Here is a 685,229-nt window from a genome sequence, read left to right as displayed (position 1 = left end):
ACTACCAGCACTGCCTGGATTAAGTAACTCGTTGAATCTCAAGGAGTTTCTCGTTCCGATCACGCTGGAAGTGGGGCGCATTATAAGGGGATTCGAAACCCCGTCAAGGCTTAATTTCAATAAACCTTCATATGGCTGAAAAACAAAGCGGGGAGGCCTGTCGGCCTCCCCGCTTCTATATATAGCTACACCAACCCGGCGATCACTCAGCCTTGAGGGTAACCCGGCCAAATGCCTTTTTACCCGCCTGGCACACATGGGTCGCGCCCAGTGCAAACATGAAGTCGCGATCGACCACCGCACCGTCGACCTTCACTGCACCGCCAGCAAGCAGGTCCCGCGCCTGAGCCGAGTTCTTCACCAGCCCTGCTCTGTTCAGCACGGCAGCAATCGGCAAGTCTTCAACCGCAGCCACTTCGATTTCAGGCAAGTCTTCCGGCAACTCGCCCTCTTTCATGCGGTTACCCGCAGCGCGATGAGCATTGGCAGCAGCCTCTTCACCATGGAAGCGCGCAACGATCTCTTCTGCCAGCTTGATCTTGATGTCGCGCGGGTTAGCGCCATTGGCGACATCGGCACGGAACTGCTCGATCTCGTCCATCGAACGGAAACTCAGCAGTTCGAAGTAGCGCCACATCAGCGTGTCCGGTATCGACACCAGCTTGCTGTACATCACACCCGGGGCTTCCTGGATGCCGACATAGTTACCCAGTGACTTGGACATTTTCTTCACGCCGTCGAGCCCTTCGAGCAACGGCATGGTCACGATGTTCTGTGCTTCCTGGCCGTAGGCGCGCTGCAGCTCGCGCCCCATCAGCAGGTTGAACTTCTGGTCGGTACCCCCTAGTTCCACATCCGCATTCAGTGCCACCGAATCGTAACCCTGCACCAGCGGGTAGAGGAACTCGTGGATGGCGATCGGCTGATGGGCGGTGTAACGCTTGTCGAAGTCATCGCGCTCGAGCATACGTGCCACGGTGTACTGCGATGCCAGGCGAATGAAATCGGCCGGGGTCAGCGTGTCCATCCAGGTGGAGTTGAACGCAACCTCGGTCTTGGCCGGGTCGAGAATCTTGAACACCTGCTGTTTATAGGTCTCGGCGTTATCCAGGACCTGCTCGCGGGTCAGCGGCGGGCGTGTGGCGCTCTTGCCGCTCGGGTCACCGATCATCCCGGTGAAGTCACCGATCAGGAAGATCACCTGGTGGCCCAGCTCCTGGAACTGGCGCAGCTTGTTGATCAGCACGGTGTGACCCAGGTGCAGGTCAGGCGCGGTAGGGTCGAAACCTGCCTTGATACGCAGAGGCTGGCCGCGCTTGAGCTTCTCAACCAGTTCCGACTCGACCAACACTTCTTCCGCACCGCGCTTGATAAGCGCCAGCTGCTCTTCAACCGACTTCATAGACAGACCCGCAAGGCTCAGATTCAAGGGGAGCCAACCATACAAGATCGGCCATCAAATACAAGTTTCGCAATGGAATGTGACCTGACCGCAGCCTTGCGGCGTCTACGCGCCCTTGCGTGAAAATGGATTTGGTTATATTTTATACAGTTATTTCATCTTCATCATGTCATTCATCTTTTCCATATTCACTTTTCTTCAAAAGTCACCTACCTATGACCAACGAAACGCCTAAAGCGCCCCCGCTTTATCCGAAAAGCCATCTGTTGGCCGCCAGCGGCATCGCCGCCCTGCTCAGCCTGGCCCTGCTGGTATTTCCTTCCAGCGAAGTCGAAGCCAAGAAGACGACCCTGAGCCTGGAGCTGGAAAGCCCGGCCGAGCAGTTGAAGGACGAATCCAAGGCCGCACCCCTGGTGCAGGCCGAAGCCGATCAGGGCTCGCCTTTCGCGCAGATCGAAGGCGCCGAATCGAAAACCGAGCAAGCCGCACAGCAAGCGCCCACTCCCGAACAGAAGCCGGAGGCCAAGGAGCCTGGCCACCGCGAAGTCACCGTGGCGCGTGGCGACACCCTGTCGACGCTGTTCGCCAAGGTCGGCCTGCCAGCCAATGCCGTGCACGACCTGCTGGCCAGCAACAAGCAAGCCAAGCAGTTCAGCCAGCTCAAGCATGGCCAAGTGCTGCAGTTCGAACTCGACAAGGATGGCCAACTGGCCAGCCTGCATAGCAAGGTCAGCAACCTCGAAACCATTCGCCTGACCAAGACCGCCAAGGGCTACACCTTCGACCGTGAAATCAGCAAGCCGGTGGTACGTACCGCTTACGCCCATGGTGTGATCAAGAGTTCGCTGTCGGCATCGGCCCAGCGTGCCGGGCTGTCGCACAGCATGACCATGGACATGGCCAAGGTGCTTGGCTACGACATCGACTTTGCCCAGGACATCCGCCCAGGCGACGAATTCGACGTGGTCTACGAGCAGAAGGTCATGGATGGCAAGGTGGTCGGCACCGGCAATATCCTGTCCGCCCGCTTCACCAACCGCAGCAAGACCTACACCGCCGTGCGCTACACCAACAAGCAGGGCAACACCAGCTACTACACTGCCGACGGCAACAGCCTGCGCAAGGCGTTTATCCGCACCCCAGTGGACTTCGCCCGTATCAGCTCGCGCTTCTCCGCCGGCCGCAAGCACCCGATCCTGAACAAGATACGCGCACACAAGGGCGTCGACTACGCCGCGCCACGTGGCACGCCGATCAAGGCGGCCGGCGACGGCCGCATCGAACTGGCTGGCCGCCGCGGCGGCTATGGCAACACCGTGATCATTGCCCACGGCAACCGCTACAAGACGCTCTACGGGCACATGCAGGGCTTCGCCAAGGGCATCAAGACCGGCAGCAACGTGAAACAGGGGCAGATCATCGGCTACATCGGCACTACCGGCCTCTCCACCGGCCCGCATCTGCACTACGAGTTCCAGGTCAACGGTGTACACGTCGATCCATTGAGCCAGAAAGTGCCGATGTCCGACCCGATCGCCAAAGCCGAACGCCAGCGTTTCCTGCAGCAGAGCCAGCCCCTGATCGCACGTATGGATCAGGAGAAGGCCACCATGCTCGCAGCGAACAAGCGCTGATCGTATGGCGCTCTACCTGGGGGTGATGTCCGGTACCAGCCTCGATGGCCTGGACATCGCCTTGATCGAACAAGGCAAGCAGCTCGAACTGCTCGCCACCCATTACCTGCCCATGCCCAGCGACCTGCGTCAGCAGCTGCTTGCCCTGTGCGCCAGCGGGCCCGACGAGATCGCCCGCACCGCATTGGCGGAGAACCGCTGGGCCAGCCTGGCCGGCGAAGGCATCAACGCGCTATTGAACAAGCAGGGACTGTCGGCGGGAGCCATCCGCGCCATCGGCAGCCACGGCCAGACCATCCGCCATGAGCCCGCCCGCGGCTTCACCGTACAGATCGGTAACCCGGCACTGCTCGCCGAGCTCACCGGGATCAGCGTGGTAGCCGACTTCCGCCGTCGCGATGTGGCAGCCGGAGGCCAGGGCGCGCCGTTGGTGCCAGCCTTCCATGAGACCCTGTTCAGCCACCTGGGCCAGCGCCTGGCAGTGCTCAACGTCGGCGGTTTCAGCAACCTCAGCCTGATCGAACACGAAAAGCCCGTACACGGCTTCGACTGCGGCCCGGGCAATGTGTTGCTGGACGCCTGGATCGAGCGCAAGCGTGGCCAACCTTATGATGCCGATGGCGCGTGGGCAGCCAGCGGCGTTGTCCAGCCCGACTTGCTCAGCGCCCTGCTGAGCGACCCGTTCTTTGCCGGCAGCGGCCCGAAAAGCACCGGCCGCGAAGTGTTCAACCTGCCTTGGCTGGATGGCCATCTGGCCCGCCTGCCGCACTACCGCGACGAAGATGTGCAGGCCACCCTTCTGGAATTGACCGCACGCAGCATCATCGAGTCCCTGCACAACGCCCAGCAAGATACCGAAGCGCTGCTGGTATGCGGTGGCGGCGCGCGCAATGGTGCCTTGATGGCTCGCCTTGGCGCGCTGTTGCCCACTGCCCAGGTCGCGAGCACCGGGGCACATGGCGTAGACCCGGACTGGGTCGAGGCCATGGCCTTTGCCTGGCTCGCCCATTGCTGCCTTGAAGGCATCGCCGCCAACCGCCCCAGTGTAACGGCTGCCAAGGGGCTGCGCGTTCTCGGCGCAATCTACCCGGCCTGACCCCACCGCCGCACAACGCGCCACAATGCAAAACGCCGCGCAATTGCGCGGCGTTTTCGTTCAACCTGGGCTCAGATAGAGAACGACGAACCGCAGCCACAGGTGGTGGCGGCATTCGGGTTCTTGATGACGAAACGCGAACCTTCCAGGCCTTCCTGATAGTCCACCTCGGCGCCGGCCAGGTACTGGTAGCTCATCGGGTCGACCACCAGCGACACGCCTTCGCGCTCGACGATGGTATCGTCTTCGGCCACATCTTCATCGAAGGTAAAGCCGTACTGGAAGCCCGAGCAGCCGCCGCCGGTCACGAAAACCCGCAGTTTCAGGCGATCATTGCCTTCTTCTGAAACCAGAGTCTTCACCTTTTGCGCGGCGCCGTGAGTGAATTCCAAAGCCGTGGGGGTGAAGGTTTCGACGCTCATGTTGATTCTCCCGGCGCGGTAGCCGCCATATAACTCGATGACGCGCATTATCCGCTTCTCCGAGAAAATCGGTCAACAATTGTGCGGCTTTAGTCGCGCCAAACAAAAGGCCCGCACACGGCGGGCCTTTTCGACGGGCAATGCCTTACGGCAGCAGGCCGGCGTGGGACAGGCCCATGCGCTCGTCCAGGCCGAACAGGATGTTCAGGTTCTGCACCGCCTGGCCGGACGCGCCCTTGACCAGGTTGTCGATGACCGACAGCACCACCACCAAGTCACCCCCCTGCGGGCGATGAACGGCAATGCGGCAGACGTTGGCACCGCGCACACTGCGGGTTTCCGGGTGGCTACCGGCTGGCATCACGTCGACGAACGGTTCATCCGCATAGCGTTTTTCGAACAGTGCCTGCAGGTCGACCGATTTATCGGCAACCGTTGCGTACAGGGTCGAGTGAATACCCCGGATCATTGGCGTGAGGTGCGGCACGAACGTCAGGCCGATGTCCGTGCCCGCTGCCAGGCGCAGGCCCTGGCTGATTTCCGGCAGGTGGCGGTGGCCCTTGACCGCGTAGGCCTTCATGCTCTCGCCTGCTTCACAGAACAGCGAGCCGACGGCAGCCCCACGGCCAGCACCGCTGACACCCGACTTGCAGTCGGCGATCAGGCGCGACGGGTCGGCCAGGCCTGCTTCGAGCAGCGGCAGGAAGCCCAACTGGGTCGCCGTCGGGTAACAGCCAGGTACGGCAATCAGGCGTGCCTGGCGAATCTTCTCGCGGTTGACTTCAGGCAGGCCGTAGACCGCATCTTCAAGCAGTTCCGGGGCACCATGCGGCTGGCCGTACCATTTGGCCCACTCGGCAGCATCCTGCAGGCGGAAGTCGGCGGACAAGTCGATGACCTTGGTGCCGGCCGCCAGCAGCTCGCCAGCCAGGGCGTGGGCGACACCGTGCGGGGTGGCGAAGAACACCACATCACAGGCGGCCAGGGCCTTGCTGTCCGGCACGCTGAAAGCGAGGCCGTCATAGTGGCCACGCAGGTTCGGATACATGTCGGCGACCGCCACGCCCGCCTCGGAACGCGAAGTGATGACCGCCACTTCGGCCTGTGGATGCTGTGCCAGCAGACGCAACAGTTCGACGCCGGTGTAACCCGTGCCGCCGACAATACCGACCTTGATCATAACGCTTGCCCCTTATCAACGAGCCGTCTGGAAAGCGCACGATAATAGGGGCGCAAGGCGCCTGTAACAACTCTTCGGGTGACCCTTCGGGCGCTTGGCCTCTACTATCTGACGACCGTGAATACCTGAAGGAACTCTCTCAATGCTTTACCTATGGATCAAAGCGCTGCACATCGTCAGCGTGGTCTGCTGGTTTGCCGGCCTGTTTTATCTGCCCCGGCTGTTCGTCTACCATGCCCAGAGCCAGGACAGCATCAGCCAGGACCGCTTCGTGACCATGGAGCGCAAGCTGTACCGCGGCATCATGAACCCAGCGATGATCGCCACCTACGTGTTCGGCGCCTGGATGCTCTACCTCAACCCTGGCTTGCTCAGCGGCGCCTGGTTGCATGCCAAGCTCACACTGGTAATCCTGCTCACCGGCTACCATCACATCTGCGGCGCCCAGCGCAAACGCTTTGCCAATGGCACCAACACCCGCAGCCATGTGTACTACCGCTGGTTCAACGAGGTGCCGGTGCTGTTCCTGCTGGGCATCGTAATTCTCGTGGTGGTCAAACCGTTCTGACGATAACCGTCCTGCACCGGAGCCTCGCCCATGTCCCTGCCCGCCTCGCTTGAACAACGCCTGCGCCTGCCCGTGGTGGCAGCGCCGATGTTCCTGATCTCCAACCCCCAGCTGGTCCTGGCTTGCTGCGGCAGCGGCGTGGTCGGCAGCTTCCCGGCCCTGAACCAGCGCGACAGCGCCGGCTTCAAGGCCTGGCTCATAGAGATCGAGGCGGGCCTGGCGCTGCTCGAGGCGCCGGCCCCCTATGCGGTCAACCTGATCGTCCACCCCAGCAACCCTCGGCTGCAGGCCGACCTCGCGCTGTGCGTCGAGCATCGCGTGCCCATCGTCATCACCAGCCTCGGCGCGGTGAAGGAAGTGGTGGATGCCGTGCACAGCTACGGCGGCCTGGTGTTCCATGACGTGACGACACGGCGGCATGCCGAGAAAGCCGCCGAGGCCGGCGTCGATGGGTTGATTGCCGTGGCGGCGGGTGCCGGCGGGCATGCCGGCACCTGGAGCCCGTTCGCCCTGGCGGCTGAAATTCGCCAGTTCTTCGACAAGACCCTGCTACTGGCCGGATGCATTAACCACGGCCACGAAATTCTTGCTGCTCAGTTGCTCGGCGCCGACCTGGCCTACATGGGCACCCGCTTCATCGCTACCCGCGAGAGCCACGCGCAGGATGCGTATAAACAGATGCTGCTCGACGCCCATGCCGCCGACATCGTCCACACCCCCGCAGTGTCCGGCATCCCGGCGAGCTTCCTGCGCCCAAGCCTGGAAAAGGCCGGCTATGATTTTTCTGCTCTTAACAGCAGCCACGCACAGGGCAAGCTCAAGCCCATCGATGACGAGGCCAAGGCCTGGAAGACAGTCTGGTCCGCGGGCCAAGGTGTAGGCGAGATCCACGACCTGCCCGCCGCCGCCGCACTGATCGAACGCCTGCACGGCGAGTACCGGGCAGCGTTGGAACACAGCCAATTATTGTGCGCCAAGGCCTTGTAGCAAAAGGCAACACCTTGTCTGGCCAAGCTGTACACTAGCCGCCCTCTTCAGCCCCCAGGAGCCTTGCATGACCCGTTACGCCATGATCACTGGTGCTTCCAGCGGCCTGGGCCTGGCCCTTGCGGAAGCCCTGGCGCGGCGCGGGCGCAACCTGATCCTGGTGGCACGCCACCGTGAAACGCTCGAACCCGTGGCCATCGAGCTGACCCAGCGCTTTGGCGTCGAAGTGCTGTTCCGTGCCTGCGACCTCAGCCAGCCGCTGCGCTTGTCCGGGTTCGTGCTCGAACTGGAAGAAGGCGAGCGGCGCATCGACCTGCTGGTGAACTGCGCCGGCCAGCGCACCTACGGCCCGTTCCTGGCCCATGAGTGGGCGGACGAACAGGACCTGCTGGAAGTGAACATCCTCGCGTTGAGCCGGCTTTGCCATGCCATCGGCAACCTGATGGCCGTCCAGGGCGGCGGGCAGATCCTCAATGTCGCCGGGCTGGCAGCCGTCGCGCCGGGCCCGTCGATGGCCACCTATGCCGCCAGCAAGGCCTATGTGCTGAACTTTACCGAGGCCCTGCGCGAAGAGCTCAAGCCCACCGGCATCAAGGTCTCGGTACTGTGCCCCGGCCCGGTGCGCTCGGCACGCCGGCGCATTCCCAGGCTCGAAGGCAGCAGCCGCTGCCTGAGCCCCGAGGAAGTGGCGCTGTACACCGTGCGCGCGTTGGCCAAGAACCGAGCAGTGATCATGCCGGTACGGCGCAACCGCTGGCTGGCCTTCGCCCCGCGCCTGCTACCACGCTGGCTCACACGCAAGCTCGCAGGCTTCATCCTCCGCCGCTACTGCCCCGTCGGAATGGAATAGCCACTGGGCGAGTGGCGCCTGGCTCAGTACACTCGGCCGGGACCCTCACCATGGAGCAAGTGCTGTGGACGATTTATTCCTCAAAATCATCAACCGGGAAATCCCGGCGGATATCATCTACGAAGATGACCAGGTCCTGGCCTTCAAGGACATAGCCCCAGCGGCGCCGGTACACTTTCTCGTCATTCCGAAGAAACACATCCGCACCCTCAATGACCTGACCGAAGAAGACAAAGCCCTGGCCGGCCATATCCTGTTCACCGCCCAGCGCCTGGCAGTCGAACAAGGTTGCGAAGAAGGTTTCCGCGTGGTGATGAACTGCAACCCGAAAGGTGGCCAGACCGTGTACCACATCCACATGCACGTGCTCGGCCAGCGTCAGATGAACTGGCCACCGGGCTGACCCAAGGCAAGCCCGCCCCGGGCGATTGAGGTAAACTGTCGGGCATCACTTCAGCGGAGGTGCCCGATGGCTACCGAACGTCACTATTCGCCGCTCGACCGCTTGTTGCTGCAGGCCGATACCGCCATGCGCACCTTGCTGCCCTTCAGCGGCCAACCGTCCCGGCCGTCACCGGCCATCGTCCAGCCGGACGTCGAACTGGACGACAACCAGACCCGCCACATCGCCGGGCTCATGCGCATCAACCATACCGGCGAAGTCTGCGCGCAAGCGCTGTACCAGGGCCAGGCCCTGACCGCCAAGCTGCCGCAGGTGCGCAAGGCGATGGAACATGCCGCCGAGGAAGAAATCGACCACCTGGCCTGGTGCGAACAGCGCATTCGCCAGCTGGGCAGCCACCCGAGCGTGCTCAACCCGTTGTTCTACGGTATGTCGTTCGGCATCGGCGCACTCGCCGGCTTGGTCAGCGACAAGGTCAGCCTGGGTTTCGTCGCCGCCACCGAGCATCAGGTGTGCAAACACCTGGACGAGCACCTGGAGCAAATCCCCGACGAGGACGAAAAGTCCCGCGCCATTCTCGAACAGATGCGCGTGGATGAAGAGCAGCACGCTGAATCGGCCCTCGAGGCCGGCGGCTATCGCTTCCCCGCGCCTGTACGTTTCGGCATGAGCCTGCTGGCCAAGGTCATGACCAAGAGCACCTACCGCATCTAAGGGCACACCCATGACGGACCGTTTCGACGCCAAGGACCTGGCGCGCGCCGTGCAAGCCGGCATTCTGCAGCAGGGCCAGGACCAGGCCCTGCTGGCATTCCTGCGCCAGCAGCCAACGGCACGGGGCAGCTTCCAGCTGGCACACATAGCCTTCTATTTCGGCGCGCTGCTGATCATGGCGGCGATGGGCTGGTTGCTGACCGTAGCCTGGATGGGTATCGGCGATTGGGCATTGCTGGCCATTGCCATGCTCTACATCGCGCTGCTCACCCTGTTCGCCCTCAACTTGCAACGGCGCCAGCAGCCTATTGCCGCCGGCGTGCTGGCGGCGGTCGCGGTCAGTATCGTGCCATTGGCGGTGTTCGCCATCGAGCGCTTGACCGGATGGTGGCCGCTGGACGATCGGCAAACGGCTTATCATCAGTACTACACCTATGTGCAGGGCGGCTGGCTGGTGATGGAAGCAGCCACGGTGGTCGCCGGTCTGCTGATGCTGCGCGTGATCCCCTACCCGTTCATCGTGATGCCGATTGCCGTCGCGCTGTGGTTCATGTCCATGGACCTCAGCGAGTGGGTGTACGGCTCACCGTTCAGCTGGGAACAGCGGCGCACCGTTTCACTGTGGTTCGGGCTTGGCCTGCTGCTGGTGTTTCTGCTCGTCGATGGCCGCACCCGAGAGGATTATGCCCACTGGGGTTACCTGGCCGGGCTGGCGGCATTCTGGGGCGGGCTGACGATGATGGAGAGCGACAGCGAGCTGGGCAAGGCGCTGTACTGCTTAATCAACCTGGGCCTGATGGGCTTTGCGGTATTGCTGCGCCGGCCGGTGTTCATGGTGTTCGGGGCGCTGGGGGTGGCGGCTTACCTGGGGTACCTGTCTTACGAGGTGTTTGCCGAGTCGCTGCTGTTCCCGGTGGTGGTAACGCTGATCGGGCTGGGGATCATCGGCCTGGGGCTGGGGTATCAGAAGCGCCGGGAGCGGCTGAGCCAAGCTGTCCGAGGCTGTTTACCTGAATGGTTGCGGGTTGCCCTGCCGGCACTGCGCAACTGAAGATCGCTGGGGCCGCCTCGCGGCCCCAGAACGTCTCAGCCCAGCTCTACGATCTCGTAGCCATGGGTGATTTCCACGCCGGCGCGCTCCAGCATGATCGACGCCGAGCAATACTTCTCCGCCGACAGTTCCACTGCGCGTTTGACCTGCGCCTCTTTAAGCGCACGGCCTTTGACCACGAAGTTCATGTGGATCTTGGTGAACACCTTCGGGTCTTCGCTGGCACGCTCGGCCTCCAGAAAGGCTTCGCAGCTTTCCACTGCCTGGCGCGACTTCTTCAGGATGCTCACCACGTCGAAGCTGCTGCAGCCCCCCAGACCGAGCAGGAGCATTTCCATCGGGCGCACGCCCAGGTTGCGGCCACCGGCCTCGGGCGGGCCGTCCATGACCACGACGTGGCCGCTCCCCGATTCGCCGAGGAACATCGCTTCACCGGCCCACTGGATGCGTGCCTTCATCTGTCGTACTCCTGAATTTCGCAAAAGGGTGTCAGCTTAAGGCTTGTGTGCCTGTCGGAAAAGCTCAACACGCGTCGCATTAGTGCCGAAACATCCTGCAGTGTCTGATAAGCTGGCGCCAATTGACTGGCGCGTCATGCCAGACATCTCTAACAAGAGCCTATGCGTCGCATCGAACAGGATTTCGTGATGGTTGCCTCAGCCCTACCCGCCAAGATCAAGAACATCGACAAGCTGCTGGTGCACTGCCAGCGCCGCCGCTACACCGCCAAGAGCAACATCATCTGCGCAGGTGACCGAGCCGAAACGCTGTCGTTCATCATCAAGGGTTCGGTCACCATCATCATCGAAGATGACGAAGGCCACGAGATGATCATCGCCTACCTCAACAGTGGCGACTTCTTCGGCGAACTGGGATTGTTCGAACCTGCCGGAAGCGATCAGCAACGCAGCGCCTGGGTGCGTGCCAAGACCGAATGCGAAGTGGCGGAGATCAGCTACGACAAGTTCCGCGAGCTGGCCCGCCAAGACCCGGACATCCTCTACGCGCTTGGCAGCCAGATGGCCCAGCGCTTGCGCAACACCACACGTAAAGTCGGCGACCTGGCCTTCTTCGACGTTACCGGTCGCGTTGCCCGTTGCCTGCTCGACCTGTGCAAGCAGCCGGATGCCATGACCCACCCGGATGGCATGCAGATCAAGATCACCCGTCAGGAAATTGGCCGCATCGTCGGTTGCTCGCGGGAAATGGTCGGCCGCGTCCTCAAGGACCTCGAAGAGCGCAGCCTGGTCCAGGTCAAAGGCAAGACCATGGTGGTCTACGGCACCCGTTAATCTTTTGGCAGGGCGGCCAACACTTCGTCATAAGCCCGCGACAGGCGCTCGAACCAGGGCGCCGCGGGCGCCACTTCATGCAGGGCAATATGGCTGTCGGCCCGGCAACGCTGCTCCAGCTCGCAGCATTCGTTGAAGCGGTTGACCGCCGCGACCATCGACTCGCGTTCGTTATCCAGCAACAAAGCACCGTGCACCAGCACCACCGGGCGCTTGCCACCCAGGCCCTGGCGCCAGCGCTGGGCGGTGCCGACCAGTTTGCGACCGTTGAGGTTGACGTTGTAGCGGCCATCGCAGAACGCGCCGTCAATTTCGCCCACAGAAGCCACGCCCCCCCACTCACGCAACACCTCGCACAGTGGCAGGCACAAGCGCTCGTAGGCGTTCTCGATACGGCCATGGTCGCCTTCGCTGCGCGGCGCCACGTACACCAGCGCCACATTCACCGTCGAATGCGACTGCGGCACCGGCTCGCCACCGGTTTCGCGCAGCAGCACCGGCCAACCGGCGATCGCCAGTTCCGAGCAGGCCGCTTCGAAGTTGTCGAGGCGGCTCATGCGCCTGGGCATGACCAGGGCATGGTCGGTGGGGCGCCAGAACAACACGCCGGCGTCGCGCTCACCGCGGCACACCGCAGCAAGCAGATCCTGTTCGGCATGCAGGCCTTGTTCGACGGTCAGCGCCAGGGGTTGGTCAGTCATTGGCCACCTTTGATTCAGGCAAACAAAAAAGCCGGCAAAAGCCGGCTTCGTTTTGATCAGTCCAGTTGCTGAACAGTCTTCTTCACCTGTTCGGGGAAGAATAACCGCTGCAATTCGAGCCCAGGCTGATCGGCGCGCATGAACGCCTCACCGACCAGGAACGAGTAGACCTCGTTGATTTCCATCAGCTCGACATCCGCACGGTTGAGAATGCCGCTCTCGGTGATCGCCAGGCGGTCACGCGGAATGCGTGGCAGCAGGTCGAGGGTGGTGTCCAGGCTGACTTCGAAAGTATGCAGGTTGCGGTTATTGACGCCGACCAATGGCGTGTCGAGGGTTTTCAACGCACGTTCCAGTTCGTCGCCATCGTGCACTTCGACCAGCACATCGAGGCCGACATCCTTGGCGGTGGCGGCCAGTTCGGCCATCTTCACATCGTCCAGCGCCGACACGATCAGCAGCACACAGTCGGCGCCCAATGCCCGCGCTTCAACGATCTGATACGGGTCGACCATGAAGTCCTTGCGGATCACCGGCAGCGAAACCGCGGCGCGCGCCTGCTGCAGGTATTCGTCAGCACCCTGGAAGTAGTCCACGTCGGTCAGCACCGACAGGCAGGTCGCCCCACCCTTCTCGTAGCTGACGGCGATTTCCGACGGCACGAAGTTTTCGCGGATGACCCCTTTGCTGGGTGAGGCCTTCTTGATTTCGGCGATCACCGCAGGCTGCTTGCGCTTGGCCTGCTCGATCAGCGCATTGGCAAAGCCGCGCGGGGCATCGGCAGCCTTGGCCAGGCGCTCTAGCTCGGCGAGGCTGACGCGCGCGCTGCGCTCGGCCACTTCCTGGAACTTGCGGGCAATGATCCTTTCCAGCACCGTCGGGACACTCATGCTTCGTTCTCCACCTTGAATACCGCCGTAAAGGCACCCAGCTCCTGCAGTTTTTCCCAGGCCAGCCCGGTATGCAGGACGTCGTGGGCCAGTTCCACGCCCTGTGCCAGGGTCATGGCGTGATCAGCTGCATACAGCGCCGCCCCCGCGTTGAGCACGATCATTTCGGCAGCCTTCTGGCCATTCTCGGTCTTGCGCCGGCCCAGTGCGTCCCGGATCAGCTCCAGCGAGGCCTGCGGGTTCTCGACCGCCAGGCCGTGCAGGCTCTGACTCTTGATGCCGAGGTCTTCCGGCTCGACCCAGTATTCGCTGACCTGGTCATTCTTCAGTTCAGCGACGAAGGTCGGGGCGGCCAGGCTGAACTCGTCCAGGCCATCCTTCGAATGCACCACCAGCACATGCTTGCTGCCCAAGCGCTGCAACACTTCGGCCAGCGGGCGGCACAGCGCCTGGCTGAACACACCGACCACCTGGTGTTTCACGCCGGCCGGATTCGTAAGCGGGCCAAGCATGTTGAACAGGGTACGCAGCCCCAGATCGCGACGCGGGCCAGCACAATGCTTCATGGCGGAGTGGTGGCTTTGCGCGAACATGAAGCCGATGCCCAGGCTGTCGATGCAGCGGGCAACCTGCGTAGGCGTCAGATTCAGGTAGATGCCGGCCGCTTCCAGCAAGTCGGCACTGCCGCTCTTGCCCGACACCGCGCGGTTACCATGCTTGGCCACGGTGCAGCCTGCCGCCGCCAGAACGAATGACGAGGCGGTGGAGACGTTGAAGATGTTGGCGCCATCACCGCCGGTACCGACGATATCGACGACGCCATCGAGGCTTTTCAGTTCGACCTTGTCGGCCAGCTCGCGCATCACCGAAACCGCACCGACGATTTCGTCGATGCTCTCGCTTTTCATGCGCATGCCCATCAGGAAGGCGCCGATCTGCGCCTCGCTGCACTGGCCCGTCATGATCTGGCGCATGACGTCACGCATTTCTTCGGTGGAAAGGTCCAGGTGGCCGACAATACGGCTCAACGCGCTCTTGATATCCATGCTCGGTCCTTAGCGGCGGCCGCCGGTCTGCTTGAGGAAGTTGGCGAACAGCTCGTGCCCCTGCTCGGTCAGGATGGACTCGGGATGGAACTGCACCCCTTCGATGTTCAGCGTCTTGTGGCGCAGGCCCATGATCTCGTCGACCGAGCCATCGTCATGGGCGGTCCAGGCGGTCACTTCCAGGCAATCGGGCAGCGTTTCGCGCTTGACCACCAGGGAATGGTAGCGGGTTACCGTGAGCGGGTTGTTCAGGCCGGCGAACACGCCCAGGTCTCGGTGATACACCGGGCTGGTCTTGCCATGCATGACCTGGCGGGCACGCACCACATCACCGCCATAGGCCTGGCCGATGGACTGGTGGCCGAGGCATACGCCAAGGATCGGCAGCTTGCCGGCGAAATGCAAAATGGCCTCGATGGACACGCCCGCTTCGCTCGGCGTGCATGGGCCAGGGGAAACGACGATGCGCTCAGGGTTGAGGGCTTCGATCTCGGCAACGGTGATTTCGTCGTTGCGGATGACCTTGACCTCGGCACCCAGCTCGCCAAGGTATTGAACGACGTTGTAAGTGAATGAGTCGTAATTGTCGATCATCAGTAACATCAGGCTAAACCTCTAGAATCTACTGACTTTAAAAGTCGAACCTTCCTACACCGAAAAGAGACACGGCGCTGCCACTAAGGGCGCTCGGATACGGACAGGAAGGCAAACAGGGACGGGCCGGGCGGGCCGGCAAAAGATAAAGTCAGGCGCGCCAACGCCAACGGGCGTGGGCCTTGATAACGCGCATCAAGAGTTTGCTGACGATCAACACGGGATAGGTCTCGCTCATACTTGCAGGCACAGTAGCTTACCGGGGCGGCGGGCGCAATATGCCGGTAAACACCGGGAAACGAATGGACTTGGAAGGCATGCCCAGCGATTTGCTATGGTCGATCGGGTAGTCTCGATAAAAACAATGAAAAGGATGTTCATCGATGCAAAAAGCACCGTTATTGCGCTTTGCCCTGGCAACATTGACGCTGGCTTGCAGCCAGGCATTCGCCGCGCCCTCCCCTTACTCGACCATGATCGTGTTCGGTGACAGCCTGGCCGATGCCGGGCAGTTTCCCGACCTGACCGGCGGTACGGCGGGCATGCGTTTTACCAACCGTGATGAAAATGGCAACTTTGCGCCTGTCTCGCCGATGATTCTGGGCAGCAAGCTGGGTTTCGGTGCCACCGAACTCGGCCCCTCGACCTCGTTGGGCAACCTTGTGCAAGGCCTCCCGGATGGCAACAACTGGGCTGTGGGCGGCTATACGACGCAGCAGATCCTCGATTCGATCACGCAAACCTCCGAAGTTGTCGTGCCACCAGGCAGTGCAGCCTCAGGCTTCGTTTTCCGTGAGCGCCCTGGCTACCTGGCGAACGGCCTGCGCGCCGACCCCAACGCGCTCTACTACCTGACCGGCGGTGGCAACGACTTCCTGCAGGGCCTGGTAAACAGCCCTGCCGATGCCGTGGCTGCCGGCTCACGCCTGGCTGCCAGCGCCCAGGCCCTGCAACAAGGCGGTGCGCGCTACATTATGGTCTGGCTGCTCCCCGACCTTGGCCAGACGCCGAACTTCAGCGGCACCCCGCAGCAAAACCCGCTGTCGCAACTGTCCAGCGTGTTCAACCAGGCACTGGTCAACCAGCTCGGGCAGATCGACGCCGAGATCATTCCGCTGAACATTCCAGTACTGCTGAGCGAGGCACTGGCCAGCCCCACGCAGTTCGGCCTGGCCAGCGACCAGAACCTGGTCGGCACCTGCTACAGCGGCAACAGTTGTGTGGAAAACCCGGTGTACGGCATCAGCGGCAGCAATCCCGACCCGACCAAGCTGCTGTTCAATGACTCGGTGCACCCGACCATCGCCGGCCAGCAACTGATCGCCGACTATGGCTACTCGATCCTGTCTGCCCCCTGGGAGCTCACGCTGCTGCCGGAAATGGCCCATGCCAGCCTGCGTGCGCACCAGGACGAACTGCGCAACCAGTGGCAGACACCCTGGCAAGCGGTCGGCCAGTGGCAAGCCTTCGTCGCCACCGGCGCCCAAGACCTGGACTTCGACGACCAGCGCAGTGCGGCCAGCGCGGACGGGCGCGGCTACAACCTGACCTTGGGCGGCAGTTACCGGCTGAACGACGCCTGGCGCCTCGGGCTTGCCGGCGGTGTCTACCGACAGAAACTGGAAGCAGGTGAACAAGACTCGGACTACAAGCTCGACAGCTACCTGGCCAGCGCCTTCGCCCAGTTCCGCCAGGAGCGCTGGTGGGCCGATGCCGCAGTCAGCGCCGGGCACCTGGACTACCGCGACCTCAAGCGCACCTTCGCCCTGGGCGTGAACGACCGCAGCGAAAAGGGCGACACCGATGGCGAAGCCTGGGCAGTTACCGGCCGGCTGGGTTACAACTTGGCGGCAGAGAGCAGCCGCTGGCAACTGGCGCCGTTCATCAGCGCTGACTATGCACGGGTCAAGGTCGATGGGTATGACGAGAAGAGTGGGCGTTCGACAGCGCTGGGCTTCGACGACCAGGAGCGCACTTCGCGGCGCCTGGGCGTAGGCCTGCTAGGCAACGTGCAGGTGCTGCCTAGCACGCGGATGTTCGCCGAGGTGGCGCGGGAGCATGAATTCGAGGATGACCAGCAGGATGTGACCCTGCACCTGACGACACTGGCGGCCAATGATTTCACGCTGACAGGATACACGCCGCACAGCAACCTGACCCGCGCCAGCCTGGGGTTGAGCCACGAACTGGTGGCCGGGGTGCATCTACGGGGGAACTACAACTGGCGCAAGAGTGATGAGTTGACCCAGCAAGGCGTAAGCCTGGGGCTCAGCGTCGACTTCTGAGGCACCGGGGCCGCAGTGCGGCCCCAACACCCTTCTGTTACTCGGCGGGCGTCTGCTCAGCCAGCGCTACCGCACGGAACATCGCCCGGCGCTTGTTGATGGTTTCTTCCCACTCCAGCGCCGGTACCGAGTCGGCGACGATGCCACCACCAGCCTGCACATGCAGCTCGCCGTCCTTGATTACCGCCGTACGGATGGCAATCGCGGTGTCCATGTTGCCGTTCCAGGCGAAGTAGCCCACCGCACCGCCGTAAACTCCGCGCTTGACCGGTTCCAGCTCGTCAATGATCTCCATCGCACGGATCTTCGGCGCACCCGACAAGGTACCCGCCGGCAGGATCGCCCGCAGTGCATCCATGGCGGTCAGGCCCTCGGCCAGCTGGCCGGTGACATTGGAGACGATGTGCATCACGTTCGAGTAGCGCTCGATCACCATCTTCTCGGTCAGGCGCACGCTGCCGGTGGAGGACACACGGCCGACATCGTTGCGGCCCAGGTCGATCAGCATCAGGTGCTCGGCGATTTCCTTGTCGTCCGACAGCAGGTCGTCTTCCAGCGCACGGTCCGCTTCTTCGGTGGCGCCGCGCGGGCGGGTGCCGGCAATCGGGCGCACGGTGACCAGGTTGTCTTCCACCCGCACCAGCACTTCAGGCGAGCTGCCAACCACGTGGAAGTCGCCGAAGTTGAAGAAGTACATGTACGGGGTGGGGTTGAAGCAACGCAGGGCGCGGTACAAGTCGATGGGCGCTGCCTTGAAGTCGATCGACATGCGCTGCGACGGCACCACCTGCATGCAGTCACCGGCCAGGATGTATTCCTTGACCGTGTCCACCGCGCGCTCGTAGTCATCCTGGGTAAAGCTGGAACGGAACGCCGGCTCTGCCGCCATCGGGCGGCTCAGGTCCAGGCCGCGGCGTGGGGTGATCGGCTCACGCAGCTTGGCCAGCAGGCCTTGCAAGCGCGCCTGGCCGTGTTCGAAGGCCTGTTCCTCGGACGGGTCGACCAGCACGATCGCGTGCATCTTGCCAGCCAGGTTGTCGAACACCACCACGGCATCGGAGACCATCAGCAGGATGTCCGGCACGCCCAGTGGATCAGGGTTCGGGCAGGCGCCCAGGCGCTTTTCCACATAGCGCACACAGTCGTAGCCGAAGTAGCCGACCAGGCCGCCATTGAAGCGCGGCAAGCCCGCGATGTCGGCGACCTTGTAGCGGTCCTTGAAGGTTTCGACGAAGGCCAGCGGGTCTTCCACCTCATGGCTTTCGACCTGCTCGCCATCCTGCAGGATGCTCACGTGGTAGCCATGCACACGCATCACGGTGCGCGATGGCAGGCCGATCATCGAGTAACGGCCCCACTTCTCGCCGCCCTGCACCGATTCGAGCAGGTACGAGTTGGCCTGGTCGGCCAGCTTCAGGTAGATCGACAGCGGGGTATCGAAGTCGGCCAGGGTTTCGCAGGCCAGGGGAATGCGGTTGTAGCCGGCAGCGGCCAGGCGCAGGAATTCTTCGCGGGTCATGAGTAGCCTCGGAGCAACAATGAGAGTCAGGCAAACGGACGGGCCGGCAGGCGCCGGCGGGCAGAAGTCAGGCGCGCCAACGCCAACGGGCCAGGGCCTTGATGACTTTCATCCAGAATTTGCCAGTAACCACCACGGTGGGCTCTCTGTCTTGTGAGGCTTGAAGGTCCGCCAACGTTATCCCAGTGTCGGTGACGACGCAACCGGGCAACAGCAGGCGCAGGTCGCCGACCACCAGGCTGGGCGATTCCTCGTCGATCGGCCTGCCGTGGTTGTAGCCATAGCTCAGGCCAACGCACTGCACCCCGGCAGCCTTGGCCGCCAGCACGTCGCTGCGCGAGTCGCCGACAAACAGCGCCTGGCCAGGTTCGACGCCGGCCATTTTCATGACGAACAGCAGTGCGGCCGGGTCGGGTTTTTTCTGTGGCAGCGTGTCGCCGCCGATGATCCAGCGAAAGTAGCGGCCGATCTTCATCTGGTCGAGCAGCGGTGCAACAAAGCGCTCGGGCTTGTTGGTGATCAGCGCCATCTCCACGCCCTGCTTGCGCAGCCAGCGCAGGGTGTCGTGCACACCGGGGTATACCACCGTCAGTTCATGACTTTCGGCGTAGGCCTCCATGAACAGCGCCAGGCCGCGCTCGGCCAGCTCATCGTCTACCGCCGCGTGGTCCAGGCCACCGGCCAGCGCACGGCGCACCAGTACCGGTGCACCGTTGCCAACCCAGTGCCGCACGGCGTCGAGCCCTGCGGCAGGTCGGCCAAGTTCGAGCAGCATGCGGTCGACGGCTGCAGCCAGGTCGGGGACCGAGTCGATCAGGGTACCGTCCAGATCGAACATCACCAGCCTGGGCAGCGTCCCCGGGAACAGCTGCTCGAAGCCGCTCATGGGCGGGCCTGAGCCAGTTCGGCGCGCATCTTGGCGATGACTTCCTGGTAGTCCGGCGCATTGAAGATCGCCGAGCCTGCAACGAAGGTATCGGCGCCAGCGGCAGCGATTTCGCGGATGTTGTTGACGTTGACACCGCCGTCGATTTCCAGGCGGATGTCACGGCCGCTAGCGTCGATCAGCGCACGGGCCTCGCGCAGCTTGTCGAGGGTGCCGGGAATGAACTTCTGCCCGCCGAAGCCTGGGTTGACGCTCATCAGCAGGACCATGTCGACCTTGTCCATCACGTACTTCAGCGCATCCAGGCTGGTGGCCGGGTTGAACACCAGGCCGGCCTTGCAGCCGCCGTCGCGGATCAACTGCAGCGAGCGGTCAATGTGCTGCGAGGCTTCAGGGTGGAAGGTGATGTAGCTGGCACCGGCTTCGATGAAGTCGCCAATGATGCGGTCGACCGGGCTGACCATCAGGTGCACGTCGATGGGTGCGGTCACGCCGTACTTGCGCAGGGCGGTGCAGACCATCGGACCGATGGTCAGGTTGGGTACGTAGTGGTTGTCCATGACATCGAAGTGGACGATGTCGGCACCCGCTTCCAGCACGGCATCGACATCGGCACCCAGGCGGGCGAAGTCGGCGGACAGAATGGAGGGGGCAATAGCGTAGGGCTGCATGGCGCACCTGTTGGCAGAATCACGGTGGCGCGCATTGTAACTCAGGGAAGCGGATCGGGGCTGATTGGTATCAGCCCCGATCACTACGTTTCATCAGCCAGGTTGTTGGGTGCGCAACTTCTCGCTACGCCCGCGCAGCCACTCCAGGGTCAGCAACAGCACGACCGAGAAGGCGATCAACAGCGTCGCCGCCGCTGCAATCGTCGGGCTCAGGTTCTCGCGGATGCCGCTGAACATCTGCCGTGGGAGGGTAGCCTGCTCAGGCCCGGCAAGGAACAGCGTCACCACCACCTCATCGAACGAGGTGGCAAACGCGAACAGCGCACCGGAGATCACCCCAGGGGCGATCAGCGGCAGGGTCACCTTGCGGAACGCCAGCAACGGCGAGGCGCCCAGGCTGGCCGCCGCACGCACCAGGTTGTAGTTGAAGCCCTGCAGGGTCGCCGACACGGTGATGATGACGAACGGCACACCCAGCACCGCATGCACCAGGATCAGCGAGATGAAGCTGTTGCCCATGCCCAGTGGGGCGAAGAACAGGTAGCTGGCGACCCCGATGATCACCACCGGCACCACCATCGGCGAAATCACCAGCGCCATCACCAGTGACTTGCCGGGGAAATCACCGCGGGTAAGGCCGATCGACGCCAGGGTGCCGAACACCATGGCCAGGACCGTGGCCGCCGGGGCGACGATGATGCTGTTCTTCAGCGCGCGCATCCATTCGGCCGAGGCGAAGAAGTCCTGGTACCACTGCAGCGAGAAGCCTTGCAGTGGGTACACCAGGAAGCTACCGCTGTTGAACGACAACGGCACAATCACCAGCACCGGCAACACCAGGAACAGCAAGATGAGGCCGCACAGAATACGCAGGCTGTAGAACCACACCCGCTCCACGGGCGACATGTATGGGCTAAGCATCACAAGGCTCCTCAGCTCAGGCGCAGGCGGCTGGCGCCGACCAGCCAGCTATAGATCAAGTACAGCAGCACGGTTGCCAGCAGCAGAAGCCCACCCAGTGCGGTGGCCATGCCCCAGTTGATGCTGGTGTTGGTATAGAAGGCAACGAAGTAGCTGACCATCTGGTCGTTCGGGCTGCCGAGCAGCGCCGGGGTGATGTAGTAACCGATGGCCAGGATGAACACCAGCAGGCAACCGGCGCCCACGCCTGCGTAGGTCTGCGGGAAGTACACGCGCCAGAAGCTCGCGAACGGGTGGCAACCCAGCGAAATCGCGGCGCGCATGTAGCTTGGCGAAATGCCCTTCATCACGCTGTACAGCGGCAGGATCATGAACGGCAACAGAATGTGCACCATCGAGATGTACACGCCGGTACGGTTGAACACCAGTTCCAGCGGCTGATCGATGATGCCCATGGCCATCAGTGCGCTGTTGATCAGGCCGCCCGACTGCAGCAGCACGATCCACGCCGCCACCCGTACCAGGATCGAGGTCCAGAACGGCAGCAGCACCAGGATCATCAGCAGGTTGCTCTGGCGCGTCGGCAGGTTGGCCAGCAGGTAGGCCAGTGGGTATGCCAGCAGCAGGCAGATGACGGTAATCACCACACCCATCCACAGGGTGCGGGCAAAGATGTCCAGGTAAATGGCCTGGTCGGGGGTGGCCTTGGCCAGTTCGCCGAGGTCGTCGATACGGTGATCGACCGACGCCAGCAGGTAATAGGAGGTAACGCTGCTGGTATTGCGGCGCACCGCTTGCCAGTAGGCGGGGTCGCCCCAGCGCTCATCGAGGGCCTGCAGCGCTTCCTTGTAAGAAGCAGGCTCAGCCTTGAACGGCAATGCCCGGGCAGTCTTCGACAGCAGGCTGCGATAACCGGCCAGTTCCATGTTCAGGCGCTTGGACAGGTCGCCCAGCGACTGGTTTTTGCGCGCCTCGGGCAGGTCCAGGCTTAACGCTTTGTATACGTCCTCGCCGGGCAGGCCCTTGCCATCCCACTGCTTGACCGCTTCGACGGTGCGAGGCAGGCCGGCGACCACTTCGGGGTTGCCGACGCTCTTGTACAGCAGCGCCGCAATCGGCACCAGGAACACCAGCAGAAGAAACAGCGCCAGCGGCGCGATCAACGCCTGCGCCTTCCAGCGGTTGATCCGCTCGGCGTGCTTGAGGCGCTGTTTCAGATTTGGACCTGCGCCTTCATTGAGGGGCACTGCAATGGCCATGGCGAACTCCGCAAAACAGGCTGTAATTGGGGCTGCTGCGCAGCCCATCGCCGGCAAGCCGGCTCCCACACACTCAGGCTGTCACCTCACCTGTGGGAGCCGACTTGCCGGCGATGAGCCGCGTAGCGGCTCCCTGTGTTTACTTCTTCGCCGCCCAGGCGTTGAAGCGTTGCTCCAGTTGCTCGCTGTTGTCGGCCCAGAAAGCCACGTCGATCTGCACCTGGTTGGCAATGTTCTCAGGCGTGGTCGGCATGTCCTTCTTCACCGCATCCGTCAGCAGCGCAACGGCTTTGGAGTTGGCCGGGCCGTAGGCGATGTTCTCGGAGTAGGTCTTCTGCTGCTCGGGCTGGACGGTGTAGGCGATGAACTTCTTCGCTTCTTCCACATCCTTGGCGCCTTTCGGGATAGCCCAGGCATCGAAGTCGTAGATGCCACCGTTCCATACCACCTTGAGGTTGCTCTCTTTCTGCACGGCGGCGATGCGGCCGTTGTAGGCCGAGCTCATGACCACGTCACCCGAGGCCAGGTACTGCGGCGGCTGGGCGCCCGCTTCCCACCACTGGATGCTGGGCTTGAGTTCGTCGAGTTTCTTGAAGGCGCGGTCCTGCCCTTCTTTGGTGGCCAGCACTTTGTAGACTTCCTTCGGCGCGACGCCGTCGGCCATCAATGCGAACTCCAGGGTGTACTTGGCGCCCTTGCGCAGGCCACGCTTGCCTGGGAACTGCTTGGTATCCCAGAAATCGGCCCAACTGGTGGGCGCAGTCTTGAGCTTGTCGGCGTTGTAGGCCAGCACCGTGGACCAGACGAAGAAGCCAACACCGCAGGGCTGGATTGCACCCGGTACATAGTCGCTTTCGCTACCGAACAGCGCCGGGTCGAGTTCCTCGAACATGCCCTCGTCGCAACCGCGCGCCAGCTCTGGCGACTCTACCTCGACCAGGTTCCAGGACACGCTCTTGGTGTCGACCATGGCTTTGACCTTGGCCATTTCACCGTTGTACTCACCGGCGACGATCTTGCCTTTGCCAGCCTTCTCCCAAGGCTCGTAAAACGCCTTGACCTGGGCTGCCTTGTTGGCGCCACCGAAGGAAACCACGGTCAGGTCCGCTGCCATGGCCTGGCCGGCGGCGAACAGGCCGAGGGCCAGGGCGGTCAGTTTCAACTGCTTGCGCATTATTATTCTCTCCACAGTACAGGGTTGGTGAAGCAATCCATCAGTGGGCTTCGGCAATCGGATCGAGCGCGCGCGCGTGCTCCACCTCCCAGCCCAGCGGTACCACATCGCCCACGGCCAGGGCCGGGTCGAGTTCGGCAATCGGCTGCTTCACGAAGAAGTCGGCCTTGCCGCAGACTTCCAGGCGCACCCGCACGTGGTCGCCCAGGTAGATGAACTCGGCCACACGGCCGGAGAAGCGGTTGACGCAACGTTCGCTGTGGCCGTTGAGGCGCACGCGCTCGGGGCGCACGGACAGGGTCACCGGCTCACCAGCCTGGCCGACGTTCACCGCCAGCGCCTCGACCCGTTCCCCACGGGCCAATTGCACCTGGCAACGGTTGCCATCGCTGGCCAGCAGGATGCCGTTGATGCGGTTGTTCTCACCAATGAAGTTGGCGACGAAGGTGTTACGCGGCTCTTCGTAGAGGGTGCGCGGGTCGGCGATCTGCTGAATCTCGCCCTGGTGGAATACCGCCACGCGGTCGGACATGGTCAGCGCCTCGCCCTGGTCGTGGGTCACGTAGACCACGGTCACGCCCAGGCGCTGGTGGATGTGCTTGATCTCCATCTGCATGTGTTCACGCAGCTGCTTGTCGAGGGCTCCGAGCGGTTCGTCCATCAGCACCAGCTGGGGCTCGAACACCAGTGCCCGGGCGAGCGCCACGCGCTGTTGCTGGCCACCGGACAGCTGGCCGGGGTAGCGCTTGGCGAACGCATCCAGTTGGACCATGTTCAGCACACGCTTCACCCGCTCGCTGATGTCGGTCTTGCTCAGGTTGCGCACGCTCAGTGGGAAGGCCAGGTTCTCGGCGACCGTCATGTGCGGGAACAGCGCGTAGTTCTGGAACACCATGCCGATGTCGCGCTTGTGCGGCGGCACGTTGTTGATCGAGCGCCCGGCCAGCTGGATTTCGCCGGCGGTGGGGGTCTCAAAGCCGGCCAGCATCATCAGGCTGGTGGTCTTGCCCGAGCCAGATGGGCCGAGCAGGGTGAGGAATTCACCCTTGCGAATGTCCAGGTTGAGGTCTTTGACGATCAGCGATTCGCCGTCGTAGCTCTTCTGCACACCACGGAAGCTGACCAGCGTCTCACCGGTGACAGCGTTCGAATTCGCCTCGCTCATGCCTGCACCTTCTTGTTGGAATGACTGCGTAGGCAAAGACTAGAGAAGGCGCAAGCGGCCGCAAATCGGGGGCGCTGAGAGAATGCCATCATCCGGATGGAAGATTTGTTGTAGGGATTGCCCTACACGCTTGTCGCTTTCAGACCAGCTTGTGCTCCATGGCGTACTTCACCAGCTCTGCCAGCGAATTGACCTTGAGCTTCTGCATCAGCCGCGCCTTGTGGGTGCTGATGGTCTTGCTCGACAGCGCCAGCTGCTGGGCAATGTCGTTGACGTTGGCGCCCTGGGCCAGGCGCTCGAACACCGAGAACTCACGCTCCGACAGCAAGGTATGCAACGGGCGCGTCTCGGTCAGGCCAACTTCAAAGACCATGCGGTCGGCCAACGCCGGGTCGATGTAGCGCCCGCCGCCCGCCACCCGGCGGATCGCCGTCAGCAGCAACGCCGGGTCACTGTCCTTGGTGGCGTAACCGGCAGCGCCGGCTTTCAAGGCACGTGCGGCCATCTGCGCTTCGTCGTGCATCGACAGCATCAGGATGGCCGGCGGGTTGTGCAACGCGCGGATCCGCGGGATCGCCTCCAGGCCATTCACGCCGGGCATGGAGATATCCAGCAACACCACTTCGCAGGGGGTGTGGCGCAGGGCCTCGAGCAACTGCTCGCCGTTACCGGCCTCCCCTGCTACCTGCATGTCCTTGGCCAAGCCGATCAACTGCTTGATGCCTTCGCGGACAATGGTGTGGTCTTCGGCCACCAGCACTCGTATCACGATCGTTCTCCTACTCCAACGCAATGGTCACGCTCAGGCTGGTGCCCTCGCCCGGCTCGCTGTGCAACGCCATGCTGCCACCGAGCATCAACACCCGTTCCCGCACACCAACCAGGCCGAACGAAGTCGGCCGGGCCTGTTCAAGGCAAAACCCGCTGCCGTCGTCACTGACGGTCATGCGCAGTTTTTCGCCCTCGCGCACCAGCTCGATCTCCACGCTGTGCGCCTGGGCGTGGCGCATGACGTTGGTCAGCGCCTCCTGGAGGATGCGGAACAAGCCGGTGGCCTTGGCGTCACTCAATGCTGGCAGATTATCCGGCACCTGTACCAGACAGGGGATCTGCGTGCGGGCCTCGAAGCGCCGGGCCTGCCATTCGATAGCCGAGGCAATGCCGGCGTCGAGGATCGGCGGGCGCAACGCGGTAGCCACATCGCGCACCAGCTGGAACAGCTGCGCTATCAGGCGCTTCATGCTGGTCAGGCGTTCGTTGAGGCCCGGGTCCAGCTCGGCAAAGGCCAGTTCGCACATCGACAGTTCCAGTTTGAGCACGGTGAGCATCTGCCCGAGTTCATCATGCACTTCACGGGCGATGCGGGCCTTTTCTTCTTCGCGCACGCTCTCCAGGTGCGCCGACAGTTCGCGCAGCTGCTCTTGAGACTTCGCCAGCGCCAGCTCTGCGCGCTTGCTCTGGGTGATGTCCCAGACAATACCGTCCCAGACCACCCGGCCATTGGCCAGGCGCCGGGTACTGGCCTTGATGTCCGCCCAGCGCTGCTCACCTTCGCGGGTCAGGATGCGCCCCTGCCATGACCAGTCCTGGTCGCTGGCAATGGCCAGGTCCTGGACCTGGTGATAGTCCGCGCGGTCCTCGGGGTGTACCAGGTTGCGCAAGCCCATCTGCGGGTGCTGGATCTGCGCCGGCGTATAGCCAACCAGCGCCTCGCTGCCCTCGCTGATGTAGGGAAATTCCGGGTCACCCTCGGCGGGCGTGGGCTCCAGGCGGAACACCAGCCCCGGCACGTTACCGGCGATACCCTTGAGCCGCGCTTCGCTTTCGCGCAGCGCCGCCAGGGCGCGGTGGCGCTCGGTGACATCGGCGAGGTACACCACCAGGTACTCGGCATCGCGAAAGCGCAAAAAACTCAACGACAACTCCACCGGCAACAGGCTGCCATCGGCGCGCAGGCATTGTGTTTCGAACTGCCGCACCCCAACCTCGCCGGCACGTGCGCCCTTCCACAGCTGCAGCCAGCGGTCCATGCTCAGGTTCGGCTCGAAATCGATCAGCGGGCGCTCCAGCAACGCCGCCTCGGCGTACCCCAGCATGCGCTCCACCGCGTGGTTGGCGTAGCGCACATGGCTGTCCCAGTTGACCCAGAGAATGCCCACCGTGCTCTGGTCGATGGCGAACTGGCTCAGGCGCAGTGCCTCTTCGCGCACTTGCCGCTCGGTGAGGCTCTCACGCGCGGTCAGCAGGCTGCGCTCGACGCGGCGCTGCTCGCGGCGCTGCCAAACCAGCGTGGCCAAAGCGCACAACAACAGCATGCCGAACAGCAAGGCCAGGTTCTGCCAGAAGCCGGTCGACTCGCTCAGGCGCGGGTATTGGGGCTGCAACCAACGCTGGTGAAGTTGTTCCAGCGCCTTGGCCGGCATGGCCTGCAGGCCACGTTCGAGCACCTCGGCCAGCACCGGCCAGTCACGCCGCGAGCCTACCCGCAGCAACTGCGGCAGGCCGATATCGCCGACCACAGCCAATTCACCGAACTCGCTCTCGCGCGACAACCGACTCAGCTGGGCTTCATCCATGACCGCATAGCTGGCCTGCCCCCCCGCGACCAGTTGCAGGGCCTCGCGCTCGTTGGGTGCGCCCTGCAGGTTGAGGTTGGTGTAGTTGCCGCGCAGGTAGTCGGCCAGCACGCTGGGCATGCGCACCGCCACACGCTCGTCGGCCCCGAGCTTTTCCAGCTCCACGGCCAGCGCGCCGGTGCGCGGCCCGACCACCAGCTGCGGCACACGCATGTAGGGGTCGCTGAACAACCACAGGCGCAAACTGGCCGGTGTTTGGGTAAGGCCTGGGGCAAAGTCGATTTCGCCCGCCTTGAGGGCATGTTCGAGGCTGGCCTGGTCGGCGAAGTTGCGCCAGGTCAAGTCCAGCTTGAGCGCCTGCGCCAGCCCGCTCACCAACTCGACGTTGGCCCCGTAGAGCTGCTGCAAGCGGCGGTCGAACTGGGCATAGGGCGCCTGCAACACCAGGCCGACCCGCAGGCTGCGGTGGGTGTCCAGCCATTGCTGCTGGGCAGGATCGAGCGCCACCGCCGGCGCCACCTCGGGCCTTGCCAGGGCGATCAAGGGTAGCCACAAGCAGCCGATAACCAACAGGCGACGCAATCGCTTCATCTACACGCTCGTCCTCGCAAGGGCGGCCATGCAGCATGGCCGTCACGGGCAAATACTATTAGGCTGCCGGTATCATTCTGGCCTTGGGTTGATTCATGTCCACACTTTATCGCACGACGCTGGCAATGTGCTGCCTGGCCTCACTCCTTCCACTCGGCGCCCTGGCCGCCGATGCCCAACCACCAGCAGCCGCTGCAGCGGCGCCCGCCACCCCCGCGCCGCGCCCGCCGCTGCTGGAGCGCAGCCAGGAAGACGCACAGGCCCTTGAACGCCTGGTGCCGAAGGCCGAACAGCAGAGCTTGCAGGCCGGCGCCGACAGTTTTCTGGCCCTGTGGAAACCGGCCAACGACAGTGACCCGCAAGGCGCGGTGATCATCGTCCCCGGTGCCGGCGAGAGCGCCGACTGGCCCAACGCGGTCGGCCCGCTGCGGCGCAAGTTTCCCGATGTCGGCTGGCACAGCCTGAGCGTCAGCCTGCCCGACCTGCTCGCCGATGGGCCGCAAGCACGGGTCGAGGCCACGCCTGCGGCCGAAGCGGAGAAAAACCAGGGCGAGAGTGCCCCGGCCAAGGATACCCCCGCCGATGCCAACGCCAATGTGGCCCAGGCCACTGCGGCTGATGCCGATACCGCGCAAGGTACGGATGCCGAGCAGGCCAGTGAACAGAATGACCAGGCCGATGCCGAACGCATCTTCGCGCGCCTGGACGCAGCGGTGGCCTACGCCCAACAGCACAATTCGCGCAGCATCGTGCTGATCGGCCACGGCAGCGGTGCTTATTGGGCGGCCCGCTACCTGAGCGAGAAACAGCCGCCGCAAGTGCAAAAACTGGTGATGATTGCCGCGCAGACACCAGCACGGGTCGAGCAGGACCTGGAAAGCCTGACGCCGACCCTCAAAGTGCCGACTGCCGATGTGTACTACGCCACCCGAACCGGCGATCGCAATGCCGCCGAGCAACGCCTGCAGGCCAGCAAGCGGCAGAAGGACAGCCAGTACAAGCAGCTGTCCTTGATTGCCATGCCTGGCAACAAGGCCGCCGAGCAGGAGCAGTTGTTCCGCCGGGTGCGTGGCTGGATGGCGCCGCAGGAATAAGTTGCGAGGCTTTCAGAGCCCCCGGCGCTTACGGATCAGTGCGTAGGCCTGATGCAGCTCCCGGGTCCGTTCTGTCGCTTCACGCACCTGCGCCTCGCTTGCCCCGGTACCCGCCAGCTTGTCCGGATGGTGCCGGCTGACCAGGCGCCGGTACGCCTGCTTGACCTGGCCGCCTTCGGTGTCGGCCTCGACGCCCAGCAAGCGCAGCGCGCCCGCGTACGTCATCACAGCGCTGGCCGCGTTCATCTTGCGCGGCTCGTACTCCAACGACATGGCCTGCACCTGGCGCCGGCTCAGCCCAAGCTTCTGCCCCCAATCCAGCAGCAGTTCACGCTCGTGGTGCCCGGCCTTGCCATCGGCCCATGCCATGCGCCAGCAGGCGCGCAAAGTGCCTTCGGCCGCATGGGGCTGCAGGCGGATGCGGCGCAGGTGATGGGCCAGGCGCTCCTTGCCCGCCTTGCCGCGGTTGAAGGCGGCAATCGCACGCAGCCGTGAAGCTTCAGCCAAGTCCAGGCGGACCATCTCTTGGCGCGCCTGTTGAATATGCTGCTCGGCCACCCGCCCATCGCTCTTGGCCAGCCGACCGAGCAGCACGAACAACAGCTCATCGTCCCGCAGGGCCGGGCGGCCACCCAGCCGTTCGCGCATGTCGTCCCAGCCCTGCACGCGCAAGCGCCGGTCCATGGCCTGGCCCAGCAACGCGCCCAGCAGCGCACCCGGAATGCTGGCGACAGCGAAGCCTGCGCCCAGCCCGATCACCGTGCCTGGCCACCACATGTCAGGCGCGCTCGCCAATCAGGCGCTCGGCCTCGGCCAGGCGCTCCTGGGTGCCGACATCGACCCAGTGACCGCGGTAGTGCTCGCCACTCACCTGGCCTGCCGCCATGGCCTGGCGCAGCAGCGGCGCCAGCTTGAAGGCACCGGGCTGGCAGCCGTCGAACAATGCCGGGTGCAACACCGACAGGCCGCTGAAGGTCAACGTGCCGGGGGCATCGTCACCGTCCACCACCTGATCGCCCTGCAGGCGGAAATCGCCACGGCCATGATGGCCTGGGTTATCGACCAGCACCAGGTGCGCCAGGCCCTGCAGCGGTGCACGCAGAAGCGCAAGCGGGTAGTCGGTCCAGACATCGCCGTTGATCAACAGGAACGGAGCGTCGCCCAGTAAAGGCAATGCCTTCAAGATCCCGCCCCCCGTTTCCAGCGGCTCGCCTTCGGGCGAATAGCGGATGCTCAGGCCAAAACGGCCGCCGTCGCCCAGGTGGTCCTCGATCTGCTGGCCAAGCCAGGCATGGTTGATGACCACTTGCGTAACACCGGCGGCCGCGAGGGCACGCAGGTGATACTCGATCAACGGCTGCCCAGCCACCGGCAGCAAGGGCTTGGGGGTATGCAGGGTCAGCGGGCGCATGCGCTCGCCTTTGCCCGCAGCGAGGATCATCGCCTTCATGCCTGCGCTCCGGCTTTCAGTTCGGCGATCAGCTGGCCCAGCTCGGCCAGTTCCGGACGGCGGCTGATCACCTCATCTATATAGGCGAAGAAGCGCGGCACGTCGGCCAGGTAGCGGGGTTTGCCGTCGCGGTGGCAGATACGGGCAAAGATGCCGATCACCTTGAGGTGGCGCTGCACGCCCATCAGGTCGCTGGCACGCTGGAAGTCCTCGAACGTTGGCTGCACCGGAATGCCGGCGGCTTGCGCCTTGCCCCAGTAAGTGCGCAACCAGCCTTCGACACGCGGCTGCGGCCAGCTGAGGAAGGCGTCCTTGAACAGGCAGGTGATGTCGTAGGTGACCGGGCCGTAGACCGCATCCTGGAAGTCCAGCACGCCGGGGTTGGGGGTGCTCTGCATCAGGTTGCGCGGCATGTAGTCGCGGTGCACCAGTACCTTGGGCTGCGCCAGGGCGCTGTCGATCAGCAACTGGCTGATGCGCTGCCAGGTGATTTTCTGTTCATCGGTAAAAGACTTGCCGAGTTCACGGCCCACGTACCATTCAGGGAACAGCTCGACCTCGCGGCGCAGCAAGGCGTCGTCATAGCTCGGCAGCGGCGCCTCCATCGGCAGGCGCTGAAAGGCCAGCAATGCGTCAATGGCATCGGCAAACAGTGCATCGGCATTACTTTCATCAATGACGTCGAGATAGGTCTGACGCCCCAGGTCCCCCAACAAGAGGAACCCACGCTCCAGATCTTCGGCATGAATCAGCGGCACATGCACGCCAGCACTGGCCAGCAGGTGGTCGATGGCGACGAATGGTCGGCAGTTTTCCTGCGGCGGCGGTGCGTCCATTACCACGAAACTGTGGCCTGCGCCCTCCCAGCGGAAGTAGCGGCGGAAGCTGGCATCGCTGCTGGCGGCGGTCAGGTTGCCCTCGGGCACCTCGCCCCAGGCGTTGTCGCGAAAGCATGTATCGAGCTGTTCGGCGAGCCAGACAGTCAGTTGTTGCAAGCGTACATCGTGTTCAGGCATTACAAGGGTCTCCGACGGCCCTAGCCGTCAAGCGGGTCATGCTTTATTATCCAGCATCTTTTTCAGACCATCGAGAGGCGTGCGGCCCCACACGCGGGCAGATGGCACGCAGGAAGCCCGGACTAATAAGATGGCATTGAAATCCCCCGCGTTTCGTAGAAAGTTTCCGTTGCTGGTCACCGGCGGTCTGCTGGCCCTGCAACCTTTTGCCACCTCGTACGTGGTCGCAGCCGAGCAGTTCGACTGCCAAGTGTCCGCCTCCGGTGGTTGGGACTGCAAGCCCAAGAGCCCAGTCAACAACTTGCCACCGCGCCCCGTGCACGAAGGCGCTGCAGCCACTTCCGGCACCGAGGCCTCGTCGGCCGAGGCCGAAAGCGCTGACAAGCCGGTGCTGGTCACCGAGAGCAAGGGCCGTGGCCTGAAGTCGCGCAGCGAAGATTACAGCCATCTCGACTGGGTTCCACGCGACAAGCTCACCGCAGCCCAGCTGGCCGAAACCGGTCCGTACTGCGGCGGTGCGTACGTCGAGCCGACCCGCCCGGGCATGGCCGACACCACGCCCAAGGACGAGTCGCCGACCTACATCAACGCCAAGGTCTCCAAGTACCAGCAGGAGCAGCAGATCGCTACCCTCGCCGGTGACGTGGTCATGCGCCAGGGCAGCATGCAGGTCGAAGCCGACGAGGCCAACCTCTACCAGGCCGAGAACCGTGGCGAGCTCAAGGGCAACGTCAAGATTCGCGACAACGGCTCGCTGGTCGTCGGTGACGAGGCGCAGATCCAGCTCGACACGGGCGAAGCCCAGGTCGACAACGCCGAATATGTGATGCACAAGTCGCACATCCGCGGCAACGCCCTGTACGCCAAGCGTGGCGAAAACGCCATCATCCGCCTCAAGGATGGTACGTACACCACGTGCGAACCGGGCAGCAACGCCTGGCAGCTCAAGGGCAACAACATCACCCTGAACCCGGCCACCGGCTTCGGCACCGCGACCAACGTCACCCTTCGGGTCAAGGATTTCCCGGTGTTCTACACACCGTACATCTACTTCCCGATCGATGACCGTCGCCAGTCCGGCTTCCTGCCGCCATCGTTCAGCAGCACCAGCGACACCGGCTTCATGCTGGTCACGCCGTACTACTTCAACCTGGCGCCGAACTATGACGCCACGTTGTACCCGCGCTACATGACCAAGCGTGGCTTGCTGATGGAAGGCGAATTCCGCTACCTGACCAAGTCCAGCGAAGGCCAGTTCGGCGGCGCGTACCTGAACGACAAGAACGACGATCGCAAAGACCAGACTGACTACAAAGAACAGCGCTGGATGATCAACTGGCAGCACAAAGGCGGCCTGGACGAGCGCTTGATGACTGAAGTCGATTACACCGACATCAGCGATCCGTTCTACTTCCAGGACCTGGAAAGCGACCAGATCGGGATTGAAACCCACGATGTGGTGAACCAGCAGGGTGCCCTGACCTGGCGTGGCGATACCTACACTGCTCGATTGAATGCGCAAGCGTACGAGATGGCGACCCTGTCGCAGATCACCCCGTACAACAAGCTGCCGCAGATCACCATCGACGGCATGCTGCCGTACCATCCGGGCGGTTTCGACTTCAGCTACCAGACCGAGGCGGTACGCTTCGATCGTGACCTGAAAGACGACTTTGTCACGGATAAAGATGGCAACCCGGACTTCAGCGCCGGCGCCGCCGGCCGGCGCCTGGACGAAAACGTGAGCGGCATCGCCCGCGCCAACGGCAACCGCCTGAACTTCGCACCGGCCATCAGCCTGCCGATGCAAGCCAGCTATGGTTACGTCACGCCGAAGCTGAAGTACCTCTACACCAACTACGACCTCGATCTCGACAGCCAGGGCAAACAGCAGGCTGTCGCACAATCGGCGTCGCCGGCATACGGCAGCTACAGCAGCTCCATCAACCGCGACATTCCAGTATTCAGCGTCGACAGTGGCCTGTACTTCGACCGCAATACCTCGATGTTCGGCAACAACTATCGCCAGACCCTCGAACCGCGCCTGTTCTACCTCTATGTCCCATACAAGGACCAGAAGGACATCCCGCTGTTCGACTCGGGTGAAACACTGTTCAACTACGACTCGCTGTTCCGCGACAACCGTTTCAGCGGCGTGGACCGTATCGGCGACGAGAACAAGCTGTCGCTCGGTGTGACCACCCGCTGGATCGAAGACAACGGCTTCGAGCGCCAGAACTTCAGCATCGGCCAGGCGTACTACTTCAAGGATCGCAAGGTTCAGCTGCCCGGCATCGATTATCGTACTCGTCAGGACGCGCAGTCGGACGTTTCGCCGTACGCGTTGGTGTACAACTACTACTTCAACCGCGACTGGCGCTTCAATTCGGACTTCAACTGGGACCCGGACAGCCGCAGCACCCGCTCGGGCAGCGCGATGTTCCACTACCAGCCTGAAGACAACCCGAACAAGGTGGTCAACCTCGGTTATCGCTACCGCAATGACACCATCGCCTACGACTCGGCAACGGGTACCTGGAAAGTGGGCGGCGGCGACTACGGCACGCCGGGTGATCCGAACTACATCAAGGATTACTACAAGATCCAGCAGCACGACTTCTCGGTCATCTGGCCGATCGTGCCGCAATGGAGCGTGATCGCCCGCTGGCAGCACGACTACAACCGCAACCGCACCCTGGAAGCCATGGGTGGTTTCGAGTACGACAACTGCTGCTGGAAGCTGCGCCTGATCAACCGTTACTGGATCGACTACGACGATTTCAGCCAGGCCCTCCCGCAAAACGAAAAAGGCGACCATGGCATCTTCCTGCAGATCGTGCTGAAAGGCCTCGGTGGCGTGGTAGGCAACAAGGTCGAATCTTTCCTCGACGAAGGCATTCAAGGTTACCGTGAACGTGAAGACCAAGCTTATTGATCGTCTGCGCCCAGTGTTGCTGGGCGCTGTATTGCTGAGTGGCGCGGTGCATGCCGCGGTACAACCCCTGGACCGCGTGGTGGCCATCGTCGATAACGACGTGGTCATGCAAAGCCAACTCGACCAGCGTGTCCACGAGGTGCAGCAAACCATCGCCAAGCGTGGCGGCGGCGTACCGCCGACCAGCGCGCTGGAGCAGCAGGTACTGGAGCGTCTGATCGTCGAGAACCTGCAGCTGCAGATCGGCGAACGTTCGGGCATCCGCATCACCGACGAAGAACTGAACCAGGCCATCGGCACCATTGCACAGCGCAATGGCATGACGCCAGAGCAGTTCCGCGCGGCACTGGCCCGTGATGGCCTGTCGTTCGACGACGCTCGCGAGCAGGTCAAGCGCGAGATGATCATCAGCCGTGTGCGCCAACGCCGCGTGGCCGAACGCATTCAGGTGTCCGAGCAGGAAGTGAAGAACTTCCTCAACTCGGACCTGGGCAAGCTGCAGATGTCCGAAGAGTACCGCCTGGCCAACATCCTCATCCCAACCCCGGAAGGCGCCAACTCGGAGGCCATCCAGGCCGCCGCGCGTCAGGTCGGCGATGTCTACCAGCAGCTCAAGCAGGGCGCGGACTTCGGCCAGATGGCCATTGCCCGTTCTGCCAGCGAGAACGCCCTGGAAGGCGGCGAGATGGGCTGGCGTAAAGCCGGCCAGCTGCCACCGGACTTCGCCAAGATGCTCAGCAGCATGGCCACCGGCGATATCACCCAGCCGATTCGCATCCCCAACGGCTTTATCATCCTCAAGCTGGAGGAGAAGCGCGGTGGCAGCGAAAACGTACTGCGTGACGAAGTGCATGTGCGCCACATCCTGATCAAGCCTAGCGAAGTCCGCAGCGAAGCGGCTACCCAGCAACTGGCCGAGAAGCTCTACGAGCGGATCAACAACGGCGAAGATTTCGCCACCCTGGCCAAGAGCTTCTCGGAAGACCCGGGCTCGGCGCTCAACGGCGGCGACCTCAACTGGGTCGACCCGAACAGCCTGGTACCTGAGTTCCGCGAGCAGATGGCCGACGCCCAGCAAGGGGTGGTGACCAAACCGTTCAAGACCCAGTACGGCTGGCATGTCCTGGAAGTGCTGGGCCGCCGTGCCACCGACAGCACCGAGCAGGCCCGCGAGCAACAGGCCCTGAGCGTGCTGCGTAACCGCAAATACGACGAAGAGCTGCAGACCTGGCTGCGCCAGATCCGCGACGAAGCCTACGTTGAAATCAAGCTGCCTGGCGCTGACCAGGCCGCACAGTGAAGCCCCTGCGCTTCGCCGTCACCCCCGGCGAACCAGCCGGCATAGGCCCCGACCTGTGCCTGCTGCTCGCCGCCGACGCCCAGCCACACCCCCTGATCGCCATCACCAGCCGTGACCTGCTCGCCGAGCGGGCCACGCAGCTGGGGCTGGCCATCAGCCTGCTGCCGGTAGCGCCGGGCCAGTGGCCCGACCAGCCGGCGCCAGCAGGCAGCCTCTATGTCTGGGATACCCCCCTTGCCGCTGCCGTGGTTCCGGGCCAGCTGGACAAAGCCAATGCGGCGTTCGTCCTGCAAACCCTGACCCGCGCCGGGCAAGGCTGCCTGGATGGGGATTTCGCCGGGATGATCACCGCCCCTGTGCACAAGGGCGTGATCAATGAAAGCGGTATCGCCTTCTCCGGCCATACCGAATTCCTGGCGGAGCTGACCCACACCGCCCAGGTGGTGATGATGCTGGCGACCCATGGCCTGCGCGTGGCCCTGGTGACTACACACCTGCCACTGCGGGACATCGCCGACGCCATCACCCCCGAGCGCCTGGCGCGTGTCACGCGCATCCTGCACGCCGACATGCGCGACAAGTTCGGCATTGCCAACCCACGCATCCTGGTCTGCGGGCTCAACCCGCATGCCGGCGAAGGCGGCCACCTGGGCCGCGAAGAAATCGACATCATCGAACCGACACTGGCCCGCCTGCGCACCGAAGGCATGGACCTGCGCGGCCCGCTGCCGGCCGATACCCTGTTTACCCCCAAATATCTGGAGCACTGCGACGCGGTGCTGGCGATGTACCACGACCAGGGCCTGCCTGTACTCAAGTACAAAGGCTTTGGCGCCGCGGTCAACGTGACCCTGGGCCTGCCGATCATTCGCACCTCGGTCGATCACGGCACCGCCCTGGACCTTGCCGGTACCGGCAAGGTCGACACCGGCAGCCTGCGCGTCGCACTGGAAACCGCCTACCAGATGGCCGAGAACCGACCATGAACGAGCAATACCAACACCGGGCGCGCAAGCGCTTCGGCCAGAACTTCCTGCACGACGCCGGCATCATCGACCGCATCCTGCGCGCCATCAATGCCAAGGCAGGCGAACACCTGCTGGAGATCGGCCCGGGCCAGGGTGCCCTGACCGAGGGCCTGCTAGGCAGTGGCGCACAGCTGGACGTGGTCGAGCTGGACAAGGACCTGGTGCCGATCCTGCAGCACAAGTTCGCTGGTCGCGACAACTTCCGCCTGCACCAGGGCGACGCCCTGAAATTCGACTTCAACCAACTGGGCGTGCCTGCACGCAGCCTGAAGGTAGTCGGCAACCTGCCCTACAACATCTCCACCCCGCTGATCTTCCACCTGCTCAGCCATGCTGGGCTGATCCGCGACATGCACTTCATGCTGCAAAAGGAAGTGGTCGAGCGCATGGCCGCAGGCCCAGGCGGTGGCGACTGGGGCCGGCTGTCGATCATGGTGCAGTACCACTGCCGGGTCGAGCACCTGTTCAACGTCGGCCCTGGCGCGTTCAACCCACCGCCGAAGGTCGATTCGGCCATCGTGCGCCTGGTACCGCATGAGGTGCTGCCGCACCCCGCCAAAGACCATCTGCTGCTGGAAAAAGTGGTTCGCGAAGCCTTCAACCAGCGTCGCAAGACCCTGCGCAACACGCTCAAAGGCCTGCTCGACAGCCAGGCCATCGAAGCCGCTGGCGTCGATGGTAGCCTGCGGCCTGAGCAGCTGGACCTGGCCGCCTTCGTGCGCCTGGCCGACCAGTTGGCTGGGCAGCAAGCCTGACCCTGCCCTTTCCGGCCCGTCAGCGGGCCGGAAATGGCCCCGCTCCCCGCTGGCCCTTCCCCCCGTCAATGACCTAGACTGCATAGACCGCCGTATTCGCTTGTTTGCCCAAGGCCCTTGCATGTCCGATCCCCGCTATCAGATCGACGTCAGCGTCGTGACCCGTTACCTGAAAGACCAATCCGACCCCGAAAGCGATCGCTTTGCCTTCGCCTACACCATCACCGTGCTGAACAACGGCTTGGTCACCGCCAAGCTGATGTCCCGCCACTGGCTGATCACCAACGGTGATGGCGAAGTCGAGGAAGTGCGCGGCGCTGGCGTGATCGGCCAGCAACCGACCATCGAGCCGGGCCAGAGCCACACCTACAGCAGTGGCGCCGTCATCAGCACCCGCGTGGGCACGATGCAGGGCAGCTACCAGATGTTCGCCGAGGACGGTAAACGCTTCGATGCGAACATCGCCCCCTTCCGCCTGGCGGTACCGGGGGCCCTGCACTGATGGCCACCTATGCCGTCGGTGACCTGCAAGGCTGCCTGCAACCGCTCCAGTGCCTGCTCGACCGCGTCAAGTTCAACCCCGCCGTGGACCGCCTGTGGCTGGTCGGCGACCTGGTGAACCGCGGCCCCGAGTCGCTGGAGACCCTGCGTTACCTCTATTCGATCCGCCAATCGCTGGTCTGCGTGCTGGGTAACCATGACCTGCACCTGCTGGCCGCCTGGCACAACGTCGAGCGGCTGAAGAAAAGCGACACCCTGCGCGAAATCATCGAAGCCCCCGATGCCGATCAGCTGTTCGACTGGCTGCGCCGGCAGAAGCTGCTGCATTACGACGAGCCCCGTGGTATCGCCCTGGTGCATGCCGGCATTCCGCCGCAATGGACGTTGGGCCGGGCCCTGGAACTGGCCGCCGAAGTCGAGGAGGTGTTGCGCGATGACGGGCGCCTGAAGCTGTACCTCGATGGCATGTACGGCAACGAGCCGAACAAGTGGAGCAAGAACCTCAGTGGCATCGAACGCTTGCGGGTAATCACCAATTACCTGACCCGCATGCGCTTCTGCACTGCCGAAGGCAAGCTTGACCTCAAGAGCAAGGAAGGCCTGGGCACCGCACCGAAAGGCTACAAGCCCTGGTTCGCGCACAAGGACCGCCGCTCACGGCACGTGAAGATCATCTTCGGCCACTGGGCGGCCTTGGAAGGCCGCGTCGACGAACCCGGCATCATCGCCCTGGACACCGGCTGCGTGTGGGGCGGTGCCATGACCCTGTACAACGTCGACAGCGGTGAATACCACCGCTGCGACTGCGCCGACGACGGTACCGTACGGCCGCCCGCACAACCGACTAAACTCAATGATCACCCCTGAAGGAAAGCCCTACCCATGAGCGAATTCAAGCGCATCCCTCCCGAGCAGGCCCTGGCCCTGCGCGCGCAAGGTGCGGTCGTCGTCGACATTCGCGACCCGCAGGCGTTTGCCGCCGGCCACATCACCGGCGCCACGCATCTGGACAACCACTCGGTTGCCGACTTCATCCGTACCGCCGACCTGGATGCGCCGACCCTGGTGGTCTGCTACCACGGCAACTCCAGCCAGAGCGCGGCCGCGTACCTCGTCGGCCAAGGCTTCTCCGAGGTCTACAGCGTCGACGGCGGCTTCGAACTGTGGCGCGCCACGTACCCGGCCGAGACCGCCCAAGGCTCCGCTGAATAATTTTTTAATTTTTACTGCAGCCCGCGCCCCACGCGGGCTTGCGCCACACCTGACGAACGGTCGTTCGCAACTTCTCCGCCGCTTGCCCTTGACCTTGCGGATAACCAACTATTCTTAAGCGCAGGCCATCCAAAAAAAGGGGAGAGCCGGTACACCGGCGTGCGGGTCATCGGTAGCGTTACAGGGTGTTCTGGGGGGTATACAGCAGTCGGCGAACCCGATTGCATGCCAGCATCAGCTGACTGATCCGGCGTCGTCTCCACGTATCGAGCGAGGTGACGTCATGAGTATTTTTAGCCACTTCCAACAACGTTTCGAGTCCACGCGCCAGGAAGAACTCTCGCTGCAGGAGTACCTCGAGCTGTGCAAAGAGGATCGCAGTGCCTACGCCTCGGCGGCTGAACGGCTGTTGCTGGCCATCGGCGAGCCAGAACTGATCGACACCTCAAGCAACTCCAGACTGTCGCGCATCTTCTCCAACAAGGTGATCCGCCGGTATCCGGCCTTTGCCGACTTCCATGGCATGGAAGAGTGCATCGACCAGATCGTTTCGTACTTCCGCCATGCCGCCCAAGGCCTGGAAGAGAAGAAACAGATCCTCTATCTGCTGGGCCCGGTGGGTGGCGGTAAATCGTCGCTGGCCGAAAAACTCAAGCAGCTGATGGAAAAAGTGCCCTTCTATGCGATCAAGGACTCGCCCGTATTCGAATCGCCGCTGGGCCTGTTCAACGCCACCGAAGATGGCGCCATTCTCGAAGAAGAGTACGGCATCTCACGGCGCTACCTGAACACCATCATGTCGCCATGGGCCACCAAGCGCCTGCAGGAATACGGTGGCGACATCAGCAAGTTCAGGGTGGTCAAACTGTACCCATCGATCCTCAATCAGGTCGCCATTGCCAAGACCGAACCGGGCGACGAGAACAACCAGGACATCTCTGCCCTGGTCGGCAAGGTGGATATCCGCAAACTCGAAGAATTCCCGCAGAACGACGCCGACGCCTACAGCTATTCGGGCGCACTGTGCCGGGCCAACCAGGGCCTGATGGAATTCGTCGAGATGTTCAAGGCCCCGATCAAGGTCCTGCACCCGCTGCTCACGGCGACCCAGGAAGGCAACTACAACAGTACCGAAGGGCTGGGGGCGATCCCCTACACCGGTATTCTGCTGGCCCACTCCAACGAATCGGAGTGGCACACCTTCCGCAACAACAAGAATAACGAAGCGTTCATCGACCGGATCTACATCGTCAAGGTGCCGTACTGCCTGCGCGTCAGCGACGAGATCAAGATCTACGACAAACTGCTGGTCAACAGCTCGCTGGCCAAGGCTCACTGCGCGCCCGACACGCTCAAGATGCTCGCCCAGTTCACCGTGCTCTCGCGCCTGAAGGAGCCGGAAAACTCCAACATCTATTCGAAGATGCGCGTGTACGACGGTGAAAACCTCAAGGACACCGACCCGAAAGCCAAGTCGATCCAGGAATACCGCGATTCGGCGGGTGTCGATGAAGGCATGAACGGCCTGTCGACCCGCTTTGCTTTCAAGATCTTGTCCAAGGTCTTCAACTTCGACCCACACGAAATTGCAGCCAACCCGGTGCACCTGCTGTATGTGCTGGAACAGCAGATCGAGCAGGAACAGTTCCCGGCGGAAGTGCGCGAACGCTACCTGCGCTACCTGAAGGAATACCTGGCACCGCGCTACATCGAGTTCATCGGCAAGGAAATCCAGACCGCCTACCTCGAGTCCTACAGCGAATACGGCCAGAACATCTTCGACCGCTACGTGCTGTACGCCGACTTCTGGATCCAGGACCAGGAATACCGCGACCCGGAAACCGGCGAGATCCTCAACCGCATCGCCCTCAACGAAGAGCTGGAGAAGATCGAGAAACCGGCAGGCATCAGCAATCCGAAGGATTTCCGCAACGAGATCGTCAACTTCGTACTGCGTGCCCGGGCCAACAACAACGGCAAAAACCCGAGCTGGCTCAGCTACGAGAAACTGCGGGTGGTGATCGAGAAGAAAATGTTCTCCAACACCGAAGACCTGCTGCCGGTCATCAGCTTCAACGCCAAGGCCAGCAAGGAGGATCAACAGAAGCACAACGACTTCGTCACGCGGATGGTGGAGCGTGGCTACACCGACAAACAGGTGCGCCTGCTGTCGGAATGGTACCTGCGGGTCAGGAAATCGCAATAAAGCGGCAAGCTACACGCCGCGCGCCCGTGGCTGGCCTGTCAGCCACGGGCGGCGGTGGCTGCTTCGAATTGCAGCTCGTAGCTTGAAGCGTGCAGCTGTTCCCAGCTACCGGAGGGACCATGAGCTACGTTATCGACCGACGCCTGAACGGCAAGAACAAGAGCACGGTCAACCGCCAGCGTTTTCTGCGGCGCTACCGTGAGCACATCAAGAAAGCCGTCGAAGAGGCCGTGAGCCGCCGCTCCATCATGGACATGGAACATGGCGAGCAGATCAGCATTCCGGGACGGGACATCGATGAACCGGTGCTGCACCATGGCCGCGGCGGCAAGCAGACCATCGTGCATCCGGGCAACAAGGAGTTCACCGCCGGCGAACATATCCCCCGGCCGCAAGGCGGCGGGGGCGGCAGCGGCCGCGGCAAGGCAGGTAATTCCGGGGATGGCATGGATGACTTCGTCTTCCAGATCACCCAGGAAGAGTTCCTTGAATTCATGTTCGAAGACCTCGAACTGCCCAACCTGGTCAAACGTCACCTGACCGGCACCGATACCTTCAAGACTGTGCGCGCCGGTATCGCCAACGAAGGCAACCCGTCACGCATCAATATCGTCCGTACCCTGCGTTCGGCCCATGCCCGGCGTATTGCCCTGACCGGCAGCAGCCGGGCGCTCCTGCGCGAGGCGCAGAAGGAACTGGCCCGGCTGAAAGTCGAAGAGCCAGACAACTTCACCGACATCCAGGAGGTCGAGCAAGAGATAGAGCGACTCAAGGCACGTATCAACCGCCTGCCCTTCCTCGACACCTTCGACCTCAAGTACAACTTGCTGGTCAAACAACCCAACCCCAGTTCCAAGGCCGTGATGTTCTGCCTGATGGACGTGTCCGGTTCGATGACCCAGGCCACCAAGGACATCGCCAAGCGCTTTTTCATCCTGTTGTACCTGTTCCTCAAGCGCAATTACGACCGCATCGAGGTGGTATTCATCCGCCACCACACCAGCGCCCGCGAAGTGGACGAGGAAGAGTTCTTCTACTCCCGCGAGACCGGCGGCACCATCGTTTCGAGCGCGCTGAAGATGATGCAGGAGATCATGGCCGAACGTTACCCGGCCAGTGACTGGAACATCTACGCCGCCCAGGCTTCCGACGGCGACAACTGGAACGACGACTCGCCCATCTGCCGCGAGATCCTCTCCAAACAGATCATGCCGCACGTGCAGTACTACACTTACGTTGAAATCACGCCCCGTGAGCATCAGGCCCTGTGGTACGAGTACGAACGTATCGGCGAGGCTTTCCCCGACACATTCGCCCAGCAGCAGTTGGTATCGGCCGGCGACATCTACCCGGTCTTCCGTGAACTCTTCCAGCGCAGGTTAGCCACATGACCGCCAGAGCACAGAGGCGCCAACCCATTTCCACCGGGTCCGAGTGGACGTTCGAGCTGATCCAGACCTACGATCGGGAAATCAGCCGCCTGGCCGAACGTTATGCCCTGGACACCTACCCTAACCAGATCGAAGTGATCACCGCCGAGCAGATGATGGACGCCTACGCCTCTGTCGGCATGCCGCTGGGTTATCACCACTGGTCCTACGGCAAGCAGTTCCTCAGCACCGAGAAGTCCTACAGCCGTGGCCAGATGGGCCTGGCCTATGAAATCGTCATCAACTCCGATCCGTGCATCGCCTACCTGATGGAAGAGAACACCATGTGCATGCAGGCACTGGTGATCGCCCATGCCTGCTATGGCCACAACAGCTTCTTCAAGGGTAATTACCTGTTCCGTACCTGGACCGATGCCAGTTCGATCATCGACTACCTGGTGTTCGCCAAGCAGTACATTGCCCAGTGCGAAGAGCGCCACGGTATCGACGCGGTCGAAGACCTGATCGACTCCTGCCACGCCTTGATGAACTACGGCGTGGACCGCTACAAGCGCCCCTACCCCATCTCCGCCGAAGAGGAACGGCGCCGACAGAAGGAGCGCGAGGAACACTTGCAGCGCCAGATCAATGACCTGTGGCGTACCATCCCCAAGAGCGCCGAAAAGGGCGGTGATCGCGACGATGCGCGGTTCCCCGCCGAACCTCAGGAAAACATCCTCTATTTCATCGAAAAGAACGCGCCGCTGCTCGAGCCCTGGCAGCGTGAAGTGGTGCGCATCGTGCGCAAGATTGCGCAGTACTTCTACCCGCAGCGCCAGACCCAGGTCATGAACGAGGGCTGGGCTACCTTCTGGCACTACACGCTGATGAACGACCTGTACGACGAGGGCCTGATTACCGAAGGCTTCATGATGGAATTCCTGCAGTCGCACACCAGCGTGGTGTTCCAGCCAGGCTTCGACAGCCCGTACTACAGCGGTATCAACCCCTATGCCCTTGGCTTTGCCATGTACACCGACATCCGCCGCATATGCGAAAACCCGACCGAGGAGGATCGCCGCTGGTTCCCCGATATTGCCGGCAGCGACTGGCTGTCGACCATCAAGTTCGCCATGAGCAGCTTCAAGGATGAGAGTTTCATCCTGCAGTACCTGTCACCCAAGGTGATCCGCGACCTCAAGCTGTTCAGCATCCTCGACGATGACCAGCGCGACGACCTGCTGGTACCGGCCATCCATGACGAGGCCGGCTACCGGGTCATCCGCGAACTGCTTGCGGCCCAGTACAACCTCGGCAACCGTGAACCCAACGTGCAGATCTGGAGTATCGACCGCCGCGGCGACCGCTCCCTGACCTTGCGCCACCAGCAGCACAACCGCAAACCGCTGGGCGATTCCACCGAGGAAGTGCTCAAGCACCTGCACCGCTTGTGGGGTTTCGATATCCACCTGGAAACCGTACAGGGCGACCAGGTGGTCAAGACCCACCACATGCCACCGCGTGGCGAGCATGGCGACAGCGGCGACTATGGCCGCATGGACCTTGCCGTCATCCATCACCTCTAGCCCGCACCCCAACCTTACTGCCGACAGGGTATCCTGTGGGCAGTAAGGGAGGTTGCACATGCACATCTACAAAGTCGGCGGCGCGGTACGTGACCGCCTGCTCGGGCGCCCGGTCAGTGATATCGACTGGCTGGTGGTCGGCGCCACTGTCGAAGAAATGCACGCCAAGGGCTTCCGCCCGGTCGGCACGGATTTTCCGGTTTTCCTCCACCCCAAGACGGGCGAGGAATATGCCCTGGCGCGCACCGAGCGCAAGAGCGGGCGCGGCTACGGCGGGTTTACCTTCCACGCCAGCCCCGAGGTCACGCTCGAAGAAGACCTGATTCGTCGCGACCTCAGGGTCAATGCGATGGCTGAGGATGAGCAGGGCAACATCCTGGACCCTTACGAGGGCCAAGCCGACCTCGAAAACCGCATTCTTCGCCATGTTTCTCCGGCGTTCGCCGAAGATCCATTGCGCGTGCTGCGTGTCGCCCGCTTTGCAGCACGCTATGCACCGCTGGGTTTCAAGGTGGCTGACGAAACACTGGAACTGATGCGCCAGATCAGCGCCTCGGGCGAGCTGCAGGCCCTGACCGCCGAACGTAGCTGGAAAGAGATCGAGCGGGCGCTGATGGAAGACGAACCTCAGGTGTTCATCGAGGTGCTGCGCGACTGCGGGGCCTTGCAGGAGCTGATGCCCGAACTCGAAAGCGACCTGGCCTCGCTGGCGGCGCTCAGGCAGGCTGCGAAGCACCAACAGCCCCTGCATGTACGCTGGGCTTGCTTGCTGCACGGCCTGGATACCGGCTCGATCAAAGCGCTCAACCAACGCTTCAAGGCCCCGCGCGAATGCCAGGAGCTGGCCATGCTGGTGGGTGAGTTCAGCGCGCAGGGAGACGAAGCGTTCGGACTTGAACCAGAGGGATTGCTGGCGTTGCTGCAGGCGTTCGACGTGTACCGGCGGCCACAGCGGTTCGAGGATTTTATTGCCGCCTGCGAAATGGCGTCGCAGGGGGATGGGAAGCCTGATCATCCACAGGGTGGCTATCTGCGTGGAGCGGCAGCAGCGGCCAGAGCGGTCGATGTGAAACCGCTGGTGGAAGCAGGATTCAAGGGCCAGGGCCTGGGTGACGCACTCAAGGAAAAGCGCCTGGAAGCACTCAAGGCTTACAAGGGCAGCGCACAGCACTGAGTTCCGGGTTGCCTATGCTGACGCCTTCGCGGGCTTACCCGCGAAGGCGCCGGGGTGAACAGCGCAAGGCTCAAGTCAGGCCGGTGTCAGCTGCAAGCCCCGCCATTCAAAGGCCACTGGTGCCAGTACCTGCTCGATACGCGCCTCCTGCCACAGCTGCGCCATGCGCTTGCCTGCCTCAGGATGCACCAGCTCAGGCGCCAGCAAGGACAGCGGCCAGAGCACAAACGCGTTTTTCAGAATCTCCGCCCTGGGCAGCACCAGCCCATCGAAGGTGCCGTGCAGATCGTCATACATCAGCACATCGATATCCAGCGGCAAGCCCTTGCGCTCCGGTGCATAGCGGCCATTGTCGGCCTCGATGAACTTCAGCCGGCGGTCCAGCTCCAGCAAGGGCAGGTCCGTCTTGCCAGTCACCACGAAGTTGATGAACGGGCCACTCTTGATGCCCACTGCCTGGCTCTCGAACACCGGAGAGCAGCGCATATCGGTGAGTATCGCCGCCAATGCATCGAGCCCGGCACACAGATGCGTGTGGCGATCGATGTTGCTGCCTAGGCCCAGGTAAACCGTGCTCAGAGACATCCGCGCTCGATCTCCACGCCAACACCGCCACGGGCCGCAGGGACGGCGCCCGGCTTGGTCAGCTTGAGCCGTACCCAGGGAATGTGGAATTCCTCCATCAGGGCAGCGACCAAGCGCTCGGCAAAGGTTTCCACCAGTTCAAAGCGCGCCTGCTCGGCAAAGGCCTGGATACGCGCCGAAACGCTGGCATAGTCCAGCGCCAGGTTAAGATCATCGCCGGCCGCTGCCGGGCGATTGTCCCAGGCGAAACTCAGGTCCAGGCGCAGGCACTGGCGAATATCCCGTTCCCAGTCATAGGCACCGATGACGGTATCGACTTCCAGGCCTTCGATGAACACTCTGTCCAAGCACTTCTCTCCACAGCACGACAAGGGCGACTGGCGCCGTTAGAATCAGGGCTTCCTCGCCCGGAATAGTTAGCATGTTTTGGTTACTGGCGCTGCTCGCCTACCTGCTCGGCTCGCTGTCCTTCGCCATCGTCCTCAGCCGCCTCACGGGCAACCCGGACCCGCGTTCCAGCGGTTCGGGCAATGCCGGCGCCACCAACATGCTACGCCTGGCGGGCCGTAAACTGGCGATCCTGACCCTGCTTGGCGACCTGTGCAAGGGCTTATTGCCGGTGTTGCTCGCACGGCTGGCCGGCCTCGACCTGCAGGAACAGGGCTGGGTCGGCGTTTGCGCAGTGCTCGGCCACCTGTTCCCGGTGTACTTCCGCTTCCAGGGCGGCAAGGGCGTTGCCACTGCCGCAGGCATGCTCATGGGCCTGTACTTCCCCGCCGCGCTACTGGCCGTCGCCGCCTGGTTGCTGACCTTCTACTTGACCCGTACCAGTTCGCTGGCAGCGCTGGTAGCGACACCGCTGACCCTGCCATTGCTGGCCTGGCGCGAGCCTGAGGCGCTGCTGCCGATCAGCGTTCTGACGCTGATGATCGTCTGGCGGCACCGGAATAATCTGCGCGACCTGTTCGCCGGCCGCGAACGCCACTTCTGACGTTCGCGCAGGCCTTTTACAACGGTGGCAACTGCTCCATCGGCCAGCGTGCCTGCACGCTGATCGCCAGGTCCTGCTGCTGCCCGGCCAACAGCCGCTGGCAACCGGCATAGGCAATCATCGCGCCGTTGTCGGTGCAGAACTGTGGGCGCGCGTAATACACGTTGCCCTTGATGCTGGCGAGCATATCCTCGAGGGATGCACGCAATGCCTTGTTGGCGCTCACGCCGCCTGCAATCACCAGGCGCTTGAGGCCCGTCTGCTTCAAGGCGCGCTTGCACTTGATGGTCAGAGTCTCCACCACTGCCTGCTGGAACGCCAGGGACACGTCGCAACGGGTTTGCTCGTTGTCGTCGCCAGCCTCGCGGCACTGCTGCCAGGTGTTCAAAGCGAACGTCTTGAGGCCACTGAAGCTGAAGGCCAGGCCCGGACGGTCGGTCATTGGCCGCGGGAACACGAAGCGCCCCGGCACACCCTGCTCGGCCAGGCGCGCGATTTCCGGGCCACCTGGGTAATTAAGGCCAATCAACTTGGCGGTCTTGTCGAACGCCTCGCCTGCCGCGTCGTCCAGGCTCTCGCCCAGCAGCTCGTATTGGCCGATACCATCGACCTGCACCAGCTGGGTATGGCCGCCTGAGACCAACAAAGCGACGAACGGGAACTGCGGAGGGTTTTCTTCCAGCATCGGCGCCAGCAGATGGCCCTCCATATGGTGCACACCGATCGCCGGGATATCCCAGGCGAACGCCAGCGCCTGGGCGCACGAAGCGCCGACCAGCAGCGCACCGACCAGGCCAGGGCCCGCGGTGTAGGCGATGGCGTCAATCTCGGTGGCCACACAGCCGGCCTCGTCCAGCACCTGGCGAATGAGCGGCAGCATGCGTTTGACGTGGTCACGCGAGGCAAGCTCGGGCACCACCCCGCCAAATACGCGATGCAGGTCGATCTGGCTGAACAAAGCGTCGGCTAACAAACCGCGCTCACTGTCGTATAATGCGACGCCGGTTTCGTCGCAGGATGTTTCCAATCCCAGTACTAGCATGGGCTCGTCCCTTGTGGGGGCTGAATTCGAAGCCGCGCATGATAGTCCCCGTGCCGGGTGCCGACCAGCGGTTTTCGATCAGAGGCTTTGCATTCCGGCGTACTAAGGGTTAACATCCGCAACCCTTGAAAACCGACGTACTCCAGCACACCTTTGTTTTGCCAGGAGCACGTCTACCCCGGTAATGAATTAAGGTAGCCCTGGATGCCAGCCGTCAAAGTTAAAGAGAACGAACCCTTCGACGTCGCTCTGCGTCGTTTCAAGCGCTCCTGCGAAAAAGCCGGTGTACTGGCTGAAGTTCGTAGCCGCGAGTTTTACGAGAAGCCGACCGCCGAGCGTAAGCGTAAAGCAGCTGCAGCTGTTAAGCGTCACGCCAAGAAAGTTCAGCGCGAACAGCGCCGCGCCGTTCGCCTGTACTAATTCAGTACAAGCGTTCTACGCAAAGCTTCTGCCCTGCCCGGCTCACCGCCGGGCCGTTGGCAGCAGTTAGCTTAAACCTTGAGCAGCTAGCCCAAGGCGTTCGTTGCAACCTGCAGCGGGCAACATCGCTATACACGTCAGAGCTGGTTTCGACCAGTCGTGCACGTCCTATCTGACGAGCCGTGGCTAACCCCAAGGCTACCGACGAGCACATACTCCCTCGCACTTCCCCTAGCAGCTCTTGCCCCAACCGGCACGCTAGCGATTAGACTTGCCAGTTGCCAGATGACGAGACTGCCATGGCCGGGCTGATTCCCCAAAGCTTCATCGACGACCTGATCAACCGCCTCGACATCGTCGACGTGGTGAGCTCGCGCGTCCAGCTGAAAAAGACCGGCAAAAACTATTCCGCCTGCTGCCCGTTCCACAAGGAGAAGACCCCCTCCTTCACGGTCAGCCCCGACAAGCAGTTCTATTACTGCTTCGGCTGCGGCGCCGGCGGCAACGCCCTCGGCTTCGTCATGGACCACGACAACCTGGACTTCCCCCAGGCCGTCGAGGAATTGGCCCGCGCCGCCGGCATGGAAGTCCCCCGCGAGGAGGGCCGACGCGGGCAGAAACCGCGCCAGCCAACCGATTCACCGCTGTATCCGCTGCTGGACGCCGCCTCGGAGTTCTATCGCCAGGCCTTGCGCAGCCACCCGACCCGCAAGGCAGCGGTGGATTACCTCAAGGGCCGCGGCCTGTCCGGAGAGATAGCCCGCGACTTCGGCCTGGGCTTCGCGCCGCCGGGCTGGGACAACCTGCTCAAGCACCTGGGTGCCGACACCCTGCAGCAGAAGGTCATGATCGATGCCGGCCTGCTGATCGAAAATGCCGAAAGCGGCAAGCGCTACGACCGCTTCCGCGATCGGGTGATGTTCCCCATCCGCGACAGCCGTGGGCGCATCATTGCCTTTGGCGGCCGCGTGCTGGGCGACGACAAACCCAAGTACCTTAACTCCCCGGAAACCCCGGTCTTCCACAAGGGGCAGGAACTCTACGGGCTGTACGAGGCACGCAAGCACAACCGCAACCTCGACGAGATCATCGTCGTCGAAGGCTACATGGATGTCATTGCCCTGGCCCAGCAAGGCCTGCGCAATGCCGTGGCCACCCTCGGCACCGCCACCAGCGAAGAACACCTCAAGCGCCTGTTCCGCGTGGTGCCCAGCGTATTGTTCTGCTTCGACGGCGACCAGGCAGGGCGCAAGGCTGCCTGGCGCGCCCTGGAGTCGGCCCTGTCTGCCCTGCAGGACGGGCGCCGCGCACGCTTCCTGTTCCTGCCCGAGGGCGAGGACCCGGACAGCCTGGTGCGCGCCGAAGGCACCGACGCTTTCATGGCCCGCATCAACCAGCATGCCCAGCCGCTGGCCGACTATTTCTTCGAGCAACTGAGCAATGAGGCCGACCCGCGATCGCTGGAAGGCAAGGCGCACATGGCGACCCTGGCAGCACCGTTGATCGAAAAGATCCCCGGAGCCAACCTGCGCCAGCTGATGCGCAACCGCCTGAAGGAAATCACTGGCCTCGATCCGCAGCAGGTCGAGCAACTGGCCCAGCAGGCCCCAGCGGCCACCAGCGTACCGGACTACGACCCTGGCTATGACTACGACGCCATGGCCAGCTACACCCCGGACTACGGCGACATGCCGCAACACGACTATGCGCCGGCGCACCAGGAGCAGCAGTGGAAGCCGAACAAGCCTGGCGGCAAGAAGCCGTGGAGCGACAAGCCCTGGGACAAGAACCGCAAGGGTGGCAAGCCCTGGCAGCAACGTGATGAGGCCCCACCACGCACCCCGGCACCGGTGGAGCCCCCGACCTTGGCGGCCCTGCGCACACTGCTGCACCACCCGCTGTTGGCCGGCAAGGTCGAGGACGCCAGCCACTTCGCCGACGAAGAACACCTCTACAGCCAGTTGCTGGTAGCCCTGATCGAAGCCGCGCAGAAAAATCCTGGGCTAAGCTCAATGCAGCTGATCGCACGCTGGCACGGCACCGAACAGGGCCGCCTGCTGCGGGCCCTGGCGGAAAAGGAATGGCTGATCGTGGCCGACAACCTTGAACAACAGTTTTTCGACACTATAACTAGCTTGTCCGCCCGCCAACGCGAGCGCAGCCTGGAACAACTGCTCAGGAAATCACGTCAAAGCGAATTGACCAGCGAGGAAAAAACCCAGCTTCTCGCCCTGCTGAGCCGTAATGTTCCCGCACAAACGCCGACCTCATCTGGCGCGTGAGGCCCATGCTCGGGTATAATCCTCGGCTTGTTTTTTGCCCGCCAAGACCTTCAGTGGATAGGGTGTTATGTCCGGAAAAGCGCAACAGCAGTCTCGTATCAAAGAGTTGATCACCCGCGGTCGTGAGCAGGGCTACCTGACTTACGCGGAGGTCAACGACCACCTGCCTGAGGATATTTCAGATCCTGAACAGGTGGAAGACATCATCCGCATGATCAACGACATGGGGATCAACGTATTCGAGAGTGCTCCGGATGCGGATGCCCTTCTGTTGGCGGAAGCCGACACCGACGAAGCCGCGGCCGAAGAAGCCGCAGCTGCGTTGGCGGCCGTTGAAACCGATATCGGCCGCACGACCGACCCAGTGCGCATGTATATGCGCGAAATGGGTACCGTCGAGCTGCTGACCCGCGAAGGCGAGATCGAAATCGCCAAGCGTATCGAGGAAGGCATCCGTGAAGTCATGGGCGCCATCGCTCACTTCCCGGGTACTGTCGGCTACATCCTCAGCGAGTACGACCGCGTCACCACCGAAGGTGGCCGTCTGTCCGATGTCCTCAGTGGTTACATCGACCCTGACGACAACATCGCCGCTCCGACCGAAGAGGTGCCGATCCCTGGCGCCAAGGCCGCAGTCGCGAAGGAAGAGTCTGACGAAGAAGAAGAAAACGCCGAAAGCAGTGACGATGAAGAAGAGACCGAAAGCGGTCCCGACCCCGTCGTTGCGGCCCAGCGTTTCGGTGCGGTAGCCGAGCAGCTCGGTGCAACCCTCAAGGTGCTGAAAAAGCATGGTCGCAGCCACAAGGAAAGCATCGATGCGATGCAAGCCCTGGCTGATCTGTTCATGCCCATCAAGCTGGTACCGAAGCAGTTCGACGTACTGGTCGAGCGCGTTCGCGACGCCCTGAGCCGTCTGCGTCAGCAAGAGCGTGCGATCATGCAGCTCTGCGTACGTGATGCGCGCATGCCGCGTGCCGACTTCCTGCGCCTGTTCCCGAGCAACGAAACCGACCAGACCTGGAGCGGTGACCTGGCCAAGCGCAACACCAAGTGGGCTGCCGCCCTGGGTGAAAAGGACGCCGCCATCGTCGCTTGCCAGCAAAAGCTGATCGACCTTGAGACCGAGACCGGCCTGACCGTGGTCGAAATCAAGGACATCAACCGTCGCATGTCCATCGGTGAGGCCAAGGCCCGCCGCGCCAAGAAAGAAATGGTCGAGGCGAACCTGCGTCTGGTGATTTCCATCGCCAAGAAGTACACCAACCGTGGCCTGCAGTTCCTCGACCTGATCCAGGAAGGCAATATCGGTTTGATGAAGGCGGTGGACAAGTTCGAATACCGTCGCGGCTACAAGTTCTCGACCTACGCCACCTGGTGGATTCGCCAGGCGATCACCCGTTCGATCGCCGACCAGGCACGCACCATTCGTATCCCGGTGCACATGATCGAGACGATCAACAAACTCAACCGTATTTCCCGCCAGATGCTGCAGGAAATGGGTCGCGAACCGACCCCGGAAGAGCTTGGTGAGCGCATGGAAATGCCTGAGGACAAGATCCGCAAGGTCTTGAAGATCGCCAAAGAGCCAATCTCCATGGAGACGCCGATCGGCGACGACGAGGACTCGCACCTGGGCGACTTCATCGAGGACTCGACCATGCAGTCCCCGATCGATGTAGCCACGGTCGAAAGCCTCAAGGAAGCGACCCGCGACGTGCTCTCGGGCCTGACCGCACGCGAAGCCAAAGTGCTGCGCATGCGTTTCGGCATCGACATGAACACCGACCACACCCTCGAAGAAGTGGGCAAGCAGTTCGACGTGACCCGTGAACGGATCCGTCAGATCGAAGCCAAGGCGTTGCGCAAATTGCGCCACCCGACACGCAGCGAGCATCTGCGCTCCTTCCTCGACGAGTGATGACAAACCCCGGCCCAGGCCGGGGTTTTTCTTATGTGACAAATGGTCGTGGCAAGTAGCTATCCAGCGGGCTGAATGCCCGTCTACACTCGAGTTCAGACTATCTGAATGCGAGGCTGCCATGCCGCCAATGCCGGCCATTCTGTTGCTGCTCCTGATCCTGTGGAACACAACGGCCGGCGCCCTGACCCTGACAGACGAGGAAAAAACCTGGCTGACTGCCCACCCGCAGTTGAAGCTGGGCGTCGACGCTTCCTGGCCACCGTTCGAGTTTCGTGACCAGGAAGGCCGGTACCAGGGATTGGCCGCCGATTACATCGCCTTGCTCCAGGAACGCCTGGGCGTGACGCTCAAGCCGATCGAGCCCAGCAGCTGGACCGAAGTGCTTGAACAGGCGCGCGAAAGCCGCATCGACTTGCTGCCCGGCATCATGTCGACGCCGGAGCGCCAGGGTTATCTGGCTTTCACCCGCCCGTACCTGGACTTCCCCATTGTCATCCTCGCCCACGAAGGCGGCCCGCAACCGCGCACCCTCAAAGACCTGTACGGCCTGAAAATCGCCGTGGTAGAGAATTATGCCCCCCACGAGCTGCTGCGTACCCATCACCCAGACCTCAACCTGGTCGGCTTGCCCAACGTCAGCTCGGCCTTGCAGGCGCTGGCCACCGACGAGGTGGACGCCGTGGTCGGCGACCTTGCTTCGAGCATCTGGAGCCTGCGCCAGCTCAAGCTCGACGGTTTGTACGTCAGCGGTGAAACGCCCTACCGCTACCAGCTGGCCATGGCCGCGCCGCGCGACAAGAAGGTCCTCATCGGCATCCTCGACAAGGTCATGGCCGACATGTCCAGCGAGGAGATCAGCCAGATCCAGCAACGTTGGGTGGGCAATGTAGTGGACCAGCGCACCTTCTGGCACGACATGCTGATCTACGGCCTGCCCGCCGTCCTGCTGCTGGTCGCAATCCTCGCGGTGGTGATCCGCATCAACCGCCGCCTCAGCTCGGAGATTTCCAGGCGTATCGCCCTGGAACAAGAACTGCGAAGTAGCGAGTACCACTACCGTGGCCTGATCGAAAGCCTCTCGGCGATCGCCTGGGAAGCCGACGCCAACGATTTCACCTACAGCTACGTCTCGCCCCATGCCGAAGACCTGCTGGGCTACCCCTTGCACGATTGGCTCAAGCCTGGTTTCTGGCGCAGCATCCTGCACCCGGAGGACGCGCTATGGGCCCAGGCCTACTGCGAAAGCGAAACCGCTGCCGGGCGCGATCACAGCCTCGATTACCGGGTGATGGGCGCCAACGGCCAGGCACTGTGGGTGCGCAACATCGTCAGCATGATCGAGCATGGCCACCGGCCGGTGATGCGCGGGCTGATGATCGACATCAGCGAGACCAAGCGCACCGAGGACGCCCTTCGCCTGTCGGAGCAGAAGTTTGCCTCGGTGTTCCAGCAATGCCCCGACATCCTGCTGATAGCCCGTCACAGCGACGGCAGCCTGCTGGAGGTCAATGAAGCGTTCGAAGAGCAGATCGGCCTGACCCCAGGCCAGGTGATCGGCCGTACCGCCACAGAGCTCAACCTCTGGGGCACGCAGGGCTCTGGCCCACAGCTGCTCGAGCGCCTGCACCAAGGCGGCATCCGCAACCTGGAAATGAGCTTCCGGCGCAGCAACGGCCAATTGTTCACCGGCCTGACCTCCGCCGAGACATTCGAGCTGGATGGCACCCTGGCCTTCGTCGTGGCGGTGCGCGATATCAGCCAGTTGAAGGAAACCCAGCAGCAACTGCAAACCTCGGAGGAGAAGTTTGCCAAGGCCTTCCATGCCTCTCCCGACGGCCTGCTGCTGTCGCGCCAGAGCGATGGCCTGCTGATCGAGGTGAACGAGGGCTTCTGCCGCCTGACCGGCTACGACCTCAACCCAACCATCGACCAGACCTCGTTCGACCTGGGCATCTGGGTCGACCTCAACGAACGCAAGCGCCTGATCGACCAGCTTGCCCGCGATAGCTTCGTGCGTGATTTCAGCTGCCATATCCGCCGCAGCGACGGGCAGATCCGCCTTTGCGAATTGTCCGCACGGCCGCTGCCGATCGCCGGTGTCGACTGCATGCTGACCATCGCCCGCGACATCACCGAACGCCACCTGATGCAGGAAAAACTGCAACTGGCCGCCACCGTGTTCGAGAACACCGCCGAAGGGGTGCTGATCACCGACATCGACCAACGCATCAGCGCGGTCAACCGCGCCTTCAGCGAAATCACCGGTTACAGCGAAATCGAAGCGCTCGGCCAGACGCCGCGCCTGCTCGCCTCTGGCCAGCACGACAGCGCCTTCTATGCGGCCATGTGGCACCAGCTCACCGCAGAGGGGCACTGGCAGGGCGAGATCTACAACAAGCGCAAGAACGGTGAACTCTACCCCGGCTGGCTGACCATCAGTGCCGTGCGCAACAGCGACCGTGAGATCACGCATTTTGTCGCGGTGTTCGCCGACATCTCCAGCCTCAAGCATGCCCAGGCCAAGCTCGATTACCAAGCCCACCACGACCCGCTCACCGGCCTGCCCAACCGCGCCTTGTTCGAAAACCGCCTGCAGGCCGTACTCACCTGCGCGCAGGTATCCAACCGCCAGGGCGCGGTGCTATTCCTCGACCTCGACCGTTTCAAGCACATCAACGACAGCCTTGGCCACCCCGTCGGCGACCTGCTGCTCAAAGGCATCGCCCAGCGCCTGAAGGAGCAGGTGCGCGACGTCGACACCGTGGCCCGCCTGGGCGGCGACGAGTTCATCATCCTGCTGCCCGGCCTGCACAAACCCAGCGATGCCAGCGCCATCGCCAACAAGCTGCTGGCCTGCTTCAGCGCCCCGTTCCAGGCTGGCGAACACGAGTTCTTCACCAGCGCCAGTATCGGCATCAGCCTCTACCCACAGGATGGCATCGACGTCGCCACGCTGATCCGCAACGCCGACGCTGCCATGTACCGCTCCAAGGCCAAAGGCCGCAACCGCGTCGAAGCCTACACCCGCGACCTCACCGCCCAGGCCAGCGAACGTATCGCCCTGGAGCACGAACTGCGCCGCGCCGTGGAACGTAACGAGATGAGCCTGTGCTACCAGCCCAAGTTCAGCCTCAAGACCCAGACCCTGGTAGGTGCCGAAGCGCTGATCCGCTGGAACCACCCGACTTTCGGCGAAGTGCCGCCAGAGCACTTCATTCACCTCGCCGAAGAAAACGGCACCATCCTTCAGCTTGGCGACTGGGTGCTGGAGCAGGCCTGCCGGCAGATGCACCACTGGAAAATGAACTACCAGGCCTTCGGCCCGTTGTCGATCAACCTCGCCGGTGCGCAGCTGCGCCACCATGGCCTGGCCAAACGCATCGAGCAGTTGCTCAAGACCTACCAGCTAAAGGCCGGCGACCTGCAGCTGGAGATCACCGAGAACTTCATCATGAGCCAGGCCGAAGAAGCCCTGGCCGTGCTGCACCAGCTAAAGCAGCTGGGCGTGCAGTTGGCGATCGACGACTTCGGTACCGGCTACTCGTCACTGAGTTACCTCAAGCGCCTGCCGCTGGACATCCTCAAGATCGACAAGTCGTTCATCCGCGGTTTGCCAGACGACCCGCACGATGCCGCCATCGCCCGCGCGATCATCGCGCTGGGGCGCAGCATGCAGCTGACGATCATTGCCGAAGGGGTGGAAAACCAGGCACAGCAACGGTTCCTGGCTGCGGAGGGGTGTGAACAGATCCAGGGCTACATCGTGAGCCTGCCGCTGGCACCGGACGAATTCGCAGCGACGTTTCTTCGTATAGCACTAACTGATCTTTCGGATGGCACCGTTTCAAAACCCTCGTTATAATCCGGGCACTTACTGAGGGCCTATAGCTCAGTTGGTTAGAGCAGAGGACTCATAATCCTTTGGTCCACGGTTCGAGTCCGTGTGGGCCCACCAGACACGAAAAAGCCGCGCATATTGCGCGGCTTTTTCGTTTCAACGGCTCAAAAATCCACACGCAACGCCGTACGCCACAGGTTCTTCAGCGGCGAGCGCCAGTGCTTGCGCCAGTTCTTCTCCCACCAGGCATCTTCATTGCACACGACCGTTTCCAGGTCGCTGCCGGTCACCTGCGCCGCATGCTGGCGGAACATCATCGGGAATACACAGTGCTGCTTGATCCGGCGCTTGAACATCACATCGACAGGCTCGCCTGCGTAAGGCGTTTCGGCCAGTATCCGGCAGCCCTCGCGCGACAGCACGTAGGCATGCAAGGCCACCACACGGCCGCGAGCAATGAACGGGAACCAGGTCAGCCAGGTTCGGCCCATCGAGTACCCCAGGTGCAAGGCCTCGAAGCGGTGTGAACGCATGAAACGGTTGACCCAACGGACCTGCGAAGCTTTGAGCTGATAAGCTTTCACGTCGTCCTCGAACACCAGGACTCGCTCCAACCCCTCATCCAGAGCACGCTGGGCGAGTTGCTGATGCGACTCGTAGCAGCCTCTTTTCGGGTCACTGGCTTTCTGCACGACGTGGAACGTCACCGGGTTATCCAGCAGCGTGGCAATGCTTTGCTGAAACAACTCGCGTCGATCAGCGCGTGTGTCCAGCGAAATGCAAAAGACGGCATTTACGTCAAAATGAACCCTGCTCACCCATCAATCCCTTCAATCGTGCCTGTCTTGCACCTGGACAAGTGCGAATCATAGCGGGCAGCGGATGACATCACAAAGCTATCAAGTAAGAAGGTATTAAACCTGACCGATATCCATCATTGTCTGACGCGGGTTGTAAAAAGTGGCGTTAGCCGGGATGTCACGGGTGACCAGCGACATGGCGCCGATCACCACGTTGTCGCCGATAGTGACCTGGTCGGCGATGATGCAGCTGTTGGCACCCAGGCTGACGTTGTCGCCAATACGCAACGCATAGCGTTCCAGGCCAAGGGTCTTGATACCGATCGAGCAATTCTGACGGATGAAGAAATTGCGCCCGATGCTCACATGACGGGTGATCACCACGCCCGGCAGGTGGGCGATACGCAGGCCGGGGGCGATCTGCGCGCCGATGTCGATATCCACGGCGTACGTGCGGTTCAGCCGCTGCTGCATGCCCCGCGCATATCGCCTGCCCAGGCCGCCGCGGGCATCAAGGTACTGCGCCAGGCGGTAGGCGAAGAGAAAGCGCAGCTTGTTGTCCTTGCGCGCGCGGCGCAAGACGTTGAACAACAGGCTGCTGCGCCGCCCGGGCTTGTTCTTGTTGGAGACTTCCTGCCGCCAGCATTCCAGCAAGGTTTCGAGGTTCACGCCATGGCTCCAGTGGAGTCGGCAGATCATCATGCCGCAATAACGCCAGCGGCGCAGCAACGCAGTTGGCCTTGCTCTGCCTGCCGATGGCTGGCTAGGCTAGCAAGCCCACTGTAGAGACTTGCCATGCCGGACTCCCGCGCCATCACCCTCGACGAAATCGACCGCCAGCTGATCGCCATGCTGCAGATCAACGCCCGCGAAAGCGTCGCCACCCTCGCCCGCCAGCTGGGCATCGCCCGCACCACGGTCAACTCGCGCCTGGCCCGGCTGGAAAAAGCCAAGGTCATTACCGGCTATGGCGTGCGCCTGGGCCAGCGCCTGATCGGCGGCGGCCTGCAGGCCTACGTCGGGATCAAGGTCCAGCCACGCTCCGGTAAGGAGGTGGTGCGGCGCTTGAGTGCCATGGGGCAAGTGCAGCAGCTGTGCGCGGTGAGTGGCGAGTTCGACTACGTGGCCTGGCTGCGCAGCGATTCGCCAGAGCAACTGGACGAGTTGCTTGACCAGATTGGCAGTGTCGAAGGGGTGGAGAAGACCACAACCTCGATCATCCTCAGCAGCAAGGTGGATCGCGGGCAGCCGGCATGAGGAGTACGCCACAAGGTTACAGCCGTCGTAATGAATCATAAGCCCGTCATTTCGACCGATAAAGCTTCAGTTCGCCAGCAATCTGCTTCTTATTTACGATCACCCCACCTCCTAAAATGACCACCAGGCATCCTCTATACTCAGGCTCCGCTCCCGCGCAGCCGCTCTGGCAAGGTCACTTCATGAACAAGAACAACCGCCACCCCGCCGACGGCAAGCAACCCATCACCGTCTTCGGCCCGGACTTCCCCTTCGCGTTCGACAGCTGGCTGGAGCACCCCGCGGGCCTGGGCAGCATCCCGGCAGCGCGCCACGGTGAAGAGGTGGCCATCGTCGGTGCCGGTATCGCGGGGCTCGTGGCGGCCTACGAGCTGATGAAGCTGGGGCTCAAGCCGGTGGTGTACGAAGCCTCGAAACTCGGTGGCCGCCTGCGTTCGCAAGCCTTCAATGGCACCGACGGCGTCATCGCCGAACTGGGTGGCATGCGCTTTCCGGTGTCCTCCACCGCCTTCTATCACTATGTGGACAAGCTGGGCCTGGAGACCAAGCCCTTCCCCAACCCGCTGACCCCGGCGTCGGGCAGCACGGTGATCGACCTCGAAGGCCAGACTTACTACGCCGAGAAATCCAGCGACCTGCCCAAGCTGTTCCACGAAGTGGCCGACGCCTGGGCCGATGCGCTGGAAAGCGGCGCGCAATTCGCCGATATCCAGCAGGCGATCCGCGACCGCGATGTACCGCGCCTGAAAGCACTGTGGAACAAGCTGGTACCACTGTGGGACGACCGCACCTTTTATGACTTCGTCGCCACTTCGCGCTCGTTCGCCAAGCTCAGCTTCCAGCACCGCGAAGTATTCGGCCAGGTCGGTTTCGGCACCGGTGGATGGGACTCGGACTTCCCCAATTCGATGCTGGAAATCTTCCGCGTGGTGATGACCAACTGCGACGACCACCAGCACCTGGTGGTCGGCGGCGTGGAGCAGGTGCCGCAGGGCATCTGGCGCCATGTGCCGGAGCGCTGCGCGCACTGGCCCGCAGGTACCAGCCTGAGCGCGCTGCACGGCGGCGCACCGCGCACCGGGGTCAAGCGCATTGCCCGGGCAGCCGACGGGCGCTTGGCGGTCACCGACAACTGGGGCGACACACGTCACTACGGTGCAGTGCTCGCCACCTGCCAAAGCTGGCTGCTGACCACCCAGATCGACTGCGAGGAGTCGCTGTTCTCGCAGAAGATGTGGATGGCCCTGGACCGCACCCGCTACATGCAGTCGTCGAAGACCTTTGTCATGGTCGACCGGCCCTTCTGGAAGGACAAGGACCCACAGACCGGGCGCGACCTGATGAGCATGACCCTCACCGATCGCCTGACCCGGGGCACCTACCTGTTCGACAACGGCGACGACAAGCCGGGGGTGATCTGCCTGTCCTACGCGTGGATGAGCGATGCCCTGAAGATGCTCCCACACCCGGTGGAAAAGCGCGTGCAGCTGGCCCTGGATGCACTGAAGAAGATCTACCCGAAAACCGACATCGCGGGGCATATCATCGGCGACCCGATCACCATTTCCTGGGAGGCCGACCCTCACTTCCTCGGCGCTTTCAAGGGCGCGCTGCCGGGCCACTACCGCTATAACCAACGGATGTACGCGCACTTCATGCAGCAGGACATGCCCGCTGAACAACGCGGCATGTTCATCGCCGGCGACGACGTGTCGTGGACCCCCGCCTGGGTCGAAGGCGCGGTGCAGACCTCGCTGAATGCAGTGTGGGGTATCATGAACCACTTCGGTGGCCAGACCCACCCGGACAACCCGGGGCCGGGCGACGTGTTCGACCAGATCGGGCCTATTGCCCTGGCCGACTGAGACAAGGAGGCAGCATGCGCATCGCTCTGTTCCAGGGCGCACCCAACCCGCTGGACGTGCCCGGCAACCTGCAACGGCTGCGCCACCAGGCGCAGCTGGCAGCCGAACGCGGCGCGCAGCTGCTGGTGTGCCCGGAGATGTTCCTGAGTGGCTACAACATCGGCCTTGAGCAGGTCGAACGCCTGGCCGAGGCCGACGATGGCCCGTCGGCCATGGACGTGGTTGAGATCGCCCAGGCGCACCGCATTGCCATCGTCTATGGCTACCCGGAGCGCGCCGACGATGGGGCGATCTACAACAGTGTGCAGTTGATCGATGCCCACGGCCGCAGCCTGTGCAATTACCGCAAGACGCACCTGTTCGGCGAACTGGACCGCACCATGTTCAGCGCCGGCGCCGACCACTTCCCGGTGGTCGAGCTGGAGGGCTGGAAGGTCGGGCTGCTGATCTGCTACGACATCGAGTTTCCGGAAAATGCCCGGCGCCTGGCACTCAATGGTGCCGAGCTGATCCTGGTGCCGACGGCGAACATGACGCCCTACGATTTTGTCTGCCAGGTAACCGTGCGCTCGCGGGCACAGGAAAACCAGTGCTACCTGGTGTACGCCAACTATTGCGGGGCCGAGGGGCAGATTCAGTATTGCGGGCAGAGCAGCATCATCGGGCCGGATGGCAGCTTGCTTGCCATGGCCGGGCACGATGAATGTCAGTTGCTGGCGGACCTGGAACATGGGCGGGTGGTGAAGGGGCGCGAAGCGTTCCCGTATCTGGCTGACTTGCGCCAGGAACTGCACCTGCGCAGGGGCTGAGCGTAGCCCCATGCCTGACGCCACCCGCCGCCTCATCCTGGCCAACGGACTGCAGCTGACCCTGCGCCATGCCCCGCGGCTCAAGCGCTCGGCAGCAGCGCTGCGGGTGCAGGCCGGCAGCCACGACGCCCCGGCAAGATGGCCAGGGCTGGCGCACTTCCTCGAACACCTGTTTTTCCTGGGCACCGCTCGTTTTCCGCTGGAGGACGGGCTGATGCGCTACGTCCAGGCCCTTGGCGGCCAGGTCAACGCCAGCACCCGCGAACGCACCACCGACTTTTTCTTCGAAGTCCCGCCCGCCGCTTTGGCCGGGGGGCTGGAGCGGTTGTGCCAGATGCTCGCCGAGCCGGATCTGGGTATCGAACGCCAGCGCCGCGAGCGGGAAGTGATCCACGCCGAATTCATCGCCTGGTCGCGCGACCCTCAAGCGCAGCAGGCGTTTGCCCTGCTGCAGTCGGTGGCGGCAGGCCATCCATTGGGCGGCTTTCATGCAGGTAACCGGCATACCCTGGCCTTGCAGGACCCCGCCTTCCAGCAGGCACTCACAGGTTTCCATCAGCATTTCTATCAAGGTGGCCAGATCACCTTGAGCGTGTGCGGCCCGCAGCCGCTTGAAGAGCTGGAGCAACTCGGCAGGCAGTATGCTGATGCGTTTGCCACGGGTACGCGTGCTACCCAGCACCTGCCCCCAGCCCTGTCGGCCACGTGTATGGACGGGGTGTTCAAACACGAAAACCTGCCTACCGGGGCCGAACCCGCATTGGAGCTGTTGATTGCCTGCCTGAGCGACAGCCGGCCAGGCACCTGGCTGGATGGCTTGCGCCAGCGCGGCTGGCTGCAAGGGTTGAAGGCCGAAAAGCTGTATGCCTTCGCCGGGCAGATGCTCTGGCACATTGACCTGAAGCTCACTGCAGACGCGTGTGCAGACGACGCCCTGGCCCTGCTGCACGGCTGGTTCGGCTACATCCGCCAGCTTGACCTGGGGCAACTCAACACCGAGTTCGGCCTGCTGCAACAGCGCCGCGAACGCAGCGCCAGCCCACTTGAGCTGGCTCGGCGCGACAGTGCAGGGCAGCCCTTCGCGGCACTGGATGCACAAGGGCTGGTGGCGCTAGCGGCACTGCTCGACGACCTGCCCTGCCGTGAGCACGGGCACTGGCAGCTGCCCGCGCCCGACCCCCTGCTGCGCGCTGAGCTGGCCATCACCCAGGCGCGACCGTTGCCTGCGGCGCTGTCGATCAGTGACCTACTCCCGTCGGCACGCCAATACGCGGCCGTTTACCTGCGCTGGCAGGTACCCGCAGCGCTGAGCCAACACCTGTATGACGTGCTCGATCGAGCCTTGCGCCCGCTTCAGGAACGCTGCGAGCGCGCGTCGCTGCAGCTGCAATTCAGCGCTGCGGGCGAACACTGGCAACTTCGCTGCACCGGCCTGCCAGCAGCTGTGCTGAGCGCTGTCGAACACGCCTTGGCGCTGCTGCGCTCGCCCGGCAACTGGCGGCCATCGTCAGCACAACACGCCGCGCTGATTCCGATCAGGGCCCTGCTTAAGCAATTACCCGATGCGCTAAGCGGCACTGCGCCAATGCCACAGCCTGCCTCCACGGCCGATCAACAGGCGCTCGACGACGCCTGGCAACACAGCCGATGGCACGGCCTGGCCATTGGCTTCGCCCCCGCCGCCCTGCCATCGCTCGGCGCAGCGCTGCAAGGTTGCCCCGGCCAACTCGGCGCCCCTGCTGCGCTGCCAGGCTGGCGTGGCCGCCGCTGGCACCATGCCGAGGTGCCGGGCAGTGAACATGCCCTGTTGCTGTTCTGCCCTTTGCCTGCCGAGCACCAGGCCTGCGGCCGGTTGCTCGCCCAGTTATTGCAGGGGCCGGTGTACCAGCGCCTGCGGGTGGAGTTGCAGCTCGGCTACGCGGTATTCAGTACCTTTCGTCAGATCGAGGGCGTCGGCGGCCTGCTGTTCGGCGTGCAATCGCCCCATGCCACCCAGGCCGAGATCCTCGGCCACCTGGTCACCCTTCTGCGCCAGGGCATCACCCTCGACCCCGCAGCCCGCCAGGCATTGACCGAGCAATTCGAAGAGCCGGCAATGGCCAATGCCGAGGTCGCCGAGTGGGCATGGCAGACACACCTGGCCACACAACCCGGCGATCTATCCGCGCTGCGCAGGTCTATTCTGATGACGCAACAAGCCGATCTGGACGACCTTTTGTGCGGCCTGCTCAAACCCGACGCCTGCTGGTTCTGCCTGGCCAACGGCCCTGCTCCAGCAGGTAACGGGTACTGATCACGCAGCGATTGTTACGTTTACCGCAAGGGCGCTTTTCGAAGAATTAACCTTTCGGTACAAAATTTTCTTGTAAGATAACGCTATCTCAGCCGACGGAACCTCCAGCGCGGGGCGACGCCAAATCTAGTAGCTGAACCACCCAACCCTCATCCGGAAGGAGCAAACCATGTGGACCAAACCTGCATACACTGACCTGCGTATCGGCTTCGAAGTGACCATGTACTTCGCCAGCCGCTAAGCCTTGCTTGCGCTACGACGCCTCGGCCCGCCGGGGCGTTGTCGTTTTTTGCACAGGGTTTTCGCACAGTTCGGATAGAGAACAGCCATGTACATCCAGATTCTCGGCTCCGCCGCCGGCGGCGGCTTCCCGCAGTGGAACTGCAACTGCGTCAACTGCAAAGGCTTTCGTGATGGCAGCCTGCGCGCCACGGCGCGCACCCAGTCATCGATCGCCCTGTCCGATGACGGCGTGCACTGGATCCTGTGCAACGCTTCACCGGACATCCGCGCCCAGCTCCAGGCTTTCGCGCCCATGCAGCCAGGCCGTGCCCTGCGCGACACCGGTATCAACGCCATCGTCCTGCTCGACAGCCAGATCGACCACACCACCGGCCTGCTCAGCCTGCGCGAAGGCTGCCCGCACCAGGTCTGGTGCACTGACATGGTCCACCAGGACCTGAGCACCGGCTTCCCGCTGTTCAACATGCTCAGCCACTGGAACGGCGGCCTGCAGTGGAACCGCATCGAACTCGAAGGCAGCTTCGTCATCGACGCCTGCCCCAACCTCAGGTTCACCCCCTTCCCCCTGCGCAGCGCCGCGCCACCGTACTCGCCGCACCGCTTCGACCCGCACCCGGGCGACAACCTGGGCCTGCTGGTCGAAGACACGCGCACCGGCGGCAAGCTGTTCTATGCCCCCGGCCTCGGCCAGGTGGACGAGCAGCTGCTGGCGATGATGCACGGCGCCGACTGCCTGCTGGTCGACGGCACGCTGTGGGAGGATGATGAAATGCAACGCCGTGGTGTCGGCACGCGCACCGGCCGCGAAATGGGCCACCTGGCACAGAACGGCCCCGGCGGCATGCTCGAGGTGCTGGACGGCTTCCCGCGCCAGCGCAAGGTGCTTATCCACATCAACAATACCAACCCGATCCTCGATGAAGACTCCCCAGAGCGCGCTGAAGTGGTGCGACGTGGCGTGGAAGTCGCCTTCGATGGCATGAGCATCGAGTTGTAAGGAGGCCTGATGAGCGATGCACTGCCACTGTCGCCCGCCGAATTCGAGCAGGCCCTGCGCGCCAAGGGCGCCTACTACCACATCCATCACCCGTACCACGTGGCGATGTACGAAGGGCGCGCCACCCGCGAGCAGATCCAGGGCTGGGTGGCCAACCGCTTCTACTACCAGGTGAACATCCCGATGAAGGATGCCGCGATCCTGGCCAACTGCCCGGACCGCGAGGTGCGCCGTGAGTGGATCCAGCGCCTGCTCGACCACGATGGCGCCCCCGGCGAGGACGGCGGCATCGAAGCCTGGCTGCGCCTGGGCCAGGCAGTGGGCCTCGACCCGGACCAGCTGCGCTCCCAGGAACTGGTGCTGCCCGGCGTGCGCTTCGCCGTCGATGCCTACGTCAACTTCGCCCGCCGCGCCAGTTGGCAGGAAGCCGCCAGTAGCTCGCTGACCGAGCTGTTCGCCCCGCAGATCCACCAGTCGCGCCTGGACAGCTGGCCGCAGCACTACCCCTGGATCGACCCGGCCGGGTATGAATACTTCCGCACCCGCCTGGGCCAGGCCCGGCGTGATGTGGAGCACGGCCTGGCGATCACCTTGCAGCACTACACCACCCGCGACGGCCAGGAGCGTATGCTGGAAATCCTGCAGTTCAAGCTGGATATCCTCTGGAGCATGCTCGATGCCATGAGCATGGCCTACGAGCTGAACCGCCCGCCGTATCACACCGTCACCCAGCAACGGGTATGGCACAAGGGGATCGCCCTATGAGTTTCGACCGCAAGCAAGTGCCGAACTGGCGCCCCGGCTACCGTTTCCAATACGAGCCGGCGCAGAAGGGCCACGTGCTGCTGTACCCTGAAGGCATGATCAAGCTCAACGACAGCGCTGGCTTCATCGGCGGCCTGATCGATGGCAAGCGCGATGTGTCGGCGATCATCGCCGCGCTCGAAGCGCAGTTCCCTGGTGTGCCCGAGGTCGCCGACGACATCGAGCAATTCATGGAGGTGGCCCGTGGCGAACACTGGATCACCCTCGCCTGAGGTACCGGTCGGCCTGCCCCTGTGGCTGCTGGCCGAGCTGACCTACCGCTGCCCGCTGCAGTGCCCGTACTGCTCCAACCCGCTGGACTTCGCCCAGCAGGGCAAGGAATTGAGCACCGCGCAGTGGTTCAAGGTGATGGCCGAAGCCCGTGAAATGGGCGCGGCGCAGATCGGCTTTTCCGGCGGTGAACCATTGGTGCGCCAGGACCTCGCCGAGCTGATCGGCGAAGCCCGGCGCCTGGGTTACTACACCAACCTGATCACCTCCGGCATCGGCCTGACCGAAGCGCGCATTGCCGCCTTCAAGGAAGCCGGCCTGGACCACATCCAGATCAGCTTCCAGGCCAGCGACGAGCAGGTCAACAACCTGCTGGCCGGTTCAAAGAAGGCCTTCGCGCAGAAGCTGGAAATGGCCCGGGCAGTGAAAGCCCACGGCTACCCGATGGTGCTCAACTTCGTCACCCACCGGCACAACATCGACAAGATCGACCGCATCATCGAGCTGTGTATCGCGCTGGAAGCCGACTTCGTCGAGCTTGCCACCTGCCAGTTCTATGGCTGGGCACACCTCAACCGCCTGGGCCTGCTGCCCACCCGCGAGCAGCTGGAACGCGCCGAACGCATCACCAACGAGTACCGCGCCAAGCTCAAGGCCGACGGCAGCCCGTGCAAGCTGATCTTCGTCACCCCTGACTACTACGAAGAACGCCCCAAGGCCTGCATGAACGGCTGGGGCAGCCTGTTCCTCACCATCACCCCGGACGGCACCGCCCTGCCCTGCCATGGCGCGCGCCAGCTGCCCGTACAGTTCCCCAACGTGCGTGACCACGACCTGCACCACATCTGGTACGACTCGTTCGGCTTCAACCGTTTCCGCGGTTATGAATGGATGCCCGAGCCCTGCCGCTCGTGCGACGAAAAAGAGAAGGACTTCGGCGGCTGCCGCTGCCAGGCGTTCATGCTCACTGGCGATGCCAGCAACGCCGACCCGGTGTGCGCCAAGTCGGCCGACCACGGCATCATCCTCAAGGCCCGCGAGGAAGCAGAAACTGCAACCCTCGCCATCGAAGAGATGACCTTCCGCAATGAGCGCAACTCTCGTGTCATCGTCCGCGGCTGAACTCACTGCCGCCCAGGCCGTCGCCGCCGGTACCGACTTTTCCGACCTCAAGGCCAGCGCCCAGGGCCTGTTCTGGAATGAGTTCCGCCCCGCCGACGGCGCCTGCCGCGTGTGGCACTGGCGTGACCGGCAAGCCCGTTGCCTGACGCCAGATGGCTTCAGCGTGCGCAGCCGGGTCTATGAATACGGCGGTGGCAGCTTCTGCCTGGGTGACGATGCGGTCTGGTTCGTCAACGAGACGGACCAGCAGGTCTACCGCCAAGGGCTGGAGGCTGCAGAACCGGTTGCCTGGACCGGCAATGAACAGTGCCGCTACGGCGACCTGCAATGGCACGACGGCCAGGTGCTGGCGGTCGAGGAGCGCCATGGCGAGTGTGTCGAGCATCGCCTGGTGGCCTTGGCCGATGGCAGCGTCGAAGTGCTCGCCGAAGGGGCCGACTTCTATGCCTCACCCACGCTCAGTGCCGACGGCAAACGCCTGGCCTGGGTTGAATGGGATCGCCCGGCTCAGCCCTGGACGGTGACCCGCCTGATGCATCGCGCACGGCGTGGCGACGGTAGCTGGGGCGCGGCACGCTGCATCGCGGCGGATGACGAATCATTGCAGCAACCGCGCTTCGACACCGAGGGGCGCTTGTACTGCCTGTCCGACCGCAATGGCTTCTGGCAGCCCTGGGGCGAACTCGACGGCCAATGGCAGGCCTTGCCCGCAGAACCTGCGGACCACGCTGCCGCCCCTTGGCAACTGGGCACCTGCACCTGGCTGGCACTTGGGCCGCAAAGCTACCTGGCCAGCTGGTTCGAAGGCGGCTTCGGCAAATTGGGGCTGTATACTGCCGACGGCCCGGTCGAGCGTTTCGCCAGCGCTTACAGCCGCTTTCGCAACCTGGCCATGGATGACCATTACCTCTACGCCATCGCCGCCTCGCCGATCAGCCCCCCAACCGTCATCGCCATTGACCGGTCAAACCACGAGGTCCGCATCCTGGCGGGGGGCGCCGAACTGCTCCCGGCCGAGCACATCAGCCTGCCGCAATCGATGCTCTACGAGAGCGGCGGCGAGTTTGCCCATGGCTTCTTCTACCCGGCGGCCGGCGCTGAAGCCCCCACGCCACTGGTGGTGTTCATCCATGGCGGGCCGACCTCGGCCTGCTATCCGGTGCTCGACCCACGTATCCAGTTCTGGACCCAACGCGGCTTTGCCGTCGCCGACCTGAACTACAGGGGCAGTACCGGCTACGGCCGCGAATATCGCCAGGCGCTGCACCTGCGCTGGGGTGAAAGCGATGTGCAGGACGCGTGCGCCGCAGTAGAACACTTGGCAAGGCGCGGCCTGATCGACGCCGATAAAGCCTTCATTCGCGGCGGCAGTGCCGGCGGCTATACCACCCTGTGCGCCCTGGCTTTCCATGATGTGTTCCGTGCCGGGGCCAGCCTTTACGGGGTGAGTGACCCGGTTGCACTGGGCCATGCCACGCACAAGTTCGAAGGCGATTACCTGGACTGGTTGATTGGTGACCCGCAGTGGGATGCAGAGCGCTATCGGCAACGCACACCGCTGTTGCATGCCGCGCAGATCAAGGTGCCGGTGATTTTCTTCCAGGGTGAGCTGGATGCGGTGGTGGTGCCCGAGCAGACGCGCTCGATGCTCGAAGCGTTGCAAGTGAATGGCATCGAGGCCGAGGGGCATTTCTATGCCGGCGAGCGCCATGGTTTGCGCAAGGCCGAGAACCTGGCGCATGCGTTGGAGGAAGAGTGGAAGTTTTATTGCCGGGTGCTGGTTCAGTGAAGCGTGGGGCCGCGCGGCGGCCCCAACGTATTCAACGTTTGGCGATGATGTACACCGCGTGCACGATCCCCGGAATGTACCCCAGCAAGGTCAGCAAGATATTCAGCCAGAATGCCCCGCCGAAGCCCACCTGCAGGAACACACCCAGCGGCGGCAGAAGGATGGCGATGATGATGCGAATGAAGTCCATGCGAGTCTCTCCTCAAGGGGTCTAAACAGAGACTAGCTGGGCATCGCAGAGGTTCCACAGGTAAACGCCGGGCAAAAAAAACGCCCCGGGCCAAATGAATCAGGCCAGGGGCGATGCGCAGAAACGCCAGACGGTTCGTTGAATTCGTGTTACGCCGAGGCTTCGCGGCGGGCATGCTGTTGTGCATGCAGGCGGGCAAAGGCCCGGGCCAGGCGCAGGAGCATTTCATCGATGTTGCCTTTGCTCACGGTCAGTGCCGGCGAAAAGCGCACCACATCTGCCTGTGGCGCGTTGAGCAAGAGGCCTTCATGCAAGGCTGCCTGCACCAGGTCCTTGGCCCGGTGTTCCTGTAACTGCAGGGCCCAGAGCAAGCCTTGGCCACGCACTTCGCCTTGGCCATAGCGGCCAGCCAGGCGGCTCAGGCCGTCGCGCAGGTGGCGCCCGCTGTCCTCAACCTGCTCGAAAAAGCCCGGCTCCAGTACGGTATCCAGCACGGCCAGGCCCGCAGCGCTCATCAGCGCATTGCCGTGGTGGCTGCCTTCCAGCTCGCCCGGCTCGGCGCAGCAGGCCGTGCCACGGGCCAGCAGGGCCGCCAGCGGCACGCCACCCCCCAGGCCTTTGCCCAGGGTGATGATGTCGGCGCGCACACCATAGGTTTGTTCCGCCAGCAGCGCGCCGCAGCGGCCGATACCGGTCTGCACTTCGTCGAGGATCAGCAGGATGCCCAGTTCACGGCACAGCTTCTCGACGCCTTGCAGGTATTCCTTAGTCGCCGGAATGACGCCTGCCTCACCTTGGATGGGCTCCAGCATGATCGCCACGGTGCGCGAGTCCACCTCAGCGTGCAGCGCCGCCAGGTCATTGAACGGCACCTTGCTGAAACCCGGCAGCCCCGGTTCGCAGCGGTTGCACGGCAACGGGTCGGACGCCGACAAGGTGCCCAGGCTGCGGCCATGGCAGCCCTGGCTGGCGGTGATGATGTGATAGGCGCCGTTGCGGTGCAGTTGGCCCCATTTGCGCGCCAGCTTGATCGCCCCTTCGCACGCTTCGGCACCGCTGTTGAGCAGGTACGCCTGCTCGCTGCCGGTGCTCTGGCACAGGCGGTTGACCAGCGAAAGCAAGCCACGGTTATGAAAGCCTGCACCCGGGTTGATCAGCGCCTGGGCCTGGTTGCCCAGTGCCTTGACCAATACGCTGGGGCTATGGCCCAGGCTGTTGACCGCGCAGCCCTGGGTGAAATCCAGGTAGGCGTGCCCTTCATCGTCCCAAAGCCAGGAACCTTGGCCCCGCACGAACACTTGCGCTGCACGTTCGGTGCTTGGCATCAGCCGCTCGCGGGACAACGGCGGCGCATCCGCCACGATTACCGGCACACGCTTGGGCTCGGCAACTGCGGCAGGGGCCGAGCGGCGCAGGTTGAACAGGTTCATCGGGGCTCCAGCCAGGCACGGAAAAGGGGGGCCAGCGTCCGGTCTTTGTGCCGGCGCTTGATATTTTGTCTTACCTATCAAAAGTGTTTTTCAAACGGGGTAACAATACGTTGATTGATTGCTGTAACCCGCTGTAATACGGCGATAGACTAGGCCTCGGCGGCGTCCGCGGCCATTCCGTTTTTCCAGCTTTTTCGATAAGTGTTACTTATGGATTTTCGCCAACTGCGTTATTTCGTCGCGGTGTATGAAGAGGGTCATGTCGGCCGTGCCGCCGAGCGCCTTTCACTGTCCCAGCCAGCGCTGTCGCAGCAGATCCGCCAGCTCGAACACAGCCTCGACCTGAGCCTGTTCGAACGCAGCAACAAGCGCCTGCTGCCGACCCTGGCCGCGCACACCCTGTACAACCATGCCCTGCCCCTGCTTGATGGCCTGCAACGTGCCCATGAGGCGATGCGCAACTTCAAGGGCCAGTCGTTGCGTACGCTGGCCATCGGCGTGCTGCAGACCGTGCGCCCAAGCCTGGTGCCGCAGCTGCTGGAACGGGTGCGCAAGGCCCAGCCACACCTGGTGGTGCAGATCTATGAGTTGTCAGGCCTGGAAATCGAACGGCGCCTGCTCAATGGCAACCTGGATATCGGCATCAGCTACCTGCCACCACGCCAACCCGGGCTGCATGGCATGCTGCTGTACGAAGATGAACTGCAGCTGGTCATCCCCGACACCCATCCCTTGAAGGACTTCAAGAAGGTGTCGATCAGGCAGGCCGCAGAGTTGCCAATGCTGATGCTCGGCGAGGAATTCCAGATTCGCCAGATCTGGAAGGAACAGCTGGCCAGCCAAGGCCGGCGGCCGCAGGTTCAGGCAGAGATGAACAACATGGGCGGCATTCTCGACAGCCTGGCCCACACCGCGCTGGCCACTATCCTGCCCGGCCGGGCCAAAGATGCCACCGAGGATGATCAGGGTTTGTTGTGGAAGCCGTTGAGCGAGCCACGCGTGCCGCTGAAGGTCGGCCTGGTATTCCGCGATGCCCAGCGCCAGCAGGCATCGGTGGAACTGCTGCGCACGCTGCTCGAGGAGGAGACTGACGCCCGACAACTGGGCGCCTCGCCACTGGACGTGCGCGGCTGAAAACACGCGCACAAAGAAAACCCCGCCGAAGCGGGGTTTTCCAGACTGTTTCCCTGTGACATCCCTATCGCCCCGCCGTCCTGGCAGGAAATCCTTCGTTGTCCCTGTTCTGTCCTTTGCGCTTCCTGCGCAACGTCCATGTACAAAGATTAACCGTGGATCCAATGTGGCACCAGTGGAGAAAAGTCACCACGTCATGTGCGAGAAAGCTTACAAAAAGGACTCATTCAGAAACACGTGTGGCGCTTAGAACTGCTCGGCACCCAGCAAATACAGCGTCTCGCTCCCCGCCATTACCGAAGCTACCAGTGAGTCCACCCGTGGCAACAGGCGCGCGAAGTAGAAGCGAGCGGTGCCCAGCTTGGCCGAGTAGAACGCCTCATCACCCTCGCCGGCCTTGGCCGCGCGCGCCATCAACGCCCACATGTAGGCATAGGCCACATAGCCAAAGGCATGCAGGTACTCCACCGAGGCTGCACCGATCTCGTTCGGGTTGCCCTTGGCCTGTTCAAGCACCCACTCGGTCAGCCCGTCGAGCTTGTCGAGGTAAGTACCCAGCGGCTTGGCAAATTCATCCAGTCCGCCATCAGCGCTGGTAATGAACTGGCGAATCTCGTCAGAGAACACCTTGTAGTAAGCACCGCCACTGGCCACCACCTTGCGCCCCATCAAGTCCAGGGCCTGGATACCGTTGGTGCCTTCATAGATCTGGGTAATGCGCACATCGCGCACCAGTTGCTCCTGGCCCCACTCGCGAATGTAGCCGTGGCCACCGAACACTTGCTGGCCGTGCACCGCACACTCCAGGCCCAGGTCGGTCAGGAATGCCTTGGCCACCGGGGTCAGCAAGGCCACCAGCTCCTCACTGCGCTTGCGCGTGGTGGGGTCTTCGCTGAACTTGGCGCTGTCCAGCTGCATCGCCACATAGGTGGAGAATGCTCGGCCACCTTCGATCAGCGCTTTCATGGTCAGCAGCATGCGGCGCACATCAGGGTGCACGATGATCGGGTCGGCCGCCTTGTCCTTGGCTTGTGGCCCAGTGGGGGCGCGGCTCTGCAGGCGGTCTCGGGCGTAGTCGACGGCGTTCTGGTAGGAACGCTCGGCCGTGGCCAGGCCCTGGATACCCACGCCCAGGCGCTCGTAGTTCATCATGGTGAACATCGCCGCCAGGCCCTTGTTCGGCTCGCCGACGATATAGCCGACGGCTTCGTCGAAGTTCATCACGCAGGTGGCCGAGGCCTGGATGCCCATCTTGTGTTCGATCGAACCACACGTCGCCGGGTTGCGCGCACCCAGGCTGCCGTCTGGGTTGACCAGGAACTTCGGCACCAGGAAGAGCGAGATACCCTTGGGCCCAGCCGGTGCGTCCGGCAGCTTGGCCAGCACCAGGTGGATGATGTTCTCGGTCAGGTCGTGCTCACCGCCGGTGATGAAAATCTTGGTGCCGCTGACCTTGTAGCTGCCATCGGCCTGGGGCTCTGCCTTGGTGCGGATGATCCCCAGGTCGGTACCGGCATGCGGCTCGGTCAGGCACATGGAACCGGCCCACACGCCGGCATACATGTTCGGCAGGTATTGTTCCTTCAGCGCTTCGCTGGCGTGGGCATTGATCGACAGGCAGGCACCGGCAGTCAGCATCGGGTACAGGCCGAAAGCCAGGCTCGAGGCGTTGACCATTTCTTCGACTTGGGCCGAGATCGCCTTGGGCATGCCCATGCCGCCGAACTGCGGGTCGCCGCCCACGCCCACCCAGCCGCCTTCGGCGTAAGTGTTGTAGGCGCCGATGAAACCCGCCGGGGTGCGGACGGCACCGTTTTCCCAGTGGCAGCCCTCTTCGTCAGCGGCGCGGCTGAGCGGCGCGATGGACTTGCTGGTGACCTTGCCGGCTTCTTCCAGCACGGCAATGGCGGTTTCGGCATCGACCGCCTCGGCAAGCTCAGGCAGTTGAGCCCACTGCTCTGCCACGTTGAAGACTTCATTCAGAACGAAGCGCATGTCGCGCAGCGGCGCTTTATAGTCAGCCATGACAACCTCTCGCTAGTCGGGTCGGGGGCGGTCTCTGCGGACCGCGGCACGGGGTTGAATCCAGTGTAACCGAACAACTTTTGCGAGACATAGGGTCATCACGCGACCAAATAGTCACACATGGTCACGCAGTGCGAACCGCCCCGCGCCGTGATTGTTGCCCATGAACCATGACGCAGTTACGCCCCGCGCCCTTGGCGCTGTACAGCGCCTGGTCGGCACTTTTGAGCACCTCCTCCGGGTTGCGGTGCTCAGCCAGGCGTTCGGCCACACCGATGCTGATGGTGACCGAGACGGTGCCACTGGCACTGCCGTGGCGCCGCTGACGCCCGGCGGAATCATCCTGCGGGCGATTGTTCTGGTCGCGCAGGTGCATGGTGTAGTTGGCAATCATCTCGCGTACCGCCTCCACGTGCGGCACGCACTCTTCTGCCGTCTTGCCGGCGAACACCAGGGCGAACTCCTCACCACCATAGCGGTAGGCGCGGCCACCGCCGGTGACCTTGGACAGGCGGCTGGCGACCAGCCGCAGCACCTGGTCGCCGACGTCGTGGCCGTGGGTGTCGTTGAATTTCTTGAAGTGGTCGACATCGGTCATGGCGATCACATAGTTGCGCCCCAGGCGCTGCATGCGTTCGTTCAGCGCGCGGCGCCCCGGCAAGCCGGTGAGCTCATCGCGGAAGGCCATCTGGTAGGCCTCGTGGGACACTGCCGCAGCAATCATCAGCATCACCTGGCTGCACATGATGTTCAGGGTGAACGGCAGGATGAAGGTCTTGGGCAGCATCCAGAAGATACCGATCAAACCGATGATCTGCGCTGCGTGCAACGGCCTTGGCTCACGCAGGTATTGCACTACCAGCAAAATGAACACGCCCATAAACAGTGGGTAAACCATCTGGATCAGGCTCATCCACTGGCCATGCAGCGACGGCCAGCGGATTTCCGCCAGCCAGGCCAGCAGCGCCTCCGGGAAACTCTGCTCCAGCGCCACCGCCACGCTGCCGACGGCGAACAGCACGGCAAAGCGCGCGAGCAGGTCCTGGGCCAGGTGGGTGCGCTCCTGCCAGGCGCCGAACAGCCCGTACAAAGCCGGCAACAGCAGGCACACCAAGTGGAAGATCACCGCCGCGTCCTCGCGCACGCGGCCGTTGTCACGGTAGTAGTCGGTCTGGGTGTCGAGCAGGAAGTAGGCGATGTACACAGCGACCATCAGGAACAGTTCGCGCTGGCGGCGGTACACCGCGCAGTAGGCGCCGCCCAGCAGCAGGACCAAGGTGGGCAGGACGTTGAACAGCGATGTGAAGAAGACGCTGAGGTCTCTCACGTAAGCCGCCGCAAGCCCCGCCAGCAACAGAATCAGCGAAGGCAGGAAGTGGCTCGCGCGTACAGCGTTTAAACGAAACAAGGGTAATCTCCGACCCGGCAGATCAATAATGGCATTGTGCCTTTAGTTCATCGGCAGCGCACATGAATTGATGAATACACCGGTGTGTTAACGGCAGCGAGGGCGGAGGGCTTGAGCTTTTCTTGTAACCGGGTCTTGGGGCGCGCAGCGGCCCGCAAAAATGCAAAAACCCGCCTGCCGGTAAAGGCAGGCGGGTTTCTGTAAAGCCTAGCGGCTTAGTAGGACAGGCCGAAGTGCTCTTCGTCCATCGCCATCAGGTTGTTGGCACCGGACAGCATGGTGGCCACGTGAGTGCGGGTACGCGGCAGGATGCGCTGGAAGTAGAAGCGCGCCGTCTGCAGCTTGGCGGTGTAGAACGCCTCTTCCGACGTGCCGGCAGCCAGCTTCTCGGCGGCCAGGCGAGCGATGTCAGCCCAGAAGTAGGCAAGGCAGGCGTAACCGGAATACATCAGGTAGTCCACCGAAGCCGCGCCCACTTCCTCACGGTCCTTCATGGCGGCCATGCCCACTTTCATGGTCAGCTCGCCCCATTCCTTGTTGATCGCGGCCAGCGGCTCGACGAACTCCTTGACCGCTTCGACGCCTTCTTGCGCCTGGCAGAACTTGTGCACGATCTTGGTGAAGCCCTTGAGCGCCTCGCCCTGGGTCATCAGCACTTTACGGCCGAGCAGGTCGAGCGCCTGGATGCCGGTGGTGCCTTCGTACAGCATGGAGATACGGCTGTCGCGCACGTTCTGCTCCATGCCCCACTCGGCGATGAAGCCGTGGCCGCCGTAGATCTGCACACCGTGGTTGGCCGACTCGAAGCCGACTTCGGTCATGAAGGCCTTGGCGATCGGGGTGAGGAAAGCCAGCAGGGCGTCGGCCTTCTTGCGCTCTTCCTCGTCCTGGCTGTACTTGACGATGTCCACTTGCTTGGCGGTGAAATAGACCATGGCGCGGTTGCCTTCGGCGAAGGCCTTCATGGTCAGCAGCATGCGGCGCACGTCCGGGTGCACGATGATCGGGTCGGCCGCCTTGTCGGGTGCTTTCGGGCCGGTCAGCGAACGCATCTGCAGGCGGTCACGGGCGTACTTCAGGCCGCCCTGGAAGGCCACCTCGGCATGCGCCAGGCCTTGCAGCGCTGTGCCCAGGCGAGCGGTGTTCATAAAGGTGAACATGCAGTTCAGGCCCTTGTTGGCTGGGCCAATCAGGTAGCCGGTGGCGCTGTCGAAGTTCATTACGCAGGTGGCGTTGCCGTGGATGCCCATCTTGTGTTCGAGGGAACCGCAGCTCACACCGTTGCGCTCACCTACGCCGCCTTCGGCATTGGGCAGGAACTTCGGCACGATGAACAGCGAGATGCCTTTGGTGCCAGCAGGGGCATCGGGCAGGCGGGCCAGAACGATATGGACGATGTTGCCGGCCATGTCGTGTTCGCCGGCAGAGATGAAGATCTTGGTGCCAGACACTTTGTACGAACCGTCGGCCTGCGGTTCGGCCTTGGTGCGCAGCATGCCCAGGTCGGTGCCGCAATGTGGCTCGGTCAAGCACATGGTGCCGGTCCACTCGCCGCTGACCAGCTTGGTCAGGTAGGTGTGCTGCTGCTCTTCGGTGCCGTGCGCAGAGATGGTGTTCATCGCGCCATGGGACAGGCCTGGGTACATGCCCCACGACCAGTTCGATTCACCCACCATTTCGCTCAGCGCCAGGCCCAGCGACTCGGGCAGGCCTTGGCCGCCATGGGCAACGTCATGCGCAAGGCTTGGCCAGCCGCCTTCGACGAACTGCTCGTAGGCTTCCTTGAAGCCGGTCGGGGTCTTCACACCGGACTCGCTCCAGGTGCAGCCTTCCAGGTCGCCGACACGGTTCAGCGGGGCCAGCACCTGCTCACAGAATTTCGCGCCTTCTTCGAGGATCGCGTCGACCATGTCGGGCGTGGCGTCCTGGCAACCCGGCAGGCTCTGATAATGCGCCTCATAGCCGAGCAGCTCGTCGCGAACGAAGCGAATATCACGCAAGGGGGCTTTGTAATCAGGCATTGCGATGAACCTCTGTGATGAGTCCGGTGGGGAGACCGCTGATACCGACCAGCTCTTGCCGGCTTTCGGTCAAACAGTTGTTTGAAACTTACGTTTAGGACTGACCGATGTCAAGGAGGGACTATGGTTCCATTTGTGCCGCGAAAGATGGCGTTTATGCCATTGCACGAAATCGCGCCCACAACCGTGGGGGCAGGCGTGCACGCGAACGCGTCAGCCCAGACAAAAAAGCCTGTCTGATCAAACGCATTCGCGGGCAAGCCAGCCCCCACAGGAGGCTGCGCAATGCTTTGGAGAGGGTGCCGAATCAGGCGTAGGTGTCGATGAACCGACCGAGCATTTCGTCGGAAGCCTTGGCGACCTTTGCGCCCAGTTCGACTTCGGTTTTGCCCAGTGCCAGTTGCACGGTGCTGGTGGCAAGGTCCATCTGCTGGCTGCGGTCGACGGCCCGCAGACGCTCGGCCTGGAAGTCGCTGGACTGGCTGGTGGCGGCGCGTTCGACGGTGGTATTGGCGATCTGGCTGGCCGCCTGGTCGACGCGGCTCTGCCCGCTCTGGATAGCGCTGAGGCCCGCGTAGTACGCGGAGCTACCGGTGATTTCCATGTCAAAACTCCAATGACGCTGGATGCGATCAGTGGCAATTAAAGCAGGCCAGGGCCGAAAAGGCCCGTTTAAATCCCTAATAGCTCAGTGCCAGCCAATAGACGTGAGGTATGCAGGCTCAGTCCAGCAGGTCGAGTTGCAGATGCTCCGCTACCGCATCGGCGCTCGCTTGCTTGAGCTTGGGCACCCGCCCCAGGCACGGTGCTGGCAAGCGCTCGGCCAGGCTGGCGAGGTTCTCTTCCAGGCGCGATGTGCGGGGTTCGATGATATTGGCCACCCACCCCGCCAACTGCAGCCCATCACGGGCAATTGCTTCAGCGCTGAGCAAGGCGTGGTTGATGCACCCGAGGCGCACTCCAACCACCAGAATGACCGGCAGCTTCAGGGCAATCGCCAGGTCGGACAGATAGGCGTGATCGGACAGCGGCACCCGCCAGCCACCCGCGCCTTCGACCAAGGTGAAGTCCGCACCCTGGCCCAGCACATGGTGCATGGCCTTCAACAAGGCCGGCACCTCCAGCGCAACACCCGCCTCACGCGCGGCCACATGCGGCGCGATGGCGGGTTCGAAGGCGAACGGGTTGACCTCTTCATACGCCAACTTGACCGAGCTTTCGTCGATCAGCGCCTGGGCATCGGCATTGCGCAGCCCTTTAGCGGTGGCTGTGCAACCGGACGCCACCGGCTTCGCACCCAGCGTACTCAGGCCTTGCAGCCGCGCGGCATGCAGCAGCCCGGCGGCAATGGTGGTCTTGCCGACATCGGTATCGGTCCCCGCGATGAAATAGGCCTGGCTCATGTCGCTCCTCTCACGCCTGTGGCTTGCGCAACACACCATAGACCACCTGATAGGTGGCTGGCAGCCCTTGCGGTTGACGGAATGCTTCGTACGCCTGCAGCAACCCCTGCATACGGGCGCGGCCGGTCAGGCCTGACGGGCGGCCAGGGTTGAGGTTGTGGGCGCCAAGCGCCTTGAGTTCATGGGTAAGGCCGCGCACATGCGGGTAGTGGAGCACGTGCGCCTGCCGCTGCAGGCCAAGCTGTTCCAGGCCACTGGCCGCGCACAGCCGCTGGTAGTCCTCGAAGCGGCGAAAGCGGTTGACGTGCACCATGCCATCCACGGCTTGCCAACTGGCGCGCAACTCATCGAGGGTGCCGACACACAGGCTGCTGAAGGCCAGTACCCCCCCCGGGCGCAATACCCGGCGTGCTTCGTCCAGCACGCTGGCGAACTGCCCGCACCACTGAACGGCCAGGCTGGAGAACACCAGGTCGACGCTCTCATCGCGCAGCGGCAGGCGCTCGGCATCGCCCGCCACGTGATATTGCGCCCCACCCTGCTCGCCACGCGCGTGTCGCAACATGCCCTCGGCGATGTCCACGGCCACGCCATTTGCAGGCGCAAAGCGCTCGGCCAGCACCCGGCTGAAGTATCCAGTGCCACTGCCCAGGTCGAGCCAGCGCGCTGGCAGCAGTTCGTCCGGCAACTGCTCCAGCAGGCTCACGCCCACCGCGCGCTGCAGGGCCGCCACGCTGTCGTAGCTGGCCGCCGCACGGGAAAACGAAGCCGCCACTTGGCGCTTGTCCGGCAGCACGCCGGGCAGGGTTGGACGGGAAAGGTCAGTCATCGCCACTCTCATGCAGGAATATCTTGATGCCCGCCGCCAGCTCCTGTGGGTATTCCAGCAGGAAGGCGTGGGAACTGTCTTCAACCAGCCCGACCTCCACGTCAGGCATCAACTCGCTCAGCGCTTTGGCCGCCTCGGCCGGGACCAATGCATCGCCGCCGGCGAACACGTGCAATTGCGGACCTCCGTAGGCCTGCAGTGCCTCACGGGTATCCAGCTGGGCCAATACTTCCAGCCCGGTGGCGAGGTACAACGGGTCGGTGTCCGGCACACCAACGCCCAGCTGGCGTAGCAGGGTGCGCGGCTGCAGGGCGCCGTCGCTGCACAAGCTGCGGAAACGCTTGAGGGTCACGGAGGTATGGCTGCGGCAGCCATCAAGGAAGGTCCCGAAGGTGTCATCGGCCATGCCGTATGGCCAATCGGCACGGGCCACGAAGCTTGGGTTGCTGGCCAAGGTCAACAGCCCGCAACAATGGTCGCCGCGCTTGCGCGCAAGTTCGCTGGCGAGCATGCCGCCCAGCGACCAGCCGCCCAGCCAGGTATCACTGGGCAACTTGCGGTCAAGGTGGTCGACCCACGCCTGTACATCGGCGTCGGCCAGCTCCGGCAGGGGCATCAGTTCGACCTGCAGGCGGGCGTCCTGGGCACGCAGGCTAGCTGCCAACGGCTCCAGCGCCGCAGTACCCAGCCCCCAGCCAGGTAGAAGGATCAGTCGGTTACGCATCGGCGGCCTCCAGCTGTGGATAACACTCGGCCAATGCATTCAACAATAGCTGCACCTGCGCCTCGCTGTGCGCGGCACTCAAGGTTACCCGCAAGCGTGCGCTTCCCGCAGGCACGGTGGGCGGGCGAATGGCGGTGACCAGCAGGCCACGTTCGCGCAACATCTGCGACAGCCGCAGCGCTTGTGCGCTGTCGCCAATGAGGATGGGCTGGATCGGCGTCGGGCTGTCCATCAGTGTCAGGCCGATGTCTTCGGCACCCAGGCGGAACTGGCGGATCAACGCGCCCAGGTGCTCACGGCGCCAGGTTTCGCGGCGCAGCAGCTCCAGGCTTTTGAGTGTCGCGCAGGCGAGGGCCGGTGGCTGGCTGGTGGTGTAGATGTAGGGCCGGGCAAACTGCACCAACGCTTCGATCAACGCCTCGCTGCCGGCAACAAACGCACCTGCTGTTCCGCAGGCCTTGCCCAGTGTGCCGATCAGCACAGGCACATCGTCGATGCCCAGGCCGAAGTGCTCGACGATACCGCCGCCCTGCACACCCAAGGTGCCGAGGCCGTGCGCGTCGTCGACCATCAACCAGGCGCCGCGTGCACGTGCGACCTCAGCCAATGCCGGCAAGTCGGCAAGGTCGCCGTCCATGCTGAACACCCCGTCGGTCACCACTAGAGTATTGCCGGTGGCTTTGTCCAGGCGTTTGGCCAGGCTGGCCGCATCGTTATGCAGGTAACGGTTGAAGCGGGCGCCGCTAAGCAAGCCCCCGTCCAGCAACGAGGCGTGATTCAGGCGGTCCTGCAGCACCGTGTCGCCCTGCCCCACCAGCGCAGTGATGGCGCCAAGGTTGGCCATGTAGCCGGTGGAAAACAACAGCGCGCGCGGGCGGCCGGTCAACTCGGCCAACGCCTCCTCGACCTGATGGTGCGGGGTGCTGTGGCCGATGACCAGATGCGAGGCGCCGCCACCGACGCCCCAGCGCTCGGCGCCAGCCTGCCAGGCGGCGATCACCTCTGGGTGGTTGGCCAGGCCAAGGTAATCATTGCTGCAGAAGGCCAGCAAGGGCTGGCCATCGACCACCACGTGCGGCCCTTGTGGGCTCTGGAGCAGTGGCCGCTGCCGATACAGGTCTGCGGCGCGCCGTTCGGCCAGGCGCCCCGCCAGATCGAAGGCCATGTCAGGCCGTTGCTGCGTTATAGAACAGCTCGCTGCTGCGTTGCTCGACCAGCGCCTGCTCGATGGCGGCCTGGTGCACTTCGTCGGCATGCTCTTCGCGCGCTTCGGGCTTGATGCCCAGGCGAGCGAACAGCTGCATGTCCTTGTCGGCCTGCGGGTTGGCGGTGGTCAGCAGTTTTTCGCCGTAGAAGATCGAGTTGGCGCCGGCCATGAAGGCCAGGGCCTGCATCTGCTCGTTCATCTGCTCGCGGCCAGCGGACAGGCGCACGTGCGACTTGGGCATCAGCAACCGCGCGACCGCCAGCATGCGGATGAAGTCGAACGGATCGACGTCCTCTTCCTCGGCCAGCGGCGTACCGGCCACTTTCACCAGCATGTTGATCGGCACCGACTCCGGGTGCTCGGGCAGGTTGGCCAACTGGATCAGCAGGCCCGCACGGTCGTCCAGCGACTCGCCCATGCCCAGGATGCCACCGGAGCAAATCTTCATCCCGGCATCGCGCACATACGCCAAGGTCTGCAGGCGCTCGCTGTAGGTGCGGGTGGTGATGATGCTGCTGTAGAACTCCGGCGAGGTGTCGAGGTTGTGGTTGTAGTAGTCAAGGCCGGCCTGGGCCAGGGCCTGGGTCTGATCCTGGTCGAGCTTGCCGAGGGTCATGCAGGTTTCCAGGCCCATGGCCTTCACCCCTTTGACCATCTCCAGCACGTAGGGCATGTCCTTGGCCGACGGGTGTTTCCAGGCCGCGCCCATGCAGAAGCGGGTCGAACCGATGGCCTTGGCCCGCGCGGCTTCTTCCAGCACCTTCTGCACTTCCATCAGCTTCTGTTTTTCAAGCCCGGTGTTGTAGTGGCCGGACTGAGGACAATATTTGCAATCTTCCGGGCAGGCGCCGGTCTTGATCGACAGCAGCGTCGAGACCTGCACGCGGTTAGGGTCGAAATGCGCGCGGTGCACGGTTTGCGCCTGGAACAGCAAGTCATTGAACGGTTGCTGGAACAGGGCCTTGACCTCGGCCAGGGACCAGTCGTGACGTGTTGTTGCAGTTGTGCTGGCGCTCATCGGCGTTTCCTTGTTTAGGCTGTAGCTGGCGCCGGGACAGGAATGCCCGCTAGCGCATCACGGATAGCTCGCATAGTCATGGATGGCCTATGAACTGTCAACCTTGGTTAAAAACACTGGTTTACAAGTGTATAAATATTGATCACGCCTGCTTGTTGTGCGATGAGGCTGCCGAACAGCCCTACCCTTTATGCGTGGCATGCGAGCAGGAGCTGCCCTGGCTAAGTGAATATTGCCTGCGCTGCGCGCTGCCGCTGCCAATGGCCGGTTTGACCTGCGCCCAGTGCAGCCGCCGCGCGCCGGCATTCGAACAGGTCATCGCGCTGTGGCACTACGGTTATCCCGTGGATGCGTTGATCAGCCGTTTCAAGCACAACCGGCAGTGGCCACTGGGGCGGTTGATGGCCGAAATGTTCAGCCATGGTCTGCAGCATCGGTATGCCGAGGGCCTGAGCACACCTGACCTGTTGTTGCCGGTGCCGCTGGCCAGGCGTCGACAGCGCGAACGTGGCTTCAACCAGGCCGGCATGTTGGCGCGCTGGTTGTCGAACGCGCTGGCAATCGACTGCGACGAGCGACAACTGCTGCGCACACGCGAAACACCCGCGCAACAAAGCCTGGATGCCAAGGCGCGTCGGCGTAATTTGCAGCAGGCCTTTGCCCTGTTCGACGAAGGCGCACTCAAGGGCCTGCACGTGGCCGTGGTCGATGACGTGCTGACCACCGGCGCCACCGCGCAAGCCATCGCTGCCCTGCTGCGCAGCGCCGGTGCGCGCCGGGTCGATGTGTATTGCCTGGCACGCACGGCAAAACCGGGGCAAGCTTGACGGGTCAGTCTCAGATAGGCGCCATCATGTCCCTGCCCGCTCTCCTCACCCAGCACATCGCCCGCCGCCCGCAACGCATCGCCTTGCTCCAGCACATTGCCGAACAAGGCTCGATCACCCGCGCTGCCAAGGCGGCTGGCATCAGCTACAAAGCCGCCTGGGACGCCATCGACGAACTCAATAACCTGGCCAGCCAGCCGCTGGTCGAGCGCAGCACCGGCGGGCGCGGCGGCGGTGGTGCACGGCTGTCGGCCGAAGGCGAGCGGGTGCTGCGCCTGTACCAACGCTTGCAGGCCTTGCAGGCACAGATCCTGGAAGCCGCCGAAGAGTCCAGCGACCTCGACCTGCTCGGGCGCCTGATGCTGCGCACCAGCGCCCGCAACCAGTTGCAAGGCCAGGTCAGTGGCCTGCGCCGTGAAGGCCGGCATGACCGGGTGAGCCTGGCACTGGGCGGCGGGCTGGAAATCGAGGCGCTGATCACCCACGACAGTACCGCGCGCCTGGAGCTGACGCTGGGCACCATGGTGGTGGCCCTGCTCAAGGCCGGGTGGGTGCAACTGCTGGGTGCCGCAGAGGTACCCGAGGCCAGCGGTAATGTGTTGAAAGCGACCGTCGAAGAGGTGTTGGCAGACGGTCATGATCCCAGCGAAGTGCGGCTGGCGCTGGGTAATGGGCAGACTTTGTGCGGTTTTGCCGAAGCGCAATGGCTGGTGCGCGAAGCGGTGGCGGCAGGCAGCGAAGTCCGGGTGCAGTTCCATCCCTCCAACGTATTGCTCGGGGTGCCGGTGTAGGTTGCCCGCACGGCCCCGCGAGGGGGCCGGCACTGATACCATTGGCCCTTGCAGCCCACCCCGGAGCACTCATGTCGCACCCCTTCGCTACCCTCACCCCCGACCTGGTCCTCGATGCCGTGGAAAGCCTTGGCTTTCTCAGCGACGCCCGCGTACTGGCCCTGAACAGCTACGAAAACCGTGTCTATCAGGTAGGTATCGAAGACCAGCAGCCACTGATCGCCAAGTTCTATCGGCCTGGCCGCTGGAGCAACGAGGCGATTCTTGAGGAACACCGCTTCAGCGCCGAACTCGCCGACTGCGAAGTCCCCGTGGTTGCCCCGCTGCAGCACGAGGGCCAGACCCTGTTCGAACACCAAGGTTTCCGCTTCACTCTGTTCCCGCGCCGCGGCGGCCATGCACCGGAGCCTGGCAACCTCGACCAGCTCTATCGCCTGGGCCAGTTGCTGGGCCGCATGCACGCCGTTGCAGCAACCCGCCCATTCGAGCACCGCGAAGCGCTGACTGTGGATAACTTCGGCCACGCCTCGCTGAAAACCCTGCTTGAGGGTGACTTCGTACCCCGCGAGTTGCTGCCCGCGTTCGAGTCCGTGGCCCGCGAGTTGCTGAAACGGGTCGAAGACATCTATGCACGTACTCCTCATCAGGTGATGCGCCTGCATGGCGACCTGCACCCGGGCAACCTGATGCATCGCGACGACGTCTATCACGTTGTCGACCTGGACGACTGTCGCATGGGCCCTGCCGTGCAAGACCTGTGGATGATGCTGGCGGGCAGCCGCGAGGAGCGCCTCGGCCAACTGGCAGAGCTGATCGACGGCTACAACGAGTTCCACGACTTCGACCCGCGTGAGCTGCCCCTGATCGAGCCCCTGCGCGCCTTGCGTCAGTTGCACCACAGCGCCTGGCTGGCACGGCGTTGGGATGACCCGGCATTCCCCCGCAGCTTCCCCTGGTTTGGCCAGCCGCGTTACTGGGGCGACCAGATCCTGGCCCTGCGCGAGCAAACGGCGGCGCTCGACGAGCAACCACTCAAATTGTTCTAGATGCCCGTGAGGGTCTGTCTACAATAGGCGTCGCTGTATTTAGCTACCTAAGCAAGGATTCTGCATGCACGCCGCAAACCCGCGTCGCGGGTACATTCTTGGCCTTTCGGCCTACATCATCTGGGGCTTGTTCCCGCTGTACTTCAAAGCCATCCAGAGCGTTCCGGCAGTGGAGATCATCGTCCACCGGGTGCTCTGGTCGGCACTGTTCGGCTCACTGCTGTTGCTGGTGTGGAAACACCCAGGCTGGTGGCGCGAGCTGCGTGAAAACCCGCGACGGCTGGCCGTCCTTGCCCTGAGCGGCACGCTGATCGCCGGCAACTGGCTGACTTACGTCTGGTCGGTGAATAATGGACGGATGCTCGAAGCCAGCCTGGGCTACTACATCAACCCGCTGGTGAATGTGCTGCTGGGCATGCTGTTGCTCGGTGAGCGTCTTCGCCGCCTGCAATGGCTGGCGGTAGGGTTGGCCGCCCTGGGTGTGGCGCAGCAGGTGTGGCAGGTCGGCAGCCTGCCGTGGGTGTCTCTGGTGCTGGCCCTGACGTTCGGCTTCTATGGTTTGATCCGCAAACAGGCCCCGGTGGCCGCGCTGCCTGGCCTGGTGGTGGAAACTTGGATGCTGGTGCCGCTGGCGCTTGGCTGGCTGCTGCTACACCCCGCCGCGATGAGCGCACAAGGCGCCTTCTACACCAGCAGCGAGGCCTTGTGGCTGATGGCCGCAGGGCCGGTGACCCTGGTACCGCTGGTGTGCTTCAACGCCGCCGCGCGGCACTTGCCGTATACCACGCTGGGCTTCCTTCAGTACCTGGCGCCCACCCTGGTGTTGCTGCAGGCCGTGCTGCTGTTTGACGAGCATTTGTCGTCGAGCAGCCTAGTGGCTTTCATATGCATCTGGGCGGGATTGGCGTTGTACAGCGTCGATGCTTGGCTGAATCTGCGCAAGGGCGCCTGATCAAAAAATAATCAAAACTCTGCAGGCCGCGCAGTGCGTGGCCTGGCAGAACATCTCCAGAGGTTATCCACACCCTCGTCCCCGTGGTTTGTGCACAAGCGCCTGATGAGTGGACGTTTTTTGCTCAAAGCGCTAGAGGGCACGCAACTATTGGGCTGGCGAGCTGAGCCCCCAGCTTATCCACAGGCCCTTCCCCGTAAAACCGGGATAACCCGCAGCGGGGCTTTCAACCCTCCGGCCGCAGCGTCAGCTCCACCATCAAGTCATCTGCCAGGCTCTCCAGCTTGTGCTGCAGGTCATCCAGCGACAAGGTCAACGGCAGCGCCAGCAAGGCATCGGCATGGAACAACGGCTCGCTGCTCATCGCCGCCGGGCGCACTTCGGTGGTAAAGCGCTCCAGGTTCACGCCCTGATCAGCCAGCAGACGGGTGATGTCGCGCACGATCCCCGGCCGGTCATTGCCCACCAGCTCCATGGCGATCGGCTTCCAGGTGCACGAAGGTTCGATTCCGCTCTGGGCAATCAGCACGCGGATTTCATATTTACCCAACGCCTGCAGCGCCTTCACCAGCTCGTCGTAGTTTTCTGCAGGCACCGCCACCCGCAGAATCCCGGCAAACTGCCCGGCCATGCGCGACATGCGGCTCTCCAACCAGTTACCGTTGTGGTCGGCGATGCACTGGGCAATGCGTTCGACCTGGCCGGCCTTGTCAGGGGCGATCACGGTCAGTACAAGATGATCCACAGCGGCTTCCTCTGCGTCGGGCCGCCCAAAGCGGCACAAATAGGGGGATCGACTCAGTATAGGCAAGGCGCGGCAACCTGCCGCAGGGCAGTCCGCCGAACTAATCGTGTACTGTTTCAAGATTTATCTGGAACAATCCACCGGTTTTTTGCGAACATACCCACTCCCAGCGTGACCCGACGCGACCACCCGGTCGCAGAGCGACGCTTTTAGTCTGATGTTTACCTGCCTACTGCTTCATGTAGTATGCGCTGGCGCGGACTACAAAACGTCGTTTCGATGTCTGCCAAGGCGCCTGTGAAAATACGCCAACCGCCCGCCAGCCTGTCTGGCGAGCCGCACCCAGCCGCTCTCGTGAGTGGCGAGAGCATGTACTGGTGCCGTGTTTAGAGAAGCGCTACAGGCTTAATACAGAAGAGCGAAAGCGAAATAGCTGAGCAGAGGTGAGGCAAGCAATGACTGGATACGTTCAAGTCGGTGGCCTTCAGGTCGCCAAGGCCCTGTATGACTTCGTCAACGACGAAGCGATCCCTGGAACCGGCATCGAAGCCGACACGTTCTGGGCCGGGGCGGCAGAGATCATTAAAGACCTCGCTCCAAAGAACAAAGCCCTGCTCGCCAAGCGCGACGAGCTGCAAGCCAAGATTGACGCCTGGCACCAGGCACGCAAAGGCCAGGCACATGACGCCATAGCCTACAAAAGCTTCCTCCAGGAAATCGGCTACCTGCTGCCACAAGCCGACGATTTCCAGGCCACCACCCAGAACGTTGACGAAGAAATCGCCCACATGGCCGGCCCGCAGCTGGTCGTGCCGGTGATGAACGCCCGCTTCGCCCTGAACGCCGCCAACGCCCGCTGGGGCTCGCTATACGACGCGCTGTACGGCACCGACGCCATCAGCGATGAAGGCGGCGCGGAAAAAGGCCAGGGCTACAACAAGGTGCGTGGCAACAAGGTCATCGCCTTCGCTCGCGCCTTCCTCGACGAAGCCGCGCCGTTGGCTGCAGGCACCCACGTCGACTCCACCGCCTACCGCATCGAAGCCGGCAAGCTGGTCGTCGCCCTCAAAGGCGGCAGCAACAGCGGCCTGCGTGACGACGCCCAGCTGATCGGCTACCACGGCGACGCTGCCGCGCCGACCGCCGTGCTGCTCAAGCACAACGGCCTGCACTTCGAAATCCAGGTCGATGCCACCACCCCGGTCGGCAGCACTGACGCCGCCGGCGTCAAAGACATCCTGATGGAATCGGCGCTGACCACCATCATGGACTGTGAAGACTCGGTCGCCGCCGTCGATGCCGACGACAAGGTCATCGTCTACCGCAACTGGCTGGGCCTGATGAAAGGCGACCTGGCCGAAAGCGTGAGCAAAGGTGGCAAGACCTTCACCCGCACCATGAACCCGGACCGCGAGTACGCCGCGCCCAATGGCGGCAGCGTCACCCTGCACGGTCGTTCGCTGCTGTTCGTGCGCAACGTTGGTCACCTGATGACCAACCCGGCGATCCTCGATGCCCAAGGCAACGAAATCCCCGAAGGCATCCAGGACGGCCTGTTCACCAACCTGATCGCCCTGCACAACCTCAACGGCAACACCAGCCGCAAGAACACCCGCACCGGCAGCGTGTACATCGTCAAGCCGAAGATGCACGGCCCGGAAGAAGTAGCGTTCGCCGCCGAGATCTTCAGCCGCGTCGAAGACCTGCTGGGCATGCAGCGCAACACCGTCAAGGTCGGCATCATGGACGAGGAGCGCCGTACCACGGTCAACCTCAAGGCCTGCATCAAATCGGCCGCCGAGCGCGTGGTGTTCATCAACACCGGCTTCCTCGACCGCACGGGTGACGAAATCCACACCTCGATGGAAGCCGGCGCCGTGGTGCGCAAGGGCGCCATGAAGAACGAGAAGTGGATCGGTGCCTATGAGAACAACAACGTCGACGTCGGCCTTGCAACCGGCCTGCAAGGCCGCGCGCAGATCGGCAAGGGCATGTGGGCCATGCCCGACCTGATGGCCGCCATGCTCGAGCAGAAAATCGCCCACCCGCTGGCCGGTGCCAACACCGCCTGGGTACCGTCGCCGACTGCTGCCACCCTGCACGCGCTGCATTACCACAAAGTGGACGTGCAAGCGCGTCAGCGTGAACTCGCTTCGCGTACGCCGGCTTCGGTGGACGATATCCTGGCCATCCCGCTGGCTGCCGACACCAACTGGTCTGCTGAAGAGATCCGCAACGAGCTGGATAACAACGCCCAGGGTATCCTCGGCTACGTGGTGCGCTGGATCGACCACGGCGTGGGCTGCTCGAAAGTGCCGGACATCAACAACGTCGGCCTGATGGAAGACCGCGCCACCCTGCGTATCTCGGCCCAGCTGCTGGCCAACTGGCTGCGCCATGGCATCGTCAGCCAGGAGCAGGTGCTGGAAAGCCTCAAGCGCATGGCTGCAGTGGTCGACAAGCAGAACGCCAGCGACGCCCAGTACCGCCCGATGGCGGCGAACTTCGACGACAACGTCGCGTTCCAGGCAGCGGTGGAGTTGGTGCTCGAAGGTGCCAAGCAACCAAACGGCTATACCGAGCCGGTACTGCACCGTCGCCGTCGCGAGTTCAAGGCGCGTAACGGCCTCTGATCCGCAAAGGGCCGCGTTGCGGCCCCATCGCCGGCAAGCCGGCGATGGGGCCCGCATTGAAGGCACCGCTATTAGATCTGCAATTCTTTTTTCACCAACTCAAGCAACCCCGCAAGCTTCTTTGCGTGAAGCGGCTTCTCCAAAAAATCCACCACCCCCAGATGCATCGCCCTCACCGCCTCCGACACCTCAGATTCGCCAGATACCACCACAATGGGTAAATCAGCGCGTGGAGAGGTTCTAACCTGCTTGATCAGCTCAAGACCGTCTTCTGGCACCATGCGCAAGTCCGTGATCATCAGGGCGATCCGGGGCTCATAATGCAATTTGAACATCGCCTCCTGCGCACCGTCCGCCTCCATGCAGTCTATGCCCCAGCTTTTTAGGTACATACATAGCGACTGCCTGTTTACAGCGTTGTCATCGACAACCAGCACCACCGGCTTGGGCGCAATAGGTGCACTCAACCCAGCCAATGCCTCGCGTTCTGCGTCACTCAGGATGTCGTCATGCTCGACCATGTTCATCTCATCAAATAGATCTTGCTCACCGGTAAGACCGCGGCATGCGAAATTGATCACACCACGCTCATAGACTTACGTCCAATGGGCACCACACGGCCGTCAGCCGACCATGGGGGCCGAGAACAACAAGGCCGCACCTATATATAGATATATATAGTTCGGCGTAGCGATACGGTCAGTTTCATGAGCAAAAAGGACGCCTACAGCCAGGCGGGCAGGACTGCGGTGCTGCAGAACATTCAAGGCACCCTGCAGTTCTTGCAGCGCTTCCCGCCGTTCAACCAGATGGAGCACAGCCACCTGGCGTTTCTGGTGGAACAGTGCCAGCTGCGCTTCCATGCGCGTGGGGAAAGCATCATCAAGCCCGCCGACGGGCCGGTGGAGCACTTCTACATCGTCAAGCAGGGCCGCGTGATCGGTGAGCGCCAGCACCTGGTCAAGCCGGGCGTGGAAACCACCTTCGAAATCACCAGCGGCGAATGCTTCCCGCTGGCCGCGCTACTCGGCGAGCGCGCCACCCGTACCGAGCACCTGGCCGGCGAAGACACGTTTTGCCTGCAGCTGAACAAAGCCGCGTTCATCCGCGTGTTCTCGATGTCGGATGTGTTTCGCGATTTTGCCCTGCGTGGCGTCAGCAGCCTGCTCGACCAGGTCAACCAGCAGGTGCGCCAGCGCGCTGTGGAAACCCTCGGCACCCAGTACTCCCTGAACACTCCGCTGGGTGAGCTGGCCATGCGTCACCCGGTGGTCTGCGCCCCGGACATGCCGCTGCGTGACGCCGTGCGGCTGATGCACGAGCAACAAGTCGGCAGCATCGTGGTGGTCGACCCGCAGCGTTACCCGGTGGGTATCTTCACCCTGCGCGACCTGCGCCAGGTGGTCGCTGCCGCCGATGCCGAACTGGGCGCGCCGATCGACCGGCACATGACCGCCAACCCCTTCTACCTCAGCCCCCAGGCCAGCGCCTTCGATGCCGCCATGGCGATGACCGAGCGGCACATTGCCCACGTCTGCCTGGTGGACAACCAGCGCCTGTGCGGTGTGGTATCCGAACGCGATCTGTTTTCCCTGCAACGGGTCGACCTGGTGCACCTGGCGCGCACCATTCGCCACGCACCGCGCCTGGACTCACTGGTGTCGCTGCGCGGCGAGATCGGCCAGCTGGTCGAACGCATGCTCGCCCACGGCGCGTCGTCGACGCAGATCACCCAGATCATCACCCTGCTCAACGACCACACCGTGTGCCGTGTGATCGAACTGGCCCTGGCCGAGCGCGGCGACCCTGGCGTGCCATTCAGCTGGCTGTGCTTCGGCAGCGAAGGGCGCCGTGAGCAGACGTTGTACACCGACCAGGACAACGGCATCCTCTTCGATGCGGCCGACGCCGCCGAAGCCGAGGCCATTCGCGCCCGCCTGCTGCCACTGGCCCAGTACATCAACCAGTGCCTGGCCCAATGCGGCTTTACCTTGTGCAAGGGCAACGTCATGGCAGGCAACCCCAAGCTGTGCCTGTCGCGCACGGAATGGGCACGGCGCTTCGCCGGCTTCATCCGCGAAGCCAGCCCCGAGAACCTGCTGGGTTCGAGCATCTACTTCGACCTGCGGGTGGTCTGGGGCGACGAACAAGGGTGCGAACAGCTGCGCCAGAGCGTGCTCGAGCAAGTGGCCGACAACCGCATCTTCCAGCGCATGATGGCCGAGAATGCCCTGCGCCAGCGGCCACCCGTGGGCCGCCTGCGCGAATTCGTGCTGACACGCCAGGGCAACGACAAGGCGGCGACCCTCGACCTGAAGGTCCAGGGCCTGACGCCCTTCGTCGACGGTGCTCGGCTGCTGGCCCTGGCCCATGGCATCGCTGCCTGCAATACCCTTGAGCGCCTGCGCCAGCTGGTCGATCAGGGCATCATCGAAGCACTCGATGGCGCAGCCTATGAAGAGGCCTACCACTTCATCCAGCAAACCCGCATGCAACAGCACCAGCGCCAGACCCGCGACAACCTGCCGTATTCCAACCGGCTCGACCCGGACAGCCTCAACCACCTGGACCGGCGCATCCTGCGCGAGTCCCTGCGTCAGGCCCAGCGCCTGCAAAGCAGCCTGGCCCTGCGGTACCAGTTATGAGCCTGTTCGCCTGGCTACGCCCTGCCGCTCCGGCCCTGGACGACGCATTGCATCAGCGCCTGGCCAACCTGGCCAAGCCCACGCCGCTGGGTGTGTGTTCGCTACGCGAGCAACGCTGGGTCGTGCTTGACCTGGAGACCAGCGGCCTGAACCCCAGCCGCGACCAGGTGCTGTCGGTCGGTGCCGTGGCCATCGCCGATGGCGCCATCGACTTTTCCCAGCAGTTCGAACGCACCTTGCGCCGCCCTGCCCAGAAGACCAACGCCAGCGTGCTGATCCATGGCCTTGGCCCGAGCGCCCTGGCCGCTGGCAGCGACCCAGCCGAGGCGTTGCTGGAGCTGCTGGAGTTCATCGGCGACAGCCCGGTACTGGCGTTTCATGCGCCCTTCGATCAGCGCATGCTGGCCCGGGCTATGAAAGAAAGCCTTGGCTATCGCCTGCAACAGCCCTTCCTCGATGTGGCCGAGCTGGCCCCCATGCTCAACCCTGATACCGTGCTGCGCGAGGCCGGGCTGGATGACTGGGTTGCGCGCTTCGGCCTGCAGGTGGACGAACGCCACCACGCCAGTGCCGATGCCCAGGTGACCGCCGAACTGGCCCTGATCCTGCTCAGCCAGGCCCGCCGGCAGCAGCTCGACAGCCCGTTGCAGCTCGAACAGCGCCTGCGCACCTGGCGGCGGCGCAACGTGCACAACCACGGCCTGTAGTGGCAATCCGATAAGCGTCCATTGCGCCCAGCCCCCCGCCTCTGCAACAATCGCGAATAGTTATCGTTAGTTAATGCATTCGTTCCGGGGGGAACACTGCTTGTCTTCTGCTCAGAGCCCACACGCCGAACGGGTCGGTGCGCTTTACCGCGACCATCGCGGTTGGCTGCTTGCCTGGCTGCAACGCAGCATGGCCTGCCGCCAGCGTGCCGAAGACCTGAGCCAGGACACCTTCGTGCGCCTGCTTGGCCGCGAGCAGCTGGATACCCCCCGCGAGCCACGCGCCTTCCTCGCCGCCGTGGCCAAGGGGCTGATGTTCGACCACTTCCGCCGTGCGGCGCTGGAGCAGGCCTACCTGGCCGAGCTTGCCCGCCTGCCGGAAGCCGAGCAACCCTCCCCGGAAACCCAGCACCTGATCCTCGAAGACCTCAAGGCCATCGACCGCCTGCTTGGCAAGCTGTCGAGCAAGGCCCGCGCGGCCTTCCTGCACAACCGCCTGGACGGCATGGGCCACGCCGAGATCGCCGAGCGCCTGGGCGTGTCGGTATCGCGCGTGCGCCAGTACATCGCCCAGGGCATGCGCCAGTGCTACGTGGCCCTGTACGGGGAGCCAACGTGAACCCTGCACCGGTGTCCGCCGGGGTCCTCGAAGCAGCCATCGCCTGGAAACTGAGCCTGGACGATGCCTGTGGCACGCCTGACGAGCGCAATGCATTCATGCGCTGGCATGCCGCCAACGAAGAACATGCCCGCGCCTGGCGCCAGCTGGGCGCCCTCGACCAGCGTGTAAGTGCAGCCGCAGGTCCCGCACGCCAAGCCCTGCAACAATCGCGCGTCGGCCTGCGTCGCCGGGTGGCCAAGGTCGGCGGCGGTCTGGCCGGCATGTTCCTGCTCGGTTCGTTGCTGGCCTGGGTGGGCGCGCCATCACTGTCGGCCAGCTACTGGCTGGCCGATCAGCGTACCGCCACCGGGGAGCTGCGCACCCTGCGCCTGGAAGACGGCACGCTGCTCAGCCTGAACACCCACACCGCAGTGGATATCGACTACGAAGGCGACCAGCGCGTGCTGGTGCTGCACCAGGGCGAAATCTCGGTCGAAACCGGCCACGACGACCCACGCCCGTTGCTGGTGCGCACCGACGATGGCCGCCTGCGCCCGCTCGGCACGCGCTTTCTGGTGCGCCGCGAGGCCAACGGCACGCGCCTGGAAGTGATGCAAGCTTCGGTAGCCGCCATGCCGCTCAACAGCGGCGACGAACGGGTGCTGCGCCAAGGCCAGCAGGTGCTGATGAACGCCAACGGCCTGGGCCAGGTCGGCCCGGTCGAAGCCGGCGCGGATGCCTGGACCCGCGGCATGCTGGTGGTCGACAACGTGCGCCTGGCCGACCTGCTGGCCCAGCTGGGCGAGTACCGCAGCGGTCACTTGGGCGTGGCTGACGAAGTCGCCGACCTGCGCGTGACGGGGAGCTTCCCGTTGACCAATACCGACCTGGCCCTGGCCTCGCTGGTACCGGCATTGCCGGTGAAAATCGAGCGGCATACCCAGTGGTGGGTGAGCGTGGTTCCCAAATAAAACCGCATTGGCCTCATCGCCGGCAAGCCGGCTCCCCCAAGTACAGCGCAGCCCTTGGGGGGCGGTAGAGAACCTGTGGGAGCCGGCTTGCCGGCGAAAGGGCCAGTGCTGACTGCAAACAGATTTAACTAATTCTCAATATTTTTCAGATTACCCCTGTCACTTCTGAAATCTCGCTCGGCAAGGAAGCAGTTAGCACTTATCCGTCGAGGAGCCGCTGCATGTCCCGTGCTGTTGATCGTATTCTGCGCCCCAGCCTGATGGCCCTGGCCATCGCCCTGGCCGCGCCATTGGCCAGCCCTGCCCTGTTCGCCGCCGAGCAATCCGCCCCGCGTGCCTACGACCTGCCAGTGCCCCGCTGGCCTCCACCTTGAACCAGATCGCCAGCCAGTCGGGCATTGCCCTGGCCATCGACCCGGCACTGGTCAGCGGCCGCAACTCGGCGCCGGTCAGCGGCCAGTTCGACGGCCTGGGTGCCTTGCAGGCAGCCCTGCGCGGCACTGGCCTGCAATTGCAGCAGAGCAGCGTCGGCAGCTACAGCCTGGTCGCCGCACCTGAAGGCGCACTGGCCCTGCCGGAAACCGCGATCAATGCCAATGCTTCGTATGAAAGCGCCTGGGGCCCGGTCGACGGCTACACCGCCACCCGCACTGCGGCTGGCACCAAGACCGACACCGCCATCGCCGAGCTGCCTCGCTCGGTGACCGTGATCACGCGCCAGCAGATGGAAGACCGCCCGGTCCTCAACCTCAATGACGCCCTGCGCTACACCGCTGGTGTGCAGAGCAGCGGCTACGGGTCCGACTCGCGCAGCGACTGGCTGCTGGTGCGTGGTTTCGTGCCCACCCAATTCCTCGATGGCCTGCCATTGCCCAAGGGCAACTACGCCTCGCCGAAAATCGAACCGTGGAACCTCGAGCGTATTGCCGTGTTGCGTGGCCCGGCGTCGTCCGTCTACGGCCAAACACCACCAGGCGGCTTGCTGGACATGACCAGCCGGCGCCCGGAGCTGGAAAGCAGCCACGAAGTCGAAGCGCAAGTGGGCAGTAACAACCACCGGCAGATCAACTTCGACAGCACCGGCAAGGTCGATGACGCGGGGCAGTTCCTGTACCGCATGAGCGGCACAGTGCGTGACAGCGGCACCCCGATCGACCACATTCCGGACAAGCGCTACAACATTGCCCCAAGCCTGACCTGGAATATCAACGACGACACCAAGCTGACGTTCATTTCCCAGTACACCCGCGACGATACCGGTATCACCGGCCAGTTCCTGCCGCTGCAGGGCACTAAGCTGGATAGCCCGGCAGGCAAGATTTCCCACCACAAGAACCTGGGCGACCCGGACTGGGAATCCTACGACCGCACCTACTATCACCTGGGCTATGCGTTCGAGACCCGCCTGAACGACACCTGGCAGTTCCGTCAGAACCTGCGCTATGCGCGTAACGAACTGGACTTCAAGGGCATCACCGCCGGCGGCTCGATCTGGCCAGCTGGCCCGGACGAAGCGGTCAGCGCCGATGGCACCGTGCAACGCACCGCCGGTATCGTCGAGGAAGACATTTCGCAATTCGCCGTGGACAACAACTTCCAGGCCGACTTCCAGACCGGCAAGGTTGCCCATACCCTGCTGCTGGGCCTCGACCACCAGCGCTCGGACAGCAATGCCCGCTGGCGCTGGGGCTCGGCCGGCGTACCACCCAGCAATATCCACAACCCGATCTACGGCCAGGATTTCTCGAACGTCCAGTACTTCGACATGTACGACTACGATCAGAGAACCCAGCAGACCGGCCTGTACCTGCAGGACCAGATGGCCCTGGACAACTGGCGCCTGACCCTCGGCGGTCGTGAAGACTGGGTGCACACCGGCACCACCTTCCACAACCAGGGCGACGCCACCAATACTCAGCGCGACAAGAAATTCAGCGGCAACGCTGCGCTGAGCTATGTGTTCGACAATGGCATTACGCCGTACTTCTCCTATGCCGAGTCGTTCCAGGCGGCCACCGGCGCTTCGGTGAACAGCACCGATGCGTTCAAGCCCACCGAAGGCAAGCAGTACGAACTGGGCATCAAGTACCAGCCGCCGGGTAGCAAGACACTGCTCAGCGCGGCCGTGTTCGACCTGACCCAGGAAAACATGTCGGTGACCGAAGGCAGCGTCACCCGCCAGGTCGGTGAAGTCCGGGTCAAGGGCCTGGAACTGGAAGCCACCTCGGATGTAACCCGCAACCTCAAGTTGATCGGTTCGTATACCTACAACGACAGCGAGATCACCAAAGGCAACGAAGGCGAAAAAGGCAAGCGCATGGCCCAGGTGCCGCGCAACCAGGCCACCGCCTGGGCCGACTACACCTGGCACGAAGGCCCGCTTGATGGCTTTGGTGTGGGCGTCGGCGTGCGCTATGTGGGTGACACTTACGGCAACACGACCAATACCGATTGGGGCCATGTAGGCTCATACACCGTCTACGATGCTTCGGTGCACTACGACCTGGGCCGCCTCAACGGCACCCTCAAGGGCGTGACCGTTGCCGTGGATGCGAAGAACCTGTTCAACAAGGACTACCTGTCGACCTGTGATGGTTACTACTGCTACTACGGCGACGAGCGCAACGTAGTGGCCAGCGTCAATTACAAGTTCTGAGTGATGCAGGGGCCGCTATGCGGCCCCTCTGCTTCTCAGGCATAAGAACGGTACCGTGATGAAAAGCCAGACCATCCGCCGCTGGTCCATGATCCACACCTGGAGCAGCCTGGTCTGCACCTTGTTCCTGCTGTTGCTGGCCCTTACCGGCCTGCCGCTGATTTTCCACCACGAACTCGAACACCTCCTCGGCGACGCCCCCGAACTGCGTGAAATGCCCGCAGGCACCCCGCACCTTGACCTGCATCAACTGGTGCTCAAGGCCGAGCAGCACCGCCCGGGCGAAGTGATGCAGTACTTCGGCTTTGATGAGGACGAACCCAATGGCGTGGTGGCGATCACCGCCGCCACCGCCGGTACCGAGCCCAACTTGTCGCACACCTTCATGCTCGACGCCCGCACCGGTGAAGCCGTGCCCATGCCGGCGGCCAACGGTGGGTTCATGATGATCATGCTGCGCCTGCACGTGGACATGTTCGCCGGGTTGCCCGGCAAGCTGCTGCTGGCCTTCATGGGCGTGCTGTTCGTCGTCGCCATCGTCTCGGGCACCGTGCTCTATGCGCCGTTCATGCGTCGCCTGGGCTTCGCCACCGTGCGCCACGACAAATCGCGGCGGCTGCGCTGGCTCGACCTGCACAACCTGATCGGCATCGTCACCCTGACCTGGGCCATGACGGTCGGCATCACGGGCGTGATCAGCGCGCTGTCCGACCTGGTCATCGCCGCCTGGCGCAACGACAGCCTGGCGACCATGGTCGCGCCTTACCGCGATGCTCCGCCACTCACTCAACGTGCGCCAGCAACGCACTTGTTGGAGATCGCCGAACAGGCAGCGCCCGGCATGCGTCCCGACTTTATCGCCTTCCCCGGCACCCGGTTCTCCAGCGAGCATCACTACGCCGTGTTCATGAAAGGCAACACGCACCTGACCTCACACCTGCTCACACCGGTCCTGATCGATGCACAGACCCTGCACGTCACCGCCGTTGGCGAACGGCCGTGGTACATGGACGCCATGGGCCTTTCCCAACCCCTGCATTTCGGCGACTACGGCGGGCGGCCCATGCAGATCCTCTGGGCAGTGCTCGACGTGCTGACCCTCATCGTCCTCGGCAGCGGCCTGTACCTGTGGTGGGGCAAACAGCGTAAGCCTCGGGAGGCCAGGGCATGAGCCACAAGTCGCAACCGACCAGGCGTATCTTCGCCTGGCCAGCACTGATTGCCGTGCTGGGTGCAACAGGGCTGTTTGCGGCGTTGCTTGGCGACGGTTGGTGGGACAGCTTGGCCTGGGCCGGGCTGGGTGTGCCGGCATGGCTGGCACTGCGGGGCCTGTGGCGGCGCTGAGGTACTCCGCTAATACCGGCATCTGACAGCAGCGTTGCAGCATGGTCGCCCCCTTAGCAGGAGATGAACCATGACACCGCTGCTGCAACTGCAGGCCCTGGACAAGCAACTGCAAACACTGCTGCCTCCACTACAGGGTGTGGAACATAGCCTCGACCTCTGCCTGACGAGCCTTTTCCCGGGCCAAGCCATCACCGCCCGCACCCTGCGCATCGGGCGCTTCAGCCTGTTGGACCTGGTCGGCTTTCACCTCTTCGACGGCGGCACGTTCCGCTTGCCGATCAACAGCCAGCCCGCCCATGACCACTACCCGTCATTGAGCGTACCCCCAGGCTTCAGTGAGCGCATCGGTAGTTTCTGCCAAAACCTGCGCCAGGCCCTGCATGCGCAGCTGGCTGCCTACTGGCAGGCGCGCGACAACCGGGGCCTGACCCGCGTAGCCCGCCTGGCCTCGCTGCGCCGCGAACAACTGGATATGGAAGTGCGATTACGCACCAGCGACCAGACGCTGACAGCAGGGCACGCACAGTTGCTCAGAACCTGCATTGAGCACCCCTACCCCTGGCAACGCCGCCACTTGCCCGTGGCTGCTCGCCCGCAGGTTTATCGGCCACTGTTATCCGCCACCCTGCCCAGCTGGCGCAGCCACTTGCCCGGTGTTCTGGTGCTCACCGAGTTGGGCCCCGAGGGGCGTGTGCTCGAACCCCACGAGCCGGTGGGGAAGGTGCTTTTGTATACCGCGGTGCACGGCATCGAAGCGTTTGCCAGCCTGGCCGAGCTACATCTGGAGTTGTGTCAGCGCCTTGAAGACCCCCAGGAAGCCGCCCCGCTGCTCACGCTGCTGGTCACGCCTGATGACAAACGACGCATGCACGACGCCGAACGCCTGCGCTATGACTGGTACCCCGAAGACATTACCGAAGCGCAGGCACGTGCCATCCGCGATGCCAACATCAAGTCCCTGACTTACGCCTGGCAGGATGCCTGGCAACGTGGCCAGCAGCGCTCTGTCGAACAGCTCGACGCCACACTGGCCAAAGCACTGGACCTTCATACGGTGCTCTCCAGCAAAGGCCCCTTGGCTACCCGCTTTGGCCTGCTGCTGGAAAAGCACCTGCCCAACTGGTTGCGCTCCACCACGCAGCAGGGTGTGGCGCACATCATGCAAGCGCTGCAGGAGCAGATGGCGGCCGTTGAGGCGGCCGCGGCACCGGGCATTCTCACCCTCGAGCAATTCAACCAGCAGCAGGCGTTATTGCCCTGGGTACGCGAGCGCCTGCGTGAGTTTCTGCAACGCGACCCCGGCATCGACACCGACCCGCAAGCGATCTCGATCACCGTGACCCTGGCCCGCCAGGTCGGCCCCTTGATCAACCCACTCGACACCTCGGGCTACATTCCAGCGGCCAGCCGCCCGCAAGCGGGCGACACCCTCGAACTGGTCAAACAGACCTATCGGCTTGAGGAACTGGCGCTGCTCAACATCAACTGGTTCGACGTCGATTACTGGCTGACGGCACGCGTGCACCTTGATGACAACCAGCCACTGCCCGCGCTGACACCACTGCGGGTCAAGCAGATCGTCCGCCGCTTGAACGCCGGCAGTGGGTACCCGGCCTACCTGCGCACGCACCTGCTCGACTCACCCCATGGCCAGTGGCGTCAACGGGCCCATGCACGCCTGAACCGTACCCGCATGAACGCCGAGGCGGTCAAGGCACGCTATGCCGGGCATTTTCCCAAAGACACGTTCGAAAAAGGCTATGGCTGGGCCAGCACCGTCATCAAGGCACCTGACAGCCACACCCGCCCGTTCTACAACGAACAACCGGTGATCGTGCGTCAGCTGCTGGTGCAAGGGCAGACACTGCACGGGGTGCTTCTGCTCGTCTCGCCAGAGCACTCCAACCGGATTGTCACCTACTGCCCCGACGCCCCCGACCGCCGGCCCTGGCGTGAATACCTCAATGCCAGGGCGCTGATCCGAGCAGTGCGCACCGATGACGACCTGCGCAACTACGTGCTGCAGCGCTTGCCGCTGGGCAATGGCAAAGCGCTGGAGCACCTGCTGCGCAAAGGCCGCCTGGGTTCACACATTACCCTGCAGACCATCACTGGCAATGTGTACGAAGCGCTCTATCGTGCCGAGGTCAACAGCCTGATAGCGCAGACGGATGCGGTGACCCGCAGTAACGAGGAGTTGCTGGGCGAGTATTCAGTCAACGTGCTTCGGCTGCTGCTCGACATGGTGACCCTGGTGCTGCCGCAGGCTGGCGCGATCACGCTGGCGTTCGGCCGCATGGCCATCTCCATCTGGGATGGCCTGGAAGCGTTCGACGAGGGCGACGACAGCCGCGCGCTGCATCACGCCATCGCGGCGCTCGGGCATGCCACCGCCGGAATCAACGACATGGCCGGCTCAGGGCTGATGCGCCGGGCCATGCGCGGCTTGCCGAAACCTCCGCCCGTACCGTTGCCGCAGCATTACGAAACGACCCCCGAGGTTGCCAAGCTGCGTTACCGGATCGACGCGGCCCACGGGGAGGCTGTATACGAAAAGCAGACGGCGAGCACCGGCCTGTCCCAGTACTACGTGCAGGACAATCTTGGGCGCTATTTCAATATCACCTTTGACGGCAGCCGCTGGCGCGCCACCGATCCAGACCTTCCCAATGCCTATTTGAAACTGCCCATCAAGCGCTGCATGGATGGCCGCTGGGTGGTCGACTCACCCCTGCTCTGGTACGACGGGTTGCCCGATATAGAGAAATTGCTGGAAGACTGCCGCTTGGCTTCGCCGCTGCATGGCGACCCTGTCGAAAACGATGCCAACCTGTTCATGGACAACGCCCAGGTGTATCTGCAACTGGGCGAGCATCAGCTGCCCGTGCGCCGCCACCTGCTGCCTGACCATTACCACCTGGTGCTGCCTGCAGCACTGCGCGGCCGTGTGATCGCCTGGGCGGTGCTGCGCCACCAGGGCGGCGAATGGCGCATTCGCGTACGCCAGGCCGGTCGCAGCAGCAACTGGTTGGCGCTACCCGCGGGCTATTCGGCCAACCGCGGCAGCAGCCGGTCCAGCCGCTGATGCAAGGCACTGCCGCTCGGCCAATTGCGCAGCAGCCGTGCGCGGTCACGGGCATAGGCGGGGGCGAAGCTGAGCTGGGTGGCGTGCTGGCACATGGCGTCGAGGTCGATCAGCGACCACTGGCCGTTCTGCCAGAACAGGTTGTGGCCCTTGAAGTCACCGTGGCTGATGCGCTCGCGAATCAGCTGCTGCATCAGGTGCACCAGGGCATCGACCTGCTCCTCGGGCGCATCGCCGTTTTCCACGTAGGGCGCGAAGCACGCGGTCAGGTCTGGGCCATCCGCGTATTCAGTCACCAGGAAGGCACGGCTGCGCAAGCCCATCACTCGCTGTTCCAGCACCGCCAGCGGTTTTGGCGTGGCGATATCGAGGAACTCCAGGCGATGGCCTTCGATCCATGAGTGCCACGCGCGGCTCGGGCGCCAGAAGCGCTTGAGCCAATGGGCGGTGTTCTTGATGTTATAGCGCTTGAGCACCAGCTTACGGCCATTGACGTCGATGCGTGCCACGCTGGCGGCGCCGCCGGTCTTGTACAGGTGGCCCTGCTCGATCAGCACATCGGCCTGCTCCAGCACCGGCTGCATCGCCTCGACTTCACTGCGGCGGATCGCCCTCAGGCCGGAAAGGCTGCGTTCGACGCTGAACAACGAGCACTCGCGGCCGGCCTTTTCCAGGTAATCCTTCTGGCGCCAGCTGCGTACCTTGTCCACCTGCTTCTGCAGCGCTTCCATCGGCAACGCATGCTCGGCATTGGCCAACAGGTAATGCACCAGCAGTTCTTCGATGAACGGCTCCAGGCGCTTGGGCAACTGGGCGAAGAACACCCCGAGGTTTTCCAGCACACGCGGGCGCGACAGCGGCTGGCCCAGGGTTTCGGCCTTGATGCCGGCGCCATCGATCAGGTACAGCTTGCCGCCGTGACGCAGCAGGTTGTCCAGGTGCAGGTCTTCCTGCCACAGGCCCTTGGCATGCATCTGCGCCACCGCAGTCAGCGCTTCGCCCAGCACCAGGTGCTGCTCGTCGGCCAGCACCGGCAGGTTTTCCACCGCGGCCCAGGCATCGGCCAGGCTTTCGGCGCCGTCGAGGAACTCGAACAGCAGCCAGCCGCCCTCGCCTTCCTCCAGGCCATCGGCCAAGAGTTTCGGCGTGGTCAGGCCTTGCTCGGCCAGCAGCTTCACACCTTCCAGCTCACGCTGGAAATGGCGCGCGGCATTGCCGCCCACCAGCAACTTGGCCAGCACTGGCGTACCGCGCCACACACCGGCACCGACATAACGCTGGCCCGGCAATACGCGCAACAGGCTCAGCAGCTGCAACTCGCCGCTGCCAGCAGCATCGGCCAGGGTTACCGAGAGCGGCACCGCAGGGCTGCGGCCAGCCCCTTTCAATTCAGATAAACGCATCAGCGGGCCTCTTTCTCACGACGGCGTAGCGTCAGGCGTTGCAGCCAGGTGTCGACCAGCGCACTGTCGGCCGGCTGGGCAAGGTAGGCGGCCAACAGCTTGCGCACGTCCGCCTCGCCCCAGGCACGAGCACGTCGCAGCAACGGCTCCAGGTCCTTCAGGCGATCACGCGCACCGAACAGCAGCGGCCGGGTTTTCTCCAGGTCGATCAGTTGCGCGTCCCAGCCTTCGCGGCGCTGGCGCAAAAAGATGTGCTTAGGGTAGAAGCAGCCATGCACCTGGCCGGCACTGTGCAGCGTACGCGCCAGCTGGCCACAGGCCTGGAGGATGCCATCGCGCGCAGCATCGCCAAGCTGTGGCCACTGGGCCAGCAGGCTTTCCAGGTCGCTCCAGTCGTCCAGGGCACGGGTCAGCAGGATCGCCCGGTGCTGGCCAGCCTGCTTGCGCTCGCCGTAGAACACCGCCTGCAAAGCCGGGATGTGCAGCTTCTGGTAACGGCTGATGTTGCGGAACTCGCGGGCGAAGGTCGGCTCGCCGAACGGGCGGTGCAAGGTGCGGGTCAGGTAGTCGCTCTGGCGCTTGAGGTAATAACCTTTGCCCTCGAGTTCCAGGCGGTAGACGCTGCTCCAGCCGCCACGGCCGGTGTTGGGTTCGTCCACGGCGTCGAGCTGCAGCGCCCACAGCGCCTCGAAATCGTTCAGGCCATGGCGTTTGAGCAGCGCGAGGTCCGCGCTGGCCAGGTAATCGGTCATTCCCTTCCCTCGAAGAAGCTCAGCACCTGGCGAATGCGCCGCTTGTCGCGCACATTCAGGCGCTGGCGCCCGCGGTACTGCAGGTAGAAGCGCAGGCGCTGGGTCGCCGTCAGGTGGTATTTGGCGACCTTGTCCAGGCACGCCAGGTCCTTGATCAACCGGTGGCGCCACATGAAGCCGCGCCAGAAGTCGCCGGTCGGGCAGTCGATGAAGAATAGCGTGCCCAGGTCATCGACCAGCAGGTTGCGCCATTTCAGGTCGTTGTGGGCAAAGCGGTGTTCGTGCATGACCCGGGTATGCCGCGCCAGCTGTTGGCTGATGTGGTCCACCCAGGCACGGTCTGCCAGGCGCGGGTCGTTGCGCTCGGCCAGCACCGACAGGTCTTCGGTGCGCGGCAGTTCGCGGGTGATCATCGCGCCACGGCCAAAGGCCAGGCCATGGCGCTCCAGGCCCCAGGCCACCACTTCGGCGGTGGGGATGCCCCATTTGGCGAACTGCTTGAGGTTCTGCCATTCGGCCTTGATGCGCGGCCGGCCCAGGTAACGGCGCATATGCTTGCCGGCGCCGGTGTAGCGTTTGACGTAATAGTTAACCCCGTCGCGCTCTATACGGATGACCTCGCTCAATGGGTCGCGGGTCAGGCGTTCGCCCTGCAGGGCAAACACCGCATCGATACTGCCGAAGTCTGCCGCCAGCTGCTCGTAGCCGGGCGCCAGTGTCCAACCCGCCATCAGAGTGCGTCCCCATAGCGTTGCTTGCGGTCGTAAAGTTTTTGCGCCTTGCGATCGAGCCAGGCCAGCAGCGTGGCCTCCTCGGCGAGGATCTGGCGCAAGGGGCGCTGGAAGTAGCCACGCAGGAAACGCAGCTTGTCGCGCCGGGTCAGGCCGATGTCCAGCGCCGAGAAGTACAGCGCGGCCAGATCCTTGTCGCGCCAGCGGCGGCTGATGGTCGCCCGGGTCTGCGCGCGGTGCAGGTCGATCACCGACAGTTTGAAGTCATCCGGCGTCACCGGGCGGTCGGTGTGCAGCAGGAAGTGGCAGATGTAGCAGTCGCGGTGGTTGACCCCTGCGCGGTGCATGCCGCCGGTCATCTTCGCCACTTCGGCGATCAGCGCGCGTTTGAGCCGTGGCTCGGGCGGCTGCTTGAGCCAATCGAGGCTGAAGTCTTCCAGGCTGATGGTCGGGGCCAGCTCTTCGGTGACGATGAACGAGTGCTGGTTGGCCGGGTTGCTGCCGCGCTCACCGTAGGCGACTGCGGTCATGGTCGGCACGCCGACTTCATGCAGGCGCTGGATGGCCCGCCATTCCTGGCCGGCACCGAGCACCGGCAGCTTGGCGGTGAACAAGTTCTTGAAGATCTCGCCCCAGCCGATGCCACGGTGAATCTTGACGAAAAAGCCTTCGCCATCGACCTCGGTGCGCAGCGTGCGACGCCCCTCCAGCTCGCGGTACACCTCGCCTTGCAGCGCTTCCACAGCATCGAAGGCATCACGCCCTGCCCACAGGCGCTTGAACGGTTCGGCCAGTATCAGCTTCATGCGGTCTCCTGCCCCAGGATCACGTCGGCGGCATGCTGCGGCATGCTGTACAGGTCGGCCGTGTCGGCAAAGGCCAGGCCATTGCGCGCCCAGTCGGCACGCGCCTTGGGGTCTTCGAGCATGCGTTGCAGGTAGCCATCGAGCTGTTCCTGCTCGAACGGCTCGTCCAGCACCAGGCCGCTGTTGGCCTCGGCGATGTAATGGGCGTAGCCGCAGACCTTGGACACCAGCACCGGCAACCCGGCCACCAAGGCTTCGAGCAGCACCGTGCCGGTGTTTTCGTTATACGCCGGGTGGATCAGCAGGTCGGCCCCCAGCAGGAAGCGCGGGATATCGCTGCGGCCCTTGAGGAACTGCACCTGATCGCCCAGCCCCAGGGTGGCGCTCTGCAGTTGGAACACCTTGGGGTCGTCCTGGCCGATGACCATCAGCCGGGTGCGCTTGCGCAGGGCCGACGGCAGTGAGGCCAGCGCCTTGAGGCTGCGGTCGACGCCCTTGGTCTTGAAGCCGGAACCGATCTGCACCAGCAACAGGTCGTCTTCGCCCAGGTTGAATTCCTTGCGGAACTCGGCGCGGATCTCGGCGGCATTGGCCGGCGCGCGGCGGTCCTGGGAGATGCCAGGCGGCAGCAGGTGGAAGCGTTCCACGGGGGTACCGTAGTGCTTGATGAACAGCGGTTGCTGCACCTCGGAAATCATCAGCACCTCGGTGCGTGCATCCTTGGCAAACACGGCCCGCTCGTACTCGGCAAAGTGCCGGTAGCGGCCCCAGCGGCGGTACAGGCCGCCGCGCAGGGTCTGCGCCTTGTCCTCGAAGCAGCCGTCGGCGGCGTAGTACACGTCCAGCCCCGGCATCTTGTTGAAGCCGATCAAGCGGTCGACCGGGCGCTTGGCCAGGTCCGCTTCCATCCAGGCGGTGAGCTTCTCGTTGCGGCGGTGGTTGAACAACGCCTTGACCGGCGCCACCAGCACTTCGAAACCGGGTGGTATGTCACCTTCCCAGATCAGCGTGTACACGCGGATCTGGTGGCCCCGCTTCTGGCATTCCAGGGCAATGCGCATGAAGTCGCGCTGCAGCCCGCCGAAGGGGAAATATTTGTAAAGCACGAAAGCCAGTTGCATCAACGGACATCCTCAGCCAGCAGCAACGCGCTCAAGCGGCTCGCCACATGCTCGGGATTCAGGCGAGTGAAGCACAGCGGCCACTCGCGTTTGAGATCGAACCGGCGCAGGTCGTCGGCGCTCGGTTTGTAAGTGCACTTTTTTTGCAGGCATGGTGCGCAGGGGAAATCGCTGGCCTGGTGTACCTGAACGCGGCCATAGGCGCCGGTCAGGCCCGGATTGGTGGGGCCGAACAGCGAGATGGTCGGTACGTCCAGCGCTGCGGCCAAATGGCCCAGGCCGGTATCTACCGCCACGCAGGCCTTGGCTGCTGCCAGCACACGGGCGACGCCGGCAAGGTTCAATTTGGGGAGTACCTGGCAGTTGTTCAAGCCCTGGGCAATGCGCTCGGCCCGCGCCTTCTCGGCCGGGTTGCCCCACGGCAGGCGCACCTGCAGCTTGCGTCGGCCCAGGCGCTCGGCCAGCTCGCGCCAGTAGGCTTCCGGCCAGTGCTTGGTCGCCCAGGTGGTGCCATGCAAAAACACCACGTAAGGCGCGGCCGGCGGCAGTTGCAGGCGATCGAGGTCGAGGCCGTAGTTGCCAATGCCTTCGGGCAGGTCGTAGGCCAGGGCCAGGGCGAACAGCTGGCGCACACGCTCTACCGCGTGCTGGCCGGTGGCAACCGACAGACGCCGGTCATAGAAACGGCTGGCCCAGCCTTCGCGGGCCGAATAACGGTCGAGCCCAGCCACCGGCGCCTTCACATAGCGGGTCAGCCAGGCCGACTTGACCAGGCCCTGGGCATCGATCACCAGGTCGTACTTGTGCTCGCGCACGCGCTGCTTGAACGCCTTCCACTCGCCGCTCTTGAGGGTCTGCCAGATATTCTTGCGCCAGCGGCGGATGGCCACCGGGATGACCTGGTCGACCGCCGGGTGCCAGCTGGGGATTTCGGCGAAGCCTTCTTCCACCACCCAGTCGAAACGGATGCCCGGGATCGCGTGGGCGGCATCGGTGAGCGCCGGCAGGGTGTGAATCACATCACCCAGCGACGAAGTCTTGATGATCAGTACCCGCACTTAGTCGACCTCGGCCACGGTATCGATCAGGTTCGGCCCACCCAGGCTGTGCAGGGCGGCGATGACTTTGCCGGGCTCCAGCAGGCGCAGGCAGTTGTAGTGGCCGAAACGGCAGGTACGGTCGAAGCATGGGCTGCATTCGATGCCGGTACGCACGATTTCCACCTGCTCAGCCAGCGGCGGGGTGAAGCCTGGCGACGTAGAGCCATAAACGGCCACCAAGGGGCGGTTCAGCGCGGCTGCCACGTGCATCAGGCCGGAGTCGTTGGACACCACAGCATCGGCGCAGGACATCAGGTCGATGGCCTCGGCGAGCGAGGTTTCGCCCGCCAGGTTGTACGATTCTTCACGCAAACCCGGGATCAGCCGGTCGCGGATCTGTTCGCCGACCGGGTGATCATTCTTCGAGCCGAACAGCCACACCTGCCAGCCCTGGCGGATCATGGCGTCGGCCACTTCAGCGTAGTGCTCGGCCGGCCAGCGCTTGGCCTCGCCGAACTCGGCACCCGGGCACAGCGCCAGCACCGGGCGATCCAGCGCCAGGTCGAATTTGGCCAGGGCGGCTTCGCGGCTTGGCGCTTCGATCTGCAGGCTCGGTCGTGGGTAGGGCTGCGGCAGCTCGGCACCCGGCGCGTAGGCCAGGGCCATGAAGCGCTCGATCATCAGCGGGTAGCGAGCCTTGTCCAGCTTGCGCACGTCGTTGAGCAGGCCGAAACGCATTTCGCCGCGCCAGCCGGTGCGTTTGGGGATGCCGGCAAAAAACGGCACCAGCGCCGACTTCAAGGAGTTGGGCAGCAGAATCGCCTGGTCGTACTGGCCGGCCAAGGACTTGCCGATGCGCCGACGCGTGGCCAGCTCCAGCGCGCCGTGGCCGAGCGGGAAGCTCAAGGCCTGGCGCACTTCGGGCATGCGTTCGAGGATCGGCCGGCTCCACTCGGGCGCCAGCACGTCGATCACGCAGTCGGGGTGCTGCAGTTTCAGGCACTGGAACAGGGTCTGCGCCATCACCATGTCGCCGACCCAGCTGGGGCCAATGATCAGTATTCTCATGCTTAGTCCAGAAACGCTCGGGGAGGCTGCAGACTGCGGTACAGCCTGGCCTCCCCTCTTTATATTCAGGCTATGTGGCGGACAGTGTACCACTGGGGCCCTGTCACTGCCCTGAACGGTCAGGTCAAACCGAGCTGCCCCCAGATCCGCCGCACTTCGCGGCGCTCATCGGCAAACTGCGCCGCGTCGATCACCCCGGCCTGCTTCTGCAGGGCCTGGCGGTGCGAGGCAGAGCGGAACGCCTTGTACACCTCACGCAACAGAACCGCATCACTGGCCGGCATCAAGCCTGCCTGCTCCAGCTCTTCGAGAATGCGAATGTTATCGGTCCAGCGCAGTATGGCCGGATGGTCGTGTGACCAGGCCAAAGCGGCGTATTGCACCATAAATTCGATATCGACGATACCGCCGGCATCCTGCTTGATATCGAACGCCACACCGGCATCGAAGGCATTGGCCGCGGTACCCGCCGCGGTGGCCTTGGTGCCCAGGTTGTCGCGCATCTTGGCGCGCATCTCACTGACCTCGCTGCGCAGCTTGTCGAGGTCGCGGGGCTGGCCCAACACCTTGGCGCGCACGCCCTCGAACGCTGAAGCCACCTGCTTGCAGCCCACCAGCACGCGGGCCCGCACCAGGGCCTGGTGCTCCCAGGTCCAGGCTTCGTTCTGCTGGTAACGCTCGAACGCCCCCAGCGAGCTGACCAGCAGCCCCGAGGCACCGGACGGGCGCAGGCGCATGTCGACGTCATAGAGCTGGCCGGAGTTGGTCTGGGTGGTCAGCAAGTGGATGATGCGCTGGCCCAGGCGGGTGAAGAACTGCGCGCTGTCGATCGGCTTGGCGCCATCGGTTTCGGCCTGCGGGTCGCCGTCGTGGATGAACACCAGATCCAGGTCCGAACCATGCCCCAGCTCCAGGCCACCGACCTTGCCATACCCGATGATGATGAAGCCTGGGTCGCACAGGCTGCCGTCGCTGCGCTTGGGCTGCCCGTGGCGGGTCACGGTCTGGCGCCAGGCCAGGGCCAGCACCTGGTCGAGAATGGCCTCGGCCAGCCAGGTGAGGTAGTCGCTCACTTTCATCAACGGCAGGTTGCCGCTGATCTCGGAAGCCGCCACGCGCAGACTGTGCGCCAGCTTGAAGTGGCGCAAGGCCTCCATCTGCTGTTCGAGGTCGTCCTCGGGGATGCGTGTCAGCCGTTCGCGCAGTTCGGCGGCCAGCTCCGGCGCCAGCGGCGGGCTGAACAGCCGGCCTTCATTGAGCAGCTCGTCGAGCAGCAGCGGGTAACGGGCCATCTGTTCGGCGATCCACGGGCTGGCCGCGCACAGTGTCAGCAGGCGGCGCAAGGCGCCGGGGTTTTCGGTGAGCAGCACCAGGTAGGCCGAGCGCCGCGCCACCGCCTCGACCAGTGGCAGCACACGCTCCAGCACCAGGTCCGGGTTGTCATGCTCCACGGCCTGGGCCAACAGGCGCGGGATAAAGGCGTCCAGGCGCTCGCGGCCGATACGTTGCATCGAGCGCAATTGCGGGCTGGCACGCAACCCGGCCAGGCGCCGCAGGGCGTCGCCGGGCTGCTTGAAGCCGGCTTCTTCCAGCTGACGGCCGGCGGCCTCCTCATCCTGGGCCTGCTCCCACAGCGGCGACCACTCGCCGCCCACCACCAGTTCGCCCTCGCCGTCTTCGTCATCCGGGTCGGCAATGACCTGGCGGAAGTGCCAGTCGACCCGGCCGCGCCAGTGCATCAACTGCTCGTGAAAACCCTGCCAGCCGGCAAAGCCGAGGATGTAGGCCACCCGCTCACGGTCGGTTTCATCATCCGGCAGCATCTGCGTCTGGCGGTCGGCAATGGCCTGGATGGCATGTTCGGTGTAACGCAGGAATTCATAGCCTTCACGCAGCTCGGCCACCACCGCAGGCGGCAGGTACCCCTGGCCTTCCAGGGTCGCCAGCACCTTGAGCAACGGCCGCTGCTGCAGGCTCAGGTCACGCCCGCCGTGGATCAGCTGGAAGGCCTGGGCGATGAACTCCACTTCACGGATACCACCGGCGCCCAGCTTGATGTTGTCGGCCATGCCCTTGCGCCGCACTTCCTGCTGGATCAGCTGTTTCATGGTGCGCAGCGCTTCGATTGCCGAAAAGTCCAGGTAACGCCGGTAGACGAACGGGCGCAGCATGTCCTGCAACTGCGCGCCAGCAGCCTGGTCGCCGGCCACCACCCGCGCCTTGATCATCGCGTAGCGTTCCCAGTCGCGGCCCTGGTCCTGGTAGTACTGCTCCAGGGCATTGAAGCTGAGCACCAGCGCACCGGCCGAACCATAAGGGCGCAGGCGCATGTCGACGCGGAACACGAAGCCATCGACGGTAACCGGGTCTAGCGCCTTGATCAGGCGCTGGCCCAGGCGGGTGAAAAACTCCTGGTTGTCCAGCGAGCGCTTGACCCCTTCGGTCTCACCGCCTTCGGGGAAGGCGAAGATCAGGTCGATGTCCGACGACAGGTTCAGCTCCACCGCACCGAGCTTGCCCATGCCCAGCACCACCATGTGCTGCGGTTCGCCGCTGCGGTTGCCGATCGGCGTGCCGAACTGCTGGCAATGGCGCGGGTACAGCCATTGATAGGCTTCATCGATGGCCGCGTCGGCAAGGTCCGACAAGTCGCGGCAGGTCTCGCCCAGCTCGGCCTGGCGGCTGATGTCGCGCCAGATGATGCGCAGCTGCTGGCGGTTGCGCTCGCGGCGCAGGTTGCGCGCCAGTTCGTCCTCACTTTGCGCAGCCTGGGCCGCTGCCGCGATGTGCCCACGCAGCTCGCCCGGTGCATAGCGGCGCTCCAGCTCACCACTGGCCAGCAATGCAAACAGCATGGCCGGCTCGCGTTGGGCCAGGCCGAGGACGAAGTCACTGGCGGCGGCCACCTGGTCGAACTGCTGGCGCTGGGCCGGGCTCCAGGCGTTCAGGTCGAGTTCAGGGTGGCTGGCCAGCGCATCGAGCAGAAACTGCTGGTTACGCACGACCAGCGGTTGCAGGGTGGCAGGCAGTTCGAGCGGCAAAGGCAGGCGCATGGTCTATCCTTGATCGGCGTGAAAGTGAGAGGAAAAAGCGGCCACGGCGCAGCTGGGCCACGGTTGGACTGTCGTACAAAAGTTGGAAATAGCTGAAAAAAACGAATCATTGGCAAGAAACATCAAGAATCACCCGCTCGCGACACAACGCCAACCAACATGAACGTTTTTCCTCACAAGCCAAGGTGCGACCAAACGTCGCATTTGTGTAGTTTTACTACTACCCCGACCGTGCAAAAGCATGAAATGCGAAAGCAAATGTAGTAAAACTACACGCCGCCGGTTCACACCCCGGTAATCCAAGAATTCACGACGTCTGCCCATAAGGCCAGTCGCAAACTCAGGCCCCCGATTCTGGTGGCCTTTCCGCCCTGGAGCAAGCCATGCAAGACCTCGATCCAATCGAAACCCAGGAATGGCTGGATGCCCTGGAGTCGGTCCTCGACAAAGAAGGCGAAGACCGCGCTCATTACCTGATGACCCGCATGGGCGAGCTGGCCACCCGCAGTGGCTCCCAGCTGCCGTACGCGATCACCACGCCATACCGCAACACCATCCCTGTCACCCACGAAGCACGCATGCCTGGCGACCTGTTCATGGAACGCCGCATTCGCTCGATGGTGCGTTGGAACGCGCTGGCCATGGTGATGCGCACCAACCTGAAGGACTCGGACCTGGGCGGCCACATCTCCAGCTTCGCTTCCAGTGCCACCCTGTACGACATCGGCTTCAACTACTTCTTCCAGGCCCCGACCGAAGAACACGGCGGCGACCTGGTGTTCTTCCAGGGCCACGCTTCGCCAGGCGTCTACGCCCGTGCCTTCATGGAAGGCCGCATCAGCGAAGACCAGATGAACAACTTCCGTCAGGAAGTGGACGGCAACGGCCTGTCTTCGTACCCGCACCCTTGGCTGATGCCTGACTTCTGGCAGTTCCCGACCGTTTCGATGGGCTTGGGCCCGATCCAGGCGATCTACCAGGCACGCTTCATGAAGTACCTGGAAGCCCGCGGCTTCATCCCGGCCGGCAAGCAGAAAGTCTGGTGCTTCATGGGCGACGGCGAGTGCGACGAGCCGGAATCCCTGGGCGCAATCGCCCTGGCCGGCCGCGAGAAGCTGGACAACCTGATCTTCGTCATCAACTGCAACCTGCAGCGCCTCGACGGCCCGGTTCGCGGCAACGGCAAGATCATCCAGGAACTCGAAGGCGTGTTCCGTGGCGGTGGCTGGAACGTCAACAAAGTGGTCTGGGGCCGTTTCTGGGACCCACTGCTGGCCAAGGACACCAACGGTGCCCTGCAGCGCCGCATGGACGAAGTCATCGACGGCGAGTACCAGAACTACAAAGCCAAAGATGGCGCGTACGTTCGTGAGAACTTCTTCAACACCCCAGAACTCAAGGCCATGGTCGAAGACCTGTCCGACGACGAGATCTGGAAGCTCAACCGTGGCGGCCACGACCCGTATAAGGTCTACGCGGCGTACCACCAGGCTGTGAACCACAAAGAGCAGCCGACCGTCATCCTGGCCAAGACCATCAAGGGTTACGGCACCGGTGCTGGCGAAGCCAAGAACACCGCGCACAACACCAAGAAGGTCGACGTCGACAGCCTGCGCCACTTCCGTGACCGCTTCGACATCCCGGTCAAGGATGCCGACCTTGAGAACCTGCCGTTCTTCAAGCCAGAAGAAGGTTCCGCCGAAGCCAAGTACCTGGCCGAGCGTCGCGCCGCCCTGGGTGGCTTCGTGCCGCAGCGCCGTGCCAAGAGCTTCAGCGTGCCGACCCCGCCACTGGAAACGCTGAAAGCGATCCTGGACGGTTCGGGCGACCGCGAAATCTCCACCACCATGGCCTTCGTGCGTATTCTGGCGCAGCTGGTCAAGGACAAGGAAATCGGCCAGCGCATCGTCCCGATCATCCCGGACGAAGCCCGTACCTTCGGTATGGAAGGCATGTTCCGCCAGCTGGGCATCTACTCGTCGGTCGGTCAGCTCTACGAGCCAGTCGATAAAGACCAGGTGATGTTCTACCGCGAAGACAAGAAGGGCCAGATCCTCGAGGAAGGCATCAACGAAGCCGGCGCCATGTCGTCGTTCATCGCTGCCGGTACCTCGTACAGCTGCCACAACCAGCCGATGCTGCCGTTCTACATCTTCTACTCGATGTTCGGCTTCCAGCGTATCGGCGACCTGGCCTGGGCCGCTGGCGACAGCCGCACCCGTGGCTTCCTGATCGGCGGTACCGCCGGCCGTACCACCCTCAACGGGGAAGGCCTGCAGCACGAAGACGGTCACAGCCACATGATGGCGGGCACCATCCCGAACTGCCGCACCTATGATCCGACCTACGGCTACGAGCTGGCGGTGATCATCCAGGACGGCATGAAGAAGATGACCGAAGAGCAACAGGACATCTTCTACTACATCACCGTGATGAACGAATCCTACCAGCAGCCAGCCATGCCGGCCGGTGTCGAGGAAGGCATCATCAAGGGCATGTACCTGCTGGAAGAAGACACCCGCGAAGCCGCGCACCACGTACAGCTGATGGGCTCCGGCACCATCCTGCGCGAAGTCCGCGAAGCCGCGAAGATCCTGCGTGAAGAGTTCAACGTCGGTGCCGACGTATGGAGCGTCACCAGCTTCAACGAACTGCGCCGTGACGGCCTGGCCGTGGAACGTGCCAACCGCCTCAAGCCTGGCCAGAAGCCTCAGCAGACCTACGTCGAAGAGTGCCTGAACGGTCGCAAAGGCCCGGTCATCGCCTCTACCGACTACATGAAGCTGTTCGCTGAGCAGATTCGCCAGTGGGTGCCGAGCAAAGAGTTCAAAGTCCTGGGTACCGATGGTTACGGTCGCAGCGACAGCCGCAAGAAGCTGCGTCACTTCTTCGAAGTCGACCGTCACTTCGTGGTGCTGGCTGCCCTGGAAGCCTTGGCTGACCGTGGCGAGATCGAACCGAAAGTGGTGGCTGACGCTATCGTCAAGTTCGGCATCGACCCGGACAAGCGCAACCCACTGGACTGCTGAGGAGTATTTTTAAGTGAGCGAACTCATTCGCGTACCTGACATCGGCAGCGGTGAAGGTGAAATCATCGAGCTGTTCGTCAAGGTCGGTGACCGTATCGAGGCGGACCAGAGCCTGCTGACCCTGGAGTCCGACAAGGCCTCCATGGAGATCCCGGCCCCCAAGGCCGGCATCGTCAAGGAACTGAAGGTCAAGCTGGGCGACCGCCTGAAAGAAGGCGACGAGCTGCTGGTACTGGAAGCCGAGGGCGCCGCTGCGGCGCCTGAGGCTCCGGCCGCCGCCGCTGCCCCTGCTGCGGCCCCGGCCGCCGCTGAGAAGCCGGCTGCCCAAGCGGCTCCTGCACCGGCTGCTGCCCCTGCTGCTGCCAGTGTGCAGGACATCCACGTGCCGGACATCGGCTCGTCGGGCAAGGCCAAGATCATCGAAGTGCTGGTCAAGGTCGGCGACACCGTCGAAGCTGACCAGTCGCTGATCACCCTGGAGTCCGACAAGGCCTCCATGGAGATTCCATCGCCTGCTGCTGGCGTCGTCGAAGAAGTCCTGTGCAAGCTGGAAGATGAAGTCGGCACGGGCGACCTGATCTTCAAGCTGAAAGTGGCTGGCGCCGCACCGGCTGCCGCGCCGGCTCCGGCCGCTGCTGCACCGGCCAAGGCTGAGGCCGCGCCTGCTGCCGCACCTGCCGCTGCCGCCCCGGCTGCTGCCCCGGCTCCGGTTGCTACCGCACCGGCCGCTGGCAACAACGCCAAGGTGCACGCCGGCCCGGCCGTTCGTCAGCTGGCCCGTGAATTCGGTGTCGAGCTGGGCGCTGTTGCGGCCACCGGCCCGCACGGCCGCATCCTGAAAGAAGACGTGCAGGTCTACGTCAAAGCCATGATGCAAAAGGCCAAGGAAGCACCGGCAGCCGCCGGCGCGACCGGCGGCGCTGGCATCCCGCCGATCCCTGCCGTCGACTTCAGCAAGTTCGGTGAAGTGGAAGAAGTGGCCCTGACCCGCCTGATGCAGGTCGGTGCCGCCAACCTGCACCGCAGCTGGCTGAACGTGCCGCACGTGACCCAGTTCGATTCCGCCGACATCACCGAGCTGGAAGCCTTCCGCGTTGCGCAGAAAGCCGTGGCCGAAAAGGCTGGCGTCAAGCTGACCGTGCTGCCACTGCTGCTGAAAGCCAGCGCCTTCCTGCTCAAGGAAATGCCGGACTTCAACAGCTCGCTGGCGCCAAGCGGCAAGGCCATCATCCGCAAGAAGTACGTGAACATCGGCTTTGCCGTGGACACCCCGGACGGCCTGCTGGTCCCTGTGATCAAGAACGTCGACCAGAAGAGCCTGCTGCAACTGGCTGCCGAAGCCGCTGCACTGGCCGAGAAGGCGCGCACCAAAAAGCTGTCGGCCGACGACATGCAAGGCGCCTGCTTCACCATCTCCAGCCTCGGCCACATTGGCGGCACCGGCTTCACGCCGATCGTCAACGCGCCTGAAGTGGCGATCCTCGGCGTGTCCAAGGCAACCATGCAGCCGGTCTGGGATGGCAAAGCCTTCCAACCGAAGCTGATGCTGCCGCTGTCGCTTTCCTACGATCACCGTGTGATCAACGGCGCTGCCGCCGCGCGCTTCACCAAGCGCCTGGGCGATGTGCTGGCGGATATCCGCACCCTGCTGCTGTAACACGCAGCCAACCTGCCCTCCTTCGGGGGGCAGGTCCCTTTTTCGAGCTGCCACGCTCGTACCTCAACCCCGTCATTTGGCGGGGCTTTTTTTGTCCGATTGTCGGGCAAACTACAGTTTCCGGCGCCGCGGCCGAAAACATATACATGACACCCCTCATGGCCGCTTGCCAGCCTTCGGGACATGATGCAACCTTGCCAGATGCGCCGCCGTCCAGGCCGCGTCACCCTCTTCAAGCGAGTCTTCGATGAAAAGCCAACCCGATGCCGCCAGCCGTGTGGCGGCCGAGGTCGTCACGCAGCTTCCCGTGCCCTCGCGGCTCGGCATGCTGCGTTTCGAAAGGCTCAACGAAGCCACCTGGGCAATGCTCTACATCGACCCGGCCTGCGAGCGGCAAATCGGCTTGCAGGCCTCCGAGCTCTGCGCCCTGATCGACTCGCCGTATGCCAGCCTCATGGAGCCCGAGGCACGCTACAGGCTGCACGACGAGATCCAGCGGCAACTGCACGCACGCGGTTATTACCGCGTGCGCTACACCCTGCATGCGCAGCCGCGCTCGCTGTGCCTGCTGGAAGCCGGCGAGGCCTACAAGCAGCACAACCGCCAGCTGCTGCGCGGGTTCCTGACGGTGCTCGACGCCCAGGACGAAGACGATGCAGAGCTGGACGCCACCGAACTCGAATCGCGCAACAACCGCCTGCAGCTGGCCTTGCAGCTCAACCAGCGCGCCCAGCAGGAACAGCTCGAACACCTGGAGCGCGTGCGCGGCCAGCAGGACCTTATCCTGCGCCTCGCCCGGCAACGCTACAGCGCAGAAAACTCGCTGCTCGAAGCCGCCCAGCTGATCACCCGCAGCGCGTGTGAAATCTACAAGGTCGACAGCGCCAGCATCTGGCACCTGGAAGACCAGCGACTGGAGCCGATCAGCGCCTGGTTGCGCAACGAGCAGGTGCATCGCCTGCCCGAACCGATCGATGCCAGCCGCTTCCCCGACTACCTCGACGCCCTGCACGCCAGCCGCGCTATCGACGCACACAACGCCAATCACGACCCGCGCACCCGTGAGCTGGCCGAAACCCTGTACGCCGACAACAACGCCATGCTCGATGCCAGCATCCGTGTCGACGGCCAGGTGGTCGGCGTGCTGTGCCTGGAACAGACCGGCCAGCCGCGGGCCTGGCAATCGGACGAAATCGCCTTTGCCGGTGAACTGGCCGACCAGTTCGCCCAGGTCATCACCAACCACAACCGGCGCACCGCCGCCAGCGCCCTGCACCTGTTCCAGCGCGCCGTGGAGCAGAGTGCCAGCGCGTTCCTGCTGGTCAACCGCGACGGCGTGGTGGAATACGTCAACCCCAGCTTCACCGCGATCACCCAGTACAGCACCGACGAGGTCCAGGGCCACCACCTGGCCGAGCTGCCGGCGCTGGAGAACCTCAGCGAGCTGCTGTTCGATACGCCCTCGAGCCTGGCCATGGGCAACAGCTGGCAAGGCGAGTTCAAGAGCCGGCGCAAGAACCTGGAGCCCTACTGGGGCCAGCTGTCGATCTCCAAGGTGTATGGCGACAACCGCGAACTGACCCACTACATCGGCATCTACGAAGACGTCACCCAGACCAAGCTGGCCCAGCAACGCATCGAGCGCCTGGCGTACACCGACAACCTGACCAACCTGGGTAACCGCCCGGCGTTCATCCGCAGCCTCGACGAGCGCTTCGCCCGCGATGGCGACAGCCCGATCTGCCTGCTGCTGGTGGACATCGATAACTTCAAGCGGATCAACGACAGCCTCGGCCACCAGACCGGCGACAAGCTGCTGATCAGCCTGGCCCGGCGCCTGCGCAACAGCCTGAGCGTGGGCGGCGTACTGGCCCGCTTTGCCAGTAATGAATTCGCCGTGCTGCTGGACGACACCAGCCTGGAAGACGGCCAGAGGGTCGCCCAGCAACTGTTGCGCACCCTCGACAAGCCGATGTTCGTCGACAACCAGCTGATCAACGTCACCGCTTCCGTGGGCCTTGCCAGCGCGCCACTGCATGGCAGCGACCCGACCACGCTGATGAAGAACGCAGGCCTTGCCCTGCACAAGGCCAAGGCCAACGGCAAGCACCAGGTGCAGGTGTTCACCGAGGTGCTCAATGCCGAGGCCAGCTACAAGCTGTTCGTCGAGAACAACCTGCGCCGCGCGCTGACCCAGAACGAGCTGGAGGTGTTCTACCAGCCCAAGCTGTGCCTGCGCAGCGGTCGCCTGCTGGGCCTGGAGGCGCTGCTGCGCTGGAACCACCCCGAGCGCGGCATGATCCGCCCGGACCAGTTCATCAGCGTGGCCGAAGAAACCGGCCTGATCATCCCCATCGGCAAGTGGGTGGTGCGCCAGTCGTGCCGCATGAGCCAGCAACTGCGCGAAGCCGGCATGGGCAACCTGCACGTGGCCATCAACCTCTCGCCCAAGCAGTTTTCCGACCCCGACCTGGTGGCTTCGATCGGCTCGATCCTCAAGGAGGAAGACCTGCCTGCGCACCTGCTGGAGCTGGAGCTGACCGAAGGCTTGCTGCTGGAGGCGACCGAAGACACCCACCGCCAGCTCGACGAGCTCAAGGCCCTGGGCCTGACCCTGGCCATGGACGACTTCGGCACCGGCTATTCGTCGCTGAGCTACCTGAAGAAATTCCCGATCGACATCATCAAGATCGACCGCAGCTTCATCAACGAAATCCCCGACAACCAGGACGACATGGAAATCACCTCGGCGGTGGTGGCCATGGCCCACAACCTCAAGCTCAAGGTGGTGGCCGAGGGGATCGAGACACCGGAGCAGCTGGCATTCCTGCGCCGGCACCGCTGCGACGTGGGCCAGGGCTACCTGTTCGACCGGCCGATTCCAGGGCGCGAGCTTGCGGAAAAACTCAAGCGCTACCCGCGCGGTCCAATGGACTGACAGCTGCTGCAAGCTCGGGCACTATAGAGCCCATTCGGGCCTCATCGCCGGCAAGCCGGCTCCCACAGGAGCGGATTCATCCGCGATGAGGCCAACACCTATCCAACTGAAAAAGCACAGAGGAACGGCCATGGTCCTGCGTTCGGAAATCCTGGTGAACAAAAACGTCATGCCTACTGCGGAGCAGGCCCTGCCTGGCCGCGAAACGCCAATGACACTGCCCGAGTTCCACTATGTGTTCGAAGGCACCCCGCTGCTCGGCCCGTTCTTCGAAGGCAGCATCGACTTCGCGATCTTCGGCCTGGGCTGTTTCTGGGGCGCTGAACGCCGCTTCTGGCAGCGTGAAGGCGTGGTCAGCACGGTGGTCGGCTACGCGGGCGGCTTCACCCCCAACCCGACCTACGAAGAAGTCTGCTCGGGCCTGACCGGCCACACCGAAGTGGTGTTGGTGGTGTTCGACAAGGACAAGGTCAGCTACCGCGAGTTGCTGGCGATGTTCTGGGAATTGCATAACCCGACCCAGGGCATGCGCCAGGGCAACGACGTCGGCACCCAGTACCGTTCGGCGATCTTCTGCACCAGCCCCGAGCAACTCGACCAGGCCAAGGCCAGCCGCGATGCCTTCCAGGCCGAACTGAACAAGGCCGGCTTCGGCGAGATCACCACCGAGATCGACCAGGCGCCGACCGTGTACTTCGCCGAGGCCTACCACCAGCAGTACCTGGCCAAGAACCCGGAGGGCTATTGCGGCATCGGCGGCACCGGCGTGTGCCTGCCACCTAGCCTGCAGGGCAACTGAGCCATGAGCACGATGACCCTGTTCCACTCGCCGCTGTCGCCGTTCGTGCGCAAGGTCATGGTGGTGCTGCACGAGACCGGCCAGCTCGAACGGGTGGCGCTGCAGCCAGTCAACGTCAGCCCGGTCACCGGTGACGAACACCTGAACCAGGGCAACCCGATCGGCAAGATCCCGGCCCTGCGCCTGGAAGACGGCACGGTGCTGCATGACAGCCGGGTCATCTGCGAATACCTCGACCTGCAGCATGTCGGCCTGCCGCTGCTGCCGCGCGAGGGCTCGGCGCGCTGGCGGCGCCTGACCCTGGCGTCGCAGGCGGATGCGATCATGGATGCGGCAGTGTCGAGCCGTTATGAGAGCTTCCTGCGACCGGAGGACAAGCGCTGGGATGGCTGGCTGGTGGCGCAAGGCGAGAAGATCCGCCGCAGCCTGGCCAACCTGGAGCAGGAACATCTGGCGGAGCTGATTTCAGGCTTTGACCTGGCCGCGATCGGTGTGGCCTGTGCGCTGGGGTACCTGGACTTGCGCCAGCCGGATTTTGGCTGGCGTGAGCGCCAACCTGGGTTGGCCGCGTGGTATGCCGAGGTGGCCAAGCGGCCTTCGATGCTCGCTACGGCACCGGTGGCCTGACCGGCCTCTTTGCGGGACAAGGGCGCGAGTGGCTGCACAGCAGCCCCAAGCCTTACCTCGGTACCGCAGGAAACAACTCCCCAATTCTGCGCGCCAACCACCGCCCGATCGCTCGATCCTCCCTCATGCCGCCCTCCCCACCCGGGCCCAGTCCAGCCGGCGGGTCAGCACCATGAATACACCCAGCAAGCCAAAGCACAGCAGCGAGCCCATCAGCAGTGCATAGTCCTCGGCGCTCAACAGCCCGTAGAGCATCGCGTAAAGCGCCGCCAACCCCGCCGCAAAGCCCACTCCCCGCCCAAGGCTACGCAACACATGGCTCAGGTAGAAGCCGATCAGCAGCACGCAAGCCGATGCCGACAGCCCATACGCCAGGCCAAAACCGATGTGCTCGGACAGCGACAGCAGCAGCAAGTAGAAGAACGCCAGGGCCACGCCGACCAGGATGTACTGCACAGGGTGCACGCTAAGGTGCTTCAGCACCTCGAACAGGAAGAAACCAGCAAAGGTCAGGGCGATGAACAGCAAGGCGTACTTGATCGCCCGCTCGCTCTTGAGGTACTGGTCCACCGGGTCGACAAAGCTCACGCCAAACGTGCGCTCGCTGAAGTCCGCGCACTGGCCACCGACGGCGCACTGGCGCAGGGCGTCTTCCAGGTTGGTGGCGAAGAACGACGTCTGCCAGTGGGCGCTGAAGCCCTTGTCGTCGATTTCGCGGCGGTTGGGCAAGTAGCTGCCGACAAAGCTTGGGTGCGGCCAGTTGGCGCGCATGTCGACGCTGCTGGTGCGGCCCACCGGCAGCAGATGCAGTTGCCCGGTGCCCTGCAGCGCCAGGTCGAAGCCATAGCTGAACTCGCGGGCCTGCTGGCCATCCAGCTGCGGCAGGGCAACATGCACGCCGCTGCGCAGCCAGTCCAGCCCAGTGCCCGCCTCGAATGCCAGACGCTGGTCGTCGAGGTTGAGCTCCAAGGCATTTTCGATGCCGCGGATATCGCTGATACCTACCACCAGAAACGGCTTGTCAAAGCGGTAGTCGTCGAAGTCCTTGTCGATGCCCCAGCGTTCCGGCAGCTTGAAGCGGCCCGAGAGGCGCCCTTTGGCGTGGAACAGCCGTGCCTGGTAGATGCCCCGGGCACGCAGTTCGGTGTCCACGCCCAGGTCGGCGTCGAAGGTTTCCGGGAGGAAGTACAGGTGGCCGGCCAGGGTGCTGGTTTCCTGCACGCTCTGGCCGTCCTTGTCGATCCAGCGGCGCTGGATTTTACGGTACGGCACCACCAGCAGCGGGCCGCTGATCTGCTGGTCGAAGCTGGCGCTCTGGGCGATATCGCGCAGCACGCTGTCGCGCAGGTTCTGGCGCTCGTCGATGAGGTTGTTGATCATCAGCAAGGGGATCAACAGCAGCACAATCAGCAGGGCGATTGTGCCGAGCTTGAAACCGAGGGTCTTGTTCATGGGGCCTCCTGTGGCAATGGGCGCAGTGTCTGCGCCTTGCGTGGAGGCCTTGGGGAGGTTGTGTGGAGATTCGGTGTTTTTCAGCCGATACGCCGCTCCGGCAACCACAAACGCACCCGCACACCGCCATCGACGTTGTTCACCGTCAGCGCACCGCCATGCAGTTGCATCACTTCATCCACGAAATTGAGCCCCAACCCGGTGCTCTTGCGCCCACTGCCCGGGCGCGGCAGCGAATAGAAGCGCTCGGCAACCCGCCCGATGGCATAGGCGGGTATCGCTTCGCCCTGGTTGAACACACTCAGCGCCATCCGCTCGCCATCGCGCTCCAACTCGAACAGCAGCGCCCCGCCTGGCGGTGTGAAGTCCAGCGCATTGTCCAGCAGGTTGGCCAGCGCCTGGCGCATCAGGAACGGGTCACACAGCAGCCACAGCCCCGCTGGCACCCGCTGGCGCACCTGCAAGCCACCCGCCTCGATCCGCGTCGCATGCGCCAGCAGCAGTTCGTCGACCAGCGCCGCCAGGGGCACCTGCTGCTCATCTTCCAACGCCTGCAATTGCTCGACCCGGGCCAGGTTGAGCAAGCGCTCGATCATCTGCTGCAACCGCTCGCTTTCCCGCTCGATGTTGCCGGCAAACCGTGCACGCTGCTCGGCGGGCATGTCGCCCTGGAGCAGCTCGGAAGCACCGCGAATCGCCGCCAACGGGCTTTTCAGCTCATGGGTCAGGGTGTGCACGTAGCGCTCGACATATGCCTTGCCCTCAAGCTGTGTGCGCATGCGCTCCACCGCATTGGCCAAGTGCGCCAGCTCCCCCCCCTTGTAGTGCGGCAGCGCTGCGCGCTCACCTTCACTGACCGCCTGTGCGTACCGCGCCAGCTTGCGCAGGGAACGGGCCAGCCACCAGGACAGCGCCGCGCCAATCAACAGGCCCATGCCGATCAACCCAAGGCCCAGGCCAAGCAGGCGCCGCTCGGAACGGTCGATATACGGCTGCAACGAACTGTTGGGTTTGGCCACGGTCACCACACCGATGATCGTGCCATCGTCGAGAATGGGCGCGGCCACATGCATCACCGAGGTGCTTTCGTCCGCTTCGACACTGCGCGTGGAGCGGGCACCGTATTCGCCGCGCAAGGTCAGGTAAACGTCATTCCAGCGTGAGTAATCCTTGCCCAGGTCCTGGCCGCTGGAATCGAGCAGTACGGTGCCCTTGGCATCGGTGACGTAGATGCGGTGGCTGACCTGGTTCTTCGCCAGGCCCCAGATCTGCGCGCCCGGGCTGCGCAGGCCATAGGCCTTGAGCACTTCGGGCAACCGGCTCTGCGCCAGGGTGCCGGCCTTGACGTCGTCGTGCAGGATTTCCGCCAGCAGGTTGGCGGTATCCACCAGGGTTTCTTCGGAAGACTGGCGCACCACCGGGCGGATCTGTTCGCGCACCGTGTTGAGCAGGAAATAGCCCGCCAGCCCGACGAACAGGAAGTACACCAGGAAAATCCGTATGCCCAGGCGCATCAGGCCTGTTCCGGGCTGTAGCTGTAGCCCAGGCCACGGTGGGTCTGGATCGGTTCGGCGTCGGCGGCCACCTGGCGCAGCTTGGCGCGCAGGCTCTTGATATGGCTGTCGATGGTGCGGTCGTAGCCGACGTCGGAGGCCACGCCCAGGGCGTCGAGCAATTGCTCGCGGCTGAATACCCGCTGCGGTTGCTCAAGCAGGCATTGCAGCAGGCGGAACTCATGGCGGGTCAGGGCCAGCGGCTGGCTGCGGTAGCTGATCTGCATGCGCAGGGTATCGAGCTGGAACACTGCCGGTTCGCCTGCGGGCTCGGCACGTGGCGCCATGCGCTTGAGGATCGCCCGTACCCGGGCCGCTACTTCACGGGGGCTGAAGGGTTTGACCACGTAGTCGTCGGCACCGATCTCCAGGCCCACTACGCGGTCGATTTCACCGTCGCGGGCGCTCAGGAACATGACCGGGACTTCAGTGAAGCGGCGCAGTTGCCGGCAGGTTTCGAAACCGCTGATATCGGGCAGGCCGATGTCGAGGATCACCAGGTCGGCCGGGCGCTGGCGCTGCTGGTCGAGGGCCGCGCTGCCCAGGGTCACCCATTCGGTGCTGTGGCCGTCGGCTTGCAGCGCGTAGATCAGGGTGTCGGCGATGGCGGCTTCGTCTTCGACGATGAGAATGTGGGGCATGGCAGTCCAGCCTTGCAGGAGCAAAGCTGGAGTGTAATCGCAAGATCAATCAGCAGTCAGGCTTGCCTGCGGTAAAGCGCTTGGCCGGGTTCACCGCGGCCTTGAATTCGCGCAGCGCCTTGGCCCCGATCAGCAGCGGGTAGTTGAAGCTGCTGCGGTCGACCAGGTTCACCTCCACGGTGCGTTTCTCGTCGCCCAGGCATAGCTCGAGGTCGACCACGGGCCTGCGTGAAAGCTCCGGCGCATCGCCCTCGTCTTCTTCATCGGAGCGGTTCTTGATCTTGCTGATGCGCGAAACCTTGTGCTCGTAGACCTTGCCGTCCGAGTCCTTGGTCGCCAGGCGGAAGCGCACCCAGTCCTCGCCGTCACGGGTGAAGCGTTCGATGTCCTTGGCCGACAGCGACGCGGTGTAGGCGCCGGTGTCCATCTTGGCCTTCAGGGTTTCGCCCAGCTCCGGCAGGGCAATGTTCTCGTAGCGGCCGTAGAGCGTGGGTTCTGCGGCCATGACCGGCAGCGCCAACAGCGACAACAGGGCAAGCAGTGGTTTCACAGGCAGGCTTCCTTGAGAGGGGACAGTGCTTAGACTGTGCTGGCAGGATAGGTTCGCTATCATCAGGCTAAACAACATAACGTGAAACATTTGTCTGCGCCGCTGGGCATTCGACATTTGGCGTAGGCCATCGCCCTGCTTATCATTGCGCCCCGCAAACATCCCACAACAAGAGTTTCTTTATGCGTCACCTGCTTACCGGCATTCTCACGACCACTCTGCTGCTGATCAACACCGTGGTGATGATCTGCCCGCTGCTGGTCTTCGCCCTGCTCAAACTGGTGGTGCCGGGCCGCTGGCGTGACTATGCCTCCGCCGCCGTGATGTGGGTCGCCGAAGCCTGGTCGGAAATCGACAAGGCCATCTTCGCCCTGTGCATCCCCACCCAGTGGGACATCCGCGGCGTCGAAAACCTGCGCAGGGACACCTCATACCTGGCCGTAAGCAATCACCAGACCTGGGTCGACATCCCGGCCCTGATCGAAAGCCTTAACCGCCGCACGCCGTTCTTCAAGTTCTTCCTCAAGAAAGAGCTGATCTGGGTACCGCTGCTGGGCCTGGCCTGGTGGGGCCTGGATTACCCGTTCATGAAGCGCTACAGCAAGGCCTTCCTGGACAAGCACCCCGAACTCAAGGGCAAGGACCTGGAAATCACCAAGGCGGCCTGCGAGCTGTTCAAGCGCCAGCCGGTGACGGTGGTCAATTACCTTGAAGGCACCCGCTTCACCGAAGCCAAGCGCCTGGAACAGCAATCGCCGTATCGCTACCTGCTCAAGCCCAAGGCCGGCGGCGTGGCCTTTGTACTGGCGGCTTTGGGTGAACAGCTGGATGCGCTGCTGGACGTGACCATCGTCTACCCCGGCAACAAGGCACCGGGGTTCTGGGCCCTGCTCAATGGCAGCATCAACCGGGTGATTATCGACATTCAAGTGCGCGAGCTGGACCCTGCCTTGTGGGCTGGGGATTACGAGAGTGACCCCGTATTCCGGCAGACGGTGCAGGCTTGGGTGAATCAGCTGTGGGTGGAGAAGGACAAGCGGATCGAGCAATTGCGCGGGGAGATGCGCTAAGCGATCGTTCCTATCGGCCACTTCGCGGGGCAAGCCCGCGAAGTGGCCGATAGGAATTCTGGTAAAGGCCATTAAAACCCTGGCTAATAATCCGAATAAGTAATACTTCTTTGTCACATTCCACCTAAGTGGATAAAAATCGACCAAAGCACAATTACAAAAATTTGCCTGGATCGATCAATGGCTAATCAAGCTTGCTCCGCCCCCGCCCAACTCCGCCGCGTCCTGGGCTTACCCGCGCTGGTCTTCTTCGGGCTGGTGTACATGGTCCCGCTGACCCTCTTCACCACCTACGGCATCGTGACCGAAATGACCGGTGGCCGCACCGCCGGGGCCTATCTGGTCACCCTGCTGGCGATGTCGTTCACCGCCACGTCTTACAGCTTCATGGTCAAGCGCTACCCGGTCGCGGGTTCGGCGTATTCCTACACGAACATGGCCTTCGGCCCTAACGTTGGTTTCCTGGCTGGCTGGTCGCTGCTGCTCGATTACCTGTTTATCCCGATGATCAACTACCTGCTCATCGGCCTGTTCCTCAACATCGCCTTCCCGGCCATCCCCGCCTGGACCCTCGTGCTAGCCTCGATCGCCCTCGTGACCGTGCTCAACGTGATCGGCATCCACTCGGTGGCCAAGGCCAGCAACCTGATCGTCGGGGCACAGATTGTCTTCATCGGTGTGTTCGTCGCACTGTCTTGCCAGTCGCTGGCTGGCCAACCGGTGGACCTGCTGTCGCCGCTGCTGGGCGACGGTAGCCAGCCTGGCTTCGGCCCGCTCATGGCCGGTGCTGCCGTGCTGTGCCTGTCATTCCTGGGCTTCGATGCCGTCTCGACTCTGGCCGAGGAATGCCGTGATGCCCGTCGCGACGTGCCACGGGCAATCATCCTCACTACGCTGTTTGCCGGGGTGCTGTTTACCGCGCTGGCTTATGTCAGCCAACTGGTGCTGCCGGGCAGCCGCTTCGTCAATGTCGACGCGGCGGCCAACGAGGTGATGTTAAAGGCGGGCGGCCAGTTCTTGGCCAACTTCTTCACAGCAGCCTTCGTTGCGGGCAGCCTGGGCTCGGCGCTGGCATCGCAGGCCGCCGTGTCGCGCATCCTGTTTACGATGGGCCGCGACCGGGTACTGCCGCAGCGCAGCTTCGGTTACCTGTCGCCCCGCTTCGGCACCCCGGTGTTCGCCATCCTGCTGGTGTCGGCATTCTCGCTGCTGGCGCTGGTGATCGACCTGGCCACCCTTGCCTCGCTGATCAGCTTCGGTGCGCTGGTGGCGTTCTCGGCGGTGAACCTGGCGGTGGTCAAGACCCACCTGATGAACGACACCCACCAGCGCAACTTCAAAGGGCTGCTGCAGTACGGCTTGGTACCGCTGGTCGGCCTGGGCCTGACCTTGTGGCTGTGGACCAGCCTGTCGACGCTGACGATGGTCATCGGCTTGTGCTGGTTCGCCCTGGGCCTGGCATACCTGGCGGTTCTCACCGCCGGTTTCCGCCGGCCAGTGCGCCTGGTGGACTTCACCGAAGCAGCCTGAACAACACGCTCGCGCAGGGCTCGCGTCAGGCCTCAGACCGATGGCTGGGTCAGCGGCGCCGGGGTGGTCCACAGGCTGCCCAGATTCTGCAACAACGACCCGGCAATGCCCTGCTGCCCCAGGTACTGGAGGATCAGCGGGGCGAATTGCCCGATCATGCCGGTATCCATCCCCAGCGCCTTGAACGCGGTGTCCAGGTCAGTGCGGTTTTCCACGTCGTTGCCCAGCGCCTTGCTCAGGGCTGACTGGTTTTCGCTGTTGTTGCCAAGCAATTCGCCCAGGCCGCTGAGGCCGCCCAGGGCGTTGGCGCCGGAGAGCAGGTCGAGACCGGGCACAGCCTTGGTCAGTTGGCCGTAATCGTCACTGCTGAGGTTGTTGCGCGCCAGCCCCAGCATCGCTCCGGCACCACCTACGGCCTGTTCGGGGGTGATATTCAATTCGCTGCCCAGGGTATTGAGCAGGTTGGCCTGCGCTTCGGGTGCCTGTACCTGGCCCTGCTGCTTCTGCGTCTGCATGGCGGAAACGGCATTGGCTGCATCGCCGAGGTTGAAGGCGAACACCGGGCTTGCGGCCAGCGTCATCAGGGTTGCCAGGGTGAATGCTTTCATCGGAGGGACCTCGTCGGCCGGGATGGCCGGGGAAACGAGGCATTGGACTGGAACCGGGAAGGTTTGTTCCGGGCCGGTGATCGGCCTGCTCCCGGCGCGCTTGCAGCACAACGCCCCCGGGCGGGGGCGTTGTTTCCAGCGGTTAGGCCGCGCCCCACATCTTGTGCGGGTCGATCACGAATTTCTTCGGTACGCCGGCATCGAACTCGCCGTAGCCTTCCGGCGCCTGGTCGAGGTTGATGACCTGCACGCCCACCACTTCGGCGATGTTGATGCGGTCCCACATGATCGCCTGCATCAACTGGCGGTTGTACTTCATGGTCGGGGTCTGGCCGGTGTGGAAGCTGTGCGACTTCGCCCAGCCCAGGCCGAAGCGGATGCTCAGCGCGCCGATCTTGGCAGCGGCATCGACCGCGCCTGGGTCTTCGGTCACGTAGAGGCCCGGGATACCGATGCTGCCGGCCACGCGGGTCACCTGCATCAGCGAGTTCAAGACGGTTGCCGGTGCTTCATGCTTGGCACCCTCGTGGCCATGGCCACGCGCCTCAAAGCCTACGGCATCGACGGCGCAATCCACTTCCGGCTCGCCGAGGATGTCGATGATCTGCTCGTGCAGCGGGGTGTCCTTGGACAGGTCGACCACTTCGAAGCCCTGGGACTTGGCGTGGGCCAGGCGAGCCGGGTTGAGGTCACCGACGATCACGCAAGCGGCGCCCAGCAAGCGCGCCGAGGCAGCAGCAGCCAGGCCGACCGGGCCGGCACCGGCCACGTAGACGGTGCTGCCGGGGCCAACGCCGGCCGTCACAGCACCGTGGTAGCCGGTCGGCAGGATATCGGACAGGCAGGTCAGGTCACGGATCTTCTCCATGGCCTTGTCGCGGTCTGGCAGTTTCAGCAGGTTGAAGTCGGCGTACGGCACCAGCACGTATTCGGCCTGGCCGCCGGTCCAGTCGCCCATGTCGACGTAGCCGTAAGCACCACCGGCGCGGGCCGGGTTGACGGTGAGGCAGACGCCGGTGTGCATCTCTTTGCACGAGCGGCAGCGGCCGCAGGCAACGTTGAACGGTACCGACACCAGGTCGCCGATCTTCAGGCGCTCGACGTCACGCCCCAGCTCGACGATTTCACCGGTGATTTCGTGGCCCAGGACCAGGCCGACCTGGGCAGTGGTGCGGCCGCGGACCATGTGCTGGTCGGAGCCGCAGATGTTGGTGGAGACTACCTTGAGGATGACGCCGTGTTCGATCTTCTTGCCGCGCGGGTCCTGCATTTTCGGGTAGTCGATGTGTTGCACTTCGACCTTGCCGGCGCCGAGATATACCACTCCACGATTGCCAGACATTGCTTTTACCTCGCTTGATTTTTATTTATGCAGCGTTGGTTGAAGCGCCGCCATCCATGGGCGGCATGTGTTACTGGAATGCAGGGAATTGTGGGCCTGATGGGGCGCGATGCGCTGACTGAAAACGACAGGGGGATGCCTTTTTACGGCAGGGGAATTGGGGAGGCCCAATCGCCGGCAAGCCGGCTCCAACAGGAACACCACAGGCTTGAAGCCTGGCGCAATACGTGTGGGAGCCGGCTTGCCGGCGATGAGGCCCGAGAGGTCACTACAAAACGACAGTCCGGTTGGCGTTAAGGAAAACCCGCCGCTCAATGTGATACCCCACTGCCCGTGCCAACGTCAGGCACTCGATATCACGCCCCTTGGCAATCAGGTCCTCGGGGTAATGGCTGTGGTCCACCACCTCGACGCCCTGGGCAATGATCGGCCCTTCATCGAGGTCGTTGTTGATGTAATGTGCCGTCGCGCCGACCATCTTCACACCCTTGTTGTACGCCTGGTGATAAGGCTTGGCGCCCTTGAACCCTGGCAACAACGAGTGGTGGATGTTGATCGCCCAACCATCCAGGCGCCGGCACAGCTCGGGCGACAGCACCTGCATGTAGCGGGCAAGAATGACCAGCTCGGCGCCGGTCTCCTCGATCACCTGCAGCACCTTGCGCTCTTGCCCGGCCTTGTCGTTGGGGTCGAGCGCAAAGTGGTAATAGGGGATCTTGTGCCAATGTGCCAACGGTTCCAGGTCGGGGTGGTTGGACACCACCGCGACCACGTCCATGCCCAACTGGCCGATGCGCTGGCGGTACAGCAGGTCGTTCAGGCAATGGTCGGCCTTGGACACCATGATCACCACCTTGGGGCGGTGATTGGGCGCGGTCAGCTCAAAGGCCATGCCGAATGCTTCACCGCGCTCGGCGAGGCCGGCACGCAGGCCCGCCTCGTCGAAATCGTCCGGCTGGCGGAATTCGACGCGAATGAAGAAACGCCCCGACTGCCGGTCATCGAAGGAGTGGTGCTCCGTCACGTAGCAGCGCTGCTCGAAGAGGAAACGCGTCACCACGTCGACGGTGCCGAGCATGCTCGGGCAGTCGGCGGTGAGAATCCAGGTATCCGGTGCCCGACTCATGTTCTGCTCTCCTTAGGCCTCGATGCTCAGGCCGTATTCGGCCGAAGCGTCCTGCAGCCACAGCCACCAGTAGTCGGCAAAGCTGCGGCGAATCACCAGCTCCCAGGTGTCTTCGGCGGTGCGGCGGATCACCAGTTGCGACTTGGCGAACACGGTGCCCACGGCCTTGCCCACCGGGAAGTTGTTCGGGTGAACATCATAGCTGGTGGACTTCATCAGCACGTCGCGCACGTTAGGGCCGCGCAGTTCCAGCAGGCTCTGCCCGCCGCTGACGTTGACCACCTGGATGTGCTGGCCTTCGAGGGCCGCGCGCAGTTTTTGCTCGACGGCGAACTCCTGGCCGCCGGGGACGATCAGCAGCCACTCATCCGGGCCCAGCCATTGCAGCGACATCTCGCTGTTGGCAACCACGGTCAGGGCCACCGGCAGCTCCAGGCCCAAGGCCTTGTGCACGCCTGCGGCGAAGGCCGGGTTGTGACCGTCGCCACGCAGGGTCAGGTGGCCGAGGAATTTTTTCTCGCGCAGGGTCACGCCTGCGTTCTTGCGGCCCTTGCCAACCAGGCTGGCCAGGTCGGCGTGGTGCAGCGGCGACTGAGCCTTGGCCTCGGCGCCGGGGTTTTGCTGGAAGACGTTGATAGCGCTCATTTCTTACCTGCCTTGAATTCTTGGTCGTCGATACGACGCAGCTTGCAGGGTGTGTTTACCGGCCTCATCGCCGGCAAGCCGGCTCCCACAGGGACCGCACCTACCTTGAGAACTGCATCGAACCTGTGGGAGCCGGCTGGCCAGCGATAAGGCCAGCCGGCTCACCACAGGGCCCGGAGTCAAACGTTCTGCCGCTCACCCTTCGGATCGAAGAACACCGAAGACACGATCTCGGCCTCGATCACGCTGCCATCGGCCTGCGGCGAGTAGACACGCTCGCCCATGCGCTTGAGGCCGCCCTTGACCACACCCATGGCGAACGAATAGCCCAGGGAGTTGGCCGCGTAGCTGGAGGTGACGTGGCCGACCATGTCCATCGGGATCGGCTGTTTCGGGTCGAACACCAGCTGGGCGCCCTCCGGCAGCCACTGGGTCGGGTCCACCGGCTTGAGGCCCACCAGCTGCTTGCGGTTGTCGCGCAGGCAGTCTTCGCGGTTCATGCCACGCAGGCCGATCCACGAGAACGGCTTGTTGCGGCCTACGCACCAGCTCATGTTCAGGTCGTCCGGGTTCATCGAGCCGTCGGTGTCCTGGCCCACGATGATGAAGCCCTTCTCGGCACGCAGGACGTGCATGGTCTCGGTGCCGTACGGGGTCAGGTTGTACTGCTTGCCCGCCTCGATGATCTTTTCCAGCACGCCCATGGCGTAGTTGGCCTGCACGTTCACTTCGTACGACAGCTCACCGGTGAACGAGATACGGAACACACGGGCCGGCACGCCGCCGACAGTGCCCTCCTTCCAGGTCATGAACGGGAAGGCTTCCTTGTCCAGGTCGATGTCGTCGGTCAGCTCGCTGAGCAGCTTGCGGCTGTTGGGGCCGGACAGGGTCAAGGTGGCCCAGTGGTCGGTAACCGAGGTGAAGTACACCTTCATTTCCGGCCATTCGGTCTGGTGGTACAGCTCCAGCCACTGCAGTACGCGCGCGGCGCCGCCGGTGGTGGTGGTCATGTAGAAGTGGTTGTCGCCGACGCAGGCGGTCACGCCGTCGTCGAAGACCATGCCGTCTTCCTTGCACATCAGGCCGTAGCGGGCCTTGCCCACGTCGAGCTTGGTCCAGGCGTTGCTGTAGATGCGGTTGAGGAACTCGCGCGCGTCCGGGCCCTGGATGTCGATCTTGCCCAGGGTCGAGGCGTCGAGCAGGCCCACGCTGTCGCGCACGGCCTTGCACTCGCGGGCCACGGCGGTGTGGATGTCCTCACCGGCTTTCGGGAAGTACCACGGGCGCTTCCACTGGCCGACGTCTTCGAACTCGGCGCCATTCTTCACGTGCCAGCCATGCAGGGCAGTGAAGCGTACGGGCTCGAACAGGTGGCCACAGTGGCGACCGGCAACTGCACCGAAGGTCACAGGGGTGTAGTTCGGGCGGAACATCGTGGTGCCCATTTCCGGGATGGTGATACCGATCGAACGGGCAGCAATGGCCAGGCCGTTGATATTGCCCAGCTTGCCCTGGTCGGTACCGAAGCCCAGCGCGGTGTAGCGCTTGACGTGTTCGACCGACTCGAAGCCTTCACGGGTGGCCAGTTCGATACCGGCAGCGGTCACGTCGTTCTGCTGGTCGACGAACTGCTTCGGCCCCTTGCTGCCCTTGTCGTGCGGCACCTGGAACAGCGCCACGGTGGCCTCTTCCTTGCGCGCCACGGTTTTTGGCAGGGTACCGGTGGTGGCCTTGAAGCCGGCTTCGGTGGCTGCGCGCACGCCGCCTTCGAAACCATCAGCAATCACGTCACCCAAGGCATACACGCCGTTGATGCCGCCCACGCACTCGCGCTTCTGCGGTGCATCGCCCGGCACGAAGCCGAGGATGTCGTCACGCCATACCGGGCGACCGCCCAGGTGCGAAGCCAGGTGGACGATCGGGCTGTAGCCGCCCGAGGTGGCGATCAGGTCGCACTCGAGGGTTTCGCCGGGGCTGGTGACTTTGTGCGCCTGTACATCGATGGCGGCCACACGGGCGCCGGTGACGTGCTTGCTGCCCTTGGCCTCGATCACCGCGCTGGAGGTGAGGATGCGGATGCCTTTGGCTCGGGCTTCTTCAACCAGCGAGCCGCGCGGGTTGTGGCGGGCGTCGGCGATGGCGACGACCTGCAGGCCAGCGTCGTGCCAGTCCAGCGCCGCGCGGTAGGCGTGGTCGTTGTTGGTCGACAGCACCAGCTTGCGGCCTGGGGCCACGCCATAGCGGCGAACGTAGGTGGAAACAGCGCCGGCCAGCATGTTGCCCGGCACGTCGTTGTTGCCGTACACCAGCGGGCGCTCGTGGGCGCCGGCAGCCAGCACCACACGCTTGGCGCGTACGCGGTGCACACGGTGGCGCACCTGGCCGATCGGCGCGCGGTCGCCGAGGTGGTCGGTGAGGCGCTCGTGAATGGTCAGGAAGTTGTGGTCGTGGTAGCCGTTGACCGTGGCGCGTGGCAGCAGGGTCACGTCAGGCAGGCTTTCCAGCTCCTTGACCACTGCGTTGACCCAATCAGCGGCAGGCTTGCCGTCGAGGGTCTCGCGGGAGTCGAGCAGGGTGCCACCGAACTCTTCCTGCTCGTCGGCGATGATCACCCGGGCGCCGCTGCGTGCTGCGGCCAGGGCAGCAGCCAGGCCAGCAGGGCCGGCGCCGACGATCAGCACGTCGCAGTGCTGGTTCATGTAGTCGTAGCTGTCCGGGTCGTTCTGCAGCGGCGCACGGCCCAGGCCGGCTGCCTTGCGGATGTACTTCTCGTACGTCATCCAGAACGATTTCGGGTACATGAAGGTTTTGTAGTAGAAACCCGGCGGCATCATGCTGCCGCCGACCTTGCCGAGGATGCCCATGACGTCGTTGTTGACGTTCGGCCAGCCGTTGGTGCTGGTGGCGACCAGGCCTGCGTACAGCGCTTGTTGAGTGGCGCGCACGTTCGGGATCTGGGTGGCTTCGCTGGAGCCGATCTGCAGGATGGCGTTCGGCTCTTCGGTACCGGCGGCGATGATGCCGCGGGGACGCGAGTACTTGAAGCTGCGGCCGACGATGTCGACGCCGTTGGCCAGCAGCGCGGCGGCCAGGCTGTCACCGGCATAACCCTGGTAGGTCTTGCCGTTGAAGGTGAAGTTCAGGACCTTGCTGCGGTCGATGCGGCCGCCGCTGGCGAGGCGATAGGTCTGGCTCATACTTTTTCCCCTTGGCCTTTGACGGTCGACGGTGCGCTGTTCTGCTTGCCGTTGGCGGTCACCTGCGGCTTCTCGCCAATTTTGTAGGTTTCCAGAATCTCGTAGGTCACGGTGTCGCGGGTGACGTTGAAGTACTGACGGCAGCCGGCAACGTGGTCCCACAGCTCATGGTGAATACCGCGCGGGTTGTCGCGGAAGAACATGTAGGTGCCCCACTCCTCGTCGGAGCAGGCGGCAGGGTCCAGCGGGCGGGCGATGTGCGCCTGGCCAGAGGCGTGGAACTCTTCTTCGGAGCGCAGCTCGCCGCAGTGGGGACAGAAAATATGCAACATGACGGTGTCTCCGGTTAGTGGGCGACGGCGGCGGCGCCGTGTTCGTCGATCAGTGCGCCGTTGTAGAAACGGTCCATGGAGAACGGCGCAGCCAGCGGGTGCATCTCGCCTTTGGCCAGGCTGGCGGCAAAGACGTTGCCCGAGCCCGGGGTCGCCTTGAAGCCACCGGTGCCCCAGCCGCAGTTGAAGAACATGTTCTTGACCGGGGTCTTGGAGATGATCGGGCAAGCGTCCGGCGAGGTGTCGACGATCCCGCCCCACTGGCGGTTCATGCGTACGCGCGAGAGGTTGGGGAACATCTCGACGATCGCCTGCAGGGTGTGCTCGATCACCGGGTACGAACCGCGCTGGCCATAGCCGACCCAGCCGTCGATACCGGCGCCGATCACCAGGTCGCCCTTGTCGGACTGGCTGATGTAGCCGTGCACGGCGTTGGACATGATCACGCTGTCGATGATCGGCTTGATCGGCTCGGACACCAGTGCCTGCAGCGGGTGCGATTCCAGCGGCAAGCGGAAGCCCGCCAGCTTGGCCATGTGCCCGGAGTTACCGGCGGTGACCACGCCGACGCGCTTGGCGCCGATGAAGCCTTTGTTGGTTTCCACGCCGATGACCGCGCCGTTTTCCTTGCGGAAACCGATCACTTCGGTCTGCTGGATCAGGTCCACGCCCAGGGCGTCGGCAGCACGGGCGTAACCCCAGGCCACGGCGTCGTGACGGGCCACGCCACCACGGCGCTGAACGGTAGCGCCGAGGATCGGGTAACGGGTGTTCTTCGAGCAGTCCAGGTACGGGATTTCGGCCGCGACCTGGGCGGTGTTGAGCAGCTCGCCATCCACGCCATTGAGGCGGTTGGCGCTGACGCGGCGCTCGGAGTCACGGATGTCCTGCAGGGTGTGGCACAGGTTGTAGACGCCGCGCTGGGAGAACATCACGTTGTAGTTGATATCCTGGGACAGGCCTTCCCACAGTTTCATGGCGTGCTCGTACAGCTGCGCCGACTCGTCCCACAGGTAGTTGGAACGCACGATGGTGGTGTTACGGGCGGTGTTGCCGCCACCCAGGTAACCCTTTTCGACCACCGCGACATTGGTGATGCCGTGCTCCTTGGCCAGGTAGTAGGCAGTGGCCAGGCCATGGCCGCCACCGCCAACGATGACCACGTCGTAGACCTTTTTAGGGGTCGGCGTGCGCCACATGCGCTGCCAGTTTTCGTGGTGGCTGAGGGAGTGTTTGAAGAGGCCGAAGCCCGAGTAGCGTTGCATGGTCGTTTACTCCACTCAGCGGTAAACAGGGAAGTCTGCGCACAGCGCGGCGACGTTCTTCGCCACATCGGCTTCAACGTCGGCGTCACCGAGGTTGTCGAGGATGTCGCAGATCCAGCCGGCCAGGGCCACGCACTGGGCGACCTTGAAGCCGCGGGTAGTGACGGCCGGGGTGCCGATGCGCAGGCCCGAAGTGACGAACGGCGACTGCGGGTCGTTCGGCACGGCATTCTTGTTGACGGTAATGTGCGCGCGGCCCAGGGCGGCGTCGGCATCTTTACCCGTCAGGCCCTGGCGGATCAGGCTGACCAGGAACAGGTGGTTGTCGGTGCCGCCGGAGACCACGTCGTAGCCACGGTCGACGAACACCTGGGCCATGGCCTGGGCGTTTTCGATGACCTGCTTCTGGTAGCTCTTGAATTCAGGCTCCAGCGCTTCCTTGAAGCACACGGCCTTGGCGGCGATGACGTGCATCAGCGGGCCACCCTGGGCGCCCGGGAAGACGGCGGCGTTGAGTTTCTTCTCGATCTCTTCGTTGGACTTGGCCAGGATCAGGCCGCCACGTGGGCCGCGCAGGGTCTTGTGGGTCGTGGTGGTGACCACATCGGCGAACGGGATCGGGTTCGGGTACAGGCCAGCGGCAACCAGGCCGGCAACGTGGGCCATGTCGACGAACAGCAGCGCACCGACCTTGTCGGCGATTGCGCGGAAACGTGGGAAGTCGAGGGTCTTGGAGTAGGCCGAGAAGCCGGCAACGATCATTTTCGGCTTGTGCTCGACGGCCAGGCGCTCGACTTCGTCGTAGTCGATCAGGCCGGTGTCGGTGTTGATGCCGTACTGCACAGCGTTGTAGAGCTTGCCCGAGGACGACACTTTTGCACCGTGGGTCAGGTGGCCGCCGTGTGCCAGGCTCATGCCCAGGATGGTGTCACCGGCCTGCAGCAGGGCCAGGTAGACCGCGCCATTGGCCGAGGAGCCCGAGTGCGGCTGGACGTTGGCGTAGTCGGCGCCGAACAGCTGCTTGGCGCGCTCGATGGCCAGCGCCTCGACCTTGTCGACGTGCTCGCAGCCACCGTAGTAACGCTTGCCCGGGTAGCCTTCGGCGTATTTGTTGGTCAGGCCGCTGCCTTGGGCCTGCATCACGCGCTTGCTGGTGTAGTTCTCCGAGGCGATCAGCTCGATGTGATCTTCCTGGCGCTGTTCTTCGGCATTCATCGCCGCCAGCAGTGCGTCGTCATAACCCTGGATCTGGTCTTGCTTGCTGAACATCATGTTTCTCCCGGCAGCGATCGTTTCTTGTCTGTAAGGCACTGTGGCCCTTTGTGGCGATGGTATGACTGGCCGGGGTGGGTCAGATGCCTGCGCACGCCTTGCAATGGCGCGTTTACGACATTGGCTTTGGTGTTGTTCACACCGGCCCTATCGCCGGCAAGCCGGCTCCCACGCCCGGCCCACTGTTCTCAAGGCCAGTGACGTACCTGCAGAAGCCGGCTTGCCGGCGATGGGCCGGAATGACGAGTAGATAAATCAACAGTTGCAGAGCTTGTATAGGCAACCGCGGAATCGATGGTTTAGAGTGCTGTTCTGCGTCGTTCACAGGACCGTGTCATGACAGATAAGAGCCAACAATTCGCCAGCGACAACTATTCCGGCATCTGCCCCGAAGCCTGGGCGGCGATGGAGAAGGCCAACCACGGCCACGACCGCGCCTACGGCGACGACCAGTGGACCGAGCGCGCCTCGGAATACTTTCGCAAGTTGTTCGAAACCGACTGCGAAGTGTTCTTCGCCTTCAACGGCACCGCGGCCAACTCCCTGGCCCTGGCCTCGCTGTGCCAGAGCTACCACAGCGTGATCTGCTCCGAGACCGCCCACGTCGAAACCGACGAATGCGGCGCACCGGAGTTCTTCTCCAACGGTTCCAAGCTGCTCACCGCCCCCAGCGTCAACGGCAAACTGACGCCGCAATCGATCCGTGAGGTCGCCCTCAAGCGCCAGGACATCCACTACCCCAAGCCACGCGTGGTAACCCTTACCCAGGCCACCGAAGTGGGCACCGTGTACCGCCCCGACGAGCTCAAGGCGATCAGCGCCACCTGCAAGGAGCTGGGCCTGAACCTGCACATGGACGGCGCGCGCTTTACCAATGCCTGCGCCTTCCTCGGCTGCAGCCCAGCCGAGCTGACCTGGAAGGCCGGCGTCGATGTGCTGTGCTTTGGCGGCACCAAGAACGGCATGGCGGTTGGTGAAGCAATCCTGTTCTTCAACCGCGACCTCGCCGAAGACTTCGACTACCGCTGCAAGCAGGCCGGGCAGTTGGCCTCGAAGATGCGTTTCCTGTCTGCGCCCTGGGTCGGGCTGCTCGAAGACGGCGCCTGGCTGCGCCATGGCAACCACGCCAACCATTGCGCGCAGTTGCTGGCGTCGTTAGTGAGCGACTTGCCGGGGGTGGAGTTGATGTTCCCGGTGGAGGCCAACGGGGTGTTCCTGCAGATGCCGGAGCATGCGCTTGAAGCGCTGCGCGGCAGGGGCTGGCGGTTCTATACCTTTATTGGCAGTGGTGGGGCGCGATTCATGTGTTCCTGGGACACCGAGCAAGCGCGGGTGCGTGAGTTGGCGGCGGATATCCGCAGCATCATTACCGCCTGATCGGCCGCATTCGCGGGCAAGCCCGCTCTCACAGGTGAGGCGTCAACCTCAAGGCCGCGCGGCACCTGTGGGAGCGGGCTTGCCCGCGAAGAATCCAGCACCGGACTAAAGCCTGAACCCACCCATCTGCCGCGCCAGGTCATCGGCCAAGCCACGCAACGCCTGGCACTCCTCCCGGCCCCCCTGCACCTCCGCCGCGGTTTCCCTGGCCAGGTCGGAAATCCCCTGCACCGTCCGGTTGATCTCTTCGGTCACCGCCGACTGCTCTTCGGTTGCCGTCGCCACCTGATGGTTCATGTCGCTGATGTGCTCGACCTGGTCGGTAATCGCCCCCAGCGAGGCCCCGGTACGCTGGCTCGATGCCACACCACTGCCCGTCGCCTGCTGCCCCGCCTGCATCGAAGCCACCGCTGATCCCGCCCCCTGCTTCAGGCGCTGAATCATCTGCTGCACTTCGTCCGTAGACAGCTGGGTGCGCCGTGCCAGGGTACGGACTTCATCGGCCACCACGGCAAAACCACGCCCCATCTCCCCTGCCCGCGCCGCCTCAATGGCGGCATTCAGCGCCAGCAGGTTGGTCTGTTCGGAAATACTGCGGATCACCGCGAGAACTTCGTCGATCGAGGCGACTTCGTCAGCCAGCTGGGTTACCGCCTCTGCCGCCTTGCCAATATCGCCCGACATTCCCTCGATACCTTGAATCGACCGGCGCACCACCTCACGCGCCTGCATGGCTTCATCCCGCGCCGACTGCGAGGCCTGGGCCGCATCGCCGGCGTTGCGGGCAATGTCCTGCACCGTGAGCCCCATTTCGTGCACGGCGGTGGCCACCATCTCGGTCATCTCCTGCTGACGGCCTGAACGCTCGGCGGTGTTATCGACAACCTGGGTCACCTGCTCAACGGCCCGGTGCAAGCGCTCGGTAGTGCGCAGCACCTCGCCGATCAGGCCACGCTGGCTGTCGAGGAACCGGTTGAAGCCGCGTGCCAGGTCACCCAATTCGTCCTGACGCGAATCATCCAGGCGATGGCTGAGATCCCCGCCGCCACTGCCAATCTGCACCAGCGCGGCGGTCACACGGCGGATGGGCCGCACCAGCCCACGCGCCAGCAACACCACCAGCAGCAGCGAGAGCAGCGCCACGCCACCGCCGATCAGGGTGGTCAGCCAGAGCGCCTGGCGCATCTGCGCATAGATCTGCGCCTCGGGCACTTCGGCGACCAACGTCCAGTTCAGGTCGCGCAGCGGCAGGCCCAACGCCAGGTAATTCTCACCATCGCGCTGGAAGCGGCTGGTGCGCAAGCCCGGGTCGCCCGTCATCAGCGCCTTGGCCGCATTGGCATCCAGCTGCTCGACGAGCTGGCGCTTGCCGCTGAAAGCGTTGTCCGGGTGCACCTGGATCAGGCCATCGTTGCGTACCAGAAATACCTTGCCGTGCTCGCCGAAACTGAAGTCGTGGATCAACTTCGACAGCTCGGTCATGCGCAGGCCCATGCCGGCCACGCCCACCAGCTTGCCGTCCTTTTCCACGCGGTAATCGATGAACAGCGCCAGCTCACCCGTGGCACCGTCGATGTCGATATTGATCAGGCGCTCGGCCCCGCTGTCGATGTAGCCGTAAAACCACTTGTCCTTGGGGTTGTCGCGGCTGAGAGTACGGTCCAGGCCATTCTCGTTGTAGTAATGGCCGGTCTCGGTCGAGACGAACAACGTGGTGAAGGCATGGTTGCGCTGCTTGGCAGCCTGCAGGTATTCGAGGAAGCGCGGCGCTTCGGCAGGCGCCTCGCCGGCCGCCAGCCAGTCACGCAGCAGCGTATTGCCGGCAATATCCGCCGCCGCCACCAGTGGCTGGCCGAGCATGCGCTCGATGTCGTTGCGGATGGCTTCGATGCTGGCCGGCAGCGCCGTGTCGACCAGGTAGCGTTCGGTCAGGCGGTTGAGCGCCACCGTGAAGATGATCACCACCACCAGGATGCTCGCCAGCAGGGCTGCGCCCATGCTCGCGGTCAACTGCCACTGGATGCTTTTACGCCAGATACGCATGCCCCACTCCCCGTTAATTATTGTTTTACGGAAAGTGTATACACTCGCGTATTCAGTTATTCCAGTGACTTGGGACAACTGTAAACAACTGTGGGAGCGGGCTTGCCCGCGAATGCATCGGTGAATTCACCATCGCCTTCGCGGGCAAGCCCGCTCCCACAAGGGTTCGCAGGGTGCGTTTTACTGTTCGGCAATGGTCCGAACGATCGCGTCCACCGTGGCGTCGATTTGCGCCTGGGTACGCTGAAGTGTCTGCTGGTGTTCCTTCTGCAGTTCGACCTGCTTGGAACACAGGTTCAGGGCAGCCAGCACCAGCAGCTTGTCGCCGATCAGGGTCGGGTACGAACGCTTGGTCTCGGCCAGGGCGGTGTTGAGCATCCGCACCGCCTGCGCCAGGGTTTCTTCCTGGCCTTCGGGCGCCTTGATCGAATAGTCGTTGCCGAGGATCGACACGACATTGACCGGCTGCGCGTGCAGGCTCATGCGTTGACGACACCCGCATTGGCACGGTCAAGCAGCGCCTGGATACGCGCGGCGGTGGCGCCGTTCTTTTCTTCCTGCTCCATCAGCGACAGCTGCAGGGTCTCGTTTTCTTCCTTGGCCTGGGCCAGTTCCTGGCCGAGGGCGGTGTTCTGCTCGGTGAGTTGAGCGTTTTTCTGCATCAGGTCGCTGACCAGTTGCTCGATTTGATTCAGGGAGGCTTCCAGCATGGGGATATCTCAGGTTGTTGCAAAGGGCGCACACGATAAAGAAAAGCGTGAGCCATCGCCATTAAATAACGGATTCTTAAGGTTTCTTGCCCCGCAGATTGACAGGGTATCCGGCCCCTTGTTCCGGCCTGGGTCAACCGCCGGTCAGGTAAATAGATAGCTGGCTCACAAAATGGGCCGTTCACACTCAAGACTGGCCGGTCACGACCGATAGCCAGGCAAGTCTTATTTTGTCGCACGGACTGCGCCTTCCTCCCTTGCCTGGATTCCTCCCCCCATGTCTCTACGCAACATGAACATCGCCCCGCGCGCATTGCTCGGGTTTGCCCTGATCGGCCTGCTCATGCTCGGCCTTGGTATCTTCTCGCTGATGCAGATGGGCAACATCCGCCAGGCGGGCGTTGCCATCGAGAACATCAGCGTGCCTAGCATCAAGACCCTCGATGAGCTGACCTCGCTCAACCTGCGCCTGCGCACCCTGTCCTACCGCCTACTGCTCAACCGCGAGCCGGAAACCCAGCGCGACACGCTCAACCTGCTGGACCAGCGCAACGCGCAAATCGACCGCGCCCGCCAGGCCTACCTGCCGATGATCGGCGCGGCCGACGAGCAGGCCGCCTTCGACCAATACACCCAGTTGCTCAACCAGTACCGCCAGCTGGAGTCGCGCATGCGCAGCCTGAGCCAGGCCGACCGCACGGACGAACTGCGTGACCTGCTCAACCGCGACCTGTTGGCCAACTCCGAGCAGATCAACAAGGTCATGGACACCCTGGTGAAGATCAACACCGACCAGACCCGCGCGACCAACCAAACCGCCGCCAGCCAGTACGCGGCCGCCTTTGCCCTGGTCATCGGCCTGCTGATCGCCGCCGCCGTGCTGACCTTCCTTTGCGCGTTGCTGCTGACCCGCAGCATCGTCAAACCCATCGACGAAGCCCTCCAGGCCGCCGAGCAGATTGCCGACGGTGACCTCACCCATGTCATCCGCGCCGAAGGCACCGATGAGGCCGCACGGCTGCTGCGCGCGATGGCGCGCATGCAAGACAAACTGCGCGACACCCTGCAACTGATCGCCGGCTCCGCCACCCAGTTGGCGTCGGCCGCCGAAGAGTTGAACGCCGTCACCGACGAGAGCGCGCGTGGCCTGCAACAGCAGAACAATGAAATCGAGCAGGCCGCCACGGCGGTGACCGAAATGACCAGCGCCGTCGAGGAAGTGGCGCGTAATGCCGTGAGCACCTCGGAAGCCTCCAGCGAAGCCAGCCGCTCGACCGGCGATGGCCGTGACCTGGTCATGGAAACCGTCGGCGCCATCGAGCGCATGAGCGGCGACGTGCAGGCCACCGCCAAGCTGATCACTCACCTGGCCGAACAATCGCGCGACATCGGCAAGGTCCTGGATGTCATCCGTGGCCTGGCCGACCAGACCAACCTGTTGGCACTCAACGCTGCGATCGAGGCGGCCCGGGCCGGTGAAGCCGGCCGTGGCTTTGCCGTGGTGGCGGACGAGGTGCGGGCACTGGCGCACCGCACCCAGCAGTCGACCAGCGAAATCGAGCGGATGATCGGCAGTATCCAGGGCGGCACCGAAGAGGCGGTCGAATCGATGCGCACGAGCACCGAGCGCGCCGAGTCGACACTGAACATCGCCAAGGGCGCCGGCATGGCGCTGGACACCATTGCCGGTGCGGTAGCGCAGATCAACGAACGCAACCTGGTGATCGCCAGCGCGGCAGAAGAGCAAGCCCAGGTGGCCCGTGAAGTGGACCGCAACCTGGTGAACATCAACGACCTGTCGGTGCAGAGCGCGACCGGTGCACATCAAACCAGCGCGGCGAGTGCCGAGCTGTCGCGCTTGGCGGTGGACCTGAATGGTCTGGTGGCCCGCTTCCGTACCTGACCTGAAACCCCGGGGCCGCTCTGCGGCCCATTCGCGGGCGGTCCGACGCCTCGGCAAGCCTGCTCCCACGGGTTCTGCGCAAGCCTAAAGTGTACGGTGAACCTGTGGGAGCGGGCTTGCCCCGCGAATGGGCCGGCACTGCCGCCAACATCCAGCAACCATTCCCCGACTCATGCCACTACCACCTAACCTAGTGTCTCACCTGAATCTTATTTCAGGGAGCATCACATGGACCGTGCCCAATCCCACCTGCTGCGCCGTGGCCGTTTCTCTCAGCCAGGCGGGCTATACCTGCTGACCACGGTAACTCATGAACGCAGGCGGATCTTCTCTCAACTACAGTTCGCCCGAGGCGTGATCCAGCAACTGAGGCAGGCGGAGCTCGATGGGCATTGCCAATCCTTGGCCTGGGTGGTCATGCCTGACCATGTGCATTGGCTGATCGAATTGCGAAGTGGCACGTTGTGCTGCTTGATGCGCAGGTTCAAGTCACGCAGCAGTCATGCGCTTTATCAGCGAGGAATGCGGCGCGAAAAGGTATGGCAGCCGGGCTATCAGGACCGGGCCTTGCGCCGGGAGGACAGTGTGCTGCAAGTGGCGCGGTACATCGTTGCCAACCCCATAAGAGCAGGGCTGGTTGATCGTGCGGGCGATTATCCTCATTGGGATGCTGTCTGGATTTGATGGCCCTTTCGCGGGGCAAGCCCGCTCCCACAGGTTTACTCGCCACCTTCAGGTTTGCGGCAAGCCTTTGGGAGCGGGCTTGCCGAGGCATCGGACCAGCCGCGAATGGGCCGCAGAGCAGCCCCTTTGGTCCTCGCATCAATAATCGATCCGCACATCCCCTTTAGGCACACTGCAGCACGACAGGATGTAACCCTCGGCCTCGTCATCCTCGGTAATGCCACCGTTGTGCTCCATCTCCACCTCGCCACCCAGCTTGAGCACCTTGCAGGTGCCGCAGATGCCCATGCCGCAGGCCTTGGGGATCATGAGGCCAACCTTCGCTGCCGCCGCGTGCACAGTCTCGCCCGGGGCGATGCGGATGCTCTTCTCGCTGCCGATGAACTCCACCAGGTTCAGGTCCGATACATCCACTTCCGGTGCATCGGCCGCCTGCTCGGCGTGCTCCACGGCATCGGCCTTGGCTTCGGCCGGCGTCGCGCCGAACGACTCCTCGTGGTAGTTCTTCATGTCGAAGCCGACCGCTTCGAGCATGCGCTTGACGGCGGTCATGTACGGCGTCGGGCCGCAGCAGAACACCGTGCGCTCCATGTAGTCGGGCGCGATCAGCTCCATCAGCCGCTGGTTCAGGTAACCCCGGTACCCGGCCCACGGCTCGCCCAGGCCATGCTTCTCACAAATGATGTGCAGGCTGAAGTTGGGGATGCGCGAGGCCATCTGCTCCAGCTCGCGGTGGTAGATGATGTCCTTGGGTGAACGGGCACTGTGCACGAAGACCATGTCGACGTTGGCGTTGGTGTCGTAGAACCAGCGCGCCATCGACATCACCGGGGTAATGCCGACACCGCCCGACAGGTACAACGTCTTGCCCGCCGGGAAGTCGATGGCGTTGAACAGCCCCACCGGCCCATGCACGGGCAGCTCGGCGCCTTCGTGCATGGTGTCGTGCAGGTGATTGGAAACCAGCCCGCCCGGCACACGCTTGACAGTGATCGAGAAGCTGTAGGGTACCGACGGCGAACTGGAGATGGTGTACGAACGCATCACCGGCTTGCCTTCGATCTCCAGCTCCAGGGTGACGAACTGCCCGGGCTTGAAGAAGAACATGATCGGCTGGTCGGCCATGAAGCAGAAGGTGCGCACGTCCCAGGTCTCCTGGATGACCTTGACGCAGCGCACGATGTGGCGGCCGTTGGCCCAGGTCTGGGTGGTGACCGGATTGAGGAAGGTATCGGACATGTTCATCTCCAGCGGCCGACTATGGCCCTTTTTATGGCTGCGATAATGCGCAAGCTGAACGCGACGTACATTCCTGCCTGCGACATCGGCGTGCTTATCGCGACCAGCCCCGTGTTACAAGGGCTGGCGCGTCGTAATTCAAATCGGCCATGTCGCCCATGGATACGGTTCGCGCCGCCTTCGGACGCACACTCCACGGCAAAAGAAGCTGCCTTTTTTCGGCAGCCAGTCTTGCGGCACCACAACAACGATTAGCCACCTTTTGCCGGCCGCACACGGCCCCGAGGAATACACGATGGACGTCACCGCAACCCTGAGCCTGGGCGATCCACTTGAACCTGCACGCAAGGCCACCGCCGAGATGCTGCAGACCCGCGAGCGCACCTACTCGCTGCCCCAGCCGTTCTACACCGACGAGCGTCTGTTCCAGATCGACATGCAGGAGATCTTCCAGAAAGAGTGGTTGATCGCCGGCATGACCTGCGAAATCCCGGCAAAGGGCAACTACATCACCCTGCAGATCGGCAAAAACCCGATCCTGGTGGTGCGTGGCGCCGAGGGCAAGGTGCACGCCTTCCATAACGTCTGCCGCCACCGCGGTTCGCGTCTGTGCGTCAGCGACAAGGGCAAGGTGGCCAAGCTGGTCTGCCACTACCACCAGTGGACCTATGAACTGGACGGCCGCCTGCTGTTTGCCGGCACCGAGATGGGCGCCGACTTCGACATGAAGGAATACGGCCTCAAGCCTGTGAACGTAAAGGTTGCCGGCGGCTACATCTTCATCAGCCTGTCGGAAAACCCACCGGCCATCGACGAGTTCCTGACCACCCTGGAACACTACATGGAACCGTACGACATGGAGAACACCAAGGTGGCGGTGCACACCACCTTGATGGAAAAGGCCAACTGGAAGCTGGTGCTGGAAAACAACCGCGAGTGCTACCACTGCAGCGGTTCGCACCCGGAACTGCTGCAAACCTTGTTGGAATGGGACGACACCAACGACCCGCGCGCCAGCCAGGAATTCAAGGACCACGTGGCCGCCTCCGCCGCCGCCTGGGAAGCCGAAAAAATCCCTTACCTGCACAAGAGCCATGGCCTGCGTAACCGCATCGTGCGCATGCCGCTGCTCAAGGGCACCGTGTCGATGACCATGGACGGCAAGCAGGCCTGCCAGAAGCTGATGGGCCGCATCAAGAACCCGGACCTGGGCTCGATGCGCATCCTGCACCTGCCGCACTCGTGGAACCATTGCATGGGCGACCACCTGATCGTCTTCACCGTGTGGCCGATCAGCGCCCAGGAGACCATGGTCACCACCAAGTGGCTGGTGCACAAGGATGCCGTGGAAGGGGTGGACTACGACCCTGAGCGCATGCGCAAGGTGTGGGACGCCACCAACGACCAGGACCGCCGCCTGGCGGAAGAAAACCAGCGTGGGATCAACTCCACCGCTTACCAGCCGGGGCCTTACTCGAAGACTTATGAGTTTGGCGTGGTGAACTTTATTGATTGGTACAGCCAGCGGGTGCTGGAGAACCTGGGGGCGGAGCCGGCGCCGTACTTGAAGGAGGTGAAGGCGCAATAATTGTCACTGCTAGGCCTGCCGGCAGACAGCAGGCCTAGCTGTGATTTGCGATCGCTGGTCAAAGAGTGCTTACTTCTATTTGGCCAGACCTGATGCTTGAACTAGTACTCTCAACTGCCAGCATGCTGGGTGCCTCGAAACGCGATAATTGCGGTGAAGCCGAAGCTGACTGCAGGTAGCTTGCAACCTGCGGGCTTTGAACCCTTTCTAGCTGCCTGAGATCGGGCCCCAGCTCCCACGGTCTTCTCTGGTTTTGTTGGTAGATCTCATACCCCGTTGTAGCAAGGGTGATCGCTGTTGCCCCTAAACTAAGGTAACTTGCCGCCTCACCTAAGTTGGGGTCTACCATCCTCATGATTGTCGTACCGCCACCAATTGCTGCAGTAACAGCGCTCAACGATGAGACGCCTATGTCCCTGCGCCTTGTAGTGGTGGCAGCAGCATCGGCGAGGTTCGCATCTGAAGCTCTTCGCGCTGGTCGCTCCGCTCTATGCGTCCTAGTAAGGTTGCGAAGCGAGAAATACGAACTCACTCCACTAAGGATATTACTAAGCAAGCCAGTAATTGGCGAAAGGTAATAGGGCACCCGCCCGGTGGGGTCGAGCATGTTTACCGGATCGCATCCGCAGTAGGCATAACTGTTGATGTCACCATCGCCAAAAGGGCTCAACCGATCAGGCGAATGAAAGCGCATCAAAATCGGATTATAGGCCCGGTGACCGTTGCCCAGCATATACCAGCCTGTCTCAGGCTCCCGCAATTGGCCGGTGAACCCGGTGCGGCTGTGCATGCCTTGTGGGCCGCCAGGGCGATAACCGTAGGGCGTGTAGGCGGCTCTTGCCGTTGGCTCAGCGGCGCCAGCTTCTAGCAAAGGGCTGGCGAGGCGGTCCGTTGCAAGCAACAGGCTGGTCAGGGATTGTCTCTGCACGATGCTTATCACTCCATGCCCGAGGGAAGTCAGGGTTCGGTATCAAACTAACCACGGAGTTGATCCGCTGACTACTGGCAGAAATGTCAGGTAGAACATGAATTGATGTTTTATCCACAGGTAATTCAATCTTGGAAGCGATTCAAATCCAAATCGAGCGATAGCTGCTTAGAAAATAACCAGATCAAAAATTGATCAGCTTAACGCAGGCCTTTAAAATCAGGGCCTGAGGGCGAGACCAAACATCTTTTCCACAGAATCGCCAACAGACTTTGTGAGCAACTCTGCCAGGGCGCTCAGCCGCCTTGTGGATAACGCAACTAATCCTTGAATTTCAGGGGTTTTACCACTCAGACAGGCGAAATGATCATTTTTCGATCAAAGCCCCGCACGCCAATAGAACCGGGCTCTGCAGATCTATCCGAACATGTTACCCACAGGGTCACCAACAGTGATTGTGGGCAACCCGTGATCGCCCGCTCATCGACTGCCTGCTGACTGCGCTCATGTCACTGATCATTTTTTGAACAATTCGATGCAGCCACTGCCAGGCAAGGCTCACAGCGAAGCGCAAACACTTTATCCACACAGTGGCGAACAGATTCCGTGGGCAAAATGTGAAGCGCCTGAAATTTTGCCAATTCCGCTGGATCGGCATCTGATTTTCAGGACTGGTCGGTACTTTGGCATTATTCAGGAGGAACTTATGCACAGCCGCCTGAGCGGCACTGTGAAGTGGTGCGATGAAGGCCACGGGATGGGGATGGGGGATTGTCGGAAGGGGAAAGGGTATGGTTCGAGCCGGTGACCGAAGGCTTGGCGAACTGGGCGTTCAACGTGATCCGGCAATGACCGCTTTTGTAGGAGTGGCCTTGTGTCGCGAAAGGGCTGTTATGCCGCTCTTTCGCGACACAAGGCCGCCCCTGCAAGCATGCGCAGCCAGGCTCAGCGCAGCACGCCCTCCTCCACCAACAGCTTGAGAATCGCCTCGGCGCCTTCCTGTGGAGAAACATCCTTCAGTACCTTGCCGCCACCGCCGCTGGCCTTGGCCGTGGCCGCCTTCATCCGGTCGGCGCCGCTCTTGGCCTTGATCACCTTGAGCCGCTTGGGCCGCGGGCGCGCTGGTTGCAGTTCTGCTTCGGCCAGCAGTTCATCCTCGACGATCGCCACGTTGCGCGCCGCCAATACACCGCGACGGGCTGGCCCGAAGGCGCTCTGGCGCGGCTTGGGTGCTGCGTTATCCACAGTCGCCAGCAATGGCAGGCGTACCTTCAGCCTGCGCCGTTGACCGCGTGGCAGCGCCTGCAGCACCTGCGCAGTACCGTTTTCGATCGATTCCACCTCGGCCAGCCCCACCACCAGCGGCCAGCCCAGCTTCTCGGCCAGCAAGAACGGCAACATGCCCGAGCCTTCACCGGTTTCGGCCTGGCTACCGGTCAGCACCAGCTGGGCGCCAGCGTCGCGCAAATAGTCACCGAGCACGCCCAGCACGTCGGCCCCGGCCGGCTGCTCCAGCACGTCCAGGTGTTCCAGGCCCATGCCCAGGTAGGCACGCAGCGCCTCTTCACCTGGGTTGCCGGCATGCACCACCTGCAAGTTATCCCCAGCCAGCTGCAAACCCAGCTCCACCGCACGCGCATCCTGCTCGGCGCGGCGCGCGCGGCCGGAGCTTGGGTGGGCACCGATGGAAACCAGGCTGATCACTTTCGTAGTCATGCTCGTGCCCTTATGCCGCGTCGCGCTGGGCGCCGCTGCGGAAGTTTTCCACAGCCTCGATCAGCGCCTTGAGAATCGCTGAGCTGTCGCCAATTACCGACAAGTCAGCCCGTTTGATCATGTCGCAGCCCGGGTCCATATTGATCGCCACCACTTTGTCGCAGGCGCCGATGCCCTGCAGGTGCTGGATCGCGCCAGAGATACCCACAGCCACGTAAACCCGTGCCGTGACCCAGGTACCGGTGGCGCCCACCTGGCGGTTGCGCGGCATGAAGCCGTCGTCCACCGCCACCCGCGAGGCACCTTCGGTGGCGCCGAGGGCCGCGGTTGCCTTGTGGTACAGGTCCCAGTCCTTGACGCCGTTACCGCCCGAGACAATGAACTCGGACTCGGCCATGGCGATGGTGGCCGGGTCGACGGCTACCGAGCCGAGGTCTTCGATACGCGACAGGCTGCGCGCAACGCTTGTGGACAACTCCACCGCCAGCGCTTCGTGACGGGTTTCGCTGACAGGTTCGGCACATTCCGCCGCAGCCAGGATCAACCGTGGCACGGCGCGCTGCAGGTCTTGCTGACCCGCGCCAGCACGGCCGATGCACTGGCCGTCCTTGACCTGCCAGGCCCGCGTCGCCGGCCGTTCGCCCAGGGCGGCAGCGAAGCGCCGGCCCAGTTCGCCGCCACCGGTGCGGCTATCGGGCAGCAACCAGTGACGCGGTGTGAACTGGTTATCCACAGCCCGCAAGCCCTGAACGAGTTGCTCGGGTACATAACCCACGAACGCCTCGCCCTCGATGACCAGCAGGCGGTCGACCCCGGCTGTGGAAAAGTTGCTTTCCTTGTGTTCGCCAAACACCACCGCCAGGACCGCGCCGTCGCTGCCGGCCAGGCTATGGGCCAGGCCCAGCAAGTCGCGGTCGTGGCTGCTCAAGCGGCCACCGACCATGTCCGGCACCACGGCAATGTAGAACGCCGGGGCCGGCACCTGGTGCAGCGGCAACTGCACGGCTGCCGCTGACGTGCGCCGCCCACCAACAGCGGTGCCCTGCTGGGCGCCACTGCGGTCGATGCGCTTGATGCCACTGGGGCCGATGAAGCCGGCGGCGATGGCATGCGGGTTCTTGCGGATGATGCCATTGGGCCCCATCCAGCTGGTTTGTTGCGTCTGCATGGCCGCGTGCAGCGGGTGCAGGCGGTTACGGGCGATCCACTCGGCGCGTGGGTCACGGCGGATGATGTCGCTCATCAGTGCACCTCCGCAGGTTCACGTTTAACCGTTGGCGACTTTGGGGCCGCCGGGGTTTCCTCTTCGATCAGCACGTCGGCTACCAGCTCGGCGAGGTCCTTGATTTGTGGGCGCGGTTCGACCACACCTTCGAGCATGGCGGTGCACTGTGGGCAACCCACTGCCACCAGCTCGGCCTGGGTCTCGCGGATGTCGTCCATGCGCATGTCGGGGATACGTTGCTTGCCCGGGATGTCGGTGATCGGCGCACCGCCGCCACCGCCGCAGCAGCGGGAACGGAAGCCCGAACGCTCCATCTCGCGCACTTCGATCCCCAGCGCCTTGAGCACTTCACGCGGCGCCTCGTATTCACCGTTGTAACGGCCCAGGTAGCACGGGTCGTGATACGTGACGCTGCCGCCTTTGTGCTGGCCAAGGTTGAGCTTTTTCGCTGCGATCAGTTCGGCGATGTAGGTGCTGTGGTGCTGCACCTGGTAATTGCCGCCCAGGGCGCCGTACTCGTTCTTCAGCACATGGAAGCTGTGCGGGTCGCAGGTGACGATGCGCTGGAACTTGTATTTGGCCAGGGTCTGGATATTGCGCTTGGCCAGCTGCTGGAAGGTCGCTTCGTCACCCAGGCGGCGCGCCACGTCGCCGCTGTCGCGCTCCTCCAGGCCGAGCACGGCGAAGTCCACGCCCGAGGCCTTGAGCACTTTGACGAACGAACGCAGGGTGCGCTGGTTGCGCATATCAAAGGCGCCATCACCGACCCAGAACAGCACTTCGGTGGTTTTCACCTCCGACAGCAGTTGCAGGTTGAGGTCGGCAGCCCAGTTCATACGGCCACCGGGGGCGAAACCGCCCGGGTTGTCGGTGGCGATCAGGTTTTCCAGCACTTCGGCGCCCTTGTTCGGGGTCGCGCCCTTCTCCAGGGTGAGGTGGCGGCGCATGTCGACGATGGCATCGACGTGCTCGATCATCATCGGGCATTCCTCGACGCAGGCGCGGCAGGTGGTGCACGACCACAGCGTCTCGGCATCGACCAGGCCGTTGACGATCGGCTGGTGCGGATTACCGCCGTGCTCGCCGATCGGCTTGCCTGGGTACGGGCTGCCCGCGAACTGCGCGTCGGTACCACCGGCCAGGCCGATGACCATGTCCTGGATGAGTTTTTTCGGGTTCAGCGGCTGGCCGGCGGCGTACGCCGGGCACATGGCTTCACATTTGCCGCACTGCACGCAGGCGTCGAAGCCGAGCAGCTGGTTCCAGGTGAAGTCCACCGGTTTTTCCACGCCCAGTGGCGCGTGGCGGTCTTCCAGATCCAGCGGCTTGAGGCCGGTGGAGCGGCCGCCGCCGAAGCGCTCGGCGCGGCGGTGCCAGGCCAGATGCAGGGCACCGGCGAAGGCGTGCTTCATCGGGCCGCCCCAGGTCATGCCGAAGAACAGCTCCGACACGCCCCACAGCACGCCCAGGCCGAGCACCGCGACCATCACCCAGCCGCCGGTGTTGGCAGGCAGGATGCCGGCCACCGGCAAGGTGGCGATGAAGAAGCTGGCGGCGAACACCAGCAGGCTTTTCGGCAGGCGCATCCACGGGCCTTTGGACAGGCGCGAAGGCGGATTGAGCCGGCGTTTGAAGACGAAGATGGCACCGCTGAACATGATCACCGTGGCCACCAGCAGGGCGTAGCCGAGGATCTTGCTCTGCAGGCCGAAGCCGTGCACCAGGATGGCAAGCACCGCCGACAGCACAAAGCCGCCCGCCGTGGCCACGTGGGTCTTGGACATGTACTTGTCGCGCTCGACCACGTGGTGCAAGTCCACCAGGTAGCGCCGCGGCATGGCCAGCAGGCCGCCGATCAGGTCGACCTTTGACGGTCGGCCGCGCCGCCACATGCGCACCCGGCGCAGGGCGCCGAGCACCGCCAGGCCAAGGGCAGCGAACAGCAGGATGGGTAGAAGGGTGTTCAACATGGGAGGCTCCCACAAACAGCTGAATTCGTGCGCCGCTATCAAGGGCGTCGCGGACCCTGTGGGAGCGGGCTTGCCCGCTCCCACAGGGGGCCAGTCCCGCCCCGAAAGGGGCGGTGTTCATGCCACCAGGATCAAAAGTCCTTGCACAGCCGCAAGGCGTCGTAGATCGCCGCATGCACGTTACGCTGGGCCACGCAGTCGCCGATGCGGTACAACAGGTAGCCCTCGCCCGGCTGGCTGAGGATCGGCTGCGGCTTGATGGCGAACAGCGCCTCCACATCGATCTGGCCCTTGTTGCGCGAGCCGTCCTTCAGCGCGTAGTACAGTTCTTCATCCGGCCGCACGCCGTTCTCGACCACCACCTGGTCGACCACGCGTTCTTCCTTGGCACCGGTGTACTCGTTCTCCAGCACCGCCACCAGCTTGTCGCCTTCGCGGTAGACCTTTTCCAGCATCATGTCGCCGGTCATGATCACTTCTTTGGGGTACATGCTGCGGTAGTAGGTCGGGAAGGTCGTGCCGCCCATCGCCACGCCCGGCTTGATGTCATCGGTGACGATCTCGACCTGGCTGCCTTTGTCGGCGATGAAGTCTGCCGTCGACATGCCGGTGAATTCGCAGATGGTGTCGTACACCAGCACGTTCTTGCCCGGCGCAACCTTGCCGTCGAGCACATCCCAGCTGCTGACCACCAACCCTTCGGCGGCGCCCCAGTGCTCGTTCTGCTCGACGAACGGGTGGCCGCCCACCGCCAGCACGATGACGTCCGGGCGCAGGTCCTGGATGGCGTCCACGCTGGCAGCGGTGCCCAGGCGCAGGTCGACTTTCAGGCGCGCCAGCTCCAGCTGGTACCAGCGGGTGATGCCGGCGATCTGGTCACGTTGCGGGGCCTTGGCGGCGATGGTGATCTGGCCGCCGATCTGGTCTTTCTTCTCGAACAGGGTCACGTCGTGGCCACGCTCGGCAGCCACACGCGCCGCTTCCATGCCGGCTGGGCCGGCACCCACCACCACCACCTTGCGCTTGACGCCGGTGGTCTTCTCGATGATATGCGGCACACCCATGTATTCACGGGAGGTCGCGGCGTTCTGGATGCACAGTACATCCAGGCCCTGGTACTGGCGGTCGATGCAATAGTTGGCACCGACGCACTGTTTGATCTGGTCGATCTGGCCCATCTTGATCTTGGCGATCAGGTGCGGGTCAGCCATGTGCGCGCGGGTCATGCCGACCATGTCCACATAACCGCCTTCGAGGATGCGCGTGGCCTGGTTCGGGTCCTTGATGTTCTGCGCGTGCAGCACCGGCACCTTGACCACTTCCTTGATGCCGGCCGCCAGGTGCAGGAAGGGCTCCGGCGGGTAGCTCATGTTGGGGATGACGTTGGCCAGGGTGTTGTGGGTGTCGCAACCCGAGCCGACCACGCCGATGAAGTCGAGCATGCCGGTGCCGTCGTAGTACGCGGCGATCTGCTTCATGTCCTCGTGGCTGAGGCCATCAGGGTGGAACTCGTCACCACAGATACGCATGCCCACGCAGAAGTCGTCGCCGACTTCGGCACGCACCGCCTTGAGCACTTCCAGGCCGAATTTCATTCGGCCTTCGAAGGTGCCGCCCCATTCGTCGGTACGCTTGTTGACCCGCGGGCTCCAGAACTGGTCGATCATGTGCTGGTGCACGGCCGACAGTTCCACGCCGTCCAGGCCGCCCTCTTTGGCACGCCGCGCAGCCTGCGCGTAGTTGCCGATGACGCGCCAGATCTCTTCCACCTCGATGGTCTTGCAGGTGGCACGGTGCACCGGCTCACGGATGCCCGACGGCGACATCAGGGTCGGCCAGTTGAAGCCGTCCCAGCGCGAGCGGCGGCCCATGTGGGTAATTTGGATCATGATCTTGGCGCCATGCTTGTGCATGGCGTCGGCCAGGTTCTGGAAGTGCGGGATGATGCGGTCGGTCGACAGGTTGACCGACGCCCACCATTCCTGCGGGCTGTCGATGGCGACGACGGACGAGCCGCCGCAGATTGCCAGGCCGATGCCGCCCTTGGCCTTTTCTTCGTAATACTTCACATAGCGGTCGGTAGTCATGCCGCCGTCAGTGGCGTAGACCTCGGCGTGCGCAGTGCTGAGCACGCGGTTGCGGATGGTCAGTTTGCCGATCTGGATCGGCTGGAACATTGCTTCGAATGCCATGACGCTCTCTCCGGCTTACAACGGCTTTGTAACGAACAGGCCATCTTCGTGGCCTTCTTCCGACCCGCCATAGACCTGCTCGGCCACAGTGCGGATCTTGCTGCCGCGGGCAGCGAGAATCTGGTCCATTGCGCCGGCGAACCAGCCGGTGAACATGTAATCGACCTTGCGCCCAACCTTGCCGTACACGTACACGAACGCCGAGTGTTTCAGCTTCACGCTGCAAGTGCCTTTGTCCAGGTCGATATCCTGGATCTCGAACAGGCCCCAGCCGCGCTGGGACAGGCGTTTCATGTAGTGCTCGAACACCGCCACGCCTTCCAGGCCATGGCATTCGGCTTCTTTTTCACACCAGTGCCAGGCCGACTTGTAGCCCGCCTTGTAAAGGATCTCGGCGTAGGCGTCGGCACCCAGCACTTCTTCGATGCCGATGTGGTTGTTGACGAAGAAATGGCGCGGTACATACAGCATCGGCAGGGCGTCGCTGGTCCAGACACCGGTCTCGCTGTCGACTTCGATTGGCAATTGCGGGGCGATCTTGGCCATGGAAACTCAACTCCATAAAAATTTTTATGTGGGTGCCCCGGCGTTGCTGGCAGGGGCTATCAGGCTTGGAGAGCGGCTTACTCGCCCCAGACGTCCTTGAGGACGTTGACCCAGTTCTCGCCCATGATCTTGCGCACCACACGCTCGGAGTGGCCGCGCTTGAGCAAGGTCTCGGTGAGGTTGGGGAATTCGCCGACGGTGCGAATGCCCAGCGGGTTGATGATCTTGCCGAAGTTGGTCAGGCGACGGGCGTAGCCCTTGTCGTGGGTCAGGTACTCGAAGAAGTCCTGGCCGTGGCCCTGGGTGAAGTCGGTGCCGATGCCGATGGCGTCTTCACCGACGATGTTCATGGTGTATTCGATGGCTTCGGCGTAGTCGTCGATGGTCGAGTCGATGCCCTTGGCCAGGAACGGCGCGAACATGGTCACGCCGACGAAGCCGCCGTGGTCGGCGATGAACTTCAGTTCTTCGTCCGACTTGTTGCGCGGGTGCTCTTTCAGGCCCGACGGCAGGCAGTGCGAGTAGCACACCGGCTTTTTCGATTCGAGGATGACTTCTTCGGAGGTCTTGGAGCCGACGTGGGACAGGTCGCACATGATGCCGACGCGGTTCATTTCGGCGACGATCTCGCGGCCGAAACCAGACAGCCCGCCGTCACGCTCGTAGCAGCCGGTGCCGACCAGGTTCTGGGTGTTGTAGCACATCTGCACGATGCCCACGCCCAGCTGCTTGAACACGTCGACGTAGGCAATCTGGTCTTCGAATGCATGGGCGTTCTGGAAGCCGAAGAGGATGCCGGTCTTGCCCAGCTCCTTGGCCTTGCGGATGTCTGCGGTGGTACGCACCGGCATCACCAGGTCGCCGTTGTCGCGGATCAGCTTCTGGCTGGCGGCGATGTTGTCGACGGTGGCCTTGAACCCTTCCCAGACCGACACCGTGCAGTTGGCTGCGGTCAGGCCGCCTTTGCGCATGTCTTCGAACAGCTCGCGGTTCCATTTGGCAATGATCAAACCGTCGATGACGATGCTGTCGGCGTGTAATTCGGCTGGGCTCATCAGGCTGTCCCCTTTTATTGAGTTGGGTCGCACCGAACGTTGTGCCGGCGCTTTGGGGCCAGCATATGCCTGTGCCCCGAGGCGCCCCGATGCAAAAACGACAGGGGGTTTGCCGAAAGCGTCAATGCGCGACATGAGCGCGTCTGGCGCGCCGTTCGGCGATGAGAGACAGTCTCGATAACGACCTTTTCCTGACTTTCATGAACAATTCGTCAGGGAGCTATCGCCGTGCCCCCGGCTGAGCGAGAATCCCTGCGATTCGTCAGCCTGTTGAGGAGATAAGGGATGAAATCAATGGCATGGCTGGTACTGCTGGCCGTCGTGAGCGGGGCCCAGGCCGGCGAGGAAGAAAGCACGCCTTGCGACAACGTCGACAGCGACCAGCAAACATACGCCTGCGCGGCGTTCAACAAGCAGACTGCCGAGCGTGAGCTGAAGTCGGCTTACGATGACTTGATCCAGCGTATTCGCGACCAGTATGCCGACGAAGCGGACAAGGCCAATGCGTTGAGCGGGCGAATGGACGCGGCAGAGAAGCTGTGGACACAGCTGCGTGATGCCGACTGCAAGGTCGAGACGTATGCCGAACAGCCTGGCAGCAAGGCGTTCGAGGCTGCGTGGAATACCTGCGTGGCGCAGCGTAGCGACGACCGCTCGGAATACCTGCAGTCCATTGGGCAGCAGTAAGTCTGTTTCGGCATCTTCGCGGGGGCAAGCCCGTGAAGAGGCCGGCGCTGACAACCATCAAACCGCCCTGGCCAGCCGATCTTCCCGGGGGCAGCGCTCATACCGCACCCGGTAGCACCGGGTGAAATACGACGCCGACTCGAACCCGCAGGCCACCGCCACCTCCAGCACGCTCATGTCGGTCTGACGCAACAGCTGCCGCGCCTTGTCCAGCCGCAGCCGCAGGTAAAAGCCGCTGGGCGTGTCGTCCAGATGCAAGCGGAACAGCCGCTCCAGCTGCCGCCGGGTCACCTGCACCGCATCGGCCAGCACCTGGGTATTGAGCGGCTGCTCGATATTGCGCTCCATCTCGCCGATCACCTTCACCAGCTTCTTGTTGCTGATGCCATAGCGGCTGGCAATCTGCATGCGCTGGTGGTCCTGCCGCGGGCGGATACGCCCGAGCACGAACTGCTCGGACACCTGCACCGCCAGCTCACTGCCATGCGCCTGGGCAATCAGGTCGAGCATCAGGTCGATGGATGCGGTGCCGCCCGCGCAAGTGATGCGCCGTCGGTCGATCTCGAACAGCTCCTGGGTCGCCTGCAGGCGCGGGTAGCGCTCCTTGAAGGCGTCCAGCGCTTCCCAGTGCAAAGTGGCGCGGTGGCCGTCGAGCAGGCCCGCCTCGGCGAGCACCACAGGGCCGGTGTCGATGCCGCCAAGGATCACCCCTTCGTGATCGAGCCGGCGCAACACCTGCTGCAACGCCGGGCCGTAGCACGCCAGCGGCTCGAAACCGGCGACGATCAACAGGATGCCGCCGGCCTCGCCCTCGCCCACTGCGCCGTCGGCATTCACCGACATGCCATTGCTGGCCTCGACCGCGCCGCCATCCAGGCTCAGCACCCGCCAGCGGTACGACGGCCCCTTGAACCGGTTGGCCACCCGCAGCGGCTCCAGGGCACTGATGAAGCCCATGGCCGAGAACCCCGGCAACAGCAGGAAATGAATCAGTTGCGGCATTGCGTGCTCCACATCGCAGGTGGTCGCTTCCGTGCAAGTGTTGGTCGCCAGGGTGCGATTTTCCACCCTGGCGCCAGCGTAGCGTATTCACACGGCCCGCAGAGGCCGCCCTCAATAACAATATGCACTGCCGATGGAGAGCCACCATGCACAGCTTGATCCGCCGCAGCCTGTTGTCCGTAGCCTTGAGCAGCATCGTTGCAACCCCGCTTTTCGCCGCCGAGCCTGCGGCCTGCAAGAACGTGCGCCTGGGCGTGGTCAACTGGACCGACGTCATCGCCACCAGCGCCATGGCCCAGGTACTGCTCGACGGCCTGGGCTACCAGACCAAACAGACCAGCGCCTCGCAGCAGATCATCTTTGCCGGCATCCGCGACAAGCGCCTGGACATGTTCCTGGGTTACTGGAACCCGATCATGACCCAGACCATCACCCCGTTCGTCGATGCCCAGCAGGTCAAGGTGCTCGACAAGCCGAGCCTGGAAGATGCCCGGGCGACCCTGGCGGTGCCGAAGTACCTGGCCGACAAGGGTTTGAAGAGCTTCGCCGATATCCACAAGTTCGAGAAGGAACTGGGCGGCAAGATTTATGGCATCGAGCCGGGCTCCGGCGCCAACACCCAGATCAAGGCGATGATCGCCAAGAACCAGTTCGGCCTGGGCAAGTTCCAGTTGGTCGAGTCCAGCGAGGCCGGCATGCTCGCCGCCGTCGACCGCGCCGTGCGGCGCAAGGAGGCCGTGGTGTTCTTCGGCTGGGCACCGCACCCGATGAACGTGAACATCGACATGGCCTACCTGGGCGACAGCCAGGACGCCCTCGGCCCAGACGAAGGCCGCGCCACGGTATGGACGGTGACCGCGCCGGACTACGCCGAGCGCTGCCCCAACGCCCACCGCCTGCTGGCCAACCTGAGCTTCAGCGCCGAGGACGAGAGCCGCATGATGCAGCCGCTGCTCGACCACAAGGACGCGCTGGCGTCGGCCCGCCAGTGGCTCAAGGACCACCCCGAGGACAAGGCCCGCTGGCTTGAAGGCGTGACCACCTTCGACGGCAAGCCTGCGGCCGAGAACCTCAAGCTCACCGCCAACTGACAGGGCCTCTTCGCGGGTGAACCCGCTCCCAAAGGATCTCCACCGAACCAGGGCACTGCGCGAACCCTGTGGGAGCGGGCTTGCCCGCGAAAAGGCCATCACCGACAGCACAAGGAACCACCATGAACCACGACGTCATCATCACCTGCGCCCTCACCGGCGCCGGCGACACGGTCGCCAAGAGCCACTTGGTCCCGGTCACCCCCAAGCAGATCGCCGAAGCCGCCGTTGAAGCCGCCAAGGCCGGCGCCACCGTGGTCCACTGCCACGTCCGCGACCCGCAAACCGGCCGTTTCAGCCGCGACGTCAACCTCTACCGCGAAGTCATGGAGCGCATCCGCGAAGCCGACGTGGACATCATCGTCAACCTTACCGCCGGCATGGGCGGCGACCTGGAAATCGGCCCGGGCGAAGCGCCCATGGAATTCGGCCCGGGCACCGACCTGATCGGTCCGCTGGAGCGCCTGGCCCACATCGAAGCGCTGCTGCCGGAAATCTGCACCCTCGACTGCGGCACCCTCAACTTTGGCGACGGCAACGCCATCTATGTCTCCACGCCTGCGCAGTTGCGCGCTGGCGCCAAGCGCATCTCCGAGCTGGGCGTAAAGGCCGAGCTGGAAATCTTCGACACCGGCCACCTGTGGTTCGCCAAGCAGATGATGAAAGAAGGCCTGCTCGAGGACCCACTGTTCCAGCTGTGCCTGGGCATCCCGTGGGGCGCGCCGGCCGATACCACCACCATGAAAGCCATGGTCGACAACCTGCCCGCCAACGTCACCTGGGCCGGGTTCGGCATCGGCCGCATGCAGATGCCCATGGCAGCGCAAGCCATGCTGCTGGGCGGCAACGTGCGGGTCGGCCTGGAAGACAACCTGTACCTGGACCGCGGCGTGCTGGCCAGCAACGGCCAACTGGTTGAGCGCGCGAGCGAGATCATCACGCGCCTGGGTGGCCGCGTGCTCACTCCGGCAGAAGGCCGGGAAAAAATGAACCTCAAGCGCCGCTGATCCTTTCAGGAGACCGATATGCCCTTCATCACCAAAATCAACACCTTCGCCGCCCTGGGTAGCGGCGTGATCGGCAGCGGCTGGGTCGCCCGCGCCCTGGCACATGGCCTGGACGTGGTCGCCTGGGACCCGGCGCCGGGCGCCGAGCAGGCCCTGCGCCAACGTATCGCCAACGCCTGGCCGGCGCTTGAAAAACAAGGCCTGGCACCCGGTGCCGCGCAGGGCCGGCTGACCTTCGTCAGCACCATCGAAGCCTGCGTGCGCGACGCCGACTTCATCCAGGAGAGCGCCCCAGAGCGCCTGGACCTCAAGCTCGACCTGCACGCCAAGATCAGCGCCGCTGCCAAGCCTGACGCGATCATCGCTTCGAGCACCTCGGGCCTGCTGCCCAGCGAATTCTACGAGTCGTCCACGCACCCGGAGCGCTGCGTGGTCGGCCACCCGTTCAACCCGGTGTATTTGCTGCCACTGGTCGAAATTGTCGGCGGCAGCCGCACGTCCCCTGACGCCATCGAAGCCGCGAAAACCATCTACACCGCGCTGGGCATGCGCCCGCTGCACGTGCGCAAGGAAGTCCCAGGCTTCATCGCCGACCGCCTGCTCGAAGCGCTGTGGCGCGAGGCGCTGCACCTGGTCAATGACGGCGTGGCGACCACTGGCGAGATCGACGACGCCATCCGCTTTGGCGCCGGCCTGCGCTGGTCGTTCATGGGCACCTTCCTCACGTACACCCTGGCCGGTGGCGATGCCGGCATGCGCCACTTCATGTCGCAGTTCGGCCCCGCCTTGAAACTGCCCTGGACCTACCTGCCGGCACCGGAGCTGACCGACAAGCTGATCGACGATGTGGTGGACGGCACCGCCGAACAACTGGGCGAACGCAGTATCGCTGCGCTGGAGCGCTACCGTGATGACACGCTGCTGGCGGTGCTGGAAGCGGTGAAGGCCAGCAAAGCCAACCATGGCCTGTCGTTCAGCGATTGAGGAGGCCACGATGCCTGCATTGATCACCTACCGCACCCCGGTCCCGGAGGACTGGGTCGATTACAACGGGCACCTGCGCGATGCCTTCTACCTGCTGATCTTCAGCTACGCCACCGATGCGCTGATGGCGCGCATCGGCCTGGATGCCGACAGCCGTGGGCAGAGTGGCCACTCATTGTTCACCCTGGAGGCGCACATCAATTACCTGCACGAGGTGAAGCTGGGAACCGAGGTGTGGGTGCAGACGCAGATCGTCGGCTTCGACAGCAAGCGCCTGCAGGTCTACCACAGCCTGCACCGGGCAGGGTTCGACGAGGCGCTGGCGGCCAGCGAGCAGATGCTGCTGCATGTGGACCTGGCAGGGCCGAAGGCGGCGCCGTTCAGCGAGCGCAGTGTGGGGTTGCTGCAAGGCCTGGTGGACGAACAACGTCATCTACCAGCGCCCATCTATGTGGGGCGTGTCATTGGGCTGCCCAAAAAATAACCCCGCAAAGCCGTGAGCTAGCGGGGCCAAGAGCGAGCAACATCCACTGTGCATGAATAAGGGTGACCAAACCCTCGGGTACCGTGAATGGGGCCAGTGTGCTGAGTTCCCGGCACGAAGAATTAGCCGGGAACGACCTGTTCTTAGCCAAAGCAGTCATTGCGACATACAACCCTTGCGGGCATGTCGCCGTGGACACAGAATCGGTCGTAAATCACAGCAGCACTCTCTTAGCGATAAAAGGGACAACAGCCATGATGCATGCGGATTTGATTGATCAGGACGACCTCGCCGGCCACCTGCGCGCGCGCGGTTTCGATATCCCCGCCGGGGCCAGTGCCGAACAGGCGTGCGAGGCGGTGGTGCGCGGGCTGACCGAGCCCAATGCGCGGGCGCTGAAGGGCATGGTCGAGCAGATGTATACCGGTAGCGCGACGATTTTGCCGGCGGTGCGCCAGGCGATCGACAAGCAGCTGTTGCCGGCGTTGGCGAGCTTCAGCAAGCGGGCTTGAATGATTATTCCTGCACCGGCCCCATCGCCGGCAAGCCGGCTCCCACAAGTACCTCGCTGTTCTTGAGCGCAGTGCTATTTCTGTGGGAGCCGGCTTGCCGGCGATGGGGCCAGCACTGATTCACAGAGCCTCCAGTTCCACTGTTTTCCCGAACACCGTGGCCACCCCCTCCTGGTGCGTCACCGCCACCACCGTACACCCCGGCAACTCACGCTTGAGCATCTCCAGCAAACTCCGCGCACTGCCGATATCCAACTGGCTGGTCGCCTCATCCAGGTACAAGGTATCCGGCTGGTACAACAACGCCCGCGCCAGGCTCACCCGCTGCTGCTCGCCGCCGGAAAGCACGCGTTCCCACTCGGCCTGCTTGTCCAGTTGCCCGATCAGCCCGCCTAACCCCACCTTGCCCAGCACATCGACCAGCAGCACATCGTCGATCGGCCGCTCCTGTGGATACGCCAGCAACCCGCGCAAGCTCATGTGCGGCATATAAGGCTTCTGCGGCAACAACAGGCTGCGCCCCGGTGGTAACTGCCAGTCGCCCTGGCAGTATGGCCACAGCCCTTGCAGGGTGCGCAGCAAGGTCGACTTGCCCAGCCCGCTGCGCCCGCCCAGGCGCACCCACTGCCCCTGCCCCACTTGCACGTCGAGATCACTCAGGATCGCACTGCCATCCGGCCGGCAAAGCGTCAGCCCGCACATGCGCAGGCAGTCACCGCGTGCTGCCGGGGTGGCCTGCTCGCGGCTGGCGGCAATCGCCTGCTCGAACTGCTCCAGCCGCTGCAACGCCGCACTCCAGCGCACCAGCTTGTTGTACAGCTTGATGAACCAGCTGAGCGAACCGTGCACGGCGTTGAAGGCACTGCGGATCTGCATCAGGCCACCCAGGGTGATGGTCTTGGCCATGAATGCCGGCAAGGCGGCAAACACCGGAATGATCAGGCTCAAGCGTTCGTAGGACACGGTGAACAAGCTGAGGTTACGCTCGCGCCCCATCAACTGCCGCCAGTTGTCGGCAATAGCACGAAAGCGCTCGGCCAGGTGCGCACGCTCCACGGCCTCGCCCCGGTACAGCGCAATCTGCTCGGCATGGTCGCGCTTGCGCAGCAGGCTGGCACGAAAGTCCGCCTCACGGTGCTCGCGCTCGTAGTTGAGCGCATGCAGCGGCTTGCCGATCAGGTGGGTGAACAGGCTGCCGAGCAAGGTGTAGGCCAGCACGATCCACACCAGGTAGCCATGCACCGTGAAGGTCTCGCCGAACAGGCTGAAGGTCTGCACCCCCGACAGGTTCCACAGGATCACTACAAAGGCGCCGACCTGCGCCAGGTTGATCACCAGCGAAGCCACCAGCTCGATGCTCAGGCCGACCATCAGGTCGACGTCCTGGGCGATGCGCTGGTCCGGGTTGTCCGGCTCGCCGGTCAGCCCCAGGCGGTAGAAGGCCTGATCGGCCAGCCAGGCATCGGTCAGGCGCCTAGTCATCGCCTGGCGCCAGCGCAGCTCCAGGCCTTTGCGGATGTAGTCCATGGCCACGACGATCAGCACATAGCTGCCCAGGTAGAGCGCGTATTCGACCACCAGACCGTACAGCCCCGAAGTGTCGAAGGCGGCCAGCGTGTCGTAGAACGTCTTGCTCCAGCTGTTGATCAGCACATTGATCTGCACCACCAGCAGCCCCAGCCCGATCACTGCCGCCATCATCAGCCAGGCCCGCCATTGCCGGCGGTCGCGCCAGAACGGGCGGCTCAGGCGGTAGAACGTGCGCAAGGTGTTCACAGGGCCTGCTCCAGCGTGGCGGGCGATGGCAGCAGGCGCAATTGCACCTGGTTGGCGGCGGGGAACAGCTGCCGCGCCAGTTGCTGCATGGCCGGCAAGGTCAGCGCCTCGGGCAGTTGCGCCTGTTGGCTGAGGTAACGCGGGTCCTGCCACTGCCGTTCGCTGAGGATCAAGCGCTTGAACTGGGTTTGCGGGTCTTCGCGGCGTTTGGCTTCCTGGCGCGCCAGTTCGCGACGCTGCGACTGCAGCCACTGTTCATCCACGCTCAGCCCGGCCAGGGTCTTTTGCGCCAGTGCCCATAGCTCATCCACGCGTGCCGGGTCACAGGTGAAGCTCAGGGTGCTTTCGATGCGCTGCGCATCGGGGTCGAGCTGCGCGTCGAAACTCAGGCGATACACCCCCGAAGCCTCGCCGCGCAGCTGCTGTTTGAGCCGTTGGTTGGCGAGGTCGCGCAGCAGCGCCACGCGCATGGCCGCCTGTGGTTGCCAGGCTTGGGGGTGGTAGCTGCTGGCCTGCAGAACGGCCCGCGGCTCTAGCGCGATGGCCAGGTCACTGCGGCGCTGGCCTGGCTGCTGCACGGCCGCTTGCGCCTTTGGCGCGGCACCGCGCGGCAGGTTGGCCAGGTAGCCGCGCACCAGCGGTTCGAGCTGCTCTGCGGCCACATCGGCCATCAGGTAATACGTCACGGGCGCACTGGCAAGGCGCTGCCAGTCGGCCTGCAACTGCTCGCGATCCAGCTGTTGCAACGCTGACTGATCAGGGGTTTGCCAATGATCAGCGCCGTACTTGAGTACCCGCTGCTCGCTTTCCTGGCGTGAACGCACATCTGCGGGGCTGCTGCGTACCCGCTGCAGCAGGTCGCTGCGCGCCTCGTCGAACAAGGTTGGGTCGATGCCCGCCAACTGGCTCAGGCGATAACTGTGCAGCAAGGCCGGCAGTTGCGCGGGAACACCGTTGAGGTTCAACTGCAGGCGCTGCGGCTGATGCTCCAGGCCGAGCGTGGCCCGTTGTGCCTGGCGCCACGCTTGAGCGCCGTGCGGCCCGCTGCGCACCGCCAGTTGCGCAGCCATCTGCAGGCGCCAGGCTGGCGCATCGGCAAGGCGGTAGCCTGCGGATGATTCGGCCTGTAGCAGCCAATTGCCGTCCGGGCCGTTACGGCGCAGCCATACCAGCTTGTCACCGTTGCCCAGGGCCCAGTGTTCTACGTGCTCAGCAGCGAAGGCCTTGCGGCCGACGATTCGCCCGGCTGGGCCTGGTGCATCGGGTTTGTAGGTGGCCACAGCGGGGGCTTCAGTTGGCTGCTGCGCAGGTGCGGACAGGGCCTGGCCGGCAATCTGCGCCTGCAATGCCTCGACCGCTGCAACGCTTGGCACTTCGACCTCAGACTGCCTGGGCACGGTGAATTGCAGCACGCGGTCGGCACTGCCGAGCCAATGCCTCAGCCTGTCGTTGAGGTCGTCAAGGTCGATGCCTGGCAACACCTGCAGATAACGACGCGCTGCAGCATGGCGCTCGACCACGCTGCCTTCTGGCGCCGTGGCGTTAGTGAGCTGCTCGACCCACTGCTGGAATGTGCGTGGCGTGTGGTTGGCCAAGGTCTTGTCGCCCAGGGCGCGGATATGGGCACGCTCGTGTTCGAAGTCCTGCTCGCTGAAGCCGTGCTGGCGCAGGCGCTCGACCTCGGTCAGCAACTGGCGCAGCGCTTGTTGGTGCTGCAGGCCTTCTACGCCAGCCGCGATACCCAGCACCGTCGATTGGCTGCCGATCAGGGTTTTCTGCGCGGTCAAACTGCGCACACCGGCCTGCCTGGGCTGGCGACGCAAATTGTCGACCAGCGCCGCCAGGGCCATGCGGTCGATCAACCGCTCGCGCATGGCCGCGCGGGTGGTGCCGCGGCTGTCCGGTTCGTGCAGGCGCAGCAGCAGCGATACCTGGCTGCTGCCGGACTGTGGGTCCTGCAGGCGGAAGACCTTCAGCTGGTCATCCAACGGCAGGTCGCGATGCCCGCGCGGCGGTATCGCGCTGCCTCGCGCGTTGCCAAAGGCAGTTTCGATCTGCGCCAGCATCGCATCAGGCTCGAAATCGCCCACGGCTGAGATGACCATGTTGGACGGCTGGTACCAGGTGGCCTGGAACGCCTGCAGGTTGGCCAGGCTGGCCTCTCGGATAGCCGTTTCGTTGCCGATGGTGCGGTGCAGCGGGTAGCGCGAGCCGACCCGTTGCGAGGCCGCGCGCTGATCGTTCATGCGCTGCGCCACACCCAGCCCACCCCGCCATTCTTCGATGACGATCGGCCGCTCGCGCTCGAGATCCGCCGCGCTGTAGTCACGGGCGAAGGCCATGTCGGCGAGCACCTGCAGGGCCTGCGGTGCCTGGCGCATGCCTGACGGCGGGCTGAGCATGTACTGGGTGCGCTCGTAGTTGGTCATGGCGTTGAAGTGCCGGCCTTGCACCCAGCCCAGGCCGACCATGCGTGCGCGCACGTTTTCCGCCTGCCCGGCGCGGCTGTGGAACACCAGGTGTTCGACCAGGTGGGCGACGCCGACCTGGTCGTCGGCCTCGTCCACAGCGCCTGCATTGACGGTCATGCGCAGGTCGAGCCTGCCGGGTTGGGCAGCCTCGCGCACCAGGCGGTATTGCACGCCGTTGGCCAGGGTGCCCTGGGTCACCTGGGCATCCCAGGGCAACGGTGAGTCAGGTTCGGGCAGCGACGCGCAGGCGCCGAGCAGCAGCGGGCCGAGCAGGCCCGCGAGGAGCTTTTTCATCAGGGTGTCCACGGTTTTTATAAGGGGTCAGAAGCGGTAACCGACTTCGAGCCAGTACTGGCGGCCGACTTCGTATGTGGTGCGGGCGGTGCTGCTGTTGCTGACGATGGGGTTGACCTTGTCGGTGACGTTGGTCACATCCACGGCCACGAACAGCGACTGCTCCCGGGCTGTGGGGATCTCCCACTTGACGCGCATGTCCCAGGTCGGCGCGGCGGCCACCGAGGCCGTGTCGTAGATACGCAGGGCTTCGCCATCGACGTCCTGGTAGAGACCGGTATCGATGATCTGCTCGTAGGCGCCGCGGTAGCGGAAGAAATTGCTGATGCTCAGGTGCCAGCTGGGGATTTCGGTGATGGTGGTCAGCCGCGCTGTCCATGGGCGGTTGAAGTCGCTGGCCGGCAGCTCGCTGTAGGCCAGGCGCTTACCGTCGTAGATCACGTCGTCGTCGGCGTACTCCTCTTCGCTGAAGCCGCTTTCGTAAGTGCTGTAGGCGTTCTTGCTACGCGACCAGTCCAGCGCCAGCTGCAGGCTGGTGATGCTGCCTAGCACACGGAACGACTGGTTTGGGGTGATCGTCAGGGAGACGTTGTCGCTTTCGCTGGAACCGGCGTTGACGTAGGTGTAGTAGAGGCTCTGGTAGCCATCGACAGGGTCAAGGCCGAGCGTGCGCGACGAGGTGCGTACCACCTGGTCGTTGCCCTTGCGGTGCACGTACTTCAGGCGGAAGTCGGTGTTCAGCCAGCGCTGCTCCAGGCCCAGCATCAATTCGTCGTCGTAGGGGATGTTCATGTCCGAAAAGCGGTTGGTGTTGAGCACCTGGCGCCCCACCCACTCGCTATCCTGGGTGCTGCGGGTGTAGGTGGTGTTCAGGCCCTGGCGGCCGTCGGCAAGTCGGTACTTGAACAGGTTGCGCCCGTAGTAGCGGTTGGCGCCGAATACCAGCACGGTGCTGCGGTCGCCGAAGAAGTCGTAGTCACCGGCAAAGCGCGGCGAAACGGTTTTCTGCTTCATGTAGTCGTCGCCCTCGAAGCGCAGGCCGGGGCGCAGGCTGAGCTTGCCGATCTGCATCTGGTCGTCGATGAAGAAGGCGTAGGCGTTTTCGGTCAGGTCGATCTTGCCGGCGTTGTACTGGGTGCGGGTTTTACCCCACTGACGAGTGTTGCCGTTGAGCAACGGGCTGACCGAACACCAGGGGTCGCTGCCGGCGCAGCGGGTGCCATTGTCGCGGGTGAACGTGGTGACACCCTGCCCGGTTTCCTCACGTTCCCATACGGCGTGTTGCTGGGACAACTCCAGGCCGGTGGTAAAACCGTGGCTGATGCCAGCGAAGTCGAAGGTCTGCCACTCGCCCTTGAGGGTGTAGTCGACGCCACGCTGGGTCTGGTCGAGGTTGCCGAACGCGCCCTCACCGCTGCGGGCGGTGTTGCTGCTGGGGTTGCCCCAGTTCTTGGCTTCGGAGTAGTACCAGAACACGGTGTCTTTTTCTTCGGACTCGCGCGAGCTGTACAGGTTGGTCAGCGCCAGGGTGTGGGTCCAGCGCGCCTGGTCGCCTTCCCAGATCGCCTTCAGCGAGCCCTGCCAGCCACCGTTCTTGTTGGTGAACTCGGAGTTTAGGAAGTTTTGGCGGAAGAACACGTTCTCCTGGGGCGCCTGGATGAACGAGCTTTCCACGGTCAGCCGATCGTTGACGTCCCAGTAAGTCTTGAGCATGTAGTTGTCGAGCTGCCGGGTCTGGTCTTCGCGGCTGTCGGCATTGGGGCTGGTGTACCCGTTCTCGTAGCGGTTGAGCGGGATCACCGAACGGCGCTGGGAAAAGCTCAGGATCGCGCCGAAGTTGTCGGTGAGGTGGCCTTCGAGCATGCCGCGCAGGGTGGTTTTCTCGAACTCGGGCTGATACTGCTCGGAGGACGAGTTGGCGAAGCTTTCCTGGTCCTGCTCGGTGATGTGGTAGCGCGTCCATTCAGAGCGGCTGATCCCGTACGAGAACTTGCCGTGCAAGCCCTTGCTCGGACGGCGGGTGATGGCATCGATCACACCACCGTTGAAGCCGCCGTATTCGGCCGGTACGTTGCTGTCATAGACCTTCACTTCCTGCAGCAGGTCGGCGTCCAGGGCGATGCCGTGGGGGTTGCTGGGTGCGGCGTCGAACTGGCGGTTCTCGCTGTAGCCGTGGGCGCCGGGGTCGAGGTCGTTGTTGATCGAGATGCCGTCGATCATGAAGTTGTTCTGGTAAAACTTGGCGCCGTTGATGCTGATGTCGGCGGGGTCGATCTCGCCAGGGGTATTGGAGCTTTTCTGCGCGCCGGAGAACTGCACGCTGGGGTGCATTTGCAACAGCGTGGTGATATCGCCGTTGGCACCGGGGAAGGCACGGATGGCTTTGCCGCTGATGACCGTGGCGCCCATGTAGCCGTTGCCTTCGGTGTCTCCCAGCACCAGGGTGTCATGCAGCTCCAGCGGGCCGGCATCGGCTTCGCTGTGCAGCAAGCGCAGGCTGATCACATCACCGTCCGCGTCCCAGGTCAGGCCGCTACCTGAAAGCAGGCGCGACAGTGCGGCCTCGCTGCTGAAACTGCCTTGCACCGGGTTGCCTTGAGCGCCTTCGAGCAATTGCGCATCGGCGCTAACCTGCAACCCGCTCTGCTGGCCGAACGCGATCAGCGCGGCAGCCAGGTGCTGCGCGGGGATGGCGAAGGCATGCACCTGCGACAGTTGCGCGGGAGCTTCGGTGGCCCACAGCAGCGGCGCCGGCAGCATGCAGCCCAGGCCCACCAGGCTGCTGCCCAACACGCATTTCAGGCGCAACGACCAACCCCGCGCGCTGCGCGGCTTCCGGCTTGTTGTTTGAGTCATGCCACATCCCCGCCCCGGACCGTTGCCGGGTAGCAAAATTGAATACGAATCGATATCAGTTGTTGCGCGCGGGGGAGAAGACGGGGCAGTTCAGGGAATTTTCAGAAAAATGTGAAATTATTTTTGCGAGGGTGTTTGGGGGGCTGCTGGGCAGCGCCCCCTGGCATATCAAGGCGTGCTCAGTACCAGAAGCCAAGGCCCATAGCTGCGCACTTCACCACCATGGGGCCGGATCACAGCCCGCAAGGCAGCCTCAGGCTTGCGCAGGTCATAAACACCGGTAACACGCTTGTCACCCAACGCATCATCGCGCAGCAGCACCTTGCCTGGCAGGTACCGCGCCAGCTCCTGCACCAGCTCGGTGACACGCTGGTCATCGGCGATCAACTGCCCCTGGCGCCAGGCTGCGGCCTGCGAAGGTACGAAGGTCTCCACGTGCGCGATGCCATCGGCATACCGCAGCCGCTGCCCGGCTGTAAGTGCGCCAGACAGCACATGAGCACTCCCGGCCTCTTCGACCCGCACCGAGCCATGCTGCACATCCACACCCACCCTGCCCGGCCTTAGCTGGACGTTGAACGCAGTGCCGGTGACCGTCACCCGTACGTCGTCGGCACGCACATGGAACGGCTTGGCCTTGTTGGGCGTGACTTCGAAGAAGGCCTGGCCAGCGAGCAGGCGCACGTCACGGTGATCGCCTGAGTAATCCACGCTGATGGCCGTGTCGCTGTCCAGCTGCACCACGCTGCCATCAGCTAGCGTCACATCCCGCGTCTCGCCTTGGGCGGTGCGGTAGTCAGCCTGCAGGCGCAAGCTCAGCGATGGCGCCACGGCTACCAGCAGGCAGGCTGCCACCGCAGCGCCCAGCCACCAGCGGCGGGTTGGCGCTCTTTTGGGCAGCGGCACCACCGTGGCTGTCGCAGGTTGCGCGGGCCACTGCTCGGCAGTGGCAGGCGCCAGGTGCCCCGTCAGGCGCCAGACCCGCTCGGCCTGGCCGTAGGCTTGGGCATTGGCCACATCGCTGGCACACCACTGCGCCAGCTCGGCACGCAGCTGGGCGTCGTGCGGGGCCTGCTGGATGCGCAGGAGCCAGTCCAGGGCTTGGTCGCGGCGGCTGGATACGCGGTCTGCTGACGTCATGTCCGGCAAGTCTCCAGGGGGCTCGGGGGCGCGAAGGGTCGCACAGAGTCGGCCCGTTGAGCAAAGGACGCGCCAGCCGCAGGTTTTTTCACAGTTCGCCCTCCAGCTGTTCCATGCAATGGCGCAAGGCGTCGTGGACCAACTGGTGCACCAGGCTCACCGAAATGTTCAAGTGGGCCGCCACCTGCTGCAGGGTGAAGCCACCCAGGCGATGCATTTCGAAGGCCAGCCGGGTGCGCTCGGGCAGCGCTTCGAGGGCGCGGCTGATGGCAGCGAGTTCGTCCTGCTGGGTGATGGTCTGCTCGGGCGAGGCGCTGCTGGACGGCAGTTCGGCCAGCATCTCGTCGCCACCGGGCTGGGCCTTTTCAGTGGCCATGCGCCGGATTTGATCAAGCGCCAGGTTGCGCACGATGCGGTAGAGGTAACTGGCCGGGTGGCGGATATCGGCGTCGCTGGCCTGGCGGTTGAAGCGCAGCCAGGCTTCCTGCACCACATCTTCTGCACGGGCACGGCAACCCACGATTGGCGAGGCGTAGTCGACCAATGCTGCCCGGTGGGCCAGGTAGAGCTGCAGTTTGTCGTCCGCCACGGGGTGGTATGCCAAGCGATTTCGGGGGCGGGGATGTTACCTGTAGTCGAGAATCATTATCAACCAATCATCTAGTGTTGCCTTCTTGGCCCTCATCGCCGACGAGCCGGCACCCACAGCTACCGCACCGATAAGAGGCCTGGCGGTGAATCTGTAGGAGCCGGCTTGCCGGCGATTGGGCTGCAAAGCAGCCCCGAGGCCTTAGAGCCTCACACTGGCGAACGTCGACTCATTACGCGCCTGGCTCAGCGCCGCCATCGGCCCGCTGTGCGGCGACAGGGTCATGGCCTGAGGAATCGGCATCATTGCCACCTGCTGCGCAGTATTGGAGCCTACCCGCTCATCGCGCGGCGGAATGCCGAAATACTCGCGGTAACACTTGGAGAAGTGCGGAGTAGAGACGAAGCCGCACACCGAAGCCACTTCGATGATCGACATCGGCGTCTGCTTGAGCAGCTGCCGCGCACGGATCAGGCGCAGCTTCAGGTAGTAGCGTGACGGCGAGCAATGCAGGTACTTCTGGAACAGTCGCTCGAGCTGGCGCCGCGATACCGCCACATACACCGCCAGTTCGTCGAGGTCGATCGGCTCTTCGAGGTTGGCCTCCATCAGCGCAACGATTTCCTGCAGCTTCGGCTGGTTGGTGCCGAGCATGTGCTTGAGCGGCACGCGCTGGTGGTCCTGTTCGTTACGGATACGCTCGTAGACGAACATTTCGGAGATCGCCGCCGACAGCTCACGGCCGTGATCGCGGCTGATCAGGTGCAGCATCATGTCCAGCGGCGCAGTGCCGCCGGAGCTGGTGAAGCGGTTGCGGTCGAGGGTGAACAGGCGCGTGCTCATGTTCACCCGCGGGAAGGCCTCCTGCATGGCGGCCAGGCATTCCCAATGCACACTGCAATCGAAGCCATCGAGCAGGCCGGCGCAGGCCAGCGCCCAGCTGCCGGTGCACACCGCACCCAGGCGGCGCGACTGGCGGGCCTGGGCCTGCAGCCAGGTGACATGTTCGCGGGTGACGGTGCGCTGAATGCCCACGCCGCCGCAGACGATCACGGTATCGATGGGCGGCGCGCTGTGCATGGCGGCGTCGGGGGTGATCTGCAGGCCGTCGCTGGCCCATACCTGGCCGCCATCAACGGTCAGGGTGTGCCAGCGGTACAGCTCACGGCCGGACAACTGGTTGGCCATGCGCAGCGGCTCGACGGCCGACGCCAGGGAAATCAGGGTGAAATTGTCCAGTAGGAGAAAACCGATGGACTGGGGTGCTGTGCGGTTCTGGGTTGGGTTCCCGGAGGTGTACGACGTCATCGCGATTTCTCCTCACACAAATGCAGGGTGTGCCTCAGGCGGGCACTGATTTTTTGTTATGACCCCCTGGTCATGTTCCGGGGGGTAGGTTGCCAATCTGAACGCAAACGCCGTGCCGGTTATTGAACGGCCATCCAAAAAATCCTGAAAACGACGCCTTTGTTGAGCTATTCAGGGGGTTGCGTAAAGTTGCCTGCCCTTCGCAAAGCGGCGTACTAGCGCGCTGCATGTAACGGTTGAGCAAATTGGTGACACGCGCCTTGCAGGTTTCCCAGAAACGACACTCTTGAGTGTCACCGACAATGCGCACACTGATCACGACATCCGACAATCGGTAGATGCGCAGACGCCCCATAATGGGGCGCCGTGACGAGAATAGCGCGTGATCAGCGCATCAGCATTCGATGGCGCTGACCGCCAGGCCACCGCGCGAAGTCTCTTTATATTTGTCGTGCATGTCGGCACCGGTGTCGCGCATCGTGCGGATGACCTGGTCGAGTGAAATGAAGTGTTCACCGTCACCCCGCAGGGCCATCTGTACCGCATTGATCGCCTTTACCGCAGCAATCGCGTTGCGCTCGATACACGGCACCTGCACCAGGCCACCCACCGGGTCGCAGGTCAGGCCAAGGTTGTGCTCAAGGGCGATTTCGGCAGCGTTCTCCACTTGCCCTGGTGTACCGCCCAGCACTTCGGCAAGGCCCGCCGCAGCCATGGCGCACGCTGAGCCGACTTCCCCCTGGCAACCGACTTCGGCACCGGAAATTGAAGCGTTCTTCTTGCACAGGATGCCAACGGCAGCGGCACCGAGGAAGAAGTCGACCACGCTGGACTCATCGACCTCATCACTGAAGCGCATGTAGTAGTGCAGCACTGCCGGGATGATGCCGGCCGCGCCGTTGGTGGGCGCGGTGACCATGCGCCCGCCCGCGGCGTTTTCTTCGTTGACCGCCAGGGCGAACAGGTTGACCCACTCCATGGCGCTCATGGTCGAGCCGATCACGTTGGGCTTGCCGATCTCCTGCAGGCTGCGGTGCAGCTTGGCGGCCCGGCGGCGCACGTTCAGCCCGCCGGGCAGTGTGCCTTCGTACTTGAGGCCATTGTTGACGCAGTCCTGCATGGCCTCCCAGAGCTTGTGCAGGCCGGCGCGGATCTCGTCCTCGCTGCGCCAGACCTTCTCGTTGGCCATCATCAATTGCGACACGCTGAGGTCGTTTTGCTTGCACAGGCGCAGCAGTTCGGCGGCGCTGTTGAAGTCGTAGGGCAGCACCGTCTGGTCGGCGTCCAGCACGCCACTGGCGGCCTGTGCGGCATCGACCACAAAACCGCCGCCCACCGAGTAGTAGGTGTCGCGGTGCAGCTCGCCCTGCTCGCCTTCGGCGATCAGGGTCATGGCGTTGGGGTGGTACGGCAGGTTCTCGTCCAGCAACAGCATGTCGCGGGCCCAAACGAACTCGATGGGCAGGCGGTTATCCAGCTTCAGGGTATTGGTTTCGCGCAGGTCGGCGATACGCGGGACGATCTGGGTCGGGTCGATGGCGTCCGGCCATTCGCCCATCAGGCCCATGATGGTGGCGTTGTCGGTGCCGTGACCAATGCCGGTGGCCGACAGTGAACCGTACAGCCGTACCTCGATCCTTTTCACCCGTTCCAGCTCGCCGCGTTCACGCAGGCCCTGGACGAACAAGGCACCCGCACGCATGGGGCCGACGGTATGCGAGCTGGAGGGCCCGACACCGATCTTGAACAGGTCGAACACGCTGATGGCCATTGTCGCTTCACCTCTTGCTGGGCTTGTCTCTGCGCGCCATGCGCAGGGCGGGGCAACTGCTAGGCTGAAGCTGCGAGCCGCCACGAATGCACGCATCATCGGGCTTTTACGCACCCCCTCGCCGTCTGCAACCGACGTACTTTTGTCCAGCAGCGCCGTGCTGTTTTGGCCATTTGTGCGCCGCTTTCCGGCGCTTGGATGACGGAAAAATGCGCCGACGAGGGTGGATAAACCCATAAGCGACATCGCCCGTACTGGATACGACCCGTTGCGTACTGGATACGACCCCACCAGTAGGCGATTGCCCGGCGCTGGAGGATTATCGAAAGCGACTCGTATTGCACGGCCTCGCATCCTGCCCTCTGCAGGCCTGGTCGACCGGACCCTGAGAAAGCCCGGCGGCCCTCGCGAACCCGAAGATAAAATCACAGGAGTCCATCCATGAAAGGTTCACCCTCGCTGTTGCTGGTCGCGTTGCTGTCCGCACCGTTACTGGCCCAGGCTGCAGAACCCGAGCAGTGTCAGACGGTGCGTTTCTCCGATGTCGGCTGGACCGACATCACGGTGACCACCGCGACCACCAGCGTTGTGCTCGAAGCACTGGGCTACAAGACCAAAACCACTATGATCTCGGTACCGGTGACCTACAAGTCGCTGGCCGCCGGCAAGGACCTGGACGTGTTTCTCGGCAACTGGATGCCGACCATGGAGAACGACATCAAGCAGTACCGCGATGCCGGTACGGTAGAAACCGTGCGCGCCAACCTGGAAAACGCCAAGTACACCTTGGCGGTGCCACAGGCGTTGTACGACAAGGGCCTCAAGGACTTTGCCGATATTCCCAAGTTCAAGCAGGAGCTGGACGGCAAGATCTACGGCATCGAGCCCGGCAACGATGGCAACCGCACCATCCAGAGCATGATCGACAAGAACGCCTTCGGCCTCAAGGACGCCGGTTTCAAGATCGTGCAGTCGAGCGAGGCCGGCATGCTGTCGCAGGTCGACCGGGCACAGAAGCGCGGTGAACCGATCGTGTTCCTGGGCTGGGAACCGCACCCGATGAACACCCGCTTCAAGATGCAGTACCTGACTGGCGGGGATGAGTTTTTCGGCCCCGACTTCGGCAAGGCGACCGTGCTGACCAACACCCGCAAAGGCTATGCACAGGAGTGCAGCAACGTTGGCCAGCTGCTGAAGAACCTGTCGTTCGAGCTCAAGGATGAAAGCACCATGATGGGCTATGTCCTGGACGACAAGATGAAGCCCGAGGCGGCCGCACAGAAGTGGCTCAAGGACAACCCAGGCAAGCTGGACGCCTGGCTGGCCGGGGTGACCACCGTGGATGGCAAACCCGGCCTCGAGGCGGCCAAAGCCAAACTGACGCAATAACGCAAGACGCTCAAGCAACACCGCGGGGCGGGACCGTGTTCGCCCCGGACTGATTTCAATCTTTGCAGGTGGAAGCTCGCTATCATGCTTATCGATCAGAAAATACCCCTGGGCCAGTACATCGCGTCGTTCGTCGAATGGCTGACCCAGAATGGCGCCGCTTACTTCGACGCCATCGCCCAAGGCCTGGAATTCATGATCCATGGGGTTACCAGCACCCTGACCTGGTTCAACCCATTCGTCCTCATCGCCCTGTTCGCAGGCTTGGCGCACTTGATCCAGCGCAAATGGGCGCTGACCGTGTTCGTCGCGTTGTCGTTCCTGCTGATCCTCAACCTGGGGTACTGGCAGGAAACCATGGAAACCCTGGCGCAGGTCACCTTCGCCACGGTGGTGTGCGTGGCCATCGGCGTGCCGCTGGGCATCGTCGCCGCGCACAAGCCGATGTTCTATACCGCCATGCGGCCGGTCCTCGACCTGATGCAGACGGTGCCGACCTTCGTTTACCTGATCCCTACCCTGACCCTGTTCGGCCTGGGCGTGGTACCGGGGCTGATCTCGACGGTGGTGTTCGCCATCGCCGCGCCGATTCGCCTGACTTACCTGGGCATCTGCGACGTGCCGCAAGAGCTGCTCGACGCCGGCAAGGCCTTTGGCTGCTCGCGCCGCCAGCTGCTGACGCGCATCGAACTGCCGCACGCCATGCCGAGCATCGCCGCCGGCGTCACCCAGTGCATCATGCTGTCGCTGTCGATGGTGGTGATCGCCGCGCTGGTGGGCGCCGATGGCCTGGGCAAACCCGTGGTCAACGCACTGAACACCGCCGATATCTCCCTGGGCTTCGAAGCGGGCCTGGCGATCGTGCTGCTGGCGATCATGCTCGACCGTATCTGCAAGCAACCGGAAGTCACGGTAAGGGGTGAAGCATGAGCATCATTCGGTTCGAAGACGTCGACGTCATCTTCTCCAACAAGCCGCGCGAGGCCTTGTCGCTGCTCGACCAGGGCAAGACCCGCGAGCAGATCCTCAAGCAGACGGGCCTGGTGGTCGGCGTCGAAAAAGCCAACCTGGACATCAACAAGGGCGAGATCTGCGTGCTGATGGGCTTGTCCGGTTCGGGCAAGTCGAGCCTGCTGCGCTGCATCAACGGCCTCAACACCGTCAGCCGCGGCAAGCTGTTCGTCGAGCACGAAGGCAAGCACATCGACATCGCCCACTGCACCCCGGCCGAGCTGAAGATGATGCGCACCAAGCGTATCGCCATGGTGTTCCAGAAATTCGCCCTGATGCCCTGGCTGACAGTGCGCGAGAACATCAGCTTTGGCCTGGAGATGCAGGGCCGGCCTGAAAAGGAACGGCGCAAGCTGGTCGACGAGAAGCTTGAGCTGGTGGGCCTGACTCAATGGCGTAACAAGAAGCCGGACGAACTGTCCGGTGGCATGCAGCAGCGCGTGGGCCTGGCCCGGGCGCTGGCGATGGATGCCGACATCCTGCTGATGGACGAACCCTTCTCGGCGCTTGACCCACTGATCCGCCAGGGCCTGCAGGACGAGTTGCTGGAGCTGCAGCGCAAGCTGAGCAAGACCATCGTGTTCGTCAGCCATGACCTGGACGAGGCGCTCAAGCTGGGCAGCCGCATTGCAATCATGAAAGACGGCCGGATCATCCAGTACAGCAAGCCCGAAGAGATCGTGCTGAACCCGGCGGATGAATACGTGCGCACCTTCGTCGCCCACACCAACCCGTTGAACGTGCTGTGCGGCCGCAGCCTGATGCGTACCCTGGACAACTGCAAGCGGATCAATGGTTCGGTGTGCCTGGACCCGAGCATCGACTCGTGGCTGGACCTGGGCGAAGGCGGTTCGCTCAAGCGCGCACGCCAGGGGCAGAATGGGCTCGACCTGCAGAACTGGGCGCCGGGGGAGGATGTGGATTTGCTGGAGCGTCGGCCTACATTGGTGAATGCCGACATCGGTATGCGCGAGGCGCTGCGGATTCGTTATCAAACCGGCAACAAGCTGGTGCTGCAGGATAACGACAAGGTGGTGGGGATTCTTGGGGATACCGAGCTTTACCACGCATTGCTGGGCAAGAACCACGGGTGAAACAACTGGGGCCGCTTTGCGGCCCCAAATAGTGAATCAGCGAACCACAATCCCGCGCGAAGCCATGTAGGCCTTGGCCTCAGGCACCGTGTACTCACCGAAGTGGAAGATGCTCGCCGCCAGCACCGCGCTGGCGTGCCCTTCGAGAATCCCGTCCGCCAGGTGCTGCAGGTTACCCACACCACCCGAAGCGATCACCGGAATGCCCAGCGCATCGCTGATGGCGCGGGTCACACCCAGGTCGAAACCGTTCTTCATGCCGTCCTGGTCCATGCTGGTCAGCAGGATTTCGCCGGCACCCAGGCCTTCCATTTTCTTCGCCCACTCCACGGCATCCAGCCCGGTCGGTTTGCGCCCGCCGTGGGTGAAGATTTCCCAACGCGGCTCTTCACCGGGTGCGGAAACCTTCTTGGCGTCGATGGCCACCACGATGCACTGCGAACCGAAACGGTCGGCCGCCTCGCCCACGAACTCCGGGTTGAACACTGCGGCGGTGTTGATCGAAACCTTGTCGGCACCGGCGTTGAGCAGGTTGCGGATGTCCTGCACGGTACGCACGCCACCGCCCACGGTCAGCGGGATGAACACCTGGCTGGCCATGCGCTCGACGGTATGCAGGGTGGTATCGCGGCCATCGACGCTGGCGGTGATGTCGAGGAAGGTGATTTCGTCGGCACCCTGCTCGTTGTAGCGACGGGCGATTTCCACCGGGTCACCGGCGTCACGGATGTTCTCGAACTTGACGCCCTTGACCACCCGGCCGTTGTCCACGTCCAGGCAAGGGATGATGCGCTTGGCCAGTGCCATGGTTCAGTCCTCAGCCTTGGTAGTTGTCGCAGAAGGCCTGGGCCTCGGCGACATCGAGGGTGCCTTCGTAGATGGCACGGCCGGTGATGGCGCCGACGATGCCTGGCGCCTTGGCGTCCAGCAGGGCCTTGATGTCACCCAGGTTGTGGATGCCGCCGGAGGCGATCACCGGAATACGCGTGGCTTCGGCCAGGGCCTTGGTGAAGGGCACGTTGCAGCCTTGCATCATGCCGTCCTTGGCGATGTCGGTGTAGACGATCGCCGAGACGCCATCGGCCTCGAAACGCTTGGCCAGGTCGATGACCTGCACCGAGCTCACTTCGGCCCAGCCGTCGGTGGCGACGAAACCGTCCTTGGCATCCAGGCCGACGATGACCTTGCCCGGGAACGCCTTGCACGCTTCAGCGACGAACTCCGGCTGCTTGACCGCCTTGGTGCCGATGATCACGTAGCTGACGCCAGCCTTGACGTAGTGCTCGATGGTTTCCAGCGAGCGGATGCCGCCACCGATCTGGATCGGCAGGGTCGGGTAGCGCTTGGCGATGGCGGTAACCACTTCACCGTTGACCGGCTGGCCTTCGAAGGCGCCGTTGAGGTCGACCAGGTGCAGGCGGCGGCAGCCACCCTCGACCCACTTGGCGGCCATGCTCACCGGGTCGTCGGAAAATACCGTGGAGTCTTCCATGCGGCCCTGGCGCAGGCGCACGCAAGCACCGTCCTTCAGATCGATAGCGGGGATAATCAGCATCTTGGGAACCTGTCTATTTGTTGGGTTTCAGGGCTTCTCGAGTGCCCACAGGTCGCTTTCGATGCTCTCGAACCGCTCCTTGAGGTGCAGCTGAACATCGGCAATCGCCCTGTTGTAGTAATGGGGTGCAATTTCTTTGCTGAACAGGTCGAGGACCTCGGCCACCTCGAACGACCCCAGCTGCAGCTCGAAGCGGTCTTCGAGAAAACGCTTCAAGGTATCGAGCGCCTCGCGCTCCTGCTCGGCGGCCAGCGTGATGATCGGGGCCTTGGTCTTCGACCTGCTCATTTACCAGCGCCCGTCCCAGGCAACGAAGTTCTGCAGCAACTGCAGGCCATGGGTATGGCTCTTCTCCGGGTGGAACTGCACGGCAAAGCGCGAGCCATCGGCCAGCGCGGCGGCGAAGTCGACGCCATAGTGGCCGCGGCCGACCACCTGGCCCGGCTTGCCGGCATTGATGTAGTAGCTGTGCACGAAATAGAAGCGCGCGCGGTCAGGGATGTCGTGCCACAGCGGGTGGTCGATGGTCTGGCCGACTTCGTTCCAGCCCATGTGCGGCACTTTCAGGTGCTCGCCGCCTTCCTGCAGGTCTTTGCCGAAAAAACGCACCTGGCCAGGGAACAGGCCGATGCAATCGACGCCGTTGTTCTCTTCGCTGTGCTCGAGCAGCGCTTGCATGCCGACACAGATGCCGAGGAATGGGCGGTCCTGGCTTACTTCGTGAACCAGGCTGTCGAAGCCCAGGCGACGGATTTCGGCCATGCAGTCGCGAATCGCGCCCACGCCCGGGAACACAACGCGGTCAGCCTCGCGAATAACCGCGGCGTCGCTGGTGACCAGCACCTTGCCGGCGCCGACGTGTTCCAGCGCCTTGGCCACCGAGTGCAAGTTGCCCATGCCATAGTCGATTACGGCTACCGTCTGCATTTACAGGCATCCCTTGGTGGATGGCATCTGCCCGGCCATGCGCTCGTCCAGGGTCACGGCCATGCGCAGCGCGCGGCCGAATGCCTTGAACACGGTTTCGATCTGGTGGTGGGTGTTGTGGCCACGCAGGTTGTCGATGTGCAGGCTGACCAGGGCGTGGTTGACGAAGCCCTGGAAGAATTCCTGGAACAGGTCGACATCGAAGCCACCGACCGTGGCGCGGGTGTAGGGCACGTGCATCTGCAGGCCTGGGCGGCCCGAGAAGTCGATGACCACGCGCGACAGCGCTTCATCCAGCGGCACATAGGCATGGCCGTAGCGGAAGATGCCTTTCTTGTCGCCGATGGCCTGGGCGAATGCCTGGCCCAGCGTGATACCGACGTCTTCGACGGTATGGTGATCGTCGATATGCAGGTCACCCTTGCACTCGATATCCAGATCGATCAGCCCATGTCGGGCGATCTGGTCGAGCATGTGTTCAAGGAAAGGCACGCCGATATCGAATCGGGCCTTGCCACTGCCATCGAGGTTGATCGAGCACTTGACCTGGGTTTCCAGGGTATTGCGCTCGACGGAAGCCTTACGTTCGACCATCACCAGCTCCGCAAAATCATTGGGCGAAAAGGGCTCCATTATAGGCCCAGAACGCTCAAGCTTGAAACGCGGATGACATATGGCAATGCGAAGGGCTGCTTTGCAGCCCAATCGCCGGCAAGCCGGCCCCCACAGAGCCCCCACAAAACGCAAGCACAGTAAGAAACCTGTAGGAGCGGCCTTGCGTCGCGAAAGGGGCGCACCGCGCCCCCAGCTTTTAGCGCTTAATGGAACAACACCGCCGTCTTTTGCAGGGTAATCCACACCCCCCAGGCCAGCGGAATCACCACCACCGCCCAGGCAACCAGCACCAGCGGCAGGCTACCCGGTGCGGCATGCCACTCCAGCGAACGGGCGCCATCGGCACCTTTGTCGTGGCTCAGCGCACGCTCGGCGGCCAGCTCGGCATCGCTCATGAAGTGCTTGTCGGCCACCGGGCGCACCAGCAGGTTGCAGATAAAGCCCAGCACCAGCAGCCCGGCGAGGATGTACAGGGTCATGTCATAGGCAGCAGCACGCTCCACCCCCGCCGCCAGTTGATACTCGCGCAGGTAGGTGATCAGCACCGGGCCAAGCACACCGGCGGCAGCCCAGGCCGTCAGCAGGCGGCCGTGAATAGCGCCGACCATCTGCGTGCCGAACAGGTCGGCCAGGTAAGCCGGCACCGTGGCGAAACCACCGCCGTACATCGACAGGATGATGCAGAACGCCGCCACGAACAGCGCCACGTTGCCCAGGTGGCCCATGTTCGGCACCAGGCTGTAGAGGCCCACGCCCAGGGCGAAGAAGGCGAAGTAGGTGTTCTTGCGGCCGATGTAGTCCGAGAACGACGCCCAGAAGAACCGCCCACCGATGTTGAACAGGCTCAGAAGGCCGGTGAAGCCGGCGGCGATCGCTGCAATCTGCGCCAGTTGCGCGGCGTTCAACTCGCTGAAGGTCAGTTCGTTGCCCAGCAGCTTGCCGGCAAACACTTCCTGCAGCAGCGGCGAAGCCATGCCGAGGATGCCGATGCCCGCCGACACGTTGAGGCACAGTACCAGCCAGATCAGCGCAAACTGTGGGGTTTTCCACGCCACACTGACATGCACATGGCGGTCGGTGACCATCGCGTTGGCTTTTTTCACCGGCGCGGTCCAGCCTTCCGGTTTCCAGCCAGTGGGCGGCACGCGGTACGCCAAGGCGCCTGCGGTCATGAACACGAAGTAGATGGCGGCCATGGCGACGAAGCTCTGCCACACGCCAACTTCATGCTCGTTGCCAAAGTGCCCCATCAGCGCGGTGGCCAAGGGTGCACCCACCATCGCGCCGCCGCCGAAGCCCATGATCGCCATGCCGGTGGCCATGCCGCGTTTGTCCGGGAACCACTTGATCAAGGTCGAAACCGGCGAGATGTAGCCCAGGCCCAGGCCGATACCGCCGATCACACCAGAGCCCAGCCACATCAGCCACAGCTGATGGGTCTTCACCCCAATCGCCGAAATCAGCATGCCGCCACACCAGCACAGGGCCGACACCAAGCCTGCCTTGCGCGGGCCGGCGTGTTCCAGCCAGCCGCCCAGCACGGCTGCCGAGCAACCGAGGAAGACGAAGAACAGGGTGTAGATCCAGCTCAGCATGGAAATCGGCCAGTCGCATTCGGCGCTGAACATACGGGCGATGAAGCCCATGTCCGCCGAACAGGCGACCGGCGCGGTGATGCCGATGGCCTGCGACAGCGGCAGCCAGAATACGGAGAAACCGTAGGCCATGCCGATGCACAGGTGAATAGCCAGCGCAGCCGGGGGTACCAGCCAGCGGTTGAAGCCCGGGCGGGCGATGATGCGCTCCTTCGACAGGAAGCCCGGCGCGCTGGCCACCGCTCCTGCCGTGATACTGCTGTTCATGGATTCGATCCTTTTGTAGGTAGACAGTGCTTGCGGATTGAATGCCGGCTCTTCTGAATGCACGTGAGGCGTGGCCGTTGCATGGCAACGCACCGCGACAATGGGTCGCGGGCGCTTCGAAAGCGGCGCAAGAGTACCAGTTCGCTCATGACATGGAAGCAATCTGATATCGTTATTTTTCGCCCGGCTGAATCGGTATTGCTCACAGGCAAATGGAAGGAACTGCCCGAACCGCAACTGTCGAATCCCACAACACGTGGTCAATTAGTAGGAAATGCTCTGTATCTCTTGTCTGATACGCAGGGCCTACCACTGCGGCGCTATACTCTGCCGCTTGAAATTCAAAAACGGACTACAAGGACTCGCCCATGAAAGCGTTCGGCAAAATCCTGGGACTGGGGCTTCTCGGGTTGCTGCTGATCATCGTGGCGCTGGGCTTCGCCCTGACCCACCTCTTCGATCCCAACGACTATAAAGACGAGATCCGCCAGTTGGCGCGCGACAAGGCCCACGTCGAGCTGACCCTCAACGGCGACATCGGCTGGAGCCTGTTCCCCTGGCTGGGCCTGGAGCTGCACGAAGCCAGCATCGCCACGCTGAACAAGCCCAAGGAACCCTTCGCCGACCTGCAGATGCTCGGCCTGTCGGTACGCGTGCTGCCCTTGCTGCGCCGCGAAGTGCAGATGAGCGATGTGCGCGTCGAAGGCCTGAACCTGACCTTGGCCCGCGATGAGCAAGGCCATGGCAACTGGGAAGACATCGGCAAACCGCTGCCGGCACAGGATGGCGCTACCGCCAGCACGCCAGCGCCGGCCGAGCAGCCAGGCGCACCGGTAGAAAGCAGCAGCGAACGCGCAGTCAAGCTCGACATCGACAGCCTCACCGTGAACAACGCCCGCGTGCAGTACACCGATGCCAAGACCGGCCAGAGCTACAGCGCCGAAAGCATCCAGCTGAGCACCGGCCCGGTCCACGAAGGCGCGAACATCCCGCTCAAGGCCAGCGCCTTCCTCAGCGCCAGCCAGCCGAGCCTCAAGGCCCGCATCGAGCTTGCCGGCGAGTTGCGTTTCGACCGCAAGCTCAAGCGCTACAACTTCGAAGACATGCGCCTGGCTGGCGAAACCTCGGGCGAGCCCTTTGCCGGCAAGACCATGACGTTCGCCGCCCAAGGCCAGTTGCTGGTCGACATGGCGGCCAATGTCGCCTCGTGGAACGGCCTTAAAATCTCCGCCAACCAGCTGCGCGCCCTGGGCGAGCTGAACCTGCGCGACCTGGACAAGGCGCCGCAGCTCAGCGGCGGCCTGTCCATCGCCCAGTTCGACCTGCGCACCTTCCTCGACGGCATCGGCCACCCGCTGCCGGCCACCAACGACCCTGCCGCCTTCAACAAGCTGGAGCTGGTCAGCCGCCTGCAGGGCACGCCGAACAGCCTGGCCCTGGAAGACCTGGCAGTGAAACTGGACGACAGCACCTTCAGCGGCCGAGTAGCCATCGAAGACTTCGCCAAGCAGGCCCTGCGCGTGCAGCTCAAAGGCGACAAGTTCGACGCCGACCGCTATCTGCCGGCCAAGAGCGAAGAAGCCAAGGGCGCCACTGCGGCGCGCCAGAATGAGGTCAAGCAACAAGAGGCCAGCGCCGTGGCCGGTGCCGGCAGCTCACCGCTGCCAAACGCCCCGACCCAGGTGGCCTGGAGCAATGACAAACTGCTGCCGGTGGACCGCCTGCGTGCCCTCGACCTGCAGGCGGACCTTGCCTTTGGCTCGCTGACCCTGGACAAGCTGCCGATCAGCGACGCCCAGCTGCAGGCCACCGGCCAAGGCGGCCTGGTCACCCTGCAAACCCTGCGCGGCGGCCTCTACAACGGCAGCTTCGAAGCCAAGGGCACCGTCGACGTGCGCCCAGCCGTACCGCAGCTCGGCATCATCACCAAGATCACCCGGGTGCCGGTCGAGCACTTCATCAAGGCCGAAGACAACGGCCAGGCCCCGCCGGTCAAAGGCCTGCTGACCCTGACCAGTGATCTGACCGCCACCGGTAACAGCCAGAAGGCAGTGGTCGACACCCTCAACGGCAGCGCAAACTTCACCATCAACGACGGCGTGCTGGTCAATGCCAACCTGGAACAGCAACTCTGCCAGGCCATCGCCACCCTCAACCGCAAGTCGCTCAGCGGTGAACCGCGCGGCAAGGACACCCCGTTCGAAGAACTGCGCGGCAGCCTGGTGGTGCGCAACGGCGTGGCCAGCAACCCGGACCTCAAGGCGCGCATCCCGGGCCTGACCGTCAACGGCCATGGCGACCTCGACCTGCGTGTGCTGGGCATGGACTACAACGTTGGCGTGGTCGTCGAAGGCGACCAGCGCGCGATGCCCGACCCGGCCTGCCAGGTGAATGAACGCTTCGTCGGCGTCGAAGTGCCGCTGCGCTGCCGCGGCCCGCTGGAGCTGGGCGCCAAGGCTTGCCGCCTGGACCAGGACGGCCTGGGCAAGGTTGCGGCCAAGCTGGCCGGCAACCGCCTGAAAGACAAGATCGATGAAAAGCTCGATGAAAAACTCGGAGACAAAGTGAGCCCAGAATTGAAAGACGCGCTCAAGGGGCTGTTCAAGCGATGAGCCCTGCGCAGTTCTCCAGCGCCGTGCTGGATTGGTACGACCAGCACGGCCGGCACGACCTGCCCTGGCAACAGGGCATCAACCCTTACCGGGTGTGGGTGTCGGAAATCATGCTGCAACAGACCCAGGTCAGCACTGTGCTGAACTACTTCGACCGCTTCATGCAGGCCCTGCCCACCGTACAGGCCCTGGCCGAGGCGCCGGAAGACGAAGTGCTGCACCTGTGGACCGGGCTGGGTTACTACACCCGCGCGCGCAACCTGCAGAAGGCCGCGAAGATCGTTGTCGAGCAGCATGGCGGCGAGTTCCCACGCAGTGTCGAACAGCTCACCGAGCTGCCTGGCATCGGCCGCTCCACCGCCGGTGCCATTGCCAGTATCAGCATGGGCATCCGCGCGCCGATCCTCGACGGCAACGTCAAACGCGTGCTGGCCCGCTACACCGCGCAGGCTGGTTACCCGGGCGAGCCTAAGGTGGCCAACCAGCTGTGGGCCACCGCCGAGCGCTTTACCCCGCAACACCGCGCCAACCACTACACCCAAGCGATGATGGACATGGGCGCGACGCTGTGTACCCGCAGCAAGCCCAGCTGCCTGATCTGCCCGCTGCAACGGGGCTGCGAAGCGCACCTGCACGGTGAAGAAACCCGCTACCCCGAGCCCAAGCCGCGCAAGGCCCTGCCACAACGCCGCACATTGATGCCGCTGCTGGCCAACCACGAAGGCGCCATCCTGCTTTACCGCCGCCCATCCACTGGCCTGTGGGGTGGCCTGTGGAGCCTGCCCGAACTGGACGACATCGAACAGCTCGACGACCTCGCCTATCAACATGGCCTGCGCTTGGCCGAAAGCCGCGCGCTGGACGGCCTGACCCACACTTTCAGCCATTTCCAGCTGGCGATCGAGCCGTGGCTGGTGCGTGTCGACCCTGTCGGCCAGCACGTGGCCGAGGCCGACTGGCTCTGGTATAACCTCGCCACCCCGCCGCGCCTGGGCCTCGCCGCCCCGGTCAAGAAGCTGCTCAAACGCGCGGCCGACGAACTGATTGCAGGAGACGCCCGATGACCCGCACCGTGATGTGCCGCAAGTACAACGAACAACTGCCAGGCCTGGAACGCCCGCCCTACCCCGGCGCCAAGGGCCAGGACATCTACGAACACATCTCGCAGCAAGCCTGGGCAGAGTGGCAGAAACACCAGACGCTGCTGATCAACGAAAAGCGCCTGAACATGATGAACGCAGAGGACCGCAAGTTCATCCAGGGCGAGATGGACAAGTTTTTCGCCGGCGAAGACTACGCCCAGGCGGATGGCTACGTTCCACCGGCCGAATGACCCCAAAAAACGTAAGCGACGGAATTAATTTAAAATTTTTTCAAAAAGTCGTTGACGAGCGGTCTGGAAATCTATTTAATTCACCTCGTCGCCCAGATAGCTCAGTCGGTAGAGCAGAGGATTGAAAATCCTCGTGTCGGCGGTTCGACTCCGTCTCTGGGCACCACCTTCAAGCTTCTGGTGGTTGCAAAGTTACCCGAAGCGACAACAAGAAACCCGCCTAGTGCGGGTTTTTTGTTGCCTGGGTTTTTTCGCGCCCTTCTGCCTCACTTCTCATTGTTGACCAACATCAACAAGCGCCTTCTCGCTCAAACCCACAATTGCAGACGGACACACGACCCGACCCTGCAAGGACCTCCATGAGCGAAGAAACTCCCCTGCTGCTCCCCGCCACCGACAGCCCCACGCCAAGCCCCTCGCCAAAACCGCGCCCACGCCGCCCCCGTCAGCGCAAACCCGAGCCGGCCATCACCCAGATCAGCCAGGCACCGGCCGCGCTGGAAGTGGCCAGCGCACCGAAGGGCAGCAACGAGGACAGCACCTCTGCGCGCCTGCCGGCCAGCTACCCCTACCCCACGCGCATGCGCCGCCAGGAATACGAAAAGGCCAAGCACGCGCTGCAGATCGAGCTGCTCAAGGTGCAAAGCTGGGCCAAGGAAACCGGCCAACGCGTGGTGGTGCTGTTCGAAGGGCGAGATGCAGCGGGCAAGGGTGGCACCATCAAGCGCTTCATGGAGCACCTGAACCCGCGGGGCGCGCGGATCGTGGCACTGGAGAAGCCTTCCGAACAGGAAAAGGGCCAGTGGTATTTCCAGCGCTACATCCAGCACCTGCCGACGGCAGGCGAAATGGTGTTCTTTGACCGCTCCTGGTACAACCGCGCCGGCGTCGAGAAGGTGATGGAGTTTTGCTCGCCCCTGCAATACCTGGAGTTCATGCGCCAGGCGCCAGACCTTGAGCGCATGCTGTGCAACAGCGGCATCCTGCTGTTCAAGTACTGGTTCTCGGTGAACCGCGAGGAGCAGCTGCGCCGCTTCATCTCGCGCCGGGACGACCCGCTCAAGCACTGGAAGCTCTCCCCCATCGACATCAAGTCGCTGGATAAATGGGAGGACTATACCGCCGCCAAGGAGGCAATGTTCTTCCACACCGACACCGCCGATGCGCCGTGGACGGTAATCAAGTCCGACGACAAGAAGCGCGCCCGGATCAACTGCATCCGCCACTTCCTGCATTCGCTGGACTACCCGGGCAAGGACCTCAGCGTGGCGTACGCGCCTGACGAACTGCTGGTCGGCCGGGCCTCGCGGGGGTTCGAGGAGGATGAACCGGCTGTGGTAGCGCGTTAGATAGCCGGGGCTGCTGTGCAGCCCCCCCTCAGCAACACTTGGGTTTCCTGGGCAACTACGCTTCAATACGCGCACTTTTCAGCCACACCCCAAGGATTTCCCATGGCCACGTCTACCAAGCAACAAAAACGCGCCAAACGCGCCGCCTCCAAGGCCAAGCAGAACCGCATGGTGCGCAGCGGCCAGGCCGTGAAGGCCAGCGCCGGCGACAGCGCCAGCATCGAACAGGTGTTCAACAAGGCCATGGAGTCGGACAGCTACAAAGAGCTGTTCGAGAAGATGAAAGCAGCGCAGGAAACCGGCCTGGTGGCGATGATCTCGGTGTTCCTGGTCGACCCGCTGCTGGCCCTGGTGCTCAAAGGGCACAAGGAAGAGCACGCCACCGACTACATCGTGCTGGTGTTCAACGCCTACCGCACCTGGCTCGATGGCGCTGACGAAGACACCACCATGGCCTGGCTTGAGAGCGACGAGTTCCAGGAAGCCTACATCGCCGCTTCCGAACTGGTGGCCAAGCAGCAGCAACAGCAGAAGCAGTTCGGCTGATCATCGGCGTGACATTGCAAACAAAAAGGCCGCGCCCCTTACAGGGCGCGGCCTTTTCATTGCAGCCAGCGCAGGTCAGTTATCCAGCGCCACCCGCCCAGAAGCCTGGCGCTTGCGGTGCACCAGCAAGCCTGCCGCCACCACACCAATGCTCAGCAGCGCAGTGGCAATGATCTCGGCACGTTGATCCTCACCCAGCGCCATCACCACCAGCACGGCAACGATGAAGGCAATGGTCGCCCAAGTCAGGCCCGGGAACAGCCACATCTTGAAGGCGATCTTCTCGCCACGTGCTTCACGCTGGCTGCGCATGCGCAGCTGCGAAATAGCGATCACCAGGTACACCAGCAGCGCAATGGCACCCGAGCTGGCCAGCAGGAACTCGAACACCTGGGCCGGCGCCACGTAGTTGGCGAATACGCAGAGGAACGCGGCTGCAGTCGACAGCAGAACCGCCACATGCGGGGTAGCCGCCTTGGTGGTGCGCTGGGCGATAGCCGGGGCGTCGCCACGCTTGCTCAGCGAGAACAGCATGCGCGAGGAGGTGTACAGCGCCGAGTTGAGGCAGCTGGTCACGGCAATCAGCACGACGATGTCGACGATCAGCTTGGCATTCGGCACGCCGATACGGCTCAGCACGGTCTGGTAAGAGCCGACTTCGGCCAGTGCCGGGTCGTTCCACGGCACCAGGGCCACGACCAGGAAGATCGACACCAGGTAGAACAGGCAGATACGCCAGATCACCGAGTTGGTCGCGCGGCTGATCTGCTTGCCCGGGTCTTTCGATTCGGCAGCGGCGATGGTGACGATTTCGGTACCCATGAACGAGAACATGGTGGTCAGCATGGCAGCCAGCACGGCGCCCAGGCCGTTAGGCATGAAGCCTTGGGTATCGAACAGGTGGCTGGCACCGCTCACCTGGCTGTTGGGGACGAAGCCGAACATGGCGACGCAGCCGACCACAATGAAGCCGATGATTGCCAGCACCTTGAGCAGGGCGAACCAGAACTCGAACTCGCCGTAGTTCTTCACGCTGCACAGGTTGGTCAGGGTCAGCGCCAGGGTGATCAGCAGGGAGAAGGCCCAGAGGTCGACGGCGGGGAACCAGGCATGCAGGATTGCCGCGGCGGCGTTGGCTTCCAGCGGAATCACCAGCACCCAGAACCACCAGTACAGCCAGCCAATGGTGAAACCGGCCCAGCGGCCAATGGCGCGGTCGGCGTAGGTGGAGAACGAGCCGGTGTCCGGCGAGGCGATCGCCATTTCACCGAGCATGCGCATCACCAGCACCACCAGGGTACCGGCAGCGGCATAGGCCAGCAGCACGGCGGGGCCGGCGGCGGCAATGGCGTGGCCGGAGCCGACGAACAGACCGGCGCCGATGACGCCAGCAATGGACAGCATGGTCACATGCCGTTGTTTGAGCCCCTGAGCGAGGTCATTGGAATTGTTACCGCTCATAAAACTACCTTTGTAAGGAGTGGACCACTCCGACTGCTTACCAAGCGCGCCTGGGGTTGGGGTAGGCGTCGCTGCAATCGGCGCTTTCGATAGGGCAATAAGCGGGCCACTTGCTGAATGCATTCGTCAGATAGCGCTGGCGGCTGTAAAGGGCGCGGCTTGCAGGGCATTCGGCCAAGCCCTGACCGAAAGGCCGCCAAATTCACAGATTACGGAAATACCCACTTACAAACGCACCACAGGTGCTCCTCGGTAACACCTATGCACCGTCGCAATGCAAAAAAAGTGCAACCCTGGGTACAACCTATGATCCCGCTGGGGCCTTCGCTGCTGAAGCCGCTTCTATGGGGGTTAGCGGTGCCTGTTGGGGCGGCTTTGGCCGCGAAGGGGGTCAAAAGCGCTTCCCAGCCTTGCCCAAAGCTGGCACCATCGCGCCTTTTTTCATCAAGGCTCTGGCGCTGGGCGAACCCATTGCGGACATCTGCGCGACGTTGCGCTGCAACGATGCGACAAATCCCCCGGCATTGCCCCGAGCCCCCTGCGACCCTGTTGGCCGCCATAATGCCGCTATGCTAGCTTGGCGCACGCCAGGAAGGCCGCCAACAGCTGGGAACGCACCCGAACACATGAGGACCGCACATGGCCCAGGCCACGCCCGCGCTGGAAATCCGCAACCTGCACAAACGCTACGGCGACCAGGAAATTCTCAAGGGCATTTCGCTGACCGCGCGTGACGGTGACGTGATCTCCATTCTGGGATCGTCCGGCTCCGGCAAGTCCACCCTGCTGCGCTGCATCAACCTGCTGGAAAACCCGCACCAAGGCGAAATCCTGGTGGCCGGTGAAGCACTCAAGCTCAAGGCCGCCAAAAACGGCGACCTGATCGCTGCCGACAACCGCCAGATCAACCGCCTGCGCAGCGAGATCGGCTTTGTCTTCCAGAATTTCAACCTGTGGCCGCACATGTCGATCCTCGACAACATCATCGAGGCGCCACGCCGCGTGCTCGGCCAGAGCAAGGCCGAGGCCATCGAAGCCGCCGAAGCGCTGCTGAACAAGGTCGGCATCTTTGACAAGCGCCACAGTTACCCTGCCCAGCTTTCCGGTGGCCAGCAGCAACGTGCTGCCATCGCCCGCACCCTGGCCATGAAGCCCAAGGTCATCCTGTTCGACGAGCCGACCTCGGCGCTCGATCCGGAAATGGTCCAGGAAGTGCTTAACGTTATCCGCGCACTGGCTGAAGAAGGCCGTACCATGCTGCTGGTGACGCACGAGATGAACTTTGCCCGCCAGGTGTCCAGTGAAGTGGTCTTCCTGCACCAGGGCCTGGTTGAAGAGCAAGGATCGCCGCAGCAGGTCTTCGAGAACCCAACCTCGGCGCGTTGCAAGCAATTCATGTCCAGCCACCGTTAACGGAGCACTACATGCAGACTTACAAGAAGTTTCTCCTGGCAGCCGCCGCCACACTGGTGATGTCGGCCAACGCCATGGCTGCAGAAAAACTGCGCATGGGTATCGAAGCGGCCTACCCGCCGTTCAACAACAAGGACGCCAGCGGCCAGGTCGTCGGCTTTGACAAGGACATCGGCGACGCCCTGTGTGCCAAGCTGAAGGCCGAGTGCTCGGTCGTCACCTCCGACTGGGACGGCATCATTCCGGCCCTGAACGCCAAGAAGTTCGACTTCCTGGTGTCGTCGCTGTCGATCACCGACGAGCGCAAGCAGGCTGTCGACTTCACCGACCCGTACTACTCCAACAAGCTGCAGTTCATCGCGCCGAAGAACGTCGACTTCAAGACCGACAAAGAGTCGCTGAAGGGCAAGACAATCGGCACCCAGCGCGCAACCCTGGCCGGCACCTACCTTGAGGACAACTTCCCGGGCGTCGACGTCAAGCTGTACGACACCCAGGAAAACGCCTACCTGGACCTGGTGTCCGGCCGCATCGACGGCATCCTGGCCGACAAGTACGTGCAGTACGAGTGGCTGAAGAGCAAAGATGGCTCGAACTTCGAGTTCAAGGGCGAGCCGGTGATGGACAGCGACAAGATCGGCATTGCCGTGCGCAAAGGTGACACCAAGCTGCGCGACGACCTGAACAAAGCCCTGGCAGAAATCAAGGCCGACGGAACGTACAAGAAGATCAACGACAAGTACTTCCCATTCAGCATCGAATGATTCGCCCCGACCGGTACGCCCCTGCGGCGTGCCGGTCCCTAGAACGACCCTGCCCATGAATATCGACCTGCACGGATTCGGTCCGGCCCTGGCGGCCGGCACCCTGATGACCGTTAAACTCGCCCTTTGCGCCTTGGTGCTGGGGCTGGTCCTGGGCCTGCTCGGCGCCCTGGCCAAGACTTCCTCGGCCAAGCCACTGCAATGGCTTGGCGGTTTTTACTCGACCCTGGTTCGTGGCGTGCCCGAACTGCTCTGGGTACTGCTGATCTACGTCGGCACCGTCGGGCTGATGAACAGCCTTGGCGAAGCCCTCAACCTACCTGGCCTGGAACTCAGCGCCTTCGCCGCCGGTGTGATTGCCCTTGGCCTGTGCTTCGGCGCCTATGCCACCGAGGTGTTCCGCGGTGCCATCCTGGCAATCCCCAAGGGCCACCGCGAGGCTGGCCTGGCGCTGGGCCTGTCGAAGGGCCGCATCCTGTCGCGGATCATCCTGCCGCAGATGTGGCGCATCGCCCTGCCCGGCCTTGGCAACCTGTTCATGATCCTGATGAAGGACACCGCGCTGGTGTCGGTGATCGGCCTTGAAGAAATCATGCGCCACGCGCAGATCGGCGTGACCGTGACCAAAGAGCCCTTCACCTTCTACATGGTCGCCGCCTGCATCTACCTGAGCCTGACCATCGTCGCCATGACCGGCATGCACTTCATGGAAAAACGCGCCGCTCGCGGCTTTGCGAGGGCCGAACAATGAATTGGGAAGTGATCATCAAGTGGCTGCCCCGCCTGGCCCAGGGTGCCACCCTGACCCTGGAGCTGGTGGCCATCGCAGTCGTCGCCGGGTTGATCCTGGCCATCCCGCTAGGCATCGCGCGGTCGTCGCGGCACTGGTACGTGCGCGCCCTGCCCTTTAGCTACATCTTCTTCTTCCGTGGCACTCCGCTGCTGGTGCAGCTGTTCCTGGTCTACTACGGCCTGGCGCAGTTCGATGCAGTGCGTTCGAGCAGCCTATGGCCGTACCTGCGCGACCCGTTCTGGTGCACGGTGCTGACCATGACCCTGCACACCGCCGCCTACATCGCCGAGATTTTGCGCGGCGCGCTGCAATCGATCCCCAAGGGTGAGATCGAAGCGGCCCGGGCGCTGGGCATGTCGCGCGGCAAGACGCTGTTCTACATCATGCTGCCGCGCGCCGCGCGCATCGGCCTGCCGGCCTACAGCAACGAAGTGATCCTGATGCTCAAGGCCAGTGCGCTGGCCAGTACCGTGACCTTGCTGGAACTGATCGGCATGGCGCGCACGATCATTGCCCGGACCTACCTGCCGGTTGAGATCTTCTTTGCTGCAGGCCTGTTCTACCTTCTGATCTCGTTCATTCTGGTACAGGGCTTCAAGCTGCTGGAGCGCTGGTTGCGCGTAGACGCCTGCCAGGGGCGCTAGTCATCACGACAAACCGGCCCCCACAAGCACACCACGGCCTTAAGCCCTGTGCTGTACTTGTGGGAGCCGGCTTGCCGGCGTTAGGGCCCACCCACTCACCCATAGCCTGAAGCCATGCCCTCTTTCCTCCACAGCCACCACCTGAACGACCGGTTCCAGGCCCTCGACCAGTTCCTGATCGAGCACCAACCGCTGTGGAAACCCAGGCCCTTCACCACCCTGCGCCTGGATTGGGAAGCCGAATACCCCGAACTCGCCGCCCACCTGCGCCACTGCAGCCTGAGCGACGCCGAAGCCGACCGAGCCCCGCAAACCCTGCCCGCGCCTTATCCACAACTTGCGGATGCAGCGCAGCAGCTCTGCACCCTCGGCGACCTCCCCGACACCGGCCTGCCCCCCGCCGCCCACCGCCTCGACGTTAACGTCCCCGGCCGCAAATGGCAGCAGATCGAAGCCTTCAGCCGCCGCCTGGGCTTCCTTGCGCAGACCCACCACTGGCTGGACTGGTGCTCGGGCAAAGGCTTCCTCGGCCGCCGCCTGCTGCAGCCAGGCCAGCAGCTGACCTGCCTGGAGTACGACGCCGAGCTGGTCGCCGCAGGCCAGGCCTTGAGCGACCATCACCACTTGCCGGCCACCCACGTCCATCAGGACGTGATGGCTGCCGACAGCCGCCGCCACCTGGACAGCGACAAGAGCGTGGTGGCCCTGCACGCCTGCGGTGACCTGCACGTGCACCTGCTGCGCGTGGCCAGCCAGCAAGGCTGTCGCCACCTGGCCGTGGCGCCGTGCTGCTACAACCGCATCCAGGGCGAGCAGTACCAGCCGTTATCCACAGCTGCGCAAAATTCGCCACTGCAGCTGTCCCTGCTGGACCTGGGGCTGCCACTGAGCGAAACCGTCACCGCCGGCGCACGCGTGCGCCATCAACGTGACAGCTCGATGGCCAGGCGCCTGGGCTTCGACCTGCTGCAGCGCCAGCAGCGCCAAACCGACGAATACCTGCCCACCCCGTCGCTGCCGGTTGCATGGCTGAGCAAACCCTTCGAGCAGTACTGCCGCGACCTGGCCGAACTGCGGCAGTTGGAACTGACCCTTTCCCCCGACTGGGAGGCACTCGAAGCTGCCGGCTGGCAGCGCCTTGCCGAAGTCCGCAACCTTGAACGGGTACGCAACCTGTTCCGCAGGCCGCTGGAGCTGTGGCTGGTACTCGACCGCGCGCTGTTCCTCGAGGAGCAAGGTTACGCAGTACGCCTGGGCACCTTCTGCGATTACCCGCTCACCCCGCGCAACCTGCTTCTGCTTGCTGAACGCGACAGTTAGCCACAGCACAACCTGTGGATAAGTCTGTGAACAAGCTTGTGATGAATGGTTGGTTCAAAGCGCTATTTCAACGGCTTCGCTTATTCCGACTCGCTCGTCAAGCCCAATAAAAACAGGCATTTGCGCAAAGACCGGCGGTGTATTGACTGGGCATGCCTTTCGCGCAAGCGGTTGATGCCTCTTGTGCATAAACAAAAATTCGATTAGGCAAGCCCCGCCATTTCTGAGGCAAGCTCCACCCGCGAAAAGCGCGCCGAATTCAATGCAGCCTGTTCTTGGCCAGCTCGATATCGTCCATCAACGCCTTGGCCAAGGCACTCAGGTAATCCGCAGCACCCAACAGCTTGTGGTCATCCTCCATGTCGCCTTCGCGTACGAGGTGTTTGATGTAGCCCAGCAGGATTGAAACCTGTTCATAAACAGCATCGACAGGAATGCCAGGCTGCACGCGCAGCAGGTGCAAGGCCGGGTTGCCGACGTCGAGAAAGGTTGCCACACCGGCAGTGGTGACGGGTTTGGCTTGATCGCTCATGACAACGCCTCCTGAATCTGCACTTCACTTAGCCGCCGCTTTGCATGCGCAACCAGTACGCACGCCGAGTCGGCCGCATGGGTGGCGTTAGCCAGCAAGTTCAGGCCGGGGCTTCCAGCGTGTTCACGGCAATGGTTATCGAGGGTTTGCGCTACGACACGCATGAGCTCCAAGGCGTGGGCAAGGGCGTCGGTTGGGGATATGTCGCTGTGGATGGAGAAGTAAGGCGTGGTGATGAGGGGGCGGGGTGGGTCGGGAACAATTTTCTTCATGGCAGCAGCTCCATTGGACTGGACCGCCACATGGACCTTTCTCACGGGTCAAGGTGGCAGTCGTACGCGGGGTGAGAAAACCGAGGGAGCTACAAAGCTCGGCCAGACCGAAGTCTGCCCGCGTACGAACCGCCATTACAGGCAGCCATGCAGCTCCAAAACGGGTTCTCACACCCGGTCACCAGGAAACTGGCGACCTAGGAACGGTATGCCTGGGCCACTTCCCCGCCAACAGTGAAGCTTCATCAGCGCGCGTAGGATAATTCGCAAGCACGCCGATCCTGAAGCATTTGGTTTCAGCTTCAGAAATCCCTTACAGCTGCGCCCCGAATCACGAGCACTACCGCAGCCCTCTGTGGGAGCGGGCTTGCCCGCGAAGAGGCCTGTACATTCAGCACAATGCCACACCGCAATCCCAAGCCAACGGTGTATCATCCCCACCCCAAATCATTAAAAAGCTACGTCGCGCGCTGCCCGCCAGCCCCGCGACCGTCTGGCGTTGCGCCAGAAGCGACAATGGACTAACGGACTTAGACATCGTGACCCAAGCCAAACCCCTTGCCTTGCTGACGTTCGCCCTGACCCTGACCGCCTGCGCCAGCAGCCCCGAGCCACAGCACACCAGCAACCTGGACTGGAACACCCCCGGCATGCAGCTGGGCGGCGACAACGGCCTGCCCCTGCGCACCGAAAGCCCCTGCCGCAAGCGCGGCTGCGACAACCACAAGCTGTTCTTCAACCCCGGCAAGACCGAGCCAAACGTCAATACCATCCACCGCGGCTGGTAGGAAAATTCTCCTTTCAAGCCGGTGACTTAGGTCATTTTCGCGTAAACGAAAGGAAGTGGTTTACAGGCGCCAAACGATCGTTATAATGACGCCCCATTGCCGGTATAGCTCAGATGGTAGAGCAACTGACTTGTAATCAGTAGGTCCCGGGTTCGATTCCTGGTGCCGGCACCATTCAAGGTTCCATAGAAAGCTTTCAAAATCTCTGGAACCCCCGAAAAACCCGCCTTCTGGCGGGTTTTTTCGTTTTGGCGTTCCGTCGGATTCCGAGGGTAGCCACCGCTAATAAGGGTAGTTTTAAGGATAGAGGTCCGTTTCGATATCGGAGACTACCCTTATGGCCCGCACCACTGCCCCGCTTACCGACACCGCCTGTCGCACGGCAAAGCCCAGAGAGCGCGAGTACAAGCTCTTCGACGGCGACGGTCTTTACCTGCTTGTGCAACCCAACGGCCGCAAAGGCTGGCGGCTCAGGTACGTGAAACCCGATGGCCGCGAAGGCCTGACCGCCCTCGGCAGCTATCCGGTGGTCGGGCTGGGCGACGCACGCCGCAAGCGCTTCGAGATCAAGCAGCAGCTCGCCAACGGCATAGATCCCATCCAGTACAAGCAACAAACCAAGACCCAAGCCGTGATCAACGGCCGCACCTTCGAAAGCGTTGCGCTCGACTGGCACGCCAGCATGGTGCCGAAGTGGGCGCCCGGCCACGCCAAGACTGTGCTCAGCCGGTTGAAGACTCACGTCTTCCCTTTGCTTGGTGCCAGGGCAATCGTTGAGTTGGACACCCACGACCTCATGCAGCCACTGGAAGCCGTGACGAAGCGCGGCACCATCGACGTGGCGCTCAGGATAAAGAACTACCTGCAAAGCATCATGCGTGAAGCCAAACGGCTACGACTGATTACGGCGAACCCGGCTCACGACCTCGATGGCTCGATCAAGACACCACGAGTAACTCATCGGCCCGCACTACCCCTATCGCGACTCCCAGAACTATTGGCTTGCATCGAGGACTACAGAGGTCGCCCGCTCACGCGCCTCACGGTGATGCTGTCGTTGCATGTATTCGTACGCTCCAGCGAACTGCGCTTCGCCCGTTGGAGCGAGTTCGACCTCAAGCGCGGAATCTGGGAAATCCCCGACACCCGCCCGGCGCTGGACGGCGTGCCGTTTTCCACAAGGGGTACGAAGATGGCCGGGGACATCCACGTTGTACCCTTATCGCCGCAGGCTGTGGCCTTGCTTGAGCAGATCCACGCGATCACAGGCAAGTTCGATCTGGTGTTCGCGGGGGATGCCAAGCCGTGGAAACCGATGTCCGAGAACACGGTGAACGCCGCGCTCAGGACGATGGGCTACGACACCAAGGTGGATATATGCGGCCACGGGTTCCGAGCCATGGCGTGCAGTGCGCTGGTTGAGTCCGGGTTGTGGTCAGAGACGGCCATCGAACGGCAGATGAGCCACAAAGAACGCAACAACGTGCGCGCCGCCTATACCCACAAGGCCGAGTTCCTCGAAGAGCGCCGGATGATCATGACCTGGTGGAGCCGGTTTCTGGAGGCAAACCGCGAGGACCATGTGACGCCGCATGAATTTGCCAAGCAGACGGGCGAGAACGTCACGCGGCTTCGCAGTGCCAAGAGGACCGAGTAGCCCGCCGCACCACCTCCCCAAACTCGCTGTGGAGTTACCCACAGCTCCGCATGAAGCTCCTCCGCGCGGGTCCATTGAAATGAGGCGGCAAAGCCGCCTCGTTTCAATGGACCTAACCTTATTAAAATCGACTGGCACAGTGATCGTCTGTGGAAAACCACTGATGTCCACCGGGGGATAGTTTTATCCACAGGTGCTAACCACCTGAAATCGCTTTGCTTGACTAATATTGTCCACAAGCGTAGACCGGTAGGTGCAAGCGCTGCCGATGCAGCCGAATGTGGCCAGAAACCTGAAAGGTCACGCCGCAACCGCGGTGGTTCAACCCCCAAGTACGATTCGCGTCCGGTAGCTCGTACGGTCACTACCCATGTGATGGATGCCAACTAAATATCGTTGCCTCTGCGGCAGCCACCCTACCTTCCTGCCCAGCAGCAACCTATCCGCTTGGCCATTTCGTATGCGCCAACCTGCGCCCGTCTCTTTCTCTGGAAAGAGACGGGCGCTCCTACCACTGCAGCAGCCCTCATCGCACAGGGCTTTGCGGCAATTCCCCTCGTGACAATTGGCGTGACAAACGCCGATGTCACCAGCAACAGCCATGCAGATGATGGTGCCGCAGCCCAAGGAATGGACTGCACCTGACTGACAGTCAGGCATGCCCCGGTCATCGCATTGCTGCTTGCACCTGGCTCAGGATCTTTAGGTACTGGTCTCGTCAGCCAATGCTGCCTCCACCCGCCCACCGGTAACGGTGCTCAGGAGGCCAGATCATGAGATGCCCTCGCTCCCGGACGTAAGGAGCCGCCAGTCCCGCGAAGAGGACATTCCCCACAGGTCGCAGGGGCCTTGATCCCTGATAACACTCAACATTCTTGGCGGGATGACGTGGGGCGGCTCAAGGTTCTGCACTGAGAGTGCACGTGATTATGGCGCAGGCCGGGAGACGGATTAGAAGAAATTCTTTTGATCGGGCCTGCAGCTGAGATACGCCGCCTACCTCATATGAGGTACGGACGCTTCACCTGACGCGGCTTAGGATGGGCCAGAAAGGTCAGATGAGTAACGTCAGGTGCATCATCCCTAGGCCCTAAACTGACTCAGTGTCCATACCGAGCAGGAGGCGCAGCGCATTGATTATTTTGTGCAAGAAGTACCATCTCTGCCTACATCGGGACATAATGGCATTTTGACCTCGGCTTTAGTATTAAGGGCCACCGACAGTGGGTCGATATATATGGAGATACTCTAGTGGGAAAAAAAATAGGATCTGGCATTATCATATCCATTGGGATATTTTCCGTCCTGAGCTTTTACATCATATATTACGTTTTTTTGTATTCTGGATACGCAGATTCACTGGATGTCTCAGAATTGAAAGGTGTTCGCAGCGGTACCTTTGGCGATGCCTTTGGAACACTCAACGCGTTTTTCTCGGCACTCGCATTTTCAGGTGTACTACTTTCGCTTCACTTTCAAAGAAAGGATATCAAGTCGAGCCACGCTCAGACTCATAGGCAGCAGGTTGAATCGCAATTTTACAACTTGCTCAGTTTGCAACAGCAAATTATCCAAGGATTTGATCTGCACTTAACAAGGGATAATCATGCCGTTGTGATTCAGGGAAGAGACTGCTTTCGGAGTTGGCGCAGGAAGCTTAAATTACGATTCGTTCGATTTCACAAAGATGGCACTATAACGAGCGAGGCCTCAAAGCGTGCATATAACTCTGTACTTGAGTCACATCGTGGCGACTTAGGGCTATATTTCAGAAGTTTATATTCGATTTTCAGGTTTATTGAAAACTCTGATGGAGTAGACAAAAAACACCTGGGAACTATTGTGCGTTCCATGCTATCGGATTACGAACTGGTTTTTATTTTCTATAACTGCTTGAGCAAGAAAGGAGGGAAGTTCATGAGGTTCGCTGAAGACTACGCGTTGTTTGACAACCTAAATGTAAAACTGTTACTGCATCATTCCGACTTAAAACTGATGAAGGCTAAAGTTTTCGGCGAAAATTTGGAAGCGCTTGAAATCCAAGAAAGCCTCAGCACTGAGTAGCACTTATCACCGATCAAGCTTTATCTTTAGGATTGACAAGAACGCCGAAATAAATCCACTAGAAGCTCGACGGCATCGAGATTGACGTTAATAGCACTATGCCGTCGCGACAGGTAATACTTCTTTAACCACAGTATCGCGATGAGATGCAGAGATGAAATTTGAAAACGGGAAAATAGTATTTGAACCTCATGATTTAAGAGAAATGCGAGAGCGGCTAATTGAACCTAAAAATGTAAAAAAATACAACATACAATGTCAAGGATGTAGAAGCGTAATAGTATTTACGCAAGCTTTCACATCTAATGTTACGCTACCAAATGGCATACTAATCCCCAAATTCGATGAAGACGGAATTGTAACTTTTGAGTGCACCAAATGTCAAAAACTGTCTAAACTAAAGGTAGTTAATCCCGACATTTGCTATACTTATGAAGGTGCTGATAAAATTGAGTATACTTTTCTTGAGGGTATGCCTGAGCCCTTAAACTTAGAAACTGGTGAGATTGCCACATGCGATGACTATCTTGCGCAAGACATCGGACTTCATGAACTTGACCATAACTATAGCCCGGCCGGGGAACCACTTTACGCATGTCATAAATGCGGTACTGGCTTAGATGAAAAAGCGTATGAAATACTTATCGGGCAAATCAACAATATATCAAATGGATTTGATCGATATCTAAACTGGTATCTGGCAAACGGCGGGGGGCCTAGGCCGGAATATCAGATTGTTAGGCTTCCCTGTAAATGTGAGTGCGGACTGGAGACCGTATCATACTTCAGCAAGCCCTATAGCGAATCGGTAAACATTAAAGAAACTGACTTCGCGCTAATCAATATAGTAGGCGCAAAAAATCTGCAAGAACACTTAACACCAGGGAGCTTCTCCAAAACTCAAATCATGCAGTGGTTGAGAAAACTACAGCACAGATGGGCAATTCTGTTTGACGATATATATTTAATAACTCCATTCATCGGTCATCAGTATCTTAAAAGCGAGCAGAGAGTAGAAAACTGGCTAAACGTGGTGCGTAAGATATCACCAGAAAAGACAAAAATTGTAACCCGCTCCTCTGAGATAAAGCTTTTTGAGAAAGCTTACAGCAGCATATCAGGAATTGACTATAACAAGCTGCAAGAGCTTGGGCTGAGCTCACAAGCGATTGACGGCGCAGTAAAGAAAAACAAGTTCCACATCAAACTATATTGCGCTATTTCGAAATCCGGCTTTGAGGCACTTAGTGGCTCAGCAAATATTGTTGAAGGCCCATCAATCGAATCAATGATATTTATGTCCGGAGCCGGCGCCCACGAGTTTAATGATAAATTCTTGAAACCACTCGGACTTGATTGCGATTTATCTCACAAACATGAATCAAAAAATCACAGACACTCGTTACTTTTGAGGGAAAGTGAATACTTCAACCCACTTCATGCACCAACATTATACGCTCACCATTATCGCTCTCTTATCTTGCAGGACTCCCAGCCAGTGGACAATTGGTAATTAATTCGATTTTAATCTCTGATTAAAATTTCGCAGACTGAACCATCAGACGGCGCAAACTGGAAAGGCGCCGTGTCGGGTAATCCGTCGTGTGCTTCTTGATGAAGGCATACCTCAGCCGCACTCCTTGGCAACGCTTACGACTGATGACACCACCAAGCCTCATTATGAGGCCTAGTGGTGTCTAGGAAACCAGGGGCGATTCACTTAGATATAGAAATATTCACAGAAAAATAACGTCAGACACCGAACCGGGTAGAAATAAACTTTTTCAACCGATCCTCCCTACACTTAATAAACTCCTTTATCGAGCCAAGGCTATCCCAATCGCAGCAAAAGTCATTCAATTCATTTTGTGAAATTAGCGGAGCCAAACTATAATGGGCAAGCTTCTCATGACCATCCTTTCGCCCCTTACTGGAGTTGGAAGCAGCATGATCTATGACCAAGTTCCCAAGGGCATTCAGATATTGCTCCTTGAATTCATCATCAAACTCAACAGACTTGACCCTTTTTGCAGTGATATGCTCAATACTGAGTTTCTCACGAGAGTCTTTTGATAAGTAATCCTTGCTCGATAGCAGAGGAAACCCTTTCTTATCACGAAGATTGTTCTCATAAGAAAACAAGATATAGCGCACTACGTTCTTCTCAAGCCAATCGTAGTAGTTTTCATAATCCAAAGCCTCACGGGCTCGACCATTAATATTCCACCAGTTTTCCTGAACAAACCTTTCGATCAGCTCAACTACGTCATCGCCATTTCGCATGCACGTATATTGGTAGCTCTCGCCATTGCTACGCAATCGAGCCAAAGACGAACGAAATGTAAAGGCATTAATGGCCGCAACTAACCGGTGGAAATCCGATGCCTTTTCACTGCACACCTTCATCAAGGCTGGATAGAAAGGCGCTACACGCCCAATCATATAGGTCTGTGCCAATTCTTGATCAGCTAAACGGAGATCTCGAATTTTCGCAAAGAGCTGGAAGCTTCTCTTCAGGCGCGCGGGATACTCTCGAATCTGCTCTCGCGCCTCATCACGCTTCCCTGGGTCACTCACCAAACGAAGAATTCTTTCCTTAATGTAGACCTTTGGCTTATCGGTGTAGTCGCTTGGGTAAGGCTCAAACGCTAGCATGTGATACCGTAGCACATCCCGGTCATTAATTTTGTGAGACTCAATCAAACGATAGATTTCAGAAAAGTCTTCCTGGATTTTTCCGATCACCTGCTCGGGATAGTCAAAGGCTACTCCAGCGTTGTACATTAGGAAGCTCTTGATCGACTCCAAATCGGTCAGGCGCCTTCCGCGATCATTCAACAGCTCGAATATCTGGGTAGCCATGCTGATCTTGTCCACTACATAAAGGAGCACATCAGCATTCACAGCAGTCGTATAAATCTTTTCAAGCTTGGTCAGATCATGACGAGCCAGCTGCTCCTCGAAATACTGCCGTGCGTCCAGCAGCAAACGCTGCGAATGAGTTACAAGCGTCACCTCTTCCTGGCTATACAGGTGATCACCAAGCACTAAATCGTGAAGAAAGGTATTTCCCTCGTTGCCTGATTCCAGCTTGAAGATATCTCCATCACGCACAAAAATGCGCCGTGTCCGCTCAGAGACGAGGGTGGATCCCTGCGCGATCAACCGCCCCAACAATACGTGCATGAAGATAACCAAAGTGGTCAGCCGCTGCTGGCCATCGACGATATCAATCAGAGCAAAGTCACTCTTGTTTCCGTTCAAGTGGAATAGAAAAGATCCTAAGAAATAAGGTCTTTCAGGGTGCTGACTGCAAAGGTCATTGAGGAAATCTTCAAGGTTACCCTCACGCTCCCAAGAGTAGGCCCGTTGATAGGTAGGGACGTTGAAAATACGAGTGCCATCGAAAATATCTTTGACTGTCGACTTACCTGTTTGCATAAACGATTCCTTTGCTAGATAGAGCGACTCCCCGCGTGAGCCGCTGATCAGTCAGTCTTCTTTGCAACCTGTGATGGCCTTCACCTAAGCCAACAAGTCACCGAACTTGCCGTAATTGACGAACATAGCGCCTCCTTATACAGGAGCCATGGTAGCCCCAAAGCTTCCAGGCATCGACCATTGCTAGAACATCGATGCTAATTAAGCGGTGCAACTAGCGATGGCGTGCAGTGCGCTGGTCGAGTCCGGCCTGTGGTCAGGGACGGCTATCGAGCGGCAGATGAGCCACAGGGAACGCAACAACGTGCGCGCCGCGAATACCCACATGGCCGATTTCCAATCGCTGAGCTGCAAACTGACCTAGCGCGGCCAACCCAGAGCACTCTCCATTTCCCCCGACCGCGGAAATGAACCGGCGTAAAAGATGCACGCTGGTTAAACCTGCGACCTCTAAGAAATTAAGAAGCATTCAACTTTTCAAATCTGACAATGGATTCTGACCACTGCATAAATTAACAAACTTATTATCCACCAAACCAACCTGACTTAACACTCACAAAACTCACCCGTGCCAATTCATAGAGCCGAAAACAGGATCTCACCAGTCAGAGTTTTGATGAGAACTGATCCACTATCATAGATTTCTACAGTGTGCCCAAACGCTCCCCACCTGTGTACACCCTTGTCATAATGCCAAGCGCCTTCAATGTCGAATGACGGTATCAACATTCGCCGCGTATAGTCCTTGTGATACCTTACATCCAGCATCGCCTCTTCAACCTCGTCGAGATGCTTTCGCAAGAAGGCATTGGCTGATTCTGCATCGCTAGGCGACCATACTGCTTCGTTTAAAGCCCTGACAAACTCGACAAGCCTTTCACTTTTAGGAGTTGTATTCAAGCAGACCTCTAAATTAAGATTTATTTCCGTAATTTTCGCATACAACAGCAATATATTGCCATTATATTTTTTACTCTGTTTTTTGTCGTCTCGTGCGCCTGTCGCTTATGGCACAGCTTTAAATCAGGAATACATATACATCAAATAACCTTTCTATGCATTTACTCTAAAACCTGATCACGACGCCTCAAATTTCCTCTTATCATAAATAAGCTGGGGCAATTAAGAGGTGTAAGGGCCATGAATCGAATGCAGTGCAAAACGATCCATACAGCTCTGAGCGTCCTGACGCACCCCAGTTCGATTCCAAAAAGAACCAAAAAATTTATAGCTACTCTATGGGGTACGCTCGAAAATCCACCAAATTCCAGCACCGCGAATCCCCTATCCTCACAGCAAGAAACCGTTCGTCTGGTGCCGGCACCATACGTAGTACTCAAAAGGCTCACCGTAAGGTGGGCCTTTTTTGTTTTCAAACGCTGCTGCCCACTCAGCTTTACAATCGCTCAGCCGCCTTGCGATATGCCTGCCCACGCTCACGCTTATCGACCGCTACTACAAACACCTCGACTTCCTTATCCACCACCTGATAAATCAGACGGTAGCCGCTGCTGCGCAGCTTGATCTTGTAGCAATCAGGCAGGCTTCTTCTTGAACTGAACACGTACAGTGTCGCCAAGCTTGTGCCATTCCTTGAGCGCCCGCGCATCGAATTCAAGGCTATAGGTAGCCAAGCTGACAGGCAGCGCAAGCGCGCACGATGTATTGCCGGCAAGCGCACGTGGATATCCAGAGCAGATGCAAGCTAGCTTGATTTCAATCAAGCCTGCCAAGGATGACAGGCATAGTCTGGCTGCAGACGGCGATTGCTGGAGGCATGCCATGGCCAAGAAATTCCCTCACCACCCCAGCCACCCGGAACGTATCTGCTGGGGTTGCGACCTGTACTGCCCAGCCAAGGCGCTGGCCTGCGGCAATGGTGCGGACCGCACCATGCACCCGGTGGAGTTGTTTGGGGAGGATTGGGATCGTTTCGAAAACGAGCTGGAAGAGCCCTTACATCAGGAACAACAGGCTGGGTGATTCAGCGAGCACTTGTGGGGGTGGCCCCCCACAAGGCTCATGATCGCCTTTAAGCGTTCAGGTCAGAACGCCGTACTCACGGTCAACGACATGTTCCGCGGGTCCCCATAAATCGCCCCCGCATAGAACCCGTACTGGGTGTAGTAGTGCTTGTCGAACAGGTTGTCGACATTGAGGCTGACCGAGGTGTCGTCGGTCACCTGGTACTTGGCCATGGCATTCCAGATCGCATAGCCGGACCAGTTCACGTCGCTCGAGCCCGCACTCACGCCGTTCACCGGCTGGCCTGCGGGGCTGGAGATCGCGCGGATGTTGGTCTGCGCCTTGACGCCAGCGCCCAGGGTCAGGCGGTCGAGCGGGCCGGACAGGCGGTAGGTGGTCGAGGCCTTGAACAGGTGCGACGGGTCGCTGCGCCCGTCACTGTCGACGCGGAGGAAGTGCAGGTAGGTATAGCCTGCGTACACGTTCCAGTTCGGGGTCAGGGCGCCGGCGATTTCCAGGTCGATGCCGTCGGTTTCCTGGCCGGTACCGGCCTTGTAGGCATCGCCACCGGTCGGGGTGGTCAGGCCGTTGTCGAGCACGGCCTTGTTTTCCTGCTGGGTGCGGAAGTACGCGGCCGATGCGTTCAGGCGGCCCTCCAGCCACTCACCTTTGATACCCGTCTCATAGCTTTTGCCGCGGATCGGCTCGACCTTGGTGCCGCTCTCGGTCTCGGCTGTCTGTGGGTTGAAGATGTCGGTGTAGCTGGCGTACAGCGAGTAGGTGTCGTTGAGGTCGTATACCGCGCCCAGGTACGGCGTGACGATGCCGCTGTTCTGCTGGTTGCTGCGCACGCCGCTGACGTTGCGGGTGGTGGCCGAGTAGTTGGTGGTGCGCATGCCGACGATCACCGACAGTGGGTCGGTGATGCTCAGGCGGGTGGCTGCGTACATGCCCTGCAGGCGCGTGGTGATCTTGCTGTGGCGGCCGGTGCGCGAGGCGAGCATGTCGTAGTCGCTGTCCACGCCGTTGTGCCAATCGGTGACCGGAAAGCCGTTGTTGGCGCGGAACTGGCAGCCCAGCGAGGGCGCGCTGACGCGGTCAGTACTGACCATGGTGCAGCTGTACTCCGGCGACCAGGCCACGGTGCGGCTGTCGTTGTAGCCGACCATTGCCTGGTGGGTGCGGCCGAACAGCTGGAACGGGCCGGACAGGTCGACCTGCGCGGACTGTTGGGTGGTGTCGCTGGAGCTGTGCAGGCCGTTGAGCACCGCGCCGCTGCCGTCCTGGTCCCAGTAGCCGCCGTAGCTGCCGCGCCCGGCCGAGTTGACCTTGGCCAGGCCGCGGTGGTTGAGCACTTCGGCGGTGCTCTGCGCGGCCTTCAGGTCAAGCGTCCAGTCGTTGTCGAAGCGGTGTTGCAGGGAGCCGAAAGCGGTGCGGGTGGTGTACTCGCCGAAGCTCCAGCTGGGTACCACGTTGGTGCTGCGCGGCAGGTTAGTGGTGCTGCCGTCGCGGTACCAGATGGGGATGTTGGCACCCCAGCCACCGCCAACCACCTTGTTGTATTCGTACTGGTAACCGGCGCCCAGGGTGGTGGCGTCGTCGAGGTCGAATTCAAAGTTGGCCAGGGCCGCGCGGGAGCGCTCGGACTGGTTGTCGCGGAACGAGTTGGCGTCTTGCTGGGTCATCACGAAGCGCGAGCGCAGGCGGCCATCTTCGGACAGCGGCAGGTTGAGGTCGGCACCCAGGCGGCGTTTGTCCCAGCTGCCGTAGGTGGCGTAGGCGCTGCCGCCAAAGCTCTTGGTCGGGGCCTTGCGGATCAGGTTGACGGTGGCCGACGGGTCGCCGGTGCCGCCGAGCAGGCCGTTGGCACCGCGGACGATGTCGATGCGCTGGTACAGGTCCATGTTCAACGCGTTGCCGCCGCCGCTGAAATCGGAGCCGCCCTGGAACTGCAAGCCATCGACCTTCCAGTTGCTGATCGAGTAACCGCGGGCACGGAAGTCGGTGCGCCCGCCGACTTCGGACTTATTGGTGCTCACGCCCGGGGTGGTGTCCAGTGCCTGTTCGATGGTGTGGATGTCGCGGTCGTCCATCTGCTGGCGGGTGATGCTGGTAACCGACTGCGGCGTCTGCCGGGGCGTCAGTTTCAGGCCGGTGGAACTGCGCGTGCTTTCAACCGTGTACCCTAGCTGGCCAGCCTCGTCGGCGGGCAGCAGCGCGCTGTCTTCGATCTGTGTGGCGTCCAGTTCCAACGGTTGGCTTTCGGCGGCCAAGGCATGGCCACTGGCGGCCAGCGCAATGAAGAAGGCAAGCGGATGAAGCGTGAGACTTTGAGGTTTCATTTGGGAAGACTTCGTATTTGCAGATGATTTTTTGTTACGATTCTAGGGATCCGCCCTCCGGGCTCCATGCTCGGCTTGTACGGGCATGTAATCGAACGTAACGAGCGCTGCAGGCCCTCCCCGAACAGGTGTTTTTAGCAATGAGCACGACCTTGCTGGTTGTCGATGATGACGACGAGATCCGCGAACTTCTCTGCGATTACCTGACCGATGCCGGCTACACGGTTTTGGCAGCAGCGGACGGTGAACAGATGCGCGCGCAACTGGCCGGGCACAAGGTCGAGCTGGTGGTGCTGGACCTGATGCTGCCGGGTGAGGATGGCCTCAGCCTGTGCCGCCAACTGCAGGCAACCCCGGGGCTGGCGGTGATCATGCTGTCGGCCAAGGGCAGCACGCTGGACCGCATCATCGGCCTGGAAGTCGGTGCCGATGACTACCTGGCAAAGCCGTTCGAGCCTCGTGAACTGATTGCCCGCATCAAGGCTGTGCTGCGCCGCCCGCAACGCCTCGGTGCTGCCGGCGAAGAAGCGCCCGCCGAGACACTCGGCTTTGCCGGCTTCAGCCTCGAACCCGTGAAACGCCTGCTCACCCGCCCCGATGGCGAAGTGCTGACCCTGCCGCGCTCCGATCACCGGGTGCTGCGCGAGCTGCTGGAGGCCAACAACCGGGTGGTCTCGCGCGATCAGTTGACGCGCAGTGCGTTCGGCCGCGACCACCACCCCGACGACCGTTCGGTGGACATGTGCATCAGCCGCCTGCGCCAGCAGCTGCGCCACGCGCCCGGTGGCGCGGTACAGATCCTCACCATCCGCAACGAAGGCTACCTGCTGAGCATTGCCCGCGCCGAAGCGGCCAGCTGAGATGCGCTGGCTCCGCCGGCTGTGGCCGCGCACCTTGTTTGGCCAGTTGCTGCTGATCATGGTCAGCGGCACGCTGCTGATCCAGTTGATGTCCAGCAGCATCTGGTTCGACGTGCGTTTTGCCCAGGTGCTCGAAGCCCCCGTCAGGCTGATGGCGGCGCGCAGTGCGCCGCTGATCGCCCAGGCCGACTGCCACGCCGCGCCGTTGCAGGTGCCGGCCAACTACCAATTGCGCTGCGCGGACGCCGTGCCTGCGGCGCAGGAAGACCAGCGCCGCGGAAGGCGCCGCGTCGAACTGTTGCTGCAACAGGCGCTCACGTACGAGCTGGGGCATGCCCAGGCGGTGCGCCTGCTCAAGGTGCAACTGACCGATGAGCTGGGCCAGCCGCTCGTCTGGCGCAGCCTATTCGGGCTGCGCACGGCCCAGGCGCATATCCAGTTCGCCGTGCCCTTGGCAGACGGCCACTGGCTGACCATCGACGGCCAGGAGTTGCAGGGCTGGAGCGGTGAGTCGGCCTGGGTGCTGATCAGCGATTACCTGCTGCGGGTCTATGCGCTGCGCATCGTTGCGGTGCTGCTGGTGTGCCTGATCGCGGTACGCCTTTGCCTTCGCCCATTAAGGCGCCTGGCTGACGCCGCGCGCGGCCTGGGCGGCAACCTGGAACAGCCGCCGCTGGCCCTGGATGGCCCCGAAGAAGTGCGCCAGGCCGCCCAGGCCTTCAACGCCATGCAGCAGCGGCTGATCGCCATGGTCAACGACAAGGCCTACTTCCTCGCCGCGGTTTCCCACGACCTGCGCACCCCGCTGACACGCATGCGCCTGCGCCTGGAGCGCCTGCCCGACGACGACCACCGTGAGCGCCTGCGCCAGAACATCACGCAGATGGACGACATGATCGGCCAGGTGCTGGATTACCTGCGCGCAGGCGAGCAACAGAACCTGCAGCAGGTCGATATCGACCGCCTGGTGGCACGCCTGTGCGCCGACCTGGCCAGCAGCGATGAACCCTTGCCGGTGCAAGGCAAGGTTGGCAGCCTGCGCGTCGATGCCTTGCTGTTGCAGCGCTGCCTGCAGAACTTGCTGGTCAATGCACTGCGCTATGGCAAAGACGTTTGCGTCACGCTGGAGCGCGCTACTACGGGCGTATTGATCCATATTGATGACCGTGGGCCTGGCATTGCACCCGAGCTGCTGGCCACCGTCACCGATCCCTTTGTGCGCGGGGAAGGGTCGCGCAACCAGGCATCCGGAGGGTACGGACTGGGCTTGAGCATTGCCCAGCGAATTGCTGCCAGCCATGGGGGTGAGCTGATGCTGATGAACCGGGAGGGTGGCGGGTTACGCGTCAGCATTTTGTTGCCTGATTAGGGCTGCTTTGCAGCCCATCGCCACAAGACAACCCATCATCAGGTAACAGTGTTTTACCGATTCCCCAGGTTTTCCGCGCGGCCCGTTTGCCTATGCTTGCCCCGGTCATCCTGCCTGCGATGGACCCATGAAACGCTCTCTACCCAGCCGCTATGCCTGCTTGGCGATCTGCCTGTTGTTCACCTTCGCCAGCCTGCCCTTGCTTGCCACGCACACCTGGCTCTGGCCGCTGACCGTGGCCACCGCCCTGCTCAGCCTGGTCGGCCTCAATGACCTGCGCCAGAGCCACCACGCGGTACGCCGCAACTACCCGATCCTGGGCAACATCCGCTATTTGATCGAGACCATCCGCCCGGAGATCCGCCAGTACCTGATCGAAGGCGACGACGACAAGCTGCCCTTCTCCCGCTCGCAACGCTCGCTGGTGTATGCCCGGGCCAAGAACGAAAGCGCCGAAAAGGCCTTCGGCACGCTCAACGACGCCTACAAGCCCGGCTTCGAATTCATCAGCCATTCGATGCTGCCGGTGGCCACCCCCGACCCGGCCTCGTTCCGCATCGCCATCGGCGGGCCGCAGTGCCGCCTGCCCTACTCCGCTTCGACCTTCAACATCTCGGCCATGAGCTTCGGCGCACTCAGCGCCAATGCCATTGCCGCGCTCAACCAGGGCGCGCGTTTGGGCCGCTTCGCCCATGACACCGGTGAAGGCAGCATCAGCCCCTACCACCGCGAGCATGGTGGCGACCTGATCTGGGAAATCGGCAGCGGCTATTTTGGTTGCCGCACCGAGCAAGGCCGCTTCGACCCGCAGCGCTTCGCCGCCCAGGCCCGCGACCCGCAGGTGAAAATGATCGAGATCAAGCTCAGCCAAGGCGCCAAACCGGGCCACGGCGGCATCCTGCCGGGGCACAAGGTCAGCGCGGAAATCGCCGCCACCCGCGGCGTGCGTGCCGGCGAGGACTGCATCTCGCCGGCCGCGCACAGTGCCTTCCGCACGCCCCTGGAGCTGCTGCAATTCGTCGCTCAGCTGCGTGAGCTGTCGGGCGGCAAGCCGGTGGGTTTCAAATTTTGCCTGGGCCACCCGTGGGAGTTCATGGGCATTGCCAAGGCCATGTTGGCCACCGGCATCACCCCGGACTTCATCGTCGTCGATGGCAAGGAGGGTGGCACGGGCGCGGCGCCGCGCGAGTTCAGCGACAACATGGGCGTGCCCATGCGCGAAGGCCTGATGTTCGTGCACAACACCCTGGTCGGCCTGAACTTGCGTTCGAGCATCCGCATCGGCGCGGCGGGCAAGATCGTCAGCGCTTTCGATATCGCCAGCGTGCTGGCCATCGGCGCCGACTGGGTCAACTCGGCGCGTGGCTTCATGTTCGCCATTGGTTGCATCCAGTCGCAGAGTTGCCACACCAACAAGTGCCCAACCGGCGTGGCCACCCAGGACCCATTGCGCCAGCGTGCGCTGGTGGTACCGGACAAGGCCGAGCGGGTTGCCAGCTTCCACCGCAACACCCTGCATGCCCTGGCCGAGATGCTCGCGGCCGCCGGCCTTGAGCACCCCTCGGAGCTCAAACCCAAGCATCTGGCGCGGCGCATCAGCACCAGCGAAATCAGCCTGTTTTCGGACCTGCACCCGTTTCTCAAGCCCGGCGAATTGCTCAGTGGCTCGATCGAAAGCGAGTTTTATGCGCGGATGTGGCGGATGGCGCGCAGCGACAGCTTTGCACCGGAGACGAGGGAAACAGCGGTGGCGCCGATGACACCGGTGCGCCGAAAAGAAACAACCCCGGCATAGGCCGGGGCTGTTGGGTACACGGCGTCAGTATCAGAAGATGCTGATCGGGTACTCGACGAATACGCGGACTTCGTTGCCGTCGTCGTTGTAGGTGTTTTGCTGTACAGCGTTGTTGGTGCGAAGGAACGAGCTGCGCAGCTTGATCGACAGGTCCTTGGCCGGGCCTTCCTGAACCACGTAGCGGATCTGGTTGAAGATCTCGCGCTCTTTACCTTCGCCGAAGCCTTGCGGGTTGGCGTTGGTGCGGGTGTTGATGTTGTCACCCACCACGTAGGCCAGCTTGTAGGTCAGGCCCGGGATGCCGTAGGCACCGAAGTCCAGGCCGTAGCCCAGCTGCCAGGAACGCTCGTCTTCGGCGTTGAAGTCGGACCAGTACGAGTTGGCCAGGTAGATGGTCGAACCACCGTCACCCACGCCGCCCACGTTCTGGTAGCCGCTGTAGTTGTAACCAGTGCTGCCGGTGCTGCGCTGGTGGGCGATGGTGAACGAGTGCGCGCCGTAGGCGTAGGTCGCGGCCAGGCTCCAGATGGTGTTGGAGTCGCCGTTCAGGTCGGCGGCCTGCACATATTTCTTGTCGATATCCGACTTGTAGCCGTTGAAGTCCAGGGTCAGCGACTGGTCATTGGCGATCGGGAAGACGTAGTTCAAGCCCAGGTAGTGCTTCTTCATCACGTCTTCGTTGTCTGCGGTGTACAGCGAAGCGGTGAAGTTGTCGGTGAACTTGTAGCTACCGCCGAAGACGTTGATCGACTTCAGGCCGCCACCGTCACGACGCTCGGCGCTCTTGCGCGCTTCCTGGGTGAAGCGGCCGGCGTTCAGTTCCAGGCCTTCGATCTCCTTGGAGGTGATCATGGTACCGGTGAAGCTTTCTGGCAGCAGTCGACCGTCGTCGTAATTCAGCACCGGCAGTGTCGGCATCTGGTCACCGTACTTGAGCACGGTGTTGGAGATGCGGAACTTCACGGCTGCGCCGGCGCGGGCCAGGTCATGCGGGCCGCTGGCATTGCCGTCGGCGTTCTTGGTGTTGCCTGGCTTGAAGAAGTCGACACCGGCGCCACCGTTGTGGCCCTTGCCGCCGTCCAGACGCACGGCGTACAGGCCGAATGCGTCGACGCCGACACCGACGGTGCCCTGGGTGAAGCCAGAGGAGAAGTTGGCGATGGCCGCCTGGCCCCATTCGATCTGGTCATCGGTACCGTGTTTCTTGTCACGGTTGATGTAAGCGTTACGCAGGAGAACGTTTGCGTGGCTGTCTTCGATAAAGCCCTTGCTGTCGGCCTGCTCGTTGGCCTGGGCCTGGGTCGCGGCGATCATCGCCAGGGCGACCAGGCTGATCCTGGTTTTCAACATGTTGTTTTCCTTATTTCTTAATCAAAAACGCTGCGCAATATGACGCCAGGAACCAACACCCCTTCGTAGGTTCGACGCTATGCGGATCCAAACTGCAAGGCCGCCGAAGTTACGTGGCGGGCCTTGTACAGCTGCATGGCCAGATCATGGCCATCAGGCGCTGGCCGAATCCTAGCCGTGTGCGATTACAAATGTCAAAAAGTCGTGAAAAGCAGGTCGATATAACCAAATTAACCGGGATGAACAGTGCATTTCCGTGCACGTTCCCACCAGCAGTGGGCAATTTGTCTTCTGTCAGATGAGTCGTTATGACGCACCCCACCACCCTCGGGCACCAACAGTACGCACAAGGGACTAGTTACAAAGCGATACATATGTAAAGACAAGCCTTTACAAACACCCAAGCAACAGCAAATGGCAAGCATTATCATTCGCGCCTTGTTTATTACCAGCCTTAGGTCCGGATGCCTCCATGCCTGCCCCCTGCCGCCTTTCACCGCTGACGCTTGGCCTGTCGCTGCTGTTCAACGCCAGCCTGGCCAGTGCCGCCACCACCACCCTGCCCGAGTTATCGGTTACCGCCGACAGCGAGCGCGAAGAAGACAACCCACGGGTCAAGGAGGTAAGCACCGCAACGCGCACCTCCACCCCTGTGCGTTACGTGCCCCAGGCCATCGACACGGTGAAGACCCGCAATGTGCTCGACTACGGCAGCGATTCGCTGGGCAAGGCCCTCGAGGGCATCCCCAACGTCAGCAGCGGTGCCGACACGCGCTTCGACAGCGTGCGCATCCGCGGCTTCGAAGCCAGCAACGACTTCTACCTGGACGGTATCCGCGACGACAGCCAGTACCTGCGCGACCTGCACAACATCGAACGGGTCGAGGTGCTCAAGGGGCCGGCCGCAGTGCTGTATGGCCGTGGCAGCCAGGGTGGCATCGTCAACCGCGTGAGCAAGGCGCCAGAGCATGGCCGGCGCTCGTCCATCGAGGCCCAGGGCGGCAGCCAGGACCTGCGCAGCCTGTATGCCGACCTCAGTGCCGACCCCAGCGACACCCTCAGCCTGCGCCTGAACATGGGCAACCAGGACAACAACAGCTTCCGCGATGGCGTCGATGGAAGCCGCCAGCTGTTCGCCCCGTCGATGAGCTGGCAGCTCACGCCCGACCTGAACTGGCTGGTGCAGTACGAGTACAGCCGCTACAACCGCACCCCCGACCGCGGTATCCCCGGGGTCAACGGGCGCCCGGCCGATGTCAGCCGCAGCACCACCTATGGCGATACACAGCGCGACTTCATCGACGACCGCGCGCAGTCGCTGCGCTCGCGCCTCAACTACCAGCTGAACGACACCTGGCAACTGCGCCACACCCTCGGGCTGTTCAAGCTCGACAGCGAGTTCGACAACACCTACCTGACCGGCTACAACGCCAGCAACAACACGGTGACCCGCCAACGCTGGCAGCAGGACCTGAACACCCGCAACCTGTTCAACAACCTCGAAGCCGAGGGCGACTTCGCCACCTGGGGCCTGGAACACACACTGCTATTGGGCCTGGAGTTCGGCAACCAGCGCCGCGACCCGACCCTGTACACCGCTGCCGCCGTCTCGGCCGGTGGCCAGGCAGTACCGAGCCTGGACCTGAACAACCCGAACCGCGACTTGCAGCACAACGGCCGCATGGTGGTGTCGAGTGACAACCACACCGTGGTCGACAGCCGTGGCCTGTACCTGCAGGACCAGATCCGTCTCAACGATCAGTGGCAGATTCTGGCTGGCGTGCGCTTCGACCAGTTCGAGGTGGAAACCACCAACAAGGTGCGCAACCTGGCCGAAAAGCAGGATAGCAACAGCACCAGCCCGCGCCTGGGCGTGGTCTATACGCCATGGCGTGATCACTCGTTCTATGCCTCGTGGAGCAAGACCTTCTCGCCTGTCGGCGGTGGCCTGATCGGTATCACCCCAGGCGCAGCCGGCAACACCAACGACACCAGCCCAGAGCTGACCCGGCAGAAAGAGATCGGGGTCAAGAGCGACTGGTTCGACGAGCGCCTGACCACCACCTTCGCCCTTTATGAGCTGGAGCTGTACAACCGCCGCACGCGTGACCCGAACAACCCGGAAATCACCCTGATGAGCGGCCTGCAGCGTTCACGCGGCATCGAGCTGACCGCAGCCGGCAACATTGTTGGCAACTGGTACGTACGCGGGGGTATCGGCTTGCAGGATGCGACCATCGTCAAGGACAACAACGGCCAGGAAGGTAACCGCATCAACGATGTCGCCAAGCGCAACGCCAGCCTGTTCGTGACCTGGAAGCCGGAGCTTGGCTGGTACGCCGAAACCGGGCTCACACTGGTGGGCGAGCGCTATGCCGACAACCAGAACACCACGGTGATGCCGGGTTACGGGCGTTGGGATGCGCTGGCAGGGTTCCGTACGCATGACTGGGATGTGCGTGCGGCGCTCAGCAACATCACCGACAAGACCTATTACAGCTCGGCGACCAGTGCGGCGCAGATCCAGCTCGGCGACCCGCGCAGCCTGGTGGTGACCGGCACTTACAGCTTCTGACCTGCTGGGGCAGTACCGACCCGATCGCCGGCACTGACACCCCGCAAACAAAAACGCCACCGCAATCGCGGTGGCGTTTTGCATGGCGCGGGCTCCTGCCCTTTCAGTGCCAGACACCCAGCAGCGCTTCCAGCTCCGCATCGCTGATCAGCCCTTGGGGATAACGGCCGTCAAGCAGACGTCGGGGGTCGGTCGTCCTGACCCGCGTGCTTCCTGGGTGTTTCAGCCACTGCGCCAAGGTTCTGAGCGAAGGGTGATTCACTGCCAATGGGCGCAAAGCCGACTCACTTGCTGCGTTCATGTCTACACGTACTCCTGGGCCCGTGAGCGGCTAATCTACGTCGTGATTGTTACAGAACGGAGTGACCGTACTGTCCGGGTTAACTCCCTGAAAACAATACAAAACATATGCCATTTCGACAGGCCGGAAGCCGCCGCAAAAAAAGGCCCGTCATATGACGGGCCTTTTTGCACAGCGTTGTATCAGCGCTTGACCGGTGCCGGTTGCTGTTGGGTCAGGCAGTGGATGTTGCCACCGCCGAGCAGCAGCTCACGGCCCGGGATCATCACCACTTCGTGGTCGGGGAAGACCTTGGCCAGGATCGCTCTAGCCTGGGCATCCGCCGGGTCGTCGAAGCTCGGCGCAATGATGCCGCCGTTGACGATCAGGAAGTTCACATAGGAACCGGCCAGGCGTACCGACGGGTCACGTTCCTGGCTGCCGGCCACCTGGTCGACACCGGCGCACTCTTCTTCGGTGGCGAACAGCGGGCCCGGGATCGGCATCTTGTGCACCACAAACTCGCGGCCCTTGGCGTCACGGCTGCTTTTCAGCACATCGTAGGCGGCGTGGCAGCGTGCGTAGTTGGGGTCGTTGGAATCATCGGTCCAGGCCAGTAACACTTCGCCTGGGCTGACGTAACAGCAGAAGTTGTCGACGTGGCCGTCGGTTTCGTCGTTGTACAGGCCATCCGGCAGCCAGACGATGGTCTCGACGGCCAGGTGTTCACGCAGGACCTCTTCGATCTGCTTGCGGTTCAGGTGCGGGTTGCGGTTGCGGTTGAGCAGGCACTCTTCGGTGGTGATCAGGGTACCCTCACCGTCCACATGGATCGAGCCGCCTTCGAGCACGAAACCTTCTGTGTGGTAACGCTGGCAGCGCTCCATTTCCATGACCTTGGCCGCCAGTTCCTCGTCGCGGTTCCACGGCGCGTACAGGCCGCCATCGAAACCACCCCAGGCGTTGAACCCCCAGTCCACACCGCGCACTTCGCCGGCATCGTTGATCACGAAGGTAGGGCCGGTGTCGCGCACCCAGGCGTCATCGTTGCTGATTTCCACCACACGGATGTTCGGCGTGTCGAGCTGGCGACGGGCGTTTTCGTACTGGCCGGCGGAAACCGCCACAGTGACCGGCTCGAAACGGGCGATGGCCTTGGCCAGGGTCACGTGGGCAGCCTGGGCAGGCTTGCCACCCAGGCGCCAGTTGTCCGAACGCTCTGGCCAGACCATCCACACCTGGCTCTGCGGGGCCCATTCGGCGGGCATGTGGAAACCGTCGGCGCGGGGGGTGGAGTTGAGGGTTTTCATGGCTAACCTCTGCAAAGGCCCTAGGCCGATGGTCAATGGAAGAGGGCGATTTTATAACCGATATATATCGGCATTAAAAGCCTGATAATCTCGAACGGTTAATAAAAATGCCACCGAGGCCGATAACAATCGGCTTGAGTGGCATCCTGGGCTTATAGGTCTTCGGAAAGAACCCGTTCCACACTGTCCACAAAGTAGTCCACGCTGGCCCGCGTGGTGCACATGGGCGGCTTGATCTTGAGGATGTTCAGGTAATCGCCGGTGGGCTGCATGAAGATGCCCAGGTCACGCAGGCGGTTGCACAACGCCATGGTTTCCTCGGTGGCCGGCTCCAGCGTGTCGCGGTTGCGCACCAGTTCCAGCCCCAGATAAAAGCCCGAACCATGCGCGGCACCGGCCAGCGGATGTTTATCGACCAACGCCTGCAGGCGTGCCTTGAAGTAACGCCCGGTGTCGCGGGTGTTTTGCCACAGCCCCTCCTCGTCCATCACATCCAGCACCGCCATGCCGATACGGCAGCTGACCGGGCTGCCGCCGGCAGACGAAAAGAAATAACCCTGCGCCTCCAGTGCCTCGGCGATGTCGCGGCGGGTGATCACCGCGCCCAGTGGCTGGCCGTTGCCCATGCCCTTGGCCATGGTGATGATGTCGGGCACCACGCCCTGCTCTTCGAAGCCCCAGAAGTACTCGCCCAGGCGGCCGTAACCCACCTGAACTTCATCGGCGATGCACACACCGCCGCGGGCACGGACTTTGGCGTAGGCGTCTTGCAAGTAGCCTGCTGGCAGCGAAATACCGCCGGCATTGCCGTACACCGGTTCGCAGATCATGCCGGCCAGCTGGCGGCCACGGGCATCGAGGTCGGCGAGCTTGGCATCGACATCGCGCAAATAGTCGCCAGCACTGTCGGCGCCCCGGTAGCGGCCGCGGAAGGTATTCGGTGCCTCGACCGGGTGCACCCAGTCCGGTCGGGTTTCCAGGGCCTGCGGGTTGTCGGCGATCGAGGTGGAAATGGCATCGGTGGCCACCGACCAGCCATGGTAGGCCTCCAGCACGCTGAGCAGGTCGCGCCCACCGCTGTAGGCCCAGGCCAGGCGGATTGCCAGGTCGTTGGCTTCGGTACCACTGTTGACCAGGAACACCCGGTCGAAGCCGGGCGGCGCCAGCGTGAGCAGGCGTTCGGAGAACTCGGCGATGGCGGCGTAATGGAAGCGCGAGTTGGTATTGAGCAACGACCACTGCCGCGCCGACTCGGCCACCATGCGCGGGTGACCGTGGCCGAGCACCGCCACGTTGTTGAGCATGTCCAGGTAGGAGCGGCCCTGCATGTCGATCAGGTAGTTGCGCCAGCCACGCTCGATATGCGGCGGCTGTGCATAGTAGTGTTTCTGCGAACGGGCGAAGCTGGCATCGCGACGGGCCAGCAGGGCCTGCGGGTCGGCCAGCGGCTCGGCATCACAGTCGAAGCCCAGCAGCGCTGCTGGCGACGGGCACAGCGCCAGCCAGGCGGCGGCCTGGGAGGGCGTGGCGAAGAACGGTGGCTGGAGGGCGCCGTCCAGGCACAACTGAACGCTGAGGAAGCCGCAACTGCTGCCCAGTGCCTGCCCCTTGGCCACGGCCTGGCCGTCTGCCGGGGTATCTTCCAGGCCACTCAGCCACAAGGCCCACTGCGGCGTGCGCAGGCAGCCACGGCCATCGCCATGGCGTTGCCAGGTACCTGCTTGCGGCGCCTGGACCACACTGCCGTTGGGCACATGCAGTTCGACGCCCAGGGCGCAGGTGGCGGGCTCTTCGGGGCGGTCGATGTGTGTTTGCGACAGGCGGTACTGGCCGTGCAGGCTGCAAGCTGGTGCGGGCTGCGTGGTCAGCAGGCGCTGGTCGAAACCAGGCTGTTCCCAGTTACCCGCCTCGCAATGGGTGCTGAGCACACCCAGATCGACACGGCTAACCGCTTGTCCAGCCAGGTCCGGGAGCAACGGTGCGCAATCTGCCAGGTTCAGCGCGGGCAGCTTGATACCGGCAGCCTGCAGAATGGCCGCCTCCATCAAGGCGAAAGGCACGGCGGTAGCGGTGTCGAAGATTTCCCACTCGTGGGCGATATTGTCACGGGTGTACTGGTTGCCAGGGTCCACCGCCAGTTGCTGCTCGCTGCTCAGTACCAACACGGCGGCACGGTTCAGCACCAGCGGCCACAAGGCACGCAGTTCGGCTTCGCTCAGCGGGTTGATGGCTTGGTAGGCGCTGACAGCCGGCAGAATGCGCAGTGGGTCGCCTTCGGCATGGTGCAGCAGCGCCGCGCAGGTCACCGACAGGTCGGCGATACGCCAGGTACGCAGCAAGTCGCCGAAATCGATCACGCCCTGCAGTTGCCATTGCCGCTCGCCGTCGCGGGCCCAGACGGCGTTATCGTCGGTGATGTCCAGGTGCACGGCCTGGCTCGGCAATTGCCCGACCAACGGTGCCAGCTGTTCGGCGGCCAAGCGTGTGGCCTGCTCGACGCGCGCGCGCTGCCCGGCATCCTGCAACACCGGCAGCAGATGCTCGATCAGCGCCTGGGCGTGCTGCGGGTCCCATTGCAGGGTGCGCGCCAGGCCTGGGTGGTCGAAATCGGCCAGGGCCTGGTCGATGCGCGCGCACAGCGTGCCCAGTTCGGCCATCAGCCGCGGCGCCATGTGCTTGAGGCGTGTCAGCGGCTGCCCGTCGATATAATCGAGCAGGCGTGCACGCAGCGGTTGCCCGTCGATGTCCAGCGCCAGCAAGGCCTGGCCATCGCGCGCCGGGCGCACGGCAGGTACCGGCAAGCCTTGCTCACGCAGGTACGCCAGCGCGGCATGCTGCGCTTGCAGCTCGGCCTGGGCATAACTGCCGTGGCAGACCTTGAGCACGAACCGCGCCTGCCCCGTGTCCAGCCGGAAGTTCAGGTCCTGCTGGCTGCCCAGCGCCGACAGGCTGCCGGCCAGGTCGTAATGCGCCTGAAGCAAGGCATGCGCCTGGGCTTCGCTGAGCGAAGGGCTGGGCAGGCTGGAACGCTGGATCAGGGTGCTGAGGGGCATGAAGATGAAACCTCTTTTACTTTTTGCTTATCTCGCCACTGCCAAGGCCGATACACAAGTGGCAAAGATGAAATGATGATCGTGCGCCCGTGCGCGGTCATGAGGGCAATCTAGGCTGCAACAAGCCAAGGCGGGCTACAGTGAACGAGGCCGGTACGGTCCATCCCCTGAGTACACGGGTCAGATAATCGCCATGAACATAATCGCTACCGACATACCTGACGTACTGATCATCGAACCAAAAATCTTCGGTGACAGTCGCGGTTTCTTCTTTGAAAGCTTCAACGCCCGTGAATTCGCCGGGCTGACGGGTGTCGACGCCCGTTTCGTCCAGGACAACCATTCACGGTCGCAGCGCGGTGTGCTGCGCGGGCTGCACTACCAGATCGACAACCCCCAGGGGAAACTGGTCCGCGTGACCCAGGGTGAAGTGCTCGACGTTGCCGTGGACATCCGCCGCAGCTCGCCAACCTTCGGCCGCTGGGTGGCCACCCGTCTGTGCGCCGCCGACCACCGCCAGTTCTGGATCCCGCCAGGGTTCGCCCATGGGTTCCTGGTGCTGAGCGAGTCGGCCGACTTCCTCTACAAGACCACCGAGTACTACAACCCTGCCGCCGAGCGCTGCATCCGCTGGGACGACCCGCAACTGGCCATCGACTGGGGCGTGCAAGCGCCGCTGCTGTCGGCCAAGGACCAGGCGGGCGCCCTGCTGAAGGACGCCGACCTGTTCCCATGAGGAATGGCTGCCTCAAGTAGCGCATAATTGCGCCAGTCTCCCCTGGCGCATTTACGCGATGATTGCAAAACCCACGCACCCACGCCGTCCCCGCTGGCGCAGCCTGGCCCTGCTGGCCCTGTGCCTGGCCCCCTTGCTGTGGCCCCTGCATCACCTTGCCGAACGCTATTACCAGGACGAACTGGCCTCGCAGAATCGCCAGACCCTCGACCTGTACGTGGCCAACCTCCTCGGCACCCTGCACCGCTACGAAACCTTGCCGCAGATCCTCGGCGACCTGCCGGCGCTGCGCAGTGTGCTGGCCGACCCGTTCAAACTCGAAGCGGTGACCAACGCCAACCGCCTGCTCAAGGACATCGTCCACCAGACGGGCGCCGAGGTGATGTACCTGATGGATGTCAGCGGCAATACCCTCGCCGCTTCCAACTGGGACAAGCACGACAGCTTCGTCGGCCGTAATTTTGCCTTCCGCCCGTACTTCAACGAAGCCATGGCTGGGCACCTTGGGCGCTTCTTCGGCCAAGGCACCACCTCGGCCAAGCGCGGTTACTTCTTCGCTGCCGCCGTGCGCGACCGCGAGCGCATCGTCGGAGTGCTAGTGGTCAAGGTCGACCTCGACCACACCGAAACCCTTTGGGGCCGCACCCCGGAGCAACTGCTGCTGACCGACCACAACGGTGTGGTGATCCTCACCTCGCGGCCCGACTGGCGGTTCCGCGCCACCCGCGCGCTGACCGAGGCCGAGCGCCAGGCGATCATCGCCATCCAGCCCTACCCGACCCAGGCACCTCAGCCGCTGGTGCTCAACCAGGATGCCTGGCTGGCCCAGACCCGCGACATCAAGGAGACCGGCTGGCAGGTCAGCATCCTCGCCCCGCGCACGCTGGTCGACCGCTCGGTGCAGACGGTCATGGCCATCGGCGCCGGGGCGCTGCTGGTGCTGATGCTGCTGGCCGGCCTGGTGATGCAACGGCGCCGCCACTACATCGACCGCATCGGCTTCGAAGCCCATGCCCGCCAGGAGCTGGAAAACCGTGTAGTGCAGCGCACCGCCGACCTCGAGGGCCTCAATACCCGGCTCAAAAGTGCGGTACTGGAGCGCGAGAACGCCCAGCAGGAGCTGGTACGCGCCCAGGACGAGCTGGTACAGGCCGGCAAATTGTCGGTGCTCGGCACCATGTCGGCCAGCATCAGCCACGAGCTCAATCAACCCTTGGCGGCGATCCGCAGCTATGCCGAAAACGCCGAGATACTGCTCGATCACTCACGCACCGAGGACGCCCGCGGCAACCTCAAGCTGATCGGCGAGCTGACCGGGCGCATGGCCTCGATCATCGCCCACTTACGCGCCTTCGCCCGCCGCGACCGCCACGCCCCGGAAAGCGTGGCGCTGCAGCCGGCGCTGGACGACGCCCTGGCCTTGCTGGCCAAGCGCCGCCGAGCGATGGCTGTGGAACTGATCCGCGACCTGCCGGATGCCACCCTGTGGGTACAGGCCGGTGAAACCCGCCTGCGCCAGGTACTCGGCAACCTGCTGGCCAACGCCCTCGATGCCTTGACCGAAAAAGCCAACCCACGCCGCCTGTGGCTGAGTGCCGAAAAGCGCGATGACTGCGTCTACCTGTTCATCCGCGACAACGGCCCAGGCTTCAGCCGCCAGGCGCTGGAGCACGCCAAGGAGCCGTTCTTCACCACCAAGACCCGCACCCAGGGCCTGGGCCTGGGCCTGGCCATCTGCGAAAGCCTGATGCGTGCCTTGGGCGGCGAACTGCTGCTGGCCAACCACCCGGAAGGTGGCGCCTTGCTCACCTTGCAACTGCGCGTGGCCGCCCCCGGCGCTACCTTGCCCAATTCGGAGGACCTCTCGGCATGACGACCGAGCCTTGCATCGACAACCAGGCCCAGGTGCTGCTGGTCGACGACGACCCGCACCTGCGCCAGGCCCTGAGCCAGACCCTCGACCTGGCCGGGCTCAAGGTGGTCACCCTGGCCGACGCCCAAGGCGTGGCCGAACGCATCGAGCCCGACTGGCCGGGCGTGGTGGTCAGCGATATCCGCATGCCCGGTATCGACGGCCTGCAACTGCTGGAGCAACTGCACGGCCGCGACAGCGAACTGCCGGTGCTGCTGATCACCGGCCACGGCGATGTGCCGCTGGCAGTGCAGGCCATGCGCGCAGGCGCCTACGACTTCCTTGAGAAGCCGTTCGCCAGCGATGCGCTGCTCGACAGCGTGCGCCGCGCCCTGGCCTTGCGCCGGTTGGTGCTGGACAACCGCAGCCTGCGCCTGGCCCTGAGCGATCGCCAGCAGCTGGCCACCCGCCTGGTCGGCCATTCGCCGTCCATGCAGCGCTTGCGCGAGCAGATCGGCGCCCTCGCCGGCACCCGCGCCGACGTGCTGATCCTCGGCGAAACCGGCGCCGGCAAAGAAGTGGTGGCCCGGGCCCTGCACGACCTGTCCAGCCGCCGCGACGGGCCCTTCGTGGCCATCAATGCCGGCGCACTGGCCGAATCGGTGGTCGAAAGCGAACTGTTCGGCCACGAACCTGGCGCCTTCACCGGCGCGCAGAAGCGCCGCATCGGCAAGTTCGAGTTCGCCAATGGCGGCACGCTGTTCCTCGACGAAATCGAGAGCATGAGCCTGGACGTGCAGGTCAAGCTGCTGCGCCTGCTGCAGGAACGGGTGGTCGAACGCCTGGGTGGCAACCAGCTGATCCCGCTGGATATCCGCATCATCGCCGCGACCAAGGAAGACCTGCGCCAGTCTGCCGACCAAGGGCGTTTTCGCGCCGACCTTTATTACCGCCTGAACGTGGCGCCGCTGCGCATCCCGCCGCTGCGCGAGCGCGGCGACGACATCCTGGTGCTGTTCCAGCACTTCGCCGACACCGCCAGCCAGCGCCACGGCCTTGCCCCGCACAGCCTGCAGCCAGCGCAACGGGCGATGCTGCTGCGCCATGGCTGGCCCGGCAACGTGCGTGAACTGCAAAACGCCGCCGAGCGCTTCGCCCTCGGCCTGGAACTGGCCCTGGATAGCCAGGCACCCGCTGCTGCAGCGCCCTCGGCGCCCATACCGCTGGGCAACCTCAGTGAACAGGTGGAGCAGTTCGAGCGCTCGCTGATCGCCGCCGAGTTGGCCCAGCCGCACAGCTCGATGCGCAGCCTGGCCGAAGCCCTGGGCATCCCGCGCAAGACCCTGCACGACAAGCTGCGCAAGCACGGCCTCAATTTTGACGGCGGCAACAGCGGGCCAGACGACCATGAGGACAACCGCCATGAACAACGATAGCCAGTACCTGCAATCGGTACTGCACAGCGATATTCCCCTGACCCGCGAAATGGGCCTGGAGGTCATCGACTGGCAGCACCACACCCTCAGCCTGCAACTGCCGCTGGCGGCCAACGTCAACCACAAGAGCACCATGTTCGGTGGCAGCCTGTATTGCGCCGCGGTGCTGGTGGGCTGGGGTTGGTTGCACCTGCGCCTGCGCGAACTGGGCATCGATGACGGGCACATCGTCATCCAGGAAGGCCAGATCAGCTACCCGTTGCCGGTGAACGGCACGGCAGTGGCACGCTGCGCGGCGCCAGATGCCAAGACGTGGGAACGTTTCGTGACGATGTACCAGCGCCGGGGCCGTGCGCGGCTGACGCTGCAGACCACGGTGAGCAACGCCGGCAGCGATGAGCCCGCGGTAAAGTTCAGCGGCCAGTACGTCCTGCACCGCTGACACGGGCGAGGCCCGTGCCATACGCCGCGGAGCCTGTTTCGCGGGTGAGCCCGCGCCCACCGGGCGCGTGCATAGGCTTTTAGATCAGGCTCAGGAACGCCCGTCGCCATGCAGCATGTGCCGGCAACGCCAGGAAATACGGGTTGAGCAGGGACTCCCGTGGCGGATACCGGAACGGCGAGCCATCGAGCTCGATGACCTCGCCACCGGCGCCCTCCACCACGCCCTGGGCGGCGGCAGTATCCCACTGCGAGGTCGGCGCCAGGCGCGGGTAGCAGTCGGCGCTGCCTTCGGCCAGCAGGCAGAATTTCAGCGAGCTGCCGATATTGGCCAGTTCCAGTTCGCCAACCGCATCACCGAGGCCAGCCAACAGCGCTTCCTGTTCCGGGCTTGAATGCCGACGGCTTGCAACTACGGTGAAACGCCCACCCGCCGGCGGCGCGTTACGCACCTGAATAGGCTCGGCAACCTCACCCGCCTCTGCACGCCAGGCACCCAAACCACGGCCACCGAAATAGCAGCGCCCGCAGGTGGGCATCGACACCACGCCGAACACCACTTCACCCTTTTCGATCAGCGCGATGTTGACGGTGAACTCCTCGCTGCCGGCGATGAATTCCTTGGTCCCGTCCAGCGGGTCGACCAGCCACCAGCGCTGCCAGCCCTGGCGCTCGGCCAGCGGGATATTGCAGTCTTCCTCGGACAGGACCGGGATGTGCGGCGCCAGGGCCTGCAGGCCATCGGCAATGACCCGGTGCGCAGCCAGGTCGGCGGCGGTCACCGGCGAGTCGTCGGCCTTGTTGGTCACGGCCACATCGGCGCGCCAGAACGGCAGGATTGCCTCGCCCGCCAGGCCGGCCAGCTGCACCACTTCATGCATCAGTTGCTGGTCGTTCATACGTCGAGCAGCCCCCGCTGGGTCAACAGGTCGCGGGCCAGGTACAGCGCCGCCAGCGCCCGGCCTTCGGTGAACTGCGGGTGCATGGCCAGGGCCGCGAGCTCGCGCAGGTTGACCTTGTCGACCCGCATCGGCTCCGGTTCGTCACCTTCCAGGCGCTCCTCGTAGAGGTCGGTGGCCAGCACCACCTGGATCTTCTGGCTCATGTAGCCCGGCGACAGCGACAGCTCGGTCAGGTGCTCCAGCTGACGGGCGCCAAAGCCGGCTTCTTCCTTGAGCTCCCGGTCGGCTGCCGCCAGCACGTCCTCACCCGGCTCGATCAGGCCCTTTGGCAACGAGAGCTCGTACTCGTCGGTGCCGCCGCAGTATTCCTCGACCAGCACCGCGTGTTCGGCATCGAGCATGGCCACGATCATCACCGCGCCATAACCGTTACCACGGCCGACCAGGCGCTCGTAGGTACGCTCGGTGCCATTGCTGAAGCGCAACTGCACGGCCTCGACGCGGAACAAGCGGCTGCTGGCGACAATCTCGCGGCTGAGTACGGTGGGTTTCTGGCGCATGGGGCGGCTCCTTGGCGTGAACGGGTTACTATACCGTGGCTTGCCGACTGAACGAGAGTTTCCCATGCCTGTTCTTCCCTGGTCCGCCATCGATACTGTCCTGCTGGACATGGACGGTACCCTGCTCGACCTGCACTATGACAACCGCTTCTGGCTCGAGCACCTGCCCCAGCGCTACGCCGAGGTGCATGGCGTGAGCCGGGCCATGGCGGAAATGGAGCTGCAGCCGCTGTTCGAGCGCAATGCCGGCACCCTCAACTGGTACTGCCTGGACTTCTGGAGCCGCGAGCTGAACCTGCCGATCCGCGAACTGAAACGCGAGATCGCCGACCTGATCGCCCTGCGGCCCGACGCCGATACGTTCCTGGCGGCGATCCGCCAGGCGGGCAAGCGCGTGGTGATGATCACCAATGCGCATCGCGATTCGCTGTCGCTGAAGCTGGAGCGGGTGGAACTGGCGCCGTATTTCGAGCGGCTGATCAGTTCGCATGATTATGGCTACCCGAAAGAAAGCCCGCAGTTCTGGGATGCGTTGCAGGCGGATATCGGCTTTGAGCCTGCGCGCAGCCTGTTCATCGACGACACGCTGGCCATTTTGCGCAGTGCCCGGGCGTATGGTGTTGGGCACTTGCTGGCGGTGCGCCAGCCGGACAGCCAGGCGGCGCCTCGGGATACCCAGGAATTTGCAGCGGTCGAGGATTACCGGGAATTGTTGGCAGGTCTTTGAGGCCCAATCGCCGGCAAGCCGGCTCCCACAAGTTCCCCACACCTCTTGAGCGCTGTGGTTATTCCGTGGGGGCCGGCTTGCCGGCGATTGGCCGGCGCACATGATAGAAATCTGTCAGTCCGGAATGCGCAGCACCTGCCCCGGATAGATCTTGTCCGGGTGCTTGAGCATCGGTTTGTTGGCCTCGAAGATCTTGTTGTACTGGTTGGCGTTGCCGTACACGACTACGGCAATCGCTGACAGCGTGTCACCCTTTTTCACCGTAACGAACCGCGCAGCCTGAACCACCGGCCCTGTTACGGTGATCTGGTCATCGACGCTGGCCACACCATTGATGTTGCCGGCAGCGAGGATGATCTTCTCTTTCTCCTCCTGGCTGGCCACCTCGCCCTTGAGGATGATCTTGTCACCCTCTACAGTGGCGGTGATGTTCGGGTTGCCCAAGCCGACACTTTCCACGTGTTTCTTCAGCTGCTCCTCGGCATTGGCATTGCCAGGGGTCAGCAGGTCGATCAACTTCTCGCCGGCTTCCTTTACGAAACTGAACAGGCTCATTGCGTTCTCCTAGTTGATTGAAACCTCGAACACACGAGTCTAGGCCAGGTTTCCAAGACCTGCCCCACTGCGACCAATCGACGCGGTCTATCAAGGCATAGACCCTAGCGATTAGACGTGACCGGCGCACAAGCCTAGGCTGAGTGCTATCAAATAGCCGCCGGTAGTCAGCCCCGATGAACAGCAAGCCTCCGGTCTGCGCGGCCTCGACGCCACTGGCCTTGCCTGCCGCCAGCAACACCTACGATTACGTCCAGCTCGACGACGCCGCACGTGCCAGCACGCCACTGGCCGAGGAAGTCGCCCTGGCGATTGCCTTCAATGGCCTCAACCAGGCCGTGATGCTGGTCAGCCCCACCGACCTCGAAGACTTTGCGGTCGGTTTCAGCGTGGGCAGCGGCATTGTCGAGGGCACCGCAGAAATCTATGACCTGAAACTGTCCGGCAGCGGCTCGGCGATGTATGCCGACCTGGACATTTCCAGCCGTGCGTTCTGGAACCTGAAAAACCAGCGCCGCCAGCTGGCCGGTACCAGCGGCTGCGGCCTGTGCGGTGTCGAAGCCCTGGAGCAGGCGCTGCCGGAACTGGCCGAACTGCCCGGCGCGCCGCTACCACCGGCGCAGTGGCTGGCTGGCCTGCGCCAACGCATCGATGCCTTCCAGCCCCTGGGCCAGCACTGCGGTGCCGTGCACGCGGCGCTGTTCATGAATGCCCAGGGCGAACTGCTGCTCGGCCGCGAAGACATCGGCCGGCACAACGCCCTGGACAAGCTGATCGGCGCCCTGCTGCGCCAGGGCATCGCCACAGAAGGCGGGCTGGCCATCGTCACCAGCCGCTGCAGCCTGGAACTGATCCAGAAAGTCCTGCGCGCCGGCATCCAGACCCTGGTCAGCCTTTCGGCGCCCACGGGCCTCGCCCTGCAATGGGCGCGCAAGCACAACCTCAACCTCATTCATCTGCCCAAACACAGTGCACCGCGGGTCTACAGCCCAGCGGCGGAGTCGTAACAGCCGTGACCTCGTACCAGCCTCTTCCAGATAACGCCCCAGCCTCCACCCCTCGCTACAAGCCCTACCACGGCCCCGCCGGTGGCTGGGGCGCGCTGCGCAGCGTGGCCAAGGCCTGGGTCGGCAGCGACAATGCGCTGAAGAACCTGCGCGCCTTGCTCAAGACCAACCAGAACGGCGGCTTCGACTGCCCGGGCTGCGCCTGGGGCGACTCGCCCGAGAGCGGCATGGTCAAGTTCTGCGAGAACGGCGCCAAGGCGGTTAACTGGGAGGCGACCAAGCGCCGGGTCGATGCCGCCTTCTTCGCCCGCTACAGCGTCAGCGCGCTGCTCCAGCAGAGCGACTACTGGCTCGAATACCAGGGCCGCCTGACCGAGCCGATGGTTTACGACCCGGCCAGCGACCGCTACCAGCCGATCGCCTGGGATGCTGCCTTCGCCTTGATCGCGGGTGAGCTGAACAAGCTGGCCAGCCCGGACCAGGCCGAGTTCTACACCTCGGGGCGGGCCAGCAATGAAGCGGCGTACTTGTACCAGCTGTTCGTACGCGCCTACGGCACCAACAACTTCCCCGACTGCTCGAACATGTGCCACGAAGCCAGCGGTGTAGCCCTGGGGCAAAGCGTGGGCGTGGGCAAGGGCACCGTCACCTTCGACGATTTCGAGCATGCCGATGCGATCTTCGTCTGGGGCCAGAACCCGGGCACCAACCACCCGCGCATGCTCGACCCACTGCGCGACGCGGTGAAGCGCGGCGCCCAGGTGGTGTGCGTCAACCCGCTCAAGGAGCGTGGCCTGGAGCGCTTCCAGCACCCGCAGAACCCGCTGGAGATGTTGACCAACAGCGACCGGCCGACCAACACCGCATTCTTCCGCCCGGCCCTGGGCGGCGACATGGCCATGCTGCGTGGCATGGCCAAGTTCCTGCTGCAGTGGGAGCGCGAGGCGCAGGCCAACGGCGAACCGGCCGTGTTCGACCATGTCTTCATCGCCGAGCATGGCCACGGCGTCGATGCGTACCTGGCGGCAGTCGATGCCACCTCGTGGCAGCACATCCAGGAGCAGTCCGGCCTGACGCTGGCCGATATCGAACTTGCCGCACGCATGTACTGCCGCGGCAAGCGGGTGATCATGTGCTGGGCGATGGGCATCACCCAGCACCGCCACTCGGTGCCGACCATCCAGGAAATCGTCAACCTGCAGATGCTGCGCGGCAACATCGGCGCGCCCGGCGCAGGCCTGTGCCCGGTGCGCGGCCATAGCAACGTGCAGGGCGACCGCACCATGGGCATCAACGAACGCCCACCGGTGGCGCTGCTCGATGCCCTCGAAAAACGCTTCGGCTTCCCGGTACCACGGCACAACGGCCACAACACCGTCGAGGCGATCCATGCCATGCTCGACGGCCGCGCCAAGGTGTTCATCGGGCTGGGTGGCAACTTCGCCCAAGCCACCCCGGATACCGAGCGTACCGCCCAAGCCCTGCGCAACTGCGCACTGACCGTACACATCAGCACCAAGCTCAACCGCAGCCACCTGATCCACGGCAAGCAGGCGCTGATCCTGCCCTGCCTAGGCCGCACCGACATCGACCTGCAGGCCGACGGGCCGCAAGCGGTCACCGTGGAAGACTCGTTCAGCATGGTCCATGCCTCCAACGGCCAGCTCAAGCCGCTGTCGAACCAGATGCGCTCGGAACCGGCCGTGGTAGCCGGCATCGCCGCCGCCACGCTGGGTTCGCGCCCGGTGGACTGGCACTGGCTGGTGGCCGACTACAGCCGCATTCGCGACCTGATCGGCGACACCATTGCCGGCTTCACCGACTTCAACCAGCGCCTGCAGCATCCGGGCGGCTTTTACCTGGGCAACAGCGCCGGCAGCCGCCAATGGAAGACCACCACCGGCCGCGCCAACTTCAAGGCCAACCTGCTGCCGGACAGCCTGCTCGATGAGCGCGTGCGCGCCAGTGGCCAGCTGCCGGACCTGATCATGCAATCGATGCGCTCGCACGATCAGTACAACACCACCATCTACGGCCTGGACGACCGCTACCGTGGCGTGCGCGGCCAGCGCGACGTGTTGTTCGCCAACGAGGCCGACATCATTCGCCTGGGCTTCCAGCCGGGGCAGAAGGTCGACATCGTTTCGCTGTGGGGGGATGAGCATGTGCGCCGCGTGCACGGTTTCACCCTGTTGGCCTTCGATATCCCGGCAGGGCAGGCGGCGGCGTATTACCCGGAAGTGAACCCGCTGATTCCGCTGGAAAGCATCGGCGAGGGCAGCCATACACCGACGTCCAAATTCGTCGCCATCAAGCTGGAGCGGGCACGCGACGACGGGCGAATCGTGTAACGACGGGTTGGCCGGCAAAAACGAAAAAGCCCCGTTCCACAAGGGTCCGGGGCTTCGTCACAATAACCTCAGACACGCGAAAATCGATAAAGTTTCACAGCAAATACAGCAACTTAGACAATTGTGTACAACTCGTGCTACTCGTCGGATTTTCGTTGCCAGCCGCCTCAAGGAGCCTCAAATTCGCCCTCGTCATCCCTATGAGGCTCTCTTGATGAAGAAGTACTCCTCGATTCTGTTGTTGTCTTTCAGCTTGCTCAGCGGCGTTGCCATGGCCGGTGGCAATACCGAGGCCGGCATTGGCGGCGCATTGGGTGGGGTACTCGGCTCCGTAGTGGGCAACTCCATCGGTGGTAGCACCGGCGGCGCCATTGGTGCCGGTCTGGGTGGTGCGGCCGGCGGTGCCCTGGGTGCCGACAAGCGCCAGCGTGGTGAGGCCGCTATCGGCGGTGCCCTGGGCGCAGCAGGCGGTAACGTGGTCGGTCGATCGGTCGGTGGTACCACTGGCAGCTACATTGGTGCAGCCGCAGGCGGCGGTGCCGGTGGCGCACTGGGTAACTACCTGGGTAACAAGGCCGATGACGACGATCGCCATGACGATCGCCGCTACCGTCGTGGCTACGACGACCGTCGTCACTACGACCGTGGCCGCCACTATGGCCACCGCAAGCATAAGCGCCACTGGCGCGACTGATACCTCGGGCCAACGCCCTGGTAGCCAAAAGCCCCGCCCTCACCGGCGGGGCTTTTTCATGCCTGCGGGTCGAGTTGCAGCCCGGCAAGAATGGCCTGCAGCGCTTCCGGCAACGGCACCGGCCGGCCGCTGGCACGCTCGATGAACACCTGCACCACCACCCCCGCCGCGCAGGCATCCGCCTCCCCTGGGCGATACAGGGCCAGGCGGTACTCCACCGTGCTGCCCGCCAGGCGCGTCACGCCAAGGCCCACCTCAAGCACATCGGGGAAGCCCGGCAGCGCAAAGAAATCCGCCGCCGAACTGACCACGAACGCCGCCAGCGTGCCTTCACGCAGGTCGAACTCGGCTTGCTCGACGAGAAAGGCCTGGATGGCCGTCTCGAAGAAGCCGTGCACGGTGGTGCCGGCAATGTGGCCGTTGTGGTCGTTGTCCTGAGGGCGAGTGAGGATGGGGTGGAAGTGGGAGAAAGCGTTGCGGTTGGGGGATTCAGTCATCTGTCTCTCTCGCAAGGTCGCAATGAATGCTATCAGTGAAACAGAAATTCCAGGCTTGTTGAGTATTTGCTGGCCTCTTAACGGGTAAATCCACGAAGCGCCCAGCAAGAACAATACAAACCATCAGGCGCAAAAAAACCGCCCCGGGGGGCGGTTTTCCTCAGACGCTGGCGTCAGCTTAAAGCTGAGGGCCAGCAGCCTTGATGGCGTCGGACACGTCGAACTTCTTGAAGTTCTCGCTGAACAGCTTGGCCAGGCCTTTGGCCGCTTCGTCGTAGGCCGCTTGGTCAGCCCAGGTGTTGCGCGGGTTGAGCAGCTCGGTTTCGACGCCCGGAACGGCCTTCGGCACGTCCAGGTTGATGATGTCCAGGTGCTCGGTCTCGGCACCGATCAGCGCGCCGCTCTGGATGGCAGCGATCACGCCACGGGTGGTCGGGATGCTGAAGCGCTTGCCGACGCCGTAGCCACCGCCGGTCCAGCCGGTGTTGACCAGGTAGACCTTGGAGCCGAAGCCGTTGATACGCTTGATCAGCAGCTCGGCGTACTCGCCAGCCGGGCGCGGGAAGAACGGGGCACCGAAGCAGGTGGAGAAGGTCGACTTGATGCCGCCGCCCGAACCCATTTCGGTGGAACCGACCAGCGCGGTGTAACCGGACAGGAAGTGGTAGGCCGCCTGCTCATTGTTCAGGATCGAAACTGGCGGCAGAACGCCAGTCAGGTCGCAGGTCAGGAAGATGACTGCGTTAGGCTCGCCACCCAGGTTGGCTTCGGCGCGCTTGGCGACGTGCTCCAGCGGGTAGGCGGCGCGGCTGTTCTGGGTCAGGCTGACATCGGCGTAGTCGGCGTGCTTGTTGGCGTCGAGGACGACGTTTTCCAGCACGGCGCCATGCTTGATGGCTTTCCAGATGACCGGCTCGTTCTTCTCGGAAAGGTCGATGCACTTGGCGTAGCAGCCGCCTTCCATGTTGAAGACAACGCCTTCGCCCCAACCGTGCTCGTCGTCACCGATCAGGTAACGGCTTTCGTCGGCCGACAGGGTGGTCTTGCCGGTGCCGGACAGACCGAAGAACAGGGTCACATCGCCTTCTTCGCCGATGTTGGCAGCGCAGTGCATCGGTAGCACGTCGGCAGCCGGCAGCAGGAAGTTCTGCACCGAGAACATGGCTTTTTTCATTTCGCCGGCGTAACGCATGCCTGCGATCAGCACCTTCTTGGCGGCGAAGTTGATGATGACGCAACCGTCGGAGTTGGTGCCGTCACGCTCAGGTTCGCACACGAAGTTGGCGACGTTGAGGACCTGCCACTGGTCGCGGCCAGCCGGGTTGAACTGCTCAGGATTGATGAACAGGCAACGGCCGAACAGGTTCTGCCAGGCAGTCTGGGTGGTCATCTTCACCGGCAGGTAGTGCTCGGCGGCAGCCCCTACGTGAACGTAGGAAACGAAGTGATCCTGGGCGTTGTTGAACGCCTCGACGCGGTCCCACAGGGCATCGAACTTATCGGCCGGGAACTTGCGGTTGATCGGGCCCCAGGCGATGGCGGCCTGGGTGGAAGGTTCTTCGACGATGAAACGGTCAGCCGGCGAACGGCCAGTACGGTGCCCAGTCTCGACGACCAGTGCGCCGGTATCGGCTAGCACGCCTTCACCGCGTTGCAGCGCTTCTTTTACCAGCTCATCGACGCTCAGGTCGGTGTACACGGTGTTGTTGGCTTGCGTCATGAGATACCCCATCCGGCCCGAGGCCGAGTGCTCCAAACGTTTTGTAGTTGTCTGTAAAAAACTACTACAGCGAAAAAAGTGGCCGGATTATGCCAGAAACGCCCAAAAAAAGTAGGCCCCTCCTGTCGTAACCGCGCTTTTGCGCAATTCGACAGGAGATTTCCCTGCAATTAAACGTTTCAGTGGCGAGTTTCTGACGCGGTGTCCGTACCGCCACCGGCAAACAGTTGTGCAACATCGCTGGCATCGAAGAAATAGCGCTCGTTGCAGAACTGGCAATCGATCTCCACCTTGCCGCCACATTCGTCTACCAGTTGCTTGGCGTCATGCTCGCCAAGACTGACCAGCGCATTGCCGGAACGTTCGCGCGAGCAGCTGCATTGGAAGCGCAGCGGCTGAATATCGAACAGGCGCACGGCGTCTTCGTGGTACAGGCGATGCAGCAGGGTTTCGTTGTCCTCGGCCCACTCTTCTGCCTTGAGCGTCTTGGCCAGGGCGATCACGTGCTGCCAGCTGTCTTCGCGCTCTTCTTCGTCACGCTGGCGATCGACCGGCAGCTGTTGCAACAGCAGGCCGCGAGCCTTGCCACCTTCGGCATTGAGCCAGAAGCGGGTGTTGGTCTGCTGCGACTGAATGAAGTAATTGGTGAAGCACTCCGACAGGTTGGCGCCGTCGAGCTCGACGGTCCCCTGGTAGCGCTGGCCCTTGACCGGGTCGATGGTCAGGGTCAGGTGGCCGTCGGGCATCAGCTGGGCCAGCGTCGCATCGGCAGGGATCTGATCCGCTTCATAGCGCGCCATGCCGCGAATATCGCGCTCGCTGGAGCACTCCACCATCAGCAAGGGGATCGGGCCAGCCGAACGCGCCTGCAAAATCAGCAGGCCGTCGAACTTCATCGCGCCGACCAGCAGCGAGGTCGCGGCCATCAGTTCGCCGAGCAGCGTCGCCACCGGCTGTGGGTAGGCGTGACGCGCCAACACTGCGGCGTAGCTGTCATCGAGTGCCACCCACTCGCCGCGGATGTCGCGGTCGTCGAAGATGAAACGTTGGGTGAAATCGGTATCAGGCAAATCGCTCATAGGTTTTGGCTATCTAAAAATGATGACAAAATGGTTACACGGGATGTCGAAAACAAGCGAGAACCCGTGGCAGAGCGCTCACAAGGCGCTCCGATTCCTGTTTGCAATAGAGGTATTTTATGGACAATCGACCACTGTTCCAAGCAAGGTGGTCCTGGGGCCCTCTGGCAGCCTGCACCGTGCTGCCGATCGCTCTACTGTGTTTCTGGTTATGGCCTTTTGGCCAGATCCTGTGCCTGACTTTCGACGAGTGGCTGTTCCACAGCCTCAATGCGCCGTTGGCCGACAACACCACCTGGCGCTATATCTGGACCGTCGGCAGCCTGCGGCCCTTCGACATCGTCGTCGGCCTGGTCCTGCTGACCGTTCTGATTCGCGGTGATTGGGTGTTCAAGGCCAGCCAGGTACGTGAAGCCTTCTTTGGCTTTCTCGTCACCCTGATCCTCTTAGTGGTGATTCGCGCGCTGTTTTCCAAGTGGGTCGATGCAATGGGCTGGCAACACGATAGCCCATCGATGGTGTTCGACAGCGTTGTGCACCTCAGCGACTACTACCCGAACCTGGAAAAAGCCTGGGAACTCAAGGACCGTTCGAGCAACAGCTTCCCGGGTGACCACGCCTCGGTACTGCTGATCTGGGCACTGTTCATGAGCCTGTTCAGCCGGCGCCTGTGGCAGCACCTGGTGACCTGGGGCCTAGCGCTCCTGTTCATGCTGCCGCGCCTGGTGGCGGGCGCGCACTGGGGCCAGGACGACTATATCGGCGGTTTGCTGATGGCGGTGCTGGCGTTGGGCTGGAGTTGCCATACGCCATTGGCGGCGAAGGGCAGCGCATGGCTGCTGCGCTGTACCGCGCCGTTGTTTGCCATTGCCGGCAAGCTACCGTTGGTCGGGCGATTGGCGGTAATCCGCTGAACTGATGGGGGCTGCTTTGCAGCCCCGCTCACTCAAAATTGCCATGCAGCTGATGAATCTGCCGCCGCTGCTTCTTGTTCGGCCGGCCATCGGTGGTCACACCCATCGCTCCCGCCTTGCGCATCTCTGCAGCCTGCTCACGGCGGCGCACGCTTTCTTCGGTTTCTTCATACAACGCCTGGGCTTGCGGTGCTCCACGACGCACCACCGACAGTGCCTTGACCACCACCGTGCGCTCATCGAAGCCTGTGCGCAGCACGAACGCATCGCCCACCCGCGGCTCCTTGCCCGGCTTGCAGCGCTCGCCCCGGCAGTGCACCTTGCCGCTCTCGATCGCGGCCTTGGCCAAAGCACGGGTCTTGTAGAAGCGTGCCGCCCATAGCCATTTGTCCAGGCGGACCTTGTCGTCGTCTTCGGCTTTTTGTGCCATTGCGTTACCTCGAATTCTGTCTTTAACCGAACTGTACTACCGTAACTGACGGATGCAAAAAGTCCCCGCCGTGCTTACAGTTCACCACCTTATCCACTGGGTGTGCTTCGTGAAGACATTTGACCATCTGACTGTGATCGGCCTGCGCGAGTGGGTCGCACTGCCCGACCTCGGTGTGGCCGGCCTGCGCGCCAAGATCGATACCGGCGCCAGCACCTCCAGCCTGCACGCCACCGAGGTGGAGACATTCGAGCGCGACGGCCAGCCGTGGGTGCGGTTTACAGCGCACCTGGGCTCGATCGTGCAATTGCGCCACCGTCGTTGCGAAGCCCCACTGGTCACCATGAAAACCATCAAGAGCTCCAATGGCCACGCCCAGACCCGTTATGTGATCCGCACACCGTTGGCGCTGGGTGACCGCGTGTGGCAAGTCGAATTCACCTTGGCCTGCCGCAAGAGCATGCGCTATCGGCTGCTGCTCGGCTCCAAGGCGCTTATCCATGGCCAACTGGTGGTCAACCCCGGGCTCAAGTACGTGCAAGACAAACCGGCCTTTGCGGCCACCCTTTCCCCTGTCACAGGTGCTGCATGAAGATCGCTGTGCTGTCGCGCAATCCGCGTCTGTATTCCACCCGCCGCCTGGTTGAAGCCGGTACCCAGCGTGGCCACGAAATGGTGGTGATCGATACCCTGCGGGCCTACATGAATATCGCCAGCCACAAGCCGCAGATCCATTACCGTGGCAAGCCGCTGGAAGGTTTCGATGCAGTCATTCCGCGCATCGGCGCTTCGGTGACCTTCTATGGCTGCGCGGTGCTGCGCCAGTTCGAGATGATGGGCGTGTACCCGCTCAACGAATCGGTAGCCATCGCCCGCTCCCGTGACAAGCTGCGTTCATTGCAGCTGCTGTCGCGGCGCGGCATCGGCCTGCCGATTACCGGTTTCGCCCACTCGCCGGACGACATCCCCGATCTGATCCAGATGGTCAATGGGGCGCCACTCGTGATCAAGGTGCTCGAAGGCACTCAAGGCATCGGTGTGGTGCTATGCGAAACCACCCAGGCGGCCGAGTCGGTGATCGAGGCGTTCATGGGCCTGAAGCAAAACATCATGGTTCAGGAGTACATCAAGGAGGCCGGTGGCGCCGACATTCGCTGCTTCGTGGTGGGTGACAAGGTGATTGCTTCGATGAAGCGCCAGGCCAAGCCGGGCGAGTTCCGCTCCAACCTGCACCGCGGCGGTGTGGCCAGCCTGATCAAGATCACCCCTGAGGAGCGCATCACCGCCATCCGTGCGGCCAAGGTGATGGGTTTGAGCGTGGCGGGTGTGGATATCCTGCGCTCCAACCACGGGCCACTGGTGATGGAGGTGAACTCTTCACCGGGCCTGGAAGGCATCGAAGTGACTACCAGCAAGAACGTGGCCGGGATGATCATCGAGCACCTGGAGAAGAATGGCGGGCCGAATCAGACCCGAACCAAGGGTAAAGGCTGAGGTTAATGTGCCGGCCTTTTCTCGGCTAAAGCCGCTCCCACCGTGAATGCGCTGAACTCGAACACAGCGCTATCCCTGTAGAAGCGGCCTTAGCCGCGAAGAGGCCGCAGACCGATCACACCGCATTGCGCGGTAGCAGCAACCCCAATGGCAACCTCACCCGCGCCTCGATCCCACCACCGGAGCGATTGCGCAGCTCTACATTCCCGCCATGCTGGGCCGCAATCCGCTTGACGATCGCCAACCCCAGCCCGGTGCCCTTGCCTCCGCGGGCACGGTCACCGCGAATGAACGGGTTGAAGATGGTCTCCAGCTCCGACTCGTCGATCCCCGCGCCACGGTCCAGTACGCTGAGCACCACGTAAGGCGCACTCTCGTCGCCCGATACATAAGCGGCCACCTCGACGCCCTTGCCGGCGTGATGCAAGGCATTGCCAATCAGGTTGCCGAGCATGCGCTTGAGCGATACCCGGCGCAGCGGGAATGGTGGAATCGGCTCCAGGCACAGGCGCACCCGTTCCTGAGGCTGGTTATATGGCGCCACCACCTCACGCACCAGGTCGGACAGGTCAACCTCCTCCACCGGTTCGTCGCGGCCATCACGGATAAAGGCCAGGAACTGGTCGAGAATCGCGTCCATGTCTTCGATGTCGCGGACCATGTCGTCGCTCAGCTCGTTGTCGCTGTCGAGCAATGACAAGGAAAGGCGCAGGCGTGTCAGCGGTGTGCGCAGGTCATGGGAAACCCCTGCAAGCATCAGTTCGCGCTCACGCCCGGCCTGTTCGACATCTTCGGCCATCTGGTTGAACGCGCGGTACACCTCGGTCATCTCGCTGGGCGTATCACTGATCGGCAGGCGCACGCTGCGCCCCTGGCCCAACTGGCGGGCAGCGAACACCAGGCGCTTGAGCGGCTGGTTGAGCTGGCGCACGAAAATCCAGGCCGACGCGGTGGACAACAGGCCGATGGCCAGGAACCAACCCAGCACGTTCCAGATCTTCTGGCCGCGCAGCGGGTGCGGATACAACGGTACTTTCAGCCAACCAGGGCCAAGGCTGGGCGCATTGACCCACAACGCAGGCGGCGCGTGAATGCGCAAGCGCACTTCGGTGTCCTCGCCCAGTTCAGCCTGCATCTGCCGCTGATAGATTTCACTGTAGGGCCAGTGCTGCTCGCCTTCCGGCACGCCAGAACCGGTCACGCGGATCAGGCCTGCGGCTTCGGCAATCTTGTCGCGGTTTTCTTCATCGGCTGCCCAGTAGGCACGCAGCGTCAACGCCACACCGTGGCTGTACTGCCGATCGACCAGCACATCCTCGTTCATCAGCAGATAGACCAGGGTCAGTGCCTTGGAGAACAGGACGACGATCAGCACCAGCCACAACGTGCGGGCGAAGAAGCTTTGCGGGAACCAGAGCGGCGTTTTCATCGACGGTGAGGCTTCATTTTCCGGCGTTTCCGTCCGGCACGAAGACGTAACCTACGCCCCACACAGTCTGGATATACCGTGGCTTGGATGGGTCCGGTTCGATCATGCGGCGCAGGCGCGAAATCTGTACGTCAATGGAGCGCTCGAGGGCATCCCACTCACGGCCACGGGCCAGGTTCATCAGTTTGTCGCGGGTCAGCGGTTCACGCGCATGCATGACCAGCGCCTTGAGCACGGCGAACTCGCCGGTGGTCAGCATGTGCACCTCTTCACCGCGCTTGAGTTCACGGGTGGCCAGCGACAGCTCGTAGTCACCGAAGGTAACCGATTCGTCCTCGCTCCCTGGTGCGCCCGGTACACTCGGCGCCTGGCGGCGCAGCACGGCCTTGACCCGCGCCATCAGCTCATCGGGGTTGAACGGCTTGCCCAGGTAATCGTCCGCGCCCAGCTCCAGCCCCTTGATGCGGCTGAGTTCGTCGCCCTTGGCGGTGAGCATGATGATCGGGATCTGGTTGTTGGACTGGCGCAGGCGCTTGCACGCGGACAGGCCATCTTCGCCCGGCAGCATCAGGTCGAGCACCACCAGGTTGAACACCTCACGCTGCAGCAGGCGGTCCATCTGTTCGGTGTTGGGCACCGCGCGGGCACGGTAGCCCTTGCTGGTGAAGAAACGTTCCAGCAGGCTGCTGAGCCCGGGATCGTCGTCGACGATGAGAATCTTGTCACCTTCAGCGGTGTTCGGGGTGCCGGTCATGAATAACTCCTCTGATATCGCCGCGCATTATGGCGTAGCCATTGCCACGCGTGCCGTGAGCATTGTTAGCAGATTTTTCCCCCGGCGCCAGTTCCGGGGCTGCGCCACTGGCCTGGCGCCATCACCGCAACCTGTCTCCGATGGGTATAATGCGCGGCTTTCATCCAGCGCCGCCGGGCGGAACAAGCGCCTCGCAGCCCCCGTATTCACAAATGTCAGGTGGTTTACATGGACAGCATCAACAGCCGTATCGCCGAGGAACTGGGCGTACGCCCTCAGCAGGTCGAGGCGGCCGTGGGCCTGTTGGACGAAGGCTCGACCGTGCCCTTCATCGCCCGTTACCGCAAGGAAGTGACCGGCAGCCTGGACGACACCCAGCTGCGCCACCTGGAAGAACGTCTGCGCTACCTGCGCGAACTCGACGATCGCCGCGCGAGCATCCTTTCCAGCATCGAGGAGCAAGGCAAGCTGACCCCTGAGCTGGCCCGCGAGATCAAGCTGGCCGACACCAAGACCCGCCTCGAAGACCTTTACCTGCCGTACAAGCAGAAACGCCGCACCAAGGGCCAGATCGCCCTGGAAGCCGGCCTCGGCGAGCTGGCCGACGCGCTGTTCAACGACCCGCAACTGACGCCGGAAAGCGAAGCCGCGCGCTTCGTCGATGCCGAAAAAGGCGTGGCCGACGTCAAGGCCGCGCTGGAAGGCGCCAAGTACATCCTCATGGAACGCTTCGCCGAAGACGCCGCGCTGCTCGACAAGTTGCGCAACTTCCTCAAGCAGGAAGCCGTGCTCAGCGCCCGCGTGGTGGCCGGCAAGGAAGAAGAAGGCGCCAAGTTCCGCGACTACTTCGCCCATGACGAGCTGCTGCGCAACGCCCCCTCGCACCGCGCCCTGGCGATCTTCCGCGGGCGCAACGAAGGCGTGCTGAGCGCTTCGCTGAAGGTTGGCGAAGAGCTGCCGGGCACCCTGCACCCCTGCGAGCTGATGATCGGCCAACACGTTGCCATCGAAAACCGCAACCGCCCGGCCGACAAATGGCTCGGCGAGGTGGTGCGCTGGACCTGGAAGGTCAAGCTGTACACCCACCTGGAAACCGACCTGTTCGGCGAGCTGCGCGACAACGCCGAAGGCGAGGCGATCAACGTGTTCGCCCACAACCTGCACGACCTGTTGCTGGCCGCCCCGGCCGGCCCGCGTGCCACCCTGGGCTTCGACCCGGGCCTGCGTACCGGCTGCAAGGTTGCGGTGGTCGATGCCACTGGCAAGCTGCTGGACTACACCACGGTCTACCCGCACGCGCCGAAAAACGACTGGGACCGTACGATTTCCATTCTTGCCGCCCTGTGCGCCAAGCACTCGGTGGAACTGATCGCCATCGGCAACGGCACCGCCAGCCGCGAAAGCGACAAGCTGGTGGCAGAGCTGGTGAAAAAGTACCCCGCACTGCAGATCACCAAGATCATGGTCTCCGAAGCCGGCGCATCGGTGTACTCGGCGTCGGAGCTGGCGGCGCGCGAGTTCCCGGACCTGGACGTGTCGATCCGGGGTGCGGTTTCGATCGCCCGCCGCCTGCAGGACCCGCTGGCCGAGCTGGTGAAGATCGACCCGAAATCCATCGGTGTCGGCCAATACCAGCACGACGTGTCCCAGCTCAAGCTGGCACGCGGCCTGGACGCCGTGGTCGAGGACTGCGTGAACGCCGTAGGTGTTGACGTCAACACCGCCTCGGTGGCGCTGCTGACGCGCATCTCCGGCCTCAACGCGACCCTGGCGCAGAATATCGTCGCCCACCGCGACGCCAACGGCCCGTTCGCCACCCGTGCCGCGCTGAAGAAAGTCAGCCGCCTGGGCGAAAAAACCTTCGAGCAGGCTGCCGGCTTCCTGCGCGTGATGAACGGTGACAACCCACTGGACGCCTCGGCCGTTCACCCTGAGGCCTACCCGCTGGTGCAGCGCATTGCCGCCGACACCGACCGCGACATCCGTTCGCTGATCGGCGACAGTGGCTTCCTCAAGCGCCTCGACCCGAAGCAGTTCACCGACGAGAGCTTCGGCCTGCCGACCGTCACCGACATCCTGCAAGAGCTGGACAAACCCGGCCGTGACCCACGCCCCGAGTTCAAGACGGCCACCTTCCAGGACGGCGTCGAGGACCTCAAGGACCTGGAACCGGGCATGATCCTCGAAGGCGTGGTTACCAACGTGACCAACTTCGGTGCTTTCGTCGACATCGGCGTCCACCAGGACGGCTTGGTGCACATTTCGGCGCTGTCGGAGAAGTTCATCAAAGACCCGCGCGAAGCGGTCAAGGCCGGTGACGTGGTCAAGGTCAAGGTCATGGAAGTGGACATCCCGCGCAAGCGCGTCGGCCTGTCCATGCGCATGAGCGACACCCCGGGCGAAAAGGTCGAAGGCAACCGTGGCGGCAACCGTGGCAACGGTGGCAACCGCCAGCAGCAGGCACCGCGCCAGCGTGAAACTGCCACCGCCGCCCCGGCCAACAACGCCATGGCCTCGCTGTTCGCCAACGCCAAGCAGTTGAAGAAGAAGTGATGGAAATCCCCAGCGAGCAGGTACAAAGCGCCTACAGCCAGCTCCTCGGCTGCCGCGTGCAACGCCTGGACACAGGTGTTGCCGAGGTAGCCCTGGCGCTCGAGCCGCACCTGCGCAACCGCGGCCAGAAGCTGCACGGCGGGGCCATCTTCAGCCTGGTGGACATCGCCATGGGCCTGGCCTGCTCGGCCAGCCATGGTTTCGACCAGCAGAGCGTGACCATCGAATGCAAGATCAACTACATGCGTGCGGTCAGTGACGGCGAGGTGCTGTGCACCGCCCGTGTGCTGCACGCCGGGCGCCGCACCCTGGTGGTCGACGCCGACGTAGTCCAAGGCGACAAGCTGGTGGCGAAAGCGCAAGGAACCTTCGCGGTTCTCTAGCTCACCAAGCAGTATCTGCGGTATTTTCAGCAGTGCGCTGGCACTGCTGGATCCGCGTAAACCAGGCGACAACGCCAGTTCCTTTCTTCCTACCCTTGTAGACCGTTATCTCTACCCCCATATTGGGGCGACTGACGCGTGAAGGAATACATCTTGAGCGAACTCCTCAACCGCCGCCTGAGCCTGCTCGGCGCCAATCTTCCCCTGCTCAAGCAGTGCCTGCACGGTATTGAGCGCGAATGCCTGCGCGTGACCGACGCAGGCCGCCTGGCCCAGACCCCGCATCCTGAGGCCTTGGGTTCGGCGCTGACCAACGAGCAGATCACCACCGATTATTCCGAGTCGCTGCTGGAGTTCATCACTCCGGCCCTGCCCGACCCGGCCAAGGTGCTCGAAAGCCTCGAGGAAACCCACCGTTTCGTCTATAGCAAGCTCGCCGACGAATACCTGTGGAGCCCGTCGATGCCGTGCACGCTGCCGGCCGAGGAGGACATCCCGATCGCCGAGTACGGCACCTCGAACATCGGCAAGCTCAAGCATGTCTACCGCAAGGGCCTGGCCCTGCGTTACGGCCGCACGATGCAGTGCATCGCCGGTATCCATTACAACTTCTCGCTGCCCGAAGCGCTGTGGCCCCTGCTGCGCGCAGCCGAAGGCAGCACGGAAGACGACCGCGACTTCCAGTCCTCGGCCTACATTGCGCTGATCCGCAACTTCCGCCGCTACAGCTGGCTGTTGATGTACCTGTTCGGGGCCTCGCCGGCGCTGGACAAGGGCTTCCTGCGTGGCCGCCCGCACCAGCTCGAAGAACTGGACCCCGACACCCTGTACCTGCCCTACGCCACCAGCCTGCGCATGAGCGACCTGGGTTACCAGAGCAACGCCCAGGCTGGCCTCACGCCGTGCTACAACAACCTGGCCAGCTACACCGACAGCCTGCGCAAGGCGGTGGGCACGCCCTACCCGCCTTACGTCGAAGTCGGCACGCACGTGGACGGCGAATGGGTGCAGTTGAACACCAACATCCTGCAGATCGAGAACGAGTACTACTCGAACATCCGTCCCAAGCGCGTTACCTATACCGGCGAACGGCCGATCCAGGCCCTGACCTCGCGTGGCGTGCAGTATGTCGAGGTGCGCTGCCTGGACATCAACCCGTTCCTGCCGGTGGGCGTCGACCTGACCGAAGCGCGTTTCCTCGACGCCTTCCTGCTGCTCTGTGCGCTGGACGACAGCCCGCAACTGGACAACGGCGAGTGCGGCCAGTGCACCGACAACTTCCTGACCGTGGTCAAGGAAGGCCGCCGCCCTGGCCTCAAGCTGCACCGTAACGGCGAGCCGATCGAGTTGAAAGCCTGGGCCACCGAGCTGATCGGCCGCATCGGCCAATTGGCCGAGTTGCTTGACCGCGCCCAGGGCGGTGATGAACACGCCAAGGCCCTGGAAGCGCAACAGGCCAAGATCGACGACGCCTCGCTCACGCCATCGGCCCAGGTGCTGGCACGCATGGCCGAGCACGACGAAAGCTTCATCGCGTTCTCCCTGCGCCAGAGCCGCCTGCACGCCGAAACCTTCCGCGAGCAGCCACTGCCCGCTGAGCGCCAGCAGGCCTATGAGACCCTCGCCCGCAATTCGCTGGCCGAGCAGTCGCGCCTGGAACAGCAAGAGGTCGGCGACTTCGACCTGTTCGTCGGTGCCTATCAGGCCAGCATCCTGGCGATCAGCAACTGATGAGCCGCACCGCCTCCCCGCGCAAGCCCCGCGCCAGCAGCCAGGCCAGGATCGAAGCGATCCTGGCGGCTGCGCGCGAGCTGTTGGCCGAGCAAGGGGTGGCGGCGCTGTCGATCTACAGCGTGGCCGAGCGGGCGCAGATACCGCCGTCATCGGTGTACCACTTCTTCGCCAGCGTGCCAGCATTGCTCGAAGCGCTGACCGCCGATGTGCACCGGGCGTTTCGCGAGGCCCTCAGCGCCCCGATAGACAGCAGTACGCTGACCACCTGGCACGAGCTTTCGCGATTGATCGAGCAGCGCATGCTCGACATCTACAACGGCGATGCTGCGGCGCGACAGTTGATTTTGGCGCAGCATGGCCTGAGCGAAGTGGTGCAGGCCGACCGGCAGCACGACATGGAACTGGGCGACCTGATGCACAAGCTGTTCGACCAGCACTTCAGGTTACCGGTGATGCCTGCGGATGTGGATGTGTTCGCATTGGCCATGGAACTGAGCGACCGGGTGTATGCACGTTCGGTGCAGCTGCACGAGGCGATCACCCCGCGCATGGCCGAGGAAGGCAAGCGGGTGTTCGAGGCGTATCTGGGGTTGTACCTGCCGCCGTTTTTAGCCAAGCGTCAGACTTGAAGGCCTCATCGCCGGCAAGCCAGCGCCCACAGATACGACACAAGGCTTGAAACCTGCGCAGTACCTGTGCGAGCTGGCTTGCCGGCGATTGGGCTGCAAAGCAGCCCCATGGGCCACGTTCATCACAGCTTGGCGATAGACACTTCAGTCGACTTCACGAAGGCAATCACTTCGCTGCCCACTTGCAGCTCCAGCTCTTTCACAGAGCGGGTGGTGATCACCGAAGTGACGATACCGGAGGCGGTCTGCACGTCGATTTCCGACAGTACCGGGCCTTCGAGGATTTCTTTCACAGTGCCTTTGAACTGGTTGCGGACGTTGATCGCTTTGATAGTCATGGCTTGATTCCCTTTGGCTTCAGTCTGGTAAGTGAGTGTTTCAGTGCGCCCAACGCAGTTGCGTGGGCAAAGGGGCTACAGGATCCGGCTCGGGCGCAGTGCCCGGGGCCGACAGAACACGGTTGAGCACTTCGCTTTCCAGCGAAGCCAGGCGGTGTGAACCACGCGCCCTTGGACGCGCGAGGTCGACGTTGAGGTCCAGGCCGACTTCGCCGTCCTCGATCAGGATCACCCGGTCGGCCACGGCGACGGCTTCACTGACGTCGTGGGTCACCAGCAACACGGTAAAACCGTGCTGACGCCACAGGCGCTCGATCAGTTGCTGCATTTCGATACGCGTCAGGGCATCCAGGGCGCCGAGCGGCTCGTCCAGCAGCAGCAGGCGCGGCTGGTGGATCAAGGCCCGGGCAAGGGCTACCCGTTGCTTCTGGCCACCGGACAAAGCCGCAGGCCATTCATGGGCACGATCAGCCAGGCCAACCGCTTCCAGGGCGTCCAGTGCCTTTGCCCGCCAGTCTCCCGACAGGCCCAGGCCGACGTTGTCGATCACCTTCTTCCAGGGCAGCAGCCGTGCATCCTGGAACATCAGGCGGGTTTCCTCGCGGGCCTCGGCCAGCGGCGCGGCACCGGCCAGCAGTTCACCGGCAGTGGGCTGGTCGAGCCCGGCCAGCAAGCGCAGCAAGGTGCTCTTGCCGCAGCCGCTACGGCCAACGATGGCGACGAACTGGCCCGCCGGGATATGCAGGTCGATGCCTTTCAGCACTTCGCGCTGGCCAAAGGTCTTGCGCAGGCCGTTGGAGGCCAGCGGGATGCCACGCAGCAGGCGCGGCGGTTGTTCCTTGAGCACGGTCATGCGCCCTCCTTCTTGGCCACTTGATAGGCCGGGTGCCAGCGCAGCCACACACGTTCCAGGCCGCGGGCGGCGAGGTCGGCGAGCTTGCCGAGCACGGCATACAGGACGATGGCCAGGACCACCACGTCGGTCTGCAGGAATTCACGGGCGTTCATCGCCAGGTAACCGATGCCGGCGTTGGCCGAAATGGTCTCGGCAACGATCAGGGTCAGCCACATGAAGCCCAGGGCAAAACGCACACCGACCAGGATCGAAGGCAGCGCACCCGGCAGGATCACCTGACGGAACAGGCCGAAGCCGGACAGGCCATAGCTGCGGGCCATTTCCACCAGTGCCGGGTCGACGTTACGAATACCGTGGTAGGTGTTCAGGTAGATCGGGAACAACGTGCCCAGGGCGACCAGGAAGATCTTCGCCGACTCGTCGATGCCGAACCACAGGATCACCAGCGGGATCAGCGCCAGGTGCGGCACGTTGCGGATCATCTGCACCGAGCTGTCGAGCAGGCGTTCGCCCCAGTTCGACAGGCCGGTGATGAAGCCCAGCACCAGGCCGATGCTGCCGCCGATCACGAAGCCCAGGCCGGCACGCCAGCCACTGATGGCCAGGTGGGTCCAGATTTCGCCGCTGCGCACCAGCTCGACACCGGCGCTGACCACTGCGCTGGGTGCCGGCAGGATGCGCGTCGACAGCCAGCCCGCGCTGACCGCCAGTTGCCAGACGGCCAACAGCAGCACCGGCAGCGCCCACGGCGCCAGGCGCTGGGTCAGGTTGGAGGAAGTTGCACGACTCATGGTCCGGCCCTCAGCTCTGCGACACGGACTTGGGCAGGATGTCGTTGGCCACCATCTCGCCGAACGGGCTCACGTAGCCGCCGGTTTTCGGTTGCTCCGGGCGTTGCACGTCAAGGTGCGGGAACAGCAGTTCGGCCACCCGGTACGACTCTTCCAGGTGTGGATAACCCGAGAATATGAAGGTATCGATACCCAAATCGGCGTATTCCTTGACCCGTGCGGCCACGGTCGGGCTATCGCCGACCAGCGCGGTACCGGCGCCGCCACGCACCAGGCCGACACCTGCCCACAGGTTGGGGCTGACTTCCAGGTTGTCGCGGTTGCCGCCGTGCAGGGCAGCCATGCGCTGCTGGCCCACCGAGTCGAAACGTGCCAGCGAAGCCTGGGCACGGGCGATGGTGTCATCGTCCAGGTGCGAGATCAGGCGGTCGGCGGCGGCCCAGGCTTCTTCATTGGTTTCCCGCACGATCACGTGCAGGCGGATGCCGAAGCGCACTTCACGGCCTTGCGCAGCCGCTTTTTCGCGTACCTGGGCGATCTTCTCGGCGACGGCCGCAGGTGGCTCGCCCCAGGTCAGGTACAGCTCGACCTGCTCGGCGGCCAGGTCCTGAGCGGCTTCGGACGAACCGCCGAAATAGAGGGGCGGACGGGGTTGCTGAATCGGCGGGTAGAGTAGCTTGGCGCCCTTCACCTGGATGTGCTTGCCGTCGTAATCGACGTTCTCGCCTTCCAGCACCTTGCGCCAGATACGGGTGAACTCGACCGAGGCTTCGTAGCGCTCCTGGTGGTTCAGGTGCAGGCCGTCACCGGCCAGTTCGTCCGGGTCGCCACCGGTCACCAGGTTGAACAGCGCACGGCCGTTGGACAGGCGGTCCAGGGTGGCGGCCTGGCGGGCGGCCACGGTCGGCGAAATGATGCCGGGGCGCAGGGCGACCAGGAACTTCAGGTGCTGGGTCACCGGGATCAGCGACGCTGCCACCAGCCAGGAATCCTCGCAGGAGCGCCCGGTCGGGATCAGCACCCCACCAAACCCAAGGCGGTCGGCAGCCTGAGCGATCTGCTGCAAGTAGCCATGGTCGACCGCACGGGCGCCATCGGAAGTGCCCAGGTACTTGCCGTCACCGTGGGTGGGGAGGAACCAGAAAATGTTAAGGCTCATTGGAGTTGTCTCCTCAAGGGTGGCGAGGGCCAGGGCGGCGCCCCGGCACTGGCGAATCAATCAAGGCGCGCTAGCGACCTTGGCCGGGGGTGTCCAGATCACGTCCTTGATGCTCAGCGGCTTGGGTATCAGCTTGAGCGCCTGGAAGGTGTCGGCGATTTTCTGTTGTGCAGCCACCACCTCAGGGGTCAGCGGCGCGGCACCGTAGCCTTGGCGCTTGACCGAGGTGAGGGTGATATCGGCAGGCAGCCCAAGCAGCGGCGCGACCTGGTCGGTGACTTCCTGCGGGTTGGCCTGGGACCACTCGCCCACGGCGCGCACTTCGTCGATCAGGGCTGTGATCACCGCCGGGTGCTGGGTCGCGTAGTTGCGGGTGGCCAGGTAGAACTGGTGGTTGTCGACCAGGTCCTTGCCATCACGCAGGGTGCGTGCCTGCAGCTGCTGCTCGGCGGCTGCCTGGTACGGGTCCCAGATCACCCAGGCATCGACGCTGCCACGCTCGAAGGCGGCGCGGGCATCGGCAGGCGGCAGGTACACCGGCTGGATGTCGCTGTACTTCAGGCCAGCGTCTTCCAGGGCGCGGACCAGCAGGTAGTGAACGTTCGAGCCTTTGTTGAGGGCGACTTTCTTGCCTTTGAGCTCCTTCACCGACTGGATCGTCGAGCCCTTCGGCACGAGGATCGCTTCGCTGTGCGGCGCTGGCGGCTCATAGGCCACGTAAAGCAGGTCGGCACCGGCAGCCTGGGCAAACACGGGCGGGGTTTCGCCGGTAACGCCAAAGTCGATGGAGCCGACGTTCAAGCCTTCGAGCAGTTGCGGGCCACCGGGAAACTCGGTCCACTGCACCTGAATGCCCTGATCGGCCAGGCGCTTCTCCAGCGTCCCCTTGGCCTTGAGCAGCACCAGGGTGCCGTATTTCTGGTAACCGATCCGCAGGCTCTCGGCCTGGGCTTGGGTAATGGCGCCGAAGGACACAGCCGCCGCAAACAGGGCGACCAGACCGCGACGCAAGAAGACTGTGCGCATGGCGCTCTCCTGTGCGAATGAGGTTCGGGTTGCACCTGCTTGCCTCGTTGACGGGCGAGTAAGGTGGATGACGCGATAAAGCCGTGTACCGGGTCAGATGCTCCAGCGAGCACTGATCAGGCGTTCGTTGAGTACGCCGGGGGCCACGGGGCGCGGCCGACGGGCCAGGGCAACGTGGAAGGTTTCCAGCGAGTCCTGCAGGCGCTCTTCCAGAGCGGGTACCAACTGTGCCGGCCTGGCGCCTTCTCCGTAGGCGATCTGGCTGTCGTCGGCGAAGATCCCTTGCAGGGTCTCTTGCGCCTTGAGTGCCGACAGCACCGGTTTTAACGCGTAATCCACCGCCAGCATGTGGGCGATGCTGCCGCCGGTGGCGATGGGCAGCACGATCTTGTGAGCCAGGGCGCGTTCGGGCAGCAGGTCGAGCAACGTCTTGAGGGCACCGGCGAACGATGCCTTGTACACCGGGGTGGAAACGATCAGGCCATCGGCCTGGGCCACCAGTTGCTGGAAATGCTGCACCTGCGGGCTGTCGAAGCGCGCATGGAGCAGGTCCTCGGCCGGAAAGTCTCGTACCTGGAAGGTCACCACCTCGACGCCACGGTCCTGCAGCCACTGGCGCGAGCGCTCGAGCAGCACGCCGGAGCGTGAACGGTTACTGGGGCTACCACCGATTGAGACGACCAGCATTGGAGCGCTTCCTTGTGTTCTGTTGGGGTGACATTACCAGTCTGTTCATATATCTAGAAATCATATTTTTTCATTTGTTTATTCCATTTTTATCTTTAGCCTTCCAAGGCCTTATCCCGGGCAAGCCCGCTCCCATACCGACCGCGCCGTGTGCCAAATCTGTGGGCGCCGGCTTGCCCGCGAAGAAGGCCACGCAATGCGGCAGGCATAAAAAAGGGCCGTCGAAACGGCCCGAATATCCCTGCTATGGCTAAGAGCAATGCAACGAGAATTCTTCAGCGATTGGGTTGCGGGGTCAGCCGCAGATAGGGTTTGACCGCGCGGTAACCTTTCGGGAAACGCTGCTTGATTTCTTCCTCGTCCTTGAGCGAAGGCACGATCACCACCTCGTCACCGTCCTGCCAGTTACCTGGCGTGGCGACCTTGTGATTGTCGGTCAGCTGCAGCGAGTCGATCACCCGCAGGATTTCGTTGAAGTTGCGCCCGGTACTGGCCGGGTAGGTGATGGTCAGGCGCACCTTCTTGTTCGGGTCGATGACGAACAGCGAGCGCACGGTCAGGGTGTCGCTGGCGTTCGGGTGAATCAGGTCGTACAGGTCGGACACCTTGCGGTCGGCATCGGCGATGATCGGGAAGTTGACCACGGTGTTCTGGGTCTCGTTGATGTCATCGATCCAACGGTGATGCGAGTCGACCGGGTCCACCGACAGGGCGATGGCCTTGACGCCGCGCTTGGCGAAATCGTCCTTGAGCTTGGCGGTCAGGCCCAGTTCGGTGGTGCACACCGGGGTGAAGTCCGCCGGGTGGGAAAACAGCACACCCCAGCTGTTGCCGAGCCATTCGTGGAAGCGGATTTTGCCTTCGCTGGAATCCTGTTCGAAATCGGGGGCGATGTCGCCGAGTTTGAGGCTCATGGGGTGCGGCTCCTGTGCTGTGTTCTGGCCTTGTGGAGTTCAATGTGCCTGCATCTGATGCGAAACAAAAAGAATAAATAATGATTTATTTATAACCATTTGGCATGTCAAATCGCAGGCACAAAAAAGCCTCACACTAGGCGAGGCTTTCTGTGGGGCTACGGCTTACAGGAAGTTGTAAGTGTAGTTCACGATGAAGCGAGCCTGATCCTGGTCTTTGGTGAACTCGTTGGTCGAACCACCGCTACCACGGTAGACACCTTGACGCAGGCTGAAGCCCAGGCCTTTGAGCGTGCCTTCCTGAATGGTGTAGTCGATACGGGCATCACGCTCCCACTCGTTATAGGTGCCGTGACCAGAGCGGTAGCGAATGTCGTCACCACGCAGGTAGGAAACCGAGGCCTTCAGACCTGGAACACCCAGGCCGGCGAAGTCGTAGGAATACTGACCGAAGTTGGTGTTCTCACCCGCGCGAGCGAACTGGTTGATCATGCTGTCGGTGAACAGGTAGAAGCTGGAGCCGCCGGCCCCTTCCGAGCTACCGTTGTCATTGACCAGACTACCCTGGCCCAGCCAAACGAAGCCACCGTCATCACCTACCTGCTGGCGACCCACCAGGAACGAGTGACCGCCCAAGGTATAAGTGAACATTGCCGACCAGGTCTTGTTGTCGATCTCGCCGGTGTTCTTGGCGTAGCCATTGTTGTTGCTGAAGTTGTAGGTGCTGTCATTACCGTTCTTGCCGTCGCTGCTGCTGTCGAAGTAGCGCAGGTCGGTCTTGAACGATTGGTTGTCAGCAATCTTGAAGACGTGGGTCGCACCCAGGAAGTGCTGCTTGTAGAAGTCTTCCAGGTTTGAGTAGTAGTACTGCAGAGTCAGGTCTGGAGTGAGCTTGTAGTCCAGGCCGCCGTAACGGAACTTGTTGCTCTCAGCAGTGGCGCCAGCGACCGACAGACCAGTACGGTTGCTAGAGGCACGACCCATGGCGTGGGTCAGCTGACCGGCGTTGATGGTCAGGTTGTCGATTTCCTTCGACTGGATGGTGCCACCCTCGAAGGTCTGCGGCAGCAGACGACCATCGTTGGAGACCAGAATCGGCAGGTTGGGCGCCAGGGCGCTACCGTAGTGGACTTCAGTCTTCGAGAAGCGTGCTTTGGCGTTGGCACCAAAGCGAGCCCATTGGCTCTCAGCCGAGCCGTCGTGAGCGCTTGGGAAGAAGCTGCTGTTATCAGGGTGCTTGCCTTTTCCGCCATCGAGGTGGATACCCCACAGCGCCTGGGCGTCAACGCCGAAACCGACAGTACCTTGGGTGAAGCCGGAGATGTAGTCGAGCTTGAAGCCCTGACCCGATTCACGGTTGTCGTTCACACCACCTTCACGGGTGTCGTTGTTGAAGTACATGGTGCGCGAGCTGAGCGACAGCTTGCTGTCTTCCACGAAACCGGCAGCGCCTGCTTGTTGGGCGAGAACCCCCAGTGCCACGGCCAGAGCCAGGCTGGACTTGTACATGTTTTGCTCCTCTACGTTCTAATTTTTGTGTATCTCTGGCGGTGGGATCTTTTGCCCCGCTCACCGTGGATTGGCGATTTAGTCCCAAAGCGTGACCAGTAAGTCAATCGTTACCGAACGTTTCACGACTTTGGTCTAAGGCCACCTGCGCTACAGGATAATGACAATCCTATAAATCCAAAATGACCGTTTTATGAATTTGTAAGATTATTACGGAATATGGTCGGAACCATTACTGCCAAAAGCTGTATCGGCCTACCTCTTTGATAGCTTTAGGTTATTTGCAAACGTTTGCTCATAACCTTATTCCTGGGCGTTCTGTAAAGCGAAAAAAGGTTAGCAGGCTTCTCGGCTTCCGCCATCGAGCGCTCTCGACTTGGCCAGCCTTAAAGCATTTGGCTCCTAAGCTAAGTCTAAAAAGTTATTTATTTTTGATTTCTTAGATCATCTAGTCTTCTCGCCATCCATCACATCGATTGCCTGACGAGAGGTTCAACCATGATCCCGCACGCTCCGCTGCGCCTGTTCGCTGCCCTGACCCTCGCTGGCACCAGCTGGTTCGCCCAGGCCGCCGACCTGACCGTCGCTTACCAGACCACCGTCGACCCGGCCAAGGTGGCCCAGGTCGATGGTGACTACGAAAAAGCCAGCAAGGCCAGCATCGACTGGCGCAAGTTCGATAACGGCGCCGACGTGATCACCGCCGTGGCCAGCGGCGACGTGCAGATCGGTTACCTCGGTTCCAGCCCACTGGCCGCTGCCGCCACCCGCAAGCTGCCGGTCGAAACCTTCCTGATCGCCACCCAGATCGGCGCCGGTGAGGCGCTGGTGGCCCGCGACAGCATCAAGAGCCCACAAGACCTGATCGGCAAGAAAGTCGCCGTGCCGTTCGTTTCCACCGGCCACTACAGCCTGCTCGCCGCGCTGAAGAGCTGGAACATCGACCCCTCGAAGGTACAGATCCTCAACCTCGCGCCACCGGCGATCATCGCCGCCTGGAAGCGCGGTGACATCGACGCCACCTACGTCTGGGACCCGGCCCTGGGCGTGGCCAAAGAGAACGGCAAGGTGCTGATCACCTCCGGCGAGCTGGCCAAGAAAGGTGCACCGACCTTCGACGCCTGGATCGTGCGCAAGGACTTCGCCGACAAGCACCCGGACGTGGTCAAGGCTTTTGCCAAGGTCACCCTCGACGCCTACGCCGACTACCGCAAGGACCCGAAAGCCTGGCTGGCCGACAAGGGCAACGTCGACAAACTGGTCAAGCTGTCGGGTGCCAAGGCCAGCGACATCCCGGTGCTGCTGGAGGGCAACGTCTATCCACTGGCCGCCGACCAGGCCAGCGCCCTGGGCGCCCCGACCACCCAGGCACTGACTGACACCGCCAACTTCCTCAAGCAGCAAGGCAAGGTCGAAGCCGTCCTGCCGGACTACTCGCCGTACGTCAGCGACAAGTTCCTCCCCAACTGATCCGGAGCCCGTCATGGCCTTGCTTGAACTGGAGCGCATCAGCGCACAGTACCCCGGCGCCAGCACCCCGGTGCTGGCCGACATCAACCTGAGCCTGGGGCCACGCCAGCTGCTGGTGGCCCTCGGGCCATCGGGCAGCGGCAAGACGTCACTGCTCAACCTGATCGCCGGCTTCGTCGCCCCCAGCGGCGGGCGCATCACCCTCGACGGCGTGCCGGTGCAAGGCCCTGGTGCCGAGCGCGGCGTGGTATTCCAGGACGATGCCCTGTTGCCCTGGCAGAACGTGCTGGGCAATGTCGCCTTCGGCCTCGAACTGGCCGGCGTGCCGCGCGCGCAGCGTGAAGCCAAGGCCCGCGAGATGCTGGCGCTGGTCGACCTGGAGGGTTTTGGCGAGCGGCGTATCTGGCAACTGTCGGGTGGCCAGAAGCAGCGCGTGGGCCTGGCCCGAGCGCTGGCAGCCGACCCACGGGTACTGCTGATGGACGAGCCGTTCGGCGCCCTGGACGCGTTCACCCGCGAGCAGATGCAAGAGCTGTTGCTGCAGGTCTGGCAGCGCACCGCCAAGCCGGTGTTCCTGATCACCCACGACATCGAGGAAGCCGTGTTCCTTGCCAGCGAGCTGGTGCTGCTGGCACCCAACCCAGGCCGCGTGGTCGAGCGCCTGCAACTGGACTTCGGCCAGCGCTATGCCGCGGGAGAATCGGCCCGGGCAATCAAGTCCGACCCACGCTTCATCGAAACCCGCGAGCATGTGCTGGCGCGGGTGTTCTCTCAACGTCAAAGCCTGCAGGAGCGCGCATGAGCAGCCTGGACCTGCCGGTCGCCGGCAAGCAAACCGCCCAAAACCGGGCCGTGGAAAAACCACGCCGTCAGCTGTCCACCCGCTGGATCAGCACCTTGACCCTGGCCAGCCTGCTGCTGGTCTGGTGGCTGGTGACGGCTGCCGGCTGGATCGAGCCCCTGTTCCTGCCCTCACCTGGCGACATCCTGGCCCGGGCCTGGACCCTGCTCACCCAGGGCTACATGGACGCCAGCCTGTGGCAGCACCTGGGTGCGAGCCTGGGCCGCATCGGCCTGGCGCTGGTCGCCGCGACCCTGACCGCCATCCCGGTCGGTATCGCCATCGGTTACAACCGGGTAGCGCGCGGCATCCTCGACCCGCTGATCGAGTTCTACCGGCCGATCCCGCCACTGGCGTACCTGCCGCTGATCGTCATCTGGTGCGGCATCGGCGAGCTGTCCAAGGTGCTGCTGATCTTTCTCGCGATCTTCGCCCCGATCGCCATCGCCACCGCCACCGGCGTGCGCACCGTCGACCCGACCAAGCTGCGCGCTGCGCAGTCGCTGGGTGCTACCCGGCTGCAGCTGATCCGCCACGTGATCCTGCCCAGCGCCCTGCCCGACATTCTCACCGGCATCCGCATTGGGCTGGGGGTCGGCTGGTCGACCCTGGTGGCCGCCGAGCTGATCGCTGCCACCAGCGGCCTGGGCTTCATGGTGCAGTCGGCAGCGCAGTTCCTGGTTACCGACGTGGTGGTGCTGGGCATCCTGCTGATCGCGCTGATCGCTTTCGCCCTGGAAATGGGCCTGCGCGCCCTGCAACGCAAGCTGGTGCCCTGGCACGGGCAAAGCCACTGATTGCCGACTGACCACGCCGGCAGCCCGGCGCCTAGAACGAGAAAAGACATGAGCCTGACCGTGACCCCACTCAGCCCCGCCCTCGGCGCACAGATCAGCGGCGTGGACATCAGCCGCGAAATCACTGCCGAGCAGCGCGACGCCATCGAGCAGGCGCTGCTCGAACACCAGGTGCTGTTCTTCCGTGACCAGCCGATCACGCCTGAGCAGCAAGCGCGCTTTGCCGCGCGCTTCGGCGACCTGCACATCCACCCGATCTACCCCAACGTGCCGGACACCCCGCAGGTGCTGGTCCTCGACACGGCGGTCACCGACGTGCGCGACAACGCCGTGTGGCACACCGACGTGACCTTCCTGCCGACCCCGGCACTGGGCGCGGTACTCAGTGCCAAGCAGTTGCCGGCCTACGGCGGCGACACGTTGTGGGCCAGCGGTATTGCCGCCTTTGAAGCCCTGTCGGCGCCGCTGCGCGAGCTGCTGGACGGCCTGACCGCCACCCACGATTTCACCAAGTCGTTCCCGCTGGAGCGCTTCGGCACCACGCCAGAAGACCTGGCGCGCTGGGAAGCCACTCGGCGCAACAACCCGCCGCTGTCGCACCCGGTAGTGCGCACCCACCCGGTGAGCGGGCGCAAGGCACTGTTCGTCAACGAGGGGTTCACCACGCGGATCAACGAGCTGAGCGAGCTGGAAAGCGAAGCACTGCTCAAGCTGCTGTTCGCCCATGCGACGCGGCCGGAGTTCAGCATTCGCTGGCGGTGGCAGGAGAATGACGTGGCGTTCTGGGACAACCGCGTGACCCAGCATTTTGCGGTGGATGATTACCGGCCGAACCGGCGGGTGATGCACCGCGCGACCATCCTGGGGGATGCGCCGTTCTGAGGTTCCCTGTTCCGGCCTCTTCGCGGGCAAGCCCGCTCCCACAAGCATTGCGCACTACCTGTGGGAGCGGGCTTGCCCGCGAAGAACCCAACGACGCGCTAGCGGACCAGATGCAAGAACTGCATATGCCGCTCGTACTGGTCGAGGATGTCGTTGATGATCTGCTCCTTGCTGTAGCCCACCAGGTCGTAATTCTGGCTGCCCTCGCTCAGGTGCACTTCCGCCCGGTAGTAGCGGCGGTTCTTCAACTCCTGCGTCCCCAAGCCACCCAGCGCGAACGACGGTGTGAAGTAGCCGCGCATCTGCACCTGGTAAATGAACGGCTGCTCTTCGCCATGGCCGACCTTCAGGCTGACGTTGTCATGGCTCGGGTCGTCCTGGGTGACCAGCACCAGGCCCTTTTGCTCGAACACTTCGCGTACGTCGGCAATCGCCGGGCGCACCACATCGTCCATGAAGCGGTACACCTCATCGCGTGACGGGAAGTGCACGGCCTGGCTCAGGCGCTGGCGCCAGCCACCGCGGCCACGCCGCGATTGCGCGAACGGTGCCAACGAATGCATCTGCGCGATCTGCCGCTGCGATTCCAGGTAGAACGCCTTGTGCAGCCCCCACATCATGCACAGCAGGATCAGCGAGAACGGCAGCGACGTCAGCACCACCGCCGACTTGAGCGAATCGATGCTGCCGGCGAACAGCAACGCACTGGTAATCAGCGCAGTCATCGCGCCCCAGAAGATGCGCAGCCAATTCGGGCCGTCTTCGTCAGCGCCGCCATCCTTGGCGGATAAGGTCGACAGCACCACCGTGCCCGAGTCGGCCGACGTGACGAAGAACACGAAACTGATGAACACCGTCACCGCGATTACCGTCTTGCTCCACGGGTAGGTTTCCAGCAGCAGGTACAGGCTCATCGACGGGTCGTCCAAGGCCGACTGGCCAAGGGCAGTCATGCCGTGGTTGATCACCTGGTCCAGCGCGCTGTTGCCGAAAATCGACATCCACGCCAGGGTGAAGCCCAGCGGGATGAGCAGCACGCCGAAGACGAATTCGCGGATGGTACGGCCACGTGAGATACGGGCGATGAACAGGCCCACGAACGGCGCCCAGGCAATCCACCAGGCCCAGTAGAACACCGTCCAGCCACCCAGCCAATCGCGGTTTTCGCCATAGGCGTACACGTCGAAACTCTTGCGCGGCAAGGAACCCAAGTAGTCGCCCAGGTTCTGGATCAAGGTGTTGAACAGGTGCTGGGTTGGCCCGGCGAACAGCACGAACAGCAGCAGCGCACAGGCCAGGAACAGGTTGATGTCGCTCATCACCCGCACGCCTTTTTCCACCCCGGCGACCGCCACCGCCACTGCCGCGCCCATCATCAGGGCAATGAGGATGACCTGCACCCACTGGCTATGGCTGATGCCGAACAGGTAGTCCAGGCCGGCATTCAGGTGCAGCACACCGAAGCCCATGTCGGCGCCCAGGCCGAACACCGTGGCGATGATGCCGAAGCCATCCACCGCATAGCCGATAGGCCCATTGATGCGCTTGCCGATCAGCGGGTACAGCGCCGAACGCAGGGCCAGCGGCAGGTTGTGGCGGTAGGCGAAATACGCCAGCGCCATGCCGACGAAGGCGAACACGCCCCAGCCATGCAAGCCCCAGTGCAGGAACAGGATCTGCATTGCCTGGCGCCCGGCCTCGGCCGTGCCTGCCTCGCCCTGCGGGGGCTGCAGCATATGGGTCAGGGGTTCGGAAACGCAGAAGAAGAACAGCGTGATGCTGATACCGGCGGCAAACAGCATGCCCGCCCACGACAGGTAGCTGAACTCGGGTTCGTCGTGGTCGGCACCGAGCTTGATCTTGCCGTAGCCGGACAAGGCGGTGACCACCACGAAGACCAGGTACAGGGTCATGGCCAGCATGTAGTACCAGCCGACCGTGTTGGCCGCCCAGTTCTGCGCTGCCAGCAACCATTCGCCCGCTGCTTGCGGTTGGGCGATGACCACCAGGCCGAAGATGAGGATGAAGCTTGCCGCAAAATAGAACACCGGGGGGTTCATGCGGATCGTGCTGTTGGCAGGGGTTGGTGCACTCATGGGGCATGCACCTCGTCGAATGACGTGAGGCTCGGATTGAACGGGTTCAGCAAAGGAATCCTCCTGTTGAACACCGGCAGCGGACCAGCGTTTTTTCGTTGAACAAGCGTTCAAGTTAAACATGGATCGAATTTCAATGCGAACCGGGGTGCTGATCGGCAGGCCCCTGTCGCGGGCTACAGAAACCCCGCAGCCCTTGTGGCAGAGGGCTTGCCCACGACAGGGTAGGAAAACACCACAAAACTCTCAGCTCAGTTCTTGTCCTGGCAATCCAACTGTAGATTGGCCTGGGTGATATTGCTCTCGGCCGGCACGCTGCGGGTCAGCCAGACATTGCCGCCAATGGTCGAGCCCTTGCCGATGGTGATCCGCCCCAAAATGGTCGCGCCGGCGTAGATCACCACGTCGTCCTCGACGATCGGGTGCCGCGCCAGGCCTTTGTGCAACGTGCCCGACTCGTCGCTCGGGAAGCGCTTGGCCCCCAGCGTCACAGCCTGGTAGATACGCACGCGCTCGCCGATGATCGCGGTTTCGCCAATCACCACACCGGTCCCGTGGTCGATGAAGAAACTCTGGCCAATGTGCGCCCCCGGGTGGATGTCGATGCCGGTGGCCGAATGCGCCAGCTCCGAACTGATACGCGCCAGCAATGGCAAGCCGGCTTGGTACAGGTGGTGGGCCAGGCGGTGGTGGATGATCGCCAGGATGCCCGGGTAGCACAACAGCACCTCATCCACGCTGCGTGCCGCCGGGTCACCGTGGTAGGCGGCCAGCACGTCGGTATCGAGCAGCACCCGCAGGCCTGGCAACGCGGCTGCAAAGTCCTGGATCAGGCGCAGCGCCTGGGCGTCGACGGCGGCCAGGTCGGCCTTGCTCTGGCGTGCGGCATAGCGCAGTTCCAGGCGCGCCTGGGCGAGCAGTGCGGTCAGCGCGGCATCCAGGGTGTGGCCCACATAAAAGTCTTCGCTCTCCTCGCGCAGGTCGACCGGGCCCAGGCGCATTGGGAACAACGCACCGCACAATTGCTCAAGGATGTGCCGCATGGCCTCGCGCGAAGGCAACTCGCGCCCGCCCTGCTCGCCAATGCTCCGGCCATTGCGGCTGCGCCATTGTTCACGGGCGCCGCGCAGGCCGCTGACGATACTGTGTAATTGCCAATGCGCGGATGAGGGTTGTTCGCTCACGATGATCTCCTGCCAGGGCCAATCAAATAATTTGCAATCCACTGTACGGCAAATCCACCCCTTGGAAAAAACAACGCTTTATTCCATCCTGCGCTAAGTCGGGCATAAGCCGCGATGACGGCGAAAGCTTCCTGGCCTACCCTCAATGCAGCCTGTGCATGACAAAAAGCAAAATATGCATAAGAAAATAAGTTTTTATTATTTCCTGGCCTATCAAGCCAACTCTATAGTCGCCACCCACCACTTCCACAACAAGCGCGGGGCCTGACATGTCGAAATTCGCCAAACCGCTACTCAACGCCAGCCTGGCCATCCTGCTGGGCACCGGCCTGTTCAGCCAGGCATTCGCCGGCGAGCAACTGAAGACCATCCAGGAAAAAGGCGTGATCAACGTCGGCCTCGAAGGCACCTACCCACCGTTCAGCTTCCAGGACGAAAACGGCAAGCTGGCCGGCTTCGAAGTGGAGCTTTCGGAACTGCTGGCCAAGGAGCTGGGGGTCAAAGCCAAGATCCAGCCGACCAAATGGGACGGCATCCTGGCCGCACTGGAGTCCAAACGTCTGGACGTGGTGGTCAACCAGGTGACCATTTCCGAGGAGCGCAAGAAGAAGTACGACTTCTCCGAGCCCTACACCGTTTCCGGCATCCAGGCGCTGATCCTGAAGAAGAAAGCCGAGCAACTGAATATCAAGACTGCGCAAGACCTGGCCGGCAAGAAGGTTGGCGTGGGCCTGGGCACCAACTACGAGCAGTGGGTGAAGCAGGACGTTCCGAAAGCCGAAGTACGCACCTATGAAGACGACCCGAGCAAATTCGCCGACCTGCGCAACGGCCGCATCGACGCGATCCTGATCGACCGCCTGGCCGCGCTGGAGTACGCGCAAAAAGCCAAGGACACCGCGCTTGCCGGCGACGCCTTCTCGCGCCTGGAAAGCGGCGTGGCCCTGCGCAAGGGCGAACCTGAGCTGCTGGCCGCCATCAACAAGGCCATCGACAAGCTCAAGGCCGATGGCTCGCTGGCCAAGCTGTCCGAGAAATACTTCGGTGCCGATGTCACTAAATGATCGCTGAAAGCCTGCAACTCGTTGTCGATTCCGCGCCCTTCCTGCTCAAGGGCGCGGGTTACACAGTGCTGCTGAGTGTCGGCGGCATGTTCTTCGGCCTGGTGCTGGGCTTTGCCCTGGCATTGATGCGGCTGTCGAAGATCCTGCCGCTGAACTGGCTGGCACGTATCTATGTGTCGTTCTTCCGCGGCACGCCGCTGCTGGTGCAGCTGTTCGTGATCTACTTCGGCATGCCGCAGATCGGTATCGAGCTCGACCCGATCCCGGCCTCGCTGATCGGCCTGTCGCTGAACATGGCGGCGTACATCTGCGAAATCCTGCGTGCGGCGATCTCCTCGATCGACCGTGGCCAGTGGGAAGCTGCCGCCAGCATCGGCATGACACGCACCCAGGCGATGCGCCGGGCGATCTTGCCGCAGGCCTTGCGCACCGCGCTGCCGCCGCTGGGCAACAGCTTCATCTCGTTGGTCAAAGACACCGCTCTGGCGGCGACCATCCAGGTGCCCGAGCTGTTCCGCCAGGCGCAGCTGATTACCGCGCGCACCTTTGAAGTGTTCACCATGTACCTGGCCGTTGCGGTGGTCTACTGGGTGCTCTGCAGCATCCTCGCGCACTTCCAGAACCGCATGGAAGCGCGGGTCAACCAGCATGACCAGGAGCACTGAAGATGATCGTAGTAGAAGGCCTGACCAAGCAGTTCAAGGGCCAGACCGTGCTCAACGGCATCGACCTGACCGTGCAACCCGGCGAAGTGGTGGCCATTATCGGGCCTAGCGGCTCGGGCAAGACCACCTTCCTGCGCTGCCTCAACCTGCTGGAAACGCCCGATGCCGGGCGTATTCAGATCGGCGATATCAGCATTGATGCCAACCGGCCCCTCGGCAGCCAGCAGAGTGCTATTCGCCGTTTGCGCCAGCAGGCCGGGTTCGTGTTCCAGAGCTTCAACCTGTTCCCCCACCGCACCGCGCTGGACAACGTCATCGAAGGGCCGGTGATCGTCAAGAAGACGCCCCGCGCCCAGGCGATCGAACTGGGCCGCAAGCTGCTGGCCAAGGTCGGCCTGGCGGGCAAGGAAGACGCCTACCCCCGGCGCCTCTCCGGCGGCCAGCAGCAACGCGTGGCCATCGCCCGGGCACTGGCCATGGAGCCCGAGGTGATCCTGTTCGACGAACCCACCTCGGCACTCGACCCGGAGCTGGTTGGCGAAGTGCTGGCGACCATCCGCGGCCTGGCCGAGGAGAAGCGCACCATGATCATCGTCACCCACGAGATGAGCTTTGCGCGTGATGTGGCGAACCGGGTGATCTTCTTCGACAAGGGGGTGATCGTGGAGCAAGGTGATGCCAAGACGCTGTTTGCCAGCCCCAAGGAAGAGCGGACCCGGCAGTTCTTGCGCAAGTTCCTCGGGACTGCGGCGTCCGAATAATCTCTATTGGATTCACTGGCCCTATCGCCGGCAAGCCGGCTCCCACAGAAACGCTGTAGGAGCCGGCTTGCCGGCGATTGGGCCCGCACATCCAGCACCAATCCCACTTCTATATATATTCCAAAAGGTTAGTTCATAATCTTTTAATAAGCCTTTAGGGTATATGAACCGGACCACCGGACCAGCAAACGTTTGTCGCCATCAGCTGAAGCGACGCATCCACTTTGTGAGGTTCGGTTCTGATGACCACCCAGCCAAATACCCCATTCCACAGCGACCTCGACAGTTCGCCCCTGCTGCTGCCGGCCAAGGTACTGCGCAACGATGCCGAAGCCCTGCAAGCGGCCCGCGAACTTGCCGACAGTGCCCGCGAGCAGGCCGCCCGCCGCGACCAGCAACGCAAGCTGCCCTGGGCAGAAATCGAACAATTCACCCGCAGTGGCCTGGGCAGCATCAGCGTGCCCAAGGCCCATGGCGGCCCTGACGTCTCGTTTGAAACCATCGCCGAAGTGTTCCGCCTGATCAGCGCCGCCGACCCGGCCCTGGGGCAAATCCCGCAGAACCAGTTCGGCATGCTGCAACTGCTGCGCCTGACCGCCACCGAAGCGCAACAGGCGCTGATCTTCCGTAGCGTGCTCGACGGCTGGCGCATCGGCAATGCCGGCCCCGAGCGCGGCACCAAGGACACGCTGACGCTGAAGGCCAGGATCACCCGCGAGGGCGACAGCTATCGCATCAGCGGCGAGAAGTTCTACTCCACCGGTGCGCTGTTCGCCCACTGGGTCGCGGTCAAGGCGCTGGACGACGAAGGCCGCCAGCGCCTGGCGTTCGTGCGCCGCGGTTCGCCTGGGCTGCGCATCGTCGATGACTGGTCGGGTTTTGGCCAGCGCACCACCGCCAGCGGCACCGTGCTGCTCGACCAGGTGCCGGTCGATGCGGACCTGGTGATCGACAACTGGCGCCAGCGCGACACGCCGAATATCCAGGGCGCCGGCTCGCAGTTGATCCAGGCGGCCATCGATGCCGGTATCGCCGAGGCGGCCATCGAAGACGCCATCCGTTTCGTGCGCGAAAAGTCGCGACCGTGGATCGAGGCCAACGTCGAGCGTGCCAGCGATGACCCTTACGTGATTGCCGACATCGGCCGCCTGAAGCTCGAGCTGCATGCCGCTGAAGCGCTGCTGCGCAAGGCTGCACGGGTGCTCGACGAGGTCAATGCCGCGCCGATCGATGCCGCCGCCGCCGCGCGGGCTTCGATTGCGGTGGCCGAGGCCAAGGTGCTGACCACCGAGGTTTCGCTGCAGGCCAGCGAGAAGCTGTTCGAGCTGGCCGGCAGCCGCGCCACGCTTGCCGAGTTCAACCTCGACCGCCACTGGCGCAACGCCCGGGTGCACACGCTGCATGACCCGGTGCGCTGGAAGTACCACGCGGTCGGCGCATACCACCTGAACGGCACCCTGCCTGCGCGGCATTCCTGGATCTGATTTTTAGCCTCTGGGGCTGCTTTGCAGCCTAATCGCCGGCAAGCGGACCCTAGGGGCCCGGAGAACACCATGACAACATCTGTTATCACCAGCGATACCCAAGCCTTGGCCGTCGCCGAAGAAATTGCCCAGCAACTGCGCCGCGACAGCGCCCTGCGCGACCGCGAACGCCGCCTGCCAGACGCCGAGCTGGAACTGTTCACCCGCGCAGGCCTGTGGGCCATCAGCGTGCCCAAGGCCTTCGGCGGCGCCGGTGTGTCCAACGTCACCCTGGCCAAGGTCATCGCCCGCATCGCCCAGGCCGACGCCTCCCTCGGGCAAATCCCGCAAAACCACTTCTATGCCCTGGAGGTGCTGCGGGTAAACGGCAGCCCCGAGCAACAGCAACGTTTTTACGCCGAAGTTCTGGCCGGCCAACGCTTCGGCAATGCTCTGGCCGAACTGGGAACCAAGACCGCCCACGATCGCACCACCCGCCTGAACCGTGACGGCGCCGGCTACCGCATCAACGGCCGCAAGTTCTACGCCACGGGTGCGCTGTACGCCCAGCGCATCCCGACCTCGGTGGTCGATGAAGACGGCGTGCAGCAACTGGCCTTCGTCCCGGCCGACAGCCAAGGCCTGCAGGTGATCGACGACTGGAGCGGGTTCGGCCAGCGCACCACCGGCAGCGGCTCGGTGGTGTTCGACAACGTGTTCGTGCGCAGCGAAGACGTGGTGCCGTTCCAGTCGGCCTTCGAGCGCCCCACCCCGGTCGGCCCTCTGGCGCAGATCCTCCACGCTGCCATCGACACCGGCATCGCCCGCGCGGCCTATGAAGATGCCTTGCACTTCGTGCGCACGCGCAGCCGCCCGTGGGTCGACTCCGGCCTGGACAAGGCCAGCGAAGACCCGCTGACCCTGAAAAGCTTCGGCCACCTGGCGATCCGCCTGCACGCCGCCGAAGCGCTGCTCGAACGCGCAGGTGAGTACCTCGACCGCGCCCAGGCCGACAGCAACGCCGATAGCGTCGCCGCCGCCTCCATCGCCGTCGCCGAAGCCCGGGCCATCAGCACCGAGATTGCCCTCGCCGCCGGCACCACGCTGTTCGAGCTGGCCGGCAGCCAGGCCACCCTGGCCGAGCACAATCTCGACCGCCACTGGCGCAACGCCCGAGTGCACACCCTGCACGACCCGGTACGCTGGAAGTACCACGCCATCGGCAACTACTACCTCAACGCCGAGAACCCACCGCGCCGGGGGACCATCTGATGGCCAAGCAGATCCTGCTCAATGCCTTCAACATGAACTGCATCGGGCATATCAACCACGGCCTGTGGACACATCCACGGGACACCTCGACGCAGTACAAATCCCTCGCCTACTGGACCGACCTGGCGCAACTGCTGGAGCGCGGGCTGTTCGACGGCCTGTTCATCGCCGACATCGTCGGCACCTACGACATCTATGGCCAGTCGCTGGACGTGACGTTGAAAGAGTCGATCCAGCTGCCGGTCAACGACCCGCTGCTGCTGGTCTCGGCCATGGCCGCCGTCACCCGCAACCTGGGTTTCGGCCTTACCGCCAACCTTACCTACGAGGCGCCGTACCTGTTCGCCCGGCGCCTGTCCACGCTCGACCACCTGAGCAACGGCCGGGTCGGCTGGAACATCGTCACCGGCTACCTCGACAGCGCCGCCCGCGCCATGGGCCTGGAGCAGCAGCCGGAGCACGACCGCCGCTACGACCAGGCCGATGAGTACCTGCAGGTGTTGTACAAGTTGCTTGAAGGCAGCTGGGCCGACGATGCGGTGGTTGAAGACCGCAAACGCCGGGTGTACGCCGAGCCCGATAAAGTGCGCAAGGTTCATCACCACGGCGAGTTCTACAAGGTCGAGGGCTATCACCTGTGCGAGCCCTCGCCGCAGCGCACCCCGGTACTGTTCCAGGCCGGCAGCTCGCCACGCGGCCTGGCCTTCGCCGGCAACCATGCCGAATGTGTGTTCATCAGCGGCCAGGACAAAGCCGCCACTCGCACGCAGGTCGACAAGGTACGCGCGGCCGCCCAGGCGGCCGGCCGCGATCCCCAGGCGGTGAAGGTGTTCATGGGCATCACGGTGATCGTCGCGCCCACCGAGCAGCAGGCCCAGGCCAAGTACGCCGAATACCTGCGCCATGCCAGCCCGGAGGCTGGCGTGGCGCACTTCGCCGCCTCCACCGGCATCGACTTTGCCGCCTTTGAGCTGGACGAGCCCATCGGCGCCAGCACGGGCAACGCCATCCAGTCGGCCACCCGCCAGCTGCAGGAAAACGCCTGGACCCGCCGCCGCCTGCTGGAGCAACACGCCTTGGGCGGGCGCTACGTGACCCTGGTCGGCGCGCCCGAGCAGGTCGCCGACCAGCTGATCGCCTGGATCGACGAAACCGGCCTGGACGGCTTCAACCTGACCCGCACCGTCACCCCGGAAAGCTTTGAAGACTTCATCGACCTGGTGGTCCCGCAACTGCAACAGCGTGGCCGCTACAAGACCGCCTACGCCGAAGGCACGCTGCGCGAGAAGCTGTTCAACAGTGACCAACCGCACCTGCCGGCCGAGCACCCCGGCTCTGCCTACCGCCACACCTCGACCCCTGCCACGACTGGAGTGCCACACCATGCTTGAGAAACTGTTCCGGCCCGTCGCGGCCATCGCGCTCACCTTCGGCCTGACCAGCGCCGCGTTCGCTGCCGAACCGCTGAAGATCGGCACCACCGCCGCCTTCGCCATCCCGCTGGAAGCCGCCGTGGAAGAGGCTCACAAGCAAGGCCTGGAAGTGAAGCTGATCGAGTTCAGCGACTGGATCGCACCCAACGTCAGCCTCAACAGCGGCGACATCGATGTGAACTACTTCCAGCACATCCCCTTCCTGGAGAACGCCAAGGCCGCCGCCGGCTTCAACCTGGTGCCCTTCGCCCCCGGCATCATCAACAACGTCGGCCTCTATTCCAAAAAGTACAAAAGCTTCGCCGAACTGCCCAAAGGCGCCAGCGTGGCCATCGCCAACGACCCGATCAACAGTGGCCGTGGCCTGCAACTGCTGGCCAAGGCCGGCCTGATCACGCTCAAGCCGGGCGTCGGCTACAAGGCCACCGAGGACGACATTGTCGCCAACCCGAAACAGTTGAAGATCCTGCAAGTCGAGGCCGTGCAGCTGGTGCGCGCCTATGACGATGCCGACCTGGTGCAGGGCTACCCGGCCTATATCCGCCTGGCCAAGACCTTCGACGCCACCTCGGCGCTGCTGTTCGATGGCCTGGAAAACAAGGAGTACGTGATCCAGTTCGTCATCCGCCCGCAGAGCAAGGACGACCCGCGCCTGGCCAAGTTCGTCGACATCTACCAGCATTCGCCCGCTGTGCGCGAAGCGCTGAACAAGGCCCATGGCAGCCTCTACCAAGCCGGTTGGGAAGGCTGACATGAGCCAGGCCAGCGCCTTCAAGGCGCCCACCGCTCAAACCGCGCCGCCACCGGCTCGGGAGCAGGCCTTGCGCCCGGAGGTCAATGAAGCCCATGTGCGCTTCGTCGGCCTCGGCAAGACCTACCCGGGCCAGGAGCAGCCGGCACTGCAAGGCATCGACCTGAACATCCGCCGCGGCGAGATCTTCGGCATTATCGGCCGCAGCGGCGCAGGCAAGTCGTCGCTGCTGCGCACCATCAACCGCCTGGAACAGCCCAGCCAGGGCCGGGTGCTGATCGACCAGGTGGACATCGCGCCGTTCGATGAAGACCGCCTGGTGGCGCTACGCCGGCGCATCGGCATGATCTTCCAGCACTTCAACTTGATGTCGGCCAAGACCGTGTGGCAGAACGTCGAACTGCCGCTGAAGGTGGCCGGCGTGCCCAAGGCCGAACGCCAGCGCAAAGTTCGCGAGCTGCTGGAGCTGGTTGGCCTGCAGGAAAAACACCACGTCTATCCGGCGCAACTGTCAGGCGGGCAAAAGCAGCGCGTCGGCATCGCCCGAGCGTTGGTGCATGCCCCTGAAATTCTTTTGTGCGACGAAGCCACCTCGGCGCTGGACCCGGAAACCACCGCGTCGATCCTCGAACTGCTGCGCGACATCAACCAGCGCCTGGGCCTGACGGTGGTGCTGATCACCCACGAGATGGCGGTGATCCGCGACATCTGCCACCGGGTGGTGGTGCTGGAGCGCGGCGAAGTGGTCGAACAGGGCGAAGTCTGGCGGGTGTTCGGTTCGCCACGGCATGAGGTCACCCGCACCCTGCTGGCGCCGTTGCAGGCCAAGCTGCCCGCGGCCTTGCAGGCAAGCCTGCGGGCCAGCCCGGCGGGCCGTGACAGCGCGGTGGTGCTGAAGCTGACGGTGCTCGGCGAACCGGCGCTGTCTGACCTGTTCACCGACCTCGGCGGGCGCGTGCGCCTGCTGCAGGGCGGTGTGGAAACCATCGGCGAACATGCCCTTGGGCAGTTGATCCTGTCGGTACAGGGTTCACCGCACGACACCCATCAACTGCTGGAACGCGCCCGCCGCTGGGCCGAAGACGTGGAGGTACTGGGCCATGTGGTTTGATCGCTTGCTCGAAGGTTTGCTCGACACCCTGCTCATGGTCGGCGTGTCGTCGCTGATCGCCCTGCTGGTGGGCGTGCCGATGGCGGTGCTGCTGGTGACCAGCGACAAGGGCGGCATCTTCGAGGCGCCCGTGTTGAACCGGGTGCTCGGCGCCTTCGTCAACCTGTTCCGTTCGATCCCGTTCCTGATCCTGATGGTCGCGCTGATCCCCTTCACCCGCCTGGTGGTCGGCACCACCTATGGCGTATGGGCTGCCGTGGTACCGCTGACCATCGCCGCCACGCCGTTTTTTGCCCGCATTGCCGAGGTGAGCCTGCGCGAGGTCGACCACGGCCTGGTGGAAGCCGCACAGGCCATGGGCTGCCGGCGCTGGCACATCGTCTGGCATGTGCTGCTGCCTGAAGCGCTGCCGGGGATCGTCGGTGGTTTCACCATTACCCTGGTGACCCTGATCAACTCCTCGGCCATGGCTGGGGCGATCGGTGCCGGTGGGCTTGGGGACATTGCCTACCGGTATGGGTACCAGCGCTTCGACAGCCAGATCATGCTGACCGTGATTGCCATGCTGGTGGCCTTGGTGGCGGTGATCCAGGTGGGAGGGGATCGCTTGGCGAAGGGCTTGAACAAGCGCTGAATGCTTCGCGGTTGAACCCGCTCACACAGGGCTCATCACTGCCATCAGGTCGAGTGACGTACCTGTGTGAGGGGTTTACCCGCGAATAGGCCTTCAGCCCCAGCGCAGTTCCTGAGCCGGCACCGGCCGCCCGAACCAATACCCCTGCCCCAACTCACACTGCTGTTCCAGCAGGAACCTGGCCTGTTCCGCCTGCTCGATGCCCTCGGCATGAACCTGCATGCCCATGCTCCGCGCCAGCGCGATGATCACCCGCACGATCGCGACGTCATCGTCATCCATTGGCAACCCGGCGACGAAGCCCTGGTCGATCTTCAGCTTCTGCACCGGCAGGCGCTTGAGCCGCAACAGTGACGAATAACCCGTGCCAAAGTCATCGATCGCCAGGTTAAGGCCCAGCTCGCGCAAGCGGTGCAACTGCTCCAGCGCCACTTCCGGGTCTTCCATCACCGCACTTTCGGTCACCTCCAGCTCCAGCAACGCGGGGTCCAGGCCGGTTTCGTGCAGCACCTCGGCCACCTGCCGGTACAGCTCCCGCTGGCCGAACAACCGGCTGGAGATGTTGACCGCAACGAAGGCCAGCTTGCGCCCGTCAGCCTGCCAGCGGACCATCTGCCGGCACGCCTCGCGCAGCACCCAGGCATCGATCTCGGCGATCAGCCCGGTACGCTCGGCGATAGGGATGAACTCGCTCGGCGGCACCAGGCCACGCTGCGGATGTTGCCAGCGCACCAGCGCCTCCACCCCAACCATTTTCGAGGTGAACAGGTCATACACCGGCTGGAAGAACACCCGCAGCTCATCCTGGGCCAGCGCATGGCGCAGCTCACCGGCCGTCTCCACCCGATGCTGGGCGTGGGCCGTCAGCTCTTCGGTATACAGTGCGTAGCACGCGCGGCCATTGTGCTTGGCCTTGAACAGCGCCGAGTCGGCGTTGCGCAGCAGCTGCTCGGCGCTCAGCGCATCGCTGGGGAACAAGCTGATGCCAACGCTGACACTGATGAACAGCCGATGCCCGTCGAACTCGAACGGTTCACGCATGCGTTCGATGATCGCCTGCGCCAACTTACCGGCCTGGCCAACTTGCTGGCAGTTCTCCGCCAGCACGCCAAACTCGTCGCCGCCCTGGCGCGCCAGGGTCACGCCATTGCCCAGTAATTCCCCCAGGCGCTCGCCCACCAGCTTGAGCAGTTGATCACCGATGGGGTGACCCAACCCGTCATTGATGCTTTGGAAATGGTCCAGGTCGAGCAGCAGCAAGGCGCAGCCACGCTTGTGAGCCTGTGCCGAGGCCAGCGCCTGCTCGACGCGGTCGTTGAACAGCAGGCGGTTGGGCAGCCCGGTGAGCGGGTCGTGGTGGGCCAGGTAGGCCAGTTCCTGCTCGGTATGCTTGATCGCGCTGATGTCGCTGAACACCGCCACGTAGTGGGTCAGCTCGCCGCTGTCGTCGCGAATGGCGCAAATGGTTTGCCATTGCGGGTAGATTTCGCCGCTTTTGCGCCGGTTCCAGATTTCCCCGCTCCACTCACCCTTCTCGGCGAGCGTGGCGTAGATCTGCTGATAGAACGGCACACCGTGACGGCCGGACTTGAACTTGCTCGGGCGCTGCCCGAGCACTTCGTCCTGCTGGTAACCGGTGATGCGCATGAAGGCGCGGTTGACGTGCACGATCAGGCCTTGGCGGTCGGTAACCAGCACGCCCTCCAGGGTACTGTCGAACACTGCTGCAGCCATGCGCAGGCGCTCGCGGTCCTCGCTGCGCAGGCGCGCGCCGATACCGATGAAATTGAGCAGGCGCGCGCGGGATACGAAGATCAGCACCGCACTGACCAGTACCCATAGCACCACATTGATCTGCCGACCCACGGTCAGCGCCAGGGGATCGTCGGACATACTGCGCAACACCCCCTCCGACAGCACCAGCCAGAGGATCGAGAGCACCACGTACAGCGCGGCCATGCGCAAGGCGTCGCGAACGGAAACAGACATGTCGGTGGGGATAGTCCATTAAAAAGAAAGGGGGATTATAAATGCTGAAACATGCCGTGACTGCCTAACTGAAAGGGTGACTGGTTTTATTTCCCCACCAAGGGATAATCATGCCCTTCCCCTGAATCTTCGAGGGTTCCAACACCTATGTGGTACAACGGTCTGCTCGACTTGTCGGCCTGGCAACTGGTTGGCGTCACCCTGCTGATGACTCACGTGACCATCGTCAGCGTCACCATCTACCTGCACCGCTACTCCGCCCACCGTGCGCTGGAGCTCAACGGCGCGCTCAAGCATTTTTTCCGCTTCTGGCTGTGGCTGACCACGGCGCAGAACACCCGCGAGTGGACGGCCGTACACCGCAAGCACCACGCCAAGTGCGAAACCCCGGACGACCCGCACAGCCCGGTACACAAGGGCTTGAGCACCGTGCTGCGTAAAGGTGCCGAGCTTTACCGTGAAGAGGCGCGCAACCCCGAGACCTTGCGTATCTACGGCAAGAACTGCCCCGATGACTGGATCGAGCGCAACCTCTATTCGCGCTACAAGCTGGGCGGTATCGTGCTGATGGCGGTGCTCGACCTGCTGCTGTTCGGCACCCTCGGCATCACCGTCTGGGCGGTGCAGATGATGTGGATTCCGTTCTGGGCCGCCGGTGTGGTCAACGGCCTGGGCCATGCGGTGGGCTACCGCAACTTCGAATGCCGCGACGCCGCCACCAACCTGGTGCCATGGGGCATCGTCATCGGTGGCGAAGAGCTGCACAACAACCACCACACCTACCCCAACTCGGCCAAGCTGTCGGTCAAGCGCTGGGAGTTCGACATGGGCTGGGCCTGGATACGCCTGTTGTGCCTGCTGCGCCTGGCCAAGGTGCAACGCGTGGCGCCCATCGCCCACCGCGTCGAAGGCAAGGCCAACCTGGACATGGACACCGCCATGGCCATCCTCAACAACCGTTTCCAGATCATGGCCCAGTACCGCAAGCTGGTGATCGGCCCATTGGTCAAGCAAGAGCTGGACAAGGTCGATGCCTCGGTACGCTACCGCTTCCGCCGCGCCAAGCGCCTGCTGTCGCGGGAAACCAGCCTGCTCGAAGACCGCCACCAGGTCCGCATCGAGTCGATGCTCGCCCACAGCCAGGCGCTGAAGACCATCTACGAGAAACGCCTTGCATTGCAGCAGATCTGGGCCCGTACCAGCGCCAATGGTCACGACATGCTCGCCGCCATGAAAGAGTGGGTGCACGAAGCCGAGGCCAGCGGTATTCATGCCCTTCACGACTTCGCCGCACAGCTGAAAACCTACTCCCTGCGCCCCACCAGCGCCTGACCACCGTTGATCGGCACGCCCTGCAATGGGGCGTGCCTGCTGGAACTTCCCTCCTGAAAATCGACTCTAAGCGGGCACATCGCATGCGTGGCGGGCCGGTCTGTGGCCGCACGCTCACTTGTCGAGATCCGCTCCGTGCACATGGCCAAGAACACCTATTCATCGCTGCCCGGCAACTCACCTCCCGAAGCCGCCCAGACCTTGCTGGCCTTGCTGCATGCCCAAGGCGAAGTGGCGCGCCTGAGCGAGCGTGAACAGCTCTACAGCTCGTTGCTCGACAGCGTCAATGCGGTGCTTTGGGCGTTCGACTGGGAAACCCGCCAGGTTCTTTATGTCAGCCCCGCCTACGAGCGCATCTTCGGCCGCCCGGCCAGCCTGGTGCTGGCCGACTTCAACGAATGGCGCGACAGCATCTACCCGGACGACCTGGAGTACGCCGAACACAGCCTGGCGCAGGTGCTGATCAAAGGCGCGGTCGAAGACCGTGAGTACCGCATCATCAATGCCAGCGGCGAGGTCCGCTGGCTGAGTGACAAGTGCTACATCAACCAGCAGCGCGAAGGCGATCGGGTGATCATCGTCGGCATTGCCGAGGACATCACTGAGAAGAAGCAGCTTGAAGGCGAGCTTCAGCGTTTGGCCACCACCGACGTGCTGACCCAAAGCAGCAACCGCCGGCACTTCTTCGAATGCGCCCAACAGGCCTTCGACAGCGCCCGCGAAGACGGCACCCCGCTGGCCTTCCTGCTGCTGGACATCGATGACTTCAAGCTGATCAACGACAGCTATGGCCACCAGGAAGGCGACCAGGTGCTGCAACGCATCGCCGACAGCGGCAAGGCCGTGCTACGGCGCGGTGATTTGTTCGGTCGCATTGGCGGCGAGGAATTCGCGGCCGTGTTCCCAGGCTGTAACGCGCAGGTTGCCGAGCAGATTGCCGAACGCCTACAACGTGAGATCCAGCGGCTGAGCTTCAGCCATGGGGCGCAGGTGTATGGCGTGACGGTAAGCCAGGGGCTGACGGGCCTGACTGACGAAGATGAATCGCTGGACAGCTTGTTCGCGCGGGCTGATGCGGCCATGTACCGGGCCAAGCGGCAGGGGAAGAATCAGATAGTCCGCGGCTGAACATGGGCTGCTAGGCAGCCCAAAAGCTCAAGTCGGGAGCTCTTCTTCAGGCGCCGGCGGCTCTTCATCCTTGATCTCGACGACTGCAGCTTTTGCCTCCTCCTTCGGCTTGACCTCGGGGTTCTCCACCTTGCGCAGCCGGCTCAACTCCGGCAGCCCTACCTTCAACAAGCGCGCAGTCTTGCTATTGGCGACCTTCTCCAACCCCTGATCCGCAGGTAAGCGCGCCAGCTGCCCCGCCAGGTTCATGGCCAGGATCTCCCGCGAGTACACCCCGCCCCCCAGCTGGTAGATGGCCGCGATGAGCTCGCGCAGGTTCAATGGCAAGCGCCAGCGGGTACGCAACGCCGAGCCGAATGCCGCACCGAACTCCTGGAGCGACGATTGCACCAGGCTTTCGTCCAGCTCCCCGCCGGCCAGCCGCCACTCCTGCAGGCTGCGCAACACCGCCAGGTCTCCCAGGCAGTGCAGCAACCCCGCGCAGTAACAACGCTCGGCATCCAGTTCGAGCATGCGCGCCAGGTTGCGGGCGTACTCGGCCGAGTGCAGCGACAGGTTCCAGAAATGCGCCGCTGGCTGTGCCAGCAGCGGGTCGCTCAGGCGCGCGCTGCGCTTGAGGGTCAAGCCGAGCATCAGGTTCATGCTCTGGGTGCTGCCGAGCTTGTTCAGCGCCTGCAGCAGCGTCTGCACCGGGGCCTCGCGGTGCAAGGACGCGCTGTTGGCAGCCGCAATCAGCACGGCGGTGACTTGCGGGTCGTTGCGCACTTCCTCTTCGAGCACCTTGAGGTTCAACCCTTGTGGGTTGAGGGCGCGCTTGATCGCCAGCTGCACATCGGCGAACAGTGGGCCACCGTCGGCGGTGGCCCGACGCTGCTCGAGAAAGGCCGGCAGGCTGGCACCTGGCTTCAGCGGCGGCACAGGGCAGGCTATCTGCTCACCGACGGCCAGCAGCAGCTCTTCCAGGCTCTTGCGCAGCTTGTCCATGTTCAGCGGCTTGCTCAGGTAAGCCGTGGGGCGCAACGGCAGTGCCTCGCGCACACTGGCGCTGTCACTGTGGGTACTGATGAGGATGAACGGAATGCCCGGGCCTTTGGCCCGCACCTTGCGCAACAGGTCGAGGCCATCGACGCCGGACAGCTCGCGGGCAGCGATGATCAGGTCAGGCTTGCTGGCCAATGCCGAGAGCGCCTGCGAGCCATCGGCGCACACCTGCAACCGCGCATCGCAGCGCACGCTGAGCAGCATTTCACGCAGCATGTCGCGTACCCAAGGGTCGCCTTCGGCAATCAGTACGCACGGTGGGGCGGGGTCTGCAGCGTTCATGGCCAACTCCTGAATATTCCTGACACGCAAATCCGTTGCAGCTTCCAAGGTAAGTCCTGCCACAACCATAGCGCCACAGGCCTTTGTTGGGCACAAAAAAAACCCGCCTAGGCGGGTTTTTTTATGAAGCGCGTCACATCAAGCGAGTTCAGCGAAGCACTCTTCGATGATGGCCAGGCCTTTGTCCAGCAGCGCGTCTTCGGCAGTCAGCGGTACCAGGATACGCAGGACGTTGCCGTAGGTGCCGCAGGACAGCAGGATCAGACCCTTGTCGCGCGCCTTCGCCACTACCTGGGCAACGGCGGCAGCGTTCGGGGTGTGGGTGCCTTTTTCGAAGACTTCCACAGCGATCATCGAGCCCATGCCGCGCACGTCGCCGATGATCGAGTGCTTTTCCTGGATCTGGCGCAGGCCAGCGGTCAGGCGCTCACCGACAGCCTTGCTGCGGTCCAGCAGTTTCTCTTCCTCGAACACCTGGATGACGGCCAGGGCCGCGGCGCAGGCGATCGGCGAACCGGCGTAGGTGCCGCCCAGGCCGCCAGGGGCGATGGCGTCCATGTACTCGGCCTTGCCGCATACACCGGCCAGTGGGAAGCCACCAGCGATGGATTTGGCGAAGGTGGTCAGGTCAGGCGCGACGCCCATCTGCTCCATGGCGAAGAAGGTGCCGGTACGGCCAGCGCCGGTCTGCACTTCGTCGGCGATCAGCAGGATGCCATGCTTGTCGCACAGCTCGCGCAGGCGCTTCATCAGCTCTTTCGGTGCTGGCAGGAAGCCGCCTTCGCCTTGTACTGGCTCGAGGATGATCGCGGCGATGTCACGCGGCTCGGCGTCGTTCTTGAAGATGCGCTCGATCGACGCGATGGCGTCGTCAACGCTGACACCGTGCAGTTCGCTCGGGAACAGGGCGCGGAAGATGCCGCCTGGCATCAGGCCCATGCCAGCGGAGTACGGCACGACCTTGCCGGTCAGGCCCAGGGTCATCATGGTACGGCCGTGGTAGCCGCCGGTGAAGGCGATCACGCCAGCGCGGCCAGTGGCGGCACGGGCGATCTTGATGGCGTTTTCAACGGCTTCGGAGCCGGAGGTGACCAGCAGGGTTTTCTTGTCGAAGTCGCCTGGGACCAGCTTGTTGATTTTTTCGCACAGCTCTACGTAGGGCTCGTAGGCCAGCACCTGGAAGCAGGTGTGGCTGACTTTGGTCAGCTGCTCTTGCACGGCTGCAACCACTTTCGGGTGCAGGTGGCCGGTGTTCAGTACTGCGATGCCGCCAGCGAAGTCGATCAGTTCGCGGCCTTCAACGTCGATCACGGTCGAGTTCTTCGCGCTTTCAACGAAGATCGGGTGGATCTGGCCAACGCCACGTGGGACGGCGGCGATACGACGTTGCATCAAGGATTCGTTGGTCTTGCTCATAATGCCCTCATTTGCGCCGATCAGCGGCGCTTTTATTCGGGGGTGGCTGGGTGCATTCGCGAACAGTATTCGTTGATCGACTGCCGTGAACGCCCTGGCCACCAGGTACTGCGATGTCAAAAAGGCCAGCGAGACGTCGCTCTCGCGCCCCGCTGGCAGAGGTAAAACCGTTACCGTGCGATCAGACGCTGATGCACAGGTATTTGATCTCGAGGTAGTCCTCGATACCGTACTTGGAACCTTCGCGACCCAAGCCCGAAGCCTTGATGCCGCCGAACGGCGCGACTTCGTTGGAGATCAGGCCGGTGTTGATGCCGACCATGCCGTATTCCAGGGCCTCGGCAACACGGAATACGCGGCTCATGTCACGGGCATAGAAGTACGAGGCCAGGCCGAACTCGGTGTCGTTGGACATGGCGATGACTTCGGCTTCGTCTTTGAAGCGGAACAGCGGCGCCAGTGGGCCGAAGGTCTCTTCCTTGGCGACAGCGGCGGTTTTCGGCACGTCGACCAGGATGGTGGGCTCGAAGAAGTTGCCTTCGATCACCTTGCCACCGGACAGCACCTTGGCGCCTTTGGAGACGGCGTCTTCGATGTGTTCCTGAACCTTGGCGACGGCTTTACCGTCGATCAGCGGGCCAGTGGTGGTGCCATCTTCCAGGCCGTTACCGATTTTCAGCTTGGCAACTGCAGCGGCCAGCTTCTCGGCGAACGCGTCGTAGACGCCGTCCTGCACGTAGATACGGTTGGCGCAGACGCAGGTCTGCCCGTTGTTGCGGTACTTGGAGATGATCGCGCCTTCGACCGCCTTGTCCAGGTCGGCATCGTCGAACACGATGAACGGGGCGTTACCACCCAGCTCCAGGGAAACCTTCTTGATGTCCTTGGCGCATTCCTGCATCAGCTGGCGACCGATTTCGGTCGAACCGGTGAAGGACAGTTTGCGTACCAGGGAGTTGCCGGTCAGCTCGCCGCCGACTTCGCCAGCGCTGCCGGTAACCACGCTCAGCACGCCCGCCGGGATGCCGGCACGGGTAGCCAGCTCGACCAGGGCCAGGGCGGAGTACGGGGTCTGCGAAGCAGGCTTGAGCACCATGGTGCAGCCAGCGGCCAGGGCCGGGCCGGCTTTACGGGTGATCATCGCGGCCGGGAAGTTCCACGGGGTGATGGCCGCAGTAACGCCGATCGGCTGCTTGATGACGATCAGGCGCTTGTCCGGCTGGTGGCCCGGAATGGTGTCACCATAAACGCGCTTGGCTTCTTCGGCGAACCACTCGATGAACGAGGCAGCGTAGGCGATTTCGCCTTTGGCTTCAGCCAGTGGCTTGCCTTGCTCGGTGGTCATCAGGCGAGCCAGGTCGTCCTGGTTTTCGATCATCAGTTCGAACCAGCGACGCAGCTTGTTCGAGCGCTCTTTGGCGGTCAGTGCACGCCAGGCCGGCAGGGCCTTGTCGGCAGCTTCGATGGCGCGGCGGGTTTCCGCGGTGCCCATTTTCGGCACGGTACCGATGACTTCACCTGTGGCCGGGTTGGTCACATTGATGGTCTGACCGTTGTCCGCATCCAGCCACTCACCGTTGATGAAGGCTTGCTGGCGGAACAACTGAGCGTCTTTGAGCTGCATGTCGGCTTCCCGAATTGTTGATTGTTGAAAAGCGCCCAAGGCAGGGCATCGAGCGTTTGAAATCTCAAACGAATGCTAAGCGGCTGCTGGGGTATAGGACAATAGGCTGTTCGAAAAAAAGAACGAATGGTTGAACACCCTGTCCGAAATCGCGCTGCTCACTTCGCGGGCTTGCCCGCGAAAGGCCCGGTACAGGTTAGACGAATGAACTGAAAGAAATGTGAAGGGAGGACCGACGGCCCTCCCGAAGGGAAACGCTCAGAAGGCCTTGGCCAGGTCGATCACCAGCGCCCGGTAGCCGACACTGCCTGGCTGGCGGCTATGCACCTTCAGTTCCACCAGTACCTCCTGGGTACCACGGCGCACTTCATTGAGCACCGTGGTAGTGAGTTTCTCGGGGGTGAGGAAATTCACTGAAGCGGAATAGATGAACTGGGTATCGGTTTCCGGGCGGTAGGCCACCACCGACGTCACCGGGCTGTACCACTCATCGCCGCGCGCCTTGCCGTATTCCCACACCTGCTCGACCGTGCCCTTTGCCTCGTCGATCTTGTACTCCACTGCACGGCTATAGTTGCCGCTGAGCTTGGTCGGTGCAAAATCACGCCCCCAGCCATTGTCGAACACGGTCAGCGTGCCTTTGCCGGTCAGCCAGGCAGTGTGCTGGGTCCAGGACCAGTCAAAGCCCGCGCCGGCAACGGGTGTGAGCACTTTGTCCTGCAGCCGCTGCGGCCACCCCTGCGGCGAGGCGAGAATCCACTTGACCGCCTTGTCACGGCCAATCTTCACAACGCCTTGATGGCGAGCTGAAACGATAATGCTGTCGTCATCGGCGTCGTAGTCGATCGCATTCACGTGCGCCCAGTTGCGCCCGGTGCCCACGCCCGGGGTGTCGCCGAACGGCAGGTTGCCTTCGGCCAACTCGTTGGCCAGCCGATCGTCCTGCTTCTGTACGCCAGCCGGCAGCGGGATAGCGGCCTTGCCCAGGGTTTCCAGCAGGTCGCCGCGATATGGGTCGAGGATCTGGTTCAAGTCCCAGAAGTCCAGCACGTCACCGGCCTCGTTGACCTCGATGATGTGGTCGCGGATCGAACGCACGCGCTTGCCATCCGGGCGGCGATAGTCGCTGGTGCCGACACGCAGCAGGTAGGTACCGTTGGCCGTCTCGCGGATCTCGTGGGAGAAGTCGGCGAACTTGTCCGGCAGGCTGCGCTGCCAGATACGCCGGCCCAGCAGGTCGTACTTGGAATAGGTCTGGCCTTGGCCCCAGATCAGCTTGCCGTCGCGGGTCTGCTGGAAGCCCATGGTGCCGCCCAGGCCGTCGCGGCGGTTGGAGTCGTGGATCTGCTCGATATCCAGGTACCAGCGCACGTCGCCGTTGCTGTCGGCAATCCAGTTGTTGCCAACTTGGTCCCACTCCGCCGCACCGCCCAGGCCATTCCATTTGAAGGCACGGCCACCGGGGATGTCACCCTGCAAATGGTTGAACAGGTACAGGCGATTTTCGAAGCCCGCCGCGACCTTGATCGGCTCCACCTCCGGCAACGCTGCAGTCTGTTTCGCCACCACCGGCAGGCGAACGGCCGGGGCATAGATCTGGTAGCGCTCGCGAATGCGCTCGCCGTCCAGCTTGTAGGTGACTTCCACCTGGTTGACGTAGTCCGGGTACAGCCCGAATACCGGGATGCCACCGTAGGTCCACAGCGAACGGTCGGATACGTCGTAGGCAATATCCACCCCGCGCTCACCGCGGCCCAGTACGCGCACATGGGCTGCACTTAAGGTGCGCCCTCCGTCGCGGATGATCGCGGTCAGCGGCGCCAGGCGGTACGGGTTGACCACGACATCGCCGAGCAACGCTTCATCACGCTCGGGGACCCTGGCAGTCAGGCAGGCGCCTTCAGGCAGTGCGGGGGTTTCGGTCTTGGCATTCATGGCAAAGCTCCTTGTGCTCAGAAGTCGTAACGGGCGGTGGCACCGAAGGTACGCGGGGTGCCGAGTACACCGGCATAACCACCATTGGCGGAATTCCACAGGCTGGTGAAATAGGTCTTGTCGCCGGCGTTCTTCACCCACAGCGACAGGTCAACAACGCCATCGCCCTGATCGAGGCGCACGCCAGCGGAAAGGTTGACCAGCGCATAACTGGGGATCTGGCCGAAATCGGAATCGTCGATGGTGCCGACCGCCTTGGAACGGAAGGCGTAGCTGGCAGTGACGTACGGCTCGACGTGCTCGGTCAGTTGCCACTGGTACTGGCCGTTGAGGTTGGCGATGTACTTGGAGGCGCCGACCACCTGGTGGCCGGACAAGTCGCAGGTGGCGGTGGCATTGGCCAGGCTCACTTCCGGCGGGCACGGTGCGTCGTCGTACTCGGTGTAGCGCACGTCGTTCCACGAGCCGTTGAAGTTGACGGTGAGGCCACGAAGCGGCAGCGCCGTCGCTTCGAATTCCAGGCCCCGTGAGCGCACGCGCCCGGCGTTGGCCAGGTACTGCACGCGGTTGACCTGGTCGTACACGTTGGCCTGGTAGCCATGCACCTCGGCCCAGAACAGGTTGGCGTTGAGCTGCAGGCGCTCGTCGAACAAGGTGCTCTTGAGGCCGACTTCGGCGTTATTGACCCGCTCGGTACCGACCAGCAGCGAATCGGTGCCCAGCCGTGGCGCCGCGCCGACGGTAAGGTTGACGCCGCCGGACTTCTCGCCATGGGTCAGGGTGGCATAGCCCAGCAGCTGTTCGTTGAAGCGGTAGCTCAAGCCGAGCAGGCCCGAGGGGCTGAAGCTGTACTGGTTGAGGTCACCCGAATCGTAGGCGCCCACCCTGCCCTGGCGCGCCGTGGCCGCAGCGCCAGTCACGGCCGCGCCGCCGCTTGGCGCATCACGGGTCACCCAGGCGCTCTTCTCTTCATAGGTGCCGCGGATGCCGGCGGTGAAGTCGAGGCGGTCGGTGACGTGCCAGGTGCCCTGGGCGAACAGCGCATAGCTGTCGGTATCGATGTGGCCGTCACCCAGGGTGTTGACGTTGTTCAGCGCGCCGGCCGGGGTGAGGTTCCAGATGTCAGCCTGTGGGCCGTAATAGGTGAAGGATTTATTGTCCAGGTCCTGCTTGAAGTAGTACGCACCCAGCACGTAGTCGAAGGCACCACCGGTGGGCGAGGCCAAGCGGATTTCCTGCGAGTACTGCTTGTCGCGCACCGACACCCCGGCACTGTGGAACACCGGCACGTCGAGGCCATCGTCGTTGCGCGGGGTGAAGTCCCACCAGCGGTAGGCGGTGATGGACGTCAGGGTGAAGTCGTTGGGCAGGGTCCAGTTGGCTTCTACCGAAGTACCGCCCTGGAACACCGTCACCTGCTGGTCGGCGTCGAAATTGACCTTGCGGTCCTTGCCCGATACCAGCGTGGCACCGGCCTGGGCGGCCAGGCTTTCATAGCGGTTGACGCCGTTGATGGTCGGCCCGGTGCTGTACAGGCTGAGGATGCCGTTGTTGGAGTCCTCTTCGTTGTACTCGCCGATCCAACGCAGGTTGAAGGTTTCGCTGGGCTGGAACAGCAGCTGGGTGCGAAAGCCCTGGCGTTTGCCACCGTTGAGGTCATCGCCGTTGTGAATGTTCTTCACATAGCCATCGTCCTCGGTGCGGTAGGCGCTGATGCGCCCGGCCAGGGTCTCGCTGATCGGCCCGGAGAAACTGCCTTGCGTCTGCAGGTAGCCGTCTTCGCCGATGGACTGCTGGATGCTGCCCTCGCGGTGGAAGGTCGGTTTGCGCGAGGTGATGTTCAGCACGCCGGCCGTGGTGTTCTTGCCGAACAGCGTGCCTTGCGGCCCGCGCAGCACTTCCAGTTGCTCGACATCGAGCAGGTCGAACACCGCCATGCCGGGGCGGCCGAGGTAGACGTTGTCGAGGTAGATACCGACGCTACCCTCCAGGCCATCGCTGGCCGGGTTGTTGCCCAGGCCACGAATCGAGATGCTCGACTGGCGGGCATGCACATAGGCCACGTTGGTGCTGGGCACCAGCTGTTGCAGGTCCTGCACGCGGTAGATGCGCTGGGTTTCCAGGGTCTCGCTGTTCAGCACGCTGATCGGCGTGGGCACGCTCTGCGCGGTTTCTTCCCGGCGGCGGGCATTGACGGTGACGGTGCCGAGCTTGGCCTCCTGCTCCACAGCAGGGCTGGTACTGACCGGCTCTTCGGCAAAGCTGCCATTGGCGGCTGCCAGCAGGACGCCAGCGGCCAAGGGTTGCAAGGTGAAACGCGACGCGCGCGCGGGCCAACGGGAAAGTCGGGACATGCAAATGCTCCTTGAGGCATTGGCCCTGGCGAGCATTTCCGTTAGCGGAACCGAATCGCGGTCAATCGGGCTTATATTCTTTTAAGTGATATAAATATGTTTAATTCATATTTTGTGGAATAAGTAACACCCTTTATAAGGGGGCTCACCCTCTTCATCAATTGCAATCGACCGAAAGTTTTCATGTAGAAAATGCATATCGACCTCCGCCAGCTCCGCCACTTCATCGCCCTTGTCGAGCACCGCAGTTTTGTCGCTGCGGCGGCTGCGGTGAACCTGTCGCAATCGGCCTTCAGCCGTAGCATCCAGACGCTGGAGCACAACATCGGTTGCCGCCTGGTCGATCGCGCCAGCAAGGAGCTCGCACCTACCCGCCAGGGCCTGATGGTGCTGGAGCATTCACGGCGGCTGGTGCATGGCGCGCATAACCTGGTCAACGAAATCCACCAGTTCAACGGCGCGACCACGGGCGTCGTGCGCTTCGGTTCCGGCCCTGCACCCGCAGGCGGTCTGGTGCCGCGGGCCGTGGCGCGCTTCGTTGCCGAGTACCCGGCGGCGCGCACGTGTTTTCAGGTGGATAACTGGCAAGCCTTGAACCGCAAGCTGGTTGCCGAGGAGATCGAGTTCTTCGTTGCCGACACCCGCCAGTTCGAGTCCGATCCGGATTACCACGTGCACAAGCTGGCACCGCAGCGTTGGCATTTTTGCTGCCGAGCCGGGCATCCGCTGACTGAACGCGCGCAGGTGAATGCACGGGATGTGTTCGATTACCCGCTGGCGACCACTTTCCGCCCACCGAACATCCGCAAGATCCTCAGCGACCTCAGCGGCAGGCAGGACTTTCTGCCGACGGTGGAATGCGAGCACGGCTATGCGCTGCTCAACGTGGTGATGCACTCGGACACCATCGGCATTGCCTGCAGCGCCAATCTGCGGCCGTATCAATCAGGCCTCGTGGCGCTGCAATTGGCAGACCTGGCACCGGAGCAGGAGGAGTCGTTCTATACCCGCTATGGGGTGGTGAGCCGCGTGGGGTATGGGTTGTCGCCGTTGGCGCAGGGGATGGTCAGGCAGTTGGTTGCCTGTGATGCCGATACCTGAGGGGCAAGCAAGGCTCTGGAAGCTGATCACACACCCTGTGGGAGCGGGCAAGCCCGACCCCACAGGGTTCTCCCTTAGCCTCAGCCTTTACGGGTTGTCCGGCTCAGTTGGCCATCCACGCCAACCGGCACCTCGCCAGCCAGTGTCACCCGGCGCACGATGCGCGGCTGGGTGCCGTAATCATCCACCGCATAATGCTGCGTCGCCCGGTTATCCCAGATCGCCACATCGCCCGCCTCCCAGCGCCAGCGTACGGTGTTTTCCAGGCGTGTCACATGCCCTTGCAGCACCGCGAAGAGGTGCTGCGAGTCGGACAGCGAATAGCCTTTGATGCGTTTGACGAAATGCCCCAGCTGCAACGCCCGCTCGCCGCTGATCGGGTGTACCCGCACCACAGGGTGCTCGGTCTCGTACACCGTCGAAGTGAACACCTTGCGGTAACGCTCGAGCTTGGCCGGGTCGACATCCGGCTTGAGGCTCGCGTAGTCGTATTCGTTGCTGTGCACCGCCCACAGTTTGTCGGCCAGCTCGCGCAAGGGCTCGGGCAGTTCCTGGTAAGCCGCGGCAGTATTGGCCCAAACGGTATCGCCACCCGAGGTCGGGGCGACCACACTGCGCAGGATCGAAGCCTTGGGGTAGGCATCGACGAAGGTCACGTCGGTGTGCCAGGAGTTGGCCCGCTGGCCTTCGGCGCCGTCGAGCTGCAGCAGGTAGCTGGTGCCGTCGACCACCGGCACGGTGGGGTGCGCGACCGGCTCACCCAGCAGCTTGGCGAAGCCTTCCTGGCTTTGGTCGTCCAGGTGGGCCTGGCCACGGAAGAAGATCACCTTGTGCTGCACCAGGGCAGCCTGGATCGCTTCGACCGTGGCGCCATCGAGGTCGGCGGACAGTTTAACCCCGCGAATTTCCGCACCGATGCGGCCGGCGACAGGGTGGATATCGAGTTCAAGGGCTTGCGGCGCGGTGGCCAGTGCGGCGTTGCTCATGGTCGTGGTCCTTGCGGTCATTGTCGGGGGTGGGGTTCAGCGAGCGGCTTGTACCGCGTGTTCCTGCTGCAGCGCGGCATCGAGGAAGCGCGGCTCGATCCAGTCGGCAACCTGGAAGCCGCGGCGGATCAGGCGCTCCCGTGCGGCCAGGTCGACACCTTGCTGCAACTGGGCCACGAAGTCGGCGTCCAGGCGTGGGTCGAAGTAATGGGCAAGGTCTTCCTTGGCCAGGTCGTCGCTAAGGATGCTGCGCGGCCAGTTGGCGTTGTTCGCCACCAGGTCGACGAAAGCATCGCGGTTGTGTTCGTCGCGCAGCCAGTCGGTGGCCTGCTGCTGGGCATTGACCACGCGCTGGACCAGTTCGGGGTACTTGCGGATGAACTCGCCGGTGCCCAGCAACACCGCCTGGGTGCTGCCAGCGCCTTCCAGGTCGCGCGAGTTGACCGGCAACTCGACCAGCCCTCGCTCACGCAGTGACAGCAGGTTGGACAGGCCCCAGGTGGCGTCGATCTGCTTGGCGGCCAGTGCGGCGTTGGCCGCGTTGAAGTCCAGGTTGATCACTTTCAGGTCGCGCTCGGACAGCCCCTGGCTGGCCAGGGCGCTGGCAAACGACAGCTGGTTGGCAGTGCCGCGGAACACCGCCACGCGCTTGCCCTTGAGGTCGTGCAGGGTCTTGATGCCAGAGCCCGGCACCACGCCCAAGTAGCTTTTCACGCCACGCACCCCGGCAGACAGCACACGGGTGTCGAGGCCATTGGCCTTGCCGACGATGGCCGCCAGGTCGCCGAGGTAGGCGAAATCGGCCTGCCCGTTGGCCAGGGCTTCGTTGACCACCGGCCCTGCGCCCTTGAAGAAGTGCCAGTCGATGCGGATGCCATCCTTGGCGAATTCTTTCTCCAGCAATTGCTGATCGCGCAGCACATCGACCACGCCGCCGGCACTGTGCTTGCTGCCAGCGCTCAGGTCGGGCACGGCAATACGGATGCTTTCGGGCTTGGCCGATTCCGCCGCCTGGGCGCTGAGGGCAAAGAAACTGAACAACCCGAGGGCGGTAATCAGGTGGCGTAGTGGGGTTTTCATGGCAAGGCTCCTTGGCAGGCTGCCACCGACGATGGCCGGCGCTTTGGCCAGAAGCTAGTCAGGTCTGGTTAGAACCTACAAAGATCAAAACTTCATTTTTTAGTAACCAGAAGACATAAACCACTGAGTACGCGGCCCGCCGGCCAACTTGCGGGAAACGCATGGAAAATATGAGGAAAACGCAACGGGGTTAGGCTTCCGTATGCATCGTGTGCATGCTCTTATCTCTTGAAAGCCACGTATGAGAATTTTTTATTCCATAAGTGCATAACTTTGAAACGCTTCGAGAGATGGCCGATGAATGGAATTCTGAGCAAGGGAGCGTGGCGTCTGATAGGGCCGCTGCGCGGCCCGTTCGCGGCACAAGGCCGTTCACTCCTCCTGCCGTGGTTGCTGCCGACGCTGATTGTGCTGTTGTGGGTTGTGGCTAGCCGACAGCACTGGATGAGCGAGCAGATTCTGCCGGCGCCTTCGCTGGTCTGGCAGAGCGCGGTGGAATTCGGCTCCGGCGAACTCTGGGGGCACTTGTGGATAAGTTTGCAGCGCCTGTGGTGGGGGTTGCTGGTGGGGGTTGCCAGCGGCTTGCTGCTGGGTACCTGGCTGGGTACCTCGCGTAATGCGCAGACGCTGGTGCTGCCGACCTTCGTGGCGCTGGCGCAAATCCCCACCCTGGCGTGGATTCCATTGTTCATGCTGTTTTTCGGCATTGGTGAGCTGCTCAAGCTGGTGGTGCTGGTGAAGGCAGTGGTGGTACCGGTCACCCTGCACACCTTGGTCGGTGTACGTGATGCCCAGCCCAAGCTGCGCGAAGCCGCCGCCGCATTGCGCCTGCCGCGCCACCTGCTGTTCCTGCGCCTGTTGTTGCCGGCAGCCCTGCCCGCCTTCCTGACCGGCGTGCGCCTGGCCCTGGCCACCGGCTGGACCTCGCTGCTGGCGGTGGAACTGTTGGCTTCCAGCGAAGGGATCGGTTACCTGATGGTGTGGGGGCGGCAGCTGTTCATGCTCGACCTGGTGTTGCTGTGCATCCTGGTAATCGGCTTGGTTGGCGCACTGCTGGAGCGCGGCTTTTCAGCCCTGGAAACGCGCCTGCTGTACTGGCCGCAACCGGCCACCGGCGAACAACAGCGCGGGCCGGTGCCCAAGGGCTGGCAAAGCCTGTTGCTGCCAGCGGCCCTGCTGGCGCTGTGGCAGGCCAGCAGCAGCCTGGGCTGGGTCGACCAGAACATCCTCACCTCGCCGCTGGGGGTCGTGCACACGCTGCTCGCCGGCCTGGCCGATGGCTCGCTGCCCGAAGCCCTGTTGCTGAGCCTGCAACGCACCCTGACCGGCCTGGTGCTGGGCGGCGGCGCAGGCTTGCTGACGGGCCTGCTACTGGGCCTGTCCCAGCCTGCCGAGCGGGTGTTCGGGCCGAGCCTGTCGGCATTGCGCCAGGTGGCGCTGTTCGCCTGGGTACCTTTGCTCACCGCCTGGTTTGGCTTGGGCGAAGGCGCCAAGCACGTGTTTGTCGCCCTGGCCGCCTTCTTCCCGCTGCTGATCGCCACCCAGCGCGGTATCGCCAGCCTTTCGCCGCAACTGGGCGAAGCCGCCCGCACGCTGCGCTTGAACCTGTGGCAACGCCTGCGCCTGCTGGTGCTGCCTGGTGCGGCCCCGGCGATTTTTGCCGGCCTGCGCCTGTCGCTGATCTATGCCTGGCTGGGCACCATCGGTGCGGAATACTTCATGCCATCGGATGGCGGCATCGCCAGCCTGATGATTGGCGCACAGCAACTGTTTCGCATGGACCAGGTCATGGCCGCCATGCTCCTGATCGGCCTGGTCGGCGCCCTGCTCGGCACCCTCGGACAACGCCTCGAATCGCGCGCCACGCGCTGGAGAACCGCATGAACGCTTTCAACACTTCGCACCTGCTTGCGGCCAACCAAGCCGACACCACGCCCGCGCTGGTGAGCTTTGAGGGCGTCAGCAAGGTATTCAGCGTCGATGGCCAACCTTTCGAAGCCATCCGCCACTTCAACCTGGCAATCAACGAAGGCGAATTCATCGCCATCGTCGGCGCCTCCGGCTGCGGCAAGTCAACGCTGCTGCGCCTGCTGGTCGGGCTGGATACCGAATACAGCGGTAGCATCCTTGTCGACGGTCAGCCCGTGAGCGGTATCGGTGGCGAGCGCGGCATCGTGTTCCAGGAGCACCGCCTGTTCCCGTGGCTGACAGTGGAGCAGAATATCGCGCTGGGCCTGGTCAACGAGCCGCTGAGCCAGGGCGAACGTGCCCGCCGCGTGCATGAGTTCGTGCTGCTGGTGGGCCTGGTGGGGTTCGAATCGGCTTACCCTCATCAGCTTTCCGGCGGCATGGCGCAGCGTGTGGCGATCGCCCGTGGGTTGGTGGCCAGCCCGCGTATTCTGCTGCTGGACGAGCCATTCGGCGCACTCGATGCGTTGACCCGCCAGCAACTGCAGGATGAACTGCTGGCGATTCGCGAACGCGCCGGCATCACCACCTTGCTGGTGACCCACGATGCCGAGGAAGCGACCTACCTGGCTGACCGGGTGGTGGTGCTGGAGCCACGCCCGGGGCGGATCAAGTCGGTGGTCGAGATCGACCTGCCGCACCCAAGGTTGCGCACGGGTGTGGCGCTGCACGGATTGCGCGAGAAGGTGCTGCACCAGATCACCGGTGACGGTGGTTACCTGCCGCCGCCGACGCGGCGGGTGGAAGGTCTGCGGCCGGAGCTGATTGCTCTGTGAGGGCTGCTGGCCCTATCGCCGGCAAGCCGGCGATAGGGCCAGCAGAGTCAACCAAGCTCGCGCAGGTACGCCCAGGGGTAGATCCCCCGCTCATGCCCATCGCTGAACACCAATTGCACGCCATAACCTTGCGCTTCGATTCGTTCCACCCGCACATCGTCACGCACCACACTGATGCTCCCCAACAGCCTCGCTGCGCGGCACTGCGAGCAAGGGCAGGCACCGCGCAAACGAACATGGCTGATGCTGTGCTCGCCATCTTCCCACTGCAGCAGCAACTGCCCAGGCCCGCGCAGGTTGCGGATCGCCCCCGGCGCATTCATCAGGCCGCACCGCGCAATTGCGCCAAGGCAATGCGCACCGCCTTGCGCACTTCAGGGTCGCTATCGGCTTCGGCAGCCTGCAGCACCGGCAAGGCGCGTGCCTGGCCCAGCTCACCCAAGGCCAGGGCCGCCTCCTTACGCAGGTTGGCAATGCCATGCCCGAGCAACTCGCCAAGCGCGTCCAGGGCAGCGGCGTAACGCAGGCGGCCCAGTGAACGCGCCGCACGCAAACGGACCTGCCAGAAGCCATCGGCAAGCGCCGCCACCAGCGCCGGGCCGGCTTGGTCCTGGCCCACTTTGCCCAGGGTGGTCGCGGCCTCTTCGCGCACTTGCCAGGCCTCATCGCCCAACGCCGCCACCAACGCCGGCAGCACCGCACCGTCACGCGCCAGCCCCAGGGCGCCAATCGCCGCGCGGCGAACTTCAGTGTCCGGCTCGACCTCAGCCAGTCTGGCCAGCGCCGGCAACGCAGGCTGGTGCTTGAGCCAGCCAAGAATACCCACCGCCTCACGCCGCACGGCCGCATCCTCATCCGCCAGAGCCAGCAGCGCAGGCGCGGCGGCATCTTCAAGGCGCAGCTCGCGCAAGGCCCGCAGGGCACTGGCGCGCACGAAGGCATCGGCGTGCTTGGCCCACGGCAAGATCAGCTGGCCGGCTTCCAGGCTCTTGAGCTCGCTGAGGCTCTGCGCGGCGGCCTGGCGAACCGCCTCGGCGGCATCGGCCAGCGCAGCGCACAGGGCCTGCACCACCTCGGGTTCCTCCCAGGCTTCAAGCAGCCGTGCGGCTTCAGTGCGCACGTCGTCGGCCGTATCCACCAGCAATGCATCGGTGAGCCACGGCAAGCCTTCCGGGTCTTCCAGGTCGGCCAGCGCGATGAGGGCAATGCGCCGCACGCCTGCGTCGGCGGCCTCAAGGCGAGGCAGCAGGGCTTGGATGTCGGGGTTGTCGGTGTATCGTTCAGTCATAGCGCGATCCGTAGCGGTGGGTGGTCAGCGTCCGGCAGGCCCAGCGGGGTCAGGCGCGGCAGTTCGCGGCCCTCTTCGTGGCGTAGCAGGGCCAGGCAGTGACGCTTGAAGTGGATGAATGCTGGGCTGGTCAGCAAGCTGGCGCGGCGCGGGCGTGGGAAGTCCAGGTGCAGGTCTTCGATGAAGCGCCCGGGGCGCGGGCTCATCACCAGGATGCGGTCGGCCAGGAACAAGGCTTCATCGATGTCGTGGGTGACGAACACCACGGTGGTGTGGATGCGTGCCCAGATATCCAGCAGCAATTCCTGCATCCGCGCGCGGGTCTGCGCATCGAGGGCGCCGAAGGGTTCGTCCATGAGCAACAGGCGCGGGCGGTTGATCAGCACTCGGGCAATTTCGGCACGTTGTTGCATACCGCCGGAAAGCTGGATCGGCCAGCGCCCGGCAACGTCGGCCAGGCCCACCAGTTGCAGCATTTCACGCGCCTGGCGCTGCCGTTCAGCCTTGCCCACGCCTTGCATCTTCAGGCCGAAGGCGACGTTGTCGAGCACGCTGCGCCAAGGCAGCAGGGTGTGATGCTGGAACACCATGCCACGCTGCGGCGACGGCCCGTCGATCGTCTGGTCGTCCACCGTCAGCTGGCCCGCGCAGGGGATCAGGTGCCCGGCCAACGCACCGAGCAAGGTGGACTTGCCGCAACCGGACGGCCCGAGGATACAGACGAACTCACCCGGGGCGACGGTAAAGTCCAGGCGCTGTACTGCTTCAAAGGCTTCGGCGCCCTCCCCCAGGCGTATCGACAAGCCACGCCCTTCGATGCGCCCAGGTTCCGGCGCCGGTTGATAACTGCTCATCAGCCAGCCCTCTGCGTGCGGTACCAAGGCGTAGCCAGCGCGCCGAGGCGCTTGACCAGGGCGCTGCTGCCCATGCCCAGCACGCCGATCAGCAGCATGCCGACAATGATGTCCGGGTAGTTCTGCAAGGTGTACGACTCCCAGGTGTAATAGCCGATGCCAAACTGCCCGGCGATCATCTCGGCGGTGACCAGGCAGAACCACGAGGTACCCATGCCGATGGCAAGGCCGGTGACGATGCTCGGCAACGCGCCCGGTAGTACCACTTCACCGAGGATCGCCCAGCGCCCGGCACCCAGGCTGCGCGCCGAGGCCACCAGGCGCGGGTCGACCGCTTCCGCGCCATGCACGGTGTTGAGCAAGATCGGGAACAGCGCGCCGGTGAAGGTGATGAACACCATCGACAACTCCGACGACGGGAACATCAGGATCGCCAACGGTATCCAGGCCACTGCGGGGATCGGCCGCAGCACTTCCAGCGGCGGCAGCAGCGTGTCTTCGGCCCATTTCGAGCGGCCGATCAGCAGCCCCAGGCTCACGCCCAGCAGCGCCGCCACGGCATAACCGGCAAACACCCGCGACAGGCTGCTGCCCAGGTGCGCCAGCACGGCACTGGAGGTCAGCAACTGCCAGGCTGCATCCAGCACCGCCCTGGGCGTAGGCACGTAGGTGAAGGTAAACAGCCCCAGGTCCAGCCTGGCGCTGGCGGCCACATGCCAGAAGAGCAGGCAGGCCAGCAAGGACGCCAGGCGCACGGGCCAGCGTTTGAGGTCGCGGGTCATCACGGTTTCTCCCGATCAGCGCTGGGCCACCAGCTTCTGGTTGGCGCTGACGAAGTCCAGCGCTTCACCGCCATGGGCCTTGGCGTACTGTTCGGCCTGGTCCTTGAGCAGGAACGCGGCCAGTTCGCCCTTGCCGTTGCGCACGAACCAGGCCTGGTTGGCCAGCAGTTTGATGCCGCTGTCAGCTGCCTGGGCGTAGATGGCGCGGATGTCCTTGCCCTCTTGCTCCAGTTGCGCCAAGGCACCGAGGGCAGCTTCTGGGGAGGCGTAGTGGCGCACCTTGTCCTCACCGCGCACCCAGATCTGCGCCAGGCGGCCGAAATCGGTGATCGGTTTGCCGGTCAGCGCATCAACCGCCTTGAGCGGCAGCGGTTTGTAGTTGTTCAGCGCCTTGTCGTAGTCCTCGCCGGCCTGCTTGAAGGCGGCGCGGATGTATTGGTCATCGATGAACTGCTGGGTGTCGAGGCCACGGTCGGTCTTCTTCAGCAGCTTTAGGGTATCGATGGACGTGGCGACGGCCTTGCGGTACTCGGGCTTCCAGGTCAGGTCGCGGGTCTGCAGGCCCAGCGGGCCGTGGAACAGGTAGTTGACCTCGGCTTCGATGCCGGTGACCTTCTCGATCAGCTCGCTGTACTTCTCGGGCTCGGCGGCAATCAGGCGGTCAGCTTCAAGGCTGGCACGCAGGTAGGCGGTGACCACTTCGGGGTATTGCTTCGCGTAGTCGGCATCGACCAGGGCGCCGTGGAAGGTCGGTGCGTTGGCCTGGGCGCCATCGTAGATCTTGCGGGCGAACCCACGGTTGGGGAACAACTCGGCGAACGGCACGAAGTCGGCGTGCGCTTCGATGCGGTTACTGCGCAAGGCGGAGCCGGCAATTTCAGGGGCCTGGGCGATGATCCGCACGTCTTTCTGCGGGTCCCAGCCTTGTGCGGCCACGGCGCGCAACAGCATGCCGTGTGCGGTGGAGGCGAACGGCACGGAAATGGTCTTGCCCTTGAGTTCGCTCAGCGACTGCACGGCAGAGGCCGCCGGTACCACGATGCCGTTGCCGCTGCCCTGCACGCTGCCGGACAGCACACTGATGAACAGGCTGCGCTTGCCAGCGTCCAGGTGGGCGACGCCGTTGAACGAACCGGGGAAGTCGGCCATGGCGCCGAAGTCGAGCTTGCCGGCGACCATCTCGTTGGTCAGCGGCGCGCCGCTGGTGAAGTTCTTCCACTCGATCTGGTAGTGCGCGTCTTTGTACTTGCCGTCATGCGGCAGGTACTTTTCCAACAGGCCCAGTTCGCGAATCAGCAGGCCGCCGGTGGCGCAGTTGATGGTGGTGTCCTGGGTGCCGATGGCGACCCGGATGGTTTCGGCGCTGGCATTCAGGCCAGCGAGCGCCAGCGCGAGGCCGGCCACGGTTGCTACAAGGCGCATGGGTATTTCCCCTCGAATCGTTTTAGCTATTGGAGTCGTCTCCGCCACCAGGCTTGGGTGGTGGGAAACGAGGGGCATTGCAGGAGGGCGTCCGGTGGTTCGCCGGATGGCAGGTGGTTCAGCGCAGCAGGTACGGGATGTCGACTTTCACCGCACCGGTGGGGCAATCCTTTTCGCAGGGCATGCAGTACCAGCACTCGTCGAAGGCCATGTAGGCCTTCTGCGTGGCCGGGTTGATGGCCAGCAAGTCCATGGGGCAGACCTCGACACACACGGTGCAGCCCTTTTCGGCGATGCACTTGTCTTCGTCGATGGTTACCGGGGCGCTGCTGCGGAAGAAGATCTCTTGCGGCTGGTAGGCCATGTCACGGTTTCCTTGGGGCCTTTGGCCCTCGGTTTATGATCAGGCGGCATCCGCCTTGACCCGTAGCCGGTCGTAAGCGGTCTGCTCCTCGGCATCCAGGGCAATCAGGTAGGGTTCGACGGCTTTCTTGAAGCTGGTCATCTCGCCGTCCTCGCCCTTCTTCAGGTGGCAATGGCAGAACCACTCGCCATCGTTGCGTTCGGGGAAGTCGACCCGGTGGTGGTACAGGCCCCAACGGCTTTCTTCGCGGAACAGCGAAGCACGCGCAGCCATTTCGGCGCAGTCACGGATCACCGCCACCTCCATCGCGCGCATCAACTCATGGGGGTTGTTGGCTTTCATCTGATCAAGATCACGCTCGATCTCGGCAAAGCGCGTCAGGCCGATCTGCATTTTCTTGGTCACCTTGGGTGGCTGCAGGTAGTCGTTGACCATGCGCCGCAGCTTGTACTCGACCTGCGCCGGCGCAAGGCCGTGCTCGCGGTGCAACGGCGCGAACACGCGCTCACGCTCGCGCTCGACCTGGGCGACATCGACTTCGGCCAGCTCGCGCCCGGCCACATACTGCGCAGCGTTCACACCGGCGAACCAGCCGTAGGCGAAGGCACCCAGCATGTAATTGTGCGGCACCGCGGCCATGTCGCCCGCGGCATACAGGCCTTTGACGCTGGTCTCGGCCTTCTCGTTGACCCACACCCCCGACGCCGAGTGCCCCGAGCAGAAACCGATTTCGGAGATGTGCATCTCGACCATGTGCTGACGGTAGTCGGTGCCGCGCCCGGCATGGAACTGGCCACGGCTAGGGCGTTCGTTGCTGTGCAGGATCTCTTCGATGTTCTGGATGGTCTCCTCGGCCAGGTGGTCGAGTTTGAGAAACACCGGGCCATTGCCGCCCTCGAGTTCCTGGTGGAACTCCCACATCATCTGCCCGCTCCAGTAGTCGCATTCGATGAAGCGCTCGCCCTTGCTGTTGGCGGTATACCCGCCCAGCGGGCCGGTCACGTAGGCACAGGCCGGGCCGTTGTAGTCCTTGATCAGCGGGTTGATCTGGAAGCACTCGAGGTTGGCCAGCTCGGCACCTGCATGGTAAGCCATGGCATAACCGTCGCCGGCGTTGGTGGGGTTCTCGTAGGTACCCATCAAATAGCCCGACGACGGCAGGCCCAGGCGCCCGGCGGCACCGCAGGCCAAGATCACCGCCTTGGCGCGGACCACGCGAAACTCGCCGCTGCGGCAATCGAAGCCAAGCACGCCGGCGGCGGCGCCTTCACCATCGAGCAGTACACGGGTGCAGACCATGCGGTTGCTGATCTCGACCCGGGCACGCTTGAGCTGGCGGTAGAGCACCTTCTTGATGTCGTGACCTTCGGGCATGGGCAGCACGTAAGCGCCCATGTGGTGGACCTTCTTTACCGCATAGTCGCCGGTCTCGTCCTTCTCGAACTTCACGCCCCAACGGTCGAGCTGCTCGATGGTTTCGAAACTGTGGGTGGCGTAGGCATACACGGCGGCCTGGTTGACGATGCCGTCGTTGGCCACGGTGATTTCCTTGGTGTACTGCTCGGGCGTGGCGTGGCCGGGGATGATGGCATTGTTCAGGCCGTCCATGCCCATGCTGATGGCGCCGCTGCGCTTGACGTTGGCCTTGTCCAGCAGCAGGACGCGCAGGCTTTTGTCCTGCTCCTTGGCCTTGATCGCCGCCATCGGGCCGGCGGTGCCGCCGCCGATGACGATGATGTCGTAATCCTGGGTCTCGATGCTCATGCCTTGCCCCCCTTCTGGCGGTCGATACGCAGGCGATACTGGAACGCATCGCCGCGGTAGTACAGGTGTTCGAAGTCCAGCGGTGTGCCGTCGGCGGCATGGGTCAGGCGCTCGATGCGCATGATCGGCGAGCCCTCCTCCACGCCCAGCGCCTGGGTCAGGTCGCTGTCGGCCAGCACCGCATCGATGGCCAGGTCGGCGTGGCCGAGGGCGATGCCACAGTCGTTTTCCAGCAGCAGGAAGATGTCGCGGGTGACCAGGTCGGCCTTTTCCAGTTTTTCGCCCACGGCTTTAGGCAACCAGGTGATTTCCAGTGACACCGGTTCACGGTTGATCAGGCGCACCCGGCGAATCTCGGTGACCAGGCTGCCCTCTTCAACCTGCAACCGCGCCGCCACCAGCGCATTGGCCGGCACATGGCGCAAGCTGCGCAGGCGGTTGATCACCTCGTAACCCATCTGCGTCATCGATTCGCCCAGGCCCTGAAGCGTGCTGACGTTCTGAAACGCCTTGGGCTTGGCGACGAAGGTGCCCTTGCCATGGATCTTGAAGATCAGCCCTTCTTTCTGCAGGTCGCCCAAGGCCTGACGCACGGTGATTCGGCTGACGTCGAACGCCTTGCCCAGTTCGCTTTCCGAAGGCATGCGGCTGTGCGGCGCGTAAGTGCCGTCGAGGATCCGCTCGCGCAGCAGTTCCTTGAGCTGGGTGTAGAGCGGTACCGGAGAAAGGGGGAGCAGTTCGGCCATGAGTCTCTTCACTGAATGATGACTTGTTATAACAAGTTGTGACCAGAGAATAGCCAGCATAAGAAACGGCAGTGAAATACTGTTATTGCATATGGATAGACAGGTTTGCGTGGGCCGCCCCGAGCTCTTCGCGAGTAACCCCGCCCCTACAGGACCAGTGGAGCCCCTGTGGAAGCCGGTTCACCCACAAAGAGCCCCACCCGGACAACCCGGAAAAATGTCCGAAGATCAAGGCGATGGACGCCACCGAAACAGATGGGTATCATGCGTTCGCGTTGCACTCGTAGCTCAGCTGGATAGAGTACTGCCCTCCGAAGGCAGGGGTCGTGGGTTCGAATCCCGCCGAGTGCGCCATATCAAAAAGCCCTGGGCCTGTGCCCGGGGCTTTTTCGTTTGTGCGGTGCATCGCGTTTCTGGCACTCCCGTGCCATGGGTCATTGGTGTTAGCGTGGGCACCTTCCCGTTTTTCGACGGGTACCCCTTAACCATGATTCGCGAAGGAATGCGCGCCCCATGCATTTGAAGAAACTCACCGCCACTACTCTGCTGCTGGCCAGCATCGGCCTGTTCATCCAGCCGGCCCAGGCCAACCTCACCCAGCAGCAATCCGCTAGCATCGTCAAAGCCTTCGACGGCTCCAATCCAAGCGATTTCAAACAGTTCCTCGGCACGCTCAAAGGCAGCGAACAGGCCAAGGTCGACAACCTTGGCGCGACCCTCGACGCCTACCTGGCTGGCAAGACGCTCGACGCCGAGCAGCAGAACGAAATCAACCGCCTGCTCGGCCTGTACACCCGTATCAAATATGGCAAGGCGGCGACCGAAACCCTGCGCGAACTGGTGGCCATCCCCACCTTCAGCGTCGACGGCGTGCCACAGCACGAGAACCCCGAGTTCCTGAAGATCGCCGACAAGATCAAAGCGCTGGCCGAAGGCTTCGGCCTGGCCTTCCGCAACGTCGACAACCGTGTCTATGAAATCTCGCTGGGGGCCGGCCAGGAAGTGGTCGGCATCCATGCCCACGCCGACGTCGTGCCGGTCAATCCGGACAACTGGAAGCTGGCCGATGGCACCAAGCTCGACCCGTTCAAGGTCACCCTGGTGGGCGACCGCATGTATGGCCGCGGCACCGAGGACGACAAGAACGGCATCGTCGTCGCGCTGTACGCGCTGAAGGTGGCGAAAGACGAAAACCTGCCGCTGGCCCGGCAGTTCAAGCTGCTGATCGACACCACCGAAGAAACCAGCGGCGACGCCATTCCCTACTACTTCGAACGCAACCCCACGCCTGCCTACAACCTGGCGCTCGACGGCGGCTACCCGGTGGTGATCGCGGAAAAAGGTTACGGCACGGTCATGGCCAGCTTCAGCAAGCGCCCGGGCAGCGGAAAGGGCGCAGAGATCCTCAACCTTACCGGCGGCTTGGCCACCAACCAGATTCCCACCACCTCGGTGGCGACCCTGGTCGGCGACAACCCGGCGCAACTGGCCAAGCAGCTTGAAAAGGCCGGCGCCGCGTATGTGAAGGCCAATGGCGGCGACTTCAGCATCGCGGCCAAGGTCAACGGCAAGCAGGTGCTGCTCACCGTCACCGGCGTCTCGGCCCACTCGTCCGAACCCGAGTCCGGGGTCAACCCGGTGGCGCGCATGCTCGGCTTCATCAATGGCCTCGGCCAGCAGGTGCCGCTCAAGCACAACCACTTCACCGATGCCGCCCGTTATGCCGCCGACAACTGGGGCCTGGACTACCTGGGCAAGAAGCTCGGGGTGGATTTCAAGGATGCGTTCATGGGCCCGCTGACCGCATCGCTGACTTTTGTCGGCGTGGATGAAAAAGGCCTGAAGCTGGCGGTCAACCTGCGCATCCCCAAAGGCAAGCCGCTGGCGACGATCAAGGACGAGTTGGCCGACAAGTTGGGTAAGTGGACCCACCAGAGCCACACTTCGGTCGCCTTCGACTACAGCCTGGACGAACCGATGTACCGCAACCCCGAAGGCGAGTGGGTCAAGGCGCTGCTCGATGTGGCCAGCGAAAACCTGGGCATGAAGCACGCGTTCGGCACGTCGGCCGGCGCCACCTCGGTGCATGACTTGCCCAACGGCGTACAGTTCGGCCTGGCCATGCCGGACGTGAAGTACACCGGGCACAACGATAACGAGTTCAAGACCGTGGAGCAGTTCATGCTGGACCTGCAGGTGGTGAGCGAGATGGTCGCGCGGATCGGGCAGATGCCAAAACTGTAGGGAACATCGTCCTCCTCGCCAGAAGCTTCCCACGCGCTGAGAAGCTCTCTGGCACCTGTTTTCGCAGGCCCGAGGGATATGCAGTGGCAACCACTGCCTGCAGTGCCTAGCGCAGGTCGGTACTCAAGCTCGGTGTGCCAAAGCCTTCCAACGTTGCATTGGAGGCTTTCAGGTATTGCGCCCAGAAGTCGTTGAGCGCATCCATGGTCTTGCCGGAACGATAGGCATGCTTCACCGCATCGGTGACCAGGCCTGCGCCGGAGACATACACCCTGGCGCCTTGCAGGTCGGCGTACAGCCCCTTGCTCTGCGCAAGCTTGAGCTCGTTGCCGACATTGAGCTGCTTGATCTGGTTGGCGGCGTAGAAACTGGTGTAGTCGGAATGCTCGAGCATGTCCGAAATCAGGTACACCACCCGCTCATCAACCCCCTGCTCCTTGCTCATGTCTTCACCCACGCGGCGCAGGGTGTTCATGATCTCGCTCTTGGGGATGTCCTGGCGGGCCTCACGCAGGCCCTTGACGAACTGGCCGCCAAAACCGCTCTGGAAGGCTTTTTTCTGGGTCGCCAGGCACTGGTCCAGGCCACGCAGCTTGCGCATGTTCACATCGTCGCGAACCTCGCCTTGCAGTGGCATGTCCAGCTCGCCGGCATACACCAGGCGCTGATATTCCCCCGGCAGGAACGCCGAGAAGGTATACAGCCGGACGCGATCGCCGGGCTGCACGAACCGGTCGATCTGGCCCCAGCTGTTGCGCTGCAGGTCTTCAGGCATGGGAATGGTCTGGTCGATGATCACCACCAGCTCGCGGCCGGAAGCTGCGGGTTTGATGTCGGCCAGGCCGTTGCGCGTGTAGCAGCTCTGCAGGTCATTGCGTTCGGCGGCCAGCGCTGCACAAGGCAGCGCCAGCGCAAGGATCAGGGCCTTGGCAAGCCTCATGACAGCATGCCCTCCTTCTTCACCGGGAACAGGCCAAGCGCCTTGAGCGCCTGCTGTTGTTCGCGGATGTCGCGCAGTTGTGCCTCGCTGACATTCAGCGCACGGCTGGCGGCGGCCAGGCTTTCTTCTGGCAGCCCGGTCACATCATGGAAGTCCGACGCCTTGATTTCGGCCGGGGCGGCGGCCTCGACCACTGGCGCTGCAGCCGGTTCGACCACAGCAGGTTGCGGCACCACCGGAGCGACCTGGGCAACCGGCTCTGGCGCCGTAACCGCAGGCTTGGGTTTGACCGCCTGTGGCGAAACCTTGCCGGCCTTGTACTCGGCGTAGGCAAGGAAATTACGGTGCGCGGTGTTCTCACCTTCCAGCGCATGCAGCACTGCGGAGTCGGTGTGGTCGCGGCTCGACAACGCGGTCTGCAGGCGGCGCAGCTTGTCATCGGCGTGGCTGGCAATGGCGTTGCGCTTCTGGTCCATCGCGTCGAGCATTTCTTCTGCGGTGGCATACTCGTGGGTCAGGCGCCAGGCGGTTGGCGAGTGAGTGCCGGCAAAGTAGTAGCGGCTGGCGAGCCAGATGCTGATGCCCTGGATGGCAATGTAGATCAGCGACAACATGATGTAGGTGGTCAGGCTGGCCTGGCGGATGGCGTGCATCTTGTCGTCGATGGTGGCGTTGTCAGCCTCATCGTTGATGGCCTGGGACTCTTGCGGCAAGTCGAACGGGGAGCCTGCGCTGGTGCTTTGCGCTGCGGACTCGGCGCGCATACCGTTGACCATTTCGGTCTCGATGCTGTCGAGGGTCGCCGAACGCACGACGAACGCACCCACGGCCATGGCCGCCACGAACACGCCGCAGACGACCAGCCAGACAAACTTGCGCGAGACGTTGGAGTTGACGTCCTTGACCCGGGCCAGCAATTGCTCGTAGTCCGGCTTGTCCGAGTCGGTGAAGGAGTCTTCCAGGTTGATCGCCTTGTTGGCTTTCAGCGAACGCGAACGCTTGGAAGGCTCTTCGCCTTGCCACCAGTGGCGCGCACGGGCGATCAGGCTGTTGTGGTGCAGCGTGTGGCCGGCGGCTTCGGCGAAGAACGCCGAGGCGACGGCCAGCAGGATCGCGGTACCTGCGGTCAGCCAATGGCGGTCATTGGTCGATGCATCCATGTTCATCCAGCCTGCCAGCACGTAGGCAAAACCCATGGCCTCGATCAGCACCAGCATCAACACCAGCACCAGCACCCAGGCCGGGCGCGGCGAGCGCCCGGCTTCACCGGCCTTGGCCAGATAGTCGAGCGAGGCGTTGTAGGTGTTGACGCCCTTCATGTACTTCTTGAACTGGCCATAGTACGGCTTGGACAAGGTCACCTCGTGGTTGATCCAGCCATCGCTGTCAACCGACGCGCGCTTGCGCGATAGGCGCGCCACCGTACCGATCAACGGGAAGCTATGCCACACACGGATCAGGAAGTAGGACACCGCTTCCCAGTAGTAACGCACGATCAGCACAGTGACCAGTAGGGTCAACAGGCCAGCGGTGAACAACTGGTTGGCAAGCACCAGTGATTTGAGTGCAGCAAGCGAAAAGTCTTCCATCAGGACGTCCTTGACTGGGTTTATTTGGTGGCCGGGATCGGCTTGTAGGAAGCGACGAAAGCGTCACTGCCGGCGGCATAGAACAAGGCACCTTGGTTGACCTCGGCGTTGCCTTTGCTGAATACGATATCCATGCAGGAAATCGACGCCTGGGCATCGCTGGCGAAGACCCGGTAAAGCACTTCGCTTTCGCCTTCATAGGTGTTGGCCACGGCTTTCATCGTCCGTGGCTTGTGCTGCGTGGGCAGCTTGTAATCTTCAACCAGCTGCAGGATCGGCTGGCGGTCGACCTGGGCGTTCTCGCGCAGGATCGAAACCGGCGACACCGTCACCAAGTGCCCGTTGACCAGGTTGGCCCAGACCCGGTTGTTGTAGCCCGGCAGGTAATCCTTGGTGGCGCGGCGCTGCAAGGGTTGGTCGTTGGCCATGCTCAGGACTTCGCCGGCATTGCGTGGCCGGTCGGCTTCGCAACTGGACATCGGCATCTGTGCGGCATAGGCGCTGCTGATCAGGGCGAAACCGCTCTGCTTCGGCTTGATGCTCTGCGCCATGGTCCAGTTGTAGCTGGCGACTGGCGTGCCGGCGAAATCGACTTGCGGGCGGGCAGCAGCGACCGCTTTCGCACTGCTGGTGCTGGTGCTGGTGCTGGTGCTGGTGCTGGTGCTGGTGCTGGTGCTGGTCGCGGCGGGCATACGCTGTGCCGTGGTGGTTTTGCTCTGCGCAGGCTTGCTGCCCGCTTGCGCGGTGGTGGTCGCCGGCCGAGGCTTGGCGGCGGTCGAGGTGCCGTAGTGCAGGTAACGCGGGTTGCCCGCTTCGGCCTGGGCGCGCATCACCAAGGCCTGTTCGTTGGCCAGCTCGACGATTTCCACGCGCCGGTTCTGGCCACGCAGCAGCGGGTCGCTGTTATCGGCAATCGGGCGCGATGCCCCGGCGCCCTGATAGTAGATTGCGTTGGCGGGAATCCCCGCCTGCAGCATGACCTTGCCGACCGTCCTGGCGCGGCGCTCGGACAGTTTCTGGTTGAACCCGGCATTACCGACTGCATCACTGTGGCCGACGATCAGCAAGCGGCGCAGCTGCGACTCTTTGGCGGCGGCCTGCTGGTTGGTGGCGGCCGGCTTGGCATACATCTGTGCCAGCTTGGCCACGGCGCGCTGGCCACTGGTGGTCAGCTGATCGGAGCCGGTGGCGAACATGCCAGTGTCTTCGATCTGGGTCACCAGGCCTGCCTGCTCCGGCACGGCAGTCACGACCGCCGCAGAAGCGACTGTCAGCTTCTCGGTGGTGATCTTCAGGTTTTCTTCCTTCGCGATGCGGTCAAGCTCCTGCAAGCGAGACTGCCAGACATAGCCGACCACACAGCCCACCGCACCGCCGACTGCGGCGCCCGGCAAGATACCGTCCTTGCCCTTGATGGCGTATCCGGCAGCCCCCCCGGCCACCACGCCGACACCACAGAGCACCGGCATGCCGTAGTCCCTGCCAATGTCTTTGACGGTCTTGGAAATATTGTCCATCTGCTGAGTGCTGCAACCGGCAGCGGTGAGGAAGGCGCAGCTTAGCGCTGTAAGGCGAAACAAACGTTGCATTGCGGCTCCTTGCCGAAAGAGATCAAAGTGATGGCAACTTGACATGCATTGTCACAGATTACCGGGGATTTTGCCCCACTCAGCTAAGCACCTCCAGCCCGACGCGCGCACTTTGCCTTTGCGCAGGGGCGCAAGCGGTTCAACCATGACGTTTTTCAATCGACTCCATGCCGTTTCCTGCATTGCCGTGCAGGCTGGCGTGCCGGATGCTTTATTTACTCCAAGAGCCCGTCTTTTCCACCTGCAGAGGCCTGTATGAAGAACGTCGAACAAATCCTCAAGACCAAGCTGCACCATCAGACCGTGCACACCATAGGCCCTGATGATTCGGTATTGGAGGCCCTGAAGAAGCTGGCAGAAGAAAACATCGGCGCCCTGCCCGTGGTGGAGAATGGCCAGGTGGTCGGCATCGTCAGTGAACGCGACTACGCCCGCAAGCTGGTGCTCAAGGGCCGCTCGTCGGCGGCAACACCCGTGCGCGAGATCATGAGCGCCCCGGTGGTTACCGTGGAACCCAAGCAAAACCTTGAGTACTGCATGAACCTGATGACCAACCGCCACCTGCGCCACCTGCCGGTGGTCAGCAACGGCGAACTGCTTGGCCTGCTGTCGATCGGTGACCTGGTCAAGGAAACCATCGCCGAACAGGCCAGCCTGATCCAGCAGCTGGAGCAGTACATCCGCGGCGAGTGATTGCCCTCAGTGGTAGGCGCGCTCCAGCTCGTCCAGTTGATGGTCGAAGCTGCGCAGGCGCGCCGACCAGGTGTACACCAGCACTTCCAGGTCCCGGTTGAGCACGGCCGTGTTGCCATGGCCGCTGCTGGAAGGTTCGCACAGGTCGAGCTGGTAACGCTCACGCGCCATGGCGGTGGCCACGCTGGACAGGTCGCGGGCATTGGCCAGCCAGTGGTGGTGATGGTCGTGGATCTCGCGGTCCAGTGCCCGGCACTGGCGTTTCAGGGCATCCAGGCTCTGCTCCAGTGGCGTGCCCTTGAGCTCGCCCATGACTTCCTCGAAGGTACGCCCGGAGTGCCAGTAACTGCCCCAGAAATAACGGTCGAACACCGTCTCCACCCGGCGCAGCGCGACCTTGGTGTTCCAGATAGTGAGCAACGTTCGCCCCTGGATCACTTCGCGCTTGTTCAGGTGCAATTGCTGCCAGGCGATCCAGGTCAGCCCCAGCAACGCGACCGCCGCGGTAACCGCGGCAGCGGCGTAGAGGAACTGCACAGCCTGGTTCATCTGGTGCGTGTGGCGGATACCGTAGAAGTAACCGGCCGTCAGCGTGCCCAGGATCGTCACGGAACACCAGAAACCTGGTGCATAGGGATCTTTCATGGCGCCTATCCCCTTATTGTTTTCCTGAGCATAGCAACGGCCAAACACTCGTCAGGTGCCGCTCGGCGCTTTATTTTCGGGGGCGGCGAAGCGCTTCGTTGAGTTGATCGAAGGGCACTGCCCAATCGGAATCTTCAATGATGCTTTCCTTGAGAAAAGTGCGCTGGGAATCGGTCCAGAACGGCGCATCAACCAGCTTGATTTCGTTTTTCAGCGGCGAATGGCTGGTGATGAACTGGTCGATGCTTTGCGGATCGTCGGGCATGCCCAACTGCTTGAACAGCTCGGAAAATTGATGGGTCGGTGCTTCCATGATTCCTCCTGTTTGCCGGGCCGGCCGTCCACGACGCCAACCCGGCATTGGTTTGAGAACATCAGCACAGCTCGCGTACTTCGGCTTGCGGTACCAGTTTCAGGTACTGCTCCATGCTCATGTGGATCAGGTGATCGTGGTCACCCGCCTCCAGGTAGACATCGCCCTGGCGGGTAAGGCTCGAATCGAGCAGCATCTTTATCTGGTAGGCATCGCCCATTGCCGGGATGGCGCCACGCTCGCAATCGCCGAACAGGCTGGGCAGGCCGCTTTCGCGGGTCAGTTGCCAGGCGCCGGACATGCGCACCTTGCTCATGTCCAGGTGCCGGTTGGCCGGCAGCACCGCCATGATGTAGTTGCCATGGCGGTCGTCGAGCATGACCGACTTGGCGACCCGCTCGGCAGGAACACCGGCCGTGCGCGCAGACTCAAGGCTGGTCGCCGAGTGTGGATGGGGAATGATGTCGTAATCGCAGTTGGCCTGGTCCAGGCGCTGCTGCAGGGTCTTGGCCATACGCATGATGCACCTCCGGTTTCGCCCCCATCTCCAATTTTAGGCCGTGCCCGGGCAGGCATGGCTAAACTTGGGTTATAGAGGCGAACAAGGTGACGACAGGTGATCGCTCGCTGCTGGCGCTGGTGGTTGCTGGTGCTGATGCTTGGCCTCGCCCCAGGCAGCCAGGCCGCGCCCGGAGCAGTCTGGGTGCTGAGCATCGACGATGCCATCGGGCCAGCGAGTGCCGACTACGTACTGCGCGGCCTGGAGCAAGCCAGGGAACAGGGCGCGCAACTGGTGGTGATCCGCATGGACACCCCGGGCGGCCTGGACAGCGCCATGCGACAGATCATCAAGGCAATCCTCGCCAGCCCCGTGCCGGTCGCCAGTTTCGTTGCCCCCAGCGGCGCACGCGCCGCCAGCGCCGGTACTTACATCCTGTATGCCAGCCACGTGGCGGCCATGGCCCCCGGGACCAACCTCGGCGCTGCCACACCGGTGCAGATTGGCGGCCCGCCAGGCACGCCCAAGGATGACAAGGCCAAACCCGGCAGCGATGAGGACACCCTCGCACGCAAGCAGGTCAACGATGCTGCCGCGTACATCCGTGGCCTGGCGCAATTGCGTGGGCGCAATGCCGACTGGGCGGAAAAGGCCGTGCGCGAGGCGGTCAGCCTGCCGGCCAGCGAAGCCCTCAAGCAGAAGGTGATCGACCAGCTAGCCAACGACGTACCTGACTTGCTGCGCCAGCTCGACGGCAAGACGCTGGTCGCCGCTGACCAGCCGCGCATGCTGCAAACCCGTGACGCCAGCCTGGTGGAACACTTGCCGGACTGGCGCACGCGCCTGCTGGCGGTGATCACCAACCCCAGCGTGGCGCTGATCCTGATCATGATCGGCGTCTACGGCCTGCTGTTCGAGTTCATGAACCCAGGCTCCGGAGTCGGCGGCGTAGTCGGCGGCATCTGCCTGCTACTGGCGCTGTATGCCTTGCAGCTGTTGCCGGTGAGCTTCGCCGGCATGGCGCTGATCCTGCTCGGCATTGCCTTCATGATCGCCGAAGCGTTTCTGCCCAGCTTTGGCGTGGTCGGCTTTGGCGGCATCGTCGCGTTCATGGTGGGCGCGGTGATCCTGATGGACACCGACGCCCCCGGCTTCGGCATCCCCCTGGCGCTGATCGCCAGCCTGGCGGTGCTCTCGGCGCTGCTCATCGCTGGCGTACTGGGCATGGCCCTGAAGACGCGAAGGCGGGCCTTGGTCAGCGGCGACGCCGGCCTGGTCGGCAGCTTGGTCAGCGTCACGCAGGTGATGGCAGACAACCCGTTCTGCGGCTCGGTACAGGCCCAGGGCGAACAATGGCAGGTGCAGTGCACCACGCCGCTGCAGCTTGGCCAGAACGTGCGGGTTACCGCGCGACACGGCGTGATGCTGGAAGTGAGCGCTGCCGCCCCTACCGCGCAAGGAGACTGATGATGTTCGTGCAATTGGGTTTCGGCGCCCTGCTGATGCTGCTGGGCGTGCTGTTGCTGTCGGCGTTTCGCATCCTGCGCGAGTACGAGCGCGGCGTGGTGTTCCAGCTGGGGCGCTTCTGGCAGGTCAAGGGGCCGGGGCTGATCCTGCTGATCCCGGTAATCCAGCAGATGGTCAGGGTCGATTTGCGCACCGTGGTGCTGGATGTGCCGCCGCAGGATGTGATCACCCGCGACAACGTCTCGGTGAAGGTCAATGCGGTACTGTACTTTCGCGTGCTCGACCCGCAGAAGGCGATCATCCAGGTCGAGGATTTCCTCGTCGCCACCAGTCAGCTGGCCCAGACCACCCTGCGCGCGGTGTTGGGCAAGCACGAACTGGACGAGCTGCTGGCCGAACGCGAACAGCTGAACCTGGATATCCGCCAGGTGCTGGACGCGCAGACCGATGCCTGGGGCATCAAGGTGGCCAACGTCGAGATCAAGCACGTCGACCTCAACGAGTCGATGGTCCGCGCCATCGCCCGCCAGGCCGAGGCCGAACGCGAACGCCGGGCCAAGGTGATCCATGCCGAAGGCGAATTGCAGGCGTCGGAGAAACTGATGCAGGCCGCGCAGATGCTCAGCAAGGAGCCGGGGGCCATGCAGTTGCGCTACATGCAGACGCTGGGGTCGATTGCCGGGGACAAGAGCTCGACCATCGTGTTTCCGATGCCGCTGGATCTGCTCAAGGGGATGGTGGAAAGGCCGAAATGACAGGGGCCTCGTGGAGGCCCCTGCAATTGATCAGATTGGCGCCCGGCGCAGGGTCGCCAGGAAGGTTGCCGCACCAATGAACAGCCCGGCAAAGGTGCGGTTCAAGCGCTTCTGCTGCTTGGGCGTACGCAGCAGGCGCAGTACCCGCGAAGCCAGGCCGGTGTAACCGGCCATCACCAGCAAATCCACGCTGATCATGGTCACGGTAATCGCTACATACTGCGGCAGCAGCGGCGCATGCGGGTTGATGAACTGCGGCAGCACCGCCAGCATGAACACCAGTGCCTTGGGGTTGCTGACATTGACCAGGAAACCACGGAACACCAGGCTCAGCGGCTTACCGATCGGGCGCACGCCAGACTCATCGGTCATGTCCATCGGCAAGGCGCGCCATTGCTTGTAGGCCAGGTAGACCAGGTAGCCAACACCGAACCATTTGATAAGGGTGAAGGCGGTGGCGGAAGCAGCGAGGATGGCGCCGACACCGGCAGCGATGATGGCGATCTGCACAATCAGGCCAATCTGCAGGCCTAGCGCGTTCCAGTAACCCCGCCAGAAACCATACTGCAGGCCGCTGGACATCGAGGCAATCGCCCCGGCCCCGGGTGAAAGGCTGATCACCCAACACGCGGCAAAGAAGCCCAACCACACTTCCATCGACATCACACACCTCGCTCGAACAAATGTTGCAAAACGTTAAGCTAAGGTGTTGGCGAAAAAATGACCAGCTTTTTTGAAGCGACCGTGTGGCTTGTCCCGCCAAGAGGCCGGCAATAACAGCCGGAGCCTATCAGTCAGACTCGCTCGACAAGTCTCTGCCTAGCCCTTGCACCTCAGCCCCCCGCCAGCGCCTGACCGACTTCTGGAAGAACTGGCTGTTCGGCACCTGCACCAACGCCCCACCCGCCTCGGGCACTTCCAGCAGCGTGGTGAACAGCAGGTTGATGGCAATCACCCGGCCTTTGACGCCCGGTTTGTCCAGGGTATCGACCAGTTCCACCACATCACCGATACGAAACGGCCCGACGGTGAAGATCAGCACGGCGCACAGCAGGTTGGACAACACGCTCCACATGGCGAAGAACGCGACCGCAGCCACCGCCACGAACCCGGACAGGGCGGTCCACAGCACGGTGGCGGAAACCCCCATGCGCTCCAGCACGAACAACAGCGCGCTGCCCATGATCAACCAGCGCAAACCGCCGCGCACCGGCACCAGCAGCTCCGGCGGCAACGGGTAGCGCTGGCCCAGGCGGCTGAGGCCGCGGGCGATGACGCGCTGCAGGACGAAGGCGAGGGCCAGGATCAGCAGAATCTGCAGGCCCAGCCAGAAGGTATCCATCCATTGCCCCGGCAACAGCGAGCGCAGTTCCTCCATCAGGACAGCGCCTCAAGCTCTGCCTGCATGCTTTCCAGGGTTTCCAGCGCCTCCATCCAGCCTTCTTCAAGCTCGCCTTCACGCTGCTTGAGCTTGGTCTGGCGGGCCAGCAGGTCGCGCAGTTCATCCTTGCGCGCCGCCTCGTACAGGCCGCTGTCAGCCAACGCGGTCTCGATCTCGGCCAGCTGTGCATGCACCAGGTTGAGTTCGGCCTCCAGCTTGTCGGCAGTCTTCTTGTGCGGTGCCAACTGCTGACGCAAGGCCGCAGCAGCCTGGCGCTGGGCCTTCTTGTCGGTCTTGTCCGGGTTGACCGGGGCGTTGCTGGCCGGTGCACTGCGCTGGCGGTACTCGACCAGCCAGCGGCTGTAGTCGTCCAGGTCGCCATCGAAGGGCTCAACCTTGCCATCGGCTACCAGCAGGAAGTCGTCGGTGGTGCTCTTGAGCAGGTGACGGTCGTGGGAGACCACCACAACGGCACCGGCAAACTCCTGCAAGGCCATGGTCAGCGCCAGGCGCATTTCCAGGTCGAGGTGGTTGGTCGGTTCGTCGAGCAGCAGCAGGTTAGGCCGCTCCCAGGCGATCAGCGCCAAGGCCAGGCGGGCCTTTTCGCCGCCGGAGAAATTCACCACCGGCTCATCGACGCGATTGCCATGGAAGTCAAAGCCGCCCAGGAAGTCACGCAGGGTCTGCTCACGCTCGGTCGGCGCAATACGCTGCAGGTGCAGCAACGGGCTGGCCTTGTCGTCCAGCGAATCGAGCTGGTGTTGGGCGAAGTAACCAACGGCCAGGTTTTCACCCAGCACCAGGCGGCCCGACAACGGCGCGAGTTCACCGGCGAGGTTCTTGATCAGGGTCGACTTGCCGGCGCCGTTGGGGCCGAGCAGGCCGATCCGCGCACCTGGCACCAGCTGCAGCTTGACCTTGTCGAGGATGGCCTTGTCGCCATAGCCCAGGCAGCCTTCGGACAGGCTCAGCAGTGGGCTGGAAATTTTCTGCGACTCGCGGAAGACGAAGTCGAACGGCGAATCGACATGCGCCGCCGACAGCTCTTCCATGCGTTCCAGGGCCTTGATTCGGCTTTGCGCCTGGCGCGCCTTGGTGGCCTGGGCCTTGAAGCGGGCGATGTACTTTTCCATGTGCGCGCGCTGGGCCTGCTGCTTCTCGTAGGCTTGCTGCTGCTGCGCCAGGCGCTCGGCGCGGGTGCGCTCGAAGGCACTGTAGCCGCCCTTGTACAGGTTGAGCTTGCGCTGCTCGACGTGCAGCACATGGTCGACCACGGCATCGAGGAAATCCCGGTCGTGGGAAATCAGCAACAGCGTGCCCGGGTAGCCTTTAAGCCAGTCTTCAAGCCACAGGATCGCATCGAGGTCCAGGTGGTTGGTGGGCTCGTCGAGCAGCAGCAGGTCGGACGGGCACATCAGCGCCTGGGCCAGGTTCAGGCGCATCCGCCAGCCACCGGAGAAATCGCCGACGCGGCGGTCCATCTGCGCGTTGGTGAAGCCCAGGCCGGCCAGCAACTTGCGCGCGCGGGCGTCGGCGGTGTAGCCGTCGGCGCTCTCCAGCTCACTGTGCAGGCGCGCCAGGGCGGTGCCGTCGTGGGCCGTTTCGGCCACGGCCAATTCGGCCTGGACCTTGCGCAGGCGCGCATCGCCATCGAGCACATAGTCCACGGCCAGGCGATCGAGGGTGTCGACCTCCTGGCGCATGTGGGCAATGCGCCAGTCGCCGGGCAGCTGGCAGTCGCCGGAGTCAGGCGACAGCTCACCGCGCAGCAAGGCGAACAGGCTGGATTTTCCGGCGCCGTTAGCGCCGATCAGGCCGGCCTTGTGACCGGCGTGCAGGGTCATCTCGGCGCCTTCTAGCAAGCGCTGCGGACCACGCTGTAAAGTGAGGTTGGATAGTCTGATCATGATGGTCGCGGAGTCTACCAGCTTCCTCGACCCGGAGCGTAAGAGGAATCATGCACACCGACCTGTGGAATCACGCCCTAGCCCTGTATGCCCGGCCGGGCATCGAACCGGCCTGCCTCAGCCTGCAGACGCTGGGCGGCGATGTTTGCCTGCTGCTGTGCGCGACCTGGCTGCAACGCCGCGGGGTTGCGGTGAATGCCGAGCGCGCCCAGGCCTTGCGCGCGATTGCCGAACCTTGGCAAGCGCAGGTGGTAACGCCCCTGCGCAGCCTGCGCCAGCAATGGCGAACGGCAGCGCAGCAAGACCCGCAGCTGGCGGCCTTGCGTGAGCAAGTCAAGGGGGCGGAACTGGAGGCGGAAAAGCAATTGCTGCAACGGCTTGAGGCCTGCGCGCTGCAATGGCCCACAGGCTCGCATGAGCCCGCAGACGATTGGCTGGCCTGGCTAGCGCCCGACCAGGCCCGTGGCCACGACGCGCTGAAAAAACTGCGCGTCGCGGCCGCAGGGCTTCAGGAGGCCGAAGACGGCGCCTGAGCCGGGGTGCTTGCCGGTGCTGGGGAGGCTGTCGGGGTAGCCGCGCCTGCCGAGTGCGTCGCGGCTGCGTTGGCAGCAGGCGTGGCCGGCTTGGTTTCAGCAGGTTTGCTGGCCACCGGTTTGGCGGCAGCGGGCTTGGCGGGGGCTTTGGCTGCTGGCTTGGCGGCGGGTTTAGCTGCCGGTTTGGCCGGTGCCTTGGCAGCGGCAGGCTTGGCGGCGGGCTTCGCAGCTACTGGCTTGGCTGGCGCCTTGGCAGCGGCCGGTTTAGCTGCAGGCTTGGCGGCAGCAGCGCGTGCCGGTGCTTTGGCGGCTGGCTTGGCGGCTGGCTTGGCGGCTGCGGTTTTGGCCGGCGCCTTGGCGGCAGCGGGCTTGGCCACAGCAGCTTTGGCAGGTGCTTTTGCAGCAGCAGGCTTGGCAGCGGCAGTTCTAGCAGGTGCCTTGGTGGTGGCTGGCTTGGCGGCAGCGGCTTTGGCCGGAGCCTTGGCAGCAGCAGGCTTGGCGGCAGCGGCTTTGGCCGGCGCTTTGGCTGCAGCAGGCTTGGCCGCTGCTGCACGCGCTGGAGCCTTGGCGGCGGCAGTCTTCGCAGGGGCTTTGGCCGGCGCTTTGGCTGCGGGTTTGGCTGCTGGCTTGGCCGTAGCTTTGGCAGGTGCTTTTGCAGCAGCCGGTTTAGCCGATTTGGCGGTTACCGCACGCTGGTCCAGTGCCTTGCCAGCGGCCTCGCGCACTTTGCCAACACCCTGGGCCAATTTCAGGCTTTCCTGGGCATCGCGCTTGAGTTGCTGAATATAAGTACGGGTCTGCGTCTGGCGATCTTTGAGCGAATCGAGCAACGACTCAAGTTCACCGACGGCTTTTTGCGCTTTACCTTGCGCCTTGGCCTTGCCTGCCTTGGCCGCGTCTTGCAACTTCAGGCGACCGTTGTGCAGTTTTTCCTGGGCTTTGCCACGCTGCTTTTCCAACTTGGCCAGCAGTTTTTCCGCATCAGCCAGCGCTTGCGAGCAGGCATCTTCCAAGTGTTCGAGCAGGCTGCCCGAAAGTTGCTGGAGCAGGTGTAACGGCGTACTTACTGGCTTCTTCTTAGCCGACATGGTTTACCTCCTGGCTGACGAGATTGCGGCTCATACTATGCTTCTGCTGCTACCGCCGCTAGGGCATGTTGACAGTCTCATTAGCGCCGCGTTGCATGCCTGGGCAAAGTTGTTATCTTGCAGCTCCGTGCAAGTGTAGTTGCTTAACAAATCGTTGCCGATATTTACGCAAATTACTGCAACAAGGCTGGCATACTTCGCAGCTCTTCAGCTCGGAGTTGAGCATGCCTCGTTATCTTGTTTTCGGCTTGTGCCTGGTGGCGCCTTTCGCGCTGGCCGCCAGCGAAACGGCGCCCGTCAGCGATCACGACCTGGCCTACAGCCTGGGCGCCAGCCTGGGCGAGCGCCTGCGCCAGGAAGTACCTGGCCTGCAGCTGGACGCGCTGATCGAAGGCCTGCGCCAGTCTTATCAAGGCCAGCCGCTGAAGCTAGACAAGGCGCGCATGCAGGTCATTCTCCAGCAGCACGATGAGCAGGCGAACAACGCCACCGAACAAGCCGAAGTGGCCAAACTGCAGGCCGTGGAAACGCGCTTCATGGCCAACGAACGCGCACGCGCGGGTGTGCATGAGCTGCCTGAAGGCGTGCTCTACAGTGAACTGCAAAGGGGTGACGGTGCGCAGCCCAAAGCCAATGGCAAGGTCCAGGTGCGCTATGTGGGCAGGCTGCCGGATGGTTCGGTGTTCGATCAGAACCAGCAGCCACAGTGGTTCAGCCTGGGCTCGGTGATCGAAGGCTGGCAGGTGGCGCTGCCGCACATGAAAGCGGGGGCCAAATGGCGCCTGGTGATCCCTTCGGCAAAAGCCTACGGTGCCGAGGGCGCGGGTGACCTGATCGCGCCCTACACGCCACTGGTATTCGATATCGAGCTGCTGGCGGTGGGCGACTGACGCCGACCTTCAGGCCTCGACGGTGCCCTCTTCCTTGTGCGCGTTATGCAGCACCTCGATCAGGCAGTCTTCGAGCTCGAAGCGCTCGTGCAACAAGCTTCCCAGCTTGCCCAGTTTTTCGGCGAAGCGCTCGGTGTCGGTGCATTCGCCTTTCTCGCAGTGGTCATTGAAGGCCAATGCAATCTGGGTAATGTCGTTGATCCGAGGGTTTATTTCTTCAGCCAGTTTCAGCGCCTTCTGATCACCGAATGCCTTGGCCTCTGTGACCAGTTGCTCACTGACTTCGAAATGCCAGGCCGACACGTAGTCGACCAGCACCGCACAAAAGTCGTGGTTCTTGTCCTTGTCCGCAAACGCCGGTTTGGCATCGCGCAAGGCACGGAAAGCCTGGACCAGTTCCTCTCGCTCCTTGAGCCAGCGGTCGATCAGCTTATGAACCCCACCCCAGCGTTCCTGGGCGTTCTGACAACTATCGAGCATGGCAATCTCTTCCCTTCTGGGTAGATGCCGCTGCACCTCGCACCACGACCGTGCGGCACAAAGGTGACATCAGCAGGACGGCATCGAGCAGTTGTGTTTTGTGTATGCGTGCTGGGAGATTATTCCCGCACGTGCTGACCATCAAGGTACGCAGCAGACAAAGTTCATACAAGTGTTTAATACCCCGGTGCGTTGCCGCTGGTCGCGATCTGCCACGCGTTTGCGCCAGGTCAAGCGTTGCCAAGCGTGCGGAAACGATACGCCACCAGGCAACTTAAGGGCAGTGCTGCCAGTAGCAGGAAGGCCAGCAGGCTCCATTCGGGCAAGGTGAGGTCGAGGAAGCTCCAGTTCAACGCGCTGCAATCGGGGCCGCCCAGCAAGAGTTGACGAGCAGCTTCGCGCCAGGCGCCTGCCAGCACTTGCCCGATCGACGCCGGGCACGCATGGCTGCCACCACCCGCGCCTTGCAACCAGACATGCCGGGCCGCCAGCAAGGCGCCGGCAGCCGAGCAGGCCAGGGTGGCTCGCGCGTACCGGCGAACACCCCAAAGCCCCGGCCTGTGAACGACCGCGCACAGGCAGATCACGGCATAGGCACCCAACACAAAGCGCTGGCTCAAGCACAGTGGGCAAGGCAGCAACCCCAAGGCTTGTTCCAGGTAGAAGGACCCGCCCAGCGCCGCCAGCGAGGCAAGGCAGGCAGGTAGAAAAAAGGTGCGCAGACGGGCCGGCAACATGGGCGGTGGGAGTCCGGGGAAAAGAATTGGCTTGAAACGGTAGAGGAAATACGTGCTTTGTTTCAAGGCGCGACAGGGGTGAGAAGTCACTGAGAGGTAAAAGAAAATTCTACTTGGGCAGTAGGAAATTTCTTAAGAAATCCACTGCAGGAGAAACGTGTATCGCTGGAAAAATTACCCACCCCATAAGCCCGCACCCCGTGCGGGCATAAGGTTCGTTCAGGCGCGCACACCCTCGTCGGGCAGTGGCAGCGCCAACAATCGTTCGTCGAGCAGCCCAAGCCCCTCCTGGAACAGCTGGTTGCTGCGCTCGGTCTCGCCCAAACCGGCCAGCAACCGGGCCAGCTCGGCGCAGGCTTCCGGGTTGCGCTCCATGCGCAAGCTGCTTTCGAGGTAGTCGCGGGCCTTGCCCCACAGGCGGTTCTGCAAGCTCAGGCGGCCAAGCGTGAGCAGCAGGCTCGGGTCCTGGGGGTGTGCCTTGAGCCAGCCTTCGGCCGTTTGCAGCTGGCGTGCCGGGTCATCACCGCGCACCAGGCCATACAGGCGTGCCAAGTGGCTTTCGTACTCACGCTTGAGCGCCGTGCGCAGGACCTGCTCGGCTTCACCCTGCGCACCTACCTGGCGCAGTTGCTCGGCATAGGCCAGCACCAGCCGCGGCTCCTGGCGCTGGGCCGACGTCAACTGTTGCCAGGCCCGCTCCAGCGCCTGACGCGCACTTTGCTCATCACCGCCGCGGGTCGCCGCGAGCCCCAGGTTCTGGCCCCACGCGCGCTGCTCCAGCGCGGCAAGCTCCTCGGCCGGCAGCACCTTGCCCTTGCGCAGGTCGGGCAACAGGCGGATCAATGCCGACCAGTCGCCGCGCTCCAGGTGCAGGCGCTGCAGCAGGCGCAGCACCTGATTGTTGTGCGGGTGGCGCTCCTGCATGGCCAGCAGGGTTTCCAGGGCACCCTCGCTTTCGCCGCGGTCCATCTGCAACTGCGCGTGGGTCAAGGCGATCGCCAGTTCAGCCTGCGGCTGGCGCTCCAGTGCACGTTCCAGCAAGTTGTCACTGTCTTCCTTGCGCCCCTGCTCATTGGCTGCGCGGGCAGCGCCGAGGTAATACAGCAGCGGCTGGCGCTCGGCCTCGGCGGCACGGTGCAGGTGGCGCTGGGCGCTGGCCCAGCGCCCTTCGGCGAGGTCCAGCTGGCCCTGTTCGATGGCGATACGGATGCGCCGGCTGCGGTTGCGCCGCGACCACGGGTTGACCACACCGCTGGAAGTCAGCACCAGGCCGACCAAGTACCGCAGCAGCCACACCAGGGCAACCACGGCGACCAGCGCCGCGAGCGCCGCCCACAACCCGGACTGGTAGCGGAAGCTGCCATAGGAGATCAACACGTAGCCACTGTGCTTGGCCACCGCGATGCCCAGCGCCGCGGCGACCACGATCGCGAGCACGGCCAGCAGGTAGACGCGCTTCATGGCTTGCCCCCTTCACCCTCGGCAGGCAGATGGCGACGCTGGATATAGGCCTGCACCGCGGCCAGGCTTTCGCTCAGGTCCGGGGTCACCACCGAGACCGGTTGTTCGGCCAGCGCATTGAGGCTGTCGAGCATGGCCTTGCTCTGCGGATTGTCCGCGTTGAAGTTGGCCAGCAGCACGCTGCGCGCATCATCCAGCGCCTGGCTGTAGACCTTGGCCTCGCCATTGAGCGCCGCCCACTGGGCTTGCTCGATGGTCAGGCTCAGGGCCAGGCGCAGCTGGTTGAGCGACTGCCCGGCCAGCAACGGCCGGACGTTGTCATCGGCATTGAAATCGATCTGGAAGTACTTGGAAATCTCTGCCCACCACTGCGACAGGCGGCTGGCGCCATCACCCTCGGCGGTCAGCGCTCCGAGTGCGTCGGCGTTGCTGTCGAACTCCGGCGACTGGGCGCTCAGCTGCTGTACCAGCTCACGCTGGGCGGCCAGCTTCAGGTACAAGCCAGTACGGTCCGGTTGCTGGGTGCTGTTGAGCGTCGCCAGGCTGCGCGCCAACTGCTCGCGGGCAGCGAAAGACCCAGGGTCGCTCTGCTCGCGCAAGATCTCGTCGGCCCCCTCTACCAGGGCCTTGGCGCTGGTGATGTCCTGCAAGGCCGAAAGCCGCAGGGTGGCCAGGCGCAACAGGTGCTCGGCCTCGGCCAGGCGCCACTCCTTGCGGCTTTCGCCCAGCACCGTCTCCAGGCGCTGACTGAGGCGCTGCTGATCACCTTGCAGCTGCGCCACCAGGCGGCGGCGGTCTTCCAGTTCGCTCGCCGCCGGCAGGCTGGCCAGCTGGGCACTGATCTGCTGCTCGCGCTGCTGCAAGGCAGCGGCACGCTGGTTCAGTGCCTCGAGGTGCTCGCCTTGGCTCAGTTCACTGCCTTGCAGATGCCGCACCTGCCAGACACCCCAGCCGCCCACGGCGACCCCGGCCGCGCCCACCAGCAGCGCCAGCAAGGCCAGGCCGGTGCCGGAACGTTTGGCGGGTGGAGGGGTGACGGGTTGCGTCGGCTCCTGCGCCGACGGCTGATCATTGTGGGACAAGACAGTTTCGCTCACGTATCCATCCTTTGCATGGGGGCGCATCGCTCTGAGCTTAGCGCCTTAAGAGGCAGGTGCAGCGCTACGCTGCACGGCTGCCAGCAAGGCCGCGGCACTCGCGCCACGGCAATCCACAACCTGTTGGGCCCCTGCGGCCCTGGCCTGCTCGGCGACCCGTGGGCTCGGCACGAACAACGGCAGGCGCGCCACAGACGGCCAGTCGGCAGCGGCCATCTGCTGCAAGTGTTCAAGACCCTGCCCACTGCTGACCACCAGGCCGTTGAGGCGTTCCGCTTGAATGCGGCGCATCAGCGTACCTGCCGGGTACGCCGGCAGGCAGCGACGATACAGTTCCAGATAATCGACACTAGCACCTTGCTCTGCAAGACGCTCGGCCAGCAGTTCGCGACCTCCTACACCACGGATGATCAGGACGCGTGGCGTAGGAACCGCGATAGCCTCGCGCAAGATCGGCAGCGCGAGCAAGGCCTCGCTGTCGTCACCTTGCGTAGGGAAAGTCACTTGCAGACCGGCGGACTGCAGCACCGCCGCCGTGGCCTCACCTACCGTGAACCAGCCGCTAGGCGGGGGCTGCAGCCCTGCCCGCGCCTGCTGGTCGAGCAGCAACCTGGCGGCCGGCTTGCTGACCACGATCAGCGCCTGATACTGCCCCAAGGCGCCAACGCGCTGGCGCTGCGCGTCATCCAACTGCACCGGCTCGATGGCCAGCAAGGGTAGGCAACTGCTGGCCACGCCAGCCTCTGCCAGGCGCTGCGCCAGTGCCGCGCAGTCCTCTTCAGGCCGGGTCAGCAACAGGCGCCAGGGGCTCACGGATGCCCGGCCTCGCCATAGACTTCCTTGAGGATGGCCTCGGCACCTTGGCTCAGCAGGTCTTCGGCCACTTGCACGCCCAGTGCCTCGGCGCGGGCACGAGGGGCACGGGCATCGGCCACCAGCAGGGTGCCGCCACTCGGCTGGCCAACCAGGCCACGCAGCCACAGCTGCTCGCCTTCAAGCACGGCGTAGCAGGCGATCGGCACTTGGCAACCGCCATTCAGGCGCTTGTTCAGGGCCCGCTCGGCCACCACGCGGTCGGCGGTATCGGCATGGTGCAGTGGCGCCAGCAGCGCGTGGATCTGGCTGTCTGCGCTGCGGCACTCGATGCCCACCGCGCCCTGGCCACCGGCAGGAAGGCTGTCGTCGACACTGATGCTGGAGGTGATGCGGTCTTCGAAGCCCAAGCGGATCAGCCCCGCCGCGGCGAGGATGATGGCGTCGTATTCGCCGGCATCGAGCTTGGCCAGGCGGGTGTTGACGTTACCGCGCAGGAAGCGGATCTCGAGGTCCGGGCGGCGCGCCAGCAACTGGGCCTGGCGGCGCAGGCTGGAGGTGCCGACGATGCTGCCGGCGGGCAGCGCATCGAGGCTGGCGAAACGGTTGGAAACGAATGCATCACGCGGGTCTTCGCGCTCGCAGATGCAGTACAGGCCCAAACCTTCGGGGAAGTCCATGGGCACATCCTTCATCGAATGCACGGCGATGTCGGCTTCGTTGTTCAGCAGGGCGGTTTCCAGCTCTTTGACGAACAGGCCCTTGCCACCGATCTTCGCCAGTGGCGCGTCGAGCAGCTTGTCACCGCGGCTGACCATGGGCACCAGGGTCACCAGCAGACCAGGGTGCGCCTGCTCGAGGCGGGCTTTGACGTATTCGGCCTGCCACAGGGCCAAGGCACTTTTACGGGTGGCAATGCGGATTTCGCGAGTGGACATGGAACGCCCCGATGCTTAGGAATACCGCCGATGATAACAGCTCCGTCGGTACCGCTAGCAGATGTGGGTCATGATCCAGTTTTGCCTGTTGTGCCCTCATCGCCGGCACGCCGGCTTCCACAATGTCCGCAGCGCTGCCGAACCCTGTGCGAGCCGGCTTGCCGGTGATTGGGCCTTGCAAGGCTCAGAGCGTCTGCATCATCTTGCGCACGCCAGCCACATGCCGCCGGCTGACGGTCAGGGCATCGCCGTCCAAGCCTTTGAGGAACAGCTGGAAATGCCCCAGCGGCGTGCGTTGCAAGCGTTCGATGCGTTCACGCGCGACCAGGGCGTTACGGTGAATACGCACGAAGCGCTCGCCAAACTCGTCTTCCAGGGCCTTGAGCGGCTCATCGAGCAGGACTTCCCCGGCTTCGTGGCGCAAGGTCACATATTTATGGTCGGCAATGAAATAGATGACCTGGGGTAAAGGGATCAGCTCGATGCCCTTGCGCGTCCGCGCGCTGATATGGCTGCGCGGGCCACCGCCCTCACTGCCTGGCCGGGTCAGTGCGGCCAGTTGGGCGCGGTTGGGTTTCTCGGCCTTGCGCAGGGCATCGCGCAGGGTATGCGGCTGGATCGGCTTGGTTACGTGGCTGAGGGTACTGTCCCTGAAAGCCTCGGCACCATATTCATCGTCACCGGTGCAGAACACCACCGACGGCGGCGCCTCGCGTTCGCACAGGCGAGCCGCGACCTGCAGGCCATCGAGGCCCGGCATGCCGATGTCCAGCAGGACCACATCGGGTTTGAGGCTTTCGATCAATGCCAGGGCCTCCTCGCCGTTGGTGGCGCTGGGCTCCAGCACGTTGTACCCCTCCAGTTCCCCGAATAGCCGTGTGAGGCGTTCACGCGCTTGGGGTTCGTCATCAACGATCAGGACATTCATAATTGCTCTGGATTCCTGAGTGAGTCTCGCACAGGTATAGCGTAGACAGATGCAGGTCGAGCGACACTGCGGTCACGCTCTAGACCGATACGAAGGCCAAAGATTCACTGAGCCGGCAGAATCACTGCCAGTCCTTTGTCCAACTGTAGACGGTCCGTGGAACACTGCCGTTCAATCGTTGAATATCGTCATCGCCTGCCCTGGCCCGTGTTTTCTGCCGATTTCTCTCGACCGGCGTCCTTCGAGGAGAAGCGCAACCCTGCTATTATCGGCGCCTCTTTTTCGTTCACGCCTTCAACGAGTGAATCCATGAGCACCGACAAGACCAATCAGTCCTGGGGCGGCCGCTTCAGTGAACCCGTCGACGCCTTCGTCGCCCGCTTCACCGCCTCGGTCGATTTCGACAAGCGCCTGTACCGCCACGACATCATGGGTTCGATCGCCCACGCCACCATGCTGGCGCAGGTCGGCGTACTCAGCGACGCCGAGCGCGACACCATCATCGATGGCCTGAACACCATCCAGGGTGAGATCGAGGCCGGCAACTTCGACTGGCGCGTCGACCTCGAAGACGTGCACATGAATATCGAAGCACGCCTGACCGACCGCATCGGCATCACCGGCAAGAAGCTGCACACCGGCCGCAGCCGCAACGACCAGGTCGCCACCGACATCCGCCTGTGGCTGCGCGACGAGATCGACCTGATCCTGGCCGAGATCACCCGCCTGCAGCAGGGCCTGCTGGAACAGGCCGAGCGTGAAGCCGAGACCATCATGCCGGGCTTCACCCACCTGCAGACCGCCCAACCGGTTACGTTCGGCCACCACCTGCTGGCCTGGTTCGAAATGCTCAGCCGCGATTACGAACGCCTGGTCGACTGCCGCAAGCGCGCCAATCGCATGCCACTGGGCAGCGCCGCGCTGGCCGGCACCACCTACCCGATCGACCGCGAACTGACCTGCAAGCTGCTGGGCTTCGAGGCCGTAGGCGGCAACTCGCTGGACGGCGTTTCCGACCGCGACTTCGCCATCGAATTCTGCGCTGCCGCGAGCATCGCGATGATGCACCTGTCGCGCTTTTCCGAAGAGCTGGTGCTGTGGACCAGCGCCCAGTTCCAGTTCATCGACCTGCCTGACCGTTTCTGCACCGGCAGCTCGATCATGCCGCAGAAGAAGAACCCGGACGTGCCAGAGCTGGTGCGTGGCAAGACCGGCCGCGTGTTCGGCGCCCTGACCGGCCTGCTGACCCTGATGAAAGGCCAGCCGCTGGCCTACAACAAGGACAACCAGGAAGACAAGGAGCCGCTGTTCGACGCCGCCGACACCCTGCGCGATTCGCTGCGTGCCTTCGCCGACATGATCCCGGCCATCAAGCCCAAGCACGCCATCATGCGTGAAGCGGCGCTGCGCGGTTTCTCCACCGCCACCGACCTTGCCGACTACCTGGTGCGCCGCGGCCTGCCGTTCCGTGATTGCCACGAAATCGTCGGCCACGCCGTGAAGTATGGCGTCGACACCGGCAAGGACCTGGCCGAGATGAGCCTGGACGAACTGCGCCAGTTCAGCGACCAGATTGAGCAGGACGTGTTTGCCGTGCTGACCCTGGAAGGCTCGGTGAATGCCCGTAACCACATAGGTGGTACTGCGCCGGCTCAGGTACGCGCTGCCGTTGTGCGCGGCAAGGCGCTGCTGGCTTCACGCTAAGCGCTATTGCGAGGGCTTCGCCGGCAAGCCGGCTCCCACATGGGCCTACGTGGGAGCCGGCTTGCTGGCGATTGGGCTGCAACGCAGCCCCTTGCAAACCTCAGCGCTTGCCGCTGCGAATCATCTCCATGAAGGCCGGCATCGCCGCCTCCTTGTCCCCCACGATCCGCGCCATGTGCGGGTTCTCGCGCATTTTCTCCAGCAACGCCCGGGCCTCGGGGAAGTCCGCGAGGAAGTCGATGTTCAGCACCTTCTTGCCCACCGCGTAAGCCAGGTCGACCGAGAAACAGAACATCAGGTCGGCAATCGTCAACGCCTCACCCGCGACATAAGGCTCAAAACGGCCATTGCGCTTGAGCGTGGCGAAGCCCGCCAGCAGCTCGGCACGTGCCCGCTCCTTGATCAACGGCTCGACCGCCGCGCCGAAGAACGGCTCGGCATAGCAGGTTCGCGCCGGCAGTTCGATATACAGCTCGATCTCCTTGAGCAGCTCACGCACTTTCGCCTGTTCGAATGGATCGGCCGGCAACAGCGCCTTGCCGCCCTGCGTCTGTTCGATGTAATCGAGGATCACGCTGGTTTCGCTGAGGAAACCGTGCTCGGTCTCCAACACCGGCACCTTGCCGCGTGGGCTGACCTCCAGCGCCTGCGGCGCCTGGCCACCGTAGAAGGTGACCTCTTCGAACGGCAGGCCTTTTTCCAGCAGGGCCAGCTTGACCATGTTGTAGTAGTTGCTGACCGAAAATCCGTGAAGCTTGAGCATGGGGTAACAGCCTCCAGGCCGTATGGGGATGGCCGGGCTGTTATAGCCCCTGCGCCAGCGCCTGGCCAGCGTCATGCACCCGGTCGATGACCGGGCATTGCCGGCGCGGGCATGGCAAACTGTGCGCCCCACCACAGGAGTAACGCCATGAGCGAGCACGACGAAATCGACAATGACGACGAAGCCTTCGCCGAGGCGACGCTGACCCAGGCCATCGAGAACCAGATCGAAAGCGGCGAGCCGCCGGCAGCCAAGGCCACCTTCAACAAGTTGAGCCTGGTTGGCTACGAGCGCGAAGACATTCTCAATCTGATGGCCCACGTGCTGGCCATCGAGATCGACAACATGCTCGACGAAGACCGCCCGTTCAACACCGAGTGGTACGAAACCGCCCTGCGCGCGCTGCCCGAACTGCCACCTGAGGCAGATCAAGGCGAGGACGAATAACCCGACTACACTCCAGGGTCAGGCACCGCTGGCGGTGCCGCCATCCTTGTCTGGAAGTCAGGAGTCGCCATGTCCTTCACCCCCGAACTGATCGCCGAACTGGAAGTCCTTGCCCTGTTCAACCTCGACAGCAGCCAGGAAGGCATCAAGATCCACGCGAACGCCTCCCCCGCCCTTGTTGCCGCGGCTCAACGCTTGCATGAAAAGCAACTGACCGATCAGCCTGATGGCGGGTACCTCACCAGCCTTGGGCATGACGCAGCAGAAAGCGTCCAGTTGTTGTTGAACGTACTCAAAACGCCGCAACCGGCGTAAGCCTGCCGCCGCCCTATCGCCGGCAAGCCAGCGATAGGGCCAGCACAGCCGATAGAAAAATGACGCCAAAAATTCATTTGCCGCTTATCCGAGCGCAATACTCAGGCTAAACTCGCCACAGCTGAACCGGCCCGCCCTGAGTACGCAATGAACCACCCCCACGAAATCCGCCCAGACCTCGACGAAGGCATCGATCGCAAGGTGCTGGCGAAATTGCGTGCGCGGTTCCTGCTGCTGAACAAAGGCCGCCTGCAGCGCGCCATGGACGGGCTTTCGACCCGCCAACAACAGGTGCTCACGCTTCTGCCGCTGCTGTTCCACGTCAACCACCCGTTGCTGCCTGGCTATGTTTCCGGCAGTACCCCGGCCGGTATCTCAGGCTTCGAGCCCGGCCCCGAACTGGTCGCCGAAGGCCAACGGCTGGCCCGTTCGTTTACGTACAAGACGCGCCTGGGCAACCCCAATCGCCCCATCCACGGCCTGTTCCTGATGGGCAGCCTGGGCTCACTGGCCCAGGCCGAGCAGAGCGACATGGACCTGTGGGTCTGCCACGCTCCAGGCCTGGGTGGCGATCAGCTGGAAGAGCTGCGGCGCAAGTGCCAGCTTCTGGAAACCTGGGCGGCAAGCCTGGGCGCCGAAGCGCACTGCTTCCTGATCGACCCGCACAGCTTCGCCCAGGGCCTGCGCGACAGCCAGCTCAGCTCCGACGATTGCGGCACCACCCAGCATTACCTGCTGCTCGACGAGTTCTACCGCACCGCCATCTGGCTGGCCGGGCGCACGCCGCTGTGGTGGTTGGTGCCGGTGTATGAAGAGCGCGATTACCAGCGCTATACCGAAACCCTGCTGTCCAAACGCTTTATCCGCAGCACCGACGCCCTCGACCTCGGCAACCTGGCGCACATCCCGCCCGGTGAGTTTGTCGGTGCTGGGCTGTGGCAATTGTTCAAGGGTATCGACTCGCCGTACAAGTCATTGCTCAAGCTACTGCTGACCGAAGTCTACGCCAGCGAGCACCCGGCCGTGCGCTGCCTGAGCCTGGATTACAAGCAGGCGGTGTTCGCCAACCATCTCGACCTCGACGAGCTTGACCCCTATGTAATGGTCTACCGGCGCATCGAACGCTACCTGCAACAGCGCGGCGAAACAGCGCGTCTGGAGCTGGTGCGGCGCAGCCTGTACCTGAAGGTCAACAAGAAGCTGGTCGGCCTCGACCGCACCCGCAACAACGGCTGGCAGCGCCAGTTGCTGCAGCGCCTGGCCGATGAATGGGGCTGGGACGAGCGCCAGCTGGCGCTGCTCGACAGCCGCAGCCAGTGGAAGGTGCGCCAGGTCGCCGTCGAGCGCCGTGAACTGGTGGCCGAGCTTAACCACAGCTACCGCTTCCTCAGCCAGTTCGCGCAAAACCAGAACGCCAGCAGCCGCGCCGACCAGCGCGACCTGAATGTGCTGGGCCGGCGCCTGTATGCGGCCTTCGAGCGCCGCGCCGGCAAGATCGAAGTGATCAACCCAGGCATTGCCCCAGACCTTGCCGAAGACACCCTGACGCTGGTCCAGTCGCCGAACCGCAAGGAACCCGGCAGCCACCACTGGGGCCTTTATAACGGCAACCTGGGCGTCCACGAGTGGGAACACTTCAACCCGATCAAGCGTTGCCGCGAGCTGCTCGAACTGTTGACCTGGGCTCACCGCAACGGCGTCATCGACAGCACCACGCGCCTGGCGTTGCATCCCGGCGCCAGCGACCTCAGCGAATTCGAGCTCTTCAACCTGCTCGGCAGCCTGCAGCAAAGCATTCCCCTGCCGCTGGAAGCCGTCGGTGAAGTGCGCCTGCTGCAGCCGAGCGTGGCCGACGAGATACTGCTGCTGGTCAATGTGGGCGTCGACCCGCTGCGCCATCACCGCGACCTGAACATCCTCATGACCACCGAGCGCACCGATTCGCTGAGCTATGCAGGCGTGCGCGAAAACCTGGTGCTGACCCTCGACCAGGTCACCCTCAACAGCTGGAACGAAGTGCTGGTCCAGCGCTATGACGGTGAGCATGCGCTGCTGCGCTGTGTGCGCGACTTCCTCAACAGCCTCGGCCAGCGCAATCACCGCCCCCGGGTGCGGGTGCGTTGCTTCTGCCACAACCGCGCCCAGGCCATCAGCCAGCGGGTCGAAGAGGTTTTCGACACCGTGCAGCTGCTGCTCGACCAAGGCCAGAACCACCGTTACCTGCTGCAGGTGGCGCAGCACACCCACGTGCTGGAACTGCTGCCCGGCCAGGTCAGCCTGGCCACCCTGACAGGGCATGACGCCGTGCTCGATTACCTGAGCGAGGAGCGCAGCGTCTACAGCCCGCTGCACCTGGACGCCAACGCACTGCAGGACCACGACCTGCCACTGCTGCTGGAACAGGGCCGTCCCGGCTGCATCCAGGTGTTCTACCGCCTGCTCGACGGCTGGGCCGACCTGTATGTGCTGGATGAGTACAACGCGCTGTGGCAGCAACGCCTGCCCTTGCACGACGAAAACCACCTGCTGCTGCCCCTCCAGCGTTTCCTGCGCTCGGTGGTGATGCGCCACGACGCCCGCGTGCCGCTCGATAACCTGCAGCAAGCGTCATTGCAGATCCACTATGCGCAATTACTGCCCTCGGGGCCGGGCAAGGCCCGCAGCCTGGAGCCTCGGCCAACACCCAGCGACGGCAGCGATCAGCCCTATTACGAGGTGCAGGCTATTCTCCAGGCGGGCACCGGCGATGGCGTGCATGTCACGCTCTATTGCAACCAGCAGGAGTTCTCTGAGCTGGAACACGGCGACGAGCTGTACACCGTGGTCGCCCGGCAGATCCTCAGCCAGCGCCGCAGCGCCGGGCATTACCGCTGCTACATCACCGATCTGGACCTGTCCGAGTTGCTCGCTGAAGAGCAGGGCTCGACCCTCCTCTACCTGCGCTACAAGCGCGAGTTGGAGCAAGCCCTGAACAACGGCCTGGAGCAATTGCAGGCGACGCTGGAGCCTTGAACAGGCACCTGTCGATCAGAGGTCGAAATCCCCCGCCGCTTCCGGCTGGTACTCCACCGCCAGCAGCTTGAGCTTGAGGGTCTTGCCCCCAGGCGCCGGCCAGTCGATCTGCTCGCCCACCGACAAGCCCAGCAGCGCGCAGCCGATCGGGGCCAGGATCGAGACCTTGCCTTCGCCGCCGGCATCCTTCGGGTATACCAGGGTCAGGTGGTAATCCTTGCCACTGGCCTCTTCGCGGCAGTGCACGCGCGAGTTCATGGTCACCACGCCGGCCGGCACATCCTCGTGACCGACCACCTGCTCGGCGCGGTCCAGCTCGTCCTGCAGGGCGAGCACACCCGGGGTACTTTCGTCGAGGCTGTCGATCAGGCGCTCGAGACGCTGTACGTCCAATCGAGTGAGGATGAGGGAAGGCTTGGTGCTCATGATCCAGTCAGGCTCCTTTGAACAGGCGATTTGCTATGGGCAGATAAAGCAAAACCCCGCCCAAGGGCGGGGTTTGTGAATGCTTAGGCGTCACCGACGCATAACCCGACACTACCACAGCCGGGTAAATACTCAAGCCCGTGCGCGCAGGGCCTCGGCTTCGCGGCAGATCTGCCGGCGGCGCTCGTCGTCGGCCGAGCGCCACTCGCGGATGTGCTCGACGTGACGGTGGCAACCGGTGCACACCCGTTGTTCGTCCAGCCGGCAAACGCTGATGCAAGGTGATTGCACGGCGGGGCTGACGTTGCTGTAGAGCGGCTTGGGCGGCCGGGCCTGGGCAGTCATGTCAGATCTCGTCGAAGTCCAGCTTCTCGCCGGCCCGCTCCCAGACGATACGCTCAAGCATTTCGCCGAGCAGCTCTTCGCTCTTCTCGCATACCCACTTGCCACTCTCCTGGTCGTAGTCGAAGTGGAAGCCACCGGAACGGTCCGCCAGCCACAGCTGACGCAGGGGCTCCTGGCGGCTGAAGATCAGCTGGCTGCCGTTATCGAACTTGATGGTCAGGACGCCGGCGGAATTCTCCATGTCCAGGTCCATGCCGCTTTCGTCGAACAGGTCTTCCAGGGCCTGTTGGGTCGCGTCGACCAGATCATGGAAACGCGCTTCGCTCAAACTCATTGCAGGAACCTCGAAAATGGCTGCATTACAGGCAAGCCGGGCAAGATACGGGCGCTTGGCGCCGAATGCAAAGGTTAGCCGCCAGCACATCAGCATAGCCCGCCCGACGGACCGGCTCTTGCATAGGCAATCCGGCGGTCGCTCGGTATACTCGGGCGCAATACTGCATATTTCAAAGGATTTCACCCATGAAGCGCCTGATTTCCTCGCTCGCGGCGCTGGTCGCGGTTGCCTGCCTCGTTTCGGCCTGCGGTCAGAAAGGCCCCCTGTACCTGCCGGAAGACGGCAAGGACGGCAAGGCCAGCCACAAGTCGCATCAGCACCAGCACGCTCAACCTGTTCAACCACAAGAAGAGCAGCCCCTCGAGCCCGAGCAAACGCCAGAGCAGTAAGGAAATCAGATGAACGCTTTCAATTACCGCGAGGGTGAACTATTCGCGGAAGGTGTAGCCCTGTCGGCCATCGCCGAACGTTTCGGCACCCCGACCTACGTGTACTCGCGTGCCCACATCGAGGCTCAGTACCGCAGCTACACCGATGCCCTGCAAGGCGTCGAGCACCTGGTGTGTTTCGCCGTCAAGGCCAACTCCAACCTCGGCGTGCTGAACGTGCTGGCGCGCATGGGCGCAGGCTTCGACATCGTTTCCGGTGGCGAGCTTGAGCGTGTGCTGGCGGCTGGCGGCCGTGCCGACCGCGTGGTGTTCTCCGGCGTCGGCAAGACCCGCGAAGACATGCGCCGCGCCCTGGACGTCGGCGTGCACTGCTTCAACGTCGAATCCACCGACGAACTCGAGCGCCTGCAAGTGGTGGCAGCCGAAATGGGCAAAGTGGCCCCGGTCTCGCTGCGAGTCAACCCGGACGTCGATGCCGGCACCCACCCGTACATCTCCACCGGCCTCAAAGAGAACAAGTTCGGCATCGCCATCGCCGACGCCGAAGCCATCTACGTGCGCGCCGCGCAGTTGCCGAACCTGGAAGTGGTCGGTGTCGACTGCCATATCGGCTCGCAGCTGACCACCGTCGAGCCGTTCCTCGACGCCCTCGACCGCCTGCTGGACCTGGTCGACCGCCTGGCCGACTGCGGCATCCACCTGCGCCACCTGGACCTGGGCGGCGGTGTGGGCGTGCGCTACCGCGACGAAGAGCCGCCGCTGGTGGCCGATTACATCAAGGCCATCCGCGAGCGCGTCGGCGACCGTGACCTGGCCCTGGTGTTCGAGCCGGGCCGCTACATCGTGGCCAACGCCGGTGCCCTGCTGACCCGCGTGGAATACCTCAAGCACACCGAACACAAAGACTTCGCCATCATCGATGCGGCGATGAACGACCTGATCCGCCCAGCGCTGTACCAGGCCTGGATGGGCGTCAGTGCGGTCACCCCACGCGAAGGCGAAGGCCGTGCCTACGACCTGGTCGGGCCGATCTGCGAAACCGGCGACTTCCTTGCCAAGGACCGCACGTTGAACCTGGCCGAAGGTGACCTGCTGGCCGTGCAGTCGGCGGGCGCCTATGGTTTCGTCATGAGCTCGAACTACAACACCCGTGGCCGTTGCGCGGAAATCCTGGTCGACGGTGACCAAGCTTTCGAAGTTCGCCGTCGCGAGACCATCGCCGAACTGTACGCTGGCGAAAGCCTGCTGCCGGAGTAACCCCATGCTGCTGCGCTTTACCAAGATGCACGGCCTGGGCAACGACTTCATGGTCCTCGACCTGGTCAGCCAGCACGCGCATATCCAGCCCAAGCACGCCAAGCAATGGGGCGACCGCCACACCGGTATCGGCTTTGACCAGCTGCTGATCGTCGAGGCGCCGAACAATCCGGAAGTGGACTTCCGCTACCGGATCTTCAATGCCGACGGTTCCGAAGTCGAGCAGTGCGGCAACGGCGCGCGCTGCTTCGCCCGTTTCGTGCTGGACAAGCGCCTGACGGCCAAAAAGCGCATCCGTGTGGAAACCAAGGGTGGCGTCATCGAACTGGACGTGCAGAACGACGGCCAGGTGTGCGTCGACATGGGCCCGCCACGCTTCATCCCGGCCGAGATTCCCTTCGTCGCCGATGAACAGGCGCTGAACTACCCACTGGAAGTCGATGGCGATGTGCATTCGATCGCCGCCGTGTCCATGGGCAACCCGCACGCCGTGCTGCGTGTGGACGACGTGCAGACGGCGCCCGTGCACGCGCTGGGCCCGAAGATCGAAAACCACCCACGCTTCCCGCAGCGGGTGAATGCCGGCTTCCTCCAGGTCATTGACCGCCATCGCGCCAACCTGCGGGTCTGGGAGCGTGGCGCCGGCGAAACCCAGGCCTGCGGTACCGGCGCCTGCGCCGCGGCCGTGGCCGCCATCAGCCAGGGCTGGATGGACTCTCCGGTGTCCCTCGACCTGCCGGGCGGCCGCCTGCACATCGAATGGGCCGGCCCCGGCAAGTCTGTGTTGATGACCGGCCCGGCCGTACGTGTCTATGAAGGACAGGTTCGTCTCTAAGCGAGTAACCGCCATGACCGATCAGCCCAAGGTTGTACCCCAGCAGTCCACTGAGCTCGATGCCGAAGCGGTGGTCGCCTACCTGCGCGCCCACCCCACCTTCTTCGCCGAGCACGACGAACTGCTGGTCGAGCAACGCATCCCCCACCAGCGTGGCGACAGCGTGTCGCTGGTGGAGCGCCAGCTCAAGCTGCTGCGCGACCGCAACATCGAGATGCGCCACCGCCTGTCGCAGCTGATGGACGTAGCCCGGGACAACGACCGCCTATTCGACAAGACCCGGCGGCTGATCCTTGACCTGCTCGATGCCGGCAGCCTGGAAGAAGTGGTGATGGCCGTTGAAGACAGCCTGCGCCAGGAATTTCAGGTACCGTTCGTCAGCCTGATCCTGTTCGGCGACAACGCCGCGCCGGTCGGCCGCTGGGTCAGCAATGCAGAAGCCCAACAGGCCATCGGCGGCCTGCTTGGCGGCGGCAAGACGGTCAGCGGCAACTTGCGTGAGAAAGAGCTGGCCTTCCTGTTCGGTGAAGAACAGCGCCTCGAAGTGGGCTCCAGCGCCGTCGCCGCGTTGGAATACCAAGGGCTGCACGGTGTGCTGGCGATCGGCAGCCGTGACCCGCAGCACTACAAGAGCAGCGTCGGCACCCTGTTTCTCGGCTACATCGCCGAAGTGCTTGGCCGCGTGGTGCCGCGCGTTACCCAGACCCTGCGTCCGGTGCGCTGATGGAACGCCAGCTGGAGGCTTATTGCGCACACCTGCGCAACGAGCGCCAGGTGTCCGAACATACCCTGCTGGCCTACCGCCGCGACCTCGACAAGGTCATCGCCTATTGCAATGCCCACGGCATCGCCGGCTGGGGCGCGCTGCAGATCCAGCAGCTGCGCCAGCTGATCGCCCGCCAGCACCATCAGGGCCAGTCCTCACGCAGCCTGGCGCGGCTGCTGTCGGCGGTGCGCGGCCTGTATCGCTACCTTAACCGTGAAGGCCTGTGCCAGCACGACCCGGCCAGCGGCCTGAGTGCGCCCAAAGGCGAGCGCCGGCTGCCCAAGGTGCTCGACACCGACCGCGCCCTGCAGCTGCTCGATGGTGGCGTGGACGACGACTTCATAGCCCGCCGCGACCAGGCCATCCTTGAACTGTTCTACTCCTCCGGCCTGCGCCTGTCCGAACTGACCAACCTCGACCTGGAACACCTCGACCTCGCCGCCGGGCTGGTCCAGGTGCTTGGCAAAGGCGGCAAGGCACGCGTGCTGCCCGTCGGCCGCAAGGCCCGCGAGGCGCTGCAGCAATGGCTGCGCCTGCGCGGCATCGGCGGCCCGCGTGACGGCGCCGTGTTCATCAGCCGCCAAGGCAACCGCCTGGGGCCGCGGGCCATCCAGCTGCGCGTCAAGGTGGCCGGCGAGCGCGAACTGGGCCAGCACTTGCACCCGCACATGCTCCGCCATTCATTCGCCAGCCATGTGCTGGAATCGTCCCAGGACCTGCGCGCGGTGCAGGAAATGCTCGGCCATGCCGACATCAGCACCACACAAATCTATACCCACCTGGACTTCCAGCACCTGGCCACGGTGTACGACAGCGCCCACCCTCGGGCCAAACGCAGCAAAGGCACAGACTCATGAGCATCAAGCTGATCACCTTCGACCTCGACGACACCCTGTGGGACACCGCGCCAGTGATTGCCAGCGCCGAGGTCGTGCTGCGCGACTGGCTGCAGGCCAACGCACCGATCCTCGGTGGCGTCCCGGTGGAGCACTTGTTCGCCATCCGCGAACGCCTGGTGCAGGCTGAGCCGGGCCTCAAGCACCGCATCAGCGCCCTGCGCCGGCGCGTGCTGTTCCATGCCCTGGAAGCGGTCGGTTACAGCGAGAAGCACGCCCAGGAGCTCGCCAACGAAGGGTTTGAAGTGTTCTTGCATGCCCGGCACCAGGTCGAGGTATTCCCCGAGGTGCAGCCGGTGCTGGAAATCCTGCGCCATCACTACACCCTGGGCGTGGTCACCAACGGCAATGCCGATGTGCGCCGCCTGGGGCTGGCGGATTACTTCAAGTTCGCCTTGTGCGCGGAGGATTTGGGGATCGGCAAGCCGGACCCGGCACCGTTCATGGAGGCGTTGAAGCGTGGCGAGGTCGAGGCCAGCGCCGCAGTGCATGTGGGTGATCACCCCGGCGATGACATCGGCGGCGCCCAGCGTGCCGGGTTGCGCGCGGTGTGGTTCAACCCGCAGGGCAAGCCCTGGGCGGGCGAGCAGGCACCGGATGCCGAAATCCAGCGGCTGTCGCAGCTGCCCGAAGTGATTGCGCGCTGGCGCTGACAGGGGCCGCTTTGCGGCCCATTCGCCAGCACCGGCAGTGCAAAAACCAATAGCCACAAAAAAGCCCGCAGCGACGGCGGGCTTTTTGTTTTCAGCCACTCAGATAGGGCGGCTGCCGTACTTGTTGTCCGGCTTCTTGGGCGGGTCGGCGACCACGTTGGCCTCGACTTCCTGCACCTTGCCACCGCGCGAAAGAAACTCTTCCATCGCCTTGGCCAGGGCATCACGCTCTTTCTGCTTGGCTTCCATGCTCGGCATCTCGTCTACCGAGACAGCCGCCTTGGATTTGCCCTTGGCAGCCGGTGCCGGGCTGCTGTCGTCATCGCCAGCATCTTCTGCACCATCGTCAGCCGCCGCTTCGAGGCCGTCATCAGCCTCGTCTTCGTCGCCTACTTCGAGGTCATCATTTTCCAGATCGTCGTCGCTCATGTTCTACCTCATGACTTGCGAAAAGCAGGTTAGTTATAGACCAGTGCAGCCGTAGACCGGCAGCCACCAGTGAAAATTCAACTGGCCGTGGGTTAGGCCACTGCCCTTGGGTCGGCGCTCCTGATGGGAGGCGGCACCCAGCAGGCCCTGCTCCTGGCAGGGCCTGACAAATCCTTTAGCCCCTGCTGGCCACACGCTATTGGCAAGCCTAGCAAAGGCTGAGCGAGCGTGCGGACATCTCGTCCTACACCCCTCGGCGCGCATTCTAGCGCGCCCGTAGAAAAAGCAAAGCTCCATAAACGCCTTGCTTGTTGTAAGTTTTTGTCCTGCGTCGCGAACGTGAGTGATAAACCGTTTGCTCTGCGGGAAATCGCAAAAAACAGGCAAAAAAATGCCCGGCAAGCCGGGCAAATTTTTCCAGCGTCGCAGTTACAGGTTGTAGCCGCGTTCGTTGTGTTGAGCCAGGTCGAGGCCGACCGACTCTTCTTCTTCGTTGACCCGCAGGCCCATCACCACATCCAGCACCTTGAGGATCACGTAGGTGACGATGGCGGTGTAGACCACGGTGAAAATCACGCCCTTGGCCTGGATCCAGACCTGCGCACCGATATCGGTGACCGCGCCGAACCCGCCCAGCGCCGGTGCCGCGAACACACCGGTGAGGATGGCGCCGATGATGCCGCCGATGCCGTGCACGCCGAAGGCATCCAGGGAGTCGTCATAACCCAGCTTGCGCTTGAGGGTAGTGGCGCAGAAGTAGCAGATCACACCCGAGGCCAGGCCGATCACCAGGGCGCCCATCGGGCCCACGGTGCCCGCGGCCGGGGTGATGGCCACCAGGCCGGCGACCACACCCGAGGCGATGCCCAGGGCGCTCGGCTTGCCGTGGCCGATCCACTCGGCGAACATCCAGCCCAGCGCAGCGGCGGCGGTGGCGATCTGGGTCACCAGCATGGCCATGCCTGCGGTGCCGTTGGCAGCTGCGGCGGAGCCTGCGTTGAAGCCGAACCAGCCGATCCACAGCATGGCCGCACCCATCAGGGTGTAACCCAGGTTGTGCGGGGCCATTGGCGTGGTCGGGTAGCCCTTGCGCTTGCCCAGCACCAGGCAGCAGACCAGGCCTGCGATACCGGCGTTGATGTGCACCACGGTGCCGCCAGCGAAGTCGAGCACGCCCCAGTCCCACATCAGCGCGCCGTCACCGCTCCAGACCATGTGCGCGATCGGTGCGTAGACCAGGGTGAACCAGATGCCCATGAACACCAGCATCGCGGAGAACTTCATGCGCTCGGCGAAGGCACCGACGATCAGCGCCGGGGTGATGATGGCGAAGGTCATCTGGAAGGTAATGAAGACCGCTTCAGGGAACAGTGCGGTGGCCGAGGTCAGGCCCTCTGGCGTGACGCCGCTGAGGAAGGCCTTGGAGAAGCCGCCAACGAAGGAATTGAAGTTGAGCACGCCCTTTTCCATACCGGTGGTATCGAAGGCCATGCTATAGCCGTAAACGACCCACAGGATGCTCATCAAGCCAGTGATGGCGAAGCACTGCATCATCACCGAAAGCACGTTCTTGGAACGCACCATGCCGCCGTAGAACAGGGCCAGGCCCGGGATGGTCATGAACAGCACCAGCGCCGTTGCGGTCAGCATCCAGGCGGTGTCACCGGAGTTCAGCGCTGGGGCAGCCTCCTCTGCCAGGGCAAGGCCCGGCATTACGAGGGACAATAGGGCTCCTAGCCCTGCGATCTTACGCAGAGTCATGTTGTTTTCTCCTGGGGCGTTGGGTTTGGTGAGGCTTTGTTTGGCGCTTAGATCGCGTCGGTATCGGTTTCGCCGGTACGGATGCGGATTGCCTGCTCCAGATTCACCACGAAGATCTTGCCGTCACCGATCTTGCCGGTGTTGGCCGCCTTGGTGATGGCTTCGATCACTCGATCGAGGTCTTTGTCGTCGATGGCGACGTCGATCTTCACCTTGGGCAGGAAGTCGACCACGTATTCCGCACCGCGATACAGCTCGGTGTGGCCCTTCTGCCGGCCGAAGCCTTTGACTTCGGTGACGGTAATGCCCTGCACGCCGATTTCCGACAGCGACTCGCGCACGTCGTCCAGCTTGAACGGCTTGATGATGGCTGTGACTAGCTTCATGAAACTCTCTCCCGATTTGGTGGACTTGCCCCAGGAAAACAAACCCGTTTCAAGTCTAAGCGCAGCGGTTGGCTTTGTAACGCGTCGTCGGCATCCGGCTCCGCGTGCGCACTGCCTGGTCACAAGGAACTGCATCAGTGCATGGCTCGTACAGGTCTTTGCAGAAACCTTGCCAGTTCCGTTAAAGCCCCGGAAAACAGCGCGTTGCATCAAAGAGTCAGGATTGGCCAGTCGCCAGTATCGAAAAGATGCACAGCTTTGGTGCGCAACAGTGCACGCCGCTGCTCGAAAAATGTGCAACCGGCCAGGAAACGGCGCCGTGGTACACTGCCGGCCATTTCCCATCAGCCGTGGATAGCCGATCATGCTCGCGCCCAAAGCCCTTCTCGACGCCCTGAGCGACCAGGCCTCGCGCCTGTTCAGCGGCGACACCGCCCAGCCCCGCGCCGAACTGGAAAGCCAGTTCAAGGTGCTGATGCAAGGCGCCTTCAGCAAGCTGGACCTGGTCAGCCGTGAAGAATTCGACAGCCAGATGGTCGTGCTGGCCCGCACCCGCGCGCGCCTGGAAGCCCTGGAGAAACAGGTCGCAGAGCTGGAAGCCCGGATGGCGCCAGCGACACAGGAATAACCCTCTCCAACGGGTCGCCCATCATCCTCGGCGCCGCAGCCTGAACCTGAGACGGCTGCGGCGCTGCGCTCAGGCAGAGGCCCGCAGCCGATCAGGCGCCTGGCTGCTCACCTTGGGCGGCAGCTCGCTGGCGTGCAGGTCGCCGCGGAACAGCGACGCGCTGCACACCGTGAACAAGGTCTTGAACAAGTTGTGCGAGTTGCGGATTTCGGCTTGTATGCCTTCAACCGCCGCATCTCCCGGCAGCAACGCCACCGCACGGCTGACCCATTCGATGGCAGCGAAACGGCTCTGCTTGCGCGTGCCCTGCCCATGCATCCAGGCCAGGCCGAGTTCGGCGCAGGCACGCCCGGCGATGCCACAATCCGGGTAGGCGACCAGGTCGAGCAGGTAGGCGACCGCTTCTGCGCGCTCCCGAGGGTCGCCGAACTTGCGTTGCAGCATGGCCACCTGCAAGCGGGCGTGGGCATCCAGCTCTTCGTTACCCAGGCAATCGAGCAGCAAACGCCTCACCGCGAGCATTGCACTGCGCTCACTCAGGGCTTCGAAACCCCGCATGCGTTGGCAGGCCAGGTCGTACTTGGCCATCTGGCTGCCAGACTCGGCAGCACGCAACAACCAATGCTCCGCTGCCTCGGCATCCACGTAGGGGGCTGGCGTGTCCTCCAGCCGGCCGCAGTGCAGCGCGTAAAGCGAGGCGGCGGCATCCGGCAGCTTCCATTCGGCGCATTGCTTGTAAAGGAAGTAGGCGGCTTGGTACTGCTTCGCAGCCCATAGCAGGCGCGGTACCTCAAGCACGTCAAAACCCAGCCCCTCACGCCCATACTGGCGCTTGACCGCCGCGTGCAACCAGCTTTGCGCCTGCTCGGCGCACTGGCTGAAACCCCAGAGCCCGAACTGGTGCCCCGCTGCCCGCAATGCACAGGCCGCCGCTTGCCTGCGGTTGTCGCACAAACGCTCGATGGCGGTACGAAACGCGTCGGTAGGGTCTTGCACGCCATGAAAAAGCACGAGGCAGACAAAACTGTGGAATGGCTCACCGATGGCCGGGACAAAGCCCTGATCAGGATAAAGCTCGACACTGCTGGCGAAGTCACGCATCGCCTCTGGGTAATCCTGCAGCGAACAGCAGCGAAACGCCGCACGTCTTGCGAGCAAGGTGGCGCGCTCCCTCGGCCTGAGCGGGCGTCGCGCCCAGTCCTCGAAGGCCCGCTGCCAGCCTGCAATCTGCTGCGGCTGATCGGCCGATGGCAGCCAGAACTGGTCTTCGAGTGCCAGCCAGCGGATCGCATTACGCTGCATTTCATTCCAGCCTTGGCACAACGGGCCGTTGGCCACGGCCTCGATGGCTGCATAGCTACCGCCCCAACGGGGCGTCAGGTAGCTGGCATACGCCTCGATCGCCTCGAAACAACCGGGGAACCAGGCCAGTGCGTGCCGCAGCCAGTAACCCTCGGCATCCTCCTGCACGGCGCCCAAGCGCGTGCTCAAGGAAACGGGCAGTGCCTGCGGCAGCTCGACCAGCGGGGCCAGGCTGTACCTGACCAGCAGCGGTGCTGCGGCCTCTTGCACTTCGACATCGGCATGCGCGCTCGGCCGGAAACGCGCTGGCTGGCCCTGAAACAACTCGACCAGCCACCCGGGCTCACGGAAATGCGCGCTGATCTGCAACAGGCCGATGGCCGCCGCCACAGGCTGCGGGCAACGCTCCATGGCCCGCAGGAAGTGCGCTGCGGCCATCTCGCAGGCTTGTTCTGCAGCCAACCAGCGCGCCTCGCAGACTTCACTGGCAGCCAGCGCCCCGCGGATGTGGCAAGCCCGGTTGAAACAGTGAAACCCCATGGCCACCTGCGGGTGATAGGCCTTCGGGCAGGCGTCGATCCAGGCCTTGAGGCGCTGGGTCAGGGCCTTGCTGCCGTCGACGTCCCAATCGATCAGCATGTGCCCCTGAACCGCCTCCATATAGGCCGGGCACTCCCCTGGCGGCGCTTGCTGCCAATGCGCCTGGAGGGTATCGAAGAAACGGTTGAGTTCAGCGAACTCATTGGCCTGCACCCGTTCACGGATCTGCTGGCGGGTACGAGTGAGCGTTTGCACGGGCAGTACCTTAAGTCCATTTGTAGGGGCCGGGTTGCCATCCGATGGCAACGGCAGTCACGCTTGAACACTAAGCCATAGCTTTGCTTGGCGCAAAGAAATTGGATCCACTATTTGTCAGATTGTATGAAATCGCAGGGAAAATCCCTGACCTGAAAAACAAGGACGCACGTGCATTGCGCATCACGCCAAGCCAGGCACCGGGCGGCCATTGGGGCCATACAGCCGGTCTGCGGTAATCCGGTCGAGGAAATCGAGAATCTGCTGGTTACCTTTCAGGCGCACATCCAGCGCCTCACCGTTGACCCGGTTCAGTGCCCGGGCACGCAACGCCGACTGGCGCAAGCGCCGCCAGGCACTCAGGCAGTCGGCGTCCCGCGCCGCCCGTAATGCGCCTTGCCGCCCTGGGCCATAGCCAAGCTTCAATTGCGCAGCGGCGCGCATCGCCTCCAATTGCTCCAGGCGCAGCAACGCCGCCTGTTTACCGGCGACCAATTCGCGCAAACGCTCGGCATCCACTCGCCCTTGGGCCAGGGCCAGGCGCTCCTGTTCAAGCAACTGCAGCAGTTGCTCGACCACCCGTTGCTGCACATCGAGGTGCCTGCCCAGGCTCATAGGCCCCTCGCGTTCAAGGCTGCCCCGGCGGGCAAGCGTTCATGTCGGTTCACTGCCGAGCATTTCCTTCATGTCTGCAATTAGGCTGTCATAGATAGCCTGCGCGTCGACCTGCAGGCTGCCATCAGCGATGGACTGGCGCACAGCGGCGACCTTTTCCAGGTCGACGTCCGCCGCCGGGTCCGTCGGGTTGAGGTCGCTGATCTGCGAAATCTGCATGGCGTCTTCGGCCTGGGTATCCAGGCCCTGCGACGCGACCCGCGGTGCAGCGCTGCCCGCCAGGCTGGCATCGGCCGAAGGAGGGAGGTGGGTGAGCGAGGAGCTTGTGATATTCACGATAGAGGCTTCGTTGGCTGTGATGGGAACACTATCGGCATGCGAACGGGGCACCTTTGGCCGGCGATAGGTTTTCGTCGAAAAAATCAGTAGCGCAGCAGCAATTCGTTGTTGCCAACGACCTGGGCATCGAGCATCCGGCCGTCGCTGCCCTGCACCCGCACCCGGCTGCCCAGGCCACCGTTGTCCAGCGCCTTGCCGTTGCGGCTGAGGCTGAACCCCGCACCCTGTGCGCGCAACACCACGGGGTGGTTGCGCTCCACCAGCCAGCGCTCGCGCACGCCTTTGAGCGCCAGCACCGCGCCGGCTTCCACAGCACGGGCAGCTTGCCGTCCCACCAGTTGGTCGGCACACAACGCACTGCCGTTGGGCAGCTCGTGCAACGGCCCGCGTCGGCTGATCAGCATGCTGGCCTGGACGACTTCACCCGCTTCTATCTTGCGGGCGCTGACCACATAAGTGCCGACTGCGCCCACCATCACCTGCAGGTAACCGAGCACACCTTCCTGATCGACACAGCGCACACCGACCGCCACCCGCCCAACCGGCAGCCGCCGCGGGTGCACCAGGTAGGGCCGCGGTTCGGCACAAGCGCTGATCCGTGCAGCCGGCTGGCCGATGTCCAGCTGGGTGAGGCGGCTGCCCGTCGGCAGGCGCGGCTGTATCAACTGCCGCACCCGAGCGTCCAGCACCTCGCCCTGAGCCAGCGCGGCGCAGCCGTGGAACACGCACAGCAGCATGCCCAACAACCGGCAGATGCGCGCAAACGGAAATAGTCCGGCCATCGCAGAGGCGCCCCTTGAAGAGTTTCAGGCGCAGCATTCTAGGCAGCTCAGCCGCAACGCAAAGCTCGAATTGCTCGCCAAATAGCGGTCTGTTCCGGCCTTTGCCCGGTGTGCGTCGCCACTACTCTGCACGCCGTTCAACAGAGGGCACGGGCTGCGGGCATGATCGACAAACTCGACAACGAGCTGCGCTTTGCGCAAGACGCCATGAGCTTGCGCGCGGAGCGCCAGCAAGTGCTGGCCAACAATATCGCCAACGCCGACACCCCCAACTACCGCGCGCGGGACTTCGATTTCGCCAGCGAACTGGCCAGCTCGCTGAGCCAGGGCCGGCTGCGCAACCTGTCACTGGCCACCACCTCGGACCGCCACCTGCGCGCCGCCAGCGCCGGCAATTCGGTGCACGAGCTGCTGTACCGCGTGCCCGACCAGCCCAGCCTCGATGGCAACACCGTGGACATGGACCGCGAACGCGCACAGTTCGCCGACAACAGCGTCCGCTACCAGGCCAGCCTGACCTTCCTGAACAACCGCCTGCAGTCGCTGAAAAACGCGATGCAGTCCGAATAACCCGGGGATTACCGCATGTCCATGTTCAGTATTTTCGATATCGCCGGCTCCGCGCTCAGCGCTCAATCCGAGCGCATGAACGTGACCGCCAGCAACCTGGCCAACGCCGATACCACCAGTGGCCCCGACAACGAAGCCTATCGCGCCCGCCAGGTGGTGTTCGAAACCCAGTACCAGGACGGCAGCGACGTGGGCGGCGTGCGGGTAAGCCAGGTGATCGAGGACAGCTCGCCCATGCGCCAGGAGTACCGCCCCGGCGACCCGCTGGCCGACGCGTCAGGCTACGTGACCATGCCCAACGTCGAGCCGGTGGGCGAAATGGTCAACATGATTTCCGCCTCGCGCTCCTACCAGGCCAACGTCGAAGTCATGGCCGCCAGCAAAGAACTGATGCTCAAGACCCTGACCCTCGGCGAGGCCTGACCCATGACCAGCACCATTGCAAGTTCGGTCCTCGCGACCATGAACAGCACCAGCAGCACCAGCGACAGCACCGCCTCCAGCGCTGACGAGCTGCAGGACCAGTTTCTCACCCTGCTCACCACTCAATTACAGAACCAGGACCCGACCGACCCGCTGGACAACAGCGAGATGGTCACCCAGCTGGCGCAGATCAGCACCATCAGCAGCATCGAGGAAGTGACCAGCACCCTGGAGGGCATCTCCGGCCAGATCAGCGCCGCCGAAACCCTGCAGGCCTCGGCACTGGTGGGCAATGGCGTGCTGATAGAGGGCGACACCATCCAGGTCGCCAGCGGCGTAGCCACCGCGTTCGGCGTCACCCTGGCCGACGATGCCGACAGCGTCACCCTCAACATTGCCGACAGCAGCGGCACCGTGGTTGCCACCCTCGATGCCGGCGACATGAGCGCCGGCACCCAGACCCTGTACTGGGATGGCGTGCAGGACGACGGCAGCACCGCCGCCGATGGCAGTTACACCTTCACGGTGAACGCGTCCAGCGACGACGCCAGCGTGACGGCGACCGCACTGAAATACGCCCTGGTCACCGGCGTGACCACCGACAGCAGCAACGAGGTAGCCCTCGACCTGGGTGGCGTCAACGACAACGTTGGCCTCGGCGACATCAAGCTGGTGCTTTGACCCCTCATCACGGAGAACAACCATGGGCTTTTCCCAAGCGCTCAGTGGCCTGACCGCCGCATCCACCGACCTTGAGGTCGTCAGCAACAACATCTCCAACTCGCAGACCGTGGGTTTCAAGAGCTCCACGGTGCAGTTCGCCGACGTCTACTCGGGTGCCGACGTGGGCCTGGGCACCACGGTGTCGGGTGTGGTGCAGAACTTCGAGTCCGGCAGCCTGACCACCACCGACAACAGTCTGGACCTGGCCATCAACGGCGAAGGCTTCTTCACCTTCACCGATGGCACGCAGACCGTCTACTCGCGCAACGGCCAGCTGACCCTGACGGCCGACGGCTACCTGGTGAACTCGGCAGGCGACCAGCTGCTCGGCGCCAATGGCGTGATCCAGATCCCTACCAGCGGCATGCAGGCCAGCGCCAGTACCGAGCTGGATGCCGAGCTGAACCTCGATGCCAGCGAAGACATCATCACCGACACCTTCGATGCCACCGATGCGTCGACCTATTCCTACTCCACCACCGCCACGGTCTACGACTCGCTCGGCAACAGCCACACCTCGACGCTGTACTTCAGCAAAACGGCGGAAAACACCTGGGAAGTGCACAACGCCATCGATGGCAACCTGCTGAGCGAAAGCCAAACGGTGACGTTCAGTTCCAGCGGCCTGATCACCAGCGGCGATACCGGCACCTATACCTACGACCCGGCCAACGGCGCCGCGACGATGTCGATTGCGCTGGACCTGACCGGCACCACGCAGTTCGGCAACGACTCCGAGGTGTCGAGCATTGCCCAGAATGGTTACACCTCGGGCAGCCTGATCAGCTTCACCATCGACGATACCGGCACGGTGATCGCCACCTACTCCAACGACCAGACCCAGGAAATCGACCAGATCCAGCTGGCCACCTTCGCCAACGAGAACGGCCTGCAGGCCAATGGTGACAATACCTGGCTGGCCACCACGGCCTCCGGCCAGGCGCTGCTGGGTGTGGCAGGCAGCGGGTCGCTGGGCTCGATCCTCAGCGGTACCACCGAGGACTCCAACGTCGACCTCACCGCCGAACTGGTCAACCTGATCATCGCCCAGCGCACCTTCCAGGCCAACGCCAAGTCGGTGACCGCGCAGAGCGAAGTGCTGCAACAAGCCGTGAACATCGGGTCCTGACGCCATGGACCGGATGCTCTTCACCGCCATGAGCGGGGCCAACCAGGCGCTCGAGCAGCAAGCCGTGGTGGCCAACAACCTGGCCAACATCGTGACGCCCGGTTTCCGCGCGCAGCTGGTGCAGATGCAAGCCGCCCCGGTGGCCGGCGAAGGCCTGCCGACGCGAGTTTCGGTCAGTGCCACCGGGGTGGGAGTGGACTGGAGCGAAGGCCCCGTCACCCACACCGACCGCAACCTCGACGTGGCCCTGGGCGAAGACACCCTGCTGGCGGTGCAGACTGCCAACGGCGAAGAAGCCTATACCCGCCGCGGCGACCTGCAGGTGGACGGCAGCGGCGCCATGACTGTGGCTGGCCTGCCGGTTATCGGCGATGGCGGCCCCATCAGCGTACCGCTGGGCAGCGAGGTCAGCCTGGGCAGCGACGGCACCATCAGCGTTCGCGAGCAGGGTATGGAGCCGCGCGGCCTCAGCCCGGTCGGCAAGCTGAAGCTGGTCTCGGCGCCGCCGGGCACGTTGCAGTTGGGCACCGACGGGCTGTTCCGCCAAGCCCCAGACGCCAACGGCATGGCCCGCCCGCTGGAGGCCGACGACAGCCTGCGGGTAACGCCTGGGGCACTGGAGGGCAGCAACGTCAGCCCGACCGGCGCCATGGTGGCAATGATCGACAACGCCCGCCGCTACGAAATGCAGATGAAGGCCATCAGCGCCGCCGACGACAACGCCAAGAGCGCCAATCAGTTGCTCGCCCTGCAAGGCTGAGCCGGCACCGAATGAACAACAGGTAACCGACCGATGATCAGATCACTGTGGACTGCCAAGACCGGGCTTGAAGCCCAGCAAGGGCAGCTCGACGTAATCGCCAACAACCTGGCCAACGTCAGCACCAACGGCTTCAAACGCTCGCGGGCGGTGTTCGAGGATCTGGTCTACCAGAACGTGCGCCAACCCGGGGCCCAGAGCAGCACCGACACCCGCCTGCCTTCAGGTTTGCAGGTCGGCACCGGGGTGCGCCAGGTGGCCACCGAACGCCTGCACACCCAGGGCAACCTGGAACAGACCAGCAGCTCAAAAGACCTGGCCATCAATGGCCTGGGCTTCTTCGAGGTGGACATGCCCGACGGCTCGACCGCCTACACCCGCGATGGCAGCTTCCAGCTCGACGCCAACGGCGAGATGGTCAGCTCCAACGGCTATAAACTCACGGCGGGCATCACCATCCCGGCCAACGCCACGTCGATCTCCATCAGTACCGATGGCATCGTTTCGGTAACCCAGCCAGACAGCACCGCCTCGACCCAGGTGGGCCAGCTGAACCTGGCGCTGTTCGTCAACAATGCCGGCTTGCAGAGCATTGGCCAGAACCTGTACCTGGAAACCGACGCCTCGGGCGCCCCCACCGAAACCACGCCGGGCCTGAACGGCGGCGGCAGCCTCAGCCAGGGCTATGTCGAGACCTCCAACGTCAACGTGGTGGAAGAGATGGTCGGCATGATCCAGACCCAGCGCGCCTATGAAATCAACAGCAAGGCCGTCGAGACCTCCGACGAAATGCTGCAGCGCCTGACCCAGCTCTGATGGCCATGACCCCGCCCCGCCCCCTCGCCATCGGCTGCATCGCCGTGCTGCTGGCCGCTGCACTGTGCACATCGGGTTGCGCGCAACTGGTGCGCCAGCCCGTGGTGGCCGACGAATCCATGGAGGTTCCGGCCCTGCCCCAGCGCCTGGCCAACGGCTCGATCTATCAGGGCTGGCGCGGCGCGCAGCCGCTGTTCGAGGACCGCAGGCCGCGCATGGTCGGCGATACCCTGACGGTCAAGCTCAACGAACAGGTCAGCGCCAGCAAGACCTCGTCATCCAATGCCGACCGCAGTGGCAGCCTGGGCCTGGCGTTTTCCACCAGTTCCGACCGCGAGTCGAAGGTCGGCAACTACGGCGTCAATGCCTCGACCGACCATGAGTTCGCCGGCAGCGGCGGTTCCAAGGCCAACAATTCGTTCACCGGCACCCTCTCGGTGACCGTCATGGAGGTGCTGGCCAACGGCAACTTGCGCGTGCGCGGCGACAAACAGATCGCCATCAACCAGGGCAGCGAGTTCATCCGCTTCTCCGGCGTGGTCAACCCACGCTCGATCTCCGGGGACAACACCGTGCTGTCCAGCCAGGTATCCCTGGCGCGCATCGAGTACGTCGGCGAGGGCTATATCAACGAGGCGCAGCGCATGGGCTGGCTGCAACGCGTCATCCTCAACCTGTCACCTTTCTAGCGAGCGCACCATGGCCGACTCCCCGTTCACTTTCGGGCTGAAGCGCCTGCTGCTGGGCGCCTGCGCGCTACTGCTGGGCGCCAGCGCACAAGCTGAGCAAATCCGCGACATCGCCGATTTCGCCGGTATCCGCAGCAACAACCTGGTGGGCTACGGCCTGGTGGTCGGGCTCGACGGCAGCGGCGACCAGACCACCCAGAGCCCGTTTACCGAACAGGGCCTGACCAACATGCTGTCGCAGCTCGGCGTCACCTTGCCAGCCGACGCCAACATGCAGATGCGCAACATCGCCGCAGTGATCGTGACCGCCAACCTGCCACCGCTGACCCGCCCCGGCCAGCAGATCGACGTGGTCGTCTCGTCCATCGGCAACGCCCGCAGCCTGCGGGGCGGGACCTTGCTGATGACCCCGCTCAAAGGCGCCGACGGCGATGTCTATGCCATGGCCCAGGGCAACCTGCTGGTGGGCGGCGCCGGCGCTGCCGCCAATGGCAGCAGCGTGCAGATCAACCAGCTGGCGGGCGGGCGCATCAGCCGCGGTGCGGTGGTGGAAAACCGTGTCCCGCTCGACCTCGGCAGCCAGCACGGCCTGCTCGAACTGCAACTGCGCGAGCCCGACCCCGCCACCGCGCAGCGGGTGGTGTTCGCCATCAACAGCGAGATGCGCAGCACGGTGGCCTCTGCAGTGGACGGTGGCCTGGTGCAGATCCAGGGGCCGCTCTCGGCCAACGAACGGGTCAACTTCATGGCCCGGATCGACAGCATCGAGGTGCTGCCGATGCAGGCGCGGCCCAAAGTCATTCTCGACTCGCGCACCGGCTCGGTGGTACTCAACGGCTCGGTGAAGCTGTTCCGCGCCGCCGTGGCTCACGGCGACCTCTCGGTCACCATCGACACCACCAACAGTGTCAGCCAGCCCGGCGCCTTCAGCGGTGGGCAGACGGCCGGCACCGCCAACAGCGATATTTCCATCGAGACCCAGGCCCGTGCCCTGCACGTACTGGAAGGCAGCGCCGACCTGATGGACGTGGTCAAAGGCCTCAACGCCCTGGGCGCCACGCCACAGGACCTGATGGTGATTCTGCAGGCACTCAAGGCCGCCGGCTCGCTACGTGCCGAACTGGAGATCATCTGATGAGCATGGCAGACGGTGCGGCAGGCTTCGCATTCGATGTTCAGGGCTTGCAACGCTTGCGCAGTGAGGCCGGACGCGAGGGCGAAGCCGGCCTGAAGGAAGCGACGCGGCAGTTCGAGGCACTGTTCCTGCAGACGATGCTCAAGAGCATGCGTGCGGCCATCCCCAAGTCGGCGTTGTCCAACAATTCGCAGACCGAGCTGTACACCGAGATGCTCGACCAGCAATGGGCGCAGAGCCTGGCCGGGCGTGGCATGGGCCTGGCCGACCAGCTGACCCGCAGCCTGGCCGGCGGTGGCCTGGCCCACGAGCGCCCTGCCCCTGCCGGCGATTCCCCCTTCACCAGCCTGGCCCGGCAAACACCGGCATTCGATGCCTGGAAGCGCTATGAAGTGCGCGGTGAGGCGCCGGACCGCGCAAGCCATGTCGAAGACTTCGTGGCCCGCCTGGCGGGCCCGGCACGCCTGGCCGAACGCAGCAGCGGCGTACCCGCCGAGCTGATTCTCGCCCAGGCCGCACTGGAAACCGACTGGGGCCGGCGGCGCATCACCACCGCCGCCGGTGCCGACAGCCACAACCTGTTCGGCATCAAGGCCGGCGGGGGCTGGCAAGGCGAGACCACCGAGGTGCAGACCACCGAATACGTTGCAGGCCTGGCGCAGAAGCAGGTGGAACGCTTTCGCGTCTACCCCGATGCGCAGGCCGCCTTCGACGATTACGCCCATTTGATCGGTAGCCGGCCCGGCTACGCCGCCGCACGCAACGCCGCCAGCAGCGCCCAGGCGGCAGTGGCGCTGCAGCAAGGCGGCTACGCCACCGACCCACACTACGCCGACAAACTGATCGCGGTCATGGCCACCCTCGGCCCGCTGCCACCTGCGGGCCAGGTAGCGCTTGCCAACGAGCGCTAGGCCGGCCCACGTTCGCCAACGCTTTTGTGCAATCAACCACGGGCCAGCGCTCAAGATGCTCCGGCCCGAGGCCGATGTTGCGCAACATGTAGCCCAGGAGCTTATCGATGAGCATCACCTCCATTGGCGTCAGCGGCCTCACGGCGGCGCAGATCGCCCTTGCCACCAGCAGCAACAACACCACCAACGCCTACACCGACGGCTACACCCGCCAGGTCGCCACCTTCAGTGCGTCCACTGCGGGCAATGGCGTGCAGGTGTCCAGCGTCGACCGCCAGTACAATCAGTTCGTCACCACCCAACTCAACAGCTCCACCAGCGCCGAAAGCGCGCTGTCCACCTACCAGACCGAGATCGACCAGATCGACAGCCTGCTGGCCGACAGCGACGCCAGCCTGGACACGCTGCTGCAAAGCTTCTTCTCGGCGATCCAGACGCTGACTTCAGACGCCAGCGATACCGCCGCGCGCGAGGAAGTGGTGGGTGCGGCAGAAACCCTGGCCAGCCAGTTCAACCAGCTGGGCAGCTACCTGTCGGCCATGGCCGATGATGTGAACAACCAGATCGACGATCAAGTCACCCAGATCAACGACCTGAGCGCGCAGATCGCCACCCTCAACGGCCAGATCAGCCTGTCAGGGTCGCTCGGCAGCACCTCCAACGACCTGCTCGACCAGCGCGACCTGCTGGTGAGCCAGCTCAGCGAGCTGGTGGCCGTCGATGTCACCGTGCAGGACAACGGCAGCTACACGGTCGCCCTGAGCAATGGCCTGGCCCTGGTATCTGGGGGCGACAGCTTCGAGCTGGCCACCGAGGCGTCGGCCAGCGACCCCAGCGAAGCGTCGATCAGCTATGTCGATGCCGCCGGCAACAGCGTCACCCTGGGCGACAGCGTGCTCGACAGCGGCTCGCTCGGCGGCCTGCTGGAATTGCGCGACACCACCCTCGCCGACACTCAGAACCAGCTGGGCCTGATGGCCGTGTCGCTGGCCCAGGCCTTCAACACGTTGCAGGCCCAGGGCATCGACCTCAATGGCGACAGCGGCACGGCGTTCTTCTCGGTGGCCGACCCGCTGGTATACGGCAACACCGGCAATACCGGCGATGCCACCGTAAGCGCCAGCTTCAGCGACGATGTCAGCGCCCTTACGGCCAGTGACTACACCGTGACCTGGTCCGACAGCGAAGGCTTCACCGTCACCCGCAATGATACCGGCGCCAGCGTCGACGCCAGCTACGACAGCAGCAGCGCGACCCTGAGCTTCGCCGGCATGAACCTCACCGTCAGCGGCACCGCCGCGGATGGCGACAGCTTCCTGGTGCAGCCCACCCGCAGTGCCGCCAGCAGCTTCACCACATTGATCAGCGAAGGCGAGCAGATCGCCGCAGGCACTTCCAGCGGCAGCAGCGACAACACCAATGCCCTGGCGATGCTCGACCTGCAAACCAGCAACATCGTCGGTGGCAAGGCCACGCTCAGCGAAACCTATGCCTCGCTGGTGAGCGACGTGGGCAGCACCGCCACCCGCGTCGCCGCGCAGCTGGAAACCCAGTCGGCACTGACCGAGCAACTGACCACCCTGCAGCAGTCCGAATCGGGCGTGAACCTTGACGAAGAAGCGGCCAACCTCATCGTCTACCAGCAGTACTACCAGGCCTGCGCGAAGATCGTCGAAGTAGGCACTACCGTGCTCGACACCATCCTCGACATCAGCTGACAGCCAAAGGAGAGCCCGCCATGCGCCTGAGCAGTGCGACCATCTACAACCAGAACCTCAACTCCATGCTCGCCCAGCAAAGCGAGTACCAGCAGGCGGCCCTGGAGGTATCCAGCGGCACCCGCGTGGTCAACCCTTCGGATGACTCCCTGGCCGCCGCACAGGCAGTGACCGTGCGCCAGTCGATCGCGGCGAACGAGCAGTATGCCGACTCGCGCGCTGCCATTACCACCTCGCTGTCCCAGGAAGAAAGCACCCTGGACAGCATCAACGATGCCATCACCAGCGCCATGAGCCTGGTGGTGCAGGCCGGCAACGGCACCCTCAGCGACGCCGACCGCGAATCCCTCGCCACCTCGTTGCAGGGGATCTACGACACCCTGGTGACCCTGGCCAACAGCACCGACAGCAACGGTAACTACCTGTTTGCCGGCTACCAGAGCCAGAGCCCGGCGTTTGCCGAGGATGCCGATGGCGTGATGACCTACCAGGGTGATGACAGCGTGGTGTCGCAACAGGTCAGTGCCACCCAGAGCATGGCCAGTGGCGACAATGGCGCAAGCATCTTCCTGTCGGTCAGCAGCTCTGCCGGGTTCATCGCCGAGGCCGGTGACAACAGCGGCACCCTGACCTTCGATGGCCCGGACATCGCCGACAGCAGCGCGGCCAATTACGGCAGCGCGTTCACCCTGACGTTCAGCGTCGCCGACGATGGCAGCACCCAGTACAGCCTCGACGGCCAGGACCCGGTCGCCTACACCGACGGTGAGACGCTGGAAATCAATGGCCTGAACCTGACCCTCAGCGGCACGCCGGCAGCTGGTGACAGCCTGACGGTCAGCGCCGCCGCCGATGCCGACCCTGACGTGTTTGCCACGCTGCAGAACCTGATCACCACACTGCAGACACCGGTGGAGGATGCCTCCGACCAGGCGGCGCTGAGCAACACCTTGTCCACCGCCAGCCGCGAGCTGAGCAACGCCCAGGATAACGTGCTCACAGTACTGACCTCGGTGGGCACACGCCTCGGCCAAGTGGAAGTGCTGGATACCATCGGTGACGACCTGGCGCTCAGCTACACCGAGCGGCTATCCGGCCTGGTGGATGCCGACTACACCGAATCCATCTCGCGCTACGTGAGCCTTCAGGTGTCGATGCAGGCGGCCCAGCAGACCTTCGCCAGCGTGCAGCAGTTGTCGTTGTTCGAATACATCTGAACGCTTCACCTGCGCTCCCACAGGAAAGTGTGATGTTTTCGGAAGCGGTATCAGCCCTGCCCAAGCTGACCGATCAGGGCCTGCATGAACTGCAAGGCCTGCTGCAGCAGCGCGGCGAGGAACTGCCCGAGGTCGCCGACCAGTACCGTGAGCAGCAACATGCCGACGAACAGTGTCGCCGGGAAACCGACGGAGAACACCGTAAGCTGCGGGGCCACGCGGTTGAGGATGCCCATCGCCAGGTTGATGATCAGCAAGGCGCCGACCATGGGCAACGCCAGCAACAGGCCGGTGAGGAAAATACTGCCGCCGTGTCGCGCCAGCATGTTCCAGCCCTGCGGGTTGAAACTGAAACGGCCGATCGGCAGTTGCTCGAAGGTGGCGGCCAACAGCTCCAGCACCATCAGGTGCCCCCCCAGGGCGAGGAACATGAGGAGAGTCACCAGGCTGAGAAAACGCGACAGCACCTGGCTGTTGGTGCCGGTGTCGGCGGAAAAGAACGACGCGAAGGCCAGGCCCATCTGCATGCCGCAAATGTCACCCGCCATTTCCACCACTGCCAGGGCGATGCGCATGACCATGCCCAGCGACATGCCGATCAGCAACTGCTCGACGATCACCCCGAAGCCGGCCCAGGAAAACAGCGCGATGTCCGGCATCGGCGGCAGGTTGGGCGCTAGCAAGACCGCCAGCAACACGGCCAGCCCGACCTTCACCTGGCTGGGGACATTCTTGTGGCCCAGGATCGGGTCGCTCATGAAGAACCCCAGCAGCCTGCAGAACGGCCAGAAAAACGCGCTCAGCCACAACTGCAACTGGTCCCAGCCAACCTCGATCAAGGCCGCTCACCCCACCAGCGACGGCAAGCTGGTGAACAGCGCGCGGGTGTAATCCACCAGCATCTCCATCAGCATCGGCCCGGCGAGGATCAGCACCAGGCACACCCCGGCGATCTTGGGGATGAACGACAGGGTCGACTCGTTGATTTGCGTCGCGGCCTGGAACAGGCTCACCAGCAAGCCGATGCACAAGGTCACCAGCAGCAGCGGCGCGGCCACCGTCATGCTCATGCGCATGCCCTTGTAGGCCAGGTCCATCACCATTTCCGGGGTCATCAAGGCACTCCTCGCAGGCTCATACCGGGTAGAAACTCTGGGCCAGCGAGCCAAGCAGCAACTGCCAACCGTCCACCAGCACGAACAACATCAGCTTGAACGGCAGGGAAATGGTCGAGGGCGGCACCATCATCATGCCCAGGGCCATCAGCACACTGGCCACCAGCAAATCGATGATCAGGAATGGGATGAAGATGGTGAAGCCGGCCTGGAAGGCGGTTTTCAATTCGCTGGTGACGAATGCCGGCAGCAGCACGCGCATGGGTACATCTTCCGGCCCCTTGAGGTCAGCGATGCGCGCCAGGCGGGCATACAACGCCAGGTCGGTCTGGCGCGTCTGCGCCAGCATGAAGGTGCGAAACGGCTGGCTAGCCTCGTCGAGGAACTGCTCCACGCCCATCTGATCCTGGGAAAACGGCACCCAGGCCTTCTGGTAAGCCTGCTCCAGGGTCGGCGACATGACGAAGAAGGTCAGAAACAGCGCCAGCCCCAGCAACACCTGGTTGGGCGGGGCGCTGGTGGTGCCGATGGCGGTGCGCAGCAGGCCGAGCACAATGATGATACGGGTGAACCCGGTCATCATCAGCAGCACCGCTGGCAAGAAAGCCATGGCGCTGAGCAGCAGCAAGGTCTGCAGGCTCAGCGACCACTTCTCGCCACCGGCCTGGCCGGTGAACCCGGACAGCCCTTGCACCACCGGCGCCGCCTCGGCCACCGGCAACAGCGCCAGCAGCAGCAACGGCACCCAGGCCACCCGCGACGCCCTCATGCGCGCGGCTCCGGGTCGCGCGCACCACCTTGCTTCAGCGCATCCATCAGGCGCAGGGCAAAGCCACGTGCAGCGGGTTCGGCCGTGACCTCGGCGCTGGCCTGGGGCGCTTCGACATCAGACAGGCAGGCCACGTGCTGCGCCGTGACCCCGAGCACCAGCCAGCGCCCGCGCACCTCGACCACCACCACTTTCTCGCGTTGCCCCAGGCGCGTGCTGGCAACCACCTGCACCACCTTGTCGGGCGCTGAAGCGCGGGCGCCGAGGCGTGACACCAGCCAGCCGCACAGCAGCACACAGGCCATCACCAGCCCCAGCGCCAGCGCGGTCTTGCCCAACAGGCCCAAGCCGACCAGGTTGTCCGCCGGCACGCCGAGGCTGGCGGGTGCAGCAAACGTCGCGGCGGTACTCATCGGTTGAGCTTCTGCACGCGTTCGGACGGCGTGATGATTTCGGTGATGCGAATGCCATAGCGGTCATCCACCACCACCACTTCGCCCTGAGCGATCAGGTAGCTGTTGATCAGGATGTCCATGGGCTCGCCGGCCAGGCCGTCGAGGGCCAGCACCGAGCCTTGGGCCAGTTCGAGCAATTGCTTGATGGTGATGCGCGTGCGCCCCAGCTCGACGCTCAGCCTCACCGGGATGTCCATGATCATTTCCAGCTCGCGCGGCGACGCCAGCGCCGGTGCGGTGCCCAGCGGCTTGAAGACCACGCTGTCGGCCGGCTTGGCGACTGCGGCGGGCGCCACCTCGTGTTGCTCGGCCAAGGCCGAGGCCCAAGGGTCTTCGGCGTCGTCAGCGGCGCTTTGCTCGTTCAGGGCGCTGGCCCACTCGTCGTCTTCGCGCGGTTCGGGCGTGTTCGGGTCACTCATGATCGGGTTCCTTGGCTTTGGGCAGGTGGCCTTTGATGAAACGGCTGGAATTGGGCGACTTGCCGATGGAGTGATCGATCAACTCCTTCACCAGCAAGGCGCGGGCACCGTTGTAGCTACCGAACTCGCAGGTCATCACAGGCACACCGTCGACGCGCACCTTGACGCTGTCCGGCAGGTCGATGGGCAGCACATCACCCACTTTCAGTTCCATGACCTGCCCCAGCCGCGAACCGACCTCGACGAAGTCGGCAATCAGGTCGACCTGCGAGTGGCTGATCTCGTCGGCCATGCGCCGGTTCCACTGGCGCTCCTCTTCCGGGTTAGCGTCGGTCAGCGGGCCGCTGAGCAGCTGGCGCATCGGCTCGATCATCAGGTAGGGGATGACGATGTTGAAATCGCTCGAGAGGTTGCCGACCTCCAGGTGGAAGGTGGCATTGACCACGATTTCGTTGGGCGAGCCGGTGATGTTGGCGAACTTGGCCTGCATCTCCGAACGCAGGTAGTCGATCTCCAGCGGGTAGACCGACTTCCAGGCATCGCTGTAGGCATCCACCGTCAACCCGAGCAGGCGGCGGATGATGCGCAGCTCGGTGTTGGTGAACTCGCGCCCTTCGGACTTGGTGACGAAGCGGCCATCGCCGCCGAACAGGTTGTCGACCACCATGAACACCACGCTGGGCGGGAACACCACCAGGGCGGTACCACGCAGCGGCTTCATCGACAGCAGGTTGATGTTGGAGGGCATCGGCAAGTGCAGGGAAAAGTCGCTGAAGCTCTGGTAGCTGATGCCTTTGAAGGTGATGTCCACGTTGCGCCGGATCAGGTTGAACAGGCTCATGCGGAAATAGCGGGCGAAGCGGCCGTTGATGATGTCCAGGGTATGCAGGCGCTCCTGGATGACCCGGTGCTGGGTCGCTGGGTCGTAGCGGCGCACCTGCTCTTCGGGCACCTCGCTGCCCTCTGGAAATTCCAGGCCAGTGTCATCGTCGATACCGGAAGTATCCAGGTCATCGCCGCCGCGCAGCAGCATGTCGATCTCTTCTTGCGAGAGCATGTCGTTGGTGGGCATGGCTTATTGCACGATGAAGTCGGTGTAGAGCACACCCAGCAGCGCGACAGCGTGCTGGTCGGTACTCAGGGTGCTGCGCAGCAGCTCGAGGATGCGCGCCGCCAGGGCGTTTTTCCCCTCAGGGGTGGCAAGCTCGGTACTGTCCTGGCCGCTCAGCACCGTCAGCAACTGGCTGCGGATTCTCGGCATGTACAGTTCGAGCAGCTTGCGTGTGGCGTCGTCGCCGACTTCCAGGTTGAAGCCCACGTACAGCATGGTCGGCTCGTCATGCGGGTTGCGCAGGTTGACGGTCATCGGCGCGACGCTCACCAGCAGCGGTGCCTGCGGCACCACGGGCGCCGTGCGCGCCCCCTGGGTATGGGCCCGCTCACGCATCACGTAGGTGTACACACCCGCAGAACTGGCAGCGGCGGCGACCAGGGCCAATGGTATGAACCAGAGCCAGATTTTCTTGGTGGTAGTGGGCATGGACAGCTGCCTTGGGAATGGGAAAGCGTTGCGAAAGGGCGCAAGTATGCCCAGCCGGCGTCCGCCGCCATGGGCGGATTAGCGTGGGTTTAGGGCGCCAACTTGCGGCTTTGCCTGGCGCCTCACAGGTACAGGTCGACCCCGCCACCGACGCTGACGGCCTGCACCACCGGCGTCGGCGCGCTGGCCTGCGCCAGCTGCTGCCGGCGGGCCTCGCCACTGCTGCCTGGTGACTCACGCCGCGGCTGCTCACCCGCGGCCTGGCGCGATGCCCCGTCGTTGACCGAGGTTTCGCCCAGGCTCAGGCCCTGCGCCGCCAGCGCGCCCTGCAACTGTGGCAGCGCCTGTTCCACCGCTGCCCGCACGGACGCGTGGGCCGAGTGGAACTGCGCCTGGATGCCGCTCTCGCTGACATTGAGGCTGATCGACAAGGGCCCCAGGTCGGCAGGATGCAGCTGCAGGTCGACCTGCTGCTCGCCGCGCCGGACCATGCCGAGCACCTGCTGGCCGAGGTCGGCCTGCCAGGTATCGCTGCCCACCGTCGCAGTGATCGCTGTGGTCACGCCCTCGGCGCCCGTGTTGGCGGTGCCTTGCGCCAGGGCAGGCGTCAAGGTGGCAAGGGTGAAAGGCGCGGTGGGGCTCAAGGCCACAGCTGGCGGGGCTTGGCCATCGACGATGACGTTGCCCGCGCCTTGCGCGAGTGCTTCGGTCGCCTTTGCGAACTCGGCTGGAGTGTCCATGGCCGGCTCTGCCTCCAGGCTGACGCCATCGGGGGTGGTTTCCAGCCACTGCAGCGCACTGGCCTCAGGGTCGACGCCAGAGGCCGGCTGTGCGTTGAGCACCGGTGCCTGCGCCCAGGCCACCGCAGGTTGAGCAGCAAGCACGCCAGCGGCCAGCTGGCCGGCAGTGTCGATCAGGTCAAGGCGCTGACGGATCGCCTCTAACGCATCATCGGGCTGCTGTGTGTCGTCATCGGCGGCATCTGTTTCCTCCTTGCTCACCTGCGTCGCGGCAACCGGAACGTTGATATCCAGCGGATCAACTTCACCCTCGTCAACGTGCGCCTTGTCGTCGACGGCCGCTTCAGGTGGCGCCTGCACTTCAGCCTGTGGCGGCTCGATCGCAGCCTCGACAGCAGTCGCTGCCGGGCCGCTCTGCAGCACAATCGCGGCATTCTCGGGCGTCGCGGCAAGGCTGGCGGTGCGCGTGGAGGGCATGGGTTCGGCAGTGGCGACAGGGGGCGCCGGCTCGGGCACAGCCTCGCGGGTTTGCGCCTGCTGCAAGGCAGCCCCGAACGCCTGCGTGTCGCTGTCCACGACACGGTCACCTGCTGGGGCCTGAGCAGGGGCCGCAGCCACAGGGGAAAGGGCGGTGATGATGTCCATGGGCGTGTTCAGAATCCACTGTCGAGGGGTGAGGCAAATTGCCCGGCCTGGCGCGCGCGCCCGGCCAGTTCATCGGTACGCCGCTGCTCGGCGCGCCCGGCAAGCAGGCGCCCTTGCGCCAGGCGCCGGGCCAGCAAGGCTTCCAGCGCACTGACCTTGCGCCAAGCCTGCCGCCAGGTGTCCTGGTGCTGGGCCAGCTGAGTGCGATGGCGGGCCAGGTTGCCCTCGGCCCGCTCGATGGCGCCCTCCAGCGACTTGATGAAGCCGCGGTAGTTGGCCAGGGTGGACGGGCTCATGCCGGCACCGGCCAGTTCCTGCTGCAGGCCTTGGCGATATTCGCGCTGGTACTGGTCCAGCAGGCGCAGCTGTTCGGTCATCTGCTGTTCGGCACGGCGGCTCTGCGCCAGCGCGCTGGCGGCCGTTTCGCGGGTGCGCTCGGTGAGCTCGATCAGCAGCTGGAGCGACTCATGGGCCATGGGTGGGTGCCTGCGTAGACGGGTTGAAGGTCATTTGCCAGGGAACAGCAGGTTGAGCCCGGCGAGGGTGTCCTGCATCGAGGTGCGCTCGTGGGTCTGCTGCTGCAGGAAACGTTCGATATGCGGGTACAGGGTCACGGCGCGGTCGAGCTGGGTATCGTGCCCCGGCGCATAGGCACCGACGCTGATCAGGTCACGGTTGCGCTGGTAGCGCGACACGGCCTGCTTGAGCTTTTGCGCCTTGCGCTGCTGCGGCTCGCTGACGATCGCGCTCATCGCACGGCTGATCGACGCTTCGATATCGATCGCCGGGTAATGGCCAGCCTCCGCCAGCTGGCGCGACAGCACCAGGTGGCCGTCGAGAATCGCCCGCGCCGAATCGGCAATCGGGTCCTGCTGGTCATCGCCCTCGCTGAGCACGGTGTAGAAAGCGGTGATCGAGCCACCGCCGCGCGGGCCGTTACCGGCGCGCTCGACCAGCTTCGGCAGCTTGGCGAACACCGACGGCGGGTACCCCTTGGTCGCCGGCGGCTCGCCGAGAGCCAGGGCGATCTCGCGCTGGGCCATCGCGTAGCGGGTCAGTGAATCCATAATCAGCAACACGTCCTTGCCCTGGTCGCGGAAGTCTTCGGCCAGGCGGGTCGCATACAGTGCCCCCTGCAAGCGCTGCAGCGGCGAAGCATCGGCTGGCGCGGCCACCACCACCGAGCGGCGCAGCCCGTCTTCGCCGAGAATATTGTCGATGAAGTCTTGCACTTCACGGCCACGCTCACCGATCAGGCCGACCACCACCACGTCGGCCTGGGTGTAACGCGCCATCATGCCCAGCAGCACCGATTTGCCCACCCCGGAGCCGGCGAACAGGCCCAGGCGCTGGCCCCTGCCGACACTCAACAAGGCATTGATGGCGCGGATGCCGACATCGATCTGCTGCTCGATCGGCGCGCGCTGCAGCGGGTTGATCGGCTGGCCGTGCAAGCTGGCACGTTGCGTAGCCGGCAGCGCACCCTTGCCGTCCAGGGGGTTGCCGCTGCTGTCCAGCACCCTCCCGAGCAGCGCCATGCCCAACGGCACCGGGCGCACGCCATCGCTGGCGCCCGGCTCGTCGGCCAGGGCGAAGAACCGCGCCCCCGATTGCAGCCCGTGGATTTCTTCGAGAGGCATGAGGTACAGCACGTCGCCGGCAAAGCCGATCACCTCGGCCTCGGCGTAGTCGGCCGCTGCCCCGCTGCTGGCGGGGCTCAGCTCGATACGGCAGGCCGCCCCCAACGGCAGGCGCAGGCCGACCGCCTCCAGGACAATGCCGGTGGCACGCACGATGCGCCCACTGCGGCGGTAGTCGGGCACCCGCATGGCGTCACTGGCCAGCGCCTGCAGCCCTCGGCCCCAGCGCCGCAGGTGCGGGTTGTCGGCGATCATGGCGCGGCGTCCGGCGCGCTGCTCAGTGCGTCGAGCAGCCACTGGCCGTTGCGCTCGAACAGGTCCTGGCGGGTCTGGCGTGTAGCGTCCAGCTCTGCCGTCGCGCTCGTCACACGGCAACCGCCTGGCAGCATGGCCGGGTCTGCCTGCAGGTTCCAGCCGGCGGCATCCAGTTCGTCGCCCAGGCAGCGCTGCACCCAGGGCAGGTCATCGGGGTTCAGGGCAAGCGCCGGCTTACCGGTGAGCACGGGCTCGCAGGCAAGCATCTCGCGCACCAGCACCTGCACCTGTTCAGGCTGCACCGCCAGTACCTTGCCAGCCAGGCGCCCGGCCAGGTCGATGGCAACCTGGCCCAGCTGTCCAGCGACCAAGCCATCCACCTGGCGCAATGCCTCATCGAAGCTCAGGCACAGCGCCCGCAAGGGCTCCAAAACCTCGCGGGCCTGCTGGCGCAATGCTTCGTCAGCCGCTGCCCGGCCCTCGGCCAGCCCTTGCGCATGCCCCAGCGCTTTGCCCTCGGCATGGCCCGCCTGCCGGGCTTCGGCCACCGTTTGCTCACGCAGCTGCTGCAACGCCAGGCGTTGCTCGAGTGCACGCTTGCGCGCCAGTTCGCGACGGGCGGCGCCAGGTTCCACGGCGGCTGGCACATCGCTGCCCAAGGGCGCCATGTGCCACGGCTGCCAGTGCCCCGGCGGCATCGGCTCAGACATAAGCGTCATCACCCCGCGCGGTCACCATGTCGCCGGTTTCGGAAAGGCGGCGCACCACCTGCAGGATCGACTTCTGCTCGGTTTCGATCTGCGACATGCGGATCGGCCCGCGCGCTTCCATGTCCTCGCGGAACAGCGTGGAAGCCCGTTGCGACATGTTGCGCAGGAAGCGATCGAGCAACGGCGCCGAGGCGCCCTTAAGGGCCACGGCCAGCGAATTGCTGTCGATGTTCTGCAGCAGCGTCTGGATGCTGCGGTCGTCGACCTCGGCGAGGTTCTCGAACAGGAACATCTCGTCGAGGGTCTTCTGCGCAAGGTCCGCGCTGTAGTTGCGCAGGTTGTCGATGGCAGAGGTTTCCTGGCTGGAGGCCATCAGGTTGAGTATCTCCGCTGCCGCCTTCACCCCGCCCATCTTGCTGCGTTTGAGGCTCTGGCCATCGAGCATGCCGCCGAGCACTTCGGTCAGTTCGTGCAGCGCCACCGGTTGCACGCCGCTGAAGGTGGCGATGCGCAGGATGATGTCGTTGCGCAGGCGCTCGGACAGCAACTGCAGGATCGCCGAGGCCTGGTGGCGCTCCAGGTGCACGAGGATGGTGGCGACGATCTGCGGGTGTTCGTCGCGGATCATCTCCGCCACCATCTGCGCTTCCATCAGGTTGAGCTTGTCGATGCCGGAGACGGTATTGGAGGTTTCCAGGATATCGTCGATCAGGCTGGCGGCACGTTCGCTGCCCAGTGCCTTGGTCAGCACCGCGCGGATATGGTCGCTGCTTTGGATATTGATGGCCGCGTACTGTTCGGTCTCGTCCATGAAGTCCGCCAGTACCTGGCGCATCTCCTCGTGCGAGACCTGGCTGAGCCCGGCCATTTCGCGGCTGATGTTCTCCACCTCCGGCCCCGGCAGAAACTTGAACACCTCGGCCGCGCTGTCGGCATCCAGCGACAGCAGCAAGATGGCGCTGCGGCGGGCCCCACTGATCTTGTTAGTCATTGTTCTTCATCCAACCGCGCACGATCATCGCGACCAGGCGCGGGTCTTCGATGGCCAGCTGTTTCAGGCTTTCCATGTTCTGTTCATAAAGCGCCGACTTGCGTGGCAGCGCCGGGCGGGATACGTCGCTGCCGGTGAGCAGTGCGTCAGCTGAGGTTTTCGCCGGCATCAGCTCACGGTCATGCTCGGACAGGTCCATCAGCTGGTTGTCCCGGGCTTGCTTGGCGCGGCGCTGCATCGGCTTGATCACCCGCTGCCAGAGCACGAAGGCGACAATGGCCACCAGCAGGTAACGCAGCAGGCTCATGCCCAGGTTGTAGGCCTCGGGCGTACGCCACCACGGCAGCTCGCCGGCTTCCACGCTTTCGTCGACGAAGGGGCTGTTGATCACCTGCAAGGTGTCACCCCGGCTTTCGGTGTAGCCCATGGCCTGGCGCACCAGGTCGTTGATGCCGGCCAACTCCTCCTTGCTCAACGGCTCGGTGGTGGCGGCGCCGTCCTTGACCACCGTGCGGTAGTTGACCACCACGGCGGCGGTCAGGCGCTGCAGGTTGCCCAGGCTCGACTTGACGTGCTCGACATCACGGTCGACCTCGTAGTTGACCATGCGCTCGCTCTGCAGCGACTTGCCAGGCTCGCCGCCGGTGCTAGCGGCGGTGTTGCCAGCGGTTGCCGAGGCAGGCGCGGTGGCGCGGGTCGGGGCGGGGGTATTGGGCGGCGAGTTGGTCAGCGCACCGGGCACCCCGCGCCCGGCGTCACTGCCTTGCAACAGGCGCTCGGAGGTCTGCTGGCTGCGCACCGAAGCGGCTTTCGCTTCCTGGTTGGGGGCATAGCGCTCGGCCGTGCTCTCACGGGTCGAGAAGTCCATCTGTGCAACCACCCGGGCATGCACGTTACGGCTACCCAGCAGTGGCGCGAGGATTTCCTCGATGCGCCGCTGGTACGTGCGCTCCACCTCGCCCACGTACTCCAGCTTGGAATCGTCGAGCCCGTCGCTGGCATGGCTGCGCGACAGCAGGTGGCCGCTCTGGTCGACCACCGTCACACCGTCCACCGCCAGCTCAGGCACGCTGGAAGTGACCAGGTGGATGATCGCGCTGACCTGGCCCTGGCCCAGCTCGCGGCCCGGCTGCAGGGTCAATGTGACCGAGGCGCGGGCGGCTTCGCGATCGCGGGCGAATACCGAGTCCTTGGCCATCACCAGGTGCACCCGGGCATGGGCAACCGGCCCGAGTGATTCGATGGTACGCGCCAGCTCACCTTCAAGGCCGCGTTGGTAATTGAGGTGTTCAGCGAACTGGCTGATGCCGAAGGCTTGCTTGTCGAGCAGCTCGAAGCCGACGCTGCCCGCTTTCGGCAGGCCTTGTTCGGCCAGCTGCAGGCGCAGGGCATTCATGCGCTCGGCAGGCACCAGGATGGTATGGCCGCCCTCCCCCAGCCGGTAAGGCACGCCACGTTTGTCCAGTTCACCGATGACCTGGCCGCCGTCGGCTTCGCCCAGGTTGGAGAACAGCACCCGGTATTCCGGCTCCTGCGCCCACAGTAACAAGCCCACCACCACAGCCACTGCTGCGGCGCCGGCGAGCATCAGCGGCAGCAGCGGGCGGCCGCGCAGCATGGCGGTCAACGCGTCCAGAGAGGGCACCGGCGTTGCGATCGGCAGGTTCTTTTTTGTGCCCTTGGCCTGGGCAGCAGTAGTCACGAACACCTCGAAACGGGGGTTCTGGCCGGAAAGAAGGGCATTACGGAGTCCGCTGGCAATGGTAATCGACCCGCGGTCCGTCGGCCGGTTGGCAAAGGGGCCCAGGCGGGATTGGCTCAGCGTCATTGTCGCCAAGCCGCCAGCCGGCAAAGGGCAGAAAAGCCGGTTGTTTTGCGGCCAATTGGGCAGATTCGTACCGGCCCATGCTTGTTAACCTGCGCGCATTCACCTGCCACGAGCCCCTGCGCCATGACCACCCAAGCTATCGCCGACGCCTTGCAACAGTTGAGCAGCCTCGCCGAACAGGCGCAGGGCAGCGCCAGCAACCGGGTCGGCCAGGCCGCCGACAGCTTCGCCGGGGAGTTGCAGGTGTCGCTGCAACGCATCAATCAATTGCAGCAAACCGCCAGCAGCCAGACCAACGCATTTCAGGCAGGCAGCACCGAGGTGTCGCTGGTCGATGTGATGGCCGACTCGCAGAAGGCCAGCGTCGCCTTCCAGATGGGCGTGCAGGTGCGTAACCGCCTGCTCACTGCTTATAAGGATGTGATGGCCATGCAGGTCTGAGAACTGCGTCACAAAAATACAGGCAATGCCCTTAAAGATGCAGTTTCCGCAGGCCGATGTTGCGCCCAGACGCGCACTTCAGGACGGACCAGCACATGACCACCACCAGCTCCACCGCATCCATCACCAGCCTGGGCGTAGGCTCGGGGCTTGACCTGGATAGCATCCTGGAAAGCCTGGAAGAGTCGAAGACCACCAGCCTGCTGGACCCGATCACCGCCCAGGAAGAATCGGTCGAAGCCGAGATTTCGGCCTATGGCACGCTGACCAGCGCACTCGACACGCTGCAGTCGGCTGCCGAAGCCCTGGCCGACGCCAGCCTGTACGATTCGCTCAGCACCAGCCTCTCGGGCAGTGGCGTGGCGGTAACCACCGGCAGCGAGACCGTGGCCGGCACCTACAGCATCGAAGTGACGCAGCTGGCCCAGGCACAGAGCCTGGCCACCGACGGCATCAGCGACACCAGCACGGCCCTGGGCACCGGCACCCTGACCCTGCAGGCCGGCAGCGGCGACGCGGTGTCGATCACCCTCGACAGCAGCAACAACACCCTGGCAGGCCTGCGCGATGCCATCAATGCTGCAGACGCCGGCATCACCGCGACCCTCGTCAGCGACGGCAGCGACAGCCCTTACCGCCTGGTGCTGACGTCCAACAGCACCGGCACCGACGCTGGCATGACGGTCAGCTACAGCAGCAGCGACAGCAGCGACCTGGCCTCGTCGCTATTCGGCTATGCCGACGGCTCGGGCAACATGACCGAGACAGTGGCGGCACAGAATGCCGAGCTGACCATCAACGGTATCACCGTCACCAGCCAGAGCAACACGGTGGAAGAAGCCCTGCAGGGCGTCACCCTGACCCTGAGCGACACCGGCAGCGCGCAGACGCTGACCATCAAGCGCGACACCGACAAGATCGAGAGCGCCATCACCGCCTTCGTCGACGCCTACAACGATTTCGTCACCACGGTGGACGAACTTACCGCCTACGACGCCGACGCCGGCACCAGCGGCGAGCTGCTGGGTGACTCCACCACCCGCCGCATCAGCACTGAACTTGCCAGCGACATCTATACGCAGATGGGCAGCGGCACGTTCAGCTACCTCTCGCAGCTGGGCATCGGGCTGGAGTCCGACGGCACCCTGGCGATCGATGAAGACACCCTGGCCAGCGCCTTGGAAGACAACCTCGACGCGGTGTCCGAGTTTTTCATCGGCAGCGATGGCAGCTCCGGTTTCATCAGCCGCATGACCGAAGACCTGGACAACTACCTGGACGAAGATACCGGGCTGATTCCGGCCAAGACCGACAGCCTGGACAACAAGCTCGACCAGCTCGAAGAACGCTACGAAGAAAAGCAGGCGCTGATCGATTCCGAGATGGAGCGCTGGCGTGAACAGTTCACCGAACTCGACACGCTGATCTCGACGCTGAACTCGACCGCCGATTACCTCACCGAACAATTCGAGGCCCTCAACAGTGATTAATGCCCCCGCGACGGAGCACGCCGGATGATGTCGTCCTTTGATGCCAGCGCCTATGCCAGGGTCGGCCTGGAGAGCGCCATCCTGGCCGCGTCGCCGCACCAGCGCATCACCCTGCTGTTCGACCAGTACCAGGCCTCGCTGCGCCTGGCCAGGCTGCACCTGCAGGCGGGCAACATCCCTGAGAAGGGCAAGGCGATCACCCGTGCGATCAATATCGTCACGCAAGGGCTGCGCGCCTCGCTCGACGTGCAACAAGGTGGCGACATCGCCCTGCAACTGGACGAACTTTATGACTTTGTCGTGCGCCTGCTGTTACGCGCCAACCTTGAGAACAACGAAGAATCGCTGAATGCCGCGGCAAAGCTCTTGGGCACTATCGCCTCGGCTTGGATCGCCATCGGCCCGCAAACCGAGGATCAACGGTAGTTATGCTGCAAGCACAAGTGATCGCTGCCTACGAAGGGCTGCTTGAGCAATCGCGACGCATGCTGACGTGCGCCGAGAATGCCGATTGGGAGGGTATTTTCGCACTCAAGTCGCAAGGCCTTATCGATGCAGCCAGCCTGCGCCGGGCGGAAAGCCAGGCCGAACTGGATGAAGCCGGGCAACTACGCAAACTTGAACTGATCACTGAAATAGTTGCGCTGGATAATCAAGTGAGCCGGTATCTACAGGCCCGGCAAAACCACCTGGGTGAACTTATGCAAGTGGGCCGGCAAAAAAGCGATCTCGATAATGCGTACCGCGTCACAGGCGGCCAGGTGATATCGTTGAGCCATCGCTTGTACCAGTAGGTACATTCCGCCATCATAAGCAAGCTAACTAATACAACTGTTGCGTGTAAAAATCAGTGCCTTGAAGAGCACGAAAAAATAACCGGGAAAAGTCTGCCCCTATCTGTTATCGGACGACCCGCTTGATAGTTTAGGAAAAATTTCTCGATGCTCCAAAACGGAGCACAACACGGCTCAACACATTGATAGGCCGTAGAAAAACAGGCCACCCCTACGCTCACAACAGCGGCCTCGAACCTCTTCGAGGCCGCTGCAAGCGTGGTTGGCAATGGGCTTTACGGTGTATCGGGGCATAGCAACTATTGAAGGAGGGGAGAACGGTGCCGCACACCAATAGCTACCTTGCAGACATTCAGGAACTCAACCTTTCCTATTTGCTGCTGGCGCAGAACTTGTTGCGCAAAGATCGCGAAATCGCGATTTTTCGCCTGAAACTCAGCGAGAACATGGCGGACTTGCTGACCGGCCTGAGCAGCAAGCAGATGACCCAGTTGTCGCGGATCAACCAACTGATCTGCCGGCCCATCTTCGAAGAAGCCGATCATATTTCCAGAGCCCTGGACAACTCACGCGAACTGGGCATGGTCGAAATCCACACCTCCCTGCTGATGGCGGCTGCCAACCGTTCGGATGGCATGCTCAGCAGCGGCGTCTGAAGCATGTCGGAGAAAAGTCTGGTCACCGAGATGCAGCAGGTACAGCTGGCCATCGAGCTGATCCAACTGGGGGCGCGCCTGCAGGTGGTGGAGACGGAAACGTCGCTCACCCGCGGGCGGCTCATCCGTTTGTACAAGGAAGTACGCGGCGCCCCGCCACCCAAAGGCATGCTGCCTTTTTCCACAGACTGGTTCGTGACCTGGCTGCCGAACATCCATTCCTCATTGTTCTACACCACCTACCGCAGCATGCTGCAGATCGGCGGCCACCGCATCGATGCCTTCATCAAGGCCTACCGGCTGTACATGGAGCATGCCAGCGATGCAGACGGCGAGCGGGTGCTGGGGCTGACCCGGGCCTGGACGCTGGTACGCTTCGTCGAAAACGGCATGCTCGAACAGATCCGTTGCTCGTGCTGCTCAGGTGAGTTCATCACCCATTCGTACTCACCCACGCAGAACTACGTCTGCGGCATCTGCCAGCCGCCGTCACGCGCGGGCAAGACCTTGAAACGCCGCGAGGTCGAACCGCAAACCCTCGAAAGCCTGCGCCCGATCAGCCAGCGCTGAACGGGCTTTACGCCTTCCCTAGCAAGTTCTTTCAAGTCGCCCCTTGGCGTTGCCGATCTTCAGCGGTCTTTTACTGGAACCTGAGGAGCGGCGACGTGCTCATTTTGTTAGGTCTATTCGTGGCACTGGCTTCGGCACTGGGCGGCTTTGTGCTGTCCGGCGGCAGCCTGGGGCCGCTGTATCAACCCACCGAGTTGCTGATGATCGTCGGCGCTGCGCTGGGCGCCTTCATCGCTGCCAACAATGGCAAGGCGATCCGCGCCACGGTCGGTGCCATCTCGACCTTCAAGCGCAGCACCGGCTACGACAAGGCGTTCTACCTCGACCTGCTGGGCATGCTCTACCACCTGCTGAACAAGGCGCGGCGCGAAAGCCTGCTGGCCATCGAGCGGGACATCGACGACCCGCAGCAGAGCCCGGTGTTTTCCCAGTACCCGCAATTGCTCGCCGACCCTTTGCTGCTCAACTTCACCATCGACTACCTGCGCCTGCTCATCAGCCTGTCGCTGCAGGCCCATGAACTCGACGAGTTGATGCAGCACGAGATCGAAGAATTCGAGAACGAGGCCCATCTGCCTGCCGATGCCCTGTACAAGATCAGCGATGGGCTGCCGGCCTTCGGCATCGTTGCCGCGGTGCTCGGGGTGGTCAAGGCACTGAGTGCGGTCAACGTCGGCCCCGACCTGATGGGGCAAATGATCGCCCACGCCCTGGTCGGCACCTTCCTCGGCATCTACCTGGCCTACGGCGTCGTCGCGCCACTGGCCAGCCGTATCGAGCGGCAGGCGGCCGAGGCCACCAAGATGCTGCACTGCCTGCGCGTGACCTTGCTGGCGCATGTCAAAGGTATCCCCCCGCAGCTGGCGGTGGAGTTCGGGCGCAAGGCACTGCACAGCGAGGAAAGGCCCACTGCCGATGAGCTGGAGAACCACGTGCGCGGGGGGGCCGGCCAGCCGAGCCCGGCAACGGCATGAGCGACCAACCGATCATCATCCGGCGCCGCAAGAAGCCCGCCAGGGGGCACCATGGCGGTGCCTGGAAAATCGCCTTCGCCGACTTCATGACTGCGCTGATGGCGCTGTTCCTGGTGCTGTGGGTGCTGTCCAATGCCGGCAAGGGCGACAAGGACGCTATCGCCGAATACTTCAGCACACCGTTGCTGGTCGCCCTGAGCAACGGCGACAAGAATTCCGCCAGCACCAGCGCGATACCCGGCGGCGGTACCGACGCCAGCCTGTCCGAAGGTGAAATGGCCCGCAAGGCGAGGCGCCCGACCCGCTGGTCGAGCGAAGAGCGGCGCCACCTGCAAGCGCTCAAGCAGCGCCTTGAAAACGCCGTGGAGCACGACCCCAAGTTGCGCGAGCTGAAGCAGCAGATCGCCATCGAGCTGAGCCCCGAAGGCCTGCGCGTGCAGCTGCTGGATACCGACAACCGGCCCATGTTCGAGCTGGGCAGCGCCAGGGTCGCGCCGTACATGAGCCAGGTGCTGCGCACCTTCGCGCCGGTGCTCAACGAGCTGCGCAACCGCATCCAGATCAGCGGCCATACCGACAGCCATCCCTATCCGGGCGGCGAGGCCACCTACAGCAACTGGGACCTGTCTGCCGACCGCGCCAAGGCCTCACGCCAGGAACTGGTGGCCGGCGGGCTGGACCCGGAAAAACTGTTGCGGGTCTCCGGCATGTCCGACCGCATCCGCGTGCCCGGCGCAGGCCCCTACGACGCGGCCAACCGGCGCATCGAGATCATCGTGCTCGACAGCCAGGTCGCCGCACGCATCCTCAACCAGGACGAATACGGCACCCAGCCGCTGCCCGCCGAGCAGCCCGGGCAAACGCCACAATAGCGCGGCATTACAACGGTTTTTCGCGGGTTAGCCGCGCCTGCCCGTTGCCCACAATAGCCCCCCTGCCTAATGCCCTTCGGGGCCGCTTTGCGGCCCCTGATCAGGCATTCCCCCTGCCCCGCCCGGGTGCGTGAAGCTGCCTGGAGAACCATGGCCGAAACCAGCAGAGAAGACCGGACGGAAGCGGCAACGCCACGCCGCATCGAGAAGGCCCGCGAAGAGGGCCAGATTGCCCGCTCCCGCGAGTTGAGCACCTTCATCATGCTGCTGGCCGGTGTCGGCGGGCTATGGAGCATGGGCGGCCAGCTGTACGACCGCCTGGGCGGCATCGTCGAGCAGGCGCTGCTGTTCGACCGCGCCCAGTTGTTCGACCCGGCGCGCATGCTCAGCACATTCACCGCGCTGGGCAGCTCGGCCCTGTTGGCGCTGGTGCCATTCTTCGCGCTGATGCTGCTCGCCGCCGTGGCGGCACCGACCTTGCTCGGCGGGCTGGTGATCACCCTGGCGGCGGCGCGCCCGCGTTTTTCCCGGCTCAACCCAGCCAGCGGCTTGGCCCGGCTGTTCTCCGTGCAAGTGCTGGTGGAGCTGGCCAAGGCCATCGCCAAGGCGGCACTGATCGGCACGGTGCTGTACCTGTTTCTGCATGCCCATATCGGCCAGTTGCTGGGCCTGCCCAAGCTGCCGCCGCAACAGGCGCTGGTGACGCTGATGGCGCTGACCGCCAAGGCCTGTGCAATCTGCGTGGGCGCACTGGTTCTGGTGGTCGGCATCGACACCCCTTACCAGCTGTGGACCTACGCGAAGAACCTGCGCATGTCCAAGGAAGAGGTGCGCCAGGAACACAAGAATTCCGACGGCGACCCGCACGTCAAGGCACGCATCCGCCGCCTGCAGCAGGCCCGCGCGCGCCGGCGGATGATGAGCAAGGTGCCCAAGGCCGACGTGGTGGTCACCAACCCCAGCCATTTCGCCGTGGCCCTCAGCTACCGCAAGGACAAGGACGCTGCCCCGCGGGTGATCGCCAAGGGCGCCGATGCCGTGGCCCTGCGTATCCGCGAGCTGGCCCAGGAGCACGCACTGCCGGTCCTCGAGGCGCCGCCACTGGCCCGTGCGCTGTATTTCCACGTGGACCTCGACAAGCAGATCCCCGCCGAACTGTACACCGTTGTTGCCGAGGTGGTGGCCTGGGCCATCCGCCTAAAGCGCGTCAGTGAACAGGGCGGCCCCATGCCCCCCGTTCCGGTCAACCTCGACGTGCCAGAAGGCATGGACACGCCGGGCCGCCGCACTCCCCCACCCGAGGACCCCCAGACCCCATGAAAGGCCTGACCGCCCTGCTGCGTCGCGACAACTGGCCCATCGGCGCCGACTTCAAGATCATGACTGGCCCGGTGCTGATCGTGCTCATCCTGTCGATGATGATCCTGCCGCTGCCGAGCTTCATCCTCGACCTGCTGTTCACCTTCAACATCGCCCTGGCGATCATGGTGCTGATCGTCAGCATGCTCACCGAGAAGCCGCTGGACTTCTCCGCGTTCCCCTCGGTGCTGCTGTTCACCACCCTGCTGCGCCTGTCGCTGAACGTGGCCTCGACGCGGATCATCCTGATGCACGGGCATACCGGCACCGACGCTGCCGGCAAGGTCATCGAGGCCTTCGGCGAGTTTCTGGTGGGCGGCAACTTCGCCGTGGGCCTGGCGCTGTTCATGATCCTGGTGACCATCAACTTCATGGTCATCACCAAGGGTGCCGGGCGCATCGCCGAAGTCGGCGCGCGCTTTACCCTGGACTCGATGCCCGGCAAGCAGATGGCCATCGACGCCGACCTCAACGCCGGCCTGATCGGCGAGCCGGAAGCCCGCAAGCGCCGTCGGGAAGTCGCCCAGGAAGCGGACTTTTTCGGCTCCATGGACGGTGCCAGCAAGTTCGTCCGCGGCGATGCCGTGGCCGGCCTGGTGATCATGGCCGTGTGCGTGGTCGGTGGCCTGGCCATCGGCCTGCTGCAGCACGACATGAGCTTTGCCGACGCCGCGCACACCTACACCATGCTGACCATCGGTGACGGCCTGGTGGCGCAGATCCCCGGCCTGGTGATCTCCATCGCCGCCGGTGTCATGGTGTCGCGGGTGAACACCGAAGAAGACGTCAGCCGGCAGATGATCGGGCAACTGTTCAGCCGCCCGAAGACGCTGATGATGACCGCTGGGGTGATGGGCTTGCTCGGCCTGGTGCCCGGCATGCCCAACCTGGTGTTCCTGCTGCTGACCGCCTTGCTCGGCGGCCTGGGCTGGTGGTTCTGGCGGGCCGAGCAACAGGCCGAGCAATCACCCGCGCAAGCCGCCCTGCCAAAACCCGCGGCGCAGAGCAGCGAAGCGAGCTGGGATGACGTGAAGCTGGTCGACACCCTGAGCCTGCGTGTAGGCCATCGGCTGATCCCGCTGGTCGATATGCGCCAGCAGGGCGAGCTGAGCACCCGCATCAAGAGCCTGCGCAAGAAGTTCGCCCAGGATGTCGGCTTTCTGCCGCCCGTGGTGCACGTGCGCGACAACCTCGAACTGTCGCCCAACACCTACATCATCAGCCTCAAAGGCGTCGAAGTCGGGCGCGGCGAGATCTACCCGGGCAAATGGCTGGCGATCAACCCCGGCAAGGTCACCGGGCAACTGGACGGTAAAGAGGCGGTGGACCCGGCCTTCGGCCTGCCGGCAATCTGGATCGAGCAAAACCTGCGCGAGCATGGGCAGATCTACGGTTACACCGTGGTCGATGCCAGCACGGTGGCCGCCACGCACCTCAACCACCTGCTGCACCAGCACGCCAAGGACATGCTCGGGCGCAGCGAGGTGCAGAAGATGCTCGACAAGCTGGGCGGCGACGGCAAGGGGCTGGTCGAGGAAGTGGTGCCCAAGCTGCTGACCCTGACCCAGCTGCAGCGCGTCCTGCAGAACCTGCTGGAAGAAAACGTGCCCATCCGCGACCTGCGCACCATCCTCGACACTCTCGCCGAGCATGCTGGCGCACAGCAACCTGCGGATATCGCCGAGCTGACCGCCTTGGTGCGCGTGGCCCTGGGCCGCTCCATCGTCAATCAGTACTACGCCAACAAGCCCGAGCTGCGGGTCATGGGCCTGGACTTCAACCTGGAGCAGGTGGTGATGCAGGCGGTCGGCAACGGCGGCGCGCTGGAACCCAGCCTGGCCGACACCCTGATGAAAGAAACCACTCTGGCCCTGAAACGCCAGGAGCTGGGCAACGACCCCGCCGTGCTGGTGGTGCCCAATCGCCTGCGCCTGGTGTTGTCACGCTTCTTGCGGCGGCGCCTGCGCCAGCTAACGGTCATCGCCCTGAACGAAGTGCCCGATGACCGCACGCTGCGCATCACCAGCATCATCGGCGCCGCCGGTGGGGCAAGCGCCGGTTAAGGGGCGAATAACCCCGCAAGCATGGGGTTGTTCGGGGCTTAGCTGCCCACCCCCTGCGCCGATAATCCCGACCCTACCCCTTGGGCAGCGCGCGGCTTGTGATGGCCGCGGATGCCTGATCGCCACACTTGTTCTGCACAGGCACGCACGATGTATACGGCACAAGGCAAGATGCACCAGCAGGAGCTGCTCCAGCAGTACTTGCCCTTGGTCAAGCGGCATGCACTGAACCTCAAGACCAAGCTGCCGCCCGGCTTCGATCTGGAGGACCTGATCCAGGCGGGCAGCATCGGCCTGCTCGATGCCCTGACCCGCTACGACCAGGAATTGGGCATCCCCTTCGGCACCTTTGCCGCCCACCGCATCCGCGGGGCGATGATCGACGAGCTGCGCACCCGTGACTGGGCCCCGCGCCGGGTCAGGCGCCACGCCCGGCTGATGGAGGAAACCCTGTACCGCCTGGAACAGAGCCTTGGCCGCGCACCCAGCGAGCGCGAGATCGCCGCCGCCATGGGCATGTCCCTGGCCGAGTACCAGCAGCTGCTGGCGGACATCAACGGCAGCCACATGCTGCCCATGGACCAGGTCAGCGAAGACTACCTGGCCAGCCACGCGTCACAGGGCAGCAACCCGCTCAACGCACTGCTCGAAGAGCGCAACCGCAGCGGCTTGATCCGCGCCATCGACCACCTGCCCGAGCGCGAACGGCTGCTGATGGTGCTGTATTACCAAGAGAAACTGAACATGCGCGAGATCGGCCTGGCGCTGGAGATCAGCGAGTCGCGGGTCTGCCAACTGCACAGCCTGGCCATCACCCGGCTGCAAGCAGCGCTCATGGGCTGAGCCCCGCCCCGGACTGTAGGAAAGCCATGAAGATCAGTGTGTTTGGTTCAGGTTACGTAGGGCTAGTGGCGAGCGCCTGCCTGGCCGATGTCGGCCACGACGTGATGTGCATGGACATCGACCCGCAGCGCATCGCCAGGCTCCAGGCCGGCGAAGTGCCGATCCATGAACCTGGCCTGGGCCTGCTGATCGAGGCCAACCTGCGCGCCAGGCGCTTGCACTTCAGCAGCGGTGCCGCACAGGCCGTCGCCTTCGCCGACATGCTGTTCATCGCAGTCGGCACGCCGCCCGACGAAGACGGCGCGGCCGACCTGCAGTATGTGCTGGCGGTGGCCAGGGACATCGGCCGCTACATGCACGGCTACAAGGTGGTGGTGGGCAAGTCCACGGTGCCCGTCGGCACCGGCGAGAACGTTCGCGCCAGCATCGCTGCCGAGCTGGCCGCACGCGGCCTGACGCTGCCCTTTGACGTCTGCTCCAACCCCGAATTCCTCAAGGAAGGGGCGGCCATCGAAGACTTCACCCGTGGCGCCCGCATCGTCGTGGGCACCGACTCCGAACAGGTCAAGCGCCTGATGCGCGAGTGCTACGCGCCCTACAACCGCCACCACGACAAGCTGATGTTCATGAGCCTGCGCGCGGCCGAGCTGACCAAGTACGCCGCCAACGCCATGCTGGCGACCAAGATCAGCTTCATGAACGAAATGGCCAACCTGGCCGAACATCTTCAGGTCGATATCGAGGAGGTTCGCCACGGTATCGGCAGTGATCCGCGCATCGGCTACGACTTCATCTACCCAGGCTGCGGCTACGGCGGCTCGTGCTTCCCCAAGGACCTCCAGGCATTGAGCCGCAGCGCCAGTGAGGTCGGCTACGACCCCCAGTTGCTCAACGCGGTCGAGGCGATCAACCAGCGGCAGAAAGCCTCGCTGTTCAGGAAGCTGCAGCAGGCTCTGAACGGCGAGGTGCAGGGCAAGACCATCGCCGTGTGGGGCCTGGCATTCAAACCCGACACCGACGACATGCGCGCGGCGCCCAGCCGCGAGCTGATGGAGGCGCTGTGGGCAAGCGGCGCGCGGGTGCAGGCCTATGATCCCGAGGCGATGGCGGAGTGCCGACGCCTTTATGGAGAGCGTGATGACTTGCTGCTGGCCGGGGACCGGACCCAGGCAGTAGAGGGGGCCGACGCCCTGGTCATCTGCACCGAGTGGAAGGCCTTTCGCAGCGTCGACTTCCACTGGCTGCGCCAGCAGTTGCGCACCGCCGTGGTCATCGACGGGCGCAATCTTTACGACCCCTACGCCGCAGCCAGCGCCGGCCTGACCTATCGGGCCATTGGCCGGGGCTGACAATGGCGCAGGTAGCCCTGCGCAACTTCATCGCCCAGCCCGCGCAACAGATGCACGGCCACATCCTTGGCGTCATAGACCGTATGCAGCAGGAACGCCAGCTTGCGCCGCTGGTTCTCGGACAGCGCCGCCATGCGTTGGGCGTTGGGCAGGAACAGCGCGTCGGCGTACACCAGTTGTGACGCCGTGAGCCCGGCGCAGTCGGCATCCTGCGCGGCAAACCGGCGGGACTGCTGGTTGTGCAGCCGGCACAGGCTGAAGCCGAGCAACGCCAGGCGCTGGGTAACCGCGGCGATGTCCGGTTGGCCTTCGTGGGTCGGCGTGAAGGTGATGCGCGCCTGCACCAACAAGGTGTTGGCCAGCGTCCGCGTGCCGTGGTCGAGGGTTGCGAGGCTGTCGTTGAGGTTGTCGAGCAGCAGCCAGTCCACCGTGCCCAGGCCCTCGATGGCATCCAGCCGCAGCGTCGGCAGCGGCAAGCGGGCAAGTACCTGCGAAGGCTGCAGCTCACCCAGCGCGGCCAGTGGTTCCAGCGTGGCGCTGAACGCTGGGTCCAGGCAGGCGCGCAGGGTCACCGCCTGGCCATCGCCCAAGGCGCTGTTCGGGTAGTAATGCAATTCGCCCAGCTGTGCCAGCTGCTCGGCATTGCCGATGCGACACGCCGGGTCGAAGGCGATGGTCGACAGTACGCCCATGCGCTGCAACGCGACGAAGCGTGGCGACGCCAGCAAGGTGGCGCCATGGTCCAGCGTGACGATGCGCCCCTGGAACCTGAAGCTGAAACCCTCGTCCGCCACGGGCGCTGCGGGGTGGGTGAGCGCGACGGCATCGGCCTCGCCTTCGAAAAAAGCCTGGCCCTGCTTGTCGAGCGTCAGCGCCGCGGCAGCTTTGCCTGCGCAATGGCGCTGCCAGATGGCCCGCAGGGCACTGCTCAGGTGGCCGGCAAAGCGCTGGCTGTCGCACACCGGTGAGTTCATCAACACCCCGCGCAGCAGACCGCGGATGGTCGTAAGGCTGCCCAAATCGCCGGCCAGGCCGGCTGCGCGCTGCCGGTACTGCTCCCAGCTATCGACCACCAGCTCGGGCAGCCCAGCATTGACCAGGTGCGTGGCGCTATGCCGGCCGGCGAAGGTCGGGCCGGGCAAGGTCACCACCGGCACGCCCATCAACAGCGCTTCACACGTGGTCAGGCCACCGGAGTAAGGCCAGGGATCGAGGGCGATATCGACCCGGCTGTAGCTTTCCAGCAGGGCCTTGTGGCCCACCGGCCCCTCCACCTGCAAACGCTCGGGCGCGATGCCCTGCTCGCCCAGCACATCCTGCACATGCTGGCGCAGCTGCGGGTTGGCGAAGGCACTGCCCTTGAGCAGCAGCCGCGAATCGGGCACCGCATGCAGCAGCTCGGCCCAGCGCGCCAGCAGTTCGTCGTTGATCTTGGTCGGGTTGTTGAAGCAGCCGAAGGTGACGAAACCGTTGGCCAGGGCTGGCAGAGGCCCGACATCCGGCGTGTAGGGCGGTGGGTCGTAGCAGATGTAGTCGTCGGGCAGGCGGATCAGCTTTTCGGTGTAGAACGCATCGTCACCTGGCGGCGATTCGATGGCGTCGCTGAGCAGGTAGTCGATGGCATCGAGCCCGGTGGTATTGATCAGCCCGCCGACCCACTTCACCAGCAGCGGCGCTGGCTGCAACGCCATGCAGCCCATGCGGTTGCCGGCGTTGTGGCCGCTGAGGTCGATGAGGATGTCGATGCGGTCGTCGCGGATCTGCTGCGCCAGGAGCGGGTCGTCCATGTGCTTGATGGCGCGCCAGCCTTGCACACGTGCGCGAATCCGCCGGGTCAGGTGGTCGCTGACCTGGCTGCTGCTGTAGGCGAACAGCTGGAACGCGTGGCTGGGCAAACGCTCCAGCACGGCGACGATCATGTTGCCCACCGGGTGTTGGCGCAGGCCGTCGGACACCAACCCCACGCGCAGCTCCTTGTCTGGCGCAAGGTCGGCCATCTGCGGGCGAGGCGGTACCACGGCGGGCCCGAAGCGCGACTGCCATTGCTTGCACACCTGGAAGATGTACTCGCGGCTGCTGTGCGGGTCGTAATGCAAGGTGGTCAGGCGGTTGGAGTAAGGCAGCACGTCACGCCGCCCGGCCAGCTCGATGGCACGCCTGTAATGCTGGTCCGCCCGCACCAGCTGGCCGATGTCCTTGTACAGGTTGGCCAGGTTGTTCCAATGGCTGTAGTCCTTCGGCTCGCGCTGGACCAGTGCCTCGAACACCGTGATGGCTTCGCCATGACGGTCGAGCCGGCCGAGGATCAGCCCTTTTCTGGCCAGCATGTGGCCATTCTCGGGCTGAACAGCCAATGCCTGCTCGATGTGCTGCAGCGCCTGCTTGAAGCGGCCCTTCTCGAAATGCAGCGTGGCCAGGCGCTGGTGCGCTGGAGTGAAGTGCGGGGCCAGGGCCAGCGCTTGCGCAGCCAGCGTTTCGGCGCGCTCGCTGTCGCCCAGTTTCTGCGCGGCCTTGGCCACCAGTTCCAGGGCGTTCGGGTCGTGCGGCAGCAGCTGCAGGGCCTGCTCGAAACTGGCGAGGGCCTGTTCGGGCTCGACGGCCAGTTGCAGGTTGCCAAGCGCTTGCCAGGCACCGGCGTCATCCGGGCGCCGCTGACACGTACGTCGCGCCTGGGCGAGATCGACAGGGGCCTGCTGGGGACGGGGTTTTGGCGTGCGCGCGCGCTGGAGCTTGGGCATGAAGAACGGCCTTGTGGCGGAGGGACTCTAGCGTGAATGCTATCCCTGTGCCGGCCAGGTCAAAGCCCGGAGAAGGCGCTGAATCAAGAGGGTTTCAACGACATTGCCGGCACTTGCCCGGCAAATCGGAGCGCGGCATTGCGCCGCGCTCCAGGCTGCATTACTGCAGCAGCGACAGCATCTGCTGCGGCATCGAGTTGGCCTGCGACAGCACCGAGGTACCGGCCTGCTGCAGGATCTGCGCGCTGGTCATGGCCGACACTTCGGTGGCGTAGTCCACGTCCTGGATGCCGGAGCGGGCGGACGTCAGGTTGGTCACCGTGGTGGAAATGTTGGTGATCGCCGAGTCGAAGCGGTTCTGGATCGCACCCAGGTCCGAACGCATGGAGTCGATGGTGTTCAGTGCGTTGTCCAGCGACGTCAGGGTGTTGGTGGACTTCTTGGTCACCGCGTTGTCGGTGTCGATGGTAATGGTCGCGGTGGTGGTGGAGCCACTGGTGGTGGTGTCCACTTCGGCCGCGTAGGTCTTGCCGCCAACAGTCAGGAAGTAGTTGCCATCGGCGTCCTGCGACAGGGTACCGCCGCTGACGGTGGTGCCCGAGCTGTCGACGTAGCTGGTGTTGGTGGACGTGATCGCGGTGCCCGAATCGTCGGTCAGGGTGGTGGCGGTCAGGGTGGTGTCGTAGCCGTTGACGTTGAAGTCGCCCAGGCCCAGGGTTTCGGCATTGATTTCGCTGAGCGAGATCTCGATGGTTTCACCGTCGTTGGCGCCCACCTGGATGCTGATGGTCTGGTCTTTGGCCAGTACCGAAACGCCGTTGAACGAGGTCTGCTCGGAGATACGGTCGATCTCGTCCAGGCGCTGGGTGATTTCATCCTGGATCGATTGCAGGTCGGACTGCGAGTTGGTGCCGTTGGCCGCCTGCACCGCCAGTTCACGGATACGCTGCAGGTTGTCGTTGACCTGGTCCAGCGCGCCTTCGGTGGTCTGCGCCAGCGAAATACCGTCGCTGGCGTTGCTGCTCGCCTGCTCAAGGCCGGTGATCTGCGAGCTCATCCGGTTGGCGATGGCCTGGCCGGCGGCGTCGTCGGAAGCGCTGTTGATTTTCAGGCCCGAAGACAGGCGTTCGATCGAGGTGCTCAGGCTGCTTTCCGACGAGCTGAGGTTCTGCTGGGCGATAAGCGAGGTGATGTTGGTATTGATCACAGACATCTTGAAGTTCCTTTCGTGGTTGGGCACGGGTGACAAACACAGGTCCGGCGCTCTGCACGCTCAGCGCCGTTGTCTTGCTGACAGCGCGAACATCGGCGCCCGCAAAACCCACCTTTAGCGCCACGGCAAAAAAAATTTGCCCACCCCATCGCGCGCCGCCGCACGCCCGGTCACTCAAGCTGAACGGCAAAAGTGCCTGTATTAGCGCCTTTGCCCGCGCCACGCTGGCGCTATAAAGCTGCCCATCATTGTCTACGGCCGGGTGCCGTCAACGGAGTGCCCATGAACCCCTCGACCCTGGTCGGCCTGCTCGCCAGCCTGCTCCTGCTGACCGTCCTGCTGTTGTTCACCGCGCAGCAACCCTCGCTGCTCATCGACCTGCCGGGCCTTGGCGTCGTCGTGCTGGGCACCTTCGCCGCCACCTGCATCAGCTACCCGATGGCCGAGGTGCGGCGTGTGCCCGGCCTGCTGGCGGCGGTGATGCGCAACGAGCGCGAGCGCACCGAGCAGGACATCGACGACCTGGTCAACCTCGCCCGCCGCTGGCTGGATGGCGACAGCCGCGCCGTGGAAAATGCCCTGGCGCAGGTGCGCAACCCGTTCATCTGCCACGGCGTGCAGCTAATGGTCGACCAGGTGCCCGAAGAGGACATCGTCGAACTCATGCAATGGCGGATTGCCCGGCTGCGCGCCAAGGAGCGCGCGCAGGCGCAGGTCTTCCGCGCCATGGCCAGCTACGCACCGGCCTTCGGCATGCTCGGCACGTTGGTCGGGCTGGTGAACATGGTCTTCGTGCTCGGCGACGGCGACCTGGGCAGCGTCGGCCGGCAGATGGCCCTGAGCCTGACCACCACCTTGTACGGCGTGCTGCTGGCCAACCTGTTGTGCAAGCCCGTGGCGGTCAAGCTGGAGCGCCGCACGGAACGGCGCGTGGTGATCATGAACATGATCCTGCAAGGCATCTCGATGATGGCCCGAAAACGCAGCCCGGGGCTGATGCGCGAGACGCTCAAGGCGCTGGTCGCGCACTACCACGATGAGCTGCAGGACGACGGCCCCCGCCCTGCCCGCAAGCCGCTGTCGCTGGCCTGGCGCAAACGCCCATGACGCCCGCCACCTCGCCCAGCAGCCTGGCCGACAACCGTCACTGGCTGGCGCACCAGCGCGCCCTGGAAACCGAGCTGGCCAAGGCCCGCGAGCGCCAGTGCAACCTCAAACGCACGGCAGCGGCCCCGGACTGGCTGGACGCCCCGGCGCAGGAGCCGGACAGCGAAGGCTGGATGCTGACCTACCTGGACCTGATGACCCTGCTGCTGGTCATGGTGCTGGCCATGCTTGCCCAGGCGATGATCAGCCACCACCCTGCGCCCGAAACCCCGATGAAGCCGATGGCGGCCTTCGATATCGCCAGCCTGACGCAGGTCGAGCCACCCGGCGCGTTGTTGCGTGTGCCGCCACGCGTTGTCGAAGCGGTGCCTGTGGCGCCGGCGATCGCCGAAGCGCCTGCTGTCGAGGAGGCACCGGCTGCTGCGCCACCCGAAGCCGACCCGTTGGCAGAGCTGCCTGTGGACCAACTGGGCAGTGATGTCGAAGTCATCCGCAATGAGCGCAGCGTGAGCTTTCGTATCGACAGCAGCATCCTGTTCCCGTCCGGCCAGACCGACCTCGACCCCAAGGGCATGCAGGTCCTGCAGCGCCTGGCACGGGTGCTGAACACCGTGCCGCACCGCATTACCGTCGCCGGGCACACCGATACCCGGACCATCCGCAACGCGCACTACCCGTCCAACTGGGAATTGTCGGGAGCCAGGGCCAGCAGCGTGGTGCGTTACCTGCAGCAGCAAGGCATCGCAGCTGACCGGCTGAGCGCCGTTGGCCTGGCCGGCACCCAGCCTTTGGGTGACAACACCCGTGCCGAGGGGCGCGCGAGAAACCGCCGGGTCGAGCTGACGCTGGAGCAGCGACAGTCGCCGTGAAGGCCTGAGCGGGGAAAAACGCAGAAGCACTTTTTCCCACCAGGCGGGGGTGTCGCTCACTATGCTTCAACCAGCCGCAGGAAGCGGCCCCCTTCTGGCGACAACGGAGTGTCCATGTCCCTTGCCCTCGTCCACAGCCGCGCCCAGGTTGGCGTGCAGGCGCCTGCGGTCAGCGTCGAAACCCACCTGGCCAACGGCCTGCCCCACCTCACCCTGGTCGGCTTGCCGGAAACCACCGTCAAGGAAAGCAAGGACCGGGTGCGCAGCGCCATCGTCAACTCCGGGCTCAATTACCCGCAAAGGCGCATCACCCAGAACCTGGCACCGGCAGACCTGCCCAAGGATGGCGGCCGCTACGACCTGGCCATCGCCCTGGGGATTCTGGCCGCCGACGGCCAGGTGCCGGTGGCGGGCCTGGCCGACGTCGAATGCCTGGGCGAGCTGGCACTTTCCGGCGCATTGCGCCCAGTGCAAGGCGTACTGCCTGCCGCCTTGGCGGCACGCGAGGCAGGCCGGGCGCTGGTGGTCCCACGGGAAAACGCCGAGGAGGCGAGCCTGGCGGGCGGGCTGGTGGTGTATGCGGTGGGGCATTTGCTGGAGCTGGTCGCGCACCTCAACGGCCAAGTGCCGCTGTCGCCGTTTGCCGCCAACGGCCTGATCCTGCAAAGCCGGCCCTACCCTGATTTAAGCGAAGTACAGGGCCAGATCGCCGCCAAACGCGCCTTGCTTCTGGCTGCGGCCGGGGCACACAACCTGCTGTTTACCGGGCCACCGGGCACGGGCAAGACCCTGCTCGCCAGCCGCCTGCCCGGCCTGCTGCCGCCGCTGGATGAGCATGAGGCGCTGGAGGTGGCGGCCATCCAGTCAGTCAGCGGGCACACCCCTTTGAACAGCTGGCCGCAACGCCCCTTTCGCCACCCTCACCACTCGGCCTCCGGCCCGGCGCTGGTCGGCGGCAGCAGCCGGCCGCAGCCTGGCGAAATTACCCTGGCGCACCACGGTGTGCTGTTTCTGGACGAGTTGCCGGAGTTCGAACGCCGCGTACTTGAGGTGTTGCGCGAGCCGCTGGAGAGCGGCGAGATCGTGATTGCGCGGGCGCGGGACAAAGTGCGCTTTCCAGCGCGTTTCCAGCTGGTGGCGGCGATGAACCCCTGCCCCTGCGGTTATCTCGGCGACCCCACCGGCCGCTGCCGCTGCAGCACCGAGCAGATCCAGCGCTATCGCAACAAGCTGTCTGGCCCGCTGCTTGATCGCATCGACCTGCACCTGACCGTGGCGCGTGAAACCACCACCCTCAACAACCAGCCCAGCGGCGAGAGCAGTGCCGCTGTGGCGGTGCGGGTCGCCGAGGCCCGCGAGGTGCAACAACGGCGGCAAGGCTGTGCCAATGCATTTCTCGACCTTGAAGGCCTGCGCCGCCACTGCCGCCTGGAGGCGGCCGACCAGGCCTGGTTGGAAAGTGCCTGCGAACGCCTGACGCTGTCCTTGCGCGCCGCCCACCGGCTGTTGAAGGTGGCGCGCACGCTGGCCGACCTCGAAGGCGCCCGCTCGATTGCCCGGGCGCATCTGGCCGAGGCCTTGCAGTACAGGCCGGGTAGTCGTTAATGCCTGCGTTGCAGCCCGGCGAGCGAATACGCTCCAGGCCCGGTCAGCGCCAGCCCGCCATACAGTGCAATCAGCAACCAGGCGAACTGCCCCTGCTCCAAGGTCCAGTCCGGGTGCACCACCAGCAGCGCCACCAGCAACACCACCAGCACCGGCAAGCACGCGAGGCGTGCCGCAACCCCCAACATCAACAACACCGGGCAGACCACCTCGGCAAACACCGCCAGGCCCAACGTCAGCGGCGCCCCCAGGCCGAACGGGTCTTCGATGCGCTGCAACTCCGTGCTCCAGTTGAGCAGCTTGGGTAGCCCATGGACGAACAGCAGCAACAAGGCGGCCGTCACCCGCATGAACAGCAAGCCGCCGGCCGTGAGCTTGGGCGAATCGGGGCCGACAAGGGTAATCGGGCGTGGCATGGGAACATCTCGCTAGTCGATCGTCCCGCGAGCATCGCTCGAGCTGCGGGAAGATTGATTGCGCGGGTGTGCTGAGTTGCGATGAACGCAGGCCCCATCCTTTCTTCGATACTGGCAAATTCAGGGCACTTTCCCGCGGCACCGGTGACCACAAGCCCTGCACGCAAACCTGTAACACTTAGAAACACTTGCACACAAAATGTAGTTGTACGACATCCTATCTACTGTGTTCGACTGCGCTCGTTTCAACAAGAACAATAATCGGAGACATCCCATGTCGAGCATTCATTCGGCCGAGGGCAGCACTGCCGCACCCTCTCAAAGCCGCATCACACGGCTGATCAAACTGCTGGGCCCAGGTATCATCGCGGTGCTGTCCTGGCTTGGCGCAGGTGATCTGATAACTTCATCCGTAGCCGGCGCCAACTACGGTTACGCCATGATGTGGGTACTGGCCGTCTCGCTGCTGCTCAGGTACCTGATCGTCAACATCATCGCCCGATTCCAGCTGTGCAATAACCAGGGTATGACCATCCTCCAAGGCTACGCGCAACTGCACCCGGTGTTCGCCTGGTTCATGCTGGCCTATGCGCTGCTGATGGGGCACCTGATGAACGCCTACATGATCAAAGGCGCAGGCGAAGCGCTGGCGATGCTGCTGCGCATCGACTACCCGCTGCTGTGTTCGATCGCCGTGGTGCTGGCGGTGTGGATGCTGGTCGGGCGCAACATCTACGCGATGATCGAAGGCGTGATGAAGGTTCTGCTGGCGGTCATGACCTTGGCCTTCCTGGCGTTGGCGCTGATGTCCGGCCCGGATGTGGCGGGTATCGTCAAAGGTACCATCGGCTTCAGCATCCCGGCCGACGAAGGCGTGCACGGCGCGCTGCTGGTAGCGGTGTCGGTAATCGGCGCGGTGGCAGGTTCGGTGGCCAACTTCGTGCACCCCTACGTGATGCGCCAGAAAGGCTGGGTCGGCCCTCAGCACAAGCGCATCCAACGCAACGACCTGCTGTTCGCGGTATTCGTCGGCATCGTCATCAACCTGGCGATCTGGATCGTCGGCGCAGAAATCCTGCGGCCCAACGGCATTGAAGTGAAGACCCTCGGCGACCTGGGCAAGGCGCTGGAAATGTTCTTCGGCCCGATCGGCTGGTACATCTTCTTCATCGGCGTGTTCGCCACGCTGTTCGCCAGCATCTCCGGCAAGACCACGGCCTTCCCGATGCTCATCACCGATGCCTTCCAGCATGTGCGCCCTGAGCGGCGCGAGCGTTACGGCAAAGAGTTCCACAAGGACCCGATGCACAAGTGGTTCATGCTGTTCATCCTGGTCACACCGCTGGTCTGGTCCATCCCGGGCATGCCCGACTTCGTGACCCTGACCATTGGCGTCAGTGCGCTGAACATCATCGGCCTGCCCGTGATTTCCCTGGGCCTGCTGATCATGTCCAACCAGAAGTCGTTGCTCAGCAAGGAGTACCGCAACAACCTGTTCGAGAACATTGCGCTGGCGTTTGCCACCGGGTTGGCTCTGTGGGTGGCGTTCCAGCTGGGCATGGATCTGTTTGCCTGACGCCCGGGCGATGCGCCCCAAGCTGCCCCTTCGCGAAAGGGCAGCTTGGGGATAGCCGCCTTCAGCGGCTCGCCAAGGCCTCTTCCACCACCTTGAGCAACACCTCTTCACTGAACGGCTTGCCCAGGCAAGCCACCGCTCCCTGGCGCAGCGACGCTTCCACCGCCAGGTCGTCCCAATGCGCCGACATGCAGATCACCGGCAAGCGCCAGCCCAGCCGCGCCAGCTCACGCTGCACGTCCAGGCCGGCCAACCCAGGCATTTTCAGGTCCAGTAGCACACACCCCGCCAGCGGCGCCTGGTCCGACGCCAACAGCTCTTCCCCCGAGGCGAACAGCAGCGTGGCAAACCCGGCCGATCGCAACAGGTTGGCCAGGCTTTTACGTACCGACGCATCGTCGTCGACGATGCAAACCCCTCTGTTCATGCGGCGCCCTGGCCCTCGGCACGTGCTTCGATGAGGTGGTGCATGGCGACCAGTTCGACCAACGAGCGGGACTGCATCTTGTTCATGATGTTCTTCTTGTGCACCTTGGTCGTCACCTCGCTGGTGCCGATCTGCTTGGCAATCTGTTTGTGCGACAGGCCATCGACCACCAGCGAAAACACCTGGCGCTCACGCTGGGTAAGGCGCTGGTACTTTTCGTTTACCTGCCGCGCCTGGAGCCACTTGCGGCCATTCACCAAGGCGCGTGCGCGCACCGCAGCGAGCACCGCCAGCAGCTGGGCTTCGTCGAAAGGCTTGGTCAGGAACTCCACGGCGCCGGCGCGCATGGCCTGCACCGTCATGGGGATGGTGCCGTAGCCGGTCATGAAAATGATCGGCCAAGGCAGGTCGAGCCGCCGCAGGGCATCCTGCACCTCCAGGCCACTGGCTTCGGGCAGGTTCATGTCTAACAGCAGGCAAGCATAAGGCGTGTCGACCTGGCCTTCGAGCAGTTCCTCGGCCGAGGCATACAGCCGATGGGCGATATCTTGCGAGCGGAACAGCCGCCCTAGCGCGTTGCGCACCGACGGGTCGTCATCGACCACCAGCACCGGCACGCTGGCGACATCGCCCACCGGCTCGAAGGCCTCGGCCACCTCGCACAACGGCGACTTGGCCAGCGCCATGCACGGCACGTCGAGGCTGATCTCGGCGGCCAAGCGGTAGCCACGGCGTGGCACTGTCTGGATCAGCCCGGGGTTGCCGAAGGCCTTGCGCAACAGCGATACCTGCACCTGCAGGTTGTTGTCCTCGACCACCGTGCCGGCCCAGACCTGGCTGAACAGCTCGTCCTTGGCGACCACCCGCCCCTTGGCCTTGATCAACGTCGCCAGCACTTCGAACGCACGCCCACCCAACGGGATCGGCTTGCCGTCGAGCAAGGCTTCTCGCCGCTCCAGCGACACCTGGGCATTGCCTAATCGGATCATCAACGTCTCTCGCAGGCACGGGCGGTTGCGCGGCCTTGTGCAATCTAGGCCAGCGTACGCGTTCATACAATTATCCCGAGGGATAGGTTGGCCTTAGGATACAAGGGCCCGCCGCGCCCCTGGGGACCATAACGGTCAAGATGGTGCCCGTTACTGCCAAGCCGCCTGCACGCCGCGAGCCATACGGCCCCGCTGCGTATACTCGGGCGTCGGAATGTCGCTAGCAGGGGGTGCTTGATGCTCGATGAACGCCTTGCGCAAAGGCCCATCGATTTCGCTCAATCGATCGATGAAGGCTGGTTGAACCGGTGCGACATCACGCAACTGAGCCAGGAAGGTGACCTCACCTACTTCCGCCTGCGCGACCCGGTCACCCGGCAAGCCTGGTTGGCCGTTCGGGCGCCGGTCGAAGCCCCGGCCGCGTGCCAACGCCTGGAACGCGACTACCGCCTGCAGCTGGACCCGCACTGGGCGGTGGCCCCCTCGGCGTTTCTGCGCTCGGCCGAAGGCCCCTTGCTGGTATACCCGGCCGGACGCTCCATCGCCGACCTGATTGCCCAGGGCCGGGCGGCCATCGGGCCCTTTCTGGAGGTGGCGGTAAATGCCGCCAACGCCCTGGCCCTGGCGCACCAACGCAATATCCTGCATGGCGCCCTGGAACCCGAGCACGTGTGCATCCAGCACCCGCAGCGCGTGCGGCTGGGCGGCTTTCGCGCCGACAGTGCGCAGCGGGTCAGCGGGCCGGATGCGCCAAACAGCACCTGGTCGTACCTGGCACCGGAGCAGGTCTGCCCCCACGGCAGCAGCAGCGATCAACGCAGCGACATCTACGCGCTCGGCGCCATCCTGTATCAGCTTCTGCTGGGCGAGCTGCCGCTGAGCGGGCGTGACAAGCGGCACTGGCGCCAGCTGCATGCAGGCGTGCAGCCCCGGGCTGCCATCGACGTCGACGCCACGGTGCCGCTACCGCTCAGCCGCATGCTTGCCAAGGCATTGGCCAAAGAGCCCGACGCCCGATACCAGAGCGCCCGGGCCCTGGCCATCGACCTCGCCCATTGTCAGCAGCAGTGGGTGACGAAGCACGCCATTGAAGACTTCGAGCCGGGCTGCGCCGACAGCATCGCACCCAGCCGCGAACGCCTGTACGGGCGCAGCGCCGAGCTGAATGCCATTACCCTGTCGCTGAAGGCGTTGCGTCGCGCCAGCATGCCGCAGGCGCTGTTCATCAATGGAGCCACTGGCATGGGCAAGTCCAGCCTGGTGGACACCGCGCTGAAGGCCGGCGCCGACGGTTACTGGGCGGCGGGCAAGTGCAACAGCCTCGAACAAGCCGTGCCGTATGCACCCTGGATCGAAATCCTGCAGTCGCTGACCACTCAGCTGCTGGCCAAGAACAGCCAGGACCTGGATGCGCTGCGCCGCGAGATCCTGCGCCGCATCAAAGGCCGTGGCCGACTGCTGGGCAAGCTGGCCCCGGAGCTCAAGCTGATCATCGGCCCGCTGCCCGAACTGCCGGAAAAACCCACGCGCCTGGCCTTGCAGAAAGAGCTGCGGGCCATCGTTGAATTCCTCCACGTGTTCAGCCGCCCCGGGCACCCGCTGGCGTTGTTCCTCGACGACATGCAATGGGCCGACGATGCCACGCGGCACCTGCTGGCAGAGCTGTTCGCCAAGCCGCCGGGCAACCTGCTGCTGATCATCGCCCAACGAAACGACACGCGCCCCAACAGCGCCGCCATCAGCCCCCCGGCAGCCCTTCGCAGTACCACCTTGAACCTGCGCCCACTCCCTGTCGGCGCGGTGATGGAGCTGATTGGCGAGCGCTACCATGTGCTGCCCGAAGCGGCGTTGCAGGTCGCCGAACTGGTGCACGCCAAGACCGCCGGCAACCCGTTCTTCATCAATCAGATCCTCACTGCCATGGTCGAGGATCAGCTGTTCACCTTCGACACCCAGGCCATGCGCTGGACATGGTCGCTGGAAGCGGTGGCGCAGCACCGTTATGCCGACAACGTCGCCGACCTGATGGTCCAGCGCCTGGCACGCCTGCCAGCGGCACAGCGCGATGTGCTGCGCATCGCCAGCGCCGTGGGCAGCCGCTGCGACGAGCGCTTGCTGGAGTACCTCCTGGGCCAGCCTGCCGGGCATACCACCGAACCACTCAGGGCGTTGATGGCTGCGGGCTTTCTATTACCAGGGCAAAAGGACCTGGGCTTTGCCCATGACCGCGTGCAAGAAGCCGCTTACGAACTCACGCCCAAACGAGCGCGGGCGCTGCTGCACGGGCGCATTGCGCAGGCCATGCAGCACATTTGGCAACACGAGCCACGCGATACCGTATTCGCTATCGCCAACCAACTGCAACGCGCCAACCCACGAGCCTTTGCCGCCGATGACTGCGCGGCGTTCCTGGCATTGCTGCGCGAAGCCGCACAGCGCGCGCGCGACAATGGCGCGGTTGACCAGACCGCCGGCTACCTGAACACGGCCGACCACCTGCTGCGCCTTACGGCAGCACACGAAACCCATGCCCTGCATGCGTTCACCGTGGCCTGCATGGCGGCGGAGTGCGACATGCAGCGGTCGCGCATGCCGCAGGCCGAAGCGCGCATCATCGAATGTCGGCAACGGGCGCAATCGGCCCTGGATCAGGCCAGGGTATGCAGGCTGCAGGCGCGTTTATACACCTTGCGCGGCGACTACCAGGCCGCCGTCAACGCAGCAACCTCTGGCCTCGAGTTGTTAGGGATCAACCTCGCCCGGGGCACCGACCAGGCTCAAGTCCAGGCCAGCTATGCCCACGTGCAGGCCCTGATCGAGCAGAAAGGCCGTCACTGCCTTGAATCGTTGCCGCGCACCGACTCGGAAGAAGTGACGGTTGCCATCGGCCTGCTGGCAACGCTTTCATCCTCTTTTTTCGTGCAGGACGATATCGGCTTCCTGCACCTTGCCAAGCTCATGGAACTGTCGCTGATCCAGGGCGTTGCACCAGGCAGCACATACGGCATGGCCTGGTTCGGGGTGATGATCGCCGAGCGCTTCGGCGCTTACCACGACGGGCACGCCTATAGCCTGGCCGCACTGAAACTGATCGAGCGGCATGGCTTCGAAGGCGACCTGACCAGCGCCCTGCTCGCCCTCGACCAGGTCAGCGCCTGGACCTCGCCCATGGAGTTCGCCCGGCGTACCGCGCTGGAAGCGGTTGACTCCGGTCGTTTGAGCGGTGACTTGGCAATGAGTTGCTACGCCTGCAACCACCTGGTGTCGGACTCGCTATTCATGGGCCGCTACCTGCAGGATGTGGCCGATGAAGTGGCGCAAGGCCTGGCCACCGTGCGCCGTTGTGGCTACAGCGATGTCGAACAGATTCTGTTGGCCCAGCAGGGTTTCGTCGCCAACCTCAGCGGCCACCCCTTCCCGGGCTCGACCGTGGCGGTACAGTCGCGCACGACCCTGTTCTTCCAGCACCTGTTCAGCGGCATGTCGGCCTTCTACCTGGGCAACATCAAACAGGCCACGCGCAGCCTGGCCTGCGCCGGCGAACACGCCTGGGCGGCGCCCGCGCATATCAACCTGGCCGACTACCACCTGTTCCACGGCCTGACCCTGGGCAGCCCGGAAGCGCCCGGCAGCCTCGCCAGCAAACTGGCCACGCTGCAGGCCTTGCGCGAGCGCTTCGTGGGCTGGTCGAACTTCAACCCGGTGACTTTCCGCAACAAGTTGCTGCTGATCGAAGGGGTCATCGCCAAGCTCAATGGCGACGGCCTGGCCGCCATCCGCTGCTTCGACCAGGCGCAGATTGCAGCCACTGCGGCCGGCTTCATCCACGAACAAGCCCTGGCCCATGAACAGTTGGCAGAAGTGTGCATCCCCAGCGGGCTGATCTCGGGCGCCAACCTGCACCTGCGCATTGCCCGTGACTGCTTTCATATCTGGGGCGCGACCGGCAAGGTGCGCCAACTAGAGACCTTGCACCCGTTCCTGCGCACCCAGCCAGTACAGGAAACCCATCGGTCCTCCAGCCAGGCGCGCCTGGACCTGGAGGCCGGCATCGAGGCGGCTCGGGCACTGTCCGAAGAGGTGCTGCTGGAAGGGCTGATCGAGACGTTGATGGGCCACCTGACCCAGCATTCCGGTGCCGACCACGGCGCCCTGCTGATCGTCAGCGGCGCCGAGTTCCAGATGGCGGCGCTGGCCTACATCGACGACGCGGGCCTGCACGTGCGCATGGACAACTGCCAGAAATTCCTCACCCAGGCACCGCTGTCGATCATCAACGCCACCCTGCGCACCAAGAAACCCTTGGTACTCAACGATGCCCTCAGCGAATGCCCGGAGGCCTTCCGCCAGGAGCTGCAGGCACGCAATGCGCGCTCGGTGCTGTGCCTGCCGCTGGTGATCCAGGGGGTGCTGATCGGCCTGGTCTACCTGGAAAACCGCCTGGTGCCGAACCTGTTCGGCAGCCAGCGTCTGGCCATGCTGGAGATTCTCGCCTCGCAGGCGGCAGTGTCGCTGCAGACGGCCAAGTTCTACACCCGCCTGGCCGAAGACAACCAGACCCGTGCACAGATGGAGGCCGAACTGCGCCGCTCGCGGGCGGAGCTGGCCAGCAGTGCGCACCTGCAGGTGATGAACGAGCTGTCGGCGTCGATCGCCCACGAGATCAGCCAACCGCTGCTGGGCATCGCTTCCAATGCCGCCGCCAGCCTGCGCTGGCTCAAGCGTGAGCAACCCGACCTGACCGAGGCCATCGCCGGCCTGGAAGACATCCGCAACGACAGCGAACGCGCTGCCAACATCGTGCGCGCGCTGCGTTCGCTGGCCAAGCAATCGCCGATGCAGCTCAAGGCAGTGAAGCTGGACGAACAGCTCCAGCAGGTGGTGCGCCTGACCTCGGCGGATGCCGCCAAATGCAAGGTGAACGTGCAGACCGAGCTGCAAGCCGGCGTGAGCGTGAGGGCTGACCCGGTGCAGTTGCAGCAGCTGGTGTTCAACCTGATCACCAATGCGCTGGAGGCATTGACGGGGTATCGCAGTGATGGCTTGCTGCGGATTTCGTCCCAGGTGCTGGCAGACCGGGTGGAGATCTGCGTGGACGACAACGGGCCGGGGATTGCGCCGCAGGAGCGGGATCGGGTGTTCGGTGCGTTCTACACCACCAAGAGCGGTGGCTTGGGGATGGGGCTGGCGATCTGCAGTTCGGTGGTGCAGGCCCATGGTGGGCAATTGCAGGCGCAGGTTTCCGAGCTGGGGGGGTGCAGGATCCGGTTTACCCTGCCGGTGCACTTCGGTAGCTGATTTTTGCCCGTGCCGGCCCCTTCGCCGGGCAAGCCCGCGAAGTGGCCGGCGAAGTTGTCAGATCAACGCGCGCTCAACACCGCGTAGCTGTTCATCAGGTTGCGGTAGTTGGGGATGCGCTGCGACAGCAGGTTACCCAGCCCTTCTATGTCGTTGCGCCAGTCACGGTGCAGCTCACAGGCCACCGAGAACCAATTCATCATCTGCGCGCCCGCCTGGGTCATGCGCACCCACGCAGCCTGCTGCACGGTCTCGTTGAACGTACCCGAGGCATCGGTCACCACGAACACTTCGAAGCCCTCGGCCAGCGCCGACAGGGTCGGGAACGCCACGCACACATCGGTGACCACGCCCGCGATGATCAGCTGCTTGCGGCCGGTGGCCTTGATCGCCTTGACGAAGTCTTCGTTGTCCCAGGCGTTGATCTGGCCAGGGCGGGCAATGTACGGCGCGTCCGGGAACATCTCTTTCAGCTCCGGCACCAGCGGGCCGTTGGGGCCTTGCTCGAAGCTGGTGGTGAGGATGGTCGGCAGGCCGAAGAACTTGGCCAGGTCGCCCAGGGCCAGCACGTTGTTCTTGAATTCGTTGGGCGAGAAGTCCTGCACCAGCGAGATCAGACCAGTCTGGTGGTCGACCAGCAGGACCACGGCGTCGTCTTTGTTCAGGCGCTTGTAATCGGGTTGGCTCATGGGGGTGACTCCTTGGGTTGGGATAAGGGCCCCGGCACTGTCCCAAAGGGCTTATACCGAGGGATAAAAGCGTCTTAAGAAAATGCCTCTACACGCGCCGCCTGGCGCCAGGCCTTGGGCGGCTGGCCAACCATCCGGCTGAAAGCCCGGGTGAAATGGGCCTGGTCGCAAAAGCCGCATTCAAGGCTCACGTGGGTGATCGGCGCCTCGGTGGCCAGCAGGCGCTTAGCCTTCTCCATGCGCGCCAGCAGGCGCCAGGCCTGCGGCGACAGGCCGGTGTTGACCTTGAAGGCACGAGAGAAATGGCTGCGGGTGAGGTTGCATACCCCGGCAATCTCGATGATCGACAACGAACTGCGCAGCATCAGCTCCTTGGCCTGGCGCAGGCGCGCGGGGGTCAGCGCGCCGGGGGCATAAGGGGTGTCTTGGGGCGTCCCAGGGTTCATGGCGACTCTCCTGTTCAATGCCGAAAGTCTCGCCCCCGGCACATGACAAAGTCCTGAGCCAAACCTGAAGAGTTCTTAATTGTGCAGTGCTGGCCCCACCGCCCGCCCGATCCCTTAAGATGCACTTCGTATTCAGCTACAGGCCGCCGCGAGCGGCCCGCATTCAAGGCGAAAGAGGTATGCAGGAAAATCGCGCTCACCGAACTGTGGCCATGGTGCTGTTCAACGATGTGCTGTTGCTGGATGTCACCGGCCCCATGGACGCCTTCGCCATCGCCAACCGGTTTTTGCCCGAAGATCGGCATTACCGGCTGGTGACCGTGGCGCAAAGCCAAGGGCCGATTCGCGGCTCATCTGGCTTGAAGGTGTTGGCCGACCTGCGCCTGGAAGACCTGCCGGCCAACGTCGACCTGCTGTTGGTGCCGGGCGGCCCGGGTGCCTATGACGTTGCCCACCCCGAGCTGGAGCGCTGGCTGGCGCAAGCGGTGCACGGCGCCAAACGCTTCGGTGCCATCTGCACGGGTGTTTTCCTGCTGGGGCGGGCCGGGCTGCTCGGCGGCTACCGCTGCACCACCCACTGGAACTATGTGGAACGGCTGGCACGCGCGTTCCCCGAGGCAAAGGTCGAGACCGAGCAGATCTACGTGGTCGACCGCGACCTGATCACCTCTGGCGGCATCACCGCAGGCATCGACCTGGCGCTGGCCATCGTCGCCGAGGATCACGGCAAGGCGCTGGCCCTGGAAGTGGCCAAGGTGTTGCTGGTGGCCCGCCATCGCCAGGGCGGGCAGACGCCCTATGGCCCGCTGCTGGCGGCGGTGCCGCGCGATGGCTCGGCGACGGCACGAGTGCAGGCGTACATTGTCGACCATATCGACCAGGCCTTTACCGTACAGAAGATGGCCGACCTGGTGGCGATGAGTGCGCGCAATTTTGCCCGCACCTTTCAGCGCGAGGTGGGCATCACGCCGTTGCAGTACCTGCAGAATGCGCGGATCGACCAGGCGCGCAAGCTGCTCGAAGGCAGCGACTTGCCGCTGAAGGTGGTGGCGGCGCAGTGCGGGTTTGGCAGTGACCGGCATATGCGCAAAGTGTTCTGCGAGCGGATCGGCATGACGCCGGCGCAATATCGGGCGCAGTTTGGCGGCGGTTAACAGATAAACCTCAGCTGGCTGAGCTGGCCTCTGCGCGGGACAAGCCCGCGAAGGGGCAAGTGCTGGCTGTCACTTATTTCAGGACAATGTTTCTCCATTCGACCTGATTGTCTGGAACACCCGCAATCCCCAGAATTGTCCGCCACACTGTTCAAACGCTGCCCCGGCAGCTCATGGAGTACGAGCCAATGCCACACGAAGGCAGCCTTCTGCAAACCGCGGTGATCTTCTTGCTCGCGGCGGTCCTCGCCGTCCCTCTCGCCAAACGCCTGCAACTGGGTGCCGTGATCGGTTACCTGCTGGCCGGCGTGGCCATCGGCCCGCAGGCCCTGGGCCTGATCCGCGACACCGAAAGCGTGGCGCACATTTCCGAGCTGGGCGTGGTCCTGCTGCTGTTCATCATCGGCTTGGAGCTGTCGCCCAAACGCCTGTGGCTGATGCGCAAGTCGGTGTTCGGCGTGGGTACCGCGCAGGTGCTGCTGACCGGCGCACTGATCGGCGCCATCGCCCTGTTCGGCTTTGACCAGTCGCTGCCGGCAGCTATCGTGGTCGGCCTGGGCCTGGCGCTGTCGTCCACCGCCCTCGGCCTGCAGAGCCTGGCCGAAAACAAGCAGCTCAACGCCCCGCATGGCCGCCTGGCGTTCGCCATTCTGCTGTTCCAGGACATCGCCGCGATCCCGCTGATTGCGCTGGTGCCATTGCTGGCCGCCAGCGGTCCGGACACCAGCCATGGCGACAGCCTGGAGCATGGCCTGAACGTGTTCGCCAGCATCGCCGTGGTGATCGTCGGCGGCCGCTACCTGCTGCGCCCGGTGTTCCGCATCGTGGCGCGCACCGGCCTGCCGGAAGTGTCCACCGCCACCGCGCTGCTGGTGGTGATCGGCACCGCCTGGCTGATGGAGGAAGCCGGCATCTCCATGGCGTTGGGCGCCTTCCTGGCTGGCCTGCTGCTGGCCGATTCGGAGTACCGGCACGAGCTGGAGTCACAGATCGAACCGTTCAAAGGGCTGCTGTTGGGGCTGTTCTTCATGAGCGTGGGCATGGGCGCCAACTTGAGCCTGCTGCTGGAAATGCCGCTGGTGCTGCTGGGCCTGACCCTGCTGCTGGTGGCGGTAAAGCTGGCGTTGCTGATTGGCGTCGGCCGCCTGGCCGGTGGCCTGAACAGCGCCAGCGCGCTGCGCCTGGGGATGGTGCTGGCCGCCGGTGGCGAGTTCGCCTTCGTGGTGTTCAAGCTGGGCAAGGACCAGGGCCTGTTCGATACCCAGACCTACGACCTGCTGCTGATGACCATCACCCTGTCGATGGCCATCACCCCGCTGCTGATGCTCGGCTGTGCCCGCGCCCTCAAGCGCCCGCAACCGGCGCGTGAAGTGCCCGAGCACTACAAACGCATCGATGCCGACACCCCGCGCGTGGTGATCGTCGGCATGGGCCGCATGGGGCAGATCGTGTCGCGCATCCTGCGTGCGCAGAAGATCCCCTTCGTCGCCTTGGAAACCTCGGTGGATGCCATCGAGATGACCCGCATGTTCGAACAGGCCCCGGTGTTCTACGGCGACCCGCTGCGCCCCGAGGTGCTGCATGCGGCCAAGGTCGGCGAGGCCGAGTACTTCGTGATCACCACCGACGACCCGGAAGTCACCACGCGCACGGCGGAACGGGTCAAGCGCCTGTACCCGCACCTGAAAGTGCTGGCCCGCGCGCGCAACCGCCAGCATGTGCACAAGCTGGTGGACGTGGGTGCCGAGCCAATTCGCGAGACGTTCTATTCAAGCCTGGAAATGACCCGCCGTGCCCTGGTCGGCTTGGGGCTGAGCAGTGAACAGGCGGCGGACCGCATCGAGCGGTTTGCCCAGCATGACGAGGAAGTGCTGGAGGCGCAGGGACAGGTGCGCGATGACCGGGCCAAGGTGATGCAGACGGCCAAGGAGGCGCGCGTGGAGTTGGAGCGGTTGTTTGATTCGGATGCGGATTGAGGAAGGTACATCGAAACAGCAAGAGGGCTTAGGCCCTCTTTTTTTTGGCCTCGAAGCCAGGTATCCATTGAGCGCCAACAACCCTACCGCGAAAGTAGCCGAGAAGAGAGGCCAGAATACCTGGCAGGACGAGCAACTGCCCGACCTAAGAACGCATGCTCGTGAAATGCGTATCCAACCCATCGAAGAATTATCCGCTGCCGTATCGCACGATGCCGCAATGAAGCTTGCTGCAATCCATCTGGGTTTGAGCAATGCAATGGTTAACTCGGTAACCGTCGCTACCCCAATGGGCGTCATCCGGGTTCAGCGCAGCTGTATCCATCACATCGTCGAGAAACGACAAGACGCTAGGGAGCGCTATGTGAAAGTAGCGCTGGATACATTAACCGGGCCGTTCGAGGTGTGGGAGGTCGCTTACACTAATGAGGCGTTTAGGTTGGCCTTCATAGGCGTCTTCGAGACCAAGCGGCAGATGCTGGTGGTCGTAACACTCCACAACGGCGATGCTGTGGCATTTCATGCAGTGCGATGCAAAGGCGCTGAACAAGCATCGCCATGGGAAACGGCTCTACAAGCGATACTGTTTTCTGCCGAGCAAAGAAAAGGGCCACTGTCACCAGTGGCCCTGTAATCATGCTTGATATTCATATACACACCCTCAAGCCAGGGTGTGGAGGTTTCACCCGACGTTGATGATCCAGCCATCGACGGGGCTCCTACGCCAGCTATTGCCGCTGAATAGCAGCTGGTTTCGCGCTCAGGTGAAACGCTTGCAACACTAATGGATCAAGTCAAAGATGGCCCCCGTGCGGAAGCCATCCATCAAGTTACTTCGTATTACTTACCAGCAGTCAGCGCGTTGTAGCTGGTCATCAAGTTGCGGTAGTCCGGAATATGGTTGGAGCACAGCGCCGCCAACCCTTCGACATCATTGCGCCAGTCGCGGTGCAGCTCACAGGCCACGCCGAACCAGGTCATCAGCTGGGCACCCGCCTGGCTCATGCGGTCATGGGCGGCGTCGCGGGTCATTTCGTTGAAGGTGCCGGAAGCATCGGTCACCACGAACACCTCGAACTCTTCTTCAAGGGCGGCCAGAGCCGGGAAGGCGACGCACACTTCAGTGACCACACCGGCGATGATCAGCTGCTTCTTGCCGGTGGCTTTCACGGCCTTGACGAAGTCTTCGTTGTCCCAGGCGTTGATCTGGCCAGGGCGAGCGATGTACGGGGCGTCCGGGAACAGGGCTTTCAGCTCTGGGACCAGCGGGCCGTTGGGGCCTTGCTCGAAGCTGGTAGTCAGGATGGTGGGCAAGTTGAAGAACTTCGCCAGGTCAGCCAGGGCCAGTACGTTGTTCTTGAACTTGTCCGGCTCGATGTCGCGGACCAGCGACAGCAGGCCAGCCTGGTGGTCGACCAGCAGCACAGCGGCGTCGTCTTTGTTCAGGCGGTTGTAGGTGAATTTGCTCATGGTCTGTGCTCCTAAGGTTTATGAATTTTTCAGCAATCTGGGGTGTTTCGCGTTGATGGGCACAGATTAAAATCATCACGTTTAGAGCGGTAGACTGCGAAAATTGGCCTTAGCGTTCCACCTGGAGAACGATCATTGGAAGACCTCAACTCCCTCTACTACTTCACCCAGGTGGTCGAGCACGGTGGCTTCGCCCCGGCCGGGCGCGCACTGGACATGCCCAAGTCGAAACTCAGCCGACGCATCGCCGACCTTGAGGAGCGCCTGGGCGTGCGCCTGCTGCACCGCACCAGCCGGCACTGCTCGCTGACCGAGATCGGCCAGGCCTACTACAACCGTTGCCTGGCCATGCGTGTAGAGGCCGAGGGCGCGGCGGAAATCATCGAGCGCAACCGCAGCGAACCACGCGGTTTGGTGCGCATCAGTTGCCCGACCACCCTGCTCAACTCGTGGGTCGGGCCAATGCTCACCCGTTACATGCTCAAGTACCCGCAGGTGGAGCTGTTCATCGAGAGCACCAACCGCCGCGTCGACCTGCTGCATGAAGGCTTCGACGTGGCGCTGCGCGTGCGCTTCCCGCCGCTGGAGAACACCGACATGGTGATGAAGGTGCTGAGCAACAGTACCCAGTGCCTGGTGGGGCACCCGCAGTATCAGGCGCAACTGCCTGATGGCTTCGACCCGCAAGTGCTCGGCACGCTGCCCAGCGTGCATTGGGGCAGCGCCCAGCGTGAGTACCAGTGGGAGCTGTTCCAGGGCGAAGACATGAGCCGCAGCATCGTGATCCCCCACACACCGCGCATGGTCACCGATGACCTGTTTGCCCTGCGCCACTTCGTGGTGGCCGGGGTCGGTATCGCGCATTTGCCACGGGTGGCGGTGCGCGAGGACCTGGCCGAAGGGCGCTTGGTGGAGCTGCTGCCGGAATGGCACCCGCGTTGCGGCATCGTGCATGCGATCTTCCCGTCGCGGCGCGGGTTGTTGCCGTCGGTGCGTTCGCTGATCGATCACCTGGCGGAGGAATTCGCGATCAGCGACATGGCCTGATCAGGCCCGGGCAGCCACTGTGCGCGGCTCGCCCTTGAGCAACAGATCGGCCAGCAGCGCCAGCACGACCGCCCCGGCGGCGACGGCGAACAGCACGCCGTAATGGCCACCGCTGGCACTGAACAGCGCCGAGTAGGCATAACCGGCAACCGCCTGAAAGCTTGCGAACGACACCGTGGCGCGGCTCCAGGTTGCGTTCTGCCGGGCGTGGCCGTCGACCAGCTGATGCACCCGCGCCAAAGCCAGTGGCACGATGCCCGGCGGGAACGAGCCTATCAGCAGCGCGGCAGCCGCGAGCAGGCGCAAATCCTGGCTGCCCAGCAACACGCTCAAGGCGATCAATTGCGCCAGCAACACCAGGCGAATACCTGCCCGGGCCCCCAGGCGGTCGGCCAGTAACCCGTAAACCACCGGCCCGGCAATCGCCCCCAGGCCATACAAGCCCCAGATCAGCACACCGGCTTGGGTGCCCGCGCCCAGGCCGCGGCTGACGTAGTCCACCAGGAACATCATCGGTGCCACCAACGCTGTGGCCATCAAGGCGTATTGGCCAAACAGCACGATGATGGCCGGCGAGGCGCTGGCGTGCCGTGGCGCAGGGGCTGCCGGCTGCTGGCCGTGCTCCGCGGGCCAACCGGTCCAGCTGCTGGCTGTCAGCAGCAGCGATAACGCGGCGAGACCCAGCCAAGTCTGTTGCAAGCCCTTGCCCAGCAGCCACGGGACCAGGCTGGCAGCCCCGGCGATGCCCAGGCCAATGCCGAGGAAGATCGCGCCGCTGGCCAAGCCGCGGCGCGCTGCTGCCACGTGCGGCAGAATCACGCTGGCCGCCAGCACCATGATCACTCCGCCGGCAACGCCTGACACCAGCCGCCAGCCAAAGAACCAGCCAACCGACAACGGCCAGGCACACGCCAGAAAAGCCACGCTGACCAGCACCATCATGCCGCGCAGCACCGTCCGGCCACTGAAGCACACAGCCAGCGCCCTGCCGATCAGCGCGCCGAGCAGATAGCCCGCCAGATTGGCGGCCCCCAGATAGACCACTGCCGAACCGGTGAACCAATGGGCGTCGATGAGCGCCGGGATGAGCGGCGTGTAAGCGAATCGTGCCAGGCCGATGCCGACCAGGCTGGCACACAAGCCTGCCCAGATTGGCAGCCAGGGCGCACGTTGCCTTGAAGCATTCATGTTGTGTCCTTGCGCCGGAAGCGGCGCTTGTCGATGACGATAGGAAGAGCATAAAGTCGTCACACGATGAAATAACGCAGCGATTTTTCATCCAAGTCATGCATATTTGCATCACAGAGGACAGCCGTGATGAATTGGGACGACACCCGGGTATTCCTTGCCCTGTGCCGAGAACAGACCTTGCGCGCCGCCGCCCGCAGCCTGGGTGTGGACCAGGCAACCGTTGGCCGCAGGCTTCTGTCGCTGGAAACCGCGTTGAGCGCGACGCTGTTCCTACGAACCTCCAGCGGTTATGCCTTGACCAGCGCCGGGGAGGTGGCCATGCGCGCCGCCCTGGAAATGGAGGCCTGCGCCGCAGGCCTGCAACGGCAGATTCTCGGCCTGGATGAGCGTCTCAGTGGCGTGGTGAGGGTTACCACGACTGATTCGTTCGCCCTGGATTTCATCATCCCGGCAGTCGCTGGCCTGCGCCTTGAGCATCCGGGTATCGAAGTGCAGCTGCAGGCATCGACTCAGATGCTGAACCTCAGCAAACGCGAGGCCGATATCGCTGTGCGCACACACAAACCCGACAACCCCGAATTGGTGGTGCGCCGGTTAGCGCGTTGGCAGAGCGGCCTGTTCGCCTCGCGTGCGTACCTTGAGCGCTGTGGTGAACCGGTGCCGGGCAATGCTTTCGCCGGGCATGAACTGGTGCTCTATCAACCCTACCTGGACAGCGGCAAGGAAGTGACCCTGGCCGGCGAGCCCATCGCCCAGGGACGCATCGCCATGACCTGTACCTCGGGGTTGATGGTGCGCCGGGCGCTGGCCAGTGGTGTCGGGCTAGGTGAGTTGCCTGTACCTCTGGGCGAGCAGGATGGCCTGTGCAGGGTTTGGCCACAGCGCAAACCGTACGATATCTGGTTGGTGACCCACCAGGATGTCAGGCATACCGCACGGGTGCGGGTTGTGATCGACGCCATTGCCCAAGCCTTCTCGAGGTAGGCGCCCAGGCTATCCAGCACACCCTTACAAGACCCTGACCTGAGCTTGCCCCACAGTCCCGGATCATCCACACCGGAGCCCCCATGATCCGCGCCACCCACGGACCAGGCCGCGCCCTGCTCGCCACCCTCGCCCTCTGCCCGCTGATCAGCCAGGCGGAAGCACCCGGCTGGTCACTGCTCAGCCGCAACTACTTCCTGCACAGCGACTTCCGCTCACCCTCCGCCAGCGGCCAGAACTACCGCCAGGAATGGGCCCAGGGCTTCATCGGCGAAATCCGCTCAGGCTTTACCGAGGGCACGGTCGGTGTCGGCATCGACGCCCACGGTTTTCTTGGCGTCAAGCTCGACGGCGGCCGCGGCCATGCCGGTACCGGCCTGCTGCCACGCGACAGCGACGGCCGCGCCGAGTCCAACTATTCCAGCGCCGGCGCCGCCCTGAAGCTACGCCTGGGCAACACACAATTGCGCTACGGCGAAATGACGGTGGAAACCCCGGTGTTCGATACCGGTGACAAACGCCTGCACCCGGAATACGCCAGCGGCTGGCTGCTGGAGAACACCGCCCTGCCCGACTGGCGTTTGCAAGCCGGGCGCTTCACCGCGTTCAACAACCAGGACAACAGCTCGACCCACGACGACTTCAGCGGCTACGGCGCCACCACCCAGGGCCGCGCCATCAGCCTGGCCGGCGCCACCTTCGCCCCCGCGGGCCCGTTCGGCGGCGCGCTGTACGCCGGGCAGCTGCAGGACACCTGGCGCCAGGCCTACCTCAACCTGAACCTGGCCGAAGGCAACTGGCGCCTGGACGGCAACCTGTACCAGACCCGCGACACCGGCAGCGCCAGTGCCGGCGCCATCGACACGCTCGCCTACAGCCTTTCAGGCAAATACCGCCTGGGTGCCCAGGCCCTGACCCTGGCTTACCAGAAGATCGAGGGCGACACGCCGTTCGACTTCGTCGGCGGCGACTCCATCTACCTCGCCAACTCGATCAAGTACGCCGACTTCAACGGCCCCGGCGAGCGTTCGTGGCAACTGCGCTACGACCTGGACTTCGCCACCCTCGGCGTACCCGGCCTGAGCCTGATGGGCCGCTATGTCAGCGGCAGCGCCATCGACGGCACGCATGCCCCGGCAGGCGGCGCCTACACGGGCCAGCAGGGTCAGGGTGGGCGTCACTGGGAACGCGACATCGACCTGAAGTACGTGGTGCAGTCGGGCGCCGCCAAGGACCTCAGCCTGTCGTTCTCCCACGTCAGCCACCGCGCCAATGAAGCGCAGGCCGGTGACGACATCGACCGCATCTACCTGATCATCGAATACCCACTCAAAGGTAGCTTCTGACATGAGCACGTCCCTTTCAGGCGCCTGGAGCCCCCTGCGCAACACCACCTTCCGCATGCTGTGGATCGCCACCATCGCCTCCAACATCGGTACCTGGATGCACGAAGTCGGCGCTGGCTGGCTGATGACCACGCTGTCGGCCAGCCCGCTGCATGTGGCGCTGATCCAGGTGGCCGGCTCGCTGCCGATGTTCTTCCTGGCCTTGCCAGCGGGGGCGGCGGCGGACATCGTCGACAAGCGTCGCTACCTGTTGCTGGTGCAGCTGTGGATGTCGGCCGTGGCCGTGGTGCTCGCGGCGCTGACACTGTCAGGCTTGATGAATGTCACCCTGCTGCTGACGCTGACACTCGCCCTGGGCATCGGCACGGCCCTGATGATGCCGGCCTGGAGTGCACTCACGCCGGAGCTGGTGGGCAAGGAAGACCTGCCCAACGCGGTGGCCATTTCCAGCGTCGGCATCAACGTTTCCCGCGCCGTCGGCCCGGCCCTGGCCGGGGTGGTGGTGAGCCTGGTCGGCCCCTGGCTGACCTTCGCCCTGAATGCCGTGTCGTTCGCCGGGGTGATCCTGGTGCTGTTACTGTGGAAACGCGAAGTGCAGCAGCCGCTGCTGCCGGCCGAGCGCTTCGTCGGCGCCATGCGCACCGGCCTGCGTTTTGCGCGTAGCTCGAAGCCCTTGCAGGCCGTGCTGTTGCGGGCATTGGCGTTCTTCCTGTGTGCCAGTGCGGGCACCTCGCTGCTGCCGCTGATCGTACGGGGCGAGATGCATGGCACGGCAGCCGATTTCGGCCTGTTGCTGGCCGCGATCGGCATTGGCGCGGTGGCCGGTGCGACCGTGCTACCACGCCTGCGCGACCGCATCAGCCGCGACCGCCTGGTGATCCTTGCCAGCTTGCTGTACGCACTGTTCCTGCTGGCCCTGGCGCTGGTGCGCAACTTCTACGTGCTGCTGCCGGCGATGCTGCTCAGCGGCGCGGCGTGGATTGCCGTGCTGTCCAACCTGCAGGTAGCGGCGCAAACATCGGTGCCGGCCTGGGTGCGGGCCCGGGCGCTGTCGGTGTACATCCTGATCTTCTTCGGTGCGATGGCCATTGGCGGGCTGCTCTGGGGCAGCGTGGCCAGCCATGCGTCGATTACCTTGAGCCTGTTGCTGGCCGCAGCTGGCCTGGCATTGGCCACTTTGCTGACGTGCAGGGTGACGCTGCCGGAGACCGAAGCCGAGGAGCTGACCCCCTCGTTGCACTGGCCGGTCCCGGTATTGAGCGATGACCTGGACAAGGAAGCGGGGCCGGTGATGGTCACCGTCGAATACCACATCGCGCCGACCAAGGCCGAGGCCTTCCAGCAGGCCGCACGGGAGCTCGAAGCCATGCGCAAACGCAATGGTGCGTTGTCGTGGGGCTTGATGCGTGACAGTGCCGACCCGGCGTTGTGGTTGGAGTTCTTCTTCGAGGAGTCGTGGCTGGAGCATTTGCGCCATCACCATCGGGTGACTCGCGCTGAGCTGAAGATCGAGGCGCGGGTGAGGATGTTGCAGACCGATGGCGTGCCGGTGCGGATTCGGCATCTGTTGGCTGGGCAGGAGCACAAGCCTCAGCACTGATGCTGGCCTTTCTGGCCTCTTCGCGGGCTTGCCCGCGAAGAGGCCAGGACAGACAGAACAAGAAAGGGGGCCCATGACGGGCCCCCTTCTTCACATCAGCTCAGCTTAGAACGCGAAGCACGAGCAACCCAGCGCACCCCAGAAGCCCTGGTAGTCATTCACCGGCACACTCGAATGCCGCGCTTTCTCATGGCTGTGCGCATGCACCCCGCACGGCCCGCTACACTGGTGCACTGCCGCCGCCAGCGATGGCGTACCCACGCGCCAGTGCCCGGGCACCTTGGCCACCGGCGACCATTCCGGCAGCACCGGCACCTGCGGTGGGCCAAGCCTGTCGAACTCACCCGCGCCGTACACCACCTTGCCATCGACGAGGGTCAGCACCGACTCGATGCCCTTGATCGCTTCTTCTTCCACGCTGAAGAAGTCCAGCGACAGCGCCGCCAGGTCCGCCAGCTGGCCCACCTTGATCTGGCCCTTCTTGCCCTGCTCGCTGGAGAACCAGGCACTGCCCTGGGTGAACAGTTGCAGCGCGGTGTCGCGGCTCAGGCCTTCGGGGTAAAGCTCCATGCCGCCGACGGTCTTGCCGCTGACCAGCCAGTACAGCGAGGTCCACGGGTTGTAGCTGGACACACGGGTGGCGTCGGTGCCGGCACCGACCGGTACGCCCATCTCGAGCATGCGTTTGATCGGCGGGGTCTGCTCGGCGGCCTTGGCGCCGTAGCGGTCGACGAAATATTCACCCTGGAAGGCCATGCGGTCCTGAATGGCGATACCGCCGCCCAGCGCGCGCACGCGCTCGATATTGTGCGGGGTGATGGTCTCGGCGTGGTCGAAGAACCACGGCAGGCCATTGAATGGAATGTCGCGGTTGACCTTCTCGAACACGTCGAGCATGCGCGTGATCGATTCGTTGTAGGTGGCGTGCAGGCGGAACGGCCAGCGCTGCTCGACCAGGTGGCGCACCACCGGCTCCAGCTCTTCTTCCATGGTTTGCGGCAGGTCCGGGCGCGGCTCGAGGAAGTCCTCGAAGTCGGCGGCGGAGAACACCAGCATCTCACCGGCGCCGTTATGACGCAGGAAGTCGGTGCCGCTGTGCAGCTTGACGCTGGAGGTCCACTTCTTGAAGTCGTCCAGCTCTTCCTTGGGCTTCTGGGTGAACAGGTTGTAGGCAATGCGCACGGTCAGCTGGTTGTTGTCGGCCAGCTCCTGGATCACCGAGTAGTCGTCCGGGAAGTTCTGATAACCGCCGCCTGCGTCGATCGCGCTGGTCAGGCCCAGGCGGTTGAGCTCACGCATGAACTGGCGGGTCGAGTTGACCTGGTATTCCAACGGCAGCTTCGGCCCCTTGGCCAGGGTGGCGTAGAGGATCATCGCGTTGGGGCGGGCGATGAGCATGCCGGTCGGGTTGCCGAACTTGTCGCGCTGGATCTCGCCACCCGGCGGGTTCGGCGTGTCCTTGTTGTAGCCCACGGCCTTGAGTGCGGCGCGGTTGAGCAGTGCGCGGTCGTACAGGTGCAGGAGGAACACTGGGGTATCGGGCGCGGCCTGGTTGATTTCCTCCAGGGTCGGCATGCGTTTTTCGGCGAACTGGAACTCGTTCCAGCCACCGACCACGCGTACCCACTGCGGGGTTGGCGTGCGCGCGGCCTGGTCCTTGAGCATGCGCAGGGCGTCGGCCACCGACGGCACGCCTTCCCAACGCAGTTCCAGGTTGTAGTTCAGACCACCGCGGATCAGGTGCAGGTGCGAGTCGTTCAGGCCTGGGATCACCGTGCGCTGCTTGAGGTCGATGATCTGCGTGGCGGCGCCCTTGTGGGCCATGGCCTCGGCGTCGTTGCCCACGGCAATGAAGCGGCCATCCTTGATGGCGACAGCCGTTGCCGTGGGTTTTTCACGGTCGACCGTGTGCAGCTTGCCGTTGAACAGAATCAGGTCGGCGGTCATGGAACCTCCTTGGGTGGATGCGTGGGCGGAACCGGCAGCGCCGGTGAAGGGCAATGCGGACCAGAGCGCGCCGGCGGCACCGAGCACGGTGCTGGTGGCGAGGAACTGGCGACGGGTCTTGTCGTTGGGGTCCTGGGACATGGTCTTCTCCGTCTGGGTGCGGCGGCGGCAGGTGCAACTGCGAAGCATGCCGGTTCACGCCTGGTCAGGGATTGCATGGATGTGCGGTGGGTTGAAGAAGGTTAGCCCTGTTCACAGGTTGTGCTGGCAGGGCCGGCCGCTTCGCCGGCAAGCCGGCTCCCACGGGTACATCACAGGTCTCAAACGCTGTGTTGAACCCTGTGGGAGCGGGTTTCCCGCGAATGCCTCACACCGTCATTTCTGCAGAAACGCGAGCAGATCTTCGTTGAGCTGCTGCGCATGAGTGACCGCAAACCCATGCGGCGCCCCGCTGTACACCTTCAGTTCAGCTCCACGAATGAGCTCCGCAGCCCGCTTGCCAGTGGTCTCGAACGGTACGATCTGGTCATCGTCACCGTGGATCACCAAGGTCGGCACATCGATCTTGGCCATGTCTGGGCGGAAGTCGGTTTCGGAGAACGCAGTCACGCAATCCAGCGTGCCCTTGATCGACGCCAGCAGCGCGATGTTCAGGGTCTGCGCCTGCACACCTTGAGAAACCTGCTGCCCATGGTTCAAGCCATAGAACGGCGTGGCGAAATCGGCGATGAACTGCGCCCGGTCAGCCCGCAGGCCGGCCTTGATGCCGTCGAATACCGAGGTGTCGACCCCGTCCGGGTTGTCGTCACGCTTGCCGAACAACGGCGTTACCGCGCCCAGCAATACCAGGCCAGCAACGCGCTCGCTGCCGTGGCGGGCGATGTAGCGGCTGACGTCACCGCCGCCCATTGAGAAGCCCACCAGGGTGACGTCGCGCACGTCGAGGTGCTCGATCAGCTGGGCGATGTCGTCGGCGAACGTGTCGTAGTCGTAACCGGTCCACGGCTGGCTCGAACGGCCGAAACCACGGCGGTCGAAGGCGATGGCGCGGTAGCCGCGGCTGGCCAGATACTCCATCTGCGAATCCCACATGTCGGCATCCAGCGGCCAGCCGTGGCTGAACAGCACGGGCTTGCCGCTGCCCCAGTCCTTGTAATAGATCGAAGTGCCATCGCGGGTAACGAGCGTAGTCATGTCGGTATCTCCTTGAAAGTGTCGAGGTAAAGGGGCTGGCTCAGCCGCGCAGCCAGTTGGCGCAGCGGCGGGTGACCCACGGCATGATGTAGAACACCACGGGCAGGATGACGAACAGGTTGACGATCAGGTTGCCGGTGATCACCCCACCCAACTGCGGGAAGCGTGCGAAGAACGGCGCCAGCAGTTGCGGGATGATCATGGTCATCGGGCAGATCACCAGGTAAGTCAGCAGTGCCTGCTTCCAGCGCGGCGGTTGCGGGGCGCTGGCACTGGGCGGGGTGAACCAGAACTCCGGATCGTCGTGTACCTGGGTGTGGTCGCCGCCTTCGAGCAGTGGCAGCACTTCGTTGACCAGCGCCTGGCGCTCAGCGGAGTTGACCCAGGCCTGCAGCAGGCTCGCATCGGCGAAGCGCACCACGGTGGTGAAGTGCAGCCCGCCGTCGTCCGGGCGGATCACGTTGACGTCGAGGTGCCCCGGCTGGCGCCGTGCGGTGCTTACCGTACGCTTGAGCCAGGCTTCGTAATCGGCCAGCGACGCAGCGCGCACCTTGTGCTGGATGACCAGGGTCACCACGTTGCGGTTGTCTTGGAATGCGGTGTTCATCGGCGTTCCTTGGGATGAGCTTGCCCGCATTCACTGTGCAACGGCGAACGGGCGGAGGATTGGATGGTTGTGCTGCCCTGGCTGGGCACCGACTGGCGGTGCCCGAGGCGGGTCGGCTTACTTGCCGGCGTTGAAGGCGTTGTAGCTGGTCATCAGGTTGCGGTAGTCCGGGATGTGGTTGGAGCACAGCGCGGCCAGGCCTTCGATGTCGTTGCGCCAGTCGCGGTGCAGCTCACAGGCCACGCCGAACCAGGTCATCAGTTGCGCACCGGCGCGGCTCATGCGGTCGTGGGCGGCGTCGCGGGTCATGGCGTTGAAGGTGCCGGAAGCATCGGTCACCACGAACACCTCGAACTCTTCTTCAAGGGCGGCCAGGGCCGGGAAGGCGACGCACACTTCAGTGACCACACCGGCAATGATCAGCTGCTTCTTGCCGGTCGCCTTCACGGCTTTGACGAAGTCTTCGTTGTCCCAGGCGTTGATCTGGCCAGGGCGGGCAATGTACGGGGCATTCGGGAACAGGGCTTTCAGCTCTGGGACCAGCGGGCCGTTGGGGCCTTGTTCGAAGCTGGTAGTCAGGATGGTCGGCAGGTTGAAGAACTTGGCCAGGTCAGCCAGGGCCAGCACGTTGTTCTTGAATGCGTCCGGTTCGATGTCGCGGACCAGGGACAGCAAGCCCGCCTGGTGGTCGACCAGCAGCACAGCGGCGTCGTCTTTGTTCAGGCGGTTGTATTTGAAGTGGGTCATGGGGGTAGCTCCTAAGGGTTTTGATGTTCAGTAAGTTGGGTGTTTCGCGTTGATGGGAAAAGATTAAAACCATTACCTTTGGCGCGGTAGATAGCGGTTTCTGGCTTTAGCGTTCTGTTTTAGGAACGATGGTTTGGCAGTGGATTTGCTGGCCCCTTCGCGGGACAAGCCCCCTCCCACAGGGATTGCATCGTCTTTGAGAACAGCGATTAACTGTGGGAGCGGGCTTGTCCCGCGAAGGGTCAGCACAACCACCCATTGCCTGCCCGCTCAACCTGCTCTATTACTACCCACAGCCCTCCTCTGACCCCGAGACCACCATGCTGGCGTTCATCCAGTCGTCCCCGTTGTTGCTCGGCTGCGCCCTGATCCTGCTCGACCTCATCCTCTGGCAACTGATCCCCCTCCAGCGCCGGGCCTGGCGCATCGGCACGCGGCTGGCGATCTTCCTGCTGTTCAGCTGGGTGCTGGTGGCCGCCGGGATGAGCCCGCTGCAGCCGCCGCCCTGGGTAGACGATGTGTCGCGCAACCTGATGGCCACGGTGCTGGCGATCGGCTGGTGGCTGTTTGGCGCGCGCACGGTGACGGTGGTGTTCGGCCTGCTGCTGGTGGCGCGCGGCAGCCATGGCGGGCGGTTGCTGCAGGATGTGCTGGGGGCGTTGATCTTCCTAGCGGCCGTGGTGGCCGCTGCGGGCTATGTGATGCAGTTGCCGGTGAAGGGCCTGTTGGCCACCTCCGGGGTCATGGCCATCGTCATCGGCCTGGCGCTGCAAAGCACTTTGGCCGACGTGTTCAGTGGCATCGTGCTGAACACCACGCGGCCCTACCAGATCGGCGATTCGATCTCCATCGATGGCACCGAAGGCAAGGTGCTGGACATCGACTGGCGCGCCACGCGCCTGCTCACTGGCTCAGGCAGCCTGGCGGTGATCCCCAATTCGGTGGCGGCCAAGGCTCGGCTGCTCAACCACAGCCGCCCGGCCGATGTGCATGGGGTATCGATCAGTGTGGTGGTGCCGGCCAAAGTGCGGCCTAAACGGGTGTTCGATGCGCTGGAAAAGGCCTTGCAGGGCACCAGCGCCATTCTTGCCTCACCCAAACCGAAGGTGACGGTGAAGGTCTCCACCCTGGAGTCGGTGGAATACGAAGCCAGCGGCTTTGTCGCCGACATGGGCGGCAAGACCGAGGCGCGCAACCAGCTGTTCGACCTGGCGCACCGGCACCTTGAAGCCAGCGGTGTGATGTGGAACGTCGACTTGGCGCTGCCACCGCGCAGCCGCCAACGCGAGGTACTGGACGAGGTGCGGGTGTTCCGTTCGTTGAGCGGCGAGGAGCGCGACGCCCTGAGCCAGCGCATGACGGCGGTGGAGTACTTGGCCGACCAGGTGATTCTGGGCGTGGGCGAGCTGTCCGATCACTTGCTGGTGATTGGCAGCGGCGTGGTCTCGGCCTCGGTGCGCGATGGCGAGCAGTTGCTGGAGGCCGGGCGCATGGGGCCGGGCGAGGTGCTGGGGATCGAGGGCATCATCGATGAGGAGGATTCATTTGCCGAGTTCCGCACCCTGACCAGCTGCGTGCTGTACCGCATCGACAAGGAGCAGGTGCGCAGCTGCCTGGTGCAGCGCGGTGAGGTGCAGACGGCGTTGAGCAAGCTGCAGCGGTTCCGGCGGCAGAGCCGGGAGTCCCTATTGCTGCAGAAACCGACCCTGATCAAGAAGGGCGGCTTCCTCAGCTGGTTGCACAAATAGCGTTACTGCCTGCACCGGCCCCATCGCCGGCTTACCGGCGATGGGGCCGGTACAAACACCTAAAGCACAACCCGCAAACACTGCCCTGCGTGGTACAGCGAGAACCCTGACTCGTAGAACGCCGTGCGCAACGACGGCGCACTCACCCCGGTCATCGGCGAGAACGGGATCGGCAGGCTGTCCGCCTCACCCTTGAGCAGAAACTCGGCAAACGCACGGCCGATCACCGTGCCCGTGGTATTGCCACGGCCGTTGTAACCCGTAACCGCGACCAACCCAGGCGCCGGCTCGAACAGGCGCATCAGGTGATCGGGGGTGAAGTCGATGCAGCCGGTCCAGTGCATCTCCCACTCGACCTTGCCCAGCTCCGGGTAGTAATGGCTCTGGATGCGGTCGGCCCAGCTGCGCACGAACCACGCCGGCTTGTTGTCGACCCGGCCGAGGCTGCCGAGCAACAGGCGGCCCTGGTCGTCGCGGCGGATGCTGCTGAGCACGGTGCGGGTGTCCCACGAGCCTTGGCCGTGCGGCAGGACCTTGTCGGCGGCAGCACCGTGCAGCGGCTTGGAGGCAACCTGGTAGTAGTAACCACGGAAGAACTGCTTCTGCAGGTTGCTCCAGTCGCCTTCGGTGTAGGCACCGGTGGAGATCACCACCTTGTCGGCGCGCACTGAACCGCGTGCGGTCTTGACCCGCCAGGCGTCACCGTCGCGCTCCAGGCCTTCGACGGCCGATTGCTGGAACAGCTTGCCGCCCAGGCGCGCAACCGCCGCAGCCAGACCTTGGGTGTAGCCCATGGGGTTGATGGTGCCGGCGCGGCGGTCGAGCAGCGCGGCGGAAATCTTGTCGGTACCGCAGTATTCCTGGCATTGGGCGCCGGTCAGCAGCTGCACATCGGCGCCGCGTCGGCTCCACTGCTGGTGGCGTGCTTCGAGGTCGGCGATGCCGGTGGCGTTGTGCGCCATGTGCAGGGTGCCTTTGTGTTGCGCCTGACAATCGATGCCCAGGCGCTCGATCAGGGCGAAAACCTCGCCAGGGGCCTCGCCGAGCACCGTGTTCAGGCGGCTGCCCTGCTTCTGGCCGAGGGTCGCCTCGACATCGTCGGGGCGGATCCAGGTGCCGGCATTGACCAGCCCGACGTTGCGCCCGGAGCCACCGTGGCCGATCTTCCAGGCCTCCAGCAGGATCACCGACTTGCCCTGTTCGAGCAGGTGGATGGCCGCCGACAGGCCGGTAATGCCACCGCCGATGACGCAGACATCGGCCTTGTGCTCGCCAGCCAGGGCCTGGGCGGCGACGGTCGGTTGGCTGACGTGTTCCCACAAGCATTGTTGACGCAGTTCGGACATGGCCGGCTCCAGCAGTGTTGTTCTTATTGCGGGTGCATCTGACTACTTGGGGCCGCTTTGCGGCCCATTCGCGGGACAAGCCCGCTCCCACAGAAATCGTGCAAGCATCACAATTCCTGGGGGAGCGGGCTTGCCCCGCGAACCGGGGGCCAAAGCCCCCGGCCATGCAGCATCAGTCGAACACGATGCCCTGCGCCAGTGGCAGTTCGCGCGAGTAGTTCACGGTATTGGTTTGGCGACGCATGTAGCCTTTCCAGGCATCGGAACCCGACTCACGACCACCGCCGGTTTCCTTCTCGCCACCGAACGCACCGCCGATCTCGGCGCCGCTGGTGCCGATGTTGACGTTGGCGATACCGCAGTCGCTGCCCGAGGCGCTCTGGAAACGCTCGGCCTCACGGATGTCGGTGGTGAAGATGCACGACGACAGGCCCTGTGGCACTTCGTTGTTCAGGCGCAGGGCCTCTTCGAAGTCGTCGTAGGCCAGCACGTAGAGGATCGGCGCGAAGGTCTCGTGGCGCACCACGTCGCTCTGCGCGGGCATCTCGGCAATGGCGGGCGACACGTAGTAGGCGTTCGGGTACTGGTCGGCCAGCTGGCGCTGGCCACCGAATACCTCGCCGCCTTCGTCGCGGGCCTTGGCCAGCGCGCCCTGCATGGCGTCGAACGACAGCTTGTCGATCAGCGGGCCCACCAGGTTGTCCTTGCGCGGGTCACCGATGCGCACCTTGGCGTAAGCAGCTTTGACGCGGGCAACCACTTCGTCCTTGATCGAACGGTGCACGATCAGGCGACGCAGGGTGGTGCAGCGCTGGCCGGCAGTGCCGACGGCGGAGAACAGGATGCCGCGCACGGCCAGGTCCAGGTCTGCGCTCGGGGCCAGAATCATGGCGTTGTTGCCGCCCAGTTCCAGGATGCTGCGGCCGAAGCGGGCCGCGACGCGTGGGCCGACTTCACGGCCCATGCGGGTGCTGCCGGTGGCGCTGACCAGCGGCACACGTGGATCGTCGACCAGCGCTTCGCCCGCTTCGCGGCCACCGATGACCAGTTGCGCCAGGCCTGCCGGGGCATCGCCGAAGGCTTTCAGGGCTTTGTCGAACAGCGCCTGGCACGCCAGCGCGGTCAGCGGGGTCTTCTCGGACGGCTTCCACACCACCGAGTTACCGGCCACCAGAGCCAGGGCGGTGTTCCAGGCCCACACGGCGACCGGGAAGTTGAAGGCGCTGATCACGCCGACCACGCCCAGCGGGTGCCAAGACTCACGCATGTGGTGGCCAGGGCGCTCGGAGGCGATGGTCAGGCCGTACAGCTGGCGCGACAGGCCCACGGCGAAATCGCAGATGTCGATCATCTCCTGCACTTCGCCCAGGCCTTCCTGGGTGATCTTGCCGGCTTCGATGGAAACCAGCTCGCCCAGGTCGGCCTTGTGCTCACGCAGCACTTCGCCAAACAGGCGCACCAGCTCGCCACGGCGCGGGGCCGGCACGCTGCGCCAGGCCTCGAAGGCGCTGTGCGCCTGGTCGATGCGGGCGGTGCTCTCGGCCTTGCCAAGCAGTTTCACCGAGGCGATCTGGCTGCCGTCGATCGGCGTGTGAACAGGGTAGTCGCCCTGGGTGTAAGCCGTGGCGGCAACGCCAAGGCGCTCGAGCAATCCAGCAACCATTTGTGCTTCTCCTACATCGGGTGATGGGGTGGAAAAATGATGGGGGTCAGTATTAATCCGATTACTCGGGTGCAACAAACGACCTTTATTCCGCTTATCATTCCGTCAGGTAATGATTTGAGCCGCAGAGAACGCTATGTCCAAACGCCTGGTGCCCTCCATGACCGCCCTGCAGTGCTTCGAGGCTGCAGCCCGCCACCTGAGCTTCACCCGCGCCGCCGAAGAGCTGCACCTCACCCAGAGCGCCGTCAGCAAGCAGGTGGCACAGCTCGAAGAGATGCTGCGCCACCACCTGTTCCTGCGCATCCGCCGGCGCCTGCAACTGACGCCTGCCGGCAGCTTGTACCTGGCTGAGGTCAACAAGATCCTCACCCAGGTCGACATGTCCAGCCGCTACGTCCTGACCTATGGTGAGCAGACCGAGATATTGAAGGTAGCCACTCAACCGAGTTTTGGCGTGCGTTGGTTGATCCCGCACCTCAAGGGCTTCGGCAAACGGCACACCAACATCCACCTGGACATTCGTAACGAGATGGAGCCGTTCGCCTTGCTGCAGGGCTCGGCGGATGTGGTGTTCTTCTACGGGCAGGGCACCTGGCCGGGGGCGACCTGCATCGAGCTGTTCGGTGAAGAGGTGGTGCCCGTGTGCGCACCGGAGCTGCTGGCGGGGCGCGAATTGAAGGATGCCGGGGAACTGGCCGAGCGGGTGCTGCTGCAGAGCACCTCGCGGCCCGAAGCTTGGCACGAGTGGTTTCTGGAGTTGGGGCTGCACAGTGTCAGCGCTTACCACGGGCCGCGTTTCGATACGTTCTATATGGCGTTGAGTGCCGCGCAGGCGGGTTGTGGGGTGGCGTTGGTGCCGCGTTACCTGGTGGCCAAGGAGTTGAGCGAGGGGAGCCTGGTGATTGCATGGAACCACACCATGAAGAGTGCCGGGGCACATTACCTGGCGCATGCCGAGCATGCGGCAGAAGTGCCCAAGGTGCGGGCGTTGGTGGAGTGGATTCGCGAGCAGTTGCAGGCTTGAGGGCCTCTTCGCGGGTACTGCACAGGTTTTAGCCAGCGTGCGATCCCTGTGGGAGCGGGTTTACCCGCGAAGAGGCGGCAAGATCGATCAAAAAAGGAATGACACACCTACTTTTTTTCGCTTGTGGCCATAGTGCATTCCCAGCTTTCATGTAAGCGTCCGAACCCAACCAGGAAGCTTGCGATGCCCGCCCACGATTTCGTCAGCCCCGACAGCATCCGCGCGCAATTCTCTGCCGCCATGTCACTCATGTACAAACAGGAAGTGCCACTGTACGGCACGCTGCTGGAGCTGGTGAGCGAAATCAACCAGCAAGTCATGGCTCAGCAGCCCAAGGTGGCCGAAGCGCTGCGCTGGACCGGCGAGGTCGAGCGCCTGGACCAGGAACGCCATGGTGCCATCCGCGTCGGCAGCGCCGAAGAGCTGGCCACCATCGCCCGGCTGTTCGCGGTCATGGGCATGCAGCCGGTTGGCTATTACGACCTCAGCTCCGCCGGCGTGCCGGTGCACTCCACCGCCTTCCGCGCCGTGCACGAACAGGCGCTGCACGTCAGCCCGTTCCGGGTGTTCACCTCGCTGCTGCGCCTGGAGCTGATAGACAACCCGGCACTGCGTGAGCTGGCCCGGACCATCCTGGCCAAGCGCAGGATCTTCACCGCCCGGGCCCTCGAGCTGATCGCCCAGTGCGAGCGAGACGGCGGCCTGAACGCGGCTGACGCCGAGGCCTTCGTGCAGGAAGCCCTGCACACCTTCCGCTGGCACCAGGACGCCACGGTCACCGCCGAGCAGTACCAGCGGTTGCACGAGCAGCATCGCCTGATCGCCGACGTGGTGGCGTTCAAGGGCCCGCACATCAACCACCTGACCCCGCGTACGCTTGACATCGACGCGATCCAGCGGGGCATGCCGGCCAAGGGCATTCCACCGAAGGCTGTGATCGAAGGCCCGCCCACCCGCCGTCACCCGATCCTGCTGCGCCAGACCAGCTTCAAGGCGCTGCAGGAGAAGGTCGCCTTCAGCGACCAGCCCGGCAACGAAGGCAGCCACACCGCGCGCTTCGGCGAGATCGAACAGCGTGGCGCGGCACTGACGCCGAAGGGGCGCGCGCTTTATGACCGGTTGCTGGACGCTACCCGTGCGGCGCTCGGCGGCGCACCGGGCGAGGCCAACGCCGAACATTACATGGCATTGCTGAAGGAACACTTCGCCGAGTTCCCGGATGACCTGGCGCAGATGCGTGAGCAGGGGCTGGCGTACTTCCGTTACTTTGCCACCGAAAAGGGCTTGGCCGCGCGTGAGCAGGCGGATCGCCCCACCACGCTGCAAGGCTTGATCGACGCAGGTCATGTGCACTTCGAGGCGTTGGTGTACGAGGACTTCTTGCCGGTGAGCGCGGCGGGGATCTTCCAGTCCAACCTGGGCGACGATGCCCAGGTTGAATATGGCAACAATGCCAACCGCGATGCGTTCGAGGCGGCGCTGGGGCTGCAGGTGCAGGACGAGCTGGCGCTGTATGCGCAGAGCGAGCGGCGGTCGTTGCAGGCGTGTGCGCAGGCGTTGAACCTGGAGTCCATGTAAAAGGGGCCGCTTTGCGGCCCATTCGCGGCTTCAGCCGCGATTGGGCCGGTACTGCCTACCGCTATCTACACCCGAAACCGGTCCACTTCCTGGCGCAACTGCGCCGCCAGCCCTTCCAGCTCCCGCGCGGTAAACGCCAGCTCATTGGCCACATCGCGCTGCTCGCTGTTGGCCTGGGCAATGCTCTGCAGGTTGCGGCTGAGCACGGTCGCCGTGCTGCTCTGCTCCTGGGTCGCAGTGCTGATCACGGTGAACTGCTCGCCCGCGACACGGCTCTGCTCATCGATGCGGGCCAGCGCCTCGGCCACCTTGTCGTTGCGTTGCAGGCCTTCCTGCATCAGCTGATTGCCCTGCTCCAGGGTGCTGATGGCGTGGCCGGTCTGCTGCTGAATGCTGGCGATCATCCCGGAGATCTCATCGGTTGCCTGACGCGTACGCGCCGCCAGGCCACGCACCTCGTCAGCCACCACGGCAAATCCACGGCCCTGCTCACCCGCCCGCGCCGCTTCGATGGCAGCGTTGAGCGCCAGCAGGTTGGTCTGCTCGGCAATCGCGGTGATCACCCCGACGATGCCGCCGATTTCCTGCGAACGGGCGCCCAGGGTGTCCATCACCGTCGCGGTGCCACCCAGTGCCTCGGCGATCTGGCGCAGCGAGCTCGACGCTTCATCCATGGCCGTGCGGCCAATGCGCGTCTGCTGAGCGTTGTCACGGGCCATGCGCTCGGTGCCGGCCATGTTGTCGGCGATGTTCATCGACGTGGCGCTGAACTCCTCCACCGCACCGGCCATGCTGGTGATTTCGCCGGACTGCTGGTCCATGCCTTCACAGGCGCCCGCCGACAGGCCCGCCAGCGAACGGGCACGGCCGCTGACCTGGTCGGAGGCACCACGGATGTGCTCGACCATGGTCGCCAACGCTTCGCCCATCTTGTTGAAGCTGCGCGCCAGCTGGCCGATCTCGTCATGGCTGGTCACCGCCAAGCGCGCGTTCAGGTCGCCTGCGCCCAGCGCATCGGCCTGACGCACCAGGTCATCGAGCGGGCGCAGTTTGCGCCGCAACAGCCACAGCGTGGCGGCCACTGCCAGCAACATCGCCAAAAGGCTGCCGATGGCCAGGCGCAGGCCGACGCTCCAGGTCACCTCGCGGATCTCCGCCAGCGGCATGCTGGCGACTACGGTCCACGGGCCTTCGGCGAACGGTGCAGAGGCGCTGAACAGGTCCTGATCGGCATTGGCCGGCGGCACCAGCCACTGGCCTCGCTCGTCACGAATGGCCAGCGAGCCGGTTTCGCCAATCCGGAAGCGCTTGAGGTTGTTGAACTGGGCGTTCTGCGCGTCGGTGTAGTCGAAGCCGACGAACAGCACGGCAATGACCCGGCCGTTGCCATCATTCACCGGCACGTAGCGGGTCATGTAGTTGCGCTCGAACAGCACGGCGCGGCCGACGTACATCTGCCCTGCCAGCAGCTTTGCGTAAGCCGGGTGCTGGCGGTCGAGTTGGGTGCCAATGGCGCGGCTGCCATCCTGTTTTTTCAGGTTGGTGGTGATGCGCACGAAGTCATCGCCGCTGCGCACGAACAGCGTGGCGATACCGGCAGTCATCTGCTGGAACTCATCGACCTGCTGGAAGTCGTTGTTCAGCAGGTGGTCACCCAGGTAAAGCGCCGGCGTGGCCTGGCCAGCAACCTGCACGGTTTCGCCAGCATGCAGCGACAGGCCTGAGGCAAAACGACGCTCGAACAGGCCGCTCAAGCGTTGGGTGTTGTCCTTGAGGGAACCGTGGAAGGTTTCCAGCTGGTCGGCCAGCAGCCGCGCCTCGCTGGCCAGGTGCGCCTGGCGCGTGGCGAGGTTGGCATCATCCAGCGAACGCAGGGCGAACAAGGTACTGCCGGTGATCACCAGCGCCAGCACGATGGCGAGGGCGACACCGAGCTGCGAGGCAATTCGGGCACGCGGTTGAGACATAGAGAAGCTCCTGGCAAATGGCCGGGATCATCCTGATCACGCTGACCGCCTGCTGATTATCGACGGAGAATCGCGCCCTCTTTCCGGGACGCTGGTGCAAGTAAATCGGCGTCGCTGGCGAATACTTGAGTGTCGGGCCGGGATATTCGCAAACGTTTTCTTTGCCTTTGCACCGGCCCTTTCGCCAGCAAGCCGGCGAAAGGGCCGGTGCAGGCAATCAAAGACCCGGCAGTATGTGCACTTCCGGCAAGTTCACCGCCGCCGCCTCTTCCTGCAGAAACACACTCAACCGCCGCAACCGCTCACCACCTGGCCGGGTGCGCGGCCACACCAGGTAGTAATCCATGCCACTGGGCACCGCAGTCGGCCACGGCAGGCTCAAGCGCCCGTGCGCCACGTCTTCGGCGACCATCAGCAGGTCGCCCATGGAGATCCCGTAACCACGCGCCGCAGCGATCATGCCCAGCTCCAAGGTGTCGAACACCTGCCCGCCCTTGAGCGACACGCTGTCGGCCAACCCCATGCGCTCCAGCCATTCGCGCCAGTCACGCTTGTCGGGGGTGGGGTGCAGCAGCTCGATGCCGGCCAGCCGGCGTTCGTCCCAGGGGCCTTCCTTGAGCAGGTCCGGCGCGCCCACCGGGATCAACAGCTCGGCAAACAACCGCCGCACCTCCCAGTCCTGCGGGAACACGCCGTCACTGAGCAATACCGCGCAGTCGAAAGGCTCCTGGTTGAAGTCCACGTGGTCCACGTCCATCCAGGCGCTGGTCAATTGCACTTCGTTGCCCGGCTGCAAGTGGCGGAACTGGCTCAGCCGCGCCAGCAGCCAGCGCATGGTCAGAGTCGAAGGCGCCTTCATGCGCAGGATGTCGTCCTCACCGCGCAAGGTATCGCAGGCCCGCTCCAACGCGGCAAAACCTTCGCGCACACCAGGCAGCAGCACCCGCGCGGCTTCGGTCAACTGCAGGCTGCGGCCGCTGCGGATGAACAGGCGGCAGGCAAAGTGCTCCTCCAGGGTACGGATATGCCGGCTGACCGCGCTCTGGGTGATCGACAGCTCGTGGCCGGCACGGGTGAACGAGCTGAGCCGGGCGGCGGCTTCGAATGCGCGCAGCGCATACAGCGGAGGCATCTGGCGTGACATGAGGCACCTGCATACGGGGCAGAGAAAGAATGCCCAGAATCATATATGCATGAGTTCAACTCATGCCAACCATCGCTTTTATCCTTTTGTGCAAAGTTGACCGAGGCCTCAGAATCGCTCCTCGCTCACCGAGTCAGGCCAAAAGGACCCCACCCATGCATGTCGCGCCCAAAACAGAACTCAAGGCTTTGCTGCGCCTGGCCGGGCCGCTGATCGCCTCGCAGTTGGCGCACATGCTGATGGTGCTCACCGACACCCTGATGATGGCCCGCATCAGCCCGCAGGCGCTGGCCGGGGGTGGCCTGGGCGCGGCGAGCTATTCGTTCGTGTCGATCTTCTGCCTGGGCGTGATCGCGGCAGTCGGCACCCTGGTGGCGATCCGCAAGGGCGCCAACGACATCGAGGGCGCCACCCGCCTGGCGCAGAACGGCCTGTGGCTGGCCTGGGGCCTGGCGCTGGTCGCGGCACTGGCCCTGTGGAACCTCAAGCCGGTGCTGCTGCTGTTCGGGCAACAGCCTGAAAACGTTGCCTCGGCCACGGAGTTTCTCACCCTGCTGCCGCTGGCGCTGCCCGGCTACCTGACCTTCATGGCCTTGCGCGGCTTCACCAGTGCGCTGGGCCGCTCGGCCCCGGTGATGGTCATCAGCGTGGTTGGCACGGTGCTCAACTACCTGCTCAACGTCGCGCTGATCGAAGGCATGTTCGGCCTGCCCAAGCTGGGGCTGATGGGCATCGGCCTGGTCACCGCAGTGGTGTCAATGGGCATGGCCATCGCCCTGGCGCTGTACATCCGCTGGCACCCGGCCTATGCCGCCTACCCGCTGCGAAAGGGCCTGTCGCGCCCTTCCCTGCCGGCCTTGCGCGAGCTGTGGCGGTTGGGGCTGCCAATTGGTGGCACCTACATGGTGGAAGTCGGCCTGTTCGCCTTTGCCGCGCTGTGCATGGGGGTGCTCGGCAGCACTGAGCTGGCGGCGCACCAGATTGCCCTGCAGATCGTCTCGACCGCGTTCATGGTGCCGACCGGGCTTTCGTATGCGGTGACCATGCGGGTCGGGCTCTATTACGGTGCCGGCAACCTGCTGGCGGCGCGCAGTGCCGGGCGGGTGGGCATCAGTTTTGGTGCGATGATCATGTTCGCCTTCGCCGCGCTGTTCTGGCTGCGCCCGGAAATGCTGGTGGGCCTGTTCATCGATGGCAATGACCCGGCGTTCGCGGGGATCTACCAGCTGGCGGTGAGCTTGCTGATGGTGGCGGCCTGGTTCGAACTGTTCGATGGCGTGCAGACCATTGCCATGGGCTCGATCCGTGGCTTGAAGGATGCCAAGACCACGTTCCTGATCGGGCTGTGCTGCTACTGGCTGGTCGGGGCGCCGAGTGCGTGGCTGCTGACGTTCAACTTCGGTGGCGGCGCGGTGGGTGTGTGGTGGGGGCTGGCGTTGGGCTTGGCCTGTGCATCGGTGGCGTTGACCATTGCCTTCGAATGGCGGATGAAGCGGATGCTGGGGAAGGCCGGCTTCAGCAAAAAGGCCGCTGTTTCGGCCTGACTTCAGGGCCCCTTCGCCGGCTTGCCGGCGATGGCGGCCTAGAGAACTTCCGCCAGCTTGCGCTCGGACGCCTGCTGCAAATACGCCACCAACTCCCCCACCGGCAGCGGCTTGCTGACCAGGAACCCTTGCACCTGGTCGCAACCGAACCCACGCAGCAACGCCATCTGTTCTTGGCTCTCAACGCCTTCTGCGACCACCTCCAGGTTGAGGTTGTGCGCCAGGTTGATCATCGCGTGCACCAGTTTGCGGTTCTCCTCGCGCATCTCCATCTCGGCGACGAAGCTGCGGTCGACCTTGAGCAGGGTGATCGGCAGGCTGTTCAGGTGCACGAACGAAGAGAAGCCGGTACCAAAGTCGTCCAGCGAGAAGCGCACGCCAAGGCGCCCCAAGGCATCCATGGTCTGGCGCACCAGCTCGTTACGGCGCATCACTGCCGTTTCGGTCAGCTCGAACTCCAGCCAGCGGGCATCGACGCCGTGCTCGATGATCAGGCGGCTGAGCGTGGCCAGCAGTTGGCTGTCCTGGAACTGCCGGAAGCTCAGGTTCACCGCCATGTGCAGCGGCGCCAGGCCGCTCTCGCGCAGGGCCTGCATATCGCGCAAGGCGCGCGAGATCACCCAGTAGCCTAGCGGCACGATCAGCCCGCTCTGCTCGGCCAGCGGCACGAATTCGCTCGGTGGCAGCAGGCCGCGTTCGGCATGGCGCCAGCGCACCAGGGCTTCCAGGCCGACGATGCGGCCGTCGGCCAGGTTCAGCCGCGGCTGGTAGTGCAGCTCCAGCTCATCGCGGCGCAGGGCACGGCGCAGTTCGCCTTCGAGGTCGGCCAGGCTGCGGGCGTTGCGGTTGATCCGCTCGTTGAACACATGGAAGGTGCAGCCCTGGCTGCTCTTGGCCTGGCGCATGGCAATGTGCGCATGCCACATCAGCGGGTCGGCGCCACTCTGCGCGCGCGCGTGGGCCAGGCCCAGGCTGCAGCCGAGCAACAGGCTTTCGCCGTCGATCCAATACGGCTCGGCCAGGGCTTCGACGATGCGTTCGGCGATCCACTCGGCGCGGCCGGTGTCGCGGCGGGTGTCGATCAACAGGGCAAACTCGTCGCTGCCCAGGCGTGCCAGCTGGTCGCCGGCCTCCAGTTGCTGCTTGAGGCGCGACACCACCTGCAGGATCAAGCGGTCGCCGCCCTGGTGCCCGAGGGCATCGTTGACGTGGCGGAAGTTGTCGAGGTCCAGGTGCCCGAGGGCCACGCCGCGCCCGTCGCTCTCGGCCAGGCGTGCGGTCAGCAGGGCCTGGAAGCCCTGGCGGTTGGCGATACCGGTCAGTGGGTCCTGCTCGGCCAAGCGCTGCAAGGTGGCAACCAGCACGCCGCGCTCGCGCACATGGCGCAACGAACGGCGCAGGGCATCGGCATTCAGTTGGTCACGCACCAGCCAGTCGCTGACGCCGGTGGGCGGCGCCTCGGGCTCGTGGTCGAGCAGCAGGATGGTCGGCAGGTCGCAACGCCCCGGCGCCGGCTGCAGGGCCGGGGTGGCCAGAATCACCGCCTGGCGGTCATGGCTGAACAGGGTGTCGACCGCCGCCCAGTTCGGTGCGGTCAGCAAAACGGCCGTGCCGTCCAGCGGCAGCAGGCACTCGCGCAGCAAGGCGGCCCATTCCGGCTCATCAGCCAACAACAGCAAACGCAGAGGTTCGACAGGCGTGGACAAGCGGGCTCCTTAAAGCTGGGACGGTGTTACGAGGGAGGCCGGGTATGCTACTGCATAAATGAAAATGATTTTCACTTTTAGACATATCCTTGCCCACAGCGCGTCCCGACACATTTTGACGTGCATCCTGCGCGAAAGTGGTTAAACCAGCAAATACGATTTTTTCCATGAATAGCATGAGCCTGACTAATGGTATGAGCATGCAGAAAGTCTGACTCAGACGTCAGACGGTCGCGCCACAACCGCCCCATGCCTGTTAGAATGCGCGGCTATTTTCTGGCGACCCCCGGTTTCTAGCATGTCCCGACTCAATCCCAGGCAACAGGAAGCCCGTGACTACGTCGGCGGCCCTCTTTTGGTGCTCGCCGGTGCAGGCTCCGGCAAGACCAGCGTGATCACGCGCAAGATCGCCCACCTGATCCAGAACTGCGGCATCCGTGCCCAGTACATCGTCGCGATGACCTTCACCAACAAGGCCGCGCGCGAGATGAAGGAACGGGTCGCTACCCTGCTGCGCCCGGGGGAAGGCCGGGGCCTGACGGTGTGCACGTTCCACAACCTGGGCCTGAACATCATCCGCAAGGAGCACGACAAGCTGGGCTACAAGCCAGGCTTCTCGATCTTCGACGAGTCTGACATCAAGGCGCTGCTGTCGGACATCATGCAGAAGGAATACTCCGGCGACGACGGCATCGACGAGATCAAGAACATGATCGGTGCCTGGAAGAACGACCTGGTCCTGCCCCCCGAAGCCCTGGAAAAAGCCCGCAACCCGCGCGAACAGACCGCCGCCATCGTCTACACCCACTACCAGCGCACGCTCAAGGCGTTCAACGCGGTGGACTTCGACGACCTGATCCTGCAGCCGGTCAAACTGTTCCAGGAGCACCCCGAGGTGCTCGAACGCTGGCAGAACCGCGTGCGCTACCTGCTGGTGGACGAATACCAGGACACCAACGCCAGCCAGTACCTGCTGGTGAAAATGCTCATCGGCATGCGCAACCAGTTCACCGTGGTGGGTGACGACGACCAGTCGATCTACGCCTGGCGTGGCGCGCGCCCCGAGAACCTGATGCTGCTCAAGGAGGACTACCCCTCCCTGAAGATCGTCATGCTCGAACAGAACTACCGCTCCACCAGCCGCATCCTGCGCTGCGCCAACGTGCTGATCGCCAACAACCCGCATGCGTTCGAGAAACAGCTGTGGAGCGAGATGGGCGTGGGCGACGAGATCCGCGTCATCCGTTGCAAGAACGAGGAAGCCGAGGCTGAGCGCGTGGCCATGGAAATCCTCACCCTGCACCTGCGCACCAACCGCCCGTACAGCGATTTCGCCATCCTCTACCGCGGCAACTACCAGGCCAAGCTGATCGAACTGAAGCTGCAGCACCACCAGGTGCCGTATCGCCTGTCGGGCGGCAACAGTTTCTTCGGCCGCCAGGAGGTCAAGGACCTGATGGCCTACCTGCGCCTGCTGGTGAACCCGGACGACGACAACGCCTACCTGCGCGTCATCAACGTGCCGCGCCGGGAGATCGGCTCCACGACCCTGGAAAAACTCGGCAACTATTCCACCGAGCGCGGTATCTCGATGTACGCCGCCAGCGAGGAGATGGGCCTGGGCGAACACCTTGACGCCCGCTACACCGAGCGCCTGCAGCGCTTCAAGCACTGGTTGGACGGGGTGCGCCACAAGGTTGCCCTGGAAGACCCGATCGCCGCGCTGCACGAGATGATCCGCGACATCGACTACGAAAACTGGATCCGCCAGCAGACCGCCAGCGACAAGGCGGCGGAGTTCCGCATCAGCAACGTCTGGTTCCTGGTAGAAGCGCTGAAGAACACCCTCGAAAAAGACGAAGAGGGTGACATGACCATCGAGGACGCCATCGGCAAGCTGGTGTTGCGCGACATGCTCGAACGCCAGCAGGAAGAGGAAGAGAACGCCGAAGGCGTGCAGATGATGACCCTGCATGCCTCCAAAGGCCTGGAATTCCCTTACGTGTTCATCATGGGCATGGAGGAGGAAATCCTCCCCCACCGCTCGAGTATCGAGGCCGACACCATCGAAGAGGAACGCCGCCTGGCCTACGTGGGCATCACCCGCGCGCGCCAGACCCTGGCCTTCACCTTCGCCGCCAAGCGCAAGCAGTACGGCGAAATCATCGACTGCACGCCCAGCCGGTTCCTGGATGAACTGCCGCCGGACGACCTGGCCTGGGAAGGCCTGGACGATGCACCCGTGGAAGTCAAAGCCGCACGTGGCAATAACGCGCTGGCCGATATCCGGGCAATGCTCAAACGCTGATCAACCATTACTCTTTAACTTTGCCGCTTTTTAGCGGCCACCTTTGCTACATCGAGGAAACCACAGTGGAAGCACTGCAGCAGAAGATTCGCGAAGAAGGCATCGTGCTTTCCGATCAAGTTCTCAAAGTCGACGCGTTTCTCAACCACCAGATCGACCCTGCCTTGATGCAGCTGATCGGTGACGAGTTCGCCCGCCTTTACGCCGATGCCGGCGTGACCAAGATCGTCACCATCGAAGCCTCGGGGATTGCCCCGGCGGTGATGACTGGCCTGAAGCTGGGCGTTCCGGTGATCTTCGCGCGCAAGCACCAGTCGCTGACCCTGACCGAGAACCTGCTGACTGCCTCGGTGTATTCCTTCACCAAGCAGACCGAGAACACCGTGGCCATTTCGCCGCGCCACCTCAACAGCAGCGACCGCGTGCTGGTGATCGACGACTTCCTGGCCAACGGCAAGGCGTCGCAGGCGCTGATTTCGATCATCAAACAGGCCGGCGCCACTGTGGCCGGCCTGGGTATCGTCATCGAGAAGTCGTTCCAGGGCGGCCGTGCCGAGCTGGACAGCCAGGGCTACCGCGTTGAATCGCTGGCGCGGGTGAAGTCGCTGGAAGGTGGTGTGGTCAGCTTCATCGAGTGACCGCAGCGTCTTCTTCGCGGGCAAGCCCGCTCCCACAGGCACCGCTCTTGAGAGTAGTGATTTCCTGTGGCAGCGGGCTTGCTCGCGAATGGCCACCCCTTAGTCCCTTGATGCAGCCAAACCCGCCATCAGCAACCGCTGATACAGCTCTTCCTTCAGCCCTTGGGGATGGCCCAGCCCCATGCGCGCCAACTGTGCCGCATACCCCTCCGGCCCCGGCGCATCCAGCGCGGCCTTGCCCAGCTCCAGCACCTCGCTCAACCTGAACTTGCTCTTGAGCCAGTTCAACGCCCGCAGCAAGTCCCGCTCCTCTGCCGTGAAATCAGTCCCCAACGGATACTCCGGGAACAGCCGCGCATGCCGCGCCCTGATCTCCTCGAGCCGCTCGGGCGTGTTGTCGGTGAACCGCGCCTCCAGCTGGAAGCCCTTGGCCAGTTTGCCGGCCTTCTTGGCCTGCTCGATCAGCTCGCCCTGGAACCTTGAATCACTGACCGCCAGCAACCGCGCTATGACTTCGCTGTCGGTCTGCCCGCGCAAGTCTGCGATGCCATACTCGGTCACCACGATATCGCGCAGGTGCCGAGGGATGGTGCAGTGGCCATAGGACCAAAGCAGGTTGGAGCTGACGTCGCCACCCGCCTCACGCCAGCTGCGCAGCAGCAGGATCGAGCGCCCGCCCTCCAGCGCATGGCCCTGGGCGACGAAGTTGTACTGCCCGCCTACACCGCTGAGCACGCGGCCATCCTCCAGTTGGTCGGCCACCCCCGCGCCGAGCAAGGTCATGGTGAACACCGTGTTGATAAAGCGGGCATCGCGGCGTTGGCGGCGCTTGAGCTCTTCCTGGCCATACAGCTCGTTGATAAAGCTGATGCGGGTCATCGCGAACTGCGCACGCTGCTCCAGCGGCATGTCCCGCAAGCGTTGGTAGAACGCCCTTGGCCCGAGGAAGAACCCGCCATGCACCAGCACACCCTGCTCGTCGGCCGGGCGCCGCACTACGCCGGCCTCGGCTAGCGCCAGCAGGCCATTGACGAACATTTCGCTGCAACCGTAGAGCCCTTGGGCGAACGCATCCAGCCCCCCTTCCCGCTCGATGAGGGTGTGCCATGGGCCAACATCCAGCTCATCCATCAATGCCCGGTAGCCCGCATTGTCGCCCTGGCGCGCCAGCAGGGCGGCGGCTACGGCATCACCCATGGCGCCGATGCCAATCTGCAGCGTGCCGCCATCGCGCACCAGGGTGCTGGCGTGCAAGCCAATGCAATGGTCCTGGGTGGTGACCGGCATGTTCGGCGTGGAGAACAGCCGGCGTTGGTCGGCTTGATCGATCAGCAGGTCGAATGCCTCCATACCCAGCTCCGAATCGCCGGGCATGTAGGGCAGCTCGGCATGCACCTGGCCAAGCATGAGGATCGTTTCACCGGCCTCACGTCGCTTGGCGATCATCGGCAGCAAGTCGAGGGTGATGTCGGGGTTGCAGGCCAGGCTCAAGTGCACCGGCTTTTCCGGCGTGGCGGCTACCAGTTGGGCAATCAGGTTCAGGCCCTTGGCATTGATGTCGCGGGCGGCGTGGCTGTAGTTGCTGCTGATGTAGTCCTGTTGGGCAGTCTCGCTGTGCAGCAGGCTGCCGGGCTGCATGAAGAACTGCTCGACGCGGATGTTCGGCGGCAGCTGGTCGTTGCGCAGGTCTGCCAGGTAGGTGAGTTCTTCGTAATCGGCGAATACTCGCTCGATGAAGGGCTCGAGGAATCGCCGTTGCAGGCCGTCGCCCAAGGGGGGGCGACCGAGCGACAACGCCGTGTAGATCGTCAGCTGGCGCTCGGGCAGTTCGCGCACCCGGGCATAGAGCGCATTGACGAAGGCATTGGGTTTGCCAAGACCCAGCGGCAGGCCCATGTGAATGTGAGCCGGCAAGCGTGACAAGACCTGCTCGACCGCCTGATCGATGGAACAGAGGTGCATCTTGGCCTCCTGAGTCTTCCGTGGGTTCAGGGGTTGGACATGAACCGACGCGGGTTCGTTGCCTGCACAAAAACAAAGCCCGCCATTGTAGGCGGGCCCTGTGTAATTCAGTCGCGGCTCAAAGCCCGGACATCTTCTTGATCGCCCCTTTCAGATCATCGTCCGAGCAATCCGCGCAGGTGCCTTTGGGTGGCATGGCGTTGATACCGGTAATGGCCTTGGCGAGGATGCCGTCGAGGCCACCCTGGTGGTCGGCGCGCTCTTTCCACGCGGCGGTATCACCGATTTTCGGCGCGCCCAGCAGGCCACTGCCATGGCAGGCATTGCAGTGCTTGGCGATGATGTCATCCGGTGTCTTGGCGCCGCCACCGCCCGCCGCGGCAGCCACTTCCATGCCTTTGCATTCCTGGCCCTGGACACACACCTGGCCGACCGGCTCCAGGCGTTTGGCGATGTCGTCATTGGTCGCAGCGGTTGCGCTGATTGCCCATAGGGCGAATACGGCTGCTGGTACGGCCAGCATCTTCTTGATTTGGTTCACGCGAACACCCTCATGGTGGCTAATCACGCCCGCGGCCACGGTAATGCGAGCGTTGAAAAGTATAGCGGGAACCCGTAAGCCGTGAAACGACCCTACTCGGGAAAGGGGTATTACCGAATCAATGCACTGCGCTGGATCAAAAGTTCGACGGCGTGGCAGCGCTGATCAGCCGTGCAGGCTCATCGAAGGGGTTGCGAAAACGGTGCGGGCGGGTGCTTTCGAAGTAATAGCTGTCGCCTTCTTCGAGGATGAAGATCTCGTTGCCCACTACCAGTTCAAGCCGGCCTTCGAGCAGGATGCCGGTTTCCTCGCCATCATGGGTGAGCATCTCGGCACCGGTGTCGGCACCTGGCGGGTAGACCTCGGTCAGAAAGGCAATGGCGCGGTTGGGGTGCGACTTGCCCACCAGCTTCATGGTCACTGCACCGTCGGAAATGTCGATCAGCTCGTGTGCCTTGTAGACGATCTGCGCGGGGCTTTCGGCCTCCAGCTCGACCGAAAAGAACTCCACCATGGACATGGGAATACCACTGAGCACCTTGCGCAGCGAGCTGATCGAGGGGCTCACGCTGTTTTTCTCGATCATCGAGATGGTGCTGTTGGTCACACCCGCGCGCTTGGCAAGTTCACGCTGGGACAGGCCCTTGAGCTTGCGGATGGCTTGCAGTCGTTCGCCGACGTCCAAAGCTGGAGCCTCCTGAAACGGTGAGATGGCGGGGTGAATGTGAACGATATCATGGCAATGCCGTTCAGTATTTACAACACACCGCCGCTCAGGCTGTCCGCTTCAGCGTGTCATTCGCCGAAATAGTCCAGCGGCACCCGCTTCAGGTTGCAGAAGATCTGGTAGGGGATGGTCCCGGCATGCATGGCCACTTCGCTGGCCAGCACCTGTTTGCCCCACAGCTCGACCGGGCTGCCGATGGTCGCCTCGGGCACGTCGGTCAGGTCGATGCACAGCATGTCCATCGACACGCGGCCGATCAGCTGGCTGCGCTTGCCGGCGACCATCACCGGTGTACCGGTGGGGGCCTGGCGGGGGTAGCCGTCGGCGTAGCCCATGGCGACCACGCCGACGCGGGTCGGGCGCGGGCTGATGAACTTGGCGCCGTAGCCCACAGGTTCGCCGGCGGGCAGCTCACGCACGCTGATGACCCGCGATTGCAGGGTCATGACCGGCTGCAGGCGCGCGGCCTGGGCCTGCGTCACTTCGAACGGCGTGGCGCCATACAGCATGATGCCAGGGCGCACCCAGTCGCTCGGCGCTTGCGGCCAGGCCAGCACACCGGGCGAGTTGCGCAGGCTGCATTCGGCGGCCAGGCCCTGGCGGGCGGCATCGAACACGGCGATCTGCTGGGCCGTGGCGTCGGCATCCAGCTCATCGGCACGGGCGAAGTGGCTCATCAGCACGATGCGCAAAACCTTGCCGCTGGCCAACAGCCGCTGGTAGGCCTCGTGGTAATCCTTGGGGTGCAGCCCCGCGCGATGCATGCCGCTGTCGAGCTTCAGCCAGAGGGTCAATGGCTTGTGCACCGGGGTGTTTTCGATGGCCTCCAGTTGCCACAGCGAATGCACCACGCACCACAGTTCGTGCTCGGCAATCAGCGCCAGCTCGCTGGCTTCGAAAAAGCCTTCGAGCAGCAACACCGGGGCCTTGATACCCGCCGCACGCAGTTCCAGCGCTTCTTCGATGCAGGCCACGGCAAAGCCGTCGGCTTCGCTTTCCAGGGCCAGGGCGCAACGCACGGCGCCGTGGCCATAGGCATCGGCCTTGATCACGGCGAGGGCTTTGGCGCCGGTCAGTTCACGGGCGAGGCGGTAGTTGTGGCGCAGGGCCTGGAGGTCGATCAGGGCACGGGCGGGGCGCATGGCGGCAGCCTTATGGTGGTTCAGGTTGAAAACGGTGATGGCTTTTTCGCGGGGCAAGCCTGCTCCCACAAAACAATGTGGAAGCGGGCTTGCCCCGCGACGAGGCCGGAACAGGCACCTCGATTATTGATGCACAGGCGCCGTCTGGCCTTGCTTGGCGACTTCCCGGGTGTTGCCGTAACGGGAGATGTCCAGACCTTCGGCGCTGATCTGCGGCTTCTTGCGCGCAATCAGGTCGGCCAGCAGGCGACCGGAACCACAGGCCATGGTCCAACCCAGCGTACCGTGGCCGGTGTTGAGGAACAGGTTGCGGAACGCGGTGGCACCGACGATCGGCGTACCGTCCGGGGTCGCTGGGCGCAGACCGGTCCAGAAGCTTGCCTGGCTGAGGTCGCCGCCACGAGGATAAAGGTCGTTGACGATCATCTCCAGCGTTTCGCGCCGACGCGGGTTCAGCGACAGGTCAAAACCAGCAATTTCAGCCATGCCACCCACGCGGATGCGGTTGTCGAAACGGGTGATGGCGACCTTGTAGGTCTCGTCGAGAATGGTTGAAGTCGGTGCCATGTCGGCATGGGTGATCGGCACGGTCAGCGAGTAGCCCTTGAGCGGGTACACCGGTGCCCTGATGCCCAGCGGCTTGAGCATCTGCGGCGAATAGCTGCCCAGCGCCAGCACGTAGCGGTCGGCGGTTTCCAGCTTGCCGTCGATCCACACACCGTTGATGCGGTCACCGGCGAAGTCCAGGCGCTGGATGTCCTGGCCGAAGCGGAACTCGACACCGAGCTTCAGCGCCATTTCGGCGAGCCTGGTCGTGAACAGCTGGCAGTCGCCGGTCTGGTCGTTGGGCAGGCGCAAGGCACCGGCGAGGATGTCCTTGACCCCGGCCAAGGCCGGTTCGACGCGGGCAATGCCCTCTCGGTCGAGCAATTCATACGGCACGCCGGACTGTTCGAGCACGGCGATGTCCTTGGCGGCGGCATCCACCTGGGCCTGGGTGCGGAACAGCTGCGTGGTGCCCAGGGTCCGGCTTTCATAGGCGATGCCGGTTTCGGCGCGCAACTCGTCGAGGCAGTCACGGCTGTACTCGGACAGCCGCACCATGCGCTCCTTGTTCACCGCATAACGACTGGCAGTGCAATTGCGCAGCATCTGCGCCATCCACAGGTACTGGTCGACGTCGCCGGTCAACTTGATGGCCAGGGGCGCGTGGCGCTCCAGCAGCCACTTGATGGCTTTGAGCGGTACGCCTGGGGCAGCCCAGGGCGAGGCATAGCCGGGCGAGATCTGGCCGGCGTTGGCAAAGCTGGTTTCCATGGCTACTGCCGGTTGGCGATCGACCACCGTCACTTCATAACCTTGCCGGGCCAGATAATAGGCACTGGCGGTTCCGATGACACCGCTACCAAGTACCAGAACTCGCATTGTTGATCCCTCGCACGCGGCGCGCCGCATTTTTGTTGAAATGGCATGGATGCGCGCAGTATAAAAATTACAGACCAGTGCAATTCACTATATAAAAGCCTATATTTGGCGAGAATTCTCGGCAAAATCGCCTTTCACGGAGGGGCATCCCCTATGAGAACCCAGCACCAGAGCAAGCGTGAACTGGATAAGATCGACCGCAACATCCTGCGGATCCTGCAGAATGACGGGCGTATTTCCTTCACCGAACTGGGCGAGAAAGTTGGGCTTTCCACAACCCCTTGCACCGAGCGCGTCCGCCGCCTGGAGCGCGAGGGCATCATCATGGGCTACAACGCCCGGCTCAACCCGCAGCACCTCAAGGGCAGCCTGCTGGTGTTCGTGGAAATCAGCCTGGACTACAAGTCGGGTGACACGTTCGAAGAGTTCCGCCGCGCGGTGCTCAAGCTGCCGCACGTGCTGGAATGCCACCTGGTGTCGGGCGATTTCGACTACCTGGTGAAGGCACGTATTTCGGAGATGGCTTCGTACCGCAAGCTGCTGGGCGATATCCTGCTGAAGCTGCCGCACGTGCGCGAATCGAAGAGCTACATCGTGATGGAAGAAGTGAAGGAAAGCCTCTGCCTGCCAATTCCGGACTGAGGCTAGACCAGCACCTGGCGGGTGGTGGCGATGAACCGGTGAACCAGCTGCTCGGCTTCGGGCTCGATCATCGGCTCAGGGCCACGGCCCCGCGGGCAGGCCATGCGCGGGGTGGTGCCAAACAGGCGGCAAATCATCGGCCGCTCTTCATACACGGTGCAGCCGTTGGGGCCCAGGTGCACGCAGTCCAGGCGCTCCAGCGCCGCATCCTGCTCAGCCTGGGACTTGCGCGGCAGGCGGGCCATTTCTTCCGTCGACGTGGTCACCGGGCCGCAGCAGTCGTGGCAGCCGGGCTCGCACTCGAACGAGGGGATGAGTTCGCGCAGGAAGTGGATCTTGTGGCGGTTGCAGGACATGACGGGCACAGAGCAAGAAGTTGGCTTGGATTATAGGCCCATTCGCCGGCAAGCCGGCTCCCACCCGTAACCCGCTGGTCTCAAGATTGTGCAGATCCTGTGGGCGCCGGCTCGCCGGCGATGCGGCCAGTTGCCCCACCTTGAAACCCCACTTATCCTCCCCTTTCTGCCTAAACACCCAGGACCTGCCCAATGATCCACAGCGCGCAGCACGCCGCCTCCTACTACGCCGCCAGCAGCGCGCCCCACCCCGATCACCCCTTCCTGCAAGGTGAGCACAGCGCCGACGTGTGCATCGTCGGCGGCGGCTACTCGGGCCTGAACACCGCTATCGAGCTGGCCGAACGCGGCTTGTCGGTGATTTTGCTGGAGGCGCGCAAGCTTGGCTGGGGCGCCAGCGGGCGCAATGGCGGGCAGCTGATCCGCGGTGTCGGCCATGGCCTGGAGCAGTTCCTCCCGGTGATTGGCGAAGAAGGCGTGCGCAGCCTGAAGCTGATGGGCCTGGAAGCCGTGGAAATCGTGCGTGAACGGGTCGAACGGCACGCCATCGCCTGCGACCTGACCTGGGGTTACTGCGACCTGGCCAACAAGCCCGGAGAGCTGCAAGGCTTTGCCGAGGATGCCGAAGAACTGCGCAGCCTGGGCTACCGGCATGAACTGCGCCTGGTGCAGAAAGACGATATCCACAGCGTGGTCGGCTCCGATCGTTACGTCGGCGGCCTGATCGACATGGGCTCGGGGCACCTGCACCCACTCAACCTTGCGCTCGGCGAAGCGGCGGTGGCCAGCCGCCTCGGTGTGCAGTTGTACGAGCAGTCGGAAGTCAGCCGTATCGAGTACGGCCCTGAGGTCAAGGTGCACACCGCCCAGGGCCAGGTGCGCGCCAAGACCCTGGTACTGTGCTGCAACGCCTACCACAACGACCTCAACCGCGAGCTGGGCGGCAAGGTGCTGCCGGCCGGCAGTTACATCATCGCCACCGAACCGCTGGGTGAGGAGCGCGCGCGCCAGCTGCTGCCGCAGAACATGGCGGTGTGCGACCAGCGCGTGGCGCTGGACTACTATCGCCTGTCTGCCGATCACCGCCTGCTGTTCGGTGGCGCCTGCCATTATTCCGGCCGCGACCCACAGGACATCGCCGCCTACATGCGGCCGAAGATGCTCAAGGTCTTCCCGGCGCTTGCCGACGTGCGCATCGATTTCCAGTGGGGCGGGATGATCGGCATCGGTGCCAATCGCCTGCCGCAGATCGGCCGCCTGGCCAGCCAGCCAAATGTTTATTACGCGCAGGCCTACTCCGGCCACGGGCTCAACGCCACCCACCTGGCCGCACGCCTGCTGGGCGAGGCGATCGGCGGCCAGCAGAGCGGGCGCTTCGACCTGTTCGCCAAGGTGCCGCACATCACCTTCCCCGGCGGCAAGCACCTGCGCTCGCCGCTGCTGGCCTTGGGGATGCTGTGGCACCGGCTCAAAGAGCTGGTCTAGATCAGCTCTGTGAATCACTCTTTCCAGAAAGGTTTGCGGCCTTCTTCGCGGGCCTGCTCCCAGCTCAGGCCGATATCACGCAGCTGGTCGTCATCCAGCTGCAACAGCGCCCTGCGGGTGTGCCAGCGGTGCAGCATCAGGCCCCAACGGCCAAGGCCTGCCGGCGCATTGAAGACCTTGGCCTGCTGCCCCGCTTCCAGTTCCTTGGCCATCAGTTGCAAGCGCACATCGCTCATGCCACCCATCGCTGCGTTCTCCCATTCAGTGGTTACCGTGGAAAAAGCATGCGCGCTGGCGGCCTCGACAATACAGAGCCAATAGAGGCTTATTATTCACATACAGAATTGGCGGCCGCGCGGCTGAATGCTGTATTTTCAAGCAAACTGTACTGGTCGCGACTGTAACGCCGCGCAGGAGTATGCCGTGACGCTCTACCTGAACCTCGCCGAACTGCTTGGCGCCCGCATCGAGCAAGGCCTGTACCGCCCCGGCCAGCGCCTGCCGTCGGTACGCGCCCTGAGCATGGAGCACGGCGTCAGCCTGAGCACCGTGCAGCAGGCCTACCGCATGCTGGAAGACAGCGGCATGGTCTCGCCACGGCCCAAGTCCGGCTACTTCGTCAGCGATCATCGCCACCTGGCCGCCCTGCCCGCCGTCAGCCGCCCAGCCCAACGCCCGGTAGACATCTCGCAGTGGGAGCAGGTGCTGGAACTGGTGCGCAGCACCCCACGCAAGGACGTGATCCAGCTCGGCCGTGGCATGCCCGACATCGACAGCCCAAGCCTCAAACCCTTGCTGCGCAGCCTCGCACAGCTGAGCCGGCGGCAGGACATGCCGGGCCTTTACTACGACAACATTCATGGCAACCTCACCCTGCGCGAGCAGATCGCCCGCCTGATGCTCGACTCCGGCTGCCGCCTGGCACCGGCCGACCTGGTGGTGACCACCGGCTGCCACGAAGCACTGTCGTGCAGCATCCGCGCCGTGTGCGCACCGGGCGACATCGTCGCGGTCGACTCACCGAGCTTCCACGGCGCCATGCAGACCCTCAAGGGCCTGGGCATGAAGGCACTGGAAATCCCCACCGACCCGATCACCGGCATCAGCCTCGAAGCCCTGGAACTGGCGCTCGAACAGTGGCCGATCAAACTCATCCAGATCACCCCGAGCTGCAACAACCCGCTCGGCTACATCATGCCCGAGGCACGCAAGAAGGCCCTGCTGAGCCTGGCCCAGCGCTATGACGTGGCGATTCTGGAAGACGATGTGTATGGCGACCTGGCCTACACCTACCCGCGCCCGCGTACCCTCAAGTCATTCGACGATGACGGCCGCGTGCTGCTGTGCAGTTCGTTTTCCAAGACCCTCGCACCTGGCCTGCGCATCGGCTGGGTGGCGCCCGGGCGCTACCTGGAGCGGGTGCTGCACATGAAGTACATCAGCACCGGCAGTACCGCCACCCAGCCACAACTGGCCATCGCCGACTTCATCGCCGCCGGGCACTACCAGCCGCACGTGCGGCGCATGCGCAGCCAGTACCAGCGCGGCCGCGACCTGATGAGCGATTGGGTGAGCCAGTACTTCCCGCCAGGCACCCGCGTCAGCCGGCCCCAGGGTGGCTTCATGCTGTGGGTGGAGTTGCCAGAACATTTCGATACGCTGCGGCTGAATCGCGCTTTACTGGAACAGGGCGTGCAAGTAGCCGTGGGCAGCATCTTCTCGGCGTCGGGCAAGTTCCGCCACTGCCTGCGCATGAACTTCGCCGCGCGGCCAACGCCGCTCATCGAGGACGCAGTGCGCAAAGTGGGTGAAACCGCCCTTCGTCTACTGGCTGAAGAGCACGTCGACGCGTAACTTTACGCCGCCCTCCACGGTCCAACCTCTCAGGCCTTTGCTGTACAGGACGATTCACCCTTGAGACTCCAGCGAGCTCTGCCTCTGCTGCTGGTGCTGCTCGGCCTTGCAGGCTGCGCCAGCGTCGGTACGCCCCGCGAAATCAGCCAGGCATTGCCGGCCAAGGATTCGGCCTTCGGCCGCTCGGTGCTGCGCCAGGCAGCGCCATATGAAGGGCGCTCGGGCTTTCGCCTGCTGCCCAACAGCAACGAAGCGTTCCGTGCCCGCGCCGAGCTGATCCGCAATGCCCAGGCGAGCATCGACCTGCAGTACTACATCGTCCACGACGGCCTGAGCACCCGCGCATTGGTTCATGAGTTGCTGCGTGCCGCCGACCGTGGCGTACGCGTGCGCATCCTGCTCGACGACACCACCAGCGATGGCCTGGACACCATCATGGGCACCCTCGATGCCCATCCGAATATCCAGATCCGCGTGTTCAACCCGCTGCACCTGGGGCGCAGCACCGGCGTCACGCGGGCCGTGGGGCGCCTGTTCAACCTGTCGCGTCAGCACCGGCGCATGCACAACAAGCTGTTCCTGGTGGACAACAGCATGGCCATCGTCGGCGGGCGCAACCTGGGTGACGAGTATTTCGATGCCGAGCCCAACCTCAACTTCACCGACATCGACCTGCTCGGCGTGGGCCCGGTGGCCGAGCAGCTGGGGCATGGGTTCGACCAGTACTGGAACAGCGCCCTGAGCCGGCCTATCGGCGACTTCCTGTGGCAGCAGCCGGATGAAGCCGACCTGCGCGCCAGCCGCCATCGCCTGGAGGTGTCACTGGCCGAGGCGCGGGTGAAGCGCAAGGCGCTGTATGACCGGTTGATGGCCTATCAATCACAGCCGCGCCTGGATGTCTGGCGCAACGAGCTGATCTGGGCCCACAGCTCGGCACTCTGGGACGCGCCGAGCAAGGTGCTGGCCGACGACGAACCCGACCCGCAGTTGCTGATGAGCCAACAGTTGGCACCGGACCTGGCCAGCGTGCACAAGGAGCTGATCCTGGTATCGGCGTACTTCGTGCCGGGCGAGCCAGGGCTGCTGTACCTGACCGGCCGTGCCGACGCAGGGGCGTCGGTCAGGCTGCTGACCAATGCGCTGGAAGCCACCGACGTGCCGGCGGTGCATGGCGGCTACGCGCCCTATCGTCGGGCGCTGCTCGAACACGGCGTGCAGCTGTTCGAGTTGCGTCGCCAACCGGGCGACCCCAGCGCCGGGCGCCTGAGCTTCCATGGCAGCTCTGATTCGAGCCTGCACAGCAAGGCGATCGTGTTCGATCGGCGCAAGACCTTCATCGGCTCGTTCAACTTCGACCCGCGCTCGGTGCTGTGGAATACCGAGGTAGGGGTGCTGGTGGACAGCCCGGAGCTGGCCGAATACACCCGCGAGCTGGCACTGCAGGGCATGGCGCCAGCGCTGAGTTATCAGGTGAAGCTGGCCAATGACAAACTGGTCTGGGTGACCGAGGACAACGGCCAGATGCATACGCTGGCGGCAGAGCCGGGTGGGCTCTGGCGGCGCTTCAATGCGTGGATCAGCAAGGCGGTCGGGCTGGAGAAAATGCTGTAGCGCAGGGCCTCAGGCGGCGGCAGGCTCGAAGGCCCCGCGCCGCCGGGTCAACACCACCAACCCGGCCGCCCCGACGGCCATCAGCAGCGGCAAGGCATGGCCGCTGATCCACTGGCTCCCCGCCCCGGCCAGCAACGGCCCAAACAGGCAGCCGATGCCCCACAACTGCGCCACATGGGCGTTGGCGCGCACCAGCGCATCATCCCGATAACGCTCGCCGATCAATATCAGCGACAAGGTGAACAGGCCGCCGGCACTGGCCCCGAACAGCACCCACAACGGCCAGATGACCGGGGTGTGCAGCAGCACCGGAATCGCCAGGCTGGAACACAGCAAGATGACTGCGCAACCGGTAAAGAGCGTGCGCCGCGACATGTAGTCGGCCAAGGCGCCAATCGGCAGCTGCAGCACCGCATCGCCTACTACCACGGTGCTGACCATGAACAGCGCCAGCTCGGTAGTGAAGCCTTGCTGCAGGCAGTACACCGGCAACAAGGTAAGGATCATTGCCTCGAAGGACGCAAACAACGCGATGGCCCACGCGATGACCGGCAGGCGGCGGCAGAAGGCGAACAGGTCACTGAAGGTCACACTGCAGGCTTCGGTGCTCGGCGCGCCACCACGGCCCAACAACAGCAACGGCGCCAGCAGCAACAGGCCAGTCGCGGCCCAGAAGCCGAAGTCATCGTCGGAGCCCAGCAAACCCAGCACCAGCGGCCCGGCCAGCTGGCTCAAGGCATAGCTGCTGCCATACAAGGCCACCAGGCGGCCGCGCCACTGCTCGACCACCAGCTGGTTGATCCAGCTTTCGCCGAGGATGAACACCACCGTCAGCGACATGCCGATCAGCAAGCGCAGCGCCAGCCACAGCGGGTAGCTCGGCAGCAGCGCCAGCAAGCCAATCGACAACGCCCCGCCCCACAGGCACAGGCGCATGGCCGAGGGTACGCCGACCCAACCGGCCAGGCGGCTGGCCAGGCTGGCGCCAATCAGCACGCCCAACGCCGGCATCGCCGCCATCACGCCGATGGCGAAGCTGCCGTAGCCCCAGGTCTCCAGGCGCAGGGACACCAGCGGCATGCTCACGCCGAGCGCAAGCCCGACGCTCAGCACCGATGCCAGCACGGCAAAGTAGGTTCCCCAGCGCATAGCGGCCTCCCAGGCAGAATGCTTGAACAGCAGAAACGACACAGCCGGGACGGCGTGAACCGGCCCGGCTGTTGTTGGGGCTGTAGTGCAGCCCCTCTGGATTTACAGCTTGATCCAGGTCGCTTTCAGCTCGGTGTACTTCTCCAGCGCATGCAGCGACTTGTCACGGCCGTTGCCCGACTGCTTGAAACCACCGAACGGCGCGGTCATGTCGCCACCGTCGTACTGGTTCACCCAGACGCTGCCAGCGCGCACCGCGCGGGCGGTCTTGTGGGCCTTGGAGATGTCCGAGGTCCAGATGCCGGCCGCCAGGCCATATGGGGTGTCGTTGGCGATGGCGATGGCTTCTTCGGCGGTGTCGAAGGTGATCACCGACAGCACCGGGCCGAAGATTTCTTCCTGGGCGATCTTCATCGCGTTGGTCACGCCGTCGAAGATGGTCGGCTCGACGTAGGTGCCGCCAGTCTCTTCGAGGATGCGCTTGCCACCGGCCAGCAGCTTGGCGCCGTCCTGGTGCCCGGCGTCGATGTACGACAGCACGGTGTTCATCTGTTGGGTGTCGACCAGCGCGCCGACGGTGGTCGCAGGATCCAGCGGGTTACCCGGCTTCCAGGCCTTGAGGGCCTCGACCACCAGTGGCAGGAATTTATCCTTGATCGAACGCTCGACCAGCAGGCGGGAACCGGCGGTGCAGACTTCGCCCTGGTTGAATGCGATGGCGCTGGCGGCAGCTTCGGCGGCGGCTTGCAGGTCCGGGGCGTCGGCGAAGACGATGTTCGGGCTCTTGCCACCGGCTTCCAGCCAGATACGCTTCATGTTCGACTCGCCGGCGTAGATCATCAGCTGCTTGGCGATCTTGGTCGAGCCGGTGAACACCAGGGTGTCGACGTCCATGTGCAGGGCCAGGGCCTTGCCGACGGTGTGGCCGTAGCCTGGCAGCACGTTCAGCACGCCCGCCGGGATGCCGGCTTCGATGGCCAGCTGGGCAATGCGGATGGCAGTGAGCGGCGATTTTTCGGACGGTTTGAGTACCACCGAGTTACCGGTGGCCAGGGCCGGGCCGAGCTTCCAGCAAGCCATCAGCAGCGGGAAGTTCCACGGCACGATGGCGCCGACCACACCCACCGGCTCACGGGTCACCAGGCCGAGCTGGTCATGCGGGGTTGGCGCGACTTCGTCGTAGACTTTGTCGATGGCTTCGGCATTCCAGTGCAGCGCTTGCGCCGCGCCCGGGACGTCGATGCTGGAGGCGTCACCGATCGGCTTGCCCATGTCGAGGGTTTCGAGCAACGCCAACTCTTCGACGTTCTTGCGCAGCAGGTCGGCAAAGCGGATCAGCTTGGCCTTGCGCTTGGCCGGGGCCAGGCGCGACCAGACGCCGGAATCGAAGGTGGCGCGGGCGTTTTCCACGGCGCGGTTGGCGTCGGCCAGGTCGCAGCTGGCGACCTTGGCCAGGAAGCGTCCGTCGACCGGGCTCAGGCAGTCGAATGTTTCACCGGATGCGGCGTCGGTGTATTCGCCATTGATGAAGGCACGGCCTTCGATCTTCAGTTGCTGGGCGCGTTGTTCCCAGTCTGCACGAGTCAGGGTGGTCATACGAAACTCCTCCTCTTGTTTAGGGTGCAACGCCGCACTGAGGACTCACAGGCGTTGTCAGAATTCTGGCCGGGCGACAAGCGCACACGGGCAAGCGATACCCTAAACCAGGCCGGGTAAACTATCAATATATTTGACACGAAAGGCCTAAAAGCCTACTGATGTGCATTTTATTAAACAACAACAGGAGCCGCACCATGAGCATCGCCAGCATCATCGACTTCGCCCAGGTCCTCACCGAGGCCGAGCGCTACCGCCCGGCGGCGGAAAAAATTCTCAAGGGCGAGCCGGACCAGGCGGTCTACAACCACTACTCCAGCCCTTGTGGCCAGTTTGCTGCGGGCGTGTGGGAAGGTGAAGTCGGGCAGTGGACTGTGAGCTACACCGAGCACGAGTATTGCGAGATCGTTCAGGGCGTCTCGGTGCTGCGCGACCCGGATGGCGGTGCCAAGACGCTGCGTGCCGGTGATCGCTTTGTCATCCCTGCGGGCTTCAAGGGCACCTGGGAAGTGCTGGAACCGTGCCGCAAGATCTATGTGATGTTCGAGCAGAAATAACGCGCGGTCGCCAGACAGCCCGTTGCGACAGGCATAAAAAAACCCGCGTCCTTTCGGATGCGGGTTTTTTTCAGGTCGCCGATCAATTACTTGATCTTGGCTTCCTTGTACACCACGTGCTTGCGAACAACCGGATCGTATTTCTTGATCTCGATTTTGTCCGGAGTGGTGCGCTTGTTCTTGTCGGTGGTGTAGAAGTGGCCGGTACCGGCACTCGAAACCAGACGGATCAATTCACGCATGATGTTCTCCTTAGACCTTGGCGCCAGCGCGACGGATGTCAACCAGAACGGCGTCGATGCCGCGCTTGTCGATGATACGCATGCCCTTGGCAGAAACGCGCAGACGCACGAAACGGTTCTCGGACTCAACCCAGAAACGGTGGTGCTGCAGGTTCGGCAGGAAACGACGACGGGTTTTGTTGTTTGCGTGGGAAATGTTGTTCCCGGTTACTGGACCCTTACCAGTAACTTGACAGACTCTCGACATGACTCAGCCCTCTAAAACCACATGCCCAACCCGGCATGGGTTGGCCGCTTAATCTCTCAGTCTTTGGCGCCAGGCGCCGTGATTCTGGAGGTCTTATCGACCGGATCCGCTGATGCGACAGGCCGAGCCCCTAGAAAAGAGCGCTGCTTTATACCAGAAAGACTGCGTTGCAACAACAGATGATGAGCATCTAGCTGAGACAAATCGTGCGCGAGCAGCATAGCGGCTAGCCCGGCGTAGTGTCGACCACTCGTCGCCAAGCGGCGTAAAAAGAGAGTGGTCATTTGCCGATGCGCACACTAGGGTAGGACGTTTCCAGACTGCACTGGCAGATGGGCCACTGACAGCCAAGGAGTCACGATGCGTGCCGCCGCCCTTTCCTTATTGTTTACCTCACTGTTTGCCGCAGGCGTTGCCCAGGCGGCCCCGCTGAGCGTCTGCAGCGAAGCCAGCCCCGAAGGCTTCGACGTGGTCCAGTACAACTCGCTGACCACCACCAATGCCTCGGCTGACGTGCTGATGAACCGCTTGGTCGAGTTCGACGCCGCGCAAGGCAAGGTCGTACCCAGCCTGGCGCAAAGCTGGACGGTGTCGCCCGACGGCCTGGTCTACGACTTCAAGCTGCGTGACGGCGTCAAATTCCACAGCACGGCGTACTTCAAGCCCACCCGCGAGCTGAATGCCGACGACGTGCTGTTCAGCTTCCAGCGCATGCTCTACCCCGCCCACGCCTGGCACAAGACCGCGCCGGGTGGCTACCCGCACGCGCAGTCGCTGCAACTGGGTAGCCTGATCAAGTCGATCGAGGCCACCGAGCCGAACAGCGTGCGCTTCACCCTGACCCACGCCGACGCTACCTTCCTGGCCACCCTGAGCATGGGCTTCGCCTCGATCTACTCGGCCGAATACGCCGACAAACTGCTCAAGGCCGGCACCCCGGAGAAGCTCAACAGCCAGCCGATCGGCACCGGCCCGTTCGTCTTCCAGCGCTTCCAGAAGGACGCGGTGGTGCGTTACCGCGCCAACCCCGACTATTTCGACGCAAAGCCCTCGGTCGACCCGTTGATCTTCGCCATCACCACCGACGCCAACGTGCGCCTGCAGAAGCTCAAACGCGGCGAATGCCAGGTAGCCCTGTCACCCAAACCGCTGGACGTTGCCGAAGCCGGCAAGGACAGTAACCTCAAGGTGGCCACCGCGCCGGCCTTCATGACTGCCTTCGTCGCCATCAACAGCGAGCACCCGCCGCTGGACAAGCCCGAAGTGCGCCAGGCGATCAACCTGGCCTTCGACAAGCAGGCCTACCTCAAGGCCGTGTTCGAAGACACCGCCACCGCCGCCAACGGCCCTTACCCGCCCAACACCTGGAGCTACGCCAAGGACCTGCCCGGCTACCCGCTGGACCTGAAAAAGGCCAAGGCGCTGCTGACCAAGGCCGGCCTGCCAGATGGCTTCAGCACCACGATCTGGACCCGCCCATCGGGCAGCCTGCTCAACCCCAACCCGAGCCTGGGCGCGCAGATGCTGCAGGCCGACCTGGGCAAGATCGGCATCAAGGCCGAAATCCGTGTGATCGAATGGGGCGAGCTGATCCGCCGCGCCAAAGCCGGTGAGCATGACCTGCTGTTCATGGGCTGGGCGGGCGACAACGGCGACCCGGACAACTTCCTCAGCCCGCAGTTTTCCTGTGCGGCGGTGAAGTCGGGGACCAACTTCGCGCGGTTCTGCGACAACCGGCTGGATCAGCTGATCAGTGCCGGGCGCACGACCAACGACCAGAGCGTGCGCAGCCGGCTTTACCAGCAGGCGCAGACGCTGATCCAGCAGCAGGCACTGTGGGTGCCGCTGGCGCATCCGACAGCGGCGACACTGTTGCGTGACGGGGTCGAGGGGTATCAGGTGAGCCCGTTCGGGCGGTTGGATTTCAGCAAGGTTTCGGTGAACCGCTGAGTTTGAGGGTGCCTGCACTGACCCTTTCGCGGGACAAGCCCGCTCCCACAAGAACGCCTCTGCTTCAGAGAATGCGGAGAACCTGTGGGAGCGGGCTTGCCCCGCGAAGAGGCCGGTACAGGTACACCGCTAAGCAACAATCCACCCATGCTCGACCATCGACAACGGCTCCCCATCGCCCACGATGATGTGATCGAGCACCCGCACATCGATCAGCGCCAGCCCCCGCTTCAGCGATAACGTCATGTGCACATCGTCCTGGCTGGGCTCGCTGTTACCCGAAGGATGGTTGTGGCACAGGATCAACGCCGCCGCATTGTGCAGCAATGCCCGACGCACAACCTCGCGGGGGTAGACGCTTGCCCGGTCTATCGTGCCCCTGAACAGAATCTCGAAGGCCAGTGGCCTGTGCTTGGTATCCAGGAAAAGGCAACCGAACACCTCGCTGGCCTCGTGACGCAGCATGGCTTTGAGATAACGCCGAACTGCCGTCGGGTTATCCATGACCGATTCACGCTCAATGGACGTCGCAAGGTGCCTGCGCCCGATCTCCAGCAATGCCTGTAACTGGCTGTACCTCACCGGCCCAAGCCCAAGCTCGCCCAAGAAGCCTTCCCGGTCGGCCTCCAGCAACTGACGGAGGCCTCCAAACTTCACCAGCAGCCCTCGCGCCAGCTCCATGACATTGCGGCCACGCACACCGGAACCCAGAAATACCGCCAACAGTTCCGCATCGGAAAGGCTGCCGGCCCCGCGCAACAACAACTTCTCCCTCGGCCGCTCTTCAGCGGGCCACTCCCTGATATTCATCCCTGCTCCTTGGTCGTGCTGCGGCACGTTTGGGCCCTGTGTTAATCTATTTCGCCTCGTACATGCGACGTTCTGCCGCAGGCAGTCTTGTTCGTCGCCGCCCGCTCTCACTGGAAAAAGGCAAGCCTATGCAGCGGCTGTATCGCAAGCGCATCGTTCTCGGCGTTGGGGGCGGCATTGCCGCCTACAAGAGTGCCGAGCTGATTCGCCGTCTCCTGGAGCACGGCGCGCAGGTGCGCGTCGTCATGACCCGTGGTGGTGCTGAATTCATCACCCCGCTGACCTTGCAGGCGCTGTCCGGCCACCCGGTACACCTGGATCTGCTCGACCCCGCCGCCGAAGCGGCCATGGGCCATATCGAACTGGCCAAGTGGGCCGACCTGGTGCTCATCGCCCCGGCCACCGCCGACCTGATGGCGCGTATGGCCCAGGGCATGGCCGACGACCTGCTGACCACCCTGGTGCTGGCCACCGACGCCACTGTGGCTGTCGCCCCGGCCATGAACCAAGCAATGTGGCGCGACCCGGCCACCCAGGCCAACCTCGAAGTGCTCAAGAGCCGTGGCATCCAGGTGTTCGGCCCGGCCTCCGGCAGCCAGGCCTGCGGCGACGTGGGCCTGGGCCGCATGCTCGAAGCCACCGACCTGGCCTGGTGCGCCGCCGAAAGCTTCAAGCGCCAGGCGCTCACCGGCAAGCACGTGCTGATCACCGCCGGCCCGACTCAGGAAAACATCGACCCGGTGCGCTACATCACCAATCATAGCTCCGGGAAGATGGGCTTTGCCCTGGCCGAAGCGGCCGCCGAAGCCGGTGCTCGGGTGACCCTCGTCACCGGCCCGGTGCACCTGCAGACGCCCGACCGGGTCAACCGCATCGACGTGGTCAGTGCGCGGGACATGCTCGCCGCCTGTGAAGCTGCCATGCCGTGCGACCTGTTCATCGCCTCGGCAGCGGTCGCGGACTACCGCCCAGAGGTCGTTGCCGCGCAAAAGCTCAAGAAAGATCCTACGACCGGCGACGGCATGCTGCTGCAGATGGTGCGTAATCCCGATATCCTTGCCACCATCGCTGGCCGCAACGACCGCCCGTTCAGCGTTGGCTTTGCCGCCGAAACCGAACATTTGCTCGATTACGCCACGCGCAAGCTCAAGGACAAGAACCTCGACCTGATCGTCGCCAATGATGTGGCCAACCCCAGCATTGGCTTCAACAGCGAAGAGAACGCCTTGACCGTGATCGACCGCCAGCAGCACCAGACCCTCTTCGCGCAGACCAGCAAGGGCAAGATCGCCCGGCAACTGGTCGCCTTCATCGCCGAACGGCTCAATCAGGTTCAATAAGTTACATGCACGCTCTTCAAGCCAAAATCCTTGACCCACGCCTGGGCAGCGAATTCCCGCTGCCGCAATACGCCACCCCGGGCTCCGCCGGCCTCGACCTGCGCGCCCTGCTGAAAGAGGACACTGTCCTTGAGCCGGGCCAGACCCTGCTGATCCCCACCGGCCTGTCGATCTACATCGGCGACCCGGGCCTGGCAGCAATGATTCTGCCGCGCTCGGGCCTGGGCCATAAGCACGGCATCGTGCTGGGCAACCTGGTCGGCCTGATCGATTCGGACTACCAAGGGGAACTGATGGTGTCGTGCTGGAACCGCGGCAACACGCCGTTCACCATCGCCGTTGGCGAGCGCATCGCCCAGCTGGTGCTGGTGCCGGTGGTGCAGGCGCATTTCGACATTGTCGAAAGCTTCGACGAAAGCCAGCGCGGCACCGGCGGTTTCGGCCACTCCGGCACCAACTGAGACGAGCGGCGACCGTTGGCGCCATGGATGGCGAACTCTCTGGCAAAACCGCCGTCCAAGCGTTCAGTTTGCGCCTGCCCAGAAGGCCTTTGATTAATGGAGCTTCCAGAGATGAACGACATGGCCCACCTGGTCCCCGCACTGCCTGACAGCATCTTCCGCGCGTACGATATCCGCGGCGTGGTCGGCAAGACCCTGCACGCCGAAACGGCCTACTGGATCGGCCGCGCCATCGGCGCCCAGACCCTCGCCCAGGGCGAACCGCAGATCTCCGTCGGCCGCGACGGCCGGCTGTCTGGCCCAATGCTGGTCGAGCAACTGATCAAAGGCCTGGTCGAAGCCGGTTGCCAGGTCACCGACGTTGGCCTGGTGCCGACCCCAGCGCTGTATTTCGCCGCCAACGTGCTGGCGGGCAAGTCGGGCGTGATGCTCACCGGCAGCCACAACCCTTCGGATTACAACGGTTTCAAGATCGTCATCGCTGGCGATACCTTGGCCAACGAACAGATTCAGGCCCTGCTGACCCGCCTGAAAACCAACGACCTGACCCGTGCCGAAGGCAGCGTGCAGAAGGTCGAGATCCTTGAGCGCTACTACCAGCAGATCGTCGGCGACGTGAAACTGGCGAAGAAGCTCAAGGTGGTGGTGGATTGCGGCAACGGCGCAGCCGGCGTGATCGCACCGCAGCTGATCGAAGCCCTTGGCTGTGAAGTCATTCCGTTGTTCTGCGAGGTGGATGGCAACTTCCCTAACCACCACCCGGACCCGGGCAAGCCGGAAAACCTCGAAGACTTGATCGCCAAGGTCAAGGAAACCAACGCCGACATCGGCCTGGCCTTCGACGGCGACGGCGACCGCGTGGGCGTGGTGACCAACACTGGCAGTATCGTCTACCCCGACCGCCTGCTGATGCTGTTTGCCCAGGACGTGCTGTCGCGCAACCCCGGCGCCGAGATCATCTTCGACGTCAAATGCACCCGCCGCCTGACCCCGCTGATCGAACAGCACGGCGGCCGCGCGCTGATGTGGAAGACCGGCCACTCGTTGATCAAGAAGAAGATGAAGCAGACCGGTTCGCTGCTGGCTGGCGAGATGAGTGGGCACATTTTCATCAAGGAGCGTTGGTACGGCTTCGACGACGGCATCTACAGCGCCGCGCGCCTGCTGGAGATCATCAGCAAGGCCGGGCAGAACGCCGAAAACCTGTTCGCCGCCTTCCCGAACGATATTTCCACACCGGAAATCAACATTGATGTGACCGACGAGGGTAAATTCAGCATCATTGATGCACTGCAACGCGACGCTGACTGGGGCGACGCCAGCCTGACCACCATCGACGGTGTGCGGGTCGACTACGCCCAGGGCTGGGGCCTGGTACGCGCCTCCAACACCACGCCGGTGCTGGTGCTGCGCTTCGAGGCCGAAAGCGACGCCGAGTTGCAACGTATCAAGGATGTTTTCCGCGCCCAGTTGCTGCGGGTTGCCCCTGAGCTGCAACTGCCGTTCTGACCGACTATCTGTTCCTTACAGGAGCCCTGCATGACCCTCGATCGCGATGCCGCTTCCCATGTAGCCGAGGTTTTGTCCGAAGCACTGCCTTACATTCGCCGCTTTGTCGGCAAGACCCTGGTGATCAAGTACGGCGGCAACGCGATGGAGAGCGAAGAGCTCAAGACCGGCTTCGCCCGGGACATCGTGCTGATGAAGGCCGTGGGCATCAACCCGGTGGTCGTGCACGGTGGTGGCCCGCAGATCGGCGACCTGCTCAAGCGCCTGTCGATCGAAAGCCACTTCATCGATGGCATGCGCGTCACCGACGCGGCGACCATGGATGTGGTTGAAATGGTCCTGGGTGGCCAGGTCAACAAGGACATCGTCAACCTGATCAACCGCCACGGCGGCAGCGCCATCGGCCTGACCGGCAAAGATGCGGAACTGATCCGCGCCAAGAAGCTCACCGTAAGCCGCCAGACCCCAGAGATGACCCAGCCGGAAATCATCGACATCGGCCACGTCGGCGAAGTGGTCAGCGTCAACACCGACCTGCTGAACATGCTGGTGAAGGGCGACTTCATCCCGGTGATCGCGCCAATCGGCGTGGGCGCCAACGGTGAGTCGTACAACATCAACGCCGACCTGGTGGCCGGCAAGGTGGCCGAAGCACTGAAAGCCGAGAAGCTGATGCTGCTGACCAACATCGCCGGCCTGATGGACAAGCAGGGCCAGGTACTGACCGGCCTGACCACCGAGCAGGTCAACGAGCTGATCGCCGACGGCACCATCTACGGCGGCATGCTGCCGAAGATCAAGTGCGCGCTGGATGCGGTTCAGGGTGGCGTGACGACCTCGCACATCATCGACGGCCGCGTACCGAATGCGGTGCTGCTGGAGATCTTCACAGACAGTGGCGTGGGCACCCTGATCAGCAACCGCAAGCGTCACTGATTTCACCGCAACACCTGCGGGGCAAGCCCCACACTCGTGCCTTTGAAACAGGCGTGGGGGTGGGCTTGCCCCGCTTTGCGTTCGAATGAATGCACCCAACAGGTAGCTCACGGCCGACAATCTTCATGTTCAACCATCAAGATTGCGCACGCGCAGCCGAGACAACGTGGCAAAATGCAACCTACTTGCAAATAGCCACTACTTACCTGGAGAACACGCGTGAAATACGCATCACAAGGACTCGTGCTGGCAGCCGCCCTGGCTGTCGGGTCCATCGCCGGCTGCGCCACCGAAACATCCACCGCTGTTGCCGTGCAGCAGGTCGAAAGCGTCAACCGCCCCTACAGCGGCGTGCGCGCACCGATTGCCGTCGGCAAGTTCGACAACCGCTCGAGCTACATGCGCGGTATCTTTTCGGACGGCGTCGACCGTCTGGGCGGCCAGGCCAAGACCATCCTGATCACCCACCTGCAGCAGACCAACCGCTTCAACGTGCTCGATCGCGACAACATGAGCGAGATCCAGCAGGAAGCGGCGATCAAGGGCCAGGCGCAACGCCTGAAAGGCGCAGACTTCGTGGTGACCGGTGACGTTACCGAGTTCGGCCGCAAGGAAGTCGGTGATCACCAGCTGTTCGGCATTCTCGGCCGCGGCAAGACCCAGATCGCCTACGCCAAGGTGGCGCTGAACATCGTCAATATCAGCACCTCCGAAGTGGTCTACTCAAGCCAGGGAGCGGGTGAATACGCACTCTCCAACCGCGAGATCATCGGTTTTGGCGGCACCGCCAGCTACGACTCGACGCTCAACGGCAAGGTCCTCGACCTGGCCATGCGCGAAGCCGTGAACAAGCTGGTGGGCGCAGTCGAAAACGGCCAGTGGAACCCCAAGGCCCAGTAACCGGCTTTTCCAGGAAGGACTCCAACCATGAGCATTACCCTCCCGGCCAAGCGCGCCTGCGCTGGCCTCGTGCTGGGCAGCATCCTGCTGGCCGGCTGCAATGCGCCCAAGCCGCTGTACCAGTGGGAAAGCTACCAACCACAGGTTTACGGCTACCTCAAAGGCGACTCGAAAGAAGAGCAGGTCACCGCCCTGGAGCGCGACCTGGAGAAGATCAAGGCCAAGAACGGCGCCGTGCCGCCTGGCTATCACGCACAGCTTGGCCTGCTCTACTCCAGCCTGGGCAAGGATGACCAGATGGTTCAGCAGTTCCGCACCGAGAAAGCGCTGTTCCCGGAATCGGCGGCCTACATGGACTTCCTGTTGAGCAACGCCAGCAAGGGGGCCAAGCCATGATCAAGCGCCTCACCCAATTGCTGGTCGGCGCCTGCGTGCTGGCCTTGTTCGCTGGCTGCGCCGAGCGCAAGACCATCGACTACTCGGCCTACAAGCAGGCCCGCCCCAAGTCGATCCTGATCCTGCCGCCGCTTAACGAGTCGCCGGACGTCAAGGCCACCTACAGCATGCTGTCGCAAGTCACCTATCCGCTGGCGGAAGCCGGCTACTACGTGATGCCCGTGGCACTGGTGGACGAAACCTTCCGCCAGAACGGCATGACCACCCCCGCCGACATCCATCAGCTGCCGACCACCAAGCTGCACGAGATTTTCGGCGCCGATGCCGGCCTGTACGTGACCGTCTCAGACTATGGCACCCGCTACATGGTGCTGAGCAGCGCGACCATCGTCACCGCCAACGCCAAGCTGGTCGACCTGAAGACCGGTACCACCCTGTGGACAGGCAGCGCCACCGCCTCCAGCCAGGAGAACCAGCAGAACCAGGGCGGCTTGATCGGCATGCTGGTCGCGGCAGCGATCAACCAGATCATCAGCAGCGTTCAGGATGATGCCGGCTACCCTATCGCCGGCATCACCAGCGCGCGCCTGCTGTCGCCCTACCCCAACGGCGGCATCCTCTACGGGCCGCGTTCGCCGAAGTACGGCACCGACTGAGTACGACCGGAGGCGACACAAAAAAGGCGACCTTCACTGAAGGTCGCCTTTTTCATTGCCAGGCCGGAATCAGATCCCGTACTGCGCCCGATACGCCTCGACAGCAGGCAGGTGCTGCTTGAGCTGCGGGTCATCGGCCAGGAACTCCAGCACCTGGGTCAGCGAAACGATGCTGACGACCGGAATACCAAAGTCGCGTTCCACTTCCTGGATCGCCGACAGCTCGCCATTACCGCGCTCTTCGCGGTTCAGTGCGATCAGCACGCCCGCCGCCTTGGCCTGCTGGGCATTGATGATCTGCATGACTTCGCGGATAGCGGTACCGGCTGTGATCACGTCGTCGATGATCAGCACGTCACCGGCCAGCGGCGCGCCGACCAGGCTGCCGCCTTCGCCGTGATCCTTGGCTTCTTTGCGGTTGAAGCACCAGGGCACATCGAGCTGATGCTGATCGGCCAGGGCCACGGCGGTGGTCGCCGCCAGGGGGATGCCCTTGTAGGCCGGGCCAAACAGCACGTCGAATGGGATCTTGCTGTCGACGATGGCCGCCGCGTAGCAACGCCCCAGCTCAGCCAGGGCGGAACCTGTGTTGAACAGGCCGGCATTGAAGAAGTATGGGCTGGTACGCCCTGATTTCAGGGTGAATTCACCGAAGCGCAGAACACCGCGATCGATGGCAAAACGGATAAAGTCGCGCTGATACGGCTGCATGGAAAGTCCCGGACACCACGGATTTAGCTAAATGGGTTGAGCTCGGGTATCATACACGCACGAGATTTTTGGGGCCATTTATGCGGATCATCAGTGTGAACGTAAATGGCATTCAGGCTGCGGCCGAGCGTGGATTGCTCAGCTGGTTACAAGCCCAGAATGCCGACGTCATCTGCCTTCAGGATACCCGCGCCTCGGCCTTTGAACTCGACGACCCAGCTTTCCAGCTCGATGGCTATTTCCTTTATGCCTGCGACGCGGAGGTACCCGCCCAAGGTGGCGTGGCACTGTACTCGCGCATGCAGCCCAAGGCAGTCATCACCGGCCTGGGCTTCGAGACAGCCGACCGCTACGGGCGTTATCTGCAAGCAGATTTCGACAAAGTCAGTATTGCCAGCCTGCTGCTGCCTTCGGGCATGAACGGCGACGAAGACTTGAACCAGAAGTTCAAGTTGATGGACGACTTCGCCAAGTACCTGGACAAGCAGCGCCGCAAGCGCCGCGAGTACATCTACTGCGGCTCGTTCTACGTGGCGCAGCAGAAGCTCGACATCAAGAACTGGCGCGACAGCCAGCAGTCGCCTGGCTTCCTGGCGCCCGAGCGTGCCTGGATGGACGCGATCACCGGCGAAATGGGCTATGTCGATGCCCTGCGCGAAGTCAGCCGCGAAGGTGACCAGTACAGCTGGTGGCCGGACAACGAGCAGGCCGAGATGCTCAACCTGGGCTACCGGTTTGACTACCAGATCCTGACCCCGGGCCTGCGCCGTTTCGTGCGCAACGCCCGCCTGCCACGTCAGCCGCGCTTCTCGCAACACGCGCCGCTGATCGTCGACTACGACTGGACGTTGACCATCTGAGTACTGCTCAGGCACAAAAAAGCCGACATCACTGTCGGCTTTTTTGTGCCTGCAGAAACAGTCAGTCGGCCAGTGCGGCCTGCTGCAGTTCGAAAATCTCGTTCATGCCTTTTTGCGCCAGCGCCAGCATGGCGTTGAAGTCTTCAGGCTGGAACGGTGCACCTTCGGCGGTGCCCTGCACTTCGATGAAACCACCGGCGCTGGTCATGACCACGTTCAGGTCGGTCTCGGCCTTGGAGTCTTCCGCATAGTCCAGATCGAGGACTGCCTCGCCCTGATACATGCCCACCGACACGGCGGCGATCATGTGCTTGAGCGGGTTGCCGGCCTTCAGGCCGCCGCGCTTCTTGATCACCGCCAGGGCATCGACCAGCGCGACCATGGCACCGGTGATCGACGCAGTGCGTGTGCCGCCGTCGGCCTGGATCACGTCGCAGTCGATGTACAGGGTGACGTCACCCAGCTTGCTCATGTCCAGCGCGGCGCGCAGCGAGCGGCCAATCAGGCGCTGGATTTCCAGGGTGCGGCCACCCTGCTTGCCACGGCTGGCTTCGCGCTGGTTACGCTCGCCAGTGGAACGCGGCAGCATGCCGTACTCGGCGGTCAGCCAGCCTTGGCCCTGGCCTTTGAGGAAGCGCGGCACGCCGTTTTCAACGCTGACCGTGCAGATGACCTTGGTGTCACCGAACTCGACCAGTACCGACCCTTCGGCGTGCTTGGTGTAGTTGCGGGTGATGCGGATCGAGCGGAGCTGATCGGCGGCGCGACCACTTGGACGTTTCATCTGGGATACCTGTACTGGGACTTTGAATCTGCCCAGCATTATAGAGCCCGCTGCCCGGCGAGGACATGCTTATTGTCGCGTCGCGGACAGCCTGTCGCCTTTTCCCATTGCCCGATGGCGGCTCTGTAACATGGCCGGATTGGGCGCCGAGGCGCCACTGCGCTACAATCCTGCGCCTTGCAGCCGAAAGGCTGACCCCGTTCACTTCATCTACGCGAGGTACTCCCCATGGTGCACAGCATGACCGCTTTTGCTCGTGTCGAGCGCGCCGGCAGCCAAGGCACCCTGGCCTGGGAACTGCGCTCGGTCAACCACCGCTACCTTGAACCCCACCTGCGCCTGCACGACGCCCTGCGCGACCTCGAAGGCGCGGTGCGTGAAGGCCTGCGCCAAGGCCTGTCACGTGGCAAGGTCGAATGCACCCTGCGCCTGCACGAAGACAGCAATGGCAAACCGCTCAAGGTTGACCGTGAGCGCGCTGCGCAGCTGGTCGCCGCCGCCGAAGAAGTGGCTGGCCTGATCAAGCAGCCAGCACCACTCAACCCACTGGAGGTGCTGTCCTGGCCGGGCGTACTGGTGGCCGATGCCAGCGACCCGCAGGCACTCAATGCCGAGGCCTTGGCACTGTTCGACGAAGCCCTGGCCGAACTCAAGGCCGGGCGCCAGCGTGAAGGCCAGGAGCTGGCCCGGCTGATCAACGAGCGCCTGGACAACATTTCCACCGAGGTCACCACCCTGCGCGCCCTGGTGCCGCAGATGCTGGCGGCGCAGCGGCAGAAGATCATCGACCGCTTCGGCGACCTCAAGGCCGAGCTCGACCCGCAGCGCCTGGAACAGGAGATGGTGCTGTTGGCGCAAAAGAGTGACGTTGCAGAGGAACTCGACCGCCTCAGCACCCACGTCACCGAAGTGCGCCGGGTGCTCAAGTCCGGCGGCGCCGCCGGGCGGCGCCTGGACTTTTTGATGCAGGAGCTCAACCGCGAGGCCAACACCCTGGGCTCCAAGGCCTTCGACCCGCGTAGCACGCAAGCGGCGGTCAACCTGAAGGTGCTAATCGAACAGATGCGTGAACAAGTACAGAACATCGAGTAAGGCCACCCCGACCATGAATCACAGCAGCGGCACTCTCTACATCGTTTCGGCTCCTTCGGGTGCCGGAAAAACCAGCCTGGTAACGGCCCTGACCACGGACGACCAGCAAATCCGCGTCTCGGTCTCGCACACCACCCGCGCCATGCGCCCGGGTGAGCAGCACGGGGTGAACTACCACTTCGTCGTTCACGAAGAATTCAAGGCATTGATCGACCAGGGTGACTTCCTGGAGCATGCCGAAGTGTTCGGCAACTTCTATGGCACCTCGCGCAGTGCGCTGCAGCAGACCCTCGACCAAGGCTTCGACCTGATTCTCGAAATCGACTGGCAAGGCGCCCAGCAGGTACGCAAGCTGATGCCTGAGGCCCTGTCGGTATTCATCCTGCCGCCAAGCCAGGAAGCCCTGCGCCATCGCCTGGACGGCCGCGGCCAGGACAGCGAAGCGATCATCGACGGGCGCATGAAGGAAGCGGTCAGCGAGATGGTGCACTACGACGAGTACGACTACGTCATCATCAACGATGACTTCGACGTGGCGCTGGAGGAGTTGAAGGCGGTGTTTGTCGCCAACCGGCTGCTGCTGAAGAAACAGCAGCAGCGTCACGGGGCGCTGCTGAAAGAACTGCTTTCCTGATAGACCGAAAGGGGCTGCTTTGCAGCCCCTTTCGTTTATTCCTGCAACTGCAGGGTCGCCTGCTGTCGCAGGGTAGCCCCCAGGAAATAAGCCGGCGCACGCATCCGCGAAAGCATCATCAGCACGATCCCCAGTGCCGAGATGATCGCCGCAATCACGAACACCAACCCAAGCCCGGCCACATGCGAGCCACTGCCGAATTCCGGCGAGGCGCTGTCGATGGCGGTGCGCACGAAAATCACCGACAGGATCACCCCACCCACCAGCGGGCACAGGCCGCGCATGAAGAAGTGGCGCAGGCTGGAGAACAGGCTGTGGCGGAAGTACCAGACGCAGGCAAAGGCGGTCAGCGAATAGTAGAAGCAGATCATCATGCCCAGCGCGGTGATGGTATCGGCTAGCACATTTTCGCTCAGGGTACGCATGGTCACGTAGAACAGGCCTGCGGCAATGCCGGCGCAGATGGTCGCGTAGCGCGGGGTTTGCGAGCGCGGGCAAACCTTGGCAAAGCGCTCTGGCACCGCACCGTAATAACCCATGGCCAGCAGGGTGCGCGCCGGCGAGACGAAGGTCGACTGCAGCGACGCGGCGGTGCTGGCCAACACTGCGATGGACATCAGGATCGCCAGCGGCCCCATGACCGGCCCGGCCAGGTGAGCGAAGACGTTCTCCTGGATACGCGGGTTGTTCAGGCCCAGGCCGTGCTCGCTGATCCCGGCGAATTGCAGGGTGGCGATGGCGGTAAGCAGGTACAGGCCCAGAATCAGCAGCACCGTCCAGGTCGCCGCCTTGCCAGGCACCTCGTCGCTGCCGATCGATTCTTCACTGACGGTCAGGCACACGTCCCAACCCCAGAAGATGAAGATCGACAGCGACAGGCCCGCGGCGAACGCCGAGAACGACTCGACGCCAAACGGGTTGAACCAGGCGAAGTCGAATGCCAGCGGCGGCGGCGCGGTGGTCTCGCCGAAGGCAGCGAAGGCAAAGCCGATCAGCACCAGCAGCTGCAGCGCCACCAGGCCATATTGCACCGTCATCGTGGTGGCCATGCCGCGGCAACAGATCCACACCGCCATGGCGATGAACACGCAGCAGGTGGTGATGTTGATCAGCAGGTTATCCGCCAGGGCTGCCAGCTCAGGGTTGCCGGTGATCTGGCCAAGGAACAGATAGAAGAAATCGACGGCGACGCCTGCCAGGTTGGACAATACGATGGTGGTCGCGACGACCAGCCCCCAGCCACCGATCCAGCCGATCATCGGGCCGAAGGCGCGGGCCGACCAGGTAAAGGAAGTGCCGCTGTCAGGCTCCGCTGCGTTCAGCTCGCGGTAGCCCAGGGCGACCAGCAGCATAGGCAGGAAGCCAACGATGAACACGGCGGGAAGGTGGGCGCCGACCTCCCGCACGGTAGGGCCAAGGGCGCCGGTCAGGGTGTAGACCGGGGCGATCGTGGAAATGCCCAGCACCACGCTGGCCAGCAGGCCGAGACGGCCCTTGGCCAGGCCTTTGCTGCGCTGAGTGCTGCCCGAGTCGGCCGCATCGGGTGGGCGACCGGCTTCTGTGTAATTGCTCATGAGTATTTGCCGTAACTATTGGAATTGTTGTCACAGGCCTTGCGAACAAGGCGCTTTCACTCATTGAAAGCTTGCGAATCGGTGTCGGTCATCCAAGACCTTCGGGTAAAACCCTACCGTGCAGCATGGGCAATGCAGGCCTCGCGGAACGCCTGGAACAGGCGGCGGGAGACCGGGTTTTCGGCAAAACGCCATTCCGGGTGCCACTGCACGCCGAGCACAAAGCCCGGCGCATCAGGCATCGACACCGCTTCGATCAGGCCATCCGGGGCCCGTGCCTCGACACGCAGGCCCGGAGCCAGGCGGTCGATGCCCTGGCTGTGCAGCGAGTTGACGTCGAACTGCGCAGCCAGGCCCAGGCGCTCGAACACCCCGCCAGGCGCAATGCCGACGGGGTGACGAGGGCCGTATTGCACCTCCAGGGGTGCATCTTCAGGTTCTCGATGGTCCAGGTAGCCCGGCAGTTCCTGCACACGCTGGTGCAGGGTGCCGCCAAGGGCTACGTTCAGCTCCTGGAAACCACGACAAATGCAGAATACCGGTACACCGGCGGCAATCGCCGCCTGCAGCAGCGGCAGGGTCAGGCGGTCACGTGCAAGGTCGTGCCGGGTGCCTTCCGCGCTGGGGGCGCCATTGTAATGATGCGGCTCGACATTTGAAGGTGAGCCGGTAAAAAGAATGCCGTCGAGCCGGGCCAGCAGCGCTTGCGTGTCGCTGCCACCATCGCGGGCCGGCAGGATCAGCGGCAACCCGGCAAAGCCGGCCGCCTCGACATACTTGTCGCCCACCGTGTGCGACGAGTTCTTCCCCACCTGCTGGCGGCAGGCGCTGACACCGATCAAGGGGACCGCATTTGCGCTCATGGGCTTACACCGTGTGCAGGTACCAGTTGTACTCAAGGTCGGAGATCGACACTTCGAACTCGGCCAGCTCGCTTTCCTTGCAGGCCACGAAGATGTCGATGTAGTCCGGGCTGATGTATTGGTTGAGCACTTCGCTGTCATCCAGCGCGCGCAGGGCATCACGCAGGTTGTTCGGCAGGCTCTGTTCCAGCTGCTCGTACGAGTTGCCTTCAATCGGTGCGCCCGGCTCGACCTTGCCGGTCAGGCCGTGGTGGATGCCGGCCAGGATCGCCGCGAGCATCAGGTACGGGTTGGCGTCGGCGCCGGCGACGCGGTGCTCGATGCGCACGTTTTCGCTGCTGTCGGTGGGCACGCGAACGGCCACGGTGCGGTTGTCCAGGCCCCAGCTCGGCGCGTTCGGCACATAGAACTGCGCGCCAAAGCGGCGATAGGAGTTGATGTTCGGGCACAGGAAGGCCATCGACGCCGGCATGGTTTCCAGCACACCGCCAATGGCATGGCGCAGGGCGTCGCTTTGCAGCGGGTCTTCATGGGCAAAGATGTTCTTGCCGGTTTTCTTGTCCAGCAACGAGATGTGCACGTGCAGGCCGTTACCCGCCTGGCCCGGGTAGGGCTTGGCCATGAAGGTGGTGTCCATTTCATGGTCGTAGGCGACGTTCTTGATCAGGCGCTTGAGCAGGATCGCGTAGTCGCAGGCCTTCAGCGGGTCGGCCACGTGGTGCAGGTTGACTTCGAACTGCGCCGGGGCGCTTTCCTTGACGATGGCATCGGCGGGCAGGCCCTGCTCCTTGGCCGCTTCCAGCATGTCTTGCAGGCAGTCGGCATATTCGTCGAGGTCGTCGATGAGATAAACCTGGGTCGACTGCGGGCGCTTGCCCGAGATCGGCGAGCGCGGCGGCTGTGGGCGGCCGTTGAGGTTGTCCTGATCGATCAGGTAGAACTCCAGCTCGAACGCGGCGCAAATATCCAGGCCCAGGTCGTCGAACTTGCTCACCACCTGGCGCAGCACCTCGCGCGGGTCGGCGAAGAACGGCTCGCCTTCGATCTCGTGCATGGTCATCAGCAGCTGGGCGGTGGGGCGTTTCTGCCAGGGTTCGTTGCACAGCGAGCCTGGGATCGGGTAGCAGATGCGGTCGGCATCGCCGATGTCCAGGCCAAGGCCTGTGCTTTCAACGGTAGAGCCGTTGATGTCCAGGGCGAACAACGAAGCCGGCAGGTTGATCCCCTTCTCGTACACCTTGTGCAGGCTGGCCCGCTCGATGCGCTTGCCGCGTACCACGCCGTTCATGTCGGAGATCAGCAGATCGACGTACTGGGTGTCCGGATGGGCCTGGAGGAAGTCTTTCATCTCGCTGGAAGAACTGGCGCACGGGGTGACCGACGTCATGGTGTACATCCTTTGATTTGCTGCGGCGATGTGGGGATACGGCTGGCGCCTCACGGGCGACGATGGTTGCAGCTGTTGTTTTTTTCACTTTCCCATCGTGGGGATTGGTTGCCCGACCAGGCGCATTGATTCCCAGGGGCGGTTCCACTATAAAATGGCCTCAACGCAACAGACATTGGCATTTCGGCAAGCAGAGCGTGCACCAATGCAATATCAGATTACCCACGCCGACCTCTCCCTGGTCCTGGCCCTGGAGCGCGGTCGCTCGCTGGCCAAGGCCGCCGAGTTGCTCAAGGTCGACGTTTCGACCGTGTTTCGATCCATTCGCCGGCTGGAATCGGCGCTCGGCACCGCGCTGTTCGTCAAGAGCCGCAAAGGCTACCTGCCGACCGACACCGCCCAGGCCCTGGCCGAACAGGCCGAGCGCGCCGAGCAGGCGCTGGATGCCGCGCGCATCGCCATGACCAGTGGCGAGCAGGTGGTCAGCGGCACCGTGCGCCTGACATGTACCGAGGCGGTGATGCACAGCTTGCTGCTGCCGGCGCTGGCCGAGTTCATGCCCAACTACCCGGCGCTGTCGCTGGAAATGGGCACCTCCAACACCTTCGCCAACCTCAGCCGGCGCGATGCCGACATCGCCCTGCGGCTGACCAACACCCCGCCGGAGCACCTGGTCGGGCGCTGCCTGGGCTCCACCTCCTACGTGATTTGCGGCCAACCGCAGTGGCGCGAACGCCTGGCCGAGAGGCACAACAGCGTGCCGTGGATCGCCCCCGACGACTCGATGCAGGACCACCCCACGGTGGTCTGGCGCAACCAGCAATACCCCGGGCTGAGCCCGCGTTACCAGTGCAGCAGCATGTCGACCATTGCGCAGCTGGTAAGCACCGGGCTGGGTGTGGCGGCGCTGCCCGACTACATGGTCCACGCCCTGCCCGGCGTCGATGCGCTGAGCGGGCCGCTGGCGGGGTGTGATACCCAATTGTGGCTGCTGACCCGGCCGGACTGTCGGGCGCTGCGTTCGGTGCAAACTTTGTTCGAGGAACTGACCCCACGGTTGCGTGGCGCGATGTTGTGAGATACAAGAGGGACATGTCTGTTCCGGCGCTTTCGCGGGCAAGCCCGCTGCCACAGGGTGCGGCGCAGGCGTATCAGGCAACCACTCGGCAAAACATCGCTTCCCTATTGGCTGGTGATTTTTTAAACTATCGAGTCCGCCTGCCCATATTGGGCTGCACGCCCATCGCATTTGCTACTGAGGAAGACCATGGCCCGCGTAACTGTTGAAGACTGCCTGGAACACGTGGATAACCGTTTTGAGCTGGTCATGCTCTCGACCAAGCGCGCCCGTCAGCTGGCTACCGGCGGCAAAGAGCCGCGCGTAGCGTGGGAAAACGACAAACCGACCGTCGTTGCCCTGCGCGAAATCGCCGAAGGCATCGTCACCAACGAATTCATCGCTGCTGAAGAGATCGTCACCGAGGATCCGGTCTTCGCCGCGTTCGAGGACGAGTCCAACGAGGCTGTCTAAGCCATGCCTGGTCGACGTCGCGCGGCACAAGGCCCTCTTCCTCGGCAAGAGGTGAAACCATGCCGGGCATAGAAGCCTTAGCCGAACGGCTGTCGACCTACTTGGGCCCCGAACAGGTCAACCTGGTTCGCCGGGCCTATTTCTACGCCGAACAGGCACACGACGGGCAACGCCGCCGCAGCGGCGAGCCCTACGTGACCCATCCACTGGCCGTTGCCAGCATCCTCGCCGACATGCACATGGACCATCAAAGCTTGATGGCCGCCATGCTGCACGACGTGATCGAAGACACCGGCATTGCCAAGGAAGCCCTCAGCCAGCAGTTTGGCGAGACGGTGGCCGAGCTGGTCGATGGGGTCAGCAAGCTGACCCAGATGAACTTCGAGACCAAGGCCGAGGCGCAAGCCGAGAACTTCCAGAAAATGGCCATGGCCATGGCTCGCGATATCCGCGTGATCCTGGTCAAGCTGGCTGACCGCCTGCACAACATGCGCACCCTGGAAGTGCTGTCTGGCGAAAAACGCCGGCGCATCGCCAAGGAAACCCTCGAAATCTACGCGCCCATCGCCAACCGCCTGGGCATGCACACCGTGCGCGTGGAATTCGAAGACCTCGGCTTCAAGGCCATGCACCCGATGCGCTCGTCGCTGATCCACCGGGCGGTCAAGAGCGCACGCGGCAACCGCAAAGAGATCGTCGCCAAGATCGAGCACTCGCTGGCCAACTGCCTGGCCGCCGACGGCATCCAGGGCGAGGTCAGCGGCCGGCAGAAACACCTCTATGGCATCTACAAGAAGATGCGCGGCAAGCGCCGCGCCTTCACCGAGATCATGGACGTGTACGCGTTCCGCATCATCGTCGACAAGGTCGACACCTGCTACCGCGTGCTCGGCGCCGTGCACAACCTGTACAAGCCGCTGCCCGGGCGCTTCAAGGATTACATCGCGATCCCCAAGGCCAACGGCTACCAGTCGCTGCACACTACCCTGTTCGGCATGCATGGCGTGCCCATCGAAATCCAGATCCGCACCCGCGAGATGGAAGAGATGGCCAACAACGGCATCGCTGCGCACTGGCTGTACAAGTCCAACGACGATGAGCAGCCCAAAGGCAGCCACGCCCGTGCACGCCAGTGGGTCAAGGGCATCCTCGAACTGCAGCAGCGTGCCGGCAACTCGCTGGAATTCATCGAGAGCGTGAAGATCGACCTGTTCCCGGACGAGGTCTACGTGTTCACGCCCAAAGGCCGGATCATGGAGCTGCCCAAAGGCTCCACCGCCGTCGACTTTGCCTACGCGGTGCACACCGATGTCGGCAACAGCTGCATCGCCTGCCGCATCAACCGCCGCCTGGCGCCGCTGTCCGAGCCGCTGCAGAGCGGCTCGACGGTCGAGATCGTCAGCGCCCCGGGCGCACGGCCGAACCCGGCCTGGCTCAACTTCGTGGTCACCGGCAAGGCGCGCACGCACATCCGTCACGCCCTCAAGCAGCAGCGTCGCTCCGAGTCGATCAGCCTTGGCGAGCGTCTGCTGAACAAGGTGCTGACCGGCTTCGACAGCAGCCTGGAGAAGATCCCCCAGGAACGCATCAACGCGATCCTCGCCGAATACCGCCTGGAGCTGATCGAAGACCTGCTCGAAGACATCGGCCTGGGCAACCGCATGGCCTATGTGGTCGCCCGTCGCCTGCTGTCGGCCGAAGGCGAACAGCTGCCGGCGCCGGAAGGCCCGCTGGCGATCCGCGGTACCGAAGGCCTGGTACTCAGCTACGCCAAGTGCTGCACGCCGATCCCGGGCGACCCGATCGTCGGCCACCTGTCGGCGGGCAAGGGCATGGTCGTGCACCTGGAGAACTGCCGCAACATCAGTGAAATCCGCCACAACCCCGAGAAATGCGTGCAGCTCTCGTGGGCCAAGGACATCACCGGCGAATTCAATGTCGAGTTGCGTGTCGAGCTGGAACACCAGCGTGGCCTGATCGCCCTGCTGGCCAGCAGCGTCAACGCCGCCGACGGCAATATCGAGAAGATCAGCATGGATGAACGCGACGGCCGCATCAGCGTTGTCCAACTGGTGGTCAGCGTGCACGACCGCGTGCACCTGGCTCGTGTGATCAAGAAGCTGCGTACGCTGACCGGCGTGGTCCGCATCACCCGCATGCGTACGTAGTCCGCCAACCGCAAGGAGTCATCATGAGCAAGACCGTCATCAACAGCGACAAGGCCCCTGCCGCTATCGGCACCTACTCTCAGGCGATCAAGGCCGGCAACACCGTGTACATGTCGGGCCAGATCCCGCTGGACCCGAAGACCATGGAGCTGGTCGAAGGCTTCGAAGCCCAGACCGTGCAGGTGTTCGAGAACCTCAAATCGGTTGCCGAAGCCGCTGGCGGTTCGTTCAAGGACATCGTCAAGCTGAACATCTTCCTCACCGACCTGAGCCACTTCGCCAAGGTCAACGAGGTGATGGGCCGCTACTTCGAGCAGCCGTACCCAGCCCGCGCCGCCATTGGCGTTGCCGCGCTGCCGAAAGGCGCCCAGGTCGAAATGGACGCCATCCTGGTCATCGAGTGATGCCGCAGGTGACGGGCGCCCTGCCCGTCACCCTCCTGTTCAAGGTTACCCCACCATGCGTCAAGCACTGCCTCTCGCGCTGGCAGCCCTGCTTCTGAGCGGCTGCGCCAGCCACAAACCTGAAGATTTCAACGGCACCTGGATCAACCAGGACGCCATCAACGCCGCCGTCAAAGGTGGCAGCCTGCGCCAAGCCCTGAACGAACACGGCCCGGTGTTCGAGTGGAAACTCGACGTGGCCAACCAGCGGGCCAGCTACAGCAATGGTTTCGAGGCCGCTGATGGCCAATTGAGCGCCAGCGACAAGCAATGGCAGGCCAGCTTCCAGGGTGGCCAGACCGAATTGCTGGCGCTGGATGGCAACGCCCTGAAAGCCAGCGACGCTTCCGGTACCGAGCAGACCTTCGTGCGCAGCAAGCAGCCAGGCAATACGCCGCTGGGCGGCAGCTTCGAAAAGGCGCTGTACCAGGCGTACCTGGGTGGTGAGTGGAAGATCGTCGAAGGGGAAGGCAAAGGTAGCGTGGTGCGTTTCGCCGACAACGGCGGCGTGACCGGCCTGCCCGGCCCGGACCGCTATGCCCTGTGCCTGGCGGGCGACTGCGCCAGCATGGGCGGCAGCAACGACAGCCTGTGGCTGGAGCGCAACCAGCGCGGCGCGCCGTTCATCTTCAAGCGCGACGACGACAAGCTGGAGATTTTCCAGGCGGTGAACCGTGCGCAGCCGGATGAGATGCCTGAACTGGCAGCCGGTGCTCGACAGTGGGTGCTGGAGAAGGACTGACTCAAGCCCCGCCTGACTTCACAGGCCTCATCGCCGGCAAGTCGGCTCCCACAGTTACAGTGCGGGCCTGAGGCCTGACACTGCCCAGAGTGGGAGCCAATTTGCCGGCAATAGCGCCAGCAGGCACACAGCAGGTTTCAGCCTTCGCCTTTCAGGATGGCCGCGTACCCTTCTTTGTAACTAGCATACTGCGGCACCCAGCCCAATGCCCGCACCCGGGCATTGCTGCAGCGCTTGCTGCCGGTGCGGCGCACCCGCTGCTCATCGGACCATCCGGTAACGCCCATATACGCCCGCAGCCAGGCCACCACATCGGCCAGCGGCGCCGGGTCGTCATCCACACCGATATAGCAATCGTCCAGCGCCACGCCGTCGGCGTCGGCTTGTAGCAGGAAAGCCAGCAGGCTTGCAGCATCCTCGGCATGAATACGGTTGCCGTACAGCGGCGGCTCTTCGGCCACCCGGTAGCCTTGGCGTACCTGGCTGAGCAGCCACTCACGCCCCGGCCCATAAATGCCGGTCAAGCGCACCACGCTGGCAGGCATACCGCTGGCTAGCGCCAAGCGTTCGGCTTGGAGCATGACACGCCCCGAATAGCCTTCCGGTTCGGTAGGCGCTGCCTCATCGACCCACTGCCCATCTTTTTGCGCAAACACGCTGCTGCTCGATACGAACAACAAGCGTCGTGGGTGCTGGCCACGCTTGGCCAGCCACGCCAGCACATGACGCAAACCCTCGACGTAAGCAGACTGGTAACCAGCCTCATCATGTTGGCTGGCGGCTACGCAGTACACCAGGTAATCCGGCGCGCGCTGCGGCCAGGCATGCGGCATGGCAGGGTCGGCGAGGTCGGCAGCGACCGGCAAAACCCCTCGCGGAAGCTGTTCGACCGAGCGGCGCAGGCCGCTGACTTGCCAGCCACGGGCCAGCAGCTGGCGGGCCAGTCGGCCGCCGACATCGCCACAACCCACGATCATTGCGCAAAGGTCTGACATCACAAAACTCCCTAGACCAAAGGTTCAGGCTAGCCGGATTACACGATAGTCGGCTAGGCCACAGGCGAAAAAAGCAACAAGATTACTTTTGTTAACAAGAATTACTTGCAATAATGGCACCCCTATCTGTTCTCGGCCTATCTCGAGGCCTTGGAGAACATTCACTTTTTCTTCATCAGGTCCGGCCAGCATGACACGTACTCAACCTTCCGCTTCGCCAACCCCGTCGCGTGCCTGGCGCGCCATCGCCGCGCTGATGTTCAGCCTGGTGCTGGCCCCGGTGGCCATGGCCGATGAGCCGACCGCCAACGCCAGTACCCCCGCTGCGGCAACCGCCCCGGCTGCCCCGGCCGCGGAAGGCCAGGCACCTGCCGCCGGCGGTCAAGTCGCCACGCCGGTTGACGCACCTGCAGCTGCAGACCCAAGCGTCGAAGCGCTGGTCGAAGACACCTCGCTGGGCATGGCGCACGACCTGTCGCCATGGGGCATGTACAAGAACGCCGACATCGTTGTGAAGATCGTCATGATCGGCCTGGCCATCGCCTCCATCATCACTTGGACCATCTGGATCGCCAAAGGCTTCGAGCTGATGGGCGCCAAGCGTCGCCTGCGTGGCGAGATCGCCCAGCTGAAAAAGTCCGCGAGCCTTAAAGAAGCCAGCGATGTCTCCAACAAGGAAGGCACCCTGGCCCACACCCTGGTGCACGATGCCCTCGAAGAGATGCGCCTGTCGGCCAACGCCCGCGAAAAAGAAGGCATCAAGGAGCGCGTGAGCTTCCGCCTGGAGCGCCTGGTGCACGCCAGCGGCCGCAACATGAGCAACGGCACCGGCGTTCTCGCCACCATCGGTTCCACCGCGCCGTTCGTCGGCCTGTTCGGTACCGTGTGGGGCATCATGAACAGCTTCATCGGCATCGCCAAGACCCAGACCACCAACCTGGCTGTCGTTGCTCCAGGTATCGCCGAAGCCTTGCTGGCCACCGCCCTGGGCCTGGTCGCGGCAATCCCGGCCGTGGTCATCTACAACGTCTTCGCCCGCTCCATCGCCGGTTACAAGGCACAGGTGTCCGACGCATCGGCGCAGGTCCTGCTGCTGGTCAGCCGTGACCTCGACCACCAGGGCAGCGAGCGCGCCGCCCCGCACATGGTGAAAGTGGGGTAAGCCATGGGCCTGCATCTCAACGAAGGTGGCGACGACCTCGCCGAAAACCACGAAATCAACGTCACGCCGTTCATCGACGTGATGCTGGTACTGCTCATCATCTTCATGGTTGCCGCGCCTCTGGCCACCGTCGACATCAAGGTCGACCTGCCGGCCTCGACCGCCAAACCGGCGCCCCGGCCCGAAAAACCGGTGTTCGTCAGCGTCAAGGCCGACCAGAAGCTGTACGTCGGCGACGATCAGGTACCTGCCCCCGACCGCCTTGGCCCGATGCTCGACGCCAAGACCAAGGGTGACAAGGAAACCACCATCTTCTTCCAGGCCGACAAAGGCGTGGATTACGGTGACCTGATGGAAGTAATGAACAACATGCGCGCGGCCGGCTACCTCAAGGTCGGTCTGGTAGGTCTCGAGACGGCAGCCAAGAAATGACGAAAACGCGCTCAAACATGGCGCGCTACGGCGGCAGCCTGGCGATCGTGCTGGGCGTGCACGTGGTCGCTGTGCTGCTGACGCTCAACTGGTCGGTGCCCCAGGCCATCGAGCTGCCCCCGGCAGCCATGATGGTCGAGTTGGCACCGCTGCCCGAGCCCGCACCGCCGCCACCACCCAAGGCTGCCCCACAGCCGCCGGCAGAGGTTGAAGAACCGCCGCTGCCCAAGCTGGTCGAGGCGCCGAAACCGAAGATCGCCATCGCCAAGCCGCCCAAGCCGAAGCCCAAGCCTCAACCGCCAAAGCCTGAGAAGAAGCCTGAGCCGCCGAAGGATGAGCCACCGGCCAAGGAACAAGTGGTCGATACGCCGCCAAGCAACACGCCACCGCAGAAGTCGGCGGCACCGGCACCGAGCATCGCCTCCAACAGCCAAGCGTTGCCGACCTGGCAAAGCGACCTGCTGCGCCACCTGGCGAAGTACAAGCGCTACCCGGAAGACGCGCGCCGTCGCGGCCTGCAGGGCATCAACCGCCTGCGTTTCGTGGTCGACGCCGAAGGCAAGGTGGTTTCGTACTCGATGGCCGGCGGTTCCGGTAGCGCAGCACTGGACCGGGCAACCCTGGAAATGATCCGCCGGGCCGGTACCGTACCCAAGCCGCCAGCGGAGTTGCTGAACAATGGCACGATCGAAGTAGTGGCACCGTTCGTCTACTCGCTGGACCGTCGCTGATACTTTTGTTTCTGTCACAAATAGGCAAGTCTGATAACGTGCGTCTATCGATTGCAGCCGCTATGCTGGGCTCGCAACTTCATGGACGCACGTTATGACCCTCACAGAATTACGCTACATCGTCACCCTCGCCCAGGAGCAGCACTTCGGCCACGCCGCCGAGCGTTGCCACGTCAGCCAGCCGACCCTGTCCGTCGGTGTGAAGAAGCTTGAGGACGAGCTTGGCGTGCTGATCTTCGAGCGCAGCAAGAGCGCGGTGCGCCTGACCCCGGTCGGCGAAAGCATCGTGGCCCAGGCGCAGAAGGTGCTGGAGCAGGCCCAGGGTATCCGCGAGCTGGCCCAGGCAGGCAAAAACCAGCTGACCGCCCCGCTCAAGGTCGGCGCCATCTATACCGTCGGCCCTTACCTGTTCCCGCACCTGATCCCGCAGCTGCACCGCGTGGCGCCGCAGATGCCGCTGTACATCGAAGAAAACTTCACCCACGTGCTGCGCGAAAAACTGCGCAACGGCGAACTGGACGCGGTGATCATCGCCCTGCCGTTCAACGAAGCCGACGTGCTGACCCTGCCGCTGTACGATGAGCCATTCTGTGCCCTGATGCCCGCCGACCACCCGTGGACGGCGAAGAAGACCATCGACACCGCCATGCTCAACGACAAGAGCCTGCTGTTGCTCGGCGAGGGCCACTGCTTCCGTGACCAGGTCCTGGAAGCCTGCCCGACGCTGAACAAAGGCGGCGAAGGTGCCAAGCACACCACGGTCGAGTCCAGCTCATTGGAAACTATTCGCCACATGGTCGCCTCGGGCCTTGGCGTGTCGATCCTGCCGCTGTCGGCGGTGCACAGCCACCATTACGCGCCGGGGGTCATCGAAGTGCGTCCGCTTACCGCGCCGGCACCGTTCCGTACCGTCGCCATCGCCTGGCGCGCCAGCTTCCCGCGGCCGAAGGCTATCGAGATCCTTGCCGACTCGATCCGTCTCTGTTCGGTCGCCAAGCCCGCTGTGGAACAACCGGCCTGAGTCATGACTGAGTTGTCGAAGGTCTCGGTCACCGCGCTCAAGGGCGTCGGCGAAGCCATGGCGGAAAAACTCGCCAAGGTCGGCCTGGAAAACCTGCAGGACGTGCTGTTCCACCTGCCCCTGCGCTACCAGGACCGCACCCGCGTGGTGCCCATCGGCGCCTTGCGCCCAGGCCAGGATGCAGTGATCGAAGGGGTGGTCAGTGGCGCCGATGTGACCATGGGCAAGCGGCGCAGCCTGGTGGTCCGCCTGGGTGATGGCAGCGGCGTGCTCAGCCTGCGCTTCTACCATTTCAGCAATGCGCAGAAGGAAGGCCTCAAGCGCGGCACCCACCTGCGCTGCTACGGCGAAGCTCGCCCTGGCGCGTCGGGCCTGGAAATCTACCACCCGGAGTACCGCGCGCTGAATGGCGACGAGCCGCCGCCCCCGGTCGAGCAGACCCTGACGCCAATCTACCCGTCCACCGAAGGCCTCACCCAGCAGCGCCTGCGCCTGCTCTGCCAGCAGAGCCTGGGCATGCTTGGCCCGCGCAGCCTGCCGGACTGGCTGCCGGACGAACTGGCTCGGGACTATCACCTGGCGCCGCTGGACGACGCTATCCGCTACCTGCACAACCCGCCGGCCGATGCCGACCTCGATGAACTGGCCGAGGGGCAGCACTGGGCCCAGCATCGCCTGGCGTTCGAAGAGCTGCTGACTCACCAGCTGTCGCAGCAGCGCCTGCGTGAGAGCCTGCGCAGTCTGCGCGCCCCCGTTTTGCCCAAGGCCCAGCGCCTGCAGGCGCAATACCTGGCCAACCTGGGCTTCAAGCCGACCGGCGCCCAACAGCGTGTGGCCAATGAGATCGCCTACGACCTCAGCCAGCACGAGCCGATGCTGCGCCTGGTACAAGGCGATGTCGGTGCCGGCAAGACCGTGGTAGCCGCCCTGGCCGCGCTGCAGGCGCTGGAAGCCGGGTACCAGGTCGCCCTGATGGCACCCACCGAGATCCTCGCCGAGCAGCACTACATCACCTTCAAGCGCTGGCTCGAACCGCTGGGCCTGGAAGTCGCCTGGCTGGCCGGCAAGCTCAAGGGCAAGGCCCGCGCCAGCGCCCTGGAGCAGATCGCCAACGGCGCACCGATGGTGGTCGGCACCCACGCACTGTTCCAGGACGAAGTGCAGTTCAAGCACCTGGCCCTGGCGATCATCGACGAGCAGCACCGTTTCGGCGTGCAGCAACGCCTGGCCCTGCGCAAGAAGGGTGTCGCCGGCGAACTGTGCCCGCACCAGCTGATCATGACCGCCACGCCAATCCCGCGGACCCTGGCCATGAGCGCCTACGCCGACCTCGACACCTCGGTGCTCGACGAACTGCCGCCAGGGCGTACGCCGGTGAACACCGTGCTGGTGGTCGACAGCCGCCGCTTCGAAGTGGTCGAGCGGGTGCGCGCAGCGTGTGCCGAGGGGCGCCAGGCCTACTGGGTGTGTACCCTGATCGAGGAATCCGAAGAGCTCACCTGCCAGGCCGCCGAAAGCACCTATGAAGAGCTTGGCAGCGCCTTGGGCGAGTTGCGCGTGGGCCTGATCCACGGGCGCATGAAGCCTGCGGAAAAGGCTGCGGTGATGGCCGAGTTCAAGCAAGGCAACCTGCAACTGCTGGTTGCCACCACGGTGATCGAGGTGGGTGTGGACGTGCCCAATGCCAGCCTGATGATCATCGAAAACCCCGAGCGCCTGGGCCTGGCCCAGTTGCACCAGCTGCGCGGCCGGGTTGGCCGGGGCAGCGCGGTGAGCCACTGCGTGCTGCTGTATCATCCGCCTTTGTCGCAAATCGGCCGCGAACGCCTGGGGATCATGCGTGAAACCAACGACGGCTTCATCATCGCCGAAAAGGACCTTGAGCTGCGCGGCCCTGGTGAGATGCTTGGCACCCGCCAGACCGGCCTGCTGCAATTCAAGGTCGCCGACCTCATGCGTGATGCCGACCTGTTGCCAGCCGTGCGCGATGCCGCCCAGGCGTTGATCGCCCGCTGGCCGGAACATGTCAGCCCGCTACTCGATCGTTGGCTGCGCCACGGCCAGCAATATGGCCAAGTGTGACGCCAGTACCAGAATGGATCCAGCTTTGCGACCAGACTGGTTATACTTCGCGTTTAAAAGAATCAGTGGATACGGACCATGACTGAAGCTGCCCTGGACACCGCAACCCCACGCGCACCGTCTGTCATCCGGCTGTTGCTCGAAAAACTGGGCGTAGCCTACCGCGAGGTGCCAGAGCACCCGCAACTGCCAGCCGCCTCGCGGGTGCAGGCGATCCTGCTCGACGACGAGATCGGCGCATTGATGGTGCTGTTCCCGCAGAGCAAACTGCTCGACCTCAACCGCCTGGAAGAGCTGACCGGCCGCAAGCTCAAGGCCGTGCCGGTGGCACGCCTGAAGCAGATGCTCGACAAGCACCAGCTCAAGGCACTGCCGGCCATCCCGGCCCTGACCAGCTCGCCCTGCCTGTATGAAGGCAAGTTGCTCGAAGCCGAACGGCTGCTGATCCAGTCGGGCGAAGCCGGGCTGTTGCTGGAAATCGTGCAGGAAGACTTCAAGCGCATGCTGAAAAAGGCCAGCGCTGGCAGCTTCGGCCAACCGGTCCGGGAAATCCGCCCCAACCTCGACCGCCCGGATGACGACTCCAAAGAGATCACCCAGGCAGTCCAGGCGTTCACTGCCCGGCGCATTCAGAAGCGCCTGGAAGAAACCATCGAAATCCCTCCGCTGGCCGACACCGCGCAGAAGATCATCAAGCTGCGGGTCGACCCGAACGCCAGTATCGATGACATCACCGGCGTGGTCGAAACCGACCCGGCACTCGCCGCACAGGTAGTCAGCTGGGCCGCCTCGCCCTACTACGCCTCACCCGGCAAGATCCGTTCGGTGGAAGATGCCATCGTCCGCGTGCTGGGCTTCGACCTGGTGATCAACCTGGCCCTGGGACTGGCGCTGGGCAAGACCCTGAGCCTGCCCAAGGACCAGCCGCAGCAGGCCACGCCGTACTGGCAGCAATCGATCTACACCGCCGCGATCATCGAAGGCCTCACCCGCGCCATGCCGCGTGCGGAGCGCCCCGAGGCTGGCCTGACCTACCTGGCCGGGCTGCTGCACAACTTCGGTTACCTGCTGCTGGCGCACGTGTTCCCGCCGCACTTCTCGTTGATCTGCCGCCATCTGGAGGTCAACCCGCACCTGTGCCACACCTATGTCGAACAGCACCTGCTGGGCATCAGCCGCGAGCAGATCGGTGCCTGGCTGATGAACCTGTGGGACATGCCGGAAGAGCTGCAGACCGCGCTGCGCTTCCAGCATGACCCGGCGTATGACGGCAAGTACGCGGCCTACCCCAACCTGGTGTGCCTGGCGACACGCCTGCTGCGTTCGCGCGGCATCGGTTCGGGGCCGCAGGAAGCGATCCCTGACGAGTTGCTGGAGCGTTTGGGGATTACCCGCGAGAAGGCCGAAGAGGTGGTGAACAAAGTATTGGAGGCCGAAAGCCTGCTGCGCGAGCTGGCTTCGCAGTTCAACGCACCTCACTGAACCCCCTGCCCTGTGGGAGCGGGTTCACCCGCGAATGCCTCGGTGGATTCACTGCCGCATTCGCGGGTAAAGCCGCTCCCACAGGTCAGGTGTCAGCTTCAGAGATCTATCAGCCTTTCTTCTTTTTGGGTTTCAGGTACTTCATCAGCCCCTGGAACCACATCACCAGCGCCGGATTACCCTTGATCTGGATGCTCTTGTCCTGAATGCCCTGCATGAACGCCAGCTGCTTGTTGCTCGCCTGCATCGTGGCGAAACCGTAAGCGGCGTCTTTGAAGGCAATGGCAAAGGCCGGCTGAGGGTGGCTGCCACCCTTGCTGCTGATGCGCTCGCCGCTGACAGTAAAGTGCCGGGCAACCTTGCCGTCCAGGGTCTGCATCTGGAACACCAGGTCTTTGTCTTTCAGCTGCTGCTGGAAAGCCGGGTTGTTGCGGCTGGCCCTGGCCATCAACAGCCCCATGGCCCAGAGAAGAAAGCGAAACTTCATCAACGCGCCTCGAATGAAATATGACTGAAGCGCGCAGTTTAGCCTTTTCTTGAACTATTTATGCAATTTCGCTGCACGTTACCTGCAGAAAGCACAGCGGGCGCCCTTAGGCGCCCGCTCGGACAGAGGCTGAGGGGTTTCAGGCGTCGATCACTTGCCCTTCTTGGCCGGCTTGGCGGGCACGTTGACGCTGTCGCGCAGGTTCTTGCCTGGCTTGAAGGCAACCGTGTTGCTGGCCTTGATCTTCACCGGCTCACCGGTCTGTGGATTTTTACCGGTGCGGGCACCACGATGGCGTTTTTCAAAGGTGCCGAAACCGACCAGGGTGACAGTGTCCTTGTCCAGGGCACCGGTAATGCTGTCGAGAATCGCGTTCAGCACAAGATTGGCCTTTTCCTTGGTCAGATCGGCCTTTTCGGCGATGACGGCGGCGAGTTCTGGTTTACGCATAGTGAAGCCTCTTTGACGGGATTTCTTGTTGTTATTGCCGTGCTGCCATGACAGCAGCGTTCAAGGCACCGCAGGCTCTAAACTGCGGCAGACGGAAGTGAGAATGGCACGCTCATCGGGGCCGCGCCAGTATCTGCACGGCCATTGTGCGGGCAACAGCAGGGTAAATCCGACAGAACGCCCTCTGTTTATGCCATGAGCGCAGGGAGCTGCCGATTCAACGCCAGTTTTTCCATCACTGCGCTGCCGGTCAGGGCGTAGCCCAACAACTGGCCGTCGGCAGCGTGGCAGAGCACTTTCAGGTCACTGCCCTGCCCTTCTACCTGCCAGTTACCTTCACGGCCTTGGGGCGGTGGCGACACCACCAATGGGCAAGCCGGCGTTTTCACGGTGATGGGCATCGGGCCATAGCTGACGTGGGTGGGGTTGCCGGCCAGTGTCTGGGCCAGGGCACGCGCGCACGCCATCAGCGGCATCACGTAAAGCAGGTTGATGCCTTCGACCTCGGCGCAATCGCCCAACGCGAAGATATTGCCGTGCGAGGTGCGCAGTTGGCGGTCCACGACCACGCCGCGATTGGTTTGCAGGCCGGCGGCGGCAGCCAGGTCAGTGCGCGGGCGCAGGCCGATGGCCGACACCACCAGGTCACAGGCGATGACGCTGCCATCGGACAGGTGCGCCTCCAACCCTTCGCCTACCGAGTCCAGGCGCGTCAGCACCGGGCCCAGGTGAAAGCGCACACCCAGGCCTTGCAGCCCGGCCTGCACGGCCGCCGCTGCGGCGGGGTGCAGCAGGGTCGGCATGACCTGTTCGCACGGTGCCACCACCTCGACCTGGAAGCCGCCCAGGCTCATGTCGTTGGCGAACTCGCAGCCGATCAACCCGGCGCCAAGGATCAATACCCGTTGCTTGCCTGCCGCCGCGGCACGGAACCGCGCGTAGTCTTCCAGGTCGTTGATCGGGAACACACGGTCGGCACCGTCGCCTTCGACCGGCACCTGCACGGTCTGCGCGCCCCAGGCCAGTACCAGGTCGCGGTACTCCACCGCCTCCTCACCGACCCACAGGCGCTTGTGCCCCGGGTCGATGCCGCTGATGCGGGTATGCGTGCGGATTTCGGCCTTCAGCTGCGCGGCCATGGCGCCCGGCTCAGCCATGCACAGGCCGTCGGCGTCCTTCTGTTTGGCGAAGCCGGTGGAGAGCATGGGTTTGGAATAGGAGCGGCCGTCGTCAGCGGTAATCAGCAGCAGCGGCGTCTCGCCATCGAGCTTGCGAAATTCGCGGGCCAGGTTATAGCCGGCAAGGCCAGTACCGATGATGACCACGGGGGACGTCATGTCGTGCATTCCTCTTGTTTGAACGGTGTTGCGATCAGCCGATGGCGATCATTTCGAAGTCACTCTTGCCAACGCCGCAGTCGGGGCACAGCCAGTCTTGCGGCACATCTTCCCAGCGGGTGCCCGGCTCGATGCCATCGTCCGGCCAGCCTTCGGCTTCGTCATAGATCAGGCCACACACAATACATTGCCACTTCTTCATCGGTTCGGGTTCCTCGTTACAGGCCGGGCTTTGTTATTGGGGCTTACCGCCCTTTCGCGGGCATTATGCAAGCAGTGGGGCAATGATGCTAAGCTCGCCGCCTCTCTGGCTGTAACAAAGCATACCGACGTGTCGTACGAATCCCCGCAAGCAGCCGCTGTCGCGTGGCTGCCGTATTCACAGCTGGCGACCCCTATCGACCAGCCTACTCTCGACTGGCTGTTCGACGAAGGTTCCCTGACTCGCCGCCTGACCCGCCTGTCCCACGATCACTTCAGCGTCACCCCTCTGTTCGAGGGCTGGCAGCCGCTGCGTGATGACGAATGCCTGGCCCTGGGCATCGCGCCGGGCGCCGAAGGCTGGGTGCGCGAAGTGTACCTGCGTGGCCATGGCCAGCCGTGGGTGTTCGCCCGCAGCGTGGCCAGCCGCGCCGCGCTGGAACGCGGTGGCCTGGACTTGGAAAGCCTGGGTAGCCGTTCGCTGGGCGAATTGCTGTTCTGCGACCAGGCGTTCATCCGCCACCCCCTCGAAGTGTGCACTTACCCACAGGCCTGGCTGCCTGGCGAAGCGGCTCATGAGGGCTTATGGGGCCGGCGTTCGCGCTTCGAGCGCGACGGCCTCGACCTGCTGGTGGCCGAAGTGTTCCTGCCGGCCTTGTGGCACGCGGCCAAGGAGGACAACCGCTGATGTACCTGCAACTGCTCAAGTCGCTTAACCGTGTGCACCCGCGCGCCTGGGACTTCGTCCAGCTCAGCCGCATGGACCGGCCGATCGGCATCTACCTGCTGCTGTGGCCGACCTTGTCAGCCGTGTGGATTGCCGGGCACGGCTCGCCGACCTTCGCCAACGTGCTGATCTTCGGCCTGGGCGTGGTGCTGATGCGCGCCGCGGGTTGCTGCATCAACGATTTCGCCGACCGCAAGGTCGATGGCCACGTCAAACGCACCGCTGACCGCCCGTTGGCCAGTGGCCGGGTCAAGCCGCGCGAGGCGCTGGCGTTGTTCGCCCTCCTGGTGGCGGTGAGCTTCCTGCTGGTGCTGTGCACCAACAGCCAGACCGTGTGGCTGTCGTTCGGCGCGGTGGCCCTGGCGTTCTGCTACCCGTTCATGAAGCGCTACACCTATTACCCGCAGGTGGTGCTGGGCGCGGCGTATTCCTGGGGTATTCCCATGGCCTTCACCGCCGCCGGCGGCGAGCTGCCGGCCATTGCCTGGCTGCTGTACATCGCCAACCTGCTGTGGACCGTGGGCTATGACACCTACTACGCCATGGTCGACCGTGACGATGACCTGAAAATCGGCGTGAAATCGACCGCTATCCTGTTCGGCGAGGCCGATCGGGTGATCATCCTGACCCTGCAACTGCTGTCACTGGGCTGCTTGTTGCTGGCGGGTAGCCGCTTCGAGCTGGGGGGCTGGTTCCACCTTGGGCTGCTGGGCGCGGCACTGTGCTTTGCCTGGGAGTTCTGGTCGACGCGCAAGCTGGACCGCGAGTCGTGCTTCAAGGCGTTTCTGCACAATCACTGGGCGGGGTTGCTGATTTTCATGGGTGTGGTGCTGGACTACGCATTGCGCTGATTACAGCTGAACCTGTGGGGGCGGGCTTGCCCGCTCCCACAGGTTATCTGGCGTTCTAAGGCTTGGCGATATGCCAGACATCCTTCACGCCATCACCGGTCTTGTCCCCGGCTTTCTTGTCCTTGATGAAGGTATACAGCGGCTTGCCATCGTAGGCCCACTGCATCGAGCCATCATCGCGCGTTACATGCGTCCATTTGTCTTTGGGCGCTTCATCATCCTTCTTGACCATCAGCGGCGGCCAGTTGGTAGCGCACTCGCCATTGCACACCGACTTGCCGCCAGCGTCCTTGTCGAAGGTGTACAGCGTCATGCCGTTGTGATCGACCCACATGCCGTCCTTTTCCATCGCATGGTGGGCAGACGCTACCCCGGGCAGCGCCAGTGCAGCGAAAAGGGCCATCCAGCTCAGCGTGTGTCGTGTCATTGGAATCACCATAAATTCGGGGTGGAATGAGTTCAGGTTGCCGTCGCGGCGGCCTTTTGAAGCCTAGCCCAGTCATGCAATGTCGCCAGAACGGCCAACGCCCTGTCACACAGCTGCAATAATTCCGTTATCTAATGCGGGCCAGACACGATATTCCAGGAGAGGTTGAGAGCATGGTTGGCAGAAACATTCTGATCGTCGACGACGAAGCGCCGATTCGCGAGATGATCGCCGTTGCCCTGGAAATGGCCGGCTATGACTGCCTGGAAGCCGAGAATTCACAGCAGGCTCACGCGATCATCGTCGACCGCAAACCCGACCTGATCCTGCTCGACTGGATGCTGCCCGGCACCTCCGGCATCGAGCTGGCCCGCCGCCTCAAGCGCGACGAGCTGACCGGCGATATCCCGATCATCATGCTCACCGCCAAGGGCGAAGAGGACAACAAGATCCAGGGCCTGGAAGTCGGTGCCGACGACTACATCACCAAGCCATTCTCGCCACGCGAGCTGGTGGCGCGCCTGAAGGCCGTGCTGCGCCGCACCGGCCCAAGCGACAGCGAGGCACCGATCGAAGTCGGCGGCCTGCTGCTCGACCCGATCAGCCACCGCGTGACCATCGACGGCAAGCCAGCCGAAATGGGCCCCACCGAATACCGCCTGCTGCAGTTCTTCATGACCCACCAGGAACGCGCCTATACCCGCGGCCAGTTGCTCGACCAAGTCTGGGGCGGCAACGTCTATGTCGAGGAGCGCACCGTCGATGTGCACATCCGCCGCCTGCGCAAGGCGCTGGGTGAAGCTTACGAAAATCTGGTACAAACCGTCCGGGGCACTGGCTACCGCTTCTCGACCAAGAGCTGATCGAGCACCCAAGCGTCTAGCTGCACGTTGTTGTACAAGGACCGTCAATTGAACCAGAACTGGCACGCGACCCTGATTCGCCACTTGCTGCTGCTGATCACTGTCTGCCTGATCGGCGGCCTGGTCAGCGGCTACTACGGCTGGAGCCTGGCCATCGGCCTGGGGTTTTACCTGGGTTGGACCCTCAAACAGTTGCTGCGCCTGCACGACTGGCTGCGCAACCACCAGCCCGACGAAGCACCACCCGACGGCTACGGCCTGTGGGGCGAGGTGTTCGACAGCATCTATCACCTGCAGCGCCGCGACCAGCGCGTGCGCGGCCGCCTGCAGGCGGTGATCGACCGGGTGCAGGAATCCACCGCCGCCCTGCGTGACGCGGTGATCATGCTAGACAGCGACGGCAACCTGGAGTGGTGGAACCGCGCCGCGGAAACCCTGTTGGGCTTCAAGACCCCGCAGGATGGCGGCCAGCCGGTCACCAACCTGGTGCGCCACCCGCGCTTCAAGGAATACTTCGAGTCGGAAAATTACGCCGAACCGCTGGAAATCCCCTCGCCGATCAATGACCGCCTGCGCGTGCAGTTGCACCTCACCCGCTACGGCAACAACGAGCACCTGATGCTGGTGCGCGACGTCACCCGCATCCATCAGCTCGAACAGATGCGCAAGGACTTCGTGGCCAACGTCTCGCATGAGCTGCGCACGCCCTTGACGGTGATTACCGGCTACCTGGAAACGCTGCTGGATAACGTCGAGGACGTGAACCCGCGCTGGAGCCGTGCGCTGCAGCAGATGAGCCAGCAAGGTTCGCGGATGCAGACCTTGCTCAACGACCTGCTGCTACTGGCCAAGCTGGAAGCCACCGACTACCCGTCGGACAACCAACCGGTAATGGTCGACACCCTGCTCAACGCGATCAAGAACGACGCCCAGGCGCTGTCCGGGCCGCGCAACCAGCGCATCACCCTGGAAGCCGCGCCTGGCCTGCGTTTGAAGGGCAGTGAGTCGGAACTGCGCAGCGCCTTTTCCAACCTGGTGTTCAACGCGGTGAAGTACACCCAGGACCAAGGCAACATCCGCATCCGCTGGTGGGCCGACGAACAGGGCGCGCACCTGTCGGTGCAGGACTCGGGGGTGGGCATCGATGCCAAGCACCTGCCGCGCCTGACCGAGCGCTTCTACCGCGTCGATTCCAGCCGCGCCTCCAACACCGGGGGGACCGGGCTGGGGTTGGCAATCGTCAAGCATGTACTGATGCGCCACCGCGGGCGCCTGGAAATCAGCAGCGTGCCGGGGCACGGCAGCACCTTCACCTGTCACTTTACCCCGGCACAATTGGCCAACGACAAGGGTTGATGCCAAGGGCTACTTTGCTTTTGCCGCCCCAGCCGCTACATTGGATCCCCTGTGCCAGCAAACGCTGGCACTTTTCTTTCTACCTTTTCTAAGACGGACCCCGTAAAAAATCCATCATGGACCCTTCCCCTGGTATCAGCCTCACCTCGCTCTTCGCCGATTTCGGCATGATCCTTTTTGCCTTGTTCCTGGTGCTGCTCAACGGCTTCTTCGTTGCCGCCGAGTTCGCCATGGTCAAGCTGCGCTCCACGCGCGTCGAGTCCATTGCCGAACAGCACGGCTGGCGCGGCAGCATCCTGCGCAAGGTACACAACCAGCTCGACGCCTACCTGTCAGCCTGCCAGCTGGGCATCACCCTCGCGTCGCTGGGCCTGGGCTGGGTCGGCGAGCCAGCCTTCGCCCACCTGCTCGAGCCGCTGCTGGCCTACTTCGGCGTCGACACACCCGAGCTGATCAAGGCCGTGTCGTTCTTCGTGGCCTTCTTCGTCATCTCGTACCTGCACATCGTGGTCGGTGAGCTGGCGCCCAAGTCGTGGGCAATCCGCAAGCCCGAACTGCTGTCGCTGTGGACGGCTGTGCCGCTGTACCTGTTCTACTGGCTGATGTACCCGGCCATCTACCTGCTCAACGCCAGCGCCAACACCATCCTGCGCATCGCCGGCCAGGGCGAGCCCGGCCCGCACCACGAGCACCACTACAGCCGCGAAGAGCTCAAGCTGATCCTGCACTCCAGCCGTGGCCAGGACCCAAGCGACCAGGGCATGCGCGTGCTGGCCTCAGCCGTGGAAATGGGCGAACTGGAAGTGGTCGACTGGGCCAACTCGCGTGAGGACATGGTCAGCATCGACGCCCATGCGCCGCTCAAGGAGATCCTCGCCCTGGTGCGCCGCCACAAGTTCAGCCGCTACCCGCTGTACGACGCCGATCGGGAGGAATTCACCGGGCTGCTGCACATCAAGGACCTGCTGCTGGAGCTGGCCGAACTCGAGCACCTGCCGGAAACCGTCGACCTCGAAGACCTGGCTCGCCCACTGGAGCGTGTCTCGCGGCACATGCCCCTGTCCCAGTTGCTGGAACAGTTCCGCAAGGGTGGCGCGCACTTCGTGCTGGTCGAGGAAGCTGACGGTAAGGTAATCGGCTACCTGACCATGGAAGACGTGCTGGAAGTGCTGGTGGGCGACATTCAGGACGAACACCGCAAGACCGAGCGCGGCATCCTGGCCTACCAACCGGGCAAGCTGCTGGTGCGTGGCGACACACCGCTGTTCAAGGTGGAGCGCCTGCTGGGCATCGACCTTGACCACATCGAGGCGGAAACCCTGGCCGGGCTGATCTACGAAACCCTCAAGCGCGTGCCTGAAGAAGAGGAAGTGCTGGAAGTCGAAGGCCTGCGCATCATCATCAAGAAGATGAAAGGGCCTAAGATCGTGCTGGCCAAGGTGCTCAAGCTCGACTGACCGTCCTCAAGGGTTGCCGGCCGTAAAGTCCGGCATCCCGCCAATCGGCCGATCGAACTGGAACGGTATCGACTCCAGCGCCAGCCCCACGTTGCGCTGTACCACGAAGTGCAAGTGCGGCCCACTGCTGTTGCCGGTATTGCCCGACTTCGCCAGCGCCTGCCCCAACGCCACCTGCTGCCCCTCCGCCACCACCACCGAGCCGCGCGACAGGTGCAGGTACACACCCATGGTCCCGTCAGGGTGCAGAATGCGCACGAAATTGCCGGAGGGGTTGGTCCCTCGCCCGCTCTGGTTGTTCTCGACCTTCACTACCATCCCACCCCGCGCCGCAATGATCGGCGTGCCCTCCGGCATGGCAATGTCCATGGCGTAGCGGCCTTTGGGACCGAAATGGCTGAAACGGCCGTTGGGCCCCTGGCTCAGGCGGAAGGGGCCACCCTTCCACGGGAAGGGATAACGATAGGCCTGTGAACGCTGGCCGGGGTCGCCCATGGCGTACTGGAAGTTGCTGGTGTACCTGAGCGGCCCGCCAGGGGCCGCCAGCACCGAGCTGAGCACCTTGGTCGAGCGCGGCCCGACCACAGCCCGCACGGTGCGCGGGGCATTGCCGCCAAAGGCATTGGCCAGCCGGTCGATGCGCAACTCGACCTGCATCGGCACGTACAGCTCGTTGCGCACCATGAAGCGCACGCCCCCGGGGAACGGCTCGGTCTGCAGGCGCACCTGGCCGTCCAGGCGTTCGAACATCGGCTCTCGCAGTTCGAAAGCCTTGGCGCCTGGGCTTGGGCGTTCGGAGTAGGAGGCCACGCCGAAATTGTCGGTGGTCTTGTAGAGGGTCATGCCCACGCTCGACGCCGACGCCGAAAGCAAGGCACACAACAGCAGCAAGCGGGCGGTGGCGGGCATGATAGTGGCTTTTTGACAGTGATGTTCTGTCGAAGCCTAGCAGCGGGATTCGAGAGCGGTATGACAGTTGGTCGGAAGACCACCGCGGACCCTATGGGAGCGGGCTCACCCGCGTCCATAGGGTTTGGTGTATCGCTGAACTAGGCGCCAGGCGTGAAGTGCTTCTGCGCGGTGCCGCGGGCAATCAGCCGCGACAGGTAATCAAGCTTCTGCGCATCCTGGTCGACGAACTTGAAGGTCAGCTGCAACCAGTCGCTTTCCGGCTTTGGCTCCAGTGCCGCGATGGCATGCAGGTAACCGTTCAGGCGGGCCACCTCCGCGTTCTCGCCCTGCTCCAGATCGAGTACGGCACCTTCGAGTACCTGTGGCAACGCAGCACTGCGACGCACCACCAGCAGCGCTTCTTTCAGGCTCAGCGCCTTGATCACGCAAGGCTGGGTGCCGCTGGACAGGCGCAGCTGGCCTTGACCACGGCCGGACTGCGCAGCAGCTGCCGCCGCCGTCTGCGGTTGCGGTGCGTTGATCAACGGTTTGGCCGCAGCAGCAGCGGGCGCTGCGACCTTGACCGCTTCGGGCTTGCCGCCGGTCAACGCGCTCAACGAATCGTTGGCGAATGCCGAATTGACCCGCGCCGGGCCACCGGCCATCAGGCTTTCCAGCTTGCCGATCTTGGTCAGGGCTTTCTTCACCTTGGTCAGCAGCTGTTCGTTGGTGAACGGCTTGCCGACGAAGTCGGAGACGCCGGCCTGAATGGCCTGGATCACGTTCTCCTTGTCGCCACGGCTGGTCACCATGATGAACTGCAGGTTCTTCATCTCGGGCTGCTGGCGGCACCAGGTCAGCAGTTCCAGGCCGGACATCTCCGGCATCTCCCAGTCGCACAGGACCAGGTCGAACTCCTCCTTGGCCAACAAGGTCATGGCCTTGCGGCCGTTGACCGCGTCTTCGATGACCATGCCCGGGAAGGCATTACGCAGGCACTTCCTTACCAGATCACGGATGAACGGCGCGTCATCCACGACCAGCACATTGACTTTACTCATCGATACTCCTCTTGAACCCGGACTAGCCTACCGCCGATTGGTGGCCATTTGCCAAATACTGGGCCACGCCGGGACTTCTTTGCATCGTTCGCGGGTGCCTGCTGACTGCTCTGGCGCAAACGAAAACGCCCGGCCAAGGCCGGGCGTCGATGCTCGGGAGCAATCTTATTTATCGTCCGGTTCAGCCGGAACATTAGCGATTTCGGCCTCATCGACCGCAGTGCCCTGAACTTCCGCCTTCATGCGCTTGAGGCCCATGTGGCGCACGTCGGTGCCGCGCACCAGGTAGATCACCAGTTCCGAGATGTTGCGCGCGTGGTCGCCGATACGCTCCAGCGAACGCAGGGCCCAGATGACGCTCAGTACCCGCGAGATCGAGCGCGGGTCTTCCATCATGTAGGTCACCAGCTCACGCAGCGCGGTCTTGTACTCGCGGTCGATGGTCTTGTCGTATTGGGCTACCGACAGCGCCAGGTCGGCGTCGAAGCGGGCAAAGGCGTCGAGCGCGTCGCGCACCATGTTGCGCACCTGGTCACCGATGTGGCGAACCTCGACGTAACCGCGCGGCGACTCACCTTCCTCGCACAGTTGGATGGCGCGGCGGGCGATCTTGGTCGACTCGTCACCGATGCGTTCCAGGTCGATCACCGACTTGGAGATGCTGATGATCAGGCGCAGGTCGGAGGCCGCCGGTTGGCGACGGGCGAGGATGCGCACGCATTCCTCGTCGATGTTGCGCTCCATCTGGTTGATCTGCTCGTCCACTTCACGCACCTGCTGGGCCAGGCCCGAGTCGGCCTCGATCAGCGCGGTGACCGCGTCGTTGACCTGCTTCTCGACCAGGCCGCCCATGGCCAGGAGGTGGCTGCGCACCTCTTCGAGCTCGGCGTTGAACTGCTGGGAAATGTGGTGCGTCAGGCTTTCTTTGTTGATCATCGTTTCGCTCCGCGAAGAAGCTGCAAGCTTCAAGTAGTTCGTGTCGTTCCCTGGCCCCCGCGCCTGCTGGGCGCGGTTCCTAGCCGTAGCGACCGGTGATGTAGTCTTCGGTCTGCTTCTTCGCCGGGTTGGTGAACAGGGTGTCGGTATCACCGAATTCGACCAGTTTGCCCATGTACATGAACGCGGTGTAGTCCGAAACACGGGCCGCCTGCTGCATGTTGTGGGTGACGATAACGATGGTGTACTTGGATTTCAGTTCGTAGATCAGCTCTTCGACCTTCAGCGTCGAGATCGGGTCGAGTGCCGAGCACGGTTCGTCGAGCAGCAGGACTTCAGGCTCGACGGCGATGGTACGGGCAATCACCAGACGCTGCTGCTGGCCGCCGGACAAACCCAGTGCCGAGTCGTGCAGGCGGTCCTTGACCTCATCCCACAGGGCCGCGCCCTTCAGTGCCCACTCGACGGCCTCGTCGAGCACGCGCTTCTTGTTGATGCCCTGGATACGCAGGCCATAGACCACGTTCTCGTAGATGGTCTTGGGGAACGGGTTGGGCTTCTGGAACACCATGCCCACGCGGCGGCGCAGCTCTGCCACGTCCTCGCCCTTGCGGTAGATGTTGTTGCCGTACAGGTTGATGGCGCCTTCCACGCGGCAGCCGTCCACCAGGTCGTTCATGCGGTTGAACGTGCGCAGCAGGGTCGACTTGCCGCAGCCGGACGGGCCGATGAAAGCGGTCACGCGCTGCTTGGGGATGTTCAGGCTGACGTCGAACAACGCTTGTTTGTCGCCGTAGAACAGGCTCAGGCCCGGTACTTCGATGGCCACGGTTTCTTCGGCCAGGCGCAGGCCCTGCTTGTCGCGGCCCAGGGCAGACATGTCGATGCCGTGGGTGTGGGATTCTTGCTGCATGGTCAACTCCATACGCTATCAATTCGTTTCAAAGGGCCGCCCGGCTGCGGGCGGCACGCTTGCACATCAGGCTCAGTGGTCGAGCGCCTTGTACTTCTCGCGCAGGTGGTTACGGATCCACACCGCCGAGAGGTTGAGGGTGGCGATCACCATCACCAGCAGCAGCGCGGTGGCATAAACCAGCGGCCGCGCGGCCTCGACGTTGGGGCTCTGGAAGCCGACGTCGTAGATGTGGAAGCCCAGGTGCATGATCTTCTGGTCCAGGTGCAGGTACGGGTAGTTGCCATCCAGCGGCAGCGACGGCGCCAGCTTCACCACACCGACCAGCATCAGCGGCGCCACCTCACCGGCGGCGCGGGCCACAGCGAGGATCATGCCGGTCATCATCGCCGGGCTGGCCATTGGCAGCACGATCTTCCACAGTGTCTCGGCCTTGGTCGCGCCCAGCGCCAGCGAACCCTCACGCACGGTGCGTGGGATACGCGCCAGGCCTTCTTCGGTAGCCACGATCACCACCGGCACCGCCAGCAGCGCCAGGGTCAGCGATGCCCACAGCAGGCCCGGGGTACCCAGGGTAGGCGCCGGCAGCGATTCGGGGAAGAACAGGCGGTCGATCGAGCCACCCAGCACATACACGAAGAAGCCCAGGCCGAACACGCCGTAAACGATGGCCGGGACGCCCGCCAGGTTGTTCACGGCGATGCGGATCAGCCGCGTCACCGGGCCTTGCCGGGCGTATTCGCGCAGGTACACGGCCGCCAGCACGCCGAACGGGGTGACGATCACGGCCATGATCAGGGTCATCATCACGGTACCGAAGATGGCCGGGAAGATCCCCCCCTCGGTGTTCGCTTCACGCGGGTCGTCGCTGAGGAACTCCCACACCTTGGCGAAGTAGGTGCCCATCTTGGTCAGCGCGGACATGCCGTTCGGCTGGATGGCGTGCACCACCTTGCTCAGGTTGATCTCCACTTCGCGGCCGTTGCCGTCCCGGGCCACCAGGCTGTCGCGGGCGAAGGCCTGGTGCAGGCCGCTGAGGCGGTCTTCGATGGCCTTGTAGCGGCTGTTCAGCTCGGCACGTTCGGCGTCCATGTCGGCCTGGGCAGCTGCGTCCAGTTTGCCGTCCAGCTCCAGCTTACGGCTTTGCAGGCGCAGCCGTTCCAGGCCATGGTTGATGGCACCGATGTCTTTCTTCTCAAGCTGCTGCAGCTCGCCGTTGAGCTGGTTGGCACGCTTGAGGCGGGTTTGCAGTTCGTTCCAGGCAGCAGGGCCTTGGGCAACCACGCGGCCGTCTTCCTTCACGCTGACCAGATAACCGTAGAAGTTGCCCCACTCGCGGCGCTCCAGGGCGATCAGCTCGGCCGGGCGCTGCTCATCGACCAGCCAGTCGCCGACCACCCAGGTGAAGTCGCTGCCGTTGAGGTCGCGGTTACCTACCTTGATCAGCTCGCGGGTCATGAACTTAGGGCCTTGGTCCGGCACTGGCAAGCCAGCACCCTTCAGGCGCGCGCGCGGGACTTCTTCCTTCTGTACCACTTCACCGATGACGATGTGGTCTGCCTGGCCCGGCACTTTGTAGGTGGCCTGGACCAGGTCGGCCGGCCAGAAGTGGCCGAGGCCGCGCACGGCGATCACCGCCAGCAGGCCGACGGTCATGATCACCGCCATGGCGACCGCGCCACCGCTGATCCAGACGCCTGGGGCGCCGCTCTTGAACCAGCCTTTGAGGGAATCCTTTTTCACGGATCTCTACCTTTCTATCAAAGCGACGAGTATTTCTTGCGCAGACGCTGGCGAATCAGCTCGGCCAAGGTGTTCATGATGAAGGTGAACATCAGCAGCACGAGTGCGGCGAGGAACAGCACACGGTAGTGGCTGCCGCCGACTTCGGATTCGGGCATTTCCACCGCCACGTTGGCGGCCAGGGTGCGCATGCCTTCGAACAGGTTCATCTCCATCACCGGGGTGTTGCCGGTGGCCATGAGCACGATCATGGTCTCACCCACCGCACGGCCCATGCCGATCATCAGTGCCGAGAAGATACCCGGGCTGGCGGTGAGGATGACCACGCGGGTCAACGTCTGCCACGGCGTCGCACCCAGGGCCAGGGAGCCCAGGGTTAGGCTGCGCGGCACGCTGAACACGGCGTCTTCGGCGATCGAGTAGATGTTCGGGATGACCGCGAAGCCCATCGCGATACCCACTACCAAAGCGTTGCGCTGGTCGTAGGTGATCCCCAGGTCGTTGGTGATCCACAGGCGCATGTCACCGCCGAAGAACCAGGTTTCCAGGTAGGGGCTCATGGTCAGGGCGAACCAGCCGGTGAACAGGATCACCGGGATCAGGATCGCGGCCTCCCAACCATCCGGGACGCGCAGGCGCAGTGACTCCGGCAGGCGGCTCCAGGTGAAGCCCGCCAGCAGGATGCCGAACGGCATCAGCAGGAACAGGCTGAACACGCCCGGCAGGTGACCTTCCAGGTAGGGCGCCAGGAACAGGCCGGCGAAGAAGCCGAGGATCACCGTCGGCATCGCCTCCATCAGCTCGATCACCGGCTTGACCTTGCGGCGCATGCCCGGGGCCATGAAATAGGCGGTGTAGATGGCGGCGGCAATGGCCAGCGGGGCCGCCAGGATCATCGCGTAGAACGCGGCCTTGAGGGTACCGAAGGTCAGGGGCGACAGGCTCAGCTTGGGCTCGAAGTCGGTGTTCGAAGCGGTCGATTGCCAGACGTACTTGGGCTCGTCGTAGTTCTCGTACCAGACCTTGCCCCACAGAGCACTGAAGGACACTTCCGGGTGCGGGTTCTTCAGGCTCAGTGGCAGCAGCTTGCCGCCTTCTTCGATGATGATGCGGTTGGCACGTGGCGACAGGGCCAGGATGCCGGGGCCTTCGGCAGCAGGCTCGACCAGCAGGGTGCGGTGCGCGGTGCTGTGGAACACGCCGAGCTGGCCGTCGCTGTCCAGGGCGATGAAGCCCTTGCGGCGCTCTTCGGCATCGATCTGCACGACCGGCGCCTTGCCCATCTGGAAGGTACGAATCTGCTTGAAGCGCGATTCGCCGTCCGGGTCGCGGGCCATGAACCACTGGGCCAGGCCGCCTTTGGAGTCACCGATGATCAGCGAGATACCGCCGACCAGTTGCGCCGTGGCGGTGATCTCGGTGTCGGCGTTCTCGGACAGCTTGTAGCGGCCATTGAGGCTCTTGTCGCGCAGGCTGAAGACGTCTGCGGTGGCACGCCCGTTGATCACGTACAGCCACTGCTGGCGCGGGTCGATGAAGATGTTCTTCACCACCTCGGTCATCTGCGGCAGCTCGATGCGGTTCTGCTCGGTGGTGACCTCTTCGGTCATCATGTTTTCAGTGCGGGTCAGCTCGATGACCTGCAGGTGCGCGCCGGTGGAGCCGGCCAGCACCAGGCTGTCGCCATTGACGTTGACGCTGACGTGCTCCAGCGCACGGCCCTGGTCGTCAAGCACGAACGGCTCCTCGCCGTATGGATAGTCGACGCCAGGGGTGATGGTTTTCTTGTTGTCCGGGTAAGTGATCTTGTAGGTGTGGTGAAACACCAGCGCCTTGCCGTTGGACAAGCCCAGCACCACCATCGGGCTACCCGGCTGGTCGGTGCTGATCGAACTGACCTGGGTACCTGCTGGCAGCGGCAGGTCGACGCGCTTGAGTTCGTTACCGGTCTTGGTATCGAAGAACAGCGCCTGCCCCTTGTCCGAAACACGCATGCCGACCAGGTTCTGCTCTTCAAGGGCGATCATCAGCGGCTTGCCGGCATCCTGCTGCAGCCAGGTCGGCTCCAGGGCTTTCTTGCTGGTCAGCTCGGCGCCCTGGAACAGTGGCAGGACCACATAGGCCAGGTAGAAGAAGATCAGGGTGATGGCTGCCAGCACGGCAAGCCCGCCTACCAGGACATACCAGCGGGTCAGGCGATCCTTGAGCGCGCGCATGCGGCGCTTGCGTTGCAACTCGGGCGTATTGAAGTCAATCCGCACGGGCGGGGAATTTGGGGTCATTGTGGAATTGGCCAGATCATTCATGCGCACACCCTAGCGGTCCCGTATGACAAAAACATGACAGTGAGTTGACGCAAAAAAGCCCGCCGCCAGGCGCCCTGGCTTCGGACCGAGTATTCGTGGAAAAGGCCAGCGTCAGTGCCGGCCTCCTCCTCAGTTACTTACTTCTTTGCAACGTTGCCGGCGTGGGACAGGCCCAGGTCAGCCAGGGTCTTGTCGACCACTTTGGCCGGCAGCGGGATGTAGCCATCCTTCACCACAACCTGCTGGCCTGCTTGCGACAGCACCAGCTTGACGAACTCGGCTTCCAGCGGGGCCAGAGGCTTGTTCGGGGCCTTGTTGACGTAAACGTAGAGGAAGCGCGACAGCGGGTAGGTGCCGTTCAGGGCGTTGGCTTCGTTGTCTTCTACGAACTCACCGCCTTCTTTCTTGGCCAGGGCCACGGTCTTGACGCTGGCGGTCTTGTAACCGATACCCGAGTAGCCGATGCCGTTCAGCGAGGAGCTGATCGACTGCACGACCGAAGCCGAGCCAGGCTGTTCATTGACGTTAGGCTTGAAGTCGCCTTTGCACAGGGCTTCTTCCTTGAAGTAGCCGTAGGTACCCGATACCGAGTTACGGCCGAACAACTGCACGGGCTTGTTGGCCAGGTCGCCGGTCACACCCAGGTCGCCCCAGGTTTTCACGTCGGCCTTGGCACCGCACAGGCGGGTCGAGGAGAAGATCGCATCGACCTGGGCCATGGTCAGGCCTTTGATCGGGTTGTCCTTGTGCACGAACACGGCCAGGGCGTCGACGGCGACCGGGATGGCGGTAGGCTTGTAGCCGTACTTCTGCTCGAAGGCCTGCAGCTCGACGTCCTTCATCTTGCGGCTCATTGGGCCGAGGTTGGCGGTGCCTTCGGTCAGCGCGGGTGGCGCGGTGGAGGAGCCGGCCGCCTGGATCTGGATGTTTACGTTCGGATATTCCTTCTTGTAGGCCTCGGCCCACAGAGTCATCAGGTTGGCGAGGGTGTCCGAACCGACGCTGGAGAGGTTGCCCGAAACACCGGTGGTCTTGGTGTAGCTCGGGATTGCTGGGTCGACAGCGGCTACCGCATTGGCGGTTGCAACGCCAGCGGCGGCGAAGGTGAGGGCCGCCATCAAACGCTTCAGTTTCATGCCTTGCTCCTAGCAGGAATATTGGGGGTGTTGGATGGAACGGGCCCAAGTATCTGCAGGCCGCATGAACACGATATGACCCCAATGTGACAATTGGATGAAAGGCCATCACTGGAAATCCAGGATGGCCTTTAACGATGTTGCGGGAGCGTTGGCGGATAGGGTCAGCGCTTTTTCGCCAGCAAGTACAGCCCGACCAGCAGGCCGACGGCGCACAGGCCGGCTACATAATAGGCAGGCGCCATCGGGCTGACCTTCAGCAGCGCCGTCACCACCATCGGCGTCAGGCCGCCGAAGATGGCATAGGCCACGTTGTAGGAGAACGACAGGCCGCTGAAACGCACCGCTGCCGGGAACGCCTTGACCATCACATAAGGCACGGCGCCGATCACGCCCACGCACAGGCCGGTGATGGCATACAGCGGGAACAGCAGTTCGGGGTGGGTCGGCAGGCTGTGGTAGAAGGTCCAGGACGTCACCAGCAGCAGCAGGCTGCCGATCACGAACACGCGGCCTGCACCAAAGCGGTCGGCCAGGCTGCCGGAGCCGATGCAGCCGAGGCTGAGCAGCACGATCGCCAGGCTGTTGGCCTTCAGCGAGTCGGTCGGGCTGACGTGGTAGATGCTTTGCAGCAACGCCGGGGTCATCAGGATGACCACCACGATGCCCGCCGAGAGCATCCAGGTCAGCAGCATCGACAGGATGATCGGGCCGCGGTGATCACGCAGCACGGCGCGCAGCGGCAGCTCTTCGGCCAGTGCCTTGCGCTGCTGCATCTCGGCGAATACCGGGGTTTCGTGCAGCCACCGGCGCAGGTACACCGAGAACAGGCCGAACACACCGCCGAGCAGGAACGGGATACGCCAGGCGTAATCAGCCACTTCTTCCACGCTGTAGACGCTGTTGATCAGCGTCGCCACCAGCGAACCGAGCAAAATGCCCGCGGTCAGGCCGGCGGTCAGGGTGCCGCAGGCGTAACCGGTGTTGCGCGCCGGCACATGCTCGGAGACGAACACCCAGGCGCCCGGCACCTCACCGCCAATCGCCGCGCCCTGGATCACGCGCATCAGCAGCAGCAGGACCGGCGCCCACAGGCCGATCTGTGCATACGTGGGCAGCAAACCCATGATCAGCGTCGGCAGGGCCATCATGAAAATGCTCAGGGTGAACATCTTCTTGCGCCCCAGCAGGTCGCCGAAGTGGGCCATGATGATGCCGCCCAGAGGCCGCGCCAGATAGCCGGCGGCGAAAATGCCGAAGGTCTGCATCAGGCGTAGCCACTCAGGCATGTCGGGCGGGAAGAACAGCTTGCCGACCACCGTGGCGAAGAACACGAAGATGATGAAGTCGTAGAACTCCAGGGCTCCGCCGAGGGCGGACAGTGAGAGGGTCTTGTAGTCACTGCGGGTCAGCGGCCGCGAGGGCTGCTCGATACTGCTCGGCACGGAGGTCATCGCTCGTTTTTCTCTTGTAGGTAATGCAGGCCGCTTGGCACGCGGCTTCTGGATTGCTCGGACAGGCGAAGATAGCAAATTGCCTAGCCGTGCTGAAAGCGATACAAAATCCATACAGATATTCATGAATGCGCGGTCGTCGCTGAGCGATTGGCTATATATACTGGCCGTTCGTAGGAAAAGGTTGCCGCCTATGTGGGATGTTGTGCGAAAACGCCGGTCTTGATGTCAGACGGTTTCGCAGAGTTTCCCTACGGCCGTCCCGCGAAACGAAATCGGCGTAGTATGTTTCAAGCTGAATCGTTTACCCGGCCTTTGCGCCACACCAACGAAAGCGTCACGGGTCAGAGGCCCCACCGCATGATTGAGCTCGAACAAGAAGACCCTATCCCGCAAGGCGACCTGGCCTTGCAGATCACTGCGTTGCCCCGCGAAACCAATGGTTTCGGTGACATCTTTGGCGGCTGGCTGGTCGCCCAGATGGACCTGGCCGGCACCGCAATGGCCAGCCGCGTCGCGGGCGGCCGAGTGGCCACGGTGGCCATCGACCGCATGGCCTTCCTGGTGCCGGTGGCCGTGGGCGCGCAACTGTCCTTCTATACCCAAACCCTGGAAATCGGCCGCAGCTCGATCCAGATGATGGTCGAAGTGTGGAGCGACGACCCGTTGTCCAGCGAATGGCGCAAGGTCACCGAAGCCGCGTTCGTGTTCGTCGCCATCGATGGCAGTGGCCGCACCCGCTCGGTGCCTCGTCGCTGAGCCACACGCGCGGTAAACTCATTGCACGTCACCGGGTCGAAGGCCCACAGGCAATCAATGAGACGAGCGCAATGGCTACCTACAAGGTCGAAACCGAGCAACACGGCGAACTCAACTGCTGGCGCATCAGCAGCGACCATGCCGAACTACTGATCGCCCAGCAGGGTGCGCAGATCCTCAGCTATCAGCGCCTTGGCGAGCCGCCATTGCTGTGGCTGAGCGATCAGGCGATCTTCAGCAAGGGCAAGTCGGTGCGCGCCGGCGTGCCGGTGTGCTGGCCGTGGTTTGGAAATCTGCAGCGTAACCCTCAAGCCGTACAGAGCATGTACCGTGGCGAACAGCCCCCCGCGCATGGGTTGGCCCGCACGCGTGAGTGGCAGCTGTTGGGCATCGAAGAAACCGGCAGCGCACTGCGCATCGAATTCGAACTGCCAGCGGCCCAGGGCGACTTGCCCGATTGGCCGCACAACGTCGAGCTGAAGCTGCTGGTGGTCATGGGTGACGCGCTGGAGCTGAGCCTGACCAGCCGCAACAGGGGCAATACCCCCGTCACCATCAGCCAGGCCCTGCACAGCTATTTTGCCGTCAGTGATGTGCGCCAGGCTCGGGTCGAAGGCGTTGAAGGGCTGAGTTACATCGAGACCCTGGCTGACTGGGAGCAGCGCCAGCAGCAGGGGGCGCTGACGTTTGCCGATGAGACCGACCGCATCTACCTGAACACACCTGCGCAATTGAGTATCGTCGACCCACACTGGAACCGGCGCATCACCTTGAACAGCCAGGGTTCGCGTTCGGCGGTGATCTGGAACCCCTGGACCGACCGGGCCAGGGAGCTACCGGACATGGCCGATGAAGGTTGGCAGCGGATGCTGTGCATCGAGACGGCGAACGTCTGGGATGATGTGGTGACGGTGGCACCTGGTAAAAGCGTTGCGTTGACCTTGTCGATCAGTAGCGAAGCTCTCTGATTCGGCAGATTCAGCGAACTTACCGGCCTCTTCGCGGGGCAAGCCCGCGAAGAGGCCGGTGTGGGCAACCTCAAAGATCAGCATCCTCCACCACCCTCACCTTCCCCGCATCCAGCGCATACGCTGCATCGGCGAGGTCATTGCTGACCTTCTCTACCTTCAACGTCCCGCTGACCCACAACGGCGTGTAGATGTCGTCGATTTTCAGCCCTTTCGGGTAACGCACCAGCACCAACTGGTTCGGCGGCGGCGGCGGCACGTGGATGCAGGCCCCCGGGTATGGCACCAGGAAGAACAGTGTGCTGTTGCCCTTGGCATCGCTCTCCAGCGGCACCGGGTAACCGCCCAGGCGGATGTCCTTGCCGTTCATGGCCGCGACGGTCTTGGTCGAATACATCACCGCCGGCAGGCCCTTGCTCTGTTTCAGGCCACCCTTGTCAGTGAAGGTACCCATGGCCTCAGGCGAGTTGTGGTCGATCTCGGGCATCTGTTCGAGGGCTTTCTGATCCGACTTGGGCATCAGCTCCAGCCAGTCGGTTTCAGGCAGTTCGGCATGGGCCAGGGTGCTGGCCAAAAGCAGGGGAATGAGGAAGAAGGCACGCATGGCAATGCTCGGCAACTCGGATGAATTGCCGGGCATTCTAACCACTATTCAGCGTTTCTTGATGAATCCGTAGATCACCAGCAGGACCACGGCACCGACCAGCGCGCCAAAGAAGCCCGCCCCCTGCCCGGCCTGATAGATCCCCAGTGCCTGGCCGCCATAGGTAGCGATCAGGGAGCCGGCAATACCCAGCAGGATGGTCATGATCCAGCCCATGCTGTCGTCGCCCGGCTTGATGAAGCGGGCCAGCAGGCCGACGATGAGGCCGATGAAGATGGTTCCAATGATGCCCATGGCAATCCCTCTGCAGTGAATATGGAGCCAGCCAAAGCCTAGACCGGCTTTGGCTGGTTGCCATGTTCAGAGGGCACGCCGCTTGCAGAAGTTCGATTTGCCGCCCGATCAGTTGCTGATCAGCGCCTCTACTTCGGCAATCTTGCGCTCGAGAGTGGCCATGTCCTGGCAACGCAGGGTGGCGTGGCCGACCTTGCGCCCGACCTTGAAGGCCTTGCCATAGTGGTGCAGGTGGCAGTCGTCGATGGCGACAACCTTGTCCACCGCAGGCACTTCACCGATGAAGTTGAGCATGGCGCTCTCGCCGACCTTGGCGGTCGAACCCAGCGGCAGGCCGGCAACGGCACGCAGGTGGTTCTCGAACTGGCTGCACTCGGCGCCTTCGATGGTCCAGTGCCCGGAGTTGTGCACACGCGGGGCGATTTCGTTGGCCTTGAGGCCACCGTCGACTTCAAAGAACTCGAACGCCATCACACCGACGTAGTCCAGCTGCTTGAGCACGCGGCCGACGTAGTCCTCGGCCAGCGATTGCAGCGGGTGCGCCTGGCTGGCCACCGACAGGCGCAGGATGCCGCTGTCGTGGGTGTTGTGCACCAGCGGGTAGAAGCGCGTTTCGCCATCGCGGGCACGCACGGCCACCAGCGACACTTCGCCGGTGAACGGCACGAAACCTTCCAGCAGGCACGGCACGCTGCCCAGTTCGGCGAAGGTATCGACCACATCTTCAGGCGTGCGCAGGACCTTCTGGCCCTTGCCGTCGTAACCCAGGGTACGGGTCTTGAGCACGGCCGGCAGGCCGATGCTGGCCACTGCGGCATCAAGGTCGGCCTGCGAAAGGATGTCGGCGAAGGCCGGGGTCGGAATACCCAGGTCGCGGAACATGCTCTTTTCGAACAGGCGGTCGCGGGCGATGCGCAGGGCTTCGGCACTCGGGTAGACCGGCACGAACTGCGAGAGGAAGGCCACGGTCTCGGCCGGGACGCTTTCGAACTCGAAGGTCACCAGGTCGACTTCGTCGGCCAGCTGGCGCAGGTGGTCCTGGTCGCCGTAGTCGGCACGCAGGTGCTCGCCCAAGGGCGCGGCGCAGGCGTCCGGCGCCGGGTCGAGGAAGGCGAAGTTCATGCCCAGCGGAGTGCCCGCCAGGGCCAGCATGCGGCCCAGCTGGCCGCCACCGATTACACCGATCTTCATGGGTTCAGCCTCAAGCCTGACGTGGGTCTGGATTGTCCAGCACGGTGTCGGTCTGCTCGGTGCGGAACTGCTTGAGCGCCGCGTGATAGTGCGGGTACTTGGCGCCGAGGATGCTCGCCGACAGCAGCGCGGCGTTGATCGCACCGGCACGGCCGATGGCCAGGGTGGCAACGGGTACGCCAGCTGGCATCTGCACGATCGACAGCAGCGAATCGACACCCGACAGCATCGACGACTGCACCGGCACGCCCAGCACCGGCAGGTGGGTCTTGGCGGCGCACATGCCTGGCAGGTGCGCAGCACCACCGGCGCCAGCGATGATCACCTCGATACCACGCCCTTCGGCTTCTTCAGCGTACTGGAACAGCAGATCCGGGGTGCGGTGGGCGGAAACCACCTTCACTTCGTAGGGAATGCCGAGTTTTTCCAGCATATCGGCGGTGTGGCTAAGGGTGGACCAATCGGACTTGGAGCCCATGATCACGCCAACCAGTGCACTCATCGTCGAGCCTCTCCTGCAAGCGCCTTCTGGCGCGCTAAAAGCAACAAGCCACGCAGGTGGACCGGCGTGGCTTGTCATACGGATTCTGAATCGACCAGGCTGGCCGAAGGCGCGGGATTATAGCGTACGGATGGGTAAACCGCCCAGCCCCGCATGCACATTGGCGGATCAAAGGCAAGCTGTCTCGCGGGACAACTTTTTGCGGGGCGGCGAGGTTTCCACTTCAGTCATGCACCTCAGGCCTCAAATGGCCCCTTCACCCTGAGCGCCTGTCTCCAGCTTGCGCCACAGCAGGCGCACATTGGCCTTGCGCACCAGCGCACAACGGTACAGGCGGATTTCCAGCGGCACGTGCCACTGGCTGGCGCCGCAGATCGCCAGTTCGCCCCGCTCCAGTTCACCGCGCATCGACAAGCGCGGCACCCAAGCGATGCCCATGCCCTCCAGCGCCATGCTCTTGAGGCTGTCAGCCATGGCCGTTTCATAAACAGTGGTATAGCGCAGGTTGCGCTGGCGCAGCAGCAGGTTCACCGAACGGCCCAGAAACGCGCCGGCACTGTAGGCGAGCAAGGGCACGCTGCTGTCGCCTTCAAGGTCGAACAACGGTTTGCCGTCGCCGTCCACAGCGCACACCGGGAGCATTTCAGTGGTGCCCATGTGCAGCGACGGGAAGATTTCGGCGTCCATCTGCAGTGCGGCATCAGGGTCGTAGAACGCCAGCATCAGGTCGCACCCCCCCTCGCGCAATGCATGCACCGCATCTCCGACGTTAGTCGCAACCAGACGGGTGGCGATGTTCAAACCATCGTTGCGCAACTGGGCAACCCAACGCGGGAAAAAGCCCGATGCCAGGGAGTGTGCCGCGGCGATCTGGATGACCTCGCCCTGCCCACCTTCGAGGTGATGCAAGTGGCGGAGAACTTCGCTTAACTGGTCGACAACCGTGCGCGCGGTGACCAGAAAAAGCTGGCCCGACTCGGTCAGTTCGATCGGCGTGCGGGAACGATTCACCAGCGTCAAACCCAGGGCTGCCTCCAGGCTGCGTATGCGCCGGCTGAAGGCTGGCTGGGTGACAAATCGGCGCTCAGCCGCTTGCGAAAAACTGCGCGTGGAGGCCAGCGCACTGAAGTCTTCCAGCCATTTGCTTTCCAGGTTCACGAAGCATCTCTCCCGGCGTGCACCAAAATGGAACACGCTCGAATGTCAATTGGCGTCACATGAAACACTATGCCGTTTGTGCATAGGTTAGCGTGCAACAGCATTGGCCGCAAAATCTGCTTCAGGCCTAGGATTGGCGCCATTCCGGCATGTGCCGGGTCAAATTCGAGATGATATCCATCATGTCCTCCGCTGCATCGTTCCGCGTCGAAAAAGATCTGCTTGGTACCCTTGAAGTCCCTGCCGATGCCTACTACGGCATCCAGACTCTGCGCGCTGCCAACAACTTCCACCTCTCCGGTGTACCGCTGTCGCACTACCCGAAACTGGTAGTCGGCCTGGCGATGGTCAAGCAGGCAGCTGCTGACGCCAACCGTGAGCTGGGGCACTTGAGCGATGCCAAGCATGCCGCGATCAGCGCAGCCTGCGCACGACTGATCAAGGGCGACTACCACGAGCAGTTCGTGGTCGACATGATTCAAGGTGGTGCTGGTACTTCCACCAACATGAACGCCAACGAAGTCATCGCCAACATCGCGCTGGAGGCCATGGGCCACCAGAAGGGTGAGTACCAGTACCTGCACCCCAACAACGATGTGAACATGGCGCAATCGACCAACGACGCCTACCCGACCGCCATCCGCCTGGGCCTGCTGCTGGGCCACGACGCGCTGCTGGCCAGCCTCGACAGCCTGATCCAGGCCTTCGCGGCCAAGGGCAAGGAATTCGACCACGTACTGAAGATGGGCCGTACCCAGCTGCAGGACGCCGTGCCAATGACCCTGGGCCAGGAATTCCGCGCCTTCGCCACCACTATGACCGAAGACCTCAACCGTCTGCGTTCGCTGGCGCCTGAGCTGCTGACCGAAATCAACCTGGGCGGTACTGCCATCGGTACCGGCATCAACGCCGACCCGGGCTACCAAATGCTGGCCGTACAGCGCCTGGCAACCATCAGCGGCCAACCGCTGGTGCCGGCTGCCGACCTGATCGAAGCCACCTCCGACATGGGCGCCTTCGTGCTGTTCTCCGGCATGCTCAAGCGTACCGCGGTCAAGCTGTCGAAGATCTGCAACGACCTGCGCCTGCTGTCCAGCGGCCCACGCACCGGCATCAACGAAATCAACCTGCCAGCGCGTCAGCCAGGCAGCTCGATCATGCCAGGCAAGGTCAACCCGGTCATCCCGGAAGCCGTCAACCAAGTCGCCTTCGCCATCATGGGCAACGACCTGGCCCTGACCGTCGCCGCCGAAGGTGGCCAGCTGCAGCTGAACGTGATGGAACCGCTGATCGCCTACAAGATCTTCGACTCGATCCGCCTGCTCCAGCGCGCCATGGACATGCTGCGCGAGCACTGCATCGTCGGCATCACTGCCAACGAACAGCGCTGCCGTGAACTGGTCGAGCACTCGATCGGCCTGGTCACCGCCCTGAACCCGTACATCGGCTATGAAAACGCCACCCGTATTGCCCGCGTTGCCCTGGAAACCGGCCGCGGCGTACTGGAACTGGTACGTGAAGAGAAGCTGCTGGACGAAGCGATGCTCAACGACATCCTGCGTCCGGAAAACATGATCGCCCCACGTCTGGTTCCGCTGAAGGCGTAACCCGACCGCTGCACACTGTCTCACCAGGTCGAGGGACTAGACACCTCTCAACCGTTTGCAGGGCCCGAGCGCACGCTCCGGGCCCTTTTTTTTGCCCGCAGGATCCCGGCACACAACTTGCTCCATAATGCCTCCCAGCCCCACGGGAATACCGAGCATGCTGCACAGCCACCTCACCACCCTCAACGCGGTTTCGCTGATCCTCAACCTGTTCCAGGAACAAGGGTGCGAAGCCTCGGCGCTGCTGGCTGGCAGCGGCATAGGCCCGGCCGACCTTGGCCATAGCGACGCGCGCATCACTACTCAGCAAGAGCTGCAGGTGTGCGCCAACGCGGTGGCCCGACGCCAGGACATCGGCCTGGAACTGGGCCGGCGCATGCATGTGTCGTGCTACGGGATGCTCGGTTACGCCCTGCTCTCCAGTGCCACTTTGGGTGACGCCTTGCGCCTGGCATTGCAGTACCCGGCACTGCTGGGAACAGTCTTCCAGTTGCGCCTGATCGACGATGGCCAGCGTGTCTGGTTCAGCGCCAACGAGTACCGCGACGCCCCGGCACTGGCCGCGTTCAATGCCGAGTTCTGCCTGGTGTCGCTGAAAGTCATCTGCGACGACCTGCTGGGCCGCCCGTTACCGTTGCTCGGTGCCCGCTTTGAACATGCCCGGCCCGCTTACCACGCGCGCTATACCGGTGCATTCCAGTGCCCGCTCGGCTTCGATGCCGAAGACAACGCCTTTGCCTTCGAACGGCGCTGGCTGGACACACCACTACCGCTGGCCGACCCGATTACCCACAAGGCCATGAGCGAACGCTGCCGGCGCCTGAACCTGGAGTTCACCGGGCGCCAGGCGTGGCTTGGGCGGATCCGCCAGTTGCTGCTGCAGCAACTCGACGCGGCACCGGGCCTGGAAGGCCTGGCACGGCAAATGAACTGCTCGTCGCGAACCCTGCGCCGGCACCTGCAGGCACTGGGCAGCAGTTATCAACAGCTGCTTGATGAATTGCGCTTCGAACGCGCCAAACAGTTGCTGGCCGATGAGCAGATGCCGATCTACCGGATTGCCGAAACCTTGGGTTTCAGCGAGACGGCTAGCTTCCGCCACGCGTTCCAGCGCTGGAGCGGCGTGGCGCCCAGCCATTTCCGCGGCTGATCCGAACTGGCCAGCGAGCTTGGCCACATCGATCCCCTTTTGGCCGTTTGCGACGTTCTCCCTTACGCGTTGGCCCATGAGAATGGGCCAACGCCAGTACCCCCGGAGAACAACAATGCTGACGATCTATTCCGATGATCATCGCCTGCACCACGGCCGCTGCGAGCTGATCGACGGCAAGCTGATGCCCTGCTTCGAAATGCCTTCGCGTGCCGACCATGTGCTCGACCAGGTGAAAAAACGCAACCTGGGCGACATACAGGGCCCCACCGACTTCGGCCGCGCGCCGCTGCAACGCATCCACAGCGCCGACTACCTCGACTTCTTCGAAGGCGCCTGGGCACGTTGGGCCGCACAGGGCCACGACGGTGACCTGCTGCCCTTCACCTGGCCAGCGCGTACCCTGCGCCAGGTCAAGCCGACCGGCCTGCATGGCGAGTTGGGTTACTACAGCTTCGATGCCGGCGCGCCCATCACTGCCGGTACCTGGCAGGCTGCCTACAGCGCCGCGCAGGTTGCCCTCACCGCCCAGGCGGCCATCCAGCACGGCGCGCATTCGGCCTTCGCCCTGTGCCGTCCGCCAGGCCACCACGCTGCGGCCGAGGTCATGGGCGGCTATTGCTACCTGAACAATGCTGCCATTGCCGCCCAGGCTTTCCTCGACCAGGGCCGCGCCAAGGTGGCCATCCTCGACGTCGACTACCACCACGGCAACGGCACCCAGGACATCTTCTACACACGCGACGACGTGTTCTTCGCCTCGATCCACGGTGACCCGCAGGCCGAGTTCCCGTTTTTCCTCGGTTATGCCGACGAAACCGGTGAAGGCGCTGGCGTTGGCTGCAACATCAATTACCCGCTGCCGGCCGGCAGCGACTGGGCAGCCTGGAGCGCCGCCCTGGAAGCTGCCTGCCAGCGCATCGCCGATTATGACGCCGACGTACTGGTGATCTCCCTGGGCGTGGACACCTTCAAGGACGACCCGATCTCCCAGTTCAAGCTGGACAGCCCGGACTACCTGGAAATGGGCAAGCGCATCGCCCAACTTGGCAAGCCGACCCTGTTCGTGATGGAAGGCGGCTACGCTGTGGAAGAAATCGGTATCAACGCGGTCAATGTGCTGGAAGGCTTCCAGTGCGCCCAGCCAGGAGCTGAGTGATGATCCGACTGAAGCGTCTGCTCGCCCCGTTCATCGCTGCCACCCTGTTCACCGGTGCCTTGCAGGCCCAGGCCGAACAGCGCACGTTGCGTGTGTACAACTGGTTCGACTACATCACCCCGCAGACCTTGACCGACTTCCAGAAGGACAGCAGCGTCAAACTGACCTACGACATCTTCGACACCAACGAAGCGCTGGAGGCCAAGCTGCTCACCGGCAACTCGGGCTATGACGTGGTGGTGCCGTCCAACGTGTTTCTCGCCAAGCAGATCGAAGCGGGCGTGTTCCAGCCACTGGAGCGCAGCAAGTTGCCGAACTGGCAGCACCTGGACCCGGCGCTGATGAAGCTGATCGAGGCCAACGACCCAGGCAACCAGTTCGCTGTGCCCTACATGTACGGCACCGTGCTGATCGGCTTCAACCCTGCCAAGGTCAAGGCGGTGCTCGGCGACCAGGCGCCGGTGGACAGCTGGGACCTGATCTTCAAGGAGCAGAACATCGCCAAGCTCAAGCAGTGCGGCGTGGCGCTGCTCGACTCGCCGTCCGAGATCCTGCCGCTGGCGTTGCAGTACCTGGGGCTGGACCCGAACAGCCACAAACCGGGCGACTACAAGCAAGCCGAAGCCCTGCTGCTGAAGATCCGCCCACACATCACCTACTTCCATTCCTCGAAGTACATGGCCGATATCGCCAACGGCGACATCTGCGTGGCGGTCGGTTACTCCGGCAGTTTCTCCCAGGCGGCCAACCGCGCCCGGGAAGCGAAGAACGGGGTGGTGGTGGACATGCGCCTGCCCAAGGAAGGCGCGCCGATCTGGTTCGACATGCTGGCGATCCCGAAGGGGGCCGCCAACTCGGAGGATGCGCACACCTTCATCAACTACCTGCTGCGCCCAGAGGTGATTGCGCCGATCAGCGACTTTGTCGGCTACCCGAACCCGAACAAGGATGCGACCGACAAGGTCAACCCGGCGATCCGCAACAACCCCAACCTGTATCCAACGGCAGAAGCGATGGCCAAGCTTTACACGCTCAAGCCATTGTCGCGTGAAGCCGAACGAGCACGCACACGGGCCTGGACCAAGATCAAGTCCGGGACCTGAGGCATTCCGTTCGCGGGTTTAGCCGCGAAGCCGTCAGCATCATCCACTGCGCCAGGCCTTGCGCAACCGCATCAAGGCCTCGGCAATCTCCCCCTCCGGCACCGCCGCAAACCCAAGCACCAGCCCCGCGCGTTTATCCACAGGCACCTCGCTGCCCTCCAGCCAATAACTGCTCAGCGGATTCACCTCTACGCCCACCGCTTCAGCCTTGGCCACCAGCTCCTGCTCTCGCGCAACGTTATCCACATCGACCTTCACGTGCAGGCCGGCGGCGACTTCCGGCATGCCACCCAGCCCCGGAACATCCGCAGGCCATCCGGCCTTCAGCACATTGCGCCGGCTCAACGCTGCCCTGCGCATGCGTCGGATATGCCGCTGGAAGTGCCCCTGTGCCATGAACTCGGCCATCACACACTGCGTGCTGACCTCAGAATGCCGCATCGCCAGCGCCCTGCCTTGGCTGAATGCCTGCACCAGCCTTGCCGGCAGTACCAGGTAGCCGAGGCGCAGTGCCGGGAAGGCGATCTTGCCGAAAGTGCCGACGTACAGCACCCGCCCATGACGATCCAGCGCCGCCAGCGGGGCCAATGGCGCGCCGCTGTAGCGGTACTCGCCGTCGTAGTCATCCTCGATGATCCAGCCATCGCTGCGCTCGGCCCAGGCCAGCAACGCCAGGCGCCGGGCCAAGCTCATGGTCACCCCGGTCGGGTACTGGTGGGCGGGTGTGACGTAGGCCAGCCGGCAATCCTGCACCTGTTCCAGCCGCGCGCAATCCATACCCTCCTCGTCCACCGGTATGCCCGTCACCTTGCTCCCAGCCACGGCGAAGGTATGCCCGGCGGCTCGGTAGCCAGGGTTTTCCACAGCCACGCCGTCGCCCGGTTGCAACAACAACTGTGCACAAAGGCTGATGGCCTGCTGTGCACCACTGGTGATCACTATTTGTTCAGCCGTGCAAGACAGGCCGCGCGAACGGCGCAGGTAAGCCGCGATCAATTCGCGCAGCGTGCGCTCGCCGGCCGGGTCACCGTAGCCCAGTTGCGCCCGGTCCGGGTTACGCCAGAAACCCGCTTGCAGCTTGGCCCACACGCCAAACGGGAACAGGTCGAAGGCTGGAATACCGACGCGAAAAGCGCGCGGTGCGCCCGTTCTGGGCAGCGGCAAGTGGTTACTTTTCAGACGCTCCAAAGGCTCACTGGAAAGCGTGTTACTGGATAAATCATCAGTACCATCTGACGAAATTGTGGATAACCCTGTTGATAAACCCTGGGATAACCCTGTGGACAGTTGTGTGGATAGTTTTTCCAGCCGGCTCACATAGGTGCCATCGCCCACCCGGCTTTCGATGTAGCCCTCGGCATACAACTGATCGTAGGCACGCACCACGCTGTTGCGCGACAGCGCCAGCATGGTCGCCAGGTCACGGGTGGCCGGTAATCGCGTGCCACTGCCCAGCCGCCCATCCAGCACCCGCGCACGCAAGGCCTGATACAGCTGTTGGCTGAGACCGCGACGGCGGTCAAGGACGAGCCCTGCCGGGTCGAAAGGCAATACGAAAGGACGTTCGGTCATGGCATTGGACCTATCAAAACAGTTGTAAATGGATCTTACCCTGGACCAATAGCCTGCCTAGGATGGAGCCATTCGACAAGGAACCTGCGCATGTACAACAGCAAACCGCACCAGGAACACGATCGCGAGCGCTTGCACCAGCACATGCTCGATACCCGCCTGGCCGTGCTGGTCAGCCAGGGCGAACACGGCTTGCTGGCCACACACCTGCCTGTGTTGGTCGATACCGACGAGGGTGAGTTCGGCACCGTCTACGCTCACCTGGCACGCGCCAACCGCCAATGGCAGGACCTGGAGCAAGGCGGCGAAGCGCTGCTGGTATTCCCCGGCGCCGACGCCTACGTCAGCCCCGCCTACTACCCCAGCAAGGCCGAGAACCCCAAAGTGGTGCCCACCTGGAACTACCTCGCCGTGCATGCGTACGGCCCGGTGGAAGTGATCCACGAGGCAGCGCCCCTGCTTAACATCGTCAGCCGCCTGACCGATCGCCACGAAAAAGGCCGCAGCGAGCCGTGGAAAGTGGCCGACGCGCCCAGCGACTACCTCGACGGCATGCTCCGCGCCATCGTCGGCATCCGCCTACCTATCGCCCGCCTGCAGGGCGCGCGCAAGCTCAGCCAGAACCGCTCGGCGCAAGACATCGCCGGCGTGCGCGAAAGCCTGAGCAACAGCACTGATTACCTGGATAACCAACTCGCGGCGCAGATGCGCCAGCTCTGAAGGAAAGCCCCATGCCCAGCGTTACCCTGCGCCCTGTCAGCGCCCAAGACCACGCCGCCTGGCTTGCCCTGTGGCAGGCCTACCTGCGCTTCTACCAGACCGAGCTGGCTGATGAAGTCAGCCTCAGCACCTGGCAGCGCCTGCTCGACCCGAACGAGCCCACCCATTCGACCCTGGCCTGGGTCGATGGCAAGCCAGTGGGGATGGTCAACTTCATCTACCATCGTTCCAACTGGAGCATCGCGAATTCCTGCTACTTGCAGGACCTTTACGTCGACAGCACACAGCGCGGCCTGGGCATCGGCCGGCAGTTGATCGAACACGTCTACACCACGGCCAAGGCCGCCGGTTGCAGCAAGGTGCACTGGCTGACCCACGAAACCAACGCCACCGCCATCAGCCTGTACGAGCAGGTTGCCGAGCGGCCGGGCTTCATCCAATTTCGCAAAGGACTGTAGGCCGATCATGACTGACGCATTGAATTGGAAACCTGCCACAACGCCCCAGGCCGAGCCCATCGAAGGGCGTTTCATTCGCCTGGAAAAGCTCGACACCGCCCGCCATGGCGATGACCTGTGGGACGCCTTGCAGGGCCCGGCTTGCGATCCGCTGCTATGGGACTTCCTGCCCTACGGCCCTTTCACCGAGCGCGCCGCCTTCGACCGTTGGTTAGCGGCCAACGCCGAAGGCCGTGACCCGCTGTACTACACCGTCATCGACCGCAGCAACGGCCAGGCGCAAGGCATCCTCAGCCTGATGTCGATCGTACCCGACCACGGCCGCATCGAGATCGGCCACATCGCCTTCGGCGCCCCCATGCAGCGCACACCCAAAAGTACCGAGGCGGTCTACCTGCTGGCCAAACTCGGCTTCGAGCTGGGCAATCGCCGCCTGGAATGGAAGTGCAACAACGCCAATGCCCGCTCCAAGCGCGCGGCGCAACGGTTCGGCTTCCAGTTCGAGGGGGTGTTCCGCAAGCACCTCGTGGTCAAGGACCATAACCGCGATACGGCGTGGTATTCGATCACTGATGATGAATGGCCAAAGGTGGCGGCCGGGTTCGAGCGGTGGTTGAGCGACGGGAATCAGCGGCCTGAGGGGCAAGTCAGCAGCTTGGAGACCTGCCGCAATCAAATCTGAGGGGCAACTCAGGCGCCAGCTTGGATCACTTGACGCTGGCGTCTGACAACGCCCATTTGCATCCTGCCAAATGCCATCGGCAAACACCTGAACTGTCAGCGGGTACATGAGGGGCCTGCTGAACGAAAATATGCATTTTAATGCACAAAAAAAGGGGAGCATCCGCTCCCCAGAGGTTAACCGCTTGTAGATGAAGGCTTCTGTCAGCCCTCGATCTCGATCAGGATTTCACCCGGCGTCACGCGATCGCCCTTGGCCACATGGATGGCCACGACCTTGCCGGTGATGGCAGCCTGCACTTCGGTTTCCATCTTCATCGCTTCGGTGATCAACACGGCCTGGCCGGCCTTGACCGTGTCGCCCTCCTTGACCAGCACATCGACGATGTTGCCGGGCATGGTGGTGCTGACGTGGCCTGGGGCGCTGGCTTGCTTGCGCTTGCTGCTGCCACCGCCGACGAACTCGTTGAGCGGCTCGAACACCACTTCTTCCGGCATGCCGTCGATCGAGAGGTAGAAGTGACGCTTGCCTTCAGCCTTGACGCCGACACCGGTGATGTCGACGCGGTAGGTTTCGCCGTGCACGTCGATGACGAACTCGGTCGGCACGCCTTCGCCGCCTGGGGCAGCCACTGCGCCGGCTTCCGGGATCGGCAGCAGGGCTTCGGGGGTGAGGGTGCCGGCATCGCGTTCTTCGAGGAACTTGCGGCCAATGTCCGGGAACATGGCGAAGGTCAGCACGTCTTCTTCACTGCGCGCCAACGCGCCGATGTCGGCACGCAGCTTGGCCATTTCCGGCTTGAGCAGGTCGGCCGGGCGCACGTCGATTACTTCTTCGCTGCCGATCGCCTGGCGGCGCAGTTGCTCGTTGACCACACCTGGGGCTTTGCCGTAACCGCCTTGCAGGTACAGCTTCACCTCATTGGTGATGGTCTTGTAGCGCTCGCCGGCCAGCACGTTGAAGAACGCCTGGGTGCCGACGATCTGCGAGGTCGGGGTCACCAGTGGCGGGAAGCCAAGGTCTTCGCGCACCCGCGGGATCTCCGCCAGCACTTCGTTCATGCGGTTGAGCGCGCCCTGCTCCTTGAGCTGGTTGGCCAGGTTGGAAATCATCCCGCCTGGTACCTGGTTGACCTGCACACGGGTGTCCACGGCGGTGAACTCGCTTTCGAACTGGTGGTACTTCTTGCGCACAGCGTAGAAGTACAGGCCGATCTCCTGCAGTAGCTCCAAGTCCAGGCCGGTATCGAACTCGCTGCCCTTGAGCGCGGCGACCATCGACTCGGTGCCCGGGTGGCTGGTGCCCCAGGCGAAGCTGGAGATGGCGGTGTCGATGTGGTCAGCGCCGTTTTCCACCGCCTTGAGCTGGCACATGGCAGCCAGGCCGGCGGTGTCGTGGGAGTGGATGAACACCGGCAGCGACTGCTCGGCTTTCAGCGCCTTGACCAGCTCGCCGGTGGCGTACGGGGTCAGCAGGCCGGCCATATCCTTGATCGCCACCGAGTCGCAACCCATGGCTTCCATCTGCTTGGCCTGGTTCACGAAGGCTTCGATGGTGTGCACCGGGCTGGTGGTGTAGGCGATAGTGCCCTGGGCGTGCTTGCCGGCAGCCTTCACTGCCTCGATGGCCACGCGCAGGTTACGCACGTCATTCATGGCATCGAAGATGCGGAACACGTCGATACCGTTGGCCGCGGCCTTGGCCACGAAGGCCTTGACCACGTCATCGCTGTAGTGGCGGTAACCCAGCAGGTTCTGCCCGCGCAGGAGCATCTGCAGGCGGGTGTTGGGCAAGGCATTACGCAGTTTGCGCAGGCGCTCCCACGGGTCTTCCTTGAGGAAGCGCACGCAGGCATCGAAGGTGGCGCCGCCCCAGACTTCCAGCGACCAGTAGCCGACCTTGTCTAGCTTGTCGCAGATCGGCAGCATGTCTTCGGTACGCATGCGGGTGGCCAGCAGGGACTGGTGGGCGTCGCGCAGGATCGTGTCGGTTACGTGGATTTTCTTGAACATTATTAGGTTCCTCACAGGCCTGCGTGGGCGGCGATGGCGGCGGCGATGGCCAGGGCCAGCTCTTCGGGTTTGCGCTTGATCGAGTAGTTGGTCAGTTCAGGGTGGCTTTCGACGAAGCTGGTGTTGAACTGGCCGCTACGGAATTCAGGGTTGCGCAGGATTTCCTGGTAGTACGCGGCGGTGGTCTTCACACCTTGCACGCGCATGTCGTCCAGGGCCCGCAGGCCGCGGTCCATGGCTTCTTCCCAGGTCAACGCCCAGACCACCAGTTTCAGGCACATGGAGTCGTAGAACGGCGGAATGGTGTAGCCGGTGTAGATCGCCGTGTCGGTGCGCACGCCCGGGCCGCCGGGGGCGTAATAACGGGTGATCTTGCCGAAGCTGGGCAGGAAATTGTTTTTCGGGTCTTCGGCGTTGATGCGGAACTGCAACGCGAAGCCGCGGTGCTGGATATCTTCCTGCTTGACCGACAGCGGCAGGCCCGAGGCGATACGGATCTGCTCGCGGACAATATCGATACCGGTGATTTCTTCGGTGATGGTGTGTTCCACCTGCACCCGGGTGTTCATCTCCATGAAGTACACCTCGCCCTCGGCGAGCAGGAACTCCACGGTACCGGCGTTCTCGTAGTTCACCGCCTTGGCTGCACGCACCGCCAGGTCACCGATGTAGGCGCGCTGTTCGGGCGTGAGCTGCGGGCTCGGGGCAATTTCGATGAGCTTCTGGTTACGGCGCTGGATCGAGCAGTCGCGCTCGAACAGGTGCACCACGTTGCCGAAGCTGTCACCGAGAATCTGCGCCTCGATGTGCTTGGGGTTGACGATGCACTTTTCCAGGAACACTTCCGCCGAACCGAAGGCCTTGGTAGCCTCGGAAATCACACGAGGGAAGTTCTGCTCCAGTTCTTCACGGCTGTTGCAACGGCGGATACCACGCCCGCCACCGCCCGAGGTGGCCTTGAGCATCACCGGGTAACCGATGCGCTCACCTTCGCTCAGGGCTTCGTGAATGTCGGCTACGTTGCCTTCGGTGCCAGGGGTCACGGGCACCCCGGCCTGGATCATGGTGCGGCGCGCTTCGGTCTTGTCGCCCATGCGGCGAATCACGTCGGCGGCCGGGCCGATGAACTTGATCCCGCGCTCGGCGCAGATTTCTGCCAGTTCAGCGTTTTCCGACAGGAAACCATAGCCCGGGTGCAGAGCATCACAGCCGGTTTCCACAGCAAGGTTGACCAGCTTGCGCGGGTTCAGATAGCCGGCCAGCGGCTCGGCACCAATGCTGTAGGCCTCGTCGGCGCGCTTGACGTGCAAGGCGTGACGGTCGGCGTCGGAATAGATCGCGACAGAGCGAATGCCCATCTCGGCGCAGGCTCGCACGATCCGAACTGCGATTTCACCCCGGTTGGCGATCAGGATTTTTTTTATCACTGGAGTCTTCCCAAAGCCGTAGGAACAGTCGAGCCGGTTCTACCGGTCGGCGCGTGACCAGACGTCGCTGGCCAGTCGCATATTCACCCTAGCGCTGTAGGTCGATAAACAAAAATCAATATTTGTTAGAGGCAGTATTAGCAAAAGCTTATAGTTCGGTAACAAGGTTTTGCCAAGGCGGGGTTAAAAATGCGTAAGTCATTGATGCGTATGACTTTGCGTCAATTACAGATCTTTAACGAGGTGTGTGATTTGCGCTCCTACAGCCGCGCTGCGGAGGAGATGGCGCTGACGCAACCCGCCGTTAGTCTACAGATCCGTCAATTGGAGGAGCTCGTAGGCCAACCGCTGTTCGAGTACGTCGGCAAGAAGCTGTACCTCACTGAGGCAGCCGAAGCCCTGCAGCGTGCCAGTCGGGATATCTTCGGGCGCCTGGAAAGCCTCGACATGCAGCTGTCTGACATGCAGGGGTCACTGCAGGGGCAGCTGAAGCTGGCGATCGAGTCCAGTGCCAAGTACTTCGTGCCACACCTGTTCGCCGCCTTCAAGCAGCGTCACCCGGAAGTCAACCTGACACTCACGGTGGTCAACCGCGCCCAGGCCATCCGGCGCCTTTCCGACAACCGTGACGACCTGATCATCATGTCCATGGTGCCGCAGGACATGGGCTTGGAATTCCTGCCGTTTCTCAACAACCCGATCATCGCCGTGGCGCCGCCGGAGCATGCGCTGTGCAACCTCGAGCAACTGCGCCTGCAAGACCTGGAACCTCATACCTTGCTGGTCCGTGAACAGGGTTCGGGCACGCGCAAGGCTTGCGAGGAGTACTTCAAGGACAAGCGCGTGCACTTCACCCAGACGCTGGAGGTGGCCTCGGCGGACGCCCAGCGTGAATGCGTGATTGCAGGCCTGGGCATTGCCTTGCTGACGCGCCATGCGGTGAACATGGAACTGGCCACGGGCATGCTCAAGGAACTGCCGGTGGACGAACTGCCACTGTACCGAAGCTGGTGCGTGGTACAGGCCAAGGCCAAGCGGCAATCACCGGTGGCGTTAGCCTTTTTGGCGTTCATCCGCAGCGAACGTGCGCTGATCAGCGCCCTTGTTGAGCGTTTTTCGGGGAAGCTGCCGCTGAAGACTGCCACACCGTGAGCGCTTGCAGCTCAGGGTAGTCCGCCAGGTCGCGGAGAAGTTGTCGTTGGTCGCAATAGCTTTCGATCGCGCGGCGGTATTCCATGCGGCGCTGATCCCTTTCCTGCTGTTTGCGAGCCTTGGCGTTAGGTTGATACGAGCCATCGAAGTCACGAGCCATGCCTGTCTCCCTGATCGAGTGCGGGGAGTTTCAGACTGGCCTCTGAGGTTTACCGTTTCAATGAGAAATGGTGACAAATCGATGAACATCGTCGCTCGTTGCCGGCGGGCTCGATCAGTCGTCCATCGCCTTGATCGACTTGGGCGACAAGCGCAGGCTGCGCAAGCTGCGCTTGACGCTCTTGAGGTGGTTGACCAGGCTCGGCCCACGGGCCATGGCCACGCCCATGGCCAGCACGTCGATCACCACCAGGTGGGCGATACGCGAGGTCAGCGGGGTATAGATTTCGGTGTCTTCGTGCACATCGATCGCCAGGTTGACGGTGGACAATTCCGCCAGCGGCGTCTGGCTCGGGCACAGGGTGATCAGGTTGGCACCGCTCTCACGCACCAGGTTGGCGGTGATCAGCAAGTCCTTGGAACGCCCCGACTGGGAAATGCACACCGCCACATCGCCCGGCTTGAGCGTGACTGCCGACATCGCCTGCATGTGCGGGTCGGAGTAGGCAGCGGCGCTGAGCAATAGACGGAAGAACTTGTGCTGCGCGTCGGCAGCGACCGCCCCGGACGCACCGAAACCATAGAACTCCACACGTTGCGCCTTGGCCATGGCACTCACCGCCTGCTGCAAGGCATGCGGGTCGAGGTGCTCACGTACCTCCATCAAAGTATGCAGCGTGGTGTCGAAAATCTTCAGGCTGTAGTCGGCTACCGAGTCGTCTTCATGGATCGCGAACTGGCCGAAACTGGCACCTGCGGCCAGGCTCTGCGCGAGCTTGAGCTTGAGGTCCTGGAAGCCCGAACAGCCGATCGCCCGGCAGAAACGCACGATGGTCGGCTCGCTGATGCCCACGTTGTGCGCCAGGTCGGCCATCGAGCTGTGCATGACGGCAGCTGGGTCGAGCAGCACATGGTCGGCCACTTTCAGTTCCGATTTGCGCAGCAGGTGGCGCGATTGGGCGATATGTTGCAACAGATTCACGGGCTGGACTCGGTTATGATCGACTGGCCGGGATGTAGCTTTCTTGTAGTTATACTACATGGACGCCAACCCGCCCAGTTAAACGAACGTGGAGAGTGGCTGTTTGACTATTCCTTGCGACATTCTGGTATTCGGTGGCACCGGTGATCTTGCCTTGCACAAACTACTGCCGGCGCTCTACCACCTGTATCGCGAGGGGCGTCTGGACATCGCCGTGCGCATCATTGCCCTGGCCCGGCGCAACCTATCGCGCAACGAATACCTCAAGCTTGCCGAACGCCATTGCCGGGCACAGATTGCCCGCAACGATTTCGACGAAGACGTGTGGCAACGCTTTGCCGCCCGCCTCGACTACTTCCCCATGGATGCTTCACAAAGCGCCGACTTCGGTCGCCTGGCACGCTACCTCGGCGAGCCGGGTGGGCTGACCCGCATCTACTACCTGGCCACTGCCCCCAACCTGTTCGTACCGATTGCCAACCACCTGCGCGTAGCCGGGCTGGCCGACCCCGAAGCGCGCATCGTGCTGGAAAAACCGATCGGCCATTCACTGGCCTCGGCCACCGCAATCAACGAAGCGATCGGCGCAGTGTTCGACGAACCGCAGGTGTTTCGCATCGACCACTACCTGGGCAAGGAAACCGTGCAGAACCTCATGGCCTTGCGCTTCGCCAACGCTCTGCTCGAGCCGGTATGGCGCAACGGGCAGGTCGACCATGTGCAGATCAGCGTGTGCGAAACGCTCGGGGTAGAGAACCGCGGCGGTTACTACGACCGCTCGGGTGCAACCCGTGACATGCTGCAAAATCACCTGCTGCAGCTGCTTTGCCTGGTGGCCATGGAGCCGCCTGCTCAATTCGAAGCCGAGGCGGTGCGCGACGAGAAGGTGAAAATTTTGCGCGCGCTCAAGCCGATCACCGGCCAGGACGTGCAGGACAAGACCGTGCGCGGTCAGTACGGCGCCGGGCACATCGGCGGCCAGGAAGTGCCCGCCTACTACTTCGAGAAGGATGTGGACAACGACAGCGACACCGAAACCTACGTCGCCGTGCACGCCCACATCGACAACTGGCGCTGGGCGGGCGTGCCCTTCTACCTGCGCACTGGCAAACGCATGGCGCGGCGTTCGTCGCAGATCGTCATCCAGTTCAAGCCCGTGCCGCACGAGCTGTTCAGCGGTGGCCAGGTCAACCAGTTGCTGATCCAGTTGCAGCCTGAGGAGCGCATCAGCCTGCGCATGATGACCAAGACCCCGGGCAAGGGCATGCGCCTGGAACCGGTGGAGCTGGACCTCAACCTGGCGCAGGTGTTCGGCCAGACGCGCCGCTGGGAGGCCTATGAACGCCTGCTGCTGGACGTGCTGGAGGGCGATTCGACGTTGTTCATGCGGCGTGACGAAGTGGAAGCCGCCTGGGCCTGGATCGACCCGATCATCAAGGGCTGGGAGGAGCACTTCCAGGCACCCCGCCACTATGCCGCCGGCAGTAACGGCCCGGAGCAGGCCAACAGCCTGCTGGCCAGGCACGGCAGGCACTGGCATGGCTGAAGCCCCCACACCGCTCACCGATGAGCGGCGGTGTCCCGGGGTGAATATTTATACAGTGGGTGTTTGCCCCGTAACCGGCCTGCCCCTAGAATGGCCGGATGCACACAGATGACCTCTCCCTCCTGCTGAACTCCCTCAACGATGCCCAACGCCAGGCCGTCGCGGCCTCGCTCGGGCGTCAGCTGGTGCTTGCTGGCGCCGGCTCCGGTAAAACCCGCGTGCTGGTGCACCGCATCGCCTGGCTGATCCAGGTCGAGCAGGCCTCGCCGCATTCGATCCTGTCGGTGACCTTCACCAACAAGGCTGCCGCCGAGATGCGCCAGCGGATCGAGCAACTGCTGGGCATCAACCCGGCGGGCATGTGGGTGGGTACCTTCCACGGCCTGGCGCACCGCCTGTTGCGCGCGCACTGGCAGGAAGCGCGCCTGGTGCAGAACTTCCAGATCCTCGACAGCGATGACCAGCAGCGCCTGGTCAAGCGGGTGATCCGCGAACTGGGTCTCGATGAGCAGCGCTGGCCAGCGCGCCAGGCCCAGTGGTTCATCAACGGGCAGAAGGACGAAGGCCTGCGCCCGCAGCATATCCAGGCCAGCGGCGACCTGTTCCTGGGCACCATGCGCAGCATCTATGAGGCCTACGAACAGGCTTGCGAACGCGCCGGGGTGATCGACTTCTCCGAACTGCTGCTGCGCGCCCTCGACCTCTGGCGCGACAACCCGAGCTTGCTCGCGCACTACCAGCAGCGCTTCCGCCACCTGCTGGTGGACGAGTTCCAGGACACCAACGCCGTGCAGTACGCCTGGTTGCGCTTGCTGGCGGGCAATGGCGGCGGCAGCCTGATGGCCGTGGGCGACGATGACCAGTCGATCTACGGCTGGCGCGGCGCCAAGATCGAGAACATTCACCAGTACACCGCCGACTTCCCCGACGCCGAGATGATCCGCCTGGAGCAGAACTACCGCTCCACCAGCGGCATCCTCAAGGCCGCCAACGCCTTGATCGCCAACAACAGCGGGCGCCTGGGCAAAGAGCTGTGGACCGACCTGGGCGAAGGCGAACCCCTCACCCTTTATGCGGCCTACAACGAGCACGACGAAGCGCGCTACGTGGTCGAGACCATAGAGAGCTTGATCAAGCAAGGCCAGTCGCGCAGCGAAATCGCCATCCTTTATCGTTCCAACGCCCAGTCGCGGGTGCTGGAAGAGGCTTTGTTGCGCGAGCGTATCCCCTACCGCATCTATGGTGGCCAGCGCTTCTTCGAGCGGGCCGAAATCAAGAACGCCATGGCCTACCTGCGCCTGCTCGAAGGCCGTGGCAACGACGCGGCGCTGGAGCGGGTAATCAATGTGCCGCCACGCGGCATTGGCGAGAAGACCGTCGAAGCCATCCGCGAGCATGCCCGCCACAGCCAGCTGTCGATGTGGGGCGCCATGTGCCAGCTGCTCGCCGCCAAGGCCCTCAAAGGCCGTGCCGCCAGTGCGTTGGGCGCGTTCATCGAGCTGATCGAGAACCTATCGGGCAAAGTCGCCGACCTGCCGCTGCACAGCATGACCCAGACGGTCATCGAGCAGTCCGGCCTGATCCTCTATCACCAGGAAGAAAAAGGTGAAAAGGGCCAGGCACGGGTAGAAAACCTTGAGGAACTGGTCAGCGCCGCACGCAACTTCGAAACCAGCGACGATGACGGCGACCTCTCGCCGCTGTCGGCCTTCCTCGGCCACGCCTCGCTGGAAGCCGGCGATGCCCAGGCTGACGAGCACGAAGACAGCATCCAGCTCATGACCCTTCACAGCGCCAAAGGGTTGGAATTCCCCTATGTGTTTCTGGTGGGCATGGAAGAAGGCCTGTTCCCGCACAAGATGAGCCTGGAAGAGCCCGGCCGTCTGGAAGAAGAACGCCGCCTGGCTTATGTGGGCATTACCCGCGCCATGCGCCAGCTGTTCATGACCTATGCCGAAACGCGCCGCCTGTATGGCAGTGAAACCTACAACAAGGTGTCACGCTTCGTACGGGAAATTCCGGCGGGCCTGGTTCAGGAAGTGCGCCTTTCCAATAGCGTCAGCCGCCCGTTCGGCGGCGCCAAGAGCACCAGCGCCAGCAACCTGTTCGCCAATGCCAACATTCCGCAGACCGCCTTCAACCTCGGCCAGCGGGTGCAGCATTCGGTCTTCGGTGAAGGGGTGATCCTCAACTTCGAAGGTTCCGGCGCCCAGGCGCGGGTGCAGGTCAACTTCGCCGAAGGCAGCAAGTGGCTGATGCTGGGGTATGCCAAGCTCGAAGCTATATAAGCCAGCACCGGCCTGTGGGGGCAATCCCGCCACAGGCCGGAACAGGCCGCTTTGTAACATTCAGGCAAAAGCTAGAAACATTATGTCGCTGGTCATGTGCCAGGGAACCTGTGCACCATGACGCGCGTGCAATCCACAACAGGGGATATCCCATTTATGCAACGTTTTCTTAGCATCGCACTGGCGCTCTGCGTCGGCCTGACGCTGAGCCTGGACGCCAACGCCAAGCGCTTCGGCGGCGGCAAGAGCTCGGGCTCCGCGCCTATCCACCAGACTCGCCAGGCTACGCCAACCACGCCTGCCGCCGCGCCGACCGCTCCTGGCCGTGCTCCGGCCGCCGCCAGCGGTGCTTCGCGCTGGCTGGGCCCACTCGCCGGCCTCGCCGCCGGTGGCCTGCTGGCGTCCATGTTCATGGGTGATGGCTTCGAGGGCTTCCAGATCATGGACTTCCTGATCGTCGCCTTGATCGCCTTCCTGGTGTTCCGCTTCATCGCCGCCCGCCGTCGCCAACAGCAGCCGCAAATGGCCGCTCCGGGCCACGCGCCGTTCCAGCGTGAAGCGCACGGCCAGCCTGCCCAGCCGTCGATCTTCGGTGGCTCGGCTGCACCGGCTGCTGCAGCTGCTCCGGTCATCAACGCCCCGGCATGGTTCAACGAGAAGAGCTTCCTGGCCGCAGCGCAAAGCCACTTCCAGTCGCTGCAGCAGCACTGGGATGCCAACGAGATGGACAAGATCGCCGAGTTCGTCACGCCGCAGATGCTTGAGTTCCTCAAGCGCGAACGTGCCGACCTGGGTGATGGCTTCCAGGCCACGTACATCGACAACCTTGAAGTGCAACTGGACGGTGTCGACGATCGCGCCGACCGTACCGACGCCACCCTGACCTTCCGTGGCGTGTCGAAGACCTCGCGCTTCGACCAGGGCGAAGCCTTCAGCGAAAGCTGGCACATGGTTCGCGCCCAGGGCGAGAACCAGCCTTGGCTGGTCGCCGGTATCCGCCAAAACGGTTAACCGACGCACGTTGCACAAAAAACCCCGGGCCTGCCCCGGGGTTTTTGCTTTTGCCAGACCGGCCTACTAGGGTATAACGCGCAGCGTTGTCATCAAGGTAAGAGGATACGAACCGTGGAAGAAGTGATCGAACAACTCCGTGAAGCCAATGAGCCGGTACCGGTGCCCCTAGAGCTTCCCGACGAGGACCAACTGGTCGAGATCGAGGAACAGCTGTTCATCAACATCCCGTTCGTGTTCAAAGAGTTCCTGTTGACCGTCAGCGATGTGGTGTACGGCTCGCTGGAGCCGGTGACCGTCACCGACCCGCAATCGCATACCTACCTGCCTGAGATCGCGGCCAATGCCTGGGACGCAGGCGTACCGCGTGAACTGATCCCGATCTGCCAGGACGGCGATGATTACTACTGTGTCGAGGAAGACGGCACCGTGGTGCTGTGGTCTGCTGAAGAAGAGCTCGTCACCGAAGAAAGCTGGGAATCGGTCTGGCACTGGGCGCGCGACGTCTGGCTGGAAAGCTAATTGAGCGCCCACCGCAGAGAATGATGGCCGCTGGCCATCCATGCACGTAAAATCGCCAGGCTTTCTGCGCCTGGCGACATCGCTACCGCTCCATCCCCTCGGACGACGGTGAAGTCTCGCGCAGAGAGTATGCCCTCAGTGCGAATTCTCGCGGCTGTTCTCCAGCGTCTCCAGCAAGGCGATCTGCATGCGCGAATGCACGCGGATGAACCAGCGCCACAACACCGCTACCACCACCGCCGCCACCCCTGCAATGATCATCAGCAGTTCGTTGGTCGGCAGGATGCTCGCCGACAACGCCGACAGCAGCAGGAAGATCACCAGCAGCGACAGCAGCGGGATCACCTCGGCCACCACACGGCGCACGCGCTGGGTATGGCGCCCGGCCATTTCCGGTTTTACCCCCATCTCTGCGAGCAGCATCGACAGTGCCTTGAGTTTGCGATAGGCGGCGATCAGGAACGGCAGCGAAAGCAGCAGCGCCGCCCCCCAGATCATGGCCTTCTGTTGGCTGACATCGGCCACCCACTCGCTGAGCCAAGCACCGATACGCCCGGCGAAAAAACCACCGCTGAAGAAGATCGCGATCACCAGCGCCAGGTTGACCCCGACCTGCAACAGGATGCGTCGGATCATCGCCGCCAGCATGGCGCTTTCACCCTGCGGCTGGATGCTGCGTAACCATTCGCCATACAGCGACAGCACGCGCGAGAGCCGGCTCGGCATCACCCTGCCCAGCTTCAGCGACAATGGGTCGGCAGCGCGAATCAGGTACGGCGTCAACAACGTGGTGATGGCCGAAACCGCCACGGCGACCGGGTAGAGAAAGTCGCTGGTCACCTGCAACGTCATGCCCAGCGCCGCGATAATGAAAGAGAACTCGCCGATCTGCGAAAGCCCCATGCCCACACGCAGCGAAGTACGCCCGTCGTTGCCGGCAATGAACGCACCCATGCCGCAAGACAGCATTTTGCCCAGCACCACAGCCAGGGTAATGACCACGATCGGCCAGGCGTAATCGATCAGTACCTGTGGGTCGATCATCAAGCCGATGGCGACGAAGAAGATGGCGCTGAACAGGTCGCGTACCGGCTCGATCAGCCGTTCGATCTTCAGCAGCTGGCGCGATTCGGCCATGATCGCCCCGATCAGGAACGCACCCAACACCATGCTGTATTCGAGCTTGACCACCAGCAAGCAGAAGCCGAAGCACAACCCCAGCACGGTGATCAGCAACATCTCGTTGCTCTCGAATTTCGCCACATAAGCCAACAGCCGGGGCACCAGCAGAATGCCGATGACCAGCGCCACGATCATGAACAGCGACAGCTTGCCGACTGTGGAGAACACCTCGCCGGAACTGACCGAGCCGCTGACCGCAATGCCCGAAAGCAAGGCGATGATGCCGATGCCAAGGATGTCTTCGACGATCAGCACGCCGAAGATCAGCTGCGCAAAGCGCTCGTTCTTCATCTTCAGGTCGTTGAGCGCCTTGACGATGATGGTGGTCGAGGAAATGGCCAGGATCGCGCCGAGGAACAACGAGTCCATGGTATTCCAATCGAACCAGCGGCCAATCTCGAAGCCGATCCAGATCATCAGGACAATTTCCAGGAACGCCGCAATAAACGCAGTGGCCCCGACCTTGAACAGCTTGCGCAGGCTGAATTCCAGGCCCAGGCAAAACATCAGGAAGATCACCCCCAGCTCGGCCAGGGTCTTGATCGTGTCTTCGTCGTGGATCAGGCCGAACGGCGGGGTATGCGGGCCGATGATGAAGCCGGCGACGATGTAGCCCAGCACCACAGGCTGTTTGAACCGATGAAAGAGAATCGTCACCACCCCGGCGACCAGCATGATCACGGCCAGATCCTGGATGAAGCTGATGGCATGCATGGCGCGATACTCCTTTCTCGATGCCCGGGCAGACCGCTCCTCTGCCAAGGCAAACCCGAGCGAGCAGCAAGTACATACTGTATTGAATGCAGGAAGGCCCATATTGCATGGGCGTACTCAGGTTAACATCGCACCCCGCCGCAAAATGCCGGTGCAATATGTAGAAACAGATCGGCTGGTTAACCGCCGCTGATGGCATGATCGGCGTGACGATGGAGCGTCGGCCAACGTCCCGTACCAGGAAGGCAAAACTTCAAGAGGGGAAACAGAAGTGTCAACAGATACCCGCCCCGATTCAGCGCAACCTCACCGTGAGCACACTATGGAACCTGGAAACGCCCAGCTGAGCATGACCGTCCTGATGACCCCGGACATGGCCAACTTCTCTGGCAACGTACATGGCGGCACCTTGCTCAAGTACCTCGATGAAGTGGCCTACGCCTGCGCCAGCCGCTATGCCGGCAGCTATGTGGTGACCCTGTCGGTCGACCAGGTGATCTTCCGCGAGCCGGTGCACGTCGGCGAACTGGTGACGTTCCTGGCCTCGGTCAACTACACCGGCAACACCTCGATGGAGGTGGGCATCAAGGTGGTCACCGAGAACATCCGCGAGCGCTCGGTGCGCCACTCCAACAGCTGCTTCTTCACCATGGTCGCGGTCGATGACAACCGCCGCCCGGTCGTGGTACCGCCGCGCCAGCCGCAGTCCAGTGAAGAGAAGCGCCGGTTCCTTCAGGGCCAGCAACGCCGGCAGATCCGCCAGGAGCTGGAGAAGCGCTACCAGGACCTGAAGACAGACGCCCTTTAATACGCCAGGCGCTGCGCCTCGAAGCGCACCCGCGGATGGGCGATACGGTCTTGAGCACGCACAAGCTGCAACTCGTAGCGGGTGCAGGCCTGGGTTTCCAGCAGCACCTCATGCACGGCGGCTGCGGTGTACTCGAATGCCTGCACCCAGTTGTCACCCAACAGGACGCGGGCCAGGAACAGCCCGGAGGTCAGGTCACCCACCCCGACCGGTTGGCGCGGGAATGCCAACAATGGGCGGCGCAAGTGCCAACTCTCGTCGCGGGTAACCAGCAACATCTCGAACATGTCTTCGGCACGCCCCGGATAGCCCAGGTGCTTGACCAGCACCACTTGTGGGCCGCGCTCCAGCAGGCCACGGGCCATGCTGACGCAATCTTCCAGCGACTGCGCGCGTCGGCCACAGAAGCTGTCCAGTTCCAGCTGGTTGGGGCACAGGATGTCCGCCTGGGCAGCGGCCTCCTCCAGCAGGAACTCACTCACTTCCTGTGGGACGATGCAGCCCTTTTCCGCATGCCCCATGACCGGGTCGCACAGGTACAGTGCCTTCGGGTTCACCGCCTTGATCCGTTCGACTCCCGCGAGGATCGCCCGGCCCTGTTCGGCGCTGCCCAGGTAGCCGGACAGCACGGCATCGCAGTGGCCCAGTTCGCCGATGTTGGAAATGCCTTCCACCAACGCAGGAATTTGCGCTGGGGCAAGCACTTCACCCGCCCACTGGCCATACTGAGTGTGATTGGAGAACTGCACGGTATTGAGCGGCCAGACGTTAACCCCGATCCGCTGCATGGGAAATACCGCAGCGCTGTTGCCGGCGTGGCCGAACACCACGTGGGACTGGATGGCGAGCAGGTGCGGGGTACGTTTCATGCGGGCAATTTCCAAAGCTGTTTCAAGATTGTGCGTCGCGCAGTATGAACTCGATTGCCACCTGTACGACAGACCAGGGACGCAGTTAAGCTGAATCGATCTGTTTGGAGCATACGTAAATGTTGACCCTGGAGAATCTCTTCGTCCTGATGCTGTTGGCCACGGCAGGCGCTTGGTTATGGCACAACCACGGGCTGCGCGAGAAGGCCCTGGCGCGGGTCAAACAACACTGCGCCAAACTCGACCTGGAACTGCTCGACGATGCCGTCGCGCTCAAGCGCATCGGCTTCATCCGTGACGCCAATGGCAGGAAGCGCCTGGCCCGGGTGTATGCCTTCGAGTTCACCGTGACCGGCGAACAACGCCATCCCGGTACCGTGACCCAGTTCGGCGCCCACAGCGTGCAGATCGAGCTGGCGCCCTACCCATTCGAGATCAATACACCGCCACGTACCGGCAACGTGATAGAGATGCAGCAGTGGCGCCAGGAGCACAATCGCTGGCGCAACTGATCACGCCACCCGGCATTGCTCCAGCGCGGCCTGCAGCGCCTGCCGGGGCTGCGGCTGGTCAAAGATCAGCTCGATGCGTGTGTCCTTGCGCCAGTCGCTTGGTTGCCAGCCTGGCAAGTCGCCATTCAGGCCATTGAATGACTGCCAACCCGCACTGCTGTGGACAATCCCCTTCGCGCGACGCCATGCATGGGCCTCCAGCATGCGGCGCAGAGCCTGTGGATTAAATTGCTGGCTGGGATGCCAGCGCCAGCCGATACTCCAACCCCCCTCACCTTGCTGGGCGTGACAAATCGCTTGGCGAGGATCTGTCCACAGGGCTGCAGGGGCTGTGAATGGATTTTCTACGGGTCTTTTATCCACAGAAATTTGCGAAAACTCCTCTGTGGATGAAATGGGAAGGCTGGAAATTGCTAACAGCCCATGCTCGGTCCAAACCCCAGCTATTGCTGGAAATTCCTTATTTATCAACAACCTACATTTTTCATCAACACCCTCGCTTTTATTGAATATCAACAGCGAAGCGCAGTGGAGCGCCTGTTGTTGAGCATCAGGTAAGCGCTCCCCTCGCGCCAGCGCTTGAGCATCCAGCACCATCACCAGCGGCTGCACCGCCAGCACCCCCTGCCAGGGCGCCTGGCTGAGTTGATTCAACAACTGCAAGGGATGACCAAGGCCCGAAGGCTCGATGAACAAGCGGTCGGGGCGCGCCTTGCGCAGCAGGCGCCCCAGCCCGACCTGGAACGGGGTGCCATTCACGCAGCACAGGCAGCCTCCCGCCACCTCGGCAATGGCAATGCCGTCCTCGTCACGGCTGAGCAAGGCCGCATCGAGGCCGACCTGACCAAACTCGTTCACCAGTACGGCCCAACGCTCGCCAGCCGGGCGCTGAGCCATCAACTGACGAATCAGGCTGGTCTTGCCAGCGCCCAAAGGCCCGGCAATGAGATGGGTGGGGATGTTCTGCAGCATGCAATCACTTCGATGCAAAATTTCCCCCACTATGCCCCGTCATGCCAACCAGTCAAGGCTCAGCAGCAAGCGCCGCGCTTGGCTGGGCGGCGAACGATGAACCAGGCCAGCGCCTTCGTTGCCCAGCCACTTTTCGCCCTTGAGCACGGCAACATCCCCAGTTTGCAGCCTTTGAATGTTATCCACAGGTGCTGCAGCCAGGTGCAACCCTACCCGGTCAATGGCGCCCTCTTCCAGCCATTCGCTGCCAGGGCCCACGTAGCTGGTAAGTAACCGCACAGGCACGTTATCCACATGAAAGCGCGGGCACATCGCACCTTGCAGGATTCGCAGCCGCAGCCCAACCCGCCGCGCCCCGAGCAGGCAGGTGTAGGCCGATACCAGCCAGCGCACGTCCGCGACGAAGCTTTCATAGCCCTGCAGATCGGCGGCTTCAGCCAGCAGGCCGGGCAGCAGCGGCGTTTCCTGCTCATTCACATCAAGCACACGCTGGTCAGCCAGCGGTTGGCCCAGGCTCACCAGCAACGCCGCGAAGTCTTCCACCTGTGCTGGCAGGCGCCGCTGCCAGACAGCCAGGTTGACGCCGTCCTTGAAAATTTCCGTAAGCACGCGAGGAGATTCGCCATGGATCTGGCAGATATCCACAGGCTGAACGGCAGCTTTCATGCTGCCTCCTCAGCGTGCCAAGGGCCGAACGGATCAGGTAGCTGCAGCCAACCCATCGGGCCTTGCTCCACCTCTTCATCGGTCAACAAGCACGCATTCAGCGCTGTGGATAACTTCTCGAAGTCGATATGCTGCCCTATGAACACCAATTCCTGCCGGCAGTCTCCGCTCTCTGCCACCCAATGCCTGAGAATTTCCGCCGTGCTCTGCTCGTCCTGCGGCCAGTGCTCGCGGGGTACGAAACGCCACCAGCGCCCAGCCAGCCCGTGGCGCATCATGCCGCCCGCCTGCGACCAGCTGCCGGCCTCCTGGTACTTGCTGGCCAGCCAGAAAAAACCTTTCGAGCGCAGCAGTCTGCCGTTGCTCCAGTCATTGTGGATAAAGTCAAAAAAGCGCTGTGGGTGCAGCGGCCTGCGAGCTTCCCACGTGGTCGCAGCAATGCCGTACTCCTCGGTTTCCGGTACGTGCTCCCCGCGCAGTTCCTGCAACCAGCCTGGCGCCTGCGCAGCCAGTTCGAAGTCGAACAGGCCGGTATCGAGGATCCGCGCCAGCGGCACCTGGCCCATGACCATCGGCAGGATCTGCGCCCGCGCATTCAGGCTGCGCAAAATGGCGATGAGCTCCTCGCGCTCATGCTGGCTGATCAGGTCGATCTTGCTCAGCAGCAGCACATCAGCGAACTCGACCTGTTCGATCAGTAGGTCACTGATGGAGCGTTCATCGTCCTCACCCAGGGTTTCACCGCGGCTCGCCAGGCTGTCGGCGGCTTGGTAATCGCGCAGGAAGTTCAGGCCATCGACTACCGTGACCATGGTGTCCAGGCGCGCCATGTCGGACAGGCTGCGGCCCTGCTCGTCACGGAAAGTGAACGTTTCGGCGACCGGCAATGGCTCGGAGATGCCGGTGGACTCGATCAGCAGATAATCGAAGCGGCCTTCCTCGGCCAGGCGCGCTACTTCCTCCAGCAGGTCTTCACGCAGGGTGCAGCAGATGCAGCCGTTGCTCATCTCCACCAGTTTTTCTTCAGCGCGGTTGAGGCTGACATTGCGCTGGACCTCACTGGCGTCAATGTTGATTTCACTCATGTCGTTGACGATTACCGCAACGCGAAGGTTGTCGCGATTACGCAGCACATGGTTGAGCAGGGTACTTTTGCCGGCCCCCAGAAAGCCGGACAGCACGGTGACAGGAAGACGATTGGACATGGCGAAACCTCGACAGGCGGACGCATTCGAAACGATGCATTGCATAATGTTATAAAGTAACAATACAATTTCGCCAAGCTGTACTCGTCGGAAGCGTTCTTGGAGATGGAAATGAACCTGTCACGTGCCGCCGTGATGCTGCTGCTTTCAGTACCTTCACCGCTGCTGGCGATGCCACACAACAACGCATTGGCGTTATGCACCCGCAGTGCGACATTGCTGGCCTGCAAGGACGGCAACGGCAGCTACTACAGTGTGCGAACCGAGGGCAGCCATCTCTACCTACGGGGCTTCGACAACGCGACCCGCCGACTGTGGGCGCAAACCAACAGCCGCTACGGCACGCTGACGTTTTTCACTGGCTTGGCCAGCGACGGTGAGGCCTGGGTTGGCTACAGCCGTCGCGTGGGTTGGACCACGCTGAACCGTGTATCCAGCTCCAGCAGCCAACGATTCAACCTGCATTGCAGCCTGGTCGGCGGTTGCCGCTGACACACCTACACACTGGTATTGCCAATGACTAGCCTGAAGCTCCCCGACATCGCCGCACAGACACAACAGCACGCAACGCCCCTCGACTGGGTGGGCATGCGTGGCATCGCCTTGCCCATACTGTTCGCCGGGCGCTCTGTGGCAGCCAAGGCAGATGCCGGTGTAAGCCTGGTGGATGGCAGCTCACGCGGCATTCACATGTCGCGGTTGTACCTCGCGCTGGAGCGCCTTGAGCAAGTGCCCCTGTCCCCGTTGGCTATACGTCACTTGCTGGCGGACTTTCTGGTCAGCCACCAGGGCCTGTCCAACGCTGCTTATCTGCGATTGAGCTTCGAACATTTGCTGAAACGGCCGGCCTTGGTTAGCCCGTTGGCAGGCTGGAAAAGTTATCCAATTACTGTCGATGCGAGGATCGAGCATGAAATGTTCCACGTGGAACTATCTGTAGGCGTGCCCTATTCATCCACGTGCCCGTGTTCTGCAGCACTCGCAAGGCAGTTGATTCAGCGGCAGTTTGAGGTGGATTTCGATTCACAACAGCTCGATCGCGATCAAGTGCTTCAGTGGTTGGCCAGCAGCCAGGGCATCGTTGCCACACCCCACAGCCAGCGCAGCCTTGCCGAGGTTCACGTACGCTTGCGCGATAACCTGCAGGATCTGCCAGCCACCACCCTGATCGACACCATCGAGGCCAGCCTGGGTACCGCTGTTCAAACAGCCGTGAAACGCGCCGATGAACAGGCGTTCGCTTTAGCCAATGGCCAGAACCTGATGTTCTGTGAGGATGCCGCCCGGCGACTGCATCAGTCGCTGCGGCAGTTGAATTGCGCCACGGCCTTCAAGCTGCGCGTGGAACATGCAGAAAGCCTGCATGCCCACGACGCGGTCGCCAGCAGCCAGTGGCAATGGTGACATTCAGGTCCGTGGTTTGACCGTGCCACAGTCGTTACCCAGCCACACGGCTCGGGTGTTCATGCTGCCCTGCTGCTGCACACCCGAAGCATTGAAGGTGCCGTTGACCTGGGTGGTGAATTCCTTGTCGCTGAGGAAGGTTGCCTGCCCGGTGCCCTGGGCCTTGGGGCAGCTGAACTGAAACTTCCAGACGTTTCCGGTGCGGTCGGTAATCTTCTGTGTGCAGCCGGACTTGGGGTCTTGCAGCGGAATGTCATTGGTCTTCACCTGCTCCGGCGTGAGGCATGAACGTACGCCGTTGCCTCCCACCGTGACCCCCTGCTTCGCCAGCACCCCTTCCATCATCGCCCTCTGCTCCGGCGGCAGGTTCTTCAACTGGCCGAGCATGAACTGCATGTCGGGCAGCGGCTTGCCGTCGACCTGCATGTTGCTGGTGGTCAGCTCCCACAGGCCGGGTTGCAACATCTGCGCATGGACCAGTGGGCTGCTCAGGCCAAGGGCCAGAGCCAACAGTGGCAGACGAATCTTCATGGACGAACGCTCCTGGAAAAACCGGCCAACTGGCCGGGCTGAGGCTTAGACGCCAAATCTGCTTTCAGGTTGCAAGGCAGGCCTGGAACGTGTTCTGTTATCCGCTGTGTATTCGGCAAGCAGGATGCGTATGGATTACCACAGCCCCTACTTCTTCGGCTACGTGCTCGGCGTCATTCACTTGCTTGGCATCATCGCTGCGCTGCATGCGGTGTTCACCGTGCGTACTGCCCAAGGTGCAATAGCCTGGGCCATGTCGCTGCTCTTCATCCCCTACTTCACCCTCATCCCCTATCTGGTATTCGGGGCCCGCTCCTTCTACGCCTACATCCAGGCGCGGCGCCAGGCCAACCAGGAAATGCACGTGGCCATGGCCAACCTCAACTGGCGGCCTTGGGTCGAAGAAGCACTCACGGCCCGAGAATCCGAGAGCTATGCCGCGTTGCGCGCCATGCCGAAACTGGGGCGCATGCCTTGCCTGGCCAACAACCAGGTGAAGCTGCTGATCGATGGCAAAGCTACCTTCGATGCCATCTTCGCCGCCATCGGCCAGGCACGCGAAGTGGTACTGGTGCAGTTCTTCATCATCCACGACGACACCCTCGGCAAGGCCTTGCAGCAATTACTGCTGCGCAAAGCCGCCGAGGGGGTGCAGGTGTTCGTGCTGTATGACCGGGTCGGCAGCCACGCCCTGCCCGCCAGCTACAGCCAGAAACTGCGCGATGGTGGTGTGCAGATCCATGCGTTCGCCACCCGTCGCGGCTGGTTCAATCGCTTCCAGGTGAACTTCCGCAACCACCGCAAGATTGTCGTGGTGGATGGTGTGGCCGGGTTCATTGGCGGGCATAACGTCGGGGATGAGTACCTCGGCGAGCACCCTCGCCTTTCGCCGTGGCGCGATACCCATGTGCAGATCAGCGGGCCGGTGCTGGCCTGCCTGCAGGAGTCGTTCGCCGAGGACTGGTACTGGGCGACGCGTCAGCTTCCGCCTCTGATACTGCCCGACACCTACCCGGACAACGGCGTGTTGTGCCAGGCATTGGCCAGCGGCCCGGCCGACCCGCAGGAAACCTGTTCGCTGTTCTTCATCGAAGCCATCCACTCCGCCACCCGCCGTGTATGGATCACCAGCCCGTACTTCATCCCCGACGAAGCCGTGTTCGCTGCCTTGCGCCTGGCCGTGCTGCGGGGCGTGGATGTGCGCATCCTGATCCCGTCACGCCCGGACCACCGCATCGTCTATGCCGCCTCCAGCCTGTTCGCTTTCGAGGCGGTACGTGCAGGTGTGCGCATGTTCCGTTATCAGCCAGGCTTTCTGCATCAGAAGGTGGTGCTGGTGGACGACGAGGTCAGTGCCATCGGCAGTGCCAACCTGGACAACCGATCGTTCCGGCTCAACTTCGAGATTACCCTGCTGACGGTCGACCGACAGTTCGCCGATCAGGTTGAGGCGATGCTGATCGATGACTTCGAACAGGCCAGGGAAATTACCGCCGAGGACAGCCGTGACACCCACCGTATCCAGCAATTAGGGATGCGCATCGCGCGGTTGATTTCGCCGATTCTCTGAGGTGACCGGGGCCGCTGTTGCGGCCCCGGCGTGGTGGTCAGCGGTACAGGTCTTCGCGTGTCCAAGGCAAATCGTGGTGCCCGTCTGCATACGGTTTGACGGCCAGAATCTGGTGCAGGTTGATCCAACCCTTCTGGAATGCATAGGCGCAGCCCGCCAGGTACAGGCGCCAAATGCGCAAGGTCTTCTCCGGCACCAGCGTCGCTGCCTTGTGCAGTTGGTTCTCCAGGTTCTCGCTCCAGTGGTGCAAGGTCTTGGCGTAATGCAGGCGCAAGCTTTCGACGTCCACGACCTCCAACCCTGCCTGGCAGATGCTCGCACTGATCATCGACAAGTGCGGCAGTTCACCGTTGGGGAACACGTAGCGGTCGATGAACTCACCCGCCCCTCGCCCCACCGGGCGACCGTCGATGTGTTTGGCGGTAATGCCGTGGTTCATCACCAGGCCGCCTTCGCGCACGGCGCCGAACAGCTTCTGGCAATACAGCGCCAGGTTGGCATGCCCGACATGTTCGAACATGCCGACGCTGACCACCTTGTCGAAACGGCCATCCTGAGGGAGGTCGCGATAGTCGAGAATCTGCAAGTCGACCTGCTTGGCCAAGCCTTCATCCTTGACCCGCTGTCGGCCAAGCTTGAGTTGCTCTTTGCTCAAGGTGATACCGAAGACCTTGGCGCCGTATTCGCGCGCGGCAAAACGTGACAACCCGCCCCAGCCACACCCGACGTCCAGCAGATAGTCACCGGTGTCCAGGCGCAACTTGCGGCACAGGTGGTCGAACTTGTCCTGCTGGGCCTGATCGAGGGTATTGTCCGGCTCACGGAAATAAGCGCAGGAGTACGCCATGTCCTGGTCGAGCCACAGTTGATAGAAGGCGTTGGAGACATCGTAATGGTAGGAGATGGACTGCGCGTCGGTACGCTTGTCGTGAGCTACGCGCGGCGGCGGCGCGTCATCCTCGTCGGTCAGCAAGGCTTCGCTCAGCTCGTCACACACACGAATGGCTTCACCAATATCGCCTTCCAGCTCCAGCTTACCTTCCACGAAAGCAGCGCCAAGCTCGTCCAGGCTCGGGTGGGTCAACTGGCTGATCAACTGCGGTTCCTTGACCAGAATGGTGACCTGGGGGCTAGGCCCCAGGTCGAATTGGTTGCCGTCCCACAGTTTCAGGCGAAGTGGCAAGTGCAGGCTCTGCAGTGCCGGCGGAAGTTGCGCAAGCATGAACGACCCTCCTTCAGGGCTCGACGCATGAAATTTCGAACACCATCGAATGAGGGTAGTTCATTCACGCAAAGTTTCCGCTAACCGCGACCAAGGTCTAGAACCAACTGATCTTATGAACACGCGAGATTGTATACAATTTACCTCGCTCAGCTTAACCTTGTGCCCCTCTCGCGCTTCTTCATCTGGAGTACAAACCCATGAAATCCTATGACGTGGTGATCATCGGCGGCGGCCCTGGCGGCTATAACGCGGCGATTCGTGCCGGCCAACTGGGCCTGAGCGTAGCCTGTGTGGAGGGCCGATCGACCCTCGGCGGTACCTGCCTGAATGTCGGTTGCATGCCATCCAAGGCGTTGCTGCATGCCTCGGAGCTGTATGAGGCCGCCAGCGGCGACGAGTTCGCCCACCTCGGCATCGAAGTGAAACCGACCCTGAACCTCGCCCAGATGATGAAACAGAAGGACGAGAGCGTGACCGGCCTGACCAAGGGCATCGAATACCTGTTTCGCAAGAACAAGGTCGACTGGATCAAGGGCTGGGGCCGCCTGGACGGCGTCGGCAAGGTTATCGTCAAGGCTGAGGATGGCAGCGAAACCCCGTTGCAGTCCAAGGACATCGTTATCGCCACCGGCTCCGAGCCCACTCCCCTGCCGGGCGTGACCATCGACAACCAGCGCATCATCGACTCCACCGGCGCGCTCGCCCTGCCCCAGGTCCCCAAGCACCTTGTGGTGATCGGCGCTGGCGTCATCGGCCTGGAACTGGGTTCGGTATGGCGTCGCCTGGGTAGCCAGGTCACCGTCATCGAATACCTCGACCGCATCTGCCCGGGCACCGACGAGGAAACCGCCAAGACCCTGCAAAAGGCCTTGGCCAAGCAAGGCATGGCGTTCAAGCTCGGCAGCAAGGTGACCCAGGCCACCCCCTCGGCCGACGGTGTCAGCCTGACCCTGGAGCCAGCTGCCGGGGGTGCTGCAGAAACCTTGCAAGCCGACTACGTGCTGGTGGCCATCGGTCGCCGCCCTTACACCAAGGGCCTGAACCTGGAGAGCGTGGGCCTGCAAACCGACAAGCGCGGCATGCTCACCCATGAGCATCACCGCACCTCGGTACCAGGCGTATGGGTCATCGGCGATGTCACCTCGGGCCCGATGCTCGCGCACAAGGCCGAAGACGAAGCGGTGGCCTGCATCGAACGCATTGCCGGCAAACCCCACGAGGTCAATTACAACCTGATCCCTGGGGTGATCTATACCCGCCCCGAGCTGGCCAGCGTTGGCAAGACCGAGGAGCAGCTGAAGGCCGAGGGCCGTGCCTACAAAGTCGGCAAGTTCCCCTTCAGCGCCAACAGCCGGGCCAAGATCAACCACGAGACCGAAGGCTTCGCCAAGGTCATCGCCGATGCCAACACCGATGAAGTGCTGGGCGTGCACCTGGTTGGCCCCAGCGTCAGCGAGATGATCGGTGAGTTCTGCGTGGCCATGGAGTTCTCGGCTTCGGCCGAGGACATCGCCCTCACCTGCCACCCCCACCCGACCCGCTCCGAGGCCTTGCGCCAGGCGGCAATGAATGTGGATGGGATGGCGATGCAGATCTGAATTTCGAGCAGATCAGAAACGACAAAACCCCCTTTCGGGGGTTTTGTTTTTCCAGCCTTCAAACCGCAGTGGCTTATTCCACCGTCACCGACTTCGCCAGGTTACGAGGCTGGTCGACATCAGTGCCCTTGAGCACTGCCACATAGTACGACAGCAGCTGCAGCGGAATGGTGTACAGGATCGGCGCCAGCGCGTCGGCAATGTGCGGCACCTTGATCACGTGGGTACCTTCGCCGTTGCTCATGCCGGCATGCTCGTCGGCGAACACCACCAGTTCACCCCCACGGGCACGGACTTCCTGCAGGTTCGACTTGAGCTTTTCCAGCAGCTCATTGTTCGGCGCCACGGTCACCACCGGCATGTCGCTATCCACAAGCGCCAGCGGGCCATGCTTGAGCTCGCCCGCCGGGTAGGCTTCGGCGTGAATGTAGGAGATTTCCTTGAGCTTGAGCGCGCCTTCCATCGCCACCGGGTATTGCGCGCCGCGGCCGAGGAACAGGGTGTGATGCTTGTCGGCGAACAGTTCGGCGGTCTTCTCGACGGTGCGGTCCATGGCCAGCGCTTCGCCCAGGCGCGCCGGCAAGCGACGCAGCTCTTCGACCAGCTCGGCTTCCACGCCCGCTTCGAGGCTGCCACGCACCTGGCCCAAGGCCAGGGTCAGCAGCATCAGCGAGACCAGCTGAGTGGTGAACGCCTTGGTCGAGGCCACACCGATTTCCGGGCCGGCGAGGGTCAGCAGGGTCAGGTCGGATTCACGCACCAGCGAGCTGATGCCGACGTTGCAGATCGCCAGGCTGCCGAGGAAGCCTAGCTCCTTGGCGTTGCGCAAAGCGGCCAGGGTGTCAGCGGTTTCGCCGGACTGGGAAATCGAAACGAACAGGGTATCCGGCTGCACCACCACCTTGCGGTAGCGGAACTCGCTGGCCACCTCTACCTGGCATGGGATGCCGGCCAGGCTTTCCAACCAGTAACGGGCAACCATGCCGGCGTGGTAGCTGGTACCGCAGGCAACGATCTGCACATTGCGTACTTTGGCGAACAGCTCGGCGGCCTGTGGGCCAAAGGCCTGGACCAGCACATGGTCCTTGCCCAGGCGGCCTTCCAGGGTGCGCTGCACCACGGACGGTTGCTCATGGATCTCCTTGAGCATGAAGTGGCGGTACGCCCCCTTGTCAGCAGCTTCGGCGCCTTCGTGGTATTGCACCGTTTCACGCTGGACGGGGTGCCCGGCCTGGTCCCAGACCTTCACCTGGTCACGGCGGATCTCGGCGATGTCGCCCTCCTCCAGGTACATGAAGCGGTCGGTGACCTGGCGCAACGCCAGTTGGTCAGACGCGAGGAAGTTCTCGCCATGGCCAAGGCCGATCACCAGCGGGCTGCCACTGCGTGCGGCCACCAGGCGATCCGGCTGGTTCACGCTGATCAGCGCCAGGCCATAGGCGCCGTGCAGGCGCTTGACCGCAGCCTTGAGCGCGTCAGCCAGGTCCGGGAGGGTCTTGAGGGTATGGTGGATCAGGTGGACGATGACTTCGGTATCGGTCTGGGAAGCGAACACATAGCCCAGGCCTTTGAGCTCCTCACGCAGTTCCTCGTGGTTTTCGATGATGCCGTTGTGGACCACCGCCACTTCGTTGCCAGAGAAATGCGGGTGAGCATTGCCTTCGGTCGGCGCACCATGGGTAGCCCAACGGGTGTGGGCAATGCCCAGCTGGCCGATCAGTGGTTCGGCGGCATTGGCGGCGTCCAGCTCGGCGACCTTACCGATGCGCCGGCGGCGCTGCAGCTCACCCTGTTGGGTATACACAGCCAGGCCCGCGCTGTCGTAGCCACGGTACTCGAGGCGCTTGAGGCCTTCGATAAGGATGGCGGTGATATTACGTTCGGCTACGGCGCCAACGATTCCACACATGGTTATTGCTCCTGGCTGATCGCGGCACAGATCAGGTTGATGCCGCGGGCTTGAATTTGTTCGCGCGCCGCTGCGGGCAGGCGCTCGTCGGTAATAAGGGTGGTGACGCTGCCCCAGGGCAGCTCGAGGTTGGGGATCTTGCGCCCGACCTTGTCGGACTCGACCATCACGATCACTTCACGGGCCACCTCGGCCATGACCCGGCTCAAGCCCAGCAGTTCATTGAAGGTGGTGGTACCGCGGTCGAGGTCGATGCCATCGGCGCCAATGAACAACTGGTCGAAATCGTACGAGCGTAGTACCTGCTCGGCGACCTGGCCCTGGAACGACTCGGAGTGAGGGTCCCAGGTACCCCCGGTCATCAGCAGCACCGGCTCATGCTCCTGCTCGCTGATCGCACGCGCTACGTTCAGTGAATTGGTCATCACTACCAGCCCCGGCTGACGGCCCAGTTCAGGGATCATGGCGGCAGTGGTGCTGCCGCTGTCGATGATGATCCGCGCGTGTTCGCGAATACGGCCTACCGCTGCACGGGCAATGGCCTTCTTGTAGGCAGACACCGGCAGTGCGGTTTCGCCAAGCATCTCCTGCGGCACCGGTACCGCGCCGCCATAGCGACGCAGCAGCAAGCCATTGGCCTCGAGGGCGGCGAGGTCCTTGCGAATGGTCACTTCCGAGGTTTCGAAGCGCCTGGCCAGCGCGTCCACACTGACCTCGCCCTGCTCGCTGAGCACGGCCAGGATGTTATGGCGGCGTTGAGGCGTGTTTCGTTTCGACATGGGCACTTAAGTTTCGATTCGAAAGATATTGGGTTGCAATCAAAACCTAAGATGGCCGTTGCGTCAAGGTCGGTAATCGGAAATATCAGCCTGTGGATAATTAATGCTGCGCATCTTGGGGAGCAGGTTCACCCCTCAGGAAGCCCGAGCAAGCAATAAAAAAGCCGACTTATTCACATAAGTCGGCTTTCGAGGGAAGGGCTGTGGATAATCAGCTCTTCTTGAGCTTCTCAGGGCGCTTCCAGCCTTCGATGTTGCGCTGACGCGCCCGAGCCACCGCCAGCTGCCCGGGTTCAACCGCCTGGGTGATGGTGGAGCCCGCCGCAGTTGTGGCCCCGGCCTTGATATCCACAGGCGCCACCAGCGAGTTGTTCGAACCAATGAACACATCCTCGCCCATCACCGTCTTGAACTTGTTGGCGCCATCGTAGTTGCAGGTGATGGTGCCCGCGCCGATGTTGGTGCGCGCGCCGATTTCGGCATCACCCAGGTAGCTCAGGTGACCGGCCTTGGCGCCCTCGCCCAAGTGGGCATTCTTCAGTTCGACAAAGTTACCCACATGGGCCTTGGCATCCAGCACGCTGCCCGGGCGCAGACGGGCGAACGGGCCCGCATCGCTGCCCTCCCCCATCACTGCGCCATCGATATGGCTGTTAGCCTTGACCACCACGCCCTTGCGCAGGGTGCTGTCCTTGATCACGCAGTTAGGGCCGATCTGCACGTCGTCCTCGATGATTACCTTGCCTTCGAGGATCACGTTGATGTCGATCAGCACATCGCGACCGACGGTCACGTCACCGCGCACGTCGAAGCGCGCCGGGTCACGCAGGGTGACCCCCTGTGCCATCAGGCGACGGCCTTCGCGTAGCTGGTAGTGACGCTCCAGCTCGGACAACTGGCGACGGTCATTGGCGCCCTGCACTTCCATCGGATCGTGCGGCTGCTCGGTAGCGACCACCAGGCCATCAGCCACTGCCATGGCGATGACGTCGGTCAGGTAATACTCGCCTTGGGCGTTGTTATTCGACAAACGCCCCATCCAGTCTGCCAAGCGTGCGGCAGGCAGCGCCAGAATGCCGGTGTTGCCTTCCTTGATTGCCTTCTGCGCGTCACTGGCGTCCTTGTGCTCGACGATGGCGATCACCTGGCCCTCGTCATCGCGCACGATGCGCCCATAGCCAGTCGGGTCTTGCAGGGTAACGGTGAGCAGGCCCAGTTGCTGCTCGCTGACCTTGGTCAGCAAGCGCTGCAAGGTTTCCACTTCGATCAACGGCACATCGCCGTACAGCACCAGCACCGTGTCGGCGGTGATAGCTGGCAGCGCCTGGGCAACGGCATGGCCGGTACCCAGTTGCTTGTCCTGCAAGACAAAGTTCAGGTCATCGGCTGCCAGGCGCTCACGCACCTGCTCCGCACCATGGCCAATCACCACGTGGATACCCTGCGGCTGCAGCTGGCGCGCGCTGTGGATAACGTGGCCGAGCATGGAATTGCCGGCAACCGGGTGCAGCACTTTGGGCAGCGCCGAGCGCATGCGAGTACCTTGGCCTGCGGCGAGGATAACGATATCGAGTGACATTGACTGGCTACCAATCCAGGGCGGTCAGTGAAATGACCGGAGGGGAATTCGGAAAAAGAAAAAGGGTAGCCGAGGCTACCCTTTTACTCAATCGCAACAGAAGTGATCAGCCGTGGGCCGATTACTTGCCTTTGCGCATTTGCTGGACGGTACGCAGCTGAGCTGCGGCCTCGGCCAGACGTGCGGCGGCGGCGCCATAGTCGAAGTCCGCGCCTTTCAGATTCAGGGCGTTCTCAGCAGCCTTGAGGGCTTCCTGAGCCTGCGCTTCATCCAGGTCTGCAGCACGTTGCACGGTATCGGCAAGCACCTTGACCATGTTCGGCTGAACCTCGAGGAAACCACCAGAGATGTAAAACACCTCTTGGGCGCCACCCTGCCTGGTCAGCGTGATCGGACCTGGCTTCAGATTGGTGATCAGCGGCGCGTGGCCTGGAGCGATACCAAGATCACCCAGGTTACCGTGCGCAACCACCATCTCGACCAGACCGGAGAAAATCTCTCCTTCCGCGCTGACGATATCGCAATGGACTGTCATAGCCATCTGCTTGCCTCAACCTGATAGCGCCCCTTGCGGGGCGCAGGAATTACAGTTTCTTGGCTTTCTCGATCGCTTCGTCGATGCTGCCGACCATGTAGAACGCTTGTTCTGGCAGGTGGTCGTAGTCACCTTTGAGGATGCCGCTGAAGCCAGCGATGGTGTCTTTCAGGGAAACGTACTTGCCTGGCGAACCGGTGAAGACTTCGGCCACGAAGAACGGCTGCGACAGGAAGCGCTGGATCTTACGAGCGCGGGCTACCAGTTGCTTGTCGGTCTCGGACAGCTCGTCCATACCCAGGATCGCGATGATGTCCTTCAGCTCTTTGTAGCGCTGCAGAACATACTGAACGCCACGAGCGGTGTCGTAGTGTTCGTTGCCGATCACGTTCGGGTCCAGCTGGCGCGAAGTCGAGTCCAGTGGGTCGACCGCTGGGTAGATACCCAGGGAGGCGATGTCACGGGACAGAACGACGGTGGCGTCCAAGTGGGCGAAGGTGGTCGCTGGCGACGGGTCGGTCAAGTCGTCCGCAGGTACGTATACGGCCTGAACGGAGGTGATCGAACCTTCCTTGGTGGAGGTGATGCGCTCTTGCAGAACGCCCATCTCTTCAGCCAGGGTCGGCTGGTAACCTACTGCCGAAGGCATACGGCCCAGCAGTGCGGAAACTTCGGTACCGGCCAGGGTGTAACGATAGATGTTGTCGACGAACAGCAGAACGTCGTTACCTTCGTCACGGAACTTCTCAGCCATGGTCAGGCCGGTCAGCGCTACGCGCAGACGGTTTCCTGGTGGCTCGTTCATCTGACCGTAGACCAAGGCTACTTTGTCGAGAACGTTGGAGTCCTTCATCTCGTGGTAGAAGTCGTTACCCTCACGAGTACGCTCACCCACACCAGCGAACACGGAGTAACCGCTGTGTTCCATGGCGATGTTACGGATCAGTTCCATCATGTTTACGGTCTTGCCGACACCGGCACCACCGAACAGACCAACCTTACCACCCTTGGCGAACGGGCAAACCAGGTCGATAACCTTGATGCCGGTTTCCAGCAGGTCGTTGCCGCCCGCCTGGTCAGCGAACGAAGGCGCTGGCTGGTGGATACCGCGGCGCTCTTCTTCGCCGATCGGGCCGGCTTCGTCGATTGGGTTGCCGAGTACGTCCATGATGCGGCCCAGGGTGGCCTTACCAACTGGAACGGAAATGGCAGCGCCAGTGTCGACGACATCCAGACCGCGCTTCAAGCCTTCGGTGGAGCCCATCGCAATGGTACGAACCACGCCGTCGCCCAGCTGCTGCTGAACTTCGAGGGTGGTTTCCGCGCCTTGTACTTTCAGCGCGTTGTATACACTCGGCACGACGTCACGTGGGAATTCCACGTCGATGACGGCGCCGATGATTTGAACGATACGTCCGCTACTCATAGCTGGATCCTCTGAATATGTGAACCGTTAAACCGCGGCAGCGCCGCCGACGATTTCCGAGATCTCCTGGGTGATCGCAGCCTGACGCGCCTTGTTGTAGATCAACTGAAGCTCTTTGATCAAATCACCGGCGTTGTCTGTGGCGTTTTTCATGGCGATCATCCGGGCCGCTTGTTCAGCAGCGTTGTTCTCGACCACCGCCTGGTAGACCTGCGACTCCACGTAACGCACCATCAAGCCGTCCAGCAGCTCTTTTGCGTCGGGTTCGTACAGGTAATCCCAGTGATGCTTGAGATCCTGATCCGGGGTTGCCACCAACGGTACCAATTGCTCCACCGTCGGCTTCTGGGTCATGGTGTTGATGAACTTGTTCGAAACCACCGAAAGGCGATCGATACGGCCGTCCAGGTAGGCGTCCAGCATCACTTTGACGGAGCCGATCAGATCGTTGATCGATGGCTCTTCGCCCAGGTGGCTGATTGCTGCTACGACGTTGCCGCCAAAGATGCGGAAGAAAGTCGCACCCTTGCTGCCGATCACGCACAGGTCGATTTCCACGCCCTGTTCGCGGTTTACGTTCATGTCCTTGACCAGGGCCTTGAACAGGTTGGTGTTCAAGCCACCGCACAGACCACGGTCACTGCTCACCACGATATAACCGGCGCGCTTTACAGGGCGCTCGATCATGAACGGGTGGCGGTATTCCGGGTTGGCGTTGGCCAGATGACCGATCACCTGGCGGATACGCTCCGCGTAAGGACGGCTAGCAGCCATGCGCATTTGTGCCTTGCGCATTTTGCTGACCGCCACTTTCTCCATGGCGCTGGTAATTTTTTGCGTGCTTTTGATGCTCGCAATCTTACTGCGAATCTCTTTTGCGCCTGCCATGTATCACCTATCAGGTTAGCAAGCGGGGGCCTGAGCCCCCGCTGCGGCTTACCAGGTCTGGGTGGCCTTGAACTTCTCGATACCGGCTTTCAGGCCTGCGTCGATTTCGTCGTTGAAGTCACCCTTCACGTTGATCTTCGCCATCAGTTCAGCGTGATCACGGTTGAAGAAGGCGATCAGAGCTTGCTCGAAGCTGCCGATCTTGGAGACTTCTACGTCAGTCAGGAAACCACGCTCAGCGGCGTACAGCGACAGGGCCATGTCCGCGATGGACATCGGCGCGTACTGCTTCTGCTTCATCAGCTCGGTAACGCGCTGACCATGCTCCAGCTGCTTGCGGGTCGCTTCGTCCAGATCGGAAGCGAACTGGGCGAATGCAGCCAGTTCACGGTACTGAGCCAGAGCGGTACGAATACCACCGGACAGCTTCTTGATGATCTTGGTCTGAGCGGCACCACCCACGCGGGATACCGAAACACCGGCGTTCACTGCAGGGCGGATGCCCGAGTTGAACATGGCCGATTCCAGGAAGATCTGACCGTCGGTGATGGAAATCACGTTGGTCGGAACGAACGCGGAAACGTCGCCAGCCTGGGTTTCGATGATCGGCAGAGCGGTCAGGGAACCGGTTTTGCCAGTCACTGCGCCGTTGGTGAACTTCTCGACGTACTCTTCCGAAACGCGCGATGCACGCTCCAGCAGACGGGAGTGGAGATAGAACACGTCGCCTGGGTACGCTTCACGTCCTGGTGGACGGCGCAGCAGCAGGGAGATCTGACGGTAGGCAACGGCCTGCTTGGACAGGTCATCGTAAACGATCAGTGCGTCTTCACCGCGGTCACGGAAGAACTCGCCCATGGTGCAACCGGCGTATGGCGCCAGGAATTGCAGTGCGGCGGATTCCGAAGCACTGGCAACCACCACGATGGTGTTGGCCAGGGCGCCGTTTTCTTCCAGCTTGCGAACGATGTTGGCGACGGTGGAACGCTTCTGGCCGACAGCAACATAAACACAGAAAATACCGGAGTCTTTCTGGTTGATGATGGCGTCGATGGCCATGGCGGTCTTGCCGATCTGACGGTCACCGATGATCAGCTCACGCTGGCCACGGCCGACAGGGATCATGGCGTCGACGGACTTGTAGCCAGTCTGTACAGGCTGGTCTACCGACTTACGCCAGATCACGCCTGGAGCAACTTTCTCGACCGCGTCGGTCTCGGTGTTGCCCAGCGGGCCTTTGCCGTCGATCGGGTTGCCCAGTGCGTCGACGACGCGACCCAGCAGTTCCTTACCAACCGGAACTTCCAGGATGCGGCCGGTGCACTTGGCGCTCATGCCTTCGGCGAGGGTGTCATAGGCACCCAGGATCACTGCACCAACGGAGTCTTGCTCCAGGTTCAGGGCCATGCCGTAGACGCCGCCCGGGAACTCGATCATTTCGCCGTACATGACGTCGGCCAGACCGTGGATCCGCACGATACCGTCGGAAACCGAAACGACGGTACCTTCGTTACGGGCTTGGGAGCTCACATCGAGGTTGTCGATGCGGCCCTTGATGATTTCACTAATTTCGGAAGGATTGAGTTGCTGCATTGCTCTGCTGCCCCTTCAAACTCAAGATTTCAATGCTTCGGCCAGTTTCGCGATTTTGCCGCGAACAGAGCCATCGATTACCAGGTCACCAGCGCGGATGACGACGCCGCCAATCAGGCTGGCATCCTCCGACGCGTGCAGGCGCACTTCCTGGCCTAACCGTGCACTGAGAACCTTGGCGAGTTTGTCTTGCTGTTCTTGGTCCAACGCGAAGGCACTGGTGACTTCCACGTCCACGGATTTCTCTTGCTCGGCCTTGTACAGGTCGAACAGAGCGGCAATCTCCGGCAGAAGCAGGAGACGGTCGTTTTCCGCAGCAACATGAATGAAATTCTGTGCCTGTGCATTGAACTTGTCACCGCACACGTCAATGAACGTGGCGGCCTTTTCTGCGCTCGTCAGTCGCGGGGCCTTGAGCAGGCGCTGCATGGTGTCGTCTTGCGACACCGCAGCAGCCAGGCCGAGCATGGCTGACCAATTGGCCAGTTGCTGATGGGCCTGGGCATGCTCAAAGGCAGCCTTAGCGTAAGGTCGGGCCAACGTGGTCAGTTCTGCCATGATCGCCCTCGCTTAAATTTCAGCGGCCAGTTTGTTAACCAGCTCCGCATGCGCGTTTTGATCGATTGTGGCGCCAAGGATCTTTTCAGCACCGCCAACGGCCAGGGCACCCACTTGGGCACGCAGGGCGTCTTTAGCGCTGTTCAGTTCCTGTTCGATCTCGGCCAGAGCCTGAGCCTTCACACGGTCAGCTTCGACGCGGGCCTGTTCACGGGCTTCCTCGACAAGCTGAGCAGCGCGTTTCTTGCTTTGCTCAATGATTTCGGCTGCCTGTGCTTTAGCTTCACGCAGTTGCTGACCCGCTTTCTCTTGGGCCAGCTCCAGGTCGCGAGCTGCGCGGTTGGCAGCGTCCAAGCCGTCGGCAATCTTCTTTTGGCGCTCTTGCAGAGCAGTGATGACCGGAGGCCATACGTACTTCATGCAGAAGAGTACAAAAATCAGGAAAGCAACGGATTGGCCAATCAGGGTTGCATTAATGTTCACGCCAACACCTCGCTCGGTCTTAATTCATACAGCCATCAACTCGTGAATACGAGTGATTAGCCGGCGATCTGACCAACGAACGGATTCGCGAAGGTGAAGAACAGAGCGATACCAACACCGATCATGGTTACGGCGTCGAGCAGACCGGCAACGATGAACATTTTGACCTGCAGCATCGGAACCATCTCAGGCTGACGAGCAGCGCCTTCCAGGAATTTGCCGCCCAGCAGGCCGAAACCAATGGCGGTACCCAGAGCACCCAGGCCGATCAGCAGAGCAACAGCGATAGCGGTCAGACCAACTACAGTTTCCATCTTTCCTCCCGACTTTTACGTCGTATTGGTTAGGTTTTTAGTTTGAAGCGGTAAAACAAATCGTTTGGAACAGCTGCCCTTGCGGACTTTTTAAGCCCTCCCCCCAAACGAGCGGGAAAGGCTATCAGACACGCCAGGCGGTCTTAATGGTTATCTTCGTGAGCCATCGACAGGTAGACGATGGTCAGCATCATGAAGATGAAAGCTTGCAGGGTGATGATCAGGATGTGGAACACAGCCCACGCCCACTGCAGCACCACACCCAGGCCGCTCAGCCACAGCAGGCCGGAGCCGAACATCACGGCGATCAGGATGAACACCAGTTCGCCGGCGTACATGTTGCCGAACAGACGCAGTGCCAGCGAGATCGGCTTGGCGATCAGGGTGACGAATTCGAGCAGGAAGTTCACCGGGATCAGCAGGATCTGCACGAAGATGTTCTTGCTGCCGAACGGGTGCAGGGTCAGCTCACCGATGAAGCCGCCCAGGCCCTTGACCTTGATGCTGTAGAAGATGATCAGGGCGAACACGCTGAAGGCCATGGCCAGGGTCGCGTTCGGGTCGGTGGTCGACACGGCGCGGAACGGAATGTGCGGATCACCGGAGATCAGGATGGCCAGCTGAGGAATCCAGTCGACCGGTACCAGGTCGACGGCGTTCATCAGGAATACCCAGACGAAGATGGTCAGCGCCAGCGGTGCGATCACCGGGCTACGGCCGTGGAAGGAGTCCTTCACGCTGCCGTTGACGAAATCGACCATCACTTCGACGAAGTTCTGCAGACCGCCAGGTTGGCCGGAGGTCGCCTTCTTCGCCGCCATGCGGAAGATGAACAGGAAGATCAGACCCAGCGCAACGGACCAACCCAGGGTGTCCAGGTGGAACGCCCAGAAGCCCATTGCCTTGGCTTCTGCAGCCGAATGGGCGAAGCCCCAGCTGCCGTCTGGTAGTTGACCGTAGGTCAGGTTCTGCAAGTGGTGCTGGATATAGCCCGAAGCGGTTTCTGCTGCCATGGTTGCCTCAAACGCCCTAAGGTCTCGAAAGTCTTTTATTCATCAGCAGGGGCGCAAACCAGCTGACCAAAAGGGTCAACACGAAGACGCCGAATACTGCTAACGGCGCCAGTGGCTTCACTCCTGCGAAGGTCAGTGCAAAAAGCACTGCCGTCAAAATCATCTTGCCAGCCTCGCCTGCGTAGAACGACTTGACGATGGCTTGCGCCGCCCGGGCTCCGCTAAAGCGAAAAGCCTTCCAGGCGAAATACATATTGGGCAGCCAGGCAATCAAACCTCCGCAGAGACCTGAATATCCACTGACCACACCTTTCCACTGCCACAACACCAACGTTGCCAGCAGCAGCACGACAAATTGAGCCAGCAGTACCGGAAAAACCGCCCAGCGATGGAAAGGCAGGCGGTTTGGCGTGCGGATTTCCATCACATCTGCTCCTCAGAAGTCGACCAACAAGTCAGTATCGACTTGGCATAATTTGTGCCGACAAAATGCGCGCAGAGTATAGGGGTGGATTAACCCCTATTCAACTCTTCGGTAGTGATTTCCGACTGCGCGCTACAACGGGAATTGTTTCAGCGGATGTGAGCAAGCACGCCTTGCAACTCGTCAAGCGAGTTATAGCGAATAACCAACTGGCCTTTTCCCTTGTTGCCGTGACGTATTTGCACGGGGGAGCCCAGGCGCTCTGCGAGCCGCTGTTCAAGGCGCTCGATATCCGGATCAGGTTTGCTCGGTTCGACCGGATCAGGTTTGCCACTCAGCCACTGGCGCACCAGTGCCTCGGTTTGGCGCACGGTGAGCCCGCGTGCGACAACATGACGCGCCCCTTCTTCCTGCCGATCTTCTTCAAGGCCGAGCAACGCACGGGCATGACCCATTTCCAGATCGCCATGGGCGAGCATGGTCTTGATCGCTTCAGGCAGCGAGATCAGGCGCAGCAGGTTGGCCACGGTCACCCGCGACTTGCCCACGGCATCGGCCACCTGTTGCTGGGTCAGCTCGAACTCTTGCTGCAGGCGCTGCAGTGCCAGGGCCTCTTCCAGCGGGTTGAGGTCCTCGCGCTGGATGTTTTCGATCAGCGCCATGGCGATGGCGGCTTCGTCCGGCACTTCACGCACCATCGCCGGGATGGTGTCCAGCCCGGCCTGTTGCGTGGCGCGCCAGCGGCGCTCACCGGCAATGATCTCGAAGCGATTGCCGTCGATCGGGCGGACCACGATCGGCTGCATCACCCCATGCGCACGAATCGAGTGCGCGAGCTCTTCCAGCGCCTCCGGGTCCATGTCGCGGCGCGGCTGATACTTGCCACGCTGGATCAGCTCGACCGGCAGGTGTTGCAGTTCTTTCTGGTCGATCTTGACAGCCTGCTCTTCGAGCGCGCTGACGGAAGGACCACTGAGCAGTGCATCCAACCCACGTCCGAGACCCCGTTTCTTAACGGCCATGCGGATTCCTTAAGTTGTTTGTGCAGTGCGTGATTGACGGCGTTGACGGCGAACCAGTTCCCCGGCCAGGGCCAGGTAGGCGAGTGCGCCACGCGATTGCTTGTCGTACGCCAGCGCCGGCATGCCGAAGCTCGGTGCCTCGGCCAGGCGGATGTTGCGCGGAATGACCGTGTCGTACAGCTGCTCGCCAAAGTGTTCCTTGAGCTGCGCCGAAACATCGTTGTTCAGGCTCAGGCGCGGGTCGTACATGGTCCGCAGCAAGCCTTCGATCTTCAGCGCAGGATTCAGACGGGCGGCAATGCGCTTGATGTTATCCACAAGGTCGCTGAGACCTTCCAGTGCGTAGTATTCGCACTGCATCGGGATAATCACGCCGTCGGAAGCAACCAGGGCGTTGAGCGTCAGCATCGACAGCGACGGTGGGCAGTCGATGAGGATGAAGTCGTAGTTCTCGCGAATTGGCGCCAGGGCATTGCGCAGGCGGCTCTCCTTGACCTGCATTTCCAGCAGCACCACTTCCGCGGCGGTCAGGTCGCGGTTGGCCGGCAGCAATTGGAAGCCACCATGCTCGGAGTAGTGCATGGCCTGGGCAAGGTCGCATTCCCCGATCAGCAGGTCGTAGACCGAGTGCTCGAGTTCGTGTTTGTCCACACCGCTGCCCATGGTGGCGTTGCCCTGCGGATCGAGGTCGATCAGCAGCACACGACGCTTGGTTGCGGCCAGCGATGCGGCGAGATTGATACAGGTGGTGGTTTTACCCACGCCACCTTTCTGGTTCGCGATTGCGAATACCTTAGCCATTGTTGCGTGTGTTCCCAGTCATGCCTTGCGGCGCAGTATCAGCAGATGGCGCTGGCCCTGGCAACCCGGAACGGTCAGGGCCTGCTCGCTTTCCACTGTGAAGTCTGCGGGCAATGCTACCAGTTCATCGGCAGGATGCAGCCCCTTCATTGCAAGCCATTGCGTCCCGGTGTCGCCCAAATGGCGGGTCCAGTTGGTGAAGTTCTCCATGCTGCTGAAGGCGCGGGAGATGATACCGCTGAACGGCTGTGACGGCTGGAAGGCCTCCACCCGGCTGTGGATAACCGTGAGGTTGTCCAGTTTCAGCTCCATTTTCACCTGGGTCAGGAAGCGTGTTTTCTTGCCGTTGGCGTCCAGCACCGTCACTTGCTTGTGCGGATGCAGGATAGCCAAGGGAATGCCGGGCATGCCACCGCCACTGCCGACATCCAGCCAGCGGTCGCGATCATTGTGGATAAACGCCATGACGCTGAGGCTGTCGAGCAGATGGCGCGAAACCATCTCGTCCGGATCACGCACGGCGGTCAGGTTGTAGGCTTTGTTCCACTTGATCAGCAGGGCCAGGTAACCAAGCAGACGTTCGTGCTGCTCGACGCTCAACTCGACGCCAAGCTGACGCGCGCCTGTGGACAACTCTTCAGCGTGTTGCGGGGTGACCAGGGAACTCAAGCGCTTTGCTCCAATTCGCGGCCAGCGCCGCGTTTCTTCAGATGAATCAACAACAGGGAAATCGCGGCTGGCGTCACGCCAGGGATGCGCGAAGCCTGGCCCAGCGTCTCAGGGCGGGTCTGGCCAAGCTTGCCCTGGATTTCCTTCGACAGGCCGGAAATCGACGTGTAGTCGATATCCACAGGCAGGCGGGTGTCTTCACTGGCGCGCAGCCGGGCGATCTCATCCTGCTGGCGGTCGATGTAACCGGCGTATTTGGTCTTGATCTCGACCTGTTCGGCCACCTGTGGATCGATCACGTCACCGCCGGTCGCCTCGATCAGCCCGGCATAGTCGATTTCTGGACGCGCCAACAGGTTGAGCAGGCTGTACTCGTGGCTCAGCGGGGTTCCGAACTTATCCACAACGGCCTGGCCTTGCGGGGTGTTTGGGCGTACCCAGGTCGACTTCAGGCGCTGTTCTTCACGCTCGATCCCGTCGCGCTTGGCGCAGAACGCCGCCCAGCGCTCATCGTCGATCAGGCCCAGCTCGCGGCCTTTCTCGGTCAGGCGCAGGTCGGCGTTGTCTTCGCGCAGGATCAAACGGTATTCGGCACGCGAGGTGAACATGCGATACGGCTCCTGGGTACCCAGGGTGATCAGGTCGTCGACCAGTACCCCGATGTACGCCTCGTCGCGGCGCGGGCACCAGCTTTCGCGGCCCTGCGCGCGCAGCGCGGCGTTGGTCCCGGCCAGCAGGCCTTGCGCGCCGGCTTCTTCGTAGCCGGTGGTGCCATTGATCTGGCCGGCGAAGAACAGACCGCCGATGACCTTGGTCTCGAGGCTGTACTTGAGGTCACGCGGGTCGAAGTAGTCGTACTCGATGGCGTAGCCCGGACGCACGATGTGGGCGTTTTCCATGCCACGGATCGAGCGAACCAGTTCCAGCTGCACGTCGAACGGCAGCGAAGTGGAAATGCCATTGGGGTAAAGCTCGTGGGTCGTCAGGCCTTCCGGCTCGATGAACACCTGGTGGCTTTCCTTGTCGGCGAAGCGATGGATCTTGTCTTCGATCGACGGGCAGTACCGCGGGCCGACACCTTCGATGACGCCGGAGTACATCGGCGAACGATCAAGGTTCGAAGCGATGATCTCGTGGGTACGGGCGTTGGTGTGGGTAATCCAGCAGCTGACCTGGCGCGGGTGCATTGCAGCATTGCCCATGAACGACATGACCGGGATCGGCGTGTCGCCCGGTTGTTCGGTCATCACCGAAAAGTCCACCGAACGCCCATCGATACGCGGTGGGGTACCGGTTTTCAGGCGGCCGACGCGCAGCGGCAGTTCACGCATGCGATGGGCCAGGGCGATCGACGGCGGATCGCCGGCGCGACCACCGGAATGGTTCTGCAGGCCAATGTGGATGAGGCCACCCAGGAAGGTACCGGTGGTCAGCACAACGGCATCGGCGAAGAAGCGCAGGCCCATTTGCGTAACCACGCCTTTGACCTGGTCCTGCTCGACGATCAGGTCGTCACAGGACTGCTGGAATATCCACAGGTTGGGCTGATTTTCCAGGATCTCGCGAACCACGGCTTTGTAGATGGCACGGTCAGCCTGCGCACGAGTGGCGCGTACCGCCGGGCCCTTGCGGTTGTTCAGGACGCGGAACTGGATACCACTCTTGTCGGTAGCCAGTGCCATCGCGCCGCCGAGCGCATCGATCTCTTTGACCAGATGGCTTTTGCCGATGCCACCGATAGCCGGGTTGCAGCTCATGTGACCGAGGGTTTCCACGTTATGGGTCAGCAGCAGGGTTTTCACACCCATGCGTGCAGACGCAAGCGCAGCCTCGGTACCGGCATGGCCGCCGCCGATGACGATCACTTCAAAACGGGAAGGGAAATCCACCACGCACCTCGTGCCTGTTTTTGCGAATAGAGAAGGTAAGCGGACAAGTATAGGGACTTCACCCCCTCTAAAGAAACCTTTTGGGCAAATTTTGACCAGGCTGTGGATGAGTGGCCGGCAACATAAATCAGAGAGAAGAAATTTAAAAAAGCTTTGTTTTTATGTTTATTCTTATGCACAACCTTTTCTGTGGATAAGGTTCTGTACGCCATGTAATACGCTATGTACAGGGAAATTAAAACCTGTGTCTGGAGTGCCGTGAGGGCTCTGGATAAGCGGATTTAGCCTGTGGATTAAATGCCTATTTACCCACAGGTGGGTTTATCCTCAGAAAAAAAGCAGGGTTATCAACGGAGCCTATGGCGAGTTTTCCACAGGGCTCCTGAGCACAGATATCTACCGGTAGATCAAAAAAGGCGACCTCCCAGGCCAGCCCTGCGTTCACATCACCCATATCCCGGGCAAAAAAAAGCCGCTCCAAAGGGAGCGGCTGTGGATAGCCTGGCGAAAGACTATTTGCCGATGCAGAAACTGGAGAAGATCCGCCCCAGCAGGTCATCGGAGCTGAACGCCCCAGTGATCTCACCGAGCGCCTGCTGCGCCTGACGTAGGTCCTCCGCCAACAGCTCTCCGGCACCAGCCAGGGTCAATTGCGACCGACCGTGCTCCAGGTGAGTGCTGGCCTGGCGCAACGCATCCAGGTGCCTGCGGCGGGCGCTGAAGCCGCTTTCGGCGGTCTGTTCGTAGCCCATGCAGGCCTTGAGGTGGTCGCGCAGCAGTTGAAGCCCCTGGTCGTCTCCCTTGGCACTCAAGGTGATCGTCACATGACCGTCATCACACTGCTCCAACCCTACCTGCTCGCCGCTCAGGTCAGCCTTGTTGCGAATCAGCGTGACCTTGGCCGGGTCCGGCCGTTGATCGAGAAACTCCGGCCACAAGGCAAACGGGTCGCTGGCTTCGGGCGCGGTGGAGTCGACCACCAACAACACCCGGTCGGCCTCGCCAATGGCCTTGAGCGCCCGCTCCACGCCGATCTTTTCCACATGGTCGTCGGTGTCGCGCAAACCAGCGGTATCGACCACGTGCAGCGGCATGCCATCGATGTGGATATGTTCACGCAGGATGTCCCGCGTGGTGCCGGCGATATCGGTGACAATGGCCGCTTCACGCCCGGCCAGTGTGTTCAGCAGGCTCGACTTACCCGCGTTCGGCCTGCCGGCGATCACCACCGTCATGCCGTCGCGCAGCAATGCGCCCTGCCCGGCTTCACGCTGGACGGTGGACAACTCGCCACGAACGGTATCGAGCATCGACAACACGTGGCCATCGGCGAGAAAGTCGATCTCCTCTTCCGGGAAGTCGATCGCTGCCTCCACGTAGATTCGCAGCGCAATCAGCGCTTCGGTCAGGCTGTGCACCCGTTTCGAAAATTCGCCCTGCAGCGAGCGCAACGCATTGCGCGCGGCCTGGCTGGAGCTCGCTTCGATCAGGTCGGCGATGGCTTCGGCCTGGGCCAGGTCGAGCTTGTCATTGAGGAATGCCCGCTCACTGAATTCACCCGGCCGGGCCAGCCGGCAACCGACCTGCACACAGCGCTGCAGCAACATGTCCAGCACCACCGGGCCGCCATGGCCCTGCAACTCAAGTACATCTTCCCCGGTGAACGAGTTCGGCCCTGGGAAGAACAACGCGATGCCTTCATCCAGCACCAGCCCGTCCTGGTCGCGGAATGGGCCGTAATGGGCATGCCGCGGCGTCAGCGTGCGGCCGGTGATGAAGTGGCCAGCCTGGGCCGCCAGTGGCCCGGACAGCCTGACAATGCCCACGCCACCTCGGCCTTGGGCAGTAGCGATGGCGGCGATGGTTTCACGCACAGTGTTCATGCTCGAAAGCCTCTACGACAAAAACGACAGATAGCAAAAACGCCCCCGAAGGGGCGTTTTTATTCACAGGCTAGCGCAACAGCCCGTCAAGCAGCAGCTTTTTTGCTCGCTGCTTCGATACGGCGGGTGATGTACCACTGCTGCGAAATCGACAGGCAGTTGTTCACAACCCAGTACAGCACCAGGCCAGCTGGGAACCACAGGAAGAAGAAGGTGAAGATGATCGGCATCATTTTCATTACCTTGGCCTGCATCGGGTCCGGCGGCGTCGGGTTCAGGCGCTGCTGGATGAACATGGTGGCGCCCATGATGATCGGCAGGATGAAGAACGGGTCCTTGATCGACAGGTCGGTGATCCACAGCATCCATGGGGCCTGGCGCATTTCTACGCTTTCCAGCAGTACCCAGTACAGGGCCAGGAACACCGGCATCTGCACCAGGATCGGCAGGCAGCCGCCCAGCGGGTTGATCTTCTCTTTCTTGTACAGCTCCATCATCGCCTGGGACATCTTCTGGCGATCGTCACCGAAGCGTTCCTTCAGCGCGGCAAGCTTCGGCGCCACGGCACGCATGCGCGCCATCGAGCGGTAGCTGGCGGCCGACAGCGGGAAGAACAGGCCTTTGATGAGCATGGTCAGGACGATGATCGACCAGCCCCAGTTACCCAGCAGGCTGTGGATATGTTGCAGCAGCCAGAAGATTGGCTGGGCAATGAACCACAGGAAGCCGTAATCGACGGTCAGTTCCAGGCCTGGGGACAATTCCTTCAGCTTGGACTGGATTTTCGGCCCGGCATACAACATGGCGCTGGTTTCGACCTTGCCGCCAGCTGGCACGCTGATGGCTGGGCCGGTGTAGCCGATGATGTAGTTACCCTGGCTGTCCTTGCGGGTCTGGACGACGTTGTTGTCCGACTTGGCAGGGATCCATGCAGTCACGAAGTAGTGCTGCAGCCAGGCAACCCAACCGCCGGACACATTTTCTTTCAAACTACCTTTGTCGATGTCCTTCATCGACACTTTCTTGTACGGCTCGCCCGCTGTCCACAGGGCTGCGCCCAGGTAGGTGGCGGTGCCGGTAGCCGTGCTCGAGGACGGATCGCCGCTGGCGTCACGCTTGAGCTGGGCAAACATGTTGCCGCTCCAGGCCTGAGCGCTCTGGTTGTCGATCAGGTAGCTGACAGTCAGGTCGTACTCACCGCGCTTGAAGCTGAAGCGCTTGATGTAGTTCACACCGTTGTCGCTGAACTTCAGGTCGACCACCAGTTGTTCCTGGCCATCGGCCAGCTGGAACGACTTCTGCTCGGCGGCGTACAGCGGGCGGCCAGTGGAACGGGCATCGGGGCCGTTGGCGCCGGTCAGGCCACTCTGGGCCAGGTAAACACGCTCACCACCGTTGTCGAACAACTGGAACGGAATGTCCGGATGGTCCTGACGGCGTGGGTATTTCGGCAGGTTCAGCTGAACGATGTCACCACCGACTGGATCGATAGCCAGTTCCAGGACATCGGTCTTGACCCGGATCAGATCCTTGCTGAGTGCAACGGGTGCCAGTTCGGCGGCGTTCGACTCGCCGTTGGCGCTCGGTACATCGGCGCTGGCGCCGTTGTTAGCGGCAGGTACGCCATCGGGCAGGCCCGGAGCAACAGTGCTGGCAGCAGTATTCTGAGTCGGCAAGGCAGCCTGGCCGTAGTCATCGTTCCACTTCAGGACCATGACGTAGGACACGATTGCCAGGGCGGCGATCAGGATCGTGCGTTTAATATCCATGATTACTCGGCTATCGAAGAAGTTCGGGAGGAAGGCGCGGGGGGAACGGGGTCGAAACCGCCGTCGTTCCACGGATGACAACGCCCCAGGCGACGAACGGTCAGCCACCCGCCACGCAAGAGGCCATGGGTTTCAATGGCTTCGTACGCATAACAGGAGCAACTGGGGTAGAAACGACAGTGACTGGCCATCAGAGGACTGATGGCATAACGGTAAAACTGGATCGGAACGAGTGCCAGTTTACGCATCTTGACTGTCTACCCCTGCGGAATCGGCGTTTGCCGCTGGAGTGGGCCGGCTGCGCGCCAGGCGTTTCCAGAGCTTGCCAAAATGTTGGTGCAATTCCGGGTTTTCTATCTCACCCAATCCCTTGCGCGCGACGATCACTATGTCCAGGCCAGCAAGCAGATGCTGGTGCAGACGGAAGGAATCGCGCATCAAGCGCTTGAGGCGATTGCGTTGAACGGCGAGCTTGACGCTCTTCTTCCCTATCACCAAGCCAAGGCGTGGATGATCGAGACCGTTCTCGCGAGCAAGGATCAGCAGGTTTTTCCCTGGAACCTTGCCGGTTGGGGAGTCGAAGACCGCTTTGAAATGCCGGGGTGTAAGCAGTCGCTTTTCCCGACTGAAGTCCTGACTCACCACCTGTGCCGAAAAATCAAATGGCCAGACGCTTACGGCCTTTGGCACGACGACGCGACAGAACAGCGCGGCCGTTCTTGGTTGCCATACGGGCACGGAAGCCGTGGGTGCGAGCGCGCTTGATGGTGCTTGGTTGGAAAGTACGTTTCATGGCGTTGTTACCTGGGTTTGTCGACAACGGGCCGGAATGGCCCCCTTTTTAAGAGATCGGCGATTCTAGAGAAAGCAAGCCGATAGGTCAATTTCCAACCAGCCTTTCCTTATGGATGGCGTCCTAATGAAGGTGCTTCGGGCGGTCGTTCGGGCGGAGCTTGATCGTGCAGGCAAACGGGCGACAAAATGAAAAAAAAGAAGAGAGATATAAAAAGCTTTTCTGAAGAACTTATAAATCTTAGGTGGATAAGTATCTGTGGATAACACCTCACAGCCCTTAATTCGCGGCATGTACAGCATTTTGAAACCTTGTCCACAAGCCGTGCTCTGCCTGTGCCGCGCTTGAGTACAGCCTGTGGATTAAAGTGTCGCTTATCCACAGGGTGGTTATCAACAGGGCTCGACCCAGGGTTGTGCATAGCCCTTATGGGCGGTTATCCACAGAGCTTATTCACACCGTCAAAAAGGCGTATTGGTCGCTAAATGGCTGTTTTGTCATGGCTCAGAATGTTTCCACATGTGGATAACTGATCGCTCGACCGGTACAATGGCGGTTTGCTTTTGCCTCATCCGGCTTTCAAACTCAGGGGATATCCGTGTCAGTGGAACTTTGGCAGCAGTGCGTCGAGCTTCTGCGCGATGAACTGCCTGCCCAGCAATTCAACACCTGGATCCGTCCGCTACAGGTCGAAGCCGAAGGCAACGAGTTGCGCGTCTATGCGCCTAACCGTTTCGTTCTCGACTGGGTGAATGAAAAGTACCTCGGCCGTCTGCTCGAACTATTGGGTGAGCACGGCAGCGGCATTGCGCCTGCCCTTTCCTTGTTAATAGGCAGCCGTCGCAGCTCCGCGCCGCGGGCTGCACCCAATGCGCCGGTCAGCGCTGCGGTGGCGGCTTCTCTTGCGCAAAACCACGCGCAACCGTCTGCCGCGCCGGTCATGGCGGTCGTCGACCCGATCTCCTCGCCTGTGGCTGAACCCGTAGTGGCCAATACCATGGCCGAGCCGCCTTCGCGTGACACCTACGACTCGATGGCCGACAGCGCTGTGGTACCTGCCGCATCGGGCCGCACCGAACAACGCAATGTTCAGGTCGAGGGTGCGCTCAAGCACACCAGCTACCTGAACCGTACGTTCACCTTCGAAACCTTTGTCGAAGGTAAGTCGAACCAGTTGGCCCGGGCTGCTGCCTGGCAGGTGGCCGATAACCCCAAGCATGGCTACAACCCGCTGTTCCTTTATGGCGGTGTGGGCTTGGGCAAGACGCACTTGATGCATGCTGTGGGTAACCACCTGCTGAAGAAGAACCCGAATGCCAAGGTGGTCTACCTGCATTCCGAGCGCTTTGTCGCCGACATGGTCAAGGCACTGCAGCTGAACGCGATCAACGAATTCAAGCGCTTCTACCGGTCGGTCGATGCCCTGCTGATCGACGACATCCAGTTCTTCGCCCGCAAGGAGCGTTCGCAGGAGGAGTTTTTCCATACCTTCAACGCCCTGCTCGAAGGTGGCCAGCAGGTGATTCTCACCAGCGACCGCTACCCGAAGGAAATCGAAGGCCTGGAAGAACGTCTCAAGTCGCGTTTCGGCTGGGGATTGACGGTGGCCGTGGAGCCGCCAGAGCTGGAAACCCGCGTGGCGATTCTCATGAAGAAGGCCGACCAGGCCAAGGTCGAACTGCCACACGATGCGGCATTCTTCATCGCCCAGCGCATTCGCTCCAACGTGCGTGAGCTTGAAGGTGCCTTGAAGCGGGTTATCGCCCACTCGCACTTCATGGGCCGCGACATCACCATCGAGCTGATTCGCGAGTCGCTGAAGGACCTGCTGGCGCTGCAAGACAAGCTGGTGAGTGTGGATAACATTCAGCGCACCGTCGCCGAGTACTACAAGATCAAGATCTCCGATCTGTTGTCCAAGCGCCGTTCGCGCTCTGTTGCGCGCCCGCGCCAGGTGGCCATGGCGTTGTCCAAGGAACTGACCAACCACAGTCTGCCGGAAATCGGCGACATGTTTGGCGGCCGGGATCACACCACCGTGCTGCACGCCTGCCGCAAAATCAATGAATTGAAGGAATCCGACGCGGACATCCGCGAGGACTACAAGAACCTGCTGCGGACACTGACCACCTGATGGCCGCCAGCGCAGCTAATTGAAGGCAAGGGACTAGACCATGCATTTCACCATTCAACGCGAAGCCCTGTTGAAACCCCTGCAACTGGTCGCCGGTGTCGTCGAGCGCCGTCAGACCTTGCCGGTCCTGTCCAACGTGCTGCTGGTCGTGCAAGCCCAGCAGCTGTCGTTGACCGGTACCGACCTGGAAGTCGAACTGGTAGGCCGCGTGCAACTGGAAGAGCCGGCCGAGCCCGGCGAGATCACTGTCCCGGCGCGCAAGCTGATGGATATCTGCAAGAGCCTGCCAAACGACGTCCTGATCGATATCAAGGTCGACGAGCAGAAGCTCTTAGTCAAGGCCGGCCGTAGCCGATTCACCCTGTCCACCCTGCCTGCCAACGATTTCCCGACAGTGGAAGAAGGCCCGGGCTCGCTCACCTGCAACCTGGAACAAAGCAAGCTGCGCCGCCTGATCGAGCGTACGAGCTTCGCCATGGCCCAGCAGGACGTGCGTTACTACCTCAACGGCATGCTGCTGGAAGTGTCGCGCAACACCCTGCGCGCCGTTTCCACTGACGGTCACCGCCTGGCATTGTGCTCAATGAGCGCAGCGATCGAGCAGGATGAGCGTCACCAGGTCATCGTGCCGCGTAAAGGTATTCTGGAACTGGCGCGCCTGCTGACCGATCCAGAAGGCATGGTCAGCATCGTCCTGGGCCAGCATCATATTCGTGCGACCACTGGCGAGTTCACCTTCACCTCGAAGCTGGTCGACGGCAAGTTCCCCGACTATGAGCGCGTGCTGCCCAAAGGCGGTGACAAGTTGGTCATTGGTGACCGTCAGGCATTGCGCGAAGCATTCAGCCGTACCGCGATCCTGTCCAACGAAAAGTACCGCGGTATCCGCCTGCAACTGGCTGCCGGCCAGCTGAAGATCCAGGCGAATAACCCTGAGCAGGAAGAAGCGGAAGAAGAGATCAGCGTCGACTATGAAGGCACCTCCCTGGAGATTGGCTTCAACGTCAGCTACCTGCTGGACGTATTGGGCGTGATGACTACAGAGCAGGTTCGTCTGATCCTGTCCGACTCCAACAGCAGTGCGCTGCTGCAGGAAGCGGGCAACGACGACTCGTCTTACGTTGTCATGCCGATGCGTCTGTAACCTGTAGCAGGCCTAATGTCCCTTCGACGTATCATGGTCACCGCGGTGCGCAACCTGCACCCGGTGACCCTCACACCCTCCCCCCGCATCAATATCCTTTACGGCGCCAATGGCAGCGGCAAGACCAGTGTGCTTGAAGCGGTGCACTTGCTTGGCCTGGCCAGGTCGTTTCGCAGTACCCGCTTGAACCCCGTTATTCAGTACGAGCAAGCAGCGTGTACGGTTTTTGGCGAAGTCCAGTTGGCCGAAGGTGGCACCAGCAACTTGGGTGTTTCACGTGAGCGGGCGGGCGATTTCACTATTCGCATCGACGGGCAGAATGCCAAGAGTGCTGCGCAGCTGGCAGAACTGCTGCCGCTGCAACTGATCAACCCGGACAGTTTCCGCCTGCTGGAAGGTGCCCCGAAGGTCCGTCGGCAGTTCCTTGATTGGGGAGTGTTCCACGTGGAACCCCGCTTCATGCCCGCCTGGCAACGTCTGCAGAAGGCGTTGCGGCAGCGGAACTCATGGTTGCGGCATGGTACACTTGACCCAGCTTCGCAAGCCGCGTGGGACCGGGAATTAAGCCTGGCCAGCGCGGAAATAGATGAATACCGTCGCAACTACATCAAGGCCTTGAAGCCCGTCTTCGAGCAAACCCTGAGCGAACTGGTCGAGCTGGACGGGTTGACCCTTAGCTACTACCGAGGCTGGGACAAGGACCGGGAACTCAACGAAGTACTCGCCTCTTCTCTCCTTCGCGATCAGCAGATGGGCCACACCCAGGCCGGCCCGCAGCGTGCTGATCTGCGTCTTCGTCTGGCTGCCAACAACGCAGCCGACATCCTGTCGCGTGGTCAGCAAAAGCTGGTGGTCTGCGCATTGCGCATTGCCCAAGGCCATCTCGTTAGCCAGGCTCGCCGGGGTCACTGTATTTATCTCGTGGATGACTTGCCGTCCGAGTTGGACGACCAGCATCGCCGCGCGCTGTGTCGCTTGCTTGAAGAATTACGCTGCCAGGTGTTCATCACCTGTGTAGATCACGAATTACTGAGGGAAGGCTGGCAGACGGAAACGCCAGTTGCTTTGTTCCACGTGGAACAAGGCCGTATCACCCAGACCCACGACCATCGGGAGTGAAGGCATGAGCGAAAATCAAACGTACGATTCCTCCAGCATTAAGGTGCTGAAAGGTTTGGATGCCGTGCGCAAGCGTCCCGGCATGTACATTGGCGACACCGATGACGGTAGCGGCCTGCACCACATGGTCTTCGAAGTGGTCGACAACTCGATCGACGAAGCCCTCGCCGGGCACTGCGACGACATCACCGTGATTATTCACACGGACGAATCCATCAGTGTTCGCGACAACGGTCGCGGCATTCCGGTCGACGTGCATAAAGAAGAAGGCGTTTCTGCAGCCGAGGTCATCATGACCGTACTGCACGCCGGCGGCAAATTCGACGACAACTCGTACAAGGTTTCTGGCGGCCTGCACGGGGTAGGTGTTTCGGTAGTAAACGCCCTGTCCGAAAAGCTGGTGCTCACTGTTCGCCGTAGCGGCAAGATCTGGGAACAGACCTACGTGCATGGTGTGCCGCAGGCGCCGATGGCGGTTGTGGGCGAAAGCGAAACCACCGGTACCCACATTCACTTCAAGCCTTCGGCTGAGACCTTCAAGAATATTCACTTCAGCTGGGACATCCTGGCCAAGCGTATTCGTGAACTGTCGTTCTTGAACTCTGGCGTTGGCATCCTGCTGAAGGACGAGCGCTCGGGCAAAGAAGAGTTCTTCAAATATGAAGGCGGCCTGCGTGCGTTCGTTGAATACCTGAACACCAACAAGACCCCAGTCAACTCCCAGGTGTTCCACTTCAACGTGCAGCGTGAAGACGGCGTCGGTGTAGAAGTCGCCCTGCAGTGGAACGACAGCTTCAACGAAAACCTGCTGTGCTTCACCAACAACATTCCGCAGCGCGACGGTGGTACCCACCTGGTCGGTTTCCGTTCCTCGCTGACCCGGAGCCTGAACAGCTACATCGAGCAGGAAGGCCTGGCCAAGAAGAACAAGGTCGCCACCACCGGTGACGATGCCCGTGAAGGCCTGACCGCGATCATTTCGGTGAAGGTGCCGGACCCCAAGTTCAGCTCGCAGACCAAAGACAAGCTGGTCTCCTCGGAGGTGAAAACCGCCGTGGAACAGGAGATGAACAAGTACTTCTCCGACTTCCTGTTGGAGAACCCAAACGAAGCCAAGGCCGTTGTCGGCAAGATGATCGACGCAGCCCGTGCCCGTGAAGCGGCGCGTAAGGCGCGTGAAATGACTCGCCGTAAAGGCGCGCTGGATATCGCCGGCTTGCCGGGCAAACTGGCGGACTGCCAGGAGAAGGACCCTGCCCTTTCCGAACTGTACCTGGTGGAGGGTGACTCCGCGGGTGGTTCGGCCAAGCAAGGCCGTAACCGTCGCACCCAGGCGATCCTGCCGCTGAAGGGCAAGATCCTCAACGTCGAGAAAGCACGTTTCGACAAGATGATCTCGTCCCAGGAAGTCGGCACGCTGATCACTGCCCTGGGCTGTGGCATTGGCCGCGAAGAGTACAACATCGACAAGCTGCGTTATCACAACATCATCATCATGACCGATGCTGACGTTGACGGTTCGCACATCCGTACCCTGCTGCTGACCTTCTTCTTCCGTCAGCTGCCGGAGCTGGTCGAGCGTGGCTACATCTACATTGCCCAGCCACCGCTGTACAAAGTGAAGAAAGGGAAGCAGGAGCAGTACATCAAGGACGACGAGGCCATGGAAGAGTACATGACCCAATCGGCCCTCGAAGATGCCAGCTTGCACCTGGACGAATCGGCGCCAGCGGTTTCTGGTGTTCAGCTGGAAGCCTTGGTCAACGAATTCCGCAGCGTGATGAAGACCCTCAAGCGTCTGTCGCGCCTTTACCCGGAAGAGCTGACCGAGCACTTCATCTACCTGCCGGAAGTCACCCTGGAGCAGCTGGGTGACCACGCTGTCATGGAAAGCTGGTTGGCCAAGTTGCAGGAACGCCTGAACAACAGCCAGAAGTCTGGCCTGGCTTACAAGGCCAGCCTGCGCGAAGACAAGGAACGTAACGTCTGGCTGCCGGAAGTGGAAATCACCTCCCACGGCCTGGCTAGCTACATCACCTTCAACCGCGATTTCTTCGGCAGCAACGACTACCGTACCGTGGTCAACATCGGTTCCAAGCTGGCCAGCCTGCTGGGTGAAGGTGCCTACGTGCAGCGCGGTGAGCGTCGCAAGGCGATCGTCGAGTTCAAGGAAGGCCTGGACTGGCTGATGAACGAGACCACCAAGCGTCACACCATCCAGCGATACAAAGGGCTGGGTGAGATGAACCCCGACCAGCTGTGGGAAACCACCATGGACCCGACCGTGCGTCGTATGCTCAAGGTCACGATCGAAGACGCGATTGCCGCCGACCAGATCTTCAACACCCTGATGGGTGATGCGGTTGAGCCTCGTCGCGAGTTCATCGAAAGCAACGCCTTGTCGGTATCGAACCTGGACTTCTGATCAGGGGTAGATAGATCGGCAATAAAAAGCCCGCGTAAGCGGGCTTTTTATTGGCTGCTGATTTTCTTCGGGCTTAGTAGCCGCTGAGGATATTCACGATCACCCCAGACGCAATGGCTACCAGCACGTAGTCGCCGTTGACGTACAACCAGCGGTGGTCGCGTGGGGGTGGCGACAGGTGGCGCGCACGCCAGTCGGTCACCCAGTAACGGTCATCACGGTAGTGCGGGTCCACTACATGGCCCCGCTGCCATTGCTGGTGAGGTACCGGCATGCCCTGTTGTGGGCGGAAGTTCGGGTTGCGGTAGGACGGAGCATGGCCGTTTCCAGGTTTGCCTTGCTGCTGAGGGTGACCCTGCGGCTGCCCTTTCTGTGGGCGACCTTGATCGTGATGCGATGGGCCTCCATCGTGACCCTGAGGCGGGCCGGGTTGAGCGAAGCTGGCCAGTGGTGCGCTGAGCATCAGCGTGGCGCAGAGCACGGTGAGGGTTTTTTTCATCGAATGTCGGTCCTTAGCATGTACACGTCCGGCGGGTTTCATCGGGACGCCTGGTACGGTTAATACGTCAGACCGTGAATTACGCAGACTAATCCCTGGCAGGAGGTAAAGGTCGGGTAAAGAACGGTCAAGGTGTGCTCAGCCCCAAGGCTTTCAAGCGTCGATACAGCGTGCGCTCACTCAAACCCAAGTGGCGCGCCAGTTCACTGCGTGGCCCCTGGAACTGCGCCAGCGCCTGTGCCAGATCACTCAGGTCGCGCCCCCTGCTCACACCGCCTAGCGGCGGGCCGAGGTCTTCCGGCAGATGCTCAGGCCGGATCAGCCCGTCATCGGCAAACAGCCGGGCCCTTTCCAGGATGTTACGCAGTTCGCGGATATTGCCGGGGAATGGATGCAGTGCCAGTTGCTGCAGCGCTTCATCAGTCAGGCTTGCGGTTGGCTTGCCGGCCATGCGTTGCAACAGGCTCTGTGCGAGCAACGGCAGGTCCTCTACCCGCTCGCGCAATGCCGGCAGGCGGATCGGGAAGCCGCTGATACGGTAGTAGAGGTCTTCGCGGAATGTCCCCTCAGCCACCATCTGCTTGAGCGGTTTGTGGGTTGCGGATACCAGGCGGAAGTCCGCATGCACGGTGCGCGTGCTGCCGACCGGGCGGAAGCTGCCGGACTCGATCAGGCGCAGCAGTTTGACTTGCATCGCCAGCGGCACTTCGCCGATCTCGTCGAGGAACAGCGTGCCGCCATGAGCGGCTTCGGCCAGGCCAATCTTGCGCTGGTTGGCGCCAGTGAAAGCGCCCTTCTCGTAGCCGAACAATTCGCTCTCGAACAGCGACTCGGTCAGGCCGGTGCAGTCCACCACTACCAATGGCCCGTTGGACCGTGGGCTGCCCATATGGATTGCGCGGGCGAACAGCTCTTTGCCGGTGCCTGACTCACCCTGAAGCAGTACCGGGATCTGCGCAGGTGCTGCGCGCTGAAGGCTGGCCAACGCCGTCTTGAACGCTGGCGAACGGCCGACCAGACCCTGTTGCTGAGGTTGTGCCGAGGCCAGGGTGATCGTGCTCAGGCGCTCGACAAAAGCGACTACCCTGCCCTGCTGATCGAGGATTGGCCGCAGTTCTACATCAACATGCTCAGGCCCACGCGGCGTGTGATGAATGTGCAGCACCCGTTCGGGCAGCTTGCTCTCCCAAGCCTTGCGCATCGGGCAATGCTCACCGGCCTGGTCGCAAGGTACGGCGTAGTGATGGGAAACACGGTGGCATTTCTCACCCAATGGCGCCTGGTCGTCCCGGCCGAACTGCCGGCGATAGGCGGCATTGGCAGCGAGGATGTTGTAGTCGGTATCCAGCACGATGGTAGGCAGTGCATCGTGTTCGAGGTAGGAAACCAGAGCTAGGATGAGTGGATGGGATTCAGACATGACGGCACCGGTTGGATAACCCGGCGCAGGGTAACAAGGACTGCCAAACACTGCCATTGGCTGACAGTCGACTGCCATCACCGCTGACAGGCTGCCAGCCATGCCCTCGCACACGCTACGTTCTGCGGGGTTTGGGCCCATCAATAATCCTGGCATGCATCTTGATAAACCACCTGTCACTGCCTACGCCTGAACAAGGCGCGGTGGATTATTTGGAGAACGAGATGATCATCGGCAACAACCTACAGGTGGAAGCCTTTTTCGACGAGGCAACCTCGACCATCAGCTACCTGGTGCTGGACCGTGAAACCCACCAGTGCGCGTTGATCGACAGTGTGCTGGACTACGACCCCAAGTCTGGCCGCACCTGCACCGACTCCGCGGACCGGCTGATCGAACGCGTACAGGCCTTGGGTGCCAAGGTGCAGTGGGTGCTGGAAACCCATGTACACGCCGACCACCTGTCGGCGGCGGCCTACCTCAAGGAACAGCTTGGCGGCCATACCGCCATCGGCGCCGACATTACCAAGGTGCAAAAAACCTTCGGCACCTTGTTCAACGCGGAGCCAGGCTTTGCCCGCGATGGCAGCCAGTTCGACGTGTTACTCATGGACGAGGAAGGCTTCCGTATCGGCAACCTGCATGCACGTGCTTTGCATACGCCGGGGCATACGCCGGCCTGCATGAGTTACCTGGTAATGGATGCGGGTGAACAGGCGCTGTTCGTGGGCGACACCCTGTTCATGCCCGACTACGGTACCGCGCGGTGCGACTTCCCAGGTGCCGACGCGCGCACCCTGTACCAGTCGATTCGCCGCCTGCTGGCGTTCCCTGACCAGACGCTGCTGTTCATGTGCCACGACTACCTACCGGGTGGGCGCGACATGCAGTACGTCACCACCGTGGCCGAACAGCGCGCCAGCAATATCCACATCCATCAAGGCGTCGACGAGGACAGTTTCGTGGCCATGCGCGAAGCCCGCGACAAGACCCTCGACATGCCCGTGCTGATACTTCCGTCGGTGCAGGTCAACATGCGCAGTGGCCACTTTCCAGCGCCCGAGGAAAACGGCGTGAGCTACCTGAAGATCCCGCTCAACAAGATTTGACTGCCCTGCCCCATTACCCGATTTTCAGGATTTACTGCCATGCCTGCTTTGTTGTCCCCTGCCAACGCCGACCACCATAAGGTGGTTATCGTCGGTGCCGGCGCTGCCGGAATCGCTACGGCTTCCAGCCTTATCAAGCGCGACCCTTCACTGGATATCGCGGTGATCGACCCCGCTGATGTGCACTATTACCAACCCGGCTGGACCCTGGTCGGCGCGGGCGTGTTCAAGGCACCCGGCACCGCCCGTACCCTGGCTTCGACCATTCCCCGTGGTGTGCACTGGGTCAAAGCGCGCGTTCAAGGTTTCGACCCCTTGGGCCAGTTGGTCATCCTGGATGACGGCCGTTCCATCAGTTACGAGCAGCTGGTGGTCTGCCCAGGCCTCAAGCTGGATTGGGCTGCCATCGACGGCCTCAGCGAAACTCTGGGCCGCAATGGCGTGACCTCCAACTACCGTTATGACCTGGCGCCCTATACCTGGGAGCTGGTGCAAAACCTCAGGCAAGGCCGCGCCCTGTTCACCCAGCCGCCCATGCCGATCAAGTGCGCGGGTGCACCACAGAAGGCGTTGTACCTGTCATGCGACCACTGGCTACGCAACGGTCGGCTGGGCGATGTCAAAGCCAGCTTCTTCAATGCAGGCGCCGTGTTGTTCGGTGTGCCCGACTATGTGCCGGCGCTGATGGCTTACATCGACAAATACGGCGTGGACCTCAACTACGGCCAGCGCCTGGTAGCGGTGGATGGCCCTGACAAACGCGCTACCTTCGTTCGTACCCTGGCCGATGGCAGCAGCGAAACCCGCACCGAAGCGTTCGACATGCTGCACGTGGTACCGCCGCAGGTCGCTCCGGACTTCATCCGCCAGAGCGCTTTGGCCGATGCCGCCGGCTGGGTCGATGTCGACCCGCATACCCTGCGCCACCGTCAGTTCGCCAATATCCATGCCCTGGGCGACGTGGCCAGCACCAGCAACGCCAAGACCGCCGCCGCTGCGCGCAAGCAGGCTCCGGTGGTCGCCAACAACGTGCTGGTGGCGTTGGGCCGGTTACCCACGCTTGCCCAGTACGATGGCTACGGCTCCTGCCCGCTGACCGTCGAGCGCGGCAAGATCGTCCTCGCCGAGTTCACCTACGGTGGCAAGGTCGCGCCAAGCTTCCCGCGCTGGCTGCTCGATGGCCGGCAACCGACCCGCTTGGCCTGGTTGCTCAAGGCGCGGGTGCTGCCGCCGCTTTACTGGCAAGGCATGCTCAAGGGGCGCGAATGGTTGGCACGGCCGCAGCCATTGGTCACCGAGGCCGCACAGTGATCGAGCATCAACTGCTGGGTGCCGGGCTGGGCGCAATCATTGGTGCGGTACTGGCGCTGACCGGCGCGGGTGGAGGCATCCTGGCGGTGCCGCTGCTGGTGTTCGGCCTCGGCCTGTCGATGGCTGAGGCGGCGCCAATCGGCCTGCTCGCCGTTGGGCTTGCCGCCGCTGTGGGGGCGATACTCGGCTTGCGCCAGGGGCTGGTGCGATATCGCGCGGCCGTGTTCATCGCCCTGATCGGCATCGCCGTGGCGCCGTTCGGGCTCATGCTCGCACACCGCTTGCCCAACACGCCGTTGGCGCTGGTGTTCGCTGGTGTGCTGGTCTATGCCTGCCTGCGCATCTGGCGCAAGGCGGCCCGGGAGCTGCGTGGCGAAAACAACGAGGCACACCGCTTCATCGAGCCGTGCGTGCTGAACCCATTGCAGGGCCGTTTGCGCTGGACGCTGCCCTGTGCGCGGGCCCTGGCCATCACCGGTGCAGCATCCGGCTTGTTATCCGGCCTGCTGGGCGTGGGCGGCGGCTTCGTGATCATTCCTGCCTTGAACCGCTACACCAACCTGCGCATGAAAAGCATCGTCTCGACCTCGCTGGCGGTGATCGCCCTGGTGTCCACCGGCAGCGTAGTCAGCGCCAGTCTGGCCGGGGTGATGCACTGGCGGGTCGGTGCGCCGTTTGCCGTGGGTGCGGTGCTTGGCCTGCTACTGGCACGCCCACTGGCAAGCAAGTTGGCCGGGCCACGGCTGCAGCAGCTGTTCGCGGTGGTCGGCTTCGGCGCTGCCCTGCTGCTGGCCGGCAAGGCTTTACTCGGCTAGCAGTTCGTCCTGTTCGGCTGCGCACAGCGCCAGCAGGTAGTCCCAGACCACCCGCAGGCGCACCGACTTGTGCAGTTCGCGGCGGGTGCAGATCCAGTAGCTGCGCTGGATGGTTTCGTTGGGCAACACGCGCACCAGTGTCGGGTCGTGGCGGGCCATGTAGTTGGGCAGCACGGCAATGCCCAGGCCGGCGCGGGCAGCGGTTTGCTGGGCGATCACGCTGGTGCTGCGAAAGGCCACGCTGGGCGCCCGGCAGAAGCTGTTGAGAAACAGCAGCTCCTGGCTGAACAGCAGGTCGTCGACGTAGCCGATCCAGCTGTGGCGCGCCAGGTCTTCGCGGTTGCGCAGCGGTGGCGCACGGTCCAGGTACGCCTGGCTGGCATACAGCGCCAGGCGGTAGTCGGTGAGCTTGCGAGTGATCAGCAGGTCGGCATTGGGCCGTTCGAGGTGAATGCTGATTTCCGCTTCGCGGTTGAGGATGCTGACGAAGCGCGGCACCGCCACCAGCTCTACTTCCAACCCTGGGTAGCGTTCGAACAAGGCATTCATGCGCGGGGTGAAGAACATGATGCCGATGCCTTCGGTCACCCCCAGGCGAATCTTGCCCAGCGGCGTGATGGCCTGGGTGATTTCTTCCTGCGCCAGCAGCGCGACGTTCTCCATGGCTTCGGCGTGCTTGAGCAGCGCCTGGCCGGAAGGCGTCAGCTCATAACCTTGAGCGTGTTGTACGAACAATGGTGTACCCAGGCTCTTCTCGATGTTTTCGATGTGCCGGGCGACGGTGCTGTGGGTGGTATTGAGGCGCTTGGCGGCGCTGAGCAGGCGGCCACTGCGCTGCAACTCGAGGAAAAACCGCAGATCATTCCAATCGAACATGCATCCTTTCCCTGTTTGTCGCTGTGCTAAAACGCACAACGGCTGCGCGAAATCTCGTGTTTCCTCCTCGAAATTAATCAATAAGATGTGGGACGACAAGAATAAAAATCAGGCGCGAGGTTGCACATGCCATCAGCCGATTCTGTCTTCGATTACGTGGTCGTAGGGGCCGGGCCCGCCGGGTGCCTGCTGGCCAATCGTTTGTCCGCCGACCCTGCCTGCCGCGTATTGCTGCTCGAAGCGGGTGGCCGCGACAACTATCCCTGGATCCACATCCCTGTCGGTTACCTCTATTGCATCGGCAATCCGCGTACCGACTGGTGCTTCAAGACCGAGGCACAACCCGGCCTGGGCGGTCGTAGCCTGGGCTACCCACGGGGCAAGGTGCTGGGTGGCTGTTCATCGATCAACGGCATGATCTACATGCGTGGCCAGGCTGCGGACTACGATCATTGGGCTGAGCAAGGCAATGACGGTTGGGCCTGGAAGGAGGTGCTGCCGCTGTTCAAGGCCAGCGAAAATCACTTTGCCGGCGACAGTGAGCACCACGGCGCCGCGGGCGAGTGGCGGGTGGAGCGCCAACGCTACAGCTGGCCGATCCTCGATGCCTTCCGCGATGCCGCCGAGCAGAGCGGTATCGGAAAGGTCGACGACTTCAACACCGGCGACAATCTGGGCTGTGGATACTTTCAGGTCAACCAGCGCAGCGGTGTGCGCTGGAATGCCTCCAAGGCATTCCTGCGGCCTGTGCATAACCGCCCCAACCTCACGGTGCTGACCGGCGTGCAGGTCGACCGGGTGATGCTCAACAATACCCGTGCCCGCGCTGTAAAAGCCCTTTGGCAAGGCGCCTGGCATGAATTAGCCGCGCGCCGCGAGATCATCCTGTGCGCCGGCGCCGTGGGGTCTCCCGGCATCCTCCAGCGCTCCGGCATCGGCCCGCGTACGCTGCTGGAAAGCCTGGGTATCGGCGTTCGCCACGCCATGCCCGGTGTCGGCGGCAACCTGCAGGACCACCTGCAATTGCGCCTGATCTACCAGATTCGCAACACGCGCACCCTCAACCAGATGGCCAACAGCCTGTGGGGCAAGATGGGCATGGGCTTGCGCTACCTCTATGACCGCAGCGGCCCGCTGGCCATGGCGCCGAGCCAGCTGGGCGCGTTCGTGCGCTCCAGCCCGGAGCAGCCCACCGCCAACCTGCAATACCACGTGCAACCGCTGTCGCTGGAGCGCTTCGGCGAACCGCTGCACCGCTTCCCGGCCTTCACCGCGTCGGTGTGCAACCTGCGCCCGGTAAGCCGAGGACGCATCGACATCCGCAGTGCGGACATGAACAGCGCGCCTCTGATCGACCCCAACTACCTCAGTGACGCGCAAGACCTGCGGGTGGCCGCCGACGCCATCCGCCTCACCCGGCGCATCGTACAGGCCCCTGCCCTCGCCGCCTTCGACCCCCAGGAATACCTGCCAGGCCCTGCCCTGCAGTCTGATCAAGACCTGTTCGAGGCCGCCGGCAAGATCGGCACCACCATCTTCCACCCGGTTGGCACCTGTCGCATGGGCAGCGGCCCGCTGGACGTTGTGGATAACCAACTGCGCGTACACGGCATCCCCGGCCTGCGTGTGGCGGATGCTTCGATCATGCCGCAGATCACCTCCGGCAATACCTGTTCACCCACGCTGATGATCGCCGAGAAGGCGGCACAACTCATTCTGAAGGGAGCAGCTACCCAAACCTACCTGAACGAAGACGCGCTACCGACGCCCTGACCGGGTGCGTGCAGTACCGGCGGCTTGCGGTCAGAGGCCGCCGACAGTGGAACAACAACAATAATCACTGTGGCCTGCGGGCCGAGGACAGCAACGATGTCGGATTACATCCAAGAGCAGGGTGCGACGGCGGCCAGCCCCAGCCGCCGTGAAGAACGCAAGATCATTTTCGCGTCATCCCTCGGGACGGTTTTCGAGTGGTATGACTTTTTTCTCTATGGCGCGTTGGCGGCGGTCATCAGCAAGCAGTTCTTTGCGGGGGTAAACGACACTACCGCCTTCATCTTCGCCTTGATGGCCTTTGCCGCGGGCTTCCTGGTGCGGCCCTTCGGCGCGCTGGTGTTCGGCCGCCTGGGTGACATGATCGGGCGCAAGTACACCTTCCTAGTGACCATCGTGCTGATGGGTCTGTCGACCTTTGCCGTTGGGCTGTTGCCTACCTACGCGAGCATCGGCATCGCCGCGCCGATCATCCTGGTGGTGTTGCGCATGCTCCAGGGCCTGGCGCTGGGCGGTGAATACGGCGGTGCGGCCACCTATGTGGCGGAACACGCGCCGCACGGCAAGCGCGGTTTCCACACCGGCTTCATCCAGTCCACCGCCACCCTCGGGCTGCTGCTGTCGTTGCTGGTGGTGCTGGGCAGCCGCTACATCAGTGGCGACCAGTTCGAAACCTGGGGCTGGCGCCTGCCGTTCCTGCTGTCGATCGTGCTGCTGGCGATTTCCACCTGGATTCGCATGAGCATGCATGAGTCGCCGGCCTTCGTGAAAATGAAGGCCCAGGGCAAGATCAGCAAGTCGCCGATCCGTGAGTCATTCACCTCCTGGCCCAACCTCAAGGTGGTGCTCACCGCACTGTTCAGTATCAACGCCGGCCAGGCCGTGACCTTCTACACGGCGCAGTTCTATGTGCTGTTCTTCATGACCCAGATGCTCAAGATGGACCCGGCCCAGGCCAATACCCTGCTGATCATCAGCGTGGTGATCGGCGCGCCGTTCTTCGTATTCTTTGGCTGGCTGTCCGACCGCATCGGCCGCAAGCCGATCCTGATGCTCGGCCTGCTGCTGGCCACGGTGCTGTACTTCCCGCTATTCAAGGCCCTCAGCCACTACGCCAACCCGCAGATCGACATGGCCAGCCGCCAGGCGCCGATCGTGGTCACCGCTGACCCGCAAGGCTGCACCTTCCAGTTCGACCCGGTCGGCAAGGCACGTTTCGACAGCCCGTGCGACAAGGTGAAAACCTTCCTGGTCAAGCAGGGCCTGCCCTACAGCTCAGTGAATGTCGCCGGCAGCCAGGTGGTGGTGAACATCGGTGACAAGAGCATCAATGGCTATGACGAGACCGCCATGCGTGCGGCGATCGAGCAGGCCGGTTACCCGGCCAAGGCTGACCCGGCGCAGGTCAACCAGGTGATGGTGGTGGTGCTGATCGTGGCGATGATCCTGATCGCGACCATGACCTACGGGCCGCTGGCGGCGGTGATGGTCGAACTGTTCCCGACCCGTATCCGCTACACCTCGATGTCGCTGCCCTACCACATCGGCAACGGCTGGTTCGGGGGGTTCCTGCCAACGGTGTCGTTCGCGTTGGTGGTGTACACCGGGGATATCTTCTATGGCCTGTGGTACCCGGTGCTGGTGACCGGGATCAGCCTGGTGGTGGGGATCTTCTGCCTGAAAGAAACCAAGGACGTCGATATCGACAAGGTTTGATGATGTCCTGAAGCCATAAAAAAACCGGCTGTAAAAGCCGGTTTTCTTATGCCCCGAAAAAACTTATGCACGTTTTTCAGAAAAATGTCATACACAGAAATAAACAGCTAATTCATACACTTAGCGATCACATCCAGCATTCTTCGGAAAAACTGCTAACAAGTTATCCACAGAACGTCAGGCAATCTGCTCGTGCGGTTTCTCATCTACCGGCGGCAGCGAACCCATGGCCCGTTGGGTCGCTTCGTTCCAGGCCGCCGCACGGTCATTGAGCTCGGCAATGGCACGTGGGCCAGTGCCGTTGGCGTACATCGGCTCACCGATGACCACCTCGATGGTGCCCGAGCGTTTGCCCCAGCCGGTCTTGGGCCAGAACTTGCCTGCATTGTGCGCGATCGGCAGCACCGGCAGCCCGGCATTCACAGCCAGGGCGGTACCGCCGCGGGAGAACTTGCCCACCGTGCCGAACGGCACCCGGGTGCCCTCCGGGAAGATCAGCACCCAAGTCTTCTGCTTGAGCAACTCGTCACCCTTGCTGGCCACCTGGCGCAGGGCTTCCTTGGGGTTGTCGCGGTTGATCGCGATCGGCCGCAGCATGGCCATCGCCCAGCCGAAGAACGGCACGTACAGCAGCTCACGCTTGAGCACCTGGCTCAACGGCGAGAAATACTGGGACAAGAAGAAGGTTTCCCAGGTGCTCTGATGGTTGGACAGGATCACACAGGGCTCACTGGGCACATTCTCGGCGCCCGTGATCTTGTAATCGATGCCTAGGATTGTGCGGCTCAAGAACAATGCACAGCGGCACCAGTACACGTTGATGAACGTGTACCGCTTGGGGAACGACAAGAATGGCGCGACGAAAAAGCTCAGGGAGCACCACAGCAGCGAACTGGTGCCCAGCAGCAGGTAAAAAAGAAAGACTCTGATCGCCTGCAGGATCGACATAGTGGCATGTACCGTTGCGGGGCTTGCCCGCCTGAGAAAAATGCGCCCGTAGGCGCATCGTTTAAATTAGTTCTCTGGCGATAGCTGCCAGATCGTCGAAAATCAGTGTAGTTTCAGCGACGCCTTTTTCCAGGGTTCGCTCGCCCTTGCCGGTTCTCACCAGCACGGGTTGTGCACCGACGGCCAGGGCGGCCTCCAGGTCACCTTTACTGTCACCGACAAACCATATGCCGCGCAGGTCGGCGTGATAATGGTCGGCGATTGCCAGCAGCATGCCGGGCTTGGGCTTGCGGCAAGCGCAGCCCTCGTCCGGCCCGTGCGGGCAATACACAATATGGCCGACTTCGCCGCCCAGCTCGGCCACCAGCGTGCGCAGGCGCGCATGCATGGCCTCGAGGGTTGCCAGCGAATAGTAGCCACGGGCAATGCCGGACTGGTTGGTGGCCACGGCCACCGTCCAGCCCGCCTTGCTCAACTGCGCGATGGCCTCGATCGAGCCAGGGATCGGGATCCACTCCTCCAGCGACTTGATGTAGGCGTCGGAGTCTTGGTTGATCACCCCGTCACGATCGAGAATCAGCAGTTTCAAGGCTTACCCCAGCAGCGAAATGTCGGCCACGCCCAGGAACAGGCCGCGCAGGCGGCTGAGCAGGGCATAACGGTTGGCGCGCACCTTGGCGTCCTCGGCGTTGACCATCACCGCCTCGAAGAAGGCGTCGACCGGGTCACGCAGGGCCGCCAGGCGGGCCAGCGATTCGCTGTACTGACGTGCAGCGGCCATCGGTTGCACGGCCTGGTCGGCCTGCTGGATGGCCGAGTACAGGGAGAACTCGTTGGCGTTGTCGAAGTACTTCGGCTCGACCTGCTCGGCGATAGCGCCTTCGGCCTTGCTCAGCAGGTTCGAGACGCGCTTGTTCACCGCGGCCAAGGCCTCGGCTTCCGGTAGCTTGCGGAAGGCCTGCACGGCCTGCACGCGCTGATCGAAATCGAGCGCCGAGCCCGGCTTCAGGGCACGTACCGACAGGTAGGTGGCCACGTCGATACCTTCGTCTTCGTAGCGCGCACGCAGGCGATCGAAGATGAACTCCAGCACTTGGTCTGCCAGGCCGGCAGCCTTGACCTTGGCACCGAACTGCTTGACCGCGAACTCGACCGCGCCGGTCAGGTCCAGGTCCAGCTGCTTCTCGATCAGGATGCGCAGCACGCCCAGGGCAGCACGGCGCAGCGCGTATGGGTCTTTGCTGCCGGTGGGCAGCATGCCGATGCCGAAGATGCCGACCAGGGTGTCGAGCTTGTCGGCAATGGCTACGGCAGCACCGGTGAGGGTCTGCGGCAGCTCAGCGCCAGCACCGCGCGGCATGTACTGCTCGTTCAGGGCCAGGGCGACGTCTTCCGGCTCACCGTCGTTCAGCGCGTAGTAGTAACCGGCAACACCCTGCATTTCAGGGAACTCGCCAACCATTTCGGTGGCCAGGTCGCACTTCGACAGCAGGCCGGCACGGCCGGCGCGCTGGGCGTCGCCGCCGATCAGCGGGGCGATGAACGCGGCCAGCTTGGAAACGCGTTCGGCCTTGTCGTAGACAGTACCCAGTTGCGCCTGGAACACCACGTTCTTGAGGCGCTCGTTGAAGGTTGCCAGCGGCTGCTTCTTGTCCTGCTTGAAGAAGAACTCGGCGTCAGTCAGGCGCGGGCGCACGACCTTCTCGTTACCCTCGACGATCTGCTTGGGGTCACGGCTTTCGACGTTGGCCACGGTGATGAAGCGCGGCAGCAACTTGCCTTCGCTGTCCAGCAGGCAGAAGTACTTCTGGTTGTCCTGCATGGTGGTAATCAAGGCTTCTTGCGGCACTTCGAGGAAACGCTCCTCGAACGAGCACACCAGCGGCACCGGCCATTCCACCAGGGCAGTCACTTCGTCCAGCAGCGCTGGCGGCACGATGGCGGTGCCTTCCTGCTGCATGGCCAGTTCCGCGGTGCGTTTGGCAATCAGCTCGCGGCGCTCGGCGAAGTCGGCCAGCACGTAGGCTTTGCGCAGGTCTTCGGCGTAGTTGGCCGGGGTGGTGATGACGACGTTTTCCGGGTGGTGGAAACGGTGGCCACGGGATTCACGGCCGGCCTGCTGCGACAGGATGGTGCAGTCGACGACCTGGTCGCCCAGCAGCATCACCAGCCACTGGGTTGGGCGCACGAACTCTTCACGGCTGGCCGCCCAGCGCATGCGCTTGGGGATCGGCAGGTCGTTGAGCGAGTCTTCGACGATGGTCGGCAGCAGGCTGGCGGTCGCCTTGCCCGGGATGTGCTGGGAGAAGCGCAGCTTGGCGCCGCTCTGGTCGATTTCCGACAGCTCCACACCGCACTTCTTGGCGAAGCCCAAGGCAGCCTGGGTCGGCTCGCCGTCTTTGAAGGCAGCCTGCAAGGGCGGCCCGTCGATATTGATGCTGCGGTCAGGCTGCTGCACGTCCAGCTGGCGGATCAGCACGGCCAGGCGACGCGGCGCGGCATAGACCTGCTTGCCGGTGTAGTTCAGGCCAGCGGCCTGCAGGCCTTTCTCGATACCGGCCAGGAAGGCGTCGCCGAGGGTGGCCAGGGCTTTGGGTGGCAGCTCTTCGGTGCCCAGTTCTACCAGGAAATCTTGAGCACTCATTGTGCAGCCTCCAGCTTAGCCAACACTTCGTCACGCAGTTCAGGGGTGGCCATCGGGAAGCCCAGGCGTGCGCGGGCTTGCAGATAGCTTTGCGCCACGTCCCGGGCCAGGGTACGCACGCGCAGGATGTAACGCTGGCGCTCGGTCACCGAGATGGCGCGGCGGGCGTCGAGCAGGTTGAAGGTGTGCGAGGCCTTCAGCACCATTTCGTAGGTCGGCAGTGGCAAGTCCAGTTTGATCAGGCGGTTGGCTTCGCTTTCGTAGAAGTCGAACAGCTCGAACAGTTTCTCGACGTTGGCGTGCTCGAAGTTGTAGGTCGACTGCTCCACCTCGTTCTGGTGGAACACATCGCCGTAGGTGACCTTGCCGAACGGGCCGTCGGCCCACACCAGGTCGTACACCGAGTCGACACCCTGGATGTACATGGCCAGGCGCTCCAGGCCGTAGGTGATTTCACCGGTGACCGGGTAGCACTCGATGCCGCCCACTTGCTGGAAGTAGGTGAACTGGGTCACCTCCATGCCGTTGAGCCAGATTTCCCAGCCCAGGCCCCAGGCGCCCAGGGTCGGCGATTCCCAGTTGTCTTCGACGAAACGGATGTCGTGGACCAGCGGATCCAGGCCGATGGCTTTCAGCGAGCCGAGGTACAGCTCCTGGAAGTTGGCCGGGTTGGGCTTGAGCACCACCTGGAACTGGTAGTAGTGCTGCAGGCGGTTGGGGTTTTCGCCATACCGCCCGTCGGCAGGGCGACGGCTAGGCTGCACGTAGGCGGCGTTCCAGGTTTCTGGGCCGACGGCGCGCAGGAACGTGGCGGTATGGAAAGTGCCGGCGCCTACTTCCATATCGTAGGGCTGAAGCACCACACAACCTTGAGCTGCCCAGTAGTTCTGCAGGGCGAGGATCAGGTCTTGGAAGGTACGCACGGCTGGCGTAGGCTGGCTCACGAAATTCACCTGTATCTGGGGATGCGGATGTAAAGAGCGGGAGTATAACCTGATTCGCCTCGCCCTCTACTCATTGGAGCCTTATGCCACGCTGCTTTTGGTGTACCGACGATCCGTTGTACCAGGCCTACCATGACCAGGAATGGGGAACACCGCAGCGTGATCCGGCGTTGCTGTTCGAGATGCTTTTGCTCGAAGGGTTCCAGGCGGGGCTGTCATGGATCACCGTTTTGCGCAAACGCGAGCGTTATCGCGAGGTGCTGGAGGGCTTCGACCCGGTCAAACTGGCGCAGATGAGCGACGAGCGAATCGAGGTACTGATGCTTGATGCCGGCATCATCCGCAACCGCCTCAAGCTCAATGCCGTTCGGCGCAACGCCAAGGCCTGGCTGGCTGTGGATAACCCGGCCGAGTGGCTCTGGTCGTTCGTTGGCGGCGAGCCGAAGATCAACCACTTCAAGGCCCGCGGCGACGTGCCGGCGGTCACCGACGAGGCCAAGGCGATGAGCAAGGCGTTACAGAAAGCCGGCTTCACCTTTGTCGGGCCGACCATCTGCTACGCCTTCATGCAGGCCACCGGCATGGTCATGGACCACACCACCGATTGTGATCGCTACGCCGCCTTGCTGCGCTGAGGGGTTACAATGCGCGCCTTGCTGAAATAAGGAATTCGCCTGTGGAAAAGTTCAAGGGCGCCCTGATGGTCGGGGTGCTGCGTCTGTTTGCCAAGCTGCCCTGGGGCGCGGTCCAGCGCGTCGGTGCCGGGATCGGTTGGCTGATGTGGAAAATCCCCAACGGTTCGCGCAACGTGGTGCGGATCAACCTGGCCAAGTGTTTCCCCGAGATGGACCCGGTTGCCCGCGAGCAACTGGTTGGCCAGGCCTTGCGGGACATCGGCAAGTCCTTCGTCGAAAGCGCCTGTGCCTGGATCTGGCCACCCCAGCGCTCTTTGGACCTGGTCAAGGAAGTACACGGTCTGGAAGTGCTGGAGCAGGCACTGGCCTCGGGCAAGGGCGTGGTGGGTATCACCAGCCACTTGGGTAACTGGGAAGTGCTCAACCACTTCTACTGCAACCAGTGCAAACCGATCATTTTCTACCGCCCGCCGAAGCTGAAGGCTGTGGATGATCTTCTGCGTGAACAGCGGGTGCAAATGGGCAACCGCGTGGCGCCTTCGACCAAGGAAGGCATCCTCAGCGTGATCAAGGAAGTGCGCCGCGGTGGCCAGGTGGGCATTCCTGCCGACCCGGAGCCGGCCGAATCGGCGGGTGTGTTCGTGCCGTTCCTGGGCACCCAGGCGCTGACCAGCAAGTTCGTGCCGAACATGCTGGCCGGCGGCAAAGCGGTGGGGGTGTTCCTGCATGCGCTGCGGCTGCCGGATGGGTCCGGGTTCCGGGTGATTCTGGAAGCCGCACCAGAGGCAATGTACAGCACCGACGTGAGCGAGTCGGCAGCGGCCATGAGCAAGGTGGTCGAGCGTTATGTGCGCGAGTACCCGAGCCAGTACATGTGGAGCATGAAGCGCTTCAAGAAGCGACCGGCGGGCGAGCCGCGCTGGTATTGAGTTATTCGCGGCCCCTCATGCAGGCTGGATGCAATTCTGCCTGCATGAGGGGCCCCTGTGGGACCGGGCTTGCCCGCGAAGCGGACACCGCGGAGTATGGCACCGGCTTCGCCGGTGTTCGCGGGTGAACCCGCTCCCACACGGACGGCGTCAGCTTGAGGTTTTGTTGAGTTTCTTCAGAAACACGGTCATCTCTTTCTCGGCCTGTTTGTCGCCATGGGCCTGCGCCGCCACGATCCCGTCCTCCCAGGCCTTGCGCGCCGCCGCAAGGTCGCCCTGCAGCTGATACGCCTTACCCAGCAGCTTCCACGCCGCCGAATACTTCGGGTCCTGCTCTACACAGCGGGCCAGGTGCACCGCCGCTTCCACACCATGGCCCTCGTCCAGCCAGGCCTTGCCCAGGCCGAACCGCAGCAGCGGGTTATCCACACCCTTTGCCAGCATCTTCTCCAGCGATTCGCGCATGCCCTCTTCTCCTAGAAGAAACTCAAGCCGACGTGGAACAGCTTCTCCACATCCCGAATATGCTTTTTATCCACAACGAACAGGATGACATGGTCACCCGACTCGATCACCGTGTCGTCGTGGGCGATCAGCACCTCTTCGTCACGGATGATCGCGCCGATGGTGGTACCCGGCGGCAAGGCGATGTCTTCGATGGCCTTGCCGACCACCTTGCTCGATTTCGCATCGCCATGCGCCACCGCCTCGATGGCCTCGGCCGCGCCGCGGCGCAGGGAGTGCACACTGACGATGTCGCCACGGCGCACGTGCGCCAGCAGGGTGCCGATAGTGGCCAGCTGCGGGCTGATGGCGATATCGATTTCACCGCCTTGCACCAGGTCGACATAGGCCGGGTTGTTGATGATGGTCATCACCTTGCGTGCACCCAGGCGCTTGGCCAGCAGCGACGACATGATGTTGGCCTCGTCGTCGTTGGTCAGGGCCAGGAAGATGTCGGCATCGGCGATGTTCTCTTCGAGCATCAGGTCCTTGTCAGAGGCACTGCCCTGCAGCACCACGGTGCTTTCCAGCGTGTCCGACAGGTGCCGGCAGCGGGCCGGGTTCATTTCGATGATCTTCACCTGGTAGCGGCTTTCGATGGCCTCGGCCAGGCGTTCGCCGATCTGCCCGCCACCGGCGATGACCACGCGCTTGTTGGTCTCGTCGATGCGCCGCAGCTCGCCCATCACGGCGCGTATGTCCTTCTTGGCGGCAATGAAGAACACTTCATCGTCGGCCTCGATTACCGTGTCACCGCGCGGTGTGATCGGCCGGTCGCGGCGGAAGATCGCCGCCACACGGGTGTCGACGTTGGGCATGTGCGCGCGGATCTGGCGCAGTTGCTGGCCCACCAGAGGGCCGCCGTAGTAGGCCTTGACTGCCACCAGCTGGGCTTTGCCTTCGGCGAAGTCGATCACCTGCAGCGAGCCGGGGTGTTCGATCAGGCGCTTGATGTAGTTGGTCACCACCTGCTCGGGGCTGATCAGCACGTCCACCGGGATGTGGTCGTTGTGGAACAGCTCCTCGCGGGTGAGGTAGGCCGATTCGCGCACCCGGGCGATCTTGGTCGGGGTGTGGAACAGCGAATAGGCGACCTGGCAGGCCACCATGTTGGTTTCGTCGCTGTTGGTCACCGCCACCAGCATGTCGGCATCGTCGGCGCCAGCCTGGCGCAGCACCGTCGGCAGCGAGCCACGGCCCTGCACGGTGCGGATGTCCAGGCGGTCGCCGAGGTCGCGCAGGCGGTCTCCGTCGGTGTCGACCACGGTAATGTCGTTGGCTTCGCTCGCCAGGTGTTCCGCCAGTGTACCGCCCACCTGCCCTGCACCGAGGATGATGATCTTCATCCGCTACTCCCTAATCTTTTTTCTTACCCGCGTGAGGCGGCGATCTTGATCAGCTTGGCATAGTAGAAACCGTCGTGGCCGCCTTCCTGGGCCAGCAGCTGGCGGCCGTGGGGCTGGCGCACGCCGGCTTCGGTCGCCAGGTCCAGCTCACGGGCGCCTGGGGTGCGGGCGAGGAACGCTTCGATCACTTCGGTGTTCTCGGTCGGCAGGCTGGAGCAGGTGGCGTACAGCAGCATGCCGCCCACTTCCAGGGTCGGCCACAGGGCATCGAGCAGCTCGCCTTGCAGCGCGGCCAGGGCCGGAATGTCGTCGGCCTGACGGGTCAGCTTGATGTCCGGGTGGCGGCGGATAACGCCGGTGGCCGAGCACGGGGCGTCGAGCAGGATGCGCTGGAACGGTTTGCCGTCCCACCAGCTGGCGGTGTCGCGGGCGTCACAGGCGATCAGCTCGGCGTCCAGTTGCAAGCGGTCGAGGTTCTCGCGCACGCGGGTCAGGCGCTTGGCTTCCAGGTCGATGGCGACCATGTGCGCCAGGCCGGCTTCGGCTTCGAGCAGGTGGCAGGTCTTGCCGCCCGGGGCGCAGCAGGCGTCGAGCACGCGCTGGCCGGGGGCCAGTTCGAGCAGGTCGGCAGACAGTTGCGCGGCTTCGTCCTGCACGCTCACCCAGCCCTCGGCAAAGCCCGGCAGGTTGCGCACGTCGCAGGCCTCATTCAGCACGATGCCGTCGCGGCTGTACTGGCAAGCGCTGGCGCCGACGCCTGCCTCGGCCAGCAGCGCCAGGTAGGCATCGCGGCTGTGGTGGCGGCGGTTGACCCGCAGGATCATCGGCGGGTGCGCGTTATTCGCAGCGCAGATGGCTTCCCACTGCTCGGGCCAGAAGGCTTTCAGCGCCTTCTGCAGCCAGCGCGGGTGCGCGGTGCGGACCACTGGGTCGCGCTCCATGCCGGCCAGCAGTGCTTCGCCCTCACGTTGAGCGCGGCGCAGCACGGCATTGAGCAGGCCCTTGGCCCAGGGCTTCTTCAGCTTGTCGGCGCAACCGACCGTTTCGCCGATGGCGGCGTGGGCCGGGATGCGCGTGTAGAACAGCTGGTACAGGCCGACCAGCAGCAACGCCTGCACATCGGTATCGGCAGCCTTGAAGGGCTTCTGCAGCAGTTGTGCGGCCAGCAGGTCCAGGCGCGGCTGCCAGCGGGCGGTGCCGAATGCCAGGTCCTGGGTCAGGCCACGGTCGCGTTCATCGACCTTGTCCAGTTGGGCCGGCAGCGAGCTGTTCAGCGACGCCTTGCCGCTAAGGACAGCGGCCAAGGCACGGGCGGCGGCGAGGCGTGGGTTCATTGGCCGAGCACCTTGCCGGTGGCGAACTTCTCGCGGCGGCTGTTGAACAGGTCGCTGAAGGCCAGGGCCTTGCCACCCGGCAATTGCAGGCGGGTCAGGCTCAGCGCCTGGTCACCGCAGGCGACCACCAGACCGTCCTTGCTGGCCGAGAGGATCTCGCCAGGGGCGCCTTCACCTGTGGCCACGTTGGCGGCCAGCACCTTCACGCTTTCGCCGTCCAGGGTGCTGTGGCACACCGGCCAAGGGTTGAAAGCGCGGACCAGGCGCTCCAGCTCCACGGCCGGGCGGCTCCAGTCGATGCGCGCCTCGTCCTTGTTCAGCTTGTGTGCGTAAGTCGCCAGGGCATCGTCCTGTACCTCGCCCTGCAGGCTGCCGTCGGCCAGGCCGGCAATGGCTTGCACCACCGCCGGCGGGCCCATTTCGGCCAGACGGTCGTGCAGGCTGCCACCGGTATCTCCGGCGCTGATCGGGGTGACCACCTTGAGCAGCATCGGGCCGGTATCCAGGCCTGCTTCCATGCGCATCACGGTCACGCCGCTCTCGGCGTCGCCGGCTTCCACGGCGCGCTGGATCGGTGCCGCCCCGCGCCAGCGTGGCAGCAGCGAGGCGTGGCTGTTGATACAACCCAGGCGCGGGATATCCAGCACGACTTGAGGCAGGATCAGGCCGTAGGCGACCACCACCATCAGGTCTGGCTTCAGTGCCGCGAGTTCCGCCTGGGCATCTTCGTTGCGCAGGGTTGGCGGCTGGAACACCGGGATGTCATGGGCCACGGCCAGCGCCTTGACCGCACTGGGCATCAGCTTCTGGCCACGACCGGCCGGGCGGTCGGGCTGGGTGTAGACGGCCACGATCTCGTAAGGGCTGTCGAGCAGGGCCTTGAGGTGTTCGGCGGCAAACTCTGGAGTGCCTGCAAAGACGATGCGCATGGAGTTCTCGCTTCAAAAAAGAAAAAGGCTTGCCGGAGCAAGCCTTCTGGAAGGTGGGGATCAGGCTTGCTGGCGGTGCTGCTTTTCCAGCTTCTTCTTGATCCGGTCGCGTTTGAGCTGCGACAGGTAGTCGACGAACAGCTTGCCGTTGAGGTGATCGAACTCGTGCTGCACGCACACCGCCAGCAGGCCTTCGGCTTCAAGCTCATAGGGCTTGCCGTCACGGTCCTGGGCCTTCACCCGTACGCGCAGCGGGCGGTCGACGTTCTCGTAGAAGCCCGGCACCGAAAGGCAGCCTTCCTGGTACTGGCCCATGTCGTGGGTCAGCTCTTCGACGGTAGGGTTGATGAAGACGCGCGGTTCGCTGCGGTCTTCGCTCAGGTCCATCACCACGACTTGCAGGTGGACGTTGACCTGCGTCGCGGCCAGGCCGATGCCAGGCGCTTCGTACATGGTTTCAAACATGTCGTCGATCAGCTGGCGCAGGGCGTCGTCAAACTCCGTCACCGGTTTGGCAATGGTGCGCAGGCGCGGGTCTGGGAATTCGAGAATGTTCAAGATGGCCATAGGGTCAGGCAGTCACTGTGCGTTCGGTTGAAAACTGAGCACACATAATAAAGGGAATCGGCGATTTCGGCACCTGGCAAGCTCGTCTAGGGTTTCAAAGGGCAGCTTGATACCCATTTGATGGACAGCTTGTCAAAGTATTATCAACAGAGTTATCCACAGGTTGTGCCACGTAAATGGCCCTCTTTTGATCAAGGATGATCCGCATGTCAAATCACCATTCGTCGCCTTGCCCACCCGCCGAACTGGAAGCGCGATTACGCCTGCACCGCCTTCCCGAGACGGGTTTGCGTCGCTTTCACACCTTGCTGGGGGCCTTTGGCAGTGCCTCTTCGGCGCTCAGTGCACCGGCCGGGGCATGGCGCGCGCTAGGGATGACACAGGCCACCATCGATGCCCGGCGCAGTGCCGAAGTACGCGACGGCGCCTTGGCTGCAATGGCTTGGCTAGAGCAGCCGGGCCAGCATTTGCTGATGTGGGGCAGCCCCGGCTACCCTGCGTTGCTGGCGGAAATCGACGATCCCCCGCCGCTGCTTTTCGTTGCAGGCGACCCCGCTTTGCTCGACCGGCCGCAGCTGGCGATTGTGGGCAGCAGGCGTGCTTCACCGCCGGCAATCGACACCGCCAGGGCATTTTCCCGCTACCTTTCACAAGCCGGGTTCACCATCACCAGCGGCCTGGCGCTGGGCATCGACGGTGCCGCTCATCGGGCCGCGTTACAGGCCGGAGGGGGCACCATCGGTGTGCTCGGCACGGGGTTGCAAAAACTTTATCCACAGCGCCACCGCGACTTGGCCAAAGCGATGATTGACAGCGGTAGTACCTTGGTTTCCGAGTACCCGCTGGATGCCGGGCCGTTGCCGGGCAACTTTCCGCGGCGTAACCGCATCATCAGCGGGTTGTCGCTGGGCGTGCTGGTGGTGGAGGCGAGCCTGGCCAGTGGTTCATTGATCACGGCACGCCTGGCTGCCGAACAGGGCCGAGAGGTTTATGCCATTCCAGGCTCCATTCACCACCCTGGCGCCAAGGGTTGCCATCAGCTGATCCGTGATGGCGCGCTGCTGGTGGAAAGCGTGCAACAGATCCTGGAAAGCCTGCAGGGTTGGCAGAACTTGCCGCCCGCAGTTGTGGATAAACCCGCGCATCCGTTGCTGGCTTTGCTGCATGCCGCACCGCAGACCAGCGAGGCGCTGGCGATTTGCAGCGAGCAACCGCTGGCCCACGTGCTGGCACAATTGACCGAGCTGGAGCTCGAAGGCAGGGTCAGTAATGAAGCTGGCCGTTGGTTTGCCCGCGTGGGCTAAGTAAACTGCGCCCATGGCTTAAATGCGGAGAGATACAAATGGTGAGCAGTTGGCGTGTGCAACAAGCCGCACGTGATATTCGGGCGGGCGCAGTGATCGCCTATCCGACCGAAGCGGTCTGGGGCCTGGGCTGCGACCCATGGAACGAGGACGCGGTGTATCGCCTGCTGGCGCTGAAGTCGCGGCCTGTGGATAAAGGGTTGATCCTGGTTGCCGACAACATCCGCCAGTTCGACTTCCTCTTCGAAGATTTCCCCGAAGACTGGATCGACCGCATGGGCAGCACCTGGCCGGGGCCCAACACCTGGCTGGTGCCGCACCAGGACCTGTTGCCGGAGTGGGTGACGGGGCAGCACGACACGGTGGCGCTGCGGGTCAGCGACCACCCGCAGGTGCGCGAGCTGTGCGCGCTGGTCGGGCCGCTGATTTCCACTTCCTGCAACCCGGGCGGGCGCCCTGCGGCGAAGACGCGGTTGCGGGTGGAGCAGTATTTCCACGGCCAACTGGACAGGGTGCTGGGTGGCGCGCTGGGCGGGCGGAAGAACCCGAGTGTGATTCGCGACCTGGCCACAGGCGAGATCGTCCGCCCCGGCTGAAGCTGGCGAGGGCTGCGCCCTCGAATCGCCGGCAAGCCGGCTCCCACAGAAATAGTGCTGCTTTTCAGGCTTGCACAATACCTGTAGGGGCCGGCTTGCCGGCGATTGAGCCGCAGCGCGGCCCCAGGGTTCAGGGCAGTAGAACAGTCGAACCCACCGTCCTGCGCGCAGACAGCTCGCTCTGCGCCTTGGCCGCTTCACTCAACGGATACCGCTGCTGGATATCCACAACCACCTCGCCACTGGCGATCACTGCAAACAGGTCATCCGCCATGGCCTGGGTGTTCTCGGCATTGTTGGCATAGGTCGCCAAGGTCGGCCGGGTGACATACAGCGAGCCCTTCTGCGCCAGGATCCCCAGGTTCACGCCGCTGACCGCGCCGGAAGCATTGCCGAAGCTCACCATCAACCCACGCGGTTGCAGGCAGTCCAGCGAGGTCAGCCAGGTGTCGGCGCCAACGCCGTCATACACCACCGGGCATTTCTTGCCATCGGTCAGCTCCAGCACCCGCTTGGCCACATCTTCGTGGCTGTAGTCGATGGTTTCCCACGCACCCAGCGCCTTGGCCCGCTCGGCTTTTTCAGCAGAGCTGACGGTCCCGATGAGCTTGGCGCCCAAGGCCTTGGCCCATTGGCAGGCCAGCGAACCGACGCCCCCAGCCGCTGCGTGGAACAGGATCACATCGCCCGGCTGCACGGCGTAGGTCTGTTTGAGCAGGTACTGCACGGTCAGGCCCTTGAGCATCACCGCCGCCGCCTGCTCGAAGCTGACGTTGTCGGGCAGCTTGACCAGGTTGGCTTCCGGCAGCGTGTGCACCTCGCTGTAGGCGCCCAGCGGGCCGCCCGCATAGGCCACGCGGTCACCCACGTTCAGGCGGGTCACGCCCTCGCCCACCGCATCGACCACCCCGGCACCTTCGGTGCCCAGGCCCGACGGCAGGGACGGTGGCGCGTAGAGGCCGCCGCGGAAGTAGGTGTCGATGAAGTTCAAGCCGATCGCATGGTTGCGTACGCGCACTTGCTGCGGGCCGGGCGGTGCCGGGTCGAACTCCACAAGCTCTAGCACTTCGGGGCCGCCATGCTGGCTGAACTGGATACGCTTGGCCATCTCGCACTCCTGTTTTCGGGATCGGGAAAGGCCTTCTATCGGACGCCTTTGCTTGATCGCCGTCAACTGCGGCGCGCCAGCTGCCGGTGGTATGCTACGCGGCGAATTCTTCCCTGCCCGTTTCTGGTGACCCGATGACTAGCCGCACCGAGGCCGTGAAAGCCTACCTGCTCGACCTGCAAGACCGCATCTGCTCTGCCCTCGAAGCCGAGGACGGCGGCGCCCGCTTCGTCGAGGATGCCTGGGTGCGCGAAGCTGGTGGCGGGGGCCGCACGCGGGTGATCGGCGAAGGCAAGGTGATCGAGAAAGGCGGGGTCAACTTCTCCCATGTGTTCGGCTCCGGCTTGCCTCCTTCGGCCAGTGCCCACCGCCCCGAGCTGGCGGGCCGTGGTTTCGAAGCGTTGGGTGTGTCGCTGGTGATCCACCCGCACAACCCGCATGTGCCAACGTCCCACGCCAATGTGCGCTTCTTCATTGCCGAGAAAGAAGGCGAAGAGGCGGTGTGGTGGTTCGGTGGCGGCTTCGACCTGACCCCGTACTACGGCAACGAAGAGGATTGCATCCACTGGCACCGCGTGGCCGAGCAGGCCTGCGCGCCGTTCGGCGCGGACGTGTACCCACGCTACAAGGCCTGGTGTGACCGTTACTTCCACATCAAGCACCGTGGCGAGCCGCGCGGTATCGGTGGGCTGTTCTTCGATGACTTGAACGAGTGGGACTTCGATACCTGCTTCGCCTTCATCCGCGCCATTGGCGATGCCTACGTCGACGCCTACCTGCCGATCGTCCAGCGCCGCAAGGATACGCCGTACACCGCCGAGCAGCGCGAATTCCAGGAGTACCGCCGCGGCCGCTACGTGGAGTTCAACCTGGTCTACGACCGTGGCACCCTGTTCGGCCTGCAGTCCGGTGGCCGCACCGAGTCGATCCTCATGTCGCTGCCACCGCAAGTGCGTTGGGGCTACGACTGGAAGGCGGCACCCGGCAGCGAAGAAGCCCGCCTGACCGAATATTACCTGCAAGACCGCGACTGGCTGGGCCAGTAAGCCTGTGGATAACCGAGGAGCCCCCATGGACCAATACGTCGTGTTTGGTAACCCCATCGGCCACAGCAAGTCGCCGTTGATTCACCGGCTGTTCGCCGAGCAGACCGGCCAGGACCTGGAGTACGCCACCTTGCTGGCGCCGGTGGACGAGTTCAGCGACTGCGCCCGCGGCTTCTTCAAGCAAGGCAGCGGCGCCAATGTGACCGTGCCGTTCAAGGAAGAGGCCTACCGCCTGTGCGACAGCCTCACGCCAAGGGCCCAGCGTGCCGGTGCGGTGAACACCCTGAGCAAGTTGGCCGATGGCACGCTGCGCGGCGACAACACCGATGGTGCCGGCCTGGTGCGTGACCTGACGGTGAATGCCGGGGTGCAGTTGGCGGGCAAGCGCATCCTGATCCTGGGCGCCGGCGGCGCGGTGCGCGGCGTGCTGGAGCCGATCCTGGCGCACGACCCGCAGTCGCTGGTGATTGCCAACCGCACGCTGGAAAAGGCCGAGCTGCTGGCGCGCGAGTTCGCCGAGTTGGGCCCGGTGGTGGCCAGTGGTTTCGCCTGGCTGCAGGAACCGGTAGACGTGATCATCAACGCCACGTCGGCGAGCCTGGCCGGTGAGCTGCCGCCGATTGCCGACAGCCTCGTCGAGGCCGGGCGCACCGTGTGCTACGACATGATGTATGGCAAGGAACCGACGCCGTTCTGCCAGTGGGCCAGCAAGCTGGGTGCAGCCAAGGTGCTCGATGGGCTGGGCATGCTGGCCGAGCAGGCAGCTGAGGCGTTCTTTATCTGGCGTGGGGTGCGGCCGGATACGGCGCCGGTGTTGGCGGAATTGCGCCGGCAGTTGGCTCGCGGCTGATTCCGAGAATGTGAGGCCGCTTTGCGGCCCCATTCACTCCTCAAACCGGATCGGGCAAAGCTCCACCCCTTCGAGCTTCTGCAATTCCTCGATCACCTGCGGCCTGGCCCGCAGCAAGGTCAGGCTCCCCCCGGCCCGCCGCAACCGCCGCGCCTCGCGGTGCAACATGTCCACACCCGAATAATCGATGAAGTTCACCTGCCGCGCATCGATCACCACATCGGGCCCCTGGCAGCGTTGCAGGCGTACCTGCAGGTAATGCGCCGCACCGAAGAAGATCGACCCACCTACCCGTAGCACGTCGGCCTGGCCTTCGCGGCTCTGCTGCACCCGCGGCCGCGAAGTGCGCTTGAGGTAGAAGAACAGCGAGGCCAGCACGCCGGCATAAATCGCGGTCTGCAGCTCCAGCAGCAAAGTCGCGGCGGCAGTGAGGGCCATGACCAGGAACTCCGAACGGCTGACCCGGAACAGCGCACGTATGCCCCGGTGGTCCACCAACCCCCAGCAGATCAGCAGAATGCTCCCCGCCATGGCGGGAATCGGAAGGTGCGCGATCAGGCTGGCGCCAGCGACGGCAAACAGCGCCACCCACAGCGCCGAAAACACCCCGGCCATGGGCGAACGGGCGCCCGCGTCGTAGCTCAGGCCCGAACGGGTGAAGGAGCCGGAAGAGAGGTAGCCGGAAAAGAACGCGCCAACGATGTTCGACAGGCCCTGGGCGCGGATTTCCTGGTCGGCGTCGACCAATTGTTCGGAGCGCGCCGACAGCGAGCGGGCGATCGACAGGCTGGTGACCAGGCCGAGCATGCCCACGGCTACGGCGCTAGGCAGCAGGCGCAGCATGAGTTCCACATCCAGCAGCGGGAGTGGGCTGAGCGGCGGCAGTTGGCCCGTGAACGCCGGCACCCGCGGCACATGGCCAAAGTAGCTGGGCAACAGCCAGGCCAGGAGGCTGACCATGATCAGGCTTATCAACAGGCTCGGCCAGCGTGGCCGCCAGAGTTTGAAGGCCACGCCAATCAGAACGGTGGTCAAACCCAGGGTCAGCGATGGCAGGTCGACCTCACCGGCGTGGTTGGCCAGGTCTTGTAGGGTCTTCAAGGCCGTGGCCTGGCTGGGCAGGTCCATGCCTAGCAGGTTGGGTAACTGACCGAGGGCGATCACGACGGCGGCGCCCAGGGTGAAACCGAGCACCACTGAATGGGACACGAAGTTGACCAGTGCGCCGAAGCGTAGAAGCCCGAGCAGCAGCTGGAAAATGCCGGCGAGGAAGGTAAGCAGCAGCACCAAGGTCACGTAGTCGGCACTGCCGGCAAGAGCCAGGGGGCTGATGCTGGTGTACAGAACGATGGAGATGGCGGCGGTGGGGCCGCAGATCAGGTGCCAGGAGGAACCCCACAGGCAGGCGATCAGTACCGGGACGATGGCTGCGTACAGGCCGAATTCGGCGGGTAGCCCGGCGATCAGGGCGTAGGCGATGGATTGCGGCAGGGCAAGGATTGCACCGCTCAGGCCTACCAGCAGGTCCTGACGCAGGCTGCGGCCCGATTGGCGCGGCAGCCAGGTGAGGAAGGGCAGCAGGTGGATTAGGCGGTGCATCGTTTATCCGAATTCCTTGAAGGCTTGTGCTGAACCTGTGGGAGCGGGCTTGCTCGCTCCCACAGGTGAGTGCAGTGGCAACGACTCAAAGTTTTGCTTTGACGGCCTCTTTCGCATCGCCGCCGTCTTTGCGGGTGACGCCCGCCAACCAACCGTCCAGCAACTCCGGATGCGCCTTGACCCAAGCCTTGGCCGCTTGATCAAAGGTGACCTTCTTATCCACAACCTCGGCCATGATGCTGTTTTCCATGTCCAGGGAGAATTTCAGGTTGCCCAGGAGCTTCGCCGGGTTCGGGCAGGCTTGTGGATAACCTTTACGCGCCAGGGTGTACACGTCGCCCTTGCTGCCAAACCACTTCTCCCCGCCCGTCAGGTAATGCATTTTCAGCTTCACGTTCATCGGGTGCGGTGTCCAGCCGAGGAAGGTGATGAACTGGTTCTTCTTCACCGCCCTGTCCACCTGCGCCAGCATCGCCTGCTCACTGGACTCCACCAGCTTCCACTGGCCGAGGCTGAATTCATTCTTGTCGATGATCTCCTTCAGCGACAGGTTCGCCGGTGCTCCGGAGCCGATCCCGTACAGCTTCTTGTCGAACTGGTCGGCATGTTTCTGCAGGTCGGCAAAATCCTTCACGCCGGCATTCCACACATAGTCGGGCACCGCCAGGGTGAACTCGGTGCCTTCCAGGTTGCGCGACAGCTGCTGAACATCGCCATTGGCGATGAACTTGTCATGGAAGCCCTGCTGCGCCGGCATCCAGTTGCCGAGGAAGGCATCGACCTTACCGTCCTTGAGGCCGCCATAGATGATGGGCACTGCCAGGCTGTCGATCTTTACCTGGTAACCGAGGCTTTCCAGGAGCAAGCGGGCGATGGCGTTGGTGGAGGCGATATCGCTCCAGCCAGGGTCGGCCAGTTTCACGGTGCTGCATTGCGCGTCGTCGGCGTGGGCCGTGGCGCCGCCCAGGCTCAGGGCCAGGGCGAACACGGCGGTGGAGAACTTCTGCATGGCGGCCTCTCTTCTCAATCCATGGGTGCGGGCTGTGGATAACGTGCCTTGCGCTCGAGGTCGTCGAGATCGATATGGTTGCGCATGTACTGTTGGCTGGCGTCCACCAACGGTTGGTGGTCCCAACTGTTCAGTTTGCCGATGGCCAGCGCCTCGGCCACCAGGCGGCGGCGCCGCTGGCTGGCCAGTACCTGCTGGCGCAGGCTGGGGATATCCCAGCGCTGCCGTGCTTCATCGACCAATGCCTGCAGCAGCGCCTGATGGTCCGGGCTGCCGGTGAGGTTCTCCCGCTCGTGCGGGTCGCGGCTCAGGTCATAGAGTAAACAGGGGTCGTCTTCGCTGTACACGAACTTGTACGCACCACGGCGGATCATCATCAGCGGGCCCACCGTGCCTTCGGCCATGTATTCGCCGATGACCTCGTCATGGCCGCCCTGCCCTTGCAGGTGCCCAAGCAGCGAGCGGCCGTCCAGGTGCAGGTTTTTATCCACAGCGCCGCCGGCCAGTTCCACCAGCGTCGGCAGCAGGTCGCAGGTCGATACCGAGGCGCTGACCCTACCTGCGGCAAAGCGTTTGGGGGCGTGTACCAGCAGCGGCACCCGCGCCGACATCTCGAACCAGTGCATCTTGTACCAGAGCCCGCGCTCGCCAAGCATGTCGCCGTGGTCGCCGGAGAACACGATCAGGGTGTTGTCAGCCAAGTTACATTCTTCAAGGGTCTGCAACAGCTGGCCGATGTTGTCGTCGATGTAACTGCAGGCGCCGAAGTAGGCGCGGCGTGCGTCGCGGATCTTGTCCACAGGCAAAGGTTTGTTCCACAGGTCGTAGACCTTGAGCAGGCGCTGCGAATGTGGGTCCAGTTCGTGCTGGCTGAACTCGGCGCGTGGCATGGGGATGTCCACACCCTCGTAGCGATCCCAGTAGCGCTTGGGGATGGTGTACGGGTCGTGGGGGTGGGTCATCGACACGGTCAGGCAGAACGGTCGGCCATCATTTTCGCGCACATGGTCGTAGAGGTATTGGCGAGCCTTGAACACCACCTCCTCGTCGAAATCCAGCTGGTTGGTGCGCACGCAGGGGCCGGCCTGCAGCACGGACGACATATTGTGGTACCAGCTCGGGCGCTCGTCCGGCGCATCCCAGTTCACCGCCCAGCCGTAGTCGGCCGGGTAGATGTCGCTGGTCAGGCGTTCCTCGTAGCCGTGCAGCTGGTCTGGGCCACAGAAGTGCATCTTGCCCGACAGCGCCGTGCGGTAGCCGAGCCGGCGCAAGTAGTGGGCGTAGGTAGGTACATCGGCGGGGAAGTCGGCGGCGTTGTCGTAGGCGCCGATGCGGCTGGGCAACTGGCCGCTGACCAGGGTAAAGCGCGACGGTGCGCACAGCGGGCTGTTGCAGTAGGCCGAATCGAACACCACCGCCTGCTCGGCGAGGCGGCTCAAGTTAGGCATCTGGATAGGCGAAGGGCCATAGATCGGCAACAGGGGCGCGGCCATCTGGTCGGCCATGATGAACAGGATATTCGGGCGCGTCATGGTGGGCTTCCATCGTTGGAGGTTATGCGAACCGCTTGCCTACCAAGATGCGACTGTGGATAACATGGGTAAAGCCCATGGCGGGCAATGACTGGGATTAGCTGAGCTTATGTTTGATCATCTTGCCGAGCTGTCACTGGATGCCTTGCGCGTGTTCGAGGCCGCTGCCCGCCTGCGCGGCTTTACTGCCGCAGCGCTGGAGTTGGGCACTACGCAGCCGGCGGTGAGCCAGCAGGTGAAGCGGTTGGAGGCCCAGTTGGGCACACGGCTGTTCGATCGCATCTACCGCGGCATCGAGCTGACCGATGCCGGCCAGGTGTTGTTCGAGCAGGTGCACCAAGGCCTGCAGGCCATGGACGATGGCATTGCCCAAGCCAGTGGGCGCGGCCAGCGCGAAGTGCTGCAGGTGGCGACCGACTTCGCCTTCGCAGCCTTCTGGCTGATGCCGCGCCTGCAGCGTTTTCACGAGGCTTATCCACAGGTGGATGTAAGCCTGGTGACCGGTGAGCGCAGCCAGGGGATGCTGCGCCCGGATATCGATGTGGCGGTGCTGTTTGGTGATGGGCGGTTTCACCAGGGGGAGAGCCGTTGGTTGTTCGATGAAGAGGTTTTCCCGGTTTGCAGCCCACGGCTGATTCATGGCAAACCCTTGTCAGCCGTGGCTTTGCAACGATTGCCCTTGCTTCATTTGCGCGGTGAGCAAGCCAGTGGATGGTTTGATTGGGCGGGGGTGTTTCGTGGGTTTGGCGTCGCCAGCCCGCCGCCGCCTGGGCAGTTGCGGTTCGACAACTACACCTTGCTGATTCAGGCGGCGATTGCCGGACAAGGGGTGGCGATCGGCTGGGGGCATCTGGTCGACAGCTTGGTCGAGCAAGGCTTGCTGTGCCGGCCGCTGGAGGGGAGTTTGCGCTCGGCGCGGGGCTATTACGCGGTGCTGCCGCCGCGCAAGCGGCGTGGGGCGTTGATCGAGCGATTCGTGGATTGGCTGGAGCATGAGCGCAGTCAGTGATTGGGGCCGCTTAGCGGCCCCGGCATTCTAAATCACGAAGTTCAGATGTTCGCCGCGGTGCAGATCCAGGTCGAGGATATCGGCCAACCCCGCCGCTACTCGCTCCAGGTCCGCCAATGCCTGCGGCGCATTGATGACCGTCCAGTGCAACGCACTTCGCTGCAACGCATCTACGACCCGGTTCACGCACCCGCGCTCTTGCTCGGTGTACTTGCCTGGCGCATCCAGCACATCGAAATCGCCCACCAGCAACACGCGGCGTATAGTCGTGCGGGACAGCCCGGCCACCAGTGCTTCGCTCATGCGCCCTTGGGCCGCCAGGTCACCGGGTGCCAGCGCCGACAACAGGGCAATCACCGCCGAGCCACCTGCCGCGCCCTGCTCTGCCTGGTCGGCATCGCCCAGCCCGCCTATCTTGGAATGCAGGCCCGGGCGCGGGGCATGGCGGTTGAGGTCGTCGACCACGGCCGTGACTTCGTGCTGGCGCGACAACAATTCGACCATCAGGGCACTGCCCAGGCTGCTCTCAGCCCCGAACAGCACCAGTTTGAACACTGGGGTTTCGGCATTTTTCACCGCATCACTCCCTTTGCAGGTGGGTGATGGTTGGACCGCAATCAGGAGACAACGTGCAGAGGATCAAGGGCTATCACGCCCACGTTTATTACGACGCATCGACCATCGAACAGGCCCGCGAGCTGTGCGAAGAAGCGGCGCGGCTGTTCCCGGTGACCATGGGGCGGATGCACCAGAAACCGGTCGGGCCGCACCCTGACTGGAGCTGCCAGCTGGCGTTCGAGCCGGAAGTGGTTGGGGTGGTGCTGCCGTGGTTGGCGTTGTATCGCAAGGGGCTGGTGGTGTTTCTGCATCCGCTGACTGGGGATGAGTTGGCGGATCACCGGGATCATGCGATCTGGATGGGGGCCGTAAGGCCTTTGAAGCTGTCGATATTTGGCGGATAGGCAGGGGCCGCTCTGCGGCCCATTCGCGGGCAAGCCCGCGAAGAAGGTGACGCGGATCAGCGGCGAGCGCCGCGAACCCCTTCAGCCAGCGCCGAGCACAGGCTCAGTACATCGGCAACAGCCTGGTCGGCATCCTTGGCCTGGGCGATCTTGTCGACCAGCGCCGAACCCACCACCACGCCATCAGCCAGGCGCGCGATTGCGGCAGCCTGCTCAGGGGTGCGTATGCCGAAGCCAACGCTGATCGGCAGGTCGGTATGCCGGCGCAGGCGGGCGATGGCCTCGGTCACGTGCTCGGTGGTCGCCGAACCGGCACCGGTCACACCGGCCACCGACACGTAGTAGACGAACCCGGAGCTGCGCTCCAGCACGCGCGGCAGCCGCGCATCGTCGGTAGTCGGAGTGGTCAGGCGGATGAAGTCGATGCCCGCGGCCTGGGCCGGGGTGGCCAGTTCGGCGTCGTGCTCTGGCGGCAGGTCGACGATGATCAGGCCGTCGACACCGGCTTCCTTGGCTTGGGCAACAAACTGCGCCACGCCAAAGCGGTGGATCGGGTTGTAGTAACCCATCAGCACGATCGGCGTGGTCTGGTTGCCAACGCGGAATTCGCGGACCATCTGCAGGGTCTTGGCCAGCGTCTGGCCAGCGTCCAGGGCGCGCAAGGTAGCCAGCTGAATGGCCACACCATCGGCCATCGGGTCGGTGAACGGCATGCCCAGTTCGATCACGTCGGCGCCGGCCGCCGGCAGGCCCTTGAGGATCTGCAGCGAGGCGTCGTAGCCCGGGTCGCCAGCGGTGACGAAGGTGACCAGCGCGGAGCGGCCTTCGGCTTTCAGCTCGGCAAAGCGTTGTTCAAGACGGCTCATGCCTGTTTCTCCTGGGCGGCCATGTGGTTCATCACGGTTTGCATGTCTTTGTCGCCACGGCCGGACAGGCAGATCACCATCAGGTGGTCCTTGGGCAGGTTCGGCGCGCGTTTGATCGCTTCGGCCAACGCGTGGGAGCTTTCCAGGGCCGGGATGATGCCTTCCAGGCGGCAGGTGGCGTGGAACGCGTCAAGGGCTTCGTCGTCGGTGATGCTGACGTATTCCACACGCTTCACTTCGTGCAGGTAAGCGTGCTCCGGGCCGATACCCGGGTAGTCGAGGCCGGCGGAAATCGAATGGGCGTCGGTAATCTGGCCGTCGTCGTCCTGCAGCAGGTAGGTGCGATTGCCGTGCAGCACGCCCGGCACGCCGCCGTTGAGGCTGGCCGCATGCTTGTCGGTGTGCACGCCGTGGCCACCGGCTTCAACGCCGATGATCTGCACGCTCGGCTCTTCGAGGAACTCATGGAACAGGCCCATGGCATTAGAGCCGCCGCCGACGCAGGCAACCAGGCTGTCGGGCAGGCGGCCTTCCTTTTCCTGCAACTGGGCGCGGGTTTCTTTACCGATGATCGACTGGAAGTCGCGGACCATCGCCGGGTACGGGTGCGGGCCGGCCACGGTGCCGATCAGGTAGAAGGTATCGTCGACGTTGGTGACCCAGTCGCGCAGCGCCTCGTTCATGGCGTCCTTCAGGGTGCCGGTGCCGGCGGTGACCGGGACGATCTCGGCGCCCAGCAGCTTCATGCGGAACACGTTGGCTTGCTGGCGCTCGATGTCGGTGGCGCCCATGTAGATCACACAAGGCAGGCCGAAGCGGGCAGCGACGGTGGCAGTGGCTACGCCGTGCATGCCGGCGCCGGTTTCGGCGATCAGGCGTTTTTTGCCCATGCGCTTGGCCAGCAGCACCTGGCCGATGCAGTTGTTCACCTTGTGCGCGCCGGTGTGGTTGAGCTCTTCACGCTTGAAGAAGATCTTCGCGCCGCCGCAATGCTCGGTCAGGCGCTCGGCGAAGTACAGCGGGTTGGGGCGGCCGATGTAGTCGCGCTGGAAGTAGGCCAGCTGCTCGAGAAACTCCGGGTCGGCCTTGGCCGCTTCGTATTCACGGGCCAGGTCCAGCACCAGGGGCATCAGGGTTTCGGCCACGTAGCGGCCGCCGAACGAGCCGAACAGGCCGTTGGCATCGGGGCCGGGACGGTATTGGGACTGGGTCATGGGGCGCTCCAGGGCGTAATGAATGAGTAATGGGCTTTACTCTACCCACGGCAAGCCCGGCTGAAAACCGATAAGATTGCGCAAACCTGTCAGGAAAACTCACAAGTCACATGGCCCACGACCTCCCTCCCCTGAATGCCCTGCGGGCCTTCGAGGCCACTGCCCGGCTCAACAGCGTCAGCCAAGCGGCAGAAGCGCTACACGTCACCCATGGCGCGGTGAGCCGGCAGCTCAAGGTGCTGGAGGAACACTTGGGCGTAGCCCTGTTCGTCAAGGACGGGCGTGGCATCAAACTCACAGATGCCGGCATTCGGCTGCGTGATGCCAGTGGCGAGGCGTTCGACAGGCTGCGGGGGGTGTGCGCCGAGCTGAGCCGGGACGTGAGTGAGGCGCCCTTCGTGCTGGGTTGCTCGGGCAGCCTGCTGGCGCGTTGGTTCATCCCCCGGTTGGGGCGGTTGAACGCGGACCTGCCGGAATTGCGCCTGCACCTTTCGGCAGGCGAAGGAGACCTCGACCCGCGCCGCCCTGGGCTCGATGCGCTGCTGGTGTACGCCGAACCCCCGTGGCCTGCGGATATGCAGGTGCATGTGCTGGCCGAGGAGCGTATCGGGCCGGTGCTCAGCCCGCACTTCACCGGCTTCGAACGCCTGTGCGGTGCACCCGCCACGGCCCTGCTGGACGAGGCCTTGCTGCACACCACCTCGCGCCCGCAGGCTTGGCCGACCTGGGCCGAACAACAGGGGTTGGCCCCCGGCGCGTTGAATTACGGCCAGGCGTTCGAGCATTTGTATTATTTGCTGGAGGCAGCAGTTGCAGGCCTTGGGGTGGCCATTGCGCCTCAACCATTGGTGGCTGACGACTTGCGCGCCGGGCGCCTGAGCGCGCCGTGGGGCTTTTCGCCCACCCCGGCAGCGCTGGCATTGTGGGTACCCCGGCGCGCCGCTGATGGGCGCGCCGAGCAGCTGGCGCAGTGGCTGCGCCGTGAGCTGGAACGGCAGGCAGGTTAGTTGCGACGGTACAGCAGGTAGGCGGCCAGCAGGCCGAGGGCGCCAATCGCCACGCCTGCGGTGGTCACGGGGTGCTCCTGGGCGTAATCCCGGGTGGCGATGCCAGTCTGGCGGGTGCGGGTCTTCACTTCCTCATAGGCATCGCTGAGCAGGCTGCGCGAGTGCTTCAGCGCACTTTCGGCGTTGCTGCGGATGGCCTTCACCGATTTCTGGGACTCCTCCGAGGCATCATGCTTGAGGCTCTCCAGGCTTTTCAGCAGGCTTTCGATCTCCGCTTCCATGCTTTCCAGGGATGTTTTACGCAGCGAATTGCGGTGCATGTTGACGCTCCTTTGCAGTATGGACTGTAAGGATTGCGACTACGCGGTGCGGGGAAAGTGCGATCGAACTTTCCATTGGGCTGATGGCTCGCAGGTAAACCAGGCCTGCGCTGCTAGGCTCAATCTCACCGTCATCCAAGGAGAGCGCTCATGACCGATCATCACACCTACAAGAAGGTCGAGCTGGTAGGTTCGTCGCCTACCAGCATCGAAGAGGCAATCAACAATGCCCTGGCGGAAGCTGCCAAGAGCATCAAGCACCTGGAATGGTTCGAAGTGGTCGATACCCGTGGCCACATTCAGGGCAACAAGGCGGCGCACTTCCAGGTGACGCTCAAGGTGGGCTTCCGCATCGCCAACAGCTGAAGCAGTGTCGGGCTGGCAAAGCCCGGCGTGATGGCGTTATACAGTCAAGGGCGCCTTTGCCGGCGCCCTTTTCGATTTTCATCTGCACAAGGAAAGCGAGTGATGAAGAAACTGATTCTGGCGGTGGGCCTGATGACGGTGGCCGGTGGTGCGCTGGCGGCGGGCAAACCCTGCGAGGAGCTCAAGGCGGAGATTGCAGCAAAGCTGGATGCCAAAGGTGTGAAGGGTTACACGCTTGAGGTGGTCAAAAAAGGCGACCCGGCTGGCAAGGTGGTGGGAACCTGTGAGGGTGGCAGCAAGGAAATTGTCTACCGGCGGGGTTAAGCGGTGGCTGTTTCGCGGTCAAACCCGCTCCCACAGGCGATGCACAGGCCTTCAGGGCACTGAGGGCCCTGTGGGGCGGGTTTACCCGCGAAACATCTCACTCGGATTTCAAGGCCTGCGCCATCAATTCATAGGACCTGATCCGGTCCGCATGCTCATACAGGTCGCAGGTGAAGATCAGTTCATCTGCCCCGGTCTGTTCCAGCAGTACTTCCACCTTGGCCCGTACCTTCTGCGGGCTGCCGATCATCGCCAGGCCCAGGAAGCTGGCCACCGTCTCACGTTCATGCGGCAGCCACAGGCCGTCCATGCTGGCCACGGGTGGGCGCTGCATCAGGCTCTGCCCGCGAATCAGGGCCAGAATGCGCTGGTACACCGAGGTGGCCAGGTACTCGGCCTTTTCGTCGGTTTCAGCCACCACCATCGGGATGCCCAGCATCACGTAGGGCTTGTCCAGCGTGGTGGAGGGCTTGAAGTGGTTGCGGTAGACGCGGATCGCCTCATGCATGTAGCGCGGCGCAAAGTGCGAGGCAAACGCATAGGGCATGCCACGCATGCCGGCCAGTTGTGCGCTGAACAGGCTGGAGCCGAGCAGCCACATCGGCACTTCCGTGTCGTGGCCCGGTACAGCGATCACTTTTTGATCATCGGTGCGCGGGCCCAGGTAGCGCGACAGCTCCTCGACGTCATCCGGGAAGTCGTCGGCGCTGCCCGAGCGCTCGCGGCGCAAGGCGTGGGCGGTCATCTGGTCGGAGCCCGGCGCACGGCCCAGGCCCAGGTCGATGCGCCCCGGATACAGGCTGGCCAGGGTGCCGAACTGCTCGGCGACCACCAGCGGCGCATGGTTGGGCAGCATGACGCCGCCGGAGCCGACACGGATGGTCGAGGTGCCGCCCGCCAGGTAGCCGATCAGCACGGAGGTCGCGGAGCTTGCGATACCATCCATGTTGTGGTGTTCGGCAACCCAGAAACGGTTGTAGCCAAAACGCTCGACGTGCTGCGCCAGGTCCAGCGAGTTGTGCAGTGCCTGCGCCGGGCCGGCATCGGCGCGCACCGGCACCAGGTCAAGGGTGGAAATTTTCAGGTCACGCAGCTGCGTCATGGGAGCCCCCGCAAAAGTGATTGGCCGAAGGCCTTTTCATGTCTGTATGGGCACATTCGAAGTAATCAATGCCTGCAGAGCGATTGATCTGAACTTGCCGTAAGACAGCTACCTCTGAATGGGTAGGTTCGCATCACAATGACCAGGAGGCATCATGAAAAAGACAGCATCGGCGATCTGGCAAGGTGGCTTGAAGGACGGCAAGGGCCTCCTTTCGACCGAAAGCGGCGCGCTCAAGCAGAACCCCTATGGTTTCAACACCCGTTTCGAGGGCTCGCCGGGGACCAACCCTGAAGAGCTGATCGGCGCGGCTCATGCCGGCTGCTTCTCGATGGCACTGTCGATGATGCTCGGCGAGGCGGGGCTGACCGCAGACCGCATCGACACCATTGCCGAAGTCACCCTCGACAAGCAGCCGGACGGCTTCGCCATCACTGCCGTGCACCTGATCCTCAAGGCCAAGGTGCCTGGGGCGAGCGAGGCGCAGTTCTTCGAGATCGCCAACAAGGCCAAGGCTGGCTGCCCGGTGTCGAAGGTGCTGAATGCGGACATTAGCCTGGACGCCACCCTGGTGGGCTAGACGGCGCAACAGGGGCGGATTGCTGTAGTCTAAACAGCGTCGGCAGCGCCGCTGCCCTTCCAGGAGCCGTTCCATGATCCGCGTAGCAATCGCCGTGCTGGCGTCCCTGCTGGCCACATCTGCACTGGCGGCGGTCAAACCGTGCGAGGAACTGAAAGCCGAGATCGAAGCCAAGATCCAGGCCCAGGGTGTGCAGTCCTATACCTTGGAGATCGTGCCCAACAGCGAGGTCAAGGATCAGAACATGATCGTTGGCAGCTGTGATGGTGGGACCAAGAAGATCATTTACCAGAAGAATGATCGATAAAACCTGGGGCTGCACGGCAGCCCCGGGCTTCAAGGGATGCAGAACACGTTACTGGGCTCATTGACCAGCACCTTGCGGCTGGCGTCGTACAGCAGCACCTGCGGTTCCATTACCGGTGCCCGTGCCTCCAGGCGATAGCGTTCGCCAGCCTTGAAATCGTCAAAGCGCACGGTCAGGTAGCAGGTGCGGTCCCGGGGTTGGGACATCATGCCGCCGCCGTAGATTTCGTAATCGAAACGCACCACCAGCTCATGCTTGCCCGGTGTCACCTGAAAATAGCGGCCATCTTCCAGGCGCTGCCCATCGAGCTTGTCGGCCATGATGACGCGGCCGGGGGTGATGGTGTAGAGGTCGATCCACGCCTGCTTGGGGTCGACGGGGGGCAAGGGGCTGGCGCAAGCCCCCAGTGCACTGAGGGCGATCAGCATCATGGGCTGGCGCATGGCGAAACTCCCACTTGCGATTTACAGGTTACAAGCATAGCGCCGTTTGTGCGGTTCAGGTGCGTTGGCAGCCCGCTGGCAGGCCTTGGCCGACCAGCTTCTGCTGGTGGTCGTAGAGTTTGATCCACGGGCGGAAGCCAATGCTGCCGGCCTGCAGCTGGTAACGCTGCCCGGCGTTGAAGTCCTTGAAGGTCACTTTGACCTGGCAATCGCGCCACAGCGGTTCGTTGACGGGGCCGATGTTGCTGGGCGTGACCGGGAACTGATAGCGCACGGTCAGCTCATGGCTGCCGGGCTGGACTTCGAAATAGCGGCTGTCTGCCCAGTCGCGTTCGTCCACCTGCACGGCGTGCAGCGACGTGTCATCGTGCGGGGCGAGGTCGACCCAGGCTTGGTTCGGGTCTGGGTCGGGAAGGGTCGAACAGGCCGAAACGAGTAACAACGAGCCGGCGACGAACAGTGCACGCATGGCGAAACTCCCCCTTGGCGGATAGTCTTGGAGCGCATCGGCCGTTGAGCGAGTTGGATTGCCCCAGATGGTGTGGTTTTTTCTTTTGAAGCACTCAGGCCCTGGGCCACTCGACCGCGTTTTCAGGGGCTTGGTTCCCGTGCTGGGCGCCTTTCTGCTGAACGGTTGCAGCAGCCTCGGCTATTACGCCCAGCTGGGCGAAGGCCAGTGGCAGTTGCTGCGCGCCCGGCAGCCTGTGGAAAAAGTCCTCGACGACCCGGCCAGCCGCCCGCAGTTGCGCGTCCGCTTGCAACAGGCGGAGCGAGCGCGGGTGTTCGCCAGCACGCACCTGAAGCTGCCGGACAACCGCAGTTATCGGGTGTATGCCGACCTGGGCCGCCCCTATGTGGTGTGGAACGTGTTCGCCACGCCCGAATTGTCGCTGCAGCCGGTGACACACTGCTTCCCTGTCGCCGGTTGTGTCGCTTACCGCGGCTATTACCGCCAGGGTGCGGCCCGCGGCGCGGCGGCGTTGATGCGCGAAGCCGGCATGGATGTGTACGTGGGTGGGGTCGAGGCCTATTCGACGCTGGGCTGGTTCGACGACCCGATCCTGTCGTCGATGGTGGGCTGGGGGGATGAACGCCTGGCCACGCTGATCTTCCATGAGTTGGCGCACCAGCGCGTGTATGTACAGGACGACACCGAATTCAACGAGTCCTTCGCCACCTTCGTCGAGCAGGAGGGAACGCGGCAATGGCGCGTGGCGCGTGGGCTTGCAGCGAGTTCGGCTGATCAGGGCCCGCAGCGCGAGCAGTTCATCCGGCTGGTATTGGCAAGCCGCGAGCGGCTGCAGGCGATCTATGCCGGGCCAATGGATGATGCGCACAAACGGGCGGCCAAGCAGGCGGAGTTCGAGCGGTTGCGGCGCGATTATCGCCAGGTTCGTGACAACCAGTGGGCGGGGGACAAGCGCTATGACGCCTGGATGTATGGGCCGATGAGCAATGCCAAGCTGTTGCCGTTCGGGCTGTATGACCAGTGGGTGCCGGCGTTTGCGGCGGTGTTTCGCGAGGTGGGCGGGGATTGGGCGCGGTTCTATCTGAAGGTCGAAGCGCTAGGACGGTTGCCGACCGAACAGCGCAAGGCAGCGTTGGCTCGGTTGCTGGCGAGCCAGTGAGCTGTCGGGGCTGCAAGGCAGCCCCAAATCGCTCAGGCTTTGATGAATGCCTGATGCATCTCGGCCAAGGTGGCAAAGTGAAACTCCGGCGCGTGCGCCTTCAATTCTTCTTCGCTGCCAAACCCGTATCCCACCGCCACCGCCTGCAGCCCGTTGCTGCGCGCGCCGATCAGGTCGTGCTTGCGGTCGCCGATCATCAGCGTCTGCGCCGGGTCCAGCCCTTCTTCGTCCAGCAGGTGGCGAATCAGCTCGACCTTGTTGGTGCGGGTGCCGTCCAGCTCGCTGCCGTAGATCACCTTGAAGTGATGATCGAAGGCGAAGTGCCGAGCAATTTCACGGGCGAACTCCCAGGGTTTGGAGGTTGCGATGTACAGCGTGCGCCCCTGGCCATTCAGGGCTTCGAGCAGTTCCGGCACACCCTCGAACACCAGGTTCTCGTACAGGCCGGTGACGCGGAAGCGTTCGCGGTAGAAGTTCACCGCGTCCCACGCCTTGGCTTCATCGAAGCTGTAGAACTGCATGAAGGCCTGCAGCAGGGGTGGGCCGATGAAGTGCTCCAGGCGCGCCAGGTCCGGCTCGTCGATGCCCAGTTTGGCCAGGGCGTACTGGATTGAGCGGGTGATGCCCAGGCGTGGGTCGGTCAGGGTGCCGTCGAGGTCGAAAAGGATGTTCTGCTGGTGCATGGTCGTCTCGGTAGTCAGGTTCATTCCGGGCGGTCGTAGCCTTCGGCCAGGTGCTGGTCCTTGAGTTTCACGTAGTTGCCGGCGCTGTAGGGGAAGAAGGCGCGTTCCTTGTCGGTCAGTGGCCGGGCCTGTTTCACTGGGCTGCCGACGTACAGGTAGCCGCTCTCCAGGCGTTTGCTGGGCGGTACCAGGCTGCCGGCGCCGATGATCACTTCGTCTTCGACGATGGCGCCGTCCATGATCGTGCTGCCCATGCCGACCAGGATGCGGTTGCCCAGGGTACAGCCATGCAGCATGACTTTGTGGCCGATGGTCACTTCGTCGCCAATGATCAGCGGGAAGCCGTCGGGGTTGAACGGGCCGGCGTGGGTGATGTGCAGCACGCTCGCGTCCTGCACGCTGGTGCGCGCGCCGATGCGGATGCGGTGCATGTCGCCGCGGATCACCGTCAGCGGCCATACCGAGCTGTCTTCACCGATCTCCACATCGCCCAGCACCACCGCCGAACGGTCGATGAAGGCCCGTGGTCCAACTTTCGGAGTGTGTTGCTGGAAGCTTCGAATGGCCATGATAGGGTCTCTCATCTGTGCCGATAGGCAGGCTGCCTGCTGCGGTCGGCGTCGATTGTAATTAAGATGGGGCAGTGTTTCTTCTGCCAAGGTAGCCAAACCGTGAGTGCGAACAACCCACTTCTGCAGTCCTATGATCTGCCGCCCTTCTCGGCGATCCGTGCCGAACACGTGCTGCCGGCGATCGAAGCGATCCTGGCCGACAACCGTAAAGCCATTGCCGAGATCCTCGAAAAGCAAGGCAAGAACCCCACCTGGGCTGGCCTGGTACTGGCCATGGACGAACTCAATGACCGCCTGGGCGCCGCCTGGAGCCCGGTCAGCCACCTCAATGCGGTGTGCAACAGCAAAGAGCTGCGCGAGGCCTACGAGTCGTGCCTGCCGGCGTTGAGCGCCTACTCTACCGAACTGGGCCAGAACCGTGCGCTGTTCGAAGCCTATGAGGCGTTGATCAACAGCCCTGAGGCCGCTGGCTTCGACGTGGCGCAAAAAACCATCCTCGAGCACGCCCTGCGTGACTTCCGCCTGTCGGGTATCGATCTGCCGGCCGAACAGCAGCAGCGTTACGCCGAAGTGCAAAGCAAGCTCAGCGAGCTGGGCAGCCGCTTCTCCAATCAGCTGCTCGACGCCACCCAGGCCTGGACCAAGCACGTCACCGATGAAGCCGCGCTGGCCGGCCTGACCGACTCGGCCAAGGCGCAAATGGCCGCAGCCGCCCAGGCCAAGGGCCTCGACGGCTGGCTGATCACCCTGGAATTCCCCAGCTACTACGCGGTGATGACCTACGCCAGCGACCGCGCCCTGCGCGAAGAGCTGTACGCCGCCTACTGCACCCGTGCTTCGGACCAGGGCCCGAACGCCGGCCAGTTCGACAACGGCCCGGTGATGCGCGAGATCCTCGACCTGCGTCAGGAACTGGCCACTCTGCTGGGCTACAAGAACTACGCAGAACTCAGCCTGGCGACCAAGATGGCCGAATCCAGCGACCAGGTGCTGAGCTTCCTGCGTGACCTGGCCAAGCGTTCCAAGCCGTTCGCCGCCCAGGACCTGGAGCAGCTCAAGGCCTACGCCGCCGAGCAAGGCTGCGCCGAGCTGGCCAGCTGGGATGCCGGTTACTTCGGCGAGAAACTGCGCGAGCAGCGGTACAGCGTTTCGCAGGAAACTCTGCGTGCCTACTTCCCGATCGACAAGGTGTTGTCTGGCCTGTTCAGCATCGTCCAGCGCCTGTATGGCATCGAAATCGCCGAACTGAAGGGCTTCGACAGCTGGCACCCCGACGTGCGCTTGTTCGAGATCAAGGAAAATGGCCAGCACGTCGGCCGCTTCTTCTTCGACCTTTATGCCCGCGCCAACAAGCGTGGTGGCGCCTGGATGGACGGCGCCCGCGACCGTCGCCGCACTGCTGACGGCGAGCTGCAGAGCCCGGTGGCCAACCTGGTGTGCAACTTCACCCCGGCGGCGCCTGGCAAGCCTGCGCTGCTGACCCACGATGAAGTCACTACCCTGTTCCACGAGTTCGGCCACGGCCTGCACCATCTTCTGACCCGCATCGAGCATGCCGGCGTGTCCGGTATCAATGGCGTGGCCTGGGATGCGGTCGAATTGCCAAGCCAGTTCATGGAAAACTGGTGCTGGGAGCCTGAAGGCCTGGCGCTGATCTCCGGCCATTACGAAACCGGCGATGCCCTGCCCCAGGACCTGCTGGCCAAGATGCTGGCGGCGAAGAACTTCCAGTCGGGCATGATGATGGTGCGCCAGCTGGAGTTCTCGTTGTTCGACTTCGAGCTGCACGCAAGCCATGGCGATGGACGCAGTGTGCTGCAAGTGCTCGAAGGCGTGCGCGACGAGGTCACGGTCATGCGCCCACCGGCGTACAACCGCTTCCCCAACAGCTTCGCGCACATCTTTGCTGGCGGTTACGCGGCGGGCTACTACAGCTATAAATGGGCCGAAGTGCTGTCGGCCGACGCCTTCTCGCGTTTCGAGGAAGAAGGCGTGCTGAACGCCGAGACTGGCCGCGCCTTCCGCGAGGCGATCCTGGCCCGTGGTGGTTCGCGTGAGCCGATGGTGCTGTTCGTCGACTTCCGTGGCCGTGAGCCGTCCATCGATGCATTGCTGCGCCACTGCGGGCTGAGCGAAGGCGCGGCGGCATGAGCGAGGTAGCTGTGAACAAGACCAAGAAGCGCTTCATCGCCGGGGCTGTGTGCCCGGCATGCAGCGAGCCGGACAAGCTGATGATGTGGAGCGAAGACGATGTGCCGCACCGTGAGTGCGTGGCCTGCGGCTTCACCGACACCCTGAACGAGCAAGGCCTGTCGGTACCCAAGGAGCTGGTCACGCGGGTCAACCTCCTGGCGCCCAAGGCAGCGGCGCCGGCCAAGGTGCAGACCGTGCAGTTCTTCCCCAACCCCAAGCTGAAAAAGCCGGCCGAGTAAGGCCATCGTGCTGCCCGGGCACCTTGCCCGGGTAGGCACGCCCCTCCCTGGCCTGGGGTGGTAGATAGGCAGGCCACCCGCTGTTCGCCGGCCCTGCATGCTCGCTCGCTCTTCAACTCGAGCAGGCGCAGCCTCATGCACAACCCCCTTCTGCAAAGCAGCAACACCCCCATCGATTACCCGTCGATCACCCTGGAAAACATGGCGGGTGCGTTCGACCATGTACTGCTGGCGCACGAGCAGGGTATCGCGCGCATCATCGAACAGCAGCAGCCACTGCCCACCTGGGATGACCTGGTGCTGGCGGTGGATGGCTTGGATGCGCAGTTACTGGGCGTGCTTTACGCCGTATTCCCGTTGGTGGGTAAGGATTCGGTCTGGGGCGAAGCCATTGGTGGTTTCTACGACCGCACGATTGCGCGTTTCGACCAGAAGTTCAGCAACAGCACGTTGCGGGCGTTGTACGAGCGCCTGGCGGCCAGTGATCTGGGCCTGAATCTGGACGCCATGCAACGCACCACGCTGCGCTGGCACCTCGGCAAATTTGCCGCCAGTGGCGCTTCACTCGCCATCAGCGACAAGGCTCGCCTGGTTGAGCTGCAGGCACAGATCGTGGCCTTGCGCGACGCGTTCTTGTTAAACATCCACCGGCCTGGGCTGCTGGTCGACGACCCAAGCGAACTGCGCGGCCTTTCCCAAAGGCTGCGCGACGAGCTGGCCGCGCGGGCCTCTGAAGTTGGCGTGCAAGGCTGGCTGGTCGCCTGCGAAAGCGCCGCCACCGAGGCCGTGCTGCGGCAAGCCGAGCATCGCCCCTTGCGCGAAAGGCTCTACCGCGCCTACCACACCCGTGGCGTCAGCAGTGAACTGCAGGAGGACAACGGTACGCGCCTGCAGCGCCTGGCCGAATTGCTGGAGGAAAAAGCTCGCCTGCTCGGTTTCGCCAGCCACCCCGAACTGAGCTTGAAGGCCAAGAGTGCTGGCTCAGTCAGCCAGGTCGTTGAGTTTTTGCACAGCCTGGCGGCTGGGGTCAAACCTGCCCTGCAGCAATGGCGCTCACGCCTGGAGCAAAAGGCCGTGGTGCAGGGCCTGACGCCTGTGCAGCCTTGGGATATCGCTTACCTGCAAAGCGTGGCGGATGCCGCGCATTCCACGCAGGCGTTTCGCGAGCACTTCCCGTTGCGCGACGTGGTCACCGCATTGAGACAGCTGGCACAGCAGCTATTTGCCCTGGAATTGCGGCCCACGCCGCTGCCGTGCTGGGACGACAGCGTGCAGGCCTTCGAGGTGTGGCAGGACCACGCCCGCATCGGCCTGTTCTACCTGGACGCCGTACAACACGCCGGCAAGCAGGCTGATGCCGTGTTCACCACCTACGTGCGCAACCGCCGGGTCGATGCCGAGGGCATCTACCAGGCGGCGGTCGTGGTGGTGAACAGCGATATCCCGGCCGCGCTGCCTGGTGCCGAGCCGCTTCTGGACCACCTGTCGCTGCGCAAGCTGTATCACGAGTTCGGCCATGCGCTGCATCATCTGCTGGTGCGCACCAGCAACCATGTCATGTCCAATGTCACGGAGCTGGGTACCGATGGTGCGGAGCTGTTCGGCAAACTGCTGGAGCGTTGGGTCTGGGATGCGGGCTATCTGGCGGGCATCGCCGTGCCGAACCTGGCTGGTAGCGGGCTGAACCAGGCCGAGGCCGAGGTGTATCTGAGCCAGTTCCGGCAGGAAAGCATCGAGGAAATTGGCCGTGACCTGAGCCTTGCGCTGTTCGACCTTGACCTGCACGGCACGCCCCAGGACGGCAGGACGCTGGTGCAGCGCCTCGAGGATGCCCGCGCGCGCTGCGGCTACTGGCCGCTGGCGGATTTCGAGCACCCCGCGCAGGCCTTCGACCACCTGGTCAATGGCTACGATGCGGGCTATTACGCCTACCTGTGGGCGGATGTCCATGCCTTCGACCTATTCAGCCGCTTCGCACCGCAGGGCTTGCTGGACCGCGAAACAGGCCGGGCACTGCAGGAGGCGTTGTTCGAACCGGGTGCCTCGCGCCCGCTGCTCGAGGGCATTCAAGCGTTCCTCGGGCGCACGCCCAGCCAGGCTGCCTACCTGCGTTGGCACGGGCTGGCCTGACCGGAGGTGCTGGCAAGATTCGAATGTCTTCTGTACTGTATATAAATACAGTACAGGGGTGAGCCATGATTCCTCTAGCACCGCAAAAAGGCCGTGGCACGGCGCACAATCCACATAACCGCTTCGCCCCAAAGCATTCGGTGGCGGAGGATGACGGCTGGTACCAGGAGGTGCCGCTCACCCAGGGTACCGAGGTGCGGATCGAAACCGCCAAGACCGTCATCAGCCGCAACACCTCGCCCGACCTGCCGTTCGACCGCTCCATCAACCCCTATCGAGGCTGCGAGCATGGCTGCATCTACTGCTATGCCCGCCCCTCGCACGCCTATTGGGACCTGTCCCCCGGCCTGGATTTCGAAACCAAGCTGATCGCCAAGACCAACGCCGCCGAGGTGCTCGAACAGCAGCTCAGCAAGCCAGGCTACGTCTGCGCGCCGATCAACCTGGGTTCCAACACCGATCCCTACCAGCCAATCGAGCGCGAGCAGCAGTTGACCCGGCGGCTGCTGGAAGTGCTGCTGCGGTTTCGCCACCCGGTGACCATCGTCACCAAAGGCGCGCTGGTATTGCGCGATCTGGACCTGCTGGCCGAGATGGCCGGCCAACGGTTGGCGCGGGTGATGATCAGCCTGACCACCCTGGACGACGACCTCAAGCGTGTGCTCGAACCACGTGCGGCATCGCCCAAGGCCCGCCTGCGCGCGATCCGGGTGCTGCGCGAGGCCGGTGTGCCAGTGGGCGTGCTGTGTTCGCCGATGATTCCGATGATCAACGACAGCGAGCTGGAGCGCCTGCTCGAAGCCGCCAAGGACGCTGGCGCGCAGAGCGCGGCCTACATGATGCTGCGCCTGCCGTTAGAAGTGGCGCCGCTGTTCGAGCAGTGGCTGCAGGACCACTACCCACAGCGCGCCAGCCATGTGTTGAGCCTGATTCGCCAGAGCCGGGGAGGCGAGCTGTATGACAGCCGCTTTGGTGCACGGATGCGTGGCGAGGGGGTATTTGCCGAATTACTGGCGCAACGTTTCGCCAAGGCCATGCGCAAACTGGAATTCGAAGGGCGGGAGGCGCAGACACTCGATTGCACTCGTTTCTGTCCACCGGGTGGCCAACTGGCATTGTTTTGAACTTTTCTGAACTGTAAATGTCACCGCCGAAACTTTAGGATGATATCTAATTGATATCATGTGATGGCACATAGATGGCAACTTTGAAAGTTTGGCCTTTAGTTGAAGCGTCCGTAGTGGCAAAAGCGATTTTTGTCATTTCGTGGGTAAGAATACGTCGCGCGCAAATGTGAACTCCGTCCACTTTTTGAAGCGCAGAGTAATGGCAAACATGATGGCGATTAGATGCTCTAGTGATATGGATCAACGCTGGAGCCCTGATTCCTCGCCTGTTTCAGGCGTTTTGACTTATCAGTCAAGTGGAACGTTAGTTCCAGGCGTGTAGGAAAATGCTTACACGGCTGTAGGAAATTTACTATTTCGTTAACATTTGTTGCTCGGGTACTCTGCGCGCCCTTGTGAATTGCCTCGCATAACTCGAAGAAATTTCGCCAGCCCTGGCAGGTTACTTCGAGCGAAGAGGGTTTTCGATTCGCCATTAGTTCGATGACCTGCACCAGCAGGGAGCTTGAATAGCTCGCCCATTACTGTGGGCGGCCATTATTTCATGGACGATTAGTGTGGACATTGCAGAAACTGGCAGCCTGAAAGATCGCGCCAAGAAAAAGCTGGAGCGCGATGCCGGCCCTCTCATCATCGACGCGCTCAACGATCCGCAGACCGTCGAGCTGATGTGCAATGGCGACGGCAAGCTCTGGCTCGAAAAGCTCGGGCAGCCGATGAAGCACATCGGTGACCTGCGCCCTGCGCAGGCCGAGTCCATCATCAAGACCGTGGCCGGTTACCACGGCAAGGAAGTGACCCGCAGCAAGCCCCTGCTCGAAGGCGAGTGGCCGCTGGACGGTTCGCGTTTCGCCGGCCAGCTGCCCCCGGTGGTCCGCGCGGCCACGTTCGCCATCCGTAAAAAGGCGGTGGCGATCTACACCCTCGACCAGTATGTGGAATCGGCCATCATGACGCCGATCCAGTGCGATGCCATCAAGCGCGCCATCCGCGATCACCGCAACATTCTGGTCATCGGCGGTACCGGTACCGGCAAGACCACCCTGGTCAACGCCGTCATCAACGAAATGGTCGTCGAGTTCCCCAGCGAGCGCGTGTTCATCATCGAGGACACCGGCGAAATCCAGTGCGCGGCGAAAAACTTCGTGCAGTACCACACCACCGTCGATGTGAGCATGACCCACTTGCTCAAGACCTCCCTGCGCATGCGCCCGGACCGCATCCTGGTCGGCGAGGTGCGTGGCGAGGAGGCACTCGACCTGATCGATGCCTGGAACACCGGCCACCCCGGCGGCGCGGCAACCTTGCACGCCAACAGCGCCAGCGAAGGGCTGACCCGTCTGAAATCCTTGGTTTCCCGCAACAAATCGGCCCCGGCCGAAATCGAGCCGCTGATTGGCGAAGCGGTTCACGTCGTCATTTCCATCGCCAGAACCCCAGAAGGCCGTCGCATCCAGGAGATCCTCGAGGTTTCCGGATACGAAAACGGCCGTTACATCATGCGCAATCTCTAAGGAAAACACTGCACATGCACGCCAACACTTCGCTGTCCCGTTTCAACGCCCAAACGTTTGGCTACCTGGCGCTCTGCCTGCTGATGCTGTACGTGATGGTCACCCCGGAAAACGCTTTTGCCTCCACCGCCGGTAGCGGCACGCTGCCCTATGAAAGCTGGCTGGAATCCCTGCGCAAGTCGGTAACAGGCCCGGTCGCCTTCGCCCTGTCGATCATTGGCATCGTCGTCGCTGGCGGCGTGCTGATCTTTGGCGGCGACCTCAACGGCTTCTTCCGCACCCTGATCTTCCTGGTGCTGGTGATGGCGCTGATCGTCGGTGCCAACAACATCATGAGCAGCTTCTTCGGCACCAGTGCCGAGCTGGCGCAGTTGCTGCCGCTGCCGCAGCAGAGCCTGGTACAGGGTCAGGTCTGAGCCATGGCACTGCGCACGATTCCCATCCGGCGGGCCGGCAACCGGGACAACCTGTTCATGGGCGGGGATCGCGAGCTGGTGATGTTTTCCGGGTTGCTCGCCTTCGCGCTGATCTTCAGTGCCCAGGAGGTACGGGCAACCGTGGTCGGCCTGGTGCTGTGGTTCGGCGCACTGTTCATGCTCCGCGTGATGGCCAAGTCCGACCCGAAGATGCGCCTCGTCTACCTGCGCCACCGGCGCTACAAGTCCTACTACGCGGCGCGTAGCACGCCGTTCAGGGACAATCCTCCAAGTCAGGGAAGTCAATACAAATGATCGAAGGTATTGCGTATGCCATCGCAGCCCTCGGTGCCTTGCTGGTCCTGCTGCTGGTTCAGCGCCTGCTGCAGGTGGATGCCGAACTCAAGCTGAAAAAGCATCGCTCCAAGGATGCTGGCCTGGCCGACCTGCTGAACCATGCCGCGATGGTTGATGACGGCGTGATCGTGGGCAAGAACGGTGCCTTCATGGCCGCCTGGCTTTACCGTGGTGACGACAACGCCAGCAGCACCGAAGCTCAGCGCGAGCTGGTGTCGCTGCGTATCAACCAGGCCCTGGCTGGCCTGGGCAATGGCTGGATGATTCACGTCGACGCAGTGCGCCGCCCGGCGTCGAACTATTCCGCCAAGGGCGTCTCGCATTTTGCCGACAGCCTGACCGAGGCGATGGACGCAGAGCGCCGGTCGTATTTCGAATCGCTGGGGACCATGTACGAAGGCTACTTCGTGCTGACCCTCACCTACTTCCCGCCGATGCTGGCCCAGCAGAAATTCGTCGAGCTGATGTTCGACGACGACACGCCGCCACCGGACCACAAGGCCCGCACCCGCAACCTGATCGAGCAGTTCAAGCGTGATTGCCTCAGCGTCGAAGGCAGCTTGTCGTCAGTGCTCAAGCTGACACGCCTGAAGGGCAACCGCATGGTTACCGAGGAAGGTGCTGAAATCACCCACGACGACCTGCTCAGCTGGGTGCAGTTCTGTGTCACCGGCGTAAGCCAACCGGTACTGCTGCCGAGCAACCCGATGTACCTGGACGCCGTGATCGGCGGAAAGGAACTTTGGGGGGGCGTGGTGCCGAAGATTGGTCGCAACTTCGTCCAGGTGGTGGCCATCGAAGGCTTCCCGCTGGAGTCGGCCCCCGGCATCCTCTCGGCATTGGCCGAGCTGCCTTGCGAATACCGCTGGTCCAGCCGCTTCATCTTCATGGACACCCACGAGGCGGTGCAGCACCTGGAGAAATACCGCAAGAAGTGGAAGCAGAAAGTCCGCGGCTTCTTCGACCAGGTGTTCAACACCAACAATGGCAACATCGACCAGGACGCCCTGGCCATGGTGCAGGATGCCGCCGATGCAATCGCCGAGGTCAACTCCGGCCTCGTCGCGCAGGGTTACTACACCAGCGTCGTAGTGCTGATGAACGAGGACCGTGCGCAGCTGGAAGAGGCAGCGCGCAGCGTCGAGAAAGCCATCGAACGCCTGGGCTTCGCCGCGCGTATCGAAACCATCAACACCCTCGATGCCTACCTCGGTAGCCTGCCGGGTCACGGCGTGGAGAACGTACGCCGGCCATTGATCAACACCCTCAATCTGGCCGACCTGCTGCCCACCAGCAGCATCTGGACCGGTAGTGCCGATGCCCCCTGCCCGCTCTACCCGCCGCTGTCGCCGGCGCTGATGCACTGCGTGACCAGCGGTGCCACGCCGTTCCGCCTCAACCTGCACGTGCGTGACCTGGGCCACACCTTCATGTTCGGCCCCACCGGTGCCGGTAAGTCGACGCACCTGGCGTTGATCGCGGCCCAATTGCGCCGCTACAAGGGCATGTCGATCTTCGCCTTCGACAAGGGCATGTCCATGTACCCGCTGGCAGCCGGCATTCGCGCTGAAAGCGGCGGTGAATCGGGGCGCCACTTCACCGTGGCGGCGGACGACGAGCGCTTGGCCTTCTGCCCGCTGCAGTTCCTGGAAACCAAGGGCGACCGCGCCTGGGCAATGGAGTGGCTGGACACCGTGCTGGCGCTCAATGGCCTGGAAACCACCGCCGCTCAGCGCAACGAGATCGGCCACGCGGTGATGACCATGTTCCGCGACGGTTCGCGCACCTTGTCCGAGTTCTGCATCATCGTGCAGGACGAAGCGGTCCGCGAGACCCTGCGCCAGTACACGGTCGACGGCACCATGGGCCACCTGCTCGACGCCGAGGAAGACGGCCTGGCGCTGTCCGACTTCACCGTGTTCGAGATCGAGGAACTGATGAACCTGGGCGACAAGTACGCCCTGCCGGTGCTGCTGTACCTGTTCCGCCGTATCGAGTGCGCGCTCAAGGGCCAGCCGGCGGTGATCATCCTCGACGAAGCCTGGCTGATGCTTGGCCACCCGGCCTTCCGCGAGAAGATCCGCGAATGGCTGAAGGTATTGCGTAAGGCCAACTGCCTGGTGCTGATGGCCACCCAGAGCCTGTCGGATGCGGCCAACTCGGGGATCCTCGACGTAATCGTCGAGTCCACCGCCACCAAGATCTTCCTGCCCAACGTCTATGCCCGCGACGAGGACACCGCTGCCCTCTACCGACGCATGGGCCTGAACGCCCGGCAGATCGAGATCCTCGCCACCGCTATTCCCAAGCGCCAGTACTACTACGTGTCGGAAAACGGCCGACGCCTCTACGACCTGGCCCTGGGCCCGTTGGCCCTGGCCTTTGTCGGCTCGTCCGACAAGGAGTCGGTGGCTGCCATCAAGCGCCTGGAATCCAAGTACGGCGATGCCTGGGTAGCCGAGTGGCTGGCAGCCAGGGGCCTCAGACTGAATGACTATGGAGTGGCCGCATGAGCCTTGCCGAAAGCATCAAGGGGATGGTGCAGAAACGCCCCGCTAAAGCTTCTGCCGAGAGCGCGCAGCCCAAGGGCGCCGCACTCGAAAACCCGTACCTGACCGCCCGTCGTACCTGGAACGATCATGTCGGTAGCCTGGTCACTTCGCGCCAGTCCTGGCAGGTGGTGGGTATCCTGTCGATGATGGTCGCCCTCGCCGGTGTCGGCGGCATCATCCATATCGGCAGCCAGTCCAAGTTCGTGCCGTATGTGGTGGAGGTCGACAAGCTTGGCCAGCCCATGGCCGTTGCACCGGCCCAGGTGGCAATGCCGGTCGACCTGCGTGTGGTGAAGTCGCAGATGGCTTCGTTCATCACCGATGCGCGCACGGTGACGCCGGACGTCGCCTTGCTGCGCAAGTCGATTTTCCGCATTTACGCGCTGCTGGGCCCGAACGACCCGGCCACCCAGAAAATGAACGAATGGCTCAATGGCACCAAGGAATCGAGCCCCTTCGTTCGCGCTGCGGAAGAGACCGTCAGCATCGACATCCGCTCGGTCATGCAGCAGACCCCGGAAACTTGGCAGGTGGACTGGCAAGAGGTCACCCGTGACCGCCAAGGCCTGGTCAAGGACAAAGCCAACTGGCGTGCCCTGGTCACCACCTATACCGCCGAACCCACTACCCAGACCAGCGAAGAGCAAGTACGGATGAACCCGATCGGGACGTACGTGCGCGACTTCTCCTGGTCCAAGCAACTCTGAAGGACCGACCATGAACCGTTACCTTTGCGCCATGCTCGCGGCACTCCTGCCCGCGTTCGCGCAGGCCGCGCCAGGAACCAGCCAGGCCGATCTGTACTTCTCCGATGCCAACCCGACCCTGACCCCGCAGGAAAAGGCCGCACTGGCCATCTCCCAGCGTTGGCAGCAGGCCAGCGCCACCGGCATCAAGCCTGTGGACGGCGGCGACGGCACCGCCCGCTTCATCTACGGCGCCCAGCAGCCGAGCATCGTCTGCGCCGTGCTGCAGGTATGCGACATTGCCCTGCAGGCCGGTGAGCAGGTCAACTCGATCAACCTCGGCGACACCGCGCGCTGGACAGTCGAGCCGGCCATCACCGGCGTTGGCGACAGCGAAGTGCAGCACCTGATCATCAAGCCGATGGACGTGGGCCTGGAGACCTCGCTGGTGGTCACCACCAACCGCCGCACCTACCACTTCAAGCTGCGTTCGCACCGTACCCAGTACATGCCGCAGGTGGCCTTCACCTACCCGGAAGAGGCGCTGGCGAAATGGAACCTGATCAAGAACCGCGAAGCCACCGAGCGCAAGAAGGCGACCATCCCGGAGACCGGTGAGTATCTGGGCAACCTGAGCTTCGACTACAAGGTCGACGGCGACACCTCGTGGAAGCCGGTTCGTGTCTACAACGACGGCAGCAAGACCATCATCCAGATGCCGCGCAGCATGGCCCAGACCGAAGCGCCATCGCTGCTGGTAGTGCGCAAGGACGGTGGCTGGTTCAAGGATGACGAGACCGTGATGGTCAACTACCGCATCCAGGGTGACCGCTACATCGTCGACACCGTGTTCGACAAAGCGATCCTGGTGGCCGGCGTCGGCAAGTCCCAGGACCGTGTCACCATCCAGCGGGGTAAATGATGATGCGCGCATGGATCGCACTGTTTGCCTGCCTGGGCTTGGTCGCTTGTGCCAGCGGCCCGTATGGCAACTTCGCCGAGCGCACCACGCCGGCGATCAACCAGCAACTGGCCTTCGCCAGCGTGCGCCAGTTGGCCGTGGTGTACCCGCCGGCCAGCACGCACCTGCGGATCAATCAGGACACCCAGGACGTTTATGGGGCTTCCCTGGTCCGCACGCTGCGTGCCTCGGGCTTCTCGGTACAGGAGTTCGACCCGAAGGCGCAGCCTGCGCCGGCCCCGGCCGGCAAGGTTGCCCCGCTGGCGGTCAACTACATCGTCGATGCCCCCAAGGACAGCGACCTGTTCCGCGTCACCCTGCTGGTCGGCCGTGAATCCCTGAGCCGTGTCTTCGCGGTACAGAATGGGCGCCTGCTGGCCGCCGGAGCCTGGGTGCGCAAGGAGTGACGAACCATGACTAACATGAACGATGCCATGTCCCCGGACGCCTCACCTGGCAAGCTGAACCGCAAGAGTGGCGTGCGTCGGGTCAACAACTGGCCGATGTACATCATTGGCGGTGCCGCCATGGTCTTTTTGCTGATCATGCTGATGGTGGCCGCTGACCGCGCCGAGAACCAGAACAAGCCGGCCGAGAAGGAAGCTGAAAAGGCCGGCAACAGCAGTCTGTTCGCCCAGCAGATCAACGGCATCGACTCGGATGGCATCATCCCGAGCAAAGCCGAGCCGCCGGCTTTGCCGGTGCTGGACAACACACAAGCCCAGCCGGCCGGCCTGCAGGTCGTGCGCCCGACCAACCTTGATGCGCCGCCCATGCCGCCACGTGACCTGCCGCCGGATGTCAACGCCGAAGAGATGGAGCGCATTCGGCGCATGAAGATGCAGCAGTTCCAGGAAGCCGTTCAGGCGCGCAGCACCGTACAGGTCGCGGCGCCGCGCAGTGCGGGTTCGAGTAATGTTGCTGGCGCTGGCGGCCCGTTCAGTCAGCAGGATGCGCTGGCCCGCATCGCCGCAGCGCGTCAGCGTCTGGATGAGCAACAGCGCAGCGATCCGAATGCGGCCTTCAAGGCTCGCCTGGCCGAATTGCGCTCTGCGGGCATTGGTGGCGGTGCTGGCGGGGGTGGGGGAGCACAGGGTGATTCGCCGTTCCTGATGCAAGCTTCGTCCAGCGCCGGTAAGGACTACTCGCAGTTTGGCAACGCCGCCGGGGAAGATCGCTGGCGCCTGGACGCTACCCCTCAGGCGCCACGCAGCCCCTACGAACTGCGTGCAGGGTTCGTGATTCCTGCCATGTTGGTTTCCGGCATCAACTCCGAATTGCCGGGGCAGATCATGGCCCAGATCTCGCAGGCGGTGTACGACACCGCCACCGGCAAGCACCTGCTGCTTCCACAAGGCTCGCGTTTGGTCGGCGCCTACTCCAGCGATGTCGCCTACGGCCAGAAGCGTGTGTTGGTGGCTTGGCAGCGCATCATCTTCCCAGACGGCAAGGCGATGGATATCGGCTCGATGCCTGGCGCAGACATGGGCGGTTACTCCGGCTTCGAAGACAAGGTCAACAACCACTATGTGCGGATCTTCGGTTCGGCCTTGTTGATGTCGGGCATCGTCGCCGGTATCAGCCTCAGCCAGGACCGCGCCAGTGGTGACAGCAGCGACCGTGAAACCGCCAGCAGCGCCATGAGCGAAGCACTCGGCCAGCAACTCGGCCAGGTCACCGCGCAGATGATCGCCAAGAACATGAACATCGCACCGACGCTGGAAATCCGTCCGGGCTATCGCTTCAACGTGATGGTGACCAAGGACCTGACGTTCTCGAAGCCTTACCAGTCCTTCGATTACTGATAAACCGCCAAGGAGAGCAACATGAAGCCCACGCACTTGTTGAAACCTGCCATCGCGTTGCTGGCCGGGATTGGATTCACCCTGCAGGCGAACGCCGGTATTCCCGTGATTGATGGCGCTAACGTTGCTTTGAATCAAGTGACGTCGATCGAGAGTATTGCTCAGACGCTGAAGCAGGTTGAGGAATACACCACCCAGATCAGCCAGTACAAGACCCAGCTTGATCAGTACGAGAACATGATCAAGAACACGGTGGCACCAGCGGCTTATATCTGGGATGAGGCCAATTCCACTATCAATAAGCTGATGCAAGCCCAGGACATGCTCGACTACTACACCAATCAGGCGGGCAGCCTGGATTCTTATTTGGACAAGTTCCAGGACACCAGCTACTACCGGAGTTCGCCATGCTTTAGTGGCGGCGGGTGCACCGATGCCGATCGAGCAGCGCTCGTGAAGCATGAGGAAATGACATCCAAATCGCAAAAAACTGCCAATGACGCGCTGTTCAAAAGTATCAAGCAACAGCAAGAAAATCTGAAGGCTGACGCCTCGCAGTTGGAAAATCTGCAAAAAGCTGCAACGACCGCAGACGGTCAGGTCAAGGCCATTCAATACGCCAACCAACTGTCCAGTCAGCAAGCGAACCAACTGTTGCAGTTGCGAACCCTGATGCTAGCCCAGCAGACCGCAGAAGCGAACCGTGCTGCGGCTGAGCTGGATGAAAAAGCCCGTGGTCAGGCTCAAGCGAAAAAGCTGACCACCTGGGATTACAAAAAAAGCCCTGAAGACAATTATTGAGGACTGGATATGAAATTCAAGATCTATAAGTTGGCGCTTGCTGCAGGTATGGCCATTGCGCTGGCAGGTTGCCTGGAGGAAAAGGTACCTGAGCCTACGGCAGATAACTGCGCGCCGGACATGTATGAAAAAAACTTGGCTAGCCTGTCGAAGGAAGCCAACCGAAATGAATTTACTGCCGCCTGCGATAGCTTCCTAAAAGCGAAGAAAATGACCAAGTGGAAGTTTGAAAAAAGCCCTGAAGACAAATTCTAAGGTGGACTAGTCTGATGATTGGTAAGCGTCGGGAATTGGCCCTGACAGTACTGCTGGTTGCTTTTTGCCTTGCAACGCCGACGCTTGCCCATGCGGCGGACAGTCAGTTGGGCAGCTCAGGTATCATGAATGAGGTGCTTGTTAGGTTCCATAACGCAACCGAAAAGTGGTTGCCTGCCATTCAGTCGGCAGCTGAACGGTTGTTCCTTGCGTTGGCAACCATATCGATGGTCTGGACTTTCGGTCTGATGCTATTGCGCAAGGCCGAGATTGGAGAGTTCTTTTCAGAGTTCATTCGTTTTCTCGTGGTGTTCGGCTTCTATTGGTGGCTACTTAAAAATGCCATGGGCGGTCTGCAAATTGCCGATTCGATCGTCAAATCCTTGAGCCAACTGGGATCTGAAGCTGGCAAGCTGGGCAGCACCGATTTGAAGCCATCCAGCATTGTCGACCTGGGCTTCGAGCTTTATGACCGAACCGTGGAGGCTACGGACCAGCTGAGTTGGCGAGAAATGGGCCGCCAGATAACCATGGAGTTTATGGCTATCGCCATTTTGCTGGTATTGGCGGTCGTCGGTATCAACCTGTTGGTGCTCCTCGCATCCAGCTGGTTCCTGCTGTATGCGGGCGTGTTCTTCTTGGGCTTCGGTGGCTCGCGTTGGACTTCAGATATCGCCACGAATTACTACCGAGCTGTTCTTGGGGTGGGCGCTCAGCTGTTCGCCATGGTCTTGTTGATCGCAATTGGTAAGGACTTTATCCAGACCTTTGCCAGTAAAATCAGCGACGATGTCGCCGTGCAGGAGCTTGCGGTCATGCTGGTCGTGTCGGTATTGCTGCTGTTCTTGGTAAACAAGATACCCCCGATGATTGCGGCGCTGGTCGGAGGTGCGGGCAGCGCCTCTACGGGTATCGGCAATTTCAGTGCAGGTGCGGCTGTGGGGGCGGCAACTACTGCTGCGTCCTACATGGGTAAAGGCGCATCGGCGATGATGACGGGTGGAGCGAGCTTGGTTGGCAGCATGCAAGCCTTGACCTCAGCCTTCAAGGGGGCGCAGTCGAGTGTTGCTGCCGGCACGGACATCGCCTCACGTGTCAGTGGAATGCTGGGAGGGCCGGGAAGCCCTGGCTCAGGTAGCCCCGGCGGCGCTAGCCCCCTTGGTTCCGTTATGGGCACTTCACCTTCTTCGTCCGGCGCGGCAGCGCAGACAGCATCTTCTGCGGGTGGAGAATCCTCGTCCGCAGATGGGGCATCTGCTTCATCGTCCTCTGGCCAGTCAGCCGAAACAGCGGGCGGCGCAGGGTCCTCTTCAGGAGAAGGGGCTGAGGGCGGGGCGGCCGGAACCGCATCAAGCAGTGGTAGCAGTTCAGGGGCTCAGGGTGGCGGCGATGCCGGTGGACAAGCGGCCAGTGGTGGCGGCTCCGGCGCCAAAGGCGGCAAGGGAGAAGGTGCGTCCAGCTCGTCATCCAGCAGGGTTGGCAATGCAGGCCGTATTGCCCTGCAGATGACGGCCAACCTTGCCTCTGGCATGGGCCGTGTCGCCCAATCGCGAATCGACAAAACGGCAGGTGGACGGCTTGCCATGGAGATCTCCAATCCCGGATCAACCCGGGGCGCAGCCATGGACACTCGATCGGCCAGCCGTGATTTCGAGCCAGATGCCGAAGTGAAGAGCTTCAGTGAAAGCAAACAGGACAAGACTTGAACAAGGAGCGCTCATGAACATTGCAAAACTGCTTCCAACGGCCGCCCTGGCCGCTACCTTCGCCATCGCCCTCCCCGCCGAGGCCCGCGACCCTTGCGCGACCGTGCTATGCATGTGGGGCAAGCTCAAGGGCGCCGGCGTGGTGGAAAACTGCGACGGCCCGGTTGCCGACTACTTCGACATCGTCAAGAAGCGCAAGGGCAAGATCAAGCTCAACCAGACCGCCAACGCCCGCCAGTCCTTCCTCGACAGCTGCCCGAAGGCCGACCCGAGCGCGACCAAGTCGATCAACAACAAGTTCGGCAAGGTCATCTGAGGCCCGCACCCATGCCCTTCGTTGCCGACGTTCCGCCACCCGCCCTGAGCGAACCTGTCGTCTGTTCGATCATGGCGGCGGTCAAATACGAGCTGCCGGTGAACATCGTGCTCGCCGTGGCCGCCCAGGAGGGCGGCAAGCCGGGCCAGTGGGTGCGCAACAGCAACGGCACCTACGATGTCGGGCCGATGCAGTTCAACACCTCATACCTGCGTGAACTTTCGCGCTACGGCATCACCCCCAAAGATGTCGAACAGGGCGGCTGCTACTCCTATGACCTCGCCGCCTGGCGCCTGCGCGGCCACGTGCGCAACGACCGCGGCGACCTGTGGACGCGGGTGGCCAACTACCACTCGCGCACCCCGGCGATCAACGCCCGCTACCGCCAGCAGGTGATGCGCCGTGCCGCTTGGTGGGCCGACTGGCTCGATGAACGCTTTGCCACCCAGCAGGTGGCGCAGGGGGCGGTGTTCTCCGGCGTGCCCAGCGAAGTTCCGGCGGCGGCTGTTGAAGCGGCCTCGGCGGTCAAGGCGGCCATTGTGAAGGAACCGGTCACAACGCAGCCCGCCGCAACGTCAGGATATGTCCCTCGCGGCTTGGTGATGGGGAGCAGGTAATGGATACCAATCAGGTATTCTTCGGTCCATGCGAGGGGGCAAACACGTGCTACGACATCAACACGGACCCCGCCGTGAGGCGGATGAGGGAGAGCAGAGATTGATCAGTACAACCATGGTGGCGAGCTCACCTACCGTCGCCAACGCCCCGCGCGGTGCCAAGAGCTTCTGGTCACGGCTGCGCCTGAGCTCGCTCGTTCCTCTCGTGCTGGGCGCGTGCGTGCTCCTGCCTCTAACTTCATCTGCGCTTCACGCCAAGGAGATTTCCATGCAAGACAACAAGGGCCAGTACCAACCCTATACCTCCGGCATGAAGTTGCCCGATGGCGTTTTCCCGCCGATGCCGGGTTATACCCACAAAGAACTGCTCGCGGCCGCTCACGCGCGCACCGAGGACTTTCTCAAGGCAAAGAACATCGAACCAGGGCTTATCCGCGAAACCCTGATTGCATTGGATACTCACCTCGTTAATGCATTCGAGAAAGAAGGCGTCGAGTACCAGATCGCTACGTGGTACCAGAAACCCTACGACAGCCCGGACCTGCGCAAGCGCAGTGTCGACAACATGGCTGAACAGTTCGGCGCCTTGGCTTTGGAGGCAGCAGCCGACTCCTTGGATGGTTCGCAGCTTTTGCTTCAGGGCAAAGCATTTTATGGCGACTTCATGAGTGAGTCAGGGGACGCGGTAAGCGAACTGATTCTTTCATTGAACAAGCACTGATCACTGCAGTTGTTCATAAGGACATGAGATGACTGAAGCCAAGCGGTTCACCGTGTACTTCGAAGGTACCGGGAACAACAAGGACCAGGCTACCGCTTAAGGTAAGCAGACCACCCAAGGCGGCTCTGGCTGCGCAACGACATTGAACAAGGAACCGCCGGATGGCGGAAGAAGGGAGAGAGATTGAACGATACAAGCACCGGTGCGAACGCATCCAGTAACGGCCACGCCTATTGCCGCACTAGGGGCCTCTGGTCGTGGCTGCGCCTGGGCTCGCTCATACCTCTCGCGCTGGGAGCCTGCGTACTCCTGCCTGCCACTTCATCTGCGCTTCAAGCCAAGGAGATTTCCATGCAAGACAACAAGGGCCAGTACCAACCCTATATCCCCGGCATGAAGTTGCCTGATGGCGTTTTCCCGCCGATGCCGGGGTATACCCACAAAGAATTGCTCGCGGTCGCTCACGCGCGCACCGAGGACTTTCTCAAGGCAAAGAACATCGAACCAGGGCTTACCCGCGAAACCTTGATTGCATTGGATACTCACCTCGTCAATGCATTCGAGAAAGAAGGCGTCGAGTACCAGATCGCTACGTGGTACCAGAAACCCTACGAGAGCCCGGACCTGCGCAAGCGCAGTGTGACAGGTATGGCAGAACAATTCGGTGCTTTGGCTGTGAAAGCCGCGGCCGATTCCCTGGATGACTCACCGCTGTTGAGCCAGGGTGAAGAGTTCTATCGCCAGTTCATTACTACAACAGGGAATGCCGTAGGCGACCTGATTCGTTCGCTGAACAAGAACTGATTGGTAAGGTTGTTCATAGGGACATGAGATGACTGAATTGAAACGGTTCACGGTGTATTTCGATGGCACTGCGAACAACAAGGACCAGGCGACTCCAGAAGGAACGCAAACAAACGTTGCGCGCTTGTATGAACTCGACACGGCGCTAGGCACCAACCTGGCGCGCAACTCGGTCCATGCTCCAAGGCAGTATGATGCCGCAGAGCGCTCCGGGCAGTCTGAGAAGGTTTACTTCGACGGCGTAGGCAGCCAGAAAAACAACTCGTTGGCTGCCGCTTGGGAGGGCGCTACCGGAGCCGGTGGTCAAGAGCGGATTGACCAGGCCTATGATGCGATCGTGGCCTTCCACAACAAGTACCCGGACGAAAAAGTCGATGTCAATATTGTCGGCTTCAGCCGTGGCGCGGCGCAGTCACGTGCACTGGCCAACGAGTTCATCGAGCGCGGCGTACCCAAGCTCGACGAGCAAGGTAACGCCACTGGCGAGTTTCTGATTCCACCGGGCCAGGCCCATGTGAATAAACTGGGCATATTTGATACCGTCGCCTCGTACGGCAACGCTATGTCCGATACTCACCTGGGCAAGAATCTGGAGGTCGGCAAGAATGTTGATTCGACCACTCACTTGGTGGCGATGAACGAGTATCGCGATACCTTCCGCCTGACCAGCGCCCTTCGCAACGATGACAATTCCCGCATTGAGGAACAGAAGTTTCCAGGCGCGCATTCTCAAGTTGGGGGTGGGTACAAAGACGACGTGCTGGCGGCTGGGCCCCTCGCGGTCATGTACGACCGCTTGCAATCTGCCGGCATTGAGATGAAGCCGATGCAGCAGGAGGATGTGTACCGCATCGAACAGTACAACGCGGTAATCAAGGACCCGCAGAAGCTTCAGGAGGCGTTGATCGATTCTCGGCTCGCAGAAGGCAGGGACGCATTCAAGCGAAATGCCGACGGGTCTTTTGAAGTGGTGAACAACAAACCCTTTGCAATGGAGCGCGGTACATTCAAGAGTGATGACCGGCAAAGCCGGCCGTTCGAACACGAGGTCAGTGGCCGCAAGGTGCTCTTCGAGAACGACAACTCACTCAGCAAGCTTGGGATCCAGCGAACGGCCGAGAAAATTGGAGAATGGTTCGCCGAAGTTGGAGAGAAGATCAAGAGTCCGTCGTCTTGGTTTGCCAACACCACGACCCAGCAGGAATCCGTGGAACATGAAGTAGGTGGGTTCAAGGCAAAGCTTGAGAAACAACAGCGCAACGCTCAGGCGCAGGTGACAGAGATGACCACCTCTCTATCCGGATCCAGGCCAAGCCAGGATTATCTTCACAGCTTGAAACTTCAGGACGCTCCGCTGCCCGGTCGGACCTCTGGTGTGTCGCAAGACAGCCAGAGCCAACATCGCAGCGACTCATTCAAGGCCATGGAAGAAAAGGCCCGCGGCCTCAACCCGTCGGCCAGCATCGGCGAAGCCTCGCAAACCGGACGCAAGGCCATCAGCGGTATGGTCGTCGACATGGATGAGCATCACATCTTGCAGAAGGTCGGGCAGACCGATCAGTTCGTCATCCATGACCGCCGCGATGTCGACCCCGGCCGCAACTTCCAGGTGGGCAAGAGCACCGCGATCGTCAATGAAAAGGGTATCGGCGAGGTGGCTCGCACTGCTGCGCCGAAGCTGGAACTGGATATGGGCTTGCCCCAGGCGATGCGTAGGTGAGGGAGATTCAGCGTATGACCAAACTTTGCCGGACAACGCGGCTCGTTACGCTCGCACTGGGCGCCTCTTTGCTTCTGCCTGGCCTGGCTTCCCCAGCCCATGCCAAGGCGTTTTTCGGGCAAGACCAGCAGGGCAAGTACGAACCCTACAAACCTGGCATGAACCTGCCTGACGGTGTGTTCCCCCCAATGCAGGGCTACACCCATGGCGACCTGATCGCTGCAGCCCAGGTGCGCGTGGAAGCGTTCCTCAAGGCTCAGAAGGTTGACCCGACATTGATCCGCGAGTCTTTGATTGCGCTGGCTACCCATCTGAATACTAGCCTCGAGAAAGAAGGCGCTGAGTATCAGATCTCCAGCTGGTATCAGAAACCATACGATGACCCTGCGGCGCGTCAGCGCAGTGTCGAGCGGCTGGGCGAGCACTTTGGCGGTGTCGCCGTCGATGGCGCGGCGGACTCCCTGGAGGGCTCGCCATTGCTTTATAAAGGTCGCGAATTCTGTACGGACCTGATCGGTGCGGCAGGCGATGGTGTACACGACCTGATCGTGACGTTGAACCGAAAGGGCGCATGAGGGCCCACCGGTCTGATGACTTTATATGCCGCCTTGAGGTGGCAGCAGGGAGAAACAAATTGAAAGGAACAACTCTCGGAACAGACGCCCGTCCAGCCGACAAAGCTGCGCGCTACTGCAAGGCAGCTACCTCGCGACTGCGCGTCGGCTCGCTCGTACCCCTGGTACTGGCAGCGTGCACGCTTTTCTCGACCACTCCTCCAGCCCATGCCAAGGAGCTTCCCATGCCAGACAGTCAAGGTCAGTACCAACCCTACAAGCCTGGCATGAAGCTGCCTGATGGTGTGTACCCACCGATGCAGGGATATACACACGCAGATTTGATCGAGGCTGCAGCCAAACCTGTCGAAGCCATTCTGAAGGCTGACAGTGTCGACCCGACGCTTATAAAGGAAACGCTGTTCGCGCTGGCCGGCAAGTTCAATCAAGAACTGGAAGGAAAACTGGTCGAGTATCGATTGGCCAAGTTGAACCAGGAAACCAAGGATGATCCGGCCGAACGCGCCAAGTTCTTTGACCAGGTAGCAGAAAGCCTGGGGGCTATGGCGATACGCGCAACCGACCAGTCGTTTCGCGGTTCTCCACTCTTGAGCAAGAGCGATGATTACCTCGCCCGCCTCAGCAGAAGTGCCGGAGATGGTGTCTACAACCTGGTTGTCACCTTGAGCAAGGCCGAGTCTTGAACCGTACCGAGTACTGGCCCTTGGCCGCAGGATTGCCGATATCCTCCGACCCGCATGAAGTGGACAACTCCGTGCCCCGAACAAACAAGGCTCCGCCGCTAGGCGTCTGCAGGGAGAGACAGATTGAACGGTAAAACTGCCGGTGCCCGCGCACCTTCTGCCAGCAATGCCCCACGGCGTACCCGTGGCGCAGAGGCGTGGCTACGCATGGGGGCGTTCGCTCCCCTCGTGCTCGGGGCCTGCCTGCTCCTACCTGCCACTGCTTCCCCGCTTCAAGCCAAGGAGATTTCCATGCAAGACAATCAAGGCCAGTACCAACCTTATACTCCTGGCATGAAGTTGCCCGATGGTGTCTTTGCGCCGATGCAGGGTTACACCCACGAGGACCTGATCGAGGCGGCCGGCAAGCGGGTTGAGGCCGTGCTGAAAGCCAATGACGTCGATCCGACGCTGGCCAAAGAAACGCTCTTCGCCTTGGCCGATCATCTGAACCGAGCCTTCCAGTCGCAAAACGTCGAATACCAGATTGCAACCTGGTTCAAGAAACCGTACGACGACCCTGCTGCACGCGCACAAAGCGTTTCTGCCATGGGCGAAAGCTTTGGTGCGCTCGCCATCCGTGCAGCGGGCGACTCGTTGAAGGGCTCCCCACTGCTGCACAAGAGCGACGCTTTCCTGAGCGCCTTCATCAATGGTGCCGGTGACGGGGTCCACGATCTGATCGTAACCCTCAACAAGCAGAATTCCTGATTCTTCGATTCACCCAAAGCGGCTCTGGCTGCGCAACGACACTGAACAAGGAACCGCCGCGTGGCGGAGGCAGGGAGAGAGATTGAACGGTAAAACCATCGGTGCGAACGCATCCATCAACGGCAACGCCTATTGCCGCACCAGGGGCCTCTGGTCGCGACTGCGCCTCATCGCGCTCATACCTCTCGCGCTGGGAGCCTGTGTACTCCTGCCTGCCACTTCATCTGCGCTTCAAGCCAAGGAGATTTCCATGCAAGGCAAACAAGGCCAGAACCCATCCAGCGCAGCCGATACCAACCTGCCCGAAGGTGTGTTCCCTCCCATGAAGGGCTACACCAACCAGGAATTGGCCACGGCCGCGTGCCAGAGTGTCGACAAGGTGTTCAAGGACAACAACATCGAACCGACGCTTGCCCGCGAGTCTCTTTTAGACCTGTTCAACCACCTGACCGCTGCCTACCAGGCAAACGATGTGGACCACCAGATTTCGACCTGGTACCAGAAGCCATATAACGACCCTTCGGTTCGTACCGAGAGCGTCAAAGCAATGGCCAAGGAGTTCAACGCACTCACCATTCGTGCCGCCGGCGATGCGCTGATCAAATCGCCATTGGGCAACATGAGTCGGGATTTCCAGCGCAGCTACCTGCAAAGCGCCGGTCTGGGCGTCCAGAACCTGATTGAAACCCTTAACAAACCCGGCACCTGAGTTATCCATGACCGCCGCGATGTCGACCCCGGCCGCAACTTCCAGGTGGGCAAGAGCACCGCGATCGTGCATGACAAAGGCATCGCCGACCAGGCCCGTAACCTTGCCCCCTAAGTTGGAGCTTGGTGCCGAAGTGGTCAGTGTCATGCGGCGTTGAGTGACAGAGATCATGGCTGGTGCAATTGAACCGCCTAGTGGCCCCTGGCCACAAGTTTCTCGGTATTCTTCGAACCTCGCTAGCTGGCCTAGGCCGCGTCATCCCATCAAACAAGGACCCGCCGCTAGGCGGATGCAGGGAGAGAGAGATTGAACGGTAAAACTTTCGGTGTGAGCGCCCCCGTTGCCGAAAACGGCTCATGCCGCGCCAAGGGCTTCTGGTCGCGGTTGCGCCTGAGCGCGCTCGTACCCCTCGTGCTGGGAGCCTGCGTACTCCTGCCTGCCACCTCATCTGCGCTTCAAGCCAAGGAGTTTTCCATGCAAGACAATCAAGGGCAGTACAAACCTTATACCCCTGGCATGAAACTGCCTGATGGGGTTTTCCCGCCGATGCAGGGCTATACCCATGCAGACCTGATTGCGGCAGCACAGGTGCGTGTGGAAGCGTTCATGAAAGCTCAGGACGTCGATCCGACATTGATGCGCGAGTCGTTGATTGCCCTGGCTACTCATCTGAACACCCAGTTCGAAAAGGAAGGGGTCGAGTACCAGGTAGCCAGCTGGTATCAGAAGCCCTATGACGATGCGTCTGCCCGCACACGCAGCGTCGAGCGGATGGGAGAAGATTTTGGTGGCGCAGCGGTGGATGCAGCGGCTGATTCGCTGAGTGGCTCGCCATTGTTGCTCAAGGGCAAGGAGTTCTACAAAGCGTACATCGGCGCCGCCGGTGATGGTGTGCATGACCTGATCGTGACCTTGAACAAAAAAAGCTCCTGAGGGGGGCGTCGGCGCGGCACCGCGCCGGCAGATAATTTCCGCCTTACCCACGTAGCAATTCATAGGGATATGACATGGGCGATGCATTGCGCTTCACGGTGTATTTCGACGGCACCGGCAACAACAAAGACCTGAATACGCCTGAGGGCACGCAAACCAACGTAGCCCGACTGTTCGAGCTGGATACGGCCAAAGGCACAAATCTGGCGCGTAACTCAGGGCATGCTCCGCAACAGTACGATGCCCAGGAGCGCTCCGGTCAATCGGAAAAGGTCTACTTCGACGGCGTTGGCAGCCAGGCTAAAACATCCGCTCGTTCTGCCCTTGAGGGCGGCACCGGGCTGGGTGGCCAGGAGCGTATCGACCAGGCGTACGACTCAATTGTGGCTTTCCACAACAAGTACCCGGACCAAAAGGTCGACGTAAACATCGTCGGCTTCAGCCGCGGTGCCGCGCAGTCCCGTGCGCTGGCCAACGAATTCATCGAGCGCGGCGTACCGAAGCTGGATGATCAGGGCAAGGCCACCGGCGATTTCCTGATTCCCCCAGGCCAGGCCCATGTAAACAAGCTGGGCATTTTCGATACGGTGGCCTCCTATGGCAACGCGATGTCGGATACGCACCTGGGCAAGAACCTGGAGGTGGGCAAGAACGTCGACTCGACCACCCATCTTGTGGCGGCGAATGAGTACCGCGACACCTTCCGCTTGACCAGCGCACTGCGCAACGACGACAACTCGCGTATTGAGGAGTTGAAGTTCCCAGGCGCCCATTCGCAGGTTGGCGGCGGTTACAAGGATGATGTGCTGGCGGCCGGGCCGCTGGCGGTAATGTACGACCGCCTGCAATCAGCTGGCATCGAAATGAAGCCGATGCAGCGGGATGACGTGCAGCGCATCGACCAGTACAACGATGTGATCAAAAGCCCGGAGAAGGTCCAGGAAGCGCTGATTGATTCACGGTTGGTCAATGGCAAGGACGCTTTCACCCGTGGCGTTGATGGCTCCTTCCAGGTGGTGGACAACACACCGTTCCCGATGGAACGGGGGACGATCAATGTTTTCGATCGACAGGCTCGGCCGTTCGACCACCAGACAAATGGGCGGGGAGTCATTTTCGAGAACGACAACTCACTGAGCAAAAGTGGCGTGCAGAGGGGCGCCGAATCGGTAGGCAATTGGTTCGCTGAAAAGGGTACGCAGCTCAAGGACCGGGCCTCTGAGTACCTTGGGATGCGCAACCGTTCCGAACGTCAGGAAGCACGTGCAGAAGACTCGTTCGAACAGGAGTTGGCGAAGTACCGCGAAGCCGCCATTCAGCAAGGCCAAGACATGGCGAACACCATGACAGGTTCGCGGCCAGACCAGAGCTTCATCAGTAGTCTGAACCTGCAACCCGTGCCAGTCCCCAAGGACCTCAAGCAAGGCCAACAGCAAGATACCCTGGCCCAAGAGCGCAGCGACTCGTTCAAAGCCATGGAAGAGAAAGCCCGCGGCCTGAACCCCTCGGCCAGCATCGGCGAAGCCTCGCAAACCGGGCGCAAGGCCACCAGCGGGATGGTCGTCGGCATGGACGAGCACCACATCCTGCAGAAGGTCGGCCAGACCGATCAGTTCGTCATCCATGACCGCCGCGACGTCGACCCCAGCCGCAACTTCCAGGTGGGCAAGAGCACCGCGATCGTCAATGAGAAAGGTATTGGTGAAGTGGCCCGCGACCTGGCGCCGAAGCTGGAGCTGGACGTGGGCCTGTCCCAGGCGATGCGCCGGTGAGTGAGCCTCATGTGGCCGGTGCGGCTGCAGCGCGGCTAGGGCAGCCTGCGTTCGCCCTGCCTCGCCTGCGACTGGCCGACGGTGCCCTGGAGGCATTGAAATGGCTGGCGTTGTTGTTGATGACCGGCGACCACGTGAACAAGTACCTGTTCAACGAGACCCTGCCTTACCTGTTCGAGGCGGGGCGGCTGGCGATGCCTTTGTTCGTGGTGGTACTGGCCTACAACCTGGCGCGCCCGGGTGCGGGGGCAAACGGCGCCTACCGCCGCACCGCGCTGCGGCTGTGCCTGTTCGGCGTATTGGCGACGCCACCTTTCATCGCCCTGGGCGGGCTGCTGTATGGCGGCTACCCGTTGAACATCCTGTTCACCCTGCTGGTGATTACCCTGGCGACTGCCGCTTGTGAGCGCGCGTCGGCGGGGCAACCGCTTTACTGGGCTGTGGCTCTGAGTGTGTTCGTGGTCGGCGGAGCCTTGGTCGAGTTCTGGTGGCCAGCTGTGCTGCTGGGGCTGTGCGTGGGGTGGTACGTGCGGCGCCCGAACCTTGTAGCGGCTGTCGGGGCCGCGCTCTCGTTGGCGGCGTTATCACCGATCAACGGCAATGCCTGGGCGCTCGCCGCCCTGCCCTTGCTGCTGGCAGCCGGGTGGTTGCAGCCGAAGCTGCCGCGCTGGCGCTGGTTGTTCTATGCCTATTACCCCTTGCACCTGGTGGCGCTGTTGCTGATCCGCATCCCGATGGCCAAGGCCGGTTACCTCTTCCTGATATGAAGCACGAGCCCATGGACGATTCGAAGAAAGTGAAGCTCCCGCACGGTGACGACGGGCTTGGCCTCGAAGCCCAGGCGCAGGCGTTGGCTGCCGAGCAGATGGCCCTGCTTGAGGGCGGCTCGGTGCAGGCGCGGTACAACCAGGCGTTGGGCGAATACGTCGAGCAGAAGGCCGACCAGTGCGCCGCCCTTGAGCAGCGCCTGGAAGGCCTGGTAGATCGCCAGCAGGCGCAACTGCAACAAAACCTGGCCCAGCGCCCTGGCTGGATTGCCTTGCCATCCACTCGCGCGGCCTGGGACCAGGCCAACCAGCGTTGCCAGGCGCGCCTGCAGCAGCTGCAATTGCGCCTGGAGCGGGTGCAGGACCTGCACCACGGCATGGGCCTGTACACTCCGCTGCTCGAAGAGCTGGCGGTGCGCAAGCTGCGCGCCGAACAGCCCGAGCTTGCCGAACAGTGGAGCCTGCAGCGTCAGGCCGAGCGCTCCCTGACCGAGGCGCAGCGGCGCAGCCAGGCCCAGGAGCTCGGGCGTTCGCGCACCTCATCGCCCTGAACCAGAACTCTCACTTTCCATTCCTTCGTTCACGGAGCGAACCCATGAAACACAACAACGCCGTCGGTCCGCAGATACGCGGTGGCCAGCGCAGCAGCGGCAGTACCTGGCAGGCTTTGCTGGCGATCTTCTTCCTGCTGGCGGGCCTTGCCACCGCCACCCAGTACTTCGCCTACCTGTTCCAGTACCACGCAGCGCTGGGGGCCAACCTGAACGGCGTCTACGCGCCCTGGATGATCCTCGTGTGGGCGGCCAACTGGTCGGGCCAGTACCAGGACTCGCTGATGCGCGCAGGTTCCCTTGGCATGCTGGTCAGTGGCGTGGGCATGATGGCCTTGATGGTCATCCGCCTGATCAACAGCAACAGCGCCAAAGGCAATGCGTTCCTGCACGGCTCGGCGCGCTGGGGCGAGCGCAAGGACATCGAAAGCGCCGGCCTGCTGGCCGACGAGGGCGTGTACGTCGGTGCCTGGCTGGACAAGCGCAACAAGCTGCATTACCTGCGCCACAACGGCCCCGAGCACATCCTCACCTTCGCCCCGACCCGCAGCGGTAAAGGCGTAGGCCTGGTGATCCCGACCTTGCTGTCGTGGAAGCACAGCGCGGTGATCACCGACCTCAAGGGCGAGCTGTGGGCGTTGACCGCCGGCTGGCGGCAGCAGCATGCCGGTAACCGGGTGCTGCGCTTCGAGCCGGCCACGGCCAATGGCTGCGTGGGCTGGAACCCGCTGGAAGAAATCCGCCTGGGCACCGAGTTCGAGGTGGGCGACGTGCAAAACCTCGCCACCCTGATCGTCGACCCGGACGGTAAAGGCCTGAATGACCACTGGCAGAAGACCTCGCAGGCCATGCTGGTCGGCTGCATCCTGCACCTGTGCTATCGCGCGCAGGACGAAGGCGGGTTCGCCAGCCTGCCAGCGCTGGACGCCATGCTCGCCGACCCTTCGCGGCCAATCAGCGAGCTCTGGGAGGAAATGACCCACTACGGCCACCTCGACGGCGAGAACCACCCGCTGGTGGGTTCTGCCGCGCGCGACATGCTCGACCGTCCGGCGGAAGAGGCAGGCTCGGTGTTGTCCACCGCCAAATCGTACCTGTCGTTGTTCCGCGACCCGATCGTGGCGCGCAACGTCGCCCGCTCGGAATTCAAGATCCGTGACCTGATGAACCACGACGACCCGGTCAGCCTGTTCATCATCACCCAGCCCAACGACAAGGCGCGCCTGCGCCCGCTGGTGCGGATCCTGGTGAACATGATCGTTCGCCTGCTGGCCGACAAGATGGACTTCGAGGACGGCCGGCCCAAAGCGCACTACAAGCACCGCCTGCTGATGATGCTCGACGAGTTCCCGAGCCTGGGCAAGCTGGACATCATGCAGGAGTCGCTGGCCTTCGTTGCCGGTTACGGCATCAAGTGCTACCTGATCATCCAGGACTTGTCGCAGCTGCAGGAATTCTACGGGCAGAACGAGAGCATCACCTCCAACTGCCATATCCAGAACGCCTACCCGCCGAACCGCGTGGAGACGGCGGAGCACCTGTCCAAGCTCACCGGGCAGACCACCATCGTCAAGGAGCAGATCACCACCAGCGGGCGCCGCTCCAGTGCGCTGCTGGGCCAGGTGTCGCGGACCATCCAGGAAGTGCAGCGGCCGCTGCTGACCACCGACGAGGCCCTGCGCATGCCCGGCCCGCGCAAGGACAGCCAGGGCAATATCGAGGAAGCCGGCGACATGGTGGTGTACTGCGCCGGTTACCCGGCGTTCTACGGCAAGCAGCCGCTGTACTTCCAGGACCCGATCTTCCTGGCCCGCGCCAAGGTGCCCGCGCCGCGTGAAAGCGACCGCACCATCGACATACCTGGCACGGCGACACCTGCATGAAACGACCGCTGAGCGTGGCCGCGATGCTGGCCATCCTGGCCTTGCTGGTGCTGCCGCTGCTGTTGCGCAGCGGCGCCCGGATCAACATCACCAGCAGCTTCCCGCCGGGCATCTACTGGGTGGTCGACAAAGCACCGGAAAAAGGCGATCTGGTCATGTTCTGCCCGCCCCAGCAGCCGGTGTTCGACCTGGCCCATACGCGCGGTTACCTGAGCAGTGGGCCCTGCCCGGGGGGCTACATGCGTATGATCAAGCGCCTGGTCGCGGTACCGGGCGACGAGGTGCTGATCGCCGCCGAGGGCGTGAGCGTCAACGGGCAGCTGCAGGTGCGCAGCCAGCCGTTGCCGCAGGACCCCAGTGGGCGCAGCATGCCGCATCCGTCGTCGGCGCAATTTCGCCTGGGTAATGGCGAGGTGCTAATGCTCTCCGATTACAGCCGTCTGTCGTTCGATGGCCGCTACTTCGGCGCTGTGCCGCAGGCGCAGCTGGACGAGGTGGTCCGGCCTTGGCTGGTGTGGAACCGCACGCCCCGGTAAGCCGGGGCACTCCAACCCCAGTACCACTCATGCCAGCGAATAATTACAGTAATGGTACTTGGCAGTTGATGGTTTTTTGCTATTATTCAGTTCCCGCCTTTTATATCTGGAACACCCGTTCTAGAGCCTCCGAATTAAGTTTCAGTTAAGTTTTCCCCGCTAGCGTAGGAAACCAGTCCACGAAGACTGTGATCTATGGCCTGTGCGTGTCATCTAATTCCTCGCATAGCCAGAATCTTTCACCGGTAAAATGGATTTACCTACACACCGTCAAGAGGATGAATCATGCCCGTCAAGGACCCATCCAAGGTCGTTCCGCAGGCCCCCGCGGAGAGCGCCGATGCCGCCCTCAAGCACATCGTCGACGGCTTCCTGCGCTTTCACCATGACGTCTTCCCCGAGCAGCAAGAGCTGTTCAAGAAGCTCGCCACCGCGCAAACACCGCGCGCCATGTTCATCACCTGCGCCGACTCGCGGATCGTTCCCGAGCTGATCACCCAGAGCTCGCCAGGCGACCTGTTCGTGACCCGTAACGTCGGTAACGTGGTACCGCCATATGGCCAGATGAACGGTGGCGTTTCCAGCGCCATCGAATACGCCGTGTCAGCGCTGGGCGTGCACCACATCATCATCTGTGGCCACTCCGACTGTGGCGCCATGCGTGCGGTGCTCAACCCGCAATCGCTGGCCAAGATGCCGACCGTGTCCGCCTGGTTGCGCCATGCCGAAGTGGCACGCACCGTGGTCGAGAACAACTGCTCCTGCGGCAGCGAGCACGAAACCATGCAGGTGCTGACCCGTGAAAACGTCATCGCCCAGCTGCACCACTTGCGCACCCACCCATCGGTGGCTTCGCGCCTGGCGGCGGGTGAGTTGTACATCCATGGCTGGGTCTACGACATCGAGACCAGCAGGATCGAAGCCTACGACGCCGCCAGCGACAGCTTCATGCCCTTGGCCGCCGGTGAGCCGGTACCCTGCGCCACCCCGAGAGGCCGCTACTAAGCGACCCTTCCACCGCTAGAACCTTGATAGCCGGATGCACCCTACACGGGTGTGGCGCGGCCATCTGCTGCCTTGAATTCCCTGACTGCCCTGCCGGCGTGCTCGCTGGCGGCCCGCGCCTGCGCGTTCGTCAGGGGCCAAACGTGCCCACGGCCAGGGGAATGGCCGTGTGACTGAGAAAGGAGAAACACGGTGAACATTACACAGTTGAAAGCGGCCCTGCCGCGTGAGTTGCTGGCGTCGGTGGTGGTCTTCCTGGTCGCCCTGCCGTTGTGCATGGGCATCGCGATCGCTTCAGGCATGCCCCCGGCCAAAGGCCTGATCACCGGCATCATTGGCGGTGTCGTGGTGGGCTTTCTGGCGGGCTCGCCGCTGCAGGTCAGCGGCCCAGCCGCAGGCTTGGCGGTGCTGGTATTCGAGCTGGTGCGCCAGCATGGCGTGGCCATGCTCGGGCCGATCCTGTTGTTGGCGGGGCTGCTGCAACTGCTGGCTGGGCGCCTGCGCCTGGGCTGCTGGTTCCGGGTGACTGCGCCGGCGGTGGTGTACGGCATGCTGGCCGGCATTGGCGTGCTGATCGTGTTGTCCCAGGTGCATGTGATGTTCGACACCGCGCCGCAACCGTCGGGCATGCAGAACCTGCTGGCGTTCCCTGCGACCCTGGCCTCGGCCCTGCCGCTGGAAAGCGCAGGTTCCGGCTGGCAAGCCGGTGCGCTCGGGCTTGGTACCATCGCCATGATGTGGGCGTGGGAGCGTTTTCGCCCGCAGCGGCTGCGCTTCATCCCCGGCGCCCTGCTGGGCGTGGCGAGCATGACGATCATCGCCATGTGGCTGGCCCTGCCGGTCAACCGCGTACAGGTGCCGGCGGACCTTTCCCAGGCCATCGACTGGATTCGCCCCGATGACTTGCTGAAATTGGCCGACCCGACCCTGCTCGTGGCTGCATTTGCCCTGGCCTTCATCGCCAGTGCCGAAACGCTGTTGTCGGCTGCTGCCGTGGACCGCATGCACAGCGGCCAGCGTTCGGACTTCGACCGTGAACTGTCGGCGCAAGGTATCGGTAACATGCTCTGCGGCGTGCTGGGTGCCCTGCCGATGACGGGTGTGATCGTGCGCAGCTCCGCCAATGTGCAAGCGGGCGCGCAGACGCGGGCCTCGGCGGTTCTTCATGGCCTGTGGTTGCTGGCGTTCGTGGTGGTGTTGAGCAGCGTGCTGCAACAGATCCCAGTGGCGAGCCTTGCGGGCGTGCTGGTGTACACCGGCATCAAGCTGGTGGACTTCAAGGCGTTTCGTGGCCTGGGCCGCTATGGCCGCATGCCGATGTTCACCTACGCGGCCACCGCGCTGGCGATCATCTTCACCGACCTGCTGACCGGTGTGCTGCTGGGCTTTGCACTGACCTTGCTGAAGCTGGCCTTCAAGGCGGCGCGGCTGAAGATCAACCTGGTAAGCCTGCACAAGCCTGGGCACATGGAGCTGCGCCTGAGCGGTGCGGCAACCTTCCTCAAGGTGCCGGCCCTGACCCAGGTGCTCGATACCGTGCCGGCAGGCACCACCTTGCATGTGCCGCTGAGCAACCTCAGCTACATCGACCACTCGTGCCTGGAATTGCTCGAAGATTGGGGGCGGAGCAATGCGGCGCATGGCTCGCGGTTGCTGATCGAGCAGCGCCGGCTGAAGCGGCGGATCGAGGGGCGGATGCGGACCACGGCAGGGGTTGGAGCATAGTGCTTAACCGTTTTGTCGCCTGAGCGGGCCTCTTCGCGGGGGCCGCTCAGGCAGCATCAATGCTGGGTTCAGGCCAGTTGGCCCAGCTCCACACCCAGCTGGCGCGACAAGCACGGCCAGCGCTTCCACGCCGCGCCGGTCTCGGGGCTGCTCAAGGTACCGCGATAGGCCTCCACCGATTCTGCCGCGAAGCTCTCTTCATTCAGCATCTCATCCACCGAATGGTGCACCACCTCATCCAGCTGGTTGGCAAACGACTCGCCAATCAGTTGATGGGCAATCAGGTTTGCCACGGTGGTATTGAAAGGGATCAGCGGCTGCTGGAAGTGGCGGATGTACAGGTCGTTCACTTCCTCCACTAGGCGATGCGCCAGGTAGGCTTCATCCAGCAGGCAGTCCACGCCCACATGCCCCTCCATCACCGCAGGCGGCTGCAGGAAGTACTCTTCGGCAATCTTTAGGACAGGTTTGATCTGCGACTCGATGCCGGCCTCTAGCGCCACCGCATGGGCAGCCTCCAGCAACTCCGGAACCTGGTCGATGTAAGCGCTGACGAAGCGCGCCAAAGTACCCTGGGCGTCCTGCTCAGGCAGTTGGATCGAGGGGTGCAGGTGGGGCAGTTGGGCCTCGAGACGCGCTTTCAGTTGGCCGGTACGGCTCTCGTGATCGTGGGCTTGGCTAATTTGCTCGCGTACAGCTGCGATGTTCATGACAACTCCAGGGACAAGACGTTTCAAACGGAAGACACTAAATTAGCTCGGTATACAGAATACCTAAGACGTATTTGTTATAAACCGCGCAAACGTGTGCGCTCTTGGCTATATGTTGGCGCCACTATTATGCCACGCCCTATCTAGAATGGGCTTTACCGGCTATTTCGCGTTTTCGTGAAGTTCATTTCACCCGCGCCGTTGCGTGCCATTGGTCGCTGTCTATACTCGGGTTGAACGTGATTCGTTGATGAGGCCCGACTGCTTTTCGCAGGGGCTCGGTCGTCGAAGCCAGGCAGTCTTGACCGCCGTTCCCTCTTGCCGCAGGCCACGCCTCCGGGACAACAAGAATTAGAAGGGGAACCCGCAATGATGCGACATCCACATGTCTGGATGGGCCTCCTGTTGTGGTCGGTTTTCGGTCAGGCCAACGCCGCCTGGACGGTGAACATGGCACCGGGGGCGACGGAAGTCTCCAACGCCGTGTTCGACCTGCACATGACCATTTTCTGGATCTGCGTGATCATCGGCATCGTGGTGTTCGGTGCGATGTTCTGGTCCATGGTCGTCCACCGGCGCTCCACCGGCCAGCAGGCCGCGCATTTCCACGAGCATACCTGGGTGGAAATCATGTGGACGGTGGTCCCGTTCCTCATCCTCGTGGTCATGGCCATTCCGGCTACCAAGACCCTGATCGACATCTACGACGCCAGCGAGTCGGACATCGACATCCAGGTCACCGGCTACCAATGGAAGTGGCACTACAAGTACCTGGGCCAGGACGTGGAGTTCTTCAGCAACCTCGCCACCCCCGCCGACCAGATCCACAACAAGGCACCCAAGGACGAGCACTACCTGCTCGAAGTCGACCAGCCGCTGGTACTGCCGGTGGGCGCCAAAGTGCGCTTCCTGGTCACCGCCGCCGACGTCATCCATTCCTGGTGGGTACCGGCCTTTGCGGTCAAGCGCGACGCCATCCCAGGCTTCGTCAACGAAGCCTGGACGCGCATCGAGAAGCCCGGCATCTACCGCGGCCAGTGCACCGAGCTGTGCGGCAAGGACCATGGGTTCATGCCGGTGGTGGTCGAGGTCAAGTCCAAGGCCGACTACGACACCTGGCTGGGTGAGCGCAAGGCCGAGGCGGCCAAGCTCAAGGAACTGACCAGCAAGGAATGGACCCTCGAAGAGCTGGTCGAGCGCGGAGACAAGGTCTACCACACCACCTGCGTGGCCTGTCACCAGGCCGAGGGCCAGGGCCTGCCACCCATGTTCCCGGCGCTCAAGGGCTCGAAAATCGCCACCGGGCCGAAGGAAGGCCACCTGGGCATCGTCTTCCACGGCAAGCCCGGTACCGCCATGGCCGCCTTCGGCAAGCAGCTCTCGGAAGTCGACATCGCCGCCGTGGTCACCTACGAGCGCAATGCCTGGGGCAACAACAAAGGCGACATGGTCACGCCGAAGGACGTGCTGGCGCTCAAGCAGGCAGAAGCGCAATGAACCGGGTTACTCGCGGCAGTCAGCGGATTGCAGGAGACAGGACATGAGTGCAGTGATCGACGACCACGCCCACGGCCATGAGCATGCGCACGGCCCAGCGAAGGGCCTGATGCGCTGGGTGCTGACCACCAACCACAAGGACATCGGCACGATGTACCTGTGGTTCAGCTTCATCATGTTCCTGCTCGGCGGCTCGTTCGCCATGGTGATCCGCGCCGAACTGTTCCAGCCGGGGCTGCAGATCGTGGAGCCGGCGTTCTTCAACCAGATGACCACCATGCACGGCCTGATCATGGTGTTCGGCGCGGTGATGCCGGCCTTCGTCGGCCTGGCCAACTGGATGATCCCGCTGATGATCGGCGCACCCGACATGGCCCTGCCGCGGATGAACAACTTCAGCTTCTGGCTGTTGCCGGCGGCGTTCCTGCTGCTGGTCTCCACCCTGTTCAGCCCGGGCGGCGGCCCCAACTTCGGCTGGACCTTCTACGCCCCGCTGTCGACCACCTACGCGCCCGCCAGCGTGACCTTCTTCATCTTTGCCATCCACCTGATGGGCATCAGTTCGATCATGGGCGCGATCAACGTGATCGCCACCATCCTCAACCTGCGCGCGCCGGGCATGACCCTGATGAAAATGCCGCTGTTCGTCTGGACCTGGCTGATCACCGCCTTCCTGCTGATTGCGGTAATGCCGGTGCTGGCCGGGGTGGTGACCATGATGCTGATGGACATCCACTTCGGCACCAGCTTCTTCAGCGCGGCTGGTGGCGGCGACCCGGTGCTGTTCCAGCACGTGTTCTGGTTCTTCGGCCACCCCGAGGTGTACATCATGATCCTGCCGGCCTTCGGTGCGGTCAGTTCGATCATCCCGGCGTTCTCGCGCAAGCCGCTATTCGGCTACACCTCGATGGTCTACGCCACCGGTGCGATCGCCTTCCTGTCGTTCATCGTCTGGGCGCACCACATGTTCGTGGTCGGCATCCCGGTGGTGGGCGAGCTGTTCTTCATGTACGCGACCATGCTGATTGCCGTGCCGACCGGGGTGAAAGTATTCAATTGGGTCAGCACCATGTGGGAGGGCTCGCTGACCTTCGAGACGCCGATGCTGTTCGCCATTGCTTTCGTCATCCTGTTCACCATCGGCGGCTTCTCCGGCCTGATGCTGGCGATCGCCCCGGCCGACTTCCAGTACCACGACACTTACTTCGTAGTGGCGCATTTCCACTACGTGCTGGTACCGGGGGCGATTTTCGGCATCTTCGCCTCGGCCTACTACTGGCTGCCGAAGTGGACTGGCCACATGTACGACGAAACCCTTGGCAAGCTGCATTTCTGGCTGTCGTTCGTCGGCATGAACATGGCGTTCTTCCCCATGCACTTCGTGGGATTGGCCGGCATGCCGCGGCGTATCCCCGACTACAACCTGCAGTTCGCCGACTTCAACATGGTGTCGTCGATCGGTGCCTTCATGTTCGGCGCCACGCAGATCTTCTTCCTGTTCATCGTCATCAAGTGCATCCGCGGCGGCGCGCCTGCCCCGGCCAAACCCTGGGATGGCGCCGAGGGGCTGGAGTGGTCGATTCCGTCACCGGCGCCGTATCACACCTTCCAGACGCCACCGGAAGTGAAATAGGAAACCGCCCATGACCGGCCAACCGCTCAAACGCCTGGTGCTGCGCCTGCTGATGCTGACCGTGGTGATGTTCGCCTTCGGCTTCGCGCTGGTGCCGATCTATGACGTGATGTGCAAGGCCTTCGGTATCAACGGCAAGACCGGCGGGCAGTACGAAGGCAGCCAGGTCAGCGACCCGACGCGCTCGGTGCGGGTGCAGTTCATGTCAACCAATGCCAGCGACATGGTCTGGGACTTCTATTCCACTGCCGACCAGCTCGAGGTCAACCCCGGGGCGGTCAATCAGATGATCTTCATTGCCCATAACCCGACCGACCGGCCGATGAGCGCCCAGGCCATACCCAGCATCACCCCGGCCGAGGCCGCGGCGTATTTCCACAAGACCGAGTGCTTCTGCTTTACCCAGCAGGTGCTGCAGCCCGGCGAACGCATCGAGATGCCCGTGCGCTTCATCGTCGACCGCGACCTACCGGCCGGCGTGAAGCACCTGACACTGGCCTACACCTTGTTCGACATCACCGCTCGCCACCCGCCGGTCGCGCATATCGCGGCCCAGGACGTTCAGGGCGCCCGTTAAGGGAAGGAGAACAGCAATGGCAAGTCATGAGCACTATTACGTTCCGGCGCAGAGCAAGTGGCCGATCATCGCCACCATTGGCATGTTCATCACCGTGTTCGGCCTGGGCACCTGGTTCAACGACCTCAAGGCCGGCCACCCTGATTCCCACGGGCCGCTGATTTTCTTTGTCGGGGCGTTGTTCCTGGCGTACATGCTGTTCGGCTGGTTCGGGGCGGTGGTGAAAGAGAGCCGCGCCGGCTTGTACAGCTCGCAGCTGGACCGCTCGTTCCGCTGGGGCATGAGCTGGTTCATCTTCTCCGAGGTGATGTTCTTCATGGCCTTCTTCGGCGCGCTGTTCTACGTGCGCGTACTGGCCGGGCCATGGCTGGGTGGCGAAGGGGCAAAGGGTGTCGCGCACATGCTCTGGCCGAGCTTCGAGTTCACCTGGCCGCTGCTGAATACGCCAGATCCCAAACTGTTCCCGCCGCCCAAGGAAGTCATCGACCCCTGGCACCTGCCGCTGATCAACACCATTTTGCTGGTCAGCTCCAGCGTGACCATCACCATCGCCCACCACGCGCTGCGGCGTGACCACCGCGGCCAGCTGAAGCTGTGGATGGCACTGACCATCATCCTGGGTATCAGCTTCATTGCGCTGCAGGCCTTCGAATACTACGAGGCCTACACCAAGCTGGGGCTGACCCTCGGGTCGGGGATCTACGGCGCGACGTTCTTCATGCTCACCGGCTTCCACGGTGCCCATGTGACGTTGGGTACGATCATCCTGATCGTCATGTTCGTGCGCATCCTGCGCGGGCATTTCAACGCCGACAAACACTTCGGCTTCGAGGCGGCCAGCTGGTACTGGCATTTTGTCGATGTGGTGTGGGTGGGCCTGTTCATCTTTGTGTATGTGTTGTGATCAGAACGGTGCGTGAGACACCAGCTGGCCACTGATGAGGCCCCAGGCCACTAGCCCTATGGTCAGGGCCGCCAGGGTGACACGCACGGTCAGTGCCTTGAGCAGGCGGGTCGAGTTTTCATCGTCCTTGACCAGAAACACCAGGCCACTGAACAGACTGGCAACCGTGGCCAACAGCATCAGGACAATCGCGGCCTTGAGCATGGCGCTCCTCCGGGGGGATGCGGTGATGTGGATAAGTATAGCGAGGCGCCCGTGAGGCCGTTTCGCCCAGGCTGGGTACCGACCCTGGTAGTGCTTGCGCTGCTGCCGGGGCTGATTGCGCTTGGCTGCTGGCAATTGGGCCGTGCCGATCAAAAGCGCGCGCTGCTGGCGAGCTATGCCGAGCGCAGCGTAGACGCTCCCCTTTCCACTGCCCAACTGCAGCAAAGCGACGATGCCGCCTTCCGCCGCGTGCACCTGTATGGCCACTTCGACGCCGAGCACAGCGTGCTGCTGGACAACCGCATGCGCGATGGCCAGGCCGGTGTCGAGCTGCTGCAGCCCTTCCACGACCAGCCCAGCGGCCTGTGGCTGCTGGTCAACCGTGGTTGGCTGGCGTGGCCCGACCGCCGTGTCCCGGTAGCGTTCGACACCCCGGCACAAGCCCTGGCCTTGGACGCCTCGGTGTACGTAGCGCCGGGCAGCACCTTCCAGCTGCACGCCGACCCGGTCGGCGGCCAGTGGCCGCACTTGCTGACCGCCGTAAACCCCACAGCGTTATGGCAACAACTCGCGCGTGACGGCTACGCCCACGAGCTGCGCCTGCAGCCGGGCCCTGCGACCTACCGCCTGGACTGGCCGGTCGTCGCGATGAGCCCGGAAAAACACCTGGGTTATGCCATGCAGTGGTTTGCCCTGGCCACCGCCCTGGTGCTGCTCTACCTCTACTTTGGCTGGCACCACAAAAAGGAGAAACCCAATGGCCACCGCCACCACTCCACTGGAACTGCCTGAACGTCGCAAACCCAGAGCCCGCGGGCGTTTGCAGCTGATCCTGATTCTGCTGGTGGTGCTTGGCCCGATGATCCTGGCCACCAGCATGTACAAGCTCAAGTTCTGGGTGCCGGAAGGCCGCAGCTACCACGGCGCGATGATCGGCAACGGCGAGCGCCGCAGCGATATCGGCATCACCGGCGAGGACGCGCGTTGGCAGTTGCTGGTCAGCGCCCCTGAGGCCTGTGCCCAAGACTGCCAGCGGCTGGTGTACCTGGCCCGGCAGATCCAGGTCGGCCTGGGCCGGGATGCCAGCCGTGCCAGCCACGCTTTGGCCGCTGCGCAGCCCTTGAGCGGTGACTATCAGGCCCTGCTGGGCCGTGAATACCCGCAGCTGCAGCGCTACCCGCTGGATGCACAGCGGTATATCCAGAAAATTGGCGAACTCGCCCCGCAGCTGTGGATCGTCGATCCGCACGGCAACCTGGTGCTGCGCTACGACGGCAAGGTCAACGGCAAGCATGTGCTGGATGACCTGCGCCACCTGCTCAAGCTGTCCAACATCGGCTAGGAGCCTGCCATGGCCAGACCCGGATTCCGCCTTGCTGTGTTCGCCACCCTGCTGGCGCTGCTGGTCGTGCTGCTCGGTGCCTACACCCGCCTGACCCATGCCGGCCTGGGCTGCCCCGACTGGCCGGGCTGCTATGGTTTCATCAGCGTGCCGAAAACCGATGCCCAGCTGGCCCATGCCGAGCTGCACTTCCCGGAGCACCCGGTGGAAACAGCCAAAGGCTGGGCCGAGATGATGCACCGCTACTTTGCCGGGACGCTCGCCCTGGTGATTGCCTTGCTCGCCTTCCATGCCGTGCGGCGGCATGCCCGCGACGGCCAGCCCTACCGCCTGCCGGTCGTGTTGCTGGGCGTGGTGCTGGCCCAGGCGGCGTTCGGCATGTGGACGGTAACCCTGAAGCTGTGGCCGCAAGTGGTCACCGCGCACCTGCTCGGCGGCTTCACCACCCTAAGCCTGCTGTTCCTGCTATCCCTGCGTCTATCCCGGGCCTTTGCGCCGTTGCCCAAGCTGCCGCTGAGCCTGCGCAGGATCGCTGCGTTGGCGTTGCTGGTGGTGGTCGGGCAGATCGCCCTGGGCGGCTGGGTCAGCGCCAACTACGCAGCGGTTGCCTGCATCGACCTGCCTACCTGCCATGGCCAGTGGTGGCCTGCTGCCGACTTCAGTAATGGTTTCCACCTCACCCAACACGTCGGCCCCAATTACCTGGGTGGGCAGTTGGACAGCGACGCGCGCACCGCCATCCATATCAGCCATCGCTTGGGTGCGCTGCTGGTTACCTGCGTATTGCTGATGCTCAGCTGGAAGCTGCACCGCTGTGGCCTGCCTGGCCTGGGGCGGCTGGTGCTGCTGGCGTTGGCGCTGCAGATAGGCCTGGGCATCAGCAACGTGGTGTTGCATCTGCCGCTGGCGGTTGCCGTGGCGCATAACGCGGGTGGCGCGCTGTTGCTGTTGAGCATGGTGCTGGTGAACTACCGCATCCGCGTGGTCGACAAGGTACGTGTCGGCCATGGCTGGCGCCTGACACCGCTGACCGGCGTTGGCGTGTCCCATCACATGAGGAATGATTCGTGGCGACGCTTCTGACTGCCCGGCGTGCCGGTTGGCGCGACTATCTGGAGCTGACCAAACCCAAGGTCGTGGTGCTGATGCTGATCACTTCGCTGGTGGGCATGTTCCTGGCGACCCGTGCCGGGGTGGCCTGGAGCGTGCTGCTGTTCGGCAACCTGGGTATCGCCTTGTGTGCGGGCGGTGCGGCGACGGTCAACCATGTGGTCGACCGGCGCATCGATGCGCTGATGGCGCGTACCCACAAGCGGCCACTGGCCCAGGGGCGGGTCGAGCCGCTGCCGGCGTTGTTGTTCGCCCTCGCCCTGGCGTTGCTGGGCATGGCCCTGCTGCTGGTGTTCACCAATGCCCTCACCGCCTGGCTGACCCTGGCATCGCTGCTCGGTTATGCGGTGCTCTACACCGGCTTTCTCAAGCGTGCGACGCCGCAGAACATCGTCATCGGCGGCCTGGCGGGTGCGGCCCCGCCGCTGCTGGGTTGGGTGGCGGTGAGCGGCCATGTCAGTGCCGAACCCCTGCTGCTGGTGCTTATCATCTTCGCCTGGACCCCGCCGCACTTCTGGGCCCTGGCCATCCACCGCAAAGAGGAATACGCCAAGGCCGATATCCCGATGCTGCCGGTGACCCACGGTGAGCGCTACACCAAGCTGCATATCCTGCTCTACACCCTGATACTGCTGGCAGTGAGCTTGCTGCCCTACGCCATCCACATGAGTGGCCCGCTGTACCTGGCCTGCGCGCTCGCCCTGGGCCTGCGCTTCCTGCAATGGGCCTGGGTGTTGTACCGTGGCAGCCGGCCGCATGCGGCGATCGGCACCTTCAAGTACTCTATCGGCTACCTGTTCGCGCTGTTCATCGCGTTGCTCGTTGACCACTATCTGTTGCTGAACCTATGACCCGAACCCAGAAAACCGTCTTCATCCTCGTTGCCCTGGTCGCGTTGATCATGGGCCTGACCGTCAACAAGGTGCTTAACGGCCGCGATTCGCTCAACCCGACCGAGCTGATCGACGCCGGCATCATCCTGCTGCCGCAGAGCCGCACCGTGGCGGACGTGACCATGACCAACCAGGATGGCCAGCCGGTGCAGCTGGATGACCTCAAGGGCAAGTGGTCGCTGCTGTTCTTCGGCTACACCTACTGCCCGGACATCTGCCCGACCACACTGGCCCAGTTGCGTCAGGTGAAGAGCGAGCTGCCCAAGGAGGCCATCGACCGCCTGCAGGTGGTGTTGGTGAGCGTTGACCCGAACCGCGACACGCCAAACCAGCTCAAGCAGTACCTGGGCTATTTCGACAAGGATTTCGTCGGCGTGGCGGGGTCGATCGAAGACACCCAGAAACTGGCCAATGCCTTGAGCATTCCGTTCATTCCGGCAGATACCAGCAAGCCGGGGTATACGGTGGACCATAGCGGCAACCTGGCGATTGTCGGGCCGGATGGCCGTCAGCGCGGGTTCATTCGTGCGCCGTTCAATAACCAGAAGCTGGTGGCGCAGTTGCCTGGGCTTGTGAAGCGGGATTGATTAGCTGCTAAAAAGCATCGCCGGCAGGCCGGCGATGGGGGCAACGCAATACTGAGGCTTAGAACGCCGGCACCACAGCGCCCTTGTACTTCTCGGTGATGAACTGCTTCACCTCAGGCGAGTGCAGCGCAGCTGCCAGCTTCTTCATGTCTTCCGAGTCCTTGTTGTCCGCGCGGGCAACCAGGATGTTCACGTACGGCGAGTCGCTGCCCTCGATGGCCAGGGCGTCTTTTTCCGGGTTCAACTTGGCTTCCAGCGCATAGTTGGTGTTGATCAGGGCGGCATCGACCTGGGTCAGCACACGCGGGATGGTCGCCGCTTCCAGCTCACGGAACTTCACGTTCTTCGGGTTCTCGGCAACGTCCTTCACGGTCGACAGGATGTTGCTGTTGTCCTTGAGCTTGATCACGCCTGCCTTGTCCAGCAGCAGCAGGGCACGGCCGCCGTTGGTGGCGTCGTTGGGGATGACCACGGTCGCGCCGGACGGCAGCTCGTCGAGCTTCTTGATCTTGGCCGAGTACACGCCCAGCGGCTCGATGTGCACGCCGGCAACGCTAACCAGGTGAGTGCCCTTGGCCTTGTTGAACTCATCCAGGTACGGCTGGTGCTGGAAGAAGTTGGCGTCCAGGCGCTTCTCGGCAACCTGTACGTTCGGCTGGATGTAGTCGGTGAACTCTTTCACCTTGAGGTTTACACCGTCTTTCGCCAACTGCGGTTTGACGAAATTGAGGATCTCGGCGTGCGGCACCGGGGTAGCGGCGACAGTCAGGTCACCGGCGTGGGCCGAGAAGGCCGCCATGGCGGCAGCGACAGCAAGCAGCTTCTTCATGAATCACTCCTTGTGAGGGCCGCGACGGCCCCCGAACGGGTCGGCCGGGCCGACCCCATTGGGGTTACTTACGGGAAAAATGCACGACCAGTTTGTCGCCCACGCTCTGCAGCACTTGAACCAGCACCAGCAGCATCACCACGGTGACTACCATCACATCGGTCTGGAAGCGCTGGTAGCCGAAGCGGATGGCCAGGTCACCCAGGCCGCCAGCGCCAACCACACCGGCCATCGCGGTGTACGACACCAAGGTGATGGCCGTGACGGTGATGGCCGCGAAGATGCCCGGGCGTGCCTCCGGCAGCAGCGCGTTGGTGATGATCTGGCGGGTGGTGGCGCCCATCGACTGGGTGGCTTCGATGATGCCGCGGTCCACTTCCCGCAGGGCGGTTTCCACCAGGCGTGCGAAGAACGGCGTGGCACCCACCACCAATGGCGGAATGGCGCCGGCGACACCCAGCGAGGTGCCGGTGATCAGCACGGTGAACGGGATCATCACGATCAGCAGGATGATGAACGGCAGCGAGCGCAGAATGTTGACGATCAGCGACAGCAGCGCATACACGCCCTTCTGCTCGAACATCTGCCGCGGGCCGCAGAGGAACAGCAGCACGCCCAGCGGCAGGCCCAGCAGCACGGTGAAGAACAGCGAGCCGAACAGCATGATCATGGTGTCGATGGTGGCCAGCCAGATTTCGGCCCAGTCGACGTTTGCAAAGAAATTCAGGGCGTCCATCAACGCAGTACCTCCATATGTACGTCAGCTGCCTTGAAGCGGGCGAACGCCGCTTCCATGTCACCGCCGATCAAGGCGAGGGTGAGCTGGCCATAGGGGACATCCTTGATGCGGTCGATACGCCCGGCGAGGATGCTGTAGTCCACACCGGTTTCGCGGGCCACGGTGCCCAGCAGCGGCGCGTAGGTGGCGTCGCCCTGGAAGGTCAGGCGCACGATGCGGCCCGGTACGTGGGCGAAGTCGTCGCGCTGCTCGCCTTCGTCGACCTGCTCGTCTTCCTGGACGAAGCGCTTGGTGGTTGGGTGCTGCGGGTGCAGGAACACCTCGGCCACCGAGCCCTGCTCGACGATCTGGCCGGCATCCATCACTGCCACGCGGTCGCAGACCCGGCGGATCACGTCCATTTCGTGGGTGATCAGCACGATGGTCAGCTTCAGTTCACGGTTGATCTCGGCCAGCAGTTGCAGCACCGATGCCGTAGTCTGCGGGTCGAGGGCGCTGGTGGCCTCGTCGCACAGCAGGATCTTCGGGTTGGTGGACAAGGCGCGGGCGATGCCGACGCGCTGCTTCTGGCCGCCAGACAATTGCGCCGGGTATTTCTTGGCGTGGTCTTGCAGGCCGACGCGGGCCAGCAGCTCGGTGACACGCTTGTCGATCTCGCTGCGCGACAGCTCGCCAGCCAGGGTCAGCGGCAGGGCGACGTTGTCGGCGACGGTCTTGGACGCCAGCAGGTTGAAGTGCTGGAAGATCATCCCGACCTGTTGGCGGAAGCCGCGCAGCTGGGTGGCGTTAAACGCAGTGACGTCTTCGCCGTCGACGATGATCTTGCCACCGGAAGGCTCTTCCAGGCGGTTGATCAGGCGCAGCAGGGTGCTTTTGCCGGCACCGGAATGGCCGATCAGGCCGAACACCTGGCCGTCTTCGATGGTCAGGCTGGTCGGATTCAGTGCGGGGATTTCCCTACCGGCGACGCGGTAGGTCTTGTGTACATGTTGGAACTCGATCACGTAGCGAACCTTGTGGGGCGCATGGAAATTGGGGTCAGCGGTTGGCTGGGGTGGCGCATTTTAGCCTTTTCCCATAGCTGTTCTTAGCATTTATTTCGTAATGGTCCAATCCAACGGGCATAACACGACAACTGGTAATCCTGATTGAACGCTCGGCGAAGCCCTCCAGTCACTACTGAAACAAGCCCGAATCGGGCACGCCTGAAGACTGATGAGGAGAGCCGACCATGCCCAGCAAGAAACCGGACGCGCCCAAGCAGAGTGAGGCCGCTGGGACCCAGACCCCCGACCGCGCCAACACCAACGCCAAATTGCAGAGCCTGGAGGCATTCCGCAGCGATGCCACCGGCCAGGCCCTGCGCACTAACCAGGGCGTGAAGATCGCCGATAACCAGAACAGCTTGAAGGCCGGAGCACGTGGGCCGTCGCTGCTCGAAGACTTCATCATGCGTGAGAAGATTACCCACTTCGACCATGAGCGTATTCCCGAGCGCATCGTCCACGCCCGCGGTACCGGGGCCCATGGCTTCTTTCAGAGCTACGGTAACCATGCCGAGCTGACCAAGGCCGGTTTCCTGCAAGACCCGGAAAAGATCACCCCGGTGTTTGTGCGTTTTTCCACCGTACAGGGCCCGCGTGGCTCGGGCGACACGGTACGTGACGTGCGCGGCTTTGCCGTCAAGTTCTATACCGATGAGGGTAATTTCGACCTGGTTGGCAACAACATGCCGGTATTCTTCATCCAGGATGCGATCAAGTTCCCCGACTTCGTGCATGCGGTAAAACCTGAACCGCAGAATGAGATGCCCACCGGCGGCTCTGCCCACGATACGTTCTGGGACTTCGTTTCGCTGGTGCCAGAATCGGCGCACATGGTCATCTGGGCCATGTCCGACCGCGCCATCCCACGAAGCCTGCGGATGATGGAAGGTTTTGGCGTGCATACCTTCCGCCTGATCAACGCGCAAGGCGTGGCCAGCTTCGTCAAATTCCATTGGAAACCGCGCCAGGGCGTGCACTCTGTGCTGTGGGACGAAGCGCAGAAGCTCGCGGGCAAGGACACTGATTACCATCGCCGCGACTTGTGGGATGCGATCGAGACCGGTGACTACCCGGAATGGGAACTTGGCGTGCAGATCGTGCCCGAAGCCGACGAGCACGCGTTCGACTTCGACTTGCTCGACCCGACCAAGCTTATCCCCGAAGAGCTGGTGCCGGTTACCCCGCTGGGCAAGATGGTGCTCAACCGCAATCCGGACAACTTCTTCGCCGAAACCGAGCAGGTTGCTTTCTGCCCAGGGCACATCGTGCCGGGCATCGACTTCAGCAATGACCCGCTGTTGCAGGGCCGCCTGTTCTCCTACACCGATACGCAGATCAGCCGCCTGGGCGGGCCGAACTTCCACGAGATCCCGATCAACCGCCCGGTGGCGCCGAACCACAGCAGCCAGCGCGATGCCATGCACCGCATGACCATCGACAAGGGCCGCGCCGCGTACGAGCCCAATTCCATCGATGGCGGATGGCCACGGGAAACCCCGCCGGCGGCCCAGGATGGCGGCTTCGAGAGCTATCAGGAGCGCATCGAGGCACACAAGATCCGCCAGCGCAGCGAGTCGTTCGGTGATCACTTCTCGCAGGCGCGGCTGTTCTTCCAAAGCATGAGCCCGACCGAGCAGCAGCACATCATCAAGGCTTACAGTTTCGAGCTGGGCAAGGTGGAGCGTGAAGCGATCCGCGTTCGCGAGGTTAACGAGATCCTGGCCAATATCGACCTGAAGCTGGCGGCGGCGGTGGCGGCCAACCTCGGGTTGCCGGCGCCCAAGCAGGGCACGGTCCAGGTGAAAGGCAGCAAGCCCGCGCAGTCCAAGGCATTGAGCCAGATGAACCACCCCGGGGATGTTGGCATCAAGGGGCGCAAGATTGCGGTGCTGGTGGCCGATGGCGTGGATGCGGCGAGTGTCGACAGGCTGGTCAAGGCATTGCAGGCGCAAAGCGCCCGGCCCATGTTGCTGGGGCCCTCTTCGGCACCGGTCAAGGCGGCGGATGGCAAGGCATTGCCGGTGGATGCGTCGATTGAAGGCATGCCATCGGTGATGTTCGACGGGATCGTTGTTGCGGGCGGCAAGGCGTCGATCGATGCCCTGGGCGCCAGCGGCGTGGCCAAGCACTTCCTGCTGGAGGGCTACAAGCATCTGAAAGCCATCGTGTTGGCCAAGGAGGCGAAGGCATTGCTGGGTAGCTTGGGGCTCAAGGAGGACAAGGGCTTGTTGCTGGGGGATGACCAGAAGGCGGTGGATGCCTTCGTCAAAGCGGTCGAGGGACATCGAGTCTGGGAGCGGGAAGCGGCTGCAGAAGCGGTGCCAGCCTGATCAGACCGCTTCGCGGGCAGGCCCGCTCCCACAGGCATTGTGGGAGCGGGCCTGCCCGCGAAGCATTCAGCGCTGATGCGGGACCAGCACCACCTGGGCCGGCAATTTGCGCTGAATCTCGTGCTTCTGCTTCAGCTCAAAGCCGCTGTCGATCTTGTGAACCCGCTTCTCCAGCAGGTTCTTCAGCCACGGCGCGTCCTCGGTACGCGGAACCTGGAACACCACGTGGCACTGATAATTCACCACGTCCTTGGCAATTTCATCGAGCTGACGGCGCATGGCTGCGATATCCGTGGTCTTCAGCGCAATCACGGTGCTTGGCGCAGTCGGGTCGATCACTCGCGCCTTGGGCTTGGCCTCGGCAGCCTTCAAGGCAGCCTCGGCCTTTTCCAGCTCAGCCTTGCGCGCCTGGGTCACGGCGTCCCCACCCGTTACGGCAGGCGCCTGCGGCATCAGGGCACGAGCGCGTGCCAGCGCGGTGGCAGCAGCGTTGACATCGCCCTTCTGCAGGACGATTTGGCTGCGCTTGAGGTATGCCTCGGCCAACTGCCGCTGATAGGGCTCCAGGCGGCCATCATCAGGCGATTGCGCCTGCAATGCGGCGAGCTGGTCCTCGGCGGTGGCCAGTTCATTGGTAGTAATACTTTGCTGCAGCTGCTGCCAGGCATCGGCTTGGGCAGGTGCACTGGCCTGCTCGACCGGCGCGCGGGTACACGCGGCCAGGAACAGGGAAAACGCGGCAACAAGCAGATAACGGGATGCGAACGGCTTCATTCCTGCGACTCTCTATTTGCGCAAAAAGCGAGCAAGTCTACACCCAGGTGCGCACGCTCGAAAACAAGTCTTACAGACCCTTTACCCGCCAAAAGGTTGCAGGGCACGCCGTGGCGCACCCCGGTTTTCAGCGTTTTGGCAGGGCCAGGCTCAGCAAGAATAGCACCGCCGCGCAGACCACGATCGATGGGCCGGCCGGGGTGTCCTTGAACCATGACATCGCCAGGCCGCCGCATACGGCGGTCACCCCCAGCAGGCTGGCACCCAGCGCCATCTGTTCGGGTGAGCGCGCGTGACGTTGCGCCGCAGCCGCCGGGATGATCAGCAACGAGGTGATCAGCAGCACGCCGACGATCTTCATGGCCACGGCGATCACCACGGCAATCAGCAGCATCAGCGCCAAACGCAGGCCGGCCACCGGCAAGCCTTCCACCGTGGCCAGTTCCTCGTGCACGGTCACCGCCAGCAACGGCCGCCACAGGGCTGCAAGCAGCAGCAATACCAGCGCGCTGCCGCCGAGGATCCAGGCCAGATCCGTGGTGCTGATGGCCAGCAGGTCACCGAACAGGTACGCCATCAGGTCGATGCGCACGTCGTGCATGAAGCTCAGCACCACCAGGCCCAGCGACAGGGTACTGGGCGCGAGGATGCCGAGCAGAGTGTCAGAAGCCAGAGGCTGGCGCTGCTGCAAGGTCACCAGCAGGATCGCCAGCAGCAGGCAGCCCACGGTTACTGCCAGTGCGGGGCTGACGTCCAGCACAAAGCCCATGGCCACGCCCAGCAGGGCGGCGTGCGAGAGCGTGTCGCCGAAGTAGGCCATGCGCCGCCACACCACGAAGGAGCCGAGCGGGCCCGCCACCAACGCCAGGGAAAGACCCGCGAGCAGGGCGTAGAGAAGAAAATCAGCCATGCTTGCAGTGGTCTCCGTGAACATGGGTGCCAGGGGCGACCACCGAACCGTGCAGGTCGTGGCTGTGGTCGTGATGGTGGTGGTAGACGGCCAGGCTTGGCGCGTTCTGGCCGAACAGTTCGACGAAGGCCGGGTCGTTGCTGACCTGCTCGGGGTGGCCGGAGCAGCACACATGGCGGTTCAGGCAGACCACCTGGTCGGTGGCGCTCATCACCAGGTGCAGGTCGTGCGAGACCATCAGCACGCCGCAGCCGTGTCGGTCGCGCAGGCGGGTAATGAGGTTGTACAGCTCGGTCTGGCCGACGACGTCGACGCCTTGCACCGGCTCATCCAGCACCAGCAACTGGGGTTCGCGCAGCAGCGCCCGGGCCAGCAGCACGCGCTGCATTTCGCCGCCGGAAATTGTCTGGATTGGGCTGTCGATGACCTGTTCGGCGCCGACTTCCTGCAGTGCCGACAACGCTGCCGCGCGGTCTACACCGGGCACCAGGCGCAGAAAGCGCAGCACCGACAGCGGCAGCGTGGCGTCCACCTGGATTTTTTGCGGCATGTAGCCGATGCGCAGTTTGGGCTTGCGCCAGACCGTACCGCGATGCGGCTTGAGCAGCCCAAGCACGGCGCGCACCAGGGTGGTCTTGCCCGCGCCGTTGGGGCCGATCAGGGTGACGATCTGGCCGGGCGCAACCGACAGGTCGATGCTGTCGAGCACCGCTTCCCCGCCGAAGGTGACGCCGACGTGTTCAAGGCGGATCAATGCGTCGCTCATGCCGCGCCCCGGCAGTTGCCGCACAGGCCGACGATTTCCACCGTCTGCGTTTCGACGCTGAAACCCACGCCCTTGGCGCTGGCGATGATCGCGTCGCTGATGCTGTCCTGCTCCAGCTCGATGGCCACGTGGCATTCGCGGCAGATCAGGAACTGGCCCTGGTGCGCATGCTCCGGGTGGCTGCAACCAATGAAGGCGTTGAGCGAGGCGATGCGGTGCACCAGGCCATTTTCCAGCAGGAAGTCCAGCGCCCGATAAACGGTCGGTGGCGCGGCGCGGCGGCCGTCCTGCTCGCTGAGCACGGCGAGAATGTCGTACGCCCCCAGCGGCTTGTGGCTCTGCCACACCAGCTCCAGCACACGCCGGCGCAGCGCCGTCAGGCGCAGGCCCTGGCGGGTGCACAGCACCTCGGCCTCGGCCAGCGCGCTGTGCACGCAATGGGAATGATCGTGGGGACGGTGAGCCAGCGGCGTGATGGACATGGGCAGCGACGGTTCTGGATGGAGACGTTATTATGTTACCTGTTTCTGACGAGTCGAGTATTCACCGTGTCCCGATTCCTTGTGCTTTTTGTCGCTTTCATCGCCTGCTCGGCGCAGGCCGACGTGCGTGTGCTGACCAGTATCAAACCGCTGCAGCAGATTGCCGCCGCCGTGCAGGATGGGGTTGGCAGCCCCGAAGTGCTGCTGCCCCCAGGCGCTTCGCCGCACCATTACGCCCTGCGTCCATCCGATGTGCGCCGCGTCGGCGATGCCGACCTGCTGTACTGGATCGGCCCGGACATGGAGAGCTTCCTGCCGCGGGTGTTGGGCAGCCGCAGCAAACCGACCGTGGCCGTGCAGTCGCTGGCGGGCATGAAGCTGCGCCACTTCGGCGAGGACAGCCATTCCCATGAGGGTGAGGACCACGACGATCATGACCACGATCACCGCCCGGGCAGCCTCGATGCGCACTTGTGGCTGTCGTCGGTGAACGCCCGGGTGATCGCGGCGAAAATGGCGGCGGACCTGACGGCAGCGGACCCTGCCCATGCGGCGCGCTACCAGAGCAACCTGAAGGCTTTCACCGGGCGCCTCGATGCCCTGGATGCACGCATCAAGGCACGGGTGGCGGGGATTGCCGACAAACCGTACTTCGTGTTCCACGAAGCTTTCGACTACTTCGAGTCGGCCTATGGCCTGAAGCACACCGGCGTATTCAGCGTGGCGGCCGAAGTGCAGCCAGGCGCGCAGCATGTCGCGGCGATGCGCAAGCGCCTGCAGGAAGTGGGCAAGACGTGTGTGTTCAGCGAGCCGCCGCTGCGGCCGCGGTTGGCCGAGACGCTGACGGCTGGGTTGCCGGTGCGGTTGGCGGAGCTGGATGCCTTGGGTGGCACTGACCCGGTGGATGCCAAGGGCTACGAGCGCTTGCTGGATAAACTGGGCGGTGACCTGGTTGGGTGCCTGGAGCAGCTCTAGGGTCTTTATTGGACCCTTCGCGGGACAAGCCCGCGAAGGGGCCGCCTCGGTTACAAGGCGAACGGCAGGTGCAATGCCACCTGCTGGCGCTGCGCCAAACGCACTTCAAACTCGCTCGGGTCATGGATCATCACATCCATCCCGGCAAAGGACTCCGCTGCGATCAGGCGCGACAGCCAGAAGCGCACGCACCCTACCCGCAACATCTCTGGCCACAGCTCGGCTTCGGCCGCAGTGAACGGCCGCAGCGCCGCGTAGGCTCCCAGCAGCGCCTGGGCACGGGGCACATCGATTGCGCCGTGTTCATCCAGGCACCAGTCGTTCACGGTGATGGCGATGTCATACAGCATCGGCCCCGAGCAGGCGTTGTAGAAGTCGATCACGCCGGTCAGGTGAGTGCCTTCGAACATCACGTTGTCACGGAACAGATCGGCATGCAGGTTGGCCCGTGGCAAGGCCAGGATCTGCGCCTTGTGCGCGGTGATCTCGTCCAGTGCCGGCTGCAGCAGCGCGGCCTGTTCGGCGGTGAGGCGCGGCATCAGCTCGGCGCCGGAGGCCAGCATCCAGTCCAGGCCGCGGTCGGTCTTGCGCTCAATGACCTTGCCCCGGGTGGCCAGGTGGATGTGCGCCAGCAACTCGCCGACCTGGGCGCAGTGCTGGTTGTTCGGCGCCTTGATATGTTTGCCAGACAGCCGCGGCTGCAGCAGCGCCGGCTTGCCGCACAGCTCGCGCAGGCCGTTGCCGTCCCGGTCACGGATGGCGTACGGCACCGGCATGTCGGCGGCGTGCAGGGTGTCGAGCAGCTCGATGAAGAACGGCATGTCCTCGCTGGGCCCGCGCTCGATCAGCGTCAGCACGAACTCCCCCTGTTCGAGGCTGACGAAGAAATTGCTGTTTTCGGTGCCGGCGGCAATGCCCTGGAAGTCGAGCAGACGGCCCAGCTGGTACGGCGCCAGAAAAGTTTCCAGCTCAGGCCGGGTCACGGGGGTGAAGACTGACATGATGAAAAAATGCCCATACGGGCACTTCCGCCGGGAAGTGCCAGGTTGATGTGGAGATACGCGTCAGATTACCACTCGAAGATCTTCCAGGACGGAATCAGCATGTCCGGTTGGTCGGAACGAATGAAATTGCCATCAGAGCCATCGGCGCGTACCAGAAAATAAGGCTTGCCGTTTTTCGGCGTGATCTTGATCGCATACAGGAAGCCGTTCTGGCGGTATTCCTGGATGGTTTTATCGCCTTCCGTGCGAATGGTCACCTCGGGATCTGCCGAGGGGGCGTCTTCCGCCGCCAGGGTGACGACTGGCATGGTTGCCATCAGGCCGAGCAGTAACAGGCGATTGAGTGTACGCATGATAACCTTGTCCCTTTGTCGTCATTGATCCGGCTATTCTAGCTCCGGACCCGCCGAAAAGGTTGATTCTGCTCATGAGCCAAGCGCCCCTCGTCCTGGTGGACGGTTCCTCCTACCTCTACCGCGCCTTCCACGCGCTGCCGCCGTTGACCACCTCCAAGGGCATGCCCACCGGCGCGGTCAAGGGTGTGCTGAACATGCTCAAGAGCCTGCGCAAGCAATACCCCGACAGCCTGTTCGCGGTGGTCTTCGACGCCAAGGGCGGCACCTTCCGCGATGCCATGTTCGCCGAGTACAAAGCCAACCGCCCAAGCATGCCGGACGACCTGCGTGTGCAGGTCGAGCCGCTGCACGCTAGCGTCAAGGCGCTGGGCTACCCGCTGCTGTGCGTCGAAGGCGTAGAGGCCGACGACGTGATCGGTACCCTGGCGCGCAGCAGTGCAGCCCAGGGGCGGCCAGTCATCATCTCGACCGGTGACAAGGACATGGCGCAGTTGGTGGACGGCCACGTAACACTGGTCAACACCATGACCGGCAGCGTGATGGACGTCGCTGGCGTGCACGAGAAATTCGGCGTTGGCCCGGAACACATCATCGATTTCCTTGCCCTGATGGGCGACAAGGTCGACAACATCCCGGGCGTACCCGGTGTTGGCGAAAAAACCGCAGTAGGCTTGCTGACGGGTATCGGCGGTGGCCTGAGCGACCTGTACGCCAACCTCGACAAGGTGCCGACGCTGGCCATCCGTGGCGCCAAGACCCTGCCGGCCAAGCTGGAAGAGCACCGCGACGCGGCGTTCCTGTCCTACGAGCTGGCGACCATCAAGCTCGACGTGCCGCTGGATATCGAAGTGGATGCGCTGGTGTGTGGCGAGCCAGACCACGAAGCGCTGCTGGCGCTGTACAACGAAATGGAATTCAAAAGCTGGGTTGCCGACGTACAGCGCGACGCCGCCAGGGCTGGCGCTGAGATTGCCCCGGCCGAGGCGCCTGCGGAAAAGGTCGAGCCGAAGTACGAGACCATTCTCGACCAGGCACGCTTTGATGCCTGGCTCGAAAAGCTGCGCCAGGCGCCGCTGTTCGCCTTCGACACCGAGACCACCAGCCTGGATGCGCAACAGGCGCAACTGGTTGGCCTGTCCTTCGCTGTACAAGCCCATGAAGCGGCCTATGTACCGTTGGCCCACGACTACGAAGGGGCTCCTGTTCAACTGGACCGTGAAGCCGTGCTGCTGGCCCTGAAGCCGCTGCTGGAAGACTCGGCCAAGGCCAAGGTCGGGCAGAACGCCAAGTACGACATCAACATCCTCGCCAATGGCTCGCCGGCCATCCAGATGCAGGGCGTGGCCTACGACACCATGCTCGAGTCGTACGTGCTCAACTCCACCGCCACCCGTCACGACATGGACAGCCTGGCGCAGAAGTACCTCGACCACGCCACCATCTCGTTCGAGGACATCGCCGGCAAGGGCGCCAAGCAGCTGACCTTCAACCAGATTCACCTGGACAAGGCCGGCCCGTACGCGGCCGAGGATGCCGACATCACCCTGCGCCTGCACCAGGCCCTGCAGGCCCGCCTGGCGCAGACGCCGAGCGTGCAGCCGGTGCTGATGGACATCGAGATGCCGCTGGTGCCGGTGCTGGCCAAGATCGAGCGCCAGGGTGCGCTGGTCGATGCTGCGTTGCTGCAGGTGCAAAGCGGTGAGCTGGGCGTGAAAATGGCCGACCTCGAGCGCCGCGCCTACGAGCTGGCTGGCGAAGTATTCAACCTTGGCTCGCCCAAGCAGCTAGGCTCGATCCTTTACGACAAGCTCGGCATGCCCGTGCTGAGCAAGACCGCCAAGGGGCAGCCGTCGACGGCCGAAGCGGTACTCGACGAACTGGCCGAACAAGGCTACCCGCTGCCCGAGGTACTGATGCAGTACCGCAGCCTGAGCAAGCTCAAGAGCACCTACACCGACAAGCTACCGGGGCAGATCAACCCGCGCACTGGGCGCATCCACACGTCTTACCAGCAGGCCGTGGCTGCCACCGGGCGTTTGTCGTCGAGCGACCCGAACCTGCAGAACATTCCTATCCGCACCGCCGAGGGCCGGCGCATTCGCCAGGCCTTTGTCGCCAGCCCAGGCTACAAGCTGCTGGCGGCGGACTATTCGCAGATCGAGCTGCGTATCATGGCCCACCTGGCCAAGGATGAAGGCTTGCTGCACGCCTTCCGCAATGACCTGGACGTGCACCGCGCCACTGCCGCAGAAGTGTTCGGCGTGGCCCTGGAAGCGGTCACCACCGACCAGCGCCGCAGCGCCAAGGCCATCAACTTCGGCCTGATCTACGGCATGAGCGCCTTTGGCCTGGCCAAGCAGATCGGCGTCGATCGCAAGCAGTCGCAGGATTACATCGACCGCTACTTCGCCCGTTACCCAGGCGTGCTGGCCTACATGGAGCGCACCCGCGCCCAGGCCGCCGAGCAAGGTTTCGTCGAGACCCTGTTCGGCCGCCGCCTGTACCTGCCGGACATCAACGCGAAGAACCCGGCCCTGCGTAAGGGCGCCGAGCGCACGGCGATCAACGCGCCGATGCAGGGTACCGCCGCCGACATCATCAAGCGGGCGATGGTCAACGTGGACAACTGGCTGAGCGAGAGCGGGCTGGACGCCCGGGTGATCCTGCAAGTGCACGATGAACTGGTGCTCGAAGTGCGTGAAGACCTGCTCGAGCAGGTGAAAGATGAAATCCGCACGCACATGAGCCGTGCCGCGCAACTGGATGTGCCGCTGCTGGTTGAAGTGGGTGTTGGCTCGAATTGGGACGAAGCTCACTGATTGAGCTGCGAAACCTGTGTAGGATCTGCGACGTAGCGACGCGGATCCTGGCATGGCTCGATGCTATTAGTTCTACGGTTTCATGAAACTATCGCAAATAGTTTTGAGGGCTTCGGAACTAAAACGGTGAAGTGGAACTCAGAGTAACTGAATGGCTGGTGAAGCCCTTCGATGCTCCTATGTTGTGTTAAGTGTTGGCAGATACCTGGACCCCGCCCTAGCGGTCCAGACTTGGACCCCGAACTTCCCCCTCCCCATACGAAGTCCGGGGTTTTTTTTGCCCGGAATTTGACCTCGGGCCTGTGGGCAAGCCCGCTCCCACAGGCAACAGGTCATGCCCTCAGGCTGCTGGCTTGTCTTCCAGCTCCATCCAACCCGCCAGCACGCGGTAGGCCTCTTCGAGCCCCAAACGCTTGGGTGCAGAGAACAGCTGGATGGTCACGCCATCCCCCCAACCCTTGCGGATTTCCGACTGCACCTTGAGCAGGGTGTTCTTGCCAGCGCCATGGGTCAGCTTGTCGGCCTTGGTCAGCAGGATGTGCATCGGCATGCCGCTGGCGCGGGCCCAGTCGAGCATCATCTTGTCGAAGTCGGTCATCGGGTGGCGCACGTCCATCATCAGGATCACGCCGCGCAGGCACTCGCGGCTGCCCAGGTAGGCCTCCAGGTGGCGCTGCCAGTGCTGCTTGAGCGGGATCGGGACTTTTGCATATCCGTAGCCCGGCAGGTCGACCAATCGCCGTTCATCGTCCAGACTGAAGAAATTCAACAGCTGGGTGCGCCCTGGGGTTTTCGAGGTACGCGCCAGGCTGGCATGAGTCAGGGTGTTGAGGGCGCTGGATTTGCCGGCGTTGGAACGGCCGGCGAAAGCCACCTCGTAACCCTGGTCGTCCGGGCATTGTTCGACCTTGGCAGCGCTGAGGGCGAATGTGGCTTTCTGGCAGAGGCCGAGGATGGGGTTCTTGACTTGCATGGGATATCCGATGTGGGTGTTGCCAAAGCCTAGGCTGGCAAGCGGTGTCGTTTCCGTTTGGATGGCGGAAGTATATAATGCCCCAGTTTTTGTGTGCTCATTATCCCAGCGAAGGAGAATGGGCATGGGGTGTCGAACAATAGCTCGCGCATCAGAACGCAGCGCGTCCCCCAACCCTGTCAGGTCGTTCCGCATGGCGAAATGGCTGCTAGCTGTCGGTATGTTCCTGCCGTTTTTCAGCGCACAGGCTACACAGGATCCCGAGGCGTTGTACAACCGCACGTGTGCGGCCTGTCACGCCGGGCAGTTGCCACAGGCGCCCAAGAGGGGTGACCGGGCAGCCTGGGAGCCAAGGCTGGCGCAAGGCATGGAGGTACTCATGGCGCATGTGACTCAGGGTTTCAAGGCTATGCCGCCGCGTGGATTGTGCATGGACTGCAGTGCCGAGGACTACCGTTTGGTCATCCTTTGGATGAGCGGCAGTCCCGATACATAACATTTCACCCTTAGCCGTGTTGGATTAGCTGATGAACAAACTAGTCGTGAGTCTGCTGTTGACCATGGGTGTCGCAGGTGCGGCCACTGCTGCGGAACCTATCAAAGGCGATGCCGCCGCCGGCCAGGCCAAGACTGCCGTCTGTGGTGCCTGCCACAACCCCGACGGCAATAGCCTGGCGCCGAACTTCCCGAAACTGGCCGGCCAGGGCCAGCGTTACCTGGAAAAACAACTGCACGAAATCAAGTCGGGCAAGCGCGTCGTGCTGGAGATGACCGGCATGCTGGCCAATTTCAATGATCAGGACCTCGCCGACATTGCCGCCTACTTCTCCAGCCAGAAAGGCAGCGTTGGCGCCGCCGATCCCAAGCTGGTCGAACGTGGCCGTGCCTTGTTCAACGGCGGCGACCTGGAAAAAGGCATGCCCGCCTGTACCGGCTGCCACTCGCCCAATGGCGCCGGCATCGCCCTCGCCGGTTTCCCGCACCTGGGCGGGCAGCACTCGCAGTACGTGACCAAGCAACTCACGGACTTCCGCGAAGGCAACCGCACCAACGACGGTGACGCGATGACCATGCGCACCATTGCCGGCAAGCTGAGCAACCACGACATCGAAGCGTTGGCCAGCTACATCCAGGGCCTGCATTAACATTCGGTTAATGCTGCACGCTAAAGATGAAAGGGCGGCGCGGACCGCCCTTTTTTCAGTCCGCAGCCGGTACACTACAGAACTCGGGCCCTTCCCGACCTGTCTCAATACAGGTCGCGTCGAGGCGACCAATGACTGCTCAGGAGTAAAGCATGCGTAAACTGATTCTCAGCGCTGCGCTGGTCGCCGCCAGCGTATTCGGTATGGCCGCCGTTCAGGCTGCGGAGCCTGCTACGGCCGGCAAGGAATACCTCGAGCTGAGCAACCCTGTTCCGGTATCCGTCCCTGGCAAGATCGAAGTGGTCGAGCTGTTCTGGTACGGCTGCCCTCACTGCTACCACTTCGAGCCGGTGATCAACCCATGGGTCGAGAAGCTGCCCAAGGACGTCAACTTCAAGCGCGTGCCTGCCATGTTCGGCGGCCCGTGGGATGCCCACGGCCAGATGTTCCTGACCCTCGAAGCCATGGGTGTGGAGCACAAGGTTCACGCGGCAGTGTTCGATGCCATTCAGAACAAGCGCATGCGCCTGACCAAACCTGACGAGATGGCCGACTTCCTCGCCACTCAAGGCGTGGACAAGGACAAGTTCCTCGCCACCTTCAACTCCTTCGCCATCAAAGGCCAGGTCAACCAGGCCAAGGAACTGGCGAAGAAGTACGAAATCACCGGCGTACCGAGCATGGTCGTCAACGGCAAGTACCGCTTCGACCTTGGCACCGCTCAAGGCCCGGAAGGCGTGCTGAACGTTGCCGACCAGCTGATCGAGAAGGAGCGCGCCGCTAAGTAAGCGGCGAACCCCATGCGCCGCTTCAGAACCGCGCGTGGCATTGGCCTGCATGAGCCGCAGGTCAACGAGCACCTTCTGCAGGCCAACGGCCTGCCGGAAGATGGTCGCCTGCGGCTGCTGAGCTTCAATATTCAGGTCGGCATCAGTACCGAGCGTTATCGCCATTACCTGACCCGCAGCTGGCAGCATCTGCTGCCACACACCGGGCGTGCCGGCAACCTGCAGAAAATCGGCGACCTGCTCAGCGACTTCGACCTGGTGGCCCTGCAGGAGGTCGACGGCGGCAGCCTGCGCTCGGGCTACGTCAATCAGGTGGAGCACCTGGCCCATCTGGGCGGCTTCCCCTACTGGTACCAGCAGCTCAACCGCAACCTCGGGCGCTTTGCCCAGCACAGCAATGGCGTGCTCAGCCGCCTCAAGCCGCAACTGCTTGAAGACCACCCGTTGCCGGGCCCTGCTGGACGCGGCGCGATCCTTGTGCGCTTCGGCGAGGGCGAGGATGCGCTGATCGTGGTCATGATGCACCTGGCGCTCGGTGCCAAGACCCGCGCTCGCCAACTGGCCTACATTCGTGAGCTGATTGGCGGCTATCGCCATCAGGTGTTGATGGGCGACATGAACACCCATGCCAACGACCTGCTCGACCACTCTCCCCTGCGCGATCTGGGCCTGATCGCACCCCAGGTCGAAGCCACGTTTCCCAGCTGGCGCCCGCAACGTTGCCTGGACCATATCCTGCTCAGCCCAAGCCTGACCCTGGAACGCGTCGAGGTGCTGGCGCAGCCGATTTCCGACCATCTTCCGGTTGCCGTAGAGATCCGATTGCCTGATGCACTGACTGTGGATACGCTGCCGGTCTTGAGTTAGATCAGCAGGCGTGTAGCCGAGCCCTCAAGTGTTCGAGCAGCGCGCCGACAGCGTGTCATTACAGCCCAATAAATAGATGCATCACCCGTCGCGGATCCAGGCATGACCGAAGAAGCCGAGCGCTGGAAAGAAAAATACCTTAAAAGCATCGAACAGCAGGAAAAGCTCGAACGTCGCTGGAATGCGCGCCTCGACCTGCTGCGCCGAGGCCTGGTGCGCAGTACCTTGGCCGCTGAAGGCAGCGACAAGGTGGTGGACCAGTGCATGAAGGAAATGCGCGAGGTCATCCGCAGCGACAATATGGACGCCGGCCTGGCCGGGTTGATCCCGCGCCTGGAACAGGCCGTGCTGGATTCCGAGCAGCGCCGCGAAACCCGCATGACTCAGGTCAGCGATGCGCTGACCGCGCTGGTTACCCAACTGCAAAGCCTGCCGCTGCCGGGGGAAGTTTCGCGCCCGCTGAAAAAACTGGCGAAGAAGCTTGATGGTGGGGTCAGCCAATCGCGCGAATTACCACCACTGCTGGGTGAGCTCAGCGGGCTGCAGGGGCGCGCGCTTTCGTCGTTGGACAGGCCGGATGAAGACGCCAGGCCGGGCTTCTTGCAGCGCTTGTTTGGTAATCGTGACAGCGAGCAGCAGGCTGAAACTGCACCAGAACCGGCACCTGTGCCGGCAGTCGCACAGGCTGAACCGCAGCCACTGCCGGATGGGCCCGTGCTGGTGGACTTGCCGCCACGGGATGTCGACGAATTGCGCCCGCTGGCAGAGCCAGCCGTTGCTGAGCACGCCACTGAAGCGCCAGAAACCCCCGTTGTCGAGCTGCCGGTAATCGTAGACGCCGAGCCCGAGCCGCAGCCGTCGGCCCATGTCGAAGCCCTCGAGGCGGCACCTGCACATACCGATAAGCCGCTGCCTTGGGCAGCCGAGCCAGAGCCGCCTAGTCAGCCCGATGAGCCGCCAGCCCAACCTGACGCGCTGGTGCCCCTCGAGGAAACCTTCGGCGAAGACGGCCCCTACTCGCTTCCCGACGCGGTCGAACCGCCCTACAGCCAGGTTGCCGCGCACATCGAGCAAACCCTGATCGGCCTGCTTGATGACCTCAGCCTGCCGGAGCGCCACAAAGCCCAGGCGCTGGAGATGCGCGAGCGCGTCGCACGCGGGCTGAACTGGTACGAGCTGATCCCGGTCCTCGATGACCTGGCCGTGCTCATGCTGGCGATCACCGACAGTGGCCAGCATGAATTCGAGACCTATCTGCAGCAACTCAACGAGCGCCTTGAAGGCTTCCAGAGCCACCTGCTTGAAGCCAGCGCCGGGCATGCCGACAACACTACCGCCGCCCGTGAGCTGGACAGCCAGTTGCGTGAACAGGTCGATGGCCTGCAGAGCAGCGTGCAGGGCGCGGCCGATGTGGACAGCCTCAAGCACATTCTGGAAAACCGCCTGGAAGGGCTGCTGGGGACGATGGACGAGCACCAGCATGCGCGTGACCGCCGCGAGCAGGAGCTTGCCGGGCGCCTGCAAGGGTTGGCCGAGCGGGTAGCGAGCATGGAGCAGGAGGCCCTCGGTTACCGCGAGCACCTTGAGGAACAGCGGCAGAAGGCCCTGATCGACCCGCTGACCGGCCTGCCCAACCGGGCGGCCTGGACCGAGCAGGTCGAGCGCGAAATGCTTGACTGGCAGGAGAACGGTGGCCACTTGGCAATGGCGATTCTCGACCTGGACCACTTCAAGCGCATCAATGACGGTTATGGCCATCTGGCTGGCGACAAGGTGTTGAAGATCGTTGCCGACCAACTGCGCAAGCGCCTGCGTGCGCGCGACTTCATCGCCCGGTTTGGTGGGGAAGAATTTGTTCTGTTACTGCCGCAGACATCACCGGCCGCCGCTGCTCAGGTCGCCGAAGTGCTGCGCGCTGCCATCGAGGCCTGCCCGTTCCACTTCAAGGGTGAGCGGGTGGTGATCACCGCGTCCATCGGCTTGGGCACATTCCGCTCAGGCGAGCGTGGTGACCAGGTGCTCAAGCGTGCCGATGCGGCGCTGTATCGGGCTAAGGACCTGGGCCGTAACCGCGTGGAACAAAGCTGAACGGGTGGGCTGGGTGCGCATACGTTATGCTAATGCGTTACTGGCAAACCACCCTGGCTCCTCCCATGAAAGCGTTGTTTTCTGCATTTTTGCTGATCGTCCTGGCCGGCTGCTCGACCGGCCTGCGGATCGATCGCAACCACCCCTCGGCCAACCAAGACAACCGCATCCAGTTCGTAGTCCTGCATTACACCAACGCCTCCCTGGAGCGCTCGCTGGCGCTGCTCACCCAGGGTGAGGTCAGTGCGCATTACCTGATCGGCGATGGCCCGGCCACGGTCTACCAGCTGGTCGACGAGAGCCGTCGCGCCTGGCATGCCGGCGACAGCCAATGGGATGGGCGTACCTGGCTGAACTCAAGCTCCATCGGCATCGAGATCGTCAACCCAGGCTTCGACACCACCCCCAATGGCCGCGTCTGGTATCCCTACAGCGAAGCGCAGATCCAGTCGTTGATTGCGCTGCTGAAGGATATCGTCAAGCGTAACAACATCAACCCGCGCTACATCATCGGCCACAGCGACATCGCCCCTTTGCGCAAACTCGATCCCGGCCCCCTGTTCCCGTGGAAGCGCCTGGCCGATGCGGGGCTTGGCATCTGGCCCGATGCCAATGCCGTGGCGCGTCAGCAGGCGTACTTCAACGTCAATCCGCCGAGCATCGGCTGGTACCAGCAAGCACTGGCTCGCTTCGGCTATGCGGTCGAGCAGACCGGGCAGTTGGATGTCGCCACCCGCCACGTGATCGCGGCCTTCCAGATGCGCTTCCGGCCCCAGCGCTTCGACGGCACACCGGATGCCCAGACAGCGGCCATGCTGCAGGTGCTTAACAGCATGCGATAAGGTCATTCGTCAAACGACCGTGGCGATTCTCATTCCAGTTGCTATACCTTGTTAATCAACTGGATGCTGCCCATGTCGTCCCTGATAACTGCTCTGCGCCAATTTTTTTACCGCCCCTGGATGCTGGCCTCCTTGGCAGCGTTGGCCAGCGCCGCGGTGTTGCTGACCGCCAGCATCGGTATCGCCCTGCAGCAGATGAAGCAGAGCGAGAGCGCGCAGATGAATGCCCAGGGCGAGCGCTTTCTCGACCGCCTCGAACAGGTTTTCGGCCAGTTGCGTGAGGGCGTCGATGATTTGCAGGCACAGCCGCTGCGTGGTTGCAGCCCGGCGATGCTGGCCGAACTGCAGCAGGTCGGGCTAGGCTCACGCTTCATCTATGAAGCAGCTTATGTCGATGCCAGTGTCGCCTGCTCCAACCGCGGCGGGGCCAGGGCGTTCGTGCCCACGCGGGCTCCGGATATCCAGGGGCCGACCTACAGCTACTGGCTCAACACCACGACCGAACCCAACGAGAACCTCGCGGCGTTGATGCTTGCCCGGGGCAACTTCCTCGTTTCGACCTCGCGCGGTCATCTCACCGATGTGGTCGACCTGCCGCCGGGAGGCAGCTTGCTGGTGGTGCTCGACAATGGTGCTCGGGCGATCCCTGTGCTGGGCCCGCCGCAACCTTGGCCTCCGGCTACCGACTGGCCGCCGCCCAGCCAGGGTTCACTCTTTGAACTGCGTGACCGCCTTGTGTACCGCATGCCGACCAAATCGCCGGACTACCAACTGGTGCTGATCGCCCCGCGTGCCAGCCTGCCGCTGCGGATGAATGGCATGCTCTGGCTGCTGTTCCCCGGAAGCGTGCTGGCGGCCTGCTGCATCGGCTGGCTGGTGCTGCAGCTGATCCTGCAACGCCGCTCCATGAGCTCGGAGCTGCAAAATGCACTGCGCCGCGGCGAATTGCAGGTGCTGTACCAGCCGATCATGGAGCTCGACAGCCGGCGCTGCGTGGGGGCAGAGGCCCTGGTGCGCTGGCGGCGCCCGGATGGCACACTGACCAGCCCAGATTTGTTCATCCCGCTGGCGGAAAACACCGGGCAGATTCGCCAGATCACCGATTTTGTGCTGCAGCGTGTGCTGGAACAACTGGGCCAGCTACTGCGCTCGCACCGCAACCTGTATATCTCGGTGAACCTCGCCGCCTGTGATGTCATGGTGCCGCGCATTGGCCGGGTCGCGGCACGGCTGCTGGCGCTGCACCGGGTAGCGGCCAGCCAGATCGCCTTCGAAGTCACCGAGCGCGGGCTGATCGACGTGGTGGTAGCCCGTGACAACCTGCAGGCCCTGCGTTCGGTGGGGCACCAGGTGTTGATCGATGACTTCGGCACTGGCTACTGCAGCCTGGCCTACCTGCAAACCCTGCCGGTGGACTGCCTGAAAATCGACAAGGCTTTCATCGACGCACTGGGGCATGATGCCGCCAGCAGTGGCGTGGCCCCGCATATCATTCGCATGGCCCATGACCTGCATCTGCGGGTGATCGCCGAGGGCATCGAATGCGAAGCGCAGGCGGTACTGCTCAACAGCGAGGGCGTCAACTATGGCCAGGGCTGGCTGTTCGCCCATCCGCTCAATGCCCGGCAGTTCGTCGAGCTGGTGACGCGTGGGCGGCAGGTGCGCCGGCAGCGTATCGATGATGAGCCCTGATTGACCCTCAAGGGCAACGTATTTCCCTGTGGGAGCAACTGTCGTCTTGTGGAAGCTGGCCGTGCTCAGCGTCAGACCGGCAATGCCATGTAGAACTGCGTGCCCTGCCCTGGCCGGGAGAACACCCCCATGCGCCCGCCGTGCAGTTGCACGATCTCCTTGCACAACGCCAGGCCCAACCCGGCCCCACCTTTCTTACGCCCGACCTGCACGAAGGGCTCGAAGATGCGCCCCTGCTGCCCGTACGCAATGCCCTCGCCGTTGTCCTCGACACTGATGATCACCCGCTCCGCATGACGCCTGGCATGCAGGCGGATGCGACCACCGTTGGGGGTATGGCGAATGGCGTTGTGCAGCAGGTTGTCGAGCACGCGGTCGAGTTGGGCGATATCGGCCTGAATGCGTGGCAGCGGTGGCTCCAGCGCCATGATCAGGTCGATCTGCTTGACTGAGGCCTGTTCGCTGAAGCGCGTCTGGGCACGTTCGAGCAACTGGTCGATGGCGCACGGGGCGAGCTCTAGCTTTTGCAGCCCGCTTTGGTAGCGCGAGAAGTTGAGCAGGTCGTTGATCAACTGGGTCAGGCGCTGCATTTCTTCGCCGATGGTTTCGAGCAGGTCGTTCTCACGCGCCTCGGCGGGGAATTTCACGCGTTCGCGCAGCAAGCCGAAGGCCATGTGCATGCCGGTGACCGGCGTGCGCAGTTCATGCGAGGCCCGCAGCACGAACTCGCTGCGCACCCGCTCGAAGGCGCGCTGCTCGGTGACATCGTGCAGCACCATCACTGCGCCAAGAATCGGCCCTTGCGGATGGCTGACCGGGGTCAGGCTGTAGGTGAGCAAGCGTGACTCGTCCTCGACCTCGATGCTCAGGTCGTCAGGCGGGCGATCCAGGCTGCCGCCCCGCAACACCTGGCGCAGCTGCTGCTCCAGCTCTGGGCGTTGCAGGGCTTCGGCCAGGGTGCTGCCGACGCGACTGTTACTCCAGCCGAGCTGGCGCTGGGCAACCGGGTTGAGGTGCTCGAGCTGGCCTTGGCGGTCGATGATGAGCAAGCCGTCATCGATGCTGTCGAGCACGGCCTGCAGGCGTTGCTGGCCAGCCAGCAGTTCATCGACATTCGTTGCCTGGTGTTTGCGCAGGGCGTCGGCCATCAGTCCGAAGCGCCGGGTCAGCTGATTGAGTTCGATGGCCTGGGTCACCGGCAAGGTGACGTCGAAGTCGCCCCGCCCCAGTTGGTCCGCGGCCTTGGCCAGGGCTTCGATGGGTTGGCCGAAGCGTCGGGCAATGTTGTGCGCCGTAATGAAACCCAGTACCAGCACCACCAGGCCCATCAGGCCCAGCACGCCGCTGACCAGCAAGGCGCGGTCACGGCTGTGTTCTTCGCTGCGGGTGATGTGGTCGAGGGCCTGCTTGTGGGAGTCGATCAGGTCGGTGCGGACTTGATTGAAGGCAGCCCCCAGCGGCTGATCGATGCCCATGCTGCGGGCCGGCGCCGGGCTGTCGCGGTAGGCCTGAAGGAACGTCTGGTAGTTGCTGCTGGCCTTGCTGAAGCCGGTGCGCTCGCCGCCGCTTTCCAGGCCCTGGTTGAGCAGGGTCTGGAAATTGTCCTGCAGCGCTAGCAAGCTTTGCGGGGCGGTGTCTTCGTCGAGGATCAACGTCAGTTGTTCGCCCAGGTTCTGCCGCAGTTTCAGGCCAACTTCCAGGGCGTGGGTGGTGTCGCGTACCGACTGTTGTTGAACCGTGGCCATCTGCAGCACGCTGAAAAGGCCCAGCATCAGGCCCAGCAGGGCGACGGTCACCAGCGCCGAAATGCTCAGGAAAAGCCGCGTGCGCAGCTTCATTTGCCATCTCATAAGTTGTACTGCTTACGCTTGCGGTACAGGGTCGAGGCATCGATGCCCAAGGTCTTGGCGGCTTGGTCGAGTGTGTCGCTGGCGGCCAGCACTGCGCCGATATGCGCGCGTTCCAGTTCATCCAGGCTCAGCGCCGCACCCACCCGCGGCGCTGAGCCCGCCGGTTGCTCGCCCATGCCCAGGTGGCTGATTTCCACGCGCTCCTGCGGGCAGATGATGCTGGCACGTTCGACCACGTTGCGCAGCTCGCGGATATTGCCCGGCCATCGGTAGTTGAGCAGCGCGGCGCGGGCTTCTTCGCTGAAGCCCCGCGCCGGGCGTGCGTATTCCTTGACGAAACGGGCGAGAAAGCGGTCGGCCAAGGTCAGGATGTCCTCACTGCGCTCGCGCAGCGGCGGCAAGTGCAGGGTGATGACGTTGAGGCGGTACAGCAGGTCTTCGCGGAAACGGCTTTCGCGGACCATCTCTTCCAGGTTCAGGTTGGTTGCCGCAAGGATGCGCACATCGGCGCGGCGGGTCACCGGGTCGCCGACCCGTTCGTACTCTTTATCCTGGATGAAACGCAGCAACTTGGGCTGCAAGGTCAGGGGGAAATCACCGATTTCATCGAGGAACAGCGTGCCGCCGTCGGCCTGGCTGACGCGGCCCAGCGTACTCTCGCTTGCGCCGGTGAAGGCGCCCCGGGTATGGCCGAACAGCTCGCTTTCCATCAGTTCGGCATTCAGCGACGGGCAGTTGATGGTCACGCAGGACTTGCGGGCGCGCTTGCTCCAGCTGTGAATGGCGCGGGCCAGTTCGCCCTTGCCGGTACCCGACTCACCCAGGATGAGGATGTTGGCATCGGTGGTGGCCACCTGGCGCGCAGTTTCCAGTACAGCCATCATCGCCGGGCTGTGCGAGTCGAGGCCGTCCTTGGGCTTGCGCACCTCGCCTTCCAAGGCTTCCAGGCGCGCCGACAGCTGGCGAACTTCCAGCTGCTTGGCGGTAGCCAGGCGCAGCTGGTCGGGGCTGCAAGGTTTGACCAGGTAATCGGCGGCACCGGCCTGGATGGCATCGACCGCGGTGTCGATCGCCGAATGCGCGGTAACGATCACCACCCGCATCCACGGCGCCTGGATGCGCATCTGGGCCAGCACATCCAGGCCGTTGTCCTCGCCCAGGCGCAGGTCGAGGAAGCACAGGTCGAATACCTGGCGCTGCAGCAAGGCATCAGCCTGGGCGGCGCTGTTGGCCGTGGCCACGTTGTAGCCTTCGTCTTCGAGGCAGTAGCGGAAGGTGCGCAGGATCGCGGACTCGTCATCGACCAGCAAAATGCGGCCTTGCTTGTCCTGGGCTGATTCCATTTCCTGCGCTCCTTTGGGATAGATCTTCATTTAGTGTGGGAAAAATCGGGCAAGTTGCATGGTCAATTCTGAAGGATTCTGTCCTTTGCATGCTAGCCAATGGCCAAATACTGCCGTGAAGCCGTGATATCTCGATGATTTTCTTAGAGCGGTGGGCTGGCACATTGGTTGCGACGATTTTCTGATTTTGCCTACAAAAGGAGTGCTGTCATGCCCTTTTCCATTCGAACGGCCGTGTTGACCGCCAGTTTGCTGTCCACTTGCGCACCCGTGTTCGCCGACCCGCTTCAGGACGCGCGCCTCGAAGGCTCTCTGCAAACAGCGCTGGCGCTCAACCGTATGCTCAACCCGTTTCGCATCGAGGTGCAGGTCGAGCAGCAACGCGCACGCCTGACGGGTGAGGTCGAGAACGAGGTCGAGCGCCAGTTGGCCGAGCATGTAGCCGAAGCCACGCGGGGTATCGAGCAGGTGGATAACCAGTTGCGGGTCAATGCCGGGCTGGTCGAGCGCCCGCTTGAATTGCGCGCGTACGCCCAGCGCCTGGAGGATGCCACCTTGGCAGCCGTGATCCGTGCACGGTTGCTATGGAGCCGCACGACGGAAAAGGCGGCCATCGAGGTGCAGAGCAGTGAGGGCGTGGTGACCCTGCGTGGCAAGGTCGACAGCGCCGAAGCCAAGGAGCTGGCGGGCGTGGTGGCACGCACCACCGATGGCGTGCACTTGGTCAACAACCTGGTCAGCCTGGATACCGCGGCAATGGCCAAGGCACGTGAAACGCCGGTCGGCGTGCCCACGGGGCCGCAGCCCAGTGACGGCTGGGTGGTCGACAAGATTCAAAACAGCTTCCGTTTCAGCCGCAACCTGGATGGCCTGAATATCAAGGTGGCCAGTACTGACGGCATGGTGCGGCTGTCGGGCGAGGTGGTCAGCAGTGAGCAGAAAAGCATTGCGGTCGAGGTCGCCCGGCAAATCATCGGTGTACGCGGTGTGGATGCCGACTTGCTCAAGGTGGCGACCAAGGTAGAAGGTTGAATCGTGCAATTCGCACGACGCCAGGGAGGGCATCGTGCAGGATACGTCCTTTCACGTTACTAGGCCGTTATCTAAAATATTGATTTATAAGGGTTTTATTTAAATCGAAAGGCTGGCATGCAGGCTGCAATTACCTGTTCAGGTTTGAATAGAAAAATTACAGCAGGAGAAGCCGGCATGAACCGCCAATCCGTCAACCGCTCGCAGATCGCCGCACTGCCCATGCGCCAGTTCCTGTTGCTCGGGATGGCGCTGTTGATGACATTGGCCGCAGGCCTCTTCTATTACAGCTGGCAGACCGCGCGACTGGCCGAGCAAGTTGCAGCGCAGACTGCGCTGCTGACGCAGATTCAGGCGACTCGTGCCAACACATTGGTAAAGGCAGCCGAACCGCTGCCTTCGGCCAACGCCTCGCCGGCCACCGTTGAAAACGTCGTGCCTCAGCAACGCTGGGTGTTCTAGGACGCTGCCGTTCAACACCGACCGGATCGATTTCAAAAAAGAAAGGAGAAGCATCATGCTGAGTTGGGCTATCACTTTCCTCATCATCGCCATTGTCGCCGCCGTATTGGGCTTCGGTGGTATCGCTGGCGCCGCTACGGGTATCGCGAAGATCCTGTTCATTGTCTTCCTGGTCCTGTTCGTAGCCTCCTTCTTCTTTGGACGTGGTCGAGGTTGAAGATGAGCAGGAAGCTTTGCAAAGCCTTGGCTGCCGCCCTGCTGTTGGGCGGTAGCACAGCGGCGATGGCGGCCAATGACGGCCAGGTTCGGGTCGACCAGTTGCTCGGCTCGGACCCTGAATACCGGGAAACCTGGCAGGACGCGCTCAAAGGCGAGGAACGCCTGCCAGAATGGGTGATCAACCTGACTGGCAGCGCCCAGGAGCAGATGTCGGCAGTGACCGAGGATGGCGACCAGTACCTGGTCGGGCCATTGTGCGAGTCTCAGGACAAGTGCACGTACAAACGCCTGGTCGTGGCGTTCAGTTGGGACAAGGACGATGCTTACGGGATGCTCGTGGAGGTACCCGAAGGCCTGCCGAGTGACAAGTCACCCACCCGCCACGCGCAGTACCGCTGGTTGGGTAAGCCGGACGATGGCATGAAGGCCATGTTGCAGGAGCAACTCAAGCGCGATCCGAACTGGTACTGAGCGTTACAGACGAGTGGTCGTGCACTGTCACGTAATAGAAGCGGAACCTTTTTATATTTCACGCTTCTATGATGCGCCGCCCCGAGGAGGGGTTGCACATGACCAAGGGGCCGGGCTGTTCTGATTGTTGCAGGATCGGAGTGGCCTAGGGGTACAGGGAGTGCCTCCAGCATTGGGCCGGGTCAGGAAAGGCAAAATCGGAAGTTTCAGGTCAGGCGTGTATTTTCATACATCAGCCGGGCCTGGCTTCCGAGGTGCCATTTTCGCTTCTTCCTTCCACCTTTCAGTAATTCCCTCCTGAGACACATTTTGTCTCGACCGTACATCAAATTTTTTTCGCCAAAGCCGACCGTGGCGCAAGTGGCATTTCAGCCATTCGGATTGTCGAACAAGCCAACCTAAGACCCTTTTGAACACCGCCAAATCGGCCCAAATATGGCGCTTTGGTCTTGTTCGGGATTCCGAACGTTATAAATCAAAGACTTGCGAGTGCCTCATTTTGACGCAGATCAGTATGCCGAATCGGTATGGGGTATACGCTTCCGGCATTAGATTTCAGTCCCTGCCATCGCAATAGTTGCCGCCTTTTCGCTGGCCCGAGCGCCCTGTCGCTCGCTCGCGGTGTCCTTACATGAGGTCTCCGGACGGAAACCATAAGCTCCCCGTGACGTTGCCAACGGCTCTGTTACGCGCTTTTCCGGTCGGTGCCCGTGACCACTAGAACAAAGGGTAAAGACATGAAGAAGGCAAAACTGAGCCTCGCCTGGCAGATCGTCATCGGTCTGGTCCTGGGCGTTGCAATCGGCGCGCTACTGAACCACTTCAGTGCGGAAAAGGCCTGGTGGATCAGTAACGTCCTCCAACCCGCCGGTGACATCTTCATTCGCCTGATCAAGATGATCGTCGTCCCGATCGTGATTTCGTCGCTGATCGTGGGCATCGCCGGGGTAGGCGACGCGAAGAAACTGGGCAGCATCGGCCTGAAGACCATCGTCTACTTCGAAGTGGTGACGACTATCGCCATCGTCGTCGGCCTGGTGCTGGCCAACCTGTTCCACCCGGGTGCCGGCATCGACATGAGTACCCTGGGTACCGTCGACATCTCCAAGTACCAAGCGACTGCTGCCGAAGTGCAGCATGAGCATGCGTTCATCGAGACACTGCTCAACCTGATCCCGTCCAACATCTTCGCAGCGCTGATGCGCGGTGAAATGCTGCCGATCATCTTCTTCTCGGTACTGTTCGGCCTGGGCCTGTCGAGCCTGCAGGCCGACCTGCGCGAGCCGCTGGTGCGTACCTTCCAGGGCGTGTCGGAGACCATGTTCAAGGTCACCCACATGATCATGAACTACGCCCCGATCGGCGTTTTCGCCCTGATCGCCGTGACCGTCGCCAACTTCGGCTTCAGCTCGCTGCTGCCGCTGGCCAAGCTGGTGCTGCTGGTGTACTTCGCCATCGCCTTCTTCGCCTTCATGGTGCTGGGCCTGGTGGCGCGCCTGTTCGGCTTCTCGGTGATCAAGATCATGCGCATCATGAAAGATGAGCTGATCCTCGCCTACTCCACCTCCAGCTCCGAGACCGTGCTGCCGCGCGTGATCGAGAAGATGGAGAAGTACGGTGCGCCGAAGTCGATCTGCTCGTTCGTGGTACCGACCGGCTACTCGTTCAACCTCGACGGCTCGACCCTGTACCAGAGCATCGCGGCAATCTTCATTGCCCAGCTGTACGGCATCGACCTGTCCTGGAGCCAGCAGCTGCTGCTGGTGCTGACCCTGATGGTAACCTCCAAGGGTATCGCTGGTGTGCCGGGCGTTTCGTTCGTGGTCCTGCTGGCCACCCTGGGCAGCGTGGGCATCCCGCTGGAAGGCCTGGCCTTCATCGCCGGTGTCGACCGCATCATGGACATGGCGCGCACCGCCCTGAACGTGGTCGGCAACGCCCTGGCTGCCTTGGTGATCGCACGCTGGGAAGGCATGTATGACGCTGCCAAAGGCGAGAAGTACTATGCCTCGCTGGTAGCGGACAAGAAGGAAGCGGCTGTAGTGGGCGAAACCGCCAAGCGCTGAGCCTGACTGGCTGAACCCAAAAGCCCCGACTTGTCGGGGCTTTTTGTTGTCTGTATGGGCCTCATCGCTGGCAAGCCGGCTCCCACAGGTACCCCGTGAGCCCGAGGGCAGTGCGATACCTGTGGACCCGGCTTGCCGGCGATGAGGCCGGTACAGGCTAAACCAGTTATCATTCAGCCACTTTGCAGGGGGAACAATCGGATGCTCAACGGCCTTTGGCTCGGCTTTTTCTTGGTGGCGGCCATCTCCGCCCTGGCCCAATGGCTGGTCGGTGGCAACGCCGGCATCTTCGCCGCGATGGTCGAGAGCATCTTCGCCATGGCCAAGTTGTCCGTGGAGGTCATGGTCCTGCTGTTCGGCACCCTGACGCTGTGGCTGGGGTTCTTAAAAATCGCAGAAAAGGCTGGCATCGTCGAATGGCTGGCCAAGGTTCTGGGACCGCTATTCGCCCGGCTGATGCCGGAGGTCCCGCCCGGCCACCCGGCGCTGGGCCTGATCACCATGAACTTCGCCGCCAACGGCCTGGGCCTGGACAACGCCGCCACGCCGATTGGCCTGAAGGCCATGCGTGCGCTGCAGGAACTCAACCCCAGCAGCACCACGGCGAGCAATGCGCAGATTCTGTTCCTGGTGCTCAACGCCTCGTCGCTGACCCTGCTGCCGGTGACCATCTTCATGTACCGCGCCCAGCAAGGCGCGACCGACCCGACCCTGGTGTTCCTGCCGATCCTGCTGGCCACCAGCGTCTCGACCCTTGTCGGCCTGCTGTCAGTGGCGGTGATGCAGCGCCTGCGCCTGTGGGACCCGGTGGTGCTCGCCTACATGATCCCCGGCGCGCTGTTGCTGGGCGGCTTCATGGCCTTCCTGGGCACCCTGTCGGCCGCTGCACTGGCCAGCCTGTCGTCGATCCTCGGCAACCTCACGCTGTTCGGGGTGATCATGCTGTTTCTGGTGATCGGCGCGCTGAAGCGGGTGAAGGTGTACGAAGCCTTTGTCGAGGGCGCCAAGGAAGGGTTTGACGTGGCCAAGAGCCTGTTGCCCTACCTGGTGGCCATGCTGGTGGCGGTTGGCGTACTGCGGGCTTCCGGCGCGCTGGAGCTGGCGCTTGATGGCATTCGCCACGCGGTGAACTGGATGGGCATGGACACCCGCTTCGTCGAAGGCCTGCCGACCGCGCTGGTCAAACCGTTTTCCGGCAGCGCGGCACGGGCCATGCTGATCGAAACCATGCAGACCCATGGCGTGGACAGCTTCCCGGCGCTGGTGGCTGCGACTATCCAGGGCAGCACCGAAACCACGTTCTACGTACTGGCGGTGTACTTCGGTGCGGTTGGCATCCAGCGCGTGCGCCACGCAGTCGGCTGTGCGTTGCTGGCCGAGCTGTCCGGGGTGATTGCGGCGATTTTCGTCTGCTACTGGTTCTTCGCCTGAGCCTGAGCGCCTTGCCCGATGGTCCAGTTCACCACCTGCCCTGCCAGTTGATCGCTGGCCGCGCCGAACCCGGCCACCACGGCTGATACCTGCGTATCGGCCAACGGCTGGCGCACCTCGAAGCGCTTGCTGGCGAGGATGCGCTGGTTGCGGCCTTGGACCAGCCGCGCGTCGTAGCTGATCACTACTTCCACCGCGCCGCCAGCGCGATACTCACTCTGGAACGCCTGCAGTTCGCCGGCCAGCTCGTAGTCGGCCTGCAGGTTGCTGTCGTCGGCGCTCAGGCGCTGCACGCGGCCGTCACGCTGGAAACCGTCGAGCAGGCGGTTGCGCACCAGCAGCGGTACGGGGTCGCTCCAGCGTGCGCCTTTGTAGCTGCTGAGCACATCGCCCTGGGGGATCACGGCGATGCGCGGGCCTGCCAGCGTCTCGCTGGCCAGTGGTTTGTTCAGGCGCAGCGACCAGTCCACCGGGGTGGCACTGTGGCTGGCCTGGTTGACCGGCAGGCGGTAGATATCCACAGGCTCGCTCTGCGGCAGGATCGAACAGGCGCCGGTCAGGCTCAGCGCGGCCGCCAGGGCCAGCAGACGCAGCGACAGGTTCATGGCTGGAACTCCTTGTTGTTGTCGCGGCCGAGCAGGTAGCCGCTCGGGTCGGCCTCCAGGCGCCGGGAAATACCTTTGAGTGAATTGAGCGTTTCGCGCAGCTCGCGAATGGCCGGGGTCAGCTGATTAAGGCCTTGCGCACCGTCGTCGATGGATTGGCGGTTGTCGTTGAGCAGGCTGTTGATGGTTGCGGTGCTGGCCGCCAGCGATTGCATGGCCTGCTCGGCACTGCCGATGGCCTGCTTGCCCTGGGTGCCGAGCAGGCTGTTGGCGTTGCGCATCAGCGCCTGGGTTTCAGCCAATGTGGCATTGGCCTGTTTACCCACCAGCGCCAACTGCTCGATGGCATCGGAGATGCCGCCCTTCTGGTTGGCGAAGGCACCGGTGGTCTGCTCAAGGTTGGCCAGGGTGTTGCTCAGGCGGTCAATGTTGCTTTCCGAGAACATCTGGTTGGCGTTGTGCAGCAGCAGGTTGATGTTGGTCACCAGGTCGCTGCTGTCATTGAGCAGGCGCGAGATGGGCGACGGCGAGGCGACGATGACCGGTAACTTACCGTCCTTGCCCTTGAGTTCGGGGCTTTGCGGGGTACCGCCGCTGAGCTGGATGAACGAGTTGCCAGTCACGCCGGCAAGGGTCAGCTTGGCCTGGGTGTCTTCCTTGACCGGGGTGTCGCCGCTCAGGCGCACCCGCGCCAATACCCGGCGCGGGTCCTTGGGGTCAAGGCGCAGGGTGGAGACGTCACCGACCTTGATGCCGTTGTATTGCACCGGGCTGCCGCGTGACAGGCCCGAGACCGCTTCGTTGAACACCACTTCGTAATCCTTGAAGGCATCGTCGACGCTGGACTTGGCCAGCCACAGGCCGAACAGCATGGCGCCAACCACCACCAGCACGGTGACCAGGCCAATGAGGACGTGATGAGCTCGGGTTTCCATTGTTCAGCGCTCCTGCCCGGCACTGGCGGCGGCGTGTTCGGCTGCTCGCCCGCGTGGGCCGTGAAAGTATTCGTGAATCCACGGGTCGTTGGTCTGCTCGACCTCGGCCAGGGGGCCGGCCACCAGCACCTTCTTCTGCGACAGCACAGCGATGCGGTCGGTGATGGTGTACAGGGTGTCCAGGTCGTGGGTGATGAGGAACACGCTCAGGCCCAAGGCGTCGCGCAGGGTGAGGATCAGCTGGTCGAAGGCGGCGGCACCGATCGGATCGAGGCCGGCCGTGGGCTCGTCGAGAAACAGTATGTCCGGGTCCAGGGCCAGGGCGCGGGCCAGCGCAGCGCGCTTGATCATGCCGCCGGACAGCGACGAGGGGTATTTGTCGGCGGCCGAAATCGGCAGCCCGGCCAGGGCCAGCTTGACCCCGGCCAGGTGTTCGGCGTCGGCGCGTGACAGCCCGGCATGCTCGATCAGCGGCAGCGCGACGTTTTCGGTGACGGTCAGCGAGGAGAACAACGCGCCCTTCTGGAACAGCACGCCGAAACGCCGTTCGACCAGCGAGCGCTGCTCTTCGCGCAGGCCGGCGAGGTCCTCGCCGAATACCTTGATCTGCCCCTCGTTGGGCCGACGCAGGCCGATGATGCTGCGCAGCAGTACGGACTTGCCGCTACCCGAACCACCGACCACGGCCAGGATTTCGCCACGGTACAGGTCCAGGTCGAGGTTCTCGTGCACGCTCTGGCTGCCGAAGCGGTTGCAGATGCCCCGCGCTTCGATCACGGCTTCCCGGTCATTCACCAGCCCATCTCCATGCAAAACAGCGCCGCCACCGCATCCAGCACGATGACCACAAAGATCGACTGGACCACGCTGGAGGTGGTGTGCGCGCCGACCGACTCGGCGCTGCCGCTGACCTTGAAGCCCTCCAGGCAGCCAATCGATGCGATCAGGAAGGCGAAGAACGGTGCTTTGGCCAGGCCGACGATGAAATGCTGCACGCCGATGTCGCTCTGCAGCAGCGACAGGAACATCGCCGGCGAAATATCCAGTGTCAGTGCGCACACCACGGCACCACCGACGATGCCGCAGATCATCGCGACAAAGGTCAGCAGCGGCAGCGAGATCAGCAATGCCAGTACCCGTGGTACCACCAGCAATTCGATCGGGTTCAGCCCGAGAGTGCGGATGGCGTCGATTTCCTCGTTGGCCTTCATCGAGCCGATCTGCGCGGTGAAGGCACTGGCGGTGCGGCCGGCCATGAGGATGGCGGTCAGCAACACGGCGAACTCACGCAGGAAAGAGAACGCCACCAGGTCGACGGTGAACACCGTCGCGCCGAAGTCGGCCAGCACCGTGGCACCGAGGAAGGCCACCACCGCGCCTACCAGAAACGTCAGCAACGCCACGATCGGGGCGGCATCCAGGCCAGTCTGCTCGATATGCGAGACCACCGGCGTGAGCCGCCAGCGGTGCGGTTGCAGGGCCCGGCGCAACAGGGTTTCGAGGATCAGGCCGACGAAGCCGAGCAGCTGCAGGGTGTCTTGCCACAGCGTGTTGACCGCGCGGCCGATGCGCTCGAGCAGCAGGAGCAGCACAGGGCGCTCGGGCTCCTTGACCGGGATGCAGTAGTCCTGCACCGAGCAGTACACGTTCTTGAGCAAGGCGCGGCTGGCGTCGGGCAGGCCGTTGGTGCAATGCGACAGGCGTTCGGAGCCGAGCAGCTCGGCCAGCAGCGAGGCGCCGGCGGTGTCGAGGCGGCCCAGTTGGCTGAGGTCGGCCACGGCGTCGGCGCCGTACAGCGTGCGCAGGCGTTCGGCGTCGCGCTTGAGGCTGGCGTAGTGGGCCAGCGTCCAGTCACCGGCAATGCGCAGGCAGGCCGGTTGGCTGCTGGTATCCAGGGTGGCGCTGGGGGTGGTCATAGGCTCCATGCATCTGACTGCGCGCGGGGGCGTAGAGGCTGATCATAGCGCAGCAGGCATGGCGGGGTTTGTTGAAAGTGTGCTGAATGCGGGGGCCGCGTTGCGGCCCCTTTTACATCACTTCGCCGCGGCGTCGTCGATTACCTTGAAGCGCAGCACGCCGATTACCTGGCCATCTTCGGTCAGCACGCGCACCTGCCATTTGCCTACAGGGTTGGGCGGGAAGTTCTGCTTGTGGGTCCAGGCCCGGTAGCCTTCCTTGCGCCCGCCATGGATATCCAGGGCGATACGGTCGACCTCCTGGCCATCCTTCTGCCACACGTGGTAGATGCGTTCGTTGAGGCCGCGCGGTGCGTTGATGGCAGTGTAAGCGTAGAGGCCGCTGCTGCGGATGCGGCTGGCGGCGATCTCGTCCAGCGACTCTCCGGGCTGGCGGTTGAGCACTTCGGTACTGACGGCCACCTCGGTCATCCACAAGGTGGCCGGTGGCACCCAGGAGCGCATCAACCAACCGCCACCGCCGACGGCCAGGGTGACCAGTACCAGCGCCACGCCACGGCGCCAGGTATTGATCGGGAAGCTGCTGGCCAGGCTCGGGAACGACAGCGCCATGGCGGCGATCAATGCCAGCTTGAAGCTTTGTGCGGTGGTTAGGTGGAGGATGATCGGCAGCGCGGTGAGCAGCGCGGCGAACAGCGTCAGGGTATGCAGCGCGAGGAACAGCCAGCGCCGTGGGGCCAGCCACTTGTAGTACAGCGGGTCGACGATCGAGACCAGGCCGGCGGCTGCGAGCAGGCCAGTGAACACCAGTTGGCCGCTGTTCCAGGTGGTGGTGATGAAAAAGAACGGCAGGACGAAGAACAGGCTTTCCTGGTGGATCATCTGTGTCGCATAGCGCAGCAGTGGCTGCGGGATCTCGCGCTTGAAGGTGCGGGCGAACAGGCCGGTGAGGGTGTTCTCCAGCATCAGCCAGATCCAGCTGATCAGCATCAGGATGGCGACCCAACTGGCCAGGCTGGCTTGGCGGTCGACCAGGATGAAGCTGCCGATGCCGGAGAGGAAACCACCGAGCGCGATGACGCCGGGGTAGCGTTTGAGCATCTCGATGACGCGCTGGACGAAATGGGGGATTGGGGGCATGGGCCTACAACAGAGTGATGGGGTGACTGTGCCGGCCTCTTCGCGGGTAACTCCGCTCCCACAGGTATTGCATAGCCCTTCAGGCCCTTGCATCACACTGTGGGAGCGCGTTTACCCGCGAAAGGGCCGGTACTGACGAAAGGATACCGCCGAATCACCGCTCCCGTGTAGCACCGCTCGGTGGTTGGGGGGTATGCCGGCGCCGGCGCAGCAGCCCGGCCGCCAGGATCACGCCCACTACCAACGCAATCAGCCCATACAGCTCGTCATAGCCCAACAGCGGCTTCTCGATGCGCAGGTACCCCTCCTCCTTGAGCAGTTCCTTCAACGCATCGTTGGCCTGCTCCAGGCTCACTTGGCGCAACTTGCGCACAGGGTTGGTAAAGCGGCCATTGCTGTAGTCGTTGAGCGCCCCCCAGTAGTAGTCCGCCAGGGCACTGTTGCCCTGGGTGCTCCAGCTTTCCTTGGCGACGGCGGCATCCTTGATGCGCGCAAAGGTGTCCGGGTCCAGGCCTTCCTTGCGCAAGTGGTCGAACAGCTGCTGCATGACCTTGACCGCCGCATCGATGTCATCGCGCTCAAGGTCGGCATTCAGGCTGAGCATGCCGCTGTCGCCAAAGCTCTCGCGTTGTACCGACGGGCCATAGGACAGGCCGTTGCGCAGCCGCAGCTGGTCGTACAGCGCCCAGTCGAGGTAGCGCGAGAGCAGGTCGAGGGTGGGCTGGTGGTCGTTGTCCAGTACCGGCTCGATGAACAGCCAGTGCAGTTTGACGCTGTCGCCCAGCACGCCGCGGGTCAGGTCGCGACGCTGCTCGGCCTGTTGGCTGATGCTTTCGAGGTTGCGCCGCTCCTCTGGCTCCGTGGCGGGCAGCTCGCCGAAGGTGCGGTCCAGGTAGGCCGGCAGCAGGCGGTCGAGGCCTCCGACCATGATCAGGGTCATGTTGTTGGCGGCATACCAGCGATCACGCAGGGCCTGCACCTGTTCCAGGGTCATGTCGTCGAGGTTGGAGCGCTCCGGGCATTTCAGGCCCAGCTCGGTGGCCAGCTGGTCGCTGGCCGGGTGGCCGATATCCTGGCGGTCGAGCCAGCGTTGCAGGTGGCCATAGTGGCCACCGTCTTCGCGTTCGATGATGCGCTTGGCGGTGGCCAGCGCCTTGGCGTCGATGCGGGTATCGCGGATCACCGCGAGCAGCAGGTCGAGCACCTTGCGCTGGTTGCGTGCCGGGGCCTCGATGACGAAGGTGGTGTCGGCGCTGCTGGTGTAGGCGTTCCACTCGCCGCCCAGGGCTTGCAGGCGCTCTTCCAGGCCCCCTTCGCCGGTCTCGTCGATACCGCTGAACAGCAGGTGTTCGAGCAGGTGCGGCAGCTCTTTCTGCTCGCAGTCGAAATCATCCAGGCCCACGCCCACGACCAGGCGGATCGCCACATGGTCCCGTTCGTAGCCGGATTTGAGGATGACCTGCAGGCCGTTCGGCAACAGGTAGCCTTCGACCCGCGAGCGATCGAGGGCGTGGGAGGGCAGGCTGCAGATCAGCAGGCAAACGAATATCAGGCAACGCATGGGCGAGCGCGGGTCTCCAGGTGTGCGAGATCAGGGTTGGCGAGCTTCATCCGGTACCGTATCGAGCATCAGCCCGCCGGTGTCCGAACCGCCTAGTACCACATAGGCACTGCTGCAGAACAAAGAGTTCAACCGCTTCATGTCGGCGATCAGCTCCAAGTGTAGCGAACTCGTCTCGATACTTTGCACCACCTTGCGCTGCAAACGGCTGACGTGGGCGTGGGCAAGACGCCTTTCCTGGGCGCGGAAGCGGCGTTTTTCCCGCAACAGCAGCTGCGCGCTTTCAGGGTCGGCACTGAGGAATACCGACAGGCCCAGGCGCAGGTTGGACAGCAGTTGCTCCTGCAGGCCGGTGAGCTCCTCCAGGCCGACCTGGGAAAATTCCCGGCGCTGGCTGGTCTTTTGCTGCTGGACCTTGCGCAGCATACGTTCGACCAGGCCGCAGGCCAGCTTGAGGTTGATCGCCAGTTCGATGATTTCGGCCCAGCGCCGGTTGTCCTGAGCGCTGAGGTCTTCACGTGGCATCTGCGCCAGGTAGAGCTTGATTGCGCTGTACAGCGCTTCGGCGTCTTCGGCCAAGGCGCGCACCTGCTGCGGCAGTGCCGTCTGCGTGCCGCGCAGGGCATTGAGCATGGCTTCGAGCAGGCTGTCGACGATGTCGCCCAGGCGCAGGGTTTCGCGGGCGGCATTGGCCAAGGCTAGGCTGGGCGTGGTCAATGCCGAAACATCGAGGTGGCGCGGCCGCACCTGGCCATTGCCGGTATCGCGTTCGGGCAGCAGGGTGTTGCACAGTCGGCCCATGGCTTTGACGGTGGGCAGCATGAGCAGGCAGCGCAGTGTGTTGTAGAGCAGGTGGAAGCCGATCACCAGTTCCTGGGGGCTGAAGCTCAGCGAGTCCATCCATTCCACCAGCGGGTGCAGCACCGGGATGATCAGCACCAGGCCTATCAGCTTGTACAGCAGGCTGCCCAGTGCCACGCGGCGGCCTGCGGCGTTCTGCATGCTGGTGCTGATGAAGGCCAGCAGGCCGCTGCCGATGTTGGCGCCGACCACCAGGCCGATGGCCACCGGCAGGCTGATCACTTCGGCGCCGGCCAGGGTGGCGGTCAGCAGCACCGCCGCCAGGCTGGAATACGAAACCATGGCGAACAGTGCGCCGACCAGCGCATCGAGCAGGATGTCGCCGGTCAGCGAGGCGAACAGCACTTTCACGCCCTGGGCGTGGGTGATGGGCGTGGCGGCCTGAACGATCAGTTCCAGCGCCAGGATGATCAGGCCCAGCCCGATACCCACCCTGCCCAGCTGGCCCGCGCGCGTCTGCTTGCGCGACAGGAAGAAAATCACCCCAAGGAACACCAGCAGCGGCGACAGCCAGGACAGGTCCAGGGTTAGTACCCTGGCCATCAGCGCGGTGCCCACATCGGCGCCGAGCATGATTGCCAGGGCCGGGGTCATGGCCATCAGGCCCTGGCCAACGAAGGAGGTGACCAGCATGGCGGTGGCGTTGCTGCTTTGCACCACGGCGGTGACCACGATGCCGGCGATGAACGCCAGGGGCCGGCGGTTCATGTTCTGGCTGAGGACGCGGCGCAGGTTGGAGCCGAACACCCGCAGGATGCCGGTACGGACGATATGCGTGCCCCACACCAGCAAAGCCACGGCGGAGAGCAGGTTGAGCAGGGTCAGCATGGTTTAGCCCCCCTTTCTTATCGGGGCTCCAGAAGCGGAGCCAATGGGTGATGCGGTAAGCCTGGCCCGGGGGTGGGTGTTTTAATCCAGTGCTTACTCAAGCTTTAGTTGTTTTGCGGACCTCACGCCAGCTTGGCATGCTCGGCACGCATTTGAAACCTGTCTGTCATGGACGCGCGTGCATGAAAAAGGGCCCCGAAGGGCCCTTTTTCATTGTGCTCCAGGTGCTTATTGACCCGGAATATCCTTGCGCAGTTTCACTGCATCCTGTTCCTTGCCGCGTTTACGCGCCATGGCGGTGCGCATACGGATGTTGATAGCTTCCACCCCCAGCGAGAACGCCATGGCGAAATAGACATAGCCCTTCGGCACGTGCACGTCGAACGATTCGGCGATCAGCACGGTACCGACGACGATCAGGAACGAAAGCGCAAGCATCTTCAGCGAAGGGTGCTTGTCGATGAAGTTGCTGATGGCACCGGCGCACAGCATCATCACCAGCACTGCAACGACAATCGCGGCAATCATCACCGGTACGTGCGAGACCATGCCCACAGCGGTGATCACCGAGTCCAGCGAGAACACGATGTCGATGATGGCGATCTGGATGATGGTGTACAGGAACTTGCCGCCCGCGCCTTTCGGCTCGTCCGCGCTTTCGTCTTCGCCTTCCAGGCCGTGGTAGATCTCCTGGGAGCTTTTCCACAGCAGGAACAGGCCACCGAAGAACAGGATCAGGTCGCGACCCGAAATGCCTTGGCCGAACACCACGAACAGGTCGGCGGTCAGGCGCATGACCCAGGTGATCGACAGCAGCAGCAGGATACGGGTGACCATGGCCAGGGCCAGGCCGAAGATCCGGGTGCGCGGCTGCATGTGCTTGGGCATGCGGCTGACCAGAATCGAGATCATGATGATGTTGTCGATACCGAGCACGATCTCAAGCGCAGTGAGGGTGAAAAAGGCAACCCAGATTTCCGGGCTGGTCAGCCATTCCATGTGTATTCCTTCAAACGATAATGGCGAAGCGCCCGTATGAGGGCGCATCGCGTTGGGTGATGCGGGTTTATTAAAGACTACTGAACAGCGGGAAAATGCCCATCAGCAATGCGGCGAGCATTATGCACATGCACACCAGTACTGCCCACTTAAGGGTGAAGCGCTGGTGGTCACCGAACTCGATGCCGGCCAACGCCACCAGCAGGTAGGTGGAGGGTACCAGTGGGCTCAGCAGGTGTACGGGTTGCCCGACGATCGACGCGCGGGCCATTTCCACCGGGCTGATGCCGTAGTGGCTGGCCGCTTCCGCCAGCACCGGCAGCACACCGTAGTAGAAGGCATCGTTGGACATGAAGAAGGTGAACGGCATGCTCACGACCGCAGTGATCACCGCCAGGTATGGGCCCAGCGCTTCGGGGATGACCGCGAGCAGGCTCTTGGACATGGCCTCGACCATGCCGGTGCCCGACAGGATGCCGGTGAAGATACCTGCGGCAAAGATCAGCCCGGTCACCGCCAGCACGCTGCCGGCGTGGGCAGCGATACGGTCTTTCTGCTGCTGCAGGCACGGGTAGTTGACGATCATGGCGATACTGAAGGCGATCATGAACAGCACCGGCAGTGGTAGCACGCCAGCGATCAGCGCAACCATCAGGACGGCGGTCAGCGCACCGTTGAACCACAGCAACTTCGGCCGGCGGGCGTCAGGGAACTGCGACACGGTGATTTCGCTGTGGTCGATGTCGTCGGTGGGCAGGTGCAGCTCGCCCAGGCGGGCACGTTCGCGCTTGCCATACATGTAGGCGATGGCCAGGATCGCCAACACGCCGAAGACCATGGCCGGGATCATCGGTACGAAGATGTCCGATGGGTCCACGTGCAGGGCACTGGCGGCGCGAGCGGTCGGGCCGCCCCAAGGGGTCATGTTCATCACACCGCCGGCAAGGATGATCAGGCCGGCCATGATCCGCGGGCTCATGCCTAGGCGGCTGTACAGCGGCAGCATGGCGGCGCAGCAGATCATGTAGGTGGTGGCGCCGTCACCGTCGAGCGAGACCACCAGGGCCAGCACCGCGGTGCCGACCGAGACTTTCAGCGGGTCGCCCTTGACCAGCTTGAGGATCTTGCGCACGGCCGGGTCGAACAGGCCGGAATCGATCATCAGGGCAAAGTAGAGGATGGCGAACATCAGCATCACGCCGGTGGGCGCAAGCTTGCTGATGCCTTCGAGCATCATCGGGCCGATCTTGGCGGAAAAACCACCGAACAGGGCAAACAGGATCGGTACCAGGATCAGCGCGATCAAGGCCGACAGGCGCTTGGTCATGATCAGGTACATGAAGGTGATGACCATGGCAAAGCCGAGGAAGGTCAGCATGGCAATACTCCAGGCGTGGCGCGGCGAAAGGAAAGTCGATTCGGGCGGATCAGCGCGTCAGGCGCTGCGCAGGGAGCAAGCGGAGGGGGACTGCGAAAAGGCGGGCACAGGAATACATCAGAATCACCATTGTTGTTGTTGATTGGGCCGGGCGCGGAAGATTCCGGGTGCCCTGGCTGACCGGTCTTGTGCCGGTAGTGGGGGCTATCCTAGGGGGGTAAGCTTTCAGCCAGCTTTCGCCGGAGAAACGGCGACGGGAGGTAGGTGATGCCAGATGTAACTGAAGGGGGCTGCCATTGCGGCGCCTTGCGCTATCGGTTGAAGGGTGAATTGACGGATGTCGCCCATTGCCACTGCTCGATCTGCCGGCGGGTCAGTGGAGGGTTGGTGGTGACCTGGCTTACCGTGCCCCGCGCAGATTTCAAGTGGCTGGCGGGCCGGCCGCAGTGCTATGTGGCGCCGGCCAGTTGCAAGCGGTACTTCTGTGGGGAATGTGGGGCGCATGTAGCGTTGGTGACCGAACATAGCCCGGGCAGCATGGATGTGACGGTGGCGACGCTGGATAACCCGGAGCGGGTGCGGGCAAAACGGCATATATGGACCGGGAGCCGGTTGCCGTGGCTGCATCTGGATGAGGATTTGCCTGGCGAAGTAGAGGAAAGCCTTTGAGCCGATAGGTGGCTTTACCGGCCTCTTTGCGGGCTCACGCGCGAAGAGGCCGGGAGGATTTTCAGGGCAACTGCAGGCCCCCTGCCGCCTTGTGCAGTGCCCGCAGGTGCTCGCCGATCTGCTTCACATTGGCCTCCACTGCCGCAATTTCCTTCGCCCGCGAAGGCTCCAGCAGCGCCCTCACCTCTTTGTCCAGGTCGGTGCTCAAGCGCAGCAACTGGGCCTGGCGCTCACTGCTGACCTTCTCTAGGTGCTTGCGCTCATCTGGCTGCGGCAGCCCATAGCCTTTGGCATCCAGCAGCTCCGCCGGGCGGCTGAGGAAGCCACTGTTGGCGAGCATCTGCTTCAGGGTCTGGTCGGCCTTGCTGACGCTGCCATCTTTCAGCGCAGCAGCATTCAGGTAGCGCTGCTTCACTTCGTCCTGGGCCAGCAACAACTGGCGGCGCAGGCTGGCCTGTTCGAGCAGCAGCAGGGCGGCGCTGGTGCGCAGGTCGGCCCGCGCGAACCAGCCGCGGCGCTGCTCGGCATCCAGGGCCAGCCAGTCCTCGACCTTGTCCTGCTTGACCGGCAACTGCTTCCTCAGCACATCGAACATGGCCTGGTAGCGGTCGCGATAGGAATCGAAACGGTAGCCCAGGCGCAGGGCTTCGCGCGGGTCGTCGAGCACGCTGGTATCGGCCAGGCCCCTGCCCTTCAGCACGGCCAGCAAGCCGTTGGGCATGATGCTGTCCAGGTCGTTCAGGCGCGGGTTGGCGGTGCCGGTGCGCAGCAGTTTCAACGACTCCACCGCACAGTTGTTGGACAGGAACCAGTAGTTGCCGTCATAGGTCCAGTGCATCTCGGCGGCCTGACGCACCAGATTCTCGATTTCTTCTCGGCTGAGCGTCAGTGGTACCGACGCCAGGCTGCGCAATTCGGTCTTGGTGTACTCGTCGATCACCTGGGCCAGCGGCAGCACGAACAGCCGCGACGGGTAGGCGCCGACCAGGCCGTCCCAGCTGGACAGCTGCACGTCGTTGACGAAGGCGCGGTACGACAGCACCAGGTGCTGGTCGAGGTCCAGGCGGCAGTCAGGCCCGCGTGGGCGGCCGGGTTTGCAGATCACCAGGCGCAGCATGCTGTGGCCCCAACGGCTCACCAGGTTCTGGTTGGCTTCGGCCAGCAGGTAGTCGACTTCGTATACCCGTTCCGGGTCGATCTCACCCAGCGGTTGGCGGGCGAAGTCGCTGCCGGCGTTGAGGAATGGCAGGCCTTTGGCGCAGCTTTGTTGCTGTGGCGCCCAGCCGAAGTGCTCGGTCAGGTACTGGTTGAGCGCCGGTCGGCGGCACCCGTAGCTCGGGTCGAGGAGGAAATACTCCATGTTGACCGCGATGTATTCCTTGGGGCTGCTCAGTTCGTAGCTGTCGGGGCTGCGGACGAACTGCCCATTGTGCTGTTCTCGCTCACCGCGGCGGCCGACGTACTGCTGCCAGCCGGCCAGGTCGAGCAGGCGTGGGTCGTCGCTCAAGGTGAAGCGGCGCTCAGCCTGGCCACGGCAATCTTGCGTCTGGCCAATTTTGCCGAGCGTGCCCTGCTGGCGCTTGCAACGGGCGATCAGCGAGCGTTCGGCGCCAGGCCAGAGCCGGGCGCGGTCGTAGATGTGGGTAAGTTCGTGCAGGACGGTGGCCAGCAACTCTTCCCGCACCGTGCCATGCGGCCGGTTGGTGCGCTCCTGCGCCGCACGACCGTCAGTGAGGCCGGGCAGTAGGCGAGCGTTGAGTTCCAGGGTCGAGACCAGGGATGCCTGGCCGTAGGCATCGGCTGGCATCTTGTCACTCCAGCTGACCAGCACGCGGCGGTCCAGCTGTTGTTTGAAGCGTGGGGGTAGCTTGCCCAGTGCCTCGTCCAGCAGGAATTGCGAGGCTTGAGCCTGTTGCGCAGTAAGGCCGGATGCCTGCAGCTGAAGCTGCAGGTCGGCCAGGGCGGGCGTGCCCAGCAGCGTCAGGACGCAGCCGAACAGCCAGGCACGCACGCGATTCACAGCGCCAGGATGGCTTCGGCCAGCACCTGGTCACTGGCGCCGCGCGCTTCAGGCACGCGCTCGCGCAGGGTGTTTAAGGCGGCCTCGAGCTGGGCGCCACGGATGTCACCGTTGCTGGCAACGAAGCTGGCGGCATCGTCGTGGGCTTCGCGTACGACCTTGGAGTCGCGGATGGAAGTGGTGGTGTCAGAGGTGAAATCGATCGAGCGGCCAAAGGCGCGCACGATGATGTTGCTGGTGGCCACCAGAGTTTGTGCCTGGGCCAGGTCGGCCAGCAGCAACATGCCGAGGGTAGCGGCGATCAGCGGTTTACGCATGGAGCATCTCCGGAACATACAGGGAGTCAAAGGTAGTTATTGGACGAGAATTGCTTCTGCCAGTTCAAGGTCGCCGACAGCGTGATGGGCACAGTTGTGGCGCAGCGTGTCCAGCGCCGCCTCCAGGCGTGCGCCACGGATGACTCCGTCGCTGGCGACAAAGGCTGCGGCATCGTCGCGGGCCTGCCTGACCAGCTTGCGGTCGAACGGTGCGGTGGTGACCTGGCTGGTGACATAGCCAGTGATGACCAGGCCTTGCGTGGTGGTGTCCATGGAATGGGCACTGCCCATGACAAATACGGAAAACAGCAACGGCAACAGATAACGCATGGGCATTCTTAAGACAGGGACAGGGACAGGGACGGCAGAGGCTAGCCCGCACGTGCCGGCAGGCGCCAGCACGTGCGTTCTGAGGCCTGTGGATCAGAGCGCCAGGATGGCCTGGGCCAACTGGGCGTCGCTGGCCTGCAAGGCCGGCATGTTCGAGCGGATGTGCAGGAACGCGCTTTCCAGCTTGGCGCCGCGAATGGCGCCTTGACTGCCAACGTAGCTGGCGGCGTCGTCACGGGCGGCTTGTACGACCTTGTCGTCGCGGAACGACGAGGACACGTCGGAAGTGGCGTCGGTGGAAGCGGCAACCGCGCCTACGACCGCGTCGGTAGTGACAATGAAGCTGGTGGCGTTTGCGGTGCCGGCCAGGCCGAGCAGCAGTGCTGCGCCAATCAGGTGTTTACGGGACATGGTCGTGGACTCCTGGGGAAGGGTCGGGTGGATCTGCTTATCGGACGCTCACGCGGTTCGTCACGGTACCTTCGCACAACTGGTTTCTACCAGCCTGTTGAGACAAGCGTATCACGCGGCGGTATTTCAGGATGTTAATGAACGCTGCGCACGTGAACTGTTAAGGTGATTATTAATTTTTGTAAAACTGTACCTGTCTGTCCCTGCGAAGGCTCTAGCATAGGTCACAGGCAATAAAAAACCCGCTGCAGTCACCTGCAACGGGTTTGGGAATTCGCGGTGCCGGCCGAAGCCGGCGAACCGGTGCTTAGCGCCAGAACGGCTTGCTCAGCTCTTCATAACGCTGCGATTCGCTGATACCGGCGTCAGCCAGCAGGCGGGCATCCAGGCGAGCCAATTGACGGCGGCTGGCCATGCGACGCTGCCACAGCAGCAAGGTGGAGAGTGCGCGCAGTGGCAGAGAAGCATTGGACTGCTGGGCGTTGTTTTCGAAGACCAGACCGGAACTGAGGGTACGTTCCATGATGTTTCATCCTTCCGCTTATGGCGGGATTAGGTAGTGATTTAACTGATGCCAATGATCCTCCTCTCTTGTCCATAACAGTAGATACAGTTCGGTAGTAATGCGATGGCCCAGTTAACTGTTTAACACGACTGTTGCACCCAGAAATGACGTAACTGTACTGGTCAGCACCGTAATGGTGCGTTTATGACGGAGGTGGTGGTCTTCGAAGGCGATGGCCGGCACAATAAGCAGTACAGTAGTACAGTTTATTCTGTGCTCTTAGCGGATGTGTTGTTGCGGGCGGGTTGGAACTGTTATGGCCTGTATGAAAAGGGGCCGCAAACTGGCCTGAGCAGCCTTTAGGGCAGGCTGCTCAGGGCGATAGTGCATCAGCTGGCGAGCATGCGCCCGCTTTCTTCCAGGTTCTCGTGCCAGCTCAATGCCTCACGCAGGATATGCGGGGTATGGCCGCCACGTTGGCAGGCGCGATCGAAGTAATCGTTCAGCGCTGCGCGGTAGTCCGGGTGCACACAATTGTCGATGATCGCCCGTGCGCGCTCACGCGGGGCCAAGCCACGCAGGTCGGCCAGGCCTTGCTCGGTCACCAGGATGTCCACGTCATGCTCGGTGTGGTCGACGTGGCTGACCATCGGCACCACGCTGGAAATCGCGCCGCCCTTGGCGATCGACTTGGTGACGAACACGGCCAGGTGAGCGTTGCGGGCGAAGTCGCCGGAACCACCGATGCCGTTCATCATCCGTGTACCGCACACGTGCGTGGAGTTGACGTTACCGTAGATGTCGAACTCCAGCGCCGTGTTGATGCCGATGATGCCCAGACGGCGTACGACTTCAGGGTGGTTGGAGATCTCCTGCGGGCGCAGCACCAGCTTGTCCTTGTAGCGCTCCAGGTTGCCGAACACGTCAGCGTTGCGGCGGCTCGACAGGGTGATCGAGCTGCCGGAAGCAAAGCTCAGCTTGCCGGCGTCGATCAGGTCGAAAGTCGAGTCCTGCAGCACTTCGGAGTACATGGTCAGGTCTTCGAACGGCGACTCGATCAGCCCGCACATCACCGCGTTGGCGATGCTGCCGATGCCGGCCTGCAGCGGGCCGAGCTTGTTGGTCATGCGGCCAGCGGCCACTTCGTTCTTGAGGAAGTTGATCAGGTGGTCGGCGATGCCCTGGGTCTCGTCATCCGGCGGCAGCACAGTGGACGGCGAGTCGGGCTGGTCGCTGATGACGATGCCGACGATCTTGGCCGGGTCGATCGCGATCGCGGTGCTGCCGATGCGGTCATCGACCTTGACCAGCGGGATCGGTGTACGGGTTGGGCGATAGGTCGGGATATAGATGTCGTGCAGGCCTTCGAGGTTGGCATTGTGCGACAGGTTGATCTCGACGATCACTTGCTTGGCGAAGATCGCGAAGCTGGCCGAGTTGCCCACCGAGGTGGTCGGCACGATGTGGCCTTGCTCCGTGATGGCCACGGCTTCGATCACGGCGATGTCCGGCAGCTTGAGCTGCTGGTTGCGTAGTTGCTCGACGGTTTCCGACAGGTGCTGGTCGATGAACATCACCTGGCCGTCGTTGATGGCCTTGCGCAGGGTGCTGTCGACCTGGAACGGCATGCGCCGGGCCAGCACGCCGGCCTCGGTCAGCTGCTTGTCGAGGTCGTTGCCCAGGCTGGCGCCGGTCATCAGGCTGATTTTCAGTGGCGACTGCTTGGCGCGTTCGGCCAGGGCATGCGGCACAGCCTTGGCTTCGCCGGCGCGGGTGAAACCGCTCATGCCGACGGTCATGCCGTCCTCGATCAGGCCAGCGGCGTCAGCCGCACTCATTACCTTGCTGTGCAGGGAGGACAAGCGGATACGATCACGGTACATGGATTGTTATCTCAGGCTACTGAAGCTACTGCAGCGCAGTCTAGAGATTTAGCCCGGCGCCGTCCCGCGACCATGGTCGTATGAGAAGCCCGGAAATAGAGCCGTTGATCTGGATCAGCAAGACGCAAAAGCCCCGGGAGAAATCTCGCCGGGGCCTTCTTTATATGCACAGCGTGGTGCGAAAAGGATTACTCGACGGCTTTGACCATATCCTCGATGACCTTCTTCGCGTCACCGAACACCATCATGGTCTTGTCCAGGTAGAACAGTTCGTTGTCCAGGCCGGCATAACCGCTGGCCATGGAGCGCTTGTTGACGATGATGGTCTTGGCTTTGTAAGCCTCAAGGATCGGCATGCCGGCGATCGGCGACTTCGGATCGTTCTTCGCCGCCGGGTTGACCACGTCGTTGGCACCCAGCACCAGTACCACGTCGGCCTGGCCGAACTCGGCATTGATGTCCTCCATCTCGAACACCTGGTCGTACGGCACTTCGGCCTCGGCCAGCAACACGTTCATGTGCCCGGGCATGCGCCCCGCCACCGGGTGGATCGCGTACTTCACGGTCACGCCGTTGTGGGTCAGCTTCTCGGTCAGTTCCTTGAGCGCATGCTGCGCACGAGCTACCGCCAGGCCGTAGCCGGGCACGATGATCACCGTGTCGGCGTTGCTCAGCAGGAAGGTCGCGTCGTCGGCCGAGCCGGACTTCACCGGGCGCTGCTCTTTCGAACCCTGCGCCGCGCCGGCATCGGTATCGCCGCCGAAGCCGCCCAGGATGACATTAAAGAACGAGCGGTTCATCGCCTTGCACATGATGTACGAGAGGATCGCACCGCTGGAACCTACCAGGGAGCCTGCGATGATCAGCATCGAGTTGTTCAGCGAGAAGCCGATACCGGCCGCTGCCCAACCCGAGTAGCTGTTGAGCATCGACACCACCACCGGCATGTCGGCACCCCCGATCGGGATGATGATCAGCACACCCATGATGAAGGCCAGCACCAGCATCAGGGTGAAGGCGCTGTAGTGGCCGGTGAAGGTGAACAGCAGGCCCAGGGCGATGGTGGTCAGGCCTAGGATCAGGTTCAGCTTGTGCTGACCGGTGAACTGTACTGGTGCACCCTGGAACAGGCGGAACTTGTACTTGCCGGACAACTTGCCGAAAGCGATGACCGAACCGGAGAAGGTGATGGCACCGATGGCCGCGCCGAGGAACAACTCCAGGCGGTTACCGGTGGGGATCGGGTCGGTGATGGCGGCGACGATGCCCATCGACTGTGGCTCGAGCACTGCGGCGATGGCGATGAATACCGCAGCCAGGCCGATCATGCTGTGCATGAAGGCGACCAGCTCCGGCATCTTGGTCATCTCGACGCGCTTGGCCATGATCGAGCCGGCGGTACCGCCGACCAGCAGGCCGACGATCACGTAGCCGATGCCGGCAGTAGCAATCTCGGCCCCAAGCTTGTAAATGAGGCCAACCGTGGTGAGGATCGCGATCCCCATGCCGATCATGCCGTACAGGTTGCCGCGGCGCGACGTGGTCGGGTGCGACAGGCCCTTGAGCGCCTGGATGAAGCAGATCGAGGCGACAAGGTAGAGGAGCGTTACCAGATTCATGCTCATGCTTACTTCTGCGCCTCGTTCTTGGTTTTCTTCTTGAACATCTCAAGCATGCGACGGGTGACCAGGAAGCCACCGAACACGTTGACCGCAGCCAGGGCCACCGCCAGGGTGCCCATCAGCTTGCCGGCCGGTGTCACGGTCAGCGCGGCAGCCAGCATGGCGCCAACGATAACGATCGCCGAGATGGCGTTGGTGACCGCCATCAGTGGTGTGTGCAGTGCCGGAGTGACGTTCCACACCACGTGGTAACCCACATAGATGGCCAGCACGAAGATGATCAGGTTGTAGATGCCGTGGGAAATCAGCATGTCTTCCATTGTCGTGCTCCTTAGCCGTTCTTGCGCACGACCTGGCCGTCGCGGCACATCAGGCACGCGGCGACGATGTCGTCTTCGAGGTTGATGACCAGCGCGCCGTCTTTGTCGAACAGCAGCTTCATGAAGTCCAGCAGGTTGCGTGCGTACAGCGCCGAGGCATCGGCACCCACTTGGGCTGGCAGGTTGGTCGGGCCGACGATGGTCACGCCGTTCTCCATCACCACCTGATCGGCAACGGTCAGCGGGCAGTTGCCGCCTTGGGCCGCAGCCAGGTCGATGACCACCGAGCCGGGTTTCATCTGCGCCACGGTTTCGGCGCTGAGCAGCGTCGGTGCCTTACGGCCTGGGATCAGTGCCGTGGTGATGACGATGTCTGCCTGCCTGGCGCGTTCGTGCACGGCTTGTGCCTGGCGCTGCATCCAGCTGGCGGGCATTGGGCGCGCATAGCCGCCGACACCTTCGGCGCACTCGCGCTCCTCATCGGTCTCGTAGGGCACGTCGATGAACTTGGCGCCGAGCGACTCGATCTGCTCCTTCACCGCCGGGCGTACGTCGGACGCCTCGATCACCGCACCCAGGCGCTTGGCCGTGGCGATAGCCTGCAGGCCGGCAACGCCAGCGCCCAGCACCAGCACGCGCGCGGCTTTGACGGTGCCGGCGGCGGTCATCAGCATGGGCATGAAGCGTGGGTAATGATGGGCTGCCAGCAGCACGGCCTTGTAGCCGGCAATGTTGGCCTGGGACGACAGCACGTCCAGGCTCTGGGCCCGTGAGGTGCGTGGTGCGGCTTCAAGGGCGAAGGCGGTGATGCCGCGTTCGGCCATCTTGCCGATCAACTCACTGTTGAAGGGGTTGAGCATACCCACCAGAAGGCTGCCACTGTTGAGCTGGGCAAGCTCCTGATCGTTGGGACCGACCACCTTGAGGACCAATTGGGCGCCGTAGGCATCGGCTGCACTTCCCAGGGAAGCGCCCACGGCCTCATAGGCACTGTCCGGAATGCTGGCATTGAGCCCTGCCCCCCGTTGGACGGTGACCTGATGGCCCTGGCCAATCAGTTTCTTGATGGTTTCCGGGGTCGCAGCGACCCTTGTCTCACCGGTCTGCGTCTCGAGAGGAACACCAATGTGCACGACTATTTCTCCTGCGGTGACCTTTTTGTCTTTATGGAAGCCAGCGCACTTCGGATGGTGCGCAGGGTTGGCTGTTGAGCGCCAAGCCCGCCAGATCCTGAGCGGGCCGAGCATTTTGCAGACGAACCCAGGGGCCTTCAACCGGTTCTGGAGCGAAACGAAGTTAAAACTACAAGTCACCCTGTGACCGTATGTCGCAACAGCTCGGCTGCAGCCCGTCAAACATGGGCTATTCGCAGATTAGGGGAAAATTTGAAATTTTTTGCGATGATTTCGCGGATGCGCTCATGAAGGTCGTAAATACCCCTGGAATCCGCGTGGTTGATGGCTTTGGACGAGTTTTCCGGCTCACCCTTACAGTTTTCTAATAAGCGACAAATAGATATATCTGTAGGTGTTTAAAATAATTGACTACAGAGTCAGGAAGGGGCTTTGCCTGCGTGCGAATCGGTATAGCGCCGTGCCTGTTCCAGAAGCCAGTCACGGAAGGCCCTGAGCGATGCAGACTCGACTTTGCGCTCCGGGATCATCAGATAGTAGGCCTTGTCACTGGACAGCGCGTATCTGTTAGCGACCACCAGCCTGCCCTCCTCCAGTTCGCGTTGAATCAGGAACGGCGGGATCAGTGCGACGCCCATTTCATGCATGGCGGCCTGGGCGAGCATGGAGAATAGTTCATAGCGCGGGCCTGTCATGTCGCCGGCGATGTTCATGCCCAGGCCGTTGAACCACTGGCGCCAGGCATAGGGCCGGGTGGTCTGCTGCAGCAGCGGCAGGCTGGCGATGCGCGGGGCGTCGAGCATACCCTCCCCTTCAAGCAAGGCCGGGCTGCACACCGGTAGTGGGTTTTCACCCATCAGGCGATAGGAATGGGTGCCGGACCAGTCGGCATCGCCGAAATAGATCGCGGCGTCAAAGGGCGTGTCGGCGAACAGGAATGGCCGGGTGCGGTTGGTCAGGTTCACAGTGACCTCCGGGTGCTGCTGCTGGAAGTCCTTGAGCCGCGGTAGCAGCCACTGGGTGCCGAAGGTCGGCACCACGGCCAGTTCGATCACGTTGGCGCCCTGCTGGCGCATCACCGACAAGGTGTCCCGTTCAACCGCATCGAGCTGAGCGGCGACCTGGCGGCTATACGACAGCCCCGCTTCAGTGAGTTTCACCCCGCGCCGCGAGCGCCGGAACAGCTCTACGTTGAGGAACGCTTCGAGGCCACCTATCTGGCGACAGACGGCGCCCTGGGTCAGCGCAAGTTCCTGGGCGGCCTTGGTGAAGCTCTCGTGGCGCGCTGCCGCTTCGAAGCAGACCAGGGCCGTGGTACTGGGGATCTTGCGGCGCATGTACAGCAACCTCACTGGTATGGTGGTAAATATGGGGTTTTGCCGTTTTACGGAGTGATAAATTATCACTAATACGTGCGCAATCCTCGTTTGTCCCCGCTGCAGATCAGGCCTAGGATCAATGGCACAAGAATCTGCTCCCCTATTTCGAGGATTTCGCTCATGGCCGGTAAAGCAAGCTTCAACTGGATCGACCCGCTGCTGCTGGATCAGCAGCTCACTGAAGAAGAGCGCATGGTGCGTGACAGCGCTTATCAGTTCGCCCAGGACAAGCTGGCACCCCGTGTGCTGGAAGCCTTTCGCCACGAGCAAACCGACCCGGCGATCTTCCGCGAGATGGGTGAAGTCGGCCTGCTGGGCGCGACCATTCCCGAGGAGTACGGTGGCAGCGGGCTGAACTACGTCTGCTATGGCCTGATTGCCCGGGAAGTGGAGCGTATCGATTCCGGCTACCGCTCGATGATGAGTGTGCAGTCCTCGCTGGTGATGGTGCCGATCAACGAATTCGGTACCCAAGCGCAGAAGGAGAAATACCTGCCCAAGCTTGCCAGTGGCGAGTGGATCGGCTGTTTCGGCTTGACCGAGCCTAACCATGGCTCCGATCCGGGCTCGATGATCACCCGCGCCAGGAAGGTCGAGGGTGGCTATCGCCTGAGCGGCAGCAAGATGTGGATTACCAACAGCCCGATCGCCGACGTTTTCGTGGTCTGGGCCAAGGACGATGCCGGTGATATCCGTGGTTTTGTCCTTGAAAAAGGCTGGCAGGGCCTCAGCGCCCCGGCGATCCACGGCAAGGTCGGCCTGCGTGCGTCGATCACGGGTGAAATCGTCATGGATAACGTGTTCGTGCCGGAAGAGAACATCTTCCCGGATGTGCGCGGCCTTAAAGGCCCGTTCACCTGCCTGAACTCTGCCCGCTATGGCATCTCCTGGGGCGCCCTGGGTGCGGCCGAAGCCTGCTGGCACACCGCGCGTCAGTACACCTTGGACCGCCAGCAGTTCGGCCGCCCGCTGGCTGCCAATCAGCTGATCCAGAAGAAGCTGGCCGACATGCAGACCGAAATCACCCTGGCCTTGCAAGGCTGCCTGCGTTTGGGGCGTATGAAGGACGAAGGCACCGCCGCGGTGGAAATTACCTCGATCATGAAGCGTAACTCCTGCGGCAAAGCGCTGGATATCGCGCGCATGGCCCGTGACATGCTGGGCGGCAATGGTATTTCCGACGAATTCGGCGTGGCGCGCCACCTGGTCAACCTTGAGGTGGTCAACACCTATGAGGGCACCCATGACGTGCATGCGCTGATCCTGGGGCGTGCGCAAACCGGCATCCAGGCCTTCTATTAATAAGGAGCCCACTCATGGGGGCGTTATCTCATCTGCGAGTGCTGGACCTTTCCCGTGTGCTGGCGGGGCCTTGGTCGGGGCAGATCCTGGCTGACCTCGGTGCTGACGTGATCAAGGTCGAGCGCCCGGGCAGTGGCGACGATACGCGCTCCTGGGGGCCGCCCTTCCTCAAGGATGCCCAGGGCGAGAACACCACCGAGGCGGCTTATTATTTGTCGGCCAACCGCAACAAGCGTTCGGTGACCATCGACTTCACACAGCCGGAGGGCCAGCAGCTGGTGCGCGAGCTGGCGGCCAAGTCGGACATCGTCATCGAAAACTTCAAGGTTGGCGGGCTGGCCGCCTATGGCCTGGACTACCCCAGCCTGAAAGCGATCAACCCCAGGCTTATCTATTGCTCGATCACCGGCTTCGGGCAAACCGGGCCCTACGCCAAGCGTGCGGGGTATGACTTCATGATTCAGGGGTTGGGCGGGCTGATGAGCCTGACGGGGCGCCCTGATGGTGAAGAGGGCGCGGGCCCGGTGAAGGTGGGTGTTGCGCTGACCGATATTCTGACCGGGCTGTACTCGACCGTGGCGATCCTGGCCGCCCTCGCCCATCGCGACCAGGCCGGTATTGGCCAGCATGTCGATATGGCTTTGCTCGATGTGCAGGTAGCTTGCCTGGCCAATCAGGCGATGAACTACCTGACCACTGGCAATGCGCCACGGCGGCTGGGTAATGCGCATCCCAATATCGTGCCTTACCAGGACTTCCCGACGGCGGATGGCGATTTCATCCTTACCGTGGGCAATGATGGCCAGTTCCGGAAGTTCGCTGAAGTGGCCGGGCAGCCGCAATGGGCGGATGACCCGCGCTTTGTGACCAACAAGCTGCGGGTGGCCAATCGGGCCGAGCTGATTCCGTTGATCCGCCAGGCTACGGTGTTCAAGACCACGGCTGAGTGGGTAAGCCAGCTGGAGGCGGCTGGCGTACCGTGCGGGCCGATCAATGACCTGGCGCAGATGTTCCAGGACCCGCAGGTGCTGGCGCGGGGCCTCGCGGTAGAGATTCCACATTCTTTGGCGGGGTCTGTGCCGCAGGTGGCCAGCCCTATTCGGCTGTCTGAGACCCCTGTGCAGTATCGGTGTGCGCCGCCACTGCTGGGTGAGCATACTGCGGCGGTATTGGGTGATGTGCTGGGCCTGGATGCCGATGCGTTACAGCGTTTGCGCAATGCCGGCGTGCTCTGAAGCTAGAAAGAAGTGCTGTAAAGCGGGGAGGCCGTAGGCCTCCCCGCTTTGCTTTTCAGCGATATTAGGGTTTATTGGAATTAAAGGTTGACGCGCTTCCGAATCCCCTTATAATGCGCCCCACTTCCAGCGTGATCGGAACGAGAAACTCCTTGAGATTCAACGAGTTACTTAATCCAGGCAGTGCTGGTAGT

Annotated in this window: 627 protein-coding genes, 4 tRNA genes and 4 pseudogenes; 320 read left to right on the top strand and 315 right to left on the bottom strand. The window is 63.1% G+C overall.

Annotation, left to right across the window (positions count from 1 at the left end):
• Window positions 1-202: 202 nt before the first annotated feature.
• Window positions 203-1,402, bottom strand: a complete 1,200-nt coding sequence (tyrS, locus tag ACIPIJ_RS17685; RefSeq protein WP_401078939.1) for a tyrosine--tRNA ligase — start codon at window positions 1,400-1,402, stop codon at window positions 203-205.
• 215 nt (window positions 1,403-1,617) lie between these two features.
• Between tyrS and ACIPIJ_RS17680 the strand changes: the two genes are divergently transcribed.
• Both ACIPIJ_RS17680 and ACIPIJ_RS17675 read left to right on the top strand, forming a co-directional pair.
• A complete protein-coding gene (locus ACIPIJ_RS17680) occupies window positions 1,618-3,036 on the top strand; it encodes a peptidoglycan DD-metalloendopeptidase family protein (protein ID WP_401078936.1) in 1,419 nt (472 codons plus the stop codon).
• 4 nt (window positions 3,037-3,040) lie between these two features.
• Complete coding sequence (locus ACIPIJ_RS17675; protein WP_401078933.1) at window positions 3,041-4,132, top strand: anhydro-N-acetylmuramic acid kinase; 1,092 nt, start codon at window positions 3,041-3,043, stop codon at window positions 4,130-4,132.
• Between the two features lie 71 nt (window positions 4,133-4,203).
• On the opposite strand, the gene erpA is transcribed toward ACIPIJ_RS17675, so the two are convergent.
• Both erpA and argC read right to left on the bottom strand, forming a co-directional pair.
• The gene (gene erpA, locus ACIPIJ_RS17670) at window positions 4,204-4,554 is read right to left on the bottom strand and encodes an iron-sulfur cluster insertion protein ErpA (RefSeq protein WP_346613689.1); all 351 of its coding nucleotides are present in this window, start codon (window positions 4,552-4,554) and stop codon (window positions 4,204-4,206) included.
• Window positions 4,555-4,699: 145 nt separating this feature from the next.
• Entirely contained in the window at window positions 4,700-5,734 is a 1,035-nt protein-coding gene (gene argC, locus ACIPIJ_RS17665; RefSeq protein ID WP_401078930.1) for an N-acetyl-gamma-glutamyl-phosphate reductase, read from the bottom strand.
• Between the two features lie 142 nt (window positions 5,735-5,876).
• Between argC and hemJ the strand changes: the two genes are divergently transcribed.
• From hemJ to ACIPIJ_RS17635, 6 genes are all read left to right on the top strand, one after another.
• Window positions 5,877-6,302, top strand: a complete 426-nt coding sequence (gene hemJ, locus ACIPIJ_RS17660) for a protoporphyrinogen oxidase HemJ (RefSeq protein WP_401078927.1) — start codon at window positions 5,877-5,879, stop codon at window positions 6,300-6,302.
• 30 nt (window positions 6,303-6,332) lie between these two features.
• Window positions 6,333-7,289 (top strand): NAD(P)H-dependent flavin oxidoreductase, encoded by a 957-nt coding sequence (locus tag ACIPIJ_RS17655; RefSeq protein WP_401078926.1) that lies wholly within the window; start codon window positions 6,333-6,335, stop codon window positions 7,287-7,289.
• A 67-nt stretch (window positions 7,290-7,356) separates the two neighbouring features.
• Window positions 7,357-8,139 carry an SDR family NAD(P)-dependent oxidoreductase gene (locus ACIPIJ_RS17650; RefSeq protein ID WP_401078923.1) on the top strand — a complete coding sequence of 261 codons (783 nt, stop codon included), beginning with the start codon at window positions 7,357-7,359 and terminating at the stop codon, window positions 8,137-8,139.
• A gap of 64 nt (window positions 8,140-8,203) precedes the next feature.
• Complete coding sequence (locus ACIPIJ_RS17645; protein WP_016484636.1) at window positions 8,204-8,542, top strand: histidine triad nucleotide-binding protein; 339 nt, start codon at window positions 8,204-8,206, stop codon at window positions 8,540-8,542.
• 66 nt (window positions 8,543-8,608) lie between these two features.
• The gene (gene coq7, locus ACIPIJ_RS17640) at window positions 8,609-9,256 is read left to right on the top strand and encodes a 2-polyprenyl-3-methyl-6-methoxy-1,4-benzoquinone monooxygenase (protein WP_401078921.1); all 648 of its coding nucleotides are present in this window, start codon (window positions 8,609-8,611) and stop codon (window positions 9,254-9,256) included.
• A gap of 10 nt (window positions 9,257-9,266) precedes the next feature.
• Complete coding sequence (locus ACIPIJ_RS17635) at window positions 9,267-10,307, top strand: DUF2157 domain-containing protein (RefSeq protein WP_401078919.1); 1,041 nt, start codon at window positions 9,267-9,269, stop codon at window positions 10,305-10,307.
• Window positions 10,308-10,342: 35 nt separating this feature from the next.
• Here ACIPIJ_RS17635 and ACIPIJ_RS17630 read toward each other — a convergent pair whose 3' ends face one another.
• Window positions 10,343-10,765 (bottom strand): OsmC family protein, encoded by a 423-nt coding sequence (locus tag ACIPIJ_RS17630; protein ID WP_016715792.1) that lies wholly within the window; start codon window positions 10,763-10,765, stop codon window positions 10,343-10,345.
• A gap of 189 nt (window positions 10,766-10,954) precedes the next feature.
• Between ACIPIJ_RS17630 and crp the strand changes: the two genes are divergently transcribed.
• On the top strand, window positions 10,955-11,599 hold the full coding sequence (crp, locus tag ACIPIJ_RS17625; RefSeq protein ID WP_401078916.1) for a cAMP-activated global transcriptional regulator CRP: 645 nt from the start codon (window positions 10,955-10,957) through the stop codon (window positions 11,597-11,599).
• On the opposite strand, the gene ACIPIJ_RS17620 is transcribed toward crp, so the two are convergent.
• From ACIPIJ_RS17620 to ACIPIJ_RS17605, 4 genes are read right to left on the bottom strand one after another with little or no spacing between them, the layout of a single operon-like run.
• Window positions 11,596-12,300 (bottom strand): biotin/lipoate A/B protein ligase family protein, encoded by a 705-nt coding sequence (locus ACIPIJ_RS17620; RefSeq protein ID WP_401078913.1) that lies wholly within the window; start codon window positions 12,298-12,300, stop codon window positions 11,596-11,598. The genes crp and ACIPIJ_RS17620 overlap by 4 nt on opposite strands.
• Window positions 12,301-12,356: 56 nt before the next feature.
• Window positions 12,357-13,190, bottom strand: coding sequence for an indole-3-glycerol phosphate synthase TrpC (gene trpC, locus ACIPIJ_RS17615; protein ID WP_401078911.1), 834 nt, complete (start codon window positions 13,188-13,190; stop codon window positions 12,357-12,359).
• A complete protein-coding gene (gene trpD, locus ACIPIJ_RS17610) occupies window positions 13,187-14,236 on the bottom strand; it encodes an anthranilate phosphoribosyltransferase (RefSeq protein ID WP_401078908.1) in 1,050 nt (349 codons plus the stop codon). The genes trpC and trpD overlap by 4 nt, the downstream gene beginning before the upstream one ends.
• A gap of 9 nt (window positions 14,237-14,245) precedes the next feature.
• Window positions 14,246-14,839 (bottom strand): aminodeoxychorismate/anthranilate synthase component II, encoded by a 594-nt coding sequence (locus ACIPIJ_RS17605; protein WP_401078906.1) that lies wholly within the window; start codon window positions 14,837-14,839, stop codon window positions 14,246-14,248.
• Window positions 14,840-15,213: 374 nt separating this feature from the next.
• Here ACIPIJ_RS17605 and estP point away from each other — a divergent pair, with 374 nt between their 5' ends.
• The gene (estP, locus tag ACIPIJ_RS17600; RefSeq protein WP_401078903.1) at window positions 15,214-17,115 is read left to right on the top strand and encodes an esterase EstP; all 1,902 of its coding nucleotides are present in this window, start codon (window positions 15,214-15,216) and stop codon (window positions 17,113-17,115) included.
• Window positions 17,116-17,152: 37 nt separating this feature from the next.
• On the opposite strand, the gene trpE is transcribed toward estP, so the two are convergent.
• From trpE to ACIPIJ_RS17555, 9 genes are all read right to left on the bottom strand, one after another.
• Window positions 17,153-18,634: an anthranilate synthase component I gene (gene trpE / locus ACIPIJ_RS17595; protein WP_401078900.1), complete on the bottom strand. Its 1,482-nt coding sequence runs from the start codon at window positions 18,632-18,634 to the stop codon at window positions 17,153-17,155.
• A gap of 67 nt (window positions 18,635-18,701) precedes the next feature.
• Window positions 18,702-19,520: a phosphoglycolate phosphatase gene (locus ACIPIJ_RS17590; protein WP_401078897.1), complete on the bottom strand. Its 819-nt coding sequence runs from the start codon at window positions 19,518-19,520 to the stop codon at window positions 18,702-18,704.
• Window positions 19,517-20,191: a ribulose-phosphate 3-epimerase gene (gene rpe / locus ACIPIJ_RS17585; protein WP_401078894.1), complete on the bottom strand. Its 675-nt coding sequence runs from the start codon at window positions 20,189-20,191 to the stop codon at window positions 19,517-19,519. Before rpe ends, ACIPIJ_RS17590 begins: the two co-directional genes overlap by 4 nt.
• 93 nt (window positions 20,192-20,284) lie before the next feature.
• Window positions 20,285-21,112, bottom strand: coding sequence for an ABC transporter permease (locus tag ACIPIJ_RS17580; RefSeq protein ID WP_401078891.1), 828 nt, complete (start codon window positions 21,110-21,112; stop codon window positions 20,285-20,287).
• A gap of 11 nt (window positions 21,113-21,123) precedes the next feature.
• Complete coding sequence (locus ACIPIJ_RS17575) at window positions 21,124-22,371, bottom strand: ABC transporter permease (RefSeq protein WP_401078888.1); 1,248 nt, start codon at window positions 22,369-22,371, stop codon at window positions 21,124-21,126.
• A 139-nt stretch (window positions 22,372-22,510) separates the two neighbouring features.
• Window positions 22,511-23,545 (bottom strand): ABC transporter substrate-binding protein, encoded by a 1,035-nt coding sequence (locus ACIPIJ_RS17570; RefSeq protein WP_401078886.1) that lies wholly within the window; start codon window positions 23,543-23,545, stop codon window positions 22,511-22,513.
• Between the two features lie 40 nt (window positions 23,546-23,585).
• On the bottom strand, window positions 23,586-24,710 hold the full coding sequence (locus tag ACIPIJ_RS17565) for an ABC transporter ATP-binding protein (RefSeq protein WP_401078884.1): 1,125 nt from the start codon (window positions 24,708-24,710) through the stop codon (window positions 23,586-23,588).
• 139 nt (window positions 24,711-24,849) lie between these two features.
• On the bottom strand, window positions 24,850-25,482 hold the full coding sequence (locus tag ACIPIJ_RS17560) for a response regulator (RefSeq protein ID WP_401078976.1): 633 nt from the start codon (window positions 25,480-25,482) through the stop codon (window positions 24,850-24,852).
• 7 nt (window positions 25,483-25,489) lie between these two features.
• Window positions 25,490-27,877 carry a PAS domain S-box protein gene (locus ACIPIJ_RS17555; protein ID WP_401078881.1) on the bottom strand — a complete coding sequence of 796 codons (2,388 nt, stop codon included), beginning with the start codon at window positions 27,875-27,877 and terminating at the stop codon, window positions 25,490-25,492.
• Between the two features lie 95 nt (window positions 27,878-27,972).
• Between ACIPIJ_RS17555 and ACIPIJ_RS17550 the strand changes: the two genes are divergently transcribed.
• Window positions 27,973-28,971: an alpha/beta hydrolase family protein gene (locus tag ACIPIJ_RS17550; protein WP_401078878.1), complete on the top strand. Its 999-nt coding sequence runs from the start codon at window positions 27,973-27,975 to the stop codon at window positions 28,969-28,971.
• Window positions 28,972-28,983: 12 nt separating this feature from the next.
• On the opposite strand, the gene ACIPIJ_RS17545 is transcribed toward ACIPIJ_RS17550, so the two are convergent.
• Genes ACIPIJ_RS17545 through ACIPIJ_RS17535 form a run of 3 tightly spaced genes read right to left on the bottom strand, consistent with a single transcriptional unit; the run spans window position 28,984 to window position 31,437 of the window.
• A complete protein-coding gene (locus ACIPIJ_RS17545; protein WP_401078875.1) occupies window positions 28,984-29,748 on the bottom strand; it encodes a TerB family tellurite resistance protein in 765 nt (254 codons plus the stop codon).
• A gap of 1 nt (window position 29,749) precedes the next feature.
• Window positions 29,750-30,421 carry an N-acetylmuramate alpha-1-phosphate uridylyltransferase MurU gene (gene murU / locus ACIPIJ_RS17540; RefSeq protein WP_401078872.1) on the bottom strand — a complete coding sequence of 224 codons (672 nt, stop codon included), beginning with the start codon at window positions 30,419-30,421 and terminating at the stop codon, window positions 29,750-29,752.
• The gene (locus ACIPIJ_RS17535; protein WP_401078869.1) at window positions 30,418-31,437 is read right to left on the bottom strand and encodes an aminoglycoside phosphotransferase family protein; all 1,020 of its coding nucleotides are present in this window, start codon (window positions 31,435-31,437) and stop codon (window positions 30,418-30,420) included. The genes murU and ACIPIJ_RS17535 overlap by 4 nt, the downstream gene beginning before the upstream one ends.
• A gap of 130 nt (window positions 31,438-31,567) precedes the next feature.
• On the opposite strand from ACIPIJ_RS17535, the gene ACIPIJ_RS17530 reads away from it, so the two are divergent.
• From ACIPIJ_RS17530 to ACIPIJ_RS17480, 11 genes are all read left to right on the top strand, one after another.
• Window positions 31,568-34,372 (top strand): LPS-assembly protein LptD, encoded by a 2,805-nt coding sequence (locus ACIPIJ_RS17530; protein WP_401078866.1) that lies wholly within the window; start codon window positions 31,568-31,570, stop codon window positions 34,370-34,372.
• The gene (locus tag ACIPIJ_RS17525; protein WP_401078863.1) at window positions 34,353-35,672 is read left to right on the top strand and encodes a peptidylprolyl isomerase; all 1,320 of its coding nucleotides are present in this window, start codon (window positions 34,353-34,355) and stop codon (window positions 35,670-35,672) included. The genes ACIPIJ_RS17530 and ACIPIJ_RS17525 overlap by 20 nt, the downstream gene beginning before the upstream one ends.
• On the top strand, window positions 35,669-36,658 hold the full coding sequence (pdxA, locus tag ACIPIJ_RS17520) for a 4-hydroxythreonine-4-phosphate dehydrogenase PdxA (RefSeq protein WP_401078860.1): 990 nt from the start codon (window positions 35,669-35,671) through the stop codon (window positions 36,656-36,658). Before ACIPIJ_RS17525 ends, pdxA begins: the two co-directional genes overlap by 4 nt.
• Window positions 36,655-37,455, top strand: coding sequence for a 16S rRNA (adenine(1518)-N(6)/adenine(1519)-N(6))-dimethyltransferase RsmA (rsmA, locus tag ACIPIJ_RS17515; protein ID WP_401078857.1), 801 nt, complete (start codon window positions 36,655-36,657; stop codon window positions 37,453-37,455). Before pdxA ends, rsmA begins: the two co-directional genes overlap by 4 nt.
• A gap of 121 nt (window positions 37,456-37,576) precedes the next feature.
• On the top strand, window positions 37,577-37,957 hold the full coding sequence (gene apaG, locus ACIPIJ_RS17510) for a Co2+/Mg2+ efflux protein ApaG (RefSeq protein ID WP_401078855.1): 381 nt from the start codon (window positions 37,577-37,579) through the stop codon (window positions 37,955-37,957).
• Window positions 37,957-38,823: a symmetrical bis(5'-nucleosyl)-tetraphosphatase gene (locus ACIPIJ_RS17505; RefSeq protein WP_401078852.1), complete on the top strand. Its 867-nt coding sequence runs from the start codon at window positions 37,957-37,959 to the stop codon at window positions 38,821-38,823. Before apaG ends, ACIPIJ_RS17505 begins: the two co-directional genes overlap by 1 nt.
• Window positions 38,824-38,838: 15 nt before the next feature.
• Window positions 38,839-39,168 carry a thiosulfate sulfurtransferase GlpE gene (glpE, locus tag ACIPIJ_RS17500; protein WP_401078849.1) on the top strand — a complete coding sequence of 110 codons (330 nt, stop codon included), beginning with the start codon at window positions 38,839-38,841 and terminating at the stop codon, window positions 39,166-39,168.
• 283 nt (window positions 39,169-39,451) lie between these two features.
• On the top strand, window positions 39,452-41,374 hold the full coding sequence (locus ACIPIJ_RS17495; protein ID WP_401078846.1) for a PrkA family serine protein kinase: 1,923 nt from the start codon (window positions 39,452-39,454) through the stop codon (window positions 41,372-41,374).
• Between the two features lie 119 nt (window positions 41,375-41,493).
• The gene (locus ACIPIJ_RS17490) at window positions 41,494-42,765 is read left to right on the top strand and encodes a YeaH/YhbH family protein (protein ID WP_401078843.1); all 1,272 of its coding nucleotides are present in this window, start codon (window positions 41,494-41,496) and stop codon (window positions 42,763-42,765) included.
• A complete protein-coding gene (locus ACIPIJ_RS17485) occupies window positions 42,762-44,330 on the top strand; it encodes a SpoVR family protein (protein WP_401078841.1) in 1,569 nt (522 codons plus the stop codon). The genes ACIPIJ_RS17490 and ACIPIJ_RS17485 overlap by 4 nt, the downstream gene beginning before the upstream one ends.
• Before the next feature lie 58 nt (window positions 44,331-44,388).
• Window positions 44,389-45,504, top strand: coding sequence for a multifunctional CCA addition/repair protein (locus ACIPIJ_RS17480; protein ID WP_401078839.1), 1,116 nt, complete (start codon window positions 44,389-44,391; stop codon window positions 45,502-45,504).
• A 75-nt stretch (window positions 45,505-45,579) separates the two neighbouring features.
• Here ACIPIJ_RS17480 and folK read toward each other — a convergent pair whose 3' ends face one another.
• Window positions 45,580-46,089 (bottom strand): 2-amino-4-hydroxy-6-hydroxymethyldihydropteridine diphosphokinase, encoded by a 510-nt coding sequence (gene folK / locus ACIPIJ_RS17475; protein ID WP_401078837.1) that lies wholly within the window; start codon window positions 46,087-46,089, stop codon window positions 45,580-45,582.
• On the bottom strand, window positions 46,080-46,436 hold the full coding sequence (gene folB / locus ACIPIJ_RS17470) for a dihydroneopterin aldolase (RefSeq protein ID WP_009682799.1): 357 nt from the start codon (window positions 46,434-46,436) through the stop codon (window positions 46,080-46,082). Before folB ends, folK begins: the two co-directional genes overlap by 10 nt.
• 74 nt (window positions 46,437-46,510) lie before the next feature.
• Between folB and plsY the strand changes: the two genes are divergently transcribed.
• Window positions 46,511-47,080 (top strand): glycerol-3-phosphate 1-O-acyltransferase PlsY, encoded by a 570-nt coding sequence (plsY, locus tag ACIPIJ_RS17465; protein WP_401078836.1) that lies wholly within the window; start codon window positions 46,511-46,513, stop codon window positions 47,078-47,080.
• Between the two features lie 16 nt (window positions 47,081-47,096).
• Here plsY and tsaD read toward each other — a convergent pair whose 3' ends face one another.
• A complete protein-coding gene (tsaD, locus tag ACIPIJ_RS17460) occupies window positions 47,097-48,122 on the bottom strand; it encodes a tRNA (adenosine(37)-N6)-threonylcarbamoyltransferase complex transferase subunit TsaD (protein WP_401078834.1) in 1,026 nt (341 codons plus the stop codon).
• A gap of 204 nt (window positions 48,123-48,326) precedes the next feature.
• Here tsaD and rpsU point away from each other — a divergent pair, with 204 nt between their 5' ends.
• The 5 genes from rpsU to ACIPIJ_RS17435 all read left to right on the top strand — a co-directional run bounded on the left by rpsU (window position 48,327) and on the right by ACIPIJ_RS17435 (window position 56,700).
• Entirely contained in the window at window positions 48,327-48,542 is a 216-nt protein-coding gene (gene rpsU, locus ACIPIJ_RS17455) for a 30S ribosomal protein S21 (protein ID WP_003255575.1), read from the top strand.
• A gap of 299 nt (window positions 48,543-48,841) precedes the next feature.
• Window positions 48,842-50,824, top strand: a complete 1,983-nt coding sequence (gene dnaG, locus ACIPIJ_RS17450; protein WP_401078831.1) for a DNA primase — start codon at window positions 48,842-48,844, stop codon at window positions 50,822-50,824.
• A gap of 67 nt (window positions 50,825-50,891) precedes the next feature.
• On the top strand, window positions 50,892-52,742 hold the full coding sequence (gene rpoD, locus ACIPIJ_RS17445) for an RNA polymerase sigma factor RpoD (RefSeq protein WP_401078830.1): 1,851 nt from the start codon (window positions 50,892-50,894) through the stop codon (window positions 52,740-52,742).
• Between the two features lie 121 nt (window positions 52,743-52,863).
• Window positions 52,864-56,607 carry an EAL domain-containing protein gene (locus ACIPIJ_RS17440; RefSeq protein WP_401078827.1) on the top strand — a complete coding sequence of 1,248 codons (3,744 nt, stop codon included), beginning with the start codon at window positions 52,864-52,866 and terminating at the stop codon, window positions 56,605-56,607.
• 16 nt (window positions 56,608-56,623) lie between these two features.
• A tRNA-Ile gene (locus ACIPIJ_RS17435) sits at window positions 56,624-56,700 on the top strand.
• 47 nt (window positions 56,701-56,747) lie between these two features.
• Here ACIPIJ_RS17435 and ACIPIJ_RS17430 read toward each other — a convergent pair.
• Both ACIPIJ_RS17430 and ACIPIJ_RS17425 read right to left on the bottom strand, forming a co-directional pair.
• Complete coding sequence (locus ACIPIJ_RS17430; RefSeq protein WP_401078824.1) at window positions 56,748-57,401, bottom strand: glycosyltransferase family 25 protein; 654 nt, start codon at window positions 57,399-57,401, stop codon at window positions 56,748-56,750.
• Window positions 57,402-57,497: 96 nt separating this feature from the next.
• Window positions 57,498-58,052: a serine acetyltransferase gene (locus ACIPIJ_RS17425; RefSeq protein ID WP_401078821.1), complete on the bottom strand. Its 555-nt coding sequence runs from the start codon at window positions 58,050-58,052 to the stop codon at window positions 57,498-57,500.
• 126 nt (window positions 58,053-58,178) lie between these two features.
• Here ACIPIJ_RS17425 and ACIPIJ_RS17420 point away from each other — a divergent pair, with 126 nt between their 5' ends.
• From ACIPIJ_RS17420 to ACIPIJ_RS17375, 10 genes are all read left to right on the top strand, one after another.
• Window positions 58,179-58,640 (top strand): Lrp/AsnC family transcriptional regulator, encoded by a 462-nt coding sequence (locus ACIPIJ_RS17420; protein ID WP_401078818.1) that lies wholly within the window; start codon window positions 58,179-58,181, stop codon window positions 58,638-58,640.
• Between the two features lie 182 nt (window positions 58,641-58,822).
• Complete coding sequence (locus ACIPIJ_RS17415; protein ID WP_401078815.1) at window positions 58,823-60,505, top strand: flavin monoamine oxidase family protein; 1,683 nt, start codon at window positions 58,823-58,825, stop codon at window positions 60,503-60,505.
• Between the two features lie 14 nt (window positions 60,506-60,519).
• Window positions 60,520-61,314: a carbon-nitrogen hydrolase family protein gene (locus ACIPIJ_RS17410; protein ID WP_401078813.1), complete on the top strand. Its 795-nt coding sequence runs from the start codon at window positions 60,520-60,522 to the stop codon at window positions 61,312-61,314.
• A gap of 10 nt (window positions 61,315-61,324) precedes the next feature.
• Window positions 61,325-63,607 (top strand): pyrroloquinoline quinone biosynthesis protein PqqF, encoded by a 2,283-nt coding sequence (pqqF, locus tag ACIPIJ_RS17405; protein WP_401078810.1) that lies wholly within the window; start codon window positions 61,325-61,327, stop codon window positions 63,605-63,607.
• Between the two features lie 169 nt (window positions 63,608-63,776).
• Window positions 63,777-63,848 carry a pyrroloquinoline quinone precursor peptide PqqA gene (pqqA, locus tag ACIPIJ_RS17400; protein ID WP_008365141.1) on the top strand — a complete coding sequence of 24 codons (72 nt, stop codon included), beginning with the start codon at window positions 63,777-63,779 and terminating at the stop codon, window positions 63,846-63,848.
• Between the two features lie 87 nt (window positions 63,849-63,935).
• Window positions 63,936-64,847, top strand: coding sequence for a pyrroloquinoline quinone biosynthesis protein PqqB (gene pqqB, locus ACIPIJ_RS17395; protein WP_401078809.1), 912 nt, complete (start codon window positions 63,936-63,938; stop codon window positions 64,845-64,847).
• A gap of 9 nt (window positions 64,848-64,856) precedes the next feature.
• Window positions 64,857-65,612 carry a pyrroloquinoline-quinone synthase PqqC gene (gene pqqC / locus ACIPIJ_RS17390; protein ID WP_387530411.1) on the top strand — a complete coding sequence of 252 codons (756 nt, stop codon included), beginning with the start codon at window positions 64,857-64,859 and terminating at the stop codon, window positions 65,610-65,612.
• Window positions 65,609-65,884: a pyrroloquinoline quinone biosynthesis peptide chaperone PqqD gene (gene pqqD / locus ACIPIJ_RS17385; RefSeq protein ID WP_401078805.1), complete on the top strand. Its 276-nt coding sequence runs from the start codon at window positions 65,609-65,611 to the stop codon at window positions 65,882-65,884. Before pqqC ends, pqqD begins: the two co-directional genes overlap by 4 nt.
• Complete coding sequence (pqqE, locus tag ACIPIJ_RS17380; RefSeq protein WP_401078802.1) at window positions 65,856-67,004, top strand: pyrroloquinoline quinone biosynthesis protein PqqE; 1,149 nt, start codon at window positions 65,856-65,858, stop codon at window positions 67,002-67,004. The genes pqqD and pqqE overlap by 29 nt, the downstream gene beginning before the upstream one ends.
• Window positions 66,970-68,793: a prolyl oligopeptidase family serine peptidase gene (locus ACIPIJ_RS17375; RefSeq protein ID WP_401078799.1), complete on the top strand. Its 1,824-nt coding sequence runs from the start codon at window positions 66,970-66,972 to the stop codon at window positions 68,791-68,793. The genes pqqE and ACIPIJ_RS17375 overlap by 35 nt, the downstream gene beginning before the upstream one ends.
• A gap of 31 nt (window positions 68,794-68,824) precedes the next feature.
• On the opposite strand, the gene ACIPIJ_RS17370 is transcribed toward ACIPIJ_RS17375, so the two are convergent.
• Together ACIPIJ_RS17370 and ACIPIJ_RS17365 are read right to left on the bottom strand one after the other, a co-directional pair.
• The gene (locus tag ACIPIJ_RS17370) at window positions 68,825-68,983 is read right to left on the bottom strand and encodes a YqaE/Pmp3 family membrane protein (RefSeq protein ID WP_003177654.1); all 159 of its coding nucleotides are present in this window, start codon (window positions 68,981-68,983) and stop codon (window positions 68,825-68,827) included.
• Between the two features lie 149 nt (window positions 68,984-69,132).
• Window positions 69,133-70,413 (bottom strand): aspartate aminotransferase family protein, encoded by a 1,281-nt coding sequence (locus tag ACIPIJ_RS17365; protein ID WP_401078796.1) that lies wholly within the window; start codon window positions 70,411-70,413, stop codon window positions 69,133-69,135.
• Between the two features lie 210 nt (window positions 70,414-70,623).
• On the opposite strand from ACIPIJ_RS17365, the gene ACIPIJ_RS17360 reads away from it, so the two are divergent.
• Window positions 70,624-71,547: a LysR family transcriptional regulator gene (locus ACIPIJ_RS17360; RefSeq protein ID WP_401078793.1), complete on the top strand. Its 924-nt coding sequence runs from the start codon at window positions 70,624-70,626 to the stop codon at window positions 71,545-71,547.
• 246 nt (window positions 71,548-71,793) lie between these two features.
• On the opposite strand, the gene ACIPIJ_RS17355 is transcribed toward ACIPIJ_RS17360, so the two are convergent.
• The 9 genes from ACIPIJ_RS17355 to bioB form a co-directional block, all read right to left on the bottom strand.
• Entirely contained in the window at window positions 71,794-73,572 is a 1,779-nt protein-coding gene (locus tag ACIPIJ_RS17355) for an acyl-CoA dehydrogenase C-terminal domain-containing protein (RefSeq protein WP_401078790.1), read from the bottom strand.
• A gap of 124 nt (window positions 73,573-73,696) precedes the next feature.
• Window positions 73,697-74,980 carry a diguanylate cyclase gene (locus ACIPIJ_RS17350; RefSeq protein WP_401078787.1) on the bottom strand — a complete coding sequence of 428 codons (1,284 nt, stop codon included), beginning with the start codon at window positions 74,978-74,980 and terminating at the stop codon, window positions 73,697-73,699.
• 215 nt (window positions 74,981-75,195) lie between these two features.
• Window positions 75,196-77,001: a phenylacyl-CoA dehydrogenase gene (locus ACIPIJ_RS17345; RefSeq protein WP_401078785.1), complete on the bottom strand. Its 1,806-nt coding sequence runs from the start codon at window positions 76,999-77,001 to the stop codon at window positions 75,196-75,198.
• 307 nt (window positions 77,002-77,308) lie between these two features.
• Window positions 77,309-77,605, bottom strand: coding sequence for a pyrroloquinoline quinone biosynthesis protein PqqE (locus ACIPIJ_RS17340; RefSeq protein ID WP_401078782.1), 297 nt, complete (start codon window positions 77,603-77,605; stop codon window positions 77,309-77,311).
• A 118-nt stretch (window positions 77,606-77,723) separates the two neighbouring features.
• Window positions 77,724-78,404: a dethiobiotin synthase gene (gene bioD, locus ACIPIJ_RS17335; RefSeq protein ID WP_401078779.1), complete on the bottom strand. Its 681-nt coding sequence runs from the start codon at window positions 78,402-78,404 to the stop codon at window positions 77,724-77,726.
• Window positions 78,405-78,414: 10 nt separating this feature from the next.
• Window positions 78,415-79,233: a malonyl-ACP O-methyltransferase BioC gene (bioC, locus tag ACIPIJ_RS17330; protein ID WP_401078777.1), complete on the bottom strand. Its 819-nt coding sequence runs from the start codon at window positions 79,231-79,233 to the stop codon at window positions 78,415-78,417.
• Window positions 79,226-79,957 (bottom strand): alpha/beta fold hydrolase, encoded by a 732-nt coding sequence (locus ACIPIJ_RS17325; protein ID WP_401078774.1) that lies wholly within the window; start codon window positions 79,955-79,957, stop codon window positions 79,226-79,228. The genes bioC and ACIPIJ_RS17325 overlap by 8 nt, the downstream gene beginning before the upstream one ends.
• Window positions 79,950-81,122 (bottom strand): 8-amino-7-oxononanoate synthase, encoded by a 1,173-nt coding sequence (gene bioF, locus ACIPIJ_RS17320; protein WP_401078771.1) that lies wholly within the window; start codon window positions 81,120-81,122, stop codon window positions 79,950-79,952. The genes ACIPIJ_RS17325 and bioF overlap by 8 nt, the downstream gene beginning before the upstream one ends.
• A gap of 1 nt (window position 81,123) precedes the next feature.
• Window positions 81,124-82,182, bottom strand: a complete 1,059-nt coding sequence (gene bioB / locus ACIPIJ_RS17315; protein ID WP_401078768.1) for a biotin synthase BioB — start codon at window positions 82,180-82,182, stop codon at window positions 81,124-81,126.
• Window positions 82,183-82,271: 89 nt separating this feature from the next.
• Here bioB and ACIPIJ_RS17310 point away from each other — a divergent pair, with 89 nt between their 5' ends.
• From ACIPIJ_RS17310 to rarD, 4 genes are all read left to right on the top strand, one after another.
• Window positions 82,272-83,009: a ComF family protein gene (locus ACIPIJ_RS17310; protein ID WP_401078765.1), complete on the top strand. Its 738-nt coding sequence runs from the start codon at window positions 82,272-82,274 to the stop codon at window positions 83,007-83,009.
• Between the two features lie 26 nt (window positions 83,010-83,035).
• On the top strand, window positions 83,036-83,800 hold the full coding sequence (locus ACIPIJ_RS17305) for a TOBE domain-containing protein (RefSeq protein WP_401078762.1): 765 nt from the start codon (window positions 83,036-83,038) through the stop codon (window positions 83,798-83,800).
• 71 nt (window positions 83,801-83,871) lie between these two features.
• Window positions 83,872-84,846 (top strand): serine/threonine protein kinase, encoded by a 975-nt coding sequence (locus ACIPIJ_RS17300; RefSeq protein WP_401078760.1) that lies wholly within the window; start codon window positions 83,872-83,874, stop codon window positions 84,844-84,846.
• Window positions 84,847-84,910: 64 nt separating this feature from the next.
• A complete protein-coding gene (gene rarD, locus ACIPIJ_RS17295; RefSeq protein WP_401078757.1) occupies window positions 84,911-85,798 on the top strand; it encodes an EamA family transporter RarD in 888 nt (295 codons plus the stop codon).
• 226 nt (window positions 85,799-86,024) lie between these two features.
• On the opposite strand, the gene ACIPIJ_RS17290 is transcribed toward rarD, so the two are convergent.
• A complete protein-coding gene (locus ACIPIJ_RS17290) occupies window positions 86,025-86,543 on the bottom strand; it encodes a glycine cleavage system protein R (protein WP_401078754.1) in 519 nt (172 codons plus the stop codon).
• 455 nt (window positions 86,544-86,998) lie between these two features.
• Here ACIPIJ_RS17290 and ACIPIJ_RS17285 point away from each other — a divergent pair, with 455 nt between their 5' ends.
• Window positions 86,999-89,176, top strand: coding sequence for a malate synthase G (locus ACIPIJ_RS17285; protein ID WP_401078751.1), 2,178 nt, complete (start codon window positions 86,999-87,001; stop codon window positions 89,174-89,176).
• A 71-nt stretch (window positions 89,177-89,247) separates the two neighbouring features.
• On the opposite strand, the gene ACIPIJ_RS17280 is transcribed toward ACIPIJ_RS17285, so the two are convergent.
• Entirely contained in the window at window positions 89,248-89,703 is a 456-nt protein-coding gene (locus ACIPIJ_RS17280; RefSeq protein WP_401078974.1) for a PleD family two-component system response regulator, read from the bottom strand.
• 180 nt (window positions 89,704-89,883) lie between these two features.
• Here ACIPIJ_RS17280 and ACIPIJ_RS17275 point away from each other — a divergent pair, with 180 nt between their 5' ends.
• The 8 genes and pseudogenes from ACIPIJ_RS17275 to ACIPIJ_RS17240 all read left to right on the top strand — a co-directional run bounded on the left by ACIPIJ_RS17275 (window position 89,884) and on the right by ACIPIJ_RS17240 (window position 101,188).
• Entirely contained in the window at window positions 89,884-91,821 is a 1,938-nt protein-coding gene (locus ACIPIJ_RS17275; protein WP_401078748.1) for a putative nucleotidyltransferase substrate binding domain-containing protein, read from the top strand.
• Window positions 91,818-92,528, top strand: a complete 711-nt coding sequence (locus tag ACIPIJ_RS17270; protein WP_401078745.1) for a PolC-type DNA polymerase III — start codon at window positions 91,818-91,820, stop codon at window positions 92,526-92,528. The genes ACIPIJ_RS17275 and ACIPIJ_RS17270 overlap by 4 nt, the downstream gene beginning before the upstream one ends.
• A 100-nt stretch (window positions 92,529-92,628) precedes the next feature.
• Window positions 92,629-93,147: an RNA polymerase sigma factor gene (locus ACIPIJ_RS17265; protein ID WP_401078743.1), complete on the top strand. Its 519-nt coding sequence runs from the start codon at window positions 92,629-92,631 to the stop codon at window positions 93,145-93,147.
• Entirely contained in the window at window positions 93,144-94,100 is a 957-nt protein-coding gene (locus ACIPIJ_RS17260) for a FecR domain-containing protein (protein WP_401078740.1), read from the top strand. Before ACIPIJ_RS17265 ends, ACIPIJ_RS17260 begins: the two co-directional genes overlap by 4 nt.
• A gap of 221 nt (window positions 94,101-94,321) precedes the next feature.
• A pseudogene (locus ACIPIJ_RS17255) lies at window positions 94,322-96,756 on the top strand (TonB-dependent siderophore receptor).
• A gap of 58 nt (window positions 96,757-96,814) precedes the next feature.
• Window positions 96,815-97,927: a PepSY-associated TM helix domain-containing protein gene (locus ACIPIJ_RS17250; protein WP_401078738.1), complete on the top strand. Its 1,113-nt coding sequence runs from the start codon at window positions 96,815-96,817 to the stop codon at window positions 97,925-97,927.
• Window positions 97,924-98,100, top strand: coding sequence for a hypothetical protein (locus tag ACIPIJ_RS17245; RefSeq protein WP_401078736.1), 177 nt, complete (start codon window positions 97,924-97,926; stop codon window positions 98,098-98,100). Before ACIPIJ_RS17250 ends, ACIPIJ_RS17245 begins: the two co-directional genes overlap by 4 nt.
• A 70-nt stretch (window positions 98,101-98,170) precedes the next feature.
• Window positions 98,171-101,188: a dermonecrotic toxin domain-containing protein gene (locus tag ACIPIJ_RS17240; protein ID WP_401078733.1), complete on the top strand. Its 3,018-nt coding sequence runs from the start codon at window positions 98,171-98,173 to the stop codon at window positions 101,186-101,188.
• On the opposite strand, the gene ACIPIJ_RS17235 is transcribed toward ACIPIJ_RS17240, so the two are convergent.
• The 8 genes from ACIPIJ_RS17235 to glnE form a co-directional block, all read right to left on the bottom strand.
• The gene (locus ACIPIJ_RS17235; protein WP_401078730.1) at window positions 101,149-102,591 is read right to left on the bottom strand and encodes a lipopolysaccharide kinase InaA family protein; all 1,443 of its coding nucleotides are present in this window, start codon (window positions 102,589-102,591) and stop codon (window positions 101,149-101,151) included. The genes ACIPIJ_RS17240 and ACIPIJ_RS17235 overlap by 40 nt on opposite strands.
• Window positions 102,591-103,343: a lipopolysaccharide kinase InaA family protein gene (locus ACIPIJ_RS17230; RefSeq protein ID WP_401078727.1), complete on the bottom strand. Its 753-nt coding sequence runs from the start codon at window positions 103,341-103,343 to the stop codon at window positions 102,591-102,593. The genes ACIPIJ_RS17235 and ACIPIJ_RS17230 overlap by 1 nt, the downstream gene beginning before the upstream one ends.
• Window positions 103,340-104,074 carry a lipopolysaccharide kinase InaA family protein gene (locus tag ACIPIJ_RS17225; protein ID WP_401078724.1) on the bottom strand — a complete coding sequence of 245 codons (735 nt, stop codon included), beginning with the start codon at window positions 104,072-104,074 and terminating at the stop codon, window positions 103,340-103,342. The genes ACIPIJ_RS17230 and ACIPIJ_RS17225 overlap by 4 nt, the downstream gene beginning before the upstream one ends.
• On the bottom strand, window positions 104,074-104,880 hold the full coding sequence (gene rfaP / locus ACIPIJ_RS17220; RefSeq protein ID WP_401078721.1) for a lipopolysaccharide core heptose(I) kinase RfaP: 807 nt from the start codon (window positions 104,878-104,880) through the stop codon (window positions 104,074-104,076). Before rfaP ends, ACIPIJ_RS17225 begins: the two co-directional genes overlap by 1 nt.
• On the bottom strand, window positions 104,877-106,001 hold the full coding sequence (locus ACIPIJ_RS17215) for a glycosyltransferase family 4 protein (RefSeq protein WP_401078719.1): 1,125 nt from the start codon (window positions 105,999-106,001) through the stop codon (window positions 104,877-104,879). The genes rfaP and ACIPIJ_RS17215 overlap by 4 nt, the downstream gene beginning before the upstream one ends.
• Complete coding sequence (gene waaC / locus ACIPIJ_RS17210) at window positions 106,001-107,059, bottom strand: lipopolysaccharide heptosyltransferase I (RefSeq protein WP_401078716.1); 1,059 nt, start codon at window positions 107,057-107,059, stop codon at window positions 106,001-106,003. Before waaC ends, ACIPIJ_RS17215 begins: the two co-directional genes overlap by 1 nt.
• Window positions 107,060-108,109, bottom strand: a complete 1,050-nt coding sequence (gene waaF / locus ACIPIJ_RS17205; protein WP_401078713.1) for a lipopolysaccharide heptosyltransferase II — start codon at window positions 108,107-108,109, stop codon at window positions 107,060-107,062.
• Between the two features lie 119 nt (window positions 108,110-108,228).
• Window positions 108,229-111,162, bottom strand: a complete 2,934-nt coding sequence (gene glnE / locus ACIPIJ_RS17200) for a bifunctional [glutamate--ammonia ligase]-adenylyl-L-tyrosine phosphorylase/[glutamate--ammonia-ligase] adenylyltransferase (protein ID WP_401078710.1) — start codon at window positions 111,160-111,162, stop codon at window positions 108,229-108,231.
• A gap of 383 nt (window positions 111,163-111,545) precedes the next feature.
• Here glnE and aceE point away from each other — a divergent pair, with 383 nt between their 5' ends.
• From aceE to ACIPIJ_RS17175, 5 genes are all read left to right on the top strand, one after another.
• Window positions 111,546-114,191, top strand: coding sequence for a pyruvate dehydrogenase (acetyl-transferring), homodimeric type (gene aceE, locus ACIPIJ_RS17195; RefSeq protein WP_401078708.1), 2,646 nt, complete (start codon window positions 111,546-111,548; stop codon window positions 114,189-114,191).
• Between the two features lie 13 nt (window positions 114,192-114,204).
• The gene (gene aceF / locus ACIPIJ_RS17190; protein WP_401078705.1) at window positions 114,205-115,848 is read left to right on the top strand and encodes a dihydrolipoyllysine-residue acetyltransferase; all 1,644 of its coding nucleotides are present in this window, start codon (window positions 114,205-114,207) and stop codon (window positions 115,846-115,848) included.
• A gap of 247 nt (window positions 115,849-116,095) precedes the next feature.
• On the top strand, window positions 116,096-118,786 hold the full coding sequence (locus ACIPIJ_RS17185) for a putative bifunctional diguanylate cyclase/phosphodiesterase (protein ID WP_401078703.1): 2,691 nt from the start codon (window positions 116,096-116,098) through the stop codon (window positions 118,784-118,786).
• A gap of 130 nt (window positions 118,787-118,916) precedes the next feature.
• Window positions 118,917-119,585: a peptide-methionine (S)-S-oxide reductase MsrA gene (msrA, locus tag ACIPIJ_RS17180; protein ID WP_401078700.1), complete on the top strand. Its 669-nt coding sequence runs from the start codon at window positions 118,917-118,919 to the stop codon at window positions 119,583-119,585.
• A 3-nt stretch (window positions 119,586-119,588) separates the two neighbouring features.
• Window positions 119,589-120,212 carry a glutathione S-transferase gene (locus ACIPIJ_RS17175; protein ID WP_401078697.1) on the top strand — a complete coding sequence of 208 codons (624 nt, stop codon included), beginning with the start codon at window positions 119,589-119,591 and terminating at the stop codon, window positions 120,210-120,212.
• 123 nt (window positions 120,213-120,335) lie between these two features.
• On the opposite strand, the gene creD is transcribed toward ACIPIJ_RS17175, so the two are convergent.
• From creD to ACIPIJ_RS17155, 4 genes are all read right to left on the bottom strand, one after another.
• A complete protein-coding gene (creD, locus tag ACIPIJ_RS17170; RefSeq protein WP_401078695.1) occupies window positions 120,336-121,664 on the bottom strand; it encodes a cell envelope integrity protein CreD in 1,329 nt (442 codons plus the stop codon).
• 80 nt (window positions 121,665-121,744) lie between these two features.
• Window positions 121,745-123,178, bottom strand: a complete 1,434-nt coding sequence (creC, locus tag ACIPIJ_RS17165; protein WP_401078692.1) for a two-component system sensor histidine kinase CreC — start codon at window positions 123,176-123,178, stop codon at window positions 121,745-121,747.
• Complete coding sequence (gene creB / locus ACIPIJ_RS17160; RefSeq protein WP_401078689.1) at window positions 123,178-123,858, bottom strand: two-component system response regulator CreB; 681 nt, start codon at window positions 123,856-123,858, stop codon at window positions 123,178-123,180. Before creB ends, creC begins: the two co-directional genes overlap by 1 nt.
• A 49-nt stretch (window positions 123,859-123,907) precedes the next feature.
• Window positions 123,908-124,408: an ATP-dependent zinc protease gene (locus ACIPIJ_RS17155; protein ID WP_401078687.1), complete on the bottom strand. Its 501-nt coding sequence runs from the start codon at window positions 124,406-124,408 to the stop codon at window positions 123,908-123,910.
• 182 nt (window positions 124,409-124,590) lie between these two features.
• On the opposite strand from ACIPIJ_RS17155, the gene ACIPIJ_RS17150 reads away from it, so the two are divergent.
• Window positions 124,591-125,478 carry an acyltransferase gene (locus tag ACIPIJ_RS17150; protein WP_401078685.1) on the top strand — a complete coding sequence of 296 codons (888 nt, stop codon included), beginning with the start codon at window positions 124,591-124,593 and terminating at the stop codon, window positions 125,476-125,478.
• Window positions 125,479-125,658: 180 nt separating this feature from the next.
• On the top strand, window positions 125,659-127,008 hold the full coding sequence (locus tag ACIPIJ_RS17145) for an APC family permease (protein ID WP_401078682.1): 1,350 nt from the start codon (window positions 125,659-125,661) through the stop codon (window positions 127,006-127,008).
• Between the two features lie 32 nt (window positions 127,009-127,040).
• On the opposite strand, the gene ACIPIJ_RS17140 is transcribed toward ACIPIJ_RS17145, so the two are convergent.
• The 8 genes from ACIPIJ_RS17140 to ACIPIJ_RS17105 all read right to left on the bottom strand — a co-directional run bounded on the left by ACIPIJ_RS17140 (window position 127,041) and on the right by ACIPIJ_RS17105 (window position 136,792).
• Window positions 127,041-127,616, bottom strand: a complete 576-nt coding sequence (locus ACIPIJ_RS17140) for a DUF2780 domain-containing protein (RefSeq protein ID WP_401078679.1) — start codon at window positions 127,614-127,616, stop codon at window positions 127,041-127,043.
• A 142-nt stretch (window positions 127,617-127,758) separates the two neighbouring features.
• Window positions 127,759-128,958, bottom strand: coding sequence for a formaldehyde dehydrogenase, glutathione-independent (gene fdhA / locus ACIPIJ_RS17135; protein WP_346613586.1), 1,200 nt, complete (start codon window positions 128,956-128,958; stop codon window positions 127,759-127,761).
• A 268-nt stretch (window positions 128,959-129,226) separates the two neighbouring features.
• Window positions 129,227-130,084, bottom strand: coding sequence for a formyltetrahydrofolate deformylase (purU, locus tag ACIPIJ_RS17130; protein ID WP_401078676.1), 858 nt, complete (start codon window positions 130,082-130,084; stop codon window positions 129,227-129,229).
• A 12-nt stretch (window positions 130,085-130,096) separates the two neighbouring features.
• Complete coding sequence (locus tag ACIPIJ_RS17125) at window positions 130,097-130,729, bottom strand: sarcosine oxidase subunit gamma (protein ID WP_401078673.1); 633 nt, start codon at window positions 130,727-130,729, stop codon at window positions 130,097-130,099.
• Window positions 130,730-130,908: 179 nt separating this feature from the next.
• Window positions 130,909-133,926, bottom strand: a complete 3,018-nt coding sequence (locus ACIPIJ_RS17120; protein ID WP_401078670.1) for a sarcosine oxidase subunit alpha — start codon at window positions 133,924-133,926, stop codon at window positions 130,909-130,911.
• Window positions 133,923-134,258, bottom strand: a complete 336-nt coding sequence (locus ACIPIJ_RS17115) for a sarcosine oxidase subunit delta (RefSeq protein ID WP_027594307.1) — start codon at window positions 134,256-134,258, stop codon at window positions 133,923-133,925. The genes ACIPIJ_RS17120 and ACIPIJ_RS17115 overlap by 4 nt, the downstream gene beginning before the upstream one ends.
• Window positions 134,259-134,272: 14 nt before the next feature.
• The gene (locus tag ACIPIJ_RS17110; RefSeq protein ID WP_241805618.1) at window positions 134,273-135,523 is read right to left on the bottom strand and encodes a sarcosine oxidase subunit beta family protein; all 1,251 of its coding nucleotides are present in this window, start codon (window positions 135,521-135,523) and stop codon (window positions 134,273-134,275) included.
• A gap of 15 nt (window positions 135,524-135,538) precedes the next feature.
• Window positions 135,539-136,792: a serine hydroxymethyltransferase gene (locus ACIPIJ_RS17105; RefSeq protein WP_060512215.1), complete on the bottom strand. Its 1,254-nt coding sequence runs from the start codon at window positions 136,790-136,792 to the stop codon at window positions 135,539-135,541.
• Window positions 136,793-137,131: 339 nt separating this feature from the next.
• On the opposite strand from ACIPIJ_RS17105, the gene ACIPIJ_RS17100 reads away from it, so the two are divergent.
• Window positions 137,132-138,172 (top strand): low specificity L-threonine aldolase, encoded by a 1,041-nt coding sequence (locus ACIPIJ_RS17100; RefSeq protein ID WP_401078665.1) that lies wholly within the window; start codon window positions 137,132-137,134, stop codon window positions 138,170-138,172.
• Between the two features lie 105 nt (window positions 138,173-138,277).
• Here ACIPIJ_RS17100 and ACIPIJ_RS17095 read toward each other — a convergent pair whose 3' ends face one another.
• From ACIPIJ_RS17095 to ACIPIJ_RS17085, 3 genes are all read right to left on the bottom strand, one after another.
• The gene (locus ACIPIJ_RS17095; protein ID WP_401078663.1) at window positions 138,278-140,215 is read right to left on the bottom strand and encodes a methyl-accepting chemotaxis protein; all 1,938 of its coding nucleotides are present in this window, start codon (window positions 140,213-140,215) and stop codon (window positions 138,278-138,280) included.
• Window positions 140,216-140,395: 180 nt separating this feature from the next.
• A complete protein-coding gene (locus ACIPIJ_RS17090; RefSeq protein ID WP_401078660.1) occupies window positions 140,396-140,698 on the bottom strand; it encodes a cell division protein ZapA in 303 nt (100 codons plus the stop codon).
• Window positions 140,695-140,925 (bottom strand): hypothetical protein, encoded by a 231-nt coding sequence (locus ACIPIJ_RS17085; RefSeq protein ID WP_401078657.1) that lies wholly within the window; start codon window positions 140,923-140,925, stop codon window positions 140,695-140,697. Before ACIPIJ_RS17085 ends, ACIPIJ_RS17090 begins: the two co-directional genes overlap by 4 nt.
• Before the next feature lie 277 nt (window positions 140,926-141,202).
• Here ACIPIJ_RS17085 and ACIPIJ_RS17080 point away from each other — a divergent pair, with 277 nt between their 5' ends.
• Together ACIPIJ_RS17080 and ACIPIJ_RS17075 are read left to right on the top strand one after the other, a co-directional pair.
• Entirely contained in the window at window positions 141,203-142,828 is a 1,626-nt protein-coding gene (locus ACIPIJ_RS17080; protein ID WP_401078654.1) for a methyl-accepting chemotaxis protein, read from the top strand.
• A 228-nt stretch (window positions 142,829-143,056) separates the two neighbouring features.
• The gene (locus ACIPIJ_RS17075) at window positions 143,057-143,512 is read left to right on the top strand and encodes an REP-associated tyrosine transposase (RefSeq protein ID WP_401078651.1); all 456 of its coding nucleotides are present in this window, start codon (window positions 143,057-143,059) and stop codon (window positions 143,510-143,512) included.
• Between the two features lie 138 nt (window positions 143,513-143,650).
• On the opposite strand, the gene gbcB is transcribed toward ACIPIJ_RS17075, so the two are convergent.
• A complete protein-coding gene (gbcB, locus tag ACIPIJ_RS17070) occupies window positions 143,651-144,751 on the bottom strand; it encodes a glycine-betaine demethylase subunit GbcB (RefSeq protein WP_401078648.1) in 1,101 nt (366 codons plus the stop codon).
• Window positions 144,752-145,046: 295 nt separating this feature from the next.
• On the opposite strand from gbcB, the gene gbcA reads away from it, so the two are divergent.
• Window positions 145,047-146,339: a glycine-betaine demethylase subunit GbcA gene (gbcA, locus tag ACIPIJ_RS17065; RefSeq protein ID WP_401078645.1), complete on the top strand. Its 1,293-nt coding sequence runs from the start codon at window positions 145,047-145,049 to the stop codon at window positions 146,337-146,339.
• Window positions 146,340-146,397: 58 nt separating this feature from the next.
• On the opposite strand, the gene ACIPIJ_RS17060 is transcribed toward gbcA, so the two are convergent.
• From ACIPIJ_RS17060 to ACIPIJ_RS17030, 7 genes are all read right to left on the bottom strand, one after another.
• Entirely contained in the window at window positions 146,398-147,267 is an 870-nt protein-coding gene (locus ACIPIJ_RS17060) for an RHS repeat-associated core domain-containing protein (protein ID WP_401078642.1), read from the bottom strand.
• A gap of 945 nt (window positions 147,268-148,212) precedes the next feature.
• Window positions 148,213-148,983, bottom strand: coding sequence for an electron transfer flavoprotein subunit beta (locus tag ACIPIJ_RS17055; RefSeq protein WP_401078639.1), 771 nt, complete (start codon window positions 148,981-148,983; stop codon window positions 148,213-148,215).
• Between the two features lie 10 nt (window positions 148,984-148,993).
• Complete coding sequence (locus ACIPIJ_RS17050; RefSeq protein WP_401078636.1) at window positions 148,994-150,226, bottom strand: electron transfer flavoprotein subunit alpha/FixB family protein; 1,233 nt, start codon at window positions 150,224-150,226, stop codon at window positions 148,994-148,996.
• Window positions 150,226-152,178, bottom strand: a complete 1,953-nt coding sequence (gene dgcB, locus ACIPIJ_RS17045; protein ID WP_401078633.1) for a dimethylglycine demethylation protein DgcB — start codon at window positions 152,176-152,178, stop codon at window positions 150,226-150,228. The genes ACIPIJ_RS17050 and dgcB overlap by 1 nt, the downstream gene beginning before the upstream one ends.
• A gap of 131 nt (window positions 152,179-152,309) precedes the next feature.
• Window positions 152,310-154,370: a dimethylglycine demethylation protein DgcA gene (gene dgcA, locus ACIPIJ_RS17040; RefSeq protein WP_401078630.1), complete on the bottom strand. Its 2,061-nt coding sequence runs from the start codon at window positions 154,368-154,370 to the stop codon at window positions 152,310-152,312.
• Window positions 154,371-154,385: 15 nt separating this feature from the next.
• Window positions 154,386-154,916, bottom strand: coding sequence for a DUF5943 domain-containing protein (locus tag ACIPIJ_RS17035; RefSeq protein ID WP_027594293.1), 531 nt, complete (start codon window positions 154,914-154,916; stop codon window positions 154,386-154,388).
• 77 nt (window positions 154,917-154,993) lie between these two features.
• A complete protein-coding gene (locus ACIPIJ_RS17030) occupies window positions 154,994-155,971 on the bottom strand; it encodes a dipeptidase (protein ID WP_114170761.1) in 978 nt (325 codons plus the stop codon).
• A 285-nt stretch (window positions 155,972-156,256) separates the two neighbouring features.
• Here ACIPIJ_RS17030 and ACIPIJ_RS17025 point away from each other — a divergent pair, with 285 nt between their 5' ends.
• Window positions 156,257-156,658 (top strand): lysozyme inhibitor LprI family protein, encoded by a 402-nt coding sequence (locus ACIPIJ_RS17025; RefSeq protein ID WP_401078627.1) that lies wholly within the window; start codon window positions 156,257-156,259, stop codon window positions 156,656-156,658.
• 57 nt (window positions 156,659-156,715) lie between these two features.
• Here ACIPIJ_RS17025 and ACIPIJ_RS17020 read toward each other — a convergent pair whose 3' ends face one another.
• Window positions 156,716-157,660, bottom strand: a complete 945-nt coding sequence (locus ACIPIJ_RS17020; RefSeq protein ID WP_401078624.1) for a GlxA family transcriptional regulator — start codon at window positions 157,658-157,660, stop codon at window positions 156,716-156,718.
• A 146-nt stretch (window positions 157,661-157,806) separates the two neighbouring features.
• On the opposite strand from ACIPIJ_RS17020, the gene choX (ACIPIJ_RS17015) reads away from it, so the two are divergent.
• From choX (ACIPIJ_RS17015) to ACIPIJ_RS16995, 5 genes are all read left to right on the top strand, one after another.
• Window positions 157,807-158,751, top strand: a complete 945-nt coding sequence (gene choX, locus ACIPIJ_RS17015) for a choline ABC transporter substrate-binding protein (RefSeq protein ID WP_401078621.1) — start codon at window positions 157,807-157,809, stop codon at window positions 158,749-158,751.
• 122 nt (window positions 158,752-158,873) lie between these two features.
• Window positions 158,874-159,758, top strand: a complete 885-nt coding sequence (locus tag ACIPIJ_RS17010; protein WP_401078618.1) for a 3-keto-5-aminohexanoate cleavage protein — start codon at window positions 158,874-158,876, stop codon at window positions 159,756-159,758.
• 18 nt (window positions 159,759-159,776) lie between these two features.
• Window positions 159,777-160,742: an L-carnitine dehydrogenase gene (locus ACIPIJ_RS17005; RefSeq protein ID WP_401078616.1), complete on the top strand. Its 966-nt coding sequence runs from the start codon at window positions 159,777-159,779 to the stop codon at window positions 160,740-160,742.
• Window positions 160,743-160,752: 10 nt separating this feature from the next.
• Window positions 160,753-161,226 carry a thioesterase family protein gene (locus ACIPIJ_RS17000; RefSeq protein WP_401078613.1) on the top strand — a complete coding sequence of 158 codons (474 nt, stop codon included), beginning with the start codon at window positions 160,753-160,755 and terminating at the stop codon, window positions 161,224-161,226.
• 254 nt (window positions 161,227-161,480) lie between these two features.
• On the top strand, window positions 161,481-161,738 hold the full coding sequence (locus tag ACIPIJ_RS16995) for a hypothetical protein (RefSeq protein WP_401078610.1): 258 nt from the start codon (window positions 161,481-161,483) through the stop codon (window positions 161,736-161,738).
• Window positions 161,739-161,858: 120 nt separating this feature from the next.
• Here ACIPIJ_RS16995 and ACIPIJ_RS16990 read toward each other — a convergent pair whose 3' ends face one another.
• From ACIPIJ_RS16990 to ACIPIJ_RS16960, 7 genes are all read right to left on the bottom strand, one after another.
• Complete coding sequence (locus ACIPIJ_RS16990; protein ID WP_401078607.1) at window positions 161,859-163,514, bottom strand: ABC transporter ATP-binding protein/permease; 1,656 nt, start codon at window positions 163,512-163,514, stop codon at window positions 161,859-161,861.
• Complete coding sequence (locus ACIPIJ_RS16985) at window positions 163,511-166,279, bottom strand: insulinase family protein (RefSeq protein WP_401078605.1); 2,769 nt, start codon at window positions 166,277-166,279, stop codon at window positions 163,511-163,513. The genes ACIPIJ_RS16990 and ACIPIJ_RS16985 overlap by 4 nt, the downstream gene beginning before the upstream one ends.
• A gap of 27 nt (window positions 166,280-166,306) precedes the next feature.
• Complete coding sequence (locus tag ACIPIJ_RS16980) at window positions 166,307-169,135, bottom strand: secretin and TonB N-terminal domain-containing protein (RefSeq protein WP_401078603.1); 2,829 nt, start codon at window positions 169,133-169,135, stop codon at window positions 166,307-166,309.
• A 168-nt stretch (window positions 169,136-169,303) separates the two neighbouring features.
• Window positions 169,304-170,275: a FecR family protein gene (locus ACIPIJ_RS16975; protein ID WP_401078601.1), complete on the bottom strand. Its 972-nt coding sequence runs from the start codon at window positions 170,273-170,275 to the stop codon at window positions 169,304-169,306.
• Window positions 170,276-170,363: 88 nt separating this feature from the next.
• Window positions 170,364-170,879 (bottom strand): sigma-70 family RNA polymerase sigma factor, encoded by a 516-nt coding sequence (locus ACIPIJ_RS16970; protein WP_401078599.1) that lies wholly within the window; start codon window positions 170,877-170,879, stop codon window positions 170,364-170,366.
• Window positions 170,880-171,065: 186 nt separating this feature from the next.
• Window positions 171,066-172,172, bottom strand: a complete 1,107-nt coding sequence (locus tag ACIPIJ_RS16965) for a GlxA family transcriptional regulator (protein WP_346613553.1) — start codon at window positions 172,170-172,172, stop codon at window positions 171,066-171,068.
• 394 nt (window positions 172,173-172,566) lie between these two features.
• The gene (locus ACIPIJ_RS16960) at window positions 172,567-173,943 is read right to left on the bottom strand and encodes an L-serine ammonia-lyase (RefSeq protein ID WP_401078597.1); all 1,377 of its coding nucleotides are present in this window, start codon (window positions 173,941-173,943) and stop codon (window positions 172,567-172,569) included.
• Window positions 173,944-174,384: 441 nt separating this feature from the next.
• Between ACIPIJ_RS16960 and ACIPIJ_RS16955 the strand changes: the two genes are divergently transcribed.
• The 3 genes from ACIPIJ_RS16955 (at window position 174,385) to choV (ending at window position 177,437) form a co-directional block, all read left to right on the top strand.
• Entirely contained in the window at window positions 174,385-175,332 is a 948-nt protein-coding gene (locus tag ACIPIJ_RS16955) for a choline ABC transporter substrate-binding protein (RefSeq protein WP_401078594.1), read from the top strand.
• An 81-nt stretch (window positions 175,333-175,413) separates the two neighbouring features.
• Window positions 175,414-176,262, top strand: coding sequence for a choline ABC transporter permease subunit (gene choW / locus ACIPIJ_RS16950; RefSeq protein WP_401078971.1), 849 nt, complete (start codon window positions 175,414-175,416; stop codon window positions 176,260-176,262).
• On the top strand, window positions 176,259-177,437 hold the full coding sequence (choV, locus tag ACIPIJ_RS16945) for a choline ABC transporter ATP-binding protein (RefSeq protein ID WP_401078592.1): 1,179 nt from the start codon (window positions 176,259-176,261) through the stop codon (window positions 177,435-177,437). Before choW ends, choV begins: the two co-directional genes overlap by 4 nt.
• A gap of 36 nt (window positions 177,438-177,473) precedes the next feature.
• Here choV and hisF read toward each other — a convergent pair whose 3' ends face one another.
• The 6 genes from hisF to ACIPIJ_RS16915 all read right to left on the bottom strand — a co-directional run bounded on the left by hisF (window position 177,474) and on the right by ACIPIJ_RS16915 (window position 182,396).
• Window positions 177,474-178,244, bottom strand: a complete 771-nt coding sequence (hisF, locus tag ACIPIJ_RS16940; protein WP_264310662.1) for an imidazole glycerol phosphate synthase subunit HisF — start codon at window positions 178,242-178,244, stop codon at window positions 177,474-177,476.
• A 10-nt stretch (window positions 178,245-178,254) separates the two neighbouring features.
• Window positions 178,255-178,992, bottom strand: a complete 738-nt coding sequence (hisA, locus tag ACIPIJ_RS16935) for a 1-(5-phosphoribosyl)-5-[(5-phosphoribosylamino)methylideneamino]imidazole-4-carboxamide isomerase (protein WP_060494680.1) — start codon at window positions 178,990-178,992, stop codon at window positions 178,255-178,257.
• A gap of 27 nt (window positions 178,993-179,019) precedes the next feature.
• Entirely contained in the window at window positions 179,020-179,280 is a 261-nt protein-coding gene (locus ACIPIJ_RS16930; protein WP_401078588.1) for a DUF2164 domain-containing protein, read from the bottom strand.
• Window positions 179,281-179,919 carry an imidazole glycerol phosphate synthase subunit HisH gene (gene hisH / locus ACIPIJ_RS16925; RefSeq protein WP_401078586.1) on the bottom strand — a complete coding sequence of 213 codons (639 nt, stop codon included), beginning with the start codon at window positions 179,917-179,919 and terminating at the stop codon, window positions 179,281-179,283.
• Window positions 179,920-180,513: an imidazoleglycerol-phosphate dehydratase HisB gene (hisB, locus tag ACIPIJ_RS16920; protein WP_346613547.1), complete on the bottom strand. Its 594-nt coding sequence runs from the start codon at window positions 180,511-180,513 to the stop codon at window positions 179,920-179,922. It lies immediately after the preceding gene.
• Window positions 180,514-180,737: 224 nt separating this feature from the next.
• Window positions 180,738-182,396 (bottom strand): OFA family MFS transporter, encoded by a 1,659-nt coding sequence (locus ACIPIJ_RS16915; protein ID WP_401078583.1) that lies wholly within the window; start codon window positions 182,394-182,396, stop codon window positions 180,738-180,740.
• Between the two features lie 368 nt (window positions 182,397-182,764).
• Between ACIPIJ_RS16915 and ACIPIJ_RS16910 the strand changes: the two genes are divergently transcribed.
• The 6 genes from ACIPIJ_RS16910 (at window position 182,765) to ACIPIJ_RS16885 (ending at window position 188,236) form a co-directional block, all read left to right on the top strand.
• Entirely contained in the window at window positions 182,765-185,008 is a 2,244-nt protein-coding gene (locus tag ACIPIJ_RS16910) for an AsmA family protein (RefSeq protein ID WP_401078580.1), read from the top strand.
• Window positions 185,005-186,072: an A/G-specific adenine glycosylase gene (gene mutY, locus ACIPIJ_RS16905; protein ID WP_401078577.1), complete on the top strand. Its 1,068-nt coding sequence runs from the start codon at window positions 185,005-185,007 to the stop codon at window positions 186,070-186,072. Before ACIPIJ_RS16910 ends, mutY begins: the two co-directional genes overlap by 4 nt.
• A complete protein-coding gene (locus ACIPIJ_RS16900; RefSeq protein ID WP_401078574.1) occupies window positions 186,069-186,341 on the top strand; it encodes an oxidative damage protection protein in 273 nt (90 codons plus the stop codon). The genes mutY and ACIPIJ_RS16900 overlap by 4 nt, the downstream gene beginning before the upstream one ends.
• 90 nt (window positions 186,342-186,431) lie before the next feature.
• A tRNA-Phe gene (locus ACIPIJ_RS16895) sits at window positions 186,432-186,507 on the top strand.
• 193 nt (window positions 186,508-186,700) lie between these two features.
• Complete coding sequence (gene ppk2 / locus ACIPIJ_RS16890; RefSeq protein WP_401078571.1) at window positions 186,701-187,690, top strand: polyphosphate kinase 2; 990 nt, start codon at window positions 186,701-186,703, stop codon at window positions 187,688-187,690.
• Window positions 187,691-187,792: 102 nt separating this feature from the next.
• The gene (locus tag ACIPIJ_RS16885; protein WP_401078568.1) at window positions 187,793-188,236 is read left to right on the top strand and encodes a hypothetical protein; all 444 of its coding nucleotides are present in this window, start codon (window positions 187,793-187,795) and stop codon (window positions 188,234-188,236) included.
• 75 nt (window positions 188,237-188,311) lie between these two features.
• On the opposite strand, the gene gabP is transcribed toward ACIPIJ_RS16885, so the two are convergent.
• Entirely contained in the window at window positions 188,312-189,697 is a 1,386-nt protein-coding gene (gene gabP / locus ACIPIJ_RS16880) for a GABA permease (protein WP_401078565.1), read from the bottom strand.
• A 639-nt stretch (window positions 189,698-190,336) separates the two neighbouring features.
• On the opposite strand from gabP, the gene ACIPIJ_RS16875 reads away from it, so the two are divergent.
• From ACIPIJ_RS16875 to ACIPIJ_RS16855, 5 genes are all read left to right on the top strand, one after another.
• Window positions 190,337-191,110, top strand: coding sequence for an ABC transporter ATP-binding protein (locus ACIPIJ_RS16875; RefSeq protein WP_400803778.1), 774 nt, complete (start codon window positions 190,337-190,339; stop codon window positions 191,108-191,110).
• An 11-nt stretch (window positions 191,111-191,121) separates the two neighbouring features.
• On the top strand, window positions 191,122-191,874 hold the full coding sequence (locus ACIPIJ_RS16870; protein WP_401078562.1) for an ABC transporter substrate-binding protein: 753 nt from the start codon (window positions 191,122-191,124) through the stop codon (window positions 191,872-191,874).
• 55 nt (window positions 191,875-191,929) lie between these two features.
• On the top strand, window positions 191,930-192,625 hold the full coding sequence (locus ACIPIJ_RS16865) for an ABC transporter permease (protein ID WP_401078559.1): 696 nt from the start codon (window positions 191,930-191,932) through the stop codon (window positions 192,623-192,625).
• Window positions 192,622-193,311 carry an ABC transporter permease gene (locus tag ACIPIJ_RS16860; RefSeq protein WP_401078556.1) on the top strand — a complete coding sequence of 230 codons (690 nt, stop codon included), beginning with the start codon at window positions 192,622-192,624 and terminating at the stop codon, window positions 193,309-193,311. Before ACIPIJ_RS16865 ends, ACIPIJ_RS16860 begins: the two co-directional genes overlap by 4 nt.
• A gap of 114 nt (window positions 193,312-193,425) precedes the next feature.
• Window positions 193,426-194,631, top strand: coding sequence for a methyltransferase (locus tag ACIPIJ_RS16855; RefSeq protein WP_401078554.1), 1,206 nt, complete (start codon window positions 193,426-193,428; stop codon window positions 194,629-194,631).
• Window positions 194,632-194,890: 259 nt separating this feature from the next.
• Here ACIPIJ_RS16855 and ACIPIJ_RS16850 read toward each other — a convergent pair whose 3' ends face one another.
• Both ACIPIJ_RS16850 and ACIPIJ_RS16845 read right to left on the bottom strand, forming a co-directional pair.
• Entirely contained in the window at window positions 194,891-195,163 is a 273-nt protein-coding gene (locus tag ACIPIJ_RS16850) for a DUF3077 domain-containing protein (RefSeq protein WP_401078552.1), read from the bottom strand.
• On the bottom strand, window positions 195,160-195,435 hold the full coding sequence (locus ACIPIJ_RS16845) for a hypothetical protein (RefSeq protein ID WP_401078550.1): 276 nt from the start codon (window positions 195,433-195,435) through the stop codon (window positions 195,160-195,162). The genes ACIPIJ_RS16850 and ACIPIJ_RS16845 overlap by 4 nt, the downstream gene beginning before the upstream one ends.
• Window positions 195,436-195,974: 539 nt before the next feature.
• Here ACIPIJ_RS16845 and ACIPIJ_RS16840 point away from each other — a divergent pair.
• From ACIPIJ_RS16840 to ACIPIJ_RS16820, 5 genes are all read left to right on the top strand, one after another.
• A complete protein-coding gene (locus ACIPIJ_RS16840; protein WP_401078547.1) occupies window positions 195,975-196,223 on the top strand; it encodes a hypothetical protein in 249 nt (82 codons plus the stop codon).
• 98 nt (window positions 196,224-196,321) lie between these two features.
• Window positions 196,322-196,397, top strand: a tRNA-Thr gene (locus ACIPIJ_RS16835).
• 163 nt (window positions 196,398-196,560) lie between these two features.
• Window positions 196,561-197,880, top strand: a complete 1,320-nt coding sequence (locus ACIPIJ_RS16830; protein ID WP_401078544.1) for a tyrosine-type recombinase/integrase — start codon at window positions 196,561-196,563, stop codon at window positions 197,878-197,880.
• Between the two features lie 1,374 nt (window positions 197,881-199,254).
• Window positions 199,255-199,944 carry a putative phage abortive infection protein gene (locus ACIPIJ_RS16825; RefSeq protein ID WP_401078541.1) on the top strand — a complete coding sequence of 230 codons (690 nt, stop codon included), beginning with the start codon at window positions 199,255-199,257 and terminating at the stop codon, window positions 199,942-199,944.
• Between the two features lie 154 nt (window positions 199,945-200,098).
• Window positions 200,099-201,457, top strand: coding sequence for a hypothetical protein (locus ACIPIJ_RS16820; protein WP_401078538.1), 1,359 nt, complete (start codon window positions 200,099-200,101; stop codon window positions 201,455-201,457).
• Window positions 201,458-201,696: 239 nt separating this feature from the next.
• On the opposite strand, the gene ACIPIJ_RS16815 is transcribed toward ACIPIJ_RS16820, so the two are convergent.
• Both ACIPIJ_RS16815 and ACIPIJ_RS16810 read right to left on the bottom strand, forming a co-directional pair.
• Window positions 201,697-203,385, bottom strand: coding sequence for a DUF262 domain-containing protein (locus ACIPIJ_RS16815; RefSeq protein WP_401078535.1), 1,689 nt, complete (start codon window positions 203,383-203,385; stop codon window positions 201,697-201,699).
• 1,396 nt (window positions 203,386-204,781) lie between these two features.
• Complete coding sequence (locus ACIPIJ_RS16810) at window positions 204,782-204,964, bottom strand: type II toxin-antitoxin system RelE/ParE family toxin (protein WP_401078532.1); 183 nt, start codon at window positions 204,962-204,964, stop codon at window positions 204,782-204,784.
• A 203-nt stretch (window positions 204,965-205,167) separates the two neighbouring features.
• On the opposite strand from ACIPIJ_RS16810, the gene ACIPIJ_RS16805 reads away from it, so the two are divergent.
• Window positions 205,168-205,368, top strand: a complete 201-nt coding sequence (locus ACIPIJ_RS16805; protein ID WP_401078530.1) for a DUF3079 domain-containing protein — start codon at window positions 205,168-205,170, stop codon at window positions 205,366-205,368.
• 62 nt (window positions 205,369-205,430) lie between these two features.
• Here ACIPIJ_RS16805 and ACIPIJ_RS16800 read toward each other — a convergent pair whose 3' ends face one another.
• Window positions 205,431-207,692: a TonB-dependent siderophore receptor gene (locus ACIPIJ_RS16800; protein ID WP_401078527.1), complete on the bottom strand. Its 2,262-nt coding sequence runs from the start codon at window positions 207,690-207,692 to the stop codon at window positions 205,431-205,433.
• A 140-nt stretch (window positions 207,693-207,832) separates the two neighbouring features.
• Here ACIPIJ_RS16800 and ACIPIJ_RS16795 point away from each other — a divergent pair, with 140 nt between their 5' ends.
• The 3 genes from ACIPIJ_RS16795 (at window position 207,833) to ACIPIJ_RS16785 (ending at window position 211,716) form a co-directional block, all read left to right on the top strand.
• Window positions 207,833-208,552: a response regulator gene (locus ACIPIJ_RS16795; protein WP_401078524.1), complete on the top strand. Its 720-nt coding sequence runs from the start codon at window positions 207,833-207,835 to the stop codon at window positions 208,550-208,552.
• Window position 208,553: 1 nt separating this feature from the next.
• Window positions 208,554-209,921 (top strand): ATP-binding protein, encoded by a 1,368-nt coding sequence (locus ACIPIJ_RS16790; protein WP_401078522.1) that lies wholly within the window; start codon window positions 208,554-208,556, stop codon window positions 209,919-209,921.
• A 127-nt stretch (window positions 209,922-210,048) separates the two neighbouring features.
• Complete coding sequence (locus ACIPIJ_RS16785) at window positions 210,049-211,716, top strand: FMN-binding glutamate synthase family protein (protein WP_401078519.1); 1,668 nt, start codon at window positions 210,049-210,051, stop codon at window positions 211,714-211,716.
• A gap of 30 nt (window positions 211,717-211,746) precedes the next feature.
• On the opposite strand, the gene ACIPIJ_RS16780 is transcribed toward ACIPIJ_RS16785, so the two are convergent.
• On the bottom strand, window positions 211,747-213,066 hold the full coding sequence (locus tag ACIPIJ_RS16780; RefSeq protein WP_401078516.1) for an OprD family porin: 1,320 nt from the start codon (window positions 213,064-213,066) through the stop codon (window positions 211,747-211,749).
• A 472-nt stretch (window positions 213,067-213,538) separates the two neighbouring features.
• Here ACIPIJ_RS16780 and ACIPIJ_RS16775 point away from each other — a divergent pair, with 472 nt between their 5' ends.
• Window positions 213,539-215,641: a TonB-dependent receptor gene (locus tag ACIPIJ_RS16775; RefSeq protein WP_401078512.1), complete on the top strand. Its 2,103-nt coding sequence runs from the start codon at window positions 213,539-213,541 to the stop codon at window positions 215,639-215,641.
• A 103-nt stretch (window positions 215,642-215,744) separates the two neighbouring features.
• Here ACIPIJ_RS16775 and ACIPIJ_RS16770 read toward each other — a convergent pair whose 3' ends face one another.
• The 3 genes from ACIPIJ_RS16770 to ACIPIJ_RS16760 all read right to left on the bottom strand — a co-directional run bounded on the left by ACIPIJ_RS16770 (window position 215,745) and on the right by ACIPIJ_RS16760 (window position 220,284).
• Complete coding sequence (locus tag ACIPIJ_RS16770) at window positions 215,745-215,942, bottom strand: hypothetical protein (RefSeq protein WP_401078509.1); 198 nt, start codon at window positions 215,940-215,942, stop codon at window positions 215,745-215,747.
• Window positions 215,943-216,124: 182 nt separating this feature from the next.
• A complete protein-coding gene (aguA, locus tag ACIPIJ_RS16765; protein ID WP_401078506.1) occupies window positions 216,125-217,231 on the bottom strand; it encodes an agmatine deiminase in 1,107 nt (368 codons plus the stop codon).
• Between the two features lie 152 nt (window positions 217,232-217,383).
• Window positions 217,384-220,284, bottom strand: a complete 2,901-nt coding sequence (locus ACIPIJ_RS16760) for an aminotransferase (protein WP_401078504.1) — start codon at window positions 220,282-220,284, stop codon at window positions 217,384-217,386.
• Window positions 220,285-220,477: 193 nt separating this feature from the next.
• Between ACIPIJ_RS16760 and rfbC the strand changes: the two genes are divergently transcribed.
• From rfbC to ACIPIJ_RS16740, 4 genes are read left to right on the top strand one after another with little or no spacing between them, the layout of a single operon-like run.
• Entirely contained in the window at window positions 220,478-221,020 is a 543-nt protein-coding gene (gene rfbC, locus ACIPIJ_RS16755) for a dTDP-4-dehydrorhamnose 3,5-epimerase (RefSeq protein ID WP_401078501.1), read from the top strand.
• A gap of 58 nt (window positions 221,021-221,078) precedes the next feature.
• Window positions 221,079-222,893: an ATP-binding protein gene (locus ACIPIJ_RS16750; RefSeq protein ID WP_401078498.1), complete on the top strand. Its 1,815-nt coding sequence runs from the start codon at window positions 221,079-221,081 to the stop codon at window positions 222,891-222,893.
• Window positions 222,890-224,308, top strand: coding sequence for a sigma-54-dependent transcriptional regulator (locus ACIPIJ_RS16745; protein WP_401078496.1), 1,419 nt, complete (start codon window positions 222,890-222,892; stop codon window positions 224,306-224,308). The genes ACIPIJ_RS16750 and ACIPIJ_RS16745 overlap by 4 nt, the downstream gene beginning before the upstream one ends.
• Complete coding sequence (locus ACIPIJ_RS16740) at window positions 224,295-224,750, top strand: YiiD C-terminal domain-containing protein (protein ID WP_401078494.1); 456 nt, start codon at window positions 224,295-224,297, stop codon at window positions 224,748-224,750. Before ACIPIJ_RS16745 ends, ACIPIJ_RS16740 begins: the two co-directional genes overlap by 14 nt.
• 79 nt (window positions 224,751-224,829) lie before the next feature.
• Here ACIPIJ_RS16740 and cysQ read toward each other — a convergent pair whose 3' ends face one another.
• Window positions 224,830-225,648 (bottom strand): 3'(2'),5'-bisphosphate nucleotidase CysQ, encoded by an 819-nt coding sequence (gene cysQ / locus ACIPIJ_RS16735; RefSeq protein WP_401078491.1) that lies wholly within the window; start codon window positions 225,646-225,648, stop codon window positions 224,830-224,832.
• Window positions 225,645-226,211: an ADP compounds hydrolase NudE gene (nudE, locus tag ACIPIJ_RS16730; protein WP_401078488.1), complete on the bottom strand. Its 567-nt coding sequence runs from the start codon at window positions 226,209-226,211 to the stop codon at window positions 225,645-225,647. Before nudE ends, cysQ begins: the two co-directional genes overlap by 4 nt.
• 64 nt (window positions 226,212-226,275) lie before the next feature.
• Between nudE and yrfG the strand changes: the two genes are divergently transcribed.
• Entirely contained in the window at window positions 226,276-226,938 is a 663-nt protein-coding gene (yrfG, locus tag ACIPIJ_RS16725; protein ID WP_401078485.1) for a GMP/IMP nucleotidase, read from the top strand.
• 114 nt (window positions 226,939-227,052) lie between these two features.
• Here yrfG and lysM read toward each other — a convergent pair whose 3' ends face one another.
• Complete coding sequence (gene lysM, locus ACIPIJ_RS16720) at window positions 227,053-227,493, bottom strand: peptidoglycan-binding protein LysM (protein ID WP_401078482.1); 441 nt, start codon at window positions 227,491-227,493, stop codon at window positions 227,053-227,055.
• 176 nt (window positions 227,494-227,669) lie between these two features.
• Here lysM and fdhD point away from each other — a divergent pair, with 176 nt between their 5' ends.
• The 3 genes from fdhD (at window position 227,670) to ACIPIJ_RS16705 (ending at window position 231,545) form a co-directional block, all read left to right on the top strand.
• Window positions 227,670-228,500 carry a formate dehydrogenase accessory sulfurtransferase FdhD gene (gene fdhD, locus ACIPIJ_RS16715; protein ID WP_401078480.1) on the top strand — a complete coding sequence of 277 codons (831 nt, stop codon included), beginning with the start codon at window positions 227,670-227,672 and terminating at the stop codon, window positions 228,498-228,500.
• A 5-nt stretch (window positions 228,501-228,505) separates the two neighbouring features.
• Entirely contained in the window at window positions 228,506-230,851 is a 2,346-nt protein-coding gene (locus ACIPIJ_RS16710) for an FdhF/YdeP family oxidoreductase (RefSeq protein ID WP_401078478.1), read from the top strand.
• Between the two features lie 214 nt (window positions 230,852-231,065).
• Entirely contained in the window at window positions 231,066-231,545 is a 480-nt protein-coding gene (locus tag ACIPIJ_RS16705; RefSeq protein ID WP_012316712.1) for a glycine zipper domain-containing protein, read from the top strand.
• Window positions 231,546-231,601: 56 nt separating this feature from the next.
• Here ACIPIJ_RS16705 and ACIPIJ_RS16700 read toward each other — a convergent pair whose 3' ends face one another.
• The 3 genes from ACIPIJ_RS16700 to hslO form a co-directional block, all read right to left on the bottom strand.
• Complete coding sequence (locus tag ACIPIJ_RS16700; protein ID WP_401078476.1) at window positions 231,602-232,042, bottom strand: acyl-CoA thioesterase; 441 nt, start codon at window positions 232,040-232,042, stop codon at window positions 231,602-231,604.
• Window positions 232,043-232,220: 178 nt separating this feature from the next.
• On the bottom strand, window positions 232,221-233,762 hold the full coding sequence (locus tag ACIPIJ_RS16695) for a phosphoenolpyruvate carboxykinase (RefSeq protein WP_401078473.1): 1,542 nt from the start codon (window positions 233,760-233,762) through the stop codon (window positions 232,221-232,223).
• Between the two features lie 179 nt (window positions 233,763-233,941).
• Window positions 233,942-234,841: an Hsp33 family molecular chaperone HslO gene (gene hslO, locus ACIPIJ_RS16690; protein WP_401078470.1), complete on the bottom strand. Its 900-nt coding sequence runs from the start codon at window positions 234,839-234,841 to the stop codon at window positions 233,942-233,944.
• 119 nt (window positions 234,842-234,960) lie between these two features.
• On the opposite strand from hslO, the gene ACIPIJ_RS16685 reads away from it, so the two are divergent.
• Window positions 234,961-235,755: a phosphatase PAP2 family protein gene (locus tag ACIPIJ_RS16685; RefSeq protein ID WP_401078468.1), complete on the top strand. Its 795-nt coding sequence runs from the start codon at window positions 234,961-234,963 to the stop codon at window positions 235,753-235,755.
• Between the two features lie 28 nt (window positions 235,756-235,783).
• Here ACIPIJ_RS16685 and ACIPIJ_RS16680 read toward each other — a convergent pair whose 3' ends face one another.
• On the bottom strand, window positions 235,784-236,185 hold the full coding sequence (locus ACIPIJ_RS16680) for an RNA-binding S4 domain-containing protein (RefSeq protein ID WP_401078466.1): 402 nt from the start codon (window positions 236,183-236,185) through the stop codon (window positions 235,784-235,786).
• A 109-nt stretch (window positions 236,186-236,294) separates the two neighbouring features.
• Here ACIPIJ_RS16680 and ACIPIJ_RS16675 point away from each other — a divergent pair, with 109 nt between their 5' ends.
• Window positions 236,295-236,777 carry an ATP-dependent zinc protease gene (locus tag ACIPIJ_RS16675; RefSeq protein WP_401078464.1) on the top strand — a complete coding sequence of 161 codons (483 nt, stop codon included), beginning with the start codon at window positions 236,295-236,297 and terminating at the stop codon, window positions 236,775-236,777.
• On the top strand, window positions 236,774-237,679 hold the full coding sequence (rimK, locus tag ACIPIJ_RS16670; protein ID WP_401078462.1) for a 30S ribosomal protein S6--L-glutamate ligase: 906 nt from the start codon (window positions 236,774-236,776) through the stop codon (window positions 237,677-237,679). The genes ACIPIJ_RS16675 and rimK overlap by 4 nt, the downstream gene beginning before the upstream one ends.
• A 115-nt stretch (window positions 237,680-237,794) precedes the next feature.
• On the opposite strand, the gene ACIPIJ_RS16665 is transcribed toward rimK, so the two are convergent.
• Both ACIPIJ_RS16665 and ompR read right to left on the bottom strand, forming a co-directional pair.
• A complete protein-coding gene (locus ACIPIJ_RS16665; protein ID WP_401078459.1) occupies window positions 237,795-239,108 on the bottom strand; it encodes an ATP-binding protein in 1,314 nt (437 codons plus the stop codon).
• Window positions 239,109-239,121: 13 nt separating this feature from the next.
• Window positions 239,122-239,862 carry a two-component system response regulator OmpR gene (gene ompR / locus ACIPIJ_RS16660; protein ID WP_317660233.1) on the bottom strand — a complete coding sequence of 247 codons (741 nt, stop codon included), beginning with the start codon at window positions 239,860-239,862 and terminating at the stop codon, window positions 239,122-239,124.
• Between the two features lie 228 nt (window positions 239,863-240,090).
• Between ompR and ACIPIJ_RS16655 the strand changes: the two genes are divergently transcribed.
• The 4 genes from ACIPIJ_RS16655 to ACIPIJ_RS16640 all read left to right on the top strand — a co-directional run bounded on the left by ACIPIJ_RS16655 (window position 240,091) and on the right by ACIPIJ_RS16640 (window position 245,161).
• Window positions 240,091-242,415 carry a Tex family protein gene (locus tag ACIPIJ_RS16655; protein ID WP_401078456.1) on the top strand — a complete coding sequence of 775 codons (2,325 nt, stop codon included), beginning with the start codon at window positions 240,091-240,093 and terminating at the stop codon, window positions 242,413-242,415.
• Window positions 242,415-242,798, top strand: a complete 384-nt coding sequence (locus tag ACIPIJ_RS16650) for a PaaI family thioesterase (protein WP_401078454.1) — start codon at window positions 242,415-242,417, stop codon at window positions 242,796-242,798. Before ACIPIJ_RS16655 ends, ACIPIJ_RS16650 begins: the two co-directional genes overlap by 1 nt.
• Window positions 242,799-242,951: 153 nt before the next feature.
• A complete protein-coding gene (gene gshA, locus ACIPIJ_RS16645; RefSeq protein ID WP_401078451.1) occupies window positions 242,952-244,529 on the top strand; it encodes a glutamate--cysteine ligase in 1,578 nt (525 codons plus the stop codon).
• Window positions 244,529-245,161, top strand: a complete 633-nt coding sequence (locus ACIPIJ_RS16640; RefSeq protein WP_387523596.1) for a TetR/AcrR family transcriptional regulator — start codon at window positions 244,529-244,531, stop codon at window positions 245,159-245,161. The genes gshA and ACIPIJ_RS16640 overlap by 1 nt, the downstream gene beginning before the upstream one ends.
• 122 nt (window positions 245,162-245,283) lie before the next feature.
• Here the strand turns inward: ACIPIJ_RS16640 and ACIPIJ_RS16635 are convergent, their stop codons facing one another.
• The 8 genes from ACIPIJ_RS16635 to ACIPIJ_RS16600 form a co-directional block, all read right to left on the bottom strand.
• Window positions 245,284-245,499 carry a molybdopterin-binding protein gene (locus ACIPIJ_RS16635; RefSeq protein WP_008095172.1) on the bottom strand — a complete coding sequence of 72 codons (216 nt, stop codon included), beginning with the start codon at window positions 245,497-245,499 and terminating at the stop codon, window positions 245,284-245,286.
• Between the two features lie 40 nt (window positions 245,500-245,539).
• Window positions 245,540-246,352: an aliphatic sulfonates ABC transporter ATP-binding protein gene (gene ssuB / locus ACIPIJ_RS16630; RefSeq protein ID WP_401078449.1), complete on the bottom strand. Its 813-nt coding sequence runs from the start codon at window positions 246,350-246,352 to the stop codon at window positions 245,540-245,542.
• A complete protein-coding gene (gene ssuC / locus ACIPIJ_RS16625) occupies window positions 246,349-247,146 on the bottom strand; it encodes an aliphatic sulfonate ABC transporter permease SsuC (RefSeq protein ID WP_401078447.1) in 798 nt (265 codons plus the stop codon). The genes ssuB and ssuC overlap by 4 nt, the downstream gene beginning before the upstream one ends.
• Before the next feature lie 10 nt (window positions 247,147-247,156).
• Complete coding sequence (gene ssuD, locus ACIPIJ_RS16620) at window positions 247,157-248,305, bottom strand: FMNH2-dependent alkanesulfonate monooxygenase (RefSeq protein WP_401078444.1); 1,149 nt, start codon at window positions 248,303-248,305, stop codon at window positions 247,157-247,159.
• A 60-nt stretch (window positions 248,306-248,365) separates the two neighbouring features.
• Complete coding sequence (locus ACIPIJ_RS16615; RefSeq protein WP_401078441.1) at window positions 248,366-249,331, bottom strand: sulfonate ABC transporter substrate-binding protein; 966 nt, start codon at window positions 249,329-249,331, stop codon at window positions 248,366-248,368.
• A gap of 93 nt (window positions 249,332-249,424) precedes the next feature.
• Window positions 249,425-250,018, bottom strand: a complete 594-nt coding sequence (ssuE, locus tag ACIPIJ_RS16610) for an NADPH-dependent FMN reductase (RefSeq protein ID WP_401078438.1) — start codon at window positions 250,016-250,018, stop codon at window positions 249,425-249,427.
• A gap of 275 nt (window positions 250,019-250,293) precedes the next feature.
• Entirely contained in the window at window positions 250,294-250,932 is a 639-nt protein-coding gene (locus ACIPIJ_RS16605; protein WP_019096904.1) for a peroxiredoxin, read from the bottom strand.
• A gap of 165 nt (window positions 250,933-251,097) precedes the next feature.
• Complete coding sequence (locus ACIPIJ_RS16600; protein ID WP_401078435.1) at window positions 251,098-252,441, bottom strand: OprD family outer membrane porin; 1,344 nt, start codon at window positions 252,439-252,441, stop codon at window positions 251,098-251,100.
• Window positions 252,442-252,939: 498 nt separating this feature from the next.
• Here ACIPIJ_RS16600 and tauA point away from each other — a divergent pair, with 498 nt between their 5' ends.
• Genes tauA through tauD form a run of 4 tightly spaced genes read left to right on the top strand, consistent with a single transcriptional unit; the run spans window position 252,940 to window position 256,431 of the window.
• Window positions 252,940-253,911 carry a taurine ABC transporter substrate-binding protein gene (gene tauA, locus ACIPIJ_RS16595; RefSeq protein WP_401078432.1) on the top strand — a complete coding sequence of 324 codons (972 nt, stop codon included), beginning with the start codon at window positions 252,940-252,942 and terminating at the stop codon, window positions 253,909-253,911.
• A 13-nt stretch (window positions 253,912-253,924) separates the two neighbouring features.
• A complete protein-coding gene (gene tauB, locus ACIPIJ_RS16590) occupies window positions 253,925-254,713 on the top strand; it encodes a taurine ABC transporter ATP-binding subunit (RefSeq protein ID WP_387523578.1) in 789 nt (262 codons plus the stop codon).
• Window positions 254,710-255,549: a taurine ABC transporter permease TauC gene (gene tauC / locus ACIPIJ_RS16585; protein ID WP_401078429.1), complete on the top strand. Its 840-nt coding sequence runs from the start codon at window positions 254,710-254,712 to the stop codon at window positions 255,547-255,549. The genes tauB and tauC overlap by 4 nt, the downstream gene beginning before the upstream one ends.
• A 48-nt stretch (window positions 255,550-255,597) precedes the next feature.
• A complete protein-coding gene (gene tauD, locus ACIPIJ_RS16580; RefSeq protein ID WP_401078427.1) occupies window positions 255,598-256,431 on the top strand; it encodes a taurine dioxygenase in 834 nt (277 codons plus the stop codon).
• 98 nt (window positions 256,432-256,529) lie between these two features.
• Here tauD and betT read toward each other — a convergent pair whose 3' ends face one another.
• Together betT and epsC are read right to left on the bottom strand one after the other, a co-directional pair.
• The gene (gene betT / locus ACIPIJ_RS16575) at window positions 256,530-258,491 is read right to left on the bottom strand and encodes a choline transporter BetT (protein WP_401078968.1); all 1,962 of its coding nucleotides are present in this window, start codon (window positions 258,489-258,491) and stop codon (window positions 256,530-256,532) included.
• A gap of 287 nt (window positions 258,492-258,778) precedes the next feature.
• Complete coding sequence (gene epsC, locus ACIPIJ_RS16570; protein ID WP_401078425.1) at window positions 258,779-259,711, bottom strand: serine O-acetyltransferase EpsC; 933 nt, start codon at window positions 259,709-259,711, stop codon at window positions 258,779-258,781.
• A gap of 269 nt (window positions 259,712-259,980) precedes the next feature.
• Here epsC and tcyJ point away from each other — a divergent pair, with 269 nt between their 5' ends.
• From tcyJ to ACIPIJ_RS16525, 9 genes are all read left to right on the top strand, one after another.
• Window positions 259,981-260,775: a cystine ABC transporter substrate-binding protein gene (gene tcyJ, locus ACIPIJ_RS16565; RefSeq protein ID WP_401078422.1), complete on the top strand. Its 795-nt coding sequence runs from the start codon at window positions 259,981-259,983 to the stop codon at window positions 260,773-260,775.
• The gene (gene tcyL / locus ACIPIJ_RS16560) at window positions 260,772-261,440 is read left to right on the top strand and encodes a cystine ABC transporter permease (protein WP_387523566.1); all 669 of its coding nucleotides are present in this window, start codon (window positions 260,772-260,774) and stop codon (window positions 261,438-261,440) included. Before tcyJ ends, tcyL begins: the two co-directional genes overlap by 4 nt.
• 2 nt (window positions 261,441-261,442) lie before the next feature.
• Complete coding sequence (tcyN, locus tag ACIPIJ_RS16555) at window positions 261,443-262,201, top strand: L-cystine ABC transporter ATP-binding protein TcyN (protein WP_401078419.1); 759 nt, start codon at window positions 261,443-261,445, stop codon at window positions 262,199-262,201.
• A 242-nt stretch (window positions 262,202-262,443) separates the two neighbouring features.
• A complete protein-coding gene (locus ACIPIJ_RS16550; RefSeq protein WP_401078416.1) occupies window positions 262,444-263,685 on the top strand; it encodes an SfnB family sulfur acquisition oxidoreductase in 1,242 nt (413 codons plus the stop codon).
• A gap of 69 nt (window positions 263,686-263,754) precedes the next feature.
• The gene (locus tag ACIPIJ_RS16545; protein WP_401078414.1) at window positions 263,755-264,936 is read left to right on the top strand and encodes an SfnB family sulfur acquisition oxidoreductase; all 1,182 of its coding nucleotides are present in this window, start codon (window positions 263,755-263,757) and stop codon (window positions 264,934-264,936) included.
• Window positions 264,936-266,327, top strand: coding sequence for an LLM class flavin-dependent oxidoreductase (locus ACIPIJ_RS16540; RefSeq protein ID WP_401078412.1), 1,392 nt, complete (start codon window positions 264,936-264,938; stop codon window positions 266,325-266,327). The genes ACIPIJ_RS16545 and ACIPIJ_RS16540 overlap by 1 nt, the downstream gene beginning before the upstream one ends.
• The gene (locus tag ACIPIJ_RS16535) at window positions 266,320-267,120 is read left to right on the top strand and encodes a MetQ/NlpA family ABC transporter substrate-binding protein (RefSeq protein WP_401078409.1); all 801 of its coding nucleotides are present in this window, start codon (window positions 266,320-266,322) and stop codon (window positions 267,118-267,120) included. Before ACIPIJ_RS16540 ends, ACIPIJ_RS16535 begins: the two co-directional genes overlap by 8 nt.
• A gap of 1 nt (window position 267,121) precedes the next feature.
• The gene (locus ACIPIJ_RS16530; RefSeq protein WP_401078406.1) at window positions 267,122-268,231 is read left to right on the top strand and encodes a methionine ABC transporter ATP-binding protein; all 1,110 of its coding nucleotides are present in this window, start codon (window positions 267,122-267,124) and stop codon (window positions 268,229-268,231) included.
• Window positions 268,221-268,865, top strand: a complete 645-nt coding sequence (locus ACIPIJ_RS16525) for a methionine ABC transporter permease (protein WP_401078403.1) — start codon at window positions 268,221-268,223, stop codon at window positions 268,863-268,865. Before ACIPIJ_RS16530 ends, ACIPIJ_RS16525 begins: the two co-directional genes overlap by 11 nt.
• A 93-nt stretch (window positions 268,866-268,958) precedes the next feature.
• Here the strand turns inward: ACIPIJ_RS16525 and dibA are convergent, their stop codons facing one another.
• A complete protein-coding gene (gene dibA / locus ACIPIJ_RS16520; protein WP_401078401.1) occupies window positions 268,959-270,854 on the bottom strand; it encodes a phosphodiesterase DibA in 1,896 nt (631 codons plus the stop codon).
• Between the two features lie 147 nt (window positions 270,855-271,001).
• Here dibA and desA point away from each other — a divergent pair, with 147 nt between their 5' ends.
• Both desA and ACIPIJ_RS16510 read left to right on the top strand, forming a co-directional pair.
• The gene (gene desA / locus ACIPIJ_RS16515) at window positions 271,002-272,186 is read left to right on the top strand and encodes a delta-9 fatty acid desaturase DesA (protein ID WP_401078399.1); all 1,185 of its coding nucleotides are present in this window, start codon (window positions 271,002-271,004) and stop codon (window positions 272,184-272,186) included.
• A 141-nt stretch (window positions 272,187-272,327) separates the two neighbouring features.
• Window positions 272,328-273,314, top strand: coding sequence for a GGDEF domain-containing protein (locus ACIPIJ_RS16510; protein WP_401078966.1), 987 nt, complete (start codon window positions 272,328-272,330; stop codon window positions 273,312-273,314).
• Window positions 273,315-273,341: 27 nt separating this feature from the next.
• Here the strand turns inward: ACIPIJ_RS16510 and ACIPIJ_RS16505 are convergent, their stop codons facing one another.
• From ACIPIJ_RS16505 to ACIPIJ_RS16485, 5 genes are all read right to left on the bottom strand, one after another.
• Window positions 273,342-274,637: an HDOD domain-containing protein gene (locus tag ACIPIJ_RS16505; RefSeq protein ID WP_401078396.1), complete on the bottom strand. Its 1,296-nt coding sequence runs from the start codon at window positions 274,635-274,637 to the stop codon at window positions 273,342-273,344.
• A 138-nt stretch (window positions 274,638-274,775) separates the two neighbouring features.
• Window positions 274,776-276,053 (bottom strand): 4-aminobutyrate--2-oxoglutarate transaminase, encoded by a 1,278-nt coding sequence (gene gabT, locus ACIPIJ_RS16500; RefSeq protein ID WP_401078393.1) that lies wholly within the window; start codon window positions 276,051-276,053, stop codon window positions 274,776-274,778.
• A gap of 181 nt (window positions 276,054-276,234) precedes the next feature.
• Window positions 276,235-277,677, bottom strand: coding sequence for an NADP-dependent succinate-semialdehyde dehydrogenase (gabD, locus tag ACIPIJ_RS16495; protein ID WP_401078392.1), 1,443 nt, complete (start codon window positions 277,675-277,677; stop codon window positions 276,235-276,237).
• Window positions 277,678-277,935: 258 nt separating this feature from the next.
• Complete coding sequence (locus tag ACIPIJ_RS16490; protein WP_401078390.1) at window positions 277,936-279,612, bottom strand: aryl-sulfate sulfotransferase; 1,677 nt, start codon at window positions 279,610-279,612, stop codon at window positions 277,936-277,938.
• Window positions 279,613-279,629: 17 nt separating this feature from the next.
• Window positions 279,630-281,966, bottom strand: coding sequence for a TonB-dependent receptor (locus tag ACIPIJ_RS16485; protein ID WP_401078387.1), 2,337 nt, complete (start codon window positions 281,964-281,966; stop codon window positions 279,630-279,632).
• Between the two features lie 192 nt (window positions 281,967-282,158).
• Here ACIPIJ_RS16485 and ACIPIJ_RS16480 point away from each other — a divergent pair, with 192 nt between their 5' ends.
• Complete coding sequence (locus tag ACIPIJ_RS16480) at window positions 282,159-283,067, top strand: LysR family transcriptional regulator (RefSeq protein ID WP_401078385.1); 909 nt, start codon at window positions 282,159-282,161, stop codon at window positions 283,065-283,067.
• Between the two features lie 80 nt (window positions 283,068-283,147).
• On the opposite strand, the gene ACIPIJ_RS16475 is transcribed toward ACIPIJ_RS16480, so the two are convergent.
• A complete protein-coding gene (locus ACIPIJ_RS16475) occupies window positions 283,148-284,053 on the bottom strand; it encodes a TauD/TfdA dioxygenase family protein (protein WP_401078382.1) in 906 nt (301 codons plus the stop codon).
• A 36-nt stretch (window positions 284,054-284,089) separates the two neighbouring features.
• Entirely contained in the window at window positions 284,090-285,133 is a 1,044-nt protein-coding gene (locus ACIPIJ_RS16470) for an ABC transporter substrate-binding protein (protein WP_401078379.1), read from the bottom strand.
• Between the two features lie 297 nt (window positions 285,134-285,430).
• Here ACIPIJ_RS16470 and ACIPIJ_RS16465 point away from each other — a divergent pair, with 297 nt between their 5' ends.
• Both ACIPIJ_RS16465 and ACIPIJ_RS16460 read left to right on the top strand, forming a co-directional pair.
• Window positions 285,431-287,017: an ABC transporter permease gene (locus tag ACIPIJ_RS16465; RefSeq protein ID WP_401078377.1), complete on the top strand. Its 1,587-nt coding sequence runs from the start codon at window positions 285,431-285,433 to the stop codon at window positions 287,015-287,017.
• Complete coding sequence (locus ACIPIJ_RS16460; protein WP_401078374.1) at window positions 287,014-287,877, top strand: ABC transporter ATP-binding protein; 864 nt, start codon at window positions 287,014-287,016, stop codon at window positions 287,875-287,877. The genes ACIPIJ_RS16465 and ACIPIJ_RS16460 overlap by 4 nt, the downstream gene beginning before the upstream one ends.
• Window positions 287,878-287,924: 47 nt before the next feature.
• Here ACIPIJ_RS16460 and ACIPIJ_RS16455 read toward each other — a convergent pair whose 3' ends face one another.
• From ACIPIJ_RS16455 to ACIPIJ_RS16420, 8 genes are all read right to left on the bottom strand, one after another.
• Window positions 287,925-288,200, bottom strand: coding sequence for a DUF971 domain-containing protein (locus ACIPIJ_RS16455; protein WP_401078371.1), 276 nt, complete (start codon window positions 288,198-288,200; stop codon window positions 287,925-287,927).
• Entirely contained in the window at window positions 288,200-289,165 is a 966-nt protein-coding gene (locus tag ACIPIJ_RS16450; protein WP_401078369.1) for a HEAT repeat domain-containing protein, read from the bottom strand. The genes ACIPIJ_RS16455 and ACIPIJ_RS16450 overlap by 1 nt, the downstream gene beginning before the upstream one ends.
• Window positions 289,162-290,019, bottom strand: coding sequence for an ABC transporter ATP-binding protein (locus tag ACIPIJ_RS16445; protein ID WP_401078367.1), 858 nt, complete (start codon window positions 290,017-290,019; stop codon window positions 289,162-289,164). Before ACIPIJ_RS16445 ends, ACIPIJ_RS16450 begins: the two co-directional genes overlap by 4 nt.
• Window positions 290,019-290,801 carry an ABC transporter permease gene (locus tag ACIPIJ_RS16440; protein ID WP_401078365.1) on the bottom strand — a complete coding sequence of 261 codons (783 nt, stop codon included), beginning with the start codon at window positions 290,799-290,801 and terminating at the stop codon, window positions 290,019-290,021. The genes ACIPIJ_RS16445 and ACIPIJ_RS16440 overlap by 1 nt, the downstream gene beginning before the upstream one ends.
• A gap of 15 nt (window positions 290,802-290,816) precedes the next feature.
• A complete protein-coding gene (locus tag ACIPIJ_RS16435; protein ID WP_401078363.1) occupies window positions 290,817-292,223 on the bottom strand; it encodes an ABC transporter substrate-binding protein in 1,407 nt (468 codons plus the stop codon).
• 118 nt (window positions 292,224-292,341) lie between these two features.
• A complete protein-coding gene (locus ACIPIJ_RS16430; protein ID WP_008096634.1) occupies window positions 292,342-292,587 on the bottom strand; it encodes a ferredoxin family protein in 246 nt (81 codons plus the stop codon).
• Between the two features lie 39 nt (window positions 292,588-292,626).
• On the bottom strand, window positions 292,627-294,351 hold the full coding sequence (locus ACIPIJ_RS16425; RefSeq protein WP_401078360.1) for a fumarate reductase/succinate dehydrogenase flavoprotein subunit: 1,725 nt from the start codon (window positions 294,349-294,351) through the stop codon (window positions 292,627-292,629).
• Complete coding sequence (locus ACIPIJ_RS16420; protein WP_401078358.1) at window positions 294,348-295,097, bottom strand: GntR family transcriptional regulator; 750 nt, start codon at window positions 295,095-295,097, stop codon at window positions 294,348-294,350. Before ACIPIJ_RS16420 ends, ACIPIJ_RS16425 begins: the two co-directional genes overlap by 4 nt.
• A 277-nt stretch (window positions 295,098-295,374) precedes the next feature.
• Between ACIPIJ_RS16420 and ACIPIJ_RS16415 the strand changes: the two genes are divergently transcribed.
• Window positions 295,375-295,451 (top strand) — tRNA-Arg (locus tag ACIPIJ_RS16415).
• Between the two features lie 159 nt (window positions 295,452-295,610).
• Window positions 295,611-297,341: a dipeptidase gene (locus tag ACIPIJ_RS16410; RefSeq protein WP_401078356.1), complete on the top strand. Its 1,731-nt coding sequence runs from the start codon at window positions 295,611-295,613 to the stop codon at window positions 297,339-297,341.
• 106 nt (window positions 297,342-297,447) lie between these two features.
• Here ACIPIJ_RS16410 and ACIPIJ_RS16405 read toward each other — a convergent pair whose 3' ends face one another.
• Genes ACIPIJ_RS16405 through ACIPIJ_RS16395 form a run of 3 tightly spaced genes read right to left on the bottom strand, consistent with a single transcriptional unit; the run spans window position 297,448 to window position 301,459 of the window.
• Entirely contained in the window at window positions 297,448-298,281 is an 834-nt protein-coding gene (locus tag ACIPIJ_RS16405; protein WP_401078354.1) for a hypothetical protein, read from the bottom strand.
• Complete coding sequence (locus ACIPIJ_RS16400; protein ID WP_401078352.1) at window positions 298,278-299,870, bottom strand: hypothetical protein; 1,593 nt, start codon at window positions 299,868-299,870, stop codon at window positions 298,278-298,280. The genes ACIPIJ_RS16405 and ACIPIJ_RS16400 overlap by 4 nt, the downstream gene beginning before the upstream one ends.
• 20 nt (window positions 299,871-299,890) lie before the next feature.
• Window positions 299,891-301,459, bottom strand: a complete 1,569-nt coding sequence (locus tag ACIPIJ_RS16395) for an OmpA family protein (RefSeq protein WP_401078350.1) — start codon at window positions 301,457-301,459, stop codon at window positions 299,891-299,893.
• Between the two features lie 255 nt (window positions 301,460-301,714).
• On the opposite strand from ACIPIJ_RS16395, the gene ACIPIJ_RS16390 reads away from it, so the two are divergent.
• Entirely contained in the window at window positions 301,715-302,152 is a 438-nt protein-coding gene (locus tag ACIPIJ_RS16390; protein ID WP_401078348.1) for a CBS domain-containing protein, read from the top strand.
• Window positions 302,153-302,158: 6 nt separating this feature from the next.
• Here ACIPIJ_RS16390 and ACIPIJ_RS16385 read toward each other — a convergent pair whose 3' ends face one another.
• The 3 genes from ACIPIJ_RS16385 to ACIPIJ_RS16375 form a co-directional block, all read right to left on the bottom strand.
• A complete protein-coding gene (locus ACIPIJ_RS16385; protein WP_401078345.1) occupies window positions 302,159-302,797 on the bottom strand; it encodes an NADH:ubiquinone oxidoreductase subunit N in 639 nt (212 codons plus the stop codon).
• A gap of 70 nt (window positions 302,798-302,867) precedes the next feature.
• Window positions 302,868-303,110 (bottom strand): DUF2789 domain-containing protein, encoded by a 243-nt coding sequence (locus ACIPIJ_RS16380; protein ID WP_401078343.1) that lies wholly within the window; start codon window positions 303,108-303,110, stop codon window positions 302,868-302,870.
• Window positions 303,111-303,171: 61 nt separating this feature from the next.
• Entirely contained in the window at window positions 303,172-303,630 is a 459-nt protein-coding gene (locus ACIPIJ_RS16375; RefSeq protein ID WP_039601719.1) for an aminoacyl-tRNA deacylase, read from the bottom strand.
• 96 nt (window positions 303,631-303,726) lie between these two features.
• On the opposite strand from ACIPIJ_RS16375, the gene ACIPIJ_RS16370 reads away from it, so the two are divergent.
• Both ACIPIJ_RS16370 and ACIPIJ_RS16365 read left to right on the top strand, forming a co-directional pair.
• Window positions 303,727-305,076 carry a nodulation protein NfeD gene (locus ACIPIJ_RS16370; protein ID WP_401078340.1) on the top strand — a complete coding sequence of 450 codons (1,350 nt, stop codon included), beginning with the start codon at window positions 303,727-303,729 and terminating at the stop codon, window positions 305,074-305,076.
• Window positions 305,077-305,078: 2 nt separating this feature from the next.
• Entirely contained in the window at window positions 305,079-305,831 is a 753-nt protein-coding gene (locus ACIPIJ_RS16365; protein ID WP_401078337.1) for a slipin family protein, read from the top strand.
• A gap of 30 nt (window positions 305,832-305,861) precedes the next feature.
• On the opposite strand, the gene ACIPIJ_RS16360 is transcribed toward ACIPIJ_RS16365, so the two are convergent.
• The 3 genes from ACIPIJ_RS16360 to ACIPIJ_RS16350 all read right to left on the bottom strand — a co-directional run bounded on the left by ACIPIJ_RS16360 (window position 305,862) and on the right by ACIPIJ_RS16350 (window position 309,119).
• Entirely contained in the window at window positions 305,862-306,494 is a 633-nt protein-coding gene (locus tag ACIPIJ_RS16360) for a LysE family transporter (RefSeq protein ID WP_401078334.1), read from the bottom strand.
• 127 nt (window positions 306,495-306,621) lie between these two features.
• Complete coding sequence (locus ACIPIJ_RS16355; protein WP_401078331.1) at window positions 306,622-307,209, bottom strand: mechanosensitive ion channel domain-containing protein; 588 nt, start codon at window positions 307,207-307,209, stop codon at window positions 306,622-306,624.
• Window positions 307,209-309,119 carry an ATP-binding cassette domain-containing protein gene (locus tag ACIPIJ_RS16350; RefSeq protein ID WP_401078328.1) on the bottom strand — a complete coding sequence of 637 codons (1,911 nt, stop codon included), beginning with the start codon at window positions 309,117-309,119 and terminating at the stop codon, window positions 307,209-307,211. Before ACIPIJ_RS16350 ends, ACIPIJ_RS16355 begins: the two co-directional genes overlap by 1 nt.
• A gap of 50 nt (window positions 309,120-309,169) precedes the next feature.
• On the opposite strand from ACIPIJ_RS16350, the gene ACIPIJ_RS16345 reads away from it, so the two are divergent.
• Entirely contained in the window at window positions 309,170-309,652 is a 483-nt protein-coding gene (locus ACIPIJ_RS16345) for a TIGR02444 family protein (protein WP_401078325.1), read from the top strand.
• Here the strand turns inward: ACIPIJ_RS16345 and ACIPIJ_RS16340 are convergent.
• Window positions 309,628-310,740 (bottom strand): AlgP family protein, encoded by a 1,113-nt coding sequence (locus tag ACIPIJ_RS16340; RefSeq protein WP_401078322.1) that lies wholly within the window; start codon window positions 310,738-310,740, stop codon window positions 309,628-309,630. The genes ACIPIJ_RS16345 and ACIPIJ_RS16340 overlap by 25 nt on opposite strands.
• A 224-nt stretch (window positions 310,741-310,964) precedes the next feature.
• On the opposite strand from ACIPIJ_RS16340, the gene ACIPIJ_RS16335 reads away from it, so the two are divergent.
• Window positions 310,965-311,630: an FKBP-type peptidyl-prolyl cis-trans isomerase gene (locus tag ACIPIJ_RS16335; RefSeq protein ID WP_401078319.1), complete on the top strand. Its 666-nt coding sequence runs from the start codon at window positions 310,965-310,967 to the stop codon at window positions 311,628-311,630.
• A 9-nt stretch (window positions 311,631-311,639) separates the two neighbouring features.
• Here the strand turns inward: ACIPIJ_RS16335 and rsd are convergent, their stop codons facing one another.
• The 7 genes from rsd to ACIPIJ_RS16300 all read right to left on the bottom strand — a co-directional run bounded on the left by rsd (window position 311,640) and on the right by ACIPIJ_RS16300 (window position 318,084).
• Window positions 311,640-312,110: a sigma D regulator gene (rsd, locus tag ACIPIJ_RS16330; protein ID WP_401078317.1), complete on the bottom strand. Its 471-nt coding sequence runs from the start codon at window positions 312,108-312,110 to the stop codon at window positions 311,640-311,642.
• A 230-nt stretch (window positions 312,111-312,340) separates the two neighbouring features.
• Window positions 312,341-312,847, bottom strand: a complete 507-nt coding sequence (locus tag ACIPIJ_RS16325) for a disulfide bond formation protein B (RefSeq protein WP_401078314.1) — start codon at window positions 312,845-312,847, stop codon at window positions 312,341-312,343.
• Window positions 312,848-313,066: 219 nt separating this feature from the next.
• Window positions 313,067-314,308, bottom strand: a complete 1,242-nt coding sequence (locus ACIPIJ_RS16320) for a heme biosynthesis protein HemY (protein WP_401078311.1) — start codon at window positions 314,306-314,308, stop codon at window positions 313,067-313,069.
• Window positions 314,305-315,405: a uroporphyrinogen-III C-methyltransferase gene (locus ACIPIJ_RS16315; protein WP_401078308.1), complete on the bottom strand. Its 1,101-nt coding sequence runs from the start codon at window positions 315,403-315,405 to the stop codon at window positions 314,305-314,307. Before ACIPIJ_RS16315 ends, ACIPIJ_RS16320 begins: the two co-directional genes overlap by 4 nt.
• A gap of 45 nt (window positions 315,406-315,450) precedes the next feature.
• Window positions 315,451-316,218: a uroporphyrinogen-III synthase gene (locus ACIPIJ_RS16310; RefSeq protein ID WP_401078305.1), complete on the bottom strand. Its 768-nt coding sequence runs from the start codon at window positions 316,216-316,218 to the stop codon at window positions 315,451-315,453.
• On the bottom strand, window positions 316,215-317,156 hold the full coding sequence (gene hemC / locus ACIPIJ_RS16305) for a hydroxymethylbilane synthase (protein ID WP_401078302.1): 942 nt from the start codon (window positions 317,154-317,156) through the stop codon (window positions 316,215-316,217). Before hemC ends, ACIPIJ_RS16310 begins: the two co-directional genes overlap by 4 nt.
• A 184-nt stretch (window positions 317,157-317,340) precedes the next feature.
• Complete coding sequence (locus tag ACIPIJ_RS16300; RefSeq protein WP_401078299.1) at window positions 317,341-318,084, bottom strand: LytR/AlgR family response regulator transcription factor; 744 nt, start codon at window positions 318,082-318,084, stop codon at window positions 317,341-317,343.
• 309 nt (window positions 318,085-318,393) lie between these two features.
• Between ACIPIJ_RS16300 and argH the strand changes: the two genes are divergently transcribed.
• Window positions 318,394-319,788, top strand: a complete 1,395-nt coding sequence (gene argH, locus ACIPIJ_RS16295; protein WP_401078296.1) for an argininosuccinate lyase — start codon at window positions 318,394-318,396, stop codon at window positions 319,786-319,788.
• Window positions 319,789-319,888: 100 nt separating this feature from the next.
• Here argH and ACIPIJ_RS16290 read toward each other — a convergent pair whose 3' ends face one another.
• Window positions 319,889-320,551: a glutathione S-transferase gene (locus ACIPIJ_RS16290; protein WP_401078294.1), complete on the bottom strand. Its 663-nt coding sequence runs from the start codon at window positions 320,549-320,551 to the stop codon at window positions 319,889-319,891.
• Window positions 320,552-320,698: 147 nt separating this feature from the next.
• On the opposite strand from ACIPIJ_RS16290, the gene ACIPIJ_RS16285 reads away from it, so the two are divergent.
• The 3 genes from ACIPIJ_RS16285 to ACIPIJ_RS16275 all read left to right on the top strand — a co-directional run bounded on the left by ACIPIJ_RS16285 (window position 320,699) and on the right by ACIPIJ_RS16275 (window position 324,325).
• Window positions 320,699-320,998: a hypothetical protein gene (locus ACIPIJ_RS16285; protein ID WP_346612590.1), complete on the top strand. Its 300-nt coding sequence runs from the start codon at window positions 320,699-320,701 to the stop codon at window positions 320,996-320,998.
• A 69-nt stretch (window positions 320,999-321,067) separates the two neighbouring features.
• Window positions 321,068-321,313 (top strand): TIGR02647 family protein, encoded by a 246-nt coding sequence (locus ACIPIJ_RS16280; protein WP_401078291.1) that lies wholly within the window; start codon window positions 321,068-321,070, stop codon window positions 321,311-321,313.
• Window positions 321,314-321,460: 147 nt separating this feature from the next.
• A complete protein-coding gene (locus ACIPIJ_RS16275; protein ID WP_401078288.1) occupies window positions 321,461-324,325 on the top strand; it encodes a class I adenylate cyclase in 2,865 nt (954 codons plus the stop codon).
• 15 nt (window positions 324,326-324,340) lie between these two features.
• Here the strand turns inward: ACIPIJ_RS16275 and rnk are convergent, their stop codons facing one another.
• The 3 genes from rnk to cyaY all read right to left on the bottom strand — a co-directional run bounded on the left by rnk (window position 324,341) and on the right by cyaY (window position 325,430).
• Window positions 324,341-324,751 carry a nucleoside diphosphate kinase regulator gene (rnk, locus tag ACIPIJ_RS16270; protein WP_401078286.1) on the bottom strand — a complete coding sequence of 137 codons (411 nt, stop codon included), beginning with the start codon at window positions 324,749-324,751 and terminating at the stop codon, window positions 324,341-324,343.
• Window positions 324,752-324,883: 132 nt separating this feature from the next.
• Window positions 324,884-325,096 (bottom strand): DUF1289 domain-containing protein, encoded by a 213-nt coding sequence (locus ACIPIJ_RS16265; RefSeq protein WP_401078283.1) that lies wholly within the window; start codon window positions 325,094-325,096, stop codon window positions 324,884-324,886.
• A 1-nt stretch (window position 325,097) separates the two neighbouring features.
• Window positions 325,098-325,430, bottom strand: a complete 333-nt coding sequence (gene cyaY / locus ACIPIJ_RS16260) for an iron donor protein CyaY (RefSeq protein WP_217867854.1) — start codon at window positions 325,428-325,430, stop codon at window positions 325,098-325,100.
• A gap of 188 nt (window positions 325,431-325,618) precedes the next feature.
• Between cyaY and ACIPIJ_RS16255 the strand changes: the two genes are divergently transcribed.
• Genes ACIPIJ_RS16255 through ACIPIJ_RS16230 form a run of 6 tightly spaced genes read left to right on the top strand, consistent with a single transcriptional unit; the run spans window position 325,619 to window position 330,229 of the window.
• The gene (locus tag ACIPIJ_RS16255) at window positions 325,619-325,822 is read left to right on the top strand and encodes a lipoprotein (RefSeq protein ID WP_401078280.1); all 204 of its coding nucleotides are present in this window, start codon (window positions 325,619-325,621) and stop codon (window positions 325,820-325,822) included.
• Between the two features lie 9 nt (window positions 325,823-325,831).
• Window positions 325,832-327,079, top strand: coding sequence for a diaminopimelate decarboxylase (gene lysA / locus ACIPIJ_RS16250; protein ID WP_401078277.1), 1,248 nt, complete (start codon window positions 325,832-325,834; stop codon window positions 327,077-327,079).
• 4 nt (window positions 327,080-327,083) lie between these two features.
• Window positions 327,084-327,914, top strand: coding sequence for a diaminopimelate epimerase (gene dapF / locus ACIPIJ_RS16245; protein WP_401078274.1), 831 nt, complete (start codon window positions 327,084-327,086; stop codon window positions 327,912-327,914).
• 13 nt (window positions 327,915-327,927) lie between these two features.
• Complete coding sequence (locus ACIPIJ_RS16240) at window positions 327,928-328,638, top strand: DUF484 family protein (RefSeq protein ID WP_401078272.1); 711 nt, start codon at window positions 327,928-327,930, stop codon at window positions 328,636-328,638.
• Entirely contained in the window at window positions 328,638-329,537 is a 900-nt protein-coding gene (gene xerC / locus ACIPIJ_RS16235; RefSeq protein ID WP_401078269.1) for a tyrosine recombinase XerC, read from the top strand. Before ACIPIJ_RS16240 ends, xerC begins: the two co-directional genes overlap by 1 nt.
• On the top strand, window positions 329,534-330,229 hold the full coding sequence (locus tag ACIPIJ_RS16230; protein ID WP_401078266.1) for an HAD family hydrolase: 696 nt from the start codon (window positions 329,534-329,536) through the stop codon (window positions 330,227-330,229). Before xerC ends, ACIPIJ_RS16230 begins: the two co-directional genes overlap by 4 nt.
• A 99-nt stretch (window positions 330,230-330,328) precedes the next feature.
• Here ACIPIJ_RS16230 and sutA read toward each other — a convergent pair whose 3' ends face one another.
• The 3 genes from sutA to glnK form a co-directional block, all read right to left on the bottom strand.
• A complete protein-coding gene (gene sutA / locus ACIPIJ_RS16225; protein WP_023632536.1) occupies window positions 330,329-330,658 on the bottom strand; it encodes a transcriptional regulator SutA in 330 nt (109 codons plus the stop codon).
• Window positions 330,659-331,087: 429 nt separating this feature from the next.
• Entirely contained in the window at window positions 331,088-332,419 is a 1,332-nt protein-coding gene (locus ACIPIJ_RS16220) for an ammonium transporter (protein ID WP_401078263.1), read from the bottom strand.
• Between the two features lie 47 nt (window positions 332,420-332,466).
• Window positions 332,467-332,805 (bottom strand): P-II family nitrogen regulator, encoded by a 339-nt coding sequence (gene glnK, locus ACIPIJ_RS16215; RefSeq protein ID WP_002555808.1) that lies wholly within the window; start codon window positions 332,803-332,805, stop codon window positions 332,467-332,469.
• Window positions 332,806-333,169: 364 nt separating this feature from the next.
• On the opposite strand from glnK, the gene ACIPIJ_RS16210 reads away from it, so the two are divergent.
• Window positions 333,170-333,433 carry an accessory factor UbiK family protein gene (locus ACIPIJ_RS16210; RefSeq protein ID WP_401078262.1) on the top strand — a complete coding sequence of 88 codons (264 nt, stop codon included), beginning with the start codon at window positions 333,170-333,172 and terminating at the stop codon, window positions 333,431-333,433.
• A gap of 69 nt (window positions 333,434-333,502) precedes the next feature.
• Here the strand turns inward: ACIPIJ_RS16210 and ACIPIJ_RS16205 are convergent, their stop codons facing one another.
• The 4 genes from ACIPIJ_RS16205 to flgA form a co-directional block, all read right to left on the bottom strand.
• A complete protein-coding gene (locus ACIPIJ_RS16205; protein ID WP_401078259.1) occupies window positions 333,503-335,530 on the bottom strand; it encodes a DUF4034 domain-containing protein in 2,028 nt (675 codons plus the stop codon).
• 183 nt (window positions 335,531-335,713) lie between these two features.
• The gene (locus ACIPIJ_RS16200; RefSeq protein ID WP_401078258.1) at window positions 335,714-336,145 is read right to left on the bottom strand and encodes a flagella synthesis protein FlgN; all 432 of its coding nucleotides are present in this window, start codon (window positions 336,143-336,145) and stop codon (window positions 335,714-335,716) included.
• Window positions 336,146-336,184: 39 nt separating this feature from the next.
• A complete protein-coding gene (locus ACIPIJ_RS16195; RefSeq protein WP_401078256.1) occupies window positions 336,185-336,481 on the bottom strand; it encodes a flagellar biosynthesis anti-sigma factor FlgM in 297 nt (98 codons plus the stop codon).
• 86 nt (window positions 336,482-336,567) lie between these two features.
• Complete coding sequence (flgA, locus tag ACIPIJ_RS16190; RefSeq protein WP_401078253.1) at window positions 336,568-337,266, bottom strand: flagellar basal body P-ring formation chaperone FlgA; 699 nt, start codon at window positions 337,264-337,266, stop codon at window positions 336,568-336,570.
• 162 nt (window positions 337,267-337,428) lie between these two features.
• Here flgA and flgB point away from each other — a divergent pair, with 162 nt between their 5' ends.
• The 11 genes from flgB (at window position 337,429) to flgL (ending at window position 347,357) form a co-directional block, all read left to right on the top strand.
• Window positions 337,429-337,836 (top strand): flagellar basal body rod protein FlgB, encoded by a 408-nt coding sequence (gene flgB / locus ACIPIJ_RS16185; RefSeq protein ID WP_401078250.1) that lies wholly within the window; start codon window positions 337,429-337,431, stop codon window positions 337,834-337,836.
• Window positions 337,837-337,851: 15 nt separating this feature from the next.
• Entirely contained in the window at window positions 337,852-338,259 is a 408-nt protein-coding gene (flgC, locus tag ACIPIJ_RS16180; protein WP_401078248.1) for a flagellar basal body rod protein FlgC, read from the top strand.
• 3 nt (window positions 338,260-338,262) lie between these two features.
• On the top strand, window positions 338,263-338,940 hold the full coding sequence (locus tag ACIPIJ_RS16175) for a flagellar hook assembly protein FlgD (protein ID WP_401078245.1): 678 nt from the start codon (window positions 338,263-338,265) through the stop codon (window positions 338,938-338,940).
• A 22-nt stretch (window positions 338,941-338,962) separates the two neighbouring features.
• Window positions 338,963-340,111 (top strand): flagellar hook protein FlgE, encoded by a 1,149-nt coding sequence (gene flgE / locus ACIPIJ_RS16170; RefSeq protein WP_401078243.1) that lies wholly within the window; start codon window positions 338,963-338,965, stop codon window positions 340,109-340,111.
• Between the two features lie 4 nt (window positions 340,112-340,115).
• On the top strand, window positions 340,116-340,871 hold the full coding sequence (locus tag ACIPIJ_RS16165) for a flagellar basal body rod protein FlgF (protein WP_401078241.1): 756 nt from the start codon (window positions 340,116-340,118) through the stop codon (window positions 340,869-340,871).
• Window positions 340,872-340,904: 33 nt separating this feature from the next.
• Window positions 340,905-341,687: a flagellar basal-body rod protein FlgG gene (gene flgG, locus ACIPIJ_RS16160; RefSeq protein ID WP_401078238.1), complete on the top strand. Its 783-nt coding sequence runs from the start codon at window positions 340,905-340,907 to the stop codon at window positions 341,685-341,687.
• Between the two features lie 5 nt (window positions 341,688-341,692).
• Window positions 341,693-342,376 (top strand): flagellar basal body L-ring protein FlgH, encoded by a 684-nt coding sequence (locus ACIPIJ_RS16155; protein WP_401078236.1) that lies wholly within the window; start codon window positions 341,693-341,695, stop codon window positions 342,374-342,376.
• A gap of 10 nt (window positions 342,377-342,386) precedes the next feature.
• Complete coding sequence (locus ACIPIJ_RS16150) at window positions 342,387-343,511, top strand: flagellar basal body P-ring protein FlgI (RefSeq protein ID WP_401078233.1); 1,125 nt, start codon at window positions 342,387-342,389, stop codon at window positions 343,509-343,511.
• On the top strand, window positions 343,511-344,422 hold the full coding sequence (flgJ, locus tag ACIPIJ_RS16145; RefSeq protein ID WP_401078231.1) for a flagellar assembly peptidoglycan hydrolase FlgJ: 912 nt from the start codon (window positions 343,511-343,513) through the stop codon (window positions 344,420-344,422). Before ACIPIJ_RS16150 ends, flgJ begins: the two co-directional genes overlap by 1 nt.
• 107 nt (window positions 344,423-344,529) lie before the next feature.
• Window positions 344,530-346,140, top strand: a complete 1,611-nt coding sequence (flgK, locus tag ACIPIJ_RS16140) for a flagellar hook-associated protein FlgK (RefSeq protein ID WP_401078228.1) — start codon at window positions 344,530-344,532, stop codon at window positions 346,138-346,140.
• Window positions 346,141-346,160: 20 nt separating this feature from the next.
• Entirely contained in the window at window positions 346,161-347,357 is a 1,197-nt protein-coding gene (flgL, locus tag ACIPIJ_RS16135) for a flagellar hook-associated protein FlgL (protein ID WP_401078226.1), read from the top strand.
• Window positions 347,358-347,407: 50 nt separating this feature from the next.
• On the opposite strand, the gene fliR is transcribed toward flgL, so the two are convergent.
• The 13 genes from fliR to fliF form a co-directional block, all read right to left on the bottom strand.
• Window positions 347,408-348,196: a flagellar biosynthetic protein FliR gene (fliR, locus tag ACIPIJ_RS16130; RefSeq protein ID WP_401078223.1), complete on the bottom strand. Its 789-nt coding sequence runs from the start codon at window positions 348,194-348,196 to the stop codon at window positions 347,408-347,410.
• Window positions 348,197-348,202: 6 nt separating this feature from the next.
• Window positions 348,203-348,472, bottom strand: coding sequence for a flagellar biosynthesis protein FliQ (fliQ, locus tag ACIPIJ_RS16125; RefSeq protein WP_401078221.1), 270 nt, complete (start codon window positions 348,470-348,472; stop codon window positions 348,203-348,205).
• 19 nt (window positions 348,473-348,491) lie between these two features.
• Window positions 348,492-349,241: a flagellar type III secretion system pore protein FliP gene (gene fliP / locus ACIPIJ_RS16120; RefSeq protein ID WP_401078219.1), complete on the bottom strand. Its 750-nt coding sequence runs from the start codon at window positions 349,239-349,241 to the stop codon at window positions 348,492-348,494.
• Window positions 349,238-349,654, bottom strand: coding sequence for a flagellar biosynthetic protein FliO (gene fliO, locus ACIPIJ_RS16115; RefSeq protein WP_401078216.1), 417 nt, complete (start codon window positions 349,652-349,654; stop codon window positions 349,238-349,240). The genes fliP and fliO overlap by 4 nt, the downstream gene beginning before the upstream one ends.
• Window positions 349,651-350,115, bottom strand: coding sequence for a flagellar motor switch protein FliN (gene fliN / locus ACIPIJ_RS16110; protein ID WP_401078214.1), 465 nt, complete (start codon window positions 350,113-350,115; stop codon window positions 349,651-349,653). The genes fliO and fliN overlap by 4 nt, the downstream gene beginning before the upstream one ends.
• Complete coding sequence (fliM, locus tag ACIPIJ_RS16105; RefSeq protein WP_401078212.1) at window positions 350,108-351,187, bottom strand: flagellar motor switch protein FliM; 1,080 nt, start codon at window positions 351,185-351,187, stop codon at window positions 350,108-350,110. The genes fliN and fliM overlap by 8 nt, the downstream gene beginning before the upstream one ends.
• Before the next feature lie 3 nt (window positions 351,188-351,190).
• Complete coding sequence (locus tag ACIPIJ_RS16100) at window positions 351,191-351,655, bottom strand: flagellar basal body-associated FliL family protein (RefSeq protein ID WP_401078209.1); 465 nt, start codon at window positions 351,653-351,655, stop codon at window positions 351,191-351,193.
• A gap of 122 nt (window positions 351,656-351,777) precedes the next feature.
• Entirely contained in the window at window positions 351,778-352,971 is a 1,194-nt protein-coding gene (locus ACIPIJ_RS16095; RefSeq protein ID WP_401078206.1) for a flagellar hook-length control protein FliK, read from the bottom strand.
• Between the two features lie 77 nt (window positions 352,972-353,048).
• A complete protein-coding gene (fliJ, locus tag ACIPIJ_RS16090; RefSeq protein WP_401078203.1) occupies window positions 353,049-353,516 on the bottom strand; it encodes a flagellar export protein FliJ in 468 nt (155 codons plus the stop codon).
• 30 nt (window positions 353,517-353,546) lie between these two features.
• Window positions 353,547-354,935 carry a flagellar protein export ATPase FliI gene (gene fliI, locus ACIPIJ_RS16085; RefSeq protein WP_401078200.1) on the bottom strand — a complete coding sequence of 463 codons (1,389 nt, stop codon included), beginning with the start codon at window positions 354,933-354,935 and terminating at the stop codon, window positions 353,547-353,549.
• Window positions 354,932-355,645: a flagellar assembly protein FliH gene (locus ACIPIJ_RS16080; protein WP_401078198.1), complete on the bottom strand. Its 714-nt coding sequence runs from the start codon at window positions 355,643-355,645 to the stop codon at window positions 354,932-354,934. Before ACIPIJ_RS16080 ends, fliI begins: the two co-directional genes overlap by 4 nt.
• Window positions 355,638-356,636, bottom strand: coding sequence for a flagellar motor switch protein FliG (fliG, locus tag ACIPIJ_RS16075; RefSeq protein ID WP_401078195.1), 999 nt, complete (start codon window positions 356,634-356,636; stop codon window positions 355,638-355,640). The genes ACIPIJ_RS16080 and fliG overlap by 8 nt, the downstream gene beginning before the upstream one ends.
• The gene (gene fliF, locus ACIPIJ_RS16070) at window positions 356,629-358,338 is read right to left on the bottom strand and encodes a flagellar basal-body MS-ring/collar protein FliF (protein ID WP_401078192.1); all 1,710 of its coding nucleotides are present in this window, start codon (window positions 358,336-358,338) and stop codon (window positions 356,629-356,631) included. The genes fliG and fliF overlap by 8 nt, the downstream gene beginning before the upstream one ends.
• A gap of 249 nt (window positions 358,339-358,587) precedes the next feature.
• Here fliF and fliE point away from each other — a divergent pair, with 249 nt between their 5' ends.
• From fliE to ACIPIJ_RS16010, 12 genes are all read left to right on the top strand, one after another.
• On the top strand, window positions 358,588-358,905 hold the full coding sequence (fliE, locus tag ACIPIJ_RS16065; protein ID WP_401078189.1) for a flagellar hook-basal body complex protein FliE: 318 nt from the start codon (window positions 358,588-358,590) through the stop codon (window positions 358,903-358,905).
• A gap of 95 nt (window positions 358,906-359,000) precedes the next feature.
• A complete protein-coding gene (fliD, locus tag ACIPIJ_RS16060; protein ID WP_401078187.1) occupies window positions 359,001-360,395 on the top strand; it encodes a flagellar filament capping protein FliD in 1,395 nt (464 codons plus the stop codon).
• 24 nt (window positions 360,396-360,419) lie between these two features.
• Window positions 360,420-360,821 carry a flagellar export chaperone FliS gene (gene fliS / locus ACIPIJ_RS16055; RefSeq protein WP_401078184.1) on the top strand — a complete coding sequence of 134 codons (402 nt, stop codon included), beginning with the start codon at window positions 360,420-360,422 and terminating at the stop codon, window positions 360,819-360,821.
• Between the two features lie 2 nt (window positions 360,822-360,823).
• Window positions 360,824-361,189: a flagellar protein FliT gene (locus ACIPIJ_RS16050; protein WP_401078181.1), complete on the top strand. Its 366-nt coding sequence runs from the start codon at window positions 360,824-360,826 to the stop codon at window positions 361,187-361,189.
• A gap of 320 nt (window positions 361,190-361,509) precedes the next feature.
• Window positions 361,510-361,845, top strand: a complete 336-nt coding sequence (gene flhD, locus ACIPIJ_RS16045; RefSeq protein WP_401078178.1) for a flagellar transcriptional regulator FlhD — start codon at window positions 361,510-361,512, stop codon at window positions 361,843-361,845.
• A gap of 3 nt (window positions 361,846-361,848) precedes the next feature.
• Entirely contained in the window at window positions 361,849-362,415 is a 567-nt protein-coding gene (gene flhC, locus ACIPIJ_RS16040) for a flagellar transcriptional regulator FlhC (protein WP_401078175.1), read from the top strand.
• Between the two features lie 95 nt (window positions 362,416-362,510).
• Entirely contained in the window at window positions 362,511-363,389 is an 879-nt protein-coding gene (motA, locus tag ACIPIJ_RS16035) for a flagellar motor stator protein MotA (protein WP_401078172.1), read from the top strand.
• Window positions 363,386-364,261: a flagellar motor protein MotB gene (gene motB / locus ACIPIJ_RS16030; RefSeq protein ID WP_401078169.1), complete on the top strand. Its 876-nt coding sequence runs from the start codon at window positions 363,386-363,388 to the stop codon at window positions 364,259-364,261. Before motA ends, motB begins: the two co-directional genes overlap by 4 nt.
• 150 nt (window positions 364,262-364,411) lie before the next feature.
• Entirely contained in the window at window positions 364,412-365,581 is a 1,170-nt protein-coding gene (gene flhB, locus ACIPIJ_RS16025; protein ID WP_401078166.1) for a flagellar biosynthesis protein FlhB, read from the top strand.
• Complete coding sequence (gene flhA / locus ACIPIJ_RS16020) at window positions 365,578-367,683, top strand: flagellar biosynthesis protein FlhA (RefSeq protein WP_401078163.1); 2,106 nt, start codon at window positions 365,578-365,580, stop codon at window positions 367,681-367,683. Before flhB ends, flhA begins: the two co-directional genes overlap by 4 nt.
• Before the next feature lie 150 nt (window positions 367,684-367,833).
• Complete coding sequence (locus ACIPIJ_RS16015; protein WP_401078160.1) at window positions 367,834-368,526, top strand: RNA polymerase sigma factor FliA; 693 nt, start codon at window positions 367,834-367,836, stop codon at window positions 368,524-368,526.
• A gap of 26 nt (window positions 368,527-368,552) precedes the next feature.
• Window positions 368,553-369,875, top strand: a complete 1,323-nt coding sequence (locus ACIPIJ_RS16010; protein WP_401078157.1) for a UDP-glucose dehydrogenase family protein — start codon at window positions 368,553-368,555, stop codon at window positions 369,873-369,875.
• Here ACIPIJ_RS16010 and ACIPIJ_RS16005 read toward each other — a convergent pair.
• Both ACIPIJ_RS16005 and ACIPIJ_RS16000 read right to left on the bottom strand, forming a co-directional pair.
• Window positions 369,851-372,613 (bottom strand): tetratricopeptide repeat protein, encoded by a 2,763-nt coding sequence (locus ACIPIJ_RS16005; protein ID WP_401078154.1) that lies wholly within the window; start codon window positions 372,611-372,613, stop codon window positions 369,851-369,853. The genes ACIPIJ_RS16010 and ACIPIJ_RS16005 overlap by 25 nt on opposite strands.
• 160 nt (window positions 372,614-372,773) lie before the next feature.
• Window positions 372,774-373,826, bottom strand: coding sequence for a flagellin (locus ACIPIJ_RS16000; protein WP_401078151.1), 1,053 nt, complete (start codon window positions 373,824-373,826; stop codon window positions 372,774-372,776).
• 282 nt (window positions 373,827-374,108) lie between these two features.
• On the opposite strand from ACIPIJ_RS16000, the gene ACIPIJ_RS15995 reads away from it, so the two are divergent.
• The 3 genes from ACIPIJ_RS15995 to ACIPIJ_RS15985 all read left to right on the top strand — a co-directional run bounded on the left by ACIPIJ_RS15995 (window position 374,109) and on the right by ACIPIJ_RS15985 (window position 377,407).
• Window positions 374,109-374,933, top strand: a complete 825-nt coding sequence (locus ACIPIJ_RS15995; protein ID WP_401078148.1) for a motility protein A — start codon at window positions 374,109-374,111, stop codon at window positions 374,931-374,933.
• Entirely contained in the window at window positions 374,930-375,802 is an 873-nt protein-coding gene (locus tag ACIPIJ_RS15990) for a flagellar motor protein MotB (protein WP_401078145.1), read from the top strand. The genes ACIPIJ_RS15995 and ACIPIJ_RS15990 overlap by 4 nt, the downstream gene beginning before the upstream one ends.
• Before the next feature lie 114 nt (window positions 375,803-375,916).
• Window positions 375,917-377,407 (top strand): YifB family Mg chelatase-like AAA ATPase, encoded by a 1,491-nt coding sequence (locus ACIPIJ_RS15985; protein WP_401078142.1) that lies wholly within the window; start codon window positions 375,917-375,919, stop codon window positions 377,405-377,407.
• On the opposite strand, the gene ACIPIJ_RS15980 is transcribed toward ACIPIJ_RS15985, so the two are convergent.
• The gene (locus tag ACIPIJ_RS15980; protein ID WP_401078139.1) at window positions 377,404-377,823 is read right to left on the bottom strand and encodes a DoxX family protein; all 420 of its coding nucleotides are present in this window, start codon (window positions 377,821-377,823) and stop codon (window positions 377,404-377,406) included. The two genes, ACIPIJ_RS15985 and ACIPIJ_RS15980, sit on opposite strands and share 4 nt — an antisense overlap.
• 274 nt (window positions 377,824-378,097) lie before the next feature.
• Here ACIPIJ_RS15980 and ACIPIJ_RS15975 point away from each other — a divergent pair, with 274 nt between their 5' ends.
• The gene (locus ACIPIJ_RS15975) at window positions 378,098-379,399 is read left to right on the top strand and encodes an Nramp family divalent metal transporter (RefSeq protein WP_401078137.1); all 1,302 of its coding nucleotides are present in this window, start codon (window positions 378,098-378,100) and stop codon (window positions 379,397-379,399) included.
• Between the two features lie 61 nt (window positions 379,400-379,460).
• On the opposite strand, the gene ACIPIJ_RS15970 is transcribed toward ACIPIJ_RS15975, so the two are convergent.
• Both ACIPIJ_RS15970 and ACIPIJ_RS15965 read right to left on the bottom strand, forming a co-directional pair.
• Window positions 379,461-379,826 (bottom strand): response regulator transcription factor, encoded by a 366-nt coding sequence (locus ACIPIJ_RS15970; protein WP_401078134.1) that lies wholly within the window; start codon window positions 379,824-379,826, stop codon window positions 379,461-379,463.
• A complete protein-coding gene (locus ACIPIJ_RS15965; protein ID WP_401078131.1) occupies window positions 379,823-380,815 on the bottom strand; it encodes a response regulator in 993 nt (330 codons plus the stop codon). Before ACIPIJ_RS15965 ends, ACIPIJ_RS15970 begins: the two co-directional genes overlap by 4 nt.
• A 237-nt stretch (window positions 380,816-381,052) precedes the next feature.
• Here ACIPIJ_RS15965 and ACIPIJ_RS15960 point away from each other — a divergent pair, with 237 nt between their 5' ends.
• Window positions 381,053-386,113 (top strand): AAA family ATPase, encoded by a 5,061-nt coding sequence (locus ACIPIJ_RS15960; protein ID WP_401078128.1) that lies wholly within the window; start codon window positions 381,053-381,055, stop codon window positions 386,111-386,113.
• A gap of 62 nt (window positions 386,114-386,175) precedes the next feature.
• Here the strand turns inward: ACIPIJ_RS15960 and ycaC (ACIPIJ_RS15955) are convergent, their stop codons facing one another.
• Together ycaC (ACIPIJ_RS15955) and ACIPIJ_RS15950 are read right to left on the bottom strand one after the other, a co-directional pair.
• Window positions 386,176-386,802 (bottom strand): isochorismate family cysteine hydrolase YcaC, encoded by a 627-nt coding sequence (gene ycaC, locus ACIPIJ_RS15955; protein ID WP_033702238.1) that lies wholly within the window; start codon window positions 386,800-386,802, stop codon window positions 386,176-386,178.
• Between the two features lie 74 nt (window positions 386,803-386,876).
• Window positions 386,877-387,248: a helix-turn-helix domain-containing protein gene (locus ACIPIJ_RS15950; RefSeq protein WP_401078125.1), complete on the bottom strand. Its 372-nt coding sequence runs from the start codon at window positions 387,246-387,248 to the stop codon at window positions 386,877-386,879.
• A gap of 179 nt (window positions 387,249-387,427) precedes the next feature.
• Here ACIPIJ_RS15950 and ACIPIJ_RS15945 point away from each other — a divergent pair, with 179 nt between their 5' ends.
• The 3 genes from ACIPIJ_RS15945 to ACIPIJ_RS15935 all read left to right on the top strand — a co-directional run bounded on the left by ACIPIJ_RS15945 (window position 387,428) and on the right by ACIPIJ_RS15935 (window position 391,012).
• A complete protein-coding gene (locus ACIPIJ_RS15945; protein ID WP_401078122.1) occupies window positions 387,428-388,402 on the top strand; it encodes a GlxA family transcriptional regulator in 975 nt (324 codons plus the stop codon).
• Window positions 388,403-388,590: 188 nt separating this feature from the next.
• Complete coding sequence (locus ACIPIJ_RS15940; protein WP_401078119.1) at window positions 388,591-390,378, top strand: monovalent cation:proton antiporter-2 (CPA2) family protein; 1,788 nt, start codon at window positions 388,591-388,593, stop codon at window positions 390,376-390,378.
• Window positions 390,379-390,445: 67 nt separating this feature from the next.
• Window positions 390,446-391,012 (top strand): PBECR2 nuclease fold domain-containing protein, encoded by a 567-nt coding sequence (locus ACIPIJ_RS15935; protein ID WP_401078116.1) that lies wholly within the window; start codon window positions 390,446-390,448, stop codon window positions 391,010-391,012.
• Window positions 391,013-391,218: 206 nt separating this feature from the next.
• Here the strand turns inward: ACIPIJ_RS15935 and ycaC (ACIPIJ_RS15930) are convergent, their stop codons facing one another.
• Window positions 391,219-391,848: an isochorismate family cysteine hydrolase YcaC gene (ycaC, locus tag ACIPIJ_RS15930; protein ID WP_014592827.1), complete on the bottom strand. Its 630-nt coding sequence runs from the start codon at window positions 391,846-391,848 to the stop codon at window positions 391,219-391,221.
• A gap of 135 nt (window positions 391,849-391,983) precedes the next feature.
• Between ycaC (ACIPIJ_RS15930) and ACIPIJ_RS15925 the strand changes: the two genes are divergently transcribed.
• Window positions 391,984-392,895: a LysR substrate-binding domain-containing protein gene (locus tag ACIPIJ_RS15925; RefSeq protein ID WP_401078113.1), complete on the top strand. Its 912-nt coding sequence runs from the start codon at window positions 391,984-391,986 to the stop codon at window positions 392,893-392,895.
• Here the strand turns inward: ACIPIJ_RS15925 and ACIPIJ_RS15920 are convergent, their stop codons facing one another.
• The gene (locus ACIPIJ_RS15920) at window positions 392,896-394,083 is read right to left on the bottom strand and encodes a YbfB/YjiJ family MFS transporter (protein ID WP_401078110.1); all 1,188 of its coding nucleotides are present in this window, start codon (window positions 394,081-394,083) and stop codon (window positions 392,896-392,898) included.
• Window positions 394,084-394,212: 129 nt separating this feature from the next.
• Here ACIPIJ_RS15920 and ACIPIJ_RS15915 point away from each other — a divergent pair, with 129 nt between their 5' ends.
• The 3 genes from ACIPIJ_RS15915 to ACIPIJ_RS15905 all read left to right on the top strand — a co-directional run bounded on the left by ACIPIJ_RS15915 (window position 394,213) and on the right by ACIPIJ_RS15905 (window position 398,016).
• A complete protein-coding gene (locus tag ACIPIJ_RS15915) occupies window positions 394,213-395,070 on the top strand; it encodes a LysR family transcriptional regulator (RefSeq protein ID WP_401078107.1) in 858 nt (285 codons plus the stop codon).
• Between the two features lie 83 nt (window positions 395,071-395,153).
• Window positions 395,154-396,416 carry an OprD family porin gene (locus tag ACIPIJ_RS15910; RefSeq protein ID WP_401078104.1) on the top strand — a complete coding sequence of 421 codons (1,263 nt, stop codon included), beginning with the start codon at window positions 395,154-395,156 and terminating at the stop codon, window positions 396,414-396,416.
• 1 nt (window position 396,417) lies between these two features.
• Complete coding sequence (locus ACIPIJ_RS15905) at window positions 396,418-398,016, top strand: MFS transporter (protein ID WP_401078101.1); 1,599 nt, start codon at window positions 396,418-396,420, stop codon at window positions 398,014-398,016.
• A gap of 105 nt (window positions 398,017-398,121) precedes the next feature.
• On the opposite strand, the gene ACIPIJ_RS15900 is transcribed toward ACIPIJ_RS15905, so the two are convergent.
• The 4 genes from ACIPIJ_RS15900 to ycaC (ACIPIJ_RS15885) form a co-directional block, all read right to left on the bottom strand.
• Window positions 398,122-399,963, bottom strand: a complete 1,842-nt coding sequence (locus ACIPIJ_RS15900) for an amidohydrolase (protein WP_401078963.1) — start codon at window positions 399,961-399,963, stop codon at window positions 398,122-398,124.
• 375 nt (window positions 399,964-400,338) lie between these two features.
• Entirely contained in the window at window positions 400,339-401,157 is an 819-nt protein-coding gene (locus ACIPIJ_RS15895) for an alpha/beta fold hydrolase (RefSeq protein WP_401078098.1), read from the bottom strand.
• A gap of 40 nt (window positions 401,158-401,197) precedes the next feature.
• On the bottom strand, window positions 401,198-401,764 hold the full coding sequence (locus ACIPIJ_RS15890) for an antibiotic biosynthesis monooxygenase (RefSeq protein WP_401078095.1): 567 nt from the start codon (window positions 401,762-401,764) through the stop codon (window positions 401,198-401,200).
• Between the two features lie 117 nt (window positions 401,765-401,881).
• The gene (gene ycaC / locus ACIPIJ_RS15885) at window positions 401,882-402,511 is read right to left on the bottom strand and encodes an isochorismate family cysteine hydrolase YcaC (protein WP_401078092.1); all 630 of its coding nucleotides are present in this window, start codon (window positions 402,509-402,511) and stop codon (window positions 401,882-401,884) included.
• Window positions 402,512-402,831: 320 nt separating this feature from the next.
• On the opposite strand from ycaC (ACIPIJ_RS15885), the gene ACIPIJ_RS15880 reads away from it, so the two are divergent.
• Window positions 402,832-404,259: a mechanosensitive ion channel domain-containing protein gene (locus ACIPIJ_RS15880; protein ID WP_401078961.1), complete on the top strand. Its 1,428-nt coding sequence runs from the start codon at window positions 402,832-402,834 to the stop codon at window positions 404,257-404,259.
• Window positions 404,260-404,318: 59 nt separating this feature from the next.
• Here the strand turns inward: ACIPIJ_RS15880 and ACIPIJ_RS15875 are convergent, their stop codons facing one another.
• Window positions 404,319-405,605 (bottom strand): NAD(P)/FAD-dependent oxidoreductase, encoded by a 1,287-nt coding sequence (locus tag ACIPIJ_RS15875; protein WP_401078089.1) that lies wholly within the window; start codon window positions 405,603-405,605, stop codon window positions 404,319-404,321.
• Window positions 405,606-405,777: 172 nt separating this feature from the next.
• Window positions 405,778-407,268, bottom strand: coding sequence for an aldehyde dehydrogenase family protein (locus ACIPIJ_RS15870; RefSeq protein ID WP_401078087.1), 1,491 nt, complete (start codon window positions 407,266-407,268; stop codon window positions 405,778-405,780).
• A gap of 136 nt (window positions 407,269-407,404) precedes the next feature.
• On the opposite strand from ACIPIJ_RS15870, the gene ACIPIJ_RS15865 reads away from it, so the two are divergent.
• A complete protein-coding gene (locus tag ACIPIJ_RS15865; protein ID WP_401078084.1) occupies window positions 407,405-408,295 on the top strand; it encodes a LysR family transcriptional regulator in 891 nt (296 codons plus the stop codon).
• Between the two features lie 183 nt (window positions 408,296-408,478).
• Entirely contained in the window at window positions 408,479-409,873 is a 1,395-nt protein-coding gene (locus ACIPIJ_RS15860) for a VOC family protein (RefSeq protein WP_401078081.1), read from the top strand.
• 65 nt (window positions 409,874-409,938) lie between these two features.
• Here ACIPIJ_RS15860 and ACIPIJ_RS15855 read toward each other — a convergent pair whose 3' ends face one another.
• The 3 genes and pseudogenes from ACIPIJ_RS15855 to ACIPIJ_RS15845 form a co-directional block, all read right to left on the bottom strand.
• Entirely contained in the window at window positions 409,939-410,628 is a 690-nt protein-coding gene (locus tag ACIPIJ_RS15855; RefSeq protein ID WP_387523799.1) for a methyl-accepting chemotaxis protein, read from the bottom strand.
• 219 nt (window positions 410,629-410,847) lie between these two features.
• Window positions 410,848-411,840, bottom strand: a pseudogene (locus tag ACIPIJ_RS15850) (Cache 3/Cache 2 fusion domain-containing protein); the annotation flags it as partial.
• A 217-nt stretch (window positions 411,841-412,057) separates the two neighbouring features.
• Window positions 412,058-412,984: a LysR substrate-binding domain-containing protein gene (locus ACIPIJ_RS15845; protein WP_401078078.1), complete on the bottom strand. Its 927-nt coding sequence runs from the start codon at window positions 412,982-412,984 to the stop codon at window positions 412,058-412,060.
• A 155-nt stretch (window positions 412,985-413,139) separates the two neighbouring features.
• Here ACIPIJ_RS15845 and ACIPIJ_RS15840 point away from each other — a divergent pair, with 155 nt between their 5' ends.
• Entirely contained in the window at window positions 413,140-414,528 is a 1,389-nt protein-coding gene (locus ACIPIJ_RS15840) for a NorM family multidrug efflux MATE transporter (protein ID WP_401078075.1), read from the top strand.
• A gap of 38 nt (window positions 414,529-414,566) precedes the next feature.
• Here the strand turns inward: ACIPIJ_RS15840 and ACIPIJ_RS15835 are convergent, their stop codons facing one another.
• Entirely contained in the window at window positions 414,567-416,234 is a 1,668-nt protein-coding gene (locus ACIPIJ_RS15835; RefSeq protein ID WP_401078072.1) for a putative bifunctional diguanylate cyclase/phosphodiesterase, read from the bottom strand.
• A gap of 298 nt (window positions 416,235-416,532) precedes the next feature.
• On the opposite strand from ACIPIJ_RS15835, the gene rep reads away from it, so the two are divergent.
• Entirely contained in the window at window positions 416,533-418,542 is a 2,010-nt protein-coding gene (gene rep / locus ACIPIJ_RS15830) for a DNA helicase Rep (protein ID WP_401078069.1), read from the top strand.
• 65 nt (window positions 418,543-418,607) lie between these two features.
• The gene (locus ACIPIJ_RS15825; protein WP_401078066.1) at window positions 418,608-419,180 is read left to right on the top strand and encodes a xanthine phosphoribosyltransferase; all 573 of its coding nucleotides are present in this window, start codon (window positions 418,608-418,610) and stop codon (window positions 419,178-419,180) included.
• 99 nt (window positions 419,181-419,279) lie between these two features.
• Here ACIPIJ_RS15825 and ACIPIJ_RS15820 read toward each other — a convergent pair whose 3' ends face one another.
• From ACIPIJ_RS15820 to dadA, 5 genes are all read right to left on the bottom strand, one after another.
• Entirely contained in the window at window positions 419,280-421,142 is a 1,863-nt protein-coding gene (locus tag ACIPIJ_RS15820; RefSeq protein ID WP_401078064.1) for an acetyl-CoA hydrolase/transferase C-terminal domain-containing protein, read from the bottom strand.
• 118 nt (window positions 421,143-421,260) lie between these two features.
• Window positions 421,261-421,665 (bottom strand): c-type cytochrome, encoded by a 405-nt coding sequence (locus ACIPIJ_RS15815; protein ID WP_401078958.1) that lies wholly within the window; start codon window positions 421,663-421,665, stop codon window positions 421,261-421,263.
• Between the two features lie 154 nt (window positions 421,666-421,819).
• Window positions 421,820-422,368, bottom strand: a complete 549-nt coding sequence (locus ACIPIJ_RS15810) for a cupin domain-containing protein (RefSeq protein WP_401078061.1) — start codon at window positions 422,366-422,368, stop codon at window positions 421,820-421,822.
• A 110-nt stretch (window positions 422,369-422,478) separates the two neighbouring features.
• Entirely contained in the window at window positions 422,479-423,552 is a 1,074-nt protein-coding gene (gene alr, locus ACIPIJ_RS15805) for an alanine racemase (RefSeq protein WP_401078059.1), read from the bottom strand.
• Between the two features lie 123 nt (window positions 423,553-423,675).
• Window positions 423,676-424,977 (bottom strand): D-amino acid dehydrogenase, encoded by a 1,302-nt coding sequence (dadA, locus tag ACIPIJ_RS15800; protein WP_401078056.1) that lies wholly within the window; start codon window positions 424,975-424,977, stop codon window positions 423,676-423,678.
• A 153-nt stretch (window positions 424,978-425,130) separates the two neighbouring features.
• Here dadA and dadR point away from each other — a divergent pair, with 153 nt between their 5' ends.
• A complete protein-coding gene (gene dadR / locus ACIPIJ_RS15795; protein WP_003258963.1) occupies window positions 425,131-425,619 on the top strand; it encodes a transcriptional regulator DadR in 489 nt (162 codons plus the stop codon).
• A 2-nt stretch (window positions 425,620-425,621) separates the two neighbouring features.
• Here dadR and ACIPIJ_RS15790 read toward each other — a convergent pair whose 3' ends face one another.
• Window positions 425,622-425,975: a YkgJ family cysteine cluster protein gene (locus ACIPIJ_RS15790; RefSeq protein ID WP_401078054.1), complete on the bottom strand. Its 354-nt coding sequence runs from the start codon at window positions 425,973-425,975 to the stop codon at window positions 425,622-425,624.
• A 192-nt stretch (window positions 425,976-426,167) separates the two neighbouring features.
• On the opposite strand from ACIPIJ_RS15790, the gene ACIPIJ_RS15785 reads away from it, so the two are divergent.
• Entirely contained in the window at window positions 426,168-427,460 is a 1,293-nt protein-coding gene (locus ACIPIJ_RS15785; protein ID WP_401078051.1) for an NAD(P)/FAD-dependent oxidoreductase, read from the top strand.
• A gap of 14 nt (window positions 427,461-427,474) precedes the next feature.
• Here the strand turns inward: ACIPIJ_RS15785 and ACIPIJ_RS15780 are convergent, their stop codons facing one another.
• The gene (locus tag ACIPIJ_RS15780; RefSeq protein WP_401078049.1) at window positions 427,475-427,705 is read right to left on the bottom strand and encodes a DUF1127 domain-containing protein; all 231 of its coding nucleotides are present in this window, start codon (window positions 427,703-427,705) and stop codon (window positions 427,475-427,477) included.
• Window positions 427,706-427,883: 178 nt separating this feature from the next.
• Here ACIPIJ_RS15780 and ACIPIJ_RS15775 point away from each other — a divergent pair, with 178 nt between their 5' ends.
• Both ACIPIJ_RS15775 and ACIPIJ_RS15770 read left to right on the top strand, forming a co-directional pair.
• The gene (locus ACIPIJ_RS15775) at window positions 427,884-429,314 is read left to right on the top strand and encodes a PLP-dependent aminotransferase family protein (protein ID WP_401078046.1); all 1,431 of its coding nucleotides are present in this window, start codon (window positions 427,884-427,886) and stop codon (window positions 429,312-429,314) included.
• A 60-nt stretch (window positions 429,315-429,374) separates the two neighbouring features.
• Entirely contained in the window at window positions 429,375-430,925 is a 1,551-nt protein-coding gene (locus ACIPIJ_RS15770; protein ID WP_401078043.1) for a phospholipase D family protein, read from the top strand.
• A gap of 9 nt (window positions 430,926-430,934) precedes the next feature.
• Here the strand turns inward: ACIPIJ_RS15770 and ACIPIJ_RS15765 are convergent, their stop codons facing one another.
• Both ACIPIJ_RS15765 and ACIPIJ_RS15760 read right to left on the bottom strand, forming a co-directional pair.
• Entirely contained in the window at window positions 430,935-432,074 is a 1,140-nt protein-coding gene (locus ACIPIJ_RS15765; protein ID WP_401078040.1) for an MFS transporter, read from the bottom strand.
• A gap of 102 nt (window positions 432,075-432,176) precedes the next feature.
• On the bottom strand, window positions 432,177-433,670 hold the full coding sequence (locus ACIPIJ_RS15760) for an aldehyde dehydrogenase (RefSeq protein ID WP_401078037.1): 1,494 nt from the start codon (window positions 433,668-433,670) through the stop codon (window positions 432,177-432,179).
• Between the two features lie 197 nt (window positions 433,671-433,867).
• Between ACIPIJ_RS15760 and ACIPIJ_RS15755 the strand changes: the two genes are divergently transcribed.
• Window positions 433,868-434,227, top strand: a complete 360-nt coding sequence (locus ACIPIJ_RS15755) for a cupin domain-containing protein (protein ID WP_401078034.1) — start codon at window positions 433,868-433,870, stop codon at window positions 434,225-434,227.
• Window positions 434,228-434,313: 86 nt separating this feature from the next.
• Here ACIPIJ_RS15755 and rpmG read toward each other — a convergent pair whose 3' ends face one another.
• Both rpmG and rpmB read right to left on the bottom strand, forming a co-directional pair.
• Complete coding sequence (rpmG, locus tag ACIPIJ_RS15750; protein WP_003253507.1) at window positions 434,314-434,469, bottom strand: 50S ribosomal protein L33; 156 nt, start codon at window positions 434,467-434,469, stop codon at window positions 434,314-434,316.
• A 10-nt stretch (window positions 434,470-434,479) separates the two neighbouring features.
• Window positions 434,480-434,716 carry a 50S ribosomal protein L28 gene (gene rpmB / locus ACIPIJ_RS15745; RefSeq protein ID WP_008091535.1) on the bottom strand — a complete coding sequence of 79 codons (237 nt, stop codon included), beginning with the start codon at window positions 434,714-434,716 and terminating at the stop codon, window positions 434,480-434,482.
• 360 nt (window positions 434,717-435,076) lie between these two features.
• Here rpmB and ACIPIJ_RS15740 point away from each other — a divergent pair, with 360 nt between their 5' ends.
• The gene (locus ACIPIJ_RS15740) at window positions 435,077-436,666 is read left to right on the top strand and encodes an ABC transporter substrate-binding protein (RefSeq protein ID WP_401078030.1); all 1,590 of its coding nucleotides are present in this window, start codon (window positions 435,077-435,079) and stop codon (window positions 436,664-436,666) included.
• 129 nt (window positions 436,667-436,795) lie between these two features.
• On the opposite strand, the gene radC is transcribed toward ACIPIJ_RS15740, so the two are convergent.
• On the bottom strand, window positions 436,796-437,476 hold the full coding sequence (gene radC, locus ACIPIJ_RS15735; protein ID WP_401078028.1) for a DNA repair protein RadC: 681 nt from the start codon (window positions 437,474-437,476) through the stop codon (window positions 436,796-436,798).
• Window positions 437,477-437,604: 128 nt separating this feature from the next.
• On the opposite strand from radC, the gene coaBC reads away from it, so the two are divergent.
• The 7 genes and pseudogenes from coaBC (at window position 437,605) to ACIPIJ_RS15700 (ending at window position 443,674) form a co-directional block, all read left to right on the top strand.
• Window positions 437,605-438,816, top strand: coding sequence for a bifunctional phosphopantothenoylcysteine decarboxylase/phosphopantothenate--cysteine ligase CoaBC (gene coaBC / locus ACIPIJ_RS15730; protein WP_401078025.1), 1,212 nt, complete (start codon window positions 437,605-437,607; stop codon window positions 438,814-438,816).
• Window positions 438,817-438,821: 5 nt separating this feature from the next.
• The gene (gene dut, locus ACIPIJ_RS15725) at window positions 438,822-439,277 is read left to right on the top strand and encodes a dUTP diphosphatase (RefSeq protein ID WP_401078022.1); all 456 of its coding nucleotides are present in this window, start codon (window positions 438,822-438,824) and stop codon (window positions 439,275-439,277) included.
• Between the two features lie 135 nt (window positions 439,278-439,412).
• Window positions 439,413-440,786: pseudogene (locus ACIPIJ_RS15720) on the top strand (phosphomannomutase/phosphoglucomutase); the annotation flags it as partial.
• A 30-nt stretch (window positions 440,787-440,816) separates the two neighbouring features.
• A complete protein-coding gene (gene argB / locus ACIPIJ_RS15715) occupies window positions 440,817-441,722 on the top strand; it encodes an acetylglutamate kinase (protein ID WP_241806754.1) in 906 nt (301 codons plus the stop codon).
• A gap of 219 nt (window positions 441,723-441,941) precedes the next feature.
• A complete protein-coding gene (locus tag ACIPIJ_RS15710; protein WP_401078019.1) occupies window positions 441,942-442,622 on the top strand; it encodes a CsgG/HfaB family protein in 681 nt (226 codons plus the stop codon).
• A gap of 27 nt (window positions 442,623-442,649) precedes the next feature.
• A complete protein-coding gene (locus ACIPIJ_RS15705) occupies window positions 442,650-443,018 on the top strand; it encodes a DUF4810 domain-containing protein (protein WP_401078016.1) in 369 nt (122 codons plus the stop codon).
• Window positions 443,015-443,674, top strand: coding sequence for a DUF799 domain-containing protein (locus ACIPIJ_RS15700; protein WP_401078013.1), 660 nt, complete (start codon window positions 443,015-443,017; stop codon window positions 443,672-443,674). The genes ACIPIJ_RS15705 and ACIPIJ_RS15700 overlap by 4 nt, the downstream gene beginning before the upstream one ends.
• A 69-nt stretch (window positions 443,675-443,743) precedes the next feature.
• Here the strand turns inward: ACIPIJ_RS15700 and pyrE are convergent, their stop codons facing one another.
• Entirely contained in the window at window positions 443,744-444,385 is a 642-nt protein-coding gene (gene pyrE / locus ACIPIJ_RS15695) for an orotate phosphoribosyltransferase (RefSeq protein ID WP_003253405.1), read from the bottom strand.
• 80 nt (window positions 444,386-444,465) lie between these two features.
• On the opposite strand from pyrE, the gene ACIPIJ_RS15690 reads away from it, so the two are divergent.
• Window positions 444,466-445,245: an exodeoxyribonuclease III gene (locus ACIPIJ_RS15690; protein ID WP_003253401.1), complete on the top strand. Its 780-nt coding sequence runs from the start codon at window positions 444,466-444,468 to the stop codon at window positions 445,243-445,245.
• Between the two features lie 61 nt (window positions 445,246-445,306).
• Here the strand turns inward: ACIPIJ_RS15690 and rph are convergent, their stop codons facing one another.
• Window positions 445,307-446,029: a ribonuclease PH gene (rph, locus tag ACIPIJ_RS15685; RefSeq protein WP_401078010.1), complete on the bottom strand. Its 723-nt coding sequence runs from the start codon at window positions 446,027-446,029 to the stop codon at window positions 445,307-445,309.
• Window positions 446,030-446,257: 228 nt separating this feature from the next.
• Here rph and ACIPIJ_RS15680 point away from each other — a divergent pair, with 228 nt between their 5' ends.
• Window positions 446,258-447,121 carry a YicC/YloC family endoribonuclease gene (locus tag ACIPIJ_RS15680; protein ID WP_401078007.1) on the top strand — a complete coding sequence of 288 codons (864 nt, stop codon included), beginning with the start codon at window positions 446,258-446,260 and terminating at the stop codon, window positions 447,119-447,121.
• Window positions 447,122-447,134: 13 nt separating this feature from the next.
• Window positions 447,135-447,755 carry a guanylate kinase gene (gene gmk / locus ACIPIJ_RS15675; RefSeq protein ID WP_401078004.1) on the top strand — a complete coding sequence of 207 codons (621 nt, stop codon included), beginning with the start codon at window positions 447,135-447,137 and terminating at the stop codon, window positions 447,753-447,755.
• A gap of 35 nt (window positions 447,756-447,790) precedes the next feature.
• Here gmk and ACIPIJ_RS15670 read toward each other — a convergent pair whose 3' ends face one another.
• The 3 genes from ACIPIJ_RS15670 to ACIPIJ_RS15660 all read right to left on the bottom strand — a co-directional run bounded on the left by ACIPIJ_RS15670 (window position 447,791) and on the right by ACIPIJ_RS15660 (window position 451,540).
• Window positions 447,791-449,329 (bottom strand): APC family permease, encoded by a 1,539-nt coding sequence (locus ACIPIJ_RS15670; protein ID WP_401078002.1) that lies wholly within the window; start codon window positions 449,327-449,329, stop codon window positions 447,791-447,793.
• A gap of 113 nt (window positions 449,330-449,442) precedes the next feature.
• Entirely contained in the window at window positions 449,443-450,192 is a 750-nt protein-coding gene (locus ACIPIJ_RS15665) for a gamma-glutamyl-gamma-aminobutyrate hydrolase family protein (RefSeq protein ID WP_401078000.1), read from the bottom strand.
• Window positions 450,193-450,196: 4 nt separating this feature from the next.
• The gene (locus ACIPIJ_RS15660; protein ID WP_401078956.1) at window positions 450,197-451,540 is read right to left on the bottom strand and encodes a glutamine synthetase family protein; all 1,344 of its coding nucleotides are present in this window, start codon (window positions 451,538-451,540) and stop codon (window positions 450,197-450,199) included.
• Between the two features lie 244 nt (window positions 451,541-451,784).
• Between ACIPIJ_RS15660 and ACIPIJ_RS15655 the strand changes: the two genes are divergently transcribed.
• The 5 genes from ACIPIJ_RS15655 (at window position 451,785) to ACIPIJ_RS15635 (ending at window position 456,463) form a co-directional block, all read left to right on the top strand.
• Window positions 451,785-452,657, top strand: coding sequence for a LysR family transcriptional regulator (locus ACIPIJ_RS15655; protein WP_401077997.1), 873 nt, complete (start codon window positions 451,785-451,787; stop codon window positions 452,655-452,657).
• A 189-nt stretch (window positions 452,658-452,846) separates the two neighbouring features.
• Window positions 452,847-453,110 (top strand): DNA-directed RNA polymerase subunit omega, encoded by a 264-nt coding sequence (rpoZ, locus tag ACIPIJ_RS15650; RefSeq protein WP_012312123.1) that lies wholly within the window; start codon window positions 452,847-452,849, stop codon window positions 453,108-453,110.
• Window positions 453,111-453,169: 59 nt separating this feature from the next.
• On the top strand, window positions 453,170-455,278 hold the full coding sequence (spoT, locus tag ACIPIJ_RS15645; RefSeq protein WP_401077994.1) for a bifunctional GTP diphosphokinase/guanosine-3',5'-bis pyrophosphate 3'-pyrophosphohydrolase: 2,109 nt from the start codon (window positions 453,170-453,172) through the stop codon (window positions 455,276-455,278).
• Between the two features lie 23 nt (window positions 455,279-455,301).
• Window positions 455,302-455,682, top strand: a complete 381-nt coding sequence (locus tag ACIPIJ_RS15640; RefSeq protein ID WP_043199829.1) for a RidA family protein — start codon at window positions 455,302-455,304, stop codon at window positions 455,680-455,682.
• Between the two features lie 55 nt (window positions 455,683-455,737).
• Complete coding sequence (locus ACIPIJ_RS15635; protein ID WP_401077991.1) at window positions 455,738-456,463, top strand: hypothetical protein; 726 nt, start codon at window positions 455,738-455,740, stop codon at window positions 456,461-456,463.
• 137 nt (window positions 456,464-456,600) lie between these two features.
• On the opposite strand, the gene ACIPIJ_RS15630 is transcribed toward ACIPIJ_RS15635, so the two are convergent.
• Window positions 456,601-457,458, bottom strand: a complete 858-nt coding sequence (locus ACIPIJ_RS15630) for an SDR family oxidoreductase (protein ID WP_401077989.1) — start codon at window positions 457,456-457,458, stop codon at window positions 456,601-456,603.
• A gap of 190 nt (window positions 457,459-457,648) precedes the next feature.
• Here ACIPIJ_RS15630 and exbB point away from each other — a divergent pair, with 190 nt between their 5' ends.
• From exbB to ACIPIJ_RS15600, 6 genes are all read left to right on the top strand, one after another.
• Window positions 457,649-458,620, top strand: coding sequence for a tonB-system energizer ExbB (gene exbB, locus ACIPIJ_RS15625; RefSeq protein WP_401077986.1), 972 nt, complete (start codon window positions 457,649-457,651; stop codon window positions 458,618-458,620).
• Window positions 458,621-458,623: 3 nt separating this feature from the next.
• Window positions 458,624-459,052 carry a TonB system transport protein ExbD gene (exbD, locus tag ACIPIJ_RS15620; RefSeq protein ID WP_028632883.1) on the top strand — a complete coding sequence of 143 codons (429 nt, stop codon included), beginning with the start codon at window positions 458,624-458,626 and terminating at the stop codon, window positions 459,050-459,052.
• Window positions 459,049-459,783, top strand: a complete 735-nt coding sequence (locus ACIPIJ_RS15615) for an energy transducer TonB (RefSeq protein ID WP_401077984.1) — start codon at window positions 459,049-459,051, stop codon at window positions 459,781-459,783. Before exbD ends, ACIPIJ_RS15615 begins: the two co-directional genes overlap by 4 nt.
• A 94-nt stretch (window positions 459,784-459,877) precedes the next feature.
• Window positions 459,878-460,804 carry a hydrogen peroxide-inducible genes activator gene (locus ACIPIJ_RS15610; RefSeq protein ID WP_012312115.1) on the top strand — a complete coding sequence of 309 codons (927 nt, stop codon included), beginning with the start codon at window positions 459,878-459,880 and terminating at the stop codon, window positions 460,802-460,804.
• Between the two features lie 3 nt (window positions 460,805-460,807).
• Window positions 460,808-462,886 carry an ATP-dependent DNA helicase RecG gene (gene recG, locus ACIPIJ_RS15605; protein ID WP_401077981.1) on the top strand — a complete coding sequence of 693 codons (2,079 nt, stop codon included), beginning with the start codon at window positions 460,808-460,810 and terminating at the stop codon, window positions 462,884-462,886.
• A 78-nt stretch (window positions 462,887-462,964) separates the two neighbouring features.
• Window positions 462,965-464,368, top strand: a complete 1,404-nt coding sequence (locus tag ACIPIJ_RS15600) for an HDOD domain-containing protein (protein WP_401077978.1) — start codon at window positions 462,965-462,967, stop codon at window positions 464,366-464,368.
• A 109-nt stretch (window positions 464,369-464,477) separates the two neighbouring features.
• Here ACIPIJ_RS15600 and ACIPIJ_RS15595 read toward each other — a convergent pair whose 3' ends face one another.
• The 4 genes from ACIPIJ_RS15595 to ACIPIJ_RS15580 all read right to left on the bottom strand — a co-directional run bounded on the left by ACIPIJ_RS15595 (window position 464,478) and on the right by ACIPIJ_RS15580 (window position 466,844).
• Window positions 464,478-464,855: a helicase gene (locus ACIPIJ_RS15595; protein ID WP_401077975.1), complete on the bottom strand. Its 378-nt coding sequence runs from the start codon at window positions 464,853-464,855 to the stop codon at window positions 464,478-464,480.
• A 150-nt stretch (window positions 464,856-465,005) separates the two neighbouring features.
• Window positions 465,006-465,305 (bottom strand): HU family DNA-binding protein, encoded by a 300-nt coding sequence (locus ACIPIJ_RS15590; protein ID WP_401077973.1) that lies wholly within the window; start codon window positions 465,303-465,305, stop codon window positions 465,006-465,008.
• A gap of 188 nt (window positions 465,306-465,493) precedes the next feature.
• Window positions 465,494-466,642 (bottom strand): NAD(P)/FAD-dependent oxidoreductase, encoded by a 1,149-nt coding sequence (locus tag ACIPIJ_RS15585; RefSeq protein WP_401077971.1) that lies wholly within the window; start codon window positions 466,640-466,642, stop codon window positions 465,494-465,496.
• A gap of 34 nt (window positions 466,643-466,676) precedes the next feature.
• A complete protein-coding gene (locus ACIPIJ_RS15580) occupies window positions 466,677-466,844 on the bottom strand; it encodes a rubredoxin (RefSeq protein ID WP_274097477.1) in 168 nt (55 codons plus the stop codon).
• A 129-nt stretch (window positions 466,845-466,973) separates the two neighbouring features.
• Between ACIPIJ_RS15580 and ACIPIJ_RS15575 the strand changes: the two genes are divergently transcribed.
• Window positions 466,974-467,531: a chorismate--pyruvate lyase family protein gene (locus ACIPIJ_RS15575; protein WP_401077969.1), complete on the top strand. Its 558-nt coding sequence runs from the start codon at window positions 466,974-466,976 to the stop codon at window positions 467,529-467,531.
• Complete coding sequence (ubiA, locus tag ACIPIJ_RS15570; RefSeq protein WP_401077966.1) at window positions 467,531-468,421, top strand: 4-hydroxybenzoate octaprenyltransferase; 891 nt, start codon at window positions 467,531-467,533, stop codon at window positions 468,419-468,421. Before ACIPIJ_RS15575 ends, ubiA begins: the two co-directional genes overlap by 1 nt.
• A 55-nt stretch (window positions 468,422-468,476) precedes the next feature.
• Here ubiA and ACIPIJ_RS15565 read toward each other — a convergent pair whose 3' ends face one another.
• Window positions 468,477-468,848 carry a hypothetical protein gene (locus ACIPIJ_RS15565; protein ID WP_401077963.1) on the bottom strand — a complete coding sequence of 124 codons (372 nt, stop codon included), beginning with the start codon at window positions 468,846-468,848 and terminating at the stop codon, window positions 468,477-468,479.
• 173 nt (window positions 468,849-469,021) lie between these two features.
• Here ACIPIJ_RS15565 and phoB point away from each other — a divergent pair, with 173 nt between their 5' ends.
• From phoB to ACIPIJ_RS15550, 3 genes are all read left to right on the top strand, one after another.
• On the top strand, window positions 469,022-469,711 hold the full coding sequence (phoB, locus tag ACIPIJ_RS15560) for a phosphate regulon transcriptional regulator PhoB (RefSeq protein WP_003253341.1): 690 nt from the start codon (window positions 469,022-469,024) through the stop codon (window positions 469,709-469,711).
• A gap of 48 nt (window positions 469,712-469,759) precedes the next feature.
• Window positions 469,760-471,067, top strand: a complete 1,308-nt coding sequence (gene phoR, locus ACIPIJ_RS15555) for a phosphate regulon sensor histidine kinase PhoR (protein ID WP_401077961.1) — start codon at window positions 469,760-469,762, stop codon at window positions 471,065-471,067.
• Between the two features lie 116 nt (window positions 471,068-471,183).
• Window positions 471,184-472,524, top strand: coding sequence for a hemolysin family protein (locus tag ACIPIJ_RS15550; protein ID WP_401077958.1), 1,341 nt, complete (start codon window positions 471,184-471,186; stop codon window positions 472,522-472,524).
• Window positions 472,525-472,530: 6 nt separating this feature from the next.
• Here ACIPIJ_RS15550 and ACIPIJ_RS15545 read toward each other — a convergent pair whose 3' ends face one another.
• The 8 genes from ACIPIJ_RS15545 to ACIPIJ_RS15510 all read right to left on the bottom strand — a co-directional run bounded on the left by ACIPIJ_RS15545 (window position 472,531) and on the right by ACIPIJ_RS15510 (window position 482,964).
• Window positions 472,531-473,433, bottom strand: coding sequence for a M23 family metallopeptidase (locus tag ACIPIJ_RS15545; RefSeq protein WP_401077955.1), 903 nt, complete (start codon window positions 473,431-473,433; stop codon window positions 472,531-472,533).
• A gap of 140 nt (window positions 473,434-473,573) precedes the next feature.
• Window positions 473,574-474,476, bottom strand: coding sequence for a response regulator (locus ACIPIJ_RS15540; protein ID WP_401077952.1), 903 nt, complete (start codon window positions 474,474-474,476; stop codon window positions 473,574-473,576).
• A gap of 165 nt (window positions 474,477-474,641) precedes the next feature.
• On the bottom strand, window positions 474,642-475,412 hold the full coding sequence (gene phoU, locus ACIPIJ_RS15535) for a phosphate signaling complex protein PhoU (RefSeq protein WP_401077950.1): 771 nt from the start codon (window positions 475,410-475,412) through the stop codon (window positions 474,642-474,644).
• 79 nt (window positions 475,413-475,491) lie between these two features.
• The gene (pstB, locus tag ACIPIJ_RS15530; RefSeq protein WP_401077948.1) at window positions 475,492-476,325 is read right to left on the bottom strand and encodes a phosphate ABC transporter ATP-binding protein PstB; all 834 of its coding nucleotides are present in this window, start codon (window positions 476,323-476,325) and stop codon (window positions 475,492-475,494) included.
• A gap of 72 nt (window positions 476,326-476,397) precedes the next feature.
• Window positions 476,398-478,068: a phosphate ABC transporter permease PstA gene (gene pstA / locus ACIPIJ_RS15525; protein ID WP_401077946.1), complete on the bottom strand. Its 1,671-nt coding sequence runs from the start codon at window positions 478,066-478,068 to the stop codon at window positions 476,398-476,400.
• Between the two features lie 17 nt (window positions 478,069-478,085).
• A complete protein-coding gene (locus tag ACIPIJ_RS15520; RefSeq protein ID WP_401077943.1) occupies window positions 478,086-480,374 on the bottom strand; it encodes a phosphate ABC transporter permease in 2,289 nt (762 codons plus the stop codon).
• Between the two features lie 137 nt (window positions 480,375-480,511).
• Window positions 480,512-481,510, bottom strand: coding sequence for a phosphate ABC transporter substrate-binding protein PstS (locus ACIPIJ_RS15515; RefSeq protein WP_401077941.1), 999 nt, complete (start codon window positions 481,508-481,510; stop codon window positions 480,512-480,514).
• 164 nt (window positions 481,511-481,674) lie between these two features.
• Window positions 481,675-482,964 carry an MFS transporter gene (locus tag ACIPIJ_RS15510; protein ID WP_401077938.1) on the bottom strand — a complete coding sequence of 430 codons (1,290 nt, stop codon included), beginning with the start codon at window positions 482,962-482,964 and terminating at the stop codon, window positions 481,675-481,677.
• A gap of 360 nt (window positions 482,965-483,324) precedes the next feature.
• On the opposite strand from ACIPIJ_RS15510, the gene ACIPIJ_RS15505 reads away from it, so the two are divergent.
• Both ACIPIJ_RS15505 and ACIPIJ_RS15500 read left to right on the top strand, forming a co-directional pair.
• A complete protein-coding gene (locus tag ACIPIJ_RS15505; protein ID WP_012274860.1) occupies window positions 483,325-483,723 on the top strand; it encodes an acyl-CoA thioesterase in 399 nt (132 codons plus the stop codon).
• 71 nt (window positions 483,724-483,794) lie between these two features.
• Window positions 483,795-484,691 carry a D-hexose-6-phosphate mutarotase gene (locus ACIPIJ_RS15500; RefSeq protein WP_401077935.1) on the top strand — a complete coding sequence of 299 codons (897 nt, stop codon included), beginning with the start codon at window positions 483,795-483,797 and terminating at the stop codon, window positions 484,689-484,691.
• A 70-nt stretch (window positions 484,692-484,761) separates the two neighbouring features.
• Here ACIPIJ_RS15500 and ACIPIJ_RS15495 read toward each other — a convergent pair whose 3' ends face one another.
• From ACIPIJ_RS15495 to ACIPIJ_RS15475, 5 genes are all read right to left on the bottom strand, one after another.
• Entirely contained in the window at window positions 484,762-485,295 is a 534-nt protein-coding gene (locus ACIPIJ_RS15495) for a DUF3299 domain-containing protein (RefSeq protein ID WP_401078953.1), read from the bottom strand.
• Between the two features lie 48 nt (window positions 485,296-485,343).
• Window positions 485,344-485,589, bottom strand: a complete 246-nt coding sequence (locus ACIPIJ_RS15490) for a GlsB/YeaQ/YmgE family stress response membrane protein (RefSeq protein ID WP_401077932.1) — start codon at window positions 485,587-485,589, stop codon at window positions 485,344-485,346.
• Window positions 485,590-485,697: 108 nt separating this feature from the next.
• The gene (locus ACIPIJ_RS15485) at window positions 485,698-486,780 is read right to left on the bottom strand and encodes a 5-(carboxyamino)imidazole ribonucleotide synthase (RefSeq protein WP_401077929.1); all 1,083 of its coding nucleotides are present in this window, start codon (window positions 486,778-486,780) and stop codon (window positions 485,698-485,700) included.
• A 10-nt stretch (window positions 486,781-486,790) separates the two neighbouring features.
• Window positions 486,791-487,282: a 5-(carboxyamino)imidazole ribonucleotide mutase gene (gene purE / locus ACIPIJ_RS15480; protein ID WP_401077927.1), complete on the bottom strand. Its 492-nt coding sequence runs from the start codon at window positions 487,280-487,282 to the stop codon at window positions 486,791-486,793.
• A 243-nt stretch (window positions 487,283-487,525) separates the two neighbouring features.
• Window positions 487,526-488,440 (bottom strand): LysR substrate-binding domain-containing protein, encoded by a 915-nt coding sequence (locus ACIPIJ_RS15475; RefSeq protein ID WP_401077924.1) that lies wholly within the window; start codon window positions 488,438-488,440, stop codon window positions 487,526-487,528.
• A 182-nt stretch (window positions 488,441-488,622) separates the two neighbouring features.
• Between ACIPIJ_RS15475 and aspA the strand changes: the two genes are divergently transcribed.
• The 4 genes from aspA to ACIPIJ_RS15455 all read left to right on the top strand — a co-directional run bounded on the left by aspA (window position 488,623) and on the right by ACIPIJ_RS15455 (window position 493,459).
• On the top strand, window positions 488,623-490,047 hold the full coding sequence (gene aspA / locus ACIPIJ_RS15470) for an aspartate ammonia-lyase (protein ID WP_400801580.1): 1,425 nt from the start codon (window positions 488,623-488,625) through the stop codon (window positions 490,045-490,047).
• A 157-nt stretch (window positions 490,048-490,204) separates the two neighbouring features.
• Window positions 490,205-491,197 (top strand): AraC family transcriptional regulator, encoded by a 993-nt coding sequence (locus ACIPIJ_RS15465; RefSeq protein ID WP_401077921.1) that lies wholly within the window; start codon window positions 490,205-490,207, stop codon window positions 491,195-491,197.
• 115 nt (window positions 491,198-491,312) lie between these two features.
• Window positions 491,313-492,356 carry a histone deacetylase family protein gene (locus tag ACIPIJ_RS15460; RefSeq protein ID WP_401077918.1) on the top strand — a complete coding sequence of 348 codons (1,044 nt, stop codon included), beginning with the start codon at window positions 491,313-491,315 and terminating at the stop codon, window positions 492,354-492,356.
• Complete coding sequence (locus ACIPIJ_RS15455; protein ID WP_401077915.1) at window positions 492,356-493,459, top strand: polyamine ABC transporter substrate-binding protein; 1,104 nt, start codon at window positions 492,356-492,358, stop codon at window positions 493,457-493,459. The genes ACIPIJ_RS15460 and ACIPIJ_RS15455 overlap by 1 nt, the downstream gene beginning before the upstream one ends.
• Before the next feature lie 39 nt (window positions 493,460-493,498).
• On the opposite strand, the gene ACIPIJ_RS15450 is transcribed toward ACIPIJ_RS15455, so the two are convergent.
• On the bottom strand, window positions 493,499-495,031 hold the full coding sequence (locus ACIPIJ_RS15450) for a PLP-dependent aminotransferase family protein (protein ID WP_401077912.1): 1,533 nt from the start codon (window positions 495,029-495,031) through the stop codon (window positions 493,499-493,501).
• A 90-nt stretch (window positions 495,032-495,121) separates the two neighbouring features.
• On the opposite strand from ACIPIJ_RS15450, the gene ACIPIJ_RS15445 reads away from it, so the two are divergent.
• From ACIPIJ_RS15445 to ACIPIJ_RS15435, 3 genes are read left to right on the top strand one after another with little or no spacing between them, the layout of a single operon-like run.
• On the top strand, window positions 495,122-495,751 hold the full coding sequence (locus tag ACIPIJ_RS15445) for an FMN-binding negative transcriptional regulator (protein WP_401077910.1): 630 nt from the start codon (window positions 495,122-495,124) through the stop codon (window positions 495,749-495,751).
• A gap of 11 nt (window positions 495,752-495,762) precedes the next feature.
• Entirely contained in the window at window positions 495,763-496,209 is a 447-nt protein-coding gene (locus tag ACIPIJ_RS15440) for a GNAT family N-acetyltransferase (protein ID WP_401077907.1), read from the top strand.
• Window positions 496,210-496,216: 7 nt separating this feature from the next.
• Window positions 496,217-496,891 (top strand): GNAT family N-acetyltransferase, encoded by a 675-nt coding sequence (locus tag ACIPIJ_RS15435; RefSeq protein ID WP_401077904.1) that lies wholly within the window; start codon window positions 496,217-496,219, stop codon window positions 496,889-496,891.
• 203 nt (window positions 496,892-497,094) lie between these two features.
• On the opposite strand, the gene oadA is transcribed toward ACIPIJ_RS15435, so the two are convergent.
• Window positions 497,095-498,903: a sodium-extruding oxaloacetate decarboxylase subunit alpha gene (oadA, locus tag ACIPIJ_RS15430; RefSeq protein ID WP_401077901.1), complete on the bottom strand. Its 1,809-nt coding sequence runs from the start codon at window positions 498,901-498,903 to the stop codon at window positions 497,095-497,097.
• Window positions 498,904-498,914: 11 nt separating this feature from the next.
• Window positions 498,915-500,330, bottom strand: a complete 1,416-nt coding sequence (locus ACIPIJ_RS15425; RefSeq protein ID WP_401077898.1) for an acetyl-CoA carboxylase biotin carboxylase subunit — start codon at window positions 500,328-500,330, stop codon at window positions 498,915-498,917.
• 204 nt (window positions 500,331-500,534) lie between these two features.
• Here ACIPIJ_RS15425 and ACIPIJ_RS15420 point away from each other — a divergent pair, with 204 nt between their 5' ends.
• On the top strand, window positions 500,535-501,482 hold the full coding sequence (locus tag ACIPIJ_RS15420) for a LysR family transcriptional regulator (RefSeq protein WP_401078950.1): 948 nt from the start codon (window positions 500,535-500,537) through the stop codon (window positions 501,480-501,482).
• On the opposite strand, the gene ACIPIJ_RS15415 is transcribed toward ACIPIJ_RS15420, so the two are convergent.
• Window positions 501,424-501,642, bottom strand: a complete 219-nt coding sequence (locus ACIPIJ_RS15415) for a PA3496 family putative envelope integrity protein (RefSeq protein ID WP_401077895.1) — start codon at window positions 501,640-501,642, stop codon at window positions 501,424-501,426. The two genes, ACIPIJ_RS15420 and ACIPIJ_RS15415, sit on opposite strands and share 59 nt — an antisense overlap.
• A 114-nt stretch (window positions 501,643-501,756) precedes the next feature.
• Window positions 501,757-502,623: a transcriptional regulator HexR gene (gene hexR / locus ACIPIJ_RS15410; protein WP_400801598.1), complete on the bottom strand. Its 867-nt coding sequence runs from the start codon at window positions 502,621-502,623 to the stop codon at window positions 501,757-501,759.
• A gap of 103 nt (window positions 502,624-502,726) precedes the next feature.
• Here hexR and zwf point away from each other — a divergent pair, with 103 nt between their 5' ends.
• From zwf to ACIPIJ_RS15390, 4 genes are all read left to right on the top strand, one after another.
• Entirely contained in the window at window positions 502,727-504,169 is a 1,443-nt protein-coding gene (zwf, locus tag ACIPIJ_RS15405; RefSeq protein WP_401077893.1) for a glucose-6-phosphate dehydrogenase, read from the top strand.
• A 98-nt stretch (window positions 504,170-504,267) separates the two neighbouring features.
• Window positions 504,268-506,457: a DNA helicase II gene (gene uvrD / locus ACIPIJ_RS15400; RefSeq protein ID WP_401077890.1), complete on the top strand. Its 2,190-nt coding sequence runs from the start codon at window positions 504,268-504,270 to the stop codon at window positions 506,455-506,457.
• A gap of 156 nt (window positions 506,458-506,613) precedes the next feature.
• On the top strand, window positions 506,614-507,468 hold the full coding sequence (locus tag ACIPIJ_RS15395; RefSeq protein WP_401077888.1) for a Tim44 domain-containing protein: 855 nt from the start codon (window positions 506,614-506,616) through the stop codon (window positions 507,466-507,468).
• Between the two features lie 114 nt (window positions 507,469-507,582).
• A complete protein-coding gene (locus ACIPIJ_RS15390) occupies window positions 507,583-507,990 on the top strand; it encodes an SMI1/KNR4 family protein (RefSeq protein ID WP_401077887.1) in 408 nt (135 codons plus the stop codon).
• Between the two features lie 135 nt (window positions 507,991-508,125).
• On the opposite strand, the gene ACIPIJ_RS15385 is transcribed toward ACIPIJ_RS15390, so the two are convergent.
• Window positions 508,126-509,886 carry a cation:proton antiporter gene (locus ACIPIJ_RS15385; protein ID WP_401077884.1) on the bottom strand — a complete coding sequence of 587 codons (1,761 nt, stop codon included), beginning with the start codon at window positions 509,884-509,886 and terminating at the stop codon, window positions 508,126-508,128.
• Window positions 509,887-510,208: 322 nt separating this feature from the next.
• On the opposite strand from ACIPIJ_RS15385, the gene ACIPIJ_RS15380 reads away from it, so the two are divergent.
• Window positions 510,209-510,694, top strand: a complete 486-nt coding sequence (locus ACIPIJ_RS15380; protein WP_401077882.1) for an acyl-CoA thioesterase — start codon at window positions 510,209-510,211, stop codon at window positions 510,692-510,694.
• Here the strand turns inward: ACIPIJ_RS15380 and pdxY are convergent.
• Window positions 510,691-511,563, bottom strand: a complete 873-nt coding sequence (gene pdxY / locus ACIPIJ_RS15375; protein WP_401077879.1) for a pyridoxal kinase PdxY — start codon at window positions 511,561-511,563, stop codon at window positions 510,691-510,693. The genes ACIPIJ_RS15380 and pdxY overlap by 4 nt on opposite strands.
• 119 nt (window positions 511,564-511,682) lie before the next feature.
• On the opposite strand from pdxY, the gene ACIPIJ_RS15370 reads away from it, so the two are divergent.
• Entirely contained in the window at window positions 511,683-512,075 is a 393-nt protein-coding gene (locus tag ACIPIJ_RS15370) for a DUF3301 domain-containing protein (RefSeq protein WP_401077877.1), read from the top strand.
• Here the strand turns inward: ACIPIJ_RS15370 and ACIPIJ_RS15365 are convergent, their stop codons facing one another.
• From ACIPIJ_RS15365 to zigA, 3 genes are read right to left on the bottom strand one after another with little or no spacing between them, the layout of a single operon-like run.
• Complete coding sequence (locus ACIPIJ_RS15365) at window positions 512,076-513,047, bottom strand: CobW family GTP-binding protein (protein WP_401077874.1); 972 nt, start codon at window positions 513,045-513,047, stop codon at window positions 512,076-512,078.
• 39 nt (window positions 513,048-513,086) lie between these two features.
• Window positions 513,087-513,713: a DUF1826 domain-containing protein gene (locus tag ACIPIJ_RS15360; RefSeq protein ID WP_401077871.1), complete on the bottom strand. Its 627-nt coding sequence runs from the start codon at window positions 513,711-513,713 to the stop codon at window positions 513,087-513,089.
• Complete coding sequence (gene zigA / locus ACIPIJ_RS15355) at window positions 513,710-514,918, bottom strand: zinc metallochaperone GTPase ZigA (protein ID WP_401077869.1); 1,209 nt, start codon at window positions 514,916-514,918, stop codon at window positions 513,710-513,712. Before zigA ends, ACIPIJ_RS15360 begins: the two co-directional genes overlap by 4 nt.
• Window positions 514,919-515,029: 111 nt before the next feature.
• Between zigA and ACIPIJ_RS15350 the strand changes: the two genes are divergently transcribed.
• Both ACIPIJ_RS15350 and folE2 read left to right on the top strand, forming a co-directional pair.
• Entirely contained in the window at window positions 515,030-515,410 is a 381-nt protein-coding gene (locus tag ACIPIJ_RS15350; RefSeq protein ID WP_401077866.1) for a glutamine synthetase, read from the top strand.
• A gap of 24 nt (window positions 515,411-515,434) precedes the next feature.
• Window positions 515,435-516,322, top strand: a complete 888-nt coding sequence (gene folE2, locus ACIPIJ_RS15345; RefSeq protein WP_401077864.1) for a GTP cyclohydrolase FolE2 — start codon at window positions 515,435-515,437, stop codon at window positions 516,320-516,322.
• A 3-nt stretch (window positions 516,323-516,325) separates the two neighbouring features.
• Here folE2 and ACIPIJ_RS15340 read toward each other — a convergent pair whose 3' ends face one another.
• On the bottom strand, window positions 516,326-516,853 hold the full coding sequence (locus ACIPIJ_RS15340; RefSeq protein WP_401077862.1) for a DUF3617 domain-containing protein: 528 nt from the start codon (window positions 516,851-516,853) through the stop codon (window positions 516,326-516,328).
• A 130-nt stretch (window positions 516,854-516,983) separates the two neighbouring features.
• Between ACIPIJ_RS15340 and cls the strand changes: the two genes are divergently transcribed.
• The gene (gene cls / locus ACIPIJ_RS15335; RefSeq protein ID WP_401077859.1) at window positions 516,984-518,423 is read left to right on the top strand and encodes a cardiolipin synthase; all 1,440 of its coding nucleotides are present in this window, start codon (window positions 516,984-516,986) and stop codon (window positions 518,421-518,423) included.
• A 37-nt stretch (window positions 518,424-518,460) separates the two neighbouring features.
• Here cls and cfaB read toward each other — a convergent pair whose 3' ends face one another.
• On the bottom strand, window positions 518,461-519,645 hold the full coding sequence (gene cfaB, locus ACIPIJ_RS15330) for a C17 cyclopropane fatty acid synthase CfaB (RefSeq protein WP_401077856.1): 1,185 nt from the start codon (window positions 519,643-519,645) through the stop codon (window positions 518,461-518,463).
• A 200-nt stretch (window positions 519,646-519,845) separates the two neighbouring features.
• On the opposite strand from cfaB, the gene lpdA reads away from it, so the two are divergent.
• Window positions 519,846-521,246 carry a dihydrolipoyl dehydrogenase gene (gene lpdA, locus ACIPIJ_RS15325; RefSeq protein WP_401077853.1) on the top strand — a complete coding sequence of 467 codons (1,401 nt, stop codon included), beginning with the start codon at window positions 519,846-519,848 and terminating at the stop codon, window positions 521,244-521,246.
• A 73-nt stretch (window positions 521,247-521,319) separates the two neighbouring features.
• On the opposite strand, the gene glmS is transcribed toward lpdA, so the two are convergent.
• The 21 genes from glmS to rpmH form a co-directional block, all read right to left on the bottom strand.
• Complete coding sequence (gene glmS, locus ACIPIJ_RS15320; RefSeq protein WP_401077851.1) at window positions 521,320-523,155, bottom strand: glutamine--fructose-6-phosphate transaminase (isomerizing); 1,836 nt, start codon at window positions 523,153-523,155, stop codon at window positions 521,320-521,322.
• Window positions 523,156-523,157: 2 nt separating this feature from the next.
• Entirely contained in the window at window positions 523,158-523,934 is a 777-nt protein-coding gene (locus ACIPIJ_RS15315) for a DeoR/GlpR family DNA-binding transcription regulator (protein ID WP_401077848.1), read from the bottom strand.
• A 211-nt stretch (window positions 523,935-524,145) separates the two neighbouring features.
• Window positions 524,146-525,513: a bifunctional UDP-N-acetylglucosamine diphosphorylase/glucosamine-1-phosphate N-acetyltransferase GlmU gene (gene glmU, locus ACIPIJ_RS15310; RefSeq protein WP_401077845.1), complete on the bottom strand. Its 1,368-nt coding sequence runs from the start codon at window positions 525,511-525,513 to the stop codon at window positions 524,146-524,148.
• Window positions 525,514-525,634: 121 nt separating this feature from the next.
• Window positions 525,635-526,054 carry a F0F1 ATP synthase subunit epsilon gene (locus ACIPIJ_RS15305; RefSeq protein ID WP_401077843.1) on the bottom strand — a complete coding sequence of 140 codons (420 nt, stop codon included), beginning with the start codon at window positions 526,052-526,054 and terminating at the stop codon, window positions 525,635-525,637.
• Window positions 526,055-526,097: 43 nt separating this feature from the next.
• Window positions 526,098-527,474, bottom strand: coding sequence for a F0F1 ATP synthase subunit beta (gene atpD, locus ACIPIJ_RS15300; protein WP_016489910.1), 1,377 nt, complete (start codon window positions 527,472-527,474; stop codon window positions 526,098-526,100).
• 27 nt (window positions 527,475-527,501) lie between these two features.
• Window positions 527,502-528,362 (bottom strand): F0F1 ATP synthase subunit gamma, encoded by an 861-nt coding sequence (atpG, locus tag ACIPIJ_RS15295; protein WP_401077841.1) that lies wholly within the window; start codon window positions 528,360-528,362, stop codon window positions 527,502-527,504.
• 48 nt (window positions 528,363-528,410) lie between these two features.
• Window positions 528,411-529,955 carry a F0F1 ATP synthase subunit alpha gene (atpA, locus tag ACIPIJ_RS15290; RefSeq protein ID WP_021785310.1) on the bottom strand — a complete coding sequence of 515 codons (1,545 nt, stop codon included), beginning with the start codon at window positions 529,953-529,955 and terminating at the stop codon, window positions 528,411-528,413.
• 21 nt (window positions 529,956-529,976) lie between these two features.
• Window positions 529,977-530,513, bottom strand: coding sequence for a F0F1 ATP synthase subunit delta (locus ACIPIJ_RS15285; protein WP_133325642.1), 537 nt, complete (start codon window positions 530,511-530,513; stop codon window positions 529,977-529,979).
• 12 nt (window positions 530,514-530,525) lie between these two features.
• Complete coding sequence (locus ACIPIJ_RS15280) at window positions 530,526-530,996, bottom strand: F0F1 ATP synthase subunit B (RefSeq protein WP_003253189.1); 471 nt, start codon at window positions 530,994-530,996, stop codon at window positions 530,526-530,528.
• A 56-nt stretch (window positions 530,997-531,052) separates the two neighbouring features.
• A complete protein-coding gene (gene atpE, locus ACIPIJ_RS15275; protein WP_003097235.1) occupies window positions 531,053-531,310 on the bottom strand; it encodes a F0F1 ATP synthase subunit C in 258 nt (85 codons plus the stop codon).
• A 143-nt stretch (window positions 531,311-531,453) separates the two neighbouring features.
• The gene (atpB, locus tag ACIPIJ_RS15270) at window positions 531,454-532,323 is read right to left on the bottom strand and encodes a F0F1 ATP synthase subunit A (protein WP_016489912.1); all 870 of its coding nucleotides are present in this window, start codon (window positions 532,321-532,323) and stop codon (window positions 531,454-531,456) included.
• A gap of 16 nt (window positions 532,324-532,339) precedes the next feature.
• Window positions 532,340-532,747 carry a F0F1 ATP synthase subunit I gene (locus tag ACIPIJ_RS15265; RefSeq protein ID WP_401077836.1) on the bottom strand — a complete coding sequence of 136 codons (408 nt, stop codon included), beginning with the start codon at window positions 532,745-532,747 and terminating at the stop codon, window positions 532,340-532,342.
• A gap of 149 nt (window positions 532,748-532,896) precedes the next feature.
• A complete protein-coding gene (locus ACIPIJ_RS15260; protein ID WP_401077835.1) occupies window positions 532,897-533,769 on the bottom strand; it encodes a ParB/RepB/Spo0J family partition protein in 873 nt (290 codons plus the stop codon).
• Between the two features lie 9 nt (window positions 533,770-533,778).
• Window positions 533,779-534,570, bottom strand: coding sequence for a ParA family protein (locus tag ACIPIJ_RS15255; RefSeq protein WP_401077833.1), 792 nt, complete (start codon window positions 534,568-534,570; stop codon window positions 533,779-533,781).
• A gap of 18 nt (window positions 534,571-534,588) precedes the next feature.
• Entirely contained in the window at window positions 534,589-535,239 is a 651-nt protein-coding gene (gene rsmG, locus ACIPIJ_RS15250) for a 16S rRNA (guanine(527)-N(7))-methyltransferase RsmG (RefSeq protein WP_401077830.1), read from the bottom strand.
• Entirely contained in the window at window positions 535,236-537,128 is a 1,893-nt protein-coding gene (gene mnmG / locus ACIPIJ_RS15245) for a tRNA uridine-5-carboxymethylaminomethyl(34) synthesis enzyme MnmG (RefSeq protein WP_401077827.1), read from the bottom strand. The genes rsmG and mnmG overlap by 4 nt, the downstream gene beginning before the upstream one ends.
• A 512-nt stretch (window positions 537,129-537,640) precedes the next feature.
• Window positions 537,641-539,011 carry a tRNA uridine-5-carboxymethylaminomethyl(34) synthesis GTPase MnmE gene (mnmE, locus tag ACIPIJ_RS15240; protein WP_401077824.1) on the bottom strand — a complete coding sequence of 457 codons (1,371 nt, stop codon included), beginning with the start codon at window positions 539,009-539,011 and terminating at the stop codon, window positions 537,641-537,643.
• An 86-nt stretch (window positions 539,012-539,097) separates the two neighbouring features.
• Window positions 539,098-540,780 (bottom strand): membrane protein insertase YidC, encoded by a 1,683-nt coding sequence (gene yidC / locus ACIPIJ_RS15235; RefSeq protein WP_401077822.1) that lies wholly within the window; start codon window positions 540,778-540,780, stop codon window positions 539,098-539,100.
• 2 nt (window positions 540,781-540,782) lie between these two features.
• The gene (yidD, locus tag ACIPIJ_RS15230; RefSeq protein WP_082422780.1) at window positions 540,783-541,028 is read right to left on the bottom strand and encodes a membrane protein insertion efficiency factor YidD; all 246 of its coding nucleotides are present in this window, start codon (window positions 541,026-541,028) and stop codon (window positions 540,783-540,785) included.
• Window positions 541,021-541,425, bottom strand: coding sequence for a ribonuclease P protein component (rnpA, locus tag ACIPIJ_RS15225; protein ID WP_401078947.1), 405 nt, complete (start codon window positions 541,423-541,425; stop codon window positions 541,021-541,023). Before rnpA ends, yidD begins: the two co-directional genes overlap by 8 nt.
• 13 nt (window positions 541,426-541,438) lie before the next feature.
• Window positions 541,439-541,573, bottom strand: coding sequence for a 50S ribosomal protein L34 (gene rpmH, locus ACIPIJ_RS15220; protein WP_003253163.1), 135 nt, complete (start codon window positions 541,571-541,573; stop codon window positions 541,439-541,441).
• Window positions 541,574-542,171: 598 nt separating this feature from the next.
• On the opposite strand from rpmH, the gene dnaA reads away from it, so the two are divergent.
• The 4 genes from dnaA to gyrB are packed head-to-tail and all read left to right on the top strand — an operon-like array spanning window position 542,172 to window position 548,395.
• Window positions 542,172-543,707, top strand: a complete 1,536-nt coding sequence (gene dnaA, locus ACIPIJ_RS15215; protein WP_401077820.1) for a chromosomal replication initiator protein DnaA — start codon at window positions 542,172-542,174, stop codon at window positions 543,705-543,707.
• A gap of 40 nt (window positions 543,708-543,747) precedes the next feature.
• A complete protein-coding gene (dnaN, locus tag ACIPIJ_RS15210) occupies window positions 543,748-544,851 on the top strand; it encodes a DNA polymerase III subunit beta (RefSeq protein WP_401077817.1) in 1,104 nt (367 codons plus the stop codon).
• A gap of 15 nt (window positions 544,852-544,866) precedes the next feature.
• Window positions 544,867-545,970, top strand: a complete 1,104-nt coding sequence (recF, locus tag ACIPIJ_RS15205; protein ID WP_401077815.1) for a DNA replication/repair protein RecF — start codon at window positions 544,867-544,869, stop codon at window positions 545,968-545,970.
• A 4-nt stretch (window positions 545,971-545,974) separates the two neighbouring features.
• Window positions 545,975-548,395, top strand: coding sequence for a DNA topoisomerase (ATP-hydrolyzing) subunit B (gyrB, locus tag ACIPIJ_RS15200; protein WP_401077812.1), 2,421 nt, complete (start codon window positions 545,975-545,977; stop codon window positions 548,393-548,395).
• A 73-nt stretch (window positions 548,396-548,468) separates the two neighbouring features.
• On the opposite strand, the gene ACIPIJ_RS15195 is transcribed toward gyrB, so the two are convergent.
• Both ACIPIJ_RS15195 and ACIPIJ_RS15190 read right to left on the bottom strand, forming a co-directional pair.
• A complete protein-coding gene (locus tag ACIPIJ_RS15195; protein WP_401077810.1) occupies window positions 548,469-548,894 on the bottom strand; it encodes an RcnB family protein in 426 nt (141 codons plus the stop codon).
• A gap of 127 nt (window positions 548,895-549,021) precedes the next feature.
• Complete coding sequence (locus ACIPIJ_RS15190; protein WP_401077808.1) at window positions 549,022-550,314, bottom strand: sigma-54 interaction domain-containing protein; 1,293 nt, start codon at window positions 550,312-550,314, stop codon at window positions 549,022-549,024.
• Between the two features lie 224 nt (window positions 550,315-550,538).
• Here ACIPIJ_RS15190 and ACIPIJ_RS15185 point away from each other — a divergent pair, with 224 nt between their 5' ends.
• Genes ACIPIJ_RS15185 through ACIPIJ_RS15175 form a run of 3 tightly spaced genes read left to right on the top strand, consistent with a single transcriptional unit; the run spans window position 550,539 to window position 553,549 of the window.
• Entirely contained in the window at window positions 550,539-551,423 is an 885-nt protein-coding gene (locus ACIPIJ_RS15185) for an MBL fold metallo-hydrolase (protein WP_401077806.1), read from the top strand.
• Window positions 551,424-551,462: 39 nt separating this feature from the next.
• Window positions 551,463-552,734 (top strand): FAD/NAD(P)-binding oxidoreductase, encoded by a 1,272-nt coding sequence (locus ACIPIJ_RS15180; protein WP_401077803.1) that lies wholly within the window; start codon window positions 551,463-551,465, stop codon window positions 552,732-552,734.
• Window positions 552,731-553,549 carry a sulfite exporter TauE/SafE family protein gene (locus ACIPIJ_RS15175; protein WP_401077801.1) on the top strand — a complete coding sequence of 273 codons (819 nt, stop codon included), beginning with the start codon at window positions 552,731-552,733 and terminating at the stop codon, window positions 553,547-553,549. The genes ACIPIJ_RS15180 and ACIPIJ_RS15175 overlap by 4 nt, the downstream gene beginning before the upstream one ends.
• Here the strand turns inward: ACIPIJ_RS15175 and ACIPIJ_RS15170 are convergent.
• A complete protein-coding gene (locus ACIPIJ_RS15170) occupies window positions 553,538-554,425 on the bottom strand; it encodes a LysR family transcriptional regulator (RefSeq protein WP_401077798.1) in 888 nt (295 codons plus the stop codon). The two genes, ACIPIJ_RS15175 and ACIPIJ_RS15170, sit on opposite strands and share 12 nt — an antisense overlap.
• A 126-nt stretch (window positions 554,426-554,551) precedes the next feature.
• Here ACIPIJ_RS15170 and ACIPIJ_RS15165 point away from each other — a divergent pair, with 126 nt between their 5' ends.
• Window positions 554,552-556,198 carry a GMC family oxidoreductase gene (locus ACIPIJ_RS15165; protein ID WP_401077795.1) on the top strand — a complete coding sequence of 549 codons (1,647 nt, stop codon included), beginning with the start codon at window positions 554,552-554,554 and terminating at the stop codon, window positions 556,196-556,198.
• 96 nt (window positions 556,199-556,294) lie between these two features.
• Window positions 556,295-557,914, top strand: coding sequence for an MFS transporter (locus tag ACIPIJ_RS15160; RefSeq protein WP_401077792.1), 1,620 nt, complete (start codon window positions 556,295-556,297; stop codon window positions 557,912-557,914).
• A gap of 177 nt (window positions 557,915-558,091) precedes the next feature.
• On the opposite strand, the gene ACIPIJ_RS15155 is transcribed toward ACIPIJ_RS15160, so the two are convergent.
• The 4 genes from ACIPIJ_RS15155 to glyQ all read right to left on the bottom strand — a co-directional run bounded on the left by ACIPIJ_RS15155 (window position 558,092) and on the right by glyQ (window position 562,450).
• Window positions 558,092-558,862 carry a lysophospholipid acyltransferase family protein gene (locus tag ACIPIJ_RS15155; RefSeq protein WP_401077789.1) on the bottom strand — a complete coding sequence of 257 codons (771 nt, stop codon included), beginning with the start codon at window positions 558,860-558,862 and terminating at the stop codon, window positions 558,092-558,094.
• Window positions 558,863-558,923: 61 nt separating this feature from the next.
• Complete coding sequence (gmhB, locus tag ACIPIJ_RS15150; RefSeq protein ID WP_401077787.1) at window positions 558,924-559,451, bottom strand: D-glycero-beta-D-manno-heptose 1,7-bisphosphate 7-phosphatase; 528 nt, start codon at window positions 559,449-559,451, stop codon at window positions 558,924-558,926.
• A 3-nt stretch (window positions 559,452-559,454) separates the two neighbouring features.
• Window positions 559,455-561,506 (bottom strand): glycine--tRNA ligase subunit beta, encoded by a 2,052-nt coding sequence (glyS, locus tag ACIPIJ_RS15145; protein WP_401077784.1) that lies wholly within the window; start codon window positions 561,504-561,506, stop codon window positions 559,455-559,457.
• Entirely contained in the window at window positions 561,503-562,450 is a 948-nt protein-coding gene (gene glyQ, locus ACIPIJ_RS15140) for a glycine--tRNA ligase subunit alpha (protein ID WP_012312032.1), read from the bottom strand. The genes glyS and glyQ overlap by 4 nt, the downstream gene beginning before the upstream one ends.
• An 83-nt stretch (window positions 562,451-562,533) precedes the next feature.
• On the opposite strand from glyQ, the gene ACIPIJ_RS15135 reads away from it, so the two are divergent.
• Together ACIPIJ_RS15135 and ACIPIJ_RS15130 are read left to right on the top strand one after the other, a co-directional pair.
• Complete coding sequence (locus ACIPIJ_RS15135) at window positions 562,534-563,085, top strand: DNA-3-methyladenine glycosylase I (RefSeq protein ID WP_401077781.1); 552 nt, start codon at window positions 562,534-562,536, stop codon at window positions 563,083-563,085.
• Between the two features lie 41 nt (window positions 563,086-563,126).
• A complete protein-coding gene (locus ACIPIJ_RS15130) occupies window positions 563,127-564,014 on the top strand; it encodes a lysophospholipid acyltransferase (protein WP_401077778.1) in 888 nt (295 codons plus the stop codon).
• A gap of 150 nt (window positions 564,015-564,164) precedes the next feature.
• On the opposite strand, the gene ACIPIJ_RS15125 is transcribed toward ACIPIJ_RS15130, so the two are convergent.
• From ACIPIJ_RS15125 to def, 5 genes are read right to left on the bottom strand one after another with little or no spacing between them, the layout of a single operon-like run.
• Window positions 564,165-564,479, bottom strand: coding sequence for a tetratricopeptide repeat protein (locus ACIPIJ_RS15125; RefSeq protein ID WP_401077776.1), 315 nt, complete (start codon window positions 564,477-564,479; stop codon window positions 564,165-564,167).
• Window positions 564,480-564,490: 11 nt separating this feature from the next.
• On the bottom strand, window positions 564,491-565,864 hold the full coding sequence (trkA, locus tag ACIPIJ_RS15120; protein ID WP_401077774.1) for a Trk system potassium transporter TrkA: 1,374 nt from the start codon (window positions 565,862-565,864) through the stop codon (window positions 564,491-564,493).
• Between the two features lie 23 nt (window positions 565,865-565,887).
• Entirely contained in the window at window positions 565,888-567,198 is a 1,311-nt protein-coding gene (rsmB, locus tag ACIPIJ_RS15115; RefSeq protein WP_401077772.1) for a 16S rRNA (cytosine(967)-C(5))-methyltransferase RsmB, read from the bottom strand.
• The gene (gene fmt / locus ACIPIJ_RS15110) at window positions 567,195-568,127 is read right to left on the bottom strand and encodes a methionyl-tRNA formyltransferase (protein WP_401077770.1); all 933 of its coding nucleotides are present in this window, start codon (window positions 568,125-568,127) and stop codon (window positions 567,195-567,197) included. Before fmt ends, rsmB begins: the two co-directional genes overlap by 4 nt.
• Before the next feature lie 60 nt (window positions 568,128-568,187).
• Entirely contained in the window at window positions 568,188-568,694 is a 507-nt protein-coding gene (gene def / locus ACIPIJ_RS15105; protein WP_401077769.1) for a peptide deformylase, read from the bottom strand.
• Between the two features lie 206 nt (window positions 568,695-568,900).
• Here def and dprA point away from each other — a divergent pair, with 206 nt between their 5' ends.
• Window positions 568,901-569,998 (top strand): DNA-processing protein DprA, encoded by a 1,098-nt coding sequence (gene dprA, locus ACIPIJ_RS15100; RefSeq protein WP_401077767.1) that lies wholly within the window; start codon window positions 568,901-568,903, stop codon window positions 569,996-569,998.
• A 38-nt stretch (window positions 569,999-570,036) separates the two neighbouring features.
• Entirely contained in the window at window positions 570,037-570,594 is a 558-nt protein-coding gene (locus ACIPIJ_RS15095; protein ID WP_401077765.1) for an L-threonylcarbamoyladenylate synthase, read from the top strand.
• 130 nt (window positions 570,595-570,724) lie between these two features.
• On the opposite strand, the gene ACIPIJ_RS15090 is transcribed toward ACIPIJ_RS15095, so the two are convergent.
• Window positions 570,725-571,702, bottom strand: a complete 978-nt coding sequence (locus ACIPIJ_RS15090; protein ID WP_401077763.1) for an NADPH:quinone reductase — start codon at window positions 571,700-571,702, stop codon at window positions 570,725-570,727.
• Between the two features lie 134 nt (window positions 571,703-571,836).
• Between ACIPIJ_RS15090 and hemF the strand changes: the two genes are divergently transcribed.
• Together hemF and aroE are read left to right on the top strand one after the other, a co-directional pair.
• Window positions 571,837-572,748 carry an oxygen-dependent coproporphyrinogen oxidase gene (hemF, locus tag ACIPIJ_RS15085; RefSeq protein ID WP_401077762.1) on the top strand — a complete coding sequence of 304 codons (912 nt, stop codon included), beginning with the start codon at window positions 571,837-571,839 and terminating at the stop codon, window positions 572,746-572,748.
• Between the two features lie 25 nt (window positions 572,749-572,773).
• A complete protein-coding gene (gene aroE, locus ACIPIJ_RS15080; protein WP_401077760.1) occupies window positions 572,774-573,598 on the top strand; it encodes a shikimate dehydrogenase in 825 nt (274 codons plus the stop codon).
• A gap of 33 nt (window positions 573,599-573,631) precedes the next feature.
• Here the strand turns inward: aroE and ACIPIJ_RS15075 are convergent, their stop codons facing one another.
• From ACIPIJ_RS15075 to betC, 3 genes are all read right to left on the bottom strand, one after another.
• Window positions 573,632-575,197: a SulP family inorganic anion transporter gene (locus ACIPIJ_RS15075; protein WP_401077758.1), complete on the bottom strand. Its 1,566-nt coding sequence runs from the start codon at window positions 575,195-575,197 to the stop codon at window positions 573,632-573,634.
• Window positions 575,198-575,282: 85 nt separating this feature from the next.
• On the bottom strand, window positions 575,283-576,206 hold the full coding sequence (choX, locus tag ACIPIJ_RS15070) for a choline ABC transporter substrate-binding protein (protein ID WP_401077757.1): 924 nt from the start codon (window positions 576,204-576,206) through the stop codon (window positions 575,283-575,285).
• Between the two features lie 14 nt (window positions 576,207-576,220).
• Window positions 576,221-577,738, bottom strand: coding sequence for a choline-sulfatase (betC, locus tag ACIPIJ_RS15065; RefSeq protein WP_401077755.1), 1,518 nt, complete (start codon window positions 577,736-577,738; stop codon window positions 576,221-576,223).
• A gap of 109 nt (window positions 577,739-577,847) precedes the next feature.
• Here betC and ACIPIJ_RS15060 point away from each other — a divergent pair, with 109 nt between their 5' ends.
• The gene (locus tag ACIPIJ_RS15060) at window positions 577,848-578,747 is read left to right on the top strand and encodes a choline sulfate utilization transcriptional regulator (RefSeq protein WP_401077753.1); all 900 of its coding nucleotides are present in this window, start codon (window positions 577,848-577,850) and stop codon (window positions 578,745-578,747) included.
• Window positions 578,748-578,774: 27 nt separating this feature from the next.
• Here ACIPIJ_RS15060 and ACIPIJ_RS15055 read toward each other — a convergent pair whose 3' ends face one another.
• Complete coding sequence (locus ACIPIJ_RS15055) at window positions 578,775-579,323, bottom strand: NAD(P)H-binding protein (RefSeq protein ID WP_401077752.1); 549 nt, start codon at window positions 579,321-579,323, stop codon at window positions 578,775-578,777.
• Between the two features lie 53 nt (window positions 579,324-579,376).
• Between ACIPIJ_RS15055 and ACIPIJ_RS15050 the strand changes: the two genes are divergently transcribed.
• Window positions 579,377-579,709 (top strand): DOPA 4,5-dioxygenase family protein, encoded by a 333-nt coding sequence (locus ACIPIJ_RS15050; protein ID WP_401077750.1) that lies wholly within the window; start codon window positions 579,377-579,379, stop codon window positions 579,707-579,709.
• A 56-nt stretch (window positions 579,710-579,765) separates the two neighbouring features.
• Here the strand turns inward: ACIPIJ_RS15050 and trpA are convergent, their stop codons facing one another.
• Window positions 579,766-580,575, bottom strand: a complete 810-nt coding sequence (gene trpA, locus ACIPIJ_RS15045; protein WP_401077748.1) for a tryptophan synthase subunit alpha — start codon at window positions 580,573-580,575, stop codon at window positions 579,766-579,768.
• A complete protein-coding gene (gene trpB / locus ACIPIJ_RS15040; protein WP_401077746.1) occupies window positions 580,572-581,789 on the bottom strand; it encodes a tryptophan synthase subunit beta in 1,218 nt (405 codons plus the stop codon). Before trpB ends, trpA begins: the two co-directional genes overlap by 4 nt.
• A gap of 110 nt (window positions 581,790-581,899) precedes the next feature.
• On the opposite strand from trpB, the gene ACIPIJ_RS15035 reads away from it, so the two are divergent.
• A complete protein-coding gene (locus tag ACIPIJ_RS15035) occupies window positions 581,900-582,796 on the top strand; it encodes a LysR family transcriptional regulator (RefSeq protein WP_401077744.1) in 897 nt (298 codons plus the stop codon).
• On the opposite strand, the gene ACIPIJ_RS15030 is transcribed toward ACIPIJ_RS15035, so the two are convergent.
• Window positions 582,793-583,116, bottom strand: coding sequence for a YqjD family protein (locus tag ACIPIJ_RS15030; RefSeq protein ID WP_012312055.1), 324 nt, complete (start codon window positions 583,114-583,116; stop codon window positions 582,793-582,795). The two genes, ACIPIJ_RS15035 and ACIPIJ_RS15030, sit on opposite strands and share 4 nt — an antisense overlap.
• Window positions 583,117-583,266: 150 nt before the next feature.
• On the opposite strand from ACIPIJ_RS15030, the gene ACIPIJ_RS15025 reads away from it, so the two are divergent.
• Both ACIPIJ_RS15025 and ACIPIJ_RS15020 read left to right on the top strand, forming a co-directional pair.
• Complete coding sequence (locus ACIPIJ_RS15025; protein WP_401077742.1) at window positions 583,267-583,482, top strand: dodecin; 216 nt, start codon at window positions 583,267-583,269, stop codon at window positions 583,480-583,482.
• 102 nt (window positions 583,483-583,584) lie between these two features.
• Window positions 583,585-583,806, top strand: a complete 222-nt coding sequence (locus ACIPIJ_RS15020) for a DUF1161 domain-containing protein (RefSeq protein ID WP_401077740.1) — start codon at window positions 583,585-583,587, stop codon at window positions 583,804-583,806.
• A 97-nt stretch (window positions 583,807-583,903) separates the two neighbouring features.
• Here ACIPIJ_RS15020 and ACIPIJ_RS15015 read toward each other — a convergent pair whose 3' ends face one another.
• Entirely contained in the window at window positions 583,904-584,908 is a 1,005-nt protein-coding gene (locus tag ACIPIJ_RS15015) for an LLM class flavin-dependent oxidoreductase (protein WP_401077739.1), read from the bottom strand.
• Window positions 584,909-585,062: 154 nt separating this feature from the next.
• Between ACIPIJ_RS15015 and ACIPIJ_RS15010 the strand changes: the two genes are divergently transcribed.
• Together ACIPIJ_RS15010 and ACIPIJ_RS15005 are read left to right on the top strand one after the other, a co-directional pair.
• The gene (locus tag ACIPIJ_RS15010) at window positions 585,063-585,488 is read left to right on the top strand and encodes an OsmC family protein (RefSeq protein WP_401077737.1); all 426 of its coding nucleotides are present in this window, start codon (window positions 585,063-585,065) and stop codon (window positions 585,486-585,488) included.
• A gap of 73 nt (window positions 585,489-585,561) precedes the next feature.
• Window positions 585,562-585,795 (top strand): DUF1161 domain-containing protein, encoded by a 234-nt coding sequence (locus tag ACIPIJ_RS15005; protein ID WP_401077736.1) that lies wholly within the window; start codon window positions 585,562-585,564, stop codon window positions 585,793-585,795.
• A 29-nt stretch (window positions 585,796-585,824) separates the two neighbouring features.
• Here the strand turns inward: ACIPIJ_RS15005 and ACIPIJ_RS15000 are convergent, their stop codons facing one another.
• On the bottom strand, window positions 585,825-586,238 hold the full coding sequence (locus ACIPIJ_RS15000) for a hypothetical protein (protein WP_401077734.1): 414 nt from the start codon (window positions 586,236-586,238) through the stop codon (window positions 585,825-585,827).
• 55 nt (window positions 586,239-586,293) lie between these two features.
• Complete coding sequence (locus tag ACIPIJ_RS14995; RefSeq protein ID WP_401077733.1) at window positions 586,294-586,707, bottom strand: hypothetical protein; 414 nt, start codon at window positions 586,705-586,707, stop codon at window positions 586,294-586,296.
• A gap of 85 nt (window positions 586,708-586,792) precedes the next feature.
• Here ACIPIJ_RS14995 and ACIPIJ_RS14990 point away from each other — a divergent pair, with 85 nt between their 5' ends.
• Window positions 586,793-587,866, top strand: coding sequence for an aminopeptidase (locus ACIPIJ_RS14990; protein ID WP_401077731.1), 1,074 nt, complete (start codon window positions 586,793-586,795; stop codon window positions 587,864-587,866).
• Between the two features lie 32 nt (window positions 587,867-587,898).
• On the opposite strand, the gene ACIPIJ_RS14985 is transcribed toward ACIPIJ_RS14990, so the two are convergent.
• Entirely contained in the window at window positions 587,899-588,549 is a 651-nt protein-coding gene (locus tag ACIPIJ_RS14985; RefSeq protein ID WP_401078944.1) for an HAD family hydrolase, read from the bottom strand.
• Between the two features lie 20 nt (window positions 588,550-588,569).
• Complete coding sequence (locus ACIPIJ_RS14980) at window positions 588,570-589,118, bottom strand: gamma carbonic anhydrase family protein (RefSeq protein ID WP_401077729.1); 549 nt, start codon at window positions 589,116-589,118, stop codon at window positions 588,570-588,572.
• A 102-nt stretch (window positions 589,119-589,220) separates the two neighbouring features.
• Here ACIPIJ_RS14980 and prlC point away from each other — a divergent pair, with 102 nt between their 5' ends.
• The 32 genes from prlC to ACIPIJ_RS14820 all read left to right on the top strand — a co-directional run bounded on the left by prlC (window position 589,221) and on the right by ACIPIJ_RS14820 (window position 621,930).
• Complete coding sequence (gene prlC, locus ACIPIJ_RS14975; RefSeq protein WP_401077727.1) at window positions 589,221-591,272, top strand: oligopeptidase A; 2,052 nt, start codon at window positions 589,221-589,223, stop codon at window positions 591,270-591,272.
• Window positions 591,269-591,553 carry a YheV family putative zinc ribbon protein gene (locus ACIPIJ_RS14970; protein WP_401077725.1) on the top strand — a complete coding sequence of 95 codons (285 nt, stop codon included), beginning with the start codon at window positions 591,269-591,271 and terminating at the stop codon, window positions 591,551-591,553. Before prlC ends, ACIPIJ_RS14970 begins: the two co-directional genes overlap by 4 nt.
• A gap of 135 nt (window positions 591,554-591,688) precedes the next feature.
• Complete coding sequence (locus ACIPIJ_RS14965; RefSeq protein ID WP_401077723.1) at window positions 591,689-593,683, top strand: M3 family metallopeptidase; 1,995 nt, start codon at window positions 591,689-591,691, stop codon at window positions 593,681-593,683.
• Between the two features lie 65 nt (window positions 593,684-593,748).
• Window positions 593,749-594,807, top strand: coding sequence for a PA0069 family radical SAM protein (locus tag ACIPIJ_RS14960; RefSeq protein ID WP_401077721.1), 1,059 nt, complete (start codon window positions 593,749-593,751; stop codon window positions 594,805-594,807).
• A 566-nt stretch (window positions 594,808-595,373) separates the two neighbouring features.
• Window positions 595,374-596,324, top strand: coding sequence for a P-type conjugative transfer ATPase TrbB (gene trbB, locus ACIPIJ_RS14955; RefSeq protein ID WP_401078942.1), 951 nt, complete (start codon window positions 595,374-595,376; stop codon window positions 596,322-596,324).
• 14 nt (window positions 596,325-596,338) lie between these two features.
• On the top strand, window positions 596,339-596,740 hold the full coding sequence (trbC, locus tag ACIPIJ_RS14950) for a conjugal transfer system pilin TrbC (RefSeq protein ID WP_401077720.1): 402 nt from the start codon (window positions 596,339-596,341) through the stop codon (window positions 596,738-596,740).
• A 3-nt stretch (window positions 596,741-596,743) separates the two neighbouring features.
• Window positions 596,744-597,055 (top strand): conjugal transfer protein TrbD, encoded by a 312-nt coding sequence (locus ACIPIJ_RS14945; RefSeq protein ID WP_401077719.1) that lies wholly within the window; start codon window positions 596,744-596,746, stop codon window positions 597,053-597,055.
• Window positions 597,052-599,610, top strand: coding sequence for a VirB4 family type IV secretion/conjugal transfer ATPase (locus ACIPIJ_RS14940; RefSeq protein ID WP_401077717.1), 2,559 nt, complete (start codon window positions 597,052-597,054; stop codon window positions 599,608-599,610). The genes ACIPIJ_RS14945 and ACIPIJ_RS14940 overlap by 4 nt, the downstream gene beginning before the upstream one ends.
• Entirely contained in the window at window positions 599,607-600,356 is a 750-nt protein-coding gene (locus ACIPIJ_RS14935; RefSeq protein WP_119688020.1) for a conjugal transfer protein TrbF, read from the top strand. Before ACIPIJ_RS14940 ends, ACIPIJ_RS14935 begins: the two co-directional genes overlap by 4 nt.
• Window positions 600,357-600,366: 10 nt before the next feature.
• Entirely contained in the window at window positions 600,367-601,257 is an 891-nt protein-coding gene (trbG, locus tag ACIPIJ_RS14930; protein ID WP_119688021.1) for a P-type conjugative transfer protein TrbG, read from the top strand.
• Between the two features lie 2 nt (window positions 601,258-601,259).
• Window positions 601,260-601,703 carry a conjugal transfer protein TrbH gene (locus tag ACIPIJ_RS14925; protein ID WP_401077715.1) on the top strand — a complete coding sequence of 148 codons (444 nt, stop codon included), beginning with the start codon at window positions 601,260-601,262 and terminating at the stop codon, window positions 601,701-601,703.
• Window positions 601,704-601,709: 6 nt separating this feature from the next.
• Entirely contained in the window at window positions 601,710-603,101 is a 1,392-nt protein-coding gene (locus ACIPIJ_RS14920; protein WP_401077713.1) for a TrbI/VirB10 family protein, read from the top strand.
• Between the two features lie 21 nt (window positions 603,102-603,122).
• A complete protein-coding gene (trbJ, locus tag ACIPIJ_RS14915; protein WP_401077712.1) occupies window positions 603,123-603,902 on the top strand; it encodes a P-type conjugative transfer protein TrbJ in 780 nt (259 codons plus the stop codon).
• A gap of 9 nt (window positions 603,903-603,911) precedes the next feature.
• Complete coding sequence (trbK, locus tag ACIPIJ_RS14910; protein WP_401077711.1) at window positions 603,912-604,157, top strand: entry exclusion lipoprotein TrbK; 246 nt, start codon at window positions 603,912-603,914, stop codon at window positions 604,155-604,157.
• Between the two features lie 14 nt (window positions 604,158-604,171).
• Complete coding sequence (trbL, locus tag ACIPIJ_RS14905) at window positions 604,172-605,863, top strand: P-type conjugative transfer protein TrbL (protein WP_401077709.1); 1,692 nt, start codon at window positions 604,172-604,174, stop codon at window positions 605,861-605,863.
• A gap of 13 nt (window positions 605,864-605,876) precedes the next feature.
• A complete protein-coding gene (locus ACIPIJ_RS14900; protein ID WP_401077707.1) occupies window positions 605,877-606,179 on the top strand; it encodes a TrbM/KikA/MpfK family conjugal transfer protein in 303 nt (100 codons plus the stop codon).
• 11 nt (window positions 606,180-606,190) lie between these two features.
• A complete protein-coding gene (locus ACIPIJ_RS14895) occupies window positions 606,191-606,796 on the top strand; it encodes a transglycosylase SLT domain-containing protein (protein ID WP_401077705.1) in 606 nt (201 codons plus the stop codon).
• 100 nt (window positions 606,797-606,896) lie between these two features.
• Entirely contained in the window at window positions 606,897-607,517 is a 621-nt protein-coding gene (locus ACIPIJ_RS14890; protein WP_401077704.1) for a hypothetical protein, read from the top strand.
• Window positions 607,518-607,868: 351 nt separating this feature from the next.
• On the top strand, window positions 607,869-608,321 hold the full coding sequence (locus ACIPIJ_RS14885) for a hypothetical protein (protein ID WP_401077703.1): 453 nt from the start codon (window positions 607,869-607,871) through the stop codon (window positions 608,319-608,321).
• A gap of 28 nt (window positions 608,322-608,349) precedes the next feature.
• Window positions 608,350-610,041, top strand: coding sequence for a phospholipase effector Tle1 domain-containing protein (locus ACIPIJ_RS14880; protein ID WP_401077702.1), 1,692 nt, complete (start codon window positions 608,350-608,352; stop codon window positions 610,039-610,041).
• Between the two features lie 14 nt (window positions 610,042-610,055).
• Complete coding sequence (locus ACIPIJ_RS14875; protein WP_401077700.1) at window positions 610,056-610,616, top strand: hypothetical protein; 561 nt, start codon at window positions 610,056-610,058, stop codon at window positions 610,614-610,616.
• 224 nt (window positions 610,617-610,840) lie between these two features.
• On the top strand, window positions 610,841-611,299 hold the full coding sequence (locus ACIPIJ_RS14870; RefSeq protein ID WP_401077698.1) for a hypothetical protein: 459 nt from the start codon (window positions 610,841-610,843) through the stop codon (window positions 611,297-611,299).
• A 291-nt stretch (window positions 611,300-611,590) separates the two neighbouring features.
• A complete protein-coding gene (locus tag ACIPIJ_RS14865; protein ID WP_401077696.1) occupies window positions 611,591-612,049 on the top strand; it encodes a hypothetical protein in 459 nt (152 codons plus the stop codon).
• An 82-nt stretch (window positions 612,050-612,131) separates the two neighbouring features.
• A complete protein-coding gene (locus ACIPIJ_RS14860; RefSeq protein ID WP_401077695.1) occupies window positions 612,132-612,758 on the top strand; it encodes a hypothetical protein in 627 nt (208 codons plus the stop codon).
• 306 nt (window positions 612,759-613,064) lie between these two features.
• The gene (locus ACIPIJ_RS14855) at window positions 613,065-613,691 is read left to right on the top strand and encodes a hypothetical protein (protein ID WP_401077694.1); all 627 of its coding nucleotides are present in this window, start codon (window positions 613,065-613,067) and stop codon (window positions 613,689-613,691) included.
• A gap of 74 nt (window positions 613,692-613,765) precedes the next feature.
• Entirely contained in the window at window positions 613,766-615,463 is a 1,698-nt protein-coding gene (locus tag ACIPIJ_RS14850; protein ID WP_401077692.1) for a phospholipase effector Tle1 domain-containing protein, read from the top strand.
• Complete coding sequence (locus ACIPIJ_RS14845; RefSeq protein WP_401077690.1) at window positions 615,460-616,230, top strand: TraX family protein; 771 nt, start codon at window positions 615,460-615,462, stop codon at window positions 616,228-616,230. The genes ACIPIJ_RS14850 and ACIPIJ_RS14845 overlap by 4 nt, the downstream gene beginning before the upstream one ends.
• A gap of 11 nt (window positions 616,231-616,241) precedes the next feature.
• Entirely contained in the window at window positions 616,242-616,781 is a 540-nt protein-coding gene (locus ACIPIJ_RS14840) for an IncP plasmid survival protein KfrC family protein (protein ID WP_401077689.1), read from the top strand.
• Window positions 616,782-616,825: 44 nt separating this feature from the next.
• Window positions 616,826-618,664, top strand: coding sequence for a type IV secretory system conjugative DNA transfer family protein (locus ACIPIJ_RS14835; RefSeq protein WP_401077687.1), 1,839 nt, complete (start codon window positions 616,826-616,828; stop codon window positions 618,662-618,664).
• A complete protein-coding gene (traF, locus tag ACIPIJ_RS14830; protein WP_401077686.1) occupies window positions 618,661-619,200 on the top strand; it encodes a conjugative transfer signal peptidase TraF in 540 nt (179 codons plus the stop codon). Before ACIPIJ_RS14835 ends, traF begins: the two co-directional genes overlap by 4 nt.
• A 285-nt stretch (window positions 619,201-619,485) precedes the next feature.
• Window positions 619,486-620,205, top strand: a complete 720-nt coding sequence (locus ACIPIJ_RS14825; protein ID WP_012312070.1) for a carbonic anhydrase — start codon at window positions 619,486-619,488, stop codon at window positions 620,203-620,205.
• 192 nt (window positions 620,206-620,397) lie between these two features.
• Window positions 620,398-621,930, top strand: a complete 1,533-nt coding sequence (locus ACIPIJ_RS14820; protein ID WP_401077684.1) for a SulP family inorganic anion transporter — start codon at window positions 620,398-620,400, stop codon at window positions 621,928-621,930.
• Between the two features lie 68 nt (window positions 621,931-621,998).
• Here the strand turns inward: ACIPIJ_RS14820 and ACIPIJ_RS14815 are convergent, their stop codons facing one another.
• A complete protein-coding gene (locus ACIPIJ_RS14815) occupies window positions 621,999-622,640 on the bottom strand; it encodes a hypothetical protein (protein WP_401077682.1) in 642 nt (213 codons plus the stop codon).
• Window positions 622,641-623,009: 369 nt separating this feature from the next.
• Between ACIPIJ_RS14815 and coxB the strand changes: the two genes are divergently transcribed.
• From coxB to ACIPIJ_RS14795, 4 genes are read left to right on the top strand one after another with little or no spacing between them, the layout of a single operon-like run.
• Entirely contained in the window at window positions 623,010-624,137 is a 1,128-nt protein-coding gene (coxB, locus tag ACIPIJ_RS14810; RefSeq protein ID WP_401077680.1) for a cytochrome c oxidase subunit II, read from the top strand.
• Between the two features lie 43 nt (window positions 624,138-624,180).
• A complete protein-coding gene (ctaD, locus tag ACIPIJ_RS14805) occupies window positions 624,181-625,770 on the top strand; it encodes a cytochrome c oxidase subunit I (protein WP_346642550.1) in 1,590 nt (529 codons plus the stop codon).
• A gap of 10 nt (window positions 625,771-625,780) precedes the next feature.
• Window positions 625,781-626,347 (top strand): cytochrome c oxidase assembly protein, encoded by a 567-nt coding sequence (locus ACIPIJ_RS14800; protein WP_401077678.1) that lies wholly within the window; start codon window positions 625,781-625,783, stop codon window positions 626,345-626,347.
• A gap of 16 nt (window positions 626,348-626,363) precedes the next feature.
• Entirely contained in the window at window positions 626,364-627,251 is an 888-nt protein-coding gene (locus ACIPIJ_RS14795; protein WP_401077676.1) for a cytochrome c oxidase subunit 3, read from the top strand.
• On the opposite strand, the gene ACIPIJ_RS14790 is transcribed toward ACIPIJ_RS14795, so the two are convergent.
• Window positions 627,252-627,455 (bottom strand): twin transmembrane helix small protein, encoded by a 204-nt coding sequence (locus ACIPIJ_RS14790; protein ID WP_233692285.1) that lies wholly within the window; start codon window positions 627,453-627,455, stop codon window positions 627,252-627,254.
• Between the two features lie 51 nt (window positions 627,456-627,506).
• On the opposite strand from ACIPIJ_RS14790, the gene ACIPIJ_RS14785 reads away from it, so the two are divergent.
• The 5 genes from ACIPIJ_RS14785 to ACIPIJ_RS14765 are packed head-to-tail and all read left to right on the top strand — an operon-like array spanning window position 627,507 to window position 631,387.
• The gene (locus ACIPIJ_RS14785; protein ID WP_401077675.1) at window positions 627,507-628,247 is read left to right on the top strand and encodes an SURF1 family protein; all 741 of its coding nucleotides are present in this window, start codon (window positions 627,507-627,509) and stop codon (window positions 628,245-628,247) included.
• Window positions 628,213-628,797 (top strand): hypothetical protein, encoded by a 585-nt coding sequence (locus tag ACIPIJ_RS14780; protein WP_401077673.1) that lies wholly within the window; start codon window positions 628,213-628,215, stop codon window positions 628,795-628,797. The genes ACIPIJ_RS14785 and ACIPIJ_RS14780 overlap by 35 nt, the downstream gene beginning before the upstream one ends.
• 9 nt (window positions 628,798-628,806) lie before the next feature.
• The gene (locus ACIPIJ_RS14775) at window positions 628,807-629,880 is read left to right on the top strand and encodes a heme A synthase (RefSeq protein ID WP_401077672.1); all 1,074 of its coding nucleotides are present in this window, start codon (window positions 628,807-628,809) and stop codon (window positions 629,878-629,880) included.
• On the top strand, window positions 629,865-630,758 hold the full coding sequence (gene cyoE / locus ACIPIJ_RS14770) for a heme o synthase (RefSeq protein ID WP_401077671.1): 894 nt from the start codon (window positions 629,865-629,867) through the stop codon (window positions 630,756-630,758). Before ACIPIJ_RS14775 ends, cyoE begins: the two co-directional genes overlap by 16 nt.
• Window positions 630,755-631,387 carry an SCO family protein gene (locus ACIPIJ_RS14765; protein WP_401077670.1) on the top strand — a complete coding sequence of 211 codons (633 nt, stop codon included), beginning with the start codon at window positions 630,755-630,757 and terminating at the stop codon, window positions 631,385-631,387. The genes cyoE and ACIPIJ_RS14765 overlap by 4 nt, the downstream gene beginning before the upstream one ends.
• Before the next feature lie 58 nt (window positions 631,388-631,445).
• Here ACIPIJ_RS14765 and ACIPIJ_RS14760 read toward each other — a convergent pair whose 3' ends face one another.
• From ACIPIJ_RS14760 to ACIPIJ_RS14750, 3 genes are all read right to left on the bottom strand, one after another.
• Complete coding sequence (locus tag ACIPIJ_RS14760) at window positions 631,446-632,216, bottom strand: MetQ/NlpA family ABC transporter substrate-binding protein (RefSeq protein ID WP_401077668.1); 771 nt, start codon at window positions 632,214-632,216, stop codon at window positions 631,446-631,448.
• Between the two features lie 64 nt (window positions 632,217-632,280).
• Entirely contained in the window at window positions 632,281-632,952 is a 672-nt protein-coding gene (locus ACIPIJ_RS14755; RefSeq protein WP_401077666.1) for a methionine ABC transporter permease, read from the bottom strand.
• Window positions 632,952-633,959 (bottom strand): methionine ABC transporter ATP-binding protein, encoded by a 1,008-nt coding sequence (locus tag ACIPIJ_RS14750; protein ID WP_401077664.1) that lies wholly within the window; start codon window positions 633,957-633,959, stop codon window positions 632,952-632,954. Before ACIPIJ_RS14750 ends, ACIPIJ_RS14755 begins: the two co-directional genes overlap by 1 nt.
• 227 nt (window positions 633,960-634,186) lie before the next feature.
• On the opposite strand from ACIPIJ_RS14750, the gene katE reads away from it, so the two are divergent.
• Window positions 634,187-636,331, top strand: coding sequence for a catalase HPII (katE, locus tag ACIPIJ_RS14745; protein ID WP_401077663.1), 2,145 nt, complete (start codon window positions 634,187-634,189; stop codon window positions 636,329-636,331).
• Window positions 636,332-636,397: 66 nt separating this feature from the next.
• Here katE and ACIPIJ_RS14740 read toward each other — a convergent pair whose 3' ends face one another.
• The 4 genes from ACIPIJ_RS14740 to zur all read right to left on the bottom strand — a co-directional run bounded on the left by ACIPIJ_RS14740 (window position 636,398) and on the right by zur (window position 639,263).
• Complete coding sequence (locus ACIPIJ_RS14740) at window positions 636,398-637,105, bottom strand: PA5502 family lipoprotein (RefSeq protein WP_401077661.1); 708 nt, start codon at window positions 637,103-637,105, stop codon at window positions 636,398-636,400.
• A 127-nt stretch (window positions 637,106-637,232) separates the two neighbouring features.
• Window positions 637,233-638,015, bottom strand: coding sequence for a zinc ABC transporter permease subunit ZnuB (znuB, locus tag ACIPIJ_RS14735; protein ID WP_401077660.1), 783 nt, complete (start codon window positions 638,013-638,015; stop codon window positions 637,233-637,235).
• On the bottom strand, window positions 638,008-638,781 hold the full coding sequence (gene znuC / locus ACIPIJ_RS14730) for a zinc ABC transporter ATP-binding protein ZnuC (protein WP_401077658.1): 774 nt from the start codon (window positions 638,779-638,781) through the stop codon (window positions 638,008-638,010). The genes znuB and znuC overlap by 8 nt, the downstream gene beginning before the upstream one ends.
• Window positions 638,778-639,263 carry a zinc uptake transcriptional repressor Zur gene (gene zur / locus ACIPIJ_RS14725; protein WP_401077656.1) on the bottom strand — a complete coding sequence of 162 codons (486 nt, stop codon included), beginning with the start codon at window positions 639,261-639,263 and terminating at the stop codon, window positions 638,778-638,780. Before zur ends, znuC begins: the two co-directional genes overlap by 4 nt.
• An 18-nt stretch (window positions 639,264-639,281) precedes the next feature.
• On the opposite strand from zur, the gene ACIPIJ_RS14720 reads away from it, so the two are divergent.
• On the top strand, window positions 639,282-640,238 hold the full coding sequence (locus tag ACIPIJ_RS14720) for a zinc ABC transporter substrate-binding protein (RefSeq protein WP_401077655.1): 957 nt from the start codon (window positions 639,282-639,284) through the stop codon (window positions 640,236-640,238).
• Window positions 640,239-640,288: 50 nt separating this feature from the next.
• On the opposite strand, the gene ACIPIJ_RS14715 is transcribed toward ACIPIJ_RS14720, so the two are convergent.
• Both ACIPIJ_RS14715 and ACIPIJ_RS14710 read right to left on the bottom strand, forming a co-directional pair.
• The gene (locus ACIPIJ_RS14715) at window positions 640,289-641,239 is read right to left on the bottom strand and encodes a homoserine kinase (RefSeq protein ID WP_401077653.1); all 951 of its coding nucleotides are present in this window, start codon (window positions 641,237-641,239) and stop codon (window positions 640,289-640,291) included.
• A 68-nt stretch (window positions 641,240-641,307) separates the two neighbouring features.
• Window positions 641,308-641,595 (bottom strand): DUF2782 domain-containing protein, encoded by a 288-nt coding sequence (locus tag ACIPIJ_RS14710; RefSeq protein ID WP_401077652.1) that lies wholly within the window; start codon window positions 641,593-641,595, stop codon window positions 641,308-641,310.
• Window positions 641,596-641,669: 74 nt separating this feature from the next.
• Here ACIPIJ_RS14710 and polA point away from each other — a divergent pair, with 74 nt between their 5' ends.
• Entirely contained in the window at window positions 641,670-644,417 is a 2,748-nt protein-coding gene (gene polA, locus ACIPIJ_RS14705; protein ID WP_401077650.1) for a DNA polymerase I, read from the top strand.
• A gap of 340 nt (window positions 644,418-644,757) precedes the next feature.
• Here the strand turns inward: polA and yihA are convergent, their stop codons facing one another.
• A complete protein-coding gene (gene yihA / locus ACIPIJ_RS14700; RefSeq protein ID WP_401077649.1) occupies window positions 644,758-645,390 on the bottom strand; it encodes a ribosome biogenesis GTP-binding protein YihA/YsxC in 633 nt (210 codons plus the stop codon).
• A gap of 193 nt (window positions 645,391-645,583) precedes the next feature.
• On the opposite strand from yihA, the gene ACIPIJ_RS14695 reads away from it, so the two are divergent.
• The 7 genes and pseudogenes from ACIPIJ_RS14695 (at window position 645,584) to ACIPIJ_RS14665 (ending at window position 652,812) form a co-directional block, all read left to right on the top strand.
• On the top strand, window positions 645,584-645,886 hold the full coding sequence (locus ACIPIJ_RS14695) for a c-type cytochrome (protein WP_400802562.1): 303 nt from the start codon (window positions 645,584-645,586) through the stop codon (window positions 645,884-645,886).
• 31 nt (window positions 645,887-645,917) lie between these two features.
• A complete protein-coding gene (locus ACIPIJ_RS14690; RefSeq protein WP_401077647.1) occupies window positions 645,918-646,535 on the top strand; it encodes a c-type cytochrome in 618 nt (205 codons plus the stop codon).
• A gap of 152 nt (window positions 646,536-646,687) precedes the next feature.
• Window positions 646,688-647,323, top strand: a complete 636-nt coding sequence (gene dsbA / locus ACIPIJ_RS14685; protein WP_401077645.1) for a thiol:disulfide interchange protein DsbA — start codon at window positions 646,688-646,690, stop codon at window positions 647,321-647,323.
• A 34-nt stretch (window positions 647,324-647,357) separates the two neighbouring features.
• Window positions 647,358-648,190, top strand: a pseudogene (locus ACIPIJ_RS14680) (endonuclease/exonuclease/phosphatase family protein).
• 102 nt (window positions 648,191-648,292) lie between these two features.
• The gene (locus tag ACIPIJ_RS14675; protein ID WP_401077643.1) at window positions 648,293-650,278 is read left to right on the top strand and encodes a diguanylate cyclase; all 1,986 of its coding nucleotides are present in this window, start codon (window positions 648,293-648,295) and stop codon (window positions 650,276-650,278) included.
• A gap of 65 nt (window positions 650,279-650,343) precedes the next feature.
• A complete protein-coding gene (locus tag ACIPIJ_RS14670; RefSeq protein ID WP_401077641.1) occupies window positions 650,344-651,120 on the top strand; it encodes an N-acetylmuramoyl-L-alanine amidase in 777 nt (258 codons plus the stop codon).
• Between the two features lie 72 nt (window positions 651,121-651,192).
• Entirely contained in the window at window positions 651,193-652,812 is a 1,620-nt protein-coding gene (locus ACIPIJ_RS14665) for an EAL domain-containing protein (RefSeq protein ID WP_401077640.1), read from the top strand.
• Between the two features lie 71 nt (window positions 652,813-652,883).
• Here ACIPIJ_RS14665 and ACIPIJ_RS14660 read toward each other — a convergent pair whose 3' ends face one another.
• Both ACIPIJ_RS14660 and algB read right to left on the bottom strand, forming a co-directional pair.
• On the bottom strand, window positions 652,884-654,662 hold the full coding sequence (locus tag ACIPIJ_RS14660; RefSeq protein WP_401077638.1) for a KinB sensor domain-containing domain: 1,779 nt from the start codon (window positions 654,660-654,662) through the stop codon (window positions 652,884-652,886).
• Complete coding sequence (gene algB / locus ACIPIJ_RS14655) at window positions 654,659-656,005, bottom strand: sigma-54-dependent response regulator transcription factor AlgB (protein ID WP_401077637.1); 1,347 nt, start codon at window positions 656,003-656,005, stop codon at window positions 654,659-654,661. Before algB ends, ACIPIJ_RS14660 begins: the two co-directional genes overlap by 4 nt.
• Before the next feature lie 210 nt (window positions 656,006-656,215).
• On the opposite strand from algB, the gene ACIPIJ_RS14650 reads away from it, so the two are divergent.
• The 6 genes from ACIPIJ_RS14650 (at window position 656,216) to ACIPIJ_RS14625 (ending at window position 661,686) form a co-directional block, all read left to right on the top strand.
• Window positions 656,216-657,037 (top strand): BON domain-containing protein, encoded by an 822-nt coding sequence (locus ACIPIJ_RS14650; RefSeq protein ID WP_401077635.1) that lies wholly within the window; start codon window positions 656,216-656,218, stop codon window positions 657,035-657,037.
• Between the two features lie 177 nt (window positions 657,038-657,214).
• Window positions 657,215-657,499, top strand: coding sequence for a hypothetical protein (locus tag ACIPIJ_RS14645; protein WP_401077633.1), 285 nt, complete (start codon window positions 657,215-657,217; stop codon window positions 657,497-657,499).
• A gap of 55 nt (window positions 657,500-657,554) precedes the next feature.
• Window positions 657,555-657,716: a DUF1328 domain-containing protein gene (locus ACIPIJ_RS14640; RefSeq protein WP_003252966.1), complete on the top strand. Its 162-nt coding sequence runs from the start codon at window positions 657,555-657,557 to the stop codon at window positions 657,714-657,716.
• A 2-nt stretch (window positions 657,717-657,718) separates the two neighbouring features.
• Window positions 657,719-658,189 (top strand): inhibitor of vertebrate lysozyme family protein, encoded by a 471-nt coding sequence (locus tag ACIPIJ_RS14635; protein WP_401077631.1) that lies wholly within the window; start codon window positions 657,719-657,721, stop codon window positions 658,187-658,189.
• Window positions 658,190-658,926: 737 nt separating this feature from the next.
• Window positions 658,927-660,255 (top strand): glutamate/aspartate:proton symporter GltP, encoded by a 1,329-nt coding sequence (gene gltP, locus ACIPIJ_RS14630; RefSeq protein ID WP_401077629.1) that lies wholly within the window; start codon window positions 658,927-658,929, stop codon window positions 660,253-660,255.
• 201 nt (window positions 660,256-660,456) lie between these two features.
• A complete protein-coding gene (locus ACIPIJ_RS14625) occupies window positions 660,457-661,686 on the top strand; it encodes a nucleoside recognition domain-containing protein (RefSeq protein WP_401077628.1) in 1,230 nt (409 codons plus the stop codon).
• On the opposite strand, the gene ACIPIJ_RS14620 is transcribed toward ACIPIJ_RS14625, so the two are convergent.
• From ACIPIJ_RS14620 to ACIPIJ_RS14580, 9 genes are all read right to left on the bottom strand, one after another.
• A complete protein-coding gene (locus tag ACIPIJ_RS14620) occupies window positions 661,668-662,291 on the bottom strand; it encodes an ABC-type transport auxiliary lipoprotein family protein (RefSeq protein ID WP_401077626.1) in 624 nt (207 codons plus the stop codon). The two genes, ACIPIJ_RS14625 and ACIPIJ_RS14620, sit on opposite strands and share 19 nt — an antisense overlap.
• Window positions 662,288-663,226: an MlaD family protein gene (locus ACIPIJ_RS14615; protein ID WP_401077624.1), complete on the bottom strand. Its 939-nt coding sequence runs from the start codon at window positions 663,224-663,226 to the stop codon at window positions 662,288-662,290. Before ACIPIJ_RS14615 ends, ACIPIJ_RS14620 begins: the two co-directional genes overlap by 4 nt.
• 3 nt (window positions 663,227-663,229) lie before the next feature.
• Window positions 663,230-664,021 carry an ABC transporter ATP-binding protein gene (locus ACIPIJ_RS14610; protein WP_401077622.1) on the bottom strand — a complete coding sequence of 264 codons (792 nt, stop codon included), beginning with the start codon at window positions 664,019-664,021 and terminating at the stop codon, window positions 663,230-663,232.
• On the bottom strand, window positions 664,018-665,151 hold the full coding sequence (locus ACIPIJ_RS14605) for an ABC transporter permease (RefSeq protein ID WP_401077620.1): 1,134 nt from the start codon (window positions 665,149-665,151) through the stop codon (window positions 664,018-664,020). The genes ACIPIJ_RS14610 and ACIPIJ_RS14605 overlap by 4 nt, the downstream gene beginning before the upstream one ends.
• A gap of 108 nt (window positions 665,152-665,259) precedes the next feature.
• On the bottom strand, window positions 665,260-666,282 hold the full coding sequence (locus ACIPIJ_RS14600; protein ID WP_401077619.1) for a DUF5924 family protein: 1,023 nt from the start codon (window positions 666,280-666,282) through the stop codon (window positions 665,260-665,262).
• Window positions 666,283-666,436: 154 nt separating this feature from the next.
• Window positions 666,437-667,843, bottom strand: a complete 1,407-nt coding sequence (locus tag ACIPIJ_RS14595) for a M16 family metallopeptidase (RefSeq protein ID WP_401077618.1) — start codon at window positions 667,841-667,843, stop codon at window positions 666,437-666,439.
• Window positions 667,844-667,873: 30 nt separating this feature from the next.
• Window positions 667,874-669,532 (bottom strand): Na/Pi cotransporter family protein, encoded by a 1,659-nt coding sequence (locus ACIPIJ_RS14590; protein WP_401077617.1) that lies wholly within the window; start codon window positions 669,530-669,532, stop codon window positions 667,874-667,876.
• Window positions 669,533-669,760: 228 nt separating this feature from the next.
• Window positions 669,761-670,531: a TerC family protein gene (locus ACIPIJ_RS14585; protein ID WP_401077615.1), complete on the bottom strand. Its 771-nt coding sequence runs from the start codon at window positions 670,529-670,531 to the stop codon at window positions 669,761-669,763.
• 70 nt (window positions 670,532-670,601) lie between these two features.
• Complete coding sequence (locus ACIPIJ_RS14580; protein WP_401077614.1) at window positions 670,602-671,909, bottom strand: CitMHS family transporter; 1,308 nt, start codon at window positions 671,907-671,909, stop codon at window positions 670,602-670,604.
• A gap of 267 nt (window positions 671,910-672,176) precedes the next feature.
• On the opposite strand from ACIPIJ_RS14580, the gene ACIPIJ_RS14575 reads away from it, so the two are divergent.
• The gene (locus ACIPIJ_RS14575; protein ID WP_401077612.1) at window positions 672,177-672,578 is read left to right on the top strand and encodes a GFA family protein; all 402 of its coding nucleotides are present in this window, start codon (window positions 672,177-672,179) and stop codon (window positions 672,576-672,578) included.
• Between the two features lie 61 nt (window positions 672,579-672,639).
• Here the strand turns inward: ACIPIJ_RS14575 and ACIPIJ_RS14570 are convergent, their stop codons facing one another.
• From ACIPIJ_RS14570 to ACIPIJ_RS14525, 10 genes are all read right to left on the bottom strand, one after another.
• On the bottom strand, window positions 672,640-674,598 hold the full coding sequence (locus tag ACIPIJ_RS14570; protein ID WP_401077611.1) for a DUF4105 domain-containing protein: 1,959 nt from the start codon (window positions 674,596-674,598) through the stop codon (window positions 672,640-672,642).
• On the bottom strand, window positions 674,595-674,915 hold the full coding sequence (locus tag ACIPIJ_RS14565; RefSeq protein ID WP_401077610.1) for a DUF2388 domain-containing protein: 321 nt from the start codon (window positions 674,913-674,915) through the stop codon (window positions 674,595-674,597). Before ACIPIJ_RS14565 ends, ACIPIJ_RS14570 begins: the two co-directional genes overlap by 4 nt.
• A 36-nt stretch (window positions 674,916-674,951) precedes the next feature.
• Window positions 674,952-675,245, bottom strand: coding sequence for a DUF2388 domain-containing protein (locus ACIPIJ_RS14560; RefSeq protein WP_401077608.1), 294 nt, complete (start codon window positions 675,243-675,245; stop codon window positions 674,952-674,954).
• 93 nt (window positions 675,246-675,338) lie between these two features.
• Window positions 675,339-675,656 carry a DUF2388 domain-containing protein gene (locus ACIPIJ_RS14555; protein WP_401077606.1) on the bottom strand — a complete coding sequence of 106 codons (318 nt, stop codon included), beginning with the start codon at window positions 675,654-675,656 and terminating at the stop codon, window positions 675,339-675,341.
• A 307-nt stretch (window positions 675,657-675,963) separates the two neighbouring features.
• On the bottom strand, window positions 675,964-676,179 hold the full coding sequence (locus tag ACIPIJ_RS14550) for a DUF1127 domain-containing protein (protein ID WP_023378057.1): 216 nt from the start codon (window positions 676,177-676,179) through the stop codon (window positions 675,964-675,966).
• A gap of 371 nt (window positions 676,180-676,550) precedes the next feature.
• The gene (locus tag ACIPIJ_RS14545; RefSeq protein ID WP_401077604.1) at window positions 676,551-678,044 is read right to left on the bottom strand and encodes an acetyl-CoA hydrolase/transferase family protein; all 1,494 of its coding nucleotides are present in this window, start codon (window positions 678,042-678,044) and stop codon (window positions 676,551-676,553) included.
• Window positions 678,045-678,232: 188 nt separating this feature from the next.
• On the bottom strand, window positions 678,233-679,669 hold the full coding sequence (locus ACIPIJ_RS14540) for an NAD(P)(+) transhydrogenase (Re/Si-specific) subunit beta (protein WP_401077602.1): 1,437 nt from the start codon (window positions 679,667-679,669) through the stop codon (window positions 678,233-678,235).
• Window positions 679,670-679,671: 2 nt separating this feature from the next.
• The gene (locus tag ACIPIJ_RS14535) at window positions 679,672-679,986 is read right to left on the bottom strand and encodes an NAD(P) transhydrogenase subunit alpha (protein WP_003256966.1); all 315 of its coding nucleotides are present in this window, start codon (window positions 679,984-679,986) and stop codon (window positions 679,672-679,674) included.
• Window positions 679,987-679,997: 11 nt separating this feature from the next.
• A complete protein-coding gene (locus ACIPIJ_RS14530; RefSeq protein ID WP_401077600.1) occupies window positions 679,998-681,119 on the bottom strand; it encodes a Re/Si-specific NAD(P)(+) transhydrogenase subunit alpha in 1,122 nt (373 codons plus the stop codon).
• Between the two features lie 419 nt (window positions 681,120-681,538).
• Window positions 681,539-682,456, bottom strand: a complete 918-nt coding sequence (locus ACIPIJ_RS14525) for a LysR family transcriptional regulator (protein ID WP_401077599.1) — start codon at window positions 682,454-682,456, stop codon at window positions 681,539-681,541.
• Between the two features lie 162 nt (window positions 682,457-682,618).
• Between ACIPIJ_RS14525 and ACIPIJ_RS14520 the strand changes: the two genes are divergently transcribed.
• Together ACIPIJ_RS14520 and ACIPIJ_RS14515 are read left to right on the top strand one after the other, a co-directional pair.
• Window positions 682,619-683,800 carry an acyl-CoA dehydrogenase gene (locus ACIPIJ_RS14520; protein WP_401077597.1) on the top strand — a complete coding sequence of 394 codons (1,182 nt, stop codon included), beginning with the start codon at window positions 682,619-682,621 and terminating at the stop codon, window positions 683,798-683,800.
• Window positions 683,801-683,814: 14 nt separating this feature from the next.
• Window positions 683,815-685,035 carry a CaiB/BaiF CoA transferase family protein gene (locus ACIPIJ_RS14515; RefSeq protein ID WP_401077596.1) on the top strand — a complete coding sequence of 407 codons (1,221 nt, stop codon included), beginning with the start codon at window positions 683,815-683,817 and terminating at the stop codon, window positions 685,033-685,035.
• Window positions 685,036-685,229: the final 194 nt, after the last annotated feature.

This window comes from Pseudomonas sp. NPDC087185, from assembly GCF_044744955.1.
In the GTDB taxonomy this organism is placed as follows: domain Bacteria; phylum Pseudomonadota; class Gammaproteobacteria; order Pseudomonadales; family Pseudomonadaceae; genus Aquipseudomonas.
Note: the sequence above shows the minus strand (reverse complement) of the source record. Positions and strands in the feature narration are given on the sequence as shown.

Coding starts and splice junctions, on each gene's coding strand:
- tyrS (WP_401078939.1), bottom strand. CDS start 1,402: ATGAAGTCGGTTGAAGAGCAGCTGGCGCTTATCAAGCGCGGTGCGGAA.
- ACIPIJ_RS17680 (WP_401078936.1), top strand. CDS start 1,618: ATGACCAACGAAACGCCTAAAGCGCCCCCGCTTTATCCGAAAAGCCAT.
- ACIPIJ_RS17675 (WP_401078933.1), top strand. CDS start 3,041: ATGGCGCTCTACCTGGGGGTGATGTCCGGTACCAGCCTCGATGGCCTG.
- erpA (WP_346613689.1), bottom strand. CDS start 4,554: ATGAGCGTCGAAACCTTCACCCCCACGGCTTTGGAATTCACTCACGGC.
- argC (WP_401078930.1), bottom strand. CDS start 5,734: ATGATCAAGGTCGGTATTGTCGGCGGCACGGGTTACACCGGCGTCGAA.
- hemJ (WP_401078927.1), top strand. CDS start 5,877: ATGCTTTACCTATGGATCAAAGCGCTGCACATCGTCAGCGTGGTCTGC.
- ACIPIJ_RS17655 (WP_401078926.1), top strand. CDS start 6,333: ATGTCCCTGCCCGCCTCGCTTGAACAACGCCTGCGCCTGCCCGTGGTG.
- ACIPIJ_RS17650 (WP_401078923.1), top strand. CDS start 7,357: ATGACCCGTTACGCCATGATCACTGGTGCTTCCAGCGGCCTGGGCCTG.
- coq7 (WP_401078921.1), top strand. CDS start 8,609: ATGGCTACCGAACGTCACTATTCGCCGCTCGACCGCTTGTTGCTGCAG.
- ACIPIJ_RS17635 (WP_401078919.1), top strand. CDS start 9,267: ATGACGGACCGTTTCGACGCCAAGGACCTGGCGCGCGCCGTGCAAGCC.
- ACIPIJ_RS17630 (WP_016715792.1), bottom strand. CDS start 10,765: ATGAAGGCACGCATCCAGTGGGCCGGTGAAGCGATGTTCCTCGGCGAA.
- crp (WP_401078916.1), top strand. CDS start 10,955: ATGGTTGCCTCAGCCCTACCCGCCAAGATCAAGAACATCGACAAGCTG.
- ACIPIJ_RS17620 (WP_401078913.1), bottom strand. CDS start 12,300: ATGACTGACCAACCCCTGGCGCTGACCGTCGAACAAGGCCTGCATGCC.
- trpC (WP_401078911.1), bottom strand. CDS start 13,190: ATGAGTGTCCCGACGGTGCTGGAAAGGATCATTGCCCGCAAGTTCCAG.
- trpD (WP_401078908.1), bottom strand. CDS start 14,236: ATGGATATCAAGAGCGCGTTGAGCCGTATTGTCGGCCACCTGGACCTT.
- ACIPIJ_RS17605 (WP_401078906.1), bottom strand. CDS start 14,839: ATGTTACTGATGATCGACAATTACGACTCATTCACTTACAACGTCGTT.
- estP (WP_401078903.1), top strand. CDS start 15,214: ATGCAAAAAGCACCGTTATTGCGCTTTGCCCTGGCAACATTGACGCTG.
- trpE (WP_401078900.1), bottom strand. CDS start 18,634: ATGACCCGCGAAGAATTCCTGCGCCTGGCCGCTGCCGGCTACAACCGC.
- ACIPIJ_RS17590 (WP_401078897.1), bottom strand. CDS start 19,520: ATGAGCGGCTTCGAGCAGCTGTTCCCGGGGACGCTGCCCAGGCTGGTG.
- rpe (WP_401078894.1), bottom strand. CDS start 20,191: ATGCAGCCCTACGCTATTGCCCCCTCCATTCTGTCCGCCGACTTCGCC.
- ACIPIJ_RS17580 (WP_401078891.1), bottom strand. CDS start 21,112: ATGCTTAGCCCATACATGTCGCCCGTGGAGCGGGTGTGGTTCTACAGC.
- ACIPIJ_RS17575 (WP_401078888.1), bottom strand. CDS start 22,371: ATGGCCATTGCAGTGCCCCTCAATGAAGGCGCAGGTCCAAATCTGAAA.
- ACIPIJ_RS17570 (WP_401078886.1), bottom strand. CDS start 23,545: ATGCGCAAGCAGTTGAAACTGACCGCCCTGGCCCTCGGCCTGTTCGCC.
- ACIPIJ_RS17565 (WP_401078884.1), bottom strand. CDS start 24,710: ATGAGCGAGGCGAATTCGAACGCTGTCACCGGTGAGACGCTGGTCAGC.
- ACIPIJ_RS17555 (WP_401078881.1), bottom strand. CDS start 27,877: ATGAAGCGATTGCGTCGCCTGTTGGTTATCGGCTGCTTGTGGCTACCC.
- ACIPIJ_RS17550 (WP_401078878.1), top strand. CDS start 27,973: ATGTCCACACTTTATCGCACGACGCTGGCAATGTGCTGCCTGGCCTCA.
- ACIPIJ_RS17545 (WP_401078875.1), bottom strand. CDS start 29,748: ATGTGGTGGCCAGGCACGGTGATCGGGCTGGGCGCAGGCTTCGCTGTC.
- murU (WP_401078872.1), bottom strand. CDS start 30,421: ATGAAGGCGATGATCCTCGCTGCGGGCAAAGGCGAGCGCATGCGCCCG.
- ACIPIJ_RS17535 (WP_401078869.1), bottom strand. CDS start 31,437: ATGCCTGAACACGATGTACGCTTGCAACAACTGACTGTCTGGCTCGCC.
- ACIPIJ_RS17530 (WP_401078866.1), top strand. CDS start 31,568: ATGGCATTGAAATCCCCCGCGTTTCGTAGAAAGTTTCCGTTGCTGGTC.
- rsmA (WP_401078857.1), top strand. CDS start 36,655: ATGAACGAGCAATACCAACACCGGGCGCGCAAGCGCTTCGGCCAGAAC.
- apaG (WP_401078855.1), top strand. CDS start 37,577: ATGTCCGATCCCCGCTATCAGATCGACGTCAGCGTCGTGACCCGTTAC.
- ACIPIJ_RS17505 (WP_401078852.1), top strand. CDS start 37,957: ATGGCCACCTATGCCGTCGGTGACCTGCAAGGCTGCCTGCAACCGCTC.
- glpE (WP_401078849.1), top strand. CDS start 38,839: ATGAGCGAATTCAAGCGCATCCCTCCCGAGCAGGCCCTGGCCCTGCGC.
- ACIPIJ_RS17495 (WP_401078846.1), top strand. CDS start 39,452: ATGAGTATTTTTAGCCACTTCCAACAACGTTTCGAGTCCACGCGCCAG.
- ACIPIJ_RS17490 (WP_401078843.1), top strand. CDS start 41,494: ATGAGCTACGTTATCGACCGACGCCTGAACGGCAAGAACAAGAGCACG.
- ACIPIJ_RS17485 (WP_401078841.1), top strand. CDS start 42,762: ATGACCGCCAGAGCACAGAGGCGCCAACCCATTTCCACCGGGTCCGAG.
- ACIPIJ_RS17480 (WP_401078839.1), top strand. CDS start 44,389: ATGCACATCTACAAAGTCGGCGGCGCGGTACGTGACCGCCTGCTCGGG.
- folK (WP_401078837.1), bottom strand. CDS start 46,089: ATGTCTCTGAGCACGGTTTACCTGGGCCTAGGCAGCAACATCGATCGC.
- plsY (WP_401078836.1), top strand. CDS start 46,511: ATGTTTTGGTTACTGGCGCTGCTCGCCTACCTGCTCGGCTCGCTGTCC.
- tsaD (WP_401078834.1), bottom strand. CDS start 48,122: ATGCTAGTACTGGGATTGGAAACATCCTGCGACGAAACCGGCGTCGCA.
- rpsU (WP_003255575.1), top strand. CDS start 48,327: ATGCCAGCCGTCAAAGTTAAAGAGAACGAACCCTTCGACGTCGCTCTG.
- dnaG (WP_401078831.1), top strand. CDS start 48,842: ATGGCCGGGCTGATTCCCCAAAGCTTCATCGACGACCTGATCAACCGC.
- rpoD (WP_401078830.1), top strand. CDS start 50,892: ATGTCCGGAAAAGCGCAACAGCAGTCTCGTATCAAAGAGTTGATCACC.
- ACIPIJ_RS17440 (WP_401078827.1), top strand. CDS start 52,864: ATGCCGCCAATGCCGGCCATTCTGTTGCTGCTCCTGATCCTGTGGAAC.
- ACIPIJ_RS17420 (WP_401078818.1), top strand. CDS start 58,179: ATGCCGGACTCCCGCGCCATCACCCTCGACGAAATCGACCGCCAGCTG.
- ACIPIJ_RS17415 (WP_401078815.1), top strand. CDS start 58,823: ATGAACAAGAACAACCGCCACCCCGCCGACGGCAAGCAACCCATCACC.
- ACIPIJ_RS17410 (WP_401078813.1), top strand. CDS start 60,520: ATGCGCATCGCTCTGTTCCAGGGCGCACCCAACCCGCTGGACGTGCCC.
- pqqF (WP_401078810.1), top strand. CDS start 61,325: ATGCCTGACGCCACCCGCCGCCTCATCCTGGCCAACGGACTGCAGCTG.
- pqqB (WP_401078809.1), top strand. CDS start 63,936: ATGTACATCCAGATTCTCGGCTCCGCCGCCGGCGGCGGCTTCCCGCAG.
- pqqC (WP_387530411.1), top strand. CDS start 64,857: ATGAGCGATGCACTGCCACTGTCGCCCGCCGAATTCGAGCAGGCCCTG.
- pqqD (WP_401078805.1), top strand. CDS start 65,609: ATGAGTTTCGACCGCAAGCAAGTGCCGAACTGGCGCCCCGGCTACCGT.
- ACIPIJ_RS17375 (WP_401078799.1), top strand. CDS start 66,970: ATGAGCGCAACTCTCGTGTCATCGTCCGCGGCTGAACTCACTGCCGCC.
- ACIPIJ_RS17370 (WP_003177654.1), bottom strand. CDS start 68,983: ATGGACTTCATTCGCATCATCATCGCCATCCTTCTGCCGCCGCTGGGT.
- ACIPIJ_RS17365 (WP_401078796.1), bottom strand. CDS start 70,413: ATGAACCTGTTCAACCTGCGCCGCTCGGCCCCTGCCGCAGTTGCCGAG.
- ACIPIJ_RS17360 (WP_401078793.1), top strand. CDS start 70,624: ATGGATTTTCGCCAACTGCGTTATTTCGTCGCGGTGTATGAAGAGGGT.
- ACIPIJ_RS17355 (WP_401078790.1), bottom strand. CDS start 73,572: ATGGCTGACTATAAAGCGCCGCTGCGCGACATGCGCTTCGTTCTGAAT.
- ACIPIJ_RS17345 (WP_401078785.1), bottom strand. CDS start 77,001: ATGCCTGATTACAAAGCCCCCTTGCGTGATATTCGCTTCGTTCGCGAC.
- ACIPIJ_RS17340 (WP_401078782.1), bottom strand. CDS start 77,605: ATGGAAATCACCGGTAGCTCCGCGTACTACGCGGGCCTCAGCGCTATC.
- bioD (WP_401078779.1), bottom strand. CDS start 78,404: ATGAGCCAGGCCTATTTCATCGCGGGGACCGATACCGATGTCGGCAAG.
- bioC (WP_401078777.1), bottom strand. CDS start 79,233: ATGACTGACCTTTCCCGTCCAACCCTGCCCGGCGTGCTGCCGGACAAG.
- ACIPIJ_RS17325 (WP_401078774.1), bottom strand. CDS start 79,957: ATGCGTAACCGACTGATCCTTCTACCTGGCTGGGGGCTGGGTACTGCG.
- bioF (WP_401078771.1), bottom strand. CDS start 81,122: ATGGCCTTCGATCTGGCGGGGCGCCTGGCCGAACGGCGCGCCGCAGAC.
- bioB (WP_401078768.1), bottom strand. CDS start 82,182: ATGAGCGCCAGCACAACTGCAACAACACGTCACGACTGGTCCCTGGCC.
- ACIPIJ_RS17310 (WP_401078765.1), top strand. CDS start 82,272: ATGAACTGTCAACCTTGGTTAAAAACACTGGTTTACAAGTGTATAAAT.
- ACIPIJ_RS17305 (WP_401078762.1), top strand. CDS start 83,036: ATGTCCCTGCCCGCTCTCCTCACCCAGCACATCGCCCGCCGCCCGCAA.
- ACIPIJ_RS17300 (WP_401078760.1), top strand. CDS start 83,872: ATGTCGCACCCCTTCGCTACCCTCACCCCCGACCTGGTCCTCGATGCC.
- rarD (WP_401078757.1), top strand. CDS start 84,911: ATGCACGCCGCAAACCCGCGTCGCGGGTACATTCTTGGCCTTTCGGCC.
- ACIPIJ_RS17285 (WP_401078751.1), top strand. CDS start 86,999: ATGACTGGATACGTTCAAGTCGGTGGCCTTCAGGTCGCCAAGGCCCTG.
- ACIPIJ_RS17280 (WP_401078974.1), bottom strand. CDS start 89,703: ATGAACATGGTCGAGCATGACGACATCCTGAGTGACGCAGAACGCGAG.
- ACIPIJ_RS17275 (WP_401078748.1), top strand. CDS start 89,884: ATGAGCAAAAAGGACGCCTACAGCCAGGCGGGCAGGACTGCGGTGCTG.
- ACIPIJ_RS17270 (WP_401078745.1), top strand. CDS start 91,818: ATGAGCCTGTTCGCCTGGCTACGCCCTGCCGCTCCGGCCCTGGACGAC.
- ACIPIJ_RS17250 (WP_401078738.1), top strand. CDS start 96,815: ATGAAAAGCCAGACCATCCGCCGCTGGTCCATGATCCACACCTGGAGC.
- ACIPIJ_RS17245 (WP_401078736.1), top strand. CDS start 97,924: ATGAGCCACAAGTCGCAACCGACCAGGCGTATCTTCGCCTGGCCAGCA.
- ACIPIJ_RS17240 (WP_401078733.1), top strand. CDS start 98,171: ATGACACCGCTGCTGCAACTGCAGGCCCTGGACAAGCAACTGCAAACA.
- ACIPIJ_RS17235 (WP_401078730.1), bottom strand. CDS start 102,591: ATGCGTTTATCTGAATTGAAAGGGGCTGGCCGCAGCCCTGCGGTGCCG.
- ACIPIJ_RS17230 (WP_401078727.1), bottom strand. CDS start 103,343: ATGACCGATTACCTGGCCAGCGCGGACCTCGCGCTGCTCAAACGCCAT.
- ACIPIJ_RS17225 (WP_401078724.1), bottom strand. CDS start 104,074: ATGGCGGGTTGGACACTGGCGCCCGGCTACGAGCAGCTGGCGGCAGAC.
- rfaP (WP_401078721.1), bottom strand. CDS start 104,880: ATGAAGCTGATACTGGCCGAACCGTTCAAGCGCCTGTGGGCAGGGCGT.
- ACIPIJ_RS17215 (WP_401078719.1), bottom strand. CDS start 106,001: ATGCAACTGGCTTTCGTGCTTTACAAATATTTCCCCTTCGGCGGGCTG.
- waaF (WP_401078713.1), bottom strand. CDS start 108,109: ATGAGAATACTGATCATTGGCCCCAGCTGGGTCGGCGACATGGTGATG.
- glnE (WP_401078710.1), bottom strand. CDS start 111,162: ATGCGCCTGCCTTTGCCGCTCGAACTGCCTGCCACCCTGCAACCGCTG.
- aceE (WP_401078708.1), top strand. CDS start 111,546: ATGCAAGACCTCGATCCAATCGAAACCCAGGAATGGCTGGATGCCCTG.
- ACIPIJ_RS17185 (WP_401078703.1), top strand. CDS start 116,096: ATGAAAAGCCAACCCGATGCCGCCAGCCGTGTGGCGGCCGAGGTCGTC.
- msrA (WP_401078700.1), top strand. CDS start 118,917: ATGGTCCTGCGTTCGGAAATCCTGGTGAACAAAAACGTCATGCCTACT.
- ACIPIJ_RS17175 (WP_401078697.1), top strand. CDS start 119,589: ATGAGCACGATGACCCTGTTCCACTCGCCGCTGTCGCCGTTCGTGCGC.
- creD (WP_401078695.1), bottom strand. CDS start 121,664: ATGAACAAGACCCTCGGTTTCAAGCTCGGCACAATCGCCCTGCTGATT.
- creC (WP_401078692.1), bottom strand. CDS start 123,178: ATGCGCCTGGGCATACGGATTTTCCTGGTGTACTTCCTGTTCGTCGGG.
- creB (WP_401078689.1), bottom strand. CDS start 123,858: ATGCCCCACATTCTCATCGTCGAAGACGAAGCCGCCATCGCCGACACC.
- ACIPIJ_RS17150 (WP_401078685.1), top strand. CDS start 124,591: ATGCGTCACCTGCTTACCGGCATTCTCACGACCACTCTGCTGCTGATC.
- ACIPIJ_RS17145 (WP_401078682.1), top strand. CDS start 125,659: ATGGCTAATCAAGCTTGCTCCGCCCCCGCCCAACTCCGCCGCGTCCTG.
- ACIPIJ_RS17140 (WP_401078679.1), bottom strand. CDS start 127,616: ATGAAAGCATTCACCCTGGCAACCCTGATGACGCTGGCCGCAAGCCCG.
- fdhA (WP_346613586.1), bottom strand. CDS start 128,958: ATGTCTGGCAATCGTGGAGTGGTATATCTCGGCGCCGGCAAGGTCGAA.
- purU (WP_401078676.1), bottom strand. CDS start 130,084: ATGAGTCGGGCACCGGATACCTGGATTCTCACCGCCGACTGCCCGAGC.
- ACIPIJ_RS17125 (WP_401078673.1), bottom strand. CDS start 130,729: ATGAGCGCTATCAACGTCTTCCAGCAAAACCCCGGCGCCGAGGCCAAG.
- ACIPIJ_RS17120 (WP_401078670.1), bottom strand. CDS start 133,926: ATGAGCCAGACCTATCGCCTCGCCAGCGGCGGCCGCATCGACCGCAGC.
- ACIPIJ_RS17115 (WP_027594307.1), bottom strand. CDS start 134,258: ATGTTGCATATTTTCTGTCCCCACTGCGGCGAGCTGCGCTCCGAAGAA.
- ACIPIJ_RS17110 (WP_241805618.1), bottom strand. CDS start 135,523: ATGCAACGCTACTCGGGCTTCGGCCTCTTCAAACACTCCCTCAGCCAC.
- ACIPIJ_RS17105 (WP_060512215.1), bottom strand. CDS start 136,792: ATGTTCAGCAAGCAAGACCAGATCCAGGGTTATGACGACGCACTGCTG.
- ACIPIJ_RS17100 (WP_401078665.1), top strand. CDS start 137,132: ATGACAGATAAGAGCCAACAATTCGCCAGCGACAACTATTCCGGCATC.
- ACIPIJ_RS17095 (WP_401078663.1), bottom strand. CDS start 140,215: ATGCGTATCTGGCGTAAAAGCATCCAGTGGCAGTTGACCGCGAGCATG.
- ACIPIJ_RS17090 (WP_401078660.1), bottom strand. CDS start 140,698: ATGAGCCTGCACGCGCAGCCGGTCAATGTCGTGTCGATCCTCGGCAAC.
- ACIPIJ_RS17085 (WP_401078657.1), bottom strand. CDS start 140,925: ATGCTGGAAGCCTCCCTGAATCAAATCGAGCAACTGGTCAGCGACCTG.
- ACIPIJ_RS17080 (WP_401078654.1), top strand. CDS start 141,203: ATGTCTCTACGCAACATGAACATCGCCCCGCGCGCATTGCTCGGGTTT.
- ACIPIJ_RS17075 (WP_401078651.1), top strand. CDS start 143,057: ATGGACCGTGCCCAATCCCACCTGCTGCGCCGTGGCCGTTTCTCTCAG.
- gbcB (WP_401078648.1), bottom strand. CDS start 144,751: ATGTCCGATACCTTCCTCAATCCGGTCACCACCCAGACCTGGGCCAAC.
- gbcA (WP_401078645.1), top strand. CDS start 145,047: ATGGACGTCACCGCAACCCTGAGCCTGGGCGATCCACTTGAACCTGCA.
- ACIPIJ_RS17055 (WP_401078639.1), bottom strand. CDS start 148,983: ATGACTACGAAAGTGATCAGCCTGGTTTCCATCGGTGCCCACCCAAGC.
- ACIPIJ_RS17050 (WP_401078636.1), bottom strand. CDS start 150,226: ATGAGCGACATCATCCGCCGTGACCCACGCGCCGAGTGGATCGCCCGT.
- dgcB (WP_401078633.1), bottom strand. CDS start 152,178: ATGTTGAACACCCTTCTACCCATCCTGCTGTTCGCTGCCCTTGGCCTG.
- dgcA (WP_401078630.1), bottom strand. CDS start 154,370: ATGGCATTCGAAGCAATGTTCCAGCCGATCCAGATCGGCAAACTGACC.
- ACIPIJ_RS17035 (WP_027594293.1), bottom strand. CDS start 154,916: ATGGCCAAGATCGCCCCGCAATTGCCAATCGAAGTCGACAGCGAGACC.
- ACIPIJ_RS17030 (WP_114170761.1), bottom strand. CDS start 155,971: ATGAGCCCAGCCGAATTACACGCCGACAGCATCGTCATCGACGGTTTG.
- ACIPIJ_RS17025 (WP_401078627.1), top strand. CDS start 156,257: ATGAAATCAATGGCATGGCTGGTACTGCTGGCCGTCGTGAGCGGGGCC.
- ACIPIJ_RS17020 (WP_401078624.1), bottom strand. CDS start 157,660: ATGCCGCAACTGATTCATTTCCTGCTGTTGCCGGGGTTCTCGGCCATG.
- choX (WP_401078621.1), top strand. CDS start 157,807: ATGCACAGCTTGATCCGCCGCAGCCTGTTGTCCGTAGCCTTGAGCAGC.
- ACIPIJ_RS17010 (WP_401078618.1), top strand. CDS start 158,874: ATGAACCACGACGTCATCATCACCTGCGCCCTCACCGGCGCCGGCGAC.
- ACIPIJ_RS17005 (WP_401078616.1), top strand. CDS start 159,777: ATGCCCTTCATCACCAAAATCAACACCTTCGCCGCCCTGGGTAGCGGC.
- ACIPIJ_RS17000 (WP_401078613.1), top strand. CDS start 160,753: ATGCCTGCATTGATCACCTACCGCACCCCGGTCCCGGAGGACTGGGTC.
- ACIPIJ_RS16995 (WP_401078610.1), top strand. CDS start 161,481: ATGATGCATGCGGATTTGATTGATCAGGACGACCTCGCCGGCCACCTG.
- ACIPIJ_RS16985 (WP_401078605.1), bottom strand. CDS start 166,279: ATGAAAAAGCTCCTCGCGGGCCTGCTCGGCCCGCTGCTGCTCGGCGCC.
- ACIPIJ_RS16980 (WP_401078603.1), bottom strand. CDS start 169,135: ATGACTCAAACAACAAGCCGGAAGCCGCGCAGCGCGCGGGGTTGGTCG.
- ACIPIJ_RS16975 (WP_401078601.1), bottom strand. CDS start 170,275: ATGACGTCAGCAGACCGCGTATCCAGCCGCCGCGACCAAGCCCTGGAC.
- ACIPIJ_RS16965 (WP_346613553.1), bottom strand. CDS start 172,172: ATGACGTCGTACACCTCCGGGAACCCAACCCAGAACCGCACAGCACCC.
- ACIPIJ_RS16960 (WP_401078597.1), bottom strand. CDS start 173,943: ATGGCCATCAGCGTGTTCGACCTGTTCAAGATCGGTGTCGGGCCCTCC.
- ACIPIJ_RS16955 (WP_401078594.1), top strand. CDS start 174,385: ATGAAAGGTTCACCCTCGCTGTTGCTGGTCGCGTTGCTGTCCGCACCG.
- choV (WP_401078592.1), top strand. CDS start 176,259: ATGAGCATCATTCGGTTCGAAGACGTCGACGTCATCTTCTCCAACAAG.
- hisF (WP_264310662.1), bottom strand. CDS start 178,244: ATGGCACTGGCCAAGCGCATCATCCCTTGCCTGGACGTGGACAACGGC.
- hisA (WP_060494680.1), bottom strand. CDS start 178,992: ATGCTGATTATCCCCGCTATCGATCTGAAGGACGGTGCTTGCGTGCGC.
- ACIPIJ_RS16930 (WP_401078588.1), bottom strand. CDS start 179,280: ATGAGCAGGTCGAAGACCAAGGCCCCGATCATCACGCTGGCCGCCGAG.
- hisH (WP_401078586.1), bottom strand. CDS start 179,919: ATGCAGACGGTAGCCGTAATCGACTATGGCATGGGCAACTTGCACTCG.
- hisB (WP_346613547.1), bottom strand. CDS start 180,513: ATGGTCGAACGTAAGGCTTCCGTCGAGCGCAATACCCTGGAAACCCAG.
- ACIPIJ_RS16915 (WP_401078583.1), bottom strand. CDS start 182,396: ATGAACAGCAGTATCACGGCAGGAGCGGTGGCCAGCGCGCCGGGCTTC.
- ACIPIJ_RS16910 (WP_401078580.1), top strand. CDS start 182,765: ATGAAAGCGTTCGGCAAAATCCTGGGACTGGGGCTTCTCGGGTTGCTG.
- mutY (WP_401078577.1), top strand. CDS start 185,005: ATGAGCCCTGCGCAGTTCTCCAGCGCCGTGCTGGATTGGTACGACCAG.
- ACIPIJ_RS16900 (WP_401078574.1), top strand. CDS start 186,069: ATGACCCGCACCGTGATGTGCCGCAAGTACAACGAACAACTGCCAGGC.
- ppk2 (WP_401078571.1), top strand. CDS start 186,701: ATGAGCGAAGAAACTCCCCTGCTGCTCCCCGCCACCGACAGCCCCACG.
- ACIPIJ_RS16885 (WP_401078568.1), top strand. CDS start 187,793: ATGGCCACGTCTACCAAGCAACAAAAACGCGCCAAACGCGCCGCCTCC.
- gabP (WP_401078565.1), bottom strand. CDS start 189,697: ATGAGCGGTAACAATTCCAATGACCTCGCTCAGGGGCTCAAACAACGG.
- ACIPIJ_RS16875 (WP_400803778.1), top strand. CDS start 190,337: ATGGCCCAGGCCACGCCCGCGCTGGAAATCCGCAACCTGCACAAACGC.
- ACIPIJ_RS16870 (WP_401078562.1), top strand. CDS start 191,122: ATGCAGACTTACAAGAAGTTTCTCCTGGCAGCCGCCGCCACACTGGTG.
- ACIPIJ_RS16865 (WP_401078559.1), top strand. CDS start 191,930: ATGAATATCGACCTGCACGGATTCGGTCCGGCCCTGGCGGCCGGCACC.
- ACIPIJ_RS16860 (WP_401078556.1), top strand. CDS start 192,622: ATGAATTGGGAAGTGATCATCAAGTGGCTGCCCCGCCTGGCCCAGGGT.
- ACIPIJ_RS16855 (WP_401078554.1), top strand. CDS start 193,426: ATGCCCTCTTTCCTCCACAGCCACCACCTGAACGACCGGTTCCAGGCC.
- ACIPIJ_RS16850 (WP_401078552.1), bottom strand. CDS start 195,163: ATGAGCGATCAAGCCAAACCCGTCACCACTGCCGGTGTGGCAACCTTT.
- ACIPIJ_RS16845 (WP_401078550.1), bottom strand. CDS start 195,435: ATGAAGAAAATTGTTCCCGACCCACCCCGCCCCCTCATCACCACGCCT.
- ACIPIJ_RS16830 (WP_401078544.1), top strand. CDS start 196,561: ATGGCCCGCACCACTGCCCCGCTTACCGACACCGCCTGTCGCACGGCA.
- ACIPIJ_RS16820 (WP_401078538.1), top strand. CDS start 200,099: ATGAAATTTGAAAACGGGAAAATAGTATTTGAACCTCATGATTTAAGA.
- ACIPIJ_RS16815 (WP_401078535.1), bottom strand. CDS start 203,385: ATGCAAACAGGTAAGTCGACAGTCAAAGATATTTTCGATGGCACTCGT.
- ACIPIJ_RS16805 (WP_401078530.1), top strand. CDS start 205,168: ATGGCCAAGAAATTCCCTCACCACCCCAGCCACCCGGAACGTATCTGC.
- ACIPIJ_RS16800 (WP_401078527.1), bottom strand. CDS start 207,692: ATGAAACCTCAAAGTCTCACGCTTCATCCGCTTGCCTTCTTCATTGCG.
- ACIPIJ_RS16795 (WP_401078524.1), top strand. CDS start 207,833: ATGAGCACGACCTTGCTGGTTGTCGATGATGACGACGAGATCCGCGAA.
- ACIPIJ_RS16790 (WP_401078522.1), top strand. CDS start 208,554: ATGCGCTGGCTCCGCCGGCTGTGGCCGCGCACCTTGTTTGGCCAGTTG.
- ACIPIJ_RS16785 (WP_401078519.1), top strand. CDS start 210,049: ATGAAACGCTCTCTACCCAGCCGCTATGCCTGCTTGGCGATCTGCCTG.
- ACIPIJ_RS16780 (WP_401078516.1), bottom strand. CDS start 213,066: ATGTTGAAAACCAGGATCAGCCTGGTCGCCCTGGCGATGATCGCCGCG.
- ACIPIJ_RS16775 (WP_401078512.1), top strand. CDS start 213,539: ATGCCTGCCCCCTGCCGCCTTTCACCGCTGACGCTTGGCCTGTCGCTG.
- ACIPIJ_RS16770 (WP_401078509.1), bottom strand. CDS start 215,942: ATGAACGCAGCAAGTGAGTCGGCTTTGCGCCCATTGGCAGTGAATCAC.
- aguA (WP_401078506.1), bottom strand. CDS start 217,231: ATGAAAACCCTCAACTCCACCCCCCGCGCCGACGGTTTCCACATGCCC.
- ACIPIJ_RS16760 (WP_401078504.1), bottom strand. CDS start 220,284: ATGCCCCTCAGCACCCTGATCCAGCGTTCCAGCCTGCCCAGCCCTTCG.
- rfbC (WP_401078501.1), top strand. CDS start 220,478: ATGAACATAATCGCTACCGACATACCTGACGTACTGATCATCGAACCA.
- ACIPIJ_RS16750 (WP_401078498.1), top strand. CDS start 221,079: ATGATTGCAAAACCCACGCACCCACGCCGTCCCCGCTGGCGCAGCCTG.
- ACIPIJ_RS16745 (WP_401078496.1), top strand. CDS start 222,890: ATGACGACCGAGCCTTGCATCGACAACCAGGCCCAGGTGCTGCTGGTC.
- ACIPIJ_RS16740 (WP_401078494.1), top strand. CDS start 224,295: ATGAACAACGATAGCCAGTACCTGCAATCGGTACTGCACAGCGATATT.
- cysQ (WP_401078491.1), bottom strand. CDS start 225,648: ATGAACGACCAGCAACTGATGCATGAAGTGGTGCAGCTGGCCGGCCTG.
- nudE (WP_401078488.1), bottom strand. CDS start 226,211: ATGCGCCAGAAACCCACCGTACTCAGCCGCGAGATTGTCGCCAGCAGC.
- yrfG (WP_401078485.1), top strand. CDS start 226,276: ATGCCTGTTCTTCCCTGGTCCGCCATCGATACTGTCCTGCTGGACATG.
- lysM (WP_401078482.1), bottom strand. CDS start 227,493: ATGAGCCTGTTCAGTTTCGTAAAGGAAGCCGGCGAGAAGTTGATCGAC.
- fdhD (WP_401078480.1), top strand. CDS start 227,670: ATGAACAGCAAGCCTCCGGTCTGCGCGGCCTCGACGCCACTGGCCTTG.
- ACIPIJ_RS16705 (WP_012316712.1), top strand. CDS start 231,066: ATGAAGAAGTACTCCTCGATTCTGTTGTTGTCTTTCAGCTTGCTCAGC.
- ACIPIJ_RS16700 (WP_401078476.1), bottom strand. CDS start 232,042: ATGACTGAATCCCCCAACCGCAACGCTTTCTCCCACTTCCACCCCATC.
- ACIPIJ_RS16695 (WP_401078473.1), bottom strand. CDS start 233,762: ATGACGCAAGCCAACAACACCGTGTACACCGACCTGAGCGTCGATGAG.
- hslO (WP_401078470.1), bottom strand. CDS start 234,841: ATGAGCGATTTGCCTGATACCGATTTCACCCAACGTTTCATCTTCGAC.
- ACIPIJ_RS16685 (WP_401078468.1), top strand. CDS start 234,961: ATGGACAATCGACCACTGTTCCAAGCAAGGTGGTCCTGGGGCCCTCTG.
- ACIPIJ_RS16680 (WP_401078466.1), bottom strand. CDS start 236,185: ATGGCACAAAAAGCCGAAGACGACGACAAGGTCCGCCTGGACAAATGG.
- rimK (WP_401078462.1), top strand. CDS start 236,774: ATGAAGATCGCTGTGCTGTCGCGCAATCCGCGTCTGTATTCCACCCGC.
- ACIPIJ_RS16665 (WP_401078459.1), bottom strand. CDS start 239,108: ATGAAAACGCCGCTCTGGTTCCCGCAAAGCTTCTTCGCCCGCACGTTG.
- ompR (WP_317660233.1), bottom strand. CDS start 239,862: ATGACCGGCACCCCGAACACCGCTGAAGGTGACAAGATTCTCATCGTC.
- ACIPIJ_RS16655 (WP_401078456.1), top strand. CDS start 240,091: ATGGACAGCATCAACAGCCGTATCGCCGAGGAACTGGGCGTACGCCCT.
- ACIPIJ_RS16650 (WP_401078454.1), top strand. CDS start 242,415: ATGGAAATCCCCAGCGAGCAGGTACAAAGCGCCTACAGCCAGCTCCTC.
- ACIPIJ_RS16640 (WP_387523596.1), top strand. CDS start 244,529: ATGAGCCGCACCGCCTCCCCGCGCAAGCCCCGCGCCAGCAGCCAGGCC.
- ACIPIJ_RS16635 (WP_008095172.1), bottom strand. CDS start 245,499: ATGACTATCAAAGCGATCAACGTCCGCAACCAGTTCAAAGGCACTGTG.
- ssuB (WP_401078449.1), bottom strand. CDS start 246,352: ATGACCGTGCTCAAGGAACAACCGCCGCGCCTGCTGCGTGGCATCCCG.
- ssuC (WP_401078447.1), bottom strand. CDS start 247,146: ATGAGTCGTGCAACTTCCTCCAACCTGACCCAGCGCCTGGCGCCGTGG.
- ssuD (WP_401078444.1), bottom strand. CDS start 248,305: ATGAGCCTTAACATTTTCTGGTTCCTCCCCACCCACGGTGACGGCAAG.
- ACIPIJ_RS16615 (WP_401078441.1), bottom strand. CDS start 249,331: ATGCGCACAGTCTTCTTGCGTCGCGGTCTGGTCGCCCTGTTTGCGGCG.
- ssuE (WP_401078438.1), bottom strand. CDS start 250,018: ATGCTGGTCGTCTCAATCGGTGGTAGCCCCAGTAACCGTTCACGCTCC.
- ACIPIJ_RS16605 (WP_019096904.1), bottom strand. CDS start 250,932: ATGAGCCTCAAACTCGGCGACATCGCCCCCGATTTCGAACAGGATTCC.
- ACIPIJ_RS16600 (WP_401078435.1), bottom strand. CDS start 252,441: ATGTACAAGTCCAGCCTGGCTCTGGCCGTGGCACTGGGGGTTCTCGCC.
- tauA (WP_401078432.1), top strand. CDS start 252,940: ATGATCCCGCACGCTCCGCTGCGCCTGTTCGCTGCCCTGACCCTCGCT.
- tauB (WP_387523578.1), top strand. CDS start 253,925: ATGGCCTTGCTTGAACTGGAGCGCATCAGCGCACAGTACCCCGGCGCC.
- tauC (WP_401078429.1), top strand. CDS start 254,710: ATGAGCAGCCTGGACCTGCCGGTCGCCGGCAAGCAAACCGCCCAAAAC.
- tauD (WP_401078427.1), top strand. CDS start 255,598: ATGAGCCTGACCGTGACCCCACTCAGCCCCGCCCTCGGCGCACAGATC.
- betT (WP_401078968.1), bottom strand. CDS start 258,491: ATGAACCCCCCGGTGTTCTATTTTGCGGCAAGCTTCATCCTCATCTTC.
- tcyJ (WP_401078422.1), top strand. CDS start 259,981: ATGTCGAAATTCGCCAAACCGCTACTCAACGCCAGCCTGGCCATCCTG.
- tcyL (WP_387523566.1), top strand. CDS start 260,772: ATGATCGCTGAAAGCCTGCAACTCGTTGTCGATTCCGCGCCCTTCCTG.
- tcyN (WP_401078419.1), top strand. CDS start 261,443: ATGATCGTAGTAGAAGGCCTGACCAAGCAGTTCAAGGGCCAGACCGTG.
- ACIPIJ_RS16550 (WP_401078416.1), top strand. CDS start 262,444: ATGACCACCCAGCCAAATACCCCATTCCACAGCGACCTCGACAGTTCG.
- ACIPIJ_RS16545 (WP_401078414.1), top strand. CDS start 263,755: ATGACAACATCTGTTATCACCAGCGATACCCAAGCCTTGGCCGTCGCC.
- ACIPIJ_RS16540 (WP_401078412.1), top strand. CDS start 264,936: ATGGCCAAGCAGATCCTGCTCAATGCCTTCAACATGAACTGCATCGGG.
- ACIPIJ_RS16535 (WP_401078409.1), top strand. CDS start 266,320: ATGCTTGAGAAACTGTTCCGGCCCGTCGCGGCCATCGCGCTCACCTTC.
- ACIPIJ_RS16530 (WP_401078406.1), top strand. CDS start 267,122: ATGAGCCAGGCCAGCGCCTTCAAGGCGCCCACCGCTCAAACCGCGCCG.
- ACIPIJ_RS16525 (WP_401078403.1), top strand. CDS start 268,221: ATGTGGTTTGATCGCTTGCTCGAAGGTTTGCTCGACACCCTGCTCATG.
- dibA (WP_401078401.1), bottom strand. CDS start 270,854: ATGTCTGTTTCCGTTCGCGACGCCTTGCGCATGGCCGCGCTGTACGTG.
- desA (WP_401078399.1), top strand. CDS start 271,002: ATGTGGTACAACGGTCTGCTCGACTTGTCGGCCTGGCAACTGGTTGGC.
- ACIPIJ_RS16510 (WP_401078966.1), top strand. CDS start 272,328: ATGGCCAAGAACACCTATTCATCGCTGCCCGGCAACTCACCTCCCGAA.
- ACIPIJ_RS16505 (WP_401078396.1), bottom strand. CDS start 274,637: ATGAACGCTGCAGACCCCGCCCCACCGTGCGTACTGATTGCCGAAGGC.
- gabT (WP_401078393.1), bottom strand. CDS start 276,053: ATGAGCAAGACCAACGAATCCTTGATGCAACGTCGTATCGCCGCCGTC.
- gabD (WP_401078392.1), bottom strand. CDS start 277,677: ATGCAGCTCAAAGACGCTCAGTTGTTCCGCCAGCAAGCCTTCATCAAC.
- ACIPIJ_RS16490 (WP_401078390.1), bottom strand. CDS start 279,612: ATGAATGCCAAGACCGAAACCCCCGCACTGCCTGAAGGCGCCTGCCTG.
- ACIPIJ_RS16485 (WP_401078387.1), bottom strand. CDS start 281,966: ATGTCCCGACTTTCCCGTTGGCCCGCGCGCGCGTCGCGTTTCACCTTG.
- ACIPIJ_RS16480 (WP_401078385.1), top strand. CDS start 282,159: ATGCATATCGACCTCCGCCAGCTCCGCCACTTCATCGCCCTTGTCGAG.
- ACIPIJ_RS16475 (WP_401078382.1), bottom strand. CDS start 284,053: ATGAGCAACGCCGCACTGGCCACCGCGCCGCAAGCCCTTGAACTCGAT.
- ACIPIJ_RS16470 (WP_401078379.1), bottom strand. CDS start 285,133: ATGAAAACCCCACTACGCCACCTGATTACCGCCCTCGGGTTGTTCAGT.
- ACIPIJ_RS16465 (WP_401078377.1), top strand. CDS start 285,431: ATGAATGGAATTCTGAGCAAGGGAGCGTGGCGTCTGATAGGGCCGCTG.
- ACIPIJ_RS16460 (WP_401078374.1), top strand. CDS start 287,014: ATGAACGCTTTCAACACTTCGCACCTGCTTGCGGCCAACCAAGCCGAC.
- ACIPIJ_RS16455 (WP_401078371.1), bottom strand. CDS start 288,200: ATGAATGCGCCGGGGGCGATCCGCAACCTGCGCGGGCCTGGGCAGTTG.
- ACIPIJ_RS16450 (WP_401078369.1), bottom strand. CDS start 289,165: ATGACTGAACGATACACCGACAACCCCGACATCCAAGCCCTGCTGCCT.
- ACIPIJ_RS16445 (WP_401078367.1), bottom strand. CDS start 290,019: ATGAGCAGTTATCAACCGGCGCCGGAACCTGGGCGCATCGAAGGGCGT.
- ACIPIJ_RS16440 (WP_401078365.1), bottom strand. CDS start 290,801: ATGACCCGCGACCTCAAACGCTGGCCCGTGCGCCTGGCGTCCTTGCTG.
- ACIPIJ_RS16435 (WP_401078363.1), bottom strand. CDS start 292,223: ATGCGCCTTGTAGCAACCGTGGCCGGCCTCGCGCTGGCGCTCGCTGGC.
- ACIPIJ_RS16430 (WP_008096634.1), bottom strand. CDS start 292,587: ATGGCCTACCAGCCGCAAGAGATCTTCTTCCGCAGCAGCGCCCCGGTA.
- ACIPIJ_RS16425 (WP_401078360.1), bottom strand. CDS start 294,351: ATGAGCATCGAGACCCAGGATTACGACATCATCGTCATCGGCGGCGGC.
- ACIPIJ_RS16420 (WP_401078358.1), bottom strand. CDS start 295,097: ATGGCCGAACTGCTCCCCCTTTCTCCGGTACCGCTCTACACCCAGCTC.
- ACIPIJ_RS16410 (WP_401078356.1), top strand. CDS start 295,611: ATGCATTTGAAGAAACTCACCGCCACTACTCTGCTGCTGGCCAGCATC.
- ACIPIJ_RS16405 (WP_401078354.1), bottom strand. CDS start 298,281: ATGAGGCTTGCCAAGGCCCTGATCCTTGCGCTGGCGCTGCCTTGTGCA.
- ACIPIJ_RS16400 (WP_401078352.1), bottom strand. CDS start 299,870: ATGGAAGACTTTTCGCTTGCTGCACTCAAATCACTGGTGCTTGCCAAC.
- ACIPIJ_RS16395 (WP_401078350.1), bottom strand. CDS start 301,459: ATGCAACGTTTGTTTCGCCTTACAGCGCTAAGCTGCGCCTTCCTCACC.
- ACIPIJ_RS16390 (WP_401078348.1), top strand. CDS start 301,715: ATGAAGAACGTCGAACAAATCCTCAAGACCAAGCTGCACCATCAGACC.
- ACIPIJ_RS16385 (WP_401078345.1), bottom strand. CDS start 302,797: ATGAAAGATCCCTATGCACCAGGTTTCTGGTGTTCCGTGACGATCCTG.
- ACIPIJ_RS16380 (WP_401078343.1), bottom strand. CDS start 303,110: ATGGAAGCACCGACCCATCAATTTTCCGAGCTGTTCAAGCAGTTGGGC.
- ACIPIJ_RS16375 (WP_039601719.1), bottom strand. CDS start 303,630: ATGCGTATGGCCAAGACCCTGCAGCAGCGCCTGGACCAGGCCAACTGC.
- ACIPIJ_RS16365 (WP_401078337.1), top strand. CDS start 305,079: ATGTTCGTGCAATTGGGTTTCGGCGCCCTGCTGATGCTGCTGGGCGTG.
- ACIPIJ_RS16360 (WP_401078334.1), bottom strand. CDS start 306,494: ATGTCGATGGAAGTGTGGTTGGGCTTCTTTGCCGCGTGTTGGGTGATC.
- ACIPIJ_RS16355 (WP_401078331.1), bottom strand. CDS start 307,209: ATGGAGGAACTGCGCTCGCTGTTGCCGGGGCAATGGATGGATACCTTC.
- ACIPIJ_RS16350 (WP_401078328.1), bottom strand. CDS start 309,119: ATGATCAGACTATCCAACCTCACTTTACAGCGTGGTCCGCAGCGCTTG.
- ACIPIJ_RS16345 (WP_401078325.1), top strand. CDS start 309,170: ATGCACACCGACCTGTGGAATCACGCCCTAGCCCTGTATGCCCGGCCG.
- ACIPIJ_RS16340 (WP_401078322.1), bottom strand. CDS start 310,740: ATGTCGGCTAAGAAGAAGCCAGTAAGTACGCCGTTACACCTGCTCCAG.
- ACIPIJ_RS16335 (WP_401078319.1), top strand. CDS start 310,965: ATGCCTCGTTATCTTGTTTTCGGCTTGTGCCTGGTGGCGCCTTTCGCG.
- rsd (WP_401078317.1), bottom strand. CDS start 312,110: ATGCTCGATAGTTGTCAGAACGCCCAGGAACGCTGGGGTGGGGTTCAT.
- ACIPIJ_RS16325 (WP_401078314.1), bottom strand. CDS start 312,847: ATGTTGCCGGCCCGTCTGCGCACCTTTTTTCTACCTGCCTGCCTTGCC.
- ACIPIJ_RS16320 (WP_401078311.1), bottom strand. CDS start 314,308: ATGAAGCGCGTCTACCTGCTGGCCGTGCTCGCGATCGTGGTCGCCGCG.
- hemC (WP_401078302.1), bottom strand. CDS start 317,156: ATGTCCACTCGCGAAATCCGCATTGCCACCCGTAAAAGTGCCTTGGCC.
- ACIPIJ_RS16300 (WP_401078299.1), bottom strand. CDS start 318,084: ATGAATGTCCTGATCGTTGATGACGAACCCCAAGCGCGTGAACGCCTC.
- argH (WP_401078296.1), top strand. CDS start 318,394: ATGAGCACCGACAAGACCAATCAGTCCTGGGGCGGCCGCTTCAGTGAA.
- ACIPIJ_RS16290 (WP_401078294.1), bottom strand. CDS start 320,551: ATGCTCAAGCTTCACGGATTTTCGGTCAGCAACTACTACAACATGGTC.
- ACIPIJ_RS16285 (WP_346612590.1), top strand. CDS start 320,699: ATGAGCGAGCACGACGAAATCGACAATGACGACGAAGCCTTCGCCGAG.
- ACIPIJ_RS16280 (WP_401078291.1), top strand. CDS start 321,068: ATGTCCTTCACCCCCGAACTGATCGCCGAACTGGAAGTCCTTGCCCTG.
- ACIPIJ_RS16275 (WP_401078288.1), top strand. CDS start 321,461: ATGAACCACCCCCACGAAATCCGCCCAGACCTCGACGAAGGCATCGAT.
- rnk (WP_401078286.1), bottom strand. CDS start 324,751: ATGAGCACCAAGCCTTCCCTCATCCTCACTCGATTGGACGTACAGCGT.
- ACIPIJ_RS16265 (WP_401078283.1), bottom strand. CDS start 325,096: ATGACTGCCCAGGCCCGGCCGCCCAAGCCGCTCTACAGCAACGTCAGC.
- cyaY (WP_217867854.1), bottom strand. CDS start 325,430: ATGAGTTTGAGCGAAGCGCGTTTCCATGATCTGGTCGACGCGACCCAA.
- ACIPIJ_RS16255 (WP_401078280.1), top strand. CDS start 325,619: ATGAAGCGCCTGATTTCCTCGCTCGCGGCGCTGGTCGCGGTTGCCTGC.
- lysA (WP_401078277.1), top strand. CDS start 325,832: ATGAACGCTTTCAATTACCGCGAGGGTGAACTATTCGCGGAAGGTGTA.
- dapF (WP_401078274.1), top strand. CDS start 327,084: ATGCTGCTGCGCTTTACCAAGATGCACGGCCTGGGCAACGACTTCATG.
- ACIPIJ_RS16240 (WP_401078272.1), top strand. CDS start 327,928: ATGACCGATCAGCCCAAGGTTGTACCCCAGCAGTCCACTGAGCTCGAT.
- xerC (WP_401078269.1), top strand. CDS start 328,638: ATGGAACGCCAGCTGGAGGCTTATTGCGCACACCTGCGCAACGAGCGC.
- ACIPIJ_RS16230 (WP_401078266.1), top strand. CDS start 329,534: ATGAGCATCAAGCTGATCACCTTCGACCTCGACGACACCCTGTGGGAC.
- sutA (WP_023632536.1), bottom strand. CDS start 330,658: ATGAGCGACGACGATCTGGAAAATGATGACCTCGAAGTAGGCGACGAA.
- ACIPIJ_RS16220 (WP_401078263.1), bottom strand. CDS start 332,419: ATGACTCTGCGTAAGATCGCAGGGCTAGGAGCCCTATTGTCCCTCGTA.
- glnK (WP_002555808.1), bottom strand. CDS start 332,805: ATGAAGCTAGTCACAGCCATCATCAAGCCGTTCAAGCTGGACGACGTG.
- ACIPIJ_RS16210 (WP_401078262.1), top strand. CDS start 333,170: ATGCTCGCGCCCAAAGCCCTTCTCGACGCCCTGAGCGACCAGGCCTCG.
- ACIPIJ_RS16200 (WP_401078258.1), bottom strand. CDS start 336,145: ATGAGCCTGGGCAGGCACCTCGATGTGCAGCAACGGGTGGTCGAGCAA.
- flgA (WP_401078253.1), bottom strand. CDS start 337,266: ATGGCCGGACTATTTCCGTTTGCGCGCATCTGCCGGTTGTTGGGCATG.
- flgB (WP_401078250.1), top strand. CDS start 337,429: ATGATCGACAAACTCGACAACGAGCTGCGCTTTGCGCAAGACGCCATG.
- flgC (WP_401078248.1), top strand. CDS start 337,852: ATGTCCATGTTCAGTATTTTCGATATCGCCGGCTCCGCGCTCAGCGCT.
- ACIPIJ_RS16175 (WP_401078245.1), top strand. CDS start 338,263: ATGACCAGCACCATTGCAAGTTCGGTCCTCGCGACCATGAACAGCACC.
- flgE (WP_401078243.1), top strand. CDS start 338,963: ATGGGCTTTTCCCAAGCGCTCAGTGGCCTGACCGCCGCATCCACCGAC.
- ACIPIJ_RS16165 (WP_401078241.1), top strand. CDS start 340,116: ATGGACCGGATGCTCTTCACCGCCATGAGCGGGGCCAACCAGGCGCTC.
- flgG (WP_401078238.1), top strand. CDS start 340,905: ATGATCAGATCACTGTGGACTGCCAAGACCGGGCTTGAAGCCCAGCAA.
- ACIPIJ_RS16155 (WP_401078236.1), top strand. CDS start 341,693: ATGACCCCGCCCCGCCCCCTCGCCATCGGCTGCATCGCCGTGCTGCTG.
- ACIPIJ_RS16150 (WP_401078233.1), top strand. CDS start 342,387: ATGGCCGACTCCCCGTTCACTTTCGGGCTGAAGCGCCTGCTGCTGGGC.
- flgJ (WP_401078231.1), top strand. CDS start 343,511: ATGAGCATGGCAGACGGTGCGGCAGGCTTCGCATTCGATGTTCAGGGC.
- flgK (WP_401078228.1), top strand. CDS start 344,530: ATGAGCATCACCTCCATTGGCGTCAGCGGCCTCACGGCGGCGCAGATC.
- flgL (WP_401078226.1), top strand. CDS start 346,161: ATGCGCCTGAGCAGTGCGACCATCTACAACCAGAACCTCAACTCCATG.
- fliQ (WP_401078221.1), bottom strand. CDS start 348,472: ATGACCCCGGAAATGGTGATGGACCTGGCCTACAAGGGCATGCGCATG.
- fliP (WP_401078219.1), bottom strand. CDS start 349,241: ATGAGGGCGTCGCGGGTGGCCTGGGTGCCGTTGCTGCTGCTGGCGCTG.
- fliO (WP_401078216.1), bottom strand. CDS start 349,654: ATGAGTACCGCCGCGACGTTTGCTGCACCCGCCAGCCTCGGCGTGCCG.
- fliN (WP_401078214.1), bottom strand. CDS start 350,115: ATGAGTGACCCGAACACGCCCGAACCGCGCGAAGACGACGAGTGGGCC.
- fliM (WP_401078212.1), bottom strand. CDS start 351,187: ATGCCCACCAACGACATGCTCTCGCAAGAAGAGATCGACATGCTGCTG.
- ACIPIJ_RS16100 (WP_401078209.1), bottom strand. CDS start 351,655: ATGCCCACTACCACCAAGAAAATCTGGCTCTGGTTCATACCATTGGCC.
- fliJ (WP_401078203.1), bottom strand. CDS start 353,516: ATGGCCCATGAGTCGCTCCAGCTGCTGATCGAGCTCACCGAGCGCACC.
- fliI (WP_401078200.1), bottom strand. CDS start 354,935: ATGATCGCCGACAACCCGCACCTGCGGCGCTGGGGCCGAGGGCTGCAG.
- ACIPIJ_RS16080 (WP_401078198.1), bottom strand. CDS start 355,645: ATGTCTGAGCCGATGCCGCCGGGGCACTGGCAGCCGTGGCACATGGCG.
- fliG (WP_401078195.1), bottom strand. CDS start 356,636: ATGACTAACAAGATCAGTGGGGCCCGCCGCAGCGCCATCTTGCTGCTG.
- fliE (WP_401078189.1), top strand. CDS start 358,588: ATGACCACCCAAGCTATCGCCGACGCCTTGCAACAGTTGAGCAGCCTC.
- fliD (WP_401078187.1), top strand. CDS start 359,001: ATGACCACCACCAGCTCCACCGCATCCATCACCAGCCTGGGCGTAGGC.
- fliS (WP_401078184.1), top strand. CDS start 360,420: ATGATGTCGTCCTTTGATGCCAGCGCCTATGCCAGGGTCGGCCTGGAG.
- ACIPIJ_RS16050 (WP_401078181.1), top strand. CDS start 360,824: ATGCTGCAAGCACAAGTGATCGCTGCCTACGAAGGGCTGCTTGAGCAA.
- flhC (WP_401078175.1), top strand. CDS start 361,849: ATGTCGGAGAAAAGTCTGGTCACCGAGATGCAGCAGGTACAGCTGGCC.
- motB (WP_401078169.1), top strand. CDS start 363,386: ATGAGCGACCAACCGATCATCATCCGGCGCCGCAAGAAGCCCGCCAGG.
- flhB (WP_401078166.1), top strand. CDS start 364,412: ATGGCCGAAACCAGCAGAGAAGACCGGACGGAAGCGGCAACGCCACGC.
- flhA (WP_401078163.1), top strand. CDS start 365,578: ATGAAAGGCCTGACCGCCCTGCTGCGTCGCGACAACTGGCCCATCGGC.
- ACIPIJ_RS16015 (WP_401078160.1), top strand. CDS start 367,834: ATGTATACGGCACAAGGCAAGATGCACCAGCAGGAGCTGCTCCAGCAG.
- ACIPIJ_RS16010 (WP_401078157.1), top strand. CDS start 368,553: ATGAAGATCAGTGTGTTTGGTTCAGGTTACGTAGGGCTAGTGGCGAGC.
- ACIPIJ_RS16005 (WP_401078154.1), bottom strand. CDS start 372,613: ATGCCCAAGCTCCAGCGCGCGCGCACGCCAAAACCCCGTCCCCAGCAG.
- ACIPIJ_RS16000 (WP_401078151.1), bottom strand. CDS start 373,826: ATGTCTGTGATCAATACCAACATCACCTCGCTTATCGCCCAGCAGAAC.
- ACIPIJ_RS15995 (WP_401078148.1), top strand. CDS start 374,109: ATGAACCCCTCGACCCTGGTCGGCCTGCTCGCCAGCCTGCTCCTGCTG.
- ACIPIJ_RS15990 (WP_401078145.1), top strand. CDS start 374,930: ATGACGCCCGCCACCTCGCCCAGCAGCCTGGCCGACAACCGTCACTGG.
- ACIPIJ_RS15985 (WP_401078142.1), top strand. CDS start 375,917: ATGTCCCTTGCCCTCGTCCACAGCCGCGCCCAGGTTGGCGTGCAGGCG.
- ACIPIJ_RS15980 (WP_401078139.1), bottom strand. CDS start 377,823: ATGCCACGCCCGATTACCCTTGTCGGCCCCGATTCGCCCAAGCTCACG.
- ACIPIJ_RS15975 (WP_401078137.1), top strand. CDS start 378,098: ATGTCGAGCATTCATTCGGCCGAGGGCAGCACTGCCGCACCCTCTCAA.
- ACIPIJ_RS15970 (WP_401078134.1), bottom strand. CDS start 379,826: ATGAACAGAGGGGTTTGCATCGTCGACGACGATGCGTCGGTACGTAAA.
- ACIPIJ_RS15965 (WP_401078131.1), bottom strand. CDS start 380,815: ATGATCCGATTAGGCAATGCCCAGGTGTCGCTGGAGCGGCGAGAAGCC.
- ACIPIJ_RS15960 (WP_401078128.1), top strand. CDS start 381,053: ATGCTCGATGAACGCCTTGCGCAAAGGCCCATCGATTTCGCTCAATCG.
- ycaC (WP_033702238.1), bottom strand. CDS start 386,802: ATGAGCCAACCCGATTACAAGCGCCTGAACAAAGACGACGCCGTGGTC.
- ACIPIJ_RS15950 (WP_401078125.1), bottom strand. CDS start 387,248: ATGAACCCTGGGACGCCCCAAGACACCCCTTATGCCCCCGGCGCGCTG.
- ACIPIJ_RS15945 (WP_401078122.1), top strand. CDS start 387,428: ATGCAGGAAAATCGCGCTCACCGAACTGTGGCCATGGTGCTGTTCAAC.
- ACIPIJ_RS15940 (WP_401078119.1), top strand. CDS start 388,591: ATGCCACACGAAGGCAGCCTTCTGCAAACCGCGGTGATCTTCTTGCTC.
- ycaC (WP_014592827.1), bottom strand. CDS start 391,848: ATGAGCAAATTCACCTACAACCGCCTGAACAAAGACGACGCCGCTGTG.
- ACIPIJ_RS15920 (WP_401078110.1), bottom strand. CDS start 394,083: ATGAATGCTTCAAGGCAACGTGCGCCCTGGCTGCCAATCTGGGCAGGC.
- ACIPIJ_RS15915 (WP_401078107.1), top strand. CDS start 394,213: ATGAATTGGGACGACACCCGGGTATTCCTTGCCCTGTGCCGAGAACAG.
- ACIPIJ_RS15910 (WP_401078104.1), top strand. CDS start 395,154: ATGATCCGCGCCACCCACGGACCAGGCCGCGCCCTGCTCGCCACCCTC.
- ACIPIJ_RS15905 (WP_401078101.1), top strand. CDS start 396,418: ATGAGCACGTCCCTTTCAGGCGCCTGGAGCCCCCTGCGCAACACCACC.
- ACIPIJ_RS15900 (WP_401078963.1), bottom strand. CDS start 399,963: ATGACCGCCGACCTGATTCTGTTCAACGGCAAGCTGCACACGGTCGAC.
- ACIPIJ_RS15895 (WP_401078098.1), bottom strand. CDS start 401,157: ATGACTACGCTCGTTACCCGCGATGGCACTTCGATCTATTACAAGGAC.
- ACIPIJ_RS15890 (WP_401078095.1), bottom strand. CDS start 401,764: ATGAACACCGCATTCCAAGACAACCGCAACGTGGTGACCCTGGTCATC.
- ycaC (WP_401078092.1), bottom strand. CDS start 402,511: ATGACCCACTTCAAATACAACCGCCTGAACAAAGACGACGCCGCTGTG.
- ACIPIJ_RS15880 (WP_401078961.1), top strand. CDS start 402,832: ATGCTGGCGTTCATCCAGTCGTCCCCGTTGTTGCTCGGCTGCGCCCTG.
- ACIPIJ_RS15875 (WP_401078089.1), bottom strand. CDS start 405,605: ATGTCCGAACTGCGTCAACAATGCTTGTGGGAACACGTCAGCCAACCG.
- ACIPIJ_RS15870 (WP_401078087.1), bottom strand. CDS start 407,268: ATGGTTGCTGGATTGCTCGAGCGCCTTGGCGTTGCCGCCACGGCTTAC.
- ACIPIJ_RS15865 (WP_401078084.1), top strand. CDS start 407,405: ATGTCCAAACGCCTGGTGCCCTCCATGACCGCCCTGCAGTGCTTCGAG.
- ACIPIJ_RS15860 (WP_401078081.1), top strand. CDS start 408,479: ATGCCCGCCCACGATTTCGTCAGCCCCGACAGCATCCGCGCGCAATTC.
- ACIPIJ_RS15855 (WP_387523799.1), bottom strand. CDS start 410,628: ATGAACATCGCCGACAACATGGCCGGCACCGAGCGCATGGCCCGTGAC.
- ACIPIJ_RS15845 (WP_401078078.1), bottom strand. CDS start 412,984: ATGTCACGCCAGATGCCTCCGCTGTATGCGCTGCGCGCATTCGAAGCC.
- ACIPIJ_RS15840 (WP_401078075.1), top strand. CDS start 413,140: ATGCATGTCGCGCCCAAAACAGAACTCAAGGCTTTGCTGCGCCTGGCC.
- rep (WP_401078069.1), top strand. CDS start 416,533: ATGTCCCGACTCAATCCCAGGCAACAGGAAGCCCGTGACTACGTCGGC.
- ACIPIJ_RS15820 (WP_401078064.1), bottom strand. CDS start 421,142: ATGCACCTCTGTTCCATCGATCAGGCGGTCGAGCAGGTCTTGTCACGC.
- ACIPIJ_RS15815 (WP_401078958.1), bottom strand. CDS start 421,665: ATGCTGGCCGTACCAGCAGCCGTATTCGCCCTATGGGCAATCAGCGCA.
- alr (WP_401078059.1), bottom strand. CDS start 423,552: ATGCGCCCCGCCCGTGCCCTGATCGACCTCCAGGCCCTGCGCCACAAC.
- dadA (WP_401078056.1), bottom strand. CDS start 424,977: ATGCGAGTTCTGGTACTTGGTAGCGGTGTCATCGGAACCGCCAGTGCC.
- dadR (WP_003258963.1), top strand. CDS start 425,131: ATGAGAACCCAGCACCAGAGCAAGCGTGAACTGGATAAGATCGACCGC.
- ACIPIJ_RS15790 (WP_401078054.1), bottom strand. CDS start 425,975: ATGTCCTGCAACCGCCACAAGATCCACTTCCTGCGCGAACTCATCCCC.
- ACIPIJ_RS15785 (WP_401078051.1), top strand. CDS start 426,168: ATGATCCACAGCGCGCAGCACGCCGCCTCCTACTACGCCGCCAGCAGC.
- ACIPIJ_RS15780 (WP_401078049.1), bottom strand. CDS start 427,705: ATGGGTGGCATGAGCGATGTGCGCTTGCAACTGATGGCCAAGGAACTG.
- ACIPIJ_RS15765 (WP_401078040.1), bottom strand. CDS start 432,074: ATGCGCTGGGGAACCTACTTTGCCGTGCTGGCATCGGTGCTGAGCGTC.
- ACIPIJ_RS15760 (WP_401078037.1), bottom strand. CDS start 433,670: ATGACCACCCTGACTCGTGCAGACTGGGAACAACGCGCCCAGCAACTG.
- ACIPIJ_RS15755 (WP_401078034.1), top strand. CDS start 433,868: ATGAGCATCGCCAGCATCATCGACTTCGCCCAGGTCCTCACCGAGGCC.
- rpmG (WP_003253507.1), bottom strand. CDS start 434,469: ATGCGTGAATTGATCCGTCTGGTTTCGAGTGCCGGTACCGGCCACTTC.
- rpmB (WP_008091535.1), bottom strand. CDS start 434,716: ATGTCGAGAGTCTGTCAAGTTACTGGTAAGGGTCCAGTAACCGGGAAC.
- ACIPIJ_RS15740 (WP_401078030.1), top strand. CDS start 435,077: ATGCGTGCCGCCGCCCTTTCCTTATTGTTTACCTCACTGTTTGCCGCA.
- radC (WP_401078028.1), bottom strand. CDS start 437,476: ATGAATATCAGGGAGTGGCCCGCTGAAGAGCGGCCGAGGGAGAAGTTG.
- coaBC (WP_401078025.1), top strand. CDS start 437,605: ATGCAGCGGCTGTATCGCAAGCGCATCGTTCTCGGCGTTGGGGGCGGC.
- dut (WP_401078022.1), top strand. CDS start 438,822: ATGCACGCTCTTCAAGCCAAAATCCTTGACCCACGCCTGGGCAGCGAA.
- argB (WP_241806754.1), top strand. CDS start 440,817: ATGACCCTCGATCGCGATGCCGCTTCCCATGTAGCCGAGGTTTTGTCC.
- ACIPIJ_RS15705 (WP_401078016.1), top strand. CDS start 442,650: ATGAGCATTACCCTCCCGGCCAAGCGCGCCTGCGCTGGCCTCGTGCTG.
- ACIPIJ_RS15700 (WP_401078013.1), top strand. CDS start 443,015: ATGATCAAGCGCCTCACCCAATTGCTGGTCGGCGCCTGCGTGCTGGCC.
- pyrE (WP_003253405.1), bottom strand. CDS start 444,385: ATGCAGCCGTATCAGCGCGACTTTATCCGTTTTGCCATCGATCGCGGT.
- ACIPIJ_RS15690 (WP_003253401.1), top strand. CDS start 444,466: ATGCGGATCATCAGTGTGAACGTAAATGGCATTCAGGCTGCGGCCGAG.
- rph (WP_401078010.1), bottom strand. CDS start 446,029: ATGAAACGTCCAAGTGGTCGCGCCGCCGATCAGCTCCGCTCGATCCGC.
- ACIPIJ_RS15680 (WP_401078007.1), top strand. CDS start 446,258: ATGGTGCACAGCATGACCGCTTTTGCTCGTGTCGAGCGCGCCGGCAGC.
- gmk (WP_401078004.1), top strand. CDS start 447,135: ATGAATCACAGCAGCGGCACTCTCTACATCGTTTCGGCTCCTTCGGGT.
- ACIPIJ_RS15670 (WP_401078002.1), bottom strand. CDS start 449,329: ATGAGCAATTACACAGAAGCCGGTCGCCCACCCGATGCGGCCGACTCG.
- ACIPIJ_RS15665 (WP_401078000.1), bottom strand. CDS start 450,192: ATGAGCGCAAATGCGGTCCCCTTGATCGGTGTCAGCGCCTGCCGCCAG.
- ACIPIJ_RS15660 (WP_401078956.1), bottom strand. CDS start 451,540: ATGAAAGACTTCCTCCAGGCCCATCCGGACACCCAGTACGTCGATCTG.
- ACIPIJ_RS15655 (WP_401077997.1), top strand. CDS start 451,785: ATGCAATATCAGATTACCCACGCCGACCTCTCCCTGGTCCTGGCCCTG.
- rpoZ (WP_012312123.1), top strand. CDS start 452,847: ATGGCCCGCGTAACTGTTGAAGACTGCCTGGAACACGTGGATAACCGT.
- spoT (WP_401077994.1), top strand. CDS start 453,170: ATGCCGGGCATAGAAGCCTTAGCCGAACGGCTGTCGACCTACTTGGGC.
- ACIPIJ_RS15640 (WP_043199829.1), top strand. CDS start 455,302: ATGAGCAAGACCGTCATCAACAGCGACAAGGCCCCTGCCGCTATCGGC.
- ACIPIJ_RS15635 (WP_401077991.1), top strand. CDS start 455,738: ATGCGTCAAGCACTGCCTCTCGCGCTGGCAGCCCTGCTTCTGAGCGGC.
- ACIPIJ_RS15630 (WP_401077989.1), bottom strand. CDS start 457,458: ATGTCAGACCTTTGCGCAATGATCGTGGGTTGTGGCGATGTCGGCGGC.
- exbB (WP_401077986.1), top strand. CDS start 457,649: ATGACACGTACTCAACCTTCCGCTTCGCCAACCCCGTCGCGTGCCTGG.
- exbD (WP_028632883.1), top strand. CDS start 458,624: ATGGGCCTGCATCTCAACGAAGGTGGCGACGACCTCGCCGAAAACCAC.
- ACIPIJ_RS15615 (WP_401077984.1), top strand. CDS start 459,049: ATGACGAAAACGCGCTCAAACATGGCGCGCTACGGCGGCAGCCTGGCG.
- ACIPIJ_RS15610 (WP_012312115.1), top strand. CDS start 459,878: ATGACCCTCACAGAATTACGCTACATCGTCACCCTCGCCCAGGAGCAG.
- recG (WP_401077981.1), top strand. CDS start 460,808: ATGACTGAGTTGTCGAAGGTCTCGGTCACCGCGCTCAAGGGCGTCGGC.
- ACIPIJ_RS15600 (WP_401077978.1), top strand. CDS start 462,965: ATGACTGAAGCTGCCCTGGACACCGCAACCCCACGCGCACCGTCTGTC.
- ACIPIJ_RS15595 (WP_401077975.1), bottom strand. CDS start 464,855: ATGAAGTTTCGCTTTCTTCTCTGGGCCATGGGGCTGTTGATGGCCAGG.
- ACIPIJ_RS15590 (WP_401077973.1), bottom strand. CDS start 465,305: ATGCGTAAACCAGAACTCGCCGCCGTCATCGCCGAAAAGGCCGATCTG.
- ACIPIJ_RS15585 (WP_401077971.1), bottom strand. CDS start 466,642: ATGACGTCCCCCGTGGTCATCATCGGTACTGGCCTTGCCGGCTATAAC.
- ACIPIJ_RS15580 (WP_274097477.1), bottom strand. CDS start 466,844: ATGAAGAAGTGGCAATGTATTGTGTGTGGCCTGATCTATGACGAAGCC.
- ubiA (WP_401077966.1), top strand. CDS start 467,531: ATGTACCTGCAACTGCTCAAGTCGCTTAACCGTGTGCACCCGCGCGCC.
- ACIPIJ_RS15565 (WP_401077963.1), bottom strand. CDS start 468,848: ATGACACGACACACGCTGAGCTGGATGGCCCTTTTCGCTGCACTGGCG.
- phoB (WP_003253341.1), top strand. CDS start 469,022: ATGGTTGGCAGAAACATTCTGATCGTCGACGACGAAGCGCCGATTCGC.
- ACIPIJ_RS15550 (WP_401077958.1), top strand. CDS start 471,184: ATGGACCCTTCCCCTGGTATCAGCCTCACCTCGCTCTTCGCCGATTTC.
- ACIPIJ_RS15545 (WP_401077955.1), bottom strand. CDS start 473,433: ATGCCCGCCACCGCCCGCTTGCTGCTGTTGTGTGCCTTGCTTTCGGCG.
- ACIPIJ_RS15540 (WP_401077952.1), bottom strand. CDS start 474,476: ATGAGTAAAGTCAATGTGCTGGTCGTGGATGACGCGCCGTTCATCCGT.
- phoU (WP_401077950.1), bottom strand. CDS start 475,412: ATGATCAACAAAGAAAGCCTGACGCACCACATTTCCCAGCAGTTCAAC.
- pstB (WP_401077948.1), bottom strand. CDS start 476,325: ATGCAGCAAGAATCCCACACCCACGGCATCGACATGTCTGCCCTGGGC.
- ACIPIJ_RS15520 (WP_401077943.1), bottom strand. CDS start 480,374: ATGAATGATCTGGCCAATTCCACAATGACCCCAAATTCCCCGCCCGTG.
- ACIPIJ_RS15515 (WP_401077941.1), bottom strand. CDS start 481,510: ATGAAACTGAAGCGTTTGATGGCGGCCCTCACCTTCGCCGCCGCTGGC.
- ACIPIJ_RS15510 (WP_401077938.1), bottom strand. CDS start 482,964: ATGACCTCCGTGCCGAGCAGTATCGAGCAGCCCTCGCGGCCGCTGACC.
- ACIPIJ_RS15505 (WP_012274860.1), top strand. CDS start 483,325: ATGATTGAGCTCGAACAAGAAGACCCTATCCCGCAAGGCGACCTGGCC.
- ACIPIJ_RS15500 (WP_401077935.1), top strand. CDS start 483,795: ATGGCTACCTACAAGGTCGAAACCGAGCAACACGGCGAACTCAACTGC.
- ACIPIJ_RS15495 (WP_401078953.1), bottom strand. CDS start 485,295: ATGCGTGCCTTCTTCCTCATTCCCCTGCTTTTGGCCAGCACCCTGGCC.
- ACIPIJ_RS15490 (WP_401077932.1), bottom strand. CDS start 485,589: ATGGGCATCATTGGAACCATCTTCATCGGCCTCATCGTCGGCCTGCTG.
- ACIPIJ_RS15485 (WP_401077929.1), bottom strand. CDS start 486,780: ATGAAGATCGGTGTAATCGGTGGCGGCCAGCTGGGCCGCATGCTGGCC.
- purE (WP_401077927.1), bottom strand. CDS start 487,282: ATGAGTGCACTGGTTGGCGTGATCATGGGCTCCAAGTCCGATTGGTCC.
- aspA (WP_400801580.1), top strand. CDS start 488,623: ATGTCCTCCGCTGCATCGTTCCGCGTCGAAAAAGATCTGCTTGGTACC.
- ACIPIJ_RS15465 (WP_401077921.1), top strand. CDS start 490,205: ATGCTGCACAGCCACCTCACCACCCTCAACGCGGTTTCGCTGATCCTC.
- ACIPIJ_RS15460 (WP_401077918.1), top strand. CDS start 491,313: ATGCTGACGATCTATTCCGATGATCATCGCCTGCACCACGGCCGCTGC.
- ACIPIJ_RS15455 (WP_401077915.1), top strand. CDS start 492,356: ATGATCCGACTGAAGCGTCTGCTCGCCCCGTTCATCGCTGCCACCCTG.
- ACIPIJ_RS15450 (WP_401077912.1), bottom strand. CDS start 495,031: ATGACCGAACGTCCTTTCGTATTGCCTTTCGACCCGGCAGGGCTCGTC.
- ACIPIJ_RS15445 (WP_401077910.1), top strand. CDS start 495,122: ATGTACAACAGCAAACCGCACCAGGAACACGATCGCGAGCGCTTGCAC.
- ACIPIJ_RS15440 (WP_401077907.1), top strand. CDS start 495,763: ATGCCCAGCGTTACCCTGCGCCCTGTCAGCGCCCAAGACCACGCCGCC.
- ACIPIJ_RS15435 (WP_401077904.1), top strand. CDS start 496,217: ATGACTGACGCATTGAATTGGAAACCTGCCACAACGCCCCAGGCCGAG.
- oadA (WP_401077901.1), bottom strand. CDS start 498,903: ATGTTCAAGAAAATCCACGTAACCGACACGATCCTGCGCGACGCCCAC.
- ACIPIJ_RS15420 (WP_401078950.1), top strand. CDS start 500,535: ATGCGTATGACTTTGCGTCAATTACAGATCTTTAACGAGGTGTGTGAT.
- ACIPIJ_RS15415 (WP_401077895.1), bottom strand. CDS start 501,642: ATGGCTCGTGACTTCGATGGCTCGTATCAACCTAACGCCAAGGCTCGC.
- uvrD (WP_401077890.1), top strand. CDS start 504,268: ATGCACACAGATGACCTCTCCCTCCTGCTGAACTCCCTCAACGATGCC.
- ACIPIJ_RS15395 (WP_401077888.1), top strand. CDS start 506,614: ATGCAACGTTTTCTTAGCATCGCACTGGCGCTCTGCGTCGGCCTGACG.
- ACIPIJ_RS15385 (WP_401077884.1), bottom strand. CDS start 509,886: ATGCATGCCATCAGCTTCATCCAGGATCTGGCCGTGATCATGCTGGTC.
- ACIPIJ_RS15380 (WP_401077882.1), top strand. CDS start 510,209: ATGGAACCTGGAAACGCCCAGCTGAGCATGACCGTCCTGATGACCCCG.
- pdxY (WP_401077879.1), bottom strand. CDS start 511,563: ATGAAACGTACCCCGCACCTGCTCGCCATCCAGTCCCACGTGGTGTTC.
- ACIPIJ_RS15370 (WP_401077877.1), top strand. CDS start 511,683: ATGTTGACCCTGGAGAATCTCTTCGTCCTGATGCTGTTGGCCACGGCA.
- ACIPIJ_RS15365 (WP_401077874.1), bottom strand. CDS start 513,047: ATGCTGCAGAACATCCCCACCCATCTCATTGCCGGGCCTTTGGGCGCT.
- ACIPIJ_RS15360 (WP_401077871.1), bottom strand. CDS start 513,713: ATGAAAGCTGCCGTTCAGCCTGTGGATATCTGCCAGATCCATGGCGAA.
- zigA (WP_401077869.1), bottom strand. CDS start 514,918: ATGTCCAATCGTCTTCCTGTCACCGTGCTGTCCGGCTTTCTGGGGGCC.
- ACIPIJ_RS15350 (WP_401077866.1), top strand. CDS start 515,030: ATGAACCTGTCACGTGCCGCCGTGATGCTGCTGCTTTCAGTACCTTCA.
- folE2 (WP_401077864.1), top strand. CDS start 515,435: ATGACTAGCCTGAAGCTCCCCGACATCGCCGCACAGACACAACAGCAC.
- ACIPIJ_RS15340 (WP_401077862.1), bottom strand. CDS start 516,853: ATGAAGATTCGTCTGCCACTGTTGGCTCTGGCCCTTGGCCTGAGCAGC.
- cls (WP_401077859.1), top strand. CDS start 516,984: ATGGATTACCACAGCCCCTACTTCTTCGGCTACGTGCTCGGCGTCATT.
- cfaB (WP_401077856.1), bottom strand. CDS start 519,645: ATGCTTGCGCAACTTCCGCCGGCACTGCAGAGCCTGCACTTGCCACTT.
- lpdA (WP_401077853.1), top strand. CDS start 519,846: ATGAAATCCTATGACGTGGTGATCATCGGCGGCGGCCCTGGCGGCTAT.
- glmS (WP_401077851.1), bottom strand. CDS start 523,155: ATGTGTGGAATCGTTGGCGCCGTAGCCGAACGTAATATCACCGCCATC.
- ACIPIJ_RS15315 (WP_401077848.1), bottom strand. CDS start 523,934: ATGTCGAAACGAAACACGCCTCAACGCCGCCATAACATCCTGGCCGTG.
- glmU (WP_401077845.1), bottom strand. CDS start 525,513: ATGTCACTCGATATCGTTATCCTCGCCGCAGGCCAAGGTACTCGCATG.
- ACIPIJ_RS15305 (WP_401077843.1), bottom strand. CDS start 526,054: ATGGCTATGACAGTCCATTGCGATATCGTCAGCGCGGAAGGAGAGATT.
- atpD (WP_016489910.1), bottom strand. CDS start 527,474: ATGAGTAGCGGACGTATCGTTCAAATCATCGGCGCCGTCATCGACGTG.
- atpG (WP_401077841.1), bottom strand. CDS start 528,362: ATGGCAGGCGCAAAAGAGATTCGCAGTAAGATTGCGAGCATCAAAAGC.
- atpA (WP_021785310.1), bottom strand. CDS start 529,955: ATGCAGCAACTCAATCCTTCCGAAATTAGTGAAATCATCAAGGGCCGC.
- ACIPIJ_RS15285 (WP_133325642.1), bottom strand. CDS start 530,513: ATGGCAGAACTGACCACGTTGGCCCGACCTTACGCTAAGGCTGCCTTT.
- atpE (WP_003097235.1), bottom strand. CDS start 531,310: ATGGAAACTGTAGTTGGTCTGACCGCTATCGCTGTTGCTCTGCTGATC.
- atpB (WP_016489912.1), bottom strand. CDS start 532,323: ATGGCAGCAGAAACCGCTTCGGGCTATATCCAGCACCACTTGCAGAAC.
- ACIPIJ_RS15265 (WP_401077836.1), bottom strand. CDS start 532,747: ATGGAAATCCGCACGCCAAACCGCCTGCCTTTCCATCGCTGGGCGGTT.
- ACIPIJ_RS15260 (WP_401077835.1), bottom strand. CDS start 533,769: ATGGCCGTTAAGAAACGGGGTCTCGGACGTGGGTTGGATGCACTGCTC.
- ACIPIJ_RS15255 (WP_401077833.1), bottom strand. CDS start 534,570: ATGGCTAAGGTATTCGCAATCGCGAACCAGAAAGGTGGCGTGGGTAAA.
- mnmE (WP_401077824.1), bottom strand. CDS start 539,011: ATGAACACTGTGCGTGAAACCATCGCCGCCATCGCTACTGCCCAAGGC.
- yidC (WP_401077822.1), bottom strand. CDS start 540,780: ATGGATATTAAACGCACGATCCTGATCGCCGCCCTGGCAATCGTGTCC.
- yidD (WP_082422780.1), bottom strand. CDS start 541,028: ATGCGTAAACTGGCACTCGTTCCGATCCAGTTTTACCGTTATGCCATC.
- rpmH (WP_003253163.1), bottom strand. CDS start 541,573: ATGAAACGTACTTTCCAACCAAGCACCATCAAGCGCGCTCGCACCCAC.
- dnaN (WP_401077817.1), top strand. CDS start 543,748: ATGCATTTCACCATTCAACGCGAAGCCCTGTTGAAACCCCTGCAACTG.
- recF (WP_401077815.1), top strand. CDS start 544,867: ATGTCCCTTCGACGTATCATGGTCACCGCGGTGCGCAACCTGCACCCG.
- gyrB (WP_401077812.1), top strand. CDS start 545,975: ATGAGCGAAAATCAAACGTACGATTCCTCCAGCATTAAGGTGCTGAAA.
- ACIPIJ_RS15195 (WP_401077810.1), bottom strand. CDS start 548,894: ATGAAAAAAACCCTCACCGTGCTCTGCGCCACGCTGATGCTCAGCGCA.
- ACIPIJ_RS15190 (WP_401077808.1), bottom strand. CDS start 550,314: ATGTCTGAATCCCATCCACTCATCCTAGCTCTGGTTTCCTACCTCGAA.
- ACIPIJ_RS15185 (WP_401077806.1), top strand. CDS start 550,539: ATGATCATCGGCAACAACCTACAGGTGGAAGCCTTTTTCGACGAGGCA.
- ACIPIJ_RS15180 (WP_401077803.1), top strand. CDS start 551,463: ATGCCTGCTTTGTTGTCCCCTGCCAACGCCGACCACCATAAGGTGGTT.
- ACIPIJ_RS15170 (WP_401077798.1), bottom strand. CDS start 554,425: ATGTTCGATTGGAATGATCTGCGGTTTTTCCTCGAGTTGCAGCGCAGT.
- ACIPIJ_RS15165 (WP_401077795.1), top strand. CDS start 554,552: ATGCCATCAGCCGATTCTGTCTTCGATTACGTGGTCGTAGGGGCCGGG.
- ACIPIJ_RS15160 (WP_401077792.1), top strand. CDS start 556,295: ATGTCGGATTACATCCAAGAGCAGGGTGCGACGGCGGCCAGCCCCAGC.
- ACIPIJ_RS15155 (WP_401077789.1), bottom strand. CDS start 558,862: ATGTCGATCCTGCAGGCGATCAGAGTCTTTCTTTTTTACCTGCTGCTG.
- glyS (WP_401077784.1), bottom strand. CDS start 561,506: ATGAGTGCTCAAGATTTCCTGGTAGAACTGGGCACCGAAGAGCTGCCA.
- ACIPIJ_RS15135 (WP_401077781.1), top strand. CDS start 562,534: ATGCCACGCTGCTTTTGGTGTACCGACGATCCGTTGTACCAGGCCTAC.
- ACIPIJ_RS15125 (WP_401077776.1), bottom strand. CDS start 564,479: ATGCGCGAATCGCTGGAGAAGATGCTGGCAAAGGGTGTGGATAACCCG.
- trkA (WP_401077774.1), bottom strand. CDS start 565,864: ATGAAGATCATCATCCTCGGTGCAGGGCAGGTGGGCGGTACACTGGCG.
- rsmB (WP_401077772.1), bottom strand. CDS start 567,198: ATGAACCCACGCCTCGCCGCCGCCCGTGCCTTGGCCGCTGTCCTTAGC.
- fmt (WP_401077770.1), bottom strand. CDS start 568,127: ATGCGCATCGTCTTTGCAGGCACTCCAGAGTTTGCCGCCGAACACCTC.
- def (WP_401077769.1), bottom strand. CDS start 568,694: ATGGCCATCTTGAACATTCTCGAATTCCCAGACCCGCGCCTGCGCACC.
- dprA (WP_401077767.1), top strand. CDS start 568,901: ATGTCAAATCACCATTCGTCGCCTTGCCCACCCGCCGAACTGGAAGCG.
- ACIPIJ_RS15095 (WP_401077765.1), top strand. CDS start 570,037: ATGGTGAGCAGTTGGCGTGTGCAACAAGCCGCACGTGATATTCGGGCG.
- ACIPIJ_RS15090 (WP_401077763.1), bottom strand. CDS start 571,702: ATGGCCAAGCGTATCCAGTTCAGCCAGCATGGCGGCCCCGAAGTGCTA.
- hemF (WP_401077762.1), top strand. CDS start 571,837: ATGACTAGCCGCACCGAGGCCGTGAAAGCCTACCTGCTCGACCTGCAA.
- aroE (WP_401077760.1), top strand. CDS start 572,774: ATGGACCAATACGTCGTGTTTGGTAACCCCATCGGCCACAGCAAGTCG.
- ACIPIJ_RS15075 (WP_401077758.1), bottom strand. CDS start 575,197: ATGCACCGCCTAATCCACCTGCTGCCCTTCCTCACCTGGCTGCCGCGC.
- choX (WP_401077757.1), bottom strand. CDS start 576,206: ATGCAGAAGTTCTCCACCGCCGTGTTCGCCCTGGCCCTGAGCCTGGGC.
- betC (WP_401077755.1), bottom strand. CDS start 577,738: ATGACGCGCCCGAATATCCTGTTCATCATGGCCGACCAGATGGCCGCG.
- ACIPIJ_RS15060 (WP_401077753.1), top strand. CDS start 577,848: ATGTTTGATCATCTTGCCGAGCTGTCACTGGATGCCTTGCGCGTGTTC.
- trpA (WP_401077748.1), bottom strand. CDS start 580,575: ATGAGCCGTCTTGAACAACGCTTTGCCGAGCTGAAAGCCGAAGGCCGC.
- trpB (WP_401077746.1), bottom strand. CDS start 581,789: ATGACCCAGTCCCAATACCGTCCCGGCCCCGATGCCAACGGCCTGTTC.
- ACIPIJ_RS15035 (WP_401077744.1), top strand. CDS start 581,900: ATGGCCCACGACCTCCCTCCCCTGAATGCCCTGCGGGCCTTCGAGGCC.
- ACIPIJ_RS15030 (WP_012312055.1), bottom strand. CDS start 583,116: ATGCACCGCAATTCGCTGCGTAAAACATCCCTGGAAAGCATGGAAGCG.
- ACIPIJ_RS15025 (WP_401077742.1), top strand. CDS start 583,267: ATGACCGATCATCACACCTACAAGAAGGTCGAGCTGGTAGGTTCGTCG.
- ACIPIJ_RS15020 (WP_401077740.1), top strand. CDS start 583,585: ATGAAGAAACTGATTCTGGCGGTGGGCCTGATGACGGTGGCCGGTGGT.
- ACIPIJ_RS15015 (WP_401077739.1), bottom strand. CDS start 584,908: ATGACGCAGCTGCGTGACCTGAAAATTTCCACCCTTGACCTGGTGCCG.
- ACIPIJ_RS15010 (WP_401077737.1), top strand. CDS start 585,063: ATGAAAAAGACAGCATCGGCGATCTGGCAAGGTGGCTTGAAGGACGGC.
- ACIPIJ_RS15005 (WP_401077736.1), top strand. CDS start 585,562: ATGATCCGCGTAGCAATCGCCGTGCTGGCGTCCCTGCTGGCCACATCT.
- ACIPIJ_RS15000 (WP_401077734.1), bottom strand. CDS start 586,238: ATGCGCCAGCCCATGATGCTGATCGCCCTCAGTGCACTGGGGGCTTGC.
- ACIPIJ_RS14995 (WP_401077733.1), bottom strand. CDS start 586,707: ATGCGTGCACTGTTCGTCGCCGGCTCGTTGTTACTCGTTTCGGCCTGT.
- ACIPIJ_RS14985 (WP_401078944.1), bottom strand. CDS start 588,549: ATGCACCAGCAGAACATCCTTTTCGACCTCGACGGCACCCTGACCGAC.
- ACIPIJ_RS14980 (WP_401077729.1), bottom strand. CDS start 589,118: ATGGCCATTCGAAGCTTCCAGCAACACACTCCGAAAGTTGGACCACGG.
- ACIPIJ_RS14970 (WP_401077725.1), top strand. CDS start 591,269: ATGAGCGAGGTAGCTGTGAACAAGACCAAGAAGCGCTTCATCGCCGGG.
- ACIPIJ_RS14965 (WP_401077723.1), top strand. CDS start 591,689: ATGCACAACCCCCTTCTGCAAAGCAGCAACACCCCCATCGATTACCCG.
- ACIPIJ_RS14960 (WP_401077721.1), top strand. CDS start 593,749: ATGATTCCTCTAGCACCGCAAAAAGGCCGTGGCACGGCGCACAATCCA.
- trbC (WP_401077720.1), top strand. CDS start 596,339: ATGCACGCCAACACTTCGCTGTCCCGTTTCAACGCCCAAACGTTTGGC.
- ACIPIJ_RS14945 (WP_401077719.1), top strand. CDS start 596,744: ATGGCACTGCGCACGATTCCCATCCGGCGGGCCGGCAACCGGGACAAC.
- ACIPIJ_RS14940 (WP_401077717.1), top strand. CDS start 597,052: ATGATCGAAGGTATTGCGTATGCCATCGCAGCCCTCGGTGCCTTGCTG.
- ACIPIJ_RS14935 (WP_119688020.1), top strand. CDS start 599,607: ATGAGCCTTGCCGAAAGCATCAAGGGGATGGTGCAGAAACGCCCCGCT.
- trbG (WP_119688021.1), top strand. CDS start 600,367: ATGAACCGTTACCTTTGCGCCATGCTCGCGGCACTCCTGCCCGCGTTC.
- ACIPIJ_RS14925 (WP_401077715.1), top strand. CDS start 601,260: ATGCGCGCATGGATCGCACTGTTTGCCTGCCTGGGCTTGGTCGCTTGT.
- ACIPIJ_RS14920 (WP_401077713.1), top strand. CDS start 601,710: ATGACTAACATGAACGATGCCATGTCCCCGGACGCCTCACCTGGCAAG.
- trbJ (WP_401077712.1), top strand. CDS start 603,123: ATGAAGCCCACGCACTTGTTGAAACCTGCCATCGCGTTGCTGGCCGGG.
- trbK (WP_401077711.1), top strand. CDS start 603,912: ATGAAATTCAAGATCTATAAGTTGGCGCTTGCTGCAGGTATGGCCATT.
- trbL (WP_401077709.1), top strand. CDS start 604,172: ATGATTGGTAAGCGTCGGGAATTGGCCCTGACAGTACTGCTGGTTGCT.
- ACIPIJ_RS14900 (WP_401077707.1), top strand. CDS start 605,877: ATGAACATTGCAAAACTGCTTCCAACGGCCGCCCTGGCCGCTACCTTC.
- ACIPIJ_RS14895 (WP_401077705.1), top strand. CDS start 606,191: ATGCCCTTCGTTGCCGACGTTCCGCCACCCGCCCTGAGCGAACCTGTC.
- ACIPIJ_RS14885 (WP_401077703.1), top strand. CDS start 607,869: ATGCAAGACAACAAGGGCCAGTACCAACCCTATATCCCCGGCATGAAG.
- ACIPIJ_RS14880 (WP_401077702.1), top strand. CDS start 608,350: ATGACTGAATTGAAACGGTTCACGGTGTATTTCGATGGCACTGCGAAC.
- ACIPIJ_RS14875 (WP_401077700.1), top strand. CDS start 610,056: ATGACCAAACTTTGCCGGACAACGCGGCTCGTTACGCTCGCACTGGGC.
- ACIPIJ_RS14870 (WP_401077698.1), top strand. CDS start 610,841: ATGCCAGACAGTCAAGGTCAGTACCAACCCTACAAGCCTGGCATGAAG.
- ACIPIJ_RS14865 (WP_401077696.1), top strand. CDS start 611,591: ATGCAAGACAATCAAGGCCAGTACCAACCTTATACTCCTGGCATGAAG.
- ACIPIJ_RS14850 (WP_401077692.1), top strand. CDS start 613,766: ATGGGCGATGCATTGCGCTTCACGGTGTATTTCGACGGCACCGGCAAC.
- ACIPIJ_RS14840 (WP_401077689.1), top strand. CDS start 616,242: ATGGACGATTCGAAGAAAGTGAAGCTCCCGCACGGTGACGACGGGCTT.
- ACIPIJ_RS14835 (WP_401077687.1), top strand. CDS start 616,826: ATGAAACACAACAACGCCGTCGGTCCGCAGATACGCGGTGGCCAGCGC.
- traF (WP_401077686.1), top strand. CDS start 618,661: ATGAAACGACCGCTGAGCGTGGCCGCGATGCTGGCCATCCTGGCCTTG.
- ACIPIJ_RS14825 (WP_012312070.1), top strand. CDS start 619,486: ATGCCCGTCAAGGACCCATCCAAGGTCGTTCCGCAGGCCCCCGCGGAG.
- ACIPIJ_RS14815 (WP_401077682.1), bottom strand. CDS start 622,640: ATGAACATCGCAGCTGTACGCGAGCAAATTAGCCAAGCCCACGATCAC.
- coxB (WP_401077680.1), top strand. CDS start 623,010: ATGATGCGACATCCACATGTCTGGATGGGCCTCCTGTTGTGGTCGGTT.
- ctaD (WP_346642550.1), top strand. CDS start 624,181: ATGAGTGCAGTGATCGACGACCACGCCCACGGCCATGAGCATGCGCAC.
- ACIPIJ_RS14800 (WP_401077678.1), top strand. CDS start 625,781: ATGACCGGCCAACCGCTCAAACGCCTGGTGCTGCGCCTGCTGATGCTG.
- ACIPIJ_RS14795 (WP_401077676.1), top strand. CDS start 626,364: ATGGCAAGTCATGAGCACTATTACGTTCCGGCGCAGAGCAAGTGGCCG.
- ACIPIJ_RS14790 (WP_233692285.1), bottom strand. CDS start 627,455: ATGCTCAAGGCCGCGATTGTCCTGATGCTGTTGGCCACGGTTGCCAGT.
- ACIPIJ_RS14780 (WP_401077673.1), top strand. CDS start 628,213: ATGGCCACCGCCACCACTCCACTGGAACTGCCTGAACGTCGCAAACCC.
- ACIPIJ_RS14775 (WP_401077672.1), top strand. CDS start 628,807: ATGGCCAGACCCGGATTCCGCCTTGCTGTGTTCGCCACCCTGCTGGCG.
- ACIPIJ_RS14765 (WP_401077670.1), top strand. CDS start 630,755: ATGACCCGAACCCAGAAAACCGTCTTCATCCTCGTTGCCCTGGTCGCG.
- ACIPIJ_RS14760 (WP_401077668.1), bottom strand. CDS start 632,216: ATGAAGAAGCTGCTTGCTGTCGCTGCCGCCATGGCGGCCTTCTCGGCC.
- ACIPIJ_RS14755 (WP_401077666.1), bottom strand. CDS start 632,952: ATGGACGCCCTGAATTTCTTTGCAAACGTCGACTGGGCCGAAATCTGG.
- katE (WP_401077663.1), top strand. CDS start 634,187: ATGCCCAGCAAGAAACCGGACGCGCCCAAGCAGAGTGAGGCCGCTGGG.
- ACIPIJ_RS14740 (WP_401077661.1), bottom strand. CDS start 637,105: ATGAAGCCGTTCGCATCCCGTTATCTGCTTGTTGCCGCGTTTTCCCTG.
- znuB (WP_401077660.1), bottom strand. CDS start 638,015: ATGGCTGATTTTCTTCTCTACGCCCTGCTCGCGGGTCTTTCCCTGGCG.
- znuC (WP_401077658.1), bottom strand. CDS start 638,781: ATGAGCGACGCATTGATCCGCCTTGAACACGTCGGCGTCACCTTCGGC.
- zur (WP_401077656.1), bottom strand. CDS start 639,263: ATGTCCATCACGCCGCTGGCTCACCGTCCCCACGATCATTCCCATTGC.
- ACIPIJ_RS14720 (WP_401077655.1), top strand. CDS start 639,282: ATGGAGACGTTATTATGTTACCTGTTTCTGACGAGTCGAGTATTCACC.
- ACIPIJ_RS14715 (WP_401077653.1), bottom strand. CDS start 641,239: ATGTCAGTCTTCACCCCCGTGACCCGGCCTGAGCTGGAAACTTTTCTG.
- ACIPIJ_RS14710 (WP_401077652.1), bottom strand. CDS start 641,595: ATGCGTACACTCAATCGCCTGTTACTGCTCGGCCTGATGGCAACCATG.
- polA (WP_401077650.1), top strand. CDS start 641,670: ATGAGCCAAGCGCCCCTCGTCCTGGTGGACGGTTCCTCCTACCTCTAC.
- yihA (WP_401077649.1), bottom strand. CDS start 645,390: ATGCAAGTCAAGAACCCCATCCTCGGCCTCTGCCAGAAAGCCACATTC.
- ACIPIJ_RS14695 (WP_400802562.1), top strand. CDS start 645,584: ATGGCGAAATGGCTGCTAGCTGTCGGTATGTTCCTGCCGTTTTTCAGC.
- ACIPIJ_RS14690 (WP_401077647.1), top strand. CDS start 645,918: ATGAACAAACTAGTCGTGAGTCTGCTGTTGACCATGGGTGTCGCAGGT.
- dsbA (WP_401077645.1), top strand. CDS start 646,688: ATGCGTAAACTGATTCTCAGCGCTGCGCTGGTCGCCGCCAGCGTATTC.
- ACIPIJ_RS14675 (WP_401077643.1), top strand. CDS start 648,293: ATGACCGAAGAAGCCGAGCGCTGGAAAGAAAAATACCTTAAAAGCATC.
- ACIPIJ_RS14670 (WP_401077641.1), top strand. CDS start 650,344: ATGAAAGCGTTGTTTTCTGCATTTTTGCTGATCGTCCTGGCCGGCTGC.
- ACIPIJ_RS14665 (WP_401077640.1), top strand. CDS start 651,193: ATGTCGTCCCTGATAACTGCTCTGCGCCAATTTTTTTACCGCCCCTGG.
- ACIPIJ_RS14660 (WP_401077638.1), bottom strand. CDS start 654,662: ATGAGATGGCAAATGAAGCTGCGCACGCGGCTTTTCCTGAGCATTTCG.
- algB (WP_401077637.1), bottom strand. CDS start 656,005: ATGGAATCAGCCCAGGACAAGCAAGGCCGCATTTTGCTGGTCGATGAC.
- ACIPIJ_RS14650 (WP_401077635.1), top strand. CDS start 656,216: ATGCCCTTTTCCATTCGAACGGCCGTGTTGACCGCCAGTTTGCTGTCC.
- ACIPIJ_RS14645 (WP_401077633.1), top strand. CDS start 657,215: ATGAACCGCCAATCCGTCAACCGCTCGCAGATCGCCGCACTGCCCATG.
- ACIPIJ_RS14640 (WP_003252966.1), top strand. CDS start 657,555: ATGCTGAGTTGGGCTATCACTTTCCTCATCATCGCCATTGTCGCCGCC.
- ACIPIJ_RS14635 (WP_401077631.1), top strand. CDS start 657,719: ATGAGCAGGAAGCTTTGCAAAGCCTTGGCTGCCGCCCTGCTGTTGGGC.
- gltP (WP_401077629.1), top strand. CDS start 658,927: ATGAAGAAGGCAAAACTGAGCCTCGCCTGGCAGATCGTCATCGGTCTG.
- ACIPIJ_RS14625 (WP_401077628.1), top strand. CDS start 660,457: ATGCTCAACGGCCTTTGGCTCGGCTTTTTCTTGGTGGCGGCCATCTCC.
- ACIPIJ_RS14620 (WP_401077626.1), bottom strand. CDS start 662,291: ATGAACCTGTCGCTGCGTCTGCTGGCCCTGGCGGCCGCGCTGAGCCTG.
- ACIPIJ_RS14615 (WP_401077624.1), bottom strand. CDS start 663,226: ATGGAAACCCGAGCTCATCACGTCCTCATTGGCCTGGTCACCGTGCTG.
- ACIPIJ_RS14605 (WP_401077620.1), bottom strand. CDS start 665,151: ATGGAGCCTATGACCACCCCCAGCGCCACCCTGGATACCAGCAGCCAA.
- ACIPIJ_RS14600 (WP_401077619.1), bottom strand. CDS start 666,282: ATGCCCCCAATCCCCCATTTCGTCCAGCGCGTCATCGAGATGCTCAAA.
- ACIPIJ_RS14595 (WP_401077618.1), bottom strand. CDS start 667,843: ATGCGTTGCCTGATATTCGTTTGCCTGCTGATCTGCAGCCTGCCCTCC.
- ACIPIJ_RS14590 (WP_401077617.1), bottom strand. CDS start 669,532: ATGCTGACCCTGCTCAACCTGCTCTCCGCCGTGGCTTTGCTGGTGTGG.
- ACIPIJ_RS14585 (WP_401077615.1), bottom strand. CDS start 670,531: ATGGAATGGCTGACCAGCCCGGAAATCTGGGTTGCCTTTTTCACCCTC.
- ACIPIJ_RS14580 (WP_401077614.1), bottom strand. CDS start 671,909: ATGCTGACCTTCCTCGGCTTTGCCATGGTCATCACCTTCATGTACCTG.
- ACIPIJ_RS14575 (WP_401077612.1), top strand. CDS start 672,177: ATGCCAGATGTAACTGAAGGGGGCTGCCATTGCGGCGCCTTGCGCTAT.
- ACIPIJ_RS14565 (WP_401077610.1), bottom strand. CDS start 674,915: ATGCGTAAACCGCTGATCGCCGCTACCCTCGGCATGTTGCTGCTGGCC.
- ACIPIJ_RS14560 (WP_401077608.1), bottom strand. CDS start 675,245: ATGCGTTATCTGTTGCCGTTGCTGTTTTCCGTATTTGTCATGGGCAGT.
- ACIPIJ_RS14555 (WP_401077606.1), bottom strand. CDS start 675,656: ATGTCCCGTAAACACCTGATTGGCGCAGCACTGCTGCTCGGCCTGGCC.
- ACIPIJ_RS14550 (WP_023378057.1), bottom strand. CDS start 676,179: ATGGAACGTACCCTCAGTTCCGGTCTGGTCTTCGAAAACAACGCCCAG.
- ACIPIJ_RS14545 (WP_401077604.1), bottom strand. CDS start 678,044: ATGTACCGTGATCGTATCCGCTTGTCCTCCCTGCACAGCAAGGTAATG.
- ACIPIJ_RS14540 (WP_401077602.1), bottom strand. CDS start 679,669: ATGAGCATGAATCTGGTAACGCTCCTCTACCTTGTCGCCTCGATCTGC.
- ACIPIJ_RS14535 (WP_003256966.1), bottom strand. CDS start 679,986: ATGGAAGACATGCTGATTTCCCACGGCATCTACAACCTGATCATCTTC.
- ACIPIJ_RS14525 (WP_401077599.1), bottom strand. CDS start 682,456: ATGCGCCGCAAGATCCCCAGTACCACGGCCCTGGTCTGCTTCGAAGCG.
- ACIPIJ_RS14520 (WP_401077597.1), top strand. CDS start 682,619: ATGGCCGGTAAAGCAAGCTTCAACTGGATCGACCCGCTGCTGCTGGAT.
- ACIPIJ_RS14515 (WP_401077596.1), top strand. CDS start 683,815: ATGGGGGCGTTATCTCATCTGCGAGTGCTGGACCTTTCCCGTGTGCTG.